Origin of the sequence: Stenotrophomonas maltophilia (assembly GCF_006974125.1) — a bacterium.
GTDB lineage: Bacteria > Pseudomonadota > Gammaproteobacteria > Xanthomonadales > Xanthomonadaceae > Stenotrophomonas > Stenotrophomonas maltophilia_O.
Genome location: NZ_CP037858.1, coordinates 1,252,558 through 2,167,784 on the forward strand (window position 1 = coordinate 1,252,558; position 915,227 = coordinate 2,167,784).

General features: G+C 66.7%; 797 protein-coding genes, 6 tRNA genes, 1 other RNA gene, 8 pseudogenes and 5 riboswitches (2 of these 817 only partly in view). Of the genes and pseudogenes, 345 read left to right on the forward strand and 467 right to left on the reverse strand.

Annotation, left to right across the window (positions count from 1 at the left end):
- Together EZ304_RS05800 and EZ304_RS05805 are read left to right on the forward strand one after the other, a co-directional pair.
- Positions 1-312: the final stretch of a carbon starvation CstA family protein gene (locus EZ304_RS05800; protein WP_142806533.1), read on the forward strand. The gene continues 1,770 nt to the left of window position 1, outside the view; the window shows 312 of its 2,082 coding nt (coding positions 1,771-2,082); its start codon lies off the left edge, out of view; its stop codon occupies positions 310-312.
- Positions 312-536, forward strand: a complete 225-nt coding sequence (locus EZ304_RS05805) for a YbdD/YjiX family protein (RefSeq protein ID WP_005410613.1) — start codon at positions 312-314, stop codon at positions 534-536. The genes EZ304_RS05800 and EZ304_RS05805 overlap by 1 nt, the downstream gene beginning before the upstream one ends.
- A 344-nt stretch (positions 537-880) precedes the next feature.
- On the opposite strand, the gene EZ304_RS05810 is transcribed toward EZ304_RS05805, so the two are convergent.
- Complete coding sequence (locus tag EZ304_RS05810; protein ID WP_014038098.1) at positions 881-2,131, reverse strand: DUF819 domain-containing protein; 1,251 nt, start codon at positions 2,129-2,131, stop codon at positions 881-883.
- 128 nt (positions 2,132-2,259) lie between these two features.
- Between EZ304_RS05810 and EZ304_RS05815 the strand changes: the two genes are divergently transcribed.
- Positions 2,260-2,652 (forward strand): VOC family protein, encoded by a 393-nt coding sequence (locus tag EZ304_RS05815; RefSeq protein WP_099555371.1) that lies wholly within the window; start codon positions 2,260-2,262, stop codon positions 2,650-2,652.
- Between the two features lie 22 nt (positions 2,653-2,674).
- On the opposite strand, the gene EZ304_RS05820 is transcribed toward EZ304_RS05815, so the two are convergent.
- Both EZ304_RS05820 and EZ304_RS05825 read right to left on the reverse strand, forming a co-directional pair.
- The gene (locus EZ304_RS05820; RefSeq protein ID WP_099555369.1) at positions 2,675-3,967 is read right to left on the reverse strand and encodes a sensor histidine kinase; all 1,293 of its coding nucleotides are present in this window, start codon (positions 3,965-3,967) and stop codon (positions 2,675-2,677) included.
- Positions 3,954-4,667 carry a response regulator transcription factor gene (locus EZ304_RS05825; protein ID WP_099555367.1) on the reverse strand — a complete coding sequence of 238 codons (714 nt, stop codon included), beginning with the start codon at positions 4,665-4,667 and terminating at the stop codon, positions 3,954-3,956. Before EZ304_RS05825 ends, EZ304_RS05820 begins: the two co-directional genes overlap by 14 nt.
- Before the next feature lie 104 nt (positions 4,668-4,771).
- Here EZ304_RS05825 and EZ304_RS05830 point away from each other — a divergent pair, with 104 nt between their 5' ends.
- The 4 genes from EZ304_RS05830 to EZ304_RS05850 all read left to right on the forward strand — a co-directional run bounded on the left by EZ304_RS05830 (position 4,772) and on the right by EZ304_RS05850 (position 11,607).
- Positions 4,772-6,502, forward strand: a complete 1,731-nt coding sequence (locus EZ304_RS05830; protein ID WP_278252666.1) for an ArnT family glycosyltransferase — start codon at positions 4,772-4,774, stop codon at positions 6,500-6,502.
- Positions 6,503-6,613: 111 nt separating this feature from the next.
- The gene (locus tag EZ304_RS05835) at positions 6,614-7,381 is read left to right on the forward strand and encodes a phosphatase PAP2 family protein (RefSeq protein ID WP_099555363.1); all 768 of its coding nucleotides are present in this window, start codon (positions 6,614-6,616) and stop codon (positions 7,379-7,381) included.
- The gene (locus tag EZ304_RS05840) at positions 7,378-9,027 is read left to right on the forward strand and encodes a phosphoethanolamine transferase (RefSeq protein WP_099555361.1); all 1,650 of its coding nucleotides are present in this window, start codon (positions 7,378-7,380) and stop codon (positions 9,025-9,027) included. The genes EZ304_RS05835 and EZ304_RS05840 overlap by 4 nt, the downstream gene beginning before the upstream one ends.
- 615 nt (positions 9,028-9,642) lie before the next feature.
- A complete protein-coding gene (locus tag EZ304_RS05850; RefSeq protein WP_099555359.1) occupies positions 9,643-11,607 on the forward strand; it encodes a M2 family metallopeptidase in 1,965 nt (654 codons plus the stop codon).
- 119 nt (positions 11,608-11,726) lie between these two features.
- Here EZ304_RS05850 and EZ304_RS05855 read toward each other — a convergent pair whose 3' ends face one another.
- From EZ304_RS05855 to EZ304_RS05865, 3 genes are all read right to left on the reverse strand, one after another.
- On the reverse strand, positions 11,727-12,119 hold the full coding sequence (locus EZ304_RS05855; RefSeq protein WP_005410623.1) for a hypothetical protein: 393 nt from the start codon (positions 12,117-12,119) through the stop codon (positions 11,727-11,729).
- A gap of 69 nt (positions 12,120-12,188) precedes the next feature.
- Positions 12,189-13,085, reverse strand: coding sequence for a siderophore-interacting protein (locus EZ304_RS05860; protein WP_099555358.1), 897 nt, complete (start codon positions 13,083-13,085; stop codon positions 12,189-12,191).
- Positions 13,086-13,226: 141 nt separating this feature from the next.
- Complete coding sequence (locus EZ304_RS05865; RefSeq protein WP_099555392.1) at positions 13,227-14,453, reverse strand: multidrug effflux MFS transporter; 1,227 nt, start codon at positions 14,451-14,453, stop codon at positions 13,227-13,229.
- Positions 14,454-14,753: 300 nt separating this feature from the next.
- A riboswitch (glycine riboswitch) is annotated at positions 14,754-14,856 on the forward strand.
- Positions 14,857-14,918: 62 nt separating this feature from the next.
- Here EZ304_RS05865 and gcvP point away from each other — a divergent pair.
- Positions 14,919-17,786 carry an aminomethyl-transferring glycine dehydrogenase gene (gene gcvP / locus EZ304_RS05870; protein ID WP_142806535.1) on the forward strand — a complete coding sequence of 956 codons (2,868 nt, stop codon included), beginning with the start codon at positions 14,919-14,921 and terminating at the stop codon, positions 17,784-17,786.
- A 92-nt stretch (positions 17,787-17,878) separates the two neighbouring features.
- Here gcvP and EZ304_RS05875 read toward each other — a convergent pair whose 3' ends face one another.
- The 3 genes from EZ304_RS05875 to EZ304_RS05885 form a co-directional block, all read right to left on the reverse strand.
- Positions 17,879-18,289: a VOC family protein gene (locus tag EZ304_RS05875; RefSeq protein WP_005410627.1), complete on the reverse strand. Its 411-nt coding sequence runs from the start codon at positions 18,287-18,289 to the stop codon at positions 17,879-17,881.
- Between the two features lie 103 nt (positions 18,290-18,392).
- Positions 18,393-19,760: an amino acid permease gene (locus EZ304_RS05880; protein ID WP_049429964.1), complete on the reverse strand. Its 1,368-nt coding sequence runs from the start codon at positions 19,758-19,760 to the stop codon at positions 18,393-18,395.
- 82 nt (positions 19,761-19,842) lie between these two features.
- Positions 19,843-20,565: a helix-turn-helix transcriptional regulator gene (locus EZ304_RS05885; protein WP_049429965.1), complete on the reverse strand. Its 723-nt coding sequence runs from the start codon at positions 20,563-20,565 to the stop codon at positions 19,843-19,845.
- A gap of 105 nt (positions 20,566-20,670) precedes the next feature.
- Between EZ304_RS05885 and EZ304_RS05890 the strand changes: the two genes are divergently transcribed.
- Positions 20,671-21,087: a hypothetical protein gene (locus EZ304_RS05890; RefSeq protein WP_142806536.1), complete on the forward strand. Its 417-nt coding sequence runs from the start codon at positions 20,671-20,673 to the stop codon at positions 21,085-21,087.
- Positions 21,088-21,096: 9 nt separating this feature from the next.
- Here EZ304_RS05890 and EZ304_RS05895 read toward each other — a convergent pair whose 3' ends face one another.
- A complete protein-coding gene (locus EZ304_RS05895) occupies positions 21,097-21,798 on the reverse strand; it encodes an alpha/beta hydrolase (protein WP_142806537.1) in 702 nt (233 codons plus the stop codon).
- Between the two features lie 132 nt (positions 21,799-21,930).
- Between EZ304_RS05895 and EZ304_RS05900 the strand changes: the two genes are divergently transcribed.
- Positions 21,931-22,218, forward strand: coding sequence for a hypothetical protein (locus tag EZ304_RS05900; RefSeq protein WP_142806538.1), 288 nt, complete (start codon positions 21,931-21,933; stop codon positions 22,216-22,218).
- Between the two features lie 86 nt (positions 22,219-22,304).
- Here EZ304_RS05900 and EZ304_RS05905 read toward each other — a convergent pair whose 3' ends face one another.
- Positions 22,305-24,428, reverse strand: coding sequence for a methyl-accepting chemotaxis protein (locus EZ304_RS05905; RefSeq protein ID WP_142806539.1), 2,124 nt, complete (start codon positions 24,426-24,428; stop codon positions 22,305-22,307).
- A 233-nt stretch (positions 24,429-24,661) separates the two neighbouring features.
- Between EZ304_RS05905 and EZ304_RS05910 the strand changes: the two genes are divergently transcribed.
- The 3 genes from EZ304_RS05910 to EZ304_RS05920 all read left to right on the forward strand — a co-directional run bounded on the left by EZ304_RS05910 (position 24,662) and on the right by EZ304_RS05920 (position 28,462).
- Positions 24,662-26,665, forward strand: a complete 2,004-nt coding sequence (locus tag EZ304_RS05910; protein ID WP_185959220.1) for a CARDB domain-containing protein — start codon at positions 24,662-24,664, stop codon at positions 26,663-26,665.
- A gap of 170 nt (positions 26,666-26,835) precedes the next feature.
- Entirely contained in the window at positions 26,836-27,801 is a 966-nt protein-coding gene (locus EZ304_RS05915) for a L,D-transpeptidase family protein (RefSeq protein ID WP_185959243.1), read from the forward strand.
- A gap of 4 nt (positions 27,802-27,805) precedes the next feature.
- Entirely contained in the window at positions 27,806-28,462 is a 657-nt protein-coding gene (locus EZ304_RS05920) for a M23 family metallopeptidase (RefSeq protein ID WP_142806542.1), read from the forward strand.
- Here the strand turns inward: EZ304_RS05920 and EZ304_RS05925 are convergent.
- The 5 genes from EZ304_RS05925 to hflK form a co-directional block, all read right to left on the reverse strand.
- Complete coding sequence (locus tag EZ304_RS05925) at positions 28,398-29,060, reverse strand: hypothetical protein (protein WP_142806543.1); 663 nt, start codon at positions 29,058-29,060, stop codon at positions 28,398-28,400. The two genes, EZ304_RS05920 and EZ304_RS05925, sit on opposite strands and share 65 nt — an antisense overlap.
- A gap of 117 nt (positions 29,061-29,177) precedes the next feature.
- Entirely contained in the window at positions 29,178-30,470 is a 1,293-nt protein-coding gene (locus EZ304_RS05930) for an adenylosuccinate synthase (RefSeq protein ID WP_142806544.1), read from the reverse strand.
- A gap of 369 nt (positions 30,471-30,839) precedes the next feature.
- Positions 30,840-31,025, reverse strand: coding sequence for a DUF2065 domain-containing protein (locus EZ304_RS05935; RefSeq protein ID WP_005410640.1), 186 nt, complete (start codon positions 31,023-31,025; stop codon positions 30,840-30,842).
- A gap of 67 nt (positions 31,026-31,092) precedes the next feature.
- Positions 31,093-31,956: a protease modulator HflC gene (hflC, locus tag EZ304_RS05940; RefSeq protein ID WP_010482785.1), complete on the reverse strand. Its 864-nt coding sequence runs from the start codon at positions 31,954-31,956 to the stop codon at positions 31,093-31,095.
- A complete protein-coding gene (hflK, locus tag EZ304_RS05945) occupies positions 31,953-33,086 on the reverse strand; it encodes an FtsH protease activity modulator HflK (protein ID WP_005410642.1) in 1,134 nt (377 codons plus the stop codon). Before hflK ends, hflC begins: the two co-directional genes overlap by 4 nt.
- Before the next feature lie 153 nt (positions 33,087-33,239).
- On the opposite strand from hflK, the gene EZ304_RS05950 reads away from it, so the two are divergent.
- Complete coding sequence (locus tag EZ304_RS05950; protein ID WP_142806545.1) at positions 33,240-34,235, forward strand: YhdH/YhfP family quinone oxidoreductase; 996 nt, start codon at positions 33,240-33,242, stop codon at positions 34,233-34,235.
- Positions 34,236-34,323: 88 nt separating this feature from the next.
- Entirely contained in the window at positions 34,324-34,695 is a 372-nt protein-coding gene (gene pilH / locus EZ304_RS05955) for a twitching motility response regulator PilH (protein ID WP_005410644.1), read from the forward strand.
- A 98-nt stretch (positions 34,696-34,793) separates the two neighbouring features.
- On the opposite strand, the gene EZ304_RS05960 is transcribed toward pilH, so the two are convergent.
- Complete coding sequence (locus EZ304_RS05960) at positions 34,794-35,684, reverse strand: DnaJ C-terminal domain-containing protein (RefSeq protein ID WP_099555340.1); 891 nt, start codon at positions 35,682-35,684, stop codon at positions 34,794-34,796.
- A gap of 261 nt (positions 35,685-35,945) precedes the next feature.
- Between EZ304_RS05960 and EZ304_RS05965 the strand changes: the two genes are divergently transcribed.
- Together EZ304_RS05965 and EZ304_RS05970 are read left to right on the forward strand one after the other, a co-directional pair.
- Positions 35,946-36,428 carry a peroxiredoxin gene (locus EZ304_RS05965; protein ID WP_099555338.1) on the forward strand — a complete coding sequence of 161 codons (483 nt, stop codon included), beginning with the start codon at positions 35,946-35,948 and terminating at the stop codon, positions 36,426-36,428.
- Between the two features lie 29 nt (positions 36,429-36,457).
- Positions 36,458-37,033 carry a ferritin-like domain-containing protein gene (locus tag EZ304_RS05970; protein WP_099555336.1) on the forward strand — a complete coding sequence of 192 codons (576 nt, stop codon included), beginning with the start codon at positions 36,458-36,460 and terminating at the stop codon, positions 37,031-37,033.
- 114 nt (positions 37,034-37,147) lie between these two features.
- On the opposite strand, the gene pbpC is transcribed toward EZ304_RS05970, so the two are convergent.
- The 9 genes from pbpC to prpB all read right to left on the reverse strand — a co-directional run bounded on the left by pbpC (position 37,148) and on the right by prpB (position 52,992).
- Entirely contained in the window at positions 37,148-39,529 is a 2,382-nt protein-coding gene (gene pbpC, locus EZ304_RS05975; RefSeq protein ID WP_142806546.1) for a penicillin-binding protein 1C, read from the reverse strand.
- 49 nt (positions 39,530-39,578) lie between these two features.
- Positions 39,579-44,486 carry an alpha-2-macroglobulin family protein gene (locus EZ304_RS05980; RefSeq protein ID WP_142806547.1) on the reverse strand — a complete coding sequence of 1,636 codons (4,908 nt, stop codon included), beginning with the start codon at positions 44,484-44,486 and terminating at the stop codon, positions 39,579-39,581.
- A 233-nt stretch (positions 44,487-44,719) separates the two neighbouring features.
- Positions 44,720-46,180 carry a bifunctional 2-methylcitrate dehydratase/aconitate hydratase gene (locus EZ304_RS05985; RefSeq protein ID WP_142806548.1) on the reverse strand — a complete coding sequence of 487 codons (1,461 nt, stop codon included), beginning with the start codon at positions 46,178-46,180 and terminating at the stop codon, positions 44,720-44,722.
- A 124-nt stretch (positions 46,181-46,304) separates the two neighbouring features.
- Positions 46,305-47,483, reverse strand: a complete 1,179-nt coding sequence (gene prpF / locus EZ304_RS05990) for a 2-methylaconitate cis-trans isomerase PrpF (RefSeq protein ID WP_142806549.1) — start codon at positions 47,481-47,483, stop codon at positions 46,305-46,307.
- A 3-nt stretch (positions 47,484-47,486) separates the two neighbouring features.
- Complete coding sequence (locus EZ304_RS05995) at positions 47,487-47,849, reverse strand: type II toxin-antitoxin system RelE/ParE family toxin (RefSeq protein WP_099555325.1); 363 nt, start codon at positions 47,847-47,849, stop codon at positions 47,487-47,489.
- On the reverse strand, positions 47,846-48,088 hold the full coding sequence (locus EZ304_RS06000; protein ID WP_005410653.1) for a type II toxin-antitoxin system ParD family antitoxin: 243 nt from the start codon (positions 48,086-48,088) through the stop codon (positions 47,846-47,848). Before EZ304_RS06000 ends, EZ304_RS05995 begins: the two co-directional genes overlap by 4 nt.
- A 100-nt stretch (positions 48,089-48,188) precedes the next feature.
- A complete protein-coding gene (acnD, locus tag EZ304_RS06005; RefSeq protein WP_142806550.1) occupies positions 48,189-50,807 on the reverse strand; it encodes a Fe/S-dependent 2-methylisocitrate dehydratase AcnD in 2,619 nt (872 codons plus the stop codon).
- A gap of 97 nt (positions 50,808-50,904) precedes the next feature.
- Positions 50,905-52,062, reverse strand: coding sequence for a bifunctional 2-methylcitrate synthase/citrate synthase (gene prpC, locus EZ304_RS06010; protein ID WP_142806551.1), 1,158 nt, complete (start codon positions 52,060-52,062; stop codon positions 50,905-50,907).
- 36 nt (positions 52,063-52,098) lie between these two features.
- A complete protein-coding gene (prpB, locus tag EZ304_RS06015) occupies positions 52,099-52,992 on the reverse strand; it encodes a methylisocitrate lyase (protein ID WP_010482769.1) in 894 nt (297 codons plus the stop codon).
- A gap of 154 nt (positions 52,993-53,146) precedes the next feature.
- On the opposite strand from prpB, the gene prpR reads away from it, so the two are divergent.
- The gene (gene prpR, locus EZ304_RS06020; RefSeq protein ID WP_142806552.1) at positions 53,147-54,730 is read left to right on the forward strand and encodes a propionate catabolism operon regulatory protein PrpR; all 1,584 of its coding nucleotides are present in this window, start codon (positions 53,147-53,149) and stop codon (positions 54,728-54,730) included.
- 74 nt (positions 54,731-54,804) lie between these two features.
- On the opposite strand, the gene EZ304_RS06025 is transcribed toward prpR, so the two are convergent.
- The 3 genes from EZ304_RS06025 to pdxH form a co-directional block, all read right to left on the reverse strand.
- On the reverse strand, positions 54,805-55,266 hold the full coding sequence (locus EZ304_RS06025; RefSeq protein WP_142806553.1) for a DoxX family protein: 462 nt from the start codon (positions 55,264-55,266) through the stop codon (positions 54,805-54,807).
- Positions 55,267-55,427: 161 nt separating this feature from the next.
- Entirely contained in the window at positions 55,428-55,787 is a 360-nt protein-coding gene (locus EZ304_RS06030) for a hypothetical protein (protein WP_142806554.1), read from the reverse strand.
- Between the two features lie 9 nt (positions 55,788-55,796).
- The gene (gene pdxH, locus EZ304_RS06035; protein ID WP_142806555.1) at positions 55,797-56,396 is read right to left on the reverse strand and encodes a pyridoxamine 5'-phosphate oxidase; all 600 of its coding nucleotides are present in this window, start codon (positions 56,394-56,396) and stop codon (positions 55,797-55,799) included.
- A 40-nt stretch (positions 56,397-56,436) separates the two neighbouring features.
- Between pdxH and EZ304_RS06040 the strand changes: the two genes are divergently transcribed.
- The gene (locus EZ304_RS06040) at positions 56,437-57,264 is read left to right on the forward strand and encodes a kinase (protein WP_142806556.1); all 828 of its coding nucleotides are present in this window, start codon (positions 56,437-56,439) and stop codon (positions 57,262-57,264) included.
- A 6-nt stretch (positions 57,265-57,270) separates the two neighbouring features.
- Here EZ304_RS06040 and EZ304_RS06045 read toward each other — a convergent pair whose 3' ends face one another.
- Positions 57,271-57,474 (reverse strand): dodecin family protein, encoded by a 204-nt coding sequence (locus tag EZ304_RS06045; RefSeq protein WP_005410663.1) that lies wholly within the window; start codon positions 57,472-57,474, stop codon positions 57,271-57,273.
- Between the two features lie 98 nt (positions 57,475-57,572).
- Here EZ304_RS06045 and EZ304_RS06050 point away from each other — a divergent pair, with 98 nt between their 5' ends.
- The 5 genes from EZ304_RS06050 to mdtD all read left to right on the forward strand — a co-directional run bounded on the left by EZ304_RS06050 (position 57,573) and on the right by mdtD (position 62,195).
- Positions 57,573-58,115, forward strand: a complete 543-nt coding sequence (locus EZ304_RS06050; RefSeq protein WP_099555309.1) for a shikimate kinase — start codon at positions 57,573-57,575, stop codon at positions 58,113-58,115.
- A complete protein-coding gene (gene aroB / locus EZ304_RS06055; protein ID WP_142806557.1) occupies positions 58,112-59,224 on the forward strand; it encodes a 3-dehydroquinate synthase in 1,113 nt (370 codons plus the stop codon). The genes EZ304_RS06050 and aroB overlap by 4 nt, the downstream gene beginning before the upstream one ends.
- 120 nt (positions 59,225-59,344) lie before the next feature.
- The gene (locus EZ304_RS06060) at positions 59,345-59,584 is read left to right on the forward strand and encodes a WGR domain-containing protein (RefSeq protein WP_142806558.1); all 240 of its coding nucleotides are present in this window, start codon (positions 59,345-59,347) and stop codon (positions 59,582-59,584) included.
- A 26-nt stretch (positions 59,585-59,610) separates the two neighbouring features.
- Complete coding sequence (gene hemE / locus EZ304_RS06065; RefSeq protein ID WP_099555303.1) at positions 59,611-60,693, forward strand: uroporphyrinogen decarboxylase; 1,083 nt, start codon at positions 59,611-59,613, stop codon at positions 60,691-60,693.
- 92 nt (positions 60,694-60,785) lie between these two features.
- Complete coding sequence (gene mdtD / locus EZ304_RS06070; protein ID WP_142806559.1) at positions 60,786-62,195, forward strand: multidrug transporter subunit MdtD; 1,410 nt, start codon at positions 60,786-60,788, stop codon at positions 62,193-62,195.
- 506 nt (positions 62,196-62,701) lie between these two features.
- Here mdtD and EZ304_RS06075 read toward each other — a convergent pair.
- Both EZ304_RS06075 and EZ304_RS06080 read right to left on the reverse strand, forming a co-directional pair.
- Positions 62,702-66,229: a hybrid sensor histidine kinase/response regulator gene (locus EZ304_RS06075; RefSeq protein WP_142806560.1), complete on the reverse strand. Its 3,528-nt coding sequence runs from the start codon at positions 66,227-66,229 to the stop codon at positions 62,702-62,704.
- 95 nt (positions 66,230-66,324) lie between these two features.
- A complete protein-coding gene (locus tag EZ304_RS06080) occupies positions 66,325-69,876 on the reverse strand; it encodes a hybrid sensor histidine kinase/response regulator (protein WP_142806561.1) in 3,552 nt (1,183 codons plus the stop codon).
- Positions 69,877-70,040: 164 nt separating this feature from the next.
- Here EZ304_RS06080 and EZ304_RS06085 point away from each other — a divergent pair, with 164 nt between their 5' ends.
- Genes EZ304_RS06085 through EZ304_RS06095 form a run of 3 tightly spaced genes read left to right on the forward strand, consistent with a single transcriptional unit; the run spans position 70,041 to position 71,832 of the window.
- The gene (locus EZ304_RS06085; RefSeq protein ID WP_099555295.1) at positions 70,041-70,673 is read left to right on the forward strand and encodes a YceI family protein; all 633 of its coding nucleotides are present in this window, start codon (positions 70,041-70,043) and stop codon (positions 70,671-70,673) included.
- 10 nt (positions 70,674-70,683) lie between these two features.
- Positions 70,684-71,256 carry a cytochrome b gene (locus tag EZ304_RS06090; RefSeq protein ID WP_005410672.1) on the forward strand — a complete coding sequence of 191 codons (573 nt, stop codon included), beginning with the start codon at positions 70,684-70,686 and terminating at the stop codon, positions 71,254-71,256.
- Positions 71,257-71,259: 3 nt separating this feature from the next.
- Complete coding sequence (locus tag EZ304_RS06095) at positions 71,260-71,832, forward strand: YceI family protein (protein WP_006384701.1); 573 nt, start codon at positions 71,260-71,262, stop codon at positions 71,830-71,832.
- Between the two features lie 71 nt (positions 71,833-71,903).
- On the opposite strand, the gene EZ304_RS06100 is transcribed toward EZ304_RS06095, so the two are convergent.
- Positions 71,904-72,134, reverse strand: coding sequence for a glutaredoxin family protein (locus EZ304_RS06100; RefSeq protein WP_024956919.1), 231 nt, complete (start codon positions 72,132-72,134; stop codon positions 71,904-71,906).
- Between the two features lie 100 nt (positions 72,135-72,234).
- Here EZ304_RS06100 and EZ304_RS06105 point away from each other — a divergent pair, with 100 nt between their 5' ends.
- The gene (locus tag EZ304_RS06105; RefSeq protein ID WP_014038149.1) at positions 72,235-73,617 is read left to right on the forward strand and encodes an L-serine ammonia-lyase; all 1,383 of its coding nucleotides are present in this window, start codon (positions 72,235-72,237) and stop codon (positions 73,615-73,617) included.
- Between the two features lie 93 nt (positions 73,618-73,710).
- Positions 73,711-74,706, forward strand: a complete 996-nt coding sequence (locus tag EZ304_RS06110; protein WP_142806562.1) for an alpha/beta fold hydrolase — start codon at positions 73,711-73,713, stop codon at positions 74,704-74,706.
- Positions 74,707-74,782: 76 nt separating this feature from the next.
- Here the strand turns inward: EZ304_RS06110 and EZ304_RS06115 are convergent, their stop codons facing one another.
- Genes EZ304_RS06115 through metX form a run of 3 tightly spaced genes read right to left on the reverse strand, consistent with a single transcriptional unit; the run spans position 74,783 to position 78,110 of the window.
- On the reverse strand, positions 74,783-75,850 hold the full coding sequence (locus tag EZ304_RS06115) for a homoserine dehydrogenase (protein WP_099555291.1): 1,068 nt from the start codon (positions 75,848-75,850) through the stop codon (positions 74,783-74,785).
- Complete coding sequence (locus tag EZ304_RS06120) at positions 75,847-77,082, reverse strand: O-succinylhomoserine (thiol)-lyase (protein ID WP_142806563.1); 1,236 nt, start codon at positions 77,080-77,082, stop codon at positions 75,847-75,849. The genes EZ304_RS06115 and EZ304_RS06120 overlap by 4 nt, the downstream gene beginning before the upstream one ends.
- Complete coding sequence (gene metX / locus EZ304_RS06125; protein WP_099555287.1) at positions 77,079-78,110, reverse strand: homoserine O-succinyltransferase MetX; 1,032 nt, start codon at positions 78,108-78,110, stop codon at positions 77,079-77,081. Before metX ends, EZ304_RS06120 begins: the two co-directional genes overlap by 4 nt.
- Before the next feature lie 77 nt (positions 78,111-78,187).
- A riboswitch (SAM riboswitch) is annotated at positions 78,188-78,306 on the reverse strand.
- Between the two features lie 148 nt (positions 78,307-78,454).
- On the opposite strand from metX, the gene EZ304_RS06130 reads away from it, so the two are divergent.
- The 4 genes from EZ304_RS06130 (at position 78,455) to EZ304_RS06145 (ending at position 83,892) form a co-directional block, all read left to right on the forward strand.
- A complete protein-coding gene (locus EZ304_RS06130; protein ID WP_099555285.1) occupies positions 78,455-79,351 on the forward strand; it encodes a M23 family metallopeptidase in 897 nt (298 codons plus the stop codon).
- 66 nt (positions 79,352-79,417) lie between these two features.
- Entirely contained in the window at positions 79,418-81,022 is a 1,605-nt protein-coding gene (locus EZ304_RS06135; protein WP_106551018.1) for a peptide chain release factor 3, read from the forward strand.
- A 177-nt stretch (positions 81,023-81,199) separates the two neighbouring features.
- Positions 81,200-81,838, forward strand: coding sequence for a PAQR family membrane homeostasis protein TrhA (gene trhA / locus EZ304_RS06140; protein ID WP_010482744.1), 639 nt, complete (start codon positions 81,200-81,202; stop codon positions 81,836-81,838).
- Between the two features lie 86 nt (positions 81,839-81,924).
- Positions 81,925-83,892 carry an AsmA family protein gene (locus EZ304_RS06145; RefSeq protein ID WP_142806564.1) on the forward strand — a complete coding sequence of 656 codons (1,968 nt, stop codon included), beginning with the start codon at positions 81,925-81,927 and terminating at the stop codon, positions 83,890-83,892.
- A gap of 572 nt (positions 83,893-84,464) precedes the next feature.
- Here EZ304_RS06145 and EZ304_RS06150 read toward each other — a convergent pair.
- The 3 genes from EZ304_RS06150 to mtgA are packed head-to-tail and all read right to left on the reverse strand — an operon-like array spanning position 84,465 to position 86,671.
- Entirely contained in the window at positions 84,465-84,896 is a 432-nt protein-coding gene (locus EZ304_RS06150) for a CBS domain-containing protein (protein WP_012511858.1), read from the reverse strand.
- Entirely contained in the window at positions 84,856-85,875 is a 1,020-nt protein-coding gene (locus EZ304_RS06155) for a glycosyltransferase family 2 protein (protein WP_142806565.1), read from the reverse strand. Before EZ304_RS06155 ends, EZ304_RS06150 begins: the two co-directional genes overlap by 41 nt.
- A 46-nt stretch (positions 85,876-85,921) precedes the next feature.
- Entirely contained in the window at positions 85,922-86,671 is a 750-nt protein-coding gene (gene mtgA / locus EZ304_RS06160; protein ID WP_142806566.1) for a monofunctional biosynthetic peptidoglycan transglycosylase, read from the reverse strand.
- A gap of 77 nt (positions 86,672-86,748) precedes the next feature.
- Here mtgA and EZ304_RS06165 point away from each other — a divergent pair, with 77 nt between their 5' ends.
- Both EZ304_RS06165 and EZ304_RS06170 read left to right on the forward strand, forming a co-directional pair.
- Positions 86,749-87,642 carry an Hsp33 family molecular chaperone HslO gene (locus EZ304_RS06165; RefSeq protein WP_099555274.1) on the forward strand — a complete coding sequence of 298 codons (894 nt, stop codon included), beginning with the start codon at positions 86,749-86,751 and terminating at the stop codon, positions 87,640-87,642.
- A gap of 149 nt (positions 87,643-87,791) precedes the next feature.
- Positions 87,792-88,604, forward strand: coding sequence for a hypothetical protein (locus tag EZ304_RS06170; RefSeq protein ID WP_024956328.1), 813 nt, complete (start codon positions 87,792-87,794; stop codon positions 88,602-88,604).
- Between the two features lie 188 nt (positions 88,605-88,792).
- On the opposite strand, the gene EZ304_RS06175 is transcribed toward EZ304_RS06170, so the two are convergent.
- Together EZ304_RS06175 and EZ304_RS06180 are read right to left on the reverse strand one after the other, a co-directional pair.
- Positions 88,793-91,750 carry a TonB-dependent receptor domain-containing protein gene (locus EZ304_RS06175; protein WP_142806567.1) on the reverse strand — a complete coding sequence of 986 codons (2,958 nt, stop codon included), beginning with the start codon at positions 91,748-91,750 and terminating at the stop codon, positions 88,793-88,795.
- A 231-nt stretch (positions 91,751-91,981) separates the two neighbouring features.
- Positions 91,982-92,581 carry a TetR/AcrR family transcriptional regulator gene (locus EZ304_RS06180; protein ID WP_005410690.1) on the reverse strand — a complete coding sequence of 200 codons (600 nt, stop codon included), beginning with the start codon at positions 92,579-92,581 and terminating at the stop codon, positions 91,982-91,984.
- 141 nt (positions 92,582-92,722) lie between these two features.
- Between EZ304_RS06180 and EZ304_RS06185 the strand changes: the two genes are divergently transcribed.
- The 3 genes from EZ304_RS06185 to EZ304_RS06195 all read left to right on the forward strand — a co-directional run bounded on the left by EZ304_RS06185 (position 92,723) and on the right by EZ304_RS06195 (position 96,657).
- Positions 92,723-93,640 (forward strand): alpha/beta fold hydrolase, encoded by a 918-nt coding sequence (locus EZ304_RS06185; RefSeq protein ID WP_099555270.1) that lies wholly within the window; start codon positions 92,723-92,725, stop codon positions 93,638-93,640.
- A complete protein-coding gene (locus tag EZ304_RS06190; protein WP_099555268.1) occupies positions 93,637-96,114 on the forward strand; it encodes an acyl-CoA dehydrogenase in 2,478 nt (825 codons plus the stop codon). Before EZ304_RS06185 ends, EZ304_RS06190 begins: the two co-directional genes overlap by 4 nt.
- A gap of 75 nt (positions 96,115-96,189) precedes the next feature.
- Complete coding sequence (locus tag EZ304_RS06195) at positions 96,190-96,657, forward strand: hotdog fold domain-containing protein (RefSeq protein ID WP_099555266.1); 468 nt, start codon at positions 96,190-96,192, stop codon at positions 96,655-96,657.
- 507 nt (positions 96,658-97,164) lie between these two features.
- On the opposite strand, the gene EZ304_RS06200 is transcribed toward EZ304_RS06195, so the two are convergent.
- Both EZ304_RS06200 and EZ304_RS06205 read right to left on the reverse strand, forming a co-directional pair.
- A complete protein-coding gene (locus EZ304_RS06200) occupies positions 97,165-97,515 on the reverse strand; it encodes a DUF1304 domain-containing protein (RefSeq protein WP_099552056.1) in 351 nt (116 codons plus the stop codon).
- A gap of 30 nt (positions 97,516-97,545) precedes the next feature.
- Positions 97,546-98,835 (reverse strand): NTP/NDP exchange transporter, encoded by a 1,290-nt coding sequence (locus tag EZ304_RS06205; protein ID WP_185959244.1) that lies wholly within the window; start codon positions 98,833-98,835, stop codon positions 97,546-97,548.
- 325 nt (positions 98,836-99,160) lie between these two features.
- Between EZ304_RS06205 and EZ304_RS06210 the strand changes: the two genes are divergently transcribed.
- Entirely contained in the window at positions 99,161-100,561 is a 1,401-nt protein-coding gene (locus tag EZ304_RS06210; RefSeq protein WP_099552054.1) for a serine hydrolase domain-containing protein, read from the forward strand.
- 135 nt (positions 100,562-100,696) lie between these two features.
- Here EZ304_RS06210 and EZ304_RS06215 read toward each other — a convergent pair whose 3' ends face one another.
- Complete coding sequence (locus EZ304_RS06215) at positions 100,697-101,455, reverse strand: SDR family NAD(P)-dependent oxidoreductase (protein WP_142806569.1); 759 nt, start codon at positions 101,453-101,455, stop codon at positions 100,697-100,699.
- 114 nt (positions 101,456-101,569) lie between these two features.
- On the opposite strand from EZ304_RS06215, the gene EZ304_RS06220 reads away from it, so the two are divergent.
- Positions 101,570-102,463, forward strand: coding sequence for a LysR substrate-binding domain-containing protein (locus EZ304_RS06220; RefSeq protein WP_099552052.1), 894 nt, complete (start codon positions 101,570-101,572; stop codon positions 102,461-102,463).
- A 120-nt stretch (positions 102,464-102,583) separates the two neighbouring features.
- Here the strand turns inward: EZ304_RS06220 and EZ304_RS06225 are convergent, their stop codons facing one another.
- Positions 102,584-103,102 carry a hypothetical protein gene (locus EZ304_RS06225; RefSeq protein ID WP_032130057.1) on the reverse strand — a complete coding sequence of 173 codons (519 nt, stop codon included), beginning with the start codon at positions 103,100-103,102 and terminating at the stop codon, positions 102,584-102,586.
- 111 nt (positions 103,103-103,213) lie between these two features.
- Between EZ304_RS06225 and EZ304_RS06230 the strand changes: the two genes are divergently transcribed.
- A complete protein-coding gene (locus tag EZ304_RS06230; protein ID WP_142806570.1) occupies positions 103,214-103,567 on the forward strand; it encodes a hypothetical protein in 354 nt (117 codons plus the stop codon).
- 308 nt (positions 103,568-103,875) lie between these two features.
- On the opposite strand, the gene gcvH is transcribed toward EZ304_RS06230, so the two are convergent.
- The 9 genes from gcvH to nudE form a co-directional block, all read right to left on the reverse strand.
- On the reverse strand, positions 103,876-104,271 hold the full coding sequence (gene gcvH / locus EZ304_RS06235) for a glycine cleavage system protein GcvH (protein ID WP_010482723.1): 396 nt from the start codon (positions 104,269-104,271) through the stop codon (positions 103,876-103,878).
- 93 nt (positions 104,272-104,364) lie between these two features.
- A complete protein-coding gene (gcvT, locus tag EZ304_RS06240) occupies positions 104,365-105,477 on the reverse strand; it encodes a glycine cleavage system aminomethyltransferase GcvT (RefSeq protein WP_142806571.1) in 1,113 nt (370 codons plus the stop codon).
- A 144-nt stretch (positions 105,478-105,621) separates the two neighbouring features.
- Complete coding sequence (locus EZ304_RS06245; RefSeq protein WP_142806572.1) at positions 105,622-106,065, reverse strand: NfeD family protein; 444 nt, start codon at positions 106,063-106,065, stop codon at positions 105,622-105,624.
- A gap of 1 nt (position 106,066) precedes the next feature.
- Positions 106,067-107,026, reverse strand: coding sequence for an SPFH domain-containing protein (locus EZ304_RS06250; RefSeq protein ID WP_099552048.1), 960 nt, complete (start codon positions 107,024-107,026; stop codon positions 106,067-106,069).
- Between the two features lie 66 nt (positions 107,027-107,092).
- Complete coding sequence (locus EZ304_RS06255) at positions 107,093-107,395, reverse strand: DUF962 domain-containing protein (RefSeq protein ID WP_049431766.1); 303 nt, start codon at positions 107,393-107,395, stop codon at positions 107,093-107,095.
- A 138-nt stretch (positions 107,396-107,533) separates the two neighbouring features.
- Positions 107,534-107,863, reverse strand: coding sequence for a YnfA family protein (locus tag EZ304_RS06260; protein WP_099552047.1), 330 nt, complete (start codon positions 107,861-107,863; stop codon positions 107,534-107,536).
- Positions 107,860-108,699 (reverse strand): nucleoside triphosphate pyrophosphohydrolase, encoded by an 840-nt coding sequence (gene mazG, locus EZ304_RS06265; protein ID WP_142806573.1) that lies wholly within the window; start codon positions 108,697-108,699, stop codon positions 107,860-107,862. Before mazG ends, EZ304_RS06260 begins: the two co-directional genes overlap by 4 nt.
- A gap of 13 nt (positions 108,700-108,712) precedes the next feature.
- Positions 108,713-109,516, reverse strand: coding sequence for a 3'(2'),5'-bisphosphate nucleotidase CysQ (gene cysQ, locus EZ304_RS06270; protein WP_099552045.1), 804 nt, complete (start codon positions 109,514-109,516; stop codon positions 108,713-108,715).
- Complete coding sequence (gene nudE, locus EZ304_RS06275; RefSeq protein ID WP_142806574.1) at positions 109,513-110,076, reverse strand: ADP compounds hydrolase NudE; 564 nt, start codon at positions 110,074-110,076, stop codon at positions 109,513-109,515. The genes cysQ and nudE overlap by 4 nt, the downstream gene beginning before the upstream one ends.
- 77 nt (positions 110,077-110,153) lie before the next feature.
- Between nudE and bioA the strand changes: the two genes are divergently transcribed.
- Both bioA and EZ304_RS06285 read left to right on the forward strand, forming a co-directional pair.
- Positions 110,154-111,545, forward strand: a complete 1,392-nt coding sequence (bioA, locus tag EZ304_RS06280; protein WP_221931198.1) for an adenosylmethionine--8-amino-7-oxononanoate transaminase — start codon at positions 110,154-110,156, stop codon at positions 111,543-111,545.
- Complete coding sequence (locus EZ304_RS06285; RefSeq protein WP_099552042.1) at positions 111,536-112,273, forward strand: 16S rRNA (uracil(1498)-N(3))-methyltransferase; 738 nt, start codon at positions 111,536-111,538, stop codon at positions 112,271-112,273. Before bioA ends, EZ304_RS06285 begins: the two co-directional genes overlap by 10 nt.
- 102 nt (positions 112,274-112,375) lie before the next feature.
- On the opposite strand, the gene EZ304_RS06290 is transcribed toward EZ304_RS06285, so the two are convergent.
- The 7 genes from EZ304_RS06290 to pilG all read right to left on the reverse strand — a co-directional run bounded on the left by EZ304_RS06290 (position 112,376) and on the right by pilG (position 124,236).
- The gene (locus EZ304_RS06290; protein WP_142806576.1) at positions 112,376-112,840 is read right to left on the reverse strand and encodes a chemotaxis protein CheW; all 465 of its coding nucleotides are present in this window, start codon (positions 112,838-112,840) and stop codon (positions 112,376-112,378) included.
- Positions 112,837-114,171, reverse strand: coding sequence for a chemotaxis protein CheB (locus EZ304_RS06295; RefSeq protein WP_142806577.1), 1,335 nt, complete (start codon positions 114,169-114,171; stop codon positions 112,837-112,839). Before EZ304_RS06295 ends, EZ304_RS06290 begins: the two co-directional genes overlap by 4 nt.
- Positions 114,158-120,745, reverse strand: coding sequence for an Hpt domain-containing protein (locus EZ304_RS06300; RefSeq protein WP_142806578.1), 6,588 nt, complete (start codon positions 120,743-120,745; stop codon positions 114,158-114,160). Before EZ304_RS06300 ends, EZ304_RS06295 begins: the two co-directional genes overlap by 14 nt.
- A 100-nt stretch (positions 120,746-120,845) precedes the next feature.
- On the reverse strand, positions 120,846-122,882 hold the full coding sequence (locus EZ304_RS06305; protein ID WP_099552039.1) for a methyl-accepting chemotaxis protein: 2,037 nt from the start codon (positions 122,880-122,882) through the stop codon (positions 120,846-120,848).
- 41 nt (positions 122,883-122,923) lie between these two features.
- On the reverse strand, positions 122,924-123,454 hold the full coding sequence (locus EZ304_RS06310; protein ID WP_005410716.1) for a chemotaxis protein CheW: 531 nt from the start codon (positions 123,452-123,454) through the stop codon (positions 122,924-122,926).
- A complete protein-coding gene (locus EZ304_RS06315) occupies positions 123,454-123,816 on the reverse strand; it encodes a response regulator (RefSeq protein ID WP_005410717.1) in 363 nt (120 codons plus the stop codon). The genes EZ304_RS06310 and EZ304_RS06315 overlap by 1 nt, the downstream gene beginning before the upstream one ends.
- An 18-nt stretch (positions 123,817-123,834) precedes the next feature.
- A complete protein-coding gene (gene pilG, locus EZ304_RS06320; protein ID WP_005418455.1) occupies positions 123,835-124,236 on the reverse strand; it encodes a twitching motility response regulator PilG in 402 nt (133 codons plus the stop codon).
- A 240-nt stretch (positions 124,237-124,476) separates the two neighbouring features.
- Between pilG and gshB the strand changes: the two genes are divergently transcribed.
- Both gshB and EZ304_RS06330 read left to right on the forward strand, forming a co-directional pair.
- Positions 124,477-125,424 carry a glutathione synthase gene (gene gshB / locus EZ304_RS06325; protein ID WP_099552038.1) on the forward strand — a complete coding sequence of 316 codons (948 nt, stop codon included), beginning with the start codon at positions 124,477-124,479 and terminating at the stop codon, positions 125,422-125,424.
- Complete coding sequence (locus EZ304_RS06330) at positions 125,424-126,308, forward strand: energy transducer TonB family protein (RefSeq protein WP_142806579.1); 885 nt, start codon at positions 125,424-125,426, stop codon at positions 126,306-126,308. The genes gshB and EZ304_RS06330 overlap by 1 nt, the downstream gene beginning before the upstream one ends.
- A gap of 494 nt (positions 126,309-126,802) precedes the next feature.
- Here EZ304_RS06330 and tsaB read toward each other — a convergent pair whose 3' ends face one another.
- The 8 genes from tsaB to EZ304_RS06375 all read right to left on the reverse strand — a co-directional run bounded on the left by tsaB (position 126,803) and on the right by EZ304_RS06375 (position 139,034).
- Complete coding sequence (gene tsaB / locus EZ304_RS06335) at positions 126,803-127,516, reverse strand: tRNA (adenosine(37)-N6)-threonylcarbamoyltransferase complex dimerization subunit type 1 TsaB (RefSeq protein WP_142806580.1); 714 nt, start codon at positions 127,514-127,516, stop codon at positions 126,803-126,805.
- 9 nt (positions 127,517-127,525) lie between these two features.
- Positions 127,526-129,574, reverse strand: a complete 2,049-nt coding sequence (locus EZ304_RS06340; protein ID WP_142806581.1) for an ATP-dependent DNA helicase — start codon at positions 129,572-129,574, stop codon at positions 127,526-127,528.
- Between the two features lie 566 nt (positions 129,575-130,140).
- Positions 130,141-130,677 (reverse strand): hypothetical protein, encoded by a 537-nt coding sequence (locus EZ304_RS06350; protein WP_142806582.1) that lies wholly within the window; start codon positions 130,675-130,677, stop codon positions 130,141-130,143.
- On the reverse strand, positions 130,674-133,112 hold the full coding sequence (gene mrcB, locus EZ304_RS06355) for a penicillin-binding protein 1B (RefSeq protein WP_142806583.1): 2,439 nt from the start codon (positions 133,110-133,112) through the stop codon (positions 130,674-130,676). The genes EZ304_RS06350 and mrcB overlap by 4 nt, the downstream gene beginning before the upstream one ends.
- A gap of 84 nt (positions 133,113-133,196) precedes the next feature.
- Positions 133,197-134,249, reverse strand: a complete 1,053-nt coding sequence (locus tag EZ304_RS06360) for a glycosyltransferase family 2 protein (protein ID WP_142806584.1) — start codon at positions 134,247-134,249, stop codon at positions 133,197-133,199.
- A gap of 72 nt (positions 134,250-134,321) precedes the next feature.
- Positions 134,322-135,212, reverse strand: coding sequence for an SDR family oxidoreductase (locus tag EZ304_RS06365; RefSeq protein WP_142806585.1), 891 nt, complete (start codon positions 135,210-135,212; stop codon positions 134,322-134,324).
- A gap of 63 nt (positions 135,213-135,275) precedes the next feature.
- Positions 135,276-136,847 carry a hypothetical protein gene (locus EZ304_RS06370; RefSeq protein ID WP_142806586.1) on the reverse strand — a complete coding sequence of 524 codons (1,572 nt, stop codon included), beginning with the start codon at positions 136,845-136,847 and terminating at the stop codon, positions 135,276-135,278.
- 30 nt (positions 136,848-136,877) lie between these two features.
- Positions 136,878-139,034, reverse strand: coding sequence for a bifunctional (p)ppGpp synthetase/guanosine-3',5'-bis(diphosphate) 3'-pyrophosphohydrolase (locus EZ304_RS06375; protein WP_099551956.1), 2,157 nt, complete (start codon positions 139,032-139,034; stop codon positions 136,878-136,880).
- 130 nt (positions 139,035-139,164) lie between these two features.
- Between EZ304_RS06375 and EZ304_RS06380 the strand changes: the two genes are divergently transcribed.
- Positions 139,165-139,701: a hypothetical protein gene (locus EZ304_RS06380; RefSeq protein WP_142806587.1), complete on the forward strand. Its 537-nt coding sequence runs from the start codon at positions 139,165-139,167 to the stop codon at positions 139,699-139,701.
- A gap of 73 nt (positions 139,702-139,774) precedes the next feature.
- Here the strand turns inward: EZ304_RS06380 and hrpA are convergent, their stop codons facing one another.
- Entirely contained in the window at positions 139,775-143,860 is a 4,086-nt protein-coding gene (gene hrpA / locus EZ304_RS06385) for an ATP-dependent RNA helicase HrpA (protein WP_142806588.1), read from the reverse strand.
- 86 nt (positions 143,861-143,946) lie between these two features.
- On the opposite strand from hrpA, the gene EZ304_RS06390 reads away from it, so the two are divergent.
- The 6 genes from EZ304_RS06390 to EZ304_RS06415 all read left to right on the forward strand — a co-directional run bounded on the left by EZ304_RS06390 (position 143,947) and on the right by EZ304_RS06415 (position 150,985).
- Positions 143,947-144,495, forward strand: a complete 549-nt coding sequence (locus EZ304_RS06390; RefSeq protein ID WP_142806589.1) for a Dps family protein — start codon at positions 143,947-143,949, stop codon at positions 144,493-144,495.
- A 631-nt stretch (positions 144,496-145,126) separates the two neighbouring features.
- Entirely contained in the window at positions 145,127-146,932 is a 1,806-nt protein-coding gene (gene recQ / locus EZ304_RS06395) for a DNA helicase RecQ (protein ID WP_099551959.1), read from the forward strand.
- 145 nt (positions 146,933-147,077) lie between these two features.
- On the forward strand, positions 147,078-147,461 hold the full coding sequence (locus tag EZ304_RS06400; protein ID WP_099551960.1) for a CopL family metal-binding regulatory protein: 384 nt from the start codon (positions 147,078-147,080) through the stop codon (positions 147,459-147,461).
- 75 nt (positions 147,462-147,536) lie between these two features.
- Positions 147,537-149,360 (forward strand): copper resistance system multicopper oxidase, encoded by a 1,824-nt coding sequence (locus EZ304_RS06405; protein WP_142806590.1) that lies wholly within the window; start codon positions 147,537-147,539, stop codon positions 149,358-149,360.
- Positions 149,357-150,391 carry a copper resistance protein B gene (locus EZ304_RS06410; protein WP_142806591.1) on the forward strand — a complete coding sequence of 345 codons (1,035 nt, stop codon included), beginning with the start codon at positions 149,357-149,359 and terminating at the stop codon, positions 150,389-150,391. Before EZ304_RS06405 ends, EZ304_RS06410 begins: the two co-directional genes overlap by 4 nt.
- Before the next feature lie 81 nt (positions 150,392-150,472).
- Positions 150,473-150,985, forward strand: coding sequence for a GNAT family N-acetyltransferase (locus EZ304_RS06415; RefSeq protein WP_142806592.1), 513 nt, complete (start codon positions 150,473-150,475; stop codon positions 150,983-150,985).
- Between the two features lie 75 nt (positions 150,986-151,060).
- Here EZ304_RS06415 and EZ304_RS21215 read toward each other — a convergent pair.
- Positions 151,061-151,382 (reverse strand): annotated as a pseudogene (locus EZ304_RS21215) (zf-TFIIB domain-containing protein).
- A 149-nt stretch (positions 151,383-151,531) separates the two neighbouring features.
- On the opposite strand from EZ304_RS21215, the gene EZ304_RS06425 reads away from it, so the two are divergent.
- Both EZ304_RS06425 and EZ304_RS06430 read left to right on the forward strand, forming a co-directional pair.
- Positions 151,532-152,299 carry a CPBP family glutamic-type intramembrane protease gene (locus tag EZ304_RS06425; RefSeq protein ID WP_142806593.1) on the forward strand — a complete coding sequence of 256 codons (768 nt, stop codon included), beginning with the start codon at positions 151,532-151,534 and terminating at the stop codon, positions 152,297-152,299.
- Between the two features lie 92 nt (positions 152,300-152,391).
- Entirely contained in the window at positions 152,392-152,814 is a 423-nt protein-coding gene (locus tag EZ304_RS06430; RefSeq protein ID WP_142806594.1) for a response regulator, read from the forward strand.
- Positions 152,815-152,861: 47 nt separating this feature from the next.
- Here EZ304_RS06430 and EZ304_RS06435 read toward each other — a convergent pair whose 3' ends face one another.
- Positions 152,862-153,800: an alpha/beta hydrolase gene (locus EZ304_RS06435; protein WP_142806595.1), complete on the reverse strand. Its 939-nt coding sequence runs from the start codon at positions 153,798-153,800 to the stop codon at positions 152,862-152,864.
- An 82-nt stretch (positions 153,801-153,882) separates the two neighbouring features.
- Positions 153,883-154,734, reverse strand: a complete 852-nt coding sequence (locus tag EZ304_RS06440) for an alpha/beta hydrolase (protein ID WP_142806596.1) — start codon at positions 154,732-154,734, stop codon at positions 153,883-153,885.
- 756 nt (positions 154,735-155,490) lie between these two features.
- On the opposite strand from EZ304_RS06440, the gene EZ304_RS06445 reads away from it, so the two are divergent.
- Positions 155,491-155,847, forward strand: coding sequence for a hypothetical protein (locus EZ304_RS06445; RefSeq protein WP_142806597.1), 357 nt, complete (start codon positions 155,491-155,493; stop codon positions 155,845-155,847).
- A 78-nt stretch (positions 155,848-155,925) separates the two neighbouring features.
- Positions 155,926-156,243 carry a hypothetical protein gene (locus EZ304_RS06450; protein ID WP_142806598.1) on the forward strand — a complete coding sequence of 106 codons (318 nt, stop codon included), beginning with the start codon at positions 155,926-155,928 and terminating at the stop codon, positions 156,241-156,243.
- A gap of 72 nt (positions 156,244-156,315) precedes the next feature.
- Here EZ304_RS06450 and EZ304_RS06455 read toward each other — a convergent pair.
- A tRNA-Lys gene (locus EZ304_RS06455) sits at positions 156,316-156,391 on the reverse strand.
- A gap of 178 nt (positions 156,392-156,569) precedes the next feature.
- Between EZ304_RS06455 and EZ304_RS06460 the strand changes: the two genes are divergently transcribed.
- Complete coding sequence (locus EZ304_RS06460; protein WP_142806599.1) at positions 156,570-157,526, forward strand: DUF2268 domain-containing putative Zn-dependent protease; 957 nt, start codon at positions 156,570-156,572, stop codon at positions 157,524-157,526.
- 103 nt (positions 157,527-157,629) lie between these two features.
- On the opposite strand, the gene queC is transcribed toward EZ304_RS06460, so the two are convergent.
- The 18 genes from queC to aspS all read right to left on the reverse strand — a co-directional run bounded on the left by queC (position 157,630) and on the right by aspS (position 174,098).
- Positions 157,630-158,295, reverse strand: a complete 666-nt coding sequence (gene queC, locus EZ304_RS06465; RefSeq protein WP_142806600.1) for a 7-cyano-7-deazaguanine synthase QueC — start codon at positions 158,293-158,295, stop codon at positions 157,630-157,632.
- Between the two features lie 78 nt (positions 158,296-158,373).
- A complete protein-coding gene (gene queE / locus EZ304_RS06470) occupies positions 158,374-159,075 on the reverse strand; it encodes a 7-carboxy-7-deazaguanine synthase QueE (protein ID WP_006438882.1) in 702 nt (233 codons plus the stop codon).
- A 176-nt stretch (positions 159,076-159,251) separates the two neighbouring features.
- A complete protein-coding gene (ybgF, locus tag EZ304_RS06475; RefSeq protein WP_033832980.1) occupies positions 159,252-160,070 on the reverse strand; it encodes a tol-pal system protein YbgF in 819 nt (272 codons plus the stop codon).
- A gap of 3 nt (positions 160,071-160,073) precedes the next feature.
- Complete coding sequence (gene pal / locus EZ304_RS06480) at positions 160,074-160,592, reverse strand: peptidoglycan-associated lipoprotein Pal (RefSeq protein ID WP_005410748.1); 519 nt, start codon at positions 160,590-160,592, stop codon at positions 160,074-160,076.
- Positions 160,593-160,656: 64 nt separating this feature from the next.
- The gene (tolB, locus tag EZ304_RS06485) at positions 160,657-161,976 is read right to left on the reverse strand and encodes a Tol-Pal system beta propeller repeat protein TolB (protein WP_032128528.1); all 1,320 of its coding nucleotides are present in this window, start codon (positions 161,974-161,976) and stop codon (positions 160,657-160,659) included.
- A 284-nt stretch (positions 161,977-162,260) separates the two neighbouring features.
- Positions 162,261-163,313: a cell envelope integrity protein TolA gene (tolA, locus tag EZ304_RS06490; RefSeq protein WP_142806601.1), complete on the reverse strand. Its 1,053-nt coding sequence runs from the start codon at positions 163,311-163,313 to the stop codon at positions 162,261-162,263.
- The gene (gene tolR / locus EZ304_RS06495) at positions 163,303-163,731 is read right to left on the reverse strand and encodes a protein TolR (protein WP_049400778.1); all 429 of its coding nucleotides are present in this window, start codon (positions 163,729-163,731) and stop codon (positions 163,303-163,305) included. Before tolR ends, tolA begins: the two co-directional genes overlap by 11 nt.
- Positions 163,732-163,755: 24 nt before the next feature.
- Positions 163,756-164,535, reverse strand: coding sequence for a protein TolQ (gene tolQ, locus EZ304_RS06500; RefSeq protein WP_006438802.1), 780 nt, complete (start codon positions 164,533-164,535; stop codon positions 163,756-163,758).
- A gap of 10 nt (positions 164,536-164,545) precedes the next feature.
- Entirely contained in the window at positions 164,546-164,977 is a 432-nt protein-coding gene (ybgC, locus tag EZ304_RS06505; RefSeq protein ID WP_099551975.1) for a tol-pal system-associated acyl-CoA thioesterase, read from the reverse strand.
- Positions 164,967-166,007, reverse strand: a complete 1,041-nt coding sequence (ruvB, locus tag EZ304_RS06510; RefSeq protein WP_005410754.1) for a Holliday junction branch migration DNA helicase RuvB — start codon at positions 166,005-166,007, stop codon at positions 164,967-164,969. The genes ybgC and ruvB overlap by 11 nt, the downstream gene beginning before the upstream one ends.
- A gap of 546 nt (positions 166,008-166,553) precedes the next feature.
- A complete protein-coding gene (locus EZ304_RS06515; RefSeq protein WP_180848865.1) occupies positions 166,554-168,404 on the reverse strand; it encodes a potassium transporter Kup in 1,851 nt (616 codons plus the stop codon).
- 118 nt (positions 168,405-168,522) lie between these two features.
- A complete protein-coding gene (gene ruvA, locus EZ304_RS06520; RefSeq protein WP_005410756.1) occupies positions 168,523-169,116 on the reverse strand; it encodes a Holliday junction branch migration protein RuvA in 594 nt (197 codons plus the stop codon).
- Between the two features lie 13 nt (positions 169,117-169,129).
- Complete coding sequence (ruvC, locus tag EZ304_RS06525) at positions 169,130-169,651, reverse strand: crossover junction endodeoxyribonuclease RuvC (RefSeq protein ID WP_006386268.1); 522 nt, start codon at positions 169,649-169,651, stop codon at positions 169,130-169,132.
- A gap of 105 nt (positions 169,652-169,756) precedes the next feature.
- Positions 169,757-170,488, reverse strand: a complete 732-nt coding sequence (locus EZ304_RS06530) for a YebC/PmpR family DNA-binding transcriptional regulator (protein ID WP_099552808.1) — start codon at positions 170,486-170,488, stop codon at positions 169,757-169,759.
- Positions 170,489-170,751: 263 nt separating this feature from the next.
- Positions 170,752-171,384: an esterase/lipase family protein gene (locus EZ304_RS06535; protein ID WP_043035110.1), complete on the reverse strand. Its 633-nt coding sequence runs from the start codon at positions 171,382-171,384 to the stop codon at positions 170,752-170,754.
- A 75-nt stretch (positions 171,385-171,459) separates the two neighbouring features.
- Entirely contained in the window at positions 171,460-171,981 is a 522-nt protein-coding gene (locus tag EZ304_RS06540) for a GNAT family N-acetyltransferase (protein ID WP_142806602.1), read from the reverse strand.
- A gap of 31 nt (positions 171,982-172,012) precedes the next feature.
- Positions 172,013-172,330 carry a DNA primase gene (locus EZ304_RS06545; RefSeq protein ID WP_099552810.1) on the reverse strand — a complete coding sequence of 106 codons (318 nt, stop codon included), beginning with the start codon at positions 172,328-172,330 and terminating at the stop codon, positions 172,013-172,015.
- A 16-nt stretch (positions 172,331-172,346) separates the two neighbouring features.
- Positions 172,347-174,098, reverse strand: coding sequence for an aspartate--tRNA ligase (aspS, locus tag EZ304_RS06550; protein ID WP_142806603.1), 1,752 nt, complete (start codon positions 174,096-174,098; stop codon positions 172,347-172,349).
- Between the two features lie 158 nt (positions 174,099-174,256).
- Here aspS and EZ304_RS06555 point away from each other — a divergent pair, with 158 nt between their 5' ends.
- Positions 174,257-175,000, forward strand: coding sequence for a DUF3011 domain-containing protein (locus EZ304_RS06555; protein ID WP_142806604.1), 744 nt, complete (start codon positions 174,257-174,259; stop codon positions 174,998-175,000).
- Positions 175,001-175,132: 132 nt separating this feature from the next.
- Here EZ304_RS06555 and EZ304_RS06560 read toward each other — a convergent pair whose 3' ends face one another.
- The 3 genes from EZ304_RS06560 to blaL2 all read right to left on the reverse strand — a co-directional run bounded on the left by EZ304_RS06560 (position 175,133) and on the right by blaL2 (position 178,042).
- Positions 175,133-175,774, reverse strand: a complete 642-nt coding sequence (locus EZ304_RS06560) for a hypothetical protein (protein ID WP_142806605.1) — start codon at positions 175,772-175,774, stop codon at positions 175,133-175,135.
- A 55-nt stretch (positions 175,775-175,829) separates the two neighbouring features.
- Positions 175,830-177,044: a cation:proton antiporter gene (locus tag EZ304_RS06565; RefSeq protein WP_099552814.1), complete on the reverse strand. Its 1,215-nt coding sequence runs from the start codon at positions 177,042-177,044 to the stop codon at positions 175,830-175,832.
- Between the two features lie 86 nt (positions 177,045-177,130).
- Positions 177,131-178,042 carry a L2 family extended-spectrum class A beta-lactamase gene (blaL2, locus tag EZ304_RS06570; RefSeq protein WP_142806606.1) on the reverse strand — a complete coding sequence of 304 codons (912 nt, stop codon included), beginning with the start codon at positions 178,040-178,042 and terminating at the stop codon, positions 177,131-177,133.
- Between the two features lie 174 nt (positions 178,043-178,216).
- Between blaL2 and ampR the strand changes: the two genes are divergently transcribed.
- Positions 178,217-179,083: a LysR family transcriptional regulator AmpR gene (gene ampR, locus EZ304_RS06575; protein WP_142806607.1), complete on the forward strand. Its 867-nt coding sequence runs from the start codon at positions 178,217-178,219 to the stop codon at positions 179,081-179,083.
- Positions 179,084-179,161: 78 nt separating this feature from the next.
- Here ampR and EZ304_RS06580 read toward each other — a convergent pair whose 3' ends face one another.
- Positions 179,162-181,027, reverse strand: a complete 1,866-nt coding sequence (locus tag EZ304_RS06580; RefSeq protein WP_142806608.1) for an ABC-F family ATP-binding cassette domain-containing protein — start codon at positions 181,025-181,027, stop codon at positions 179,162-179,164.
- Positions 181,028-181,363: 336 nt separating this feature from the next.
- On the opposite strand from EZ304_RS06580, the gene EZ304_RS06585 reads away from it, so the two are divergent.
- Both EZ304_RS06585 and ybaL read left to right on the forward strand, forming a co-directional pair.
- Positions 181,364-183,751, forward strand: coding sequence for a TonB-dependent receptor plug domain-containing protein (locus EZ304_RS06585; protein ID WP_142806609.1), 2,388 nt, complete (start codon positions 181,364-181,366; stop codon positions 183,749-183,751).
- A 238-nt stretch (positions 183,752-183,989) separates the two neighbouring features.
- The gene (ybaL, locus tag EZ304_RS06590) at positions 183,990-185,687 is read left to right on the forward strand and encodes a YbaL family putative K(+) efflux transporter (protein ID WP_142806610.1); all 1,698 of its coding nucleotides are present in this window, start codon (positions 183,990-183,992) and stop codon (positions 185,685-185,687) included.
- A gap of 326 nt (positions 185,688-186,013) precedes the next feature.
- On the opposite strand, the gene EZ304_RS06595 is transcribed toward ybaL, so the two are convergent.
- The gene (locus EZ304_RS06595; protein ID WP_099551290.1) at positions 186,014-187,300 is read right to left on the reverse strand and encodes an O-acetylhomoserine aminocarboxypropyltransferase/cysteine synthase family protein; all 1,287 of its coding nucleotides are present in this window, start codon (positions 187,298-187,300) and stop codon (positions 186,014-186,016) included.
- Between the two features lie 182 nt (positions 187,301-187,482).
- Between EZ304_RS06595 and EZ304_RS06600 the strand changes: the two genes are divergently transcribed.
- From EZ304_RS06600 to EZ304_RS06610, 3 genes are all read left to right on the forward strand, one after another.
- Entirely contained in the window at positions 187,483-188,220 is a 738-nt protein-coding gene (locus EZ304_RS06600) for a response regulator transcription factor (RefSeq protein WP_099551289.1), read from the forward strand.
- Positions 188,217-189,506, forward strand: a complete 1,290-nt coding sequence (locus EZ304_RS06605; protein ID WP_142806611.1) for an ATP-binding protein — start codon at positions 188,217-188,219, stop codon at positions 189,504-189,506. Before EZ304_RS06600 ends, EZ304_RS06605 begins: the two co-directional genes overlap by 4 nt.
- Positions 189,507-189,646: 140 nt before the next feature.
- Entirely contained in the window at positions 189,647-190,447 is an 801-nt protein-coding gene (locus EZ304_RS06610; protein ID WP_134528990.1) for a MipA/OmpV family protein, read from the forward strand.
- Between the two features lie 71 nt (positions 190,448-190,518).
- On the opposite strand, the gene clpB is transcribed toward EZ304_RS06610, so the two are convergent.
- Both clpB and EZ304_RS06620 read right to left on the reverse strand, forming a co-directional pair.
- On the reverse strand, positions 190,519-193,104 hold the full coding sequence (gene clpB, locus EZ304_RS06615) for an ATP-dependent chaperone ClpB (protein WP_142806612.1): 2,586 nt from the start codon (positions 193,102-193,104) through the stop codon (positions 190,519-190,521).
- A gap of 181 nt (positions 193,105-193,285) precedes the next feature.
- On the reverse strand, positions 193,286-194,107 hold the full coding sequence (locus tag EZ304_RS06620) for a DUF3014 domain-containing protein (RefSeq protein WP_142806613.1): 822 nt from the start codon (positions 194,105-194,107) through the stop codon (positions 193,286-193,288).
- 170 nt (positions 194,108-194,277) lie between these two features.
- On the opposite strand from EZ304_RS06620, the gene EZ304_RS06625 reads away from it, so the two are divergent.
- Positions 194,278-194,988 (forward strand): glutathione S-transferase, encoded by a 711-nt coding sequence (locus EZ304_RS06625; RefSeq protein WP_142806614.1) that lies wholly within the window; start codon positions 194,278-194,280, stop codon positions 194,986-194,988.
- Between the two features lie 79 nt (positions 194,989-195,067).
- Here the strand turns inward: EZ304_RS06625 and EZ304_RS06630 are convergent, their stop codons facing one another.
- From EZ304_RS06630 to EZ304_RS06650, 4 genes are all read right to left on the reverse strand, one after another.
- Positions 195,068-196,672, reverse strand: a complete 1,605-nt coding sequence (locus EZ304_RS06630; protein WP_099551283.1) for a hypothetical protein — start codon at positions 196,670-196,672, stop codon at positions 195,068-195,070.
- 690 nt (positions 196,673-197,362) lie between these two features.
- The gene (locus tag EZ304_RS06640) at positions 197,363-199,081 is read right to left on the reverse strand and encodes a thiamine pyrophosphate-dependent enzyme (protein ID WP_142806615.1); all 1,719 of its coding nucleotides are present in this window, start codon (positions 199,079-199,081) and stop codon (positions 197,363-197,365) included.
- Positions 199,082-199,209: 128 nt separating this feature from the next.
- Positions 199,210-200,067, reverse strand: a complete 858-nt coding sequence (locus EZ304_RS06645) for an XAC2610-related protein (RefSeq protein ID WP_142806616.1) — start codon at positions 200,065-200,067, stop codon at positions 199,210-199,212.
- 36 nt (positions 200,068-200,103) lie between these two features.
- A complete protein-coding gene (locus EZ304_RS06650; protein WP_010481551.1) occupies positions 200,104-200,586 on the reverse strand; it encodes a DUF3574 domain-containing protein in 483 nt (160 codons plus the stop codon).
- Positions 200,587-200,800: 214 nt separating this feature from the next.
- On the opposite strand from EZ304_RS06650, the gene EZ304_RS06655 reads away from it, so the two are divergent.
- From EZ304_RS06655 to otsA, 4 genes are all read left to right on the forward strand, one after another.
- Positions 200,801-203,236: a TonB-dependent receptor plug domain-containing protein gene (locus EZ304_RS06655; protein WP_142806617.1), complete on the forward strand. Its 2,436-nt coding sequence runs from the start codon at positions 200,801-200,803 to the stop codon at positions 203,234-203,236.
- A gap of 175 nt (positions 203,237-203,411) precedes the next feature.
- Positions 203,412-204,170 (forward strand): trehalose-phosphatase, encoded by a 759-nt coding sequence (gene otsB / locus EZ304_RS06660; protein ID WP_142806618.1) that lies wholly within the window; start codon positions 203,412-203,414, stop codon positions 204,168-204,170.
- 40 nt (positions 204,171-204,210) lie between these two features.
- Positions 204,211-205,992 (forward strand): glycoside hydrolase family 15 protein, encoded by a 1,782-nt coding sequence (locus EZ304_RS06665; protein WP_099553805.1) that lies wholly within the window; start codon positions 204,211-204,213, stop codon positions 205,990-205,992.
- Positions 205,989-207,353, forward strand: coding sequence for an alpha,alpha-trehalose-phosphate synthase (UDP-forming) (otsA, locus tag EZ304_RS06670; RefSeq protein ID WP_142806619.1), 1,365 nt, complete (start codon positions 205,989-205,991; stop codon positions 207,351-207,353). Before EZ304_RS06665 ends, otsA begins: the two co-directional genes overlap by 4 nt.
- 71 nt (positions 207,354-207,424) lie before the next feature.
- Here the strand turns inward: otsA and EZ304_RS06675 are convergent, their stop codons facing one another.
- The 4 genes from EZ304_RS06675 to rluD are packed head-to-tail and all read right to left on the reverse strand — an operon-like array spanning position 207,425 to position 210,123.
- Positions 207,425-207,862: a thiol-disulfide oxidoreductase DCC family protein gene (locus tag EZ304_RS06675; RefSeq protein ID WP_099553718.1), complete on the reverse strand. Its 438-nt coding sequence runs from the start codon at positions 207,860-207,862 to the stop codon at positions 207,425-207,427.
- Positions 207,837-208,343, reverse strand: a complete 507-nt coding sequence (locus EZ304_RS06680; protein ID WP_099553720.1) for a DUF4166 domain-containing protein — start codon at positions 208,341-208,343, stop codon at positions 207,837-207,839. Before EZ304_RS06680 ends, EZ304_RS06675 begins: the two co-directional genes overlap by 26 nt.
- A gap of 20 nt (positions 208,344-208,363) precedes the next feature.
- Positions 208,364-209,134, reverse strand: coding sequence for a peptidoglycan editing factor PgeF (gene pgeF, locus EZ304_RS06685; RefSeq protein WP_142806620.1), 771 nt, complete (start codon positions 209,132-209,134; stop codon positions 208,364-208,366).
- Positions 209,134-210,123, reverse strand: a complete 990-nt coding sequence (gene rluD, locus EZ304_RS06690) for a 23S rRNA pseudouridine(1911/1915/1917) synthase RluD (protein ID WP_142806621.1) — start codon at positions 210,121-210,123, stop codon at positions 209,134-209,136. The genes pgeF and rluD overlap by 1 nt, the downstream gene beginning before the upstream one ends.
- A 113-nt stretch (positions 210,124-210,236) precedes the next feature.
- On the opposite strand from rluD, the gene EZ304_RS06695 reads away from it, so the two are divergent.
- Together EZ304_RS06695 and EZ304_RS06700 are read left to right on the forward strand one after the other, a co-directional pair.
- Positions 210,237-211,124 carry an outer membrane protein assembly factor BamD gene (locus EZ304_RS06695; protein WP_024956778.1) on the forward strand — a complete coding sequence of 296 codons (888 nt, stop codon included), beginning with the start codon at positions 210,237-210,239 and terminating at the stop codon, positions 211,122-211,124.
- 195 nt (positions 211,125-211,319) lie between these two features.
- Positions 211,320-212,510, forward strand: coding sequence for a lipase family protein (locus EZ304_RS06700; RefSeq protein WP_099553725.1), 1,191 nt, complete (start codon positions 211,320-211,322; stop codon positions 212,508-212,510).
- Positions 212,511-212,583: 73 nt separating this feature from the next.
- On the opposite strand, the gene EZ304_RS06705 is transcribed toward EZ304_RS06700, so the two are convergent.
- The 3 genes from EZ304_RS06705 to sucC all read right to left on the reverse strand — a co-directional run bounded on the left by EZ304_RS06705 (position 212,584) and on the right by sucC (position 216,465).
- Positions 212,584-214,218 carry an NAD+ synthase gene (locus tag EZ304_RS06705; RefSeq protein ID WP_142806622.1) on the reverse strand — a complete coding sequence of 545 codons (1,635 nt, stop codon included), beginning with the start codon at positions 214,216-214,218 and terminating at the stop codon, positions 212,584-212,586.
- A 180-nt stretch (positions 214,219-214,398) separates the two neighbouring features.
- On the reverse strand, positions 214,399-215,274 hold the full coding sequence (sucD, locus tag EZ304_RS06710; protein ID WP_005410793.1) for a succinate--CoA ligase subunit alpha: 876 nt from the start codon (positions 215,272-215,274) through the stop codon (positions 214,399-214,401).
- A gap of 21 nt (positions 215,275-215,295) precedes the next feature.
- Positions 215,296-216,465 carry an ADP-forming succinate--CoA ligase subunit beta gene (gene sucC / locus EZ304_RS06715; protein ID WP_004154430.1) on the reverse strand — a complete coding sequence of 390 codons (1,170 nt, stop codon included), beginning with the start codon at positions 216,463-216,465 and terminating at the stop codon, positions 215,296-215,298.
- A 357-nt stretch (positions 216,466-216,822) separates the two neighbouring features.
- Between sucC and EZ304_RS06720 the strand changes: the two genes are divergently transcribed.
- Both EZ304_RS06720 and EZ304_RS06725 read left to right on the forward strand, forming a co-directional pair.
- Positions 216,823-218,436, forward strand: a complete 1,614-nt coding sequence (locus EZ304_RS06720; RefSeq protein ID WP_099553729.1) for a sensor histidine kinase — start codon at positions 216,823-216,825, stop codon at positions 218,434-218,436.
- 60 nt (positions 218,437-218,496) lie between these two features.
- On the forward strand, positions 218,497-219,870 hold the full coding sequence (locus EZ304_RS06725; protein ID WP_142806623.1) for a sigma-54-dependent transcriptional regulator: 1,374 nt from the start codon (positions 218,497-218,499) through the stop codon (positions 219,868-219,870).
- A gap of 152 nt (positions 219,871-220,022) precedes the next feature.
- Here EZ304_RS06725 and pilB read toward each other — a convergent pair whose 3' ends face one another.
- From pilB to EZ304_RS06740, 3 genes are all read right to left on the reverse strand, one after another.
- Positions 220,023-221,756 (reverse strand): type IV-A pilus assembly ATPase PilB, encoded by a 1,734-nt coding sequence (pilB, locus tag EZ304_RS06730; RefSeq protein ID WP_142806624.1) that lies wholly within the window; start codon positions 221,754-221,756, stop codon positions 220,023-220,025.
- 222 nt (positions 221,757-221,978) lie between these two features.
- On the reverse strand, positions 221,979-222,386 hold the full coding sequence (locus EZ304_RS06735; protein ID WP_142806625.1) for a pilin: 408 nt from the start codon (positions 222,384-222,386) through the stop codon (positions 221,979-221,981).
- A gap of 152 nt (positions 222,387-222,538) precedes the next feature.
- Positions 222,539-222,976, reverse strand: a complete 438-nt coding sequence (locus tag EZ304_RS06740; RefSeq protein WP_142806626.1) for a pilin — start codon at positions 222,974-222,976, stop codon at positions 222,539-222,541.
- Positions 222,977-223,328: 352 nt separating this feature from the next.
- On the opposite strand from EZ304_RS06740, the gene EZ304_RS06745 reads away from it, so the two are divergent.
- Genes EZ304_RS06745 through coaE form a run of 3 tightly spaced genes read left to right on the forward strand, consistent with a single transcriptional unit; the run spans position 223,329 to position 226,082 of the window.
- Positions 223,329-224,588, forward strand: coding sequence for a type II secretion system F family protein (locus EZ304_RS06745; protein ID WP_142808074.1), 1,260 nt, complete (start codon positions 223,329-223,331; stop codon positions 224,586-224,588).
- Between the two features lie 7 nt (positions 224,589-224,595).
- Positions 224,596-225,459 (forward strand): prepilin peptidase, encoded by an 864-nt coding sequence (locus EZ304_RS06750; RefSeq protein ID WP_049429911.1) that lies wholly within the window; start codon positions 224,596-224,598, stop codon positions 225,457-225,459.
- Positions 225,460-225,470: 11 nt separating this feature from the next.
- Positions 225,471-226,082: a dephospho-CoA kinase gene (gene coaE / locus EZ304_RS06755; protein ID WP_142806627.1), complete on the forward strand. Its 612-nt coding sequence runs from the start codon at positions 225,471-225,473 to the stop codon at positions 226,080-226,082.
- Positions 226,083-226,179: 97 nt separating this feature from the next.
- On the opposite strand, the gene EZ304_RS06760 is transcribed toward coaE, so the two are convergent.
- The 5 genes from EZ304_RS06760 to rimK form a co-directional block, all read right to left on the reverse strand.
- The gene (locus EZ304_RS06760) at positions 226,180-227,547 is read right to left on the reverse strand and encodes a sensor histidine kinase (protein ID WP_099553741.1); all 1,368 of its coding nucleotides are present in this window, start codon (positions 227,545-227,547) and stop codon (positions 226,180-226,182) included.
- The gene (locus EZ304_RS06765) at positions 227,510-228,187 is read right to left on the reverse strand and encodes a response regulator transcription factor (protein WP_005410804.1); all 678 of its coding nucleotides are present in this window, start codon (positions 228,185-228,187) and stop codon (positions 227,510-227,512) included. The genes EZ304_RS06760 and EZ304_RS06765 overlap by 38 nt, the downstream gene beginning before the upstream one ends.
- 8 nt (positions 228,188-228,195) lie before the next feature.
- Positions 228,196-228,666, reverse strand: coding sequence for a hypothetical protein (locus tag EZ304_RS06770; protein WP_099553743.1), 471 nt, complete (start codon positions 228,664-228,666; stop codon positions 228,196-228,198).
- A gap of 89 nt (positions 228,667-228,755) precedes the next feature.
- A complete protein-coding gene (locus EZ304_RS06775) occupies positions 228,756-229,232 on the reverse strand; it encodes a hypothetical protein (protein WP_142806628.1) in 477 nt (158 codons plus the stop codon).
- 246 nt (positions 229,233-229,478) lie between these two features.
- A complete protein-coding gene (gene rimK / locus EZ304_RS06780; RefSeq protein ID WP_005410807.1) occupies positions 229,479-230,357 on the reverse strand; it encodes a 30S ribosomal protein S6--L-glutamate ligase in 879 nt (292 codons plus the stop codon).
- A 164-nt stretch (positions 230,358-230,521) separates the two neighbouring features.
- On the opposite strand from rimK, the gene EZ304_RS06785 reads away from it, so the two are divergent.
- The gene (locus EZ304_RS06785; protein WP_239506832.1) at positions 230,522-230,887 is read left to right on the forward strand and encodes a hypothetical protein; all 366 of its coding nucleotides are present in this window, start codon (positions 230,522-230,524) and stop codon (positions 230,885-230,887) included.
- Positions 230,888-230,966: 79 nt separating this feature from the next.
- Positions 230,967-231,404 carry an acyl-CoA thioesterase gene (locus tag EZ304_RS06790; protein ID WP_142806629.1) on the forward strand — a complete coding sequence of 146 codons (438 nt, stop codon included), beginning with the start codon at positions 230,967-230,969 and terminating at the stop codon, positions 231,402-231,404.
- Here the strand turns inward: EZ304_RS06790 and EZ304_RS06795 are convergent, their stop codons facing one another.
- From EZ304_RS06795 to EZ304_RS06810, 4 genes and pseudogenes are all read right to left on the reverse strand, one after another.
- Positions 231,405-232,559: a hypothetical protein gene (locus EZ304_RS06795; protein WP_142808076.1), complete on the reverse strand. Its 1,155-nt coding sequence runs from the start codon at positions 232,557-232,559 to the stop codon at positions 231,405-231,407. It lies immediately after the preceding gene.
- A gap of 74 nt (positions 232,560-232,633) precedes the next feature.
- Positions 232,634-233,038 (reverse strand): DUF805 domain-containing protein, encoded by a 405-nt coding sequence (locus tag EZ304_RS06800; RefSeq protein ID WP_099553753.1) that lies wholly within the window; start codon positions 233,036-233,038, stop codon positions 232,634-232,636.
- Positions 233,039-233,348: 310 nt separating this feature from the next.
- A tRNA-Gly gene (locus EZ304_RS06805) sits at positions 233,349-233,422 on the reverse strand.
- A 115-nt stretch (positions 233,423-233,537) separates the two neighbouring features.
- Positions 233,538-235,341: pseudogene (locus EZ304_RS06810) on the reverse strand (autotransporter outer membrane beta-barrel domain-containing protein).
- Positions 235,342-235,581: 240 nt separating this feature from the next.
- Between EZ304_RS06810 and thiS the strand changes: the two are divergent.
- The 4 genes from thiS to EZ304_RS06830 all read left to right on the forward strand — a co-directional run bounded on the left by thiS (position 235,582) and on the right by EZ304_RS06830 (position 239,302).
- Positions 235,582-235,782 (forward strand): sulfur carrier protein ThiS, encoded by a 201-nt coding sequence (gene thiS, locus EZ304_RS06815; protein ID WP_008265079.1) that lies wholly within the window; start codon positions 235,582-235,584, stop codon positions 235,780-235,782.
- Between the two features lie 116 nt (positions 235,783-235,898).
- Positions 235,899-236,693, forward strand: coding sequence for a thiazole synthase (locus EZ304_RS06820; RefSeq protein WP_142806630.1), 795 nt, complete (start codon positions 235,899-235,901; stop codon positions 236,691-236,693).
- Complete coding sequence (trmB, locus tag EZ304_RS06825) at positions 236,693-237,427, forward strand: tRNA (guanosine(46)-N7)-methyltransferase TrmB (protein WP_142806631.1); 735 nt, start codon at positions 236,693-236,695, stop codon at positions 237,425-237,427. Before EZ304_RS06820 ends, trmB begins: the two co-directional genes overlap by 1 nt.
- A gap of 27 nt (positions 237,428-237,454) precedes the next feature.
- Positions 237,455-239,302: an SLC13 family permease gene (locus EZ304_RS06830; protein WP_142806632.1), complete on the forward strand. Its 1,848-nt coding sequence runs from the start codon at positions 237,455-237,457 to the stop codon at positions 239,300-239,302.
- A gap of 337 nt (positions 239,303-239,639) precedes the next feature.
- On the opposite strand, the gene EZ304_RS06835 is transcribed toward EZ304_RS06830, so the two are convergent.
- Positions 239,640-239,975: a Rieske (2Fe-2S) protein gene (locus EZ304_RS06835; RefSeq protein ID WP_142806633.1), complete on the reverse strand. Its 336-nt coding sequence runs from the start codon at positions 239,973-239,975 to the stop codon at positions 239,640-239,642.
- A gap of 178 nt (positions 239,976-240,153) precedes the next feature.
- Between EZ304_RS06835 and EZ304_RS06840 the strand changes: the two genes are divergently transcribed.
- From EZ304_RS06840 to EZ304_RS06855, 4 genes are all read left to right on the forward strand, one after another.
- Positions 240,154-240,435 carry a hypothetical protein gene (locus tag EZ304_RS06840; protein WP_005410817.1) on the forward strand — a complete coding sequence of 94 codons (282 nt, stop codon included), beginning with the start codon at positions 240,154-240,156 and terminating at the stop codon, positions 240,433-240,435.
- Positions 240,436-240,510: 75 nt separating this feature from the next.
- On the forward strand, positions 240,511-241,227 hold the full coding sequence (locus EZ304_RS06845) for a fumarylacetoacetate hydrolase family protein (RefSeq protein WP_099553762.1): 717 nt from the start codon (positions 240,511-240,513) through the stop codon (positions 241,225-241,227).
- Between the two features lie 55 nt (positions 241,228-241,282).
- Positions 241,283-241,687, forward strand: coding sequence for a large-conductance mechanosensitive channel protein MscL (mscL, locus tag EZ304_RS06850; RefSeq protein WP_014038282.1), 405 nt, complete (start codon positions 241,283-241,285; stop codon positions 241,685-241,687).
- A 243-nt stretch (positions 241,688-241,930) separates the two neighbouring features.
- Positions 241,931-243,352 (forward strand): M28 family peptidase, encoded by a 1,422-nt coding sequence (locus tag EZ304_RS06855; RefSeq protein ID WP_005410820.1) that lies wholly within the window; start codon positions 241,931-241,933, stop codon positions 243,350-243,352.
- 60 nt (positions 243,353-243,412) lie between these two features.
- Here EZ304_RS06855 and EZ304_RS06860 read toward each other — a convergent pair whose 3' ends face one another.
- The 10 genes from EZ304_RS06860 to EZ304_RS06910 form a co-directional block, all read right to left on the reverse strand.
- Positions 243,413-244,864, reverse strand: coding sequence for an alanine/glycine:cation symporter family protein (locus tag EZ304_RS06860; protein ID WP_142806634.1), 1,452 nt, complete (start codon positions 244,862-244,864; stop codon positions 243,413-243,415).
- Positions 244,865-244,874: 10 nt separating this feature from the next.
- Positions 244,875-245,867, reverse strand: coding sequence for a hypothetical protein (locus EZ304_RS06865; protein ID WP_142806635.1), 993 nt, complete (start codon positions 245,865-245,867; stop codon positions 244,875-244,877).
- Positions 245,868-246,040: 173 nt separating this feature from the next.
- Complete coding sequence (locus EZ304_RS06870) at positions 246,041-246,877, reverse strand: TrmH family RNA methyltransferase (RefSeq protein ID WP_142806636.1); 837 nt, start codon at positions 246,875-246,877, stop codon at positions 246,041-246,043.
- A complete protein-coding gene (locus EZ304_RS06875; protein WP_049429891.1) occupies positions 246,870-248,387 on the reverse strand; it encodes an alanine/glycine:cation symporter family protein in 1,518 nt (505 codons plus the stop codon). The genes EZ304_RS06870 and EZ304_RS06875 overlap by 8 nt, the downstream gene beginning before the upstream one ends.
- 190 nt (positions 248,388-248,577) lie before the next feature.
- Positions 248,578-249,159 (reverse strand): GNAT family N-acetyltransferase, encoded by a 582-nt coding sequence (locus EZ304_RS06880; protein WP_099553770.1) that lies wholly within the window; start codon positions 249,157-249,159, stop codon positions 248,578-248,580.
- Entirely contained in the window at positions 249,152-252,277 is a 3,126-nt protein-coding gene (locus tag EZ304_RS06885; protein WP_142806637.1) for an efflux RND transporter permease subunit, read from the reverse strand. The genes EZ304_RS06880 and EZ304_RS06885 overlap by 8 nt, the downstream gene beginning before the upstream one ends.
- Positions 252,274-253,380, reverse strand: coding sequence for an efflux RND transporter periplasmic adaptor subunit (locus EZ304_RS06890; RefSeq protein WP_142806638.1), 1,107 nt, complete (start codon positions 253,378-253,380; stop codon positions 252,274-252,276). Before EZ304_RS06890 ends, EZ304_RS06885 begins: the two co-directional genes overlap by 4 nt.
- Before the next feature lie 312 nt (positions 253,381-253,692).
- Positions 253,693-255,756, reverse strand: a complete 2,064-nt coding sequence (locus EZ304_RS06895; protein ID WP_099553777.1) for a TonB-dependent copper receptor — start codon at positions 255,754-255,756, stop codon at positions 253,693-253,695.
- A 71-nt stretch (positions 255,757-255,827) separates the two neighbouring features.
- Positions 255,828-256,259 carry a DUF2946 domain-containing protein gene (locus tag EZ304_RS06900; protein WP_142806639.1) on the reverse strand — a complete coding sequence of 144 codons (432 nt, stop codon included), beginning with the start codon at positions 256,257-256,259 and terminating at the stop codon, positions 255,828-255,830.
- 599 nt (positions 256,260-256,858) lie between these two features.
- On the reverse strand, positions 256,859-257,842 hold the full coding sequence (locus tag EZ304_RS06910) for a LysR family transcriptional regulator (protein ID WP_142806641.1): 984 nt from the start codon (positions 257,840-257,842) through the stop codon (positions 256,859-256,861).
- Between the two features lie 208 nt (positions 257,843-258,050).
- Between EZ304_RS06910 and cysK the strand changes: the two genes are divergently transcribed.
- Complete coding sequence (gene cysK, locus EZ304_RS06915) at positions 258,051-259,010, forward strand: cysteine synthase A (protein WP_049427425.1); 960 nt, start codon at positions 258,051-258,053, stop codon at positions 259,008-259,010.
- 211 nt (positions 259,011-259,221) lie between these two features.
- The gene (locus EZ304_RS06920) at positions 259,222-259,821 is read left to right on the forward strand and encodes an O-acetyl-ADP-ribose deacetylase (RefSeq protein WP_142806642.1); all 600 of its coding nucleotides are present in this window, start codon (positions 259,222-259,224) and stop codon (positions 259,819-259,821) included.
- 92 nt (positions 259,822-259,913) lie between these two features.
- Here EZ304_RS06920 and EZ304_RS06925 read toward each other — a convergent pair whose 3' ends face one another.
- The 8 genes from EZ304_RS06925 to gap form a co-directional block, all read right to left on the reverse strand.
- Positions 259,914-261,059 (reverse strand): ABC transporter substrate-binding protein, encoded by a 1,146-nt coding sequence (locus EZ304_RS06925; protein ID WP_099555129.1) that lies wholly within the window; start codon positions 261,057-261,059, stop codon positions 259,914-259,916.
- 129 nt (positions 261,060-261,188) lie between these two features.
- Entirely contained in the window at positions 261,189-262,193 is a 1,005-nt protein-coding gene (locus EZ304_RS06930) for a class I fructose-bisphosphate aldolase (protein WP_005410832.1), read from the reverse strand.
- 227 nt (positions 262,194-262,420) lie between these two features.
- Positions 262,421-263,887 carry a pyruvate kinase gene (gene pyk, locus EZ304_RS06935; RefSeq protein WP_049427416.1) on the reverse strand — a complete coding sequence of 489 codons (1,467 nt, stop codon included), beginning with the start codon at positions 263,885-263,887 and terminating at the stop codon, positions 262,421-262,423.
- A gap of 215 nt (positions 263,888-264,102) precedes the next feature.
- Positions 264,103-264,756 carry an HAD hydrolase-like protein gene (locus EZ304_RS06940; protein WP_142806643.1) on the reverse strand — a complete coding sequence of 218 codons (654 nt, stop codon included), beginning with the start codon at positions 264,754-264,756 and terminating at the stop codon, positions 264,103-264,105.
- On the reverse strand, positions 264,753-265,928 hold the full coding sequence (locus EZ304_RS06945) for a phosphoglycerate kinase (RefSeq protein WP_099555135.1): 1,176 nt from the start codon (positions 265,926-265,928) through the stop codon (positions 264,753-264,755). Before EZ304_RS06945 ends, EZ304_RS06940 begins: the two co-directional genes overlap by 4 nt.
- A 566-nt stretch (positions 265,929-266,494) precedes the next feature.
- On the reverse strand, positions 266,495-267,871 hold the full coding sequence (locus EZ304_RS06950) for a DUF3999 domain-containing protein (protein ID WP_099555190.1): 1,377 nt from the start codon (positions 267,869-267,871) through the stop codon (positions 266,495-266,497).
- Positions 267,868-270,537: a DUF2339 domain-containing protein gene (locus EZ304_RS06955; protein ID WP_142806644.1), complete on the reverse strand. Its 2,670-nt coding sequence runs from the start codon at positions 270,535-270,537 to the stop codon at positions 267,868-267,870. Before EZ304_RS06955 ends, EZ304_RS06950 begins: the two co-directional genes overlap by 4 nt.
- A 125-nt stretch (positions 270,538-270,662) precedes the next feature.
- Entirely contained in the window at positions 270,663-271,667 is a 1,005-nt protein-coding gene (gene gap / locus EZ304_RS06960) for a type I glyceraldehyde-3-phosphate dehydrogenase (RefSeq protein WP_005414333.1), read from the reverse strand.
- A gap of 192 nt (positions 271,668-271,859) precedes the next feature.
- Here gap and EZ304_RS06965 point away from each other — a divergent pair, with 192 nt between their 5' ends.
- The 3 genes from EZ304_RS06965 (at position 271,860) to EZ304_RS06975 (ending at position 274,662) form a co-directional block, all read left to right on the forward strand.
- Entirely contained in the window at positions 271,860-272,489 is a 630-nt protein-coding gene (locus tag EZ304_RS06965) for an OmpW/AlkL family protein (RefSeq protein WP_099555183.1), read from the forward strand.
- A gap of 554 nt (positions 272,490-273,043) precedes the next feature.
- Positions 273,044-273,850 (forward strand): S1/P1 nuclease, encoded by an 807-nt coding sequence (locus tag EZ304_RS06970; protein ID WP_099555181.1) that lies wholly within the window; start codon positions 273,044-273,046, stop codon positions 273,848-273,850.
- An 11-nt stretch (positions 273,851-273,861) separates the two neighbouring features.
- Positions 273,862-274,662 (forward strand): MBL fold metallo-hydrolase, encoded by an 801-nt coding sequence (locus EZ304_RS06975; protein WP_142806645.1) that lies wholly within the window; start codon positions 273,862-273,864, stop codon positions 274,660-274,662.
- 57 nt (positions 274,663-274,719) lie between these two features.
- Here the strand turns inward: EZ304_RS06975 and EZ304_RS06980 are convergent, their stop codons facing one another.
- From EZ304_RS06980 to EZ304_RS06990, 3 genes are read right to left on the reverse strand one after another with little or no spacing between them, the layout of a single operon-like run.
- On the reverse strand, positions 274,720-275,283 hold the full coding sequence (locus EZ304_RS06980; RefSeq protein ID WP_142806646.1) for a hypothetical protein: 564 nt from the start codon (positions 275,281-275,283) through the stop codon (positions 274,720-274,722).
- A complete protein-coding gene (locus tag EZ304_RS06985; RefSeq protein ID WP_142806647.1) occupies positions 275,280-276,521 on the reverse strand; it encodes a M56 family metallopeptidase in 1,242 nt (413 codons plus the stop codon). Before EZ304_RS06985 ends, EZ304_RS06980 begins: the two co-directional genes overlap by 4 nt.
- The gene (locus EZ304_RS06990) at positions 276,514-276,879 is read right to left on the reverse strand and encodes a BlaI/MecI/CopY family transcriptional regulator (RefSeq protein WP_010484077.1); all 366 of its coding nucleotides are present in this window, start codon (positions 276,877-276,879) and stop codon (positions 276,514-276,516) included. Before EZ304_RS06990 ends, EZ304_RS06985 begins: the two co-directional genes overlap by 8 nt.
- Before the next feature lie 118 nt (positions 276,880-276,997).
- Here EZ304_RS06990 and EZ304_RS06995 point away from each other — a divergent pair, with 118 nt between their 5' ends.
- A complete protein-coding gene (locus EZ304_RS06995) occupies positions 276,998-277,555 on the forward strand; it encodes a flavin reductase family protein (RefSeq protein ID WP_142806648.1) in 558 nt (185 codons plus the stop codon).
- A gap of 33 nt (positions 277,556-277,588) precedes the next feature.
- Positions 277,589-279,541: an acetyl-CoA hydrolase/transferase C-terminal domain-containing protein gene (locus EZ304_RS07000; protein ID WP_142806649.1), complete on the forward strand. Its 1,953-nt coding sequence runs from the start codon at positions 277,589-277,591 to the stop codon at positions 279,539-279,541.
- Positions 279,542-279,667: 126 nt separating this feature from the next.
- On the opposite strand, the gene tkt is transcribed toward EZ304_RS07000, so the two are convergent.
- The 13 genes from tkt to EZ304_RS07065 form a co-directional block, all read right to left on the reverse strand.
- Positions 279,668-281,665, reverse strand: coding sequence for a transketolase (tkt, locus tag EZ304_RS07005; protein WP_099555166.1), 1,998 nt, complete (start codon positions 281,663-281,665; stop codon positions 279,668-279,670).
- 215 nt (positions 281,666-281,880) lie between these two features.
- A complete protein-coding gene (locus EZ304_RS07010; RefSeq protein ID WP_099555164.1) occupies positions 281,881-283,200 on the reverse strand; it encodes a dicarboxylate/amino acid:cation symporter in 1,320 nt (439 codons plus the stop codon).
- Positions 283,201-283,257: 57 nt separating this feature from the next.
- Complete coding sequence (locus EZ304_RS07015) at positions 283,258-284,973, reverse strand: BatD family protein (protein ID WP_142806650.1); 1,716 nt, start codon at positions 284,971-284,973, stop codon at positions 283,258-283,260.
- Positions 284,970-286,808, reverse strand: a complete 1,839-nt coding sequence (locus tag EZ304_RS07020) for a VWA domain-containing protein (protein WP_142806651.1) — start codon at positions 286,806-286,808, stop codon at positions 284,970-284,972. The genes EZ304_RS07015 and EZ304_RS07020 overlap by 4 nt, the downstream gene beginning before the upstream one ends.
- Entirely contained in the window at positions 286,805-287,809 is a 1,005-nt protein-coding gene (locus EZ304_RS07025; RefSeq protein WP_099555158.1) for a vWA domain-containing protein, read from the reverse strand. Before EZ304_RS07025 ends, EZ304_RS07020 begins: the two co-directional genes overlap by 4 nt.
- Positions 287,806-288,255, reverse strand: coding sequence for a DUF4381 family protein (locus tag EZ304_RS07030; protein ID WP_142806652.1), 450 nt, complete (start codon positions 288,253-288,255; stop codon positions 287,806-287,808). Before EZ304_RS07030 ends, EZ304_RS07025 begins: the two co-directional genes overlap by 4 nt.
- The gene (locus EZ304_RS07035; protein WP_142806653.1) at positions 288,252-289,181 is read right to left on the reverse strand and encodes a DUF58 domain-containing protein; all 930 of its coding nucleotides are present in this window, start codon (positions 289,179-289,181) and stop codon (positions 288,252-288,254) included. Before EZ304_RS07035 ends, EZ304_RS07030 begins: the two co-directional genes overlap by 4 nt.
- 8 nt (positions 289,182-289,189) lie before the next feature.
- Positions 289,190-290,215, reverse strand: coding sequence for an AAA family ATPase (locus EZ304_RS07040; protein WP_049432649.1), 1,026 nt, complete (start codon positions 290,213-290,215; stop codon positions 289,190-289,192).
- Positions 290,216-290,413: 198 nt separating this feature from the next.
- A complete protein-coding gene (locus EZ304_RS07045) occupies positions 290,414-292,381 on the reverse strand; it encodes a type IV pilus secretin PilQ (protein ID WP_111205121.1) in 1,968 nt (655 codons plus the stop codon).
- A 21-nt stretch (positions 292,382-292,402) separates the two neighbouring features.
- Entirely contained in the window at positions 292,403-292,906 is a 504-nt protein-coding gene (locus tag EZ304_RS07050; protein ID WP_043035665.1) for a pilus assembly protein PilP, read from the reverse strand.
- A gap of 26 nt (positions 292,907-292,932) precedes the next feature.
- Positions 292,933-293,589 (reverse strand): type 4a pilus biogenesis protein PilO, encoded by a 657-nt coding sequence (locus tag EZ304_RS07055; RefSeq protein WP_005410857.1) that lies wholly within the window; start codon positions 293,587-293,589, stop codon positions 292,933-292,935.
- On the reverse strand, positions 293,586-294,476 hold the full coding sequence (locus EZ304_RS07060; RefSeq protein ID WP_142806654.1) for a PilN domain-containing protein: 891 nt from the start codon (positions 294,474-294,476) through the stop codon (positions 293,586-293,588). Before EZ304_RS07060 ends, EZ304_RS07055 begins: the two co-directional genes overlap by 4 nt.
- Positions 294,476-295,534, reverse strand: coding sequence for a pilus assembly protein PilM (locus EZ304_RS07065; protein WP_099552984.1), 1,059 nt, complete (start codon positions 295,532-295,534; stop codon positions 294,476-294,478). Before EZ304_RS07065 ends, EZ304_RS07060 begins: the two co-directional genes overlap by 1 nt.
- Before the next feature lie 219 nt (positions 295,535-295,753).
- On the opposite strand from EZ304_RS07065, the gene EZ304_RS07070 reads away from it, so the two are divergent.
- Both EZ304_RS07070 and EZ304_RS07075 read left to right on the forward strand, forming a co-directional pair.
- The gene (locus EZ304_RS07070; RefSeq protein ID WP_142806655.1) at positions 295,754-298,177 is read left to right on the forward strand and encodes a penicillin-binding protein 1A; all 2,424 of its coding nucleotides are present in this window, start codon (positions 295,754-295,756) and stop codon (positions 298,175-298,177) included.
- Between the two features lie 307 nt (positions 298,178-298,484).
- Positions 298,485-299,129 (forward strand): hypothetical protein, encoded by a 645-nt coding sequence (locus tag EZ304_RS07075; protein WP_142806656.1) that lies wholly within the window; start codon positions 298,485-298,487, stop codon positions 299,127-299,129.
- Positions 299,130-299,143: 14 nt separating this feature from the next.
- On the opposite strand, the gene EZ304_RS07080 is transcribed toward EZ304_RS07075, so the two are convergent.
- The 10 genes and pseudogenes from EZ304_RS07080 to EZ304_RS07125 all read right to left on the reverse strand — a co-directional run bounded on the left by EZ304_RS07080 (position 299,144) and on the right by EZ304_RS07125 (position 314,955).
- The gene (locus tag EZ304_RS07080; protein ID WP_185959221.1) at positions 299,144-302,344 is read right to left on the reverse strand and encodes an autotransporter outer membrane beta-barrel domain-containing protein; all 3,201 of its coding nucleotides are present in this window, start codon (positions 302,342-302,344) and stop codon (positions 299,144-299,146) included.
- 197 nt (positions 302,345-302,541) lie between these two features.
- Positions 302,542-303,291, reverse strand: a complete 750-nt coding sequence (locus tag EZ304_RS07085; protein ID WP_142808077.1) for a hypothetical protein — start codon at positions 303,289-303,291, stop codon at positions 302,542-302,544.
- 69 nt (positions 303,292-303,360) lie between these two features.
- A complete protein-coding gene (locus EZ304_RS21090) occupies positions 303,361-304,146 on the reverse strand; it encodes a YadA C-terminal domain-containing protein (RefSeq protein ID WP_260678432.1) in 786 nt (261 codons plus the stop codon).
- Positions 304,147-304,263: 117 nt separating this feature from the next.
- Positions 304,264-304,809 (reverse strand): annotated as a pseudogene (locus EZ304_RS21095) (hypothetical protein); the annotation flags it as partial.
- Entirely contained in the window at positions 304,787-308,608 is a 3,822-nt protein-coding gene (locus tag EZ304_RS07100) for an ESPR-type extended signal peptide-containing protein (protein ID WP_142806659.1), read from the reverse strand. The pseudogene EZ304_RS21095 and the gene EZ304_RS07100, both read right to left, overlap by 23 nt.
- Before the next feature lie 66 nt (positions 308,609-308,674).
- Positions 308,675-309,373 (reverse strand): pilus assembly protein, encoded by a 699-nt coding sequence (locus EZ304_RS07105; protein ID WP_142806660.1) that lies wholly within the window; start codon positions 309,371-309,373, stop codon positions 308,675-308,677.
- Between the two features lie 14 nt (positions 309,374-309,387).
- Positions 309,388-310,521, reverse strand: a complete 1,134-nt coding sequence (locus EZ304_RS07110; protein ID WP_142806661.1) for a CfaE/CblD family pilus tip adhesin — start codon at positions 310,519-310,521, stop codon at positions 309,388-309,390.
- The gene (locus tag EZ304_RS07115) at positions 310,518-313,241 is read right to left on the reverse strand and encodes a TcfC E-set like domain-containing protein (RefSeq protein WP_142806662.1); all 2,724 of its coding nucleotides are present in this window, start codon (positions 313,239-313,241) and stop codon (positions 310,518-310,520) included. The genes EZ304_RS07110 and EZ304_RS07115 overlap by 4 nt, the downstream gene beginning before the upstream one ends.
- A gap of 50 nt (positions 313,242-313,291) precedes the next feature.
- Positions 313,292-313,804: a CS1 type fimbrial major subunit gene (locus EZ304_RS07120; protein WP_099552975.1), complete on the reverse strand. Its 513-nt coding sequence runs from the start codon at positions 313,802-313,804 to the stop codon at positions 313,292-313,294.
- A gap of 386 nt (positions 313,805-314,190) precedes the next feature.
- Positions 314,191-314,955 (reverse strand): alpha/beta fold hydrolase, encoded by a 765-nt coding sequence (locus EZ304_RS07125; RefSeq protein ID WP_142806663.1) that lies wholly within the window; start codon positions 314,953-314,955, stop codon positions 314,191-314,193.
- Positions 314,956-315,048: 93 nt separating this feature from the next.
- Between EZ304_RS07125 and EZ304_RS07130 the strand changes: the two genes are divergently transcribed.
- Positions 315,049-315,822 (forward strand): AraC family transcriptional regulator, encoded by a 774-nt coding sequence (locus EZ304_RS07130; RefSeq protein WP_142806664.1) that lies wholly within the window; start codon positions 315,049-315,051, stop codon positions 315,820-315,822.
- Positions 315,823-315,947: 125 nt separating this feature from the next.
- Here EZ304_RS07130 and EZ304_RS07135 read toward each other — a convergent pair whose 3' ends face one another.
- The 8 genes from EZ304_RS07135 to gmk all read right to left on the reverse strand — a co-directional run bounded on the left by EZ304_RS07135 (position 315,948) and on the right by gmk (position 325,095).
- The gene (locus EZ304_RS07135) at positions 315,948-317,225 is read right to left on the reverse strand and encodes a citrate synthase (protein WP_057501408.1); all 1,278 of its coding nucleotides are present in this window, start codon (positions 317,223-317,225) and stop codon (positions 315,948-315,950) included.
- Positions 317,226-317,521: 296 nt separating this feature from the next.
- Positions 317,522-317,764 (reverse strand): type B 50S ribosomal protein L31, encoded by a 243-nt coding sequence (locus EZ304_RS07140; protein WP_010484049.1) that lies wholly within the window; start codon positions 317,762-317,764, stop codon positions 317,522-317,524.
- 88 nt (positions 317,765-317,852) lie between these two features.
- Positions 317,853-318,791 (reverse strand): nucleoside hydrolase, encoded by a 939-nt coding sequence (locus EZ304_RS07145; protein ID WP_099552971.1) that lies wholly within the window; start codon positions 318,789-318,791, stop codon positions 317,853-317,855.
- Between the two features lie 307 nt (positions 318,792-319,098).
- A complete protein-coding gene (gene recG / locus EZ304_RS07150) occupies positions 319,099-321,210 on the reverse strand; it encodes an ATP-dependent DNA helicase RecG (protein ID WP_142806665.1) in 2,112 nt (703 codons plus the stop codon).
- Between the two features lie 7 nt (positions 321,211-321,217).
- Positions 321,218-321,604, reverse strand: coding sequence for a RidA family protein (locus EZ304_RS07155; protein WP_049461736.1), 387 nt, complete (start codon positions 321,602-321,604; stop codon positions 321,218-321,220).
- Between the two features lie 147 nt (positions 321,605-321,751).
- Positions 321,752-323,914: a RelA/SpoT family protein gene (locus tag EZ304_RS07160; RefSeq protein ID WP_005410876.1), complete on the reverse strand. Its 2,163-nt coding sequence runs from the start codon at positions 323,912-323,914 to the stop codon at positions 321,752-321,754.
- A 105-nt stretch (positions 323,915-324,019) separates the two neighbouring features.
- Positions 324,020-324,319: a DNA-directed RNA polymerase subunit omega gene (rpoZ, locus tag EZ304_RS07165; RefSeq protein ID WP_005410877.1), complete on the reverse strand. Its 300-nt coding sequence runs from the start codon at positions 324,317-324,319 to the stop codon at positions 324,020-324,022.
- Between the two features lie 110 nt (positions 324,320-324,429).
- The gene (gene gmk / locus EZ304_RS07170) at positions 324,430-325,095 is read right to left on the reverse strand and encodes a guanylate kinase (protein WP_014038334.1); all 666 of its coding nucleotides are present in this window, start codon (positions 325,093-325,095) and stop codon (positions 324,430-324,432) included.
- Between the two features lie 290 nt (positions 325,096-325,385).
- Here gmk and fdnG point away from each other — a divergent pair, with 290 nt between their 5' ends.
- The 8 genes from fdnG to selD all read left to right on the forward strand — a co-directional run bounded on the left by fdnG (position 325,386) and on the right by selD (position 335,836).
- Positions 325,386-328,454 carry a formate dehydrogenase-N subunit alpha gene (fdnG, locus tag EZ304_RS07175; protein ID WP_142806666.1) on the forward strand — a complete coding sequence of 1,023 codons (3,069 nt, stop codon included), beginning with the start codon at positions 325,386-325,388 and terminating at the stop codon, positions 328,452-328,454.
- A gap of 10 nt (positions 328,455-328,464) precedes the next feature.
- Entirely contained in the window at positions 328,465-329,382 is a 918-nt protein-coding gene (gene fdxH, locus EZ304_RS07180) for a formate dehydrogenase subunit beta (RefSeq protein ID WP_012481154.1), read from the forward strand.
- Positions 329,379-330,026 carry a formate dehydrogenase subunit gamma gene (locus EZ304_RS07185; RefSeq protein WP_032127833.1) on the forward strand — a complete coding sequence of 216 codons (648 nt, stop codon included), beginning with the start codon at positions 329,379-329,381 and terminating at the stop codon, positions 330,024-330,026. Before fdxH ends, EZ304_RS07185 begins: the two co-directional genes overlap by 4 nt.
- Before the next feature lie 243 nt (positions 330,027-330,269).
- Positions 330,270-331,253 (forward strand): formate dehydrogenase accessory protein FdhE, encoded by a 984-nt coding sequence (gene fdhE, locus EZ304_RS07190; RefSeq protein WP_099552968.1) that lies wholly within the window; start codon positions 330,270-330,272, stop codon positions 331,251-331,253.
- Between the two features lie 4 nt (positions 331,254-331,257).
- Positions 331,258-332,682 (forward strand): L-seryl-tRNA(Sec) selenium transferase, encoded by a 1,425-nt coding sequence (gene selA, locus EZ304_RS07195; RefSeq protein WP_142806667.1) that lies wholly within the window; start codon positions 331,258-331,260, stop codon positions 332,680-332,682.
- The gene (gene selB / locus EZ304_RS07200) at positions 332,679-334,610 is read left to right on the forward strand and encodes a selenocysteine-specific translation elongation factor (RefSeq protein ID WP_142806668.1); all 1,932 of its coding nucleotides are present in this window, start codon (positions 332,679-332,681) and stop codon (positions 334,608-334,610) included. Before selA ends, selB begins: the two co-directional genes overlap by 4 nt.
- Positions 334,611-334,634: 24 nt before the next feature.
- Positions 334,635-334,730: transfer RNA gene (locus EZ304_RS07205), tRNA-Sec, on the forward strand.
- Positions 334,731-334,756: 26 nt separating this feature from the next.
- A complete protein-coding gene (selD, locus tag EZ304_RS07210) occupies positions 334,757-335,836 on the forward strand; it encodes a selenide, water dikinase SelD (protein ID WP_142806669.1) in 1,080 nt (359 codons plus the stop codon).
- A gap of 35 nt (positions 335,837-335,871) precedes the next feature.
- On the opposite strand, the gene EZ304_RS07215 is transcribed toward selD, so the two are convergent.
- Positions 335,872-336,732: a YicC/YloC family endoribonuclease gene (locus EZ304_RS07215; protein WP_099552965.1), complete on the reverse strand. Its 861-nt coding sequence runs from the start codon at positions 336,730-336,732 to the stop codon at positions 335,872-335,874.
- A gap of 124 nt (positions 336,733-336,856) precedes the next feature.
- Between EZ304_RS07215 and rph the strand changes: the two genes are divergently transcribed.
- The 7 genes from rph (at position 336,857) to pepQ (ending at position 344,104) form a co-directional block, all read left to right on the forward strand.
- Complete coding sequence (gene rph, locus EZ304_RS07220) at positions 336,857-337,582, forward strand: ribonuclease PH (protein WP_099552964.1); 726 nt, start codon at positions 336,857-336,859, stop codon at positions 337,580-337,582.
- Positions 337,579-337,968 (forward strand): VOC family protein, encoded by a 390-nt coding sequence (locus EZ304_RS07225; RefSeq protein WP_142806670.1) that lies wholly within the window; start codon positions 337,579-337,581, stop codon positions 337,966-337,968. The genes rph and EZ304_RS07225 overlap by 4 nt, the downstream gene beginning before the upstream one ends.
- Entirely contained in the window at positions 337,965-338,561 is a 597-nt protein-coding gene (gene rdgB / locus EZ304_RS07230) for an RdgB/HAM1 family non-canonical purine NTP pyrophosphatase (protein WP_142806671.1), read from the forward strand. Before EZ304_RS07225 ends, rdgB begins: the two co-directional genes overlap by 4 nt.
- Before the next feature lie 56 nt (positions 338,562-338,617).
- Positions 338,618-339,850: a radical SAM family heme chaperone HemW gene (gene hemW, locus EZ304_RS07235; RefSeq protein ID WP_142806672.1), complete on the forward strand. Its 1,233-nt coding sequence runs from the start codon at positions 338,618-338,620 to the stop codon at positions 339,848-339,850.
- A gap of 199 nt (positions 339,851-340,049) precedes the next feature.
- Positions 340,050-342,326, forward strand: coding sequence for a DUF1631 family protein (locus tag EZ304_RS07240; RefSeq protein ID WP_142806673.1), 2,277 nt, complete (start codon positions 340,050-340,052; stop codon positions 342,324-342,326).
- Positions 342,323-342,697 carry a PilZ domain-containing protein gene (locus EZ304_RS07245; protein WP_142806674.1) on the forward strand — a complete coding sequence of 125 codons (375 nt, stop codon included), beginning with the start codon at positions 342,323-342,325 and terminating at the stop codon, positions 342,695-342,697. The genes EZ304_RS07240 and EZ304_RS07245 overlap by 4 nt, the downstream gene beginning before the upstream one ends.
- 75 nt (positions 342,698-342,772) lie before the next feature.
- Positions 342,773-344,104, forward strand: coding sequence for a Xaa-Pro dipeptidase (gene pepQ / locus EZ304_RS07250; protein ID WP_099552960.1), 1,332 nt, complete (start codon positions 342,773-342,775; stop codon positions 344,102-344,104).
- A 611-nt stretch (positions 344,105-344,715) separates the two neighbouring features.
- Here the strand turns inward: pepQ and EZ304_RS07255 are convergent.
- On the reverse strand, positions 344,716-346,038 hold the full coding sequence (locus EZ304_RS07255; protein ID WP_142808078.1) for an aminopeptidase P N-terminal domain-containing protein: 1,323 nt from the start codon (positions 346,036-346,038) through the stop codon (positions 344,716-344,718).
- Between the two features lie 5 nt (positions 346,039-346,043).
- A complete protein-coding gene (locus EZ304_RS07260; RefSeq protein ID WP_142806675.1) occupies positions 346,044-346,592 on the reverse strand; it encodes a UPF0149 family protein in 549 nt (182 codons plus the stop codon).
- A 154-nt stretch (positions 346,593-346,746) separates the two neighbouring features.
- Here EZ304_RS07260 and EZ304_RS07265 point away from each other — a divergent pair, with 154 nt between their 5' ends.
- From EZ304_RS07265 to EZ304_RS07300, 8 genes are all read left to right on the forward strand, one after another.
- Positions 346,747-346,968 (forward strand): TIGR02449 family protein, encoded by a 222-nt coding sequence (locus EZ304_RS07265; RefSeq protein WP_005410898.1) that lies wholly within the window; start codon positions 346,747-346,749, stop codon positions 346,966-346,968.
- A complete protein-coding gene (locus tag EZ304_RS07270) occupies positions 346,965-347,261 on the forward strand; it encodes a cell division protein ZapA (protein WP_005410899.1) in 297 nt (98 codons plus the stop codon). The genes EZ304_RS07265 and EZ304_RS07270 overlap by 4 nt, the downstream gene beginning before the upstream one ends.
- Before the next feature lie 153 nt (positions 347,262-347,414).
- A non-coding RNA gene (gene ssrS, locus EZ304_RS07275) (6S RNA) lies at positions 347,415-347,600 on the forward strand.
- Between the two features lie 83 nt (positions 347,601-347,683).
- Entirely contained in the window at positions 347,684-348,277 is a 594-nt protein-coding gene (locus EZ304_RS07280) for a 5-formyltetrahydrofolate cyclo-ligase (RefSeq protein WP_142806676.1), read from the forward strand.
- Positions 348,274-348,753, forward strand: a complete 480-nt coding sequence (locus EZ304_RS07285; RefSeq protein WP_099552957.1) for an EVE domain-containing protein — start codon at positions 348,274-348,276, stop codon at positions 348,751-348,753. The genes EZ304_RS07280 and EZ304_RS07285 overlap by 4 nt, the downstream gene beginning before the upstream one ends.
- A 22-nt stretch (positions 348,754-348,775) precedes the next feature.
- On the forward strand, positions 348,776-349,423 hold the full coding sequence (gene rpiA, locus EZ304_RS07290) for a ribose-5-phosphate isomerase RpiA (RefSeq protein WP_006389802.1): 648 nt from the start codon (positions 348,776-348,778) through the stop codon (positions 349,421-349,423).
- A gap of 21 nt (positions 349,424-349,444) precedes the next feature.
- On the forward strand, positions 349,445-349,891 hold the full coding sequence (locus EZ304_RS07295; protein ID WP_099552956.1) for a DUF192 domain-containing protein: 447 nt from the start codon (positions 349,445-349,447) through the stop codon (positions 349,889-349,891).
- Between the two features lie 135 nt (positions 349,892-350,026).
- Positions 350,027-350,872, forward strand: a complete 846-nt coding sequence (locus EZ304_RS07300) for a SirB1 family protein (RefSeq protein WP_005410904.1) — start codon at positions 350,027-350,029, stop codon at positions 350,870-350,872.
- A 59-nt stretch (positions 350,873-350,931) separates the two neighbouring features.
- On the opposite strand, the gene EZ304_RS07305 is transcribed toward EZ304_RS07300, so the two are convergent.
- Positions 350,932-351,156 (reverse strand): rubredoxin, encoded by a 225-nt coding sequence (locus EZ304_RS07305; protein ID WP_080354805.1) that lies wholly within the window; start codon positions 351,154-351,156, stop codon positions 350,932-350,934.
- Positions 351,157-351,190: 34 nt separating this feature from the next.
- Here EZ304_RS07305 and thiE point away from each other — a divergent pair, with 34 nt between their 5' ends.
- Complete coding sequence (gene thiE, locus EZ304_RS07310) at positions 351,191-351,817, forward strand: thiamine phosphate synthase (protein WP_142806677.1); 627 nt, start codon at positions 351,191-351,193, stop codon at positions 351,815-351,817.
- Positions 351,818-351,833: 16 nt separating this feature from the next.
- Entirely contained in the window at positions 351,834-353,123 is a 1,290-nt protein-coding gene (hemL, locus tag EZ304_RS07315) for a glutamate-1-semialdehyde 2,1-aminomutase (protein ID WP_099552954.1), read from the forward strand.
- Between the two features lie 70 nt (positions 353,124-353,193).
- On the opposite strand, the gene azu is transcribed toward hemL, so the two are convergent.
- The gene (azu, locus tag EZ304_RS07320; RefSeq protein WP_142806678.1) at positions 353,194-353,643 is read right to left on the reverse strand and encodes an azurin; all 450 of its coding nucleotides are present in this window, start codon (positions 353,641-353,643) and stop codon (positions 353,194-353,196) included.
- 122 nt (positions 353,644-353,765) lie between these two features.
- Here azu and EZ304_RS07325 point away from each other — a divergent pair, with 122 nt between their 5' ends.
- The gene (locus EZ304_RS07325) at positions 353,766-354,368 is read left to right on the forward strand and encodes an HAD-IA family hydrolase (protein WP_099552953.1); all 603 of its coding nucleotides are present in this window, start codon (positions 353,766-353,768) and stop codon (positions 354,366-354,368) included.
- Positions 354,369-354,421: 53 nt separating this feature from the next.
- Here the strand turns inward: EZ304_RS07325 and EZ304_RS07330 are convergent, their stop codons facing one another.
- Complete coding sequence (locus EZ304_RS07330; protein WP_010484016.1) at positions 354,422-355,648, reverse strand: acetylornithine transaminase; 1,227 nt, start codon at positions 355,646-355,648, stop codon at positions 354,422-354,424.
- Between the two features lie 63 nt (positions 355,649-355,711).
- Here EZ304_RS07330 and EZ304_RS07335 point away from each other — a divergent pair, with 63 nt between their 5' ends.
- Positions 355,712-356,584 (forward strand): ion transporter, encoded by an 873-nt coding sequence (locus tag EZ304_RS07335; protein ID WP_099552952.1) that lies wholly within the window; start codon positions 355,712-355,714, stop codon positions 356,582-356,584.
- Between the two features lie 60 nt (positions 356,585-356,644).
- On the opposite strand, the gene EZ304_RS07340 is transcribed toward EZ304_RS07335, so the two are convergent.
- Positions 356,645-357,463, reverse strand: a complete 819-nt coding sequence (locus EZ304_RS07340) for an SDR family oxidoreductase (RefSeq protein ID WP_142806679.1) — start codon at positions 357,461-357,463, stop codon at positions 356,645-356,647.
- Positions 357,464-357,571: 108 nt separating this feature from the next.
- On the opposite strand from EZ304_RS07340, the gene EZ304_RS07345 reads away from it, so the two are divergent.
- Positions 357,572-358,255, forward strand: a complete 684-nt coding sequence (locus EZ304_RS07345) for a hypothetical protein (RefSeq protein WP_099552950.1) — start codon at positions 357,572-357,574, stop codon at positions 358,253-358,255.
- 51 nt (positions 358,256-358,306) lie between these two features.
- Here the strand turns inward: EZ304_RS07345 and EZ304_RS07350 are convergent, their stop codons facing one another.
- On the reverse strand, positions 358,307-358,795 hold the full coding sequence (locus tag EZ304_RS07350) for a DUF2867 domain-containing protein (protein WP_278252902.1): 489 nt from the start codon (positions 358,793-358,795) through the stop codon (positions 358,307-358,309).
- Between the two features lie 14 nt (positions 358,796-358,809).
- Complete coding sequence (locus tag EZ304_RS07355) at positions 358,810-359,472, reverse strand: serine/threonine-protein kinase (protein ID WP_142806680.1); 663 nt, start codon at positions 359,470-359,472, stop codon at positions 358,810-358,812.
- Positions 359,473-359,557: 85 nt separating this feature from the next.
- Here EZ304_RS07355 and EZ304_RS07360 point away from each other — a divergent pair, with 85 nt between their 5' ends.
- Complete coding sequence (locus EZ304_RS07360) at positions 359,558-361,552, forward strand: bifunctional DedA family/phosphatase PAP2 family protein (protein WP_142806681.1); 1,995 nt, start codon at positions 359,558-359,560, stop codon at positions 361,550-361,552.
- Between the two features lie 96 nt (positions 361,553-361,648).
- Here the strand turns inward: EZ304_RS07360 and EZ304_RS07365 are convergent, their stop codons facing one another.
- The 3 genes from EZ304_RS07365 to EZ304_RS07375 all read right to left on the reverse strand — a co-directional run bounded on the left by EZ304_RS07365 (position 361,649) and on the right by EZ304_RS07375 (position 364,480).
- Entirely contained in the window at positions 361,649-362,227 is a 579-nt protein-coding gene (locus EZ304_RS07365) for an LON peptidase substrate-binding domain-containing protein (protein ID WP_142806682.1), read from the reverse strand.
- Positions 362,224-363,588 (reverse strand): UDP-N-acetylmuramate:L-alanyl-gamma-D-glutamyl-meso-diaminopimelate ligase, encoded by a 1,365-nt coding sequence (gene mpl, locus EZ304_RS07370; protein WP_099552945.1) that lies wholly within the window; start codon positions 363,586-363,588, stop codon positions 362,224-362,226. The genes EZ304_RS07365 and mpl overlap by 4 nt, the downstream gene beginning before the upstream one ends.
- A 328-nt stretch (positions 363,589-363,916) precedes the next feature.
- Positions 363,917-364,480, reverse strand: coding sequence for an adenylate kinase (locus tag EZ304_RS07375; RefSeq protein WP_014038375.1), 564 nt, complete (start codon positions 364,478-364,480; stop codon positions 363,917-363,919).
- Positions 364,481-364,616: 136 nt separating this feature from the next.
- Between EZ304_RS07375 and EZ304_RS07380 the strand changes: the two genes are divergently transcribed.
- Complete coding sequence (locus EZ304_RS07380) at positions 364,617-365,873, forward strand: 6-phosphofructokinase (protein WP_099552944.1); 1,257 nt, start codon at positions 364,617-364,619, stop codon at positions 365,871-365,873.
- 118 nt (positions 365,874-365,991) lie between these two features.
- Positions 365,992-366,381 carry a DUF488 domain-containing protein gene (locus tag EZ304_RS07385; RefSeq protein ID WP_142806683.1) on the forward strand — a complete coding sequence of 130 codons (390 nt, stop codon included), beginning with the start codon at positions 365,992-365,994 and terminating at the stop codon, positions 366,379-366,381.
- A gap of 72 nt (positions 366,382-366,453) precedes the next feature.
- On the opposite strand, the gene EZ304_RS07390 is transcribed toward EZ304_RS07385, so the two are convergent.
- The gene (locus EZ304_RS07390) at positions 366,454-366,957 is read right to left on the reverse strand and encodes a hypothetical protein (protein ID WP_099552942.1); all 504 of its coding nucleotides are present in this window, start codon (positions 366,955-366,957) and stop codon (positions 366,454-366,456) included.
- 282 nt (positions 366,958-367,239) lie between these two features.
- On the opposite strand from EZ304_RS07390, the gene EZ304_RS07395 reads away from it, so the two are divergent.
- Positions 367,240-369,267 (forward strand): sodium-translocating pyrophosphatase, encoded by a 2,028-nt coding sequence (locus EZ304_RS07395; RefSeq protein WP_099552941.1) that lies wholly within the window; start codon positions 367,240-367,242, stop codon positions 369,265-369,267.
- Between the two features lie 35 nt (positions 369,268-369,302).
- On the opposite strand, the gene EZ304_RS07400 is transcribed toward EZ304_RS07395, so the two are convergent.
- The 5 genes from EZ304_RS07400 to EZ304_RS07420 are packed head-to-tail and all read right to left on the reverse strand — an operon-like array spanning position 369,303 to position 372,255.
- Complete coding sequence (locus EZ304_RS07400) at positions 369,303-370,022, reverse strand: energy transducer TonB (RefSeq protein WP_142806684.1); 720 nt, start codon at positions 370,020-370,022, stop codon at positions 369,303-369,305.
- Entirely contained in the window at positions 370,019-370,444 is a 426-nt protein-coding gene (gene exbD, locus EZ304_RS07405) for a TonB system transport protein ExbD (protein WP_142806685.1), read from the reverse strand. Before exbD ends, EZ304_RS07400 begins: the two co-directional genes overlap by 4 nt.
- Before the next feature lie 9 nt (positions 370,445-370,453).
- Positions 370,454-371,182, reverse strand: coding sequence for a tonB-system energizer ExbB (gene exbB / locus EZ304_RS07410; protein WP_142806686.1), 729 nt, complete (start codon positions 371,180-371,182; stop codon positions 370,454-370,456).
- Complete coding sequence (locus tag EZ304_RS07415; protein ID WP_142806687.1) at positions 371,169-371,636, reverse strand: YbaN family protein; 468 nt, start codon at positions 371,634-371,636, stop codon at positions 371,169-371,171. Before EZ304_RS07415 ends, exbB begins: the two co-directional genes overlap by 14 nt.
- 31 nt (positions 371,637-371,667) lie before the next feature.
- Positions 371,668-372,255: a biliverdin-producing heme oxygenase gene (locus EZ304_RS07420; protein WP_099552936.1), complete on the reverse strand. Its 588-nt coding sequence runs from the start codon at positions 372,253-372,255 to the stop codon at positions 371,668-371,670.
- A gap of 108 nt (positions 372,256-372,363) precedes the next feature.
- On the opposite strand from EZ304_RS07420, the gene EZ304_RS07425 reads away from it, so the two are divergent.
- Positions 372,364-372,621: a DUF2789 domain-containing protein gene (locus tag EZ304_RS07425; RefSeq protein ID WP_099552935.1), complete on the forward strand. Its 258-nt coding sequence runs from the start codon at positions 372,364-372,366 to the stop codon at positions 372,619-372,621.
- 108 nt (positions 372,622-372,729) lie between these two features.
- Here EZ304_RS07425 and EZ304_RS07430 read toward each other — a convergent pair whose 3' ends face one another.
- From EZ304_RS07430 to EZ304_RS07440, 3 genes are all read right to left on the reverse strand, one after another.
- Positions 372,730-375,648 (reverse strand): TonB-dependent receptor domain-containing protein, encoded by a 2,919-nt coding sequence (locus EZ304_RS07430; RefSeq protein ID WP_142806688.1) that lies wholly within the window; start codon positions 375,646-375,648, stop codon positions 372,730-372,732.
- Between the two features lie 244 nt (positions 375,649-375,892).
- Positions 375,893-376,825: a FecR family protein gene (locus tag EZ304_RS07435; protein ID WP_142806689.1), complete on the reverse strand. Its 933-nt coding sequence runs from the start codon at positions 376,823-376,825 to the stop codon at positions 375,893-375,895.
- A 104-nt stretch (positions 376,826-376,929) separates the two neighbouring features.
- On the reverse strand, positions 376,930-377,430 hold the full coding sequence (locus EZ304_RS07440; RefSeq protein WP_014038389.1) for an RNA polymerase sigma factor: 501 nt from the start codon (positions 377,428-377,430) through the stop codon (positions 376,930-376,932).
- Positions 377,431-377,611: 181 nt separating this feature from the next.
- Here EZ304_RS07440 and ppa point away from each other — a divergent pair, with 181 nt between their 5' ends.
- Both ppa and EZ304_RS07450 read left to right on the forward strand, forming a co-directional pair.
- Positions 377,612-378,148 (forward strand): inorganic diphosphatase, encoded by a 537-nt coding sequence (ppa, locus tag EZ304_RS07445; protein ID WP_005410935.1) that lies wholly within the window; start codon positions 377,612-377,614, stop codon positions 378,146-378,148.
- Between the two features lie 151 nt (positions 378,149-378,299).
- Entirely contained in the window at positions 378,300-379,421 is a 1,122-nt protein-coding gene (locus EZ304_RS07450) for an HDOD domain-containing protein (protein WP_099552932.1), read from the forward strand.
- A 57-nt stretch (positions 379,422-379,478) separates the two neighbouring features.
- Here the strand turns inward: EZ304_RS07450 and EZ304_RS07455 are convergent, their stop codons facing one another.
- The 6 genes from EZ304_RS07455 to thiC form a co-directional block, all read right to left on the reverse strand.
- Positions 379,479-379,685 carry a hypothetical protein gene (locus EZ304_RS07455; RefSeq protein WP_012512032.1) on the reverse strand — a complete coding sequence of 69 codons (207 nt, stop codon included), beginning with the start codon at positions 379,683-379,685 and terminating at the stop codon, positions 379,479-379,481.
- Positions 379,686-379,864: 179 nt separating this feature from the next.
- Entirely contained in the window at positions 379,865-382,828 is a 2,964-nt protein-coding gene (locus EZ304_RS07460) for a TonB-dependent receptor plug domain-containing protein (RefSeq protein WP_006390155.1), read from the reverse strand.
- Positions 382,829-382,877: 49 nt separating this feature from the next.
- Positions 382,878-383,777 carry a helix-turn-helix transcriptional regulator gene (locus tag EZ304_RS07465; RefSeq protein ID WP_005410939.1) on the reverse strand — a complete coding sequence of 300 codons (900 nt, stop codon included), beginning with the start codon at positions 383,775-383,777 and terminating at the stop codon, positions 382,878-382,880.
- Between the two features lie 114 nt (positions 383,778-383,891).
- The gene (locus tag EZ304_RS07470; RefSeq protein WP_142806690.1) at positions 383,892-386,222 is read right to left on the reverse strand and encodes a winged helix-turn-helix domain-containing protein; all 2,331 of its coding nucleotides are present in this window, start codon (positions 386,220-386,222) and stop codon (positions 383,892-383,894) included.
- Between the two features lie 269 nt (positions 386,223-386,491).
- A complete protein-coding gene (locus EZ304_RS07475) occupies positions 386,492-387,163 on the reverse strand; it encodes an ion channel (RefSeq protein WP_099552986.1) in 672 nt (223 codons plus the stop codon).
- Positions 387,164-387,280: 117 nt separating this feature from the next.
- Positions 387,281-389,125 (reverse strand): phosphomethylpyrimidine synthase ThiC, encoded by a 1,845-nt coding sequence (thiC, locus tag EZ304_RS07480; RefSeq protein ID WP_142806691.1) that lies wholly within the window; start codon positions 389,123-389,125, stop codon positions 387,281-387,283.
- 82 nt (positions 389,126-389,207) lie between these two features.
- Positions 389,208-389,308, reverse strand: a riboswitch (TPP riboswitch).
- Positions 389,309-389,573: 265 nt separating this feature from the next.
- On the opposite strand from thiC, the gene EZ304_RS07485 reads away from it, so the two are divergent.
- Positions 389,574-391,151: a BCCT family transporter gene (locus EZ304_RS07485; protein WP_142806692.1), complete on the forward strand. Its 1,578-nt coding sequence runs from the start codon at positions 389,574-389,576 to the stop codon at positions 391,149-391,151.
- 630 nt (positions 391,152-391,781) lie between these two features.
- Here EZ304_RS07485 and ggt read toward each other — a convergent pair.
- Positions 391,782-393,500, reverse strand: coding sequence for a gamma-glutamyltransferase (gene ggt / locus EZ304_RS07490; RefSeq protein ID WP_142806693.1), 1,719 nt, complete (start codon positions 393,498-393,500; stop codon positions 391,782-391,784).
- A gap of 708 nt (positions 393,501-394,208) precedes the next feature.
- Here ggt and ilvC point away from each other — a divergent pair.
- From ilvC to leuB, 9 genes are all read left to right on the forward strand, one after another.
- Positions 394,209-395,183 (forward strand): ketol-acid reductoisomerase, encoded by a 975-nt coding sequence (gene ilvC, locus EZ304_RS07495; RefSeq protein WP_099555194.1) that lies wholly within the window; start codon positions 394,209-394,211, stop codon positions 395,181-395,183.
- Positions 395,184-395,220: 37 nt separating this feature from the next.
- Positions 395,221-396,957 carry an acetolactate synthase 2 catalytic subunit gene (ilvG, locus tag EZ304_RS07500; RefSeq protein WP_142806694.1) on the forward strand — a complete coding sequence of 579 codons (1,737 nt, stop codon included), beginning with the start codon at positions 395,221-395,223 and terminating at the stop codon, positions 396,955-396,957.
- Positions 396,941-397,192 (forward strand): ACT domain-containing protein, encoded by a 252-nt coding sequence (locus tag EZ304_RS07505; RefSeq protein ID WP_049445555.1) that lies wholly within the window; start codon positions 396,941-396,943, stop codon positions 397,190-397,192. Before ilvG ends, EZ304_RS07505 begins: the two co-directional genes overlap by 17 nt.
- A gap of 96 nt (positions 397,193-397,288) precedes the next feature.
- The gene (locus EZ304_RS07510; RefSeq protein WP_142806695.1) at positions 397,289-398,380 is read left to right on the forward strand and encodes a threonine dehydratase; all 1,092 of its coding nucleotides are present in this window, start codon (positions 397,289-397,291) and stop codon (positions 398,378-398,380) included.
- Positions 398,377-399,963, forward strand: a complete 1,587-nt coding sequence (locus EZ304_RS07515; RefSeq protein WP_142806696.1) for a 2-isopropylmalate synthase — start codon at positions 398,377-398,379, stop codon at positions 399,961-399,963. The genes EZ304_RS07510 and EZ304_RS07515 overlap by 4 nt, the downstream gene beginning before the upstream one ends.
- Positions 399,964-399,973: 10 nt before the next feature.
- The gene (locus EZ304_RS07520) at positions 399,974-400,753 is read left to right on the forward strand and encodes a class I SAM-dependent methyltransferase (RefSeq protein WP_142806697.1); all 780 of its coding nucleotides are present in this window, start codon (positions 399,974-399,976) and stop codon (positions 400,751-400,753) included.
- 60 nt (positions 400,754-400,813) lie between these two features.
- Positions 400,814-402,232: a 3-isopropylmalate dehydratase large subunit gene (gene leuC, locus EZ304_RS07525; protein WP_142806698.1), complete on the forward strand. Its 1,419-nt coding sequence runs from the start codon at positions 400,814-400,816 to the stop codon at positions 402,230-402,232.
- On the forward strand, positions 402,232-402,810 hold the full coding sequence (gene leuD, locus EZ304_RS07530) for a 3-isopropylmalate dehydratase small subunit (protein WP_043400186.1): 579 nt from the start codon (positions 402,232-402,234) through the stop codon (positions 402,808-402,810). Before leuC ends, leuD begins: the two co-directional genes overlap by 1 nt.
- On the forward strand, positions 402,800-403,861 hold the full coding sequence (leuB, locus tag EZ304_RS07535; protein WP_142806699.1) for a 3-isopropylmalate dehydrogenase: 1,062 nt from the start codon (positions 402,800-402,802) through the stop codon (positions 403,859-403,861). Before leuD ends, leuB begins: the two co-directional genes overlap by 11 nt.
- Before the next feature lie 205 nt (positions 403,862-404,066).
- On the opposite strand, the gene EZ304_RS07540 is transcribed toward leuB, so the two are convergent.
- Entirely contained in the window at positions 404,067-404,840 is a 774-nt protein-coding gene (locus EZ304_RS07540; RefSeq protein ID WP_142806700.1) for an SDR family oxidoreductase, read from the reverse strand.
- Positions 404,841-404,957: 117 nt separating this feature from the next.
- Here EZ304_RS07540 and EZ304_RS07545 point away from each other — a divergent pair, with 117 nt between their 5' ends.
- On the forward strand, positions 404,958-405,866 hold the full coding sequence (locus tag EZ304_RS07545; RefSeq protein WP_142806701.1) for a LysR family transcriptional regulator: 909 nt from the start codon (positions 404,958-404,960) through the stop codon (positions 405,864-405,866).
- A 568-nt stretch (positions 405,867-406,434) separates the two neighbouring features.
- Here EZ304_RS07545 and EZ304_RS07550 read toward each other — a convergent pair.
- Positions 406,435-409,596 carry an efflux RND transporter permease subunit gene (locus EZ304_RS07550; RefSeq protein ID WP_142806702.1) on the reverse strand — a complete coding sequence of 1,054 codons (3,162 nt, stop codon included), beginning with the start codon at positions 409,594-409,596 and terminating at the stop codon, positions 406,435-406,437.
- A 4-nt stretch (positions 409,597-409,600) separates the two neighbouring features.
- On the reverse strand, positions 409,601-410,731 hold the full coding sequence (locus EZ304_RS07555) for an efflux RND transporter periplasmic adaptor subunit (RefSeq protein ID WP_142806703.1): 1,131 nt from the start codon (positions 410,729-410,731) through the stop codon (positions 409,601-409,603).
- A gap of 119 nt (positions 410,732-410,850) precedes the next feature.
- On the opposite strand from EZ304_RS07555, the gene EZ304_RS07560 reads away from it, so the two are divergent.
- The 3 genes from EZ304_RS07560 (at position 410,851) to EZ304_RS07570 (ending at position 413,690) form a co-directional block, all read left to right on the forward strand.
- Entirely contained in the window at positions 410,851-411,531 is a 681-nt protein-coding gene (locus EZ304_RS07560) for a TetR/AcrR family transcriptional regulator (protein WP_142806704.1), read from the forward strand.
- 136 nt (positions 411,532-411,667) lie between these two features.
- Complete coding sequence (locus EZ304_RS07565; protein ID WP_049398378.1) at positions 411,668-412,315, forward strand: protein-L-isoaspartate O-methyltransferase family protein; 648 nt, start codon at positions 411,668-411,670, stop codon at positions 412,313-412,315.
- Between the two features lie 16 nt (positions 412,316-412,331).
- The gene (locus EZ304_RS07570) at positions 412,332-413,690 is read left to right on the forward strand and encodes a TolC family outer membrane protein (RefSeq protein ID WP_142806705.1); all 1,359 of its coding nucleotides are present in this window, start codon (positions 412,332-412,334) and stop codon (positions 413,688-413,690) included.
- Positions 413,691-413,777: 87 nt separating this feature from the next.
- On the opposite strand, the gene EZ304_RS07575 is transcribed toward EZ304_RS07570, so the two are convergent.
- Positions 413,778-414,998, reverse strand: coding sequence for an amino acid transporter (locus EZ304_RS07575; RefSeq protein ID WP_142806706.1), 1,221 nt, complete (start codon positions 414,996-414,998; stop codon positions 413,778-413,780).
- 215 nt (positions 414,999-415,213) lie between these two features.
- On the reverse strand, positions 415,214-416,512 hold the full coding sequence (waaA, locus tag EZ304_RS07580) for a lipid IV(A) 3-deoxy-D-manno-octulosonic acid transferase (RefSeq protein WP_099551987.1): 1,299 nt from the start codon (positions 416,510-416,512) through the stop codon (positions 415,214-415,216).
- A gap of 60 nt (positions 416,513-416,572) precedes the next feature.
- Here waaA and EZ304_RS07585 point away from each other — a divergent pair, with 60 nt between their 5' ends.
- Positions 416,573-417,490, forward strand: a complete 918-nt coding sequence (locus EZ304_RS07585; protein WP_099551988.1) for an LpxL/LpxP family Kdo(2)-lipid IV(A) lauroyl/palmitoleoyl acyltransferase — start codon at positions 416,573-416,575, stop codon at positions 417,488-417,490.
- A 146-nt stretch (positions 417,491-417,636) separates the two neighbouring features.
- On the opposite strand, the gene EZ304_RS07590 is transcribed toward EZ304_RS07585, so the two are convergent.
- From EZ304_RS07590 to EZ304_RS07605, 4 genes are all read right to left on the reverse strand, one after another.
- The gene (locus tag EZ304_RS07590) at positions 417,637-418,086 is read right to left on the reverse strand and encodes an REP-associated tyrosine transposase (protein WP_142806707.1); all 450 of its coding nucleotides are present in this window, start codon (positions 418,084-418,086) and stop codon (positions 417,637-417,639) included.
- Between the two features lie 203 nt (positions 418,087-418,289).
- Positions 418,290-419,621, reverse strand: a complete 1,332-nt coding sequence (locus tag EZ304_RS07595; RefSeq protein WP_142806708.1) for an O-antigen ligase family protein — start codon at positions 419,619-419,621, stop codon at positions 418,290-418,292.
- Complete coding sequence (locus EZ304_RS07600) at positions 419,602-420,717, reverse strand: glycosyltransferase (protein WP_142806709.1); 1,116 nt, start codon at positions 420,715-420,717, stop codon at positions 419,602-419,604. Before EZ304_RS07600 ends, EZ304_RS07595 begins: the two co-directional genes overlap by 20 nt.
- A gap of 15 nt (positions 420,718-420,732) precedes the next feature.
- Positions 420,733-420,930 (reverse strand): zinc-finger domain-containing protein, encoded by a 198-nt coding sequence (locus EZ304_RS07605; RefSeq protein WP_005410967.1) that lies wholly within the window; start codon positions 420,928-420,930, stop codon positions 420,733-420,735.
- Positions 420,931-421,351: 421 nt separating this feature from the next.
- On the opposite strand from EZ304_RS07605, the gene EZ304_RS07610 reads away from it, so the two are divergent.
- Both EZ304_RS07610 and EZ304_RS07615 read left to right on the forward strand, forming a co-directional pair.
- Positions 421,352-424,696: a GH92 family glycosyl hydrolase gene (locus EZ304_RS07610; protein ID WP_142806710.1), complete on the forward strand. Its 3,345-nt coding sequence runs from the start codon at positions 421,352-421,354 to the stop codon at positions 424,694-424,696.
- Positions 424,693-425,436, forward strand: a complete 744-nt coding sequence (locus EZ304_RS07615; RefSeq protein WP_142806711.1) for a basic secretory protein-like protein — start codon at positions 424,693-424,695, stop codon at positions 425,434-425,436. Before EZ304_RS07610 ends, EZ304_RS07615 begins: the two co-directional genes overlap by 4 nt.
- Positions 425,437-425,849: 413 nt before the next feature.
- Here EZ304_RS07615 and EZ304_RS07620 read toward each other — a convergent pair whose 3' ends face one another.
- Positions 425,850-428,141: an NADP-dependent malic enzyme gene (locus EZ304_RS07620; RefSeq protein ID WP_005419150.1), complete on the reverse strand. Its 2,292-nt coding sequence runs from the start codon at positions 428,139-428,141 to the stop codon at positions 425,850-425,852.
- Between the two features lie 230 nt (positions 428,142-428,371).
- A complete protein-coding gene (locus EZ304_RS07625) occupies positions 428,372-429,715 on the reverse strand; it encodes a dicarboxylate/amino acid:cation symporter (RefSeq protein ID WP_099551995.1) in 1,344 nt (447 codons plus the stop codon).
- A gap of 332 nt (positions 429,716-430,047) precedes the next feature.
- Here EZ304_RS07625 and EZ304_RS07630 point away from each other — a divergent pair, with 332 nt between their 5' ends.
- Complete coding sequence (locus EZ304_RS07630) at positions 430,048-431,214, forward strand: OprO/OprP family phosphate-selective porin (RefSeq protein WP_142806712.1); 1,167 nt, start codon at positions 430,048-430,050, stop codon at positions 431,212-431,214.
- Positions 431,215-431,282: 68 nt separating this feature from the next.
- Positions 431,283-433,925, forward strand: a complete 2,643-nt coding sequence (locus EZ304_RS07635) for a hybrid sensor histidine kinase/response regulator (RefSeq protein ID WP_142806713.1) — start codon at positions 431,283-431,285, stop codon at positions 433,923-433,925.
- A gap of 283 nt (positions 433,926-434,208) precedes the next feature.
- Here the strand turns inward: EZ304_RS07635 and EZ304_RS07640 are convergent, their stop codons facing one another.
- From EZ304_RS07640 to EZ304_RS07655, 4 genes are read right to left on the reverse strand one after another with little or no spacing between them, the layout of a single operon-like run.
- The gene (locus EZ304_RS07640) at positions 434,209-434,859 is read right to left on the reverse strand and encodes a response regulator (protein WP_111204115.1); all 651 of its coding nucleotides are present in this window, start codon (positions 434,857-434,859) and stop codon (positions 434,209-434,211) included.
- Between the two features lie 28 nt (positions 434,860-434,887).
- Positions 434,888-435,943 carry an ABC transporter substrate-binding protein gene (locus EZ304_RS07645; protein ID WP_142806714.1) on the reverse strand — a complete coding sequence of 352 codons (1,056 nt, stop codon included), beginning with the start codon at positions 435,941-435,943 and terminating at the stop codon, positions 434,888-434,890.
- Positions 435,940-437,331 carry a sensor histidine kinase gene (locus tag EZ304_RS07650; protein ID WP_099552034.1) on the reverse strand — a complete coding sequence of 464 codons (1,392 nt, stop codon included), beginning with the start codon at positions 437,329-437,331 and terminating at the stop codon, positions 435,940-435,942. The genes EZ304_RS07645 and EZ304_RS07650 overlap by 4 nt, the downstream gene beginning before the upstream one ends.
- Positions 437,324-438,013 (reverse strand): response regulator transcription factor, encoded by a 690-nt coding sequence (locus EZ304_RS07655; protein ID WP_142806715.1) that lies wholly within the window; start codon positions 438,011-438,013, stop codon positions 437,324-437,326. The genes EZ304_RS07650 and EZ304_RS07655 overlap by 8 nt, the downstream gene beginning before the upstream one ends.
- A 242-nt stretch (positions 438,014-438,255) precedes the next feature.
- Here EZ304_RS07655 and EZ304_RS07660 point away from each other — a divergent pair, with 242 nt between their 5' ends.
- The 6 genes from EZ304_RS07660 (at position 438,256) to EZ304_RS07685 (ending at position 445,373) form a co-directional block, all read left to right on the forward strand.
- Positions 438,256-439,395, forward strand: coding sequence for an OprO/OprP family phosphate-selective porin (locus EZ304_RS07660; protein ID WP_142808079.1), 1,140 nt, complete (start codon positions 438,256-438,258; stop codon positions 439,393-439,395).
- 75 nt (positions 439,396-439,470) lie between these two features.
- Positions 439,471-440,799 (forward strand): CitMHS family transporter, encoded by a 1,329-nt coding sequence (locus tag EZ304_RS07665; RefSeq protein WP_032130486.1) that lies wholly within the window; start codon positions 439,471-439,473, stop codon positions 440,797-440,799.
- A gap of 24 nt (positions 440,800-440,823) precedes the next feature.
- Positions 440,824-441,564: an acetoacetyl-CoA reductase gene (phbB, locus tag EZ304_RS07670; protein WP_005414435.1), complete on the forward strand. Its 741-nt coding sequence runs from the start codon at positions 440,824-440,826 to the stop codon at positions 441,562-441,564.
- A gap of 207 nt (positions 441,565-441,771) precedes the next feature.
- Positions 441,772-442,392: a hypothetical protein gene (locus EZ304_RS21100; protein ID WP_065426815.1), complete on the forward strand. Its 621-nt coding sequence runs from the start codon at positions 441,772-441,774 to the stop codon at positions 442,390-442,392.
- On the forward strand, positions 442,367-442,909 hold the full coding sequence (locus EZ304_RS07680) for a hypothetical protein (RefSeq protein WP_142806716.1): 543 nt from the start codon (positions 442,367-442,369) through the stop codon (positions 442,907-442,909). The genes EZ304_RS21100 and EZ304_RS07680 overlap by 26 nt, the downstream gene beginning before the upstream one ends.
- 160 nt (positions 442,910-443,069) lie before the next feature.
- On the forward strand, positions 443,070-445,373 hold the full coding sequence (locus EZ304_RS07685) for a TonB-dependent receptor (RefSeq protein ID WP_142806717.1): 2,304 nt from the start codon (positions 443,070-443,072) through the stop codon (positions 445,371-445,373).
- Between the two features lie 437 nt (positions 445,374-445,810).
- On the opposite strand, the gene EZ304_RS07690 is transcribed toward EZ304_RS07685, so the two are convergent.
- On the reverse strand, positions 445,811-447,064 hold the full coding sequence (locus tag EZ304_RS07690) for a flavohemoglobin expression-modulating QEGLA motif protein (protein ID WP_142806718.1): 1,254 nt from the start codon (positions 447,062-447,064) through the stop codon (positions 445,811-445,813).
- A gap of 209 nt (positions 447,065-447,273) precedes the next feature.
- Entirely contained in the window at positions 447,274-448,383 is a 1,110-nt protein-coding gene (gene rsgA, locus EZ304_RS07695) for a ribosome small subunit-dependent GTPase A (protein ID WP_032965961.1), read from the reverse strand.
- A gap of 114 nt (positions 448,384-448,497) precedes the next feature.
- Here rsgA and EZ304_RS07700 point away from each other — a divergent pair, with 114 nt between their 5' ends.
- From EZ304_RS07700 to EZ304_RS07710, 3 genes are read left to right on the forward strand one after another with little or no spacing between them, the layout of a single operon-like run.
- On the forward strand, positions 448,498-449,772 hold the full coding sequence (locus tag EZ304_RS07700) for a pyridoxal phosphate-dependent aminotransferase (RefSeq protein ID WP_099552006.1): 1,275 nt from the start codon (positions 448,498-448,500) through the stop codon (positions 449,770-449,772).
- Between the two features lie 3 nt (positions 449,773-449,775).
- Positions 449,776-450,393, forward strand: coding sequence for an SGNH/GDSL hydrolase family protein (locus tag EZ304_RS07705; protein ID WP_142806719.1), 618 nt, complete (start codon positions 449,776-449,778; stop codon positions 450,391-450,393).
- A 4-nt stretch (positions 450,394-450,397) separates the two neighbouring features.
- On the forward strand, positions 450,398-451,114 hold the full coding sequence (locus tag EZ304_RS07710) for a class I SAM-dependent methyltransferase (protein WP_099552008.1): 717 nt from the start codon (positions 450,398-450,400) through the stop codon (positions 451,112-451,114).
- A gap of 75 nt (positions 451,115-451,189) precedes the next feature.
- Here the strand turns inward: EZ304_RS07710 and EZ304_RS07715 are convergent, their stop codons facing one another.
- On the reverse strand, positions 451,190-451,969 hold the full coding sequence (locus EZ304_RS07715) for a polysaccharide deacetylase family protein (RefSeq protein ID WP_099552009.1): 780 nt from the start codon (positions 451,967-451,969) through the stop codon (positions 451,190-451,192).
- 59 nt (positions 451,970-452,028) lie between these two features.
- Here EZ304_RS07715 and grxD point away from each other — a divergent pair, with 59 nt between their 5' ends.
- Entirely contained in the window at positions 452,029-452,955 is a 927-nt protein-coding gene (gene grxD / locus EZ304_RS07720; RefSeq protein ID WP_142806720.1) for a Grx4 family monothiol glutaredoxin, read from the forward strand.
- A 77-nt stretch (positions 452,956-453,032) separates the two neighbouring features.
- On the opposite strand, the gene EZ304_RS07725 is transcribed toward grxD, so the two are convergent.
- Entirely contained in the window at positions 453,033-453,572 is a 540-nt protein-coding gene (locus EZ304_RS07725; protein WP_142806721.1) for a DUF924 family protein, read from the reverse strand.
- A 43-nt stretch (positions 453,573-453,615) separates the two neighbouring features.
- Positions 453,616-454,392: an AMP nucleosidase gene (locus EZ304_RS07730; RefSeq protein ID WP_005414446.1), complete on the reverse strand. Its 777-nt coding sequence runs from the start codon at positions 454,390-454,392 to the stop codon at positions 453,616-453,618.
- 153 nt (positions 454,393-454,545) lie between these two features.
- On the opposite strand from EZ304_RS07730, the gene EZ304_RS07735 reads away from it, so the two are divergent.
- The 5 genes from EZ304_RS07735 to EZ304_RS07755 all read left to right on the forward strand — a co-directional run bounded on the left by EZ304_RS07735 (position 454,546) and on the right by EZ304_RS07755 (position 459,323).
- On the forward strand, positions 454,546-455,955 hold the full coding sequence (locus EZ304_RS07735) for an amidohydrolase (RefSeq protein ID WP_099552012.1): 1,410 nt from the start codon (positions 454,546-454,548) through the stop codon (positions 455,953-455,955).
- Positions 455,955-457,217, forward strand: a complete 1,263-nt coding sequence (locus tag EZ304_RS07740) for an amidohydrolase family protein (RefSeq protein WP_142806722.1) — start codon at positions 455,955-455,957, stop codon at positions 457,215-457,217. The genes EZ304_RS07735 and EZ304_RS07740 overlap by 1 nt, the downstream gene beginning before the upstream one ends.
- Positions 457,218-457,237: 20 nt before the next feature.
- Entirely contained in the window at positions 457,238-457,870 is a 633-nt protein-coding gene (locus EZ304_RS07745) for a 2-hydroxychromene-2-carboxylate isomerase (RefSeq protein WP_099552014.1), read from the forward strand.
- Between the two features lie 95 nt (positions 457,871-457,965).
- Positions 457,966-458,907 (forward strand): DegV family protein, encoded by a 942-nt coding sequence (locus tag EZ304_RS07750; RefSeq protein ID WP_099552015.1) that lies wholly within the window; start codon positions 457,966-457,968, stop codon positions 458,905-458,907.
- A gap of 77 nt (positions 458,908-458,984) precedes the next feature.
- Entirely contained in the window at positions 458,985-459,323 is a 339-nt protein-coding gene (locus tag EZ304_RS07755; protein ID WP_006469105.1) for a hypothetical protein, read from the forward strand.
- 143 nt (positions 459,324-459,466) lie between these two features.
- On the opposite strand, the gene EZ304_RS07760 is transcribed toward EZ304_RS07755, so the two are convergent.
- The 4 genes from EZ304_RS07760 to EZ304_RS07775 form a co-directional block, all read right to left on the reverse strand.
- Positions 459,467-460,879, reverse strand: a complete 1,413-nt coding sequence (locus tag EZ304_RS07760) for an efflux transporter outer membrane subunit (protein ID WP_142806723.1) — start codon at positions 460,877-460,879, stop codon at positions 459,467-459,469.
- On the reverse strand, positions 460,876-461,958 hold the full coding sequence (locus tag EZ304_RS07765) for an HlyD family secretion protein (RefSeq protein WP_142806724.1): 1,083 nt from the start codon (positions 461,956-461,958) through the stop codon (positions 460,876-460,878). The genes EZ304_RS07760 and EZ304_RS07765 overlap by 4 nt, the downstream gene beginning before the upstream one ends.
- A 21-nt stretch (positions 461,959-461,979) precedes the next feature.
- Positions 461,980-463,509 (reverse strand): MFS transporter, encoded by a 1,530-nt coding sequence (locus tag EZ304_RS07770; protein ID WP_099552018.1) that lies wholly within the window; start codon positions 463,507-463,509, stop codon positions 461,980-461,982.
- 153 nt (positions 463,510-463,662) lie between these two features.
- The gene (locus EZ304_RS07775) at positions 463,663-464,580 is read right to left on the reverse strand and encodes a LysR family transcriptional regulator (RefSeq protein WP_099552019.1); all 918 of its coding nucleotides are present in this window, start codon (positions 464,578-464,580) and stop codon (positions 463,663-463,665) included.
- Between the two features lie 156 nt (positions 464,581-464,736).
- Here EZ304_RS07775 and EZ304_RS07780 point away from each other — a divergent pair, with 156 nt between their 5' ends.
- Positions 464,737-465,183: a universal stress protein gene (locus tag EZ304_RS07780; protein WP_043400104.1), complete on the forward strand. Its 447-nt coding sequence runs from the start codon at positions 464,737-464,739 to the stop codon at positions 465,181-465,183.
- Between the two features lie 5 nt (positions 465,184-465,188).
- On the forward strand, positions 465,189-465,659 hold the full coding sequence (locus EZ304_RS07785; protein WP_099552020.1) for a hypothetical protein: 471 nt from the start codon (positions 465,189-465,191) through the stop codon (positions 465,657-465,659).
- Between the two features lie 54 nt (positions 465,660-465,713).
- Here EZ304_RS07785 and EZ304_RS07790 read toward each other — a convergent pair whose 3' ends face one another.
- The 6 genes from EZ304_RS07790 to EZ304_RS07815 form a co-directional block, all read right to left on the reverse strand.
- Positions 465,714-467,159, reverse strand: coding sequence for a GGDEF domain-containing protein (locus tag EZ304_RS07790; RefSeq protein ID WP_142806725.1), 1,446 nt, complete (start codon positions 467,157-467,159; stop codon positions 465,714-465,716).
- A gap of 186 nt (positions 467,160-467,345) precedes the next feature.
- Positions 467,346-468,176 (reverse strand): S-formylglutathione hydrolase, encoded by an 831-nt coding sequence (fghA, locus tag EZ304_RS07795; protein WP_142806726.1) that lies wholly within the window; start codon positions 468,174-468,176, stop codon positions 467,346-467,348.
- Positions 468,177-468,239: 63 nt separating this feature from the next.
- Positions 468,240-468,599 (reverse strand): YqcC family protein, encoded by a 360-nt coding sequence (locus tag EZ304_RS07800; protein ID WP_142806727.1) that lies wholly within the window; start codon positions 468,597-468,599, stop codon positions 468,240-468,242.
- An 8-nt stretch (positions 468,600-468,607) separates the two neighbouring features.
- Positions 468,608-469,717, reverse strand: a complete 1,110-nt coding sequence (locus EZ304_RS07805) for an S-(hydroxymethyl)glutathione dehydrogenase/class III alcohol dehydrogenase (protein WP_142806728.1) — start codon at positions 469,715-469,717, stop codon at positions 468,608-468,610.
- A gap of 59 nt (positions 469,718-469,776) precedes the next feature.
- Positions 469,777-470,052: a formaldehyde-responsive transcriptional repressor FrmR gene (frmR, locus tag EZ304_RS07810; RefSeq protein WP_005411009.1), complete on the reverse strand. Its 276-nt coding sequence runs from the start codon at positions 470,050-470,052 to the stop codon at positions 469,777-469,779.
- A 70-nt stretch (positions 470,053-470,122) separates the two neighbouring features.
- The gene (locus EZ304_RS07815; protein ID WP_142806729.1) at positions 470,123-471,028 is read right to left on the reverse strand and encodes a LysR family transcriptional regulator; all 906 of its coding nucleotides are present in this window, start codon (positions 471,026-471,028) and stop codon (positions 470,123-470,125) included.
- Between the two features lie 128 nt (positions 471,029-471,156).
- Between EZ304_RS07815 and EZ304_RS07820 the strand changes: the two genes are divergently transcribed.
- Both EZ304_RS07820 and EZ304_RS07825 read left to right on the forward strand, forming a co-directional pair.
- Positions 471,157-472,260, forward strand: a complete 1,104-nt coding sequence (locus EZ304_RS07820; protein ID WP_142806730.1) for an alkene reductase — start codon at positions 471,157-471,159, stop codon at positions 472,258-472,260.
- Between the two features lie 59 nt (positions 472,261-472,319).
- Positions 472,320-472,736, forward strand: a complete 417-nt coding sequence (locus EZ304_RS07825) for a VOC family protein (RefSeq protein WP_142806731.1) — start codon at positions 472,320-472,322, stop codon at positions 472,734-472,736.
- 12 nt (positions 472,737-472,748) lie between these two features.
- Here EZ304_RS07825 and EZ304_RS07830 read toward each other — a convergent pair whose 3' ends face one another.
- Positions 472,749-473,444, reverse strand: a complete 696-nt coding sequence (locus EZ304_RS07830) for a DAPG hydrolase family protein (protein WP_142806732.1) — start codon at positions 473,442-473,444, stop codon at positions 472,749-472,751.
- A 76-nt stretch (positions 473,445-473,520) separates the two neighbouring features.
- Here EZ304_RS07830 and EZ304_RS07835 point away from each other — a divergent pair, with 76 nt between their 5' ends.
- Together EZ304_RS07835 and EZ304_RS07840 are read left to right on the forward strand one after the other, a co-directional pair.
- Positions 473,521-474,183 carry a TetR/AcrR family transcriptional regulator gene (locus EZ304_RS07835; RefSeq protein ID WP_142806733.1) on the forward strand — a complete coding sequence of 221 codons (663 nt, stop codon included), beginning with the start codon at positions 473,521-473,523 and terminating at the stop codon, positions 474,181-474,183.
- Positions 474,184-474,315: 132 nt separating this feature from the next.
- Entirely contained in the window at positions 474,316-475,350 is a 1,035-nt protein-coding gene (locus tag EZ304_RS07840) for a hypothetical protein (RefSeq protein ID WP_142806734.1), read from the forward strand.
- Positions 475,351-475,491: 141 nt separating this feature from the next.
- On the opposite strand, the gene EZ304_RS07845 is transcribed toward EZ304_RS07840, so the two are convergent.
- Entirely contained in the window at positions 475,492-476,376 is an 885-nt protein-coding gene (locus tag EZ304_RS07845; protein WP_099552028.1) for a LysR family transcriptional regulator, read from the reverse strand.
- A gap of 107 nt (positions 476,377-476,483) precedes the next feature.
- On the opposite strand from EZ304_RS07845, the gene EZ304_RS07850 reads away from it, so the two are divergent.
- Positions 476,484-477,542 (forward strand): NAD(P)-dependent alcohol dehydrogenase, encoded by a 1,059-nt coding sequence (locus tag EZ304_RS07850; protein ID WP_142806735.1) that lies wholly within the window; start codon positions 476,484-476,486, stop codon positions 477,540-477,542.
- Positions 477,543-477,608: 66 nt separating this feature from the next.
- Positions 477,609-478,865 carry an NnrS family protein gene (locus EZ304_RS07855; RefSeq protein ID WP_142806736.1) on the forward strand — a complete coding sequence of 419 codons (1,257 nt, stop codon included), beginning with the start codon at positions 477,609-477,611 and terminating at the stop codon, positions 478,863-478,865.
- Between the two features lie 77 nt (positions 478,866-478,942).
- Here the strand turns inward: EZ304_RS07855 and EZ304_RS07860 are convergent, their stop codons facing one another.
- Positions 478,943-480,307, reverse strand: a complete 1,365-nt coding sequence (locus tag EZ304_RS07860; RefSeq protein ID WP_126929544.1) for a glutamate--cysteine ligase — start codon at positions 480,305-480,307, stop codon at positions 478,943-478,945.
- A gap of 152 nt (positions 480,308-480,459) precedes the next feature.
- Between EZ304_RS07860 and EZ304_RS07865 the strand changes: the two genes are divergently transcribed.
- From EZ304_RS07865 to EZ304_RS07875, 3 genes are all read left to right on the forward strand, one after another.
- Positions 480,460-481,164, forward strand: a complete 705-nt coding sequence (locus EZ304_RS07865) for a VIT1/CCC1 transporter family protein (protein WP_142806737.1) — start codon at positions 480,460-480,462, stop codon at positions 481,162-481,164.
- Positions 481,161-481,985, forward strand: a complete 825-nt coding sequence (locus EZ304_RS07870; protein WP_142806738.1) for a helix-turn-helix transcriptional regulator — start codon at positions 481,161-481,163, stop codon at positions 481,983-481,985. Before EZ304_RS07865 ends, EZ304_RS07870 begins: the two co-directional genes overlap by 4 nt.
- Positions 481,986-482,636: 651 nt before the next feature.
- Positions 482,637-483,608, forward strand: a complete 972-nt coding sequence (locus tag EZ304_RS07875; RefSeq protein WP_142806739.1) for an MBL fold metallo-hydrolase — start codon at positions 482,637-482,639, stop codon at positions 483,606-483,608.
- 77 nt (positions 483,609-483,685) lie between these two features.
- Here EZ304_RS07875 and yihA read toward each other — a convergent pair whose 3' ends face one another.
- Positions 483,686-484,288: a ribosome biogenesis GTP-binding protein YihA/YsxC gene (gene yihA / locus EZ304_RS07880; protein WP_099551130.1), complete on the reverse strand. Its 603-nt coding sequence runs from the start codon at positions 484,286-484,288 to the stop codon at positions 483,686-483,688.
- Positions 484,289-484,444: 156 nt separating this feature from the next.
- Here yihA and EZ304_RS07885 point away from each other — a divergent pair, with 156 nt between their 5' ends.
- The 4 genes from EZ304_RS07885 to EZ304_RS07900 all read left to right on the forward strand — a co-directional run bounded on the left by EZ304_RS07885 (position 484,445) and on the right by EZ304_RS07900 (position 487,733).
- On the forward strand, positions 484,445-485,245 hold the full coding sequence (locus EZ304_RS07885) for a c-type cytochrome (RefSeq protein ID WP_099551129.1): 801 nt from the start codon (positions 484,445-484,447) through the stop codon (positions 485,243-485,245).
- 106 nt (positions 485,246-485,351) lie between these two features.
- Positions 485,352-486,002 (forward strand): thiol:disulfide interchange protein DsbA/DsbL, encoded by a 651-nt coding sequence (locus EZ304_RS07890; protein ID WP_142806740.1) that lies wholly within the window; start codon positions 485,352-485,354, stop codon positions 486,000-486,002.
- Between the two features lie 106 nt (positions 486,003-486,108).
- Entirely contained in the window at positions 486,109-486,942 is an 834-nt protein-coding gene (locus tag EZ304_RS07895; RefSeq protein WP_099551127.1) for a thiol:disulfide interchange protein DsbA/DsbL, read from the forward strand.
- Positions 486,943-486,995: 53 nt separating this feature from the next.
- Positions 486,996-487,733: an endonuclease/exonuclease/phosphatase family protein gene (locus EZ304_RS07900; RefSeq protein ID WP_005419292.1), complete on the forward strand. Its 738-nt coding sequence runs from the start codon at positions 486,996-486,998 to the stop codon at positions 487,731-487,733.
- Positions 487,734-487,801: 68 nt separating this feature from the next.
- On the opposite strand, the gene EZ304_RS07905 is transcribed toward EZ304_RS07900, so the two are convergent.
- Positions 487,802-488,671, reverse strand: a complete 870-nt coding sequence (locus tag EZ304_RS07905) for an EamA family transporter (RefSeq protein ID WP_142806741.1) — start codon at positions 488,669-488,671, stop codon at positions 487,802-487,804.
- A 72-nt stretch (positions 488,672-488,743) separates the two neighbouring features.
- On the opposite strand from EZ304_RS07905, the gene EZ304_RS07910 reads away from it, so the two are divergent.
- The 4 genes from EZ304_RS07910 (at position 488,744) to EZ304_RS07925 (ending at position 492,744) form a co-directional block, all read left to right on the forward strand.
- On the forward strand, positions 488,744-489,226 hold the full coding sequence (locus tag EZ304_RS07910) for an Lrp/AsnC family transcriptional regulator (protein ID WP_142806742.1): 483 nt from the start codon (positions 488,744-488,746) through the stop codon (positions 489,224-489,226).
- A 77-nt stretch (positions 489,227-489,303) separates the two neighbouring features.
- The gene (locus EZ304_RS07915; protein WP_142806743.1) at positions 489,304-489,855 is read left to right on the forward strand and encodes a M23 family metallopeptidase; all 552 of its coding nucleotides are present in this window, start codon (positions 489,304-489,306) and stop codon (positions 489,853-489,855) included.
- A gap of 176 nt (positions 489,856-490,031) precedes the next feature.
- Positions 490,032-492,170 (forward strand): ferric-rhodotorulic acid/ferric-coprogen receptor FhuE, encoded by a 2,139-nt coding sequence (gene fhuE / locus EZ304_RS07920; RefSeq protein WP_142806744.1) that lies wholly within the window; start codon positions 490,032-490,034, stop codon positions 492,168-492,170.
- 139 nt (positions 492,171-492,309) lie between these two features.
- Positions 492,310-492,744 carry a hypothetical protein gene (locus EZ304_RS07925; RefSeq protein ID WP_142806745.1) on the forward strand — a complete coding sequence of 145 codons (435 nt, stop codon included), beginning with the start codon at positions 492,310-492,312 and terminating at the stop codon, positions 492,742-492,744.
- Between the two features lie 44 nt (positions 492,745-492,788).
- Here EZ304_RS07925 and EZ304_RS07930 read toward each other — a convergent pair whose 3' ends face one another.
- Both EZ304_RS07930 and EZ304_RS07935 read right to left on the reverse strand, forming a co-directional pair.
- Positions 492,789-495,650 (reverse strand): TonB-dependent receptor plug domain-containing protein, encoded by a 2,862-nt coding sequence (locus EZ304_RS07930; protein ID WP_142806746.1) that lies wholly within the window; start codon positions 495,648-495,650, stop codon positions 492,789-492,791.
- Positions 495,651-495,897: 247 nt separating this feature from the next.
- Positions 495,898-496,290: an ExbD/TolR family protein gene (locus EZ304_RS07935; protein ID WP_260678375.1), complete on the reverse strand. Its 393-nt coding sequence runs from the start codon at positions 496,288-496,290 to the stop codon at positions 495,898-495,900.
- 206 nt (positions 496,291-496,496) lie between these two features.
- Here EZ304_RS07935 and EZ304_RS07940 point away from each other — a divergent pair, with 206 nt between their 5' ends.
- Both EZ304_RS07940 and EZ304_RS07945 read left to right on the forward strand, forming a co-directional pair.
- Entirely contained in the window at positions 496,497-498,482 is a 1,986-nt protein-coding gene (locus tag EZ304_RS07940) for a transglycosylase SLT domain-containing protein (protein WP_142806748.1), read from the forward strand.
- Positions 498,483-498,574: 92 nt separating this feature from the next.
- Entirely contained in the window at positions 498,575-499,795 is a 1,221-nt protein-coding gene (locus EZ304_RS07945) for a multifunctional CCA addition/repair protein (protein ID WP_142806749.1), read from the forward strand.
- An 85-nt stretch (positions 499,796-499,880) separates the two neighbouring features.
- Here EZ304_RS07945 and EZ304_RS07950 read toward each other — a convergent pair whose 3' ends face one another.
- The 11 genes and pseudogenes from EZ304_RS07950 to EZ304_RS08000 form a co-directional block, all read right to left on the reverse strand.
- On the reverse strand, positions 499,881-500,288 hold the full coding sequence (locus EZ304_RS07950; protein ID WP_142806750.1) for a hypothetical protein: 408 nt from the start codon (positions 500,286-500,288) through the stop codon (positions 499,881-499,883).
- The gene (locus tag EZ304_RS21105) at positions 500,285-501,238 is read right to left on the reverse strand and encodes an RHS repeat-associated core domain-containing protein (protein WP_024957024.1); all 954 of its coding nucleotides are present in this window, start codon (positions 501,236-501,238) and stop codon (positions 500,285-500,287) included. Before EZ304_RS21105 ends, EZ304_RS07950 begins: the two co-directional genes overlap by 4 nt.
- Positions 501,239-501,375: 137 nt before the next feature.
- A complete protein-coding gene (locus EZ304_RS07960; protein ID WP_049429399.1) occupies positions 501,376-501,810 on the reverse strand; it encodes an SseB family protein in 435 nt (144 codons plus the stop codon).
- 49 nt (positions 501,811-501,859) lie between these two features.
- A complete protein-coding gene (locus EZ304_RS07965) occupies positions 501,860-502,195 on the reverse strand; it encodes a hypothetical protein (protein WP_142806751.1) in 336 nt (111 codons plus the stop codon).
- Between the two features lie 3 nt (positions 502,196-502,198).
- Entirely contained in the window at positions 502,199-503,236 is a 1,038-nt protein-coding gene (locus EZ304_RS07970; RefSeq protein ID WP_099551116.1) for a S41 family peptidase, read from the reverse strand.
- 223 nt (positions 503,237-503,459) lie between these two features.
- Positions 503,460-506,496 (reverse strand): annotated as a pseudogene (locus EZ304_RS21220) (autotransporter outer membrane beta-barrel domain-containing protein).
- Between the two features lie 312 nt (positions 506,497-506,808).
- Positions 506,809-507,876: an acyltransferase family protein gene (locus EZ304_RS07980; RefSeq protein ID WP_099551114.1), complete on the reverse strand. Its 1,068-nt coding sequence runs from the start codon at positions 507,874-507,876 to the stop codon at positions 506,809-506,811.
- The gene (nagA, locus tag EZ304_RS07985; RefSeq protein WP_142806752.1) at positions 507,876-509,024 is read right to left on the reverse strand and encodes an N-acetylglucosamine-6-phosphate deacetylase; all 1,149 of its coding nucleotides are present in this window, start codon (positions 509,022-509,024) and stop codon (positions 507,876-507,878) included. The genes EZ304_RS07980 and nagA overlap by 1 nt, the downstream gene beginning before the upstream one ends.
- Positions 509,024-510,052: an SIS domain-containing protein gene (locus tag EZ304_RS07990; protein WP_099551112.1), complete on the reverse strand. Its 1,029-nt coding sequence runs from the start codon at positions 510,050-510,052 to the stop codon at positions 509,024-509,026. The genes nagA and EZ304_RS07990 overlap by 1 nt, the downstream gene beginning before the upstream one ends.
- Positions 510,053-510,059: 7 nt before the next feature.
- Complete coding sequence (locus EZ304_RS07995; RefSeq protein WP_142806753.1) at positions 510,060-511,127, reverse strand: LacI family DNA-binding transcriptional regulator; 1,068 nt, start codon at positions 511,125-511,127, stop codon at positions 510,060-510,062.
- A 39-nt stretch (positions 511,128-511,166) separates the two neighbouring features.
- Complete coding sequence (locus EZ304_RS08000; RefSeq protein ID WP_142806754.1) at positions 511,167-512,456, reverse strand: sugar MFS transporter; 1,290 nt, start codon at positions 512,454-512,456, stop codon at positions 511,167-511,169.
- A gap of 377 nt (positions 512,457-512,833) precedes the next feature.
- Between EZ304_RS08000 and EZ304_RS08005 the strand changes: the two genes are divergently transcribed.
- The 3 genes from EZ304_RS08005 (at position 512,834) to EZ304_RS08015 (ending at position 519,174) form a co-directional block, all read left to right on the forward strand.
- Entirely contained in the window at positions 512,834-513,853 is a 1,020-nt protein-coding gene (locus EZ304_RS08005; protein WP_099551110.1) for a glucokinase family protein, read from the forward strand.
- A gap of 143 nt (positions 513,854-513,996) precedes the next feature.
- The gene (locus EZ304_RS08010; RefSeq protein ID WP_099551109.1) at positions 513,997-516,705 is read left to right on the forward strand and encodes a TonB-dependent receptor; all 2,709 of its coding nucleotides are present in this window, start codon (positions 513,997-513,999) and stop codon (positions 516,703-516,705) included.
- Positions 516,706-516,816: 111 nt separating this feature from the next.
- Entirely contained in the window at positions 516,817-519,174 is a 2,358-nt protein-coding gene (locus tag EZ304_RS08015) for a family 20 glycosylhydrolase (protein ID WP_142806755.1), read from the forward strand.
- Between the two features lie 105 nt (positions 519,175-519,279).
- Here the strand turns inward: EZ304_RS08015 and EZ304_RS08020 are convergent, their stop codons facing one another.
- Positions 519,280-519,672, reverse strand: coding sequence for a VanZ family protein (locus EZ304_RS08020; RefSeq protein WP_099551107.1), 393 nt, complete (start codon positions 519,670-519,672; stop codon positions 519,280-519,282).
- On the reverse strand, positions 519,669-520,853 hold the full coding sequence (locus EZ304_RS08025) for a class I SAM-dependent methyltransferase (RefSeq protein WP_099551106.1): 1,185 nt from the start codon (positions 520,851-520,853) through the stop codon (positions 519,669-519,671). The genes EZ304_RS08020 and EZ304_RS08025 overlap by 4 nt, the downstream gene beginning before the upstream one ends.
- A gap of 59 nt (positions 520,854-520,912) precedes the next feature.
- Between EZ304_RS08025 and EZ304_RS08030 the strand changes: the two genes are divergently transcribed.
- A complete protein-coding gene (locus tag EZ304_RS08030; RefSeq protein ID WP_088479658.1) occupies positions 520,913-521,650 on the forward strand; it encodes a pteridine reductase in 738 nt (245 codons plus the stop codon).
- 31 nt (positions 521,651-521,681) lie between these two features.
- On the opposite strand, the gene folK is transcribed toward EZ304_RS08030, so the two are convergent.
- Positions 521,682-522,167 (reverse strand): 2-amino-4-hydroxy-6-hydroxymethyldihydropteridine diphosphokinase, encoded by a 486-nt coding sequence (folK, locus tag EZ304_RS08035; RefSeq protein ID WP_099551105.1) that lies wholly within the window; start codon positions 522,165-522,167, stop codon positions 521,682-521,684.
- Between the two features lie 89 nt (positions 522,168-522,256).
- On the opposite strand from folK, the gene EZ304_RS08040 reads away from it, so the two are divergent.
- The gene (locus tag EZ304_RS08040) at positions 522,257-523,000 is read left to right on the forward strand and encodes a 20S proteasome subunit A/B (protein ID WP_099551104.1); all 744 of its coding nucleotides are present in this window, start codon (positions 522,257-522,259) and stop codon (positions 522,998-523,000) included.
- Positions 523,001-523,075: 75 nt separating this feature from the next.
- Here the strand turns inward: EZ304_RS08040 and EZ304_RS08045 are convergent, their stop codons facing one another.
- The 4 genes from EZ304_RS08045 to EZ304_RS08060 all read right to left on the reverse strand — a co-directional run bounded on the left by EZ304_RS08045 (position 523,076) and on the right by EZ304_RS08060 (position 527,462).
- Positions 523,076-524,587, reverse strand: coding sequence for a hybrid sensor histidine kinase/response regulator (locus EZ304_RS08045; RefSeq protein ID WP_142806756.1), 1,512 nt, complete (start codon positions 524,585-524,587; stop codon positions 523,076-523,078).
- A 4-nt stretch (positions 524,588-524,591) separates the two neighbouring features.
- Positions 524,592-525,032: a response regulator gene (locus EZ304_RS08050; protein WP_005411057.1), complete on the reverse strand. Its 441-nt coding sequence runs from the start codon at positions 525,030-525,032 to the stop codon at positions 524,592-524,594.
- Positions 525,029-526,846: a sensor histidine kinase gene (locus EZ304_RS08055; RefSeq protein ID WP_099551102.1), complete on the reverse strand. Its 1,818-nt coding sequence runs from the start codon at positions 526,844-526,846 to the stop codon at positions 525,029-525,031. The genes EZ304_RS08050 and EZ304_RS08055 overlap by 4 nt, the downstream gene beginning before the upstream one ends.
- A 232-nt stretch (positions 526,847-527,078) precedes the next feature.
- Entirely contained in the window at positions 527,079-527,462 is a 384-nt protein-coding gene (locus EZ304_RS08060; RefSeq protein WP_049429380.1) for a BON domain-containing protein, read from the reverse strand.
- A 170-nt stretch (positions 527,463-527,632) separates the two neighbouring features.
- On the opposite strand from EZ304_RS08060, the gene EZ304_RS08065 reads away from it, so the two are divergent.
- On the forward strand, positions 527,633-528,676 hold the full coding sequence (locus tag EZ304_RS08065; protein WP_142806757.1) for an oxidoreductase: 1,044 nt from the start codon (positions 527,633-527,635) through the stop codon (positions 528,674-528,676).
- 156 nt (positions 528,677-528,832) lie between these two features.
- On the opposite strand, the gene gnd is transcribed toward EZ304_RS08065, so the two are convergent.
- From gnd to EZ304_RS08100, 7 genes are all read right to left on the reverse strand, one after another.
- Positions 528,833-529,738: a phosphogluconate dehydrogenase (NAD(+)-dependent, decarboxylating) gene (gene gnd / locus EZ304_RS08070; RefSeq protein WP_014648435.1), complete on the reverse strand. Its 906-nt coding sequence runs from the start codon at positions 529,736-529,738 to the stop codon at positions 528,833-528,835.
- 10 nt (positions 529,739-529,748) lie between these two features.
- Positions 529,749-530,984: a hypothetical protein gene (locus EZ304_RS08075; RefSeq protein ID WP_142808080.1), complete on the reverse strand. Its 1,236-nt coding sequence runs from the start codon at positions 530,982-530,984 to the stop codon at positions 529,749-529,751.
- Positions 530,985-531,001: 17 nt separating this feature from the next.
- The gene (locus EZ304_RS08080; RefSeq protein WP_099551099.1) at positions 531,002-531,592 is read right to left on the reverse strand and encodes a DUF2242 domain-containing protein; all 591 of its coding nucleotides are present in this window, start codon (positions 531,590-531,592) and stop codon (positions 531,002-531,004) included.
- Between the two features lie 241 nt (positions 531,593-531,833).
- On the reverse strand, positions 531,834-534,011 hold the full coding sequence (locus tag EZ304_RS08085) for a carboxy terminal-processing peptidase (protein WP_126929464.1): 2,178 nt from the start codon (positions 534,009-534,011) through the stop codon (positions 531,834-531,836).
- 234 nt (positions 534,012-534,245) lie between these two features.
- Positions 534,246-535,256, reverse strand: coding sequence for a lipoyl synthase (gene lipA / locus EZ304_RS08090; protein ID WP_099551097.1), 1,011 nt, complete (start codon positions 535,254-535,256; stop codon positions 534,246-534,248).
- A 19-nt stretch (positions 535,257-535,275) separates the two neighbouring features.
- Positions 535,276-535,986 (reverse strand): lipoyl(octanoyl) transferase LipB, encoded by a 711-nt coding sequence (gene lipB, locus EZ304_RS08095; RefSeq protein ID WP_142806758.1) that lies wholly within the window; start codon positions 535,984-535,986, stop codon positions 535,276-535,278.
- Positions 535,974-536,252: a YbeD family protein gene (locus EZ304_RS08100; protein ID WP_005411067.1), complete on the reverse strand. Its 279-nt coding sequence runs from the start codon at positions 536,250-536,252 to the stop codon at positions 535,974-535,976. Before EZ304_RS08100 ends, lipB begins: the two co-directional genes overlap by 13 nt.
- Positions 536,253-536,514: 262 nt before the next feature.
- Between EZ304_RS08100 and EZ304_RS08105 the strand changes: the two genes are divergently transcribed.
- A complete protein-coding gene (locus EZ304_RS08105) occupies positions 536,515-537,588 on the forward strand; it encodes a lipid A deacylase LpxR family protein (RefSeq protein WP_099551095.1) in 1,074 nt (357 codons plus the stop codon).
- A gap of 191 nt (positions 537,589-537,779) precedes the next feature.
- On the opposite strand, the gene EZ304_RS08110 is transcribed toward EZ304_RS08105, so the two are convergent.
- The 9 genes from EZ304_RS08110 to EZ304_RS08150 all read right to left on the reverse strand — a co-directional run bounded on the left by EZ304_RS08110 (position 537,780) and on the right by EZ304_RS08150 (position 549,877).
- Positions 537,780-539,000, reverse strand: coding sequence for a D-alanyl-D-alanine carboxypeptidase family protein (locus tag EZ304_RS08110; protein ID WP_099551094.1), 1,221 nt, complete (start codon positions 538,998-539,000; stop codon positions 537,780-537,782).
- Positions 539,001-539,100: 100 nt separating this feature from the next.
- On the reverse strand, positions 539,101-540,378 hold the full coding sequence (locus tag EZ304_RS08115; protein WP_142806759.1) for a septal ring lytic transglycosylase RlpA family protein: 1,278 nt from the start codon (positions 540,376-540,378) through the stop codon (positions 539,101-539,103).
- Entirely contained in the window at positions 540,375-541,520 is a 1,146-nt protein-coding gene (mltB, locus tag EZ304_RS08120; RefSeq protein ID WP_099551092.1) for a lytic murein transglycosylase B, read from the reverse strand. Before mltB ends, EZ304_RS08115 begins: the two co-directional genes overlap by 4 nt.
- A 991-nt stretch (positions 541,521-542,511) precedes the next feature.
- Positions 542,512-543,591 carry a rod shape-determining protein RodA gene (gene rodA, locus EZ304_RS08125; RefSeq protein WP_185959222.1) on the reverse strand — a complete coding sequence of 360 codons (1,080 nt, stop codon included), beginning with the start codon at positions 543,589-543,591 and terminating at the stop codon, positions 542,512-542,514.
- A 137-nt stretch (positions 543,592-543,728) separates the two neighbouring features.
- Positions 543,729-544,841, reverse strand: a complete 1,113-nt coding sequence (gene rodA, locus EZ304_RS08130) for a rod shape-determining protein RodA (protein WP_099551168.1) — start codon at positions 544,839-544,841, stop codon at positions 543,729-543,731.
- The gene (gene mrdA / locus EZ304_RS08135) at positions 544,838-546,919 is read right to left on the reverse strand and encodes a penicillin-binding protein 2 (RefSeq protein ID WP_142806760.1); all 2,082 of its coding nucleotides are present in this window, start codon (positions 546,917-546,919) and stop codon (positions 544,838-544,840) included. Before mrdA ends, rodA (EZ304_RS08130) begins: the two co-directional genes overlap by 4 nt.
- A 3-nt stretch (positions 546,920-546,922) precedes the next feature.
- Positions 546,923-547,408: a rod shape-determining protein MreD gene (gene mreD / locus EZ304_RS08140; RefSeq protein WP_142806761.1), complete on the reverse strand. Its 486-nt coding sequence runs from the start codon at positions 547,406-547,408 to the stop codon at positions 546,923-546,925.
- Positions 547,405-548,709, reverse strand: a complete 1,305-nt coding sequence (gene mreC, locus EZ304_RS08145; RefSeq protein WP_142806762.1) for a rod shape-determining protein MreC — start codon at positions 548,707-548,709, stop codon at positions 547,405-547,407. The genes mreD and mreC overlap by 4 nt, the downstream gene beginning before the upstream one ends.
- Positions 548,710-548,830: 121 nt before the next feature.
- Positions 548,831-549,877 (reverse strand): rod shape-determining protein, encoded by a 1,047-nt coding sequence (locus EZ304_RS08150; protein WP_005419402.1) that lies wholly within the window; start codon positions 549,875-549,877, stop codon positions 548,831-548,833.
- A gap of 284 nt (positions 549,878-550,161) precedes the next feature.
- Between EZ304_RS08150 and EZ304_RS08155 the strand changes: the two genes are divergently transcribed.
- Positions 550,162-551,100, forward strand: coding sequence for a carbohydrate kinase family protein (locus EZ304_RS08155; RefSeq protein WP_142806763.1), 939 nt, complete (start codon positions 550,162-550,164; stop codon positions 551,098-551,100).
- A 179-nt stretch (positions 551,101-551,279) separates the two neighbouring features.
- Here EZ304_RS08155 and EZ304_RS08160 read toward each other — a convergent pair whose 3' ends face one another.
- From EZ304_RS08160 to ubiE, 4 genes are all read right to left on the reverse strand, one after another.
- Complete coding sequence (locus EZ304_RS08160; protein ID WP_142806764.1) at positions 551,280-551,903, reverse strand: HAD family hydrolase; 624 nt, start codon at positions 551,901-551,903, stop codon at positions 551,280-551,282.
- Complete coding sequence (locus EZ304_RS08165) at positions 551,903-552,634, reverse strand: hypothetical protein (protein ID WP_099551164.1); 732 nt, start codon at positions 552,632-552,634, stop codon at positions 551,903-551,905. The genes EZ304_RS08160 and EZ304_RS08165 overlap by 1 nt, the downstream gene beginning before the upstream one ends.
- A 126-nt stretch (positions 552,635-552,760) precedes the next feature.
- On the reverse strand, positions 552,761-554,689 hold the full coding sequence (locus EZ304_RS08170; RefSeq protein ID WP_142806765.1) for a M1 family metallopeptidase: 1,929 nt from the start codon (positions 554,687-554,689) through the stop codon (positions 552,761-552,763).
- 248 nt (positions 554,690-554,937) lie between these two features.
- Complete coding sequence (ubiE, locus tag EZ304_RS08175; protein ID WP_006471026.1) at positions 554,938-555,699, reverse strand: bifunctional demethylmenaquinone methyltransferase/2-methoxy-6-polyprenyl-1,4-benzoquinol methylase UbiE; 762 nt, start codon at positions 555,697-555,699, stop codon at positions 554,938-554,940.
- 80 nt (positions 555,700-555,779) lie between these two features.
- Between ubiE and EZ304_RS08180 the strand changes: the two genes are divergently transcribed.
- From EZ304_RS08180 to EZ304_RS08195, 4 genes are all read left to right on the forward strand, one after another.
- Positions 555,780-556,232: a nucleoside deaminase gene (locus EZ304_RS08180; protein WP_049399252.1), complete on the forward strand. Its 453-nt coding sequence runs from the start codon at positions 555,780-555,782 to the stop codon at positions 556,230-556,232.
- A gap of 198 nt (positions 556,233-556,430) precedes the next feature.
- The gene (locus EZ304_RS08185) at positions 556,431-556,691 is read left to right on the forward strand and encodes a hypothetical protein (RefSeq protein WP_142806766.1); all 261 of its coding nucleotides are present in this window, start codon (positions 556,431-556,433) and stop codon (positions 556,689-556,691) included.
- Positions 556,692-556,766: 75 nt separating this feature from the next.
- On the forward strand, positions 556,767-557,093 hold the full coding sequence (locus tag EZ304_RS08190; RefSeq protein ID WP_014038526.1) for a hypothetical protein: 327 nt from the start codon (positions 556,767-556,769) through the stop codon (positions 557,091-557,093).
- Between the two features lie 64 nt (positions 557,094-557,157).
- A complete protein-coding gene (locus tag EZ304_RS08195; RefSeq protein ID WP_032129005.1) occupies positions 557,158-557,580 on the forward strand; it encodes a low affinity iron permease family protein in 423 nt (140 codons plus the stop codon).
- A gap of 83 nt (positions 557,581-557,663) precedes the next feature.
- On the opposite strand, the gene smeF is transcribed toward EZ304_RS08195, so the two are convergent.
- From smeF to smeD, 3 genes are read right to left on the reverse strand one after another with little or no spacing between them, the layout of a single operon-like run.
- Positions 557,664-559,064, reverse strand: coding sequence for a multidrug efflux RND transporter outer membrane subunit SmeF (gene smeF / locus EZ304_RS08200; RefSeq protein WP_142806767.1), 1,401 nt, complete (start codon positions 559,062-559,064; stop codon positions 557,664-557,666).
- Between the two features lie 57 nt (positions 559,065-559,121).
- Entirely contained in the window at positions 559,122-562,244 is a 3,123-nt protein-coding gene (gene smeE, locus EZ304_RS08205) for a multidrug efflux RND transporter permease subunit SmeE (protein WP_142806768.1), read from the reverse strand.
- A 12-nt stretch (positions 562,245-562,256) separates the two neighbouring features.
- The gene (gene smeD, locus EZ304_RS08210) at positions 562,257-563,441 is read right to left on the reverse strand and encodes a multidrug efflux RND transporter periplasmic adaptor subunit SmeD (RefSeq protein ID WP_142806769.1); all 1,185 of its coding nucleotides are present in this window, start codon (positions 563,439-563,441) and stop codon (positions 562,257-562,259) included.
- Positions 563,442-563,667: 226 nt separating this feature from the next.
- Between smeD and smeT the strand changes: the two genes are divergently transcribed.
- Positions 563,668-564,327, forward strand: coding sequence for an efflux transporter SmeDEF transcriptional repressor SmeT (gene smeT, locus EZ304_RS08215; RefSeq protein ID WP_142806770.1), 660 nt, complete (start codon positions 563,668-563,670; stop codon positions 564,325-564,327).
- Positions 564,328-564,372: 45 nt separating this feature from the next.
- Positions 564,373-565,365 carry a Gfo/Idh/MocA family protein gene (locus EZ304_RS08220; protein ID WP_142806771.1) on the forward strand — a complete coding sequence of 331 codons (993 nt, stop codon included), beginning with the start codon at positions 564,373-564,375 and terminating at the stop codon, positions 565,363-565,365.
- 52 nt (positions 565,366-565,417) lie between these two features.
- Here EZ304_RS08220 and hslU read toward each other — a convergent pair whose 3' ends face one another.
- The 9 genes from hslU to EZ304_RS08265 form a co-directional block, all read right to left on the reverse strand.
- A complete protein-coding gene (hslU, locus tag EZ304_RS08225) occupies positions 565,418-566,791 on the reverse strand; it encodes an ATP-dependent protease ATPase subunit HslU (protein WP_071305873.1) in 1,374 nt (457 codons plus the stop codon).
- 103 nt (positions 566,792-566,894) lie between these two features.
- Entirely contained in the window at positions 566,895-567,446 is a 552-nt protein-coding gene (gene hslV / locus EZ304_RS08230; RefSeq protein WP_005411093.1) for an ATP-dependent protease subunit HslV, read from the reverse strand.
- Between the two features lie 74 nt (positions 567,447-567,520).
- Positions 567,521-567,721 carry a DUF3079 domain-containing protein gene (locus EZ304_RS08235; protein ID WP_049456730.1) on the reverse strand — a complete coding sequence of 67 codons (201 nt, stop codon included), beginning with the start codon at positions 567,719-567,721 and terminating at the stop codon, positions 567,521-567,523.
- Positions 567,722-567,798: 77 nt separating this feature from the next.
- Positions 567,799-568,689: a tyrosine recombinase XerC gene (gene xerC / locus EZ304_RS08240; RefSeq protein ID WP_142806772.1), complete on the reverse strand. Its 891-nt coding sequence runs from the start codon at positions 568,687-568,689 to the stop codon at positions 567,799-567,801.
- 16 nt (positions 568,690-568,705) lie between these two features.
- Positions 568,706-569,380 carry a DUF484 family protein gene (locus EZ304_RS08245; protein WP_099551156.1) on the reverse strand — a complete coding sequence of 225 codons (675 nt, stop codon included), beginning with the start codon at positions 569,378-569,380 and terminating at the stop codon, positions 568,706-568,708.
- Positions 569,377-570,228 (reverse strand): diaminopimelate epimerase, encoded by an 852-nt coding sequence (dapF, locus tag EZ304_RS08250; protein ID WP_142806773.1) that lies wholly within the window; start codon positions 570,226-570,228, stop codon positions 569,377-569,379. Before dapF ends, EZ304_RS08245 begins: the two co-directional genes overlap by 4 nt.
- Positions 570,221-570,493: an LPS translocon maturation chaperone LptM gene (gene lptM / locus EZ304_RS08255; protein WP_142806774.1), complete on the reverse strand. Its 273-nt coding sequence runs from the start codon at positions 570,491-570,493 to the stop codon at positions 570,221-570,223. Before lptM ends, dapF begins: the two co-directional genes overlap by 8 nt.
- Before the next feature lie 82 nt (positions 570,494-570,575).
- Positions 570,576-571,001 (reverse strand): YbaN family protein, encoded by a 426-nt coding sequence (locus tag EZ304_RS08260; RefSeq protein WP_099551153.1) that lies wholly within the window; start codon positions 570,999-571,001, stop codon positions 570,576-570,578.
- A 54-nt stretch (positions 571,002-571,055) separates the two neighbouring features.
- Complete coding sequence (locus EZ304_RS08265) at positions 571,056-573,167, reverse strand: S9 family peptidase (protein WP_099551152.1); 2,112 nt, start codon at positions 573,165-573,167, stop codon at positions 571,056-571,058.
- 168 nt (positions 573,168-573,335) lie between these two features.
- Here EZ304_RS08265 and EZ304_RS08270 point away from each other — a divergent pair, with 168 nt between their 5' ends.
- Positions 573,336-574,523 (forward strand): pyridoxal phosphate-dependent aminotransferase, encoded by a 1,188-nt coding sequence (locus EZ304_RS08270; RefSeq protein WP_142806775.1) that lies wholly within the window; start codon positions 573,336-573,338, stop codon positions 574,521-574,523.
- A gap of 148 nt (positions 574,524-574,671) precedes the next feature.
- Here the strand turns inward: EZ304_RS08270 and EZ304_RS08275 are convergent, their stop codons facing one another.
- Both EZ304_RS08275 and EZ304_RS08280 read right to left on the reverse strand, forming a co-directional pair.
- The gene (locus tag EZ304_RS08275; protein WP_099603833.1) at positions 574,672-576,768 is read right to left on the reverse strand and encodes a prolyl oligopeptidase family serine peptidase; all 2,097 of its coding nucleotides are present in this window, start codon (positions 576,766-576,768) and stop codon (positions 574,672-574,674) included.
- Positions 576,769-576,837: 69 nt separating this feature from the next.
- Positions 576,838-577,164, reverse strand: coding sequence for a hypothetical protein (locus EZ304_RS08280; RefSeq protein WP_099551149.1), 327 nt, complete (start codon positions 577,162-577,164; stop codon positions 576,838-576,840).
- Between the two features lie 127 nt (positions 577,165-577,291).
- Between EZ304_RS08280 and EZ304_RS08285 the strand changes: the two genes are divergently transcribed.
- Positions 577,292-577,894, forward strand: a complete 603-nt coding sequence (locus EZ304_RS08285; RefSeq protein ID WP_099551148.1) for a lipocalin family protein — start codon at positions 577,292-577,294, stop codon at positions 577,892-577,894.
- A 70-nt stretch (positions 577,895-577,964) separates the two neighbouring features.
- On the opposite strand, the gene EZ304_RS08290 is transcribed toward EZ304_RS08285, so the two are convergent.
- The 3 genes from EZ304_RS08290 to EZ304_RS08300 all read right to left on the reverse strand — a co-directional run bounded on the left by EZ304_RS08290 (position 577,965) and on the right by EZ304_RS08300 (position 580,734).
- A complete protein-coding gene (locus tag EZ304_RS08290) occupies positions 577,965-578,654 on the reverse strand; it encodes a methionine ABC transporter permease (RefSeq protein WP_005411104.1) in 690 nt (229 codons plus the stop codon).
- Positions 578,651-579,658 (reverse strand): methionine ABC transporter ATP-binding protein, encoded by a 1,008-nt coding sequence (locus EZ304_RS08295; RefSeq protein ID WP_099551147.1) that lies wholly within the window; start codon positions 579,656-579,658, stop codon positions 578,651-578,653. The genes EZ304_RS08290 and EZ304_RS08295 overlap by 4 nt, the downstream gene beginning before the upstream one ends.
- A gap of 179 nt (positions 579,659-579,837) precedes the next feature.
- The gene (locus tag EZ304_RS08300) at positions 579,838-580,734 is read right to left on the reverse strand and encodes a DMT family transporter (RefSeq protein ID WP_142806776.1); all 897 of its coding nucleotides are present in this window, start codon (positions 580,732-580,734) and stop codon (positions 579,838-579,840) included.
- A gap of 91 nt (positions 580,735-580,825) precedes the next feature.
- Here EZ304_RS08300 and EZ304_RS08305 point away from each other — a divergent pair, with 91 nt between their 5' ends.
- Positions 580,826-581,308: a YajQ family cyclic di-GMP-binding protein gene (locus EZ304_RS08305; protein WP_005411107.1), complete on the forward strand. Its 483-nt coding sequence runs from the start codon at positions 580,826-580,828 to the stop codon at positions 581,306-581,308.
- A 111-nt stretch (positions 581,309-581,419) separates the two neighbouring features.
- Here the strand turns inward: EZ304_RS08305 and EZ304_RS08310 are convergent, their stop codons facing one another.
- The 3 genes from EZ304_RS08310 to EZ304_RS08320 form a co-directional block, all read right to left on the reverse strand.
- Positions 581,420-582,505 (reverse strand): helix-turn-helix domain-containing protein, encoded by a 1,086-nt coding sequence (locus tag EZ304_RS08310; RefSeq protein WP_260678382.1) that lies wholly within the window; start codon positions 582,503-582,505, stop codon positions 581,420-581,422.
- Positions 582,506-582,860: 355 nt separating this feature from the next.
- Positions 582,861-583,988 carry an NAD(P)-dependent alcohol dehydrogenase gene (locus tag EZ304_RS08315; protein ID WP_142806777.1) on the reverse strand — a complete coding sequence of 376 codons (1,128 nt, stop codon included), beginning with the start codon at positions 583,986-583,988 and terminating at the stop codon, positions 582,861-582,863.
- Between the two features lie 17 nt (positions 583,989-584,005).
- Positions 584,006-585,472: a benzaldehyde dehydrogenase gene (locus EZ304_RS08320; RefSeq protein WP_142806778.1), complete on the reverse strand. Its 1,467-nt coding sequence runs from the start codon at positions 585,470-585,472 to the stop codon at positions 584,006-584,008.
- A gap of 193 nt (positions 585,473-585,665) precedes the next feature.
- Here EZ304_RS08320 and EZ304_RS08325 point away from each other — a divergent pair, with 193 nt between their 5' ends.
- On the forward strand, positions 585,666-586,232 hold the full coding sequence (locus tag EZ304_RS08325) for a DUF1415 domain-containing protein (protein WP_049429265.1): 567 nt from the start codon (positions 585,666-585,668) through the stop codon (positions 586,230-586,232).
- Positions 586,229-587,032: an SDR family oxidoreductase gene (locus tag EZ304_RS08330; RefSeq protein WP_142806779.1), complete on the forward strand. Its 804-nt coding sequence runs from the start codon at positions 586,229-586,231 to the stop codon at positions 587,030-587,032. Before EZ304_RS08325 ends, EZ304_RS08330 begins: the two co-directional genes overlap by 4 nt.
- A 107-nt stretch (positions 587,033-587,139) precedes the next feature.
- On the opposite strand, the gene EZ304_RS08335 is transcribed toward EZ304_RS08330, so the two are convergent.
- Positions 587,140-589,170, reverse strand: coding sequence for a M3 family metallopeptidase (locus EZ304_RS08335; RefSeq protein WP_142806780.1), 2,031 nt, complete (start codon positions 589,168-589,170; stop codon positions 587,140-587,142).
- 170 nt (positions 589,171-589,340) lie between these two features.
- Here EZ304_RS08335 and EZ304_RS08340 point away from each other — a divergent pair, with 170 nt between their 5' ends.
- Entirely contained in the window at positions 589,341-589,745 is a 405-nt protein-coding gene (locus tag EZ304_RS08340; protein ID WP_106550942.1) for a hypothetical protein, read from the forward strand.
- A 69-nt stretch (positions 589,746-589,814) separates the two neighbouring features.
- Here the strand turns inward: EZ304_RS08340 and EZ304_RS08345 are convergent, their stop codons facing one another.
- Positions 589,815-590,927, reverse strand: a complete 1,113-nt coding sequence (locus EZ304_RS08345; RefSeq protein ID WP_142806781.1) for a PLP-dependent cysteine synthase family protein — start codon at positions 590,925-590,927, stop codon at positions 589,815-589,817.
- Positions 590,928-591,051: 124 nt separating this feature from the next.
- Here EZ304_RS08345 and gloA point away from each other — a divergent pair, with 124 nt between their 5' ends.
- Together gloA and EZ304_RS08355 are read left to right on the forward strand one after the other, a co-directional pair.
- Positions 591,052-591,570, forward strand: coding sequence for a lactoylglutathione lyase (gene gloA, locus EZ304_RS08350; RefSeq protein WP_099551138.1), 519 nt, complete (start codon positions 591,052-591,054; stop codon positions 591,568-591,570).
- Positions 591,571-591,662: 92 nt separating this feature from the next.
- Positions 591,663-592,091, forward strand: a complete 429-nt coding sequence (locus tag EZ304_RS08355; protein WP_142806782.1) for a VOC family protein — start codon at positions 591,663-591,665, stop codon at positions 592,089-592,091.
- A 67-nt stretch (positions 592,092-592,158) separates the two neighbouring features.
- Here EZ304_RS08355 and EZ304_RS08360 read toward each other — a convergent pair whose 3' ends face one another.
- Together EZ304_RS08360 and glmS are read right to left on the reverse strand one after the other, a co-directional pair.
- The gene (locus tag EZ304_RS08360) at positions 592,159-592,590 is read right to left on the reverse strand and encodes a CBS domain-containing protein (protein WP_142806783.1); all 432 of its coding nucleotides are present in this window, start codon (positions 592,588-592,590) and stop codon (positions 592,159-592,161) included.
- A gap of 447 nt (positions 592,591-593,037) precedes the next feature.
- Positions 593,038-594,876 carry a glutamine--fructose-6-phosphate transaminase (isomerizing) gene (glmS, locus tag EZ304_RS08365; protein WP_099551135.1) on the reverse strand — a complete coding sequence of 613 codons (1,839 nt, stop codon included), beginning with the start codon at positions 594,874-594,876 and terminating at the stop codon, positions 593,038-593,040.
- A 203-nt stretch (positions 594,877-595,079) separates the two neighbouring features.
- On the opposite strand from glmS, the gene EZ304_RS08370 reads away from it, so the two are divergent.
- The 7 genes from EZ304_RS08370 (at position 595,080) to EZ304_RS08400 (ending at position 602,878) form a co-directional block, all read left to right on the forward strand.
- The gene (locus tag EZ304_RS08370; protein ID WP_142806784.1) at positions 595,080-596,357 is read left to right on the forward strand and encodes an efflux RND transporter periplasmic adaptor subunit; all 1,278 of its coding nucleotides are present in this window, start codon (positions 595,080-595,082) and stop codon (positions 596,355-596,357) included.
- 35 nt (positions 596,358-596,392) lie between these two features.
- Positions 596,393-597,118: an ABC transporter ATP-binding protein gene (locus tag EZ304_RS08375; RefSeq protein WP_049429240.1), complete on the forward strand. Its 726-nt coding sequence runs from the start codon at positions 596,393-596,395 to the stop codon at positions 597,116-597,118.
- Positions 597,119-597,128: 10 nt separating this feature from the next.
- The gene (locus EZ304_RS08380) at positions 597,129-598,427 is read left to right on the forward strand and encodes an ABC transporter permease (protein ID WP_005414537.1); all 1,299 of its coding nucleotides are present in this window, start codon (positions 597,129-597,131) and stop codon (positions 598,425-598,427) included.
- Between the two features lie 20 nt (positions 598,428-598,447).
- Entirely contained in the window at positions 598,448-599,665 is a 1,218-nt protein-coding gene (locus EZ304_RS08385; protein ID WP_099551133.1) for an ABC transporter permease, read from the forward strand.
- Positions 599,666-599,681: 16 nt separating this feature from the next.
- Positions 599,682-600,059, forward strand: coding sequence for a PDZ domain-containing protein (locus EZ304_RS08390; RefSeq protein ID WP_185959247.1), 378 nt, complete (start codon positions 599,682-599,684; stop codon positions 600,057-600,059).
- A gap of 123 nt (positions 600,060-600,182) precedes the next feature.
- Positions 600,183-601,529 carry a sigma-54-dependent transcriptional regulator gene (locus tag EZ304_RS08395; RefSeq protein WP_142806786.1) on the forward strand — a complete coding sequence of 449 codons (1,347 nt, stop codon included), beginning with the start codon at positions 600,183-600,185 and terminating at the stop codon, positions 601,527-601,529.
- Complete coding sequence (locus EZ304_RS08400) at positions 601,526-602,878, forward strand: sensor histidine kinase (protein ID WP_099554693.1); 1,353 nt, start codon at positions 601,526-601,528, stop codon at positions 602,876-602,878. Before EZ304_RS08395 ends, EZ304_RS08400 begins: the two co-directional genes overlap by 4 nt.
- Before the next feature lie 420 nt (positions 602,879-603,298).
- Here the strand turns inward: EZ304_RS08400 and EZ304_RS08405 are convergent, their stop codons facing one another.
- Both EZ304_RS08405 and glmU read right to left on the reverse strand, forming a co-directional pair.
- Positions 603,299-603,847, reverse strand: coding sequence for a GNAT family N-acetyltransferase (locus EZ304_RS08405; RefSeq protein WP_099554695.1), 549 nt, complete (start codon positions 603,845-603,847; stop codon positions 603,299-603,301).
- A complete protein-coding gene (glmU, locus tag EZ304_RS08410; protein ID WP_142806787.1) occupies positions 603,816-605,183 on the reverse strand; it encodes a bifunctional UDP-N-acetylglucosamine diphosphorylase/glucosamine-1-phosphate N-acetyltransferase GlmU in 1,368 nt (455 codons plus the stop codon). The genes EZ304_RS08405 and glmU overlap by 32 nt, the downstream gene beginning before the upstream one ends.
- An 83-nt stretch (positions 605,184-605,266) precedes the next feature.
- Here glmU and EZ304_RS08415 point away from each other — a divergent pair, with 83 nt between their 5' ends.
- Positions 605,267-605,650 (forward strand): GtrA family protein, encoded by a 384-nt coding sequence (locus EZ304_RS08415; protein WP_142806788.1) that lies wholly within the window; start codon positions 605,267-605,269, stop codon positions 605,648-605,650.
- A gap of 223 nt (positions 605,651-605,873) precedes the next feature.
- On the opposite strand, the gene EZ304_RS08420 is transcribed toward EZ304_RS08415, so the two are convergent.
- The 9 genes from EZ304_RS08420 to EZ304_RS08460 all read right to left on the reverse strand — a co-directional run bounded on the left by EZ304_RS08420 (position 605,874) and on the right by EZ304_RS08460 (position 613,091).
- A complete protein-coding gene (locus EZ304_RS08420; protein ID WP_005411127.1) occupies positions 605,874-606,296 on the reverse strand; it encodes a F0F1 ATP synthase subunit epsilon in 423 nt (140 codons plus the stop codon).
- Between the two features lie 113 nt (positions 606,297-606,409).
- The gene (gene atpD / locus EZ304_RS08425; protein ID WP_010481327.1) at positions 606,410-607,816 is read right to left on the reverse strand and encodes a F0F1 ATP synthase subunit beta; all 1,407 of its coding nucleotides are present in this window, start codon (positions 607,814-607,816) and stop codon (positions 606,410-606,412) included.
- Between the two features lie 38 nt (positions 607,817-607,854).
- The gene (gene atpG, locus EZ304_RS08430; protein ID WP_006471334.1) at positions 607,855-608,718 is read right to left on the reverse strand and encodes a F0F1 ATP synthase subunit gamma; all 864 of its coding nucleotides are present in this window, start codon (positions 608,716-608,718) and stop codon (positions 607,855-607,857) included.
- Positions 608,719-608,815: 97 nt separating this feature from the next.
- Positions 608,816-610,363 (reverse strand): F0F1 ATP synthase subunit alpha, encoded by a 1,548-nt coding sequence (gene atpA / locus EZ304_RS08435; RefSeq protein WP_106551345.1) that lies wholly within the window; start codon positions 610,361-610,363, stop codon positions 608,816-608,818.
- 44 nt (positions 610,364-610,407) lie between these two features.
- Positions 610,408-610,935 carry a F0F1 ATP synthase subunit delta gene (locus tag EZ304_RS08440; RefSeq protein ID WP_032129048.1) on the reverse strand — a complete coding sequence of 176 codons (528 nt, stop codon included), beginning with the start codon at positions 610,933-610,935 and terminating at the stop codon, positions 610,408-610,410.
- Between the two features lie 2 nt (positions 610,936-610,937).
- On the reverse strand, positions 610,938-611,408 hold the full coding sequence (locus EZ304_RS08445) for a F0F1 ATP synthase subunit B (protein ID WP_005419512.1): 471 nt from the start codon (positions 611,406-611,408) through the stop codon (positions 610,938-610,940).
- Positions 611,409-611,514: 106 nt separating this feature from the next.
- Positions 611,515-611,820, reverse strand: a complete 306-nt coding sequence (atpE, locus tag EZ304_RS08450) for a F0F1 ATP synthase subunit C (RefSeq protein WP_005411133.1) — start codon at positions 611,818-611,820, stop codon at positions 611,515-611,517.
- 73 nt (positions 611,821-611,893) lie between these two features.
- Positions 611,894-612,694 carry a F0F1 ATP synthase subunit A gene (gene atpB / locus EZ304_RS08455; RefSeq protein ID WP_010481316.1) on the reverse strand — a complete coding sequence of 267 codons (801 nt, stop codon included), beginning with the start codon at positions 612,692-612,694 and terminating at the stop codon, positions 611,894-611,896.
- A gap of 31 nt (positions 612,695-612,725) precedes the next feature.
- Positions 612,726-613,091: a hypothetical protein gene (locus EZ304_RS08460; protein WP_006394654.1), complete on the reverse strand. Its 366-nt coding sequence runs from the start codon at positions 613,089-613,091 to the stop codon at positions 612,726-612,728.
- 460 nt (positions 613,092-613,551) lie between these two features.
- Between EZ304_RS08460 and EZ304_RS08465 the strand changes: the two genes are divergently transcribed.
- Positions 613,552-614,370 carry a hypothetical protein gene (locus tag EZ304_RS08465; protein ID WP_099554720.1) on the forward strand — a complete coding sequence of 273 codons (819 nt, stop codon included), beginning with the start codon at positions 613,552-613,554 and terminating at the stop codon, positions 614,368-614,370.
- Positions 614,371-614,826: 456 nt separating this feature from the next.
- On the opposite strand, the gene lpdA is transcribed toward EZ304_RS08465, so the two are convergent.
- From lpdA to EZ304_RS08480, 3 genes are all read right to left on the reverse strand, one after another.
- Entirely contained in the window at positions 614,827-616,635 is a 1,809-nt protein-coding gene (lpdA, locus tag EZ304_RS08470; protein WP_142806789.1) for a dihydrolipoyl dehydrogenase, read from the reverse strand.
- Between the two features lie 108 nt (positions 616,636-616,743).
- A complete protein-coding gene (aceF, locus tag EZ304_RS08475; RefSeq protein ID WP_142806790.1) occupies positions 616,744-618,450 on the reverse strand; it encodes a dihydrolipoyllysine-residue acetyltransferase in 1,707 nt (568 codons plus the stop codon).
- Between the two features lie 167 nt (positions 618,451-618,617).
- Positions 618,618-619,133, reverse strand: a complete 516-nt coding sequence (locus EZ304_RS08480; RefSeq protein ID WP_142806791.1) for a DNA-deoxyinosine glycosylase — start codon at positions 619,131-619,133, stop codon at positions 618,618-618,620.
- A gap of 186 nt (positions 619,134-619,319) precedes the next feature.
- On the opposite strand from EZ304_RS08480, the gene EZ304_RS08485 reads away from it, so the two are divergent.
- The 3 genes from EZ304_RS08485 to glpK all read left to right on the forward strand — a co-directional run bounded on the left by EZ304_RS08485 (position 619,320) and on the right by glpK (position 623,241).
- Complete coding sequence (locus tag EZ304_RS08485; protein ID WP_005411140.1) at positions 619,320-619,955, forward strand: OmpW/AlkL family protein; 636 nt, start codon at positions 619,320-619,322, stop codon at positions 619,953-619,955.
- Positions 619,956-620,166: 211 nt separating this feature from the next.
- Positions 620,167-621,648 (forward strand): glycerol-3-phosphate dehydrogenase, encoded by a 1,482-nt coding sequence (gene glpD / locus EZ304_RS08490; RefSeq protein WP_142806792.1) that lies wholly within the window; start codon positions 620,167-620,169, stop codon positions 621,646-621,648.
- A gap of 93 nt (positions 621,649-621,741) precedes the next feature.
- A complete protein-coding gene (gene glpK / locus EZ304_RS08495) occupies positions 621,742-623,241 on the forward strand; it encodes a glycerol kinase GlpK (RefSeq protein WP_142806793.1) in 1,500 nt (499 codons plus the stop codon).
- A gap of 106 nt (positions 623,242-623,347) precedes the next feature.
- Here the strand turns inward: glpK and EZ304_RS08500 are convergent, their stop codons facing one another.
- Complete coding sequence (locus EZ304_RS08500) at positions 623,348-624,142, reverse strand: MetQ/NlpA family ABC transporter substrate-binding protein (RefSeq protein ID WP_099554713.1); 795 nt, start codon at positions 624,140-624,142, stop codon at positions 623,348-623,350.
- Positions 624,143-624,168: 26 nt separating this feature from the next.
- Positions 624,169-625,140, reverse strand: coding sequence for a helix-turn-helix transcriptional regulator (locus EZ304_RS08505; RefSeq protein ID WP_005411144.1), 972 nt, complete (start codon positions 625,138-625,140; stop codon positions 624,169-624,171).
- Between the two features lie 81 nt (positions 625,141-625,221).
- Here EZ304_RS08505 and EZ304_RS08510 point away from each other — a divergent pair, with 81 nt between their 5' ends.
- Both EZ304_RS08510 and EZ304_RS08515 read left to right on the forward strand, forming a co-directional pair.
- Positions 625,222-625,824 (forward strand): LolA family protein, encoded by a 603-nt coding sequence (locus EZ304_RS08510; RefSeq protein ID WP_049399177.1) that lies wholly within the window; start codon positions 625,222-625,224, stop codon positions 625,822-625,824.
- Between the two features lie 107 nt (positions 625,825-625,931).
- Positions 625,932-626,708: a DUF481 domain-containing protein gene (locus EZ304_RS08515; RefSeq protein WP_010481298.1), complete on the forward strand. Its 777-nt coding sequence runs from the start codon at positions 625,932-625,934 to the stop codon at positions 626,706-626,708.
- Between the two features lie 71 nt (positions 626,709-626,779).
- Here EZ304_RS08515 and hemC read toward each other — a convergent pair whose 3' ends face one another.
- The 5 genes from hemC to mdoH form a co-directional block, all read right to left on the reverse strand.
- The gene (gene hemC / locus EZ304_RS08520) at positions 626,780-627,691 is read right to left on the reverse strand and encodes a hydroxymethylbilane synthase (RefSeq protein WP_142806794.1); all 912 of its coding nucleotides are present in this window, start codon (positions 627,689-627,691) and stop codon (positions 626,780-626,782) included.
- Positions 627,692-628,313: 622 nt separating this feature from the next.
- On the reverse strand, positions 628,314-629,051 hold the full coding sequence (locus tag EZ304_RS08525) for a LytR/AlgR family response regulator transcription factor (protein WP_185959223.1): 738 nt from the start codon (positions 629,049-629,051) through the stop codon (positions 628,314-628,316).
- 4 nt (positions 629,052-629,055) lie between these two features.
- Positions 629,056-630,099: a sensor histidine kinase gene (locus tag EZ304_RS08530; RefSeq protein WP_185959224.1), complete on the reverse strand. Its 1,044-nt coding sequence runs from the start codon at positions 630,097-630,099 to the stop codon at positions 629,056-629,058.
- A gap of 3 nt (positions 630,100-630,102) precedes the next feature.
- Positions 630,103-630,762, reverse strand: coding sequence for an alpha/beta hydrolase (locus EZ304_RS08535; protein ID WP_099554672.1), 660 nt, complete (start codon positions 630,760-630,762; stop codon positions 630,103-630,105).
- A 50-nt stretch (positions 630,763-630,812) separates the two neighbouring features.
- Positions 630,813-632,738, reverse strand: coding sequence for a glucans biosynthesis glucosyltransferase MdoH (mdoH, locus tag EZ304_RS08540; protein ID WP_142806796.1), 1,926 nt, complete (start codon positions 632,736-632,738; stop codon positions 630,813-630,815).
- Positions 632,739-633,236: 498 nt separating this feature from the next.
- Between mdoH and EZ304_RS08550 the strand changes: the two genes are divergently transcribed.
- A complete protein-coding gene (locus EZ304_RS08550; protein ID WP_099554666.1) occupies positions 633,237-635,282 on the forward strand; it encodes a TonB-dependent receptor domain-containing protein in 2,046 nt (681 codons plus the stop codon).
- Between the two features lie 60 nt (positions 635,283-635,342).
- On the opposite strand, the gene EZ304_RS20955 is transcribed toward EZ304_RS08550, so the two are convergent.
- Complete coding sequence (locus EZ304_RS20955; protein WP_005411154.1) at positions 635,343-635,516, reverse strand: hypothetical protein; 174 nt, start codon at positions 635,514-635,516, stop codon at positions 635,343-635,345.
- 216 nt (positions 635,517-635,732) lie between these two features.
- Between EZ304_RS20955 and EZ304_RS08555 the strand changes: the two genes are divergently transcribed.
- A complete protein-coding gene (locus tag EZ304_RS08555) occupies positions 635,733-636,119 on the forward strand; it encodes a DUF2628 domain-containing protein (RefSeq protein ID WP_142806797.1) in 387 nt (128 codons plus the stop codon).
- 96 nt (positions 636,120-636,215) lie between these two features.
- On the opposite strand, the gene EZ304_RS21225 is transcribed toward EZ304_RS08555, so the two are convergent.
- The 3 genes from EZ304_RS21225 to EZ304_RS08570 form a co-directional block, all read right to left on the reverse strand.
- Positions 636,216-638,747: a methyl-accepting chemotaxis protein gene (locus EZ304_RS21225; protein WP_142806798.1), complete on the reverse strand. Its 2,532-nt coding sequence runs from the start codon at positions 638,745-638,747 to the stop codon at positions 636,216-636,218.
- Positions 638,748-638,955: 208 nt separating this feature from the next.
- A complete protein-coding gene (locus EZ304_RS08565) occupies positions 638,956-639,849 on the reverse strand; it encodes an NAD-dependent epimerase/dehydratase family protein (protein ID WP_005414561.1) in 894 nt (297 codons plus the stop codon).
- A 98-nt stretch (positions 639,850-639,947) separates the two neighbouring features.
- Complete coding sequence (locus EZ304_RS08570; protein WP_142806799.1) at positions 639,948-640,859, reverse strand: S41 family peptidase; 912 nt, start codon at positions 640,857-640,859, stop codon at positions 639,948-639,950.
- A gap of 49 nt (positions 640,860-640,908) precedes the next feature.
- On the opposite strand from EZ304_RS08570, the gene EZ304_RS08575 reads away from it, so the two are divergent.
- A complete protein-coding gene (locus EZ304_RS08575; protein WP_142806800.1) occupies positions 640,909-641,373 on the forward strand; it encodes a MarR family winged helix-turn-helix transcriptional regulator in 465 nt (154 codons plus the stop codon).
- A gap of 197 nt (positions 641,374-641,570) precedes the next feature.
- Positions 641,571-641,864 carry a KGG domain-containing protein gene (locus EZ304_RS08580; protein WP_049429457.1) on the forward strand — a complete coding sequence of 98 codons (294 nt, stop codon included), beginning with the start codon at positions 641,571-641,573 and terminating at the stop codon, positions 641,862-641,864.
- 10 nt (positions 641,865-641,874) lie between these two features.
- On the opposite strand, the gene EZ304_RS08585 is transcribed toward EZ304_RS08580, so the two are convergent.
- Complete coding sequence (locus tag EZ304_RS08585; RefSeq protein WP_099554658.1) at positions 641,875-643,347, reverse strand: MFS transporter; 1,473 nt, start codon at positions 643,345-643,347, stop codon at positions 641,875-641,877.
- 127 nt (positions 643,348-643,474) lie between these two features.
- Between EZ304_RS08585 and EZ304_RS08590 the strand changes: the two genes are divergently transcribed.
- The gene (locus EZ304_RS08590; RefSeq protein ID WP_142806801.1) at positions 643,475-644,104 is read left to right on the forward strand and encodes a TetR/AcrR family transcriptional regulator; all 630 of its coding nucleotides are present in this window, start codon (positions 643,475-643,477) and stop codon (positions 644,102-644,104) included.
- Positions 644,105-644,119: 15 nt separating this feature from the next.
- Here the strand turns inward: EZ304_RS08590 and EZ304_RS08595 are convergent, their stop codons facing one another.
- Positions 644,120-644,470, reverse strand: a complete 351-nt coding sequence (locus EZ304_RS08595; RefSeq protein WP_005411161.1) for a VOC family protein — start codon at positions 644,468-644,470, stop codon at positions 644,120-644,122.
- 159 nt (positions 644,471-644,629) lie between these two features.
- Complete coding sequence (locus EZ304_RS08600) at positions 644,630-644,830, reverse strand: hypothetical protein (RefSeq protein ID WP_099554683.1); 201 nt, start codon at positions 644,828-644,830, stop codon at positions 644,630-644,632.
- A gap of 188 nt (positions 644,831-645,018) precedes the next feature.
- Here EZ304_RS08600 and EZ304_RS08605 point away from each other — a divergent pair, with 188 nt between their 5' ends.
- Positions 645,019-648,372 carry an autotransporter domain-containing protein gene (locus tag EZ304_RS08605; RefSeq protein WP_142806802.1) on the forward strand — a complete coding sequence of 1,118 codons (3,354 nt, stop codon included), beginning with the start codon at positions 645,019-645,021 and terminating at the stop codon, positions 648,370-648,372.
- A gap of 115 nt (positions 648,373-648,487) precedes the next feature.
- On the opposite strand, the gene EZ304_RS08610 is transcribed toward EZ304_RS08605, so the two are convergent.
- The 4 genes from EZ304_RS08610 to EZ304_RS08625 all read right to left on the reverse strand — a co-directional run bounded on the left by EZ304_RS08610 (position 648,488) and on the right by EZ304_RS08625 (position 652,613).
- Entirely contained in the window at positions 648,488-648,850 is a 363-nt protein-coding gene (locus tag EZ304_RS08610; protein WP_076739635.1) for a hypothetical protein, read from the reverse strand.
- Between the two features lie 17 nt (positions 648,851-648,867).
- Entirely contained in the window at positions 648,868-649,248 is a 381-nt protein-coding gene (locus EZ304_RS08615) for a hypothetical protein (RefSeq protein ID WP_099554650.1), read from the reverse strand.
- Positions 649,249-649,314: 66 nt separating this feature from the next.
- The gene (locus tag EZ304_RS08620) at positions 649,315-651,816 is read right to left on the reverse strand and encodes an RHS repeat protein (RefSeq protein ID WP_260678389.1); all 2,502 of its coding nucleotides are present in this window, start codon (positions 651,814-651,816) and stop codon (positions 649,315-649,317) included.
- Positions 651,817-652,160: 344 nt separating this feature from the next.
- Positions 652,161-652,613, reverse strand: a complete 453-nt coding sequence (locus tag EZ304_RS08625; protein ID WP_005411167.1) for a PA2169 family four-helix-bundle protein — start codon at positions 652,611-652,613, stop codon at positions 652,161-652,163.
- Between the two features lie 612 nt (positions 652,614-653,225).
- Here EZ304_RS08625 and EZ304_RS08630 point away from each other — a divergent pair.
- Entirely contained in the window at positions 653,226-653,867 is a 642-nt protein-coding gene (locus EZ304_RS08630; RefSeq protein ID WP_142806803.1) for a glutathione S-transferase family protein, read from the forward strand.
- Positions 653,868-653,890: 23 nt separating this feature from the next.
- Here the strand turns inward: EZ304_RS08630 and EZ304_RS08635 are convergent, their stop codons facing one another.
- Entirely contained in the window at positions 653,891-654,298 is a 408-nt protein-coding gene (locus EZ304_RS08635) for a hypothetical protein (protein WP_142806804.1), read from the reverse strand.
- Positions 654,299-654,347: 49 nt separating this feature from the next.
- Positions 654,348-654,767 carry an H-NS family nucleoid-associated regulatory protein gene (locus tag EZ304_RS08640; RefSeq protein ID WP_142808083.1) on the reverse strand — a complete coding sequence of 140 codons (420 nt, stop codon included), beginning with the start codon at positions 654,765-654,767 and terminating at the stop codon, positions 654,348-654,350.
- A 118-nt stretch (positions 654,768-654,885) separates the two neighbouring features.
- Here EZ304_RS08640 and EZ304_RS08645 point away from each other — a divergent pair, with 118 nt between their 5' ends.
- Entirely contained in the window at positions 654,886-655,278 is a 393-nt protein-coding gene (locus EZ304_RS08645) for a DoxX family protein (RefSeq protein WP_099554641.1), read from the forward strand.
- Positions 655,279-655,281: 3 nt separating this feature from the next.
- Here the strand turns inward: EZ304_RS08645 and EZ304_RS08650 are convergent, their stop codons facing one another.
- On the reverse strand, positions 655,282-656,280 hold the full coding sequence (locus EZ304_RS08650; protein WP_221931199.1) for a GlxA family transcriptional regulator: 999 nt from the start codon (positions 656,278-656,280) through the stop codon (positions 655,282-655,284).
- 201 nt (positions 656,281-656,481) lie between these two features.
- Here EZ304_RS08650 and EZ304_RS08655 point away from each other — a divergent pair, with 201 nt between their 5' ends.
- A complete protein-coding gene (locus EZ304_RS08655) occupies positions 656,482-657,312 on the forward strand; it encodes an alpha/beta fold hydrolase (protein ID WP_142806806.1) in 831 nt (276 codons plus the stop codon).
- Positions 657,313-657,335: 23 nt separating this feature from the next.
- Here the strand turns inward: EZ304_RS08655 and EZ304_RS21130 are convergent, their stop codons facing one another.
- The 5 genes from EZ304_RS21130 to dtd form a co-directional block, all read right to left on the reverse strand.
- Complete coding sequence (locus EZ304_RS21130; RefSeq protein WP_260678391.1) at positions 657,336-657,509, reverse strand: hypothetical protein; 174 nt, start codon at positions 657,507-657,509, stop codon at positions 657,336-657,338.
- Positions 657,510-657,539: 30 nt separating this feature from the next.
- Positions 657,540-657,983 carry a hypothetical protein gene (locus EZ304_RS08660; RefSeq protein ID WP_260678392.1) on the reverse strand — a complete coding sequence of 148 codons (444 nt, stop codon included), beginning with the start codon at positions 657,981-657,983 and terminating at the stop codon, positions 657,540-657,542.
- Between the two features lie 88 nt (positions 657,984-658,071).
- Positions 658,072-658,147: transfer RNA gene (locus EZ304_RS08665), tRNA-Ile, on the reverse strand.
- A 172-nt stretch (positions 658,148-658,319) separates the two neighbouring features.
- On the reverse strand, positions 658,320-660,173 hold the full coding sequence (gene rpoD, locus EZ304_RS08670; RefSeq protein WP_099554594.1) for an RNA polymerase sigma factor RpoD: 1,854 nt from the start codon (positions 660,171-660,173) through the stop codon (positions 658,320-658,322).
- Between the two features lie 90 nt (positions 660,174-660,263).
- Positions 660,264-660,704 (reverse strand): D-aminoacyl-tRNA deacylase, encoded by a 441-nt coding sequence (gene dtd / locus EZ304_RS08675; RefSeq protein ID WP_043034581.1) that lies wholly within the window; start codon positions 660,702-660,704, stop codon positions 660,264-660,266.
- A 61-nt stretch (positions 660,705-660,765) separates the two neighbouring features.
- Here dtd and EZ304_RS08680 point away from each other — a divergent pair, with 61 nt between their 5' ends.
- The 4 genes from EZ304_RS08680 to EZ304_RS08695 all read left to right on the forward strand — a co-directional run bounded on the left by EZ304_RS08680 (position 660,766) and on the right by EZ304_RS08695 (position 665,020).
- On the forward strand, positions 660,766-661,686 hold the full coding sequence (locus tag EZ304_RS08680; protein ID WP_099554591.1) for a lauroyl acyltransferase: 921 nt from the start codon (positions 660,766-660,768) through the stop codon (positions 661,684-661,686).
- A gap of 86 nt (positions 661,687-661,772) precedes the next feature.
- Positions 661,773-662,909 carry a GTP cyclohydrolase II RibA gene (gene ribA, locus EZ304_RS08685; RefSeq protein WP_142806807.1) on the forward strand — a complete coding sequence of 379 codons (1,137 nt, stop codon included), beginning with the start codon at positions 661,773-661,775 and terminating at the stop codon, positions 662,907-662,909.
- 75 nt (positions 662,910-662,984) lie between these two features.
- On the forward strand, positions 662,985-663,485 hold the full coding sequence (locus tag EZ304_RS08690) for a PH domain-containing protein (RefSeq protein ID WP_099554585.1): 501 nt from the start codon (positions 662,985-662,987) through the stop codon (positions 663,483-663,485).
- The gene (locus tag EZ304_RS08695) at positions 663,482-665,020 is read left to right on the forward strand and encodes a PH domain-containing protein (RefSeq protein WP_142806808.1); all 1,539 of its coding nucleotides are present in this window, start codon (positions 663,482-663,484) and stop codon (positions 665,018-665,020) included. The genes EZ304_RS08690 and EZ304_RS08695 overlap by 4 nt, the downstream gene beginning before the upstream one ends.
- A gap of 138 nt (positions 665,021-665,158) precedes the next feature.
- Here the strand turns inward: EZ304_RS08695 and EZ304_RS08700 are convergent, their stop codons facing one another.
- Entirely contained in the window at positions 665,159-666,217 is a 1,059-nt protein-coding gene (locus tag EZ304_RS08700; protein ID WP_142806809.1) for a CDP-glycerol glycerophosphotransferase family protein, read from the reverse strand.
- On the opposite strand from EZ304_RS08700, the gene EZ304_RS08705 reads away from it, so the two are divergent.
- Complete coding sequence (locus EZ304_RS08705) at positions 666,216-667,034, forward strand: glycosyltransferase family 2 protein (protein WP_099554577.1); 819 nt, start codon at positions 666,216-666,218, stop codon at positions 667,032-667,034. The two genes, EZ304_RS08700 and EZ304_RS08705, sit on opposite strands and share 2 nt — an antisense overlap.
- 43 nt (positions 667,035-667,077) lie before the next feature.
- Positions 667,078-668,199 (forward strand): glycosyltransferase family 4 protein, encoded by a 1,122-nt coding sequence (locus EZ304_RS08710; RefSeq protein ID WP_142806810.1) that lies wholly within the window; start codon positions 667,078-667,080, stop codon positions 668,197-668,199.
- Here the strand turns inward: EZ304_RS08710 and EZ304_RS08715 are convergent.
- From EZ304_RS08715 to def, 5 genes are all read right to left on the reverse strand, one after another.
- Positions 668,172-669,461, reverse strand: coding sequence for an O-antigen ligase family protein (locus EZ304_RS08715; RefSeq protein ID WP_142806811.1), 1,290 nt, complete (start codon positions 669,459-669,461; stop codon positions 668,172-668,174). The genes EZ304_RS08710 and EZ304_RS08715 overlap by 28 nt on opposite strands.
- A 117-nt stretch (positions 669,462-669,578) precedes the next feature.
- Positions 669,579-671,300 carry an ArnT family glycosyltransferase gene (locus tag EZ304_RS08720; RefSeq protein ID WP_142806812.1) on the reverse strand — a complete coding sequence of 574 codons (1,722 nt, stop codon included), beginning with the start codon at positions 671,298-671,300 and terminating at the stop codon, positions 669,579-669,581.
- Between the two features lie 23 nt (positions 671,301-671,323).
- Positions 671,324-672,655, reverse strand: a complete 1,332-nt coding sequence (gene rsmB / locus EZ304_RS08725; protein WP_142806813.1) for a 16S rRNA (cytosine(967)-C(5))-methyltransferase RsmB — start codon at positions 672,653-672,655, stop codon at positions 671,324-671,326.
- Positions 672,656-672,658: 3 nt separating this feature from the next.
- A complete protein-coding gene (fmt, locus tag EZ304_RS08730; RefSeq protein WP_099554567.1) occupies positions 672,659-673,582 on the reverse strand; it encodes a methionyl-tRNA formyltransferase in 924 nt (307 codons plus the stop codon).
- A gap of 120 nt (positions 673,583-673,702) precedes the next feature.
- Complete coding sequence (gene def / locus EZ304_RS08735) at positions 673,703-674,215, reverse strand: peptide deformylase (protein ID WP_142806814.1); 513 nt, start codon at positions 674,213-674,215, stop codon at positions 673,703-673,705.
- Positions 674,216-674,341: 126 nt separating this feature from the next.
- Between def and EZ304_RS08740 the strand changes: the two genes are divergently transcribed.
- The 9 genes from EZ304_RS08740 (at position 674,342) to EZ304_RS08780 (ending at position 683,949) form a co-directional block, all read left to right on the forward strand.
- Entirely contained in the window at positions 674,342-675,475 is a 1,134-nt protein-coding gene (locus EZ304_RS08740; protein WP_142806815.1) for a LysM peptidoglycan-binding domain-containing protein, read from the forward strand.
- Between the two features lie 182 nt (positions 675,476-675,657).
- Positions 675,658-676,785 (forward strand): DNA-processing protein DprA, encoded by a 1,128-nt coding sequence (gene dprA, locus EZ304_RS08745; protein WP_142806816.1) that lies wholly within the window; start codon positions 675,658-675,660, stop codon positions 676,783-676,785.
- 43 nt (positions 676,786-676,828) lie between these two features.
- Positions 676,829-677,302 carry a DUF494 family protein gene (locus EZ304_RS08750; RefSeq protein ID WP_005411195.1) on the forward strand — a complete coding sequence of 158 codons (474 nt, stop codon included), beginning with the start codon at positions 676,829-676,831 and terminating at the stop codon, positions 677,300-677,302.
- A 39-nt stretch (positions 677,303-677,341) separates the two neighbouring features.
- Positions 677,342-678,100, forward strand: a complete 759-nt coding sequence (locus EZ304_RS08755; RefSeq protein ID WP_099554556.1) for a pilin — start codon at positions 677,342-677,344, stop codon at positions 678,098-678,100.
- A 49-nt stretch (positions 678,101-678,149) separates the two neighbouring features.
- Complete coding sequence (locus tag EZ304_RS08760; RefSeq protein WP_099554555.1) at positions 678,150-679,085, forward strand: RDD family protein; 936 nt, start codon at positions 678,150-678,152, stop codon at positions 679,083-679,085.
- A 192-nt stretch (positions 679,086-679,277) separates the two neighbouring features.
- Positions 679,278-681,755 carry a DNA topoisomerase I gene (locus tag EZ304_RS08765; protein ID WP_142806817.1) on the forward strand — a complete coding sequence of 826 codons (2,478 nt, stop codon included), beginning with the start codon at positions 679,278-679,280 and terminating at the stop codon, positions 681,753-681,755.
- A gap of 91 nt (positions 681,756-681,846) precedes the next feature.
- A complete protein-coding gene (locus EZ304_RS08770; protein ID WP_142806818.1) occupies positions 681,847-682,437 on the forward strand; it encodes a Sua5/YciO/YrdC/YwlC family protein in 591 nt (196 codons plus the stop codon).
- A gap of 43 nt (positions 682,438-682,480) precedes the next feature.
- The gene (locus EZ304_RS08775; RefSeq protein ID WP_142806819.1) at positions 682,481-683,170 is read left to right on the forward strand and encodes a DUF4124 domain-containing protein; all 690 of its coding nucleotides are present in this window, start codon (positions 682,481-682,483) and stop codon (positions 683,168-683,170) included.
- 35 nt (positions 683,171-683,205) lie between these two features.
- The gene (locus EZ304_RS08780) at positions 683,206-683,949 is read left to right on the forward strand and encodes a hypothetical protein (RefSeq protein WP_142806820.1); all 744 of its coding nucleotides are present in this window, start codon (positions 683,206-683,208) and stop codon (positions 683,947-683,949) included.
- 93 nt (positions 683,950-684,042) lie between these two features.
- Here EZ304_RS08780 and EZ304_RS08785 read toward each other — a convergent pair whose 3' ends face one another.
- Positions 684,043-684,819 (reverse strand): SDR family oxidoreductase, encoded by a 777-nt coding sequence (locus EZ304_RS08785; RefSeq protein ID WP_019660789.1) that lies wholly within the window; start codon positions 684,817-684,819, stop codon positions 684,043-684,045.
- Positions 684,820-684,932: 113 nt separating this feature from the next.
- On the opposite strand from EZ304_RS08785, the gene EZ304_RS08790 reads away from it, so the two are divergent.
- A complete protein-coding gene (locus EZ304_RS08790) occupies positions 684,933-685,145 on the forward strand; it encodes a hypothetical protein (protein ID WP_142806821.1) in 213 nt (70 codons plus the stop codon).
- Between the two features lie 120 nt (positions 685,146-685,265).
- Here EZ304_RS08790 and sppA read toward each other — a convergent pair whose 3' ends face one another.
- The 4 genes from sppA to EZ304_RS08810 all read right to left on the reverse strand — a co-directional run bounded on the left by sppA (position 685,266) and on the right by EZ304_RS08810 (position 690,487).
- On the reverse strand, positions 685,266-687,188 hold the full coding sequence (gene sppA, locus EZ304_RS08795; RefSeq protein WP_099554537.1) for a signal peptide peptidase SppA: 1,923 nt from the start codon (positions 687,186-687,188) through the stop codon (positions 685,266-685,268).
- A gap of 116 nt (positions 687,189-687,304) precedes the next feature.
- A complete protein-coding gene (locus EZ304_RS08800; protein WP_099554534.1) occupies positions 687,305-688,669 on the reverse strand; it encodes an MATE family efflux transporter in 1,365 nt (454 codons plus the stop codon).
- Between the two features lie 236 nt (positions 688,670-688,905).
- A complete protein-coding gene (locus EZ304_RS08805; protein ID WP_099554532.1) occupies positions 688,906-689,490 on the reverse strand; it encodes a DUF3106 domain-containing protein in 585 nt (194 codons plus the stop codon).
- Positions 689,483-690,487 carry a hypothetical protein gene (locus EZ304_RS08810; protein ID WP_099554529.1) on the reverse strand — a complete coding sequence of 335 codons (1,005 nt, stop codon included), beginning with the start codon at positions 690,485-690,487 and terminating at the stop codon, positions 689,483-689,485. Before EZ304_RS08810 ends, EZ304_RS08805 begins: the two co-directional genes overlap by 8 nt.
- 413 nt (positions 690,488-690,900) lie before the next feature.
- On the opposite strand from EZ304_RS08810, the gene EZ304_RS08815 reads away from it, so the two are divergent.
- Entirely contained in the window at positions 690,901-693,078 is a 2,178-nt protein-coding gene (locus tag EZ304_RS08815; RefSeq protein ID WP_142808084.1) for a primosomal protein N', read from the forward strand.
- 95 nt (positions 693,079-693,173) lie between these two features.
- Here the strand turns inward: EZ304_RS08815 and EZ304_RS08820 are convergent, their stop codons facing one another.
- Together EZ304_RS08820 and EZ304_RS08825 are read right to left on the reverse strand one after the other, a co-directional pair.
- On the reverse strand, positions 693,174-693,794 hold the full coding sequence (locus EZ304_RS08820; protein WP_099554526.1) for a glutathione S-transferase family protein: 621 nt from the start codon (positions 693,792-693,794) through the stop codon (positions 693,174-693,176).
- 112 nt (positions 693,795-693,906) lie between these two features.
- A complete protein-coding gene (locus EZ304_RS08825; protein WP_142806822.1) occupies positions 693,907-694,686 on the reverse strand; it encodes an NYN domain-containing protein in 780 nt (259 codons plus the stop codon).
- Positions 694,687-694,809: 123 nt separating this feature from the next.
- On the opposite strand from EZ304_RS08825, the gene EZ304_RS08830 reads away from it, so the two are divergent.
- From EZ304_RS08830 to EZ304_RS08840, 3 genes are all read left to right on the forward strand, one after another.
- A complete protein-coding gene (locus tag EZ304_RS08830) occupies positions 694,810-696,090 on the forward strand; it encodes an NAD(P)/FAD-dependent oxidoreductase (protein WP_099554521.1) in 1,281 nt (426 codons plus the stop codon).
- Between the two features lie 69 nt (positions 696,091-696,159).
- A complete protein-coding gene (locus EZ304_RS08835) occupies positions 696,160-696,948 on the forward strand; it encodes a hypothetical protein (protein ID WP_142806823.1) in 789 nt (262 codons plus the stop codon).
- Positions 696,945-698,585, forward strand: a complete 1,641-nt coding sequence (locus tag EZ304_RS08840) for an XVIPCD domain-containing protein (RefSeq protein WP_142806824.1) — start codon at positions 696,945-696,947, stop codon at positions 698,583-698,585. Before EZ304_RS08835 ends, EZ304_RS08840 begins: the two co-directional genes overlap by 4 nt.
- Here EZ304_RS08840 and EZ304_RS08845 read toward each other — a convergent pair.
- The 3 genes from EZ304_RS08845 to EZ304_RS08855 all read right to left on the reverse strand — a co-directional run bounded on the left by EZ304_RS08845 (position 698,577) and on the right by EZ304_RS08855 (position 699,864).
- Complete coding sequence (locus EZ304_RS08845) at positions 698,577-699,014, reverse strand: hypothetical protein (protein WP_142806825.1); 438 nt, start codon at positions 699,012-699,014, stop codon at positions 698,577-698,579. The genes EZ304_RS08840 and EZ304_RS08845 overlap by 9 nt on opposite strands.
- Positions 699,015-699,017: 3 nt before the next feature.
- The gene (locus tag EZ304_RS08850) at positions 699,018-699,449 is read right to left on the reverse strand and encodes a nuclear transport factor 2 family protein (RefSeq protein WP_099554511.1); all 432 of its coding nucleotides are present in this window, start codon (positions 699,447-699,449) and stop codon (positions 699,018-699,020) included.
- Positions 699,450-699,588: 139 nt separating this feature from the next.
- Positions 699,589-699,864: a GIY-YIG nuclease family protein gene (locus EZ304_RS08855; RefSeq protein ID WP_099554506.1), complete on the reverse strand. Its 276-nt coding sequence runs from the start codon at positions 699,862-699,864 to the stop codon at positions 699,589-699,591.
- A gap of 40 nt (positions 699,865-699,904) precedes the next feature.
- Positions 699,905-699,994, forward strand: a riboswitch (glycine riboswitch).
- Between the two features lie 13 nt (positions 699,995-700,007).
- Positions 700,008-700,111: riboswitch (glycine riboswitch) on the forward strand.
- An 84-nt stretch (positions 700,112-700,195) separates the two neighbouring features.
- On the opposite strand from EZ304_RS08855, the gene EZ304_RS08860 reads away from it, so the two are divergent.
- From EZ304_RS08860 to EZ304_RS08875, 4 genes are all read left to right on the forward strand, one after another.
- Positions 700,196-700,813: a trimeric intracellular cation channel family protein gene (locus EZ304_RS08860; protein WP_099554504.1), complete on the forward strand. Its 618-nt coding sequence runs from the start codon at positions 700,196-700,198 to the stop codon at positions 700,811-700,813.
- Positions 700,814-701,098: 285 nt separating this feature from the next.
- Entirely contained in the window at positions 701,099-702,265 is a 1,167-nt protein-coding gene (locus EZ304_RS08865; RefSeq protein WP_099554502.1) for an MdtA/MuxA family multidrug efflux RND transporter periplasmic adaptor subunit, read from the forward strand.
- Entirely contained in the window at positions 702,262-705,339 is a 3,078-nt protein-coding gene (locus tag EZ304_RS08870; protein WP_142806826.1) for a multidrug efflux RND transporter permease subunit, read from the forward strand. The genes EZ304_RS08865 and EZ304_RS08870 overlap by 4 nt, the downstream gene beginning before the upstream one ends.
- Entirely contained in the window at positions 705,336-708,395 is a 3,060-nt protein-coding gene (locus tag EZ304_RS08875; protein ID WP_142806827.1) for an efflux RND transporter permease subunit, read from the forward strand. The genes EZ304_RS08870 and EZ304_RS08875 overlap by 4 nt, the downstream gene beginning before the upstream one ends.
- Positions 708,396-708,592: 197 nt before the next feature.
- On the opposite strand, the gene EZ304_RS08885 is transcribed toward EZ304_RS08875, so the two are convergent.
- From EZ304_RS08885 to EZ304_RS08920, 8 genes are all read right to left on the reverse strand, one after another.
- Positions 708,593-709,666: a 3-deoxy-7-phosphoheptulonate synthase gene (locus tag EZ304_RS08885; RefSeq protein ID WP_142806828.1), complete on the reverse strand. Its 1,074-nt coding sequence runs from the start codon at positions 709,664-709,666 to the stop codon at positions 708,593-708,595.
- A gap of 274 nt (positions 709,667-709,940) precedes the next feature.
- Positions 709,941-710,783 (reverse strand): hypothetical protein, encoded by an 843-nt coding sequence (locus tag EZ304_RS08890; protein WP_142806829.1) that lies wholly within the window; start codon positions 710,781-710,783, stop codon positions 709,941-709,943.
- A 128-nt stretch (positions 710,784-710,911) separates the two neighbouring features.
- A complete protein-coding gene (locus EZ304_RS08895) occupies positions 710,912-711,169 on the reverse strand; it encodes a hypothetical protein (RefSeq protein WP_142806830.1) in 258 nt (85 codons plus the stop codon).
- 89 nt (positions 711,170-711,258) lie between these two features.
- On the reverse strand, positions 711,259-711,597 hold the full coding sequence (locus tag EZ304_RS08900; protein WP_142806831.1) for a DUF6616 family protein: 339 nt from the start codon (positions 711,595-711,597) through the stop codon (positions 711,259-711,261).
- A 47-nt stretch (positions 711,598-711,644) separates the two neighbouring features.
- Positions 711,645-712,385, reverse strand: a complete 741-nt coding sequence (locus EZ304_RS08905; protein ID WP_142806832.1) for a DNA alkylation repair protein — start codon at positions 712,383-712,385, stop codon at positions 711,645-711,647.
- On the reverse strand, positions 712,382-712,876 hold the full coding sequence (locus EZ304_RS08910; RefSeq protein WP_099554490.1) for a MarR family winged helix-turn-helix transcriptional regulator: 495 nt from the start codon (positions 712,874-712,876) through the stop codon (positions 712,382-712,384). The genes EZ304_RS08905 and EZ304_RS08910 overlap by 4 nt, the downstream gene beginning before the upstream one ends.
- Positions 712,877-712,948: 72 nt before the next feature.
- The gene (locus tag EZ304_RS08915; RefSeq protein WP_142806833.1) at positions 712,949-714,247 is read right to left on the reverse strand and encodes a sensor histidine kinase; all 1,299 of its coding nucleotides are present in this window, start codon (positions 714,245-714,247) and stop codon (positions 712,949-712,951) included.
- Between the two features lie 32 nt (positions 714,248-714,279).
- Entirely contained in the window at positions 714,280-714,987 is a 708-nt protein-coding gene (locus EZ304_RS08920) for a response regulator transcription factor (protein ID WP_142806834.1), read from the reverse strand.
- A gap of 106 nt (positions 714,988-715,093) precedes the next feature.
- Between EZ304_RS08920 and EZ304_RS08925 the strand changes: the two genes are divergently transcribed.
- Positions 715,094-716,023, forward strand: coding sequence for a pepsin/retropepsin-like aspartic protease family protein (locus tag EZ304_RS08925; RefSeq protein WP_099554484.1), 930 nt, complete (start codon positions 715,094-715,096; stop codon positions 716,021-716,023).
- A 67-nt stretch (positions 716,024-716,090) separates the two neighbouring features.
- A complete protein-coding gene (locus EZ304_RS08930) occupies positions 716,091-717,254 on the forward strand; it encodes a serine hydrolase domain-containing protein (protein ID WP_142806835.1) in 1,164 nt (387 codons plus the stop codon).
- A 61-nt stretch (positions 717,255-717,315) separates the two neighbouring features.
- On the opposite strand, the gene EZ304_RS08935 is transcribed toward EZ304_RS08930, so the two are convergent.
- The 3 genes from EZ304_RS08935 to EZ304_RS08945 form a co-directional block, all read right to left on the reverse strand.
- Positions 717,316-717,927 (reverse strand): DUF6445 family protein, encoded by a 612-nt coding sequence (locus EZ304_RS08935; protein ID WP_005411225.1) that lies wholly within the window; start codon positions 717,925-717,927, stop codon positions 717,316-717,318.
- Positions 717,928-718,060: 133 nt separating this feature from the next.
- Positions 718,061-719,710: a chaperonin GroEL gene (gene groL, locus EZ304_RS08940; RefSeq protein WP_075676061.1), complete on the reverse strand. Its 1,650-nt coding sequence runs from the start codon at positions 719,708-719,710 to the stop codon at positions 718,061-718,063.
- 83 nt (positions 719,711-719,793) lie between these two features.
- Positions 719,794-720,081: a co-chaperone GroES gene (locus EZ304_RS08945; protein ID WP_006396661.1), complete on the reverse strand. Its 288-nt coding sequence runs from the start codon at positions 720,079-720,081 to the stop codon at positions 719,794-719,796.
- A 358-nt stretch (positions 720,082-720,439) separates the two neighbouring features.
- Here EZ304_RS08945 and EZ304_RS08950 point away from each other — a divergent pair, with 358 nt between their 5' ends.
- The 5 genes from EZ304_RS08950 (at position 720,440) to EZ304_RS08975 (ending at position 728,738) form a co-directional block, all read left to right on the forward strand.
- Positions 720,440-722,230 (forward strand): endonuclease, encoded by a 1,791-nt coding sequence (locus tag EZ304_RS08950; RefSeq protein ID WP_099554478.1) that lies wholly within the window; start codon positions 720,440-720,442, stop codon positions 722,228-722,230.
- Positions 722,231-722,298: 68 nt separating this feature from the next.
- Positions 722,299-722,637 (forward strand): divalent-cation tolerance protein CutA, encoded by a 339-nt coding sequence (gene cutA, locus EZ304_RS08955; protein WP_099554476.1) that lies wholly within the window; start codon positions 722,299-722,301, stop codon positions 722,635-722,637.
- Entirely contained in the window at positions 722,634-725,006 is a 2,373-nt protein-coding gene (locus EZ304_RS08960; protein WP_142806836.1) for a protein-disulfide reductase DsbD domain-containing protein, read from the forward strand. The genes cutA and EZ304_RS08960 overlap by 4 nt, the downstream gene beginning before the upstream one ends.
- Positions 725,003-725,566: a TlpA family protein disulfide reductase gene (locus tag EZ304_RS08965; RefSeq protein ID WP_142806837.1), complete on the forward strand. Its 564-nt coding sequence runs from the start codon at positions 725,003-725,005 to the stop codon at positions 725,564-725,566. The genes EZ304_RS08960 and EZ304_RS08965 overlap by 4 nt, the downstream gene beginning before the upstream one ends.
- Positions 725,567-726,215: 649 nt before the next feature.
- Positions 726,216-728,738 carry a PepSY domain-containing protein gene (locus EZ304_RS08975; RefSeq protein WP_142806839.1) on the forward strand — a complete coding sequence of 841 codons (2,523 nt, stop codon included), beginning with the start codon at positions 726,216-726,218 and terminating at the stop codon, positions 728,736-728,738.
- 77 nt (positions 728,739-728,815) lie between these two features.
- Here the strand turns inward: EZ304_RS08975 and EZ304_RS08980 are convergent, their stop codons facing one another.
- Positions 728,816-731,353 (reverse strand): methyl-accepting chemotaxis protein, encoded by a 2,538-nt coding sequence (locus tag EZ304_RS08980; RefSeq protein WP_142806840.1) that lies wholly within the window; start codon positions 731,351-731,353, stop codon positions 728,816-728,818.
- Positions 731,354-731,556: 203 nt separating this feature from the next.
- On the opposite strand from EZ304_RS08980, the gene EZ304_RS08985 reads away from it, so the two are divergent.
- Positions 731,557-732,396 carry an arylamine N-acetyltransferase family protein gene (locus tag EZ304_RS08985; protein WP_142806841.1) on the forward strand — a complete coding sequence of 280 codons (840 nt, stop codon included), beginning with the start codon at positions 731,557-731,559 and terminating at the stop codon, positions 732,394-732,396.
- A gap of 65 nt (positions 732,397-732,461) precedes the next feature.
- On the opposite strand, the gene EZ304_RS08990 is transcribed toward EZ304_RS08985, so the two are convergent.
- The 3 genes from EZ304_RS08990 to EZ304_RS09000 are packed head-to-tail and all read right to left on the reverse strand — an operon-like array spanning position 732,462 to position 734,591.
- On the reverse strand, positions 732,462-732,833 hold the full coding sequence (locus EZ304_RS08990; RefSeq protein WP_142806842.1) for a VOC family protein: 372 nt from the start codon (positions 732,831-732,833) through the stop codon (positions 732,462-732,464).
- 22 nt (positions 732,834-732,855) lie between these two features.
- Positions 732,856-733,494, reverse strand: coding sequence for a response regulator transcription factor (locus tag EZ304_RS08995; RefSeq protein ID WP_142806843.1), 639 nt, complete (start codon positions 733,492-733,494; stop codon positions 732,856-732,858).
- Positions 733,491-734,591 (reverse strand): sensor histidine kinase, encoded by a 1,101-nt coding sequence (locus tag EZ304_RS09000; RefSeq protein ID WP_099554458.1) that lies wholly within the window; start codon positions 734,589-734,591, stop codon positions 733,491-733,493. Before EZ304_RS09000 ends, EZ304_RS08995 begins: the two co-directional genes overlap by 4 nt.
- A gap of 161 nt (positions 734,592-734,752) precedes the next feature.
- On the opposite strand from EZ304_RS09000, the gene EZ304_RS09010 reads away from it, so the two are divergent.
- The 3 genes from EZ304_RS09010 (at position 734,753) to EZ304_RS09020 (ending at position 737,504) form a co-directional block, all read left to right on the forward strand.
- Positions 734,753-735,175, forward strand: a complete 423-nt coding sequence (locus tag EZ304_RS09010; protein ID WP_142806844.1) for a DUF2141 domain-containing protein — start codon at positions 734,753-734,755, stop codon at positions 735,173-735,175.
- Positions 735,176-735,201: 26 nt separating this feature from the next.
- Positions 735,202-736,725, forward strand: coding sequence for a carotenoid oxygenase family protein (locus EZ304_RS09015; RefSeq protein WP_142806845.1), 1,524 nt, complete (start codon positions 735,202-735,204; stop codon positions 736,723-736,725).
- 62 nt (positions 736,726-736,787) lie between these two features.
- Positions 736,788-737,504: an ABC transporter substrate-binding protein gene (locus tag EZ304_RS09020; RefSeq protein WP_142806846.1), complete on the forward strand. Its 717-nt coding sequence runs from the start codon at positions 736,788-736,790 to the stop codon at positions 737,502-737,504.
- 59 nt (positions 737,505-737,563) lie between these two features.
- Here the strand turns inward: EZ304_RS09020 and EZ304_RS09025 are convergent, their stop codons facing one another.
- The gene (locus EZ304_RS09025; RefSeq protein ID WP_142806847.1) at positions 737,564-740,176 is read right to left on the reverse strand and encodes a TonB-dependent receptor; all 2,613 of its coding nucleotides are present in this window, start codon (positions 740,174-740,176) and stop codon (positions 737,564-737,566) included.
- A 138-nt stretch (positions 740,177-740,314) separates the two neighbouring features.
- On the reverse strand, positions 740,315-741,457 hold the full coding sequence (locus tag EZ304_RS09030; RefSeq protein WP_142806848.1) for an alpha-D-ribose 1-methylphosphonate 5-triphosphate diphosphatase: 1,143 nt from the start codon (positions 741,455-741,457) through the stop codon (positions 740,315-740,317).
- Positions 741,458-741,557: 100 nt separating this feature from the next.
- Between EZ304_RS09030 and phnF the strand changes: the two genes are divergently transcribed.
- A complete protein-coding gene (gene phnF / locus EZ304_RS09035; protein ID WP_185959226.1) occupies positions 741,558-742,304 on the forward strand; it encodes a phosphonate metabolism transcriptional regulator PhnF in 747 nt (248 codons plus the stop codon).
- A 40-nt stretch (positions 742,305-742,344) separates the two neighbouring features.
- On the opposite strand, the gene EZ304_RS09040 is transcribed toward phnF, so the two are convergent.
- The 4 genes from EZ304_RS09040 to EZ304_RS09055 form a co-directional block, all read right to left on the reverse strand.
- Positions 742,345-743,499, reverse strand: a complete 1,155-nt coding sequence (locus EZ304_RS09040; protein WP_260678405.1) for a TIGR03364 family FAD-dependent oxidoreductase — start codon at positions 743,497-743,499, stop codon at positions 742,345-742,347.
- Positions 743,500-743,509: 10 nt separating this feature from the next.
- Positions 743,510-744,805, reverse strand: coding sequence for a DUF5690 family protein (locus EZ304_RS09045; RefSeq protein WP_142806850.1), 1,296 nt, complete (start codon positions 744,803-744,805; stop codon positions 743,510-743,512).
- Positions 744,802-745,491 carry an HAD-IA family hydrolase gene (locus EZ304_RS09050; protein ID WP_142806851.1) on the reverse strand — a complete coding sequence of 230 codons (690 nt, stop codon included), beginning with the start codon at positions 745,489-745,491 and terminating at the stop codon, positions 744,802-744,804. Before EZ304_RS09050 ends, EZ304_RS09045 begins: the two co-directional genes overlap by 4 nt.
- An 89-nt stretch (positions 745,492-745,580) precedes the next feature.
- Complete coding sequence (locus EZ304_RS09055; protein ID WP_142806852.1) at positions 745,581-746,486, reverse strand: LysR substrate-binding domain-containing protein; 906 nt, start codon at positions 746,484-746,486, stop codon at positions 745,581-745,583.
- Positions 746,487-746,584: 98 nt separating this feature from the next.
- Between EZ304_RS09055 and EZ304_RS09060 the strand changes: the two genes are divergently transcribed.
- Positions 746,585-746,770, forward strand: a complete 186-nt coding sequence (locus EZ304_RS09060) for a hypothetical protein (protein ID WP_142806853.1) — start codon at positions 746,585-746,587, stop codon at positions 746,768-746,770.
- On the opposite strand, the gene EZ304_RS09065 is transcribed toward EZ304_RS09060, so the two are convergent.
- Complete coding sequence (locus tag EZ304_RS09065; protein WP_142806854.1) at positions 746,767-748,314, reverse strand: alkaline phosphatase; 1,548 nt, start codon at positions 748,312-748,314, stop codon at positions 746,767-746,769. The two genes, EZ304_RS09060 and EZ304_RS09065, sit on opposite strands and share 4 nt — an antisense overlap.
- A 121-nt stretch (positions 748,315-748,435) precedes the next feature.
- Here EZ304_RS09065 and EZ304_RS09070 point away from each other — a divergent pair, with 121 nt between their 5' ends.
- Complete coding sequence (locus EZ304_RS09070) at positions 748,436-749,230, forward strand: D-alanyl-D-alanine carboxypeptidase family protein (protein ID WP_142806855.1); 795 nt, start codon at positions 748,436-748,438, stop codon at positions 749,228-749,230.
- Between the two features lie 6 nt (positions 749,231-749,236).
- Here the strand turns inward: EZ304_RS09070 and EZ304_RS09075 are convergent, their stop codons facing one another.
- The gene (locus EZ304_RS09075; protein ID WP_099554441.1) at positions 749,237-749,830 is read right to left on the reverse strand and encodes a TetR/AcrR family transcriptional regulator; all 594 of its coding nucleotides are present in this window, start codon (positions 749,828-749,830) and stop codon (positions 749,237-749,239) included.
- A 16-nt stretch (positions 749,831-749,846) separates the two neighbouring features.
- On the reverse strand, positions 749,847-750,443 hold the full coding sequence (locus EZ304_RS09080) for an NAD(P)H-dependent oxidoreductase (protein ID WP_142806856.1): 597 nt from the start codon (positions 750,441-750,443) through the stop codon (positions 749,847-749,849).
- Between the two features lie 126 nt (positions 750,444-750,569).
- On the opposite strand from EZ304_RS09080, the gene EZ304_RS09085 reads away from it, so the two are divergent.
- Positions 750,570-751,103, forward strand: coding sequence for a hypothetical protein (locus tag EZ304_RS09085; protein ID WP_142806857.1), 534 nt, complete (start codon positions 750,570-750,572; stop codon positions 751,101-751,103).
- A gap of 69 nt (positions 751,104-751,172) precedes the next feature.
- On the opposite strand, the gene EZ304_RS09090 is transcribed toward EZ304_RS09085, so the two are convergent.
- Positions 751,173-752,000 carry an isocitrate lyase/PEP mutase family protein gene (locus EZ304_RS09090; protein ID WP_142806858.1) on the reverse strand — a complete coding sequence of 276 codons (828 nt, stop codon included), beginning with the start codon at positions 751,998-752,000 and terminating at the stop codon, positions 751,173-751,175.
- Positions 752,001-752,168: 168 nt separating this feature from the next.
- Between EZ304_RS09090 and EZ304_RS09095 the strand changes: the two genes are divergently transcribed.
- From EZ304_RS09095 to accC, 5 genes are all read left to right on the forward strand, one after another.
- The gene (locus tag EZ304_RS09095) at positions 752,169-752,897 is read left to right on the forward strand and encodes a DOPA 4,5-dioxygenase family protein (protein WP_099554432.1); all 729 of its coding nucleotides are present in this window, start codon (positions 752,169-752,171) and stop codon (positions 752,895-752,897) included.
- A gap of 389 nt (positions 752,898-753,286) precedes the next feature.
- Positions 753,287-753,736 (forward strand): type II 3-dehydroquinate dehydratase, encoded by a 450-nt coding sequence (gene aroQ / locus EZ304_RS09100; protein ID WP_099554431.1) that lies wholly within the window; start codon positions 753,287-753,289, stop codon positions 753,734-753,736.
- Entirely contained in the window at positions 753,733-754,158 is a 426-nt protein-coding gene (locus EZ304_RS09105; protein WP_142806859.1) for a lysozyme inhibitor LprI family protein, read from the forward strand. The genes aroQ and EZ304_RS09105 overlap by 4 nt, the downstream gene beginning before the upstream one ends.
- Before the next feature lie 53 nt (positions 754,159-754,211).
- The gene (gene accB, locus EZ304_RS09110) at positions 754,212-754,691 is read left to right on the forward strand and encodes an acetyl-CoA carboxylase biotin carboxyl carrier protein (RefSeq protein WP_010481080.1); all 480 of its coding nucleotides are present in this window, start codon (positions 754,212-754,214) and stop codon (positions 754,689-754,691) included.
- A 10-nt stretch (positions 754,692-754,701) separates the two neighbouring features.
- Positions 754,702-756,069: an acetyl-CoA carboxylase biotin carboxylase subunit gene (gene accC / locus EZ304_RS09115; RefSeq protein ID WP_005411253.1), complete on the forward strand. Its 1,368-nt coding sequence runs from the start codon at positions 754,702-754,704 to the stop codon at positions 756,067-756,069.
- A gap of 141 nt (positions 756,070-756,210) precedes the next feature.
- Here accC and EZ304_RS09120 read toward each other — a convergent pair whose 3' ends face one another.
- A complete protein-coding gene (locus EZ304_RS09120; RefSeq protein ID WP_142806860.1) occupies positions 756,211-756,585 on the reverse strand; it encodes a hypothetical protein in 375 nt (124 codons plus the stop codon).
- Positions 756,582-757,547, reverse strand: a complete 966-nt coding sequence (locus EZ304_RS09125; protein ID WP_142808086.1) for a hypothetical protein — start codon at positions 757,545-757,547, stop codon at positions 756,582-756,584. The genes EZ304_RS09120 and EZ304_RS09125 overlap by 4 nt, the downstream gene beginning before the upstream one ends.
- A 164-nt stretch (positions 757,548-757,711) precedes the next feature.
- On the opposite strand from EZ304_RS09125, the gene prmA reads away from it, so the two are divergent.
- From prmA to fis, 3 genes are all read left to right on the forward strand, one after another.
- Positions 757,712-758,632 (forward strand): 50S ribosomal protein L11 methyltransferase, encoded by a 921-nt coding sequence (gene prmA, locus EZ304_RS09130; RefSeq protein WP_142808087.1) that lies wholly within the window; start codon positions 757,712-757,714, stop codon positions 758,630-758,632.
- A gap of 42 nt (positions 758,633-758,674) precedes the next feature.
- Positions 758,675-759,445 (forward strand): DUF3426 domain-containing protein, encoded by a 771-nt coding sequence (locus EZ304_RS09135; RefSeq protein ID WP_099554420.1) that lies wholly within the window; start codon positions 758,675-758,677, stop codon positions 759,443-759,445.
- Between the two features lie 114 nt (positions 759,446-759,559).
- Positions 759,560-759,835 carry a DNA-binding transcriptional regulator Fis gene (gene fis / locus EZ304_RS09140; RefSeq protein ID WP_005419706.1) on the forward strand — a complete coding sequence of 92 codons (276 nt, stop codon included), beginning with the start codon at positions 759,560-759,562 and terminating at the stop codon, positions 759,833-759,835.
- A 126-nt stretch (positions 759,836-759,961) separates the two neighbouring features.
- Here fis and EZ304_RS09145 read toward each other — a convergent pair whose 3' ends face one another.
- From EZ304_RS09145 to EZ304_RS09170, 6 genes are read right to left on the reverse strand one after another with little or no spacing between them, the layout of a single operon-like run.
- The gene (locus EZ304_RS09145) at positions 759,962-760,957 is read right to left on the reverse strand and encodes a phosphatidate cytidylyltransferase (protein ID WP_099474013.1); all 996 of its coding nucleotides are present in this window, start codon (positions 760,955-760,957) and stop codon (positions 759,962-759,964) included.
- On the reverse strand, positions 760,954-761,583 hold the full coding sequence (locus EZ304_RS09150) for a lysophospholipid acyltransferase family protein (RefSeq protein ID WP_014038692.1): 630 nt from the start codon (positions 761,581-761,583) through the stop codon (positions 760,954-760,956). Before EZ304_RS09150 ends, EZ304_RS09145 begins: the two co-directional genes overlap by 4 nt.
- A 13-nt stretch (positions 761,584-761,596) precedes the next feature.
- Positions 761,597-762,034, reverse strand: coding sequence for a hypothetical protein (locus EZ304_RS09155; protein WP_142806861.1), 438 nt, complete (start codon positions 762,032-762,034; stop codon positions 761,597-761,599).
- Positions 762,031-763,359: a phosphatase PAP2/dual specificity phosphatase family protein gene (locus tag EZ304_RS09160; RefSeq protein WP_142806862.1), complete on the reverse strand. Its 1,329-nt coding sequence runs from the start codon at positions 763,357-763,359 to the stop codon at positions 762,031-762,033. The genes EZ304_RS09155 and EZ304_RS09160 overlap by 4 nt, the downstream gene beginning before the upstream one ends.
- Positions 763,359-765,110, reverse strand: coding sequence for a bifunctional alpha/beta hydrolase/class I SAM-dependent methyltransferase (locus tag EZ304_RS09165; protein ID WP_142806863.1), 1,752 nt, complete (start codon positions 765,108-765,110; stop codon positions 763,359-763,361). Before EZ304_RS09165 ends, EZ304_RS09160 begins: the two co-directional genes overlap by 1 nt.
- Positions 765,111-765,144: 34 nt before the next feature.
- Positions 765,145-765,762, reverse strand: coding sequence for a CDP-alcohol phosphatidyltransferase family protein (locus EZ304_RS09170; RefSeq protein WP_099554412.1), 618 nt, complete (start codon positions 765,760-765,762; stop codon positions 765,145-765,147).
- Between the two features lie 223 nt (positions 765,763-765,985).
- Here EZ304_RS09170 and purH point away from each other — a divergent pair, with 223 nt between their 5' ends.
- The 3 genes from purH to purD are packed head-to-tail and all read left to right on the forward strand — an operon-like array spanning position 765,986 to position 769,800.
- Positions 765,986-767,569, forward strand: coding sequence for a bifunctional phosphoribosylaminoimidazolecarboxamide formyltransferase/IMP cyclohydrolase (purH, locus tag EZ304_RS09175; protein ID WP_142806864.1), 1,584 nt, complete (start codon positions 765,986-765,988; stop codon positions 767,567-767,569).
- Between the two features lie 16 nt (positions 767,570-767,585).
- Complete coding sequence (locus tag EZ304_RS09180; protein WP_142806865.1) at positions 767,586-768,458, forward strand: hypothetical protein; 873 nt, start codon at positions 767,586-767,588, stop codon at positions 768,456-768,458.
- A 58-nt stretch (positions 768,459-768,516) separates the two neighbouring features.
- The gene (gene purD, locus EZ304_RS09185) at positions 768,517-769,800 is read left to right on the forward strand and encodes a phosphoribosylamine--glycine ligase (RefSeq protein ID WP_099554406.1); all 1,284 of its coding nucleotides are present in this window, start codon (positions 768,517-768,519) and stop codon (positions 769,798-769,800) included.
- Between the two features lie 73 nt (positions 769,801-769,873).
- Here purD and EZ304_RS09190 read toward each other — a convergent pair whose 3' ends face one another.
- From EZ304_RS09190 to rpoH, 3 genes are all read right to left on the reverse strand, one after another.
- Positions 769,874-770,206 (reverse strand): helix-turn-helix domain-containing protein, encoded by a 333-nt coding sequence (locus EZ304_RS09190; protein WP_019338970.1) that lies wholly within the window; start codon positions 770,204-770,206, stop codon positions 769,874-769,876.
- Positions 770,190-770,573, reverse strand: a complete 384-nt coding sequence (locus EZ304_RS09195; protein WP_185959227.1) for a type II toxin-antitoxin system RelE/ParE family toxin — start codon at positions 770,571-770,573, stop codon at positions 770,190-770,192. Before EZ304_RS09195 ends, EZ304_RS09190 begins: the two co-directional genes overlap by 17 nt.
- Positions 770,574-770,750: 177 nt before the next feature.
- Positions 770,751-771,626: an RNA polymerase sigma factor RpoH gene (gene rpoH, locus EZ304_RS09200; protein WP_049428989.1), complete on the reverse strand. Its 876-nt coding sequence runs from the start codon at positions 771,624-771,626 to the stop codon at positions 770,751-770,753.
- 358 nt (positions 771,627-771,984) lie between these two features.
- On the opposite strand from rpoH, the gene EZ304_RS09205 reads away from it, so the two are divergent.
- From EZ304_RS09205 to EZ304_RS09215, 3 genes are all read left to right on the forward strand, one after another.
- Positions 771,985-772,377, forward strand: a complete 393-nt coding sequence (locus EZ304_RS09205) for a BlaI/MecI/CopY family transcriptional regulator (RefSeq protein ID WP_142806866.1) — start codon at positions 771,985-771,987, stop codon at positions 772,375-772,377.
- On the forward strand, positions 772,374-773,903 hold the full coding sequence (locus EZ304_RS09210) for a M56 family metallopeptidase (RefSeq protein WP_142806867.1): 1,530 nt from the start codon (positions 772,374-772,376) through the stop codon (positions 773,901-773,903). Before EZ304_RS09205 ends, EZ304_RS09210 begins: the two co-directional genes overlap by 4 nt.
- Before the next feature lie 130 nt (positions 773,904-774,033).
- Complete coding sequence (locus EZ304_RS09215) at positions 774,034-775,569, forward strand: serine hydrolase domain-containing protein (protein ID WP_260678414.1); 1,536 nt, start codon at positions 774,034-774,036, stop codon at positions 775,567-775,569.
- A gap of 37 nt (positions 775,570-775,606) precedes the next feature.
- Here EZ304_RS09215 and ung read toward each other — a convergent pair whose 3' ends face one another.
- From ung to rhlB, 5 genes are all read right to left on the reverse strand, one after another.
- Positions 775,607-776,320 (reverse strand): uracil-DNA glycosylase, encoded by a 714-nt coding sequence (gene ung, locus EZ304_RS09220; protein ID WP_142806869.1) that lies wholly within the window; start codon positions 776,318-776,320, stop codon positions 775,607-775,609.
- Positions 776,317-777,159 (reverse strand): response regulator, encoded by an 843-nt coding sequence (locus tag EZ304_RS09225; protein ID WP_099555250.1) that lies wholly within the window; start codon positions 777,157-777,159, stop codon positions 776,317-776,319. Before EZ304_RS09225 ends, ung begins: the two co-directional genes overlap by 4 nt.
- Before the next feature lie 7 nt (positions 777,160-777,166).
- The gene (gene ftsX, locus EZ304_RS09230) at positions 777,167-778,114 is read right to left on the reverse strand and encodes a permease-like cell division protein FtsX (protein ID WP_099555248.1); all 948 of its coding nucleotides are present in this window, start codon (positions 778,112-778,114) and stop codon (positions 777,167-777,169) included.
- 3 nt (positions 778,115-778,117) lie between these two features.
- A complete protein-coding gene (gene ftsE, locus EZ304_RS09235; RefSeq protein WP_111112972.1) occupies positions 778,118-778,804 on the reverse strand; it encodes a cell division ATP-binding protein FtsE in 687 nt (228 codons plus the stop codon).
- Positions 778,805-778,940: 136 nt separating this feature from the next.
- A complete protein-coding gene (rhlB, locus tag EZ304_RS09240; RefSeq protein WP_142806870.1) occupies positions 778,941-780,665 on the reverse strand; it encodes an ATP-dependent RNA helicase RhlB in 1,725 nt (574 codons plus the stop codon).
- A 511-nt stretch (positions 780,666-781,176) separates the two neighbouring features.
- Between rhlB and trxA the strand changes: the two genes are divergently transcribed.
- From trxA to EZ304_RS09260, 3 genes are all read left to right on the forward strand, one after another.
- The gene (trxA, locus tag EZ304_RS09250; protein WP_005411275.1) at positions 781,177-781,506 is read left to right on the forward strand and encodes a thioredoxin; all 330 of its coding nucleotides are present in this window, start codon (positions 781,177-781,179) and stop codon (positions 781,504-781,506) included.
- Positions 781,507-781,734: 228 nt separating this feature from the next.
- Entirely contained in the window at positions 781,735-783,483 is a 1,749-nt protein-coding gene (gene rho / locus EZ304_RS09255) for a transcription termination factor Rho (RefSeq protein ID WP_142806871.1), read from the forward strand.
- Between the two features lie 208 nt (positions 783,484-783,691).
- Positions 783,692-785,266 carry a sensor domain-containing diguanylate cyclase gene (locus EZ304_RS09260; protein ID WP_099604046.1) on the forward strand — a complete coding sequence of 525 codons (1,575 nt, stop codon included), beginning with the start codon at positions 783,692-783,694 and terminating at the stop codon, positions 785,264-785,266.
- Positions 785,267-785,300: 34 nt separating this feature from the next.
- On the opposite strand, the gene EZ304_RS09265 is transcribed toward EZ304_RS09260, so the two are convergent.
- Both EZ304_RS09265 and aceK read right to left on the reverse strand, forming a co-directional pair.
- Positions 785,301-786,188, reverse strand: a complete 888-nt coding sequence (locus tag EZ304_RS09265; protein WP_099555109.1) for an energy transducer TonB — start codon at positions 786,186-786,188, stop codon at positions 785,301-785,303.
- Between the two features lie 66 nt (positions 786,189-786,254).
- Positions 786,255-787,985, reverse strand: coding sequence for a bifunctional isocitrate dehydrogenase kinase/phosphatase (gene aceK, locus EZ304_RS09270; protein WP_142806872.1), 1,731 nt, complete (start codon positions 787,983-787,985; stop codon positions 786,255-786,257).
- Positions 787,986-788,226: 241 nt separating this feature from the next.
- Here aceK and EZ304_RS09275 point away from each other — a divergent pair, with 241 nt between their 5' ends.
- A complete protein-coding gene (locus tag EZ304_RS09275; RefSeq protein WP_239503796.1) occupies positions 788,227-788,964 on the forward strand; it encodes a KilA-N domain-containing protein in 738 nt (245 codons plus the stop codon).
- Positions 788,965-789,045: 81 nt separating this feature from the next.
- On the opposite strand, the gene EZ304_RS09280 is transcribed toward EZ304_RS09275, so the two are convergent.
- The 9 genes from EZ304_RS09280 to EZ304_RS09320 form a co-directional block, all read right to left on the reverse strand.
- Positions 789,046-789,405, reverse strand: coding sequence for a hypothetical protein (locus EZ304_RS09280; protein WP_049424080.1), 360 nt, complete (start codon positions 789,403-789,405; stop codon positions 789,046-789,048).
- A gap of 53 nt (positions 789,406-789,458) precedes the next feature.
- Positions 789,459-789,875 (reverse strand): roadblock/LC7 domain-containing protein, encoded by a 417-nt coding sequence (locus EZ304_RS09285; RefSeq protein WP_099555125.1) that lies wholly within the window; start codon positions 789,873-789,875, stop codon positions 789,459-789,461.
- Positions 789,868-790,416, reverse strand: coding sequence for a GTP-binding protein (locus EZ304_RS09290; RefSeq protein ID WP_142806873.1), 549 nt, complete (start codon positions 790,414-790,416; stop codon positions 789,868-789,870). Before EZ304_RS09290 ends, EZ304_RS09285 begins: the two co-directional genes overlap by 8 nt.
- Positions 790,409-791,380: a hypothetical protein gene (locus tag EZ304_RS09295; protein ID WP_099555117.1), complete on the reverse strand. Its 972-nt coding sequence runs from the start codon at positions 791,378-791,380 to the stop codon at positions 790,409-790,411. The genes EZ304_RS09290 and EZ304_RS09295 overlap by 8 nt, the downstream gene beginning before the upstream one ends.
- Positions 791,381-791,695: 315 nt before the next feature.
- The gene (locus tag EZ304_RS09300; protein WP_142806874.1) at positions 791,696-793,918 is read right to left on the reverse strand and encodes an NADP-dependent isocitrate dehydrogenase; all 2,223 of its coding nucleotides are present in this window, start codon (positions 793,916-793,918) and stop codon (positions 791,696-791,698) included.
- A gap of 342 nt (positions 793,919-794,260) precedes the next feature.
- Positions 794,261-794,773, reverse strand: a complete 513-nt coding sequence (locus EZ304_RS09305; RefSeq protein WP_142806875.1) for a hypothetical protein — start codon at positions 794,771-794,773, stop codon at positions 794,261-794,263.
- Positions 794,774-794,818: 45 nt separating this feature from the next.
- Positions 794,819-795,112 (reverse strand): LysM peptidoglycan-binding domain-containing protein, encoded by a 294-nt coding sequence (locus EZ304_RS09310; RefSeq protein ID WP_005411287.1) that lies wholly within the window; start codon positions 795,110-795,112, stop codon positions 794,819-794,821.
- A 243-nt stretch (positions 795,113-795,355) separates the two neighbouring features.
- Entirely contained in the window at positions 795,356-796,174 is an 819-nt protein-coding gene (gene queF / locus EZ304_RS09315) for an NADPH-dependent 7-cyano-7-deazaguanine reductase QueF (protein ID WP_142806876.1), read from the reverse strand.
- Between the two features lie 555 nt (positions 796,175-796,729).
- Positions 796,730-798,049: a M20 family metallopeptidase gene (locus EZ304_RS09320; RefSeq protein ID WP_099554789.1), complete on the reverse strand. Its 1,320-nt coding sequence runs from the start codon at positions 798,047-798,049 to the stop codon at positions 796,730-796,732.
- Between the two features lie 188 nt (positions 798,050-798,237).
- Here EZ304_RS09320 and EZ304_RS09325 point away from each other — a divergent pair, with 188 nt between their 5' ends.
- The 9 genes from EZ304_RS09325 (at position 798,238) to EZ304_RS09365 (ending at position 812,517) form a co-directional block, all read left to right on the forward strand.
- On the forward strand, positions 798,238-799,479 hold the full coding sequence (locus EZ304_RS09325) for an efflux RND transporter periplasmic adaptor subunit (RefSeq protein WP_099554777.1): 1,242 nt from the start codon (positions 798,238-798,240) through the stop codon (positions 799,477-799,479).
- 74 nt (positions 799,480-799,553) lie between these two features.
- On the forward strand, positions 799,554-802,787 hold the full coding sequence (locus EZ304_RS09330; RefSeq protein WP_142806877.1) for an efflux RND transporter permease subunit: 3,234 nt from the start codon (positions 799,554-799,556) through the stop codon (positions 802,785-802,787).
- 31 nt (positions 802,788-802,818) lie between these two features.
- Complete coding sequence (locus EZ304_RS09335; RefSeq protein ID WP_142806878.1) at positions 802,819-805,941, forward strand: efflux RND transporter permease subunit; 3,123 nt, start codon at positions 802,819-802,821, stop codon at positions 805,939-805,941.
- A 165-nt stretch (positions 805,942-806,106) separates the two neighbouring features.
- Positions 806,107-808,284, forward strand: coding sequence for a YccS family putative transporter (gene yccS / locus EZ304_RS09340; protein WP_142806879.1), 2,178 nt, complete (start codon positions 806,107-806,109; stop codon positions 808,282-808,284).
- Between the two features lie 156 nt (positions 808,285-808,440).
- Positions 808,441-809,235, forward strand: coding sequence for an SDR family NAD(P)-dependent oxidoreductase (locus EZ304_RS09345; RefSeq protein ID WP_099554791.1), 795 nt, complete (start codon positions 808,441-808,443; stop codon positions 809,233-809,235).
- A 140-nt stretch (positions 809,236-809,375) separates the two neighbouring features.
- Complete coding sequence (locus tag EZ304_RS09350) at positions 809,376-811,265, forward strand: MFS transporter (protein WP_142806880.1); 1,890 nt, start codon at positions 809,376-809,378, stop codon at positions 811,263-811,265.
- A gap of 182 nt (positions 811,266-811,447) precedes the next feature.
- Complete coding sequence (locus EZ304_RS09355) at positions 811,448-811,735, forward strand: CD225/dispanin family protein (protein WP_005411297.1); 288 nt, start codon at positions 811,448-811,450, stop codon at positions 811,733-811,735.
- 34 nt (positions 811,736-811,769) lie between these two features.
- A complete protein-coding gene (locus tag EZ304_RS09360; protein WP_005411298.1) occupies positions 811,770-812,048 on the forward strand; it encodes a CD225/dispanin family protein in 279 nt (92 codons plus the stop codon).
- Between the two features lie 43 nt (positions 812,049-812,091).
- Positions 812,092-812,517: a DUF2752 domain-containing protein gene (locus EZ304_RS09365; RefSeq protein ID WP_142806881.1), complete on the forward strand. Its 426-nt coding sequence runs from the start codon at positions 812,092-812,094 to the stop codon at positions 812,515-812,517.
- A gap of 650 nt (positions 812,518-813,167) precedes the next feature.
- Here the strand turns inward: EZ304_RS09365 and ampE are convergent.
- The 5 genes from ampE to EZ304_RS09390 all read right to left on the reverse strand — a co-directional run bounded on the left by ampE (position 813,168) and on the right by EZ304_RS09390 (position 816,851).
- Positions 813,168-814,055 (reverse strand): regulatory signaling modulator protein AmpE, encoded by an 888-nt coding sequence (gene ampE / locus EZ304_RS09370; protein ID WP_099554100.1) that lies wholly within the window; start codon positions 814,053-814,055, stop codon positions 813,168-813,170.
- A gap of 134 nt (positions 814,056-814,189) precedes the next feature.
- Entirely contained in the window at positions 814,190-815,095 is a 906-nt protein-coding gene (nudC, locus tag EZ304_RS09375) for an NAD(+) diphosphatase (RefSeq protein WP_099554098.1), read from the reverse strand.
- A gap of 119 nt (positions 815,096-815,214) precedes the next feature.
- Positions 815,215-815,607: an iron-sulfur cluster insertion protein ErpA gene (erpA, locus tag EZ304_RS09380; protein WP_005411302.1), complete on the reverse strand. Its 393-nt coding sequence runs from the start codon at positions 815,605-815,607 to the stop codon at positions 815,215-815,217.
- A 31-nt stretch (positions 815,608-815,638) separates the two neighbouring features.
- Positions 815,639-816,103 (reverse strand): bactofilin family protein, encoded by a 465-nt coding sequence (locus EZ304_RS09385; protein ID WP_099554096.1) that lies wholly within the window; start codon positions 816,101-816,103, stop codon positions 815,639-815,641.
- A gap of 4 nt (positions 816,104-816,107) precedes the next feature.
- Positions 816,108-816,851, reverse strand: a complete 744-nt coding sequence (locus EZ304_RS09390; protein ID WP_099554094.1) for a DUF6776 family protein — start codon at positions 816,849-816,851, stop codon at positions 816,108-816,110.
- 179 nt (positions 816,852-817,030) lie between these two features.
- On the opposite strand from EZ304_RS09390, the gene EZ304_RS09395 reads away from it, so the two are divergent.
- From EZ304_RS09395 to EZ304_RS09405, 3 genes are read left to right on the forward strand one after another with little or no spacing between them, the layout of a single operon-like run.
- Positions 817,031-817,648, forward strand: coding sequence for a DUF4126 domain-containing protein (locus EZ304_RS09395; RefSeq protein WP_099554092.1), 618 nt, complete (start codon positions 817,031-817,033; stop codon positions 817,646-817,648).
- Between the two features lie 44 nt (positions 817,649-817,692).
- The gene (locus tag EZ304_RS09400; RefSeq protein ID WP_099554091.1) at positions 817,693-819,579 is read left to right on the forward strand and encodes an EAL domain-containing protein; all 1,887 of its coding nucleotides are present in this window, start codon (positions 817,693-817,695) and stop codon (positions 819,577-819,579) included.
- A 1-nt stretch (position 819,580) separates the two neighbouring features.
- Positions 819,581-821,797, forward strand: a complete 2,217-nt coding sequence (locus EZ304_RS09405; RefSeq protein ID WP_142806882.1) for an ATP-binding protein — start codon at positions 819,581-819,583, stop codon at positions 821,795-821,797.
- A gap of 1 nt (position 821,798) precedes the next feature.
- Here EZ304_RS09405 and bfr read toward each other — a convergent pair whose 3' ends face one another.
- The 3 genes from bfr to EZ304_RS09420 form a co-directional block, all read right to left on the reverse strand.
- On the reverse strand, positions 821,799-822,269 hold the full coding sequence (bfr, locus tag EZ304_RS09410) for a bacterioferritin (protein WP_005419804.1): 471 nt from the start codon (positions 822,267-822,269) through the stop codon (positions 821,799-821,801).
- A gap of 142 nt (positions 822,270-822,411) precedes the next feature.
- Positions 822,412-822,621, reverse strand: coding sequence for a (2Fe-2S)-binding protein (locus tag EZ304_RS09415; RefSeq protein WP_019336609.1), 210 nt, complete (start codon positions 822,619-822,621; stop codon positions 822,412-822,414).
- Between the two features lie 108 nt (positions 822,622-822,729).
- Entirely contained in the window at positions 822,730-823,350 is a 621-nt protein-coding gene (locus tag EZ304_RS09420) for an RNA pyrophosphohydrolase (protein WP_099554087.1), read from the reverse strand.
- Positions 823,351-823,471: 121 nt separating this feature from the next.
- Here EZ304_RS09420 and EZ304_RS09425 point away from each other — a divergent pair.
- Positions 823,472-823,548 (forward strand) — tRNA-Met (locus EZ304_RS09425).
- 55 nt (positions 823,549-823,603) lie between these two features.
- Positions 823,604-823,678: transfer RNA gene (locus tag EZ304_RS09430), tRNA-Gln, on the forward strand.
- A 282-nt stretch (positions 823,679-823,960) separates the two neighbouring features.
- On the opposite strand, the gene rpsI is transcribed toward EZ304_RS09430, so the two are convergent.
- Both rpsI and rplM read right to left on the reverse strand, forming a co-directional pair.
- Positions 823,961-824,353 carry a 30S ribosomal protein S9 gene (gene rpsI / locus EZ304_RS09435; protein ID WP_005411311.1) on the reverse strand — a complete coding sequence of 131 codons (393 nt, stop codon included), beginning with the start codon at positions 824,351-824,353 and terminating at the stop codon, positions 823,961-823,963.
- Positions 824,354-824,355: 2 nt separating this feature from the next.
- On the reverse strand, positions 824,356-824,784 hold the full coding sequence (gene rplM / locus EZ304_RS09440; RefSeq protein ID WP_005414692.1) for a 50S ribosomal protein L13: 429 nt from the start codon (positions 824,782-824,784) through the stop codon (positions 824,356-824,358).
- A gap of 197 nt (positions 824,785-824,981) precedes the next feature.
- Here rplM and coq7 point away from each other — a divergent pair, with 197 nt between their 5' ends.
- Entirely contained in the window at positions 824,982-825,626 is a 645-nt protein-coding gene (coq7, locus tag EZ304_RS09445) for a 2-polyprenyl-3-methyl-6-methoxy-1,4-benzoquinone monooxygenase (protein ID WP_142806883.1), read from the forward strand.
- A gap of 123 nt (positions 825,627-825,749) precedes the next feature.
- Here coq7 and EZ304_RS09450 read toward each other — a convergent pair whose 3' ends face one another.
- Positions 825,750-826,070, reverse strand: coding sequence for a DMT family transporter (locus tag EZ304_RS09450; protein WP_005411314.1), 321 nt, complete (start codon positions 826,068-826,070; stop codon positions 825,750-825,752).
- Positions 826,071-826,238: 168 nt separating this feature from the next.
- Positions 826,239-827,033: an adenosylmethionine decarboxylase gene (gene speD / locus EZ304_RS09455; protein ID WP_005411315.1), complete on the reverse strand. Its 795-nt coding sequence runs from the start codon at positions 827,031-827,033 to the stop codon at positions 826,239-826,241.
- A 149-nt stretch (positions 827,034-827,182) separates the two neighbouring features.
- On the opposite strand from speD, the gene crp reads away from it, so the two are divergent.
- Positions 827,183-827,872: a cAMP-activated global transcriptional regulator CRP gene (gene crp / locus EZ304_RS09460; RefSeq protein WP_142808088.1), complete on the forward strand. Its 690-nt coding sequence runs from the start codon at positions 827,183-827,185 to the stop codon at positions 827,870-827,872.
- Positions 827,873-827,927: 55 nt separating this feature from the next.
- Positions 827,928-828,689 (forward strand): sulfite exporter TauE/SafE family protein, encoded by a 762-nt coding sequence (locus tag EZ304_RS09465; protein WP_054172646.1) that lies wholly within the window; start codon positions 827,928-827,930, stop codon positions 828,687-828,689.
- A gap of 88 nt (positions 828,690-828,777) precedes the next feature.
- On the opposite strand, the gene EZ304_RS09470 is transcribed toward EZ304_RS09465, so the two are convergent.
- From EZ304_RS09470 to EZ304_RS09515, 10 genes are all read right to left on the reverse strand, one after another.
- Positions 828,778-829,494 carry a haloacid dehalogenase-like hydrolase gene (locus EZ304_RS09470; RefSeq protein ID WP_142806884.1) on the reverse strand — a complete coding sequence of 239 codons (717 nt, stop codon included), beginning with the start codon at positions 829,492-829,494 and terminating at the stop codon, positions 828,778-828,780.
- Entirely contained in the window at positions 829,491-830,285 is a 795-nt protein-coding gene (gene trpC / locus EZ304_RS09475) for an indole-3-glycerol phosphate synthase TrpC (protein WP_049426871.1), read from the reverse strand. Before trpC ends, EZ304_RS09470 begins: the two co-directional genes overlap by 4 nt.
- Before the next feature lie 74 nt (positions 830,286-830,359).
- Positions 830,360-831,391 carry an anthranilate phosphoribosyltransferase gene (trpD, locus tag EZ304_RS09480; RefSeq protein WP_099554079.1) on the reverse strand — a complete coding sequence of 344 codons (1,032 nt, stop codon included), beginning with the start codon at positions 831,389-831,391 and terminating at the stop codon, positions 830,360-830,362.
- Between the two features lie 16 nt (positions 831,392-831,407).
- Positions 831,408-831,995: an anthranilate synthase component II gene (locus EZ304_RS09485; protein WP_010482655.1), complete on the reverse strand. Its 588-nt coding sequence runs from the start codon at positions 831,993-831,995 to the stop codon at positions 831,408-831,410.
- Between the two features lie 2 nt (positions 831,996-831,997).
- The gene (locus EZ304_RS09490; protein WP_142806885.1) at positions 831,998-832,777 is read right to left on the reverse strand and encodes an SIMPL domain-containing protein; all 780 of its coding nucleotides are present in this window, start codon (positions 832,775-832,777) and stop codon (positions 831,998-832,000) included.
- A 67-nt stretch (positions 832,778-832,844) separates the two neighbouring features.
- Positions 832,845-834,320 carry an anthranilate synthase component I gene (gene trpE / locus EZ304_RS09495; RefSeq protein ID WP_142806886.1) on the reverse strand — a complete coding sequence of 492 codons (1,476 nt, stop codon included), beginning with the start codon at positions 834,318-834,320 and terminating at the stop codon, positions 832,845-832,847.
- 200 nt (positions 834,321-834,520) lie between these two features.
- Positions 834,521-835,456 carry a lipid kinase YegS gene (gene yegS / locus EZ304_RS09500; RefSeq protein ID WP_099554073.1) on the reverse strand — a complete coding sequence of 312 codons (936 nt, stop codon included), beginning with the start codon at positions 835,454-835,456 and terminating at the stop codon, positions 834,521-834,523.
- A gap of 362 nt (positions 835,457-835,818) precedes the next feature.
- The gene (locus tag EZ304_RS09505; protein ID WP_065178874.1) at positions 835,819-836,301 is read right to left on the reverse strand and encodes a GNAT family N-acetyltransferase; all 483 of its coding nucleotides are present in this window, start codon (positions 836,299-836,301) and stop codon (positions 835,819-835,821) included.
- A 12-nt stretch (positions 836,302-836,313) separates the two neighbouring features.
- Positions 836,314-836,991 carry a ribulose-phosphate 3-epimerase gene (gene rpe, locus EZ304_RS09510; RefSeq protein ID WP_010482664.1) on the reverse strand — a complete coding sequence of 226 codons (678 nt, stop codon included), beginning with the start codon at positions 836,989-836,991 and terminating at the stop codon, positions 836,314-836,316.
- Between the two features lie 57 nt (positions 836,992-837,048).
- Complete coding sequence (locus tag EZ304_RS09515; RefSeq protein ID WP_006399039.1) at positions 837,049-837,378, reverse strand: J domain-containing protein; 330 nt, start codon at positions 837,376-837,378, stop codon at positions 837,049-837,051.
- 141 nt (positions 837,379-837,519) lie between these two features.
- On the opposite strand from EZ304_RS09515, the gene EZ304_RS09520 reads away from it, so the two are divergent.
- The 8 genes from EZ304_RS09520 (at position 837,520) to EZ304_RS09555 (ending at position 845,411) form a co-directional block, all read left to right on the forward strand.
- Positions 837,520-838,446: a phosphoribosylaminoimidazolesuccinocarboxamide synthase gene (locus tag EZ304_RS09520; RefSeq protein ID WP_029379835.1), complete on the forward strand. Its 927-nt coding sequence runs from the start codon at positions 837,520-837,522 to the stop codon at positions 838,444-838,446.
- A 220-nt stretch (positions 838,447-838,666) separates the two neighbouring features.
- Positions 838,667-839,152, forward strand: coding sequence for a DUF962 domain-containing protein (locus EZ304_RS09525; protein WP_134528084.1), 486 nt, complete (start codon positions 838,667-838,669; stop codon positions 839,150-839,152).
- A gap of 333 nt (positions 839,153-839,485) precedes the next feature.
- The gene (locus EZ304_RS09530) at positions 839,486-842,317 is read left to right on the forward strand and encodes a monovalent cation/H+ antiporter subunit A (protein WP_142806887.1); all 2,832 of its coding nucleotides are present in this window, start codon (positions 839,486-839,488) and stop codon (positions 842,315-842,317) included.
- A complete protein-coding gene (locus EZ304_RS09535; protein ID WP_005419863.1) occupies positions 842,317-842,709 on the forward strand; it encodes a Na+/H+ antiporter subunit C in 393 nt (130 codons plus the stop codon). The genes EZ304_RS09530 and EZ304_RS09535 overlap by 1 nt, the downstream gene beginning before the upstream one ends.
- Entirely contained in the window at positions 842,706-844,241 is a 1,536-nt protein-coding gene (locus EZ304_RS09540) for a monovalent cation/H+ antiporter subunit D (protein ID WP_099554067.1), read from the forward strand. The genes EZ304_RS09535 and EZ304_RS09540 overlap by 4 nt, the downstream gene beginning before the upstream one ends.
- A complete protein-coding gene (locus EZ304_RS09545; RefSeq protein ID WP_019338585.1) occupies positions 844,238-844,744 on the forward strand; it encodes a Na+/H+ antiporter subunit E in 507 nt (168 codons plus the stop codon). Before EZ304_RS09540 ends, EZ304_RS09545 begins: the two co-directional genes overlap by 4 nt.
- Complete coding sequence (locus tag EZ304_RS09550; protein ID WP_005411334.1) at positions 844,741-845,025, forward strand: K+/H+ antiporter subunit F; 285 nt, start codon at positions 844,741-844,743, stop codon at positions 845,023-845,025. The genes EZ304_RS09545 and EZ304_RS09550 overlap by 4 nt, the downstream gene beginning before the upstream one ends.
- The gene (locus EZ304_RS09555) at positions 845,022-845,411 is read left to right on the forward strand and encodes a Na+/H+ antiporter subunit G (RefSeq protein WP_099554064.1); all 390 of its coding nucleotides are present in this window, start codon (positions 845,022-845,024) and stop codon (positions 845,409-845,411) included. The genes EZ304_RS09550 and EZ304_RS09555 overlap by 4 nt, the downstream gene beginning before the upstream one ends.
- A gap of 74 nt (positions 845,412-845,485) precedes the next feature.
- Here EZ304_RS09555 and EZ304_RS09560 read toward each other — a convergent pair whose 3' ends face one another.
- Complete coding sequence (locus EZ304_RS09560) at positions 845,486-846,445, reverse strand: sodium:calcium antiporter (protein WP_099554062.1); 960 nt, start codon at positions 846,443-846,445, stop codon at positions 845,486-845,488.
- A gap of 73 nt (positions 846,446-846,518) precedes the next feature.
- Entirely contained in the window at positions 846,519-847,130 is a 612-nt protein-coding gene (locus tag EZ304_RS09565) for a hypothetical protein (RefSeq protein ID WP_142806888.1), read from the reverse strand.
- 125 nt (positions 847,131-847,255) lie between these two features.
- Between EZ304_RS09565 and EZ304_RS09570 the strand changes: the two genes are divergently transcribed.
- Positions 847,256-847,807, forward strand: a complete 552-nt coding sequence (locus EZ304_RS09570) for a hypothetical protein (protein ID WP_142806889.1) — start codon at positions 847,256-847,258, stop codon at positions 847,805-847,807.
- A gap of 4 nt (positions 847,808-847,811) precedes the next feature.
- On the opposite strand, the gene EZ304_RS09575 is transcribed toward EZ304_RS09570, so the two are convergent.
- The 4 genes from EZ304_RS09575 to hppD all read right to left on the reverse strand — a co-directional run bounded on the left by EZ304_RS09575 (position 847,812) and on the right by hppD (position 853,501).
- Positions 847,812-848,705, reverse strand: coding sequence for a RelA/SpoT domain-containing protein (locus tag EZ304_RS09575; protein ID WP_142806890.1), 894 nt, complete (start codon positions 848,703-848,705; stop codon positions 847,812-847,814).
- Positions 848,702-850,786: a hypothetical protein gene (locus tag EZ304_RS09580; protein WP_221931200.1), complete on the reverse strand. Its 2,085-nt coding sequence runs from the start codon at positions 850,784-850,786 to the stop codon at positions 848,702-848,704. Before EZ304_RS09580 ends, EZ304_RS09575 begins: the two co-directional genes overlap by 4 nt.
- A 218-nt stretch (positions 850,787-851,004) precedes the next feature.
- Complete coding sequence (gene hmgA / locus EZ304_RS09585; RefSeq protein ID WP_142806892.1) at positions 851,005-852,303, reverse strand: homogentisate 1,2-dioxygenase; 1,299 nt, start codon at positions 852,301-852,303, stop codon at positions 851,005-851,007.
- An 85-nt stretch (positions 852,304-852,388) separates the two neighbouring features.
- Positions 852,389-853,501: a 4-hydroxyphenylpyruvate dioxygenase gene (gene hppD / locus EZ304_RS09590; RefSeq protein WP_185959228.1), complete on the reverse strand. Its 1,113-nt coding sequence runs from the start codon at positions 853,499-853,501 to the stop codon at positions 852,389-852,391.
- A gap of 129 nt (positions 853,502-853,630) precedes the next feature.
- Between hppD and EZ304_RS09595 the strand changes: the two genes are divergently transcribed.
- A complete protein-coding gene (locus EZ304_RS09595; RefSeq protein ID WP_050815698.1) occupies positions 853,631-854,125 on the forward strand; it encodes a MarR family winged helix-turn-helix transcriptional regulator in 495 nt (164 codons plus the stop codon).
- Positions 854,126-854,205: 80 nt separating this feature from the next.
- On the opposite strand, the gene EZ304_RS09600 is transcribed toward EZ304_RS09595, so the two are convergent.
- From EZ304_RS09600 to EZ304_RS09615, 4 genes are all read right to left on the reverse strand, one after another.
- Positions 854,206-855,345, reverse strand: coding sequence for a hypothetical protein (locus tag EZ304_RS09600; protein ID WP_099554055.1), 1,140 nt, complete (start codon positions 855,343-855,345; stop codon positions 854,206-854,208).
- A gap of 197 nt (positions 855,346-855,542) precedes the next feature.
- A complete protein-coding gene (locus EZ304_RS09605; protein ID WP_142806893.1) occupies positions 855,543-856,142 on the reverse strand; it encodes a thioredoxin family protein in 600 nt (199 codons plus the stop codon).
- A 19-nt stretch (positions 856,143-856,161) separates the two neighbouring features.
- Positions 856,162-857,661, reverse strand: a complete 1,500-nt coding sequence (locus tag EZ304_RS09610) for a peptide MFS transporter (RefSeq protein ID WP_099554051.1) — start codon at positions 857,659-857,661, stop codon at positions 856,162-856,164.
- Positions 857,662-857,842: 181 nt separating this feature from the next.
- The gene (locus EZ304_RS09615) at positions 857,843-858,718 is read right to left on the reverse strand and encodes a tryptophan 2,3-dioxygenase (RefSeq protein ID WP_049417474.1); all 876 of its coding nucleotides are present in this window, start codon (positions 858,716-858,718) and stop codon (positions 857,843-857,845) included.
- A gap of 335 nt (positions 858,719-859,053) precedes the next feature.
- Here EZ304_RS09615 and pdhA point away from each other — a divergent pair, with 335 nt between their 5' ends.
- From pdhA to EZ304_RS09635, 4 genes are read left to right on the forward strand one after another with little or no spacing between them, the layout of a single operon-like run.
- On the forward strand, positions 859,054-860,136 hold the full coding sequence (gene pdhA, locus EZ304_RS09620; RefSeq protein WP_142806894.1) for a pyruvate dehydrogenase (acetyl-transferring) E1 component subunit alpha: 1,083 nt from the start codon (positions 859,054-859,056) through the stop codon (positions 860,134-860,136).
- Entirely contained in the window at positions 860,129-861,196 is a 1,068-nt protein-coding gene (locus tag EZ304_RS09625; protein WP_019338598.1) for an alpha-ketoacid dehydrogenase subunit beta, read from the forward strand. Before pdhA ends, EZ304_RS09625 begins: the two co-directional genes overlap by 8 nt.
- Position 861,197: 1 nt before the next feature.
- Entirely contained in the window at positions 861,198-861,551 is a 354-nt protein-coding gene (locus EZ304_RS09630; RefSeq protein ID WP_005411349.1) for an SH3 domain-containing protein, read from the forward strand.
- Positions 861,548-862,945, forward strand: a complete 1,398-nt coding sequence (locus EZ304_RS09635) for a dihydrolipoamide acetyltransferase family protein (RefSeq protein ID WP_012481459.1) — start codon at positions 861,548-861,550, stop codon at positions 862,943-862,945. Before EZ304_RS09630 ends, EZ304_RS09635 begins: the two co-directional genes overlap by 4 nt.
- A gap of 125 nt (positions 862,946-863,070) precedes the next feature.
- Here EZ304_RS09635 and EZ304_RS09640 read toward each other — a convergent pair whose 3' ends face one another.
- The 3 genes from EZ304_RS09640 to EZ304_RS09650 all read right to left on the reverse strand — a co-directional run bounded on the left by EZ304_RS09640 (position 863,071) and on the right by EZ304_RS09650 (position 865,041).
- Entirely contained in the window at positions 863,071-863,457 is a 387-nt protein-coding gene (locus EZ304_RS09640) for a VOC family protein (RefSeq protein WP_142806895.1), read from the reverse strand.
- A gap of 241 nt (positions 863,458-863,698) precedes the next feature.
- Positions 863,699-864,406, reverse strand: a complete 708-nt coding sequence (locus EZ304_RS09645) for a helix-turn-helix transcriptional regulator (protein WP_142806896.1) — start codon at positions 864,404-864,406, stop codon at positions 863,699-863,701.
- Positions 864,406-865,041, reverse strand: coding sequence for an NAD-dependent dehydratase (locus EZ304_RS09650; RefSeq protein ID WP_142806897.1), 636 nt, complete (start codon positions 865,039-865,041; stop codon positions 864,406-864,408). The genes EZ304_RS09645 and EZ304_RS09650 overlap by 1 nt, the downstream gene beginning before the upstream one ends.
- Positions 865,042-865,146: 105 nt before the next feature.
- Between EZ304_RS09650 and EZ304_RS09655 the strand changes: the two genes are divergently transcribed.
- A complete protein-coding gene (locus EZ304_RS09655; RefSeq protein WP_099554042.1) occupies positions 865,147-866,685 on the forward strand; it encodes a GGDEF domain-containing protein in 1,539 nt (512 codons plus the stop codon).
- A gap of 107 nt (positions 866,686-866,792) precedes the next feature.
- Here EZ304_RS09655 and EZ304_RS09660 read toward each other — a convergent pair whose 3' ends face one another.
- A complete protein-coding gene (locus tag EZ304_RS09660; RefSeq protein WP_099554040.1) occupies positions 866,793-867,719 on the reverse strand; it encodes a DUF808 domain-containing protein in 927 nt (308 codons plus the stop codon).
- A 206-nt stretch (positions 867,720-867,925) separates the two neighbouring features.
- Between EZ304_RS09660 and EZ304_RS09665 the strand changes: the two are divergent.
- Positions 867,926-869,572, forward strand: a pseudogene (locus tag EZ304_RS09665) (ABC1 kinase family protein); the annotation flags it as partial.
- A gap of 244 nt (positions 869,573-869,816) precedes the next feature.
- Positions 869,817-871,922 (forward strand): phosphoglycerol transferase I, encoded by a 2,106-nt coding sequence (locus EZ304_RS09670; RefSeq protein ID WP_142806898.1) that lies wholly within the window; start codon positions 869,817-869,819, stop codon positions 871,920-871,922.
- A 560-nt stretch (positions 871,923-872,482) separates the two neighbouring features.
- Here the strand turns inward: EZ304_RS09670 and EZ304_RS09675 are convergent.
- Both EZ304_RS09675 and EZ304_RS09680 read right to left on the reverse strand, forming a co-directional pair.
- Complete coding sequence (locus EZ304_RS09675; RefSeq protein WP_142806899.1) at positions 872,483-874,912, reverse strand: DUF3772 domain-containing protein; 2,430 nt, start codon at positions 874,910-874,912, stop codon at positions 872,483-872,485.
- An 81-nt stretch (positions 874,913-874,993) separates the two neighbouring features.
- The gene (locus EZ304_RS09680; RefSeq protein WP_006399378.1) at positions 874,994-875,242 is read right to left on the reverse strand and encodes a hypothetical protein; all 249 of its coding nucleotides are present in this window, start codon (positions 875,240-875,242) and stop codon (positions 874,994-874,996) included.
- 183 nt (positions 875,243-875,425) lie between these two features.
- Between EZ304_RS09680 and EZ304_RS09685 the strand changes: the two genes are divergently transcribed.
- The 3 genes from EZ304_RS09685 to EZ304_RS09695 all read left to right on the forward strand — a co-directional run bounded on the left by EZ304_RS09685 (position 875,426) and on the right by EZ304_RS09695 (position 877,751).
- A complete protein-coding gene (locus EZ304_RS09685) occupies positions 875,426-875,920 on the forward strand; it encodes a lipocalin family protein (RefSeq protein ID WP_099554880.1) in 495 nt (164 codons plus the stop codon).
- Positions 875,921-875,933: 13 nt separating this feature from the next.
- The gene (locus tag EZ304_RS09690) at positions 875,934-877,142 is read left to right on the forward strand and encodes an NAD(P)/FAD-dependent oxidoreductase (RefSeq protein ID WP_142806900.1); all 1,209 of its coding nucleotides are present in this window, start codon (positions 875,934-875,936) and stop codon (positions 877,140-877,142) included.
- Between the two features lie 126 nt (positions 877,143-877,268).
- Positions 877,269-877,751 carry a hypothetical protein gene (locus EZ304_RS09695; RefSeq protein WP_099554884.1) on the forward strand — a complete coding sequence of 161 codons (483 nt, stop codon included), beginning with the start codon at positions 877,269-877,271 and terminating at the stop codon, positions 877,749-877,751.
- A gap of 151 nt (positions 877,752-877,902) precedes the next feature.
- Here EZ304_RS09695 and EZ304_RS09700 read toward each other — a convergent pair whose 3' ends face one another.
- A complete protein-coding gene (locus EZ304_RS09700) occupies positions 877,903-878,337 on the reverse strand; it encodes a PepSY domain-containing protein (protein WP_043034271.1) in 435 nt (144 codons plus the stop codon).
- Between the two features lie 150 nt (positions 878,338-878,487).
- Here EZ304_RS09700 and EZ304_RS09705 point away from each other — a divergent pair, with 150 nt between their 5' ends.
- The 3 genes from EZ304_RS09705 to EZ304_RS09715 are packed head-to-tail and all read left to right on the forward strand — an operon-like array spanning position 878,488 to position 880,753.
- Entirely contained in the window at positions 878,488-878,778 is a 291-nt protein-coding gene (locus tag EZ304_RS09705; RefSeq protein WP_099554886.1) for a PepSY domain-containing protein, read from the forward strand.
- Positions 878,778-879,437, forward strand: coding sequence for a response regulator transcription factor (locus EZ304_RS09710; protein WP_099554888.1), 660 nt, complete (start codon positions 878,778-878,780; stop codon positions 879,435-879,437). Before EZ304_RS09705 ends, EZ304_RS09710 begins: the two co-directional genes overlap by 1 nt.
- Positions 879,434-880,753 (forward strand): sensor histidine kinase, encoded by a 1,320-nt coding sequence (locus tag EZ304_RS09715; RefSeq protein WP_142806901.1) that lies wholly within the window; start codon positions 879,434-879,436, stop codon positions 880,751-880,753. The genes EZ304_RS09710 and EZ304_RS09715 overlap by 4 nt, the downstream gene beginning before the upstream one ends.
- 366 nt (positions 880,754-881,119) lie before the next feature.
- On the opposite strand, the gene EZ304_RS09720 is transcribed toward EZ304_RS09715, so the two are convergent.
- Together EZ304_RS09720 and speA are read right to left on the reverse strand one after the other, a co-directional pair.
- A complete protein-coding gene (locus EZ304_RS09720; protein ID WP_049417052.1) occupies positions 881,120-881,440 on the reverse strand; it encodes a DUF6122 family protein in 321 nt (106 codons plus the stop codon).
- Between the two features lie 37 nt (positions 881,441-881,477).
- Positions 881,478-883,367: an arginine decarboxylase gene (speA, locus tag EZ304_RS09725; RefSeq protein ID WP_142806902.1), complete on the reverse strand. Its 1,890-nt coding sequence runs from the start codon at positions 883,365-883,367 to the stop codon at positions 881,478-881,480.
- Positions 883,368-883,557: 190 nt separating this feature from the next.
- Between speA and speE the strand changes: the two genes are divergently transcribed.
- On the forward strand, positions 883,558-884,409 hold the full coding sequence (gene speE, locus EZ304_RS09730; protein WP_099554892.1) for a polyamine aminopropyltransferase: 852 nt from the start codon (positions 883,558-883,560) through the stop codon (positions 884,407-884,409).
- Between the two features lie 117 nt (positions 884,410-884,526).
- On the opposite strand, the gene EZ304_RS09735 is transcribed toward speE, so the two are convergent.
- Entirely contained in the window at positions 884,527-885,432 is a 906-nt protein-coding gene (locus tag EZ304_RS09735) for an aspartyl/asparaginyl beta-hydroxylase domain-containing protein (RefSeq protein ID WP_185959249.1), read from the reverse strand.
- Positions 885,433-885,868: 436 nt separating this feature from the next.
- Here EZ304_RS09735 and EZ304_RS09740 point away from each other — a divergent pair, with 436 nt between their 5' ends.
- Positions 885,869-886,528 (forward strand): RIO1 family regulatory kinase/ATPase, encoded by a 660-nt coding sequence (locus tag EZ304_RS09740; RefSeq protein ID WP_142806903.1) that lies wholly within the window; start codon positions 885,869-885,871, stop codon positions 886,526-886,528.
- 133 nt (positions 886,529-886,661) lie between these two features.
- Here EZ304_RS09740 and EZ304_RS09745 read toward each other — a convergent pair whose 3' ends face one another.
- The gene (locus tag EZ304_RS09745) at positions 886,662-887,000 is read right to left on the reverse strand and encodes a P-II family nitrogen regulator (RefSeq protein WP_005411374.1); all 339 of its coding nucleotides are present in this window, start codon (positions 886,998-887,000) and stop codon (positions 886,662-886,664) included.
- A gap of 155 nt (positions 887,001-887,155) precedes the next feature.
- On the opposite strand from EZ304_RS09745, the gene ubiK reads away from it, so the two are divergent.
- Both ubiK and arr read left to right on the forward strand, forming a co-directional pair.
- Positions 887,156-887,407, forward strand: coding sequence for a ubiquinone biosynthesis accessory factor UbiK (gene ubiK, locus EZ304_RS09750; protein WP_142806904.1), 252 nt, complete (start codon positions 887,156-887,158; stop codon positions 887,405-887,407).
- Positions 887,408-887,533: 126 nt separating this feature from the next.
- A complete protein-coding gene (gene arr / locus EZ304_RS09755; protein ID WP_142806905.1) occupies positions 887,534-887,968 on the forward strand; it encodes an NAD(+)--rifampin ADP-ribosyltransferase in 435 nt (144 codons plus the stop codon).
- Between the two features lie 305 nt (positions 887,969-888,273).
- Here the strand turns inward: arr and EZ304_RS09760 are convergent, their stop codons facing one another.
- From EZ304_RS09760 to EZ304_RS09775, 4 genes are all read right to left on the reverse strand, one after another.
- Positions 888,274-888,735 carry a hypothetical protein gene (locus EZ304_RS09760; RefSeq protein WP_099554866.1) on the reverse strand — a complete coding sequence of 154 codons (462 nt, stop codon included), beginning with the start codon at positions 888,733-888,735 and terminating at the stop codon, positions 888,274-888,276.
- A gap of 184 nt (positions 888,736-888,919) precedes the next feature.
- Positions 888,920-889,318: a hypothetical protein gene (locus EZ304_RS09765; RefSeq protein ID WP_099554864.1), complete on the reverse strand. Its 399-nt coding sequence runs from the start codon at positions 889,316-889,318 to the stop codon at positions 888,920-888,922.
- A gap of 512 nt (positions 889,319-889,830) precedes the next feature.
- Positions 889,831-890,160 carry a hypothetical protein gene (locus EZ304_RS09770; RefSeq protein ID WP_142806906.1) on the reverse strand — a complete coding sequence of 110 codons (330 nt, stop codon included), beginning with the start codon at positions 890,158-890,160 and terminating at the stop codon, positions 889,831-889,833.
- A 240-nt stretch (positions 890,161-890,400) separates the two neighbouring features.
- Positions 890,401-891,003, reverse strand: a complete 603-nt coding sequence (locus EZ304_RS09775; RefSeq protein ID WP_142806907.1) for a DUF998 domain-containing protein — start codon at positions 891,001-891,003, stop codon at positions 890,401-890,403.
- Between the two features lie 648 nt (positions 891,004-891,651).
- On the opposite strand from EZ304_RS09775, the gene EZ304_RS09780 reads away from it, so the two are divergent.
- The 4 genes and pseudogenes from EZ304_RS09780 (at position 891,652) to cynS (ending at position 894,436) form a co-directional block, all read left to right on the forward strand.
- Positions 891,652-892,008, forward strand: a complete 357-nt coding sequence (locus EZ304_RS09780; RefSeq protein WP_142806908.1) for a hypothetical protein — start codon at positions 891,652-891,654, stop codon at positions 892,006-892,008.
- A gap of 45 nt (positions 892,009-892,053) precedes the next feature.
- Positions 892,054-892,584, forward strand: coding sequence for a cold-shock protein (locus EZ304_RS09785; protein ID WP_142806909.1), 531 nt, complete (start codon positions 892,054-892,056; stop codon positions 892,582-892,584).
- A 641-nt stretch (positions 892,585-893,225) separates the two neighbouring features.
- A pseudogene (locus tag EZ304_RS09795) lies at positions 893,226-893,744 on the forward strand (magnesium chelatase domain-containing protein); the annotation flags it as partial.
- Positions 893,745-894,103: 359 nt separating this feature from the next.
- Positions 894,104-894,436, forward strand: coding sequence for a cyanase (cynS, locus tag EZ304_RS09800; RefSeq protein ID WP_221931201.1), 333 nt, complete (start codon positions 894,104-894,106; stop codon positions 894,434-894,436).
- A gap of 458 nt (positions 894,437-894,894) precedes the next feature.
- Here the strand turns inward: cynS and EZ304_RS09805 are convergent, their stop codons facing one another.
- Positions 894,895-896,088 (reverse strand): DNA methyltransferase, encoded by a 1,194-nt coding sequence (locus EZ304_RS09805; RefSeq protein ID WP_142806912.1) that lies wholly within the window; start codon positions 896,086-896,088, stop codon positions 894,895-894,897.
- Between the two features lie 44 nt (positions 896,089-896,132).
- Positions 896,133-896,501 carry a helix-turn-helix domain-containing protein gene (locus tag EZ304_RS21265; protein ID WP_142806913.1) on the reverse strand — a complete coding sequence of 123 codons (369 nt, stop codon included), beginning with the start codon at positions 896,499-896,501 and terminating at the stop codon, positions 896,133-896,135.
- A 76-nt stretch (positions 896,502-896,577) separates the two neighbouring features.
- On the opposite strand from EZ304_RS21265, the gene EZ304_RS09815 reads away from it, so the two are divergent.
- The 3 genes from EZ304_RS09815 to EZ304_RS09825 are packed head-to-tail and all read left to right on the forward strand — an operon-like array spanning position 896,578 to position 901,504.
- Positions 896,578-897,852 carry a DNA methyltransferase gene (locus tag EZ304_RS09815; RefSeq protein ID WP_185959229.1) on the forward strand — a complete coding sequence of 425 codons (1,275 nt, stop codon included), beginning with the start codon at positions 896,578-896,580 and terminating at the stop codon, positions 897,850-897,852.
- Complete coding sequence (locus tag EZ304_RS09820; RefSeq protein ID WP_142806915.1) at positions 897,849-900,134, forward strand: sensor histidine kinase; 2,286 nt, start codon at positions 897,849-897,851, stop codon at positions 900,132-900,134. Before EZ304_RS09815 ends, EZ304_RS09820 begins: the two co-directional genes overlap by 4 nt.
- A 5-nt stretch (positions 900,135-900,139) precedes the next feature.
- Positions 900,140-901,504, forward strand: a complete 1,365-nt coding sequence (locus tag EZ304_RS09825) for a hypothetical protein (protein ID WP_142806916.1) — start codon at positions 900,140-900,142, stop codon at positions 901,502-901,504.
- A 1,393-nt stretch (positions 901,505-902,897) separates the two neighbouring features.
- On the opposite strand, the gene EZ304_RS21270 is transcribed toward EZ304_RS09825, so the two are convergent.
- From EZ304_RS21270 to EZ304_RS21025, 3 genes and pseudogenes are all read right to left on the reverse strand, one after another.
- Positions 902,898-903,128, reverse strand: a complete 231-nt coding sequence (locus EZ304_RS21270) for a CSS-motif domain-containing protein (protein WP_142806917.1) — start codon at positions 903,126-903,128, stop codon at positions 902,898-902,900.
- A 212-nt stretch (positions 903,129-903,340) separates the two neighbouring features.
- Positions 903,341-903,880, reverse strand: coding sequence for a hypothetical protein (locus tag EZ304_RS09840; RefSeq protein WP_142806918.1), 540 nt, complete (start codon positions 903,878-903,880; stop codon positions 903,341-903,343).
- 145 nt (positions 903,881-904,025) lie between these two features.
- A pseudogene (locus EZ304_RS21025) lies at positions 904,026-904,784 on the reverse strand (methyl-accepting chemotaxis protein); the annotation flags it as partial.
- Between the two features lie 41 nt (positions 904,785-904,825).
- Between EZ304_RS21025 and EZ304_RS21275 the strand changes: the two are divergent.
- A pseudogene (locus EZ304_RS21275) lies at positions 904,826-905,113 on the forward strand (TonB-dependent receptor domain-containing protein); the annotation flags it as partial.
- 36 nt (positions 905,114-905,149) lie between these two features.
- Here the strand turns inward: EZ304_RS21275 and EZ304_RS21135 are convergent.
- Positions 905,150-905,410 (reverse strand): hypothetical protein, encoded by a 261-nt coding sequence (locus tag EZ304_RS21135; RefSeq protein ID WP_260678425.1) that lies wholly within the window; start codon positions 905,408-905,410, stop codon positions 905,150-905,152.
- Positions 905,411-906,118: 708 nt separating this feature from the next.
- Here EZ304_RS21135 and EZ304_RS21280 point away from each other — a divergent pair.
- Positions 906,119-906,289 (forward strand): autotransporter outer membrane beta-barrel domain-containing protein, encoded by a 171-nt coding sequence (locus tag EZ304_RS21280; RefSeq protein WP_142806919.1) that lies wholly within the window; start codon positions 906,119-906,121, stop codon positions 906,287-906,289.
- Between the two features lie 281 nt (positions 906,290-906,570).
- A complete protein-coding gene (locus EZ304_RS09865; RefSeq protein ID WP_142806920.1) occupies positions 906,571-906,864 on the forward strand; it encodes a helix-turn-helix domain-containing protein in 294 nt (97 codons plus the stop codon).
- A gap of 168 nt (positions 906,865-907,032) precedes the next feature.
- Here the strand turns inward: EZ304_RS09865 and EZ304_RS09870 are convergent, their stop codons facing one another.
- The gene (locus EZ304_RS09870; RefSeq protein WP_142806921.1) at positions 907,033-907,647 is read right to left on the reverse strand and encodes a hypothetical protein; all 615 of its coding nucleotides are present in this window, start codon (positions 907,645-907,647) and stop codon (positions 907,033-907,035) included.
- Between the two features lie 955 nt (positions 907,648-908,602).
- Here EZ304_RS09870 and EZ304_RS09875 point away from each other — a divergent pair.
- On the forward strand, positions 908,603-909,643 hold the full coding sequence (locus EZ304_RS09875; protein ID WP_142806922.1) for a hypothetical protein: 1,041 nt from the start codon (positions 908,603-908,605) through the stop codon (positions 909,641-909,643).
- Positions 909,644-910,552: 909 nt separating this feature from the next.
- Here the strand turns inward: EZ304_RS09875 and EZ304_RS09880 are convergent.
- Entirely contained in the window at positions 910,553-911,029 is a 477-nt protein-coding gene (locus EZ304_RS09880) for an NIF family HAD-type phosphatase (protein WP_142806923.1), read from the reverse strand.
- Between the two features lie 209 nt (positions 911,030-911,238).
- Positions 911,239-912,024, reverse strand: a complete 786-nt coding sequence (locus tag EZ304_RS09885) for a hypothetical protein (protein WP_142806924.1) — start codon at positions 912,022-912,024, stop codon at positions 911,239-911,241.
- Positions 912,025-912,126: 102 nt separating this feature from the next.
- Between EZ304_RS09885 and EZ304_RS09890 the strand changes: the two genes are divergently transcribed.
- Complete coding sequence (locus EZ304_RS09890; RefSeq protein ID WP_108751163.1) at positions 912,127-912,381, forward strand: helix-turn-helix domain-containing protein; 255 nt, start codon at positions 912,127-912,129, stop codon at positions 912,379-912,381.
- A 439-nt stretch (positions 912,382-912,820) separates the two neighbouring features.
- Here the strand turns inward: EZ304_RS09890 and EZ304_RS09895 are convergent, their stop codons facing one another.
- Positions 912,821-913,255: an antitoxin Xre/MbcA/ParS toxin-binding domain-containing protein gene (locus tag EZ304_RS09895; RefSeq protein ID WP_185959232.1), complete on the reverse strand. Its 435-nt coding sequence runs from the start codon at positions 913,253-913,255 to the stop codon at positions 912,821-912,823.
- A gap of 192 nt (positions 913,256-913,447) precedes the next feature.
- Here EZ304_RS09895 and EZ304_RS09900 point away from each other — a divergent pair, with 192 nt between their 5' ends.
- Positions 913,448-915,227 carry the 5' portion of a hypothetical protein gene (locus EZ304_RS09900; RefSeq protein WP_142806926.1) on the forward strand. 179 nt of this gene lie beyond the right edge of the window, so only the first 1,780 of its 1,959 coding nucleotides appear in the window; its start codon is at positions 913,448-913,450; its stop codon lies off the right edge, out of view.

Here is a 915,227-nt window from a genome sequence, read left to right on the forward strand (position 1 = left end):
ACCACCTACGCCGGCTTCATCAAGATCTTCGACAGCAACCCGGCGCAGGGCTTCCTGGCCCAGGCACACAAGTTCCAGGCCGCCCTCGCCAGCGACACCATCACCGCACCGGCCAAGTCGGTGGCGCAGATGAAGCAGATCGTGGTCAACGCCTACGTCAACACCGGCCTGACCGCGCTGTTCCTGCTGGTGGTGGGCGCGGTACTGGTGTATTCGATCAAGACCATCCTGGCGGCACGCCGCAACCCGCAGCGCAGCGACCGCGAGACCCCGTACGTGGCGCTGAAGCCACATGAAATGGTGGACCTGTGATGAGCACGCAACTGGTTCCCGCCGGCCAGTACCAGGCGCACCGGCGCATCTGGCGGCGCCTGGTGCAGACCGCACGGCTGTGCTGTGGCATTCCTGATTACGACAACTACGTCCGGCACATGCTGGAAAAGCATCCGGACCAGGAGCCGATGGATTACAAGACGTTCTTCCGCGAGCGCCAGGAAGCGCGCTACGGCGGACGCAACGGTGGTCGCTGCTGTTGAGGAGTGAGGTGGGTGCCGGGCTTGCAGCCCGGCACCCGCAGAGGCGACTGCAACGGCCAAAGCGTCGGCTCTGGTTTTCCGTGGATTTGGCGGGGTGGTGTCGGATGGCGGGGACGCCGTAAACCCATCCCTGGGGGCTTGGCCGCGGCATCCATGCCGCGGACACCCCGCCATCCGACACCACCCCACCTTCGACAGATTTCCGGTGGCGGCGAGAAGCGTCAGGGGTCAGATCCGTTTCCTCCGGGAAACGGATCTGACCCCTTCCATGTTCATGGATCTCCATGAAGTGCATCCACGCATGGCGCGGATCTACGGAAGCATGACGCCAGGGCGGCCCGAACTCAGCCGGTCGCCATCCACTTCAGGATCAGGCCGGTGACATACGCCAGACCGGTGCCGGTCGCATAGCCCACCGTGCCCAGCAGCACGCCCACCGGGGCCAGCGTCGGATGGAACGCCGCTGCCACCACAGGGGCCGAAGCGGCTGCGCCGATATTGCCCTGCGAACCAATGGCGAAGAAGAACAGCGGCGCGCGCAGCAGCTTGGCCACCACCCACAGCACCAGCACGTGGGTGGCCATCCAGATCGCGCCGAGCAGGAACAGCCACGGCCGATCCAGCAGCGACAGCAGGTTCATCTGCATGCCGATGCAGGCGATCAGGAAGTACAGGAACACCGTGCCCAGCCGCGAAGCGCCTGCGGCTTCCAGCCGGCGTGCACGGGTGAAACTCAGGCCCAGGCCCATCGCCGTGGACAGCAGGATCACCCACACGAACTGGCTATCGAGACTGAACTGGCTGGCCCAGCTGACATTGGCCTTGAACCAGCCCGACAGCGGCGCGGCGATGGCGTGGGCCAGGCCGACGCCCCCCAGTGCCACACCGACGATCACCATCAGGTCGGTCATGCTCGGAATGCGTGCGTTCTGTGCCTCGTAGGCACTGATGCGCGCCTTCATCTCGTCGATGGCACGGGTATCGGCACCATTGCGGGTATCGATCTGCTGCGCGCGGTTGGCCAGGAACAGCAGGATGGCCATCCACAGGCTGGCGCAGGCCACGTCGACCACTGCGAACTGGCCGAAGGTGGTGGCATCGGTGCCGAACACTTCGCGCATGGCGACCATGTTGGCGCCGCCACCGATCCAGCTGCCGGCCAGCGCCGCCATGCCGGCCCAGGTATCACCGGCCACGGTTTCCGGGTGGATCAGCTTCATCAGCTGGAACGAGACGATGGCGCCGAGCATGATGCCGGCGGTACCGGCACAGAACACGACCAGCAGCTTCGGGCCGAGCTTGATGACGCCCTTCAGGTCGATCGACAGGGTCAGCAGGACCAGTGCCGCCGGCAGCAGCACGTCACGCGCGACCGGGTTGTACAGCGAGGTGTTGTGGCCATCGATGACACCGGCGGTGTTGTAGATGGCGGGGATGAAGTAGCACAGTAGCAGTGCCGGCACCCAGGCGAAGATCTTCTTCAGCAGTGGGGTCGGACCACTGGCGGCCCAGAAGATCAGGGCCAGGGTGGCGGCAATCAGGCCCAGTCCAACGATGTCGTTGCTGATCAGGGCAGTAGCGGGTTCGGTCGGCATGGGATCCTCTGTCGATCGAAAGAGCGGGAAAAAAAAAGCGCCGCATAAAGCGGCGCATCCGCAGATTAACATTGTCTTCACGCCGGGTCATGCTGCAGTGCCGGTTGCCCTTTCCCGGAGCCACTCCCATGCAGCTCGGCGCCTTCTCCATCAGCCTCTCGGTCAAGGACCTTGGGGCCTCCCGCACCTTCTACGAAGCACTGGGCTTCTCGGTCACCGGCGGCGATCCGGCACAGAACTGGCTGGTGATGCGCAGCAACGGCACCGTGATCGGCCTGTTCCAGGGCATGTTCGAGGGCAACCTGCTGACCTTCAATCCTGGCTGGGACCAGCACAAGCAGGAACTGCCCCACTTCCAGGATGTGCGCGAGCTGCAGGCGGAGCTGGATGCGAAGGGCGTCGAACTGGCGGTGCGCACCGACCCTGATGGGCAGGGCACCGGCTATCTGCAGCTGGCCGATCCGGATGGCAACGTGATCCTGATCGACCAGCACGTGGCGCGCGCGGGCACCGGACAGTAGGGCTGCCGGCCAGCGGCCGGCACTACCGCGATGGAGGGCGTGATGCGCTGAAGTCGAGGGTGGCACGCGTACCGCGCGGGTCACAGGGTTGCAGCTGCAGGGTCCAGCCCAGGTGCTCGCACAGCCGCGCGATCAGGTCCAGTCCGATGCCGCCCCCCCGATCGGCGCGCTCGCCACGGGCCATCCGCGCGTGGATCGCCGCAATCTCCTCCGGGCTCATGCCATGCCCGGGGTCCTGCAGGGTCAGCACCGCCGACGAGCTCAGGCGCAGCTCAATGTGACCACGGCCACTGTTCTCGATGGCATTGCGCAGGAGGTTGCCGATCGCGGCCTGCACAACGGCCAGCGGCGCAACGATATCCACCGGAGCAGCCTGGATGCCGATGCTCAGATCCTTGTCGCCGAGCAGGTGACGATGGTCGTCGACGATTTCCGGCAACAGCTGGTCCAGTGCGATGCGCTCGGCGCGCGCGGCCAATCGTGCCGGATCACGCGCCAGCACCAGCAACAGTTCGATCAGCTGCTCCACGCTCTGCGCTGTGCGCAGCACGCGCTGCATCTGCTGGCGCGCGCGCTCGGGCAGGCCCGGCTGTTCCAGTGCCAGCTCTGCAGCACCGGTCATCACCGCAATTGGTGTACGCAGTTCGTGGCTGGCGGTGCTGATGAAGACCCGTTCGCGTTCGACGAACTGCTCGTTGCGGTCCAGGTAGTCGTTCAGTGCATCGGCAATGGTATGCAGTTCGGAGCTGCCGCGCGGGTCGACCTCGATGCGCTGGCCCTGAACGCCCGGCCGCAACGCGGCGATGTGCTGCGCCAGCAGGCTCAACGGGCGCACCATGCGCTCCATGCCGAACGACGCCATCAGCACGGTGACGAAGATCATGATCACCCCGGCCAGCATCACCCAGCGCGTGGCGAACTGTTCCAGGTCATGGAAATCGGAGATGTCCAGAACCAGCGCGACCCGGCCCATCGGCTCGGTTTCGCGCACCATCACCGCCGTCTCACGTCCCTTGACCATCACGCCGTCATGCAGCCCCGGATGCAATGTGCGCAGCCCCTCGGGAAGGTTGACCGCATCGAACCGGTACAGGCTGAGCGTGTCCGAATCCTGCCAGCGGTAGTGCGGCTCGTGCTCGACGTGCTCGACGATGCTGTCCAGTTCGGAATTGAGCAGCGCGCGCCAGGCGGCATGCTCGGCATGTTCATGCACGTAGTTGCCGACGCTGAACACCGCGATCGACAGCAGCGCCAGATAGCCCAGCAACCACCACACCACGCGCCGGTACAGCGGCCCCGGCTTACGCGCCTTCATCGCCATCCTTGCCGGCATCGCTGCCCGTGGTCACCGCCAGACGGTAACCCACCCGCGGCAGGGTATGGATCAGTTTCTCGGCGAACGGACCATCGACGCTGCGGCGCAGTTCGTAGACATGCGAACGCAGCAGGTCGCCATCCGGCGGTTCGTCGCCCCACAGGGCGAATTCCAGCTGCTGGCGGGTGACCGCGCCCGGACTGGCGCGCATCAGTACCTCCAGCAGCTTGCGGCAGGCTGGGTACAGGTGCAGCACCTGGCCCTCACGCTGAGCCTCCAGCGTCGCCAGATCCAGTACCAGATCGCCCACCTGCAGGCGCTTGCGCGGGTTGCGGCCCTGCGCACGCAGCAGCAGCGCTTCCAGCCGCACCTCCAGCTCCGGCAGCGCGAACGGCTTGGTCAGGTAGTCGTCGGCGCCCGCGCGGAAGCCGGCAATCTTGTCCGGCAGCTCGTCACGCGCGGTCAGCATGATCACCGGCACTTCCGATGCATGCTCGGCGCGCAGCCGGCGCAGCACCTCCGGGCCCTCCATGCGCGGCAGCATCCAGTCCAGGATGACCGCGTCATACGGATGGCTTCCGGCCAGGTGCAGTCCGGTGATGCCATCCGGCGCCACGTCGAGCACATGCCCGCGCGACTCGAAATAGTCGAACAGGTTGGCCACCAGCTGGCGGTTGTCCTCGATCACCAACAGACGCATGCACGAAACATCCACGGAAGTTCGTACCATGGTAGCGCCGCACATGTCGGAATGCGGTCGCCCCGGCGTCGCTCTGACGCTTTTCCCACCCCTGCCACCTCAGAATGGCCGTTTTGCTCCCGGAGCCTGCCGTGCCCGTAGCCCTGCCCCGCCGTTGGCGCCTGCCCCTGTTGTGGCTGCTGATCATTGCTGCGCTGGCAGCGGGGATCGGCCTTCGGCAGCCGCAGCCGCCGGACGAGCCGCGCTTCGTGCTGGCGGCCAGGACCATGGTCGAGAGCGGGCAATGGCTGCTGCCGCACCGCGGCGTGGAGCTGTATGCGGAGAAGCCGCCGGTCTTCATGTGGCTGCAGGCCGCCGCCTACGAGATCGTCGGCAGCTGGCAGTGGTCGTTCCTGCTGCCGTCCTTGCTGGGCGCCCTGCTCAGCCTGTGGCTGGTGTCGGACCTGGCACGGAGGCTGTGGTCGCCTCGGCATTCCATCTACGCCCTGGCGGCGCTGTTCTGCACCCTGCAGTTCGGGCTGATGGCCAAGCGTGCGCAGATCGACATGGTGCTGGTGGGGATGACCACCGTCGCACTGTGGGGCTTGATGCGGCACCTGTGCGAACGCCGCAACCTGCCCGCGCTGTGGCTGGCCGGTTTCGCCGCAGGCGTCGGCACGGTGACCAAGGGCGTGGGCTTCCTGCCGCTGCTGATGGTGCTGCCCTGGTTCGGCTGGTGGCTGTACCAGCGTCGCCGGGGGTACACGGTGGAGGGCCCGCATCCGGCAACCCTGCTGTGGCTGATCCCGGCCTTCCTGCTGGGTGTCGGGGTGTGGCTGGCACCACTGGGCTGGGCCCTGCTGCACACGCCCACTGCCGAACTGCAGGCCTACGCGCATGAGCTGTTGTTCAAGCAGACCGGTACCCGTTATGCCAATGCCTGGCACCACCGGCAGCCCGCCTGGTACTACCTGCAGGTGATCCTGACCCTGTGGCTGCCGGGCAGCCTGCTGCTGCCGATGCTGTTCAAGCCCTGGTGGCGCCGTATCCGCCGTGGCGACCGCCGCCAGTGGCTGCTGCTGGGCTGGGCCGTGCTGGTGCTGGTGTTCTTCAGCGCCAGCCCGGGCAAGCGCGAGGTGTACCTGCTGCCGATGCTGCCGGCGATGGCGCTGGCCGCAGCGCCATTGCTGCCCGGCCTGCTGCGCCGCCTGTGCGTGCGCCGCTACCTGTTCGGCTACAGCGTGGTGCTGATGCTGGCCACCGGCGTGCTGGGCGTGATGCTGATGACCGAGCACCCGTGGGCCGTGGCTCAGCTGGAACGCCGGGCGATGCCCGACACCCTGCTTCCGGTGCTGGGTGATGGCCTGCTGACCTTCGCCATCGCGCTGGCGACGTTGATTGTCTGGTTGCGGGTGCGCCGCGCCGCAACGCTGGTGCTGCTGACCCACGGCATGCTGTGGATGCTCTACGGCCTGGTGCTGATCCCGGCGCTGGATCCCTACGCATCGGCGTCGGCGCTGATGCGCCGGGTCGGCGCGCGGATCGGACCGGACGCCGAACTGGCGCTGGTGGCCTGGCGCGAACAGAACCTGCTGCAGGCCGACCGCCCGGTGCGCGAATTCGGCTTCAAGCGCCCCTGGGCCGAGCAATGGCACGACGCCGGCCCGTGGCTGGCCGAGGCACCTGGCAAGCGCTGGCTGCTGGTGCTGGACGACGCAATGAGCCCCTGTGTGGATCCGGCCAAGGTGATCGACATCGGTGTTGCCAACAGGAATCGTTGGCAACTGCTTCCCGGTACTGCATGGAACCCGGAATGCCACGCCGAGCGGACAGGATCGACCGCCGAAGAAGACTGAACGTTGACACGTGCCGGGAAAACATTAACCCGGCACGAACGAGCGTCCGACCCTTCTCCGACATCCAGGTGACGAGCATGACCGCGGATTCCCGAACCGCCCTTTCCCAGCATGCCCGTCCGTCCCCTTGATTCGGTAGCGCCGCTTGCAACATCGCCACTGGCGTCACGATTTGCCGTAACTCACCTCTGGCTGCCTGTCGCAATCGGTCTGCCGTTGTTTACGCTGCTGATGGGTTTCGGCGGCGACCAATGGGTGGCCGATCATCTGTTCCGTCTGGAGGGTGGCCACTGGGCGCTGCAGGACGCCTGGATCACCCGCACGGTGGTGCACAAGGCCGGCAAATGGCTGAGCACCGCAGCGGCGCTGGTTGCGATCCTGCTGTGCTTCCACCACTGGCGGAAGGGTCGCGATCGCATCCTGCGGTGGGCGCTGCTTTATGTCGTGATTGCCATGGCTCTGGGCACGGGTGTGATCTCCCTGCTGAAGTCGCTGGTGCCGATGGAATGCCCCTGGGACCTGCTTCGCTACGGCGGCCACCAGCCTTTCATCGGGCTTTTCACCGGGCGCCCGGCCGGCATGGCCGCACAGGCCTGCTTCCCGGCGGGCCACGCCAGCGCGGGTTACGCATGGTTGTCCCTGTACTTCTTCGCCTTGCTGTGGCGCCCTTCATGGCGCTGGGCCGGGTTGTGGATCGGCCTCGGCGCTGGCCTGGTGTTCGGCATCAGCCAGCAGCTGCGGGGCGCCCATTTCCTTTCGCATGACGTTGCCACTGCGTTGATATGTTGGCTGCTTTCGCTGGGCCTGTATCTGATCGTCAAACGCGTCCTGATCCGCCGTCAGCTGGACCGTCCCAACCGCCAGGAGGCAAACGCATGAGTGCATCGGTCCAACGCCCCGCCCGCCTCCCCGCCCTTGCGGGTCTTCGCAACTGGCGGCCGCAGCTTTCCACCGAAGCACTGATCGCGCTGACCAGCCTGTTCTTCGCGGTGGCCGGCAATGGCCTGTTCTGGCACAGCGCGATGGCCAGCCATCCGGGCAGCCTGCGCTACGCGCTTTCGCTGCTGCTGTTGCTGCTGGGTGCACACGGCGTGCTGCTGGGCATCCTGGTCTGGCGCTGGAATGCCAAGGTGGTGATCAGCCTGTTGCTGCTGGTGACCGCATTCGCTGCGCACTACATGAGCCGCTACCACATCTATCTGGATGCGGACATGCTGCGCAACGTGCTGGCGACCGACCCCAAGGAAAGCCGCGAGCTGATGACCGTGTCGCTGGTGTGGCCGGTGCTGTTGCTGGCGGTGTTGCCGATGATCGTGCTGTGGCGCGTGCAGCTGCGCCGCCGCAGCTGGGGCCGCAGCCTGCTGTGGCGCCTCGGCTTCCTGGTCGTGGCAGCGGTGACTGCCGTTGGCGGTGCGCTGATCTCGTTCCAGGATGTCTCGGCACTGATGCGCAACCAGCGCGAAGTGCGTTACCTCGCCACCCCGGCCAACGTACTGCTGGGCCTGCCGCGTGCGCTGCGTGGCGACAACCCGGTGCAGCGCGCGCCGAAGCTGCCGATCGGTACCGATGCCAAGGCCACCCCGCGTGCAACTGCCAGCAAGCCGCGCCTGCTGGTGATCGTCATGGGCGAAACCGTGCGCGCGCAGAACTGGGGCCTCAACGGTGGCCGCAACACCACCCCGGAACTGGCCCAGGCACCGGTGATCAACTTCCCGGACATGCATTCCTGCGGCACCAGCACCGAAGTGTCGCTGCCGTGCCTGTTCTCGCCGTGGGGACGCCACGACTACGATGAAAAAAAGATCCGTGCACACCAGTCGCTGCTGCACGTACTGAACCGTGCCGGCATCGCACCGTTGTGGCGTGACAACCAGTCCGGCTGCAAGGGCGTGTGCGAAGGCCTGGAGTTCCAGTCGCTGTCCGATGCGACCACCCCGGGGCTGTGTGCCGATGGCCGCTGCATGGACGAGATCCTGCTGCAGGACCTGGCCACCCAGGTGCGTGCCAAACCCGGCGACCGCGTGGTAGTGCTGCACCAGCTGGGCAACCACGGCCCGGCGTACTTCGAGCGTTACCCGGCCGCCTTTGCTCGTTTCAAGCCAACCTGCGACACCCGTGACATCGGCCGTTGCTCGCGCGAAGAGATCACCAACAGCTACGACAACGCCGTGCTGTACACCGATCATTTCCTGAGCAAGACCATCGGCACGCTGCAGGGCATGCAGGATTACGACACGGCGATGATCTACCTGTCCGACCATGGCGAGTCGCTGGGCGAGAAGGGCCTGTTCCTGCACGGCGTGCCCTATGCCATCGCCCCGGCCGAGCAGACCCGGGTACCGATGACGATGTGGTTCTCACCGGGCTTCGCCAGCAGCCGCGGGCTGGACCTGCAGTGCGTGCGCAAGCGTTCGGCGGCGTATACCGACCACGACAACCTGTTCCCGTCGGTGTTGGGCCTGATGCAGGTGAAGACCTCGCTGTACGAGCGCGACCGCGACGTGTTCGCCAACTGCGAAGGTTGAGGGTTGTTCGGCAGGGCTTGCAGCCCTGCACCCGCGGTAGTGCCTGCCGCTGGCCGGCAGCCTCGACAGCAACAGCAAAAGCTGGCATTCTGTGGGTTGGCGGGGTGGGTCCGGTTGAGGGGGACGCTGCAAGTACGTCCATGTAAGCTCGGTCGCCGCATCCATGCGGCTCACGCCCCCGCAACCGGACCCACCCCGCCTTCGACAGATTTCCGCGATCTGTCGGAACGACGTATTGCCCTGGTGGGTGTCGACCTTGGTCGACACAGTAGATCCACGCCATGCGTGGATGACTCATTCGATATCTGACAGATGTGTCGACCAAGGTCGACACCTACCAACAGCCGCCACGATCTGTCAGAGGTGGGGCGGTGTGGACTTGCAGGACCGTTGGCGCCATGGATGGCGCCATCGAGCCCCCATGGACGGGTTGCGGCGTGTCCTGCAAGCCCACACCGCCCCGCCAAACCACGGAATCCCCGCTTTTGAAGTTGACGTTGCCGTTGCTCGAAAGCCTCTGCGGGTGCCGGGCGCTGCCCGGCCGACTTCCGCCACTTGCGGTGGCAGCGGCTGCCCACTAGCCTTCGGCCGTCGTTCACCACCCAAGGACCGCCCGTGAAACACCGTCATCTCCTGCTGGCCTCGGCTATCGCCGCCGCCACGCTGGCCCTGGCCGCCTGCAAGAAGGAACCCACCCCAGGCACCGATACCGCCAGCAGCAGCGCCCCGGCCGGCGAAACCGCCGACCAGTTCGTGGCCCGCATCAATGCCGAATTCAAGGCCGCCTACCCGGAAATGACCTCGGCGCAGTGGCTGTCCTCCACCTACATCAACAGTGATTCGGAACGCATCGCGGCCAAGGCCAACGAGCGCTCGCTGACCCAGCTCAACAGCTGGATCGAACAGGCCGCCAAGTTCGACGGCAAGCCGATGAGCGAAGACAGCAAGCGCGCGATCCACCTGCTGAAACTGATGTCTTCGATGCCGGCGCCACGCGACCCGGCCAAGCTGGCCGAGCTGACCCAGATCGCCACCCGCATGGAAGGCAGCTACGGTGCCGGCAAGTACTGCACCGATGCCAACGATCCCAACTCCTGCCGCCAGCTGGGCGAGCTGGAGCAGGTGCTGGCACGCAGCCGCGATTACGACAAGCAGCTCGACGCCTGGCAGGGCTGGCACAGCACCACCAAGAGCATGCGCGGCGACTACCAGAAGTTCGTCGGTCTGGTGAACGAAGGCGCCAAGGGCATGGGCTTCACCGATGCCGGCCAGATGTGGCGCAGCGGCTACGACATGCCGCCGGAGCAGATCGGCCCTGAAACCGATCGCCTGTGGGAACAGGTCAAGCCGATGTACGAGCAGCTGCACTGCTACGCACGCGGCAAGCTGGACAAGACCTATGGCAAGGACAAGGCAGAAGTGGGCAATGGCCTGATCGCCGCGCACCTGCTCGGCAACATGTGGCAGCAGGACTGGTCGAACCTGTGGGACCAGCTGGAACCCTACCCGGGCGCTGGCAGCCTGGACATCACCGCGGCACTGGAAAAGCAGTACCAGACCAACCTGAGCGCGGCGCTGGCCAAGGCCGGCAAGGACGCCAACGTGGCTGCCCAGTACAAGGCGCAGCGCGAGGCCGAACTGCGTACCGCCAAGCAGATGACCGAGCGCGCGCAGGACTTCTACGTGTCGCTGGGCATGCCGTCGCTGCCGCAGTCGTACTGGGAAAAAACCCAGTTCATCAAGCCCGATGACCGCGACGTGGTCTGCCACGCCAGCGCCTGGGACATGAACATGGAAGGCGACGTGCGCACCAAGATGTGCATCAAGCCGAACGAAGAAAACTTCACCACCATCTACCACGAGCTGGGCCACATCTATTACGACCTGGCCTACAACCCGCTGCCGCCGCTGTTCCAGGGCGGTGCCAACGATGGCTTCCATGAAGCGATCGGCGACACCATCGTGCTGGCGATGACGCCCAAGTACCTCAGCTCGATCGGCCTGGTCGACGCGCCGACAGAGAGCCGCGAGGCGGTCATCAACAACCAGATGCGCATGGCGCTGTCCGGTGTGTCGTTCCTGCCGTTCGGCCTGATGATCGACCGTTGGCGCTGGGGCGTATTCGACGGTTCGATCACCGCCGACAACTACAACAAGGCGTGGTGGGACCTGAAGGCCAAGTACCAGGGCGTGGCCCCGGCCAGCACCCGTGGCGAAGAGTTCTTCGACCCGGGCGCGAAGTACCACGTGCCGGGCAACACCCCCTACACCCGCTACTTCCTGGCGCGCATCCTGCAGTTCCAGTTCTACAAGGGCCTGTGCGACGCGTCGGGCTACAAGGGCCCGCTGCATGAGTGCACCTTCTACGGCAACAAGGAAGCCGGCCAGAAGTACTGGGCGATGCTGAGCAAGGGTGCCAGCCAGCCGTGGCAGGCCACGTTGAAGGAGCTGACCGGTACCGACAAGCTCGATGCCGGCCCGATGATCGAGTACTTCACGCCGGTCAACGAGTGGCTGAAGCAGCAGAACGAAGGCCAGATGTGCGGCTGGCAGGCCAACGCGGCCCCGGCGGCAAAATGAAAGAAGGGGCGGGTCCGCGAGGATCCGCCCCTTTCCGGTAGTGCCGGCCGCTGGCCGGCAACTGCACGGTGGAAATGCGTCTGGCAGCCGGCCAGCGGCCGGCTCTACCGCAACAGCGATCAGCTGTTCTTCTTGGCCGCCATCGCAGCGGCCAACTCGGCCTTGAATTCCTCGAAGGTCTGGCCCTTCTCCCTGGCTTCGGCCTGTGCGGCATCGCGCAGCGCGTCGGAGTACATCAGGCGCACCGGCGTGCCATTGCGTTCGTGCAGCTCACCGGCCTGCATGATCAGCGCCAGCACCTGTGCGGCGCTTTCGCTGTGGCCGGCAATGCGGCCATCCATGCCCAGCACCCATTCGCCGTCGCGGCGCACGACACCGGCCAGCAGGGTGCGCTGCGCATCGCGCAGTTCCGCATGCGGCTCCACCGGCGAGGCCTGGGCAGCGGCCTTGTTGGCGGCCTGCTTTTCCTGGCGACGGCGCTGGTCGCGGCGGGTCTTGGAGCTGGTGGACATGGTGCGGTACCGCTGCGAAAGGGGGGCGCAAGGATAGCGCACCCCGCCCGCAGCACCGCTTCACACCCCTCAGTCCAGCACTTTGCCGTGCCGCCAGTAGCCCATGAAGGTGATCGCGCGGCGGTCCAGCCCGCAGTCGCGGACCAGATGGCGACGGACCGCCATCACCGACCCCGCCTCGCCTGCCACCCAGGCATACAGCGGCCCGGCCACGCTGGCATCGGCCTGCTCCCACAGGATCTGCGCGTCAATGTCGATCTCTTCCAGCTCGTCGCCTGCGGCCACGCTCGAGGCCGCTGCCAGGCGCGCCTGCACCGCCTGCAACAGAGGCTGTCCGTAGGCCGCCTGCCCGCGTGGCAGCCAGACCAGCTCGGCCGTGTCCGGGGCCTTCAACGGCACCGCATCCCCGGCCTGGGCGACCTCCAGCAGCGCCAGCGTGCGTGGCGGATCGGCCAGCGCGGCCAGTTCCTCGAGAATGCCGGCTACCGCCGGTAGCGCGGTTTCATCCGCCACCAGCAGCACCTGGCCGACACCCGCCGGCGGCTTCCATTCCCAGCCTTCGCTGCTGTCGGCACAGTCCGCATCGGGGGCCAGCAGCACTACGCGGTCGCCCGGCCGCGCGCGGATGGCCCAGCGCGAGGCCGGCCCGGTTTCACCATGCAGCACGAAATCAACGTCGACCTCGCCCTGCTCGGCACGCAGCTGGCGGATGGTGTAGGTGCGCATCGGCGGGCGCTGGTCGTCCGGCAGCGCGCGATAGCGTGGATACCAGTCTTCACCGCTGGGGACCTGCGGCACGTCCTGGCCGGGCAAGGGGAAGAACACCTTGATGCGCTGGTCCGGGCCTTCGGTCTTCATCCGTGCCACGTCGGCACCGGTGAACACCATGCGGTCAAGGGAAGGGGAAAGAACGCGGCGCTCCTTCAGCGCCACCTCGAACAGGCGATAGGTCTGCTGCGCAGCCATGGGGGAACCTCATGCAACGACATCGGATCGGCTGGCTGTCGTGCATCCACGCACCGGCTGGCTGGAGTCCCCAGCCTAGTCCGGTCGTTCCTGGCCGCAAGCGTTGGAGACAGCGCGGCCCGCACTACCCCTGCGCACTGCTCAATGGCCCGTGCAGACTGCCTGCGCCGCGCGCTCGCGCTGGTGCTCCCAGTACCAGAACACGAATCCGGCGCCGAAGAACGCAGCCTGGCCCAGTGCCAGGTGCAGCGGGCTGGCACTGAGCAGCGGCGACACCACGCCAGCCACCACCGTGCTGATCATCAGCTGCACGAAGGCCTGCAGGGACGATGCCAGGCCACGCTGGTGCGGGTACATGTCCAGCACCGCCAGGGCCAGGATCGGGAAGATCAGCGACATGCCCATGCCGCCCAGGAAGATCGGCAGCACCGCCCACGGCAGCACGAACTGCGGCGACAGCGCCACGTAGCCGACATTCAGCAGCGCCGACAGCGCGCACAGGCTGAAACCGATGGCGACCTGGCGTGTGGGCGTGGTGTGCCCGGCCATGCGCCCGGACAGGAACGAGCCGGTGGTCATGCCGCCGATGGTGGGAATGAACAGCCAGGCGAAGCCGCCCTCGCCCAGATGCAGGTGCTGCATCACGAACACCGGTGCCGAGGAGATGTACAGGAAGATGCCGCCGAAACCGATGCTGCCGGCCAGCGCCAGGCGCAGGAAGCGCGGGTTGAAGCCGATGCGCACATAGTCACGCAGCAGCACGCGCGGCGACAGCGGTACCCGTGCCTCGACCGGGTGGGTTTCCGGCAGGAAGCGCGCGGTGGCCGCCAGCAGCACCAGCCCGAACACCACCAGGAACCAGAAGATCAGCGGCCAGCCGGCGCCACTGAGCAGGATCCAGCCGCCGATGATCGGTGCGATCGCCGGGGCGATGCCGAACAGCATCGACACCTGGCTCATCAGCCGCTGCGCATCGTGGCCGTGGTACAGGTCGCGGATCACCGCGCGGCCGACAATCATGCCGACACCCGCAGACAGGCCCTGCAGCGCGCGGAACGCCAGCAGCGTCGTCAGGTCGGTGGACAGCGCACAGCCGACCGAGGCGCCGACGAACACCACCAGGCCGCCCAGGATCACCCGCTTGCGGCCCCAGGCATCGGACAGCGGGCCGTGCGCCAGGCTCATCAGGCCGTAGAACAGCAGGTACACGCTGATGGTCTGCTGCACCGCCACCTCGTCCACTGCCAGGCGCTGGGCCAGCTGCGGGAACGCGGGGAAAATGGTGTCGATCGAGAACGGGCCGAACATGGCCAGGCCGGCAAGCAGCAGGGCCATGCGGCGAGTGGAGGGAGCAACGGCAGCGGTCATGGAGGAAGCGTCCGGCAGGGCCATGCGGGGCACGCACGGCGGGCGCCGGTCCCGCTGCAACGGGGACGGCGCCAGATGAATTCGGGTATCCGCCCATCATAGGCGGGGATTGCACCCGACGCCATGCAGCACTGCACAAAACGCACGACCGGGCCATCGGCCATTCAGGCGCGGTGACCTGGCGCGGAGGCGGCCGCCGCGCCCGCAACGGGCTATAATCAGCGGGCAACACGGTGGGAGAAGCGGAACACCGCTGCCGAAGGCGCAACGCCCGTAATCGCTCAGGCCCGATACCACCCGTAACACAACTCTGGAGAGACCGGTTCGATCCGGCGCCGAAGGGGCACGAAGCTGCGGTCCGCCGCACTTTTAAACTCTCAGGCAAAAGGACAGAGGGGCGCCCCGCAGACCGCCGACCGGCGGCTTGTGCCCGTGCGTGTGCCCTTTCCTGACGGATCCTTCGCCATGTCCCAGAACACCCCTTCCCTGCGTGAGCTCGAGCACCACAATGCGTTCGTCGAGCGCCACATCGGCCCCAACGACGCCGAGATCGCGCAGATGCTCGATGTCGTCGGCCACGCGTCGCTGGATGCGATGACCGATGCCATCGTGCCGGCCAAGATCAAGTCGCCGGCGCCGCTGGCGCTGCCGGAGTCGATGACCGAAGTGCAGGCACTGGCGAAGATCCGTGCGATCGCCGACAAGAACACCGTGCTGCGCAGCTTCATCGGCCAGGGCTACTACGGTACCCACACGCCGAACGTGATCCTGCGCAACATCCTGGAAAACCCGGCCTGGTACACCGCCTACACCCCGTACCAAGCGGAAATCTCGCAGGGCCGCATGGAAGCGCTGATCAACTTCCAGACCCTGTGCGCCGACCTGACCGGCATGGAAATCGCCAACGCCTCGCTGCTGGACGAAGCCACCGCAGCTGCTGAAGCGATGACCCTGGCCAAGCGTTCGGCCAAGTCCAAGTCGGATACTTTCTTCGTGCACGACGCCGTGCATCCGCAGACGCTGGAACTGCTGCGTACGCGCGCCGAGCCGATGGGCATCGTGCTGCGCGTCGGCACCCCGGCCGAAGCGCTGGAAGCGGAAGCCTTCGGCCTGCTGCTGCAGTACCCGGATACCTTCGGCCAGGTGGGCGACTACAAGGCGCTGGTCGATGCCGTGCACGCACGCGGCGGCCTGGTGGCCGTGGCCACCGACCTGCTGGCCCTGACCCTGCTGGCCGCCCCGGGCGAATGGGGCGCGGACATCGTGGTCGGCAACAGCCAGCGTTTCGGCGTGCCGTTCGGCTTCGGTGGCCCGCACGCCGCCTTCATGGCCTGCCGTGACGCCTACAAGCGCTCGATGCCGGGCCGGCTGATCGGCGTTTCGGTCGATGCCCAGGGCAACCCGGCCTACCGCCTGACCCTGCAGACCCGCGAGCAGCACATCCGCCGCGAGAAGGCTACCTCCAACATCTGTACCGCGCAGGTGCTGCTGGCGGTGATGGCCTCGATGTACGCCGTTTACCACGGCCCGGAAGGCCTGACCCGCATTGCCCGCCGCACCCATCGCCTGGCCTCGATCCTGGCCGCAGCGCTGCGCAGTGCCGGCGTGCAGGTCGGTGGCGACTTCTTCGACACCCTGCATGTCACCGGCGTGCACGCCGATGAGATCCACGCCAAGGCCCGCGCCGCCGGCTACAACCTGCGCGCGATCGACAGCGACTCGGTCGGCATCAGCCTGGACGAAACCACCACCCGCGCCGACATCGTTGCCGTGGCTGCCGTGTTCGGCGCCGCGCTGGACGTCGACGCGCTGGATGCCAGCACCGCCGACGCGCTGCCGGCCGGCCTGCTGCGCCAGTCTGGATTCCTGACCCACCCGGTGTTCAACACCCACCACAGCGAGCACGAGCTGCTGCGCTACCTGCGCTCGCTGGCCGACAAGGACCTGGCGATGGACCGCACGATGATCCCGCTGGGCTCGTGCACGATGAAGCTCAACGCCACCGCCGAGATGATCCCGGTGACCTGGCCGGAGTTCTCGCAGATCCACCCGCTGGTGCCGGCCGACCAGGCGCTGGGTTACAAGGAACTGATCGACACGCTGGAAGCGATGCTGGTCGAATGCACCGGCTACGACGCGGTCAGCGTGCAGCCGAATTCCGGCGCACAGGGCGAGTACGCCGGGCTGCTGGCGATCCGCGCCTACCACCGCTCGCGCGGTGAAGGCCACCGCGACATCTGCCTGATCCCGGACTCGGCGCACGGCACCAACCCGGCCTCGGCACAGATGTGCGGCATGAAGGTCGTGGTCACCAAGACCGATGCCAACGGCAACGTCGACGTCGAGGACATCCGCCTCAACGCCGAGAAGTACAGCGACCGCCTGGCCGCGATCATGATGACCTACCCGTCCACGCATGGCGTGTTCGAGGAGGAAGTGGTCGAGATCTGCGAGATCATCCACCAGCACGGCGGCCAGGTGTACACCGACGGCGCCAACATGAACGCCCTGGTCGGCGTGGCCAAGCCGGGCAAGTGGGGGTCGGACGTTTCGCACCTGAACCTGCACAAGACCTTCTGCATCCCGCACGGCGGCGGCGGCCCCGGCGTCGGCCCGTGCGCCGTCAAGGAGCATCTGGCCCCGTTCCTGCCGGGCAAGCTGGGTGACAACGGCCCGGTCGGCATGGTCAGCGCGGCCAGCTTCGGCAGCGCCTCGATCCTGCCGATCAGCTGGATGTACATCGCGATGATGGGCCGCGAAGGCCTGCGCAAGGCCACCCAGGTCGCGCAGCTCAACGCCAACTACATCGCCAAGCGCCTGGCCCCGCACTTCAAGACCCTGTATACCGGCCGCAATGGCCTGGTGGCGCATGAGTGCATCCTCGACGTACGTCCGCTGGAGAAGACCAGCGGCATCGGCGCCGAGGACGTGGCCAAGCGCCTGATCGACTTCGGCTTCCATGCCCCGACCCTGAGCTTCCCGGTGGCAGGTACGCTGATGGTCGAGCCGACCGAGAGCGAATCGCTGCACGAACTGGATCGCTTCATCAGCGCGATGATCCAGATCCGCGAGGAAATCACCGCGATCGAAGACGGCCGCCTGGACCGCGAGGACAACCCGCTGAAGAACGCGCCGCACACCGCCACCGCGGTGACCGCCAGCGAGTGGACCCACGCCTACCCGCGCGAACTGGCCGCCTTCCCGCTGGCCAGCCTGAAGCAGAGCAAGTACTGGCCGCCGGTGGCACGCGTCGACAACGTGTACGGCGACAAGAACGTGATGTGCGCCTGCATCCCGGTCGACGCCTACAAGGATGATGAAGTCGAGGCGTAAGCCTGCGATCCATCGGAAATGAGAACGGCCCGCGCAAGCGGGCCGTTTTCATAAGGGCTCATGGACCAAGATCCACACCCACAACAATCCGATCACGGATCCGGCATCTGCCCCAGGCTCAACTGCCACGACACCCCGAAGCGGTCCTGCACCCAGCCGTAGCGGTTGCTGAAATCGTAATCGCCCACCGGCATCAACCAGTGACCGCCCTCGCCCAGCACGCGCGCGGCACGCTCGAACTGTTCGGCGCCGGAGCACTCCACGAACAGCGAGATCGACGGCGAGAAGGTGAAATCGTGCACGTCCAGGCTGTCGAAGCACAGGTAGTGGGTGCCACCGAGCAGGAAAATGGCCTGGCGGACCTGCCCGGGCACGCCGGCACCGGCGCCGTCCGGATGGCGCTGCATTGCCAGCAGGCGGAAATCGGCGAAGGCCTCGGCGTACAGGGCCAGGGCGGCCTCGGCCTGGCCGGTGAACATCAGGAAGGGGCGACTGCGCAGCATGCGGTACTCCTGGTCAACGGGCCGCTGACGGCCCACACGATCAGGATGGCACGGCGGATGTGCAGCCCCCGTGGTAGTGCCGGCCGCTGGCCGGCAGCTTCAGTCACGCCTCGCGCATGCGCCGGGCGATGGCGCTGCCGGCGGCGATGGTGGCGGTCAGCGCCACCATCGACAGGAACTGCAGGCGGGTATGCGACTCGCTCAGCAGCAGGCCGAAGATCAACGCCAGGATCGCCAGCGCGCACACCGTCAGCCACGGGAAACCGGCCATGCGGAACGGCAGGCGGGTGCCCAGGCGATCCGCGCGGCGGCGCAGCACCAGCTGCGAGACCAGCGACAGTGTCCACACCAGCAGGCAGGTGGAACCGACGATGTTCAGCAGCACCGGCAGCACCCGGTCCGGGAACAGCAGCTCCATCACCGTGGCGGCGAAACCGAACAGAACGCTGGCCAGCACGGCGATGACCGGCACCTGGCGCGGATCGGTCCAGCCCAGCACCGCCGGCGCTTCACGACGCTGTGCCAGCGAATACATCATGCGCGAGGCGCCGTAGAGATTGGCATTGAGCGCTGACAGCAGCGCGATCACCGCGATCAGGGTGATGGCGGTGCCCGCACCCGGGATACGGGCGATATCGAGCACCGCAGCGAACGGCGACTTCAGCGCCTCGCTGGTCCACGGCACTACGGCGATGATCACGCTCAGCGAGCCGATGTAGAACACCAGGATGCGCCAGGCGACGGTGCGGATGGCACGGGCAATGCTGCGTTCGGGGTCTTCGGTCTCGGCGGCAGCGACGGCCACGATCTCGGTACCACCGAAGGCGAACACCACCACCAGCAGCGCGGCACCGATACCGGCCAGGCCCTTCGGTGCAAAGCCGCCGTGTTCGGTGAAGTTGCTCAGGCCCGGCGAGGTCACCTGCGGCAGCCAGCCCATCAGCAGCGCCACGCCGATGGCGATGAAGGCCAGGATCGCCGCGACCTTGAGGATGGCGAACCAGAATTCGAACTCGCCGAAGTTCTTCACCCCCAGCAGGTTGATCGCGGTGAAGAACAGCATGAAGGCCAGCGCCGCCATCGGTACAGGTACTGCTGGCCAGACGGTGGCCAGCAGACCGGCCGCCCCCACCGCCTCGGCAGCGATCACGATCACCAGCTGCACCCACCACAGCCAGCCCACGGTGGCACCGGCGGTCGCCCCCATGGCATCGGCGGCATAGACAGAGAACGCGCCACTGGTCGGTTTGGCCGCCGCCATTTCGCCCAGTGCGTTCATCACGATGATCACCAGCGCGCCGGCGACCAGATACGACACCAGCACCGCCGGACCGGCCGCCTGCACACCCACGCCCGAGCCGAGGAACAGGCCGGCGCCGATGGCGCTGCCCAGGCCCATCATGATCAGCTGGCGGGGCTTGAGCGAATGTCCGAGGCGGGACGGCGAAGCGGTCGGAATCGAGTTGGGCATCGGCGGGGCTGGCGGCGGGCTACAGGGGCGACACCTTACCCTATCCCATGCCCGCGGGGATAGGCACAGCGCAGCAGGCGGCTCAGGCCAGTGCGGGCTCGCCGACGTTGCCGCCGATACGGGCGCGGTAGGCGCGCGGCGAGAAACCGGTTTCAGCCTTGAACTTGCGGGTGAAGGCGCTCTGGTCGCTGAAACCACAGGCCTGGCCGATGCTGGCGATGCTCTCGTCACCGTGCAGCAGGTGCATGGCCATCTGGATCCGCAGCCGGGTCAGCACCTGCTGCGGGGTCATCTGGAACACCTTGCGGAAGCTGCGCTCCAGCTTGGACAGCGAAAAGCCGGTGATGTCCAGCAGGGTCTGCATGCGCACGTTCTCGGCGTAGTGCGCGTTGAGGTGGGCCAGTGCCAGCCGCAGCTGTTCGTACTGGGTACCCAGGCTGTCCTTCTGGCCAAGGTCGCGGGAAATGCCGATCAGCCCCTCGATGGCCCCATCGACCACCAGCGGGCGCTTGCAGGTCAGGCACCAGCCCGGTTCGCGGTTGGCGAACAGGTGCAGCTCCATCAGGTTCTCGATGACCTCACCGGACAGCACGCGGGCGTCCTGATCGACGTAGTCCGCACTGAGGCCGGTCGGGTAGATTTCGGCCGCCGTGCGCCCGATCACGTCCTTGCGCGCGCGCAGGCCCAGCCGCCGCAGCATGGTCTGGTTGACGTGTGTGTAACGCCCCTGAAGATCCTTGATGAAGAACAGCACATCCGGGATGGCGTCGAACAGGGCTTCGATGTCGGCGGGCTCGACTCGCATGCGGCAAGCATAGCCGAGGCCCCTTGCCGATGCGATCACCCTTGCGGGACTTGCGCTTAACGCTGCCAGGCCCACCGTGGGGCCAGTTCCTGCCGGAGACCGGTCATGCCCCGCGGTGACAAGTCCACCTATACCGAAAAGCAGAAGCGCCAGGCCGAGCACATCGAGGACAGCGAGCGCGAGCGTGGTGCCAGCGAAAGCACTGCCGAACGCATCGCCTGGGCCACCGTGAACAAGCAGGATGGTGGCGGCAAGCGCAGTGGCAGTGGTCGCAAGGTAGCGAAGAAGGCACCAGCGAAAAAGGCCGCCAGCAAGGCCGCTGCGAAGACAACGACGGCGAAGAAGGCACCGGCCCGCAAGACAGCCACGAAGAAGGCAACAAGGAAGACGGTGGCCAAGAAGGCCAGCACTCCCGCCTCGCGTAGTGCTGCCGCGAAGAAGGCAGCGAAGACCCGTGCGGCAAAGAAGACCGTGCGCAAGGTGGCGGCGAAGAAAGCGGCACGTACCCGCGCCCGCGGCTGAGAGCCGCGTTCAGGGTGGCAGCGCCCGCACCCACGCGGCAACTTCGGCTGCCGCTGCATCAGCGCGGGCCTGCAGCAGCAGATGTGGTCCCTCCAGCGACACATGGCGGGCATCGGGCAACAGTGCCTGCAGCTCGGCCACACTGGGCGGCCACAGCAGGCGGTCCTGCCGGGCATGCAGGCATAGCGTCGGCAACACGAGTTCCGGCAGCAGTGCACGAACGTCCACCTGCAGCGTCGTCGCAGCACGTTGGCGCAGGGTTGCGGCCGGCACCTGCATGATTGCCAGGCCCAGCTCACGCAGGTTCGCGCGCGTCCGCCACTGCCCCAGCAGCAACCGGGCCATCAACGCGAGTGGTGGCAACGGCCACGCCGGAGCCAGTATCCGTGCGCTCGCCGCAGGCAGCGGCACCGGTCGCCGTGCAAAGGTCGTACTCAGTACCAACCCATGCAATCCAGGCAGCCCGGCCACCGCCAGTTCGATGGCCAGTGGCCCGGCGAACGATTCGGCCAGCAGCACAAAAGGAGATGCCGGAAGCTGCGGGCGCAGGATCGACGCCAACGTGGTGTAGTCCTGTGGCCCCCGCGCGGGCATCGGCAGCACCTGCATCTGGATGCCCCGCGCCTGCATCGCCTCCACGAAGTGTGCCGACAGCAGGCCGGTGCCATCCAGGCCTGGCAGCATCACGACTCGCAACATCGCGGCATTCATCACATTGATCACCCTTCAGGTCTCTTCGCACGGCTCCCTGCCTGCAGCTTCACTCATTGACTGGGCACAAGGAAGTGCACGGCAGCGCACGCGGCGCTACGCTGATGGTCCCGACGGAACGGACAAGACGGCATGCGCAAGCCACGCTGGCTCAGCTGGACCGGCATTGCCATATGCACACTCTATCTCGCGCTGACCGCCTGGCTGGTGCTCGATGCCCAGGCCAACAGCGATCCCAAGAGCGCCTACATCCTCATGCAGCTGCCAGTGATGCTGCAGACCGCAGCACTCGACGTCATCGGCATGGGGGGATGGCTTTCCGGAAAGACCTGGACGACCGTCTACCTTCTGGTGATGCCCCCTACCCTGGCCGTGCTGTATGCCGTGGGGGCCATGCTCGGCAGTGTCCTTGAACAATGACGGCGCTGCGTCCGCCTGTCTGGGCAGGCAACGGAAATGCGGCCGCCCAGGGCGGCCGCATTTCTGTCACGGGGTCAGCAGCCTGCTCAGGCTGCACGACGCGTCACGGCCGAAGCCGCTGCGCCTTCCACCTTGAACACCGCCACCGACGTGGTCAGTGCATGCGCCTGCTCTTCCAGCGCGCGACTGGCAGCGGTGGCTTCCTCCACCAGTGCGGCGTTCTGCTGGGTCACCTGATCCATCTGCACCACCACCTGGTTGACCTGCTCGATACCGGCGGCCTGCTCCTTGCTCGCCGCAGCGATGTCGCTCATCAGCTGGGTCGTGCGCGAACTTGCCTGGGCCACGCGCGCGATCGCGGCTTCCGATTCAACGGTCACCGCCAGGCCACTCTTCACCTTGGCCGCGGCGTCTTCGATCAGCTCCTTGATCTCCTTGGCGGCGACGCCGGCGCGCTGCGCGAGCGTGCGCACTTCGCTGGCGACCACGGCAAAGCCACGTCCCCGCTCGCCGGCACGCGCAGCTTCAACCGCAGCGTTCAGCGCCAGGATGTTGGTCTGGAACGCGATGCCGTCGATCACCGTGGAGATCTCCGAAATGCGTGCCGAGGACTGATCGATCTCACCCATCACCGAGGCCATCTGTGCCATCGCCTGCTCGGTCTCGCGCACGGCGGCACCGGCCGCATGCGCTTCGCTGTCGGCCTGGCGGGCCAGCTCGGCATTCTGGCGCACGGTGGAGGTCAGTTCCTCCATCGATGCGGCCGCTTCTTCCAGATTTGCGGCCTGCTGCTCGGTGCGGCGCGACAGGTCGTTGTTGCCGGCGGCCAGTTCCTGCGCCGCGTTGTTGATGCTGTCGGCGGCCACCTGGATGCCCCGCACGATGCCGGTCAGCTGCGCGGTGGTGGTGTTGGCGTCGTCACGCATGCGCGCGAACACGCCGTCATACTCGCCGTCCATGCGCGCGGTCAGATCACCGTGCGAGATTGCACGCAGCACATCGGAGACATCGGCGATGCTGGCCTGCGAACTGGCCATCATGCCGTTGAGGTGCTCGACCATCGCCTTGAACTGGTACTGGAACGCAGCGGCATCGCCACGCATGCTGAAATCACCGGCGCGTGCGGCGCGGGCCAGTTCATCGATCTGCGCGTTGATCGACATCAGGCTCTGCTTCACCGCCGCCAGGGTGCGGGTCAGCGTGCCCTTCTCGCCCGGGTAGTCCGGCAGGTCGCGGCTGAGGTCACCGATGGCGTAACGCTGCATCACCTCGGCCATCAGCAGTTCCACCTGCACGTGCGATTCGACCAGGCTGTTGGTGGCCTGCACCATGCGGCCGAAGTCACCGGGGAACGCGGTGACGTCCATGCGATAGCGGATCGCGCCCGCCTCATGCTGCTCTGCCATCTGCAACTGCGCGCCGATCGCCGCCTGCACGCTCTGGCGAACGCTGGCCATGGCTTCACCCAGCTGGGTCAGTTCATCGCGGCCACCGAGGCGGAACTCCTGGTCCAGCTGTCCCTTGGACAGGCGCTCGGCCAGGTTCACCGCGCGGGCCAACGGGCCGGTCAGGCTGCGGCCGATCATCACCGAGGCACCGATACCGACCAGCAGCGCGACGCCGCCCAGCACCAGCAGCTGGAGCAGGCTGCGCTCGCCCAGGCGGATCGCCTCGGCGGCTGCATCGCGGCTTTCCTTCTCTTCAAAGTCCACGCCATCGGACAGCGCCTTGTTCCAGCCATTGGCCGCGTCCTGCACCGGGCCCAGGGTCAGCGCCACGGCGCCCGGGTAGTCGCCCTGCTCCATCAGTTCGCTGGTCTGCTTGTTGAGCGGGCGCGCGATGGCACGCTTGGCCGCGATGGTTTCGGCGATGGCCTTGCCGTCGGCGTCGCTGGGCAGTGCCTGGTAGGCGCTCCAGCTGGCCTCGTAGCGCTTGACCAGATCGGCGATGCGCTGCTCATCGTGGCCGCGGTCATCGCCCTGGCGGATCAGCATCTCGCGGCGCACGACCATCATCTGGTTGTTGGCATCGAGCATCTGCGACAGCAGGCGCACCTTGGCCACGCTGACGTCGACCACCTGCTGCATCGCGCGCTTCTGCACGACACTGGCGGTGGCGCCGGTGGCCACCACGGCGGCAACCAGCAGCAGCAACAGGCCAAAGCCCAGCCCAAGACGCCAGGCAACCCTGACATTCCTCAAGTAGTTCATGGGGGTATCCAAAACGGGGGGATATGGCCTTATCGGCGGCCCCATGATGGGTCTTGATCCATAAATTCTGAATGCTTCGGGCGCGGTTCACGTTTGCACCGTCATTGCCAGCAACGAATGCGCAGCATCTCCGCAGGCGGTCTGATCCACGCGGTTGTTGCCGTTATGCTGGGCCGCCGCTGATCTGCACGATGCCAGACCTCGGCCACCCTCGCCATCGTACAAGGACGACCATGAGGCATTATCTCAGTGCACTTCCGCTCCTGCTTGCCTGCATGACAAGCCCACAGTCCGCGCACGCCCAGGACGCATACACCGGAAGCAACTTCAAGTTCCTCTACGCGTACAACATCATCGGCAATGCTGAACCCGCAGTTCGCTCCCAGCTGACCGAGCTGCACAATGCCGGCGCGAATGTGATTCCCGTGACAGGATGGAATACGGGTGAACTCAGCTCCCGTTTGCAGGCGCTGCGGCAGGACCCGCTGTTGTCCAGATTCAAAGTGCTGCTCCAGTTCAACGGACCGGTTCACGACGCTTGGTACGCAGATCCCGGCAGTGCCTGCTCTCCTGGCAACGAGCGTCTACCAGACTGGCTTCAACAGGAGCTTGACGCTGTTGCTGCACTTGCCCTGCAGAACTCAGACATCGTAGTCGGTTACTACACCTTTGATGAACCAGCTCTGCCACAGACACCACAGAACCTTGGTATCTGCAAGCGCTTCCAGGAACTGGTCTACGAAAGGCTTCGGCAAGCGGATCCCGATGCATCCGCGCGCCCGGTGATCATCGCCAATCTGATGGGCACGTTGAGCGATGCCCAGATCCAGTACGCAATGAGCCCGCACGCACAGGATGTCGTCTTCGTTGACCAGTATCAGAACACCGTGAACGAACAGGTCACCCAGTACCAGAAATGGAAACGGCACGGATTGCTGGGAGGTGGAATGGTTCCGGTCCTTCCTGCTTTCAACTACACCAGTTGCAATGACCCCGGACTGCGCTCCAGCTTCCGAGCGAAACTCGAAGCTGCATTGCAGGCCGTGTATGGAGCGGACCGCCCCCGCAACCTGGGCAGCGCCTACTTTGCATTCTGGCCGGGTGCACGCCCTGATTTTCAGTTCGACGGACAGAACTGCCCTGCCATCTTCAACTCCATGATCGATGACCTCTCGCATCAGCCGGACCTGCAGGTCACGCGGATCGACACGATTCCAAGCCAGTTCCGGGCCGGGGAGCCGGTCCGTTTCCGCGCAAACATCCGCAATGTCGGCAATGCTCCGTCTCCCATGAATCACCACAGTGTCCTTGTCCATGAGGAGGGACGGTGTTTCGACGGAGGATGCCAATGGGGAATCCTGACCACCAGTCTGGCCCCCGGTCAACAGGCCACCATAGATCTGAACCAAGGACCCAGCTGGATACCTTCGGCAGGGCTGCATGCGGTGACCGTGTTCGCAGATGACGCGGACCGCATCAAGGAACTCGACGAACACAACAACGAGTTGACCCGGGAAATCATGGTGGGGGATCTGCCCGATCTGCAGCCATACCTGATCGAAACGATTCCAGCCAGTTTCAAGCCAGGCGATGCAGTGACATTCCGCACGGCGGTAACCAACCGCGGATCAATGCCCGCACCTGCGGGTTGGCTCGGAGCGGTCTATCTGGTAAACGGCGCGTGCCCAGCCAGTGGCTGCCCCTGGAGTGGTCTGACAACGGCCCTGGCGCCGGGTGAATCCGTATGGTTGAGCCCCACAGGCCCCGTTTGGCCAGCCGCGGGTGGCCAGCAACAGATCACCTCCATTGTTGACGACCAAGGGCTGATCCAGGAGTCGAATGAGGGCAACAACCAGCTGGCTCGAATCATCCAGGTCTCGGACAAGCCAGACCTTCGGATCACCAGCGCCCATTCACAGCCGCTGCGTCCGAAATCCGGCGATGCAACGTCGTTCACCGCCACCATCGAGAATGTCGGCTCGGTCGCCGCCAGCGCGCCCTGGATTGGGCTGATGGCCATGAAGAACGGGCAGTGTTTCATTGAAGGTTGCGTATGGGGCGGGCTCCAGAACTACACCTTGGCACCCGGCGCCAGCGTCAATGTCAGGACATACAACGACGTCTGGCGCCCGACCGCCGGGGTGCATTCCATCCAGCTGCTGGTTGACGATCAGAACACCGTGAGCGAGTCGCGGGAGGACAACAACAGCATCGACATCACGGTCACTGTGGATTGAACATCAGGGCAGGCGGCGACGGACCCGTAGTCGCCTGCCCTCGTTGCTTTTCATGTACAGACGCAGCCCCACAAGGGATAGTCACGCTTGCACCACTCATCCCGGCGTCAGATTCTTTTCACATCCGTCCTGCATTGCGCACAGGCATGGTAGTTCCGTGAATGCCGGAGATGCCCATGCGTGTACCCCATCCTGTGCTGTTCGTCCTGTCGCTACTGATATCACCCGCCTTCGCGCAGTCCCCTGCGCCCGCCCACCTGCCCGCCCCCATTGCCGAAACGGCCGGACCGGACACTGCGCCACGCTCCGCCCTGCACGCCCAGGTGCTGCTGGATCGCGCGAATTTCTCCCCTGGCCAGATCGATGGCGAAGTGGGCAGCAACCAGCGACGCGCAGTTTCGGGTTTTCAGGCGGCGCGTGGGCTGCCCGTGACCGGTGAACTGGATGACGCTACCTGGAAGGCCCTGCAGGCCGATACGATCACGCCGCTGGCCAGCTACACGCTGACTGCTGAAGATGTTGCCGGTCCGTTCCAGGCCACACCGAAAGGGCCCGCCGCCCAGGCCAAGCTGAAATCGCTGGGCTACGGCAGTGTGGAGGAAGCCCTGGGCGAGCGCTTCCATGCCTCCCCAGAGCTGATGAAGGTGCTCAATCCCGGCGTGGATCTGACCAGGGCTGGCAGCCGCATCCAGGTCCCCAACATCGCAGCGGCCGCATTGCCGAAGGCCGCCAGGGTCGTGGTCGACAAATCCAACTCCACGCTGCAGCTACTGGACGCGCAGGGCAAGCTGATCGCGCAGGTGCCGGTGTCATCCGGCAGCCAGCACGACCCGTTGCCTATCGGCGAATGGAAGATCCTGGGCGTGTACCGCGACCCGCCGTTCCACTACAACCCGAAGCTGTTCTGGGATGCCCGCAAGGGCGAAAAGAAGGCCACGCTGCCGCCAGGCCCGAACAATCCGGTCGGGCGGGTCTGGATCGATCTGTCCAAGCCGCATTACGGCCTGCATGGCACGCCTGAACCCGGCCACGTGGGCAAGACCGAGTCGCATGGCTGCGTGCGCATGACCAACTGGGATGCACTGCGCGTGGCCGATGCCGTGGATACCACGGTACCCGTGGTGATGCAGGAGTGATGTGATGCGTCTTTCGCAGCTGATCGTACTGGGTGTGCTGCTGGGCCTGGGTGCGGGCTGGTGGCTGCGCCGCGATGCGGGTGAGCCGGTGGCGGTTGCCCAGCCCGCAGTGCAACCTGCGGTGGCTGCGGCTGCAACGCCGCGCGTGGACGGCCCGGCTCCCACTGCCGTGCCGCCGTCCAACGCCACCGATGCGCCAGCCGGTCTACTGCTGCCGGTACAGGGCATCCCGGCCTCCCAACTGCGGGACACCTTCACCGATGCACGCAGCGAGGGCCGCGTGCACGATGCCATCGACATCATGGCCGATGCAGGTACCCCGGTACTCGCGGTGGCTGATGGCACGGTGGAGAAACTGTTCGACAGCGAACGCGGCGGCTTGACGATCTACCAGTTCGAACCCAGCGGGCGCTGGTGCTACTACTATGCGCATCTGCAGCGCTATGCCGATGGCCTGGCGGAAAAGCAGGTGATCAAACGCGGGGACGTGATCGGTTACGTGGGCAGCACCGGCAACGCCAGTGCCGAGGCCCCGCACCTGCATTTCGAAACACACGTGCTGGGAGCGGAAAAACAGTGGTGGAAGGGAGAGTCCATCAATCCCTATCCCCTGCTGAAATCGGCTGCTTCGACGCCCCACGCTGCCAGCGCCGCAAGGTGATGGTGAGTACCGCCAACGCGGCCCCTGGAATCAGCAGGAACAGCGCCGCCATCTTCCAGAAGAAGAACGGCCACAGCCAGAGGTAATCCAGGTCGGTCAGCTTCAGCAGGTCCAGTGGTGGCTGCAGTTCGATGTCTGCCGGGTGCCCCGCCAGCGCCGGGTCCACCTCCAGTACGGTTACCCGCAGCCATGAGCGTCCGCGTGGCAATGCATCGCCGCGGCCATAGCCGAAGTAGGACGCCATGAGGCCGCTGGATTCAACCGATGCCAGCCTGCGATTGATGCCCTGCCCGGCCACTCCCGAACGCTCCCCTGCGCGGAAGTCTCCATGATCGGTGGGAGTTTCGATGCGCAGCAGCACCTCGGGGTCAGCCTCTGTACCGTCCGCGGCATAGCGCAGGCGCAGCCGCAGTTGGTCATCGATGAGGCGGTAGACGGTGAACTGGGCGGTTGCGCCAGGGGTCAGCACCAACGGCACCGTCTGCGTGCGCGAAGCCAGGGTATTGGCAGCCGCACCCAGCACCAGTACCAGGCAGGCGATGCCCCACAGGCTCCAGAACACCCACAGGGTGATCCGTATCACCGTCATGCCCTTCACGCTGGCATCCTGGTCATCGCGTCGCTTCCCCGCTGGCCCTGGCGACACAGTAACGAAAAAGCCCCGCTTGCGCGGGGCTTTTCCTGTCACCTACGCCGGGCAGCGCCCGGCGCTACCTCAGGCGAACGGATCCTGCAGGACCATGGTGTGGTCACGGTCCGGGCCGGTGGAGACGATGCTGATCGGGCAGCCGGCCAGCTCTTCCAGCGAACGCAGGTAGGCACGTGCGGCCGGCGGCAGGTCGTCCCAGTGGGTGATGCCGTGGGTGTTCTCGCTCCAGCCCGGGAACTCCAGGTACACCGGCGTGCACTCTTCCCAGCCCTGCGCGTCCAGCGGCGCGTACTCGGTGCGCTTGCCGTTGTATTCGTAGGCGATGCAGACCTTCAGCTTTTCCATGCCGTCCAGCACGTCCAGCTTGGTGATGCACAGGCCGCTGATGCCGTTGATGGCCACGGCGCGCTTCAGCGCAACGATGTCCATCCAGCCGCAACGACGCGGACGGCCGGTCGACGCACCGTACTCGGCACCGCGGTCACGGATGCCCTGGCCGACTTCGTCGTCCAGTTCGGTCGGGAACGGGCCGCCGCCGACGCGGGTGGCGTAGGCCTTGGCGATGCCCAGCACGTAGTCGATCGAATCGGCGCCGACGCCGGAACCGGCCAGCGCGCCACCGACGGTGGTGTTGGAGCTGGTGACGTACGGGTAGGTGCCGTGGTCGATGTCCAGCAGCGCACCCTGCGCGCCTTCGAACAGCACGCGCTTACCCTGCTTGCGCAGGTCGTGCAGGATGCCGGCCACGTCGGACTTCATCGGCTGCACGTATTCGCCGAAGGCCAGCGCTTCGTCGAAGGTCTTCTGGAAATCGACCGCATCGGTGTTCAGATACTTGGTCAGCACGAAGTTGTGGTAATCCAGCGCGGTGCGCAGCAGTTCTTCCAGCTGCTTCGGGTAGTGCAGGTCGGCGATGCGGATGCCGCGACGCGCCACCTTGTCTTCGTAGGCCGGGCCGATGCCACGGCCAGTGGTGCCGATCGCCTTGCCACCGGCAGCGCGCTCGCGCGCCTGGTCCAGGGCGATGTGGTACGGCATGATCAGCGGCGCAGCCGGGGAGATCTTCAGGCGCGAACGCACTTCGACGCCGGAGGCTTCCAGCTCGGCGATTTCCTTCTGCAGCGCGGCCGGCGAGATCACCACGCCGTTGCCGATCAGGCACAGCGCATCGTCACGCAGGATGCCCGACGGGATCAGGTGCAGGACGGTCTTCTTGCCGTTGATAACCAGGGTGTGGCCGGCGTTGTGGCCGCCCTGGAAGCGCACGACGGCGCCGATTTCCTCAGTGAGCAGATCGACGATCTTGCCCTTGCCTTCATCGCCCCACTGGGCACCAAGCACTACGACAGACTGACCCATGACGGGCTCCTCATATGTTGCGGCCATCGGGGCCGCGGACGGGTAAACCGTGGCGGGGCTGGCCAGCACCTGGAGGGCGGCTCCAAACGGGGAGCGCCGGCGATGGAAGGCCCAGACACGGAAAAAGCCGAACGGGGAGGCCCGTCCGGCTTTTGTGCATTATCCGGGTTTCCGGGGTCCGGTGCCACCTTTCCGACGGACGGCTTCACCGGCCGGTCAGCCGCCCCGCCCGGTAGTGCCGGCCGCTGGCCGGCAATGCCAACCAAGGTTGGCCTCTACCAGAGCCGGGCCATGCATGTGAACGCAGGCGGTAGTGCCGGCCGCTGGCCGGCAATCCCGGGTTGCCGGCTAGCGGCAGGCACTACCCTTTCAATGCCGCGCCCACCACAGCAGGCTCAGGCCGGCCAACAACACCAGCCCGCCGAAGCTGCGCAGGGCCGGGCTGGGCAGATCCAGCAGGCGCTCGGCCATGCGCTTCCAGGCAAACGGCGCGACGAACAGGAACAGGCCTTCCAGCACCGCCACCAGGCAGACGGCGGCGAACAGATCTTTCATGGGGGACTCCGGAAAAAGCACGGGGCCCGGCATTCAGCCGGGCCCCGTGGGGTAATGCTCTGCGACTTCAGCGGTCGTTCTTCAGGTACTGCAGGAACGGGTCGTTCTTGTCCAGCACGATTACGCCGTTGCCGTCGGTCATGGAGCCACGGTAGGCCTCCAGGCTGCGGTAGAACGCGTAGAACGACGGGTCGGCCGAGCCGGCCTTGCCGTAGATGCGGGCTGCATCGGCATCGCCTTCACCGCGCAGGCGCTGGGCATCACGCTCGGCTTCGGCGATCAGCACGGTGCTGTCACGGTCGGCCTGGGCACGGATGGTCAGCGACTGCTCCTCGCCCTCCGCACGCAGCTTGGCGGCTTCCTGCTTGCGCTGGGCGCGCATGCGCTCATACACGTCATTGATCACCTGGCTGTCGGTCGGCAGGTCCACCTGCTTGATGCGCAGGTCGATCATCTGCATGCCCAGGCCGGCCACGGCTTCGTTGATCCCCTTCAGCTGCTCGGCGATCAGCTCGCTACGGTCGCCGGAAACCAGCTGCTGCAGGGTGCGCGAGTTGATCTGGTTGCGCAGCGAGTCGGTGATGATCGGCGCCAGGCGGGCGTTGGCGATGCGCGGATCGCCGCCGGTGGCACGGAAGTAGTCACCCACGTTGGAGATGTAACCGATGGCGAAGAAGTCGACGCTGACGTCCTTCTGCTCGGCGGTGAAGTAACGCGCCGGGGCAGTGTCGAGCACCTGGAAGCGGCGGTCGAAGACCTTCACCGTTTCCACCACCGGTACCTTGAAATGCAGGCCCGGCTTGATGTCCGAACGCACCACCTTGCCCAGGTTCAGCACCATGGCGGTCTGGTCCTCACGGACCACGTACACCGAGCCGAGCAGGCCCAGCACCACCGCCACGATCACGGCGATCCAGATTGGACTCTTCATCGGCTGCCCTCCTCACGGCCACTCGGTCGCCCGGTCGGGCGGCCCACCGGCCGGCCCGGATCACGGGAAGCTTCCGCCGCTGCACCCGGCAGCGACGGCATCACCACGTCCGGGTTGGCCACTGCGGCCGGAGCCGACGTGCTGGGACGGGTATCGCCGGTCATCGGCACGTAGATCAGCTGACGGCCATCGCCACCGATCACCTTGCGGTTCTCGCTCAGCACCTGCTGCACGGTCTCCAGCCACAGGCGCTTGCGGGTCACTTCCGGGGCGTCCTTGTACTGGGCCTGCAACAGGCTGAAGCGCTGCGCATCACCCTCGGCCTTGGACACCACGGCCTGCTTGTAGCCTTCGGCGGTGGTACGGGCGCGCGAGGCCTGGCCTCGGGCTTCCGGCACGACCTTGGCGGCGTAGGCCTGGGCTTCGTTGATCAGGCGTTCCTTGACCTGCTGGGCACCGTTGACCTCGTCGAAGGCCGGCTTCACCTCTTCCGGCGGACGGGCGTCCTGCAGGGTCAGGCCGGTCACGGTCAGGCCGGTCTTGAACGCCTTCAGCAGCGCCTGCAGGCGCTCTTCGGCAGCCACGGCCAGCGGGCCACGATTGTTCAGTACCGCGTTGAGGTCGGCACGGCCGACTTCCTCGCGCACCGCGCTCTGCGCCGACTGCTCCAGCACCTGGTTGGCATCAACGGTGCCGAACAGGTACTGCTGCGGGTCGTCGATGCGGTACTGGACGTTCAGCGAGACGTTGACGATGTTCTCGTCGCGGGTCAGCACCGGCACCTGGATCGAGAAGGTCTTGATCTCGGTGGCGTTGACCTTGGTGACAGACTCAATCGGCCACGGCAGCTTGAAGTTCGGGCCGGGTTGCAGGATGCGCGAGAACTGGCCGAAGCGCAGCACCACGCCACGCTGCTGTTCGCCGATCAGCTGGAAGCTGGAGAACAGCACCAGCAGCACCACGGCCGCCACCACCCAACGCACGATGCCGCCGTCGAACAGGTCCTTCAGTGGCCCGGGCAGTCCGCCCCAGCCACCACCATTGCCACCGCCGCGCGACCCGAACGGCCCGCGTCGATTGTCCTCGGGGCCTTGTCCGCCCTTGTTGCCGCCGGGTGTATTCCAGGCCATGCACGCTCCATCAAGATTTGGGCTGCGGCGCGGGCCCTTCCCGCACCACCAGCCGTGAAACCATCACCGATCATACAAGATGGGGCGGATCGGCAGGATCGAAAGGGGGGCAACGGGGTAAGGTGGCGTTTTCCTCGAAGTCAGGCAACGCCGATGGCCCCCACCACCCCGTTCACCGCCTTCCGCATCGAAAACGACGACGCCGGCTACCGCAGCGGCCTGGCCCAGCTGGGTGTCGACGACCTCAACCCCGGCCAGGTGCTGATCCGCGCCCACTGGTCCTCGGTCAACTACAAGGATGCCCTGGCCGGCACCGGCAAGGGGAAGATCCTGCGCCGTTTCCCGCTGGTGGGCGGCATCGACGTCGCCGGTACCGTGGTCGCCAGCACCGACCCGGACTGGCGTGAAGGCGACGCGGTGCTGGCCACCGGCTGCGGCCTCAGCGAGACCCGTGATGGCGGCTACAGCCAGTACGTGCGGCTGGAATCGCGCGCGGTGATCGCCCAGCCGGCCGGGCTGACCCCGCGCGAGGCAATGGTGCTGGGCACCGCCGGCTTCACTGCGGCGCTGGCCCTGCTGCGCATGCAGGACAACCGGCAGACCCCGGAACTCGGCCCGCTGGCGGTCACAGGCGCGAGCGGCGGCGTCGGTGCGTTGGCGCTGTCGATCTTCAGCCGTGCCGGCTACAGCGTGCACGCGGTCAGCGGCAAACCCGACCAGACCGACTTCCTGCACGCCATCGGCGCCACCGAGGTACTGCCACGCGACGCGCTGTCCGATACCGGCCCCCTGCAGTCGGCCCGCTTCGGCGGAGGCCTCGACAATGCCGGAGGCGACATGCTGGCCAGCCTGCTGGCGCAGACCGTGCCCTACGGCAGCGTGGTCAGTGCCGGTCTGGCGGCCAGCCCGACGCTGGACATGACGGTGATGCCGTTCATCCTGCGCGGCGTCTCGCTGCTCGGCGTGTCTTCGGCCAATGCACCGCGCGGGCTGCGCGAAGAAGTGTGGTCGCGACTGGGCAGCGACTGGAAGCCGCAGCAGCTGGACCGCATCTGCACCGCCGAAGTCGGCCTCGATGGTCTTCCCGCCGTGTTCGAGCGGATGCTGGCCGGTGGTTCGCTGGGCCGCACCGTGGTGCGGATCGACTGAACGTCGCAGGCAGGCGACGGACGGCAGACGCGGCCCTCCCGCCAGTAATGTGCCCGCACTACACTGCGGGCATTACATGGGGAACAACATGGCACGCATTCTGATCGTCGACGACTCACCGTCGCAGCTGTTGGGGATACAGCGCATCGTCGAGAAGCTCGGGCACCAGATCCTGACCGCCACCGATGGCGCCGCCGGGGTCGAAACCGCCAAGGCCGAGCTGCCCGACCTGGTCCTGATGGACGTGGTGATGCCCAACCTCAACGGTTTCCAGGCCACCCGCACCCTCGCCCGCGACGAGGCCACCCGGCACATTCCGGTGATCCTGGTGACCACCAAGGACCAGGACACCGACCGCATGTGGGGCATGCGCCAGGGCGCCAAGGCGTACATCACCAAGCCGTTCTCGGAAGACGAACTGTCCGAGGTCCTGGAACGCGTGTTCGCCGGCCAGGGCTGAGACGCGCGCGGTAGTGCCGGCCGCTGGCCGGCCACCACGCATCACCGTCCAGGGCAATGAAATTGCCGGCCAGCGGCCGGCACTACCGCAAGGCGTGCTCAGATTGACTCGCCGAAGGCCTTGGCCAGGTTCCGGTACGCCTTCTTCTGCGCCTCGTCGGTCGCGGCCGGGGCCACGATCTCGATCTCGACGATCTGGTCGCCGTCCGGATTGCCCGGCAGGCCACGCCCGCGCAGGCGCAGCTTGCGCCCGGCATCGGAATCGGCCGGGATCTTCAGTTCCACCGCGCCGCCCAGGGTCGGCACGCTGATACTGGTGCCCAGCGCGGCCTGCCACGGCGTGACCGGCAGCGTATAGAGGATGTTGCGGCCGTCAACCTCGAACTGCGGGTGGGCGGCGTATTCCACTTCCAGCAGCAGGTTGCCGCCATGGTTGCCCTGACCGGCCAGACGGATCACCTGGCCCGGACGGATGCCCTTGGGCACGCGCACGTCCAGCTGCTTGCCGTTGACGGTGATGCGCAGGCTGTCGCCGCTGTAGGCCGCTTCCAGTGGCACCGACAGCTTGGCGCGGGTGTCGCGGTTGGGCGCATGGCCCTGGCTGCTGAAACCCGGGCCCGGACCGGCTCCGCCGCCGCGCTGGCGCGCGAACAGGCTTTCGAAGAAGTCGCTGAAGCCGCCGTTGGGGCCGCCACCACCGAACACTTCCTCGAAATTGAAACCACCGGCGCCGCCGTAGTTCGGCGGCACGTTGAACTCCTCGCCCGGGCGATAGCCCTGCGCGCGCAGCTGGTCGTAGGCCGCGCGCTTTTCAGGATCGCGCAGCGCCTCGTAGGCCTCGTTGACCGCCTTGAACTTGTCTTCGGCCCCGGCCTCCTTGCTGACGTCCGGGTGGTACTTGCGTGCCAGCCGGCGGTAGGCGGTCTTGATCTCCGCCTCGCCCGCGCTCGGTTCCACCCCCAGGGTGGCGTAGTAATCCTTGAATTCCATCCAGCTACCTCGATTCGCTTCGGCCGCGCCGGTGGCGCCGCCCCGGGTTCATTCTACGCGCCGGCGATGCTACGCCGCCCTTCGTGCGGCCCCGGTGAGGCCGACTGATCCTGCGCAATGCGGCTGCCATCGCCCTGCCCCAGGCTGTGGCTGGAAGCCCTCGCCGCAAAGCCTGAAGATGGGGCCTGCACACCGGGTTTCCAATGTCTTGACGCCCCTGTCCCATCCGGCCCACTAGCCTGCCCCTGCAAGGAGTTCCCCATGACCATCCACGTTGGCGACCGTATTCCGGAAGTGACCCTCAAGCGCATCCGCGAGGGCATCGAAACGCTTGACACGCATTCGCTGTTCGACGCGCGCAAGGTGGTCCTGTTCGCCGTGCCCGGTGCGTTCACCCCGACCTGTTCGGCCCGTCACCTGCCCGGCTACGTCGAGAAGTTCCAGGCGTTCCGCCAGCGCGGCATCGACGTCTACTGCGTGGCGGTCAACGACCCGTTCGTGATGAAGGCATGGGCGGCCGACCAGAATGTGCCCGACGGCCTGCTGATGCTGTCCGACGGCAATGCCGAACTGACCCGCGCGCTCGGCCTGGAGCTCGATGCCAGCGCCTCGGGCATGGGCATCCGCTCGCGCCGCTTCGCACTGTACGTGGTCGATGGCGTGGTGCGCGCGGCGTGGGTCGAACAGCCCGGCCAGTTCGAAGTGTCTTCGGCCGAGTACGTGCTGGAGCACCTGCCCACCTGATTCTCCACCGCAAGAGGGAACGGCCAGCCATGTCCAGCAAGCCAGCCAAAGCCAGCAAGCCCGCCGCGAGGATTCCCGGCATCAGCGACCGCAAGACCCTGCGTGATCGCGCCCGGCGCAACATCGAGGACGGCGCGATCACCGACAGCTACAGCGCCGACCGCAAGGTAGTGATCAAGCTGCTCAACGACGCCTTGGCCACCGAGTACGTCTGCGTGCTGCGCTACTACCGGCATTACTTCATGGCCAAGGGCATGCTGGCCGATGCGGTGAAAGCCGAGTTCCTCGAGCATGCACAGCAGGAACAGGCGCACGCCGGCAAGCTGGCCGAGCGCATCGTCCAGCTCGGCGGAGAGCCCGACTTCAACCCTGACACGCTGACCACGCGCTCGCACGCCGAGTACAAGGAAGGAAGCGACCTGCGCGATATGGTCCGCGAGAACCTGGTGGCCGAACGCATCGCCATCGACAGCTACCGCGAGATGATCAACTTCATCGGCGACCGCGATACCACCACCAAGCGCATCCTGGAAGAGATCCTGGCGCAGGAAGAAGAGCACGCCGACGAGTTCGCCGACCTGCTGGACGGGTGGATCGGCGAATGATCTGGTAGATGCCCACCTTGGTGGGCGCCTTTGCCGCGTGCCAACCAAGGTTGGCGCCTACCAGAGCGCGGCGGTGTCGTTGGCGTTGAACCGAGCGCCGACCAAGGTCGGCATCTACCGCAGGACGTTGAACCGTACCTGCGTCCACGCGCCATCAGCGGCCAACGCGGTCAGGGTGTGTGCGCCTGGCTCGGCGAACTCGCGCTGCATCAGCTGCGCACCGTGGGTCTGCGCGATCCATCGGCCATCCAGCAACCAGTCCACGCCCTGCTCGCTGCCCAGCGCGCGCAGCTGCAGGCGCACGCCATGATCCGCATTGGGGGCCCGCGCCAGTGCAGCGCCGTCGTTGAGCCCATCGATGTGCAGTGCGACGCTGGCCTCACGGCCATCATCACGGCAGTCCGGCGACAGCGCCGGCAGCTGCGAGGCGTCGCGCGTGGCCTTGGACAACCACGGCGACAGCAACGCTGGCCAGCGCGCGATCTCGCGCGCGACTTCTTCATGCGGCAAGCGGCAATCGGCTGACACGCGCAGCCCGGTACGCGCATCGGCAAGGTAGCGCTGCCGGCCCGGCTGCCAGCGCCGCGCCTCGCGCTCGGGGAAGGTCGGTGGTGCCGCCCCCTCCAGCAGGTAGGCCGGCATCCGCCGCTGGCAAAGCGAAGCAGGCAGACCCTCGGCACGCTCACCGGTTGGCCAGCAGACGTCTTCCTGGCTGACGCTGGCCGGCATCGGCGCAGCGGCCGAGTCTCCGCGCTGGCGCGGCAGGCTGTCCACCACCTCGAACATCAACGGCAGCGCGGTGACCGCACCATACTGCCCCGGCAGCGGCGTGCCGTCGGGCCGTCCCACCCACACGCCCACGGTGTAATGGCGGGTACTGCCGATCGCCCACGCATCGCGGTAGCCATAGCTGGTGCCGGTCTTCCACGCAACGCGCGGGCGGGCACCGACATCGAAGGTGCCGATGCTGTACCCCGGGCGTGGATTCGATTCCAGCATCTCGCGCACGATCCAGCTGGCACCCGGCGAAGCCAGGCGCCGCTCGATCATCGGCTCGTCATCGGTGTAGCGCACACGCCCGGCGATGCCGTTGCGGTTGAGTGCGGCGAAGGCGCCAACCAGGTCTTCCAGGCGCGCGCCGGTGCCACCCAGGATCAGCGACAGGTTGGGTGTGCTGCCCGGCGGGAAGCGCAGCTGGATGCCTGCGTGCGACAGCCGCGCGGCGAAGCGGGCGGCCCCGACCCGCTGCAGCAGGTCCACCGAGGGCACGTTGAGTGACAGCCGCAATGCGCTGGAGGCGCCGATCGGCCCATTGAAGGCCATATCAAAATTGCCCGGCCGATAGCTGCCGAAACTCTGCGGCGCATCGACCAGCAGGCTCTCCGAATGGATCAGGCCATCGTCCAGCGCCATTGCATACAGGAACGGCTTGAGCGTGGAGCCGGGCGAACGCCAGGCCTGCACCATGTCCACGTGGCCAAGCCGCTGGCGGTCGCCAAAGGACAACGTACCGACGTAGGCACGCGCCTGAAGGGTCTGGTTGTCGATCACCAGCAGGGCCGCCGAAGTGCGCTCGGGCAGCGTCGAGAAATAGCTGGCCACGCGTTCTTCCAACGTACGCTGCAGCCCGATGTCGATGCTGCTCTGGATGCGTGCCTGGCCCGGATGCGCCGAGTGCAGGCGCTGCGCCAGCAATGCAGCATGCAGCGGCGGCCGCAGCGAGCGCGCCACCACGTTCTCGATGCGCGCGTCTTCCACCTCTTCCGGTGTCCATGCACCCAGTTCGGCCATGCGTGACAGCACCTTGTCGCGCGCCCTCTGTGCCGCTTCCGGATGGCGGTCCGGACGCAGCCGGCTCGGCGCCTGCGGCAGCACCGCCAGCAGCGCGGCCTCGGCATGCGACAGCTGCGCCGCCGGCTTGCCCAGATAGGCCCAGCTGGCGGCTTCCACGCCTTCAATGGTGCCGCCGTACGGCGCGCGCTCCAGGTACAGGGCCAGGATCTGCCGCTTGCTCAGGTGCACTTCCAGCTGTACCGCACGCAGCATCTGCTTGAGCTTGCCCCAGGGGGTGCGTGTGTGCGGGTCGAGGATGCGCGCGACCTGCATGGTCAGGGTCGAGCCACCGGACACAATGCGGCCGCCGCGCAGCAGCTGGCCGCTGGCGCGCAGGATCGCCAGCGGGTTGATGCCCGGGTGCCTCCAGAACCAGCGGTCCTCGTAGGTCAGCAGCGCCTGCAGGTACAGCGGCGAGACGCTGTCGACCGAGGCCGGATAGCGCCACACGCCCTCGGCATCGGCGAACGCACGCAGCGGTGTGCCGTCCGCCGACACCACCAGCGTGCTGGTATCGCGCTGCTTCGGCAGCGGCGGCGGGAAGGCGAGATCCAGCACCAGCAGCAGCGCCAGCGTGGCGGCCGTACCCCAGCGCAACCACGGCCACAGCGGCCGCAGCCGGCGGCGCAGTGCCGCCAGCCGGGTCTTCATTGCGTCTTTCATTGCGTAGTGCCCGCAGGACGGGCCGCGCCGTCGCGGCCCATCCGTGGGATCACGGCTGCACCACCGTGATCGTGGTCGGGTTGCTGCGGCCGACGCCACGCAGCTGCGGCCGGTACATGTCCTCCACCAGCGGCGGCGGCACCGAGTAGGTTCCCGGCGTCACCGCGCGTACCAGGTAGAACACGTTGGCCTTGCTGCCACGCGAGAGCTTCAGCGCGGCCACATAGCGGTCGTCGCGGAACTCCTCGTGCTTGGTATCGGCCGCTTCACCGCGGTCGCTGATGGTGATGCCATCGACCACCACATCGGCCCACTGCTTGGCGTCACCCAGGTTGAAGTTCTCGATCTCCAGGCCGGCCGGCAGCAGGTCGGTCAGCAGTGCATCCGGCATGGTGGTGTCGGCGGTGACAGTGACGCGCACGATCAGGGCTTCACCTTCCTTCAGCGGGCGCGGCGACCACGGCTTGCCATCGGTACCGTAGTAGCTGCGTTCGATGCCCAGCACGCTGTTGTCCGGCGCCGGTGCACTGCGCGGGATGCCGGCCACGTCGATGCTGGCGAACATCGGCGGCTGGCCCTGCGGGGTGAAGCGCACGCCGCTGGCCAGTTCGCTGGCGGTGAAGTTGCGGCCGAACAGCTTGCGCTCGCCGACGGACTCGCTGTTGCCACCGATCACCAGTTCACCGGCCACCAGTGCCTTCTGGTTGGCCGCCAGGGCCTTGCCGAGGCGGGCAATGGCTACCTGTTCCTGCGTACTCAACCACATCCAGCCGGCACTGCGGCGCGCATCGAGGCCACGGCCCAGATCGACCGCACGCGCGTCCCAGGCCGGCTTGGCCAGCTTGTTCTCGTGCGTCAGCGCGATCATCAGTGCGTCATCGCGGATCGCGCTGCCGTAGTCGCCGAAGTACGACGGACGTTCGCTGCTGGACTTGGCGAAGGCCGCCGCCAGTGCCGCCTGGCCACGCTTGGCATCGCCCTGCAGCGACAGCGCCACGCCCAGGTGGACCAGTGACAGGCCGCCGACTGCCTTGCTGCGCTCGTTGTCGTACAGCGCGCGCAGGGTACCCAGCGGTGCGCGGTTGACCCGGGCCAGCACATAGCCCGAATACGCCTTGTTGGAGAACGTCAGCTTCTCGCGGTCATCCTGGCCGTAGAACTGGTTGCCACCGGACAGCAGGTCCTCGCTGAGGCGGTTGAGTGCCTTCTGCAGCACGTTGTCGGGCACCGCAAAGCCGGCGTCCTTGGCATCGAGCAGGAACTCGGTGACATACGGCGTCAGCCACGGATTCACGTAGCCGTCGTCACCCCACATCGAGAAGTTGCCATTGGCCACCTGCATGGACGCCAGGCGACCGAACGCACCTTCCATGCGTTCACGGCGGGCCTTGGCGTCCAGGCCATCGGCGCCGAGCATCGACGACGTCGCCTGGTCCAGGATCAGCGCGGCATAGCCCTTGCTGGTGGTCTGCTCGGCACAGCCGTAGGGATAGTTCAGCGCGCCCTGCAGTGCGCTGGCGAACGGAATCGGCGGCAGCGGGCTGACCAGCAGCCGCGCGTTCACCGACTCGGACATCAGGCCCTCGGTCAGGCTGTTGTCGAGGCTGACCGCAGCCAGCGGATCCAGCGTGCGCACCTGCGAACGCAGCACCTGCGGCCATGCCGCACGCACCGGCAGATCGTAGCGGCGGTCGGCCTTGAAGCCGTTGCCGTCCACGCGCACCCGCACCTTGGCCACGCTGTGGCCTTCGCGTGCGGACAGCGGGAAGCTCAACGTGGTCTTGGCATCGGCATTCAACTGCACGCTGCGACTACCCTCGCCCAGGGTCAGCGGGCCCTCGGTGTCCACCTTCACGTTGAACTGGCCCGGCTTGCCTGTGAAGTTCTGCACGTCCAGGGTCACGGTGCTGCGGTCGCCCGGGGCGAGCACACGCGGCATGCTGGCTTCGGCCAGGATCGGCGCGCGCACCACGGTTTCCACGTCGCGCTTGCCGTACTGGTCATCGCTGTAGACCAGTGCCGACACCCGCAGCGTGCCGTTGAAGTCCGGCACCTTCAGGCGGATGCGGGCGATGCCCTTGGCGTCGAGCTGCACCGGGCCGGAGAACAGGTCCACGGTCTGCACGCGTGCGGTCGGGCGCTTGGCCTGCGGAAGTGCCTGCAGCGCCATGTCGCCACCGAACTTCAGCTTGCCGGCGCCGCCATCGAAGCTCTCGATCACCCGGCTGTAGATGTCGTAGGCATCGATGCCGAGGCGACGCTGGGCGAAGAAGTGCGCGCCGGCATCGGGCACCGGGAAGCGGGTGATGTTGAGGATGCCCACATCCACCGCAGAGACGGTGACGTGCGCCATCTTGCCGGCCAGCTGCGGCGCGCTGACCGTCACCGGCAGGTCCTGTTCCGGTCGCATCTGCTTGGGCGCTGCCAGGCCGACGGCCACGGTGCGGCCCTTGCGGTCCATCGGCACGTGCACCACGCCCACGGCACGGGCCGGGGTGATCTTGCTCGGCGCACTGCCGCCACGGAACACCAGCGCGGTGATGTAGACGTCGTGGCGCTCCCAGTCGGCGGTGACCGGGATCCTGAAGGTCGAACCCGGCTTGGCCTCGATGTCCTGCACATACAGCATGCGGTCGGTCTCGACCATCAGGATGCCCTTGCCGGCGTGCGGCGGGGTCACCGTCACCTCGAGCGTGTCGCCCGCCTTGTAGCCGGTCTTGTCCAGGCCCAGCTTGATCTTGTCAGGGCGCGCGTCCAGGCCACGGTTGTCGTCACCCCAGCTCCAGCCCGCGCGGAACGGATAGCGGCTGGTGAGGCCAGTGGACGGATCGAACACGTCCACCCGGTACTCGCCCCACTCCACCGGGAAATCGAAGGCGACCGCGCTGCTGCCGGCATCGACGGTGCGCGTTTCCTTGTTCTCGAAGCGGCGGGTGAAATCGTAGTCCCAGCGGTTGTCGTTGAAGGTCCAGTGGTAATCGCGCAGTTCGCGCACCAGGGTGATCTTCAGGCCCTTGGCCGGCTGCGGCGTACCGGCAGCATCCACGCGCATCAGTTCGAAGCGCGCGTTGCCGTTGGAATCAGCGCCGTCCTCAGGGTTGAACAGCGGGCGCACGCCCACCAGCGCATTGGCCGGCCACATCACCCGCTTCAGGGTGCGGGTGACCGTACGGCCACCGGTCTCGTACAGGCTGCCGGACAGCACCACGGCGATCGGCGCCTTGGCCTTGGCCGCCTCTTCCGGCAGCGCCACGTCCTCGCGCAGCTGGCCGTTGCCCGGCAGCGTGGTATCGACCACGTCCTTGGCTTCGCGCGGCAGCTGCAGGGTCGGGTCGCCGAAGAAGTAGCCCGGCAGCCCTTCCACCGGCCGCTGCTCGGCGGCTACCGCCATGCGCGCGGTGAAGCGGTTGCCGTCGGCCGGTGCACCGTACAGGTAGGCACCATTGGCCTGCAGGCGCAGGTCCTCGCCCGGCTTCAGCGTCTTCTGCGCACTGTCCAGGTCCAGCTTCATGCGCTCTGGCAGGAACTCCTCGATGCGCAGGGTCATGCCCTGGATCGCTTCCTTGCTGGCCGGGTCGGTACGGAACTCGACCTGCCAGCGCCCGGTCGGCGCCTCGGCGGGAATGACCTGCTCGAAATTGATGTAGCCCTGTTCACCCGGCTGCAGGCGGGTCTCGCGGAAGGTCTTGCCGTCGGGCTGCTTCAGGCGCAGGAACACCGGCTGTGCCTTGACCGGCTTGCCGTCGTTGTCGCGCAGCAGCGCGGACAGGCGCACGGTCTCGCCCGGGCGGTACAGGTCGCGGCCGGACCAGGCGTAGACATCGAACCAGGCGTTGTCACGGCCAGCCACGGCGAACTCGCTCAGGTCCAGCGCCGGCTGGTTGAACGGCAGGAAGCTGGTGTCCTTGCCACTGCTGGCGACCAGCACGTGGGTGGCATCCAGGGTGTAGTTCAGCAGCGCATTGCCATTGCCGTCGGTGCTGCCCTTGAGCACCACCTCGCCCTTCGCATCCAGCACGCGCAGGTCGATGCCCTTCAGTGGCGCACCGTCCTTCAGGCCGGCGGTGTGGACGAACAGCTTGTCCTTGTAGGCACGGGTATGCAGGCCGATGTCGCTGACCGAGAAGAACGCGGTATCGAATTCGCCTTCGTAGTCGCCGGTGCGCTTGAGCAGGGCGAAGTACAGGCCCGGCTCCTGCAGTTCCTTGATGTCCTGGGTTGGCAGGTAGGTCAGCACCCGCTCATTCTTCTTGCCGCCAAGAATGAAGCGGTTGACGTAGACCGGCTCGGCCAGCTTGTTGATCGGGCTGCGCTCGTAGTCGCTGCTCAGTTCCCAGCTGCCACGGCGGCCGCCACGCTGGTACTGGCTGAAGAAGGTTGGCAGGTCCTTCTCGCGCACGCGCAGGAACTCGACATCGACCTCCGGCACGTTCACCGACACCACCGGCAGGCCACGGCTGTCCTTGGCCGGCAGCACGCTGCCCTGCGACGCGAAACCGACTACCGGCTTCAGCTCGCCGCTGAACACCTTCTGCTTCAGCTCCTTGCCCAGGCGGCTGCCATCTGCGGCCAGCAGGTCGGGCGAGACCACCAGGCTGAATTCCTTGCCGGCCTCGACGAACGGGTAGCGCAGGGTCAGGCCGTCATCGGACAGCGTCCAGCTGCTGTCGTCGGTGCCGACCTTCTCTTCGAAGCGCACCAGCTTGTCGAAATCCTGGGTACCGACCAGCGGACGCGAGAACTCCAGCGCCAGCGACAAGCCGTCATTCTTCTGGTCCGGGTAGGCACGCAGCAGGGTGAACTCCTTCACCTGCTCGGCCTTGGTGGTGATGGCTTCACCGCTGGCCTTGGGCAGCTGCCCGCTGTCGTTGCGGCAGCCGGCCAGGCCCAGCAACAGGCCTCCTGCCAGTACCGCCGCCGCCCATCCCCACCGCTTCCGCCGTGCCGGACCGCTCATGTCGTCACTCCTTGATCGAGGTGGCCATTATAGGCGGGCCGCGTCAAGGTGTTGACGCGAATTCGGCAATTGCCCCAGCTGCAGGTAGTGCCGGCCGCTGGCCGGCAGTCCGGCAGTCCGGCAGTCGCCAACCCTGGTTGGCGTCGGCCGTGCCAACCAAGGTTGGCACCTACCAAAGCAGCCGAGCCACGTGCCCGGCAAGCAGACGTGGCATCAGATCCACCAAGGCGTTGCTACCCCGGCAGGTACAGGTCCACGTAGTCGGTCACCGGCATCGCCGCCAGCGCCACCGGGTCCAGCGAAGCGGCCAGGATGCGCTGCTGCTGGGCGGTCGGGAAGCAGTGGGCCAGGTGCCGGCGGAACTTGTCCATCAGCAGGGGAATACCTTCCTCGCGGCGGCGAGCGTGGCCGAGCGGATACTCCACCAGCACCTCCGGCAGCTCCATTCCATCGCTGAAGCGCACGCTCAGGCCGTTGGCGATGCTGCGCTTGTCCGGGTCCAGGTAATCGGCGCTGAGCTGCGGATCCTCTTGACAGGTCATCTTCGCGCGCAGCGCGTCGATGCGCGGGTCGGCGGCGACGTCATCCTCGTAGTCCTCGGCCACCAGCCGCCCGTGCAGCAGGGCGATGGCGACCATGTACTGCACGCAGTGGTCGCGGTCAGCCGGATTATGCAGCGGCCCCTGCTTGTCGATGATGCGGATGCAGGCTTCCTGGGTGCGGATGGCGATGTGCGCGATGTCCTCGACCCGCCGCCCCATCGCGCGCAGTTGCTGGTGCAGCGCAATCGCCGCCTCCACCGCGGTCTGGCCGTGGAACTCGGCCGGGTAGCTGATCTTGAACAGCACGTTCTCCATCACATAGCTGCCCAGCGGTCGCTCCAGCGTCAGTGCCTTGCCATGCATCGACACCGCTTCAAAACCCCAGGTGGGTGCGCTGAGCACGCTGGGGTAGCCCATCTCGCCGCTGGCAGCCATCAGCGCCAGGCGCACGCCGCGGCTGGTTGCATCGCCCGCCGCCCAGCTCTTGCGCGAGCCGGTGTTGGGCGCGTGCCGGTAGGTCCGCAACGCCTGGCCGTCGACCCAGGCCAGTGACAGCGCATTGAGCATGCGCTCGCGGTCCAGCCCGAGCAGCTGCGAGACCACCGCGGTGGTGGCGACCTTGACCAGCACCACATGGTCCAGCCCGACCCGGTTGAAGGAATTCTGCAGCGCCAGCACGCCCTGGATCTCGTGCGCCTTGATCATCGCCAGCAGCACGTCGTGCAGGGTCGGCGGCGGGCGGCGCAGGGCCTGCGCGTTGCGCCCCAGCCAATCGCACACGGCCAGGATGCCGCCAAGATTGTCTGAAGGATGGCCCCACTCGGCGGCCAGCCAGGTGTCGTTGAAATCCAGCCAGCGCACCATCGCGCCGAGGTTGAAGGCCGCCTGCACCGGGTCCAGCACGTAGTGCGTACCCGGTACACGCGCGCCGTTGACCACGCTGATGCCCGGCACCAGTGGACCGAGCAGCTTGCTGCAGGCCGGGAAGGACAGTGCTTCCAGCCCGCAGCCCAGCGTGTCGAGCAGGCAGTGGTGTGCGGTCTGGAAGGCCAGCGGCGAGTCGATGCGGGCATCACGCACGTAATCGACGATATCCACCAGCAGCGCATCCCACGCTGCATGCTCGTTGGATGGGGTGTGGCTGTCAGACATCGCAGGTCTCCTGGTCGGGGTACACGGTTGCCCGTGCACCATGCCAACCAAGGTTGGCATCTACCAAAGCAATCGGTCTCCGCGGTTCGGTAGTCGCCAACCTTGGTTGGCGTTTACCAACGCGTCACTCGGCCGGCACGCGCACCTTGCCTTCCATCAATACGCGGGCGCTGCGGCTCATGATGGCCTTGGTCACCGTCCACTGGCTGTCAACGAGGCCAGCCTGCGCGCCGACGCGCAGCGTGCCGGAGGGATGACCGAAGGTCACCGCTTCGCGTTCGCCACCACCAGCCGCACGATTGACCAGGGTGCCCGGAATCGCCGCTGCAGTGCCGATCGCTACGGCGGCGGTACCCATCATCGCGTGGTGCAGTTTGCCCATCGACAACGCACGCGCGTGCAGGTCGATGGCCGACGCCGGAATCGCCTTGCCACTGGACGACACGTAGTCCTGTGCCGGTGCCACGAAGGCCACCTTCGGCGTGTGCTGGCGGGTCGCCGCGTCTTCCAGGCTCTTGATCAGCCCCATGCGCAAGGCGCCGTAGGCGCGGATCTTCTCGAAGCGCTCCAGTGCTCCCTTGTCCTCGTTGATCGCCGGCTGCAGCTCGGTGCCGGTGTAGCCCAGGTCGGCGGCGTTGAGGAAGATGGTCGGAATGCCGGCGGTGATCATGGTCACCTCGAAGCTGCCCACGCCCGGCACATCCAGGGTATCGACCAGGTTGCCGGTGGGGAACATCGCGCCCGCATCGCCGTCATCGGACGGATCGATGAATTCGAGCTGGATCTCGGCCGCCGGGAAGGTGACGCCGTCCAATTCGAAATCGCCGATTTCCTGCACTTCGCCATCGCGCATCGGCACGTGGGCGATGATGGTCTTGCCGATATTGGCCTGCCAGATGCGCACGGTGCACAGGCCATCGCGTGGCACGCGGACGGGATCGATCAGCCCGTTGGCGATCGCGAACGGACCCACCGCAGTGCTGAGATTGCCGCAGTTTCCGCTCCAGTCGACGAATGCGGTATCGATCGAGACCTGACCGTACAGGTAGTCCACATCGTGGTCCGGCACAGAAGCGGTGGAGATGATCACGCACTTGCTGGTGCTGGACGTTGCACCGCCCATGCCATCGGTCTGCTTGCCATACGGATCGGGCGAGCCGATCACGCGCATCAGCAGCGCATCGCGTGCGGCACCCGGCAGCTGCGCGGCTTCGGGCAGGTCCTGCAGGCGGAAGAACACGCCCTTGCTGGTGCCACCGCGCATGTAGGTGGCGGGAATACGGAGTTGCGGGAGGAAGGTCATGGATCAGTATCCTGGATGCGACGAACCAATATCGGGGTTGAGCTCCTCGTCTTCGAACAGTGCTTCCATGCCCCGCGAAGCGTTCCAGATGCGCACGATGGAAACGTGCGCAGGTAGCTCCACGTAGTAGACCAGGTAGCCGTCGAAGCGACGAACCGGATGAAAACGCAATGGCGTTGGCAGCGAGGGCAATAGATCCGCATGCAGTGCGGAACCAGCACCTGGGTGGGCCTCGATCAGCTTGACGACGGATTCCACCGCATCGATGAAGCCGATTTCCAGCACTTCTCCGCCCTGATCTGCATACCAAGCTGCTGCCTGGTCAAGATCTCGAACCGCTGCAGGGGACCAGTGCGAAGGTTTCACTTGCGGTTCCGTGCACGCTCACGGAGCTTGTCAAAGTGATCCGGCGCCAGAGGTGCCGAAGGACCAGAAGCCAGCCCCTCGGCAATCAGCTGCTTGAGCAGTTCTTCGGCCTTGCTGCGCTGTCGCTGGCGGATCAGGTCGCGCACATAGTCCGACGTGCTGGAGTAGCCGCCTTCGCGCACTTCCTCGTCCACGAACTGCTTGAGCGGGTCGGTCAGCGAAATGTTCATGGTGGCCATGAAACTCTCCTTTGGCAGTTTTTGCCAAGTCAGTGTGCGCCCTGCCCTGGTGTCGGACAAGCCCGCCCCCGGTCTCCGGGGGCAGGCATTCAGCCCGGCATCACGCCACCTTGGCCCCTTCCAGGAAGTCCTGGGCGAAGCGCTGCAGCACGCCGCCGGCCTCATAGATCGCCACTTCCTCGTCGCTGTCCAGGCGACAGGTGACCGGCACGATCACGTCCTGGCCGTCGCGGCGGTGGATGACCAGGGTCAGCTCGGCACGCGGGGTGCGCTCGCCGATCACGTCAAAGGTCTCGGTGCCGTCGATGCCCAGGGTCAGGCGGGTGGTGCCGGGCTTGAACTCCAGCGGCAGCACGCCCATGCCGATCAGGTTGGTGCGGTGGATGCGTTCGAAGCCCTCGGCCACAATCGCTTCCACGCCGGCCAGGCGCACGCCCTTGGCGGCCCAGTCACGCGAGCTGCCTTGGCCGTAGTCGGCACCGGCGATGATGATCAGCGGCTGCTTGCGGTCCATGTAGGTCTCGATCGCCTCCCACATGCGCATCACCTTGCCTTCCGGCTCCACGCGCGCCAGCGAACCCTGCTTCACGCTGCCGTCGTCGTTGCGCACCATCTCGTTGAACAGCTTCGGGTTGGCGAACGTGGCGCGCTGCGCGGTCAGGTGGTCACCGCGGTGGGTCGCGTAGGAATTGAAGTCCTCTTCCGGCAGACCCATCTTCGCCAGGTATTCGCCGGCGGCGCTGGAGGCCATGATCGCGTTGGACGGCGACAGGTGGTCGGTGGTGATGTTGTCCGGCAGCACCGCCAGCGCGCGCATCCCTGCCAGCGTACGCTCACCGGCCAGTGCACCCTCCCAGTACGGCGGGCGGCGGATGTAGGTGCTCTGCGGGCGCCAGTCGTACAGCGGGCTGACCGCGGCGCCATGCTCCACGCGCACGTTGAACATCGGGTTGTAGACCTTGCGGAACTGCTCGGGCTTCACCGAGGCTTTCACCACCGCGTCGATCTCGGCGTCGCTCGGCCAGATGTCCTTAAGGCGCACCTCGTTGCCATCGGCATCCACGCCCAGCACGTCCTTCTCGATATCGAAGCGGACGGTGCCGGCGATGGCGTAGGCGATCACCAGCGGCGGCGAGGCCAGGAAGGCCTGCTTCGCATACGGATGGATGCGGCCATCGAAGTTACGGTTGCCCGACAGCACGGCCGTGGCATACAGGTCACGGTCGATGATTTCCTGCTGGATCTGCGGGTCCAGCGCACCACTCATACCGTTGCAGGTGGTGCAGGCGAAGGCGACGATGCCGAAGCCGAGCTGCTCCAGGTCCGGCAGCAGGCCGGATTCTTCCAGGTACAGCTGCACGGCCTTCGAGCCCGGCGCCAGCGACGACTTCACCCACGGCTTGCGCTGCAGGCCACGCGCGTTGGCGTTGCGCGCCAGCAGTGCGGCAGCAATCACGTTGCGCGGGTTGGAGGTATTGGTGCAGCTGGTGATGGCGGCAATGATCACGGCGCCATCGGGCATCAGGCCCTGCGCCTGCTCGGCCTTGCCCGCTTCCAGCTTGGCTTCGTCGGCGATGCCGCGCTCGGCCAGCTCGGCGGTGGCCACGCGCTTGTGCGGGTTGGACGGGCCGGCCATGTTGCGCACCACGCTGGACAGGTCGAAGCGCAGCACGCGCTCGTACTGCGCGGTGGCCAGGTCATCGGCCCACAGGCCGGTGGTGCGCGCGTAGTTCTCAACCAGCGCCACCTGCGATTCCTCGCGGCCGGTCAGGCGCAGGTAATCGGTGGTCTGTGCGTCGATGTAGAACATGGCGGCGGTGGCGCCATATTCCGGGCACATGTTGGAGATGGTGGCGCGGTCACCGATGGTCAGTGCCGCAGCACCCTCGCCGAAGAATTCAAGCCAGGCACCGACCACACGTTCCTTGCGCAGGAACTCGGTCAAGGCCAGCACCACGTCGGTGGCGGTGATGCCCGGCTGCGGGCGGCCGCTCAGTTCGACGCCGACGGTGTCGGGCAGGCGCATCCACGAGGCACGGCCGAGCATCACGTTCTCTGCCTCCAGGCCGCCAACACCAATCGCGATCACGCCCAGCGCATCCACGTGCGGGGTATGGCTGTCGGTGCCCACGCAGGTATCGGGGAAGGCGACGCCGTCCTGTACGTAGACCACCGGCGACATCTTCTCCAGATTGATCTGGTGCATGATGCCGTTGCCCGGCGGAATCACGTCCACGTTCTCGAAGGCCAGCTTGGTCCAGTCGATGAAGTGGAAGCGGTCCTCATTGCGACGGTCCTCGATGGCGCGGTTCTTCTCGAACGCCTGCGGATCGAAACCACCGCACTCCACCGCCAGCGAATGATCGACGATCAGCTGCACCGGCACCACCGGATTGACCTTGGCCGGGTCGCCGCCCTTGTCAGCGATCGCATCACGCAGGCCGGCCAGGTCCACCAGCGCGGTCTGGCCGAGGATGTCGTGACAGACCACGCGCGCCGGGAACCACGGGAAATCGAGGTCGCGACGGCGCTCGATCAGCTGCTTCAGCGAGTCGCTGAGCGTGGCCGGATCGCAGCGGCGCACCAGGTTCTCGGCCAGCACGCGCGAGGTGTACGGCAGGGTGGCATAGGCGCCGGGCTGGATGGCATCGACGGCGGCGCGCGCGTCGAAATAGTCCAGCGCGCTGCCGGGGAGGTTCTTGCGGTAATCGGTATTCATGGGCTGGCGGAGTACTTGGGGCGGGCCGGGTGCCGGCGGTGCGGCGGCGAAAGCATCCGGCCGGCACGCGGCCGGCCGGATGGGTGCAGCAGGTAGATCAGGCGCGCTTGTCGATGGCGACGAAGTCGCGATCTTCCGGACCGATGTAGTTGGCGCTCGGGCGGATGATCTTGCCGTCGATGCGCTGCTCGACGATGTGCGCGCTCCAGCCCGCGGTGCGGGCGATCACGAACAGGGGGGTGAACATCGCGGTCGGCACGCCCATCATGTGGTAGCTGACGGCGCTGAACCAGTCCAGGTTCGGGAACATCTTCTTGATGTCCCACATCACCGATTCCAGGCGCTCGGCGATGTCGTACATCTTCATGCTCGACTGCTCTTCGGACAGCTCGCGGGCCACGTCCTTGATCACCTTGTTGCGCGGATCGGAGACGGTGTAGACCGGGTGGCCGAAACCGATCACCACTTCCTTGCGCTCGACGCGCGCCTTGATGTCTTCCTCGGCCTCATCGGGGTTGTCGTAGCGCTTCTGCACCTCGAACGCCACTTCGTTGGCGCCACCGTGCTTCGGGCCACGCAGCGCACCGATGCCACCGCAGATCGCGCTGTACATGTCGCTGCCGGTACCGGCGATGACGCGGCAGGTGAAGGTCGAGGCGTTGAACTCGTGTTCCGCGTACAGGATCAGCGAGGTGTGCATCGCCTTCACCCACGACTCCTGCGGCTTCTCGCCGTGCAGCAGGTGCAGGAAGTGGCCACCGATCGAATCATCGTCGGTTTCCACGTCGATGGCGCGGCCGTTGTGGCTCCAGTGGTACCAGTACAGCAGCATCGAACCGAGGCTGGCCATCAGCTTGTCGGCGATGTCGCGTGCACCCGGATGGTTGTGGTCGTCCTTCTCCGGTGCCACGCAGCCGAGCACGGACACGCCGGTGCGCATCACGTCCATCGGGTGCGCCGACGGCGGCAGCTCTTCCAGCGCCGCCTTCACCGCAGCCGGGATGCCACGCAGCGACTTCAGCTTGGCCTTGTACGAAACCAGCTCGGCGCGGGTCGGCAGCTTGCCATGCACCAGCAGGTAGGCGATTTCCTCGAACTCGCTGGTGTTGGCCAGGTCCAGGATGTCGTAGCCACGGTAGTGCAGGTCGTTGCCACTGCGGCCCACGCTGCACAGCGCGGTGTTGCCGGCAGCGGTGCCGGACAGGGCGACGGACTTCTTCGGCTTGAAGGTCGGGGTTGCGGTCGTATCGTTCATGTTTTCCCTCCGAAAACTGATGGTGCAGGGTACTGCTTATTTCTTGGCGGCGAACAGTGCATCGAGCTGCTGCTCGAAGGCGTGGTAGCCGATGCGGTCGTAGAGTTCTTCGCGGGTCTGCATGGTCTCCACCACGTTGCGCTGATGACCATCGCGGCGCACCGCCTGGTAGACGTTCTCGGCAGCCTTGTTGGCGGCGCGGAAGGCAGACAGCGGGAACAGCTGGATGGCGACGCCGGCCGAGGCCAGTTCATCGCGGCTGAACAGCGGGGTGGCACCGAACTCGGTGATGTTGGCCAGCACCGGCACCTTCACCGCGTCGACGAAGCGACGGTAGGTGTCCAGGTCGTAGGCCGCCTCGGCAAAAATGCCGTCGGCACCGGCCTCGACGCAGGCGATGGCGCGCTCGATGGCCTTGTCCACGCCGTCCACCTGGATGGCGTCGGTACGCGCGATCAGGAAGAAGTCCGGATCGGTCTTGGCATCGGCAGCGGCCTTCACGCGGTCGACCATTTCACCCTGCGAAACGATTTCCTTGCCCGGGCGGTGACCGCAGCGCTTGGCGCCGACCTGGTCTTCGATGTGGCAGGCGGCTGCGCCGGCCTTGATCAGCGACTTCACAGTGCGCGCGATGTTGAACGCGCTCGGACCGAAGCCGGTGTCGATGTCGACCATCAGCGGCAGGTCGCAGACATCGGTGATGCGGCGCACGTCCACCAGCACGTCTTCCAGGGTGTTGATACCCAGGTCCGGCAGACCCAGCGAGCCGGCGGCAACACCGCCGCCTGACAGGTAGATCGCGCGGAAGCCGGCGCGCTTGGCCAGCAGGGCGTGGTTGGCGTTGATCGCGCCGATCACCTGCAGCGGCGATTCGGCAGCCAGCGCCTCACGGAAACGGGCACCGGCTGAGAAGGGAGTGGAAGCGGTCATGCGGCAATCCAGGTTGGAGAACGGATAGGTAGGCGCAAGCACCATGCCAAGCTGCAAGCCGTTGATTTCACGGGGATGACCGCCATGCAAAAGTGAAACATATGAAACATTGAAACGGATGTATCATGAAACATCCCGCCGACCTCCCGCCGCCATGTACCTGCCCCGCTCACCCCTGCGCCACGCCGACGCCGACCCCGGTCGCCCGGTGATCTGGACGGTCAGCGTCTCGCGCCTGACCGGCCTGCTCGGCGATGTCATTCCCGAATTCGATCGCCGCGCGCGCATCGAGCAGATCAACCTCGGTTTCGAGGAAGCGGTGGATGTGATCGGCCAACGCCTGCGCCGCGAGCACTGCGACGTGGTCATCGCCGGCGGCTCCAACGCCGCCTGGCTGCGCAGCCGGCTGGAACTGCCGCTGGTGCCGATCCAGGCCAACGGCTTCGACCTGATGGAGGCGCTGGCGCGTGCGCGGCGCATCGCCAGCCGCATCGGCCTGGTCACCCACGCCAGCGACGTGCCGGTGTTCAGCAACTTCCAGCAGAGTTTCGGCCTGGATATCGAGCATCGCCGCTTCGTCACCCGCGAGGACGCACGCGACTGCATTGCCGACCTGCGCGCCAACGGCATCGAAGTGATCGTCGGCACCGGCATGGCCATCGACCACGCCGAACAGGCCGGCCTGCCCGGCGTGCTGCTGTACTCGGCCGACTCGGTGCGGCAAGCGTTTGAACATGCGCTGGAGCTGACCCAGACCCTTGCCCGCTCCAGCGGCAACCGAGCCGCCCCGCGCCGGCGCCCGGCAGCACGTGCCGACACACATGAATTGCTCGGCGACAGCGAGGCGATGGCCCAGGTGCGCGCGCAGATCGCGCTGTATGCGCCGCATGACAGCACCGTGCTGGTCACCGGCGAGACCGGCACCGGCAAGGAACTGGTCGCGCGGCAGCTGCACGCCGGCAGCGGCCGTCGTGGGCGCTTCGTCGCGCTGAACTGCGGCGCCATCAGCGAATCACTGCTGGAAGCGGAGCTGTTCGGTTACAGCGATGGCGCCTTCACCGGCGCACGCCGTGGTGGCCGCGTCGGCCTGGTCGAGGCCGCAGACGGCGGCACCCTGTTCCTGGATGAAATCGGCGAACTGCCGCTGCCGCTGCAGACCCGCCTGCTGCGGGTGCTGGAAGAACGTGAAGTGCTGCGCGTGGGCGCCACCGAACCGACCCCGGTGGACCTGCGCGTGGTCGCCGCCACCCTGCAATCGCTGGAGCAGCGCGCGGCAGCCGGCAGCTTCCGGCGCGACCTGTATTACCGCCTGGCCGCGCTGCGCATTGCCCTGCCCTCGCTGCGCGCCCGGCGCGGTGACATCCCACTGTTGGCACAGCATTTCTTCCGCCAGCTGCGGGGCGTCGATGCGCCGCTGGATGAAGAAGCATTGGCCGTGCTGACCGCCGCCGAATGGCCGGGCAATGTGCGCGAGCTGCGAAATCTGGTGGATCGCCTGCGCATCCACTGGCAGCCCAGTGAAGGGCTGATTGATGCTGCGCGGCTGCTGCAGCTGGCGCCTGAACTGGCAAGCGAAGGTGCGAAGGCACTCCCGCTGGAAAGCAGCGGCAAGCGCCCGCCGCGTGCGCAGTTGGAAGCATTGATGCAGGAACACCGCAATGATCGCGAGGGCATGGCGCAGGTGCTTGGCGTCTCACGCACCACGCTGTGGCGCTGGCTGCGCGCTGACGGCCTGTAGAGCCGGGCTCATGCTCGGCTGATCTTCCCGCAGAAGCAGCCGAGCATGGGCTCGGCTCTACAGGGTGTGTGCCATCAGCGCGCCCAGCGCACTTCGATCGCGAACCGCCCACTTCCTACTGCGGCAATCCACAACAGCAGCACACCCAGCGGCACTTCACTCAGGTAGAAGAACCAGCTCAGCCAATCCGGCACGCTCAGCCCGGCCGGAATGCGCGCGATGCCATCAGTCAGTGCAGCCACCGCGCAGATACCTGCCAGCAGCAACGCCGAGGGTCGACTGAGCAGGCCCAGCACCAGCAGACCACCGGCGATCCACTCAATCGCGCCGAGTACCGGCGCACTGAACACCGGGAACGGGATGCCGGCATCGACCAGCGTATGCACCATGCGCTCACGGCCTGCGTCGGTGAACACCTTGTTCCAGCCGGACACGCAGAACATCACACCGGCGACGATGCGCGCGAGCAGCAGCAGGAGTGCTTCCACGCCGCGGCGCGGCGGCGGCACCGCAAACAGGCAACGCCAGGAGGGCATGGCAACTCCGAAAGTCGAAGACATTCGTTGGAGTGTGCCGGTTGGCTGGTTGCCCGCAGATGAAGCGCATGGGTCCGAATGCGACAATCCGCTCTTGTAGGGTCGAGCCATGCTCGACTGCTTTACGCGCCAGAGCAACAGCAGCCGAGCATGGCTCGGCTCTACAACAGCCGCCCGTCGGCCAGCAGCAGCTCGATCTCCTCCACCTGCACCACCGGCAACTGCCACGGGTGATGCGGCACGATGCCCTGTTCGAAGATGCGCTGCAGCCGCTGCGGATCGCGCGGCAGGCAGAATTCCAGCCGCACGCTGCCGACCACCTCAGTGCGGCCCACCTCTCCCTGCACGGGCGTCGCGCCCGCGCACGGACGGAACTGCTCGAACCCCGGCGCCGACCACCACATGCCGTGCTCGTAGTCACCCGCCGCCAGCGCGTCCACCGCGAGGATGCCCTGCTTCACCACGTCCAGCGCTGCAGGCGGCACGAACACCACCACGCGGTACAGCGGCAGGTGCTTCATCATGCGACCTTACGGGTACAGAAGCCGCTTGCTCCAGCGCCCTTCGGCACCGGCTTCGTAGCACCAGCGCTCGTGCAGGCGGAACTGCGCGCCGTACCAGAACTCGATGCGGTCAGGCACCACGCGCAGGCCGCTCCAGCCGTCCGGGCGCGGCACGTCCTTGCCTTCGAAGCGGGCTTCGACCTCGGCAACGCGCGCGTCGAACTCTTCGCGCGTTGCCAGCGTCTTCGACTGCTGCGAGGCCCAGGCGCCGATCTGGCTCATGCGCGGGCGGCTGGCGAAATAGGCGTCGGCTTCGGCGTCGGCAACCTGCTCGACACGGCCTTCGATGCGCACCTGGATGCCGGCTTCGCGCAGGCTGCGCCACAGGAACAACAGCGCGGCCTGCGGATTGGCCTGCAGTTCCTGGCCCTTGTGGCTGTCCAGGTGGGTGTAGAAGACGAAACCACGCTCGTCGAACGCCTTCAGCAGCACGGTACGTGCCGAGGGACGGCCCTGCGTATCAGCGGTGGCCACGGTCATCGCGTTCGGCTCGACCTCGCGGCTCTGTTTGGCCTCGTCGAACAGGCCGGCAAACGTGGACAGGGCTTCGGCGTACAGGTCGCTCATGATTGCGTTCTTCTCACACGGATTGGGCTATTGTGGCTGCATGGCCGCTGCTGCGTATATGCCCCAGGTGAAAGGATTCCCCGAAACATTGGCCGAACAGGTGCTGGACGATGCACTGGGCAGCGGTGCAGCGGTTCCAGTATTGGCGATCAGCGGCCTGCAGGGGAGCGGCAAATCGACGCTGGCCGCGCAAGTGGTGGCGCGCGCCCAGTCACGCGGCCTGAACGCGGCCACGCTGTCGATCGATGATGTCTACCTGACCCGCGCACAGCGCCAGCGGCTGGCCCGCCAGATGCACCCTCTGCTGATCACCCGCGGCCCGCCGGGCACCCATGATCTGCCGCTGGCCCACGCAGTGCTGGACGCCGTGGCCGCACGCCAGCCTTTCGCGATGCCGCGCTTCGACAAGCTGGCCGATGAACGGCTGCCCGAAGCGCAATGGCCGCAGCTGCAGCAACCGCTGGACCTGCTGGTCTTCGAAGGCTGGTTCCTGGGCACGCCCGCACAGGATGACGACGCGCTGGACAGCCCGTTGAACGCGCTGGAACGCGACGCCGACGCCGATGGCCGCTGGCGGCGCTGGTGCAACCAGGCGCTGGCTCGCGACTACCCGGCACTGTGGCAGCGCTGCGACCGCCTGTGGTTCCTGCAGCCACCGGATTTCTCAGTGGTGCCGCGCTGGCGCTGGCAGCAGGAGCAGAACCTGCAGGCCGCGCAGCCGGGCCGGCACGGCATGAGCCGGCCACAGCTGGAGCGCTTCGTGCAGTACTACGAGCGGGTCAGCCGCCAGGCGCTGCATGCCCTGCCCGCCCTGGCCGACCACGTGGTGGTGCTGGACGGCCAGCGCCAGGTGCAGGACGTGCGCTGAGCGCGCCTATTCCACCAGGAAGGTCACCCGCAGATTGACCCGCCATTCGGTGATCTCGCCACTGCCATTGGTGACCACCTTGGTCTCGTTCACCCAGGCGCCCTGGATGCCCTTGACCGTCTCGGAGACCTTCTTCAGCCCGCTGCGCACGGCGTCCTCCACGCTTTTCGGCGAGGAGGCGGTGATTTCGATGACCTTGGCGACCGTCATGGCCTGTACTCCGGCTGGCGCGGGAGACCCCGCAGGAACGCCTACCCTGACGTGAAGAACGTAAAGGTCGGGACACGGAGGTGTTAGCATCACGGGGCATGAATCCTGCTCCGAACCTGATCCTGATCGGCCCGATGGGCGCCGGCAAAACCTGCATCGGCCGCCGCCTGGCCGAGCGCTTCACGCTGGACTTCGTCGATGTCGACCAGGCCATCGTCGATGCCGCCGGCGCAAGCATCCCGACCCTCTTCGAGCACTCCGGCGAAGCCGGCTTCCGCAGCCATGAACGCGAGGCGCTTGCGCGTGTGCTGGAAGGCCGCGGCCAGCTGGTCTCCACCGGTGGCGGCGCGGTGCTGGATCCGGACAACCGTGCGCTGATCGCACGACGCGGCTTCGTGGTCTACCTGCGGGTCAGCGTGGCTGCTCAGCTGGAGCGCCTGGCCCGCGACAAGGGCCGGCCGCTGCTGCAGCGCCCGGACCGCGAGCAGGTGCTGCACGATCTGGCCGCGCACCGCGACCCGCTGTACCGCGAACTGGCCGACCTCACCCTTGATACCGACCCGTACACCGCTGCCGACGCAACCGCCCACCTGGTGGTGAAGCTGGCCACGCAATGGCAGCGCCAGGACCTGACTGCATGACTTCCCCCGCCCTGCTGCAGGTCGCCGTTGGCGGCGACCGCCCCTACACCATCACCATCGGCGCCGGTGCCCAGGCTGACGGCGCCGCGCTTGCCTCACATGTGCGCGGTCGCCATGTGCTGCTGCTCAGCGACAGCGAAGTGGCCCCGCGCTATCTGGATGCCGTGAAGCAGACGCTGTTGGCCGCACGCCCCGACCTGATCGTCGGCGAGCACGTGCTGGCCGCGGGCGAAGCCTCCAAGACCCTGGCCGAATTCGGCCGCGCGATCGAAGCACTGGCCGCGCTCGGCGCCACCCGCGATGCCTGCGTGTTCGCCCTCGGCGGTGGCGTGGTCGGTGATCTGGCCGGTTTCGCCGCGGCCTGCTGGATGCGCGGCGTGGACTGCGTGCAGCTGCCAACCACCCTGTTGGCGATGGTCGATTCGTCGGTGGGCGGCAAGACCGCGGTCGACATTCCGGCCGGCAAGAACCTGGTCGGCGCATTCCATCCGCCGCGTGCGGTCATTGCCGATACCCGCGTGCTGGCTACCCTGCCGCCGCGCGAGCTGCGTGCCGGCCTGGCCGAAGTGGTGAAGTACGGCGCGCTGGGCGACGCGGTGTTCTTCGAATGGCTGCAGCAGCATGCCGATGCACTGGTCGCCGGCGAAGACAACGTGCTCTCCGAAGCCATCGCACGCAGCTGCCGGCACAAGGCTGCGATCGTCGAACGCGATCCGTTCGAGAAGGGCGAGCGTGCCCTGCTCAACCTGGGCCACACCTTCGGTCATGCCATCGAGACCGAGCAGGGCTACTCGGCTCCGGGCCGCGATGCGCTGAACCATGGCGAGGCCGTGGCGGTGGGCATGGTACTGGCCGCGAAGCTGTCCACCGACCTCGGCCTGGCCGATGATGCCGACCGCGCGCGCCTGCAGGCGCTGCTGGAAAAGCTGCAGCTGCCGGTGGCGATCCCGGCCGGACTCGACCCGCAGGCCCTGCTGGGCCGCATGCGGCTGGACAAGAAGAACGTCGCCGGCCGCCTGCGCCTGGTGCTGTGGCGCGGCATGGGCCGGGCCGAAGTGGTGCCGGACGTGGATGAAGCAGCCGTGCTGAAGGTGCTGGGCGCGGGCTGACCTTTCCTCGCTCGCCGGGCATGGCCCGGCGCTACCGGGGACGATTCACGAGGTTACCGGCCAGCGGCCGGCACTACCGCGTTGCGGCCGGGGTCACCCTGGCCCCGCTACAATCGGCCCATGCACGTCTACCTGCAACATCCCGACGCCGGTGCGCAGGCACCGCGCTTCCTGCGCCTGAGCCTGCAGCCGGACCTGCTCGGCGGCTGGGAGCTGCTGCGCGAGAGCGGCCGCGTCGGCAGCCGGTCGCAGCTGCGGCGCGAGCTGTTCCTGCAGACCGACGAAGCCCGCCATGCCTTCGAGAAGGCCCGCGATGCCGAACTGCATCGCGGCTTCCAGATCCTTTCGCACGGCGACTGACGCCGCTGCCAACTTTCGTCCAAGGAATGCCCATCGTGACCAGCCCTCTCCGCAACGATCGCCTGCTGCGCGCCCTGCGCCGCGAACCGGTGGACTGCACCCCCGTCTGGCTGATGCGCCAGGCCGGCCGCTACCTGCCGGAATACCGTGCGACCCGGGCCAAGGCCGGCAGCTTCCTGGCCATGGCCAAGAATCCGGAGATCGCCTGCGAAGTCACCCTGCAGCCGCTGCGCCGGTTCCCCTTGGACGCGGCCATTCTGTTCTCGGACATCCTCACCATTCCCGATGCGATGGGCCTGGAGCTGTACTTCGTCGAAGGCGAAGGCCCCAAGTTCCGCCACCCGGTACGAGATGAAGCGGCCATCGCCAAGCTGGCGGTGCCGGACATGGAACAGGACCTGGGCTACGTGATGGACGCGGTGCGCCTGATCCGCCGCGAGCTGGACGGCCAGGTACCGCTGATCGGCTTCTCCGGCAGCCCGTGGACGCTGGCCTGCTACATGGTGGAAGGCGGCGGCAGCAAGGACTTCGCGCGCATCAAGGCGATGGCACTGAACCACCCGCAGGCCCTGCACCGCCTGCTGGAGGTCACCACCGACGCGGTGATTGCCTACCTCGGCGCGCAGCGCGCGGCCGGTGCGCAGGCGCTGCAGGTGTTCGACACCTGGGGTGGCGTGCTGTCGCCGTCGATGTACCGCGAGTTCTCGCTGCGTTACCTGCAGCGGATTGCGCAGGGCCTGGAGCGTGGCGAAGGCAGCGAGCGCACGCCGCTGATCCTGTTCGGCAAGGGTACCGGCCTGCACCTGGAAGCACTGTCGCAGACCGGCGCCGATGCGCTCGGCCTGGACTGGACACTGGACCTGGACGAGGCCATGCGCCGCACCGGTGGTCGCGTTGCCCTGCAGGGCAACCTCGACCCGACCACGCTGTACGCCTCGCCGGATGCGATCGCCGCCGCTGCAGCACGCGTGCTCGACACCTATGCCGCGGGAAATGGCGGTTCGCGCGAGGGCCATGTATTCAACCTCGGCCACGGCATGTCGCCGGACATGGACCCGGCCCACGTGCAGGTGCTGGTCGACGCGGTGCACGCGCACAGCCAGCGCTGAGCATTCGGCATACGGTTGCGGCGCGATGTTGATCGCGCCGTGACCCGCAGTGCGCGATCATGGCAGCCCCCACGCTGCACCGGCCGCACCCCATGTCCACATCGCCATCGACCTACAACCGCCAGCGCCCCCTGCTGTGGCTGGTGTCCTTGGCGATCTTCATGCAGATGCTGGACTCGACCATCGTCAACACGGCGTTGCCGGCGATGGCGGCCAGCCTGGGTGAAAGCCCGCTGCAGATGCAGTCGGTGGTGTTCAGCTACGCGCTGGCAGTGGCCACCTTCATCCCCGCCTCCGGCTGGATCGCCGACCGCTACGGCACCCGCCGTACCTTCCTGGTGGCGATCATCCTGTTCACCCTCGGCTCGTTGGCCTGCGCGCTGGCCCAGCACCTGCACCAGCTGGTCGGTGCGCGCGTGCTGCAGGGCATCGGCGGTGCCATGCTGCTGCCGGTCGGCCGGCTGGCGGTGATGCGTTCGGTGCCGCGCGAGGATTTCCTGCGCGCGATGAGCTTCATCGCCATCCCGGCCCTGGTCGGCCCGCTGATCGGTCCCACGCTGGGCGGCTGGCTGGTGGAGATCGCCTCATGGCACTGGGTGTTCCTGATCAACCTGCCGATCGGCGTGATCGGTTTCATCGCCGCGATGAAGATCATGCCCGACCACTACGCCAGCCATCGCACCCGTTTCGACCTGCGTGGCTACATCATGCTGGCCTTCGCGATGGTGGTGCTGTCACTGGCGCTGGACGGCATCTCCGGGCTCGGTACGCCACATGCACTGGTGATGCTGATGACCGTTGCAGGCCTGGCGGCACTGGTGGGTTACTGGCTGCACGCTGCCAATTCGACGGCACCGTTGTTCTCGCTGGCGCTGTTCCGCGTACCCAGCTACCGCATCGGCATTCTCGGCAACCTGTTCTCGCGCATCGGCAGCAGCGCCATGCCGATGCTGATCCCGCTGCTGCTGCAGGTCGGCCTCGGCCTGGGCCCGATGAACGCCGGCCTGATGATGGTGCCGGTGGCCGCCGCTGGCATGGTCTCGAAGAAACTGGCAGTGAAACTGGTGGAGCGCTACGGCTACCGTCGCGTGCTGATGGTCAACACCGTGCTGGTAGGCCTGGCCATGGCCAGCTTCATCCTGATGACACCCGGCCAGCACCTGGCCTGGCGCCTGCTGCAGCTGGCGTTCTTCGGCGCGGTCAATTCGCTGCAGTTCACCGTGATGAACACCGTGACCCTGCGTGACCTGGACCGCGAGTTCGCCAGTTCCGGCAACAGCCTGTTGTCGATGGTGATGATGCTCGCGGCCGGCTTCGGTGCTGCTGCGGCCGGCAGCCTGCTGGCCGCGTTCGGCAATCATCTGGACAGCACCGACGCGACCGCGGCATTGCATGCCACGTTCCTGTGCGTCGGCGCGATCACCCTGACCTCGACGATGATCTTCTGGCAGCTGCCCGATACCAAGCCCGAACCGCGGCAGGTCGAGCACGTCGCGGAGTGAGGGTGGTTCGGCAGGGCCTGCGGCCCTGCACCTGCAGAGGCTTCAAGCCAAGGCAACAGCAACGGCAAAAGCAGGCATTCCGTGGGATGGCGGGGTACTGTGGGTTTGCGGGGCCGCCGTGAACCCGTCCATGGGGGCTTGGTCGCCGCATCCATGCGGCTCACACCCCGCAAACCCACAGCACCCCGCCGTCGACAGTTTCCCGGTGGCCAGTAGATCCACGCCATGCGTGGATGAATCTCCATCGAAATCGAATATTTCGAATTGAGATCGAAACGCATCCACGCATGGCGTGGATCTACTGCAGATCGCAGGATTCTGTCGAAGGCGGGGTGGGTCCGGTTGCGGGGGCGTGAGCCGCATGGATGCGGCGACCGAGCTTACATGGACGTACTTGCAGCGTCCCCCGCTACCGGACCCACCCCGCCATCCCACGGAATGCAGGCTTTTGACGTTGCGTTGACGTTGATTCTGCAGGTGCAGGGCTGCAAGCCCTGCAATAAACCCTACCTGCCCATGACCCTGGCGATCGCTTCCACCAGCAGCTCACCGGTCACCGGCTTGCGCAGGAAACCGCCGATGCCAGCCGCCTCCACCTGCTGCTGCAGGTCCGGATCCGTCCGCGCGGTCACTGCCAGCAGCGGCAGCATGTAGCCCTGGTTGCGCAGGTGCTGGGCCAGCTCGAAGCCACTCAGGCCCGGCAGGTCAAGATCCAGCAGGCCGACGTCGAAATCACCGGCGCTGACCTCGCGCAGTGCCGCCAGCGCATGCCCCGCATGCACGACCTCGTGCCCGCGCGCACTCAGCAACCCGCGCACCACATCCGCCACGGTTGCATCATCCTCGACCAGCAACACGCGCAACGGCGGCATGTTGGCCACATCCTCGCGGTGCGCTTCGCCCTCGGCCTCTGCGCTGGCATCGACCACCAGCGGCAACGGCAGGGTCACGCCAAAACACGTGCCGCGGCCGAGCTGGCTCTCCACCTGGATACGCCCCTGCATCGCCTGCGCCAGTTCACGGCAGATGGCCAGGCCCAGGCCACTGCCACCGTACTGCGCAGCGGTGCGGGCACCGTCGGCCTGCTCGAAACGACGGAACAGGCGCTGCTGCTGTTCCTGGCTGATGCCCGGCCCGGTGTCGCGCACTTCGAAATGCAGCGCGTGCAGCTCGCCATCGCTGCGCGCATGCAGGGTGATGGTTCCGCGGCTGGTGAACTTGACCGCGTTGGAGAGCAGGTTGAGCAGGATCTGCCTTACCCGCATCGCATCGCCGGTCGCCTGCAAGCCCGACGGAAGCTGGTTGTCGAGGGTGAAGCGCAGGCCCTTCTGCGCTGCCAGTGGTCCCATCAGCGCGGCCAGGTCCTGCAGCAGGCAGCTCAGCGCGAACGGCTTGGACTGCAGTTCCAGCCGTCCGGACTCGATACGTGCCAGGTCCAAGGCATCGTTGACCAGGTGAAGCAGGTGTTCGCCGGCGTGCCGGATCGACTGTGTGTAGCCGCGCTGCTGCGGGTCCAGAGGTGAGGCCAGCAGCAGTTCGCTCATGCCGAGCACGCCGGTCATCGGCGTGCGGATTTCGTGGCCGAGATTGGCCAGGAAGCGGGTTTTGGCCGCCGAGGCCTGTTCGGCCAGTTCCTGTTTGTGCAGCGCCAGCTGATAGGCATGGCGCCGCTGCAGGCGGCGGCGATACAACCAGGCAAACCAACTGGTCAGCAAAAGCGCGATCGAGGCCAGTACCAGCAGCCCGGACAGGCTGCGCCACCACGGTGGCTGTACGCGGAATTCCAGGCTCTGCACCCGAGACCAGACATGGTCTGCGGAGCGCGCCTGTACTTCCAGACGGTAGCTGCCCGGCGGCAGGCGCGAGAACAGGCGCTCACCGGCCGGTCCCACTTCCACCCAATCGGGGTCGTAGCCGGCCAGGCGGTAGCGGTAGCTGTTGGAAGCCGAATCGGCGAACGACAACAGTCGCGCGACGATGCGCAGGTCACGGTCACCATCGGCAATCTGCAAGGGCGTGTCGTGGGTCAGGTCGAGTACCTGCTCGTTGCGGCGGACTTCGACCCGCTCGATCACCAACGGTGCACGCCGCACCGAGGGTCGCACCTGTTCCGGGTCGAACACCACCACGCCGGCCGGGGTGCCGGCCACCAGATGGCCATCGCCGGACATCGTCAACGTGTGCTCGCGGAACTCCTGGCTGGGCAGGCCGTCGTGCACGCCGTACAGGCGCACGCTCTGCCCATCGGCGCCAACCCGCACCAGGCCGCGGGCACTGGTGGCCCAGGCCACCCCCTGTGCGTCCACCACCAGCCCGGACGCGGAAATCGCCGGGTAACCCTGCTCCGCGCCGACCACAGCCTGCCGTTCAAGCCGCCCCTGGCTCCAGCGGTAGCGCGACAGGCGGCCATCCTCCGACAACCAGACCTGGCCATCGCGCCCAACGTGCAACGCATGGATCGCCGTCGCCGGCGCACCCGGCACCGGCTGGAAGCGCTCGCTTTCCGGCAGCCACTGCAGCAGGCCGCGGCTGCTGGCCAGCCAGATGTGGTCCTGCGGCCCGCATTCCACATCGAGGTTGAGCTGGCCCTGCTGCAGGCCGCGCTGGCCGTTGTCCAGCTGGCGGCGCAGGCGACCGTCAAGGTCACGCTGCTGCAGGCCTGCAGGCAACATCAACCACAGGCTGTCGCCGTCGCAGGTCATCATCGACTCGATGACCCCTTCCATGGTTGCGTCGGCCCCGGCATCACGGCCCCAGCGACGCAGGTCACGCCGCTTCGGGTCATAGCGCAGCAACGCATCGGTCGAGCCGATCCAGACCTGGCCACGGCGATCCTCGCGTACCGAGGACAGCCAGTACATGCCATTGACCCAGGTGCGGTGCTGCTCGATCCTGCCGGTCCTGGGATCGAACCGGTCCAGCGCCCCGTGGCTGCCAACCGTCCAGATGCCGCCATTGCTGGAAGGGCTGGTGCCCAGCACGAAGGCATTGCGCAGCGAACCGGCGTCATCCTCCAATCGCGACAGCACCGAGAACTGCCACCAGCGTGGCAGCAGGTGCCACAGGCCGGCATTGGTACTGGCCAACCAGATGCCGCCTTCGCGGTCCTCGTAGGCGCCCGTCCAGTTCGGGCGCACCGGCCCGCGCGCAACGGCGCTGTACAGCGGAACGGTCTGGTACTGCCCATCCACGGCCCGGCCCAGCCCGGTACGGGTATCCAGCCAATGCCCGCCCTGCTCATCGCGCAGCATCATGCCGAGCACCTGCTCGCCTGGCGGCAGTTTCCATGGCGGCGATTCAAAACGCCCGTCGGGGCGACGCACCGTGGCACCGGCCATCGTACTGATCCACAGGCTGCCATCGGGTTCGCTGGTCAACCCGTTGATCAACAGGCTGGGAATGACATCCGTGCCGACCCGCTCGAAGTCGGTGCCCGTCCAGCGCGCCACGCCATGCTTGGTGCCGACCCACAGGCTGCCATCGGCCAGGGTAGCCAGATACGGCACCGAGGCGGCAGGCAGGCTGCGTGGATTGTTGGCCTCCGGCAGGAAACGCTGCAGGCGGTCCTGGCTGTCCAGCCGGTACAGCCCACCTTCGTGGGTCCCGAACCAGATCGCACCGTCCGGCGTGGTCGCCAGGCTCCAGACCGTATTGGTCCCCATCAACGGCTGGCTGCTGCGATCGTAGAAATGCAGCTGGCGGCGGTCGGCCGACATCCGTACCAGGCCCGCGTTCTCGGTCCCGATCCAGAGCTGGTTGCGCGCATCGACCAGGACCGTCCAGATGCGGTTGTCGCGCAGGCCATCCTCCGAACGCCAGATCCGGTAGTTGCGCCCATCGTAACGGGCCAGGCCGTCGTTGGTGGCGATCCAGAGGTAGCCGTAGCGGTCTTCAGCCATGCGGTTGACGGTATTGGACGGCAGGCCGTCGAACACCGTCACCTGGCGCGGGCTCGGTGGCACCGGCTGCGCGGCAGCGGGTGACAGGCCGCACAGGAGGATCAGCAGCAGCATCGCCACCCGCAGATACACCACCGATTGCCTCCTCACGCTGCCCTGATGATTCCCGCGCCGCGGGCGTCGGCATGGTAAACCGAAAGTCGCGCCGTTCACGCCCGGCGCCGACGTTTTCAAGTTGTGGTCTGTCGTTTGGCGCGAGCCTGGATGATCGCTGCCACCAGCATGTCGCCGGTGACCGGCTTGCGCAGGAAACCATCGAAACCGGCAGCGAGCACCTGCGATTCGGCATAGGCGTCGGAGCGGGCGGTCACCGCCACCAGTGGCAGCTCATAGCCCAGGGTGCGCAGCTGGCGGGCGATCGCAGTGCCGTCCAGCGCCGGCAGATCGAGATCGAGCAGGCCCACATCAAAGCCATCGGTAGCGATCTCCGACAAAGCCCCCAGGCCATGCAGCACATGCACCACGTCATGGCCGCGGCTGCGCAGCAGGCCGGCGATGACCTCGGCCACGGTGGCATCGTCCTCCACCAGCAGGATGCGCAATGGCGGCAGTACCGGCAGTGCCGGCAGTGCCGGCACTTCGCCCGTGGCGGCTGCCTGCCGGGTCCAGGGCAGCGGCAACCGTACCCGGAAGCGCGCGCCCTTGCCTGGCTGGCTGTCCACTTCGATGCGCCCGCCCATCGCCACGGCCAGCTCCTGGCAGATCGCCAGGCCCAGCCCGCTGCCGCCATAACGCGAGGCCGTGCGCGGCCCCTCCGCCTGCTCGAATCGGTGGAACAGCCGCTCCTGCTGCTCGGCATTGATACCCGGGCCACTGTCGTGCACTTCGAAACAGAGACCGCCGCCGTTCTCTTCCAGGTGCACGGCCAGGCCGACATGGCCGCGTTCGGTGAACTTGATGGCATTGCCCAGCAGGTTGAGCAGGATCTGCCGCACGCGCATCTCGTCGCCACTGACGCTGATCGGGCCGGGCGGATCGTCGCCACGCTGGAAATCCAGCTTGCGCTGTTTCGCCATGGGCTGCATCAGCGCCTGCACCTGGTCGAGCAGGCCGGCCAGATCGAATGGGCGCAGATCCAGCTCCAGCCGGCCCGCCTCGATGCGTGCGAGGTCCAGGGCATCGTTGACCAACCGCAGCAGATGGCTACCGGCCTGCTGGATGGAGCCGGCATAGCTGCGCTGCACCGGGTCCAGCGACGTGGCCAGCAGCAACTCGCTCATGCCAAGCACACCGGTCATCGGCGTGCGCACTTCATGCCCCAGCGTGGCCAGGAACCGGCTCTTGGCCTGCGAGGCCTGTTCGGCCAGCTCCTGCTTGTGCACAGTCAACTGCCATTGCTGGCGACGGCGCAGGCGCGCACGGATCGACCAGACCAGGACGAGCAGCAGCAGCGAACCGATCAGGATGTAGCCGAAGATCGCCATGCCGCTGCGCCACCATGGTGGCAGCACCTTCACCTGCAGCTGCTGCGAAGGCGTCCATGCACCATTGGCGGTGGCCGCCTGTACTTCGATGACGTAGCTGCCGGTGGGAAGTCGCGACAGCGTGCGCTGGCCGTCGCCGCCCTGCTCCACCCAGTTCTGGTCATACCCGCGTACCCGGAAACGGTAGCGGTTGCCCTGTGGGTTGGCATACGACAGCAATCGTGCATCGATCTGCAGGTCGCGATCATCCGGTCCCAGCAGCAGGGTGCCGGCGTTCGGCAACGGCTGCCAGCCGCGCGCGTCATCGCGGCGCACGCGTACCTCGGCAATCACCAGCGACGACCCGGGCAGCACCACGTCGTCGGCATTCACATCGAAAGCGACAAGACCGGTCTGGGCCACGGCCAGCACGCGGCCATCTTCATTCACCGCCGGCGGCCGGCTGGTGAACTCGGCATCGGACAGGCCATCGCGTTCGTTGAACAACTGCAGGCGTCGTGCTTTCGGGTCCCAACGCAGCAGGCCGCGCGGCGTGGTCGCCCACACCCGGCCATTGTCGGCCAATGCCAGGCCGCCCATGCTGACCGGCGGCACACCGGCACTTCCATCAATGCGCTGGATCAGGTGCAGGCTCATGCCATCCCACTGATAGCGCTCCAACGCGCCCTGGCGGGCCAGCCACAGCTGCTGCGGATCAACCCACACCAGATCGAAGATCAGCCCGCGCGAGACACCCGGCACCGCTTCGAAGCGACCGGCCTGCTCACGCCAGATGCCCATTTCGCCCATCACCCATGCCTTGCCATGGGGATCGAAGCGGATCTGCTCGATGGGTGAATCGGCCGACTTGCGGAAATCGTCGAGCGGATAGCTGCGCAGCACCCGGCCATCTGCACTACGCAGCTGCAGGCCCAGATTCATCACCGAAAGCCAGACCGTGCCATCGGGTGCCTGCCGCATCAGGTCGATGCGCTGGCGCAGGTCGGCGCCTCCATCGATATGCCAATCGTGCAGCGCGCGGCTGGCCGGGTCATACACGGTGATGCGACCGGCACGCCCCAGCCACAGGCGCCCGTCCGGCCGCGGCAGTACCGACCAGACCGCACCGCTGCCGATCTCACGGTCGCTGGCCAGCAGGCGCAATGTGCCGTGCGCATCCAGCTGGTACACGCCGTGTGCCGAACCCACGTAGTAGTTCTGGCCGTCACTGGCCGCACCCAGCAGGTACTGGCTGTCCAGCGGCTTGCCATCGAGCTGGTTCCAGATCGAGAAGCGGCGCCACTCCGGTGGCAGGTACGCCAGGCCCTGGGTCAGCAGCGCCACCCACAATCCACCCTCATGGTCCTGCAGCAGGTCCAGCACACCGCTCTGTGCGGTAAGGAAACCACTGCCACGGTCGCCGTCGAGCCGCAACAGCGCACTGGCGTCGCCACGCAGCAGGCCGTCGGACGTGCCCGCCCAGTAGCCGCCCTGGCGATCGGCCAGAACCAGCGCCGAGCGCAGGCTGGCGCTGTCGCTCCAGCGCGGACGGCTGACCCGGTCCTGCGCATCGATGCGGTACAGGCCGTCGTTCTGGCTGCCGATCCAGATCGAGCCATCCGGATCGCGGCTCATCCGCAGTACGCTCAATGTGCCCAGCTCGCGCGGTGCCACGGGTTCGAAATCGCGGCCATTCCAGCGTGCCACCCCGGCCTCGGTACCGATCCACAGGCGCCCTTGTGCATCGACCAGGCTGCTGTAGATGGTATTGCTGGGCAGGCCGTCGGCGCGGGCGGGGTCGTGTTTGAAGAAGCGCAGGCTGCCGTCCTCCCCGAACCGGCAGATGCCCTGGCCGCTGGTGCCGATCCACAACGCATCCCCGGCGTAGGCCAGCGTCCAGAACTGGCCCAGGCAGGGGCCATTGACCGCATCAAAGGTCTTGAACCGTTCGCGGTCGGCATCCAGGCGGGCCACGCCCTTGCCGTTGATGCCCACCCACACGCGGTCCAGCGGATCGACCAGCAGGGTCTCGATCTCGTTGCCGGGCAACGAACCGGGCTGTTCCGGATCATGCTCCCAGACCCGCAGCGAGCTGCCGTCGTAGCGCACCAGCCCGCCATCGGTCGCAGCCCATACATGGCCCTGGCGGTCCTCGGCCAGCGCCAGCACCATGCGCGAAGGCATGCCTTCGGCGGCACCGAAGCGCCGCAGGCGTGGTGTTTCAGCCATGTCCAGGGCCGCAGCCGCCGTGGCAGACGCCAACAGCAGCAGCCCCGTTGCCGCGATGCCCAGGCACCACAGGCGCCAGCTGCTCGTCATCCTGAACCCCCTGTCCTGTCCCGATTGTCACACAGGGCCGGGGTCATGGCTGCAACAGCCTGTTGCCGGGGCAGGACCACCACGAACTGTTGCAGCCATGCACGCATCGTTGGCAGGGGCCTGTGCGTATGATCACAGCGTCCCCCTTCCGGAGCCCGCCATCGATGCGTCCCTGCCTGGCCCTGCTGCCGATGCTGCTCGCCACCGCCCCCGCCTGGGCGGACGCAGACACCTACCGCCTCGATCCGGTGCACACGCGGGTGCTGTTCAGCATCGACCACGCCGGCTATTCGCAGGCCATGGGTACGGTGTCCGGCAGCGAGGGCCGCCTGCAGTTCGATCCCGACAACTGGCGCGGTGCCACCCTGGATGTCGAAGTCCCAGTCTCGCGGTTGGACCTTGGTGACGCCAAATGGAACCAGGCCACGCTGGCCCGCAGCCTTCTGGATGGCGAGCGTTTCCCAAAGGCACACTTCGTCTCCAACCGGGTCGAACCGATCGATGCCAAGCGCGCCCACGTGATCGGCACGCTGACCCTGCGTGGGGTCAGCCAGGAAATCACGCTGGATGTGACCCTCAACGCCATCAAGCGCTACCCGCTCCCCCCGTTCCGACGCACCGCCGGCTTCTCCGCCAGCACCACACTGAGCCGGCGTGCGTTCGGCATCACCGCCTGGCCGGGCGTCATCGGTGATGCAGTACAGCTGAGGATCGAGGCTGAAGCCACCCTCGACCGCAGCGACGCCCCGGGAACTCCCGCTCCCGTTCCGCACTCCGACCCCAAGACGGCCCCCTAGAGGACCCTTCATGACCGCCAAGAACACCCCCGCCGCCTGGGGGAGTGTCAGCCAGATCCTGCATTGGTTGATCGCACTGCTGATCCTCGCCCTCGGCGTGGTCGGCCTGACCATGGGTGAACTGCCCAAGACGCCCAAGTACTTCTGGGTCTACACCGCGCACAAATCGATCGGCATCACCGTGCTTGCGCTGGTACTGTTCCGCCTCGGCTGGCGCCTGTATGCCGGCGCGCCCAAGCCGGTGCCGGGCGTGCCCAGCTGGCAGGAACGCATCGCCAGCGCCACCCACGTGCTGCTGTATGTGCTGATGTTCGCCATCCCGCTGTCGGGCTGGCTGTACGACTCGGCCAGCGGCCTGCGCCCGTTCCGCTGGTTCGGTCTGGTCGACGTGCCCAAGCTGAGCGGTCCCGACCCGCAGGTTGTCGCGGTATCGCATGCCATCCACGAATACGGCTTCTGGCTGTTGATCGCGGTGGTGCTGGCCCATGCCGGCGCTGCCTTCTACCACCACCTGTTCCAGCGCGATGCGACCTTGTCCCGCATGTTGCCGCGCGGCTGGCTTGCCTCCCCTCAGAAGGACTGACCGATGAACCTGAAACTGACCACTCCGGCCGCCGTGGCCGCCGCCCTGGCCGGCATGCTGGCCACCGCCCCGGTGCTCGCCGCCGACTACGCGCAGGCCCCCGGCGCCGGCTCGATCCTGGTGTTCGCCACCAAGTACGACGGCGAAGTGTTCACCGGCAGCTTCCCGGGCTTTGCCACCAAGCTCAGCTTCGACCCGGCCAATCCGGCCGCCGGTTCGCTGGACGTGGTGATCCCGCTGGCCGGTGCCAAGAGCGGCAACAGCGACCGTGACTCGACCCTGCAGACCGCCGACTTCTTCAATGTTGGCAAGTTCGCCACCGCACGCTACACCGCCAAGGGCTTCCGCGCGGTGGGCAATGACCAGTTCGCCGCCGATGGCACACTGGAACTGCGAGGCGTCAGCAAGCCGGTCACCCTCACCTTCACCTGGAAGCCGGGCACCCAGCCGGTGCTGACCGGCAAGGCCACGGTCAAGCGCCTGGACTTCGGCGTCGGCGGCGGCGACTGGGCCGACACCAAGACCATCCCGGACGAAACCGCGATCAGCACGATCGTGAAGTTCGACGCGAAATAAATCGCCTCTGGTAGTGCCGGCCGCTGGCCGGCATCACCGGGCATGGCGGGGTTGCCGGCCAGCGGCCGGCACTACCGATCGACGGCCAGCCAGGCCTGAACCGTGGCCGCGTCGAACGGCCAGTCCAGCTCACGACCGCCGGTCTCGTCACGCAGCACCGGCACCCGTGCGCCGTAGCGCGCTTCCAGCGCCGGCTGATCGTCCAGGAACACCGATTCGAATTCCGGCGCCCGCGCCTTGGCCAGCTCGGCCAGGGCCATGTCGCACAGATGGCAGTCGTCGCGCTGGAACAGGGTCAACACCGGTTTTGCTCCCTCTGCCGAAATGCTGCGCCGCAGCCATGGAAGTGCGGCATGAACCGCTAGAATAGCGATCTCCTCCGGTACCCGCAGTACGGCAACCATGGCTGTCAGCACGTTCGACGTTTTCAAGATCGGCATTGGCCCGAGCTCCTCGCACACCGTCGGGCCGATGAAGGCCGCCGAGCGATTCATCCATCGCTGGCTGCTCGACCCGGGCCGCCTGCACGAGGTCGCGCGCATCCGCGCCGATGTCTATGGCTCGCTGGCCTTGACCGGCCGCGGCCATGGCACCGACAAGGCGATCCTGCTGGGCCTGGAAGGCCAGCGGCCGAACCTGATCGACCCGGACATCATCCCGGCCACGCTGGAGCGCATCCGCAGCAGCAAGCGCATCCAGCTGATGGGCCAGCATGAGATCGCCTTCGACGAGAAGCGCGACCTCGGCATGAACAAGCGCCAGAAGCTGCCGTACCACACCAACGGCATGCGTTTCACCGCGTACAACGCCGACGACGAAGTGATCGCCACCCGCGATTACTACTCGGTCGGTGGCGGCTTCGTGGTCAACCAGGACGACGCGGCCGATGACCGCATCGTGCCCGATGAAACCCCGCTGCCCTACCCGTTCAAGAGCGGCGACGAACTGCTGGCACAGACCGCACGCAGCGGCCTGAGCATTGCCCAGCTGATGTTCGAGAACGAAAAGTGCTGGCGCAGCGAAGACGAGATCCGCGCCAACCTGCGCGAGATCTGGAGCGCGATGCAGTCATGCGTCACCCGCGGCATCCGCGAGGAGGGCGTGCTGCCGGGTGGCCTGAAGGTGGGCCGCCGTGCACCGGCGCTGTACCGCGAGCTGTCGTCGAAGCCGGAAGCGGCGATGCGCGATCCGCTGACCACGCTGGACTGGGTCAATCTGTACGCGCTGGCGGTGAACGAGGAAAACGCGGCCGGTGGCCGCGTGGTCACCGCGCCGACCAACGGTGCGGCCGGCGTGCTGCCGGCGGTGCTGCACTACTTCGATCGCTTCTGCCCGGGTGCCAACGAACAGCGCGTATTCGACTTCCTGCTGACCTCGGCAGCGATCGGCATCCTGTACAAGGAAAACGCCTCGATCTCCGGCGCCGAAGTGGGCTGCCAGGGTGAAGTGGGCGTGGCCTGCTCGATGGCGGCCGGCGGCCTGGTCGCGGCGCTGGGTGGCAATCCCAGCCAGATCGAGAACGCCGCGGAAATCGGCATGGAACACAACCTTGGCCTGACCTGCGACCCGATCGGTGGCCTGGTGCAGATCCCCTGCATCGAACGCAATGCGATGGGCGCGGTGAAGGCCATCAACGCCTCGCGCATGGCGATGCGTGGCGACGGCAAGCACAAGGTGTCGCTGGACAAGGTCATCAAGACCATGCGCGATACCGGCCGTGACATGCAGGACAAGTACAAGGAAACCAGCCGCGGTGGGCTGGCGGTGAACGTCATCGAGTGCTGAGGTGTCGAGCCGGGCCCATGCTCGGCTCTACATCGGACGACACCGTCACTGCGTTCCGGTTAGGCTCGGGGCTCCCCTACCCAGGACTGCCCCATGCGCGTGATCGCTGCCGCCCTGCTTGCCTGCCTTCCGCTGCCCGCCCTGGCCGCGCCCACTTACGGGCCGCGGCTTGAGGGCTTCGATTACGGCTATCCGGTAAAGACCTTCGCGCTGGAATCGCAGCGGCAGCCGCTGGAAATGGCCTACCTGGACATCGCGCCGAAGAAGACACCGGTCGGCGTCGTGGTGCTTCTGCATGGCAAGAATTTCTGTGCGGCCACCTGGAAGGAATCGATCAAGCCACTGATCGCAGCCGGCTACCGGGTGATTGCCCCGGACCAGGTGGGCTTCTGCAAGTCCAGCAAGCCCGAGCGCTACCAGTACTCGTTCGCGCAGCTGGCCGCCAACACCCATGCGTTGCTGCAGCAACTGCAGCTGGGTGATGTGCCGGTACACCTGGTAGGCCACTCCATGGGCGGCATGTTGGCGGTGCGCTACGCGCTGATGTACCCGCAGGACCTGCGCAGCCTGTCGCTGGTCAACCCGATCGGGCTGGAAGACTGGAAGGCACTTGGCGTGCCATGGCGCAGCGTGGATGCCTGGTATGCCGGCGAAATGAACATCAGCTATGACAGCATCCGGCGCTACCAGCTGGAGGTGTACTACGACGGCAAATGGAAGCCGGCCTACGAGCCGTGGGCACGCATGCAGTCGGGCATGTACGAAGGCCCGGGCAAGCAGGCCGTTGCCTGGAGCCAGGCGCTGGCCTCGGACATGGTGTTCAACCAGCCGGTGGTCTACGAACTCAAGAATGTGCAGGTGCCGACCACGTTGTTCATCGGCCAGAAGGACCGCACCGCGATCGGCCGCGACCTGGCGCCGCCGCAGGTGAAGGCGACGCTGGGCAACTACCCGGTGCTTGGCAAGGCTGCGGCCGCAGCGATTCCCGGCTCGAACCTGGTCGAGTTCGCCGACCTGGGGCATTCGCCGCAGGTGCAGGACCCGAAGCAGTTCAATGCGGCGTTGTTGAAGGCACTGAAGGGGCGTTGAGGTTCCCTGTCCGCCGGGCATGGCCCGGCGCTACCCGTGCCGATCCTGATAACGCCGGGCCATGCCCGGCGATCCATCAACCCACGATCCGCAACACATCATCCAGCAACGCGGCAGCGGTGACTTCCGCCCCCGCACCCGGCCCCTGGATCAACAGCGGCTGGCGACAGTAGCGATCACTGTGGATCGCCACGCGATTGTCGGTGCCCGCACCCTGCGCCAGCGGGTGATCCACAGGCAGCTCACGCAGGCCCACCTGCGCGCCATCGCCATCAACACGGCCAACGAAACGCAGCACGCGGCCGTTGTCGCGCGCCTGCTGCCAGCGCGCCTGCAGCGGCGCATCCAGTTGTTCCAACGCCGCCACGGCATCTTCCAGTGGCAGTGCTGCGAGCGCTTCAGGCACCAGCGAATCCACCTGCACCTGCGCGGCATCCAGCGCCAGCCCGCTGCTGCGGGCCAGGATCAGCAGCTTGCGCCGCACGTCCTCGCCGGAAAGGTCCAGGCGCGGATCGGGCTCTGTGTAGCCGGCAGCCAGCGCCTCGCGCACCGCCGCCGAGAACGGCGACTGGCCGTCATAACGATGGAACAGCCAGGCCAGCGAGCCGGACAGCACACCTTCGATGGCATGGATGTGATCGCCACCGGCCACCAGCGCACGCAGGCTGCTCAAAAGCGGCAGGCCGGCGCCGACCGTCGCGCTGTCGCCATAGCGTGCGCCACTGTCGGCACAGCTTTCCGCAATGGCCTGCGCGCGTGCCAGCTGCGCACCACGGCCCAGCTTGTTGGCGGTTACCACGTGCACGCCGCGCGCCAGCCACTGCACGTGACGCGCAGCCACATCCTCGCTGGCGGTGGCATCGACCACCACATCGCCGCGCTCGAGACCTTCGGTGCTGGCCCATGGCGGCGAATTCTGGCCATCACGCGGCGCACGCCGCGCCAGCTCCAGCGGCAACGCCAGGTCACGATCGATTTCCAGCGCAGTGCGTGAATTGGCCAGCCACTGCACGCTGGGCAGTTCCAGCCCACGCGCCCGCAATGCCTGGTAACGCTGCACGAAGGCCGAGCCGACCGTGCCGGTGCCGAGCAGCGCCAGGCGTCCCACGGCCAGCGCAGGAATTTCAGCGGCGAGCGCGCTCATGCATCCACCACCTGTTTGCGGCGCGCAGCCGCATCAATCACCACTTCGGCGCGCTGCAGCGCGGCGCCGAGATCGGCCAGCAGGTCACGCTCGGCCTCGATGCCGACCGACAGGCGCAGCAGGCCTTCGCTGATGCCGGCGGCGGCACGCGCTTCGGCGGTCATCGCCGCATGGGTCATGGTGGCCGGATGCGCGATCAGGCTTTCGACGCCGCCCAGCGATTCGGCCAGGGTGAAACAGTGCAGGCCATCGACAAAGGCACGCACTGCGGCATGCGGATCATCACCTTCGCAGTCGGCCAGTTCGAACGAAAGCATCGCGCCGAAACCACTCTGCTGGCGGGCGGCGATGGCGTGGCCCGGGTGATCGGCCAGACCCGGATAATAGACGCGGCCGACCGCCGGATGCTGGTCCAGCAATGCAACGATCGAAGTGGTGTTCTCCTGGTGCACGCGCAGGCGCGCATCCAGCGTGCGCAGGCCGCGCAGGGTCAGGAAGGCATCGAACGGGGAACCGGTCAGGCCCAGCGCGTTGCCCCACCATACCAGCTGCTCGTGCAATGCCGGATCGCGCGCGACCACCGCACCACCCACCACATCGCTGTGGCCGTTGATGTACTTGGTGGTGGAATGCAGCACCAGGTCCGCACCGAACGACAACGGCTGCTGCAGCGCCGGCGACAGGAACGTGTTGTCGACCACCACGAGGGCACCGGCCTTGTGCGCGGCATCGATGACAAAGCGCAGGTCGGTGATGCGCAGGAGTGGATTGGACGGGGTTTCCACCAGCAGCAGCTTCGGCTGGGTGGCCAGCGCCTGGGCCAGCGCGCGCGGATCGGTCAGGTCGGCGGTGACCAGCTCGAAGTGGCCCTTCTTTGCCAACGCATTGAACAGGCGCCAGCTGCCGCCATAGGCATCGTGTGGCACCACCAGGGTGTCACCCGGCTGCAGCAGTGCGTTCAGCACCAGGTTGATCGCGCCCATGCCGGTGGCGGTGATCACGCCGCCGGCGCCGCCTTCCAGCTCGGCCAGCGCTTCACCCAGCAGGTCGCGGGTCGGGTTGCCACTGCGCGTGTAGTCGTACTGGCGCTTGTTGCCGAAGCCTTCAAAGCTGAAGTTCGACGACAGCACGATCGGCGGCGTGACCGCGCCATGCGCGGTGTCCCGATCGATGCCGGCACGGACGGCGGCAGTGGTGCGGCTACAGGACGGCTCGTTGGCGTGCAGGCTCATGCGGACTCTCCAGAGGTGCGGAAGGCGGTGGCGAGGATCGCGTCGATGCGATCGGTTTCTTTGAGGAAGGCGTCGTGGCCGTAGGGCGAGCGCAGCACGCGCAGGCTGCCGCGGGGGCCCAGCCCTTCGACCAGGCCGACCAGGTCGGCCAGCGGCACCAGGCGGTCACCTTCCACGGCCACCACCACGGTCGGCGGCAGGATGGCGGCGGGGTCGACGCGGTGCAGGTCGATCGATTCGGACAGGCGCAGATAGGCGGTCACCGGTGTGCGCGCGACGTACTGCGCGCCGGCGGCGTCGAGATAGTCTTCGGCGGCGACGCGCACGCGGCCGTTGATCACTTCCGGTGCGGCGTCGAAGCGCTCGCCGAATTCTTCCGGGGTGCGGTAGCTGAGCATGGCGAACTGCCGTGCCAGCGCCAGGCCGTGGTCTTCGCCGCACTGCAGTTGGCCAAGGGCGACGGCGCGGCGCTGCAGTGCGCGCCAGGCCGCTGCATACGGGTGCGGGCGATGCGCACCGCTGGCCAGCACAAGCTGGCGCACGCGGGCGCGATGACGGATCGCGAACTGTTGGCCGACCAGCGCGCCATACGAATAGCCAACGAAGGCCTTCAGCGTGCGGATACCCAGATGATCCAGCAGCAATGCCAACGCATCGGCCTGGTCGGCGGTATCGATCGGCACGTCCAGCGCACCATCGGCCCCGATGAAGTCGAACGCCAGCACGCGCAGCTGCTGCGGATCCAGGGTGCGACCACTGCCGACCAGGTCTTCGGCCCAGCCCTTCTCGCTGAACTGTGTGTTGGAGGCCACATGGCGATGCGCGGAAATGCCGCCGGCCAGTACCACAACCGGCGCGTTGGCCGGACCGACCCACTCATAGCGCAGGCGCACCGGGCTGGGGCCGGCATGACGCATCGACAGCACCGCGGCGAACTCACCGCGCTCGGCATGCACGTGGTCTTCGACCGGCACGCTGACGGGGACAAAGGGTTCGGGGCGAACGGCGGTACTGGCGGCGAAGCTCATGGCGGGATCCGGTTGGGGAATCGGCCATCGAGCCTTCGCGGGGCTCGCGTTCGAGATGCACGTGCAGTGCATGGTTCGAACCATCTTTCGGTGGACGCCACGGTCCCCGCAGGATTTGGCACCTACGCGGACGCTTTCGCATCCGCGGGCTGCCCCGGCTTCAAAGGGCCTGTCCCTCTGCCGGTCTCGATGGTGACGCCACGATGCCAGCCCTTCCGGGCACTGTCAATCCCTTCATGCGGATAAAGCGATGAATATTTTCAGGTCAGGTATGCGAGAGGCGTCGCGGTCGCTCCGTTCAGGATCGGGTACAGTCCCGGCGGTCCATTTTTCTGAATCCGCTGATGCCACGCCTGCCCTTGACCTGCCTGCTCCTGCCGCTGCTGGCCAGTACTTCCGCCGGCGCCAGCGACTGGCGCCAGGGCTGGGGAATGCTGCCGAAGGCGTCCACCACCTCCAGCGCCGACGCGGGGGCCGGGGCCGCGAAGGAGGCCCTTCCGATGGCCCAGCTGCGCCTGCAGCCGATCGGCGAACAGTGGCAGGCCCGGATCGACAACACCCTGGCCGGGCCGCTGCAGATCGAACTGCGCGCGGCCCCCGGGCACCCGGTCGACGGCTTGCCGGTGCAGTCACTGATACAGGGCGACAGCAGCCTGGTGGTCGGTCACCTCCCCGCGCCGGTCAACGGCCGGATGCTGGACCTGCGCCTGCAGTCGGTACCGGGCAACCCCGCCGCACAGGCCGAGGATGTGGCCTACCGCCTGCCCTTCGATGATGCGCGCCCGCGCGTGGATCAAGCGCCGCAGGGCCGGTTCAGCCACGACGACGAGGAGAACCGCGATGCGGTCGACTTCGCGCTGCCTGAAGGTACGTTGGTGCTGGCCGCACGCGAGGGCACGGTGATGCAGATCCAGGATGGCTTCCGTGGCAACGGCCAGGACCGCGAACGCGATGGTGCCCGCGCCAATTTCATCCGCGTGCTGCACAGTGACGGCAGCATGGCCCTGTACGGCCACCTGCAGGCGGGCGGCATGCGCGTGCGCCGTGGCCAGGCGGTGGGAGCCGGGCAACCCCTCGGCCTGTCCGGCAACAGTGGCTACAGCAGCGCCCCACATCTGCACTTCGTGGTACAGGTCAACCGCGGCATGGGCCTGCGCTCGGTACCGGTGCGCATCTTCACCGGCCAGGGCCAGCTGCAGTTCGCCCGCCAGGGCGAGGCCGACGGTGGCACCGGGCGCTGACCGGCCCCGGCCGGTATAATCGGGCGCTTATCTCTTTGAAAAGCGCCCCGGGCGGGCGCCACTGCCATGTCCGAAGTCGCCAACGAAGCGTCGCGTCGCCGCACCTTCGCCATCATCTCCCACCCTGACGCCGGCAAGACCACGCTGACCGAAAAGCTGCTGCTGTTCGGCGGCGCGATCCAGATGGCCGGTTCGGTGAAGGGCCGCAAGGCTGCCCGCCACGCCACCTCCGACTGGATGGCGCTGGAAAAGGAGCGCGGCATCTCCGTCACCTCCTCGGTGATGCAGTTCCCGTACGAAGGCAAGATCGTCAACCTGCTCGACACCCCCGGCCACGCCGACTTCGGTGAGGACACCTACCGCGTGCTGACCGCGGTGGACTCGGCGCTGATGGTGATCGACGTGGCCAAGGGCGTGGAAGAGCGCACCATCAAGCTGATGGAAGTGTGCCGCCTGCGCGACACCCCGATCATGACCTTCATCAACAAGCTCGACCGCGAGGGCAAGGACCCGATCGAGCTGCTGGATGAAGTGGAAACCGTGCTCGGCATCCAGTGCGCGCCGGTGACCTGGCCGATCGGCATGGGCCAGCGCCTGAAGGGCGTGGTCCACCTGCTGACCGGGGAAGTACACCTGTACGAGCCGGGCCGCAACTTCACCCGCCAGGACTCGACCATCTTCCCGTCCATCGATGCCCCCGGCCTGGCCGAGAAGATCGGTGCACAGATGCTGGCCGACCTGCGTGACGAACTGGAACTGGTGCAGGGCGCCAGCCACCCGTTCGACCTGGAGGCCTACCGCGCCGGCAAGCAGACCCCGGTGTTCTTCGGCTCGGGCGTGAACAACTTCGGCGTGCAGCCGCTGCTGGACTTCTTCGTCGAGCATGCACCGTCGCCGCAGGCACGCTCCACCACCGGCCGAGAGATCGCCCCGGAAGAGAACAAGCTGACCGGCTTCGTGTTCAAGATCCAGGCCAACATGGACCCGCAGCACCGTGACCGCGTGGCGTTCATGCGCGTCTGCTCGGGCCGTTTCAGCGCCGGCATGAAGACCTTCCACGTGCGCACCGGCAAGGAAATGAAGCTGGCCAACGCCCTGACCTTCATGGCCAGCGATCGTGAAATCGCCGCCGAAGCCTGGCCGGGCGATGTGATCGGCATCCACAACCACGGCACCATTTCCATCGGCGATACCTTCACCGAGGGTGAAGCGGTCACCTTCACCGGCATTCCGAACTTCGCCCCGGAACTGTTCCGTCGCGCGCGCCTGCGCGATCCGCTCAAGCTCAAGCAGCTGCAGAAGGGCCTGGCCCAGCTGTCCGAAGAGGGCGCAACCCAGTTCTTCCGCCCGCTGACCAGCAACGACCTGATCCTCGGTGCCGTCGGCGTGCTGCAGTTCGACGTGGCGGCCTATCGCCTGAAGGACGAGTACGGTGTGGAAGCCACCTTCGAGCCGGTCAGCGTGACCACCGCGCGTTGGGTCCACTGCAGCAACGAGAAGAAGCTGGAAGAGTTCCGCGAGAAGAATGCGCTGAACCTGGCACTGGATGCAGCCGGCCACCTGGTCTACCTGGCCCCGACCCGGGTCAACCTGCAGCTGGCGCAGGAACGCTCACCGGACGTGCGCTTCTCGGCCACCCGCGAAGCGGCGCATACCGTTTCGGCAGGCTGATGACACGGGGTCGGATCCCTTTCCGGCAGGAAAGGGCTCTGACCCCGGCAGTCGCAGGCGGTTCATCCCCGCAACAGAGGAATTCACCGACCATACGGTGACGGGCGTGCACACACCGCCCATCGCGGCGATGATAGGGGGGTGCGGGTCCCCCTCCCCGCGAACGATGCCTACGCCATGTCCACGACTTCCGTTGCTTCGATCCGCGAAGAAATCGCCAGCGCCCTGACCCACGGCCTCGGTGCTGTGCTCGCCCTGGGCGCCGGTGCAGTACTGATCACCCTGGCCGCCATCTACAGCGATGGCTGGCAGCTGGCGGGCGCGATCGTGTTCGGCATTGCGCTTCTGCTGCTGTACACCGCTTCCACCCTGTACCACGCCATCCAGCACCCGGTCGCCAAGGGCCGGCTGAAGGTGTTCGACCACTGCGCGATCTACGTACTGATCGCCGGCACCTATACCCCGTTCACCCTGATCGGCCTGCGCGGCCCGTGGGGTTGGGGCCTGTTCGCCGCAATCTGGACCCTGGCCCTGGCCGGGGTGGTGTTCAAGCTGTTCTACACCGGCCGCTTCAAGGCGCTTTCCACCGGCATCTACATCGCCATGGGCTGGCTGGTGATCGTGGCGATCAAGCCGATGCTGGCCTCGATCGACGGCTGGACCCTGGGCTGGCTGCTGGCCGGCGGCCTGTCGTACACGCTGGGCACCTACTTCTATCACCGCGAATCGATCCCCTATTCGCACGCGATCTGGCACCTGTTCGTGATCGGCGGCAGCGTCTGCCACTTCGTCGCGGTGACCATGCAGGTGCTGTAACACGGACCAGCGCACCGCATGTGCACATGATGCACATGGACGCTTCGCGCCCCGTCCACGATGAGGGGGCAACCATGGCGGCGTGAATGCTGCCACGTCCCCTGCCGCGCCTCGTACTTCGCGCTGGCTGCGCCCCCCCGGGCCCGCGCGGCCGGCGCTGGCTGGCCGTACTGATTTTCCTGCTGGCCGCGCTGCTGGTGCTGATCGCGCTGTGGGACTGGAACTGGTTCAAGGGGCCGGTCGAGCGCGCGGTGCAGGCACGCACCGGCCGTGCGCTGCACATCGGCCACCTGGATGTCGACCTCGGCCGCACCAGCACGATCCGTGCAGATGCGATCACCTTCGCCAACGCCGGTTGGGCCAAGCAGCCGAACATGGCCACGGCCGACCGCGTCGAGATCGACGTGCGGGTGTGGCCCCTGCTGCGTGGCAGCGTGCAGCTGCCGGAAGTGCGCCTGACCCGACCGGACGTGCTGCTGGAAACCGCGCCGCGCAAGGGCGAACCGGGCAACTGGGACTTCCTCGGTGACAGCGCTGGCGGCACAGGCCCACAGCTCAAACGCCTGCGCATCGACGACGGTCGGCTGCAGTTCCTCGATGCACTGGGCCGCACCGACATCCGTGTGGGCGTGCGCAGCGGCCAGCCGAAACAGGCCGATGCCTCGCCGCCGCTGCTGGTGCAGGGCAAGGGCCATTGGCAGGGCAACCCGTTCACGCTGCAGGGCGGAACCGAATCACCGCTGGAGCTGACCGACAGCGACCACCCGTTCCGCATCCACCTCGACGGTCGTGCCGGCGCTACCCACGCGGTGGCCAGTGGCACGCTGACCAATCCATTCCAGCTGCGGGTGTTCGACCTGCAGTTCGCGCTCAGCGGACAGGACCTGTCGGACCTGTACCCGCTGCTTGGCATTGCCATTCCGCCGTCGCCGCCCTATGCGTTGAACGGCCGGCTCAAGCGCGACCACAACATCTGGCACTACGACGCCTTCACCGGCAAGGTCGGCGACAGCGACCTCGGTGGCGACCTGCAGTTCGAGGTGGGACGCGACCGTCCAAGGCTGACCGCAACGCTGGAGTCCAAGCGCCTGGACTTCGATGACCTGGCCGGCTTCATCGGAGCGCCGCCGAAGACCGGCGGCGGCGAAACCGCGAATGCGGAACAGAAGGCGCAGGCCACCCGTGTCGCCGCCAGCAGCCGGGTATTGCCCGACACGCCCTACAACCTGGGCAAGCTGCGCGCGATGGACGCCGACGTGCGCTGGAAGGCGCACCGCATCAACGCACCCTCGTTGCCGCTGGACGACATGGACGCGCACCTGCTGCTGGATGACGGCGTGCTGCGGCTGGACCCGCTGAACTTCGGCGTGGCCGGCGGCGATATCCGCAGCACGATCCACATGGATGCACGCCAAGCGCAGATCCGCACCGCGTTGAAGGCCAGCGTGCGCGGCGTGCAGCTGGGCCAACTGTTCCCGGACGCGAAGTTGGCCGAGCAGGCCAAGGGCGGCATCGGCGGCGAAGTGGACCTGAGCGGCCGCGGCAACTCGATCGCCGCCATGCTCGGCAGCAGCAGCGGCAAGGTCGGCCTGGCGATGGGCCGTGGCCATGTCGGCAACCTGGTGATGGAACTGGCCGGCCTGGACATCACCGAGTCGCTGAAATTCCTGGTGACCGGCGACAAGCAGATTCCCCTGCGCTGCGCCTTCGCCGACTTCGGCGTGCGCGACGGCCTGATGACCAGCCAGGCACTGGCGGTGGATACCACCGATACGATCCTCATCGGCGAAGGCACGGTCAGCCTGCGCGATGAGACCCTGGACCTGCTGTTGAAGCCACGCCCCAAGGACAAGAGCATCCTGGTGCTGCGCTCGCCACTGCACATCGCCGGCACCTTCAAAGCCCCGTCGTTCCGCCCGGACTTCAAGGCGCTGGGCATTCGAGGCGCAGTGGCATTGGCGCTGGGCAGCATTGCCCCGCCGGCGGCATTGCTGGCAACGATCGAGCTGGGGCCGGGCAAGGATGCCGACTGCGGTGGGCAGTATGCGAAGTAGGTTTACAGCGTTGTTCGCGGCGCCTGCATTGATCGCGGCTAGAGGGGGACGGGTGACGCAGGCAGGACACGCCGCAAGTACGTCCCTGTAGGCTCGATGGCACCTTGCTCGTGTGCGCTGTCCTGCGCACACGGCAAGACCAGGGTTGGGCGTCCTGCCCAACCCGCCCTAGGCATGCCTCGGGCCCATGGCGCCAACGGTCCTGCCTGCGTCACCCGCCCCCCTCCCGATAGTTTTCTGCGCGCGCGGAACGAGAGCGGAAATTCAAAGTCAAAAGAAAAAAGCAAATTCAAAAGCTGTTGCCAACCAAGGTTGGCAGCTACCAAAGGCAGTCAACCGCCGCTGCAACCCACCGCACTCGCGGGACGAGTCCAGAGGCGGAGGGCATGGCCGTGCAGGACCGTTGGCGCCATGGATGGCGCCATCGAGCCCCCATGGATGGGTTTACGGCGCGTCCTGCACGGCCATGCCCTCCGCCTCCCCCCGCATCAGGAAGGCGCTGCTTTGGCTTTGGCCTTTGGCTCTGGCTTCGAAAAGCGGGCCGGCGGGCCGCAGGCCCGCCAGCGACACCCTCACCCGGCCACGATGTACTGCTGCAGCTGATCCAGTTCGCGCCGCTGCGCATCGATCACCGACTTCACCAGGTCACCGATCGAGATCACCCCCAGCACCTGGGCGCCCTCCACTACCGGCAGGTGGCGGATGCGGTAGTCGGTCACCAGCTGCAGGCAATGCTCCACCTGCTCGCCCGGCGACACCGTCACCACCTGCGCCGTCATGATCTCCGCCACCGCCGTATCGCGCGAAGAACGATCACGCAGCACGATCTTGCGCGCGTAATCACGCTCGGAAAGGATTCCGACCAGCCTCGGGCCGTCCATCACCAGCACCGCACCGATGCCCTTTTCCGCCATCAACCGGATCGCATCGATCACCGCCGCATCCGGCGCGACCGCATGTACTTCAGGAGACTTGCCGTCCAACAGTTGCCGTACCGTGGTCATCCGCCTGCCCTCCGAGGGTGGGTTGCAGGGCCGAGTCTGCCACGGACGATGCTAGCCACGCGTCAACCAGGTACAACGGCCGCTGCTTGGACTCTTCGTACAGCCGTCCCAGGTACTCGCCGATCAGGCCCAGCGCGATCAACTGCACCCCGCCCAGGAACAGGATCACCGCCATCATCGTCGGCCAGCCCGCCACCCGGTCGCCGTAAAGTGCGGCCTTGACGATCACCCACAGCCCGAACACGAAGGCCACCGCCGCGGTTGCCAGCCCCAGGTAGGTCGCCGCACGCAGTGGCACGGTCGAGAACCCGGTAATGCCTTCCAGGGCGAAGTTCCACAGCCGCCACAGGCTGAACTTGCTGGTGCCGGCCACGCGTGCGTGGCGGTGATAGGGCACCGCCACGCGCTTGAAGCCCACCCAGCTGAAAAGCCCCTTCATGAAACGGTGGCGCTCACGCATCTCGCGGAGCGCACTCAGCGCGCGTGGCGACAGCAGGCGGAAATCCCCGGTGTCGGCCGGGATCGGCGTACGCGAAAGGCGCCCCATCACGCGGTAGAAGATCGCCGCCGTGGCGCGCTTGATCCAGGCCTCGCCATCGCGCGCCAGGCGCGTGCCATAGACGTTGTCATGGCCCTCGCGCCAGCGCGCGATGAACTGCGGCACCAGTTCAGGCGGATCCTGGCCATCGGCGTCGAGGATCATCGCCGCACCTTCGCGCACCAGGTCCAGACCAGCGGTCAATGCCGCTTCCTTGCCGAAATTGCGCGACAGCTTGAGCGCGGAGACCCGCGCGTCGGCCTGGGCCAGGCGGGCGATCACCTCCCAGGTCCCGTCATGGCTGCCGTCGTCCACGTACAGGATGTGGCCGTCGATGTCGGGCAGCGCATCGAGCACCGTGCACAACCGCGGATGCAGCACCGGCAGTGCCAGGGCCTCGTTGTAGGCGGCGATGACGAAAGTGAGCCGTTCGCGGGTCATGCCCGGATTGTACGTTGCCGCCGCCCACAGATCAGGCGGCGCGCGCTCACTCTTCCGACAGGTACGCGGCCCCACCCAGCTGCCGTGCCTGGCGCTGGATCCAGGCGGCGCGCCGCTGCACGTACGGCCCGGGCTTTGCGGCGTTGTAGCGCCGTGGCGCCGGCAGCACCGCTGCCAGCCGCGCGCTCTCGGCCGGACTCAGCCGTGCCGCATCCTTGCCCCAGAACGTCTGCGCTGCCGCCTGCGCGCCATAGACACCGTCGCCGAACTCGGCAATGTTGGCGTACATCTCCAGGATGCGTTCCTTCGGCCACAGCGCTTCGATCAGCACCGTGTACCAGACTTCCAGGCCCTTGCGCACCCAGCTGCGCCCCTGCCACAGGAACAGGTTCTTGGCCACCTGCTGGCTGATCGTGCTGGCACCGCGCAGGCGCCCGCCCTTGGCATTGTGGTCGCGCGCCTTCTCGATCGCCTGCAGGTCGAAGCCGTTGTGGTCGGGGAAGCGCTGGTCCTCGGCCGCCACCAGCGAGATCGGCAGGCTCGGCGCCATCTGGTCAAGGTCGCGCCACTGGTAATGCAGACGATAGGACCAGTCCGCCTCGCCCAGCGCCTCTGCATGGCGCCACAGCATCACCGTGGACACCGGCGGGTCGATGAACCGCAGCACCAGGACCTGCAGGCAGCTGAAAGCCGCCAGCAGCACCGGCAGCCACAGCAGCCGTTTCCAGCGCCAGCGCCTGCGGCGCGGGCCTTCTGCGACGGCTTCCACCTTGTGCTGCTCTCCCCCTGCCCCCATTACTGGTGCATCCTTCTTCTATCTGGTTGTCGGCGCATTATCCGGCAACCGCCCCCGTTTACGCGCGATGTGAGCCGATGACCGCCAACCCCGATTCCCTGATCCGCTTCCTGCTCCCCGACGCTGGCGTCCGTGGCGTCCACGTGCGCCTGCAGGCCACCTGGCAGGAAATCCTGTCCCACGCCGAGTACCCGGATACCGCCGCCGAGCTGCTCGGCGAGGCCTGCGTGGCTTCGGCGCTGTTCACCGGCCACACCAAGATCGACGGACGCCTGTCGATCCAGCTGCGCAGCAGCACCGCCCTGCGCACCCTGTTCGCCGAGTGCACCGCCGCCGGTACCCTGCGCGGCATCGCCCAGCTCAGCGAAGGCGCCGACGCGCCGCGCGACCTGTCCAGCCTTGGCGATGACGCCCTGCTCGCGATCACCATCGAGAACCCGGGCCTGGACCCGCGTGAACCACAGCGCTACCAGAGCCTGGTCGGACTGACCGCACCGGAACTGGACGAAGCCTTCGAGGACTACTTCCGCCAGTCCGAGCAGCTGCCGACCCGCCTGCTGCTGGCCGCCGACCGCAATGGCGCCGCCGGCCTGCTGCTGCAGAAGCTGCCGGGCGACGAGGGCGACGAGGACGGCTGGGCACGCGCCAGCGCCCTGTTCGAGACCCTGGGCAAGGCCGAACTGCTGGCCACCCCGGCCGAGCAGCTGCTGCACCGCCTGTTCCACGAGGAGAAGCCGGCGCTGATGGGCGAAAAGCCGCTGTCCTTCGCCTGTTCGTGCTCGCGTGAGCGGGTCGCGTCGATGTTGCAGTCGCTGGGTGAGGACGAGGCCCGTGCCGCGGCTGCAGACACCGGCGCCGTCGAGGTCCGTTGCGAATTCTGCGGGCGGGAGTATCACTTTCCGTTGACGGAGTTCGGCATACTGTTCCACGGTGCCGAGGGGACCGTGCCGGCACCTGAACGGCTTCAGTAAACAGCTTGTCTTGCATCTGGGGGGATCAAGGCTTGTTAAGAATTCATAAACACCCTACGATCAAGTTCCCGTATCTGCGGGAACTTCCGTTGTCCTTTCCTGTCTGAACTGGTTCGATGCGTACCTTCCTGCGTCTACCGCTGGCCATGATGATCGCCCTTGGCGCGATCACGGGCGTGCATGCGCAGAGCAAGGACACCCGCACCGTGCTGCCGGTATGGAACAAGGGCAGCGGCAAGGTCGAGGCCCTGCTGTACCTGGAGCCGACCGGTGAACAGGCTGCCGGGGCGCGCTGGCATTTCGGCCGCAACTCGCTGGATGCGGCCTTTGGCCTGTCCTCCGGCGATTCGCTGGGCCTGCTCTGCAGCAGCAGCGGGACCAGCATGAGCGGCCTGGCCAGTCACTGCATGCTGGCCAGCCTCGGCGACGAGGACGACCTCAACAGCCGGCGCTTCACCGGCACCGCCGCGTTGAACCGTGGCAGCAGCCGCCTCGGCATCACCGCCGGAACCGGCCGTGAAACCCTGCCGGCATGGCTGGCAGGCCCGAACAAGACCCCTTCGCTGCGCGCCGAGCAGAATGACCTGACCGTGTTCGCGCAGAAGAACATCGGCCGCGAAGGCTTCGTTTCCATCGCCGGCACCTACGCCAAGGCCCGCCTGGTACCGCTGGCCGACGCTTCGCCGGCCATCGCCGACCGCTGGGACAGCAAGAGCCTGAGCATCGGCGCCGGCTACGGCAATTTCACCGGCAGCATCATCGGCCGCGTCATCGACGTGCCGGGCAAGCCCGGCAAGTGGGAAGGCCTGGGCATCGGCCTGACCTGGCGCACGCCGTGGTCCGGCCAGCTCACCGTGGGCGCCGAGAACGTGATCAGCCGCGGCAAGAATCCGTTCTCGCCACGCAACGAAAGCAACGACGACGGCACCGTGCCGTACGTGCGCTACGAGCAGGACCTCTAAAGGCCCTGGTCTCGTCGCAGCGGCAACGCTGCCGAACGCCCTCCCTTTTTCCATGGTGCCACCGCCACCAGCGTCGCGCTGCGCGCAGCTTCCGCTCGTGCGCCAGGCATGCATCGCCTTCGCGCCCATGAAAAAAGCCACGCCCCTTTCGGGGCGTGGCCATGTCACACGTACGGATTACGCCGCGATCAGAAGCGCTGGGTGTACTTCATGTACAGGAAGCGACCGATGTCGAAGCCACCGTAGTAGGAGACGTTCGCGCTCGGCTGGCTGTACATGGTCGGGCCCACGCGGCCGAACACGTTGTTGGCACCCACGGCCACGGTCGCATTCCACGGTGCGTTCCAGCGCAGCTGGACGTCGTTGAACACGGTCGCGCCACGCTGGTTGGTCGCGCTGCCCACCGCCACGCCCTGGTTGTTCGGCGAAGCGTAGTTCGGCAGGTTGCACTCTTCCGGGAACGTCACGGCACTCAGGCACGCTTCCTTCATGCCGGAGAAGTAACGGACGGTCCAGCTGGCGCCGAAGTCACCCATTTCCCAACCCAGGTTCAGGTTGGAACGCACGCGGAAGGCGTAGCCAGCCCAGCCCACGCCGGTGCGGGGGTTCGGGTGGGTGACCGCGTTCTTGGTGGTGACCAGGTCATCACGCGAGGTGTAGGTGCTGGTCCACTGCGCGCTGAAGTTGCCGAAACGATCGGTCGGCAGGCGGTAGCTGACATCCAGGTCGAAGCCTTCCACCTCGCGGTAGCCAGCGTTGATGCCGGTGCGCTTGAGGTTGTTGACGATGCCGGTCACCGGGTCACGCGTGAACGCCGAGCAGCGCGCCGCGATGTCGTTGACGTAGCAGTCGTTGAGGATCAGGTTGGCCGTGTCGGAGATGATGGTGTTCTCGACGCGGATTTCCCACCAGTCCAGCGACATGTTGAAGTTCTGGATGAAACCCGGGCTCCAGACGAAGCCCAGGGTCTTGGACGTCGAGGTTTCCGGGGTCAGCTGGTCGTTGGAGCCGGAGACGAAGGCCAGCGGGGTCTGCGACGATGCAGCGGTGGTCGGGGTGAAGCCCTGCTGCTGCTGGCGGAAGTTGTTGACGTTGACGCCGGCCGGCAGAGCGGCGGCGCAACGGGCACGCACCGCAGCGTTGGTGCGCGCCGCACCGTAGACCGAGTCGCACGGATCGGTGAAGAAGTCGAACGACTGCGAACCGCCGCTGTACAGGTCGGCGATGGTCGGGGCACGGAAACCTTCCGCCCAGGTACCGCGGATCAGCAGCGAGTCGATCGGCTTCCACTTGAAGCCGAACTTGCTGTTCAGCGTGGTGCCGAAGGTGTCGTAGTCCGAATGACGGGTGGCCGCGTTGAGGCTCAGCTCGCGGGCGCCCGGCAGGTCGGCCAGGATCGGCACGTTGAACTCGGCATAGACTTCGTCAACCTTGTAGCCACCACCGGTGGGGAAGTTGGCCAGGCCGGAGGTGTTGCCCGACTGCACCAGCGCGTCCGGGCTGAAGCTGCCCGTTTCCTTGCGGTGTTCGATACCCACGGCGAAGCCCAGGTCGCCGGCCGGCAGGGTGAACAGGCTGCCGGCCAGGTTGGCGGTGACGACCTTGGTGGTGGTCTCGGCGGTGGAGTGCGCGGACGGGAACAGCAGGTTCTGCAGGGCGGTATTGCCAGTCAATGCGCCATTGGCACCATTGCTCTGGATGCCGGCATGCAGGAACGGGTTGTACGGCACGCACTGGTTCAGCCCGATCGGGTTGGCCACGGTACCGCACTGCGCCACGCCGCTGCTGTTGATGAACGACGGACCCACCGCCGCACGCAGCGCGGTCAGGTTGAGATCGCCGGTGCTGGTCTGGACCAGCTTGTTGTTGTTGTACAGGTAGCCGACATCCCAGTCGAACAGGCGGTCAGAGAACTCGAAGCTGCCTTCCAGGCCGCCGCTGAAGCGGAAGGTGGTCAGCTCCGCACGGGTGTTGCGCGGCACTTCCGAAGTACGACGCCACCAGTTGGCGATGTCGGCGCCTAGCGGATTGAACACACTGTTGGCCGAAATCGGCGAACCAAAGGCCAGTGCGCCGTACGGATAGCCGGCGATCTGGCGGTTCGAATCGCGGAAGCTGTACAGCATGTTGGTGCGCAGGCGCACGTTGTCGGTCAGGTCGTAGATGCCATCGACGAACACTGCACGGCGTTCCTGCGGGGTACGCAGGTCGGTCTGCAGGTTGGTGTTGGTCTTGTCCTGGGTGGAGAAGCTGTTGACGTTCTGCGCGATGTAGTCGGCCTTGTTGTTCGCGTTGCCACCCTCACGCAGGATCACGCGCACTTCGCGGTTCGGGTTGGATGCACTGGCGGCCGGATAGGTGACGCCCGGCAGGCCATCGGCCGGACGGCTGACGAAGCCGCCGAACTCGCCGACGGTGGTCCAGCCGAAGTCCGGGTGGTTGGCGCTGCGCGGGAACGCACCGTACGGACGATCCGCCGCCCGCACCTTGTCTTCCTTGGCGTACTCGGCACCGATGGTCAGCGAACCGCGCTCACCCTTCACGCCCATGGTGAAGTCCATGGTGCGGGTGGCACCGTCGCCTTCACTGTACTGGCCGTAGTAGACGCTGCCGGTGGCGCCTTCGAAGTTGGTACGGGTGATGATGTTGATGACGCCGGCGATGGCATCGGAACCGTAGATCGACGAAGCGCCGTCCTTCAGCACTTCGATGCGCTCGATGGCCGAGACCGGCACGGTAGAGATGTCCTGCAGGCCACCGGTGGTGATGCCCAGGCGCTTGCCGTTCAGCAGCACCAGGGTGCGGGTGGCGCCCAGGTCACGCAGGCTGATGTAGGTGCCGCCGACGGCTTCGCCCGAGGACAGCGGCTGGGCACGGCTGATCGGCGGCGTACCCACGGCGCTGATGTTCTGCAGGATGTCAGCGACCGACGAGAAGCCCTGCTTCTCGATGTCGGCGCGGTTGAGGGTCAGGACCGGCTGGGCGGTTTCGACGTCGACGGTACGGATGCGCGAACCGGTGACCTCGATGCGGTCCAGGTTGGTGGCGGTCTGGGCAGACGCCACACCGATACCGGCAACGGATGCGGCGCTGGCGGCCAGCGCAACGCACACAGCATCGCGCAGCTTGTTGCTGTTCAACTTCATGGGCTCTCTCTCCATGGATCTTGGGTTGTGTGCTGAGTCCAACCGACGTACCCCAAAAGGGAGGCACAAAAAACGGCTGGTGACCCGATAGTAGCCACACTTGATCTGGAATTAAAGAGTCGTTAAGAAAACGCCCAAATCGCGTGAAACCGATCTCACTACGACATACGTTGGCGCATTGAAGTCGCCCTGCAAGGCGCATTCGGCACTTGCAGGGCGTCATTTTCCCATTCAGCTGGGAATGAGCGTCTCGATCAGATGCTCGACATAGGCCTCGAAATCCTCGCGGGCCTGCTTGGGTTGCTGCAGCTGCAGCGAAAGCTGCAGGAAGCCGACGTAGGCTGCATAGGCCAGGCGCGCGCGATGGCGTGCATCGGTGGAGCTGAGCCCGGCCTGGCGGAACGAAGCAACCAGGTAGTCGAGCCGGCGCTGCGACACGCGGTCGATCACAGGGCGCACCATCGGGTGGTCCAGCGCCTTCAGCAGTTCGCTGTAGATGATGTGCGGCTGCACTTCGTGCGCCACCATCTGGAACAGCTGGCGCAGGCGCACGCGCGGATCCGGCACATCCTCCAGGCTGCCGAACACCTGTTCCTGTTCGAACAGTTCCCAGCGTTCCAGCGCCGCCTGCAGCAGTGCATCACGCGAGGGGAAGTGCCAGTAGAAGCTGCCCTTGGTCACACCCAGGCGCCGCGCCAACGGTTCCACCGCGACGGCACCCACACCTTGTTCAGCAATCAGATCGAGAGCTGCCTGGGCCCAGTCTTCGGCACTCAGGCGGCTGTTGCGGCCGGCGCGCGGTTCGCCGGCGGAAGCGTCAGGTTGATTCATGGGCTGATTTAACCATACGCCGGGGTTCGTTGCAGTACGCGGTTGCGGCCGAAACCGTCGCGGCGCCCGCCAGGGCACCTGCCGCAGCGCACCATACCGTGCAGTATTGACTTCCCTCACAAGCGATCCATACTAGCAAGTATGGTTACGTCCCCTACTCCCGCTGCGTTCCATGATCTTCGCCTGGAGGCCGCCCATGGCGCGCGCCTGGCCGCGACTGCCAGCGACCATGGCCGCCGTGGCCGGGTGTTGTTCGCGCATGGCTTCGGCCAGACCCGGCATGCCTGGAACGCCACCGCACGGGCCCTGTCTGCGGCGGGACTGCAGACGCTGGCCTACGACGCTCGTGGCCATGGCGATTCGGACTGGAATGCCGCCGAACTGCCCTATCACGGCGAACAGTTCGCTGATGACCTCATCGTGCTGGCCGGGGAACAGCCGCGCCCGCCGGTGCTGGTCGCAGCCTCGATGGGCGGCCTGTTCGGCCTGCTGGCCGAATCGCGCTGGCCGGGCCTGTTCTCGGCGATGGTGCTGGTGGACATCACCCCGCGCTGGGATACCGCCGGTGTTGAACGCATCCTCGCCTTCATGACCGCCCATCCCGATGGCTTCGGCTCGCTTACCCAGGCCGCCGATGTGATCTCGGCCTACATGCCGCACCGTCCGCGCAAATCCGAGCAGTCGCTGCGCGCACTGCTGCGCGAGGACGGCCACGGGCGCTGGCGCTGGCACTGGGACCCGCGCCTGGTGGCCGAACTGGCCCGCGACAGCGAACAGCACCAGGACGCACTGGCCGAGGCCGCACGCCAGGTGAAGTGCCCGCTGCTGCTGGTCAGCGGCGGCCGCAGCGACCTGGTCACGCCACAGACCGTGGCCGAATTCCTGGCGTTGGCGCCGCACGCGCGCCATGTGCAGCTGCCGCAGGCCACGCACATGGTCGCCGGCGATGACAACGACGCCTTTACCGCTACTGTGTTGGACTATCTGGACGTGTTGCCCGCAGCGGATGCTGCGGCTTCGTCCGCCACAAACGAGCACGTCACCGGAGCACGCTCATGAGCATCGTTCTTCCCTTCCTCGCCCTGCTGCTGGCAGGCGCGTTCGTCGCCTACCACCGCATGCGGCTGGTTACCTGGACGCTGATCAGCGTGGCCCTGCTGGTCGCCTGCTGGTTCATCCCCTATGTCAACCAGACCGCCACGATCGTGGCTGCCGCCGTGTTGGCCGTCATCACCGTGCCGCTGCTGCTGCCGTTCATCCGCAAGCCGCTGCTGACCGGCCCGATGATGAAGGTGTTCCGCAAGGTGCTGCCGCCGCTGTCGCAGACCGAGCGCATCGCGCTGGAAACCGGCTCGGTCGGCTTCGAGGGCGAACTGTTCACCGGTGATCCGGACTGGAACATCCTGCTCAACTACCCCAAGCCGCAGCTGACCGCCGAAGAACAGGCCTTCCTCGATGGCCCGGTGGAAGAGCTGTGCACGATGGTCAACGACTGGGAAATCACCCACGTCCATGCCGACCTGCCGCCGGAACTGTGGGCCTTCATCAAGAAGAACAAGTTCTTCGGCATGATCATTCCGAAGGAATACGGCGGCCTGGGCTTCTCCGCGCTGGCCCACCACAAGGTGATCCAGAAGCTGGCGTCGGTGTCCTCGGTGGTCAGCTCCACCGTCGGCGTGCCGAATTCGCTGGGCCCGGGTGAACTGCTGGTGCATTACGGCACCCAGGAACAGAAGGACCAGTACCTGCCGCGCCTGGCCGATGGCCGCGAAGTGCCCTGCTTCGGCCTGACTGGTCCGTTCGCCGGCTCCGACGCCACCTCGATCCCGGACTACGGCATCGTCTGCAAGGGCGAGTGGAACGGCGAGCAGGTGCTCGGCGTCAAGCTGACCTTCGACAAGCGCTACATCACCCTGGCCCCGGTCGCTTCGCTGATCGGCCTGGCGTTCCGCATGTACGACCCGGATGGCCTGATCGGCGATACCCGCGACATCGGCATCACCCTGGGCCTGCTGCCGCGTGACACCGCCGGCGTTGAAATCGGCCGTCGCCACTTCCCGCTGAACTCGACGTTCCAGAACGGCCCGATCCGCGGCAAGGACGTGTTCATTCCGCTGACCCAGCTGATCGGTGGCGCAGCCATGGCCGGCAAGGGCTGGAACATGCTCAACGAGTGCCTGGCCGTGGGTCGCTCGATCACCCTGCCCTCCACCGCCAGCGGCGGCGCCAAGGCCGGTGCTGCCGTGACCGGCGCCTATGCACGCATCCGCAAGCAGTTCGGCCTGTCGGTCGGTCGCTTCGAAGGCGTGGAAGAAGCGCTGGCCCGCATCGGCGGCAAGGCCTACAAGATCAGCGCGCTGTCGCAGGCCACCGCCGCAGCGGTCGATCGTGGTGACGTGCCGTCGGTGCCGTCGGCGATTGCCAAGTACCACTGCACCAACATGAGCCGTGAAGTGATCTCGGACATGATGGACGTGATCGGCGGCAAGGGCATCATCCTGGGCCCGCGCAACTTCGCCGGCCGCAGCTGGCAGGCCGCGCCGATCGCGATCACCGTGGAAGGCGCCAACATCATGACCCGCAGCCTGCTGATCTTCGGCCAGGGTGCGATCCTCTGCCACCCGTGGGTGCTGAAGGAAATGAAGGCGGCACAGGATCCGGATACCCGTGCCGGCCTGCAGGAGTTCGACCGCAGCCTGTTCGGCCACATCCGTTTCGGCCTCTCCAATGCCGTGCGTTCGTTCTGGTTCGGCCTGACCGGCGCGCGCTTCGGTGCCGCACCGGGCGACGCCTACACCCGCCGTTACTTCCGCAAGCTGGACCGTTATTCGGCCAACCTGGCGCTGATGGCCGACATCTCGATGATGACCCTCGGCGGCAAGCTGAAGTTCAAGGAGTCGCTGTCCGGCCGCCTGGGCGACGTGCTGAGCCATGTCTACATGACCAGCGCCATGCTCAAGCGCTACCACGACGAAGGCGCACCGCAGGCCGACCAGCCGCTGCTGGCCTGGGCCTTCCATGACAGCGTGCACAAGATCGAGGAATCGCTGTCGGCCGCGCTGCGCAACTTCCCGATCCGTCCGATCGGCTGGCTGATGTGGGCACTGATCTTCCCGCTCGGCCGTCGTGCCGAGGCCCCGGGTGATCGCCTGAGCCGTCGCGTCGCCGCCCTGCTGATGGCGCCGAACGAAGCGCGCGACCGCCTGGCCAGCGGCGTGTTCCTGACCCCGTGCGAGAACAACCCGGGTGGCCGCATCAACAGCTACCTGAGCAAGGCGATCATGGCCGAGCCGGTGGAGCGCAAGTTCCTGAAGGCGCTGAAGAGCAAGGGCATCGAGGCGCTGGACTTCAAGGCGCAGCTGGACGAGGCCGTGGCCGAAGGCGTGATCACCCAGGACGAGCGCAGCCTGCTGGAAGAACTGCGCACGCTGACCCTGGACACGATCACCGTGGACGACTTCGACACCCACGAACTGCGCGCGGCCAGCTACTACGACCGCCAGCACAAGGACCCGCATTCGCAGGCGGCCTGATCGCCCGCGACACGCGTTGCCTCGACGGCGGGCCTTGGCCCGCCGTCGCTTTATCCGCCGACCGGAACACCGACCATGTCCACGCCCCTGCTCTCGCTCTACCACCGGCTGCAACGCTGGCCTGCCGGCACCTGGCTGTTCTCACGCGCGGTGTGCTTCAAGGCGCCCTACTTCGCCAGCATCGCACCGCGCATCACCCGCCTGGAACACGGTCGCTGCGAAGGCACGCTGGCCGACCGCCGCAGGGTGCGCAACCACATCGGCACGGTGCACGCGATCGCGATGTGCAACCTGGCCGAACTCACCGCCGGGCTGATGGTCGACGCCTCGCTGCCGAAGGGCATGCGCTGGATTCCGAAGGGCATGCAGGTGCAGTACCTGGCCAAGGCGCGCGGCACGCTGCAGGCAGTGGCGCTGCCGGCGCAGCCGATCGTGGCGGCGGAGCGTGGCTATGCGCTGCCGGTGACGGTGAGCGTGCGCGACCACGCGGGGACGGAGGTGTTCAGCGCGGTCATCGACATGTGGATGTCGCCGGCGAAGTAGCGTTCCCGCGAACGGCGCAGCCCCTCGTGGGTGGACGGTTGATCGCGGAAAGCCTTGGTTTGGCTGGGGGCGGTGAGTTCGCGGGGGACGCCGTGAACCCGTCCCTGGGGGCTTGGCCGCGGCATCCATGCCGCGGACACCCCCGCGAACTCACCACCCCCAGCCTCTGACAGATTTCTGCGGCGTCCACCCACGCAAGAAAAAAAGGAAGAGCAGAAGCAAAAGCAAAAGCGGCCCACTGGCCGCTTTTTTCATGCACGCAGAATCCACGAGCGCAGCGACCCGCTGTTGCTCTTGATCTTCTTTTTCTTCTCCGTGGGCTGGCCGCGCACGGAAACTGTCAGGGGCCGGGCGGGTTGGGTTCGCGGGGGTGTCCGCGGCATGGATGCCGCGGCCAAGCCTACACGGACGTACTTGCGGCGTCCCCCGCGAACCCAACCCGCCCGGCCAACCCCATGACAAGCATTTCGCGACCACCCCACGAGGGGCTGCGCCGTTGGCTGGAAATCACGCCAGCGCGCGAAACACCAACGCCAGGATCGCCGGCACCGCCTGGATCATGAAAATGCGCCGGCTCACGCTGTACGCGCCGTAACACCCCGCCACCACCACGCAGGCCAGCGAGAACGTCAGCAGCACCGGCTGGTCGATCACCAGCCCCACCCCGATGCCCGCCGCCAGGAAGCCGTTGTACAGGCCCTGGTTCGCCGCCAGCACGCGCGTGGTCTCTGCCTTCTCCGGCGTGTTGCGGAAGGTCTTCAGGCCCAGCGGGCGCGTCCACAGGAACATCTCCAGCACCAGGAAGTACAGGTGCAGCACCGCGACCAGCACGGTCAGCAGCAGCGCGATCAGCGACATCGTTTCTCTCCTCGAAATGACTGGGTGGGATCAGCGGTCGCGCGGCAGTTTCTTTTCTTCGCGCAGCACGCCGAACGCGGCGGCGGTCATGCACGCGGCCACCAGCATGCCGCCGATGAACACCACATGCGAGCCGAACAGGGACAGGCCCTTGTGCACCCACGCAAAGCTCAGGTCCGCGCCGCGGTAGACCACCGTATCGATGGCCGCGCCGGCCTTGTAGCGCCACTGCCGGTCCACGCGGGTGTAGATGGTTTCGCGGGCCGGCTTGGCCAGTGCGAACTCGCTGGCGCGGGTCATCACCTGCACCACCGCCACCATCAACGGCATGGGTGAAGCGGCAAGCACCGAGAAGCCGATCAGGATCGCAAATCCAGGGATCAACAGGGCCGGCGCGATGCCATGCCGCGACAGCAGCCAGCGGGTCAGGCCCAGCTGCATCAGCAGCGCCAGTGCGTTCACTGCCAGGTCGATACGCGAGAAGAAGGCCGTGGCAGCGCCTGCATCGTTGAACGCCGCACGCACGATGCTGGCCTGCTGGTTGTACAGCAGGGTGCCCACGCCCACACCGAACACCACCATGATCGCCAGCCAGCGCAGCAACGGCTCACGCACGATCAGTTTCAGGCCGTCCAGCACGCTGCCGCCCATCGGCTTTTCACCGTCGACCAGTTGCTGTTCGCGCTCGCGCAGCACCGCCCAGTGCCGCAGGCGCCAGATGCTCAACAGGCAGATGGCGAGAAAACCTGCCGAGACCAGCATCAGGTTGGCGATGCCCACGCGCTGCACCAGCGCACTGGTGATGATCGGGCCGAGGAAGGCACCGATGGTGCCAGCCGCGCCGATGTAGCCGTAGAAAGCACGGGCCTGTGCGTTGGAAAACACATCGGCCATGAAGCTCCAGAACACCGCCACCGCGAACAGGTTGAAGACGGTGATCCAGAAAAAGAACGCCATGCCGCGGCCTGGCACACCGCTATCGAACAGTACGTAGAAGCCCAGCAGGGTGACGATGAAGAAGCCATACACCGCCGGCAGGAACACCCGTCGCGGGAAGCGGCTGACCAGCCAGCCATAGACCGGCTGCAGCACCAGCATGATCACGAACACGCAGGAGAACAGGAACTGCAGCACGAAGTCCTTCAGCGCGATGCCGTGGCTGGCGAACCAGGCGATCAGCACGGGCGGGAACACTGTTTCCAGGTCCGCCGAAGCCGCCATCGCCTCGCGCACCGGGCGCAGCACGTAGTAGCCGCTCAGCAGGCAGAAGAAGTACAGGAACGACCACCACAGCGCTGGTGAATCGCGCAGCGCCGCCATCAGGCCCTGCAGCGGCCCTTTCCCCCGTACCGCACTCACGCGGTGTCCCTCGCCTGAAGACGGCGGTTGGACAGCGGCATGGCAGGCTCCGGGGGCGGTGAAGCGCGTACGTTATCCAAAGCACTGCAACATCGCCAGCAGGTGGCCGTTTGAAGGCTGCAATGCAGCGCCGTGACCGAGCCGGGATGACACGTTCCGATACACGCTTTTGAGGCGTCAAAATTCCAACTTTTTCAACGAGATGCGCATTCATCTTCGCTTTGTTTGTGCACAAGGGAAAAGCGGCGCTAGAATCGCCATCAGCAGTCGCGCACGGGTCCCAACGATGAAAAAGAACAGCCTGCGTCGTCCGATCCGTTCGGCGGCCACCGGTTTGCTGGGCATGTTGATGCCTGTTGCCTTGTCCACCACCGCGCAGACCCCGCCACCGTTGCCGCCGATGCCGGCCAACATCGAGTCCACTGCGGCCTCCGCCGTCGCCCACACCCAGCCGGCGGCCTACCGCACCGGCCTGGTGCCGCAGGTGCAGGCGCCCGCCGCAGGCTTCAACGTCGCCAACATCGAATCGATGGCGCAGCAGCTCACCTATGGCGAGCGCGTGCCAGGCATGGCCGTGGCCATCGTGCAGGGCGGCCGCATCCTCAGCGCGCGTGGCTATGGCGTCACTGACGTCAACAATCCGCTGCCCGTCGATGCGCACACCGTGTTCCGCCTGGCATCGCTGTCCAAGGCCTTCGCCGGCACCATGGCCGGCCTGCTGGTCAACGATGGCACGCTGCGCTGGGACAGCAAGGTCACCGATTACGTGCCGGGCTTCCGCCTCAACTCGCCCGAAGCCACCGACCGCCTGACCGTGGCCGATGTGCTCAGCCACCGCGTCGGCCTGCCGTACAACGCCTACGACCGCGATATCGAAGGCAACGCCGAGTACTACTCGTTGACCCAGAAGCTGGCCAACACCAGCCTGAAGTGCCTGCCGGGCGACTGCTACGCTTACCAGAACGTGGCCTTCAGCCTGATCGGCGACGTTGTCTACGCCGCTTCCGGCAGCTTCTACGAGCAGTCGGTCGAGCGCCGCATCTTCAAGCCGCTGGGCATGAACGATGCCAGCCTGGGCCTGGCCGGCATCCAGGCCAGCTCGCGCTGGGCGCGTCCGCACGTGCGCAGCCGCAATGGCTGGGTGTCGCTGACGCCGAAGCCGACCTACTACCGCGTCGCCCCGGCTGCCGGCGTCAATGCCAGCGCCAGCGACATGGCGCAGTGGCTGCTCGCCCACACCGGGCACCGCCCTGACGTGCTGCCGGCGCCGCTGCTGGCCACCCTGCACTCCAGTCTGATCAACACCCCCGGTGAGATGCGTTCGGGCTGGCGCCGCGAGCGCCTGCATTCGGCCGGCTACGCACTGGGCTGGCGCACCTTCGACTATGCCGGCCACGACGTGGTGTTCCATGCCGGCGCCGTGCAGGGCTACCGCGGCCTGGTGGCATTGGTGCCGGAACGCGATCTCGGCATCGCCATCATGTGGAATGGCGAAAGCGGCCTGCCCAGCGGCCTGCTGCCGACCGTGCTCGATTCCGCGCTCGGCCTGCCGGCACAGCGCTGGCTGGATGTGGACACCGACTTCGGCAGCGACAACCTGATGGCCGAAGGCGCAAGCCCGGCGCAGCAGGACAAGCGCAAGGGCAAGGGTGCCTCGAGCAACCGCGCGGTGGCGTCGCCGCGCTGATCAGGCGGGCTCGACCGTAAGCATGAAGGGCGGCCCATGGGTCGCCCTTTCTGTTGTTTTCGCAGGGCTGAGCCATGCTCGACTCCGCCGGACCTGTGGAGCCGAGCATGGGCTCGGCTCTACAGCGCCGCAGCGCTAGTGCGCGAAGTAGTGCATGCCGCCATCCACCGGAATCACCGCACCGGTGATATAGCCGGCCAGCGGCGAAGCCAGGAAGGCCACCAGCGGCGCCACCTCCTCCGGCTCGCCGAAGCGCCCGAGCGGAATGTTGCGCGCAATGAATTCGCGTCGGCTTTCCTCGGTGGGATGCAGGCGGTCGAGGATCTGCGGGCTGTTGATCCGTCCAGGCGCGATTGCATTCACCGTGATGCCCTGCCCGGCCACTTCGGAGGCCAGCCCCTTGCCCCACAGATGCAGCGCGGCCTTTGCCGCCGTGGCCGCGTTCACCGCGCGCGGCTCCATCGAACCGCTGAAGTTGATCACCCGCCCCCATCCCTGCGCCTGCATCGCCGGCAGCAGTGCCTGGGTCAGCCGTCGTGCGGCAGAGAAGTTCAGGGCCAATGCCTCCTCCCAGATCGTATCGGCTGCATCAACGGTCGTTGGCCGCGAGCCGCCAGCCGCATTGACCAGGATGTCCACCCGCTGCAACGCCGCCAATGCGGCGTCGGCGATGCGGCGCACGTCCCCAGCGTCGGTGACATCGCCCAGCAGGATGATCGGCGCGGGTGCGCCCGCCGCTTCGATCTCCGCCGCCAGCGCCTGCAGCAGTGCCTGCCGCCGTGACGAGATGGCGACACGCACGCCCTGCGCGGCCAGTTGCCTGGCGACAGCGGCACCGATGCCACTGCCCGCCCCGGTGACCAGCGCGGTGCGTCCCTCAAGGTTCAAATCCATGGTGTTCTCCTGTCAGCGCGGCCGGTGGATCCGGCCCGTGCGGTGCATGCTGTTTGATCACCCCTGATTGATAAACTCCGCACAGGTTTCAGCATTCAACACCCGGAGTGTCAGATGAACCTGCTGGAAAGCATGCAGGTCTACGTGCTGATCGTGGACAAGGGCAGCCTCAGCGCTGCGGCGGCAGCACTGGACATCTCCGCGACGATGGCCGGCAAGCACCTGCGTGCATTGGAGGCGCGGCTCGGCATGCAGTTGCTCAGTCGTACCACCCGGCGCCAGCACATGACGCCGTTCGGCGAGGACTACTACGCCCGCTGCCGGGAGATCCTGCGGCTGGTGGAGGAAACCGATGCGCAGGCCCAGCACCAGCACCTGGCACCGGCAGGCACGCTGCGCATCAGCGCGCCGGTGATCTTCGGCACGCATGCACTGCTGCCGGCGTTGGCCGATTACATGGCGCACTATCCCGACGTGCGTGTCGACGCGGTGCTGACCGACCGCGTCGTCAATCTCGCCGAGGAAGGTTTCGAAGCCGCCCTGCGAATCGGTACGCTGGCTGACAGCAGCGCGCTGGTCGCGCGTGCGCTGACACCCTATCGATTGATGATGTGCGCCTCGCCCGGATACCTCGCCCGGCACGGTACGCCTTCGGACCTGCAGGCACTTTCCCGGCACCAATGCCTGTCCTTCGAACCCAGCGCACTGGCGCAGTGGCTGCAGGCCGATGCTGGCGGGCTCGACCATGTGCCCACAGGCCGCCTGCAGATCAACAACGGCGAAGCGCTGCGTACGGCGGCGCTGCATGGGCTGGGCATCGTGCTGCAATCGGCACTGCTGCTGGCTGCCGACGTCAACGCCGGGCGCCTGGTGCAGCTGTTCCCGGAGCATGGCCAGACCGGCCGGCCGATGCACGTGGTCTATGCCCACGACCGCTACCACTCGACCCGCCTGCGCAGCTTCATCGATTTCCTGGTGGAGCGCTTTCCACCGACGCCGCACCGCTAGCGTCAACTATCAGAAAGACAGTCGAGCATGGCTCGACGCTGCAAATGGCCCCATAAAAAAACCCCCTCCCCGCTGGGCAGCCAGGGAAGGGGGTTTCAGGATGCGGCTATCGGGAAGTACTTAGATCAGCGGCGCCGGGGTTGCCGGCAGAGCGACCGGAGCGGCCTTCTTCTTGCGGGCGGCCGGCTTGCGCTTGGCAACCTTCTTCGCTGCCTTCTTCGGGGCAGCCTTCTTGGTGGCCTTCTTCGCGGTCTTCTTTACTGCCTTCTTGGCGGTCTTCTTGACGGCCTTCTTGGCAGTCGCCTTCTTCGCGACCTTCTTGGCAGGCTTGCGGGCCGTTGCCTTCTTGGCAGTCTTCTTGGTGGCCTTCTTGGCTACCTTCTTGACGGCCTTCTTCGCGGTCTTCTTGACGGCCTTCTTGGCAGTGGACTTCTTGGCTACCTTCTTTGCCGCCTTCTTCACTGCCTTCTTCGCAGTGGTCTTCTTGGCGACCTTCTTCGCAGCCTTCTTCACTGCCTTCTTGGCGGTCGCCTTCTTCGCGACCTTCTTCACTGCCTTCTTGGCAGCGGCCTTCTTCGCGACCTTCTTCACCGCTTTCTTGGCGGCGGGCTTCTTCTTCGCAGCTTTCTTGGTTGCCATGGGATGGCTCCTCGTCAGTGATAGGGAGTTGAAACGCCCAGGTGGATCAAACCCGCGGATGCTGCGTGCGGGGACCGCCGGCGCGTCAGGCGCGCCGTTACGGATACGGCAATGCCCGCCTCGATCGGCGGAGCGGGCATCGGAACGGGAGGTGCCTTGCATTTCTCCGGGGGAAGCGGGGCCATGTCCACCGTCATCAGGGTCGCGGTGGTCTTGAAGGGGCTGCTTCGCATCGGACGATTGATTCTGCGCACTCGGTTGGGCAGGCAAGGTCTGCTGAGGCGAAACCTAATCACGGTTTTTTTACTGTCAACAACCCCCGCGAAAAATTTTCACATCCGCGCCATCCACGGTGTTGTCTGCACGGTCGCCACGCTCCGCCTTCGACGACCACCAAAGCACCACGCACGCACGTTGCCTGCAACGACAACAACGCACGCCTTGAACAAAAAGCACTTGAAATAAGCACTCTGCGCAGATGCATGCATGTTGGCGGCCACTGCATGCACGCATCGCCTGCAGCGGCCGCCGCCCGCACCAACGCCAGCACAACGGCACCGCAACGGGGGGCAAAAAGTTTTCACATCCGGACGCGCCGGCGCGGGGTGGAAACGCGGATTTGCGCAAAACTGCGCACACCCCTCGGTACCGTTCGCGGGTCTGCTGATGCCGCGTCGAGGGCGCGCAGCAAACCCTGCGTCATGAGCCGACGTGCTCGCCAAAACAAAAACGGCCACCCGAAGGTGGCCGTTCCAGAACCCGGAAACGACGACTCAGTGGTCGTCGTTTTCCAGGGCTTCGGCATACGCATCCGGGTCCAGCAGTTCGTTGAGCTCTTCGGCGTTGGTCAGTTCGACCACGAACATCCAGCCTTCGCCGTAGGCATCTTCATTGATGGTTTCCGGCTTGTCGGACAGGGCCGAGTTGACCTCGACAACCTTGCCGCTGATCGGGCTGTAGACGTCCGAGGCGGCCTTCACCGACTCGACGACGGCGATCTGTTCGCCGGCCTTGGCGTCGGCGCCGACTTCCGGCAGTTCGACGTAGACCAGGTCACCCAGCAGGCCCTGGGCGTGGTCGGAAATACCGACGGTGACACGGCCATTGCCTTCGACACGGGCCCACTCGTGGGACTTGAGGAACTTGAGGTCGCCGGGGATCTCGCTCATGGGACTGCTCCAGAGATATGCAGGGGTGGAAAAAACGGGGCTAGTGTAACCAACCGGCCGCCACTGCTGTCAGTGACGACCGGCATGTTCGGATCAGGCGTCGGCGAGCACGCCGGGCTGGGCCTGGCCTTCGCGCACGAACGGGAACTTGACCACGCGCACCGGCACTTGCCGGCCGCGGATGTCGACGGTGACCTCGCCGAGTTCACCGGCCGGTACGCGGGCGAAGGCGATGCCCTTGGCCAGGGTCGGCGAGAAAGTGCCGGACAGGATCTCGCCCTGGCCGCCCGCGGTGGTCACCGCCTGGCCGTGGCGCAGCACGCCCTTCTCGTCCATCACCAGGCCGATCATCTGACGCGCGGTGCCGGCAGCCTTCTGCGCTTCCAGCACGTCGCGGCCGATGAAGTCGCGGCCTTCGTCCAGCGACACGGTCCAGGCCAGCGCCGCTTCATACGGGCTGATCTCTTCGTCCATGTCCTGGCCGTACAGGTTCATGCCGGCTTCCAGGCGCAGCGTGTCACGCGCGCCGAGGCCGGCCGGCTTCACGCCTGCCGCCAACAGGCGATTCCAGAAGGCGACCACGGCATCCTGCGGCAGCAGGATCTCGAAACCGTCTTCACCGGTGTAGCCGGTGCGGGCGACGAACAGCTCGACGCCGTCGTCGGACTGCACCTGCAAGGCGGCGAAGCGACCCAGCTTGGTCAACGCGGCACGGTCGGCTTCGCGGGCCAGGCCGATCACGATGTCGCGCGCCTGCGGGCCCTGCACGGCGAGGATGGCCAGGTCCGGGCGCTGCTCGACGCTGACGCCGAACGGCGCGGCCTGCTCGCGCAGCCACGCCAGGTCCTTCTCGCGGGTGGAGGCGTTGACCACCATGCGGAAGAAATCGTCGCCCAGGTAGTAGACGATCAGATCGTCGATGACGCCGCCGCGCGGATTCAGCATGCACGAGTACAGCGCCTTGCCCGGCACCTTCAGCTTGTCGACCGAGTTGGCCAGCAGGCGGCGCAGGAACGGCTTGACCTGGTCACCGCGCAGGTCGACCACGGTCATATGGCTGACGTCGAACACACCCGACTCGCGACGCACCAGGTGGTGCTCGTCCAGCTGCGAGCCGTAGTGGATGGGCATGTCCCAACCCCCGAAATCGACCATCTTGGCGCCAAGGGCGCGGTGGGTATCGTTGAGCAGCGTCTTCTGGGTCATGACCGGGTCCGGCAGCAGAGGAAACAAGAATCCCCATTATCCCAGATCGGTCGCCCGCAGGCGTGCCGCAGCGCAGCGGCGGAGTTCCAGTGCCGTGCCCAGGCTCGGCGGCTCTTCGTGTGGGAGCCGAGCGTGGGCGCGGCTCTACACGGGGCGGTCTGCCGGCTCGACCTGCAGCGTGCTGCCCTGCACCGCCACCACCCGCACCAGGCTGCCGGCCTGCAGTTCCGGCCCACTGACCTGCCAGTACGCATCATCGATGCTGACCCGGCCCTGCCCACCAACGATACCCTGCTGCAACGGCACCACCCGTCCGACCAGTTGCTCGGCGCGACGGTTGAGCAACGGTGCATCGCTGGGCCGCGCCCTTGCCTTGCCCCAGCGCCGGTAGCACTGGATCGAGACCACGCTCAGCACGACGAAGGCAACGACCTGCCACAGCAATGGAATGCCGCTGAACACGGCCACCAGCACGAACACAGCCGCCGCGCCGATGCCGATCCACAGCATGAACGCCCCGGGCGCCAACGCCTCTGCGGCAAACAGCAGCAGTGCCAGCGCGCCCCAGCCTACGACCTCCCAGCGCATGTCAACCTCCAATCGGCGGCGGCCGCTTGCCGGCGGCCTTGTTGTCCTGGCTGGCCAACGCCTGCTTGGCCAGTTCGGCCACGCCGGCAATCGAGCCGATCACGCCGCTTGCCTCCATCGGCATCAGCACCAGCTTCTGGTTTGGCGAACTGGCCAGCTCCCTGAATGCTTCCACGTACTTCTGGGCAACGAAGTAGTTGATCGCCTGCACGTCCCCCTCTGCGATCGCCGCCGACACCACCTTGGTCGCCATCGCTTCGGCTTCGGCCAGGCGCTCGCGCGCCTCGGCGTCGCGGAACGCAGCTTCGCGGCGGCCTTCGGCCTCCAGCACGGTGGCCTGCTTCTCGCCATCGGCGCGCAGGATCTCCGACTGCCTTGAACCCTCGGCTTCAAGGATCTGGGCGCGCTTCTCGCGCTCGGCCTTCATCTGCCGCGCCATCGCATCCAGCAGGTCACGCGGCGGCTGGATGTCGCGGATCTCGATGCGGTTGACCTTCACGCCCCACGGGTTGGTGGCATGGTCGACCACGCTCAGCAGCTGGGCGTTGATCACCTCGCGCTGGCTCAGCGATTCGTCCAGGTCCATCGAGCCGATCACGGTACGGATGTTGGTCTGCACCAGGGCGATCATCGCCACTTCCAGATTGGCCACCTCATAGGCCGCCTTGGCAGCATCCAGGACCTGGAAGAACACCACGCCATCCACGCGCACGGCGGCATTGTCCTTGGTGATCACTTCCTGGCTGGGTACATCCAGCACCTGCTCCATCATGTTCACCTTGCGCCCGACCCCGTACACGATCGGGATCAGGAAGTGCAGGCCGGGGGTCATGGTGTGCGTGTAGCGCCCGAAGCGCTCGACGGTCCATTCGTATCCCTGCGGCACCATCCGCACCGCCTTGAACAGGACCACCACGGCCACGAAGGCCAGTACCACGGTAAAGAACATGGTCGGGAACATCGCGCTTTCCTTATCTATGACGCCCAGGCCCCAGCATAGCGCGTGAAGGCCGCATGCACAGTGGAACTACCAGGGCACGCGCCGGCGCAGGATGTCGGCGAACATCACCCAGTCGCCCATGAACGAGTACAGCGGATGCTGGAATGTCGCCGGACGGTTCTTCTCGAAAAAGAAATGACCGACCCAGGCGAAGCCGTAACCGCAGAACAGGGCGGCCAGCACGAGGATGGCTTGCCCGCGCAGGATCGCCGCCGCAACCAGCAGCAGCACCCCGCAGCTGCCGATGAAGTGCAGGCGGCGCGACACCGGGTGGCGGTGCTCGCTGAGGTAGAACGGATAGAACTCGCGGAAGCTGGCGAAGCGGGACATGCGCGTGCTCCGGGGACCAGGGGGCGCCCCCATCATGCACCTTCCGGGAAGGGATCGCTGCCCTTGCAGAGCCGAGCCATGCCCGGCTTGCGCGCGCCAGCGCGGTCGGAAGGAAGAGCAGCCGAGCATGGCTCGGCTCTACACTGATGAGGTGCGCGGCCCGAACATGATCACTGCCATGCCGGCCAGGCACAGGGCCGCGCCCAGCATGTCCCAGCGACTGGGGCGGATGCCATCGACCAGCCACAGCCAGAACAGCGCGGTGCCGATGTAGACGCCACCGTAGGCCGCATAGACCCGGCCGCTGGCGGTCGGGTGCAGGGTCAGCAGCCAGGCGAACAGCGCCAGGCTGGCGGCCGCCGGCAGCAGCAACCAGATGCTGGCGCCCTTGCGCAGCCATAGCCACGGCAGGTAGCAGCCGACGATCTCGGCCAGCGCGGTCAGCAGGAACAGGCCGAGTGTCTTCACGCCTTTTCCGCCGCCTTGGCGTGCTGCCACAGCGCTTCCTGCGCATCCAGGTCCATCGCGGCCAGCGTTTCACCCTGCGCGTCGGCCTGCACTTCCATCGCACGGAAACGACGTTCGAACTTGTGGTTGGCCCCGCGCAGCGCGGCACCCAGGTCGATATCGGCGTGACGGGCGAGATTGGCGCAGACGAACAGCAGATCACCCAGCTCTTCCTGCAGGCGCGCCTTGTTGCCGGCGATGTCGCCGCGCTCGAACTCTTCGCGCAGTTCCTGCAGTTCCTCGGCCGCCTTGTCCAGCACCGGCAGCGGGCCTGGCCAGTCGAAGCCGACCTTGGCCGCGCGCGACTGCAGCTTCACTGCCCGCTGCCATTCCGGCAGGCCGCGCGAGATGCCGGCCAGCGCGGAGGTGTCCTGCTCGCCCTTGGCGGCGCGCTCGGCGCGTTTGATCGCCTCCCAGTTGCGCATCACCCCATCGGCATCGTCAACGCTGACCTCGGCGAACACGTGCGGGTGGCGGCGCTGCATCTTGTCGCTGATCGCGCGGGCCACGTCTGCGAAGGCGAAGCTGCCCTGCTCTTCGGCCATGCGCGCATGGAACACCACCTGCAGCAGCAGGTCGCCCAGCTCGTCGCACAGGTCGTCGAGGTCGCCACGGTCGATCGCATCGGCCACCTCGTAGGCTTCCTCGATGGTGTATGGCGCGATGGTTGCGAAGTTCTGCTCCAGGTCCCACGGGCAGCCGCCCTGCGGGTCGCGCAGGCGCGCCATGATGGCCAGCAGGCGCTCCAGCTCATGGGTGGCGGCGCTGCCGGTGGTGCGGGTGTCGTGCGCGCTCATGCGGCCTCCAGGGTCAGTCGGACAACCAGTCGCGCCATGGCAGGCTGGTATCACCAAGGGCAATGAAATCGCCGTTCAACAGGGTTTCGCGGCGGTTGTAGCGGAACGGCTTGCCGGTCGCGGCCGACAGCACGGCGCCGCCGGCGGCATGCAGCACGCATTGGCCGGCAGCGGTATCCCATTCGGAGGTCGGGCCCAGCCGCGGATAGACATCCAGGCCGCCTTCGGCGATCCGGCAGAATTTCAGCGACGAGCCCTGTGCGATGGTCTCGATGCGGCCCATGCGCGCCAGCAGCGCCTCGGTTTCCGGCGAGCGGTGCGAACGGCTGGCGGCGACGCGCAGCGGGGCGGTGGCCGGCGTGCGGGTGCGCAGCACGGTGTCGTGCAGGCCCTGCCGGCGATAGGCCAGCTCGCCACGCATGGCGTGCCAGACGATGCCGGTGACCGGCGCCAGCACCACGCCGAACGCCGGTGCGCCCTGGTAGATCAGGGCGATGTTGACGCTGAACTCGCCATTGCGCTTGACGAACTCGCGGGTGCCGTCCAGCGGGTCGACCAGCCAGTACGCACCCCAATGGCGCCGCTGCTCCCACCCCACCTGCGCAGATTCCTCCGACAGGATCGGCAGGTCCGGGGTCAGCTGCTGCAGGCCCTGCTCGATCACGAGGTTGGCGGCCAGGTCGGCGGCGGTAACCGGGCTGTTGTCATCCTTGATCTGCACCTCGAAGCCATCGGCATACACCTGCATGATGGCCTGTCCGGCTTCCTGGGCGATGGCGATGGCGGTCTCGCGCAGGTCCGTGGTCAGTTTGATCATCGCGTTCCCTGCAGCCACTGGCGCGCGATGAACAGCGCCGCCAGCGAGCGTCCCTCGGAGAAGTCCTCGCGCAGCATCAGCCGGTCCAGTTCGGCCAGCTTCCACGGCACCACTTCCAGTTCTTCCGGCTCGTCGCCGGCCAGCTTTTCCGGATACAGGTCGCGTGCCACCACCAGCCACGACTGATGGCTCATGTAGGTGGGGGCCAGGGTCATCGCGCGCAGCACGTCGACCTGGCGCGCGCCATAGCCGGCCTCTTCCTTCAACTCGCGGTCGGCCGCCTCCTCGGGAGTCTCGCCGGCGTCGATCCGGCCCTTGACCAGGCCCAGCTCGTAACGGTGCATGCCGGCCGCGTATTCACGTACCAGCAGCACGGTCTCGTCGTCCAGCATCGGCACCACCACCACCGCACCATGGCCACGGCTGACCAGGCGTTCGAAGCGGCGGCGTTCACCGTTGGAAAACTCCAGGTCCAGGTGCTGGCGCTGGAAGGGGCCGTTCTCCTCATCGGTGATCCGATGGATGATCGGCAAGCGACGGCCGGCACGGTCATCGTTCATGCGGAATCTCCGCGGCGGCCGGCGCCAGCGCCGGGGCCGATAGAATGTGCAGGCAGCAACATGTTCATGAGCCCGAAATGCTAGCAGACCCAACCCCCTCCCCGCTGGCCCAGCACTGGCGGCAACGCGACCTGCAGGTGCTGTGGCACCCGTGCACGCAGATGCGTGAGCACCCGCATACCCTGCCGCTGGTACCGATCGCCCGTGGTGAAGGCGCATGGCTGATCGACCACGACGGCAACCGCTACCTGGACGCCGTCAGCAGCTGGTGGACCAATCTGTTCGGCCATGCCGAGCCGCGCATCGGCGGCGCCATCGCGGCGCAGGCCGGGCAGCTGGAACAGGTGATGCTGGCTGGCTTCGGCCACGAGCCGGCAATCACCCTGGCCGAGCGCCTGCTGGCGCTGGCGCCACGCCAGCCCGGCCGCGAACCGCTGGCCAAGGTGTTCTACGCCGACAACGGCTCGGCCGGCGTGGAAGTCGCGCTGAAGATGGCCTTCCAGTATTTCCAGAACCGCGGCGAGCCACGGCGCACGCGTTTCATCGCGCTGGAGAACGGCTACCACGGCGAGACCCTTGGCGCACTGGCGATGGCGGACATCCCGTTGTACCGCCGCGTCTACGCACCGCTTCTGGCCGAAGGCCTGTTCGCGCCCTCGCCCGATGCCTACCTGGCCGAGCCGGGGCAGAGTGCGGCTGATCGTGCACGCCAGGCCGCCGATGGCCCGGCCACCGTGTTCGACCAGCATCCGGGCGAGATCTGCGCGGTGATCCTGGAGCCACGCCTGCAGTGCGCCGGCGGCATGCGCATGCATGACCCGGTCTACCTGCAGCGTGTGCGCGAACTGTGTGATGCGCACGGCGCATTCATGATTGCCGATGAGATCGCCACCGGCTTCGGCCGCACCGGCACCCTGTTCGCCTGCGAGCAGGCTGGGGTGATGCCGGACCTGATGTGCCTGTCCAAGGGCCTGACCGGTGGCTTCCTGCCACTGGCCGCGGTGCTGGCCACGCAGGCGCTGTACGACGCCTTCCTTGATGACTCGCGCGAGCGCGCCTTCCTGCATTCGCACAGCTACACCGGCAACCCGCTGGCCTGTGCGGCTGCGCTTGCGACGCTGGACATCTTCCGCGACGACGATGTGATCGCCCGCAACCGTGGCATCGCCTCGGTGATGGGCACGCTGGCAGCGCCATTCGCCGATCACCCGCATGTGGCCGATGTGCGTCAGGCCGGCATGGTGGTGGCCTTCGAACTGTCACGCGATGGCAACAGGCGGACCCCGTTCGACCCGGCGCTGCGACTGGGCCTGCATGCCTACAAGGCTGCGCTGAAGCGTGGCGTGGTGCTGCGTCCACTGGGCGACGTGCTGTACTGGATGCCGCCCTACTGCGTGGACGACGAACAACTGGAGCTGCTGGCACATACCACGCTGGCGGCGATTGACGAGGCGATTGCATGCGCGTGACCCGCTGCCCCATCGACCTGGCGCTGCACAGCGGCCAGACCGTGACCCTGCCGGAAGAGACGGCCAACCATCTGGTGCGGGTGATGCGCCTGCGCGAGGGTGATACCTGCGTGCTGTTCAACGGCGATGGCCACGACTACAGCGCCACCCTGACCGCGGCCGGCAAGCGCGAGGTGCAGGTGCGCATCGATGCAGTGCAGGCCATCGACAATGAATCACCGTTGGCGATCACCCTGCTGCAAGGCATCGCGCGTGGCGAGAAGATGGACCTGATCCTGCAGAAGGCCACCGAGTTGGGCGTGAGCGCCATCGTTCCGGTGAATGCCGAGCGCACCGAAGTGAAGCTGGATGCCGCGCGCGCGGAGAAGCGCGTAGCGCACTGGAACAACGTGGTGACCTCGGCCTGCGGCCAGTCCGGGCGCGCGCGCATTCCCCAGGTGGGATCGCCGTTGTCACTGGCGCAGGCTGCGGCGACGCTGCCGGCCGATACGCTGCGGCTGACGCTGGACCCCCTGGGCGCCCATCGCCTGTCGACACTGGACGCTGCGCCGACGGGCGGCATCGTGATCGCGATCGGCCCGGAAGGCGGGTGGTCGCCGCGCGACCGCGATCAACTGGCGGCGGCCGGCTTCCAGGGGCTGCAGCTGGGCCCGCGCATCCTGCGCACGGAGACGGCCGGCCTGGCCGCGATCGCGGCATTGCAGGCGCGGCTGGGGGATCTGGGGTAAGGCTGATGGGTGGTAGTGCCGGCCGCTGGCCGGCATCCACGGAATCATGCGGTTGCCGGCCAGCGGCCGGCACTACCGGGAATCCGACCGGCCGATTCCCGATCAGGCCGCCAGCGAATCCAGTGCGGCTTCCAGCGCGTCCAGGTTTGGCAGCAATGCGCTCTGCTCACCCAGCAACACGCGCATGTGCACGATCTGCGGCAGGGTTTCCTCGGAAGCATCGGCCAGCAGGCCATCGCGCGGCACCGAGATCAACTGCGGGAAATTCTGCGTAAGCAGCGCGTAGTACGGGCGCTGTGCGTTGCCGCTCAGGACCTTCAGCACCACCACTTTGTTGTGGCCGCCCACCGCTTCCTCGCCCAGCCCGGAAAGCCGCGCGAACGACACCAGCGGCACCTGCCAGCCGTGCCAGCCGATCTCGCCGACCAGCCAGCGCGGTGCATCGGAGACCGGCTGCACCGGCACCCGCGACATCATTTCGGCCACGGTGGCATTGGGCAGCAGCACGCGCTCGTTGCCAGCCTGGATCAGGACGCCGCGGATTTCGTCATTGCTGGCATAGCTCATGGTGCGTCTCCGTTGTCGTCCTGCTCGCCCCAGCGCGCGGCGATGGCCTGCGCCAGGTCCTGCGGTTCGCCGGCCACCATGCCGGCAGCCACCACGGCGGTCGCCGCGGCCGGGTCGTAGCAGCCTTCCCCGACCTGGCCGGCCACCCAGGCACCCGCCGCAGCAAGGTCCAGTGCCGGCCCGACGTGGGCCAGGTCGGCACCGCTGAGCAGCACCAGCGCGGTGTGTTCCGCCGGCAGCGCGGCCAGCGAGATACCCTGCGCATCGCTGAGGAAATGCAGGCCGTCGGCTGTCACGCATACGCCGATGTCATCGGCCAGCACGTGTACTTCACCGGGGACGGCCCGCTGGCCGGCTTCGGCCAGCTGCACCGGCAACGGCGACACGCGTGCCATCTGCTTGACCAGGTTGCCATAACGGCCGCCATCCAGGCGCATGTGCACCAGCACCGGCACGCTCAGCGACGACGGCAGCGCACCGAGCAGACGGCGCAGCGCATCCGGGCCACCAATGCCGGCCAGCACCAGCAGCGAACCGGCACGTGCGCCCGCGGGCGCCGCAGCATCCAGGTCCACCAGGCTGAGGTGATCGGTATCGAAGGATGGCAGCGTTGCTTCCACCGCGGCGCTGTGGCCGGTGGCTGCGGATACGTCTGCTACGTCCTCGACCAGCGACCACGCGGTGTGGTCGAAGGAGACCGGCGGCGGGGCCGCTGCGGCCGGCGGGGCAACCGGCTGCATCGGCGCTGCATCCAGCGGCTCCGGCACGACCGGCTGCAGCGCGGCCAGTGCCTGCTCCAGCGCGATCGGTTCGTGCAGGTGCGCCGGTGGCGCGTACAGGCTGTCCGCCGGTACCTCGTCGGCCCAGCTCAATGCCTGGTCCAGATGCGGCAGAAGCGCTTCTTCCCGTGGTGCCGGCGGCGGTGCCGGGTGACCCGGTTCCAGCTGCAGGGCGGGTTCGTCTTCCGCACCCGGCGGCAGCACCTGCTGGTGACCGTGCAGCTTGGCGGCCAGGTGGCGGCCCCAGCGCTGTGCCTCCCAACCATCACGGCGCGCCGCCAGTTCGGCCTCGTCGAAGACCAGGGTCAGGCCCGGTGCGGACAGCACCGCTTCAAGCCGCTCCAGAGCATCCTCGATGGCCGCCTCCAGCGCGATCACCACGAACTGTGGACGCGCGTCCTGCAGCAGCTGCGGTTCCAGGCCGTTCGGGTCGTCTTCCAGCACCAGCTGCACATCGGCATGCGACAACGCCTCGCGCAGGCGCTCGCGCGCCGCGCCGGGACGGGCCAGCAGGGCGACGGCCGGGGCCGCCTGGGCTTCACTCACGGACACGGGCGATCCCCAGCAGGTCGTACACGTTACGCATCAGGTCCAGCTCCTGGTACGGCTTGCCCAGGTAGCGCTGCACGCCGATCTCGAAGGCGCGCTGGCGGTGCTTGTCGCCGCTGCGCGAGGTGATCATCACGATCGGCACGTCCTTGTAGCGCGGGTCGGCGCGCATCGCGGTGGCGAGCTCGTAGCCATCCATGCGCGGCATCTCGATGTCCAGCAGCATCAGGTCGGGCACGCGTTCTTCCAGGCGCTCCAGTGCTTCCACACCGTCGCGGGCGACGCTGACCTCGAAGTTGTGGCGTTCGAGGATGCGCCCGGTGACCTTGCGCATGGTCAGCGAATCGTCCACCACCATCACCAGCGGCACCTGGCGCTCCTGGCGCGGCGCGTTGGCCAGCACCGGCAGCGTCGGGTTGGCGAGGAAGCGGCGCACCAGCGGCGCCACGTCCAGGATCACCACCACGCGGCCATCGCCGGTGATGGTGGCGCCGTAGATGCCCGGCACCGAAGCAATCTGCAGGCCGACCGGCTTGACCACGATTTCGCGGTTGCCCAGCACCTGGTCGATCGCCACGGCGGCACGCAGGTCACCGGCACGGACCAGCAGCAACGGCGCCTGGTCCTGGCCATCGGCACGCGCCGGAGCCTGCCCGACCAGGCTGCCGAGGTCGTACAGCGGATAGTCCTCGCCGCTGTAGCGATAGCTGCTGTCGGCCGCTTCGAAACGCTCGCGCGACAGGCGGCCGATGCCACTGACCGAGGCGACCGGCACCGCAAAGGTGGTTTCGCCGATCTGCACGAACACCGCCTGGGTGACGGCCAGCGTCTGCGGCAGGCGCAGGGTGAAGCGCACGCCCTGGCCACGCACCGACTGGATGTCGACCGAACCACCGAGCTGGCGCACTTCGTTGCGCACCACGTCCATGCCCACGCCTCGGCCTGCCAGCTGGCTGACCTGGTCGGCAGTGGTGAAACCGGAGGCGAAGATCAGGTTGTCCAGTTCCTGCTCGTTCGGCTGCGCATCGGCAGCCAGCAGGCCACGGTCGATGGCGCGGCGGCGGATCGCTTCGCGGTCCAGGCCGGCGCCGTCGTCGGCCACTTCCAGCACGATTTCCGAGCCTTCGCGGTGCAGGCGGATGGCGATCTCGCCCTCCTCCGGCTTGCCAGCGGCGCGACGCTGTTCCGGCGCTTCCAGGCCATGGGCCACGGAGTTGCGCAGCATGTGCTCCAGCGGCGCGACCATGCGATCGAGGACGTTGCGGTCCAGTTCGCCGTGAGTGCCTTCCAGGGTCAGGTGGACCTGCTTGCCGGTATCCATGCCGGACTGGCGGACCACGCGGCGCAGGCGCGGCACCAGGCCATCGAACGGCACCATGCGCGCGCGCATCAGGCCGTCCTGCAGTTCCGAACTTACGCGGGACTGCTGCTGCAGCAGGGAGTCGTACTGGCGCGACAGATCGTCCAGCACGCCCTGCAGGCCACCAAGGTCGGCGGCGGACTCGTTCAGCGCACGGCTGAGCTGCTGCAGGGTGGAGAAACGGTCCAGTTCCAGTGGATCGAACTTCTGGTCAGCCTGGTCCTGCTCGCGCTGGTAGCGGGCGACGATCTGCGCCTCGGTTTCCAGATCGAGGCGGCGCAGCTGGTCGCGAAGACGCGCATTGGTGCGCTCCAGTTCACCCATCGCGCCACGGAAGGCACCGAGCTGCTGTTCCAGACGCGAGCGGTAGATCGCCACTTCACCGGCGTGGTTGACCAGTCGGTCGAGCAGGTCGGCGCGCACGCGCACCTGTTCCTGCTGCGGACGGGCCAACGGGTCTTCGTAGGCCACGCCTTCGGCCGGCAGCGGTGCCGACAGCGGAGCATCGGCCGGCGGCGTCAGCGGGCCCGCAGCCTGCGCCGGCACGGTCTCGGCCTCGCTGGCCGCACGCGCGGCCGCAGCGGCTGCCGCGATATCGGTGGTGGTGCGGACCTCGAAGACCTCCACCAGGTCCTGTGCAGGTTCCACCACGCGGTGGGCACCGGTCCGGGTGAGCAGCTGGTGCAGGCGGTCGAAGCCGCGCTCCAGCAGCTGCACGTCGCGGCGTTCGATCTCGGTGCGGCCGGCCGCCACGGCTTCCAGCAGGGATTCGATGCTGTGGCCAAGGTCGCCGATGGCATTGATGCCCGCCATGCGTGCGCCACCCTTCAGGGTGTGCAGGTCACGCTGCAGGCCGGCCAGTACCTCTCGATCCTGCGGCGCATCGCGCAGTTCGCTGATCAGGCCATCGCAATGATCGAGCAGATCCTTGCCTTCCTCGACGAAGATGTCGACCAGCTCGCGGTCGTACACACTGAAGTCGAGCGCATCGGCGCCGTCCGCGGTTTCTTCCGGAGTGGAGGCTTCTTCGTGGAGCGGTGCACGCTCCACAGCGTCGGCCTCGGCAGGTTCGGCATCGGCGTGGGCCGTGCCTTGGCCCGGTGCATCTTCCAGTTCGAAGAACCGTACCGGCTCGGCGGTGGCCTGCAGTGCTTCGGCAGCGCTCACCTCGTTCACCGTCGCCGGGGACGGCTGATCGGCGCTCTCTCCTTCGCCGACCGCCGCCTCCCCGCCGACGTCCGCATCCTCGGCAAAGGCTTCCGCCTCGCCCGGCGCGAGTTCGCTGGCCTGGAGGCCGAGCACGGGCCATTGCCCGTCGTCGTCCAGGGTCTGCTCTTCGTCGATCACGTGCAGGCCGGCCTCGAGCGCGGCTGCAAGCGTGACCGGTTCTGCAAAACCCGGCGCAGCCATTTCATCCTGCAGGCTCGACAGCTCGCTGTCGAGTGGCAGTGCAGCAGCGCCGTCGTCAAGGCTGGCGTCGGCATCGCCCAGGTCAGCGGACATCGACGTATTCAGGTCGATTGCGTCAATCTCCACGGACGCCGGCATCTCATCGGCGTCGCGGTCATCCACCGGCAGCGCGCGGGCATCCAGGTAGGGCGACAGGTCGTCCGCGGCGGTCAGATCGGCCTCCGCGACCGGCGTCGTTGCGACGTCCAGGTCGGTCGTCGCAACAACCGGCTCGCTCTGGACCGGCTGGATCGATTCAATCGATCCGGTGCCTTCGGTGGTGGCTTCGCCTTCACCCGGTACCGATGGCCATCCGGCATCGAAGTATCGCGAAAGATCATCACTGCCGGTCAATTCGCCGACATCGAGGCCTGTGCCGATCACGCCCGCGGTCCCGGCGGCCTGCGCGTCGACCGCAAGCGGTTCCGGCTCAGGTCCGGCAGGTTCGACCCCAGGCGCGGCAGCTTCGAACGCAGGACCGGTCTCCAGCGCCAGATCCTCGTCGTCGTCCTCCAGCCCAACCATCGGCCAGCGCGCTTCCGGCAGTTCACCGGCCAGCGCCTGCAGGCGCTGCACCAGCGCTTCCTGCGGCGTGATGCGCGGCTGTTCGGCCTGCAGCGCTTCCATGGTCGCGGTGATCGCCTGCGCGGTCGCATCCAGCGCAGCCACGCCCTCGTCCCCCGGCACCACGTCTGCAGCCAGCGCGCGCTTGATGTAGGACTCGGCACCGCCGGTAACGGCCGTGATTTCCGGCACTTCGGTCATTGCGAAGGCGCCGTTCATGGTGTGCACCGCGCGCAGCAGCGCGTCGCTGACCGGCTGCGGCGCCTGCTGCGCCGAGCGCAGCCAGTCCTGCAGGGTCGCCTGGTGGACTTCCACTTCGGCTTCCAGGATCTCGCGCAGCACGCTGTCGATGTTGGCCTGCGTGCCCAAGGCTTCAGGCGCCGGGTCCGCATCGGCTTCAGCCTGTACCGACGCCATTGCTTCGGCCTCGAGGATGCGGCTGATCTCGTCCTCGCCATCGGCTTCGACCACCGGTGCGGCGGGCGCGGCCGCAACCGGCAGCGGTACGTAATAGGTTTCCTCACCCGCGCCGACGCGATCGGCAATGGCCTGCATCGCCTGCAGGTCCACGCTGATGCGCTGGCCATGACGCAGTGCGGCGTTCAGCTGCGGCAGCGCGGCATGTGCGTTGTCGACCATGGCCAGCACGGCTGGCGTCGCCGCGCGGCTGCCGTCGAGCACGCGGTTGAGCATGCCCTCGATCTTCCACGCGAATTCGCCCAGGGTGCGTGCACCGACCAGTCGGCCACTGCCCTTGAGCGTGTGGAAGATGCGGCGGATAGGACGCAGACGGTCCATGTTGTCCGGCTGCAGGCGCCATGCCGGCAGCAACGTACCGAGGTTGGCCAGTTCGTCGTCGAACTCTTCCAGGAACACCTCGCGGATGTCCTCGTCGATGTTCTCGGCATCGTCGTCGAAACCCGCTTCGAAGCCGGCTTCTGTACCTTCCGCGTCGCCCCCGGCGAGCGGCGCTTCCGCATCGGCCGGCGTCCGGGCCGCCTGCGGATTGAAGTCCGCGGCGGCAGCGCTCAGCTCGGCAAAGAACTGCGCGTCGGCTTCGCTGAAATCAATCGGCGCAATGGTGTCGATGTCGATCATCGACACTGCCGGTGCCGGTACATCGCCAAGCGGTGCGGGCGTTTCCACCGGCATATCCACCGGGGTGATGTCCGGTTCTGCGGCAACAGGGTTTTCTTCCACCACCGCAGGGGCGGTGGCATCGACGCTCTCCAGCGACGGATGCGGCCCGGCAGCGTCCTCCAGCGACAATGTCTCCATCGCATGCAGCGACAGCACGTCGTCGGCATTGTCCAGCGCATCGGCATCAAAACGGAACACGACGTCGTCGCTTGCAGAAACCGCATCATGTTCGGCGGCCACCGGGTCGAACACCGGTGCGGCATGCGTGCCGGTCTCGATGGACAGCGTCGTGTCGGCGGCGTCCTCGACGTCCAGGCCAGTCGTCGCATCGGACTGCACCGGCAGCGTCGCCTCCGACAGCGTCCACTGCGTGGCGGCCCCCTGCCCTGCATCGGCCTGTTCGAAACTGACCGGATCGAAGCTGGCAAACGTCGGACTGCGCTCATCGTCCACTGGAGCGAGCGGATCGGCCTCCGGATGGAACGGTGCCAGATCCCATTGCGGGACTTCGGGCGCCGGCGCGCTGGAAGCGGCAAAGACCAGCGGTGCATCCGCCTCGTCATGCAGCGACAGCGGCGCGGCGGCGACGGACCCCAGCCCACCGAACATCAAGCTGTTGTCCACCGCCGCCGGCGAAGGCGTGGCCGGTGGCGGATCGAAGGTGAAGTCCGGCAGCGGTACCGGCACCTCACCGGGTGCCGGCGCAGCAGACTGTACCGGGATCTCAATGGGCTCCGGCTGCAATGCCGTGGCCAGCAGCGGAACCGGCTCGCGCTCGATGGACTGCGGCGTAAACGTTGCCGCCTCGGCCGCATCGCGGTCCGGCAGTGGCCAGTAGCGCAGCGCCTCAAGGCTGCTGCGGGTGATGTCGAGGATGTCCTCGCGGCCCGGACGGCGGTCGCGCAGGGCTTCCAGGTAGTACTCCAGGCTGGCCATGGCGTCGGCCAGGGTGTCCAGCTGACGGCCACTGGGCACGCGCTGGCGACCGATCAGCTCGGCTTCGATGTACTGCTGCACACCGCGCAGGTAATCGGCAGCCGTGCCAAGATCCAGCATGCGCAGCGCGCCGGAGACATCGCCCAGCAGGCGCGGCACGTCCTGCAGCTCGGCATGGTGCCAGCCGGTTTCGATGAAAGCGACGAAATGCTCGCGGGCGGCGGCGAAGTTGGCGATGGCCTCATGCGCCAGCACCTCTACCGTGCGCCGGTTCTCCACTGCGCTCGGATCGTCCTCGCCACTGCCGTCGGCACCCAGATGGGCGACCTGGTCATCCAGCGAGGCATCCACGTAGAGCAGCGCACCGGCAATATCCAGCAGCAGGTTCTCGTCGATCTGCTGGCGGCCTTCCACCACGCCACGCAGTGCATCACGCTGCTGCACGACCACGCCGCGGGCCACGCCCAGGCCCATCATGCCCAGCGTATCGGCCACCGCGCCCAGTTCATTGGCCTGGATCTGCAGCTGTTCCGGCGCACCTCCGGTACGCAGGTGCAGGTCCAGTGCATCCTTGATGCGCAGCAGTTCTTCCTTCACCGCGCTGCCAACGGTGTCGAGCAGTTCGCGGTTGCGCCCGCTCAGGCTGCCACGCGCGTGGTCCAGTTCGGCCTCGGTGGCGGTGACGCTGTCCGGCGCGAACGCCAGCAGCACGCTGTCATGCACGCCTTCCTCGCCACGCGCGGCGCGGATCTCGTTGAGCAACGGCATCAACACGATCGGAATGTCGCGATGGCCGTTCTGCAGGCGCTCCAGGTAGTCGGGCAGCAGCACGCTGCCGCGCATCAGGGTCGCGCAGGCTTCATCGCGGTCGGCCACGCCACCGGCGCCGATGGCATGGGCCAGCTGTTCAAGCTCCTCGGCCACCATCGCCGGGGCGTACAGCTCGACCATGCGCAGGGTGCCCTGCACCTGGTGCAGGTAGCCGGCGCAGATGCGCATGCGGCTGGCATCGGTCGGGTCTTCCGCGTAGTACTCGACCTCGTTGCGCACCTGACGCAGGGTCTCGTCCAGCTCCGGCTTGACCCAGCCCAGCGCTGCGTGGCTCATCGCATCGCGCAGACTGCTCATGGACGCGCTCCGTTCGCCGCCGCGCGGAAGCCGCGCGAGTTCTGGCGTGGGGAATGGAAATGCTTCATCGACTGGTTCCTTGCTCGCCGCCCTGCCCGCGTCACGCCGGCAGCTTGAAGTCGGCGACCGAACGACGCAGGTCGGCCGCCAGCTGCGCGAGGTGGCCGATCGATTCGGCGGTCTGCCCGGCACCCTGCGAGGTCTGGCCGGTGATCTGCCGGATCACGCCCATGGTGCGGGTGATGTCCGAGGCCGCGGCCGACTGCTGCTGGGCGGCGATGGAGATGTTCTTGATGAGGGTGTTCAGTGCATTGGACACGCGCTCGATTTCGGTCAGCGCGGTGCCGGCGTCCTCGGCCAGGCGTGCACCGGATACCACTTCGGCGGTGGTCTGCTCCATCGAGGTGACCGCTTCGTTGGTATCGGCCTGAATGGCCTGCACCAGGTTCTCGATGCGTCGGGTCGCGCCGGAGGTACGTTCTGCCAGGCGCTGCACTTCGTCGGCCACGACCGCGAAACCGCGGCCCGCTTCACCGGCCGAAGCCGCCTGCACCGCCGCGTTCAACGCCAGGATGTTGGTCTGCTCGGAAATGTCGTTGATCAGTTCCACGATCGAGCCGATTTCCTGCGACGACTCGCCCAGGCGCTTGATGCGTTTGGAGGTTTCCTGGATCTGGTCGCGGATCTGGTCCATGCCCTGGATGGTCTCGCGCACCACGCCTGCACCCTCGGCGGCGATCACCACCGAACGCTGTGCCACGTCGGCCGATTCGGCCGAGTTGCGCGACACCTGCTCGATGCTCGCCGCGATTTCGCCGATGCGGTCCGACGCCGAGGTGATCTGGTTGGCCTGGTGGCCCGCCGCCTCTGCCAGCTGCATGGCAGTGGCCTGGGTCTCCTGGGTGGACAGCGCGACCTTGGCCGAGGTGTCGTTGATGGTGGTCACCAGGTGGCGCAGCTCGTCGACCGCGTAATTGATTGCGTCGGCGATGGCGCCGGTCATGTCCTCGGTCACCGAGGCCTTCACCGTCAGGTCGCCCTCACCCAGCGAGGAGATTTCGTCCAGCAGCCGCATGATCGCCTGCTGGTTGCGACTGTTGAACTCCACCTGGGTCTGGTAGCGCAGTTCCTGCTCGCGCGAGCGGCTGCGCACGTTGGTGGAGACGAAGCCGATGATCGCGATCAGCGACAGCGCACCGGAGACCACGCCGATCCAGAAGTTCGGGAACAGGCGGGTATCGGACACCGAGCCGAACGAGGAAAACGCCTCGAACAGCTTGCGGCTGTCGTCCAGCATGTGCGCCGAGCCCTGGCCCAGCGCGGTGGCGGCCGACTGCGCGGCGAACAGCTGGCGCGAGCTGGCCAGGATCGCGTCGGCGTCCTGCTTCATCGCCTGCCACTTCTGCTGCGACTGCTCCAGCGCGGCCACGGCGGCGGCACCGCGCACGGCAGTGATGCCCAGTTCTTCGTTGCCATTGCGCAGGCCGTCGAGCACCTGCGAGAACACGGTGATGTCGCGGGCCAGTGCATCGCCCGAGGTGGCAGCGGCGCTGCCACCGGCACGCATTTCGGTCACGCGGCGAGCCATCGAACCGGCCACCACCACCTGCTGCAGCGCGCTGTACACCTGCGCCGACGGTGCGCCGGAGGCGGACATCGCACGCACCAGTTCGTTCAGCTGGGCCTGCAGGCCCGGCACCGCGCCGGTGAAGTTGTTGGCGTTGCCGGCCAGTGCCAACACCGCCGGCTCGCTGGCGACCAGCTGCCCGGCCTGTTTGCCCAGCGGCGCCCAGGTTTCACCCAGCGTGGTGATCGCGCCGGACACGCCCGGCTCCTTGCCGTAGCGCCCCTGCAGGGTCGACACGTTCTGTTCGATCGCGTTGCGGGTCGCCTTGAAGGCGGTGAACGCCTGCGCGTTGCCGCCCACCGCGTCACGGCCCTGGTTGGCCAGCTGCTGCGACAGCACCTGCAGGTCGGCGGCCTTGGAGCCGGCATCGGCCAGGCGACTGCCCTGCCAGGTGGCGACGCCGGTGTTGACGCCGAACAGGATCATCGATGCCAGCAGCAGGAACAGCCAGAGGTTGCTGCCGCCCAGCCGCAGCTTGCCGGTCTTGGTGGCGTCCGAAGCAGTACTCATCGTTCAACCTCGATCTTCAATGCAGGGGGCGATGCCCGGCCTCAGGCCGCGGCTTGCCGGAATTCAGGGGTACGCGACAGCAGCGAGAGGGAGAACACACCCCAGTCGTGGCCGTCGGCGTGGAAGGCGCGATCGACGAAGTGGCCGTAACGCCCTTCGGCCAACGTACCGGCCGCGATCTGCTGGTCCAGTTCGAAGCTGCGCTGGCCGAACAGTTCATCGATGGTCAGGGCGACGTCGCCGCCGGCCTGGCGCATGATCAGCACGCGCTGGCCTTCCTGCTGCACGGTACGCGTGCCTTCCAGGAAGTACTTCAGGTCGACCACCGGGAACAGGTTGCCGCGCAGGTTGCCCACGCCCAGCAGCCACGGCTGCGCGCACGGCACCGGAGTCACCGGCGGCATCGGCACGATTTCCACCACTTCACGGAAATCGGACACCAGCCGGCGCTGGCCTACGCGGTACCCCACGCCACGCCAGAGGTCCTGGGCGAACTGCCGCTCGGGCAGCTGCACCGCATGGGCCAGGCTGCGCCGTTCGTAGGCTTCAAGAATGTCGAAGGGCGAGCGCATCAGGCCACCAGTTCGTTGATCCGCGCGATCAGTTCATCCTCGCGCGGCGGCTTGACGATGTAGTCGGCCGCGCCCTGGCGCAAGCCCCATGCCTTGTCGGTTTCCATCGCCTTGGTGCTGACGATGATCACCGGGATGTGCTTGATCGCCGCATCACGGGCCATCGCGCGGGTGGCCTGGAAGCCGCTCATGCCGGGCAGGACCACGTCCATCAGCACCAGCTGCGGCACCTGGTCGCGGACCAGCTGCAGTCCATCCTCGGCGTTGTCCGCTTCCAGCACCTCGTGGCCGGCACGGCGCAGCCACTGGGTGAACACCGCGCGGTCGGTCGGTGAATCCTCGATCAGAACGATACGAGCCATTGTGCCTTTCCCCCCTGGTCAGGCGTTGACGTATGTGCGGATGGCACCCAGCAGTTCTTCACGCGTGAAAGGCTTCGTCAGGTATTGCTCCGAGCCGACGATGCGTCCCCGCGCCTTGTCGAACAGGCCATCCTTGGACGAGAGCATGATGACCGGGGTCGCCTTGAACAGCTGGTTGCCCTTGATCAGCGCACAGGTCTGGTACCCGTCCAGGCGCGGCATCATGATGTCGACGAAGATGATCTGCGGTTGCTGGTCTGCGATCTTCGCAAGCGCTTCAAAGCCGTCGGTGGCGGTCACCACCTCGCAGCCTTCGCGCTTGAGCAGCGTTTCCGCAGTCCTGCGGATGGTCTTCGAATCATCGATGACCATCACCCGGAGTCCTGCGAGTTCCCCGCCCGCAGTCGTGTTTTCAGTCATTGCCTATCCCCAAGCGCACGGCCCGATCTCTGGCGGGGGCCGCTACGAAAGCGTATCTATATCGCACTTTCCGCGCCCGCTTCAAGGCCGCCCCATGGCGCGGGGCATGGCACCCTCCTGAACGTGACGGGTTTCGCAATGACTGCGCGAGCGCCGGGCGGACGCTGCGTTGCAGTACGGCGGGGAGGCACGCGACCGGCGTTGCCGCTACCATCAACGCCTTGCCTGACAGGTGCGCCCATGCCGTTGAACGTCATCGTGGTGATGGATCCCATCGCCCACATCAAGATCGCCAAGGACACCACCTTCGCCATGCTGCTGGAAGCCCAGCGCCGCGGCCATGCCCTGCACTACGTGCGCCCGGGCGGCCTGGCCCTGGAGGGCGGCGTGGCGGTGGCCCAGACCGCGCCATTGCAGGTGCGCGACGACCCGGCCGGCTGGTACGAGCTGGGCGCGTTCAGCCGCACCGAATTCGGCCCCGGCCAGATCGTGCTGATGCGCAAGGACCCGCCGGTCGACGCCGAATACATCTATGACACCCAGGTGCTGGACGTGGCCGCAGCGGCCGGCGCCTGCGTGGTCAACAACCCGCAGGGCCTGCGCGACTACAACGAGAAGCTGGCCGCCCTGCTGTTCCCGCAGTGCTGCCCGCCGACCCTGGTCAGCCGCGACGCCAAGGCATTGAAGGCCTTCGCGCTGGCGCATGGCCAGGCCGTGCTGAAGCCGCTGGACGGCATGGGTGGCCGCTCGATCTTCCGCAGCGGCCAGGGCGACCCGAACCTGAACGTCATCCTGGAAACCCTGACCGACGGCGGCCGCAGGATGGCACTGGCGCAGAAATTCATCCCGGACATCACCGCCGGCGACAAGCGCATCCTGCTGGTCGATGGCGAGCCGGTCGACTACTGCCTGGCGCGCATCCCGCAGGGTGATGAATTCCGCGGCAACCTCGCCGCCGGCGGGCGTGGCGAAGGCCGCCCGCTGAGCGAGCGCGACCGCTGGATCGCCGCCCAGGTCGGCCCGGAAATGAAGCGCCGCGGCATGCGCTTCGTCGGCCTGGACGTGATCGGCGATTACCTGACCGAGGTCAACGTGACCAGCCCGACCTGCGTGCGCGAACTGGATGCGCAGTACGGCCTGAACATTGCCGGCACCCTGTTCGACGCACTCGAGGCCGGCCTGCGCTGATGCCGTCCGCACCTGCCGTACTGCCCCCGCCGCCGCGCGAAGCGCAACGGCTGGGGGCAACCATCGCGCTGTCGGTGCTGGTCCACGCCCTGCTGATCCTGGGCGTGGGCTTCGCCGTGAAGGGCGATGCGCCGCTGGTGCCGACGCTGGAAGTGATCTTCAGCCAGACCCGCACCGCGCTGACCCCGAAACAGGCCGATTTCCTGGCTGCGGCCAACCAGGAAGGGGGTGGCGAGCACGACCGCGCGCAGCGTCCGCGCGACAACCAGGCCGGCATCGTGCCGCAGGCCCAGTCCGGAATCAGCCCGGTTCCACAGCAGCAGCAATCGGCCGCGCCGGTTCCACCGCCACAGGCACGGGTGGTCAGCAGCCGCAATGGCGAAGAGGTGGTGGCGCAGGCACAGTCCCGCCCCACGCCGGATCAGCCCGAACCGGATGCGCCGTTGAGCGCACGCGAGCAGCGCGATGTGGAGATGGCGCGGCTGGCTGCCGAAGTGCATCTGCGCTCGGCGCAGTACGCCAAGCGTCCGAACCGCAAGTTCGTGTCGGCCAGCACGCGCGAGTATGCCTACGCCAATTACCTGCGCGCCTGGGTCGACCGTGCCGAGAAGGTGGGCAACCTGAACTATCCGGACGAGGCCCGGCAGCGCCGCCTCGGCGGCCAGGTGGTGATCAGCGTGGGCGTGCGCCGCGATGGCAGCGTGGAGAACAGCCGGATCCTGCGTTCAAGCGGGACGCCGTTGCTGGATGAGGCGGCGCTGCGGGTGGTGAAGCTGGCGCAGCCGTTCCCGCCGTTGCCGAAGACCGAGGATGAGATCGACATCCTGCAGGTTACCCGTACGTGGGTGTTCCTGCCGGGCGGCACCCTGCACGACGACCGGTAGGGGTTTGTTGCCCGGGCCTGCGGCCCGGGACCCGCTGCAAGGCTGGAGCAACGTCAAAATCAACGTCAACAGCAGCGGTCAGGATGCTGGGCTTGGCGGGGCGGTGTCGGGCGGCGGGGACGCCGCAAGTACGTCCCTGTAGGCTTAGCCGCGGCATCCATGCCGCGGATACCCCGCCACCCGACACCGCCCCACCTCCGACAGATCGCGGCGCATCATCGCTTTTGGTAGGTGTCGACCTTGGTCGACACACATCCACGCCACGCGTGGATGCGAGCGAAGCGACCCGCTTTTGACTTTGAATTTTCTTTTCTTGATTTTCCGTGGCGGACGCACACGGAAACTGTCAGAGGCCGGGCGGGTGGGCTGCGCAGGGGCGTGAGCCGCATGGATGCGGCGACCGAGCTTACATGGACGTACTTGCAGCGCCCCCTGCGCAGCCCACCCGCCCGGCCAAACCACGGCTTGTGCTTTCGCCCTCCGCCACGAGGGGCTCAGCCGTTGGCCTTCGCCTTCGCCTCGCGCGCGGCCTGCTGCTCGGCCAGGGTCAGTGCCACGTTGTCACGCAGGTACGCCGGCTCGACCTTCTCCGGTGCAATGGCTTCGCCGCGAGCGAACGCCGGCACCGCCAGTGCCAGTACATCCGATGCCCGCGGCAGCGCCGTCGCATCAAAGCCGCGCAGGCCGTTGCCCAGCTGGGCCACCAGTGCCCCCTCTGCTGCACCGAAACCGGTGCCGACACCGTAGGCCGACATCCCTCCCGGCAGCGCAACCGCAGCGGGTGCGCACACGCGTTCGGCATCACGAGCCACCGGCAGGCCGTCCACACGCTCGAAGCGCGCGACATACAGCTCGCCCATCCGTGCATCGATCGCCGACAGGATCTGCGTTTCTTCTGCCGGTGCCCGCAGCGCCAGCACCTGCAGCGTCGAGACCGGCAACAGCGGGCGGTCCAGAGCCAGTGCGATGCCCTGGGCAATGGCGATCGCCAGGCGCACGCCAGTGAACGCACCGGGGCCGCGGCTGAGCGCAATGCCGTCCAGCTGGCGGCGGCTGATGCCGGCGTCGGCCAGCAGCGCCTCGGCCCACGGCAGGCTCAGTTCGGCATGCCGGCGCGGGGCGATCTCGAAGCGTTCCAGCACCTGCCCATCGACATGCAGGGCAACGGAACAGGCTTCGGTGGCGGTTTCAAAGGCGAGCAGTTTCATCGGATCGGGTCAGAACAGGGGGAACGTGGCACCGGGCGCCGGCTCGGGGCCGGTCGCAACAGCGGCCGGGGCAGCCGCATCATCGGCCACGGGCGCCCATTGTGGCGTAAAGAAGGCCTGCACATCGGCCAGGCTGCGGGTACGGCGGAACGGCGGCAGTGAATCGAGGAAGACCCGACCATAGCCACGGTTGAGCAGGCGCGGGTCGCACAACACCAACACACCACGGTCGCTCTCGCTGCGGATCAGGCGGCCGACGCCCTGTTTCAGCGCAATCACCGCCTGCGGCAGCTGCTCATCGCGAAACGGATTGCCGCCTTGGCTGCGGATCGCCTCCAGCCGTGCCTCGTACACCGGATCGTCCGGTGCCGCGAACGGCAGTTTGTCGATCATCACCACGCTCAGCGCCTCACCCACCACGTCCACGCCCTCGCGGAAACTGGCCGACCCCAGCAGCACGCCATTGCCCGATTCGCGGAAGCGCTGCAGCAGCGTCGCGCGCGGCGCCTCGCCCTGCACGAACAACGGCCATGGCCCATCACGCAGTGCCTCGGCGGCCTCGCGCAATGCACGGTGCGAGGCGAACAACAGGAATGCCCTGCCGTGCGAGGCCTGCAACACCGGCCGCAGGGTCTGGATCAGCGCAGTGCCGAAGCCACGTGCGGCCGGATCGGGCAGGCCTTCGGGCAGGTAGCACAGCGCCTGCTCGGGCCAATTGAATGGACTCGGCTGGACCAGCGTATGCGGGTCGTCCAGGCCCAGGCGGGTGGCGATGTGGTCGAAGCCACCGCCCACGGTCAGTGTCGCCGAGGTGAAGATCCATGCCGCGCGACTGCGCTCGCGATGCTCACGCAACGGGCCAGAGACATCCATCGGCGTGCGCTGGCAGCGGAAACCACGTGGCGTGAGCTCGTACCAGAGCACATCAGCGGCACTGGCTGTGTCCGCTGGATCGGTATCGAAGTCGAGCGTGGGCTCATCATCGCCCAGCCAGCGGCTGAGTCGCGAGACAGCCTCGCGCGCGCGCGCGTGGCAGGCATCCAGGCCCGCTGCCGCTTCGCGCAGCGGCTGCAGTGCCCGCTCCAGGGTCACCAACCCCGCCATCACCGTATCGAATCCGTCGCGCACCTGTGGCATCGCCAGCGCGCGCCATTGCGTGCCACGCGACGGCAGTCCCTCCATCGCCAAGCGCAGCGCCAACAGCGACTGCTGCAACTGATCGACCGGTTCCTGCAGCGCCGACTGCGCGCCTCCCACGCCACGCGCTTCGGCCAGGCAGTCGCGGCCCAGTTCCTGCCACGGGCGCATGCCGAAACCTTCGCCGAAGAACTGCGCGGCCAGCTCGGGCAACTGGTGTGCCTCGTCGATGACGAAGGCCTGGGCCCCCGGCAGCAGTTCACCGAAACCGTCCTGCTTCAGGGCCAGATCGGCCAGCAGCAGGTGATGGTTGACCACGACCACATCGGCGGCCTGCGCACGCTGCCGCGCACGCACCACGAAGCAGTCATCCCAGAACGGGCAGTCGGTACCCAGGCAGTTGTCGACGGTGGAGGTGACCATCGGCAGCAGCGGCGAATCATCGGCCACGCCTTCCAGTTCGGCGATGTCACCGAACTCGGAACGACCGGACCAGGCCAGGATGCGCTGGAACTGCGCCGCCTGTTCAGGGCTGGAGAACCGCGGCTCGCCCCGCGCCTGCTGCAGGCGATAACGGCACAGGTAGTTCGCGCGTCCCTTCAGCAGCGCACTGCGCAGGCCGACACCGAGCGCCTGGCGCACGCGCGGCAGGTCACGGTGGTAGAGCTGGTCCTGAAGCGCGCGGGTACCGGTGGAAATGATGGTGCGCAACCCGGACAGCAGCACCGGCACCAGATAGGCGAAGGTCTTGCCGGTGCCGGTACCGGCCTCGGCCAGCAGCAGATCGCGCTGCTGCATCGCGTCGGCGATGGCTTCGGTCAGGCGCAGCTGGGCCGGGCGCGGGACGAAGGCGTCCAGATGCGAGGCGAGCGCGCCGCCGTCGCTGAGGGCTTCGCGGCTGGCATGGACAAGGTCGGACATCAGAGGGAAAGGATACCCGGCCGGGCGCTGCCCGGCACCCGTTTCAAGCCAGAGCACCAGCAAAAGCAACGGCAACAGCTTGGTTCATGGCTCTGGGTTTCTACGTGCTGGGCGGGTCGGGAGGGGCAGGCAGGACACGCCGTAAACCCATCCCTGGGGGCTCGATGGCGCCATCCATGGCGCCAACGGTCCTGCCTGCCCCTCCCGACCCGCCTTCGACAGTTTCCCGGTGACGGAGGGACGCGCTCCGTAGCGTCGAGCCTGCTCGACTGGCAGCTCAGAAGCTGTGGCAGGAACGGGAAAAGAAGATGGACTACTGCGAGCGCGCGCAGCGCGCGACCCGCTTTTGATTTTCTTTTTCTTTTCCGTGGCTGGCCGCACACGGAAATTGTCAGAGGTCGGGCGGGGTGGGTTCGCGGGGGTGTCCGCGGCATGGATGCCGCGGCCAAGCCCCCATGGATGGGTTCACGGCGTCCCCCGCGAACCCACCCCGCCCGGCCAAGCGCGGCTTTTGCTTCACGCGGCCAAACAGCCAGCCACGAGGGGCTGCGCCGTTGGCAGGAAACCTAGTACCGCTTGATCCCAGGCACCGTGCAGCCTTCCAGCTGCGCATGCGCCGACACCGCATTCTCCTTCTCGCCCCGCGCCAGGCGCGACTGCTCGATCGTCGCCCAGTGCCGGCGGCACAGCGGCCCTGTCTTCGAGCCCAGGTCGACCGCCTTGCGTGCGAACGTCTCCGCCTGCGCCCACTGCCCCTGCAGCAGCGCCAGCTCGGCACGCTCCTGCAGCACCGCCGGATCACCAGCGACGATCTCCAGCGCATGGTCCAGGCTGCTGGCGGCACCGGCCAGATCGTTGGCCTGGCGTTGCGCCAGCGCGGTCACCCGCAGGTCTTCCACCTGCGAATCACGCAGCGGCTGCACCGACAGCTCCTTGTCGTCAGGACCTGCGGCCGCATCCACCGCCGCCAGGCGCTGTGCCGGCGTAGTGGTGTCGACCGGTTTGATCACCGGCGGTGCACTGCTCACGCAGGCGGCCAGGGCCAGGCTGAGGCCGGTCAGGGCCAGGGGCTGCAGCAGGGATCGCATGTTCATCGGCATCATCGGCTCGGGGGAGGAGTGGCGGCGGGCGCCGCAGCAGGTTCGGCAGGCGGTTCCGGCTTGCGGTCCAGGCCGAACCAGCTGCGCCAGCCACCACCCTCGCCTTCAGCCTCGCCCTGCCCGTCCGGCGACACCGCCGGCGCACACGGAGCATAGGCCGGCGCATAGCCGACCACGAACGGGAAGCGGCGCGCTCCCGGGCAGCCCTCATCAGTCGTGTTGAGGCCGGTGGCGGCCACCGACTGCCAATCCAGGCCCTTGTTGCTGACCCGCAGCGGCGCACTGGGAAGGCGCTGGAAGATGCCCGACCAGACCCGCATCGCGCCGGTGGCACCGTACAGGCCGGCCTGCTCGTTCTGGTCGTTGCCGATCCAGATCACCGCCAGGTGATCACCCGTGTAACCGGCATACCAGCTGTCGCGACCATCGTTGGTGGTACCGGTCTTGCCGGCGGGCTGCAGGCGGCCCAGGCCATCGGCGTTCAAGCGCTGCGCGGTGCCGCTGGCAACCACCTGCTGCAGGCCGACACTGATCAGGTTGGCGGCAATCGAGTCGCCCTCCTGCGCCGGTGCCGGGGTCTTGTCGTAACGTTTGAGCAGCTTGCCCTGCGGATCGAGCACGCCACGCACCGCGTGCAGCGGCTGGATCTCGCCACCGGACGCCAGGAACTGGTACAGCTGCGCCATCGCGTACGGGCTCTGGTCGGTCGAGCCGAGGATCACTGCAGGGTTGGCCTCTGCCTTGATGCCGGCCAGCACATGGATCAGCTGGGTCACGCGCTCGGGACCGACCTGCATGCCCACGCGCACCGTGGCCTGGTTGTAGGAATGCGCCAACGCATCGATCAGGCGCACCGTACCGTGGCTGCGGTTGTCCGCGTTGCCGGGGTTCCAGTTGCGGCCGCGGCCGAGCTGCACGGTCACCGGTGAATCATCGACCCAGCTGGCCAGCGAGTAACGATCCGGCTGCGCCAGCGCCAGCAGGTAGACGAACGGCTTCAGCAGCGAGCCGACCGGGCGCTGTGCTTCGATCGCGCGGTTGAAGCCGACTTCGGAAACCTCGCGGCTGCCGATCACCGCCAGCACGTCACCGTTGTGCACGTCGGTCAGCACCATGCCGGCCTGCAGTTCGGGACGGCGCTTGCTTTCCAGCGACTTGATGGTGCGGGTCACCGCGCCTTCGGCATAGGCCTGCGCGGACGGCGACATGCCGGTCATCACGCTCAGGCCGGCGCCCTGCAGCGCCGATTCCGGATAGTCATGGCCGAGCTGGCGGCGAACCAGGTCCACATAGGCCGGGAAGCGGTTGGCTGCCACCAGGCCCGGCGTCTTGGGCACGCCCAGCGGCGCCTTCAGCGCGCGCTGGTACTCGGCATCGTCGATCAGCGTCGCCTCGTGCAGCTTGCCCAGTACGAAATTGCGGCGATCCAGCGCGCGTTCCGGGTTGCGCCGCGGGTCGTAGAAGGACGGGCCCTTGACCAGGCCGATCAGCAGCGCGATCTGCTCGGTTTCCAGCGACTGCAGGTCACGGCCGAACCAGAACTCGGCGCCGGAAGACATGCCGTGGATGGCCTGGCTGCCGCGCTGGCCCAGGTACACCTGGTTGAGATAGGCCTCGAAGATGGTGCGCTTGTCGTAGCGCGCTTCCATGATCAGCGCGTACAGCACTTCGTTGAACTTGCGGGTGACCGTCTGTTCCTTGCCGATCCCGAGCAGACCGCTGCGGGCCAGCTGCTGGGTCAACGTGGAAGCACCCTGGCGGCTCTGGCCACCGGAGCGGATCGTCACCCACACCGCGCGAGCAATGCCGGACAGATCGATGCCGTGGTGACGATTGAAGTCCTTGTCCTCCACCGCCTGCAGGCCGGTCACCAGCAGGTCCGGCGCCTCGTCCATGCGGATCAGGCGGCGTTCTTCCTGCTTCTGCCCGTACAGGGTGGCAATACGTGCCGGGTCCAGGCGCGCAGCCTTCAGCGCCTTGCGGTTGTCGGCGTCACGCAGCGAGGCGACCGCACCGTCGGCCAGCGACAGTTCCAGCCGGCGCGGTGCGACGCGGCCATCCACGTCGTTGTAGCCACGGCTGGAAATGACGAAACGCCCGCCGTTCACCGCATAGGTGGCCGGCTCCTTGCCCTGCCCGTCATCGCGGTAGGCGGATGCGGCGAGCTCGGTCTTCAGGGTCGCCGCGTCCATCGCCTTGCCCGGCGTGAGCACCAGCGGGCGTGCGTACACGCGGGTCGGAATCTGCCAGCGAAGTTCGCCGAAGCGCTGGGTCACCTGTTGGTTCAGGTACAGCGTATAAGGGATCAGGAAGCCCAATCCCAACGCGACCGCAGCCATGCTCCAGGTGATCAGGCGACGCCGCCACAGCGGGCTGTCGTCCTGCTGGTCGTCGTCGTCGAAATCGTCGATGTCGTCGGAATCGTAGCGTCGGGGCACGGGGATGCAGGCAGGTAGGGTCTGGCGAGTCTAACGCAGGCGCCGCGGTGGCTGGCAGGCGATGGCCCGCGGTTTCACTGCAGTTCAAGCAGCGCGCGGCGCCCGCCACCCGGCCCAGGCGCCCGCAAGCGCTGCCCAGCCCCCTTTCCAGCCGCCCCCCGCCAGGCAGACGTTGGCCAGGCGTGCGATCAACCGCGGCGCATCATGGACGATCCAGCCTGCCGGCACATCCACGCGGCGATACAGCTGCAGTCGCGACCACGCCATGCGCCAGGCGAGCGCGTGGAGTCCCTGGAAGCGCTCCGGCGCCACCACCACGCCACGCTGCCCCAGCAGATCGGCCAGGGCGAGCAGGCGCCGGGCCGTGCGCTGGCGTGCCTGCGAATCGAACAGATCGAGATGGCGCAGGCGTTGCAGGAAACCGCGGCGACTGGCACCGATCTGGTTGTTGCCATGCTGCCGGTAGTCGATGGTCGGTTCGGCCAGCATGTCCAATCCTCCACGCAGCGATGCGTGGACCGCCAGCCATTCGTCGTGGCTCCAGCCCGGCGGGACCGGCAGCGATTCGGCCAGCAGGCCACGGCGCAGCGCACAGGTGGCACCGGTGATGAAGTTGCGCAGCAGGATCGCGTCGATCGCAAGGCCCGAGCGTTCCAGCTCGACTTCAGCCGGATGGACCACCAGTACCTCCAGCAGCCGCTGGCCCAGCGGCGCGCCCTGCGCGTCCACCAACCGCGCATCGCTGTGCAGCAGCAACAGGCCCTGATCGGCGTGGAAGCGCTCCACGTAGCTGCGGACACGCCCCGGATGCCAGACATCATCCTGGTCGCACAGGAACAGGATGTCGGCCTGGCAACGCATCAGTGCGTCGGCGAAATTGCGCACATAGCCGAGATTGCGCGCGTGCTGGACGATCTCGACACGGATGCCAAGCGCCTGTGCGCGCGGCACGAAGGCCTGCAGCAGCTGCGGCGTCTGGTCGCTGGAACCGTCATCGCCGATCATGATTTCGTTCACCGGAAGATCCTGGTCGAGGATGCTGTCCAGCTGGGCCTGCAGGTAGCGCGCACCGTTGTAGGTGCACAGCGCGACGCCAATGCGCTCGGCAGGGGCCGATCGGGATGGCGCGTCAGGCATCGAACGTACTCGCGGAAACAAGGGCCGGGGGATGGTAGCAGAGCCCCCCAGGCGGATGGATACGGTGGCTGGCTAGCCGTTGCCGGGATGCGCAGCGATCCGCTGCAGGGCCTGGGCCGCGCTCATCGGTCGCCACGTGTCCGCGTCAGGCTGGAACGGCCGCGGATGTACGCCCAGCAGCGCCTGCAGCGGGCCGTTGTCCGCAATCAGATCCTGCTGCAGGCGTGACACCGGACCACGCGCTCGCGGCAGCACCGCAGCCAGGCCTCGCAGTGCACCGCCCGGCAACGGCAGCGCCAATGTTGGCTGTGCCAGGCTGGCGTGCACGCGGCGGAACATCGCGTGGTACGGCAGGCGCTCGCCGCCGCCGATTTCCAGCACCCGCGCCGACGCTGCGCCGGTGGCGATGCAGGCCACCACGGTGCGGGCGATATCGTCGGCATGCACCGGTTGACGCAGGCCTCCCACCAGCGGTATCGGAAACAGGCGCAGACGCAGCGCACGCTGCACGATCGGGGTGATGCTGCGGTCGATGCCGGCCCCATAGATCAGGGTTGGCCGCAGGATCGTCCACCCCATGCCAAGACGTTCGGCCTGCGCAATCAGGCCCGCCTCGCCCCGCTGCAGCATCGCCACAACGTCCTGTTCGTCGGCCTGCTCGGAATGCTGCTTGCTCAGCACGCTCATCGAACTGGTGGCGATGACCTGCCGCGCCGGGGCCGCCGTCTGCCGCGACAACCATTGTGCCAATGCTTCAAGGGGGCCAAAGCTGGCAATGGCCTGCCACTCCGGAGACGGCACGCTGTCCAGCGCAGCCGCCAGATCCCCACACAGCCAATGCACGCCGTCCTGTGCCGGTTGCGGTCGCCGGCTCACCGCCTGTACACGCCCATGCGCCTGCACCAGGCGCGGCAGCAGGAACCGGCCGATCTGGCTGGTGGCTCCGGAAACGAGGACGGTCATCGGCACTCCGTGGGGATGTTGCGAGGGGTGGCTACTATAGCGGCCCCTCCGGCAGCGGCGGGCTCAGGGCGACGACACCCCGATGTCACGCAGCCGCTGCCGCAACTGCTGGTACTCACTGCTGGAAGTGCCAACGCCAAGCTCGCCCGCCTGCTGGAGCGCACGTTCAGCAAAGGCGACATCACCGTTGCCCAATCGCTCGCTGCCGATCGCAAGCCAACGCTGCGCGAGGCGCTGGCGGGCCGCAGGCAGGCCACCCGCGGTGGGGGCCAGCGTCTGCCAGGCCTGCAGGCAGGCACCTGCAGCCTGCACCCGGTTCTGCCGCAGGTTGTCGTCGAAGCAACTGCGACTGGCGGGCAGCAGGCGCGCGGCAGCGGCCTTCACCCGTGCATCGCGCGGTGCCAGCGCCTGTGCTTCGCGCAGGGCATCGAATGCGCTGTGCCCCGGCGGGCTGATCCATTGCCCTGCGCGCTCGGCGCGTTCGATCCGGCGCAGGTGATCGCGCAGCTCGCGTTCACGCTGCGCGTTGCCCACCGCGGGCTGCTGCAGTGCCCCACGGGCCTGCCGTGCACGCTGCAGGCGCTGCGCCAGTTGCTGTTGTGCCGCCTGCGAAGCGCCCAGCGCTTCCGCCAGCACGGCATCACGCTGCGCCGCCTCGAACTGGAAATCGTCGGCCTGGACCTGGCTTCGCGCCAGCACCGCCTGCAGCACCTGCTCACGGCCCCGCTGGGCAGTGGGATCATCCGGCGCCACCGCCAGCACGGCCAGGAACCCCTTTGCGGCACCTTCCAGCTGCTGTCGTTTCAGTGCGCGCTGTGCCTGCCGCAAGCGCTCGTCGACCGCCCGTGCCAGTGCCTCCTGGCTGGCGGGCAGATCGGCGTGGCCTGCGTCGAACAGGCGCGCGCGCTGCAACGTCGCAGCGGATTCAGCCAGTTCCCCGCGTCCGGCCAGCGTGCGCGCGTGCTGCAGCAGATCGCTCAGTGCGTCCTCGCGCCCCTCCAGAGCAGGCAGGTTGTCCGGCTGCAGTGCCAGGATACGCTGGAACAGCGGCAACGCACTGCTGTCGCCATCGTCCAGCCGGCCGGCCGCGAACGCGTTGCGAGCCTGGGCCAGCAACGCGCCTATACCGGCGCCGGCGCTACGCCGCGCCTGCAGTTGCCGGGCCACGGCGTCGGCGTCGCCCTGCGGCACCTGCAGCTCGCGGGCCAGCGCCAGTGACTGCGCGCTGCCGTCAAGATCGTCGCGCTGCAGCTTGTCGCGGGCCTGCTGCAGGGCCGCCGCTGCGGTTCGTGCAAGGCCCTGGCGGGCCTGCGGCCGATCACCATCCAGTGCCAGCACCGCCTGGTAGCGCTCCCGCGCACCACTGCCGTCGGCCGCACTCAGCCGGCCGGCGGCGAGCGCACGATCACCTTCGACCAGCAGCTGTTCGATCTGCGGCTCATCCCAGAACCAGTCGGCCAGCGGCTTGCGCAGCAGCACCAGCAGCACGAACACCGCCAGCGCCGCGACCAGCGCCCAGCGCCAGACCCGCCGCGCATGACGTGCCTGCAGCCACCACCAGCGGCCTTCGCGACGGACGCGATCCAGCGCAGGATGTTCAGCGCCATGCGGGCGATGCGGGGGCTCGCGTTCCATGCGTGCAGGGTAGCCGGGGCAGCGTGAAGCTCAGCCGAGGCGACGTGCCTCGCTCACGCCCGGCAGCGCGTCCAGCTTGCCCAGCAGGTTCGACAGCTGGTCGTAGTCGCTGACCTTCAGCCGCAGGCGCAGATGGGCACGGCCACTGTTGCGCACGTTGTCACTGTGGATGTCCAGCACGTAGGCGTCTTCCTGGGCGATCAGGTTGGTGATGTCCTTCAGCAGCCAGCGTCGGTCGACCGCATCGACCACCACGTCCACCTCGTAGCCGCCCCCGGCCTGGCCCCATTCCACCGGCAGGATGCGCTGCGGGCTGGTGGCCGCCAGCCGGGCCAGCGCGGCACAGTCTGCCCGGTGCACGGTGACACCGCGGCTACGGGTGAGGTAGCCGACGATCGGTTCGCCGGCCACCGGCTGGCAGCAGCGCGCCAGCTGCACCAGTAGGTTGCCCACGCCCTGCACCGTGAACTTGGACTTGCCCAGGTTCTCGCGGCGGGCGGTCGGGCGCGGAAGCGTCGGCGCAGGGGCCGGCTGGCTGGCCGCGCGTTCTGCTTCCAGCAGGGTTCGGCTGACCTGGTTCGGGCCGGTATCGCCCAGCGCCACCTGGATGTAGAGGTCATCAACGCTGTCGGCGTGGAACTTCTTCGCCGCCACCACCAGATCCGAATGCTGCAGGCCCAGGCGCTTCAGCTCGCGCTCGAGCAGTTCGCGCCCGGCCTGCACGTTGCGCGCGCGGTCCAGCTTGTGGAACCAGCTGCGCACCTTTTCGCGCGAGCGGTTGCTGGCCAGGAAGCCCAGCGCCGGCATCAGCCAGTCGCGGCGGGGGTCGGCTTCCTTGCCGGTGAGGATCTCGACGCGATCGCCGCTGCGCAGGCGATAGGTCAGCGGCACGATGCGGCCATTGACCTTGGCGCCACGGCAGCGGTGGCCCACCATCGTGTGTACCTGGTAGGCGAAATCAAGCGGCGTGGCTCCCTGTGGCAGGTCCAGCACCTCGTCCTTCGGGCTGAGCGCATAGACCCGGTCCTCGGTCAGCTCGGCGTCGAGTGCGCCGGCCAGCTCATTGCCCTGCCCGTCCTGTGCCTGCTCCAGCAGCTGGCGCATCCAGGTGATCTTGCGATCGAACGACTTTTCCGCGCCCTTGCCGCCTTCCTTGTACTTCCAGTGCGCGGCCACGCCCAGCTCGGCCTGCGAATGCATCTCGTGGGTGCGGATCTGCACTTCGATCGTGCGCCCTTCCGGGCCGACCACGGCGGTGTGCAGCGAACGGTAGTCGTTGGCCTTCGGGCGTGCGATGTAATCGTCGAACTCGCTCGGCACCGGCGCCCACAGCGCATGTACCACACCCAGCGCGGCGTAGCAGGCGGCCACGTCGTCGACCATCACCCGCACCGCGCGGATGTCGTACAGCTGGTCGAACGCCAGCCGCTTCTTCTGCATCTTCCGCCAGATGCTGTAGATGTGCTTGGGGCGGCCACTTACTTCGGCATGGATGCCCTGTGCGGCCAGCTCGCGCGACAGCTGCTTCTTCACGTTCTGCACGTAACGCTCGCGCGCCACGCGGGTTTCGTCCACTTCACGCGCGATGCGGCGATAGGTTTCCGGCTCCAGGTGGCGGAACGCCAGATCCTCCAGCTCCCACTTCAGCTGCCAGATGCCCAACCGGTTGGCCAGCGGCGCGTGGATGTCGCGGGTCAGCTGTGCCAGCGCCCGGCGCTGTTCGTCGTCCAGCTTGTCGGCAGCGCGCATTTTCGCAAGCTGCCGGGCCAGCAGGATCGGCACCACGCGCAGGTCGCGGATGATCGCCAGCAGCAGGCGGCGCAGGCCCTCGCTGTTGCGCCCGGCCTCCCGGCCAGCATGCAGCGCCCAGACCGGATCGGCGGCGTCCTGGCCGTCGAGCAGGCCGATCACCGCCGCCTTGTGGTTGCCCAGCGGCAGCTGGTCCAGGCTGGCGCGCAGGCCGGGAAGGTCGAACAACAGCGCGGCGACCACCGCGCCTTCGTCGGCCGAGAGCATCGACAACGCATCGAGGGTATCGCCCAGCACCGACCAGCTGGCGCGCATCTGGTGGTCGCAGTCCGGTGCTTCCCAGTGCTCGCGCAGGGCCTGGCGCAGCGGAGCGGGCAGCACCGCTGCGGAGGGACGGTTCAACAAGGCATCCAGGCCGGGGACAGAAGCGCGGTTCACAGCATCGAGCAGGCAAGACAGAGGTTCCTACACTAGCGCCGGCGCCGTTCAGGGACAATCACCGCGGCCACCATCACCCGGCATGAAGACATGCCGCTACACTCGCGGGCAAACCCAGGAGAGTTCCGCCATGCCCTCGATCGCCCCGCGTTTCCGCCCACGGCTGTTGGCCTGCGCCGCACTGCTGCTGTCCCTGTCGGCACCTGCGCTGGCCCAGCGCGTGGTGGACGGTGACCTGCAGCAGCAGATGTCGCCGACCGAGTTCAAGGCGGCCGGCCTGGACAAGCTGAGCGCGCAGGAACTGGCCACGCTCAACCGCTGGCTGCAGGGCAAGGTCGAAGCAGCGACGACCCAGGCGGTAGCGGCGGTGCGCGAAGAAGCCCGCGAACAGGGCCGCCAGGAAGTGATCGTGAAGAACCGTGGGTTCTTCGGTTTCGGCAGCAGCGAGCCGATTACCGGCGTACTGCAGGGCGAGTTCCGTGGCTTCGGCAAGGGCCGTGTCTACGTGCTGGACAATGGCCAGGAATGGGAGCAGACCGACAGCACCAGCGTGGTCGGTGTGCGCAAGCAATCGCCCAAGGTCAGCATCAAGCCTGGCGTGATGGGCGTGTGGTACATGAAGGTGGACGGCGTGAACAGCCAGCCCAAGGTGCGCCGCTCCAAGTAGTAGATCCACGCCACGCGTGGATGACATTCCACCGCACCCCGCCGGTCATTGTCCGGCGGGGTCGGGCCGGGGGTTACGAGGCCTGGCGCAATGCGGTCACCCGCTGCGCCAGCTTCTTCGCGGAGATGCCGGTGCGCGCGCCCAGCTCCTGCGCGAACAGCGACACCCGCAGCTCTTCCAGATCCCAGCGCAGCGCCTGCCATTGCGGGCGATCGCGCAGGCCCTGCTGCTCGCCCACCTCCAGCGCTTCCAGGAATGGGTGCAGTTCCAGCATGCGCACCTGATCACGCGGCGGATCACGCTTGGCGCGCTCGGTGCGCAGGATCATCGCCTTCAGGTAACGCGGGTACTGGGCAAGGGCATCGGCCGGCGTATCGCGCAGGAAGCCGGGGTGGATCAGCCCGGCCAGCTGCGCTTCCATGTCGTCCAGGTTGCCGCGCGCCCAGCCCATCAACGGCGCCTCCAGCATCGGCTTCAGTTCCGCCACCAGCGCCAGGATGGACTCGGCCAGTTTCAGCCGCGACATCGCCTCGCCGAACAGGGTCTTGGCCGCATGCTCGCGGCGTTGCTCGAAGGCTGCCGCATCGCGGATGTCTTCCAGGCCTTCGGCCAGCACCGCGTTCATCGCCGCATCCACCAGGTCTCCACGCAGGCGTTCCTGCGATTCGATCGCGGCATACAGCAGGCCGGTCTTGGCGCCCACCGGCAACTGCTTGCGCGCCTGCTTGACCTTCTCGGCCAGGGCAATCTCCAGCAGCCGGCGCACGCCCAGCGGGTGTGCCTCCTGTGCCTGCTGCCGATCGGCGAAGATGCGCAGCGCCACGCTGTCGCCCTCGTCCAGCAGCGCCGGATAGGCCGGAACGCCGGCTTCACCGGGTACCTGCAGCGGAATCGGCGTGGCCGGGAACGTGCGCAGGCCGTCAGCCGCCATTTCGCGCCCGGCACGCGCTGCGAAGGCATCGCCGGCACGGCCACCAAATTTCGCGCGCAGCGCTTCCAGATCGCGCGAAGTGGCCAGCACCTTGCCCTGTTCGTCGCGCAGGCGCAGGTTCATGTGCAGGTGCGGTTCGATCGAACCCGGCTCGAAATCGAGCGCGGTCACCGTGGCGCCGGTTGCGCGTGACAGGAAACGCGCCAGCTCGCCAGTGATGGCATCGGCGCTGGGCTGCGGGAACGCCTCGAAGAACGCGCGTCCGAAATCCGGGGCCGGCACGTAGTTGCGGCGCATTGCCTTGGGCAGGCTGCGGATCAGCGCCGACGCCTTGTCGGCGACGAAGCCAGGTGCCAGCCAGCCCAGCTGCACCGGGTCCAGTGCATTGAGCAGGTGCAGCGGCACATCCAGGGTCACGCCGTCATCGTCGGCGCCCGGCTCGAAGCGGTAGTGCAGCGGCAAGCGCGCCTGGCCCAGCGCCAGGTACTTCGGGTAGCGCTCCTGCTCGCTGCCCTCGCCGGGCAGCAGGTCTGCCAGCGACCAGTGCAGGGTCTTGCGCTGTTCCGGCGCCAGTCCCTTCCACCAGGTATCCAGGCCCGCGGCCGAATGGATCTGCGGCGGCACCCGGTCCAGGTACCAGCGTGCCTGCCAGTCTTCGTCGGCAACGATGCCGGCACGGCGCAGCTTGGCCTCTTCCTCGCGGGCCAGGTCCAGCACCTTCTGGTTGTCGGCCACGAAGCTGGCGCGGGTGTTGATCTCGCCGGTCACCAGCGCCTGGCGCACGAAGATGTCGTGCGCTTCAACGGGCTCGATGCGGCCGTAGTGCACCGGCTTCTTCGGTGCCAGCACCAGGCCGAACAGGCTGATCTGCTCGGACGCCAGCACCTGTCCCTGCGCGCGCGACCAGTGCGGGTCGAAGTGCTTGCGCAGCAGCAGGTGCGGCAGCTCGGCGATCACCCAGTCCGGCTCGATGGCGGCCAGGGTCATGCCCCACACCTTCTGCGTGTCCAGCAGGTTGGCCACCAGCAACCACGGCGGCGGCCGCTTGGACAGCGCCGAACCCGGGAACGGCAGGAAGCGGCGCTGGCGTGGTGCCTGGAAATCGCCCTTCTCGGTGCGGTGGCCGATCTGCGTCGGCAGGCCCGCCACCAGCGCCCGGTGCAGGGTCTGGTAGGCGGCAGCGCGTGCACGTTCGCTGAAGCCGCCACCGGCGGGCGCCTGTTCCTTCTGCGCGCGCACCGCCACCGGTGCGGGTGCAGCCTCCGCTTTGCCTTCGCGGGCCAGGCGTGCAGCGCGGTGCAGCTGGCCGCGGGTAGCCTTTACCGCGGCTGCGTCATCACGCGCCGGGGCCGGCGCACTGCTGCCGGCCAGCAAGGGTGCCATCGACGCATCGACAGCCTCTTCCTTCCAGCCCAGTTCTTCGCACAGCAACCGCAGCTGCCGGTGCAGCTCACGCCACTCGCGCATGCGCAGGAAACCGAGGAAGTGGCGGCCGCACCAGTCGCGCAGCTTGGACTGGGTCAGGTCTTCATGGGCCTGCCGGTAGCCATCCCACAGGCGCAGCACGCCGACGAATTCCGAACGCCCATCGGCAAACTGCGCATGCGCGCTGTCGGCCGCACCACGCGCTTCGGGCGGGCGTTCGCGTGGGTCCTGGATGCCCAGGAACGAGGCGATCACCAGCATCGGCCGCAGGCAGCCGGCGGCCTGCGCGGCCACCAGCATGCGCGCCAGCTTCACGTCCACCGGCAGGCGGGCCATCTGCTTGCCGATGGTCGTCATGCGCCGTTCGGCGTCGATCGCGCCCAGTTCGGTCAGTTGCTGCCAGCCATCGGCCACCGCACGCTCGTCCGGGGCTTCCAGGAACGGGAATTCCTCGATGCGGCCCAGGCCCAGCTGCAGCATGCGCAGGATCACCCCGGCCAGGCTGGAGCGGCGGATCTCCGGATCGGTGAACTCCGGCCGCGCCTGGAAATCGGCTTCGGCGTACAGGCGGTAGCAGATGCCCTCGGCGATACGACCGCAGCGGCCCTTGCGCTGGTTGGCGCTGGCCTGCGAGATCGGCTCGATGTGCAGGCGGTCCAGCTTGTTGCGCGGGCTGTAGCGCTTGACGCGGGCGAAGCCCGGATCGACCACGTAACGGATGCGCGGCACCGTCAGCGAGGTTTCCGCCACGTTGGTGGCCAGCACGATGCGCCGGTTCGGTCCGGGATTGAATACCCGGTCCTGGTCCTGGTTGGACAGGCGCGCGTACAGCGGCAGCACCTCGGTGTTGCGGTACTTGCGCCGTTCCAGCGATTGGTGCGCATCGCGGATCTCGCGTTCGCCCGGCAGGAAGATCAGCACGTCGCCACGTGAATCCAGGCGGGTGATCTCGTCGATGGCCGACACGATGGCATCGTTGACGGTGCGTTCGCCCTGGTCTTCGCCCTCGCCTTCCAGCGCGCGGTAGCGCACTTCCACCGGGTAGGTACGGCCTTCGACGCTGATCACCGGCGCATTGTCGAAATGCTGGGCGAAGCGTTCGGTATCGATGGTGGCCGAGGTGACGATCAGCTTCAGGTCCGGGCGCTTGCGCAGCAGCTGCTTCAGGTAGCCCAGCAGGAAATCGATGTTGAGGCTGCGTTCGTGCGCCTCGTCGACGATGATCGTGTCGTAGTTCGACAGCCAGCGGTCACTGGCGATTTCCGCCAGCAGGATGCCGTCGGTCATGAACTTGATGCGGCTGTCGTCGCTGACCTTGTCGTTGAAGCGCACCTGGTAGCCCACCAGCTGGCCCAGTTCGCTCTGCAGTTCCTGCGCCACGCGGCTGGCCACCGCACGTGCGGCAATCCGTCGCGGTTGGGTGCAGCCGATCATGCCGGCCTGGCCACGGCCTGCGGCCAGGCACAGTTTCGGCAGCTGGGTGGTCTTGCCCGAGCCGGTTTCACCGGCAATCACCACCACCTGATGGTCGCGGATCAGCCCGATGATGGCGTCGGCTTCACGCGCAATCGGCAGCTGCGGGTCCAGAGTAATGGACGGCTGCTGTTGCGCCCGCACCTGCCGGCGCTGCACCGACGCCTGCAAGGCCTGCTCGAAGGTGGCGGCCAGCGCCGCATCCTGTGGCTTGGCCTGGCAACGCGAGAGCATCCCCAGCAAACGGCCCCGGTCGCGGCTCATGGCGCCGTCGATGGCGGCGCGCTGTTGGCGCAGGCGGGGCGATGGATTTTTATCGATAGAGTTCATCAATCGGTTCGTTCAAAACTTTGAAAGCGACCAGTCATCGCGACCGGTTTATTGTGAAGGCCAACGATTCCACAAGGAGGAACCCCATGGCGAAGACCAAGAGCACGACCAAGGCCAAGACCGGCAAGCAGAAGCTTGCAGCGGCGGCACCGTCGGCACCGAACATCGATATCGGGATCACCCAGGGCGACCGCAAGAAGATCGCCGACGGTCTGTCGCGCTTCCAGGCCGATGCGTTCACGCTCTACCTGAAGACGCACAACTTCCACTGGAACGTGACCGGGTCGATGTTCAACTCGCTGCACACCATGTTCGAGACGCAGTACACCGAGCAGTGGGCGGCACTGGACGACGTGGCCGAGCGCATCCGCGCGCTGGGCTTCAATGCCCCGGGCTCCTACCGGGAATTCGCTGCGCTGACCTCGATCGCCGAGGAACCGGGCCTGACCGACAGTGCGGACTGGCGTGAAATGGTACGCCAGTTGGTGGTCGCCAACGAAGCGGTCTGCCGTACGGCACGTGAAGTGCTGGGGGTGGCGGCCAAGGGTGACGACGCTCCGACCGAGGATCTGATGACCCAGCGTCTGCAGACGCACGAGAAGTACGCCTGGATGCTGCGCTCCCTGCTGCAGTAAGGGATGGGGGTGTTCGGCAGGGCTGCGCCCTGCACCCGCAGAGGCCGAAGCAACAGCAACTGCCAGAGCAAGAGCAAGAGCTGGTTTCCTGTGGGTTGGCGGGGTGGGTCCGATTGCGGGAGACGCCGTAAACCCCGCTCCGCGGTCCGGCCCAGCCGCTGGCGGCTGTGCGTTCGGGCGCTTGCGAAGCAGTGCTTCGCAAGCAAAGCGCCCTCCCCCTTGGGGGCTTGGCAGCCGCATCCATGCGGCTGACACTCCCGCAACCGGACCCACCCCGCCCTTAGACAGGCTTCCGCGATCTGTCGGGCCAGAGCTGGGGGTCGGATCCGTTTTCCTGCGGAAAACGGATCCGACCCCATTTTGTTTGTCGATATCTGACAGATTTCATCCACGCATGGCGTGGATCTACGAGCCGCCGGCCAACTGTCGAAGGCGGGGCGGTGTCGGAGTGCGGGGTGTCAGCCGCATGGATGCGGCTGCCAAGCCCCCAGGGACGGGTTCACGGCGTCCCCGCACTCCGACACCGCCCCGCCAACCCACGGATAGCCCGCTTTTGACGTTGACGTTGCCGTTGATTCGGCGGGTGCAGGGCGCAGCCCTGCCGACTCCCCCACCGGGGTAAACTAACCGGATGGCTTCCCGTCCCGCGCACGACCTGCTCCAACGCGTCTTTGGTTACGACGATTTCCGTGGTCCGCAGCAGGACATCGTGGAGCATGTGGCTGCCGGTCACGATGCCCTGGTGCTGATGCCCACCGGCGGCGGCAAGTCGCTGTGCTACCAGGTCCCGGCCCTGCTGCGTGACGGATGTGGCATCGTCATCTCGCCGCTGATCGCGCTGATGCAGGACCAGGTCGAAGCACTGCGCCAGCTCGGCGTGCGTGCCGAGTACCTGAATTCAACCCTGGATGCCGAGACCGCCGGCCGCGTCGAGCGCGAACTGCTCGCCGGTGAGCTGGACATGCTCTATGTAGCCCCCGAGCGGCTGCTGACCGGTCGCTTCCTGTCGCTGTTGTCGCGCAGCCGGATCGCCCTGTTCGCCATCGACGAAGCACACTGCGTGTCGCAGTGGGGCCATGACTTCCGCCCCGAATACCGCCAGCTGACCGTGCTGCATGAGCGTTGGCCGCAGATCCCGCGGATCGCGCTGACCGCGACCGCCGACCCACCGACCCAGCGCGAGATCGCCGAGCGTCTCGATCTGCAGGAAGCGCGCCACTTCGTCAGCTCTTTCGACCGTCCCAACATCCGCTACACCGTGGTGCAGAAGGACAACGCTCGCAAGCAGCTGACCGATTTCCTGCGCGGCCACCGTGGCGAGGCCGGCATCGTCTACTGCATGTCACGGCGCAAGGTCGAGGAGACCGCCGAATTCCTGTGCGGCCAGGGGTTCAATGCCCTGCCCTACCACGCCGGCCTGCCGCCGGACGTGCGCGCGAACAATCAGCGCCGCTTCCTGCGCGAGGACGGTATCGTGATGTGCGCCACCATCGCCTTCGGCATGGGCATCGACAAGCCGGACGTGCGCTTCGTGGCGCATACCGACCTGCCCAAGTCGATGGAAGGCTACTACCAGGAAACCGGCCGCGCCGGTCGCGATGGCGAGGCCGCCGAGGCATGGCTGTGCTACGGCCTGGGCGACGTGGTCCTGCTCAAGCAGATGATCGAACAATCCGAGGCCGGCGAAGAACGCAAGCAGCTGGAGCGGGGCAAGCTCGATCACCTGCTGGGCTACTGCGAATCCATGCAGTGCCGCCGCCAGGTGCTGCTGGCCGGTTTCGGCGAGACCTATCCCCAGCCCTGCGGCAACTGCGACAACTGCCTGACACCGCCGGCCTCGTGGGACGCGACCATTCCGGCGCAGAAGGCGCTGAGCTGCGTTTACCGCAGCGGCCAGCGCTTCGGCGTCGGCCACCTGATCGACGTCCTGCGCGGCAGCGAGAACGAGAAGGTGAAGCAGCAGGGCCACGACAAGCTCAGCACCTACGCCATCGGCCGCGATCTGGATGCGCGCACCTGGCGCAGCGTGTTCCGCCAGCTGGTCGCCGCCAGCCTGCTGGAAGTGGACAGCGAGGGCCACGGTGGCCTGCGCCTGACCGATGCCAGCCGCGACGTGCTGACCGGCCGCCGCCAGATCAGCATGCGCCGCGACCCGGCCAGCAGCACCAGCGGACGCGAACGCAGCGCGCAGCGCACCGGCCTGTCGGTGCTGCCGCAGGACCTGGCCCTGTTCAATGCCCTGCGCGGCCTGCGTGCCGAACTGGCGCGCGAACAGAACGTGCCTGCCTTCGTGATCTTCCACGACAGTACCCTGCGCAACATCGCCGAGCAGCGCCCGACCAGCCTGGACGAACTGGCCCGGGTCGGCGGCATCGGTGGCACCAAGCTGAGCCGCTACGGCCCGCGCCTGGTCGAGATCGTGCGCGAAGAGGGGTAGCGCCTGGCCGTGTCCGGCGACCCGCTGATTGGCCGCGCTTCGCGCTCGCCGGGCGTGGCCCGGCGCCACCCTGGTCGTGCTCCAACCTTGAACCGGCCATTCAGCCGGAAGTGCATCCACGCCCGCTTGCGGCTAGATTAGCGCCATGTCCCTGGCCTCGACCCTGCTCCGTGTCGTGCTCATGCTCAGCCTGTTGCTCAACGGGCTGAACGCGGCCATGGCCAGCGGTCATGAGGAAATGGGGCGGATGGCCCATGCCATGGCCGCCACGGTTGGAGGCGGCGATGCCGACTGCCACCACCACGCCGCCATGCAGGCCGACGAGGCCCCGCAGGCCAAGGCCCCGGCCCACGACGCCCACTGCCAGATCAAGGACTGCGTGCGCAGTTGCGCCCAGCACCCGCTGCTGGTGGTGCAGCCGTTGCCGTACCTGGCGGGCCCGGCGTTGTCGCTGGCACCACAGCCGATGCCGGCCACCGGTCGCCCGTCGCCGCCGCTGCCGCCCATCTCACGCCCTCCCATCGGCTGATTCCCCACGCACTGTGCGCCCTGCGCACCGAAGCCGGCGACCTGCCGGCGTCTTTCCGTGTCTGGAGTCTCCACCATGAATACCCGCAATCCCCCCGGTCCGGGCGCTGTGCCCATGCCGTCGCGACGCCTGTTCGTACAGGGTCTTGCCGCCGGTGGCGTGGTCGCCGGCATCGCTGCCGTCGGCGTGCCGCAGCGCGCGCTCGCCGCCGCTACTGCCGCCCCAAGGCTGGCCGGCGCCCCCGCCGTCCTCACCGACACCCGCGTCGAACTGGCCATCGGCGAATCGCTGGCCAATTTCACCGGCCGCACCCGCCCGGCAATCACCGTCAACGGCTCGCTGCCGGCCCCGATCCTGCGCTGGCGCGAAGGCCAGACCGTGGACCTGTTCGTGCGCAACACGCTGGAACGCCATCCGACCTCGATCCACTGGCACGGCATCCTGCTGCCGGCCAACATGGACGGCGTGCCGGGCCTGAGCTTCAACGGCATCGGCCCCGGCGAGACCTACCACTACCACTTCCAGCTGAAGCAGTCGGGCACCTACTGGTACCACAGCCACTCGATGTTCCAGGAGCAGGCCGGCCTGTACGGCGCGCTGATCATCGACCCGGCCGAACCGGCGCCGTACCACCACGACCGCGAGCACGTGATCATGCTGTCCGACTGGACCGACATGGATCCCGGCGCGCTGTTCCGGCGCATGAAGAAGCTGGCGGCCTACGACAACTACTACATGCGTACGCTGCCGGACTTCCTGCGCGACGCGAAGCGCGACGGCTGGTCGGCGGCGCTGTCCGACCGCGGCATGTGGGGTCGGATGCGGATGACGCCGACCGACCTGTCCGACGTCAACGCAAACACCTATACCTACCTGATGAACGGCACCGCCCCGGCCGGCAACTGGACCGGCCTGTTCCGCAGTGGCGAAAAAGTGCTGCTGCGCTTCATCAATGGCGGGTCGATGACCTACTTCGACGTGCGCATCCCCGGTTTGAAGATGACCGTGGTCGCCGCTGACGGCCAGTACATCCACCCGGTCAGCATCGACGAATTCCGCATCGCTCCCGCCGAAACCTACGACGTGCTGGTGGAACCCACCGGCCAGGACGCCTTCACGATCTTCTGCCAGGACATGGGCCGCACCGGCTACGCCGCGGGCACACTGGCCGTACGTCATGGCTTGCAGGCGCCGATTCCCGAGCGCGACCCACGCGTGCTGCTGACCATGGCCGACATGGGCCACGGCATGTCGGGCCACGACATGGGCGGTGGTGGCCACGGCGGTCACAACATGGCCGCGATGAAGGGCATGGAAGGCGGCTGTGGCGCCAGCATGGGCCACGGCGCGCCCGCCGGCGGCGATACCGCCAAGGCACCGAAGCATCCGGCCAGCGAGCGTAACAACCCGCTGGTGGACATGCAGAGCTCGGCCACAGAACCGAAACTGGACGACCCCGGCATCGGCCTGCGCGACAACGGCCGCCAAGTGCTGACCTACGGCGCGATGCGCAGCCTGTTCGAGGACCCGGATGGCCGCGAGCCGAGCCGCGAGATCGAGCTGCACCTGACCGGCCACATGGAGAAATTCTCCTGGTCGTTCGATGGCATTCCGTTTGCCAGCGCCGAACCGCTGCGGCTGAACTACGGCGAGCGCATGCGCATCGTGCTGGTCAACGACACCATGATGCAGCACCCGATCCACCTGCACGGCGTGTGGAGCGATCTGGAAAACGCGCAGAGCGAATTCCAGCTGCGCAAGCACACCATCGACATGCCGCCCGGCACGCGCCGCAGCTATCGCGTGCGCGCCGATGCCCTCGGCCGCTGGGCCTACCACTGCCATCTGCTGTACCACATGGAAGCGGGCATGATGCGCGAAGTGAGGATCGAAGAATGAGCCGCTCACTCCTTTCCCCCAGCCTGCTGGCGCTGGGCCTGGCCGCCGCATTGCCGGTGTTCGCGCAGTCGCACACCGGGCATGACATGGGCGCGATGGATCCGCCCGCGAAGGCCACGAAGTCCGCGAAAACCCCGGCCGAACCGGTCGATCATTCGAAGATGGATCATTCGAAGATGGACATGGACGCGGCAGATCACGCCGGCATGGACCACTCGAAGATGGACCATGGCACAACGCAGCCAGCGGCGATGGACCATTCCAGGATGGATCACTCCAGGATGGATCATGCGGCAATGGGCCACGGCACGCCCGCGACCACCAAACCGCGCGAGCCGATCCCGATTCCCACCGATGCCGACCGCGCTGCCGCATTCCCGCCGATCGCGCATGGTGCGATGGAGCATGCACCGGAGATCAACAGCCTGCTGCTGATCGACCGGCTTGAGCATTGGGATGGCAAGACCAGCAACGGCCAGGCCTGGGAAGCCACGGGTTGGATCGGTGGCAACATCAACCGCCTGTGGCTGCGCACCGATGGTGAACGCAGCCGTGGCCGCACCGAATCGTCATCGTTGGAGGCTCTGTACGGCCGTAGCGTGTCGCCGTGGTGGGACGTGCTGGTCGGTGTACGCCAGGACTTCCGGCCAGCCGACTCGCGCACGTGGGCGGCCATTGGCATCCAGGGCCTGGCGCCGTACAAGTTCGAAAGCTCGGCCACGCTGTACATGGGTTCCGGTGGCCAGGTTCTGGCCACCGCCGAAGTCGAGTACGACGTGCTGCTGACCAACCGTTTGATCCTGCAGCCGCTGCTGGAAGCCACGGTGGCGGCCAAGGATGAACCGGCGTACGGCATCGGCCGCGGCCTGAACAAGGTCGAAGCCGGGCTGCGACTGCGCTATGAGTTCAGCCGCCGCTTCGCGCCGTACATCGGCATCAGCCACGAACGCAGTTTCGGCGACACCGCCGACTATGCCGGTGACCACGCGCGCGACACGCGTTGGGTCGCCGGCGTCCGCATGTGGTTCTGATCAGCGGATTGTGAGCAACCGCCAGCCCCGGCAACCGCCGGGGCCGGCTACACTGCGGCCCGTTCCATTGCAGGCCCCGCCATGTCGTTGCAGATCCGCCGCGCCACCCTCGCCGATGTCGACGCACTGTCGGCCATCGCCATCACCACCTACAACGAAACCTGGGGCGACTCGTACCCGGCGCAGGAGCTGCTGGATTTCCTGCAGGCGCACTACAGCAGCGAACCGCAGCGCGCCGAACTGTCCGACCCGCGCAGTGCGATCTGGCTGCTGATGGACCGCGACAACGTGGTCGGTTATCTGGCCGCCGGTGCCAACACCCTGCCGCACACGGATGCACGCGAGGGCGACATCGAACTGAAGCGGTTCTACATCCTGGCTGCACACCAGAACGGCGGCCATGGCGCACGCCTGATGGATGCGTTCATGGAGTGGCTGGACCACCCGCACCACCGCACTCTGTGGGTGGGCGTGTGGGAAGAGAACTTCGGCGCGCAGCGCTTCTACGCGCGCTATGGCTGCAGCAAGGTCGGCGAGTACGACTTCATCGTCGGCGACACCCACGACCGCGAGCTCATCCTGCGCCGACCGTGACCGCATCCCTGTAGCGTCGAGCCATGCTCGACCATGGCCTGCAACATCCAGTCGAGCGTGGCTGGACGCTACAAATCAGAAATCGAACAACTCCGACAGGAAGCTGTCCTTCTTCTTTTTCTTGTAGCCGTGGCCGTACTGCTGGCCACGGTTGTCCTCGTAGCGCTGGCCAAGGTGGCGGGTATCGCGATGCATCACCGGGGGGGGGCGCGGCGGCCGGCTGCGACTGCACCGGGGCCGGCGCTGGTACCGCAGCACCAGCACCGGCGCGCTCGATGATCTTGTCCAGCTCGCCACGATCCAGCCACACGCCGCGGCAGCCCGGGCAGTAATCGATCTCGATGCCGTGGCGCTCGGCCATCTGCAGGGGCTGGGTCTTGCATACGGGGCACAGCATCGGCATTGCTCCTGTCAGTCTGGCGTCGACTGTACCTGCCCGGTGATGACTGTGCGGCAACGCATGACCGATGGCACAGGGACTTCCGGCGCGTGCCGGCGGAAGCGGCCGGCCCGACACTGCGGCCTTGTCCCGCAGGGAGTGCGCGCATGACCATGCTGTCCCGCCTGCCCAACCCGGTGCGCCTGTTGCTGGTGCTGCTGGGCGTTGGCCTTGGCCTGAACCTGCGCGATATCGCCGCGTCCGTCGGTGCACCGATTCCTGCGCTGCTCATCCCCTATGGCGGCAGCCTGCTCGACAACGCGCTGGCCGTGCTGATGGCGCTGCTGCTGGCTGCGCTGCTGCATCCCCGCGGCACAGGCCTGATGGCCAGTCTCGGGCTGCGCGGCAACGGCTGGAGCGGCCCGGGGTGGGTGCTGCTGGCCAGCCTGCCGTGCTGGCTGGGCCTGGCGCTGTTGGGAACGCCCAACACCGCACTGACCGCCCTCGACGCGGCAATGCTCACCATCCTGTTCCCACTGGCCGAGGAAGTACTGTTCCGCGGCCTGGGTTTCATCCTGCTGGTGAAGATCGTGCGTGGCCCGTGGCCCCTGCTCGCACTGCCGCAGGCGCTGCTGTTCGGCTGGGTGCACTGGCTGGGCTTCGGCGGCTTCGACGGCGGAGGCACCGCCCTGTTCGTCGGCGCGGTGATCGCACTGGGCGGCTTCGTCTTCGCCTGGCTGGACCATCTGGATGGCGACACCCTGTGGTGCGGTCTGTCCCTGCACATCTCGATGAACCTGGCGTGGAATGTGTTCAGCCTCGATGACGCCGTCGCGCTCGGCTGGCAGGCCACCAGCCTGCGCATCGGCACCGCGCTGCTGGCAGTGGCGGTGCTGGCCTGGCAGGTGCGCCGCCGGCGCCAGCATCGGCTGTAACGCCCACTTAGCCTGGCGTGCACGCCGGGATCACCCCCGGCTTGCGCATACTTGCGCGCCTTTTCATTGCTGCTTTCCGGAGCTGTAGCGTCATGTTGTTGTCCAAGCGCCACGTCGAACCCTGCGTCCTTCTGATCGAGGACGCCGAGGAAACCCGCGAGCTGAGCCGTCTTGCGCTGGAAAGCCAGGCCTGCCACGTAGTGGGCGTGAGCTCCGCCGAAGCAGCGCTGGGCCTGCTCGCCGCTGGCGAGCGTTTCGATCTGCTGTTCACCGACGTCAATCTGGGCCCGATCAGCGGCATTGAAGCCGCCAACCGGGTCCGCGGCCTGTATCCCCAGCTGCCGATCCTGGTGACGTCGGGCATGGACCAGCACCAGGTGCTGCCGCAGCTGCGCGATGGCATCCATTTCCTGCCCAAGCCCTACAACATGAGCGAGCTGCTCGATGCCATCCGGCTGTGCTTCCGGCATGCCGATGTGGGCGTGTTGACCGGACCGGACGCACAGGCGGCGTGAGGCATTGATCCACGCGCATCCACGCCATGCGTGGATGCCGCCCGCCATCAACCGCTGCTGTACGGTCCGGTACCCGGAAACACCTTCAACAGCGCGCGGGTGATCATGTCCGGATACACGGTGAAGTGGTCCTCGTCATCGATCACCATGTTCTCCACCTTCAACGATCGCCCGCTGCCGCGCAGCTGCTCGGCGAATTCGGCGTTGTGGCGCAGCATGTCGTTGCGGGTGAAATAGCGCGGTTCGGGCTTGACCGTCTCGAAGCTGCCGACTGACAGCACCACCGTGGTCGGCTGCGCGGGCGTCGTTGCCTCGGCCTGCAGGCGCGGCACAAGATGGTTGTCGAACCACAGCGACGGGCTGGACAGGATGTAGGTGCGGAACATGTCCGGGCGCGTGGTCAGCACATAGGCGCCGAACAGGCCTCCGTAGGAATGACCCGCATAGGCGCGCCGCGCCGGATCGGTGCGATAGCGCGCGTCGATCATCGGCAGCACCTGCTCGGCGAGGAAATCGCGGTAGTGCGCCGCGCCGCCATAGCTGACGTCATCACTGTAGTCACGCGGATCGGTACGCGCCGGGTCGCTGGGCGTGTAATCGCGCGAGCGGCTCTGCTTGGAGGTCAGGCCCTCCTGCGGCGGCAGCCCGACCAGGATGAAATCCTCCAGGTTGACGCCCTTCTGCCCCACCATGTTGCGCACGCTGCGCACCAGCGGGAAGCTGTAAAGCGCATCGGTCACGTACAGCACCGGGTAGTGCTTTTCCGGATGCGCGGCGTAGTCGGCCGGCAACGCCACCCAGACCGGATAATCACGGCCGATTGGATCGTGCACGCGCAATGCCTCGGTATCCGGCAGTACCACGCCCGGCGTGGCGGCGACCGCACTTTCCTTCGCTTCATTCTGCGCTGCCGGCGGTGCCACCGACATCGCACAGCCACTCACGGCCAGGCAGGCCGCCACACTCCATCCACGCACACGCTGCATCTACACGCTCCCGTTGCGGGCGGCGCACCCGATGGCGCCGCTGCCGCATCCTTGCATGCTGCGCAACCCGCTGCCAGTGCGGTCAGGGCGAGGCCGGCGGCGGTGCCGGGAACAGCGTGCGCAGCGCCTGCAACGCGGCCGGATGATAGATCGTGGCGTGGGTTTCTTCCGGCAGCGGAAGGTACTTCACCAGCGGCGACGGCGAGGCCTGTTCCAGCAGCGTAGCCAGCTGTGCCGTGGATTTGGCCAGTTCCGGCTGGCCGCTACTGGCCAGGAACACGCGCGGCTGCGCATGCGTCAACGCCGGCAGCTGCTTGGCGGCACCGGCCAGCATCGTGCCCCGGTTCCACCACAGGCTGGGGTCCAGCGCGATGTAGCTGTTGAACAGCGACGGCTCCTGCAGCAGCGTCTCGACCACGAACAGGCCGGCCAACGATTCGCCGATCAGCGCGCGCTCGTCGGTGATCGGGTAGCGCTGGCGTACCTGCGGCATCAGTTCATCGCGCAGGAACGTGCGGTAGGCCGCCGAACCACCGATGCGCGGCGCGATCTTCTGGTCCTGCGGATCCTTGCTGGGGCCGGTCATGTCGCGGCGGCGCTCGGTGTTCTCGATGCCGACCAGCAGGAACGGACGCATGCTGCCATTGCCGCTCAGCACCTGCACCAGCCCCGCCACATGCAGGAAATCCTCGCCGATGCCACCGTCGGGCATGTAGAGCACCGGCAGCGGCGCCTTCGGGTCCAGGCCCCACGGCTGCGGGCGGTAGACATTGATGCGGCGGGTCTCGCCCAGCGCCTTCGACGCGATGGTGAAGGTCTCGCCGATCACCAGCGGGGTTGCGGCAGCTGATTGTGCGGACAGCGCCGGTTCGGCCGCCATCAAGGGTGCGGCGGTGATGGCGGACAACAACAGCGACAGCACGATGAGGCGCATGGGGAAAACCCATCCTGGGAAAGAGACCGAGGATACCGCCCTGCCGCAGGCATTGGCGGCTTCGGCACGCTCAACACCCCTGCCAGATGCGTAGATCCACGCCATGCGTGGATGGACCACTGTAGAGCCGAGCCCACGCTCGGCTCGGCATTGGCGCGAACCGCAGCCGAGCATGGCTCGGCTCTACAACACCTCACCCAGGCGCGGACGCCAACACCTCGGTCGTCGCAAATGCACCGACATTTGAGGGCATGACTCGCTGGTCGTGCCACCACTGCAGGCGAAAATCACGCCAACTTTCCACGTGATACATCACGGCATCGTCGCCGCCACCAGCTGTTCTCGACATTTTCCACCGCGGTAAGCCCGGCGCAAGCATGAACACGTCGCGCGCTGTCGCTTGCTGCATCAGATGTGCCTGCGCCACCATCGTCGCGCGCCTGGGTACTGCATTTCTCTTCGGAGAATCCTCATTGAAATCCAAGCGCGTGCGTAAACACCATGCAGCGCCACCGACAACGGGTGGCACCGGGCCTGCAAGCCCGTGATGACTGTAAGCATGTTGTTTGCGCTCACCCGCCGACACTGTCCCTGGACCGTGCCGGCGGGTGATCCGTCGGCCTTCATGGCGGGCGGTGCGTGGGGGTTTTCGGACCCGCCGGTTAACTGCTTACTGTCATCCCGGCTTGCAGCCACGCATCGCCTGCCACCCGTCCTACGCGGTGGCATTCCCACCCCAGCGCCGAGGAAGCCGACATGAACCAGCGTCCGTCCTATGCTTCAGATTCCGCCAGCGTCAACGATGACGACGACAACCCTTCGCCCGAACTGAGCAGCTTCCTGGGCTGCCTCAGACGCATCCGCGCGGGCGAAGGCGCCGATGACTTGCCCTGGCCTGAAACCAGCCTTTCCGCAGGGCGCGGGGTTGCCCTGTCGCGGGTGGAACGGGCCGCCATCGGCATGCTGACCGTGGCGGAAATGCTGCACGCAGCCAACCGTTGTCGATCGATGGCAACACCGGAACGCCATCTGGATGAGGGCGTGGTCGAGGGGCTGTTCTTCGCCTGCCGCAGCCTGGCGGAGCTGGTGTGCCGGGATGTGCGGCCGGAGTAGATACACCCGTGCCACGAACCGGCCCATACTGGGGCCGGACCGACCCCGAGTCCCATCGAAACCTACAAGGAGGTTTGCATGTTGAATGTCGTGATCGTTGCCGCGCTGGCTGCTGGCCCCGCTGCATCCGTACCGTACGCCGATTGCCTGCTCAGCAACATTCAGCCTGGCCTGTCCGATCGCGCTGTGCAGCTTGTGCAGCAGGCCTGTGCCGCGAAGCACCCCGACAGTTTCCTTGCCTCGCTGGAACTGGAGCGCACCTACAGCGTCCAGCGGCAGGCGCGGTTCGATGCGGATCGTACCGCGGCCGAGCGGGCCGCCAACGCCGCAGCCTCTGCCGCACAGGCAGCGGCGGAGCGCGAGGCGGCGCGAGCGCAGGGTGCCAAGGCCAAGTAGGGGTTGGCGCAAGCAACAAAAAAGGCACCGCTTGACGGTGCCTTTCTGAATGACCTGGGTCATTGGATGCAATGGTGGGCCGTGAAGGATTCGAACCTTCGACCAAAAGATTAAAAGTCTTCTGCTCTACCGACTGAGCTAACGGCCCATTGCACTGCCCCAGCCTTTCGGCGGGGTGGGCATTCTACCCTACTTTGCCGGGCCGGGTGAAACCCTGGTGCGTCGAGGTTGCCGGCCAGCGGCCGGCACTACCCGATCTGGTGAGCCCTCTTAAACCTTCCGGGCCTCCGACGCATCCCAGCTGTGATTCCTACCCGGAGCCGCGGATGCGCCTGCCCTTCTGCCTCATTGCCGCCCTGCTGCTGCCCTGCGCAGCCCTGGCCGCCCCCTCCCAGGTCGTCACCGACGACATCGCCCGCTTCTGGGCCACCTACGACGCGGTGCGCGCCGAGCCCGATGCCGAGCGCCGGGTGGCGCTGGTCCAGCAGCGCTACATCGATCCAGGCAGCCCCGGCCTGCATGCGCTGATGCAGGTGCGCAACTACACCGCCCGCGAGTACGCCGAGGCCATGCAGGCGTGGCCGCGCTTCTGGACCTCGGTACGCCCGCTCACCGCCAACGCGCAGCAGGCCAATGCCACGCTGAAGCGCGATCTGGCCGCGTTCCGTGCGCTCTACCCTGCCCTGCGCCCGGCCACCATCACCTACGCGGTGGGCGTGCTGCGTACCGGTGGTACCACGCTGGGCGACAAGGTGCTGATCGGCGCGGAGATGGCGCTGGGCGATGAGCGCGTGGACGTGAGCGAGCTGCCGGAGAAGATGCGCGAGCGCCTGCGGATCTTCTACGACAGCCGTCCCGGCGCGAACAACGCGCAGAACAACCTGCACGAGTACGTGCATACGCAGCAGCGCGAGACCACCGGCAGCGTGGCCCAGTACGCGGTACGCGAGGGTGTGGCCGAGTATGTGGCCGAACGGTTGAGCGGGCGTCGGCCGGCATTGCCGCTGTACACCTACGGGCCCGCGCACGAGGTGGAGATCCGCGCGCGTTTCGTCGCTGAAATGGACGGCGAGGATCTGGACAACTGGCTGTACAACAGCGCCCGCAACGCGTTCGGGGTGAGTGATGTGGGGTACTACGCCGGCTATCGCATCGCGCAGGAATATATGCGGCAGCAGGTCGATGAGAAGGTGGGGATCGCGCGGATGATCGAATTGGATTACACAGATCCGGCTGCAGTGCGGGCGTTTATTGAAGCGTCGGGGTGGTTGCAGCGGCGGTAGCGCCGGGCCGTGCCCGGCGCACAGTGCCAACCAAGGTTGGCACCCACCGAGGGAAGTTCACATCCACCAGGGAAGCCGGCCAGCGGCCGGCTCTACCGTGCAATCAGGCGTACAGCGTGGGGTCGGCCACGCCGGCCTCGGCGAAGCCCTGTGCGCGCAGGCGGCAGGCATCGCAATGGCCGCAGGCGGCGCCGTTGGCGTCGGCGTTGTAGCAGGACACGGTCAGGCCGAAGTCCACGCCCAGGCGCACGCCTTCGCTGACGATCTGGCCCTTGCTGAGGAACTGCAGCGGGGCATGCACCTTGATGCCCGCGCCTTCCACGCCCGATTTGGTGGCCAGGTTGGCCAGCGCCTGGAACGCGGCCACGAACTCGGGGCGGCAGTCCGGGTAGCCGGAGTAGTCCACCGCGTTGACGCCGCAGAAGATGTCGTTGGCGCCGAGCACTTCGGCCCAGCCCAGGACCAGCGACAGCATGATGGTGTTGCGCGCCGGCACGTAGGTGACCGGGATGCCGGCACCACCGGCCTCGGGCACGTCGATGTCGTCGGTCAGTGCCGAGCCGCCGATGCTGCGCAGGTCCACGTCCACGGTCTTGTGCGCGACCACGCCCTGGGCCTTGGCCACGCGGGCGGCGGCGTCCAGTTCGGAGGTGTGGCGCTGGCCATAGCGCACGCTCAGGGCATGCACGGCGAAGCCCTGTTCCTGGGCCATGGCGATGACGGCGGCTGAATCCATGCCGCCGGAGAGAAGCACGACTGCCTTCTTCATGGGTAAAACATCCGGTTGGGAGGGGAAAGCCAGCACGCTGTCCCGCGCCGGAGTTACATCAGGGAACGTTGCCTGGGCTCATCGGCCCGGCTCGTCGTTCCACAGGATTTTATGCAACTGCATCTGGAAGCGCACCGGCAGCCGGTCTTCGACGATCCAGTCTGCCAGCTGCCGCGCAGTGATCTCGCCCTTGCTGGGCGAGAAGAACACGGTGCAACGCTTCACCAGCTCGTGTTCGGCCAGCAGGGCCTTGGCCCAGTCGTAATCCTCGCGGCTGCAGATGACGAACTTGATCTGGTCCCGGGCGGTCAGCAGCGGCAGGTTGTCCCAGCGGTTGCGCGCCACTTCGGCCGAGCCCGGGGTCTTGATGTCGACCACGCGCGATACGCGCGGGTCCACCGCGCTGACGTCCAGCGCGCCGGAGGTCTCCAGCGAGACGTCCATGCCGGCATCGCACAGCTTCTGCAGCAGCACCAGGCAGCGCTTCTGCGCCAGCGGCTCGCCGCCGGTCACGCAGACGTGACGCACGCCCTGCGCCAGCACCTCGGCCACGATGTCGTCGATGTCCCACCAGGTGCCGCCATGGAAAGCGTAGGCCGTATCGCAGTACTGGCAGCGCAGCGGGCAGCCGGTCAGGCGCACGAACACGGTCGGCCAGCCGGCGGTATCGGCTTCGCCCTGCAGCGAGGTAAAGATCTCGGTGATCTTCAGGCGCGGCAGCGGCGACTGCACGATGTCGCTGGGGGTGGCGACGGCGTTGGACGGGGTAACGGCGGTCATGGCGGGCACTTCTTGGGGGGACACGTGGCGGGTGGGCTACCGTGGCCGGTAACGAAAGCAGCCGAGCATGGCACGGCCCTACAACAGCAACCGGACGGGTTTGCCGGTCCGGAAACGAAAGCAGCCGAGCATGGGCTCGGCTCTACAGGGCAGCTATTGTACGCCCGGTCAGCGGATCAGCGGATCTGCTTGCCCAGGCGGATGGACTGCAGCCGGTCCTGGGCGGTGCGCGCGGCGTCCGAGCCCGGGTACTGCGCCACGACGGTCTCCAGCGTCTGCTGGGCCTGGTCGACCTTGCCCTCGCCATACTGCGAGAGGCCAACCTTGAGCAGGCCGCCAGCGGCCTTGTCGTGGGTCGGATAGCGCGCGAGCAGTTCACGGAACTGGGTCTCGGCCATCGGGAAATTGCGGGTGGCGTAGTAGCTCTCGCCCAGCCAGTACAGCGCGTTCGGCGCGTAGACGCCGTTCGGATACAGCTGCAGGAAGCTCAGGAACAGCTGCGCCGAATCATCGTACTTGCCGGCCTTCAGCGAATCGAAGGCAACGTTGTAGGAGGTGCGCTCGTCGCCGGTGGCGGCAAGGCTGCCGGCATCACCATGGACCGAAGGCGGCCGCTCGGAAGTGGCCGCCGCTGCGGGTTTTGCCGGGGCCGGTGCGGCCTTCGGCGCGCTCGCCGGAACGGGCGGCAGGGCTGGGGCGGCATTGCCCCCTTCCAACCGGTTCAGGCGGCTGTCCAGATCCAGGTACTGGTCCTGGGCGGACTGCTTGAGCTGGGCGTTGTCGTGCTGCAACTGCTCGATCGAGGCCTGCAGGCTGGTGACCTGCTGCCGCAGCTGGTTGATCTGGTTCAACAGGTCCTGGTTGGCACTGTTGTTGTACATCTGCTGCTCGAGCGCGCCGACACGGTCAGCCAGGCTCTGTCGCTGTGCATGCGCCGGTGCGGCAGCCACGAGGGCTGCCGCAACGACCAGCATCAGTTTGATGCCAATGCGCATGGATTACTGCGCGGTGTAGACGATTTCGACGCGACGGTTCTGCGACCAGCAGGACTCGTTCGACTCGGTGCAGACCGGACGCTCTTCACCGTAGGACACGACGGTCAGCTGCGAAGCCGAGCCACCGTTGGCCTGCAGGGCCGAGTTGACGCCGTTGCCACGACGCTCGCCCAGGGCCTGGTTGTACGCGCGCGAACCGCGCTCGTCGGTGTGACCCTGCAGGGTGATGCGCGAGGACGGACGGTCACGCAGGTACTTGGCGTGGCAAGCCATGATGGCCTGGAATTCCGGCTTCACGTCTTCCTTGTCCAGGTCGAAGTAGACAACGCGCTGGCGCAGGCAAGCGTCGGTGTCCAGGTCGCCCGGGCCGTACAGGCCGGAGGTCGACGGACCGGTCGGGGTGGTGGTCGAGGTGCCGGTGTCGACCGGGGCTGCCGGCTCTTCCTTCACCTTCTTCGAGCAACCGGCCAGGACGGCCACAGACAGCAGGGAAACAAGCAGAACGCGGGTGGACTTGTTCATGGCGATACCTTTGTGGCTCCTAGGCCGATGAGGGGTTCAAGACAACGAAAATATTAACACTCTTTTAGCGCTGGGTACGGTATGGGGACCATGCCGGTTCGCGCACATCACCATCGGCCAGGACCAGGCGCTGGCGGACCCGCGCATCGGCCGAGACGGCATACAACACACCACGGCCACCTTCGCGGGCGGCGTACAACACCATGCTTGCGTTGGGCGCAAAGCTCGGCGATTCATCCAGCGAACCCGGGGACAGCGTGCTCCAGCGCGGCGAACCCAGCGAGCTGTCCATCATCGCGATCTTGTAGCTGTTGCCCGAACCCTGGGCGACGGCGATCTTCTTGCCGTCGTAGGACACCGAGGGCTTGGCATTGTAGTTGCCCTGGAAGGTCACGCGCTCGGCGCTGCCGCCGCCTGCGCCGACCTTGTAGACCTGCGGACGGCCGCCACGGTCGGAGGTGAAGTACACCGCGCTGCCGTCCGGCGCCCAGGTCGGCTCGGTATCGATGGCGAAGTGGTTGGTCAGCTGGGTCAGCTGCTTGCTGCCCAGGTCCATCACGTAGATTTCCGGGTTGCCCGAACGCGACAGGGTCAGGGCCAGCTTGCGGCCGTCCGGCGAAAACGCCGGGGCGCTGTTGATGCCGCGGAAGCTGGTGACCAGCTCACGCGCGCCGGTGCCGATGTTCTGGATGTAGATGGCCGAATTGCCACGCTCGAAGCTGACGTAGGCCAGCTTGCTGCCATCCGGGCTCCACGACGGCGACAGCAGCGGCTCGGCCGAACGCACGATGGTCTGCGGGTTGTAGCCGTCGGAGTCGGCCACCATCAGCGCATAGCGCATGGCGTCGCCCTTGCCGCTGGCGGTCACGTAGGCGATGCGGGTCCAGAAGGCGCCGCGCACACCGGTGATCTTCTCGTAGATGGCGTCGGCCATCTGGTGGGCAACGTCGCGCATGGCGTTGCCACGGGCGGTCATCGCCAGGCCCAGCAGGCGCTCGCCCTTGGGTACGTCGAACAGTTCGTACTCGACGCGGTAGGCGCCAGCACCGGCGTCGAGCACGCGGCCGACCACGATGTAGTTCTGCTTCAGCGCACGCCAGGTGGCGAACTGGATGTCACCGCCGCGCACCGGCTTCTCGACGATCTGCGCTTCGGGCAGCGTGCGGAACTGGCCCGAACGCTCCAGGTCGGCACGGACCACGCCAGCGACGTCGGTCTGCGGTGCAGCCGCCGAACCCTGGTAGGGCATCGGCACGATGGTGATCGGCAACGCGGAGGCATTGCCGCCGATGATGTCGATATCCAGCCCCTTCTGCTGCGCGACGGCAGCAAAGGGCAGCAACAGGGCCGCAAACACGGCAAGCCAGCGAGGCATCTTTTTCATGGAGCGCTCAATAAGGGGGAAACCGGAACGAGGGATAACAAAGCGGAAGTGAACCGCTTCGCAATCATGAACCAAGGGTACGTGAATTCCGGGTCAGTTCCAGCCCGTCCTCTCACGCACCGTTAACGTCGTGGCTAACATCGCGCCCGCCTGCCCCGTCACGCCGCCCTGCGGGGCGGTGTTCGACAGCAGTCCACAGACTGCCCGGCCGGAACCGGGCCCACCAGAGGCAAGCGCGACATCCGTTGGCGTGGGCGGCCTGATGACCGCCCTGCCTCGCCCGATCAATCCTGAGCGGTAAAGGTCAGATTGAGCGTGCGGTTGAACACCGACTCGAAGCCCCGGTACGGCAGCGGCTGGGCGTTGAGCACAGCGGCCTCGATCGAGCGCTTGCCGGCCTCGTCATAGGGGCAATTTGCACCGACCTTGGCCTGCAGCACCTGTCCACCCGGGATCTGGGTGATGGTCACCTGGCACCTCTGCCCCAGCGGCACGCTGTCCGGGCGGGTCCAGGTATCACGCACCTTGGCCTGGATCGCCGCAACGTACTTGGCAGTCAGATCGTCGCTGTTGCCACCACCACCGGCAGCCGGTTGGGAGGCACCGCTGGAACCGGCAGCGGCACTGCCGGCGGCATTGCGCGCGGCGGCCACCTGGCGCAGCTTCTGCTCGGCCAGCTTGGCTTCCTTCTCGGCCTGCTCGCGGCGGGCACGGATCTCGGCGATCTTCTTCTGCTTCTCGGCCTCGGCCTTGTCAGCGGCCACGCGCTCCTGCTCGGCCTGCTTCTTCTTCTCGTCCGCTTCCTGCTGCTTGGCCAGGCGCAGCTTCTGCTCCGCCTCTTCCTGGCGCTTGCGTTCGGTCAGGTCGATCTGCTCCTGGCGGCGCTTGGCTTCCTGTTCCTGCTTGGCCTTCTCCTGCGAGATGGCCAGCGCGCTCACCGCTTCCTGATCCTTGGTGTCCGGCTGCGCGACGCGCTCCTGCGCCTGTTGCTGCTGCGGCGTGGGGGCGTCCTGCGGGCGCGGCTCGGGGATCGGCTGCGGCGGCGGGATGGTGTCTTCCGGCACCGGGACCGGCTCGGCCACCGGCGGCGGCAGGTCTTCCAGCTTTTCCGACTGGCGCAGGGCCTGGCGCGCGGCAGAAGCCTCCGACGCAGACAGCGCCAGGCTGGCCTCGACCGACGGATCACCCGCGGCGGCGTCGGTGTTGCGCTCGGGTGACCAGAACCAGGCCACGATGAAGACCAGCGCGACCAGCAGGTGCACCAGCAACGCCAGCGCCAGGGGCAGGCCCCAACCAGGTTCGCGCTGCTGTGGAGGTGGCAGGGCGTCAGCGTGCATCGGTGGCCAGGCCTACCTTGTCTACCTTGGCGCGCTTGATCACATCCATCGCGGCGATGACCTTTTCATAGGCCACGGCACGGTCGGCGGCGACGATCACGCGCACGCCCTTGTCCTGGGCGGCGATGCCGGCCAGGCGGCCTTCCAGTTCCTCGGCCGACACGGCGGTCGGGTCCTTGGCGTCGGGCAGCTTCAGGCTGAGCTGGCCGTCCTGGCGTACCGAGACGATCACCGGGTCCTGCTTGCTCTCCAGCGCCTTGGCGTTGGACTGCGGCAGGTCGACGTCGAAGCTCAGCGTGAGCAGCGGTGCAGTGACCATGAAGATGATCAGCAGCACCAGCATGACGTCGATGTAGGGAACGACGTTGATTTCCGATTTCAGCTTGCGGCGCTTGCGGCGACCGATGGCAGCGGACATGGCTTGGACTCCCGGGTCAGGCGCTTACTCGTCGCCAGCGCTCTGGCGCTGCAGGATGGAGCTGAACTCTTCGGCAAAGGTCTCGAACCGCACCGACATGCGCTCAACGCGGGTGGTGAAGCGGTTGTAGGCCCACACTGCCGGGATGGCCACGAACAGGCCGATGGCGGTGGCGAACAGCGCTTCGGAGATGCCCGGGGCAACGGCGGCGATGCCGGCCTGTGCGCCGCTGCTGATCATGTCGTGCATGGTCACCATGATGCCGAACACGGTGCCGACCAGGCCCACGTACGGGGCGGTCGAGCCGATGTTGGCCAACAGTTCCAGGTTGCGCTCGAGCTGGTCCACTTCGCGGGTGTAGGTGGTGCGCATGGCACGCTGTGCGCCTTCCAGCTGCGCGCGGCCGTCCAGCCGGCGCTTGTCGCGCAGGCGGGTGTATTCGCGGAAACCGGCTTCGAAGATGGCTTCCAGGCCGCCGACATTGCGGCTGCGGTCGGTGGCCGAGCTGTACAGCTTGCCCAGGTCGGCACCGGACCAGAAGCGGTTCTCGAACTCGTCGGCTTCACGGGTGGCCTGCTTGAACACGCGGGCCTTGCGGAAAATGATCACCCAGCTGACGAACGAGCCGACCAGCAGCAGCAGCACGATGATCTTCACCGGCAGGCTGGCCTTGGCCATCAGCTCGAGGTAGTTGATGCCGCCGCCGGTGGTGGCCTGGGCAAGGGTCTGGGTCGCGGCGTTGCTGACGTCGGCCGGCAGTGCCTCGGTGACCGTGGCCTGCAGGGCCAGGAGCGTTGCGATCATCCGTTGTTCCTCAAAGTTCGGATTCGGGGTGGAGGTGGGGTTGCAGCATGGCAAGGACGGCCTCGTCCATGCCACGCGGGCGGAAACTGGCCGCTTCCAGTGCGGCGATGCGGACCTGGGCCGACAGCAGCAGTTCGCCGTCGCGCAGGATCTGCTGCTCGAAGACCATGCTGGCCTTCTTCAGCTGGACCAGGCGGGCGCTCACCTGCAGGATGTCATCCAGCCGTGCCGGCCTGATGAAATCCATCTGCATCGAGCGCACCGCGAAGATCATGCCGTGCTCGATGCGCATGCGCTCCTGGCCGTAGCCCAGCGCGCGCATCCATTCGGTCCGGGCCCGTTCCATGAAGGCCACGTACCGGGCGTGGTAGACCACGCCACCGGCATCGGTATCTTCCCAGTAAATGCGTGTCGGCCAACTGAATCGCGGCTCAACCGACATCGGGAACCTCGGCGAACAGGTCCTGCGGCGGGTTCTTGGGTTTCAGGCCCATGTGCCGGTAGGCCTTGTGGGTGGCCATGCGGCCACGCGCGGTGCGCACCAGGAAGCCCTGCTGGATCAGGTAGGGTTCGACCACGTCTTCCAGCGTGCCGCGCTCTTCGGACAGCGCCGCGGCCAGCGATTCGATGCCGACCGGGCCACCATCGAAGTAGTCCACCATTGTTTTCAGCAGGCGCCGGTCGAGCTCGTCGAAGCCTTCCGGGTCGACCTTGAGCATCTTCATCGCAGCCTGGGCCACGGGCTCGTCGATGTGGCCACCGGCCTTGACCTGCGCGTAGTCGCGCACGCGTCGCAGCAGGCGGTTGGCGATACGCGGCGTACCACGCGCGCGGCGCGCGATCTCCCCTGCCCCATCGGCGGTGCAGTCGATGCCGAGGATGCTGGCGGAGCGGCGCACGATCCGGGTCAGTTCCTCGACGCTGTAGAACTCCAGGCGCTGGACGATGCCGAAGCGGTCGCGCAGCGGCGCGGTCAGCAGGCCGGCGCGGGTGGTGGCGCCGATCAGGGTGAACGGCGGCAGGTCGATCTTGATCGAGCGCGCCGCGGGGCCCTCGCCGATCATGATGTCGATCTGGAAGTCTTCCATGGCTGGGTACAGCACTTCCTCGACCACCGGCGACAGGCGATGGATCTCGTCGATGAACAGCACGTCGTGCGGCTGCAGGTTGGTCAGCAGCGCGGCCAGGTCGCCGGCCTTTTCGATCACCGGGCCGGAAGTCACGCGCAGGGCCACGCCCAGTTCGTTGGCAATGACGTGGCTGAGGGTGGTCTTGCCCAGGCCCGGCGGGCCGAAGATCAGCACGTGGTCGAGCGCGTCGCCACGCCCCTTGGCCGCCTGGATGTAGATTTCCATCTGCTCGCGCACCGGCACCTGGCCGAGGTAATCGGCAAGGCGCTTGGGGCGGATGCTGGCGTCGGCGGCGTCATCCTCGCGGGTGGCGCCGGCGCCGATGATGCGGTCGTCGGTCATGTGCTGATTATGCGGCAAAAGTACGGGTTTCGGCCGGGCTGCGCCCGGCACCCGCAGAGGCAACGGCAACATCCAGAGCAACAGCCGTAGCGGGCTTCCTGGGGAATGGCGGGGTGGGTCCGGTTGCGGGGGACGCTGCAAGTACGTCCATGTAAGCTCGGTCGCCGCATCCATGCGGCTCACGCCCCCGCAACCGGACCCACCCCGCCTTCGACAGGTTTCTGCGATCTGTCTGGATGGCGTGGCCTGTGCCTGCTCTTGGTGGGTGTCGACCTTGGTCGACACGGTAGATCCACGCCATGCGTGGATTGAACAGAGGGGGAGAGTTGGCTCAGCTTCTGGCGCGCGGTGCCTCCGCAAGCGGAGCCCCCTTGTTGTTCAAGGGGGCGCGCCGATAGGCGGGGGGATAAGGTGGAATGCGCGGAACGCCGGCGCCAAAGGCGCCTGCGTTTCAAGGGGGCACGCCGACAGGCGCGGGGATAAGGTGGAATGCGCGCGGGGCCCGCGGTTTGCGCAGCAAATCGTGGGACGTAGCGCAGGTGGAGATTAAATCTCCACCTGCGCACCGAGTTCGACGAGGCGGTTGCCCGGGATGCGGAAGAAGCCCGTGGCCGGGGCCGCGTTGCGATGCATCAGCGCGAACAGCTTGTCGCGCCAGATCGGCATGCCGCGATTGGCGGTGGCCACGATGGTCTCGCGGCTGGCGAAGAAGGTGGTGTCCATCGGGTCGAAGTAGATGCCGCCGTGGTCGCACGAGCGCATCAGCGCCAGCGGCACGTCCGGGGTCTCCATGAAGCCGAAGCGCACGTAGACCCGGTAGAACTCGTCGCCCACCGATTCGATCTTCAATCGCTGCCCCTCCGGCGCGTACGGCACCGGCAGCGTGACCACGTGCAGGAACACGTTGCGCTCGTGCAGCACCTTGTTGTGCTTGAGGTTGTGCATCAGCGCATGCGGGGCCACGGTCGGGTCGGCGGTGAGGAACACTGCGGTGCCCGGCACGCGCACCGGCGGTGCCAGCATCAGGCCCGGCAGGAAGGTATCCAGGCGGATGCCGTCCTTGCGGATCTCATCGCGCAGCAGTTCGCGGCCACGGCGCCAGGTGCGCATCATGGTGAACAGGAAGATGCCCAGCACCACCGGGAACCAGGCACCCTGCAGCAGCTTGGCGCCGTTGGCGATGACAAAGCCGAGGTCGATGATGAAGAACACCACGCACAGCGGCAGCAGCCAGGCGCGTGCCTTCGGCCACAGCGAGCGGGCCACCAGGGCCAGCAGCAGGGTATCGATCAGCATGGTGGCCGACACCGAGATGCCGTAGGCCACGGCCAGGTTGGACGAGCTGCGGAAGGCCAGCACCAGGCCGATCACCATCACCGCAATGCCCCAGTTGATGCCCGGGATGTAGATCTGGCCGATGGTGTCGTGCGAGGTGTGCTTGATGCGCATGCGCGGGATGTAGCCCAGCTGCATGGCCTGGCGCGAGACCGAGAACGCGCCGGTGATCACCGACTGCGAGGCGATCACCGCCGCCATCGTGGCCAGGATGATCATCGGGTACAGCGCCCACGACGGCACGGCCTCGAAGAATGGATTCTTCAGCGCCTCGGGATGATTGAGCACCAGCGCGCCCTGCCCCAGGTAGTTCAGCACCAGGCACGGCAGCACGAAGAAGTACCAGGCATGGCGGATCGGCTTGGCACCGAAGTGGCCCATGTCGGCGTACAGCGCTTCGCCGCCGGTCACCGCCAGCACCACCGCACCGAGGATGAAGATGCCGTGCCAGCTGTGCTCCATGAAGAAGCGGATCGCCCACCACGGGTTGAAGGCCTTGAGCACTTCCGGCGCGTCGACGATGTTGTAGATGCCGATTGCCGCAAGCGAGATGAACCAGACCGAGGTGATCGGGCCGAACGCCTTGCCGATCTTCTCGGTACCGAAGCGCTGCGCGGCAAACACCATCAGCAGCACCACCACCGTGATCGGCACGATGAAGGCATGCAGGCCGGGGGCTGCCACCTCCAGGCCCTCGACCGCACCCAGCACTGAAATGGCCGGAGTGATCACGCCGTCGCCGAAGAACAGCGAGGCGCCGAAGATGCCGAGGATGCCCACCACGTAGGCCGAGCGCGACCCGTTGCGCAGCGTGCGCTGGGTCAGCGCCATCAGCGCCATGATGCCGCCCTCGCCGTCATTGTCGGCGCGCATGATGATGGTCACGTACTTCAGCGTGACCACGATGTTCAGCGCCCAGAATGCCAGCGAAAGCACGCCCAGCACGGTGTCGTGGTCGCTGTTGAGCCCGTAGTGCGGCGAGAAGGCCTCCTTCAGGGTGTACAGCGGGCTGGTACCGATATCGCCGAAGACCACGCCGATCGCACCGATGATCAGCGCCATGCCTCCGGCTGGAGGAGCGTGACCGTGGCCGCCGGGGGCAGCTGCGTGCGGGGTTTGACTGCTGGACATGGGACTCCTGGCGAAGCTCAGGCGGTTCGTTGTAGGAAAGGAATGCGGATCAGCGCAGCGCCGACTGCAGCGCCTTGCGGATCACGGTGGCCACTTCGTCGCCTTCATTGAAGGCGTCCCGGGCCATGCGGGCGGCTTCAGCCGGCTTGTAGCCCAGCTGCTGCAGCGCCACGGTGGCGTCGGACAGCGGGTCGGCCGGGGCCGGGCCGCTGCCGGTGGGCAGCGCGCCGCCGGCACCGAACTGGGCGGCGCGGTCGCGCAGTTCCAGCACCATGCGCTCGGCGGTCTTCTTGCCGATGCCCGGGATGCGGGTCAGCGCGGTGATGTCACCGGCCTGGACCATGCGCGCAAACTCCTCGACGGTGACGCCGGACAGCACGGCCAGCGCGATCTTCGCGCCGATGCCACTGACCTTCTGCACGTCGCGGAACAGGCGCCGCTCGCCTTCGCGCAGGAAGCCATACAACGAGACGCTGTCTTCCTTCTGCGAGTAATGGGTGTACAGGGTGACCTCGCGGCCGAGCTCGGGCAGGTCATAGAAGGTGCTCATCGGCGCCTCCAGCTCGTAGCCCACTCCGTTCACGTCCACCACCAGCCACGGCGGCGCCTTGTAGGCGACGATGCCGCGCAGTCGACCGATCATTGCGTGCAGCTCCTCATTTGCGGCCCCACGCCTGGCGGGCACTGAGCCCCAGGCGGTTGGCCGTCGCCCTTACGTGGGCATGGGTGATCGCCACCGCCAACGCGTCGGCCGCGTCGGCCTGCAGCTTGGTTTTCAGGTTGAGCATGAGCCCGACCATGTGTTGAACCTGTTGCTTTTCGGCACCACCGCGCCCGACCACCGCCAGCTTGATCTCGCTGGCCGCGTACTCGTGCACCGGCAGGTCGCGCAGCACCACGGCCGAGATCGCCGCGCCACGGGCCTGGCCCAGCTTCAGCGCCGAATCGGGGTTGCGCGCCATGAACACGCGTTCGATGGCCACTTCCTGTGGCTCGTATTCGCGGCACAGGTCGGCCAGGCCCAGCACCAGCAGCTTCATGCGCTGCGGGAAGTCGTCGGCGCCCAGCAGCACCAGCGGCTGGTGATGCACGTGGCTGACGCGGCCGGTGGCATCGACATCAATGATGCCCACCCCGGTCCGCTGCGAACCGGGGTCGATGCCGAGGATGCGGGTCATGCTGCGCTCCTGGCGGGGCGGAACGGAATGCGCTGGCAGGCGTATGGGCTCATGACTGTCCGCGGTGACCGTTCAACGGCCCGCGCCCAGGCCGTCAAAGACGGCTCAGGCGTAGGCGTCGGCGCCGAGTTCGGCGTTGGAGTACACGTCCTGCACGTCGTCCAGGTCTTCCAGCATGTCCAGCAGCTTCTTGACCTGAAGGGCGACGTCGCCTTCGACCTTGATGTCGTTGTCGGCGCGGAAGGTGATCTCGGCGTGGTCGGCGACATGGCCCGCAGCGGTCATTGCATCCTTGACCGCGTTGAACGCGTCAGGGCTGGTGACCACATCGATCGAGCCATCGTCCGGATAGACCACGATGTCATCGGCGCCGGCCTCGATGGCCGCTTCGGTGATGGCTTCCTCGTCGGCGCCCGGGGCGAAGCTGAGCACGCCCAGGCGCTTGAACATGAAGGCCACCGAGCCTTCGGTGCCCATGTTGCCGCCGCACTTGCTGAACGCATGGCGGACATCGGCCACGGTGCGCACGCGGTTGTCGGTCAGGCAGTCGACGATCACGGCCACGCCACCCGGGGCGTAGCCCTCGTAGCGGATTTCCTCGTAATCGACGCCTTCCAGTTCACCGGTGGCCTTCTTGATGGCGCGTTCGATCACGTCCTTGGACATGTTCACGGCCAGGCCCTTGTCCATCGCCACGCGCAGGCGCGGGTTGTTGTTGGGGTCGCCTCCACCGCCGCGCGCGGCAACGCCGATCTCACGGATGATCTTGGTGAAAATCTTGCCGCGCTTCGCGTCGGACGCGTTCTTGCGGGCTTCGATGGAGGGGCCTCTACCCATGGGTGCTACCGTCTGGCTGCTTCAGGATCAAGGCGCGGATTCTACCTGATCGGGGGCGGCAACCGTGTCTAGGGCTGAAGTGGTGTCGGGAAGGCACCATCCCCGCATGGCGTGGATCTACTGCCGCCGGGCATTGCCGGGCGAACAGCGTGCGAACCAAGGTTCGCACCCACCAGGGCAGGACGGTTCGCACCCACCAGGGCAGGACGGTTCGTACCCACCCAGACAGGCCGGTAGCGCCGGGCCATGCCCGGCGAACCGCCTCACGCGGCGGCGGCATCGCGGCTGTGGTCGAACTGGCCGTGGCGCAGGAAATGCGCGGTCTGCCGCGCGGCATCGGGCGATACCACCAGGCCGCTGTGGCTGGTACGCACCACGCAATGGTCGGCCAGGCCCGGCAGGCGGGTTTCGGCCAGGGCCACGGTACCATCGGAGGCGTCGTCCATCGCGCCCAGCAGACTGCCCAGTCCATGCGGTACCGAACCGGCAATCAGGCCGACCTCGGCCTTGCCCTGCCAGTCCGGCAGGCCGTCCAGCAGCAGCTCGCTGCTGCGACCCAGCGCCAGGCCCCAGCCATGATCGGACAACGAGCGCGCAGTGCCACTGCCGCGCAGCGGCGAGCCGAGACAGACCACACGCTGCACCGGCAGCTGAGGATTGCGCCGCAGCGCTTCCAGCGCCAGCAGCCCACCCAGGCTGTGGCCGACCAGCGACAGCGGGCCGGCGTCGGCCAGCCGCTCCAGCAGCTGCGGCACCGCCACGTCCGGGCCACCGAACACCGAGGAATAGCCGAACGCGTGCACCTGGAAGCCGCGCGCGCGCAGGCGCCAGGCCAGCGGCCCGACCCAGGCGCGGGCATTCCAGATGCCATGCAGCAGCAATACGGGGGGAGTCATGCAAACAGCCTGGCAGTCAGCGGGGCAGGAACGTAGGGTGATTGAACACGCGCGCGCAGCAAGCGGCGGTGAACATCAGGCCGCGCGCGGTGTGCGGCGCAGGATGAATTCGAGATCGTTCGTGTCGCCCACCGGGAACAGGTATTCGCCGGCCTTCTCGAAACCGTAGCGGGCGTAGAAGCGCTGTGCGCCGAAGTTTTCCGACCACACGCCCAGCCACAGGGTGCGTGGGCCTTCGTGTTCCAGCCAGGCCAGCGCGGTTTCCAGCAGGCGGCTGCCCCAGCCACAGCTCTGCTGGGTCTTGACCAGGTACAGGCGCTTGAGTTCGCCGTCACCGGGCTTCACGTCCGCATGCGGCAGGCCACAGGGGCCGGCGGCGGCATGGCCGACCGCCTCCCCGTCCAGCTCCAGCAGCCACACCGCGTAGTCCGGGTGGGCCAGGATCACGCGCTGGCGCTCGACCGTATAGGCCTCCTCAAGGAAGGCCTGAAGGTCCTGCGGCGGATACAGATGGCCGAAGGTTTCGGTGAACGTGCGGGCGGCCAGCGCCGACAGGGTCGGCGCGTCGTCCACAGTGGCGCGGCGGATCGAATACATGCAGGAAGTTGACGTCAGCGCGAAGGGGCGGTCAAGCCTTTTCCGAAGATTCCGCTTCTTCGTCTTCCTCGTCCTCTTCCTCGTATTCCTCTTCGTCCTCTTCTTCCTCGCCTTCCTCGTCCTCGTCGTACTCTTCCTCTTCGTCGTCCTCGTAATCCTCGACGCCGAAGTCTTCACCGTCCCAGCGGCCTTCGCCATCGGCGACGAAGGTCAGGGCCATCGCCGCCGGGTTGGTACCGACGCGGACCAGCCAACCACCGAACACGCGTGCACGCTCGGTGACCAGATTGGCCTCGGCGCCTTCATTGCCCAGCTTTTCCCACTCCAGCGAAAACGCGAACTCGGTCATTGCCTGGATCTCCTGATCAGTTGGTCTTGGGGCGAACCTGGATGTGCACTTCGGCCAGCTGCGCGTCGACGATCGGCGACGGCGCGTCGGTCATCAGATCCTGTGCACCGGTGGTCTTCGGGAACGGGATGACGTCGCGGATCGACTCGGTGCCGGCCATCAGCGCGGCGATGCGGTCGATGCCGAAGGCGATGCCACCGTGCGGCGGCGCGCCGTAGTTCAGCGCGTCGAGCAGGAAGCCGAACTTGGCGCGGGCCTCTTCGGCGCCGATGCCGAGCAGCTCGAACACCGCGCTCTGCATGTCCGGACGGTGGATACGGATCGAACCGCCGCCGATCTCATTGCCGTTGAGCACCATGTCGTAGCCGCGCGAAACGGCGGTACGGGCATTGGCGCGCAGGTCGGCGATGTCGTCCACGGCCGGTGCGGTGAAGGGGTGATGCAGGGCGACGTAGCGCTGCTCTTCCTCGTCCCACTCGAACATCGGGAAGTCGGTGACCCACAGCGGCGCCCAGCCATCGGCGACCAGGCCGAAGTCCTTGCCGGCCTTCAGGCGCAGCGCGCCCATGAAGTCGGAGACCTTGTTGTAGCCACCGGCGCCGAAGAACACGATGTCGCCGTTGCCGGCGCCGACGTGGGCCACCAGCGCAGCGAAGGATTCCTCGCTGAAGAACTTCTGGATCGGCGAGCTGACTTCGCCGTTGTCGGCGATCTTGATGTAGGCCAGGCCTTTGGCGCCGTACTTGGCGGCATGCGCGGCGTACTCGTCGATCTGCTTGCGGCTCAGCGACGCACCGCCCGGGATGCGCAGCGCGGCGACGCGGCCTTCGGCATCATTGGCCGGGCCGGTGAACACCGGGAACTCACTGTCCTTGACCAGCTCGGCCACGTCGACCAGTTCCAGCGCGATGCGCAGGTCCGGCTTGTCCGAACCGTAGCGACGCATCGCCTCGGCCCAGGTCATGCGCGGGAAGGTGGCGGCCAGCTCGACATCGACCACTTCCTTGAAGATCGCGCGGATCATCGACTCGACGAAGTCCTGCACGTCCTGCTCGCGGACGAAGGCGAATTCCATGTCCAGCTGGGTGAACTCCAGCTGGCGGTCGGCACGCAGGGCCTCGTCACGGAAGCAGCGCGCGATCTGGTAGTAGCGGTCGAAGCCGGCCACCATGAGGATCTGCTTGAACAGCTGCGGGCTCTGCGGCAGGGCGTAGAACTCACCCGGATGCATGCGCGCCGGCACCAGGAAGTCGCGCGCGCCTTCCGGGGTGGCCTTGGTCAGGATCGGGGTCTCGATGTCCTGGAAACCCTTCTCGTCCAGGTGGCGGCGCAGGGCCTGCACCAGCTTGATGCGGGTGCGCTGCATGCGCTGCATTTCCGGACGGCGCAGATCCAGGTAGCGGTACTTCAGGCGGGTTTCTTCGCCCGGGTTCTCGTGGGCGTGGAACGGCAGCGGCGCGGCCTTGTTCAGCACGGTGATGGCGGTGGCGATCACTTCCACCTTGCCGGTGCGCATCTTGTCGTTCACCGCGTGGCGGGCACGCACGACGCCTTCCACCTGCAGCACATCCTCGTAGCCCAGCGACGCGGCCACGGCGAACACCTCGGCGTTGTCGACCTCCACCGTCACCTGCACGATGCCCTCATGATCCCGGAGATCGATGAAGCAGACGCCGCCCTGGTTACGGGCCACGTCGGTCCAGCCGGCGAGGGTGACAGTCTGGCCAATCAGGGTCTCGTCGACCAGGCCGCAGAAGTGGGTACGCATGGGGGGAAGCTCCGCTGGAGAACGCCGGCACCGGATGGGGGCCGGAAAGCCTCGTATTCTGCGGCCGAGGCCCCGGCCGGGGCAAATCCGGCCAGTCACACCGGCTTGATCGCCCCCCTCCCTATAGTCGGGCACCTGCCACCGTATGGGATGCCGCCATGAAACCGCTGTCCCTGGCCAGCCTGGCCGTAACCCTCAGCCTGGGTGCCCTGGGCACCCTTGCCCTGCCCGCCCCGTCCGCCGCTGCGCAGAACGGGGTGATCCGCTGCGAAAGCCAGAGCAACCGCGAACGGGTCTGCAACACCGGCTGGCGCGGCGCGCAGCTGGTCCGCCAGTTGTCTGGCAGCCCCTGCGAGGAAGGGCGCTCCTGGGGCAGCCGCAATGGCAGCATCTGGGTCACCAACGGCTGCCGCGCCGAGTTCGTCGAGGCCCGTGGTGGCTGGGGCGGCGGCAATGGCGGTGGCTGGGGCGGCAACAACGGTCGACCCGGCGAGACCATCCGCTGCGAAAGCCAGAACAATCGCGAGCGCAGCTGCCCGGTCGGCTGGCGCAATGCCCGCCTGGTCCGCCAGTTGTCCGGCAGTCCTTGCGACGAGGGCCGTACCTGGGGTGTGCGCAACGGCGCGCTGTGGGTCAGCAATGGCTGCCGCGCCGAATTCGCCGAGGCCCGCGGCTGGGGCGGCGGTGGCGGTGGCTGGGGCGGTGGCAACAGCAACTATTCGGTCACCTGCAGCAGCAACAACAACCGTTCGCAGACCTGCGACTGGGATGACCGCCAAGGCCGGCCGGTGCTGCAGCAGCAGTTGTCGGGCAGCGCCTGCCAGGAAGGCCGCAGCTGGGGTTACTCGCGTGGCCAGGTGTGGGTGAGCAACGGCTGCCGGGCGCGTTTCGGCACGCGGTGAGCATGAGGTCGGATCCCTGGCCAGCGGCCAGGGCTCTGACCCCATCAGGCATCCCGCATCCACGCATGGCGTGGATCTACTGGGGATTTTTCCGGGTTCGGAGCCCTCCGCAGGACGGATCCGAACCCGGGATCAGGGTGCGGGTGCCTTCTCGTCGCCCCACGGCGCCGGCGGCAGGTCGACCGGCTTGTTCAGGTCGAACTGCACACGGAACCGACGGCCCTCCGGGCGCGTCAGCTCGTAGACGAACGTCTGGTCCGGATCGATCTCCATCGCCCAGGTGTTGTGCGTGGAAGCCAGCATGTCGGCACGGCGGAACATCGCCACCGAATCCGCATCGGCCGGGAACTGCTGACGCTCGCCAGTTCCCGGCGGCGTGCTGTCGCCACCGTACAGGGTGATCGCGTCGGGGCTGCCGCCTTCATGGCGATGGTCGTGCTTCAGGCGCAGCCCGTTCGGCGTGCGGGTCAGCACCCAGGTCCGCGAGTGGTCATCACCGACATGGAACGGGATGCGCAGCTCATGCGCCGGATCGGCGCAGCCGCGCACATGCATCACCAGGCGCTGCCCGGCGAACGGGTCCTTGCCGGTCGGTGCCGGCGTGTCCTCCACCACCTTGCCGGCGTAGGCCTGGCCACAGTGGGCGGCGATCGCGGCCATGAAGGCATCGGCCGGTGCGGTCGCCAGATCATGGGCGACCGTATCGGAGCGCTGCGTGCACGCAGCGAGGCTGAGCAGGAGGGCGGCGGTAGCGGCAACGGCAATCGGTCTCATGCCCCAACCCTAACGGCCATGGCCGAAGTGCGCAAACCGCACGCGCAGCATCCGCTCAGCGATCGAGGGCAGGCGCCGCCGGCAGCGTTTCGGTGACCGCCACCGGCGCGGCTTCGCCTTCACCCGCAGGTTCCTGCTCGACCGGATCGACATCGAACGGGGTACGGAACACCAGCGACGGCAGCAGCGTGGTCAGCGCAGCGTAGAGCAGCAGCGCACCGAACAGCACCGCCGGGATCTGGAAACGCTCGCGCATGATCGCCGCCAGCACCAGGGTGAAGATCAGCGTCGGCGCCAGCGCCAGCGAGACCCGCAGGCTGCTGCGGAAGCTCTCGCCGAACATCACCCGGCGCTGCAGCCAGACCACGCCGATGCGCAGCGGCAGCACCACCAGGGTGATCACGATGCCCAGCCCCAGCGCCTCGAAGCTCAACGCTTCGGCGGGCACCTTGGTGCCGGCGTTGAAGAAGTAGAACGGCACGAAGAACGAGGCGAACAGGCGCAGCGCATGCAGGTTCTCGTGCGAGGCCAGCAGCGGCATGCGCTGGTGCAGCAGGCGCGCGACCAGGCCGGCGATGAACGCGCCGACCAGGTAATACACGCCCAGCAGATAGGTGATGTAGGCCGCCACCATGCCCACCATCACCAGCAGCGAGAATTCGGAACCCGGCGCGTGCGGCGCCACCCAGCGTCCCAGCGCGATGAACAGCAGCGGCAGGCCGATCATCATCGCCAGCAGGGCCAGGCTGGACAGCGCCATGTGGCCTGGGTCACCGGCCTGCAGCACGATGAACAACGCCGCCAGCGCCAGCAGTTCGCCGGCAATGGCCTTGCTGGTCACCCAGAACCGCTCATCCTCGCTGAGGCCCAGTCGCGACAGCGAGTCCATGATGAAACCGGTGGAGGGCGTCAGCAGCGCCAGCGCCAACAGGCCCGCGGCCTGCCACGGCAGCCCTGCGTAACGCCAGGCCAGCCAGCCCACGCCGAACAACGTTGCAGTGCGGATCACCAGGTGCGCCAGCAGCGGCCACATGCCACGGCGCAGCGCCTGCAGGTCCACTTCCAGGCCGGCGAACAGGAACAGCGAGGAAATACCCAGCGTGGCCAGCAGGCCGATCACCGCATCATGGGCCTGATCGCCCAGCCAGAGCATGCCGATGATGCCGAACAGCAGGCAGGTCAGTGGCGCGGGCAGGCTGAAGCGCTGCAGCGCGCGCGGGATCACCAGCAGCGCGAAGATCAGCAGCAGGTAGATCAATTCATGGCTCATCGGGGTCTTCCGTGGGGTTCGAACGCGCGCAGGATGCGCGCGCCGAACCGATCCGGCAAGCCGTTTCTGGATGACTCCCGGTTACCTCATCCGATCAGTCGATCGGCGATGCGGCCCACCTGTGCCAGCACGGTAGCGCGTTGCTCGTAGCTGATCGCACCCGCCTGCAGATAGGCGGTCAGCACCCAGGGCGTGCCCCCGGCCACGGGCCACAGCACTGCAATATCGTTGCGCGCGTCCTCGCCATTGCTGCCGGTCTTGTCGCCAACGCGCCAGCGCTTGCCGAGGCCCGCGCGCAGGCAGGCGTCGCCGGTTTCGTTGTCGATCAGCCAGTCGGCCAGCTGCTGCCGCGAAGCCGGTTGCAGCACCTCGCCCAGCACCACGCGCTGCAGGGTCGTGGCCATCGCCGCCGGCGTGGTGGTATCGCGTGGATCGCCCTTGGCGAAACTGTTCAGCTCCGGCTCCAGCCGATCACTGCGGCTCACCGTATCGCCGCTGGCGCGCAGGAACGCGGTCACCGCGGGCGGGCCACCGACTACGCCGAACAGCAGGTTGGCTGCAGTGTTGTCACTGGTGATCAGGGTCGCCCGGCACAGGTCGCGCACGGTCAGGTCCTTGCCGGCATGGCGGCGGGTGACCGGTGCGTGCGAGAGCAGATCGGCGTCGCGCACCGGCACCCGCCTGTCCAGCAATGCCGGCATGCGTTCGGCCTGGCTGAGCACGGTGGCCGCCAGCACACTTTTGAAGGTGCTGCACATCGGGAAGCGCTCGTCCTGACGATGACCGATGCGGCGGCCGCTGGCAGTGTCCAGCAGGGTCACGCCGAGGCGTCCGGCGCAGGCCTTTTCCAGCGCGGCGAAGTCAGTGGCGGCGGTGATGGCGGCATCGGTGGGTGCGTTGGCGGCGGTCTTGCCCGCAGCACGTGCCAGCAGCGGCAGAGCAAGCGAGGAAGCCACGGCAGCACCACTGAACTGCAGGAATCGGCGACGGGCGAGCATGCGGGTTCTCCTGGGGACCGCTCGATTATTGAAGCCTTGATCGGGGGCGACCAGCGCAAAAAATCTGCGTTAGACATTAGCTCAATTAATGCCTGACGCATTCAACCCCTTAATTTTCCGAAATGTATCGTTGAAGCGTTAGGATCAGCCATCACTCCAGCTCACGACTGCGCGATGTTGCACCCTACCCTGCCACTGAACGCGCTGCGCGCCTTCGAGGCCGCCGCCCGCCACCAGAACTTCACCCGTGCCGCGCTGGAGCTGTGTGTCAGCCAGGCCGCACTGAGCCACCAGATCCGTGGACTGGAGGACCGGCTGGGCATCCGCCTGTTCCATCGGCTGCCGCGTGGCGTGGCGCTCACCGATGAAGGTGCGGCGCTGTATCCCGTGCTCAACGAATCATTCGAGCGCATCTCTGCCAGCATCGCGCGCTACACCGGTGGCCCGTCCCGCGAGGTGCTGACGCTGGGCGTGGTCGGCACCTTCGCCACCGGTTGGCTGCTGCCACGGCTGGCCGCGTTCGAGGCCGCGCACCCGGATATCGAGCTGCGCCTGCAGACCCACAACAACCGCATCGACCTGGCCGGCGAAGGGCTGGACCTGGCGATCCGCTTCGGCGATGGTGACTGGCAGGGCCAGGCATGCACGGCGATCCTCGATGCGCCGTTTGCGCCGCTGTGCGCGCCGGCATTGGCGCGGCGGCTGAAGCAGCCACGCGACCTGGGCGCTCTACCATTGCTGCGCTCCTACCGCAGCGACGAATGGCCGCGCTGGCTGCAGGCGGCAGGGGTCAGCGGCGTGGAGGCACGCGGGCCGGTATTCGATTCCTCGTTGACGGTCGCGATGGCCGCCGCCGGTGGCGCCGGTGTGGCGTTGCTGCCGCTGCGCATGTTCGAACAGGAGCTGGCCGAGGGACGCCTGCTGCAGCCATTCGGCACCACGCTGGAGCTGGGGTGCTACTGGTTGACGCGTTTACGCTCGCGCGCCGAGCGTGAGCCTGCGAAGCGGTTCCGCGAATGGCTGCAGGCGCAGGGCGCGTAACAAAAAAAGGGGACGGAGGGGATTAAGTCGTTTATGGCACAAACGACTTAATCCCCTCCGTCCCCTTTTTTTGCGTGATCAGGACTCCAGCAGTTCCATCCACGCCGCTTCGGCCTTCTCCAGCTCCGCAGCGGCGGTTTCGCGGTCACGGCCGATCACCGCCATGCGGGTGGCGTCGGCGTAGTTGGCCGGGTCAGCCAGCTGGCGGTCCAGTTCGGCCAGTACGCCTTCCAGCTCGGCCACCTTGGCTTCGGCGGCGGCCAGCTTGTGCGGGTTCACCGGCTTCTTCTGCACCACCTGCGCCACCGGCGCGGTCTTGACCACCACCGGCTCTTCCACCTGTTCCATGCGCGCCTTGGTGCCCTGCGCCTGCGGGCGGGTGCGCAGCCACGCGGCGTAGGCATCCAGGTCGCCGTCGAACGGCTCGACCACGCCATCGGCCACACGCCAGTAGGTATCACAGACCAGGCCGATCAGATGGCGATCATGCGAGACCATCACGATCGCGCCCTCGAAGGTGGCCAGTGCTTCGGCCAGCGCTTCGCGCATTTCCAGGTCAAGGTGGTTGGTCGGTTCGTCCAGCAGCAGCACGTTCGGCTGCTGCCAGGCGATCAGCGCCAGCGCCAGGCGCGCGCGCTCGCCACCGGAGAAGCCATCGACCGGCTCGAACGCGCGGTCACCCGGGAAATTCCACTTGCCGAGGAAGTCGCGGAACGACTGGTTCGGCGCATCCGGGGCGATCTCGCGGAAGTGTTCCATCGGCGACTGGCCCTCGTGCAGCGACTCCACCGTGTGCTGGGCGAAATAGCCGATCTTCAGGTCCGGATGCGCCATGCGCTCGCCAACGATCGGCGCCAGTTCGCCCACCAGGGTCTTCACCAAGGTGGTCTTACCGGCACCGTTCGGGCCGAGCAGGCCGATACGCTGGCCCGCTTCCAGGCCGAAGCCGACGTTGTGCAGGATCACCGCGTCCTTGCCGTAGCCGGCCTCGACGTGGTTCAGGCGGATCAGCGAGAACGGCAGCTTGGCCGGCGGCGCGAACTCGATGCGGAACTCGCGCTCGGCACGCACCGCTTCGGTACCGGCCAGCTTGGCCAGGCGCTTCATGCGGCTCTGCGCCTGCGCCGCCTTGCTGGCCTGCGCCTTGAAGCGGTCGATGAAGCTCTGCAGGTGAGCGCGCTCGGCCTGCTCCTTCTCGTGCGCGATCTGCTGCTGGCGCAGCTGTTCGGCGCGCTGGCGCTCGAAATCGGTGTAACCGCCCGGATAGAGCTTGGCGCCACCACCGTGCAGGTGCAGGGTGTGGGTGGCCACGTTGTCGAGGAACTCGCGGTCATGCGAGATCAGCAGCAGGGTGCCCGGGTACTTCAGCAGCCACTGTTCCAGCCAGTACACGGCGTCCAGATCGAGGTGGTTGGTCGGTTCGTCGAGCAGCAGCAGGTCGCTGGGCATCATCAGCGCGCGCGCCAGGTTCAGGCGCACGCGCCAGCCGCCGGAGAACGAAGACACCGCGCGATGGTGGGTCTCAGCCGGGAAACCGAGGCCATGCAGCAGCTTGCCGGCGCGCGCTTCGGCGTCGTAGGCATTGAGCTCGGCCATCTTGGTGTGCGCCTCGGCCACGGCCTCCCAGTCCTCACGGGCGGTCGCCTCGGCCTCGGCGGCCAGCACTGCGGCCACCTCGATGTCGCCGCCGAGCACGAAGCTCAGCGCCGGGTCGGGCAGCGACGGGGTTTCCTGGGCAACGCTGGCGATGCGCACCTTGCCGGGCAGGTCGACGTCGCCCTTGTCCGCCTCCAGCTCGCCCTTCACCGCCGCGAACAGGCTGGACTTGCCAGCACCATTGCGGCCGACCACACCCACCCGGTAACCGGCGTGCAGGGTCAGGTCGACATTGGACAACAGCAGCCGCTCGCCGCGGCGCAAGGCGAAATTACGAAGGGAGATCATCGGGGGAGGGGTCCATATAACCGAATGGAATGTGCTGGTGAGCACTGTTCCTGCGACGCAATTCTAGCGTTAACGAATACTTGACGCGCCCCGGGATGCGCGGCGGCAGGCCAACTCTCTCCCTCGTCGGCCCCGCGCAGCCCCCGGGCCCCACCTCCCGCCGCTGCCCCCTGCCGCTAAATGGTTGCTGCTGCAACGTTTTTTCCTGTTGCAACCATTTGACAGGCACTGAATATCCCGTTAATTCCTGCTTTGCGCACCGCAACAACCGCCGTCCGCCTCACGTCCGTGATGTCGATTCCGGTGCCGCCCCCCGCCAACCGGAGCCCCATCCCGATGACCCGCAAGACCAGCCTGATCGCCGCCGCCGTCGCTGTCGCACTCGGTGGCTCTCCGTTCGTTGCCGCTGCCCAACAGGCCGGTACCGCCGCCAACACCCTGGACACGGTGATCGTCACCGGCACCCGCGTGGCCGACCGCACGGTCGCCGAATCGCAGTCGCCGATCGACATCATCACCCCCGAAGCCCTGCAGTCCACCGGCACCAGCGAACTGGCCACGGCGCTGTCGCGCGCCCTGCCCTCGCTGAACTTCCCGCGCCCGGCCCTGACCGACGGCACCAGCGGCGTGCGCCCGGCACAGCTGCGCGGCCTGTCGCCGGACCAGGTGCTGGTGCTGGTCAACGGCAAGCGCCGTCATACCTCGGCGATGATCAACGTCAACGGCAGCATCGGCCGTGGCTCGTCGGCGGTGGACATCAACGCCATCCCGATCGCCGCCATCGAGCGCGTGGAAGTGCTGCGCGACGGCGCGTCGGCGCAATACGGCTCGGATGCCATCGCCGGCGTCATCAACATCGTGCTCAAGGGCAGCGGCAGTGGTGGCAGCCTGGCGGTGGACTACGGCCAGTACTCGGCCGGTGACGGCAACAAGTACCAGCTTTCCGGCGATACCGGCGTCGAGTTCGGCAACGGCCGCGGCCGCGTGCACGTGGCCGGCCAGATCAGCCAGCAGGATGAGAGCAACCGCGCCGGTCCCTACCGTGGCACCACGCCGAACACCGGCAACTACCCCAGCGTCGGCCAGACCACCTTCATCGTCGGCGACCCGCGTGTGGACGCTACCGCCGCTTCGGTCAACGCCAGCTTCGACTTCAGCGACCACGTGACCGGCTACGCCAGCGCGCTGCTGAGCAACCGCGACATCACCTCGTTCGCGTTCTACCGCTCGCGCAACCATCTGAACCAGACCGCGCTGCTGGCGCAGACCTACCCCGATGGCTTCGTGCCGGAGATCAACCAGTACTCCAAGGACCGCTCGCTGGTGGCCGGGGTCAAGGGCAACACCGACAACGGCTGGACCTGGGACCTGAGCCTGAACCACGGCGAGAACACCCTGGACTTCCACACCCGCAACAGCATCAACTACAGCCTGGGTGCGACCAGCCCGCGCTCGTTCTACGACGGCACACTGAAGTACCAGCAGGACATCTTCAACGCTGACCTGACCAAGTCGCTGGACTGGGGCCTGGCCTACCCGGTCACGCTGTCCTTCGGCGGTGAGTACCGCAAGGAGAAGTGGGACCAGAAGCCGGGCGAGCTGAACTCGTACACCGGCAGCGGCGCACAGGGCTTCGGCGGCTTCACCCCGACCAATGAAGTGCATGCCGACCGCCACAACTACGCCGTCTACGCCGGCCTGGAAGCGGATCTGACCGAGAAATTCTCGGCCGGCATCACCGGCCGCTACGAGGACTACTCGGACTTCGGCGACCGCTTCTCCGGCAAGCTGTCGGCGCGCTATGCGTTCACCGACAAGGTCGCGCTGCGGGCAACCGCCTCCAGCGGCTTCCGTGCGCCGTCGCTGGCGCAGCAGGGCTACCAGGCCGTCACCAGCCAGTTCACCAACGGCGTGTTCGTTGAACGCGGCACCTTCCCGACTACCAGCGCAGCCGCACAGGCGCTGGGCGCTTCGCCGCTGAAGGCCGAGACGTCCACTTCCTACAGCCTGGGCCTGGTGCTGCAGCCGGTGGATCGCCTGTACATCACCGTCGATGCCTACCAGATCGACATCGACAACCGCATCGCGCTGTCGTCCAGCATCACCACCAACGCCGCCAGCAGCGCGCTGCTGTCCAGCCTCGGCCTGCCGCAGGTGACCGCGTTCTCGTACTTCACCAACGGCCTGGATACGCGCACCCGCGGCGTTGACTTCGTGTCCAGCTACACCGTGCCGTTCACGGCCAGCAGCCTGGAACTGACCGCGGCCTACAGCTACAACGACACCGAAGTGCGCCGCGTCGGTGGCACCCCGGCGGTGTTCGGCACGCTGGGCCTGACCCAGTCGCTGATCGGCCGCGACGAGATCGGGCGCATCGAGGACAGCTACCCGCGCGACAAGGCGATCCTGAGCGGCACCTGGCGTTCGGATCATTGGGAACTGGGGCTGGCGGCAACCCGTTACGGCAAGTTCACCGTGCGCAACTCGGCCACCGCGCTGCGTGACCAGACCTACGGCGATGCCTGGGTGGTGGATGCCTCGGCCAGCTACAAGCCGAGCAGCAACTGGACCCTGACCGTGGGCGCCGACAATCTGCTGGACAAGTACCCGGACCGCACCGAAGACCTGCAGAACTCCACGTTCGGCATGCTGCCGTACAGCAACTACTCGCCGTTCGGCTTCAACGGCGCGTATGTGTACGGGCGGGTCAAGTACACCTGGTAAGGGGTAGCGGTAGCGCCGGGCCATGCCCGGCGCAGCTCTGGTAGTGCCGGCCGCTGGCCGGCATCCCCTCGCCGCATCTGGAGGAGAGCCCCTTCTTGTTGAAGGGGCGCGCCGAAGGCGGGGGTAGAGGAGAAATGCGTGGGCAAACCCGCCGGCCACGGCACGTGGCCGGCGGGTTTGCCGTATCTGGCCTCATCGGTGAAAATCGGGGCATCCCCCCGATTGCCTGCGAGTGCCGATGCACCATGACACCGACCTGATCAACATCGTGGCCGTTGGCCTGGGGCTCGCCTTCATCTTCGGCGCGCTGGCCAACAAGCTGCGCTTGTCTCCCCTGGTCGGTTACCTGGTTGCTGGCATCTGCGTCGGCCCGTTCACCCCCGGCTTCGTCGCCGACCAGGCGCTGGCCAACCAGCTGGCCGAGCTGGGCGTGATGCTGCTGATGTTCGGCGTCGGCCTGCACTTCTCATTGAAGGACCTGATGGCGGTCAAGGCCATCGCCATCCCCGGTGCCATCGGCCAGATCGCGGTGGCCACCCTGCTCGGCTGGGGCGTGGCCTCGCTGATGGGCTGGCCCGCCTTGCACGGGGTCATCTTCGGTTTCTCGCTGGCCACGGCCAGTACCGTGGTGCTGCTGCGGGCGATGGAGGAACGCCGCCTGCTGGAGACGATGCGCGGCAAGATCGCGGTCGGCTGGCTGATCGTCGAAGACCTGGCCTGTGTGCTGGCGCTGGTGATGATGCCGGTGATGGCCGGCGTGTTCGGCCCCGACGCGGCCAAGGAATCGCACTCGCTGGGCAGCGTGCTGGCCGACATCGGCTGGACCTTCGTGCAGCTGGGCCTGTTCGTGGCGGTGATGCTGGTGGTCGGCCGCCGGGTCATCCCGTGGATCCTGGAGCGTATCGCCGGCACCGGTTCGCGCGAACTGTTCACCCTCTCGGTGCTGGCGATCGCGCTGGGCGTGGCGTTCGGCTCGGCCATGTTGTTCGGCGTCTCGTTCGCGCTGGGCGCGTTCTTCGCCGGCATGCTGCTCAACGAATCGGAGCTGAGCCACAAGGCCGCGCATGATTCGCTGCCGCTGCGTGATGCGTTCGCAGTGCTGTTCTTCGTCTCGGTCGGCATGCTGTTCGACCCCAACATCCTCGTCCAGCATCCCTGGCAGGTGCTGGCCACCGTGCTGATCATCATGTTCGGCAAGTCGGCCGCTGCGTTCTTCATCGTCCGTGCGTTCGGCCACCCGACCAGCACCGCATTGACCATCTCGGCCAGCCTGGCGCAGATCGGCGAGTTCGCCTTCATCATCGCCGGCCTCGGCGTGGCGCTGCAGATCCTGCCGAAGGAAGGCCAGTCACTGGTGCTGGCCGGTGCGCTGGTGTCGATCATGCTCAACCCGCTGGTGTTCGGCCTGCTCGATCGTTGGCAGGCCAAGCAGGAACAGCAGCCGCAACCGGCCGAGCCGGAAGAGGCCATCGGCCCCTCGCGCGACCTGCGTGACCACGCCACCGTGATCGGCTACGGCCGGGTCGGCAGCGAACTGGCGCAGGTGTTGCGTGATCGCGGCGTGCCGGTGCTGGTGATCGATGACAACAAGGACCACGTGGAGCGTGCGCATGCCAATGGCATTGCGGCGATCCGAGGCAGTGCCGCCGCCGACCGGGTGCTGGCCGAGGCCCATCCGGAGCGCGCGAAGATTGCGGTGCTGGCCATTCCACAGCCGCTGGAGGCCGGTGAGGCGCTGGCCAAGCTGCGGGCGATCAATCCGGACCTGACCCTGCTGGCGCGTGCGCACAGCGATGCGGAAGTGAAGCACCTGCTGGAACACGGTGCCGATGGCACGGTGATGGCCGAGCGCGAGCTGGCCTATTCGCTGGCGGAGATGATCATGTCGACGCCGCCGTACCGGAATCTGGGGCAGCACAGCATTCCGGTGGTGTGAGGGGTGTGCGGCAGGGCTTGCAGCCCTGCACCTGCCAGGGCGCCGGCAAAAGCAAAAGCTGACTATCCGTGGGATGGCGAGGTGGCGTCCTGCTCTGGTAGGTGTCGACCTTGGTCGACACAGTAGATCCACGCCATGCGTGGATGATGTTCGATGACGTTCATCCACGCATGGCGTGGATCTACTACAAAAAAATCCCCGGTCGACCCGCATCGACCGGGGATCTGGATCGCCACGTTGCCACGCCTTGGAGAGGCAGTTCCACCGTAGCGCATCGCGGCGCCGGTGGTGATCGCCTGTGGCGATGACGACCAAGCGTGTGGCTATCAGGCGCCGGCCAGGGCCTGTTCCAGGTCCGCGCGCAGGTCGCCGATGTGCTCGATGCCGATCGACAGCCGCACGGTGTCTTCGCTGACGCCGGCCCGGGCCAGTTCAGCTGCGTCCAGCTGGCGATGGGTGGTGGACGCCGGATGGGTGGCCAGCGATTTGGCGTCACCCAGGTTCACCAGCCGGGTGAACAGCTTCAACGCATCGAGGAAGCGTGCGCCGGCTTCGCGGCCGCCTGGCAGGCCGAAGGTCAGCACGCCCGAGCCGTGGCCACCGAGGTAGCGCTGGGCGGCAGCATGCTCCGGGTCGTCGGCCAGTCCGGCGTAGCGCACCCATGCCACCTTGTCGTGCGCCTTCAGGTACTGCGCGACGGCCAGTGCATTGGCGTTGATGCGCTCCATGCGCAGGGCCAGGGTCTCGATGCCCTGCAGGATCAGGAAGGCGTTGAACGGCGACAACGCGGCGCCGGTATTGCGCAGCGGCACCACCCGCGCGCGGCCGATGTAGGCCGCCGGTCCCAGTGCGTCGGTATAGACCACGCCGTGGTAGCTGGGATCGGGCTGGTTGAGGCGCGCGAAACGTTTGGGCTGCGCCGCCCAGTCGAAGCGGCCGGAATCGATGATCGCGCCACCAAGACTGGTGCCGTGGCCGCCCAGGTACTTGGTCAGCGAATGCACCACGATGTCGGCGCCGTGCTCGAACGGGCGCAGCAGGAAGGGTGTGGCCACGGTGTTGTCCACGATCAGCGGCACGCCAGCGGCATGTGCGACCTCGGCAATCGCAGCGATGTCGGTGACGTTGCCGCGCGGGTTGCCGATCGATTCGACGAACACGGCCTTGGTGCGCTCGTCGATCAGGTCGGCGAAGGCGGACGGATCGGCGGGATCGGCGAAGCGCGCCTGGATGCCGTACTGCGGCAGCGTGTGCGCCAGCAGGTTGAGGCTGCCGCCATACAGCGCGCTGGAGGCAACGATGTTGTCGCCAGCCTCGGCGATGGTCTGGATGGCATAGGTGATCGCGGCCTGCCCCGAGGCCAGCGCGAGCGCGCCGATGCCACCTTCCAGGGCGGCCAGGCGCTGCTCCAGCACGTCGGTGGTGGGGTTCATGATGCGCGTGTAGATGTTGCCCGGCACCTTCAGGTCGAACAGATCGGCGCCATGCTGGGTGTCATCGAAGGCGTATGCCACCGTCTGGTAGATCGGCACCGCCACCGCGCGGGTGGTCGGATCGGGACGGTAGCCGCCGTGCACGGCCAGGGTTTCCAGTTGCCACTGCGGGTCGCTCATTGCACCAGGCTCCATCCGGGGAAACCGCCACCATAGGCCAGCCGGGGCCGGCCGCTGAAAGCCGCTGGCGATGACGCCAGTACCGCCGGTTATCAGGTTGGCCGCGATTCAGGCAGCCGTCATGGGCCGTTGCTAGGCTTCGCCGCCGGGCGCTCCTGCCCGGGCACGGAAGCCCAACGCGTATGCAGCCATCCCCTTGGACACCCACCGCCAGCGGCACACCGACCCAGGTCCTGCTGGTGGAAGACGACCGTCGCCTGGCCGAGCTGGTCAGCGATTACCTCCACGAACATGGCTTCGCCGTGCAGCACGTCGCGCGTGGCGACCTCGCCGGTGCGGCCTGCCGCCAGCACGCGCCGGAACTGGTGGTGCTGGACCTGATGCTGCCCGGCCTCGGCGGCATCGACGTGTGCCGGCAGATCCGCAGCTTCTCCGATGTACCGATCCTGATGCTGACCGCCTGCGAGGACGACATCGAACAGGTGCTGGGCCTTGAATCGGGCGCCGACGATTACGTGCACAAGCCGATCGAACCGCGACTGCTGCTGGCCCGCCTGCGCGCCCTGCTGCGGCGCCGCCACGGCAGCAGCAACACCGGCACGCCCTGCCGGCTGATGCATGGTGAACTGCTGATCGACCGCATGCAGCGTGAGGTGCACCTGCACGCGCAGCCGGTGGAACTGGGCACCACCGAATTCGAGATCCTGTGGCTGCTGGCCAGCCAGCCGGGGCAGATCCTGTCGCGTGACCAGATCCTGCAGGCGGTGCGCGGCATCGGCTTCGACGGTCTGGACCGCAGCGTCGATGTCAGCATCGGCAAGCTGCGCCGCAAGCTCGGCGACGATGCGCGCGAACCGCGGCGGATCAAGACCGTGTGGGGCCGTGGCTACCAGTTCAACCCGTCGGCCTGGACGGCATGAAGCGGCTGTTCCTGTGGTTGTGGTTCGTTACCGGTGCCTGCTTCCTGATCTCGGTGTTCTTCTTCAACCGCATCCTGGACGGCATCTACACGCCCATGCAGGATCGCGTCTTCGTCCAGCAGGTGCGCGGACAGGTATACGCCCTGCGCAGTGGCCTGGCCGGCCTGGACACCGGGCAGCAGCGTGTGCGCCTGCAGCACTGGCAGCCCCACTACGGCATCGCCCTGACCCTGCTCGACAGTCCTCCCACGCTCGACCCACAGGAACAGGCGGCCGTGCAGGCCGATGGCTTCATCACGCGCGACCAGTACCAGCAGGTCCTGCTGCCGATCGAGGGCCTCGACGGCCGTTGGCTGCATCTGCGCCTGCCTGGCGCGGTGCAGATGACGACGTACATGACCATCGCCGTCTATCTCAGCATCCTGTTGCTGGTGGGCGCCAGCCTGTATGCCTGGGTGCGCCTGCTCTGGCGCGACCTCGAAGCATTGCGCCTGCACGCCGACCGCATCGGTGCCGGTGATCTGCAGGCGCGCGCACAGGTCTCGCCACGCTCGCAGATCCGGGTCATCGTCGACCATTCCAACCGCATGGCCGCACGCGTGGCCGAACTGGTGCAGCGCCAACGTGACCTGACCCATGCGATCTCGCATGAACTGCGCACGCCGATCGCGCGCGTGGCCTTCGGCCTGGACCTGATGCAGGACAGCGACGATCGCGAACGCCGTGCACGGCTGGCGCAGGGCCTGCACGGCGACCTGGCCGAACTCAACCGGCTGGTCAGCGAACTGCTGGCCTATGAACGCCTGGAGCATCCCAGCGAAGGCGAGCCGATGCAGCGCATCGAAGCCAACGATTGGCTGCAGGCCTGCCTGGCCGATGTGCGCCGTGATGCCGAACGTGCCGGCGTAGTCCTGCGCGTCCAGCCCAGTGCGTTGCCACGGGTGGATGCCGAGCCGCGCCTGCTGCAACTGGCACTGAGCAATCTGGTGGGCAATGCGCTGCGCCACGCGCGTTCGCAGGTGGAAGTCTCGCTGGTGGGTGTCGGCGGCCGCGCCTGCCTGCGCGTGGATGACGACGGCCCCGGCATCGCCGAAGCCGATCGCGAAAAGGTGATGCGCCCGTTCACCCGCCTGGACGACAGCCGCAGCCGCGACACCGGCGGCTTCGGACTGGGCCTGGCCATCGTCAGCCGCATCGCCGCCCGCCACAATGGCGAACTGCGCATCAGCTGCGCCACGCTGGGCGGCGCGCGCCTGGAAATGCACTGGCCGCTGGCTGCCAGCTGAACGCCCAAGGGCGCCATTACAGTTGATTACAACTCCCGCACAACTGCGGAAGGATCGGTCGCCGGCATATCGCCACGCTGGCAACCCTGCAGCACTCGCCAGATGCGCGTGCTGCTTTCCTCCCATTGTCGAGAGATTCCATGTCCCAGCTTCGCCGTACTCCGTCCCTGCTCTGCCTGGCCCTGCTGCCGCTGTTTGCCGCGCCGATCGCCCACGCCAAGGATGACCACTGGACTTTCGAAGTCGCCGCCGGTGCCGGTGCGACCCCACGCTACAGCGGCAGCAAGGAGTACCAGGCGTCGCCCATGCTTTCCTTCGATGCCATGTCACCCGGTGGCTGGTTCCTGGGCACCAGTGGCATCGGCTGGGGCACGGGCATCGGCCAACATACGCACGTGCGCGCCTACATCGGTGCCAGCGGCAGCCGCCGCGACAAGGACTCGGCCCTCGGTGGCTCGGACTTCCTGCGCGGCATGGGTGATATCCGTACCCGTCCCCTGGTCGGCCTCTCCGTTGGTTATACGCTGGGCGAGGCCGTGCTGAGCGGTTCCTGGCAGTTCACCCGCAAGGACGAGGACAAGGCTGAGAACGGCCTGTCCACCCAGCAGATCCACCTGAACCTGAGCATGCCGCTGTTCGACCTGGCCGGTGGCGTAGTCAGCGGCAGTGTTTCCACCGACTACGGCAACCGCGGTTACATGCAGACCTGGTACGGCGTCAGCCCGGAACAGGCGGCGCGCACCGGCTTTGCCCAGCACAAGCCGAAGGCTGGCCTGGTCAGCGCCGGTCTCGGTCTGAAGTGGAGCCACCGCGTGGGCCGCAATGGCAACTGGTACATCTCGGCCGAAGGCACGCGCCTGCTCGGCGATGCGGCCGACAGCCCGATCGTGCAGAAGCCCAACCAGTTCGGGTTGATGAGCGGGTACACGCACCGCTTCTGAGAAGTCGCCGGGCATGGCCCGGCGCTGACGGAGGAAACGGGGCGCTGCGGTCAGGCAGCGCCCCGTGTGAATCACGCCTTGGCGAATACCAGATGGCCGCCGTCGTTGCCGACTTCGATGGTGTCGCCGTTGACGAAGGCCCCGGACAGGATCTTCTGCGCCAGCGGATTTTCCAGCTGTGCCTGGATCGCACGCTTCAACGGACGCGCGCCATACACCGGATCGAAACCGACATTGCCAAGCAGGTCGAACGCTGCATCGGACACCAGCAGCTTCAAGCCACGTTCGGCCAGGCGCTTTTCCAGGCCGCGCATCTGGATGCGCGCGATCTGCTTGATCTGCTGCTTGTCCAGCGGATGGAACACCACGATGTCGTCCAGGCGGTTGATGAACTCCGGGCGGAAGTGCGCCTGCACCACGCCCATCACCGCCGCCTTCATCTGCGTGTAGGCCTCCGGGCTGTCGTCGGCGCTCATGTCCTGGATCTGGTGCGAGCCCAGGTTCGAGGTCATCACGATGACGGTGTTGCGGAAGTCCACGGTGCGGCCCTGGCCATCGGTCAGGCGGCCATCGTCCAGCACCTGCAGCAAAATGTTGAACACATCCGGATGCGCCTTCTCTACCTCGTCGAGCAGGATCAGCGAATACGGGCGACGACGCACCGCCTCGGTCAGGTAGCCACCTTCCTCGTAGCCCACGTAGCCCGGGGGCGCACCGATCAGGCGGGCGACGCTGTGCTTCTCCATGAACTCGCTCATGTCGATGCGGATCATCGCGTCGGCACTGTCGAACAGGAATTCGGCCAGCGACTTGCACAGCTCGGTCTTGCCAACACCGGTCGGGCCGAGGAACAGGAACGAACCGCCCGGCCGATTGGGGTCGGACAGGCCCGCACGCGAGCGGCGCACCGCATCGGAGACGACCTTGATCGCTTCCTCCTGGCCGACCACGCGGTTGTGCAGCACCTCTTCCATGCGCAGCAGCTTGTCGCGCTCGCCTTCGAGCATCTTGTTGACCGGAATGCCGGTCCAGCGCGAGACGACCTCGGCGATTTCCTCATCGGTCACGCGGTCCTGCACCAGCTTGAAGTCCTTGTGCTCGGCTTCCTGGGCAGCGGCCAGCTGCTTTTCCAGCTGCGGCAGCAGGCCGTACTGGATCTCGCTCATGCGCGCGAAATCCTGGCGGCGCTGCGCGGCTTCCAGTTCCAGCTTGGCCTGCTCGACCTGCTCCTTGATCTTCGTCGCGCCTTGCAGCGCGGCCTTCTCCGACTTCCAGATTTCATTGAGGTCGGAGAACTCGCGCTCCAGCGCATCGATGTCGTTCTCCAGGTCGGCCAGGCGCTGCCGCGAGGCCTCGTCCTTTTCCTTCTTCAGCATCTCGCGCTGGATCTTCAGCTGGATCACCCGACGCTCCAGGCGATCCAGTTCCTCCGGCTTGGAGTCGATCTCCATGCGCAGGCGCGAGGCCGCCTCGTCCATCAGATCGATGGCCTTGTCCGGCAGCTGGCGGTCGGTGATGTAGCGATTGGACAGCGTGGCCGCCGCCACGATGGCCGGGTCGGTGATCTCCACGCCGTGGTGCACGGCGTACTTCTCCTTCAGCCCGCGCAGGATCGCGATGGTGTCCTCCACCGACGGTTCGCCCACGAACACCTTCTGGAAGCGGCGCTCCAGCGCAGCATCCTTTTCGATGTACTTGCGGTACTCATCCAGCGTGGTGGCGCCCACGCAATGCAGCTCGCCACGTGCCAGCGCCGGCTTGAGCATGTTGCCGGCATCCATCGCGCCGTCGGCCTTGCCTGCACCGACCATGGTGTGCAGCTCGTCGATGAACAGGATGATCTGCCCTTCGCTCTTGGCCAGGTCGTTGAGCACGCCCTTCAGGCGCTCCTCGAATTCACCGCGGAACTTGGCGCCGGCAATCAGCGCGCCCATGTCCAGCGACAGCACGCGCTTGCCACGCAGGCCCTCGGGCACTTCGTCGTTGATGATGCGCTGGGCCAACCCTTCCACGATCGCGGTCTTGCCCACGCCGGGTTCGCCGATCAGCACCGGGTTGTTCTTGGTCCGGCGCTGCAGCACCTGGATGGTGCGGCGGATTTCCTCGTCACGGCCGATCACCGGGTCGAGCTTGCCGCTCTCGGCACGCGCGGTCAGGTCGATGGTGTACTTCTCCAGCGCCTGCCGCTGTTCTTCAGCGTTTTCCGACTGCACGTTCTCGCCACCGCGCAGCGTGTCGATGGCGGCCTGCAGGCGGGTCTTGTCGGCACCGGCGGCGCGCAGCGCCATGCCCAGCGTGCCGCTGTCCTCCAGCGCGGCCAGCACGAACCACTCGCTGGCAATGAAGGCATCGCCGTTCTGCTGGGCCAGCTTGTCAGTGTGATTGAGCAGGCGGCCGAGGTCGTTGCCCATCGAAACGTTGCCGGCCTGGCCGGACACCTTCGGCAGTGCATCCAGCGCCTCGGTCAGGCGCTCGCGCAGGACCGGCACGTTCACACCCGCCTGGGCCAGCAGCGGGCGCGTGCTGCCGCCCTGTTGGTCCAGCAGCGCGCTGAACAGGTGAACCGGTTCGATGATGCTGTTGTCGCGGCCCACGGCCAGCGACTGTGCGTCTGCCAGCGCCTGCTGGAAACGCGAGGTGAGCTTGTCCATCCGCATTGCGAATCCTCATCGGTCATCAGGGCCGGCCCGCGCCGGCGATGCTGGAAAGATGCGGCTGCCCCACCCCGTTTCAAGGGTGGCTGCGACTGCACCCCGAGGCCAGTCAGCCTGCGGCCAGCATGCCGGAGCGGGTGTGGTCGGCGCGTTGATCCGGATCAGTCATGCGCGGTGGGCGGGTTCAGCGGCTGATCGCGGTACGGAAAGCGCGCAGCTGCTGCTTGACCGCCCGCGCCTGGGCTGCGTCCATCCGTAGCAGGACCTTCTGGCCGATGGACCGCGACTGCAGGGTCGAATCGACGAAGCGGTAGCGGCCGCGCTCATCGCGTTCCACCAGCGGCGCCTGGGCCAGTTCCGGGGTCTCCAGCAGGTGATCGATCACCGCGACCAGGCGATCATTGAAATATCCGTCGGGTCGGCCCAGGTCCACATAGGCCTGCTGGATCAGCGGATAGAAGCGCTTGTAGGCAGTGGCCGTCGTCGCCGGGGCCAGCGCGGTGAAGGCCTGCACATAGGGCGCATAGCGCGCGGCGTTGCTGGCGGCGATGCGTTCGCCACCCTCGCCGGGCTCGACCTGCAGGCTGCCCGGCAGTGGCCTCGCGGCCAGTGCGGTGGGTGGCACGCTGGGCTTGTCCAGGTTGTCGACCTGGGTGACCAGGCGCTGGATCAGGTGATCTCGCAGCAGCAGGGTCAGTGGGCCCTCGCCCTGGAACAGCTGGCTCAATGCACCCCAGGCCGCGCTATCGCTGTCGGCCAGTTTCGGCAGCGCGGGATCGGCGGCGGCTTCGGTATCCAGCGGATGCCTGATCGGCGGGGGTGCTGGCGCGGGCTCTGCGGCCGCCTGCGGTTGTGGCGGTGCGCTGGTACTGGCAGGGCTTGATTGCACCAGCACCGAAACACCGTCTGCCAGGCTCTTCAGCTGATCGCGGAACAGCCAACCGCCCGCACCACCAATGACTACCACTCCCAACACCCAGGGCCATACCGCCTTTCCACTCTGCATGATGCAGCACCTCGTTTCACACGCATGGAGAAGGTGTGACCCCACCAATTGCAGCCGGTTCCCCGCCTGTTCCGCTGCCGTTCGGGTTGAGACCTGCAGCAAGGCCGCGCTCACACTTGCTTTGCATGCCGCGCGCGAGGCTGTGAGCCTTGTTCTGAGGAGGCACTGCCATGCAGTACGCGTTGTACTACTGGACCGGCATCCAGGGCCGTGGCGAGTTCGTGCGGCTGGCGCTGGAAGATGCAGGTGCCAACTACATCGACATGGCACGGGTGCACGGCGACGCGGTGATGCAGCCGTTCCTGGACGGTAGCAGCGAAGGCGCACAACCATTCGCGCCACCGTTCCTGAAGGCGGGACGACAGGTGATCGCACAGGTCGCGGCCATTCTCGATTTCCTCGGCCCGACGCTGGATCTGGTACCGCAGGCGGCGTCGCGACGGATGCAGGCACTGCAACTGCAGCTGACCATCGCCGACCTGGTAGCCGAGGTGCATGACACCCACCACCCCATTGCGGCCTCGAAGTACTACGAGGAGCAGAAGACCGAGGCCAAGGCGCGTGCAGTCTCGCTGCGCAGCGAACGGTTGCCGAAGTACCTCGGCTACTTCGAGCAGGTGCTGGCGGCCAACGGCGGCCGCCATGCACTGCGCGAGCATTCGTATGTGGATCTGTCGCTGTTCCAGCTGCTGAGCGGGCTGGACTACATGTTCCCGCGCCGCATGCAGGCACTGGCACCGACCCTGCCCCTGCTGCGCGCGCTGCAGGAGCGGGTGGCGAAGCGGCCGAACATCGCCGCCTACCTGGCCTCGGAACGGCGGTTGCCGTTCAACACCCATGGCATCTTCCGCCACTACCCGGAACTGGATGGAGAGCGGTAGTGCCGGCCGCTGACCGGCAACCACACGATACGTCTACAGCCCACCGCGTTGCCGGCCAGCGGCCGGCACCACCGTGGGGTCAGCTGTTTTCACCCAGCGGCCGCACCGGCTGCTTCTGCAGCGAAAGCAACCCCAGCAGCAACGCCAATGCCACGTAGGCCCCCGCGAACTGCCAGCTGATGGTGCGCGCCAACCCTTCCAGGTCCCACGGCAGGTAGATGCCGCCGCGCGGGTCCACCGAGTGGATCAGGCCGAACAGGGTCAGCACCGCCGCCACCAGCAGGAAACCGCAGGCGCGGCGCAGGCGCCCATCGACCATTGCCGCCACCGCCGAGATCCACAGCATCGAGGTGATGATGAAGCCATTGCCGAGGGTGAAGATCACCGCCAGCTCCGGCAGGCCATGCCCGTCGAGCTTGGTCAGCAGCTGCGGCAGCTGGTCCGGCGCGATCCAGCCAGGTGCCTTGATCGCCAGCAGATAGGCCACCGACGGCAGGAAGCCGAACACCATCGCACCGGTATGGTGGCGCGGCGTGGCCTGGAAGGCCTGGGTGGTGATGTCGATGGCCACGTACACGATGATCGGTGCCAGCACCGCCAGCGGCAGCCACTGCACCAGCCCCGAGATGATGCCCAGCATGCCACCGATGCCGACGAACAGGCCGGTCAGCAGCGTATAGCCACTGCGCGCGCCCATGTGCTTGTACGCGGGCTGGCCGATGTACGGCGTGGTCTGCGCAACACCGCCACAGACACCGGCCACCAGCGTCGCCACCGCTTCCACCAGCAGGATGTCACGGGTACGGTAGTCATCACCGGCCGCACGTGCGCTTTCAGAGACGTTGATGCCACCGACCACCATCAGCAGGCCGAACGGCAGCAGCAGCGGCAGGTAGGTCATCGCCGTGGGCAGGCCATCAAGGAAGCCCAGTGTCGGCAGCGGCAGCACCACCTGCGGCGGCACCCACTCCGGCACGTGGAAGCCCGGCGCGCCCAAGCCGGCCAGGCCAAGGCCGTAATACAGCACGGTGCCGAACACGAACGCCAGCAGCACGCCCGGCCCTCGCACCGGCAGCTTGCCCTTGGCGATCAGCACGTACAGCAGCAGGCCCAGCGTGGTGAAGCCGACCAGCGGCGAACGCAGCGTTTCCAGCAACGGCAACAGGCCCATCAGCACCAGCGCGATGCCGGCAATGGAGCCCAGCAGCGCCGCACGCGGCAGCGCACGGGTGACCGCTTCGCCGAAGAACGACAGCACGAACTTGAGCACGCCCATGATGACCAGCGCGGCCATGCCCAGCTGCCAGGTGGCGATGCCCGCAGCGTGCGGGTCCATGCCCTGCTGCTTGAACGCGATGAAGGCCGGGCCGAGCACCAGCAGTGCCATGCCGATGCTGGTCGGTGCATCCAGGCCGAGCGGCATGGCGGTGACATCGTCGCGGCCGGTACGCGCGGCCAGCCGGCGCGCCATCAGGGTGTACAGCAGGTTGCCGACCAGCACGCCGAAGGCGGTGCCGGGGAACATGCGGCCGAATACCACGTCGGCGGGGAACTGGAAGATCCCGACCAGCGCCATGGCGATGAAGCCGAGAATGGACAGGTTGTCGACGACCAGGCCGAAGAAACCGTTGAAGTCACCGGCGACGAACCAGCGACGCGGTGCGGCGGAAGCGGGAGCGGACATGGAAGGGGCGGCGGGGGTGGGGACCGCCGATGGTAGGCCCAGCCGGGCCCGGGCGCCAATTCCGTCGTGGAATGATGGGTTCCAGCCAACGGCGGGCCCCTCGTGGCTGGGTTGGTCGCGGACGGCGATTTCCTGGGTTAGGCCGGTCGGGTAGATGGCGCGGGGACGCCGTAAACCCATCCCTGGGGGCTTGGCCGCGGCATCCCTGCCGCGGACACCCCCGCGCCACCTACCCGACCGGCCCCTGACAATTTCCTGCGCGTGCCAGCCACGGAAGAGAATCAAAAGATCAAAAGCAAAGGCAGGCTCTCGTTGTAGCGCCGAGCCCACGCTCGGCCGCTGTACGCGAAGCTTCTTAGCCGAGCATGGCTCGGCTCTACAGAAGATCATTCCGATCATTCTTTCGTTCATCCACGCATGGCGTGGATCCACCGTGTCGACCAAGGTCGACACCCACCAGTGCAATATGCCGTTCCGGCAGATTGCAGGAAACTGTCGAAGGCGGGGTGGGTCCGGATGCGGGGGCGTGAGCGCCATGGATGGCGCGACCGAGCCTACAGGGACGTATTTACGGCGTCCCCCGCAACCGGACCCACCCCGCCTACCCACGGCAAACCTGCTCTTGACCTTGCTTCGGCGGTTGCCGTGGTTTCGGCGGGTGCAGGGCGCAGCCCTGCATCGACCATCCCCCTACTTCTTCAGGAAGTTGTCCACCAGCAGATGCTTCACGTCGTCGAAGCGGCCGTTCAGCACCGCCTTGGCGGCATACAGCGCCGTACCGGCCACCTGCTTGGCTTCGATCTGCGGCGGCATCACCAGCTCGGCGCGGCTGGTATGCACGTCCAGCAACGCCGGGCCGCGCTGCGCCAGGAAATCCTGTACCGCTTCCTCCAGATCCTCGCTGCGGGTCACGGTGCGGCCGTGGAAGCCGATCACTTCGGCAAGGCGGCCAAAATCCGGGTTCTTCAGGTCGGTGTAGTTGTCCAACAAGCCTTCCACCTTCTGCTCCAGCTCGACGAAGTTCAGCGAGCCGTTGTTGAACACCACCACCTTGATCGGCAGGTTCTCCTGTACCGCGGTCAACAGGTCGCCCAGCAGCATCGCCAGGCCACCATCGCCGGACAGCGAGATCACCTGCCGGCCCGGGAACGCTTTCTGCAGGCCCAGTGCCTGCGGCATCGCGTTGGCCATCGTGCCGTGCAGCAGGCTGGTCAGCGTGCGGCGGCGGCCGTTGACGCGGATATGCCGCAGCACCCACACCATCGGCGAGCCGCCGTCGGCGGTGAACAGTGCATCGTCGGTCGCATACTTCGACAGCAATGCGGTCAGGTGCTGCGGATGGATCAGCTCGCCCTCACCGGGCTGCTCTTCCTGCTCGCGCTTCTTCAGCGCCTTGTCGCGACGTTCGATGCACTCGTCCAGGAAACTGCTGTCCTCGCGTGGCGGCAGCATCGGCAGCAGCGCATCCAGCGTCGGTGCGATGTCACCGACCACGCCGAGGTTCACCGGGTGGCGGCGGCCGAGGTGGCTGCCATCGCGGTCGACCTGGATGATCGTCGCCTTGTCCGGGTAGAACTGGCCCCAGGCGAAGTCGGCGCCGAGCAGCAACAGCGTGTCGCATTCCATCAGCGTGTGGAAGCCGGACTCGATGCCGAAGATGCCGGTCATGCCCATGTTGTACGGGTTGTCCGGCTCGACGAAATCCTTGGCGCGCGAGGTGTGCGCGACCGGCGCCTGCAGACGCCGGGCCAGTTCCAGCAGCTGCGCGTGCGCGCCCTGGCAGCCGGCGCCGGCGTAGATGCCGATGCGCTTGCCCTGCCCCAGCAGTTCAGCGATACGCTGCAACTCGGCATCCGACGGGCGCAGCACCGGCTGGGTATAGTGCACCGAGAACGGCACATCGTGCTTCACCTCGGCCTGGCTGATGTCGGCCGGCAGGATCACCACCGCCACGCCACGGCGGCTGATCGCCGCCTGGCAGGCCAGGGTCACCACGCGTCGCGCCTGCTCGGCGCTGTGCACCTGCTCGCAGAACACCGAGCAACTGGCGTACACCGCCTTGAAATCCACTTCCTGCGGGAATTCCATGCCCAGCTCGCTGGTCACCACCTGGCTGGCGATCAGCACCATCGGCGCACGATTGCGGTTGCTCTCGAACACGCCGTTGATGAAATGCAGGCTGCCGGGGCCGCAGGAGCCGGCGCAGGCGGTCAGTTCGCCACTGACCAGGGAATCGGCGCCGGCAGCGAACGCTGCCACTTCTTCATGGCGCACATGCACCCACGCGATCTCGCTGCCATGCATCGCATCGGTCACATGGTTGAGCGTATCGCCCACGATGCCGTAACAACGTCGAACGCCAGCCTGCTGCAGGGCGTCCACCACGATTTCGGCCACGCGCTTGCTCATCGGATACATCCTCGAACGGGGGACGTCCGAGGCTAGACCCGATGAAGTGATGTCTCCGCAAAAAAAGGGGACGGAGGGAATTAAGTCGTATGTGCCACAAACGACTTAATTCCCTCCGTCCCCTTTTCTCAATCGTTGACGTTGATCCAACCTTCCACCGCGCCCTGCTTCGCGTTGCGGTAGCGCAGTTTCACCCAGCCGTCCTGTTCATCCAGCATTTCCACGCGGTCGCCCTGCACCAGATAGCGCTTGGTGCTGGTCGCGCCGGGTCGGTCGAACAGGAACAGGCGTGCTGGCACCACGGTGGCCTGCTGCCCCCGCAACGGCCCATCCGGCGGTGCGCCCAGGCCATCGGCGATCGCGCTCTCCAGCACACGACCGGCAGGATCGTAGGTGCGCCAGACCGCCAGCGGGCCCTGTTCATCGGCCTGTTCCCACTGCAGCGCGGCGTTCACCGTATCGCCCAGCATCAGCACATTCTCGCTGCGGTAAAGGTAGAGCTTTGCGCCTGCGAACCGGTACTGGTCGGCGTACCACATCGGGCCGCTGCGGCAACTGCTGGTGAGGGTGCGGGTGGCAACGTCCACGCTCAACCCCATCAGGTCACCGCAGCTGTCCTTGCCGTGGGTTTCGGCCTGCAGCGCGCGGAACTCCGCGCTGGCCGGATCGAAGCGGTATACCGTCACCGCTTCATTGACCATGCCCACCGAGGCGCGCGCGACCAGTTCCGGATAGCCATCGAAATCGACGTCCTCCAGATCCCACCGCGAATTGCCGTCGGCATCCGCAGCGCCCGCCAGCACCTGGCGCTTGCCCGACGGCGACAGCTGCACCGCGATGCTTCCGTCCTGCTGGGGATCGGCGTGCGCCTGCACGTGAGCGGCCACCTGGAACCGCAGTGTTTCGCCGTCGTCGCCACTTGCCTGCGCCGACGGTGCCAGCAATCCCGTCAGCACCAGGCCCAGCACGCATTCCCTGTGTTTCATCATCGCTCCCTGCGGCACCGCGGCGGCACCTTCAACTCAGAACGATACCTCGACCGGCTGCCGCGACCACAGCACCGATTGATGCTTGGTCTGCTGCTTCCACGCCAGGCGGATCGCTTCGATATCGGCGCGGCGCTGCGGGGTGTCCTCGTGCAGCACCACCAGCACCTTGGTGCGCAGGCGGTTGGGCGCGGCATCGCCGCGGAACAGCCATTGGCCATAGGCATCGAACACGGTCAGGCCATCCGGGAAGCGCGGAGTCACTTCCTTGTCCAGGAACGTGCGCCATTGCGCCTCGCTGATGGTGTCGGCCTGCGGACGGTTGCCGGCGCCCTGCTCTTCGCCCACGCCGAAATACAGCTCGCTGCGCACCCAGCCGTGGCCGGCGGACGGGCGTGCGGCATCGCCCTTCAGTTCGGCAGTAGTGGCCGTGGCATAGGCGCTGGGCGCCTGCGAGGACAGGCTGGCACAGCCGCTGGTGGCCAGCAGCACGGCAAAGACGAGGCCAAGGTGTTTCATCGGTACAGCTCCGGGGAAGGGGGACAGGGCGAGCCGGCAGCGTACAGCGCCACCGGCCCGGCGTGCTGATGCCAGCAAGGCATCAGCTCATGCCGGACCGGCAGGGGCTTGCATCTGCACCGGCCATCACGCGAAGATAATATATCGCTTCATCCGGATGGATGTAAGTGAAATTATCTCCCCCTTCCCCGTCGTCGTTGTTGCTGGAGCCCCCATGTCCGCCCGCCTGCCCGCGTCGCCGCTCGGCCTCGCCATCGCCCTCGCGCTTTCCTCCGCCGCCATCCCGGCCCTGGCCCAGGACGCCACCAACCTGGACACCGTGATCGTCACCGGCACCCGTGCCGCCGACCGCACCGTGCTTGAATCCACCTCGCCGGTGGATGTGCTCACCGCCGAGGACATCCGCAAGGCTGGCGTGGTCAACGGTGAACTGGGCAGCGCGCTGCAGGCGTTGCTGCCGTCGTTCAACTTCCCGCGCCAGTCCAACTCCGGCGGTGCCGACCATGTGCGCGCGGCACAGCTGCGTGGCCTGTCACCGGACCAGGTGCTGGTGCTGGTCAATGGCAAGCGCCGCCACCACACCGCGCTGGTCAACACCGACAGCAAGATCGGCAAGGGCACCACGCCGGTCGATTTCAATTCGATCCCGGTCAGCGCGATCAAGCGCATCGAAGTGCTGCGCGACGGCGCCGGCGCGCTGTACGGATCGGACGCCGTGGCCGGCGTGATCAACGTGATCCTCGACAACGGCGGCGACGGTGGCGAGATCGAGGCCAGCTACGGCGCCAACCACACCGACCTCAAGCCGATCGGCCGCACCCTCACCGACGGCCAGACCGGCAACATCAGCGCCAAGGTCGGCACCTCGCTGGGCGAGGACGGCGGCTTCCTGCGCGTCGGCCTGGAATACAAGCACCGCAACGGCACCAACCGCGCCGGCTTCGACCAGATTCCGCCGTGGGACCAGACCCCAGGCAACCTGGCACTGCAGGGCAAGCGCAACTACGTGCTGGGCGATGGCAAGAGCAAGGACATCAACCTGTGGCTGAACACCGAGATCCCGGTCGGCCAGACCTCGACGTTCTACGCGTTCGGTACCTTCAACCAGCGTGACACCGAGGGTGCGAACTACTTCCGCTACCCCGACGGCGACGCCAACTGGAAGCAGGTCTATCCGAACGGTTACCGGCCGATCTCCGAAGGCGAGAACCGCGACGTGCAGGCCGTGGCCGGGGTGCGCGGCCAGTGGGGCGAATGGAGCTACGACGGCAGCCTGGATTACGGCCAGAACGACTTCACCTACCGCCTGCGTGATTCGCTCAACGCGTCGCTGGGCCCGACCAGCCCGACCCGTTTCAAGACCGCCGATTACGAGTATGCACAGACCGTGGGCAACTTCGACCTGAGCCGCGTGTTCACCCAGAGCGAGAGCATCAGCCACACTCTGGGCCTGGGCGTGGAAGCGCGCCACGAGCGCTACCAGACCCGTCCCGGTGACCCGGCCAGCTACGCCGCCGGCCCGTTCACCGACCGCCCGACCGGTTCGCAGGCCGGTGGCGGCCTGACCCCACAGGATGCAGCCACCCTGTCGCGCGATGTGGCCAGCGCCTATGCCAGCCTGTCCAGCCAGTTCGGCGAAAAGTTCTCCACCGATCTGGCCGCGCGCTACGAGCACAACGACGATTTCGGCGGTGAACTGACCGGCAAGCTCGGCCTGCGCTACGAATTCACCCCGGCGTTCGCGTTGCGCGGCGCCATCTCCAACAATTTCCGTGCGCCGTCGCTGGCACAGATCGGTTACGAATCCACCTCCACCGGCTACAACGCCGGCGGCCAGCTGGTGCAGGGCCGCCTGCTCTCGGTCAACAATCCGATCGCGCGTGGGCTCGGCGCCCGTGACCTGAAGCCGGAGAAGTCGCTCAACACCTCGCTGGGCTTCACCAGCCGCATCGGCGAGCATTTCGACCTGTCGCTGGACTTCTTCCAGATCGACATCGACGATCGCATCGCGCTGTCCGAGAGCATCACCGGTGATGCGCTGACCGACTACGTGGCCGCCAACTACGGCGTCACCGGCCTGCAGAGCGCCAGCTTCTTCGTCAACGCCGCCGACACCCGCACCCGCGGCGCCGAACTGGTGAGCAACTGGCGCCAGTCGCTTGGCGATGGCCAGCTGCTGCTGACCGGCACCTACGCCTACACCAAGACCACGCTGAAGAACGTGCTGGCCACACCGGCGCAGCTGCGCGCACTGAACCCGGACTACGTGCTGTTCGGCATCGAAGAGACCAACACGCTCACCGATGCCACGCCGCGCACGCGTGGCAGCTTCTCCGCCGCATGGAGCAACGATCACTGGTCGCTGAGCACCCGCGTGAACCGCTACGGCAGTGCCACCCGCGTGTTCAACTTCGGTGACGGCTACATTCCACGCCAGACCTACCAGGCCGAGTGGCAGCTGGATGCGGAAGTGGAGTACCGCATCACCCCGCAGTGGAGCGTGGCCATCGGCGGCCAGAACCTGACCGACAACTACCCGGATCGATCCAACAGCGATATCCACTACTTCGGCAACCTGCCGTATGACGTGCTGTCGCCGATCGGCAGCAACGGCGCGTACTACTACGGTCGCGTCCGCTATACGTTCTGATCGCTCCGGGTAGGTACGGACCGTTGGTCCGCACGACACGGTAGTGCCGGCCGCTGGCCGGCAACCTCGGGGTGCATCCATGGACCATGAGGTTGCCGGCCAGCGGCCGGCACTGCCCTGATTCGTAGCCTGCCCTCGACCCCACGTACACGCCCACGCTGGCAAGCTGGGCGTCATGGCTGAACCGCTCCCCCTGCGTCCGCCACCGCCCTTGCTGGACGACGCCTGTGCGTTGTTCCTCGATGTCGATGGCACCCTGATCGAATTTGCTGCACGCCCGGATGCCGTGCAGCTGCTGCCGGATGTGCGTGAAGCCATCGGCCGCATCAGCGACCGCCTGGAAGGTGCCGTGGCACTGGTCAGTGGTCGCCCGCTTGAGCAGCTGGACAAGCTGTTCGCCCCCCTGCAACTGCCTGCCGCCGGCCTTCACGGCCACGAACTGCGTGGCCAGGATGGTCGCGTACTGCGCGACGAGCACGACGACGACACCGCCGAATGGCTGCACGCGCTGCACCAGCAGGCAATGCGCTTCGCCCATGGCCATCCGGGCGTGCTGGTGGAGGACAAGGGCGTCGGTCTGGCCCTGCACTGGCGCGGTGCGCCGCACGCCGCCAGCGATGTCCGCGCGTTCGCCGACCGGCACGTGCGCGGGCGTACCAGCTATCGCCTGCAACCCGGCGACCATGTCGTCGAGTTCGTCCCCGTAGGCACCGACAAGGGCCGCGCAGTGCGGAGGATGATGCAGTACCTGCCCTTCCGCGGCCGCCTGCCGGTATTCATCGGCGATGACCTCACCGATGAATTCGGCTTCGATGCTGCCAACGGCCAGCATGGCTGGAGCGTACTGGTGGGCGAGCGGGAACCCAGCGCGGCGGTGTTCGCACTGCCCGACATACGCAGCGTGCACGCCTGGCTGCGTGAGAATGCCTATTGACCCGGCCACCCCCACGGCCGCAACCGAGATGTACCGCGTGATGACCCAACCCGATCTTGATCTGGGCGTGGTCGGCAACGGCAGCTTCGGCGCCCTGGTCGACAAACATGCCCGCGTTGTCTGGAGCTGCCTGCCCACCTTCGACGGCGACCCCACCTTCTGCGCCCTGCTCGGCCCCAACCAGCAGACCGGCGGCGACTTCGCCATCGAGCTGGAGGACTTTGCCGACAGCGAGCAGGAGTACCTCACCAACACCGCGATCCTGCGCACCGTGCTGCGTGACACGCATGGCGGCGCACTGGAAATCCTCGATTTCGCCCCCCGCTGGCGCCAGAACGATCGCTTCTACCGCCCGGTCAGCCTGATCCGCCAGGTCCGCCCACTGGCCGGCAGCCCACGCATCACCGTGCGTGCGCGACCGCTGGCCGACTGGGGGGCGCGCGTGCCGGAATCCACCTGGGGCAGCAACCACGTGCGCTGGATCCTGCCCGAGCACGTGCTGCGGCTGACCACCGACGTACCGGTGCGCTTCGTGCGCGATGGTCTGCCGTTCGTGCTCAACCATCCCATCCACCTGATCCTTGGCGTGGACGAATCGCTCAACCGCTCCATCAGCGGCTACGTGCAGGAAGCCTTCCAGCGCACCCGCGATTACTGGCGTGAGTGGGTGCGCTACCTGTCCATTCCGCTGGAATGGCAGGACGCGGTGATCCGCAGTGCGATCACCCTGAAGTTGTGCCAGTACGAGGACAGCGGCGCGATCATTGCGGCAATGACCACCTCCATTCCGGAAGCCCCCGGCAGCGTGCGCAACTGGGACTACCGTTACTGTTGGCTGCGTGATGCGGCGTTCGTGGTGCGTGCGCTGAACCGCCTCGGCGCAACACGCACGATGGAGCAGTTCCTCGGCTACATTTTCAACCTGGCCACTACCGACGGCACGTTGCAGCCGCTGTATGGCATCGGCTTCGAAGCCAAGCTGGACGAAGACGAAGTACCCAGCCTGTCCGGCTATCGCGGCATGGGCCCGGTACGGCGCGGCAACCTGGCCTGGGTGCAGCGCCAGCACGATGTCTACGGCAGCGTGGTGCTGGCGTCCACGCAGCTGTTCTTCGACCGGCGCCTGCAGGACCCGGGCGACGCACACACCTTCGCCCGTCTGGAACCCTTGGGCGAACAGGCGTTCGCCCTGCACGACGTACCCGATGCCGGCCTGTGGGAATTCCGCGGCCGCACCGAAGTGCACACCTACACCAGCGCGATGTGCTGGGCCGCCTGCGACCGCCTGTGCAAGATTGCCGTGCGCCTGAAGCGCGACGACCGCGCACATTACTGGCGCGAACGCGCCGACACCATCCACGCGCGCATCATGGCCGAATCCTGGAGCGAAGAGCTGGGCCACTTCACCGACACCTTCGGCGGCCATCGGCTGGATGCCTCGTTGCTGCTGCTGGCCGACATCGGCTTCATCGACGCGCTGGACGCGCGCTTTGTCGCCACCGTGGATGCCATCGGCCGCGACCTCAAGCATGGCAATTCGCTGTACCGCTACGTTGCACCGGATGACTTCGGCGAACCGGAAACCAGCTTCACCATCTGCACCTTCTGGTACATCGACGCGCTGGCAGCGATCGGGCGCATGGACGAAGCACGCGGGATGTTCGAGCTGCTGCTGAAGCAGCGCAACCACCTGGGCCTGCTGTCGGAGGATCTGGCCTTCGACAGCGGCGAGGCCTGGGGCAATTTCCCGCAGACCTATTCGCACGTCGGCCTGATCACCGCCGCGATGCGCCTGTCGCGGTCCTGGCAGGAGGCATCGTGAGTCGTCTGGTCGTGGTTTCAAACCGCGTGGCCGTGCCGGGCGAGAACCGCGCCGGTGGCCTGGCGGTGGGCCTGCTGGCCGCGTTGAAGGAACGTGGCGGCATGTGGTTCGGCTGGAGCGGCAAGAGCGTGCGCGACGGCAGCGGCACGCTGCACACACAGAAGGACGGCGACATCGAATTCGTCACCCTCGACCTGAGCAAGCGCGAAGTCGATGGTTACTACAACGGCTTCGCCAACCGCACTCTGTGGCCGCTGCTGCACTTCCGCCTGGACCTGGTCGACTACGACCGCGGCACCCGCGAGACCTACCACAAGGTCAACGCGCTGTTCGCCGACAAGCTCGCGCCGCTGCTGCGCGAGGACGACATCGTCTGGATCCACGACTACCACCTGATTCCACTCGGTGCGCTGCTGCGCGAACGGGGCATCGGCTGCCGCATCGGCTTCTTCCTGCACATCCCGATGCCATCGGCCGACCTGCTGCAGGCGATGCCCGACCACCTGCGGCTGTTCTCCGCGCTGTATGCCTATGACCTGGTCGGCTTCCAGACCCAGCGCGACGCCGATCGCTTCCAGACCTACCTGCGCCTGTTTGGCGGTGGCCGCGTGCTCGACAATGGTGAACTGGAAGCGCCAGGTGGACGCCGCTTCCGCGCGGCGGCCTTCCCGATCGGCATCGACACCGAGCTGATCGCACGCCAGGCCGGCACCGCCGCCACCAAGGCCGCCGTAAAGAACCTGCGCAACAGCCTGCGGGACCGCCAGCTGGCGATCGGCGTGGACCGCCTGGACTATTCCAAGGGCCTGCCCGAACGCTTCCTTGGCTTCGAGCGCTATCTGGAGCGCCATCCCGACCAGCGGGGTTCGCTGACCTACCTGCAGATCGCCCCGGTCTCGCGCGGTGATGTGACCGAGTACCGGCAACTGCGCAGCCAACTGGAACAGATCGCCGGCCACATCAACGGTGGCCACGCCGAGCCGGACTGGACACCGCTGCGCTACGTCAACCAGAACTTCACCCACGCCACCCTCACCGGCTTCTACCGGGCGGCGGCAGTGGGACTGGTGACCCCGCTGCGTGATGGCATGAACCTGGTGGCCAAGGAATACGTGGCCTCGCAGGACCCGGAAGATCCCGGCGTCTTGGTGTTGTCGCTGCTGGCCGGCGCCGCCGACGAACTGAAGCAGGCGCTGCTGGTGAACCCGCACGATCTGGACGGCGTGGCCGATGCCATCGCCACGGCCGCGACGATGTCGCTGCGCAGGCGCAAGGAACGCTGGCACGCGATGATGGGGCACCTGCGCACCTACGACATCAACCACTGGCGGCGCAGCTATCTGGACGCTTTGGAAGGCTGAGGAAAAAGGGGACGGAGGGGATTAAGTCGTTTGTGCACAAGCGACTTAATCCCCTCCGTCCCCTTTTTTCTTCAATCCAGGAATCGCGCGGCCTGCTCCGGTGCGGGCAGGTAACAGGCATCATGCCGCCCGAACCAGCGGTAGCGGTTACGCGCCAGCACGCGATACGCCGCGTCCCGCCAGCTGCGCGGCAGCACGCGCAGCACGCCGCTCAGGCGCCAGGCACCGCCCAGCCCCGCCAGTACGCGCAGGATCGCATCGGTATCGGTCCACGCGCCCTGTGCGTCCAGCAGCAGGAACGACGCCGGGTCCTGCGGATCCAGCCCGTGCGCGCGCAGCAGCGCGCCGCCCTGTGTGCCCTGCATTGCGGCGAAGCGGTAGCGCCCCTTGCGGTCGAAACGCAGCAGGAAGCGCACCCATCGATTGCACAGCGCGCACACGCCATCGAACACGATCACTGCGCGGCCGGTCTCGGTGACAACCTCACTGCGGTTCGAGCCAGCCTTCATAGCGGATCAGGGCTCCGGCCCAGGGCAAGGTCACATCGACCAGGAAAGTGTAACGCTGTCCCTGCCAGGCTTCGCGGCAACGCACACCGCCAAACCAGCGCGTCGGCAGCGGCAGCAACCCGAACGCCCAGACCCGCCGCACCGACCAGTCGATGCCGCCGTCGCGGGCCTGCAGGTCGAACGCGAAACGCACCGCACCCAGCTGCTCGTGCAGATGCCCTTCGTGCTCCCACAACCGCGACGCCATCGGCCAGCGTCCGAAGCGTCGCGCCCATTGTTCGCCCTGCCCGTGCGCGCTGAACGCTACCTCGGTCGGCAGCGCGTCGCCGCTCTTCGGCAACCGTGCCACTGCGGCCAGCAGCGGCACCAGCCAATGCCGTCCCCGCACAATCCGCGCCTGCCCTGCATAACGGCAGGGCAACGGCGCGGCATGCAGCGCCTGCACCGGGGCGGCCAGGGTGGCGAAGGCCGGCCCCAGCACCCGTGCGAACAGGGGCGTCCTCAGGGTGCGATCCAGGCCAGCGTCGCCATGCGCCCGGTGCGACGATCGCGCCGGTGCGAGTACAGGTCCGGATCGGCCATGGTCGAGACCGTGCCGCCGTATACCTGCGCCGGGTCCATGCCCGCGGCCTGCAGGCGCTGCCGCGCCAGCGCGAACAGATCCACCTTCCAGTGCCCGGCGCGGGTCGCCACGAAGGCCACCCCGGCAGCCGGATCGTGTCCGACGAAGGCGTGGTAGACCTCTTCACCGATCTCGTAATCGGCCGGCCCGGCAGCCGGCCCCAGCCATGCGCGCAACTGCCCGGGCGTCGTCTGCATGGCGGCCACGGTGGCCTCCAGCATGCCGTCGGCCAGGCCACGCCAGCCGGCATGCGCCGCGCCCACTTCGCTGCCATCGGCGGCGGCGAACACCACCGGCAGGCAGTCGGCGGTCAGGATCGCCAGCACCACGCCGGGCACCGAGGTCACCGCGGCGTCGGCCACCGGCTCGGCGGCACCCGGCACCGGCGGCGCGTTGAAGCGCAGCACGGTGCTGCTGTGTACCTGGCGCAGCCAGTGCGGTGCCGAGGGCAACGCCAGCCCCTGCTGCAGCAGCTGGCGGTTGTGCTCGACGTTGGCCGGGGCATCACCATCGGCCGCGTGCCGGTTGCCCAGGTTGAACTGCGCGAACGGCGCCGGCGAGATGCCCGCGCCATGCCGGCGCGTAATCAGCGCATGAACGCCGGCAGGCGCCGGCCAATCGGCCCAGAGCAGCGGCAGCGCGGCGTCCATTACCAGCGGTCCCGCTCGCGCGCAGCGAAGGCTTCGCTGTCTTCGCGCAGCACCTTCATCAGGTGCAGCATGTCCTCCGGCACCGGCGCGGTGTTGCGCACCGGCTCACCGGTGATCGGGTGCGTGAACTCCAGGGTCTCGGCATGCAGGGCCTGGCGCTTGAAGCCACGCAGCGCGGCCACCAGCTCATCGCTGGCACCCTTGGGAAGCTTCAGCGCACCGCCGTACAGCGGGTCACCGATGATCGGATGGCGCACATGCGCCATGTGCACGCGGATCTGGTGGGTGCGCCCGGTTTCCAGGCGGCACTCCAGCGCGGTGTGCGCACGGAAGCGCTCGCGCAGTCGGTAATGGGTGATCGCCTCCTTGCCGTCCTCGCGCACCGCCATCTTCAGGCGGTCGCGCGGATGGCGGTCGATCGGGGCATCGGCGGTACCGCCGGCCACCAGCGCGCCCATCACGATGGCCAGGTACTGGCGGTGCACGTCGCGCGCGGCCAGCTGCTCGACCAGCGCGGTCTGCGCTTCCAGGGTCTTGGCCACCACCATCACGCCGCTGGTGTCCTTGTCCAGGCGGTGCACGATGCCCGCGCGCGGCAGCACCGCCACCGACGGATCGCGGAACAGCAGGGCATTGACCAGGGTGCCGCTGTGGTTGCCCGCGCCCGGGTGCACCACCAGGCCGACCGGCTTGTTGATCACCAGCAGGTGCTCGTCCTCGAACAGCACGTCCAGCGGGATGTCCTCCGGCTGGGCATCGGTCTGGGTTTCCAGCACCACGTTGAGGGTCACCACCTCGCCGCCGCGCAGCGGATCGCGCGGGCGCACCTGGGCGCCGTCCAGCAGGACCTCACCGGCCTTGATCCACTCGGTCAGGCGCGACCGCGAGTATTCGGGGAACATTTCGGCCACCACGGCGTCGAAACGGCGGCCGGCAGCGGTGTCGGGGACGATGGCCTGGCGGGCCGATTCAGAGGGTTGTTCAGACATGGCAGGGGGCATTCTTTGAAATTTTGGGGTCCCGGCGGCCGGTTTCAGTCGCTGGACAGGACACTAGGCTATCATCGACCCTTCGTATTCCAGCCGCGTCCCGCCTCGACCTCATGATCCGACGCTCCTCCATGCTCTCCGCGCCCGTCCGCCTCACCGCCCTGCTGCTGGTGCTGGTCATCGCCGCCACCGGCTGCCACCGTGGCGCCAAGAAGGGCGATCGCCCCGATGAAGGGACGCCGGTCGAACAGTTGTACGAGAAGAGCCACAAGCTGATGCAGGGTGGCAACTGGAGCGGGGCTGAAACCAGCTTCCGCCGCCTCGTGGCCCAGTATCCGTACGGCCCGTATACCGAACAGGCGATGATCGAAACCGCCTACGCGCAGTACAAGGCCGGCAAGCACGACGATGCGGTGTCCAGCATCGACCGCTTCATCCGTACCTACCCGACCCACCGCAACATCGCGTACCTGTACTACCTGCGCGGCCTGGCCAACTCCAACCGCAGTACGGTTTTCCTGCGCCGCGTATGGTCGTTGGACGCCAGCCGCCGCGACCTGTCCACGCCGCACCAGGCGTATTCGGACTTCAACATCGTGGTCGACCGCTACCCGAACAGCCGCTACGCCGCAGATGCGCGCCAGCGCATGCTGGAGCTGCGTGACGTGTTCGCCCAGCATGAGCTGGACAACGCCCTGTACTACATGCGCCGCGGCGCCTGGGTCTCGGCCGCCGGCCGCGCCAACTACCTGCTGGAAACCTATCCGCAGAGCGCGTTCCAGTACGACGCCGTCGCCGTCCTGGCCGATTCCTACACCCACCTGGGCAACAAGACCCTGGCCGACGACGCCCGCCGCGTCCTGCAGCTGAACCAGCCGGACCACCCGTGGCTGGAAGGCAAGTGGCCGAAGTACCCGTGGATGATCCGCAAGCTGAACCCGTTCGCTGGTGAAAAGTCCGCCAGCACCGGCCAGCGCAACGCGCGACTGGAAAAGAAATAAGAGAGGGCCCCGAAAGGGGCCCTTTCCTTGTTGGCAGATCCACGCCATGCGTGGATGGTTCGCGCGCCCAAGGCAGCCGCGCACTGGCGCTAGGAATACTACGAATTCCCTGCCGTTGCGATGCCGTTCCCAGACCGCACGGGCAACGCCCTCCACACTCCGGCGCACGGCCATTTCCGCCTGTCTGGAGTCCACATGTCCCCATCCGTTTCCCGCGCCCGCCCGTTGCTGGCCGCCTTCGCCAGTGCCCTGCTGGGCCTGTCCACCGCCGCCCAGGCCGCAGAGCCGGGGGAGCTGATCACCGCAGCGCCCTATCGTGCCGCCTGGGTGCCGTCAAAGGCCTCCCAGGCGTATCTGCTCAGCTACCGCACTCCCGATCATCACGGCCGACTGGCGCAGGGCACCGGCCTGCTGTACCTGCCTGCAGGCACGGCACCGACGGGCGGCTGGCCGGTCGTTTCCTGGGCGCATGGCACCCAGGGCATCGCCGATCACTGCGCCCCTTCCCATTCTGGCCCGACCCACGCCGAACGCGATGGGCGCTTCCTGGACACCTTCCTCGCCCAGGGCTATGCCGTCGCCGCGGCCGACTACCAGGGCCTGGGCAGCCCAGGCAGCCACGCCTACCTTCATGTGCGCACCGCCGCACGCAACAGCATCGACATGGTCAAGGCCAGCCACCAGTTCCTGGGCGGTCGTCTTTCACCTCGCTGGGTCTCGGTAGGCTACTCGCAGGGTGGTGCCGCGGCGCTCAGCGCCGGCCACCAGGCTGCCACCTATTCCGGCCCCGGCCTGCAGTACAAGGGCAGCTTCACTGCAGGCACGCCCACGGCCGTGGAGATGACCGCACTGGTGATGCGCCCCGACAGCCGCACCGCCAACCCGGGCGCGGTCAATGCCTACCATGCCTATCTGCTTGATGGATTGCTGCAGGTGGCACCGCAGATCGACCGCGTGCTGAGCGCACAGGGGCGTGCACGCATCGCCCTGGCCCGACAGCACTGCCTGACCGACCTGGCGGCGCAGCTGGAGGGTGCGGTCACCGGCGAGATGTTCAGCGCGCCGTTGACCTCGGTACCGGGCATCTGGGCGCTGTTGCACGACTACCTTGGCGTGCCACGCCAGGGGTTCACCCAACCGCTGATGCTGGCCCACGGCACCCGCGACCAGGATGTGCCCTATCTGACCACCCTGCTGTACGCCGCCGGCCTCGCACTGCGCGGCGAACCGGTAGCGTTCCGCCAGTACCCGGTTGACCACCGTGGCACGCTGGATGCGGCGGCGGCGGATGGCCTGGCGTTTGTGCGAGCCCGGCTGGGGGACAGCCAGTTCGACGAAGCCACCGAAACCGCCACACTCGAACAGCTGATGGGCGACGTCCCGTAGAACCACGCCATGCGGGGATGCACGCTACGTCGGGTTGCCGGCCAGCGGCCGGCACTACCCGCCAACCGCTGCCTCAGCCCTTGTAGCCGTTGCTGATCGGGTAGCGACGTTCGCGGCCGAATGCCCGGCGCGACACCTTCGGGCCGGGCGCGGCCTGGTGCCGCTTCCATTCGCTGATGCGCACCAGGTGCAGCACGCGGTCAACCACGGCCGCGTCGTAACCGGCGGCAACGATCTCCGTGCGCGACTGCTCCTGGTCGATGTAGCGGTACAGGATGCCGTCAAGCACGTCGTAGGCCGGCAGCGAGTCCTGGTCCAGCTGGTTCTCGCGCAGTTCGGCCGACGGCGGGCGGCTGATCACCGCCGGCGGGATCACCGGCGCCCCGCCCACGGTGTTGCGCCACTTGGACAGCCCGAACACCTCGGTCTTGTACAGGTCCTTCAACGGCGCATAGCCACCACACATGTCGCCGTAGATGGTGGCGTAGCCCACCGCGTACTCGCTCTTGTTGCCGGTGGTCAGCAACAGGCCGCCGAACTTGTTGGCCAGTGCCATCAGGATCACGCCACGGCTGCGCGACTGCAGGTTCTCCTCGGTCACGTCCGGGGTGGTGCCCTCGAATATCGGTGCCAGCGATTCCATCAGGCCCTTGAACGCCGGCTCGATCGAGACCGCCTCCAGCTTCACGCCCAGTGCCTGGCATTGCTCGGCGGCCAGGTCGTTGGACAGGCCTGCGGTGTAGCGCGACGGCAGGCGCACCGCGGTGACGTTCTCGGCGCCCATCGCGTCCACCGCCATGGCCAGTACCAGCGCCGAATCGATGCCACCGGAGAGGCCCAGCCACACCTTCCTGAAGCCGTTCTTGCGGCAGTAGTCCTGGATGCCACGGGTGACAGCGCGCCATGCCAGCGCGTCCATGCTCTCGTCGCCATCGTCCATCCACACGTGCGGCATGAAGCGGCGGGTTTCACCGTCGTACTCCACCACCAGCCACTGGTCGACGAAGGCGGCAGCAGCCGGGTGCACGGTACCGTCACCATCGGCCACCACCGAGGCGCCATCGAACACCAGCGCATCCTGGCCACCGACCACGTTGAGGTAGGCGATCGCCGCCCCACTCTCACGGGTGCGTGCAGCCAGCACCGCATCGCGCTGGGCATGCTTGCCCCGCTCGTACGGCGACGCATTCGGCACCACCACCAGCTGCGCGCCGGCGCGCACCGTGTCGGCCAGCGGCTCGGCGAACCACAGGTCCTCGCAGATCAGCAGGCCAACCGGCACGCCATTGACCTCGAACACGCAGCTGCCGCCATCCGGATCGACATCGAAGTAGCGACGCTCGTCGAACACCGCGTAGTTGGGCAGCTCGCGCTTGCGGTAGGTCTGCTCCACCAGGCCATCGCGCAGCACGCTGGCGGCGTTGTAGACCACCGCGCCGGCCGCCTGCGGCCAGCCGACCACCGCGGTGATGCCGCGGCAGGCTGCGGCGATGCGCGTCATTGCCTGCTCGCACTCGTACAGGAAGCCCGGGCGCAGCAGCAGGTCTTCCGGCGGATAGCCGCTCACCGCCAGCTCGGGGAACATCACCAGCTCGGCGCCGTACTCATCGCGCGCCTGGCCGATCATCTCGATGATGCGCTCGGTGTTGCCGGCGACATCGCCGACCGGGAAGTCGAACTGCGCCATCGCGATGCGGATCGAAGCCATGGGGGTCCAGCCTGTGGTTGCAATGCGCCCATTGTAACGCCCGGGTCAGATCCCTTTTGCGAAGCAAAAGGGATCTGACCCCATCCCACACGCAGAAAGGCCGCCCGGAGGCGGCCTTTCTGTTTCAAGCAGCCGGCCAGCGGCCGGCTCTACAGCATCGTCTGCCTGAGGCAGTCGATCTTATTTCACCAGCTTGGCGATGGCAGCGCCCAGGTCGCCCGGCGAACGCACGGTCACAACGCCAGCGGCTTCCATTGCAGCGAACTTGCCTTCTGCAGTGCCCTTGCCGCCCGAGGCGATCGCACCGGCGTGGCCCATGCGCTTGCCGGCCGGAGCCGACGCACCGGCGATGAAGCCGACGACCGGCTTCTTCACGTGGTTCTTGATGTACTCGGCGCCGGCTTCTTCCGCGTCACCGCCGATTTCGCCAACCATGATGATGCCTTCGGTCTGCGGGTCTTCGTTGAACAGCTTCAGGCAGTCGACGAAGTTCAGGCCGTTGATCGGGTCACCACCGATGCCGATGCAGGTGGACTGGCCCAGGCCGACTTCGGTGGTCTGCTTGACCGCTTCATAGGTCAGGGTGCCCGAACGCGACACGATGCCGATCTTGCCCGGCTGGTGGATGTGGCCCGGCATGATGCCGATCTTGCACTCACCCGGGGTGATGACGCCCGGGCAGTTCGGCCCGATCAGCACGGTGTCCGGATGCGAGCGGGTCAGCACGTTCTTGACGCGCAGCATGTCCAGCACCGGGATGCCTTCGGTGATGCAGACGATGACCTTGATGCCGGCAGCAGCGGCTTCCAGGATCGCGTCAGCCGCGTACGGCGGCGGCACGTAGATGACCGAAGCGTTGGCGCCGGTGCTCTGCACGGCGTCGGCAACGGTGTTGAAGACCGGCAGGTCGATATGGGTGGTGCCACCCTTGCCCGGGGTCACGCCGCCGACAACCTGGGTGCCGTACTCGATCATCTGAGTGGCGTGGAAGGTGCCCTGCTGGCCGGTGAAGCCCTGCACGATCACCTTGGTGTTCTTGTTGATCAAAACAGACATTGGAATTCCTTGGTGTCGGTATCAGGCGGCGTTCTTGACAGCTTCAACGATCTTCTTGGCGCCATCGTTGATGTTGTCAGCCGGGATGATGGCCATGCCGCTGTCACGCAGCAGCTGCTTGCCTTCTTCCACGTTGGTGCCTTCCAGGCGCACCACGACCGGAACCTTGACGCCCACTTCCTTCACGGCGGCGATGATGCCTTCGGCAATCATGTCGCAGCGGACGATGCCGCCGAAGATGTTGACGAAGATGCCTTCGACCTTGTCCGAGGACAGGATCAGCTTGAAGGCTTCGATGACGCGCTGCTTGTTCGCACCGCCGCCCACGTCCAGGAAGTTCGCCGGCTCGCCGCCGTTGAGCTTGATGACGTCCATGGTGGCCATGGCCAGGCCGGCGCCGTTCACCATGCAGCCGATGTTGCCGTCCATGGTGACGTAGTTGATGTCCAGCTCCGAAGCGATCACTTCGGTCGGATCTTCCTGGGTCTTGTCGCGCATGGCGACCAGGGCCTTCTGGCGGAACGCGGCGTTGTCGTCGCTGTCGAACTTGCCGTCCAGCGCGTACAGGTTGCCGTCGTCCAGGATGGCCAGCGGGTTGATTTCAACCAGCGCCAGGTCCTTTTCGTTGAACAGGCGGTACAGGTTCACCATGATGCTGGCGAACTGGCCGGCCTGCTTGGCGGTCAGGCCCAGCTTGAAGCCGAAATCACGGCCGTGGTAACCCTGCACGCCTTCGACGAAGTCGACGTTCAGCGAGTGGATCAGCTCCGGGGTTTCAGCAGCGACCTGCTCGATCTCCACGCCGCCTTCCGAAGAGGCGATGTAGGTGATGGTCTTGGTGCCACGGTCGACCAGCACCGACAGGTACAGTTCCTTGACGATCTCGCCGGCGGTGGTCACCAGCACCAGGTTGACCGGCAGTTCAACGCCTGCGGTCTGGTAGGTGGCCATCTTGGTGCCGAGCATCTTGGCCGCAGCGGCCTTCACGTCGTCGGTGGTCTTGCAGAACTTGACGCCGCCAGCCTTGCCGCGGCCGCCAGCGTGGATCTGCGCCTTGACCATCCAGGGGCCCTGGCCCAGGGAGTTGGCAGCGGCAACCGCTTCGTCCGGGGTCGCAGCGACCTTGCCGGCCGGGACCGGGATGCCGTACTCGGCAAGCAGTTGTTTTGACTGGTATTCGTGGAAATTCATGCGTCACCGTGGGAATAGGAACGACCGCACGCAATTCCTCAGGGCCCCGGCGGGGCGCCGGCATGGACCGCGGCGGGCCCACTATTGTGGCCGAGCCAGCGCCGGGGCGCAAAGAAGTCTGTACAAAACGCCAGGCGCGGGCAGATTTCCACCGCCATTCAGGCAGTTGCGCCCGGGCCGGGGCTGGCCACCGGTGTCCGCACCGGGCCAAATGCGCGATCCGGGTCACTTCGGCGGCACCCGGCCGGGGGCCCTATACTGCCCTTCGCAAACGCGACGTGCCGGCCCGGCTTCAGGGGGCGCCGGCCAGGCCCGCCGCAGAATCCAGACCCAGGCAGCCAGAAGGGGAGTTCCGGCGTGTCACCCAGTGCTTCATTGATCGACCGCATCGAATCGATTCCGCGGCGTGAACTGTATTTCTTCGCGCTGTACAGGGTGCTGATCGCTACGGTCATTGCCGCCCTGCTCTACAGCCCCTTGTCGGCCATGGTCGGCGAAGCCCATCACCCGCGGCTGGCCGACGTCGTTGCGGTCATCTACCTGGCCCTGTCGCTGCTGGCCCTGGCACTCGGCCGCAACGAACGCTGGCTGCGTCCGATCGTGGTCAGCGGCGTGCTGGTGGATATCGTGGCCGCCACCCTGCTGTCGCACGCCCTGCCCGGCGCCAGTGCCGGCATCTCGATGTCGCTGCTGTTCAACATCGCCGCCGCCGCCACCCTGCTGCCGCTCAGCCTGGGGCTGGGCCTGGCGCTGGCCGCCAGCCTGGCCACCGGCGTCGAGTACACCTGGAAGCTGCTGGAAGGCGGCGACCCTACCCGCACCCTGGCCGAACTGGCGATGTTCGCCACCAGCTACCTGGCACTGGCCTTCATCAGCTACCAGGTAGGCAACCGCGCCCGCCGCAACCAGCAACTGGCCAACCAGCGCGGCGACGAAGTGGCCAACCTGTTCCAGATCAACGAACTGATCATCCGCCGCATGCGCACCGGCGTGCTGGTGGTGGACGCCGACAACCGCATCACCCTGGCCAACGAAGCCGCCTCGATGCTGCTGGGCGACAACGACGGCAACGGCGAAAGTGGACGCCTGGACCTGGCCAGCGCCGCACCGGAACTGGCGCGCCGGCTGCAGCGCTGGCGCAATGGCTGGGCACAGGACGAACTGCCGCTGCAGCTCAACCCCGACCAGCCGGAAGTGCAGCCGCGCTTCGCCCGCCTGCTGGCCGGCAGCGAGCTGGCCCTGGTGTTCCTGGACGATTCCAGCGTGGTCTCGCGCCGCGCCGAATCGCTCACCCTTTCTGCCATGGGCCGCTTCTCGGCCAGCCTCGCCCACGAGATCCGCAACCCGCTGGCGGCGATCAACTATGCGGTGCAGCTGCTCGAGGAAGGTACCGGCTTCAACGAGAGCGACCGCCGCCTGCTGCAGATCATCCGCCAGCAGTGCCAGCGCACCAACGGCATCGTCGAAAGCGTGCTGGGCCTGGCCCGGCGCGAGCGTGCCACGCCCGAGAACGTGGACCTGGTCGCCTTCGTGCGCCGCTTCGTGCTGGAGTACAAGCAGGGCCAGACCCTGGAGACCGACAGCATCGAACCGATCATCAGCGACACTTCGGTGATGGCCCAGGTCGACACCAAGCATCTCTACCAGGTGCTGACCGTGCTGGTGCACAACGCGCTGAAGTACGGCCGCATCGGCCAGCAACCGGCACGGGTGCGGCTGCGCGTGGCCCAGCACGAACGCAGCGCGGTGATCGATGTGATGGACCGCGGCCCGGGCATCCCCGAGAGCGTGGCCGCGCAGCTGTTCCGGCCCTTCTTCACCACGTCCGAGCATGGCACCGGACTGGGCCTGTACATCGCGCGCGAGCTGTGCAGGGCCAACCAGGCCCGCCTGGACTACATCGCGGTACCCGCCGGTGGCTCCTGCTTCCGCCTGGTGCTGCCCGGTCCACATACGCTGCTGCCCAGCTGATTCCCATTCTGTGCGTCAAACATTTGTCGCTTCCAGCCCCCTCGTTTATCTTTCACGCCCATGAATGAAACCCGCAGCGCCCTCGTCGTCGACGACGAACGCGACATCCGCGAACTGCTGGTGCTGACCCTCGGCCGCATGGGGCTGCGCATCAGTACCGCCGCCAACCTGGCCGAGGCACGTGAGCTGCTGGCCAGCAATCCGTACGACCTGTGCATCACCGACATGCGCCTGCCGGATGGCAACGGTATCGAGCTGGTCAGCGAGATCGCCCAGCACTACCCGCGCACGCCGGTCGCAATGATCACCGCATTCGGCAGCATGGATCTCGCCGTGGAGGCGCTGAAGGCCGGCGCGTTCGATTTCGTCAGCAAGCCGGTGGACATCTCGGTGCTGCGCGGACTGGTCAAGCACGCGCTGGAACTCAACAACGCCGAGCGCCCGGCACCGAGCCCCAACGCCGAACAGGGCGGGCGCCTGCTTGGCCACTCACAGGCCATGGATGTGCTGCGCACCACCATCGGCAAGGTCGCGCGCAGCCAGGCGCCGGTCTACATCCTCGGCGAGTCGGGCGTTGGCAAGGAGCTGGTCGCACGCACCATCCATGCCCAGGGCGCGCGCGCGGCCGGCCCGTTCGTGCCGGTCAACTGCGGCGCCATTCCCGGCGAGCTGATGGAGAGCGAATTCTTCGGCCATCGCAAGGGCAGTTTCAGCGGCGCGCACGCCGACAAGCCCGGCCTGTTCCAGGCTGCGCATGGCGGCACCCTGTTCCTGGACGAAGTGGCTGAACTGCCACTGCAGATGCAGGTGAAGCTGCTGCGCGCGATCCAAGAAAAGTCGGTGCGCGCGGTGGGCGCGGCCAACGAGGAGCCGGTGGATGTCCGCATTCTCTCGGCCACCCACAAGGATCTGGCCGAGCTGGTCGAGGACGGGCGCTTCCGCCACGACCTGTACTACCGCATCAACGTGATCGAACTGAAGGTGCCGCCGCTGCGCGAGCGCCGTCAGGACCTGCCTGAACTGGCCGCGGCCGTGCTGGCCCGATTGGCCCGCAGCCACGGCCGCGCCACCCCGCTGCTGGCGCCGTCGGCGCTGGAAGCACTGGCGCAGTATGCGTTCCCGGGCAATGTGCGCGAGCTGGAAAACATCCTGGAGCGTGCTTTGGCCCTGGCCGAGGAAGACTGCATCGGCGCCGATGACCTGCGCCTGCCGCAGCACGCGCCGCGTGCACCCGGCAGTGCCGCGCCCGCCGAAGCGGTGGCCGACCTGCAGCCGGGCAGCGCTGCCCTGCCTTCCTACATCGAGCAGCTCGAGCGCAGCGCCATCCAGCGTGCGCTGGAAGAGAACCGCTGGAACAAGACCCGTACCGCCGCGCAGCTGGGCATCACCTTCCGTGCGCTGCGCTACAAGCTGAAGAAGCTGGGGATGGAGTAAGGGCCGAACGGCCCTGGTAGGCGCCAACCCTGGTTGGCGTTGCGCCGCCGTGCCATCCACGCATGGCGTGGATCTACCCACCAACGTGGTAGTGCCGGCCGCTGGCCGGCAACCTCATGCATCGCGCCATCCACGCATGGCGTGGATCTACCTCAATCCTTGGTGACGCGGTTGATCTCGGCCAGGCTGGTGATGCCCGCCGCGGCCTTCTTCAATGCCGACTGGCGCAGGTCATTCACCCCGATCTGCTGCGCCGCCTCGGCAATCTGCAGCGCATTGCCACCGGCCAGCACGATGGTGGCGATCTCATCGGTCATCGGCATGACCTGGTAGACGCCGGTCCGGCCCTTGTAGCCCTCGGTGCATTCATCGCAGCCCACGGCCTCGTACAACTCGATGCCCGCATCCAACTGCGCCTGGGTGAAGCCTTCGGCCAGCAGCGCATGTTCGGGCAGGTTGGACGGACGCTTGCAGTTGCCGCACAGGCGGCGCGCCAGGCGCTGGGCGATCACCAGCGTCACCGAGCTGGTGATGTTGTACGGCGCGATGCCCATGTTCATCAGGCGCGCGATGGTCTGCGGCGCATCGTTGGTATGCAGCGTGGACAGCACCATGTGGCCGGTCTGCGCGGCCTTGATCGCGATCTCCGCCGTTTCCAGGTCGCGGATTTCGCCGACCATGATGATGTCCGGGTCCTGTCGCAGGAACGAGCGCAGCGCCGCGGCGAAGGTCATGCCGCGCTTGTTGTTCTGCTGCACCTGGTTGACGCCGGGCAGGCGGATTTCCACCGGGTCTTCGGCGGTGGAGATGTTGCGCGTCTCGTCGTTGAGGATGCCCAGCGCGGTATACAGCGACACGGTCTTGCCCGAACCGGTCGGGCCGGTCACCAGCACCATGCCGTAGGGCTTGTGGATGGCATCCAGGAACAGCTTCTGCTGGTCCGGCTCGTAGCCCAGCTTGTCGATGCCCAGCTTGGCCGCGCTGCCATCGAGGATACGCAGCACCACCTTCTCGCCGAACAGGGTCGGCAGCGTGCTGACGCGGAAGTCGATCTGCTTGGTCTTGGACAGGTTGAGCTTGATGCGGCCGTCCTGCGGGACGCGCTTCTCGGCGATGTCCAGCTGTGCCATCACCTTCAGGCGGGCGGCGATGCGCTGGTTCAACTTCACCGGTGCGCGCGCGACCATCTTCAGCAGGCCATCGATGCGCAGGCGCACGCGGTAATCGTCTTCGTAGGGCTCGAAGTGGATGTCCGAGGCACCCTTGCGGATCGCATCGACCAGCACCTTGTTGACGAACTTCACCACCGGGGTGTCGTCGCCCTTGGCGTCGATGCCGGAATCGCCGCCGGTAGCGCCGAGATCCTCGTCGCCGGCCGCCACGTCCAGGTTGCCCATGCCATCGTCATCGCCACCCAGGGCGTCGCCGAGGGTGTCATGGCTGGCGTGCCACTGTTCCAGCGTGCGGCGGATCTGGTCCTCGTCGACCAGGATAGGCTCGACCACCAGGTTGGTGTGGAACTTGATCTCGTCCAGCGAGTGGGTCGGGTTGCTGGTGCCGACGAACAGCCTGCCACCGCGCTTGAACAACGGCAGCACGTTGTGCTTGCGCAGCAGCTCCTCGCTGACCAGGCTCATCGCGTTCTGGCTGGCGTCGAAGGTGGACACGTCGAACAGCGGCATGCCGAACTCGACCGCGTTGGCGGCGGCCAGCTGCGAGGCATTGACCAGCTTGTTCTGCGCGAACCACGTGGGCAGTGGCTGGCGGGCGGCCGCGGCCTTGGCCATGGCGTCGCGGGCGGTGGCCTCGTCCAGGGCCCCGTCCTGCACCAGGCGACGGGCCAGGCCGGTGATGCCGACAAGATTGGCGGTGGTGACAGCGTTCATATGAATCCTTGGCTCATGGGGTCATGCCATGCCGTACACCTTGCACGGACACCGCACGGGGCAGCAGAACCCGCCGCGACCCAACGGCCACCGGCATCGCCAATCCATGAGCAACACTGCCTTGCCCGGCACTCCCGGCCCGGCAGGCACGATCCTGACTCCCCCGGGGATGATAGCCCCGTCAAGGGGCGGCCAGCATCCCATTGACGCGCTGAAGTGTGATCAGCAGCCGGTCGGGCGATAGCGCGCTTCGAACGCGCTGCCATCGCAGCTCCAGATGCCCTCGGCCGAGCGGCGCAGGATCAGGTCCTTGCCTTCCAGCGCGCTGTGGCCCTTCAACGTGCAGCTGATGTGGCCGACACCGGAGTCGCTGAGTTCGGCTTCGACGTTCGAGCAGTGGGCGTTCTGGGCACCGCCGATGAACTCAGGGGTGACCAGGCTGGCCGAGCGGTTTTCATAGACGACCGTTTCAACCAGCATCTTGCCCGGGCTGATGTCTGCCAGTGCAGCGGTCAGCTGGGTGCGGATGATGTACGGCTGGAACGCCACCGTCGCGATGGCCGCCAGAATGGCGATGATGGCCACCACGATCATCAGCTCTATGAGCGTGAAGCCCTTTTGCGTGTTCATGACTCCCCCTGTTTGATCCAGCAATCCCCATTGCTGCGTGCCGACCGGGACTCGTACTCCAGTCAGCACAAGGCCCGCCGAAGCGGGCCCTGTGTCAACTCTGATGACAACTACAGGAGCAGCTAACTCCTATGCCTGTCATGTCAAGAGTATTAGGTACCAGTGCAGCCAGCGGGACGGAACTTCTTGTCAACCGACACGGTGACGCAGCTGAAACCACCAGCCTTCGTGATTGCGCCCGAGGTGGCATCAACCGTCGCTTCATCGTACTTGAGAGCGATGGTGGAGCTGGTGCCAATGCGGCCCGGATCACGGATGGTGCAGGTCATGCCAGTCTTGGCAACAGCAACTTCCGAGCAGCTACCGGTCTCTTCAGCCTGGAAGCCGGCGGTCGCAGCGGTCGGAGTACGACCACTGCTGATTTCCATCTCGAACTGGGTCTTGTGCGAGGCCAGGTCGGCCAGCGCAGCGGTGACCTTCGACTTCGAGGTGTAGTCCTGGTAGGCCGGCAGCGCGATGGCGGCCAGGATGGCGATGATCGCGACGACGATCATCAGTTCGATAAGGGTGAAGCCCTTCTGGTTCTTCATTGGTACATCCCCAAGATAGTGGTGGTTGAGTTCAGTGCACGGGATCGGACCGGCCAGCGCCGGTTGAGCGGGCCCCGCGCCCTGCGGGTGGATCAACGCAGGTTGCGTGCCAACCCCGGCACGCCTCCCCCTGGATTTCCCCGCGCCCATGATGGCAGCAATTTCGCGGATGGGAACCCCCCGCATCCGAATCTGCGATGGACGCGGCAATGTGACGCAGTACGTCACCTTTGGTCGGCACCCGGCACGAAATCGCACGCTGGGCCGCCTGCCAACTGCCCATCCGGCCTTGAACCCGCTACCATCAATGGCTAGTTACCCGCCTGGGGATGGCGGGTCTTGGGGAGCCAACATGTCTGTCAGTCGCAGTGCGATCAAGAAAGAGCCGGTGGCGCGTGCCACCATGGAACTGCAGCCGTTTGTCTGGGAGGGGACCGACAAGCGGGGCGTGAAGATGAAGGGCGAGCAGCTGGCCAAGAACGCCAACCTGCTGCGCGCCGAGCTGCGCCGCCAGGGCATCAACCCGGGCCAGGTCAAGCCCAAGTCGAAGCCGCTGTTCGGCGCCGCCGGCAGCCCGATCAAGCCCAAGGACATCGCCTTCTTCAGCCGGCAGATGGCCACGATGATGAAATCCGGCGTGCCGATCGTATCGTCGTTGGACATCATCGCCAGCGGGCACAAGAACCCGCGGATGAAGAAGCTGGTGGACACCATCCGCACCGACATCGAGGGCGGCTCTTCGATGCATGAAGCCATCAGCAAGCACCCGGTGCAGTTCGATGAGCTGTACCGCAACCTGGTGCGGGCCGGCGAAGGCGCCGGCGTGCTGGAAACCGTGCTGGACACGGTGGCCACCTACAAGGAAAACATCGAAGCGCTGAAGGGCAAGATCAAGAAAGCGCTGTTCTACCCGATCATGGTGGTGGTGGTGGCGATGCTGGTCAGCGGCATCATGCTGGTGTTCGTGGTGCCGCAGTTCAAGGACGTGTTCAAGAGCTTCGGCGCCGAGCTGCCCGCCTTCACCCAGATGGTGGTGAACCTCTCGAGATTCATGGTGTCGTGGTGGTGGCTGATGCTGCTGGTCGCGATCGGTACGGCAGTCGCTCTGGTCATGTCCTACAAGCGCTCGCCGAAGATGCAGCATGCGATGGACCGGTTCGTGCTGAAGGTGCCGGTGATCGGGCAGATCATGCACAACAGCGCCATCGCCCGCTTCTCGCGCACCACCGCGGTGACCTTCAAGGCCGGCGTGCCGCTGGTGGAGGCGCTGGGCATCGTGGCCGGCGCCACCGGCAATACCGTGTACGAAGAGGCGGTGCTGCGCATGCGCGACGACGTCTCGGTGGGTTACCCGGTGAACATGTCGATGAAGCAGACCAACCTGTTCCCGCACATGGTCATCCAGATGACCGGCATCGGCGAAGAGGCCGGCGCGCTGGATGCCATGCTGTTCAAGGTGGCCGAGTACTATGAGCAGGAGGTCAACAATTCGGTGGATGCCCTGAGCAGCCTGCTGGAACCGATGATCATGGTGTTCATTGGTACCATTGTGGGCGGCATGGTGATTGCCATGTACCTTCCCATCTTCAAACTCGGCGCCGTCGTCGGATAACACATACATGGCTTTTCTCGACCAGCATCCTGGCCTCGGCTACCCCGCCGCGGCCGCCTTCGGACTGCTGCTGGGCAGTTTCCTGAACGTCGTCATCCTGCGCCTGCCCAAGCGGCTGGAATGGCAGTGGAAGCGCGATGCGCGCGAAGTCCTGGAGGAACCGGACTTCTATGAGCCGCCCCCACCGGGGATCGTGGTCGAGCCGTCGCACTGCCCGCACTGCAAGCACAAGCTGAGCTGGTACGAGAACATCCCCCTGTTCAGCTGGATCATCCAGGGCGGCAAGTGCCGCCACTGCAAGGCGCCGATCTCGCTGCAGTACCCGCTGGTGGAGGCGATGACCTCGCTGCTGGTGGTGGCCTGCGTCTGGCAGTTCGGCTTCGGCTGGCAGGGTTTCGGCGCCATCGTGCTGACCTGCTTCCTGATCGCGCTGTCCGGCATCGACCTGCGCACCCAGCTGCTGCCCGACCAGCTCACCCTGCCACTGATGTGGCTGGGGCTGATAGGCAGCATCGACAACCTCTACATGCCGGCCAAGCCCGCCCTGGTGGGTGCAGCGGTGGGCTACCTGTCGCTGTGGACGGTCTGGTGGCTGTTCAAGCAGCTGACCGGCAAGGAAGGCATGGGCCACGGCGATTTCAAGCTGCTGGCGGCACTGGGCGCCTGGTGTGGCCTGAAGGGCATCCTGCCGATCATCCTGCTGTCCTCGGTGCTGGGCGCCATCATCGGCTCGATCTGGCTGTACAGCCGGGGCCGTGACCGCGCCACGCCGATTCCGTTCGGCCCCTACCTGGCCATTGCCGGCTGGCTGTACTTCATGTGGGGTGCGCCGCTGGTGGAGCAGTACATGGTGATGAGCGGGCTGCGCTGAGGGGAGTCCCCATGAGCCGCTACGTGGTTGGCCTGACCGGCGGCATCGCCGCCGGCAAGAGCGAAGTGACCCGGCGCTTCGAGGCGCTGGGCATCGTGGTGGCCGACGCCGATCTGGCCGCCCGGGCCGTGGTGGCTGCGGGCAGCCCGGCGCTGGCCCGCATCGCCGAGCGCTTCGGCGCCGACATGCTGCTGGCCGATGGCAACCTGGACCGGGGACGCCTGCGCGCCCACGTCTTTGCCGACCCGGCCGAGCGGACGGCGCTGGAAGCCATCACCCACCCGGCCATCCGTCTGCTGATGCAACAGCAGTGCGAGCAGGCTGAAAGCCCTTATGCGATTGCCGCCATTCCGCTGCTGACCGAGGTCGGTGGCCGAAAGGCATACCCCTGGCTGGACCGGGTACTGCTGGTGGATGCGCCGGAAGCCGTGCAGCACGCCCGGCTGATGCAGCGCGATGGCATCGACGCCGCGCTGGCCGACCAGATGATTGCTGCGCAGGCCAGTCGTGCGCAGCGGCTGGCACTGGCCGATGACGTGGTGGTCAATGATGGGCAGCCGGAGGACCTGCAGGTGCAGGTGGAACAGCTGCATGCGCGGTATCTGGGGTTGGCCGGGGGGTGATGCCTGGTTGCCGGCCAGCGACCGGCACTACCGGAGCCCATCCACGCATGGCGTGGATCTACTGTAGAGCCGGGCCCCTGCTCGGCTCCACTTCGCCTTACAAGGGTTTCGGCGAGAACGTCAGCGTGGCGATCACGCCGCGCTCGCCACCGGGGCGCACGCTCACCTGCCAGCCGTACAGGTCGCACAGACGGCTGACGATCGACAGGCCGATGCCGCCACCCTGCGAATGGCCGGCGTGCGTGCCGCGGTAGCCGCGCTGGAACAGCTTGGCCGCATCTTCCTCGCTCAGGCCCGGGCCGCTGTCGGTTACCGACACCGAATTGGTGCCGACGAACACGCGTACCTCGCCGTCCTGCGAGTACTTCACCGCGTTGCCGATCAGGTTGCCCAGTGCCACCGACAGCGCCGCTTCGGGCGCATCGATCACCAGGTTGCGCTCGCCTTCCAGCAGCAGCTCCAGCGGCTTGCCGCCCAGCTGCGCGCGGTGCGCATCCAGCAGCTGCTCGGCCACGCGGGCCACGTTGCTGGTGCCCTGCCCTCGCTCGTTGCGCGACAGCAGCAGCAGCGCACCGATCAGGTCGCTGCACTGCTGCTCGGCACGCTGGATGCGCTGCAGGCGCTGCAGCACCTTCTCGTCCAGGCCGGGCCGGGTCAGCAGCAGCTCGGTGGCACCGCGGATCACCGCCAGCGGCGTGCGCAGTTCATGGCTGACGTCTGCATTGAACTCTCGGTCGCGCTGCACCACTTCGGTCAGCCGCGAGGAATAGTCGTCCAGCGCCTGTGCCAGCTGCCCCACCTCGTCATCGGGAAAGCGCGGCGCCAAGGGCTCGGGATCACTGGTACCGCCACGGTACGCACGCAGCCGCGCGGCCAGGTCCGACACTGGCTTCATCACCTTCGATGCCGACCACCAGCCCAGCACCAGCGACAGTACGCTGAACACCAGCACCGACAACACCAGCGCGCGGTTGAGCTGCTTGCCACCGCGCACGCTGTCGGTCATGTCATAGGCGAGGAAGAACCAGGCGTCGGGCGTCTTCCGCACGGCCAGCTTGTAGGAATAGGGTTCGCCGTGTTCGTCGCCGCTGACGCTGTGGATGCCATCGGAGAAGCCCGCCCACTGCGCGCGTTCTTCGCGCACCCGGTCGAACTTGTCCTTGGAATAGGCATACGCACGGATCTGCAGCACCGGCGCGTCCGGGTTGTGGCCCGGGTGTTCGTAGTAGCGCCGCGCGTACTCGTCGATGTTGCGGTTCATCAGCTCTTCCACCAGCTGGTTTTCCACGCGCAGGCGGGCCCAGTTGGTGGCGAACGCGAACAGTGTTGTCAGGCAGAAGCCCAACAACACGAACGAGACGATGATGCGGCTGCGCAGGCGCCGCCTGTATGGCGTGCGCCGGCGCTCCCCCTTGGCTGCCACGGAATCAGGCTTCCGGGGTGGCGATGCGGTATCCGATGCCATGGCGGGTCTGGATCAGCGGCACTTCAAACGGCTTGTCGACCACCGCACGCAGGCCATGGATATGCACGCGCAGCGAATCCGAGTCGGGCAGTTCCTCGCCCCACACGCGGGTTTCCAGTTCCTGGCGGGTCACCACCGCCGGCGCCGCTTCCATCAGCGCCTGCAGGATCTTCAGTGCGGTCGGGTTGAGCTGCAGCAGCTTGCCCTGGCGGCGAACTTCCAGCGTGTCCAGGTTGTACTCCAGATCGCCGGTTTCCAGCACGCGGGTCTGCACGCCCTTGCCGCGGCGCGACAGGGCGTTCAGACGCACTTCCACTTCCTGCAGCGCGAACGGCTTGATCAGGTAGTCATCGGCACCGGAATCGAAGCCGGCCAGCTTGTTGTCCAGCGAATCGCGGGCCGTCAGCATCAGCACCGGGGTCTGCTTGCGCGCTTCATTGCGCAGCTTGCGGCAGACTTCGATGCCGTCCATGCCTGGCAGGTTGAGATCCAGCACGATCGCGTCGAACTCGTGCACCACGGCCAGATGCAGGCCGGTGACCCCGTCAGCCGCGAAGTCCACCGTATGCCCCCGGTCCTCCAGATAGTCGCCCAGGTTGGCCGCAATGTCGCTGTTGTCTTCGATTACCAGGATTCTCACTGTCACCTCTAATTGACTGTACTGCCGGCGCGCATGACCTGCCTCATATCCTGCTGTGCCCGTTCCTTCTGCCGAGCACGCTCGGCAACGGTCATGCACTGCGTCGTGGTCCGATTGGAACCGATGGGCTTTTCACGTTGGCATATTAGACGACTATCTTCACGCGCCTGTGTCAAAACCGTGTTCACGACCTGCTGATCGTTGAAGACTTGGGTTTGCACCGGTTCAGGCATGGAATCGCGCGCCGGGTACTGCTCCACCGCTGCCCGCATGCGTGCCAGGGCGTCGTTGACGCGGGTGCGCTCGTCCTGCTTGAGTTCCGAATAGGTTTCGCCGTCCTTGAGCTCCACCTCGATACGCGCGATCTGCTGCTGCAGCGGCTGACCGGGCACGAACACCTCCTTGCCCCGGGATGCCGATGCGGTACTGACCAGGGCGAGTCCTGACAACAGGACGGCCGACATCAAAGCCTGTTTCATGGCAAACAAATCCTTGTCTGTGGCGAATCCCGACTCTATTCGCACCACCTTCACGCCAGCAAGTGCCAATGGTCGGGGCCGCGGAAGCCCTACCGCGAGCTGGCAGGGTTGAAGTTGTTGAAGGTGCGCTGGTCGTTCAACAGCGCCTTGCCCTTTTCCTCGATCCGGCGGCGCTCGGCCACCGTCAGGCAGCGGCTTTTGGGCATGTTGCTGCCGGTGCTGCGCGTGTGCTGGCAGATCTGCCGGCTGTCCTCGTGGGCGCGGGTGAGCAGGGTATTGATGCGCTCCTGGTCGTTGAAGACCTCCCCCTGCACCTGCGGTGGCAGTTCCTGCAGGCTCTGGTGGGCGCCCATCCGCGCGGTGATCCGGGCCAGTGCCTGGCGTACCTCGCTGCGGTCATCAGCGGAAATCTCGCTGTAATCGCCATCATCCAGGGCCTTTTCGACCTGGCGCACCTGCTCGGCCACCGGCGACTGCCGGTCCATCTGCACAACGGATGTCTCCGGCTTGGCCGCAGCAGATCCGGCCAGGCCCAGCAACAACGCGATCATCGTGATGCGGTACATCGCCAGCCTCCGATCCATCCAGGAACGATGGGGGCCACTCTACGGCCGTCACGCTGCCTCCACAAGGGACACCGGGCAGGCATAAAAAAGACCCAGGCGGTGCCCCCGCCTGGGTCTGAAGTTGTATCCCGATACCGATCCTGCTGAGAGGCAGAGCTGCGGTTCGCTGAAGCCTACGCGCGGGCCGATTAAAGGCTTGTTAAAGCCCGCCTCATCCGTCCGTGAGAATCTCAAATCATTGAATACTCAGGGCTTTTTAAGCTTCTCGACGTGTTCGATGATGCGCGTGGCCACGTCCACCCCGCAGGCGGCCTCGATCCCTTCCAGCCCCGGCGTGGAGTTGACCTCCAGCACCAGCGGGCCACGTGCGGAGCGGATCAGGTCCACCCCGCACACCGAAAGGCCCAGCGCCTTGGCCGAACGCACAGCGACCTGCTGCTCGGCGCGGCTGGCCTTGGCGGCCACGGCGGTGCCACCGGCATGCAGGTTGGAGCGGAAGTCCCCTTCCGGCGCCTGTCGCTGCATCGAGGCCACCACCTGATCACCGACCACGAAGCAGCGCAGATCGGCTCCCTTGGCTTCGCCGATGAACTCCTGCATCAGGAAGTTGGCGTACAACCCGCGCAGGGCCTCGACAATGCCGCGCGAGGCGCTGGCCTTCTCGGTGAGGATCACGCCGCGGCCCTGGGTGCCTTCGTTGAGCTTCACCACGTGCGGGGGCGGACCGAGCATGGACAGCAGGTCGACGGTGTCGTCGGGGTTGTCGCCGAACACGGTGACCGGCATGTCGATGCCCTTGGCCGCCAGCAGCTGGTGCGCGCGCAGCTTGTCGCGCGAACGCAGGATCGCGTCGGAGGGATTGGGTGTGCGCGCGCCCATCAGCTCGAACTGCCGCAGCACGGCGGTGCCGTAGCGGGTGATCGAGGCACCGATGCGCGGGATGACCATGTCCACGCCGGTCATCGGCCGGCCCTTGTAGTGCATCGAGAAGCCATCGGCGGCAATGCGCATGTAGCAGCGCAGCGGGTCGAGGATGCGCACAGTATGGCCGCGCGCGCGTGCCGCCTCGACCAGCCGACGGGTGGAATACAGGGAGCTGTTGCGGGACAGGATGGCGAGCTTCATCGCGGCAGGATCGGGCGGCAGGCGCGCAGCATAGCGCGGGCGTGTGGCGGGTGGATGATGTCGCGCGGGCAGGCGATTCTGCGTGCCTGGCAGGGCTGTGCGAAGATGCCCTGCCGGCTACAGGACAGACACTGCCGGCCCATGCAAACCAAGGAGAACCACAGATGCGAATGGGAATTCCGCTGTTGTTGCTGTTTGGCCTGGTGGGAGGCGCCGCAGATGTGCAGGCTGCGCCGACCCATGCAGTCTCCCGGCTCTACTTCGATGCCAACAACACCCTGATCGGCCAAGGCCTGCGCTACTGCACCGGCAGGACCCAGCACCAGGGCGTTGCGTCTCATGCCAATACCCGCTGGATCGATGTCTCTTACGCGTGCCAGGGCGACTCGACCGACGTTTCCTACGGCAGCTGGGTGCCTGCGCAACTGCGGCAGGATTTCTGCACGCTGTATGACGCCTGCACATCGCTGATGCCATGGCCGGAACCCGGCCTGCCCGGCACCCTCGGCAACGGCTTCTACTCTGACTGACAGCCGCTGGCCGCCGTACCGTCTCCGGCGATGGCAGCGCCGTCGCCGGAGACTCCACCCGCCATGCCCCGGAGACTCCATGCCACTGACGATCCTTCCGCGCTTCTCCGAAGTGGATGTACTCGGCCACGTCACCAACACCGCCCTGCCCGTCTGGTTCGAGGAAGGTCGCCAGGAGATCTTCCGGCATTTCAGCCGCGAGGCCAGCATGCGCGATCTGGCGCTGATCCTGCGCCGCTACGAGATCGACTTCCTGCAGCAGATACAGGCGGGGCACGAAGTGCGCATCGAGACCCGGATCGAGAGCATCGGCCGCTCGTCGCTGTCGATCGTGCAGCAGGCGTTCCAGTTCGAGGCCCTGGTGGCCAGCGGGCACTGCGTGATGGTGCATTTCGACTACACGACCAACGCCTCGCGCGAGATCGATGCGGAGCAGCGCCAGGCATTGTCGGGGCTGTTCACCGAGGAATATGCGCTGTCGCTGCGGGAAACGAGCGCGCGCGCCGCCGAGGCCTGATCAGCGCGAGGGAAGGCGCAGCCTGAAACGCCCATCACGGGCGCGCAGCGCCAACCCGGTTTCACGCCATTCCACGGGCAACTCCAAGGCTGTGTGGGGCGTGGGGTACCGATGCACGGCATCGAACTCCCAGCGCTCCTCGTAGGCTTCGCACTGGAGTGTGCCGTCATCGTCAACGTCGATCACATTGATCCAGGCCACGCTCCGGGCCTTGCCGAAGCCTCCCATGGCATGGCGGGCAAAGGCCTGCCAGCGCCCCTGCCAGCAGGCAAGCCACACGCCCTCGATGGGTCGCAGGTTTTCATCAAGCACACTGCCGGCCACCACCACGCAGCGTCCCGACGGACTCGCGATCACCGTCTCCAGATCACAGACGTGGCGACCACTGCAGGCCTCGTCAAGGTAAAGGGAGTACGGGCAGATGCACGCGAACAGGGCCGGATGCGCGGTCACGCGCAGATCATCGGGAAGCAGTGGGACCGCGCGCAGGACCCGGGCATCAGGCAGGAGGTACCTCAGCTCCTGCGGCACTCCGGCGGCCAGCGCCGGATGTCCGTGCTCCAGCCATAGGCCGCGGCAGGGATGCAGCTGGGTCACGCCGCCGGACTGGCTGCGCAGCCACGACTCCGCCCCGGCGTCCCCCTCGGACTGCCGGCGCTCGCTCAGCTGCTGCCGGAACAGGCTGGGAGCAGCCGCAAGCACGTGCACCGCCTTGCGGCGCTCGTCGTAGACGAGCACCGCTTCGCATCGATCAACGTATCCGCTGGCCAGGCGCAGCGCGCCTCCCGGAAGGTCCTGCCATTCACCGCTGGCATCACGGCTGCCGCCGGTGGATACGCCTTCGACGATGGCGCCATCGCGCAGCATCTGCGTGCTGTACGCCGGCCCGCCCATGCCCAGCTCGCCCCAATCCAACAGCACATCATGTGCGGGCGGCCGGTCGGCAAAGGGCGTCATCGATCGCGAGCGCAGGCGTGAACCGCCCACGGCATCGCCGACCAGATCGATTCGCTGCAGCGCGCCCCCCAGCGCAAGGCACACGGCAAGGCCGACAATCACGCCCCAAGGTGACCACCAGGCCACGCAGACGGCGATCAAGGCCAGGAACGGCACCCACTGGGTGTAGCGCCGGACGGCGCTTCGATCAACCGGCATGCGGATGAGAGGGGCGCAGCTGCGAACCGTCCACGTCTGCATGGCCGCTCTGATCGATTGCGGCCGATGCCGGTTCAATCATCCTGCATCCCCGGAACTGCACCGAATCGATTCTCTTCCTCGCTCCCGGGAAGCAGCATGACCGGAAAGAGGACGAACACCCCCAACGGAATGAACGCGATCACGGTGTACCAGCCTGACTCGTCGATATCGTGCAATCTCCGCACGGTCAGGGCCAGCATCGGAGGCAGGAAGACGATGACAGCGCAGACGGTCATGACCCATCCCAGCTTCCACAGGATCTCGGACGTTTCCCAATCGAACGACAGGTAGCCGACCAGCCAGTAACCGCGATCCATCACGCTGTAGCTCACCGCCATCACGAACCCGGCAAGCAGCGAATACGACCAGAACTCCCTCCGGTCGGATCGTCCGGAAAAATCAAAGCATCGCCTGATGGGCACAAGTGCAGCGATCATTCACGCTCCGGGCAATGGATGATGGGCGTCAACAGCTAACGATCTTTTAGCATTCCGAAGCCAAGCATCAACTGAACCCTGCGACCCGACCAAGCCGAGGAGGCCACAGCAGCTGCGGCTGCAGCAGGGGAATTCCTGTCATGCAGGCCCCGCGCCAGCGCGCGTGAGGACACGGCCGATCCGGCCAAGGGGTGTTTGCGAAGCGAACGTCCAGCCCTGGCATTCACCGACCATCTCGACCGGATCCATGCGCGGAAAAGCGGGGTTCGGATATCGCGGAGCGTCTGCCTGGCGCAGACCGCTGGAAACATGGAGCGGGCGATGGGAATCGAACCCACGTCAGTAGCTTGGGAAGCTACAGCTCTACCATTGAGCTACGCCCGCATTGGAGGTGAAAGTCTATGCGGTGGGGCCGGTGCAGCGCAATGGTGACCGCCGCATCCGCGCGGCGCCGGAGCCCTTTCCTTGCCGAAAGGGCTCCGACCCCGGCGGTTGCTGCTTAGAAGGTGCCGCTGAAGTTGGCGAACAGCGTAGCGTCCTGGGCACGCTTCTGCCCGGCTGAAGCGCTCAGGCCGAAGTTGCTCTGCAGCCCGAACAGTTCGGTGCGGGCACCCAGCACGACGGTCGCGTAGTCCTTGTCGAACTTCAGGCCCGGCACACGGTAGCTGCCCAGTTCCGGCAGGGTCTGCAGCCATGCGCTGGCCTGCTTGGTGTCTTCGAACTCATGGTCGTAGGTCAGCTGCGCGTACGGCTTGAGGGTGCCGCCATCGAAGCGGGCCTGCCAGCCGATGCGGCCAACGGTAGAATCAACGTTCTGGCGGTCGTAACCCAGCGCGGTGGCCAGGGTGCCGGCCGCAGCGCTTTCGGTGTAGCCATCGATCTTCACCTTCTGCCAGATCACCGAAGCGATCGGGCCGTGGCGGAAGCCGCCTTCGGTGCCGAACTCGTAACCGGCGTTCAGGGCGGCGGTCAGGTTGCTGCCGTCCGGCGAACCACCGTGCTCGCGGGTGGCCGGGCCAAGCTGGACCTTGCGGTTCACGTCATACGACAGCCAGGTGTAGCTGACCTGGCCATTCACCCAGATGCGATCGCCGTACCAACCGGCGAACAGACCGGCGGTGGTGTCCTTCTGGGTGAAGTCGCCACGGCTGTTGCCGAAGTCGGCGTTGAGGCGGCCGAAGCCGGCGAAGCCGCCGAACACCATGCCGTCGCGCGCCCAGTCAATGCCGAACAGGCCGGCCGGCGCCAGGCCGTCGTACAGATCCGCGTGGTCGTAGCGCTGCAGGTCACCGCGCACGCCCCCCCCACCAGGACAGGCCGTCGGCCGGACGACCACCCAGGTGCATGCTGACCTGATCGGCACGCGAACGACCGATGGTCTGCGCCGAGTGGCTCAGCACCTGCTGCAGGCGCGGGGCCTCCAGCACCGAGACCGCGTACTGGCCCAGCAGCTGGTGGCCCGCCGTGGTCGGGTGCACGCCATCGGCGAACAGATAGGTGTTGGCCGCATCCGGGCTGACATAGCTGGTCGGATTGCAGCCGATGATGCTTGCAGTGGAGTTGTTCGGATCGATCCTGCAGGCGGTGCTGGTGACGTTGGTGAAGCCGTACATCGCCGGGTTGGCTGCCACTTCGCCCAGCACGGTGAAGGTATCGAGCGGGATGAACTCGATGCCGGCCTGCTTCAGGCCACCGTACAGGGCCTTGTTGTAGCCGGCCGAAAGCGCGGTGGCGGTGGCCGCGTTCGGGCCGCGGAAGGCCGGGGTCAGGCCGACGTTCGGCAGGTTCGGCACCAGCACGTACTGTGCACCAGCCTGCTTCAGCGCGCCGACCAGAGCGATCTGGTCGGTGACGGCCGCGCCGATGATGGCCTGTGCCTGCGCCGGATTACCCGCGGCGGCGAACAGGTCGTTGGCACCGCCCCAGACGGTATACAGGGCGTTTGCGTCAGCCTTGCCGCCATTTGCGGCAAGGTAACGAGCAGCCTGCGACTTCAGCGACGGAATGGCACCCAGGCCACCCGCTTCGTCGACCGATACGCGGGCGCCACCGACAGCATAGTTGTCACCCTTCTGGCCGTTGCCGTTGGCACCGCCGTTGAGGCCGTAGTAATTGGCGACCTGCTGCGACCACACCCAGCCCGGGTTGGTGGTGAACTGGCCGGTGACCGGCTGCACGCCCGGATCGAGCAACGGGCGGAAATAACCGGCATCGGTGAGGCTGTCACCGAAGAACACGGCCTTGGAGTATGGGGATTCGCCTGCCATGGCCGGAAGCGCGGCCAGCGCGATCGCGGCCGCCATCAGGGAGCGGATCGGGTGTTTGCTGAGCTGCATGTAGGAAACTCCTGTGGGGAAATCGTTGGGGACCCGGCGGACGTACGCCGGCGCACGGTGAATGGTTTCACTGCGCTGCGTTTTGCTCACGCTGCGCCGCCGCATGGATTGTCGCCTGAGGGCGCTGGACCATGCTGTGCCGGGGCTGGCGATCAATGAAATTTGCAAGGGTTCCGATCCGCGCAGGCCATCGGCGACAATGCGGCGATGAACATCCAGCTCAATGGCGAACCCCGCACCCTGCCCGCTTCGGCGACCCTCCACGACCTGCTCGAGGCCGAGCAGTTGCTGCAGCGCCGGGTGGCAGTGGAGGTCAACGGCGAGATCGTCAGCCGCAGCCGCCACGGCGAACATGTACTGGCCGAGGGTGATGTGGTCGAGATCGTGCACGCGCTGGGCGGGGGCTGAAGCTGTCCGTGTACCCAGGGGGTCAGATCCCTTTGCCGATGGCAAAGGGATCTGACCCCACTCTTCCCCACCCTCTGCGTGATCCCATCTTCAGGCGGATAGGCGATAATCGCGCCATGAACGTTCATGTCTCCCCCGATTCGCTGGTGATCGCCGGCAAGACCTATGGCTCGCGGCTGCTGACCGGCACCGGCAAGTTCAAGGATCTGGAAGAAACCCGCCTGGCCACCGAGGCTGCAGGCGCCCAGATCGTCACCGTGGCGATCCGCCGCACCAACATCGGGCAGAACCCGGGCGAGCCGAACCTGCTCGACGTGCTGCCGCCGGACCGCTACACCATCCTGCCCAACACCGCCGGCTGCTACACCGCCGAAGATGCCGTGCGCACCTGCCGGCTGGCCCGTGAGCTGCTGGACGGCCACAACCTGACCAAGCTGGAAGTGCTGGGCGACCAGAAGTCGCTGTACCCGGACGTGGTGCAGACCCTCAAGGCCGCCGAACAGCTGGTCAAGGACGGCTTCGAGGTGATGGTCTACACCTCCGACGACCCGATCCTGGCCAAGCGCCTGGAGGAGATCGGCTGCGCCGCGGTGATGCCGCTGGCCGCGCCGATCGGTTCGGGCCTGGGCATCCAGAACAAGTACAACCTGCTGCAGATCATCGAAGACGCCAAGGTGCCGATCATCGTCGACGCCGGCGTGGGCACCGCTTCCGATGCCGCCATCGCGATGGAACTGGGCTGCGACGGCGTGCTGATGAACACCGCCATCGCCGGTGCGCGCCATCCGGTGCTGATGGCCAGCGCCATGCGCAAGGCCGTCGAGGCCGGCCGCGAAGCCTTCCTGGCCGGACGCATCCCGCGCAAGCGCTACGCCAGCGCCTCTTCTCCGGTGGATGGGCTGATCGGCTGATGACCAATCCATTTGACAGCGCCGGTTCCAAGGCCCCGCCCAAGCCCTTCACCGTCAGCGAGGGCCGCCGCGAGGTGCGCAGCTTCGTGTTGCGCCAGGGCCGTTTCACTCCCGCCCAGCAGCGCGCGTTCGACGAACGCTGGCCGCGCTTCGGCATCGACTACAACGGCCAGCCGCGTGACCTGGACGCCACTTTCGGCCGCCCGGCGCACAAGGTGCTGGAAATCGGCTTCGGCAACGGTGCCGCGCTGCGCTTCGCCGCCCAGCACGATCCGTCGCGCGACTACATCGGCATCGAGGTGCACGCCCCGGGCGTGGGCCGCCTGCTGAACGCGCTGGCCGAGGACAACGCCGACCACGTGCGCCTGTACCACCACGATGCCGTGGAGGTGCTGCAGAACGAGATCGCCGATGGCGCGCTGGATGAAGTGCGCATCTACTTCCCGGACCCATGGCACAAGAAGCGCCACAACAAGCGCCGCCTGCTGCAACCGGCGTTCGCCGACCTGCTGGTGCGCAAGCTGCGCCCGGGTGGCCGCCTGCACTGCGCGACCGACTGGGAAGACTACGCCGAACAGATGTGGGACGTGCTCGATGTCACCGCCGGCCTGGTCAACCGTGCCGGCCCGCGGGGCAGCGTGCCGCGCCCGGACTGGCGCCCGCAGACCCACTTCGAGACCCGCGGCCAGAAGCTCGGCCACGGCGTCTGGGACCTGCTGTACGACCGCACCTGATCATCGCCTGAGGACGCCGCGCCCCACATGGATACCGCGCTGACGCTGACCAACGACATGAAGCTCGTGCTCGGGCTGGTCGGCTTCACGATGGCGATGTTCCTGTTCGAGCGCATCCGCGCCGACGTGGTCGCGCTGGTGGTGCTGGTGGTGCTCGGCGTCACCGGCCTGATCGCGCCGGAGGAGATCTTCGGCGGTTTCTCCGGTAACGCGGTGATGAGCATCATCGCCACCACCATCCTCGGTGCGGGCCTGGACCGCACCGGGGCGTTGAACCGGCTGGCGGCCTGGCTGCTGCGGCGCGGCCACGGCGTGGAGCAGCGGCTGCTGATGATGACCACGGCCATTGCCGGCCTGAACTCCTCTTTCATGCAGAACCCGTCGGTGATGGCGCTGTACCTGCCGGTCGCCTCGCGATTGGCAGCGCGCACCGGCCTGACCCTGCAGCGCCTGCTGCTGCCGATCTCGGCAGCGATCGTGATGGGTGGCGCGCTGACCATGGTCGGCAACTCGCCGCTGATCCTGCTGAACGACCTGCTGGCTTCGGCCAACAACAACCTGCCCTCGGGCCTGGCCACCATCGAGCCGCTGCGCATGTTCGCGCCGCTGCCGATCGGTGTGGCCCTGCTGATCGCCTCGCTGCTGTACTTCCGCTACTACGGCGACCGCAAGCTGGTTGAAGAAGAAAGCCTGGTCAACGACGGCGTCACGCCGGCACGCACCGAGAGCTACTTCGCCAAAACCTACGGCATCGAAGGTGATGTGTTCGAGCTGGTGGTCAGTGCTGAAAGCCCGCTGGTCGGCATGACCCTGGGCGAGGCCGAGAACCTGCACGATGCGCCGCTGCTGCTTGCCCTGAAGACCGGCAACGACACCCGCCTGGCGCCGCCGGCGGAGATGCGCATCTGGGTCGGCAGCGTGCTCGGTGCGATGGGGCCGCGTGACCAGATCAACGACTTCGCACAGAACCAGTTCCTGCGCATGTCCTCGCGCCTGAAGCACCTGGGCGACCTGTTCAACCCCAGCCGCGCCGGTATTTCCGAGGCGGTGGTGCCGCCGACATCAAACGTGATCGGCAAGAGCGCGGCCGATCTGCGCCTGCGCAAGGAGCGCGGCATCAGCCTGCTGGCGATCAACCGCGACAAGCAGGTGATCCGCGAGGACGTGCGCGATGTGCAGCTGCGCGCCGGCGACATGCTGGTCTTCCACAGCATCTGGACCGACCTGGCGCAGGCCGCGCGCAGCCGTGACTTCGTGGTGGTCACCGACTATCCCACCGGTGAGCAGCGCCCGCACAAGTTCAAGATCGCCATGGCGATCTTCGCGCTGACCATCCTGATCGCGCTGACCAGCAAGCTGCCGGTGGCGCTGACGCTGATGACCGGCGTGGCCGGCATGCTGCTGACCGGCGTGCTGCGCATGGACGAGGCCTACGCCTCGATCAACTGGAAAACGGTATTCATGATGGCCGGGCTGATTCCGCTCGGCTGGGCAATGGACTCCAGTGGTGCGGCGGCATGGGTGGCCGGCCATACCATCGACAAGCTGCCCACCGGCATTCCGGTGTGGGTGCTGGAGGTGGCGCTGGCACTGCTGACCACGGCGTTCTCGCTGGTGATCAGCCATGTGGGCGCGACCATCGTAATGGTGCCCATTGCGGTGAACCTGGCGTTGGCGGCAGGTGGCAACCCGACCGCGTTCGCGCTGATCGTGGCGTTGTCGGCATCCAACAACCTGATGACGGCCTCCAACCCGGTGATCTCGATGATCATCGGCCCGGCCAACTACACCCCGCGCGAGATGTGGCGGGTCGGCGGCCCGCTGTCGCTGATCTACACCTGCGTGGTGGTGCTGATGATCAACCTGATGTTCTGAGGGTTGGGGTTTGTTGGCAGGGCTGCGCCCTGCACCCGCAGAAGCCGAAGCAACAGCAACAGCGTGCATTCCGTGGGATGGCGGGGTGGGTCCGGTTGCGGGGGACGCCGTGAACCCGTCCATGGGGGCTTGGCCGCGGCATCCATGCCGCGGACACCCCCGCAACCGGACCCACCCCGCCTTCGACAGATTGCCGCGATCTGCCAGAACGGCGTTCCGTGCTGCTGTTGGTAGGTGTCGACCTTGGTCGACACAGTAGATCCACGCCATGCATAGATGAATCTCTGGATACCCATTGATCCTGTGGGTGCGAACCTTGGTTCGCACGCCGGTTGCCTCAAGCCAGGTAAACCTGCCCGTCGCGCACGTCCACCGGTACCGCACGCAGGCGGTCGCCCTTGCAGGGACCGGCGATGCAGTCGCCGCTGTCCAGCGCGAACGAGGCGCCATGCGCGGCGCAGACCAGGTGGCCCTCGCGGCTCTTCAGGAACTGGCCAGGGGCCCAGTCCAGGCGGCGGCCGGCGTGCGGGCAGATGTTCAGGAAGGCACGGACCTGCCCGCCGTCGCGGTACAGCACCAGCGACTCGGCATCGCCATCGACCACTGCTTCGACCTCGGCAAACGCGCCATCGGCAATGGCTTCAAGGGCGATCAGGGCAGCGGCGGTAGACATGGCGAAGGCTCGGACGGTAAACCGGAATTGTCGCATGCCTGCTCAGGTGACTGGCTGCGACATGAACACAAGTCATTGATCCGTAATAAGCACAGGCTATATTTAACGAGTTTTTCACTCAATGACAGTGGCACGTCCCGATACTCTGGTTTCGCTGATCCCAGCCTATCGAGCCGCCATGTTCAATCGCGCATCCGCCTTCAACCAGTTCCGCACCCTGTTCGCGCCGCGCAAGCCGCGCCATCCGTTGGTGCGCGTTGCCGTGGGCCTGCTTGGCCTGGCGATCCTGGCGGCGATGGTGTTCATCGGCGTGTTCGTCGGTGCAGCGATGATCCTGGTCGGCCTGGCGTGGAAGCTGCTGGCCTCGCGCAAGCCGGGCGTTGCCCGTCCTGTCGATCCGACGGTGGTCGAAGGCGAGTACCGCGTAGTGCGCAAGCCGGTGCTGCCGGCCTCGCGCTGATCCACGTGCTCCGCGCCCGCTGACGGCGGGCGCCATGCGTTCTAGACTGCGGGCACGCCCTTCCTGGATGCCCGCATGTCCGATGTCTCCGATGTGATCCCTGCCGTAGCCCTGCCGCGTGTACCGGTAGCCGGTGGCGGCAGTTTCCCCGTGCACCGCATCTACTGCGTCGGCCGCAATTTCGCCGACCACGCCCGCGAAATGGGCGCGGCGGTGCCGGCGGCCGATGACCGTGGCCGCCCGATGTTCTTCAGCAAGCCGGCCGATGCGATCGTGGTCGGCCATGACGACGCCATCCCCTACCCGCCGGCGACCGCCAATCTGCACCACGAAGTGGAGCTGGTGGTGGCGATCGGCCGTGATGCGCCCGCAGGCGAGCTGGCCGTGGCCGATGCCGAAGCACTGGTCTACGGCTACGCCGTCGGCCTGGACCTGACCCGCCGCGACCTGCAGGCTGCGGCCAAGGACAAGGGCCACCCGTGGGATGCCGCCAAGGGCTTCGATGCCTCCGCGCCGATCAGCGAAATCGTCCACGCAGAGGAAGTCGGCGACCTGGCCGCGCTGAACCTGTCGCTGGAGGTCAATGGTGAAGTGCGCCAGCAGGCGCTGCTGGACCAGATGATCTGGAACGTGCCGGAGATCCTGCATGAGCTGTCCAAGCTGTGGCAGCTGCGTGCCGGCGACCTGGTGTTCATGGGTACCCCGTCCGGCGTGGCAGCACTCAAGCCGGGCGACCGCTTCAGCGCGCGCCTGGAGAACGTGGCCGAGCGCCACGGCGTGATCGCCGGCTGACACCACCTGCGCTACCCTGCGCGCTGTCCACTTCCCCCACCGGAGAAAAACAACAATGGGAATGCTCACCGAGTTCAAGGAATTCGCGATGCGCGGCAACGTCATCGACCTCGCCGTCGGCGTGGTGATCGGCGCGGCCTTCGGCAAGATCGTGACCGCGCTGGTCGAGAAGATCATCATGCCGCCGCTGGGCTACCTGATCGGCCGCGTGGACTTCTCCAGCCTGGCCTGGACCCTGTCGCCGGCCCACCTGGGTCCGGATGGCAAGGAGATTCCGGCCGTGGTGGTTGGCTACGGCGACTTCATCAATACCATCATCCAGTTCGTGATCGTGGCCTTCGCCATCTTCATCGTGGTCAAGGCGATCAACCGCCTGTCGCGCAAGCAGGAAGCCGCACCGGCCGCACCGGCCGAGGAAGTGGTGCTGCTGCGCGAGATCCGCGACAGCCTGAAGAAATAAGGGGATCGGGCGCCGACTGGCGTCCCTCCCATCTGTAGAGCCGAGCCCACGCTCGGCTGATCTGCAAAAGGCAGCCGAGCATAGGCTCGGCTCTACAGAAGCACACGAAAGCCCCGCTCCGGCGGGGCTTTCGCTTTGCTGCATCTGGCGGAAAACAGCATCCGCGGCAGCCATGACCTCCCGCCCATGCGCGGGCCTGAACGACTGTTAAGCTCCAAGGCTTGGTCCCTTCCGGAGTTGCCCATGCGTCGCCGCGTCCTTGCCATCGCATCCTCCCTCGCCCTGCTGGCCGCTCCGGCCTTTGCGGCGCCGCACACCACTACCCTGCCCCCGGCGTCTCTGGCCACCGCTGCGCAGCTGCGCGACCAGGCGCTGGCCGACGACACCGGCTGGAAGGTGGTCGAGTCGCTCACCACCGAGATCGGCCCGCGCATCGCCGGCAGCGAAGCCGACGCCCGCGCCGTGGCCTGGGCTGAGGCCAAGTTCAAGGCACTGGGCTTCGACAAGGTGTGGAAGGAACCGGTGACCTTCCCGAAGTGGGAGCGCCGCAGTGAACATGCTGCCGTGACCGGCAGGAACCCGCAGCCGCTGCAGATCACGGCGCTGGGCGGCAGCCCGGGCGGCACGGTGGAAGCCGAGGTGGTGCGCTTCGCCGACCTGGCCGCCCTGCAGGCCGCGCCCGCCGGTTCGCTGAAGGGCAAGATCGCCTTCGTCGATTACCAGATGCTGCCGTTCCGCGATGGCCGCGACTATGGCCGTGGCGGCGCGATCCGCAGCAAGGGCCCGTCCGAGGCGATCCGCAAGGGCGCGGTTGGTTTCCTGATGCGCTCGGCCGGTACCGATTCGCACCGCGTGCCACACACCGGCATCACCCGTTTTGACGATGGCCTGACCCCGGTGCCGTCAGCCGCGCTGTCGGTGCCCGATGCCGACCAGCTGGCCCGCCTGCTGGCCCGTGGCAGCACCACAGTGAAGGTGGCGCTGGACTGCGGCTGGGATGGCACCGCCACCTCGTACAACGTGATCGGCGAGATCACCGGCCGCAGCCTGCCGAAGGAAGTGGTGGTGATCGGCGGTCACCTGGATTCCTGGGACCTGGGCACCGGCGCGGTGGATGACGGCGCGGGCGTGGGCATCACCATGGCTGCGGGCCACCTGATCGGCCTGCTCAAGCAGGCGCCGAAGCGCACCATCCGCGTGATCGCCTTCGCCAACGAGGAGCAGGGCCTGTATGGCGGCAAGGCCTACGCCGAGGCGCATGCCAAGGACGTGGCCCTGCACCAGCTGGCTGCCGAGAGTGACTTCGGTGCCGGCCGCATCTATGCCTTCAATACCGGTTCGCCGAACCCTGAAGGCTCGCGCGAAGCGACCAAGCAGATTGCCGAAGTGATGAAGCCGCTGGGGATCGAGTACCAGGCCGACAAGGGGGGCCCGGGCCCGGACGTCGGCCCGCTGGCCGCCAAGGGCGGTGCGTGGGCGTGGCTGGCGCAGGACGGATCGGACTACTTCCACCTGCACCACACCGCCGACGACACGCTGGACAAGATCGACCCGAAGGCGCTGGCGCAGAACGTGGCCGCATACACCGTGTTCGCGTACCTGGCGGCGGAAGCCGATGGCAGCTTCGGCAGCGAGGCCAAGGCGACCACGCCGCCGAACGAATGATGCGGTGACACAGGGGGTCAGAGCCCTCGCCAAGGGCGAGGGCTCTGACCCCTGATCGTATCAGCTCTCCCAGACCCGGGTGTTGCTTACCCCGATCGTCTGCGGCTTGAACAGCGGATCACGCTGCTTGCGCTTCTGCGCCTCGTAATCGCGAAGAACGGCCAGGGCAGGCCTTTGCAACAGCAGGATGGCGATGATGTTCAACCAGCTCATCAGGCCGACGCCGATGTCGCCCAGCGACCAGGCCACCGTTGCACTGTTCACCGCCGAGTAGCCGGCAGCCGCCAGGAACATCAACTGGAATCCACCGATCACCCACGGCGCCGGACGGTCGCGGCACAGATAGCTGACGTTGGTCTCGGCCATGTAGTACAGCGCGAGGATGGTGGTGAACGCGAACGGCAGGATCGCCAGCGCTACGAACGAACGGCCGAAGCCCGGCAGCGCGGATTCCACCGCATACTGCACGAAGCGGGGACCGGCCTCGACGCCCGGCAGATTGCCCAGCAGCAGGCGCGCCTCATCCGGAATGCCGTTCACCGCCGGGTCGTAGACGTTGTACAGGCCGGTGGACAGGATCAAGAAGGCGGTGGCACTGCACACCACCATCGTGTCGATGTAGACCGAGAACGACTGCACCAGGCCCTGCTTGACCGGATGCGAGACTTCCGCGGCGGCGGCCGGATGCGCACCACTGCCCATGCCGGCCTCGTTGGACAGCACGCCGCGACGCACGCCCCACTGGATGGCGGTACCGATCATCGCGCCGAACGCTGCGTCCACGCCGAATGCACTGCGCAGCACCAGCATGATCACCTCCGGCACCTTGTCCGCGTTGAGCACCATCACCAGCGCCGCGACCAGCAGGTAGGCCACGGCCATCAGCGGCACCACCCATTCGGCCACGCGCGCAATGCGCCGTACACCGCCGATGAGGATGGCGCCCAGCACCACCAGCAGAACCGCGGTGGTGGTCATCACCGGTACGTCCCAGGCTTCGTTCACCGCGCTGGTGATCGCATTGGACTGGGTGCCAGCCAGCATCGCGCCCGCCAGCACCGTCACCAGTGCGAACAGCACTGCATACCAGCGTTGGCCGAGGCCTTTTTCGATGTAGTACGCCGGGCCGCCCCGGTACTGCCCCTTGCCGTCGCGGTCCTTGTAGATCTGTGCGAGCGTGGATTCGATGAAGGCACTGGATGCGCCAAGGAAGGCGACGATCCACATCCAGAAGATCGCGCCGGGGCCGCCGAAGGCGATGGCCATGGCGACGCCGGCGATGTTGCCGACGCCCACGCGGCTGGACAGCGAAATGGACAACGCCTGGAACGGCGACACGCCGGCATCGGAGCGCTCATGGCGGAACATCAGGCGCAGCATGTCCGGCAATGCACGCAGCTGGATGAAGCGCGTGCGCACACTGAAGTACAGCCCGGTGAGCAGGCACAGCACTACCAGGTAGGGGCTCCAGACGACGCCGAGGATCGTGTTGACGATGGATTCGATGTTCATCGGCGGGCCCTCAGAAGAACATGCCCAGGGCAATCTGGGGGCTGACGATATGGCTGGTGTTGCGGCCAGCCACGCTGAACTCCACACCGGCGATCAGGCCCAGCGTCGGGCTGAAGTGGTATTCCACGGCCGGCGCCAGGGTGACGCTGCGGCTGGCCGGGCGATGCTCGTCGATGCGCTCGAAGTCACCGCTGGCGTTGCGCGCGAAACCACTCATGCGCTGGGCGGCCTCACGGCTGGCGGCCACTTCCATCACGCCCACCCAGCGCGAATTGAAGCTGTATTCGGCACCCACCGACAGGCCCAGCACCGAACCACGGGAGATGTGCCCCTGGAAGCTGTCATCGGTGCCGTAGACGCTGGCTCCGGAGATCGCCGTGCGCGACGGCGCCGGCCCGGCGCTGAGCTGAGCGCGCCAGCGCAGCGGGCGGTCGTTGCCCAGCCAGACCACCTGCTGCACGCCCACTGCGGCGGTGGTGCGCTGCACACCGTCGCCCTGCGCATCGAGCGGATTGCCGGTGATGCGGTCATGGCTGCCGGTGCTGAAGCGCTGCACCAGCGCGACCGAGATGGCCGGACGCGTGCCATCCGCATTCGGCGCCTGCAGCAGGTATTGCAGGCGTGCGGTGGTGTCACCAGCGCGGAAGCCACTGCTGCGCGTGCTGCCGGACTCCGAGCGCGAGGCACTGAGATTCATCTGCCCCATTACCCGGTCACTGAAACCGTAGATGATCGGCACCACCGTCGCCCACGCGCCATTGCGCTCGGTGCTGCGGCGACGATTGCCGCCGTTGTCGTAGTGATCACGGCTGTCGACCCGCACCAGGTACGGTTCGATGTACCAGTTGCCCTGCGGCAAGCCGGCTGGATTGGGGGTGATCAGCGGGCCAGTGAAGTTGACCCCATCAAGGCTGCGCTCTGCGGCCTGCAGCGCGGGCGCAGCGAGCGAGGCAAGGGCCAGCACCAGGCCGGTACGCAGTGTGCTGCGTTGGATGCAATACATGGGAACCACTCCTGTTCGACGTTGGATGAAGATCCACCGTGCGGTGCAGGAAGCCGCCCGACCATGTGACAAGTTCTAAAAATGTGCAGCCAAAAACCGCAGCGCCATCGCAGGACAAAAAGAAACCCGGCCGTGTGGCCGGGTTCCGGGGACCGCGTACTCGACAGTCGGCATCAAGTGTTGCGGCGGCACACCCACTGCGCCAGCAGCACGGCCGTGGCCGAGGCCACGTTCAGGCTTTCCACCGCGCCGCTGCCGGGAATCGAGACCTGCAGGTCGCACTGCCCTGCCAGGTTGCGGTCCATGCCTTCGCCTTCGGCGCCCATCACGTACACCAGCCGCTCCGGCAGGGACGCGCGGAACACGTCATCACCGCCTTCGACCAGGGTTGCGGCCAGACCGAAACCGGCACTGCGCAGCTGCGCCATCGCCTCTGCAGTCTCCGGCAGCTGCACCAGCGGCACCGATTCCGCACCGCCTTCGGCCACGCGTGCGGCAGCACCGGACAGCGCCAGCGTGCTGCCGGCCGGCAGCAGCAGCGCCTTGACGCCGAAGTGCGCGGCCGAGCGCAGGATCGCACCGAAGTTGTGCGGGTTGCCGACACCATCCAGCCACAACGCCAGCGCCGGGCCCTGCTCCAGATCGGCCAGCCACTGTGCCAGCGGCACGACCGGCGCACGCAGCACTTCGGCCACCAGGCCTTCGTGATGGGTCGTGGCAGCCAGCTTGTTGAGGTCGCCTTCCTCGACGACGCGATAGCCCACGCGGTTGGCCACGCACCACTTCAGCACCGGCTGCATGCGCGGAATCAGCGCGTCCACCAGGTACAGCTTGCGCAGCGCCTGCGGGCGCTTGGCGAACAGCGCCTGCACGGCGTTCCAGCCATACAGGCGCAGTTCGTCGTTGCCGCGCCCCGGCGGCGGCGGGGTGCCGCCCTCACGCGGAGGCAGCGGGGTGGCCCGCGGCGGTCGCGACGACGGGCGGCGGGCATTCTTCCAGGGATCATTCACTACGGGACAACTCCAGCTTGCGTTGACGCCAGAAATCGGCGTTCTTGATGCCCAGGGCATCGGGGTCGAAGATCGGATCGAGGCCGAGCTTCTTCTGTCGTTCGTAATCACGCAGGGCCAGCATGGCCGGCTTCTGGATGATGAGGATGGCAATGATGTTCAGCCAGGCCATCAGGCCCACGCCGATGTCACCCAGCGCCCAGGCCAGGGTGGCATTGTGGAACGCACCGAACACCACCATGCCGATGATGCCCAGGCGCAGCAGCAGCACGGTCAGCGGGCGCTTCTTGTTGTGGTTCACATAGCTGAGGTTGGTCTCGGCCATGTAGTAGTACGCCATGATGGTGGTGAAGGCGAAGAAGAAGATGGCGATCGAGACGAATGCCGAACCCCAGCCCGGCAGCACCGCTTCCACGCCGGCCTGGGCGTAGCCCGCGCCTTCCGGAATGCCGGCCAGGCCCTGGAAGATCGGCGCGGCGCCGGGCACCGGCGAGTACACGTTGTAGGTGCCGCTGGCCAGGATCAGGAACGCGGTGGCGGTGCACACCATCATGGTGTCGAAGTAGATGGCGAAGGCCTGCACGTAACCCTGCTTGGCCGGGTGCGAGACCTCCGAAGCGGCCGCCGCGTGCGGGCCCGAACCCTGGCCGGCTTCATTGGCGTAGATGCCGCGCTTGATGCCCCACTCCACCGCCAGGCCCATCATCGCGCCGAATGCGGCGTGGGTGCCGAAGGCGCTCTTGAAGATGATGCCGAACATTTCCGGCACGCGATCGTAGTTGATGATCATGATGACGATGGCCATCAGGATGAAACCGGCGGCCATGAACGGGACCACCACTTCAGCGAAGTTGGCGATGCGCTTGACGCCACCAAAGATCACCACGCCCAGCAGCAGGGCCACGACGATGCCGATGCCCAGCTTCAGCGCCTGCACCGACTCCATGCCGAAGGCCTGGCCATCGAGCGGACCGCACAGGGCAGTGCCACGGCAGGCGTTGATGATGCTGTCGGCGATGGCATTGGCCTGCACGCCCGGCATCAGGAAGCCGGCAGCGATGATCGTGGCGATGGCGAACGCCAGCGCGTACCACTTCAGGCCCATCGCCTTTTCGATGTAGTAGGCCGGACCACCACGGTAGCGGCCCTCGGCGTCCTTGGTCTTGTAGATCTGCGCCAGGGTGCATTCCACGTACGAGGTGGACGCGCCGAGGAAGCCCATCACCCACATCCAGAAGATCGCGCCAGGGCCGCCGAAGGCGATGGCGGTGGCCACGCCGGCGATGTTGCCGATGCCCATGCGGCCGGCCATCGACATGGCCAGGGCCTGGAACGAGGACACACCGGCGTCGGATTTCTCACCCCTGACGGTGAGGCGGCACATCTCGACGAAACCCCGGATCTGCATGAAGCGGGTGCGCAGGCTGAAGAACAGGCCGGCGGCCAGGCACATGAAGATCAGTGCCTTGCTCCAGATGATGCTGTTGATGAAATGTACGGTAGCTTCCACGCGCGCTCTCTCCAGTCGGCGGGTTGTAAGGACGTCCCGTCGGCTGGAGGGGACGCACCGATTCTCCCTGATCGAAGGCCGCTGCGGTAGCGCCATTGGTCGCGCCGGGCCATACCCGGAGAGCGGAGAAGGGGTCGGAGAAGGGGGCAGATCCCTTTTCCACTGGAAAAGGGATCTGCCCCCGGGCCGTTCAGGGCAGCTGGGTGCGCACCCGGGCGAAACGGCGCAGGTCGTGCAGTTCGCCGCGCTTGTAGACCGCGCAGCGGTCCACGCCCTCTTCCTGGAAGCCGTTCTTCTCCAGCACCCGCGCCGAGCCGAGGTTGAAGTCGACTACCCCGGCCTGCAGCCTGAACAGGCGCAGCTCATCCATCACCCACGGCGCGAACAGGCCGACCACGCGGGTCATCAGGCCCTGGCCCCAGTAGGCCTGCCCCAGCCAGTAGCCGAGTTCAGCCATATGACCGCGCTCGGCACTGCCCTGCTGGGCGCCGACGCTGCCGCAGGCCTGGCCATCGATCTCGATGGCCAGATTCAGGGTACCCGGCGTGAGCACGCGACCGGCGAGGAAGGCCTCGCCGTCGGCGCGCGTGTACGGGTACGGGAAGCGGTCGCGCAGGCCGCGCGACACGTCGGGGTCGTTGGCGTGGCGCAACAGGGATTCCAGATCATCCGGGCGCCAGGGGCGCAGCTGGAAGCCGTCGCCTCGAAGTGGGGTCAGCGCCCTTTCCCTTTGGGAAAGGGATCCGACCCCGTCGGCGGGCCGGTCAGGCATGCCCGCCCACCGAGGGCGATTCCGCTTCCTGCTTCTCCAGCTCGCGCTTCACCGCTTCCGGCGAACGCGTGTACGGGGCCAGCCGCGCGTAGAACGCCGGCACCACGAACAGCGACAGGAACGTCGAAAGAGTCACGCCGAAGATGATCACGATGCCGATGGTGCCACGGCTGGCCGAGCCGGGGCCACCGGCCACCACCAACGGGATCGCGCCGACCACGGTGGCGATCGAGGTCATCAGGATCGGGCGCAGGCGCACCATCGCCGATTCGATGATCGCCTCGCGTACCGTGCGCCCGTCATCGCGCAGCTGGTTGGCGAATTCGACGATGAGGATGCCGTTCTTTGCCGCCAGGCCCACCAGCATGACGATGCCGATCTGGCTGAAAAGATTCACCGTGCCCCCGCTCACCCACAAGCCGACCAGCGCGCCGAGCACGCCCAGCGGCACTGTCAGCATGATGGTGAGCGGGTGGATGAAGCTTTCAAACTGCGCGGCCAGCACCAGGTACACCACCAGCAGGGCCATGGCGAAGGTCAGCAGCACTGCGCCACCGGCACTCTGATATTCGCGCGATTCGCCCTTCCAGTTCACCTGAGCGTACTGCGGCAGCTCTTCGCGGGCCACGTTCTGCGCCCAGGCGATGGCCTCGCCCAGCGGATAGCCCGGCGCCAGGCCGGCGGTGATGGTGATCGAGCGCAGGCGGTTGAAGCGGTTCAGCGTGCCCGCCTCGGCCACTTCACTGAGCGTGACCAGGTTGGACAGCGGCACCAGCTCGCCGGAGGTGGCACGCACGCGGATCGCGGCCAGGTCGGCCGGGCTGGCACGGCCATCGCGACCGGCCTGCACCAGCACGTCGTACTCCTCGCCGTTGTCGACGAATGTAGTGACGCGGCGCGAGCCCATCATGGTTTCCAGCGCCGAACCGATCGCGGTGACCGGCACGCCGAGATCGGCCGCACGCTGGCGGTCAATGTTCACCCGCATCTGTGGCCGGGTTTCCTTGTAGTCCGAATCCGGGCCGACCAGGCCGGGATTGTCAGCCATGCGCAGCAGGATGCGGTCGCGCCACTGCGCGATCTCGGCATATTCCGGGCCGCCCAGCACGATCTGGAACGGCTGGCCGCCGCTGCGCACCAGGCCACCGCCCACCTGCGTGCGAACGCGTACGCCGCGCATGGTGTCCAGTTCTTTCTGCAGCTCATTGGCCACTTCCGGCGTGCCCTCGCTGCGCTGGCGCCACGGCTGCAGGAAGATGCTGACGCGGCCAGTGTGCATTTCCTCGCTGGCGCCCCACCCGCCGGGTACGCGCGGGTTGGCGCGCACAATCGGCTTGTCCGGACCGACGTGCGGGGCCAGCAGCGCTTCCACCTGCTGTACCTGCTGCACGGTGTAGTCGTAGCCGGCGCCTTCCGGGCCGTCGATCATGATCTGGAACGAACCGCGGTCTTCGGCTGGCGCCAGCTCCGATGGCAGCAGTTTCAGCAGGCCCCAGCTGGCGGCCAGCGCGGCCACCATCACCAGCAGATAGATCCAGGTGCGGTCGACATGGTGGTCGAGCACGCGGCCATAGCCCGAGGCCAGGCGTTCCAGGTTGCGGTTGATGAAGCCATGCAGGCCGCGCGGTGCCTGCCCAGTGTGTGGCTTGAGCAGCTTGGAGGCCATCATCGGCGTCAGCGTCAGCGCCACGAACGCGGACAACGCCACCGCTGCCGCCAGCGCCACCGCCAGTTCGCGGAACAGGCGGCCGGTATTGCCTTCCAGGAAACCGACCGGCAGGAACACCGCCACCAGCACGGCGGTGGTGGCGATCACCGCGAAGGCAACCTGCGTGGTACCACGCTTGGAGGCCACCAGCGGGGGCTTGCCCAGGTCGATGCGGCGCTGCACGTTCTCCACCACCACGATCGCGTCGTCCACCACCAGGCCGATGCACAGCACCAGGGCAAGCAGGGTCAGCAGGTTGATCGAAAAATCGAACGCATACAGTGCGATGAACGCAGCCACCAGGCAGACCGGCACCGTCACCGCCGGAATCAGTGCGGCGCGGAAGCTGCCGAGGAACAGCCAGATCACCGCCAGCACCAGGATCATCGCCTCCACCAGCGTGGCGTAGACGCGGTCCACGGCAGCTTCGATGAAGGTGGTGTTGTCGAACGCCACGAAGATCTGCGTGCCCTTGGGCAGCGACAGCGCAACGCGTTCGGCTTCAGCGCGCGCGATACGCGCCACGTCCAGCGAGTTGGCGGTGGAGGTCTTGACGATGCCCAGACCGATGCCCGGCTCACCGTTGCTGCGGTAGTACGCGCGACGCTCGGCCGAGGCCAGTTCGATCTTCGCCACGTCGCCCATGCGCACCACGTAGCCGTCGCGCCCCTTGCCCAGCGGGATGGTCGCAAAGTCTTCCGGCTTGACGTAGTTGCGCTCCACGCGCAGGGTGAAATCGCGGTCGGTCGACTCGATGCGGCCGGCCGGCAATTCCACATTCTCGTTGCGCAGTGCGGTTTCCACATCGCCGGTGGTCAGCCCGCGCGCGGCCAGCTGGTCACGGTCCAGCCAGATGCGCATCGCATAGCGCTGGCGGCCGCCGATGCGGACCTGGGCCACGCCATCGAGGCTGGAAAAGCGATCAACCACGTAGCGGTCGGCGTAATCGCTCAGTTCCAGCGTGTCCATGGTCGAGGAGACCATGTTGAACCAGATGATCGGGTCGGCATCGCTCTCGACCTTGGCGATTTCCGGCGGCCGCGCTTCTTCCGGCATGCGGTCGGCGACGCGACTGACCGCATCGCGCACGTCGTTGGCCGCCGCTTCGATATCGCGGTTGGAGGTGAACTCGATGCTGACCTGCGAACGGCCGTTGGTGCTGCGCGCGTTGATGGTATCGATGCCTTCGATGCCGGCCAGCGCATCTTCCAGCACCTGGGTGATGCGGCTTTCGATGACGGCCGCCGAGGCGCCGGTGTAGTCCACCGACACCGACACGATCGGTGGATCGATGGCGGGCAGTTCGCGCAGGGTCAGGCGGGTAAAGGACATCACGCCCAGCACCAGCAGCAGCAGGCTCATCACCACGGCGAACACCGGCCGCTGGATGGAGATGTCGGACAGCTTCATCCGCCGTGGCCCTCGGCCGCGACCGGAGCCGGCGCATCAGCCGGCTTCGCACCGCTGGCCGGTGCCGCATCCTTGGCCGCGACCTTCAGGCCCGGGCGCAGCTTGCCGGTACCATCGACCACGATGCGCTGGCCGGCGTCCAGGCCCTGCTTGATCTCGACCACGCCGGCACGGCGCGCACCGGTCACCACGTCCACGCGCTCGACGCTGTCGTCGTTCTTGATGCGGTACACGAAGGTATCGCGGCCCACCTGCACCACGGCGATTTCCGGCACCACCAGCGCCGGGCGCTCGGGACGGAACAGGCGCACGTCCAGCAGCATGCCCGGGCGCAGTGCGTGGTCGCCGTTGGCGAAGTCGGCACGCACGGTCACCGCACGGGTGGCCGGATCGATACGTGCATCGATGGTGCTGACCACGCCTTCGAAGCTGCGGCCCGGCCACGCCACGCTGGTGGCGCTGACCTTGTCACCGACGCCCAGTGCGGCCAGTTCCACTTCCGGCACCTGGAAATCGATGTGCATGTGCTCGATGTCGTCGAGCGTGGCGATCACCGTGGTCGGCGTCAGCAGCGTGCCCGGGCTGACCTGGCGGATGCCAAGCACGCCGGCGAACGGCGCGCGCACACGACGGTCACCGATGTCCGACTGCATCTGCGTCACCCGCGCCTCGGCGGCATCGCGGATCGACTTCTGCGTATCCAGCGTGGCGCTGGACACCAGCCGCTGCGTGGCCAGTTCGCGCTGCCGCTTGTACAGCTGGTCGGCTTCGTGGAAGGTGGCCTGCGCCTGCACCAGCGCCGCTTCCTGGGCCTGCCCGCGCAGGGTCACGATCGGTGCACCGGCGGCAATGTGCTGGCCGCTTTCGAAATGCACCTTCTCGACGATTTCGCTGACCTTGGCGGTGACGCTGATCGACTCGCGCGCCTTGGCCGTGCCCAGTGCCTGCAGGGTGTCGTTCCACTGCGTGGACTGCACGACCTGCGCGGTGACCGGCACCGCTTCGCCCTGCCGACGGGCGGCGGCCTCCTGTTTGCCCGCGCACCCGGCCAGCACGGCCAGGCTGAGGCCAAGGGCCAGGGTCGAAGCGATACGAGCCAACATGAACGGTCCTGATTGATCCACGGCCGCCGAGTGTAGGCAAGGGCCCGCAAAAGCGGTATGTGCCAAGCGTTTACCGGCGTGGAACCGAAGCCGTGATAGCGCCTTGAACCCGTTCCGTGCAAGGCTGCCCCTGGCAGTGTCGGCGTGTGTCGGGGTGTATCCAGCTACCCATCGCCGGTGCCGCCATCGTAGAGTCGAAGCTGCCCGACGGAGGGCGTTGGGCAGGGGGCGGATCCTGGCGGGGATCCGGCCCCGTTTTTTTGTCCGGCAGCAACGCCGGGCATGGCCCGGCGCTACCGTTCCGCACGTTGGTCAATACCGGTAGTTCACCTTCATCCACAGGCTGCGCCCGGGCTCATTGATGCGCACCGGGTCGGCCGGAAAGCCGAAATCGGCACTGCCGGCCAGGTTCAGGTGCTCGCTGTAGGCGCGGTCGAACAGGTTGTCGACGCCCGCGCTGAGCTGCAGCTGCGAACTGAAACGGTACGCGGCGTTGAGCGCGAACGTGGCGAAACCGGCACTCGGCCCGAGGTCCTGGGCCACCACGTTGCCCTGACCGTCGGCCACGCGGTGCTGGTGAGTGACCGCACGCAGCAGTGCCCCGGCACTCCAGCGCTGGCCTTCCCAGTTCGCACTCAGGCGCGCTTCCAGCGGCGGCATCTGCGGCAGCGGACGCTGCTGGTCGCGGTTCTCGCCCCACGCGTAGGCAAGCGTGCCCCCCAGCTTCCACTGTTCGGCCAGGCTTACTTCCAGCCCCGCCTCGGCACCGGCGATGCGCGCATCGATGTTGCTGGCCTGGCTCATGCCCATCATGCCGCTGCCGTGATAGGTGAACAGGATGTAGTCCTGGATCTGCCCGGCGTAGGCTGAGACCCAGGCCTGCACGCGTGGGCCCTTGTACTGCAGGCCGACGTCGAGCTGGGTGGTGTGCTCGGGCTGGATGCCGGCGAAGGCGTTCGATGCACCGGCCGGACCGTGATCGGGCGAGAACAGCTCCCAGTAATCGGGCATGCGCTGGCTGTGGCCGAGACCGGCATACCAGGTCAGGCCGTCGGCCAGGTCCTGCTCGTAACGCAGGAAACCACTGCCGAGCCACTCCTTGCGACGCTGGCCTGCGGTCGGATTGGGCATGTTCCCCATCATCCCGCGGATCGACTGCCGCTCATCGCGCACGCTGGCGCGATCGATGCGCAGGCCACTGATCCAGCGCTGGTCGGTGCCGGCGCCCAGGGTCAGTTCGGTGAACACGCCATAGCGACGGAAGTTGGCATCGGTCTGCCAGTCGGCCTGCCTGTAGGTGTCACGCCCCATGCCCATGCGTCCACGATGGCGGCTGTCTTCGCCATCCACCCCCGCCACCAGCTGCACGTCCTGCCAGCGCCACTCGGAACTGACCCGGCCGCCCTGGGTACGGCGGTCCACGTTCGACGCCATCGGCATCGGCATCATGCTGTTGGGATTCGGCGTGCGCAGCGTGTAGTTGTCCATCACGTGGTCGGCTTCGTTGTAGTACACGTTGGCCTGCACCGTGTCCCACGCGCCCGGCAGGTTGCGCTTCTCGAATCGTGCCGCGTAACTGGTGCGTTCGAACGCGGCACCGTCCATGCCACGCCCGGCATAGCGCGCGATCGCATCACCGGCCCCGGCGGAGATCTCCAGCAGCGTGTCGGCATCCGGCGTCCAGCCAATGGCCACGTCACCGTTCCACTTGCGCCACTTCGACGGCACCACATCGCCGTGGCCGTCCTTGTAGTCATCGGCTTCGGACCGGTTGCCGCTGGCGCGCACATAGCCGGTCGGGTTGCCCAGGGTCAGGTCCAGCACCTGGTCGTTGCGGTTGCGCGAGCCAACCAGCGCACTGGCATCAGCACGCAGGCCCGGTTCCTCGAAGCGCGGCGTATCGCGCTCGAAACGCACGGTGCCGGCCGAGGCGCCTGCGCCCCAGCGCACGCTCTGCGGGCCCTTGATGATGGTCAACCGATCGAAGCTCTCCGGCGCGATGTAGGACAACGGATTGTCCATGCGCGACGGGCAGGCACCGATCAGGTTGCCATCGTTGCTGAGGATGTTCAGCCGCGAACCGAACATGCCGCGCAGCACCGGGTCGCCGTTGGTGCCGCCATTGCGGATGGCGGAGAAGCCGGGGACGGTCTTCAGGTAATCGGCACCGTCGCTGGCCGGCACCGGCTGCCGCGGCAGGCGCGGATCGGTCACCCAGTGCAGCGGCGAGGACGGTGCGGCGGCGGTGACCACCATCGTGTCGAGGGTGCGCGCCTCGTCGGCGGGCGCAGCGTGGGCCAGTGACGCGGCCACGGCCAGGCCAAGGGCAACCGGCAGGCGCGCACGGGCACCCGCGGGGCGGGAAGTCATTTTCATCGGAACAGCTCCAAAGTACGCACGCGCGCACGGCGCCCGGTCAGGCGTCGTGCGGCAGATTCATGGGGATATCAGCGGACGATGGAGGGGGGCGGTGGCCCACGTGCGGCGTGCGCCGGCCAGCGCAGTGCCGGCAGCACCTGCTGTGACCACGGGAACACCAGGCGCGGCCGCCACAGCAGCGGCAACAGCAGCACCAGCACCGCCAGCCATGGCAGCATGCGCATGGCCAGTACGCAGTATTCGCAGGCTTCGCCATGCATGGCGTGGGGGTCGGCCGGGCGGTCAGGCGCTGCCCGCGTGGCCCCGTGTAGATCGTGCCCGGCCATGGCCATGCCGTGCATGTCATGGCCCATCGCGGCGTGGTCCATGCCCGCCATTGCAGCGTGGTCCATCGGGTGCGCCTGCAGCGCGCGGCTGACCAGTGGCGCAAGCACCATCAGCAGCGTCGCCAGGATGGCTAGCTGGAGCAGAAGGCGTTGCGGGCGGGACAGGCGGGTCACCCCGCTAGTGTAGAGCCGGGTCCAGGGTTGCCCGTGCGACGAACGGTCGCAGGAAGGGGGGGGGTTATCGGCAGGGCTGCGCCCTGCACCCGCTGCGAGCTGGAGCAACAGCAACAGCAACAGCCGAAGCAGAAGCGGGCTTCCTGTGGGTAGGCGGGGTGGGTCCGGTTGCGGGGGGCGCTGCAAGTACGTCCATGTAAGCTCGGTCGCCGCATCCATGCGGCTCACGCCCCCGCAACCGGACCCACCCCGCCTTCGACAGATCTCTGCGATCTGCAGTAGATCCACGCCATGCGTGGATGAATCTCCATCGGAATCGAATATTTCGAATTGGAATCCAGAAGCATCCACGCATGGCGTGGATCTACCGTGTCGACCAAGGTCGACACCTACCAACAGCCATCGGAATCTGTCAGAGGTGGGGCGGTGTCGGAGTGCGGGGTGTCAGCCGCATGGATGCGGCTGCCAAGCCCCCAGGGACGGGTTCACGGCGTCCCCGCACTCCGACACCGCCCCGCCATCCCACGGAATGCAAGCTTTTGCCGTTGACGTTGCCGTTGATTCTGCGGGTGCAGGGCGCAGCCCTGCCCGACCCACCCTCACACCGTGATGGTCTGGGTCAGTGACTCCCAGGTCGGTGGCACCGGCCACGCGGCCGCCTGGTTGCCATCCAGCACCCGCCGCAGGTCACGCGGATCGATCTGCGGTGCCAGTACGTGCACCAGCTCCAGCGCGTAATCGCGCAGCACGCGGTCGCGCGGCAGCACCGCCCAGGCGATGCACTCGCTGATCGGATCCGGAGCAGGCCACGATCTCAGGTCTTCGTCGTTGGAACTGACCGCCATCTCGGCCAGCAGCCCCACGCCCAGACCCGTACGCACGTAGGTCTTGATCAGGTCGGCATCGAGCGCGGTCAGTGCCAGGTCCGGCACCAGCCCATTTGCGGCAAAGGCGCGCTGCAGCGACGAGTTCGGCCGTGTCGAGGATTCATAGCTGATCAACGGTTGGCGGGCCAGCGCGGCCAGGTCCGGCGCACGACCGGCGCGATCCAGTGGATGGCCCTTGGGCACCACCACCAGCCGGCGCCAGCGGAACAGCGGCACCGCGATGCCATCGGTGGGTTCGCCACCGGCGGTACTGATGATCGCGATATCGGCATCGCCCTGGTTCAGGCGGTCCAGTGCGTCGGCTTCACCGGCCCGCTGCAGGTGCACGCTCACCTGCGGGTAGGCCTGCTTGATCGCCGCCACCGCCGGCGGCAGCACGAAGCGCGCCTGGGTGTGGGTGGTGGTCAGGATCAGCTGGCCCTGGCTCTCGCGGCGCTGGTTGGCCGCGTAGGTGCGGATGTTGTTGGCCTCGGCCAGCACCGCGCGGGCGCGGGCGATGACCTCGGTGCCGGCCGGGGTGACCGACTCCAGACTGCGGCCCTTGCGCACGAACAGCAGGAAGCCGAGCTCGTCCTCCAGCTGCTTGAGCTGCTTGGACAGGCCGGGCTGGGTGGCGTGCACGCGCGAGGCGGCCAGCGTGATGTTCAGCTCGGCGTCGGCGATGGCAACCAGGTAGCGCAGCTGGGTCAGCGTCATGGGAGGCGGGCGGCGTGGGGCGGAGGTCCACTCTAGGGTCAATTGCCGTCACCAGCTTATAACCAAAGGTTGTTTAAGAAAGGTATCTGGTCATTTCCGGGCGTCATATGCCGGCGCTACGGTCAGCCGGCAGCCGCTGGCCTGAACAGCCAGCCCTCCCCCTTTCGCCCGCCGGCGTCCGGCGCGGCCCCGTTCCCGGAGCGCTTCCATGGCCCTGTACGACTCCATCCTCGATACCGTCGGCAACACCCCCATCGTCAAGCTGCAGCGCCTGGCGCCGCCGCAGGTCAGCCTCTACGCCAAGGTCGAGTCGTTCAACCCGGGCGGCTCGGTGAAAGACCGCCTGGCGCTGGCGATCATCCTCGACGCCGAAGCGCGCGGCCTGCTCAAGCCGGGCGACACGATCGTGGAGGCCACCTCGGGCAACACCGGCGTGGCGCTGGCGATGGTCGCCGCGGCACGTGGTTACAAGTTCGTGGCGACCATGGTCGAGACCTTCTCGGTGGAGCGTCGCAAGCTGATGCGCGCGTATGGCGCGAAGGTGATCCTGACCCCGGCCGCCGAACGCGGCAGCGGCATGGTGCGCAAGGCGCGCGAACTGGCCGAGCAGCACGGCTGGTTCCTGGCCAGCCAGTTCGCCAATCCGGCCAATCCGGCGTATCACCGCAATACCACCGCCGCCGAGATCCTGCGCGACTTTGCCGGCAAGCGGCTGGACTACTTCGTCAGCGGCTGGGGCACCGGTGGCACGCTCACCGGCGTGGGCGAAGTACTGAAGGTCGCGCGCCCGCAGACCCGCATCATCGCCACCGAGCCGGCCGGCGCCGCACTGCTGAAGGGCGATGACTGGAAGCCGCACAAGATCCAGGGCTGGACCCCGGATTTCGTGCCCGACGTGCTCAACCGCGATGTGGTGGATGAACTGGTGTCGGTTGATGATGACCGCGCCATCGCCACCGCGCGCCGGCTGGCGGCGGAGGAAGGCATCTTCGTCGGCATCTCCGCCGGCGCTACCGTGGCCAGCGCACTGGACGTGGCCGCACGCGCCGAACCGGGTTCAGTGATTCTGGCCATGCTTCCGGACACCGGTGAGCGCTACTTCTCCACGCCGCTGTTTGCCGATGTGAATGAAGGCTCCGACGACGAGTGGCTGGCCGGCCTGCCGTGATGCACAGGGTCAGAGCCCTTTCCCGTCGGGAAAGGGCTCTGACCCCCTTCTGCTTCAGCCTGCGTGAAGGCGTCGCCCGCCATCGTGCGTGAAGGCCGTCGGATCGCAGCGCGTGAGACGGTCATGACGCAGTATCGATGCCCTGTCCCCTACCGTGGGAACAGCCGGCGCAGATGCTGCGCGGATCACCTCACAGGCAGGAGACGGACGCATGAAGATCGAAGTTTGGCAGGGCGACATCACGACCCTGGCGGTGGATGCGATCGTCAACGCGGCCAACGAAACACTGCTCGGTGGCGGCGGTGTCGACGGCGCGATCCATCGTGCAGCCGGCCCCGCATTGCTGGCCGAATGCGAGCAGTTGCCGGAGCTGCGCCCGGGCGTGCGTTGCCCGACCGGCGAAGTGCGCGCCACCGGTGCCCATGCGCTGCCGGCACGCCACGTACTGCACACGGTCGGTCCGGTCTGGCATGACGGCCAGCGCGACGAACCGGCACTGCTGGCCAACTGCTACTGGAAATCGCTGCAGCTTGCCGAGTCGCTGGGCGTACAGTCGATCGCGTTCCCGGCCATCAGTTGCGGCGTGTATGGCTATCCGCTGTACCAGGCTGCACAGATCGCGGTGACGGAAACGCTGGCATGGCAGCGCAGCCACGTGCAACCGATGCGCATCGTGCTGGTCGCGTTCAACACGGCCACTGCCAAGGCCTACCAGCAGGCGCTGGCCACCGCCGGACAGAGCACGGAAAGCGAGCCACGCGGCACGCTGCTGCCGCCGCTCGGCGATGCAGGCCTTGCCGCCGCGCATTGAAACGCGACGCAGCATGGAAAGGAAAAGGCCGGGCATTGCCCGGCCTTTTCCGTTGCACCGTCGATGTCATCCACGCACGGCGTGGATCACACTCAACGACTGGCAGCTTCCACCGCAGCAGCGTCATCGGCCACGGCGGCTGCCGCGTCGGCTGCGGCGCGTGCAGCCGACGCGGCAGCACCGTCGGCACTGGCGCCCTCAACCTGCACGCGCACTTCCACCATGCCTGCGCCATTGTTCAGGCCGGACACGTCGACGGTGTAGTGGCCGGCCGGCAGCGTTTCTTCCAGCCGCGCATTGGTGCCATTGCCACCGTCGTCGTTGGTCAGCTCGACATCCCCGCCGACCACGCGCAGCACGGTATCGACCTGGCTGGAGATCGCATCCAGGCGCACGTCGGCGGGACGATCCAGGGTCAGCAGGAAGCGGCGACGGCCGTCGTTGTCCAGCATGGTGTACACGCTGCCCGACTTCGGCAGGGCGGTACCATCGCGCTCGACCAGATTCCCCGGCAGTTCGATGCGGTTGGCCGACAGGGTGAACATGCCATTGACGCCGCTGCCGAGGCCGCGCGCGGTCAGGGTGTACTTGCCCGGCTTCAGCGACAGGGTCAGCCGCGAGTTGGTGCTGTCGTTGCCATCGTCGTTCTCGGCTTCAACGCCCTGGCCCGACAGCTTCAGCACCGGATCGAAGACATCCGACACCAGGCGGATTTCGTACAGGCCGGCCTTGTCCACCTGCAGGGTGTAGTCCTGCGAGTCACTGGCCAGCATGTCCACGATTTCGCCACTGCCCGCCAACGGCTTGCCGTCGTAGGGTTTCAGCTTCTCGGCGCGCAGGCGATACGGACCAAAGGCGGTCGGGCCATCGGCATTGACCGCCACCTGGTAGGTGCCGCCGCCATTGGCACGGAACGCCAGCGAGACGTCGCCTTCGCGTTCGTAACCGGTGTTGCTGGTGGACACCAGGCTGCCGTTGTTGAACACGGCGATCGAGCCGCTGAGGGCACCGGTCAGCTTCAGGCCGACCAGTTCCCTGTCTTCCAGCTTGATCTGGTAGAGCTGGTGATGGCTGCCGTCGTTGAAGTTGATGCCGCTGCGCGAGGTGATCTCGCCGGACACCGGCTTGTCGAAATCGAGCGACGCGGCCTTGCCTGCGTCACCACTGCTGCCGATGCGGTTGCAACCGCCGGCGACCAGGACCGCGGCTACGGTCAGTGTGAGTGCTGCCAAACGCATGTTGTTTCTCCTTGGCCTTCCATGTAGTTCCCGCGTGCCGGCCGGGCGCGCGGGGCCGGAAACGATACCCGTAAAAGCAAACGCCGGCGTGATGCCGGCGTTGCCCTGTTCATCCAGCGATGGGACGGATCAACCGTTCCACTTGCCCAGCGCGGCCAGGCCGTTGTCCTTGGCGCGCTCGTACACGGTCTTCTGGGCAGCGGCGTAGTTGCCCTTCATGTCCTTGGCCCACAGCTTCAGCGCGGCCTGCTGCATGGCGCGGCCGTAGGAGAAGCTCAGCGGCCACGGCAGGTTGCCCAGCTGGTTCATCGCGTTCAGGTGCTCGGTCGACTGTTCGTCGCTCTGGCCACCGGACAGGAACACCACGCCCGGCAGGATCGCCGGCACGGTGCTCTTCAGGCACATCACGGTCGACTCGGCCACTTCCTCGACGTCGGCCTGCTCATCGCAGTTCTTGCCGGAGATGACCATCGACGCCTTCAGGATGGTGCCTTCCAGCAGCACGTTCTGCTGGTACAGCGCGTCGAACAGCGAACGCAGGGTGGCTTCGGTGACTTCGTAGCAGGTCTCGATGTCGTGGTCGCCGTCCATGATCACTTCCGGCTCGACCATCGGCACCAGGCCGCATTCCTGGCACAGGGCGGCATAACGGGCCAGCGCGTGAGCGTTGGACTCGATGCAGGTGCCCGACGGAATGCTCTCGCCGATGTTGATGACCGCACGCCACTTGGCGAAGCGCGCACCCAGCTTGTAGTACTCCTGCAGGCGCTCGCGCAGGCCGTCCAGGCCTTCGGTGACCAGTTCGCCCGGGCAGCCGGCCAGCGGGTGCGCACCCTTGTCCACCTTGATGCCCGGAATCATGCCGTGGTCGGCCATGTACTTGGCGAACGGCACGCCGTCCCTGGTCGACTGGCGGATGGTTTCGTCGTACAGGATGGCGCCGGAAATGTGCTCGTTGAGCTTCGGCGTGGTCAGCAGCAGCTCGCGGTAGGCACGACGGTTCTCCTCGGTGTTCTCGATACCGACGCCGGCGAAACGCTTGGCGATGGTAGCGGTGGATTCGTCGATCGCGATGATGCCCTTGCCCGGGGCGACCATGGCCTGGGCGGTTTCGGCCAGCTGTTCGATGCTCATGTATTTCCTGTGGCGGGTGCGGGAAAAACGTAAGTATAGCCCCGCTGCCCGTTGCCCCGGTGTCGAGGTCAGGATGGAAACGATTCCAAGTCTGCACAGGACAAAGAATGTCCTGCCGTTGGGGGTCAGAGCCCCTGCGGGGATCTGCCTCTGGGCCGGCGTGAGGGTCAGATCCCTGCAGGGGCTCTGACCCCGGATCGGCAGCGCCGACCCGATACCGTCAAGGCTTACAGATCGCCCAGGCCGATGGCGCGGCCGTCGTCGCCCACTTCCAGCAGGCGCAGGGTGTTGGTCGCGCCCAGGGTTTCCATATGCTCGCCGCTGGTGAACACGACGCGGTCGCCGGCCTGCAGCAATTCGGCTTCGACCAGCAGGCGGATGCTGCCACGCGCGGCTTCGCGCGGGGTCAGGCCGCGGCTGTCGAAATTGATCGGATAGACATCGCGCATCAGCGCCATCTGCCGGCGTGCACCGTCATGGCGGGTGACCGCGAACACCGGCGCCTTGGCACGGAAACGCGACAGGTAACGCGCAGTGCCACCGGATTCGGTCATCGCCACGATCGCGCGCACGCCCACGTGCTGGGACAGGAACATGGTGGCCATGGCAATGGCCTGGTCGGCACGTTCCAGGTTGCGCGGCGAAGCGTTGAAGTCGGTCTCGGTCTGGAACTGGCGCTCGGCCCCCAGGCAGATGCGCGCCATCGCTTCGACGGCCTTGACCGGCCAGGCACCGGCAGCGGTCTCGGCCGACAGCATCACCGCATCGGTGCCATCGATGACCGAGTTGGCCACGTCCAGCACTTCAGCACGGGTCGGGATCGGGCTTTCCACCATCGACTGCAGCATCTGCGTGGCGGTGATCACCACCTTGTTCTGCGCCAGCGAGGCCTTGATGATCTTCTTCTGCAGGCCCGGCAGTTCGGCATCGCCGATTTCCACGCCGAGGTCGCCACGGGCCACCATCACCACGTCGCTGGCCTCGACGATTTCTTCCAGGTTCTCGATGGCCTCGGTGCGCTCGATCTTCGACACCAGCGCAGCGTCACAGCCATGCGAGCGGGCGATATCACGCGCGTCGTTCATGTCCTGCGCGTTGCGGCAGAACGACACGGCGATGAAGTCGACGCCGATCTTGGCGACGATGCCGATCAGCTCCTTGTCACGCTCGGTCAGCGCGCCCAGCGACAGGCCGCCGCCCTGCTTGTTCAGGCCCTTGCGGTCGGACAGTACGCCGTCGTTGAGCACGGTGTTGATGATGCGTTCGCCCTGCACCTCGACCACCTGCAGCTGCATCAGGCCATCGTCGAGCAGCAGCACATCACCCGGGCCGACATCCTGCGGCAGGCCGAGGTAACTGACACCGACCTGGGTGGCATCACCCGGGCCGGCGTTGGTGCTGGCGATCAGGTCGAAGCGGTTGCCCGCCTTCAGTTGCACCTTGCCTTCGGCGAAGCGCTCGATGCGGATCTTCGGGCCTGGCAGGTCGGCCAGGATGCCCACTTCCACACCCACGCGGGCGGCGGCGGCACGCACTTCGGCAGCACGCTTGGCCTGGCCGGAGGGGTCACCGTGGCTGAAGTTGAGGCGCACCACGTTGACGCCGGCGCGGAACAGATCCTCCAGCACGCCCGGCGGATCAGTGGCCGGGCCGAGGGTGGCAAGGATCTTGGTGCGACGCTGACGCTCGAACATGGTGAATGGGCCTCTCCCGATAAAGAACGGAAATTAGCACATCCTTCACGCCGCATGTATACGGTTACAGCCTTGTGCTGCCTGACTCCGCGGGTCATGGAACGGACATGGTCCGGACATACGCTGGCGCAGGGCCCCCGGTAGCGCCGGGCCATGCCCGGCGGGCGTTGGGCAAAGCCGCCGGGCATGGCCCGGCGCCACCGGTCAAAGGTGTGTCAGGCCAACAGCGTCGTCAGCTGTGCCGGCTCGCGTGCCAGCTGGCCCGCACCGGCTTCAGTGAGTTCCGCTTCACCACCAAAGCCCCACAGCACGCCCACGCTTCGCAGACCATGGTGGCGAGCGCCCTCGATGTCCATGCGGCGGTCGCCGACCATCCAGCACTGCACGGGCTGCACCTGCAGGCGGCGCAGCGCCTCCCCGACCAGTTCCGGCTTGTGGCTGCGCGAACCGTCCAGAGTCGAACCGACGATCTCCTCGAACAATCCACCAAAAGGCAGGTGGGCGAGGATGCGGCGCGCGTGCGGCTCGTTCTTGGCAGTGACCACCGCCAGGCGGTGGCCACGACCATGCAGCGTACGCAACGTGTCTTCAATCTGCGGGTACACCGTGTGCTCGCGCCAACCTTCGGCGTCGAAGCGCTCGCGGTAATAGCCCACCGCCTGCTCCACCCGCGCCGGTTCACCGAACAGCGGCGCGAAGGTGGTGCGCAGCGACGGACCGATCCAGCCCAGCAGCGTTTCCTGCGCCGGCACCGGATGGTCCATCTTCTGCAGCGCGTAGGCGATGCAGGCGGTGATGCCCACCTGCGAATCGATCAGCGTGCCGTCCAGGTCGAAGAACAGGACATCCTTGCCGTGGCCGGCACTCATGCGCCGCGCGCGTCGAGCGCCGCCACTGCAGGCAGGGTCTTGCCTTCCAGGAACTCCAGGAACGCGCCGCCACCGGTGGAGATGTAGCTGACGTCCTTGGCGATATCGAACTTGTCGACCGCCGCCAGAGTGTCGCCGCCGCCCGCGATGGAGAAGGCCGGCGAGCTGGCAATCGCGCGGGCCAGTGCTTCGGTGCCCTTGCTGAAGGCTTCGAACTCGAACACACCGACCGGGCCGTTCCAGACCACGGTGCCGGCCTTCTCGATCAGCTGCGCGTACTGCGCGGCGGTCTGCGGGCCGATATCCAGGATCAGATCGTCTTCGGCAACGGCATCGACCGCCTTCACTTCGGCGACGGCGTCGGGCAGGAACTGCTTGGCGGTGACCACGTCCACCGGCAGTGGAATGTCGGCGCCACGCGCCTTGGCATCGGCCACGATCTTCCTGGCGGTGTCCAGCAGATCCGGCTCGCACAGCGACTTGCCGACGTTGTAGCCAGCGGCAGCGATGAAGGTGTTGGCGATGCCGCCACCGACGATCAGCTGATCGACCTTGACGACCAGGTTGGCCAGCAGTTCCAGCTTGGTGCTGACCTTGCTGCCGGCAACAATGGCCAGCAACGGCTTGGCCGGTGCGTCCAGCGCCTGTGCCAGTGCATCCAGCTCGGCCATCAGCAGCGGGCCACCGGCAGCCACCGGGGCGAAGCGGATGACGCCGTGGGTGGAGGCCTGGGCGCGATGCGCGGTACCAAACGCATCCATCACGAACACGTCGCACAGCGCGGCGTACTTCTTCGACAGGGCCTCATCGTCCTTGCCCTCGCCGACGTTCATGCGGCAGTTTTCCAGCAGCACCAGCTGGCCCGGCTGCACGTCGACGCCGTCGATCCAGTCGCGCACCAGCGGAACCTCGCGGCCGAGCAGCTCGGACAGGCGCGCCGCCACCGGTGCGAGTGAGTCGGCTTCGGTCCACACGCCTTCCTTCGGGCGACCTAGGTGCGAGGTGACCATCACCGCCGCGCCCTGCTCCAGCGCGCGCTTGAGCGTCGGCAGCGAAGCGGTGATGCGCTGTTCGGAAGTGATGCGGCCATTCTCGATCGGCACGTTCAGATCCTGGCGGATCAGCACGCGCTTGCCGGAGAGGTCGAGGTCGGTCATGCGGACGATGGACATGGGCAACTCTTTGGCTCAGGGACGGGATGCCGGGATGCGGCAGGCGGTCATTGTATCGGGTGCGGGTGGAGGGAGGGCCGATGCCTGCGGCAGGCAGAGGCGCAGAGCAACAGCAACAGCCAAAGCGCTGGCGCCTTGTGATGCTCTGGGTGGGCCGGGGCGGTGCGGGCTGGCAGGGGACGCCGTGAATCCGTCCGTGGAGGCTTGGCAGCCGCATCCATGCGGCTGACACCCCTGCCAACCCGCACCGCCCCGGCCTCGACAGGTTCATGAGATAGAGCGGATGGCAAACGCAAGAGCAGTGTGTGGTGTCGGTTGAAGAAAGAAGGGGTGCGCGAAGCGCGCGACCCGCTTTTGCTTTTCTTTTTTTCTACGTGGGTGGACGCACACGGAAACTGTCCGTGGCCGGGCGGGTGGGTTGGCTGGGGGCGTGAGCCGCATGGATGCGGCGACCGAGCCTACAGGGACGTATTCACGGCGTCCCCCAGACAACCCACCCGCCCGGCCAAGCGCGGCTTTTGCTCGAAGAACGACCACCCACGAGGGGCTCCGCCGTTCGCCGTAAACTACGCCGAAGGCGCAGGCTTCTGCCGAAGCAGGCTGACCGCCAGGCCACCCACCACCAGCACCCCCAGCCCCAGCAGTGCCCACAGCAACCACGCCTTCCAGTCGCGCTGCGGCTGCAGTGCCACGTCTCCCGCCAGCGGCTCCGGGCTGCCTTCCAGGCGCGCCAGCGTGGGTTGCCATGACGGGTCATTGCGCTGGCGCAGCTCCTCGATCAGCACACCGATCGGCGCCTCCATCCTGCGTGCAGTGCTGCTGCCCACCGCCAGTGCATAGGGCGCCGCGCCCTGGCTCAGGAACACCAGTACTTCCGGCTGGTAGCCCAGGCGCAGGGACGGCGCAGTCGCGGTTTCGGCAGGGTTCGCGACCAACTTCCAGTAGCGGTCGCGATGCACGCCGCCCAGTGTCTGCGCAGCCGACTGCTGCCGCGGGCCCTGTGCGCCCTGCTGCAGCTGGTAAGCAATCCACGGCGCACTGCGGCGCTGCCACTCCGCACTTTCGTCGTCGCGGCTGAACAACGTCCACTGCACCAGGCTGTTGTCGGTGCTGGCCACATCCGCGCGGGCCACCGGGAAACGGCCATCCATCTCGAAGGTGTATTCGCCCTTGCCCTTCGAGGTCGGCTCCAGCGACAGCCACTCCCACGGCAGCGTCGCCGGCGCCGGCGGCAACTCGGCCAGTACGCTGCGCAGCGTCGGCAGGCGTGCATCGCCCTGCGCCAGCACGCGCAGGTAGCGGGCCTCGCCGTCCACCTGCAGGCGGCGCTGCAGCAGGCGCTTGCCAGCGCGCTGCAGGTCGACCAGCGGGATATCGCGCCCGATCGGACGCCAGTGCTGCAGGTCGTCGCTGGCATCCAGCTGCACCTGTGCCTGCAGCGGCTGGCCACTGTCGGCCCAATCCAGCACCAGGGCCGCCAATGGCTGCTGGCCGAGCACGCTGGCGTCGATCAGCCAGCCTCCCTGCCCGTTCGCCACGGCACCGCCACTCACGCGTGCCTCGACGCGACGCACGCGGCCATCGGTATCGCGCTCGGTCAGCAATTGCAGATCGTTGCGCTGTGCTTCGGCCAGCGGCGGCAGTGCGAACCAGGGCAGTTCACGCTGTACCGGCGGCTGCGCCAGCGGTTGATCGGGCGCCAGCAGTGCAGACGGCAACGATTGGCCAGCCGCGTTGAACACCTGCAGATCGCTCAGGTCCGCGGTACCGGCGCGACGGTAGATCGCCGGCTCCAGCACGACGCGATAGGCACCGGACTGCGCGCTGGACAACGTCAGCGGCCACTGTTCGGCGTACTGCGTGCGGTAATCGGCGGCCTGCGCCGCGACGGCGGCCAGCAGGCCGAACATCGCCGGCAGCATGGCCCTGCTCCACGTCTTCATTGCTTTTCCTCCACGCTCGGCGCCGCGCTGGGCGGTGCCGGTGCCAGATAACCCACGACGGTGCACAACAGGCCGTAGGCGATGAACGATGCGATTCCCAGCAGGTTGCCCAGGTGCTGGCGATCGACAATGACCAGTTTGGCCAGCACCACGCCCATCAGCACGGCACCGACCATCCACAACACGCGCTGGCCGCGGCGCGAACCCCAGACCCACGCGATCACGCCGAGCACGCTCCACAGCACGGTCAGGCTGGTCTGCGCCAGGCTGAAGCGCATCATCGATGCGTTCCACGACAGGCCGCCCCACTGATGCACGCCATGCAGCACCACGCTGGTCAACGCAACGAACGTTGCCAGTGACAGCAGTGGCATGCGGGTACCCAACAGTGCCTTCGGCGCCTGGTCGCTGTACAGCCAGCGCGCGAGCAGCAACAGGCTCAGCCACTGTCCAAGCTCGGCCGGGTTCAGCACCGGCAGCCACAGCAGCGGGGAAGCATCGCCCGGCAACAGCTGGCCCAGCAGCCAGCCGATCGACAGCAGGCCGAACAGCACGCACTGCAGCGGCGTGCGCACGCGGTCGAACGCTTCACCCAGCGGCCAGCGCAGCGCACTCCAGCGCCACAGCGACAGCGACGCCAGCAGCAGCCACGGCAATGTGACCAGCAGCAGCGTCCACCCCTGCGCCAGACCGGCCTCGCCGCCGCCCCAAAGGGCCAGCAGCGAGAGCAGCGATGGCCACAGCAGCCACCACAGGAACTGCGCGATGCGCGCCACGCTGTCACCGCCCTGGCGCAGGCACAGCAGCGTGCGCACGCCCAGTACCGCGAACACCGCCCATGCCAACGCACCGTAGCCGGCAAACGGCTGGTGGTGCGCGTCGCTCTGCATCAGCGCCAGCGGGAAGCCCAGCGCCAGCATCGCCAGCGCGGTCACGCCCAGTGCACGCGCTGGCTGGTGGCGCTGCATTTCGGCGGCCAGCCACGCGGTGACCGCAGCCAGTACCAGCAGCGCGTCCACTTCGATGCGGTACGGGAAGAAGCGGGTGATCTCGTGCACCAGGCCGCCCAGCCACCACAGCAGGCCCCACAGGTAGTAGACCAGTGCGACCTCATGGCGCGGCCGGCGCTGGTAGCTCCAGGCGGAGGCGAAACCTGCCAGCGCCAGCAGCAGCGCGCCGATGGCGGTCGGGTTGAGCAGGAAGCGGGCATCTTCAAGCCAATGATCGGCGCCGGCCACGAAGGCGAACGCGGCGCCCATCTGCAGCAACGCGCCAGACACCTGCGGCAGCCAGCGCTTCTGGCGCAGGCCCAACCAGGCCAGGCCGGCACCTTCCAGCGCGAACACCGCGCCGGTGGCGCGTGCCGACAGGGCCAGCGGCACCGCCAGCGTGGCAAAGCCCACCGCCAGCACCGCGTGCGACTGCGCCAGCACGGTGTACGACGCACGTCGGATCAACGCCCACGCCAGCACGGCGTAGATCGCGGCCAGGCCCAGCGCACACAGGGCCAGCGTCATCGGCTGCTCATGCAGCATGCCGGCCTGCAGCGAGAACGCGACCAGCGGCGTACCGAACACCAGGCTGCCATCGACCAGGTCGCGGCGGCCGGCCGGCTGCCGGCGTGCGTACAGCAGCGGGATCAGCAGGTAGAAAGCGAAGAACAACAGCAGGAACGGCTCGGTACTGCTGAATTTGTCCGGGGCGTACTGCAGCACGCCCCAGAACGTACCGATGCCGAACGTGAAGGCGAAACCCAGCAGGTTCAGCGCGCGCCACGGGCGGAACCAGGCGATGGTGAAAATGCCGGCGTTGAGGACCGCGTAGTAGCTGAACAACCCCACGTGGTTGCCGCTGCCGGTGGACAGCCACAACGGCGCCATGAAGCCGGCCAGGATGCCCAGCACCGCCAGGGTGCGCGAGTTCTGTACCACCGCCAGCACGCACAGGCCTGCCACCAGCGCGATCGAGCTGACGAAGGCAAAGCCCGGGGTGACCAGCTCGAATCGCTTGAAGGCGGCGAAGATGGTCAGCAGCAGCACGCCGATGGCACCGCCCTGCAGCGCAAGCGCGAACATGCGCCTGCGTTCGCGCTGGTGCCAGCCGAAGGCCAGCAGGCCCAGCGCGCCCACGGTGACCCCGGCCAGGCGCAGCTCGATCGGCAGCACCAGCCAGCCCTGGTCACTGACGTACTTCAGCAGCGCGGCAACACCGGCCAGCAGCACCAGCATGCCGATCTTGACCGGCACGTTGCCCTCGGTGAACCAGCGCTTGACCGCACCGATGCCGCGTTCGATCACGTTTGGCGGCGCCGGTTCGGCCGGCAGCGGTGGCGCCAACGGTACCGGCGGCGGCGTGACCGGACGGGGCGCAGGCGTCTCGGCAGGCGGGGCTTCAGGCACTGACGGCTGCGGCGGTTGTGGTGTCGCCGCCGCGACCGGCCGCAGGAACGGAGGATCGGCGCTGGCCGAAGGTGTCACCACCGGCCGAGCAGGCGCCGCTTCGGTGGCGGTGGCCACAGTGGCCGGCCGGGAGACAGGTGCAGCCGCCAGCGTGCTTTCCAGCGCGGCCACACGACGGCGCAGGCCGGCGATCATCACCAGCGCCACCACCAGCAGCAGCGGGATGGCCAGCAGGACCAGTACCACCAGGGCTATCAATGCTTCCATTGCATGCTTCCATTGCAATCCCGCGCCCCAGCGGCAGCGGTCGACCGCCCCATGCTACGACAGGGCTGGCCCCATAAACGACGAACCCCGGCCAGGCCGGGGTCCGTGTGCGATCTTCGCCAGCCTTACTTGGCGGCGATGACCTTGGCCATTTCCAGGCACTTGTTCGAGTAGCCCCACTCGTTGTCGTACCAGGTCACCAGCTTGACGAAGGTGCCGTCCAGGGCGATGCCGGCGTCGGCATCGAACACCGAAGTGCAGGTCTCGCCGCGGAAATCAGTGGCCACCACCTTGTCTTCGGTGTAGCCCAGGATGCCCTTCAGCGGGCCTTCGCTCTGTGCCTTCACTTCGGCGCAGATCTCGGCGTAGGTGGCTTCCTTTTCCAGCTCGACGGTCAGGTCGACCACCGACACGTCCGAGGTCGGGACGCGGAAGCTCATGCCGGTCAGCTTCTTGTTCAGTTCCGGAATGACCACGCCGACGGCCTTGGCCGCACCGGTGGACGACGGAATGATGTTTTCCAGGATGCCGCGGCCACCGCGCCAGTCCTTGTTGGACGGGCCATCGACGGTCTTCTGGGTGGCGGTGGCCGCATGCACGGTGGTCATCAGGCCGCGCTTGATGCCCCACTTGTCATTGATGACCTTGGCCAGCGGAGCCAGGCAGTTGGTGGTGCACGAGGCGTTGGAGATGATCGCCTGGCCGGCGTAGGTCTTGTCGTTCACGCCGTACACGAACATCGGCGTGTCGTCCTTCGACGGGGCCGACATGATGACCTTCTTGGCGCCGGCATCGATGTGCTTCTGCGCGGTTTCCTTGGTCAGGAACAGGCCAGTGGCTTCCAGCACCACGTCGGCACCGACTTCGTCCCACTTCAGGTTGGCCGGGTCGCGTTCCTGGGTCAGGCGGATCTTCTTGCCGTTGACCAGCAGGTCGTTGCCCTGCACCGCCACGTCGGCCTTGAAGCGACCGTGCACGGAGTCGTACTTGAGCATGTACGCCAGGTAGTCCGGCTCCAGCAGATCGTTGATGGCCACGATTTCGATGTCGTCGCCGAAGTTCAGCACCGCCGAGCGCAGGACGTTACGCCCGATGCGACCGAAACCGTTGATACCAACCTTGATTGCCATGTTCTCAAGCTCCTGCGGCCGCGACGGGTGCGGCGGGATGGATAGGGCCCACAAGTCTAGCAAACCGGGGCTGGCCACCGTGGGCCAGCCCCCCAGCCAGAGGGCCGGCGGACAGGATTTGATCCGGATCAAAGCGTTAGCGCGGCGTGAGGTCGAGACTGTCGCCATCCACCCAGCAATGAGATCACCCCCATGCGCAAGACCTCCCCCCTGATCGTGGCCGGCCTGGCCGCCGCCCTGTCCCTCGCCGCCGCCCCGGCCATGGCCCAGTCCAAGGGCGACTGGACCGTCTCGGCCGGCATCCACCAGGTGGCGCCGAAGTCGAACAACGGCTGGCTGGCGGGCCACACCCTGAAGGTCGACGTCGACAATGACGTCAAGCCGACCATCACCGGCGAGTACTTCATCGCCGACAACCTGGGCATTGAAGTGCTGGCCGCGCTGCCGTTCAAGCACGACATCAACATCAACGGCCTGGGCCGCGTGGGCAGCACCAAGCAGCTGCCGCCGGTGGTGACCCTGCAGTACCACTTCAACAGCAAGGGCAAGGTCTCGCCGTTCGTCGGCGCCGGCGTGAACTACACGACCTTCTTCAGCGAAGACACCACCGGTGCGCTGGCCGGCAGCAAGCTGAAGCTGCAGGACTCGTGGGGCCTGGCCGCGCATGCGGGCATCGACTTCGCGATCGGCGAGAAGGGCGCCCTGCGCGTGGACATGCGCTGGATCGACATCGACAGCAAGGTGAAGTTGAACGGCGAGAAGATCGGCACGGTCAACATCGATCCGCTGGTCTACGGCGCTTCGTACGTCTTCAAGTTCTAAGCGTGTGTTGAGCGCGGGGGCTTCGCCCCCGCTCCCCCGCTACACGCAACACCCTCGCAGCATGTTGCCCCGGTGATTGCCGGGGCTTTTTTTTGTGCGAGAAGCACCGGCTTCTGGAATTGGGCGGAGAGGGTGAGGTGATCGGGACACGCCGTAAATACGTCCCTGTAGGCTCGATCGCCGCATCCATGCGGCGAACGGTCCCGATCACCTCACCCTCTCCACCCTTCCTATCTGCGCGCGCGTGCCAGCTCAAGCAGAGGCAAGAGCAGAACCTGTACATCCGAAGCGTAAAGGTTGCCTGCAATTGCAGGATGCAGACATTGATCCTGCATTTGTTTTTGATCTTGCCTTTGACGTTTGCATCCGTCTCCGCGGCCATGTTTGGAGGGGAACGCAGTGGGAGGGGCGGCGGGACCGTTGGCGCCATGGATGGCGCCATCGAGCCTCCAGGGACGGATTCACGGCGTGTCCCGCCGCCCCTCCCACTGCGCTCCCACTTCGGAACAGGAACGCGCCGCTCTTCAATCCAACTACCCCGCTAGAATGTGTGCATGAAAGCCCTGCACTCCCTGTTCCTCGCCGCCGCCCTGGCGCCGGCCCTGCTGTCCGTCTCCGTCCCCGCCCACGCCTGGGGCGCGCAAGGCCACCGCCTTGTTGCCGAAGTCGCCGACGCCCGCCTCAACCCCACTGCCCGTGCCGAAGTGGACCGCCTGCTGGCCACCGAACCGGACGCCACCCTGGCCAGCATCGCGCCGTGGGCCGACCAGCTGCGTGCCAAGGACCCGGGCCTCGGCCGTCGTTCGGCCGGCTGGCACTACGTCAACATCGCCGAAGACAACTGCCATTACGAAGCACCGAAGCACTGCAGGAACGGCAACTGCATCGTCGAGGCCCTGAAGGCACAGAGCGCCATCCTCGGCGACCGCAGCCTGACCGACGGTGAGCGCCTGCAGGCGCTGAAGTTCGTCGTGCACCTGGTGGGCGACATCCACCAGCCGATGCATGCCGGCTATGCCCACGACAAGGGCGGCAACGATTTCCAGCTGCAGTTCGGCAACCGTGGTACGAACCTGCACTCGCTGTGGGACAGCGGCATGCTCAATACCCGCAAGCTGGACGACGCCGGCTATCTGCCACTGCTGCAGAGCCAGCGCGCGCCGAAGCTGGCGCGCCAGTCCAACCCGCAGACGTGGGCCGAGGCCAGCTGTCGCATTTCCATGCAGGCTGGCGTTTATCCGGCCTCGCGTAAGATCGGTGATGAATACACCGAGCGCTATCGGCCGCTGGCCGAAGCGCAGCTGCGACTGGCCGGTGAAAACCTGGCGCAGTTGCTGAACCGCGTGCTCGGCACGCGCTGAGGAGCGTTCCAATGTCAGTCCAGGTGCAGTCGTTCTTCCACCGTGACAGCAACACCTTCAGCTACCTGGTCAGCGACCCGGCCAGCGGCGAGGCAGCGCTGATCGACCCGGTGCTGGACTACGACCCGGATACCGACGCCAGCAGCGACGCACCGCTGCATGCCGCGTTGCAGGCTGTCGAGCAACAGGGCCTGCAGCTGCGCTGGCTGCTGGAAACCCACGCCCATGCCGACCATGTGTCGGCGGGGCGCCGGCTCAAGCAGCGCTTCCCGCAGGCCACGCTGGCCATCGGCGATGGCATCCGTGCAGTACAGGCAACGTTTGCACCGCGCTATGGCCTGCAGCTTCCTGCTGCGGATGAAATCTTCGACCACCTGTTCAGCGATGGCGAAACCTTCGCCCTTGGTGGACTGGATGGACGGGTGATCGCCGTGCCCGGCCATACCAGCGACAGCGTCGCCTACCTGATCGGCGACGCGCTGTTCACCGGCGACTCGCTGTTCATGCCCGACGGCGGCACCGCCCGCTGCGACTTCCCGGGTGGTGATGCCGCGCAACTGTATCGCTCGATCCAGCGCCTGCTGGCCCTGCCCGATGCGACCCGCGTGTTCGTCTGCCACGACTACGGTCCGGGCGGTCGTGATTTCGCCAACGAAACCACCATCGGCGAACAGCGCGCGCACAACATCCACGTACATGACGGCGTGGCCGAGGCGGAGTTCGTCAGCGTGCGCCAGGCCCGCGATGCCACGCTGGCCGAACCGGCGCTGATGCAGCCGGCGGTGAAGGCCAACATCCAGGGCGGCGCCTGATATACGCGCCGCTGTACTGGCCGGGCATGGCCCGGCGCTACCCGGCATCACGCGCGATCATTTTCCCTGCGTGCGGACCGTCTGCCGGCCCTTCACGACCTCGAAGGTGAAGGCGTACTGCAGGGTGACGGCCACCGGTTCGACCCGTTCGGCACTGCGGCAGTCGCCGCGATCAGCCGGTACCTGGCCCGGTGCGAAGTGGCAGACAGCGGCGGACGAGTACTTCCACATCGCAACCGCCTCCTGCGCGGCCTGCAGCAAGGGCGCATTCTCCGGCGACCCACCCGCACTGCATTCGCTGCGTTCGGTCAGCGGCATGCTGCGCTCAACGCTGCCCTGCGCATCCACCACCACCTGCAGGCAGACCGTGGTCGGCGGCAGCGAGGTGCGTGGATCGCGCTCGCCCACGACCGGGTCCGGTGCCGTATGCAGCTGCGGCATGCGGTAGCCTTCACTGGCGGCCAGCGTGTAGGGCTGGATCTGCCCGGCGCCTCCTCCCGCATCGGACCGCAGGCGCTGGTGACCGACATTCTCGCTGCGGGTATCGACGGTGGTCAGGCGATCCTGGGTTGCACACCCCACCAGCAGCGCCGCCATCATCAGCAGCGGCGCGGATTTCACTTCGCGTCCTCGGTGTCATCCATGGCGTAGGTGATCGGAATGCGTACAGCACCGGCCACCGGCTTGCCGTTCTTCACCGCGGGGCGATAGGTCCAGCTGCGCGCGGCGGCGATGGAGACGGCGTCGAACACCCCCGGATTGGTCGCACTGAGCACCTGCACATCGGTCGGATGGCCCTGTGCGTCCACTTCGATACGCAGATTGACCACGCCTACCTGGCGCTGCTCGAAGGCGGACTTCGGATAGGACGGTGGCGGCATCTTGTCCACCTGGATGGGACGGTCCAGCCCCGCCTTGGCCGCGTCTTCCTGCGCATGTTCGAACGGCTCGACACCGATCCGGGTGCCACCGGCCGCACCGCCCTGGCTGGCCCACGCCACCGCGCCCATGCCCACGCACAACCCGACCACCAGCACCTGCCCGGACACCCACGGCAATGCCTTCCGCTTGGACTGCTTCAACATGGCGATACGCTCCTTCAACACGGGTTGGCTGCGCCAATGGCAGACCGCTGGCGCAACCGGGTGAACCAGCTGCGCCTTCAGCAGCGTGCTGGCGTAGAGGCCGCGCAGCGCAGGCTGCGGGCCGATGGTGCGGGCATCGCAGGCCAGCTCCTGGTCGCGCAGGAAGCGGCGTGCGGCCCACGGCAACAGCGGGTGGAACCAGAACACCGCGCGGACCAGCAGCAACGCGCCGTTGGCCCAGTGATCGCCATGGCGGCGATGACTGCGCTCGTGCTGCAGGATCAGGTTCTGCTCCTGTGCGGTGAACTGCTGATCGAATGCCGGGCCGACAATGATGCGCGGCCGCCACAGGCCGACCAGCGCCGGCAGCCCGGGATCGCCGCTGGCCTGCCAGCTGCCATCGGCACGCGCACGCAGTGAGCCCATGCTGCGTTCGAAACGGCGCTGCGCACGCAGGTCGCGCAGCAGGCAGATGCCCGTGCCCAGCGCCCAGGCCAACAGCAACAGCAGGGCCCACGGCAGCGACTGCCCGGTCAGTCCATCCACCGCCCCCGGCACCACTTTCAGCGGCACTGTCGGCACGTGCTGCAACAGTGCAGCCTGTGGCAATGGCAGCAGCAAGGTCACCAGCAGCAACGGCAGCAGCCACCAGCTGCGATAGGCCAGCCCGGCGCCGCCCAGGCTCACCAGCAGCGGTCGCAGCGCCGCCAGCAGCAGCACGCCTGCCGCCAGCCACAGGCTGGCCCGCCAGAGTCCGTCGAGCAGCTCAGTCATGGTCCAGCTCCTGGATCAGCTTCTTCAGTTCGGCAATGTCCTGCGCGCTCAGCTGCCCACGCTCGCTGAAGTGCGCCACCAGTGGCGCGACGCGGCCCTCGAAGACGCGGCCGATGAAGTCCTGGCTCTGCGCCTCCACCCAGGCCTGCCGCTGCAGCAGCGGCCGATACAGGTAGCGCCGTCCATCGCGCTCGGCGGCAATCGCACCCTTGGTCAGCAGACGGTTGAGCAGGGTCTTGATGGTCGGCTCGGCCCAGTCGCGATGGGCCAGCGCGGCCACCACGTCATCGGCACTACGTGGTGCCTGCTGCCACAGCACCTCCATCACAACGGCTTCGGCTTCGCTGATCGGGGTCATGGTTTACATCCGTAATCGACAACCCGATTACGCGCGTAATCGAATTGTCTGTCAAGCCCCTCGACTCCAGGTTCATCCCGGCTGCGCCAGCATCGATTCCTCCCGCCCCAGGCCCCGGATGAAAGCGCTGCCCAAGAAGGATTTCCCGATCGAGCAGGCCCGCCGCTTCCTCGAACCCGGGCCGATCGTGCTGGTCAGCACCGCCTGGTGCGGCCAGCGCAACCTGATGACGATGGGCTGGCACATGGTGATGGGCTTCTCGCCGTCATTGGTCGCCACCTACCTGTGGGACGAGAACCACAGCCATGCACTGGCCGTCGGCAGTGGCGAGTGCGTGATCAACGTACCCGGCGTGGCGCTGCTCGATACGGTCGTGGACATCGGCAACTGCAGCGGTCGCGAGGTCGACAAGTTCGCCCGGTTCGGGCTCGACGCGCTGCCCGCACGCGAGGTCGGCGCGCCGCTGGTGGGGCAATGCCATTCGTGCTTCGAATGCCGCTTGTACGACGACAGCCAGGTGGCGTCGAACAGCCTGTTCATCTGGGAAATCGTGCGCGCACACGTGGCGCCACGACCGAAGCTGCCGCGCACGGTGCATTACCGGGGCGATGGACAGTTCATGGTGTCCGGCGCCGAAGTCTCGCGTCGACGGCGGTTCAAGCCCGACATGCTGTAATGCCAGCACTCCCCACACGCAGGACCGCCGCGCATGACCGAACACCTCACCGACCTGGACGCCGCCGTCGACTGGTTGTTTGCGCGCGTGGACGGGCCGCTGCGGATCGGGGCACCGCTGGCACTGGGCAAGCCGCATCGGCTGCTCAATGCCCTCTATGCACGCGTCGAGCACGATCCGTCGCGACCGCTGCAGCTGTATACCGCGCTGTCGCTGAACCCGCCGAAGGCGCGCGGCAACGGCCTGGAAGCGCGCTTCATGGCGCCGTTCGCGCAGCGCCACTTCGGCGATGATTTCCCGCGCCTGGCCTATGCCGATGCGATCGCGCGCGACGCGCTGCCGGCACATGTGCAGGTGGAAGAGTTCTACATGCAGTCCGGCGCCCTGCTCGGTTCGCGGCAGGCGCAATCCAGCTATACCAGCCTGAACTACACCCACGCCGCCGATGCGGTCGCGCAGCGCGCGCCGCAGGTGATCGTGCAGAAGGTGGCGATGCGACCGAACGATCGCCGGCTGTCGCTGTCGTGCAACAACGACATCACCCAGGACACGCTGGATGCGATGACCGCTCGCGGCCTGCCGCGCCCGTTGCTGATCGCCGAGATCGATCCGCAGCTGCCTTACATGGGGGGCTCGGCCACGGTCGATGTGTCGTTCTTCGATCTGGTGATCACCCCGCCGCCGCCGTATCCGGCGCTGTTCGGGCTGCCGCGGCAGCCGGTCGGCGATGCCGACTACGCCATCGGCCTGTATGCCAGCACCCTGGTACGCGATGGCGGCACCCTGCAGATCGGCATCGGTACGCTGGCCGATGCACTCAGCCATGCGCTGGTGCTGCGCCACACCGACAACGCACGCTACCGCCGCGTGCTGCATGCGCTGGATCCGCAGCTGGCCAGCCACCCGCTGGTGCAGGAGATCGGTGGCGTGGATCCGTTCGAGGTGGGCCTGTATGGCTGTAGCGAGATGCTCAACGAGGGCTTCCGGCGGCTGGTGCAGACCGGGGTGATCAAGCGCAAGGTGCATGACGACCTGGCGCTGATGCAGCGCATCGAGAACGGCAGCACGTTGTCCATCGACCACGCCACCCTGGCGGCCGAGGGCGAGTACCTGCACGGCGCGTTCTACCTGGGTTCGCCGGAATTCTACGAATGGCTGCGCACGCTGCCGGACGACGAATGCCGTGCGATCGGCATGCGCCGCATCAGCGAGATCAACCAGCTGTACGGCGGCAACGAGACGCTGGAACGCCTGCAGCGCCGGCACGCGCGCTTCTTCAACTCCTGCATGATGGCCACCGCGCTGGGCGCGGCAGTCTCGGATGCGCTGGACGACGGACGCGTGGTGTCCGGTGTGGGCGGCCAGTACAACTTCGTGGCGATGGCACATGCCCTGCCGGAAGCGCGCAGCGTGTTGATGTTCCGCGCCGCCCGCGACGACAAGGGCCAGCGCGAATCCAACGTACGCTGGAACTACGGGCACACCACCATCCCGCGCCACCTGCGCGACATCTACCTCAACGAGTACGGCATCGCCGATCTGCGTGGGCTGACCGACGAGGACTGCGTGCATGCGATGACCGCAATCACCGAGGCTCCGTTCCAGGGCGGCCTGCTGCAGCAGGCACAGGCCTCGCGCAAGCTGCTGGCGGCGTCCCAGCCCGACCCGCAGCGCCTGCAGCGGAACACCCCGCAGGCATTGGCCGCCGCACTGGCACCGTTCCGTGTCGATGGCAGCCTGCCCGACTATCCGCTGGGCAGCGACTTCAACGAGATCGAACAGGTGCTGGTGAAGGCGCTGGGTTGGCTGAAGGCCAACACGCAGACCCGTAGCGACAAGCTGAGCACGGTCTGGGCCGCGCTGCGCCAGCCGGCCGGCGACGGCGATGCGGTGTACCTGCAGCGCATGGGCCTGCAGGCGCCGAAGGATTTCGCCGAGCGCCTGGACGCGCGACTGCTGCGCCTGGCGCTGGCCCGCACCGCCTGAGAAAAGGGGACGGAGGGGATTAAGTCGTTTGTGCACAAACGACTTAATCCCCTCCGTCCCCTTTTTCTTGCGGCAAAGAAAAGGCCGGCGTGCGCCGGCCTCCCCTTCGTTACGTCGCGAAGCGGCTTACAGCGCCTTGGCAGCTTCCACCACGTGGGCGGTGGTGATGCCGAAGTGCTTGTACAGCTGGTCGGCCGGGGCCGAGGCGCCGAAGGTGTCGATACCGATCACTGCACCGTCCAGGCCAACGAACTGGCGCCAGAAACCGGTGACGCCGGCTTCCACGGCCACGCGCTTGCGCACAGCGTTCGGCAGCACCGATTCACGGTAGGCCGCATCCTGGCGCAGGAACACGTCGGTGGACGGCATCGAGACCACGCGGGTCTTGAGGCCGGCCGCGTCCAGCTGGGCCTTGGCTTCGGTGGCCAGCGAGACTTCCGAACCGGTGGCGATCAGGATCACGTCCGGGGTACCGGCAGCATCGGCCAGCACGTAACCGCCACGCTCGATCTGGGCGATCTGCTCGGCGTCGCGCGGCTGGTGCGGCAGGTTCTGGCGGCTGAACACCAGGCAGCTCGGGCCGTCCTGGCGGGTGATCGCGGCCTTCCAGCTCACTGCCGATTCAACGGCGTCGCACGGGCGCCACACGTCGTTGTTCGGGATGTAGCGCAGCGAGGCCAGGTGCTCCACCGGCTGGTGGGTCGGGCCGTCTTCGCCCAGGCCGATCGAGTCGTGGGTGTAGACGTGGATGGCGTGGGCCGGGATCAGCGCGCTCATGCGCACGCCGTTGCGGGCGTAATCGCTGAACACCAGGAAGGTGGCATCGAACGGAATGAAGCCACCGTGCAGGGCCAGGCCATTGGCGATCGCGGTCATGCCGAACTCGCGCACGCCGTAATACACATAGTTGGCGTTGGCGTCGTCGCTGGCGACCGACTTGCTGCCCTTCCACAGGGTCAGGTTGGAGTGCGCCAGGTCGGCCGAGCCACCGACGATTTCCGGCAGCAGCGGGGCGTAGGCTTCGATGGCCAGCTGCGAGGCCTTGCGCGAGGCGATCGTCGGGCCTTCAGCGGCCACCTGGGCGATGTAGGCATCGGCCTTGGCAACGAAGTCGGCCGGCAGTTCGCCGTGCGAGCGGCGGGTCAGTTCGGCGGCTTCGCCCGGGTACTGGCTGGCGTACTTGTCGAACAGCTGTTCCCACTCGGCCTGGCGCAGCGTGCCGGCGCCATTGGCGCGCCAGCCGTCGTAGATCGCCTGCGGGATCTCGAACGGACCGTATTCCCAGCCCAGCTGCTTGCGGGTGGCTTCCAGTTCGTCCTTGCCCAGCGGGGCGCCGTGGCTGGATTCCTTGCCCGCCTTGTTCGGCGAACCAAAACCAATGGTGGTGCGGCAGCAGATCAGGGTCGGCTTGTCGCTCTGCGACAGCGCGGCCTCGATGCCGGCCTTGATGCTTTCCGGGTCGTGGCCATCGACGTCACGGACCACGTTCCAGCCATAGGCCTCGAAACGCTCCGGGGTGTTGTCGGTGAACCAGCCCTCGACGTTGCCGTCGATGGAGATGTGGTTGTTGTCCCAGAAGCAGACCAGCTTGTGCAGGCCCCAGGTGCCGGCCAGCGACGCGGCTTCATGCGAGACGCCTTCCATCAGGCAGCCATCACCCATGAACACCCAGGTGCGGTGGTCGACCACTTCCAGTTCCGGGCGGTTGAAGCGCTGTGCCAGCAGCTTCTCGGCCAGGGCGAAGCCCACGGCATTGGCGAAACCCTGGCCCAGCGGGCCGGTGGTGGTTTCCACGCCCGGGGTCTCGTGGCGTTCCGGGTGGCCAGCGGTGTGGCTGCCCAGCTGGCGGAACAGCTTCAGCTGTTCGATCGGCAGGTCGTAACCGCTCAGGTGCAGCAGCGCGTACTGCAGCATCGAACCGTGGCCGTTGGACAGCACGAAACGGTCGCGGTTGAACCAGTGCGGATTGCTCGGGTTATGGCGGAGATAGTCGTTCCAGAGGACTTCGGCAATGTCGGCCATGCCCATGGGCATGCCGGGGTGGCCGGACTTTGCGGTTTCAACCGCATCGGCGGCAAGGAAGCGGATGGCGTTGGCCAACTGGCGACGGGTAGGCTGCGTCATGGTTCTGTCGGAATCGGGAGGCGGCCGCGGACGTGCGGGCGGCCTATTGTCCCATAGTCGCCGGGCCGGGGGTCGGTACATCGTGCCCGGTCGTGCCGGCCGCTGGCCGGCAGCGTCGTGATCTCCGCCGGATTCCGCATGTGAAACGGGGTCGGAGCCCTTTCACTGCGGAAAGGAATCCGACCCCGATCAGGTCGCCAGCGGTGGCGTTGGACTCAGTCCTGGTGCGGGGTCAGCGCCGGGCCGTCGTGGGACTCGCCCTTGGCCACCAGGGTGGTCAGGGCCAGGTCGCCGGTCACGTTCAGCGCGGTACGGCACATGTCCAGGAAGTGGTTCACGCCCAGGATCAGGCCGATGCCCAGCGGGTTCACGCCGACCATCGCACAGATCATCGCCACCACCGGCAGCGAGCCCGACGGCACGCCGGCGGTACCGATGCCACCGAGGATGCAGACCGCCATCACCATGATCTGCTGGCCGATGCTCAGGTCCACGCCGAAGAACTGGGCCAGGAAGATCACCGTCACGCCCTCGAACAGCGCGGTGCCGTTCTGGTTGGCGGTGGCGCCCACGGTCAGCACGAAGCGCGACACGCGCTGCGGTAGGCCCATCTGGTCGGCCACGCGCAGCGCGGTCGGCAGGGTGGCGTTGCTGGAGGCGGTGGAGAACGCCATCACCGTCGCTTCCTGGGTATCGCGGAAGAACGACAGCGGCGAACGGCCGGACAGCCACACGGCGGTACCGTAGGTCACGACCATGTGCAGGCCCAGTGCCAGCACCACCACGCCTACGTAGGCACCCAGGCGGATGATCAGCTCGAAGCCGAACAGTGCCGCCAGGTTGAACATGAAGCAGGCCACCGCATACGGGGCCAGGCGGATGACCAGGTTGATCAGGGTCATCGAGATTTCGAACACGCCCTCGATGGCGCGGCGCAGCGGGGCCACCTTCTCGTTGTCGGTCAGCACCATGCCGATGCCGAACATCAGCGCGAAGAACATCAGCGACAGGATCGCGCCATTGTCAGACGCGGCCTGCAGCACGTTGCTCGGCACGATCGACAGCAGCATGTCCATGCCCTTCGGCGTGCCGTGGATGCCAGCAACGATTTCCTTGCTGCGCTCGGCGTTCTCCGACAGCATCATCGCGGCGACCTGCGGATCCACGCCGGCGCCCGGCTTGAGCAGGTTGACCAGCACCAGGCCGATGCCCACGGCAATGCCGGACAGCAGCACGGTATACGCCAGGGTCTTCCAGCCGATGCGCCCGAGGGCGCGGATGTCGCCCATTTCCGACACGCCCATGATCAGCGCCGAGAAGATCAGCGGCACGATCAGCATGAAGATCAGGTTGAGGAACAGGCCCGACGCCGGGGTGGTGACGTAGTCCATTACCCACTTGGCACCGGCCTGCAGACCATCGACGCTGCCACCCAGGGCGTGCACGATCAGTCCCAGGACCAGGCCGATCGCAAAGCCGATGCCCATCTTCCAATGCAGGGGCAACTTCTTCTTGTCGGCAGCAGCTGCTGTCATACGCGGGTTTCCTCGAAAAATGAATGCACTCTAACAAAGCGCGCAAGCGGCGCCGGTTCAGGTTCGCCGCGGCGGATACAGCGGCGCCAGGCCAGTGTCAGCGGTGATCGCCGTCGCCGACCAGTGCGGTCCGTCACGGAAGACCTCGCGCAGGCGCGTGCGCAGCGGCGCCAGATCACCCTGGCCGCCCCATCGGGCCTGCTGCAGATCCTGCAGCACCTGGCGCTGGGTCGGGTCATCCAACCGTGCAATGACCTGCTCGATGCGTTCGACGCCGGCCATCGCGCACAGCTGCGCCTCCACCTGCTCGAACCCTTCGCCATCCAGCGTGCGGCGCAGTTCGGCCAAACCGGCACGTCCGCTCGCCACGGTCGGCACAGCACCCCTGCCCACCTCAGGCGCCGCCACGCGCGGGCGACGGCCACGCTGCCAGCCCCACAACAGGGTCAACAGCCACAGCAGCGCCAGGCCGATGGTCGCGCCCATCCACGGCCACGGACGTTCGGCCAGGCCACCGGCGCGCGGATCGGTCGCGGCGATGCGGCTGTCCTTTCCATCGCTGCCGGGCAGCGCGGCGTCGGTGTCGATTGGCGGCAGCGGTGCCGGCGAGCCGTTGCCAGCGCCATTGCCCGCCGCAACCGTCAGCGTCAGGTCCGGCAGCTTCGCTTCCTCTGCCTTGCCATTGCGCACGTCCCACCACGGCAGGCGCGGCCCCGGCACCACCAGCGAACCCGGCTGGCGCGGCACGATCGAATAGCGGCGGGTGATCTTCAGCCGCGGCGTGCTGCCATTGAACGATTCTTCGTACTGCGCAGGTTCGGCGAATACCTGCGCATGGGTGCCCAGGTCCGGCACCGGCAGGTCGGTGAACTGTGCGCGGGTTGCCCCTTCGGCAATCGCCTCGACCACCACATTGGCGGCCTCACCGGTACGGGCGCTGGTCGGCGCACTGGTGTAGCGCAGCAGAAGGCTCTGCAGCGGAAGCCATGGCTGCGGCGCCTGTGCCGGTTGTGCCTGCACCTGCAGCGTGCGATCGGCACCGGTGGCATTCATGCGGCCATCCCCACCACCGAAGAAATCATCGAAGAAGCCACCGGCGCTGCGCCCGTTGAAGCGCGCACCTGCGAGGCGCAGGGCGCCGCTGCGCTCCGGGATCAGCAGGAAGCGGCGCTCGACCACGTTGTAACGGCGGCCGTTGACCTGGCGAACATCGGTGCGGTCATCGCCTACACGCTGCAGCGACGCCCCGGCAGGTGTATCCAGCACCAGCTCGCCGGACGCCAGCTGCGAGGCGAAATACAGCCGCACCACCACGCCTACGCTCTGCTGCACGTACGGCGTCTCGTCATCGACAACGGTTTCGATGAAGGCCATTGCATTGCTGTCGGGGCCGGCCACGGCGGCGGCATCCACCTGCAGGGTCAGCGGCGCGGTACGGACGCTGCCCACCTGCAGGCCCGGCACCACCAGTGCACCGCTACGCCGTGGCGTGAGTGCCACGCCATACAGATTGCGCTGCTGCATGCTGCCGTTGCTCCACTCCACCTGGCGGCTGCTGGTCTGCCCGCTGAGGTCGAAGTCGGTGCGCAACGGTGTGAAGTCAGGGGCGCCCTGGTCGCTCTCGACATTGAGCATGACCGTGTCACCCATCGCGATGCGGTCGCGGTCCAGCCACGCGCGCGGCTGCGCCCAGGCCAGCAGCGGCAGCCACAGCAGCAGCGCCGCCAGTACCTGTCGGGGCCAGTGCCCGTGCATGTTGATCGCCCGCGTCATCGCCCTTCCCTCTTCCTGCGTTCGTTTTCCAGCTGGAACTTGGCCCGCAGCAATGCACCCGGATCATCCGGCACGCGCCGCATCCACGCCTCCACCGCCTGTTGCTCCTCGCGTTGGCGCGGAGTGGTGCCGTCGCTACCTGGCACGGGTTTGCCATCCTGTTCGCCCTTGCCCTGGCGTGCCTGCTGCATTGCCTGCTGCATGCGCTGGCGCTGCTGCTCATCAGCCTGGGCCTGCGCCTTGGCATCCTCCACCTGTGGTGGCGCCTGCTGTCCATCGCGGCCGCGCTCGCCGGACTGAGGCGTCGACTGCGCGTTGTCGTCACCCGCCCTGGGCTGGCCCTGCTGGCCCTGCTGCGGTTGGCCCTGCCCCGGATCCTTCTGGCCCTGCTGCGGTTGCTGGCCCTGCGGGTTCTGCTGGCCCTGTGAATTGTTCTGCTGCTTCTGCTGCCCGTTCTGCCGCGGCTTCTGCTGGTCCTGCCCCTGCCCCCCCGACTGCCTGCGCTTGCGCGCGGCATCGACCACCGCGCGGTTGGCCACCGCATCGGGCATGCCGGGATGCAACGCCAACGCGCGGTCGTAGGCGGCGATGGCCTCATCATAGCTGCCCTGGCGCGCCAGCGTGTTGGCCAGGTTGTACCAACCGGCATCACTGTCGATGCCCTCGAACTGCTTGCGCGCAGTGGCGAAGTCGCCCTTGCGATAGGCCTGCACGCCGTCGTCCAGGCGCTGGTGCTGCAGCTGGTCGGCCCGCTTCCACAGGGTGCCCTGCAGCGGCGGCGAAGCGGGCGCGGCAGGTGCCTGCGCCTGCACATCACTCATCCACGGCAACAGGCCCACCGCCAGCACCGTTGCCAGCACTGCGCGGCGGCGGAAGGCAAGCAGCGCCAGCAGCATCAGCGGCGGCAACAGCCAGAAGCCCTCGTCACGCCATTGCTTGCCTTCGCCCGGCCGTTGCGCGGCCGCACCCTCGCGTGCATCGAGCACGCCCAGCGCACGCAGGTCACTGTCATCGGCGGCAATGCGCGCATAGCGACCGCCACCTGCCGTGGCAACGGCACGCAGGCTACCCTCATCCAGTGCGGCCTTGCGGATCTGCCCACTGCCGTCACGGTACGCCGCACCCGCCGATGTGCCGAGCCCCAGCACCGACACCTGCAGGCCGAGACCACGTGCCTGCGCGGCCGCCAACGCAGCTTCACCATCAGCTTGATCGGTGACCAGCAGGATCTGTCCCTGCGGTGCAGCGATCTGCCGCATCAGCCGCGTGGCCCAGTCGATGCCACGGTCGGCACGCTGGCCATCACGCGGCATCACATCCGGCGACAAGGCATCCAGATACAGCGCGACGTTGCTGCCGTCATCGGTCAGCGGCGCCACGGTGTAGGCATCTTCTGCGTACACCACCAGACCGACCTGCCCGCCCTTGCGTGCGCGCAGGAGCTCGCCGACCTTGGCCCGTGCCTGCAGCAGGCGCGACGGCGGCAGGTCGGTGGCAGTGATGCGGCTGGACAGATCCAGCACGACCAGCAGCGGTGCGCTGGGCTGGAACATCGGTTGTGCCTGCTGCCGCCAGCTCGGTCCGGCCATTGCCAGTGATGCGAGCGTCCAGCCCAGCAGCACCGCCAATGGCAGACGCATGCGACGGCGCGTACCAGCCGCCAGCAGATGCGGCAACAGATGTGCATCCACCGCCTGCCGCCATGCATCGCTGCGCCGCTGCCGGTACAGCGCCACGGCGAGAATCACCGGCAGCGCCAGCAATGCCCACAACCATTCGGGGCGCAGGAAGTGCAGCGCGCTCCAGTCCGGAAGATGGGAAGCGAACGCGATCATCGACGACGCTCCGGCCACACCCAGGCCAATGCGCCCAGCAGCAACGCCAGGCCCAGCGGCCATGCATAGCGTTCCTCGCGCGGGCGCAGGCTCGGTCCCTTCGCGGCGATCGGCTCCAGCCGATCCAGTTCGGCGTAGATGCCGGCCAGCTGCGCGGTATCGCGTGCGCGGAAGAACTGGCCACCAGTCAGGCTGGCAATCTTCTTCAACGTGGCCTCGTCGACCGGGTCCTGGTCAGCGGAAATCGGAATGCCGAGGAAGCGCATGCTGCCATCGCCACCAAACGCGACGGTGTGGATGCGCACCCCTTCGGCCTGCGCGACTTCGGCCGCACGCAGCGGTTCGAGCACGCCGGCATTGCTGACGCCGTCGGTGAGCAGGATCAGTACACGCTGCCCTTCGGGCTGGCTGCGCAGGCGCTTCACCGCCAGGCCAATGGCATCACCGATGGCCGTCTCGCGACCGGCCAGGCCGACCACGCTGTCGCGCAGCTGGTCGCGCACGCTGGCCAGGTCCGCAGTGAGCGGCGTGAGCGTATAGGCGCGGTCGCCAAAGATCAGCAGGCCGATGCGATCACCGGCGCGACGATCCAGGAAATCGGCCAGCACGGCCTTGGCCGCGGTGAGGCGATCCACTGCCTGCCCGCCCAGTACCATGTCGCCCTCGCCCATGCTGCCGGATACATCCATCGCCAGCATCATCTGCCGCCCCTGCTGCGGCGGCGTGATGGCCTCACCCAGCTGCTGCGGGCGCGCGAGCGCAATGCACAGTGCGCACCAGCCCAGCCACAGCAGCAGCGTGCGCAGCCACGACACATCGACACGGCCACCACCGGACAGCGCTTCCAGTTCACTCGCCGCGTACGGCACGCGCAGTGCCGCACCCGGGTCGGCGCGGCGCTTCCACCAGCGCATCAGCAACGGCAACGGCAGCGCCAGCAGGGCCAGCGGCCACGCCAGCTGCAGGTCCGGCCACGGCCAGTAACTTGCCAGCAGGCTCATCGGCGCCGCTCCAGCAGCATGGCCAGGTAGCGCTCGCGGGCCCAGCTGCGCACGGCCGCCACTTCGCTGGCGTCCACGCGGGGACGATAGGCACCTTCGGCCAACAGGCTGCGGCGCGCGTCGGGCAGCGTGCCCTTCGGATCCACGCGCTGCCACCAGGCATCGTCGTGCAGGGATTCACTGCCCGGCTGTGCCTGACGCGCAGCGCGACGCAGCAGGCCGGCGATCACCGCCAGTTCCGCGGTGCCATCGGTGGTGGTGGCCAGCTCCTGGTCGAACGCCTGCAACCAGCGTTGGCGACGGCGGCGGCGTTTCCACCACAGCAGGGCCAGCGCCAGGATCACCAGCAGCACTGCGCCGCCGATCATCAGGTAGCCGGGGGCCGGCGGCCACCACGATGGCGCCGGCGGCAGCTGCACATCGCGCAGCGGCAGGTTGGCGCTCATGCCGGCACCTCGGTCACCGACGGTGCCAACCAGGCGTCGCTGGGCACATCGGTGGACAACACCTGCACGTCAACGCGGCGTGCGCCAAGCTGGCGGCGCAGCTCCTGCAGCGGTTCGACGAAGTGCGCGTGCCAGTGCGACTGCACTTCGCTGCGACGCAGATCAAGGCCAATGCGCTGCTGCGCGGCCTGGAACTGCAGGGCAGCCGAGGGCGGTTGCAGCTCGAGGGGATCGACCAGCAACACCAGGCTGAGGTCATGGTGCTGGGCCAGCGCGCTCCAGCGTACGACGGGAATCTGGGCGGCCTGCTGCGGATCGGCCAGCACCAGCATGCGCGCCCCGGGGCGCAGCACGCGGGCGGCATGGTCCAGCGCGCGTTCCAGGCCAAGATCGTCGGCGGGCGGCTGCGCGTACCAGCGGGTGAGTGCGTCGAGCACGCGCAGTACGCCACGCGGGCCACCCGCAGGTGCAATCGGCGCTTCGCGGTCGCTGCCACGCAGGGCACCCACGCGATCACCGCGACGCTGCGCCGACCACGCAGCGACGGCGCCCGCGCGGGCCGCCTGCACCGACTTGAATCGGACGCGGGTGCCGAAGTACAGCGCTGGCGAAGTATCGGCCACGATCAGGCTGACCCGCTCGCGTTCGGCCTGGAAAAGCTTGGTATGGGCACGCCCGGTCCGCGCGGTCACCCGCCAGTCGATATGCCGGGCATCATCACCGGCCACGTACTCGCGTGACTCGGCGTACTCCATGCCACGGCCACGCAGCGGCGACGGCGCCTGCCCGGCATTGCCGGCGCGGCCACGGCGCGGCGGCGGCGGCCGCTGTGCCAGCCGGCGCAGGGCCACCAGTTCGGACAGGTGCGGGCGCAGTCCGTCGCCATCACTGACGGTGGATGCGGCTTCCAGGGATGGATCGGTCATGCGCAGGCTCAGGGTGCCGGCACCCGGGCCAGCAGCTCCTGCACCAGGCGCTCGCCATCCCAGCCTTCGGCGGTGGCTTCGTAGCTGGGCAGCACGCGATGGCGCAGCACGTCGGCGGCGACCGCACGCACATCGTCGGGGGTAACGAAGTCGCGGCCGGCCAACCAGGCGCGTGCACGTGCGCAGCGTTCCAACGCAATGGAGCCACGCGGGCTTGCGCCCCAGGCGATGCGGCGCCCGAGGCCGGCGTCATAGCGCGACGGATCACGCGAGGCCAGCACAAGTTCGACCAGATAGCGTTCCAATGCCGGTGCCATATGCAGGTCCAGCACTTCGCGGCGGGCGTCGAACACATCCTGCATCGGCAGCTTCTCGGGTGCCGGTGCCGCCTCGCCCAGTGCGCCACGGGCACGCTCGCGGGCGAGCCGCAGGATCTCCGATTCGGCCGCCTGGTCCGGGTAGCCGATGCGTACGTGCATCAGGAAACGGTCCAGCTGCGCTTCCGGCAGCGGGAAGGTACCTTCCTGCTCGATCGGGTTCTGCGTGGCCATCACCAGGAACAGCGGCGGCAAAGCGTAGGTGTGGCGGCCAACGGTGACCTGGCGCTCGCCCATCGCTTCCAGCAGCGCCGACTGCACCTTGGCCGGCGCACGGTTGATTTCATCGGCCAGCAGGATCGGATGGAAGATCGGGCCGGGCACGAATTCGAAGCGGCCTTCCTGCGGGCGCCAGATCTCGGTACCGGTCAGGTCGGCCGGCAGCAGGTCGGGGGTGAACTGCACGCGGGCGAAATCCGCCTCCAGGCGCGAGGCCAGCGCGCGGATGGCCGTGGTCTTGGCCAGGCCCGGGGCGCCCTCCACCAGCAGGTGCCCGTCGGCCAGCAACGCGATCAACAGGCGTTCGACCAAGGCCGCCTGGCCGACGATTTCGGCCGACAGTGCGTCGCGCAGCTGGTTGAAGGCGCCATGCAGGCGGGAGGTGGCCGGCGCGGGCGGCGGCGAGACGGTTTCGGGCATCGGCGGTGGCAGGTTCATGGGGGCCTTTGACCGGCGCGGGACGGCACGGGTTCCCGACATCATCGCAGGGTGCCTTGCGATTGGCATCAAGAACGGCTGAACGGGCATCTCATCCACGCATGGCGCGGATCTACCGGATCATTCGCGGATGGCGGCCGGCATGAACGAGGAAGGGCCGCACATGGCGGCCCTTCTTCAAGTCCCGGGTGTGCTGGCTCAGTTCTGCTTGGCCACGCGCAGCACCTTCGGGGTGACGAACACCAGCAGCTCGGCCTTGTCCTTGCTGCGGCCACGCTTCTTGAACAGGTTGCCCAGGAACGGTACATCGCCCAGGAACGGAACCTTGCTGATGCTGTTGCGGTCGGTGAACTCGTACACACCACCGATGACCACGGTCTGCCCGTCCTCGACCAGCACTGCGGTGTTCACTTCGCGGCGGTTGATCGACGGCACGGTGCCATAGCCTTCCAGCTGGATCAGCCGGTCCACTTCGTCCTTCTTCACCTGCATGTTGAGGAACACGCGGTTGTCGTTGGTGATGGTCGGGGTGACCTTCAGTTCCAGCACCACTTCCTTGAACTGCACGTTCGGCGTAGCGACACCGCCCGCACCGGCGCTGATGGTCACATAGCCGATTTCCTTACCCTGCTTGATCAGGGCCTCGCGCTGGTTGGTGGTGACCACGCGCGGGTTGGAGATCACTTCACCACGCGACTCCTCCTGCATGGCCGACAGCTCCACGTCCAGCAGGTAGCCGGCATTGAGGATCGACAGCGCCAGCGAGCCCGCCGGGTTGGTGGACGCTGCCGGCATGGCCCAGTTCAGGCCACGGGTGATTGCCGAGCCGACCGGCACCGGCGCCGGGCCCGTACTGCCACCGGCCAGCCAGTCGCGGTAGGCCTTGGCGTTGGCCGCATCGGCTTCGACCTGCGACTTGCGGGTATCGCGATTGGCCTCCAGATTGCCACTGAAGTAGGCGTTGTCGCGGCTGCCACTGATGCCGAACCGCGCACCCAGCTCACGCGCGAACGTATCGGTAGCGATCACGATGCGGCTTTCGATCAGCACCTGGTCGACCGGGCGGTCGATCACGTTGATCAGCTCACGCATGCGCGCGATCTTTTTCGGAATGTCGCTGATCATCAGCGTGTTGGTGCGCTCGTCGGCAACGATGCGGCCACGGCCGGACAGGAAGCCACTCTCCTCCTGCGACGACCCACCACCACCGCCACCTGCACCACCACCGCCACCACCGCCGATGCCCTTGGCTTCGGTCAGGGCTTTGAAGATCTGGGTGGCGCTGTGGTAGTTGATCTGGACGTAATCGGTCACCAGGTCTTCGCGGTTCTCGATGGCGATGCGCGCGTCTTCCTTCTCCTGCTCGAACTTGGCCAGCTCTGCCTGCGGTCCGACCCAGATCACGCTGCCATCGCGTCGCTTGTCCAGGCCCTTGGCACGCAGCACGATGTCCAGTGCCTGGTCCCACGGCACGTTGACCAGGCGCAGGGTCACATTGCCCTGCACCGAGTCGGAGGCCACCACGTTGAGGTTGGACTCTTCGGCGATCAACTGCAGCACGGTGCGCACTGGCACGTCCTGGAAGTTGAAGGTCACCGGCTTGCCGGTGAAGCCACGCTGGCCGACGGCCTTTGCGGCCTGGGTGACGCTGCCGGCGGTCACTGCACCGACGGCGGCCGGAGCCTGCCGCGCGCTGATCTCCACCACGTATTCGTTGCCGCTCTGGTAGGCCAGCGACTCCACCGCACCGCCGGTGCTCAGCACCAGCTGGGTGCCGGCGCCGGACGGCTTGGCGTCGATGCGCTGCACCGGCGTGGCGAAGTCGACGACGTTCAACGGCTTCTGCAGGTTGGCCGGCAGGCGGGCATTGCCCACGTCGACCACCACGCTGTTGCCCTGCGTGCGCAGGTCCGGGATCGCGCCCTGGCCGTCAAACTGCACGATCAGGCGGCCCGCGCCATCATCGCCGCGCTTGAAATCGATCTTGGCCACCGACAGGCCGGCCGGTGCCGCGGCCGGTGCGACGGTGGTGCCCACCGGCTTCTCCGCCGGTGCGGCGGCCAGCGCCGGAGCGCAGGCCAGCATCAGCGCGACTCCCAACGCGCTGACACGGTTCAAGGTAGAGCGCCGGTTGGGACGCAGCCCCTTGGCTTGGTGAAAGGTCATCGTGCTATCCCCAGTAAACGATCATTGATCTTCAAGCGAGAGCGTTGCTGGCCGTTCCAGCCAGCCACCCGCGCCATCCGGCACCAGTTCGATCAGCTCCACACGGTCTTCGAAGACCGCAGTGACCCGCCCGTCGCTCTGCCCCAGGTAACCGCCCGGGCGCACCCGGTAGGTCACCTTGTCCGGCCCCATCACCAGCGCGACGGTGCCGCCGCCGGTGCCGATGGTACCGACCATGTCCAGTGCGTCCAGCGGGAAGCCCTCCAGGGGCTCCTTGCGCCGGTTCGGATCCGGCCGCAGTCCGCCATTCCCCTGCGGATTGGTCCATGCATCGGTGAACGGATCACGCAGGCCCTGCGCGGAGTACTCGAAGGTCTCGAACTGCTGCATCACAGGCAACGGTTCCAGCGGCTGCGCCGGCCGGGCACGTTCACCTTCCACCCACTTCTCGAGATTCGGCGCGTCGCCCGGCGTGCTGGTCACGCCACGGCCGCAGGCAGCCAGCAGCAACACGGCAGCGACCATCCCGCAACGTGCAAAGAAGGAACGGATCACTTGCTGCCCTCCTTGCCGGCTTCAGCCTTCTGCTGTTCCTGCACCTCGGTCTCGTCGAGATACCGGTAGGTCTTGACCGTGCCGGACAACTCCAGCGCACCGGCACGCGAACCACCGCCAGCCTTGTCCGCCGGCTTCAGGTTGATGTCGTGCATGGTCAGGATCACCACGCGCGGCAGCGAGGCCACGCCACTGACGAACGCACCGAACTGGTGGTAGCTGCCCACCATCTTCAGCTTGATCGGCTTCTCGGCGTAGAACTCCTTGACCTGCTCCTGTTCCGGTTCGAACAGCTGGCTGGTCAGGCCGCTGGACAGCGCGGTCTGCGAAATGTCGATGATCAGGTCCGGCATTTCAGTCTTGCTGGGCAGCTGCCGCAGCATCTGCTGCAGGACCTGCTCCATCTGCGCCAGCTGCTGCTTCAGCGGCCCCAGGTTCACCGCGCGTTCCTGCTGCTTGGAGAACTCGGTACGCAGATCGCTTTCCTTCGACTCCAGGCTGGCCAGTTCATCGCGCTTGCCGCTGATCAGCAGCATCCACGCAACGAACATGATGACCAGGGCCAGCAACGAACAGAAGACGATCTTGGCCTTCTGCGGCCAGTTGCCGATGTCGTTGAAATCCAGGTTCTTCAGATCGATTTTCTGGCTCATGCGCGATCCCCCTGCAGCGGGGCGTAAGAGGCCTGCGGCGGCTGCGCCAGGCGGCTGCCCTCAGGCCTGGCGACCGGTGCCGGTGCGGCGGGCTGGTTCGGCTTGGCCGGTGCAGGCGCCGGTGCAGGCGCCGGTGCGGTGGCCGGAGCGCTGGCGGGCGCTGCTGCCGGTTGGGCCGGGGCCGTGGCCGGTGCTGGAGCAGCGGCCGGGGCCGCCGCATCGGGGCCGGCGGCAAGCGGCGCCACGGCGGGCGTCGCAGCCGGCGCGGCCGCCACGCTGCCATCGGCGTTCAAACCGGGGGTACCGGTCTCTTCACTCTGTGCAGGCAGCTTCACCGTGACCTTGAACATGTACGGCAGCGCCTTGATGTCCGAGACCGGACCGGCTGCACTCTTGTCCCCGGCACTGGCCTGGATGATCGACAGCTCCGGGTTGGTCATCCAGCCGGAGGTTTCCAGGTTGCGCATGTAAGCCGACACACGTGCATTGGACTGGGTGCGTCCCTCAAGGGTGAGCATGTCCCCTTCCTGCTGCAGGGCGGTCAGCACCACGCCGTCAGGAATCGTGCGCACCAACGCATCGAACAGGTGGACCATCTGCGAGCGCTTGGCCTGCAGTTCCTCGATCACCTTCTTGCGGGCCAGCAGGCGATCCTTCTGCGCATCGAGGCGATCGATCTCCTTGTTCTGTTCCTTGACCTTCTCGATCTCGGCTTCCAGATAGGCGTTGCGGTCCATCTGGCCACTCACCTGGCGGTCGTAGTAGAACCAGATCATCAGCGACAACAGCAGGCCACCGACAGCGGCCATGCCCAGCATTGCGTAGAACTCGCGCTGGCGTTGCTTGCGCCGCTCGGCGCGCCAGGGCAATAGATTGATGCGTGCCATCAGTCGAAGCTCCTCAGCGCCAGACCGGTGGCGATCATCAGCGCGGGGGCATCCTGGGCCAGCGCATGCGCGTTCACCTTCGGGCCCAGGGTCATCTGTGCCAGCGGATTGGCGACCACGGTCGGCACGCCCAGCTGTTCTTCGACCATCTCCGGCAGGCCACCCAGTACGGCGCAACCGCCGGCCAGCACGATGTGGTCGACGCGATTGAACTCACTGCCCGCATAGAAGAACTGCAGCAGGCGGCTGATCTGCTGGACCGTGGCTTCCTTGAACGGCTCCAGCACTTCCATCTCGTAGCTTTCCGGCAAGCCACCCTGGCGCTTGGCCAGGCCGGCTTCCTCGTAGCTCAGGCCGTAGCGGCGCATGATCTCGTCGGTCAGCTGCTTGCCACCGAACACCTGTTCGCGGCTGTACAGGCTGCGGCCACCGCGCAGGACATTGAGGGTGGTCATGGTGGCGCCGATGTCGACCAGCGCGACCACGCCATCGCTGGACACCGGCAGCTCACTGGCGACCAGGGCGTAGGCGTTCTCGACCGCGAAGGCCTCCACGTCCATCACCTTGGCCTGCAGCCCACCCAGTTCCAGCGCGGACTGGCGCAGTTCCACGTTCTCCGAACGCGACGCGGCCAGCAGCACCTGGACCATCTCCGGGTTGTTCGGGATCGCCCCGATCACCTCGAAGTCCAGGTTCACTTCCTCGATCGGGTACGGAATGTAATTGACCGCTTCCAGCTCGATCTGGGCTTCCATGTCGTTCTCGTCGAGCTCGGCCGGCATCGGGATCACCTTGGTGATCACCGCGGACCCGGCGACGGCGGCAGCGGCCAGCTTGGCCTTGCTGCCTGAACGGTTCATCGCACGGCGGATGGCCTCACCCACGGCCTCCACTTCCACGATGTTCTTCTCTACCACCGCATTCGGCGGAAGAGGTTCCACAGCGTAATGTTCCACACGAAAACGATTGCCGCTGCGGGACAGCTGCAAAAGCTTTACCGCAGTCGAACTGATGTCGACGCCTACAAGCGGCGACTGACTTTTTGGGATGAGCCCCACGGTTTCTCCCCTGCCGACGGGCACTTGGACGCAAGACCTGCGCCCGAGCATTAATAACGTATTCTTAGCAAATGGCAACGGCCCTGCTGTGAAGTTCCTCACGGATTCACGATGCAGCCCCTGACTGTTCCCCTTGCGCTCCCCGGTGCCGACCCCAGCCGCCACCTTGCGTAATCTATACTCTGCGACCACGAAATTCGCAATCGGAATCTGAACCCGATGACTCGACTCCGCCGCTGGCTGCGCTGGATCTTCCTGATTGTCCTGGTCCTGGCGCTGATCGGCGCGGCCGCCGTGGGCGGTCTGTACTACGCTGTGTCCTCCAAGCTTCCCGACGTGCAGACCCTGCGCGACGTGGAAATGCAGGAGCCGATGTACGTCTATGCTGCCGACGGCAAGCTGATGGCGGTGTTCGGCGAGACCCGGCGCACCCCGATCACCATGAAGGATGTGCCCGAGCGCCTGAAGCAGGCGTTCCTGGCCACCGAGGATGCCCGCTTCTACGAGCATGGTGGCGTGGACTACATGGGCATCGGCCGCGCGGTGTGGCTGCTGGCCACCACCAGCGACAAGCGCGTGCCGGGTGGCTCCACCATCACCCAGCAGGTGGCCCGCCAGTTCTTCCTCAGCTCCGAGTACAGCTACACCCGCAAGCTGGCCGAGATCCTGCTGGCCCGCAAGATCGAGTCCGAGCTGAGCAAGGACGAGATCTTCGAGCTGTACCTGAACAAGAGTTTCTTCGGCAACCGCGCCTACGGCGTGGCCGCCGCCGCCGAGTTCTACTACGGCAAGAAGCTGAACGAGCTGGACCTGGACGAGATGGCCTCGCTGGCCGGCATCCCCAAGTTCCCGTCCTCGGGCAACCCGATCTCCAACCCGGAACGTGCCCGCCAGCGCCGCGACAACTATGTGCTGCAGCGCATGGCCGACCTGAAGTTCGTCAGCCAGGCCGAGGCCGATGCGGCCAAGGCCGTGCCGATGCATGCCACCGCGCATGAGCCGCCGGTGCAGGTCGATGCCCCGTACGTGGCCGAGCTGGTGCGCCAGGAAATGATCGCCCGCTTCGGCGGGGATGTGGTCAATAAGGGTTACCACGTCACCACCACGATCGACTCCACCCTGCAGACCGCCGCCAACCAGTCGGTGCGCGACGGCCTGCTGCTGTACGACCACCGCCACGGCTGGCACGGCGTGGAGAAGCAGGTGCAGGTGGGTGCCGGCGAAGACACCGCCGCCCTGGCCGAGCACCTGCGCGGCATGTACGGCCAGGCCGGCCTGCTGCCGGCGATCGTCGCCGGCACCGGCGCCGATGGCAGCGCCACCGTGGTGCTGGCCAACCGCAGCGAGATCGTGCTGCCGGCCGGTGCCGCCAAGTGGACCAACAAGACCCCGGGCAAGCTGGTACAGCGCGGCGACATCGTGCGCGTGCGCGCCGGTGCCAAGGAAGGCGAATGGCTGCTGGACCAGATTCCGCGCGGCCAGTCCGCGCTGGTCTCGCTGGATGCCCACAACGGCGCGCTGAAGGCGCTGGTCGGTGGCTTCAGCTTCTCCGGCAACAAGTTCAACCGCGCCACCCAGGCCCGCCGCCAGCCGGGTTCGAGCTTCAAGCCGTTCGTCTATGCGGCCGCCTTCGACAAGGGCTACAACCCGGCGTCGATCGTGCTCGACGCCCCGGTCGTGTTCCGCGACCGCCGCGGCAAGACCTGGGCCCCGCAGAACGACGGCGGTGGCTTCCGCGGCCCGATGCGCCTGCGCGAAGCGCTGGTGCAGTCGCGCAACCTGGTCTCGGTGCGCCTGCTTGATGGCATGGGTGTGGACTATGCGCGCAAGTACATCAGCGAGTTTGGCTTCGCCGAATCGGAACTGCCGCCCAACCTGTCGATGTCGCTGGGTACCGCTTCGCTCACCCCGCTGTCGGTGGCCCGTGGCTACGCCGTGTTCGCCAATGGCGGCTCGCGCGTGGATACCTGGCTGATCGACCAGGTCAATGACCGCGACGGCAACCTGGTGTTCAAGGAGAACCCGGCGCTGGCCTGCCGCGACTGCGCCGGCAGCAGCGACCAGCCTGTCAACCAGGTGGTGGACGGTTTCAACTTCGGCGCTCCGGCCCCGAAGGTGGACCCGGCTGCTGCGGCCAAGGCCGAAGCCAGGACCGAAACCCCGGCCGCGCCGGTCAATCCCGATGCCCGCACCGCCCCGCGCGCGATCGACGCCCGCACCGCCTACCAGCTGGTGTCGATGATGCGCGACGTGGTCCAGCGCGGTACCGGTGCCCAGGCCAAGGTGCTCGGCCGCGAGGACGTGGGCGGCAAGACCGGCTCCACCAACGACCACCGCGACGCCTGGTTCTCCGGCTTCGGCGGCCCGTACGTGACCACCGTGTGGGTGGGCCGCGACGACTTCCGCTCGCTGGGTTACCGCGAATACGGTGGCAAGGCCGCCCTGCCGATCTGGATCGACTACATGCGTACCGCGCTGAAGGACACCCCGATCGCGCAGAACGACCCGCCCAGCGGCATGGTCCAGGCCACCCTCAACGGCGCGACCGAGTGGGTGAAGGTGGAAGACATGGACCGCCTGACCGACTACGACCTGAACCTCAATACGCCGCAGGCCGACGCCGCCGCGTTCGATATCTTCTGAGGAAGGATCAGGTGGGTGCCAACTGTGGGTTGGCACCGCCGCGGCTCTGGTAGCGGCCAACCTTGGTTGGCGCCGCCTTTGTAGAGCCGAGCCATGCTCGGCTCCGGGCGCCCTCGGTAGAGCAGCCGAGCATGGGCTCGGCTCTACAGGATCAACGGCACCCTTTTGCCGTGGTAGCGGCCAACCTTGGTTGGCGCTCTGTGCCGACCAAGGTCGGCACCTACCAGAGCAGCAACATCCGAAATACCCACGCAGATGTCACATCCGTGCGCTAGTCTGTAGCCAGGTCGCAACAGGGAGTCATCGCATGCATCGCGCCCGTCAGCATGCTGCCAGCCAGACCCGCGAGCGGCGCCACCGCCTCGCCCACGAAGCCGCCCGCCTGATGGCCGAAGGCGGCATCCGCGACTACCACCAGGCCAAGTTGAAGGCCGCCAGCCGGCTCGGCATCCACGACGATGCCTCCCTGCCCCGCAATACCGAGATCGAAGACGCCCTGCGCGAGTACCAGCGGCTGTTCTCCGGGCCCCAGCACGACAACGAACTGCAGCGCCGCCGCGAGGCCGCAATGCGTGCGCTGGAGTTCCTGCACGGCTTCTCCCCGCGCCTGGCCGGCCCGGTGCTGGAGGGCACCGCCGATGCCAACAGCCCCGTGCAGCTGCACCTGCACAGCGACGACCCGGAAGCCGTACACCGCTTCCTGGAAGACCACCGCATTCCGGCCGAGTCGCGCACGCGACGCCTGCGCCTGGACCGCGAGCGCATCCTGGACGTACCGGTCTGGGTATTCAGTGCCGAGGAACTGACCTTCGACCTGGCTGTGCTGCCCTACGACGCGTTGCGACAGGCGCCGCTGTCGCCGGTGGATGAAAAGCCGATGCGGCGCGCCTCGATCAGCCAGTTGCGGCAACTGCTGGCCGAGGCCGAGATCACCGCCTACATCGGCGGCTGACCCCTGGTGCACGATTACCAGTCATAGGCGACGCGAAGCTGTGCATTGGCTTCCCTGTAGCCCTGGTCGCCCCGCATCAGGCCGAAGCCGCCCCAGGCGTTCAGTCCGGAGCGGAAGGCAATGCGCGCGCCGGCGCTGACTTCATAGCGATCGCGCGCAACGCCTGCGCCCATCGCTTCGCCATCGAACGCAACCTGCGGTGCGGTGCCCTGGCGGTACCAGTTGGCCGCCAGGTACGGGTTGACGGTTGCACCCGACTCCATGCGCGACTCGGCCTGCAGGCGCAGCCCCAATCGACCAGACAGCCGGTTGGACTGCAGCAGGCGCACTTCGGTACCGGTGTGCTCCACATGCGTGCCCATCTGCGAACGGCTGTGGACCAACTGCAGTTCGGGCTGCAGGCTTACTGCGGTGGAACCCACGCGGCCCACACCGAAGCGGTAGCCCGCTTCCAGCGAGGACTGCCACAGATGGCTGCGATAGCGCTCACGCGCCAGTGCATCGCCACCGACACCGTTGCGGAACCGACCGCGCTGTGTCCACGCATCCACATAGGCCGCCTCGGATGCCCAGTTCGCGTAGATACCCACGGCGGCGCCCTGCACGTCGCCCTGCGCCTGGTAATCGGTCAACACCGACCGCGCCTGGGTTCTGGCACGTGCAGCAGTCAGCATCACGCCCAAACGGGTGCGCGCTGCATCGAATACACCCACGTCGGCGCCCAGCTGCAGCACGGAATGCTGCGACCGCAGGGACAACTGGTTGTCCACGCCAGGCAGCCGCACCTGCGCGGCCTGCGTGCGGATCCAGCCCTGCACACCGTCGCCTGTACGAACGCCTCGGTCCTGTGCGCCGTGCTGCAACAGCCGGTCCATGGCGAAGCGGTTGGCCAGATAGGTACCCGCCTCCGGACGCAGGATGCGTGGCTGCAACCCAGCGCACCCATCGCCTTCAATCACCTCGCAGGGATCAGGCGTTACACCCGGGCCGTCTTCGCACGACGACCCATCCAGGCCTTCACTGCAGAGTTCCGGCGGCGGCTTCACCGAGCAGCCTGTACCCTGCGGATCGCTCTCGCAGGGGTCGGGCACGGTGGCCAGCGCCGAACGCAGGTACCAGCCACCGTCGGCAGGGTCGGCAATGCCGCCTTTGTGCAGGAAATACTCGTAGCGGCCCGCAACGGCACGCCCGGACAGCGAATAGTGCGCGTCCGAGCTGCCTTCCACCTGGATCAGCTGGATACCGTTCTGCGTCTGTGCGCCCAGCCCGCCCACGTTGTTGACCTGGACCGCCGCATCGCCGCGGGTGCTGCCCAGCACGTGCAGGAAGTCGGTCGCGGACGCGTCGCCGCCCAGCGCCGCATTGAACACCAGCAGACTGCCATGCGTATCCAGGTCACCGCCCACGACAAGCCGGTGGAAGCGACCGGCATACCCCTGGGAGAGCTGCACCGCACTGCGATCAAGCGACAGCGATCCGACCCGCGAATCACCGGTCAGCGTCCATTGGCTCTGCCCGGACAACCTCGCCTGCCCAAGCACGGTACTGCTTCCCTGCCACCGTGATCGACCGGCAAGATCCAGCCGCAGGTCCACGGCGACCGGAATGCCTGCAGCAAGGTCTTCCGGGGTGATGACGATGTCACCCACCGCGTCCACATCGCCACTGAATTCGAACGTAAACGGTGCAGCGAATGCGGCGTCGACCTGCGCCAGCACACCATTGCCGCCGGCCAGTCGTGCGCCGTTGCGCGCGGTGAACTGGCGGGCGCTGCGCACCCACAGCGCACCATGGCGCTCGGCCAGCAACGACCCACCGTCAATGTCCAGTACGCCGTTGTCATTGATCACCGCCGCCCAGGCACCACGGCCGGTCGTGGTCACATCGGTGCCAGACAGGGACATGCGGCCGGCACCGCCGGTCAGCACGCCATAGCTTTTTTCGCCGGACGTGACGATGGAGCCACCAGACAACGCCACCTGGCCACCCAGCCGCGCCACCGCACCGATGCCGCCTGCGCCACGGGTCTGGATGGCGACCCCATCGGCCTGGATGGACGGCTGGCCACGGCCTGTATCCATCGATGCGTACAGGCCGTGCGAGGACTGCCCAAGCGTAGTCAATCGCACATCGAACAGGCGGGCGTTGCCTGCACGGTTGTCCAGTGCCACCGCGCGGTCAGCGGACGTGCCGATACTGCCACCGTACATCGCGAAGTTGGCCGCACCGCCCAGGTGAACCGCCGCAGCAATGCCACCATGGGTGTAGATGTCCACGCCATCCAATCTCGCGTCATCGCCGTCCGTGGCAGAAACTGCATGGAAACCGGTCTCGATACGCAGGTTCTCGAGTTCGGCAACGCTGTCGCCCCGCAGCGCGATGCCGCTACTGCGTTCCGAAGATGCGATCAGTTCCCCCCCGCGCCAGTGCAGCGTGCCGCCATCGACTTCGGCCATCGGCACGACACCGATCGGATCACCAACTGCGTCGATATGGGTATCAACCAGCACCGCGGTGCCACCGCGTTCCACCAGCAGGCCTTTCGCAGAGGGTCCGGCAATGAGCGAGCTGCCCTGCAGACGCAGGCTGCCGCCACCGGCCACGGCCGCTGCGGCACTGCCCCAACCGTTGGCGCGCAGCACCGATCGGGTCACCTCAGCAGTGGCGCGCTGCCCGATACGCAGGGCCTCGGAACCGGCGCCGGCCACGGTGAGCTCACTGTCGTCCACCTGCACCCGTGCACCGCCGGCAGCGATCACCGCCATGGCCGAATTGCCCGTGGTGCTGAGGTGCGCACCCTGCATCAGCAGCGATCCGCCATCGACCCGGGCAGCGGCACTGCCAAGGCCGAGAGTGGACACCCGCACACCGGTTCCATCGGCGGCGCGCAGCAGCTCCACCCGCCCGCCCGACGCCACCGAAATGGCGTCGGACACGCGCCCGTGCTGCGTGCTGACTGCTCCGCCGTGCAGCCGGATCAGGCCATCGGATTCAGCGCGCAGGGCTGCGGCGCCCTGCCCGCGGGTAATGACCGACACTGGCGCGGCCGCGTCGATGCGACCGCCGTTGAGTGCGAACAGCGCATGACCCGCCGCCCCTGCCTCACTCGTCTCGTAGCTGCCTGCAGCGTCGTGCGCGCTGCCATCGGCAATCAACTGCGGCAGCGGCGTGCTGGCAAAGGCGGGAGCAGGCAGCACACAGGCGAAGATCGCCATGGCCAGCAGATTGCGGGGAAGAGGCCGTGAAGCTGAATGGCGGGCAGGGACATGCATGGCGGGGAGCCCGGTTGAAAAAAGGAGGGTGCGCAGTGTCCGTACAGGGCGGGGCCAATGCCATGCAACAAGTTGCAGATTCGCCCTTCCCTCATCACTTCCAGGGGGACCCGCCGCCCACCCTCCCGATGGCCAATGCCCTACAGCGGCATTCCGCTGCCGGTTGTGGGCCCGGAGCCCAACAGCCACTCCGGCAACCAGGGGGCGGGCGCACGCCTGGGATACTCCGCCATCATCCGCGCGTGCATGGTCCGAAGATCGTTCAACAACCATGCCTGGTGGTAGATGTCGCTGAACGAATCCGACCAGCCGCTCTTCACCCGCTGGCGTTCGACGCCTTCGAGACTGGGTACCCGATCAGGTGGGCCATCCAGGATGGGCTGCAGCGCCCGGTTGACGCCCCTGTTTTCCGCTGCGGCCTCGCGCAGCAGGCTGATGTGCGCCTGCACCCGCGCGCATTGATACGGCACACAGCCATTGGTCGCCTCGATGTAATCGGCGATGTCCGCCAGCAGCGTGGCCTTCAACCGCCATGCAACCTCGCCATCCAGTACCTGCCGCACCCGCATCGTGCGCAGTGTACTGGCGCGGATGTCCTCCCCGGAGGTGAAGTCCTGGCCCGGCGGGCTGCCGGCGCGGCGCACCATCGCGATGCGGAGGATCGCCTCATTGGTGATGCCTTCCACCCGCAAGGCTGCCGCCTGCGGATGCAGCCGCGGGGGTGGCACCGTACTGAACTTCCAGTAGTACCAGAGCACGAACACCACAACCGCAAAGCACAGCACGTTGGACAACAGCAAGACATCCACGCGCCGGGTGTAGTAGTAATACCGCGCACGCCACAGATAGAACGTGCGGTAGCTGATGAATCGACTTGCCCATCGGTACATTGCCATCTCCTCGGCAAGGGCCCCGGCGCGGCGGGGGTCTTTACGCGCACCACGCCGGGGCTGCACTGCTTACCAGCCGATACCCACACCGACGCCGACGGTGCGTTCGCCACTGTTGGTGAACGCGCCGTTGAGGCTGAAGGTGGCCGAGCCCTTGTCATTGAGCACACGCTGGTAGCCGACCGCCATGGCCGATTCACCCTCGCTGTAGCCCACGCCCGCGCCCAGGCGGTTGTAGGTGTTCAGGCCCGCGGTGTTCATCGCCATTGCGCTCTGCGCGCTGCCCATCGCCGCCATCCGGTTGAAGCGCTTGTCCATCTTGTCCAGGCGGCGTTCGACGCTGCTGATGGCGCCATCGGTGTACTCGTTGGCACGCGCCAGCATCTTCTCCAGCTCGGCGGTATCAACCTGCGCCTTCGGTGCCGGCTCGTCCTTCTTCTTCGGGGAACCCGCCGGCTGGCCGCCACCCTCGTTGGAGGCAACCTTCGGTGCACCACCGGCTTCGGCCACCGGCGATTCCTCGGTGGCAGGCGGCAGGGTCACCGGCACTTCGGTCGATGCCAGGCGCTGCGAACGCCCCTGCGGCTGCCCATCCAGACGGCTTTCCAGCCCATCCACGCGGCCGTTGAGCTGCTGCTGCATGGCATGCAGCTGGCCACCATTGACCGCATCACGGCTGCCCGCCGCGATCAGGCCGTTGGCCACGTTGGAAATGACCATGCCCTGTGCACCGGCCAGCGTCAGCTGACCGATGCCGTCGGTGCGGCTGGTGGGCGTGTCCTGGAACACCGAGCGCAACTGGCCTTCCACGCGATCCATGCGCGAACCGGTGGACGTGACGGCGCCGTCGAGCATACTCAGAGCATCGCCTACATTCGTATGAGCGCCGCCTTGGACCTTAAAGGAGGGGGAGACAACATTCCCTTGCTTGTCCAGCGTAGCGCCACCACCAAACAATGCCAGAGAATCGCGCAACTGACCTGCTGTAGCCGCGTCATAAGAAGCTACGCCACTTGCAACGTTCGTCAACCTGCGCAAATTGGTACGGCTACCAATCGAAAACTCATTGGAGCGCAGCGCTTCAGAACCTGCACCAATAGCTACGGAGTTCTCCGCACCAGCGAAGACCCAAGCTCGATCCCCTATTGCCATGCTTCGGGAACCGTCCGCCCTTGCCCTTGAGCCGATTGCTACCCCGCCTTCATTTCCGCCTGCCACCGATGAAGACTGACCGAGAGCCACTGAATTTTCTGCATAAGCCTGAGCAAAGTGTCCAACGGCCGTGCCACCTGCACCATTCACGCTCGCTGAGGCGTACTCGCCAACTGCTACCGCGCGATCACCGATCTTCGCATGAGAATTGCTTTCATACTTGGAGCTAACGGCGACTCCCCCTGAAGACTTTTCAAGATCGGATACGCGCTCATTGGTTGCAAAGAGCTGTGAACCAGTTACAGCATCCGAGCTTGTACTGGAAACCTGCCCTTGCGCAACATCAGTCAATCGAGCCCCCCCCAAAACTGATATCAGTCAGAGCCGAGCTCTCAGACACCAGAGCGGCCAGTACTGATGCGTTTGCCTTGCCCTGGAGTTCCTCAAGGCCGTTTCGGTTACGTGCGATATCCTGCTTCGCCGCATACAGCTGGCTGCCGGTAACTGCATCCCGGCTGCCCGGAGCCAATCGACCATCAGCCAGGTTGGTCAGGACCATACCGTGTGCGCCAGCAAGGGTCAGCTGACCAACGCCACCCGTACGTGCAGATGCCGTGTCGTCGAACATCGAACGAAGCTGGTTCTCGATCACGCCCACTCGGGTACCGGTCTTGGTGGTGGTGCCATCCAGTACATTCAGCGCATCCGCAACCGTGCGCTGGGTGCCGCCCTGCATGGTGTAGGTCGGAGCGATCACGTTGCCGTTCGCGTCCATGCCTGCACCACCGCCAAGGGTAGCCAGGGATTCGTTGAGCTGTGCAATGGTGGTTGCATCATGAACTCCAGTTCCTCGGCCAACATTGACCAAGCGACGCTTCATTGATCCGTCACCAAAGGAAACCGTATTCGACTCAGCTGCAACTGAGTATGCGCCTATAGCCACTGCATTGAGCGCGCCAACTTCAATACTTGAAGATGCACCAATCGCAACACCAAATTCCTCCTCAACGAATGATCCTGCACCAAGTGCAAAACCACTATCCGCCAATGTGCTCACGTACGCTGCCCGCCCCAGTGCAACAGAGTTTCTACCCAGGGCGTTTGTGAAACTTCCGACGGCAGTCCCGCCCTCCCCGCTCGGCGTCGCATTTGCAGAGTTGCCGAAGGCGACACTGAAGTCGCCTGCACGTGCTGACTGCGTGGCCTGCTCAGTACCCACTGCAACCATTCTCACCGTATCTTCAATCTTCTCCACGCGACTATTCGTCGAGAAAATCTGCCCACCATTGACAGCATCCGTACTAGCCGAAGAACTGATATCCCCATCAGCAATCCCCGTCACCCGCGCACCGCCCATCTCCACCAGACTGCGGTCGTCGCTGAACTTCACCACGCCGTCCAGATCCGGATTGAAGGCTTCAAACTCTTCGCGAAGGCGGTCCAGGCCATCACGGTTGTCATCAATGCGACCCGCATGTGCAGTGAGCTGCGTGGCATGTGACGAGAGCGCCAGACCCTGCGCCTTCGCTGTCTCGTTGGTGGCAAACAGCTGCTGACCGCTCACGGCATCGGAGCTGGTGGCGCTGAGGACGCCATCGGTGACATTGCTGATACGGCGCTTCGCACCGGCCTTGTTGGCAACATCCAGCACGGTGCCGCTGTTCTCGGCACCCAGTCGTACGTTTCCGGTGGCAGACACCTGCCCCACCAGCCCACCCAGGGTGGTGGCCTGTGCCAGTGCGTTGTCAGCAGCAGTCCTGGCAGCACCCGCAGTGGTCTGCGCCGTGTTGGCGGTGTTCTGTGCGGCGGTAACGTTGCTGTTGGTGGTGTTGAGCTGCCGGCCGGTCACGGCCTCGGTGCTGGTGCCGTTCAGGGCCGCATCGGCAACGCCGCTGATCTTCCTGTTCGCATTGGCCTTGTTTCGCACGTCCAACACGCTACCGGTATTTTCGGCACCCAGCCGCACGTTACCGGTCGCGGACACCTGCCCCACCAGCCCACCCAGGGCATTCGCCTGCGCCAGGGCATAATCCGCGGCGGTCTTCGCGGCACCGGCCGTGGTCTGCGCCGCGTTGGCGGTGTTCTGCGCCGTGGTGACGTTGTTGTTGGTGGTAGTGAGCTGGCGGCCCGTCACAGCCTCGGTACTCGTTGTACTCAGCACTGCATCGGCAACGCCACTGATCTTGCGGTTGGCATTGGCCTTGTTGCGCACGTCCAGCACGGTGCCGGTGTTTTCGGCACCCAGCCGCACATTGCCGGTAGCCGATACCTGCCCCACCAGGCCGCCCAGCGTGGTTGCCTGCGCCAGAGCGTTATCAGCAGTGGTCTTCGCGTTACCGGCGGTGGTCTGTGCCGCGTTGGCGGTGTTCTGTGCGGTGGTGACGTTGCTGTTGGTGGTGTTGAGCTGGCGGCCGGTCACAGCCTCGGAACTGCTATCGCCCAACGTAGCGTCCGCCACATTGACGATCTTGCGCTTGAGCGTAGCGTTGCCGACCGAAATCTGGTTGTTTCCCGCAGTCTGGGCGCCATTGCCCAACGCCACCGAACCCGCGTGGGAAGCTACGGCACGGTCACCCAGTGCTGTCGCGCCGGCCGCGGACGCATTGGCCAGATTGCCGAGCGATGCCGCCTGGGCGCCGGCGGCGATGCTGCCACGCCCTACCGCGACCGCCTGCGCACCCGTGGCATTGCTCTGGAAGCCAAGAGACGCTGCGTACTGCCCCTGGGCAGATGCCTGGTGACCGACTGCCACGCTTCGATCTGCAGCGGCATTGGCCTGCAGCCCCACGGCGACCGCACCATTGCCGCTACGCGTACGGGCGCCGATGGAAACACCGCCATTGGCGCCAGCCACCTTGGCGCCCTCCTGGTCGACACCGGCCAGAGCGTCGAAGCCAAGGGCGACACCCTGGCCGTTGTATGCCTTGGCGTTGTGGCCCACTGCGGTACTGATGCCATAGCTGTTGGTTTCAGCCGAGGCGCCCTCCCCCAGCGAAAGCGCCCGCGCGCGGACGGTCGCATTGACCGCATCCGCGGTGGACTTGGCCGCGGTCGCTGCCGTCTGCGCGGCAGTAGCAGTCGCGCTGGCAGCGTTCGCCGTCTGCTGGGTCGCATGCAGCTGCTGGCCGGTCACTGCATCGGTACTGGTGGCGCTGACCACGCCATTGGCGATGTTCTGCACCACGCGCTTGGTGCCGTTCTTGTTGGCCACGTTGATGACCGTTCCGGTGTTGTCACTACCCAGGCGGATGGCACTGCTGGCCGAGGTCTGTGTCACCAGACGGGTGTTGGCCAGCGCCTGGTCGGCGGTGGTCCTGGCGGCGTTGGCGGTGGTACGCACCACGCCCAGATCGGCGTTGGTCTTGTGCAGCTGCTTGCCGGTGACCGCATCGGTACTGGTATCGGACAAGCGCGCATCGGCGACGTTGACGATGCGGCGTTGGGTGGATGCGCTGCCAACGGAGACGCTGTTTCCTTCGTTGGCGACTGAGCCACGGCCCAGCGCCACGGCGCCGCTTGCGCTGGCAGTCGCATGGTGACCCAACGCGACACCGTCGTGCGTTGCGTCGGCACTCGCCCCCAGTGCGATCGCACCACTCCATCCTGCCGTACCGGCACGCGCGTTGCCGCCGATGGCGATGCCACCCAGACCTGCGCCCGTGGCAACGTTCGCACCGCTACCGACGACGACGGCATTCCGCCCCGATCCTGATGCATCGTTGCCGATCACGATGGCCCCGATACCGTCTGCCATCGCCCAGGACCCCAAAGCGGTACTGTAGCCCTGGTAGGCCCTTGCGTAGTAACCCAGTGCCGTCGCGCGGTCACCCAGAACCTTGCTGCGATGGCCGAATCCAGTTGAGAAGCGACCGTCGATTTCAGTTCCATTACCTGTGATCATCGAGTTGCGGGTATTGCTTCCAACCAGAGTGTAGATGCGACTGTCGTCGTGCCCATAGGAGGGCGTACAGGTGTAGTAATCCGCTATCAGGGGTGAGCAGCTCTCATTGAAGACGGCCGCACCGACCGGCGACGACGCACAGAGAACGGCCGCCATCAGGCAGAGTTGCGCTCCATTGCGCTTGCCTTTGGTGGCACTCAGCTCACTCGCAACTACCCAGCACTGACGGGCAGTCGACCACAATCTACGATAGATCTTGTTCATGGAAACTCCTTAACAGGACAAACGAAGGGAACGCCGTGGCGCTGCAGCCACGGCGGGTGTCGGAGATCAGGGGGCGAAGGTCTGCAGGTGTTCGCGATAGCCATCGCGGGTGAGGCGATAGCGCAGTTGCAGGGTGCTTCCCGCAACGGGAACGAACGGCAGGTCCAATGCGCTGCCGGGGTACAGGCTTCGCGACACGTCATGCGCAGTGCAGCGGCTGCCCTGGCATTCGGCGATGCTGGTGATGCCCAGGCGCAGGGTTCCGGTGTTGCGCAGCTGGTTGCCGTCCAGGCGGAAGCCGACGGTGCCGTCATCCGGCAGCACGTTCACCAGCGCGCCCCACACCAGGCTGACGCCGACGTTGGCCTGCGCGCCCTGCCCGCTGGGTTCGAGTGGTGTTTCGTCCGGGCCGCGCACGCCCTCGAAGTAGACGCGGTAGGCGGTTTCCTGGGTGACCGGTTGCAGCGGAATGACGCGGATCAGGCGATTGCCGCCCCCGGCCAAAGCAAACTTGCCCGGGGTGATGGCGATGGCCGCCTCGGCCGGCTCGATCTCCACCTCGTTCTCGTCGGCCTGCGCGGCGTTGTCGATGCGGCGGATTGATGCCTGCACGTACTGCGGCTGGGTGGACTGCGAATAGACACGGATGTTGGTGCCCTTCTTCACGTCCACCGATGCACGCATGGGGTGCACGGTGAGGTTGGCATGGGCGGGAACGGCCGCCGCAAGGGCGATCGACAGTAGTCCGAACGTGATCGGTTTCATCAGGGTCTCCAGGATCAGGGACGCGTAGTGGGCAGGCGCAGCTCGACCTTCAACTGGCCCTCGTAGCCACCGGCGCGCTGTTCGGTGATCGGCACGCGTGGTGTGGTCAGCAGCAAGGGGGTGGGGACGCAGAACACCGGCTGGGTCATGCCTGGCAGCAGCACCAGCCGCAGCTTTGCGGTGTCGATGCCGCGCAGTTGTTCTTCCACGCCGTTGGCCATGCGGCGACGCACGCCGGCATGTTCCAGTTCGATCATGTAGTCCAGCCGCTGGTCATCACTGCTGCCGCCATCGTCATGCCACAGCGAGTACCCCAGTGGCCCGGGGGAGCGCCCGCTGGTGTCGGTGACAGTCAGGCCCAGGTACTCACTCTGTGAGCCGAGGCCGTCGTAGAGGCACATCTCCAACGGCTTGCGCCCGCCCACGGTCTGGGCGAGTGGGTCGTAGCTGAGATTCAGATCGACGTTGGGCGTGGTCTGCGGGAACTCCGGGAAGTAGATGGAGACCGCGTCGTAGTCGGTGATAGTGAAGTCGATTTTGAACGTATAGCTGGCGAGCGCAAGGCCATCAATTTCGCCCACCAGATTTAGCACCAGCTCACCCACCCATCGACCTGCAACAAGCCGGGCGACCTCTGAAGCCGGGATCACCAGCTCGGCACCGATTCCAGCAGGTGAGTCGGGACCGCAACGATCCAAGCGTGCTGACCAGATCGGCCTATTCACGGCATACCAGTAGTCCGCACCGCAGGCCTGACCTGTCATGGGCCGCTGCAATCTTCCACGCGCCGCCAGATCCGTGACCATCCCTGAACGCTTCTCGTTGAATCGAACTACGACATCCCCATACCCAGACATCGCAGCATCGTTTCCGCGCATGGGACAGCGTCCTTTACTGGAGTCAGCGTCGGAATCACACACCAAGTGCGCGGTCGCGTACGCTCCTTCCGCTGATGTGGACTCGTAAGCCAACACCGTCCGCGGCGCCCACAACTCGATATCTCCCGGCATCGCCGAACGGTCCCAGCTCATCACGATGTCCTGCCGTGCGCTCGACGGATGCGTCTCCGGCGGCCGTTGCGCCCACGCGCCCGGCACCAGCAGCACGCCGGCCAGCACCACCCACACCCACACAACACCCCGCCTCATGGCGTTCCTCCTGCAGCAGCGGTCTGGGGCGTCGCGGCAATCAGCGCCTGTTCCTGCAGCAGGCGGGTCACCCGTGCCTGCTGGCGGATCTCTGCTGGCAGCTGGGCCACGGCAAGCGGCTCGCACTGCACGGTGCCGACCAGCAGCACCACGCTGCGCCGCTCGCGCACCTGCAGCGGGCAGTGCAGCAGGCGGTCGTCCTGCAGCAGGTAGAGCGTGCGTTCGCGACGCGGAAAATCGGCGACGAAGCCGCCGTTGCTACCGGTGCCCGGCACCGGTGCGTTGAGGATGCGGGCGCCGCCCAGCGGCAGCCCGGCAATGTCCTGTGCGTTGCCGATGAAGGTGTAGGTCACCTCGATCGGAATCGGCATGCGCAGCAGCTTGCCCGGCGGCAGGAACAGCGGGCGCGAACCGCCCACGCCGGTCACCCGGATCGCAGCAATGCTGTCCATGGTGCTGGCGTCCTGCACTTCGGCGCGGTGCGACTGGTAGGCCGACAGCGGCAGCAGGCGGCGCTCGCCCAGGGCCAGCTTCTGCCGGCGCAGGCCGCCAACCTGCAGTTCGGCGGCCACCCCACTCAGGTCCAGATCGTCGGTGTCATCCACCTGCACGGCCAGCCCGGATTCAGCCCCCAGGCCGCCGCCCCAGTAGAGGCCTCGGGCGCCCAGCGCCAGGCCCGAACTGTGCGTGGCGCTGTAGGCCATTTCGTTGCGGCCACGCTGCTGGTACCCCACCACGGTGGCACCGGTGTGGCCGATGGCGTTCTGCAGCTGCGCCGCGAGGCTGGCGCTGTAGCGGTCGCTGTTGTTGCCGCGCAGTTCGGCAGAGATTTCGCGGTACTGGTTGTCGTATTCCTGGCGCAGGCTCTGGCTGACGCCGTAGTTGATATCCGGCCGTGCGTGTTCAGGCTGGCGGAGGTCGGCGCTGTAGCGCCGCTGCGACGAACCGCGCTCGCTGCGCTGCAGGCGGGTCAGGCTCAGGTTGAGATACACACCGCGGTCGCGCCCGCTGCGCAGGCTGCCATCGGTATCCTGCTGCCACAGGCCCACGCGCGCGGCCACGCTGAATTCGTTCCAGCGCTGGGTGCGGCCGTAGCTGGCCTGCCAGGTGCGGCTGAGCTGCGGCTGCCGGGTCGGCGCCGGCAGCAGCGGTGGCAGCAGCGGATCCAGCCCGGCCAGTGGATCATCCACGGCGCCAGGCAGGTCCAGCCCCGGCCGCCAGGTCTGCCGGCGGGTATAGCCAACGTAGGCGCTGCCACCGGCCAGCGGCAGCGCTACCGACGCGCTGAGCGAATCGGCGCAGCCCAGCCGGTCACGCGCGTCGTCTTCGAAGTTGCAGGCGTTGCCGCGCAGGCGCTGGTGGTAGACGTTCCAGGACGCGCCACGCCGGTACGACAGCTGGTGCTGCTGCCCGTTGCTGCCATCGCTGCCCTGCATGCCACTGAAGCTGGCGCGGACCTCCTGCGTGGCGAACACGCGGCGCAGGTCCACGCGCAGTTCGCCATAGCTGTAGCCACCGATGTCGGCCACGCCGGCGGTGGCCGCAACGTTGCGGCCCAGAGGAATGCGCAGGCCGGCCATCGCCGCCAGTTCATCGTTGTGGCGTGCTGACCGGCGCTCCTGCCGGCGCCCGCCCTGCAGGAACCACTGCACGCTGCTGTCGGTCCAGTCGCCGCCCTTGTCGAACGGTGCTTCCTCGCTGCGCACCAGCACGCCGTCTTCATGGATACGCAGGCTGACGGTGTAGCTGCCGAACGGGAAGCGGCGGGTATCGAGCTGGTTGATGCCGGCCTGCAGGTAGTAGGTCTGCAGCAGACGGTTGCCGTCGAAGGCATCCACGCGCGCATCGCGTGCCAGCAGCACGGTGAGCGGGGTGGCCTGCACGGCGGCATCGGCATCCACATAGGCCTGGGTGGTGCCCAGGCGCAGGCCCTGGAAGCGGTCCAGCGGCAGCATGCCAAAGCTGAAGGTGCCGCCCAGCGGGCTGGAAAGATTGCGGCGGTCCATGCGGCCCAGCTGCAGGTAGTGCTGCGGGCCCAGGTCGTGCCGGTAATAGGCGTTGTCGAGCTGGAAGTCATCGCGCATGCGCTGGTTGCGATAGCGCTGCTGGCTGTAGTTCCACTCTGCCGCCAGGTGGCCACGCTCGAACATGCCCAGCATGCCCATGCCCTGCGCCGACAGCGCCTGCATGCCGCGACCACCGCTGAGGTTGATGGACTGCTGGTGCAGGAAGGCGTTTTCGGCATTGGCGCTGACGCTGTGGAAGCGGGATGCGGCCGGCTCACCGTTGATCCACTGGCGCGCGACGAACAGCCGCACCGTGCCCTCGCCTTCGTCATACAGGGCCCGCACGGCGGCAGGATCCTGCGGCGGCTCCAGATAGCCGCAGCCCGCGCTGCCCGCGCCGAAACGGCAGGCCAGATGGCTGTTGCGGGGGAGTGGCTGCGAGGCTGCTGCCAGCAGCGCCTGCTGCGCTTCTGCGGACAGCTGCAGAGCGGCCAGCACCGCGGTGGGGTCTTCCAGCTGCACGTGTTCCAAAGTGACGCGCACCGGCATGAGCCCGGTCGAACGACCGAACAGGCTGATGTCGAGTTGTTCGGTCTGACCTTCGACCAGATCCTCGAAACCGGGTGGCACGCCACGCGCCATCACCCACGGTGTGGGCAATGACAAGGCGAGCGCGATCGCCAGCCGGGTGACGGCGGGTGCAGGTGTTTTCATGGGGATGCTGCCGGAAGCGGCCGGCCCGGTGATCGGGCCGGCCCGGGGTGTTACGGCGAAGTGGTCGTCTGCGCCATTGCAATGCTGACCATGCCTTCATACTTGCCGGCCACGGTGATCGGCGCACGGGTCGCCTGGGCGACGACCAGCGGCATCGCGACCGAACCACCCGGAACGCCACCGCTGTACAGGTCCGCTGCCGGGAACTTGGTGTTGACCAGGGTCAGCTCCTGGCGATTCAGGGTGACCGTCAGCGGCACGGACGGCGCGGCGCCGGCGGCATCGGTGGCGATCAGCGATGCGGCATTCACCAGCCGCACCTCGACATCCTTGGCAATGTCATTGGTGTAGATGCGCACCTGCTGGCTCCAGGGCGACAGGCCGCTGGCCGGGTTGTGCACCAGGTTGACGACATCCGGCAACGCCGTGCCATCGTCCTTCAGCAGGGCCAGCGACGTATCAACCTGGGCCCAGACGGAGATGTTCGCTTCGGCGGCGTTGGCGGACAGGGAAGCAGTGGCCAGCGCAGCAGCGAGCGCGGCCTTCTTGAGAATGGCGTTCATGGGGAGTCTCTCTCGGACAGGGAAAATGAAAGCCGCCCTCCCCCTGGAAAGAGGAAGAGCGGCGCCGCCCGCAGAGGTGGTTGCGGGCAACGGAGAGAATGTTAGGAACCCATTGCCATGCAGACCATTCAAGCTTTCCTAAAACATTGAACGCTAAGGAGAAACCTTGAAGACGCTCAATGTTTGAGAGTTATGCAAATTCCCTCACTGATTAAATGCAATAAACCTCATTGCCTTGCCTATGCAGGGTCGAACCGCGCCGAAGAATCCGTGGACGCGCTCCAGATGAACGCATCGCCATGCGCGCGGAACCTGTCGCCGGGCGGAGAACATGATTCGCGCTCGACTGCTGTTCGCATTGCGCGCGATTCAACTGCCGGTCGACGCTACCTCCCGGGCAATGACAACAGGAACGACTCCATGGCCGCCACCAATGCCAAGGGTGTCTCATTCATCGGGTAGTGCCCTGCACTTTCGATGACCTCCAGCGTTGCGTGGCGATAGCGGCACAGATAGGTCTTCTCCATCAGTGATCGGTTGAACGTTGGATCCTTCCCGCCCACCACCACCTTCAACCGATGTTCGCCGATGATCTCATCGCTGAAATCCGTATCTGCCCACGCGGAAAGATAGGCAGCAAATGCGCCGGGCGTGGAGTGCTCCATTGAGTAGTCGGCCTTCCAGTCCAACCAGGCGGCAGGCAGCCGCCCACCGGTGCTGCGGTCGATGATGGTCCGCCGGTTGGCCAGGCTGTCGGCAGCACCCTCCAGCAGGTGGCGCGTGGCCGCGTCATAGGCAATACCACCGCAGGGAACGGGTGCGATGGCCAGCATGGATCGCACACGCTGTGGCGCGAGCACGGCGATGCGTTCGATCGCCATGCCTCCCATGGAATGCCCGACCAGGCTGAAGGTGCCGATCCGCAGCGCATCGGCGAGCGCCAACGCATCATGCGCGATCTCGTCGATGCTGAACTGACCCGTCGCATCGCGCATGCCTCCGTAGCCACGGCAATCCATGAAGACGTAGCTGAAGTGATCGCGCGACAGCCACGGCTCGATCGGCTCGAACGCATGCGCGTCGCCGAACCAGCCATGCAGGACCAGGACGAAGTGAGGCCCCCGCCCCACGCGATGAAAAGTGTTGGCCATGAAGAATCGCCACAGTCAGAAGGAGCACTGATGCTAGGCAGGGCAAGTGCGGCCCGCCGTCGATGGCGGGTCAACCGCTATAGAATCCGGGCCATGCGCAATTCGCTGCTCGATCCCTACGAAGACCTGCCGCGCGATGTTGTGGTCACCTCGAACAACTACGCGGCCGCGTCCACGTTTCCCCGGCATGCCCACCGACGCGGTCAGTTCGCGTTTGCGGCCCGCGGCACCATCAGCGTGACGACACCGCAGGGACGCTGGCTGGTGCCTCCGCAGCGCGCCTGTTGGGTACCGGCGGGGCTGGCCCACGAGATGACGATGCGCGGGCCGGTAACGATGCTCAATGCCTTCCTTTCCATCGAGGCGGCCGCCGCCGTGGCACTGCCAATGCACTGCAGCGTGTATGCGGTCTCTCCCTTGCTGCGGCAGCTGCTGGAGGATGCAGTGGACCTGCCGCCGCTCTACGACGAGGACGGGCGTGCGGGCAAGCTGATGCAACTACTGGTGGCGGAGATCGCGTCGATGCCGACGCTTTCCCTGCATGCGCCATTGCCTGCCGATGCACGCCTCGCACGTATCTGCCGGGCGCTGTTCGATGCGCCTTCGCTCGCCATTGGGCTTGATGAGGTGGCTGCGGAAGCGGGCATGAGCCGTCGCACGTTCACGCGGATGTTCCGCGCGGATACCGGGGTGAGTTTTGCCGAGTGGCGGCAGCAGGTGTGCCTGCTGGTGGCCATCGAACGACTGGGGCAAGGGCAGGCGGTGACGCGCGTGGCACTGGACCTGGGATACGCAAGCCCGAGTGCGTTTTCTGCGGCATTCCGGCGTGTGCTGGGGAGTTCGCCGAGCCAGTATTCAGAGGTGTAGCAAGAGCAGCCGAGCATGGCTCGACTCTACAGAAGCGTGCCAACCAAGGTTGGCACCCACCAGGGTGGCGGCAAAAAAAACGCCCCGCGGATGCGGGGCGTTCCCAGCACAACCTACGCGGGCGATCAGCCCTGGTAGTCGCGCACGTCGCTGCCGGTGTAGACCTGGCGCGGACGGCCGATCTTCATTTCCGGGTCAACCTGCTGTTCCAGCCAATGCGACACCCAGCCGGAGGTACGGCCCAGGGCGAACATGACGGTGAACATTTCGGTCGGGATCTGCAGCGCCTTGTAGATGATGCCGCTGTAGAAATCGACGTTCGGGTACAGCTTGCGGGCGACGAAGTACTCGTCCTGCAGCGCGGCCTGTTCCAGCTTCACGGCCACGTCCAGCAGCGGATCCTGCACGCCCAGCTGCTTGAGCACCTTGCTGGTCATCTCGCCGATGACCTTGGCGCGCGGGTCGAAGTTCTTGTAGACGCGGTGGCCGAAGCCCATCAGGCGGAAGCCCGAGGTCTTGTCCTTGGCCTTGACCACGGCGGACTCGACGTTGTCGGCGCTGCCGATCTCTTCCAGCATCTTCAGCACGGCTTCGTTGGCACCGCCGTGGGCCGGACCCCACAGCGCGGTGACGCCAGCGGCGACCGACGCGTACGGGTTGGCACCGGTCGAACCGACCAGGCGCACGGTCGAGGTCGAGGCGTTCTGCTCGTGGTCGGCGTGCAGGATGAACAGCAGGTCCAGCGCCTTGACCACGTCCGGGTTCAGGTCGTACTGGCCGTCCGCCGACTCGAAGGTCTGCTTCAGGAAGCGGCTGACGTAGTCCAGCGAGGTGTCCGGCTTGTTGGCCGGCAGGCCCTTGCCGTGGCGGTAGATCAGCGCCGACAGGGTCGGCACCTTGGCGATCAGGCGCACGGCGGCCTGGCGGCGCTGTTCGGCGTCGGACAGGTCCAGCGAGTCGTGGTAGATGGCCGACAGCTGCGCGATCGCAGCAGCCAGGATGGCCATCGGGTGGGCGTCCTTGGCGAAGCTGCCGATCAGGGTGTTGATCGAATCGTCGACGTTGGCTTCGGCAGCCAGCTCATCGGTGAAGGCCTTCAGCTGCTCGGCGCTCGGGCGCTCGCCGTTGATCAGCAGGTAGGCCACTTCGACGTAGCTCGACTTTTCCGACAACTGTTCGATCGGGTAGCCGCGGTACAGCAGCACGCCCTTGTCGCCGTCGATGTAGGTGATGGCGGACTTGCAGCTGGCCGTCGCGGTGAAGCCGGAATCGTAGGTGAAATACCCCGTTTCCTTGGTCAGCTTCGCGATGTCGACGCAGTCGTTGCCAAGGGTGGGTTTGATGACGGGCAGAACGACCGACTTATCGCCGGCGTTGAGCGTGACCTGATCAAGATCGGACACTGTGTGCGCTCCTTCATGGGAAGGCGCCTGCCCAAGCGCATTGGTCAGGCACGTGAATGACGTCCTCGGCCTGTGCCGGGGATCAGGTCATTATCGCACAGCAGCATTTGTCGGGTGCTAGACGGAAGTCGTATACGACAGGCGGCCAGACGCCGGCCGTTGAGCGGCCCGGATCGGCAAAAGCGCTGTCACACGAACGCAGTGTTCCGCCCATCCAAACGCCCGTTGGGCAGGCGTTGGGGAAAAACAAACGGCCGCGCAGAGCGCGGCCGTCGGTTCGAAGCAGGATCGACAGATCAGCGCGCGTAGCGCTTCTGGAACTTGTCGATACGGCCCGAGGTGTCGATGACCTTGTGCTTGCCCGTGTAGAACGGGTGCGAAGCCGAGGAAATTTCAACCTTCACCAGCGGGTAGTCGTTGCCGTCTTCCCACTTGATGGTTTCCTTCGTCGCCATGGTCGAGCGGGTCAGGATCTTGAAATCGGAGGTGACGTCATGGAAGACGACGTCGCGGTAGTTCGGATGGATATCGGCCTTCATGGGCTCACACCGTAAATGGGCTGGTGGTCAAGAGCGGCATTATAAGCACCGGTTGCCGCCCGGGGCAACCGGTGCCGGGCAATTGACTTCAGTCCGCGCCCAGGGCCTGGCGTACCAGGGCCTCGAAACGCTGCTGGTCGTAGGCCATCAGCAGATCGCAGTTGTCCGGCTGGCCGGTCTGGCGGTTCCAGTCGACGATGGTGGCACCGCGGCTGAACGTGCCGTTCAGTTCCACGTTCAGCGGCCGCGACTCGACCTGCAGCTGCCCTTCCGGGTTCAGTGCCCAGGCCATGGCCACCGCATCGGCGGTGTACCAGCGGCCGCCTTTGGCGTCTTCAGACAGCGCGCGGGTCTTGCGCGAAATCAGCTCGTAGAAGCGGGCGCGATCGGAGTCGGCCTGCAGCCACGTCTCGGCATCTTCCAGCGGCAGGCCATGGGCGACGGTTGCCTCCCAGTCCGACACCAGCAGGTGCTTGAACGAGGTGAACACCACGTGCGCCGCTTCAGGGTCGAAGGCGATGTTGAACTCGGCCGCCGGGGTGATGTTGCCGTGGCAGGTGACTGCGCCTCCCATCACCACGATGCGCTTGATGCGCTGGGGCAGGGTCGGGTCCAGCTTCAGTGCCAGGGCCAGGTTGGTCAGCGGGCCGAGCATCACCAGCATCAGTTCGCCGGCGTGCTCATGCGACAGGCGCAGGATGGCCAGTGCAGCGTGCTCGGCTTCAGCCTGGCGGCTCGGCGGCGGCAGGTCCACGTCGCCGTAGCCGTCACGGCCATGCACGTGGGCAGCGTCGACGGAAGGATGCAGCAGCGGATCCGGGCTGCCGGCAAACACCGGTACGTCGGCGCGGCCGACGATGTCGCAGAGCTTGAGGGCATTGCGGACGGTGTACTGCAGGCCGACATTGCCGGCGGCGATGGTCAGGGCGACCACGTCATGCCGTTCATCGGCAAAGGCCATCAGCAGGGCCAGGGCGTCGTCCACACCGGGGTCGGTGTCGATCAACAGGGGGATCTTGTGGGTCATCGTTGCCGTCTTCAGATCGGCAACGAAGTGTGGACCGGGATGATGACCGTTGCAAGTACGGGGGTTCTGGCAGGGCTGCGCCCTGCACCCGCAGAATCAACGGCAAACGCCAGAGCAACGGCAAAAGCTGGTTTCCTGGGGGATGCGGGGTGGGTCCGATTGCGGGGGACGCCGTAAACCCGTCCTTGGGGGCTTGGCCGCGGCATCCATGCCGCGGACACCCCCGCAACCGGACCCACCCCGCCTTCGACAGATTTCCACGGCTGTTGGTGGGTGTCGACCAAGGTCCACACCCATCAAGGTGGCATTACGCCGAGGCGTAACGCACGGCGGTGCCGATCCAGCGCTGCACCACGCGGTCGGCCAGCGCGGGTTGCTGGTCCAGCAGGCGCTCGGCGAGGTCATGCACGCCGGGCAGCAGGCCGGCGTCGCGGGCCAGGTCGGCGATGCGGAAACCGGCCAGGCCGGTCTGCCGCGTACCCAGCAGTTCGCCGGGACCACGCAGCTCCAGATCCTTTTCGGCGATGACGAAGCCATCGTTGGTTTCACGCATGGTCTGCAACCGCTCGCGTGCCATCTGCGAGAGCGGCGCCTGGTACAGCAGCACGCAGCGCGACACCGCCGAACCACGGCCGACGCGGCCGCGCAGCTGGTGCAGCTGGGCCAATCCGAGGCGCTCGGCGTTCTCGATCACCATCAGCGAGGCGTTCGGCACATCCACGCCCACTTCAATCACCGTGGTTGCCACCAGCAGGTCGATGTCGCCGGCCTTGAACGCCACCATCGTCGCCAGCTTCTCGGCGGCTTTCAGGCGGCCATGCACCAACCCCACGCGAACGCCGGGCAGCAGCGCCTGCAGCGATTCGTAGGTGGCCTGCGCGGGCGTTGCATCCAGCTCTTCGCTTTCCTCGATGAGCGTGCACACCCAGTACACCTGCCGCCCTTCCTGGCAGGCCAGCGCGATGCGCTCGATCAGCTCCGGGCGGCGATCGTTGTTGAGGGCCACGGTCTGCACCGGCGTGCGGCCGGGCGGCAGTTCGTCGATGGCAGAGACATCCAGGTCCGCGTATTCGGACATCGCCAGCGTGCGTGGAATCGGTGTGGCGGTCATCACCAGCTGGTGCGGGACGCTGTTGCCGCCCGCGCCCTTGTCACGCAGGGCCAGACGCTGGTGCACGCCGAAGCGGTGCTGCTCGTCGACGATGGCCAGGGCCAGGTCCTGGAACACCACCGCCTCCTGCATCAGCGCGTGGGTGCCGACCACCACCTGCGCTTCGCCATTGGCGACCTGTTCCATCACCTTGGCGCGCGCCTTGCCGGTGACCTTGCCGGCCAGCCAGGCGATGCGCACACCGAGCGGTTCCAGCCAGCCGCGCAGGTTGTTGAGGTGCTGCTCGGCCAGCAGTTCGGTGGGAGCGGCCAATGCGACCTGCTTGCCCTGCTCCACCGCCAGCATCGCCGCCAGCGCGGCGACCACGGTCTTGCCCGAGCCGACATCGCCCTGCACCAAGCGCAGCATCGGGCTGGGCCGTGCGAGATCCTCACGGATCTGCTTGAACACGCGCGCCTGCGCACCGGTCAGTGCGAATGGCAGCTGCTTCAGCAGCGCCTTGGCCAGCTTGCCAGGACCGCCCAGCGGCGGCGCATGGTGCGCCTGCAACGCGATGCGCTGGCGACGCAGGCTGAGGTGGTGGGCCAGCAGCTCTTCCATCGCCAGGCGGCGCTGCGCCGGGTGGGTGCCGGTGGCCAGCGCGGCCAGATCGGCATCCGGCGGTGGCCGATGCACGGTCAACAGCGCGCTGCGCAGCGACGGCAGGCCGAGGCCATCGAGCCAGCCGCTGGGCAGCAGTTCCAGGGTGCTTTCCTCGGGCAGGCGATCCAGGGCCTGGCCGATCAGCTTGCGCATGGTCATCGGGCCCACGCCTTCGACGGTGGGATACACCGGGTCGAGGCGGTCGCCGAGTTCGGGGTCGTCGTTGCGGCCCAGCACCTGGTAGCTGGGATGGACGATCTCCAGGCCGAGGTGGCCTGGCTTGGGCGTGCCGAAGCAGCGCAACCGGTTGCCGACCGCGAACTGGCCGACCTGCTGCTGGCGGAAATGGAAGAAGCGCAGCACCAGGGTGCCCTGCCCCTCGTCCTCCACCGCCACTTTCAGCATCGGCCGGTAGCGCATGCCGCGTTCGACCGCGACCACCCGCACTTCCACCTGCGCCGGTACACCCGAACGCAGGTCTTCGATGCGGGTCAGCCGGGTCCGGTCTTCATAGCGCAGCGGCAGGTGAAGCCAGAGATCCTGCAGGGTGGCCAGGCCACGCGCCTGCAGTTTGGCGGCCACAGCCGGACCGACGCCCGCGAGCATCGCCAGGGATGCTTCGCCGGACGGTGACAGTACCGGAGTGACCGCCGCCTTGCGTGCCACGTAGCGGTCAGTCGATGACCATCACCGCGTCGACCTCGAAGTTGGCGCCCTTCGGCAGGCCGGAGACTTCGATGGTGGAACGGGCCGGGTACGGGGCCTGGAAGTAGTCCTGCATGACCGCGTTGACCTTGGCGAACTCGCCCAGGTCGGTCAGGTACAGGCCCAGGCGCACGACCTTGTCCAGCGAACCGCCAGCGGCTTCGGCCACGGCCTTGAGGTTGTCGAAGGCGCGGCGGGCCTGCGCTTCGACGTCACCAGCGCCGACGACATCGCCGGTAGCCGGGTCGAGCGGGATCTGGCCGGAGAAGTACACGGTGTTGCCGGCGCGCACGGCCTGCGAGTACGGGCCGATGGCGGCGGGAGCCTTTTCGGTGTTGATGATCTGGCGGGACATGGGTCGCTCCGGTGCTTGGGGGAAAACAGAGCGGTGATTGTACCGGCTGGGCGCGGCATCGGCTGGGGTCGGATCCGTTTCCCGGCGGGAAACGGATCCGACCCCGTGCGTCGTGTGCGCGGAACGTCATCCACGCATGGCGTGGACCTACTGGCGGCGTACCGACTGCACGACCGACAGGCGGCGCAGGCGGCGCATCACTTCGGCCAGGTGGTTGCGGTCGCGCACCTGGATGTTGAACGCCAGCACGGCGGCGTTGAAGTCACGGTCCAGGTAGTCCACGCGCTCGATGTTGGAGTGACTCTGCGCGATGGCGGCAGCCAGCTGCGCCAGCACGCCGGTGCCGTTCTCCACTTCCACCACCAGCGAGGTGTCGTAGTCGCCGGACACGGTGGTGTCCCAGCCGATCGGCACCCAGCGCTCGGGCGACTTGCGCAGCTCGGCCAGGTTCGGGCAGTCCATGCGGTGCACCACGATGCCCTTGCCGGCGGTGTGGTAGCCCATGATCTCGTCGCCGGGAATCGGCTGGCAACAGCCGGCGAAGGTGACCACGCCGCGCTCGCTGCCGTTGATCAGGATCTTTTCCTGCGAATGGTGGCGTGAATGCGGGCCGCCGCGCAGTTCGGCGTAGGCCATCAGCGCCTGCGCCGCCTGGGTCGGCATCCAGTTGCCCAGGGCGACCTCGGCCAGCAGCGCCTCCAGGCGCGGGAAACGGTGTTCGGCCAGGAATGCATCCAGGCGCCCCTTCGGCAGCCGCTCCAGCGAGGAATCCATCGCCTCCAGCGCACGGTCGAGCATGCGGTGGCCCAGCTGCACGGCATCTTCGTGCTCCAGCTGCTTGAGCTGGTGGCGGATGGCGGTGCGCGCCTTGCTGGTGACCACGAATTCCAGCCACTGCGGTTTCGGCGTGGCCGAGCGTGCGGTGATGATCTCCACCGACTGCCCCGACACCAGCTTGGTGCGCAGCGGCACCAGTTTCTTGTCCACGCGCGAGGCCACGGCCATGTTGCCCACGTCGGTATGCACGGCGTAGGCGAAATCGAGTGCAGTGGAGTTGCGTGGCAGGGCCAGGATCTTGCCCTTCGGGGTGAACAGGTAGACCTCGTCCGGGAACAGGTCGACCTTGACGTTGTCGAGGAACTCCAGCGAGGAACCGGCGGCGCGCTGCGAGTCGATCAGCTCGACGATCCAGGCGTGCGCGCGGCTCTGCGCGCTGTTGGGCGAATCGCCGCCGAACTTGTAGGTCCAGTGCGCGGCCACGCCGCGTTCGGCGATCAGGTCCATTTCCTCGGTACGGATCTGCACTTCGATCGGCGAACCATACGGCCCGAACAGCACCGTGTGCAGCGACTGGTAACCGTTGGCCTTGGGAATGGCGATGAAGTCGCGGAAACGGCCATCGAGCGGCTTGAAGGTGGCGTGCACCGAGCCCAGCGCGTGGTAGCAGCTGGGCACGCTGCGCACGACCAGGCGGAAGCCGAACACGTCCATCACCTGGTCGAAGGATTTGTTCTCGTCGCGCATCTTGTTGTAGATGCTCCACGGGGTCTTGATGCGGCTGATCAGCCGATGCTCGATCCCCTCCTTGGCCAGGCGCTGCGACAGCTGCACTTCCACCTGCGCCATCGCCTCGCGGCGTACCACCGGCTGGCTGCGGATGTGCTTTTCAATGATGGCGTGGCGCCACGGGTACAGCGCCTTGAACCCCAGGTTCTGCAGCTCGCTCTTGACCAGGCTCATGCCCAGGCGCTGGGCGATGGGCGCGTAGATCTCCAGCGTCTCGCGGGCGATGCGGCCGCGTGCTTCGCGGCTCTGCGCGCCCAGCGTGCGCATGTTGTGCAGGCGGTCGGCCAGCTTGATCATGATCACGCGCAGATCGCGCGACATCGCCAGCAGCATCTTGCGGAAGCTCTCGGCCGCCGCTTCCTGGCGGTCGCGGAACTTCAGCTTGTCCAGCTTGGTCACGCCGTCGACCAGTTCGGCCACGGCTTCGCCGAACTCGGCGGCCAGCGCCTCACGGGTCAGCGGGGTGTCTTCGATGGTGTCGTGCAGGATCGCGGCGATCAGCGCTTCCACGTCCAGGCCGAGCTCGGCCAGCACCTGGGCCACGGCCACCGGATGGGTGATATAGGGCTCGCCCGACTTGCGCGTCTGCCCAGCGTGCGCGGAGGCTCCGACTTCCCAGGCACGGCGCAGCAGCGGCAGCTGTTCCGGCGGCAGGTAATGAGCGGCGCGTTCAAGCTGGAGGACGTAGTCGGGTACGGCGGCAGCGGGGGCTGCGGCGACCTTGGCAGTGGGGCCTGGGTTCATGCCCGAAGCCTATTCCAGCGCGACGTTTACGGCAAATCCTGAATGCGAAACAGCCCGCACGGGGCGGGCTGTTCGGCGATCCAGCAATGACGTTGATCGATGCGATCAATCGTCGTTCTTGGACATGTCTTCGTCGGCGACCACTTCGGCGGCGGCCCACTCCAGCGCTTCGCGCTCGGCGCGCTCACGCTCGGCCTTCTCGACTTCGTCGATCAGCGCGTTGTCGATCTTGCGGGCGGCGATTTCGCGCAGCGCCAGCACGGTCGGCTTGTCCTCGGTCTCGCTGTTGTCCAGCGTGGCCTGCACGCCGTTGGCGAGCTGGCGGGCACGCTTGGAAGCCATCATGACCAGTTCGAAACGGTTGTTAACGACTTCCAGGCAATCTTCTACGGTGATGCGGGCCATACGGGCTCCCGGCGACCGGTCGGCCGCTCAGTCGAATGAGGGAAAGGGGACGGAGTGTACTGGCAGGGGCTGGACAAAATCAAGCCAACCCCCACCCGATTCTTTTGGAATCAGTCAGTTGCGCCCGGATCGGGGGTCAACAGGGCCTGGATCAGGCCGGCATGGCGGACCTTCTGGGCCTCCCGGCGCAGGCGGCTGGCGGTGAAGATGGCGCACAGCTCGTCCACGGCGGTGTCGAACACCTCGTTGACGATGACGTAGTCGAACTCGTTGAAGTGCAGCATTTCATCGCGGGCCGCGCCCAGGCGCTGGGCGATGACCGCCTCGCTGTCCTGGCCGCGCTTGCGCATGCGGTCCTGCAGGGCCTGCTTGGACGGCGGCAGGATGAACACGGTGACCGTGCCCGGCACCAGCTGGCGCACCTGCTGCGCCCCCTGCCAGTCGATTTCCAGCAGCACGTCCTGGCCGGCAGCCAGCTGCGGCTCCACCGACTGGCGGGCGGTGCCCTTCCAGTCTCCGTGCACCCAGGCATGCTCGAAGAAGTCGCCGGCGGCGATCATTTCCTCGAACTTCTCCGCAGAGACGAAATGGTAGTGCTGGCCGTTCACTTCACCGGGGCGCATCGCGCGCGAGGTGAAGGAGATCGACAGGGCGATCTGCGGGTCACGCGCCAGGGTCGCATTGACGATGCTGCTCTTGCCGGCGCCGGACGGGGCGGCAACGATGTACAGCGTGCCGCGCGCAACGGCGTCCGACGGCTTCGACGGGGCGCTCATGCGGCGGATCCAACGGCTTGATTTCGCAAAATTTTTCCTCGGTGTTCCAGATCCGGCGCGGAGGATCGCGCCAGGACGGCGGGGGCTGCGCGGAACATCCTGGAACCAGGCCCGGCAGACGCTTCCCCGGGGTACGGGCACGCAACTTTACCAGAGCGGCCCCGTTGCGCGCCCGCCCGGCAGGCGCCGGGCCTTGTGCCACATGGACGTGCGGGGGCCTGTGCTATAACCGGGCCGTACCCAACGACAGCCCGGAGGCCTGCGCCTCCCCGCCATCCCAGGAGAACGGCATGCCATCGATGAGCCGCCGCCAGTTCCTGAAAGTGACCGGGACAACCCTGGTCGGCTCCAGCCTGGCATTGATGGGCTTCGCGCCCGGCATCGCGCTCGCGGAGGTCAGGCAGTACAAGCTGACCCGCGCGACCGAGACCCGCAACACCTGTACCTACTGTTCGGTGGCCTGCGGCATCCTGATGTACAGCCTCGGCGATGGCGCCAAGAACGCCGAGCCGAGCATCTTCCATATCGAGGGCGACCCGGACCATCCGGTCAACCGCGGCACGCTGTGCCCGAAGGGTGCCGGCCTGGCCGACATCATCCACAGCAAATCGCGCCTGCTCTATCCCGAGTACCGCGCGCCGGGCTCGAACGAGTGGAAGCGGCTGAGCTGGGATGATGCGCTGGACCGCATCGCGCGGCTGATGAAGGAGGACCGCGACGCCAACTTCGTGCAGAAGAACGAAGCCGGGCAGACGGTCAACCGCTGGCTGACCACCGGCATGCTGGCGGCCTCGGCCACCAGCAATGAAACCGCGGTGCTGACCCACAAGGTCGTGCGCTCCCTGGGCATGCTGGCATTCGACAACCAGGCACGTGTCTGACACGGCCCGACGGTGGCAGGTCTTGCCCCGACGCTAGGCCGTGGTGCGATGACGAATCACTGGGTCGACATCAAGAATGCCGACCTGATCCTGATCATGGGTGGCAATGCCGCCGAGGCGCACCCGTGCGGGTTCAAATGGGTGACCGAGGCCAAGGCACACAACAAGGCACGCCTGATCGTGGTCGATCCGCGCTTCAACCGCTCGGCCGCGGTGGCCGACGTGTACGCGCCGATCCGCACCGGCACCGACATCGTGTTCCTGGGCGGCCTGATCAACTACCTGTTGACCGAGGACCGCATCCAGCACGAGTACGTGCTGAACTACACCGACATGTCGTTCCTGGTGAAGGACGAATTCGCCTTCAAGGACGGCCTGTATTCGGGCTACAACGAAGAGAAGCGCAGCTACGACCGCTCCAGCTGGGACTACGCCTACGGTGACGATGGCTTCGTGCGCAGCGACCCGACGCTGAAGGACCCGCGCTGCGTCTACAACCTGCTCAAGCAGCACTACGCGCGCTACACCGTGGAGATGGTCGAACGCATCTGCGGCACGCCCGCCGACAGCATCCGACAGGTCTGGGACATGATCGCGTCCACCGCCGGCAAGGACAAGGCGATGACCATCCTGTACGCGCTGGGCTGGACGCAGCACTCGATCGGTGCGCAGAACGTGCGTGCCGGCACCATGGTGCAGCTGCTGCTGGGCAACATCGGCGTGGCCGGTGGTGGCATGAACGCGCTGCGCGGGCATTCCAACATCCAGGGCCTGACCGACATCGGCCTGATGTCCGACCTGCTGCCCGGCTACCTGACGTTGCCGAAGCAGGACGAGCAGGACTACGACGCCTACATTGCCAAGCGCACGCAGAAGCCGCTGCGCGCCAACCAGATGTCGTTCTGGCAGAACTACCCGAAGTTCCACGTCAGCCTGATGAAGTCGTGGTGGGGCGATGCCGCCACCGCCGACAACAACTGGTGCTTCGACCACCTGCCCAAGCTCGACAAGCCGTACGACATGCTGCAGGCGTACGAGCTGATGAACGAGGGCAAGATCCACGGCTACATCTGCCAGGGCTTCAATCCGCTGGCCTCGGCGCCGAACAAGGGCAAGCTGATCAGTGCGTTCTCCAAGCTGAAGTTCATGGTCAGCATGGACCCGCTGGAAACCGAGACCATCGCCTTCTGGCAGAACCACGGTGCGCTGAACGACGTCGATCCGGGCACGATCCAGACCGAAGTGTTCCGCCTGCCGACGACCTCCTTCGCCGAGGAGAACGGCGCAGTCGTGAACTCCTCGCGCTGGCTGCAGTGGCACTGGAAGGGTGCCAATCCGCCAGGCGAAGCGCGCAGCGACATCGAGATCATGTCCGAGCTGTTCCATCGCATCAAAGCGATGTACGAGAAGGACGGCGGTGCATGGTGGGAGCCGGTGCGCGACCTGGCCTGGAAGTATTCCAACCCGGAACTGCCGACGCCGGAAGAACTGGCGATGGAATACAACGGCAAGGCACTGGTCGACGTGTTCGATCCGAAGGATCCGACCAAGCTGGTACGCAAGGCCGGCGAACAGCTGGCCGCATTCGGCGATCTGCGCGACGACGGCAGCACCTCCTCCGGCTGCTGGATCTACATCGGTGCCTGGGGCCCGACCGGCAACATGATGGCGCGGCGTGACAACAGCGACCCCACCGGCATCGGCAACACGCTGGGCTGGGCCTGGGCGTGGCCGGCCAACCGCCGCGTGATGTACAACCGCGCCTCGTGCGACGTGGCCGGCCAGCCGTTCGATCCGCGACGCACGCTGCTGGCATGGAACGGCAAGAACTGGGGCAGCGTGGACGTGCCCGACTTCAAGGCCGACGAGGATCCGGCCGGCGGCATGGGCCCGTTCATCATGAACCCGGAGGGCATCGCCCGCTTCTTCGCCAAGGCCGGCATGGCCGAGGGACCGTTCCCGGAGCACTACGAACCGTTCGATACACCGCTGCGCAGCAACCCGCTCAGCCCCGGCCAGGCACTGACGCTGAACAACCCGGCCGCGCGCGTGTTCGCCAGCGACCGTGCACAGATCGGTTCGCCGGACGAGTTCCCGCATGTGGCCACCACCTACCGCCTGACCGAGCATTTCCACTTCTGGACCAAGCACGGCAAGCTCAACGCCATCATCCAGCCCGAGCAGTTCGTCGAGATCGGCGCGGCGTTGGCCGACGAGCTGGGCATCAACAACGGCAGCCGCGTGCGGGTCAGTTCCAAGCGCGGCCACATCGAAGCGGTGGCCATGGTGACCAAGCGCATCAAGGCCCTGCAGATCGATGGCCGGACCGTGCACCAGGTGGGCGTGCCGATCCACTGGGGCTTCCTCGGTGCGGCCAAGCCCGGATACATCGCCAACACGCTGACCAACGCCATCGGTGACGGCAACTCGCAGACGCCGGAATCGAAGTGCATCCTGGTCAAGGTCGAGAAGGTGTAGGAGACACGCCATGTCACTGCAATCCCTGGACATCATCCGCCGCTCGGCCACCACCACGCCCTCGCCGGAGGCGCGTGGTGCGCACACCGGCCAGGTCGCCAAGCTGATCGATGTGAGCAAGTGCATCGGCTGCAAGGCCTGCCAGGTCGCCTGCATGGAGTGGAACGACCTGCGCGACGAAGTGGGCAGCTGCGTCGGCAGCTATGACAACCCGCCCGACCTGAGCGAACAGTCGTGGACGGTGATGAAGTTCCGCGAGTACGAGGACGAGAAGGGCAAGCTGGAGTGGCTGATCCGCAAGGAAGGCTGCATGCACTGCAGCGATCCGGGCTGCCTGAAGGCCTGTCCGTCACCCGGCGCGATCATCCAGTACGCCAACGGCATCGTCGACTTCCAGGAAGAGAACTGCATCGGCTGCGGCTACTGCGTGACCGGTTGCCCGTTCGACGTGCCGCGCATCTCCAAGAAGGACCACAAGGCCTACAAGTGCACGCTGTGTTCGGACCGGGTGGCGGTAGGCCAGGAACCGGCCTGCGTGAAGACCTGCCCGACCGGCGCGATCACCTTCGGCAGCAAACAGGCGATGACCGAGCACGCGGCCGGACGGGTGGAAGACCTGAAATCGCGCGGCTACGAGAACGCCGGCCTGTACGACCCGCAGGGCGTGGGTGGCACCCACGTGATGTACGTGCTGCAGCACGTGGACAAGCCCGAGCTGTACGCCGACCTGCCCAAGGACCCGCGCATCAGCCCGATGGTGGAAGTCTGGAAGGGCGTGGCCAAGCCGCTGGGCGTGCTGGCCATCGCCGCCACCGCCTTCGCCGGCTTCCTGCACTACATCGGCATCGGCCGCAACACGGTCAATGACGAGGAAGAAGAGGAAGCCGAACACGAGGCGAAGAAGATCGAAGAGGAGCAGCGGCCATGAAGTACGCCCCGCACCCGCGCCAGATCATCCGCTACCGCGCGCCGACCCGCATCAATCACTGGATCGTGGCGATCTGCTTCGTGCTGACCGCGCTGTCCGGGCTGGCATTGTTCCACCCTGCCCTGTTCCCGTTGACGCAGCTGTTCGGTGGTGGACCGTGGACGCGCATCCTGCATCCGTTCATCGGCCTGGCCATGGTGGTGGGCTTTGCGCTGCTGGCGTTCCGCATGTGGCGTGACAATCTGCCGACCGCCGACGATGGAAAGTGGATGCGTGGCATGCGCGATGTGCTGCGCAACGAGGATGAGAAGCTGCCGCCGGTGGGCCGCTTCAATGCCGGCCAGAAGCTGCTGTTCTGGGCCATCATCGGTTGCCTGTCGGCGCTGCTGCTGACCGGCTTCGTGATCTGGCGGCAGTACTTCAGCCACTTCTTCCCGATCGGGGTGATCCGCTTCTCGGTGCTGGCCCATGCGCTGTTCGGCTGGGTGCTGGTGTGCGCGATCGTGGTGCACATCTATGCAGCGATCTGGATCAAGGGCTCGGTGCGGGCGATGACCCAGGGCAAGGTGACCTATGGGTGGGCGTACAAGCATCACCGGCAGTGGTTCCGGGACATCCTGCGCGGACGTCGGGAAGAGGGTTAGCGGCAGGGCCTGCGGCCCTGCACCCGCTTCAAGCCAAGGCAACAGCAGCAGCGGCTATCCGTGGGATTGCGGGGTTCTGCGTTGCTGTTGGTGGGTGTCGACCTTGGTCGACACGATGAACACGGCAACGACAGAAACCAGTTTTTGTAGAGTCGAGCCATGCTCGACCGCGTTGCTTGAACAGGCTGGACGCCAGCGCCGACAACGGCGAGGATGGAGGCTGGTTCTTCTGGCTGGCCCTGCATGGCGCAACGCATCCTTGAACCCGGTGAGATCGAGACGCTCGCCTCGCGCGATGTGCCGCGCATCATCCTGCCCGATGTCACGTCCCTGTTCGCTGAGCGCGCCACGCGCCTGCGCAGCCTGGCTGCGCACAGTGCCATCGGCGGTTACCTGCAGCTGCTGGCGGCGTTGGCCGATGCACAGCAGGCGCTGCTGGATGAGCTGACACCGCAACAGCGCGAGGCACTGCAGTCGCAGGCGCGCGCGCAGCAGTCGAGTGCGGCGGTCGGTGCCGGCATGCCGTTGCGGCCGGCCAACACGCTTCAGTTGGACGGGCGTTGGCGCGACTGGCTGCGCACGCTGTGCCAGCACTGTGCCGACGAAGCCGGGCTGCCGGTGGAAACCCGCCAGGAGCTGCAACGCGTCGCCGCGGCCGACGATGCCTGGCTGGATGCACAGGCCCATGCCGTGCTGGAGCGCGATGACGCGCCGTCGGTGGATGCGGTCGCTGCGCTGCTGGTGATGAACGCACTGCAGGTTTACTGGGCAGTGCTCGCAGCCAGCTTCCGCCCCACCGACCTGAAGCCGCTGGCCGATGCGCCAGGGCTGTGCCCGCTGTGCGGCACGTTGCCGGTGACCAGCGTGGTGCAGGCGCGTCCGCCCTATGCCTCCTACCGCTACCTGTCGTGCTCGCTGTGCGCCTGCCAGTGGCACTACGTGCGCGTGCAGTGCAGCCAGTGTGGTGCCGCCGGCAAGGATATCGCCTATCGCGCCCTGGCCGATGTGGACGGCGACAGCGGCGAGGCGGTGCGCGAGAGCGCGGTACGCGCCGAGACCTGCGACCACTGCCACAGCTACCGCAAGATCCTGTATCTGGAAAAGGACCCGTCACTGGAACCGGTGGCCGATGACCTCGGCACGCTGTCGCTGGATCTGCTGCTGGCCGAGGAAGGCTATGCGCGTGCCAGCCAGAATCCGCTGCTGTGGCAATCCGACGGCGATTGAGGCGATGACAGCCTCGCCCCCCACCCCGGCATCGGCCGCCGCCCTGCCCTCGCTGGACCGATTGCTGCGCCTGCCTGCACTGGCGGCACTGATCGAAGGCCACGGCCGCAGCCGCATCACCCAGCTGCTGCGTTCGCACCTGCAGGTGCTGCGTGACCGTATCAGCGCCGGGCAGCTGTCGACCGCGCAGCTGCAGGAAGCCATTGATGGCCCGGCACTGGTCGCGGCACTCAACGCCACACTGGCGGCCGATGCACGGCTGGGCCTGCAGCCGATGTTCAACCTGACCGGCACCGTGCTGCACACCAACCTGGGCCGTGCCCTGTTGCCCGAGGCCGCGGTGCAGGCAGTCACCCGCGTGATGACCGCGCCGGTCGATCTGGAATTCGACATCGCCCGTGGTCGTCGCGGCGACCGCGATGCGCGGGTACAGGCACTGATCTGCGAGCTGACCGGTGCCGAAGCCGCAACCGTGGTCAACAACAATGCGGCAGCGGTCCTGCTGCTGCTCAACAGCCTGGCCAACCGCCGCGAGGTGGTCGTCTCCCGCGGCGAGCTGGTGGAGATCGGCGGCGCTTTCCGCATCCCGGATGTGATGCGCAGCGCGGGCGCGCGGCTGCTGGAAGTGGGTACCACCAACCGCACCCATCCGGCCGACTTCACCAACGCCATCGGCGCGTGCACAGCGCTGCTGATGGAGGTGCACGCCAGCAACTACGCGATCACCGGATTCACTGCCAAGGTCGACACCACGGCGATGGCCGCGATCGCGCACGAGCATGGCCTGCCGCTGGTGGTGGACCTGGGCAGTGGCAGCCTGTGCGATCTGGCCACGTTCGGCCTGCCGCACGAGCCCACCGTGCAGGAAACATTGACGGCCGGCGCCGATCTGGTTTCGTTCAGCGGCGACAAGCTGCTGGGTGGCCCGCAGGCCGGCATCATCGCCGGCCGCGCCGACCTGATCGCGCGGATCAACCGCAACCCGCTCAAGCGCGCACTGCGCATGGACAAGATGGGACTGGCTGCACTGGAAGCGGTGCTGGCCCTGTACCGCGAACCGGAGCTGCTGGCACAACGCCTGCCGACCCTGCGCACGCTGTCGCGCACGCAGGATGACATCGATGCGCAGGCCGAGCGCCTGCTGCAACCGATGCGGTCCGTGCTGGCAGCCGCCTACACCCTTGAACGGGCATTGATGCATAGCCAGATCGGCAGCGGCGCGCAGCCACAGGCGCAGCTGGCAAGCGCCGGACTGCGCATCACGGCCGCGCGGCGCGGTGGGCTGGACCGCCTGGCCAAGCGACTGCGCCAGCTGCCCCGACCAGTGCTGGGCCGAATCGCCGAAGACGCACTGTGGCTGGACCTGCGCTGCCTGGAACCCGGGGACGAAGCGGCCTTCCTCGCCCAATGGAGCGCGCTGCAGGCATGATCGTCGGCACCGCCGGGCATATCGACCATGGCAAGACAAGCCTGCTGCGCGCACTGACCGGCATCGAAACCGATCGCCTGCAGGAAGAGCGTACGCGCGGCATCTCCATCGAATTGGGCTATGCCTATGTCCCGGTGGAAAGCACGCACGACGACCGTCCGGCGACAACACTGGGCTTCGTCGACGTGCCGGGCCATGAGCGCTTCGTGCACACGATGGTGGCCGGCGCCACAGGTATCGATGTCGCCCTGCTGGTAATCGCCGCCGACGACGGTGTGATGCCGCAGACCCGCGAGCATCTGGCCATCCTGCAACTGCTGGGCGTGAACCGTGGTGCGGTGGCCCTGACCAAGATCGACCGTGTGGATGCGGCGCGCATCGCCCGGGTCGAGATCGAGATCGCTGCGCTGCTGGCCGCGACACCGCTGCAGAATTCCCCTCTGTTCGCCTGCAACAGCACCGCGCCCGGCGATGCCGGCATCAGCGCACTGCGAACCCAGCTGCACGCGTGGGCGGCGGATGACGCCAGCACGCGCCAGGCCGAACTGCGCTGCGAACTGTTCCGCATGCCGGTGGACCGCGTGTTCTCATTGGCAGGCCACGGCACGCTGGTGACCGGCGCAGTGCACGGGGGCATCGCCGCGGTGGGTGAGCATCTGCAGCTGATGCCGGCCGCCACGGAAGTGCGAATACGCAGCATCCACGCGCAGAACCAGGCCAGCGACCACGCAATGGCCGGGCAACGCTGCGCGTTGAACCTGGCGGCAATCGCCCGCGACGACATTCACCGCGGCGACTGGATCGCCGACCCTCGCGCACTGCTGGCCACCACCCGCGTTGATGTGCGCCTGCGGCTTTCCGCGTTGGCCGCACCATTGCGCGACTGGGCGCCGCTGCATATCCACTGGGGCACGATGCACCAGCAGGCCCATGTGGTGCTGCTGGAAGACGACGATCACGGCAATGGGCAGTTGGTGCAACTGGTGTTCGATGCACCGGTCTGTGCGATGTGTGGGGATCGCTTCATCGCCCGCGATTCAGCGGCGACCCACACGCTGGGCGGTGGCCTCGTACTCGATCCGGACCCGCCACAGCGGCGCCGGCGCAGCCCTGCACGGCTCGCGTGGCTGGGAGCACTGGAGCAACTGGCCGCGGGTGCGGGAATCGGCCCGCTGTTGCAGCAGGCGTCCTTCGGCATTGCCATGGCCGCGCTGCAACGCTACTGCCGGCGCGCCGCCGACCAGATCAATCTGCCTGCAGGCGCACAGCGCATCGTCACCCGCGAAGACACGGTGATCATCCTCGCCTCGCACTGGCGGGCGCTGCGCGAACAGGCGATCACATCGCTGCGCAGCTGGCATGAGCGACGCCCGGACGAACCCGGTGTCGACAGCGGGCGCCTGCAGCGCAGCACCCTGCCCTCGCTTGCAGTGGGTTTGTGGAACGCGCTTCTTCAGGACCTGCTGGACGACGGCAGCGTGCAACGCGTGGGTGCCTGGTGGCGCCTGCCCGGCCATGACCATGCGCCGCCGGAACGCGAACGCCTGCTGCTGGAACGCGTGCTGCCGCAGCTGCACGCCGGTGGCTTCGATCCACCGTGGGTGCGCACTCTGGCCACCGACATCGGACTGGCCGAAGACGAGGTCCGAGCCGTCCTGCGTCGCGCCGCGGCGCGCGGTGAACTGTTCCAGGTGGTACCAGACCTGTTCTATGCACCGGCCCGCATTGCCGAGCTGGCCGCGATCGTCGCGCAGCTGTCACAGGCCAGCGGCACGGTGGATGCGGCGGCCTTTCGCGATGCCATCGGCCTGGGCCGCAAACGCAGCATCCAGATCTTGGAGTTCTTCAATCGCGTTGGCTACACTCGACGCGTCGGTGACCAGCATCGGCCGCGTGGCGACCTGCAGTGGAACGCAGCCCGCGACTGAGCCCACCGGCACCGCCGTACTTTCGGAAGGCATGCGCATCCGGGCATGCGGCTGGGCTTCAAACCCAGCAGGGGGCGTCGATCGCTCCCTGGTAGGTTCGACTCCTGCTGCCTTCCGCCATTCGTGTTTCCGCAGGAGATGTCGGCATGGCCACGCACGCGCAGTCCCCCGCTCCTTCAACGGCCGCTGCCCCGCAACGACTGACGTCTCTCGCGCATGGCGGCGGCTGCGGCTGCAAGATCGCGCCGGGCGTGCTGAGCGAACTGCTGCGCGGCGTGCCAGCGCTTCCGGCACCGGCTGAGCTGCTGGTCGGCCGCGAGACCAGCGACGACGCCGCGGTGTACCGCCTCGATGATCACCAGGCCATCGTCGCCACCACTGATTTTTTCATGCCGATTGTCGACGATCCGTTCGACTTCGGCCGCATCGCCGCCACCAACGCGTTGTCGGACCTGTACGCGATGGGCGCCCGGCCATTGTTCGCGCTGGCCATCGTCGGCATGCCGATCAACACGCTGCCGCAGGACACCATCCGCCGCATCCTGCAGGGCGGCGAGCGTGCCTGCGCCGATGCAGGCATCGTGGTGGCCGGTGGCCACAGCATCGATTCGGTAGAACCGATCTATGGCCTTGCCGCGATCGGCGTTCTCGACCCGCAGCAGCTCAAGCGCAATGCCGATGCCCGCGCCGGCGACGTGCTGGTGCTGGGCAAGCCATTAGGCGTAGGCGTGTATTCGTCGGCATTGAAGAAGGAAGTGCTGGATGCCGACGGCTACCAGCAGATGCTGGATTCAACCACCCGCCTGAACACCGTGGGCGTGCCCCTGGCCACGCTGGACGGCGTGCATGCGATGACCGACGTCACCGGCTTCGGCCTGCTCGGCCACCTGCTGGAAGTGTGCCGCGCCAGTGGCGTTGCCGCCGAAGTGGAGAGCGCACGGGTGCCGCTGCTGCCTCAGGCCCTGGAACTTTTGCAGCGCGGCTGCGTGACCGGTGCCTCCCACCGCAACTGGACCTCGTATGGCGCCCAGGTGCAGTTCGCCGAAGGCCTGGCTGCGCATTGGCAGCCACTGCTGACCGACCCGCAGACCAGCGGTGGGTTGCTGGTCTCGTGCACACCGGAGGCGGTGGACGCGGTGCTGGCCTGCTTCCGCGATGCGGGCTTTACCCAGGCCACGGTGGTGGGGCGGCTGAACGACGCGACGCCGGGCGTCAGCGTGCGCTGAAACGATGAGGGCGCCCGAAGGCGCCCCCTGCAGCATCACTCGATGTTCTGCACCTGTTCGCGGATCTGGTCGATCAGCACCTTCAGCTCCACCGCGGCATTGGACGTGCGGCTGTCCACCGACTTCGAGCCCAGCGTATTGGCTTCGCGGTTGAACTCCTGCAGCAGGAAGTCCAGGCGGCGGCCGACCGGCTCGCGCTGCTTGAGCACGCGGCGGATCTCGACGATGTGGCTGCCAAGACGGTCCAGTTCTTCATCCACGTCCAGCTTCTGCAGCCACAACACCAGTTCCTGCTCGGCACGACCCGGGTCGACCGGGTGCGGCAGGTCAGCCAGGCGTGCGGCCAGCTTGGCGCGCTGACCGTCGCGAATGGCCGGAATCAGCGTCCGGACTTCGGTGGCGATGCGTTCGATGCCGTCCACGCGCTCGCTGATGGCCGCGGACAACTTGCCGCCTTCGCGCTCACGGGCCTCGACGAAGCCATCCAACACCTGGTCCAGCAGCGCCAGTGCCTCGACCTGCAGGGCGGCGGCGTCGGTGGCCTCGCCACGGGTCACGCCCGGCAGCTGCAGCAGGTCGGTGAAGCTGACCTGCAGATTGGGGAAATCGGAGGTCAGGCGGTGCGCCAGGCGGCCCAGCTGGCCCAGCAGGGCCTCGTCCACCTGCAGGTTGGCCGCCGCTTCCGGCGCACGCAGGCGCAGCACCAGATCCAGCTTGCCGCGGCTCAGGCGCACGGCAATGCGCTCGCGCAGCTGCGGTTCCAGCGCCCGCAGTTCCTCGGGCAGGCGGGTGCCGACCTCCAGGAAGCGGTGGTTGACCGAGCGCAGCTCGCAGCCCAGCGTGCCCCACGGGGTGACCCGCTCGCCGCCGGCGTAGGCGGTCATGCTTCGAATCATGGATTGTGTCCGGTGCGTGCAAAGGGGGAATGGTACCCTAGCGCCCTCACCAGAGCCCCCTTGCCCGCCCCGTGAAGGCCGCGGGCGTGGCGGCGTACTCCCTCGCCATTACGGAACCCGCACCATGTCCGATTCCCGCCCCAGCGGCCGCCAGCCCGACCAGCTCCGCCCGGTCGTCATCCAACGCGGCTTCACCCGCCATGCCGAAGGTTCGGTGCTGGTGTGCTTCGGTGAAACCCGTGTGCTGTGCACCGCCAGCGTCGAGAACCGCGTGCCGGGCTTCCTGCGCGGCAAGGGCGAAGGCTGGGTCACCGCCGAGTACGGCATGCTGCCGCGCGCCACCCACACCCGCAGCGACCGTGAAGCGGCCCGTGGCAAGCAGGGTGGCCGCACACTGGAGATCCAGCGCCTGATCGGCCGCAGCCTGCGCGCGTGCGTGGACCGCAACGCGCTGGGCGAGCGCACCATCACCCTCGACTGCGACGTGCTGCAGGCCGACGGCGGCACCCGCACCGCTGCCATCACCGGCGCCTACGTGGCCCTGGTCGATGCGGTGAACGTGCTGATGAAGCGTGGCGACATCAAGCGCAACCCGATCCTTGGCGCGGTGGCCGCTGTGTCTGTGGGCGTGTACCGCGGCACGCCGGTACTGGACCTGGACTACGCCGAAGACAGCGACTGCGACACTGACATGAACGTGGTGATGAACGACGGTGGTGGCTTCATCGAGCTGCAGGGCACCGCCGAAGGCCACGCCTTCCGTCGCGATGAGCTGGACGCGCTGCTGGGCCTGGCCGAAAAGGGCGTGAGCGAACTGCTGGCCGCACAGCAGGCGGCGCTGTCGGCATGAACCGCCGCATCGCCCTGACCACCCTGGTGGTGGCCGACTATGACGAAGCCATTGCCTGGTACACCGGTAAGCTCGGCTTCGCACTGTTGGAGGACATCGACCAGGGCCACAAGCGCTGGGTGGTGGTCGGGCCGACCGATGGCAGCGCTGCCGCCCTGCTGCTGGCCCGCGCCAGCGACGAGGAACAGCGCAGCCGTGTCGGCAACCAGACCGGTGGCCGCGTCGGCTTCTTCCTCAACACCGACGACTTCCACCGCGACCACGCGGCGATGCTGGCCGCCGGCGTCGAGTTCCTGGAAGCGCCACGCGAAGAACCCTATGCAACGGTCGCGGTGTTCCGCGACCTGTATGGCAACACCTGGGACCTGCTGGAGCCCCGCCAATGAAGAAACTGGTACTGGCCAGCCACAACGCCGGCAAGCTGGTGGAGATGCAGGAGATCCTTGCCGATCTGCCGCTGCAGATCACCTCGGCCGCCGAGCTGGGCCTGGGCGACGTGGAAGAGACCGGCCTGACCTTCGTCGAGAACGCGCTGCTGAAGGCACGCGCGGCCTGCGAGGCGACCGGCCTGCCGGCGCTGGCCGATGATTCGGGCCTGATCGTCGATGCCCTCGGCGGTGCGCCCGGCCTGTACAGCGCGCGCTACGCCGGCCATCCGACCAATGCTGCGGCCAACAATGCCAAGCTGCTGGACGCGATGGCCGACATTCCCGATGGCCAGCGCAGCGCCCGCTTCTATGCGGTGATCGTGCTGCTGCGCCACGCCACCGACCCGCAGCCGCTGATCTGTGAAGGCCGCTGGGAAGGACAGATCATCCGCGAACTGCGTGGCACCAATGGTTTCGGCTACAACCCGGTATTCCTGGATACCACCCACGGCCTGACCGCCGCGGAAATGGAGCCGGCGCTGAAGAACACCATCAGCCACCGCGCCATTGCCCTGCAGCAGCTCAAGCAGCAGCTGGCGACGCTGTACTGACGCCACCCGATCGAACCAGGGAAGCCGGCCAGCAGCCGGCATTACCGAAGAAGCCCATGCCGCACGCCCACGACCACGACCACTGCAACCACCTGCCCGGCGAAGCCTGCTCCGCCGACCACGACAGCCCGCCGCGGCTGGTGCCGCCTCCGCTGTCGTTGTACGTGCACCTGCCGTGGTGCGTGCGCAAATGCCCGTACTGCGATTTCAATTCGCACCAGGCCAAGGGCGAGCTGCCGTTCGATGCCTACATCGATGCACTGCTGCGCGACCTGGACCAAGACCTGCCGCTGGTCTGGGGGCGGGTGGTGCACAGCGTGTTCTTCGGTGGCGGGACGCCCAGCCTGTTCCCGCCGGAAGCGATCGACCGCTTCCTGCAGCAGGCCAGCGCGCGCCTGCGTTTCGCGCCCAATGCCGAGATCACCCTGGAAACCAACCCGGGCACCGCCGAGCATGGCCGCTTCGACCGCTATCGCGCGGCCGGCGTGAACCGCCTCAGCTTCGGCATCCAGAGCTTCGACGACGCGATGCTCAAGCGCCTGGGCCGCATCCACGACAGTGGCGAAGCCGAGCGCGCGGTGAAGATGGCGCAGGACGCGGGTTACGACAACTTCAACATCGACCTGATGTACGCGCTGCCGGAACAGACTCTGGCCGGCGCCGAGGCTGACCTGGAGCGCGCCTTCGCGCTGCAGCCGGCGCACATCTCGCATTACCAGCTGACCCTGGAACCGAACACGGTGTTCTTCGCGCGGCCGCCGCAGGGCATTCCCGATGAAGACAACGCCTGGGACATGCAGGAACACTGCCAGGCCCTGCTGGCGCAGGCCGGTTTCGGCCAGTACGAAGTCAGCGCCTATGCGCGCCCCGGCCGGCAGAGTGCGCACAACCTGAACTACTGGCGTTTCGGCGATTACCTGGGCATCGGTGCCGGCGCGCACGGCAAGATCAGCTCGGGCGCCGAGGAACACGTGCTGCGCCGCTGGAAGCTGAAGCACCCGCAGGCCTACCTGGACAGCGCAGGTACTCCGGCCTCGTTCGGTGGCGACGACGTGATCGCAGCCGAACGCCTGCCGTTCGAATACATGCTGAACCTGCTGCGCCTGCACGAAGGTTTCAGCCTGCGCGATTTCGAATCGCGCACCGGGCTGCCGCGCAGCGTGCTGGACGCTCCCCTGGCCGAGGCCGTCCAGTGCGGCTGGCTGCAGCTGGCCGATGGCCATGTGCAGCCGACCGAGCTGGGCCGCCGCTTCACCAACGACGTGGTGAGCCTGTTCCTGGAGGAATAAGCCTTCCGCCGCAAGGGGTAGTGCCGGCCGCTGGCCGGCAATCCGGTGCGGATCGCGTTGCCGGCCAGCGGCCGGCACTACCGCGCATCGGGGCCATGCCCTGCAGATGCATTTCACGTTCAGCCTAAAGTAGCGCCGACATCGGCCGACACGGTAGATTCACCAGATCGATCCGCGGGAATCCGGGTACCGCTCGCAGATGTCAGCTGTCTTTTCCCCAACCCCTGCCGACAAGGCCCGCCTGGCTGCGGCCGACCTGCCGCCGCGGGTACGCGAACTGCTGGGCGCGTTGATCGGCCTCTGCCGGCAGACCCTGGCCGCGCCTCTGATCCTGACCGTTGAAGCGCTGGAACAAGCGCTGCTGCACGACGCGGATCGCGCGCGCAATCCCATGCAGCAGGCGGACCTGATGGCCCAGCGCGGCCAGCTGCATGCCTTCGCCGGCCATTTCCCCGATCGCATGCTCGATGCAGTCGCCGAATCCCTGTCACGCCTGCGTGACCCTGCGGCGGCGCCGCCGGCGCTTTCCACGCCACCACCGCTGCCCGGCATGCTGGGCCTGTCCCTGGTCGCCGAACACGATGTCGACCGCGATCTGCTGCTGACCGAGATGGTGCGGCGCGAAACCCTGCGTTCAACCAACTCGCTGAACCTGCTGGGCCAGCGGTTGGGCGTACTCGCCGCTGCGCCGGCATTCGAGACCGACGCCCTGCCCCTTGCACCGCAGTCCTTGTGTGCAATGGTGCGCAGGCTGGCCGAACAGGACAGTCTCAGCACCGAAGTGCAGCTGGCGCTGTACCGCAGCTTCGAACGCCAGGTACTGGAGCGCCTGGGCGATGTACTCGACCGCGCCAATGCCCTGCTGTCCCAGCAGGGCGTCCTGCCCGGGCTGGTCTACACCCCTTACCTGGCACGCTCGGCGAGCACGCGGCGCATCATCACCCAGTCGGTGGGGGGGGGCCGCGCGACGCAGCCCGCCAAACGTACTGCAGCGCCGCTGACCGGCTGGAACGGGGCGGCCCCCTCCGGCTCGTGGTCGAACCTGCTGCAGGATGCTATCAGCGACAGTGGTACCGTCGGCTCGGCCATCCCCGGGATGACCACCTCCGCCGGCAGCGCCCTGCATGAACTGCTGCAGCAGGCCCGGCAGGCCGGCGCAGCGCCCGCGCAGAGCGTTGCCGTGCCCAGCGCCGCCGTGGATGCCGTACTCGCGCGACTGCAGGCCCAGTCCAGCGCCGCCACCGGCGTTGCCGATCTGCAGGCGGCCGTTGTCGCCCAGCTCCGCAGCGAGCATGGCGTACAGGCGCAGCTCGGCAGCCATGACCGTGACAACCTCGACCTGCTGCGCCTGCTGATGCAGCAGGTGCAGCAGCAGCAACGCCCAGACCCGGTGCCGGCGGCCCTGCTGGCACGCCTGCAGGTGCCACTGGCGCGCGCCGCCATGGCCGACCCCGGCTTCTTCGTGCGTGACGAGCACCCCGCCCGCGAACTGCTCAACCAGGTCGCCGAAGCCGGCGCCAGCTGGCTGGGCGATGATGATGTCGATCCGCAGCTGCTGCAGCGCATGGCGCAGAGTGTGCAGGGCCTGCTGGGCCAGGACGTCCGTACCCCGGAAGCCTTCGCCACCGCCAGCGAGGACGTGCAGCAGCACCAGCGTGCGGCGGTTCACCGCGCCGAGCTGGCTGAGCGCCGCCACGTCGAAGCCGCGCGCGGCAAGGAACGCCTGGAACTCGCCCGGCGCCAGGCCAATGCGCAGATTGACCAGTGCTGCGATGCGCAGGCACCGCCGCGCTTCGTGCAGACGCTGCTGCGCCAGGCATGGGCCGATGCCCTCACCCTGACCCGCCTGCGCCACGGCGATGATTCACCGCAATGGCAGGAACGCCTGCAACAGACCCAGCGCATTGCAGCGGTGACCGCGCAGGCCGTGGACGCCCCCGGTGGCACCGATGCCGCACTCGCCAGCGACGTGGAAGCCGCGCTGGTACAGGTGGGCTACCACGCCGAGGAAGCCGCCGCGGTCGCGCGCAGGCTGGCGACACCCGGCGGCGAGGATGACAGCACCTCGCGCACCGAACTCAGTGCGCGCCTGAAGGCGCGCGCACGGCTGGGAGAGCAGGCCGGGCCTACCACCACAGCACCGTCCAGCCCACGCAACGCCGCCGAGGAAGCCGCCTACCAGCTGCTGTCCGCGCTGCCGTTCGGCAGCTGGTTCGACATCGACAATGGCGATGGCACGCTGCGCCGCCAGCGCCTGTCCTGGTACAGCCTGCTGACCGGCCATGCCCTGTTCGTCAATCCGCGCGGACAGAAGATCGCCGATACCGACCTGGATACGCTGGCCCGGCAGCTCAGCGCGGGCCGCGCGCAGCTGGTCACCGAAGACAAGGGGCGACTGGTTGATCGTGCCTGGCAGGCCAGCCTCGACGCACTGCGCGCACTGGCCGACGGCCACGCCGGGGAGACATCCGCATGAACACCCAACCGCCCCAGGACACCCGTCGCGCACCACGCCGGCAGGTCTCGGACCTGGTACCGGTCACCGACCAGATGCGCGACTGCGTGGTGGGTCGCCTTGGCAACGTGTCCGAAACCGGCATGCTGATGCTGGCCAGCACGCCATTGCGCGAGGACGCGCTGTACCAGCTGCGTTTCCCATTGCCGATGGGCGACGGCCGCCAGGAGGCCATCGACGTGGGCGTGCACCTGCTGTGGAGCGAGCCTGCGCACGCCCCCGGGCAGAGCTGGACCGGCTTCCGCTTCCTTACCCTGTCACGCGAACATCGGCAGCTGCTGCGGCAGTGGGTGGGTGAGGACAGCGACGAGGGGTCGGTTTCGACGGCCTGAGTGCCGGTTCCAGCACAGCGGTTTCTTGCGGTATGCGGCAGAATCTAGGGCCGTTTTCCGTGTCGAGCCACCGCAATGATCCAGCAAGACCCCGGCGTCCTGTATTCCGACCACCTGGCCGTGCTGTGCCGACGCGCCGAACAGGCGCTGGCCCGCGGCGGCTTCGACCACCTGGTGGTGCCCAGCGGCACCCTGCATTACCAGGTGTTCGACGATCGGGACTACCCGTACGCGGTAAATCCTCAGTTCAAGGCGTGGCTGCCGCTCACCCGCGTGCCCAACAGCTGGATCGTGTTCACCCCGGGCAAGCGCCCGGCGGTGATCTTCCACCAGCCCTTCGATTACTGGCACGTGGTGCCGGACGCGCCCAGCGGCTGGTGGGTGGAGCACTTCGACATCCACATCATCCGCAAGCCCGAAGAGGCGCTGGCCCTGCTGCCGGCCGACCCGTCGCGCTGCGCCATCCTCGGCGAGCCGCAGAGCGCGCTGGGCAACTACGTGCCGAACAACCCGGCGCCGGTGGTGAACTACCTGGAATGGCACCGCGGCAGCAAGACACCGTATGAAATCGCACTGATGCGCCAGGCGCAGGTGCTGGGCGTGCGCGGCCACCGCGCCGCCGAAGCCGCGTTCCGCAATGGCGCCGACGAATTCAGCATCCACATGGCGTACTGCCAGGCCGTCGGCCAGGATGCCAACGAACTGCCCTACGGCAACATCGTGGCCCTGAACGAACATGCCGCCGTGCTGCATTACACCGAGCTGGGCCGCAAGGCACCGCAGCCGCTGCGCAGCTTCCTGATCGATGCCGGCGCCAGCGCGCACGGCTACGCCAGCGACATCACCCGCACGTACGCTGCGCACGGCCACGACGAATTCGCCGCGATGATCGCCGCCGTCGATGCCGCCCAGCAGCAGATGTGCGCCGCAGTACGCCCGGGCTTCGACTACAAGCAGCTGCACGTGGATGCGCACCTGTCGCTGATGGGCGTGCTGAAGGACTTCGGCGTCATCAAGGTCTCGCCGCAGACCGCGCTGGAAACCGGCGTCAGCGCCGCGTTCTTCCCGCACGGCATCGGCCACCTGATCGGTCTGCAGGTGCACGACGTGGCCGGCTTCGCGGCCAGCGACGAAGGCGGCCGCATCGAGCGCCCGGCCGGCCACCCGTACCTGCGCCTGACCCGCGTGCTGGAACCGGGCATGGTGGTGACCATCGAGCCCGGCCTGTACTTCATCGACATGCTGCTGAACGAAGTGAAGGATGCCGGCCATGGCGATGCAATCAACTGGGACCGCGTGGACTTCTTCCGTCCGTATGGCGGCATCCGCATCGAAGACGAAGTGCTGTGCACTGATGGCGAGGCTGACAACCTGACGCGGCCGGAGTTTGCTGCGGCGAACGGCTGAGCCCCTCGTGGGTGGCCGCTGAATTCAGAAGCCGCGCTTGGTGGGGCGGGGTGGGTTCGCGGGGGACGCCGTGACCCCGTCCCTGGGGGCTTGGCCGCGGCATCCATGCCGCGGACACCCCCGCGAACCCACCCCGCCCCACCTCTGACAGTTTCCTGCGCGCGTCCAACCACGGAAAAGAAAAAAGAAAAGCAGAAGCGGGTCGCTCGCTGCGCTCGCTCTGTGTCGACCAAGGTCGACACCTACCAACAGCCGCAATTGCCAGTAGATCCACGCCATGCGTGGATGATTCATTCGATATCTGACAGATGTGCCGATCAACGATCGGCACCCACCAACAGCCGCGTGAACCTGTCGAAGGCGGGGTACTGTGGGTTTGCGGGGTGTGAGCGGCATGGATGCCGCGACCAAGCCCCCATGGGTGAGGGCGCTTTGCTTGCGGAGCACTGCTTCGCAAGCGCCCGAACGCACAGCCGCCAGCGGCTGGGCCGGACTGGGGGTTTACGGCGTCCCCGCAAACCCACAGTGCCCCGCCATCCCACGGAATGCCCGCTGTTGCTGTTGCTCTGGCGCGCAGCAGGTGCAGGGCTGCAAGCCCTGCAGAACCCCCCTTACCCCGCCATCACCGCTTCGATCTCGTCGGCGCTGCGCGCCAGGCCTTCGGTCAGCACCCGATGCCCATCGTCGGTGATCAGCACATCATCCTCGGTACGGATGCCGATACCACGCCAGCGCGGTTCCACCGTCGTGTCGTCCACGCCGATGTACAGCCCCGGCTCGATGGTGAACGCCATGCCCGGCTCCAGCAGGCGCGAATCGCCCGCCAGGCGGTAATCGCCCACGTCATGCACGTCCAGCCCGATCCAGTGCCCGGTCTTGTGCCGGTAGAAGCGCTGGTACAGGCCCTCGGCCAGGTTCTTTTCCAGCGTGCCCTTCAGCAGGCCCAGGCGCAGCAGGCCCTCGGTCAGGGTCTGCACCGCCGCGAGGTGACCGGCCTCGTACGGCACGCCCGGCCTGGCCTGGGCCAGTGCAGCGGCCTGCGCGTCGCCAACCAGATCGTGCAGCGCACGCTGCTCGGCGCTGAAGCGGCCATTCACCGGGAAGGTGCGGGTGATGTCGCTGGCGTAGCCGCGGAACTCGGCACCGGCATCGATCAGCACCAGCTCGCCATCGCGCGAACGCGCGTTGTTGTCGCGGTAATGCAGGATGCAGCCGTTGCGGCCGGCGCCGACGATGCTGCAGTACGCTGGCACGGCATCGTTGGCGCGGAACACGCGCTCCAGCTCGGCCTGCAGTTCGTACTCGTGGATGCCCGCCTTCGCTGCATGCATCGCGGCCAGGTGCGCACGCACGCTGATCTGTGCGGCGCGGTGCATCAACGCGACTTCCGCGCCGGACTTGAACAGGCGCTGCTCGTGCAGCAGGTGGCCCAGTTCCAGGAACTCATGCGGTGGCTGCGCACCATGGCGCACCTGCGAACGCACGCGGTTGACCCAGCCGATCAGTTTCAGGTCGAAGTCGGCATCGCGGCCGAAGTGGTAGTAGACGCGCGAGCGCCCTTCCAGCAGGCCCGGCAGGATGTCGTCCAGATCGTCGATGGGGTAGGCATCGTCCATGCCGAACTGCGCTACCGCGCCTTCCTGGCCGGCACGGCTGCCGTCCCAGGCCTCGCGTTCGGCATCCCGCTCGCGGCAGAACAGGATGGCCTCGCCGTGGCGGCGGCCCGGGATCAGCACCAGCACCGCTTCCGGCTCCGGGAAGCCGCTGAGGTACTGGAAGTCCGAATCCTGCCGGAACGGATAATGGGTATCGAGGCTGCGCACCTTCTCGGCCGCGGCCGGCAGCACCAGGATCGCGTCCTCGCCGGCCATGTCCATCAGCTGGCGGCGGCGACGCTTGTATTCGCCGGCCGCGATGCCGGTGCGCTGCTTGATGTCCATCAGTTCAGGCGCTGCCGATGGCGCGAGGCCAGCACCACGTCGCCGTGCAGCAGCAGCACCGCCACGCGGATGAATTCCTCGATCTCCGACAGGGCTTCGTCATCATCATCGCCACCGGCCTCGAAATCCTCGCTGGAGGCGCGGGCCAGGCTGGCCATGTCGGTCAGCGCTTCTTCGCCTTCCTCGGACAGGGCCGGGCGGCGGCCGCCGCTGCCCAGGCCGAAGCCGCCCAGGAACGAGCGGGTCCAGCTGAACACGGCGTCGGCCTGCGCGGACACGTCGTCGGTGTCGGTCAGCAGCAGTTCGAAGGCGAAGTCGCGGTCTTCCAGCTGCTTGATGGTGACCTGCAGCAGCTGCGCCAGCACGCTGTCGTCGGCCACCGGCGGCAGGTTGTCGTCGGCCAGCACGCGCGCCGGCCAGTCGTTGCCGGCGGCGCCGCCAGCGGCCAGCCAGCCGCACAGCGCGCCATGCAGCTCGGCAGCGGTGGCGCCCAGGCCCAGTTCGTGGCTGGCGCGGGTAACGTCGTCGACGGAGGGAAGTTCGGTCATCGTGCGGCTCGTTCGGATAAGGAAACCCGGGACGCGCACGCGCGCGCCCGTGAGACCCGGTAGTGTAGCAACCCGACGGCATCCTCTCCGCAGCCGTCCAGCCTTGCTGCGACAACGCTTGACCGCCCTTACCCGGCTTGCCTATCGTGCCCGCATGGAACCCGCCGATCCCCTTGCCCAGCTGCAGGACTTCGCCGCCCGCGTGGAAGCGTTGCTTGAACGCAACCAGCGCCTGGCCGAGGAGAACCGCAGCCTGCGCCACCAGCAGGAACAGCTGGTGGCCGAGCGCTCGACGCTGCTGGCCAAGAATGAGCAGGCACGCTCGCGGGTGGAAGCAATGATCAGCCGGCTCAAATCCCTGGAGCAGCACACATGAGCGCCGAACCGGTCAGTGTCCGCATCCTCGATCGTGAATACACCGTGGGCGTCGGCGGCGACGAACGCGACAGCCTGATGGCCGCCGCGCGCCTGCTGGATGCGCGCATGCGCGAGATCCGCGGCAGCAACCGCATGGCCGCCGTCGACCGCGTCGCCGTGCTGGCCGCGCTGAACCTGGCTCACGAACTGCAGCTGCTGCGCGACGAGAATGCCCGCCAGGCCGTGGCGCTGCAGCAGACGCTGGCCGACCTGAACCGGCGCCTGGACCGCGCGATCGACGGCACCCCATAGAAAAAGGGGACGGAGGGAATCAAGGCGCATTCGCCCCTTCCGTGCTGGAAACGCCTTAATTCCCTCCGTCCCCTTTTCGCGTATCTGAATTGGCACGGACTGTTGCCGACGAACGGCCTATCCAGATCCTGCGCGCTGGCTATAATGGCCACGCGTTCTCTGCGGTACTCGACGGCATGTGCAAACATTCGCCTTGTCCCTTAAGAACGACACCGGGAGCGCGACAGCGCCGGGAGTGCAGGTCCGCCTTGTAGCGGGAAGCCCGATGGTTCTCCAGCGTTCCCACTTGAGCCCCCGGGTTCAAGGTCGTTTCGCATGCATCGACATTGCGGAGAATGCAATATTCCAGCAAGGGCGGCGTCTTCGGGCGTCGCCCTTGTTCTTTCCGGCACAATGACGGCTGATCCTTGCCGCACGCTGCCATGACCGACCCGCGCCAGGCCCTGCGCCACGACCTGCGGCAACGCCGCCGCGACCTTTCCGCCGCTGAGCGCATCGCCGCCGCCGAATCGCTTGCCGATGCCCTGCTGACCCTGCCGTTCGCCCCGCGCGAAGGCGCCGTGGCCGGCTACTGGGCGCTGGATGGCGAAATCGCCCTGCACCGCTGGCAGCTGCAGCTGCCCGAAGGACTCACCTACTGCCTGCCGGTGCTGGCCGGCGACGTGCTGCGCTTCGCACCGTGGCGGCCCGGGCAGCCGCTGACCAGCAACCGCTACGGCATTCCCGAGCCGGACGTGGCGCTGGAAGACACCCTGGAACCGGCGCAGATGGCGCTGGTGGTGACCCCGCTGGTGGGTTTCGACACGCAGTGCCGGCGGCTGGGCATGGGGGGCGGCTGGTATGATCGCAGCTTCGCCTTCCGCCACGACCGGCCGGCGCCGCCCTGGCTGGTCGGTGCTGCGTTCGCGGTGCAGCAGGTCGAGTCCTTGCCGGTGGCGTCGTGGGACGTGCCGGTGGATGCGATCTGCACCGAAGACGGCACCTTGTTCCCCTCCGCTGCCCCCGTGAACGCATGACCGCCCGCAAGCGCTACTGGCTGATGAAGTCCGAACCGGACGCCTTCTCCATCGATGACCTGGCCAAGGTCAAGGTCGAACCCTGGAACGGGGTGCGCAACTACCAGGCGCGCAATTTCATGCGCGATGGCATGCAGGTGGGTGACGGCATCCTGTTCTACCATTCCAATACCAAGGTGCCGGGCATCGTTGGCCTGGCCACCGTGGCCAGCCCGGCCTACCCCGACGACACCCAGTTCGACCCGACATCCGACTACCACGACCCCAAGAGCACGCGCGAGAACCCGCGCTGGATGCTGGTGGACGTGGGCTTCGACCGCAAGCTCAAGCAGGTGATCGCGCTGGACGAGATCAAGCTGCACGCCGAAGAACTCGGCGAGGGCTTCCCGCTGGTTGCCAAGGGCAACCGCCTGTCGGTGTTCCCGGTGACCGCCGCGCAGTGGAAGCTGCTGCTGTCGCTGGAAAAGAAATCCTGATTCCCTGCCTGAGAGTTCTCCCATGTCCGAAGCCAAGCGCCTGGCCGCCGAGAAAGCCATCGAGTACGTTGAAGACGGCATGATCGTCGGTGTCGGCACCGGTTCCACCGTGGCCTATTTCATCGATGCCCTGGCCCGCATCCAGCACCGCATCAAGGGCGCCGTGTCCAGCTCCGAGCAGAGCACCGCGCGCCTGAAGCAGCACGGCATCGAAGTGATCGAGCTGAACCACAGCGGCAACCTGTCGCTGTACGTGGACGGCGCCGATGAGTGCGACGCCAACAAGTGCCTGATCAAGGGCGGCGGCGCCGCGCTGACCCGCGAGAAGATCATCGCCGAGGCCAGCGAGCGCTTCATCTGCATCGTCGACCCGAGCAAGCAGGTGCCGGTGCTGGGCAAATTCCCGCTGCCGGTGGAAGTGATCCCGATGGCACGCAGCCTGGTCGCCCGCCAGATCCGCGACATGACCGGCGGCCAGCCGACCTGGCGCGAAGGCGTGGTCACCGACAACGGCAACCAGATCCTGGACATCCACAACCTGCAGATCACCGATCCGGAAAAGCTGGAGCGCGAGCTCAACCAGCTGCCGGGCGTGGTCTGCGTCGGCCTGTTCGCGCGCCGCCGTGCCGATGTGGTGATCGTCGGTGGCGAGCCGCCGGTCGTGCTCTGACCCTTTCGAAGGATCCTGACGATGTCGCTGTTGCGTTCGCTGCTGATGCTCCCGCTGCTGGCCCTGGCCGGCTGCGCCACCGATGCGGCCCGCCACTGGGTCGAACTGGATGGCGCCCGCTACCAGGTCGAGCTGGCCACCAACGATGAAACCCGCGCGCGCGGGTTGATGTTCCGCGACCAGATGGCCGCCGACCACGGCATGCTGTTCATCCACGACCGCGAGGAAATGCAGGCGTACTGGATGAAGAACACCAGGATCGCGCTGGACATCCTGTACTTCGACAGCGAGCGCAGGCTGGTCAGCCAGCAGCGCGACGTTCCGCCGTGCTCGGCCGGCGACATGTGCCCGCCGTATCCCAGCGGTGGTCCGGCCCGGTACGTGCTGGAGCTCAATGCAGGCCAGGCCGAGAAGCTCAAGCTGAAGGACGGCACCGCGCTGACCTTCGGCCCGGGCATCGAAAAATAAGGGTAGTGCCGGCCGCTGGCCGGCAATCCAACCCGACCGGGGTCAGATCCCTTTCGCAAGCTAAAGGGATCTGACCACTGAATTTTTCACGCGACACTGCTTGAAACCGCCTGCGAATGACGCCAGTCTGTGGTCATGCAGGACCGGATCACACTCCCCGACTGGGATGCACTGGCCGACCTCGAAGACGAGGCGCTGCCCTTGTTGCCGACCGCGCTGCTGATCGCGCGCGATGAATACCCCGATCTGCAGCCGTCCACCTACGACGCGCTGATCCAGAGCCATGTGGATCACCTCCGCTCGGAAGTGGAGAGCATCGACAACAGCCCATTGAAGATGGCGGCGATCAACCGCCACCTGTTCGACGAGCTGGGCTACAGCGGCGACCACGACGAGTATTACGACCCGCGCAACAGCTACCTCAACCAGGTGTTCGAGCGCCGCCTGGGCAACCCGATCTCGTTGGCGCTGGTGCAGATGGAAGTCGCGCGCCGGCTGGGGATCCCGCTGGATGGCGTGTCCTTCCCCGGCCACTTCCTGGTGCGCCTGCCAGTGGACGACGGCGTGCTGGTGATGGACCCGTTCAACGGTGGCCGCCCGTTGGACGTGGACGAACTGCGCGAGCGGGCCAAGTCACACCTGGGTGGGCAGATGCCCGACGACCAGGTGCTGGCGCAGATCCTCGACCCGGCCCCGGCACGCGCCATCCTCATGCGCATGCTGCGCAACCTGCATGGTGTCTACGCCGAAGCCGGTGAATGGGACCGTGCCGCGCGCAGCGCCGACCGCCTGTTGAAGCTGGCACCCGAACAGGACGACGCCCTGCGCGACCGCGGCCTTGCGTACCTGCAGCTGGAGTACCTGGCCGGTGCCCGTCACGACCTGGGGCAGTATCTGAAGCGCAACCCGGAAGCCAGCGATGCGCAGTGGCTGCGTGAGAAGCTGATCGACCTCGGCGGGCCGGTACCGCGGCTGCATTGAGGGTGTGGGTGTGTGGACCAACGGTCCACACCCACCGGATGGGCCGGGTGGCCCACCAATCAATCGACCTCGACCATCTCGAAATCGGCCTTGGTCACGCCACAGTCGGGGCAGGTCCAGGTCTCGGGAATGTCCTCCCAGCGCGTCCCGGGCTCAATACCCTCTTCCGGCAAGCCTTCCGCTTCGCTGTAAAGAAAGCCGCAGACCACGCACATCCAGGTTCGCAGGGTGGTGGGGGTGGCGTCGCTCATCGGATAATCGGGGCTGGATTCACGGGCCGCCATTGTCCCATTGCGGCCCACGCACCGGTAGCCATCGATGACTTCTGCTTCCCCGGCGCCCCGCGGCGTCTACCTGATCACCCCGGATGAGCCCGATACCGCACGCCTGCTGGCCCGTACCGCGCCGCTGCTGGCCGCCGGCGCCACCTGGCTGCAGTACCGCAACAAGACCGCCAGCGATGCACTGCGGCAGGAGCAGGCGATCGCGCTGCAGGCGCTGTGCGCACACTACGGCGTACCGCTGATCATCAACGATGCCCCCGCGCTGGCCCATGCGGTGGGCGCAGCCGGCGTGCACCTCGGCGGCACCGACGGTGACATCCCCAGCGCGCGCGCCCTGCTCGGCCCTGACGCCATCATCGGCGCCTCCTGCTACGACCAGCTGGCCAATGCCGAGAAGGCCGTGGCGGCAGGCGCCAGCTACGTGGCTTTCGGCGCCTTCTTCCCGACCACCACCAAGGTCACCAGCAGCCGCGCCCATACCGACCTGCTGCGGCAAAGCGCCGCACTGGGCGTGCCGCGGGTGGCGATCGGCGGGCTGACGCCGGACAATGTCGGTCCCATCATCGACGCCGGCGCCGATCTGGTGGCCGTGGTCAGCGGTATCTATGCCGCACCAGACCCGGTCGCGACCCAGCGCGCCTACCTCGCCCAGTTCGCGTAATGCCCAGGAAAGCCCCATGAACCACGACCAGTCCCACGCCCTGTTCTCCCGTGCCCAGCAGCTGCTGCCGGGCGGCGTCAATTCGCCGGTACGTGCGTTCAAGTCGGTTGGCGGCGAACCGTTCTTCGTCGAGCGCGCCGACGGCGCCTACCTGTACGACGTCGACGGCAACCGCTATATCGATTACGTCGGTTCGTGGGGCCCGATGATCGTCGGCCACAACCACACGGCGGTACGCCAGGCGGTGAAGAAGGCGATCGACAACGGCCTGTCGTTCGGTGCGCCGTGCGCGGCGGAAGTGACCATGGCCGAAACCATCACCCGCCTGGTGCCGTCGTGCGAGATGGTGCGCATGGTCAACTCCGGCACCGAGGCCACGCTGTCCGCGATCCGCCTGGCCCGCGGTGCGACCGGCCGCAACCGCATCGTCAAGTTCGAGGGCTGCTACCACGGCCACGGTGACTCGTTCCTGGTCAAGGCAGGCAGCGGCATGCTGACCCTGGGCGTACCGACCTCGCCGGGCGTGCCAGCCGGCCTGAGCGAACTGACCCTGACCCTGCCCTACAACGACTTCGAAGCCGCCACTGCGCTGTTCGAGCAGCAGGGTGACGACATCGCCGGCCTGATCATCGAACCGGTGGTCGGCAACGCCAACTGCATTCCGCCGCGCGACGGTTATCTGCAGCATCTGCGCGAACTGTGCACGAAGCATGGCGCGCTGCTGATCTTCGACGAAGTGATGACTGGCTTCCGCGTCGCCCTCGGTGGTGCACAGGCGCACTACGGCATCACCCCGGACCTGACCACCTTCGGCAAGATCATCGGCGGCGGCATGCCGGTGGGTGCCTACGGCGGTCGCCGCGAGCTGATGCAGCAGATCGCACCGGCCGGCCCGATCTACCAGGCCGGCACGCTGAGCGGCAATCCGGTGGCGATGGCCGCCGGCCTGGCAATGCTGGAGCTGATCCAGCAGCCGGGTTTCCATGCCGACCTCGCCGAGCGCACCGCGCGCTTGTGCGCCGGCCTGGAAGCGGCCGCCGCCGACGCGGGCGTGGCCGTGACCACCACCTGCGTGGGTGCGATGTTCGGGCTGTTCTTCACCAGTGAGAAGGTGGAGACCTATGCGCAGGCCACCGCCTGCGACATCCCGGCATTCAACCGCTTCTTCCACGCCATGCTGGACCAGGGCGTGTTCCTGGCACCGTCGGCGTACGAGGCCGGCTTCCTGTCCAGCGCGCACGACGATGCGGTGATCGAAGCGACGCTGGCCGCCGCCCGCGTGGCGTTCAAGGCCGCCAAGGGCTGATCGCAAAAAGGGGACGGAGGGGATTAAGTCGTTTGTGCACAAACGACTTAATCCCCTCCGTCCCCTTTTTTCAACCGAAGACGAACTTGCCCTTCATCATCGCGAAGTGGCCGGGGAACGAGCAGAAGAAGGTGTAGTCGCCGCCCTTCTGCAGGCCCTGGGTGGAGAAGCGCACGCGCGTGGTCTCGCCACCGCCGATCACCTTGGTGTGTGCCAGCACGCGCTTGTCAGCCTTCGGCAGGTAGCTGTCGGCCAGGGTCATGCGCATGCCCGCCATCGCCACCGGCTGGTAATCGGCACTGCGGGTCAGCACCCAGTTGTGGCCCATGGCAGTGGCGGCCAGCTTGCCGGTGTGACGCAGGGTCAGGTCCACGGCGGAGCAGTCGGCGGCGACCTTGATCTCGCGGCTGCTGAAGCTCATCTGGTCGGTGCTGTCGATGCTCACCGCGCACACCCGTGCCATCGCCGACGGCGCCAGCATCAGCGCGCCCAGTCCCACTGCCACCATCCAAGCCTTCATCGTTGCGTCTCCTGCAGGTTCAAGCGCCATTCTAGGCAGGCACCTGCAGCCGTGTCTGCGACCGTCTGTCGCACGCGTCCTCCAGGGTTTCCGCACATCGGCCACGATGGCATGCTCGGCCGATGCGGATCGATCTGTTGCTGCTGGATGTGGATGGCGTGCTGGTGCAGTACCAGCGCGCGCAGCGTGTGCTGCACCTGGCGCGGGCGCTGGGGGTTCCGACGCAGGCCGTGCAGGCTGCGCTGTACGACAGCGGGCTGGAAGCCGCGCATGACAATGGCGCGCTGGATGGCCCGGCCTATCTGGCGCGATTGGGGGAGCTGCTGGGCACGACTGTCGACGTGGCTACATGGACCGCGGCGCGACGGGCCGCCAGCCATCCGCAGCCAGCCGTATTGCAACGGCTGCAGGCCCTGCAGCTGCCGATGGCGGTGCTGACCAACAATGGCGCACTGATGAAGCAGGCCTTGCCTGCCCTGCTGCCGGAGCTGTTCCCTGCCCTGCTGGGTCGCGTGTTCTGCAGCGCCGATTTCGGCCTGCGCAAACCGGCACCGGAGGTGTTCCTGCGCACGCTGGAGATGCTCGATGCAGCGCCTGCACACACGCTGTTCGTCGATGACCTGTTCGCCAACGTGCGCGGTGCACGCGCCGCCGGCCTGCATGCGGAAACCGTGCGCGATGGCCGTGGACTGGGCAAGGTGTTGAAGCGTTACGCGGTGAGCTGATCGGGGTCAGAGCCCTCTCCGCAGGAGAGGGATCCGACCCCACTGCCATGGCTTCAGCGCGCTGCGATGAACGCAGCAATCGCCGCACGCAGGCGCTTGAGGCCTTCGGCCACTTCTTCGTCGGTGATGTTCAACGACGGCACGAAACGCAGCACGTCCGGGCCGGCCTGCAAGGTCAGCAGGCCCTGCTCGGCAGCGTGGTCGAGGATCGCGCCAGCCTGGCCGGCAAAGTCCTTGCTCAGCACTGCGCCCAGCATCAGGCCACGGCCACGCACGTCGCTGAACACGCCGAATTCTTCGTTGATGCGCGCGAAGCCATCGCGCAGCGCCTTCGACTGGCGGCTGACATTGGCGGCGATCTCCGCCGAGGCCAGCTTGCGCAGTGCCACGCGGGCCACCGCAGCAGCCAGCGGGTTGCCGCCGAAGGTGGTGCCATGCGCGCCGAACTGCATGGTCTCGGCCACCTTCGGGCCGGCCAGCATCGCGCCGATCGGGAAGCCGCCGCCGAGTGCCTTGGCCAGGGTGACCATGTCCGGCACCACGTCGTCCTGCCAATGCGCGAACAGGGTGCCGGTGCGGCCCATGCCGGCCTGGATCTCATCCAGCACCAGCAGCGCGTTGTGCTGGTCGCACAGCTCACGCACGCGCTTGAGGAAACCGGACTTGGCCGGCATCACGCCGCCCTCGCCCTGGATCGGCTCCAGCATCACCGCGGCGACGTCGCCGGCGGCCATCGCGGTTTCCAGCTGCACCTCATCGTTGAAATCGATGTAGCGGAAGCCACCGGGCAGCGGCTCGTAGCCTTCCTGGTACTTCGGCTGGGCAGTGGCGGTCACCGCACCCATGGTGCGGCCATGGAAGCTGCCACGGAAGGTGATGATCACCCGCTTGTCGGCCGGGCGCCCTTGGCTGGAGGCCCACTTGCGGACCATCTTGATCGCCACTTCGTTGGCTTCGGCGCCGGAGTTGCACAGGAACACGCGCTCGGCGAAGCGGCTGGCCTTCACCAGCTCCTCGGCCAGGTGCAGCGGCGGCGCGCTGTAGAACACGTTGCTGGTGTGCCAGAGCTTGCCGGCCTGCTCGACCAGCGCGGCCACCAGGTCCGGATCGTTGTGGCCCAGCCCGCACACGGCGATGCCGGCGGCCAGGTCGATGAACTCACGGCCCTGGCTGTCCCACACGCGGGCGCCCTGGCCTCGCTCCAGTACCACCTGGCGGGGCTTGTAGACCGGCAGGTAATAGTGCGAAAGGGAGATCAGCGGATCGGTAGCGGCGGTCATGGCAGTCGGCAGGGTTCAGGAATCCCCATTCTCGCGCCGGAACCCCTGCGGCACAATGCGCCCATGCGACCGTTTTCCGCCCCCCAGCTGAACCCCGCCACCGAGACCGGCTGGCGCCGTCGGTGGTTCGACATCATCTACCGCCACGACTCGCGACCCTCGCGCAATTTCGACCTGCTCCTGGTGGTGGCGATCGTCGCCAGCATCCTGGTGGTGATGATCGACAGCGTGCAGCACCTGCATGCCGAATGGTCCACCGGCCTGTACATCCTGGAATGGGGCTTCACGATCATCTTCACCGCCGAGTACCTGTTGCGGCTGGCGGTGGTCAAGCGCCCGCTGCGTTACGCGGTGAGCATCTGGGGCATCATCGACCTGCTGTCGATCCTGCCCGCCTACCTGTCGTTGTTCATCCCCGGCGCGCAGAGCCTGCTGGTGGTGCGCGCGCTGCGCATCCTGCGCGTGTTCCGCATCCTCAAGCTGACCCGCTACATCGAGGAAAGCGGCGTCCTGATGACGTCGCTGTGGCGCAGCCGGCGCAAGGTGCTGGTGTTCCTGTTCACGGTGATCACCATCACCATCATCGCCGGTGCGCTGATGTACGTGATCGAGGGCCCCGAACACGGCTTCACCAATATCCCGGCCAGCATGTACTGGGCGGTGGTGACCATGGCCACGGTCGGCTTCGGCGACATCGTGCCGCAGACCGTGCTCGGCCGCTTCGTCACCTCGGTACTGATCCTGATCGGCTACAGCATCATCGCCGTGCCCACCGGCATCTACACCGCCGAACTGGCCAGCACCATGCGCGAAGCCGAGCTGGCCGCGCGCCGTGATGCGCGCGGCTGCCCGCATTGCGGGCTGGAAGGCCACGAGCCGGATGCACGGCACTGCCGCAAGTGCGGCGGCGAACTGCCGGATGCGTTCAACCATTGAGGGGTTCGCCGGGCATGGCCCGGCGCTACCCGTGGGCGGTCACACGTGGATGCCCGCGCCTCAATCCAGGAACAGGTCCGGCAGCAACGGCCGCGACGGATCCACCGCGTAGCCCGAAAGATCGGTGACGCCGGCCTGCGCCAGCACTTCATCATCGATCAGGAACTGGCCATGGAAGCCGGCCGCTTCGCGCACCAGCACCGCATGCGCGGCGTCGGCCATGATCTGTGGCGTGCGGCAACCGGCCGCATCCACGCCCGGAATCATGTTGATCGCATCGGTGGCGATCACCGTGCGCGGCCACAGCGCGTTCACCGCCACACCCTGCGGACCGAACTCCGCAGCCAGGCCCAGGGTGACGAAGCTCATGCCCATCTTTGCCAGCGTGTAGCCGGTGTGCGGTGCCCACCACTTCGGCTCCAGGCTCGGTGGTGGTGCCAGGGTGAGGATGTGCGGGTTCGGCGCCTGCAGCAGGTACGGCAGGCAGGCCTGCGTGCACAGGAAGCTGCCGCGTGAGTTGACCTGCTGCATCAGGTCGAAACGCTTCATCGGCGTATCCAGCGTGCCGCGCAACCAGATCGCGCTGGCGTTGTTGATCAGGATGTCGATGCCACCGAAGGTATCGACCGTGGCGGCAACTGCGGCCTGTACCTGCTCTTCCTCGCGGATGTCACACTTCAGCGCCAGGCCCTGGCCGCCGGCCGCCGTTACCGCCTCGGCAGCGCTGTGGATGGTGCCCGGCAGCTTCGGATTCGGCACCGACGACTTGGCCGCGATGGCCACGTTGGCGCCGTCGCGCGCAGCACGCAGTGCGATGGCCAGGCCGATGCCACGCGAGGCACCGGTGATGAAAAGGGTTTTGCCCTGCAGACTGCCCACGTTCCACACTCCAGCGTATGCAATGAGCCGCTAGTATGCCGCGCCGACGCGGAGTTCACCCGGCCTTGACGATACTCGGGCCTCCAGACAACGCACGAGGTCCACGCCATGCGCCGTTCCCGCCTGTTGCTGCCTGCCCTGGGGCTTGTTCTGCTGACTGCCTGCCAGGGCCGTTCGCCGGAACCCGGCAAGGAGCCGCCCGCCGGTGACGCGCCCAGCGCGGAGAAGGCCGCCGCCGACGGAAAGATGCGCTGGAGCGAAGCCGTGGTCTGGGATGGCGATCTGAACGCATGCCGCCAGGGCGAGACTGCCGCCACCCGCGACTGCCTGCGCGATGCGATGCGTGCGGGGGGAGCAAGCGCCGAGGCGATCACGGCCGCCGAGCAACTGTCCAGCGCCGGGGAACTGGCGTATGTCACCGCTTGGCATGAGAACGAGGGGCTGGGCATTGCCACGGTCGAGTATCCCTTCCGCGCCAACACGAACGAAGGCACCCGCCTGGTCGACGCCGGCGGCAAGCGCATCGATGTGGACGCCGTGCAGCTGGACGACACACTGCGTGCCGACCCGGTCGTGCAGGAGCTGCTGAAAGCCAATCCGCAGGCCACGCCGTTCGCGCCTGCGCAGTCGGCCGGAGCGACACCGCTGGAGGGTGGCGGCATCCGCCTGCTGTACCGCACACCGCTGCGCGACTGCCACGCCTGCCCGGACGTGGGCCAGCTGCAGATCGCCTATGACTTCGATGCCAAGCGCAACTTCATCGGCCAGCAGGTGGTACCGGCAACGCCGTAGCCCGGAAACGCCGCGTGTCACCGGGCCACGCCCGGCGGACGCAGTGTCGCGTCACCGGTACGCCTGCACCTGCTTCTGCAGCAGATGCGGCACGATCAACCTGTGCACGGGCGCGACCGGCAGCATGTAGAGGCGCCCGAACGCGTTGTGCGTGTGCACCACCGTCGCCACTTCCAGCACGTCGCCCTGCCATTGCAGGGCCAGCTGTACGCGCAGGTGGCGATCATCGTCTTCCAGCACGATGGCATCGTCATCCAGCGACTGCAGGGTGAAGATGCCCAGCCGCTGGCCGGGAGCCGGATCGACAGTGTCCTGCACCGCCCGCAACGAACCCAGATGTTTCATGCCCAGCAGGCGCATGCCGTGGTTGCGCAGTGCCATCAGGCCATCGAACCAGCCGGGAATGGTCGCCGCCATGTCGCGGTAGGCCTGCAGTGCGGTACGCCCGTCGCGCCGGGTGGTGGCCTGGCAGGCGTGCACGAACTCCGCACCGGGCAGCTGAGCAAGCAGCACGCTGCCCGCGCTGGGCGGGGCGCTCATCACCTGCGATGCACTCACGGCTTCGATCCCTGCCCCTCGTTGTCTTCCCAGTGCAGGATGCGGCGGGTGATGAAGCGGTAGACCGGCTTGCCGGTGGCGAACCACAGCTCGCGCACCCACGAGGTACGCTTGAGCACGCGCTTTTCCACCGGAGTGAGCGATTCACGGCAGTACATGCGCTTGTGCTTGAGCAGGTGGCGCAGGTCCTCGCGGGCCAGCAGCCGCATCCAGCGAGAGCGCGGGTTGCCGATCACCGCCAGCTGGAAGTCGATCAGCGCCGGGCGGCCATCCTCGGTGACCAGCCAGTTGGCCTCCTTGGCCAGATCGTTGTGGGCCACGCCACGGCGGTGCAGCTGCTGCAGCAGGCGCCGTGCGGAACGGAACCAGGCCAGGTCGCCGCGCGGCGGACGCTGGTACATGGCATCGCCGGCCATGAAGCTGCGGTCGAGGTGGCGGCCATCCCAGGCCAGCAGCTGCGGCACATCGGCCATGCCATGGATATGGCGCAGCGCGCGCGCCTCGCGACGTGCAAGCCACCACGCGGGCAACCGCAGCCACAGCGGCGTGGCGCCCAGATCGCGGCGTACGAACCGGCCGTCGGGCCCTTCAACCAGAAGGATCTGACCGAAACTGTCGGCCTTCAAAGCATGGTGGGGAGCGTCTGGCATATGCGGCATGCCCCCATTCTAGGCGATGGCGCCGGTTGCAAACGGTCACGAAGCGGCTGGGAACCAGTCACCTTCACGCCCCTATAATCGGGCAATGGACTCTTCATGGATCGACGCCACCCTCGCGTGGATTGCCGCTCACCCCGTGCTGGCGGGTGCCGTTATCTTCCTCATCGCCTTCTGCGATGCGGCGATCATTCTCGGCGCCATCGTGCCGGCCCTGCCGCTGCTGTTCGCGGTGGGCGTGTTCATTGGCCTGGGCCAGATCTCCGGGCCGTACGCGGTGGCGGCTGCGGCATTGGGTGCGTTTGCCGGCGATGGCATCAGCTACTGGATCGGCCGTCGCTGGGGCGATCGACTGCGCGGCATCTGGCCGTTCAGCCGCTATCCGCAGCTGCTCGACCGTGGCGAGAACCTGTTCCGCCGCAATGCATTCAAGAGCATCCTGGTGGCGCGCTACGTTGGCGCGATCCGCCCATTCGTGCCGGCCATCGCCGGCATGATGAAGATGCCCGCCAGCCGCTATGTGCAGGCCAGCGGCATCGCCAGCATTTCCTGGGCAGTGCTGTTCCTGGCCCCCGGCTGGATCCTCGGCGAAGCGTATGACGCGGTGGCTGCCGTGGCCGGTCGACTGGTGGTGGTGGTCGGCCTGCTCGCGGTGATCCTTGGCCTGGTCTGGGCCATCGTGCTGTACGGCTACCGCTGGTCGGCCGCACGCATGGACAACTGGCTGGCACGCCTGCTGGACTGGTCCAACCGCCACCCGACGCTGGGCCGCTACACCGTCGGCGTGCTGGACCCGAAGCGCCGCGAATCGGTGCCGCTGGCGATGCTGGCGTTGATGCTGCTCTTGCTGGGCTGGGGCTGGTTCGCGCTGCTGACCGTGGTAGTCGCACACGGCGAGCCGCTGGCCATCGACCTGCTGGTGCACCAGGCCATGCTGGCGCTGCGTAATCCTCTGGCCGACTACCCGATGGCGGCCCTGGCCTCGCTCGGCGCCTGGCAGGTGCTGTTGCCGGCCACGGCCGCGGCGATGGGCTACCTGATCTGGCGCCGGCGCTGGATGGCCGCCGCGCACTGGTTGGCGGCCCTGGCCTTCGGCCTGGCGTTGACCATGCTGCTCGGCGCCACCGTGGATGTGGTGCGGCCGGTCGATGCCAGCAGTGGCTTCGGCTTCCCGTCGGTGTCGGTGACCATGGCCACCATCACCTTCGGCTTCTTCGCGGTGCTGATCGCACGCGAGATGCCCGGCCGCACCCGCGTCTGGCCGTACCTGGTCTCGGGCATCGTGGTCAGCCTGATCGGCTTCTCGCGCCTGTACCTGGGCGCGCATTGGCTGAGCGACGTGATCGGCGGCATGCTGTTCGGCACGTTCTGGCTGCTGGTACTGGGCATCGCCTACCGCCGCCGCTTCAACCGCTCGTTCTGGGTGAAGCCGGTCGCCTGGCTGTTCTACGGCGTCTTCGCCGTGGCGGCGATGTGGTACGCGCCACGCCACATTCCGGTGAAGCTGGAACGCTTCGAACCGACCCTGCCGGCCCCGCAGGCGATGGACATGCAGGCCTGGTGGCAGCACGACTGGGCGCAGTTGCCGGCACGCCGCAACGAATTCGACGATGATCAGCGCTGGCCGCTGGACGTGCAGGTGGCCGGGCCGCTGGCGCCACTGCAGGCACAGCTGGAAGCGCGCGGCTGGAAGCGGCAGGAACAGGCCGGCTGGCAGCAGGCGCTGCTGATGCTGGACAAGAACACCGGCGCCGACGAACTGCCGGTGCTGCCAGCCACGCTGGACACCCGCGTGGAAGCACTGCTGATGGTGCGCCAGGGTGCAAAGCCGGATGAGCGCTACGTGCTGCGACTGTGGCCGGCACCCGCGCAACTGCAGCCGGGCAACACGCCGCTGTGGCTGGGCAGTGCACAGACCCTGCGTTACGAGCGCCACTTCGAATGGATCGGCATGTGGCACCCGCTGCGCGGTGTCGACCCGGCATTGAATGCCGTGAAGGAAGCCGTGCAGGACCTGCCGCAGCGCGAGGATGTGCACAGCGAAACCGGGTTGCCGGTGCTGCGGTTGAAGACGCAGCCGTGATGGATCCGCCGGGCATGGCCCGGCGCTACCGGAACGCGGACGGGTAGCGCCGGGCCATGCCCGGCGGTGTAGATCCACGCCATGCGTGGATGGCTTCTACGGCATCCAGCCCAGCAACTGCTGCAACCGCTGGTGCGGGTCATCCAGCTGCAGCAGCTGCAAACGTTGCTGCTCGCTCAGCGGCAGCAGCTCGGCCAGCCGCCAGCCGACCCAGCTGGCCTGGTCCAGCAGCGCCGGATTGGCCGGCGCATAGGCCTCACCGGCCTGCTCGATGATGTGCCCCAGCACCGTGGCCAGCAGTGCATGCTGCGGCCGCAGTTCGTCATCGGGGTCTTCCTCGCACCAGCGCACATCGGCCACCACCAGGCCATTGTCGCGCACGCGGGTGCGCTCGACATGGAAGCGGCGGGTGCCGCGCAGGCGCAGCTGCAGCACGCCGTCGGCGCCGACATCGAAGTCTTCGATGCGCACCTGCACGCCGTAGGCCGCCGGTGTTGCCGGTGCCCCCACTTCCTGGCCGTCGAGGATCAGGCAGACACCAAAGCCTTCGCCACTACGGCCGCTGTCGCGCACCAGATCAAGGTAGCGCCGCTCGAACACGCGCAGGCCCACCGCTGCACCCGGCACCAGCGTGGTGTGCAGCGGAAACAGTGGCAGTAACGTATCGCTGCTCATCGGGCCTGCAGCGCGGCAAGGAAGCGGCGCGGTGCGCCGTCGAAGCCACCATTGGACATGAACACCACGTGGTCGCCGCTGCGCGCGCTGGCCTGCAGCTGCGCCAGCAGCGCGGCGGTATCCGGCACCGCGTGCGCTTCACCACGCACCGCGGCGATCACAGCGGCGGCATCCCAGGCCAGTTCCGGGCGGTGCAGGAACACCACTTCGTCGGCCAGCGCCAGCGAGGGCGCCAGCGCCTGCGCATGGGCGCCCAGACGCATCGAATTGCTGCGCGGCTCCATTGCAACCACGATGCGCGCATCGCCCACCTTGGCACGCAGGCCTTCCAGCGTGGTGGCAATCGCGGTCGGATGATGGGCGAAATCGTCGTAGACGGTGATGCCGTCGTGGCTGCCGATCACTTCCATGCGGCGCTTGACGCTGCGGAAACGCGCCAGCGCCGGGATCACCTCGGACGGCGCCACGCCCACTGCATGTGCAGCGGCCAGCGCGGCCAGGCCGTTGAGCACGTTGTGACGGCCAAGCAATGACCACTGCACATCGCCCAGCGCCTGCCCGCGATGGTGCACACGGAACGCGCTGCCATCGGCAGCCAGCAGTTCCGCATGCCATTCCAGGGACGGGTCGAAACCGAAGCGCTCGACCGGGGTCCAGCAGCCCATCGCCAGCACCTCGGCCAGGTGCTGATCCTCGCCGTTGACGATCAGGCGGCCACGCGCCGGCACGGTGCGCACCAGATGGTGGAACTGGCGCTGGATCGCGGCCACATCCGGGAAAATGTCGGCGTGGTCGTATTCAAGGTTGTTGAGGATGGCCACCAGCGGCCGGTAGTGCACGAACTTGCTGCGCTTGTCGAAGAAGGCGGTGTCGTACTCATCGGCCTCGACCACGAATTCGCGGCCCTGGCCCAGGCGCGCGGAAACGCCGAAATCCTCGGCCACGCCGCCGATCAGGAAACCCGGGGAGCGCCCGGCGCTTTCCAGCAGCCAGGTGAGGATGGTGGTGGTGGTGGTCTTGCCATGGGTGCCGGCCACGGCCAGGGTGTCGCGGCCCGGCAGTACCTGTTCGGACAGCCACTGCGCACCCGAAATGTAGCGCTGGCCGGCGTCGAGCACGGCCTCCACGGCCGCATTGCCGCGCGAGAGCGCGTTGCCGATCACCACTTCATCGGTTCCGGCCGGCACGCTGTCGGCGCGATAGCCCTGGTCCAGGGTGATGCCCAGCTGTTCCAGCTGGGTCGACATCGGCGGGTAGATGGCCTGGTCGCTGCCACTGACCGTATGGCCGAGTTCCCGCGCCAGGGCGGCCACGCCGCCCATGAAGGTGCCGGCGATTGCAAGGATATGTACGCTGCTCATGACCGGGGATTGTGACCGATGACGGCTGTATAGGGCCAATGTCCGCCCCCGGGTAAGACAAGTCCTACACCGGATGTGAGAAAACTCCAATCTTCTGTCAGGGAATTCCCGATAGCGATGTTCTGTGAACCCGGACACAATTCGAACTGCCAGCCGCAGTACCCGAACCGGTCCTACTCCCCAAGAGGCCATCCCCAAGGGAGCTCATGCTGCGGGGCCCTGAGCAAGCCCTCTGCTGGCGCCTATGAAACGACACAGGCCTGATCCTCGCGGACCAGGCCTGTGTTTTTTGCGCCCGAAGGGCTGGCGGCAGGCCGGCCCCACCGGATCAGGCCTTGATCGCCGCCAGGATGCGGGCTTCGATCTCGTCCAGTTCACCGACGCCGTCGACGCGGGCCAGGGTGCCACGGCCGGCGTAGAAGTCGACCACCGGGGCGGTCTGGTCGTTGTAGACCTGCAGGCGCTGGCGCACCGCTTCCGGATTGTCGTCGGCACGACCCTGCTCCTTGGCGCGACCGGCGATGCGGTCGACCAGCAGCTCGGTGGCCACGTCCAGCTGCACCACGGCATCCAGCGGCTGGCCGATCTTGGCCAGCAGGCCGTCCATCGCGTTGGCCTGGGCCACATTGCGCGGGTAGCCATCGAGGATGAAGCCCTTGGCGACATCGGCCTGGGTCAGGCGCGACTCCAGCATGCCCAGCAGGATGTCGTCCGACACCAGGTTGCCGGCATCCATCACCGTCTTGGCCTGCTTGCCCAGCTCCGTGCCCGCGGCGATTTCCGCGCGCAGCATGTCACCGGTCGAAATGTGGGCGATCCCCAGCTTTTCCTTCAGGCGCGTCGCCTGTGTCCCCTTGCCCGAACCGGGCGGTCCCAACAGAACCAATCGCATTGACCTGACTCCAACGTGTTGAAAACAAAGAAGGTTCGCGCCCCGGACGGACCGGTATCGCTGCACCGCAATAGCGCCACTTTACCGCATCCGGGTAATGTCCCTGCAATGTCCTTTCCCCCGAGCAGGTAGACGCATGCGCAACGGTACTCTCCTCTACGCCCAATCCGGTGGTGTCACCGCAGTCATCAACGCCACGGCGGCGGCGGTGATCGAGCAGGCCCGGGCCAAGGGCATCAAGGTCCTGGCCGCGCGCAACGGCATCCTCGGCGCGCTGCGCGAAGAGCTGATCGACACCAGCAAGGAGAGCGCTGCGGCGATCCGCGCCCTCGCCCATACCCCGGGCGGCGCCTTCGGCTCGTGCCGGGTCAAGCTGAAATCGCTGGACGCCGACCGTGCCCGCTACGACCGCCTACTGGAAGTGCTGCGTGCCCACGACGTGCGCTGGTTCCTCTACAACGGCGGCAACGACTCGGCCGATACCGCGCTGAAGGTCTCGCAGCTGGCCAAGGCCTCCGGCTACGACCTGACCTGCATCGGCGTGCCCAAGACCATCGACAACGACCTGGCGGTGACCGACACCTGCCCCGGCTTCGGCTCGGCGGCCAAGTACACCGCGGTGTCGGTGCGCGAGGCAGCACTGGACGTGGCGGCGATGGCCGAAACCTCCACCCGCGTCTTCATCTACGAGGCGATGGGCCGCCACGCCGGCTGGCTGGCCGCCGCCGCTGGCCTGGCTGGCAACGGTGATGACGAAGCGCCGCACATCATCCTGCTGCCCGAGCGCGCCTACGACGAGGCCGCGTTCCTGGCCAAGGTGAAGGCGGTGGTCGAGCGCGTCGGCTACTGCGTAGTGGTGGCGTCGGAAGGCATCGCCACCGCCGATGGCCGCTTCGTTGCCGACGCCGGCGGCGGCAAGGACTCGTTCGGCCACTCGCAGCTGGGTGGCGTGGCCGCGCACCTGGCCGGACGGGTCAAGGACCAGCTGGGCCTGAAGGTGCACTGGGCACTGCCCGACTACCTGCAGCGCTCGGCCCGCCACCTGGCCAGCAAGACCGACTGGGAGCAGGCGCAGGCGGTCGGCAAGGCTGCCGTGCAGCTGGCGCTGAAGGGCCAGAACGGCGTGATGCCGGTGATCGTGCGCAGCAGCGACGCACCGTACCGCTGGAAGATCGAAGCGGCGCCGCTGTCGAAGATCGCCAACCACGAGAAGAAGATGCCGGCCGGCTTCATCCGCCGCGATGGCTTCGGCATCACCGCCAAGGCGCGCGCCTACCTGTCGCCGCTGATCAAGGGTGAAGCGCCGCTGCCCTACGGCGCCGACGGCCTGCCGAAATACGTCACGCTGAAGAACGTGGCGGTGAAGCAGAAGCTGCCACGCTTCGAGGGCTGACCCGGAAAAAGGGACGGAGGGGATTAAGTCGCATACGCCCCTCCGTCATCTCCAACAGCGTCAGTAGTGGGTCGGATACGACTTAATCCCCTCCGTCCCCTTTTTGTGGAGGAGCATCATGGCACTGCGTGTTGTTCGACTGGGTTCGCCGCGCGCTCCCGGCGAGGGCCTGCGCATCGGTACCGTGCGGCGGCCACCGCGCGGTGTGCCGCGCAGCGAGTTCGCCCGGCAGGACTGGTATGACGTCTGGTTCCCGACACTGTCGCCCAGCGCGGCACTGGTGAAGCAGGCGCACGAGGCGAGAACGGCCGCCGACTGGAATTCATTCTTCCGCCACTACACGACCGAGATGAAGACGCCCGATGCCGCCCACGCGCTGGACCTGCTGGCTGCGATGTCGCAGCACAGTGACATCAGCGTGGGGTGCTATTGCGAGGATGAGGCGCACTGCCACCGCAAGGCCCTGCGCGAGCTGCTGGTGGCGCGTGGGGCGACGCTGGCGGAGTGATGATTGCAGGGTTGCCGGCCAGCGGCCGGCACTACCCGTGGATGACCGCTTGGGTACACCGCCCACGCAATTTCAATTGCAGGCCTTGCCTTCCATCTGCAGCTGCGCGGCGAACATGGTCACCTGCGGAATCTGGCCGGCAGCGGCCTGCTTCTTCGCCTCTTCCAGGTAGATGCGCGACTGGCCCTGCCCGTCCAGCTCGACCTTGTTGCTCGACGGCAGCCGCCACACGCGCACCACCGCCTGCTGTGCCGGGCACGCAGCACTGGGCACGCGGATCACATCATTGAGCTTCCAGCCCTTGCCGGCACTTGGCTGCGCCTTGGCGTAGTCGACGAAGCGCGCGCGCGGCTGGCATTGTTCGCTCGTACGCACCGCAGAGAAGCGATACGGCTCGGCCGCCTGCCCGGTGAATGCACCTTCCAGGCGCGCACAGGCCTCGGGGATCTGCCGCAGCGTATGCACCGCGCCTACCGCCTGCGGTGCACCCACGGCACGCTGCAGTTCCGGGGTTTCCGCCGCGAAGGCCGGCAGCGCCGGGGCAAGGGCGGCGAGCATCAACAGGGACAAGCGCATGGGGAATCTCCTTCAGGACTGCGCGCAGGCTTGCAGAGATTGGCTTAACGGGGTGCAAAGGCGCGTGGGTCGAGCAGCGGCGACGCCCGGCGGGCGCGGCCCGGCGCTACCATCCAGCCGCGGGTGCACGCATACTGCGGGTACCAGGGAATGCTGAACACCGCCATACGTCGGACGACCACCAAGGTCGGTACGGGTTGGTTCCAGGCTGCAGCCCGTCGTCCCCCTCGTGGTGCCGTTCATCGCCACTGGATGCCTACATCCATTCTGCGGAGGGGTCTAATGCTGGAACGTCACGGGCTGTCATTGGCGCTGGGCTGCGCCATTCTCGCGATCCTGTTCGGAATCGTCTCGGCGCGCTGGATCCTGCGCCAACCCACCGGCAATGAACGCATGATCGCGATCGCCACCGCGATCCAGGAAGGTGCGCGTGCCTATCTCAACCGCCAGTACCTGACCATCGGCGTGGCCGGTGTGGTGCTGTTCGTGCTGGTCGGTGTGTTCCTCAGCTGGTACACCGCGATCGGCTTCGCGGTCGGCGCGGTGCTGTCCGGCGCGGCCGGCTACATCGGCATGAACGTGTCGGTACGCGCCAACGTACGCACTGCCGAAGCTGCACGCCACGGCATCAGCGCCGCAATGGACGTCGCCTTCCGCGGCGGCGCCATCACCGGCATGCTGGTGGTCGGCCTGGGCCTGCTGGGTGTGGCCGGTTACTACGCATTGCTGCTGCGGATGGGCCTGCCGATGGAACAGGCGCTGCACGCGCTGGTCGGCCTGGCCTTCGGCTCCTCGCTGATCTCGATCTTCGCGCGGTTGGGCGGCGGCATCTTCACCAAGGGTGCCGACGTCGGCGCCGATCTGGTCGGCAAGGTGGAAGCCGGCATTCCCGAAGACGATCCGCGCAATCCGGCGGTGATCGCCGACAACGTCGGTGACAACGTCGGCGACTGCGCCGGCATGGCCGCCGACCTGTTCGAGACCTATGCAGTCACCGTCATCGCCACCATGCTGCTGGGCAGCCTGATGCTGGCCGAGGCAGGCGCCAACGCCGTGCTGTATCCGCTGGTGCTGGGCGGCGTTTCGATCATCGCCTCGATCATCGGTGCGCTGTTCGTCAAGGTGAAGCCAGGCGGCTCGATCATGGGCGCGCTGTACAAGGGCGTGATCGTCTCCGGCGTGCTGGCCGCCATTGCCTTCTACCCGATCACCACCGGGTTGATGTCCGACAACGTGCACGGGCCGATGGCGCTGTATGGCTGCGCCTTGATCGGCCTGGTGCTGACCGGCCTGATCGTGTGGATCACCGAGTACTACACCGGCACCCAGTACAAGCCGGTGCAGCACGTGGCGCAGGCGTCGACCACCGGCCACGGCACCAACATCATCGCCGGCCTCGGCATCTCGATGAAATCCACCGCGCTGCCGGTGGTGGCGGTGTGTGCGGCGATCTGGGGGGCGTTCGCGCTGGGTGGCCTGTACGGCATCGCCATCGCCGCCACCGCGATGCTGTCGATGGCCGGCATGATCGTCGCCCTGGATGCCTATGGACCGATCACCGACAACGCCGGCGGCATCGCCGAAATGGCCGAGCTGCCCTCGGAGATCCGCGACATCACCGATCCACTGGATGCGGTGGGCAACACCACCAAGGCGGTGACCAAGGGCTATGCGATCGGCTCGGCGGCGCTGGCGGCGCTGGTGCTGTTTGCCGACTACACCCACAACCTGCAGGCCGCCAACCCCGGCCAGGAATTCCGCTTCGACCTCAGTGACCACACGGTGATCATCGGCCTGCTGATCGGCGGCCTGATTCCCTACCTGTTCGGTGCGATGGCGATGGAAGCGGTCGGCCGCGCCGCCGGTGCGGTGGTGGAAGAAGTGCGTCGCCAGTTCCGCGAGATCCCCGGCATCATGCAAGGCACAGGGAAGCCGCAGTACGACAAGGCGGTGGACATGCTGACCCGCTCGGCGATCCGCGAAATGATCGTGCCTTCGCTGCTGCCGGTCGCCGTGCCGGTGGTGGTCGGTCTGCTGCTGGGGCCACGCGCGCTCGGCGGGCTGCTGATCGGCACCATCGTGACCGGCCTGTTCGTGGCCATCTCGATGACCACCGGCGGCGGTGCCTGGGACAACGCCAAGAAGTACATCGAGGACGGCCACTTCGGCGGCAAGGGCAGCGAGGCGCACAAGGCCGCGGTGACCGGCGATACCGTCGGTGACCCGTACAAGGACACCGCCGGCCCAGCGATCAATCCGCTGATCAAGATCATCAACATCGTGGCGCTGCTGCTGGTGCCGCTGCTGTAGATCCACGCCATGCGTGGATGACGGGCCTGGCCCGGTCACCGCCCGCGCAGGAAGAACGACACCGGCACCATCACTTCCACCGGGTCGCCGGCCACTTCGGCCGGCGGCGCCGGGACCGGGCTGGCACGCTGCACGGTATCCAGCGTCTCCTGGTCGAGCAGCGCGAAGCCACTGCTGCGGCCCAGTTTCAAACCCGAGACCGTGCCATCGCGGGCTACTGCGAAGCGCACGTAGACCACGCCCTGCTGGCGCAGCCGCTCGGCCTGGCGCGGATAGCGCCGATGCTTCTGCAGATGCCCGAGCAGGCGTCCTTCCCAGGTTGCCTCGGCACGACTGCGCTCACCCGCCGTGGTCTGCGGTGCGGTGTAGCGCGCGGCCGCGTCGGCGGCCACCTGCGGCGGTGCGCTGGTCTGCGCGACGTTGGCGTCGGCGGTGTCCGGCGAGGGCGTCGGCTCCGGTGTACGCGGCAGTGGCAGGTCACCCTGCGGCTGCACCGGCGCCTTCGGTTGCTCGCGCAGGGCCGGCTTCGGCGCCTGCCGCTGCTGTTGCTGCTGCAGCGGACCGGTGGCGACCTCGCGCGGCGGCACCGGCGGTGCCTGTGCCATCGGCGCAAGTTCCAGCATCAGCGCGGCCGGCGGCGCCGTCGCAGCCAGCACCGGTGCGCGCGTCGCCCACCAGCAGGCCGCGCCGATCAACAGCGCGTGCACCAGCAGCACGATCGCCAGGCTGGTCGCCCAGCGCCGCAGTCCACTCATCGTGCGCCCTGCTCCAGGCCGACCAGCGCCACCTTCAGGTAACCCGCCGCACGCAATGCATCCAGCGTGGCCATCAGTTCGCCGTAGGGCACACGGGTATCGGCGCGCAGGAAGATACGCTGCGCGGTGTCACTGCGGGTGGCGGCCTGCAATGCAGCGGCCAGTCCGTCGCGCGCCACGGACTGTTCGCCAACGCGCAGCGACAGATCGGCCTGCACGGTCACATACACCGGTGCCTGTTCCGGCGGCGTAGCGCTGGCGCTGCTGGCCGGTAGCTGCACTGGCACTGATACGGTGGCCAACGGTGCGGCCACCATGAAGATGATCAGTAGCACCAGCATCACGTCGATGAAGGGCGTGACATTGATCTCGTGCGCTTCTTCGGGCGCATCGTCGCGGTCGGACGCGGTCCTGATCGCCATCGTTACGCCTCAGTGCACCGCACGCAGCGGTGCCGCTGCGGTACGCGGCACGGCACGATCAAGATCGCGCGAGACCAGCTGCTGCACGGCCGCCGACAGATCGCCGAGCAGACCCCGCAGGCCGGCCAGCACGCGGCTGAAGTGGTTGTAGACCAGTACCGCCGGAATCGCCGCGACCAGGCCGAGCGCGGTGGCCAGCAAGGCCTCGGCGATGCCGGGTGCGACCACCGCCAGGTTGGTGGTGTTGCTGTGGGCAATGCCAATGAAGCTGTTCATGATGCCCCACACCGTGCCGAACAGCCCGACGAACGGCGCCACCGCACCGATGCTGGCGAGCACGCCGATACCGCGCCGCTGAACGCGTGCGGTTTCCAGTTCGATGCGGTCAAGGCGGGAGGCCACGCGCTCCTTGATGCCCTCGCCGCTGTCCAACGCCTGCGACAGCCGCAGTTCGGTGCGTGCGGCGTCCAGCATCGCCCGTGCGGTGCCCTGCTGCAGGCATGCCTCTTCGCTCTGCGCCGGCAACTGTGCGGACTGCAGCAACAGCGCGCGCGCCGCACGCAGCTGCCGGGCCTGTCGGGCCAGCTCCCAGCCCTTGGCCAGCAGCACGGTCCAGGTGGCCAGCGACGCCAGTGCCAGCGCGATCATCACGGCTTTCACCACCACCTCGGCGGCCAGGTACATGCCCCACGGGGTCAATGCGGGGGCGGCCACAGGGGCCAGGTCAGCAGGCAGCATCGTCTCGGTTTCCATCAGCATCAGAGGGCGCTGCGCGACGACGGGCCGCGCGCGGATCATTGGCGTCGTCCACTTCCACCAGTGGCGTGGGCTCCATGCGCGGAGCCGGACGGCTGAGCACATAGCCGGCGCTGACCGCGAAGAACAGGCCCACGCCCAACAGCAGGCGCCACGACGGATGCGCGCCCCAGCAGAACAGCGCGAAGCCCACCGCCATGCCGGCACTGGCGAACGCCTTGCCCTTGCGCGACACCGCACCCTGCTCACGCCACAGCCGCAGCGACGGGCCATAGCGCGGATGCGCCAGCAGGCGCTGCTCGAACTTCGGTGAGCTGCGCGCGAAGCAGCCCACGGCCAGGATCAGGAAGATGGTGGTCGGCATCACCGGCAACAACGCGCCGATCACCCCCAGGCCGACCATCAGCCAACCCAGCGCGAACCAGAGCCAGCGCATCAGCGCTGCACCTGTAGGCGCGCGCCGTGCATCATGCGAATTCCACTTCGACGTGGCCGTGCACGCTGCGGAACGCGGCGTCGGCCGCATCGATCACCTGCTGCTCCTGCTCGGTACTCAGCGGTACCGCGTCCAGCGCAGCGGTGAACTCACGCCAGTGGCGCGCCGCGCCATCCGGATGCGCGGCCAGGTGGCGGGCGCCGAAATCACGGTCCAGGCCGAGCTTGGCAGCCATCTTGTACAGAATGGTGCCGCCCAGGTTGGAGCCTTCAGCCACGTACAGCCAGCCCAACGCAGCCGGCAGTGCCAGGTCCGAGGGCAGCGCGTCGATGTCCGCGCCTGGCAGGGTCTGCTCCAGGTCCTGCAGGTCGCGTGCGACCTGTCCAAGGCGCCGGCGCTCACCGAGATCGGGCAGCAGTGCGTCCAGCGCAGGGTTGGCATACAGCGCATCGATGCTGCGGTGGAAGCGATACTGCACGCGCAGGAAACGGGCGAAATTGCTGCGGTCGGCGAAGATATCGCCGGCCATGATGCGCTTGTCCAGGGCACCGTGGCTGTCGCGGGTAGCGGCCTTGAGCCGCAGGCTGCGGCTGTCTTCGGGAGCGATGTGTGCGTTCATGGGGGAATGCCAAGGGGGTCGTCCTGCTGTAGACGTCTGCCACGGGGCTTTCCCCAAGCCCGTGTGCACCGATAATGGGCCATCCCCTTTTTCCACCCGGAACCGACGATGATCACCACCGAACCGCGCATGACCAACCTGTTCCTGCAGCTGGGCCTGGACGCCAGCGCCGAGGGCATCGCCCGCTTCATCCGCGAGCACCAGCTGGCCACCGATGTCGAAGTGGTCGAGGCGCCCTACTGGAACGATGCCCAGCGCCAGTTCCTGTCTGAATCGCTGCAGGCCGATGCGGCATGGAGCACCGTGGTGGACGAGCTGAACGAGTCGCTGCACGAAGATGCGGTGAAGGCTTCGACCGGGCTGTAAACAGACGCCGGGCATGGCCCGGCGCTGTCGTTTCATCTGCGCGATCCGCCGGGCGTGACCCGGCGCTACCCGTTGTCCGGTAGAACCACGTCACGCGTGGATGCGCGATCAGTACTTCCAGGTCAACGCCAGGCGCGCGGTGCGGCCCGGGGCCGGCATCACGCCCAGGGCGAGCGGATCCAGATAGTAGCGGTCGGTCAGGTTGTCCACGCCCGCTTCCACCGACCACTGGTCGTTGAAGCTCCAGCTGGCAAAGAGATCCACCAGCGTGGTTGGCCGGTACAGCTGCTGGATCGCCGACAGGCCCACGTTCCAGTCCTTGTCCAGCTTGCTGATCGGGCCGGCGTTGTGGACCACGCGGGTGCCGAAGGTCAGGCGCTCGTCGAACAGGCGCGAGCCCAGGGTCAGGTTGACCATGTAGCGCGGTGGGTTCTGGGTATTGGTGTACGAGCCCTCGAAGCCGCCGTCCACGCAGTCGGGCGTGTTGGCCAGCTCGCCGTTCCTGCGCTGTGCACCATAGGCGCGACGCTCGGCGGCGATGTCCGGCGCGCAGGTCTTGGCCTTGAAGTAGTAGTGCGCGGACAGATCGGCGAACACCTTGCCGCTGTCATAGCTGGACTGGAACTCCATGCCCGAGACCTTGAACTGGTCGACGTTACGGATCAGGCCCGCCGACAGCGTGCGGTAGTCACGGGTAATCAGGTCGTCGATGCGGGTATCGAAGTACGCCAGCTTCAGCGCCAGGCGGTCACCGGCAGTGAACAGGTCGTAGCGGATGGTGCTGGCACCGATTTCCCAGCTGCGCGCGCGCTCCGGCTTCAGCTCGCCCACCGGCTTGGCGGCGGTGAACAGGCCCAGCGTGGTCTCGAACAGGCTCGGCAGCTTGGTGCCTTCGGCGTACTTCACGTAGACCATGGTGTCTTCGCTGAAGCGGTAGGCGACGCTGGCGGTCGGCGAGAACGCGGTGTCGCGACGGCGGATCGGCTGCGACCAGGTCCAGCTGACCGGCACTTCCAGATCCTGCGGCTTGCCGGCGTCGTAGAAGTTCCAGCCCGCGATGTCGCCCACCGTGCCCTTCTTGTACGGCGACGCCAGCAGCGAGGCCTGGGTGAAATTGCCGTTGGCGTCCGGATACCAGTTCAGCAGCGCGATGCGCTTGGCTCGCCACGACGGCAGCGCCGGGTTGCCGTTGAGCAGCTCGGTATAGCGGTACTGGCCCTGCACCTCGTAGGCATCCGGCGTGGCCAGGCGGTTGCGGTCGTGCACATCCACCCGGTTCCAGCGGCCACCGGCCAGCAGCTCCCAGTGTTCGTCGGGCTGCCACTTCAGCGACGCCACGGCACTGTATTCCTTGCGCTCGGCATTGCGCAGGAAGCGGTTGTTGACCAGGTCATCGTGCATGACCGGGCCGGAGCTGCCCGGTGCAATGTCTTCATCGCTGTAGGACAGGCCGTAGTCCAGCGTGAACGCGCCGGCACGGGTGTCGAACCTGGACGTGTTGCTGGCATCCAGGTTCAGGCGCTTCTGCCGCAGCGGGTTGCGATACGCATCCTTGTAACCGGGGTCGCCGCTGAAGCTCGGGGCGTCATACCACTCGGTGCGGCGGTCAAAGTACCACGGGGTGATGCCGGTCAGGCTGTTGTACATCACGCTGTCGGTATCGGTGTACGCGGCATTGACGCGCAGGTCGATCAGCTCGCTGTCCGGATTGAAACGATAGCGCAGGGTGTAGCTGTCCATGTCGACGTGGCCCGGATCCCATTGCGGAATGCGGTCCCGTTCGACGCGGATGATCTGCGAGGCCATGATCTCGCCGGCGGTGCCTTCGTAGCGGCGGTAGCCGGCTTCCAGCGTCTGCGCGTCATCGATGCGCCAGGTGCCCTTGAGCAGCGCCGACTTCGAACGCGACGAGGTATTGAACACCTCAGTGCGCGGCGGATTCAGCGGTGCCAGCGTACGACGGGTCTGCGGGAAATCATCATAGCCGTGCTTGCCGGAAAAGTAGTTGCCATTATCGCGGTAGGCATAGGCGGCAACCAGGTCGAAGCGGTCCCAGTGACCGGCGCCGGCCACGTTGAAGAACTGGCTGCCGGTGGCGTTGCGATCGGTGCGCGGCGCGGCACTGTAAGCCGGCAGGTTGTTGGCGCTGGCATTGGCCAGGCCACCACGCACGCGCACGCCGAAGTCGCGCCCCTCGCGCAGCACGTCACCGATCTTCAGCGTCTCCATCTCAACCACGCCGCCGATGCCACCGGACGCATTGGCCTGCAGGCTCGGACCCTTGGTGATGGTCAGGCTGGAGATCAGGTCCGGATCGAGGTAGGTGCGCTGCGACTGGCCGGCATAACCACGGTAGGTATCCATGCTGGACTGGCCACCATCGATGATCACCGGCACGCGGCCCTGGCCCTGGATACCACGGATGTTGACGTCGAACCCATTGCCCACGCGCGGGTCACCGGCGGTGACACCGGCCACGCCCTTGACGATGTCGCCGTTGGAGGTGCCGCGGAAACGCTCCAGCTGCGTGCGGTTGATCGTCGTAGTGGATCCCGCGCTGCGGTAGCTGTCGAGCAGTCGCGCTTCGTCGCTGCCTGCGCCGCCGTCGACACGGTCGCCGGCCACGCTGAGCGTATCGGTGACGATCACGCCGCCGTCGGCCTGTACCGGCGTTGCCGCTTCCAGGGTGACCGCGTCGGCACTGACCCGGCGCATCGCCAGCCCGCTGCCCTGCAGCAGCAGCTGCAGCGCCTCGTTGGCCGACAGGCTGCCGTTGACTGCGCGCGAGGTTACTCCCTGGGCGAGGGTGGCCGGGTACACGACCTGTACGCCGGACTGGCGCATGAAGCTGCGCAGCGCTTCGTCCAGCGGCTGTGCCGGAATGTCGAAGCGCTGCACGGCGGCGTGGTTGCCGGTGGCGCTCTGTGCCAGCACGGACGGGGCGGCGCCGGCCAGGCCGGCGGCCAGCAGGGCGATGCACAGGCGGGACGGGCGCAGCGCGCGGCCCGGGCGGTGGGAGTCGAACATGGGGAACCTGTCAGGTAATCGGTGCCGCAGGCGCGGCGTCATCCGCAACACAGGCGGACACGGCGACGTACGTGGCGGCGGCGGGTACGTTCGCGGGGTAAGACGGTTGGGCGCGCGACAGTCCCAAGGTGGATTTCCAGTCGCGGCAGTTGCCGATCGTTGGCCGCCTGGTTGTAGCGGTGGGTGCCGACCGTTGGCCGGCACATCGGGATCGCCGCAATGATCATCCACGCATGGCGTGGATCTACTGGACGATGGCGACGCCGAGCGGCAGGCGGGTGACCTGAAGGCCTGCGGTTGCCGCCAGCGCGTCCAGTGCCTGTTCCGGGCGATCGATGCGCAGCGCCGCACTGACCGCCGGCAGCCGCGACAGATCGCCGCGCACGAAGGTCGGGCCGGCGCGGTAACGCCCCACCCACCGCACGGCATCGGCAACACTGGCCTGCTCCAGCAGCAGTTCGCCCTGCCGCCACGCGCCGACGCTGTCGGCGGCCACATCCCGCAGGCGCGTCACGCCACTGTGTTCGCCATAGTGGGCACGCTGGCCCGCCTGCAGGTACGTCCAGCCACCGTCAACCGGGCTGGCCACGCGCACCCTGCCCTGTCCGACCTCGGTTTCCACCTGGTCGCTGTCGCGTGCGACGGAGAACGCGGTCGAGATATCCTCGACCACGCCATTGCCCGCGCGCACGCTGAAACCCCGCTGAGCATCCGGGCTGACCTCGAACCAGGCGCGCCCGCGCAGCAGCTCGATCTGGCGTGCATCCGCATCGAACCGCACGGCGATCGCGCTGTCCGCATCCAGCACCGCCCGGCTGCCATCGGGCAGCCGTACGTCCTGCACCACATGCGTACTACGGTGATCGGCCCGCAGGCGCAGCCAGGCTTCCGGCCATGCCACCAGCATCACCAGTGCTGCCGCAGCGGCCATTGCCCATCGCAACCGCTTCGGACGCCGTCGCTCGGTGCGCGCAGACTGCGGCCGCGGCCCGACACTGCGCCACAGCGCGCGCTCGTGCTCGAAGGCGCGACGGTGCCCAGGCTGTTGCAGCCAGTGTTCGAACTCATCCATGCGCACATCGCTGATATCGCCTGCGGCCAGCCACGCGATCCAGCCCCGGGCCTGTTCGGCCAGGGCATCGTCATTGGCGGCGGGCAGCATGTTCGGCGGGCTCATCGGCTGGCAGACAGGCGCATTCAAGCGCGGGCGGGGGAACTAGACCGCATCTACGGTCCAGTGATCAAGACGTTTCAGCGCGGGCCAGCCCCAAGCCGGGGCGATCATCGGCCGCTGCGCGCCCAGGCCAGGCGTTGCAAGGCGGTGCGCACGTGGTTCTCGACGGTGGTCACCGACACGCCCAGGCGGCGTGCGATCTCGGCCTGGGTCAGGCCCTGCAGGCGGTTGAGCCGGAAGATGGTGCGGGTCGGCTCCGGCAGGTGTCCCGCCGCGTCGAGCACCCGCTGCAGCTCGTCCTGGGCCATCGCCTGTTCCTCGGTCGAGATCACCTCGTCCGGTCCCCACAGGTAATGGTCGGCCAGCAGGCGGTTGCGCCGGGTCGATTCGCGGCCGTGGTCGGTGGCCAGGTTGGCGGCCAGCCGGTACAGATAGGCGCGCGGGTTGTCGATGGCCTGGCTGTCGTCAACCCCGCGGGCCTTGAACCACACGGCCTGGATCACGTCCTCGGCGCCGTTGTCGCCCCCAAGGATGCGCTGTACCCGACGCAGCAGCGCAGGGCGCTCGCGGATCAGCAGTTCAGTGAGGGAGGCAGCATTGGAGGACATGCGCGGAACCGGGACAACAGGCGGAAGGCGTCGCGCATGCTACTCCGTTAATGAGAATCAGTCACGTTCGCATCCATGAACCCCTGCCCCGCCCTGCGGTCAGCCCCCTCCCCTGCACAGCGCCCGGCAAAGGCATAAAATGGGGGGCTATCCGTCTATATCCCCCACCTGGAGCACGACCATGGGTCTGGAACTCGTCTCGCCCGGCAAGAACCCGCCGGAAGAAATCAACGTCATCATCGAGATTCCGAAGGACTCGGAGCCGGTGAAGTACGAAGTGGACAAGGAAACCGGCGCGATCTTCGTCGACCGCATCCTGTCCACCCCGATGCGTTACCCGTGCAATTACGGCTACGTGCCGAGCACCCTGTGTGGCGACGGCGATCCGGCCGACGTGCTGGTGGTGCTGCCGCTGCCGCTGGTGCCGGGCTCGGTCGTGCGCTGCCGTCCGGTCGGCGTGCTGAAGATGAGCGATGAAGCGGGCAGCGACGAGAAGATCCTGGCCGTGCCGGTGTCGAAGATCTTCAGTGGCTACGCCCACGTCGAAGACATCGCCCAGGTGTCCAGCCACTGGCTGGAGCGCATCGGCCACTTCTTCGAGCACTACAAGGACCTGGAGAAGGGCAAGTGGGTCAAGCTCGACGGTTGGGGCGGCGCCGCTGAGGCCAAGCAGATTCTGATCGAGGCGCACCAGCGCCATCTCGACAGCAAGGCCTGAGCCTGAACCGGATCGCTCCGGCATGCCCTGCCGGAGCGATGCGGGTCACGTTTCATGATGACGGCACATCACTCTTGCCGTGGTATTAGGTAAATTGCGTCACTTCACACGTCATCGACATCCACCGTCGAGACAGCCAGGGGAATGTGTCGTGCGTATTCTGCTTGTAGGGGATGCAGCCAGCCTGCCGGCTGAGCTGACCGAATTCATTGCCGATCTTGGGGAAGACTGGCAGCCGCTGACCGCCACCGATGGCCAGACCGCGATGACCGCGGTGGCCACGCAGGGCGTGGACGCGGTGATTGTCTGCCCGCAGCTGCCGGACCTCAATGCCACCACGCTGCTGGGGCAGATCCGGACGCTGCGTCCGGAAACCATCCGCATCGCGCTGGTGGACGCCCAGCATGGCAACCGGCCACCACCGGCGCGCCTCATTGGTGTTGCCCACCGTTTCCTGCCGTTGCCGCTGGCACCGGAAGTGCTGCTGGAAGCGCTGACCAGCCTGGAAGAGCTGCGCGAAGTGCTGGACAGCCCGCGCCTGCGCGATGCCATCGGCCGCATCGAGAAACTGCCGTCGCCGCCGCATCTGTACCTGAGCCTGACCCAGGCGCTGGAGCATGACGACGATGCCGACAGCGCCGACGTCGCCAAGCTGGTGGCCGCCGATCCTGCCATCGCCGCCAAGGTGCTGCAGTTGTCGAATTCGGCGTTCTTCAGCCAGGGTCGCACCATCGCCGACCTGCGCACCGCGGTGACCCGATTGGGCCTGGCAACACTGCGCGACCTGGTCCTGGCCAGCGAAGTGTTCTCGGCACCGACGCTGTCGACCGCCGAACGCAACTCGCTGCAGCAGCGCGCCCTGCTCGCCTCGCGGCTGGCCGCACGCCTGCTGCCCGAATCCAGTGCCGAACTGGGCGCAACCGCGGCACTGCTGGCCGATATCGGCCTGCTGCTGCCCGGCGTACGCAACGAACGCACCGAGCCGTCGCTGGCCGGAGATGCCCGCCCGGGCCATGCCGAAGCCGGCGCCTACCTGCTGGGCCTGTGGGGCCTGCCGATGCCGATCATCGAGGCGGTGGCGTTCCACCTGCAGCCGCAGCGTGCGAACACGCGCAGCTTCTGGGTGACCGGCGCCGTGCACGTGGCCCTGGCGCTGGTCAATGGCGATCCGGTGGACGAGGACTACCTGCAGCGCGCGGGCGTGCTCAACAAACTGCCGCAGTGGCGCGAGCATGCCAACAGCCTGATGGGGCTCACGCCCAGCGAAGCCTGAGTTCCACCGGCAATGCATGCGATGAAGGCGCGCCCGCAGGGACGCGCCTTCGTTGCATCAGGGCTGCGCGCAGTGGTCGTACACGCAGCGCTCGAACAGGAACTGGCAGTACGCCGCATCCTCACCGGCCTTGATGCAGTTGCTGCGCACCTCCGCGCAATAGCGGCCATTGGCACACACCAGCGGACCGGCCGACACACTGCCGGCCAGGCTCAGGACGGCGAGAACCGCCGCAGCGAACATCCGTGGCATCGCGTTCTTCATTTCGCGCTCTCCTTGGTCCGGAATGGACCTCTGTGAACGTACCAGCGGTCCAGTTGCGACAAGCGTGACCTCTGTCGCTGAACCGCCCGATTCAGAGTTTCCCGACCCGGCCCTGCCAAACGCAAAGAGGGCGGGCCTTGCGGCCCGCCCTCCTCGTATTGCCTTCAGGCTTCGATGGATCAGAAGCGCTGGTTGTACTGGATGAACAGGAAGCGGTCGTAATCCAGCATCGGGTCCAGCTGCACGGCACTGGCGTTGGTCACCGCGTAGGTGATCGGCGGGGTCTTGCCGAACACGTTGCGGGCACCGACGGTCACGCTGCCGTTCCACGGGGCCTGCCAGGTGGCCGAGATGTCGTGATAGACGATCGCGCCCTTCTTGTTGGCACCCAGGCCGCCGGTCCAGCCACCGTTCTCGGTGTAGTAATCCGGCTGGTTGCACTCCAGGCCATTTTCCTGGTCGTAGCAGAAGTCGCGGAAGCCGCCGTAGTAACGCATGGTCCAGGTGGCCGACAGGTCGCCCTTGGTCCAGGTGGTTGCCAGGGTGCCGCGGACACGCGGGTAGTTCCAGTAGCCTGCGTAGTCATCCCATGCAGCGCCCTTGGTGGCCTGCTGACGGAAGCTGGTCAGGTAGTTGGTGTCCAGGTTGAACGACAGGGTACCGAAGCTGTATTCCGGCATACGGTAGCGGACGCCGAAGTTGTAGCCTTCGGTTTCCAGCGAACCCAGGTTGGCATTGCCGCGGCTCAGGCCGGTGACCTGCTGGCCATTGGCAACGTCGCCACGGCTGTACTGGTCACAGAAGGCCTGCACACCGTTCTGGTAGCACTGGTTCAGCACGTAGTTCGCCGACAGCGCGGTGATCACGTTGTCCACGGTGATCTTGTACCAGTCCAGCGAGACGTTCAGGCCGCTGACGAAGCTCGGGCTCCACACCAGGCCCGCGGTGCGGGTCTTGCTGGTTTCCGGCTGCAGCTTGTCGTTGCCCACGCCCGAGTTGAACGGGTTGTTGCCCTGGGTGTCACGGGCACTGATCGGACGACCAGCAGCGTCGGTCTGACGGAAGTCGGACGCCAGGCCTTCAGCACCGCAACGGGCGGCAACGGCCGGGTTGCTGCGCTGGCCGAACACGGCATCACACGGATCGGTGAACTTGTCGAAGGTCTGCGAACCACCGCCGAAGGTGTCGTCCAGGGTCGGGGCACGGAAGCCCTCGCCGTAGGTCGCACGCACCAGCAGGTCGTCGATCGGCTTCCAGGTCACGCTGAACTTGCTGTTGACCGTGTTGCCGAACTTGTCGTAGTCCGAGTAGCGGCTGGCGATATCCAGCGACAGCTCCTTGGCACCCGGCAGGTCACGCAGCAGCGGCACCATCAGTTCCAGGTAGAACTCGTTGGTCTTGTACTTGCCTTCGGTCGGCTGGGCGGCCAGCTCGGTGGTGTAACCCGAGGAGGACAGCGCGTCCGGGTGGTCGTAGCCCGACACTTCACGATGCTCGTAACCGGCAGCGAAGGCGAACTCGCCCGCATTGCCCGGCATGTCGAACAGCGAACCGGTGATGTTGGCGAAGTACTGCTTGCTCTTGCTCTGGCCGGTCGAGTTCAGCAGGGTGTTGATGTACTTCAGCGCATCCGGGGTCGCGGCGCTGGCGCCGCCCAGCAGGTCGAACGGGACGCAGCTGCCCGGGCTGGTGCCCAGCGCGATCGGGTTGGCAGCGGTGCCGCACTGGGCGACGCCGTTGGCGTTGATGAACGACGGGCCGAGGGCGTTCTTCAGTGCCAGCAGGTTGATGTTGCCCGAGCTGGTCTGGGTCACATCGAACTGGTTGTAGTTGATGCCCACATCCCAGTCGAACGGACGGTTGTTGAAGTCGAAGTTGCCTTCCAGGGCCGCGTCGAAGTGCAGCGACTTGACGTTGTTCTGGGTGATGCGCGGCAGTTCGAAGATACGACGGCCCCAGCCACCGATGTCAACGCCGGCGCCCGGGTTGGCCCAGTTGCCCAGCGGGTTGTAGATGCTGTCCTTGCTGATCGCCACCGGGAACTGCGGCTGCGAGGTGCCGGTCAGCGGGTAGCCGGCGATCTGGCGCTTGGAGTCACGCTCGGAGTACATCGCCGTCGACTTCAGACGCAGGTTGTCGTTGATGTCGTAGCTGGCCGAGGTGAACATGGTCTTCGACTCAGCGCCCTGGTTCAGCATCATCTGCTGCGAGGCGTTGTAGTAGTCGTCCAGACCAATCAGGTGGTAGTTGTTGAAGTTGTTCGACGGCTGGCCAACGCCGACCGGGGTGTCCCACGAACCGGTGTGGTTGACCACCCAGGTGTTCGGGACCCACTTGCCAGCCTTGTTGTATTCACCAGCACCGGCGGTGCCTTCGGCACGCGGATCGGTGAAGCGGCCCCACGGGCCCGCCGGGCTCAGACCGTCTTCCTTGTGGCCCTGGCCATAGGAGTACTGGGTCAGGCCACGATCCTTGGCCCACACCGGATCTTCCTTGATGTAGTTCGCGCCGAACACGATCGAGGAGCGCTCGCCGGTGGCACCCAGGGTCAGGCTGTACTGGGTCTTGGAACCGTCGCCGTGGCTGTTCTGGCCGTAATAGGCACTGGCCTCGGCGCCGTCGAAGTTCTTGCGCAGGATGATGTTGACCACGCCGGAGATGGCGTCGGAACCGTAGATCGCCGAGGCGCCGTCCTTCAGGACTTCAATGCGCTCGATCAGCGAGGTCGGGATGGTCGACATGTCGGTGAAGCCGGCCAGGCTGGTGCTCCAGCGCTTGCCGTTGACCAGCACCAGCGTGCGCTGCTCACCCAGGTTGTACAGGCTGACGTACTGGCCGCCCTGTTCCGGGTTGGACGCCAGCACGGCCGCCTTGCTGAAGGTCTGGGTGCCTGCCACGGACAGGTTCTGCAGCAGGTCGCCGACGCTGACCAGGCCCGAACGCTGGATGTCCTCATGGCTTACGGTGAGGACCGGCTGGGAGGTTTCCACATCCACCGAGCGGATGCGGGAGCCGGTGACTTCCAGGCGATCAAGGGTGGTCGGGGCACTGGCTTCCTGTGCGGAAGCAAATGCCGGTGCCAGCGCCAGCGCGATGCCGGCGGGCAGCAGGCCCAGCCGCACGGCAGGGGTGCGAACGTTCATCAATCTCTCCAAGGTACGTGTTAGTAGCGTGTTAAAACGCTCCAGCACGTTACGATTGCGTTGCGATGCTGTATTTGCGCGACCCAACCGTAGACTTTGCAGAGTGTGGCGGGAGCAAGCCGCCGTTTTCCCTGAACCGGGAAGCAGACTGCCCATAACGGGCACGGAAGGCCCGGGCGAAGCTGCAGCAGTTGTCGAATCCGCTGGCTGCGGCGACCTCGCCCACCATCATGTCGGTGTCGCGCAGCAGATCGGCGGCCCGCTCCAGGCGCAACCGTGCCGAAAGCGACTGGGGGCTCTCTTCATAAAGGCTCTGGAAGGTCTTGGAGAGGTACCAGCTGGAGAAGTTGGTCAGTTCGGCGAGTTCGCCGATCCGCACCACCCTGTGGCTGTTGCCCTCCAGATAGAGGCGGGCACGCTGCATGCGGCCGAACACCTGGCGCTTGCGGCTGCGTGAGCGACCGGGGCAGCGCTGTACGTTGTCGGCCAGATCACGCTGCAGGCCGGCCAGATGCAACAGCAGCGGCCGCAGCGCCTGCGCGGGCAGGCCGCTGTCGAGCGCATCGCGCCACAGGCGCAGGGCAACTCGGGCGTCGCCGCGGCTCATGCGACCACGACCGGCATACAGGCCGCAATCGGCCATCTCGGACAGCACCCGCATCGCCTCCGCATTCAGGCTGAGGCCCACGCACAGTCCGTTACGGCCGGCCTGCACCAGCGGGCGCGACTCCTTCTCGAAGGCGATCCACTCGCCATGGCGCAGGCGGAAACGCCCTTCCTTGGCTTCCACCCAGGAGCTGCCCCGGACCTGCAGCCAGACCGTGAAGCTTGACCCTGCCGTCTGCAGGCTGCCGAGCCGGGCCACGCCCATGCAGGTCGGCGCGAGATCATCGAGCGCCTTGTCGAGGGAGACGGTTTGGCCACGATCGGCCAGCGAGAGTTGACGCATGGGGCACCACGGGTTTGCCTGATACAGGCTTCCGTTTTGCCTAATCAGGTGTCAGCCCGTCAGGAAAATCCGCCGAGATCGCCACGAATTCGCGGCGAGAACTCCACAAAGAAATCACGAAGAGATATTTTTCTTCAGGATCAACGACTTGAGAAATGCCGGGAACAGGGCTGGCGCCGACCGGGGCAGCTGCATGACGCCGATGTCAGCGCCATCGCTGACCGCCAGGGCGACGTACAGATCCCGGCCATCGGCGCTGGCACTGATGCCGTTGCCCGCGCTGAGCCGCTGCCGATCCAGGCAGCGCTCGGGGGCTTCGGTCCCGGCCTGGATATGGATCAAGGTCGTACCGCACGCGGTCGAATTGCCGAGATACCCGATGCCACCGGTGCCTGCCACCGTCCAGGTGCGATAGCGCCATCGGCTGGGCCGGTCTTCACTGACCTGCTGCACGCTGGCCGGGGACAGTGCCGCATCCACCGACCACAAACCGCCGGACGCCAGGCGTGTGAACAGCACGCGGCCATCACCCCGATCGAAACGTGCCTGGGAGACGCCATCGATGCTGGCCAGGCGGCGCCAGGGGGTTACGCTGCGATCGAACAGGCTCAATCGGGTGCGCTGCTCTGCATCGCGCTCGACCACCAGCAACTGTTCCGGGGTTGCCCCGTACAGGGCCTGCAGGGGCTGATCGACCGGAACCGGCAACGGTTGCAGGTGCTCGTCGCGCGGCGCGATCTCGTAGACCACGGTGCGCCCATGCTCATCACGCCCGACCACCAGCAACTGGCGGCTGTCGGCCGACCAGTCCGGCGCCTGCCGCCCCTCCGGACGCAGGCCCTCGATCGGCCGCAGTGAATCGGGCCGCTGCATGTCCGCCCACCACAGCGCGAAACTGCCGGAACGATCGGATGTGAAGACCAGCTGGCGACCGTCGGGCGCCGCCATCGGCTGCCCGTCACGCCCGCTGGACGCGAACAGCCGCTCGGCGCTGCCGCCGGCCATCGGCACCTTGAACACGCCGAACTGGGCACGGCGGTGAACGAAGGCCAGCACGTCGCCGTGGCGTGACACCGCAGGCCATTGTGCGTCGTCGAGGCCGGCATCACGCAGGGTGCGGCGCTCGACGTCCAGGTAGTACAGCCGCACCTCGCTGTCCACGCGCCGGCCGAACACGATGCTGCGACCATCGCCCAGCCAGGCCCAGCCACGCTGTTCGGCCGATTCGTTGGTCAACTGCTCCAGCTCGCCGCCCCCGGCCGGCATCCGCCACAGGTCGCCCATCTGCGGATTGCGCACGAACACCAGCCACTTGCCGTCGGGCGAGTAGCGTGGCGCGTAGTCAAAATCATCCTGGTCGACCGCATAGTCCAACGCCCGCCACTGGCCGCTGGCCAGGTCGAGCACACGGATGCCGCGATGGGCATAGCGGCCCACCATGCTGCCAAAGACCAGGCCGCGGCCATCCGGAGTCCAGTCGAAGCTGAGCAGTTCGGTTCCGTCGCAGCGGGTCGCCTGGCGCACACCGCCGCCGGTCGCGCTGGCGATCAGCACCTGGCAACCGCCGTCGGCTCCAAAGCGGGCAAAAGCGATCTCGCGCCCGTCCGGTGACCAGCTCGGGAAGCGGTCACTGGCTCCCTTCGGCGGCAGCGCCAGCTGCCGGGCCGGCGCATTGCCCGAGGTCTGCACCTTGATCGCGCCACCACCGGCGCCGTCCTCGTTGGCGCCTTCGTAGGCAACCTGGGAGCCATCCGGCGAAAGCGTGGGATAGGTTTCAAAACCACTGGTGGCGGTGATCAGGCGGTAGGGACGCTGCGGGCTGCCGATCACCCGCACGCCGTTCTCGACGGCGGCATCCACCGGTGAGCTCGGCTCCGGCCCACGCCGGAGCAGCAATGTGGCCATGACCAGCAGCGCGGCCAGCATCATCACACCCAGCACCCACAACAGCTGGCGGCGCAGCTGGCGCCAGCCGCGCCGGCGTGAAGGCGCTGCCGGCACGGCCATCGCCGGAATCGTGCCGGTACCGTCCGGCGACGGCATCGCGTCCGCAACGGCTACCGCTTCCACTTCCGCCACCGGCTCGAAGTCGTCCAGCGCCTGCACCGGCACCAGCAGCCGATAACCGCTCTTGGCGATGGTTTCGATGTAGGCCTGGCTGTTGTCGTCGTCGTTGGCGAACGCCTTGCGCAGCTGGGTGACGGCCTGGGTCAGCACGTCATTGGTCGGCAACGTATCGGGCCAGACCTCGGCAAACAGCTCTTCACGGGTAACCACGCGCCCCGGCTGCCGCATCAACACGCGCAGCACGCCCAGCGCTTTCGGCGTCAGCCTCCGCGGACGGCGCGCGCCTTCGACCTCGACCTCACGCGAGGACAAGGTAATGACGCAGTCGCCGACCTGCACGCGGTCGGCCTCGATGGGCGTGAGTTCGCTGCTGTTCATTTTCCGCTATACAGTAGGGACGGGACCTGGGCAGGGCTCACCAGCAATACCGTCCCCACCGTCCCTGGACAGGGTCATCGAAAAGCCAGATTCCGCACAAAGCATCGGCGCATACCGCAAAAACAATAACGCCCCCGGATATTAGCCTAAGCCGGTTACCCCGCCTATGACGGGGTCGACACTCAGGCTCTCTCTCGCCGACGCATTCACATAATCTGCATCACTATTCGCGCCCTTTTGGGCGCGAAATTTTTATCTGGCGTTCATTTTCACATGCGCCGAAGCATGGTCAATCCGACCAGACGCGACACCACCAGGCCGATATACATGACGCCTGCGAACTGTTCGAGCATCACCAGGGCCCGTGCCTGCGGGTGCAGCGGCACGACGTCGCTCAATCCAACACCGGACAACAAGCTGAAGCTCAGATAAAGCAGCTCCATCCAACTGCGCTCGGGGCCCGCGGTCGTACCCTGGAAACTGCCTGGATACCACTGCTGGCACACCGCGAACGCAAAGGCGAACGCCCAGGCCAGCAGGGTGAAGGTTGCCCCGGCCGCGAACAGCTCGTCGCGGGTCACTCGATGGTCCTGCAGCATGTAGGCGATCAATGCCCCCGCCGTATAGAAGTACAGCAGGCTTTCCAGCAGCTGTGCCGTGGTCAGCAGCGCGCTGCGGTCCAGAAGCGCCCCAGCCAGCGAGAACACCACCGAGGGAATGGCCAGCAGCAATGCCAGCCAGGTTCCCAACGGGCTGCGCTGGACCACCCACAGCGCCAGGCCGAGCACCGCCATGCCGAACATGCCCAGCGCCGCCCGGCCAGCGGCGGTGTCATCCAGCGCGGGATACAGCAGGACCGCCAGCAGCTGGGCCCCCAGCAGCCATGCCGAGGGGTGGCGGCGGGCGATTGCCAGCCAGCGGGTGGTCAAGGCAACAGGCATGGCGTCCTTTCCGCTGGGCAGTGGCCGGAGCATAACGGGTCGCGCCGGGCCACGCCCGGCGGTTCTCCTGGACCGCGGCGCCGTCCAGGAGAACCGCCGGGCGCTACCGGTGCAGCATCATCCCTGGCGGTAGACCTCGGCACCGGCAGCACGGAACTCCTGCGACTTCTCCTTCATGCCGGCCTCTGCGTAGTCACGTACGTCCTGGGTGATCTTCATCGAACAGAAGTGCGGGCCGCACATCGAGCAGAAATGGGCCAGCTTGTGCGCGTCCTTCGGCAGCGTCTCGTCGTGGAATTCCTTGGCCTTCTCCGGATCCAGCCCGAGATGGAACTGGTCCTCCCAGCGGAACTCGAAGCGCGCCTTGCTCAGCGCGTTGTCGCGCACCTGCGCGCCCGGGTGCCCCTTGGCCAGGTCGGCCGCGTGCGCGGCAATGCGGTAAGCCATGATGCCGTCGCGCACGTCCTGGCGGTTGGGCAGTCCAAGGTGCTCCTTCGGCGTCACGTAGCAGAGCATGGCGGTACCGAACCAGCCGATCATCGCCGCACCGATCGCGCTGGTGATGTGGTCGTAGCCCGGCGCGATGTCGGTCGTCAGCGGACCCAGCGTGTAGAACGGCGCTTCGCCGCACTCGCGCAGCTGCTTGTCCATGTTCTCCTTGATCAGCTGCATCGGCACGTGGCCGGGGCCTTCGATCATGGTCTGCACGTCGTGCTTCCAGGCGATCTTCGTCAGTTCGCCCAGCGTCTCCAGCTCGCCGAACTGTGCCGCGTCGTTGGCATCGGCAATGCAGCCCGGGCGCAGGCCGTCGCCCAGCGAGAAGGTCACGTCATAGGCCTTCATGATTTCGCAGATCTCTTCGAAATGCGTGTAGAGGAAGTTCTCCTTGTGGTGCGCCAGGCACCACTTGGCCATGATCGAGCCACCGCGGCTGACGATGCCGGTAACGCGCCTGGCGGTGAGCGGCACGTAACGCAGCAGCACGCCGGCATGGATGGTGAAGTAGTCCACGCCCTGCTCGGCCTGCTCGATCAGCGTGTCGCGGAAGATTTCCCAGGTCAGTGCCTCGGCACGGCCATCGACCTTTTCCAGCGCCTGATAGATCGGCACGGTACCGATCGCCACCGGCGAGTTGCGGATGATCCATTCACGGGTTTCGTGGATGTGCTTGCCAGTGGACAGATCCATCACCGTGTCGCCGCCCCAGCGGATCGCCCACACCAGCTTCTCCACTTCCTCGGCGATGCCGGAAGACACGGCGCTGTTGCCGATGTTGGCGTTGATCTTGGTGAGGAAGTTACGGCCGATGATCATCGGCTCGCTTTCCGGATGGTTGATGTTGTTGGGCAGCACCGCACGACCACGGGCAATCTCGTCGCGCACGAACTCGGGGGTGATGATCTTCTGGATCGAAGCACCGAACGCTTCGCCCGGGTGCTGCTGCAGCAGTCCGGCATCGCGGATCGCGTCCAGGCGCTGATTCTCGCGGATGGCGACGAATTCCATTTCCGGCGTGATGATGCCGCGCCGCGCGTAGTGCATCTGGGTGACATTTGCACCAGTACGTGCGCGGCGTGGCAGGCTGCGTGCGGGGAAACGCACCGCATCGAGCTTCGGGTCATGTTCGCGGTCGCGGCCGAACGAAGAGCTGAGGCCGTCGAGCTGTTCGGTATCCCCCCGTTCTTCCACCCAGCCACGGCGCAGCGCCGGCAGGCCTGCGGAAAGATCGATATGCACGTCAGGATCGGTGTAGGGGCCGGACGTGTCATAGACCGTTACCGGCGCATTCTCCTCGCCGCCGAACAGCGTCGGCGTGCGGGTCAGCGCGATCTCGCGCATCGGTACCAGGAGATCCGGGCGCGAACCAGGCACATGGATCTTGCGCGAACCGGGAATCGGCCGGGTCACGGATTCAGAGAGTTGCTGGGCCTGTTGCTGCAGGGCGGAGAGCTGTGCGTTCATCGGGCATCGTCCAGGAAGGTCAGGGACGAAGCGGCGGCGCACTGCGCCCGCGCACGGACGGTCCTTGGGCGGAGTCCGGGCACGGCTGCACTGCAAAGCTTCCCTACGCCGGTATGAGCCGGATCAGGTTCCAAGGGACTGTCTCAACCGTGGCCACATGGCCCGGTACCCCCGCTTCTTGCTGCGCATTAGAGCATAGACCGCCCGCCTCCGGAGTTGCTCCCGGGGTCAGATCCGCTTTCCTGCGGAAAGCGGATCTGACCCCAATCGCTATTCGTTAACAGAACCGTGACATCGCGTTCAGTAACGTGCACGCGCATCGTGTCGTCGCGAACGATGCTTATCTCGCCGCCTTCGCGGCTCCTGCCCGGTCTGTGCTGCATGTCGCCGGCCCCTCGCAGCAAGCTCTGCTCGCTCCCCTCAATCCCTTGATCGGAGAAGCTCCTTCATGGTGTTTCGCGTTTCCATCGCACTGGTTCTGCTTCTGGTGCTGCTTGCCGGTGTTGCACCGGGCCCCTTCAATACGGTGGTGCAGTCGGTACTCGCCGATGTCGTCCGCAGTGTCGGCTGGCTCTATCTTCTGGTCGTGTTCCTGGCGCTGACTTTCCTGATGTACTTGGCATTCGGTCGCTTCGGCAACCTGCGCATCGGTGGTGAAGATGCCGAGCCGGAATTCTCCCGCGCCAGCTGGATGTCGATGCTGTTCGCTGCCGGCATGGGCATCGGCCTGGTGTTCTGGGGTGCGGCCGAACCGATCTCGCATTTCAGCAAGCCGCCCGAGGGCCTGGCGCCGCAAAGCATGGACGCCGCGCGCGCCTCGATGCGCTATGCGTTCTTCCACTGGGGCCTGCATCCGTGGGCGATCTATGCGCTGATCGGCCTGGCGATGGCCTGGTTCCAGTTCAACCGCAACGGGCGCGGCCTGGTCAGCGACATGCTGCAACCGATCATCGGCCGTCACCATCGCGGCTGGATCGGTCGGGTAGTCAACATCGCTGCCGTAGTTGCCACGGCGATTGGTGTCGCCACCACGCTCGGCTTCGGCACCATCCAGATCGCGGCAGGTATCGAACGCGTCTTCAGCGTGCAGGCCACCGTCGCGGTGCAGATGACCATCATTGCCGTCGCCTTCGTGCTGTACATGGCCTCCACCGCCAGTGGCGTGGAACGCGGGGTGAAATGGCTGTCCAACTTCAACCTGGCATTGGCTGCGTTGCTGGCAGCCATCCTGCTGGTGCTTGGGCCGACCGGCTTCATCTTCGATACGTTCACCACCACGCTGGGCTCCTACCTCAACCAGCTGGTGACGATGAGCCTGCGCATGTCGCCTTTTTCCGGTAGCACCTGGGTGGCGGACTGGACGATCTTCTACTGGGCCTGGTGGATCTCGTGGGCACCGTTCGTGGGATCGTTCATCGCGCGCATCTCGCGTGGCCGCAGCGTGCGCGAATTCGTGATCGGCGTAGTGCTCGCGCCGACGCTGCTGGGCTTCTTCTGGTTCGCGGTGTTCGGCGGCACCGCGCTATGGGCACAGATCTTCGGCCACGCCGATCTGGTGCAGGCGCTGGGCAATGGCTACGAGACGGTGCTGTTCACACTGTTCGACAGCATGCCGCTACCGCTGTTGCTGTCGTGCATCGCGCTGGTACTGCTGATGATCTTCTTCGTAACCTCGGCCGATTCGGCGGTACTGGTGCTGGCCAGCATGTCCACCGACGAGGCCGGCGACCCACCGCTGAAGCGCAAGCTGGCCTGGGGCATTGCGGTGGCGTTGATCGCAGCGGCGTTGCTGCTGGCCGGTGGACTGGACGCGCTGCAGGGCATGATCACGATCGCAGCATTGCCGTTCGCGTTGCTGATGGTGCTGGTGATGGTGTCGCTGTACCGGGTTCTGGACCAGGAGTACACGCGTGAGCGACGTCAGGCGCAGCGCCAGCGGCACATGATCGATGCGTGGATCGCGCGCGAGATGGCGGCGCAGGAGGAGACCCAGGCGGAGGCCGCACGCGCGCAGGATCGGGATTGAGGGTTGTTTTGCAGCCTGCGGCTGCACCGCTTTTTTCAAGCAACGGCAACAACAACTTCAAAAGCGGCTCTGGGTTGCTGCTGGTTTGGCGGGGCGGTGTGGGCTGGCAGGACACGCCGTAAACCCATTCCTGGGGGCTCGATGGCGCCATCCATGGCGCCAACGGTCCTGCCAGCCCACGCCGCCCCACCCCCGACAGTTTCCGTGTGACGGTGGGTTTTCCACGCTATGCGTGGATGAGGTGTATCGGAAAACAAGAAGGGGTCGGATCCGCTTTCCTTCGGAAAACGGATCTGACCCCAACCCACAGCGCGCGGCTGTTGCTGTTGCTGTTGTCTTTGCTTTTGATCTTCTTCTTTCTCTTCCTGCGGTGGCGGCCGCAGGAAACTGTCAGGGGCCGGGCGGGTGGGCTGGGGTGTCAGCCGCATGGGCCCGAGGCATGCCTCGGGCGGGTTGGGCGGGACGCCCAACCCCGGTCTTGCCGTGTGCGCAGGACAGCGCACACGAGCAAGCGGCTGCCAAGCCTGCAGGGACGGATTCACGGCGTCCCCCGACCAGCCCACCCGCCCGGCCAAGCCTCATATCACTGCCATCACCGCAGAGGGGGCTCAGCCCGATGGCCGGGAAACCTCAATACCCCGCCGCCTGCCCATCCTTGCGACTCTCCGAAGCACCGTAATAAACCCCGGTCTCAGGATCACGCATGATTGCCTGGTAGCCGCCATACGGGCCGTCGGCAAACACGATGCGATGCCCCTTGCGCATCAGCGCGCGCACCGTCTCGTACGGGAAGCCGGTTTCCAGATTCACTTCACCACCGTCGGTCATCGCCGTGGCCTGGCCGGTCGGTTCGGTTGAGCCTTCATGCTGGATGCGCGGTGCATCGCCGGCTTCCTGCAGGTTCATCCCGAAGTCCACCAGGTTCATCACGATCTGCGCGTGGCCCTGCGGCTGCATCGCGCCCCCCATCACGCCGAAGCTGGCATACGGCTTGCCGCCCTTGGTGATGAAGGCCGGAATGATGGTCTGGAACGGGCGCTTGCCCGGCGCGTAGCCGTTGGGATGGTTCTTCTGCAGCACGAACATCTCGCCACGATCCTGCAGGATGAAGCCCAGCCCCGGCGGCGCCATGCCACTGCCCATGCCGCGGTAGTTGGACTGGATCAGCGACACCATCATGCCGTCGGCGTCGGCCACGGTCATGTAGATCGTGTCGCCCTCCTCCAGCTGCTTGGGCGTGCCCGGCTGCACTTCCTTCAACGCCTTGTCCATCGAAATCAGCGCGCGACGCTGCGCCGCGTACTCCTTGGAGATCAGCTTCTGCACCGGTGCCGGCTGGAACGCCATGTCGGCGTAGAAGCGCGCACGGTCGGCGAAGGCCAGTTTCTTCGCTTCAACGAACAGGTGCACATGCTCCGGGGAGCCGAACGGGATCTTCGAGAAGTCGTAGCCTTCCAGCACGTTGAGGATCTGCAGCGCGGCAATGCCCTGGCTGTTCGGCGGCAGTTCCCACACGTCGTAGCCACGGTAGTTGCTGCTGACCGGCTCGACCCATTCACCGCGGTGGTCGGCCAGGTCCTGGTAACTCAGGTAGCCGCCGTTGGCCTTGAAGTAGTCGCCGATGGTGTGGGCGATCTCGCCCTTGTAGAAAGCATCACGGCCGCCGTCGGCGATCTTCTGCAGGGTGCTGGCCAGGTTCGGGTTCTTCCACATCTCGCCCTTGCGCGGGGCGTGGCCGTTGATCGTGAACTGCTCCTTGAAGCCCGGGTACTGCGACAGCTTCGGCACCGAGCGGTCCCAGTAGTAGGCGATCACTTCGGCCACCGGGTGGCCCTCGCGTGCGTAGCGGATGGCCGGCGCCAGATTGTCGGCCATCGGCTTGCGGCCGAAGCGATCATGCAGGGCGAACCAGCCATCGACCGCGCCTGGCACGGAGACCGGCAGCGGGCCGGTGGCTGGGATCTCCTTCAGGCCACGGCGCTGGAACTCGGCCAGGGTGAGCGATTTCGGCGAGCGGCCCGAGCCGTTGTAGCCATAGAGCTTCTGTGTCTTCGGGTCCCAGACGATGGCGAACAGGTCGCCGCCGATGCCGTTGCCAGTGGGCTCCATCAGACCGAGCGCGGCGTTGGCGGCAATGGCCGCGTCCACCGCCGAACCACCACTCTTCATCACGTCCAGCGCTACCTGGGTGGCCAGTGGCTGCGAGGTAGCGGCCATCGCATGTGGAGCGATCACCTCCGAACGGGTAGCGAAGGTATGGCCGGTGATACGGTCGGCGGCAAGGGACAGCGCGGGCACGGTGGCCAGCACGGCGGCGGCAAGCAGGGAACGGGCAAGGCGTCGGGACACGGTCGGGTTCCGATGGAAGGGTGGTTCCCCGATCTTCACCGCTGTGGCCTTCACGCGGTATCGGGCAGAGGTCATGGGCGCCTTGAGATCCCGGCGGGAGCGGGCGGGGGGCGGCTGTCGACAGATTCCTGCGAGCGCGGACACAACAGCCCCTCATTCCCGCGCAAAAGACCCACCGAAAAGACTGAATTCCGGTTCACCAAAACAATTTCAGCAGCAACCATCCTTGTGCCGCAAGCGATTGCGCTGGATGCAGCGGAAACCGATAAAAAATCCGTCGCCAGGGTTGACACCGCCGAAATGGCTGTGTTTCTCTCGATCACATGTTGCATCACAACACGCCACCGCGAACCCACATTGAAGCCGCCGACACCGGCGCCGCCTCGCTGCGTTCGATTCTTGTGCTCGTACTTATTACCCAACCAACAGGTGCGGGACGAGCCAGCGTGTAAGCAACAAACACACCGGAACTCATCAAAAACCCGCACCCGCCCCGGTGCGGGTTTTTTCATTTCAGGACCTGGTTTCAGACGCAACCACCATGCACACCGCCAACTTCAAAACCCGGACCCACACCACCACGACGCCTCGTGGCGGATGTTCGCGTGCGATGCATGGCACCTCCCCCACCGCTTTCCCCTGACCGGCCGGCACGTCACCTCGACGACCGGCCGTTCTTTTTTCTTCCCACCGCAAGGAACCTCCCCCATGAGCACCAACGACCTGCCCCAGACCAAGATCGCCGTCATCGGCTACGGCAGCCAGGGCCGCGCCCACGCACTGAACCTGCGCGAATCCGGCTTCGACGTGGTGGTAGGCCTGCGTCCGGGCGGCCCGACCGAGGTCAAGGCACAGGCCGACGGCTTCACCGTGAAAGCGCCGGCCGATGCAGTAAAGGATGCAGACCTGGTCGCCGTGCTGACCCCGGACATGGTGCAGAAGAAGCTCTACGACGACGTGCTGGCTGCAAACATGAAACAGGGGGCGGTGCTGTTGTTCGCGCATGGCCTGAACGTGCACTTCGACATGATCAAGCCGCGCGAAGACCTGGACGTGGTGCTGGTCGCGCCCAAGGGCCCGGGTGCGCTGGTGCGCCGCGAGTACGAGATCGGCCGTGGCGTGCCGTGCATCTGGGCCGTGTACCAGGACAAGAGCGGCAAGGCTGCCGAGTACGCGCTGGCCTATGCCGGTGGCCTGGGCGGTGCCCGCGCCAACCTGATCCAGACCACCTTCAAGGAAGAGACCGAGACCGATCTGTTCGGCGAGCAGGCCGTGCTGTGCGGCGGTGCCTCGGCGCTGGTGCAGGCCGGTTTCGAGACCCTGGTCGAAGCCGGATACCAGCCGGAGATCGCCTACTACGAAGTACTGCACGAGCTGAAGCTGATCGTCGACCTGTTCTATGAAGGCGGCATCTCGCGCATGTTGGAGTTCATCTCCGAGACCGCGCAGTACGGTGACTACGTCAGCGGCCCGCGCGTGATCGATGCCGGCACCAAGGCGCGCATGAAGGAAGTGCTGAAGGACATCCAGGACGGCACCTTCACCAAGAACTGGGTGGCCGAGTACGAAGCGGGCCTGCCGAACTACAACAGGTTCAAGCAGGCCGACCTGGAACACCCGATCGAGAAGGTAGGCAAGGAACTGCGCGCCAAGATGGTCTGGTTGCAAGGTCAAGCCGCGTAACAACGCGGCACCCCCACCCGCTCTGCAAGGTTCCCCCATGAACTCTCCCACACACCGCAGCACGCCGCCCAACGGCGCGCGCTGGCTGACCGAGGCGCTGGAGGCCGAGGGCGTCCGCACGCTGTTCGGCTATCCCGGCGGCACCATCATGCCGTTCTACGACGCGCTGGTGGACTCGTCGCTGAAGCACATTCTGGTACGCCATGAGCAGGGTGCGGCGTTGGCTGCCAATGGCTTCGCCCGCGCCAGCGGCCAGGTCGGCGTCTGCGTGGCCACCTCCGGCCCGGGCGCTTCGAACCTGGTCACCGGCATCGCCGACGCGATGCTGGATTCGGTGCCGATGGTCTGCATCACCGGCCAGGTCGGCACGTCGCTGCTGGGCACCGATGCCTTCCAGGAGCTGGATGTGTTCGGCCTGACGATGCCGATCGTCAAGCACAGCTGGCTGGTGCGCAGCGTCGATGACCTGCCGCGCGTGGTGGCCGATGCCTTCCGTATTGCCCGCGAAGGCCGCCCCGGCCCGGTGCTGATCGACCTGCCCAAGGACGTGCAGCTGGCCGATGCCAGCCATCTGCCGGTGCATGTGCCGAGCAGCATCGAACCGCCGCCGGCGCCGGCCGACGCGGCCATCGCCGAGGCCATCGCCGCGCTGGCGGCAGCCGAGAAGCCGGTGGTCTACGCCGGTGGCGGCATCGCGCTGGGTGACGCCGTGCAGGACCTGCGCGACTTCGTCGAAGCCAGCGCGATTCCCACCGTGATGACCCTGCGCGGCCTGGGTGCACTGCCGGCCAGTCATCCGCAGTCGCTGGGCATGCTGGGCATGCACGGCACCCGCGCGGCCAACATGGCGGTGCAGGAAAGTGACCTGCTGCTGGTGCTGGGTGCGCGTTTCGATGACCGTGCCACCGGCAAGCTGGCCGAGTTCGCACCGTTCGCCCGCGTCGTCCACATCGATGCGGACGCGTACGAGATCTCCAAGCTGCGCAGTGCCGATGTCGCCGTGCCCGGCAATGTCGGTCACGCCATCCGCGCCCTGCGTGCGGCCTTCCCCTCCCCCAAGGCCCATCAGGACGCATGGCGCAAGCGCTGTGCGCAGCACCGCGATCGCTTCGCGGCCCGCTACGACGCACCAGGCCAGCACATCTACGCACCGGCGCTGCTGAAGCGCCTGAGCGAGCTGGCCCCGGCCGATGCGGTGATCGCCTGCGATGTCGGCCAGCACCAGATGTGGGTGGCGCAGCATTGCCGCTTCAACCACCCCCGCAACCACCTGACCAGTGGCGCGCTGGGCACCATGGGCTTCGGCTTGCCGGCAGCGATGGGCGCGCAGTTCGCCTGCCCGGAGCGCACGGTGGTGCTGGTGTCCGGCGACGGCAGCTTCATGATGAACGTGCAGGAGCTGGCCACCATCGCCCGCTGCCGCCTGCCGGTGAAGATCGTGCTGCTGGACAACAGTTCGCTGGGCATGGTGCGGCAGTGGCAGGAGCTGTTCTTCGCCGAGCGCTACAGCGAGATCGATCTGTCCGACAACCCGGACTTCGTGGCACTGGCGCAGGTGTTCGGCATCGCCGCCACCCGCATCGACAACCGCGACGACGTGGAAGGCGGCCTGGCCGCGCTGCTGGCCGAACCGGGCCCGGCGCTGCTGCACGTGGCCATCGATGCACGCGCCAACGTGTGGCCGCTGGTGCCGCCGAACACTGCCAACAGCACGATGCTGGAAAGCAACCCCGCCCATGCCCGCCAGGAGACCCCCAATGCAATACCGGCTTGACCTGGTGCTGCACCCGGCCGAAGGCGCGCTGCTGCGCGTGATCGGCATGGCCGAACGCCGCGGCTTCGCGCCGCGCGCGATCAGCGGCGCGCCGGTGGCCGCCGACGATGGCCGCTGGCACCTGCAGCTGGTGGTGGACGGCCAGCGCCCGGCGGAAACGCTGTGCCGGCAGATCGAGAAGATCTACGACTGCGTGTCCGTGCAGGTCACCGCCGTGGAAGGAGTAGCCCCATGAACACCCGTACCGTAGCGACCACGGTGCCGGTACGGAGGCGTCTTCTTCGTCGCCCGTGCCCGCATGCGGCGGTCGCCCGCACCCCGCGGGTGGCCCATGCCGGCCGCTGACACCAGCCAGGAAAGCGATGTCGGTGACGTAAGCGTTGCCGATGTCCTGGCAGCGCAGGCCCGCCTGCGCCGCTTCCTGCCGCCCACCCCGCTGCACCATGCCGAGCGCTTCGGCACCTGGCTGAAGCTGGAGAACCTGCAGCGCACCGGCTCCTACAAGGTACGCGGCGCATTGAACGCGCTGCTGGCCGGTCGCGAGCGCGGTGACACCCGGCCAGTGATCTGCGCCTCGGCCGGCAACCACGCCCAGGGCGTGGCGTGGGCGGCCTATCGTCTGGATGTGCCGGCCATCACCGTGATGCCGCACGGTGCCCCGGCCACCAAGATCGCAGGCGTCGCTCATTGGGGTGCGACCGTGCGCCAGCACGGCACCAGCTATGACGAGGCCTACGCCTTCGCGGTCGAACTGGCGCAACGCCATGGCTACCGCTTCCTGTCCGCGTTCGACGATGCCGATGTGATTGCCGGCCAGGGCACGGTCGGCATCGAGCTGGCCGCGCACGCGCCGGACGTGGTGATCGTGCCGATCGGTGGCGGCGGCCTGGCCTCCGGCGTTGCACTGGCACTGAAATCACAGGGCGTACGCGTAGTCGGCGCGCAGGTGGAAGGCGTTGATTCGATGGCACGCGCGATCCGCGGCGACGTGCGCGAGATCGCCCCCGTCGCCTCGCTGGCCGACGGCGTGCGGGTGAAGATTCCCGGCTTCCTGACCCGCCGCCTGTGTACCTCGCTGCTGGACGATGTGGTGATCGTGCGCGAAGCCGAACTGCGCGAAACCCTGGTCCGGCTGGCACTGGAAGAACACATCATCGCCGAGGGCGCCGGTGCGCTGGCGCTGGCTGCTGGCCGCCGCGTCGCGGGCCGCCGCAAGTGCGCGGTGGTCTCCGGCGGAAACATCGATGCCGGCGTCCTGGCCGGCCTGCTGACCGACATCCGACCGCGCCCGCCGCGCAAGCCACGGCGAAGGCGCAGCGAAACACCCCGCTCGCCCGCCAAGGCCAGCGCGCCGCCCTCCCCCACCTCTTCCCCTTCCCACCTGCAAGCCGCAACGCCCGCTGTCGAGGAGATTTCCCTGTGACCACCATCGAACGAATTACCACCCCGCGCATCCGCATCTTCGACACCACCCTGCGTGACGGCGAGCAGTCCCCCGGCTGCAGCATGAGCCCGCCGCAGAAGCTGGTGATGGCGCGTGCGCTGGACGAACTGGGCGTGGACATCATCGAGACCGGCTTCCCGGCCAGCTCGCAGTCCGACCGCGAGGCGATGGCACTGATCGGCCGCGAACTGCGCCGCCCGAGCCTGAGCCTGGCGGTGCTGTCACGCTGCCTGCAGGCCGACATCGAAACTTCCGCACGCGCTCTGGAAGCCGCGGTCAACCCGCGTCTGCACGTGTTCCTGTCGACCAGCCCGCTGCACCGCGAGCACAAGCTGCGGATGACCCGCGAGCAGGTCCTGGAGTCGGTACGCAAGCACGTAGCGCTGGCCCGTTCCTACATCGACGATGTCGAATTCTCGGCCGAGGATGCCACCCGCACCGAGCTGGATTATCTGATCGAAGTATCGCGCGTGGCGATCGCCGCTGGCGCCACCACCATCAACCTGCCCGATACCGTCGGCTTCACCACGCCGGAGGAAATCCGCGCGATGTTCCAGCAGGTCATCGCCGGCGTCGCCGACGTGCCCAATGCCGCCAACGTGATCTTCAGCGCGCACTGCCACAACGACCTGGGCCTGGCCGTGGCCAACTCGCTGGCCGCCATCGAAGGCGGCGCGCGCCAGGTCGAGTGCACCATCAACGGCATCGGTGAACGCGCCGGCAACTGCTCGCTGGAAGAAATCGCCATGGTGCTGAAGGTGCGCCAGGCCTTCTACGAGCAGGACACCGCGATCAACACTCCGCGCATCGTCGGCACCTCGCAGCTGCTGCAGCGCCTGGTCGGCATGCCGGTACAGCGCAACAAGGCGATCGTCGGCGCCAATGCCTTCGCCCATGAATCGGGCATCCACCAGCACGGCATGCTGCGCCACCGCGGCACCTACGAAATCATGCGTCCGGAAGACGTGGGCTGGGAAGATTCGCAGATGGTGCTGGGCCGCCACAGTGGCCGCGCCGCTGTTGAAGCGCGCCTGCGTGCGCTGGGCTTCTGGCTGGACGAAGACGAACTGAAGCTGGTGTTCGAGCAGTTCAAGGGCCTGTGCGAGCAGCAGCGCGTGGTCACCGATGCCGACCTGCAGACGCTGATGCAGGGCGGCTCCAACGCACAGGGCTACCGCCTGGCGTCGATGACCATCAGTGATGTTGGCAGCCGCGCCAACGCGCTGGTCGAACTGTCCGATCCGGACGGCAACCGCGTGGCCGAGACCGCGCAGGGCGACGGCCCGGTCGATGCGCTGTTCGGCGCGCTGTCGGCCGCCACCGGCGTGCAGCTGATGCTGGACAGCTACCACGTGCACAGCGTCGGCATCGGCGCCGATGCACGTGGCGAAGCCAACCTGAGCGTGCGCCACGAGGGCGTGGAGTACGACGGCACCGGCACCAGCAAGGACATCATCGAAGCGTCCGCGCTGGCCTGGCTGGATGTCGCCAACCGCCTGCTGCGCCAACGCCAGGCCGCCGCCCACAGCAGCACCGACGTTCCCACCCCCGCCACCGCCTGAGGAACCTGCCATGAGCGCCTTCGACACCCCCACCCCGGCCAGCGCCGCTGGCCAGCAGTGGAACGCCCAGGACTATGCGATCGATGCCGGCTTCGTGCCGCTGCTCGGCGGCGCGGTGGCGCGCCTGCTCGATCCGCGCGCCGGTGAGCGCATCCTCGATCTGGGTTGTGGCGATGGCGTACTCAGCACCGAGCTGGCGCTGAGCGGTGCGCGCATCCACGGCGTGGATGCCTCGCCGGAGCTGGTGATCGCCGCCCGTGCGCGCGGTGTCGACGCGCAGGTGATGGACGGCCACGCGCTGTCGTTCGACAGCGCGTTCGATGCGGTGTTCAGCAATGCGGCATTGCATTGGATGACGACTCCGGACCGCGTGCTGGAAGGCGTGCGCCGTGCCCTGCGCCCCGGCGGCCGTTTCGTCGCCGAGTTCGGCGGCCATGGCAACGTGGCCACGATCATCGCGGCGGTACAGGCCGCACGCGTGGCTCATGGCCACGGCGCCAGCGCGTTCCAGTGGTACTTCCCGACGGCCGATGCCTACGCCGACCGCCTGCGCCAGCATGGCTTCCAGGTTCAACTGATCGAGTGCACGCCGCGCCCGACCGCACTGCCGACCGGTGTGGCCGGCTGGCTGCGGGTATTCGCCGCACCGCTGCTGGATGACCTGCCGGCCGAGGCACGCGCCACCGTGCGCGAGGCCGCCACGGCACTGCTGGCCGAGCTGCCGCGCAATGCCGCCAGTCAGCCACTGGCCGACTACGTGCGGCTGCGCGTGCTCGCCCGCCGTCGCTGACTTGACCGTTCCGCTTTCTTTACTGATGTTCGCTATTTCGTACTTCTGCCAGGCATACGCATGACTTCCGCACCCCGCACCCTGTACGACAAACTGTGGGACGCCCACGTGGTGGTTCCCGAATCCGACAGCGCGCCCGCCGTGCTGTACATCGACCTGCACCTGATCCACGAGGTCACCTCGCCGCAGGCGTTCACCGAGCTGCGCGAACGCGGTCTGTCGCCGCGCCGCCCGGACCGCACCAAGGCGACGATGGATCACTCCACGCCGACCCTGCCGGCCGCAGCCGACGGCACGCTGCCCTATGCCAGCGCCGCCTCCGAGGCACAGGTCGCCACGCTGGCACGCAACTGCGCCGAGCACGGCATCGAGCTGTTCGACATGGCTTCGGACAACCGCGGCATCGTCCACGTGATCGCGCCGGAACAGGGCTTCACACAGCCGGGCATGACCATCGTCTGCGGCGACAGCCATACCTCCACCCACGGTGCGTTCGGTTCGCTGGCCTTCGGCATCGGCACCAGCGAAGTCGGCCACGTGCTGGCCACGCAGTGCCTGCTGCAGCGCAAGGCGAAGACATTCGCGATCACCGTTGATGGTCTGCTGGCGCCTGGCGTCGGCGCCAAGGACGTGGTGCTGCACATCATCGGCGTGATCGGCGTCAACGGTGGCACCGGCCACGTCATCGAGTTCCGTGGCAGCACCATCGAAGCGATGGACATGGAACAGCGCATGACCCTGTGCAACATGTCGATCGAAGCCGGCGCACGTGCCGGCATGGTGGCGCCGGACCAGGTCACCTTCGACTTCGTTGCCCGCACGCCGCGTGGCCCCAAGGGCGCCGACTTCGACGCCGCCGTCGCACGCTGGCAGCAGCTGCGCAGCGATGACGGCGCACGCTTCGACAGCGAAGTGCACATCGACGCCGCCGACATCCGCCCGACCCTGACCTGGGGCACGCATCCGGGTACCGCCATCGCGGTGGATGCGCCGATCCCCGCAGCCAACGATGCGGCCGCACAGAAGGGCCTGGACTACATGCACTTCCAGTCGGGCAAAGCGCTGGCCGGTACCCCGGTGGACGTGGTGTTCGTCGGCTCGTGCACCAACGGCCGCCTGAGCGACATGCGCGAAGTGGCGCAGGTACTGCGCGGTCGTCGCGTCGCCGAGCGGGTGCGCATGCTGGTAGTGCCGGGCTCGGAGATCGTCAAGCGCGAGGCCGAGGCCGAAGGCATCCACGAGATCGTGCGCGCGGCCGGTGCCGAGTGGCGCGAACCGGGCTGCTCGATGTGCATCGCCATGAACGGTGACCTGGTTGCACCCGGCCAGCTGGCCGTAAGCACCAGCAACCGCAATTTTGAAGGCCGCCAGGGCCCCGGTTCGCGCACGTTGCTGGCCTCGCCGATGAGCGCCGCGTGGGCCGCCGTGAACGGGCACGTTGCCGATACCCGCGAACTGTTCGCACAGGAGGTGGCGTGATGGCCGGTTTCCGTACCCTGACCTCGGCCAGCGTGGTGCTGCGCCAGACCAACATCGACACCGACCAGATCATCCCGGCGCGGTTCCTGTCCACCACCGAGCGCGCCGGCCTGGGCCGCAACGCGTTCAATGACTGGCGCTGGCAGGCCGACGGTTCGCCGGTGGCCGACTTCGCCTTCAACCAGCCGCACAACGCCGGCCGCAGCATCCTGCTGGCAGGCCGCAACTTCGGCTGCGGCTCCTCGCGCGAACATGCGCCGTGGGCGCTGACCGATCTGGGCCTGCGCGCCATCGTCAGCAGCGAGATCGCCGACATCTTCCGCGGCAACTCGCTGAAGAACGGCCTGCTGCCGATCGTGCTGGACGAGGCCGATGTGCAGGCGCTGATGCAGCGCCCGGACGATGAACTGACCATCGACGTCGCCGCGCGCGAGCTGCGCGCGCCTGACGGCCGCGTCTATTCCTTCCCGCTGGATGGCTTCTCGCAGACCTGCCTGCTGGAAGGTGTCGACCAGTTGGGGTATCTGTTGGGCCGTGTCCCTGAAATCGAACGTTACGAGAGTGAGCATGCACGCTGAAATTGTTGTCCTGCCCGGTGATGGCATCGGCCCGGAAGTGGCCGCCGCGGCAGTGGCCGTCCTGAAGGCCGTCGCCGAACGCTTCAACCACACCTTCACCTTCAGCGAGCACGACATTGGTGGCGTCGCCATCGACCGTCATGGCGATCCGCTGCCCGCCACCACGTTGACCGCCTGCCAGGCCGCCAACGCCGTACTGCTGGGCGCGGTTGGCGGCCCGAAGTGGTCCGACCCCAATGCCAAGGTGCGCCCGGAACAGGGCCTGCTGGCGATCCGCAAGGCGCTGGGCCTGTACGCCAACCTGCGTCCGGTGCGTACCCATGAAGCCGCACTGCACGCTTCGCCGATCAAGGCCGAGCTGCTGCAGGGCGTGGACTTCGTGGTGGTGCGCGAACTGACCGGCGGCATCTACTTCGGCGACAAGACCCGCGACGCCGACAGCGCCAGCGACCTGTGCCGCTACACCGTGGCCGAGATCGAGCGCGTGCTGCGCAGTGCCTTCCGCCTGGCCCAGCAGCGCCGCGGCAAGGTCACCTCGGTGGACAAGGCCAACGTGCTGGAGACCTCGCGCCTGTGGCGTGACGTGGCCGCGCGCATCGGCCGCGAGGAGTTCCCGGACGTTGCGCTGGAGCACCAGCTGGTTGATTCGATGGCCATGCACCTGCTGGCCAAGCCGCGCGAATACGATGTGATCGTGACCGAGAACATGTTCGGCGACATCCTCACCGATGAAGCCTCGATGCTGGCCGGCTCGCTGGGCCTGCTGCCATCGGCCTCGCTGGGCGAACCCGGCGCGGTCGGCATCTACGAGCCGATCCACGGTTCGGCCCCGGACATCGCCGGCAAGGGCATCGCCAACCCCTACGCGACGATCTTCAGCGCCGCCATGCTGCTGCGCCATTCGCTGGGCCTGGAAGACGAGGCCGCCGCGGTGGAAGCCGCTGTGCATGCGGTGCTGGATGACGGCGTGTTCACCGCCGACCTCGCGGCCAAGGGCCAGGCCGTCAGCACCGCCGCCGCCACCGACGCGGTGCTGGCCAAACTCAACTGATCCGGTAGCGCCACGCCATGCGTGGCGGCCTTTCCTTCGGACATTGCGCGCAGCCACCCATGGGGTGGCTCTACTGTAGATCCACGCCATGCGTGGATCGTTCGAATCTCGCGCGGTAGATCCACGCCATGCGTGGATGCAGCCATCCGTGCCAACCAGGGTTGGCACCCACCACCGCAGTAGAGCTACGCCACGCGTGGCTGGATTATTTGGTGGTGTACCCACCATTGACCAGGATCGTCTGGCCAGTCATCCACCAGCCGTCGGTGACCAGGAAGCGGATCCACGGCACGATGTCTGCGATGTCGGTCAGGCCGGTACGGGTGAAAGGCGACAGCGCCGCAGCCGTCTTGTGATACGCCTGCGCGTCGGCACTCTCGGCCGGATAGAAGAACGGCGTGTCCATCGGGCCGGGCCCGATCGCAGTCACCGAGATGCCGCGTTCGCCGAACTCCTTCGACGCCGCGCGGGTGAAATGCTCGACCGGCGCCTTGGTGCCGGCATAGCTGGAATAGAACGGCGTGAACGCGCCCAGCAGTGAGGTGACCAGGGTGCAGATGCGGCCGCCGTCGTTGACGTGGCGGCCGGCTTCCTTGAGGAAGAAGAACGCCGCCTTGGCGTTGACCGCGCTCATCTCGTCGTACTCCGCTTCGCTGATGTCCAGCAGCGGCTTCTTCAGTACCTTGCCCACCGTGTTGATGGCGATGTCGGGACGGCCGACCGCTGCCACGGCATCGGCGAACAAGCGCTCCATCGCTGCGGCCGACGTCAGGTCGCCCTGCAGGGCAACGGCCTTGCTGCCCGCGGCCTGCACCGCGGCGACGGTCGCTTCTGCGTCGGCCTGGGTGGCGGCGCTGTTGTAGTGGACGACGATGGCTTTGGCGCCCTGGCTGGCGAAGTCGCGGGCAATCAGCCCACCCAGGTTCTTGGCGCCACCGGCGATCAGCACGGTCTTGCCCTTGAGGGAATGGTCGGTCATGGCTTCGGTCTCTGGAGAGGGCTGCCCGGGGTGGCAACCCTGCCCTGACGACGATATCGTGCAGAAAACGCGGATAAAGCCCGCCACATTGACTTAACTTTCCAGAGCAAGCGAACAATGGACCGGATCGATCGCTTCCGCATCTTCACCCGGGTCGTGGAGTGCGCCAGCTTCACCCGCGCCGCCGACCAGCTCGGCCTGCCCCGCTCCACCGTCTCGGCGGCGATCGCGGAGCTGGAACAGCGGCTCGGCACCCGCCTGCTGCAGCGCTCGACCCGCCGGGTGTCCACCACCCATGATGGCGACGTGTTCCATGCCCGCTGCCTGCGCCTGATCGCCGAAGTCGAAGACGCCGAAACCCTGTTCCGCCAGGACGACGCGCAGCCGATGGGCCTGCTGAGGATCGATGTACCCAGCCGCATCGGCCGTCGCATCATCGCTCCGGCGCTGCCTGGGTTCTTCGCGCAGTATCCGCAGGTGGAAGTCGACCTTGGCATGACCGACCGCGCGGTGAACCTGATCGAAGACGGTTGCGATGCGGTGTTGCGGGTCGGCCAGCTGGGCGATTCCAGCCTGGTGGCGCGCACGCTGGGCCAGCTCGACTTCGTCAACGTTGCCGCGCCGGCCTATCTACGCGAGCACGGTGTGCCGGAGCATCCTGCCGACCTGCCGCAGCACCGAGCCGTGAACTACGCGTCGCCGACCACGGCACGGGTGGAACCATGGGAATGGCAGGATGGCGGCCAGCTGCGCACGCTGCCGATGCCCGGCTGGGTGCGCGTGAACAGCGCCGAGGCGTCGATCGCGTGCTGTGTCGCTGGACTGGGGCTTCTGCAGATTCCGCGCTACGACGTGCAGGCCGAGCTGCAGTCTGGTGCATTGGTGGAAGTGATGCCGCAGCACGTCGCGCAACCGCTGCCGGTGACCCTGTTGCAACCGCATCGGCAACATCGTGCGCTGCGCGTGCAGGTGTTCATCGAATGGCTGCTGCCGGTGCTACGGACCGGCCTGCAGTTGCGGGGGTGATCGGCCGGGCGGCTGCCCGGCGCCCGCAGAGGCGACTGCAACTGCAACTGCAACTGCAAAAGCCAGAGCGGCTCTGGGTTGTTGCTTGGTTGGCGGGGCGGGGGCAGGTGGCGGGACACGCCGCAAGTACGTCCCTGTAGGCTCGGCCACGGCATCCATGCCGTGGACGGTCCCGCCACCTGCCCCCGCCCCGCCTCCGACTGTTTCCCGGTGACGGTGGGTGGATCCATGCCATGTGTGGATGAGGTGTATCGGAAAAAACGAAGGGGTCGGATCTGTTTTCCAATGGAAAACGGTTCCGACCCCAACCATCAGCACGCGGCTATTGCTGTTGCTGTTGCTTTTCGCTCTTCTTCTTTCTCTTCCTGCGGTGGAGGCTGCAGGAAACTGTCAGGGGCCGGGTGGGTGTGCTGGGCGGGGGTGTCAGCCGCATGGATGCGGCTGCCAAGCTTACATGGACGTACTTGCTGCGTCCCCCGAACAGCCCACCCACCTGGCCCAACAGGCGATGCCGCATCTGAACCCACCGCAGAGGGGGCTCAGCCCGGTGGCCGGAAAACCCGGGGCATCACGCCCCGGATTCGTCCGGCTTCACCCGGAACCACGCCGCGTACAGCGCCGGCAGGAACACCAGGGTCAGCACCGTGCCCACGATCAGGCCGCCCATGATCGAGATCGCCATCGAGCCATAGAATGCGCTGCGCGACAGCGGAATCATCGCCAGCACGGCCGCCAGCGCGGTCAGAACGATCGGGCGGAAGCGGCGCACCGTCGCATCGATGATCGAGTGCCAGCGGTCATGCCCGGCATCGATGTCCTGCTGGATCTGGTCGATCAGGATCACCGAATTGCGCATGATCATGCCGGCCAGTGCGATCGTGCCCAGCAGCGCAACGAAGCCGAACGGCGCGCGGAACAGCAGCAGGAACAGGGTCGCACCGATGATGCCCAGCGGCGCGGTCACCAGCACCATCGCCGCACGCGAGAAGCTGCGCAGCTGCAGCATCAGCAGCGTGGCCACCACCACCAGGAACAGCGGCATGCCGGCCTTGATCGAGTTCTGGCCACGTGCCGAATCCTCCACGGTACCGCCTGTTTCCAGCAGGTAACCGTTCGGCAGCTCGGCACGGATGCCGTCCAGCGTCGGCAGGATCTGATGCACCACGTCCAGCGGCTGCAGGCCATCGCTGATGTCGGCACGCACGGTCACCGTCGGCAGGCGGTTGCGGTGCCAGATGATGCCGTCCTCGAAGCCATACTCCATCGTCGCCACCTGCGACAGCGTGATGCTGCCACCATTGGCGGTCGGCATCGACAGGCTGGACAGCAGCTCCAGCTGGTTGCGCTCGTCGGCCGGCCCGCGCAGCAGCATCTCGATCTGGCGGTTGCCTTCGCGGTACACGCTCACCGACTGCCCGGCCAGCGAACTGGACAGGAACTGACTGACCTGGGCACTGCTCACACCCAGCGCGCGGGCGCGCTCCTGGTCGATCACCAGCCGCACCACCTTGCTCGGCTCGCTCCAGTCCAGGTTGACGTTCATCACGTGCGGGTTCTCACGCACCTTGGCTTCGACCTGGCGCGCGATCGCCTGCACCTTCTCGATGTGCTCGCCGGAGATGCGCATCTGCACCGGATAGCCGACCGGCGGGCCGTTCTCCAGGCGGGTCACGCGCATCTGCACGTCCGGGAACTTCGGAATCACTTCGTGCAGCAGCCAGTCACGGGTGCTTTCGCGCGATTTGATGTCCTTGGCCAGCACCACGAACTGGGCGAAGTTGGTCGCCGGCAGCTGCTGGTCCAGCGGCAGGTAGAAGCGCGGCGAACCGGTGCCCACGTAGGACACGTAGTTGGCGATGCCCTCGCGGCTGGACAGCAGCTTCTCCAGCTTCTCGGCCTGGGCCTGGGTCGAGCGCAGCGACGCGCCCTCGGCCAGCTCGATGTCCACCATCAGTTCCGGCCGGGTCGAATCCGGGAAGAACTGCTGCGGCACGAAGCGGAACATCATCAGCGAGAACACGAACAGGGCGATGGTCGCGGCAATCACCCACCAGCGGTGGCGCAGGCAGCCATCGAGGAAGCGACGGAAGCTGCGGTAGAACGGGCGCTGGTACGGATCGTGGTCATGTCCGTGCTGCGGCGGCGCGATCAGGTTGGCCAGCGCCGGATAACGGTCGGCCCACTGCTGGCGCTTGGCGTGCCAGCGCGCGGACAGGCTGCCCGGCTTCGGCGGCTGCGGATTGAACAGGTCCGGCAGCATCTTGTCGCCCAGGTACGGAATGAACAGCACCGCCGCGATCCACGACACCACCAGTGCGATGGTCACCACCTGGAACAGCGAACGGGTGTATTCACCGGTGCTCGATGCCGCCGTGGCGATCGGCAGGAAGCCGGCCGCGGTGATCAACGTACCGGTCAACATCGGGAACGCAGTCGATTCCCAGGCAAAGCTGGCCGCGCGCAGGCGGTCGTAACCCTGCTCCATCTTGGTGGCCATCATCTCCACCGCGATGATCGCATCGTCCACCAGCAGGCCCAGCGCCAGCACCAGTGCACCCAGCGAGATCTTGTGCAGGCCGATGTCGAAGTAGTGCATGACGAAGAAGGTCATCGCCAGCACCAGCGGAATGGTCACGCCCACCACCAGGCCGGTGCGCAGGCCCAGCGAGAAGAAGCTGACCAGCAGCACGATCACCACCGCTTCGGTCAGCACCTGCACGAACTCGCCAACCGACTCTTCCACCGACTGCGGCTGGTCGGACACCTTGCGCAGCTGCATGCCGGCCGGCAGGGTCTTCTGCAGGCGCTCGAACTCGGCATCCAAGTTCGCGCCCAGCTTGAGGATGTCACCGCCGTCCTTCATGGCAACAGCCAGGCCGATGGCCTCTTCGCCCATGAAGCGCATCTTCGGCGACGCCGGATCGGCGAAACCGCGCTTGACCTCGGCGATGTCGCCCAGGTGCACGGTGCGGTCACCGGCGCGGATCGGGAACTGGCGGATCGCTTCGATATCATTGAACTGGCCGGTCACGCGCAGCTGCACGCGATCGGTGGCGGTCTCGAAGAAGCTGGTGCCGGTCACCGCGTTCTGGTCGGCCAGCGCCTGCTGCACCTGCTGCATCGACACCCCCAGCGTGGCCAGGCGCGTGTTGGACAGTTCGATCCACACCTTCTCGTCCTGCAGGCCGACCAGGTCGATCTTGCCGACGTCGGGCACGCGCTGCAGTTCCAGCTGGATGCGGTCGGCGTAATCACGCATCACCGCATAGTCGAAGCCCTTGCCGGTCAACGCATAGATGTTGCCGTAGGTGTCACCGAACTCGTCGTTGAAGAACGGACCAACGATCTCGCGCGGCAGCGTCGCGCGGATGTCGCCCACGCGCTTGCGCACCTGGTACCACAGATCCGGAATCTGCTTGGAACGCAGGCTGTCGCGGGCCATGAAGATCACCTGCGATTCGCCCGGGCGCGAATACGAGCGGATGAACTCGTACTCGCCGGTGTTCATCAGCGCCTTCTCGATCGGCTCGGTCACCTGCCGCGAGACCTGCTCGGCGGTGGCACCCGGCCACAGCGTGCGCACCACCATCGCCTTGAAGGTGAACGGCGGGTCCTCGGACTGACCCAGATGCTTGTACGACCATGCGCCGATCAGGGCGAAGGCGAGCATCGCAAACAGCACCAGCGGGCGATTGGCCAGCGCCCACTCGGAAAGATTGAAGCGGCGCACCGGCTTACTCCTTGGCCTTGGCGGCAGCCGCCGGCGCGGCCGGCTTCAGCACCGGGCGGTTCTGCCGGTCCACCGCGATCACCGGCTGGCCGGCGCGCAGCAGATGGCCACCGGCGGCAACCACCCAGTCACCGGCACCGACACCGGACAGCACCGGCACCGATTCGCTGCCATAGGCACCGGTGGTGACCGACGCAGCCTTCAGCGTACTGTTGGCCGGATCGACCACCCACACGCTGGCGGCACCGTTGGCACCACGCTGCAGCGCGCCCAGCGGCAGCTGCAGGGTGCCGTGGCGGCCGGCACTGCTGTAGACGCGTGCGCTCTGGCCCAGTTCGACATCGGCCAGCGCATCGGCGGCCAGGCTGACCCGGGTGGCATAGGTGCGTGCCTGCAGATCGGCGGCGGCAGCGATCTCGCGGATCGTGCCCGGCAGGCGCTGGCCAGGGCGGTTCCACAGTTCCACCTCGACCGGCTGGCCGACCGCGTAGTCGCGGATGGTGGCTTCAGGCAGGTCGATCAGCACTTCGCGGCCACCGTCGGCGGCCAGGTTGAAGATGGTCTGTCCGGCGGACACCACCTGCCCGGCCTCGGCCTCGCGGCTGGCGATCACGCCGTCAGCCGGTGCGCGCAGCTGCGCGTAGTCAGCCTGGTTACGCAGCACATCGAGGTTGGCGCGGGCGGCGTTGGCCTGGCCCTGCGCCGCCTTGAAGGCGGCGGACTGCTGGTCCAGCTGCGAACGGCTGACCAGTTGCTGGTCGGCCAGCACCTGGTAGCGCTTGAGGTCGTCGCGCGCACGCACCAGATCGGCTCCCGCCGCGGCCAGCTGCGCCTGCGAAGCGCGGGCCTGCAGTGCGAAGTCGGCTGCATCCAGCTCGGCCAGCACGTCGCCCTTCTTCACCCGCTGACCGGCATCGACATGGCGCTTGACCAGGTTGCCACCAACGCGGAACGACAGCGGGCTTTCCTGCCGGGCACGCACCGTGCCCGGGAACGCCGCCGGGGCCTGCCCGGCCTGTTCGCCAGGGTGAACCACCAATACCGGTACGGCCGCCTGTGGCGCCTGTTCCTGTCCCGAACAGGCTGCCAGCGCAGCCACCCACACCATACCGCCCATCCAGCGCACGATCTTCATCGGTCAACGTCCTGAAAACGCAGGGTTGCAACTAAGGGGGGAGCCGCGACTACCGGCCCAATTTAATAAACCGGCCGGTATAGTATAAATATCGAACCGCTTGGTCTAGTATTGTCGCGATGAGTTCTCCCACTTCCCGCAAGCCGTCGGCCAAGCCCGCTGCCAAGGCCGCCGGACCCGGGCGCCCCAAGGATCTGGGCAAGCGCGCGGCGATCCTTGAAGCAGCCAAGGTACTGTTCATCGAACAGGGCTATACCGGCGTGAGCATGGACACCATCGCTGCTCAGGCGGGCGTCTCGAAGCTGACTGTGTACAGCCACTTCGGCGACAAGGAGACCCTGTTCTCCGAGGCCGTGCAGTCCAAGTGCATTGAAATGCTGCCCGACGCGCTGTTCGTGGCCGACGCGGACGGCCCGCTGCGCGACCAGCTGATCGGCATCGGCCTGGCCTTCTTCGAGCTGATCACCTCCGACGCGGCGATCTCGATCCAGCGCATGATGATGGCGCCGGAGACCGACGAACGCCTGCGCGAGCTGTTCTGGCAGGCCGGCCCGGAACGTACCTGCGAGGCCCTGGCCGATTTCCTGCGCGCGCGCGGCGAACGCGGCGAGCTGCACATCCCCGACTATTACCTGGCCGGCCAGCAGTTCCTGACCCTGGTGAAGGGCGAGGTGCACATGCATATGATGTGCGGCATGCCACTGTCACCGGTGGAGTGCGACCCTCTTGCCCATGTGACCGCCAGCATCGACTTCTTCCTGCGCGCCTATGCGCCGCGAGGGGCCGGGACGGCTGAATAACCAAAACTGAACGAACCGGAGGTCGCGATGACTTCCGGCACTGCGACCCCGGCCACCCGGCAGCTGATGCTCTGGGCGCGCCGCCGGCCTCCGGCACCGGTAAAATGGCCGGCCCACTGCGCTGGATTTGAACCTCATGACGATTGATTACGCCCACGCCCGCGAACTGATGGTGGAACAGCAGATCCGTCCCTGGGACGTGCTGGACATCAAGGTGCTCGACGTCCTGGCCCGCCTGCCGCGCGAGGCCTTTGTCGCCGATGCACACCGGGCACTGGCCTACGCCGACGTCGAACTGCCGATCGGCCATGGCCAGAAGATGATGAAGCCGGTCATCGAGGGCCGTACCCTGCAGGCACTGGATCTGCAGCCGGGTGACGAAGTGCTGGAAATCGGCACCGGCAGCGGCTTCCTGGCCGCCTGCATCGGCGCGCTGGCGCGCGACGTGCTGAGCCTGGAGATCGATCCGGAACTGGCCGCCGCCGCGCGTGCCCGCCTGGACGCTTCCGGCCTGGGCACCAACGTCCGCGTGGAAGTGGCTGACGCCCTGTCCTGGCAGACCGAACGCCGCTTTGACGTGATCTGTGTCACTGGTGCGGTCGACGTGGTGCCGTCACAGTTCGCCTCGTGGCTGCGTCCGGGCGGTCGCCTGTTCGTGATCCACGGCCGCTCGCCGGCGATGGAGGCCCTGCTGGTCAAGGCCGACGGCAGCACCGAGTCCCTGTTCGAGACCGATATTGATTACCTGCGCGGTGCCGCCCCGGCACCCCAGTTCCACCTCTGAGTCCAAGGAAGCCGCAATGATCCGCCGATCCCTCGCTGTTGCGCTGGCCACTGCCCTGCTGCCGTTGTCCGCCCATGCCGCCGACCTGCTGCAGGTCTACGAGATGGCGCGCAACGGCGATCCGCAGCTGTCCGCCGCCGAATCGACCCGGCTGGTCGACAAGGAAGGCGCCGTGCAGGCGCGCGCCGCTCTGCTGCCGCAGATCGACGGTACTGCCACGCTGAACCGCTCGCGCAGCGAAGCTGACCATGATGCCAACTCCGGCACGATCACCAGCAAGCGCCGCAACTACACGATCAATGGCAGCCAGACGCTGTTCAACTGGACCCAGATCAACAACCTGCGCTCGCAGCGTGAGCTGAGCAAGGCAGCGGACTTCACCCTCGATTCGGCCAATGACAGCCTGATCGTGCGCACCTCGGCGGCCTACTTCAACGTGCTGGTGGCGATCGAATCGCTGAACGCTGCACAGACCAATGAAGCGGCCGCGAAGAAGCAGTTCGACTTCGCCGACAAGCGCCTGGAAGTGGGCCTGGCGCCGATCACCGACGTGCACGAAGCCCGCGCCCAGTACGACCAGGCGCGCGCCAACACCATCGTTGCGCAGAACACCCTGGCCGACAACTACCAGGCACTGACCGAACTGACCGGCCAGCCGGTGGTCAACCTGCGTGGCCTGCCGGCGGACTTCCGCCCGGAAGTGCCCGCCAACCGCGGCAACATCGATGAGCTGGTACACCAGGCCACGACCGGCAACCCCGCGCTGAAGGCCCAGGAACTGAAGGTCAGTGCCGCCGAAGCCGGTGTGCAGGCCGCCCGTGGCGGCCACTACCCCACCCTGTCGCTGGGCGGCAGCTGGGGCAAGAGCGCCACCTGGGGTGACAGCACCGGTGCCGGCTCGCTGTCGCCGGACGCGCGCACCAACAGCATCGGCCTGACCCTGAGCGTGCCGATCTTCGCTGGCGGTGCCACCCAGTCCAACGTGCGCCAGGCGCTGGCCCAGCGTGACATCGCCCAGGACGGCTACGAGCAGCAGAAGCGTGCCCTGGACCGCAACACCCGCAATGCCTACCAGACCCTGGTGCAGGGCATCAGCGAAGTGGAAGCCCGCCGCCTGGCGGTGGTCTCGGCGCAGAGTGCGTACGACGCGTCGCAGGTCGGCCTGGAAGTCGGTACCCGTACCGTGCTGGACGTGATCCAGAACCAGCGCATCCTGTTCTCGGCGCAGCTGGACTACGCCCAGGCCCGCTACACCTTCCTGCAGAACCGCCTGCTGTTGAGCCAGTCGCTGGGTGCGCTGGACGTGGCCGAGCTGCAGGACGTGAACCGCCTGCTGACCCAGGACGCGGGCAACCCGGCAACGACCACGCACTGAGTCGTCAGCCTGCCGGTCACGAAGAAGCCACCCGCAGGGGTGGCTTTTTTATTGGTCGCGCATACGGAAGCATGCATCCACCGACCGTCAGCCGGGCCAGACCCGCATCCGTTCGACGGCGGCCAGCAGACACAGGGCGATGGCGACGGGTGCCAGCACTGGCAGGGCGCGTGATCGTGGTGCCCCTCCGTGCAGCACGGCCAGGCACACGGCGCCCATCATCAACAGGCTTGCCGGGCCAGGCAAAACCGGCAGGCTGCCCATTGGCGCCCACAACGCCAGCAGTGCCGCCGACAGGACGACGACGACCGGCACCAGCCTCTCCCGGAAGCCCTGGGATTCGTCACCTGCCGTCGGCCACAGCTGTATCGCCAGCCGCGCAGCCAACATCAGCAACACCAGAACGAGCGCCGCCAACCCGGCCACTCCCGCAAGCGGCAGCAAGGGCATCATCCAGTCCAGCTGAGGGTGATGCTGCAGCGCCACCGACAGAGGGCGCGTGCTGGCCAAGGCCGGAAATTCAACCAGGCCAGCCTGCAACGCGGCCAGTACGATCAGCAGCACCATGGCCAGCAGCACGCACGCCAGCAGCAGCGGCGGCCGTGCCCTGGCCTGCCTGCGGATGCCAGGAAATCCCAGCGCCAGGCCAACGGTGGCGAACACACCGAACAGCGGCACGCTCGCCGCCAGTACACCGCCGATCCCGAAGCGATAGGGTGCCGTTGCCGGCGGCAGCCATGGAATCCAGTACGCGTAATGCACATGGCGGGCTGCAAGCACCAGCAACAGCAGGCCGATGCCGATCTTCACCGTCAGCAGCACGCAGGCAACCAGCACCACACGGTGTGGCCGCAGCAATCCGACCACGGCAAGCAGCAGCAGGCTGGCAGCAGCCATCAGTTGATCCGGCATCCCGTTGCCGGTCTCGATTCCACAACCGGCCAGCAGCGCATGCAGATGGCTGGCGATGGACTGCGCCACGCCCGCGGCAGTCACCGCCAGTTCCAGCAGCAGCGCGCTACCGAGCAGAACGGCCGGCACGCCTCCCCAACGGTCCCGCAACACGCCATGCAGGCCATCGGCGGTGGGCCATTGCTGGTTCAGGGCGTGCAGGCAGTACAGCAGCGGCCCCGTGCCCAGCGCGGCCAGCAGCAGGCTCAGGACGATGGCCGGGCCTGCCTGGGCTGCCGTGTGCTGGCCAACCAGCGCGACCACACTGCCTCCCAGCAGCAGGGTCAGTGCCACCACCACAAGGCGATCGCCGTACCCGGGCTCATCGATGTCGTCGGGGCTGCTGTCGCTGTCCATCGCAAGTTCCCTTGATATCCGCCCAAGCGCGGTCGACAGCAGACTGACACTCTGTTCCGGGAGGCGGTATCGGAATACGCGCCCTGCGCACCACGATGTGACGGCAGGCACGTTGGCAAGGAAGCTCCGGTCCCGCTACGACAGGTTCCTGGTCGCTAAGCAGAATTGACGCGGTCTTTCACGACAGTCGCGTCGCGCGCGCCGGCCCCTCGAACTCAGCGGCAGGGCGGCGGCAGGTGCGGTCCGACCAGCGCCAGCGTACGCTGCAGGGCACCGCGTCCATTGCTGATCAGCGTGCAGCCTGCCCGCGCCATGTCCTCGCGTGCCTGCGGGTCTTCGAGCAGGTGCTGCAGCAGTTCACCGACCGCCTGCACGTCTTCGCCGATCAACAGCGCGCCGGCCTCGCGCATGCGCCGGGAAATTTCCGAGAAGTTGTGCAGGTGCGGCCCTGTCACCGCAGCGGTGCCCATCGCCGCCGGCTCCAGCAGGTTGTGGCCACCGATCGGCTGCAGGCTGCCACCGACAAACGCCACCTGCGCGCAGGCATAGAACGGCATCAGCTCGCCCAGGGTATCGATGACGAACACATCGGTTTCAACCTCCGGCCACTGCTTCGCGCGCCGGGTTGCCACGTTCCAGCCCTGCTCCCGCGCCAGCGCCTCCACCTTCGGGAAGCGCTCGGGATGCCGCGGCGCCCACAGCAGCAACAGGTCGGGGTGCTGCTGGCGCAGGCGACGGTGCAGATCGATCACCGCCTGTTCTTCACCATCATGGGTACTGGCGGCGATCCACACCGGCCGCCGGGCCGGCACGCGTGCATGGAACTGCTCGACGAAGCCCTGCACGTCCGGCGTAGTGATGTCGAACTTCAGGTTGCCCAGCGCCTGCACCTGCTCCGGCGCGGCGCCCAGCTGCACGAAACGCTCGGCATCGTCCTGCGACTGCGCGGCCACGCAGGTGACCGTGCGCAGCGCGCGGCGGATCAACGCCGCCAGCAGCCGGTAGCCCCGCAGCGAACGTGCCGAAAGGCGCGCGTTGAGGATGTAGACCGGAATGCCACGGTCACGGCAGCCGAACAGCATGTTCGGCCACAGTTCGGTTTCCAGGATCAGCGCCAGGCTGGGCTGGAAGTGGCCGAGGAAGCGGTTGACGCTGCCGGGCACGTCATACGGCAGGTAGACGTGGTCCAGTGCATCGCCCCACAGCGCACGCACGCGTTCGGAGCCGGTCGGGGTGATGGTGGTGATGACCCAGCGGATGTCCGGGCGCTCCTTGCGCAGCGCGTTCACCAGCGGCGCAGCGGCATTGACTTCGCCCACCGAGACCGCGTGCAGCCAGACCCGCGGTTGGCCGGTGGGCTGCGGATAGGAGGCATAGCGCTCGTCCCAGCGCCGGAAGTATTCACGTACCCGGAAGCCGCGCCAGACCAGGTGGTACACGGTGATCGGCAGCAGGATGTAGAGCACGACCGAGTACAGGCCGCGCAGGATCCATTCGACAGGGTCTTTACGCATTCGGCAAGGATACGGGAGCCCCCCGGGAAAGACACGCGGCCGCCTTGGTAGAATGACCCAATGTCCGATGCCACCACCGCCGTCCGCCCGTCGCTGCGCGATCCCCGCAACTGGCCGATGTTCGCCGCCATGCTGGGCGCCTTCGCCATCGCCCGCCTGCCGTGGATGCTGCAGCGTGCGCTGGGCCGGGGCGTCGGCTGGATCACCTGGCGCCTGCTGGGCAGCCGTCGCCGCGCCGCCGAGGTCAACCTGCAGCTGTGCTTCCCCGAGAAGGACGAGGCCTGGCGCCAGCGCCTGGTGCGCGACAGTTTCGATGCCCTGGGCGTGGGTGTGTTCGAGTGCATCCGCGCCTGGTGGGGAAGCATCGACAGCATCCGCCCGCAGGTGCAGATCGAAGGACTGGAACATCTGCGGCAGATGCAGGCGGAAGGTCGTGGCGTGCTGCTGGTGTCCGGCCACTTCATGACCCTGGAAATGTGTGGGCGCCTGCTGTGCGACTACGTTGATCTCTCAGGCATGTACCGCAAGCACAAGAACCCGGTGTACGAGTGGGCGGTGAAGTTCGGCCGCCTGCGCTATGCCAAGGCCATGTTCGCCAATGAGGACATCCGCGCTACCGTGCGCCACCTGAAAAAGGGGGGCTTCCTCTGGTATGCACCCGACCAGGACATGCGCGGCAAGGACACCGTGTTCGTACCGTTCTTCGGCCATACCGCCTCGACCATCACCGCTACCCACCAGCTGGCGCGGATGACCGGCTGCGCAGTGATCCCGTATTTCCATCGCCGCGAAGGCGGGACGTACTTCCTGAAGATCGGCGCGCCGCTGGAGAATTTCCCCAGCGAGGACGTGGAAGCCGATACCACGCGGGTCAACCAGGCCATCGAAGAGATGGTGCGCGAAGCGCCCGACCAGTACCTGTGGATCCATCGCCGATTCAAGCGGCAGCCGGGTGGCCGGAGCGATTTTTACAAGTAACGGTGGGCGGGATGGCTTCATCCACGCTTGGCGTGGATTTACTGCCCTGTGCGGCTTCATCCGCGTATGACGTGGATTTGATGGCGCGGGACATTCTGAAGTAGATCCACGCCATGCGTGGATGCTCTTCGATCCCGTGCCGGGATTCACAACGGCCAGCGGCACCAGGCGTACGGGTACTCCCCCACCACGCACGCCAAGCCCGCACGGACCGGATTGGCCAGGATGTACATCGCCTTCTCGTGAAGTGATTCGTCGGTCCGCACTGCATGGTCGTGATAGCCGTGCTGCCACAGCGCGCCCTGCCGCTCCAGCCGCCGGTTCAGCAGCCTGCTGCTGCGTGACTTCAGAAGGGACATGCACTCGGCCAAGGTTCCACTGCGCAGTTCCATCAGCCAGTGTAGATGGTCGGGCATCACCACCCAGGCGAGACTGTGGCTGAAGCCCCTGCGCTCTACGAAGCGCAGCGCATCAACCAGAATCGCTACGTTGGAAGCATCGGCAAAGAAGGGTTCACGATCGAGGGTTACCGTAGTCAATGAATAGACGTTACCGGTGCAGGAGTAACGACCGTAGCGGAGTCTTGGGCTGGCCATGGCCTCAGCCTGCGATACACACGGAGGCACGACTAGTGGAGGTTGGCGCGTGTTTGCGTCGGTAAAGCCCCATCCACGCATGGCGTGGATCTACTACGGCGACATTCGTTCGGTGACCGCCCCATGCACGCCATGGCGTGGATCCACCATGGGGACGTTTGTTCGGTACGTGCAGTAGAGCCACGCCATGCGTGGATGGACGATCACGCCACGGACGGCGTGTCGTCCGCGTCGCGGGCCAGCAGGCTGCCGGCGAACAGCGCGGCCAGCAATACGGTCAGGCCACCCCAGAAGGCCGAATAGAACGCCAGATGGGTGTTCAGCGGGAACACGGTCACCGCCAGCGCCAGCATCGCCGGACGCGCGCGTTCGCGGGCAATCGCCGGCGCGTAGCGCCATGCACGCCAGGCCTGGGCCACGGCCGCCAGCCACAGCAACAGGCCCATCACTCCGGTCTCTGCGAGGATTTCCAGCACGATCTGGTGGGCATGCAACGCCGGGGCATTGCCCCACACCGCCGGCCCATCCTCCGCCACGCAAGCGGGATAAGCGTCGCGGAAACCACGCGCACCCACGCCATTGATCGGGTGCTCTTCAATCATGCAGGCGGCAGCTTCCCAGATCCGCGCGCGCCCTGACAGGGCCTCGTCGACACCACGCTCGCCCCCATCCAGGGCCATGGCCGTACGCGCGAAGCGCTCGCGCAGCTGCGGCACGCTGGCGGTCAGCGCGCCGGCGCCGAGCACCGCCACCAGCGCCAGCGCGGCCAGCCGTTTCCAGCCGAACTGGCGCACACCGCTGTAGGCCAGCACCAGCGCGAAGGTGATCCACGAGGCGCGCGAACCGGCCAGCAGCAACACGCTGCCCAGCGCTGCGGCAGCCAGCAGCCAGCCCACATTGCCAAAGCGCCGCGCGACAGGCAGCAGCAGGAACGGCGACAGGCTGGCCAGCACCTGGCCGAACTTCAGGTTGCACGGTCCCAGTGCGCCGCTGAGGCGGTCGGCCAGTGCGGCCTCATCGGCCGGGCACAGGGCGTGGCCACTGACCGCCAGCTTCAGGTGTTCCAGTGACCAGAACCATGGGCTGGTGCCGGCCACGGCCTGCACCAGCGCATCCAGGGTCCATGCGCCGGTGATCAGCGCCAGCCCTGCGAAGGTCAGCCGCCGCCGCTCCGGCGTGGCCACCGCGATCGCCACCAGCCACATGAAGGGCAGATAGCGCAGGCCCGCAGCAGCTTTGGTCCACGAGGCCGCCGGATCGATCGCATCGAATGCGGAAAATGCCTGCGGCAGCCAGTAGCCGAGGAACAGGATCGACGTCAGTGCCCAGGCCGCCGTGCTCAACAGATGCGGGCGGCGTTGCAGGCGGCGCATCACCATGCGCGCCGCGGCGTACAGCGCGCCCAGGCCCAACACGGTTTCGGCGATGCCCGGCAACGGCCACATCGCCACGTACGCCAGCACCCACCAGGGCGCCCAGCGTCCGGCGCGGTCGTCACGCGCGATGACGGCAGGGTCAGCCGGCGAGGTCGGCATAGAGGCGGAGGGTATCGCGCTGCATGGCCTGCAGGGTAAACGGGATGCGGGTCGGCAAGGACGGGGGCTGGGCCAGCAGGGCCAGCGCACGTTCACCCAATGCGCGCGCGTCGCCGAGCGGCACGGCACCTGCGGGTTGCAGCTGCCGAAGCAGCTCACCGACGCCACCATGGTCCCAGCCCAGCACCGGGCGGCCCACCGACAGCGCCTCGACCACGGTGCGGCCGAACGCTTCGGGCTTGTCCGACAGCTGCAGCACCAGGTCGCTGGCCGCGTAGGCCTGGGCGATGCGCGCGGTCGGTGTGCTGATGTGCACGGCCCCGGCCACGCCGAGCGCGGCCGCCTGCCGGCGCAGGTCGGCCACGTAGGCTTCACGGCCGGGTTCATCGGTACCCAGCATCCACAACTGTGCCGGCACGCCAGCGGCGCGCACATCCGCCAGCAGCTGCAATGCGTGGGCATGGCCCTTCAGGCGGGTGCCCCGCCCCGGCAACAGCAGCAATGGGCCTTCAACCTGCGCCAGCCACGGGTAATCTGCCGCAAGCGCCAACCGCGGACGGCGATCGGCACGCGCCACGCGCGGGAACTGGGCCACATCGACGCCTCGCGGAATCACCTGCAGCGCCTGTTCGGGCACGGTCGGGTAGTGCCGCTGCACGTAATCGCGCACGGTGTTGGACACGCAGATCACGCGTTCGCCGCTGGTCATCACTGCGCTGTAGCGGCTGGGCGAATTCAGCCCGTGCACGGTGGTCACCCAGTGCGGGCGCTGCGTGGCAGGCAGGGCGCGGATCGCGTACAGGCCCAGCCATGCCGGCAGGCGCGAGCGGGCATGCACGATGTCCGCGCCAACCTCGGCGAACAAGCGGCGCAGGGTCGGCAGATGGCGCAGGGTCAGCAGCGACTTGCGGCCGATGTCCAGGGTGAGGTGCTCGGCACCGCTATCGAGCAGCGGCTGCACCAGGCGGCCACCGGCGGAAACCACCAGCGCGCGATGGCCGGCGGCCACCAGGGCCGCAGCGATTTCCAGGGTCGAGCGCTCGACACCACCGGAGTGCAGCGCCGGCAGCAACTGCACCACGGTCAATCGGCGCATCGAGGGGGCGACCGCTTAGTCGGCCAGCACGAACACGGAACCGCAGTACGGGCACTGCGCTTCGCCGTTGGGCTCGTCTTCGATCGGCAGGTACACGCGCGGATGCGAGTTCCACAGCGCCATTTCCGGGGTCGGGCAGCTCAGCGGAAGATCGCTGCGGTGCACGGTGTAGCGCTTCTCGGCGTTGGCGGGCGCGGTGGCGGTATGGCTCATGGCGGATGTCGATGAACGGGTTGCGAGGCCTGTGATTCTAGCATCCGGGCTGCCCTGACATGGCGCCGCAACAGGTCTTTGGGCGCCGCGGGCCGATTCCGCGTGGTGTTGCACGGCACCCGGGGCGGTCTGCCTGCGTGGAAGCCCCGGTCGCCCGTGCGGGTTTGTACCGGAATCCTGCCGACCGCGATATTTGCCGCATTTGGATCGAACTAAATGGCACTTGTCAGGTTGCCACGGCTGTTGCAGGATCGGGCCAGGTCGTGAATCGGCCTGCCCCAATCCGACCCGATCGCATGGCCCGCCCCCACCGGACCAGCATCGCCTCTTCCACTGCCATCGCGGCGGGCGGAGCGATGCTGCCCGTGGTGTCCGCCGATGCGGGTTCTGCCCGCCGCCTGCCCTTCCGGGAGACTCCTGCATGACCCTGTCCGATCCACGCCGCGCCCTGCTTCCACTCGCCCTGGCCCTGGCCTGTGCGACTACTGCGATGCCGGTGCTGGCACAGGGACTGCAGACCTCGTTCGAGCCCGGCGAACCCGCCCCTTCGCAGGCCGCGGGTGCACTGCAGGTCACGATCGGCAACGGCCCCGCGGCGCCTTACGCCGCCAAGCGCAATGCGGGCTACAGCGGCCTGCATGCACTGCGCTACAGCAGCGAAGGCAGCAGCGCGCGGCGCGAACTGTTCAAGACCGACCTGCCGATCGAGGCCGACACCACCCTGTCGTGGCTGGTGCTGCCGGAAATCGTCGGCAAGGACAGCGTGGCCTCGACCTATGTCTCACTGGATCTGCGGCTGGACGATGGCAACCGCGTTTCGGCCGGTGCGGCACGTGACCAGCACGGCGTGGCCCTTGGCGCGCACGCACAGGGCGAGTCGAAGACGCTGTATCCGCAGCAGTGGGCACGCAAGGCGGTGCGACTGGGCGACGTGCCCGCGCTGAAGGGCCGCCGCGTGGTGGCGATCGAACTGGAGGTGGCCAGTGCCGAAGGTGCGCCGGTGTCCGGCTGGATCGACGACGTGCGCCTGGATGCTCAGCCGCGACCACAGCCGCAGCGCGTCTCCGACTGGGTGCTGACCACCCGTGGCACCCAGGCCAACGGCACCTTCTCGCGCGGCAACAATTTCCCGGCCACGGCGGTGCCGCACGGCTTCAATTTCTGGACCCCGGTGACCGATGCCGGCGCACTGAACTGGCTTTACCGCTGGAACGAACAGAACGACGCACAGAACCGCCCGCAGCTGCAGGCGCTTGCGTTGAGCCACCAGCCCAGCCCGTGGATGGGCGACCGCCAGACCTTCCAGGTGATGCCCTCGGCCAGCCGTGGTGTGCCGGAGGCCGACCGCCGCAAGCGTGCGCTGTCGTTCGACCGCAGCTACGAGAGCGCCCGCCCGTATCGCTACGATGTGCGCTTCGACAACGGCGTCGCGGCATCGATCGCGCCGACCGACCATGCCGCGCTGTTCCGCTTCGATTTCCCCGAGGGCGGCGACGCCAACCTGCTGTTCGACAATGTCGATGCACGCGGTGGCCTGACTCTGGACGCCGCCACGCAGACGCTGTCCGGCTACACCGACACGCGCAGCGGCCTGTCCAACGGCGCCAGCCGCATGTACGTGGTGGCCAGCTTCGACAAGCCTTGGCGCGGCAGTGGGCGCCTCAACACCGGCCGCCCGACCGGTTACATCAAGTTCGATGCAGGCAGCGACCGGCGGGTGACCATGCGCATCGCTACCTCGCTGATCTCGGTGGAGCAGGCACGACACAACCTTGCGCTGGAGATCGCCGCCACCGATACGCTGGAGAGCGTGGCCGGCCGCGCACAGGATGCGTGGGATGCGCGCCTGGCCCGCTTCGACATCGGCGATGCCAGCGACGATCAGAAGACCACGTTGTACTCCAGCCTGTACAGGCTGTACCTGTACCCCAACTCCGGCCACGAGAACGTGGGCAGCGCGGCCATACCCGACTGGCGTTACGCCAACCAGGCCAGCGCCAGCGATGACAACACCGATGGCAGCGCGACCCGCACCTTTGCCGCCGTGCGCGACGGCAAAGTGTTCGTCAACAATGGCTTCTGGGACACCTTCCGCACCACCTGGCCGGCCTATGCGCTGTTCACGCCCGACGATGCCGGGCAGATGGTGCAGGGCTTCATCGAGCAGTACCGCGCTGGCGGCTGGATCGCGCGCTGGTCGTCGCCGGGTTACGCTGACCTGATGGTCGGTACCAGCTCGGACGTGGCATTTGCAGATGCATGGCTGAAAGGCATCGGCGGCTTCGATCCGGCAGAGGCCTACGCGGCCGCGCTGAAGAACGCGACCGTGGTCCCGCCCGACCGTCATGTCGGCCGCAAGGGCATGGACCGTTCGACCTTCCGTGGCTACGCCAGCGCCGACGTGCATGAGGGCATGTCATGGACGATGGAAGGTGCGCTCAATGATTTCGGCATCGCCAACATGGCCGATGCGCTGGCCAAGCGCGCGACCACACCGGCCGCACGCGAGCGCTACAGCACCGAGGCCGACTACTTCCGCCATCGCGCCGCCAGTTACGCGACGATGTTCGATCCGGTCGCCGGCTTCTTCCAGGGCCGTCGTGCCGATGGTCGCTGGCGCGTGGACGCCAAGGCCTACGACCCGCGTGTGTGGGGCCACGACTACACCGAATCCAATGGCTGGACTTTCGCCTTCACCGCCGCCCACGATGGCGAGGGCCTGGCGGCGCTGTACGGTGGCCGCGAAAAGCTGGCGGCGAAGCTGGATACCTTCTTCGCCACACCGGAAACCGCGGACCCGGCACTGGCCGGTTCCTACGGCGGCACCATCCATGAAATGACCGAAGCACGCGATGTGCGCATGGGCATGTACGCGCACAGCAACCAGCCGGCGCACCACATCCCGTGGATGTACCTGTACGCCGGGCAGCCATGGAAGACCCAGCAGCACGTACGCGAGATCCTGTCGCGGCTGTATGTGGGCAGTGAGATCGGCCAGGGCTACCCGGGCGACGAGGACAACGGCGAGACCTCGGCCTGGTACGTACTGGCCTCGCTGGGCCTGTACCCGCTGCGCATGGGCGCCCCGGAGTACGTGATCGGCTCGCCGGCATTCGAGCATGCACGGGTGGAGCTGCAGGGTGGCGCGGTGCTGACCGTGAATGCGGCCAACAACTCGCGCGAGAACGTCTACGTGCAGTCGCTGAAGATCAACGGTACCCCGTGGACCAAGACCTGGGTGCCGCACGAGCTGATCGCCAAGGGCGCGACTCTCGACTTCGTGATGGGACCCCGTCCCTCGCGCTGGGGCAGTGGCGTGGATGATGTGCCGCGCTCGTTGACCGCGCGCGGCCAGCGACCGCAGCTGCTGCACGACCTGCTCGGCAGTGGCGCGAAGGCGACGTTGGCCGATGGCCGTGCCCTGCCCGCGCTGCTCGATGACGATGCCGGCACGACAGTGGGCCTGGGAGGCGGCGCAACCATCGCGCTGACCGGCCTGGCCGAGGGCACCCCGACGATGTACACGCTGACCTGCGGGGACGGCCGTATCCAGGGCGGGGAGTGGACGCTGGAGGCGCGCAACGGCAGCGGCAGCTGGGCCGTGCTCGACCAGCGCAGCGGCGAAGACTTCGAATCCGCCCGGCAGACCCGTCCGTTCCGCATCGCCAAACCCGGTCGCTACAGCGAGTACCGCCTGCGCCTGGCGGCACCGGCACGACTGCCGCTGGCGGAGATCGAACTGCTGGCGGCCGGCACCGTACAATGAGCGGCATGCGCTTCCGTCTTCTGCCTCTGGCCCTTGTTGCCCTGTCCTTCTCAAGTTTCGGCCAGACCCAGGCGTTCGATACGCAGCTGACCCGCGACGGCGTGACGCTGAATTACCAGGACGCGCGTGGCGCGCTGGCCGCGCCGCAGCGCAAGCGCGTGATCGATACGTTCTTCTTCGCCTACCTGCGCGAACGCGCGGACTTCCATCCGGCCGCGCCGTCGATGGTGCGCATCGTGATCGATCCGGCCTACACCGGCATCGCCTTCGTCGGCGACAAGGACCAGGCAGCGACGATCACCATCAATCCAGGTTGGCTGGCGCAGCACCCGAACGACATCGACCTGGTCACCCATGAGGCGATGCACATCGTGCAGGGCTATCCCTGCTACGGCGATGCACGGGTGCCGGGCTGGCTGGTGGAAGGCATCGCCGACTACGCGCGCGACCGCTACGGCATGGACAACACCGCCGCCGGCTGGGCATTGCCGGTCAAGGTCGAGAAGGGCCAGAACGTCGACAGCGGCTACCGGGTGACCGGTGCGTTCCTGAAGTGGGCCGAGGCCGAGCATCCCGGCCTGGTGCTGGCGCTGGACAAGGCCCTGCGCGAGGGCCGCTATACGCCAGCGCTGTGGCAGAAGCACACCGGCAAGGCATTGCCGGCACTGTGGACGCAGTATGCCAAGCCGCGTTCGGATGCACCGCCGCCGGCACCAGCGCGCCGCGGCAAGCGGCACTGACGCCCACGCACCACGCATTGGCCGGGCATTGCCCGGCGCTACCGCATCGCCGCCTCAGCGCGACTGCACGAAACCGGCGTACAGCGCGAACAGCTGCTGGAAGTACCGCCGCGTCACTCGATTGCGCATGACACCCTCACCCATGGAAAGTTGGTCGGGCCCAGGGTGGGAAGGCCGGTCCGGTCCCTTCCCACGGCCAGGCCGCGTGGGCGTATTGGGCCGCAACGGCGTTGCAGGGACATGACCGGGTTGCGTAGCGCGTGTGGCACAGGCCGGCGGTAGAGCCGGCCGCCGTGTGTATCTGGACATGACTGGGGTTGCCGGCCAGCGGCCGGCACTACCCGTTTCCGCTGCGCGGAAACAGAAACGCGCCCCGTGGGGCGCGTTTCTGCAGCTGTCGCTGGAAAGAAGGCTTATGCCTTCTTTTCCGCTTCCAGCTGCTTGCGGATCTGCGCATCCACCGCCGCAATGGCGGTCATGTTCAGGATCCGGCGCGAGGTCGCGCTGGTGGTCAGGATATGCACCGGCTTGTTCACGCCCATCAGGATCGGGCCGATCGCCACGCCATCGGTGAACACGCGCACCAGGTTGTAGGCGATGTTGGCCGCTTCCAGGTTCGGCAGCACGAACAGGTTGGCGCGGCCCTGCAGGGTCGAGCCCGGCAGCAGCTTCTGGCGCAGCGCTTCATCCCATGCGGTGTCGCCCTGCATTTCGCCATCCACGTTCAGACGCGGGTTGCGCTTGAGCAGCAGCTCGCGCACCTGGCGCATCTTCAGCGCGTCCTTGGAATCGTGGCTGCCGAAGTTGGAGTGCGACAGCAGGGCCACCTTCGGCTCGATGCCGAACAGCTTCATGCGGTAGGCCGCCTGCAGGGTCGCTTCGCACAGCTGCTCGGCGGTCGGGTCTTCCTGCACGTGGGTGTCCACGAAGAAGAACACGCCCTGCTGGTTGATCACGCCGGTCATCGCCGAGGTCGAGGTGACCTTCGGCTCCAGCGGCAGCACGCTGCGCACGTAGCCCAGCTTCTTGTGGAAGCGGCCGACAATGCCGGTCAGCATCGCATCAGCTTCGCCACGGGCCACCATCACCGCCGCGATCAGGGTCGGGCGCGAACGCATCAGGTTCTTCGCCGCGGCCACGGTCACGCCACGACGGCCGGTCAGGCCGTGGTAGTACTGCCAGTACTCGTTGAAGCGCGGGTCGTCGTTGATGTTGGTGACTTCAACGTTCTCGCCGATCTTCAGGCGCAGGCCCAGGCGCTCGATGCGCGACTCGATCACTTCCGGGCGGCCGATCAGGATCGGGTGCGCCAAGCCGTCATCGACCACGTTCTGCACGGCCTGCAGCACCACTTCTTCTTCGCCTTCGGCGTACACCACGCGTTGCTTGTCGCTGCGCGCGCGGTCGTAGACCGGCTTCATCATCAGGCTGGTGCGGTAGACGAACTGGGCCAGCTTGTCGCGGTAGGCACCCATGTCCTCGATCGGGCGCGAGGCCACGCCCGAGTCCATCGCGGCCTGGGCCACGGCGGCCGACAGCTCCACCAGCAGGCGGCGGTCGAACGGGCGCGGGATCAGGTATTCACGGCCGAAGCTCGGGGTCTCGCCGCCGTAGGCCGAGCCCATGTCGGTGGCGGCACGGCGCGCCAGCGCGGCGATGGCGCGCACGCAGGCGATCTTCATTTCCTCGTTGATCGCGGTCGCGCCCACGTCCAGCGCACCACGGAACAGGTACGGGAAGCACAGCACGTTGTTGACCTGGTTCGGGTAGTCCGAACGGCCGGTGCCGATGATCGCGTCCGGACGGGCGGCGCGCGCCACCTCCGGCATGATTTCCGGGGTCGGGTTGGCCAGCGCGAAGATCACCGGATCCGGCGCCATGGTCTTGACCATGTCGGCGGTCAGGATGCCCGGGGCCGACAGGCCCAGGAAGATGTCCGCGCCGTCGACGATCTCGGCCAGGGTGCGCTTGTCCGTATCGCGCGCATAGCGCTGCTTTTCCGGATCCAGGTCGGTACGACCGGTGTGGATCACGCCCTCGCGGTCGAAGGCCAGGATGTTCTCCGGCTTCAGGCCCAGCTGCACCAGCATGTTCACACAGGAAATACCGGCCGCGCCCATGCCCGTGGTCGCCAGCTTCACCTCTTCGATCTTCTTGCCGGTGATCGCCATGGCGTTGAGCACCGCTGCGCCGACGATGATCGCCGTGCCGTGCTGGTCGTCATGGAACACCGGGATCTTCATGCGCTCGCGCAGCTTGCGCTCGACGACGAAGCACTCCGGGGCCTTGATGTCTTCCAGGTTGATGCCGCCGAAGGTCGGCTCCAGCGAGGCGATGATGTCGACCAGCTTGTCCGGGTCGGTCTCATCCACCTCGATGTCGAACACATCGATGCCGGCGAACTTCTGGAACAGCACGCCCTTGCCTTCCATCACCGGCTTGCCGGCCAGTGCGCCGATGTTGCCCAGGCCCAGCACCGCGGTGCCGTTGGAGATCACCGCCACCAGGTTGCCGCGGGCGGTCAGCTCGCTGGCCTGCTGCGGGTCGGCCTTGATCGCTTCACAGGCGTACGCCACGCCCGGCGAATACGCCAGCGACAGGTCGCGCTGGGTCAGCATGGGCTTGGTAGCGGAAACCTTGATCTTGCCGGGCGGAGACATCCGGTGGTAATCGAGGGCGGCCTGTTTGAAATCTTCGTTGGACATCGATGTGGGTTACATGAATGGGCAGAAGGGACAGGGGATGATACCCCCGTTGGAGCGTCTGGACCTGTCGCTATCCTGTCGCAGGCATGCTGCGACCGCACAATTCCGTGCCGTATGCGACGGTATCGGGATACCAGCATCGGCGCCCCCGATGACAGCCATGGGACGCCCTGAAACGCCGCGGGGCCGTACCACCATCGTGATCGGCCCCGCGGTACCACACACCTGGATCAGCCCTTGGCCGGCAGCGCCTCGGGCAGCACGTCCACCGGCGGAGGCAGTTCGCTTTCGCGGCCGTCCAGCGCCAGCTGCAGGCGATTGCGGTCCAGCGCGCCTTCCCAGCGCGAGACCACCACGGTGGCCACCGCATTGCCGATGAAGTTGGTCAGCGAGCGGCATTCGCTCATGAAGCGGTCCACGCCCAGGATCAGTGCCATGCCGGCCACCGGTACCTCCGGCACCACGGCCAGGGTGGCGGCCAGGGTGATGAAGCCTGCGCCGGTGACGCCAGCCGCGCCCTTGGAGCTGAGCATGGCGACCAGCAGCAGGGCGATCTGGTGGCCCAGGGTCAGTTCGGTGTTGGTGGCCTGGGCAATGAACAGTGCCGCCAGGGTCATGTAGATGTTGGTGCCGTCCAGGTTGAACGAGTAGCCGGTCGGGACCACCAGGCCCACCACCGACTTGCTGCAGCCGGCGCGTTCCATCTTCTCCATCAGCGACGGCAGCGCCGACTCTGACGAGGACGTGCCCAGCACCAGCAGCAGCTCGGCCTTCAGGTAGCGCGCCAGCTTGAACACCGAGAAGCCACACAGTCGGCAGACCAGGCCCAGGATCACCGCCACGAACAGGAACGCGGTGAGGTAGAACGAGCCCACCAGCCAGGCCAGGTTGACCAGCGAACCGACACCGTACTTGCCGATGGTGAAGGCGATCGCGCCGAAGGCACCGATCGGGGCGGCCTTCATCAGGATGTGCACCAGCTTGAACACCGGGGCGACCAGCGCCTCCAGGAAGTTCAGGATCGGCTTGCCCTTCTCGCCCACCGATGCCAGCGCGATGCCGAACAGCACCGCGATGAACAGCACCTGCAGGATGTTGCCGTCGACGAAGGCGCTCACCAGCGTCTTCGGAATGATGTCCATCAGGAAGCCGACCAGGGTCAGGTCGTGCGACTTCTCGACGTAGCTGTGCACCGCGGTCTGGTCCAGCTCGGCCGGGTTGATGTTCATGCCGGCGCCGGGCTGCACCACGTGCGCCACGATCATGCCGACGATCAGCGCCAGCGTGGAGAAGAACAGGAAGTACGCCATCGCCTTGGCAAACACGCGGCCCACCGTGCGCAGGTGGGTCATGCCGGCGATGCCGGTGACGATGGTCAGGAAGATCACCGGCGCGATGATCATCTTCACCAGGTTGATGAAGGCATCGCCGAGCGGCTTCATCTTCTCGCCGATCAGCGGTTCGTAGTGGCCGAGGATGGCGCCCAGGACGATCGCCACGATCACCTGGAAATACAGCTGGCGATAGATCGGCAACGGCTTTGCAGGCACCGGGGCTGCGGTCGGGATGTGCATGGCGGACTCCGGAAGGGGCGTTTTCAGGCACGTACGGCCCCGGGACAGCGCGGGAACCGTTACCGTGGAAACTGCTCGCAGGCCCTGTGCTGCACGCGCAGGGGGTGCGACCAATGGACGCCTTTGTACGCGCCGGGCACGCCGGCGCAGATAACCTATTGGTACTAGCCCCCCGGTTCAGGTGGCCGTGGTGCCTACACTGGCGCCGCACCGCCCGATCACGGGGAGGCCGGTGGCCCGAGCTGAACGGCTGGGCGCGTCATTGCGAAAGTTCCGGCCCTTGCGGCCGTTGTTGTCCTGTCCACACGCAATCTGAGAGAGCCGCACCCAACATGCGCCCGATTCCCACCTTGCTGGCCCTGTCGCTGGCCATGCTTCCCGCCTTCGCTTCGGCTGCCGATTTCGACAACTGGCCGACCAAGTACGCCTTCGGCGACGGCACCGAGTTGGCCGCTACCGCCAACATCGCCTACGACTACAACGATTTCTCCTCGGGCAGCGGCCTTGAGGACGACGACGCCGTGCGCCGCAAGGAGTTCGGCGCGACGTTGAAGAAGAAGGGCGTCTACGACGCGATGGTCTACTACGACTTCCAGTCCGACACCTGGCTGGACGTATTCGTGCGCTTCGAGAGCAAGGCTTTCTTCGGCCGCGACATCGGCCGCTTCCGCTTCGGCTACATGAAGACCCCGGTCGGCCTGGACGCCAACACCTCGTCGCGCGCGGGCAGCTTCCTGGAAACCGCGCTGCCCGTGCAGGCCTTCTACGCCGGCCGCCGCACGGGTGTGGAATGGGTGCTGGAGCGCCCGCAGTACCTGCTGCAGGCCGGCGCCTATGGCGGCAAGGACCTGCAGGGTGACAACCCCGGCACCACCCAGGCCGTGCGTGCGGTGTGGACTCCGGTAAAGGCGCCGGGTGACGTGATCCACCTGGGCCTGGCCTATTCGCAGGAAAATCCGCGCGGCTACAGCGATGGCCGTGACGTGCACCACGAGGCCAGCGCACGCCTGCGCGCACGCCCGGAAGCCGGCCTGACCGACATCCGCTACGTCGACTCCGGCGCGCTGGTCACCGCTGACCAGATCCGCCGTACCGGCCTGGAAGGCATCTGGATCCGCGGGCCGTTCTCGCTGCAGGCCAAAGCCCTGCAGGCCACCATCACCCGCAAGGGCCTGCCGGATTACACCGGCAGCGGCCAGTACGCGATGGCCAGCTGGGTGCTGACCGGCGAATCGCGCCCGTACAACGCAGGTGCCGTGGCCAACATCAAGCCCGCGCACGACTACGGCGCGGTGGAACTGGTGGCCCGTTACAGCCGCATGGACCTCGACGATGGCAGCATCCTTGGTGGCCGCCAGCACGACCTCACCCTGGGTGCGAACTGGTACCTGACCAGCCACTTCAAGTTCCAGGCCAACTACGTCAAGGTCGATGCCAGCCGCCGTGGCGTGCACAGCACCCCGGAAATCTTCGAACTGCGCGCGCAGATGCACTTCTGATCCCTTCCACGTGTCAGAACCCGGCGGGCGTGTACACCACGCCCGCCGGCCCTGCGTAGACTGCCGCCATGTACTGGCTCAGCCGCCACCGGATGCTGTTGCTGACCATCCTGGTGATGGTCGGTGGCACTGTGCTGTGTGCCGTGGCCGCCGGCCACTACGCATGGCGGCGCGCCCTGGGCGAGGAAAGCAGCCAGGTACAACGCCAGCTGCAGTTGCATGGCCAGGGCCTGCAGCAGCGCATCGACCGCTTCGGCACGTTGCCGCAGGTACTGGCGCTGGATCCGGATCTTCTGCACGCGCTGCGTGTGCCACCCTCGCCCACCGAACGGCAGCGGCTGAACCTCAAGCTGCAACGCGCCAATGAAGTCACCCGTGCCTCGACCCTGACCCTGGTCGGCCACGACGGTGTGGCGGTCGCGGCCAGCAACTGGGACCAGCCGACCACCAATGTCGGCGAGAACTACAGCTACCGCCCGTATTACCGGCAGGCGCTGGCCAAGGGCCGTGGTCGCTTCTACGGCATCGGCATGACCACCGGCGTGCCCGGCTATTACCTGTCGCAGGCCATCGAGGAAGGTGGCCAGCGGCTGGGCGTGGTGGTGATCAAGGTCGAGCTGTCGGCGCTGGAACAGGAATGGCTGAGCAGCCCGGATGTGGTGCTGGCCAGTGACGACCACGACGTGGTGTTCCTGGCCAACCGAGACAACTGGCGCTACCGCCTGCTGCGCCCGTTGGGCGCCGACGAGCGCCGCGAGATGCTCGATGCCCGGCAGTACGCCGACCGCGCGCTGCAGCCACTGCGTGCGCGTACCGAGGACGTGCTGGCCGACGGCGGCCGCATGGTGCGCCTGCTGGACCCGGCGTTGCCGCAGCCCATGCTGTGGCAGAGCCTGGCGCTGCCTGCCGAAGGCTGGAACCTGCATCTGCTGCACGATGCCAGTGCAGCCACATCTGCGGGGCGCGCGGCCGCACTCACCGGCGGTGCCGCATGGCTGGCACTAGGCTTCCTGGTGCTGTTCGTGCAGCAGCGCCGGCGCCTGGCCAAGCACCGCCTGCGCAGCCGCCGCGAACTGGAAACCCTGCTCAAGCAGCATGCCCAGGAACTGCGCACCGCACAGGATGGCCTGCTGCAGGCCGCCACCGACGCCGACAGCGGCCTCAGCCGCAGCCTCGAACACCTGCCGCAGGGCGTGGTGGTGATTGACCGGGAACTGCGCCTGGTCGCGTGGAATTCGCGCTACCTGGAGCTGTTCCGTTTCCCGCTGGACCTGGTCCGCGTGGGTCGGCCGATCGAGGAACTGTTCCGCTTCAACGCACGCCGTGGCCTGCTCGGTCCCGGCCCGGTGGACGAGGCCATCGAGCGCCGCCTGAACCACCTGCGCAGCGGCCGCCCGCACATGCGCGAGAGCGAGAAGGACGACGGCACGGTGCTGGAGATCCGTGGCAACCCCTTGCCCGATGGCGGCTTCGTCACCAGCTATGCCGACATCACCAGCTACAAGAACGCGGCACGCGAACTACGCTCGCTGGCCGACGCGCTGGAACACCGCATCGCCGAACGCACCCGCGACCTGGACGAAGCCCGCCGCGAGGCCGAGCAGGCCAACCGCTACAAGACCCGCTTCGTTGCCTCGGCCGTGCACGACCTGCTGCAGCCACTCAATGCGGCGCGCATGTTCGTCTCGGTACTGCGCGGCAAGCTGAGCGACCCGGCACAGCAGCAGACCAGCGACCACATCGACGCTGCACTGGCCGCGCAGGACGCGATCCTCAACAGCCTGCTGGATATCGCGCGCCTGGAATCGGGCAGCCTGCCGACCCGTGTGCAGGCGTTCCGGCTGGGCCCGCTGCTGCAGACGCTGGCGCGCGAGTTCGGCATCGCCGCACAGTCACGCGGGCTGGTGGTCGACTGGGTCGATACCGCTGCGGTGGTGGTCAGCGATGAAGCGCTGCTGCGGCGCATCCTGCAGAACTTCCTGTCCAACGCACTGCGCTACAGCGAACGTGGCCGCGTGCTGCTCGGCTGCCGCCGCCGCGGAGGCCTGCTGTGGATCGAAGTGCACGACCAGGGCCCCGGCATTCCCGATGCGCTGCAGGGCGAGATTTTCGAGGAATTCCGCCGCCTGCACGACGGCCAGCAACGTGGCGCCGGCCTTGGCCTGGCGATCGTCGACCGCATCGGTCGGCTGCTCGGCCACCCGATCCGCCTGCGCTCGCAGCTGGGCCAGGGCAGCGTGTTCGCGGTGGGCGTGCCGTTCGGCGAAGCCAGCGCGATTCCCGCTACTGCTCCTGTGCCGGTGCTGGTGCAGGAACCGGCGGCGGACAACCCGCTGCGCGGGCGCCGGGTGTGGGTGATCGACGACGATCCGCACGTCTGCGCGGCCAGCCGCGCGCTGCTGGAACGCTGGGGCTGCGAGGTGATGCTGGCCGATGGCCCACAGGCCGCGTTGCTGTTGGCCGGCACCACGACCGTGCCGGAGCTGGTGCTGCTGGATGTGCGCATGGGCGATCACCATGGCCCGGTGCTGTACGAGACGCTGGCCGAGTTGTGGCAGGCGCGCCCACCTGTGGTGCTGGTCACCGCCGAGCGCGATGCGGGATTGCGCGAGATGGCCACCGAACGCGGCTGGGGGATGATGGCCAAGCCGGTGAAGCCGCCGGCGCTGCGGGCGCTGATGAGTCAGCTGCTGATCCGCCATCGCGGGTGATTCCAGCCAACGGCGCAGCCCCTCGTGGGTGGTGTCTGGTTGGTCGTGGAAAGCAGAAGCCGTGGGTGGGCCGGTCGGGTTGGGTGCGCGGGGGACGCCGTGAATCCTTCCCTGGAGGCTTGGCAGCCGCTTGCTCGTGTGCGCTGTCCTGCGCACGCGAGCAAGCGGCGACCGAGCTTACATGGACGTACTTGCAGCGGCCCCTGCGCAGTCCACCTGCCCGACCTCACCCATGAACTGCTCTACGTGTCCACCCACGAGGGGCTGCGCCGTTGGCTGGAAACTACAACCCGATGCCGGCGTCGCCCTCAGGCTCCAGCGCCTTCACCAGCACTGCGGCCTGGGTGCGGCTGTGGCATTCGAGCTTTTTCAGGATCGCGGTGACATGCACCTTCACCGTGTTCTCGGCCAGCCCCAGCGTGTAGGCAATCTGCTTGTTGAGCAGGCCATCGGCCAGGCACAGCAGCACGCGGAACTGCTGCGGGGTCAGCTGGGCCAGGCGGCTGGCCAGCAGTGCGTCGGCCTCGGAGCGTTCGGCGGCCATCGCCGGGAACCACAGGCCGCCATCCAGCACCGCCTGCACCGCCTCGCCGATGGTCTCGGCCGGGGCCGACTTCGGGATGAAGCCAGCGGCGCCAAACTGCTGGGCACGACGGATCACCCGCGGGTGGTCATTGGAGGAGAGAATCACCACCGGAATGTCCGGATGCGAGCCGCGCACGTGCAGCAGCGCGGAAAAACCGTGCGCGCCGGGCATGGTCAGGTCGAGCAGCACCAGGTCCACATCCGGATGCGCGTCGAGCGCGGCGGCAAGCGCATCGGCGCTGGCGACCTCGCGCACCTGCGCCAGCGGCAGGCTCTGCCGCAAGGACTGCACCACCGCCGAACGCAACAGCGGGTGGTCATCGGCGATCAGGATGGTGTATTCGCTCATGGGGCCATTGTACGTGCAGGCCGGAGCCTCAGCGCCCCGCCGGCTCCACGCTGCTGCGCCAGGCATCGAGGAACTGGCGGCGCTTGAGCGCGTCCAGGTACACCAGCAGGCCCGGGCCCAGCTGGATCGGGCGGCGGCTGCGGCCCGGTGCATCTTCGCCACGTGCGTTGCCGGTCACGATCGGCATCAGTCGTGCCTCGCGCGACAGCACCTGCTGGCCACGCGGTGACAGCAGGTAATCGAGGAAGCGCCGGGCTTCTTCCGGGTGTGGGCCGGTGCGCGGGATCATCGCTGTACGCAGCACCACCAGCGTGTAGTCCTCGGGCTCGACGATGGCCAGCGGCGCGCCGGCATCGACGCGTGCCTGCGCATAGGAGCCGAGCACGTTGTAGACCAGCGACAGCTGGCCGCTGGCCACCTTGTCCAGCAGTACGCCGGTGCGTTCCTCGCGCACCACGTCGTTGTCACCGAGCGCACCCAGCAACGCACCGGCGATACTGCCGCGCTGTGCGTCCTGGGTGGCCAGCAGGTAGCCGACGCTGCTGCGTTCGATGTCATAGGTGCCAACCCTCCCGCGCAGCGGCGCACCTTCGGCGCGCAAGCGATCGAGCAGCTGGCGGCGCGTGTGCGGCACCTTCGCCACGGCCATCGCGCGGGTGTTATAGACCATCACCACCGGCTCGTAGCTGATGCCGAAGGCCTCGTTGCGCCACTGCGCCCAGGCCGGCAGCGCGGCGGTCTGCGCCGAACGATGCGGCAGCGCGTGGCCATCGTTGACCAGCTTGGTCTGCAGGTCCATGCCACTGGAGATCAGCAGGTCCGGCGATGCCGGCCCGGCGCGGTCATGCAGGTAACGCGCATACAGATCCTGGGTGATGATGTCCTCGTACACCACTTCGGTACCGGGATGCAGGCGCTGGTAATCGGCGATCACCACCGCGAATACTTCGATATCGGTGGTGCCGTGGATGCGCAGCTGCGCCGTCACGGCCCCCTTCGCAGGGAAACGGCGCACGTCGCCGGGCGCGGCCAGTACCGGCAGGGCCAGCATCAGGGCAACGGCAGCGGCGAACAGGCGGATCATGGCGTACTCCGGGGCAGGCGGATGGTGGCGATCAACCCACCCTGCGGGCGGTTGCTCAGGTCGATACGGCCGCCGTGGCTGTCGACCACGCGCTTGACGATGGCCAGCCCCAGCCCGGCGCCTCCAGACGGTGCACCGTCGCCACGTGCGAAGCGTTCGAAGACGCGCTCGGCATCGGCGGCCGCGATGCCGGCGCCATGGTCGGCGATGGTCAGCACGGCCTGCCCGCCTTCCACGGTCAACGCGATCTGCAACGGGCCGTCGCCGCCATACTTCAATGCGTTGTCGACCAGGTTCTTGATCGCCTCGCGCAGCAGCAGCGCGTCGCCGTGCACCTGCACCGGCTCGGCGGTCATCGCCAGCTGCACGCGCGGTGCCGGGCCGGCCTGCGGCAGGGCTTCATGCAAGGCCTGGTGCACGGTTTCGGCCAGGTCCACCGCCGCAAAGCGCTGCAGGTGCGAACGATGGATCACGCTGGCATCGCTGAGCAGCTGGTTGAGCAGGCGGCTCATATGGGTGGCATTGCGCTCGATCGCCTGCAGGCTGCGCCGCATGTCTTCCGGATCGTCATCATCCAGCGCCAGCTGTGCCTGCGCGCGCAGGGCAGCCAACGGCGTACGCATCTGGTGGGCGGCCTCGGCCATGAACGCGCGCAAGGTCTCGTTGCTGCTGGACAGGCGTTCCATGAAGCGGTTCAACGCCGCCACCATCTGGTCCATCTCGCGCGGCACGCGGGCGTCCAGCGGCTTCAGGTCGGACGGCTCGCGCCGCGACAGCTCGCGCTCCACCCGCACCAGCGGGCGGAACGCGCGGTGCACGCCGAACGCCACCAGCGCCAGCAGCAGGCCGGACAGAACGCCAATCGCCAGCAGCGCACGGTTGACCATGTCCTGCGCCACCGCTTCGCGGGCACGCCGGGTCTGGCCGACCTGCACCTGTACTTCCCCCTGCGCCGAGGCGGCGGCGAAACTGCGGCCGACCACCACGAAGCGCACCGTCTCGCCGCTGTACGCCGCATCAAACAGCTGCGGTTGCGTGCCGGGCCGACGCGGCGGCGGCGGCAGATCGCCATAACCGGTGATCAGGTTGCCGCGACTGTCGGCCACCCGGTAGAACACGCGATCTTCCGGGGCCATCGCCAGCAGGTCCAGCGCGGCATAAGGCAGGTCAACCTGCCACTGGCCATCGACCAGGGCGATCGAATCGGCAATGGACAGCGCCGAGGAGACCAGCAGGTGGTCATAGGAACGGTTTGCAGCGCGCTGGCCATACCCGCGCGCCGCAAACAGCAGGGCCACCGCGAACACCGCCAGCAACGCGCCAAGGTAGAGCAGCAGCGTGCGCCGCAGCGAGCCCGGCGCGGCACTCGCGGTACGCGCGTCAGCCATCTGCGTCGGCACCGCCATCACTGGCTTCCAGCAGGTAGCCGACGCCGCGCACGGTGGTGATGCGCAGCGGTGCGCCCGCCAGTTTCTTCCGCAGGCGACCGACGTACAGCTCGATGGCATTCGGACCGGCTTCGTCGTCGAAGCCGAACAGGCCGTTGCCGATCTCGTCCTTGCCCACAACCTGGCCCATACGGCCGACCAGGATCTCCAGAAGGCGGTATTCACGATTGGGCAGCTCGATCGGTTCGCCGTCGAGCGTGACCCGGTGCGCCGCGTTGTCGAACTGGAAACCACCGACCTGCACCACCTCGCTCGCCTGGCCACGTGTACGCCGCAGCAGCACGCGGCAGCGCGCTTCGAACTCGCGGAAGTCAAAGGGCTTGCCCAGGTAGTCGTCGGCGCCGACATCCAGCGCCTGCACGCGGTCTTCAATGCCATCGCGCGCGGTGAGCATCAGTACCGGTGTGCTGTCGCCGCGCTCGCGCATGCCCGCCAGCACGCGCAGGCCATCGAGCTTGGGCAGGCCGATATCCAGCACCACCAGGTCGAAGCTCTGGTAGCGCAGCACGCTGGCCGCCGCCAGACCATCGGCCTGCCAGTCCACGGCGTGCCCACTGCGGCGCATGCGGCGGATGATCGCATCGGCCAGATCCGGGTTGTCTTCGACCAGCAGCAGGCGCATGGGCACGGGGTTGGGAGGGGAAACGAATGCTACCGCATGCCGCTGCCGCGCTCGCCGGGCCCCGCCCGGAGGCAGCGGCGAGCCGATTTACGCTGCACTGCACAATCCGTTGACAGGACGATGACAGCTTGCCCGACCCAGACTGCGGCCGCGCACCGTCCGGTGCCCACGATTGCCGCGCGCCTGGCGCGCACCTGGGAGGGTTTGTGGAATTCACGTTTGCCTGGCGGCGTCCTGCCGCCATGATGGCGCTGGCTGCCCTGTCGGCGCCGGCCTTTGCCGCCGAAGACGATCGTCCGGTCACGGCCTCGCTCGGGGGCCGCCTGCACCTGGACTTCGCCACCTTCGACAACGACAACCGCGGCACGCCGAACAAGGACGACACCGAGATCCGCCGTGCGTGGGTTGACGTGTCCGGCAAGTTCTTCGTGGTCGACTACAAGCTGGAAGCCGATTTCTCCGGCGACCGCGTCGAGGCCAAGGACGTGTACCTGGCACGCAGCTTCGGCAAGGCCGGCAAGCTGACCGTCGGCCAGTTCAAGCAGTACTTCTCGCTGGATGACCGCACCAGCTCCAACTATGGCAGTTTCCTGGAGCGCGGCAATGCCGGCACCACGCTGGCACCGCTGTACCGCCTGGGTGCGTCGTGGCAGGCCAACCCGGGTGACTTCACCTGGGCGGCCAGCATCTACAGCCTGGAGAGCATCGACGCCTGGCAGGTGAAGGGTCGCGCCGCCGGCGGCCGCGTCACCTGGGCACCCTCCCCCAGCGACGGTGACGTGCTGCACCTGGGCCTGTCGCTGGCCCGCGAGGCCTACGACAACCCCGGCGCCAACGGCGTGCCCGGCCTGCGCATCCGCCCGCGCCCGGCCGGCCACCTGTCCGACGAGAGCCGCCTGACCCTGGTCGACTTCTCCGCCGGCCGCGATACCGACGTCAACAAGTGGTCGCTGGAATACGCGCAGGTGCGCGGCCCGCTGTCGTGGCAGGGCGAGTTCAGTGGCGCCACCTTCGATGACGGCGCCCAGCGTGGCGACGTGATGGCTGCCTACGGCATGCTCAGCTGGTTCGTGACCGGCGAAAGCCGCGCCTACGACCGCAAGACCGGCCGCTTCGCGCGGGTGAAGGACATCCGGCACAAGGCCGGTGCCTTCGAAGTGGCGCTGCGCTACGACCAGATGTGGGGTGCACAACACCTCGATGGCGCGCCGGACCTGCGCCGCGGCAGCACCGAAGCGTGGACGCTGGGTGGCAACTGGTACCTGCGCGACAACCTGCGCTTCATGCTCAACGTGATCGAAAGCCGCAACCGCGACCGCCTCGCCGGGGTCACGGTGGACCGCACGCGCGCGGTCACCGGGCGCCTGCAGTACGACTTCTAGGCCTGATACCCCGGGCATGCCGCCCGGGCCCCTTCCACTTCCCCACGTCCTGTTTTCGCAAGGAGTCCGCAGATGATGCTGAGCATCCTCGGCTTTGGCATGGTCATTACGTTCATGTACTTGATCATGAGCAAGCGCCTGTCGCCACTGGTCGCCCTGATCACCATCCCCATCCTGTTCGCGCTGATCGGCGGCTTCGGTGCCAACATCGACGAGATGATGCTGGAGGGCATCAAGAAGATCGCGCCCACCGGCGTGATGCTGATGTTCGCCATCCTCTACTTCGGGGTGATGATCGACGCCGGCCTGTTCGATCCGCTGGTGCGGGTGATCCTGCGCTTCGTCAAGGGCGATCCGATGAAGATCGTGCTCGGCACCGCCGTCCTGGCAATGCTGATCTCGCTCGATGGTGATGGTTCGACCACCTACATGATCACTGTCTCGGCGATGCTGCCGCTGTACCAGCGGCTGGGCATGAACGCGCTGAACATGACCTGCGTGACCATCCTTGCCGGCGGCGTGATGAACCTGACCCCGTGGGGCGGCCCGACCGCACGCGCGGCCACCGCGCTGCACGTCGATCCGGCCGACGTGTTCGTGCCGCTGATCCCGTCGATGGTGATCGCCTGTGCCGGCGTGCTGCTGCTGGCCTGGTACCTGGGCCTGAAGGAACGCCGTCGCCTCGGCGTGGTGACCCTGCCCAAGGGCGGCAGCTGGATGGACAACAGCGTGTCCGATGACAGCAACCCGCTGCCGACCGTGGAAGACGCCGAAGACATCAAGCGCCCGAAGCTGCTGTGGGTGAACCTCGCCCTGACCGTGGCACTGATGACCGCGCTGATCATCGGCGTGCTGCCGATGCCGGTGCTGTTCATGGTCGGCTTCGCCATCGCCCTGGTGATCAACTACCCGAACCTGGCCGAGCAGCGCCGCCGCGTGGTCAACCATGCCGGCAATGTGCTGTCGGTGGTGTCGCTGATCTTCGCCGCAGGCATCTTCACCGGCATCCTCAACAACACCGGCATGGTCGAAGCGATGTCGCACAGCTTCCTGGCCGTCATTCCGGAATCGTGGGGCCCGTACCTGGCGGTGATCACGGCGGTGGCGTCGATGCCGTTCACCTTCTTCATGTCCAACGACGCGTTCTACTTCGGCGTGCTGCCGATCCTGTCCGAGGCTGCCGGCAACTACGGCATCACCCCGGTGGAAATGGCACGCGCCTCGCTGGCCGGCCAGCCGGTGCACCTGCTCAGCCCGCTGGTGCCGTCCACCTACCTGCTGGTGGGCCTGGCCAAGGTCGAATTCGCCGACCACCAGAAGTTCACCCTGAAGTGGGCCATCGCCATCTCCATGCTGCTGATGGTCGGCAGCCTGCTGTTCGGCCTGTACCCGCTCGCCGCCTGACCCTCTACCAAGGAGCCTTCTGCAATGACGCTTCGAATCGCTTACGTCACCAGCGGCATGGGCAGTGTCGGTACTGCCATCTGCCAGAGCCTGGCCCGCAGTGGTCACACCGTGGTTGCCGGCTGCGCGCCGAACTCGCCGCGCAAGGCCAACTGGCTGCGCGAGCAGCGCGAACAGGGCTTCGACTTCATCGCCTCCGAAGGCAACGCGACCGACTGGGCCTCGACCAGCGCCGCGTTCGCCAAGGTGCGCGCCGAAGTCGGTGAAGTGGACGTGCTGGTCAACAACTCCGGTGGCAGCCGCGACCTGCTGTTCCGGCAGATGACTGTGGAGGACTGGAACGCGGTGATCGCCTCCAACCTCAATGCGCTGTTCAACCTGACCAAGCAGGTGGTCGACGGCATGGCCACGCGGGGCTGGGGCCGCATCATCAACATCGGTTCGGTCAGTGCCCACAAGGGCCAGATCGGCCAGGTGAACTACGCCACCGCCAAGGCCGCGATGCATGGCTTCAGTCGTGCGTTGGCTGCCGAAGTTGCGTCGCGCGGGGTCACCGTCAACACGCTGTCGCCGGGCTACATCGCCAGCCAGGCGATCAGCAGCTTCCCGCCGGATGTGCTGGACCGGCTGGCCGCCTCGGTGCCGGTGCGCCGCCTGGGCCGCCCCGAGGAAGTGGCCGGCCTGTGCGCGTGGCTGGCGTCGGATGAAGCCTCGTATGTGACCGGTGCCGACTACGCCGTCAACGGTGGCCTGTACATGGGTTGAGCCCGTCTCCACGCAACGCGTGGACCGCCTCCCCCACGGAGTGCGCGGGGCCGGATCACCTTCAGTTGTGAAGGTGATCCGGCCCCTTTTTGTTTCTGCATTTCTGAGACGCACTTCCCGATACATCGGCAGAACCGGTGCTATACCTGCCAGCGCTCGCCGAGCCCGATGGATGAACGGCTGCAATCGCGGATCAAGGAGGTTGGCATGCGTGCATTGCTGATTGCGCTTCTCGTGGTCGCCACTACGCTGCTGGCGACACCGACCCGCGCGGAGCCCCCGCCTATGCGGGTGATCACGGGCCTGGGCTGCCCCGACTGGCTGATCCCAGGCGCGCCCACGCTCGACGCGCAGATCACCGGCCATCCGGAGTGGACCTTCGCCTGGGCTCCCGCGTCCTATACCAATCGCGATCCCATCCGGATCTACATCCAGTCCTTCGACTGCGATTCCTCCGACATTGCAGGCTATTACTTCCGGATCGCAGCCATTGCCCATGAAGTGGGACACGCACTGTATTTCGAAGGTATCGCCTTGAGCACCCGAGGTGCGTTCATCCAGCACTTCTGCACCATGGAGGGGAAAGCGGTACTCAACAACCTCACCGCGCGCAGTGAGCTTCTGGTGACCAGCCTGGGGTACTACGACATCGGCGTAGCTGCGTCCAACGGTCCTGGCCTCATCGCACAGGCCGATGCCGGCGGTGAAGACCTGGACCGGCAGGTAGGTAAGCTGTTCTGCGACAACAACGTAACTTCAACCACCGGCGAGAACTACAACGACTTCTACGGAAGAATCTACGATGAAGCGATCGCAGCCCGTCCCTGAACTTCTTCTGATCCTGAGCCTGTTGGTTGCCGGTTCTGCAACAGCAGCCACGTCCGCTGCCACTGCGGAAGAGGCGGATGCAACCTGGCGGCTCGTGGAGCGCTGGTCCTTGCAGCTGTCACGCTCTGACCTTGTCGCGCAGCTATCACCCCTGGCTCCGGCCGGCTCGCGTTCGGAAGCAAGAATGGGCCGGGGCGACAGCGCCACCATCGATCTGGCGCCATTCGTGGTCGCTGGGAGGATCAAGGGGCCTTCTGGCCAGATCTACACCGATGCGTCGGGGCGAATCATCAAAGGCATCACGCTGTCGCTGGGCGGCGCCTGCATCTCGCGAAAGCAGATGGGTCGTCGCTACCCCGACTTCAACGTCCTTTCCGTCCCGTCAGGGCATAGTCTGGACGAGTCGACGGTGTTCGGCACGGTAGTGAACGGCATCCAGATCGGGTTCTCATTCTCCGAACATGATCGTGACTGCATGGACCAGCTCAAATTCAGCTGGCCCGGTGAGCGCTTCTGATTCCCACCCGCATACCGCCATGACGAACATGTTGCAGGACACGCACCACGGCCCTGCACCGTTCGTTGGTTTTTCGTAAAGAAGGTTTCATGTTCCGTTCGCATAGTGGCCATGCACCGCGCACGCGTGCCGGTGACCACCCCCAATGCAACGGACCACCATGCAGACCCGACACCTGACGATCGCCGTGGCGATCGCGCTCTCCGCCGCCGCCAGCGCCCACGCCGCCACCGCCGCCGATACCGGTACCACCGCCAGCACCGATGCCGCGCTGAGCGCGCAGACGCTGGATACCGTCTCCGTGATCGGCCAGGGCGAGACCCGCCAGGTGCAGCGCATCACCGCCGTCGACAAGCAGGTGCTGCCGCCGGGCACCAGCGGCCAGAAGATCCTCGACCGCCTGCCGGGCGTGTCGGTGCAGTCCAACGACGCCTTCGGCGCCAACGAGGAATCGCAGACCATCAGCCTGCGCGGCTTCGACAAGAGCCGCCTGGGCTACACGCTGGACGGCATCCCGCTGGGCGACAACAGCTACGGCAACTACAACGGCCTGAGCGTCTCCCGCGCGATCATCGCCGAGAACCTGGCCGGTGCAGAGCTGTCACAGGGCATCGGTTCGCTGGGCGTGGCCTCGACCAGCAACCTGGGCGGCACCATCCAGTACTTCTCGATGGACCCGTCCACCGAATTCGGTGGCCGCGCCAGCGTCACCGTCGGCGACAACAGCCAGCGCCGTGGCTACCTGCGCGTGGACACCGGCGACATCAACGGCTTCTCGGCCTATGTGTCCGGCGTGCACCAGGACCAGGACATGTGGGCCGCGCCGTACCAGAACCAGACCACCCGCCAGTTCAATGCCAAGGCGGTGTGGAATGTCGGCGACCACCGCTTCGGTGCGTTCGTGGCCACCTCGCGGGCCAGCCAGGCCAACTACGCCTACCTGTCCAAGGACATGCTGGCACGTGGCATGGGCTATGACTGGAACATCTACGCACCGGACTGGGACCGCGCCGTGGCCGCCGCGTACTGCGCGCCCGGCACCTTCAATGCTTCGAAGTGCAAGTACAGCGGCAATGTCCGCAGCATCGACGATGCCTACTACCAGAGCCGCGCACTGCGTGACGACAACCTGTACTCGGTCGATGCCGACCTGCGCCTCGGTGAGCAGGGCCGCCTGAAGTTGCTGGCCTACCATCATGACAACCGTGGCCAGGGCCACTGGTGGGCACCGGGCCAGCCGTCCTACCCGGGCACCGACAAGATGCTGCCGATCTCGATCCGCAGCACCAACTACACGATCAACCGCGATGGCCTGACCGCCGCATTGTCGTGGACGGTGGGCATCCACGAACTGGAAGCCGGCCTGTGGTACGAGCAGAACGACCACAACGTGTCGCGCAACTTCTACTACATCAGCGGCCCGTTCCTGGACGACCTGTACCTGAAGAACCCGGACCGCCTGCTGTTCAACCAGGACTTCGACATCCGCACGCGCCAGTTCTACGTGCAGGACCGCATGCGCTTCCTGGACCAGCGCCTGACCGTGGATGTGGGCATCAAGAGCCCCAACACCCGTATGCGCGCCACCGCCCAGCCGGGCGTGGAAACCAGCATTGCCTCGGGCACGCTGACCGCCAAGAAGTCGGTGCTGCCGCAGGTGGGCCTGGGCTTCAAGCTCAACGCCAACAACGAGCTGTTCGCCTCCTACGCCGAGAACATCGCTGCCTTCGTCGGTGGCGGCAGCGGTGGCCCGTTGCAGGTGTCGCCGGAATCGTTCGCGGCCAGCGCCGGTCTTGAGCCGGAGAAGTCCAAGAGCCTGGAAGCCGGCTTCCGCACCTTCGGCGAGAAGTACCAGGCGTCGATCGCGGCCTACAACGTGAAGTTCGACAACCGCCTGCTGTCGCTGAACCCCTGTTCCAGCATCGAAGTCGGTACGCGCCCGGAGTGCGTGACGCGCTTCATCAACGTCGGTTCGGTGAAGAGCCACGGTGCGGAGCTGACCTTCATCCTCAAGCCGATCGACGGCCTGCAGTGGTACAACGCGCTGTCCTGGAACAAGACCACCTACGAGGATGACTACACCTCGGGCGGCGCCATCGTTCCGGTGGCCGGCAAGATCACGGTGGATACGCCGCAGCGCATGGCCTCCAGTGAGATCAGCTGGAACCGCGATGGCTTCTTCGCCAGCCTGCGTGCCAAGTACACCGGCAAGCGCTACTACACCTACACCAACGACCAGTCGGTGCCGGGCGTGACCACCTTCGACGCCGGTGCGGGCTACGATTTCGGCCCGGGCCTGGGCCTGCGCAACGTGCGGGTGTCGTTGAACGCGACCAACCTCACCAACAAGCGCTACGCCGGCCAGCTGAGCTCGTTTGCGCCGACCGATCCGAAGGGCACGCGGTATGCGATCCATGCGAGCGCGCCGCGGCAGCTGTTCATGACGGTGGCGGCGGAGTTCTAAGTCAGAAGCGGGCGCTGCGGCGCATCAGTACCGCAGCGGGGCGAGGTGGGACGGGCCGAGGCGGGACACGCCGCAAGTACGTCCATGTAGGCTCGGTCGGCGCATCCATGCGCCTCACGGTCCTGCCTCGGCCCGTCCCACCTCGCTCGACAATTCCCTGCGCCGGCGCGGAGGCAATGGAAAGCAAGAGCAAAAGCAAAGAGCCGGGCATTGCCCGGCTCTTTGCTTTTCAAGCTCTTCAAGCGCAATCCCTCTGGTGGACTGCTGGCCGTCTCGCGGGAAATTGTCTGGAGCGGGGGGCTTGCGCTGGACAGGACCGTCCACGGCATGGATGCCGTGGCCGAGCCTACAGGGACGTACTTGCGGCGTGTCCTGGCCAACGCAAGCCTCCCGCTCTCCCCGATATCAATCAATACGCCACAATCCGCCAGCGCATTTCATTCCGGCGCCAGCTGGTCCATCCGTATCCGGTTGGCGAACAGCGAGAACGCCAGCATCCCGGCCAGGCCGTTCGCCCTGCTCACCCAGTGCGGCAGCCAGCGCGGCGGCTTCAGCACACCCGCTTCGAACAGTGGCGCGAACGCGATCGCATCGGTCAGGCTCATCTTGCCGGCAAACAACCAGCGGCAGACCTGCAGCCGATCCTCGGCCAGCATGTGGCGGAAGAAGGTGTGCACCGACACCAGCCCGCGCAGGTACACCGTGTCCTTGGTGAAGGCGAGGCCACCACTCGGCGGTACCCCACGGAACACGCGCTGTGCCGAAGCGAAGCTCTCTTCGGCGTTCTGCCCTGCGTCGCAGAAGTAGCGGAACACCTCGATGAAATCGGCGCCTTCGCGTGCCATCGCAATCGCTTCGGTACGCAGGCTGATGCGCTTGAGGCGCTCGATGTCGATGCTGCCGGTGATCTGCTCGGCAAACGTTGCCAATCCTTCCTGGGTGGCGGTCACCCGCGGCGAGGACAACGCCAGGCTGGGCAGCACCGGTTGTTCGCGGCCGTTCAATGCGGTCAGCGAATGCACCAGCGCTTCGTGGTGGAACAGCTGCGCGCGGTCGTAGGCACTGAAGCGCGCACTGGTGCGCAGGCGGATGCGGGTCGGGCCGGCAGCCGCTTTGGAAACCAGGTCCGGGTCGAGCTGCACCTGGATGATGCGCGATTCGAAGAAAGCATCCAGGTCGTTCTGCAGCTGCAGCTGCAGGGCAATGGCCGAGACCGGCACCTGCTCTTCCGGCGCCAGCAGTTCGTGGTCCAGTTCGGCGGCAATCTGGATGAAGTGGCGCGCGGCTTCGCGCGTGCTTGGGCCATTGCCCGGCAGCGGCTGCTCGGGAGCGCCGAACAGCTGCACCGAACAGCTATCGACCGCAGCCGTTCCCAACCCTTCCAGCAGCTGTGCGGCCAGGTCCCAGCTCTGCGCCGACTGCCGCACGTAGTGGCCCAGCGGATGAGTGTCATCGCAGTCGGCGGCGATCGCGGCCAGCGCGCGGCGTTCTTCGCTGAAGTCCAGCCGTGGGTAATCCACCTTCGGCAGCACCGGCTGGCCTCGCGCCACGCTTTCCAGGAACGGCGCCTGCAGCGTTGCCGGCCAACTGGTCAGGCCCAGCAGGCGGATGCCTCCCACGGCCTCGACCAGGCGCGCATCGAGCGCTGCATGGTGGGCCACGTCACGGTCCAGCGTCGCGGTCGGTTCCATGCGCGGACTATAGCGCCCTGCCCTTGCTTTGGTAGGTGCCAACCTGGGTTGGCATCCGCCGAAGGCGGGCTTTGGACAGATTCGTGCCAACCAAGGTTGGCACCTACCAGAAGCGGGCAGTTGGCACCCACCCGAAGCAGGCAGACGCGGGTTCATTGCAGGGGTCAGAGCCCATTGCGGTGCAATGGGATCCGACCCCGCGATACCGATCAGCGCCGGCGCGGCTTTCCGGCCGGGCGGAACTGCTGGCCCTTGCCCTTCTTGCCGCCACGCTCCTGCGCGGTCTCGGCCTGGCGGACCGCCAGCTTGGCGGCGGCGGCGGCCACTTCTTCCTTCAGCTTGAAGTAGTTCAGCAGCCGGCTCTCTTCGATCTCACCTGCGTCGATCGCCGCACGTACGGCACAGCCCGGTTCCTGCTGGTGCTTGCAGTCGTTGAAACGGCACTGTGCGGCCAAAGCCTCGATATCGGCGAAGCCGCCTTCGGACAGCGTCTCTTCACCGGTCGGCTTCAGCTCGCGCATGCCGGGGGTGTCGATCAGGCAGGCGCCGGTCGGCAGCGGCATCAGCGCGCGGTGCGTGGTGGTGTGGCGTCCGCGCGAATCGTTGGCGCGCACCGCGTTGGTCTTCATCCGCTGCTCGCCCAGCAGGGTGTTGGTCAGCGTGGACTTGCCGGCACCGGAGGAACCGACCAGCACCACCGTGCGGCCCGGGCCCAGCCACGGTTGCAGCACCGCCACGCTGTCGGCATCCAGGCCGTTGATCGCATGCAGGGCAATGCCCTGCATCTCCAGCTCTTCCAGCACCGCCAGCGCGTCTTCGCTGTACTCGGTCTGGTCCGCCTTGGTCAGCACCACCACCGGTTCGGCACCGCCACCGCCGACCAGCAGCAGGTAACGCTCGATGCGGCGCGGATTGAAGTCGGCATCCAGGCCACAGACGATGAACACCGTATCGATGTTGGCCGCGATCACCTGCTGGTGGTAATGCTCGCCGGCCGCACCGCGCTTGATCGCGGTACGCCGCGGCAGCAGCGCGACGATGCGGATGCCATCGAGCAGCACCCAGTCACCCACCGCCGGCCGTTCATGGCTGGGGAAGCGCGGGCGCTGCCATTCCGGCAGCGACTCGGCCTTGATCGAGGCGTCCGGGCCATCGGCCACCACGTAGTGGGTACGGTGCTGTTCGATCACCCGTGCCGGGCGGGCCTGCGGGTGCGCGGCCATCGCGGCCTGCCAGTCGGCCTGCTGCGCCGGGCCCGGCCAGGGCCAGCCGATGGTCTGCAGGGCGATGAAATCGGGGGTCTGGGTCATCGCCGCCATTCTACCTGTGACGGCGCCCTGCCAGCCCAGCAATGACGGGCCCGGAGCCCTTGCCATGCATTGCAGCAATTCCGGTAGGATGGAAGCCCCATGCCTTTTGACGGCCCAGCCCCCATGTCCACCAACTCGCCCAAGCCCCTGGCCATCCGCGAGCGCCTTTCCGAAGTGCGCTACGAAATCCGCGGAGAACTGGCGCGGCGAGCCCGGGAGCTGGAGGCGCAGGGCCGCAAGCTGATCAAGCTCAACATCGGCAATCCGGGCGCGTTCGGTTTCCGCGCGCCCGAGCACCTGCAGCGCGCAATCGCCGACGACATGGGCCGCACCGACCCGTACACGCACCAGCAGGGCCTGCCGGTGGCACGTGAAGCCATCGCCAGCTACTACGCCCGCCGTGGCGCGCCCGATGCGCACCCGGACCGCGTCTTCCTCGGCAACGGCGTCAGCGAGCTGATCGACCTGTCACTGCGTGCGCTGCTCAATCCCGGCGACGAAGTGCTGGTGCCCTCGCCCGACTACCCGCTGTGGTCGGCCTCGACCATCCTCAACGATGGCCGTCCGGTGTACTACCGCTGCGCACCGGAGAACGGCTTCCAGCCGGACCCGAGCGAGATCGAGACGCTGGTGTCCTCACGCACCCGCGCCATCGTGCTGATCAATCCGAACAACCCCAGCGGCGCCAGCTACCCGCGCGAGCTGCTGGAGCGTGTGGTGGAGATCGCGCGCCGCCACAACCTGCTGCTGCTGGTCGATGAGATCTACGACCAGATCCTGTACGACGACGCGGTGTTCCAGCCGGTCGCGCCGCTGGCCGGCGACCATCCGTGCCTGACCTTCAGCGGCCTGAGCAAGGTGCACCGCGCCTGCGGCTGGCGCGTGGGCTGGGCCCACCTCAGCGGCGACGATGCCCGCCTGGGTGACTTCCGCGCCGCACTGGACCTGTTGGGCGCGCTGCGCCTGTGCGCCAACGTGCCGGGCCAGTACGCCATCGAGGCTGCGGTGAACGGCCCGGACACCATCTCCGAGCTGTGCGCGCCAGGCGGCCGCCTGTATGAAACCCGCCGCGCGGTGATCGAGGCCTGCGAAGCCAGCGAGCACCTGTCGCTGGTCGCGCCGGCCGGCGCGCTGTACGCGTTCCCGGCCGTGGTCGGCGCTGCTGCCAAGGGCTTCGACGACCACAATTTCGCGCTGGACCTGATGAACGACGAAGGCGTGCTGGTGGTGCCTGGCTCGAGCTTCAACGTGCCCTACCGCCATCATTTCCGCGTGACCCTGATGCCGGAAGCCTCGGTGATGCGCGATGTGTTCGCCCGTATCGACCGTGTGCTGGCGCGCCGTGCCGAGGATGCGACCAAGGTCGTGCCGCTGAAGCCGCGCCGTTCGGTGGCCTGAGCCGTGGCGTTGTCCTACCTGGCGCTGGGCGATTCATACACAATCGGTGAAGCGGTTGCAGTCGAAGGCCGCTGGCCGCACCAGCTGGCCGCCGCGCTGCGTGCGCAGGGCATTGAGCTGTCCGATCCGCAGACCATCGCCACCACCGGCTGGACCACCGACGAACTCGATGCAGGCATCGACGCAGCCGCGCCGCAGGGACCGTTCGATTTCGTCAGCCTGCTGATCGGCGTCAACAACCAGTACCGCGGGCGTCCGCTGGACGAATACCGCAGCCAGTTCCAGGCGCTTCTGCAGCGGGCGATCGGCTTTGCGGGCAGTGATGCCGGCCGCGTGCTGGTGCTGTCCTTCCCCGATTGGGGCGCCACCCCGTTCGGTGCCGGCAGTGGACGTGACTTGGCCGCGATCGAGATCGAGACCGACGAGTTCAATGCCGCCGCCGAGCTGATCAGTACCCGGCACGGCGTGGCCTTCGTCGACATCACCGACATCAGCCGCGCGCAGGGCGAAGACCCGACGATGATCGCCGAGGACGGCCTGCATCCTTCAGCGCGGATGTATGCGCTGTGGAGCGCGCGCGCGCTGCCGGTTGCCGCGCATCTGCTTGGCGGCACGGACTGAAGCGATGGATGGCACGCCACGGAACGGCCCGCCCCTGCCCTGTACTCCCCTGACGGCCCCGCAGGCCCGCTTGATCGCCGAAGCGTTCCGCCCCGCGCAGGCCTGGGGCAGCCGCCGCGACTACTACTACACCCGCGGCAAGCTCGGCAGCGATCCGCTGTACGACGGCGTGCTGCAGCATCTGCCTGATGACGGGCAGCCGGTGCTGGACCTCGGCTGCGGGCTGGGCCTGTTCGCCCATGTACTGCGCCAGCGCGGCGGCACCCAGCGCTACCTGGGCGTGGACGTGGATGCGGGCAAGATCGCCCGCGCGCAGCGTGCCGCCGTCGAGCTGCATGACGTGCGCTTCGACTGCGTGGACGTGCAGGCACCACTGCCGGCGCAGACCGGGCACGTCCTGCTGCTGGACGTGCTGCAATACCTGGACGCGGGCCCGCAGCAGGCACTGCTGCAGGCAGCCAGTGCGCGGGTGGCCCCCGGCGGCTGCCTGCTGCTGCGCACGCCGCTGGCTACCGGCGATGGCCGCGACCGCACCACGCGGGTGGCGGACCGGCTGGCCTGGCTGGTCGGCTGGATGGGCACGCGGCCGCGCCACTACCCCGATCCGGAGGTGCTGCAGACGACGCTTGCCGAAGCGGGATTGCAGGTGACCGCCCCTCGGCCGCTGCACGGGCGTACCCCCTTCAACAGCTGGCTGCTGGTGGCGCACCGGAACCGGTAGCACCGGGCCATGCCCTGCGAGCGCAGCGCCGCCTGTGGCATTCGCCGGGCACGGCCCGGCGCTACCCCATACGTGTCAGCCGGTAGGCAGCTGCGCCTTCAAGCCGCGCTCGTCCAGCGCCTGCAGCACGCGCTCGATGATCGCCAGATTGTGGCCGTGGGCGGCGCCCTCATGCAGCAGCACGATGGCTCCTGGCTGCAGGTCGGGCAACAGCCGCGCCAGCACGCCCTCCGGCGTGCAGCCGACGCCGTCGTAACCGCGGGCACTCCAGCCCACGCGCACCAGGCCCAGCGCCTTCAACACCGGCGCCACGAACGGGTTGGTCATGCCCACCACCGAGCGGTACCAGCGCACCGGATGCCCGCTCAGGGCCTGCAATGCATGCTGGCAGCCTTCGATCTCGGCCCGCATCGCCGCTGGGCCCAGGCGCCAGAAGCGGGCCTGCGGGTGGCTGAGACTGTGATTGCCCAGGTCGTGGCCACGGCGCAGGATCTCGGCCACCAGTTCCGGCTGCGCCAGCGCACGGTCCCCCACCAGGAAGAAGGTCGCACGCGCGTGGTGGCGGTCCAGCAGGTCGAGCACGGCACGGGTTTCCGGGCCGGGGCCGTCATCGATCGTGAGCCAGACACTGTTGCCAGCGTCCGGCACCCGGCTCAGTACCGGCGCGTAGAAACGGCTGTTGGGCAGGAACACCGGCACCATGAACAGCGCATGGCTGGCCACCATCAGCGGCAGCCCCCAGTGCCACCCAGCCTGTACCCAGACCAGGATCACGGCCAGCTGCGACGCCACCAGCCAAGGCAGCCAGCGCCAGGGGCGGGCCGGGATGCGATGCAATGTTCCTGCGTTGCTCATCCCCCATGATGCCATGGGGGTTAGAATTGATGATTCGAATTCCCGGAACCCCGACGTCCATGTCCCTCGATCCCGCCCTGCGTTCGCGCATCGAATCCATCCTCAACGCCAACCGCGTCGTGCTGTTCATGAAGGGCCAGCCGTCGATGCCGCAGTGTGGTTTCTCGGCCAAGGCCGTGGGCGCCCTGCAGGACCTCGGTGTCGAGTTCGCCCACGTCAACGTGCTGGCCGACCAGGAAATCCGTGAAGGCATCAAGGCCTACGGCGACTGGCCGACCATCCCGCAGCTGTACATCGACGGCGAACTGGTCGGCGGCAGCGACATCGTGCTGCAGATGGCCGCCAGCGGCGAGCTGAGCAGCGTGCTGGGCCTGGCCGCACCGGACCGCACCCCGCCGAGCATCACCGTCACCCCCGCCGCTGTGGAAATGCTCAAGGGCGCGCTGGCCGATGCTCCGGGCGCTGCTCTGCAGCTGACCATCGACGCCGGCTTCCAGCCGAACTTCCAGCTGGCCCCGCATGACGAAGGCGCGATCGCTGCCGAATCCAATGGCCTGCGCGTGCAGTTTGATCTGTCCAGCGCCCGTCGCGCCAACGGCATCACCATCGACTGGGTGGACGACATCCGCGGCAAGGGCCTGGCGATCGACAACCCGAACGCGCCGAAGCCGGTGCAGGAAATCAGCGTGCGTGATGCCGACGACCTGGTACGTGCCGGCAACATCACCCTGGTGGACGTGCGCCCGGCCGACGAGCGCGCCATCGCCGCCGTCGGCGTGCCGTTCAAGAGCTTCGACGGCACCGGCCGCGCTGAGCTGGAAGCCCTGCCGAAGGACACCGCTCTGGCCTTCATGTGCCACCACGGCGGCCGCAGCGCACAGGCTGCCGAGCAGTTCCGTGCTCTGGGCTTCACCAAGGTGTTCAACGTCACCGGCGGCATCAATGCCTGGTCCGAAGACGTCGACAACGGCGTGCCGAAGTACTGATCGGCCCTGAAAAAGGGGACGGAGGGGATTAAGTCGTTTGTGCCATAAACGACTTAATCCCCTCCGTCCCCTTTTTCTTAGCCGGCGAACCCGCCTTCGGCCAGGTAATCCAGCTCTTCCGCCGTGGGGAAACGACCGAGCACGGCATTGCGATGCGGGAAACGCGCGAAGCGGCGGATGATGTCGCGGTGCAGTTCGGCGTACTGCAGGTACTCCTTGTCACCCAGCACGTCGAACATCGCCACCGAACGGTCCTGGTCCATCGGATCCTCGGAGTGCTCGAACGGCAGGTAGATGAAGGCGCGCAGCTTTGGTACCAGCTGCAGGTCCAGGCCTTCCTCGATGGCGCGCATGGCGTAGTGCCGGGCCAGGCCATCGGTGGCGTAGGAATGGGCGGTCCCACGGAAGCAGTTGCGCGGGAACTGGTCCAGCAGCAGCATCAGCGCCAGTGCGCCTTCGGCGCTGCCCAGCCAATGCTCGCGCGCGCGCGAAGCCGCGGCGAAATGCTCGTCCAGGAACAACTGGCGGAACTGCGCGTCGAACGCATCGTCGCGGGCGAACCACTTCGCAGGGCCCGCTTCTTTCCAGAATTCCACCACTTGCGCGGCAACGTCCATCACCTACTCCCCAGGGCCGGCGCGCCGCGCCAGGCCATCATCATCATTCGTCGAAGCGCAGGTGGCGGACCGACTTGCCGTTGCGCCGGATAAGCTTAAGCGCCTCGATACCGATCTGGATATGGTTTTCCACGAACTGGGAGCTGACCTTGGCATCGGAGGCCTCGGTCTTGACCCCATCGGGGATCATCGGCTGGTCCGAGACCAGCAGCAGCGCACCACTGGGGATGTGGTTGGCGAAGCCGGCGGCGAACACCGTGGCCGTTTCCATGTCGATGGCCATGCAGCGCATCGCCCGCAGCCGCTCCTTGAAGGCCTCGTCGTGTTCCCATACCCGGCGGTTGGTGGTGTAGACGGTGCCGGTCCAGTAGTCGTGGCCGAGGTCGCGGATCATGGTCGAGACCGCACGCTGCAGCGCGAACGCCGGCAACGCCGGGACTTCCGGCGGCAGGTAATCGCCCGAGGTACCCTCGCCCCGGATCGCAGCGATCGGCAGCACCAGGTCGCCCAGCTGGTTCTTGCGCTTGAGGCCACCGCACTTGCCCAGGAACAGCACCGCCTTGGGCATCACCGCCGACAGCAGGTCCATGATGATCGCGGCATTGGGGCTGCCCATGCCGAAGTTGATCATGGTGATGCCGTCGATCGTAGCGCTGGCCATCGGCCGGTCCAGGCCGATGACGGGCGCACCGGTCAGTTCGGAAAAGGTGTGCAGGTAGCCGCCGAAGTTGGTCAGCAGGATGTGCTGGCCGAACTGGTCCAGGGGCACGCCGGTATACCGGGGCAGCCAGTTGTCGACGATTTCCTGCTTGCTCTTCATGGGCGGTCCGGTACGGCGGGGGGACCGGGTATTTTCAGCCACCCGGCCGGTGCCGTCGAGCCACCGTCGGCAGGCCTGTGAAGAAGGTCACTTGGCAAGCCCGCCACCACCGGGCTAGCGTCGGCGGTTGGACCAGGCTGCAAGGGGAACTGCATGGCATCGACGTTGTTGCGCGCCGGGGTGGCCCTGGCACTGCTTTCATTGAGTACGGCTCCGGCGGTGGGCGCCTCGCGCTTCGTCGCCGATCCCTACCCCAGCACCTACCAGGCCCATCCTGATGCGCCGGTGCTGATCCAGAACGCCACGGTGCTGACCGGTACCGGCCAGCGCCTGGACAACGCCGACGTGCTGCTGCGCGACGGCCGCATCGTCGCCGTTGGCCGCCAGCTGCAGGCCGATGCCGGCGTCACCCGCCTTGATGCACAGGGCAAGTGGGTCACCCCCGGTCTGATCGACGTGCATTCGCATCTGGGTGTCTACCCCAGCCCGGGCGTTGGCGCGCACAGCGACGGCAACGAGGTCACCGCACCGGTCACCGCCAATGTCTGGGCCGAGCACTCGGTGTGGCCGCAGGACCCGGGCTTCGCCACCGCGCTGGCCGGCGGCGTGACCAGCATGCAGGTGCTGCCCGGCTCGGCCAACCTGGTCGGCGGCCGCGGCGTGACCCTGAAGAACGTTCCGGCCATCACCTACCAGGCGATGAAGTTCCCCGGCGCACCGTGGGGCCTGAAGATGGCCTGCGGCGAGAACCCCAAGCGGGTCTACGGCGAAGGCAAGGGCGTGGCCCCGGCCACGCGCATGGGCAACGTGGCCGGCTACCGGGCCGCCTTCATCGATGCCGCCGACTACATCGCCAAGAACAAGCCCAAGCCGGCCAAGCGCAAGGGCTGGTTCGGCAGCGACAAGGGCGACAGCGCCGGGGATGCCGGCGGCAAGCGCGATCTCAAGCTGGACACGCTGGCCGGCGCCATCGAAGGCGACATCCGCGTGCACATCCACTGCTACCGCGCCGACGAAATGGCCACCATGCTCGACCTGGCCAAGGAGTTCGGTTTCAAGGTAGCCGCCTTCCACCACGGCGTGGAGGCCTACAAGCTGGCCGACCGGCTGGCCGCCGACGGCGTCTGCGGCGCGCTGTGGGCCGACTGGTGGGGCTTCAAGATGGAAGCCTTCGACGGCATCCAGGAGAACATCGCGCTGGTTGACCGGCCAAAGAACAGCTGTGCCATCGTCCATTCCGATTCCCCCGAGGGCATCCAGCGCCTCAACCAGGAAGCGGCCAAGGTGATGGCCTCGGCGCGCCGCGCGCGCATGCCGGAGATCACGCCCGAGCATGCCATCACCTGGATGACCGCCAACGCCGCCAGGGCGCTGGGCATCGAGGGCCAGACAGGCACCCTGGAGGCCGGCAAGATGGCCGACGTCGTGGTGTGGAACGGCAACCCCTTCAGTTCCTATGCGCTGGCCGAGCAGGTCTTCATTGATGGCCGCAGGCTGTACGACCGCGGCGTGCCGGCGAGCACACCGCGTTCCGATTTCCAGCTTGGCCAGGAGGTGCGCTGATGAGCGTGTTGAACGAGCGTCGCCGGGCATGGCCCGGCGCTACCGTGGTGGCATTGTTGTTGCTGGCAACCACGGCATCTGCGCAGGACCTGCTGGTACGCAACGCGACGGTGCATACGGCCAGCACGCGCGGCAGCCTGCAGAACGCCGATGTGCTGGTCCAGGGCGGCGTCATCCGCGCAGTCGGCACCGGCCTGTCCGCACCGGCCGGAGCGACCGTGGTCGAAGCCAACGGCCGGCCGCTGACCCCGGCCCTGTTCGGGGGCATCACCGAGACCGGCATCGAAGAGGTCTCGGGTGAATCGAGCACGGTGGACAGTTCGCTGAAGCTCGGCGAGCAGCCGTTGCGCCCGGAGTTCGACGTCACCCTGGCCTACAACCCGGCCTCGGTGCTGATTCCGGTGACGCGGCTGGAGGGCTTCGGCTTCACCGCACTTGGCGCCGCCACCGGTGGCGGCTTCGTGGCCGGCCAGGGCGGTGTGATGCGGCTGGACGGCAGCGTCGACCCGATCGGCCCGCGCGCACTGTTCCTGCGCCTGGGCTCGGCGGCATCGGAGCTGACCGGGCATTCGCGCGCCGCGCAATGGATGCTGCTGCAGCAGATGGTCGACGAAGCACGCGGCCAGGTTGCTGCGGATTCGCCGCACGCGCTGTTGACCCCGGCCGGGCGCCGCACGCTCAGCCGCTACCTGGCCGGCCAGGGCCGCATCGTGGTGGAGGTCGATCGTGCATCGGACATCCGCCAGCTGCTGCGCTGGGCCGCGCGCGAGAAGGTGAAGATCGCGATTGCCGGTGCCGGCGAAGCCTGGCAGGTCGCGCCGGAGCTTGCCGCCGCACAGGTGCCGGTGTTCGTTGACGTGCTGGCCAACCTGCCGGCCAGCTTCGACCAGCTCGGTGCCACCCTGGAAAACGCCGCGCGCCTGCAGCGTGCCGGCGTGGCGGTTTCCTTCGTGCAGCGCGGCGACGCCACCCACAACGCGCGCAAGATGCGCCAGCTGGCCGGCAACGCGGTGGCCAACGGCCTGCCGTGGGCCGATGGCCTGGCCGGGCTGACCCGGGTGCCCGCACAGGCATTCGGGGTGGCCGACCAGATCGGCAGCATCGAGCCGGGCAAGCGCGCCGATCTGGTGCTGTGGGAAGGTGATCCGCTGGACGTGGCGCACTATGCCGAACAGGTCTGGCTGGGCGGCCGTGCGATGCCGATGCGCTCGCGCCAGACCGACCTGCGCGACCGCTACCTGCAGCGCAACGCGCAGCCCTGACCACACACGAGGACACACCGATGGCGACACTGCGCTGGTACTTCGACTTCGTCTCGCCCTACTCCTACCTCCACTGGCAGAAGCTGAAGCAGTTGCCGCAGTTCGCGCAGATCCAGACCGTGCCGATCGCCTTCGGTGCGGTGCTGCATCACCTGGGCAACCTGGGGCCGGCGGAAATCCCCGCCAAACGCCGCTTTGCGTATCGCCACCTGCAGTGGACCGCGCAGGCCGAGGGCACCCCGATGCGCTTCCCGCCCGGCCATCCGTTCAATCCGTTATCGGCGCTGCGCCTGTGCCTGGCCGCCGGGGCCAGCGCACAGGCAGTGGACCTGCTGTTCGACTGGATCTGGCGCGATGGCCATGCCGGTGACAGCGCCGAGGCCCTGCGCGAACCGGGGGCGCAGCTGGGCATCGCGGATGTCGCGGCTGCCATTGCCGATCCGGCGGTGAAGGAGCAGCTGCGGCGCAACACGGAGGCCGCCATCAGCGCGGGCGTGTTCGGGGTCCCGACCCTGGCCATCGACCAGGAACTGTTCTGGGGCAACGACGCCCATCCCCTGATGGCGGCCGTACTGGCTGATCCGGCCCTGCTGCTGCAGCCCGAATGGCAACGCCTGGACAGCCTGCCGGTGGCGGTGCAGCGCAATCGCTGAACAGGACGGGGCGCGTTTCCCTCGCGCGCCCGCCCAGGTTTTGAGATAGTTTTCACATTTCCGAACCTACAACCGCCCTGGAGGGGGAGCCGCGGATGCGCATCGGAATCGTCGTCGACTCGGCCTGCGACCTGCCGCAGGACTTCATTGCCGAGCACAACATCGTGCTGCTGCCGATCACCGTCCGCATCGGCGAAGCCGTGCTGGCCGATCACCGCGATGAGCAGGCCACGCTGAGCTTCCTGCACGCGCACGTGGCCGAGCATGGTGCTGAAGCGGAAACCATCCCGTTCAGCGTCAACCAGATCCGCGACCTGTTCCTGCAGCAGCTGGTGATCGATTACGACCACGTGTTCTGCATGACCATCACCAAGACCCGCAGCCCGATCCATGACAACGCGCTGCAGGCCAGCTTCGCCATCCTCAACGACTACAAGCCGGTGCGTCAGGCAGCGGGCTACAACTCGCCGTTCGCGCTGCGCGTGCTCGACACCCAGAACCTGTTCGCTGCCCAGGCGGTGACCGCGGTGGAAGCCGTGCGCCTGCGCGACAGCAATGCCAGCGTGCAGCAGATCCGCGAGCGGCTGGAGGAACTGGCCAGCAACGTGCACGGCTACATGGTCACCCGTGACCTGTACTACATGCGCGCGCGTGCGCGGCACAAGGGCGACCGCAGTGTCGGCCTGCTCAGCGCCGCCCTGGGCAGCGCGCTGGACATCAAGCCGGTGCTGCATGGCTACCGCGGCGAGACCGGGCCAGTCGCCAAGATCAAGGGATTCGACAATGCCGTGCAGAAGCTGTTCGCGGTCGTCGGCCAGCGCGTGCGTGCCGGGCTGATGACACCGACGGTGTGCGTCAGCTACGGCGGTGAGCTGGAAGAGCTGCGCACCCTGCCCGGCTACGCACAGCTGAAAGAGGTCTGCGCCACCCATGGCGTGACCGTGTACGAATCGGTGATGAGCCTGACCGGCATGGTCAACGTCGGCAAAGGCGCGGTCACCGTGGGCTTCGCCGATGGGCCGCATCGGTTCGAGTGAGGCCCCATCACGGCGCGAATCTGCACATCGATTCCACCGCGGCTGTGCCAGTCTTGCCTCACTTCAAGGAGAACTCCATGCCTGCGCAGTACCACATCAGCCTGCCCGACCCGTCCAAGGCCCGTGGCAATGACCCTGACCTGTCCTTCCATTCGCAGGGCGCCGCCGGCTTCGCCGAAGAGCTGCAGGACGCTCTGCGCAGCGGCACGCTGTTCGAGCGCTGGAAGGCCAAGCAGCCCGACCCGGATGCGGTGGAACCGCAGTGGGGCGTGACCGATCCGGACGCCACCGTGACCGGCGAGCAGAAGGACCTGCGCATCAACCTGGTCGCCACCACCCGCATCGACAGTGACGTGTTCAAGCAGCGCCTGCGCCTGCTGGCCGGCCACCATTGGGAACTGCGCGACGTGCGTTGAGGCCCTGCTCTGGTAGATGCCAACCTTGGTTGGCGCTTCAAAAAAGGCCGCCAACCAAGGTTGGCAACTACTGGGACACGAGGTAGTGCCGGCCGCTGGCCGGCATCCACACGCGCCATGAAAATGCCGGCCAGCGGCCGGCACTACCAGCCGCCGCCCAACGCGCGGTACAGCTCCACCCGAGCGATCGCAGCCGTGGCCTGGCTGTTGGCCAGCGCAGCCTGGTTGTCCAGCGCAATGCGCTGGGTGGTCAGCACGTCCAGCATGTCGACCACGCCGGCCTGGTACTGCCGGCGCGCCGCCCCCAGTGCGGTCTCGCTCTCATCCACCGCCACGTGCAGCTGCACGGTGCGCTGCTGTTCGGCGGCGTAGCCATCGATGGCATCGTCCACTTCATGCCATGCCTGCAGCACCGTGCGCTGGAACTGCAGGGACGACTGTTGCTGCTGCAGCTTGCTCAACGCGAGGTTTGCCTTCAGCCTGCCGCCCTGGAAGATCGGCAGGCTGATCGACGGCCCGATGCTGAAGCGATGTGCGTTCCAACCATCCAGATCATCGAGCTGCTTGGCCTGGAAGCCCGCGTCGCCGTTCAAGGTGATGCGCGGCAGGAAACTGGCCTTGGCCACGCCGATGCCGGCCGTTGCGGCATGCAACGCCGCTTCGGCACGACGGATGTCCGGGCGACGCCCGGCCAGTTCGCTGGGCAGCCCCACCGCAACGGCCGGCAGTGCAGGCCAGTCGCGGCGTGCATTCTGCAGCTGCGCATCCAGTGCCTGCGGAGGCTGCGCCAGCAGGAACGCCAGTGCATTGCGCAGCTGCGATTCACGATGCCGCAGTGGCGCGATGCGTGCCTGCAGCGATGCCACCTGCGCGGACGCGCTGGACACCTGCAGCGTGCTGGCCACGCCTTGGCGTTGGCGCGCTTCGGTCAGGCGCTTGATGTCGAGGGCGATACTGAGGTTGTCCTCGGTAATCGCCAGCAGCTGCCGCGACGCACGCAGCTGCAGGTAATCACGCGCGGTTTCCGCCAGCAGCGCGATGCGCACTGCATGTGCATCCTCCTCGGCCATCTGCACGCGCGCGTCGGCCGCTTCCACCTGCCGGCGCACGCGGCCCCACAGGTCCAGCTCCCAGCTCAGGCCGATACCGGCCTGGAACAGCCCGTAGTCATCACGACCGCCGTTGCCGGATGGATCGTTCAAGCCCACCTCGCTGTTGCGTGCGCGTGCGCCGCTGGCGGTTGCGCTGACGCTGGGCAGACGGTCGGCGGCGGTGATGCCGCGTGCAGCGCGGCTCTGCTGCACGCGGTTGGCCGCCAGCTGCAGGTCCAGGTTGGCCGCCAGCACCTGGCTGGCCAGCTGGCCCAGCAGCGGATCGTCGAAACCGGCCCACCAGGCCGCGTCCTGGTCGATGGCGTTGCCGGCGACAGCCTCACCCTGCCAATGGCTGGGCAGTTCCGCCTGCGGGCGTACGAAGTCCGGACCCATCGTGCAGGCAGCCAGGGCCGTACACAGGGTCGCCGCAACGAAGGTGCGGAATACAGTGACTGCGCTCATGCACCCTCCCCGCTCTTGTGGCCCGGACTGTGCTGCGCGCTCTGCGCGCGCGCGCGGCTGCCCAGATCGACACTGGCTTCCACCGACATGCCGGCACGCAGCTGGTCCAGCAGCGGCTGGCCCGGCTCCAGCACGATCTTCACCGGAATGCGCTGCACCACCTTGGTGAAGTTGCCGGTGGCGTTCTCCGGTGCGACGGCAGCAAAGGTGACGCCGGTGGCCGGTGCAATGCTGTCGATGTGCCCGCGCAGCGGCTTGCCCGGGAACACGTCCACCTTCAGTTCGACCTGCTGGCCGGCCTGCATGCGGGTCATCTGCGTTTCCTGGAAGTTGGCGACCACGAAGGCACGCTTCAGCGGCACCACCGCGGCCACCGGGGTGCCCGGGGTCAGGTAGGCACCCACGCGCACTGCGCGGCGACCGACCATGCCATCGATCGGCGCGCGCAGCACGGTGTGCGACAGATCCAGTTCGGCGCGCGCCTGCGCCGCTTCTGCACGCTGCACCGCCGCCTGCGCGGCCTGCACGCCCGCGCTGAGGATGTCGGTGCGCTGGCGTGCGGTCGACAGCGCGGCCTGGCCCTGCTGCAGATGCGCACTGGCCACGGCCTGCTTCGACTGCGCCTGCTGCGCGTTCTGCACGGTACCGGCGCCGTCACGGGCCAGTTCGCGGTAGCGCTGCTGGTCGGCACTGGCCAGGGTCAGTTCGGAACGGCTGACATCGACGCTGGCCCTGGCCTGCTCGATCAGCGAGTCCTGCTGGGCCAGTGCGGCCTGCGCATTGGCCAGCTGTGCACGGGCATTGGCGAGGTCGGCACGGGCCGCCTGCAGGGCGACCTGGTAGTCGCGGTCGTCGATGCGGGCGAGCACGTCGCCGGCCTTCACCGACTGGTTGTCTTCTACTTCCACGGCACTGACGAAGCCAGGAATCTTCGGCGCCACCAGGGTGTAGTCAGCCACCACGTACGCATTGTTGGTGGTCTGGTGGCCGCCATCGCGCAGCAGCAGCCAGGCGCCGATGGCCAGGGCCAGCACGCCCAGGCCCAGGCCGGTGTTGAGAGTGGTTCGATTGATCGTCATGAGGGAATTCCTGCGAAAGGTTCAGGCCACGGCACGTGGCGGATGGATGCGGGTGGGCATCCAGGCAATGAGGGGAATGAAGGCCAGCGCCACCAGTGCGACCACCCAGTACAGGTCGGCCGAGGTCAGCGCCTGTACCTGTGCATGCAGGCGCGCGCCCAGCTGCGGGCCATCGGCCAGCCACGGTTGCTCGCCAAGGCGGTCGACCAGCACGGTGGAATGGAAATGACGGCGGCCCTGGGCGACGGCATCCAGTACGCCGCTGGCGAGTACTGCAGCGAAACCCTTGACCGTGTTGAACCACGCCGAGGCGAACGGGCCGTCCTGTGGCGCCAGGCCGCCGGTGGCCAGCATCAGCAGCGGCAGCACCGCCATCGGCTGGGCAAACACCTGCAGCAGCTGCACCCACAGGAAGTTGTCGCGGATCCAGGCCACGTCCAGGTGCGAGCCCAGCCAGCAGGCCAGCGCCAGCATCGCCAGGCCGGTGGCCTGCACCCAGCGGCAGTCCACCGCGCGGATGTTCAACAGGGCCGCCACCATCGGCAGCGCGATCACCTGTGGCAGTGCCACCCACAGCAGCATCGGAGCCGTCTGCAGCGGCCGGTAGCCCTGCACGCTGGCAAGGAAGCCGGACGGGATGGAGATCACCGCCAGCAGCACGAACAGCACGCCGCCCAGCGTCACCAGCGAGTAGCTGAGGTTGCGGTTGGCCAGCAGCTGCAGCTTGAAGAACGGCAAGGGGTGGAACCATTCATTGATCATGAACAGCACCATCAGGCCGGCACCGCCACCGATCATCATCATGATCATCGGCGAGTCGAACCAGTTCAGGCGTGGGCCCTGCACCAGGCCCAGCACCAGCAGCACCAGCGCTGGCAGGCCCAGCAGCAGGCCAACCGTATCGAACTGGGCGAAGCGTTCGAGTCGCAGCGGGTCCTGCGGCAGGCCCCAGCCGACCATCGCCATGGCAGCCAGGCAATACGGCACGATCTGCCAGAACGCCCAGTGCCAGCCCACCTGCTCGACCCAGAATGCAGCCAGTGGCGTGCCCATGCTCGGGCCGAAGGTAGCGGTCAACGCGTAGCCCGCCAGGCCATACAGCTTGATGCCGGGCGGCAGGAAGCGCAGGGCCACACTCATCAGCAGCGGCGGCAGTGCACCACCGCACAGGCCCTGCAATGCGCGCAGCAGCAGGAACACCTGCAGGTTAGGGGCAAGCGGGCACAGCACGCCCAGCACCATGAAGCCGCCGATCATCGCCAATGCGAAGCGGCGCAGCGAGAAGGTGGCGGCGCACCACGGGGCGAAGGCCATCGCGCTGACCGACATCGCGCTGTAGAGGGCGACGATCCAGCTGCCGTCATCGACGCTGAAACCCATCGCGCCACGGATGTCGGCCAGGGCGACCTTGGTGATGTTCTCGTTGAAGCCCGACACCAGCACCGCCAGCAGCACGCCACACAGGCCGACCAGGACGCGGCGGTCGAGCCCGGGGGCGGCGGCAGGACGGGGGGCTGCGGCGACCGGGACAGCGGCAGCCGGCGTACTCATCGCCGGGCACCGATCCGTGCAGTGCACGGCATGTTGAGGGTCATTGGAATGCGCTCAGTGAAACTCCGGGGAGCGCAGTCTAGGGAGCCGGTACCCTGTGAAAAATGGCGTCGCCGGCATCCCAGGCGTGCGTCCGGCGCACGCCTGCCGATGTCAGCGGTGAGCGTCCTCGGCGCGCTCGCACATGGTCTTGATCGAGCGGCGCAGCCACTGGTGCGCGGCATCGTTGTCCAGCCGCGGATGCCAGGCCTGCACGATGGCCGCGGTACGCACCGGGATCGGTAGCGGGAACAGGCGCAACGGCAGGCGCATGCTGACGATCCGCTCCAGCATCACGCTTGGCATCTGCGGCAGGATCAGGTCCGATTCGGCCGCCGCGAAGATCGCACCATGGAAGGTCGGGCTGATCAGCGCCACGCGGCGCTGCAGGCCGAGCGTAGCCAGGTCATCGTCGATCGGCCCACGTGGCAGGCCACGGCGCGACACCGCGATGTGGTCGCACGCGGCAAAGCGCTCGGCACTGATCTCCTCGTCGAACAGGGGATGGTCCTCGCGCGCGGCGCCCATGAACGAGGTACTGAACAGGTTCTGCACCTTGGTGTCGGGCGCGTGCTTGCCGGCGGTGCTGATGTACAGGTCGATCCGGCCCTGCGCCATCGCATCGTCGTCGGTATCGCCTTCGGGCACGAAGCGCAGCACCGCGCGCGGCGCCTGCTGGCGGAACAGTTCACGCAGGCGTCCGCCGAATCCGCCGATGAAGACATCATTGGCGCGGACATTGAAGGTACGCTCCAGGGTGCGCAGGTCGATCTCGCGACCGGCATTGAAGACGCGGTGGGCCTGCTCGATCACGTCGCGGACCTGCTCACGCAACTGCAGGGCGCGGGGCGTGGGCGCCAGCCCGCGGCCGGCACGCACCAGCACCGGGTCACCCAGGGCGGTGCGGATCCGGCCCAGGGTACGGCTCATCGCTGGCGCGCTCAGGTTCATCCGCCGCGCGGCGGCAGCCACGCTGCATTCGTCGATCAGCACATCCAGTGCCAGCAACAGGTTCAGGTCCGGCAGGGGCATGACAGTCTCCAGTGGAGCATTCTCCAGTAAGCCGGATGACTCTACGGCACTCCTGGCCTCCATGGATTGCGTCTGACGCATTCATTGACTGCCGCGCACGGCATGGGTGCGCGCGATGACATCGGCGACCATCCCCGGCCTGCAAAGGAGACATCCATGTTCAATACCCTGCTGGTCGCCCTGGACGGTGGCCCCCAGCACGCGCGCGTGCTGGACCTGGCCGCGGCCATTGCCGGCCCCCGCAGCCGCCTGCACCTGCTGTGCGTGCTCGATCCCGAATTCGCGCTGGCCGCCGATGCCAGCGAAGCCGACCGCATCGAGTACCCGGAAGCCGCCCGCCAGCGCTCCCGCGCCGAGGCGGTGCTGGCCGAAGCCCTGGCCGAACTGCGCGAGCGCGGCGTCGATGCCATCGCGCAGATCCCCTCCGGCGACCCCGGCGAAGTCATCAGCGACCAGGCCAGGCGGCTGAAGTGCGACCTGATCGTGATCGGCCACCGCCACCTGTCCCGGCTGGAACGCCTGTTCGAACCCTCGATCGGGCAATGGACCATCGATCACGCCCCCTGCCCCGTGCTGGTGGAAACCCGCGACCCACAACCCTAGCTGCCATGGCCTCCCGTTCCCCCTTGTTTCCCACCCGGGTCAGCTACCGTGCCTTCGGCCGCCAGTTCGGCCGTGGCGAGCAGGCGCTGCTGGCGGCGATACGCCAGCTGCGTGACCCCGATCTCGTGGCCGATGGACTCGCACAGCTGAGCGGCCTCGGCCTTGATCCTGAAGGCTGCGACGCGTTCATCAACCTGCTGCCACTGCTGGCCGCGCCCGCGGCACCGATCGACCTGCTGCCCGCCGGCTCTCCCTTCATTGCCGCCAGCGAACTGGACCTGCTGGTCTGCCTGCTGCGCATCGCCCAGTGGCGGCATGCACGGCCCCGCGAAGACGACACGCTGGCACCACTGCGGCAGCAGCTGGCACGCTGTGCTGTCGCTGTGCAGGCAGCGAAACTGCCGTTGCGACAGCGATCATTGTCACCTGTCGGGCTGAGGCTGCTCGATCCCACCGGCTGGCTGCGGCAACGATGACCCGGCCACACCGCCCATGTGCAATCACGCACAGGGACCGGGCACCTGGCGCGCTCAGCAATCCATCCTGCCGTGCGAACTGCCTTCGTCGTCGAGCACGTGTGCATGCAGGATCACCTGGTTGCGACCAGCCCGTTTGGCGGCATACAGGCCGGCATCGGCATCCGCCAGCAACTGATCGGCACTGGCCAGCGCCGGCGGATGCAGGTAGCCGACGCCGATGCTGATACTGACCGACCCTTCCGGCAGTGGCAGCGCCGCCACCGCCTCGCGCAGGCGCTCGGCCAGCGCCAGCACACCCGACAGCGGGCTTCCAGGCACGATCACTGCGAATTCCTCGCCGCCATAGCGGGCGACACTGTCACCAGCGCGGCCGGCACTGATCTTCAGGACCGTGGCCACGGCCTGCAGGCAGCGGTCCCCGGCCGGATGTCCGTGGCGGTCGTTGAAGACCTTGAAATGGTCGATGTCCAGCAACAGCAGGCCCAGCTCGCTGCCGCTGCGCCGCGCACGGTTCCATTCCGCCAGCAGCAGCGCATCGAACTCGCGCCGGTTGGCCACGCCGGTCAGGCCATCCTGCCGTGCCAGCTGGTCCAGCGCTGCCTGCCGTTCCATCAGGTCCACCTGCAGCAGGATGCTGCGCACGCCGAAGCCCAGCGTTGCCACCACGAAGCCGGTGACCGCCAATGGTCGCGCGTGGTCGACCACCAGCGTCCCGACCACCAGCAGCAGCAGCGGCAGGATCATCGGGCCGGCCGCCTGCACCGTGCGTGCCAGCCGTGGATGCAGCACGAAGCTCGGCGCAGGCGCCCGGCTCAGCGCCAGCAGTGCCAGCAGCAGGAACGGCAGATCGATCAGCAGGTCGTTGTAGGCACCGAACGACTGCTCCTCGGTGTAGTGGTTGATGTAGTACGCCACCAGCAGGTACACGACGGCGTACATCGCCAGCGCACGGAAGAAGTTGCGCCGCTCCGGAACGTCGCCGACCAGCCAGCGCACCACAGCGAACGCCGCAATGCACAGGTTCTGGATGTCGAACATGCGCTGCATGTTGGCCATCGCGTGGTCATCAACATCGATGCGGGCGGCGAACGATTGCGCGTGCACGAAGAACAGCACACCCAGCAGCGCGGCCATGGCCGCGTCGATCAGGCTGATGCTCAGCCGTTCGCGGCGTGCGCGGGCCAGGATGAACACCAGCGGCACACCGTAAAGCACATACAGGAACAGACTGACCTGCGGCGTGACATCGGCACGGCCCGCGCCCAGCGCATCGACCATGTTGAAGGCCATGCCTCCGCCCCACAGCAGCAGGGCCAGCGCGGTGGCGCGCCACCCAAGCGCGGCGCCATCGCGGCGGGCCCGCCACAGGCAGGCGGCAGCGGCCAGCAGCGGGGCGCCGGTCAGGAACACGAACGAACCCGCACCGACGGGCCCCGGCCACATGGCCAGGACCAGGCCGTGGCACAGCACATACAGCAGCGCCAGCACTACCGGCATGCATCCCCCGATCAGCAAGGCCGTATGGGCGCACGATAGCCCCGCCCGCGCCACAGCGGCGTGATCCACTGCTGCAAGACGACACTCCGCGTGCACCGCCATGGTAGCGCCGGCCGCTGGCCGGCAATCCCAGGGAATCACAGGGCTGCAGGTTGCCGGCCAGCGGCCGGCACTACCGGAAAGCCTTCAGCCGTGCAGGGCGCGGGCGTGGTGCGCGACGTGCTCGCCGATGAAGCTGGCGATGAAATAGTAGCTGTGGTCGTAACCCGGCTGCAGGCGCAGGGTCAGCGGGTGGTTGGCGGCATCGCAGGCCTGCTGCAGGCGCTCGGGTTGCAGCTGGGCCTGCAGGAATTCATCGGCATCACCCTGGTCGACCAGCAGCGGCAGGCGCTCGCTGGCGGTCGTCAGCAGCGCGCAGGCATCCCACTGCGCCCAGTCGACCGGGTTGTCCCCCAGATACGCGTGGAACGCCTTCTGCCCCCACGGTACATGGCTGGGCGCGACGATCGGTGAGAACGCCGACACGCTGCGGTAGCGCCCCGGGTTGCGCAGTGCGATCACCAGCGCACCATGGCCGCCCATCGAGTGGCCGCTGATGCCACGCGCATCGGTGACCGGGAAATGCGCCTCGATCAGTGCCGGCAGCTCCTGTGCCACGTAGTCGTGCATGCGGTAGTGCTTCGCCCACGGTGCACGGGTGGCATTGAGGTAGAACCCCGCCCCCTTGCCCAGGTCATAGCCCTCGGCATCAGCCACGTCATCGCCGCGCGGGCTGGTATCAGGCGCAACGATGATCACGCCGTGCTCGGCCGCATAGCGCTGCGCACCGGCCTTGGTGATGAAATTCTGCTCGGTGCAGGTCAGGCCGCTCAGCCAGTACAGCACCGGCAACGTCTGCGTTTCCGCCTGCGGCGGCAGGTACACGGCGAACTGCATGTCGCAGCCCAGCGTGGTGGAATGATGGCGGTAGACGTCCTGCCAGCCGCCGGAACAGGCGCGGTGTTCAATGCGTTCCATGGTGCTCTCCTGCGCGGCGCGTCAGCGCACGCGTGCTTCTGGTAGATGCCGACCTTGGTCGGCTTATCCACGCGCGGCGTGGATGCCTTTGTTGATCCGTTCATCCAGCTGCGCCAGCAGGCGCAGCAACGACTCGACGTCAGGCTGGCCATCAAGATTGCGCCAGGCCGCCACGGCCACATCGCTGCGCGGCGGCCACTGCCCGACCGCGCGCGCCTCGTAGAGGCGCGGCAGGAATACCTGCGCAAGCCACTGCTCGAATGGCATGCCATCGTCGCTGCCGAAGGCCGAGGTCACCGCACGCGGTGGCCCCACCTCGCCCACTACCCAGCCCAGCGCACGCAACGCCTGCTCGATCGGGGCCACCAGGGCCGCGCGCGGGTCTTCCGCACGCGGCCGGCGCAGGGCATCCAGCCAGCCCACGACGTGGCTCAGTAATGGACCACCGAACGGATCGACTTGCCTTCATGCATCAGGTCGAAGGCTTCGTTGATCTTGTCCAGGTCCATGGTGTGGGTGACGAACGGGGCCAGTTCGATGTCGCCCTTCATCGCGTCTTCCACCATGCCCGGCAGTTGGCTGCGACCCTTCACGCCACCGAAGGCGGTGCCCATCCACTTGCGCCCGGTCACCAGCTGGAACGGACGGGTGGAGATCTCCTGGCCCGAACCGGCCACGCCGATCACCACGCTCTGGCCCCAGCCACGGTGCGCGCATTCCAACGCCGCGCGCATCACGTTGACGTTGCCGATGCACTCGAAGCTGTGGTCCACGCCCCAGGTGGTCATCTCGACGATGACCTGCTGGATCGGCTTGTCGTAGTCCTTCGGGTTGATGCAGTCGGTGGCACCGAATTCGCGCGCCAGCTCGAACTTGGACGGATTGGTGTCCACCGCGATGATGCGGCCGGCCTTGGCCTGACGCGCGCCCTGGATCACCGCCAGGCCGATGCCGCCCAGGCCGAACACGGCCACGCTGTCGCCTTCCTGCACCTTGGCGGTGTTGTGTACCGCGCCGATGCCGGTGGTGACGCCGCAACCGAGCAGGCAGACGTGCTCCGGGTTCGCGTCCGGATTGATCTTGGCCAGTGAGACCTCGGCCACCACGGTGTACTCGCTGAAGGTCGAGCAGCCCATGTAGTGGTACAGCGGCTCGCCGTTGTAGCTGAAGCGGCTGGTGCCATCGGGCATCACGCCCTTGCCCTGGGTGGCGCGCACCGACACGCACAGGTTGGTCTTGCCGCTCTTGCAGAACAGGCACTCGCCGCATTCGGCGGTGTACAGCGGAATCACGTGGTCGCCCGGCTTCACGCTGGTCACGCCCTCGCCCACTTCCACTACGATGCCGGCGCCTTCATGGCCGAGCACCACCGGGAACAGGCCTTCCGGATCATCGCCGGACAGGGTGAACGCATCGGTGTGGCAGACACCGGTATGGGTGATCTTCACCAGCACCTCGCCCTTCTTCGGCGGGGCGACGTCGATCTCGACGATCTGCAGCGACTGGCCGGGACCAAAGGCGACGGCGGCACGGGACTTCATGGTGGATTCTCCAGGAAAACAAGTGAAACAGGATGCGCGGCGCAACGTTGCGCCAACGTTTACTTCAGGTACGAGCGGATCAACGCGCTCATGTCGCGCACGCGTTCGGCGCGTTGTTCGTCGGAGGCTGCGGGTTGCCCGAACTCCTCGCGCAGATGGGCTTCCATCACCTCGGACATCAGGCCGTTGACCGCGCCACGGATGGCGGCGATCTGCTGCAGCACCGGCCCGCAGTCGGCACCGGCTTCCAGCGCGCGGTCCAGCGCATCGCACTGGCCGCGGATGCGGCGCACGCGGGCCAGGACCTTCTTTTTCTCCTCGGGGGAGTGCGGCATGGCGAAGCCACCTCGGAACTATACTGGGGGATAGTATACACACCCGATTTCCGGGCTCAATCCCGGGGCATCAGTCGAACATGCCCTGAGCCGCCAGCCGCGCAAGTTCATCCACCACATAGCGCACCTTCGGCCGCAGGTGGCGGGTCGGTGGCCACAGCGCATGGATGTCGATATGCCGCTGCATGTCTGCGTCCAGCACCGACTGCAGCGCGCCGGATTCCAGATGACGGCGCACCAGTGAGATGGGCATCTGGCAGATGCCCAGCCCGGCGATGGCCGCGTCGATCACCGCGTCACCGTCGTTGAGCTGGTAGGCCGCATTCGGAATGAAGGTTCCTTCCGCATCATCGCTGCCGATCCGCCACGCCACCGGCTGGCCGTGGCGGAAGCCGACGATGCTGCGGTGCTGTGCCAGTTCCTCAACGGTGTGCGGGGTGCCATGTGCGTGCAGGTACGCCGGCGATGCACAGGTGACCAGCCGCTGGCGCCCCAGCCGGCGTGCCACCAGATGCTCGGCCTGGTGCAGCCCACCGAAGCGGATCAGCAGGTCGATGCCTTCCTCAACGGGATCGATGAAGTGATCGGTGAAGGTCATCGTCAACTGCAGGTCCGGGTACTGCCGGCACAGCCGCAGCAGCACCGGCAGCACCACCAGCCGCCCGAACGAGGACGGCATGTCGATGCGCAGCCGCCCGCTGGGCAGTCCGGCCGACCCCAGACAGGCCTCGGCCGCGGAAATCTCTTCCAGCGCCGCAGCGCAGGAGGCGTAGTACGCCTCGCCGTCGCTGGTCAGCGCGATGCGCCGCGTGGTGCGGTGGAACAGGCGCACACCCAGCCGCGTTTCCAACCGCGCGATGGCCTTGCCCACCGCCGAACGCGAGATGCCCAGTGCGTCGGCGGCTTCGGTGAAGCTGCCCGAGCGGGCCGTGGTAACGAAGGTCACCAGGCCGTTCAAGGATTCCAGTGGCAACATCTTTCACGCTCCATTAGGGACAAATAGTCCCGCTCGATGGGAAATCGAAGCGCTTTATGCATTCGCATGTCAACACCATCCTGTGTCCATCGCGCCGCTGGCGCCTCCCCCGCACCGAGATGACCGATATGACTGCCGCCCTCTTCCGCCCGTTCGACCTGTCAGGAACCGCCCTGCGCAACCGCATCGCGATGGCCCCGATGACCCGCGCCCGCAACCCCGGCGTCGTGGCCAACGAACTGACCGCCCAGTACTACCGGCAGCGTGCCAGCGCCGGCCTGATCATCAGCGAAGGCACCCCGGTCTCGCCGCAGGGCCAGGGTTACATCGACGTGCCGGGTATCTGGTCGGCCGAGCAGGTGGCCGGGTGGACACTGGTCACCGAGGCGGTGCATGCCGCTCAGGGCACGATCTTTGCCCAGCTCTGGCACGTCGGCCGCATGTCGCATGCCTCACTGCAGCCCGATGGTGGGCAACCGGTCAGCGCCGGCACGCGCCCGGTGGCCAGCGCACCAAAGAACACCTCGTTCGTCTATCTGGAAGACGGCAGCCGCGGCCACGCCGATCCCACCCCGGCACGTGCACTGGCCACCGACGAGATCCCCGGCATCATTGCCGACTTCGCACGGGGCGCCGACAACGCGATCAGCGCCGGCTTCGACGGCATCGAGCTGCATGCGGCCAACGGCTACCTGTTCGAGCAGTTCCTCAACCCGCTCATCAACGAACGCGATGATCGCTACGGCGGCTCGCTGCCCAATCGCGCGCGGCTGATCCTGGAGACGGTCGATGCCATGGCCGAACGCATCGGTGCGCATCGCATCGGCGTGCGCCTGGCACCGAACAACCTCACCTTTGACATGCCGTTCTATTCCGGCAACGAAGCCACCTATCTGTACCTTGCCGAGGAACTGGGCAAGCGCGGGCTGGCCTACGTGCACCTCAATGACAACCAGCAGGCGGGGCAGCCGGCGCTGGGCGAGGCGTTCCTGCAACAGTTCAAGCAGGCCTACGGTGGCACCGTGATCCTGGCCGGTGGCATGACCCGCGAACGCGCCCAGCAGCTGGTCGACGCGGGCACCATCGACCTGGCCGCGTTCGGCCAGCCGTTCATCGCCAACCCGGATCTGGTCGAACGCCTTCAGCGCGACGTCGCGCTGGCCACGCCCGACCGCAGCACCTATTACGGTGGCGGTGAGGCGGGCTACCTCGATTACCCGAGCGCACAGTAGAGCCACGCCGTGCGCCGATGCGGGCGTACACTGCCCACCCGCATCCACCGGATCTGACCATGGATACGCCCACCGCAGCGTTCATCGTCAACCTCGATGTCCCCGATCTCGCCGTTGCCGAAGACTTCTACATCCGAGCCTTCGGCCTGCGCATCGGCCGCCGTCTCGGCCCGGGCGCGGTGGAACTGCTCGGTGGGCCAGCGCCGCTGTACCTGCTGCAGAACGAGGCCGGCAGCGCCGCCACCGAAGACGGCGACGTGCGCGACTACGAGCGCCATTGGACGCCGCTGCACCTGGACTGGGTGGTGAATGACATCGAAGCGGCGCTGGTACGAGCGGTTGCGGCCGGGGCGACGCTCGAGCAGTCCGTGCGCGAGCGTCGCTGGGGGCACATCGCCGTGCTGGCCGATCCGTTCGGCCACGGCTTCTGCCTGATCCAGTTCAGCGCTGAAGGCTACGACGCGCTGGTCGAATGACCGGCGCCACGTTCACCACGGCAACGGCACCGCTTCGCCGTTGGCGCGCTCGCCGTAGTACAGCGACGGCAGCAGGCGCGAGAGGAAACTGAACTCCGTGTAGCAATGCTTGAGCAGGCCCAGGCCGACCGCATCGCCGGCATCGCAGCGTGGATCGACGCTGTCCAGGCCGAGCACGAAGCGGCTGCGCAGCACACAGCCAAACGGCGTATCACGCGCCACGTGCAGCATCTGCCCGTCGCAGGGATCAGCGTTTGCATCCAGGCGGACATGGTCGCCGAAGCCGATGCGCGCGGCGATCACCGCCGATACATCGCCTGCATCCTGTGCCGCCTGCAGGCGCTCGGGCACCAGCAACGTGCGCGGGTCATGGAACTTCAGACGCGCCGCCACCGGCGGAATGTCGGCCAGCGATTCCACCGCATGGATGCTGGCACCGTGGTAGCTGCGTCCGCGCTGCCAGGCCGCGTCCCAGCCGCGGTGCTCGACATGATCGACCGGATGCCACCAGCGGATGTGCTGGGTGGTCTCGAAGAAGGTGAACCACCAGTCCAGCATGCGGCCCTTGCAGCCATGCAGATCGGTGCGCACCGCCACCGTCAGGGTGCCGTCTTCGCGGCGCTGGATACCGGTCTCCAGGCGCATCGGTGCCGGGTCGAGCAGATCGTGGTGGTCCAGCCAGGCGCGGGCGTTCACAGCGGTATCCATCGGGGTCTCCTGCGGTGTCGGGAGACCCGACAATACGGAAACGCTATTCGTTTCGCAATTGTCCGGATGCGCTAAGATGGGCGCAATGAACAGCACCACCCTGCCCGAGCCACCTCCACCAACCCGCCGCCGCGGCCGCCCTGCGCGACCGGAAGCCGAAGTGCGCCACGCCGTGCTGCAGGCCACGCTGGAGCTGCTGCTGGCGCAGGGTTACGAGGCCACCACCATCGAAGCGGTGGCGGCGCACGCCGGGGTGGCGAAGAAGACCGTGTACCGCCACGCCAGCAACCGCGAGGAACTGGTCGGGTTGGCGGTGCGCGAGTGGACCGACGGCTTCGCGCCGCAGCTGCAGCGCGATGCGCACGACGCCGATGAGGTGTTGCCGTTGCTGCAGGACATCCTGCAGGCGGTGTGTGCACAGGCGCTGTCGGCGCAGGCCGTGCAGGTGTTCCGGCTGCTGGCCACCGATTTCCCCGGCAAGCAGGCGCTGCTGCAGGCCTATCTGGACAACGGCATCGAACGCGGCCGTGCGCTGCTGGCTGACTGGCTGGCGCGCCAGCAACAGCGCGGGCTGCTGCGCGAGGGAGACCCGGTGCGCCTGGCGCGGCTGCTGCTGGCGATGGCCGTGGCCGAGCCACTGCGCGAACGCGTGATCGGTGTGGTGGCCGAGGATGCGCCGGTGGACGTGCATCTGGGTGAGTGCATGGCGTTGTTGGGGCCGGTGTTGCAGGCGCCGTAGTCAACCAGTAAGCCGCAGCTGTGTGCCACGCATTCAGGCGAAGCGGCCTCGCAGGGCTCTTTGCAATTTCTTGTATGGCCTGCTGGAAAGACTGCAGGGATTATCCGTGGTCGATCTCTTTGGCGCGGTCACATGCGATTTCTTTTTTCCGAACTCTGCAATCTCCTGGGACAACGAATCGATAGCGATCCGGTCCTTTCCATTGCCGAACGCATCGGAGCGAAGGCACCAAAACCAACCTCCTTCGCGTACTCCAACTCTGTTGGCGAGATGTCTCACCGCCCCACGGGCCTGGAAATCAGCTGGAGTCACGAGGTTCTCGCACCCGAATACTATCCACCCCGGAAATCGGGCCGCCACTTCGTCTGCTGGGTAGACTCGATCTGGTTTGATCCGGCAACAGTAGACAACCTGCCTTTGCAGTTGTCTCCGACCTCCCTCGCTGAGGATTTGGTTGAGGCGGCTCCTCAACTCATTGTCGAGGATATGCCCAAGAGAACGGCCGCGATGCTCACAACTCGTCCAGACTGCGTGCTTGCCCTCCCCAGCACGCCTCGGCGCTGGCAGATCAAGCTTGCACAGATGCACCGCTACTCCTTGCCAGGTTACGCTGCGGCTGGAAATGATCGTCCAGAGCAGAATGCCAATTCAGACAGGTGGGAATATTGGGATCAGGCTACCGCCTTCTTTCTCCACTGGTGCATTCTCAGAGGCTTCGCAAGCGAACGACATACCTGTGATCACGTCGCAGAAATCCAGAATCTACATCAGCAGCGCATGTCCGTGATGGACTACATCCGTGCGAACTGTTTTGAAGGCGAGCTGTGGAGCTGGGATATCCGCGAGCCCGTGCGCCATTTTACCTACATCTACTTTCATGCTCTCTGCAATCGCAACTCAGCACATCCTGGAATTGGAAGACCGGACAGGTGCCATCCCAACGACGATCTGAGCGCGGTGGTGAACCACCTGTCGAAGTGCGGGGTACCAAACGTAGATGACGAATGGCGGCTGTTCCGCCATTTCTCAACGATGCTGGACGCACGCTGGAAGGACTATCTTCTGACAGGACTTCAGACAGAAGTAAGCCGCCGCCAGACCGTCCAGCTCACGGCAATGTATCGGAAGATGGTGGACAGCCTCTCCGCGACCTCTGAACTGTCGTAGAAGTCCGAGTATTTATCGCCCCCCACGTATTGCGCGGAGATTCCTGGAGAGGCATCCACGCATGGCGTGGATCTACTGGTCTGGTCCTGGTGGACGCCATCCCGGTGGGTGCCGACCGTTGGTCGGCACGCCCGCAGCAATTCACTCGCGCAGCATATCCACGAACGCGCGCAGCGCGCCCGGCATCTGCCGCTGCTTCGGGTAGTACAGTGCAAACCCGGCGAACGGTTCGCTCCAGTCTTCCAGCACCGCCACCATCTGCCCGGATTCGATGTACGGCCGCGCCGTATCTTCCAGCACATAGGCCAGGCCGATGCCATCGAGCACCGCGCCGACCACGGTGCCCTGCTCACCCAGCGTCAGCCGCCCCGGCACGTCGATTTCCAGCGCCTGCCCAGCGCGCTCGAACTGCCACTTGTACAGATGCCCGCTGGCGAAGCGGAAGCGGATGCACTCATGCATGGCCAGGTCACGCGGATGCTGCGGGGCCGGACGTCGGCGCAGGTAGTCCGGCGATCCGACAATCAGCCCGCGCAGCGGCGGTCCCATCGGCACTGCCACCATGTCCTCGGGCACGAACTCGTGCAGGCGCACGCCGGCGTCGTAACCCTCGGCGACGATGTCGACCAGGCCGTCGTTCTCGGTCAGCTCCACCCGCACGTCGGGATGGGTGTGCAGGAAGCGCGCCAGCCGTGGTCCCAGCTGTGTCGCTACCGCCGCACGGGTGGCATTGATGCGCAGCAGGCCCGCCGGCGCGGCGCGGAACTGGTTCATCTCCTCCAGCGCGTCATGCACCTGGCCCAGCGCGGGCTGCAGGCGTTCCAGCAGGCGCTGCCCGGCCTCGGTCAGGGCCACGCTGCGGGTGGTGCGATGGAACAGGCCCACGCCCAACCGTTCTTCCAGCGCGCGGATCGCATAGCTCACCGCCGAGGTCGACAGTGCCAGCTCGGCGCCGGCACGGCGGAAGCTGCGGTGACGGGCGACCGCAGCGAACGCGGCCAGGTGGGTAAGATTGTCAGTGGCCATGATTGTGCAGTTCCACTTGATGAATCATGCCGATATCCGCGCTTTTTGCCGCTGGGTACGGGGCGTATTGTAAAGCGCCTTTCGACAAACCCTGCCAAGGATTCCCCATGTCCCTCGCCCGTGGTTACGCCGCCCATTCACATACCGACCCGCTGATTCCGTACGAGTTCGAACGCCGCGCGGTCGGCCCGGACGATGTGCGCATCGAGATCCTCTACAGCGGCATCTGCCACTCCGACCTGCACCAGGCCCGCGACGACTGGGGTGGCTCGATCTACCCGATGGTGCCGGGCCACGAGATCATCGGCCGCGTGACCGAGGTCGGCAGCAACGTCACCCGCTTCAAGGTTGGCGACCACGCCGGCGTGGGCTGCATGGTCGACTCCTGCCGCCACTGCGACGCCTGCGAGCACGACCTGGAGCAGTACTGCGCCGAAGGCGCGACCTGGACCTACAACGGCCGTGAACGCGAAAGCGGTGCGCCGACCTACGGCGGCTATTCCGACCACGTAGTGGTCGAACAGCGCTTCGTGGTGAAGGTGTCCGAAACGCTGGACCTGAAGGCCGCCGCCCCGCTGCTGTGCGCCGGCATCACCACCTGGTCGCCGCTGCGCCACTGGAAGGTCGGCCCGGGCCAGAAGGTCGGCGTGATCGGCCTGGGTGGCCTCGGCCACATGGGCGTGAAGTTCGCCAAGGCGCTCGGCGCGCACGTGGTGATGATCACCACCACGCCGGAAAAGGGTGCCGACGCCAAGCGCCTGGGCGCCGATGACGTGCTGGTCTCGCGCGATGCCGCGCAGATGAAGGCGCACGCCGGCAGCTTCGACTTCCTGCTCAACACCATCCCGGTCGGCCATGACACCAACCCGTACATGGGCCTGCTCAAGCGCGAGGCCACCATGTGCCTGGTTGGCGTGCTGACCGAGCTGGACCCGCCGTTGACCGGCGGCAGCGTGATCTTCGGCCGCAAGCACCTGACCGGCTCGGCGATCGGCGGCATGGCCGAAACCCAGGAAATGATGGACTTCTGTGCCGAGCACGGCATCGTCAGCGACGTCGAGATGATCGACATCAAGAACGTCAACGAAGCCTGGGAACGCATGGCGAAGAACGATGTGCGCTACCGCTTCGTGATCGACATGGCGACGATGAAGAACGCCGCCTGATCGATCGGCGGCGGTGAACGAAGAACCCCGGCACTGCCGGGGTTTCTTTTTGGTCGTGCGCTGGGCATGACGAAGGTCAAGGAAGCGGCCAGCGCGGGGGCGCAGACTCGCTGCATGGCCCGCCTGCCCTCCCCTTCGATGCTGATGCGTGCGCCGCACCGGCTGCTGTTCTTCATCGGTGCCAGCAACCTGCTGCTGGCGATGCTGTGGTGGGCCTTGTGGCTGGGCGCATTGCGCGGGTTGTGGACACCGCAGCCACCGCCGCTGCCACCGGCCTGGCTGCACGCGCTGCTGATGCAGTATCTGGTGCTGCCCAGTTTCATCTTCGGCTTCCTGCTCACTGTGTTCCCGCGCTGGATGGGGCAACCCGAGCTGCCACGCAGCCGTTATGCGCCGGTCGGTATCGGGCTGTTTGGCGGGCAGGCGCTGCTGATTGCCGCCGCCTGCGGGTGGACAGCCGGGCTGTGGCCTGGCCTGCTGCTGGCAATGGCCGGCTGGAGCGCCGGGTTGATCGTGCTGGGACGCGTGCTCCAGGCCGCCGGCCCCAACCGTAACTGGCATGCGCGCGCCTGCTATGCGGCACTGCTGCTGGGCTGGCTGGGGCTGCTGATGTTCATGGCGGTGGTGCGCGGCCACGCCACGCTGATGCCGGTCACTGTGGCACTCGGCACCTTCGGCCTGCTGCTGCCGGTCTACCTCACCGTCGCGCATCGGATGATCCCGTTCTTCGCCAACAACGTGGTGGACGGCTATGTGGCGTGGCGGCCGCTGCGCTGGCTGGCCGCGATGTGGACCCTGCTGATGTTGCGCCTGCTGTTGAGCGCGTTGCAGATCGATAACGCGCTGTGGCTTGCCGATGCACCGCTGCTGGTGCTTTCGTTGCAGGCGCTATGGCACTGGTGGCCGCGCGGGCCGATGCCTGGCCTGCTTGCCACCCTGTTCCTGGCGCTGGCGTGGCTGCCGATCAGCTTCGCGCTGTATCTGCTGCAGGACATCGGTCATCTGTTCGGCCATCCGCAGCTGCTCGGCCGCGCGCCGCTGCATGCCCTCGCCGTGGGCCTGTTCGGCAGCCTGCTGGTGGCGATGGTGACCCGGGTCACCCAGGGCCATTCCGGGCGGCCGCTGGTGATGCCGGCAGTGGCCTGGTTCGCGTTCGTCGCGCTGCAGGCGGTGGCGATCATGCGCATCCTCGCCGAGCTGATGCCCGATGCCTATGCATGGCATTTCGCCGCCGCCATCGGTTGGCTGCTGGCACTGGCCCCATGGGTGGCGCGGCTGGGCTGGATCTACCTGAGCCCTCGGCGCGACGGCAAGCCGGGCTGACATCAACGCCGGGCATGACCCGGCACGCAGCCCTCATCGGTAACGCCAGGCCATGCCCGGCGTCCAGAACAATCCACTCAGTACGCGAACTCGCGGAACACCGGATCGACGTCGCCGTGCCAGCGGCCATGGAACAGCGCCAGCTTGCGCTCGGCCGGGGTCAGGCCGGACTCGACGATCTCCTGCAGCACGTCCAGGAACTTGCTCTCGTCCTGGCCGTCGGCATTGCGCGCCGCGCGGCGCTTGAGGCCTTCGACGGAAATCTTCACGGCCTCGCGGGCCAGGTCGCGCACGCTGCCAGTGCGGAACGGCAGATTCATCGCATGCTTCGGCACGCCGTCGCGCAGTGCATGGCGCTCGGCCAGGGTGAAATCACGCACCAGGTCCCAGGCGGCATCCAGCGCGGTGTCGTCGTACAGCAGGCCCACCCAGAACGCCGGCAGCGCACACAGGCGGCTCCACGGGCCGCCGTCGGCGCCGCGCATTTCCAGGTACTTCTTCAAACGCACTTCCGGGAACGCGGTGGTCATGTGGTCCGACCAGTCGCGCAGCGTCGGCAGCGCACCCGGCAGCACCGGCAGCTTGGCCTGCATGAAATCGCGGAAGCTCTGCCCGCTGGCATCGTGGTAGATGCCATCGCGGTAGGAGAAATACATCGGCACATCGAGCAGGTAATCGACATAGCGCTCGTAACCGAAGCCATCCTCGAACACGAAGTCGAGCATGCCGGTGCGGTCAGCATCGGTGTCGGTCCAGATGTGCGAGCGGTAGCTCAGGTAGCCGTTCGGCTTGCCTTCGGTGAACGGCGAATCGGCGAACAGCGCGGTGGCGATCGGCTGCAGTGCCAGCGATACGCGGAACTTCTTCACCATGTCCGCTTCGGTGGCGTAGTCCAGGTTCACCTGCACCGTGCAGGTGCGGGTCATCATGTCCAGGCCGAGCGAGCCGACCTTGGGCATGTACGAGCGCATGATCTTGTAGCGGCCCTTCGGCATCCACGGCATCTCATCGCGCTTCCACTTCGGCTGGAAGCCCATGCCGAGGAAACCCAGCTGCAGTTCGCCGGCCACCTGCGCCACTTCATTGAGGTGGGTGCCAGTCTCCACGCAGGTCTGGTGGATGGTCTCCAGCGCCGCTCCGGACAGTTCCAACTGACCGGCCGGTTCCAGCGTCACCGAGGCCCCATCGCGCAGCAGGGCGATGGTGTTGCCGTTCTCCTGCACCGGCTCCCAGCCGAAGCGGACCAGGCCGTTGAGCAGCGCTTCGATGCCACGCTCGCCCTCGAAGGTCGGCGGCCGCAGGTCATCCAGGCGGAATCCGAACTTCTCGTGCTCGGTACCAATGCGCCACTGCGCGCGGGGCTTTTCGCCGGAGGCGATCACCTCCACCAGCTGCGAGCGGTCGGTAATGGGGGTATCGGCGACGTGACTGGGGCTCGACAAGGGGAAGGCTCGCTGGACAGTGGCAGGGGATGTGGGGCCCGGGGCCTTCCATCGCAAGGGCGCACTATAGCGTGGCACCCCGTTGCGTCATGCGACGGTGACGGGTTTCAGCATCCTACCGACGCCCTCTTGACCCTCGTACACTCAAGGTCATGAGCCGCCATTCACGACACCCCGAACTGCACCGCTCCGAGCGCGTCGGCTGGCTGCGCGCCGCCGTGCTGGGCGCCAACGACGGCATCGTCTCGGTGGCAGGCCTGGTGGTCGGCGTGGCTGCCAGCGGCGCCTCGGCTGCGACCATCCTGGCCACCGGCGTGGCGGGCACCGTGGCCGGCGCGATGTCGATGGCTGCCGGCGAGTATGTCTCGGTGCAGACCCAGGCCGACACCGAAGACGCCGACCTGGCGATGGAAAAGCGCGAACTGCACGAAGATCCTCACAGCGAGCTGGAAGAGCTGGCTGCGATCTACCGCCACCGTGGCCTGGAGCCGGCGCTGGCACGGCAGGTGGCCGAACAGCTCACCGCCCACGACGCACTGGGCGCCCACGCCCGCGACGAGCTGGGCATCACCGATACCCTGCGCGCCCGCCCTCTGCAGGCAGCGCTGGCCTCGGCCGGCGCCTTCACCTGCGGTGCGGCACTGCCGGTGCTGACCGCGCTGCTCGCACCGGTCGACAAGGTCGCGATGATGACCACCGCCAGCACCCTGCTCGGCCTGTGCCTGACCGGCGCGATGGCGGCCCAGGCCGGCGGCGCACCGCCGGTACGCGGCGCGATCCGGGTGATGTTCTGGGGCGCGTTGGCGATGGCCGCCGCCGCCGGTGTCGGTCGCCTGCTCGGCGCACACGTGATATGACCGCCATGCTGCCCCCGGCCACCGCACTGCTGGCCGAGATGGCCAGCCTGGCCGGCTGCGCACGCGCCGAAGGTTATGCGTGCATCACCGCCCGTCGCGAGCATGGCGCCAGCTCGGTGGAGATTCCGCAACCGCAGTTCGCGATCCTGCTGGAAGGCCGCAAGCAGGTGCGTACCGCACACCAGTCTCTGGAGTTCGTTCCCGGCGATATCCTGCTGCTGACCCAGCGTTGCCGCATCGATGTGGTCAACAGCCCCGACCCACGCAGCGGCCGTTACCTCAGCGCCATCGTGCCGCTGTGTGCCGAAGTGCTGGCAGCCGCACGCACGCTGTGGAGCGAGGAGCTTCCCGCCCCGGGCCAGGCGATGGCGCGACTGCCGTTGATCGACCATGGCACAGTGCTGCGCCAGTGGCGGCAATCGCTGCAGGACGGCCGTTACAGTGAAGCACGATTGGCCCTGACCTCGCTGGTGCTGACCCTGTGCCGGCAGGGCCACGGCAATCTTCTGCTGCCGCAGGCGCCGAGCCTGGGCGAACAGATCCGCGACCGCATCGCCGCCGAACCGGCCCGCGATTGGCAATCACGCGATGTGGAAGAGCAGTTCGCACTGAGCGGAGCAACCCTGCGCCGTCGTCTCGCTGCCGAGGACACCAGCCTGCGCCAGCTGCTCACCGAGGCGCGGCTGGCGCATGGCATGCAGCTGCTCTACACCACCGACCTGCCGCTGAAGACCGTGGCAGCGCGCGCAGGCTACCGGTCTGCGGCGAGTTTCAGCAAGCGCTTCGCCGAGCAGTACGGACTGGCTCCCACAGACATCTGAGAGTGTTCGGCAGGGCTGCGCCCTGCACCCGCAGAGGCAACGGCAACGGCAACGGCAACAGCCGAAGCAACAGCAACAGCAACAGCGGGCTATCCGTGGGATGGCGGGGCGGTGTGGGTGGGCAGGACACGCCGTAAACCCTTCCCTGGGGGCTCGATGGCGCCATCCATGGCGCCAACGGTCCTGCCCACCCACACCGCCCCACCTCTGACAGATCTTCGCGGCTGTTGGTAGGTGTCGACCTTGGTCGACACATCTGTCAGAGATCGAATGAATTTCTGGGGTCAGATCCGTTTTCCTACGGAAAGCGGATCTGACCCCAAGAGCATTTCCAACAGATCGCGGCCAACTGTCGAAGGCGGGGTGGGTCCGGTTGCGGGAGTGTCCGCGGCATGGATGCCGCGGCCAAGCCCCCAGGGACGGGTTTACGGCGTCTCCCGCAAGCGGACCCACCCCGCCATCCCACGGACAGCCCGCTCCCGCTGTTGCTGTTGCTTCGGCTGTTGCCGTTGCCTCTGCGGGTGCAGGGCGCAGCCCTGCAGACAACACCCCTTCCCTGAGCATTCGGCGTAGTGGTTTGAGCGCCGCGCGCACATCGGCCACGGCACGCTATGCGGCAACGGAACCGCCCGTCGTCCACCGAGAACCACCATGACCCTGCGTTACCTGCCGCTGCGCGGCGCCCTGCTGCTGGCCCTGTCGTCCCTGCCACTGGCCGCGCTGGCCGAGGCCACTTCGCCCGCCCCCACCCAGCAGGTGCCTGGTGTCTATCACCAGCGCATCGGTGCACTGCAGGTCACCGCCCTGTTCGACGGCGTGGTCGCGCTGGGCCGGCAGGAAGTGGTGGACGTGCCGCCGACACTGGTCAGCCGCCTGCTGGAAGGCCGCTACGTGCCCGAAGACAAGAAGGGCCTGCAGACCGCGATCAACGCCTTCCTGGTGCGCCAGGGCAACCATCTGACCCTGGTCGATACCGGTACCGCGCAGTGCTTCGGCCCCGGCCTGGGCCAGGTGCTGGGCAATCTGCGCGCCTCCGGCGTGGACCCGGCCGAGGTGGACGAGGTGCTGCTGACCCACGCCCATCCGGACCATCTGTGCGGCGTACTCGACGCGCAGGGCAAACCGGCCTATCCGAATGCCACGGTGTGGCTGTCCAAGGCCGATGCCGATTACTGGCTCAACCCGGCCAGCGAAGCCACCGCGCCGAAGGGCGTGCGCTTCGCCTTCCCGCTGGCACGCAACGCGGTGGCGCCGTACCAGGCCAGCGGCCACCTGCGCACCTTCAGCCCTGGCGATGCCCTGCCCGGTGGCGCGGTGGCGATGGACACCCATGGCCACACCCCCGGCCATGTCTCCTACCGGTTCGACAGCCAGGGCCAGTCACTGCTGGTGTGGGGTGATGTGCTGCACTTCCATGCGGTGCAGTTCGCGCATCCGGAAGCGGCGTTCGAGGCGGATTCGGACCGAAGGGCGGCCATCGCCAGCCGTCGCGGGCTGCTGCAGCAGGCCACCGCCAACGGCTGGTGGGTGGCCGGTGCGCATCTGCCGTTCCCCGGCCTGGGCCATGTGCGTGGCGAGGGCAAGGCCTATGCGTGGGTACCGGCAGAGTATTCGCCGTTGTGAGGGTGTGCCGACCAAGGTCGGCACCCACCCGATTGGGTCGGTAGCGCCCGGCTGCCAGCCGGGCGACCGGAAACGCCTTACGCCAGGCCCAGCCAGCCGCCGATCACGCCGCGGGCTTCGTCCACGCCGGTGCGGTCCTCGCCGGAGAACACCTGCACGCTGACGCTGTCGCCATAGGCCGAATGCAGTTCCTTGCGTACCTTCTGCAGGGTCTGCATCTGCTGGCTGCGGCTGAGCTTGTCGGCCTTGGTCAGCAGGGCGTGCGCCGGCATGCCGCGCTGTACGGCATAGGACAGCATCTGCCGGTCGTAGTCCTTCAGCGGGTGGCGGATGTCCATCACCACCACCAGCCCCTTCAGGGCCTCGCGGGTACGGAAATACCGGTCGATGAAGGCCTGCCAGTGCGCCTGCAGGTCCAGCGGCACCTTGGCGTAGCCGTAACCGGGCAGGTCGACCAGATGGGCTTCCGGGGTGATCTGGAAGAACACCAGCTGCTGGGTGCGGCCGGGCGTCTTGGAGACACGGGCCAGCGCGTTCTGGCGGGTCAGCGCGTTGAGCGCACTGGACTTGCCGGCGTTGGAGCGGCCGGCAAAGGCCACTTCGGCCCCTTCATCGGGCGGCAGCTGCCGCACGTTGTGGGCCGAAAGGTGGTAACGGGCGCGTTCGATGAGCAATGACATGTGCCTAGGATCGCATGTTGCGGCGCCGCGCGCCCGTGCCGGCGGCCGTTGCGGGCATTTTGCTGCACTGCTGCGTTGACCGTGCGCGGAAACGCCGTTGATAATCCGGGCGATGCCGGCGGCCACCGCCCGGCCCGGTCCATACGGAGCTTTAGCATGCGCCACGCTCGCGTTCTTGCCGTATCCGCCCTTGCCACTGCCGTAGTCGTTGCCGCTGCTGCGTTCGCGCAGACCACGTTGACCCCGCTGCCCGACAACGGGCCGATCAACACCGCCTCGCTGGAGGTGGACTTCAGCAAGACCCATTGGGGCGATGCCAAGGCCGGCCAGACCAAGGCTTCGGCCTGTGCGGCCTGCCACGGCGCCGACGGCAATTCCACGGTCGAGATGTATCCGTCCATCGCCGGCCAGAGCGAACGCTACGTGGCCCAGCAGATGGCCCTGATCGCCAACGGCCAGCGCAGTTCCGGCGCGGCGGTGGCGATGGTGCCGTTCGTGCAGAACCTCACGCCGCAGGACATGCGCGATATCGGCGCGTTCTTCGCCACGCAGAAGGCCACCGCCGGTATCGCCGACGACACGGCGGTCACGGACGGCCCGTACAAGGGCATGAAGTTCTACGAGATCGGCCAGCAGTTGTACCGCGGCGGCGACGCCAAGCGCGGCCTGCCGGCCTGCATGGCCTGCCACGGCCCCAGCGGTGCCGGCAATCCGGGCCCGGCCTATCCGCACATCGGCGGTCAGCACGCGAGCTATGTCGCGCGCCGCCTGCAGGAGTACCAGGCCGGGCAGACCAACGAGACCGACAAGGCCCACTTCCAGATCATGGCGACGGTCGCGCAGAAGCTGAGCGAGCAGGAGGTGCAGGCGCTGTCGAGCTACCTGCAGGGCCTGCACAACAAGGCCGACGATGTGGCCACTACCACACCGTCGGCACAACCGGCTGCCGCCCCCTGACCGCCACTGGTCGGCCCGGGCCGCCACCACGGCCCGCGCCTGCGGTATGTTTCCTTCACGCCGGCGACCGCGCCGGCGTTGCTTTTTTCAACGGAGATGCGTGTCGATGAGGTTGATTTTCCGCCTGCTGTTGTCCGTGCTGGTGCTGCTGCCGCTGGCAGCCTGCGCCGCTACCCCCGCCAATGCCCCGCTGGTCGAGGGCAAAGACTACGAGCGCATCGCCCAACCGGGCCCGTTCCAGCCGCTGGCCGGCAAGATCGAGGTGGTCGAGGTCTTCGGCTACACCTGCCCGCACTGCGCCCACTTCGAGCCACAGCTGGCGGCGTGGGCGGCCAAGCTGCCGGCCGACGTGCGCTTCACCCCGGTCCCGGCCGCCTTCGGTGGTGCATGGGACGCCTGGGCACTGGCGTACTACGCCGCCGACGAAGTCGGCGTGGCCAAGCGCAGCCACGCGGCGGTCTTCAAGGCACTGCACCAGGATGGCTCGCTGCCGATGCAGAACGTCTCGGCCGATGAGCTCGCCACCTTCTACAAGGCCTATGGCGTGACCCCGGACCGCTATCTGCAGGCCCTGCGCGGCGACGCCGTGCAGAAGAAGGTCGATGCCGCCCGCGCCTTTGCCCAGCGCACCAAGGTGCCGGGTACCCCGGCCATCATCATCAATGGCCAGTACCTGGTGCGCGGCAACAGCTTCGACGACCAGCTGCGCATCGCCTCGGCGCTGATCGCCCAGGCCCGCGCAGCGCGCGGCCGCTGAACCAACACCCACCACCGACACGGCGCTGTCGCCGCCGCGTGTCATCATTTCCCCTTGGCCGGCGCCTGACGCCGGCCCCACCTTTCCAGATGCTGGAGACGTTTCCATGAAGATCCGTTACGCCCTCGCCCTCGCAGCGCTGCTGCCGATCCTGGCCGCCTGCAAGGCCGACGACGGCAGCACCAACACCACCGCTGCCCCGGCTGAACCGGCGGCAGCTCCGGCAACCACCGAGCCGGCCGCTCCGGCCGCGGGTACCGAAGGCACCGCTCCGGCGGCTGCCGAAGGCGAGAAGGCCCCGGCCGAAGCGGCGCCGGCTGCCGCCGCACCGGCTCCGACCACCGCCGCGCTGACCGGCCCGGCCCCGGTGGAAGGCGCCGACTACCAGGTGATCCCGAACGGGCAGCCGTTCCAGCCGGCCGCCGGCAAGATCGAAGTGACCGAGATCTTCGGCTACGTCTGCCCGGCCTGCGCCGCGTTCCAGCCGCTGGTTGGCCCGTGGAAGGCCGGCCTGCCGAGCGATGTGAACTTCGTCTACGTGCCGGCCATGTTCGGCGGCACCTGGGATGACTACGCCCGTGCTTTCTACGCCGCACAGACGCTCGGCGTGCAGGAGAAGACCCACGAAGCGCTCTACGCCGCCATCCACTCGCAGAAGACCCTGAAGGGCGAGCGTGGCCGTGACTCGGTGGACGACATCGCCAAGTTCTACGGTGCCTACGGCGTGGATCCGAAGCAGTTCGCCGCCACCATGGGCAGCTTCGCGGTGAATGCCAAGACCAACTCGGCCAAGCAGTTCGCGCAGCGCAGCCAGATCAGCGGCACCCCGTCGATCATCGTCAACGGCAAGTACCTGGTGAAGGGCAAGAGCTTCCCGGACATGCTGCGCATCGCCGACCACCTGATCGCCCGCGAACGCGGTGCGGCCCAGGCCCACTGATCCAAGAGAAGCGTTTCCCGGCCGTGAATTCCCCCCGTACACGGACCCTGCGCTTGCTGACGGCCAACATCCAGGCTGGCTCAAGTACCCGCCGCTACAGCGACTATGTGACCCGCAGCTGGTCACATGCGCTGCCGGCGGGTCGCAAGCGCAGCAGCCTGGACGCGATCGCCACCCTGGCGCGCGAACATGACATCGTCGGCCTGCAGGAGGCCGACCCCGGCAGCCTGCGCTCGGGCTTCACCAACCAGACCCACTACCTGGCCCAGCGCGCCGGCTTCAATTACTGGAGCCACCAGCCGAACCGGCGCATGGGCGGGGTCGCCTCCAGCGCCAACGGGCTGCTGAGCAAGCTGGAACCGGTGGAAGTGCAGGACCACGCCCTGCCCGGCCGCATCGGCGGGCGCGGCGTGCTGCTGGCCAAGTTCGGCGATGGTGCTGATGGTCTGGCGGTGGCAGTGGCGCATCTGTCGCTGGGCGCGGGCTCGCGGATGTCGCAGCTGGGCTTCATCGCCGAGCTGTTGTCCGACCACCCCAACGCGGTGCTGATGGGCGACTTCAACTGCCTGGCCGAGCGCCCGGAAATGCAGGTGCTGTACCAGAAGACACGGCTGCAGCCGCCCGGTTGCATCGTGCCGACCTTCCCCAGCTGGCGCCCGGACCGCGCCATCGACCACATCCTGGTCAGCAGCGGGCTGCAGACCCGCACTGTGGAAGCCGTACCGGCCGCGTTCTCCGATCACCTCGCCCTGGCGATGCAGATCGACGTCCCGGCCGACGCCCTGCGCTGAACCCAAAAGGGGACGGAGGGGATTAAGTCGTTTATGCATAAACGACTTAATCCCCTCCGTCCCCTTTTTCAGGCGGCGGCCGGTACCTTCAACCGCCTTGCCGTCATCGTGCTGCCCACCGAGGCCAGCACCGTGCAGCCGATCGCCAGCCACTGCAGCCCGTGCAGGTGTTCGTGCAGCAGCAGCATCGCCCACAGCGCGGCCACCGCCGGTTCCATGCTGATCAGGATGCCGAAGGTCTCCTTCGGCAGGCGCTTGAGCGCCATCATCTCCAGTGACATCGGGATCGCGCTGGACACCAGCGCCACCAGCAGCCCGGCGGCCAGGATCTTCGGGTCGAGCAGCGCGGCACCGGCATGCACCACGCCCACCGGCACCACCGCCAGTGACGCCGCCAGCAACCCCAGCGAGACCGAGTGCCCGGCATGCAGATGACCGGCACGCTTGCCGAACACGATGTACAGGCCCCAGCAGGCCGCCGCGCCCATCGCGTACAGCACACCGGCCGGGTCCAGTGCCGGCCCGCCGCCGATCGGCAGCAGCAACAGCAGCCCCACCGCCGCGCAGCCCACCCAGAGGAAATCGATCGGACGTCGTGATGACAGCATCGCCACCGTCAGCGGCCCGGTGAACTCGATGGCCACCGCGATGCCGAAGGGAATCGTGCGCAGGGCCATGTAGAACAGCAGGTTCATCAGGCCCAGGGTGAGCCCGTAGCGCAGGATGGTGATGGCATCCACGCGGCTGGTCTTCCAGCGCCATGGCCGCCAGAACAGCAGCAGCAACAGCGCTGAAAAGCCCACGCGCAGCGCACTGGTGCCCTGGGCGCCGATCAGTGGGAACAGGTGTTTTGCGTAGGAGGTGCCGATGGCCAGCGAGGTGACCGAGCCGAGCACCGCCAGCGCTGGCAACATCGGCGCGAGTCGTGAGGTCTGCATATGCGAAGTCTATTGCGCCGGCGCCGAGCACTTGGCTCAATTGACAGCCTGTTCGTGCAACTTCTGCTCGCCATGGCCACCGCCCCCGTGCTCGACAGCTTCGACCGCGCCATCCTCGACCTGCTGCAGCGGGACAACACCCTGCCGCAGCGCGAAATCGCCGAGGCCGTGCACTTGTCCACCCCGGCCGTGCAACGCCGCATCAAGCGACTGCAGGACAGCGGCGTAATCGCGGCCAATGTGGCAGTGGTCGCCGCCGCCAAGGTCGGGCGACCGCTGACCATCATCGTCGAGGTGCGCGTGGTCAGCGAGCAGCGCGAACGCGTTGCGCCGTTCAAGCGCCGCGTGCAGGAGGACCCCGCCGTGCAGCAGTGCTACTCGATCACCGGCGATGGCGATTTCCTGCTGCTGCTTTCGGCCGCGTCGATGGATGAGTACGAGGCGATCACCGAGCGCTTGTTCGGTGGCGATGACAACATCGAGCGCTTCCGCACATCGGTGGCACTGGGGACGTTGAAGCGGAGTTTCGAGGTGCCGCTGCTGCCGGTGCTGTAGCGTCGAGCCATGCTCGACGGCTGTGGGACCGCAAGGCGACAGCAGTCGAGCATGGCTCGACCCTACAATCGAAAACCATGAGCACAACGCCGTCCCCCGCCCACCGCCTGCGCCGCTGGATGCTGCGCGGCCTGTGGCTGGCCATTGCCCTCGTTGCGGCGATGACGCTGTGGAACAGCCCGTGGGTGGCCGCACCGAAGATGCTGTGGGCACTCTCGCGGATGCCGCCGGCCACCGAGCTGCCGGTGCCGGTGGAAGGCATCAGGCCCAGGCAGATCGCCGATACCTTCGGCGCACCACGCGGCCGTGACCGCTCGCACGCTGGCATCGACATCTTCGCCAGGCGTGGCACGCCGGTGCGCAGCGCCACGGCCGGTGTCATCGCGGATGTCAGCGAACGCGGGCTCGGCGGGCGCCAGGTCTGGGTGATCGGGCCCTCCCGCGAACGCTACTACTACGCCCACCTGGACGACTGGGCCGAGGGCCTGGCGCGTGGCCAGGTGGTCCAGGCTGGCGACCTTCTCGGCCACGTCGGCGACAGCGGCAACGCCAAGGGCACGCCGCCGCACCTGCACTGGGGCATCTACGGCACCGACGGCGCGCGCGATCCACTCCCGCTGCTGCGCTGACCCAACCCGCAGCCGGATCACCGGGTCGATTCGTTCATGATTTGTAAATAGGAATAGTTCGTATTACCATTTCTTTCGTTTCCGGTAGCGCCAGGACGGCCTGCCCGCCCTCTCCCTACCCGTAGCGCCTCGCCTCCTGGATGCCGGCTGATCGCGCGTGCTCGCCCAGGACCCCCATGACCCGTTCCGCCGTCCGTACCCCGCAGCCGCAACGGCTGTCCGTTGCCGTGCTCGCCGTTCTCTGCGCCGTGGCCCCGGCCGCCTTCGCCGAAACCGCCGCCGATCCGACCACCCTCGACAAGGTGGTGGTGAAGGGTGAACGCGCCGAAGGCTATTCGGTGCGCCGCACCTCGGCCGGTACCCGCTTCGACCTGGCCCCGCGCGAGATCCCGCAGTCGATCAGCATCATCAGCCACCAGCGCATCGAAGATCAGAACCTGGACGACATCATCGACGTGCTGGCCAACACCACCGGCGTGACCAGCACCCAGTCCGACAGCGAGCGCACGGAGTTCTACGCGCGCGGCTTCTACATCGATGCCTACCAGTTCGATGGCCTGCCCACGCAGATGGTGCAGAACTGGAGCTATGGTGATTCCGGCCTGGACCTGGCGCTGTACGACCGCGTGGAAGTGGTGCGTGGTGCCACCGGCCTGCTCAGTGGTGCCGGCAATCCGTCCGCATCGGTGAACCTGATCCGCAAGCATGCCGACAGTGCCGAACTGGCGGGCAGCGTGTCGGTGAACGTCGGCAGCTGGGGCCGTACCCGCACCACCGTTGACGTGGGCAGCGCGCTGAACGCCAGCGGCACCGTGCGCGGCCGCGTGATCGGCAGCTACCTGGACACCGACGGCCAGATGGACCGCTACAACCAGCGCAAGACGCTGGGCTATGCGGTCATCGACGCCGACCTGACCCCGGACACCCAGTTGAGCGTGGGCTACGACTACCAGCAGAAGCGCGCCAATGGTGCGACCTGGGGTGGATTCCCGATGTGGTACGCCGATGGCAGCCCGACGAATTACCCGACCTCGTTCAATCCGTCGCCGGACTGGACCTACTGGGACACCACCAGCAAGCGTGCGTTCGCCACCCTGCAGCATGCCTTCAGCAACGGCTGGAAGTTCAGGATCGGCGCCACCCATGACCGCACCAAGGCCGACGACAAGCTGTTCTATCCGTCCTACACCGCGTTCGACAAGGCCACGGGCACCGGCGTCACGCCGATGGCCGGCTTCTACAACACCGAGCGCAAGGTCGATGGCATCGATGGCTACGTCGACGGCCCGTTCCAGCTGTTCGGCCGCGAGCACCAGTTCATGGCCGGCCTGAGCTACAACAAGCGCGAATTCGCCAACTACGGTGATTTCCAGATGGGCGGCCCCGGCACCGGCTGGAATCCCTTCAGCTCCTATCTCGACTGGACCGGCAACATTGCCCAGCCGAACTGGAACCCGCTGGCGCTGGCCAGCCAGGGCACCATCACCCAGAAGGCCGGCTATGCCGCCACCCGTCTGTCGCTGGCTGATCCGCTGAAGCTGATCCTCGGTGCGCGCTACACCAACTGGAAGAGCGAAGGCGAGAACGACGACCGCGAACACAAGGTGACCACCCCATACGCCGGCCTGGTGTATGACATCAACGACACCTACTCCGCGTACGCCAGCTACACCGAGATCTTCCAGCCGCAGACCGCCCGTGACCGCAACGACCGTTATCTCGACCCGGTCGACGGCAAGAGCTACGAGGTGGGCGTCAAGGGTGCCTGGTTCGACAACCGACTGAACGCCTCGCTGGCGGTGTTCCGCATCGAGCAGGACAACGTCGCGCAGGTCACCAGCGAGCCGATCATCGGCCGTCCGGGTGAGTTCGCCTCGATCGCCGCACGCGGCACCGTCAGCCGTGGCTTCGAATTCGAAGTGAACGGCGAACTGGCACCGGGCTGGAACGCGACCTTCGGTGCTTCGCGCTATGTGGCCAAGGACATCAACGGCGCCGACATCAACACCAACCTGCCGCAGACCGCATTGAAGCTGTTCACCAGCTACACCCCGCAGTCGCTGCAGGAACTGACTGTCGGTGGCGGTGCCAACTGGCAGAACCGCATCTATTACGCCGCACCGGTAGTCGGCCGCTTCGAGCAGGAAGGTTACGCACTGGTCAGCGCCTTCGTGCGCTACCGCATCTCGCCGGAGTTCAGCGTGCAAGCCAACCTCAACAACCTGCTGGACAAGAAGTACTACTCGCAGATCACCGGCTACGGTGCGTACGGCGATGGCCGCAACGGCTCGCTGACGTTCACCTGGGCGTTCTGATGTAACCGGCTTCTGTGGAGTCGAGCACGGCTCGAGGCTACAACGGGGGCGCTCGGCGCCCCCGTTGCCGCGCTGCCCTTGCAGGTGTAGCGTCGCGCACACGGATACCTCGCGCCTTCCCCCTCAAGGACGACCGGCCATGCGCACCCGCACGAAACTCGGTCTCTCGCTCGTGGCCCTGTTCTCTTCGCTGCCGTTGATGGTCGCCACCGGCAATGGCTACTTCATCCTGCTTCTGCTGATCGGCCTGCCCGCAGCGATCCTGTTCTGGTTCGATCTGGGCCGGGAACTGCGTGCCATCCCCGCCCCCACCCGCACCGAGCGCGCGCTGGGCCTGGCAATGGGCGTTCCACAGGTGCTGTTCGGACTGTTGTGCGCGGGGATCGGCCTGCTGCTGGTTGCCTGGATCCTGTACAACCTGCTGATCGAGCGCCAGTCGCAGTTCCGCATCCCGTCACTGCCCGCCTTCGCGGTCGGGCCGATGATGATCGTGGTCGGGCTGGGTTGGGCGCGCACGGCCTTCCGCCACGCGGCCCTTGAGCAGGACGATCCGGAACAGGACACTCCTGATTGATCCCTGATGGCCGGTGCCGGGACATTCCCGGCACCGGCCCTTCATCAGAAGCGCAGGTCCGCGCGCAGGTACCAGTAACGGCCACGCGGGATGTCGTAGGTCGAAGCGTCGTAGCCGTTCAACGAGCACGACAGGCAGATCGGCGGATCCTTGTCGAACACGTTGTTCAGGCCGGCCGTCAGCTGCAGCCCCTTCATCCAGTCGATCTTGTAGCCCACCTGCATGTCATGGAAGGTGGTGGCCGACAGCGTGTTGGTGCCCGCAGCCTGGTTGCTGCACACCGGGAAGGCCGCGGCATCGCCGCAGTTCTCGGTCAGCTCGGAGATATGCCGCACCGTCCAGTTGGCGCTCCAGCGGTCCAGCGTCCAGCCGATGCTGGCGTTGCTGGTCCACTCCGGAATCGAGCTGTCGGCCACTTCCACGCCCGGCTTCTGCGGCTGCTTCTGCCCGGCCGCACCCGTAGCCTCGTAACGGCCGACGAAGGTGTTCTTCCACGCCAGCTTGAACTGGCCGATGGAGGTCTGCGGCAACGTCCAGAACAGATCCACGTCCCAGCCATCGGTCTTGATCGAGCCCAGGTTGGTCAGCCGGTTGTTGAAACTGCTGACCGCACCGGTGCTGGCGCGGGTGATGCCGTTGCAGTAGATCGGGTCCAGCGTATCCACGCACAGGTCCAGCTGGGTCTGTGCATTGATCGCCTGGATCGCACCGTCGATGGCGTGGCGGTAGAAGGTCACTTCCACATCGAAGCGCTCCGACCATGAGGCGTTGTTGCCGAACCACGGGCTCCACACGAAGCCAGCACTGAAGCTGCGCGAACGTTCCGGGTCCAGCTCGCGGTTGCCGCCGGTGGTCACCGAGATCTGCGAGTTGGCCTGCTGGAAGCCGGCCGGCACGCCCAGCGCGGCACAGTTGGCGGCGCTGCCACGTGGCGGCGTACCACCCAGACCCACCGAGCACGGATCGAACAGCTGCAGGTCGGCACGTGCGGCCGAGCCGTACAGTTCACCGATCGACGGTGCACGGAAGCCCTCGGCGTAGGTGGTGCGCAGCACGAAGTCATCGGTCACCTGCCAGCGCAGGCCGTACTTGGGCGTGAACTCGCCACCGAAGGTGGAGTAGTCCGAATAACGACCGGCCAGGCTCAGGTCCAGTTTCTTGCCGAACGAGGAGTCGGCGAAGATCGGCACGCTCAACTCCAGGTAGGCCTCGTTGACGTCGTAGGAACCGGAGGTGGGCTGTGACGGCACGCCGTTGTAGTGGCCGATCACCGTCAACGGATCGGGCTGGTAGGAGCCCTTGTACTTGCGGTACTCGAAGCCGGTGGCGAAGGACACCGGGCCGGCCGGCAGCGAGAACAGCTCGCTGGACAGGTTGGCGGTGAACAGGCTCAGCTCGTTCTGGCTGCGATCGCGCACCACCGGCTGGATCCACTTCAGCATGTCCGGGGTGATCGAACCGACGCCACCGAAGATGTTCAATGGCACGCAGCCGGCCGTGGCGGCGCACACCGCCGGATCGCCCAGCGCCATGTTCACCTTGTAGATGTCATAGCTGCCGTAGTTGGTCTGTTCGGCCTTGTTCTTGCTGTACATGCCGTTGACGTCCCAGTACCAGCTGCGGTCGGCGGCATGGAAGTCACCAACCAGGCCGGTGGCGAAGTAGGTGGTGTCCACTTCCTGCTTGAACACGCGCGCACCGCCTTCCACCGGACGCCGGCCGATCAGGCTCATGTTGCCGCCGGAGACCAGATCGAAGCCGAACGGGTTGTAGGGGTTCAGGCGCGAGACCACGATGTTGTCGGCCAGCGGATTGCCGGTGGCGCCATCGGGGCCGAAGAACAGCGGCTCGGGGCCGGCCTGGTTGGTCGACTCGCGGCGGTTGCCCAGCGCCTTGATGTACCACTGCACGTTGTCGGTGATGTCGAAGCGGAACTGGCCGAACAGGCCTTTGCGCTCCGACGGCGTCAGCACCATGTTGTATTCGGCGAAGTTGAAGCGATCGGCGGTGGTGAAGCAGTGGTAATCATCCGTGCGGTTGCAGCCGGCACTGCCGTCGTAGCGCGGATTGCTCACGCCGGTGTTGGGCACGATGTTCTGCGACGCGCCGGTGTTCGGGTCGACGAAGGCGAAGCGGCCCTGCGGAATGCCACCGCTGCCAAACGCCAGGCCGGTACCGGGAATCGGGAAGCGCGACTGCTCGCGGTCCTTGGCGAACACCGGGTCCTGCTTGGTCCAGCTGGCGCCCAGGAACAGGCTGAAGCGATCGCCGCTCTTGCCCCAGGCCAGGTCCACGCCCTTCTGCGTGCCGTCGCCCTTGCTGTACTCACCGTAGTTCAGCGTCACCTGGCCGCCATCGAAATCGCGGCGGGTGATGATGTTGACCACACCGGCGATGGCATCGGAGCCGTACAGCGACGACGCGCCGTCCTCCAGTACCTCGATGCGCTCGACGATGGCCAGCGGAATGGTGTTGAGGTCGGTAGCCGAGCCCACGCCAGACGCCGATGACTCATTGACCCAGCGGATGCCATCGACCAGCACCAGCACGCGCTTGGCACCCAGGTGGCGCAGATCGACCTGCGCCGAGCCGGCGCCCACGCCGCTGCCATCGGGCGGGAAACCGAAGTTGCCGGACGAGTTGAACTTGGCGTTGAGCGCGGAGCCGGAACCGGTGAGCTGCTGCAGCACCTCGCCGATCGAGGTCAGGCCAGTGCGCTCGATGTCACCACGGGTCAGTGTCTGGATCGGCACCTGGCCTTCGACTTCAGCGCGCTTGATGCGGGTACCGGTGACTTCCACCGCATCGAGGTTGGTGGTGGATTGCGCAGCGGCACCCAACGGTGCCAGGGCCGTCACGCACAGCGCGACGGCAACCGCCAACGGGCGGTGATGCAGGTGAATCATTCGCTCTCTCTCCAAAGGAATGTCGGGACATGGACTGCCGCGCTCCCCCCTGCATGGCGGCAGCGTCTCCTTTGTAAACAAACAGTAAAAACCACGGCGTGATGATCGACACTCTTTCACGCGGATTTGACGCAGTTGACGACTGATTGCGTCAGATAACGGAATATTCAGACCGGACGGTACTGTTCGAAACCATGCGCACCATGGTGACTACGACAGCGCTCGCCGAATGCCAGAGAGGATCCAGTTACCGCGGCGGGTCGTTCAGCGCAACCACACGCAGGCCGTGCTGATTGACAATCCGCAGCACCCGGATCAGGTCGCCGTAATCGGTGCCATCGGCGGTAACCAGGCGCACCGACGGTTGCCGCGCCTCAGGCAGCTGCCGGGCCCGGGCAAGCACCTGCCGCAGGGCTGCATCATCCAGTGGCCGATCGCTCCAGAACAGGCCACCGACGGCGTCGATACGCAGATCAATCGGGACGGGCGTCGACTGTCCCAGGCCGGGTGGGCAGGCGGTACGTTGCTGGAACGGCTGTATGACAGCCGTGCTGGCCATCGGCAGCGTGATGATCACCAGCGCCAGCAGCACCAGCAGTACATCCACCAACGGTGCCAGGTTGATGTTGGCGATCAGCACATTCGCCGGACTGGATTCGTATCGCATACCGCGCTCCATCGCAGGAAGAGCGGCCCGTCAGTGGCAGCCCGCACATTGCCGGGATCATCGCACGAACGTCGTGCGGGCCTGGTATCGCTGCCCCGCCCGGACCACGTCGATCAGGCACGCCAATGCCACCCCAGGGCGTGCACACAATGCGAAACTGAATTCAGCCAGCCCCCGCTATGCTGATCGCCATGACCCGACGCACTCCCACTGCCCTGTCCCTGCTGCCCTTGGCCACCACGCTGCTGATCGGCTGCGCCAACGCCCAGTCCCTCGACGCCCAGAACGCGCAGCTGAAAGCCGCGATCGCTGCTGCCGAACGCGGCCAGTTCGATCCCGGCCAGGCTGGTGCGCTCAGTCGCCACCCGGCCTATGGCTGGCTGGAGTACGCCAACCTGCGCCGCAACATCGACACGGTCGATACCGCGCAGGCCCAGGCCTTCCTCAAGCGCTACGACGGCCAGGCCGTGGCCACCACCTTCCGCAGCGTGTGGCTGCCTTCGGTTGCGCGCCGCCAGGACTGGCCGACCCTGCTGGCCAACTGGGCCCCCACCGACAACGTCGGGCTGCGCTGTGCGCAGTTGACCGCACGCCAGGTCACCGGCAAGGTCGATCCGCAGTGGATCAGCGAAGCACAGGACCTGTGGCGCAAGAACGGCAAGTCGCTGCCGGACGGCTGCGACGCGGTGTTCGCCGTGCTGCAGGCACAGGGCGGCCTGAGCGATGCGCTGCGCTGGGAGCGCATCGATGCCGCCGCCGACGCACAGCAGCCGGCGGTGATGCGCAGCGCTGCACGCGGCCTGCCCGCCGCGGACCTGGCGCAGGCCAACAGTTACGCCGCCTTCGTCGACAAGCCCAACACCGGCGCATTGAACTGGCCACGCAACGAGCGCAGCCGGCGCATCGCCACCGATGGCCTGGAAAAACTGGCCAAAGCCGATCCGGGCGCCACCGAACAACAGCTGCCGCAGTACGCACAGGCCCTCGGCCTGAGCGCCGCCCAGCAGGGCCAGGTGCTGTACCAGATCGCCCTGTGGACCGTGGCCTCCTACCTGCCGGATTCAGCGCGCCGTCTCAATGCGGTGCCCGAATCGGCCTATGACGAACGCCTGCACGAATGGCGTGTTCGCGAAGCAATGTCGCGCGGCGACTGGCCGGCGGCACTGACCGCGATCCGCAAGATGGGCAGCAAGCAGCGCAGCGATTCGCGCTGGGCCTATTTCGAAGGCCGCATGCTGGAGAAGACCGGTCAGGCATCGCAGGCACAGCCGTTGTTCCGCGACGCCGCGCGTGCGCCCACCTTCCACGGCTTCCTGGCCGCCGACAAACTGCAGCAGGGCTACACGCTGTGTCCGTGGAAGCCGAACGACAGTGCGCAGGCACAGGCGGTGATCGCGCGTGACCCGGCCATCCAGCGCGCGATGGCGCTTTACCAGATCGACCGCACCGGCTGGGCCGTGGCCGAATGGAACAGCGCGCTGTCGCGCTTCGATGACACCCAGCGCCGCCTCGCCGTGCGCGTGGCGCAGGACAACGGCTGGTTTGATCGCGCCGTGTTCGCACTGGGCAAGCAACCGCAGGAGCAACGCCTGTACGACCTGCGCTTCCCGCTGCACCACGACGCCACCATCCGCCGTGAATCAGCACGCAATGCGATCGACCCGGCCTGGGTGGCCGCGGAGATCCGCGCTGAAAGCACCTTCACCCCGCGCGCGCGCTCGCCTGCCAATGCCATGGGTTTGATGCAGGTGCTGCCGGCCACCGGTGCCGGCGTTGCCAGGTCGATCGGCCTGACCGGCTACGGCGGCGCCGACAGCCTGTACGACCCGGACACCAACATCGCCATCGGCACCGCCTACCTGCGCCAGCTGATGAACAAGTACGACGGCCTGCCGTACGTGACCATCGCCGCGTACAACGCCGGCCCGACCCCGACCGCGCGTTGGCAGGGCCAGCGCCCGGGCTTTGACCCGGACCTGTGGATCGAGACCATCAGCTACAAGGAAACCCGCGAGTACGTGGCCCGCGTGCTGGCCTTCAGCGTGATCTACGACTGGCGCCTCAATGGTGATGCCCTGCCGTTGAGCGACCGCCTGATGGGCCGCCTGGTCGACAAGCGCAAGAGCTTCAGCTGCGCCGCCAATGCCGACCAGGGCGGGGATTGATCACACTGCGGTAGTGCCGGCCGCTGGCCGGCATCGGCCAATGTTCCGGGGTTGCCGGCCAGCGGCCGGCACTACCGTGCGATCATCCCCCCATGAAGATCTATCTTGTTGGCGGCGCCGTGCGCGACCGCCTGCTGCAGCGCCCTGCCGGTGACCGCGACTGGGTCGTGGTCGGCGCCACGCCCGCGCAGATGGAAGCGCTGGGCTACACCGCCGTGGGTCGTGATTTCCCGGTGTTCCTGCACCCGGAAACCGGTGAGGAATACGCACTGGCGCGCACCGAGCGCAAGTCCGGCCGCGGCTATCGTGGCTTCGTGGTCGATGCCGATCCGGCAGTAACGCTGGAAGACGACCTGCAGCGCCGCGACTTCACCATCAACGCCATTGCCTGCGACGAAGACACCGGCCATCTGGTGGACCCCTACGGCGGCGTGCGTGATCTTGAACAGCGTGTGCTGCGCCACGTCGGTCCCGCTTTCGTCGAAGACCCGCTGCGCGTGCTGCGCGCGGCCCGCTTCATGGCGCGCTTTGCGCCGCTGGGCTTCACCGTCGCGCCGGAAACCATGGACCTGATGCGCGAGATCGCCGCCAGTGGCGAACTGGATGCACTGGTGCCGGAGCGGGTGTGGCAGGAACTGCGCAAGGTGCTGGCCAGTGCGCAACCTTCGGCATTCCTGCGCACGCTGCATGATGCACAGGCACTGGGCCCGATCCTGCCCGAGCTGGAAGCGCTGTACGGCGTGCCGCAGCGCGCCGAGTTCCATCCGGAGATCGACACCGGCATCCATCAGGAAATGGTCAGCGACATCGCAGCGAAGCTCGCACCGGGCGATGACCTGGTCGGTTTCGCCGCGCTCACCCACGATCTCGGCAAGGGCCTGACGCCGCCGGAAGAATGGCCGCGCCACATCATGCACGAGCAGCGTGGCGTGAAGCCGCTGAAGGCACTGTGCGCACGGCTGAAGGTTCCCACCGAGCACCAGCAGCTGGCCGAAGCGGTCTGTCGCGAGCACTTGAACGTGCATCGCATCGACGAACTGCGCGACACCACGGTGCTGGAACTGCTTGGCCGCTGCGATGCGTTGCGCCGCCCCGAACGCGTGGCGCGTATCGCGCTTTGCTGCGAAGCTGACAAGCGTGGCCGCCTCGGCTTCGAGGACGCCGACTACCCGCAGGGCGAGACGCTCAAGCGCCTGCACCAGGCGGCACTGTCAGTACAGGCGCGGGATCTGGATACCACCCATCTGAAGGGCCCGGCCATCGGCGAAGCCCTGGCCAAGGCACGGGTGAAGGCGATTGCCGCCGCCCGCTGATTCTCAACGGCCGTACCGGGCGCGCGTGGAGCGTCATGGGTAGTGCCGGCCGCTGGCCGGCAACCCCAGGTTGCCGCCACAGGAGTCAGTTCTCACCCAACTCCTGGACTTCAATTGCCACAACATTGCATCCACCCAGCAGCACGGTCCCTCGGGATCGCAGGTCCCCGATCAGTTTCCCCCTGATGGTCGCGTAGGCACCAGAGCGTCGTTCAACCTGGTCAATCATGCGCTTGGGGATCAAAAGCGACACACAGCTTGCTTCACTGTTGTACCGGCGGTACTCCGCTTTGCTGTCCCAGATGCCACGATCCTCGAACTGTGCCACCAGGTAGCCGCGAAGCTCCACCTGGGACCCATCCAGCTCCGCACTTCCCTTGATGGCCTTGCTTGGCAGCAGCGCCGCCGGGTTGGGGGAAGGTGCCTGCCCGGAAGTTGCACACCCGGCCACGGTTGCGAACAACAGGAAGACGCCAGGCAGGAACCACTTCATCGCCCACTTCCTGGCAGGTAGAACAGCTCCTGCTGCTTGGTGATGTTCTGCTGGATGAGCCGCTGCTCGGTCGGCGTCATGCGGCCCTGAATCATCCGGAATTGCACCTTGCCGTCGACCAGCTCACGCACACCGACCCGCGAACCCGTGCTGTCCACCGTGATGTTGGGAACTCCCGGGCTCACGAGGGGACCGGAATCTCCTGGTGTCAGCCGATCCACCAGGCCACTCTGCTCCAGATGGCCGTGCATCACAGCCACGGTATCGGCGGTCGGCGTCAGTTCCGCATAGAACCCGGAAGCATCCGAGGACGTCGCCATTGATGGATCCACCCGGATCGACTCGGTACCGTTGCTGCTTGCCTCGATGGTGACAGCCTTCTCCCGGTTGCCACTACCGACTCTCACCGAATCGGTGTTGGCCAGAGCGGTCTTCTCCGTCTGCGCCGAAAGCTGGATGTCCAGGCCACTTGATCGGCTCTGGTCGAAACGCCTGGCATCGATGCACGTGGACCGGCCGGCCCCTTCCGGGCATCGTCCATCCGGATCCGTGAACCGGTAGGGATTTCCGTTGGCGTAGTGGTAGCGGTTGAACTGCCCGACCGGCTGTCCATATGCCGTCACCGGGTCCACCGACAGGAATACTCCCAGCTGTGGGTCCATGTACCGCTGCTGCATGTAGCTCAACCCGGTGGCCGCGTCGCTTACATGCCCTGTATAGCCGGGACCATCGGCCACCCCTTCACCGATCGCGGCTCCGTAGGGTTCGTAGTCATAGCGTGTGATGACGGCGCCCGCCCCGTTGGTTTCAGCGACAACCGACCCGAGGGCGTCGGTATGGACGTAGGTGACGACCTGTGCGCCGGCAATGGCGCTGTACATCAGTGAAGTCGATGCGAACAACGCCAGCCGCAGCTTCGAAGCCACCATTCCGTTCTCCAGCAGGTCCATCCTGAACTGCCTCCCCCATGAGCGGGGGATGCCCCCTGGGTCCGCACGTGCCCACTTTCCCTGCCGCTCGCCTGCCCTGCCCGTTTCGTGCAGAGCATTGCAGCCTCATGCGCCCCTTGCCGAACGTGGTTCCTGGCTCAGTGCGCCATGCCGCGGGTGATCGCCGCCGCACGCTGCTTCAGCTGGGCCACGGCATCGGGAATCATCTCCATGCCCACGTCCAGGCCCGGGTTCAGCACCAGGCCGACGCCGTCGCCGATACCGGCCAGCAGCGCGTGCACCGCGATCGGCATGGCATGGGCGAACTGCGGCAGCTGCTCGTGCCACAGGCCGGCGCGCTCGGGCGCGGTGAACACCGCGAACATCGGCTCGCCGCTTTCGCTGGTCAGCACCAGCGGCGAGATGCTCTCGTCCCAGGCACCGTCTTCGCCGATGGCCTTGTCCAGCAGCACGAACGCCGTCGAGGTCAGCAGGCCGTCGAGGAACTGCGACGCGGTCAGCGTGCCGTCCTGTGCCTGCAGCAGGCGCACCTCGAGGTCGTTGAGGGGGTCGAACGGGGTGTCGTGGTCCATGGTCGGTTCCGGTACGTGATTGCAGGGCAGACTTTAACAGGCCCAGTCCTCAACCGATGTATCCGTGCCGCCACATCCACCCGGCGGACGCCAGCCCCGCCACCCCCATCAGCATCAGCGGCAGGCCGAAGCGGTGCCGCCATGGAATCGGCACCCCACCCAGCTGCTGGTCCATGGACTCGGTGTCCAGCACCCAGCCGTGTTCGCATTGGGTGCAGGCCAGCTCGTAGCGGCGCTGGTGGGTGAAGCCGAACAGCAGGTCGATGCGCGCCATCTTGTAGCGCAGCTGGGGGGCGAAGTCGGTTTCCGTCTGGCAGTGCAGGCAGTGGTGGGCTTCGGCTGGGCCGACCACCACCACCCGCTCCTGCTGGCCGATCAGGATCATGGATCAGTTGCCCGTGCAGGCGGGTTGGGCCAGCAGCCAGGCTTGGGCGGCGGCCAAAGTGGCGGCATCGCCCTCGATGCGCTGGTCGGGCTCGATCTTCAACCCATCACCACGATCATTGCGGTCGCGCATCACGGTGGTGGTCAACAACAGGCGGCTGCCATCGGCCAGTGTGCGCACGTTGTTGCCAGTCGAGACCCCTGCCGTCGGCTGGCCGAAGCTGCGCGTCTGCGCGCGGCCACGCCACGCCAGTGCCGAGGCCTCGCCCGAACTGCCGGTACGCGGTCCGAACAGCACCGCCACCGGCGCGCCAGGCTGCCGCAGCACATAGCCGGTCTGGCCGAAGTCCAGCACCGGCTTGCCTGCACGCTGCACGGCGGTCGCGGTCAACGTCCAGCGCTCCGGCCCCTGTGCGGTTTCGAACGACCCCACATCTTCGTTGTTCACCACCGAGGTGCGCAGCAGCGGTGCCATGCCCAGCAGCATCGGCCACATGTTGCCACCGCTGTTGTCACGCAGGTCGACGATCCAGCCACAGCGCATGCCGTCGTCCTTGCCGCGGATGACCTGCTGCCACCGCGCGGCGCGCTGGATGTTCTGACGGAACGCTTCCTGTGGCGTCGCGCCGGGCGTGGAGGCATATCCCTCGATGACCAGCCAGCCGATGCGCGCATCCACCGCATCGGCGGCCTTGGCCTTTTCCACGGCAGCGGCGCCGACCTGCTGCGCGCGCGCAAGGGATTCGCTCTGGCGCTGGGTCGTCGTCCATACGCCATGATTGCCCGTGCTGACCGCAATGGCTTCGCGCAGCAACGCCAGCCGCTTCACGGGGTCACCCTGCACCGATTGCAGTCGTGTGCGGGTGCCAGGCCAGTCCACTTTGTCCCGATACAAGGCTTCATGCTCGAGCAGATCCAGGATCTGTACCTGCGCTTCCGGCGAAGGTATTTCGGTGGTGGACGCGGTGGCGGCTGTTGCATTGGCTGCCAGAAGGGACAGCGTCAGCGCACCAATCCCACACACTCCCTTGCACATCCGCATGCGACGTTTCCTTGTCGTTGGGTCAGGTCCACAGCATAACCGTGGCGAATCATGCCCGCCATTGCGCGGATAGCCGTTGTAGAGCCGAGCCCATGCTCGGCTGCATGGGACACGATCAAAGCAGCCGAGCATGGCTCGGCTCTACAGGGTCATGACCACGGGAAGATTCGTGCCGACCAAGATCGACACCCACCAGAGCGGGTCATGACCCCCGTACCGCGCGCTACCAGTCCGCGCGCAGGCCGATGTTGCCTTCGATGATGCGTCGCTTCTCGTTGCGGTCGCTACCCAGTTCACGGGTGTAGTCAGCCACCGCGTACGCACTGATGGTGCGGTTGAAACGGCCGACCACACCCACACCGGCTTCCAGCGCGCGCGAACGCTGCGAATTGATGATCACGTCGTCGTCGAAACGGATGCGGTCTTCGCCGGAACGACCATGCCAGTAGTTGAGCTTGAAATACGGCTGCCAGCCGTTGTCGGCCAGCTGGTAATCACCGGCCAGACGCAGGCCGATGCGGCCGGTCCAGGCGTTGTCATTGTCGAAGCGCACGCTCGAGACCTCATCGCGGCGGTCATCCAGCGAGGTGCGTTGCCAGATCACCTGCAGCTGCGGTTCCAGCCACCATGCGGACTGACCGAAGTGCAGCAGCGGCTTGCCGGCCTCCACCGACACACTGGTGCCGTCGCCGCTCACGCCGAAGCCGAGACCACGGGACGAGCTTACCCGGCCATCGTAGCGACTCTGCATCGCCACGGCGTCGATGTAGCCACCGCGGCTGTCGGTGAACGTCCAATACAGGCCCACGTGCTTGTCATCCAGCCGGTTCTGGCCCACCTGCACGTTCTCCCAGCCCAGCGCCAGGCCCGTGGTCCTGCCCTGCGCGCGGGTGCGGCCGACGAATACGCCGATCTGGTTGCGGTGGCTGTCGCTGGCCGCTGCCCACACATCCAGGCCAGCCTGCAGGCCCATCACATCGCCATCGAAGCCGGGCTGCGCATCCCCCTTCCAATGGATCTCGCTGCTCTGCCCCACCAGACGGCCCCAGGCGGTGCGGAACGCACCCTGGTTGTACAGCAGGCGCTGCTCGCCCTGCCGCTCGTGGAAGGTACCGAGGCTGGCCAGCGAGGTCTCGCGCAGCAACGGTGGCACCACAGCGTAGGCCGCGGTTTCCACGCGGTACAGCGGCACCACCGCGCCTTCGGCCGGACGCGCACCGGGTGTCGGCGGCGTGCCAGTGCCGGGCAGTGCGCCGCCGGCCACCGGCACGTCCGGCACGGCAGGGTCACTGGGCGGTGCCACCGGGGCGGGCTCCGGTGGAGGCGGCGGTGGCGCGGTCTCGCCGGCAGTCAGGTCTGGATCGGTGGCGCCTTCAGGCGGCGGCGGCGGTGCCGGGGTGATCGGCGGCGGCGGTGCGACGGGGGGCGTCGGCGGCGGCGGCGGCGGCACGCCATTGATACCGCTTCCGTTTGGCGCCGGCGTCGGTCCGGCCACAAGAGTCGAACGCAGGTACCAGTTCTCGCCGGTGCCGGCACTGACACCGCCCTTGAACAGGAAGTACTCGTAGGCGCCGGCTGCTACCGGCGCGAACAACGAGAACGCACCGGGTGCCGTACTCGCGCCGTTCAAGGCCTGCACCACCAGGATGCCGTCGGCCAGCGTGGCAGCACCGCTGCCGCCAGCATTGAGCACGCCGATGCCGGTGGTGCCGGTGGCGGTACCGCCATCGATCACCAGGCGGTCGCTGGTGGAATTATCCGCACCCAGAACGGTGCGCAGGTACAGGCCACCCCCGTCACCGCGGTAGTTGCCACGCACGGTGAACACGTCGCCGGCGCCGGTGCCGGTCAGATCGATGCGCCCGCCGTTGACCACCTCCACCAGTGCGACGCTGTTGAAAGGACGAATCGCATGCCCACCGCTGCCTGCGTAGAGGGTACTGGTGTCATCCACGGTAAGCATGCCGGTGCCGGATGCGCTGTCACCCAGCACCAGATCGCCATCGAAGGTCAGCTCGGTGCTGTTGGCCAGGTTGATCGTTTCCCAGTTCTGGAAGCGGCTGACGCCAGCGGTTTTGACGTTGTTGAGATTGAGCTGGTCCACGCCGCTGCCACCGTCGAACAGCGGCACGGCACCGAGGTTGCCCTGGTTGAGGCTGCTGAGGTTGGCCACGTCGTTGTCCGGCCCCATGTCGATCGCGCCGTAGACGATGCCGCCGCCACTCCAGTTGAATGTATCGTTGCCGGTACTGAGCAGTACCTGCCCGCGCACGGTGCCATCGGTGATGGTCACGCTGTCGCTGCCCCCCACTGACGCTGATGTTGCCGCCGATGTAGGCCGTGCCCGAGATGATGATGGTATCGGTGTCGAAGCCGGTCACCACGTTGCCGTCAACCGTACCACCGGACTGGTCCCACAGATTCTTGTCCAGCTTCATGTTGACGCGGCCGATGCGGCCAGCGGTCATCCAGGCCTGGTCGCCATCCTCGAACGCGCCGATGATGCGGCCGCCACTCATGCGGAACGTATCGATGTTGTCGCCCTGCTGCAGCGCGCCGATCGTGCCGCCACTCATGACGAAATCATCGCGACCGCTGCCCTGCACCACCACACCGGTGACGGTGCCGCCGGTGACGGTCATCTGGTCATCGCCGCCGCCCTGGTCGACACTGTCGATCGTGCCATCACTGAGCAGCAGTACATCGTTTCCATCGCCCTGCAATACGCCGCCGGAGATGCTGCCGGCCTGCATCTCCAGGCGATCATTGCCGGCACCGGACTGCACGCCGGTGCGCCCGCTGATCGTGCCGCGGTTGACCAGCACGCTGTCGCCCGCACCCACGAACTGCAGGGCGATGTTGTTGCCGGTACTGATGCTGCCGGTGTTCTCGACACGGCTGCCGCCACCGAGCTGCACGGCCACGCCGCCGACCGAACTGATCGCTCCCAGGTTGGACAGCAGGTGCCCACCAGCACCGACCAGGGCGATGGCACCGGCGCCGCCGCTCTGCTGCAGCTGCGCGCCGCTGGCGACGTTGACGGTGATGCCGGCCGCACTCGTGGCGGTGATCGGCACCGTCTGAGGATTCGGCGCGTTGGCATCACAGGTGACCGTCTGGCCCGCAACGGGAGCGACGGTGTCACAGCCAGCCCAGGCCGCGCCGGCGGTCAGCAGCATGATGGACGGGACGGTCAGGGCCTGCAGCACGGAAACGGCAAGGCGGCGCGGACGGAACGCACGCGGAACGGCACGGGACATCGGGCACTCCTGGACGGGAAATCAGGAACTGCGTATGTGCGGCACTGCGCTTGCAGTCTGCCGTGTGGTGAACCGTTTCGATAGGTGAACTTGCGTGCGGGAAATCACAGTTCAGATGTGAAATCGCCCAGCCCTCACGCCGATGTGATGTGGCTGAAATCGTTCATTTTTTCCGGTATTCGAGAATCACGCGCAAAGCATCCACGCATGGCGTGGATCTACTGATCCATCGCACCCCGCCCGATTGATCCACGTCACGAGGCAATGAAGCGCATCACCAGTAGTTCCACGCCATGCGTGGATGAGGCGCCGTCAGATCTTCAGATAGATCTTCCGCCAATCCAGCCACCACGCCACGCCCCACCACAGCGCGACGAACGCCAGCGCCTGCAGCATCGACGCCAGCTCCAGCGCCTGCGGCATCGCGGTGGCCAGCTGCTGCCAGACCCACCCCCAAACACCGGTCGCCATCAGTACCACCGACATCACCGATGCCCCCAGGTACGCGGTGATCGCATTGACCCCGAAGCGCCTGCCGAGTGCCGGCCACCCCTTCTGGTCGATCAGCACGTGGCCCAGCCACAGCGCCAGCGCCGCAAGGCCGCCGGTCCACAGCACGTAACTGGGCGTCCACAGCTGCTTGTTCAACGGCAGCACCACGGTCAACAGCAGGCCCAGCACAGCGGTCGCCACACCCAGCCCGGCCAGCGCCCCGGCACGTCCGCTGCGCAGCAGGCCACCGGCCAGCAGGCCAAGCACGGTGCTGGCCAGCGCACCCAGCGTGCTCAGCAGCCCTTCGGGATCATGGCCGAGCCCGGTATCGGCATGCCATTGATAGATCCACGGTGCGAACAGCGCGGTATCCAGACGGCTGGCCGGGTTGGTCCACGGCGCCAGCTCACCGATGCCCAGCAGCAGCACCGTGTACCCCACCAGCAACGTGACCAGCACGCCCGCCTGCACGCGCGGCCGCGCACACACCGCCAGAACACCCACCAGCGCCGCGCATACCGCAATCCGCTGCAGCACGCCCCAGATGCGGAAGTGATGCGTATCCAGTGCCCACCAGATCAGCAGGTGCAGCAGCGCACCGGCCACCAGGATGCGCAGCGCGCGCTCCAGAACGCCGCGCGCCAGTGCAGGTCGCGCCGCCGCGTCCAGCGCGCGCGGCGCCACGCTGAAGGCCATCGACACGCCGACCAGGAACAGGAAGAACGGGAACACCAGATCGGTGGGCGTGCAGCCATGCCAGTCCGAATGACGCAGCGGCGCGAACACCGCGCTCCAGTCGCCCGGATTGTTGACCAGCAGCATCGCCGCCACGGTGATGCCGCGCAGGGCATCGATCGAGCCCAGCCGGCGTGGCGGCGAACTGTTCATCAGGCGGCCTCGTACTGCCCGGCAATCCAGGTGCCGCGCACCTGCAGGGCGTCATCCAGCAGCACCAGGTCTGCCTGGTAGCCCTCGGCGATGTGGCCCAGGCGATCATCGACGTTGAGGAACTGCGCCGGGTACGTCGATGCCATGCGCGCGGCTTCGGCCAGTGGCTGGCCAAGCAGCTGCACGGTGTTGCGCACCGCAGTGGCCATGTCCAGCGCCGAACCCGCCAGCGAACCGGCGGCATTGCGCACCACGCCGTCGATGGCGGTGATGGTTTCGCCATACAGCACGTAACTGGGATCGTCGGCGCCGACCGGCGGCATTGCGTCGGTCACCAGCAGCAGGCGGCCGCGCGGCTTGGCCGCCAACGCCACGCGCAGGCTGGCCGGATGCACGTGCACGCCATCGACGATGATGCCGATCCAGCTGTCGCGGTCTTCCAGCGCGGCACCCACCGCGCCGGGCTCACGCCCCTGCAGCGGCGACATCGCGTTGTACAGGTGGGTGAAGCCACGCACACCGGCATCCAGTCCGGCACGGATCTCTTCGTAGGTACCTGCGGTGTGCCCGGCAGCAACAATCACGCCACGCTCGACCAGCGCACGGATGGTCTCCAGCGGCACGCGTTCGGGCGCCAGCGTCAGCACGGTCACACCGTTGTCCAGCGATGCCGCCAGCGCGATTTCTTCTTCATCCGGCACGCGGAACTTGCTGGCATCGTGCGTGCCCTTGCGCGCCGGCGCGATGTACGGGCCTTCCAGGTGGATGCCGATCACGCCCGGTACACCCTGCGTGATCGCCTCGCGCATCGCCGCGATTGCGTCGCGCATCACTGCCAGGTCATCACTGATCAGGGTCGGCAGCATCGCCGTGGTGCCGAAACGGCGGTGGGCCTGCGCGATGGTGCGCAGTGCCGCTACGTCCGGCGTGTTGTTGAACAGTGCGCCACCACCACCATTGACCTGCACGTCGATGAAGCCGGGCAGCAGCCAACCGCCTTCCAGGTCCACCTGCTGATCAGCCTGGCCAAGCCGCGGTGCAGCGTCGGGCAACAGGGCGGTGATCTGCCCGTTCTCGATCACCAGCGCCAGATCATCGCGGAAGTCGTCGCCCGCCAGGATGCGGGCATTGCGCAGCACGGTCGCCATTACACGGTCTCCGTCACCTTGTTCAGGTGCGGCGGCAGGTCCGGGTTGAAGCCACGACGCAGCGCCAGCGCGTTGATCGCACGGTAGAAACTCTGCACGGTCAGCAGCGGTGCGCACAGCGGGTGCGGCGCAGCAGCCACCGGCAGGTTGCCACCTGCACCGGCCAGCCAAACCTGCGCGCCACGCGAGGTGAATTCCTCCACCACCGCACGGGTGCCGGCGCCGGTCTCATCGGGCTGGGCAAAGGCCAGCACCGGGAAACCACGGTCAACCAGCGCCATCGGGCCGTGCTTCACTTCGGCCGAGCTGTAGGCCTCTGCATGCAGGCTGCAGGTTTCCTTGAACTTCAGCGCCGCTTCCTGCGCCGCACCCAGGCCCAGGCCACGGCCGAGCACGAACAGGTTGGTGGCCTCGACCAGGCCCTCGGTCACCGCGCTCCAGTCGCACTGCCACGCCTCACGCATGGCATCGGGCAGCAGGTCCAGGGCGCTGCGCAGGCTGCTGTCCTGCTTCCAGTACGCAGCCAGCTGCAGCAGCGCAGCCAGCGAGGCCAGGTAGCTCTTGGTCGCTGCCACGCTCTTCTCGGCACCGGCATGCAGCGGGATGACCGTGTCGGCCAGCTGCGCCAGCGGTGAGTCCTCGACGTTGACCAGTGCGATCACGCGCGCACCGGCGGCCTTGGCCGCCTCGGCATTGCGCAGCAGGTCCGGGCTCTTGCCCGACTGCGAGATGACGATGAACAGTGCGCCGCGCAGCTGCAGTGGCGCGGCATAGACTGACCCCACCGACGGCGAGGCCGACGCGACCACCAGGCCCAGCTGGGTTTCCAGCAGGTACTTGCCGTAGGTAGCGGCGTGGTCCGAGCTGCCGCGTGCGCAGGTGACCACGAACGGCGGCGGCGCAGCACGCAGGCTGGCGGCCAGGGTTTCCATGGTGGCGTGGTTGCGCGAGAACTGGCGGGCAACCACGTCGGCCGCTTCAGCGGCCTCGGCGAACATCAGGGTGGCAGTGGGGTCTGACAGCGACATGGCAGGCTCAGGCAGGATCGGAAGGAAGGGGGCGTGCGCCGGCCGGGCGCATCGGCGCGGTCGAACCGCGCACCACCAGCTGCGGCACGAAGCCCTGGTTGTGCAGCGGTGCCGGCGCATCGTCGTAGGCGTCGCTGCGCAGCTGCGCGATCAGCAGGCGCGCGGCGTGGCGGGCGATGTCCTCGGTGGCCTGCTTGGCGGTGGTCAGCGGCGGCCACGACTGGCGCGAGAACGGGCTGTCCTCGAAACCGGCAATGGACAGGTCGTACGGCACGTTCATGCCGGCCGACTTGGCAGCGGCCAGTACGCCGGCAGCGATCTCGTCGTTGGAACCGAAGATGGCGGTGGGCGGCTCGCGCAGCGCCAGCAGGCGGCGCGCGCCGCGGAAACCATCGTCGAAGGTGTAGTCGCCCTGCACTACCAGGTGCTTGTCCACGGTCATGCCGTAGCCCTTCAGCGCGGCTTCGTAACCGGCGTAGCGTTCACCCGAAGATCGGTGCGAGCTGCCGCCCCAGAGGAAGCCGATGCGCTGATGACCCAGCTGGATCAGGTGCTCGGTGATCTCGTAGGCGGCCTCGCGGTCGTCCACGAACACGCAGGCACCGTCGGCCGGGTCTTCGGTGGCGGCGATGATGCGCACCAGCTTGATGCCGCGCGCGGTCAGCGCCTGGATCAGGTCGCGGCGTTCGGACATCGGCGCGGTCAGCACCAGCCCGGCCAGACGCGAGCGCTGCACCCAGTCGGCCAGTTCATCGGCCAGCAGTGGCGAACTGGAATCGCAGGGATGGATCTGCAGGCCGAAACCCGTCTCGCGGCACGCAGCCAGCACGCCGTTCTGCACGCCGATGATGTGGTACGGGTTGGGGTTGTCGTAGACCAGCCCGATCACGAAAGTGGTGCCGCTGCGCAGGTTGCGCGCGGACGGATCGGGCTCGTAGTCGAGTTCGGCGATGGCACGCAGCACCCGCGCACGGGTGGCCTGCATCACCGAGGGCTCGTTGTTGATCACCCGCGAGACCGTCTTCAGCGAGACCTTGGCCTTCTCCGCAACGTCCTTGATGGTCGCTCTGCGCATGGGTTTTCCCTGGGGTTGGCTGCCGTCCATCATCGCCGATCAGGCCTTGTCCTGCGGCAGGCCGGCGCGATGGCCGATCACCGAATAGAACAGGATGTACAGGTAGCAGGGCACCATCAGCAGCACGAAGGTGAGCTGGAAATCGATGTGCTGCTTGAGCAGGGCGAACAGCTGCGGAATGATCGCGCCACCGGCAATACCCATCACCAGCAGGGCCGAACCGGTTTCGGTGAAGCGCCCCAGGCCGCGGATGGCCAGCGGGAAGATGGCCGGCCACATCATGGCGTTGGCAAAGCCCAGCAGGGCCACGAAGGCCACCGACACATAGCCGTGCGTTGCCCACGCGCCCAGGCAGAACACCACGCCCAGCACCGCCGACAGGGTCAGGTAGCGCGACTGCGATACCACCCGCGGAATCACCAGCAGGCCGACCACGTAACCGACCAGCATCGCGCCCAGGGTGAATGCGGTGAACATCTTGGTCTCGTCCAGCGGCAGGTTGAAGCCATGCCCATAGGTGCCGATGGCATCACCGGCCATCACTTCCACGCCCACGTACACGAACAGGCACAGCACGCCCAGCCACAGGTGCGGGAACTGGAAGATGCTGCGGCGCTCGACCGCACCGGCGGCCACCGGCGTGGCGTTGGCTTCGGACGATTTGATTTCCGGCAGCGGCGAGAACAGGATCGCCACCGCCAGCACCACCAGCAGCGCCGCCATGGCCAGGTACGGGGCGTGGATCTTGGCGGCGAACTGGTTCAGCAGCACGGCCTTGGTCGCGGCATCGGCCGCCTGCACCTGCACGTCCAGATCGCCAATGCCATGCAGCACCACCGTGCCGATCAGGATCGGCGCCAGGATGCCGGCGATCTTGTTGCAGATGCCCATCAGCGCGATGCGCCGCGCCGCCGTTTCGATCGGCCCCAGGATGGAGATGTACGGGTTGATGGCCGTCTGCAGCAGGGCCAGGCCGCTGCCGATCACGAACAGGCCGCCCAGTGCGCCGGGGTACCAGCGCTGGGTGGCGAATTCGCCGAACAACGCGGCACCCCCGGCCATCACCAGCAGGCTCAGGCTCAGGCCCTTCTTCATGCCGGTGCGGCGCAGGATCCACGACGACGGCAGGGCCAGGAAGAAGTAGGACAGGTAGAACACCATCAGCACCAGGAAGGCACCAACCTCGCTGAGTTCGAAGGCGAGCTTGACGAAGGTGATCAGCGGGCCGTTGAGCCAGGTGAAGAAGCCGATCAGGAAGAACAGCACGCCGACGATGGCGATGGAGGTGGCCACGTTCGGGCGCGCGCTTGCAGCGGAGACGGCGGACATCGGGAAGGGCTCCTGCGGCGACGGCCGCAGAACGCGGCGTCGGAGAGTGGCTGGGAACAACGTTGTCACATTCTTTCGGTGGACAACGGCGGTTTGTCAACTTCCATGCAAGGCCGCATGAGCCTCGTGCTGCACTGCGCAACCCGATCGCAACGCGTCGTGCTGAATGCGCCACAGCCCTTGAGCCCCGTGCAGCAACGGTTCCCGCGTGAAACCCATGCTCACGTCATGTAAACGTTTACTGCACGCCGCATTCGTTGCGACGCAGCAACGAAAGTGTCACGAACTCGTTGACATCGTTGTCAGCGGGGTTACAGACTCCGCCCCAATCGCCGCCCCCGAACCCGGGGCCGGCCTCACCTGCAGCAGGAGCCCGCGTGACCGCCAGCCACCCCGCCCCGGCCCATGTCCTGTCCCGAGTCGCGCCGACATTCCTGGCCGCCGACGTCGGTGGCACCCATGTGCGCGTGGCCCGGGTCCAGGCCAGCGGTGATGCCGCCCATCCGGTGCAGGTGCTGGAATACCGCAAGTACCGCAACGCCGACCACGGCGGCCTCAGCGCGATCCTGTCCGACTTCCTGGGTGAAGGCCCGCGGCCCACGCATTGCGTGGTCGCAAGCGCCGGCTATGCCCGCGAGGACGGCACGGTGATCACCGCCAACCTGCCGTGGCCGCTGTCCGCGCGCCAGGTGGAAGCCGATGTCGGCCTGCAGCGGGTCTACATCGTCAACGATTTCGAGGCAGTGGCCTACGCCGCCGCACAGGTGGACGCCAGTGGCGTGCTGCACCTGTGCGGGCCGGAGACCGCTGCGCGCGGCCCGACCCTGGTGGTAGGCCCCGGCACCGGCCTCGGTGCCGCGCTGTGGATCCCCACCGCGCACGGCCCGGTGGTACTGCCCACGGAAGCCGGCCAGCCGACCCTCGCCGCAAGCACCGAACTGGAAATGGCCATCGTCCGCCACATGCAGCGCGACCGCGCCCATGTGTCGATCGAGCATGCGATCTCCGGCCCCGGCCTGATGAACCTGTACCGCGCGGTGTGTGCGCTGCAGGGTCAGGTGCCGACGCTGGCCAGCCCCGATGCAGTCACCGCCGCGGCCATGGCAGATACCGATGCGCATGCGCGCCAGGCGCTGGATGTGTTCTGCGGGCTGCTCGGCAGCACCATCGGCGACATGGCCCTGTTCTATGGCGCCCATGGTGGCGTCTACCTGGCCGGCGGCATCCTGCCGCAGATCCGCGAATACCTGCACGCCAGCACCTTCGTCGAACGCTACCTGCAGAAGGGGCCGATGGGCGAAGCACTGGCACGCATCCCGGTGAAGGTCGTCGAACACGGCCAGCTGGGCGTGGTCGGCGCTGCCAGCTGGTACCTGCAGCAGCAGTCGGCCGCCTGACACCGCAACAGGCTTCAACGCAATCGCAGCACGCAGTACGTGGCACGCCAACGCACGGGACTTCGCCGCCGCCCCGCGCATGTCTTCGCAACCGTAACCGAACACCGCCGCCGGCATCCAATCGAGTGATGAGGAGAGACATCATGAACACCCGCAAGACCCTGCTTTCGGCCGCCATCGTCAGCTGCATCGCCTTCAGTGCGCATGCGCAGCAGGCCGCCCAGACCGCCACCGACCTGGATACCGTGCAGGTCACCGGCATCCGTGGGTCGATGGAAAAATCGCTGGACACCAAGCGCGAAGCCAATGCGCGCGTGGAAGTGGTCACCGCCGAAGACGTGGGCAAGCTGCCCGCGCACAACGTCGCCGACACCCTGCAGCGCCTGCCGGGCGTGAACATCAGCTCGTCCAGCGCCGACGAAGGCGGCTTCGACGAAGCCGACCGTGTCAGCCTGCGCGGTACCAGCCCGAGCCTGACCCAGACCCTGATCAATGGCCACACCGTCGGCTCGGCCGACTGGTTCGTGCTCAGCCAGGGCAACAACGTCGGCCGCAGCGTCAGCTACTCGCTGCTGCCGTCGGAGCTGGTGCGCTCGGTGGAAGTGAACAAGTCCTCGCAGGCCAAGCTGCAGGACGGCGGCACCACCGGTACCGTCAACATCCTCACCCGCAAGCCGCTGGAGTTCTCCAAGCAGCTCACCGCGGAAGGCTCGATCGGCATGGTGCGTTCGGACCAGGCCAAGTCAAATGACCCGCAGCTGTCGGCCCTGTTCAACTACAAGAACGACGAAGGCAACTTCGGCGTGATGGTGCAGGCCTTCAGCCAGAAGCGCGAGCTGCGCCGCGAAGCGCAGGAAATCCCGGGCGGCTTCTTCCAGATCGATCCGAATGGCACCGTGGCCAAGTCCAACCCGGACCTGGCCGGCGTGTACGCGCCGGGCCTGCTCGGCTCGACCCTGTTCGAACAGACCCGCGAGCGCAAGGGCGGCCTGGTGTCGCTGCAGTTCAAGCCGATGGACAACCTGACCCTGGGCCTGGAAGGCTTCAGCTCGGAACTGAAGGCGAACAACTACAACCGCAACTTCATGCTGTGGGGCGGCCGCATCCTCAACGACCGCACCGTTGAAGATGCCAATGGCAACAAGATCCTGATTCCGGGCCAGGCCCCGAATCCGGGTTACGTCGTCAAGGATGGCGTGCTGTCCAACGCCACCTTCGCCGGCCAGGCCGACCGCGACTACGCGGTGTACGACATGATCTACCGCGAGTCGAAGGCCAAGACCAACTACATCACCTTCGATGCCGACTGGCAGATCAGCGACAACCTGGGCATGAAGTTCCAGGCTGGCAGCACCAAGGGCACCGGCGAAACGCCGCGCCAGTACATCGCCGAAGTCAACCTGGCCCGTGGTGGCGGCGCCACCTGGGCAACCCACGGCAACGGCTCGCCGATCGACTGGAACGTCGGTGGCAACATCGGCCCGAGCGGTGTGACCGACTTCGGCACCTGGGGCAACCAGCAGGTCACCGCGATCGACAAGGAAAAGTGGGCCACCCTCGATTTCAACCAGTACTTCGCCGACGCTGGCGTGCTGAACTCGATCGACTTCGGTGCCCGCTTCGGTGACCACAAGCGCGAGGCCCAGTCGCCGGAAGGCGCAACCCCGGGCGCGATCTGGGATGCGCTGAAGAACGGTGCGACCGCCAACTTCCCGGGCGGCTTCGCCAACGGCATCGGTGGCAGCTTCCCGCGCGACCTGTGGTACTTCACCCCGGGTGCACTGAAGGATGCGGTGACCAACAACTCCACCTGGCTGGCCGGCAATGACGGCCCGACCGGCCGCCACAACTACGGCGCCGAGTGGAAGGTATCCGAGAAGAACTTCGCCGCCTACGTGCAGGGCAACTTCAGCGGTGATCGCTGGAGCGGCAACGTCGGCCTGCGCTATGTCAACATCAAGCAGGACATCGACACCTACGCGGCGGCCATCGGCTCGACCGTGCCGGACGTGAAGAGCCTGTTCGGTGCCTGGACCCGCGAAGCCTTCGAGAACAAGCACAACCGCGTGCTGCCGAGCGCCAACTTCAAGTACGACCTGCGTGACGACCTGGTGCTGCGCCTGGCAGCCTCGCAGACCCAGACCCTGCCGGACTTCTCGGCGCTGGGCGCCTCCTCCTACGGTTCGGACCTGAACCGCACCGGTGGCGGCGGCAACCCGAAGCTGAAGCCGGTGGTGTCGACCAACTTCGACGCCAACCTGGAGTGGTACTTCATGCCGCGCGGCATGCTGTCGGTGGGTGCGTACTCGATGCGCCTGAAGGACTATGTGGCCTTCAGCACCGAGAAGCAGATGCTGTTCAGCGAGCTGACCAACCGCCTCGAGGAGTACAACATCTCGCGTCCGAAGAATGCCGACGGCAAGGTGCGCGGCTTCGAAGTGGCGTATGAGCAGCCGATCGGCGAGTACTTCGGCGTCAACGCCAACTACACCTACGCCGATGGCAGCACCTCGCACACCTGGGCCGACGGCACCGACAACCTGCTGGGCACCTCGAAGAACACCTACAACGTGGGTGCCTACTTCGAGAACGACACCTTCGGTGCCCGCCTCAGCTACACCCGCCGCTCGTCGTTCCTGATCGGCCTGTCCGGTGCCAACCCGTACTACCAGGATGACTTCGGCACGCTGTCGGCGTCGCTGAGCTACAAGGCCACCGACTGGCTGAGCGTCAGCTTCGATGCGCTGAACCTCAACAACCCGACCTACAAGTACTACCAGACCGCGGCCATCCCGACCTCGTTCTACAGCAACGGTCGCCAGTACTACCTCAACTTCCGCTTCAAGTACTGATCCAGCGGCGGCAACATCGCCGAGTCGTGCACGCACGCCGGGCCTGGGTCATTCCGGGCCCGGCGTTTTTCATGTATAGCGTTCATCGCACCGTTCCAAGGAGTCGTACCGATGGTCAAGCCTTCCCGCGCCCGGATGCGCAGCGCAGTGCTGCTGGGCAGCCTGCTCGCCCTGTTGCCGGTACTGCCGGCACTCGCCGCCGATCCCACTCCCGCCGCTGAAGCGCCCGGCCCGCAGCTGCGCGCCGGCAGCCTGATGCTGATTCCGGCCCCGGCCACCGTGCAGCGCGGCCAGGGCAGCGGCATCACCGTCCGCGCCGACACCGTGCTGTACGCAGAAGGCGAAGCAGCGCAGCGCGTCGCCAGCCAGTTCGCCGACCTGCTGGCCCGCAGCGGCGGGCCACGCCTGGCACTGGCCAAGGGCAAGGCCGCACCCAGGAGCGGCGGCATCCGTTTCGAGATCGTCCCGACCTTCCGCGACAGCGGTGAGGGCTACACGCTGGAAAGCACCGCGCAGGGCGTGGTGGTGCAGGCAGGCAACGAAACCGGCCTGTTCTATGGCGCGACCACCCTCGCCCAGCTCGCCACCGGCGGCAGCAACGGCGTGCTGCCTGCGGTGCAGATCCAGGACGCACCGCGTTTCAGCTGGCGCGGCTTCATGCTCGACTCCGCCCGTCACTTCCAGAGCCTGGACGAGATCAAGCGCGTGCTCGATGCGATGGCTGCGCACAAGCTCAACACCTTCCATTGGCACCTGACCGATGACCAGGGCTGGCGCATGGAGATCAAGCGCTATCCGAAGCTGACCGAAGTGGGCAGCTGCCGCCTGCCTGCAGGTGACGGCGGCATCGATCCGGTCAGTGGCCAGGAACATCCGTACTGCGGCTTCTACACGCAGGACCAGATCCGCGAGGTGATCGCCTACGCCGCCAAGCTGCATATCCAGGTGATCCCGGAAATCGATGTGCCGGGCCATGCGACTGCCGCGATTGCTGCGTATCCGGAACTGGGCAGCATCGATACGCCGCTGAAGCCGATCAGCGAATGGGGCGTGTTCCCCAACCTGTTCAATGTGGAAGACAGCACCGTCACCTTCCTCGAGAACGTGCTGGAAGAAGTGATCGACCTGTTCCCGGCCAGGTACGTGCATGTCGGTGGCGACGAGGCGGTCAAGGACCAGTGGGAAGCCTCGAAGCAGGTGCAGCAGCGCATGCGTGTGCTGGGCATCAAGAATGAAATGGCCATGCAGAGCCACATCATCAAGCGCCTGGAAACCTTCCTGGAGGAGCACGACCGGCGCCTGATCGGTTGGGACGAAATCCTCGAAGGGGGCCTGCCGCCGCAGGCCACGGTGATGTCCTGGCAGGGCACCGAAGGCGGCCTGGCTGCGGCCAGTGCCGGGCATGACGTGATCATGTCGCCGGTGGGTTACCTGTACCTGGACTACCTGCAGACCGCCTCGCCGAACGAGCCGCCGGGCCGTCCGACCCAGGTCAATCTCGGCAAGCTGTACAACTTCGAACCGGTGCCGGCCGAGCTGGCCGCCGACAAGCGTGGGCACATCCTCGGCCTGCAGGCCAACATGTTCACCGAGCACACGCGCAGCTATGCGCGCCTGCAGCACAACCTGTTCCCGCGCCTGGCCGCCGTGGCCGAGACCGGCTGGAGCACGACGGAACATCGTGACTTCCGCGATTTCCTCGCGCGCCTGCCGGCGCAGCTGCAGCGCTACCGTGCCTGGGGCCTGGCCTATGCGCAGACGCCGTTCGAAGTGGGCGTGGACTACACCGACAATCGCGCGGACAACACGGTGACGGTGTCGCTGGCCAATCCGCTGGGTTATGAAGTGCGCTACAGCACCGATGGCCAACCGGTGAGCGCGCAGTCGCCGCTGTACCAGCAGCCGCTGACCGGGCAACTGCCGACCACCGTGCAGGCCGCCGCGTTCTACCAGGGGCAGATGCTGGCCGCGAAGCCGACCATCGCCGCATTCACCGCGCAGTCGCTGCTGAGCCGCAGCAGCGATGAGCTGCTCAGCTGCGTGGGCAAGAAGGGCCTGGTGCTGCGCCTGGAAGACGATGGCCCACGCGAAGGCAACCGTGCGGTGTTCAACGTCGACATCTTCCAGCCGTGCTGGCGCTGGCCGCAGGCGCAGCTGGACGGCATCGGCAGTGTGGAAGTGCGTGCCGGCCGCATTCCATACTACTTCCAGCTGGCCCACGACGAACCCAAGCGTCGCTTCGAGAAGGCCAAGCGGGCGCACGGCGAGATGCTCGTGCGTCGTGGCGACTGCAGCGGCAAGGTGCTGGCGGAAGTGCCGTTGCCGGCCACGCCGGATGCCGATGGCTTCGTGACGCTGAAGGCCACGCTGCCGAAGGGCACGCAGGGCACCGGTGACCTGTGCATCAACTTTACCGGCGACACGCGTCCGGCGATGTGGGTGCTGGACGAGGTCACGCTGGGGAAATGACCGCAGGTCTGTCCTGGTGGGTGCCGACCTTGGTCGGCACCTCGGGCAGTCCATCCACGCATGGCGTGGATCTACGGGTGGGTGCCAACCTTGGTTGGCACGCCTCTACCCGCGCCAGCGCAGCAGCAGGTCGCGCAACGGTGTCAGGGCCGTGGCCATGCCGGCCAGCACGCCAATGGTGTTGGCAATCGCATCCATCGGGTCGGCGGTACGGTTGCTGGTCAACGCGCCCTGGGCGAATTCGATGCCAATGCCCATCAACACCAGCCCCACGCCCACCCACAGCAGCGGACGCCCGCGGCGGAACAGCTGCACTGCGCTGCCGGCCAGGATGAAATAGGCGAGGAAGTGCTCGCCCTTGTCGCTGTTTTCCGGCAGCGGAATCGGCGGCGGTGGAATCAGGCAGACCACGACCACCAGCAGCACCGCCAGCACCCACAGCACGGTCCACAGCCGCGGCCGCCGCAGCGGCTTGGTCAGCGGCAGCGCTCCACTCACAGGCGCCAGCTCAGGTCACCCAGCTCGAAGGCCGGCTCGAAGTCGACGCCACGTTGCAGCCCGATGGCCTGGAAGCGCTCACCCATTTCGGTCGGCAGGGTCAGCTTCTTCACCTGGTCGCGCAGCTGGATACGCCCCACTTCATCGGTGCGTTCCTCGGCCAGCAGCAGCACCTGGTCCAGGCCGTTGCCGAGCAGGAAACTGGCCTGGCTGCAGTAACCGGCCAGCTCGAAACCACCGTGCATGCCCGCCTCGGCCATCGCGGTGAAATCCACCGATGCGGTGATGTCCTGCAGGCCTGGCCAGCGATGCACGTCGTTGTGCACGTGGTGGCGGTAGAAGGCACGCACGGTACCGTCGTCGCGATCGTGCTGGTAGAACTCGCCGCGGTTGTAGCCGTAGTCGACGAACAGCATCGCGCCACGCTGCAGGCCACCGGCCACCGCCTGCAGCCAGTACGGCAGCTGCGGCAGCACTTCGGAACGGTAGCCCTCGGCGAAAGGTTTCTCCAGATAACGCTCGATGTGGCGCACCGCGCCATTGAGCAGGATGTCGGCCGGCTGCGCGCCGCGGATGAAATTGCCTTCGCCATCAAGCTCGACGGTTTCCTCGTAGACCTCGCCATCGCGGATCAGGAAGCGTGGAGTCGGCAGCGCGTCAATCACCTCGTTGGCAAACACCACGCCCTCCCAGTCCTCCTCGAACGGGCGATCGACCCAGTCCACGCGCGCCGCCAGCTCTGCTGGCAGGCTCTGCTGCAGGCGCTGCTGCTGGCGCTCGCGCAGGTCGGCACTGGGTTCAAGGATGGCGTAGCGCGACGGCAGCGCGTCCAGCTCGGCCAGGCGCAGCAGCACCGCCTCGGCGAAGGCGCCCGTGCCGCCGCCCAGCTCCAGCATCCGCGCCTGCGCACCCAGCTGGGCGAACACCGGTGCCAGCGCATTGGCCACGCTGCCGGCGAACAGGCTGCCGAGCTCGGGCGCGGTCGTGAAGTCGCCACTGCCACCGAACTTGCTGGCGCCGGCGCTGTAATAACCCCAGCCAGGGGTATACAGGCACAGCTCCATGAAGCGCGAGAAGGGCATCGCCCCGCCCTGCGCAAGGATTTCGGCGCGCAGGGCGGCGGCCAGCTGGTCGCTGTGGGCCAGGGCATCGGCTTCGGGCAGGGGGAAGGTGGGCTGCATGGCGTCTTCGAATGCGGTGACAATGGTGCACAGGATAGCCGAGCCTTGGAGGACCCTCGATGAGCGATACCCACCCCGTGGTCCTGATCACCGGCAGCGCGCGCCGGATCGGTGCGGCCATCGCCCGCCAGTTCCACGCCTGCGGCTGGTCGGTGGTGCTGCACGCCAACACCTCCAGCGCCGAGCTGCAGCAGGCCGCGTTCGATTTCGACAACGTGCGCCCCGGCAGCGTGCTGGCGCTGCAGGCCGACCTGCGTGACGCCGACGCCCTGTCCGACCTGGTGGAACAAGCGGTCACCCATTTCGGCCGCCTGGACGCGCTGGTCAACAACGCGTCCAACTTCTTCCCCACCCCGCTCGGCCAGGTCACCGCCGAGGCGATGGACGAGCTGTATGCGGTCAATGCGCGCGCGCCACTGCTGCTGTCACAGGCGGCGGCGCCCTACCTGCGCCGCCAGCAGGGCTGCATCGTCAACCTGACCGACCTGCACGGCACCGATCCAATGCGCGACCACATCGCCTACACCATGGCCAAGGCCGCACTGGAGATGGCCACGCGCTCGCTGGCGCTGGAGCTGGCGCCGAAGGTGCGGGTCAATGCGGTGGCGCCGGGTGCGATCCTGTGGCCGGAACAGGGCAAGGACGATTTCGCCCGCGAGGCGCTGCTGGCGCGCACGCCGCTGGCGCGGATCGGTACCGTGGAGGAAATCGCCGAAGCGGTGTATTGGCTGGTGGCCGAGGCCAGCTTCGTCACCGGCCACACATTGCGCGTGGATGGTGGACGCACGGTAAGTTGAGGTAGTGCCGGCCGCTGGCCGGCAACCTCCCTCATGCCAGGTCCACCACCTCGAACGCCTCGCCAAACTGCTTGTGCGCGCGCCACAGCGTGGCCAGGTCCTGCCCACTGACCGGGTCGATGAAGTCCGGCGCGATGTCGGCCAGCGGCTTCAGCACGAAGGCATGCTTCAGTTCCGGGCGCGGGATGCGCAGGTGGCCGGGACCTTCCACCACCAGGTCGCCGTAGAACACCACGTCGATGTCCAGGGTCCGGTCGGAAAAGCGCGGCCCGCTGCGGTCGCGGCCGTGCGCGTCTTCCAGCGCATGCAGCCAGTCGTCCAGCTCCTGCAGCGGCAGGTCGGTCTCGATCGCTACCGCATTGTTGAGGAAGGCCGGGCCATCGAAGCCGACCGCGGCGGTACGGTAGGCGGGCGACACCTGCAGCGCGCCGAAGCGCTCGCGCAGGGCCGTCACCGCGGCGTGGAGGTAGCGGCGGGGCTGGACATTGCTGCCCAGGCTCAGGAGCACGGTCGTCATGCGGTTCAGGTGGCAGCGATGGGGGCGTGGACATGCCGTCGTCACGGCGGCCTGCCTACAATCCGGGACGCACATGATAGGGCACCGACATGACCTATTGCGTTGGAATCGAGGTGGACGAAGGCCTGGTCTTCGCTGCCGACACCCGGACCAATGCCTCGCTGGACGATGTGCGCGTGCACCGCAAGCTGCACGTGTTCGAGTACCCCGGCCAGGCAGCCTACGTGCTGATGGCGGCCGGCAACCTGGCCACCACCCAGCTGCTGGTGTCACGCCTGGGGCGCGACGCCGGTGAACGGCGCACGCCCAACCTGCGCGACATGACCCACCTGTTCGAGGCCGCCGAGTATGTCGGCCAGCTGCTGGTGGACAGCCAGGTGCACAGCAGCCACAGCGAGCACGGCCATGACGGGGTCAACACCCAGGCCACGCTGATCTTCGGCGGGCAGATCGCCGGCGAGCGGCCGGGTCTGTACATGGTCTATCCACTCGGCAACGCCATCGCTGCTTCGCCGGAGACGCCCTATCTGCAGATCGGTGAGTCCAAGTACGGCAAGCCGATCCTCGACCGCATCCTCAGCCCGGCCACACGCCTGGAGGACGCGGCGCGGACGGCAATCGTGTCGCTGGATTCGACCATCCGCTCCAACCTGTCGGTAGGCCTGCCGATCGACCTGGCGCTGCTGCGCGATGGTGAACTGCGCATCGGCCAGCAGCTGCGGCTGGGTGCGGATTCAGCGCTGTATGCCGACATCCACCAGAACTGGTCGCGGCGGCTGGAACAGGCGGTGGACGCCCTGCCGCGGTTCCCCTGGGAAACCTTGGACCGGTAGTGCCGGCCGCTGGCCGGCAACCGCGTTGATTCCACCACACATGAATGCCGGCCAGCGGCCGGCACTACCGGAACGTCAGCCCAGCGCTTCGGCCACCGCACGGAACACCTGCTGCATCTGCAGTGGCTTGTGCAGCACATGCACCTCCACGCCGTCCGGGAATGCATCGGCCGCAACCGGCACTGCCGGATCCTCCAGCACCAGTGCCGGGCCGCGATAGCCCAGCGTGGCCATCTCGCCCAGCAGCTGGCTGGCCGGCAGCAGCTTTGAGCCTGCATCGGCGATCACCAGCGCAGGCATCGCCTCCTGCTGCATCCAGCGCAGCGCGGCCGGGCCGTCGGACGCCAGCTGCAGCTGGTAGCCCTGGCTGGACAGCGCATTGCCCAGCAGCGACAGGCGCGTGGCTTCGCCATCGACCACCAGGATCGACTGGCCGCTGCCCAAGGCCACCAGCTGTTCGATCGGCTCGCTGCCATCGACGGCGTCGTGCATCGGCAGGCGCAGTTCGAAGCAGGTGCCCTGCCCCGGCTGGCTGCTGACGTGGATGCTGCCGCCGGCGCCTTCAACGATGCGCTTGCAGGAAATCAGCCCCAGGCCAGTGCCATCTGCCTTGGTGGTGAAGAACGGATTGAACAGATGCGACAACGTATCCGCATCCATGCCGATGCCTTCGTCGGCCACGCGGATATGCATCCAGTCCACGCCATCGCGCTGGCCGGCATGGCTGGCGGTGAGGCTCAGGCGGCCGCCATTGGGCATCGCCTGGATCGCATTGAGCGCCAGGTTCAGCATCACCTGCTGGAGTTCGGTGTAGTTGGCATCGACCACCAGGCCTTCGTCCTGCACCTGCAGTTCCAGGCGCACGGCGTCGGGCACGTTGCTGCGCAACAGCAGCGCCACCGCATCGAACAGGCCATCGATCTCGATGCGCTCGCTCGGCTTGCGCGAACCGCGCACGAACGACAGCATCGATTCGGCCATCTCATGGCCACGGCGGCCGCACTCGGCGATGACATCGGCCAGATGATGCAGCTGCGGATCGTCGGTGCGCGCCTTCAGCAGGTCCGGCATGATCAGCAGCGGCTGCAGGATGTTGCGCAGGTCGTGGCTGAGGCCGGCAGCGAGCAGCGACAGGCTTTCCAGGCGCTGCGCGCGCATCAGTTCGGTTTCCACCCGTGCGCGCTCGATCGCGCTGCGTGCATCGCGGATCGCACGTGCCACCGCCGACGGCAGGCGCGCCGGCAGGTGCTTGATGATGTAATCGTTGGCGCCCTTCTGCAGCGCCGCCACCGCGTTCTCCTCACCCATGGTGCCGGAGACGAAGATGAAGGGCACCTCCGGTGAGGTCTCACGCACGATGCGCAGCGCGTCGTCACCGGAGAATCCCGGCATGCTCAGGTCGGACAGCACGATGTCCGGCTGGAACGCGACCAGTGCCTGGCGCAGTTCGGCCTCGCTTTCGACGCGCTCGAAACGGGCCTCCAGGCCCGCATCGAGCATCTGTTCGGACATCAGCTCGGCATCTTCCGGTGAGTCCTCCACCAGCAGGATGCGCAGCGCCCCCAGGGCGGGACCGGTCAGGGGCATGGGCTCACTCGAGTTCCGGTGCCTGGTTGATCAACGCCCAGAACTTGCCCAGGGTCTGCACCGCGCCGAAGAACTGGTCCACGTCCACCGGCTTGACCACATAGGCGTTCACGCCCATGTCCCAGCTGCGGGCCAGGTCGCTTTCCTCCCGCGAGGACGACAGGATCACCACCGGCAGGCGCTTGAGCTCTTCGTGCTCGCGGATCTGCCGCAGTACTTCCAGGCCATCCATGCGCGGCATCTTGATGTCCAGCAGCAGCACGGCCGGCAGGCCTTCCTCGCGGTTGGCGAAGGCACCACGGCGCAACAGGTAGTCCATCACTTCCACGCCATCCTCGACGTGCACGATGGGGTTGGCCAGACGCGCCTCTTCCAGGGCGTCGATCGCCATTTCGGCATCCGCCGGGCTGTCTTCGGCGAGAAGAATGGTGCGCAGAGTGGTCATGCAGAAGGCCCTTGTTTGTCCGCATCGATCGCGGGAGGCAGGTAGAAGTGGAAGGTGGCGCCAACGTCCGGCTCAGCCTCGGCCCAGATACGGCCGCCATGGCGGGTCAGCACGCGGCGCACGCTGGCCAGGCCGATGCCGGTCCCCGGGTAGTCACTGGCCTTGTGCAGGCGCTGGAACACACCGAACAGCTTGCCGGCGTAGGCCATGTCAAAGCCTGCACCATTGTCGCTGACCGTGAACTGATGACCGCCGTCAGGCTGTGGCTGGTAGTCCACGCGGATCTTCGCCGGCTCGCGGTTGCCCGAATACTTCACCGCATTGCCGAGCAGGTTCAGCCAGACCTGGCGGATCATGTTCTCGTCGCCGACCACGATCGGCAGCGGGGCGATGTTCCACTCCACCTGGTGCAGATGGCCGCTGTTCTCGGCCTCGGCCTGCAGGTTGGAATCGAGCATGGCGCGGGTATCAGCCACAAGTGACTGCATGTCCACCGCCTGCTGGCGCATCGCCACCCGGCCCAGCCGCGAGTAGACCAGCAGGTCGTCGATCAATGCCGCCATGCGCCGCGCTGAGCTGGAGATCACCTCCAGGTAGTGGCGGCTCTTGTCATCGGCGGCGTCGCCCAGATGGCGCGACAGCTTGTCGGAGAATCCGGCCACGTGGCGCAGCGGCGCGCGCAGATCATGCGAGACCGAATAGCTGAAGGCTTCCAGTTCCCTGTTGACCTCGGATACCTGCGCGACCTTGCCCTCCAACTGGCGGTTCAGCTCTTCCACGCGCATCTGCACGGCACGCTGCACCGTGACATCGCTGATGGTCAGAAGCACGACTTCGTCATCGGTATCCGGCAACGGCATGCGCCGCGCATTGAGCAGCATGTAACGCGCCATGCCATCGGCGGTGCGCTGTTCGTGCTCGAAATCCCACAGCTCGCGGCCACGCAGCAGCACGTCGGACAGGCGCTGGCGCACTACGGCGTCGTTCCAGGCGCCGTCGCCGACTGTTTCCAGCAGCAGGCCATCGGCACGTTCGTCCTGCAGCCCGTACAGCTCGGCGAAGGCCGGGTTGTGCAGCTGCACGCGCAGGTCGCGGTCGAGCAGCACGATGGGCTCGCGCACGGTCTGCAGCACCGAGGCCGCACGTGCGGCCGAACGCAGCGATTGTCGTTCGGCATGCAGGCGGCGGCCGATCTGTCGCTGCAGCAGCCACAGCACCAGGCCAAGCAGCGCCAGCTGCACCACCAGCGAACTCCACGACACCAGCTCGGTCTGCCTGCGCTGGCGCGCAGCCTGGTCGGCTCGCAATGTCAGCAGTTTCTGCTCGCTGGCCTGCAGTTCTTCCACCAGGCCACGGATCGGATAGCGCGTGCTCAGATCCTGCACCAGCTCGCGCTGATCACTGTTGGGCTCGGATTTCGCGAGCTCACGGGCAAGTGCCATGCGGCCTTCCAGCATCGACTCGATACGACCGATGCGGATCAGCTGGTCAGGATTGTCGCGGGTCATCCGGCCCAGTTCGGCCAGGCGTCCAGGGATGTCGTTGGCCTTGGCCATGCGCTCGCGCAGCCCCGGCGCATCCACACCCTTGGACAGCGTCAGCGCCGCCGACTCGACATCGCGTACGTCGGCCTGCAGCTGTTGCAGGGCCACACCCACGGCCTGGGTATGGTTGACCCAGGCCATCGCCTGTTCGTTGTCCTGCTGCAGTTTGCGCAGAGTCAACCACGGCACCACGATGATCGCGGCAGCGGCCAGCGCCAGGGCCGGCAACCGCCAACGGTCCCAGATGTCGTCACTGAAAACCAGCGCCATAGTTCCTCGTCAGCACGGCCGCGTAGCGTTGTCCGGGACGAGCCCGGCTGCGGCGGAACCGGCAATATAGCGCAGGCGGTCACAAGTCTGGGGTTTCAGACTGGTTGGCTGAACGGGTTACGGAAACCCCACTGCAGAGCCGAGCCCACGCTCGGCTGGTACCCAAAGTCAGCCGAGCATGCGCTCGGCTCTACACGGCAGCGGGCGCCCCATGCCGGGGCGCCCACCGGGTTCAGCGCTTGGCCGCAGCGCTGACCTTCAATGCGGCAGCATCGACGCGGGTCACGCCCTTGATGCCCTTGGCGGTGGTGACCGCCTTGTCCTTCTCGGCCTGGGTGGCCACGGCACCGCTCAGGCTGACCACGCCGTTCACGGTTTCCACCTTGATCTCGGTACCCGGAACGTTGCTGCTGGCGAGCAGGTCGGCCTTCACCTTGGTGGTGATCCAGGTATCGGTCACCGGCTCGTTGGAATCGTGGCGATCAGCATGGGTCGCCGGATGCGCACTCGTCGGCGGGCTCTTCGCAGCCGGATCCTTGGCGAATGCGGCCGAGGAGGACAGCGCCAGGCCCAGCGTGAGGGCGGAGGCAATCAGCGTGCGGGTCGTATTGCTCATCGTGTCGTACTCCTTCGGAATGTGCTGCCAGTCTGGACAGACCGACGTAGAGCAGGCGTGGCGTTGCGGTCATGCCGCTGTGAATCGGGGCATCTGCAACGACAACCGTTCAGCTTTGGCTCGTGACCCCGCGTCGTTTACCCTGCCCTTCCCACTGCCGGAGCTCTGTCATGCGCCCCGACCTGCAACTGGCCCTGATCGGCTACGGCCTCGCCGGCCGTGTCTTCCACGCACCGCTGATCCAGCACACACCCGGCCTGGCGCTGCACAGCATCGTCAGTTCGCAGCGCGACACGTTGCTGCGCGCGTTCAGCGACGTGCACGTGCGTGCCACGCCGCAGGAGGTGTTCGACGATCCGGCCGTGGATGCCGTAGTAATCGCCACGCCGAATGAACAGCATGCGCCGCTGGCAATCGCGGCACTGGCTGCGGGCAAGCATGTGCTGGTTGACAAGCCGTTCGCGCTGGACGTGGCCGAAGCGGAAACGGTATTGGCTGCGGCACGCGATGCCGGACGCATCGCCACCGTGTTCCAGAACCGGCGCTTCGATGCCGACTTCCTCACGCTGCAGGCGCTGCTTGCGGACGCGACGCTGGGTGACATTGCCGAGCGCCATGCGCACTTCGATCGCTACCGTCCACAGGTGCGCGACCGCTGGCGCGAACAGGACGGTCCCGGCAGTGGCCTGTGGTACGACCTGGGCCCGCACCTGCTGGACCAGATGCTGGTGCTGTTCGGCTGGCCCGAGGCGATCGATGCCGATCTGGCCGTGCAGCGCGACGGCGGCAGCGGCATCGACTACTTCCACGCCGTGCTGCACTACCCACGGCATCGCGCGATCGTGCATTCCGGCTCCCTGGTGGCAGCGCCCACACCGCACTTCAGCGTGCATGGCAGCAAGGCCAGCTGGATCAAACATGGCCTGGATGTGCAGGAAGCGCAGCTGCGCCGTGGTGCTGCACCCGGTGCGCCCGGCTGGGGCATCGACCCGCGGCATGGCGAGCTGGTGCGCTGTGATGCCGAGGACAACCTGCAGCGCAGCACCGTCGACAATCTGCCCGGTGACTACCGGCGGTTGTATGCGCAGTTCGCAGCGGCCATGCATGGCGACGGCGAAGCCACGGTCAGTCCCGTGCAGGCACTGCAGCTGATGCGGCTGCTGCAGGCAGGCATGGACAGTGCCCGCGAGGGGCGGCGAGTGCAGTTGGGTTGACCGGCAGGGCTGCGCCCTGCCCCCCCGGTAGTGCCGGCCGCTGGCCGGCAACAGCAAAAGCCGGCTATCCGCGAGATGGCGGAGTGGGTCCTGGTGGGTGTCGACCTTGGTCGACACGTAGATCCACGCCATGCGTGGATCTACGCCAATCGGTGCTTACGACTTCTTGATCGCGTGGCCACCGAACTCGTTGCGCATCGCCGACAGCAGGCGGTCGGTGAACGAATTCGATTCGCGCGAACGCAGGCGTTCCAGCAGCGACAGGGTGATCACCGGTGCCGGCACATCGAGCGCGATCGCTTCGGCCACGGTCCAGCGGCCTTCGCCGGAATCCTCCACGTACGGGGCGATGCCATCCAGCGACGGATTGCGCTTGAGCGCTTCGGTGCTCAGGTCCAGCAGCCACGAACGCACCACACTGCCGTGGCGCCAGACTTCGGCCACCTGGGCCAGGTCCAGTTCCATTTCCTGCTTGCGCTCCATCAGCGCGAAGCCTTCGGCGTAGGCCTGCATCATTCCGTACTCGATGCCGTTGTGGACCATCTTGGTGAAGTGGCCAGCGCCGGACGGGCCGACACGCCCCCAGCCACGGTCTTCGGCCGGTGCCAGCGTGCGCAGCAGCGGTGCGATCTGCTCCACCACCGACGCTTCGCCACCGACCATCAGGCTGTAGCCTTCCTGCAGGCCCCACACGCCACCACTGGTGCCGCAGTCGACGTAGCCCAGGTCATCCTCGGCCAGCGCCTTGGCGCGGCGGATCGAGTCCTGGTAGTTGGAGTTGCCGCCGTCGATGACGATGTCACCTTCGGCCAGGTGCGGGGTCAGCTGGCCCAGGGTCTGGTCGACGGTTTCGCCGGCCGGCACCATCAGCCACACCACGCGCGGCACCGGCAGCGCGGCAACTGCAGCGGCCAGCGAATCCACCACCTCCAGGCCGGCCTCGGCGGCGCGCTGGCGGGCACCTTCGCCCGGGTCGTAGCCGACCACGCGGTGGCCGCCGCGATGCAGGCGCTGGGCCATGTTGGCGCCCATGCGGCCGAGGCCGATCATTGCAATATCCATTGTTTCACCTTCAGTTGGGGTCTAGGGTCAGGCTGCCTGGCCTGCCGGTAGCCGCGCAGTGGCGCAGCTGCGCCTCGCGCCAACGCCGGTAGAGCGTGGTATGCAGATTGTGCACTGCCAGGTCGATCGAAAACGGGGTTCGCGGGTTGCGGTCGAGCAGGCGGGCGATGTGGTAGCCGATGGGACGTATACCGCGCGGGTGCACATAGATCACGAACTGCTGGTAGAACGGATCGTCCAGCAGCTGGTCCATGCGTGCCAGCGTGGCGTGGTAGCGCGGTTCCAGCCGCGCGCGCAGGTACGGGTCGCGTTCGAACAGCAGGCGCTCGAAGTAGCGCTGGCCAACACGCGGGATGTCCCGCGCAAGTTTCCACAGCTCGGCATTGCGCTGGTCATACCAGGCCAGGCCGCCGTGCAGCGCCAGGGCCTGCGCAGCGTCTCCGCCCACTGAAACCACGACGAAGTTCTCGGCCTGGTTGCTCAGATCATCCAGCGTGCTCTTGTCATACACGTGCTCGATGAAGCCGGGCGCGCCAACGAAGGCCTGGCGCCCCATCGCCGACGTGCGCACTGCCTTGCCATCGGCAAGGAAATCACCTGCATGCGCGCCGAGCAGGATGCTGTCGGTAACGTGCAACGCAAGGAAGGTGCCGATCGACAGTTCGCCTGCGGCAAATTCAGCATCGAATGCCGTGTCGCCATACAGTTCGCGCTGGGTGGCCAATTGAGCGACCTGACGACCGACTCCGCATTCGGCGCGCACATTGCCGCTGTAGAACGCCTGCAGCGCCTGGCTGTTGCCCGCAGTGGGCACGAAACCGCGGCCGAAGCTTCGCGTGCGCTGCCAGCCTTGCGCCTGTGCGCCGTGCAGGCCGAAGCCGATCCAACCGAGCTGCAGGCCAGAGAAACGGAATCTTGGGTTGCCCTGCAGTGCAGTAGCGGCACGTTGCGTGGCTGCACCCAGCTCGAAGGCGTAGGCGCAGACGGTTGCCGGATCGTCCAGCACCTGCTGCAGCAACGCCTTGCGCGCTGCAGCGGGCATGTCCGCTGGCCATTGCACGCGCAGATCGCCCGCCGCGTGCGCCCCGGCCAGCGACGCGCGCGTGCATACCGGGCCACCGTGCACCTGCGGTGCACCCATCGCACGCACTTCGAAGCGCCATCCCAACCGCTGCAGCAGGCCTTCCGTACAGTCCAGCGGCGCGGCAGTCACGCCCAGCGCGGGCAGCAGCAGGGCCACGCCCATCCATCTGCCGCGCACGATCAACCCTGGTCCGTGCTGGCCGGTGCCGGCTCCGGGGGTGTGGCCGCGGGCGGCACGTGCTTGCCTGCCTCCGCCGGAAGGTACTGCTGCAGGCGCTGGAAGAAGCGACGATAGAACTCGGCGTCGGTGACCGTGCTGCTGGCCACTTTCACCAGCGAGTCGTCATTGCTGCCGAACGGCAGCGATACAGATCCGAGCGCGCCGACACCGACACTGGCCGAGGTCGGACTCTTCTTCAACGCATAGCGATCCTGCACGGCACTGACGAACACCAGTGTCTGGTTCCCCCGCGGTGCGCAGGAAATACGCAGCACCAGCTGCTCGTGATCGTCTTCACGCGGCTGGAAATTCTTGCTGCCTTCCACCTGCGCCGCGTCGGAACGGGCGATGGCATAGCCCTGGCTGAGCAGGGTGCGCCGCGCAGCCTCGCACGCATCCCCCGGGCGACCATCGACGGTGCGCGAGAAGGTATCGCCGGAATCGAAGGATTCGCGCAGCAGGGTACTGTCGGCGGCACGGCCACCACAGGCCGACAGGATCAGGGCGCCGGAGAGCGCCACGGCAACGCTAGAAAGACGGGAGGCCCGCATGGGTACTCCTGCGAGGACGGTACCGGCAAGGGTAGTCCCGCAGTCGTGTGCGGCAGGTCGAAACCGGCATGACCGGGCCACCCCGTTGCTGCCGGTTCATGCACGTAAAAGGGGACGGAGGGGATTAAGTCGTTTGTGGCACTTCGCTCGCCGGGCATGGCCCGGCGCTACCGTGAACGAGGTCCCCAAACAGAAAGGGGCCGGCAATGCCGGCCCCTCCGTTTCACATGTCGCTACCGGCTCAGTCCGCCCAGCGACCGGCGCCGGTCGACTGCGGCAGCACCTGCGCCGACAGCGGGCGGTCATTGGCCAGCAGGTTCACCGCATCGGCCAGGATCGAGGCCGACTCGCGCAGCAGCGGGTCAGGACGCTTCTCGGCAGCCTTCTCGCGGGCGGCATCCTTGACGATGTCGCGCTCGTTGCCGGTCAGGCCGTCGTCGTTGCTGTCATCGGCCAGCGGGTCCAGGGCCAGGCCAAGTTCCTTGCGCATCGCCTGGCGCTCCTTGCGCTGGGTGTCCTGGCGCTCACGCTCGGCGCGGCGGGTGGCCTCGTTCAGCGAGATGTACTTCTTCGCGGCCTCGGTGCGGAACTGCTCCACGTCCTCGTTCCACCACTGGAATTCCTTGTCGGCGGCAATCCGCGCGTCATGGCGGGTTTCCAGCTTCGGCAGCAGCGGCGCGAAGTTGCCGTACTGGGTGTGCGGTACGGCGGCGATGCGGGTCCACGGCAGTGCGTTGTCGTAGGTGCTTTCACCGAATTCGGTGGCATCGACGCTGGCCGGGAAGGCCAGGTCCGGCACCACACCCTTGTGCTGGGTGCTGCTGCCGCTGATGCGGAAGAACTGGGCGATGGTCAGCTTGACCTGGCCGAAGCGCTGGGTCTCGCCACTCGGCCAACGGTCAAGGTCGACGATGTTCTGCACGGTGCCCTTGCCGAAGCTGGTCTCACCGATCACCAGGCCACGACCGTAGTCCTGGATGGCACCGGCGAAGATTTCCGAAGCCGAAGCCGAACCGCGGTTGATCAGCACCGCCAGCGGGCCATCCCATGCCACGCCCTGGTTGCGGTCGCTGTTGACGGTGACGCGGCCACCGGACTCGCGCACCTGCACCACCGGGCCCTGCTCGATGAACAGGCCGGTCAATTCAATGGCTTCATCCAGCGAACCACCGCCGTTGTTGCGCAGATCCAGCACCACGCCGTCCAGCTTGTCGTTCTTGAAGCCAGCCAGCAGCTTGGCCACGTCGCGGGTGGCCGAAGCGTAGTCGGCCGCATTGCGGCGACGGCCTTCGAAGTCCTGGTAGAAAGTCGGCAGCTTGATCACGCCGACCTTGCGCGCCGGCTCACCATTGGCGGCCGGAATGGTCATGGTCTCGCCCTTGGCGGCCTGCTCGGCCAGGCGCACCTTCTGGCGGGTCAGCACCAGGGTGTGGTGCTTGCCGTCGGCACCTTCGGCAGCCGGAATGAATTCCAGCTTGACCTGGGTGTCCTTGGCGCCACGGATCTTGGCCACGACATCGTCGATACGCCAGCCGATCACATCCTCGACCAGGCCGGACTTGCCCTGGCCGACGCCGACGATACGGTCACCCGGCTTCAGCGTGCCGTCCACTGCGGCCGGACCACCGGCGATGATCTCGCGGATCACCACCACGTCGTCCTGGCGCTGCAGCTGCGCGCCGATGCCTTCCAGCGACAGCGACATCGCCTGGTTGAAGTTCTCGGCAGTGCGCGGGGTGAAGTAGTCCGTGTGCGGATCGACGGCACTGGTGTACGAATTCATGAAGAACTGGAAGACGTCTTCGCCCTTCAGCTCGTTGACCGACTTCTCCAGCGTTGCATAGCGCTTGTCCAGCGTCTTGCGGATGTCGTCCGGCTTCTTGCCGGCCAGCTTCAGGCGCAGCCAGTCGTTCTTCACCGACTTGCGCCACAGCTCATCCAGTTCGGCGCTGCTGGCCGCCCACGGCACCTTCTTGCGGTCGTACTCGAAGCGCTCGTCGGTGGTGAAATCCGGCTCCTGCTTGAGCAGCTTGCGCGCATAGGCCACGCGCTCGCCGACGCGCTGCTTGTAGACGGCGAACACCTGGAACGCCGGCTCCAGCTCGCCGCCACGGATGGCCGAGGAGATGTTGGCCTCGAACGGTGCGAAGCGCGCCACGTCAGCCTGGGTGAAGTACTGCTTGCCGCCGTCCAGCGTTTCCAGATAGCGCTTGAACACATCCTTGGAGGTGGCCTCGTCCAGCGCGCGCGGGCGGTAGGCGTAGCGGCTGTCGGACAGCAGGCCGTAGACCAGCTTGGAGGTGGTCACCTGGTCGGCGGTGGCCGCCGCGGGCAATGCGGGCGAGTCGGCCTTGGCCGCCAACGCCAACGGCGCGACCAGCGCCAGGGCCATCAGGAATGCGGGGGCTTTGAATTTCATTGACGTGCTCGAAGGCGCCTTGCCAAGGGGGAGACTGCGGGGTGTTAAGACACCACGACAGTGCCGAAAGTTGCCGGGATTGTCACCCGGCCGCGCTCGGTGGAAAACCAGCCTAGCCGGGCCGGTGTAGCAAATTGTGAATGCAGGCGAAGGCGTGCGGACCAACGGTCCGCACCCACCATGCTGGTGGTGGCACCCATTGGCAGCGCCGGGCCGTGGCCCGGCGGCAACCGCTTACCGGACGCCGGCGCCCTTGGCCTGCACGTCGGCGTGGTACGACGAGCGCACCATCGGGCCGGAGGCCACGTGGCTGAAGCCCAGCTCGTAGCCGTAGTCTTCCAGCGCCTTGTAGTCCTCGGGGGTCCAGTACTTCAGCACCGGGTGGTGGTGCGCGGTCGGCTGCAGGTACTGGCCGATGGTGATCATGTCCACGTCGTGCGCGCGCAGGTCGCGCATGGTGGCCTTGATCTGTTCGAACTCTTCGCCCAGGCCCAGCATGATGCCGCTCTTGGTCGGCACGTCCGGGTGCTGTGCCTTGAAGTTCTTCAGCAGGTTCAGCGACCACTGGTAGTCCGCACCCGGGCGCACGTTGCGATACAGGTCCGGCACGGTCTCGATGTTGTGGTTGAACACATCCGGCGGGTTCTGGGCCAGGATCTCCAGCGCGCGCTCCATGCGGCCCTTGCCACGGAAGTCCGGGGTCAGCACCTCGATGCGGGTGCCCGGCGATTTCTCGCGGATGGCAGTGATGCAGTCGACGAAGTGCTGGGCACCACCGTCGCGCAGGTCATCGCGGTCGACGCTGGTCACCACCACGTACTTAAGGCCCATGTCGGCCACGGTCTGGCCGAGGCTGGCCGGCTCGTTGGCATCCGGGGGCTTCGGGCGGCCGTGGGCCACGTCGCAGAACGAGCAGCGGCGGGTGCAGACCTCGCCCAGGATCATGAAGGTGGCGGTGCCGTGGCCGAAGCACTCGTGGATGTTCGGGCAGCTGGCTTCCTCGCACACGGTCACCAGGCGGTTTTCGCGCAGCTTGGCCTTCAGGTTCTGCACGGCATTGCCCGAAGGAATGCGCACGCGGATCCAGGACGGCTTGCGCAGCACCGGCGCGTCGGCGAACTGCACCGGCGAGCGGTTGATCTTGTCACCGCCCAGCTGCTTGACCCCGGCCTGCAACGGCGCGGCGGACGGAGAGTCGCCCTGCACGATCTGCAGGGGAATGGAACGGGCGGTGGTTTCAGTCATGGCAGTTCCGGGGGGGCGGTCAGGCGGCCGCAGAAAGATCAGGCAGTTCGGGCGTGGGCTGCAGCAGCAGGCCGAACTGGCGGGCCAGGTGGTCCAGCAGCACCGGCTTGACGGCCTCCATCCCGGAGGGCCCGCCCAAGTCTACTACCGAGGTCACCTGCAACCCCTGATAGCCACAGGGGTTGATACGGTGGAAAGGTTCCAGGTCCATGGCCACGTTGAAGGCCAGGCCATGGAAGGTACAGCCGCGGCGCACGCGGATGCCGAGCGCGGCGATCTTGGCGCCACCGACGTAGACGCCCGGGGCGCCCTCGCGGCGTTCGGCGCCGATGTTCCACTCGGCCAGGGTATCGATGATGGCCTGCTCGATGCGGCACACGTAGTCGCGCACACCGATGCCCAGCCGTGGCAGGCGCAGCAGCGGATAGACCACCAGCTGGCCGGGGCCGTGATAGGTCACCTGGCCGCCACGGTCCACATGCAGCACCGGGATATCGCCCGGCGCCAGCACATGCTCGTCCTTGCCGGCCTGGCCCAGGGTGAACACCGGGTCGTGCTCGACCACCCACAGTTCGTCGGCATCGGTGTCGCTGCGCTGGTCGGTGAAGCGCTGCATGGCGCGCCACACCGGCTCGTACGCCTGGCGGCCGAGGTCACGGACCACCGCCGGACGCGGGGCACGGTCTTCCGGGGCGGCGTCGGCCGGGCAGCTGTCGGCTACAGCGTCCACTTCACTTCCGGGTGGTCGCGCAGCGCCTGATGCGCCAGGTCGTACTGTTCGCGGCTCTCGGCCTTGAACACGATGCGGACGGACACGTACTTGCCGTTGGAGGAATGCTTCCAGCTGATGCGTTCATTGACGACATCGATGCCGGCAGCCAGCAGCAGGCGGGGGAGCTCATGTTCCAGGCCGCGGTTGGCCGGGCCCATGGCGCTGAGCTCGAACTGGCCGGGGAACTGGAAGCCGTGGTCGGGGTTGTCGGACTTGATTTCCATGGACCCATTATCGGGCCGCAGGCCAACAAACCCAAGAGTATTCATCAACGTCAAACAGTGCACCGGTGAGTCGCTGCGTTGCAGCTGAACGACCGTTCAGCATTGGCCGTTACCCCATGGGGCGCCGCAGGACAGTGCAGGATTGTCTTCACGAGACAATGTCGTTTTCGGAACAGACAAGTGATTCGAACGCGCTCGTTCCATCACGTTCGCGCGAGTACCGTGTCGCAGCATATAACGACAGACAGAAAAAACTTCTCCCATGAGCCCCCCCTCCCAACGCCGCCTTGCAGCCCTCGGGCTGTCCGGCCTGCTGGCTGCTGCCCTCCCCCTCGCCGTCCAGGCGGCCGAACAATGTGGCCCGGACGCGATGCGCGACCACCCGCCGCAGGTCAATTTCCGCGTCGACAATGACCTGTTCGGCGGCCGCCACCAGGACCAGGGCTACACCAATGGTGCACTGTTGACCCTGGTCTCGCCCAATCTGGTCGATTACACCGACGACCCCTGCCTGCCACGCATGGCGCGCTGGGTGAACCAGTACCTGGAAGGGCTGCATCCGGGCAAGTTCGAACAGCAGAACATGATCTTCAGCATCGGCCAGGGCATCTTCACCCCGACCGATTTCAGCCGCAGGGACCTGATCGAGGACGACCGTCCTTACGCCGGCGTACTGATCGCAAACTTCGGTTTCAATGCGCGCAGCGGCGACCGCCTGCAGACCACCCAGCTGACGCTGGGCGTGGTTGGCCCGTGGGCACAGGGCAAGCAGGTGCAGAATGCCGTGCACGAAGTGCTGGGCGACGAGAAATTCAAGGGCTGGGACAACCAGCTGCACAACGAGCCCCTGTTCATGCTGACCCATGAGCGCATGCGCCGCTGGCCGGGCGATGCCAGCGTCAATGCCGATGGCTGGGGTTGGGACGCGATCAGCCACTACGGTGGATCGATCGGCAACCTGGAAACCAAGGCCAACCTCGGCGGTGAAGTGCGCTTCGGCTGGAAGCTGCCGGACGACTTCGGCAGCACGCCGTTGCGCCCGGCCGGCGAAAACACTGCGCCGACCCGCGGCGGCCGTCCCAATGGCTGGTCCTGGCACCTGTTCGCGACCTCGGACGCTGCCTGGGTGATCCGCGACATCACGCTGGATGGCAACACGTTCCGCAACAGCCACAGCGTGGACAAGCGCCATGTGGTGGCCTACGGCGGCTACGGCGTGGCCGTGATGTACGGACGCTGGAAGTTCGCCGCGGCGCGTTACCACAGCACGCGCGAGTTCAACGGCCAGCGCGAAGCACCCGTGTTCGGCAGCTTCACCATCAGCCGATCGCTGTAAGCGAGGGGCTGAGGGTGAAACGGGTAGGTGCCGGCCGCTGGCCGGCTGTTGGCACATCCGGATGGGTTCATGAGGAGCCGGCCAGCGGCCGGCACCACCCACATCCGGCCGGGAATCATGCGGAGCCGGCATCCCGAAACGGAAAAGGCCGGCATTTGCCGGCCTTTTCGTTCACCACGCCGGGGCGTGGATCATTCCGATTCCCACCACATCCAGAAGCTGTCCCACAGGCGCTTGAAGAAGCCGGCCTGTTCAACGGCAGCCACCGCCACCAGTGGTGCCTCGGCGATGACCTTGCCATCCAGGGTGACCTTCACGGTGCCGATCTGCTGGCCAGCGGTGAACGGTGCTTCCAGGGTCTTGGGCACATCGATGCTCGGCTTCAGGTCGTTGTAGCGGCCGCGCGGCACGCTCACCAGCATCGGCTGGGCCACGCCCAGCTGCACCTTGTCGGTGGTGCCCTTCCAGACCTTGTGCTCGGCCACGGCCTTGCCCGGCTCGTACAGGCGGTGGGTTTCGAAGAAGCGGAAACCCCAGTTCAGCAGGGCCAGGCTGTCATCGGCACGCTGCTTTTCCGACTGGCCGCCCAGCACCACGGCCACCAGACGCTGGTCACCACGCTGGGCCGAGCTCATCAGGCAGTAACCGGCTTCCGAGGTGTGACCGGTCTTGATGCCGTCCACGCTGCCATCGCGCCACAGCAGCAGGTTGCGGTTCGGCTGCTTGATGTTGCCGACCTGGAATTCCTTGATCTTGTTGTACGCGTAGGTTTCCGGGTAATCGCGCACCATCGCGCGGCCCAGCAGTGCCAGATCGTAGGCGCTGCTGTGGTGACCCGGAGCGGTCAGGCCATGGGCGTTGACGAAGTGCGAATTCTTCATGCCGATCTTGGCGGCATAGCTGTTCATCAGCGAAGCAAAGGCTTCCTCGCTGCCAGCCACGTGTTCGGCCAGGGCGATCGCGGCGTCATTGCCGGACTGGATCGCCATGCCCTTTTCCATGTCTTCCAGGCGCGCGGTCTGGTTGACCGGGAAGCCGCTGTAGCTGCCATCGGTACCCGCGCCACCTTCGCGCCAGGCGCGCTCGCTCATCATCACCTGGTCATCCGCACGGACCTTGCCGTTCTTGACCTCAGCGGCGATCACGTAGGACGTCATCACCTTGGTGATGCTGGCCGGAGCCAGCTGTTCGTTGATGTTTTCGCCGGCCAGCACCTGGCCGGTGGCGTAATCCATCAGCACCCAGGCCTTGGACACGCTCGGCGCCGGGGCCGGCGGAGTGGCGACGGTGGCCGGGGCGGCAGCGGCGGCGGCGGGCGCCGGCGTGGCCGGAGTCGGCAGCGGCGTCTGGGCGGAAGCCAGGCCCACCACCAGGGTGGCGGCCAGGGCGGTGGCGGCGGAACGGAAATTCATTGGACAGCAGGCTCCAGGGGACGGCCGGGAATGGAGGGTGGAACGTAACGGCCATTGTAAGGCCGGGGGAGCATGGGCCGGCAGCACCGGCCCGGGCGGATCAATCCTTGACGATCTGCGGCGAACCCAGGCCAAGACCGGCGATGCGACCGACAAGTTCCGCAGCACTGGCATGGTCGCTGGCAGGAACGCGCAGGCGGAACAGGGTACGGCCACCGGCGGCGATGTCACTGATGGTCGCGCCGACGATGCCGGCGGCACTGAGCTGGCCCATCGCGCGGTTGGCGTTGTCGCGGTTGGAGAAGCTGGCGACCTGCACCATCACCGCGCCCACCACCTGCTGCGACAGGCTGGGTGCGGCCGGCGTGGTCGATGCGCTGCGCACCGGTGCCGGCGCCACCGCGCGCGGAGTGGTGCTGGCCAAGACAACCGGAGCGGGCACCGTGCTGCGCGCCGGCGGCGCGCTCGGTGGCAGGCTGCTGACCGCCACGTCCGGCAGCGTGCTGGCCACGCCCTGGGTGGTGGCCGGCTGGCCACGCGCAGGCATGCTGTCGCCCGGCAGGCGCTTGACCAGGCGATCGATGTCGCTGTCGGCGGTGGCGCGTGCGGCTGGCGTCGGGCGCGCACTGGCCACGGCTGCTGCGGCTGCTGCTTCGGCGGCACGGCGCTCGCGGCGCGACGGCTTCTGCGCCAGCAGGTTGCCCTCACCCGGCTGCAGCGCGCGTACTTCCACGTTGCCGGTGCCACGCTGGGTGATGCCCAGGCGCACAGCGGCGGCATAGCTGAGATCGACCACGCGGCCATCATGGAAGGGACCGCGATCGTTGACGCGCACGATCACCGACTCGCCGTTGTCGAGGTTGGTCACGCGGGCGAAGCTGGGCAGCGGCAGCGTCTTGTGCGCAGCGGTGAACTGATACATGTCGTAGACCTCGCGGTTGGAGGTCAGGCGGCCATGGAACTTGGCGCCGTAGTACGACGCGGTGCCGCGCTCGACATAGTTGCGGGTGTCGTCAAGCACTTTGTACGACTTGCCCAGCACCACGTACGGCGTCTTGTTGCCGATCGCCGAGCGTTCTTCGGCGGTCACTTCCGGTTCGGGGATGCAGGCCACGTTCGGAATGTAGTCTGGCGTGCTGTCACGCACGCCCGGCTTGTACAGGCCACCGGCGGTGTAGTTGCCGCGGGTACTCAGGTCTTCCTTGGCCGCCGCGTAGGGCGAGCCTTCCGGACAGTGTGCCGGCCGCGAGCCGCGCCCCTGCACCAGGGTGCCGCCCGACTTGCCACCATGGCCGGCCGTGGCCGGCTTCTTCGGCGCGCTGCTGCAGGCAGCCAGCGCGAGGACGATCAAGCCTGGGACCAGCCATCTGATGTTCATGCCGGGGGCAGCTCCTGTCCGGCGATGGCCTGGGACAACTGGAACACGGCCATCGCGTACATCTTCGAGAGGTTGTAGCGGGTGATCGCGTAGTAGTTCTGGAAGCCCAGCCAGTACTGCTTGCCGGTGCTGCCTTCAAGCGTGATCGGCGTAGCCGTGGCGCCCGGCTGCACTGCAGCGCTGGGCTGGTAGCCGCGCTGCGCCAGGTCGGCCAGCGACCAGGTCGGCATCCATTCGGTCGGATTGAATTCCTCGCGCCCCGGCGCCAGCGTGGCCGGCACCGCCACCTGTCCGCCGCGCACCCAGCCGCCCTTCTTCACGAAGTAGTTGGCGATGGACGAGAACACATCGTCGTAGCTGGTGAACAGGTCGCGACGGCCATCGCCGTTGCCGTCCACCGCGTAATCAAGATAGCTGGACGGCATGAACTGGCCCATGCCCATCGCACCGGCATAACTGCCCTTGAGCGTGGTGATGTCCAGGTTTTCTTCGCGGCCCAGCTCGAACAGCTTGGCCAGTTCGTCGCGGAAGAACAGCTCGCGGCGCACTTCGCGTTCCAGCTTGGCCGGGTCGCCGCTGCGCGGGTAGTAGAACGCCAGCGTGTACAGCGCATCGAGCACGCGATGGCTGCCGGCATTCTTTCCGTAGCTGGTTTCCACGCCAATGATCGCCACGATCACTTCGGCCGGCACGCCGGTGCGCTGCTGCACGCGATCCAGTTCGGCGCGATGCTGGGCCAGGAACGCGCGGCCGCCATCGATGCGGGCCTTGCTGATGAACATCGGCCGGTATTCGTTCCACGGCTTGACCCGTTCGGCCGGGCGCGACATCGCGGCGATGATCGGCTGGCGCACCTGCGCCTGGTCGAGCACGCTGCTGATCTGCTCCGGCTTCAGGCCATAGCGCTTGGCGGTATCGGCAATGAAGCGGGCCCGCGCGACCTCGAACGGCACCGGTGTGAGATCGACCGGCGGTGCGGTGGCAGCGGCGGCTTCGGGCGCGGCCTCGGCCGGGCCATGGGCCTTGGCGGCGGGCTGGCGCGGCGTACTGCTGGCCTGGGGCGAAGACGGTGGGGACTTCGGCTGGGTCGCGCAGGCGACCAGGCCGAGGGTGAGCATGCAGGCCAGAGTGCGTCGAATCATCGTCGCAGGTTAGCAGGTCATGGATGAATTAAAACCCCTAACACCATGAATCACAACGATTTGCCCGCGTTCAGCGGGAAATGTGAAGACGTCGTGATCGCACTTCCCCATTCAGATAGAGGTTGCCGGTTGCGTCCCCATCCCCGCAGACGCAACCGGCGACCGGATCCGGTCGGTACCCGCGCGGCTGCCGCTCCCCAGTGGCAGTGCTCCGCGCTCCCTGTACCCGTTGGATCAGTACTGCTTCCCGCCCGACGCCCCCTCGCGCTGCAACGATTGACGGCGCGCCGTGCCGAACGGGCCGCCATTGTGCAGGCCGATTACGACAAGTCCATTGATCAGGATCAACGCAGCGTAAAAGTGTGAACCGGATTACATTTTTTATGGACTTCGGTCAGTGGCAATGCAACTGCGGGCTGCTGTGAGAACGCTTTCACAAGGGACGTTGCGCAGAGTCAGGATATTTCCAGCCAACGGCGCAGCCCCTCGTGGGTGGGGTCGGTCGCTGAAAGCAAAAGCTGCGAGTGGGTCGGTCGGGTCGGGTACGCGGGGGACGCCGTGAATCCGTCCCTGGAGGCTTGGCAGCCGCATCCATGCGGCCGACACCCCCGCGTACCCAACCCGACCGCCCTCTGACAGATTTCGGTGGCCTGCCACCCACGGAGAAGAAAAGAAGATCAAAAGCGGGTCGCGCGCTGCGCTTGCTCGTGAGCAGAGCACGGCTTGGCTCTACACAAGGCAATGAAGCGATCCGCCAGGCCGCTTTTGCTTTTGATCTTCTTTTTTCTTTTTCGTGGGTGGACGAACACGGAATCTGTCAGCGGCCGGGTGGGTGGGCAGTGCGGGGTGTCCGCCGCATGGATGCGGCGGCCAAGCCCCCATGGATGGGTTCACGGCGTCCCCGCACTGCCCACCCACCCGGCCAGCCCCCAGCAATCCGGCTTTCAGCGACCGACCCCACCCACGAGGGGCTGCGCCGTTGGCTGGAAACCTATCCCCCGTGCACGGGCCGGTGCCCTCGTACCGCCATCACCAGTCCGATGCCGGCCAACAGCGAGACCGCCGAGGTCCCGCCATAACTGATCAAGGGCATCGGAATGCCCACCACCGGCAGCAGGCCGGAAATCATTCCGCCATTGACCAGCACGTAGACGCAGAACGCCAACCCCAGACTGCCGGCCAGCAACCGCGCGTGCGTGTCCCGCGCATGCACCGCGATCCACAGGCAGCGCCCGACCACGAACAGGTACAGCGCGAACACGCTGGCCACGCCGATCCAGCCGAACTCCTCAGCCAGCACTGAAAACGCGAAGTCCGTGGTGTACTCGGGCAGGAAATCCAGCGTGGCCTGCGTCCCCTGCCCCCAGCCACGCCCGTCCCAGCCACCGGAGCCGATCGCGATGCGCGACTGCAGGATGTTCCAACCGGTGCCGAGCGGATCCGCCGCCGGGTCGAGGAAGGTCAGCACGCGATCCTTCTGGTACTGCCGCAACAGGCCGAGCCAGGCCAGCGGCGCGGCCACTGCCAGGCCCGTCGCGCCGGTCGCCACCCAGCCCCAGTGCAGCCCGGCCAACAGCAGCGCGAACACGCCGCTGGCGGTGACCAGCGTGGCGGTACCGAGGTTGGGCTGCATCAGGATCAGCACCGCCGGTACGCCGATCAGCACGGCGGCGGTCAGTACGGTGCGCGGCGACGGTGGCAGCGGTTGCCGATGCAGGTACCAGGCCATCATCAGCGGCAGGCTGAGCTTGAGCAGCTCGGACGGCTGCAGGTAGAACACGCCGAGATTGAGCCAGCGCTGCCCGTACTTGCCGGTGCCGATCACGTACACCGCCATCAGCGGCAGCATCGACAGCGCGTAGATCGCAGGGGTCCACGCGCGCAGTCGCAGCAGCGAAACGCGCGACAGCAGCCACATCGCCACCAGGCCACAGGCAAAACGCGCCGCCTGCCCGGCCACCGGGCCGGACACGCTGTGCAGCACCGCCAGGCCCGCGCCCATCAGGATCAACAACGCGACGAGCAACGGCAGGTCGATCGTGCGCACCGCCTCACGGCAGCGGCCAAGCATTCGTTTCCATTCCACGCGCGCCACGGTAGCAACGGGCGCTTGCGTGAAGCTGTCAGGGTGCTTCTGCTCTCCGTAGCCGAGCTGTGGGGTCAGATCCTTTTTCCTGTGGGAAAAGGGATCTGACCCCACAGCCGGACTCACCCGTAGCCGCCGTGCACCGGGTTGTGACTGCGCACCGCCATCACCAGGCCGAAGCCGGCCAGCAGCGATACGGCCGAAGTGCCGCCGTAGCTGATCAGCGGCATGGGCACGCCCACCACCGGCAGCAGGCCGGAAATCATCCCGCCGTTCACCAGCACGTAGACGAAGAACGCCAGGCCGGTGGCGCCGGCCAGCAGGCGCGAGTACGAATCACGCGACTGGCTGGCGATCCACAGGCAACGCCCGATCACCACCAGGTACAGCGCCAGCACGGTGGCCACGCCGATCCAGCCGAATTCCTCGCTCAGCACCGAGAACGCGAAGTCGGTGGTCTGCTCGGGAATGAAGTTCAGGTGGGACTGCGAGCCCTCGCCCCAGCCCTTGCCATCGAAGCCGCCGGAACCGATCGCGATCTTCGACTGGATGATGTTCCAGCCGGCCCCCAGCGCATCCATCTCCGGGTCCAGGAACATCATGATGCGGTCCTTCTGGTACGGCCGCAGCAGCCAGAACCAGGCCACCGGCGCAACCGCGGCCACGCCGCCCACGCCCAGGCCGACCCACCACCACGGCAGGCCCGCCAGCAGCAGCACGAACACGCCGCTGGCGGCGATCAGCACGCCGGTACCGAAGTCCGGCTGCAGCATCACCAGGCCGGTCGGCACGCCGATGATGATCAAGGCCACCAGCACGGTGTTGAAGCGCGGCGGCAGCGGCATCTTGTGCAGGTACCAGGCCACCATCATCGGCAGGCTGACCTTCAACAACTCGGCCGGCTGCAGGTAGAAGAACTTCAGGTCCAGCCACTGCCGGCCATACTTGCCGGTGCCGAGCACGAACACCGCCAGCAGCGGGATCATCGAGATCGCATAGATCATCGGCGTGGCCGAGCGGATGCGCAGGATGGGCACGCGCGAGATGCCCCACAGTGCGGCCATGCCCACCGCGAAACGCGCGCCCTGGGCCATCACCAGGCCATCGCCACCGGCACTCTTCAAGGTGGCCAGGCCAATCACCATCAACGCGCCCAAAGCCAGGCACAACACCCAGTCCAGCGTGCTGAAGAAGCGGCGCAGCATGTCGCCGGCCCAACGCAGGAACACTCTCATCGTGCGGGCTCCGCGGTGGTCGGACGCGGCATGGCCGGCAACGCGGCCGCAGCCGGCGTCCCCGGCTGTGGTGCGGGTGCAGGTGCCGGTTCCGGTGCGGGCACGCCGACCAGCACCGGGTGTTCGCCCAACTGTGCCGCAGCAAGATCACCGGCCTGGCGTGCGCCCACATCTTCATTGTCGAATGCGGTCGCACCGATCGCGGTGGTACCGCGCTCGCTGTCCAGCGGCTGCATGCCTTCAGGCATCTTGCCCAGCAGATAGGCGTCGAACACCTTGCGTGCGATCGGCGCGGCCGCCGCACCGCCGTAGCCGCCGCCCTCCACCGCGATCGCCAGCGCGATCACCGGCTGGTCGACCGGCGCGAAACCGACGAACAGCGCGCGGTGGCGCAGGTGCATCGGCAGGCTCTTCGGATTCACCGCAGCGGTGCCCTTGCGGCTGATGACCTGCGCGGTACCGGTCTTGCCGGCCATCGTGTACGGCGCGCCGGCCGCCATGCGTGCCGCACTGCCGCCAGGCAACATGGTGGCCATCATGCCTTCGCGCACCGCCTGCAGGTTGTTCGGGTTCGGACTGACCGGTTTGCTCTCACCCGGGTCGGTCGCCATCCAGTCATGGTCGAACCCCGCGCGCTGCTGGATCACCAGATGGGGCGTGCGCAGCTGCCCGTTGGCCAGCCCACTGACACCCCGTGCCAGCTGCAGCGGGGTGACCTTCCAGTCACCCTGGCCGATGCTGATGTTGACCGTATCGCCCGGGTACCAGGCTTCCTTGCGGCTCTTCCGCTTGTACGCCGGCGACGGCAGGATGCCGCCGATCTCGCCGGTCAGGTCGATACCGGTCGGCTGACCAAAGCCGTAGTACTCCATGTAGTGGTCGAAGCGCTCGATGCCCAGGTCCAGCGCCAGCTTGTAGTAGTAGGTGTTGACCGACTGCGCGATGGATTTGCGCAGGTCGGTCCAGCCATGGCCGCCGCGGTGCGAGTCACCCCACCCACGCGAGGTGCCGGGCAGGTAGAACATGCCGGTGGACAACACCTTGTCTTCCGGGCGGCGCACGCCGGAATCCAGGCCGGCCAGGCCGATCAGCGGCTTCAACGTGGAACCGGGCGCGACGCCACCGAGTACCAGGCGGTTGAACTGCGGCCGCGACGGGTTCTCGTTCAGCGCCTTGAAGTCGGCATGGGAAATGCCGTTGACGAACAGGTTGGGGTCGTAGGACGGCAGGCTGACCATCGCCAGCACTTCGCCAGTGCGCGGGTCCATCGCCACCGCCGAGCCTTCCTGGTCACCGAAGGCTGCCACCATGGCGCGCTGCAGGTCGGCGTCGATCGACAGCCGCAGGTCGGCACCGGACTGCGCGGCGACGCGGCCGATGGTGCGGATCGCACGGCCCTGCACGTTGGTCTCGACCTGTTCGTAGCCGACCTTGCCGCGCAGCTGTTGCTCGTAATAGCGCTCCAGGCCGGACTTGCCGATGTGGGTCAGCGCGGCATTGCCCTCGCCCAGGATTTCCAGATCCTTGTCATCGACGCGGCCGACATAGCCGATGATGTGCGCGAACAGGTCGCCGTACGGATAACGCCGGGTCAGGTAAGGCTCCAGCTCGACGCCGGGGAAGCGCCAACGGTCGACGGCGAAGCGCGCCATCTCCTCGTCGCTCATGCGCAGCTTCAGCGTGACCGGCAGGAACTTGCGGCGCGCCTTGCGCGACTTGTTGAACGCTTCCAGCTCTTCCGGGCTGATGCTGATGATCTTCGCCAGCCCTTCCAGGGTGGCGTCCATGTCCTTGACCTTGTCCGGGGTCACATCCAGGCGGAAGGCTGGCACGTTCTCGGCCAGCAGGCGACCGTTGCGGTCGTAGATCATGCCGCGCCCGGGCACCACCGGCCGCGGCTTGATACGGTTGGCTTCCGAACGCGTGGCGTAGACGTCGTGGTCCAGCACCTGCAGCTTGAAGTACCAGCCGCCCAGGCCCAGCAGGCAGACCAGCACGCCCAGGAAACCCAGCGCCGCACGGCGGCGGAACTGTTCGGCTTCGGCGTGCGGATTCTTGACCTGGCGGCGCGGGATCATGGCTCAGCGCCCGCGCTTGCCGAAGCGCACCGCGTCCAGCAGCACGAACACCAGCGGCCACAGGCCCATGCCCAGCAGCGGCGCCCACCAGTACGACCACGGCAGGGTGGGTTCACCCACCAGGATGTGCACCAGCGCGCTGACGATGCGATCGTTGAACAGCAGGCCGCCGATGGCCAGCATCTGCTGTGACATCGGGAAGAAGCGGATGCGCGCACGGAAGCGTTGCAGGATGAAGGCCAGCATCACCAGCCGCAGCGCCTGTTCGCCGAGCACGCCGCCGTACAGCAGGTCGGCGACCACGCCGCTGGCGAAAGCGATGCCCAGGCCGACGCGCTCGGGTGCTTCGATGACCCAGTACGCCAGTACCAGCGCCAGCCAATACGGTCGCAGCGGCTGCAGCAGCGTCGGCAACGGCAGCAGGCCCAGCAGCAGGGCCACCACCAGGCTGGCCGGCAATACCCACGGGTTGTCGCGCAGGCGGCTCATCGCTGGGCCTCCGGCGTGGTCGGTTGCCGGCCAGCGGCCGGCACTACCGTGGGGCTGGCCGGAGTAGAGCCCCCTTGTTGTTCAAGGGGGCGCGCCGACGGCGCGGGGTTAAGGGAGGATGCGGGGGCAACAGTCCTCGTCGGCGACGAGGGCTGTTGCCGGCCAGCGGCCGGCACTACCGTAGCCGACCCAGCATCGGGTGGAGAGCCCCCCTCTTGTTGAGGGGGGCGCGCTGAAGGCGCGGGGGTAAGGGAGGATGCGCGGGCCGGTTGCGCCGAAGGTGCAGTCGGCTGAGGGGGGCGCGCCAACGGCGCGGGGGTAAGGGAGGGTGCGCGGGCCGGTTGCGCCGAAGGTGCAGTCGGCTGAGGGGGGCGCGCCAACGGCGCGGGGGTAAGGGAGGGTGCGCGGGCCGGTTGCGCCGAAGGTGCAGTCGGCTGCAATTCGCTGGCCGCAGGCAAGCGAATTGCTGCACCCGGGCGCAGCAGCAGCACGTCGCGACCACGGTCCAGCTGGGCCGCCGGCTTCAGTTCGCCGACCAGGAAGGCGTGGGTATCGTCCGGGCGCAGGCCGGTGATGCTGCCGACCGGGAAGCCGGCCGGGAAGCGACCACCGAGGCCGGAGGTGACGATCTCATCGCCCACTTCCACGCCGGCGCTGAGCGGGATGTCGCGCAGTTCCAGCTTGTCGCCGCGACCGTAGACGATCAGCCGCACGCCGTTGCGGGCCACAGTCACCGGCACGGCATGGTCGGGGTCGGTCAGCAGCAGCACGGTGGAGGTACCGCCAGTGACGCTGATCACCTGGCCCATCAGGCCGCCGGCATCGATCACCGCCTGGCCGACATGCACGCCTTCGCGGCTGCCGGCGTCGAGCACCAGGCGCTGCTTCACCGGATCCAGGTCGATGTCCAGGATCGGCGCCAGCTGCACGTCCAGGCCACTGCGCTCGGCCACGTTCAGCAGTTCGCGCAGCTGAGCGTTGTCCAGCGCGGCGGTCTGCAGGCGGGTCAGGCGCGCGTTGGCCAGCAGCAGCTGGTTGCGCAGTTCACGGTTCTCGTTGACCAGCTGGCCGTGGCTGGCCGCCGAGTCCTTGACCTGGTTGCCGAGCTTGCCCGGCAGGCCCGCCAGTGCCCATACCGGCTGCACCAGGCTGTTGGCCTGCCCGCGCAGCTGCGCGAGCCAGCCGGCCTGGTCGTCAAGCACGATCAGGGTGATGGCCAGTGCGAGATAAGCCAGCAGACGCAGCGGGCTGGCAGCATCACCGGATCGGGAAGCAACGGGAGGTCCGGCGTAGGGCGGCACGGCAACGATTCAACTGGCAGAAGGCGGAAGGGAAACACGCGGGCGCCCCGCCGGTGCCGGCCCGCCATCGCGGCGGGCCGCACCCCGGAAGGGCGCGGCGGGCAGGAACGGCCGGGACGGCTTATTCCGGCGCAAAGAACTCGTTGCCGTGCATGTCGACCAGCTCCAGCGCACGGCCACCGCCGCGGGCCACGCAGGTCAGCGGATCGTCCGCCACCTGCACGTGCAGGCCGGTTTCCTCGGAAATCAGGCGGTCCAGGTCACGCAGCAGGGCGCCACCACCGGTCAGCACGATGCCGCGCTCGGCGACGTCGGCGCAGAGTTCCGGCGGGGTCTGCTCCAGCGCCAGCTTGACCGCGCTGACGATGCCCGACAGCGGCTCATGCAGGGCTTCAAGCACCTCGTTGGAGCTGATCTTGATCATCTTCGGCACACCCTCGGCGAGGTTGCGGCCGGAGATTTCCATCTCGATCACTTCCGCCTGCGGGTAGGCGCAGCCCAGCTCGACCTTGATGCGCTCGGCGGTGGCTTCACCGATCAGCATGCCGTGGTTGCGGCGCACGTAGTTGGTGATCGACTCGTCGAAGCGGTCGCCACCGATGCGGACCGACGCCGAGTAGACGATACCGTTGAGCGAGATCACCGCCACTTCGGTGGTGCCGCCGCCGATGTCGATGACCATCGAACCACGCGCTTCGGTGACCGGCATGCCAGCGCCGATCGCGGCCGCCATCGGCTCTTCGATCAGGAACACGTCACGGGCACCGGCTTCCTCGGCCGATTCCTTGATCGCGCGGCGCTCGACCTGGGTCGAACCGGCCGGCACGCAGACCAGCACGCGCGGGCTCGGGCGCAGCACGCGCGACTTGTGCACCTTCTTGATGAAGTGCTTGAGCATCGCCTCGGTATAGGTGAAGTCGGCGATGACGCCGTCCTTCATCGGGCGGATGGTGGTGATGTGGCCCGGGGTACGGCCAAGCATCTGCTTGGCTTCGGCGCCTACGGCTGCCACCGAGCGGGTGCCACCGATGGCACGATCCTGGCGCACGGCCACGACCGATGGCTCGTTCAGCACGATCCCCTGCCCGCGCACGTAGATGAGGGTGTTGGCCGTGCCCAGGTCGATGGACAGGTCGTTGGAGAACATGCCACGGAGTTTCTTGAACATCTGAGGAAGGAGTCCTGAGGGGTGTCGTGCCCGCCGCGGGATGGCGAAAAAATGGGCAGAAATCGAGGCCGACAAGCCTAGCAACCCGCCTGCCGCCGAGCAAGGAAAAAACTAGCTGAACCCGCGTCTTCACAGGCTTTCGGCCTGATCGGGTCTCACCCGGTTCTGGCCCTGAGCGGCACCAGCGGGTAACCTTTGCGCCGTCGGGCGCCCAAGGGCGCCGTTTGCTTGCCCGCCGAACCGGGCCGGCCCATCCCAAAAATTCACCGCATAGGCTTACATCGATGTCCGCTCTGATCTGTGGTTCTCTTGCCTTCGACACCATCATGGTGTTCCCGGACCAGTTCAAGAATCACATCCTGCCGGACAAGGTGCACATCCTGAACGTGTCGTTCCTGGTCCCCCGCATGCGCCGCGAGTTCGGCGGCTGTGCCGGCAACATCGCCTACAACCTGCACCTGCTGGGCGGCCAGCCGATCCCGATGGGCACCGTGGGTTCGGACTTCGGCCCGTACCGCGAGTACTTCGAAGGCCTGGGCATCGACCTGTCGCGCGTGCGCGTGATCGACGAGCTGTTCACCCCGCAGGCGTTCATCACCACCGACCACGACAACAACCAGATCACCGCCTTCCACCCGGGCGCGATGATGCGTTCCTACGAGAACCACGTGCGTGGCGTACCGGGCGTGACCTTGGGCCTGGTCGGCCCGGACGGCCGCGAAGGCATGATCCAGAACGCGCAGGAATTCCACGAAGACAGCATTCCGTTCATCTTCGACCCGGGCCAGGCCATGCCGCTGTTCAACGGCCCGGAGCTGCGCGCCTTCATCGATCAGGCCGATTACGTGGTGGTCAACGACTACGAGTCGAACCTGCTGCAGGAGCGCACCGGCTGGGACGAGAAGGAGATCGTCAGCCGGGTCAAGGCCTACATCACCACCCGCGGCCCCAAGGGCGCGGTCATCCACACCCCGGAAAAGAGCTACGACATCCCGCCGGCGCACGAGCGCCGCGTGGTCGACCCGACCGGCTGTGGCGACGCCTTCCGCGCCGGCCTGATCTACGGCATCCAGAAGGGCTACGACTGGCTGACCATCGGCCGCATGGGCAACCTGATGGGCGCGCTGAAGGTCGAGCACCCGGGCACGCAGAACCAGCGCTTCACCTTCGATGAGTTCAACGAGCAGTTCAAGCAGCAGTTCGGTTACGCGCTGGGCGCGTAAACCGAACTGCCCGCGCATTCCACCTTATCCCCGCGCCTTCGGCGCGCCCCCTTGAACACCAAGGGGGCTTTCCACCCGATGCGCTGCTGGGAATGCTGTTGGTAGGTGTCGACCTTGGTCGACACGCTGTGCCCTGGTGGGTGTCGACCTGGGTCGACACTGCCGGCCAGCGGCCGGCACTACCCCTTCTGCTGCCAGGCCGCCAGCAACGCTCGGCAATCGGCGAAATGCCAGTCGGCACGGTCCGGCCACGGGTTCTCCGGCAGGTTGACCAGCACGGTGTGCGTGCCCGCAGCGCGGCCGCACTCCAGGTCGTAGGCGTGGTCACCCACCATCACCATGTCCGCGGCCGCCACGCCCCAGCGCCGCTGGTGCTGCTGCAGGCCATCCGGTGACGGCTTGGGCACCGCTTCATCGCGGCCGATGATGTCGGCATCGTCGAACAACTCGCCGACCCCGATCGCCTCCAGCGTCAGCTTCGCCAGCGCGTGGTCGTTGCGGGTCAGGATGCCCAGCCGGCAGCCAGCCGCCGCCAGCGCGCGCAGCAGCTTCACCGCGCCCGGCGCCGGCAGCGCGTCCTCGGCCAGCGCGCGCTCGTGATCCAGCAGCCACGCGCGCTTGGCCTGCGCCGGTGCCTCCGGCAGCGCCGCGATATGGTCGAGGATGTCTTCCTCGGCGGCGATCTGCAGTGCGCGGCGGATCGCGGCGAAATCATGCACGGCTACCGTCAGCGTGCCGTCCATGTCGAACACCCAGTGCCGGATCGCGGACAACGCGTGCACTGCGCTGCCCGTCGCGATCATCACTGCCACCACTGCGGCATGCGGCTGGCGTCGACACCGCCGGTTTCGAACACGGCCGTGCGCGTGCCGCCGGCCTTGACCGGGAACTCGATGCTGATCGACTTGCCCTTGCGCGCCAGCTTCCACAGCGCCTTCTGGTCGGTGATGAACATCGCAATGGCTTCATCGGTCTTCGGGCGCCAGGCCGCCATCGACACGGGCTTGCCGTCGTCCACGGTCACCTTCACCGTGCATTGCGGACAGCGGAAATCACCGGCCTGCAGCACCAGGTAGGCGTGCCGCTTCCACTCAGGGTGATCGCGGAACACCAGCTGCACCGGCTTGGCACCACTGCCGTCCACATCCACCCGTTCCTTGCTGTAGATCGACGCCGAGACCTGGTTGCCCTTGCTGCCGACCGGAATCTGGTTGTACTGCCACAGCCCCTGCATGCGGCGCAGGTCGCGCGCGGCATCGCCCTTGGCCTTTACTTCATCGAAACCGGCCGCGATGCGCTCAGCGGCGGCGGTGTCCTTGTACTGGTCCAGCAGCGAGGCACCATGCAGGCGCGCGCGCTCCCAGTCCTGCGCAGCTACGGCCATGTCGTACTGCTTGGCCACGTCGTCGGCCTTGGCCTCCTTCTGCGCCTGCACGGCCGCCGCGGCGGCTTCCTGCGCCTTGCGCTCCTCCTCGGGATTGCTGCAGGCGGCCAGGGCCAGGGTACAGGCGGTGAGCAGGATCAGTCGTTTCATGGCAGAGGTCCTATGCGAGTGCATCCCGATTCTATCGGCAGCGAAAAGCGGATACAGCAACGGCGGGTTTCCCCGCCGTTGCTGGTGAAGCCGTGACCGGTTGCCGGCCAGCGGCCGCACTACCGCTTACTTGGCTTCAGCCTTGGCCAGCATGTCCTGCACCGAGGCGGTGGTGATCGGGTGGTAGCCCGGCTTGGCCTTTTCGAAGGCCTGCTTGGCCAGCTCCAGCCCCTTCGGGGTCTTCACCAGTTCGGCGTAGATCGGCAGGATCAGCTTGCGACGGCCGACGCGCTCGATGAACGCGGCGGCGCCTTCATTGGCCTGCTCGTAGCCGCTGCGGATCGCCAACGGGTACCAGCGCATGGCGATCTCGCCATTCGGGGTGCCGGTGAAGTGGAAGGCCTTGTCCAGCGTGGCCAGCTTGTCCAGCGGCTGGGTCGCGCCCAGGCCATCGATGAAGCGCACCCATTCCTGCGTGCTCCAGTCGGCGATGACCTGGCTGCTGGGCACGGTGCCGGCGCTGGCGAAGGCGATGCGCGCGGTATCGACGCTGCTGAAGTTGCGCGACTGCGCCTTGGCCGCGAACGCCGGGATGCCCGGCTCGTCCAGCCACGCCTTCAGTTCGGCCTCGGTCACGGCCGACGGATTCTTCGGCAGCAGGTTCTTCTTCAGGTACTCGACGAACTGGTCGGTGTTCGCACTCTGGAAGGCGTGATCATCGAACCAGCCACGCAGGAACGGATCGAAGGTCTCGCGGCCGAAGCGCTGTTCCAGGAACTCCAGGAACCACGAACCCTTGACGTAGGCGACCTGGCTGAGGGCTTCGTCGGGGTCACGCTCGTTCAGCGGCGGCAGCGCCAGTGCCTGATCGGCCGGGCTCATGTCCTTCACTTCGGCCAGCAGGTCGGTCTGGTCGATCTGCTTCTCCATCTCGGCCATCTCCTTGCCGTACAGGGCTTCGGTGATGCGGCCCTGGACGTAGGTGGTGAAGCCTTCGTTGAGCCAGATGTCCTTCCAGCTGGCATTGGTCACCAGGTTGCCCGACCAGCTGTGCGCCAGTTCGTGGGCAACCAGCGAGACCAGCGACTTGTCGCCGACGATCACGGTCGGGGTGGCGAAGGTCAGGCGCGGGTTTTCCATGCCGCCGAACGGGAACGACGGCGGCAGCACCAGCATGTCGTAGCGGCCCCAGCGGTATTCGCCGTACAGCTTCTCGGCGGCACCGATCATCTTCTCGGTGTCTTCGAATTCCTTGGCGGCCTTGTTGACCATGGTCGGCTCGGCCCAGACGCCGGAGCGGCCGGAGATCGGCTCGAACACCAGGTCGCCGGCGGCGATGGCCAGCAGGTAGGACGGAATCGGCTGCGGCATCTTGAAGGTGTAGTCACCATCACGCGCGGCCTTCGGATCATTGTCGGCGCTCATCAGCACCATCACGTCCGGGCGCGAGACCACGTGCGCGCTGTAGGTGAAGCGCACGCTCGGGGTGTCCTGCAGCGGCACCCAGGAGCGGGCATGGATGGCCTGCGACTGGCTGAACATGAAGGGCAGCTTCTTGCCCTCGGTCATCGACGGCGCCAGCCACTGCAGGCCCGAGGCGGTCGGTGCGGTGTGGTAGGTCACTTCCACCTTGGCCGGCTGTTCCGGGGCCTCGATGGTCAGCTTGCTGCCGAACACCTTGTCAGCGGCGGCCAGCTCGAACTTCAGCGGGCTGCGCGCGCCATCGGCGGCAACGGCCTCGACCTTGGACACGGTCAGCTCGCGGGTGTCGAGCACCAGCTGCTTGGCGTCCTTCTGCTTCCATTCCAGGGTGTAGGTGGCGGTGCCGCCTATCTGCTTCTGGTCGAAGTCCAGCTTCAGATCCAGCGCGATGTCCTTGATGACGACCTTGTCCGGCTCGGCGTACGAGCTTTCGTCGTGGCTGCGGTTCTCGGCGTTCACGGGAGCGGCAGGGGCCTTTTCGGCAGTCGGGGCGGCGGCGGGCGCGGCCGCCTCCTGGGAGCAGCCGGCGGCCAGGGCCACGGCCAGCGGAAGGAGCATCAGCGGATTACGCATGAATCGGGACCGTTACGGGGATCAAACCCCAATGGTACCTCCCTCCGGCCCGGCAGGCGTTGCGCGGTGCGGGGTAATGGCGGCCAAGGCCGATCCTGCGGCGGCACCCTGGGTAGGTGCCAACCTTGGTTGGCACGGATCTTTCATCGCTCGCGGCCTGCGCTGTGCCAACCAAGGTTGGCACCTACCAGAGCAGATACCCGCAGCGGGCGAGTGCCAACCAAGGTTGGCACCCACCAGAGCAGGGCTTACAGCTTGTAGCCGGAGTGGATCGAAACGATGCCGCCGGTCAGGTTCTTGTAGTGGCAGCGCTCGAAGCCGGCCTGCCCCATCATCGCCTTCAGTTCATCCTGCGGCGGGTGCTTGCGGATGCTCTCGGCCAGGTACTGGTAGCTGTCCGAATCGTTGGCGAACAGCTTGCCCAGCTTGGGCAGGATCCTGAACGAGTGGAAGTCGTAGATCGGCTTGAACCAGTCCGCGGTGACTTCGGAGAACTCCAGCACGCGGGCCTGGCCGCCCACCTTCAGCACGCGGTACATCTCGCGCAGGCCAGCGTCCTTGTCGGTCACGTTGCGCAGGCCGAAGGCGATGGTGACCAGGTCGAAGCTGTTGTCCGGGAACGGCAGGGCTTCGGCGTTGCACTGCACGTAGTCCAGGCCAAGCACCAGGCCGCGGTTGGTCAGGCGGTCACGGCCGACCGACAGCATGCCGGCGTTGATGTCGCCCAGCACCACCGAGCCCTCGGCGCCGACGCGCTCCTTCAGCAGGGCGGCGATGTCGCCGGTGCCGCCTGCCAGATCGAGCACGCGGTCGCCCGGCTTCACCTGCGCGGTAGCCACGTAGTAGCGCTTCCACGCCCGGTGCACGCCCAGGCTCATCAGGTCGTTCATCAGGTCGTAGTTGCGCGCGACCGAGGTGAACACCTGGCCGACCAGCTTCTGCTTGTCCTTGGCGGCGACGTCGCGGAACCCGAAATGGGTGGTACCGGCTTTGTAGGGGGATTCGCTCATGGCCCCGATTATCGCACCGCCGGGGGCCAGCGGCACCCCCTGCCCGTATCATGGCGGGCCACGACTTACCGGAGCCCCGCATGATCACCACGCCCGACTACCAGGCCCTGCTGCAGACCGCCATTGCCGAAGCCCGCCAGGGGCTGGCCGAAGGCGGCGTGCCGATCGGCGCGGCGCTGTACCACAACGACGGCCGCCTGCTCGGCTGCGGCCACAACCGCCGCGTGCAGGAAGGCGACCCGTCGGTGCATGGCGAAACCGATGCGTTCCGCAAGGCCGGTCGCCAGCGCCGTTACCAGGACACCATCATGGTCACCACCCTGGCCCCGTGCTGGTACTGCTCGGGGCTGGTGCGCCAGTTCAACATCGGCACCGTGGTGGTGGGCGAATCGCGCACCTTCCAGGGCGGCATCGACTGGTTGCGCGAGAACGGCGTCAACGTGATCGACCTGGACAACCAGGAATGCGTGGACCTGCTGGGCGGCTTCATTGCGCAGCATCCGGAGATCTGGAACGAAGACATCGGTGAATGAGCACCGTGCAGTGTCCTGTTGAACCCGCTTAATGAACGCTTCAGTGCCGGCACGCCCTAGTGCCGGCGGCATTTGCGGCCATTGCCGTGAACCCGTGCACAGTCAGCTGCGCAACGTGCACACGCTGCGGTAACACCCCACCCGGCCGCCGCGCCTAGGGTGGGGTTACCGGGACTCCTTTCCCCGGCGGAGCCAGCCATGTGCGCGCACGCCGTACGCCCCACGCCCGACCCGATCCTCGACGCCATCCGCAAGCGCCTGCAGCAGCAGTACGCGCTGCACCAGCGTGGCGCGCTGTTCTGGACCGCCTACCAGAGCCTGCAGCTGGAACTGGTACGCGGCCACCCGCTCGACCATGAGCGCCTGTGCAATGCGATGGCCGACATGGCCGAAGACCTCGGCGCGGTCGAGCACGCGCAACTGGTAGGCAATCGCAACGCCAGCTGCACATCGCGCTGACGCGGCATCCACTGCCTCATCGGCCACACTCGGATGAACCCCCACTCCCTTTCCACTCAACCGAACTGGATTGTCATGCACGCCGAAGTCCCCACCATTCCCCCGGTCATCAACGTTGACGCCGAGCTTGACCACTGGCGCCGCCAGCATGCCGACGGCGCACTACCGCACAACTCGTTCGGCTCCTACGTACCGTGGATCAAGTTCGCCTGTGATTCGCTGATCACCCAGCCGCGCGCCAGCAATGCGCAGCGCGACGAGATGTTCCAGACCCAGTACGCCCTGCAGATCATGCCGCGCCTGAGCGAAGCCCAGGCCCGCGAATTCGTTGATCGTTGCTGGCAGCACGTCTACCAGACCAGCCCGGTGCGCCTGCAGGACGCGCCACGCCTGCGCGCCTGACGGCTGCACGGCCCCTGCACGAGCCACTGCCGATCATCCTCGTCACCTGAGTGGGACGACGACGATGAAAGCACGCAACCTGTTCAATACGATCGCCAAGAAGGCCGCGGCCGCCACCGGCTCGCCGTGGACCTTCCTGGCCGCGGTAGCGATCGTGGTGATCTGGGGCATCAGTGGCCCGGTGTTCGGTTTCAACGACACCTGGCAGCTGGTGATCAATACCGGCACCACCATCATCACCTTCCTGATGGTGTTCCTGATCCAGCACACGCAGAACGCGGATACCGCCGCCATGCAGATCAAGCTGGACGAGCTGATCCGGGCGACGGCCGAAGCCAACAACGAATTGTTGGATCTGGAAGAACTGGACGAGGAGCGGCTGGAAGAGATCCGTCGCGAGTACGAGCAGATGGCGCGCGAAGCCGGCGACGCGCTGGCGCGGGTGCGCGCCTGCCATGCAGCGCGGCGCGACGATGAAGCGGTGTAGCAGATCCTGAAATGACAATGCCGGCCAGCGGCCGGCACTACCATCGATCATCAAGGTAGAGCCGGCCGCTGGCCGGCTGTCCTTCAGCTGCGCTCGTGCCAGCCGCCGCCCAGCACCTTGTACAGGGTGATGCGGTTGGCCTGCTGCGCCAGCTGCGCCTGCAGCTGGGTCTGCTGCGCGTTGTAGGCGGTACGCCGCGCATCGAGCAGGGTGACGAAGCTGTCCAGCCCCGCGTCGTAGCGGGCCTGCGACAGGCGGTTGGCCTGTTCGGCCGCTTCCACCAGGCGCTGCTGTGAACTCACCTGCTCATCCAGGCTGACATTCAATGTCAGCGCATCGGCGGTTTCGCGGAAACCCACCTGGATCGACTTCTCATACTGCGCCAGCGCGATATCGCGATCCGCATTGGCGATGGCGAGGTTGGCGCGCAGCTTGCCGCCCTGGAAGATCGGCAGGGTGATCTTCGGCAGGAAACTCCACACACGCGTTCCGCTGTCGAACAGGTTGGACAGTTCGCTCGAGCCACTGCCGATGCTGCCGGTCAGCGAGATGCTCGGGAAGAACGCTGCGCGTGCCGCACCGATGTTGGCGTTGGCGGCCAGCAACTGGTGTTCGGCGGCCATGATGTCCGGGCGCTGCAGCAGCACGTCGCTGGGCAGACCGGCCGGCGGCGGTGCCAGTGCAAGCAATTGCGGTGCGATGCTGTCCGGCAGCAGTGCCGGATCCAGCTGGCCACCGGCCAGCAACGCCAGCGCATTACGGTCCTGGGCCAGCTGGCCACGCAGGCGTGCAGCGTCCGTACGTGCGGTCTCGACCAGGGTACGGGTCTGGGTCAGCTCCAGCGCCGAACTGCCACCACGTTCGTGGCGGGCCTCGGCCAGGCGCAGCGAATCCTCGTAGGTCTTCAGCGTGGCATCGGCGATCTTCAGCCGCTGCGCATCAGCACCGTAGGTCAACCATGCGGTGGCCGTCTCGGCCACCAGGCTCAACTGCGCGTTGCGGCGGTTGGCGGCCACGGCGAAGTACTGCTGCAGCGCCGCTTCGCTGAGGTTGCGCACGCGGCCGAACAGGTCCAGCTCGAACTCGGCCACGCCGACACCAGCGGTGAACTGCTCGGTGACGCCGGCGTCGGTGCCACGGCGATCCATCTGGCCGGTGACGGCCACGCCGGGCACGCGGTCGGCGCGCTGTACGCGGTACTGGCCGCGCGCGCGTTCAACGTTGAGCACGGCCACGCGCAGGTCGCGGTTGTTCTGCAGCGACTGGTCGATCACCTGCTGCAGGCGCGCATCGGTGAAGAAGTCGCGCCAGCCGACGGCGGCGACATCGGCCACCTCGCCCTGCGCGGCCTCGGCCGGCCACTGCGCCGGAATCGCCGGAGCAACAGCGGTGTTCTTCGGCACCAGGGTGGAGCAGCCAGCCAGCGCGAGCGCGGCGGCAATGGAAAGGAACAGGGATGCACTTTTCATGGGAATGACTTCCATCGGTACTGCCAGATGGCAGGAGGCAATGCCGGCCAGCGGCCGGCACTACCATTTCGCTTACGTGGAGGATTTGCGCTTGAACACGCGCTGCACCACCACGAAGAACAGCGGCACGAAGAACACGCCGAGCACGGTGCCGACGATCATGCCGCCGAGCACGCCGGTGCCGATCGCCTGCTTGGCGCCGGAGCCGGCGCCGGTGGAGATCGCCAGCGGTACCACGCCCATGCCGAAGGCCAGCGAGGTCATCACGATCGGACGCAGGCGGTCGCGCACGGCATGCATGATCGATTCGATCAGGCCTGCGCCCTTCTCCAGGTTCTCCTTGGCGAACTCGACGATCAGGATCGCGTTCTTGCTGGTCAGGCCCACCGTGGTCAGCATCGCCACCTGGAAGTAGATGTCGCGCTCCAGGCCCTTGAAGGTGTTGGCCAGCACCGCGCCGAGGATGCCCAGCGGGGCCGCCAGCAGCACTGCGGTCGGCACGCTCCAGCTTTCGTACATCGCGGCCAGGCACAGGAACACGATCATCAGCGACAGCGTGTACAGCAGCGGCGTCTGCGAGCCGGCCTGGCGCTCCTGGTAGGACATCGCCGTCCACTCGATGCCGAAGCCCTGCGGCAGCTGCTTGGCCAGCTGTTCGATCTCGGCCATGGCATCACCGGAGGCGACACCCGGGGCCGGCTCGCCCTGGATTTCCATGGCCGACACGCCGTTGTAGCGCTCAAGACGCGGCGAACCGTAGTCCCAGTGCTTGGTGGCGAACGCGCTGAACGGCACCATCTCGCCCTTGTCGTTCTTCACGGACCAGAGGTCGAAGTCCTCCGGGACCATGCGGAACGGCTGGTCGGCCTGCACGAACACGCGCTTGACGCGGCCACGATCGACGAAGTCGTCGATGTATGAGCTGCCCCATGCTGCAGCCAGCGTTCCGTTGATCTGGTCGATCGACAGCCCCAGCGAGGTCGCCTTGGCCGCGTCGATGTCGATGCGGAACTGCGGCGTGTCCTCCTGGCCGTTGGGGCGCACGTTGGCCAGCTTCTTGCTGCCCGCAGCGAGGCCCAGCAGCTGGTTGCGCGCGGCCACCAGTGCCTCGTGGCCCTGGCCGCTGTTGTCCTTCAGGAAGAAGGTGTAACCCGAGGCAGTACCCAGCTCCGGAATGGCCGGCGGCGGGAAGGCGAAGATGAAGGCATCCTTGATCTGGCCCAGGGCTGCCATCGCGCGCCCGGTGATCGGCATCACGCCGTTGTCGGCATCACGCTCGCTCCAGTCCTTCAGCTTGACGAATGCCATGCCGGCGTTCTGGCCCATGCCGGCGAAGCTGAAGCCCTGCACCGAGAACACCGAGTCCACCGCATCCTTTTCGTTCTGCAGGAAGTGGTTTTCCAGTGCCGCGATCGATTCCAGCGTGCGTTCCTGGGTGGCACCCACCGGCGCCTGCACCAGCGCCATCAGCACGCCCTGGTCTTCGTTGGGCAGGAACGAGCTGGGCAGGCGCACGAACAGCACGCCCATCAGCACGAACAGCGCCGCGACGATGCCCATGAAACGCCACGGACGGTGGATGATGCCGCGCACGCCGCGCTGGTAGCTTTCGCTGGTGCGGTCGAAGCCACGGTTGAAGCCATTGAAGAAACGACCGGCCCAGCCCTTGTGTGCGACGTGGTGCTCACCCTTCTTCAGCGGCTTGAGCATGGTCGCGCACAGCGCCGGGGTCAGCACGATCGCGACCAGCACCGACAGCGCCATCGCCGAAACGATCGTGGCCGAGAACTGGCGGTAGATAACGCCGGTGGAGCCGCTCATGAAGGCCATCGGCACGAACACCGCCGACAGCACCAGGCCGATGCCCACCAGCGCGCCGGTGATCTGGCCCATCGACTTGCGGGTCGCTTCAAGCGGTGACAGTCCTTCCTCGGACATGATGCGCTCGACGTTCTCCACCACCACGATGGCATCATCCACCAGCAGGCCGATGGCCAGCACCATCGCGAACATGGTCAGCATGTTCACCGAGAAGCCCAGCATCGCCAGCACACCGAAGGTACCCAGCAACACCACCGGCACGGCGATGGTCGGGATCAGGGTGGCGCGGAAGTTCTGCAGGAACAGGTACATCACCACGAACACCAGCACGATCGCTTCGATCAGGGTCTGCACCACGCCCTTGATCGACACGCGCACGAACGGGGTCGTGTCGTACGGGATCTCGGCCTTCAGGCCGGCCGGGAAGAAGCTCTTCATGTCCTCCAGCGCGGCATCGACGCAGGCGGCGGTATCCAGCGCGTTGGCGCCGGTGGCCAGGGTGACCGCCAGGCCGCTGGCCGGCTGGCCGTTGTAGCGGGTGACGAAGTCGTACGATTCCGCACCCAGCTCGACGCGGGCGACATCACCCAGGCGCAGCTCGGCACCGTCCTGCGCACCGCGCACGATGATGTTGCGGAACTGTTCCGGGGTCTGCAGGCGAGACTGCGCGTTGATGGTGGCGTTGAGCTGCTGGCCCTTGATCGACGGCGCACCGCCGAGCTGGCCGATGGCCACCTGGGCGTTCTGTGCCTTGATTGCCGCGGTCACTTCCGCGACCGACAGGCCATAGGTATGCAGCTTGTTCGGGTCCAGCCAGATACGCATGGCGTACTTGCCACCAAACACCTGGATGTTGCCCACGCCCGGCACGCGGCTCAGACGGTCGACGACATTGGAACCGACATAGTCGGCGATGTCGTTGGCGTCCATGCTGCCGTTCTCGGACACGAACGCGATGACGTTCAGGAAGCCCGAGCTGGACTTGGCCACGTTGATGCCCTGCCGCTGCACTTCCTGCGGCAGCAGCGGCATGGCCAGCTGCAGCTTGTTCTGCACCTGCACCTGGGCGATATCCGGGTTGGTGCCGCTCTCGAAGGTCAGGGTGATGGTGGCCTGGCCGTTGGACGAGCTGTTGGAGGAGAAGTAGATCAGGCCATCAAGGCCCTTCATGTTCTGCTCGATGATCTGCGTCACCGAGTCCTCGACCACCTTGGCCGATGCACCCGGGTAGGTGGCGCTGATTTCCACCGCCGGCGGTGCGACGTTGGGGTACATCGAGACCGGCAGCTTGAACAGGGCCAGGCCGCCGGCGAGCATGATGATGATGGCGATGACCCATGCAAAGATGGGTCGATCGATGAAAAAGCGTGCCATGGGGTTCTCCGCTTACTTCGCGTCGCTGGCCGGCGCGGCAGGCTGGGCGGCCGCTGCCGGCTTGGCCGGAGCAGCGCCCTTCTCGGTGGCCTTGACCGGCATGCCGGGGCCGATCTTCTGCAGGCCTTCGACGATGACCTTGTCGCCGGCCTTCAGGCCGTCCTCGACCAGCCACTTGTCGCCAACCGTGCGGCTGACCTTGACCGGGCGCACTTCGACCTTGTTGTCCTTGTCGACCACCATCGCGGAGGTGTCACCCTTCGGATCGCGGGCGATGCCGGCCATCGGCACCAGCACCGCATCGCTGCGCACGCCGCCACCGATCACCGCGCGCACATAGGTGCCCGGCATCAGCAGGCCGTCCGGGTTGTCCACCTTCACGCGCAGGCCGAAGCTGCCGGTAGCCGGATCGACGCTGACTTCGGAGAACTCCAGCGTGCCCTTGTGCTCGAAGGTGCTGCCGTCTTCCATCAGGATGCTGACCGGCAGCGACTGGTTGTCCTGCAGGCGGCCAGCGGCCAGTTCACGACGCAGCTGCAGCAGCTCGGCCGAAGACTGGGTCAGGTCCACATAGATCGGGTCCAGCTGCTGCACGGTGGCCAGGGCATTGGCCTGCCCGGCGCTGACCAGCGCACCCTGGGTGACGCTGGACTTGCCGATGCGGCCGCTGATCGGCGCGACGATGCGGGCATAGCCCAGTGTGACGTTGGCCGCATCCAGCGATGCCTTGGCGGCGCCGACGTCTGCTTCGGCCTGCTTCTGCGCGGCCACGGCGTTTTCCAGATCCTGCTGGCTTACCGCATCAACCTTGGCCAGCTCGGTGATGCGCTTGGCGCTCAGGCGTGCAGCGTTGGCCGTGGCTTCGGCACGGGCCAGCTGGGCGCGGGCGCTGTTGGCCTGGGCGCGGTAGCTGGCGTCTTCGATCTGGTACAGCGGCTCGCCGGCCTTGACCATGCCGCCTTCGGTGAACAGGCGCTTGGCGACGATGCCGTTGACCTGCGGACGCACTTCAGCAACCAGGAAGGCATTGGTACGGCCCGGCAGTTCGCGGGTCAGGCCCACGGTCTCGGACTTCAGCGTGACTACGGTGACGTCACCCGGGCCCTGCTCGGGGGCCTGGGGTTGGCCGCCGCAGGCAGCCACGGTCGCGGCGATTGCCAGCGACAGTGCAAAGGGTCGGATTCGGCTCAGCAACATGACGGAAAGGCTCTTGGAGGAAAGGATCTCAGCCAGCGCTGATACGGCGGACCCTCCACCAGCAAAGGTGAAGACCGTGCGAACAGCGCCCACCCGGGTGGAGTGGGAGCCGGACGGGCCTGCCACGCACACGACGGGAATGATGGGAACGAAATATACATACATGCTTGTTTGTTTGTAAACCGGTACAATTCAGCCACGTTTCACCCGCACTCGTACCCTACCCATGGCCCGCAAGACCAAAGAGGACACCCAGGCAACCCGGGAAGGCATCCTTGACGCCGCCGAAGCCTGCTTCCATGAACACGGCGTGGCCCGTACCACGCTGGAGATGATCGGCGCCCGCGCCGGCTATACCCGTGGCGCGGTGTACTGGCACTTCAAGAACAAGAGCGAGGTGCTGGCCGCGATCGTCGAACGGGTGCACCTGCCCTTCATGCAGGAACTGGAACGCACCTCCACCGACCAGCGCGACACGCCGGTGCACGACCTGCGCGCGGTGATGATCCACTCGTTCATCGAGCTGTCCGAGGACGAACGCCTGCGCAAGACCATGGAGATCATGCTGCGCAGCGATGCCTCGGCCGACACCAAGGTGCTGACCGAAATGCAGCAGGCCGGATTCCGCGATGCGCTGGACCGGATGGAGCGTGCCCTGCGCCGCGCCCAGGACCTGGGCCAGCTGCGCGAAGGCGCCGACCCCAAGATCGCCGCCCGCATGCTGCATGCCACCGTGCTGGGCGTGCTGCACGGGGCGATGGTCGAACCGGACCTGATGGATCTCAAGCGCGACGGCATGCTCGCACTGGACATGACCCTGGCCGCCTACGTGAAGGACGGCGTGTTCGTGCCCGGAACGGTGCCCGAGCCGTTGCCGGAAGCGTGAGTGGCGCTGCTGCCGCCACCACCACACCCATCTGAGGACAGACCCATGATCCTGGACAACGTGGTGTGGGGCTTCATCGGCTGCGGCAGTGTCACCGAGAAGAAGAGCGGCCCCGCCCTGGCCAGCACACCCGGCTCACGGGTGGCAGCGGTCATGCGCCGCAATGCGGCGTTGGCCGAGGATTACGCGCGGCGCCATGCCATTCCCCGCTGGTACGCGGACGCCGATGCGCTCATCGCCGATCCGGAAGTGAACGCGGTGTACGTCGCCACGCCACCCTCGACGCACATGCAGTACGCGCTGCAGGCGATAGCCGCAGGCAAGCCGGTCTACATCGAAAAGCCGATGGCCATGGACCACGGCGAGTGCCAGCGCATCATTGAAGCCAGCGCCAGCAGCGGCGTGCCGGTGTTCGTGGCCTATTACCGCCGCGCCCTGCCCCGCTTCGCCCAGGTGAAGCAGCTGCTGGACAACGGCACGATCGGCACACCGCGCAGCGTGCGCGCCACCCTGCATCGGCCGCATTCGGCGAACGCCGCATCGCCGGACTTCTGGCGGACCAACCCGGCGATCGCCGGCGGCGGCCTGTTCGTCGATCTGGGCTCGCATACCCTGGACCTGCTCGACCATCTGCTGGGGCCACTGAGCGAAGTGCGTGGCCTGGCCAGTTCGTTGACTGGCGCCTACCCCGCCGAGGACAGCGTCTCGATGTGCTTCCGCACCGGGGCGGGCGCGCACGGCATCGCGCAATGGAGTTTCTGCGCCTTCCGCCGCCAGGATGAGATCGAGATCACCGGCGACCACGGGCAGCTGCGCTTTGCCACGTTCGAGGACGTTCCGGTGGTTCTGGAGACCGAAGCGGGCGTGCAGGCATTCGATATCCCGAACCCGCGGTCGATCCAGCAGCCATTGATCGCCACCCTCGTGGACGAGCTGCGCGGCAAAGGGCGCTCACCGTCGACCGGCATCAGCGCCGCGCGCACCAGCGCGGTGATCGACCAGGTGCTGCAGGTCTACCGCGCCCTACACCCGCACTGACCGCCAACAAAAAGGCCGCCTTTCGGCGGCCTCATGCTTTGCAGCGTCGGCACTACAGGATGTAGCGGCTCAGGTCCGGGTCCTGCACCAGCTCGCCCAGGTGCGCATCGACATAAGCACTGTCGATGGCCAGGGTCTCACCATCGCGGTCCGGTGCCTCGTAGCTGAGCGAATCCAGCAGGCGTTCCAGCACGGTGTGCAGGCGACGGGCGCCGATGTTCTCCTGCCGCTCGTTCACCTGGAAGGCGATCTCGGCCAGGCGCTCGATGGCGTCGGCGGTGAAGCTGACCTTGACGCCTTCGGTAGCCAGCAGCGCTTCGTACTGCTTGGTCAGCGCGGCCTTCGGCTCGGTCAGGATGCGCACGAAGTCGCCCTTGCTCAGCGCGCCCAGCTCGACGCGGATCGGGAAGCGGCCCTGCAGCTCCGGGATCAGATCGCTGGGCTTGGCCAGGTGGAACGCACCAGAGGCGATGAACAGGATGTGGTCGGTCTTGATCGTGCCGTACTTGGTGGACACGTTGGAGCCTTCCACCAGCGGCAGCAGGTCGCGCTGCACGCCTTCGCGGGAGACGTCGCCTCCGCCCACGTTATCGCCGCGCTTGGCGACCTTGTCGATCTCGTCGATGAAGACGATGCCGTGCTGCTCGCAGGCTTCGATGGCCGCGGTGCGGATATCGTCTTCGTTGACCAGCTTGCCGGCCTCTTCTTCCACCAGCAGCGGACGCGCGGCCTTGATGGTCAGCGTGCGCTTGTGCGCCTTGGCACCACCGCCGAGGTTGGCGAACATCGACTTCAGCTGCTGGCCCATTTCCTCCATGCCCGGCGGGGTCATGATGTCCATGCTGACGTTGGCGGCCAGGTCGAGCTCGATCTCGCGCTCGTCCAGCTCACCGTTGCGCAGCATCTTGCGGAACTTGATGCGGGTCTCGTTGTCCTGTGCCGACGGTTCATTGCGGGCGACTTCCGGATCGAAACCGATGCCACCGCTGCGGCGCGGCAGCAGCGCATCGAGGATGCGGTCTTCGGCACGCTCTTCGGCCTGGGTGCGCACGCGCACCTTGGCCTGCTCGCGGTACAACTTCACTGCGGTATCGGCCAGGTCACGGATGATCTGCTCGACATCCTTGCCGACGTAGCCGACTTCGGTGAAACGGGTCGCTTCGACCTTCACGAACGGCGCGTTGGCCAGCGTGGCCAGGCGACGCGCGATCTCGGTCTTGCCGACGCCGGTGGGGCCGATCATCAGGATGTTCTTCGGCATCACTTCATTGCGCAGCTCCGGCACCAGCTGCATGCGGCGCCAGCGGTTGCGCAGGGCAATGGCCACCGCGCGCTTGGCGTCGTGCTGGCCCACGATATGCCGGTCCAGTTCCTGCACGATCTCGCGCGGGGTCATGGTGGCGGAGGAAACTTCGATCTTCGACATGGATGTGCTCACGGATTCAGTGTCGGTAGTGCCGGCCGCTGGCCGGCAACCAGGCACGCGTGCGGGGGATCATGAGGTTGCCGGCCAGCAGCCGGCACGACCCTCACAGCTCCTCGACCACCACGTTGCGGTTGGTGTAGATGCAGATATCGCCGGCAATGCCGATCGCTTCGCTGGCGATGGTGCGCGCATCCAGTTCGGTGTGCGCCATCAACGCACGTGCGGCCGACAGCGCATAGGAACCACCCGAGCCGATGGCGATGATGCCGTCCTCCGGTTCGATCACATCGCCGGTGCCGCTGATGATCAGCGAGGTTTCCTTGTCGGCCACTGCCAGCAGGGCCTCGAGCTTGCCCAGGCGGCGCTCGGTGCGCCAATCCTTGGCCAGCTCGACCGCAGCGCGCTGCAGCTGGCCGTGCTTTTCCAGCTTGGCCTCGAACAGCTCGAACAGGGTGAACGCGTCGGCGGCGGCACCGGCGAAGCCGGCCAGCACCTGGCCATCACGGCCAAGGCGGCGCACCTTGCGCGCATTACCCTTCATCACGGTGTGGCCCAGCGTGACCTGACCGTCGCCGGCAATGGCCACGTGCTCGCCGCGACGGACGCAGACGATGGTGGTGGCGTGGAAAACATTGGGATTCTGACTGGGGTCCATGCGGCCTCCGATAGCTGTTCACGGGACATGGGGACAGCGCCGGGTGCGATCAAGCCTGTGCGGATGGCTGCCGTTCAGCGCTTGGCGTGCGATGGCCGATCCGGATTCGGCTCGATCCCCCAGGCGAGGTACCAGTCTTCGCCCTGCGTCTCGATCGGGTGCTGGGTGCGGCCGGAGCCGTTGCCGCAGGCCAGTGCGTCAGCGGCGCAGTAGCGGTCGCAGCCCCAGCAGATGCGCTCGGGATGCTTGGGATGCAGGGGAATGGGCTTTGCCATGGTCGGCAGCTCCTCGTGGCCTGCGGCCACGATGCGCTGGTGCGCCCTGCCCCGCCCTGATCCAGGTCAAGGGCGGTCTATTCAGCCTTGTCGTCCCTGCTGCGGCGCTTCGCGCGCGGATGCGCGGCGTCGTAGACCTTGGCCAGGTGCTGGAAATCGAGGTGGGTGTAGATCTGGGTGGTGGCGATGTCGGCATGGCCCAGCAGCTCCTGCACGCCACGCAGATCGCCGGACGATTCCAGGATATGGCTGGCGAAGCTGTGCCGCAGCATGTGCGGATGCACGTGCTTGAACAGGCCCTGGCGCCGCGCCAGCTGGCGGATGCGGATCTGCACCGCGCGTTGGCTGATCGGCCCGTTGCGGCCGGGAAACACCGGCGAGGCCGGGCCACCACCACTCTCCGTACGCCACGCCTGCAGCGCTTCGCGCGCCGGCCGGCCGAACGGCACGCGGCGTTGGCGATTGCCCTTGCCCAGCACGTTGACCAGGCCGCTAGCGAAATCCAGATCACGCCAGGTCAGCGCGCAGACTTCGCTCAGGCGCAGGCCGGAGGAGTAGAACAGTTCCAGCAACGCGCGGTCGCGGCGGCCGAGCTCGCCTTCCGGTTCCAGCTCGACCAACTGCACGGCTTCGTCGGCATCAAGCACCTGCGGCAACCGGCGCGGCGCACGCGGCGCCTTCAGCGTCGCCGCCGGACTGACCTCGATGCGCCCGTGCTTGAGCAGCCAGGCATAGAAGCTACGGCACGCCGACAACCTGCGCTGCAGGCTCTTCGCGGACAGGCCACGGCGATGTTCATCGGCAACAAACTGGCGCAGCGCGTCGGCATCGAGTGCCTCCACCGCTACACCACGCGGCTCCGCCCAGGCCGACAGCGCGTCCAGGTCGCGACGGTAGGCGTCGAGCGTATGCGCCGACATCCGCCGCTCCACCTGCAGATGTTGCAGGAAGGCCTGTACCGCGCTCATCGTCGTGGCGTCCTGCTCAGCCCGCGAAGCGCTTCAGGCCGGTGACCAGCGCGTCGCCCATCATGCGCAGGAACAGCGTGCCCATGCCCGGATAGAAGCGGTTCGGATCGTGGCTGCCGACCGCGATCAGGCCCACGCCCGGCAGCGGCAGCAGTGCGGTGGTCTGCACCTCCTCGCTGCGCACGCCATACAGCACGGCATTCTTCTCCGGCTGCAGGCGGCCGCAGATCGGCTCGCCGTCCTTAAGGCAGTCGCGGAACGGGCCCAGCTGCGCATCATCGGCAGCGATCACCTGCAGCCAGTCGGCCTGTTCCAGCCCGGCCACCGGTGCATGCACCACCAGTCGCACCAGATCGCCGGCAAAGTCTTCCTGCAGCGAGGCAGCCATCGCACGCAGGGTATCGGCCGCGTTGTCCTGCTTCATCAGCGCCAGGGTCAGCTGGTGCGTGCGCACTGCCAGGCGTTCATTGACCTGGGCGGTGGCGCCCAGATCGGCCAACCGTCGCGCCAGCTCGCGGTTCTTCTCGCGCAGCACTTCCAGCTGGTAGCTGGCCAGCGACGCGGTCGGGCCGTCGTCGCGCGGTACCACCAGGGTCAGGGCCAGGTCCGGGAACTGCTTGAGGAAGCCGGGATGTCGCCGCAACCAGGCAGCGACTTCATGGGCTCCGAGCTTGTCGACGGTTTCGGTCATGCGATCCACTCCCCTTCGAAGACAAATGCGGTCGGGCCGGCCATCACCACCGGTTGGCCATCGCCCGGCCACTGGATGCGCAGGTCACCCCCGGGCAGGCTGATGCGCGCATCGCGCTGCAGGCGACCGCGCTGCATCAGGGTCACTGCTGCGGCACAGGCGCCGCTGCCGCAGGCCAGGGTTTCGCCGACGCCGCGCTCGAACACACGCAGACGTGCATGCGCCGGGCCCATCACCTGGGCGAAGCCCACGTTCACCGAGCGCGGGAACGACGCATGCTGCTGCAGCAGCGCACCGACGCGTTCGACCGGTGCCGCATCGATCAGGCCCACTTCGATCACCGCGTGCGGATTGCCCATCGACACCGCGGCGAAGCGTACGCTTTCGCCCTGCAGCGGCAGCAGGTACTCCTCGCGCGCATGGGCAAAGCCCATCAGCGGCACGTTGGCCGGCTCGAACGCAGGCACGCCCATGGTCACCGCGAATTGACCATCGCCAAGCACCTTCACCTCATGGCTGGCCAGCGGGCTGTCGATGACGAACTGATCACCCTGCGCACTGCCTTCGCGCACCAGCCAGGCCGCGATGCAGCGCGCGCCGTTGCCGCACTGCTCGGAGTTGGAACCGTCGGCATTCCAGATGCGGTACGAAGCCACCGAGCCTTCCGCGCGCGGTGCCTCGATGGTCAGGATCTGATCGCAGCCGACGCCGGTGTGGCGGTCGGCCAGGCGCGCGGCCAGTTCAGGCGTGGGCGGCGCGGTGCCGTCACGCAGGTCGATCACTACGAAATCATTGCCTGCGCCATGCATCTTGCTGAAGCGCAGCGCCTTGGAACCGGCCTTACTCATTCCCGCCGCCCACCTTCTTCGCAGGCGCAGGCGCCGGTTGCGTGGTCGGTACAGCCGGGTCCACGGTCGTGGCCGGAGTGCCGCTGCCCTGGGTCTCCACCGGGGTCGCTTCGGTAGCGGGCTCGGCAACCGGTTCGACGGTTTCTTCCACCGGCACCGGCTTCTGCGGCAGCACCAGCGGGCCCTTGTTGCCGCAGGCGGCGAGGAACAGCAGCGAAGCCGCTGCCAGCGGAATCAGGATGGCGTTTCGATGGGGGATCTTCATGCCCCGAGTATAGCCATTGGCGGCTGAGCGGTTGGTGCAGGGGATCGGGTTGCCGGCCAGCGGCCGGCACCACCGCAGGCGGTCAATCCGCAGGCGGCGGCAGCGGCCGGGTCCACAGCCAGATCGCCACCACGGTCATGCTGCCGATCGAGAACCACTTCACCCAGGCAATCGGCACGCACCACAGCATGATGCCGGCGCATACCGCCATGGTGATCGTGGCCATCCACTTGCCGTAGCGGCTGACTGCACCATGCGCCTGCCAGTTGGCGATGGCCGGGCCGAAGCGCGGATGCTGCAGCAGCCAGGTGTGCAGGCGTTCGGATCCGCGCGAGGCGGCCCACGCCGAGATCAGGATGAATACGGTGGTAGGCAGGCCCGGCACGAAGATGCCGACAATGCCGGTGCCCAGACTGACGTAGGCCAGCAGCCACCACGCCCAGCGGAAGCGCACCACGCGCGGTGGCGTGGCGGTATCGCGGGGTGCAGGGGGTTCGGGCTGGCTCATGGCCGCAAGGATACCGGTTCGGGGTGCCCGGCAACGCCCGGCACCCCTGCGTCATTACGGCTGGACGATGCCCAGCTGCTGCAGCACGAACGCGTACGACTCGGACAGCTCGCGGTAGCGCTGGAAGCGCCCCGACTTGCCACCGTGGCCGGCTTCCATGTTGGTGCGGAACAGGATCGGGTAGTGGCCGGTGTTGTCGTCACGCAGCTTGGCCACCCACTTGGCCGGTTCCCAGTACTGCACCTGCGAATCCCACAGGCCGGTACCCACGAACAGCGCCGGGTACGCCTGCTGCTTCACGTTGTCGTAGGGCGAGTAGGACAGCATGTAGTCGTAATACTGCTTCTGTTCGGGGTTGCCCCACTCGTCGTACTCGTTGGTGGTCAGCGGAATGGTCGGGTCGAGCATGGTGGTGACCACGTCGACGAACGGCACCTGCGCCACCATCACGCGGTAATCCTGCGGGGCCTGGTTGGCCACCGCGCCCATCAGCAGGCCACCGGCGCTGCCACCGGACGCGGCGACGCGATCCTTCGCCGCCCAGCCCTGCGCCACCAGTCCACGGGTGACGTCGATGAAGTCGTTGAAGGTGTTCTGCTTGTGCAGCAGCTTGCCGTTCTCGTACCAGTCGCGGCCCATTTCCTGGCCACCGCGGATGTGGGCGATGGCATACACCACGCCGCGGTCGAGCAGGCTCACCGCGGTCTGGTTGAAATACGGGTCCATCGACATGCCGTAGCTGCCATAGGCGTACTGGAACAGCGCGCCCTTGCCATCCTTCTGGTAGCCCTTGCGGTAGACCAGCGACACCGGTACCTTCACGCCATCGCGCGCGGTGATCCAGACACGGTCGGTTTCGTACTTCGACGCGTCATAGCCGATCACCGGCTGCACCTTCAGCTGCCGCCGCTCGCCGGTGGCGGTATTCAGTTCGAACACCGTGGTCGGGGTGGTCATCGAGGTGTAGACGTAGCGCAGCCACGGCGTGTCGGCCTCGGTGTTGTCGCCCAGGCCCATGGAATACGCCGGTTCGTCGGCCTTCACGTAATCGCTGCGGCCGTCCTTGAACAGCAGGCGGATGCGTTCCAGGCCCTCGGAACGTTCGGCGATGGCGGTGTAGCTGTCGAACAGTTCGAAGCCTTCGATGAACACGGCATCGTCATGCGCGATCCAGTCCTTCCACTGCGCGCGCGAGGTGGCATCGGTCGGTGCGGTGACCAGCTTGAAGTTCTTCGCACCGTCATTGGTGCGGATCACCCAGCGGCCGTCGTAGTGGTCGGCGTCGTACTCGACATCGCGCTGGCGCGGCGCCAGCACGGTGAAGGTGGTCGGGTCGCTGGCCGGCGCGTAGCGCTCTTCCGAGGACACGGTGCTGTGCACGCCGATGGTGATGAAGCGATCGTCGCGGGTGCGGCCGATGCCCATGTAGAAGCTGTCGTCCTTCTCTTCGTAGACGACGGTGTCGGCGCTGGCCGGGGTGCCCAGCACGTGCTTCTTCACGCGCACGGTCAGCAGGGTTTCCGGATCGTTCTCGACATACAGCACGGTGCGGTTGTCGTCGGCCCAGACCAGGTCGCCGGAGCTGCCGGTGATCACATCGGGCAGCACCTTCCCGGTGGCCAGGTCCTTGAAGCGGATCGTGTACTGGCGGCGGCCGACGTCATCATCGGCCCATGCCAGCAGCTGGTTGTCCTGGCTGACCTCCATCGAGCCGACACTGAAGTAGCCCTTGCCGGCCGCCATCGTGTTGACGTCCAGCAGGACTTCCTCGGCGGCATCCATGCTGCCCTTGCGGCGCGCATGGATCGGGTAGTCCTGGCCGGTCTCGAAGCGGCTGTAGTACCAGTAGCCGCGCTCACGCGCCGGCACGCTGGAATCGTCCTGCTTGATGCGGCCGACGATCTCCTTGTACAGGGTGTCCTCCAGCGGCTTCAGCGGCGCCAGCAGCTGGTCGGCATAGGCATTCTCGGCCTGCAGGTAGGCCAGCATGTCCTTGTTCTCGCGCTTGTCGTCGCGCAGCCAGTAGTAGTCATCGTTGCGGGTGGCGCCAAAGGGCGCCTTGACCACATGCGGGTGCTTGGCGGCATCCGGCGGAACGGGCGGCGTGGCGGCGGTAGCGGTGGTGGTCATCAGGCTGGCAAGCAACAGGCAGAGGGTGGACTTCATGAGATAAGGCTCCTGGCGCATCAATGCAATGGTCTCCGACGGGGTCGGATCCCTTTCCCCGAAAAGGGATCTGACCCCAATCCCGGCGACCCGGCAACCCTGCGGATCGTCATGGGTCGTGCCGGCCAGCGGCCGGCACGACCTGGACGCGCGGCGTACCATGGGCGCATGAGCACCCTGCCCCACACGCCGGGCTACAGCCGGCGCAGCCATGAAATCGCCCCGTTCCACGTGATGTCCCTGCTGGCCCGCGCGCAGGCGCTGGAACAGGCCGGCCACGACGTGATCCATCTGGAGATCGGCGAACCGGACTTCACCACCGCCGAACCGATCGTGCGTGCCGGACAGGCCGCACTGGCCGCCGGCCATACCCGCTACACCGCTGCACGTGGCCTGCCGGCCCTGCGCCAGGCGATCAGCGGCTTCTATCGCAGCCACTACGGGCTGGATATCGACCCCGAGCGCATCCTGGTCACCCCCGGCGGCTCCGGCGCGCTGCTGCTGGCCAGCAGCCTGCTGGTCGACCCCGGCCGCCACTGGCTGCTGGCCGATCCCGGCTATCCGTGCAACCGCCATTTCCTGCGCCTCGTTGAAGGCGGCGCACAGCTGGTGCCGGTCGGCCCGGACACCGCCTACCAGCTCACACCGTCGCTGGTGGAACAGCATTGGAATGGCGACAGCGTCGGCGCGCTGGTCGCCTCACCGGCCAACCCGACCGGCACCGTGTTGTCCGCCGAGGAACTGGCAGCACTGTCGAAGACCCTGCATGCGCGCGGCGGCCACCTGGTGGTGGACGAGATCTACCACGGCCTCACCTACGGATTGGATGCGCCCAGCGTGCTGCAGGTGGATGACAGCGCGTTCGTGCTGAACAGTTTCTCCAAGTACTTCGGCATGACCGGCTGGCGGTTGGGCTGGCTGGTGGCACCGCCGGCGGCGGTACCTGATCTGGAGAAGCTGGCGCAGAACCTGTACATCAGCGCGTCGAGCATCGCCCAGCATGCCGCCCTCGCCTGTTTCAGCGAGGAAGCGATGGCGATCTTCGAGCAGCGTCGCGAAGCCTTCCGCCAGCGCCGCGACTTCCTGTTGCCGGCATTGCGTGAACTGGGCTTCCGCATCGAGGTTGAACCGCAGGGCGCGTTCTACCTTTACGCCGATGTCAGCGCATTCACCGATGACGCGCAGGCGTTCTGCGCCCACTTCCTGGAAACCGAGCACGTGGCATTCACGCCGGGGCTGGATTTCGGCTTCCACCGTGCGAACCAGCACGTGCGGTTGGCCTACACGCAGGAAGTGCCGCGATTGCAGGAGGCGGTGGAGCGGATTGCGCGTGGGTTGAAAAGCTGGGGCGCCTGATCGCCTGGCGCGAACGGCATCCACGCATGGCGTGGCTCTACTGGTAGATCCACGCCATGCGTGGCGTTCATGGGTAGATCCACGCCATGCGTGGATACGTGGCCCCAACAAAAAACGCCGCCCTGGTGGGCGGCGTTTTCCGTTCTGCTTACTTGCCGCCCAACCGCTCCCACAGGAAGCTGTAGGCCAGCGCCGACATGTGTGCGGCCTGCGCGTTGTTGGCTGCGCCGCCGTGGCCACCTTCGATGTTCTCGTAGTAGGTCACATCCTTGCCGGCATCGATCATCTTCGCCGCCATCTTGCGGGCATGGCCCGGGTGCACGCGGTCATCGCGGGTGGAGGTGGTGAACAGCACCGGCGGGTAGCTCTTCTTCGCATCGAACAGGTGGTACGGCGAGAAGGTCTTGATGAACTCCCAGTCGCTGGTGTCCGGGTTGCCATACTCGGCCATCCACGACGCACCGGCCAGCAGGTGGCTGTAGCGCTTCATGTCCAGCAGCGGCACCTGCACCACCACCGCACCGAACAGCTCCGGGTACTGGGTCAGCATGTTGCCGGTCAGCAGGCCACCGTTGCTGCCGCCCTGCACGCCCAGGTGCTTGGCGCTGGTGATCTTGCGCTTGACCAGATCGCGTGCCACGGCGGCCATGTCTTCATAGGCCTTGTGGCGGTTCTGCTTCAGCGCCGCCTGGTGCCAGCGCGGTCCGTACTCGCCGCCGCCACGGATGTTGGCAACCACGTACACGCCGCCCTTCTCCAGCCAGGCGCGGCCCATGCCGCCGGAGTAGCCCGGGGTCAGCGAGATCTCGAAACCACCGTAGCCGTACAGCAGGGTCGGGTTGGAGCCGTCCAGCTTCATGGCCTTGTCGTGCACCACGAAGTACGGCACGCGGGTGCCGTCCTTGCTGGTGGCGAAGTGCTGCTCGATCACCTTGCCCTTGGCATCGAAGAAGGCCGGCATGGTCTTCAGCGTTTCCGGGGCCTGCCCGATCTCGGCCAGCGCCAGGGTGGTCGGGGTCAGGTAGTCGGTGGCGGTCAGCCACACCGCGTCGCTGTCGTTGCTGTCGACCGCGCCCACGCCCAGCGTGCCGAAGGCCGGCGCGCCGACGAAGCGGCTGGTCTGCCAGCCATTGGCGCCCGGAGTCAGCACCGACAGGCGGTTCTTGACGTCATCCAGCACGTTCAGCACCAGATGGCTCTTGGTCCAGGTGGCTCCGGCCAGCGAGGTGGTCGCGGTCGGGGTGAACAGCACGTCGAATTCGCGCTTGCCGGCCAGGAAGTCATCCAGCCGGGTCGCCAGCAGCGAACCGGACGCATAGGTCTTGCCACCCACGGTCCACGGATCCCGCAGTTCCAGGGTCAGCCACTGCTTGTGCAGGCCCTTCTCGGCCGAGTTCGGCGCGTCGATCTTGGTCAGCGTGCCATCGTCGCCACGCAGGTAGATCTCGTTGTTGTAGAACGCCAGCGTGCGGCTGACCAGGTTGCGTTCGAAGCCCGGGGTGTCATCGTGCATCGCCGCGATGTACATGTCTTCCGGCTTGCCTTCATACACCACGCTGGCGGAGGCCATCGGCGTACCACGCTTCCACAGCTTGGCCACGCGCGGGTAGCCGGAGGTGGTCATCGAGCCGGCACCGAAGTCGGTGTAGACGAACACGGTATCGCGATCGATCCAGTTCAGGCCGCCCTTCGACTCGGGACGGAAGAAGCCGTCCTTGATCCAGCTCTTGCTGGACAGATCGAATTCGCGGGTGACGTCGGCATCGGCACCGCCGCGCGACAGCGCGATCAGGCAGCGGCTGTAGTCCGGGCGCAGGCAGTCGGCACCGTGCCAGACCCAGTTCTCGCCCTCGGCCTTGTTCAGCGCATCCAGGTCGAGCACGGTTTCCCACTGCGGCGAGGCCTTGCGGTACTCGGCCAGCGTAGTGCGCCGCCACAGGCCGCGTTCGTGCTGCTGGTCCTTCCAGAAGTTGTAGTAGTAGTCGCCGATCTTCTGCACGGCGGGAATCTTGGCGTCGGAGTCGAGCACCTCGCGGATGCTGGTCTCCATCTGCTTGAAGGCCGGGGTCTGCGCAAGGCGCGCTTCGGACTTGGCGTTCTGTTCCTTGACCCAGGACAGCGGCTTGTCGCCGGTGACGTCCTCCAGCCAGGCGTAGCGATCGGTGTCTTCAGCAGCCACGGCGGTCCCCACCGAGGCAGCGGTCATCATGCCGGCCAACAGGCAGGCGGAAGCGAGTCGAGACATTGCAGCTCCAGGCAGTCATAAGCCGTGGAACGCTAGCATGGATCGCTGCAGCCGCCCCCGTGTCGAAGGTCAGGCCGTGGCCGCAGCGCCACGACGGCGACGGGGTGTCCCGCCGGCGCGACGACGGGCCTGTCCACCGGTACGCCGGGCCAGCCGCAGCCACGACAGTCCCGGCAGCGGGAAGCGCAGCAGCGCCCACCAGGCCACCAGCGGCATGCCCACCAGCCACATCGGCAACCAACCCAGCCAGGCGCTGCTGCCGCGCGCGGCTGGCCAGACCAGCACCAGCGCCAGGCCGGCCAGCGCCACCTGCCGCACGCTGCGCAGCAGGCGTGGATCGGCGCGTTCAATGATGACGCGTTCAGTTGCAGGGCGACGAGCGGAACGTGCGTTCATGGGGCTTCTCCGGTGGACAATGCAACACAGCTTGGGCAAGGGCCTTCTCACAGGTTGCGACACCATTGACGGATCGCGTGCACACAGTCGACCATGCGCGTGCAAGCCCACTGGAGCCCGCTCCCGCATGACTTCGATCCGCCCGCTCTGCGCCGCGCTGCTGGCCCTTTCCCTGGCCGGCCCCGCAGTGGCCGCCAGTGAGCCGCCGTCGCCCCATACCAGCACCTCTGGTGCAGCTGCCCTGGACGCACCGATCGACCTGAAGCGCTTCATGGGCACCTGGTATGTGATCGGCCGCGTGCCGAACTTCATCGAACGTGGCCATGTCGCCAGCGTCAACGAGTACGAGCTGCGCGACGCGCACAAGGTCGGCATCACCTACCGCTACCGTGATGGCTTCGGCGAACCACTGCAGGAAGTGCGCGCGCGAGCCAGCGTCGACCCGGACAGCGGCAACCACGGCTGGCGTACCTGGTTCTACCGCGTCGTGCCGACCCATTCGCGGGTACTGGAAGTGGCGCCGGATTATTCCTGGGCGCTGATCGGCTACCCCGGCCGTGAGATGGCCTGGATCTTCTCGCGCACGCCGGACATGGACAAGGCGCTGTACAAAGAGCTGGCCGAACGCCTGCGCGACGAGTACGGCGTGAACACCGACAAGCTCAAGCGCGTGCCGCAGCACCCGGAGCAGGTTGGCAAGCTGGGTTACGAAGTACCGAACGTGCGTTGACCGCACGTGGGATTGCCGGCCAGCGGCCGGCACTACCCGAATGAGATGCCGGGCACCGCCCGGCATTCTGTTATCTGCGGCTGTAATGCGCGACCAGGCGGTCGCCGAGCATCTGCAGCAGTTGTACCAGGATCAGCAGCAGGACCACCGTGACCAAGGCCACGTCGGTGTGCGAGCGCTGGTAGCCATCGCGGAACGCCAGGTCGCCGAGGCCACCGGAACCGATCGCGCCGCCCATGGCGGTGAAACCGATCAGCGCGACGGTGGTGACCGTCGCACCGGCAATCAGGCCGGGGCGCGCTTCGGGCAGCAGCACGCGGGTGACCAGCTGCCAGGTGGTGGCGCCCATCGCCTGGGTCGCCTCGATCACGCCCCGGTCGACTTCACGCAGTGCGGTCTCGACCAGGCGCGCGTAGAACGGCGCGGCACCGATCACCAGCGGCACGATCGCACCACGCACGCCCAGCGACGTCCCCATCAGGAACAGGGTGACCGGAATCAGCACGATCATCAGAATGATGAAAGGCACTGAACGCAGCAGGTTCACCACCAACGCCAGCACGCCATAGGCGAATGGACGGCGCTTCATCTGCGGTGCACCAAACAGGTACAGCAGCACGCCCAAGGGCAGGCCGATGGCCAGGGTCAGCGGCAGCGAACCCAGCAGCATCAGCAGCGTGTCGATGGTGGCCTGGCCGATGTCCGCCCACTTGCCCGCATCCAGGTGGCGGAAGAAGCCGCCGGCAGTAGCGATGATCATCGACGCAGTTCCTCAACATGCACGCCGGCGGCCACGAACGCGGCCTGCGCGGCGGACTGGTCGCCGCCCACCAGGGCAACCACCAGCTGGCCATACGGGGTGTCCTTGATCCGGTCGATACGGCCGGACAGGATGTTGTAGTCGACCCCGGTCTCGCGCGCGACGCTGCCGAGCAGCGGTTCGTAGGTGTCGCCACCCAGGAAGGTCAGCCGCACGATGCGGCCCCCGACGGCATCGAAATCGCGGTGCAGCGTGCCCTCGTCCACATGCTCCGATTCGCTGACGAAACGGCGCGTGGTCGGGTGCTGCGGGTGCAGGAACACCCGGGTGACCGGCCCGGTCTCGACCATCTGGCCGGCGTCGAGTACCGCGACGCGGTCGCAGACGCGGCGGATCACATCCATCTCGTGGGTGATCAGCACGATGGTCAGGCCCAGCTCGCGATTGATCTTCGACAGCAGCGAAAGCACCGATGCGGTGGTCTGCGGGTCGAGTGCACTGGTCGCCTCGTCGCACAGCAGGATCTGCGGGCGCGTTGCCAGCGCGCGGGCGATGCCGACGCGCTGCTTCTGGCCACCGGACAGCTGTGCCGGGTACTTCTGCGCGTGCGTTTCGAGGCCAACGGTCTGCAGCAGCTCGGCCACACGCGCATCGATCTCCGCTTTCGGCGTGCCGGCCAGCTCCAGCGGGAAGGCGACGTTGCCCGCCACCGTGCGCGAAGACAGCAGGTTGAAGTGCTGGAAGATCATGCCGATGCGCCTGCGCAGCGCGCGCAGGCCGTCCGCGTCCAGTGCAGTGACATCCTCACCGCCGATCAGAAGACGGCCACCGCTGGGCTCTTCCAGGCGGTTGATCATGCGGATCAGGGTCGACTTGCCGGCGCCGGAATGGCCGATGATGCCGAAGACCTCACCGGCTTCGATGGTCAGGTCCAGCGGTTGCAGCGCGCTGACTTCGCGACCGGCAACGGCATAGGATTTGTGCAGGCGCTGGAACTCGATCACGGGCGTGGCTCACCGGCTGGGTGACGGAAGGGGGCGTGCAGCCTACCAGCGCCGGCGCTCGCGCGCCCGCGCCATGGGCCAGAATGTTATTCCTTTTGGTTCTAAGACGCCCGCACCGACGCATTGGCCGGGGTCGGATCCCCGCAGGGGCTCTGACCCCATTCCCTGACCCAACCGGCTCAGGGATGATCCAGCGGCTTCGGCGGCTGTACCCGGTTCAGGCGCTCGCGATGCAGCAGATACAGGCCTGAGGCCACGATGATCGCCGCACCCACCCAGGTGTAGCCGTCCGGCAGCTGGCCCCAGAAGGCCAGGTCCCAACCGATCACCCAGACCAGGCCGCTGTACTCCAACGGCGCGATCATCGACGCCTCGCCCAGCTGGAAGGCCTTGGTCAGGGCGATCTGGCCCAGTGCCCCGGCCAGGCCCATGCCGGCGATCAGCGGCGCATGCGCCAGCTGCAGCGGTACCCAGCCGGGAAGGGCCAGCAGGCCCGCGCCGATCGCCATGATCACCAGGAACCAGACCACCATCGACTGCGAAGTATCCGTGCGGGTCAGCAGGCTGACGGTGATCGCGGCCACGGCATAGGCGGTGGCGGCGGCCAGCACCATCAGCCCCGGCACCGAGATGAAGCCATCCACGCCGGGCCGCAGCACCACCAGCACGCCGATCAGGCCGATGCCGATGGCGACCCAGCGCCGCGGCCCGACCCGTTCACCGAGCAGCGGCACCGAGAGTGCAGCGATCAACAGCGGAGCAACGAAATAGATGGTGTAGGCGGTGGACAGCGGCAGGTCGCGCAGGGCGAACACGAAGCAGCCGATCATCGCCATGCCCAGCGCGCCGCGCAGCAGGTGCAGGCCCCAACGCCGCGGCACCAGCGAGCGCGGGCCGGCACTGACCAGCACCCAGACCAGCACGAACGGCAACGAGGCCGCGCCGCGCAGGAAGGTCACTTCCAGGGTGGGATAGCTGGCCGACAACTGCTTCATGCCAGCGTCCATCAGCGAGAAACAGGCGACCGCAGCGACCATCCAGGCCACCGCACGCGAAGGGGAGCGTTGCACGTTCATGGCCCATTATCGCCGACCGCGCGCCCCGCTGGGCGCCGGGCATGGGCGCCGCGATAGAATGGTGACCACTGAATTCTGCGGAGCCACGCCCATGCCTTCCTTCGACGTCGTGTCCGAAGTCGACACCCACGAGCTGACCAACGCCATCGACCAGGCCAACCGTGAACTGGCCACCCGCTTCGACTTCAAGGGCGTGGACGCAAAGTTCGAGCGCGACGGCGATGTCATCAACCAGTTCGCGCCGACCGAATTCCAGCTCAAGCAGATGAACGACATCCTCCGCGCACGCCTGGCCGCACGCGGCATTGATGTGCTCAGCCTGGAGTTCGGCGACATCGAGACCAACCTGGCCCAGGCCCGGCAGAAGATCACCGTCAAGCAGGGTATCGAGCAGAAGATCGCCAAGAAGATCGCGGCCGCCCTGAAGGACGCCAAGCTCAAGGTGGAAAGCCAGATCAACGGCGACAAGCTGCGCGTGCAGGGCAAGAAGCGCGACGACCTGCAGGACGCCATCGCCGTGCTGAAGGCCGGCAAGTTCGAGCTGCCGCTGCAGTTCAACAATTTCCGCGATTGATGACCCGCCGCCGGGCATGGCCCGGCGCTACCGGGATGGCGCGCGACTGATGACCCGGCGCGCCCCCGGCCTGCAACGGTAGCGCCGGGCCATGCCCGGCGGACTGCCCGCTTAATCGCGCAGCAGCTTGTACAGCGTGGTGCGCGAGATACCCAACTGGCGGGCGGCCAGGCTGAGATTACCCTCCGCAGCCCGCGCCGCGCGCCGCGCCGCTTCCCGCTGCTGGTCACGCAGCGGCGCATCAGGCACGGGTGCAGGCGACACCGCGCGCACCCGCAGCGCGCGCGGCGCACGCAGATGCTGCAGGTAGACCGCACTGCCCTCGCCCAGCCGCACCCGATGCGCCGGCCCAGGCTGCAGCAGGCGGCGGCGCTGTGCCGCACTGGCATCGGCAAACACCGCATCGATCGTCAACAGCGGCAGCGGTCCCCGCCGCGGCAAGCCCAGCACGCGCCGCGCTACCCGGTTGGCCGCGCGCAGCCGGCCGTCTTCCTGCACCGCCAGCAAGCCCTGCAAGGGCGTGGCCAGCCAACGCGGATCATGCTGCACGGCCAGCACGTGCACATCGGTGAGCGTCTGCAGCAGGCGGTTTTCACTGGCCAGCGCCGCCTGCCGGAAATAGCCCTGCAGCAGCGCCGGATCCCGCTCGCCCAGGCCGGTGATATCGATCGCTCCGCAGACCTGGCCGTCCAGGTCATGCAGCGGCTCGCTCAGGCAGAACACCGGCGCGAAGCGCTGCAGGTAATGCTCGTTGCCACGCACAAGGGCAGGCACATCATCGGCCAGGCTGACCGCCGGCGCCGTGGTGCCGATCTCCGCCTCACCCAACTGCCGCCCGACCTGGATCGGCCGCAGCAGCGGCGCATCCTCCAGGCCGTGCGCCTGCTGCGCGATCACCATGCCCTGGCGGTTGGCGCAGAACATCGTCCAGCCCCGCGCGCCAAACGCCGCCCACAGCTGTTCCAGCTCGGGCTGCACGCAGCGCGCGAGCCGGCGGTCTTCGGGGTCGCGCAGGCGCAGGCCATTGCCCTGCAGCGGCGGATAGTAGGGCTCCTGCCCTGGTTGCACCCCGGCCGCGCGCGAACGCTGCCAGGAATGCTGCAGCGGCAATGGCAACAGCGCCAATGACTGCGTATCGCCTTCCGCGAACGCAGCGCGCGCGGCGACCAGCTGTTGTTGCCCGACTGTCGTGGCCATCATGGAAGCAGAGTACACCCACGCACGCCATGGCCGCGTTACGTCCCGGCAACGGAATGTTCCCGTTTCCATCGGACATTCAGACAAGAAACCCAACAAGGGGTCAGAGCCGTTTTCCCGTGGAAAACGGATCCGACCCCGTGCGGTATCGACAGCTTGCAGAAAACTGTCGAAGGCGGGGTGGGTCCGGTTGAGGGGGTGTGAGCGGCATGGATGCCGCGACCAAGCCCCCATGGACGGGTTCACGGCGTCCCCCTCAACCGGACCCACCCCGCCAACCCACGGATAGCCCGCTTTTGCTGTTGCTTCGGCTTCGGCAGGTGCAGGGCGCAGCCCTGCAAAACCCACCCTGCCGTTACGCCGCAATCCGCAGGATCGGCTTCAACGTAATCCCACGCGTGCTGTCCTCGGCCGCCTGGTTGATCTGCTCCAGCGGGTAGAACTTCACCAGCTTGTCGAACGGGAACCGTCCCTGCTGGAACAGCGTGACCAGCTGTGGAATGAACACCTGCGGCACGCTGTCACCTTCGACGATGCCGCGGATGCTGCGCCCGCCCAGCAGCAGGTTGTTCACATCGAAACTGGCGGTGGTGCCCAGCTTCGGTGCGCCCACCACGCCCATCATGCCCAGCCCGCCCAGCGCCTCGATGCCGGCCGACAGTACCTCCGGGCGACCAGTCGATTCCAGTGCGAAATCAGCACCACCGCCAGTGATCGCGCGCACGGCCTCGACCACATCGGTCTCGCGGCTGTTGACCACGTGGGTGGCGCCCAGTTCCAGCGCCAGCTCCAGACGTGAGGACACCACGTCAATGGCGATGATGGTGGTGGCGCCGGCCACCTTGGCCGCCATCACCGCGCTCAGGCCCACCGCACCGGCGCCGTAGCTGGCGAAGCTGCTGCCCGAACGCACCTGCAGCGAATTGAGGACCGCACCGGCACCGGTCTGGATGCCGCAGCCCAGCGGGCCCAGCAGTTCCAGCGGCGCATCATCGGGCACCTTGATCGCGTTGATCTCGCGCGCGATGGCGAAGGTGGCAAACGAAGACTGCGCGAAGAAATGGTCGTGCAGCGGCTGGCCGTGCGCATCGGTGATCGCGGTATGGCCGTGGCCATCATCGCCACCGAAGTTCAGCGCGAAGAAGTCCTTGCAGTAGGCACCATGACCGCCGCGGCACGGATTGCAGTGACCACAGGCGCCGTAGGTCAGCACCACATGGTCGCCCACCTTGAGGTCGCGCACGTTGGGGCCAACCGCTTCCACGATGCCGGCACCTTCGTGGCCGAGCACTGCAGGCAACGGCACCGAGTAGTACTGATCGCGCACGATCAGATCGGTGTGGCACAGGCCGGTCGCCACCACCTTCACCAGCACCTCGTCATCCTGCGGGCCGCGCAACCGCGCCTGCTCGATGACGAAGGGCTGCTCTTTGCCGCGCACCACGGCAGCGGTGATCTCACGGGTTGCGGTGTTGTCGTTCATCGTGATGGCTCCTTCGATCAGATCGGGTAAGCGGGCGCTTCGCCCTTGACGGTCAACCACTGCCACTGGGTGAACTCTTCGCCGTTGGCGGGGCCACCGATACTGGTGCCGTTGCCGGATGCACCGACGCCGCCGAAGGGATTGATCACTTCGTCGTTCACGGTCTGGTCGTTGATGTGCAGCAATCCGGTGCGCAGGCGCTCGCCCAGTTTCAGCGCGCGGCCGACGTTGCTGGAGACGATGGCCATCGACAGTCCATACTCGCTGTCGTTGGCCAGCTGCACTGCCTGGTCGTCATCGTCGAACGGCACGACCACCGCCACCGGCGCGAAGATCTCTTCGTTGAAGGCTGGATTGTCGGCAGAGACGTTGCCAAGCACGGTCGGCGCGAAGAACAGATCACGGTGCGTACCGCCTGCCTCCAGCGAGGCACCGGCCTGCACCGCCTGCTCGACCACGCGTGCGGCGTGGTCGCGCTGGCCAGCATTGATCAGCGGGCCGATGGCCACCTCTTCGCGTGCCGGATCTCCCACCTTCAGCGAATTGGCCTTGGCCACCAGCTTCTGCAGGAATGCATCATGGATCTTCCGATGCACCAGCACGCGGCCGGTCGCCATGCAGATCTGTCCCTGATGCAGATAGACGCCCCACGCGGTGTTGGCCACCGCCAGGTCGAGGTCGGCATCATCAAGGATGATCAGCGAATTCTTGCCACCCAGCTCCAGCGACACCTTTTTCAGGTGCTTGCCCGCCGCTTCGCCGACCTTGCGCCCGGCGGCGGTGGAACCGGTGAACTGGATCATCGCCACGTGCGGATCACTGGTCAGTGCGGCCCCGGCCGCGCCATCTCCGGGCAGCATGTGCAGCACCCCCGCCGGCAGGCCGGCCTGCTCGAACAGGCGTGCGATCACCGCGCCGCCACATACCGCCGTACGCGGGTCCGGCTTGAGGACCACGGCGTTGCCCAGCGCAATCGCCGGGGCCACCGCGCGCATCGCCAGGTAGAGCGGGAAATTGAACGGCGAGATGACCCCGACCACGCCCAGCGGGCGTCGGCGCGCCAGGTTCAGCTTGCCCGGTTCGGATGGCAGGATCTCACCCGTGCTGCGCGACGGCAGCGCCGCAGCTTCATGCAGTGCCTTGATGGTCACCTTGGCTTCGAAGCCGGCCTTCAGGCGGGTCGAACCGCTTTCGCGTACCAGCCACTCGATCAGGGTGTCGATGTTCTCTTCGGCCAGGCGCGCCGCCTTGCGCATAACCTCAGCGCGCTGCTCGTAAGGCGCTGACGCCCACGCCTGTTGCGCCTGTGCAGCGGCCGCCGCCGAGCGCGCCACCTGCGCGGGGTCCGCCAGGCCGATTTCGCCGAGGGTGTTGCCGGTGGCCGGCTCGATCACCGGCTGCCGTTGCGCGGCCGCATGCCAGTGACCATCGAAGAAGGCGCCGGCCCAAAGGGCGTCCGGCAGCCACGGGGAAGATGCAGTCATGGGTGTCCTCCTGTGTCGTGCGTCCATTCCACGCCCGCCGTCCGCGGCAGGCAATCGGCCATCCAGCGGTCGCCCGCAAGGGCTTGAATCGGCGGGATTTTCCAGCATGGCGACTGTCCAGTTCCTGCACAGTGAACAGCGCGGCGGCGGCACACTGCCTACAATGTCCGCCCCGCCAGCCGACGTGCCCGCCATGACCGACACCCACCTGCCCACCGATGACCCGATCGCTGCCACCCGCCTGTGGCTGGAGCGCATCGTCATCGGCCTGAACCTGTGCCCGTTCGCCAAGGCGGTGTACGTGAAGGACCAGGTCCGTTTCGTGCTCAGCGATGCGACCACGCCGGAAGCACTGGTTGAACAGCTGGCCGAGGAGCTGGTGCTGCTGCGCGATACGCCGGCCGAGCAGATCGATACCACGCTGATCGTGCATCCGCAGGTGCTGACCGACTTCCTCGACTACAACGACTTCCTCGACAACGCCGATGCAGCGATCGAGGCACTGGACCTGCAGGGCATCCTGCAGGTGGCCAGCTTCCATCCGGATTACCAGTTCGAGGGCGTGGCTGCCGACGACGCCAGCAACTACACCAACCGTGCGCCCTTCCCCACCCTGCACCTGCTGCGCGAGGACAGCGTGGCGCGCGCGGTGGACGTCTATCCGGACCCGGACGTGATCGTCGAGCGCAACATCCAGACCCTGGATCGCATCGGCGTGGACGGCTGGCATCGCCGCCTGCGTGGCGACGACCTGTCATGAGCCGCGTTCCGCCGATTGCCGCATGGCCGGCCGCGCCGCTGTCGGGCAAGGTGGTGCTGATCACCGGGGGTGCCAACGGCATCGGCCGCGGCATCGCCCAGGCCGCGCTCGGTGCCGGTGGCCGCGTGCTGATCGGCGACCTGGACATGGAGGCCGGGCAGGCCTGCCTGGACGAATGGCAGCGCGGCGATGACGCTGCGTTCCAGCGCCTGGACATCACCGACGAAGCCAGCGTGCGCGCGTTCATCGCCGAGGCGCTGCGTCGCTTCGGCCACATCGACGGACTGGTCAACAATGCCGGCATCGCCGGGCCGCACGGCACGCGGCTGCAGGACATGGACTGGGACGAATGGCAACGCCGCCTGTCGTCGCTGCATGGCGCCTTCCTGTGCAGCAAGCACGCGCTGCCGGCGCTGTCGGCCAGCGCTGCCGGGGCGATCATCAACATCGCCTCGACCCGCGCCTGGCAATCCGAAGCACATAGCGAAGCCTACGCCGCGGCCAAGGGCGGGCTGGTGGCCTTCACCCATGCGCTGGCGATCAGCAGCGGCCCGGCGGTGCGGGTGAACAGCATCAGTCCCGGCTGGATCGGCACCATGGCCTGGCAGGCGCCCTCGCGCCGCCATGAGCCCGACTACTCGGCCATCGACCACGCCCAGCACCCGGTCGGCCGGGTCGGCCAGCCCGAGGACATCGGCGCGCTGGCGGTGTACCTGCTGTCGTCGCTGTCCGGCTTCAGCACCGGACAGGACTTCATCGTCGACGGTGGCATGACCCGGAAGATGATCTACGCCGAATAGAAAAAGGGGACGGAGGGGATTAAGTCGTTTGTGCACAAACGACTTAATCCCCTCCGTCCCCTTTTTCTGCGAAGGTGCCAACCAAGGTTGGCACCCACCACAGCGGTTTACGCCATGCCCGAATGGCGCAGCAGCGCGTCGATCTGCGGTGCGCGGCCGCGGAAGGCCTTGAAGTTCTCCGCCGCCGGACGGCTGCCACCCCGCGACAGGATCTCATCGCGGAAGCGTGCACCGGTTTCCGCCAGCGCCTGCGGCGCCTCCTCGAACGCGGCGTAGGCATCGGCGCTGAGTACCTCGGCCCACTTGTAGCTGTAGTAACCAGCGGCGTAACCGCCCGCAAAGATGTGGCTGAACTGGTGCGGGAAGCGGTTCCAGACCGGCGGATGATTCACCGCCACTTCCGCGCGCACGCGGTCGAGCAGCGCCAGCACGCTGTCCTGCGCTGGTTCGAACTGGCTGTGCAGCAGCATGTCGAACAGGCCGAACTCCAACTGGCGCACGGTGGCCATGCCGCTGTGGAAGTTGCGCGCTGCCAGCATGCGCTCGTACAGCGCGCGCGGCAGCGGTTCGCCGCTGTCCACGTGCGCGGTCATGCCCTGAAGGTGGTCCCATTCCCAGCAGAAGTTCTCCATGAACTGGCTGGGCAGTTCCACTGCATCCCATTCCACGCCATTGATGCCGGCTACGCCCAGTTCACCAATGCGGGTCAGCAGCTGGTGCAGGCCATGGCCCATTTCATGGAACAGGGTGGTCACTTCATTGTGGCTGAAGGTGGCCGGCTTGCCATTGGCACCGCGGCCGAAGTTGCACACCAGGTAGACCAGCGGCGTCTGCACGCTGCCATCGGCGCGCACGCGGCGGTTGCGGCAGTCATCCATCCACGCACCACCGCGCTTGCCCTCACGCGCATACAGATCCAGATAGAACTGGCCGACCAGCGCGCCCTGCGCATCGACCAGGCGGAAGAAGCGCACGTCGTCATGCCACACCGGTGCCCTGTCCTCCTGCACACGCAGGCCGTACAGCTGCTCGATCACCGAGAACAGGCCGCCCAGTACCTTCGGTTCGGTGAAGTACTGCTTCACTTCCTGCTCGGAATAGCTGTAGCGCGCCTGCTTCAGGCGATCGGCGGCGAAGGCCAGGTCCCAGGCCTGCAACGGCTCGATGCCCAGCTGCTCGCGCGCGAACTGCTCCAGCTCGGCGCGGTCCTTGGCCGCGAACGGTTTGGCGCGCGCGGCCAGGTCACGCAGGAAGCCGAGTACTTCGGCCGGGTCCTGCGCCATCTTGGTCGCCACCGAATACTCGCCATACGAACCGAAGCCGAGCAGGTTGGCCAGCGCTGCGCGCAGGGCAAGGATGCGGTCGATGTTGCCGCCGTTGTCCAGCGCATCGTCGCCGAATTCGGATGCGCGCTGCGCACTGGCGCGGTACAGGATCTCGCGAAGGTCACGGTCCTCGCCCCAGGTCTGCACCGGCAGGTAACACGGCATCTGCAGGGTCAGTTTCCAGCCTGTTTTCCCATCCTTTTCTGCCGCAGCGTGCGCGGCGGCCTTCACGTCATCGGGCAGGCCGGCCAGGCGCGCTTCGTCCTCGATGATCAGCGACCACGCATCGGTAGCGTCCAGCACGTTCTGCGAGAACTTCGCCGACAGCGCCGACAGTTCCTCCTTGATCGCGGCGAAGCGCTGCTGGGCCTCGGGCTCCAGTTCGGCGCCCCCCAGGCGGAAATCGCGCAGGGTGTTGTCCAGCACCTTGCGCTGGGCCTCATCGAAGGTCGCCGCCTCGGGGCTGCCGGCCAGGGCCTGGTACTGGCGATACAGCGCCAGGTTCTGGCCCAGTGCACTGGCAAAGCGGGTCACCCGCGGCAGGTTGCTGTTGTAGGCCTCGCGCAGTTCCGGCGTGTTGACCACGCCCTGCAGGTGGCCGACCAGGCCCCAGGCGCGCCACAGGCGCTCGGTGGCATCGTCCAGCGGGGCCACGAAGGTCTGCCAGGTGACCGGCTGCACCTGCTCGGCGGCGCTGACAGCGGCTTCCGCCTCGGCCAGCAGCACATCCAGCGCCGGCGCCACGTGCTCCGGGCGGATCGCCTCGAAACGCGGCAGGCCGGAAAAATCGAGCAGGGGGTTGGCAACGGTCACGGCAGGTCTCCAGGATACGGGCCCGGCAGGCGGGCAGCCCGTTAGATATGGCGCTGCCAGGCGAGGCTGACAAGGGGGCGCGGCCCGATATTCACGTCGGCCTTACGGTCACGGCTCGAAGCTCTGGCTGCGGGGGAGTCCGCAGCGGTACGTATCGAACGAGGCCCCACATGGAAGGTCTGGCTGCAGTTGCATCCGCCTCACCGGCACGGTCGCTGGCGCTGTCCGCCAGTACGGCCGAACTGACCTGGATCGCCGCGCTGTGCGATGCCGGCGACGACGCCCCGCGCCACCTGCAGCAGTTGCAGACGGTGCTGCAGCAGGGTGGCACGTTCAACGATGCCCAGGAGTGGTACCCGTTCGAAGTGATCGAACGCGGCGCCAGCCAGTTGCGGCTGGGCCATGAGCGCGAGTTCGTGATCTGCGTACTGCTGTGGCTGCAGGCGTTGGCCCAGGGCCGCGCCAGTACCCTCGATCCCGGCCTGCACCTGGATGACCGCGCGATGGACATCGAGGCGCTGCCCGATGCGCTGCGTGATGCGGTGCTGGATGCGTTCACCGCGGCGGGATACTGAGGTGACCGGTAGAGTCGACAGTTAGTTGTGTAAACCCAGCCGATGCACATCCGGCCGCGCGTTGCCGCGCTACAACGCTTCCAGGCTGCACCACGGCAACGCCGGCAGCCCCTGCCCGGCCACCGCCGCCGCCAGTTGCGCATCGGCGCCGTCGACATCGATGCCCTGGCGCGCGTACCACGACGGGTCGTAATAGCTCTGCGCGTAGCGCTCGCCGCTGTCGCACAGGATGCTGACGATGCTGCCCTGGTGGCCCGCCTCGCGCATCCACTGCGCGGCCTGCAGCACACCGATGAAGTTGGTGCCGGTGGAGCCACCAACGCGGCGCCCCAGCTGGCGGCTGACATGGCGCATCGCGGCCAGGCTCAGCGCATCGGGCACCTTCACCATCGCATCGACGCTGGTCGGGATGAAGCTCGGCTCGACCCGCGGCCGACCGATGCCTTCCACGCGTGAGCCACCGCTGCAGCTCAGGCCGCGCCAATCCGGCTCACCGGCCACGGCCGCTTTGTAGCCATCGAAGAACACCGACACTTCCGGGTCCGCGCACAGGATACGGGTGTCATGCCGGCGGTAGCTGACATAGCGGCCCAGCGTGGCGGCGGTACCGCCGGTGCCAGGGCTGCACACGATCCATTCCGGAACCGGGCTGGGCTCCTCGGCCATCTGCTTGAAGATGGATTCGGCGATGTTGTTGTTGGCACGCCAGTCGGTGGCGCGCTCCGCATAGGTGAACTGGTCCATGAAGTGGCCGCCGGTTTCACGGGCCAGCTTTTCCGAATCACAGTTGAGGTCGCAGGCACGCTCGACCAGATGGCAGCGGCCACCGTGGAATTCGATCGCCGCGATCTTCTCCGGCGAGGTCGTGGCCGGGATCACCGCAATGAACGGCAGCCCGAGCAGCCGCGCGAAATAGGCTTCGGAGACAGCGGTCGAGCCGCTGGATGCTTCGATCACCGGGCGCCCTTCGCGCAACCAGCCATTGGTCAACGCATACAGGAACAGCGAGCGCGCCAGCCGGTGCTTCAGGCTGCCGGTGGGATGGCTCGATTCATCCTTCAGGTACAGGTCGATGCCCTCGAACCCTGGCAGCGCCAACGGGATCAGGTGGGTATCGGCGGAACGGTTGAAATCGGCTTCGATCTTGCGGATGGCGGCGGCCACCCATTCACGCTGCGACATGGCGGGCAATCGTTGTCAGGACGGAACGGTGCGATCCGGCCATTGTACGTCGCAGTGCCGTCAGGTGCTGGCCGCTAGAATGGCACCATCCGGCCGGCAACGGCCCTGTCTGAAGGACCCCCCCATGACCATTCCCGCCCTGCGCGATGTTCCCGGCGTCGCCGCCCAGGCCCCGGCCGACACCACCGGCTTCGTGTTCAACCACACCATGCTGCGGGTGAAGGACATCACCGCCTCGCTGGACTTCTACACCCGCGTGCTCGGCTACCAGCTGATCGACAAGCGCGACTTCCCGGAGGCCCAGTTCAGCCTGTACTTCCTGGCCTACGTGCCGGCCGGCGCGCTGGTACCGGAAGACGACAGCCAGCGCCGCCTGTGGATGGCCGGCCTGCCGGGCGTGCTGGAACTGACCCACAACCACGGCACCGAGAACCAGCACGGCGCGGTCTACCACGATGGCAACAGCGACCCGCGCGGCTTCGGCCACATCTGCGTGTCGGTGCCGGACATCGAGGCCGCCTGCCAGCGCTTCGAGGATCTCGGCGTGACCTTCCAGAAGCGCCTGACCGACGGCCGCATGAAGAACCTGGCCTTCATCAAGGACCCGGACGGCTACTGGGTCGAGATCATCGCCAACGCCTGACCCAAAAAGGGGACGGAGGGGATTAAGTCGTTTCTGGCACTATTGGCTGGAAGCGACTTAATCCCCTCCGTCCCCTTTTTTGCGAGGTTCGTATGGAAACGATGGAACTGCACCGCGGCCGCTTGATCGACCATCTGCAGCTGGTGGTGCGTGACTTGGCCGCCAGCCGCCGCTTCTACCAGGCGGTGTTCGACACCATCGGCGTGCCGCTGGGCGGCGAAGGGCCGGACTTCTTCTGGGCCGACGAACTGTTCATTTCCAGCGCCAGCAGCAAGGCTGCCGCCGGCCAGCTGACCGGCCGCCATCACCTGGCCTTCCAGGCCCGCGACAGCGCCACCGTCGATGCCTTCCACACTGCAGCCATCGCCGCCGGCGGCACCGACAACGGCGCGCCCGGCGAACGCCCCTACCACCCGGGCTACTACGGTGCGTTCGTGCTCGATCCCGATGGCAACAACATTGAAGTGGTCTACCACGGCCCGGCCAACTACAGCGCCGACTCGGTGAAGGTCACTTTCTGATTTCACCGATACCGTGAACGAAGAAGCCGGGCAATGCCCGGCCTCGCTGCTTCCGATGGTGCGGCCCTCAGTGGGCGGCCATGTAGATGTCCTGCAGCACGGCCTTTTCCAGCTCCAGCTCACCCAGCAGGTTCTTCACGATGTCGCCCAGGCTGAGGATGCCGACCAGGCGGGTGCCGTCGGTGACCATCAGATGACGGCGCCGCGAGTACGTCATCAACGACATGGCCTGCTTCAGGGTGGCCTCCGGGGCGATGCCTTCCAGGCCGGTGGACGGCAGGCTGGAAATCACCCGGCGGCCGGCCTGCGGGCCGTCGTCGGCCAGGGTACGCACGATGTCCTTTTCGGAAATGATGCCGACCGGGGCATCGTCCTTCATCACCACCAGCGCAGCGATCTTGTTCGCGCTCATCTTGTGGGCGGCGGCACCGATGGTGTCTTCGGCGTCGATGGTGATGACAGCTTCATTCTTGGATTGCAGGAGTTCGCGGACGTTCATTCTTGTTTCCTGGTGCAGGTCACTGAAGTCAAAAAAGTGTGCTCTTCCGATACGCCCCCTCCCCGGGAACAGACCTTTCAGCGCACGTCTGGCGCACACGCCGGCCTTGGGAGATGGATCGGCAGGCATCGTGCTGCAACGCGAACGAGGTGGGTTCAACCGCTCACCCTGGACCTCGGTCAACTTGATTCTACGACTGCGACCATCAGTCACTACCGGCATCGATGGGACAGTTCGTCGTGGGAACCAACCGACGATCCAGAGAATGGCACCGCGGCTGAAACCGCCGCTGAATACACGCGATGCCGCGTGTTAAAGATTGATTGATCGCTGCCGACGGCGGACAGAACACCCTGTGGCTGTCCCACTTGCCGCTGCCAGCGGCACAAACGAAAGGGGGCCACAGGGGCCCCCTTCGCTTGCAGCATTCAACCCGGCCGGTGGGCCTTACTCCACCGTTACGCTCTTGGCCAGGTTGCGCGGCTTGTCCACGTCGGTGCCACGTGCCAGTGCGGTGTGGTACGCCAGCAACTGCACCGGAATGGTGTGCACGATCGGGCTGAGTACGCCGGCATGGCGCGGCGTACGAATCACGTGCACGCCTTCGGACTCGTTGAAGTTGCTGTCCTGGTCGGCGAACACGAACAGTTCACCGCCACGCGCACGTACTTCCTGCATGTTCGACTTCACCTTTTCCAGCAGGCTGTCGTTCGGCGCGATCACCACCACCGGCATGTCCTCGTCCACCAGCGCCAGCGGGCCATGCTTCAGCTCGCCCGCCGGGTAGGCCTCGGCGTGGATGTAGGAGATTTCCTTGAGCTTGAGCGCGCCTTCCAGCGCGATCGGGTAGTGCAGGCCGCGGCCCAGGAATAGCGCGCTGCTCTTGCGCGCGAACCGCTCGGCCCAGGCAGCGATCTGCGGTTCCATGTTCAGCGCATGCTGCACGCTGCCCGGCAGGAAGCGCAGCTGCTCCAGGTAGTCCGCTTCCTGTGCGGCGTCGATGCGGCCATGCAGCTTGCCCAGCACCACGGTCAGCTGGAACAGCGCCGCCAGCTGGGTGGTGAACGCCTTGGTCGAAGCGACGCCGATCTCGGCACCGGCACGGGTGTAGCAGACCAGTTCGCTGGCGCGCGGGATCGCGCTTTCCGGCACGTTGCAGATCGACAGCGTGTGCTTGTGGCCCAGCGACTTGGCGTACTTCAGCGCTTCCATCGTATCCAGCGTTTCGCCGGACTGGGAAATGGTCACGATCAGGTGCTTCGGATTCGCGTAGGCAGCGCGGTAACGGTACTCGCTGGCGATCTCCACGCTGCACGGCAGGCCGGCGATGGCCTCGACCCAGTAGCGTGCAGTCAGGCCGGCGTAGTAGCTGGTACCGCAGGCGATGATCTGCACGCCCTCGATGCCCGACAACACGGCTTCGGCGTTCTTGCCGAACAGCTCGGCCGGGAAACCACCGGCATCGATCGCCGCCTCGATGGTGTCGCCCAGAGCGCGCGGCTGCTCGTGGATTTCCTTCTGCATGAAGTGGCGGTACGGGCCCAGCTCCAGCGATGCCAGCGATACATCCGACAGATGCACGTCGCGCTCGACCGGCTGGTCATGCTCGTCGAAGATGCGCACGCCATCGCGGCGGATTTCGGCGGTGTCGCCCTCTTCCAGGAAGATCACCTTGCGGGTGGCCGAGATCACCGCCGAGACATCCGAAGCGACGAAGTTCTCGCCTTCGCCCAGGCCGATCAGCAGCGGGCAGCCCATGCGCGCGCAGACGAAGCGCTCCGGCTCGGCACGGCTGACCACGGCCAGCGCGTAGGCGCCGGTCAGTTCCTTCACCGTGTGCTGCAGCGCCACCAGCAGGTCGTCGCCATCCTTCAGGTGGTGGTGGATCAGGTGTGCGATGACTTCGGTATCGGTCTGCGATTCGAAGGTGTAGCCCAGCGCGCGCAGCTTCTCGCGCTGCTCTTCGTGGTTCTCGATGATGCCGTTGTGCACCAGCGCCACGCCCTGGCTGATGTGCGGATGCGCATTGGCCTCGGTGACACCCCCGTGGGTGGCCCAGCGGGTATGGCCGATGCCCAGCACCGCGTTGAAGCCCTCGGCCTCGGCCGCCGTGGCCATTTCCGACACTCGGCCGGTACGACGCACGCGACGCACCTCCGACCGCTCGGCATGGTCGATCACCGCGATACCCGAGGAATCGTAACCACGGTACTCAAGGCGCTTCAGACCCTCGATCAGCACCGGCACTACGTCGCGATCAGCGATCGCACCCACGATTCCACACATGTCACGCGTTTCCTTGAAGACGATCGTCGCATTCTAGCCTGCGTGCCCGGCTTCTCCCTCCTGTCCGCTTAATGAAAGTGTCCGGAAAGGTGTCCGCGGACACCCGGACACTTCACATCAAAGCCCAACCCCTTGACCCATAAGGAATTAAAGTTGGCACGCTACGTGCTTGGTACTGGCTACCACCGTCAGGCACGCACCCGATGATCCGCGACACTTCCGCCCAGGACCAGATCGTTTCCTCCGCCCCGGCCAGCGCCCCGCGCGCCAACTGGCTCCGTTACCGTTGGCCGGCGCTGGGCACGATCGCCCTGCTCGCCGGCATCGGCTGGGCCGTGCACGCCTGGTCCAATGCCAGCCGCTCCTTCGACAGCAGCCGCGTGCGCATCGCCGAAGTGAAGCGTGGCGATCTGGTCCGCGACATCGCCGCCGACGGCCGCGTGATCGCCGCCAACAGCCCGATCCTGTATGCCATCTCCGCGGGCACCGTGGACCTGAAGGTGGTCGCCGGCGATGTGGTGAAGAAGGGGCAGGAGCTGGCCCTCATCGACAGCCCCGAACTGCGCAGCAAGCTGGCCCAGGAACAGGCCACCCTGGCCGGCCTGGAAGCCGAGGCCAGCCGTGCCGCGCTGGACGCCACCCTGGCCCGCGCCAAGTCGCGCAAGGAAACCGACCAGGCCACCATCGAACGGCAGGCCGCCGATCGCGACCTGCAGCGCTACCAGCGCGGCTATGACGGCGGTGCGGTGCCGCAGATCGACCTGGCCAAGGCCAAGGACTCGCTGAAGAAGGCCGACATCACCCTGGCCAACGCCACCACCGATGCGCGCCTGCAGAGCCAGGGCGCCGACCTGGATGCCCGCAACAAGCGCCTGCTGGCCGATCGCCAGAAGGCGGTGGTGGCCGAAGTGCAGCGCCAGGTCGATGCGCTGACGCTGCGTGCCCCGTTCGATGGCCAGGTCGGCCAGGTGCAGGCGGTGCAGTCCACCAACCTGGCCGCCAACGCCCCGGTGCTGGGCGTGGTCGACCTGTCCAAGTTCGAAGTCGAGATCAAGGTGCCGGAGAGCTTCGCCCGCGACCTGGCGATCGGCATGCCGGCACAGCTGACCGGTGGCAACGGCCAGCCGTTCCCAGGTGAGATCAGCGCGGTGTCGCCGGAAGTGGTCAACGGCGAGGTCAATGCCCGCGTGCGCTTTGCCAGCGCGCAGCCGGAAGGCCTGCGCCAGAGCCAGCGGATGTCGGTGCGCGTGCTGCTCGATACCCGCAGGAACGTGCTGAAGGTCGAGCGCGGCCCGTTCGTCGAACAGGGCAACGGCATGGCCTACGTGATGGATGGCCGCACCGCCGTGCGCCGTCCAGTGGAACTGGGCGTCAGCAGCCTGGGCGAAGTGGAAATCAAATCGGGTGTGCAACCGGGCGACCGCATCGTGGTCTCCGGCAGCGACCTGTTCAAGGACGCCGAACGCGTCTCCGTCAACTGATACCTGATACCTGAATCCTGGAGAGAGGACACCCCATGTACATGCTCGAAATGCGTTCGGTCGCCAAGGTCTTCCGCACCGAACAGGTGGAAACCCACGCACTGCGCTCGCTGGAACTGCAGGTCAAGGAAGGCGAGTTCGTCGCCGTCACCGGCCCGTCCGGTTCCGGCAAGACCACCTTCCTCAACATCGCTGGCCTGCTGGAAACCTTCACCAGCGGCACCTACATGCTGGACGGCCAGGACGTGAGCACGCTGGGCGATGATGCGCGCAGCCGCCTGCGCAACCAGAAGATCGGCTTCATCTTCCAGGGCTTCAACCTGATCCCGGACCTCAACCTGTTCGACAACGTCGACGTGCCGCTGCGCTACCGCAAGATGAGCGCCAACGAGCGCCGCGAGCGCATCGAGAAGGCGCTGACCCAGGTCGGCCTGGGCTCGCGCATGAAGCACTACCCGAATGAACTCTCTGGCGGCCAGCAGCAGCGCGCGGCGATTGCACGCGCCCTGGCCGGCAGCCCGCGCCTGCTGCTGGCCGACGAACCGACCGGCAACCTGGATACGCAGATGGCCCGTGGCGTGATGGAACTGTTGGAAGAGATCAATGCCGCCGGCACCACCATCGTGATGGTCACCCACGACCCGGAACTGGCCGCGCGCGCGCAGCGCAACGTGCACATCGTCGACGGCCAGGTGACCGACCTGGTGCGTGAGCCGGTGCTGGCCACGCCGGTGCGCCACATCGTCGCCGTCAACGAGTGAGGGCCCGACCATGTTCGCCTACTACGCCCGATTGGCGGCGCGCAGCTTCCGCCGCAACAAGGTCCTGACCGCACTGATGGTGGTTGCCATCGCGCTCGGCATCGGCGCCTCCATGACCACGTTGACCGTGTTCCACGTGTTGTCCGGCGACCCGATTCCCGGCAAGAGCGACCGCCTGTTCTACGTGCAGCTCGACGCCGCGACCGGCGCCTATGTCGCCGGCGAAGAGCCGGAAACCCAGCTGACCCGCTTCGACGGTGAAGCGCTGCTGCGCGAAGCCAAGGGCGAGCGCCAGGCGCTGATGAGCGGCGGCGGTGGCACCATCGAACCGGACAACAGCACCCTCAAGCCCTTCAGCATCGACACCCGCTGGACCTCGGCCGACTTCTTCCCGATGTTCGAGGTGCCCATGCAGTACGGCCGCCCCTGGACGCGCGAGGACGATGAAGGCCGCGCACGCGTGGTGGTCATCTCCAAGGCGCTCAACGACAAGCTGTACCAGGGTGCCAACAGCGTGGGCCGCGACCTGCGCATGGAAGGCCAGAGTTACCGCATCGTCGGCGTGATGAAGGAATGGAGCCCGGAGCCGCACTTCTACGACCTGACCACCGGCAGCTACGGAAAGAACGAAGACCTGCTGCTGCCGATCTCCACCTCGTTCGACCTGAAGCTCGGCAACAACGGCAACATGAACTGCTTCGGCGAAAACCCCGACGGCAACAGCTACTCGCTCAATGCACCGTGCGCGTGGCTGCAGTACTGGGTGGAAATGGACCCGGCCAAGGCCGGCGACTACCGCCGCTACCTGGAGAACTATTCGACCCAGCAGCGCGAGGCCGGCCGCTTCAAGCATCCGCCGAACGTGCGCCTGCGCACCGTGATGGAATGGCTGGACTTCAATGGTGCAGTCCCCAGCGACGTGCGCCTGCAGCTGTGGCTGGCGCTGGGCTTCCTCGGTGTCTGCCTGGTCAACACGGTAGGCCTGCTGCTGGCCAAGTTCCTGCGCCGCAGCGGTGAGATCGGCGTGCGCCGTGCGCTCGGTGCCAGCCGCGGCCAGATCTTCCTGCAGTGCCTGGTGGAAGCCGGCGCGGTCGGCGTGGTCGGTGGCGTGCTCGGCATCGGCCTGGCCCTGCTCGGCCTGTTCGCGGTGCGCCAGCAACCGGTGGAGTACGCCAAGCTGGCCCATCTGGACGGCAACATGCTGCTGCTCGCACTGGGCCTGACCCTGTTCGCCAGCCTCGCCGCCGGTTTCCTGCCCGCCTGGCGCGCCATGCAGGTCACCCCGGCCATCCAGCTCAAGTCGCAGTAAGCACCCGAACGAGGACTCCCATGGACATCCGCCCCATCCTCAGCACGCTGCGCCGGCACAAGACCGCTGCCGCCCTGATCGTGCTGGAAGTCGCACTGACCTGCGCCATCGTCTGCAACGCGCTGTTCCTGGTCAGCCAGCGCGTGGAAAAGATCAGCATGCCCAGCGGCATCGCCGAGAGCGAACTGGCGATGCTGCGCGTCAGCGGCATCGGCAAGCAGACTGACGCCATGGCCCGCACCCGCGAGGACCTGGCATCGCTGCGTGCGATCCCCGGCGTCAGCAACGTCACCATCATCAACCAGATCCCCTTCCGCAACGGCTCCTCCAGCAGCAGCATCTCGCGCGTGATCGACCAGGAACGGCCGACCACCAATGCCTCGATGTACACCCTGTCCGAGAACGGGCTGGCCACGATGGGCATCAACCTGATCGCCGGCCGCGATTTCCTGCCTGACGAGTACCAGAACTTCGAAGACGTCAGCAAGGGCGGCGCCAAGGAAAAGGCCATCCCGGTCATCCTCACCCAGGCCACCGCCGCCAAGATGGAGCCCAACGGCAGCGCCCTGGGCAAGACCTACTACATGGGCAAGCAGTCGCTGCACGTGGTCGGCATCGTCGACACGCTCAGCACGCCCAATGGCTGGAATGACAACTGGACCAACTCGATGCTGCTGCCGATCCGCCGCACCTTCGACGACGGTGGCACCTACATCCTGCGTACCTCGCCCGAACGCCGCCAGGAAGTGCTCGATGCTGGTGCTGCCGCGCTGGAGCGCAACGACCCGAACCGCCTGATGCGCGACAAGCTGACCTATGAAGACCAGCGCAAGGACTTCTTCAAGAACGACCGCGCGATGGTCGGCCTGCTGATCACCGTCAGCATCTCGCTGCTGGTGGTCACCGCGCTGGGCATCATCGGCCTGGCCAGCTTCTGGGTGCAGCAGCGCAGCAAGCAGATCGGCATCCGCCGTGCGCTGGGCGCGACCCGCGGGCAGATCCTGCGCTACTTCCAGACCGAGAACTTCCTGCTGGCCACGCTGGGCATCGTGCTGGGCATGCTGGCCGCCTACGCGATCAACCTGGCCCTGATGAACCTGTACGAGCTGCCGCGCATGCCGTTGTACTACCTGCCGCTGGGTGCGCTGCTGCTGTGGGTGCTGGGCCAGATCGCCGTGTTCGGGCCGGCGCGGCGTGCCGCGGCGGTTCCACCGGCGGTCGCCACGCGGGGCGCGTGAGATGCGTGCCTGCGCGATGTGCCTGATGCTGCTCCTGCCACTGCCGGCGCTGGCCGGTGGTGGCAGCGCGCAGACGCTGGAATGGCGCCAGGATGGAGCGCGGTTGTCGCTGCGCTCGACCGAGGGACAGGTGCATGTGGACGCCGCCAGCCCCGAAGCGCGCTTCGGCGTGCGCAGCGGCGACCGCATCCTGCGCGTGGACGACACGGCGGTACGCCAGGTCGAGCACCTCGCCGTGGCCTTGCGCCATTCCAATGCAGCCACCGCCTATCTGTTGCTGCGCCGCGACAGACGCGAACTGACGGTGGCGGTCAACGCCGCCGCATGGCGACAGGCATTGGAGGTCCCGCCACCACCCGTGCCGCCACCCCCGCCAGCCCCGCCCGGGCGCTGAACATCATCCGCTCCTGCACGGCCGCAGGTTTGGCTATGCTTGATGGGTGGCGCCGGGCTCTCCCGGTACATGCACACGAACGGCTCCATCGGCGCCGCCCATCCCTTTCTGCAGAACCGCTTGATGCCTGCGATCCTGATCATCGACGACAACGCCAGCGTGGGTACTGCGCTGGACGTGCTGTTCTCCCTGCACGACATCGATACCCTGCAGGCGCAGACGCCCGCCGACGGGCTGGCGCTGCTCGAATCACAGCCGGTCGACCTGGTCATCCAGGACATGAATTTCAGCGAGGACACCACCTCCGGTGAAGAGGGCGAGGCGCTGTTCGCGCAGATCCGCGCGCGTCATCCGGACCTGCCGGTGATCCTGCTCACGGCGTGGACCCATCTGAGCAGCGCCGTGGACCTGGTCAAGGCCGGTGCCGCCGACTATCTGGCCAAGCCGTGGGACGATCGCAAGCTGCTGACCACGGTCAACAACCTGCTGGAACTGTCCGAGGCGCGCCGCGAGCTGGACCGCCGCCGCACGCGTGAACTGCGCCAGCGCAATGCGCTGGAAGCGAAGTACGATCTGTGCGGTGCGGTAGTCGCCGATCCGGCCAGCGAGCGTGTGGTCACCCTGGCCTGCCAGGTCGCACGCTCGGAACTGCCGGTGCTGATCACCGGCCCCAACGGCGCCGGCAAGGAAAAGATCGCGCAGATCATCCAGGCCAATTCACTGGTGGCCAAGGGTCCGTTCGTGGCGGTCAACTGCGGCGCGCTGCCCTCGGAACTGATCGAAGCCGAGCTGTTTGGTGCCGAAGCCGGTGCGTATACCGGCGCCAACAAGGCACGCGAAGGGAAGTTCGAAGCGGCCGATGGTGGCACCCTCTTCCTGGATGAGATCGGCAACCTGTCGCTGGGCGGGCAGATGAAGCTGCTGCGTGTGCTGGAAACCGGCCGCTTCGAGCGCGTGGGCTCCAACCGCGAACGCCAGGTCAAGGTCCGCGTGGTCAGCGCAACCAATGCCGACCTGCCGGCGATGATCCGCGACGGTACCTTTCGCGAAGATCTCTATTACCGCCTCAATACGGTGGAACTGGTGCTGCCGCCGCTGGCCGAACGACCGGGCGATATCGTGCCGCTGGCCGAGCGTTTCCTGACTGCCGGCAAGCCGCTGTCCAGCGGCGCCACAGCAGCACTGCAGCGGCACCCGTGGCCGGGCAACGTGCGCGAACTGCGCAACGTGATCCAGCGTGCCGAACTGCTGGCCACCGGCAACCGCATCGAAGTGGCCGATCTCAACCTGCCGCGCGCAGCCGTCGCACCGCGACCGGCACCCAGTGCAGGCAATGATCCCGACCGCGCACGCATCGAGGATGTACTGGCCCGCAACCATGGCGTCATCGCCCAGGCTGCCGCCGAGCTCGGCCTGAGCCGTCAGGCGCTGTACCGGCGCATGGACCGCCACGGTATTCCACGCGAATGAAGCGGCGCTCCTTCACTTTCCGCCTGTTCCTGCGCCTGCTGCCGGTGTTGGCACTGGCTGCGGCACTGCCGTGGCTGCTGGCCTACTGGATGGACCATGGTTGGGTGGTGACCACGGTATCGGCGCTGATCCTGCTGTCGCTGATGTGGTGGACCCTGCGCCGTGCCACGGCGCCGGTACGCTCGCTGATGCGTGCCCTGGCGGGCACCACCAGCAGTTACCGCGACGGCGAGTACAACTTCGGTGTGCACTGGCCCGGGAATGACGAGCTGGGCGACCTGGTGCAGGCCCACCGCGAACTGGGCGACGTGCTGCGCGCGCAGCGACAGGGACTGGTGCAACGTGAGCTGCTGCTGGACACCATGGTGCAGAACACGCCGGTGGCGATGCTGCTGATCGCCTCCGGCGGAGATGGCGTCGCCCGCGTGGTGTTCTCCAACCTGGCGGCGCGCAAGCTGCTGCACGGCGGCTGGAAGCTGGAAGGCCAGCGCCTGGAAGACGTGCTGGAACAGGTGCCGGTGGAACTGCGCGACGCCATCGCCCGTGGCGGTGACAGCTTGTTCGCGGTACATGCCGATGGCGAGGACGGCGACGAGGACGATGAGCAGGTCTACCACCTCTCGCGCCGCGCGTTCCAGCTCAACGGCCGCCCGCACGACCTGCTGCTGGTGCGGCTGCTGACCGCCGAACTGCGCCGCCAGGAAGTGCAGACCTGGAAGAAGGTGATCCGGGTGATCAGCCACGAGCTCAACAACTCGCTGGCGCCGATCGCTTCGCTCGCCCATTCCGGCGGCGTGCTGGTGCAGCGCGAGCGCTTCGACCGGCTGCCGGAGATCTTCACCACCATCGAAGACCGCGCACGCCACCTGGAAGGCTTCATCCGCGGCTACGCGCGCTTTGCCAAGCTGCCACAGCCGCAGCTGCAGACCGTGCACTGGGCACCGTTCCTGTCCAGCCTGCGCCAGCAGATTCCGTTCGGCATGGAACGTGAACCGGACGAGGAGCTGAGCAGTCGCATCGACATCGCGCAGTTCGGGCAGGCGTTGTTGAACCTGCTGAAGAACGCGCACGAAGCCTGCGCCGAAGCCGAGCCGCCCAACGATGACGTGCAGGTACAGCTGACGCGGCTGCCGCAGTGGCTGCGGCTGGACGTGCTGGATCGTGGCAAGGGCATGAACGAGCAGGTGCTGCAGAACGCGCTGATGCCGTTCTATTCGACCAAGCGCAACGGCACCGGGCTCGGGCTGGCGCTGACGCGCGAGATCGTGGAGGCGCACGGCGGACGCGTGTCACTGCAGAATCGCGGTGATGGCGGGTTGTGCGTGTCGATCCTGCTGCCGGTGGGTTGACCGGGCCAACGCGGTTCCCACTGTTCGCCGAGCTTGGTCGGCAAGTCAGTAGATCCACGCCATGCGTGGATAAGCCGACCAAGGTCGGCACCTGCCCAAGCTGCGGCATCGGCATCCTGTGCTCCAGGGGAACGGGAGCATCAAGAGCAAAGGCAACGACATCCGCGCGTAGTTTGAATCGACTGGGTGCAGCTGTGGCTCTGGATGTTGGTTCCGCCTTGAGCGAGCCGAGCATCGCAGGGGAATCCGGGGCGTAGAGGCGCCGATGCCTGAGCGCAGCGAGTTCGGCGCCGTCCCCTGATTCACCGAGAAGCGCAGGGCACCGATGCGCAGCATCGGCTCGCGACCGGAGGAGCATTTCTTTTGGTTACTTTTCTTTGCGCACAAGGAAAAGTAACGCCCATGACCGGTGGCCGACCTTCAGCCATCCAGCGAAGAGATGGATCGCCGCATCGCCACGCGTAGATGCATCGGAAACCCGAGCGCGGCCTCTTCGGCCATCACCGACTGCAGTCCGGCACCCCACTCCGCCTCCGGCACGGTGACGAACCCTTCGCTGGCATAGAAGGCCGCATTCCACGGCACGTCGGACAACGTGGTCAGCACAGCCGAACGATAGCCTTCCGCCCAGGCCTGTACCAATGCATGGCGCAACAACGCGCGCCCATGACCCTGCCGCGCGTGCGCAGGATCCACGTCCATCTGCAGAACGTGGAACTCACCCGCCAGTTCGCCGGCAAGCAGATAACCGGCGATGCCACCGTCAGCCGCATCCACCACCCACAGCCGCCGGCGCTCAAGGCCGTCCTGTAGTGTCGGCAGGTCCAGGCCATGCCCGGCGAACACCGGATAGGCCTCATGGCCCTTCAACACCTCGCCGGCGCGCTGCTCGATGCCGGGCAGCACACCGAGTTCATCGGCGCGAGGAAGGCGGGGCTCAGGACTTCTTGAGCGGACGGTTCCAGCCATCGATGGTTTCCTGTCGTGCACGTGCCAGTGTCAGCTTGCCGTCCGGCGCGTTGCGGGTGATGACCGAACCGGCGGCAATGGTCGCGCCGTCGCCAATGGTCACCGGTGCTACCAGCGAACTGTTGGAGCCGATGAACGCGTTGTCGCCGATGGTGGTGGTCGACTTGTTCACGCCATCGTAGTTGCAGGTGATGGTGCCGGCGCCGATGTTCACCTTGCTGCCGATCACCGCATCGCCCAGATAGGTGAGGTGATTGGCCTTGCTGCCCACACCCAGCGTGACCTTCTTGGTCTCGACGAAGTTGCCGACGTGCACGCCATCGGCCAGCACAGTGCCCGGGCGCAGGCGCGCGAACGGGCCGATCTGCGCAGCGCCTTCGGTGACCACGCCTTCCAGATCGCAATGCGCGCGCACCTCGGTGCCCGGCCCGAGGTTGACGTCCTTCAGGCGGTTGAAGGGACCGACGGTGACGCCGTCGCCGAGCACCACGTTGCCCTCGAGCACGACATCGACGTCGATCAGCACGTCGCTGCCAACGGTGATGGTGCCGCGGATGTCGAGCCGTGCCGGGTCGCGCACGCGCGCGCCCTGCGCGCACAGCGCACGCACCGCGCGACGCTGCCATGCACGCTCCAGCTGCGACAGCTGCCACGGATCGTTCGCCCCTTCGGCTTCCTGTGCGTCGGCCACCAGCGCCATCTCAGCCGGGGTGTACTCGTGCGCGGCGAACGCGAATACGTCGGTCAGGTAGTACTCGCCCTGCGCGTTGCTGTTCGACAGCTGCGACAGCCAGCGGCGCAGCGCGGTCGATTCCGCGGCGATGATGCCGGTGTTGATGATGCGCACGCGCAACTGCTCGTCGCTGGCATCCTTCTGCTCGACGATCGCACCCACCTTGCCCTCGGCATCGCGCAGCACGCGACCATAGCCGGTCGGGTCATCCACCTCGGCCACCAGCACCGCCAGCCGGCCCGGCTGCGCGAGCAGGTCGCGCAGGGTCTGCGCACGGATCAGCGGTACGTCGCCGTACAGCACCAGTACCTGTGCAGCATCGGGCACCTGCGGCATCGCCTGCGCGACGGCGTGGCCGGTGCCGAGCTGCTGTGCCTGTTCAGCCCATTGCAGGTCCTGCTGGCCGGCGAAGTACTGGCGCACGGCTTCGCCGCCGTGGCCATGGACCACGTGGATCGCCGCCGGCTGGAGCTCACGGGCCGCATCGATCACGTGCGCCAGCATCGGCTGGCCCGCGATCGGCTGCAGCACCTTCGGCAGCACCGACTTCATGCGCTTGCCAGCGCCGGCGGCGAGGATGATGACGTGCAGGGGTTGGGTCATGGGAACGGCAGTCCGTGGTTCGTTGCCGGTGATTCTAGAGCGTGCGCCGTTAACATGGGCATCCCTCCCCCTTTTCCATGCCAATGAGCCTCATCCGCCAGGGAAGCGCCTACCTCGTCATCGGGCTCGTGCAGCTGTTGCTCGACTGGCTCGTGTTCGTGGCCGCCACCGCACTGGGCATGCCAGTGGCGCCGGCCAACGTCGCCGGGCGCCTGGCCGCCATGCTGCTGGGCTTCTGGCTCAACGGCCGCTACACCTTTGCCGAGGCGGGCGCACACAGGCTGGGCTGGAAGCGCTTTGCCCGCTTCTTCGGGCTGTGGCTGCTGCTCACCGTGGCGAGCACATTGCTGGTGAGCCTGGTGGACCACGCGCTCGGCCTGCAGTACACCTGGCTGGCCAAGCCGCTGGTGGAAGGTGTGCTGGCCTTCGTGTCGTTCCTGCTGATGCGCTACGTGGTGTATCGCTGATGCGAGGCGGGATTCGGGATGCCGGATTTGGGGGCGGGATCGGGATCGGTAGAGTCGACTGTTGGTCGACTGCTCTTCCATCAGGTCGCGAGAATGCCGCGCTGCGCGCGATAGTCGACTAACGGTGTAAACCCAGTCGGCTCTGCCCAATCGGCTCTACCCAGCCACCCAAACAAAAACGCCGGCACAGGGCCGGCGTTTTCGTGGATGCAGCGCGTGAACCTCAGTGCTTGAGGGTCTTGCGCAGGCGTTCCAGGGCCTGCAGCTGGACAACGGCTTCGGCCAGCTTCTGCTGGGCTTCGGCCACTTCCATGGCTTCACCGCGGTTGGCCAGGATGCGCTCGGCTTCTTCCTTGGCCTTTCGGACCGAGGCTTCGTCGATGTCCTGCGCGCGGATCGCGGTGTCGGCCAGCACGGTCACCACCTGCGGCTGCACTTCCAGGATGCCGCCGGAAATGGCGAAATCCAGCTGCTCGCCGTTCGGCGTGGTCACCACCACCTTGCCCGGCTTCAGGCGGGTGATCAGCGGCGCGTGCTTGGGCGCGATGCCCAGTTCGCCCAGCTCACCGGTGGCCACGACCAAGGTCGCTTCGCCACGGAAGATTTCCTGCTCGGCGCTGACGATGTCGCAACGGATCGTGCTCATGCAAATCTCTTCGCTGTTCGCGGCGGCGCAATGCCACCGTGGGAGTCCACCGGCGCGGGCGGTTGCCCGGCGCCGGCGTCAGGTCGGGCAGGATCGCTCCCGCCCGTCCCGGATCAGGCCTTCTCGGCCATCTTCTTGGCCTTCTCGACCGCTTCTTCGATGCCGCCGACCATGTAGAACGCCTGCTCCGGCAGGTGGTCGTACTCGCCATCGACGATGGCCTTGAAGCCACGGATGGTGTCCTTCAGCGGCACGTACTTGCCCGGCGAACCGGTGAACACTTCGGCCACGTGGAACGGCTGGCTGAAGAAGCGCTCGATCTTACGGGCGCGCGACACGGCCTGCTTGTCCTCTTCGGACAGTTCGTCCATGCCCAGGATCGCGATGATGTCCTTCAGTTCCTTGTACTTCTGCAGGGTCTGCTGGACGCGCTGGGCGGTGTCGTAGTGCTCGTGGCCGATGACCAGCGGGTCCATCTGGCGGCTGGTGGAGTCCAGCGGATCGACGGCCGGGTAGATACCCAGCGAGGCGATCGAACGCGACAGGGTGACGGTCGAGTCCAGGTGGGCGAAGGTGGTCGCCGGCGACGGGTCGGTCAGGTCGTCCGCGGGAACGTAGACGGCCTGGATCGAGGTGATCGAACCGTTCTTGGTCGAGGTGATGCGCTCCTGCAGGACGCCCATTTCCTCGGCCAGGGTCGGCTGGTAACCCACGGCGGACGGCATACGGCCCAGCAGTGCCGACACTTCGGTACCGGCCAGGGTGTAGCGGTAGATGTTGTCGACGAACAGCAGGACGTCCTTGCCCTTGCCGTTTTCGTCCTTCTCGTCGCGGAAGTACTCGGCCATGGTCAGGCCGGTCAGCGCGACGCGCAGACGGTTGCCCGGCGGCTCGTTCATCTGGCCGTACACCATCGCCACCTTGTCGAGGACGTTGGAGTCCTTCATTTCGTGGTAGAAGTCGTTGCCCTCACGGGTACGCTCACCCACGCCGGCGAACACGGACAGACCGCTGTGCGCCTTGGCGATGTTGTTGATCAGTTCCATCATGTTGACGGTCTTGCCGACGCCGGCGCCGCCGAACAGGCCGACCTTGCCGCCCTTGGCAAACGGGCACATCAGGTCGATGACCTTGATGCCGGTTTCCAGCAGCTCGGTGGCCGGGGACTGGTCTTCGTACGACGGGGCCGCACGGTGGATTTCCCAGCTGTCGCTGGCGGCCACCGGGCCGGCTTCGTCGATCGGACGGCCGAGCACGTCCATGATGCGGCCCAGGGTGCCAGCGCCGACCGGCACGGAGATGCCGCGGTTGGTGTTGGTGGCAACCAGGTTGCGCTTCAGGCCGTCGGTGGAACCGAGGGCGATGGTACGCACCACGCCGTCGCCCAGCTGCTGCTGGACTTCGAGGGTGATTTCGGTGTTGTCGACCTTCAGTGCGTCATACACCTTCGGCACCGACTCACGCGGGAATTCGACGTCGACGACCGCGCCGATGATCTGAACGATCTTGCCCTGACTCATTGCTGCATCCTCTAAATGTGTGCTTTGAACGAACGCGGTCAGACTGCTGCCGCGCCGCCGACGATTTCGGAGATTTCCTGGGTGATCGCTGCCTGGCGCGCCTTGTTGTAGACGAGCTGCAGGGTGCCGATCAGCTTGTTGGCGTTGTCGCTCGCCGCCTTCATCGCAACCATGCGTGCCGCATGCTCGGAGGCGACGTTTTCCAGCAGTGCCTGGTACACCAGCGACTCGATGTAACGCGTCATCACGTGCTCCAGCACGGTCGCGGCATCGGGTTCGTACAGGTAATCCCAGTCGTGGTGAGCGACCTGCTTCTCAGCCGGCGGCAGTGGCAGCAGCTGATCGAAGCTGGCCTTCTGCGTCATGGTGTTCACGAAGCGGTTGTAGACCAGGTACACGCGGTCGACCTTGCCTTCGGTGAAGGCGTCGAGCATGACCTTGATCACACCGATCAGCGATTCCAGCTTCGGCACGTCGCCGATGTGGGTCACGCTGCCGACCATGTTGACCTTCACGCGGCGGAAGAAGGTCGATGCCTTCTGGCCGATGGTCACCAGGTCCACTTCGGCACCCTTGTCCTGCCATGCCTTGGCTTCGCCCAGCATCTTGCGGAACAGGTTGTTGTTCAGGCCGCCGGCCAGGCCGCGATCGGAGGAGATCACGATGAAACCGACCCGCTTGACCTGCTCGCGCTCGACCAGGAACGGATGCTGGTAGTCGGTGCTGGCCTGGGCCAGGTGACCGATCACCTGCTTCATCGCCTGCGCGTACGGACGCGAGGTCTTCATCCGATCCTGCGCCTTGCGGATCTTGGAGGCCGAGACCATTTCCAGGGCGCGCGTCACCTTGCGGGTGTTCTGCACGCTCTTGATCTTGGTTTTGATTTCGCGTCCGCTTGCCATCTCTTGTTTCCCGTGGCGCGGGGCTGATGCCCCGCGTTGTTCAACCGTTTGTCATCTGGTCCAGCGGAGCCAGCGGCTCCGCTCTACAGGACCGCGATTACCAGCTGCCGGTGGTCTTGAACTCGGCGATGCCCTTCTTGAAGGCACCTTCGATGTCGTTGTCCCAACCGCCGGTGGCGTTGACCTTGCTGACCAGCTCGCCCTGGGTATTGGCGAAGTGGGCGTGCAGGCCTTCTTCGAACGCCAGCAGCTTGTTGACCGGCACGTCGTCGAGGTAACCCTCGTTGACGGCGTAGATCGACAGCGCCTGGTTGGCGATCGACATCGGCGCGTACTGCTTCTGCTTCATCAGCTCGGTGACGCGCTGGCCGCGCTCCAGCTGCTTGCGGGTCGCTTCGTCCAGGTCCGAGGCGAACTGCGCGAACGCAGCCAGCTCGCGGTACTGGGCCAGCGAGATACGGATGCCGCCCGACAGCTTCTTGATGATCTTGGTCTGGGCCGAGCCACCGACGCGCGACACCGAGATACCGGCGTTCACGGCCGGGCGGATGCCGGCGTTGAACAGGTCGGTTTCCAGGAAGATCTGGCCGTCGGTGATCGAGATCACGTTGGTCGGAACGAAGGCGGACACGTCGCCGGCCTGGGTTTCGATGATCGGCAGCGCGGTCAGCGAACCGGTCTTGCCGGTGACCTTGCCTTCGGTGAACTTCTCGACGTATTCCTCGGACACGCGGGCAGCGCGCTCGAGCAGACGGGAGTGCAGGTAGAACACGTCACCCGGGTAGGCTTCACGGCCCGGCGGGCGCTTCAGCAGCAGCGAGATCTGGCGGTAGGCAACGGCCTGCTTGGACAGATCGTCGTACACGATCAGCGCGTCTTCGCCGCGGTCCATGAAGTACTCACCCATGGTGCAGCCCGAGTAGGCGCTGATGTACTGCATGGCAGCCGATTCGGAGGCGGTCGCGGCCACCACGATGGTGTGGGCCAGCGCGCCGTTCTCTTCCAGCTTGCGCACGATGTTGGCGATGGTCGAAGCCTTCTGGCCGATCGCAACGTACACGCACTTGATGCCGGTGCCCTTCTGGTTGATCACGGCATCGATCGCCATCGCGGTCTTGCCGGTCTGGCGGTCACCGATGATCAGCTCGCGCTGGCCACGGCCGATCGGGATCATCGCGTCGACCGACTTGTAACCGGTCTGCACCGGCTGGTCGACCGACTTGCGCCAGATCACGCCCGGTGCAACGCGCTCCACCGGAGCGGTCAGGTCGGTGCCCAGCGGGCCCTTGCCGTCGATCGGCTCGCCCAGCGCGTTCACGACGCGGCCCAGCAGTTCCGGACCCACCGGCACTTCCAGGATGCGGCCGGTGGTCTTGGCGACGTCGCCTTCGCGCAGGTTTTCGTAGTCACCCAGGACCACGGCGCCGACCGAGTCGCGCTCCAGGTTCAGGGCCAGGGCGAAGGTGTTGTTCGGCAGTTCGATCATTTCGCCCTGCATCACGTCGGCCAGACCGAAGATGCGCACGATGCCGTCGGACACGCTGGTCACGGTGCCTTCGTTGCGCGATTCCGCGGCCAGCTTGACCTTCTCGATGCGGTTCTTGATCAGTTCGCTGATTTCGGAGGGGTTGAGCGTGGTTGCCATCGTCAAGTCCTAGTGCCGGCAGCGGGGCCGGACGTTAAATGAATTCAGTTAGCGAGCGCGGTCTGCAGACGGGCCAGCTTGCCCTTCAGCGAACCATCGATGACCACGTCGCCGGCGTCGATCACGGCGCCGCCGATCAGCGAGGCATCGACCGCGGTGGTCACGTCGACCTCGCGGTTGAAGCGCTTGCGCAGCGCAACCTTGATCGCGTCCAGCTCTCCGGCCGACAGCTCGGAAGCCGAGGTCACCGTGGCCTTGACCACGTGCTCGGCTTCGGCGCGCAGGGCGTCGAACATGCCGGAGATTTCCGGCAGCAGCGGCAGACGATGCGATTCGGCCAGGATGGCCAGGAAGCGCGAGTAGGTCTCGCCGTGGGACACCGGCGCCAGCAGGGCGACGGCGTCGTCACGACCCAGCTCCGGGTTGGCGAGCAGGGCCGCCACGCGCGGATCGGCGGCGACGTGGGCGGAGAACGCCAGAGCGTCCGACCACGGCGCAAACGCGCCTTCGTCGCGCGCGGTCGCGAACGCGGCGCGGGCGTACGGGCGGGCAAGCGTGAGGGCCTGGCTCATCCTTAGATCTCCGAGGCCAGCTCGTCGAGCAGCGCCTTGTGGGCGTTGGCGTCGATTTCGCGCTTGAGCAGCTTTTCGGCACCGGTCACGGCCAGCGCGGACACCTGCTTGCGCAGATCTTCACGGGCACGGTTGGCGGCGGCGTCGATTTCAGCCTGGGCCAGTTCCTTCTGACGGGTGGCTTCGGTGATCGCTTCGTTACGGGCAGCATCAACGATCTGGTTGGCACGTGCGTGGGCCTGATCGATGATCTCGTTGGCCTTGGTGCGTGCTTCCTTCAGCGCTTCGTTGACCTTCTCCTGCGCCTGGGCCAGATCTTTCTGGCTGCGGTCGGCAGCAGCGAGGCCTTCAGCAATCTTCTGCTGGCGCTCTTCGATCGCGTTCATCAGCGGCGGCCAGATCTTGGTCGCGATGATCCAGATCAGACCAGCGAAGGCGAGCGCCTGCGCAAGAAGGGTGAAATTGATATTCATGGTTAGCTCGATCGCTGGTTTCGGGGTGGACGTGCCGCCGAAGCGGCACATCCGGCCTTCATCCGAAACCGGGTGCATCAGCACCCGGTCGTCTCAAACCGCTGTATCAGCCGGCCAGAGCCTTGGTGACGGCGCCAGCGAAGGCAGCCGACAGCGGGTTGGCGAAGGCCAGCAGCAGGCCGACCGCGACCGAGATGATGAACGCGGCGTCGATCAGGCCGGCGGTGATGAACATGCGGACCTGCAGGACCGGGATCAGTTCCGGCTGGCGGGCGGCCGACTCCAGGAACTTACCAGCCATGATGGCCAGACCCAGACCGGCGCCCAGCGCGGCCAGGCCGATCATGATGCCGACGGCAAGGGCGGTGGAGCTCTGAATCTGCGCGAAGTTGGTCAGGACGGCGAAGTACATGGTTATCTCCAGGAACTTAAGTTGCTAAGGGTGATGAAACGGATGAAGGTTGAAACGCGTTGAAGCTTGAAACTCAGTGAGCGTCTTCCGACAGGCTCAGGTACACGATCGACAGCATCATGAAGATGAAGGCCTGCAGCGGGATCACCAGCAGGTGGAACAGCATCCAGCCGAGGCCGAACACACCACCGGCAATGGCACCGAAGAAACCGGCACCACCCAGCACCCAGATCAGCAGGAACACGATTTCGCCGCCGAACATGTTGCCGAACAGTCGCATCGCCAGCGAGATCGGCTTGCTCAGCCACTCGACGATGTTGAGGATCAGGTTGAACGGCATCATCCACTTGCCGAACGGCGCCGTCAGGAATTCCTTGATGAAGCCGCCCAGGCCCTTCGACTTCAGTGCGAAGAACAGCATCAGGAAGAACACGCTGATGGCCATGCCCAGGGTGGCATTGACGTCAGCAGTCGGCACCGGCTTCCAGTAGTGCACGCCCACCCATTCCAGCGGCTTGGCGATGAAATCGGCCGGGATCATCTTCAGCAGATTCATCAGCAGAATCCAGAAGAAGATGGTGATGGCGATCGGCGTGACCAGCTTGCTCTTGCCGTGGTAGGTGTCCTTGGCCTGGCGGTCGACGAACTCCAGGCAGATTTCCACGAAGGCCTGCCACTTGCCCGGCACGCCGGCGGTGGCCTTGCGGGTGCCCAGCCAGAACGCGACAACGATCACCAGGCCCATCAGGACCGCGGTGAGGAAGGTATCGACGTGGATATGCCAGAACATACCCTCACCCTTGCCGACCGGCGCGGTCAGGTTGTGCAGGTGATGCTGGATGTAGCTGGTAGGGGTTAGAGCCTCGCCCGCCATGTGTCCGGAACCTTCAGTTAATTGAATTCTGTCAACGCCTGGCCATCGCCAGGACCTGGAACATCAAGCCGACGGCGATACCGGCCAACAGCGCCAATGCAGGCAGCTTGAAGACCAGGAACCCCACCAGCAGGACGCCGAAAACCACGACCCACTTGGCCACGATCGCAATGATCAGGCGAGCCATCGCCGATCCTGCGGCCAGTGCCCCGCCGCCCAGTGCCATCCGTGCCGCCACCCAGCCACCGGCCGAAATGGCCACACCGGACGCCAGCGCGCCGAGGGCGTATTTCGGACCTACCAGCAGGAAGGCCAGGGCCAGGACAGCCACTGCGGCCAGCGGGTAGACCGCGGCGCGCAGCATCAGTCGCCGACCCGCATCAACGGAGTTCAGCACAGGACGTCCCGCGTGGTTGCAAGTGGAGGGCTGAGGCGGCTACAGCAGGGGGGCCTCATCGAGCCGCCAAATTATAGCAATGGGACAATTTGCGAGACAACCGCTCCCTGTTCATCCCGGGAAGCCGCAAGTTGCGGTAACGGTTACATTTTTGCGTGCCACCCGGGGGACAATGACGTCCGTATGATGTTGCAGCGCAGTATTGAACTTTGGTCGCAGGCCGCGGAACTTTCGCCGAATGTGCCGGTCCGATCTTTCGACCTGCCTGCAGCAACCTCGTCGACGCTTCGCCCCGCAGGTCCCACGATGGCCCCGAAGCCCGGCTCCGGGGCCATCTTTTTTGCATCGTGGCGACAGCGCTGAACCGTGCACATCGCGTGGACCATACGTTCACGGATGGTGGACGGCGATGTCCGGCACAGTGGCTTTCATTCTGATGAACCACTGCAAGGACTCTTCGATGCGCTCCGTACCCACCCTGCTCGCCCTCTCCCTGCTCGCCGCCGGCGCCTCGTTCGCCTCTGCCGCCCACGCCGCCGAAGGCGACGATCGCTTCGCCCTGCGCCTGGGTGCGATGAACATCGACTCGGACAATACGATCCGCGGCAAGACCAACGTGGCTGGCCAGGACATCGGCTTCTCCGAGGACTTCAAGCTGGGCGGCAAGGAGTGGGAACCGCGCATCGACGGCATGTTCCGCATCAGCAACCGCCAGCGCCTGCTGTTCAACTACTTCAAGTACGACAAGGATCGCCGCGAGACCCTCGGCCAGGACATTTCCTTCGGTGACGTCAACGTGCCGTCCGGCAGCTTCGTCAAGGGCGAGCTGAAGTACCAGGTGGCCAGCCTGGTCTATGACTACTCGGTGGTGGACACCGACACCTTCGACCTCGGCCTGCAGATCGGTGCCGAGTACGCCAAGGTGAGCAGCAAGGCCTACGCCGACCTGGGCACCGTCTACGAGGGCCAGTTCCTCAACGAGAAGACCGACGGTGTGGCACCGGTGGTCGGCGCGCGCCTGAGCTTCACTCCGTCGGAGAAGTGGATGATCACGCTGCAGGGCCAGTACCTCAACACGCGCTGGGGCAGCTTCGACGACTACAAGGGTGACCTGAGCCGCGCCAACGCCATCGTCGATTACCGCTTCACCAAGAACTTCGGTGTGTTCGCCGGCTACGACTGGTTCAAGCTCGATGCGGACAAGAAGGGCAGCGACGGCACCATCGGCCTGAAGCAGGAGTTCAAGGGCCCGGTGGCCGGCGTCAGTTTCGTGTTCTGATCCCCCGCCCCTTCCACGGCACTCTCTCTCCTGGCGCGGCCTCCGGAACATCGGGGCCGCGCTTTTTTGTGGGTTCCTGTCAGAAGAGTAGAAGCGGGTTGGTCGAGCGCTGGAGGGAGCGGGGGCCGTGTGCGAATGTCCCCCGGCGCCGGCCTGCGGCCGACGCCTCCTCCTTTACTTCGCACACGGCCCCCGCTCCCTCCGCGTGTCAAGCATCCATGCGCCTGTTGCAGTGGCTCTGCGGCTCGACCGTCCGCAAGCCGAGCCGCTGTGCGGGTGGCGGGCGTTTGGACAAATGTCCCCCGTTGCCCGCCTGCGGCGGTCGCCTCCTCCTTTACTTTGTCCAAACGCCTGCCACCCGCACAGCGGCCCGAACGCTCGCAACGAGAGTGATCGAAGCTCAACAAAAAGCCCCGGCAGATGCCAGGGCTTTTCGTTTGGAACGGCGCGGGCGCCTTACTTCTTCTTCGGCATGTACAGATCGGTGATCGTGCCGTCGTAGATTTCCGACGCCATCGCCACCGACTCGCTCAGCGTCGGGTGCGCATGGATGGTATGGCCGATGTCTTCGGCCTCCGCACCCATCTCGATGGCCAGGCCGATCTCGGCCAGCAGGTCACCAGCGTGCACGCCAACGATCGCGCCACCAATGATGCGGTGGGTCTCTTCGTCGAAGATCAGCTTGGTGAAGCCCTCGGTGCGACCGATGCCGATCGCGCGGCCACTGGCGGCCCACGGGAACTTGGCCACGCCGACCTTCAGGCCCTTGGCCTTGGCTTCGGTTTCGGTCACGCCGACCCAGGCGATTTCCGGGTTGGTGTAGGCCACCGACGGAATCACGCGGGCAACCCACTCCTTCTTGTGGCCGGCAGCCACTTCGGCGGCCAGCTTGCCTTCGTGCGTGGCCTTGTGGGCCAGCATCGGGTTGCCGACGATGTCGCCGATGGCAAAGATGTGCGGCACGTTGGTACGCATCTGGCGGTCAACCGGGATGAAGCCACGCTCGGTGACCTGCACGCCGGCCTTTTCGGCATCGATCTTCTTGCCGTTCGGCGAGCGGCCCACGGCCACCAGCACGCGGTCGAAGGTGCCCTGCGCCAGCGCCGGCGCCTGGCCTTCCTCGGCGGCTTCGAAGGTGACGGTGATGCCCTTGGCATCGGCGGTGACGCCCGAGGCCTTGGTCTTCAGGTGCACGTCGATGCCCTGCTTCTTCAGGCGGTCGGCCAGCGGCTTGACCAGGTCCTTGTCGGCGCCCGGCATCAGCTGGTCCATGAACTCGACCACGGTGACCTTGCTGCCCAGCGCGCCATACACGGTGGCCATTTCCAGGCCGATGATGCCGCCACCGACAACCAGCAGCGAGCCCGGCACTTCGGCCAGCTCCAGCGCGTCGGTGGAATCCATCACGCGCTTGTCGTCCCACGGGAAGTTCGGCAGCTTCACTGCCTGCGAACCGGCGGCGATGATGCACTTCTGGAAGCGCAGCAGCTGGGTGCTGCCGTCAGCAGCGGTGATTTCCAGCTCGTTGGCCGAGATGAACTTGCCGACGCCCTGCACGCTGCGCACCTTGCGCTGCTTGGCCATGCCGGCCAGGCCCTTGGTCAGCTGGTTGACGACCTTTTCCTTGTACTCGCGCAGCTTGTCCAGGGTGATGGTCGGCTTGCCGAACTCGACGCCGAAATCACCGGCGTGGGCCACTTCGTCGATGACCGCTGCGGCATGCAGCAGCGCCTTGGACGGAATGCAGCCGACGTTGAGGCAGACGCCGCCGAGGCTGGCGTAGCGCTCGACCAGCACCGTGTCCAGGCCGACATCGGCGGCGCGGAAGGCGGCGGTGTAGCCGCCCGGGCCCGAGCCCAGCACGACCATTTCGCATTCGATGTCGGCCGGCTTGCCGCTGGACAGCGCCGGCTTCGGTGCCGCCGGTTCAGCCGGGGCGCGGTGCGACGGGGTCACCGGCGGCTTGCTGGCCGGGGCGGCAGCAGCGGGAGCCGGCGCGGCGGCCTTGGCCGGGGCTTCGGCGGCGCCTTCAGCGTCCAGCACCACGACCACGGCACCTTCGGACAGGGTGTCGCCCAGCTTGACCTTGATTTCCTTGACCACGCCAGCAGCCGAGGACGGCACTTCCAGGGTGGCCTTGTCCGATTCCAGGGTCACCAGGCCCTGGTCCTTCTTCACTGTGTCGCCGACGGCGACCAACACTTCAATCACCGGCACATCGCTGTAATCGCCGATGTCGGGAACCTTGACTTCAATCGTGGCCATGGTGGGTTTTCCTCGTGCCCGCCCGGCATGGCCGGCGGGCTGTCACTGCATCTGTTCACGCGGCCGCGCCAGGGGCTGCGGCCGCACGGTGGGGGCGAAGCGAGTGCCTTACAGCAGCACGCGGCGCATGTCGGCCAGTACCTGCGACAGGTACGTGGTGAAGCGTGCGGCCAGGGCGCCGTCGATGACGCGGTGGTCGTAGCTCAGCGACAGCGGCAGCATCAGCTTCGGTGCGAATTCCTTGCCGTTCCAGACCGGCTGGATGGACGACTTGGAGACGCCGAGGATGGCCACTTCCGGTGCATTGACGATCGGGGTGAACGCGGTGCCACCGATGCCACCCAGCGAGCTGATCGAGAAGCAGCCGCCGCTCATGTCGGCCGGGCCCAGCTTGCCGTCGCGCGCCTTCTTGGCCAGTTCGCCGGTTTCCTGCGCGATCTGCACCACGCCCTTCTTGTCCACGTCGCGGATGACCGGCACGACCAGGCCGTTCGGCGTATCGGCGGCGAAGCCGATGTGGAAGTACTTCTTCAGGGTCAGGTTTTCACCGCTGGCATCGAGCGAAGCGTTGAATTCCGGGAACTTCTTCAGTGCCGCGGCGCTGGCCTTGATCAGGAAGGCGAGCATGGTCAGCTTGATGCCGGCCTTCTCGTTCTCCTTGTTCAGCGCCACGCGCAGGCCTTCCAGGTCGGTGATGTCGGCCTGTTCGAACTGGGTGACGTGCGGGATCATCGCCCAGTTGCGGGCCAGGTTGGCACCCGAGATCTTCTTGATGCGCGACAGCGGCTGCACTTCGGTCTCGCCGAACTTGCTGAAGTCAACCTTCGGCCACGGCAGCAGGTTCAGGCCACCACCGGCAGCGACAGCAGCACCGCCGGCAGCCGGCGCGCCACCGCTGAGTGCGGCCTTGACGAACTTCTGCACGTCACCCTTGGTGATGCGGCCGCCCTTCTCGGTGCCGTTGATCTGCAGCAGGTCCACGCCCAGTTCGCGGGCGAACACACGCACCGCCGGGGTGGCGTATGGCACCTTGGCCGGCAGCACGCCATCGGCGTTGAACTGCACCGGCGGGCTGCTCGGGGTACCGGCCGAGGCAATCTCGCGGGCCGCCAGCTTGTCCGGCTGCACCGGCACAGCGACCGGCTCGACCTTGGTGGCGGTCTCGGCGGCAGCCGGAGCGGCCGCAGCGGCAGCCTTGGTCGGCGCCGGCGCACCAGCGCCCTCGGCTTCGATGATGGCGACCACATTGCCCTGCGACAGATTGTCGCCAACCTTGACCTTGATCTCCTTGACCACACCGGCCACCGAAGACGGCACTTCCATGGTGGCCTTGTCGCTTTCCAGCGTCACCAGGCCCTGGTCCTTCTTGACGGTGTCGCCCACGGCGACCAGCACTTCGATGACCGGGATACCGGAGTAATCGCCGATATCAGGCACCAGCGCTTCCACCGCACCGCCGCTGGCGGCCGGGGCAGCCGGAGCGGCCGGGGCCGGCGCACTCTGGGTGGCGGCAGCCGGGGCAGCGGCCTTGGCCGGGGCGGGAGCGGCAGCTGCCGGCGCAGCGGCCTCGCCTTCGGCCACTTCGATCAGCGCCACGACCTTGCCCTCGGACAGGCTGTCGCCAACCTTGACCTTCAGTTCCTTGACCACACCGGCAACCGAGGACGGCACTTCCATCGTGGCCTTGTCGCTTTCCAGCGTCACCAGGCCCTGGTCCTTCTTGACCGTGTCGCCGACGGCGACAAGCACCTCGATTACCGGGATATCGCTGTAGTCACCGATATCGGGGACAAGTGCTTCCTTGATTTCGGCCATGGGGATAACTCCGGCAATCTGGTGTAGGGAAACGTCTATTGTGCGGCCAGCGGGGGCCAGCGCCAACCGTTACAGGTGTTTTCAGTACGCACGCAGCCGGGACAGGCTGTTGCCCATGGGGTGTGGCCGCGACCAGTCGGTAGCGTATTGTCCGGACGATGTCCGCTTCATGTCGCCAGTGCGTCGGCCACCGGCTGCCAGGCCACGCGCAGGCGCGGCAACGACCAGGCCGCATTGGCCGGGCTGGTGGAAGGCAGCGCCAGCAGCCGGGGTGGGGCCTCCAGCCGTGGCAACACCCAGCGCTGGAACGCCAGCATCGATGCACCGCCATTGCAACCGATCAGCTCCAGCTCAGGAAGGGAGGCGATCAATGCCGGCAGCGCATTGGGCACTTCCGTGCCGCGCACGATGTGCGCATCCAGGCTGCCGCGACGTTCGCATTGGCCGATCACATCCCACAGGCCGACACCTGCCGCCTGCACCGCCTGCAACCGCTGCGCGTACGGCAGGCCTGCGTCAAACCCGCAGATATCAGCCATCAGCGACCAGAAGCGATTGCGTGGATGGGCGTAGTAGCGCTGCTCCTGCAATGACGCCGCGCCCGGCATCGAGCCCAGCAACAGCACCCGGCACTGCACGTTCACCTGCGCTTGCAGGCCGATGCACAACGTTGCTTCGCTCACATCTTCTCCAACTGCATGAATGTCGGCGCACGCGGAAAACCCCATGGAAACAGGCTTTTCGCACTGATCGCTGAACAAGGAAAACTATTTTTTAACGCGCGTCGGATTCGATTCATGTTGAGGCGACTACGGTGTGCTCGCCCCGCAACCGGGGGCCCAAAACAAGAAACACTAGGAGATACCCCCATGCGCTCCATCCGTATCCTGAGTCTCGCCCTGCTGACCTCCGCCGCCTTCGCGCCGGCCGCTTTCGCCCAGGACAGCAGCTCCACCGATACCGCTTCGGGCAAGCATTTTGCCGTGGTTGGCGGCGTCGCGCTGCTGCAGCCGAAGAATGATCCGATCGACGGCATCAAGAAGGTCGATGGCGGTCCGGCGCCGACCGTCAGCTTCAGCTACTACATCAACGACAACTGGGCCGTTGAACTGTGGGGCGCCGCCGACAAGTTCGACCACAAGGTGAAGGGCCCGAACAATGCCCGCCTGGGCAACGTCGAGCAGCAGCCGGTAGCGCTGAGCGGCCAGTACCACTTCGGCCAGGCTGACAACGTGTTCCGCCCGTTCGTGGGCGTGGGCTACTACCAGTCCAGCTTCAGCAATGAAACGCTGGCTGACGGCAGCAGCTCCGACATCCGCCTCAAGGATGCCAAGGGCGTGATCGGCACCGTCGGCGTGGACATGAACATCAACTCCACCTGGTTCGCCCGTGCAGATGCCCGCTACATGCGTTCGCGTCCGGACGTGAAGGTCGGCGGCGAGAAGATCGGCGAAGCCAAGATGGACCCGTGGACCGTCGGCTTCGGCATCGGCGCCCGCTTCTGATCCAGGCAGCACCGGTTTCGTTGATGTAACGCGACGGGCCCTGCGGGGCCCGTCGTCGTTTCCGTCACCCGCTGTCTGTAGAGTCGAGCCAAGCCCCCCTATCCCGGGTCGAGCGGCGGGCTCCGCGCGCATTGCGATGCGCTACGTTCAATGGCGCCCACGGTCAATGGTGGCGCGGCTCGGCTCTACATAATCAGGATGCGGAGGCGCGATGGACGAAGTCGACCTGCTGGTGATCGGTGGCGGCATCAACGGCGCCGGCATTGCCCGTGACGCCAGCGGCCGCGGCCTGCGCGTGCTGCTGTGCGAGCAGCACGACCTGGCCGCACACACCTCAAGCGCCAGCAGCAAGCTGATCCACGGCGGACTGCGCTATCTGGAACAGGGTGAGTTCGGCCTGGTGCGCAAGGCACTGGGCGAGCGCGAGGTGGTGCGCCGGCAGGCACCACACCTGGTCCGTCCGTTGCGCTTCGTACTGCCATGGGAACCCCACCTGCGACCGCGCTGGATGCTGCGCGCGGGCCTGTGGCTGTATGACCATCTCGGCCGGCGCAGCCCGACCTTCCCCGCCTCGCGCGCACTGGACCTGCAACGCGACCCACTCGGCCCCTGGCTTTCCCCGGATCTGCGGCAGGCCTTCAGCTATGCCGATGCGCAGGTCGATGACGCGCGGCTGGTGCTGCTCAATGCTCTGGACGCCGCCCAACGTGGCGCACGGGTACATGTGCGCAGCCGCTGCATCGAACTGCGCCCTGTGCAGGGCCGTTGGCAGGCGACGCTGGAAGCCACCGACGGCCGGCAGCAAACGGTGATCGCCCACGCCGTTGCCAATGCGGCCGGCCCCTGGGCAGGAGGCCTGCTGGAACGCATGCAGGCGCGCGATGGCGGCCCCGCGCTGCGCCTGGTACAGGGCAGCCACATCGTACTGCGCCGGCCCTGGCCCGACGACAGTGCGTGCCTGCTTCAGCAACCCGATGGCCGTGTGGTGTTCCTGCTGCCCTTCGCCGACGACCACCTGCTCGTCGGCACCACCGACACCGACTACCGCGGCGACCCGGCCCGGTGCAGCGTGCTGCCTTCCGAAGTGGCTTACCTGTGCGAGGCCGCCAACCGCTACCTGCGCGATCCGATCGCCCCGCAGGACGTGGTCTGGCAGTTCGCAGGGGTACGTCCGCTGCTGGCCGATCCGGACCCGCGTGCAGCGAAGCTGAGCCGTGACTACCGCCTGCAACTGCAGTCCGGCCCGGCGCCTGCACTGCACGTGCTGGGCGGCAAGCTGACCACGTACCGGGTACTGGCCGAAGAAGCGCTGGACCTGCTGCGCCCGGCTCTGCCGCAGATGGGACCGGCATGGACGGCAGCGGGCCACCCGCTGCCGGGCAGCGACTGGGGCGACGCAGCGCAGGCGCATTCCCGCCTGCAGGCACTGGCACCGTGGCTGCCCTCCGATACGGCGCAGCGTTGGGCCGAGGCCTACGGCAGCCGCAGTGCTGCGCTGCTGCAGGGCGCGCACAGCCTGGAGGATCTTGGCGAGGACCTTGGTGCGGGCCTGCACGCGCGCGAGGTCGCCTTCCTGCGTGACCACGAATGGGCGCGTAGCGCCGAAGACGTGCTGTGGCGACGCAGCAAGCTGGGCCTGCGGCTGGACGCCAGGCAGGTGGCACGGCTGCAGGCGTGGATGTCGCAACGGTAGCGCCGGGCCATGCCCAGCGGTTCGCGGAGACGCCGGGCATGGCCCGGCGCTACCGATGCTTTAGGATTTCCCCATCGCTACCGGAGACGCTGCATGACGCCCCGCTACGTGCTGGCCATCGACCAGGGCACCACCAGTTCGCGCGCGATCCTGTTCGACCGTGCTGGCGACATCGTCGGCAGTGCGCAGCGCGAGTTCGCGCAGATCTTCCCGCAACCCGGCTGGGTCGAGCACGACCCGCGGGAGATCCTCACCAGTGTCTATGCCACGCTGACCGAACTGCTCAGCCGCGAACAGATCGACCCGCGTCATATCGCCGCACTGGGCATCACCAACCAGCGTGAGACCACCGTGGTCTGGGACCGCGCCACCGGCCAGCCGATCCACAATGCCATCGTCTGGCAATCGCGGCAGAGCCACGCCATCTGCGAGCGGCTGAAGTCCGACGGGCATGAGGCACTGGTCCGCGAACGCACCGGCCTGCTGATCGACGCCTATTTCTCCGCCACCAAGGTGCGCTGGATCCTCGACCACGTGGAGGGTGCGCAGCAACGCGCCGAGCGTGGCGAGCTGCTGTTCGGCACCATCGACAGCTGGCTGGTATGGAACCTCAGTGGCGGCCAGGCGCATGTGACCGACTACAGCAACGCCGCGCGCACTCTGCTGTTCAACATCCACACGCTGGACTGGGATGACGATCTGCTGGCGCTGCTGGACATACCCCGCGCGATGCTGCCGCAGGTGCGCGATTCCAGCGCAGTGTATGCGCACACCCGGCCGCAGTTCTTCTTCGACCACCCGATTCCGATCGCCGGCATCGCCGGAGACCAGCAGGCGGCGCTGTTCGGCCAGGCCTGCTTCCAGCCGGGCATGGTCAAGAACACCTATGGCACCGGCTGCTTCATGCTGATGCACACCGGCACGCAGGCGGTGCGTTCGCGCAACGGACTGCTGACCACCATCGCCTGGGGCCTGGACGGGCGCGTGGAATATGCGCTGGAAGGTTCGATCTTCATCGCCGGTTCGGTGGTGCAGTGGCTGCGCGACGGCCTGCGCATGATCGAGCGCGCCAGCGACAGCCAGGCACTGGCCGCGCAGGTGCCCGACAGCGGCGGCGTCTATCTGGTGCCCGCCTTCGTCGGCCTGGGCGCGCCGTATTGGCGCAGCGATGTGCGCGGCGCAATGTTCGGCCTGACCCGCGGCACCCGCAAGGCGCACTTCGTGCGCGCGGCGCTGGAGGCGATGGCGTACCAGACCCGTGATGTGCTCGACGCGATGCAGTCCGATGCGGGCATCGCGCTGACCGAACTGCGCGCCGACGGCGGCGCGATCGGCAACGACTTCCTGGCCGCCTTCCAGGCCGACATTCTCGGCGTGCCGCTGCTGCGGCCACGGTTGACCGAGACCACTGCGCTGGGCGCGGCCTACCTGGCCGGTCTGGCAGTGGGGTTCTGGTCCAGCCGCGAGCAGATCGCCGCGCAGTGGGGCCTGGACCGGCGCTTCGAGCCACAGATGGAGGTGGCCCGGCGCGAGAAGCTGTATGCCGGGTGGCAGCAGGCCGTGGCGGCCACCCTCGTCTTCCACGTCGACTGAAGGTAGTGCCGGCCGCGGGCCGGCAACCCCATGATCCTTGGCGGCGTTTGCAGATTGCCGGCCAGCGGCCGGCACTAACGCATGGCCAGAACGCCCATAGCGCCGGTCAGAACGCCGGCAGCACCGCGCCCTTGTACTTGGTCTCGATGAAAGCCTTCACCTGCGGGCTGGTCAGGGCCTTGGCCAGCTTCTGCACGCGGGCGTCATCCTTGTTGTCCGGCCGTGCGACCAGGAAGTTCACGTATGGCGAATCCTTGCTCTCGATCGCCAGTGCGTCCTGGGTCGGGTTGAGGCCGGCATCGAGCGCGTAGTTGGTGTTGATCAGGGCCAGATCGACCTGGTCCAGCACACGCGGCAGCATCGCCGAGTCCAGCTCGCGGAACTTCAGGTTCTTCGGGTTGGCGATGATGTCGCGCTGGGTCGACAGGGCGTTGGTCGGGTCCTTCAGCGCGATCACGCCGGCCTTGTGCAGCAGGATCAGCGCGCGGCTGTTGTTGCTCGGGTCGTTCGGGATCACCACGTCGGCGCCTTCGCGCAGCTCGGCCAGCGACTTGATCCTGCGCGAGTACGCACCGAACGGTTCGATGTGCACCCCGATCACCTTCACCAGATCGGTCTTGCGGTCGCGGTTGTAGGCATCCAGGTACGGTTCGGTCTGGAAGTAGTTGGCGTCCACCTGCTTCTGCACCAGCTGGTCGTTGGGCTGCACATAGTCGTTGAACACGCGCACGTCCAGGTCCACGCCTTCCTGCTTGAGGATCGGTTTGACCACCTCGAGGATCTCGGCGTGCGGCACGGCCGTGGCAGCCACCACCAGCTTCTGCGAGGGTTCACCGGACTTGCCACAGGCGGTCAGGGCCAGCGCAGCGGCAAGCAGGGGCAGCAACAGGGTCTTCTTCATGGGCAGGGGGGTTCTCGGGGGGAGTGTCAGGATTTTTCGTAGTTGCTCAGGGCCAGCTCGAGCAGCGCCTTGGCCTGCTCGCGCAGCATCACCGGCTCGACGATCTCGGCATCCGAGCCGTAGTGCAGCACGTCCATCAGCAGCTCGCGGGAGACGCTGTACGGCACCTTCAGTTCATAGCGGCCATCGGCCAGGAAGCGGCCCTGCTGCTTGGAGTGCCAGTGCTCGTCGGCCACCCAGCGCGCGGCCTTGGCACTGAACAGGATGGTCGCCCAGCCCTTCGGCGCACCGGAGAAGATGCCGTAGCTGGCACCCAGCTGCTCGTCCAGCTCGCTGTCGGCCACGTCGCGGGCAGTGCTGTCGACCACGCGCGCCTTGTGGATGCGGTCCACGGCGAAGCTGCGCAGGGCTTCGCGATCATGGTCCCAGGCATCCAGGTACCAGTTGTCGCGGTAATGGGTCAGGCGCTGCGGCGAGACGGTGCGCTTGGTCGGCTCGTCGGTGGAACGGGCACGGTACTCGAACGCCAGCTGGCGGCGCTCCAGCACCGCCGAGGCTACGCTGCGGAAGCTGCCTTCATCGAACTTGCGGCCGCGGTGCGGGATTACCCGCACACGGTCCACCGGCCAGTTGGAGACACCGGCCTGGGCAGCCAGCAGGCTCTCGATACGCTGCTGCAGCGGCGCCAGCACCGAGGACAGCACGCCTCCGCCGGTCCGCGCCAGCAGGTGCTGCGAGGCCAGCAGGGCATGCAGCTCCTCCGAGCTGAGCCACAAGCCGGGCAGCTCGAAGCGGTCACTCTCGTCGGCCTGGTAGCGGAAGCCGGCCTCGCCGTCGCCCTCGATCGGTGCCATCAGCGCATCGCGCAGGAAGGCCAGGTCGCGGTAGACGGTGGCACGGGAACAACCGAGCTTGTCCTGCAGGGTCGCCACCGTCACCGGATAGCGTGCGGACTTGAGCAGACGATGCAGGGCGGTGATGCGTTCGTATCGGTCCATACCCCCGATTATGTCCGAGTCGCGGGTCTTGTGTGGGACGTTTGGGCTATCGTGGTCGCCCCCACCCCTCTGGAACACCCGATGCGCCGGTTGCCTGCCCTGTCCCTGCTGGCCTGCCTGCTGCTGGCCGCCTGTGATCGCGCGCCCGCGCCGGCCAGCACCGAAGCGCCCGTGCCGGCAGCGGATCCGGCGCAGGCGGTGCTGGGCGCCAGCCAGCGCTTCTCGGCCCTGCGCAGCTTCCACGCCGAACTGGAGGTGCTGGGCGCACCGCAGCCGGTGCGCAGCGCCATGGACTTCGTCGCCCCCGACCGCTTCCGGGTGCAGACCCCGGCCGGTCCGCAGACGATCATCGGCGACACCATGTTCCTGCAGGCCGACGACGCGATCCGCCAGGTTCCCACTCCGCCGGGCCTGCTCGAGCAATGGCGCAACCCGCTGCCGGCCGATGCCCTGCCCGCCGACCTGCAGGCCGAAGACCTGGGCAGCCAGTCGCTGGACGGGGTCGAGACGCGTCACTACCGCCTGCGTGGCGCGCAGCCCGGCGAACGCCTGGAGTACTGGGTGGACGCGCAGGGCCTGCCGCGGCAGATCGTCCGCAGCGGCAGCAGCAATGGCCGCAGCTTCCAGCTGCGACTGCGCTATTCGCGCTTCAATGACCCGGCATTGCGCGTCGATCTGCCCTGAATAGGCGATCGCGGCAACGTCTGCTGAAGAAACCGTTTGGATCGATTCGGACCGCCATCACGCTTCCAGTATCATCACCGGCTGTCAACCGCTTCGGAGAAGCCCCGATGTCCCTGCGCGTGTCCCTGCTGATCCCCCTGCTGCTGTGCGCACCGCTCGCGTATGCGCAGGATGCCTCCGAACTGGCGGCGATGTCCTCGCCGTGGAGCGGCAGTGGCGGCGAGCTCGGCTTCGCTTCGGCACGCGGCAACAGCAGCACCGAAAGCTTCAACGGCCGCCTGCGCCTGCGCTACACCGATGGCGACTGGGTGCACAGCATGGACCTGGCCGGCCTGCGTTCCAGCTCCAAGGTGATCGAGACCCGCGACGACGGCTCCACCAGCCGCCGCAACAACACCACCGCCAACCGCTACACCGGCAGTGCCGGCAGCGCGCTGCAGCTGGGCGAGCACCGCCAGCTGACGGCCACGGTGCGTACCGAGCGCGATGACTTCGCCACCTACGACCGCCAGAGCTCGTTCGGCCTGGGTTACGGCACCCGCCTGTGGAACACCGAGCGTTTCTCGTTCGACGCGCAGATCGGCCCCGGTGTGCGCCGCACCCACAGCACCGAGGACGACCGCACCCGCACCGGCATGATCGGACGCGGCCTGTTCGACATGAAGTACTCGCTGACCGACAACACCGACCTGGTCAACACCCTGCTGGTCGAATCGGGTTCCTACAACACCTTCGGCCAGAACGACTTCGGTGTTTCGGTGAGCATGAACGAACATCTGGCGCTGAAGGCCGGCTGGCAGGCGCGTTACAACAGTGACGTGGCCGAGGACAAGCGCAAGACCGATACGCTGACCACGATGAACGTGGTCTACAAATTCAAGTAAGCGGAACGGGCGCCAAGGGCGCCCGTTCTTCTTCCGGTAGTGCCGGCCGCTGGCCGGCACTACCTGATGGCTCAGACGTTCAGCAGTTCGCTGGCGCCATCATCCAGCAGCATCTTCGCCACGCGCTGACCCAGCGCTTCCGGGTCACCGGCAGGGCCCACCGCCTCAGCACGCACGGCACGGCCGTCGCTGGCGCTGCCAACCAGCCCCTGCAGGTGCAGATCATCCCCCTGCCACTGCGCGATGGCCGCCACCGGCACGTGGCAGCTGCCATGCAGCGCGCGGTTCATTGCCCGCTCGGCCTCCACGCAGGCACGCGTGGCCGCGTCATCAAGCGGGGCGAACAACGCCATCAGGCGCGTATTGCCACCGTCGCACTCCACCGCCACCGCCCCCTGTGCCGGGGCCGGCAACCACTGCGGCGGCTGCAGGCGCGCGACGATGCGCTCGCCCAGGCCCAGCCGCTCCAGCCCGGCTACCGCCAGCACGATGGCGTCGTAGCCACCGTTGTCGAGCTTGGCCAGGCGGGTGTTGACGTTGCCGCGCAGGTCCAGCAGTTCCAGGTCCGGTCGCAGCGCGCGCAGCTGGGCCTGTCGACGCAGCGACGAGGTACCGACCCGTGCCCCGATCGGCAGCGCGTCCAGCGAGGCGTACAGATTGGAGACGAAGCCATCGGCGGGATCGTGGCGGGTCAGCATCGCCGGCAACGCGAACGGCGCATCCAGTTCCATCGGCACATCTTTCAGCGAATGCACGGCGCAGTCGGCCTCGCCACGCAGCATGGCCAGCTCCAGTTCCTTCAGGAACAGGCCCTTGCCACCGATGGCGGCGAGCGAGCGGTCGAGCACTTCGTCGCCGCGGGTGCTCATCGGCACCAGTTCCACATGCAGGCCGGGGTGGGCCTGGCGCAGGCGGTCGGCGACGTGTTCGCTCTGCCAGAGGGCGAGCGGGCTCTTGCGGGTGGCGATGCGGACGGTTTCCATCCGGTCATTATCGCGCCTTCGGCGCAGATACGGCCAACGGCGGAGCCCCTCGTGCCTGGTGCTATCAAAGCAGAAGCCGTGCTTGGCCGGGGCGGTGGGGTCATGCGGGGACGCCGTGAACCCATCCCTGGGGGCTTGGCCGCGGCATCCATGCCGCGGACACCCCGCATGACCCCACCGCCCCGGCCTTTGACAGTTTCCGTGTGCGTCAGCCACGGAAGATCAAAAGAAAAGCAGAGCAAGAGCGGGTCGCTTCGCTCGGAGTCGAGCATGGCTCGACTCTACATTTCTCCACTCCGATAACACCAACGCTTTTGCTGTCCGTCGCGGTGGACAACGAGAGGGTTGGGCCGGGACGGGGTGGCGGGACCGTTGGCGCCATGGGCCCGAGGCATGCCTCGGGCGGGTTGGGCAGGACGCCCAACCCCGGTCTTGCCGTGTGCGCAGGACAGCGCACACGAGCAAGGCGCCATCGAGCTTACAGGGATGTACTTGCAGCGTGTCCCGCCACCCCACCTCGGCCCGACCCAGTACGTAGCACCAACGAGCCGACCAACCGGCTGTTGCTGTTGCTTTCGACGTTGCTCGTAAGCAGTCGCGGCCGCAGGCCGCGCGGAACCACTCACAGATGCCGCAGTTCCTGCTTCAGCGTCGCCACGCAGCGGCGGCTGACTTCCAGCGGCTGCTTGCCATGCCGCAGTACCGCCTGCACCTGCCCGCCAGTACCACGGCGCAGCTCCACCAGCTCGTGGCGTGCCACCAGGCAGTTGCGATGGATGCGGATGAAACGGCTGGCGAACTCCTCCTCCAGCGATTTCAGCGACTCCTCGATCAGGTCTTCGCCACGCGCATGGTGCACCACCACGTACTTCTCTTCGGCCTGCAGGTAGTGGATGTCATCCAGCGGGATCAGCCGCAGGCTGCCACGCAGGCGTGCGCACAGCATGCTGCGGGCCTGCTGCCCGCCGCTGCCCTGCGGCTGGCCATCGCGGCCGGCCAGGAAGGTGCGGGCACGTGCGATCGCTGCGGCCAGGCGTTCGGCGCGGACCGGCTTCATCAGGTAATCGATGGCGGCCGCCTCGAACGCCGACAAGGCGTGCGCGTCGTAAGCGGTGCAGAACACCACCGCAGGCCGCGGCTCGAAGCTGGCCAGATGGCGCGCCGCCTCCAGGCCGTCCAGCCCGGGCATCGCGATGTCCAGCAGGACCAGGTCCGGCTGCAGCTCCGCGCACGCATGCAGGGCCTGCTCGCCGTTGCCGGCCTCGGCCACCACATCCACGCCGTCCTGCGCCGCCAGCAGGCTGCGCAGGCGCTCGCGCGCCAGCGGTTCGTCATCGGCGATGACTACCCTCACGATCATCCCCTCACTGGATCGGCACTGTCACCTGGCAGGCATAGTAGCCCTCGCTCCAGCCAGCCGTCATCCGCGCGGCGCTGCCGAAGCGCCAGGCAAGCCGATGACCGATGCTGTGCTGGGCATGGCCGGCACCACGCGCCAGCGCCAACCCCGGCGTCTGCGGATCGGGCGCGGGATTGCGCACGCGGATCTGAAGGTCACTGCCTTCGCGCACCAGCTGCAATTCGATGGTGCCGCCCTCGGGCAGGCGTGAAATGCCATGCAGCACTGCGTTTTCCACCAGCGGCTGCAGTACCAGCCTCGGCAGTGGCAGGTCCCACGGCAGCGGCTCATCGCGTTGCCAGCGCACCTGCAGTCGCTCGCCGAGGCGCAGCGACTCTATCGACAGATAACGCTCGGCCAGCTCGCATTCGTCACGCAGGGTGGAGTCACCCTCGCCCGCGCCCAGGGCAGCACGGAACAGATCGGACAGATCCAGCACCGCGCGTTCGGCCACCGCCGGATCGCGATGCAGCAGGCTGGCGATCAGGTTCATGCTGTTGAACAGGAAGTGCGGGCGGATCCGCGCCTGCAGCGCGTCGGCCTGGGCACGCGCGTTGGCCTGCACCTGCGCGGCCCAGCGATCGCTCACATAGAAGTAGCGCAGGGCCAGCGCGACGATCAGTGCCGTGGTTGCCGCACTGCCGAGGGTAAAGCGCCAGAAGCTGATGCCGCGGGCGAAGTTGTCGCCCAGTACCGCGTACAGCGCATGCACGATGCCGGCACAGATCACCGCGATCACGGTCGCCAGCACGAGCGCCGCGACAGCGCCCAGCGCCTGCGGCAGCCTCGACAGTGCCTGCCGCAGCAGGCACAGGCTGGCGGTGACCGCCAGCGCCAGCCATAGCGCGAAGCCGCTGGCCGACAGCAGCTCGCCGAAGGTCCAGTGGCGGCTGCCATCGGGCGCCAACGCCAGCACCACCACCACCAGCTCGGCCAGGCCGAGCATCGCCGCCAGCCGCGGCAGGCGGCACAGTTCCGGCATCCACGGCGATGTGCTGGCCGGCGGCATGGCTCAGGCGGCGCCCAGACGTTCCTGCAGCCAGTCACCCAGTGCCTGGATCTCTTCGGCGCAGACCTGGTGGGCCATCGGATAGCTGTGCCACTCCACCTCCAGGCCCAGCGCCTGCAGGGCCTGCGCGCTGTGTGCGGCCACCGCCTGCGGAATCACCGGGTCGCTGCTGCCATGGGCCATGAACAGCGGCACCTGCACGGCACCATCAACGCGCTGGGCGCTCTCGGCTTCGGGCAGGTAGGTGGACAGTGCAATCAGGCCGGCCAGCGGCGCGGTGCGCGACAGTGCAGCGGTGAGGATGATTGCCCCGCCCTGCGAGAAGCCCGCCAGGAAGATCTTCTCCGGCGCGATGCCGCGCTCGATCTCGCGTGCGATCAGTGCATCCAGCTGCACCACCGACTCCTGCACGCCGGCCATGTCGGCGCGCGAGCGGAAGTCCATGCCGACGATGTCGTACCAGCCGCGCATCGGCACGCCGTTGTTGATCGTGATCGGCCGCACCGGTGCGTGCGGGAACACAAAGCGCAGCGCCGGCCAGTGCGGACGCACCAGCTCCGGCACGATCGGCGCGAAGTCGTGGCCGTCGGCGCCAAGCCCGTGCAGCCAGATCACCGACCACTGCGGCGAGGCGCCGGTCTCCTGTTCCACCGTTTGCAGCATGATGCGGCTCCTTCAAGTTCGAGCCGCATTATGCCGCTGGTGCAGGGCCATCAGTACAGCGGCGGTTGCTCGGCTGCTTCCCGGCGCAGCTGCGCGGCGCGTACCAGTACCGGCGGCGGGATGTTCTCCTCGGGAATATCAAGCAGGCCGAGGCGATGCAGGAAGGCGCCCGGGCCGCGCGAAGACGTCAGCGCCACCACCGGTACCGCCAGCACCATGCCGATCACCACCGGTGCCATCCACGCCGCCAGCGACGGCGATACCGCCCAGGCCAGCAGGCCCATGAAGGCACCGAACACGCCCAGCCCGCCGTAGCCGCGGATCAGGGCCATCCACGAGATGCCACCATCGTCACGCTGCTGTGCGTCCCAGCCGGAATCGCGGCCGGAAAGCACTTCGGCCACGCCGCGCGACTGCACGTACATCACCACCGGCGCCATCAGCGCGGCCAGCACGGTCTCCACCAGCATCGACACGAACGCACGGATCGCGCCGCCGCAGCCGCGGCGGTCGACCGGGTCCAGCAGCATCGCCAGGTAGCCCAGTACCTTGGGCAGCAGCAGCACCGCCATGGTGGCGGCGAACAGGCGTACCACCTGCTCCTCATCCTGGGCACGCCAGTACACGCTGGGCGACAGGTGCAACAAAGCGTTGAAGTCGATGCCTTCCTGGAACAGTGGAATGGCGATGCCGATCAGCATCAGCATCGCCCACATCGGCGCGGTGAAGTAGTGGCCGATGCCGATCAGCATGTGCGTGCGGCTGATCCAGTGCAGGCCGCGGCTGCCGACCACCTTGCCATGCTGCAGGTTGCCCTGGCACCAGCGGCGGTCGCGCACCAGCAGGTCGGTCAGCGTCGGCGGGCCTTCTTCATAGCTGCCGCCCAGGTACGGCACCATGTGCGCAGCCCATCCGCCACGGCGCATCAGCGCCGCTTCGACGAAGTCGTGGCTGAGAACGTGGCCGCCGAACGGCTTGCGCCCCGGCAGCGCCGGCAGGCCGGCGTGGTCGGCGAAGGCACGGGTGCGGATGATCGCGTTGCGGCCCCAGTAGTTGCTCTCGGCGCCATGCCACCAGGCCACGCCACGGGCGATCACCGGGCCGTACACGCGACCGCCGAACTGCTGCATGCGGGCGAACAGGGTGCGGCCACCGATCACCGATGGCAGGGTCTGGATCAGGCCGACATCGGCGTTGTGTTCCATGCCGGCCACCAGGCGCACGATGCTGTCGCCGGTCATCAGGCTGTCGGCGTCCAGGATCAGCATCTGCGGGTAGGCGCCGCCGAAGCGGCGCACCCAGTCGGCGATGTTGCCGGCCTTGCGCCCGCTGTTGTCGCCACGGCGGCGGTAGAACAGGCGCGTCTGCCCGTCCTGCACGCGGTCGCGCAGTTCGGCGAATACCTGCTCCTCGGCACGTGCGATGTCCTCGCGCCGGGTATCGCTGAGCACGAAGAAGTCGAAGCGTTCGAGCTGGCCGGTGGCGGCCACCGATTCGTAGATCGCCTGCAGGCCCGCCAGCAGTCGGCGCGGATCCTCGTTGTAGGTCGGCATCAGCAGCGCGGTGCGGCTGTGCACGGTCGGCAGCGGCTTGTCCGGGTCGATGCCGAGGCGATAGCCGCGGTCGAACACGGCGGTCAGGAAGCCAGCAACGGCGCTGGCAAAGGACAGCGCGATCCAGGCGAACAGGCCGACGAACAGCACCAGCAGGCAGGCTTCCAGCACGCTGATGCCATTGGCCGACAGCACCCGCCACATCATGCGGGTGGCGATGGCGGTCATGGCCAGGGTGCCGCCGAAGATGTAGAACCGGCGCAGGCCGATCAGGCGTGGCGAGGTACGGTGCCGACGGACCTTCAGCGCGCCTTCGCGCAGGGTCTGTTCGGGCATCGGCAGCGGTGATTCGGCGGGCAGCAGCGCCCAGCCGGCGTCGAGCCGGGGCGCATCCGCTTCCGCGTGGATGGTTTGACCCCCCATCACCGCTTACTCCCCACGGTCGGCATGGCCGGCCGTCCCGGCCGGGCTGCATGCGCGAAGGTTCCCGGCGCGCCTTCCCGGCGCCCGCACTTGTCCTGGCTGTGCCGGCCCTTGGCCGCACAGTCGCTGTCTATAACTACCGGAACCCACACGATCTCCAACGGGGCGGAATCGAAAATGCGGCCCAGTCTAGGGCGCCGGATGTAAGCCGAGTGCGAAGGTCTACGCCGGGATTTATCCCCATTCAGCAAACAGCAGGCGATGGCGGGCCGTGCAGCGGGATGTCGCTTCGTGGCGCCTGGTGCTGGATCGTAACAAACGCGAACGGTTATCATTTCATTAACCAGGCAGGTCACCGTCTTCCGTACGGCCGAGACCCACCCAGCTGCGCCGGCCCGAACCGCGCGCCTTACGACCCATGGAAGGGGGGCCTGCCTGCTTGTCTGCGTGCGCCCGTTGCTTCCATCCGGCCCCCCCCCTCATCCGATGGAAGCCGTCATGTCCCAGCTGTTCCGTTCCCGTTCCGCGCGCCTGCCGCGCACCCGCCTGGCCAGTGCCCTGGCCACCGCCTGCCTGCTGGCCCTGCCCTGCCTTGCCGCCGCAGAGGCCAGCGCCGATGCCTCCACCAAGGATCTGGATACCGTGGTGGTCACCGCCTCGGGCAACCAGCAATGGATCAAGGATGCCCCGGCCAGCATCAGCGTGATCAGCCGGGAGGACATCGCGCGCCAGCCGGTCCACGACCTGGCCACCCTGCTCAGCCGCGTGCCGGGCGTGACCGGCGGCCTCAGCGCCGTCGGCGAGCAATCCAAGATCAAGCTGCGCGGCATGCCGTCCAACTACACGCTGGTGCTGGTGGACGGCAAGCGCATGGGCAGCTCGGCATCGACCAACTACCGGCCGGACCTGGGCCGCCAGGATCTGAACTGGATTTCGCCCGACCAGATCGAGCGCATCGAAGTGGTGCGCGGGCCGATGTCGTCGCTGTATGGCTCCGACGCCATGGGCGGCGTGATCAACATCATCACCCGGCGCATCGGCGATGAATGGAACGGCAGCGCGACGCACAGCTATACCCGCCCCGGCGATGACAAGCGCGGTGACACCCAGCAGATCGGCGCCACCTTCTCCGGCCCGCTCGGCGAACGCTTCGGCCTGCGCATCGGTGCCAACAGCATGCGCCGCGACTCGGACCAGTCCAACGGTGGTGTCTACGGCAACGCCTACGCCGGCGAGAAGGACCGCAATGTCGACGCGCTGCTGCAGTGGAAACTGAGTGACGCGCAGGAACTGTCGCTGGAAGCCGGCCATGGCGTGCAGCAGGCCTTCATCGACGCCTCGCTGGAAAAGCAGGACGAAGGCGCCTGGGGTGCCAGCGAACTCAAGCGCAGCTCGCTGGCGCTCAACCACGATGGCAAGTGGAGCTTCGGCAACTCGAAGATCAGCGCGTACTGGACCGAATACAAGAACGACATCGGCGCCACCGGCCGCTCCGAGGCGACCGATACGATCATCGAAGGCAGCCTGACCACACCATTCACCCTCGGTGTTGAACACCAGTTCGCCGTGGGTGGCCAATGGAAGCGCCAGGAGCTGACCAACACCGACACCATCGGCCGCGCGCCGATCGACTATGCCGGCAATGCCGTCAGCGGCTCCGATCTGGAAGTGGATACCTGGGCCCTGTTCGTCGAAGACGAGCTGAAGCTGCACCGCACCCTGGCGCTGACCCTGGGCGCGCGCCTGGACCACCATGAGAAGTTCGGCGGCCACGTCAGCCCGCGAGCCTACCTGGTCTGGCATCCGGCCGAGCAATGGACCATCCGAGGTGGTGTTTCCAAGGGCTTCCGCGCGCCCAGCCTGACCGAGAATTCGGCCACCGCCGCCACCCAGTCCGGTGGCCGTGGCTGCACCTCGCTGATCCCGCTGGGCTATACCCGCGGCGGCTGCTACATGGCCGGCAACCCGGACCTCGACCCGGAAACCAGCACCAACCGCGAGATCGGCGTCAGCTTCGACAACGACCTGGTCGATGCCGGCCTGACCTACTTCCATACCGATTTCAGGAACAAGATCGAGTACGCACCGCTGGGCAGGTTCAACGGCATCTGGTGGACGCGCATGAGCAACGTGCAGCGCGCACGCACCAGCGGCATGGAAGGCAACCTCAATTTCCGCTTCGGCGAGCACTGGCGCTGGCGCACCTCGGCGACCTGGATGAAGGAAGCCAAGAACCTGACCACCGGCCGCAACCTGATCGATACCCCGGAGTTCTCGGGCTACTCGTCGCTGGACTGGACGCCCAACACGGTGTTCTCAAGCAGCCTGTCGGCGCAGTACACCGGCAAGCAGACCGGCACGGCGACGACCTTCCTCAAGGCCTACACGCTGTATGACCTGACCGCGGCCTGGAACGTCAACGAGGTGCTGACCCTGCGTGGCGGTGTCAGCAACCTGGCCGACAAGAAGCTGTATGCGGAAGGCTCCACCGACTATTTCGTGGCCGGGCGCAGCTACTTCTTCAGCATGACCGCGCGGTTCTGACCAGGAGCGTCCGCCACGATCGCGCTGGCGACGGGCCAGCGCGATCGGCGGTGTTGCGGGTTACTCGCTTTCCAGTGCGGCGGCGGGCGCCGCGCTCTGCGTAGCGGCCGTGCGTGCACGGTCCATCGCCACCGCCAGTTGCTGGCGTGCGAGCAGCTGTTGTGCCTGCACCACTTCAGGTGTCGGCAGGAGCACCGGTCCCGGTGCGTTTTCCGGTGTAGCAGGTGTGGTCATGCAACCTCCATGGACATCCCGCCACCGCACGGATTCAGCCGGTGCGGTAGCGGAACTGCGCACCCTATCCTAAAAACAAGGCGGGTGGGTGACGGTGCGCCCCCTGGCCGCAGGGCCATAGCGCACTGAGCGTCACATTTTTGACGCTGCAGGGTGGATAGCTGAACCGGCCGGCCGGTATCATGTAATCGTTTTCCCACAAGGACGTGTACGTCAATGAACGCAGTCGACCTCTCCCGCTTCAGCCCGAAGTGGCAGTTCCGCTTCAACTTCTTCCAGCAGCACGGCGCGCCCAAGGAATCAGGCTTCAAGCAGGCCTGGAAGGCGCTGTCCTTCGGCGACCGCCTGAAGGTCAACATCAACTTCTTCGCCTTCTTCTTCGGCGCCATCTACCTGTTCATCCTGGGCATGTGGCGCAAGGCGCTGGTGGTGATCGGCATCAACATCGCGCTGGCCGCCGTGACCCTGTTCCTGCCCGACATCGTGGCCCGTGCCGTGTTCATCGCCATGAACTTCCTGGTCGCTTCCAGCACCAACTACAGCTACTACCTGGAACAGGTGAAGGGCCGCGCCAGCTGGAACCCCTTCGAAGGCATGTTCTAGAACCGCGGCAGCGGCCGGCCCCGACCGGCACAACGACGAGCAGAAACGACGACGCCCGGCCTTGGCCGGGCGTCTTCATGTGCACTCCGGCCAGCGTCAGGCCGCGCGGCGTGCCGTGGCCATCGGCTCGGCCTGCAGGCGGAAGCGCGAGACCGCCACGGCCAGCTGCTCGGCCTGTTCTTCCATCGCACGCGCGGCGGCACTGGCTTCTTCCACCAGTGCGGCATTCTGCTGGGTGGTCTCATCCATCTGCACCACGGTCTGGTTGACCTGTTCGATGCCGGCGGACTGTTCGCGCGACGCGGCCGAGATCTCGGCCATGATCTCGTTGACCCGTCCCACCTGGCCGACGATGGCCTGCATGGTACGGCCCGCACCGTGCACCAGCTGCGCACCGGCACCGACCTGCGCCACCGATGCGTCGATCAGTTCCTTGATCTCCTTCGCTGCGCCCGCCGAGCGTTGCGCCAGCGCGCGCACCTCGCTGGCGACCACAGCGAAGCCACGGCCCTGCTCCCCTGCCCGCGCCGCTTCCACCGCCGCGTTCAACGCCAGGATGTTGGTCTGGAAGGCGATGCCGTCGATCACCGAAATGATCTCGGCGATGCGCTGCGACGATGCCTCGATCTGCTCCATGGTCTGCACCACCTGGTTGACCACCTCCCCGCCCTCGCTGGCAACGCCAGCGGCGGAACCGGCGAGGGTATTGGCCTGCAGCGCGTGGTCGGCGTTCTGTCGCACGGTGGAGGTCAGCTCCTCCATCGAGGCGGCAGTCTCTTCCAGGTTGGCGGCCTGCTGCTCGGTACGACGCGAGAGATCGCTGTTGCCCGCAGCGATCTCTCCCGCCGCCAGGCGGATGCTGGCGGCCGACTGCTGGATCTGCCCGACAATCTGGGTCAACTGCTGCACGGTGCTGTTGGCATCGTCGCGCATCACCGCGAACACGCCATGGAAATCACCACGCATGCGTGCGCTGAGGTCGCCGGCGGCAATCGCGCGAAGCAGCGTCGACAGCTCGGCCAGGTTGTGATCGCTGACCTGCATCATGATGTTGAGGGTCTCCACCATGCGGCGGAAATCGTGGTCGAAGCGCCCGGCATCGCCGCGTACGGCGAAGTCGCCGGCCGCCGCGGCGGCAGCCAGCTGCTGGATCTGCTCGTTGATCGCGGCCAGGTTGATCTTGGTGGTGGCCATTGCAGCGGTGAACACCGCCTTCTCGCCCGGCAGCGCTTCCATGTCCACGCTGAGGTCACCCACCGCGTAACGCTGCATCACCTCGACCAGGCGCTGGGTGACCGCATTGCTGGAGGCCACCAGCTGGTTGCTGTCGGCCACCATGCGGCCGTACTCGCCGGGGAAGGCAGTAGCGTCCATGCGGTAGCTCAGCTCGCCGGCATCGTGGCGGCGCGCCATTTCCGCCTGCGCGGCCATCACCGCCTGCAGCTGTCCGCGCATGCCCTGCATTGCCTCCAGCAGGCGGCCCACTTCATCGTTGCTGCGCGCAGGCAAGGTGCTGTCGAGCTTGCCGGCGGCAACGTCACCCGCCACTCGCACCGCTTCGGCCAACGGGCGGATCGCCAGGCGGCGCAGCAGCACGTAGACGCCTGCGCTGAGGGTCAGCGCGGCCACCACGCCAACCAGCAACGTCAGCCACAGCAGCTGGCGCGCCTCGGCGACGATCACCGCATGCGGCATCACCACGCCCAGTGCGAAGCGCTGCGGGGCATTGCCTACGCGCAGCGGCACGTACACGCGCACATTGCCGGCCGCGTCCGGGGTGAAAGCCTCGAACCTGCGGTCGGCGGCGATGTCGGCCAGCATGCTGCGGGTCAATGCATCGCTGCGCGGCTTGCCGATCTCGGCGGCGTTCGCCGAGGCGAGCACCACGCCGTTCGGTGAGAGCAGTTCGACGCGACCTGCGCCCATCGGCTTCAGCGTGGCAAGGTGCTTCTGCAGCGCCGCCAGCGAGAAGTCGACGGTGAATACACCGAGGAACGTGCCGTTTTCGATGATCGGCGAGCTCAACGTGCTCATCAGCACCTGCTGCCCGGCGATGTCGTAGGCATAGGGTTCACTGACCTTGGGCAGCTTGTCGCGGCTGGGCACCACGTACCAGTCGGCCGAGCCGTCGGCGGCTTCGGTGTAGTCGGTCATGGTCGACTGCTGTGGCTTGCCGTCATGCCAGGCCCAGTAGCTCATGTAGCGGCCGCTGGCATCGTGCATCTCGGTATTGGCGAATTCGGCATCCTTGCCATCGAAGGCATCGGCCTCCCACATGGTGCTCTTGCCCAGCCATTCCGGGTGGGTACGCAGCTGCTCACCGAGCACGGCCGCCAGGCTGGCGCGATCAGGCACATCCCCCCGCGCACGCTGGGCGAGCACGGCTTCGACCATGGCGTCGTTGCTGGCGAACGCCGTGCCCAGGTCGGCGGCGACCTGGCGCGCTTCGGCGTTGGCCTCGCTGGTCATGGTCTGGCGTGAGGCATCGATCAGGCTGGCACTGGCCTGGCGATAGATCAGGAACGCCGTCAGGCCGAAGCACAGCAGCGCGATGACGGCGGTGCCCAGCATCAGCTTGTGGGCGATGCTGCCCGGACGGCGGGCAGCGGCGGAACGGGAAGAAGGCATGGAGGGGTCCGCAAGGCAGTTCAGGACGACCGGCACCGCGAGGGCACCGCGCAGGCGCGCGATCCATCGCGCAGGCCACCGGCCGCCGGGACCCGCCCGGCGCAGGAAGCGCACCGGGTTAGCGGCCGCCTGCCAACGAGGTTGAGGCGACCGCACGACACATTCCTGAATGCACTCAGGGACGGGACAGGAACCCGCCCGGCGTCCCCTATTCGGCCACCCGATCCTTGATCCACTCCGCGCGCGGCAACACCTCGATGCTGCCTGCGGCGTACTGCTGCAGCACAGCGTCCGGCCCGAAACGCGGCTGCCATCCCAGCTCCCTGCGAATGCGGGCGCTGTCATAGACGCGGTCGACGCTCAGCGGCAACGGCCAGCCACGGCGCTCGAACTCGGCCAGCAGCTGCGGTACGCGCCGGGCCAGTACGTTGCGTGGCTGGGTGGCCAGTTCCAGGCAATCCTCGCGCCGGAACGGGGTCGCTGCGCAGGCGATGTAGCGGGCGAAGGCCGGCCCCTCATCCAGCAGCAGCGCGGCATGGGCACTGGCCACGTCACGGGCGTCGATCCCACGATGCAACCGGAACATCGCCATCCGTTCCGGCGGCTCCGGGAAGCAGCGCCCCATCCGCAGCACGCGCACGCCGAAGTCCGGTGCGGCCGCAGCTTCAGCCAGGGCCTCGGCCTGCAGCTTGCTGCGGTGATAGATCGTTCGCGGCAACGGCTCGGTATCCTCATCGATCCAGCGGCATCCTCCTGCCACCACTGCGTGGCCGTACAGCGCGGTGGTACTGGTCAACACGAACCGCCGTGCACCTGCCTCCCGCGCCGCCTGCAGCAGGTGCGCAGTCGCGTCCACATTGATCTGCTGGAACACCGCGTCCGGTACCAGGCCAACGTGCGGCGCATGCAGGGCTGCGGTATGGATGACCGCGTCGACGCCCTGCACCGCGCGCACGACGGCTTGATGATCGGTGACATCGGCAATGATGCGCGTGGTGGCGAACGGGCTGCGGTCCAGACCAACCACTTCATGGGCAGCCGCCAACGCGCCGAAGATCGCGCGCCCGATCCGCCCGGAACTGCCGGTCAACAGAATCTTCATTGAGTCCATTCACTCGAAGCGCCCGGGAACTACCGGGATGCTTCGATTCTAGGCATGCAACGGCGCATCTGCGATAGGACAACCGCGCAACCGTGCGTTCATCTTGACGACTTCGGCGGAGCCAGCAGTTGGCGCGCGATGAACAGCGGGTCGTCGCCGCCTGCCACGTCAGGCGCGACACCGGTCCGTTCCCAGTTTCCACCGGTGCGCAGATTGATCGGTTGCCGATCCGGAATGCTGATCTGATAGCCATCGGGCAGCAGCACAGGATCATCGAACATATGTGCGGCACCACCACTGCGGCCGCCGACGATGCGCGCACGTCCCAGGGCCTGCAGCGAATACGCGACGAACTCGGCCGCCGAGCCGGTGCGGCGGTCGATCAGTATCACCAGCGGCTTCAGGTACAGCGGAAGGCTCGCTGGCGGCAGCGGCACCGGGGTACGCCGGCCACGTTGCTCCAGCGCCTGCACTGCAGTGACACCTGGCTCCAGCAGGGTCCGCACCAGCAGGTCGGCGCTGCCATCATCACCGCCCCCGTTCTGGCGCAGATCCAGCACCAGACCCTGGGTGTCGGCCAGCAGGGTGAACGCTGCCGCCAGCCTGGGCCTTGCCAGATCGAGCGGATAGAAGGTGCTCAGGCGCAGGTAACCGAGATTGCCTTCCAGCACCCGCACCTCGCGCACGCCCGCACCATTGCTGCGTGCATCCGCACGCCAGGCCATCAGCCAATCGTCCTGGCCGGCGCCGGCCTCCACCCGTTCCACATGGAAGTGGCCGTCGAACACGTCCAGATCCTGGTTCAGGCGCGCACTGAAGCCCTTCGGGTCCGTGCAGCTGTCCACATAGCGCTGCTGGGTGGACCAGCCACGCACCGCATCGGCGATGCGTGCGCCTTCGGCCACGTCCAGGTAGTGCGCCTCTATTGCCGCAGCCGCCGCCTGCAGCACTGTGTCCTGGCCCGGGCAGGACGCTGCCAGCAGCGTGCCCAGCATCCACGAAACCACCATGACCGCCCCCGCATTGATGATATGTAAGCGCTTATATATCATTGTGGGCATGGATCTCCAACATGCCAGCCTGGGCACCCTGCTGCGCGCCCTGCTCGATCAGCTCGACCCGGCGGTCGAGCAGGCCTATCGCGACCTGCAGCTGGACTTCCGGCCGCGCTACACCCCCGTGCTGCACACGCTGATGGCGCAGGGCCCCTGCCGCATCAAGGATCTGGCGCTGGCCTGCGGACTCAGCCATTCGGCACTCAGCCAGACGGTGGCCGCGATGGTGCGCGACGGCTGGCTGCACGCCGTCATCGGCGAAGACAGCCGCGAGCGCATCCTGCAGCTGAGCCCGCATGCACTGCAGGCACTGCCGGTGCTGCAGGCGCAATGGCAGGCCACCGCACGCGCCGCACGCAGCCTCGATGCGGATCTCGGCCAGTCGCTGGAACAGGTGCTGCGCGAGGCTCTGCAGGTTCTGGAGCAGCGGCCATTCGCGCAACGACTGCGCGACGCCCGCCGGCGCTGACACTGCGCCGTCGCCGATGTGTCGCCTCTTCGAGGACGGCAACTCCCGCTGCGTTCGCCTGAATGGCCACGTCATCGACCGCGTGCGCACATGGCGTGAAGGCCACGGCGAGGATGGCGACCTGGACTTAGCACGCGTTGGCCAAGCATGGGCGCTGCCGTTGACGACGGCGCCGACCCTGCAGCAGGAGACGTCCCATGACCGACCAGAATCACCGTTCCAACCGGGGCTTCGCCTCGATGGACCAGGACAAACAGCGCGCGATCGCCGCCAAGGGCGGGCGCGCGGCACATGCCTCCGGCAATGCGCACGAATTCAGCCCTGACGAAGCGCGTGCTGCAGGTCGCAAGGGCGGCGAAGCGATCAGCCGCGACCGGCAGCACATGGCCGCGATCGGACGCGAAGGTGGGCACGCACGCCACGCCAATGCACGCCAGCAACAGCAGCAGATCGAGCACGGTGCAGAGGATCCACACCCCCAGCAGCGGTGACCCCGCGCGGTCAGGCCGGGGCGCGCTGCCGATACAGCCCAAGGGCCACAAGCAGGGCCAGCGCCCCCGCCGCCGCCATCGCCCAACCGAACCCGCTGGCCATCGCATTGCGGTACCACGTCAGCACCTGCGGCGTGGCGTGCATCGAGCCTGGGTGCAGGACGAGTTCACGCGCCTGCGCAACAAGCCGCTGCTGCCCTGCGGCCTGCGCACAAGCGGTGAACTGCTGTACGGCACGCTGGCCCATCAGGCTGCCCAGCAACGCGATGCCCAGGCTCATGCCTGCCTGGCGCAGCGCGTTCATCGTGGCTGAGGCAATACCTGCGCGTTCGGCCGGTGCGTTGGCCATGACTGCCATGCCGGTCGCCGGCACTGCCAGCCCCATTCCAATGCCAAGCAGCATCAGCACGGCGCTGGCATAAGCGCGCGAAGTAGCCGGTTCGAACGTGGCCATCACGCACAGCGCCACCCCGGCCAGGGTGTAGCCCAGCACCAGCGCGGCGTGCAGGCCGAGGTGGGCGACCAGACGACCGAACAACAGCGAGACAACACCCATCAACAGGAACTGGGGAGCCAGCTGTGAGCCCGCCAGCGCGGCACCATGTCCCTGCGCCTGCTGGAAGAACAGCGACAGGAAAAACAGGCTCGCATAGGCAGTGAAGCCCAGCACGAAGGAGGCCAGGTTGAGCATGCCGAAGCGGCGGTCGGCAAACAGGTCCAGCGGCAGCAGTGGGCGTGCCACCCGCCGCTCGACGATGCCGAACAGGATCAGCCCGGCAGTTGCGGCGCCCAGCGCCAGAAGCGTCACCGGGGCCAGCAGGCCATGCTCGCCGATCGCGATCAGGCCATAGCACAGCGCGCCCAGCGCAACGATGCTGAGCAGCTGCCCGGCCGGATCCAGTGCGGCGTGCTGCGGGTGGCGTCGTTCGGCAATGCCCCAGGCGCCAAGCGCAAGCGCCAGCAGCCCCAAAGGCAGGTTGATCAGGAAGATGCTGGGCCAACCGGCGCGCTGCACCAGCGCACCGCCCAGCAACGGGCCGAGCACCAGGGCCAGCGCGCTGAACGCGGACCAGCCACCGATCACGCGCGCGCGCTGGCCTGGATCGGGAAATGCGTGACTCAGGATCGGCATCGCACTGGGAATCAACAGCGCACCTGCCACGCCCTGCACCGCGCGTCCGGCGACCAGGGTCGAAAGATCCTTGGCGCAGGCGCACAGCAGCGAGCCCATAATGAAGGTGGCGACGCTCAGCAGCCACATCCGCCGATGACCGTAGCGATCCCCCAACGGACCGGCTGACAGCATCAGCGCCGATAGTGCGATCGCGTAGGCGTTGATCACCCACTGCAGGCCTGCCATGTCGGTCTGCAGCGCCTGCTGCAGGGTTGGCAGTGCCACGTTGACGATGCTGATGTCCAGCGAAGCGAGGAACGTACCGAGGTAGGCCGCCAGCACCAGGGCGGGCCGTTGGAGGCGTTTCATGCGTGGATCCCGGGGGGAGGATGTGCGCGCATCCTAGCGACTGACTGACCGTCGGTCAATGACCGACGGTCAGTCAGTGTGAAGAGGCAGCTAGAATGGCGGCCGTCACACCCGGATACCGCCCACCATGCAGACCCCAGCTGTCGCCAGGCCTCGCACCAAGCCCGCGGAAACCCGTCAGGAAGAACTGATGGACGCCGCGCAGGCACTGTTCCTGTCAAAGGGGGTAGACGCCACCACCATCAGCGACATCGTCGCCGCGGCTGATGTGGCCAAGGGCACCTTCTATACCTATTTCGCCTCACGCACCGAGATCCTGCAGGCGCTGGCGCAGCGCTACACGCGGCAGTTCATGGAAGAGGTCGACCAGGCCGTGCAGCAGCAGCCCGACGGCGATGGCGTGGCACGCCTGCGTGCCTGGATCCGCGCCAACATCGAGCTCTACGTGCGCACCCATGCACTGCACGATGTGGTGTACGCCAACCATCACCACCACCAGCGCGGCAATGCCGAACGCAATGCGATCCAGCAGCAATTGCTGGGCATCCTCGAGGCGGGCAACGCCGCTGGACTGTGGCAGCTTCCAGCGCCGCAGGTCACCGCCTCGCTGATCTATGCCGGCGTGCACGGCGCCACCGACGACCTGATCGCCACGCCGGCACAGGATGCCGATGCGTTCATCGAAGCCGTGGAAGCGGATTGCCTGCGCATGGTCGGTGTTCCCGCAGCTCCGGCGCGCGGCGGCAGACGCCGCTGAAGCAACGCTCCCCGCTCAGGTGTGGGCGAGAATGTTCAACAGCCGCCCGAACGGGTCGCGGACGAAGAAGCGACGCACGCCCCAGGGCTCGTCGGCCGGGCCATACTCCAGCGGGATGCCGGCCGCGTGCATGCGCTCCAGCACCTGCTGCAGGTCGTCCACTTCAATCGACAGGTCGGGCACCGCGGTGCCGGAACCCCCTTCGCTGGCAAAGCTCACCTGCGCCAGCGCACTGCCCTGCCCGCCATGGGTGACGATCCAGCCATGATCCATCACCACCGGCATGCCCAGCAGCCCGCCATAGAACGCTGCGGCACGCGCCGGGTCAGGCGTGGCGATGTTGGCGACAATACGTTTGACGGCCATGTGCAGCGGCTCCGGTGCGATTTCCCATCCTCGCTGCTGCGTGCATGGCCCGCAAGCGGGCTCAGCCCACCAGACGCCCGCATCGCCATCTGAGGCGATCGCTGAAACAGAAGAGCCCCGTCGATGACGGGGCTCCACGTACGGCTCAAACGGCGCGACTCACACGCCCATGCACAGATCGACCACGCAGGTGTTGTACGCCTGTTGGCATTCACCGGCATCGGTGCCACTGGCCAGGCACATCTGATAAGCCCGCCAGCAGGGCTGGTCACAGGGCTCGACTGGCCCAGCCACCGCCACCGAACCGGTACACGCCAACGCGAATACCGCCACTGCAATCACCTTCCTGATAACACGCATCGCCATCACTCCTTGATAAGCCTGGTGAGCCCAGGCCGGCCCACGTTAGCGAGGACATGGGGAGACGAAGTGAAGCCCACTGTCACGCACACTTAACCCGTTCACAATTTTCCTTTCACATTCATGGGGGATATCGCCACGGATTGGCGTTAACGGCCTTGTTGTCCGTCCATCAAGGAAGTTGCCCGATGAATCACCCGCTGCACGGCCGTTCGTCCCACTCCCGCTCCCCGCTGCACAGCCGCCTCGCCCTGGCCGTGTCCAGCGCCCTGTTGCTTGCCGCTGCATCGCCCGCCATGGCCAGCGAAGCGCTCGACGCATGGCAGCAACAGCGCCAGCTGCAGGCGGCCTGGGCACAGCCCGACGTCAGCGCGCCTGCAGCACCGACGGCCACCACGCCAGCGGCATCGCCCGCCCTGCTCGGCAATCCGGGCGATGCCGCCAGCTGGCGCAGCGATGAATTCAACGCCGACTGGGGACTGGGTGCGATGGGCGCCGACTACGCGTATGCCCGCGGCCTGACCGGCAAGGGCGTGCGCCTGGCGCTGTTCGACACCGGCTCGGCACTGGCTCACCCCGAATTCGCCGGCCGCAACACCTCCAGCATCACCATCGGCCCGAACTGTGCGTCACCGGGAACCGTCGGCGGTGCCGGTGCGTGCAGCCAGACACAGGGTGATCGACCGGGAATCAACTACTACACGCTCGGCGCGGGCGTGCCGGCTTCCCTGCAGGCCACCATCATTGCCGCAGGCCGTGAATGGGGTTTCCGCTATGCCGACCACGGCACGCATGTGCTCGGAACCATTGGCGCCAACCGCAATGGCACAGGGATGCACGGCGTCGCCTTCGGTGCCGATCTGACGACCGCTCGCGTGTTTGGTGACACTTACTACGAGTGGAAGCCTCAGACGGGCGGAGGCTACCTGCCTGAAGCTGTGGAACGGACGGACCCCGATGGTGCTGCAAGGCTGGACATGTACGCGCAGCTGCAGGCGCAAGGCGTGCGTGCCATCAATCACAGCTGGGGCATCTCCACCCGGAACATGACCGTTGCCGCACTGGATGCCCAGTACGCACGCATCGGTGCCGGCTACGACGTATACGGAAGCATCTACAAGGACAGTGCGAACGCCCCTGCTTCGCAGTTGATCCAGGTCTGGTCGGCCGGCAATGGCAGCGGCGCCGTCGCCGGTATCACCGCGGCCTTGCCGCGCTGGAAGCCGGAGATCGAGCCTTACTGGCTGGCCGTCGCCAACGTTCGCCAGCCCAATGCAGCCAATGGCGAAACCGACTACGTGATCAACGCAGGCTCGAGCATCTGTGGCGCTGCCGCCAACTGGTGTATTTCCGCACCGGGAACGGCAATCCTCAGCACCATCGTTTCCGGTGACATCCAGGGACGGCTGGAGAAGACCGCAGACTACGTCCGCCTTCTCATCGACAGCCAGAATCCCACGTACGACTACGGCCGGAAGACCGGCACTTCCATGGCCGCCCCCCATATCACCGGCGCACTCGGCCTGTTGATCGAGCGCTTCCCCTATCTGGACAACGCCCAGGTGCGCGACGTCCTGCTGACTACCGCGCGCGATCTCGGTGCCGCTGGCGTCGACCCGATCTATGGCTGGGGCATGGTTGACCTGCGCAGGGCCATCGAGGGCTATGGCTCGCTGCGCGTGGATACCAACGTGGTGATGAACCAGAAGGCCGGCGGCCTGAAGGTGTGGGAAGGCGATGCCTGGGACGACTGGACCAATGACATCGGCGGCCCCGGCAAGCTGACCAAATCCGGCATCGGCTGGCTGCGCCTGAGCGGCGACAACAGCTTCAACGGCGCGGTGCTGCGTGAGGGTACGCTGGAGTTGAACGGCAGCAACACCCTCACCTCCGCGGTCGATGTGCAAGGCGGCCAGTTCCTGCTCAACGGCAGCCTGGTCTCCACCGCACTCACCACCACGGGTGGCGTCAGCACGGTCAGCGCAAGCGGCGTGCTGAAGGACGGGAACCTGACCGTCAATGGCGGCGTGGTGTCCTTCAATGGCATGCAGACCGGCGGCACCACCACGGTCGGTGGCAACGGCCTGCTGAAGGGTATCGGCACGTTGGGCAGCACCCGAGTGGACGGCACCATCGCCCCCGGCAATTCGATCGGCACGCTGACCATCAACGGCAACTACATGCAGGGCGCGACCGGCGTCTACGCCGCCGAACTCGCGCCTGGCGGGCGCAGCGATCAGTTGCACGTGACCGGTACCGCCACCCTCGGCGGTACCCTGGTCGCGTTGCCGGAACCGGGCATCTATTATCTCGGCGAGCAGTTCAACTTCATCCGCGCCGACGGTGGCATCAACGGCCAGTTCGCGAAAACCGACTTCAGCGCGTTCTCGCCGTTCCTGCAGTTCAGCCTCGCCTACGGGGCCAATGGCACCCGCATCGACGTGGCACGCGGTGCCTCGCTGGCCAGCGCCGCCACTACACCGAACCAGCGCGCTGTGGCCGCTGCGGCGGACCTGCTGGCAATCAACCAGGGCTTGCCCAAGCCGCTGACCCAGCTGTTCCCGCAGCAGGTCGGCGGCGTACTTGACGGCCTCAGCGGCGAACTGCACGCAGCCACGCCGCTCGCACTGGTGGAAGGCAGCCGCTACGTACGCGATGCCGCGATGTCCCGCCGTGCAGGTGCAGTCGCGCCGGGAGCCGATGCGGGCGACGCCACCGGCGCCTGGGTGCAGGCTCTGGGCGGCAACAGCAAGCTGGACGGCAACAGCAACACCGCCCGCACCGACGCCAACAGCAATGGCCTGCTGGTCGGTATCGACCGCGAGTTCTCCGGCTGGCAGGTCGGCGTGCTGGCTGGCACCGGCCGCACCGACGTCAAGCAGCAGGCGCGTCGTGCCAAGTCGAAGATCGACAACACCCACTTCGGTGCATATGCCAGTCACAACTGGGGCGGCTTCGGCCTCCGTGGCGGCGTCGCCTGGAGCAAGCACAAGGTGAAGAGCACCCGCGATGTCGACTTCGCAGGGTTCAGCGACAGCCTGAGCGCACGCTACAACGCGCATACCCGCCAGGCCTTCATCGAAGCCGGCTACCGCTTTGGCAGCCCGGAGGCCGGGCTGGAACCCTACCTGCAGGTCGCACGCGTGGAGGTGGACCTGAAGCAGATCAATGAGCGCGGTGGTGCAGCCGCCCTGCACGGCAAGGTAGATGACACCGGCACCACGGTCGCCACCGCTGGCCTGCGCTTCGACAAGGGCCTGAAGGCATCGTTCCAGCAGGACAGCTGGCTGCATCTGCGTGGTGGCGTGGGCTATCGCCGTGCCTCGGGCGACCGCAGCCAAGTGGGCAACCTTGCCTTCGCCAACAGCGGCACCACCTTCTCGGTCGAAGGCGCCCCGATTGCCGACAGTGCCGTGGTGGCCGAGCTGGGCCTGTCGGCGTGGCTGACTCCGCGCCAGCAGCTGGAGCTGGGTTACAGCGGCCAGTACGGCAGTGAAAGCCGCGACCACAGCGCCAACGTGCGCTGGTCGGTTCGTTTCTAGACGCGTGTTCTCTTGACGGTTTGGGGCGGCCTCAGGGCCGCCCCCTTTTTATCCACGCCCCAGGACCATGCGCGATACCCCTGGATCATCGCGTCCTGCATCCATCCGTGGAGCATCACGCGTGGATGAAGATCGACTGGAGCCGGGTCGCCCAACCATTGCACCCGGTGGAGTTGAAGGCCTCGAGCCGGACATTCTTCCCCGATGTCAGCGCTGCCAACGCCGCCGCGTAGGCTTCCTTTGCACCGGGCCGGGACATGTCGATTGCAAAAGTATCGGTATTGCAGAAAGCCGTACTCGAAACATGCACGTACACAATTCCCGCCGGGCCGTCCATGTACGGCCGCAGCGACAGAATCGTCATCTGATCGCTGGTGGGCTCCGCCTTCAGTGGTGCAGACAGGCACAAGGCCAACGTCAAGGCCAACCCCGCTCCCAATCTCCTGCGGAGACCCGGCGTCGCGTCATTCATCATCATGTAGTTCCCCTGTGGATTCAGACATCAGGCAGCGTCACGGCCCTCAGCTGCATTGTCCCCGAGATGCAGCCGTCGACACGCAACCCGACACGCAGCTTGTTCTGCCAGGCGATGAGCAGCATCGACACCATCTCCCTCTGCATCGGATGATCATTGAGAAGAATGAGGCGATTGCCACCACCACAATCCGAGCCCGCAGGAAGCACACCCTGCGTCACGAGGTAGAACCCTTCCCCGCCCCAGCCCGTTGCGACGGATACGATCCGATGGCCTTCCAGATTGTAAGGCTCTGCATTTGCCGTTGAGGCCAGGACAGTTCCCAGCACTGCCATCAGCGCCAACAACACCTTGCCGCCGATGGCGCCACGCAGGCGCGATACAGCACGTACTCCATCCATGTTGCTCGTTCCCCTGTCATGAATAACCGGTTTCCGGTGCGCTGCGGCACGTGCGGTCCGCTACGCTCAGCCCAGCAGCAGCTGGTACAGCAGGGGCACGATGTCGCCCTGCGGACGCTGGACATGCGAGACATCGGACACCGGCGTGCAGCTCCCCGTGGCGCCACAGGCAAGCACGCGATACGCATAGCTGGTGGCAGGGCGTGCCGCAGACGTCCAGTTCGCCGCGTTGCCTTCGTAGACCGTGGTCCAGGTCACCCCGTCCACGCTTTCCTCGACGACGTAGCGGACGGCAGAGGCCACAGGTGACCAGCCAACGAAGTCCTTCGCCGCCGGCGAATGCCGCATCGGCATCGCCGCCTTGGCGACCAGGCTCCCGCCCAGCGTGATGTAATCGGTCCGCTTGTCCTCGCGCTCGCTCGCCTGGTAGCGGAGGACGCCGGCGTGGTCGTACATCGAGGTGATCCGTCCGAGCGACGAATCCGTCTGCGTGCGGCGTCCGTCAGCGTCGTAACGGTAGCTCTCGGAACCTGCCGCCGCACGCAGCCGGTTGCCGAAGTCGAAGGCGAACTGCTGTCCGTTCTTCGCCCGCAGGTTGCCCTGCGCATCGTAGGCCAGGCCGACCACGGTCGCCCCTCCGCAACCGTTGACCTTCACGTTGGTCAGACGCCAGGCGTTGTCATAGCAGTAGTGATGGTCACGGCCGAGAATCGTCACGCGCGTGAGGTTGTCCAAGGCGTCGTAGCTGTAGCTCGCCGAGCCGAACATGGGTGAGGACGCCGAAACGAGCCGATCCAGCGCGTCATAGCCCAGATTACGGTTGCCACGCTGGTTGCGGCCCGTGGCACCGTCAGTGATTGCCATCACATTGCCGACCGCATCGTAGTCGTAGCCATCGCTGAGGATCCGGGTTGCACCAAGCGCGTCCTCGCTTACATCCGGCAACTGGCGCGCGTTCTGCACCATCGTGTGGACAATACCGTTGCCATAGGTGAACTGACGGATCGCCCCGTTGGGGTAATAGCCCACGCCAACGGCGTAGGAACCCGCCTGCCCGGCCTGTCCCAGCGCGTTGGGCGCATACGCGACCACGTTGCCGGAGGGATAGCGATGCGCGGAAAGGTTGCCCAATGCGTCGTAGGCATACCCCATCGCCAGCGCTTCGCCATCAGCGGGGCTCTGCACCTCACCGATGAGCAGCCCGCGACGGTTGTACGCATAGCTGTTGTGCGTCTCCACCCCGGCGTTCAACGTGGTGACCTGCTTGACCTTGCCATCGGGCCAGTAGCTCCAGCGCTGGTTGCCATTGCCGTCCGGGAACTGCAGCGATGCGAGCCGGTTGCGTGCGTCATAGGAACGCACCACCCGGCGCCCGCTCGCCGCGGCAATGTCCTGGTTGCAGTTGCCTGCATCGGACAGGTCCAAGCCCTGCGCGCTTCCAACCGGGTTCGATGCGGCGTCGTAATCAAATACGGTTGCGCCGGTTTCCGGCTCGATCGTCTTGCACAGCCGCTGCGCCGCATCGTAGACATAGCGCCGGGTCGACGTCACCGAGCCATTGCCGGCCCTGCGGGTGATCGACGTCGGCTTGCCGAAGACGTCCCGCGGGATGTCCAACATGGCTCCCTCTGCCAGTTCGATACGTACCGGCCAGTCAAGCTTCGCGGCATCTGCACCGGTGTAGGTCACGACAGTCGGGATACCCCTGGCATTGGTCGTGCGCACGCGCCGCCCCGGCAGGTACTCGGTTCTGGTGACCAGCGCGCCGATCTCCGAATCCTGGCTGACCTGGACCACCCGCCCCAACGCGTCGTACGTGGTACGGACGCCAGTTCCGGCGTCCTGGACCGCACCGACCCCCGCGACAGGATAGGACTGGAAGGTGACCCGCCCCTCCGTGTCATAGGCGATCACCGAGGCCCGCTGCGTGCCGGCCTCGTTGCCCGCGTCGTACTCGCGCACCAGCAATGGGCGCCACAGCGCATCGTAGTAGGTGATCTTGCGCGCATTGCCGGTGCTGACCGTCTGCCGCCAATGGCCGGCAGGAATGCCGTACTCGGCGCCGCCCACCTGGGCAAACTGTGTCGTGGTGGACGCCCAGTCCACCGTATCGCCGTCGGGATGGTCGACAAGCGACATACGCCCCATCGCGTCGTAGTCGTAACGCGTGGTGTTGCCCCGGCCGTCAGTGATCCAGCGTATCCAGCCATTGTCATCCACGCCGGCAGACTGGGACGAACCATCCGCGTACTGGATGGTTCCGGGGATGCCTCGCTTCCAGCCGGACAGGCTCACCGTATTGCCACGCCCATCCACCACGGCGCGAACGGTACCATCACCATTGTAGTGAATGGTCTGCTGGAGCTGGCCGAAGGCATAGATCCGCTGGGGCTTCGCGGTGGCCGGGTCATAATCCACCTGGGACTCGATCCGGCCCGTGTCCTGGTTGACCGACGTCCGGACCTGGCCAAGCACCCACTTCGACAGATCATCGTGATAGGTGATGACGTTGGTCTTGCTGTAAGACTGCGCCCCGGCGCTTCCAACGAACGTGCCCAGGAACATCATTGCGGAAAGTGCATTAACTCGACGCATCATCAGTGGGCCTGTTCGCAATGGATGGCGATGGGACAACCAGGACCAGGCACCGGAAGGACCGGCGAGGCACACATCACGGCAAACCGCGCACACGCAGAAGACCGGACGCGGCTGCATCCGGTTGGCGGTTGACGCTGATGATGGACGAAGCCCCCTTCGTCATGCCGTGCCTGTTCCCTGGACTCGGCCAAGTATAACCATGAAAACTGGGCGGAACGCCCGGCCCTTCGCAGCCCTGGTGGGCTGCGAAGGTTCCCGGACAATGATGCGCCTGCGGAACTCGACGGCCGCGATGGGCCGCCCGGCGCTGGGCGTCAGGCGGCCTTCATGGCGTGCTTGCGTGCCCGCATGACGTTGTGGCACTCCTGCACATCCGGCAGCAGCTGGGTCACTTCCTGGCGCACCGCCGGCGGCAGATCGTTGTCCTGCAGCACATCCTTGAACGCGCCCAGCAGTCGGTCTTCGGATTCTTCCAGTTCGGCCACGTAACCGTAGTTGGTATCACCAAACGCGGCGCGCACCTTGCCGTAGAACTGCTGCATCGAGCCGACCATGGTGCCGTGCTCGGCCGGCTTGCCACCGCTGGCGGCAACCGAACCACTCAGTGCCGCGACGATCCGCGCCTTGACCCCGGCGATGCGGGTGAACAGTGCCGACAGTTCGGCATCCTTTACCTTTGTTGCGGCTTCTTCATAGAAGGACTTGCCATCGCGGGCGATCTCGATCAGGTCGTTGAGGCGATGTTCGATGGTGGACTGGGTGCTCATGGCGTCGCTCCTGTGTGCTCGAAAGTCGGTGGAGAATGGCAGCGCGATCACGCTGCCTTCGGACACCACTCTGGACAGCTGCACGTGCCGGCTGGGTGAGTGCGGATTGATGTGCACGTCACCATCCGGAACACGTGCTGACTTCTTCATTGCCGGCATCATCGATGTTCACGGAAAATGAGCGTGCAATGCATGCCTCACCATGGCGCGATGACGATGATCAGGCTGATCAGCAGCGCTATCGCCAGAATCACCAGCAGCACATGCCATTGCTTCCAGGTCGGTTTCGGCTTGCCAGGCGTATTCATCGGTGGCCTCCTGTATATGCCGGGAAAGGAGCTGCCAGACTGAAGCGAAACGACATTGCACAACGTCGACGTGACGTGCATTCCTCGTGCAGGACATCCGCCCATGCGTGGAGATGACACGCCCGTGACCCGGTTCAGATGTGTACGGGGTGCCGGGGGCCTCTCGATCCTCGAATGCCCCTCCATCGACGCATGACCGCAACTGCTTCGGCGAGGTGAAGAGAGCATCGGGTGCTGTCGATTTTCGCCCCCTTGGTACGTCGAAACAGGAGAGGCAGGCCTTCCGGCCTGCAGGAGCACCGCGATGTCCCCCATTCTCACCGCCTTTGCCACCTCACCCGACCGCGGCCAGGGCCTGGCCCGCGACATGCGCGTACGCTGGGCGCTGGAGGAGCTGGGCGTGCCCTATGACGTGCAGCTGCTGACCTTCGCCGAGATGAAGCAGCCCGCGCACCTGGCACGGAACCCGTTCGGGCAGATTCCCACCTGGCAGGAGGACAATCAGGTCCTGTTCGAATCCGGCGCAATCGTCCTGCACCTGGCCGAGCTGCACTCTGGCCTGCTGCCCCTCGATCCGGACGCGCGCATGCGCGCAGTCATGTGGGTGTTCGCCGCGCTGAGCACGGTGGAGCCGCCCATCGTCGAGCGCTCCATGGCGTGGGTGCTGGAGCGCGAGCAGCCCTGGTATGCACAGCGGTTGGTGATGCTGGACGAGCGCGTGCGGACGCGTCTCTCACAGCTGTCCGCGTGGTTGGGCGCGGCGGCGTGGCTGGACGGCGGGTTCAGCGTGGGCGACCTGATGATGGTCTCGGTGCTGCTGCGCCTGAAGAGCAGTGGCCTGCTCGACGAGTACCCGCTGCTGCTGGCCTATGTGGCACGGGCGACGCAGCGTCCCGCCTACCAGCGCGCGTTCGCGGCGCAGCTGGCGGTATTCCAGAACGGGTAGTTCCACGCCATGCGTGGAAACACTCAGCGCAACCTGGGCCGGCAGGCGGCCTGCACCAGCATCAGCTGCGCCACCAGGATCAGCATCGCGCAGCCTGACAGCAGCCATGGATCGATGTACCACTGCGCGTTGAAACTGAAATCACCGGCGGAAATGCGCTTCCAGCCGTTGAAGTGCTGCATCGCCGCGACCACGAACGCGAAGCCGCCACTGGCGAATGCAAGCCAGGGTACGACGATGCCACCCGGCCTCGCGAACAATGTCAGCACGCCCAGCACACCGATCACCGTGCGTTGTACACGGCAGTACGGGCAGACATAGGCCATCCCGCCCCACTCCACCGCCCAGGCCAACAGGCTGACCAGCACGGCCGCGCCTGCCGCTGTGTACAGGACTTTCAGCGTGATCGTCATGCCATCCTCGCGTGCCATCCCGCACTCCTTCGTTCAAAGACCCGGGCAGGGTAACAGTGCCGCAGCCTCATCCCTTCTTGATGACGGTCCGCTTGCCGATGCTGCTGGTCTTGCCGGCGGTCGGCCTGGCCAGGCCAGGAATCAGGAAATCGGTGGCCTTGTGGCCCATCGACACCTTGGACGCCAACCAGCGCGGCATGCGCCCGCGACCGGTCCAGGTCAGGCGCTTGTATTCCGGGTCGCGATACTTGGGCGCGATTCTGCCGGATTTACGGCGGGCGGGTTTGCGGGCGGGCGCAGGTGTTTCCGAGGCTTCGCCACCGAAGAGTTCTTCGAGGGTGTAACCGGCTTCGGCCGCGGCGGCCTTCAACATCCGCCGCACCGCGCTGGCCGGACGGCGGCTGGAAATGAGCTGTTTCCGCTGTTCAGCGGCAACCACCAAGGCGCCCAGCTCCCGAAGGCTGAGCGATTCAATATCGATCGTCATGGTGGAAAGGTCTCCTGCGGGCGGCCCGCTGTCAAGGCGCCTTGCCCGCTGCGTAGACACGGGCTTCACTGCCGGTGGGCTCCGATCGCCTTCGCCAGCCATCTCCGAGGAACCCGACGTGAGCAACTCACCGCATTCGCTCGCCTACCTGCTTGCGCGCATCCTGCTGATGGCGCTGTTCCTGGTATCCGGCATCGGCAAGCTCGGCGACCTCAACGGTACCCAGGGCTACATGGAAGCGATGGGGGTACCCGGCATCCTGCTGTGGCCGACCATCGCCTTCGAGATCGGCAGCGGCCTGTGCATCCTGCTGGGCTTCCAGACCCGGCTGGTATCGATCGTGCTTGCGGGCTTCAGCCTGGTCACCGCCTTCATCTTCCACCACAACGTTGCCGACCCGACCCAGCAGATCATGTTCCTGAAGAATATGGGGTTGGCCGGTGGGTTCCTGCTGCTGGCCTGCACCGGGGCTGGGCGATACAGCCTTGATGGGCGCGGGCGGCGTGGGTGATGTTCATTGCTGTGCGCGCCGCCTGATCCGGAAATGATTCCGGTAGGCCGAAGGGGACATGCCAACGATGCTCTGGAATGCCTTGCGGAATGCGCTCACATCGTCGTATCCCAATGTCGAGGCCAGTTGTGCAACAGGGATATCGCCGAGCTGCAGCGCGTCCCTGGCCTTGGCCATCCTGACCTGCCGGATGTAGTCGGCAGGATTGAGTCCAGTGGCCTTCTGGAATCGCCGGATGAATGTTCTTTCGGTCAGGTGGGCACGCTCGGCCAGGGTACTCACCGTATGACGCAGCCCAGGCTCAGCGAGGATGGTTCGCTGGACAGCCAGCAGCGCTGCGTCATCGTGATCCAGCTTTGGCAGGAATCCCTGCAACGGCCGCTGGTCCTGCCGGATCCCGTCACTGAGCATGAAGCGGGCTGTTGCCAGCATCACGCTGGAGCCCATCGTGCGATCAACGATCAACAGGCCCAGATCATTCCACGCAAGGATCGCGCCTGACGTAATGACGTCGCCGTCATCGATGACGACGTTCTCGGTGGTCACCTGGACGTCGGTGTAGGTGCTGGCAAGCAGGCCTGCGAACGCCCAGTGCGTCGTGACCCGTCGCCGTGCAAGCAGGCCGGTCTGGGCAAGCACGAAAGCGCCCGCGCAGACGGAGCACATGATCGTGCCGCCGGAATGGAGCGCCTTGAGCCACTGCGCCTCGTGTGGCATCGCGGACATGCGCTCAGGCATCGCCACACTCGGCGGCGAGATCACGAAGGCGGGGGCATTCACATCGCCGGGATCACTGTCCCAGCAACATTCCATGCGGGTCGATTGCGGGTTCCATTGCCAATGCGTCACCCGGATGAAGCACCGCCGGTCATCCTCGTGAGGATACGCCGCCCATTCATTCGCGATCCGGAACAGATCGGTCAGGCCGTGGACGGCCGCCATCTGGCAATCCGGGTAGATCAGCAGAGCAACTTCGATCCGCTTGTCAGTTTCGATACCCATGAATGTCACCTCCACCAATTTCAATTGATACAGCGCTACCCAAGAATGGATTCGGGCGGAGTGATGGCCGCCCCAGCATAGAAGGAATCGCGTGCCTGGGGCCACTCCCGCGACACGCACCGTCAGCGTCCCTGCTCCTGCACCGATGCAGGTCGCCGCGACGCAGGACGTTCTCCAAACCCAACAGCGAGGAACCTTGAAATGGCTACGGTTACCACCAAAGACGGCGTCGAGATCTTCTACAAGGACTGGGGTCCGCGCGACGCCAAGGTCATCCATTTCCATCATGGCTGGCCGCTCACCGCCGACGATTGGGACGCGCAGATGCTGTTCTTCGTCAACAAGGGCTATCGCGTGGTCGCGCATGATCGCCGCGGTCACGGCCGCTCCAGCCAGGTATGGGACGGGCATGACATGGACCACTATGCCGACGATGTTGCCGCCGTGGTCGAGAAGCTGGGCACCCAGGGCGCCATGCATGTGGGCCATTCCACCGGCGGCGGCCAGGTGGTGCGCTACATCGCCCGCCATGGCGAGAAGAATGTCTCCAAAGCGGTGTTGATCAGCTCGGTGCCCCCGCTGATGGTCAAGACCGCGGCAAACCCGCAGGGCACGCCCAAGGAGGTCTTCGACGATTTCCAGGCCCAGCTGGCGGCCAACCGTGCGCAGTTCTACCACGACGTACCGGCGGGCCCCTTCTACGGCTACAACCGACCCGGTGCGAAGCCTTCGGACGCGGTGATCTGGAACTGGTGGCGGCAGGGCATGCAGGGCTCGGCCAAGGCGCACTACGATGGCATCGTTGCCTTCTCGCAGACCGATTTCACTGAAGACCTGAAGGGTATTTCCATTCCGGTGCTGGTGATCCACGGCGATGACGACCAGGTGGTGCCGTATGCCGACTCCGGCGTCCTTTCCGCGAAGCTGGTGAAGAACGGCACGCTGATCACCTACGAAGGTGCACCGCACGGTATTCCGACCACGCACGCAGACCGGATCAATGCCGACCTGCTGACGTTCCTGGAAAGTTGACCATGAAGGGTCCGGGAAGTGCTTCAGGCACTTCCCGGACCATCCGGCAGGCGGATTCCATTGGCGGCAACGAACGCACGCGACGCATGCCAATAGGCCTGTGGCGGTGTCTGCAGCCCCGGCAGTGACCAGTACTCCTCGATGTGCAGTACGCTCATCACATCGGCCCATGCAGCGCGCGCATCGTGGACACGCATGCGCCAGCGGTGATGCGGGGGGTAATACGTCTAGTGCTCAAGCGCCTGCCGCCGTGCCTGCTCTTCGGCAACGCCTGCGTACTGGATCAGCGTCCAGGCATGCATGTGGCGCGCGTGCGCAAGCGCACCAAGACACTCGTCCTCATCAAGCAAGGGAACCGCCTCACCGCGGGCCAGGCACAACGCATCCGACTCGGTGTCGTACGCCAGCGACGGCTGCGCCAGTTCCGGGTTCTGCTGCCAGTACCCTTCGCCCAACACATGCAGCATCGCCCAGTGCCAGGGCTCGTCGTGGAAGAGCAGTGCGTGCTCGTACTCGCGGCCGGAGGCCTGGTCGGGATAGCGTTGGCGTGCGTGTTCGATTGCCAGCGCTTCGGGAATCTGACCGTGCTGCATCAGACACCAGGCAAACAGATGCCGGCTGTCTTCAATCTCGGTGGTGAAGTCTTCCACCTCTGCGTTGGTGTCAGGCATGTTCGATCCTTGTGTGCGGATCAGCTATAGCCGGAGCGGCGGGATGTACAGGCAGGCACCAATCCGCAGTCGATCGTGCGAGGTCGATTGGTGGGCCCACCAGGATTCGAACCTGGAACCAAGGGATTATGAGTCCCCTGCTCTAACCGTTGAGCTATAGGCCCGGCGCAGCGTCACAGTGTAGTAGAGCCTGCGCTCGCTCGGCTACCCGGCAATCGCGAACAGCAGCCGAGCATGGCTCGGCTCTACCGAAGAGCGGGCAAAGCGCAGGCACCCCAAAAAGAAAAACCCCGCAACAGGCGGGGTTTCTCTCAACGCTTCAACAGCCGCTGGATATCAGTCGATATCCAGGAAGCTGCGCAGCTGCTCCGAGCGGCTCGGGTGACGCAGCTTGCGCAGGGCCTTCGCTTCGATCTGGCGGATGCGCTCGCGGGTCACGTCGAACTGCTTGCCGACCTCTTCCAGCGTGTGGTCGGTGTTCATGTCGATGCCGAAGCGCATGCGCAGCACCTTGGCTTCCCTCGGGGTGAGGCCGGCCAGCACGTCGCGCACGGTTTCAGACAAGTTGATGTTGGTGGTGTTCTCGATCGGGGACTCCACGTTGGTGTCCTCGATGAAGTCGCCCAGATGGGAATCCTCGTCGTCGCCGATCGGGGTTTCCATCGAGATCGGCTCCTTGGCGATCTTCATCACCTTGCGGATCTTGTCTTCCGGCATGTCCATTTCCTTGGCCAGCTCCTCCGGCGTGGCCTCGCGGCCGTACTGCTGGAGCATCTGGCGGGAAATGCGGTTCAACTTGTTGATCGTCTCGATCATGTGCACCGGAATACGGATGGTGCGTGCCTGGTCGGCGATCGAGCGGGTGATCGCCTGGCGGATCCACCAGGTGGCGTAGGTCGAGAACTTGTAACCGCGGCGGTACTCGAACTTGTCCACGGCCTTCATCAGGCCGATGTTGCCTTCCTGGATCAGGTCGAGGAACTGCAGGCCACGGTTGGTGTACTTCTTGGCAATCGAGATCACCAGGCGCAGGTTGGCCTCGACCATTTCCTTCTTGGCCTTGCGCGCCTTGGCTTCACCGTAGGCCATGGCACGGCTGATTTCCTTCAGCTCTTCCAGGTCCAGCTGGGTCAGCGTCTCGATGTCGATCGTCGCCTGCTGTTCGGCAATGATCTGGTCCTTCACTTCGCGCAGGGCCGAGGACCACTTCTGCTTGCGCTTCAGTGCGTCTTCCACCCACTCCAGGTTGGTCTGGTTGCCTTCCCAGGAACGGATGAAGTCCTTGCGCGGCATGCGCGCAGTGACGGTGGCCAGGTTCAGCACGCGACGCTCATGGGCCTTGATCGACGCCATGGTGTCGCGCAGCTGCTTGGTCAGCACATCGGTCAGCGGCAGCGGCAGCTTCAGGGTGACGAACACCGCCGACATTTCCTCGCGCAGGCGCGGCAGGTTCTTCTTGTCGCCCTTGGTCGCGGCCTTCTTGAAGGCGTTGAAGGCATCGCTCAGCGCCTGCATGCGCGCAGCGACTTCCTCCGGATCCGGACCGGTCGGTGCGGCTTCTTCCTCGCCACCCTCGACATCATCGTCCTCGTCCTCGTCGCCCTCGGCGTCCGCATCGGCGCTGTCATCGGCAGCGGCCGCCGGCGGTGCCGGTTCTTCGTCGGCCAGGTCATTGAAGCCGACGATCACTTCGGCCAGGCGCTTCTTGCCTTCCTTGTGGGCTTCATAGTCGGTCAGCAGCGACTCGACCGACACCGGGAACTGGCCCAGTGCAGCCTGGACCTGCGAAAGGCCTTCCTCGATGCGCTTGGCGATGGCGATTTCGCCTTCGCGGGTCAGCAGCTCGACGGTGCCCATTTCGCGCATGTACATACGCACCGGGTCGGTGGTACGGCCACCTTCGGTGTCGAGCGCGCTCAGCGCGGCGGCAGCTTCTTCGGCCGCGGTGTCATCGACTTCGCGGTTGCCGGTGTTGCCGTCATTGAGAAGCAGGGTTTCCACATCCGGCGCAACTTCATGGACATCGATGCCCATGCCGTTGATCATGCCGATGATGTCTTCGATCTGTTCCGGGTCGACCATGTCGTCCGGCAGATGGTCATTGACTTCGGCGTAGGTCAGGTAGCCCTGTTCCAGGCCCTTGCTGATCAGTTGCTTGATTTCGGATTGGGCAGGACGTTCGTTGGCCATGTAGTGCTCGCGCCACCGGCTAGGGAGAAATAGGGAACGTAGCATTATACCAGCCCGGGGCCCCGCCTGCCGGGCGGTGGTCCCGCAGGCTCAGGGCCGGAGAAGGAAGGTCACGGGACCGTCATTGACCAGGCTGACGACCATATGGGCACCAAATCGGCCCGTTTCCACCCCTGGCGCGTGATTTTCACGACAGATCTCGACAAAACGATTGAACCCGCGTTCAGCCTCGTCCGGCGGCGCGGCCGTGGTGAAGCTCGGCCGCATGCCCGAACGGGTGTCGGCGGCCAGGGTGAACTGGCTGACCAGCAGCAGGCCGCCGCCGGTATCGCGCAGCGAGCGGTTCATCTTCCCGGCCTCGTCGGCGAATACCCGGTAGCCCAGCAGGCGCTCGGCCATCCGCCGCAGCTGGGCCTCGGTATCGCCCGGCTCCATGCCGACCAGGGCCAGCAGGCCGGGCCCGATCTGCCCCACGGCCTCATCGTCGACATGGACGGCGGCCTGGCTGACACGCTGGATCAGGACGAGCATCGTGGGCTTCCAATGAACAGGGCCGGCCACGATAGCAGCGCCCTTGGCTAAACTGGCGCCGATGAATCCGCAACGCAAAGCCCGGCTGGTCTACCGCGCCACCACCCTGTTCGCCCGCCTGCCCTGGCCGCTGCTGCGGGCGTTCGCGCGCGCCCTGGCATGGGCGTGGATCGCCCTCAATGCCCGGGAAAGCCGTGTCACCCGGCGCAACCTGGAGCTGGCCTACCCCGAGCTGGACGGCGCTGCCCGCGACCGGCTGCACCGGGAGCTGCTGCGCTCCACCGCCCTGCAGGCCATCGAAACCCTGCGCCTGTGGAGCCAGACGCCGGCCGACAACCTGCGACTGCACCTGAAGCAGCGCCATGGCGAGGCCCTGTACGACGCGGCGCTGGCCAGCGGCAAGGGTGTGATCGTGGCGGCCCCGCACTTCGGCAACTGGGAGCTGCTGAACCAGTGGCTGGCCTCGCGCGGGCAGATCGCCATCGTCTACAAGCCGCCGGAGGACGAGGCCAGTGATGCCTTCCTGCAGCTGGTGCGCGGCGGGCAGAACGTGCAGCAGGTGCGCGCCGAAGGCCCGGCCGTGCGCCAGCTGTTCAAGGTGCTCAAGGACGGCGGCGCCACCGGCATCCTGCCCGACCAGCAGCCCAAGGCCGGCGATGGCGTGTTCGTGCCGTTCTTTGGCGTGCAGGCGCTGACCATGACCCTGGTCAACCGGCTGGCCGAGCGCACGGGCGCCACCGTGCTCTATGGCTGGTGCGAACGCATCGGGCCGGACATGGAATTCGCCCTGCACATCGAGCCGACCGACCCCGCCGTGGCCGATCCGGACCCGCAGGTGGCCGCCACCGCACTCAATGCCGGCATCGAACGCATCGCCCGCCGAGACCCGGCGCAGTACCAGTGGACCTACAAGCGCTATACGCTGCGGCCACCGGGCAGCGACGAGGAAGACCCCTACGCGACCGAAGAGCATCCCCACTGACGGCCCCCCGCCCAGGGCCTCCCGGTCCCTGCGACCGGCGGCCGCACCGCGTTGAATTCAACGCCATCGCCCCCATAGAGACTGCGATGTCCGCCTCCCCCGGTCCTGCCATGTCTGCTGCTTCTTCCCTGTTCGGCGATCCGGCCGCGATCCGCTGCGAGCGCGCGGTTGCCGAACTGCGTGCCGGTCGCCCGGTGCTGCTCCACGATGGCCAGGGCCAGCGCCTGGCGGTGATCGCACTGGACAGCGCCACGGCCAGCAGCTTCGCCGCCTTCGCCACTGCCGCCCGCGAACGCCACTATCTGTTCCTGACCGCCACCCGTGCCCGCGTGCTCGGCGTGGACGCACCGCAGGGCGCGCGCCTGCCGCTGAGCGGTGTGGCCTTCAATGCCCTGCCCTCGCTGGGCTACCTGCGCGAGCCCGGTCCAATGCCGGAAGGCTGGAGCGCGGGCGACGCCTTCGATGCCGGCGCGGTGGAGCTGGCCCGCCTGGGCCTGCTGCTGCCAGCGATGGTGGCCGTGCGCCTGGACGCCGATGACCACACCTTCGACGGTGCTGCCGAGGTGGCCCTGTGCGACCTGGCCGAAGGCGCAGCACATGCGGCCCACGACTACGAACTGGTAGCGCGTTCGCCGGTGCCGCTGCGCGACGTCGGCATGACCACCTTCGCAGTCTTCCGCGGTGGCGTGGCCCAGCGCGACCAGGTGGCGATCATCGTCGGCGAACCGGACCTGACGGCCGTAGTGCCGGTGCGCGTGCATTCGTCCTGCCTGACCGGTGACCTGTTCGGTTCGCTCAAGTGCGACTGTGGCGACCAGCTGCGGCGCGGCCTGCGCAAGCTGAAGGAGCTGGGCGGTGGCGTGCTGCTGTACCTGGACCAGGAAGGCCGCGGCACCGGCATCGCCGCCAAGATGCGCGCCTATGGATACCAGCACGACGGCCTGGACACCATCGACGCCGATGCGCAGCTGGGCTTCGGTGCCGACGAGCGGCGCTACGGCAGCGCGGTGGCGATGCTGCGTGGCCTGGGCATTTCGCGCGTGGCGCTGCTCAGCAACAACCCGACCAAGGCACAGCGCCTGCGCAATGCCGGCATCGAAGTGCTGGACTGCATTCCGGTCACCGGCGAGATCACTGCCGAGAACGAGAACTACCTGCGTACCAAGGCCGACCGTGCCGGCCACCTGCTGGATGTCGATGCACTGATCCAGGCTGCCCAGTAACGCAGCCGACCTGCTACCGTCTGCGCGGTGCGGCCACGGCCGCTACCGCCCGCCCTGCTGCCTGACGGAGCCCGCGTGACCGACGCCTCGATTCCTGTACCACCCGCCACTGATTGGCAGGTACTGCCGCAACGCGCAGCCCGCCTGGCCGCACTGGAAGGAGCCTTTGGCGGCCTGTTCGTCCCGGGCCTGCCACTGGCGGCGGCGGCGTGGTTCTTCGATCTGCCCGGCAGCCTGTGGACCGCTGCAGCCGGGCTGCTGATGGGTGTGGCCTTTGGTGCATGGCTGGGCCATCGACGTCTGGTCCGCACCCGTTGGCGGCTGGACGCACAGGGCCTGGGCCTGCGCCGCGACCTCATGTGGCAGCTGGAAACGCGCATCCCGCTCTCGCGGGTGCAGCATCTCGATCTGCGCCGGGGCCCGCTGGAGCGCCGTGCCGGCCTGGCCACGCTGATCGTGCACACCGCCGGCACCCGCATGAGCGCGGTGACCGTGAGCGGCCTGGACGAAGCCGACGCCGAACGCCTGCGCGACACCCTGTCCCACCAGCTCGACCAGGACGCCGACGCCCTGTGAGCCTGCCGCCCCCCCTGCCTGCACCGTTGCCCGCCGGTACCGAGGACCACCGGCTGCACCCGTGGTCGTGGCTGTTCGTGCTGCTGATGCAGCTGCGCCACTACTTCCTGCCGCTGGTCGCGCTGCTGGTATTCGGCCAGCGCGGCGACCGCGATCCGATGTGGGCGCAGCTGATTCCGCTGACGGCAATTGCCGCGCTGGTCCTGGTGTCGGTGCTGCAGTACCTCAGCTACCGCTACCACATCGGCAGCGATGCCATCACCGTGCGCAGTGGCCTGCTGTCGCGCAACCGCCGCGAGATCCCGTTCGCCCGCATCCACAACGTGGAAGTACGGCAGAACCCGCTGCATCGCCTGTTCGGCGTGGCCGAGCTGCGCCTGGAGTCGGCCGGCGGTGTGCGCCCTGAAGCGGAGATGCGGGTACTGAAGCTGGACCAGGCACTGGCGCTGGAACGACTGGTGCGCCAGCGCGGGCAGGCACCGCAGGCCAACGACGCCGTCGACGTGCCGCCCATTGCCGACGTCGACAGCGAACACGTGCTGCTGCGACTGTCCAGCTGGGACGTGGTGCGCATGGGACTGCTCTCCAACCGCGGCTGGGCACTGGCGGTGGCCGCGTTCGGCGTGCTGTTCCAGACGGTGCCGCGGCCGGTGATGGACGATGCCATCCAGCGCGGCGGCCGCGAGGCCTTCGGCTATGCCAGCCACCTGCATCCCGGCGTGACCGGCGCCTTCCTGCTGGTGGCGGCAGTCCTGCTGCTGGGCTGGCTGGCGCTGCGCGTGCTGTCAGTGGTGCTGACCCTGTTGCGTTACCACGGCTTCACCCTCGTCGAGCAGGACCGCCGCCTGACCGTGTCGGCCGGGATGCTCAGCCGCACCCGCAGCAGCGTCGCACGTCGGCGCATCCAGGCCTGGACCCTGCGCGAAGGCACCCTGCAGCGCTGGTTCGGGCTGCGCCAGCTGCGCATCGACAGTGCCGCCGGTGGCCCTTCGCGTGATGAGGACCGCGCCCTGCGCGAACTGGCGCCGCTGGCAACCCGCGAACACTGCACACGGCTGGTGCAGCACCTGCTGCCACAGCTGCACTGGCCGCCGACGCAATGGCAGTCCATTCCGCAGCGCGGCTGGTGGCGGCTGTGCCTGGGCGCGTTGCTGCTGGTACCGCTGCTGGCAATCGCTGCGCACTGGCGTTGGGGCCCCTGGGGCCTGGTCGTCCTGGCCTGGCTGCCGGTCGCACTGTTGGTCGCACACCGGCAGATGGCGCGCATGGGCTGGTATCTGGACGAGCATTATGTGGCCGTGCGCGGCGGCTGGTGGAAACGCTGGTGGCGCTGGGCCGAGCTGGACAAGGTGCAGGGCCTGCGCCTGCAGCGTTCACCGCTGGACAAGCTGCTGGGCACCAGCAGCCTGCAACTGGATACCGCCGGTGCGCATGGCGACGTGGCACTCACCCTGCACCATCTGCCGCAGGCACAGGCACAGCAGGCGATGGAGCAGCTGGCGGTGGCATTGGCGCGGCGCAAGCTGCGCTGGTAAGCCATACAGGTGGTGCCGGCCGCTGGCCGGCAACCGCAGACATTCCAAGGTTGCCGGCCAGCGGCCGGCACTACCGCGTGCGGGGCCGTGCATCCACGCATGGCGTGGATCTCCTGTACAGCCGAGCCGATGCTCGGCTTACCTCTGCGACGGGCCCCAGTAGCCGAGGTCCTTGCGGATCTGCAGGTCGCGCATCCAGCTGCCGAATGGCTTGCGGCGCAGCGCCCCCATTTCACCGGACAGGAAATCCTCGGTGGCCGCGATCACCCGCTCGCTGGACAGGCCATCACGGTACGGGTGGATGGCATCGGCGTAGCGCACGATTTCCGCCTGCAACGCGGCGTCCGGATGCAACGCGCGCTGCAGCATCGCCGGCAGCTGTGCCGGGTCGTCGAAATCAATCATGTGCGGCTTCGGCACGCGGTTGCGGAAGGTCACCACCGGCTTGTGCTGGACGATGAACTCCGAAACGATCGACGAGGTGTCCGACACCAGCACATCGGCGGCACGCTGCGCGGCCATCACCTGCTCCGGCTCGATGAAGCGGGCATTGGCACCGGCCAGCGCGCGGTAGCGCTCGAACAGCTCCGGCGGACATTTGGGATGCAGGGTCAGCAGCCAGTAACGTCCACCGGCGGCGATATCGGTGGCGATCTGCGCATGCAGGTGCGGGGCCGCACTCAGCCGCTCGGTGAAGGTCGAGCCGAACAGGATCACCGGGCGATCGCCGGCCGGCGCGCGCAGCGCGGTGCTCTCGCCACCGTCATCGCGGAACAGCGGGTCCAGCTTCGGCCAGCCGGTCTCGGCCACCGCGAAGTGGCCCTGCAGGGCCGCGATCTCGCGGAAGGGCGTCGTGGTGGCCGGCCCCTGCGTGCAGTACAGGTCGAACATGCCGCGCACCCGGAAGTGGCCGCGCGCGCTGTCGCGCTTTTCCACATTGAAGCCATGGAACAACTGCACCTTGGCCCCCGAAAGGAAGGTCGGCACCCAGTTGGCCGCACTGAACACCGCCCGTGGGCGCATTGCCAGGGCCTGCTTCAGGCCGACGTTGGGCACCCCCGGCAGGCTGCTGCCGGCCGCGCCGCCCTCGAACCAGGCCGCAACCTCCTGCCCGGACGCGTGCAACGCCTGCGCCAACGGGGCGAGAATAGGCAGCGCATAGCGCTCCGTCGCAAACAACAGGTACCCGGCCATCATGTCCTCCACGACCGCTCCCATCGAACGGCCTCGCATCTCGGCGTGCATTATCGCGTTCAACGAGGCCGGGCGCATCGGCGACTGCCTGGCCTCGCTGGCCTTCTGCGACGAGATCGTGGTGGTGGACTCGCAGTCCACCGATGCCACCGTGGCCATCGCCGAGGCGGCCGGTGCCCGCGTGCTGCAGCACGTGTTCGAGGGCTTCCGCAGCCAGAAGGCGTTCTGCGTCGAGCAGGCCAGCCACGACTGGGTACTGTGCCTGGACGCCGACGAGCGCATCAGCCCCGAGCTGCGTACGGCCATCGAACAGGCCCGTGACGGCGGCTTCGCCGGCCACGCCGGCTACCGTTTCGCCCGCCTGTCCGAATACTTTGGCAGGTTCCTGCGCCACGGCAATGCTTACCCGGACCGGGTGATGCGCCTGTTCGACCGCCGCCAGGGTGGCTGGCGCGGCAGGCGCGAGATCCACGAGGCGGCCAGCGTCGACGGCAACGTCGGCACCCTGCGCGGCGATCTCATCCACTACCCCTACCGATCATTGCAGCAACAGCTGGCCAAGACCGAGAAATATGCGCGGATGATGGCCGAGCACGAGTTCGCGCGTGGCAAGCGCGCCACGCTGGGCAAGCTGGTGCTGGCCCCGGCCTGGCGGTTCTGGCGTGGCTTCCTGTTCCGCGGCGGCTTCCGCGACGGCTGGCACGGCCTGGTCTATGCCTATGTGCGTGCCAACTACGTACGGCAGAAGACCATCATGCTGTGGATGCTGGGCAACGGCCAAGCGGTGGCCGATCCTCCGGCCCCCATGGAACGGCCCTGAGCCTGCTGTGTCACACTTGTCGCGCGTTGCCTGAAGATCCCCCATGAAAATCCTGTACACCAACTTCCACTACGGCGACGGTGGTGGCCACACCACGTACATCGTGTCCCTGGCGCGAGCCCTGCATGGCCAGCACACGCTCCATGTCGCAGCCCCCGCCGACAGCCGCCTGCTGCGTACGGTGGCCGAGGAAGGAATCGCCACCCCGCTGCCCATGGCCTTTGGCAGCGGCCTGCCGACCCTGCCGCAACAACTGGCCGAACAGCGCGCGTTGCGCCGGCTGGTGCAGGACGAGGGCATTGACCTGGTCCACGTCAACGGGGCTCGTGATCACCGCTTCGTGATGCAGGGACTGCTCGGCATGCGCCGCCCGCCGATCATCCTGACCAAGCACAACAGCAAGCCCACCCGTACGCTGGGCAATGCCTTCAGGGCACGCTGGGCCACCGACCGCGTGATTGCGGTTTCTGCGCACACCGGGCGCCTGCTGGAGCAGGGGCCCTACCGACGCTGCCCGATCGATGTGGTGCGCAATGGCGTGGACCTGGACCGCTTCGCACCGCTGCCGGCCGACGCCGGCCAGGCGATGCGACAGCAATGGACGCAGGACCCGGATGCACTGCTGCTGGTCAGCAACGCCGGCACCGATGACTACAAGGGCTGGATCGACCTGGCGCAGGCCATTGCCCTGCTCCCCGGCGCGATCCGCCCGCATGTGCACATGGCGGTCGCCGGTCACCTGCCCAACGCGCAGCAACGCGCGCAGGTGCAGGCCCTCGGTGACGTCGCCGCACAGGTCCATTTCACCGGCCTGCTGGCCGATACGCGCCCACTGATCGCCGCCGGCGACGTCGGCTTCGTGCTGTCCAACGACATCGAAACGATCTCCTTCGCCTGCCGCGAAATGATGGCCAGCGCCAGGCCGATGCTGGTCAGCGACTACGCGGGGCTGCCGGAGAACATCGAGCAGGGTGTCGATGGCTGGGTCGTGCCCACCCGAGACGTGGCCGCCATCGCCGCACAGGTGCAGGCGATGTATGAACAACGCCAGGTGCTGCCGGCGATGGGCATGGCCGCCCGCCGCCATGCAGAGCGCGAGTTCGGCCTGCAGACCTTCGCCGGGGCGACCCTGGCCAGTTACGAAGCGGCGCTGGCCTCGGCCTGATCTGCCCGGCGCGGCTCGGACAGGGCCAGCAGCAGGGCAACCCAGGCGGCATAGAACGAGGCGGTTCGCATGTCACGCAGCATCATTTCGGTGACCCCGAAGACGGCGAATGCAACGCAGATGCTCAACCCTGCCGCGGCATGCAACCGCGACCGTTCGTCGCCACGCCACAGGCGTGGCACGAACACCAGCGCAGGGGCCACGTACACCAGCACAAGGCCAAGCCCCCCCAGCACGCCGTAGGTGGCCAGGAAATACAGCAGGTCGTTGTGGGTCTCGCCAAAATCACGCGCGACCATCGCCGACACCTTTCCCTCTCCGGAAAGCCGTTCAAGTTCCTGGCGGAAGCGGTCGCCACCACCGACACCGAACACCGGCTGCTCGCGGATCATGTAGCCAGCCGCGGTCCACAACTGAAGGCGGATGCAGACCGAGGTATCGGCCAGGTGGTCGGCACTGCAATCGCCATACTCGCTCACGCCAGCATCGATGCGATCGCGCAACGCACCATCATGGGTGGCGACAATGCCGACGCCGGCCGCCAGCACCAGGCCCAGCAGGATCTTCATCCGGCCAAGCCGGCGCCCCATCACCAGCAGGCCGATCAGCAGGAAGCAGGGAATCGCCAGCAGGCCACCGCGGGTCTGCGTCCACAGGAATGCGACCAGGCCAAGGATGCCGGTCAGCAGCTTCAGCGTGGCTTCGATGCGGGTGAAACGGGTCACCGGCAGGCCCAGCGACATCAGGCTCAGCACGCCGAACAACAGGGTCAGGTCGCCGTAGGTCACCGCATTGAACTGCTGGGTGGCAGGCCGCACGCCGGTCTCCAGCGCCAACCAGCCAATGATGGCCGCTGCCGCCCACACCGCGGGCAGGGTGCCAAGCATCGCCCGCGCAAGGATGCTGCGCGGCACCCGCAACGCGGCGAACAGGATCAGCAGCATCGACAACAGGCGCGCGGCCTTTTCGACCTCCGATCCCTTCCAGATGCCATGCACGCCCAGGCTGATCAGCACGCCGACCAGCATCACGCCCATGCCGATGCCCATCCACGCATAGCGCCGGGCGGAACCTGGCAGCAGGCGCGGAGCAGCCGAGGGCATCACCAGCAGGATGATCGACAGCAGGATCGCCAGGTAGAACCCCGCACTGCCGCCCTCCATGGTGATCATCAGCAGGGTCGGCAACGCCCCCAGCACCACGGCGTAGGCGCCGGCCAGGAGGCCGGTCGTGCGGGAGGTAGGCGGGGAAAGCGGAGTCACGTGGTGCGGTCGGCAGGTCGATGGCGATAGACCGGCACGGTGCCGGGAGCGGCCCTCATTCTAGGCCAGAGCAGGCCGCGGGTTGACGCAGGCCGGCCATGTTCGTCGCTCATTCGTTCAGTCCGCATCCGGTGGCCCCTGCAGCCGGTACTCGCGCTCCCGCTCCTTCAGGTCAGGCACGCAGGCTCCGGACACCGCCCCGGCGGGCACCAGCCACCAGCGACGGCGGTTGGATATGCCGGCCATCGCCGCCTGCGAACGATCAATGCACCCCTGCATGGCATCGTCATTCACCAGCAACCAGCGATGCCGGGGGGACAAGCGCTGCCAGCGCACGGCCGCCTGCAGCTGTTCATGCCAGCGGTTCTCGAATCCAAAGGTCGCCGCGCGGCGGTCCGCCATCAGCAGATTCTGTTCCTTCCAGGCCACCAGCCCCAGCTCTGCGTCTGGCCCGAGACGCATGCCGACGTCACGCATCAGACCACGCGCAGAACTTGAATCATTCAGCAACGGGTAGCCGAACAGGCCGTAAAGCACCCAGGCCACGGCCAGGGTCGATACCAGCGCCAGATGGCTTCGACGCCAGCCAGCCACCACCAGGCTCAAGCCACCCCATAGCCCCATCGCCAGGATCGTCCACGCCAATGCATCGGTGGCGCCGGGCGCCAATCCGCGTCCATGGGCAAGGTTCACTTCGAAGCGCGGATCACCCAGCAAGGCGAGCGCCCCGACCAGGCTCAATCCCAGTGCCAGCAACGCGGCAAACCCTCCCAGTACCGACTGCACATCCCGTCGCTTCAGCAGCCCGGGCAGCAGCGGTGCCAGCGCCAGGCAGAACATCGGCAGCGCCGGCAGGATGTAGACATCGCGCTTGCCCTGGGGAATCGAGAAGAACAGCACGACCAGTACCCACCAGGCCAGCGGCAGCAGGTAGCGAGGGTCACGTCGGCGCAGGCGCCTGCGCCATGCGGGAATCGCCCATGGCAGCGCCAGGAACGCCGGGATCCACATCGACGGCATCACGCCGAAGAAGTACCACCACGGCTGGTGATGGTCCCAGGACTGCGTGTAGCGGCGGGCCGTCTGCCGCACCAGGATGTCGTTGATGTAGGCGCGGTACTCGTCCGACCCGGTGCCCAGCGCGGCCAGCAGCATCGGCGCCAGCCACAGCGATACCGCCAGCAGGAAGGCCAGCGGTGCCAGCCAGAAGCGGCCATCGCGCGCGTGCAGGGAAACACGGGGCCACTGCAGGGCTGCAGCGATGGCTGCCGGCACGATCATCAGCAGCGCCAGCATGCCCACGCCCTTGGTGATCACCCCGATACCGGCAAAGAACCAGCCCAGCCACCACCAGCGCCAGGCCGGGCCCAGCAGCAGGTGGCGCAGCAGGCCATAGTTGGCCAGGGTGATGAACAGCACCAGCAGCGGATCGATCTGCGCCTTCTTCGCCTGGAAGGTGAACTGCAGCGCGAACAGCAGTGCCCATCCCGCGTACAGCCCTGCCTGCCGCGTCCACAGCCGGCGCCCCAGGTCGACCACGCACCACAGCGTGCCCAGTGCGGCCAGCAGCGAGGGCAGCAGGAAGGCCACGCGCCAGTGGCCAACCAGGCCGTACAGCGAGGCCTGCCACCACATCAGCATCGGCGGCTTGTCCGAATACAGCTCGGTACCGCGATGCGGGAACAACCAGTAACCGCTGTCGACCATCTGCCTGGCCACCAGCGCGAAGCGTGGTTCGTCAGAGGGCCACGGATCGCGGAGACCGAGACCGGCCCCCAGCACCAGCAGGGCCACCACCACGAACAACCACGTCTGGCGCGACGCGTGGGTTTTCAGCATGGGACTCGAAACGGCAGCGGGGGTCAGGCTGCTTTTATCAGACGCGCGTAGAAGAAACCGTCAGCATCGTTGTCACCGGGCAGTCGCTGGCGTGCCACGCCTTCGCAATCCACGCCGAATGCATCGCCCAGCGGCTGCGCCACGGCGTCCGGATGCCACTTCAGGAACGCACGCACCTGATCGATGTTCTCGGCGCGCAGGATCGAGCAGGTGGCATACAGCAGCACGCCGCCCGGGCGCAGCATCGACCAGCAGGCTTCCAGCAGGCGCGCCTGCACGCCCACCAGTGCATCGATGTCCTCGGCGCGACGGTGGAACATCACATCCGGCTGGCGGCGGATCACGCCCGTGGCCGAACACGGCGCATCCAGCAGGATCGCGTCGAACGGCGCGCCGTCCCACCACGAGCCGGGATCGCTGGCATCGGCGACCAGGGTCTGCGCATGTTCGCCCACACCGGTGCGGGTGTAGGTGTCACGCGCACGCGCGAGCCGGCGCGCGTCGATGTCCAGCGCCAGCAGGCGCAGGCTGGGGTCACGCTCCAGCAGGTGCGCCGACTTGCCGCCGGGGGCCGCGCAGGCATCCAGCACGCGGGCACCGGTCGCGGGCGCCAGCGCATCGGCCGCGCATTGCGCCGACAGATCCTGCACCGACAGCGCGCCCTCGCCGAAGCCCGGCAGCTGGTTCACGGCAACGGGGGCCGCCAGGCGCAGCGCATCGGCGCACAGTGCAGTGGCTTCAGCAGCTATGCCGGCCTCGGCCAGCGTCGCCAGGGCCTTGTCGCGACCACCGTGCTGGCGGTTGGCACGCAGCCACAACGGCGCGGGTTGCAGGCTGGCGCTGAAGATCGCTTCGGCCTGCGCCGGCCAATCGCGTTCGATCGCATCAGCCAACCATTCCGGGAAGGCATCGCGCGCAGGCTGTTCAGGGAACCCCTCGCGCTGGGCGCGGCGCAGGATCGCGTTGACCAGGCCAGCCTGGCGCTCACGGCCCAGTGCACGCGCGGCATCGACCGTGGCCGACAGCGCCGCGTGAGCAGGCAGTTCGAGCACGTCCAGCTGGGCGAAGCCGACCATCAGCAACGTGCGCAGGTCGGCATCGCGCGCCGACAGCGGCTTCTGCATCCAGGCCTGCAAGGCCGCGTCATAGGTGCTGCGACGGCGCAGCACAGCAAAACACAGGGCTTCCAGCAGCGCGCGGTCGCGGCTGTCGGCCAGCTTCGGCAGTGCCCAGGCTAGTTCGGCCTTCAGCGAACGGCCGCGGGTGAACACCTGTGCCAGTACGCGTGCAGCCAGCATGCGCGTGGCCGCGCCCGGTGCCGCCTTGGCGACGGAGAAATCGCTCTGCTTGGACACCGCTTATGCCCCCACGCGCAGATCGCGGCGAGCGTTGAGGTAGTCGGCAGCGGTGATCGCCTTGCCGCCTTCACGCTGCAGCACGCGCAGGCGCAGCGTGCCCTGGCCACAGGCAATGTCGATGCCGTCGCGGCCGGCGGCCAGCACGGTGCCCGGTGCCTGGCCGTGGTCCGCCTCCAGCGCCACCGCGCCATGGATGCGCACCCGTTCACCGGCCAGCGTCGCCTCGGCGATCGGCCACGGATTGAACGCGCGCACGGTACGCGCCAGCGCACCGGCGCCCTGCGCCCAGTCCAGTCTGGCTTCGGCCTTGTCCAGCTTGTGCGCGTAGGTCACGCCCTGTTCCGGCTGCGGCCGCGCGATCGGCTTGATGCCTGCGCGCAGCAGGCCCAGGCCGTCGGACAGCACCTGTGCGCCCAGCTCGGCCAGCTTGTCGTGCAGCTGGCCGCCGGTATCGGTGGCGGCGATCGGCAGTTCCTGGTGCAGCAGCACCGGGCCGGTATCCAGGCCAGCTTCCATCTGCATCAGGCACACCCCGGTCTTCGCGTCACCGGCCTGGATCGCACGCTGGATCGGCGCGGCGCCGCGCCAGCGCGGCAGCAGCGAGGCATGCACGTTCCAGCAACCATGGGTCGGGATGGCCAGCACTGCCTTGGGCAGGATCAGGCCATAGGCCACCACCACCATCAGGTCCGGCTGCAGGTCACGCAGCTGCTGCTGGGCGGCCGCGTCCTTCAGCGACTCCGGCTGGTAGACCGGAATGCCACGGGCCACGGCTTCGAGCTTGACCGGCGAAGGCGCCAGGCCACGGCCACGGCCGGCCGGGCGATCAGGCTGGGTATAGACCGCCACGACCTCATGATGACGCGCAGCCGCGCGCAGCGACGACACCGCGAATTCCGGCGTACCGGCAAAGACAATCCTCATGGCTACCCCACTTGCAGGATGGATTCGTGCAGGAAAGAAAACGGCGCCGTCGGCCGGCGCCGTACAGCCCGCGCGAGCCGCGCAGGCACGGGCCACCCGAAGGGTGGCCCGGATTGGCGATCACGCCACGTGCTTGCGCTGCTTGGCCAGCTTCTTGCGCACCATCTCGCGCTTGAGTGGCGACAGATAGTCGATGAACAGCTTGCCGTCCAGGTGATCCATCTCGTGCTGGATGCAGGTGGCCAGCACTTCGCCGGCTTCCATCTGCTGTTCCTGGCCGCTGCGGTCCAGGTACTTCACGGTGATGGTGTCGGCACGGGTGACGTCGGCGAAGATGCCCGGAACCGACAGGCAGCCTTCCTGGTACACCCGGCCCCCGTCCTTGGCGACGATTTCCGGATTGATGAACACGTGCGGTTCATTCTTTTCTTCGCTGACGTCGATGACCATGAAGCGCTTGTGCACGTCCACCTGGGTGGCGGCCAGGCCGATGCCCGGGGCGTCGTACATGGTCAGGAACATGTTGTCGATCAGTTCCTGGAAGGCCGGCGAGGTGACTTCGGCGGCTTCGATCAACGCGGCCTTGGTACGCAGGCGCGGATCGGGGAACTCGAGAATGGGGAGAAGGGCCATGGCTGTTTCCGGATAGGGGGCCGGCACGCCGGCATACGTCGCAGATTCTAGCTCCAACGCTTGCCTTGCGCCCCGGTTTCTGGACTATAGTGCGCGGACCTGCTGGGGAATCAGGGCTTCACACCTATGTTGCTTCGTTTTCGTACGGTCGTCGCCGCGGCGATGCTGACCGTGGCTGCCTATGCTACCGCCGTGGAAGTGAATGGCGGGCACCCGGACACCTATGTGGTCCGAAAAGGGGATACGTTGTGGGATATCGCCGCACGTTTCCTGCAGAAGCCGTGGCTGTGGCCGGAGATCTGGCAGGCCAATCCGCAGATCGCCAACCCGCACCTGATCTATCCCGGTGACGTCCTGAGCCTGGCCTATCTGGACCGGGTGACCATGGCAGCCCAGCCCGGCCCGCGCCAGGAGGCCCCGATCGACGCCATTCCGCTGGCCCAGGTCGAGCCGTTCCTGAAGCAGCTGAGCGTGGTCGACAGCATCGAGCAGCTGCCCTACGTGGCCGGCCTGGAAGAAGAACGCCTGCGTGCCACCAGCGGCCACGCCGTCTATGTGCGCCTGGCCGACGCCCAGGTGGGCCAGCGCTGGGCGGTCGTCCGCCCGACCGTTCGCTACGCCCAGCCCAAGCCAACCGAGGATCTGACCGCCAACGGCGACGTCACCCCGGGCAGCGGCAACCTGTGGCGCGCCTACAGCGCACCGAACCACCGCCGCGGCGTGCTCGGCTATGAGCTGTCCCAGGTCGCCACCGGCACCATCACCCATGTCGCCGGCGGCAAGGTCGAGGCGTCCACCCTGGTATTGGACAAGAACGAGGGTGGCCGCGAGGTGCGTGCCGGCGACCGCCTGGTGCCGATCGAGGCCAAGCCGTACGACCTGCAGTTCGTGCCCCATGTCCCCGCCGCCGGTGTCGAGGGCGTCGACGTACGCGTGCTGGCCGTCACCGACATGTTCACCGCCGGCGGCCCCCGCGACGTGATCGCGATTTCGGCTGGTCGCACGCAGGGCGTGGACAATGGAACCGTGTTCTCGCTGTGGCGCCCGGGCCGCCATGTGGCGCACCGCATGAAGTACCCGAACTCGTCGCGCTCGGACGATTCGCTCAGCACCGGCGCCGGCCGGGTCTCGCTGCCGGACGAGTACGCGGCGCATGCCATGGTGTTCCGCACCTTCGACAATGTCAGCTACGCGCTGGTGATGCAGGGCGTCAAGCCGGTACGCGTGGGGTACAACGCCCTGCACCCGGATGCGAAGTAGAGTCGACTGTGTAGAGTCGACTGTTGGTCGACTGCGCTTCGTCCAGATCCTCGAAAACGCCCGCGCTGCGCGCGATGTTCGACTGGCAGCCGCCCCTGCAGGGGCGGTCTCCGGCAAACCCTGACGGTCACATGCGAAGGCGCCCTAGGGCGCCTTCGTTGTATCCGGCCGATAGTGGGGGAATGACCAGACAGGTGGATGAGGCGCTGCTGCGCCTGGTGATGGCAGGCGGCGCGCTGGCGCCACGGCGGGCCCTGCTGCAGGCCGCGGGCAACGCGGAGATTGCGATCGCGCAGGGGGCTGCGAACTGGCGCGCGCACGGTTGCACGCCAGAACAGTGCGCTGCACTGGAACGCCCCGACGCCCGCGCCTGGACCGTGGCACGGCACTGGCTGGAAGGCGACGACCACCATCTGCTGTCCTTCGCCGACACGGCCTTTCCACCGCCCCTGCGGGACGTCCCGAACCCGCCGCTGGCGCTGTTCGTGGCGGGCGATCCCAGCCTGGCCTGGCGCCCTTCGGTGGCACTGGTCGGCAGCCGCTCGCCAACCCCGGGAGGACGCGCGCTGGCCGCACGCTTTGCGAGCTGCTTCGTCGAGGCCGGACTGGCCGTAACCAGTGGCCTGGCGGCCGGCATCGACGCGGCCGCCCACCTGGCCACATTGGAGGCTGGCGGCTGCACAGTGGCGGTGATCGGGACCGGCCCTGACCGGGCCTATCCGGACAGCCACCAACGGTTGCAGGGGCGGATCGCCGCCGAGGGCGCGGTGCTCAGCGAGTACCTGCCGGGAACACCGGCACGCCCGGGCCACTTCCCTGCGCGCAACCGGCTGGTGGCCGGGCTGGCGCTGGCGACGGTGGTGGTCGAGGCCGCGCAGCGCTCCGGCGCCCTGATCACTGCGCGCCTGGCTGCCGAGGCGGGCCGCGAAGTCTGTGCCCTGCCCGGCTCGGTACTCAACCCACGCGCAGCGGGCTGCCACCGGCTGATCCGTGAAGGAGCCGCACTGGTCGAGCGCCCCGAGGAAGTGCTGGAACTGCTGGCCCCTGCCCTTCGCCAACAGCTGCCGGGCTTGCAATCACGGCTGGGCACCCCCACTGAACAGGCACCGCCGGCGCTCCTGCCGGCGCGCTGGGCCGACGACCCTGACTACCAGTGCTTGTGGCGGGCCCTGGACCACAACCCAAGCAGTATGGATTCACTGATCACGCGCTGTGGATTGACGGCGCCCCAGGTGTCCTCCATGCTGCTGGCCATGGAACTGGCGGGAATCGTGGTGTGCGTACACGGCCGCTACTGTCGAACTCCCTAGTTTCTTCACCTCCACAGCGTCGCGCGACGCAGGCCGAGGGGCAATGAAAGAGAGCATCCTGGACGTACTGCTGTACCTGTTTGAACACTATTTCAGCGAAGACGCGGACCTGATCCGTGACCGCGATTCGCTCCAGAACGGCCTGATCCAGGCCGGTTTCAGCCCAACCGAGATCAACAAGGCGTTCGACTGGCTCGACGCCCTGGCCGCGCAGCGGCCGAGCGTGGCCCAGGCACGGGTCGATGGCCCCGTGCGCGTCTACCACGGCCCCGAGCTGGACAAACTGGACGTGGAATGCCGCGGCTTCCTGCTGTACCTGGAACAGCACGGCATCCTCGACGCCGACCAGCGCGAACTGGTGCTGGACCGGGCGATGGCCCTGGACCAGGACGAACTGGACCTGGACGACCTGAAATGGGTCGTGCTGATGGTGCTGTTCAACCAGCCTGGGTCCGAAGCAGCCTATGCCTGGATGGAGACGCAGATGTTCATGGACGAGCCAGAACCCCTGCACTGACCGTACACTTGGGGGCATAGCGCATTCAGGAGCGTCCCCGTGAGCGAGTGGTTCCATGCAGAAGGCAACCGGCAGCAAGGTCCGCTGCCGGCGGAACAGTTGGTCGAGTTGTTCCGCAACAACCAGATCACCCTGGACACCCTGGTCTGGCGCGACGGCCTGCCGCAATGGCAGCCGTTGCGCACCGTCGTGGACGAACTCGGCCTGATCGTGCCGGCGCTGGACGCCGCCGCACCGCCGGTCGAACCCGAGCCTGAACCGGAACCTGTCGCACCGCCTCCGCCGCAGCCGCCGGTACTGCCGGCGTCCACGCCCTACGCCACCAGTGCATCGGCCACCATCCTGCCTGCACCGAAAAAGAAACTGTCCGGCTGTGCGCTGACCGCCATCATCGGTGGTGGCCTGCTGCTGGTGCTGGTGCCGATCCTGGCCATCCTTGCCGCGATCGCGCTGCCGGCCTACAAGGATTACACCGTGCGCAGCAAAGTCGCCGGCGCCGTGGCCGCGCTGCAGCCGCTGAAAGACCAGGTGCAGCATTTCGCCGATGACGAAGGCCGCTGCCCGGGCGCCAATGACGCCGGCTTCCCGGCCCCGGGCGACTTCGCCCACGCGGGCCTGTCAGCCGTGAACATCGGCCGCTTCAACAACGGCCACTGCGGCATCGAAGCAACACTGGCGGTACCCGGCAAGGGCATCGACGGCGACCTGCTGTGGCTGGAATACGACCGTGACAGTGGCCGCTGGGAATGCAGCGGCGAAAGCGACGACAAGTACCTGCCGCAGTCGTGCCGCGGCTGAGCCGCGCGCATGCCAGCACCTCCATGGACGATCCAACAGGGAACATGCAATGACTGATGAGTGGTATTACGCCGAGGGACAGCAGCGCCAGGGCCCGCTGCCGGTGCAGGAGATCCGCCAGCGCTTCCAGCGCGGCCAGTTGAACCTGGACACCCTGGTCTGGCGCGAAGGCATGGACCAGTGGGCGGCGCTGCGCCAGGTGGTCGACGAGCTCGGGCTGCAGACCCTGGCCGATGCAAGTACCACCGCAGGCAGTGGCGGTTTCGATCTGCGCAACGACTATGCGGCCATCGACAACGGTACCGCGCCGCTGCCCGGCACCGGTGCCCTCAGCAGCTCGCCCTACAGCGCCCCGGCAGCGCTCGGTGCCGGCGCCCATGCGCAGCCGGTGGTCGGCGGCGAAGTCGTCTATGCGGGCTTCTGGAAGCGCGTGGCAGCCTACGTGATCGACTACTTCGTGCTGGTCATCCCCGGCAGCATCATCGGCGTCATCCTCGGCGTGATCCTCGGCGCCGGCATGGGTGCGGTGGGCAGTGACGAGTCGGCCATCGAGATCGTGGCGCAGCTGGCCAGTGCACTGATCAACTTCGCCATCGGCATGGCGTACTACACCTGGTTCCATGCCTCGAAGGGCGGCGCCACGCTGGGCAAGATGGCGGTCGGCATCAAGGTCGTGCGCGGCAACGGCGAGCGCCTGACCAAGGCCCGCGCGTTCGGTCGTTACTGGGCCATGCTGCTGAGCAGCTTCACCCTCGGCATCGGTTTCCTGATGGCGGCCTTCACCGAGCGCAAGCAGGGCCTGCATGACATGATCTGCGACACCCTGGTGGTCGACCGCTGGGCCTACACCGACCAGCCCCACCTGCAGCGCCGCGAGCTGGGCACCGTGACCGTGCTGGTGCTGGTGTTGACCGGCCTGCTGTCGCTGGTGGGCCTGGCGCTGCTGGTGTTCGCGGTCGGCTTCATCGCCAAGATGGCCTCCTGAACGGCCATCCTCACGCCTGGCTGCTTGACACGGGCTGGCCGGGCGTGATTCCTCTAATAAGGTGAACCTGAACGCCCGGCACATTACCGGGCGTTCAGTTTATGGATTTGCGCGTGGCCGCTTCACTAATGCGGCCATTTGCTCCACCCTAGCGGCCCCTTCCTCACGGTTCGCCCCACAGACCCTGCTGCCATGCCCAAGCACCTGCTCATCGTCGAATCGCCGGCCAAGGCCAAGACGATCAACAAATACCTCGGCAAGGATTACACCGTCCTGGCCTCGTATGGGCATGTGCGTGACCTGATTCCGAAGGAAGGCGCGGTCGACCCGGACAACGGGTTCGCCATGCACTACGACGTGATCGACAAGAACGAGAAGCACGTCGATGCGATCGCCAAGGCCGCCAAGGGCGCCGACGACATCCTGCTGGCGACCGACCCGGATCGCGAGGGTGAGGCGATCAGCTGGCATATCGCCGAGATCCTGAAGGAACGCGGGCTGGTCAAGGACAAGCCGATGCAGCGCGTGGTGTTCACCGAGATCACCCCGCGCGCCATCAAGGAAGCCATCAGCCAGCCGCGCGCGATCGCCAGCGACCTGGTTGATGCCCAGCAGGCGCGCCGCGCGCTGGACTACCTGGTCGGCTTCAACCTGTCACCGGTGCTGTGGCGCAAGGTCCAGCGCGGCCTGTCCGCCGGCCGCGTGCAGAGCCCGGCGCTGCGCATGATCGTCGAGCGCGAGGAAGAGATCGAAGCCTTCATCGCCCGCGAATACTGGTCGATCGCCGCCGAGTGCGCGCACCCGTCGCAGCACTTCAACGCCAAGCTGATCAAGCTGGATGGGCAGAAGTTCGAGCAGTTCACCATCACCGATGGCGACACCGCTGAAGCGGCGCGCCTGCGCATCCAGCAGGCCGCGCAGGGTTCGCTGCACGTCACCGACGTGGCCAGCAAGGAACGCAAGCGCCGCCCGGCGCCGCCGTTCACCACCTCCACCCTGCAGCAGGAAGCCTCGCGCAAGCTGGGCTTCACCACTCGCAAGACCATGCAGGTCGCGCAGAAGCTGTATGAAGGCGTGGCGATTGGCGACGAAGGCACCGTCGGCCTGATCTCGTACATGCGTACCGACTCGGTGAACCTGTCGCAGGATGCGCTGGCCGAGATCCGCGATGTGATCGCCCGTGATTACGGCATCGCCTCGCTGCCGGACCAGCCCAACACCTACCAGACCAAGTCGAAGAACGCCCAGGAAGCGCACGAAGCGGTGCGCCCGACCTCGGCCCTGCGCACTCCGGCCCAGGTCGCACGCTTCCTCACCGACGACGAGCGCCGCCTGTACGAACTGATCTGGAAGCGTGCAGTGGCCTGCCAGATGATTCCGGCTACGCTCAACACGGTCAGCGTCGACCTGTCGGCCGGCAGCGAACACGTGTTCCGTGCCAGCGGCACCACCGTGGTCGTGCCCGGCTTCCTGGCCGTGTACGAGGAAGGCAAGGACAACAAGAGCGCCGAGGACGAGGACGAAGGCCGCAAGCTGCCGGCGATGAAGCCTGGCGACCGCGTGCCGCTGGAACGCATCCAGGCCGAACAGCATTTCACCCAGCCGCCGCCGCGCTACACCGAAGCGGCACTGGTGAAGGCCCTGGAAGAGTACGGCATCGGCCGTCCCTCGACCTACGCCTCGATCATCCAGACCCTGTTGTTCCGCAAGTACGTGGAAATGGAAGGTCGCAGCTTCCGCCCGTCCGACGTCGGCCGTGCGGTGTCCAAGTTCCTGTCCAGCCACTTCACCCGGTACGTGGATTACGACTTCACCGCCAAGCTTGAAGACGAGCTCGATGCCGTCTCGCGTGGCGAAGAAGAGTGGATCCCGCTGATGTCGCGCTTCTGGGAACCGTTCAAGGAACTGGTCGAAGACAAGAAGGAATCGGTCGATCGTGCCGAGGCCAGTGGCGCGCGCGAGCTGGGCACTGACCCCAAGACCGGCAAGCCGGTCAGCGTGCGGCTGGGCCGCTTCGGGCCGTATGCCGCCATCGGCAGCACCGCCGAGGATGCCGAGGAGAAGCCGAAGTTCGCTTCGCTGCGCCCCGGCCAGTCGATGCACACCATCTCCCTGGAAGACGCGCTGGAGCTGTTCCTGATGCCGCGCGCACTGGGTGAGGACAATGGCGAGCCGGTCAGCGTCGGCATCGGCCGCTTCGGCCCGTTCGCCAAGCGCGGCAGTACCTATGCTTCGCTGAAGAAGGAAGACGACCCGTACACCATCGACCTGGCCCGCGCCGTGTTCCTGATCGAAGAGAAGGAAGAGATCGCGCGCAACCGGATCATCAAGGAGTTCGACGGCAGCGATATCCAGGTGTTGAACGGCCGCTTCGGCCCGTACATCAGCGACGGCAAGATGAACGGCAAGATCCCCAAGGATCGCGAGCCGGCATCGCTGACCCTGGCTGAAGTGCAGCAGCTGATGGAAGAAACCGGCAAGCCGGTACGAAAAGGCTTCGGCGCCAAGAAGGCTGCTGCGAAGAAGGCTCCGGCCAAGAAGGCGGCAGTGAAGAAGGAAGCCGCGCCGAAGAAGGCAGCGGCCAAGAAGGCGCCAGCGAAGAAGGCCGCCAAGAAGGCGGTGAAGAAAGCGGCGAAGAAAGTAGTGAAGAAGGCCGCAGCCAAGAAGTAGATCCACGCCATGCGTGGATGAGGATCGTGCCGGCCAGCGGCCGGCACTACCACCGGGTGCCACCACCCCATCTGCACGCGGCAGGGGGATAATGAAGCCCCACGCCGGGCCGGTCGCCGCCATGAAAGAACTCACCCTGGACTCTGCTGTCGCCACGCTCCGCGCGGGCGGCGTGATCGCCTACCCGACCGAAGCGGTCTGGGGCCTGGGCTGTGACCCTTCGCATGAGGCGGCAGTGCACATGGTGCTGCGGTTGAAACAGCGGCCGATCGAGAAGGGCATGATCCTCGTTGCCGCCGAGCTGCCTCAGCTGGAAGGCTGGGTGCGCCTGCAGGCGCTGCCGGACGCACGCCAACGCGCGGTGCTGGCCAGCTGGCCCGGCGCCAACACCTGGATCCTGCCCGCCGGACCCCGTGCCCAGCCGTGGGTCACCGGGGAGCACAGCGGCATCGCCGTGCGCATCAGCGCCCACCCGCTGGTGGCCGAACTCTGCCGTGCCTGGGGAGGCCCGCTGGTCTCCACCAGCGCCAACCTGGCAGGCGAGCCGCCGGCGCGCCGCCGCGAAGAACTGGATCCACGCCTGCTGCGCCTGCTCGACGGCATCCTGGATGGCCAAACCGGCGGCCTGGCCCAGCCCACCCCGATCCGCGACGCGCTGAGCGGCAACGTGCTGCGCTCCTGAGCGACCGATTGCGCTGCCCAGCACAATCGCGCACCCTGCCGTCATGAACCTGCTGCGCACCGCCTTGGGCCTGTGCCTGCTGCTGCCATCGACGGCACCGGCGGCCGAAGATGTGCGGGTCTACCGCTGCGTCGCCAGCAACGGCGCGGTGACCCTGCAGGACACACCCTGCAACAGCGGTCGCCAGGAAGTCCGCGACCTGCAACGCCCGCGCGATCCAGCGCCGCGGGTGGTACGCAGCGATGCGACGCCCGCGCCACCGGACCACGCTCCGGTGATGCGTGACCGCGAGGTCCGCCACGTCTACATCCAACCGCCGCAGCCGCTGTACGAATGCGTGCGCGACGACGGCCAGCGCTATACCAGCGACAGCAACGAGGGCAATCCGCGTTGGGTGCCGTTGTGGACCAGTGTCTGGCTGCCACACGGGCATCGGGGCCCGGCCTACCCGGGTCCGCGCCCGGCCATCGGCACACCGATCGGTTCGCCCGTGAACGAGGGTGCAGGTTACCGGCCGCCCGCAGTCGGCGTAGGCGTGCAGGTCCCGGCCGGCAGCGTGCTGGTGCGCGACAGCTGCCACGCGCTGCCACCACAGGAGGTCTGCGCGCGCCTGCGCGACCGCCGCTGGGAACTGGACCGTCGCTACAACAGCGCACTGCAGAGCGAGCGCACCGCCATCAGCAACGAACAGCGTGGCATCGACGCGCGCCTGTCACGCGACTGCCAGCGCTGAGCGCAGCCCCGCATCGCAGCCTGTACGCTGTGTGCATGAACAGACTGATCTGGTTGGCCCTGGCGTTGTTGCCCGGCACGGCACTGGCCGAAGCGGGCGTGGTGTACCGCTGCACGTCCAGCAACAGCGACATACCGACCCTGCAGCGTACGCCCTGCCCGTCCGGCAGCAAGCAACAGGTGCTGCGCGTGCCCGAGCCGGCGAGCGCTCAGCCGGCGGTGGTCGCGCTGCCCCCGGCGCCAGCACCTGCTGTCACCGAGACGCCCGCCGCAGTGCCGACCAGGTCCGCTGCAGTGCCTGCGGCCGCAGCGGCACCAAGGCGCGCGGACGAAGGGCGCACCATCATGGAAGCGGGAATGGTTGAACGCGAAGGTGGCAACCAGATTCTCGACAGTGCGACCCTGCGCCGTGATGCCGACACCCGTGCCGAAGCAGACAACGGACCACCGAAGCCACCACTTCCCCCGATCTTCCAGTGCACCGACGGACAGGGCGGTGGCTATCTGTACGAGTACGAGGCATCACCCGGTCGCTGCGAACCGATGGCGGTACAGGGCCTGGGCGGGGTCACACCAATGAATGCCGCAGGTTGTGAAGTCGTGCGCGACCGCTGCGAGGAGCTGCCCGAGGTACAGCGCTGCGGCAGTTGGCAGCAGCGCTTCCGCGATGCACGCGGCCGCGAACGATTCGCCACGCCGGAGAACCGCGACGCCGCACGGGGCGAGCGGGAACGGCTGCAGGGTGTACTGGAGACCAGCAACTGCCCGGTACCGGGGTGACGGCCACGCGGTAGTGCCGGCCGCTGGCCGGCAACTGCAATCATCTGAAGATCCTGCGGTTGCCGGCCAGCGGCCGGCACTACCACCTCATGATCAGAACCCGTAGCGCAGGAAGCCACCATCCACCGCGATGCACTCGCCGGTGACATAGCTGGCTGCCGGCAGGCACAGGAAGCCTACCGCGGCAGCCACTTCCTCCGGCTCGCCAATGCGGCGCATCGGCGTGCGGTTGATCACCTCTTCGTAGTAATCCGGGTCCGACAACGGACCGGAGGTCCGCCGCGTGCGGATGTACCACGGCGCCACGGCATTGACCCGGATGCCATCCTCGGCCCACTCGACGGCCAGATTGCGGGTCATCTGGTGCATCGCGGCCTTGGTCATGCCGTAGACCACGCCGCTGCGCACATGGGTCAGGCCGGACACGCTGCCGACGTTGACGATGGATGACGATGCGTGGCGTGCCAGCAGCGGGTGCGCGTAGCGCGACAGCTCGAATGCCGAGAACAGGTTGGTCTCGAAGATCTTCCGCCATTCATCCTCGGAGTACTCCGTGGCCGCCTTGGTGACATTGCCTCCTGCGTTGTTGACCAGGATGTGCAGGCCATCACTGTGGTCTTCCACCCAGTCCAGGATCTGCCGGCGGTCCTCGTCGTCGGAGACATCGGCGGCCAGCGCGTGCACCTGCATCTGCGGATATACGTCCAGCAGCTCGTCGCGCGCGGTCTCCAGCATGTCGATATCGCGCCCGACGATCATCAGGTCGGCGCCGAAGCCGGCCAGTTCGTGCGCGATGGCCAGGCCGATACCGGCGCTGGCGCCGGTGATCAGGGCAGTCTGCCCGTCCAGGCGCCACCGTTGCTGGGTCATGTGTCCTCCCCGGGGCCGCGCCCGCTGCATTTCGATGCGGCAAGGATACGCGCTCACGGCGGCCCTCTGCCGAGGATGCGACACTGCACGTACGCCCACCGCGGAGAGCCGCCATGCGCATCCTGATCCTGTCCTCGTCCCTGCTGGCCAGCGTGCTGCTGGTGGCCTGCCAGCGGCCGCCGACGCCGAACCCGGAGAAGCCACCGGTGCCCAAAGCGATGTCGCGTGCAATGCAGGGGCCCCTGGACCGTGCGAAGGACGCACGGAAGGCCGTGGAAGAGGCCGCCGCACGCGAACGCAAGGCCGAGGCCGACGCGACGCAATGATGGGTGGCCTGTGGGGTCAGAGCCCTTTGCCATGCAAAGGGGTCCGACCCCATGAACGAAAACGCCCGGCCGAAGCCGGGCGTTTCCAGTAGATCCACGCCGTGCGTGGATGCTTTCCGATCAGAACCCGCAGAAGCAGTACGCCAGCGCCTTCACCGGCGCGCCATTACCCTTCTCGCGGGCCGCGTTCTCGACAAAGCGCAGCTGCGTATCCACCTCCGGCATCGCGCGGGCCAGCATCATCCGCGCCATGCCCGAGTCGGACAGCATCCAGGCGCCGGCGCGGCTGCCGGCGAAACCGCTGACGAACTGCGCGAACGGCGTCGCCGCCTTCTCGATGTAGCGCACGCGGTAGGCATCAGCCTTGCCCAGCTTGGCACGGCTGGCGGCATCGGCCACGGCGTCCTTCAGGCCACCGAAGGCATCGACCAGGCCACGTTCCTTGGCCTGCGCACCGCTCCACACGCGGCCACGGGCCACTTCATCGACCGCCTCGACCGGCTTCTTGCGGGCATCGGCGACGCGACCGGTGAAGTCGGCATAGCCCTTGTTGATCACCGTCTGGATGACCTGGCCCACGGCCGGGTCCATCGGGCGGGTGACGTCGAAGGCACCGGCGAAGCGGGTGGTGCCCACGCCGTCGGTATGCACGCCGATCTTGTCCAGCGCACGGCTGAAGTTCGGGACCATGCCGAAGATGCCGATCGAACCGGTGATGGTCGACGGATCGGCGTAGATGCGATCGGCGTTCATGCTGATCCAGTAGCCACCGGAGGCGGCCAGGTCACCCATCGACACCACCACCGGCTTGCCGGCGGCCTGCAGCGCCACCACTTCGCGGCGGATCTGCTCGGAGGCGAACACTTCACCGCCCGGCGAATCCACGCGCAGCACCACGGCCTTCACGTTCTCGTCGTCACGCGCGGCACGCAGCAGCGCCGAGGTCGACTCGCCGCCGATGCGGCCGGCTGGCAGGTCACCACCGCTGATCTCGCCTTCGGCCACCACCACCGCCACCTGCGGACGCGAGTCCACCGGGTTGCGGCGCGCATCGAGCAGGGCCAGGTAACGACCGAAGTCGACGTTGCGGAAACCGCCGTCGGCATCGTCGTCGGCCACGCCGCGCTCGATCATCAGATCCTCGAACTCCTCGCGGGTCTTCAGCGCGGTCACCAGCTTCTGCTGCAGGGCGAACTTGGCCAGGTCGCCACCGGCGGCGGCGATGCCTTCCGGCAGCGTGTCGATGCCGGCGGCCAGCTGTGCCGGATCCAGGCGACGGGCCTTGGCGATGTCGGCCAGGTAGCGCTGCCACACATCGTTCATCCAGAACAGGTCGGCTTCCTTGGAGGCCGGCGACGCCGCATCTAGCACGTACGGCTCGGCGGCGGACTTGTACTCGCCCACCTTGAACAGGTGCACGTCCACGCCCAGCTTGTCCTGCAGGCCGGTGCGGAAGTACTGGCGGTAGCGGCCGAGGCCTTCGAGCACGACCGAACCCATCGGGTCCAGGTAGACCTCGTCGGCCTGTGCGGCCAGCAGGTACTGCGACTGGCCCATGCTCTCGCTGTAGGCCACCAGCTGCTTGCCGGACGCGCGCAGGTCCTGCAGCGCGGCGGCGACTTCACGCAGCGAGGCGAAGCCCGACGGCTGCAGCTTGTCCAGTTCCAGCACCACGCGCTCGATCTTCTTGTCTTCCTTGGCCGACTCGATCACCCGCAGCAGGTCGCGCAGCTGGATCTCTTCGGCGCCGTTGTCGCCCACCGCCTTGGCCAGCGCGCGGCTGACCGGATCAGCGCTGAACTGCTCGACCAGGCGGCCTTCCGGCGCGATCACCAGGGTGGTGCGGTCCTGCAGCGACTTGCTGGCACCGGCGCCCATGCCGGCGGCGATGACGAACATCACCAGCAGCAGGAACAGCAGGCCGAAGAACACCAGGTTGAGGATCAACCGGCGGGTGAAGTTCATGACGTCCCACAGCCCGATGAAGAAACTGGCGACGGGGTTGCGACGCGCCGGGGGCAGCGGGGGCACGGGTTGATTCATGGAACGCTCCGGATGGCTTCTTGCCGTGGTACCAGCATAGCCGGTGCCGCGTGATGCGGCATCGGACACAAGTCAGGGGATCGCCCGCCACGGGTCATCGCGGCGGGTGGGGCGGATCAGGACAGTACGGACTGGCCGATGCGCAGGCTGCTGCGGCGCAGGCGCCAGCCCATCAGGATGGCGGCGGCGGTCAGGCCAACGATCAGGCCGATCCACATGCCCTGCGGGCCCATGCCCAGGCCCAGGCCGAGCCCGGCGCCGAGCGGCATGCCCAGGCCCCAGTACGCGAACATGGCGATGAACATCGGCACGCGGGTGTCCTTCAGGCCGCGCAGTGCGCCGGCCGACAGTACCTGGATGCCATCCGGGAACTGGAAGGTGGCCGCGTACAGCAGCAGCGTCGAGGCCAGGCCGGCCACCGCCAGGTCGTTGGTGTAGACACCGACGATGGCATCGTGGCCGAACAGCAGTACTGCCGCCGACAACGTCTGCGTGCCCATGATGATCGCGTAGCCGGCCCAGGCCGCACGCCGTACGCCGAAGCCATCGCCACGGCCGACCGCATGGCCGACGCGCACGGTGGTGGCCTCGGCCACGCCCATCGGAATCATGAAGCACAGCTGCGCGACATTGATCGCGATCTGGTGCGCGGCCGCTTCATTGGCACCGAGGCGGCCGATCAGCAGCGCGGTGACGATGAACAGGCCGCCCTCCATCAGCACGGTGATGCCGATCGGCAGGCCGGTGCGCAGCAGATCCCAGATCGCCGACCAGCGCGGTCCTTCGAAGTGCGAGAACAGCTGCAGGTGGGCGAAGCGCTTGGTGAACCACAGGTAGGTGGCGAAGGCGATCGCCTGCAGCCACATCATCACCGCCGAGGCGATGCCCAGGCCCTCGGCACCCATTTCCGGGAAGCCGAGCTTGCCGTTGGCCAGCACGTAGCCCATCGGCGCCAGCACCAGCAGGCCGCCGAAGCCGAGCAGCATGGTCGGCAGCGTCCAATGCATGCCTTCACTGAGGTAGCGCATGCAGAAGTACAGGGTCAGCGCCGGGCCACCCCAGCGCACCGCATGCAGGAACGCGGTGGCACCCGGCACGATGTCCGGCGCGATGCCGAAGGCCGGCAGCAGCGGCGGCACCACCGTGAGGAAGGTGAACATGATCAGGCCCAGGCCCAATGCCAGCCACAGTGCCTGGCGGAACAGCGGGCCGATCTCGCGCTCGCGGCCGGCGCCATGCAGCTGCGACACCGAAGCGGTAAGCGAGATCAGGGTACCGATCGGGATCAGCATCGGCAGCCACAGCAGCGCCGTGCCGATGGTCACCGCGGCCAGGGTCGCGGTGGCATGGTGGCCGGCAATCACGTTGTCAACGAAGGAGATCAGACCGGTGGATACATGCCCGAGCACAAGCGGCAGGGCGAGCAGACCGGTGGCGCCGACTTCCTTGCTGAAGCGCGGCGTGGAGGTTGCAGTAGACATAAGGTGCTTGACGCGAACTACGGTTGCGCGCGAAGGGCACAGGCACCGGGTTGCGGCCGGTCATCTTACGCGCGCAGCGCGCGCATTCCCATGACATGGCGTGAATGCTGGGTTCCGGCAGGCCCCGGCATCATGCGTTGCGATCGCGTTACGAACAGAAAAAGGGGACGGAGGGGATTAAGTCGTTTCAAGCCCGACTGTGCCGAACACGACTTAATCCCCTCCGTCCCCTTTGTTTACTGGCCGGCCTGGCGCTTGAGCCAGGTGTCGCGCTCGGCGGCGGGCACGGCGAGGAACGCACCACGCACCTTGTCGCGTTCCTGCGGTGGCGTGCGCTGCGCGACCAGGGTCAGCTGGGCCAGCTGCGCCGGGCTGAGCTGGCGCAGCACGGCCAGCGCGGCTTCGCGCTGTTCCGGTGGCACGAAGCCGAACAGGCCGTGCAGCTTGGGGAACTCCAGTCCCAGCTGCGGGCCCAGCCGCCAGCCTTCACGGAACGCCTGGTCCTGCGCCTGGAACTGCTGGCGCAGACGCTGCTGCTGGTCCGCCGGCAGCGCGTTGAACCGCGCCGCAGCCTGCCGGATGCGCTCCCGCTCGCTCTCCGGCAGGGCGCGCCAGGCTGCGTAGTCGGCACGGCGCTGACGCTGCTGCGGAGCATCGAGCTCGGCAAACGATGCGGGCGCAGCAGGTGCGGCGGCCGGGGCTGGCGCGGCAGATGACGTGGCCGGCACCGCCGGCGGCAACGGCACGTTCAAGGTCTGCGGCGCGGCGGACAGCGACAACGGCAGGGCCAGCAGCAGGCTGGCGAACAGGGTCTTATTCATCGGCGGCAGCCGTTTCCAGCGTAGCGCTGGCTGGCTCCGGCCGGCTCGGCCTTGATTGCGATTCATCCACCGGCAACGGGCCGCCGGCGGCGGTCCAGGCATACAGATCGGCATCGGCCACCAGCGGATAGTCGCGGTCGGCCAGCATCGTGGCGTCGTCGGAGGCCTGGGCCGGGGCCGCATCCGGCGTGGCGTTGACCTTGCTCGGCGGAAGAGCTTCCACCGTGACCGGGCCGGCTTCACCCACGACACCTTCCGGCAGTGGAGCATCGCTACCGGATGAATGCCCTTGCCAGTAGCGCCAGCCCAGCGCCGCGGCCAACAGCACCGCCACCGTCACCAGCAGGATCACTGGACCGCGCCAGCGCGGCCTGGCGTTGGGGCGCCGCCGCTTGCCGTGGGCGGCTGCACGATCATCGCGCTGCGGTGCGCGCCAACTGGTCGAGGGAGCTTCATTGCTGGCCGCTGGTGCAGCCGGCTGCTGCAGCTGCTGCAGACGCTTGGCCGGCAGGTCGCGGATGCGCAGTTGCACCTGTTCGGCCAGCTGGCGCCAGGCCGACGCATCGGGCTGGCCGTGTGCATCGCGGGGGCAGGCATCAGCCAGCAGGTGCTGGTAGCCCGCTTCGTCCTGGTCGAGCACGCGCATGGCGATGCCCTCGTCCAGACTGCCGCCCACCCGCAGCAGGAGTGCCAAGCGCGGCAGCGGCCCCATCTCGCCCAGCGCAGCCAACGGCGGCAGCCACTGGCCGCCCACCGGCTCGCGCAACGCCTGGCGCTGGCCCAGCAGGGTCCAGAAGCGGGTCGGCCACTGCGCCATCGGCAGGTCGCTGGCGACTGCGGCAAAGGCGCGCATCACCGCCACCAGGGTCTGCTCGGCACGCGCGGCATCGCCGCACTGCAGCTCAGCCACCACCAGGGCGCGGCGCTCGACGCCGCGCAGGAACGCCGACAGCGCGCCGGCCGCGGTCGAGGAAACAGGGGCGGGCACAGCCGTCATCGGTCACTCCAAAGGTCTGCCGGCATGATAGCGGCAGCCCATCGGCACCCGTAGGACTTGCGCGTAAAGGCACTTCGTGCTGCAGGTTGTGCACAGCACCACGCCCGCCTCGGGGAAAACTGCGGCATCCAGCTGAATTCACTCTGTTTCAGCAATGTTTCACACTCAAGTTGTTGATTTTGAATGACTTTGAAGTGTGGCGATTTTTTGACCAACCCAAGCGTGAGCTCGTCGCCATCGGCTTCCTGCGTTCCCGTCGACCGGTAACGCACAACGTTATCCACAGAACATGTGGATAAGACTGAATCTCCAATGGACACCGATATTTAGGTGACATTTATGATTCAACGGGGGCTCCCCGGCCGCCTCTGCCCCCTGCCATTCGCGCGCGCATGGCCCGTTACACTGGCCCGATGCTTTCACCCATTCCGACCCTGCAGGTCGCCCTGCCCGTCCCGCTGCCACGCCTGTTCGACTACCTGTCGCCGGAGGGCGATGGCCCCACGGCCGCGGTCGGCTGTCGCCTCAAGGTGCCGTTCGGCAACCGCGAACTGGTCGGCGTGGTGGTCGGCCACGGCCAGACCGATGACGGCCAGGGACTGCGCCAGGCCCTGGCCTGGTGCGACCCGCAACCGCTGCTGCAGGGCGAGCTCTGGCAGAGCCTGCAGTGGCTGGCGCGCTACACCCATGCACCACTGGGCGAGGTGCTGAGCACCGCCCTGCCGGGCCCGCTGCGCCATGGCGACACCCTGCCCGACACCCATCACTGGGGCTGGCAGCTGACCGCCGAAGGCCGCGCCCAGCGCGAAAAACTGCGCGCCGGCAGCCGTCCCCGGCAGCTGGCCGAGTTGCTGGCCGACGCCATCGTCGATGAAGACGTGCTGGGCGAACGCATGGACGACTGGCGCACCGCCGCGCGCAGCCTCGCCAAGCGGGAACTGGCCGAGCGCGTGGCGCTGAGCGTGGCGCCGCAGCACGCGCAGCCGCTGCCCGGCCCCACCCTCAATCCGGACCAGGCCGAGGCCGTGGCGTCGATCAACGCCGCCGAAGGTTTCCAGCCGTTCCTGCTGGATGGCGTAACTGGCAGCGGCAAGACCGAGGTCTACCTGCAGGCCATCATCCACTGCCTGGCGCAAGGCAAGCAGGCGCTGGTGCTGGTGCCGGAAATCGGCCTGACCCCGCAGACCCTGGCACGCTTCCGCGGCCGCCTCGGCATCGCCGTGCATGCACTGCATTCGGGATTGAACGACAACGAGCGCGCGCGCGTCTGGGCAGCGGCCTCCCGCGGCGAAGCGCGGGTCATCGTCGGCACCCGCTCGGCGGTGTTCACGCCGTTGCCGCAGGCCGGCCTGCTGATCGTCGACGAGGAACATGACGGCAGCTACAAGCAGCAGGACGGCATCCGCTACCACGCCCGCGATTTCGCCCTGGTGCGGGCCAAGGCGCTGGGTATCCCGGTGCTGCTGGGCAGCGCTACGCCTTCATTGGAAACACTGCACAACGCCTATGCCGGGCGCTACACCCACCTGCGCCTGAAGCAGCGCGCCGGTGATGCGCGGCCACCGCGCGTGCGCATCCTTGATGTGCGCAAGCGGCCATTGCATGACGGCCTCTCGGCCGATGTGCTGGCCGGCATCGGCGAACACCTGCAGCGTGGCCAGCAGGTGCTGGTGTTCAAGAACCGCCGTGGCTACGCGCCGGTGCTGCTGTGCCACGACTGCGGCTGGACCGCACCGTGCAACCGCTGCGATGCACCGATGACCGTGCACGGCGGCGGCCGTCGCCTGCAGTGCCATCACTGCGGCGCGCGGCAACCGGCGCCGCTGGCATGCCCGGCCTGCGGCAGCCTGGCGCTGCAACCGCAGGGCATCGGTACCGAACGCCTGGAAGAGCATCTCACCGCCGCCTTCGCCGATTTCCCGGTGGTGCGCATCGACCGCGGCACCACGTCGCGACGTGACGCGCTGGAACAGCAACTGGCGAAACTGGGCGACCAACCCGGCATCCTGGTCGGCACGCAGATCCTGGCCAAGGGCCACGACCTGCCGAAGCTGACCCTGGTGGTGGTGGTCGGCATCGACGAGGGCCTGTTCTCGGCTGACTTCCGCGCCAGCGAGAAGCTGGCGCAGCAGCTGATCCAGGTGGCGGGCCGTGCGGGCCGCGCACGTGATCCCGGCGAGGTCTGGCTGCAGACCCATCACCCGGGGCACCCACTGCTGGAAACCCTGGTGAGCGGCGGCTACCACCCGTTCGCGCAGGCCGAACTGAACCAGCGCCAGGCTGCCGGATTCCCCCCCTTCGCACACCTGGCGCTGATGCGCGCCGAAGCGCAGCAGGTAGAGCATGCCAACGCGTTCCTGCTGGCGGCGCGGCAACTGCTGGGCGAACAGAATGTGGTCGAAGCCTATGGGCCGATGCCGGCGCCGATGCCGCGGCGCGCCGGTTACCAACGCACCCAGCTGCTGCTGTCTGCCGTGCAGCGGCCACCACTGCATGGGGTGCTTTCGCAGCTGGTTCCGCAGCTGTATGCGCTGCCGGAAGCACGCAAGGTGCGCTGGTCGCTGGATGTGGATCCGACGGATCTGTACTGAGGGGTCAGAGCCCACCCGTCGGGTGGGATCCGACCCTTTGGCTATCGGGGTCGGATCCCTTTTGCAGAAAAGGGCTCTGACCCCGAACACTTTCGCTACGTCAGAGGCGACATCACGCCGCGCTGGTAGGCGGGGCGCTCGCGAAGGCGGGCGTACCATTCAGCCAGGTGCGGCAGCTCCGGGCGCTGGATCGGCAGTTCGAACCACGCGTAGATCTGCGAGCCCAGCGGGATGTCGCCCATCGCGAACGTATCGCCCGACAGCCACGGCTGCCTGGCCAGGGTTGCATCAGCCATCGCAAGGTAGTCCCCGGCACGCACGATGGCGGCATTGATCCGCGATTCGTCGCGGTCGGCTGGCGCGGTGCGCATGATGCCCCAGACCAGGTCGCTGTACAGCGGCGCCATCCGCGAGGTGCTCCAGTCCATCCACTTCTCGGCCTGGGCGCGTTCCATCGGGTCTTCAGCGTACAGCGTGCCCAGCGCATAGCGCGCGCTCAGGTAGCGCACGATGGCATTGGACTCCCACAACGGCAGGCCGTGGTCTTCGATCACCGGCACCAGGCTGTTGGGATTCATCGCCTGGTATTCCGGCGTCTGCGTGCCGCCGTGGCTGCCACCGACTTCGATGGACTCGTACGGCAGGCCGATCTCCTCGGCACACCACAACACCTTGCGGACGTTGCTGGAATTGCGACGGCCCCAGATCTTCAACATGCGGGTTTTCCTTGCTGGCAATGCGAGCGGCAACGATACGCCTGATCAGGTGGGGTGTGTGCGTGCCGGATGCTGGATCTGGCACCCGGGCACTGCCGGCCAGCGGCCGGCACTACCGGTTCTTTTTTGGCAGCGCGCGCACGTAGGAGGACTTGCCATCCTTCTTCAGTTCGAACAGGCCGATCGCTGCCAGCAGATCGCTGAGTTTGCCGTAGCCGTAGTTGCGCGGGTCGAACGACGCCTGGTTGCCGATCTGGCTGCCGACCGGGCCGAGGTGCGACCAGCCATCCTCGCCCTCGGCCGCGGACACCGCGCGGCGCAGCATCTTCACCAGCCGCGTGTCGCTGCGCATTTCCGCACCGCTCTTGCGCGGGCGCACATCGTCGTTGGCCACCGACTCGTTCGATGCCTGTTCGCTCGATGCCTGTTCGGTATCCGGCACGCTGGCATGGGTCTGGCCCAGCGCTTCCAGGTAGGTGAATTTCGAGCACGCATTGACGAAGGGTTCCGGCGTCTTCTTCTCGCCGAAGCCATAGACCTTCACGCCATCGGTCAGCAGGCGCATCACCATCGGGGTGAAGTCGGCATCGCTGGACACGATGGCGAAACCATCGAGGTTGCGCGCGTACAGCAGGTCCATGGCATCGATCACCATCGCCATGTCCGAGGCATTCTTGCCCTTGCTGTAGGCGAACTGCTGGATCGGGCGGATCGCATATTCGTGCAGCACCGCTTCCCAGCCTTTCAACCGCGGGCTTTTCCAGTTGCCATAGGCGCGGCGCACGTTGGCCACGCCGTAGCGGGCGACTTCGGCCAGGACCTCGTCGATCTTCGAGGCCGGCGCGTTGTCGGCGTCGATCAACAGGGCGATGCGCTTTTCCGGTTCGCTCATGGACTCCTCGCGGGCGGTTGCCTGAACCCGAGTATCGCCGATCCACGCGGGCGCTGACGTGACAGGCGGTCGCCGTGAGAAGATGCCAGGCGCTTCCCCCAATGCCCCCACTGGAGTGAGTCGATGAGTCGTGAGCGCGTTCCCCACCTGGTCGTTGTCGGCGGCGGTTTTGCCGGACTCTGGGCCACCCGTGCCCTGGCCCGCGAGCGCATGCGCATCACCCTGGTCGACCGCCGCAACCATCATCTGTTCCAGCCGCTGTTGTACCAGGTGGCCACCGCGGGCCTGTCCGCGCCGGATATCGCCGCACCGCTGCGCCACATCCTCGGCCACCAGCGCAATGTGGAAGTCCGCCTGGGCGAAGTGGTGGCCATCGACAAGCAGGCCCGGCAGATCCGCATGGCCGATGGCAGCACGCTGGACTACGACAGCCTGCTGCTGGCCACCGGCGCCACCCACGCCTACTTCGGCAACGACCAATGGGCCGATGATGCGCCCGGCCTGAAGACGCTGGACGATGCCATCGCGCTGCGCCGCAAGCTGCTGCTGGCCTTCGAACGTGCCGAGGCCGAACCGGACCCGGCAAAGAAAGCGGCGTGGCTGAGCTTTGCCATCGTTGGCGGTGGACCCACCGGCGTCGAACTGGCCGGCACCCTGGCCGAAATCGCGCGGCATACGCTGCGCAATGAATTCCGCCACATCGACCCGGCCAGCGCCAAGGTGCGGCTGGTCGAAGCAGGCCCACGCGTGCTGTCCTCGTTCCCGGAAGTACTTTCGTTGAAGGCGCGCCGGCAGCTGGAAAAGCTCGGCGTGGAAGTGCTGACCGGTACCCCGGTGAGCGACATCGACAGCCAGGGTTTCAAGCTCGGCGATCAGTTCGTGCCGGCACGCACCGTGGTCTGGGCCGCCGGCGTTGCCGCTTCACCGCTGGCGCGCACGCTGGAGGTGCCGCTGGACCGCGCCGGACGCGTGCAGGTGCAACCGGACCTGACCCTGCCCGGTCATCCCGAGCTGTTCGTGGCCGGCGACCTGGCCGCGCTGAACCAGGCCAACGGCAAGCCGGTACCCGGTGTGGCGCCCGCGGCCAAGCAGATGGGCAAGTACGTGGCCGAGGTCATCCGCGCGCGCCTGCACGGCAAGCCCGAACCCGGTCCGTTCAAGTACGCCGACTACGGCAATCTGGCCACCATCGGCCGCATGGCCGCCATCGTGCACCTGGGCAGACTGCAGCTGTCGGGCATCCTGGCCTGGTGGTTCTGGCTGGCCGCGCACGTGTTCTTCCTGATCGGTTTCCGCAACCGCATCGTGGTACTGCTGAACTGGGCCGTGGCGTACTGGAGCTACCAGCGCAGTGCGCGCATCATCTTCGGCGATGACCAGGACGACCGACGGCCGAGGCGCTAGGTCCCGGGCCCCGGTGGCCTTCACGCACGGGCTGCTAGCGTAAGCCGGTCGCTCATGGAATGAAGCCGCATGGATCTGCTGAAATGGTTGCCCGCCGTGGTCGCAGCCGCCCTGCTCTCGGGCTGTCCTGCGGGGCAGTCGCAGGCGGAAGTCTCCGCCCCCTCGCCAGCGCCCTCTCCGCGCCTGTCACCCGGTACCTACTCGACCGAGCGAGGATGGGGACAGCTGCTGCTGCAGGCACGCCCTGGCAGCACGTCGCTGCAGTTCCATCTGGAGACTGAATCCTCCGGCGCCGGATGCAGCCTGGCGGGCACGCTCGGCGACGATCTGCAGTCCGTCGCGGTGGATCCCGCACCCGGCGCAGCGCAATGCCTGCTCACGATGCAACCTACCGCCCAGGGCGTCGAGGTCGGTACGCGCACGGCCGATGCCTGCGCCGCCTACTGCGGCAGCAACGGTGGGTTCAAGGGCCACTACCTTGCGGTGAGCGACCGTTGCATGACGGACAACGTTGCCGCCGCGTTGCGCCAGGCGGCTGCAAAGACCGCGCCGTATTCCGCCGCCGGCACCGCCAGCACGCTGGAATCGCTCCAGGCATCCTGCGCGGATACGCTTCCATTGAGCACGATCGCCGACATCAGGCTGGCGATCGCTTCGGCCCAGCATGACGCGGGAAACAACGCGGCCTGCCAGGCCGCACTGTCGCCCTATGCCGAAGACGCCGCGCGCAGCGATGACGAACTTGCAGACGGGATGTCACCGGCTGCAGCGGACGAGTACGTCGGCCTCATCGCATCCGTGCGCGAAGCGCTGAAGATGTGTGGACGCACCGCCAACGGCAAGGAGAACAGCCCATGAGCACCGCACCGCAGGATCGTCCGCAGCTCAGCGATGCGCAGCTGCGCACACTGGCCTACTTCGCCATCGGCGTGGCGTCCGAGGGCAGCAACGCCGGCCGCAACGTGGCCTACCAGCTGTCCTTTGCCGGCAACATCAGCGGCAATGTCATGACGCCGGTGGGCAACAGTGGTTTTTCCATCGGCACGCTGCAGACCGATCTGGGCCAGCACCCGGAGGTGGCGACCCAGCTGGTGGACGCCTATCAGCGCTGGGCGCGCCAGCAGCAGCCCTCGCTGGAGCTTGATGCACGCCAGCGGCAGCAGACGGTTTCCGACCTGCAGCGCGATGGCGACGGCATCAGGGCACAGAATGGGCGCGCATTGGATGGGACCGTCCGCGGACATCTGAACACCTTCCTTGCATCCAGCGACGGCGTTGCGTTCGTGCATGCACACGATGTCAGCCAGGTCGACCGACTGCTCCGCCACGGCGATGGCCGCCGGGATCCTGGCGGCGCGATGCAGCAGCTGCGCGGCACGGACCTGTACCAGCATGCGTCGCTGGATGACCAGGCCAAGCTTGCCACCATGCTGATGAAGCTGGAGAACCAGGCAGGGTTGAGCCGCTATCCTGGCGTTCTGCGGTCGATTGCCAGCGGCGATCTGGCCAGCGTGGATGACGTCAAGACACGGATCGACGGCATGCTTCCCAACCGCGTCGTACGCGGCAGGGAACAGCCCGACTACCTGGAAAGCGGCGTGGAGCACGCCCTGAAGGGCACCGAGGTCTTCAACCGGTTGCGAGCCGCAGGGCCAGGCAATCCGATGCGCGATGTGTTCGCCGGTGTCTCCGCCGACCCGCTGGCCAGCCCGGTGGCGCTGGCTGCCGATCGCGTACACCCCGAGGCCCTGCATCGCTACGAAGTGGTCAAGACCCTGTTCCTGCAGAACACCGAGGCACCGGCCTACCTCGATGCCCTGCAGCACGGGCGCTCACATGCCTGGGGCCGCCCGCAGGCGGCCGGCAGCTCGCCGGCCACCGCCGGCCTGTACGCCTCCGGCGATGATCTGGTGATCTGGAACCGGGACGGTCGCGGCCACGCTTTCATCGATGGCCAGTGGTCCACCGTGCCGCGTGCGGAACTGCATCGCCAGCAGAATGCCGACGGCTCCATCGACCTCAACCGCGCCCCGCGCAACGGGATGCCCGAACAGCTGCTGCACGTCGAACCCGCACAACCGGAGCGACGGCGTGCCGCGCTTTCCGACCCGCTGCTGCAACAGGCCGAGGAGGCGGTGCGGCGCCTGGAGGACAGCCGGGCCCAGCCTTTCGGCGAAAACGCGCAACGCCTTGCAGCCAGCTCGACCTGCCTGGCCCGCGAGGCCGGGCTGACACGCATCGACCATGTCGTGCTGGGCGCCTCGCCTTCGCAGGATGGCAGGGCGGAAACGCTCTTCGTCGTGCAGGGCGATCCGTCCGACCCGGCCCATCTCAGGGCACAGATGCCGGCCGCGCAGGCATTTGCCACCCCCGTGGACACGTCATTGGCGCAGTTGCAGACGATGAATGACGCACACCGACAGACCGATGCGCGCTCCCGGCAGGAGGAGCTGGATCACCAGAGCACCCTGTCCCAGCAGGCCCGGTCAGTCTGATCCGCGCCCATGCAACGGTCGGGGCGGGCAGTACCCTTCGGCCCGCGCCGTGCCGGCGATCTGCCGTGACGACCAGTGCCGGGTGATCCAGATGGTCAGTGCTGCCGAGCTCAGGTGCCAGCGCAGCATGCTGTGGCGTGGATGGTGGCCGAGGTGGACGCGTGCGATCCAGGAGGCTTCGAGCTCGACATCCGGCACGTTCACCTTCGTATTCACCCCCACGTGGCGCGCCGTGAATCGCCATGGATCCATCGGTACGTGGTGGGCATAGGTCGCAGCACCACACGCGCCGCCGCTCCGCGCGGAATCGACGGGTTGCGGCCGGCCCTCGGCCGCGACCAATCCCAGCAGATACAGCAGGCCCGGCAGCAGGGCCAGGAAGGTCAACAGCAGAAACAGCGCGATCCACGCCCGGCCCGCCGCACGCATCGGTCACTGCGCCTTCGGCTTCGGGTACCACAACGCGTTGACGATGACCCAGCGCTGCTCGAAGCGCCCCATGTGGAAGTAGTCGACGAACCACGGTGTTTCCAGCCGCACCGAGGCGGCGTTGCCGGTCACATCCAGTACCGTGCAGCGGCGGTCCCATTGCTCCTTCGGGGTCTTCAGCGCGCCCTGCTTCGTCAGTGAGACCAGTTCTTCCTTGGACATCCGGCGCAGTCCAAGGCGCTCATCGGGTGTATCACCGAGGACCGCGCGCTTGGCCAGGTCCGGGTGCAGGGACCGGGCGACGCGCTGTGGGTCCGCCTCCAGCTGGCCGTCGACGTAGTCATGGCAGGTGGCTTCGATGGCCGCGATGGTGGCCGGGTCGGCGGCGGGGCTTGTGGCTGCGGAAAGGGCGAACAGCAGGGCGATCGTGGACATCCGGGTCTCCGGCGCTGAGGGCTGGGCGATCATGGCACGTGCAAGCCGCATCCAGGCATGGCGTGGACCTACCGTAGAGCCGAGCCCATGCCCGGGTCCTGCAACGGGCAGACGGAACAGCAGCCGAGCGCGGGCTCGGCTACAGAAGTCCAGCGTCCAGGGCCTGCAGCCAGGCCAGCTTGCGTTCGCGCGGCTGCTGCTTGAGTTGCCATTCGGCGCGCGAGGCGGCGGAACGGTCCGGGTATTCGCGCACGGCCAGCACGCGCAGTGGCGGCCGCGACCGTGTGTAGCGCGCGCCCTTGCCCGCCTGGTGGGCGGCGAAGCGTGCGTCCACGTCGGTGCTGATACCTGCGTAATAGCTGCCATCGCGGCATTCGAGCAGGTACAGGAACCACGGGCGGGGGGACGGGGCCATGCCGGGATTATGCCGTGCTGCACTGCAGCGGATATACTGGCGGCCGAATGCAGGAGAGAGGCGCCGCGCTGGCGCCCGCCGAAGGCGCAGGCTCCCATGATCGCTCAGGCCGGTGGGCTGGAATCCCACCAACCATGCATTCGACTCGCCGAGCTGGAGAGAGGTCACCGGGCATGCCCGGGACGATCCGCCGAAGGGGCACGCGGCCCACGCCGCTGAACTCTCAGGCAAAAGGACAGCGGGAGCGGCACCGGTCATCGTCATCCCGTCATTGCGCAGGCAGTGGCGGTAGTCGCGCATGGCCGGCCCCACCGCGCCCGGAGCCTGCCCCATGCTGCTGTCCATCATCTACCTGATCGCCATTTCCGCTGAAGCCATGACCGGCGCGCTGTCCGCCGGCCGCCGCCGCATGGACCTTTTCGGCGTGGTCATGATCGCCTGCGTCACCGCCCTTGGTGGTGGTTCGCTGCGCGACATCCTGCTCGGCCACTACCCGCTGGGCTGGGTGAAGCATCCCGAGTACCTGGGCTTCACCGTGTGCGCGGCGCTGATCGCTACCTGGGTGGCGCGCTGGATGCACCACTTCCGCCGCACCTTCCTGGTGCTGGACGGGCTGGGCCTGATCGCCTTCACCCTGATCGGCTGCTCGATCGCACGCGAGGCCGGCCATGCCACGCCCATCGTACTGATTGCCGGCATGCTGACCGGTGCGTTCGGTGGCGTGCTCCGCGACATACTCTGCAACGAAGTACCGCTGATCTTCCAGAAGGAGCTGTACGCGATCATCGCGCTGCTGACCGGCGCGGCGTACCTGTTGCTGCTGCACTGGGGCGTGGCCGACGCCACCGCGATCCTGTGCTGCCTCGGCGGCGGCTTCGCCCTGCGCCTGCTGGCAATCCACTACCGCTGGGAAATGCCGAAGTTCGTCTATCACGACGAAGTGCATTGATGGTTTGACGGTGGTGCCGGCCGCTGGCCGGCAACACTGCATACGCCCGCAGATTCCAGCAGGTTGCCGGCCAGCGGCCGGCACCACCGATTGCGTTGCATGACCAAGGTCACGCGGCGACGGTTCGCGTAAACCGCTACCATTGGCACCCCGTCGCACGCGCGACGGCATCCAGCCACGCCGCGCCCGCGGCCCCGCCAGACACTCCCTCCCCGCTGCCCGTGGTGCCCGTGAACGCGCCGACGGGCCCGCATGTCCCTGCGCGCGCAGGGCGCAGGATGCCCCATGTCTGTCGCCGAAAATTCCCGCTTCCGCCGTGCCCGCTCGTTGTGGGCGGTGCTGGCCCTTGCCCTCGTCGCCGTTCTGGCGTGGTGGCTGTGGCCCCGGAACGACGCCGGCAGCCGCGACGATGCACCGGGCAAGACGGTGCCGGTACGCGTGGCGCGCGCCAGTGCCGAGCCGCTGGTGCTGCGCCTGAAGGCGGTCGGTACGGTCACCCCGCTGCACAGCGTGGTGGTGCGCAGCCGCGTGGATGGCGAACTGCTGCGCCTGCACTTCCAGGAAGGGCAGCAGGTGAACGCCGGCGACCTGCTGGCGCAGATCGACCCACGCCCGTATGAAGTGAAGCTGGCGCAGGCCCAGGGCACCCAGCAGCAGAACCTGGCCGAGCTGGAAAACGCCGAACGGCAGCTGCAGCGCTACCGCGAACTGCAGAAGCAGAACTACGTGTCCGGGCAGGAACTGAGCGACCAGCAGAGCAAAGTGCGCCAGCTGCAGGGCCGCCGGCTCAGCGACCAGGCGTCTGTTGATGAAGCACGCCTGCAGCTGCAGTACACCCGCATCACCGCGCCGGTCAGTGGCCGCGTCGGGCTGCGGCGGTTGGACGTGGGCAACCTGGTACGCGCCAGCGATGCCGAAGGCCTGGTGACACTGGCGCAGACTGCACCGATCAGCGTGCTGTTCACCGTGCCCGAACCCGAGCTGCCTGCACTGCTCGATGCCGTGCAGGCGCAACCGTCGCTGGCGGTGGAAACCTGGGACCGCGAAGAACGCCGGCAGCTGGCGCGCGGCTCGCTGTCCAGCCTCGACAACCGCATCGATACCACCACCGGCACGCTGAAGCTGCGTGCGCACTTCGACAACCACGATCTGGCGCTGTTTCCCAACCAGTTCGTCAACGTACGCCTGCAGCTGGGCGAGCAGCCCGCCCTGCTGATTCCCGATGCCGCCGTACAGTTCGGCAGCCAGGGCAACTACGTGCATGTCGTCGGCAAGGACAACACGGCGCAGCGGCGCGTGGTAGTGCTCGGCCCTGCCGATGACGGCCGCGTGGCCGTGCGTTCGGGCTTGGCCGCAGGTGACCAGGTGGTGATCGAAGGCATCGACGGACTGGAAGACGGCACGGCGGTGGAGATCATCGCCGGGGAGGCCGCGACCAAGGCCGGCGCATGAACCTCTCGCGTCCGTTCATCCTCAGGCCTGTCGCCACCACGCTGCTGATGGTGGCGCTGCTGCTGTCCGGCGTGCTGGCCTATCGCCTGCTGCCGGTGGCTGCACTGCCACAGGTCGACTACCCGATCATCCAGATCACCACGCTGTACCCCGGTGCCAGCCCGGAACTGACCACACGCACGATCACTGCGCCGCTGGAGCGCCAGCTCGGGCAGATTCCCGGCCTGAAGCAGTTGTCGTCGACCAGTTCCGGCGGTGCGTCGGTGATCACCCTGCAGTTCGGACTGGAGGTGTCGCTGGGCGTAGCCGAACAGGACGTGCAGGCCGCGATCAACGCCGCCGGTAGCTTCCTGCCCGGCGACCTGCCCGTGCCGCCGGTCTACCGCAAGGTCAATCCGGCCGATACGCCGATCCTGACCCTGGCGGTGACCTCGCAGGGCCTGTCGCTGCCGCAGGTGCATGACCTGGTGGATACGCGCATCGCGCAGCGCCTGGCGCAGCTGCCCGGTGTCGGCCTGGTCAGCCTGGCCGGTGGCCAGCGCCCTGCCGTGCGTATCCAGGTCAATCCGGCGGCACTGGCCGCCAACGGCCTGGGCATGGACCACATCCGCACCGCCATCGCCGCGGCCAACGTCAACCTGCCCAAGGGCAGCTTCGACGGCCCGATCCGCGCGGTGATGCTCGATGCCAATGACCAGATGCGCAGCGTGGATGAGTACCGTGCACTGGTGCTGGCCTGGCGCGACGGCGCGCCGCTGCGGCTGGGCGACGTGGCCACCATCACCGATGGCGCCGAGAACCGCCAGCTGGCGGCGTGGAGCGGCACCACCCCGGCAGTGCTGGTGAACATCCAGCGCCAGCCCGGTGCAAACGTGATCGCCGTGGTCGAACAGGTGCGTACGCTGCTGCCGCAGCTGCAGGCTACGCTGCCGGCCGGCGTGCAGATGAACGTGCTGAGCGACCGCACCGAATCGATCCGCGCGTCGGTGCGCGGCGTGCAGAAGGAACTGGTGCTGGCCATCGGCCTGGTGGTGTTGGTCACGTGGGTATTCCTGCGCAACCTGCCGGCCACACTCATTCCCAGCGTCGCGGTACCGCTGTCGCTGATCGGTACCTTCGCAGTGATGCTGCTGGCCGGCTATTCACTCAACAACCTCACGCTGATGGCGCTGACCATCGCTACCGGCTTCGTGGTGGACGACGCCATCGTGATGCTGGAGAACATTGCCCGCCATCTGGAAGAAGGTGAAAGCCCGCGCGAAGGCGCGCTGAAGGGGGCGGCCGAGATCGGCTTCACCCTGGTGTCGCTGACCGTTTCACTGATCGCGGTGCTGATCCCGCTGCTGTTCATGGCCGACCTGGTGGGCGCGCTGTTCCATGAATTCGCAGTGACACTGGCGGTAGCCATCGGCATCTCGCTGCTGGTCTCGCTGACGCTGACGCCGATGCTGTGCGCGCGGTTCCTGAAGCCGCACGCGAAGACCGCGCATGCGCCCGATGTGTTCGACCGCATCATCGCCCTCTACGACCGACAACTGCGCTGGGTGCTGCAGCGCCAGCCGCTGATGCTGCTGGCCACCGTTGCCACGCTGGCACTCACCGTGGCGCTGTACTTCGCCGTGCCCAAGGGCTTCTTCCCGGTGCAGGATGCCGGCCTGGTGCAGGGCATCAGCGAAGCGCCGCAGGCCATCTCGTTCCAGGCCATGCGCGAGCGCCAGCAGGCGCTGGCCGCCACCATCGAAGCGGACCCGGCGGTGGCCAGCGTGTCCTCGTACATCGGCGTGGACGGCAACAACGCCACGCTCAATACCGGACGCCTGCTGATCGAACTGAAACCGCATGGCGACCGCGATGGCGCCGCCGTGGTGATGGAACGGCTGCAGCAGCGCGTATCGAAGATTCCCGGCATCACCCTGTACCTGCAGCCGGTGCAGGAGCTGGGCATCGAAGACCGCATCAGCCGCAACCAGTACCAGTTCACCCTGACCACGCCGGAGCAGCAGACGCTGGAAACCTGGACGCCGAAGCTGCTGCAGGCGCTGCGCCAGCAGCCGGCATTGCGCGATGTGGCCAGCGACCTGCAGATGCAGGGCCGGCAGGCGCGGGTGAACATCGACCGCGATGCCGCCGCACGCCTGAATGTCAGCGTCGAAGCCGTGGCCGATGCGCTGTACGACGCCTACGGGCAGCGTCAGATCTCCACCATCTTCACCCAGGCCAGCCAGTACCGCGTGGTGCTGGAAGCCGATCCGTCGCGCCAACCCGGGCCCGATGCCATCAGCGGCCTGCGCGTGCGCAACAGCGACGGGCAGACCGTGCCGCTGGGTGCGGTGGCACGCGTGGATCTGGGCCCGACCGCCCTGCTGCGCAACCATGTCGGCCAGTTCCCGGCGGCCACGCTGTCATTCAATCCGGCCCCGGGCGCATCGCTGGGCGAAGTGGTGGAGGCTGTGCACGCCGCACGCGCACACGTGGATCTGCCGCAGAGCATCGAGCTGCGCCTGCAGGGTGCCGCAGCGGCGTTCAGCAGTTCGCTGTCGTCCACACTGTGGCTGATCCTGGCTGCAGTGGTGGTGATGTACATCGTGCTGGGCGTGCTCTACGAGAGCTTCATCCATCCGGTCACCATCCTCTCCACCCTGCCTTCGGCAACGGTCGGCGCGCTGGCCGCGTTGTGGGTGAGCGGACGCAGCCTGGACCTGATCGCGGTGATCGGCATCGTGCTGCTGATCGGCCTGGTGAAGAAGAACGCGATCATGATGATCGACTTCGCACTGGACGCGCAGCGCACGCGCGGCATGACCCCGCGCGAAGCAATCCACCAGGCGGCACTGCTGCGCTTCCGGCCGATCCTGATGACCACGCTGGCCGCGCTGTTCGGTGCCGTGCCGCTGATGCTAGCCAGTGGTTCCGGTGCCGAACTGCGGCAACCGTTGGGCTGGGTGATGGTGGGCGGATTGCTGGTCAGCCAGGTACTGACCCTGTTCACCACGCCGGTGATCTACCTCGCCTTCGACCGCCTGCAGCGCGGCCACGCGGCAGCAACCACCGTCGCTGAAGAGGCCAGCGCGTGACCCCTGTGGAGCGCCTGGCGCAGGCCTGCGTGCAGCGGCCGGTGGCCACGATCCTGTTGGCGGTTGCGCTGGTGCTGGCAGGCCTGCTGGCGCTGCGGCTGCTGCCCGTGGCACCGCTGCCACAGGTGGACTACCCGGCCATCGAAGTCAGTGCCAGCCTGCCCGGTGCCTCGCCCGAGTCGATGGCGGCCACCGTGGCCACGCCGCTCGAACGTGCGCTCGGCAGCCTGCCCGGCATCTCGCGCATCGACTCGGCCAGCACCCAGGGCCAGACCCAGATCGAACTGAAGTTCGTGCTCGGCCGCGATATCGATGAAGCCGCACGTGAAGTGCAGGCCGCGATCAACCTTGCACGTGGGCAGCTGCCCAGTGGCATGCCGGGCATGCCGCAGTACCGCAAGGTGAACCCTTCGCAGGCACCGATCCTGGCATTGGCACTGACCTCGGACATCTTGTCGCCCGGGCAGCTGTACGACCTGGCCTCCACCGTGCTGGCGCAGAAACTGTCGCAGGTACCGGGCGTGGGCGAAGTCCAGGTCGGTGGCAGCGCACTGCCGGCGGTACGCGTGTCATTGGATCCAAACGCGCTGAACCATGCTGGATTGGCACTGGAGGACGTGGCGCGGGCCATCGCACGTGCCAATGCGGTGCGCCCGCTGGGCGCGGTGGGGGACGCGCGCCAGCAATGGCAGCTGGAGGCACCGCTGCAGCTGCGCCAAGCCACCCAGTACCGCGAACTGGCGTTGAAGGTCAGCGACGACCGCACGCTGCGACTGGGCGATGTCGCCGCCGTCGCCGATGGCGTGGAGGACCGCTACGCCAGCGGCTTCCACAACGACCGCCCCGCCGTGCTGCTGATCGTCAGCCGCCAGCCCAATGCCAACATCATCGCCACCGTCGATGCCATCCAGGCGCAGCTGCCACAGTTGCATGCACTGCTGCCCTCCAGCGTTGACATGCGCCTGGTGATGGACCGCTCGCCGGTGATCCGCGCCACGCTGCAGGAAGCGGAGATGACGCTGGTTCTGGCCATCGTACTGGTGGTGCTGGTGGTGCTTGGCTTCCTCGGCCACTGGCGTGCGGCGCTGGTGCCCAGCGTGGCGATACCGGTGGTGCTGTTCGGTACGCTGGCGCTGATCGCGCTGATGGGATTCTCGCTCAACACGCTCTCGCTGATGGCCCTGATCGTGGCCGCCGTGCTGGTGGTGGACGATGCCATCGTGGTGCTGGAGAACATCGCCCGCCATCGCGAACTCGGGGCGGACCGCTGGCAGGCTGCGGTACGGGGTGCGTCGGAAGTCGGTGCCACGCTTCTGTCGATGAACATTGCACTGGCCGTGGTGTTCGTCTCCATCCTGTTCCTGGATGACTTCGTCGAACGCCTGTTCCGCGAATTCTCGCTGACCCTGGTAGCGGCGATGGCGGTCTCCGTGCTGGTCGCGTTGAGCCTGGTACCGATGCTGTGCGCGCGATTGTTTATCGATGCCGGGCAGCAGCCATCACGCTGGCAGCGCGGCAGCAATGCGCTGTTCGAACGTGTGCGCGGCGCTTACCTGCGCACCCTGCAGGCCAGCCTGCGCCGGTTGCGCTGGCCGTTGCTGGCCTTCGTTGCGGTCATCGCGCTCAACGCCTGGCTGTTCCAGCAGGTGCCCAAGGGCATCGTGCCCAAGCAGGACACTGCACAGCTGCGTGGTTTCGCCCGCGGTGACGACGGCCTGTCATTCCAGGCCATGCAGCCGAAGATCGACGCGTACCGGAAACTGCTGCTGTCCGACCCGGCCATCGAGGACATCATCGGCTACATCGGCGGCAGCAACGGCGTGAACAACGCCTTCATCATGATCAAGATGAAGCCGCTGGCCGAGCGCAAAGTCTCCAGCCAGCAGGTGATCGACCGCCTGCGCGCGCGGCTGCCCAAGCTGCCCGGCGGCAATCTCTATCTGTGGGTGGACCAGGACATCCGCCTGGAAGGCGCCGGCAGCAGCGGCAAGTACGAGTTCCAGTTGCTTTCAGCCGATACCACGCCCCTGCGCGAATGGGCACCGAAGGTGGCTGCCGCCCTGCGTGGCCTGCCCGAACTGGTGGACGTGGAAGCACAGGGCGAAGCAGGCATGCGCCAGGTGGTGCTGGACATCGATCGCGAGGCGGCCGCGCGGCATGGCGTGGACCTGCGCACCGTCGCCAGCATGCTCAACAACTCCTTCAGCCAGCGCCAGGTGGCCACGCTGTACGACAGCCTCAACCAGTACCGCGTGGTGATGGAGCTGGACCCGAAGCACACCCAGCACCCCGGCACGCTGGCGCAGCTGCAGGTGATCGATGGCAACGGCCGGCGCATTCCGCTGTCGAGCATCGCCAGCTGGCGCTATGGCATGGCACCGGACCGGGTGTATCACAGCGAACAGTTCGCCTCGATCTGGATCGAGTTCGCGCTGGCACCGGGCGTGGGGCTGGAACAGGCCACGCAGGCGATCGATGGTGCGATGTCGAAGCTGATGCTGCCACGTTCGGTGCAGGGCAAGCTGTCCGGTGAGGCCGGCGGCCTGGATCAGCTGCGCGCGCGCCAGCTGTGGCTGGTGCTGGGCGCCACGCTGGCGGTCTACCTGGTGCTGGGCATCCTCTACGAGAGCTTCCTGCAGCCGCTGGTGATCCTGTCCACCCTGCCCTCGGCCGGTGTCGGCGCGCTGCTGGCGTTGTGGCTGTTCGGCAACGAACTGAACCTGATCGCCCTGCTCGGCCTGTTCCTGCTGGTGGGCGTGGTGATGAAGAACACCATCCTGCTGGTGGACTTCGCGCTGGCCGGCGAGCGGCGCGGGCTGAGCGCGCAGGATTCAGTAATGGAAGCCGCGCGGTTGCGTCTGCGGCCGATCCTGATGACCTCGCTGGCGGCGCTGCTGGGCACGTTGCCGCTGATGCTGGCCAACGGCGAGGGCTGGGAACTCCGGCAACCGCTGGGTATCGCCATTGTGGGCGGGTTGCTGGTCAGCCAGTGGCTGACGCTGTACACGACCCCGGCGATGTACCTGGCGCTGGCAAGCTTGCGCACGAGACGGTGAACGGGTCAGCGCCATCCACGCATGGCGTGGATCTACCGGAGAGCCGCGTCACCACCCCGGCGATGTACCTGGCGCTGTCGCACATACGCAGCGCCAGGCGCATCGCCGGTGCGGACGGATCGGCCTCCAACTCCGACCGACCCCGATCGCGGCCGCACCCCCGCAGGCGCTGGCCGCCATCCACACACGTGCCGCACTCAAGCGGCTTCGGACACCTTCACGTCGCGACGGGCGCGCACGGCCGCGGCCAGTCGCTCCAGCACCGTCACGGTGGTGTCCCAGTCGATGCAGCCATCGGTGATGCTCTGCCCGTAGACCAGCGGCTGGCCTTCCACCAGTTCCTGGCGGCCACCGACCAGATGGCTCTCGATCATCACGCCAACGATGCGCTGTTCGCCGTCTTCCAGCTGAACGGCGATGTCGTCGATCACCTTCGGCTGGTTCTCCGGGTTCTTCAGGCTGTTGGCGTGGCTGGCGTCGATCATCAGGCGCGCCGGCAGCTTGGCCTTGGCCAGCACTTGGCAGGCCTCGGCAACACTGCCTGCGTCGTAGTTCGGCTGCTTGCCGCCCCGCAGGATCACATGGCAATCCGGATTGCCGGTGGTCGACACGATGGCGGTGCCGCCCTGCTTGGTGACCGACAGGAAGTGATGCGGATTGGACGCCGCGCCCACCGCGTCAGCAGCGATCTTCACGTTGCCATCGGTGCCGTTCTTGAAGCCGACCGGGCACGACAGCCCCGAGGCCAGCTCACGATGCACCTGGCTTTCGGTGGTGCGTGCACCGATCGCGCCCCACGCCACCAGGTCGGCGATGTACTGCGGCGAGATCACGTCAAGGAACTCGACACCGGCCGGCAGGCCGAGCTTGTTGATGTCGCGCAGCAGGCCACGAGCAACGCGCAGGCCCTTGTCGATCTTGAAGCTGCCATCCAGGTCCGGGTCGTTGATCAGGCCCTTCCAGCCCACCGTGGTGCGCGGCTTCTCGAAGTACACGCGCATGACGATTTCCAGTTCGCCGGCCAGCGCATCGCGCAGCGGCTTCAGGCGCTGGGCGTACTCGATGGCGGCCTTCGGGTCGTGGATCGAGCACGGGCCCACCACCACTGCCAGGCGGTCGTCACGGCCGTGCAGGATCTGGTGCAGGGCCGCGCGCGAGGCGCTGACGGTGTCGGAGGCTTCATCGTCACAGGGCAGCATCGCCAGCAGCTGGGCAGGCGGTGTCAGCGGTTCGATGGTGCGGATACGCAGGTCGTCGGTGTGCGGGGGCATTGGGGGAGGTCTCCGGAACGTTGAGGGTCCCCAGCGTGGCGGCATGAAAAAAGCCGCCAGGTTCGCTGGCGGCTTTCGGGAATGCGTCTGAAACTTTCTTCAGGGTGAGCGCAGTCCTTCCTCCGCCAGTGGCTTCGGAAAGTAATACCAGTAAAAGCTGGTGGGGGCTGCGTTCATGGGTTCTATTGATAGCACAGCTTTTGCGCAGTGCAAAATGTTTCATCCGCAACTGGGGGCGCGGTTCAGGCGGTACCGAGCGTCCACGCGCGTCCGTTCAGCCGTGGGCTCTCACAGGACTACCGCCCGCGAGGATTCGATCGTCATAGCCGTTCGGGTACCAGTATCGATAGGGCCGCCCGTCCTCAGTCTCAGCTTCATGTTGTTCGATCAGCCCAGGATCCACCCAGGACGGCAATCGATCACGGTCGGACCGGTGCACGAAGTCAGGGCAGCTCACCTCTTCCCTCACCTCAATCTCGTTCTGCACCATCGCCAGATGGATCGCCTCGAAGTCTCCAGCCACATGCACATACTGACCGGTCTCAAGGAAGGTGGCGACCTTCATGTTGCCGCCGACAAAAAGTCCTCCATCGTTGAGTGACGATGCGTATGCATGCGTGCACGTCAAATTGTCACGGATAAAGACCCACCCGCCACAGACGAAGTTCTGCGTGGTGACACTTCCAAGCACCACCACACACCGGAGTTCGTCCAAATCGTTGAGGTGCAGTGTGCCATCTACGCTGACGTCACCGTCGATGATCAGGCAATCGGTTCCCCAATCCGAAACTGCATCTCCGTTCCACACGAATCCGGGCATCCTGCTGAATGCAAGCGGAGGCTCCGACTCTTCCTCGGGCGTTGGCCCCTTGATTCTGTCGCGCATCCTTCGCAGAACCATGGCGCCATCTGAGTCACCTGCTGCCTCGATCAGTCCGTCAAGAAGATGATCCGTGCTGCCATCCAGACTCGGATCTGGCTCGAATTTCGCCTCGATTGTCCCAGTCGCCATCCTCGCAATCGGGCTGGCGTCTCGCTCGAGTGAGGCCTTCGCTTCATCGGCCGAAATGGATTCCGAGCCCAGCCGCGGAGTGTTTCCGTCGGGGAACACTTGCATATCATGATCTCAACGAGAGGTAGGCCATGATCCTGATTCAGCTGCAGCGCATCCATGCAAGAAATCCGAAAAGCGGGATCCCTTGCATTGCATTGACCAAGGCAGCGTGGAAAAGCGCCATGACGGATCTACTTCGCGTGTACTTCGAGGTCCAGCAGCAGGCCTTCGTGGATGTCGGCCCAGCGCTCCAGCACGCGGTCCAGCTCCCGCCTGGCCTCGTCCAGCTGCTCGGGGTTGAGCAGAGAGCGCGCGGTATAGAGATCGGAGACCAACCGCCGCAGGGTCGCTTCCGGGATGGCCACCGACGGCCCTTCCAGCCCCGGCAACTGCAATGCCGGGCTGTCGCCAAGCGGGCCGAACAGCGTCACCTGGAGCGTGCTCTGCATGATCAACTTCCCTGCGGATGGACATGGGCAATGCCCTGTTTACCGCGTCCGGGTGACAGGCGCATGTGCCATGCGCGTCCGGGGTGCCGCTACAAGGCAGCCAGATCGGCCAGGTGCTGGACCATTCCCTCGTCCGCACCCAAGGCGTTGGTGGTGGTGAAGTACTGATGCCAACCGGTGGCGGCAATGCCGGCCACCAGCGCATCGGCGTCCGCGCGGCTGGCGCAGCGCCAGACCGCATAGAACTGCTCGCCGCTGCCGTGCGGCACGTCCGTGGCGATGCGGCCCATCGCCAGTGGGGTAATACGGGCCGGATCGAAGTGCTGCATGCCGGCACCGATACGGGCGAAGAAGGCCGCGCGCTGCTCGGGCGGGAGTGTGGTCCAGGCGGGGGTGGCGGTGTAGAGCTCGATGAAGGTGTGGGACATGGTGGTTCTTCCTTGAGGGTTCGGGGGTTGCCGGCCAGCGGCCGGCACTACCGGAGCGAGCGCAGTGCGCGCTTGCGGATGTAGGCGTTGGCGCCGCCATCGTGTTCGCGCTGCCAACGCGCGCACAGATCGCGCAACCAGTGCGGCCGGGTCTTGCCGGCGTCGTTGAGCCAGTTGCCCACGGAGTCCTGCACGTAGCGCTCCGGGTCGTTGGCCAGTGCTTCCAGCAGCGGCAATGCATGTTCCGGGTGCCGCTTGAACAGCGCGATATGCGTGGCCCAGACGCCGCGCGGGCGCAGCGCCTCGCAGGCGAAGCGGCGCAGGTACGGCGATGCTTCCTGTGTCCACGGTTGCAGGTACTCAAGCGCCTGCATCGGCGCGGCAACGATGTCCGTGCGTAGCGCCAGCCACGCCCATTCCCGCACACCGAAGTGTGGGTCATCGGCCAGCGCGCGCATCTGCTGCAGCTTCCCTGCCAACGTTGCGCGAGCATTGCTGCCGATCAGATAGCAGGCCCAGCCGCGCACGGTATCGGACGCATGATCCTGCCATTGCGCAGGATCGCCCTGCCCGCTTTCGCGCAGCAACCGGGCAGCCAGGGCCATGCGTTGGGTGATGCCCTTGCCTTCAGCATCGCGCATACGGTGCAGCGCGTCATGTTCAACTGCGGGTACCACCGCCTGCAGCAGCGCACCAAAATCCACCGCCAGGCATTCGGCCAGATGGCTGGCGGCGACGCTGCCAGTGTTGAGCGCATTCAATCGCTCAGCCGTCAGGATCCCGCTCATGCCCCACGACCTGTATCGGTGTGCTGCCAGACCTTGTGCAGCAGCTGTGACAACTGCTGCTGTTCTTCTGCGCCCAATCCGCTGAACAAGCCCCCTATCCATTGCGTGTGCTGGTTGAACAGCGTCTCGGCCAGGCGCCTCCCCTGTGTGGTCAGCACGATCTGAAGGCGCCTGCCGTCTTCGGCGTCACTGCGTCGCTGCAGCAGCCCTTCGCGCTGCAGGCCATCGATCAGGCCACTGACCGTGGCGCGGGTGACACCTGCACGCTCGGCCAATTCATGCGGTGGCAGCGTGCCACCGGCACCGTGCAGCAGGAAAAGCACGATGAAACGCCCTTCACTGAGCCCGTGCGGCGCCAGGCGCGTGGCGCAGTCGCGGTCGATGGCCGATGACAGCGACAGCAGCTGGAAGCACAGGCGCAGCTGCGCGACACCGGTATGGCCGCGTCGTTGCGCCTCATCCAGCAGGGCACTGTGCTTGGCTTCCAGCATGGCTCCATCCAATATGATTAGGCGCCTAATCATATTTCAAAAAATAGGCATTACGCCACTGTCCAGGTGATTTCAGGAAACCGGCCCCAGCAGCAGGCGTGCGATCAGTCCGCCGCCATCACGCTGCAGCAACAGAAGCTCGCCCTCATGCCGTCGTGCGACGTTGGCCGCCACCGCCAGGCCCAGGCCGGTCCCACCCGTGGCGCGGCTGCGCGAGCTCTCGCTGCGCTGGAAAGGTTGCAGCAGGCGTTCACGGTCGTCCTCGGCGATGCCTGGGCCGCGGTCCATCACATCCAGCTGCATGCGATTGCCTGCCATGGCGGCGTGCAGGTCTACGGCACCGGCGTAGCGGTCTGCGTTGTCGATGAGGTTGTCGATTGCCCGCCGCAGCAGGAGCCCGTCGCCCCGCCACGGCAGTGTGTCCGGGCCCTCGATGGAGATCGAGACGCCGCGCAGCAGGGCACTGTGCACGCATTCCTCCAGCAACGCGGCCAGGTCCAGCGGTCGCAACTGCAGTGGTTGCAGTTCGCCGCGTGCGTAATCGAGCACCTGCTCGATCATCGTATCCATGCGTTCGATGTCCGCCACCATCCGCGCCGCCTGTGGCGCAGGTGCGAATTCGGCGCGCAGGCGCAGGCCGGTCAACGGCGTGCGCAGGTCGTGCGCTACGGCGGCCAGCATGTGGGTCATGTCCTGTGCCTGCGCGCGCAAGCGATCGCGACCGGTGCTGATCGCGGAAGCCAGCATCTGTACTTCGCGTGGGCCGTCATCCGGCAACGGCGTATCGGCCTGCAGGTCAACCCGTGCGCCGGCCTCGGCCAAGCGCCGCAGCGGGCGTCCCAGGCGGATCGAGGCCCACGCCGCCAGCGGCGCCAGCAGGAGTGCACCGCCCAGCAGGGCGAGCACCACCTGGCGGCGCCAGGTCGCCAGATCACTGTGGTCGCTACCGACCACCCGCCAGCGGCCATCGGCCTGGCGTATGCCCAGTTCAAACGGCGGCCATTGCATCGCGGTCAGCACCGCAGCCTGCGCCTTCAATACACCGGCCCGCGCCGTGGCATCGAGCACCGCACCGCCTTCGATGACCTGCACATCGGGCGCCTTGCGCTGTCCGCTCCAGACCAGGCGTACCTTTTCCGCCGGCACGCCCATCTGCATCGCAGCCAGTTGCGTGAGCCAGTCGCTGGCACTGCCCTGTGGCGGCGAATCCTGCATCGCCAGATGCAGGCCCAGTGGCGCTGCCGCCTGCTCCCCTCGCAGCACCTGCACGGCCTGGTCCAAGCGCATCGGCGGCGGCGCGGGCCGAGGCATCCAGCCAACCACGGCTACGCTGACCAGTGTCGCCAGCAGCAGGCTGGCCAGGGCCAGCATTGCGATCCAACGCGCAGTCGGCCACCGGCTGCTCACAACACCTGTACCTCAGCGTCGAAGCGATAGCCTTCGCCACGCGATGTCTGCACCAGGGCTTCCGCACCGGGTGAGGCCTGCCCGAGCTTGCGGCGCAGCCGGCTGATCGCCAGGTCGACCGCGCGGTCGACGCTGTCACTGGGCTCGCCACGGCTCAGCTGCAGCAGCTGCTCGCGCCCCAGCACCCGCCCGGGGCGTTCGGCCAGCGCCAGCAACAGGCTGAATTCACCACGGCTGAGCACCAGCTCGTTCCCATCCGGCGCCAGCAGGCGACGTTGTTCCGGCAGCAACCGCCAACCAGAAAAGCGCAGTTCACTGGCTACCTGCGTGCGCAGCTTGTCCTGCCGGCGCAGCAGCGCGCGTACCCGCGCCAGCAGCTCGCGCGGGTCGAACGGCTTGGCCAGGTAATCGTCCGCGCCCATCTCCAGGCCGATCACCCTGTCCGGTGCGCTGCCCATCGCCGACAGCATCAGGATCGGAATGGCCCGTGCCTGCAGCCGGCGGCACACCGACAGACCATCCTCACCGGGCATCATCCAGTCGAGGATGATCACGTCCGGGCGCTGGACCTGCAGCAGCACGTCCAGCGCCGTCGCGTCCGCGGCCACCCGCACCTGGTAGCCATGCAGCAACAGGCAATCGGCGATGGCATCACGGATGCTGGCGTCGTCATCGACAACGATGACACGGGCGGGAGTAGGCATGCGGGCAGTATCAGGCAGGTCTGTATCAGGACGGTATCAACGCCGATATTCCCGCGATACGCCGCTGCGCGCCAATGGTCACCCATGATCACTGCGGAGACTTGCCTTGCGCCTCATCCCATTCCTCCTGCTTGCTGCCCCGCTGCCTGCGCTGGCGTCCGATGCCCCCGAGCACATCCTGCCGATGTGGATGCAGGGCGGTCATCCGGCCGTGGCCGTGTCGCTGGACGGGCGTGCCGAACCGCTGCGCTTCGTGGTCGACAGCGCTGCAGGCGCAACCCTGGTCGATGACCGCGTCGTGCGGCGCTATGGCCTGGAGGATGCGGATGCAGAGGTATCACAGGCCCAGGGGGCGAGTGCAGCTTCCGCACGGCTGCAGCGCATGCGCAGCACGTCCTGGCAGCTGGGCAGTTGGCAGCTGCAGGCCCAAGCCATGAAGGTCGATCTGTCGTCGTTGCCGAAGGACGATGATCCGGCCATTGACGGCTTGATCGGCAACGATCTGACCGGGCGCTGGGATACCCGTTGGGACTTCGGCCGCAATCAACTGGCGCTGTGGACACCCGGCGGATTGAACCTGGAAGGACCGGGTTGCCAGCCCAATGCGCTGCCCGGCCGTACTGACGGCCTGCGGCAGTTCGGCTTCATCACGCTTGCACTGGGCGCGCCCGCTGTGGACGCCATCGCCGTGGTCGACACCGGTGCCGCGCAGACCGTCCTCAACGCCGAAGCGGCCCGCGCACTGGGGCTGCGCACGGACGGCAGCGACGCACGGGTGCGGGTGCGTGAAAAGGGCACCGCAGGCCTGGGCGGCGGAAAGCAGGCGACCTGGCTGTACACCCTGGCCGGCATGACCGGCAGCGGCTGGCAGCACCCGTCGATGGAGGTCCGCATCAGCGAACTGCCGGTGTTCAAGGCGATCGGACTGGAGGCCCGGCCGGCGCTGATCCTCGGTGCCGATGCAATGCGCGGCGGCCAGGTGGACATCGGTGCCGGCGCGGCCCGGATCTGCCTGCGCCGGCCGCAGGCCAGCTGACATCTGGCAATGACGCCAGCGGCAGCCTGGCGTAGCATCGCCGTGCGCCCCACCAGGAGTTCCACGCATGTGCCGTGCCACCCTGATGTTGCTGACGCTGCTCCCGCTGGCGGTGCTGGCCGCGCCGCCACCCGTGCCCTCGCCCACTCGCATCGATGCCGAAGCACAGCGGCTGATGCAGGCGGCCCATGCGCGCGGGATGGCGCTGGCGGTGATCGATGACGGCAAGGTGGTGCATGTGGCCGCCTACGGTGAACGCAACGCCGCAGGCGAGCCGCTGCGCACCGACACCGTGATGTACGCTGCGTCACTGACCAAGATGGCCTTCGGCCACCTGGTCGCACAGCTGGCGCAGGACGCGCGTATCGATCTGGATGCCAGCATCGCTACCGCCCTGGACAAGCCGCTGCCGGACTATCCGCTCGAAACGAAGAAGTACGCCGACTACAGCGTGCTGGCCGATGATGCACGCTGGCGCCAGCTCACCCCTCGCCTGCTGCTCAACCACGCCAGTGGCTTTGCCAACTTCGGGTTCCTCGAACCGGACGGCCGGCTGAAGTTCCACTTCGATCCGGGCAGCCGCTACGGCTATTCCGGCGAAGGGTTGATCCTGCTGCAGTTCGTGATCGAACGCGGGCGGCTGGGCGAGGATGTGGGCACGTTGATGCAGCAGCGGGTGTTCGACCGCTTCGGCATGACCCGCACCAGCATGATGTGGCGCGAGGACTTCGCCACCAACCTGGCAGACGGCTGGACCGTGGAGGGCGCCGCCGAGCCGCACGATGAGCGCAGCCGCGTGCGTGCGGCCGGTTCGATGGATACCACCATCGCCGACATGGCCCGTTTCGCCGCTGGCTACGTGCGCGGCGATGGGCTGTCAGCGGCGATGCGCAAGGAGCTGGTGCGGCCGCAGCTGGCGATCACCACCGCCAGCCAGTTCCCTACCCTGCAGCCGGAGCTGCCGAAGGCGCAGCAGCGCAAGGATCTGGCGGCGGGCCTGGGCGTGGTGACGTTCCGTGGCCCGCAAGGCGCGGGCTTCTACAAGGGCGGCCACGATGATGCGGTGGGCAACACGCTGGTGTGCGTGGAGCGGCAGCAGCGCTGCGTGGTGATCCTGGGCAACGATGTGCGCGCCGAAGCGACCTTCCCGGCGCTGGTGGCCTTCGTGCTGGGCGACACCGGCGTGCCGTGGCAGTGGGAGTACGGCGCGGCGAAGGCATTCGTCGAATGAGGGGGCAATGACGCCTGCGCGGCTACCTCGGTAGATCCACGCCATGCGTGGATGGCATTCCTCAACGCGCCTGCTCGAAGAACATCAGGTAGACCAGCCGCCCATTCTCCGGCCGGTCGCCGAAGGCCGGGCCAGCGGTATGCCAGAACCACGGGCGCAGCAGCACCAGGCGGTTGAAGCGCATCGGGATGCGCATGGTCATCTCCCACTGGCTGTCGTCGACGCTGTCGCGCTCGATGATGTCGCGATGCATGTCGCCGCCATTGGCGTAGCCCAGCGCAGCCAGCTCGTGGGCGTTCAACGCCATGCGCTCGGTATTGGTGCGGCGGTGGCGGAAGAACTCGGTACCGCCTTCGCAGTGCTCCGGAGCGCTGAGGTAGAGGATGCCGGACCAGTGCGAATGATCGGTGTGCACCTTGGCGCGACCGACATCGCTGGCCAGGGTCAGCCGGAACTTGCCGTGCGACTGCAGCGGATTGACCGGCCGCAGGGGTTCGTTGACCAGCCGCGATGCGGCCTCGGACAGGCCGTCCAGCTCCAGCCGTTCGAGCGAATTGCGGCCGGGGAACGCGCCCTCCTGCGCCGGGTAGGTCAGGCCCAGGCCGGCCTGGCGCAGGCCGTGCGCATCGGCCGGAGAGAGGAAGTCGTCGACGACGATGAACGAGGTAGGCATGGTCGCCGAGCGTAGCGACGCGGCGCCATGGCGGCAACCGGGCAACAAAAAACCCCGCCTCGCGGCGGGGTTCTTCTTTGCATCGGGAAGACGCGCCGACCAGGGCCGGCAACGTCCGACGCGGGCGTGGACCTTAGAAGTCCATGCCGCCCATGCCACCCATGCCGCCCATGCCACCGGCGCCGCCCATGGCCGGCTCGTCCTTCTTCGGAGCTTCGGCAACCATGGCTTCGGTGGTGATCATCAGGCCAGCGATCGAGGCCGCGTTCTGCAGGGCCGAACGGGTCACCTTGGTCGGGTCCAGGATGCCGAACTGCAGCATGTCGCCGAACTCGCCGGTGGCGGCGTTGTAGCCGAAGCTGCCGGTGCCTTCCTTGACCTTGTTGATGATGACCGACGGCTCTTCACCGGCGTTGGCAACGATTTCGCGCAGCGGGGCTTCCATCGCGCGCAGGGCGATCTGGATGCCGTGGTTCTGGTCTTCGTTGGCACCCTTCAGGCCGGCCAGTGCGGTGACCGCACGGACCAGGGCAACGCCGCCGCCCGGGACCACGCCTTCTTCAACGGCTGCACGGGTCGCGTGCAGGGCGTCGTCGACGCGGTCCTTCTTTTCCTTCATTTCGATTTCGGTCGAAGCACCGACCTTGATCACGGCAACGCCGCCGGCCAGCTTGGCCACGCGTTCCTGCAGCTTCTCGCGGTCGTAATCGGAGGAGGTGTCCTGGATCTGGGTCTTGATCTGGCCGACGCGTGCGTCGACGGCAGCCTTGTCACCCACGCCATCGATGATGGTGGTGTTTTCCTTGGAAACCTGCACCTTCTTGGCGCGGCCCAGGTCCTTGATGGTGGCCTTTTCCAGCGACAGGCCAACTTCTTCGGAGATCACGGTGCCACCGGTCAGCACGGCCATGTCTTCCAGCATCGCCTTGCGACGGTCGCCGAAGCCCGGAGCCTTGACGGCCACGACCTTGACGATGCCACGGATGGTGTTGACCACCAGGGTGGCCAGCGCTTCGCCTTCGACTTCTTCGGCAACGATCAGCAGCGGCTTGCCGGCCTTGGCGACGCCTTCCAGCACCGGCAGCAGGTCACGGACGTTGGAGATCTTCTTGTCGTGCAGCAGGATGAACGGGTCATCCAGGTCAGCGGTCTGCGACTGCTGGTTGTTGATGAAGTACGGGGACAGGTAGCCGCGGTCGAACTGCATGCCCTTGACCACGTCCAGCTCGTTGTCCAGGCCCGAGCCTTCTTCAACGGTGATCACGCCTTCCTTGCCGACTTCCTTCATCGCGTCAGCGATGATCTGGCCGATCGACTCGTCCGAGTTGGCCGAGATGGTACCAACCTGGGCAATCGCCTTGTCGTCGGCGGTCGGCTTGGAGATGCTCTTCAGCTCGGCAACGGCGGCCACGACGGCCTTGTCGATACCGCGCTTGAGGTCCATCGGGTTCATGCCGGCGGCAACTGCCTTGGCGCCTTCGCGGATCAGGGCCTGGGCCAGCACGGTGGCGGTGGTGGTGCCGTCGCCGGCGTCGTCGTTGGTGCGCGAAGCGACTTCCTTCACCATCTGTGCGCCCATGTTCTCGAACTTGTCAGCCAGTTCGATTTCCTTGGCGACGGAGACGCCGTCCTTGGTGATGGTCGGGGCGCCGAAGCTCTTTTCCAGCACGACGTTGCGGCCCTTCGGGCCCAGGGTGGCCTTGACGGCATTGGCGAGAACGTTGACGCCGCGCACCATGCGCGAACGGGCGTCTTCACCGAAACGAATATCCTTGGCAGCCATTGCAGTTACCTCATTGGTAGCGCCGGGCCATGCCCGGCGGCTGGGTGTTTGGAATCAGGGGATGAAGCAGGTCGCGCCGAGGCTCAGCCGATGACGGCGAGCACGTCGTCTTCGCGCAGGACCTTGTACTCGACGCCTTCGCTCTTGTACGAGCTGCCGGCGTACTGGCCGTAGATGACCTTGTCGCCAACCTTCAGCGACGGCGCACGCACGCTGCCGTTGTCCAGCGGCTTGCCCGGGCCGACGGCCACGACTTCACCCTTGGTGGACTTTTCCTTGGCCGAATCCGGAATGACGATGCCACCGGCGGAGATTTCGTCGGCTTCGATCGGCTTGACCACAACGCGGTCGTGCAGCGGCTTGATGCTCATGAGAGACCTCTTAAGTTATTGATTGGTCTGAAAAAGTCTGGCGATGTTAGCACTCACCCCAGGTGACTGCCAGCATCGCTCGCGAAAAAGCCCGACGAATCGGGAGCAGGACAGAGATGGAGCTGCCCCCGGGCCTTTCAAGGCCGTCCCCGGAAAAAATTTCGGTGCGGCCAGGCCCGCACAGCGCGTCCCTGCATGAAGACGTTCAGCCCGGTGAAACGCATCCATTCGGTCCTCGGCGCCCTCGACTTTTGGTGATCCGCGTCGCACTGTCAGATATCTGACGTTCATTTACGACAAAGTGTCACTGGATCGGCCTTAGGCTCGGCCGCGCATTCCCAATCACAAGGAGTTGTCGATGCGATTGCTGTCCCCGCTTGCCGCCGCCTGCCTGCTGGCGCTGGCCGCCGCGCCGGCCCAGGCCGAGGTCTTCATCAACGAACTGCATTACGACGACAGCACCGCCGCCGGTGACGTCGGCGAAGCGATCGAGGTCGTCGCCACCGCCGGAGAGGACCTGTCCGGCTATCGGCTTTACCTCTACAACGGCAGCAATCCTTCGGCCGCCACGGTCTACGCCAACAACCCGGTCCCGGCCGGTACCGCCGCGGGCTGCGGCAGCGCCAGCATCGCCGTGGTCAGCTACCCGACCAACGGCCTCCAGAACGGCCCGAACGATGGCATCGCCCTGGTCGATGCCAGCGGCAAGGTGGTCCAGTTCCTCAGCTACGAGGGCGCCATCACCGCCTCCGGTGGCCCTGCCGCCGGCATGACCAGCCAGAACATTCCGGTGGCCGAGACCAACAGCACGGCGCCGGGCACCTCGCTGCAGCTGACCGGCAGCGGCAGCCAGTACGCCCACTTCACCTGGGCCGAGTCGGCCAGGCAGACCTTCGGCAGCTGCAACAACGGCCAGACCTTCAGTGGTGGCGGCACCCCGGGCCCGAACACGCCGCCGTCGGTGTCCACCACCACCCCGGCACAGGGCAGCAGCACCTTCCCGGCCGCGGCCGATCTGGAAGTGGTGTTCAGCGAGACGGTGAACCTGGCCAGTGGCGCCTTCGCGCTGAGCTGCGGCACTTCCGGCAGCGTGCCGCTGACCTTCCCCGCCAGCGGGCGCAGCGTGAAGCTGTCCACCAATACCGCGCTGGTGGCCGGTGAGGCCTGCCGCTTCGACATCCGCGCCGCGCGCATCACCGACCTGCAGGGCGCGCACCCGGCCGCCGACAGCCGCATCGCCTTCACCGTGGCCAGCACCGGCGGCAATCCCGACCCGGGCAATCCGGGCGTGCCGGCCGGCTACTACTCGAAGGTGAACACGTCCAGCCCGAGCCAGCTGCGCTGCTCGCTGCACGCCACCATCAAGGGCCACACCGCCTACCCGTACAGCGGCTCGGGCACCAGCACCTGGACCATCCTGGAGATTGCCGACGAGGACCCGAACAACCCGAACCGCATCCTCGACGCGTATCGCAACCGCAGCTACGCCAAGGTGACCGATCGCGCCGGCAGCGGCAGTGGCCTGAAGTACAACCGCGAACACACCTGGCCGAACTCGCTGGGCTTCGCCAGCACCACCGGTGACAAGGGCCTGCCGTACGCGCCGTACACCGACACCCACATGCTGTACCTGACCGATGCACAGTGGAACGCCGACCGTGGCAACAAGCCGTTCGCCAAGTGCGACGCCAACTGCGGCGAGCGCGCCACCGAGGCCAACAACGGCCAGGGCGGCGGCAGCGGTGGCTATCCGGGCAATTCCAACTGGGTGCGCACGCCGGACGGCAACACCGGCACGTTCGAGGTGTGGGGCAAGCGCAAGGGCGACATGGCGCGTGCGGTCATGTACATGGCCATCCGCTACGAGGGCGGCAAGGATGCGGCCACCGGCCAGTCCGAGCCGGACCTGGAGCTGACCGACGACCGCAGCAGGATCGTCAAGACCAGCAGCTCGCCGGCCTACATGGGCCTGCTGTCGACCCTGATCGACTGGCACCTGTCCGATCCGCCGGATGATGCCGAGCGTGCGCGCAATGACGTGATCTACAGCTTCCAGGGCAACCGCAACCCGTTCATCGACCACCCCGAGTGGGCAACCCCTGGCCTGTTCACCTCGGCCAAGCCGGCCACCTGCCAGCTGGCCAACTGACCGCGCAACGCAGCGGTCCATCGCCGCCGCCGGGCCCTGACCCGGCGGCGGCCCTATACTCGACGGTCATGTCGACCGTCGATCCCGTCCTGCTGCTGTTGACCACCTGCCCGGACCGGGCCAGTGCCGAGCGCATCGCGCACGCGCTGGTCGGCGAGCGCCTGGCCGCGTGCGTGACCCGCCTCGATGGCGCGCAGTCGACCTACCGCTGGCAGGGCGAGGTGACCACCGACGCCGAGCTGCAGCTGCTGGTGAAGACCACCGCAAGCCGCGTCGATCACGCGATTGCCCGGATCGTCGAACTGCATCCGTATGAACTCCCGGAGTGCATCGCGGTCGAAACCCGGGCCGGCCTGCCGGCGTATCTGGACTGGATCCGGGCACAGACCCGGGAGGACACTGATTGAAGACTCTGTTTGCGCGTGGCGCCGCCCTGTGCGCCCTGTTGTGGCTCTCGCTGCCAGCGTTCGCGCTGGATGAGAAGGACCTGCTGCCGGTGGACCAGGCGTTCGCGCTGACCGCCACCGCCCCCGAACGTGGCCAGGTGCAACTGCAGTTCAAGATCGCGCCCGGCTATTACCTGTATCGCCATCGCACCAGCGTCAAGGCCGACCCGGCCTTCAATGCCGGCGCGCTGCAGATGCCCAAGGGCGACAAGCACCACGACGATTTCTTCGGCGAGGTCGAAACCTATCGCGAGCGCCTGCAGGCCACCCTGCCCGGCACGCCGACCGATGCAGCGGGCACCATCAGCCTGGAAGTACGCTACCAGGGCTGCGCCGATGCCGGTGTCTGCTACCCGCCGCAGAAGCGCGTGGTGCAGGTCACCCTGCCCGGTGCCGGTGCACAGGCCACCGCCCCGGCCCCGCGTGCCGGTGCCGCCAGCCCGTTCAACAACCCGCTGGCCGGTGCCGGCAACAGCGGCGGCCTGCGCCTGCCGGGTGCGGCCAGCAACAGCCAGGCGCTGCCGCTGCCGTCGGAACAGGCGTTCGGCTTCGACGCCATCGCCAGTGACGGCAACACCCTGCTGCTGCGCTTCAGCCCGGCGCCGGGCTACTACCTGTATCGCGACCGCACTTCGGTGAAGCTGGACGGCAGTACCGGGGTGCTGGCCGACAAGCTGCGCTGGCCTGCCGCGCAGTCGCATCGCGACGAACACTTCGGCGATGTCTCGGTCTACTTCAACCAGGTGGAAGTGCCGCTGCCGCTGCGCCGCTCCGTCGCTGACGCGGTCGACAGTACCCTGGTGGTGACCTTCCAGGGCTGCCAGACCGATGGTATCTGCTACCCGCCGATGACCCGCCGGGTGAAGCTGTCGATCCCGGCCGGCAAGGTCAGCGCCAGCACCGACCAGGCACCGCCGCGCAACGAGGTGATCAGCCCGTCGGCTGCAGCGCCACGCGAAGGCGCCAATGGCGCCCCCCTGCGCCTGCTGCCGACGGTGCCCAATACGGATGCCGCCACCCCGGCCGTTGCAGGCGCCGGAAGCGGTAATGAGTTCGCTGCCGATGCGCGCGGTGACAACGCGCTCCGGACGCGTCCGCCGGCGGCCACGCCGAATCCGGACAGGTCATTCGTGTGGGTGCTGCTGCTGGCCCTGGCCGGTGGCCTGGTACTGAACCTGATGCCCTGCGTGCTGCCGATCCTCTCGCTGAAGGTACTGAGCCTGGCGCAGAGCGGCGAAAGCCCGCAGCGCGCGCGCAGCCACGCCCTCTGGTACACGCTGGGCGTGCTGGTCGCGTTCGCGGTGATCGGTGCGTTGATGGTCGGCCTGCGTGCGATCGGCAACGCCGTCGGCATCGGCTTCCAGCTGCAGCACCCGGGTGTGGTGGCGGCGCTGGCCTACATCATGTTCGCGGTGGGCCTGAGCCTGTCCGGCGTATTCACCCTCGGCGGTGGCATCGGCAACCTGGGCCAGTCGCTGGCCAGCCGCAGTGGCCCGGCCGGTGACTTCTTCACCGGTGCGCTGGCCTGCGTGGTCGGTAGTGCCTGCGTCGGCCCGTTCATGGGTGGCGCGATTGCCTACGCGTTCATTGCCCCGCCGCTGAAGGCGATGACCGTGTTTCTGTTCCTCGGCCTGGGCCTGGCGCTGCCGTTCCTGCTGATCGGCTTCGTGCCGGCGCTGGCGCGCCGTCTGCCCAAGCCGGGCCCATGGATGGAAACGCTCAAGCACGTGCTGGCCTTCCCGATGTATGCCACCGCGCTGTGGCTGCTGTGGGTGCTGGGCAAGCAGCGTGGCGTGGACGGCATGGCGCTGGTGCTGGGTGGCCTGCTGCTGTTCGCCTTCGGCCTGTGGCTGTTCGAACGCAACCGCTGGACTGGCTCGCGCGCCGTCACCCTGCTCGGCGTGCTGCTGGCAATCGGTGCACTGGTTCCCGCCTGGGGTGTGACCCAGCTGGCACCACCGGCACGCGCCGCACAGGCCGCCAGCGACAACGTGGTGGAGTACTCGCCGCAGCTGCTGGACCGCCTGCGCGCCGACAACCGCGTGGTGTTCGTGAACATGACCGCCGACTGGTGCGTGAGCTGCAAGGCCAACGAGCGCGCCGTGCTGTCGCGGCCGGAGTTCAAGGAACTGCTCAAGCGCACCAACGCGGTGTACATGCGCGGTGACTACACCAACGTCGATCCGCAGATCACCACGTTCCTGGAAGAGCACAAGGCCGTCGGCGTGCCGCTGTACGTGGTGTACGGCCCCGGCGCGCCGCCGACCGTGCTGCCGACCCTGCTGACCCAGGCAGTGGTGGAGGAAGCGCTGCTGCGCACCGCACGATGAAGTGGCAACGGCCAGCGCTGCTGTGGACAGCGGTGCTGGCCGCCGGCCTAGGCCTGTGGGCCGGGCATCGATTGGCTCCCGCGCCCGCTGCGCCTGAGGCCATGCCAGCGGCACCTGTTGTGGCGGCTGCGGCACCCGTCCTGCAGGTCGGCGACAGCCTGCCCGCGCTGTCGCTGCCCGATCTTGAAGGCCGGCCGCTGGACCTGCGCCAGCACGCTGGCGGTCGCCCGCTGTTGATCAATGTCTGGGCCAGCTGGTGCGCGCCCTGCGTTGAAGAAATGCCCGAACTGGCGCGCTTTGCCGCAGCACAGGGCGACCCAGGCGTGCAGGTGCTGGGCCTGGCGCTGGATACGCCGGAAGACGTGCGCGGTTTCCTGCAACGGGTGCCGGTGGATTACCCGATCGTGATCGAGACCCCGGGACCGCGCGATGCCAGCGTGCAGCTGGGCAATACACAGGGCCTGCTGCCCTACAGCGTGCTGTTCGATGCACAGGGGCGGCTGGTGAAGGCAAAGCTGGGGCCGTTCGCCCACGGCGAGATCGACGGCTGGGTGAAGTGAGGGTTCGGCAGGGTTGCACCCTGCACCCGCTTCAGGCCAGAGCAACAGCCGAAGCAACAGCTACAGCGGGCTTCCTGTGAGATGGCGAGGCACTGTGGGCGTGCGGGGCCGCCGTGAACCCATCCATGGGGGCTTGGTCGCCGCATCCATGCGGCTCACACCCCGCACGCCCACAGTGCCCCGCCTTCGACAAGTTCAAGGCGCTGTTGGTAGGTGTCGACCTTGGTCGACACGGTAGATCCACGCCATGCGTGGATGAATTTCCATCGAAATCGAATACTTCGGCAATTGAACGAGGAGCATCCACGCATGGCGTGGATCTACAGATCGCGGAAATCTGTCGAAGGCGGGGTGGGTCCGGTTGCGGGGGCGTGAGCGCCATGGATGGCGCGACCGAGCCTACAGGGACGTATTTGCGGCGTCCCCCGCAACCGGACCCACCTCGCCTCCCCACAGGAAACCCGCTTTTGCTTCGGCTGTTGCTTCTGAGGTTGCCGGCCAGCGGCCGGCACTACCGCGGGTGCCGGGCGCCGCCCGGCCGATACCCCCTGCTTGACCGCAGCCGGGGCGCCACGGAGAATTCCGCGACTAATTCTCATTTGCTGTTGCGCAGGATGCGGGCGGCAGCCTTCCGGGCCCTCCTCCTTCGATGTTCAAGAACGTCCTGTTCCAACTGCACTGGCTGCTGGGCATCACCGCCGGTGCCGTACTGGCCGTGATGGGCCTCAGCGGCGCCATGCTGTCCTTCGAGGATGAACTGCTGCGCGCGGCCAATCCCGGCTTCGCCGAGATCGCCAAGCACCATGCCGACGGCCAGCTTCCGCTTGAACTCAGCGAACTGGTGCCGCTGCTGCAGGCCGGCAGTGATCGCCCCCTGCAGCGCCTGCGCGTGGATGCCACCGGGCAGCGGCCCTCGGTGGCACGCTTCGCCGGCGGCAAGGAACACTGGGTCTACTTCGATCCGTACAGCGGCGAGCGATTCAGCGCCCTGCGTGGGCAGGCGTTCTTCGATTTCGTCGAGGACCTGCATCGCCACCTCGCCGCCGGCGAGCGCGGTAAATGGATCACCGGCAGCTGCGCCATCGCCCTGCTGTTCTTCACCCTGTCCGGGCTCTATCTGCGCTGGCCGCGACGCTGGTGGCACTGGCGCAGCTGGCTGGCGGTGGAATGGAAACGCAGCGGCCGTGGCTTCCTGTGGAGCCTGCACTCGGTGGTCGGCACCTGGGTGCTGCTGATCTACCTGATGAGTGCACTGACCGGCCTGTGGTGGTCCTTCGACTGGTATCGCAGTGCCGCCAACACCCTGTTGGGCGTCGCACCAGCCGCCAAGCACAAGGTCGCCACCGACACCGCCCTGAACCTGGAGCGCATCGAAGCCACGCTGTATGCACTGCCCGGCGTGCGCACCGGCTACATCGACCTGCGCCTGCCGGAGAAGCCCGGGCAGGCACTGAATGTACGCGTGATGGCCGGTGATCCGTCGCAGCGCGGCGGCCAGCATGACCGCGCGCATGATCTGCTGCAGCTCGACCCGGGCACGGGTGCCACGCTCGATGCCCGCCCCTACGCGCGCCAGGGCGCCGGCGCGCAGCTGGCCACCAGCGTGTTCGCGCTGCACTCGGGCAGCTACTTCGGCGTGCCCGGGCGTGTCGTGGTGATGCTCAGCAGTTTGGGCATGAGCCTGTTCTTCATCACCGGCTGGATGCTCTACCTGGACCGCCGCCGTAGTCAGCGCGCCGCGCGTGGCCTGCGCCAGTCGCTGCCAGCAACGCCTGCCGATGGCGGTGGCACGCCGTGGCTGGTGGTGCATGCCAGCCAGAGCGGGCTGGGCGAACAGCTGGCCTGGCGTGCTGCCGCGCAGCTGCAGGCCGCGGGCCATGCTGTGCAGGTACTGCCATTGGCCCGGGTCGATGCCACGCAGCTCGCGCGTACTGCCCAGGCATTGTTCGTGCTGAGCACCTTTGGCGATGGCGAACCTCCGGATGCGGCGCGGGGCGCTGCGCGACGGCTGCTGGCACAAGCGTCCGATCTGTCGGGCCTGCAGTTCGGCCTGCTCGCCCTCGGTGACCGCCAATACCCGCATTACTGCGGCTTTGGCCGCCAATTCGATGGCTGGCTGCTGAGCAACGGTGCGCGTGCGCTGTTCGAGCGCATCGAAGTCGATGCCGCCTCGGTAGCGGCCCTGCGCCAATGGCAGCTGCAGCTGGGCGCGCTGACCGGCATCGTCACCGATGACAGCGTGCTGCCGGCGGCCACGCGGATGCATGAATGGCGACTGCTCGGCCGCGACCGGCTCAACCCGGGCAGCATGGGCGGTGCCATCTGGCGCATCCGTCTTGCGCCACCGGCCGATGTGCAGTGGCAGGCGGGCGACATCCTGCATATCGCGCCCCGGCACAACGCGCGGCACGCCAGCGCGGTGCTGAAAGCACAGGGGTTGGATCCGCTGCAGCCGCTGCTGGTGGACGGTCACCCACGCACCCTGCTGGCGCTGGCCAGTGAACGCGAGCTGCCCGAGGCCGACGCCGCGCTGGCGGTGCAGGATGCCTGCCTGTGGTTGTCCGGATTGCCAACGCTGCCCGGGCGCGAATACTCCATCGCCTCCTCCACGAATGATGAAGTGGTGGAACTGGTGGTACGGCTGGTCCATGACGAAGCCGGACGCACCGGCCTGGGCTCGGGCTGGCTGTCACTGCATGCGCCAATAGGCGCCAGCATCGCCTCCCGCGTGCATCGCAATCCCGGTTTCCATCGAGTGACCGGTGCACCCATGGTATTGATCGGCAACGGCACCGGCATCGCGGGCCTGCGCAGCCTGTTGCGCGAAGCCGCGCATGCAGGTGAGCACGGGCACTGGCTGCTGTTCGGCGAACGCCAGCGCGCGCACGACTTCCTGTTCGCCGATGAGATCGAAGCGTGGCAGGCCGATGGCCATCTCGCGCGGGTGGACCTGGCGTTCTCGCGCGATGGCGAAGGTGGTTACGTGCAGGATCGCCTGCATGCAGCCGCAGACGCGCTGCGCGGATGGATGCAGCGCGGCGCGGTGATTCATGTCTGCGGCTCGCTGCAGGGCATGGCCGAAGGCGTGGACCACGTGCTGCGCGCTGCGCTGGGCGATGAAGCTGTGGAAACGCTGCTGGAGAACGGGCGCTACCGCCGCGACGTGTATTGAGTCACAAGGGTAGTGCCGGCCGCTGGCCGGCATGACCAGGGGCGTGCCGGCCAGCGGCCGGCACTACCGGAGCAGGATCAGGCCGCAGCGCGCGCCAGCGGCACCGGCTGCAACCGGAACGCACCCACCGCTTCGGCCAGCGCGTGTACCTGCGCCTGCATCTGCGCGGTGGAGGCACCAGCCTCTTCCACCAGGCTGGCGTTGCGCTGGGTACTGGCCTCCATCTGCACGATGGTCTGGTTCACCTGGGCGATGCCGGCATGCTGGTCCTGCGACGCGCTGCGGATACCTGTCAGCAGATCCGCAAGCTGCTGCACGCTGCCGACAATCTCGCCCATCGTGGTGCCGGCCTGTTCGGCCTGCTGGTTGCCCTGGCCCACACGCGCCACCGAATCCTCGATCAGGCCCTTGATCTGCTTGGCCGCCTCCGCGCTGCGTTGTGCCAGCAGGCGCACTTCCGCGGCCACCACAGCGAAGCTGCGACCCTGCTCACCCGCACGCGCCGCTTCCACCGCAGCATTCAGCGCGAGGATGTTGGTCTGGAAGGCGATGCCATCGATCAGCTGGGTGATGTCGCCGATCCGCCGCGAGGCCTCGCTGATGCCATGCATGGTCGCGACCACCTGGCCAACGGCCTCGCCACCGCGCTGGGCCACTGCCGCCGCGCCCTTGACCAGCACGTCGGCACGGCCCGCGGCATCGGCATTGCGGCCAACGGTGTCGGTCAGCTCGTGCATCGACGCTGCCGTCTCTTCCAGGTTGGCCGCCTGCTGTTCGGTGCGCTGCGACAGATCATGGTGACCGGCAACGATCTCACCGACACCGGTGTCGAGGCTGGACGTCGCCTGCTGGATGCGGGTGACGATGCGGCCCAGTTGCGCGACGGTGGCGTTGGCATCGTCGCGCATGCGTGCGAACACGCCCTGCAGCTCACCTTCCATGCGCACGCTGAGGTCGCCGCGCGCCAGCGCCGCCAGAAGTGCCTGCAGATCGCCGAGGTTGGTCTCGAACGTGGCCAGCAGGCGATTGATGCTGGTCGACAACGTACGCACAAAGCCCTGCTTTCCCTCCAGCGCGATGCGACCGTGCAGGTCGCCATGTACGGCGGCGTCGACCAGTGCTGCCACTTCGGTTTCCAGCAGCGTTTCCAGCGCGCGGCTGCGCCACTCCACTGCCACGCCGAGGAAATGCCCTTCGTCGGTGATGGCATTGGCGATCAGCTGGTAGCGGACGCCGGCATGACCGATCTCGCGCTCCTCGCGCTGGCGCACGCCGGCCAGGTTGGCCAGTGCCGGATGCAGGCGTACCGCATCGTTCCCCACCAGATCTTCAAGCCGGAGTTCAAGCTGCTCCAACAGCGCCGGATTGGCGTAGGCGACCTGCCCTTCCGCATCGATCACCATCAGCCCGGTCTGCGCGCTGTCCAGTGCCTGGCGCACGCGGGTGTTGCCGCGGGCCACGGCACGCTCGGTCTCGATGCGCGCGCGCAGGCGCTGCTGCATGTCGACCAGGCGCTGGGCCAGCTGGCCGATCTCATCGTTGGCGTTGTAGACGCGCAGAGTGGTGTCGAGGCGGTCGTCGGCGATATCGCTGGCGAAACGCAGGGTGTCCTGGATCGGCTGGCGCACCGCACGCAGCACCAGCACCAGGCTGGTGATCAGCACGCCTGCCACCAGCAGCAGGGTCAGTGCGAACAGCACGCTCATCGTGCGCGCGCCGGCCTGCTGCCGCGCCTGCGCCCTGGCCAGCGCCGCCACCTGTGCCTGCTGGAATGCGGCCAGCGCCGGCGCTACGCCCGCAGCGGTATCCAGCAGCGACTGCGCTTCCACATCCAGGCCGACGCGGGCAGCGGTATACCCCAGCAATGCGGCCTGATACACCTCCATACCGGTGCGCAGGGTGTCCTGCTCATCCGCGGGCAGGCCCGCCAGCGCGAGATCGAACGGCAGCTTTTCCTCGCTGGCGCGGTCGGCGTGGGTGGAATCACCGTCGAGCAGCAGCAGCGCCTCCTGCCTTCGCATCTTCTGCAGGGACAGCGCCAGCGCGGGCCGCTGCTGCACATCCACCTGCGCCTGGAGGGTGTCAGCGGCCTGCTGCAGCTGCGCGGCGAGGCCGGCATCACCACGGCCCATCTCGTCGACCCGTTCGAACAGGGCGGCCACACCCTGCGAGAACGCGTCGGCAGCTTCGGTCAGCGCCTGCAGGGCCTTGCGCCGGCCAGCATCCATCGGCGTCGCGCGCAGCGCCTGCAGATCAGTCTGCAACGCCTTCTGCGTGGCCAACAGCTGCGCGCGGTCGGCATCATCGAAACTGCGTGCATACTGGGTCTGCAGGCGACGCGCTTCGGCCACCCGCGTGGACAGGCTGGCAGCCAGATCGCTGCCGCGCTGGTAGCTGGCCTGGCTGCGCGCAGCCAGGGCGTTGGCATGGCCAGTCCATGCGTAGACAGCGGCGATCGCCACCAGGCCCAGGCCACAGACCCACAGGGTCGCCTTGAGCTTGTTGGCCACGCTGAGCCGGTGTGGCTGCAGCCACAGCAGCAGGCCGGGGGACGCCGAGCGCAACGTGGCAAGGCGCGTGCGCAGGGACCGGAGGTGGGGAACAACGGCCGACATGACAGACTCCAGGCGGAAGGGCACACCTGTATCGGCCGGCTTCAGGACAACTTTAGAGCTTTCTTCGCCTGCGTCCCCCCGTTGCTGGTGGACGCGGCCTTTGTACCGGGTGCAGGCGACGGAGGCATGACACGGCCGCCGCGCTTGACCTCAACCCCGGTTTGGGGAGCACAGTGGACGCCCCTCCCCCGCCCGGTGCCTCCATGACGACGCTCGATGCCCCCCGCTACCTGCAGCGCCTGCAGCTGGAAGCACCGCCACCGCGGACTCTGGCCGGCCTGACCCTGCTGCAGCAGCGCCACAACGCACTGCTGCCCTTCGAGACACTCAGCTGCCTGCTGCGCGATGCGGTGCCGATCGACCTGGACAGCGTGCAACGCAAGCTGCTTGACGACCGGCGTGGCGGGTACTGCTTCGAACTCAATGGCGGATTGCTGGCGCTGCTGCAGGCATTGGGCTTCGATGCGCAGCCACTGAGTGCACGTGTGCTGCTGGCCGCACAGGACGGCGAACTGACCGCGCGTACCCACCTGCTGCTACGCGTGCAGGTGGATGGCGATGACTGGCTGGTGGATGCCGGTTTCGGCAGCCTGACCCCGACCGTGCCGCTGCGCCTGCATGATCCGCAGCCGCAGGCCACGCCGCACGAACGCTATCTGCTGCAGCGCCTGCCCGACGAGGGTGATTTCGTGCTGTCGGCCGAGTCCAACGATGGCTGGCGGGCGATGTATCGGTTCGACCTGCAGGCGCCGGCACCGATCGACAACGTGGTGGGCAACTGGTACGTGTGCACCCATCCCGATTCCAGTTTCCCCGGCCAGCTGCGCGCATCGCTGACCGGGCCGGACTGGCGCCGTACCATCGGCAGCGGCAATTACACCGAGTACCGCCCCGGGCAGGCGCCGGACAAGCGCCCGCTGCATGATGTGGGTGATGTGCGTGACGTGCTGCAGCAGCGCTTCGGCATGCAGCTGCCGGACGACCCGCGGCTGGACCCGGCCATCAATGACTGGCTGCAGCGCTCCCGCGCCGCGCTCTTGTAGAGCCGAGCCCATGCTCGGCTGAGCTGGAGCGGCTGGGCCAACGGCAGCCGAGCGTGGGCTCGGCTCTACAGAGCTGCGCGCGCCTGCAACGCAATCCGGTTGCCTTCGCTGTCGCGGATCTCGGCCACGCGCCAGTCGCCGGCATCGGCCGGGCCGAAGCGCAGTTCGGCACCTGCCTGCAGCGCGCGCGCGAGGCTGGCATCCAGGTCATCCACGCCGATGTAGATGCGCGCGCCCTGCTCGGAGGGCCGGTAGTCCGCGCCGTGCACCAGCGCCATGCTGGCACCCTCGGCCTCATCGGAGAACGGCAGGTACGCCATCCGGCAATCGTGCAGCAGGATCGGCTCATCCATGACCACCTGCAGCCAATGCTGGTAGAACGCGATGGCACGGTCCAGGTCACTGGCCGGGATTTCCACATGCAGGATCGGGTTCACTGGCACTCCTTGCTCGGTCCACTCAGATGATGCGCAGGGTAATCGCCTTCAGCACCGCGCGGGTGCGGTCGCGGGTGCCCAGCTTGTCGAGTATGGCGGACACGTAGTTCTTCACCGTGCCCTCGGCCAGGAACAGGCTGCGCGCGATCTCCTTGTTGCTGTACCCCCCGGCCAGCAGGCGCAGGATCGCTACTTCGCGTTCCCCGAAGGTATCGGTGGGCGGTGCTTCATCGTGGAAGCGGTAGCGGGCGCGCACCGGCTCGGTGCTGACTGGCAGCAGCAGGGTTTCACCCGCGGCGACGCGCTCGATCGCTTCGCGCAGGTCCGCAGGTGCGGCGTCCTTGAGCAGGAAGCCCTGTGCGCCGGCCTCGCTGGCCCGCAGCAGCAGGTCACTTTCATCGAAGGTGGTCAGCAGCAGCCATGGCGTTGCGTCACCGCGTGCGCGCAGCTGTCGCACTGCCTCGATGCCGTCCATTCCGGGCATGCGGATGTCACTGAGCACCACATCCACGCGCTGGGCAGTCAACGCGTCCAGCAGCGTCTGGCCCTCCTCGGCCTCCAGCACCACGTCCACGCCCAGCCCCTGCAGCAGCGCGCGCAGGCCGGCGCGGACCAGCGCCTGGTCATCGGCCAGCGCCACCCGGATCATGGCGGCACTCATGCCGGCAACCGCGCGGTCAGATGCATGCCGCCCTGCGCGGTTCGCGCCAGCTCCAAACGCCCCTGTACCGCCGCCAAGCGCTCGCGCATGCCGGCGATGCCATTGCCTTCGCGGATGCGTTCGGCGCGTTGGCCGTCATCGCGGATATCGATACGCAATTGGGAATCCTCTTCACTGATCGTCAGCCACACGGTGTCTGCATTGCCGTGGCGGGCGGCGTTGGTCAGGGCTTCCTGCACCAGCCGCAGCACGGTCTCTGCCATCAGCGGGTCAACCACGCGCACGCTCTGGCCGATCTGCAGCTGCAGCTTCGGTCGTGGGAAGGGTGCGGCCAGCGCATGCAGCGCAGTAGCCAGATCGAGGCCGCGATCATCGCGCATCGATTGCACCACCTGGCGGATGTCGGCCAGCAACTCGCCGGACAACTGTTCCGCCAGCACCAACCCTTCGCGCCCGGCCAGCACAGGGTCGGCCGCAAGGGCGCGCAGGTTCAAGCGCATCGCGGTGAGCTTGTGCCCGGCTACATCGTGCAGTTCGCGGGCCAGGCGCAGGCGCTCGGCGTCGCGTGCACTGTCGGCCAGCAGTGCACGTGTCGCCAGGAGATCGGCATTGACGCGGGCCAGATCATCGCGGGCCAACGCAGTGCTGCGCGCGTAGTGTGCGGTCAGTGCAGCAAATGCCTGGAAACCGCCATACAGCAGCACCACCAGCAACGGCTGGGTGAAACCACTGTGGCGCAGCACGAGATACATGGCGAGGTTGGCCAGCAGTGCAATACCCAGCACGAAGCGCGGTGGCCAATGCTCGGCCAGCTGCGCGACCAGCACCACCAGCAGCACCGGGGCAGTACCGGTGCGCGGCTGCAGGGCAACCAGCGCGATCGCCAGCACGGTCTGCAGCACCGCAGCGAATGCACGCACGCGGGTCGGCATTGCCGCCCATCCGTGCACCACGAACAGTAGCAGGAACGTGCCAAGCAACGCCTGGCTGAGGCCGGCACCGGCGCCGTGCACGCCGAACGACAGGCCCACCACCAGCACGGTAACCAGCCCGGCGAGGCTGAGCGGACGCAACAGGTGGCGGAACAGGCTGGGCATGGCCAGATGCTGACCGCCGCGCACGCCGGCGGCAATGGGTCCGGCGCAGAAAGTGACTTCTGGCACGTCGGATCGATGACCACTGGCCCTGAACCCAGCACCGCGCCCCGCGCAGACTGGCTCCACACCGCAGCACACCACCCACTTCCGGAGCCACCGCCATGATCCGCACCGCCCTGCTCAGCACCGCCCTGACTGCCCTGGCCTTGGCCGGCAATGCCCACGCCGCCGATCTGGCCGTGACCGTGCACGACGTCCGCGTGCAGACCGGCACCCTGCGCGTTGCGCTGGTCGACAGCGCTGCCGCCTGGGACGGCAAGGCCAGGCCCGTGCAGGCCCAGCAGGCGGCGCCCAGCGGCGACAGCGCCCACTTCACGTTCAAGGGCATGCCGGCCGGCAGTTACGCCGTGCTGCTCACCCACGACGAGAACGACAACGGCAAGCTCGACACCAACCTGGTCGGCATGCCGGTGGAAGGCTACGGCTTCAGCAACAACCCGCAGGTGATGCGCAAGCCGACCTTCGACGAGGCGCGCGTCGACGTGCCGACCGCCGGTGCTGCCATCGACATCACCCTGCGCTGATTCCCGCATCCAGACCCGAGGCCAGCATGGACCGTCGCCGCTTCCTCCGTACCCTGCTCAGCAGCAGCGCCTGCCTGGCCCTGGGCGCCACCGCACTGCGCAGCGCGCCCGCCTTCGCCGGTGACCCGGCCCGTTTCGCGCAGGGCCTGCAGGAGCACCCGTGGCTGCTCGGCTGGCGCAGCGTTACCAGCGAGAGCCTGGGCCCGGCCACCGTGCAGCTGCAGGGCCGGCTGCCGGTCGGCCTCGCTGGAACGCTGTACCGCAATGGCCCGGCCTGGGCCGAGCGCGATGGCTTCCGCTACGACCACTGGTTCGACGGCGACGGCATGGTGCATGGCTGGCGCTTCAATGGTGATGGCAGTCTGACCCATCACGGCCGCATGGTCGCCACGCCCAAATTCACCCGTGAACAGAAGGCCGGCCGCTTCCAGTATCCGGCTGCCGGCACCAGCGTTCCCGGTGCGCTGGCGGTACGCAACAACGATGATGCCAACGTGGCCAACACCTCGGTGGCGATGATCAATGGCCGCCTGTTCGCCCTGTGCGAATCCGGTTCGGCGTTCGAAGTGGACCCCGATTCGCTGCAGACGATTGGCCCGGTCACCTGGCGTCCGGACCTGGCGGCGCTACCTTTCTCGGCGCATCCGCTGACCGATCGCGACGGCAGCCTCTGGAACTTCGGCTCGATCAGCCTGATGGGGGGCCATGGCCTGCTGGTCTGGCACATCGGTGCGGACGGCCGGCTACGCAGCGCCAATGTGATCGAAACACCCGAGCATGGCTACCTGCATGCCTTCGCGATGACCGACCAGCACCTGGTGTTCGTGATGATGCCATTCGATTTCACCGGTACCGGCGGCAGCTTCTTCGAGCGCATGCAGTTCGCACCGCAGCGCCCCGCGCGCATCGCGGTGGTCGCCAAGGATGCGCCGGACAAGGCGCAATGGTTCGAGGCCTCGTTCGCGGCGATCTACCACTTCGGCGACGCGTTCACCCACGATGGCAGCATCGTGCTGCGCGCAGTACGCCATGACGACATCAACGAAGCACGCTCGCCGATGAAGGAAGCGATGGCCGGTGACGGCGCACATGCGGCCAACAGTGGCGCCAGCCTGGTCGAGCTGCATCTGGACCTGCGTCGTGGACAGGCCCGCTGGGAGACGTTGGGCATCAGCGCGGTGGAGTTCCCATTGTTCGACCCGCGCTCGACGAAAACACGTGGCGCACGGCTGTATGCGCCGACCATCGACGGCACGGCCACTGCACCGTACTTCAACGCCGTGGCCGCGTTCGACATCGCCCACGGGCGCCGCCAGCTGTGGAACTACGGGCCGGACATCATGGCCGAAGAGCATGTGTTCGTGCCGCGTCCGGGCAGCCGCAACGCCGATGACGGCTGGCTGATCGGCACCCTGCTCGACCCGGTCAACAAGCGCAGCGGCCTGGCCGTGCTGGATGCACGCCATGTGGATGAAGGCCCGCTGGCACAGGCCTGGCTGCCGTATGCGGTGCCACTGGGCTTCCACGGCACCTTTGCCGCGCGCGGCTGACTCCACGCCACGCGGACACCGTTGTTGGCAAGCTGGGTCTCCCCTGCCCCGTGGAGTCCTGCATGTCCCTGGCCGACCATCGAAGTACGCTGGCACCGCACGGTTTCCTGCGCGTGGCGATCAACCTGGGCAACCCGGTGCTGGCACAGGGCGATGCGCGCTCACCGCGCGGCCCCTCGCTGGAACTGGCTACCGCATTGGCGCAGCGGATGGGGGTGCAGGCACGCTTCACCTGCCACGAGGCCGCAGCCGCGGTGGTCGCCGCGGCAGGCGAAGACGGATGGGACCTGGCCTTCCTGGCCATCGATCCGGCACGCGCCGACCGCATCGCCTTCAGTGCTCCGTATGTGGAGATCGAAGGCACCTATCTGGTGCGCGAGGACAGCCCCGCGCAGCAGGTGGCCGACCTCGACCGCGAGGGGCTGCGCATCGCGGTGGGGCGTGGCGCGGCCTATGACCTGTTCCTGAGCCGTGAACTGCGCAACGCCACGATCGAGCGGGCGGATACCTCGGCAGCGGCCATCACCCTGTTCGATCAGCAGCGCCTGGATGCCGCCGCCGGCGTACGCCAGCCGCTGGTGGCCTGGGCGCAGACGCATCCCGGCCATCGCGTGCTGGCCGACCGTTTCACCGCGATCCAGCAGGCCGTGGCGGCGCCAGCCTCACGCCCCGCCGACGGGCTGCAGGCGCTGTTCGAGGAAGTGGAAGCGATCAAGGCAGGCCCGTTGCTGGAAGAAGCGTTCGCGCGTGCCGGGCAGGCGGTCACCCTAGTCCGATGATTGTAGAGTCGAGCAGAAGCAGTCGAGCGTAGCTCGACGCTACAGAACGTGGGTACGGCTTACTGGAACAGGTACTTCAGGCCGATCTGCGCACGACGGCCGTAGTACTCCACCTGCAGCGGGCGCTGTGGGCTGCCCTGGTAGTACTTCAACGGCTCGTTGGTGAGATTGCTCAGCTCTGCGAATACCGTCCAGCGATCGAAGGTATAGGAAGCGCTGAAGTCGACCGAGGTGTTGGCGCCGTACCATGCGTCGGTGATGCTGCTGTCTCCATGCGACTCGATGTAGGCCCCCTTGTGGTTGGTGGCCAGACGGGCTGCGAACGCGCCATCGTCGTAGTACACGGTAACGTTGTACAGGCGGTCGGCCTGCCCGGTGATCGGCACGTTGCCGTTACGACCCGGAATGCGCATGCGCGAGTCCATCAGGGTCAGGTTGGCGTTGACACCGAAGTTGCTCCACAGGCCGGGCAGGAAATCGAAGCGGCGCACGAAGGCGAACTCGGCCCCCCACAACTTGGCGTCTTCGCCATTCTCAGGCCGGTAGAAGGTGACGTTGGGGTTGCCGTTGAAACTGCCGGTGCTGCTGCTCTGGAACACCGGATTGCTGATGTTCTTGTAGAACACGCCGCCGGACAGCAGGCCCAACGGACCGGCATACCATTCGGCCATCAGGTCCAGGTTGTCCGAATAGGTCGGGTCCAGGCTGGCGTTGCCGGAGGTGAGGGTGCCATCGGCTTCCATGAACGAGCCACCCGGATTGATGTCGCCGAAGTTCGGCCGCGCAAAGCTGCGGGTCAGGCCCAGCCGCAGGTTGAGATCGCTGCGTGGTGAGAAGCGCACGTTGAGCTGCGGCAGCACCGAGGTATAGCGCTTGCGGCCCAGGTTGGGCACCAGCGCGCTGCTGCCATCGGCATCACGCTCCAGCACCAGCCCGCGCACGTCGGTGGCGGTATGTTCCAGGCGCACGCCGCCGACCACGTCCCAGCGCTCGTCCGGCTTCCAGGTGGCCATCGCATAGGTCGCGTACTGCTTCTCGGCCACGTCGAAGTTGCGGCCCAGCGCTGCACCGTTGGCCACCAGCGCCGAATCGCCCGGTACCAGCACCAGATGCTGCTTGTTCTGCCGGTACCACTCGGCCAGGGCCTGCATCGGCACCACCTGCGAGAAATCGCGGGCGTAGTCACGGCCATTGCCGACGTCGTAGCCACTGCGGTCCGGCTGGTCCATCAACGGGAAGTCCGCCAGGGCCGGCACCGGGCCGCCGGTGGCGGTGTTCCATGCGTAGAACTCGTCGGAGAAGCGCGCGCGGCGCTGCTTGTCGCGGTACTTGGCGCCCATCTTCCAGGTCAGCGTGTCGCTCGCGTCAAAGGTGAAGTCCAGCTGCGCAACCGCCTTGTCCTTCTCGCTGATCGCTACCCGGTACAGCTCGACCGCGCTCAGCGACATCCTCCGCGGGTCCATCGCGAAGCCCGGCGGCAGATGGGTATCGGGGGTGTCGGCGGCAACATTGCCGCCATCGAGGGTGTTGTATGAGTTGCGGCCCAAGCCACGGTCCTGCAGGCCCTGGTAACCGACCTTGCCCTGGTTGAACTGGACCACGAAGTACGCATTGTCGGCACAGGTGGGAATGCAGCCGTAGCGGAAGTCGTTCTCGGCGGTGGCCAGTTTCCAGTCCACCTGGCCGCGACCGAAGGTGTGCTGGCCACCGAACTCGAAGGTCTTGAACTCGGTGATCAGCTCGTTGTGGATGTTCTGCAGCTCGACGCGGTCCCTGTCGAAGCGGTAGCGGTGCTTGTAGTGCGTTTCATCGTCGCTCAGCTCGCCATACTGGCCACGCACGTACAGGCGATGCCCGTCGGCCGGCAGGAACTCCATGCCGCCGTTGACACCGCGGGTGGTGCGCTCACCGGTGTAGTCACGCAGTTCAAGCCGGTAGATGCCCAGGCCGTCGGCACTGCGGCGCGGCTCGAAGTTGTCGGTCGCCCACGGGCGCTTCCAGTAGGTACCGTTGACCAGGAAGCCGAAGCGGCCATCGGCACTGCGGTCACCGTACAGCACGTTGGCGCTGGTGCCGGTGTCGACGGCCTTGTCGTTGTAGTTGCCAGCCACACTGGCGGCGAAGGTGCGGCGCGTCGGTGCGGTGCGGGTGACGAAGTTGACCTGGCCACCGATGGCATCGCCCTCACGATCGGGCGTGAGCGTCTTGCTCACTTCGATGCGCTCGATCAGCTCGGTCGGAAAGAAATCGAATGCCGTGGCACGGCTGGTCGTTTCCTCTTCGGCAGTCGGCAGACGGTCACCGTTGAGGGTGGTCGAGTTCCACTGTGCCGGCAGGCCGCGCACAGCGACGAAGCGGCCTTCGCCCTGGTCACGCTCGATCGACACGCCCGGCACCCGCTGCACCGCCTCGGCCGCGTTGTGGTCAGGCAGCTTGCCAATGCCGTCGGCGCTGACCACGTTCATCAGGTGGCTGGCTTCGCGCTGTGCCTCCAGCGCCATCTTCTCGCCACTGACGATGCTGCCGATCACGGTGACGGTATCCAGGTCGACGGCAGAGGTGGCGGGCACGGTATCGGTCGCGGCCGGAGTGGCGGCCTGGGCGGCCAGCGGGGCATGCAGCAGGGCGAGCAGGCCCAGGGTAAGCGGGTGGCGCGAAGGCAGTGTGGACATGGCGATGGCGGCGGCAAGGGAAAGTGGACCGCTCCGGCGGGAGCGGCGATGGCGGCCACTTTCAATCAGTGCGGTGAAGCGCAGGCGGCATCCACTAGGCAGGTCGGGGCAGCTGTCTAGGCGTTCGTGCCGTGGCAGCTACTGGGCCAGCATGCGACGGCCGGCCACCCAGACCTCGGCCACGTAGTCCGGCGTGGATCCACGCACCCGCAGCAGATCGGCGCGCAGGCCTTCGCCGATGCGACCGCGATCCTGCAGGCCCAGCGCCTGCGCCGGTGCATGGCTGACCGTGGCCACCGCACGTGGCAGGCTCCAGCCCAGCTGCGCGCACAGCACGCCCAACGCCGGCAGCAGGCTGGCAGGCACATAGTCGGAGGACAGCACATCGAGGCAGTCGGCGCGGGCCAGATCCAGCGCCGCCACGTTGCCGGAATGCGAGCCGCCCAGCACCAGGTTGGGTGCACCTGCGACGATCACCAGGCCGGCCGCACGTGCGGCCGCAGCGGCCTCCAGCGTGGTCGGGAACTCGCAGATGCGCGCTCCACAGGCCACGGCTTCATCCACATCCGCAGCCACCGTGTCGTCGTGGCTGGCCAGGTACAGGCCGCGCCTGCGCACCCACTGCAACACCTGTTGCAGGTGTGCAGGGCGATAGCGTGCCTGCTGCGCACGCCGCGCCTGCAGCAGGTCGTCCAGGTAGCCTGTCTTCGTATCGGTCGGCAAACCGTAGTAGGCCGCATAGCGCTGCAGGTTGCGGAACTGGCGCTGCCCCGGGGTGTGATCGGTCAGCGACAGAAGGCGCACCGCCGGGTCATCCAGCAGGGGCTCCAGCAATGGCAGCAACCCGGGATACGGCAACTCGGCACGCAGGTGCAGGTAGTGGTCGCTGCGCAGGCCGCCGGCGCGGCGCGCCTCGACCAACGCTGCATGCGCTGCCTGCAGGGTGCGCACACGCACGCTGTCGGCTTCCACGTCACCCACCGCCAACGCATCGCAGGCGGTAGTGATGCCTGCCGCGAGCAGCTGTGCATCGTGCGCCTGCACCGCCGCCCCAGCCGGAAATGCCACGCCAGGGCGCGGCACCAGGTGCTTCTCCAGATTGTCGGTGTGCAGCTCGACAAACCCCGGCATCAGCCAGTCGCCGCCACAGTCTTCGGCACCCGGCAGGCCCACCCGCCCCTGCCCCACGGCGCGGATGCCAGGCCCATCCAGCACTACATGGCCGTGCACGACCTCGTCGGTCAGCACCAGCTTCAGGTTGTCGAGAATGCGTTCGCTCATGGATTCCACCGTCTGTGTCATGCCGTTGCAACCGCAATGCGTTGATATGCCTTCACGTGCAGTGCACCTGTCTAGTCCAGCAGCCGCAGATGGAGGTTTGATGACCATGACCGACCCGGCCCCGACGCCGCGCGACTCGGCGCTGCCACTGTGGCAGCAGATCGAGCAGGCGCTGCTGCGGCAGATCCGCGAACGGCAGCTGGTGGAAGGCGACCAGCTGCCCTCGGCGCAGGTCCTGGCCAAGCGCTTCGCGGTCAACCGCCACACCGTACGGCGTGCGATCGAGGCGCTGGAGGAGCGCGGCCATGTGCGCACGGAAACCGGCCGCGGCAGCTTCGTGCAGGAGCATCCGTACCACTACCCGATCAGCCGCCGCACGCGCTTCGGCCGGGCCATGCATGACCTGAACGTAGAAAGCCACTACACCCTGCTCGATAGCCGGGTGCAGGTGCCGAGCCGGCAGGTCGCGCGCGCACTTGGCCTGATCGCCGGCGAACGTGTGCATCGGGTGGTGTATTCCAGCCAGGTGGAAGGACGCACGGTGGACCACAGCGAAGCCTATTTCCCAGCGGCCCGCTTTCCGGGGCTGGGCGAGGTGTTCGCTCGCACGCCGTCGGTGACCCGCACGCTGGCCGCCTTCGGGGTGACCGACTACCTGCGCCGGCATACCACGGTCATGGCTCGCCTGCCCGATGCCGGCGTCGCGCGTGTACTCGGACAGTCGACGCGGCGGCCCGTGCTGTGCGTGCACTCGCTGAATGTCGATCCGCAGGGGCAACCGGTGCAGTTCGGCATCACCTGCTTCGCCGGAGACTGGGTGCAGCTGATGGTCAGCAGCGACCTCTAGGAAAAGCGCGGCGGGCATTGCACCCGCCGCGTGCAGCGCCTCACGCTGCGCGGCGCAGTGCCGTGTAGTGGCCGTCCACCAGTTCTTCGGCCAGGCCGAAGCTGAGCGTCATGCCCAGGCCACCGCCGCCGATGGCGTTGACGATGGTCACGCCCGGTGCCGGCTCGGCGACGAATTCGCTGCTGCCATCCAGCAGCTTGGGATAGATACCGTGCCAGGTCTGTGCAATGCGTGCGTCGGGTACCTGCATGAAACGGGACAGGTAGTCGAGCACCTTCTGGTTGATGGTGTGCTCGTCGAACGGATCATGCGTATGTGCATAGGCATGCGAATCACCAATGGTGATTTCACCCAGGCCGTTCTGCGCGGCCATCACGTGGATGCCGAGCTCGATCAGATCGGCATGCTCGGCCTGGTAGCGCGCCTGCAACGGCGCGACATCGGCGGCCTCGCGGAATCCAGCGTAGTGCACCAGCGACAGGCCGCCACAGAGGGCAGCGCCCAGGCGGAACCCGGACGGCTGTGCGGCCAGCCGCAGCATCTGCAGCTTGCAGCGGGTCAGTGGCGCCGCCGCGTACAGCTCGGGATACAGCTGTTCGAACTCCGGACCGCTGCAGACGAACACTTGATCGGCCTCGAACAGGCGGCTGCCAGACCACGCCCGACCGCTCTCCACCGCCGTCACCGGTGTGCGCCAATGGAACTGCACACCGAGCTGTTCATGCAGCACGTCCGGCAGCACGCGGATCGCCTGGCGCGGATCGACCACCAGTTCATCGGCATTGAACAGCGCACCACGCAGCTCGCGCGCGACCAGTGCCGGCGACTTCGCCAGTGCCGCATTGCGATCCAGCAGGCGGCATGGGCGCAGCTGCGCATTGGCCGCCGCATACTGCTGCAGCACGGCCCATTCGTCGTCGGCATGGGCGACATGCAACGAGCCGCTGGGATCGTGCCAGAGGCCGGCAGTGTCGATCAGCTCCTGCCAGATCTGCCGTGAGCGCAGCGCGCGCTCATACAGCGGGCCATTGGGCACGCCGATCGGCCAGACCATGCCGAAGTTGCGGATGGAGGCACCGACAGCGCGTTCATGGCGCTCCAGCACGGTGACCTTGCAGCCACGCACGGCCAGTGCGCGGGCCACGGCCAGACCGACGATGCCGGCACCGACCACCAGGGCGGTTGTGTTCTTCATGGGGATGGACTCAGACGGAGGCGAGTGCCGGCATGCGGGCCAGGCGCAGCGCCTTGTGGTGGAAGTACAGCAGGGACAACAGCAGGCAGGCACCGCCCAGCAGCGACAGATGGATCACGGCACTGGAGAAGAAGCGCACCCAGGACAGCTGCAGGCCGGAGAACTCGTGGCCGAGCAGGACCAGCACGCTGCCGAGGTAGCCGAAGGCATCGGCCAGGTACATCACGAAGCCGACGTTGCCGGCCACCTTGAAAGTGGCGATCAGGCGTTCAAAGAACACGCAGTTGAACGGTACGTAGGCCAGATACAGGCCGAAGCCCACCAGCCCCAGCCACGCCAGCGGATGCAGCATGCCTTCGCGGAACGCCAGCGTGCTCAGTCCTGCAGTGGCCAGGCCAATGAACATCAGCGCGTGCAACGCCATCAGCCCGTTGAGGTTGTTGCGGAACCAGGTCAGGCCGGCGGTCAGTGCCAGCACTGCGAACGCCACCGGCGTTTCGATGGCGGCAAACACGCCGGCGCTGCCACCGTAGCCCAGCTCGCGGAACAGCTCGGCTTCGAAGCTGTCGCGGAAATCGCGGACCACGGTCAGGCACACGTAACACAGGATCATCAGCGCCAGCCCTGGCAGGAAGCGGCGCACGAAGGCACGACGCTGCGCACGGTCCATCGGCAGGCGTGGCGAGCGCTCGCGCAGGTCGGCGGCATCCGGGGCGGGAATGCGTTCGAGCATGCGCACCGACACCAGCAGCAACGGCAGGAACAGCAGTCCGCACAGGAATGGCATCCAGAACTCGCTCACGCCCTGCAGCAGCAGCCACTTGCCGACCGACTTCACTACGCCGGAGGCCATGATGAAGCTGGAGGCAAGGATCGCGCCCATCGCTTCGGTGGTCCGTCGCCCTTCCAGATAGCTGAACACCAGGCCCCAGACCATGCCCAGCGGCAGGCCGTTGAGGAACAGGAACGGGATGTTCCAGGGTGCCGGCACCAGCGCGAAGCCAAGCAGGGCCAGCCAGGAGATGCCTATCAGGCCCAGCAGCAGGCTGGCACGGCGCTCCGCCCGCAGCTCACCGATCACCCGCACGCCGATGAACTTGCTGCACATGTAGCCCAGCACCTGCGCCACCACCAGCCACACCTTGTAGTCGGCGCCGAACAGATGCTGGTTGTCGAACGAGGCGGCTGCAAACGGTTTGCGGAAGGCATACATGCACGCATAGGTGGACAGCGCGGCACTGCCGGCGAACACGGTCAGCGCCAGCGGATGCCCCTGCAGGCGCGCCCACAGCGATGTCCGGTTCATGCAGCGGCGACCGTGCCGGAATGTGCCAGCCCGAGCAGCGCCGGCAGGCGGTCGAGATGATCGATGATGTGGTCCGGCCCGTACGGCAGCAGTTCGGCACGGGTGAACGCGCCAGTGGTGACCGCCACGTTCAGGCCGACACCGGCATTGCGCCCTTCGTTGATGTCGACTTCGGTGTCCCCCACCTTCACCACCGTCGCAGCATCGTTGATACCGGTGCGCTGCATCAGTGCCTGGATCATGTGCGGCGCCGGGCGGCCCGCCGGCACCTCATCGCTGGCCACCAGCGCGTCGATGCGATCGTGCCAGCCGAGTCGTTCGATGATCACCTCGGCGATGTCGCGCGAGAAACCGGTATCCAGACCGATGCGGATGCCGTGCGTGCGCAGCGTGTCGAACAACGCCTCGGCACCCGGCAGCGGTGCGATGCCCGGCGCATGGCGATAGCACTCGAGCATGCGTGCCACAAAGTCGGTATGGATCGATGCCGCGCGCGGGTCGTCCAGCGCGGTCCCCAGCAGCCGCGCGATCGCCTGCGGTTTGGGGTAGCCCATCAACGGGCGCACGTCTTCCACCTCGATGGCGTGGCCGGCGGCGGCCATCGCTTCGGCGAAGGCACGGGCGACCAGGCCCGGGTCGGCAACGGTGGTTCCGGCGATATCAAGGACGGCAAGTCGGTAGCGCATGGCGGCAGGCAGCGTTGAGCGGAGGTGCCCAGCTTCGCTGCGGCCGGCCACGCCCTGATGACAGCGCCCGGACAGGCCGGTGCACCTGTCTAGCCGGTCGGTCCCTGCGCTGCCATGTGCCGTACGTGTTCGGCGGCCTGAGCATGCAGCCAGTCGCGGAACGCGAGGAAGCCCCGATGGCGGGCCGAGCGCTGCGGGTACACCAGCCAATGCGGCCAGTCGGTCTTCAGGCGCTGGCTGGACAGTGCGACCAGCTGGCCGGAATCCAGCAGCAGCCGCGCCCGCGTCACCCGGCCGAGGGCCACGCCCACGCCATCCAGAGCCGCGCGATGGTGCGCCTCCGAATCATCCAGCACCGCCACGAAGCGCGACGGCGGGCTCTGCCCGCTCAACGCGAACCAGGCGCCCCATGCCCCGTCCGGATCACCCAGCAGCGGCCACCGGGTCAACGGCACACGGTCGACGCCTCCCATGCGTTCGATCAGTGCCGGGCTCGCCATCGGCACCAGCCACTCGTCGAACAGCGGCTCCACCACCAGGCCCGGCCATTGCCCGCTGCCCAGACGCAGCGCGGCGTCGAACTGGCGCTGCCGCTCGAAATCAATCAGGCGTTCACTCGACTGCAGGTTGATTTCGATCTGTGGGTGCTCAGCCACGAAGTGACCCAGGCGCGGCACCAGCCACGCCGACGCCATCGACGGCACCGCGCTGATCGTCAGCACGTGCTCGGCGCGTGCGGCATAGGGCTGGAAGGCTTCATTGATCGCATCCAGGTGCGGCCCCACCTGGTCGAGCAGGCGCTGCCCCTCAAGGGTGAGGGTGACACCACGCGGCTGGCGGATGAGCAGTGGCTGCCCGAGCCGTTCTTCCAGCTGCCGCATCTGGTGGCTGAGCGCGCTGACGGTCAGGTTCATCGACGCCGCCGCGCGCGACAGGTTGCCGAGCCGGGCGGCGGCCACGAAGCCCTGCAGGGCATGGAGCGGTGGGCGGGACATCAGGCTTGAATTCCTCTCAAGGCAGGCTTGCGGAAATGTAGCTTTTTGCCCGTCCATGCTGCCCGTATCGTGCAATCCACTCAAGTGGAGGCACGCTCATGAACATCTTCGGCGGCTTGTTGTTCCTGCAGGGCCACGTGGCCAGCGCCGAGCTGGCACGTCAGCTGGCCAGCCCGTCCCCGACACCGCCGCCCGGCAGCATTCCCGGTAGTGCCGGCCGCTGGCCGGCAACCTCGCCGACCGGGAAGCCTGCAGCTGCCGGCCAGCAGCCGGCGCGCCCCTAACGCTGCAGCGCTTCCTGCACCGCGGCAGCCACGTCGGTGTTGTCGATGTAGCTGCCGTCGTTCCAGCGCACATGCTGGCGATAACCAGCATCGACACCCCGCACGCGCTTTCCAAGCAGCTCCGCGCCGGCGCCCTTGGCCCACAACGGCACCAGTGCATTGGAATGGTTGCCGGTGGGACGGAAGCTGATCCCGGGCATGTGGCCACGGCCGTTGTTGCGTACCGGCGCGAAAGCGACGTTCTGTGCATCCGGGCCCATCGGCATGCTGTTGTCGTGGTCGGTGGTGACGATCAACAGGTTGCGCTCCCAGCCACCGTTGCGCTCGATCCAGTCGACCACCGCCGCCACCGCGTCATTGAACTCCACGGTTTCCTCGATCAGCCGGCCGTACTGCGGCTGCTCACTGCACTGGCCGTAATGCCATTCGGTGCCACAGGCGCTGGTATGCGCCGCCCAGTCGGTGGCGCCGCCTTCCACCATCAGGAACAGCCCCTTGGGCGAACGCTGCTGCAGGAACTGCAGCGCGCCGCGGGTCATGGTCGCCAGATCGGGCACGCTGTCGATCTTCCTCACTCCCGAAGGCGTGGCTGCATCCTTGCCCAGCACCTGCAGCTGGCGCGCCTGCTGCAGTGTGTTGGCCACGCGCGGTACACCGATCAGCGGCCTGTCGGCCGGCAGCCGTCCCTGCGCGAGCGCGGCGAACGCTTCCTTGCTGCGGATCAGGCGCCACGGCCCGGACGGATTGCCGCCGATGGTGCTGCCCGCTTCCAGCTGCTGCCAATCCTGCTGCGACACCCACTCCCATGGATTCGCGCAGCCCTCTGCCTTGGCGGCGTCCGTGCCTTCGTTGCAGGCGCGGCCGTCGACACTGTAGCCCGGGCCGCCGGTGCCCATCACCAGGTCCATGTGACCCTGCGCCAGCATCTGGTGGGCGATGGCGTGGTAGTTGTTGCGCGATACGTTCTGCGCCGCGAATGCGGCGGGTGTGGCGTGCGCGAACGGCACCGAGGTGACCACGCCGGTGGCCATGCCCAGGCGCTTGGCGCGCAGCGTATTGAACTCCACGGGTTGGCCATCGTTGTTGAAGTTGATGGCGTTGTTGTAGGTCTTGATGCCCGAGGACAACGCGGTGCCTGCCGCCGCGCTGTCGGTCGCCACCGCCGCCAGGTACTGGTAGCCGACAAAGGGGAGGTCCTGCGCCGGCACCGGCTCGGCATCCCATGCCTTGCCGGCGTCGTAGCCAAGCGTCTGCGCGGTGTCGCCGGTCGGCTGGCTGCTGGCGTTCAGCGGGAAGGTGGTCACCGCCAGGCGCTGCGGGAAATCCGCATAGGGGGCGCCTTCGCGGCTGCCGTACTGCCAGTAGGCAGCGGCATCCCAGGTACCCCAACCCGCGCCGTCATTGATCATCACGATCACGTTGTACGGACGGACTTGACCGGAGGGAACGGCCTCGGCGCGCAGAGCGGGCTGGCAGCCGCCAAGCCCGGCCAGCACAAGCAGCAGCGAGGAGTGGAGCCAGCGGCATGGAATGCGTGCAGTCATCGGATGTCCCGTCGGGCCATCGGCGGCCCCCAATGACGATACGTTATATCGTTGCAATATTTCAGCTTCGTGCAGCCGCCGCGCACTATCCTCCAGAGTCCCCACTGCCATCGTCGCTTCCATGCCGTCTCCTGCTCCTGCGCGTGCACCGCTGTCGTCCATCACCCTCGATGCGGCAACCTTTGCGGTGATTCACCAGCACAACGCGGACATCACCAGGCAACCGGCCTCACTGACCAAGCTGATGACCGCCTACGCGGCTTACGAATGTGTCGAGGAGCGCGGGCGCTCGTGGGGCGACGAAGTCACCATTGCCGGCGACGACGTGCATGCGGTCGCCGACGATGAAACGCGCATGGGCCTGGTACCCGGCGAAACGGTCACGCTCGCGCGCCTGCTGGAAGGGTTGATGATCGTCTCCGGCAATGACGCGGCGCTGGCGATCGCGCGCCACCTGGACGGATCGCAGACTGCGTTCCTGGAGCGCATGAACCGACACGCACGCCAGCTCGGCCTGCGCAGCACCTGGTTCGCCAGCGTCTCCGGCATCACCACGCCGCACCATGCGTCCAGTGCGCGTGACATGGCGGTGCTGGCCGCCTGCCTGTTGAACGATCATCCGCAGATCCTGGCGATCACCGCGCAGCGCGCGTTCGAACATGGCAGCTTCAGCCGCAACAACCAGAACGCCCTGCTGGGCGATGACGGCGTGGATGGATTGAAGACCGGCTATACCCGGGCTGCAGGCTTCTGCCTGGCGGCGACCGCGTGCCGGCCGGTACCCGGGCGTGCGCAGCCGGTGCGGCTGATCACCGTGGCCCTGGGTTCTGAAAGCCGCGAGGCACGCGATGCACGGGTACGTGAGTTGCTGGCTGACGGTTTCGCTGCGCTGGCCGGCACCACCATCGACGCCTGAAGCCGATCAGCGGCGCTTGACCGTAGCCACGATCAGGCGCTGCAGTTCGGCTTCGGCGTCGCGCTTGTCCAGTGCCCCGGCAACCACGGCTTCGGACAGGGCTTCGGCCGCACCGAGAATCGCCCAACGCCCCGCCAGCGGCACCGAGCCGTCAGCGGCGAACGTGCCCAGCCAGGCGTCGCAGTTGTCGATGAAATCCTGCTGGTAACGCCGGCGCACCTCATGCAGCTCCGGCGCGCCGACCAGCGCGGCGAGGATGCCCTGCACTTCACTGCCCTGGCTGAGGATGCAGTCGATGTAACCGGAGGCGATGGCGGCCGCACGATCAGCCAGCTGTGCCCTGGCGCGGCCGATACGCTCGTGGAAGACCACCGTCTGCCGTCCGTCGTAGTCATCGTAGAGCGCGGCCAGCAGGCCGTTGCGGGTCACGAAGTGGTCGTAGGCCACCGGCTTGGTCACGCCCGCCGCTTCGGCCAGCCGCCCCAGCGTCAACGCATCGGTGCCCTCCTCGCCGACCAGCGTCCACGCCACCTCCAGCAGCTGGCGGGCGCGTTGCTCTCGGGTCAGGCGGCGGCGCGTGGGAGCGACGTTGGCAGGCATCGGCGGAACACGGCGATCAGTCCATTGGAGTACCGATTTTACGGCCGATTTCCACCGCAGTCTGCAGGTGAGCCTGCGCAGCGCCACTGTCGGCGTCGAGCAGCAGTTGCGATGACAGCATGCGTGCACCGCAGTAGTCGAAGATGCCCATGTCGATCTGGGTCTTCATTGCGGCACCATAGCCGCGCCGTTCGATCATCTCAGCGCCCACACCACCGACGCCGACCAGGTGCACGCGCAGGCGCTGCAGCTTCTTCTGCACCTTGCCATCGGCGCCATCCTGGTAGGCCCAGCCCTGGGTGAACACGCGATCGATCCATCCCTTCAGCAGCGCGGGGAACGACCACCAGTACAGCGGATAGACCAGCACCAGCGTGTCGGTGGCGTCCAGCCGTGCATGCTCGGCGGCCACATCGGCCGGCACCACGCCGGTGCCACGGAACAGCGCCTGGTCCTGCGCGGTGAAGCGCGGGTCGAAACCCTCGGCCATCAGGTCGGCGTGGGCCACCGTGTTGCCGGCATCGCTCGCAGCGATGGCCTCCCCGATGCGCCGGGCGATGGCATGGGTGAGCGAACCGGGTTCGGGATGGGCGGTGACGATGAGGCTATGCATGCAGGGGCGCTCCAGAATTCATTACCTACCAATGGTAAGTATCAATGCCCGGCACACCAGCACCACCGGTGGGACGCTGTTTTCACACCCCGTATAGTGCCGAGGTTGCCTGTGAGATACCCGACGATGCGCCGATACCTGCTTGCTTCATTGATGTACCTGTTGCTGGCCACCCCGGCACCGCCTGCCCTGGCCGGCGAGCTCACCCCGGCCGAATCGGCCGGCCTGCGCCAGGACGTACAGGCGATGTTGACCGCATTCGCCCAGGGCGATGCCGAGGTGATCATCGCCCGCACGCATCCCAGCCTGAAACGTCTGGCCGGTGGCGATGAGACCTACGCCCAGTCGACCCGCGATACCGTCAAGGCATTGCACAAGGCGGGCGTCGTCGTCATCAGCGACGAAGCGGGTGTACCCGGCCGCACCTATGCCGCCGGTGACGAGGAAGTCTGCTTCGTACCGCGGCAGTCACTGCTGCGTGTGCGCGAAACCGCTATCCGCAGCACCTCGTTCATGGTTGCCGTGCGCCACGTCGGCACATCGCAGTGGCGCTACCTTGATGGCGCCGGGCTGATCGACAATCCAGCGATGCTCCGGCAGCTGTTGCCGGCACTGGAGCCGGGCGTGATCCTGCCCAAGGGCGGAGTGGAAACCCTGTAGCGCAATTGCAGGGCGTCGGTACGCTCCGGCGCATCCATCCACGCATGGCGTCGCTCTGCTGGCTGTCCGCTAGCGGAACAACGCGTTCAACGCCGCGCCCGAGGCCGCCTGCTGCAGGCCATCGAAACGACCGTCCTGCACGATCGGCTGTGTCGCCTGCATCAAACCTCCCCACGCGGCGCGCGCCAGCGCCCCCCCCAGGCTGACCCGGCGCACGCCGAGTGCGGCGATGTCCTGCAGGCTCAGCGGCGTCGGCCCACCGACCAGCAGGTTCACCGGCTTCGTTCCTGCTGCGGCAACCACCGCACGGATCTGCTCGGGGGTCGTGATGCCGGGTGCGTACAGCACATCGGCACCGGCCTCGGCATAGGCGTGCAGGCGCTGCAGCGTGTCCTGCAGGTCGGGCACGCCCACGAAGAAGTTCTCGGCACGCCCGACCAGAAGCACCTCGCCGCCTGCACGGTCGATGGCCGCACGCGCCGCACGCAGGCGTTCGACCGCCTGGTCGATCGGGCGCAGCGGTGCATCGGCCACGCCACTGGCGTCCTCGATCGACAGCGCCGCGATGCCGGTATCGATCGCTGCGGCCACCGCCTCCCCCACCGCCTGCGGCGTGGCGCCGAAGCCATCACCGAAATCGGCATTCAGTGGAAGTGCTGTCGCCGCCGCCATCAGCCGCAGGTGCTCCAGGGTGGCCTGCAGCGACACCGCGCCATCCGGTCGCCCTTCGCTCCAGGCGCAGCCGGCACTGGTGGTGGCCAACGCCAGGAAGCCCTGCCGCTGCAGGTAGCGCGCACTGCCCACGTCCCACGGATTGGGCAGCACGAAGCATCCCTGCGCGTGCAGCTGGCGGAAAGACGTACGCTTGTGCTGTGTGTCGGCATCGGGCGAGGTCATGGCGGGGCTCCGGGGCGGTGGACCTGCACCGTAGCCCGCCGCGCGGTCGCACTCAATGGCGTCGAAGCCGGCCATGCATGAGGTGATGCTGCCTGCTTATTGGACGCCACCGGCCGCACTGCCCGAGCGTGCCTGCTTGCCCACGCCAATGCCGCCACGGAGCCCTTCATGCAACCTGACCCGCATATCTTCATCGCTGACGGCGACGATGACGCCCACTGGGCCGACCTGCTCTCGCCGGCACGGCGGCGCCTGATCGCCTCGGCCGGGCTGGCCGCCGGAGGCCTGGCCAGCGCCTCGACAGCCTCGGCATCGCCCCATGGCGACGTTGTGGCGAACACCACCGAGCCTGGCCGTCCCGGCTTCCGTGCCATCGTGCCGCCGGCGCCCAAGGGGCGCAGTCCCTGGGGCCAGGCCACGGCCAGCGAACCCACCCCGCGGCCAGCCAGCGTCCGTCCCGGCGAGGCCACGCTGCCCACCAGCCCGCGCGCCTATACCGACATCAAGAGCTATCACGCACATATCTACTTCGATGAAGACAGCTTCGAGAAGGCCGCCCTGCTGCGGCGCTGGGCGGCCGAACGCTTCCCGGTGGAACTGGGCAACTGGAACCTGGAGCCGCGCGGCCCGCATGTAACGCCGTCGTTCTACTTCGGCTTCAACAACGACCTGCTGCCGGTGCTGGTGCCCTGGCTGCAGCTCAACAGCCTGGGGCTGACCATCCTGATCCACCCCAACACCGGCGATGGCCGCGCCGACCATCTGTACTACGCCCTGTGGGTAAACCGCGCACAGCCGGTGAACGCCTACAACTGGCCGGTACCCAAGCCGGGCGAGCGGGAGGCATTGGAAGAGGTCTTCCCGAACGTGGTGCCGACGGTGCCGCTGGAGACGTGAGCGGGTGGGTGGCGGGGATGGTGCGTGGCGTGCTGCGCACTTCGGGCTGCCCTTCGGTGGGTGCGCAGCTTGCTGCGCACCGAACTTCCTTCATCCCCGCATGGCGTGGATCTACCGACCGGCGGTCCCTCATCCACGCATGGCGTGGGTCTACCGCATCACCGCCCATGGCAGCATCAGCCCTGCCCCTGCCTGCCGCCATCGTCGGCCTACGTGCACGCATCCCCCGCCCGCACGGCGTTCAGCGCGCCTTGATCCGCCGCCCCGCATAGGGCCGCAAGCGCTTCGGCAGATTTCAAACATACGATTGAAACGCAGCAAACTTCGCCGAACTGGACAGCATCCGCCGGTTCCGCCAGACTGCCGCCCTTTCCCGTCTTCCGGATCCCATGGCGAAGCTGCTGGTCCTGCACGGCCCCAACCTCAACCTGCTCGGCACCCGCGAGCCGGAGGTCTACGGCCACACCACGCTGGCCGACATCGACCAGGCGCTGGCCGCGCAGGCAGCCGCCGCCGGGCACGCCGTGGAGAGCCTGCAGTCCAATGCCGAGCATGTGCTGGTAGATCGCGTGCAGGCTGCGCGCAACGACGGAACCGCTTTCATCCTGATCAACCCCGCCGCCTTCACCCACACCTCGGTCGCCCTGCGTGACGCGCTGGCGGCGGTGGCGCTGCCGTTCATCGAGATCCACCTGTCCAACCCGCATACCCGCGAACCGTTCCGCCAGCACAGCTACTTCAGTGACAAGGCGGTGGGTGTGGTGTGTGGTTTCGGTGCCGACAGCTATCGCTATGCGATGGATGCGGCGCTGGTGCGCGTACAGGCGGCCGTCGCGTGAAGGTGCTGCCGCACGTGCTTGCCAGCATCCTGCTGTGGGCCGGCCTGTGCGGTACCGCCGCGGCATTCGACCGCAAGGACGAAGGCATCGACTGCGCGCATCCGACCACCACCATGGAGAGCGACCTGTGCGCCTCGGACATGGCCGCGGCCGCTGACGCCGAACTCAATACCGTGTACGCCCTGGCGCGCAAGCAACTGCGCACGCCGGCCAAAGGCGGCAGCTGCAGCTACTGCGGCGATGCCGAGCAGCAGCTGGTGCTGGCGCAGCGCGCCTGGGCGCAGCTGCGCGACCACGACTGCAACGCGGTCTATGCCCTCAATTCCGATGGCACGGCACGCAACGGCGCACAGATGCGCTGCCTGACCACCCTCGCGCGCGATCGTACGCGTCAGCTGCGCGAATTCTACGAACTGCTTTGACCCGAGCGCGCTGCGCTCCCCACCACACTGACATCAAGAGCAAAGAGGCCACCATGGATCTCCGCAAAATCAAGAAGCTGATCGACCTGCTGGAAGAGTCGAACCTGGCTGAAATCGAAATCAAGGAAGGCGAAGAGTCGGTGCGCCTGTCGCGCGCCCCGGTGGCCGGCTATGCCGCCCCGGTCGCCGCCCCGGTGTACGCCGCTCCGGCCGCTCCGGCGCCGCAGGCGATGCCGATGCAGTCGCCGACCGAAGCCTCGACCGGCGGCACCGCCAAGCCGGGCCCGGCGCTGCCGGAAGGCCACGTGCTGCGCTCGCCGATGGTCGGCACCTTCTACGCGTCGTCCGCCCCGGACAAGCCGGCCTTCGTCACCGTCGGCCAGCAGGTCAAGGAAGGCGAGACCCTGGCCATCATCGAAGCAATGAAGATGTTCAACCCGATCGAGGCCGACAAGTCCGGCACCATCGTCGCCATCCTCGGCGAGAACGGCCAGCCGGTGGAATTCGACCAGCCGCTGTTCGTGATCGGCTGAGGGGCACGCCATGCTCGACAAAGTCGTCATCGCCAACCGAGGGGAAATCGCGCTGCGCATCCTGCGCGCGTGCCACACCCTCGGCATCCGCACGGTGGCCGTGCACTCCACGGTCGACCGCAACCTCAAGCACGTGGCCATGGCCGACGAGTCGGTCTGCATCGGCCCGGCGCCGTCGCCGCAGAGCTACCTCAACATTCCGGCGCTGATCGCCGCGGCTGAAGTCACCGACGCGCAGGCGATCCATCCGGGTTACGGCTTCCTGTCGGAGAACGCCGACTTCGCCGAACGCGTGGAAGAGTCCGGCTTCATCTTCATCGGCCCCAAGGCCGACACCATCCGCATGATGGGCGACAAGGTCGAAGCCATCCGCGCGATGAAGTCCGCTGGCGTGCCGTGCGTGCCCGGCTCGGGCGGCCCGCTGGGCGATGACATCGTCGCCAACACCAAGATCGCCCGTGAGATCGGCTACCCGGTCATCATCAAGGCGGCCGGTGGCGGTGGCGGTCGCGGCATGCGCGTGGTGCATGCCGAAGCCTCGTTGAAGACCTCGATCGAAACCACCAAGAGCGAGGCCAAGGCCGCGTTCGGCAATGGCGAGGTCTACATGGAGAAGTTCCTGGAGAACCCGCGCCACGTGGAAATCCAGGTGCTGGCCGACGGCCAGGGCAACGCCATCCACCTCGGCGAACGTGACTGCTCGATGCAGCGCCGCCACCAGAAGGTGGTGGAAGAAGCCCCGGCACCGGGCATCACCGCCGAACAGCGCGAACAGATCGGCAAGGTCTGCACCGAAGCCTGCGTGCGCATCGGCTACCGCGGCGCCGGCACCTTCGAGTTCCTGTACGAGGACGGCCGCTTCTACTTCATCGAGATGAACACCCGCATCCAGGTGGAGCATCCGGTCACCGAAATGGTCACCGGCATCGACCTGGTGGCCGAGCAGCTGAAGATCGCCGCCGGCCAGAAGCTGTCGATCAAGCAGAGCGACGTGGTGCTGACCGGCCACGCGATCGAGTGCCGCATCAACGCCGAAGACGCCGAGACCTTCGTGCCGAGCCCGGGCACCATCACCGGCTTCCATCCGCCGGGCGGCCCCGGCGTGCGCGTGGATACCCACATCTACAGTGGCTACCGCGTGCCGTCGAACTACGACTCGATGATCGGCAAGCTGATCGTGCACGGCCCGGACCGCGAAACCGCCATCGCCCGCATGCGGGTGGCGCTGAGCGAGATGGTGGTCGACGGCATCAAGACCAACATCGCCCTGCAGCAGCGGATCATGCGCGACAAGGGCTTCCAGGCCGGTGGCCAGAACATCCATTACCTGGAAAAGCGTCTTGCCGAGCGCAAGAACAAGCCGATCGCACTGACCTGATCGGCAGCAGGTGCTGGACATGAAAAGGGCGGGGATATCCCCGCCCTTTTCGCGTTCTTGCGGTAGCGCCGGGCCATGCCAGGCGGCTTTCCATTGCCACCATCCACCCGCCGGGCATGGCCCGGCGCTACCGGTGTGGCATCAGCGCTTGCCGCCCACTTCGGCCGGGATCTGCGAGTTCGCCAGCGGGCGAACACCATTGGGCGAGCTCGGGTCGACGATCACCATCGTCTCGGTGGACCCATCGGGCCACACCACCTGGAAGGTACTGCCTGCCGGCAACGAAGCAAACGGCATGCCGCTCTGCGCGCGATAGACCGCAGCGACCTGGCTGGCACCCACGCGGCGCACATCTTCCTGCGCCTTCACCGTGGTCAGTTCCACTTTTGACAGATGCCGGTAACGATCTTCATAGGTGTCGATCATCAACAGCCCGACCGCGCCGGCCGAATAGGCCACGAACAGCGCCACCCAGAACCAGAACTTGGCTCCATGCAGGAATCGACGGTAGTTCATTGCCCGCCCCTCTTTCCAACCAATCGCTTGATCCACTGCTTCATTTTCCCCGCACCTTGCCGCGAAACCGCAGCGTCATACACGAAATCCCGGAAATCCTGCGTCCCATCCTGCGAACAGATCCCTCCATTCGCACAAAAACTGTTGACCAGCACACTGTCGGCACCACACGGTAGACCGAGCTCGCAGGCCGCAACCCGCCATGCCAGTTCACTGAGCTGTTCTCCCGCCACCAGGCCAGTGAGCGCCTGGTCCCCCGCCGCGCGCACGCCCATGCCGGGTGCAATGGCCATGAAGGCCTCCGGATCGCGCGATGTGCGCACCCGCTCGACCAGGTCACGGCGGTACTCGGGGCTGTCATGCAGCGGTTCGCCTTCGGCAAACAGCGATGCTTCCGCTGCGAGGTTGCCCTGCGTGGCCGCCTTGCGACGCTCCGCCAGCACCAGCGCAGACCCCAGCCTGTCGCCCGGCACGAAGCCGCCACAGCGCTGCGCCACACGCTCGCGTGCCTGCACCATCGCCGGTGCAGCGGTCAGGCCCAGCCCGGCCAGCACATTGTTGTCCAACCGATAACCGCCCGGATCGATGGCGTACTGCGCGCAGTAGTCGTAGACCCGGCTGAGCATCCAGCGGGCTTCGTGGTTGCCTTCGTCGGCCTGCACGCGCAGGCGCTGCGCATAGGCGTACAGATCGGTCGCACCCTCGATGTCCGCGCGCAGGTCCAGCGGCAGGCCCGAAGGCAGCGCGTTGCCGCGCTCGAACGCCGCAAGGCGACGCGCCAGCGCTTCCGGCACGACCGGCAGGGGCGCGGCATCGCCCGCCGCAACCTGCGCCGTCGGCAGCTCGCCTGCGGCCACCGGTACCGATCCGGCATGGCCGCTGGCCCGATACCCGGCCACGCCCAGCACGGCCACCGCCGGCAGCACGAGCAACCAGGTTTTCAGGGGCGGAGCAAAGGCCATTGGCGGCAGTGAGCGTTCACGGCGCACAGGAAAGCACCAAGTTTAACAAGACCCGACACCCCTGTCTGAATCGGTTCCGTTCATCTCCGAGCCGCATCCCAGGCAATACGGAGACGCTCCGATGGTCTAGCATGGCCCCCTTTCCCGCGATTGCCCCCACCGCCATGCCGTTCCTGGAACTGACCCTGCGTTGCACCGAAGCTACCCAGCCCCGCTATGAGAATGCGCTGGAGGACGTCGGCGCACTGGCCGTCACGCTGCTTGATGCCGAGGCCGATACCAGCAACGAACAGGCCATCCTCGAGCCGGGCGTGGGTGAGACCCCGCTGTGGGACACCCTGGTGCCGAGCGCGCTGTTCCCGGCCGACAGCAATGCGCTGCTGCTGTTGGCCGCACTGGAGTCCTTCGACCCGGAGCTGGACTGGAGCAGCGGCAGCTTCCGCGCGGTCGAAGACGAAGACTGGGAACGCGCCTGGCTGGACCAGTTCCAGCCGATGGATTTCGGCAGCCGTACCTGGATCGTGCCGTGGAACCATGAACTGCCGGAGGCGGCACAGGCTGCCGACGCCGCCGTGGTGCGGCTGGACCCGGGCCTGGCGTTCGGCTCGGGCACCCATCCGACCACCGCGCTCTGCCTGCGCTGGCTGGACCAGCTGGCCGTGGACGGCCTGCTGCAGGGCCAGCGCGTGCTCGACTTCGGCTGCGGCTCCGGCATCCTCGCGCTTGCCGCGCTGAAGCTGGGCGCCGCTGAGGCCATCGGCGTGGACAACGATCCGCAGGCGCTGGTCGCCACCGCCGACAATGCCGAGCGCAACGGCGAGCAGGCGCGCATGCTCGTCTACCTGCCGCAGGACGAACCCGTCGCCACCTACCCGATCGTGGTCGCCAACATCCTTGCCTCGGCACTGGACGCGTTGGCCGAGCTGCTGGCTGCGCGCGTCGCTGCCGGTGGCCGCATTGCCCTGTCCGGCATCCTTCACGGCCAGGAAGGTGAACTGCTGCAGCGCTATGCCGCATGGTTCGATGACCTGCAGGCCACCCAGGATGGCGACTGGATGCGCATCACCGGCATGCGCCGCGCCTGATCGTGGTTGAATGACTGCTGGATCCGAGCCCGCACCCTGAGCATGTCCGAGCCGAACCCACCGCGACGCCCCCTGGCGACCTTCCTGCACACCGCGCCGGAAGGTGGGCCCGTGCCTGCGACCGATGCGCGCACGCAGGACCCGGACGAACACGCGCTGCCTGCCATGCAGGTGCCAACCGGGCCTGCCGAAGCGGCGCATGTGGCGGCGGCAGGGATGCAGCACGACGATGCGCCTGTCATCGTTGATGAAACTGCGGCCATCGCGCCGGCACCGGTTGCAGTGCCGGCAACGGTGGCTGCCGCTGATGCGCCGAGTTTCCTTGGCAGCGCGCGCCCCCGCAACCTGCCGGCACCCCGCTGGCACTGGCTGCTGGTTGCGGGGCTGGCGCTGCTGCTGCTGCTGCAGAGCGTGCTTGCCGACCGTGCGCGGCTGGCCGCCGACGCCGGCAATCGTGCATGGCTGGGCACGCTCTGCGGCGTCCTGCACTGCAGCCTGCCGGCCTGGCACGAACCCACCGCCTTCACCATGACCAGCCGCGAGATCCGGCCGCTGCCCGGGCAGGCCGGTGTGCTGCAGGTCCAGGCCAGCATCCGCAACGACGCACGCTGGGCACAGGCGTGGCCGGACCTCCGCCTGTCACTGTCCGATGCCGATGGCCGGGTGATCGGCAGTGGTGTGTTCACGCCTGCGCAGTACCTGGGAGAGAACCCCGGCGCGGCCCTGCTGGAACCGGGCCAGAGCGCGCGCGTCGCCTTCCGTGTGCAGGAGCCCGCCGCATCCACCGTCGCATTCACCTTCGACTTCCTCTGACCGTGAAAAGGCGACCGGCCGTGGCAGGCCGGGCACGCTCGCGCTAGACTGGCCGCCACCACCTCGTCCGGCCGCGCGCTCCGCGCGCACGGGCCAACCGAATCGGGAACCCCCTTGAACGCTGTCCTTTCTCGTCCTGACAACAGTCGTGGCGCTCCCCGGCCACCGCTGCGTGAACACGTCGCCCAGTCCGTGCGCCGCTACCTGCGTGACCTTGATGGCTGCGATGCGGACGATGTCTACGAGATCGTGCTGCGCGAGATGGAGATCCCGCTGTTCGTGGAAGTGCTCAACCACTGCGAAGGCAACCAGAGCCGCGCTGCGGCGATGCTCGGCATCCACCGCGCCACCCTGCGCAAGAAGCTGAAGGAATACGGCATCAGCGCGTGAGCGCGCGTGGGTAGTGCCGGCCGCTGGCCGGCAACCTCACGAACGATGGCAGGATGTTGCAGTTGCCGGCCAGCGGCCGGCACTACCCGTAGATCCACGCCATGCGTGGATGGAAGCCCGGCAGAATCAACCGCCCCCGCCCGCCTTCCAGTAATACCGCACCACGTGGAAGAACACCGGCGCGGCGAAGCACACCGAATCCAGCCGGTCGAGCATGCCGCCATGGCCCTCGATCATGTGGCCCCAGTCCTTGATGCCTCGGTCACGCTTGATCGCCGACATCACCAGGCCGCCCCAGAACCCCATCAGGTTGATCAGCAACGACAGGCCAAACGCCTGCAGCGGCGTGAACGGGGTGATCCACCACAGCGCCGCGCCCAGCGCGCTGGCACTCAGCACGCCGCCGACGAAGCCTTCCACCGTCTTCGACGGCGACAGCTTTGGTGCGATCAGATGCTTGCCCAGCAGTTTGCCCCAGATGTACTGCAGCACGTCCGAGGACTGCACCACGATCACCAGGAAAGCAAACAGCAGCACGTTGCGCGACGGGTCATGGCCCGGCACGTGCAGGTTCAGCAGCAGCGGTACGTGCGAGATGCAGAACACGCAGATCATCAGTCCCCACTGCACCTTCGCCGTGCGCTCCAGGTAGTGCGTGGTATCGCCGCCGATGGTCGACAGGATCGGCAGGAACAGGAACGCATAGACCGGAATCAGCAGCGTGTACATGCCGTACCAGTCGATCCACACCAGGTAGTACTGCCACGGCAGCACGATGTAGAACGCGGCCAGCAGCGCGTAGTAGTCACCCGAGCGGGTCGGTGCGAGCGTGATGAACTCGCGCAGTGCGAACAGCGAGATGATCGCGAACAGCACGATCACCCCGGCACGGCCGAAGAACAGCGCCAGCCCGACCACGATCGCCATCACCCACCACGCGCGGATGCGCGACACCAGGTTGGCGATCACCGCGCTGGGCCGGCCGCGCTGGCGCCATCGCAGCGTTTCGGCCACCAGCGTGGCCAGTACCAGCACCGCGCCGACGCCAGCGAACAGCAGGCCGGTCTGCTGGCCCACGCTCTGCGTTGCCAGGTCGCCGGACACATCGATCAGGAAACTCATGCGCGCCCTCCGTTCGGCGCCAGGTCCAGCAACGCCTGCCGGCTGCGGGCCAGGAATGCGGCCTTGTCCTCGTCGGCCTGCAACCGCAGCGGCGTGCCGAAGGTGGCCGTGCACAGCAAGGGCAGCGGCAGGAAGCGGCCCTTGGGCATCACCCGCTTCAGGTTGTCGATCCACACCGGCACGAATTCCAGCTCCGGGCGTTGCCGTGCCAGGTGATAGATGCCGCTCTTGAACGGCAGCAACGGCTCATCGCCCACGTTGCGGGTGCCTTCCGGGAACAGGATCAGCGAGCAGTCTTCGTCCACCGCGTCACGCAGCACCTGTAGAGGATCCTGCTGGCGATGGCCGGCCTCGCGCTCGACCAGTACGCCGTTGAACACTGCATCGATCAGGTAGCGACGCAGGCCGTCGCGCTGCCAGTACTCGGCGGCGGCAACCGGCCGCACCTGGCGCCGCAACGCAGGCGGCATCGACGACCAGATCAGCACGAAGTCACCATGGCTGGCGTGGTTGCCGTAGTACACGCGGCGCTCGCTGGACGGCGCGCAACCGATCCACAGCGCGCGTGCGCCTGTCACCACATGGATCGCGCCACTGCAGGCGCGGGCAATCAGTTCGGCGAACATTGGCCCCTCCCGTTCACGTCTGCGGCCACAACACGGCCAGCACCAGCAGTGCGAACTGCACCGCGGTCAGCAGGTACTGGCGCAGCAGCAGGCGGCGCATGCCGGCCCAGCGCGCGTCCCAGCCCCGCAGTTGCGCATCGGGCGACGCGCGGCGCAGGCCACTGTCCTGCAGCAGCTGATCGGTGCGGCGCGCGGCAGCATCGCCGTCCAGGCCCTCATCGCGCAGCAGCTGCAGCAGGCTGGCGTCCAGCGCCACCCTCCACGCGTGATAGGCCTGTGCGATGCCCGCGGCAACACTGAGCAGCAACAGGCCGGCAGCGATCATCGCCAGCCCCGGCTCGATGCCGAGCAGCAGCAGTGCCACCAGCAACAGGCCCAGCGACAGCAGCGCCGGCCAACGCCCCTGGCGCAGCAGCACCTGCATGGTTACCAGATCGGGAACCGTGCTCATGTGCGCGCTCCGGCCGCAGCAGTGATGGCATGCAGATGCGCCGCGCCCAGCACGATGCCGGGGCGTGCAGCCCGCACGATCGCCACTGCCGCGTTCGCATCGGCCGCACGACCACTGCGCAGCAGCCAGGTGGCGACGCTGGCGGCGCTGCGCGAATAGCCCAGCGCACAGCACACCAGCAACGGCCCCTGCGCATGCAGCCGCTCGATGGCCTCGGCCGCCTCGCGCAGCTGTTCCGGTGCAGGGACCACCAGGTCCAGCATCGGCACGCTGGCATACGCGGCGCCCGGCGCGCGGCAGGACAGCTCGGCACAGGCATCGACCACGCCCACCAAGGGTGCCGGCAACGCCGCGCAGGGAATGCGCCCCAGCCACACGCCATCCATCACCGGCACCGGCTGCGGCGCACGCCGCGTCCACAGCCGCGAATTGATCCAGGCTGCGCCCAGGTACGGCGCCAGCAGCCAGCGTGCCGCCATGGTCAGGCGACCATCGGCGCGCTTCTGGAACACCGCCGTACACAGCCCGGCATACGCCAGCGCCACCAGCAGCAACGACACCACCGGCCACAGCAGCCACAACACCGCACCGCGCAGCATCACCGCCGGCGCCAGCAGCAGCACCGCCCCCAGCAGGTACAACGCCGCCAATCGCCAGCGCTTGGCATCACGCGCGGTGCGCCAGGCGCGCAGCGGCGGCGTGCCCTGCTCCGGCCACAGCCAGACGCACAGCCACCCCGCCAGCAGGCCGGTCGGGATATCGATGAAATGATGCTGGAACGTGGTCAGCACCGAGATGCCTATCAGCAACGCCCATGCATGCAGCACCCAGCGCCACACGCCGTGCAGGTACTGCGCGAACTTCACCCACAGCACGATCAGCAGCACGATGTGCAGCGATGGTGCCTGGTTGAACGGCTTGTCGAAGCCCAGCAGCACATCGAACAACCAACCGAACACGCCGCCGATCTCCGGCCGCTCGAAGCTGAAGCGCAGCGGCCACAGCAGGAAGCAGGTCACCGCGATCAGCTGTGCACTGAACAGCCGCAGCGCGTGCCGGTCCAGTTCCAACCGTTGCCGGCACAGGAAGAAGGAGACCGCGTAGAACAGGTCGATCGACCAGTACGGCACGATCGTCCACGGCACGAACGGAATGTGCGTTTCCCACGCGAACGCCATTACCGGCAGTTCGGCATGGCGGCCGGCCATCCAGTTGGCGAAGCCGTAGCTGGCGAAGAAGAACGGACCCAGCAGGGCCAGCCACACCAGGGCGCGCCGCCAGGGACGCCCTTCCGTGGGCAGCGGCGTTGCAGCCAGCGTCGCCATCACGCGGTCCTGCGTGCCAGCGACACGGTGAAGATGCCGAATTCGTCGATGCGCTGCGCCACCTTCTCGAAACCGGTCAGGCGCACCAGCTCATCCATCTCCTGCTGGGTACGACGACGCATCACCCATGCTGCACCACCGCGGTGGCTGGTCAAGGCACGTGCGATGAATTCCAGCTGCGGGTGCCAGGGCTGGCCGGTGTAAGCCAGGTAGCCTCCCACCGGCACCGTTGCGGCAATGCCCTGCAGCGAGCGCAGCACGGCGTCGTTGTCGGGGAATAGTTCGTACAGGCCCGATACCACCGCCAGTGTCGGTGCTGGATCGACCTTGGCCAGTTGCGCCGGATCGAACGCATCGCCCTGCTCGAAGCGCGCGATGTCGGCCGCACCGAGGCGCTCGATCAATGCCTGGCCCTGGGTCACGTTCAGATCGCTGAAATCACGCAGCACGATGCGGTCGGCGCGCTGTTCGCCCTGGCCCAGCGCTTCCAGCACATACCGGCCATGGCCGGCAGCCACGTCCAGCACACGCACCGGCGTACCCTGCCTGCGCAGGCGCTGGGCGGCATCGCGCAGCAGTTCCTGCAGGTGCTGTCCGCGCACGCGGATGCCGCGCCAGCCGATCGCATCCAGATAGTTGCGGTCGACCATGCGGCCGAGCGGGCCCTTGCCGCGCGCTTGGTCGCGATAGATGTAGTCGAGCGTACTGCCGGAATCGAAACCGGTCTGCAGGCCCAGCGCGATGCCCTCGGACAAGGTCCCGCCGAAACGCAGGCCGCCACGCACCACGCGCCAGCGCAGGTCGGCCAGGCTGTTGCGTTCCGGTGGCCACGCCAGGATCTCCGATTCTTCGAAGGTCGGCCCGTGGCGGTGCGCATCGCGACGGGACAGCTCACGCAGCGGCTCGGCGAAACGTGCCTGGATGAAGCTGCGGATACGCGCCAGTGCCGGCGCGCGATCACGCTCGCCCAGCGTGTCGTGGAAGAAGCCCGGGAGGTGCACGCGCTCCTTGATCGGGCTGGACAGGCGCTCGTAGAAGCGGTCCTGAGGGCCACGATGCACGACGAAATCCGAACCGGACACCAGCAGCTGCACCGGCACGCTGATCGCCTGCGCATCGGCAACGATGCGGTCGGCGGCCTCGTACAGGCCCAGCAGCACGCGCACCGAGATCGGCCGGGTGATCAGCGGATCGGTGCGGTAGCTCTCCACGCGCGCCGGGTCATGGGTCAGCCACTGCGGCTTGACGTAGCTGTTGACGAAGAAGTTGCCGCGCAGCTTCTGCATCAATGCCAGGCCCGGGCGTGCGAACGGCACGTACAGCTTCACCTTGAACGCGGGCGAGGCCATCACCAGTGCACGCAGGCGCGGTGCGTAATCGTGCACCCACGTGGCAGCAACCACCGCGCCCACGCTCTGCGCGATCACCACGATGTCTTCCACCGCGATGCCATGCGCGGCACCGATGTGGGCGATGAAGCTGTCCAGGTCACGCACCAGCGCCGGGAAGCCCGGTGCATCGCCACGTGCGCCCGGCGAACGGCCATTGCCGCGCGCATCCCAGGCGAAGAAGGCGGTGTCGGGCAGGTCCAGCTCGTCAACCAGGTGAGTGACCCGGCCGGAGTGCTCGTGGCCACGGTGCAGCAGCACGATGGCCTTGGTGGCCGGGGTTGCCGTGGTGCTCGCCCAGTACCGGTAGAACAGCGGTACCTGGTCGAAGCTGTGGAATTCCCGTTCCTGCGCCTGACGCATGCAATCTCCTGATTGTCTTTTTGTATCTGCTTGATTAATTCGGCGAAACCGCCGCTTCCTGCAATCCCCGACGTACGCGGTTGACCATCGTCACCCCGCACAGCACTGCCATCGCAGCGGCCACACCGCTGACCGTCATCGCACCGCCCCAGCCGAACGCCAGCAGCAGGCCCAGCACGCCGATCACGAACGCGCGATCGCTCTTGCCCATCGGGCCGTCATAGCGACGGCTGGCCCCGACCATCAGCCCCAGCACGCCGGCGTACTCGCTCAGCGCCGCGGTCCAGGCCAGCAGCCACAGCGCTTCCGGGCGCACGCCCGGCACACTGAGCAGGCTCAGGTACAGCGCCGCGTCGGCGATCACATCGCACACCTCGTTCAGATAGGCGCCCAGCCGCGACTGCTGGCCGAACTCGCGGGCCAGCATGCCGTCCACGGCGTTGAGCGCCATGCGCAGCAGCATCCACAGTGGCAGCAGCAGGTACAGAAGGGGCTTGGCCGGCGCGCAGCACCAGACCGCGACAGCCACCAGCAGCGAGACCACGGCAGCGGCCACGGTCACCGAATTGGCAGTGATCCCCATGCGGAACAGACCGCGTACGACTGGACGCAACAGGTCCTGGAAACGTCCTTTCAATGCATAGATCGACATGATCCGTACCCGCTGATCCTTGGCAGTGCGGGCACAGCCTACCCCATCGCTGGCAGATTCCGACAACCCGGCTCTGGTCCGCAGCCCAGCCCCCGGATCGGGCCGGACCGGTGTGCCCGACCCGGCCTTACGCCGATTGCCACGGCAAATTACCCCTTCCAGCGCCCGCCACCGGCCCCCACCGCCTACAATATCGGCCCCGCTCCGCTGCCGATTCTGTCCCATGACTGCTGATCTGTTGCCCGTCCGCCGGGCCCTCCTCTCCGTTTCCGACAAGACCGGTCTGGTCGAGCTGGCCACTGCGCTGGCGGCACGCGGCGTGGAGCTGCTGTCCACCGGCGGCACCGCCAAGGCGATCCGCGATGCGGGCCTGGCCGTGAAGGACGTGGCCGACGTCACCGGTTTCCCGGAAATGATGGACGGCCGGGTCAAGACCCTGCACCCGATGGTGCACGGCGGCCTGCTGGGCCGTTCGGGCCTGGATGATGCGGTGATGGCTGAGCACGGCATCGGTGCCATCGACCTGCTGGTGCTGAACCTGTACCCGTTCGAATCGGTCACCGCCAAGGCCGACTGCACCCTGGCCGACGCGGTCGAGAACATCGACATCGGCGGCCCGGCCATGCTGCGTTCGGCAGCCAAGAACTTCGCCCGCGTGGCGGTGGCCACCGACCCGTCGCAGTACGCCGAACTGCTGGCCTCGCTGGACGCCAACGACGGCCAGCTGTCGGCCGCCACCCGCTTCGCGTTCTCGGTGGCCGCGTTCAACCGCGTTGCCCAGTACGACGCCGCGATCAGCAACTACCTGTCGGCGGTCACCGCCACCGACGCCGCCGTGCCGGCCCGCGCCGAGTACCCGGCGCAGATGAACTCCACCTTCGTGAAGGTGATGGACCTGCGCTACGGCGAGAACCCGCACCAGAGCGGCGCCTTCTACCGCGACCTGTACCCGGTGCCGGGCACGCTGGCCACGTTCCAGCAGCTGCAGGGCAAGGAACTGAGCTACAACAACCTGGCCGACGCCGATGCGGCGTGGGAATGCGTGCGCCAGTTCGACGCGCCGGCCTGCGTGATCGTCAAGCACGCCAATCCGTGCGGCGTGGCGGTGGGTGCCGGCAACGGCGATGCCTACGAGCTGGCCTACGCCACCGACCCGACCAGCGCCTTCGGCGGCATCATCGCCTTCAACAAGCCGCTCGACGCTGCCACTGCCAAGGTGATCCTGGACCGCCAGTTCGTGGAAGTGCTGATCGCCCCGGACTACGAGCCGGCCGCGCTGGAGTACGCGCAGAAGAAGGCCAACGTGCGCGTGCTGCGCATTCCGCATGGTGATGGCCTGAACAATTTCGACAGCAAGCGCGTCGGCTCGGGCCTGTTGCTGCAGTCCTCGGACAACTGCGGCATGACCCGCGACGAACTGAAGGTGGTCAGCAAGCTGGCGCCGACCGACAAGCAGTTCACCGACCTGCTGTTCGCCTGGAAGGTGGCCAAGTTCGTGAAGTCCAATGCGATCGTCTATGCCAAGGACAACCGCACCATCGGTGTCGGCGCCGGCCAGATGAGCCGTGTCTACTCGGCCCGTATCGCCGGCATCAAGGCCGCCGATGCGAACCTGGTGGTCCAGGGCTCGGTGATGGCCTCCGATGCGTTCTTCCCGTTCCGCGATGGCATCGATGCCGCCGCTGCCGCCGGCATCAAGGCGGTGATCCAGCCGGGCGGTTCGATGCGCGATGCCGAAGTGATCGCCGCCGCTGACGAACATGGCCTGGCCATGGTGTTCACCGGCGTGCGCCACTTCCGCCACTGATCCTGGAGCGACACGGATGTCCACAGTTTCGATGAAAGCGCTGGCCGTGCTTGCCCTCGCGGGCGCGGCCGCGCTGGCCGGCTGCAAGCCTGCAGCGGCGCCTGCGCCGGCGTCGGAGGCCGCCACGCCGGCCCCTGCCGAGCCGACGGCGCACGTGAGCCGTACCGCGCGACTGCAGGCCTTCCTGGTCCAGCGTTACGGCAGCAACGCCAAGCTTTCTGGTGAATGGCGCGGCAGCTGGAACGACGACGGCGAAACCCGCGCGATGGACTGGCACGTCTGCGCCGAGCAACCGGTGGTGAGCGGCGACAGCTGGCAGCAGTTGCTGGCGGTCTGCGGCGCACTGTCCGAAGGGGCGCACATCGACCCGGGCACGATCGACTTCTTCGTGCTGCGCCCCAAGGGCGATGGCTTCGATGTGACCAGCGAACTGAGCGGCGAGCGCTTCGGCAGCGGCGGCCAGCCCGGTACCGTCAACGTCATCCGCGCCGGCAGCGACTTCTATGGCTTCCGTGTCGAGGACGGCTGGTTCGGGCAGGGCTTCTCGCTGCTCTCGCAGTCGCTGATCCTGCCGGGCCCGAACGGCCTGGTGGCCAGCGGCAGCGTGCGCAGCCATATCGACAATGACGCCCAGTACGAGTGCGACAACCTGGACGCCGGCACCGACCCGGACACCGCCGAGGACTGCCGCACCCGCCGCTTCAGCATCGATTTCGCCCTGCGTTTCGACGACAGCGACCGCAGCGCGCGCATCTGGCCGCTGCTGATCGAGGAATCCGGCACCACCTGTGGCAGCAAGCAGGTCCAGCAGGAACACCGCTTTACCCTGGACCCGAAGACCTGGGCCTATTCCTTCCCCGAATCGCTGCGACGCGAAGGCTGCGAATGAAGCACCTGCGCCGCCGGGGACATCGACCTTCCCTTCCCACGCAATCTGGAATCTCGTGATGAACGTACTTGTCATCGGCTCTGGCGGCCGCGAACACGCCCTGGCATGGAAGCTGGCCCAGTCCTCCCGTGTCACCGAAGTGATCGTGGCGCCCGGCAACGCCGGCACCGCCAGCGAAGACAAGTGCCGCAACGTAGCGGTGAAGGTCACCGACATCGACGGCCTGCTGGCGCTGGCCCAGGCCGAAGGCGTGGCGCTGACCGTGGTCGGCCCGGAAGTACCGCTGGTGGCCGGTGTGGTCGACCGCTTCCGCGCCGCCGGCCTGCGCATCTTCGGGCCGACCGCCGCCGCCGCGCAGCTGGAAGGCAGCAAGGCTTACGCCAAGGACTTCCTGGCCCGCCACAACATCCCTACCGCGTTCTACGCCGTGCACACCGACGTGGACGCCGCCCTGGCCTACATCCGCGAGAAGGGTGCACCGATCGTGGTCAAGGCCGATGGCCTGGCCGCCGGCAAGGGCGTGATCGTGGCGATGACCCAGGCCGAAGCCGAAGACGCCGTGCGTGACATGCTCTCGGGCAACGCCTTCGGCGATGCCGGTGCGCGCGTGGTGATCGAGGAATTCCTCGACGGCGAGGAAGCCAGCTTCATTTCGATGGTGGACGGCGTGCATGCGCTGCCGATGGCCACCTCGCAGGACCACAAGCGCGTCGGCGACGGCGACACCGGTCCGAACACCGGCGGCATGGGCGCGTACTCGCCGGCGCCGGTGGTGACGCCGGAAGTGCACGCCCGCGTGATGCGCGAGGTGGTGAACCCGACCGTGCAGGGCATGATCGCCGATGGGATCCCCTTCACCGGCTTCCTCTATGCCGGCCTGATGATCGATGCCAGTGGCGCGCCGAAGGTGATCGAGTTCAACGTGCGCTTCGGCGATCCGGAAACCCAGCCGGTAATGCTGCGCCTGCAGTCGGACCTGATCGAGCTGGTGGAAGCGGCCATCGACGGCCGCCTGGACCAGGTTCAGGCGCAGTGGGACGCGCGCCCGTCGCTGGGCGTGGTGCTGGCCGCCAAGCCCTACCCGGAAGCGCCGATCACCGGTGACGTGATTTCCGGCCTGGGTGATGTGCCGGCCAGCGCCAAGGTGTTCCATGCCGGTACGGCACTGGATGCACAGGGCCAGGTGGTCAGTGCCGGCGGCCGCGTGCTGTGCGTGGCCGCGCTCGGCGACAGCGTGCGCGATGCGCAGGCCAATGCCTACGCGGGCGTGGCCAAGGTGAGCTGGGCCAACGAGTTCCACCGTACCGACATCGGCTGGCGCGCGATCGCACGCGAGGGGTGAGGTAGATCCACGCCATGCGTGGATGAGAGCGCCGCGAAAAACAGAAAGGCCCGGCAATGCCCGGGCCTTTGCTTTACAGGACTGCTTCGAGACCCTTCCGATCAATCAGGTTAAGCAACTTCAGTGACGGTCCACTGGGTTTCTTTTCGCCCTGCTCCCAGCTGCGTACGGTGGAAACGCTGGTATTGAGAACCCCCGCAAAGACCGGCTGACTGAGCTGCAATGACGTACGCAGGGCACGGATCTGGGCACTGCTGTACTCAGGGACCGGCTCAAGGCAAAGCGCTTCGTAGCTGCTCAACCGACGTTTATCGATGAAGCCATGCGCGTGCAGACTCACAGCAGCATCATGCACCGCTTCAAGAAGCGCACTTTTCGCGCGCCGTCGCTCAGGGGTCTTCGTCATGGCCGATCTCCTGTAGATCCCCGTACTCCACGGCACGATTCAGCTGCGCCGTACTCATTCTCAGGAACTCCGATGCGTACAACTGCAGAGCGTCCCGTTCCGCATTCGTGATCGCAGCACGTTCATTCTTCTCGTAGCCGAAAAGGAAGAACCAATGCCCGCCTCGCTGTGTGGCGACGATGATTCGAACGCTCCCACGCTTTCCTCGCCCCGGCAGCGCAACGCGCTTCTTGAAGATTCCGCCGCCAAGATCAGCATCCACCAGACCCGCTTCCATTTCACGTACCGACCGGTACAGCGCAGCGTCGGACAGGGTGGTCCTACGCATACTGCGATTGAAACTTCGTGTGCGGAAGATGCGTGGCATGATCATACCGTGCCACTGCGTGGTACGGCGTGAACACCAGCATCCAGCACATGACCCGGTCGGCACAATCACCGCTCTGGCGTCAGAGTAGAACCACGCCGTGCGTGGCTAAGCCCCGCAAACGAAGAAGGCCCGGCACTGCTGCCGGGCCTTTCACAATTGCGACGCCACCCCGCCTTACGCGGTGAACAGCGCCTTCATCTTCTTCAGCGCGTTCGCTTCCACCTGGCGGATGCGTTCGGCCGACACGCCGTACTCGTCAGCCAGCTCCTGCAGCGTCACCTTGCTGTCGGCATCCAGCCAGCGGCGACGGATGATGTCGCGCGAACGGGCATCCAGCTCGGCCAGGCCTTCGCGCAGCAGCTGCATCTGGTTGTCTTCGCTGTCGGCACGTTCGTAGGCCATCGACGGATCTTCGTCGTTGGCGACCAGGAACGCAGCCGGCGACGGCGGCGCATGCTCGTTGTCCTCGTCGGTCGGCGCATCGAAACCGATATCGCGACCGGACAGGCGCGACTCCATTTCCATGACCTCGCGCTCGGACACGTTCAGGTCCTTGGCCACCGCGCTGACTTCGGCCGCGTTCATCCAGCCCAGGCGCGTCTTCGACTTGCGCAGGTTGAAGAACAGCTTGCGCTGCGCCTTGGTGGTGGCGACCTTCACGATGCGCCAGTTCTTCAGGATGAACTCGTGCATCTCGGCACGGATCCAGTGCACGGCGAAGGACACCAGGCGCACGCCCATTTCGGGGTCGAAGCGCTTGACCGCCTTCATCAGGCCGATGTTGCCTTCCTGGATCAGGTCACCCAGCGCAAGGCCGTAGCCGTTGTAACCGCGGGCCACGTGCACCACGAAGCGCAGGTGCGAATGCACCAGCTCGCGGGCGGCGTCCAGATCGTTGCCGTCGCGGAAGCGACGGGCCAGGTCCTGTTCGTCATCGACCGACAGCACCGGGATCTGGTGCACGGCACCGATGTAGGCGTCCAGCGAACCGAGCGCACTGGGAATCGGGAGATTGTTTGCCACAAGGGCAGTAGAGGTGTTCTGGCTCATAGGCACCCATCTTAGCAGTCCGGGATTTGGACTGCTAAAGGAGGAAAAAGTTCCAGCATCCTATTGATGCAACACTGGTCCCAAACAGAGCCCTACCGTAGCGCGATTTGATGACAGTGGCGAGCACGCTTTTCGGGATTCACAATCCCTTGGAATTCAATCAATTACGCACTGAAATCCGGCCGATTCCGGTCAAGCGGAGCTGAACGGGTAGGCCCGGAGCCCCATTCAGGGCCAGGGATGTTGCCAAGTGTTCAGGCCCGAGCGCCGCAGGCCCGATGCTTTACTACTAAAAAACCCGTTGACAGCCCTGCAACCGCATGCTCCGATGCATCAACTAATTCATACGTAGATGCGCATGACCCGCCCCGTCTCCCAGACTCCCACCCCGGCCGAGCAGGCCATCCTGGACATCCTCTGGGACAAGGGCGAAGCGTCCGTGCGCGAAGTGGCCGATGTACTCGGCGAACACAAACCGGTCGCGTACACCACAGTACTGACCATGTTCAACGTGCTGGCGAGGAAGGGCTTTGTCAGTCATCGCCAGGAAGGTCGCGCCTACATCTATCACGCCACGCTCAGCCGCGAGCAGGCCCGCCGGCAAGCGCTCGACCATCTGCTGCATCAGTTCTTCGAGGGCTCGCCGAACGTGCTTGCGCAGCACCTGATGGACGAACGCGAAATCGACCGCAACGAACTGCAGGCACTGCAGCAGCGCATCAGCGATGCCAGGGCCGGGAGGAAGGAATGAACCTCATCGACCTGGCGATGGCACTGGGCGTTCGACAGTTGCTGTTGTCTGCAGTTGTGCTGCTGCCCGCGCTGTGGCTCGCACGGCGGCGGGCCCTCAGTGCCGAACAACGTTCCTGGCTGCTGACCGCCGCGATGGCAGTTGCCCTGCTGCTACCGCTCAGCGCCTTCCTGCCGGGATGGTCGACCACCCTGCCCGCACCGGCACCGCCCGCAGCCGCGTTCCACCCCATGCCCGGCGAAGGGGCAACGGCGGAAGAAGCCATCTTCGAAGCCGGACGACAGCCCGGCATCTACTATGTTGAGCTGCCGAAGACCCTGCCGACACTGCTTGCAATGCTGTGGCTGCTTGGCACCCTGTGGCTGGGCATGCGCCTGCTGGACGCGATGCTGCACGCACGCCGGCTGCGGCGGTTGGCGCAACCGGCAACCGCCGGACTGCGCGCGGTCCTGGCCGACATCGTGCCCGCCCACGTGACGATCGCCACCTGCGCCGTCGACGGGCCGATGGTCGTCGGCCTGTGGCGCCCCACGATCCTGCTGCCGCGCCCGCTGCTGGCCCGCCTGGACAACAGCGTGCTGCGCGACATCGTCCGCCACGAGGTTGCACACCTGCAGCGACGCGACCTGTGGACAAGCACGCTGCTGCGGGCGGGAACAGCACTGTTCTGGTGGAATCCGCTCCTGCACGTTGCCCAGGTACGCCTGGCGGTACTGCGCGAAATGGCCTGCGATGCACGTGCCGCGCTGCAGGCACACGAACCCCTGGACTATGCAGGTTCGCTGCTGGCCAGTGTCGAGCAGCTGCAGGCCCTGCGCGAGGAGGCGCCGACGCTGGCGCTGGGCATGTTCGGCGCGCGCAGCCAGTTGGCACAGCGCATCGACCAGCTCGTCGAGACTGCACCACCGGCACCGCGGCGCCGCAGCCTGCTGATGCTGGGGCTGACGCTTCTGCTGGGCTGCACGGCCACTGCGGTGGCCGTCTCACCACGGCTGGCGCCACCGTCGGCGCCCGCGTCCTCCGAAACGCGCATCCACGATCTTCTGCGCGCTGCCAGCACGCATGACCTCGTGCAGGTCCGCGCGTTGGCGACAGCGGGCGTCGATCTCGATGCGCGCGTGCTCGGCGATGGCACGGCGCTGATCCAGGCCATCCGCGCACGCGACCCGGCGATGGTCAACGCCCTGCTGCAGCTGGGGGCCGACCCTGATCGCGCCGCACTGGGCGAAGGCAATCCGTTGATCGTTGCCTCCGCCCTGGGCCTGCAACCCATCGTCGAGCAGCTGGTGCAGGCCGGTGCCGACGTCAACCGGGTCGTCACCTATGACGAGACACCGCTGATCAATGCCTCGCGCGAAGGCCACCTGGTCACCGTGCAGTACCTGCTTGCGCACGGCGCCGACATCAACCTGGGCGTGGAAGCCGATGGCTGGCTGGGGCGTTGGCGGACACCGCTGAACCAGGCCGGCACTACCGCCGTGCGCGACTACCTGCTGGCGCAGGGCGCCCGCCGCGAACGACGCTGACGTCGCCGCCGCATCGCCTCCTGCACTGCGGCGCTGACCCGTTCCACCCGCAACGACCGGACGCGGCAGGCGTGCGCGGCAACGCCTGCGCCGATTCCAACCCTCTTCCACTCCTGCAAGGATGTCGATGATGAACCGCCTGTTGCTGTGTTCGCTGCTGGTCTGCCTGACCCCGTTCCGTGTGATGGCCACCGACGCCGGCGCTGGAGACGCTGCGCGTTTTGCCCAGGCAATGGCCCATGGCCTGCGCCCCGGCACGGCCCCGCTGGGCGCGGCGCTGCCGCGATGGTCGATCGAGGAACGCCTTGCCCATTACAAGGTGCCGGGTGCCGCCGTTGCGGTGATCCGCGATGGACGGGTGGTGTACGCCGCCGGATACGGCCTGCGCCAGGCGGGCACGCGCGACGCGGTGGATGCCGATACCGTGTTCTCGGTGGGCTCGGTCAGCAAGATGGGCGCTGCGGCGACCACCCTGAAGCTGGTTGCTGCCGGCAAGGTCTCGCTGGAGGAGAACATCGATCCCCGCCTGCGCCGCTGGCATGTACCTGCCGATGCGCAGGGACTGCACCCGCCGATCACCCTGCGCATGCTGCTCTCGCACACCGCCGGCTTCAATGTGCATGGCTTCCAGGACTACCAGCCCGCCGAACGCTTGCCGACCTTGCTGCAGACACTGGATGGACTGGCGCCTGCAAAGAATGAACCGATACGCCTGATCCACGCACCCGGCCAGCAGGTCGACTATTCCGGTGGCGGCTACACGGTGGTGCAGCTGGCGATAGAAGACCTGACCGGCAGAGCATTCGCCGACGTCGCACGTCGCGAGGTGTTCGCGCCACTGGGCATGTCCCGCAGCACGTACCAGAACCCCTCGCCTTCCAGCTACGGCAACGTTGCCCATGCGCACGACAACAAGGGCCTGCCGGAGGCCCTGCCACGCGGCTGGCAGAGCTTTCCGGAACAGGCGGCATCCGGGCTGTGGACCAGCGCCAACGACATGGGCCTGTTCGTCGCGGCCCTGCTGCGCAGCATCCGCACGGAGGATGGATGGCTGCCGCAGCCATTGGCCCTGCAGATGGTCAGCGAAGTGGCGCCGGCCGGTCGTGGCCTGGGACCGGAGCTGGCCGGCACCGGTGCCGGTCGCCGCTTCTTCCACAATGGCAGCAATGACAGCTATCACGCCGGCATCGAAGGCTACCCGGAGAGCGGCGATGGATTCGTCATCCTGACCAATGGCGACAACGGCCCCGCACTGCGTGGGGAGATCCGCAATGCCCTGTCCGATGCACTCGGCCACAACGCCAAGCCGGTCATCCGCACGCTGGATCCCGCATTGCTGGTGGATGGCTATCCGCGCTTCAGCGGCCGCTTCGTACTCGATGACACCCTGCCCATGGACCTGCGCAGTGGCCTGGCCGATTGGTTCGACGTCACTACCCTGGACGTGCAGGCGGTCGATGCTGGACTGCAGTTGCGCCTGCCCGGGCGTGATGCACCGGTCGCGCTGCAGGCGCTGACGCCCGTCCGCTTCCTGGCAGGCAGTGCGGGGGCGGAACTGCTGTTCCATCGCGGCGGCGATGGCACCGTGCAGGCGTTGAGCGTGATCGCCGAAGGCGCGCGTGCCTACTACCGGCGCGCGGATCTCGCGCCAGCAGCGGGCCACTGATCCATCACTGGCGGCGTCGGGCCCCTGCCCGGCCCGCTCAGAGCGCCGAACGCGGTGGCAGCGACCAGTCGATCGGGGCCTGGCCCCGACGCTGCAGGTACTCGTTGGCCATCGAGAAATGGCGGCACCCAAGGAAACCACGGTGGGCCGACAACGGTGACGGGTGCGGCGACTTCAGCACGCGATGGCGACGGGTATCGATGACCTTGCCCTTCTGCTGCGCATAGGCCCCCCAGAGCATGAACACCAGGCCTTCGCGTTCGCGGTTGAGCACGTCCACCACGTGGTCGGTGAAGCCCTCCCAGCCACGGCCCTGGTGCGCACCGGCCTTGCCCTCTTCCACGGTCAGCACGGCATTGAGCAGCAGCACGCCACGTTGTGCCCACGGAATCAGGCAGCCGTGGTCCGGGCGCGGGAGACCGAGATCGCTCTCGATCTCCTTGTAGATGTTCAGCAGCGACGGTGGCACAGGTACGCCCGGCGCCACCGAGAAACTCAGGCCATGCGCCTGGCCGCGGCCGTGGTACGGGTCCTGGCCGAGGATCACCACCTTCACCTGCTCGAACGGCGTGGCATCGAACGCGGCAAAGATCTGCGGTCCGGGCGGGAACACCGCCGCACCGCCAGCCTTGCGCTGGCGCAGGAAGGCGGACAGCTCGCGCATCTGCGGCTGCATCAGGTAGTCACCGACATGCTGCTTCCAGCTCGGTTCCAGCTGGATCGTCGGGGTGCCGGCTACTTCATCCATCATCGAATCAGGGGTCCATCGTTCAATCGGGCCAGGCGCAGCTGGAACAGCACCTTGGTGACCAGCAGCCGCTCTTCGATCGGCTTCAGCACCAGGTCGTTGGCACCGGACTGCAGCAGCCCGGTCTGGTTGTGCGGGTTGCCGTCGCCGGTCATCACCAGCACCGGCAGGCGGCGCTTGCCGTAGCCGAAGTCCACGCGCACGCGCTGCACCACGTCGCGGCCGCTCAGCTCGCCCTTCAGGGTGACGTCGGTCAGCACCAGGTCGATGCGGTGGCGGCTGCGGCCCAGCGACTCGGCGGTGAGCAGGGTGAACGCCTCTTCGGCGCTGACCACGTGCAGCACATTCAACTGCTGGCGTTCCAGCATGCGCTTGGTGGCCTCGGCCACCACGCGGCTGTCCTCGATGTAGAGGATGGTCGCGCCGGGAATGGTCTGTGGCTGCACGTAGCCGCGAATGAAGGTCGCAAGCGCCTCGTGGCCCAGCGCCTTGTCGAAATAGTCGGTGACGTACTCGGTGAAGCGGCGCTGTTCCAGATGCTGCTGGGCATCGCCGGATACCACGATGACCGGCACGTAGGCCTGTCCGGCCGCTTCGCGCACCATCCGTGCCAGTGCCAGGCCGTCGCCATCGCGCAGGGTCAGCGAGGTGGTCACCAGATCCACCGGGCCCTGCGCCAGCGCCTGCTGCGCATCCTCGATGCTGTCGCAGCCGATCACCTCCACGCCCGGCAGGTCGCGCTTCAGGACATCGGCGATCAGCTTGCGCACCAGCTTCGAGCCATCGACCACCATCACCCGCGTGGCGGGCCCATCAAGGTGCTTCAGCGCTTGCGGTTGCATGCCGGTCTCAGGTGTCGGTCGGGCGGGTCTGGCGCAGGAAGTGGCCGGTCACCAGCCACGCGCCCAGCCAGCCGAGCAGCAGCGTGCCGAGCAGGACCAGTCCGCCATGCAGCAGGTCCAGACCGTGCAGCACGAACGGGCTGCCATAGCTGCGGGAGAGTTCGGCCAGCGGCACGCGCAGCGCGGCACCGGCGGCACCGATCAGGGCCAGCGCCACCGCACCGGCCCCCAGGCCGTACCACGCGCCCAGGTACAGGAACGGGCGGCGGATGAAGCCATCACTGGCGCCGAGCAGCTGCAGCACGCCGATCTCTTCGCGGCGGGCCTGGATGTCCAGGCGCACAGTGTTGCCGACCACCAGCGCGGCACCGACGCCGAGCAGCACCGACAGCACCTGCACCAGCCGAGCACCGAACGCCAGCCAGGCATCCAGGCGCTGGCGCCACAGTGCATCGTGCTGCACCAGGTCGGCCTCGGGCAGGCTCTCCAGCGCGCGTGCCAGGCGTGCATCGTCCTTGCCCTGGCCGGGGGTGATCACCAGCAGCGACGGCAGCGGGTTGTCATTGAGTGCATCGATCGCCTCACCAAGGCCGGCATCGCGCAGTTCCTGCAGGCCCTGTTCGGGCGTGCGCACGTTCACTTCGGCCACGTCATCGCGGTCGCGCAGCTGGCCGGCCAGGCGCAGCGCGCCGGGGCCATCGACATTGCCCTTCAGGAACACGTTGATGTCGCGCGACTGCTGCACGCTGCCGGCGAACTGCTTGAGGTTGTCCAGCGCGATCGACAGGCCCAGCGGCAGGGCCAGCGCCAGCGCCATGACCATCACCGTCAGCAGGGTCGCCCACGGCTTGCGGAAGGCACGGCCGAGGCTGAACACCACGCTGTGCGCGTGGTGCTGGAACCAGACGCCCACGCGCGAGGGGGCGGCGGCTTCGCTGTTTTCGTTCTTCGCCATGCGTTACTCCGCCAGGTCCTGCGGCGAGATGTCATCCACCAGCCGGCCGTGGTCGAGGATCAGCACGCGCTTGCGCATGCGGCGCAGCAGCGGCAGGTCGTGGCTGACCACCAGCACGCTGGTGCCGCGCGAGGGCAGCTCGGCAAACAGGGCCATGATCTCCGCCGCCAGGGTCGGGTCGAGGTTGCCGGTCGGCTCGTCGGCCACCAGCAGCTTGGGTTCGCCGACGATGGCGCGGGCGATGCCGACGCGCTGCTGCTCGCCGGCGGACAGCTGCGAGGGCAGTGCCTTCTCGCGATGGCCAAGGCCCATCCGTTCCAGCACCGAGCGCACGCGCTTGCCGATGTCGCCACGGCGGGTGCCGCGCAGGATCAGCGGCAGCGCCACGTTCTCGGCGATCGAGCGGTCCATCAGCAGTCGGTGGTCCTGGTAGACCGCACCGACCGCGCGGCGGTGGCGGGGAATGTCGCCCCCACGCACCTTCAGCAGGTTGCGCTCGTCGAACACCACCGCGCCGCGGCTGGGCCGCTCGTCCAGGTGGATCAACTTGAGCAGGGTGCTTTTGCCCGCACCGGAATGGCCGGTGACGAACAGCATCTCGCCCGGCGCGACCTCGAAGCTGACATCGGTCAGTGCCTCGTGGCCACCGGCGTACTGTTTGCTGACATTGTCGAAGCGCAGGACACTCATGCCCCGATTATGCAGGACCGGCGCGACGGATCGGTAGCGCCGGGCCATGCCCGGCGAAAACCGTCCGGCCTGGTGGGTGCCGACCGTTGGTCGGCACACCTCAAGGCCACCCGACCAACGGTCGGGTGCCGCCGGTTTAGTTGCCCGACAGCATCCGGCGGATCTTGCGGCCGATGCGGGTCAGGAACGAATCGCCGGTATCTGCGGCGGTACGCACCGGCTTGGCCACCACCTGCACCGGGGTGACCGGGCTGGCGCCATTGCCGGCATTGGCCTGCAGGCCCTCGGCACCCTCGACCGGACGGCCGTGGCGACGACGACGGCGCTTGCGCGGCTTGTGCTCGCCGTCCACCGCACCTTCCGGTGCGCCTTCGGCACGCGGCGGGCGCGGCGGGCGCGGAGCCTGGGCGGTGGCGCCTTCGGCGCCGGCGGCCGGGGCGGCAGCGCCCTGCTCGCCTTCCACGCGCGGCTTGCGCGGGCCACGCGAACGGCGTTCGCCGCTGCGCTCACCGTCACGGCCACCACGGCCACCACCACCGCCGGAACGGCCGCCACTACGGCCACCGCCCCGACGCTCTTCCTCGGCGGCACGGGCTTCGCGCGCTTCGCGGAAGATCTGGCCGACGCTTTCGTTGTCCTCGCCTTCCTCGCCTGCAGCCGGTGCCGGGCGTTCCGGGCGCGGCAGCGGCGTCAGCAGTTCCTTGGTGACCGGCTCGGACGGAATCTTCTGCTCGATGTAGGCCTCGATGTCCGGCAGGCCCATGGCGTAGCGCTCGCAGGCGAAGCTGATCGCGTCGCCCTCTTCACCCAGGCGCGCGGTGCGACCGATGCGGTGCACGTAGTCTTCGGCATCGAACGGCAGGTCGTAGTTGTAGACGTACTTGATGCCGTCGATGTGCAGGCCGCGCGCAGCCACGTCGGTGGCCACCAGGATTTCCAGCTGGCCCTTCTGGAAGCGGTTGAGCAGGCTCTCGCGCTTCTTCTGCGGCACATCGCCGGACAGCACGCCGACACGGTAGCCGGCCTTCTCCAGCGAACGGGCGACGCGCTCGACGAACACCTTGGTATTGACGAAGACCATGGTGCGCGCGCCTTCGCTGCGCGACAGCAGGCCCAGCAGCAGCGGGATCTTCTCGTCGTCGGCCGGGAAGTAGATGCGCTGGCGCACGCGGGCAGCGGTGATGGTCTCGGCTTCGACCACCAGCTTCTGCGGCTCGTTCATGTGCTCGTAGGCCAGCTCCAGCACGCGATGGCTGAGGGTGGCACTGAACAGCAGGGTCTGGCGGGTGGTGCGCTCCGGCATGCGGCGCAGCAGGAAGCGGATGTCCTTGATGAAGCCCAGGTCGAACATGCGGTCGGCTTCGTCCAGCACGCAGATCTCGCAGGCGTGCAGCGAGACCACCTTGTGCTGCTTGACGTAATCGATCAGGCGGCCCGGGGTGGCGATGATCACGTCCACGCCCTGCTGCAGCAGTTCGCGCTGCTTGTCGTAATCCACGCCGCCGTAGACCAGGGCGAAGCGCAGGCCCAGGTCGGAACCGAACTTCACCGCATCCTTGTGGATCTGGATGGCCAGTTCGCGGGTCGGGGCGAGGATCAGGGCGCGCGGATCTTCCGGCTTGCGGTCGGCCAGCGCCGGACGCGTCAGCAGGCGGTTCACGACAGCAACCAGGAAGGCCAGGGTCTTGCCGGTGCCGGTCTGGGCCTGGCCGGCAACATCACCGCCGGGCAGCGCGACCGGCAGGGTCAGCGCCTGGATCGGGGTGCAGCGGGTGAATCCGGCTCCTTCAAGGCCGGCCTGCAGGGCCGGATGCAGCTCGAAGGAGGAGAAGGTCAAATCGGTCAGCGGTTTGTCGCTCATGAGTCCGTCTTGGTATGGCCGCCGGCCCGTGGGGCGGCTGGCACTTCATCGTCTAGGGGCACCGTCGCAAACTGCGGCCCCTGCGGCGGGTTGGCCGGCTGGGACCACCCGGTCCGCGCGCCGCACAATGGCCCAGTTTAACGCACTCGGGCCAGCAAACCGGAATGCCCTGTCTCAGGAACCGAAGAGACGCTCGATCTTCATCCAGCCACACGGGACTTGAACGACCCGGCCGGGCCCGCTGGTGTCGCCCGCTGCCACCCCCATCTTCGGGAAGACAGTGAAATCCGACACATACCGAGCTTCGAAGCGATCACGATACGCTGGGTTCCAGCCGGCGCCTGTCCCCGCCCTGCGATAGGGGTACACTGCCGGCCGTGAGCGTCCAGGCATCCCGCCGAACGCACCGCGGCAGTGCGCCGCGAGGCAACGACGAGGGTCGCGCCACCGGGCATGGCCCAGTTCACCCACCTCCGGCATGGCCGGGTGCAATCCAAGACGAGAAACCAAGATGAGCGACAAGGTTGTACATGTCGGCGACGCCGACTTTGATAGCGCAGTGCTGAATTCCAAGGAACCGGTGCTGGTCGATTTCTGGGCCGAATGGTGTGGCCCGTGCAAGATGATCGCCCCGGCGCTGGACGAACTGGCCGACGCCTACCAGGGCCGCGCCAAGATCGCCAAGGTCAACGTCGACCACAACCGTGCGCTGGCCGCCAAGTACCACGTGCGTTCGATCCCGTACCTGGTCGTGTTCAAGGACGGCGAGAAGGTCGGCGAGCAGATCGGTGCGGTGGGCAAGGCCCAGCTGGCCGGCCTGCTGGACAAGGCCCTGGCCTGATCCTGCTGTTTTCCGGCAGCCGCCGCCCGCGGCTGCCGGCGGGCGCCCCGCGCCCATGATGAATGCTGTTCCCGGCAGCCCTTGCACGGCGCCGCAGGCCGATGATAGTGTCGGCACATCCGGCCGCGTTCGCGTGCCGCACCCTCTGGACGCAGTTTCTTCCAGACCCATTCCCAACGTTCGCCGCCCCAGCCGGGCGCTCGCACCTTCAAGCGAGGAATAACGCTCTTGTCCGATAACACTTCCGAAACCGGCAGCGCCGATGCGCCCGCCGAAAAGCGCGTGCGCAAGCCCCGCGTGAGCAAGGCCGCCGCCCCGGCAGCCGCCGAAACCAGCGCCGCTCCGGCGCAGCCGACCCTGCCGCTGGCCGCCGCGCCCGAGGCCCCGGCCCCCGCCCCCGCACCGAGCGCGCCCGCCGCCGAGGCCCCTGCCAGCAGTGGCGGTGGCGAAGGTGGTGAGGGTCGCGAATCCGGCCAGCCGCGGCAGCAGAACCACCAGGGGGGTGGCCAGAACCAGGGCCAGAACCCGTACAACCAGAACGGCCAGCAGGGCCAGGGGCAAGGCCAGGGCAACCGCCGTGACCGCTTCCGCAACCGCCGCGACCGCGACCGCAACAACAACAACCGCTTCCGCGACGACGGCATGCCCAACGACGGCGGCGAGCAGCAGCCCTTCGTGCCGCGCCCGCATGCCAACGTTCCGGAAGGCTTCCCGGTCTATTCGCTGAGCGACCTCAAGCGCATGCCGGCCCAGAAGCTGCTGGAGATCGCCGAGCAGCTGCAGATCTCCGAAGGCGTGGCCCGCGCCCGCAAGCAGGATGTGATCTTCGCCCTGCTGAAGGTGCTGACCCGCCACGGTGACGGCGTCGCCGCCGACGGTGTGCTGGAAATCCTGCCGGACGGCTTCGGCTTCCTGCGCGCGGCCGAAGCCAGCTACCTGGCCGGCCCGGACGACACCTACATCTCGCCCAGCCAGATCCGCCGCTTCAACCTGCGCACCGGCGACCACATCTCCGGCCGCATCCGCTTCCCGAAGGACGGCGAGCGCTACTTCGCGCTGAACATCGTCGACACCATCAACGGTGAGCCGATCGAAGCGTCGAAGAACAAGGTGCTGTTCGAGAACCTCACCGCCCTGTTCCCGCGCCGCCGCTTCACCCTGGAGCGTGGCAACGGTTCGTCGGAAGACATCACCGGCCGCATCCTCGACCTGATGGCCCCGCAGGGCAAGGGCCAGCGCTCGCTCATCGTGTCGCAGCCGAAGGCCGGCAAGACCATGATGATGCAGCAGGTCGCCACGGCCATCACCACCAACCACCCGGACGTGCACCTGATCGTGCTGCTGATCGACGAGCGCCCGGAAGAAGTGACCGAAATGCAGCGCACCGTGCGCGGCGAGGTCATCAGCTCGACCTTCGACGAGCCGGCCGCGCGCCACGTGCAGGTGGCCGAAATGGTCATCGAGCGCGCCAAGCGCCTGGTCGAGCACAAGAAGGACGTGGTGATCCTGCTCGATTCGATCACCCGCCTGGCCCGCGCCTACAACAACGTGGTGCCGAGCTCGGGCAAGGTGCTGACCGGTGGCGTGGACGCCAACGCCCTGCACCGCCCGAAGCGCTTCTTCGGTGCCGCGCGCAACGTGGAAGAAGGCGGCAGCCTGACCATCATCGCCACCGCGCTGGTCGACACCGGCTCGAAGATGGACGAGGTGATCTACGAAGAGTTCAAGGGCACCGGCAACAGCGAAGTGCACCTGAGCCGCCGTATCGCTGAAAAGCGCGTGTTCCCGGCCATCGACATCAACCGTTCGGGCACCCGCCGCGAAGACCTGCTGATCGAACCGGAACTGCTGCAGAAGATCTGGATCCTGCGCAAGCTGCTGCATCCGATGGATGAAATGGCCGCGATGGAGTTCCTGCTGGACAAGATGAAGAACACCAAGTCCAACGACGAGTTCTTCGGTTCGATGAAGCGCTGAGCCCAACGCTGCGCTTGAAGAAACCTGCCGCCGCCTGCGGCAGGTTTTTTTTTGCCTGCAGGGCGACCCACTTCACTTCACCGCCGTCCGGTTTTGGCGATAATCCGCCCGATGCCCTGCCCGGCCCCGAGGGCGTGGCCACCGATTCCCGCTGTCGCCCCTTCCGGAGAACCGGTCGGGTCCAGCCTCCTGCCGGATCCGTCGACGCATGCGAACGCTGTCTCCCCGCCTCAACCTGGGCAAGCTGATCCTCGCCCTGGCCCTGCTCAGTGCCATCATCGCGCTGGCCAACACCCTGCTGGCCAGCTACCGGGTGCAGCGCGACCAGCTGGTCGGCAACACCCTGGAAGCCAACCGCGTCTACGCCACCAAGCTGGCCGAGACGACCCAGAACTTCCTGCTGGCTGCCCAGCAGGAACTGGCCTACGCCGCCACCCGGCTCGGCCAGGGCAACCTCGATCCGGCTCAGGCCCAGGACGAAGCCAGCCGCCTGCAGCTGCAGACCAACAGCTTCAACTCTTCGCTGGTGGTGGACGCCGACGGCCTGGTGATCGCCACCTCACCGCAGACCCTGCAGCTGCAGGGCGAAGTGCTGCACAGCGTCGGCAACAACGCCGCGCTGGCCGCGCGCCAGCCGATGATCAGCGACCCGTACCAGTCGGCCACCGGCAAGCTGCTGGTCTCGCTGTCGCACCCGATCTTCGATCGCCAGGGCCACTACCGTGGCTACGTCAGCGGCACCCTGTACCTGCGCCAGCGCAGCGCACTGCACACGCTGCTGGGCAAGCACTACTACCGTGATGGTTCCTACCTGTACGTGGTCGACCGTCATGGCCGCCTGCTGTACCACGCCGATGGCAAGCGGGTGGGCGACTACGTGGTCGGCAACCCCGCAGTGAAGGCCGTGGTACGTGGCGAGCGCGGCGCGCAGCAGGTGCGTAACAATCTGGGCGTGTCGATGCTGGCCGGCTACGCGCCGGTGGCGGCCACCGGCTGGGGCATCATCGCCCAGCGCCCGACCGAGGCCACGCTGCAGCCGCTGTCGCGGTTGATGACCGCGGTAATCTGGAACGCGATCCCGCTGGGCCTGCTGTCGCTGCTGATCACCTGGTGGTTCGCCCGTCGCATCTCGATGCCGCTGTGGCAGCTCGCACGCAACGTGCAGGGCGGCGAAGACACCGGCAACGCGATCAACCACGTCAGCGGCATCCGCGCGTGGTACTTCGAGGTCGCCCAGCTGAAGCAGGCGGTACTACACAGCTTCAATGCGCTGCAGGACCGCATCGGCACGCTCAACCGCGCCAGCCGCACCGATCCGCTGACCGGCCTGCTCAACCGCCGCGGCCTGCAGCAGGCACTGGATGCCCTGCAGGTACAGGGCATTCCGTTCGCGATCCTGGCGCTGGACATCGATCGCTTCAAATCGATCAATGACAGCCACGGCCATGATGTCGGCGACGCCGCCATCGTCCATATCGCCGACCAGATGCGCCGCTACTCACGCGACAGCGACATCCTCTGCCGCGCCGGTGGCGAGGAGTTCCTGCTGCTGTTGCCGGGCATCAGCACCGAGTCGGCACGCCAGGCCGGCGAGCGCCTGCGCCAGCACATTGCCGACCATCCGTTTGAACCGGTCGGCACCATCACCGTCTCGCTGGGCGTGGCCCACTTCCCCAGCTTCCATGTCGATGCCGAGCAGGCACTGCGGCTGGCCGACAAGGCGCTGTACCTGGCCAAGGAACAGGGCCGCAACCGGGTGGTGGTCTACCCCTACGCCGATTGACGCGAAGCCGGGCTGGCCGGCTCCGCAGTGATCGTCAGCCCTGCTCCAGCGGCGTCAGCAGGCGCAGGCCGCGCTTGGCGCCGTCCACCATGTAGATGCCGCCCTCGGGCAGCAGGTCGCCGCCGGCCTGCTCGATCGCATCTGCCTTCCGCCACGGCACGGCCTGCCGCGGGCCGGGAATGAAGGCACGCCAGCGGCCATAGCGCTCCGCTCCATTGGGATCATCGTTCAGGCCGAAATTCACCGGTATGCGTACCGTCCAGCTGTCGCGGGTGCTGGCCTCGCCGGTGGTCGGTGGCTTGAACGTCCACTTGCGGGCACTGCTGACGGCGGCCTTGGCCAGGATCTCGCGCATCTTGGCAAGGGTGCGCTCGCGTCCGACCACGGTCATGTTCACCTGCTCGGCAACGACATCGGCCACCGTGCCGTCACGCGCGATCCGGACCACCAGCAGCACTTCACCCTGCCCACCGCTCCGATAGACTTCTTCCGGATAACGCGGGGGTGCCATGCGCCCTCGGGTCACCGAATCGGTGGCCTTCTCATCGTACTCGCTGAAATTGACGCTGGTCATGCTGACTTCGTAGCCACCATCGGCCATGGCCTTGCCCCGCAGGCGCACCCGCAATGGCGCACGTGCGGCCACCGCCTTGCCATCGCGCAGGGTGGGTTCGAAGCGCCAGCCACCGATGGTGCCCTCCACGAAAGACGCGATGCTCGGAGACAGCATCGACTTCTGGTCCAGCACCAGCGAACTGACCGCGCCCTCGGGCGTGACCTCGATATGGCCAGTGAGCACCATGCTCATCTCCGCGGTGGCACGCACCGCACGCGTGGTCTGTGCGCTGGCATCGCCGGCAAGCAGGGGAGCGCCGGCGCCGACGGCCAACGCGAGAGCGAGGAACAGGGGGGGACGCATCATTGCCGGATCCTTGGTGATGAATGCCGAGCGTAGCGCAGTCTTCACCTCCGGGACAGTTCGGCCGGGCTACGCCAACCGATGCGCGCCAGCATAGGGCGGTGTATCCGGATAGTCACCGCGGGCGAAGCGCTCCTGCAGGCCCTGCCACCACGCCGGATCAAACAGATGCCGGTAGTGCTCGCGTACCGCGGCCAGTTCGCGCGCCGGCAGGCCCATGAATGGGCCGAAGCGCTCGGGAAACACATCGCGCGGCCCCACATGGAACCAGGGTTCGTCAGCCAGCGCTTCCTCCGGCGTGCGCGGCTGCGGCCAGGCGCGGAACACGCAGTCGCTGACCAGGCACAGTTCGTCATAGTCGTAGAACACGGCCCGGCCGTGCCGCGACACGCCGAAGTTCTTCGGCAGCATGTCACCGGGGAAGATGTTGTTGCGCGCCATGTCGGTGATCGCCTGCGCGTAGTCGAGCACCGCTGCACGTACCGCCTCCCCGCCCTGCTCGCGCAGGTACAGGTTCAATGGACGGAAACGACGCTGCACGTAGCACAGTGCGATCTCCACCTCGTCGCCATCGACGCGCACGCTCTGCGCACATTGCTGCAGCAGTTCCTCCAGCAGTGCCGGAGCGAAGCGGTCGCGCGGAAAGCGCAGGTGGCGATAGGGCTGTGCGTCGAGCAGGCGGCCGACACGATCGAGGTTGAACACCAGTGCGTACTTCTCTTCCACCTGCTGCCGCGACATCGCCTTGGGCCACGCGAAACGGTCGCGGATCAGTTTGAACACCAGCGGATAGCTGGGCAGGGTGAACACCGCCATGACCATGCCCGGCGTGCCTTCGGCATGCACCAGCCGCTCCTGCGGATGCTCGTTGAAGTGGCGGAAGAAGGTGCGGTAGCGCTCGGTCTTGCCCTGCTTGGCGCGGCCCAGCACGGTGTAGATCTCATCGATGGGCTTGCCCGGCAGCAGACTGCGCAGGAACACCACTGCATCACCGACCGTGGCCAGGTTGGCCTGGAAATAGCTGCGTGACACGCCGAACAGGTGGGCCACGTCCCGGCGCCGGGTCAGCACTGCATCGGCGCGCAGGCCACGCTCGTCGTTGACCAGCGCAATCACGCACGGCGAGAACCGATGCTCGCCGAACACGCGGCCCACCAGATAGGCGCGGCGCTCGCGGTAGAACACGGTGTCGAGCAGCTCGATGCTGCGCACCGGCGTGTCCCCCCAATGGGCGAGGTCATCCTGAAGGCGCACCGCAATGGCTGCCGCACAGCGCAGCTGATGCACGTAGGGAATGCCGAAGCGGTAGTCGGCGAGCACCCGCTGCAGCGCCTCCACCGGCCGCGTCGGCGAAACCGCGTAGGTATGCCGTGCGACCGGATGGGTGATGGCATCGGAGGGTTCGACATCGAAGGCGATGAACTCCAGCGCCGGATCCACGCCGCGGGTGGCGAACATGCGCCGCGACAACGTGTTGTAGAAGGTCTTGTACAGCTCGGCGTCGATCAGCCCCAGCAGCAGCGCGCTGTACTGCGCATGCACCTGCAGCCAGAGCGCACGTTGGCCGATCGCCTCGCCGGCAAGGCGGCGCAGTGCATCCATCTGCTCGGCGATGCACAGGTCGTACAGCACAATGCGCTCGACCGCATCCTGCCGGGCACCGGCCCAGTCGCGCTGCTCGAAGCGCTGCCGCGCACGAGCGGTCACGCCCGCGAATCGAGCATGGTAATCCTCGAAGCCATCGCGGATGGCCACCGCGATGCGCGGTGCCAGCTCGGCAGCAATGTGAGGCTCGGACATTCAGGGCTTACCCGGTAGGACCGGCTTCACCATACGCTGGCGTGGGGCGGCTTGTGTAGAGCCGGGCCCATGCCCGGCTTGGTTCACCGCAATCTGCCCGAAGCACAGCCGAGCGCCGGTCCGGCTCTGCAGGGGCAGGTCCATTGCGTCCCACGAAAACGCAACGATTCCTACAGACCCCGGTCCACCGTGTTGCCTACCCTTCCAGGCTCACAACGGCACGAGGTGACGCATGCAGCAAATGACCCTGATCCCGCGCATGGAGGAAGGCAATGTAATCCCGCAGCGGGCGCGGGACGGCTACATCAGCGCCACCGCGCTGTGCCAGTCCGTGAACAAGCGCTGGTCTGACTACCGGGCACTGAAATCGACGGAGGAGTTCCTGCAGGAGCTCACCCTCCAGACCGGGCTGGCCGAGCACGAACTCATCCACGTGGTCTCCGGCGGCATCCCGACCATGCAGGGCACCTGGATCCATCCCTATCTGGCCATCAACCTGGGCCAGTGGCTGTCGCGCAAGTTCGCGGTGAAGGTCGCGCAGTGGGTGGTGGAATGGCAGCAGGGCCACGCCAACGCGGTAATGCCCGCGCATATCGAGCGCTACCTGCAGAACCGGGCCAAGGTACCGTACACCCATTTCTCGATGCTCAACGAGCTGACGTTGAACCTGATCGCGCCGCTTGAAGACGCCGGTTACACCCTGCCGCAGGCGCTGGTGCCGGATATTTCCGAAGGGCGCCTGTTCTGCAAGTGGCTGAGGGACCACCGGGGCGTCGACACCGATGCACTGCCCATGTATGACCACACCTATCCGGATGGACGCACGGTGCCGGCCAAGCTGTACCCCAACGAGTTCTACGAGGACTTCCGCCGCCACTTCAATGAAGTATGGCTCCCCGAGAAAGCACCGGCATACTTTGCAGCGCGGGACAGCAAGGCGCTTTCGTTCGTGACCGCGCTGCTGCTTCCGGTACCGTGACTGCGGCTGGAAACAGACGAGCATGACGTTTCGTTCTCCTGTGGACCCGAGCCCATGCTCGGCTCCACAGGAGCCGGCGGTTCAGATCGCCAGATCGGCCTCCACGTCCTGTACCTTGCGCCGGGCCAGGGCCAGGTTGGACTTGGTACGGTCGAGCACGATGTAGAAGAACAGGCCCTTCTTCTTCGCCACCGGGCGCATGATGTGGTACGCCTTGCCCAGCGAGATCAGGATGTCCTCGATGCTGTCGTTGAGATTCAGCGATGCGGCGGTCTTCATCTTGGCGCGGATCACTTCGGTGTTGCCTGCGGCGGCCACTTCCATGTCCATGCCGGCACCGGCCTCACCCAGCAGCATGCCGCTTTCGTAGTCGACCAGCGCCACTGCCTGCGCGCCGTCGATGCCCATCAGTGCGTTCAACGATTCATTCAATCCAGCCACGTCGCACCCCTTGTCGATGTTGGTTCGAGCCCCTCGTTCCCCTGCGGCCGGGCTCACGATCCGCCGAGTTCGGCCAGGATCGCCTGGCCACATTCCCTGCTCTGCCACAGCACCTGGCCGATCACGCTGCGCTGGTCGCAGGCTGCCATCAGCAGCAGCGGTGCGCGCCCTTCGGCCTGGATGGCCAGCATCAGCACCTTGCCACCCGCGGCCTCCAGCATCAGCGTCTGCAGATCACCCAGCACCAGTTCGCGCCCCACTGCTGCGGCCAGCGCCAGCATCGCGCTGGTCATCGCTGCCAGGCGTTCACCGCGCCCTTCGGCACCGGCACTGACCAGGGCGAAGCCATCGACACTGGCCAGCACCACCGTGCGCACGCCTTCCACCCGCTGCCGCAGGTCCTGCAGCAGCGGCTGCAGGCGCTCACGCTGGCCGGCATCGGGCAGTACCGCCACCTGCCCATCAACCATGCGCGGCCACCAGTGCATGCGCTTCCATTTCGCTCATCAGTACATCCATCAGCAGCAGTCCCTGTTCGCGGTCGCGGGCATCCACTGCCAGCAATGGCAGCGGTTGATCATCGAGACTGGCGCGTGCGGCCCAGTCGTCCAGCGCGGCGTGCGGTGCCTGGTCCAGATGGGTGACGGCCACCACCAGCGCCAATGACGATGCGAACGGTCGCAGTACCTGCAGGTAATCCTCCAGTTCGGCAACCACGCCCGCGCGCCGCGCATCCAGCAGCAGCACGGCGCCGCGGGCGCCCTGCAGCAGGATCGGCCAGAGGAAATCGAAACACTGCTGGCCCGGCGTGCCGTACAGCCGCAGGCGCTCGTCATTGGGCAGATCGATATCGGCATAGTCCAGCGCGACGGTGGTGGACGCCTTGTCGGCACCGATGCGGTCACTGTTGGCCACATCGGTATCGATCACCGCCCCGGCCGCGATGCTGCGCACCAGGGTCGACTTGCCACTGCCCATGCCGCCCAGCACGACCACCTTGTGCTCACGCATTGCGCTCGCTCCCGCGCAGGTGCCGCCACAGGCGGGCAAGCAGGCCGTTGTCGGTGCCAGTGCCGCTGCCACGTACTGTCGGCATCGGTGCCACCGGGGCGCTCTGCAATTGCGCGTAGCCGCACAGGTAGGCGGCATGGATGAAATCGCGCACCGCCGCAGCCGGCAACTCAAGCAGCATCGCGCACTCGTCAACCGTGCACGCGCGCTTGAGCAGCAGCGAGCATAGCCGGAAGCCATCGTGGTCATGGCCCAGTACGCGGAAGTCGGGCCAGCGCAGCAGCTTCACTGAGGCGCCACGCAGGCGTTCGTCCAATGCCTGCCAATGGCGGCTGCGCTGTGCCCACTGCCACAGCAGCGGCCGCAGTGGTTGGCGTGGCCGCTCGCCGGCCAGCGCCTGCAGGCGTGCCGGCGTCAGCGCATCCAGTTGCAGGCGTTCGAAGGCATCGGCCAAACGCTCCACCAGCGCCGCAGCCGGTTCCTGCAGCAGCACGGCCTGGTCGTGCTCCAGATCCATCAGCAGCAGAGGCTCGCCCGCATCACTCAACAGTGCCTGGCCCTGTCGCAACGGCAGCCGCTCGCGCAACAGGCGGGTGATGGCATGCGCACCATCGGCCAGGCGGATCGGTGCGGGTGCATGCATTGCCAGGGGTTCCGCTGCCAACTGCATGCCGCGCAATGCACGGCCGATGGCACCGTCATCAAGTATGTCCTGGTGGCCATCGCCGTCGCGCAGCTGGCCCCCCAGATCCTCGATCCAGCACTGCAGTCGCGGGCGTTGCTGGCGCATGCGCTGGGCCGCGTTGCGCAGCGCCGGCGTATCGCGGATGACCAGCAGGTCGCAATCATCCAGGTCCTGGCTGCGGCGGATCTGGCCGTCCGGCAGGGCCGATGCCACGCGCAGCCGTTGCAGCAGGGCCTGCTCGCCCTGGATGTCGGTTCCCACTACCAGCACGCGTGCCATCCGTGTTCCCCGTGCGGCCACCTCCCCGGTGGCCTCGCGTCGCCAAGGCTAGGGCATCGCCAACGGCAGCCGTCGTGATCGACTGCTCAGATCGAGGGCCGCTGCGGATCCACTCATATCCGTTCTGCGACGGCCATCGCGGGCAAGTTTCATGCCCCTTTGACGGCATTCCGACAGCCAACGGAAGTCACGGTTCTGGACGCGGGTCGAATGGGGTCAGATCCCTTTTGCATGGCAAAAGGGATCTGACCCCAGAGCCAAAAAGAAACCCGCGCCGAAGCGCGGGTTCCGGTGTCACGACCGAGCGGCGATGGATCAGCCGCGCAGCTGCTCCAGCGCGGCGTTGAAGGTCGCGCTCGGGCGCATGGCCTTGCTCGCCTTGGCCACGTCCGGGCGGTAGTAGCCGCCGATGTCCACGGCCTTGCCCTGCACCGCGATCAGCTCTTCGACAATCCTCTGCTCGTTGTCGGTCAGCGCCTTGGCCAGCGGTGCGAAGCGTGCCTTCAGTGCAGCATCTTCGTCCTGCGCGGCCAGGGCCTGGGCCCAGTACAGCGCGATGTAGAAGTGGCTGCCACGGTTGTCGATGCCACCCAGCTTGCGCGACGGCGACTTGTCGTTGTCCAGGAACTGGCCGTTGGCTTCGTCCAGCGCCTTGGCCAGCACGCGGGCGGCGGCATTCTCGTAGCGGTTGCCCAGGTGCTCCAGCGACGCAGCCAGGGCCAGGAACTCACCCAGCGAATCCCAGCGCAGGTAGTCCTCTTCCACGAACTGCTGAACGTGCTTCGGGGCCGAACCACCGGCGCCGGTCTCGAACAGGCCGCCACCGGCCATCAGCGGCACGATCGACAGCATCTTGGCGCTGGTGCCCAGCTCCATGATCGGGAACAGGTCGGTGAGGTAGTCGCGCAGCACGTTGCCGGTCACCGAGATGGTGTCCTCGCCCTTGCGGATGCGGTCCAGCGAGAACGCGGTGGCTTCCACCGGAGGCAGGATGCGGATGTCCAGGCCGGCGGTGTCGTGGTTCTTCAGGTAGGTCTCGACCTTGGCGATGACCTGCGCGTCGTGGGCGCGGGCGGCATCCAGCCAGAACACGGCCGGGGTGTTGCTCAGGCGGGCGCGCTCGACGGCCAGCTTGACCCAGTCCTGGATCGGCGCGTCCTTGGTCTGGCACATGCGCCAGATGTCACCGGCTTCCACGGCGTGCTCGAACACCACGGTGCCGGCATCGTCGGTGACCTTGACCACGCCGTCGGCGGCGATCTGGAAGGTCTTGTCGTGCGAGCCGTACTCTTCGGCCTTCTGCGCCATCAGGCCGACGTTCGGCACCGAGCCCATGGTGGCCGGGTCGAAGGCGCCGTGCGCCTTGCAGTCGTCGATGACGGCCTGGTACACGCCGGCGTAGCAGCGGTCCGGAATGACCGCCTTGGTGTCCTGCAGCTTGCCTTCGACGTTCCACATCTTGCCGGAGTCGCGGATCATCGCCGGCATCGAGGCGTCGACGATCACGTCGCTCGGCACGTGCAGGTTGGTGATGCCCTTGTCCGAATTGACCATGGCCACGCCCGGACGCTGTGCGTACTCGGCAGCCAGGTCGGCTTCGATCGCAGCGCGGGTGGCTTCGGGCAGCGACGGCAGGCGCGCGGCCAGGTCACCGATGCCGTTGTTGGCGTCGAAACCGGCCTGCTTGAGCACGTCGGCGTGCTTGGCCAGCACGTCCTTGTAGAACTCGTTGACCGCCACGCCGAACATGATCGGGTCGGAGACCTTCATCATGGTCGCCTTCAGGTGCAGCGAGAACAGCACGCCCTGGGCCTTGGCATCGGCGATCTGCTCACCGATGAACGCGGCCAGTGCCTTGCGGCTCATGACGGCGGCATCGACGATCTCGCCAGCCTTGACCGCGGTCTTTTCCTTCAGCACGACGGCGCTGCCGTCCTTGCCGTGGAAGGTGATCTTCAGCGCACCGGCGTTGGCCAGGGTGGCCGACTTCTCGCTGCCGTAGAAATCGCCGGCGGCCATGTGCGCGACGTGCGACTTCGAATCCGACGCCCAGGCACCCATGCGATGCGGGTGCTTGCGCGCGTAGTTCTTCACCGACAGCGGTGCGCGGCGGTCGGAGTTGCCCTCGCGCAGCACCGGGTTCACCGCACTGCCCTTGACCTTGTCGTAGCGCGCCTTGTAGTCGCGCTGCTGGTCGTCAGCCGGGGTTTCCGGGTAATCCGGCAGCGGGTAACCCTGGTCCTGCAGTTCCTTGATGGCCGCCTTCAGCTGCGGCACCGAAGCGGAGATGTTCGGCAGCTTGATGATGTTGGCGTCCGGGGTGGTCGCCAGCTGGCCCAGCTCGGCCAGGTCGTCGCTGACCTTCTGCGCGTCGCTGAGCAGTTCCGGGAACTGCGACAGGATGCGGCCGGACAGCGAGATGTCACGGGTTTCCACCACGATGCCGGCAGTGGCGGTGTAGGCGTCGACGATCGGCAGCAGCGACTGGGTCGCCAGGAACGGTGCTTCGTCGGTCAGCGTGTAGAGGATCTTGGACATGGGGGACTTGGACTCTGTAGCAATGCTCAGGGGAAGGCCGGCGCCAGCGCCGGGCCACGTGCAACCGTGTCGCTTTCCCCCGTCGCCGTCAGGGTGGGCGCGCGGCGGGGAAACCCCTGCATTGTCGCGTTTTCAGCCGCGCGGGGCAAAGCCGCGCCATACGCGGCGGTACTGCACGGTGGCAACGCTGTGATCCATCCACGCATGGCGTGGATCCACGCAAACGCCGCCGCCAGTAGATCCACGCCGTGCGTGGATGAAGCCAACCATCGCCCAATAAAAAAGGACGCAGCCTCGCGGCTGCGTCCATCGTGAGTCCTGCCGGGAGAGAGTCGGCAGGACTTACTTGACCTCGAACTCCTGCGGCGTTCCGGCCGCCTTGCCATCGACCATGACCTCGGCGCGGTACTTGCCGGCCGGCCAGCCCTTTGCATTCTTGAATGTGACGTTGGTGGTCTCCGCGCCGCTGGCATTCAGGGTCGCGGTCTGTTCGCCGGCCACCTGGCCGTCCTGGAAGGTCAGCTTGGCGCCGACATTGACGTTGTTGGCAGCGCCATCGGTCTTGACCGAGACGATGACGTCATCCTTCGGCGAGAACAGTGCAGCCGGGGCGACCGACTTGTCGGCGGCAGCGGTCTTGCCCACGGTGACAGTGGAAACACTGACCGCAGCAGCTTCCGCCATCGGCGGCGGTGCACCGGTCATCGGCGCCGGCGCTGCCGGCTCGGCCGGAGCCGTGGCCACCGGAGCGGCGTTGGTGTCGGTCGACTCCTCTTTCTTCTTGCAACCGACCAGGGCGACGCTGCCCAGCAGGGCGGCGATCAGGGCGGTCTGGAGCGGGGTGGTCTTGATCATTCGGGGTTCCTCCCAGGGATTGTCGGACGGCGTTCGATCGCCGGCTTACTTCGGCGGCAGCTTCAGGGTCTGGCCCGGGAAAATCTTGTCCGGGTCGTCAAGCACATCGCGGTTGGCTTCGAAGATCTTCTTCCAGGCGTTGGCGTCGCCCAGATGCTGCTTGGCGATCTTCGACAGCGAGTCGCCCTTCTGCACGGTGTAGGTGCCGCCGCTGACGATCTCGGCGGTGCTGTCCACCGAAGCGCTGACGCCGGAGAAGTCCGCCTTCGGCACCTGCTCGGCGGTACTGTCGACGCTGGCACTGACGCCGGAGAAATCGGCTTTCTTCTCGGTACTCATCCACAACTCCCGTCTGCATGACTACATGGCTCGCACGGTGCCATGGCGGTTGTTAAATGGGGATGGTGCAGATGTGAAGCCGCCCCGGGGGGCGGCTGAACAATCGGGAGATAAGGTGCCTGGTAGTGCCGGCCGCTGGTCGGCTGTGCCAGGGGGATCCGGCCTTGGCCGATTGCCGGCCAGCGGCCGGCACTACCCGTAACCGCCTGCGATCCAAAGGTAGCGCCGGCCGCTGGCCGGCGGTTACTGCCGCAGTTCGCGGTAGGTCGCAGCCGGAGCCGCGATGCCGGGGCTGGCACGCCAGGGATTGATGTCCAGGCCACCACGGCGGGTATAGCGGGCCTCCACTTCCAGCCATTGCGGTTGGCAGCGCGCAGACACCTCGCTGAAGATCCGCTCAACGCACTGCTCGTGGAACTCGGCGTGTTCGCGGTAGCTGACCAGATAGCGCAGCAGGCCGGCACGATCCATCTTCGGCCCGCGGTAGCGCAGGCTGACCGTCGCCCAGTCCGGCTGGCCGGTGACCGGGCAGTTGGACTTCAGCAGTGCCGAGACCAGGGTCTCCACCACCACCTCACCAGCATTGGCCGAGAGGAAGTCCGCCTGCGGCGGGCCGTAGCAGTCGATCGCCACGTCCAGCCCATCGATGGATTCGCCGAGCGGCGTCTCACGCAGGCCCGGCAGGCCGAATTCGACCTGGACCGGCGCACCGGCGCAGGCCGACAGATCAGCCACCAGGCGCTCGCGCAGCGCCTCGGCGCTGTCGACGCGGGTGCTGTTGAGGGAGTTGAGGTACAGCTTGAACGACTTCGATTCGATCAACCGCGGCGAGGTGCACGGCACCTGCACGGTGGCGACGGCGACCTGCGGCTTGCCACGCGGGTCGAGCCAGCTCAGCTCGAAGGCATGCCAGCGGTCGTGGCCGACGAACGGCAGCGCGGCGTCATCGAGGCCGATCTCGGCGCGGGCGCCGCTGCGCGGAATGGGAAACAGCAGGCCGGGATCGTACTGCGACGGGTAACTGACCTCGCGACCGAGGCTGGAATCCTGTGGGGTGTTCATGGGCGTCATTGTATCGCGCCAGAAGCGGGCCTTCGGCCGGGCCGGCCAACGGCGGAGCCCCTCCGTGGTGGTTTTGTTGGTTGGTCGTGAAAGGCGGTCTATCGGCTTGGCCGGGTGGGTAGGCGGGTCGGGGGACGCCGTAAACCCGTCCTTGGGGGCTTGGCCGCGGCATCCATGCCGCGGACACCCCCGCCCCGCCTACCCACCCGGCCCCTGACAGTTCCCTGCACGCGGCCGCCACCACGGGAAAGATCAGAAAAATCAAAATCAGAAACCGATCCTTCAGACGTTCCTGACGCCTGCCGTGTCGACCAAGGTCGACACCCACCAGAAGCGGAAAGTCGTTCCGACAGCTCGCGGGAAACCGTCGAAGGCGGGGTGGGTCCGGTGGCAGGGGCGTGAGCCGCATGGATGCGGCGACCGAGCTTACATGGACGTACTTGCAGCGTCCCCTGCCACCGGACCCACCCCGCCATCCCACGGAATGCCCGCTTTTGACGTTGACGTTGCCATTGATCCAAGCGGGTGCAGGGCTGCAAGCCCTGCCGGAAACCCTCACCCCGCAGGCGTGCCGGCACCGTGCAGGTAATCCAGGCTCACCTGCAGCAGCGCGCGCAGTCCCACATCCAGCGCCTTCTCATCCAGCAGGAACTTCGGCGAATGATTCGCCGGCGCCGTCGCCGGGTCGATGCCCACGCTGGTCGAACCGACGAAGAAGAACATGCCCGGCACTTCCTTCGCGTACAGCGAGAAGTCCTCCGCGCCCATCTGCAGCGGCGGCTCGTACACGTTGTCCTTGCCCACCACCGCCTGCAGGCTCGGCAGCATCTTCGCGGTCAGCGCCGGGTCGTTCACCGTGGCGGGGTTGCCTTCCGATTCGTAGATGTCGGTCACCGCCTTCGCACCGTGCGCGGCAGCGGTGTGTTCGGCCACGTTGCGCAGGTCGGCGAAGATCTGCTGGCGCATGCCCTCGTCGAAGGTGCGGATGGTGCCGACCATCTCCACTTCATCGGGAATGATGTTGTAACGGATGCCGCCGTTGATCGCGCCGAAGGTCAGCACCGCCGGTTGCTTGGACAGGTTGGCGCGGCGGCTGACGATGGTCTGCGCGGTGCCGACCAGATCGGCGGTGGCCACGATCGGGTCAACGCCGTTCCACGGCGCCGAACCGTGCGTCTGGCGACCGATCACCTTGATCCCGAAGCGGTCCGAGGCAGCCATCAACGGGCCACCGCGCACCGCGATCTGCCCGGCCTGCACACTGGAGAACACATGCAGGCCGAACACGGCTTCCGGCTTGAAGTCGGCGAACAGGCCTTCCTTCAGCATCAGCGCGGCGCCACCCTCTTCCGGCGGCGGTGCGCCTTCCTCGGCCGGCTGGAAGATCAGCATCACCTGGCCCGGCAGGTCCTTCTTCATCGACACCAGCGCTTCAGCCACGCCCAGCAGGGTGGCGGTATGCGCGTCATGGCCACAGGCATGCATCACGCCCACGGTCTGGCCGCGGTACTGGTCGGTGGCCTTGGAGGCGAACGGCAGGCCGGTCTGCTCGGTCACCGGCAGCGCGTCCATGTCCGCGCGCAGCGCGATCTTGGGGCCGGGCTTGCCGCCTTCGATGATCGCCACCACGCCGTGGTGGGCGATACCGGTCTTCGGCTTCAGGCCCATCGCACGCAGGCGCTTGGCGACCTCGGCCGAGGTACGCACCTCGCGGTTGGACAGTTCCGGGTGCTGGTGGAAGTCACGGCGCCATTCGACCACCCGGGCCTGCAATCGCTGTGCGGCGGCGGTCACTTCCGGGCGCTGCCCGTCCTGGGCGTGGGCAAGGGCCGGCAGGGCCAGCAGCAGGGCGGACAGCAGCAGCGAACGGCGCATCGCAATCTCCACAGCAAGAGGGTTCCAGCTGAATGTAGGGCAACACCGCCGCCACGGGAACCTCCCGCGCGGGATCCGGTCTTAGCGCCCGTCCCATCCGTCATGCAGGAAACGTGATGTGGCACAGGTATGCTTTGCGCATTGCCAACCGGGGCCGCGCCCCGTCCAGCCCTCTTGGAGTCCTCGTAATGTCACGTGTTTGGAAGATCGTGCTGCTGGTCGTGGCGGTTCTGGTGCTGGCCGTGGTCGGCCTGCGCGTCATCGGCGGGGGCAAGGACAAGGCTGGAAAGCCGGCGGCGGGAGCGCGCCAGGGCGGTGAAGACCCGGATGCCGGCCCGGTGCCTGTGACCGTGGTCGAGGCCACGCGCCAGGACGTACCGGTGTATGCCAGCGCACTGGGTACGGTGACGGCAATGAACACCGTCACCGTCAGCCCGCAGGTCGGTGGCCAGCTGATGAGCCTGAACTTCCGCGAAGGCCAGGAAGTGAAGAAGGGCGACGTGCTGGCAGTGATCGATCCTCGCACCGCCCAGGCCAGCTTCGACCAGGCAGCGGCGGCCAAGCGCCAGAACGAAGCGCTGCTGGCTACCGCCCGCTCCAACTACCAGCGCTCGAACGCGCCGGAGTATCGCCAGTTCGTCGCCAAGACCGATCTGGATACACAACGAAACCAAGTGGCACAGTACGAGAGCGCGGTCGCGGCGAACGATGCCAGCATGCGCTCGGCGCAGGTGCAGCTGCAGTACACCAAGGTCACCGCACCCATCACCGGCATCGCCGGCATCCGTGCGGTCGATGCCGGCAACGTGGTCAACGCCGGCACCGCGCTGGTCACGCTGACCCAGGTCCATCCGATCCACGTGCTGTTCAACCTGCCCGAACGCCAGCTCGGCGACGTGCGCCAGGCGCAGGCCGCCGGTGCGGTGCCGGTGGCCGCGCTGGACCGCGCCGATTCGCACGTGCTGTCCGGTGACGGCAAGCTGGATGTGGTCGACAACCTGATCAGTGCCGACAGCGGCACGTTCAAGGCGCGCGCGCTGTTCGACAACACCGACAACGGCCTGTGGCCGGGTCAGTTCGTCAACGTGCGCATGCAGCTGCGCACCATCGGCGGTGGTGTGGTCATTCCGACCCAGGCCGTGCTGCGCGGGCCGGATGGCGAGTACGTCTATGTCGTGCAGGGCGACAACACGGTGAAGATGCAGACCGTGCGCAGCGGCGTGGAAGTGGGCGACAGCCAGGTGCAGATCGCAGAAGGCCTGAAGGGCGGCGAGCGCGTGGTCAGCGAAGGCCAGTTCCGCCTGAAGCCGGGCAGCAAGGTCACCGCGCTGAAGCCGGGCGAGACCCCGGCCGCACCGACCGAAGCCGAACTGAAGGCCGCCGAACAGAAGAACGGCGGCGGTGGCCGTCGCGGTGGTGGCCCGCGCTGAGCGCAGGCCACGGTTCTCCCTCGCGCTGGCGGACCTGCCGGCGCCGACATTGAAGTGCCAGCAAGGATCAGTCCGTGGGCTTTTCGACGATCTTCATCCGCCGCCCGATCGCCACCTCGCTGTTGATGGCGGGCCTGTTGCTGCTGGGCATCCTCGGTTACCGCAAGCTGCCGGTATCGGCGCTGCCGGAAATCGATGCGCCCAGCCTGGTGGTCACCACCCAGTACCCCGGCGCCAACGCCACCACCATGGCCTCGCTGGTCACCACGCCACTGGAGCGCCAGTTCGGGCAGATTTCCGGGCTGGAGCTGATGACGTCGGACTCGTCGGCCGGGTTGTCGACGATCATCCTGCAGTTCTCGATGGACCGCGACATCGACATCGCCGCACAGGACGTGCAGGCGGCGATCCGCCAGGCCACCCTGCCCTCGTCGCTGCCCTACCAGCCGGTCTACAACCGGGTGAATCCGGCCGACGCGGCCATCGTCACCCTGAAGCTGACCTCTGACACGCGGCCGCTACGCGACGTCAACAACTACGCCGACTCGATCCTGGCCCAGCGCCTGTCGCAGGTGCAGGGCGTGGGCCTGGTCTCGATTGCCGGCAACGTGCGCCCGGCCGTGCGCATCCAGGTCAACCCGGCGCAGCTGTCGAACATGGGCCTGACCCTCGAACAGCTGCGCAGCGCGCTCACGCAAGCCAACGTCAATGCGCCGAAGGGTTCGTTGAACGGCAAGACCCAGTCCTACAGCATCGGTACCAACGACCAGCTGGCCAGCGCTGCCGAGTACCGCGACACCATCATCAGCTACAAGAACGGCCGCCCGGTGCGGTTGTCCGACGTGGCCGAGGTGGTCGATGGCGTGGAGAACGACCAGCTGGCGGCCTGGGCCGATGGCAAGCCGGCGGTGCTGCTGGAAGTGCGTCGCCAGCCCGGTGCCAACATCGTGCAGACTGTCGAGCGCATCCGCGCGATCCTGCCGCAGCTGCAGGGCGTGCTGCCGGCCGACGTGCACCTGGAGATCTTCAACGATCGTACCGAGACCATCCGCGCCTCGGTGCATGAAGTGCAGTTCACCCTGATCCTCACCATCGGCCTGGTGGTGGCGGTGATCTTCGTGTTCCTGCGCCGGCTGTGGGCCACCATCATCCCGTCGGTGGCAGTACCGCTGTCGCTGGCCGGCACCTTCGCGGTGATGGCCTTTGCCGGCATGTCGCTGGACAACCTGTCACTGATGGCGCTGGTGGTGGCCACCGGCTTCGTGGTCGACGATGCGATCGTGATGATCGAGAACATCGTGCGTTACATCGAGCAGGGCAAGAGTGGCAAGGAAGCGGCCGAGATCGGCGCACGCCAGATCGGCTTTACCGTGCTGTCGCTGACCGTCTCGCTGGTGGCGGTGTTCCTGCCGCTGCTGCTGATGCCCGGTGTCACCGGCCGCCTGTTCCACGAGTTCGCGTGGGTGCTGAGCATCGCTGTCGTGCTGTCGATGCTGATCTCGCTGACGCTGACCCCGATGATGTGCGCCTACCTGCTCAAGCCCGACGCCCTGCCCGAGGGCGAGGACGCGCACGAGCGTGCGGCGGCGGCCGGCAAGCAGAACCTGTGGACACGCACCGTGGGCCTGTACGAGCACAGCCTGGACTGGGTGCTGGGCCACCAGCGGCTGACCCTGGCCGTGGCCGGCGCCGCACTGGTGCTGACCGTGCTGCTGTATGTATTGATTCCCAAGGGCCTGCTGCCCGAGCAGGACACCGGCCTGATCACCGGCGTGGTGCAGGCCGACCAGAACATCGCCTTCCCGCAGATGGAGCAGCGCACCAAGCAGGTCGCCGAAGCGCTGCGCCACGATCCGGATGTGACCGGCGTGTCGGCATTCATCGGTGCCGGCAGCATGAACCCCACGCTCAACCAGGGCCAGCTGTCGATCGTGCTGAAGGAACGCGGCGAGCGCGATGGCCTGGATGAGATCCTGCCGCGCCTGCAGAAGGCGGTGGCCGGTATTCCCGGCGTGGCGCTGTACCTGAAGCCGGTACAGGACGTGACCCTGGACACCCGCGTGGCGGCCACCGAGTACCAGTACTCGCTGTCGGACGTGGATTCGGCGACGGTGGCGACCCAGGCCACGCGCCTGACCGAAGCGCTGCGCAAGCGCCCGGAACTGGCCGACGTCGACAACAACCTGTCCAACCAGGGCCGCGCGCTTGAACTGAACATCGACCGCGACAAGGCCAGCGTGCTGGGCGTGCCGATGCAGACCATCGACGACACGCTCTACGATGCGTTCGGCCAGCGCCAGATCTCGACCATCTTCACCGAACTCAACCAGTATCGGGTTGTGCTGGAAGTGGCGCCGGAGTTCCGTACCAGCACCGCGCTGATGGAACAGCTGGCCGTGGCTTCCAACGGCGCCGGCGCGCTGACCGGCACCAATGCCACCAGCTTCGGCCAGGTCACCTCGTCCAACTCGTCCACCGCCACCGGCATCGGCGCGCAGAACACCGGCATCACGGTCGGCGCCGGCAACATCATTCCGCTGTCGGCGCTGGCCGAAGGCAAGGTCAGCAGTGCGCCGCTGGTGGTCAGCCACCAGCAGCAGCTGCCGGCAGTGACGATCTCGTTCAACGTGGCGCCGGGCTATTCGCTGTCCGAAGCGGTGCGTGCGATCCAGGAGACCAAGGACAGCCTGGACATGCCGGCACACCTGCATGCCGAGTTCATCGGCAAGGCCGCCGAATTCACCGGCAGCCAGACCGATGTGGTGTGGCTGCTGCTGGCCTCGCTGGTGGTGATCTACATCGTGCTCGGCGTGCTCTACGAGAGCTACATCCACCCGATCACGATCATCTCCACGCTGCCACCGGCCGGCGTCGGCGCGCTGCTGGCGCTGATGCTGTGCGGGCTGAGCCTGTCGGTGGACGGCATCGTCGGCATCGTGCTGCTGATCGGCATCGTCAAGAAGAACGGCATCATGATGGTGGACTTCGCGATCGAGGCGCGTCGCGCCGGTGCCAACGCGCATGAAGCGATCCGCCGCGCCTGCCTGCTGCGCTTCCGCCCGATCATGATGACCACCGCCGCGGCAATGCTCGGCGCACTGCCGCTGGCGCTGGGCACCGGCATCGGCTCGGAGCTGCGGCGCCCGCTGGGCATCGCCATCGTCGGCGGCCTGCTGCTGTCGCAGCTGGTCACGCTGTACACGACGCCGGTGATCTACCTGTACATGGAACGCTTCTCCGAATGGCTGGCGCGCCGCCGCGAGCAGCGCGCACTGCGCAACGGTTCGCTGCAGGAGCCGCAGGCATGATCCACGCCCCGCTGCTGCGGTGGGCCGCACGATGAACCTGTCCGGCCCCTTCATCCGCCGCCCGATCGGCACCGCGCTGCTGGCCATCGGCCTGTTCATGGTCGGCCTGATCTGCTACCTGCGCCTGGGCGTATCGGCACTGCCGAACATCGAGATCCCGGTGATCTTCGTGCACGCCAGCCAGTCCGGCGCGGATGCGGCGACCATGGCCTCGACAGTCACCGCGCCGCTGGAGCGCCACCTCGGCCAGCTGCCGGGCATCGACCGCATGCGCTCGTCGAGCTCGGAAGGCAGCTCGCTGGTGTTCATGATCTTCCAGAGCGGCCACAACATCGATTCGGCCGCGCTGGACGTGCAGACCGCGATCAATTCGGCGCAGGCCGACCTGCCTTCGGGCATGGGCTCGCCGATGTACCAGAAGGCGAACCCGAACGACGACCCGGTGATCGCCATCGCGCTCACCTCGCAGACGCAGTCGGCCGATGAGCTGTACAACGTCGCCGACTCGCTGCTGGCGCAGCGCATCCGCCAGATCAGCGGCGTCGCCTCGGTCGACATCGCCGGTGCCTCGACGCCGGCGGTACGCGTGGACGTCAACCTGCGCCTGATGAACGCGCTCGGCCTGACCGCCGATGACCTGCGCAACGCGGTGCGCGCGGCCAACGTGACCTCGCCCACCGGCTTCCTCAGCGATGGCAACACCACCACCGCGATCATCGCCAACGATTCGGTGGCACGCGCCGCCGACTTCGCCGACCTGGTGGTCAAGACCCAGGGCGATGGCCGGGTGATCCGCCTGAAGGACATCGCCAACGTCTACGACGGCCAGCAGGACGCCTACCAGGCCGCGTGGTTCGACCACAAGCCGGCGGTGGTGATGTACGTGTTCACTCGTGCCGGCGCCAACATCGTGGAGACGGTGGACCGGGTCAAGGCACAGATCCCGACCCTGCGCGACTACCTGCAGCCGGGCACCACGATGACGCCGTACTTCGACCGTACGCCGACCATCCGTTCCTCGCTGCATGAAGTGCAGATCACCCTGCTGATCAGCCTGGCCATGGTGGTGCTGACCATGGCGCTGTTCCTGCGCCGGCTGGCACCGACGCTGATCGCTGCGGTGACCGTTCCGCTGTCGCTGGCCGGTGCCGCGCTGGTGATGTACGTGATGGGCTTCACCCTGAACAACCTGAGCCTGCTGGCGCTGGTGATCGCGATCGGCTTCGTGGTCGACGATGCGATCGTGGTGATCGAGAACATCATGCGCCACCTCGACGAGGGCATGCCGCGCATGCAGGCGGCACTGACCGGCGCGCGCGAGATCGGCTTCACCATCGTCTCGATCACCGCCTCGCTGGTGGCGGTGTTCATCCCGCTGCTGTTCGCCAGCGGCATGATGGGCGCGTTCTTCCGCGAGTTCACCGTCACCCTGGTGGCGGCGATCGTGGTGTCGATGATCGTCTCGCTGACGCTGACCCCGGCGCTGTGCAGCCGCTTCCTCAGTGCCCACGATCACGCTGCGCCGCCGTCGCGCTTCGGCCGCTGGCTCGATGCCGGCCATGAACGCATGCTGCGCATCTACACGGTGTTCCTCGACTTCTCGCTGCGCCACGCGCTGCTGATGTCACTGACTCCGCTGATCCTGATCGGCGTCACCGTCTTCCTGTTCGGCGCGGTGAAGAAGGGCGCGTTCCCGCCGCAGGACACCGGCCTGATCTGGGGTCGCGCCAACTCCAGCGCCACCGTGTCCTTCGAGGACATGGTGGCCCGCCAGCGCCGCATCACCGACATGCTGATGGCCGACCCCGCGGTGAAGACCGTGGGCGTGCGCCTGGGCAGTGGCCGCCAGGGCTCCAGCGCACAGTTCAACATCGAGCTGAAGTCGCGCAGCGACGGCCGTCGCGAAACCACCGCGCACGCACTGGCACGGTTGAGTGCCAAGGCCGACCGCTACCCCGACCTGCAGCTGCGCCTGCGTGCGATCCAGGATCTTCCCAGCAACGATGGCGGCGGTTCCAGCCAGGGCGCCCAGTACCGCATCTCGCTGCAGGGCAACGACCTGGCATCGCTCCAGGAATGGCTGCCAAAGCTGCAGGCGGAATTGAAGAAGAACCCGAAGCTGCGCGACGTCGGCACCGACGTGGACAACGCCGGCCTGCGCCAGAACATCGAGATCGACCGCGCCAAGGCCGCGCGCCTTGGCATCACCGTCGGCGCCATCGATGGCGCGCTGTACGGTGCGTTCGGCCAGCGCCAGATCTCCACCATCTACTCCGACATCAACCAGTACAGCGTGGTGGTCAACGCCCTGCCCTCGCAGACGGCCACGCCAGCGGCGCTGGACGAGGTGTACGTGCGTGCGCGCAACGGCGACATGGTGCCGATCACCGCGGTGGCGACCCAGGTGCCGGGCCTGGCGCCATCGCAGATCACCCATGAAAACCAGTACACCACGATGGACCTGAGCTACAACCTGGCGCCGGACGTGAGCATGGGAGAGGCCAAGGCGATCATCGATGCCACCGTGGCCGGCATGCGCATGCCGGGCGACATCCGCCTGGCCGATGACGCCGGCTTCGGCTTCAACTCCGACCCCAGCGACATGCTGATCCTGGTGTTTGCTGCGATCCTGACCGTGTACCTGGTGCTGGGCATGCTCTACGAGAGCCTGATCCATCCGGTCACCATCCTGTCCACGCTGCCGGCGGCAGGCGTGGGTGCGCTGCTGGCGCTGTTCGGTACCAACACCGAGCTGTCGGTGATCTCGATGATCGCGCTGGTGCTGCTGATCGGCATCGTCAAGAAGAACGCGATCATGATGATCGACTTCGCGCTGGTCGCGCAGCGCGAGCATGGCCTGGCACCGCGCGATGCCGCGCGCGAGGCCAGCATCGTGCGCTTCCGCCCGATCATGATGACCACGATGGTGGCGATCCTGGCGGCGGTGCCACTGGCGATCGGCCTGGGCGAAGGGTCCGAGCTGCGGCGCCCGCTGGGCATCGCGATGATCGGCGGCCTGCTGTTCTCGCAGAGCCTGACCCTGCTCAGCACGCCGGCGCTGTACGTGATCTTCTCCTGCCTGGCCGAACGCTGGCGGGCACGGCGCGCACGCAAGCGCGAAGCGAAGCTGCTCAAGCGCGCGCAGCGGGCCTAGAAGGGCCCATCCACGCATGGCGTGGATCTACGGGTGGTGCCGGCCGCTGGCCGGCTTTCTCCGTACGGCGAATCTGCCGGCCAGCGGCCGGCACTACTCCTGCGCAGGCTGTCCCCTTCACCCCGCACCCGCAATAATGGTGGAAGACCCTTCCACCGAGCCTGCATGCCCGCCCGCCAATCCCGCCTCAGCCGCCTGTGGGCCCATGAGAAGGCCAGTTATGGCCTGCGCGTGTTCATCGCACTGACCGCAGCGCTTGCCGTGTGCTGGCAGCTGGATGCGCTGAGCGCCCTGCCCGGCGTTTTCCTCGGCATCATCGCCAGCGCCATCGCCGAGACCGACGACAACTGGTGGGGCCGGACCAAGGCCGTGGCGCTGTCACTGCTGTGCTTCTGCATCGCCGCGGCGTCGGTGATCTGGCTGTTCCCCTGGCCGTGGATCTTCATCGGCGCGCTGGCACTGTCCACCTTCTGCCTGACCCTGCTCGGCGCGCTCGGCGAGCGCTACGCATCCATCGCCCAGGCCACGGTAACGCTGGCCATCTACACCATGATCGGCCTGGAGCAGCATGGCGCCACCGATCTGCACAGCGCGCTGGACGCCGTCAGCCACCTGCTGGCGGGTGCCGTCTGGTACGGACTGCTGTCGATCCTGTGGACCGCACTGTTCGCCAACCGCCCGGTGCGTGAGCGCGTGGCGCGGCTCTACATCGAACTGGGCCGCTACCTGCAGCTGAAGGCCGCCCTGTTCGAGCCGGTACGTGAGGCCGACCTGCAACGCCGCCAGCTCGATCTGGCCGAGCAGAACCGGCGCGTGGTCGGCGCGTTGAACGAGGCCAAAACGGCGATCCTGGCCCGCTTCGGCCGCTCCGGCAGGCCCGGGGTGAACTCCGGCCTGTACCTGCGCCTGTATTACATGGCGCAGGATTTCCACGAGCGCGCCAGTTCCTCGCACTACCCGTACGGCGCCCTGGTCGACGCCTTCTTCCACAGTGACGTGCTGTACCGCTGCCAGCGCCTGCTCGACCTGCAGGGCCAGGCCTGCGCGCGGCTGGGCGAGGCGATCCGCCTGCGCCGTCCGTTCGTGTATGGCGAAAGCAACCAGCAGGCCGGACGCGACCTGGCCGATGCGCTGGCCTACCTGCGCGACCAGCAGCGCCCGCAGTGGCAGCGCCTGCTGGGTTCGCTGGACCTGCTGGTGCACAACCTGCGCAGCATCGAGCGCCGCCTGCTGGACGCCGAACGCTCCGAGGCCAGCCTCGACAATGTCGATACGCGCCTGCGCGACAGCAACCCGCACACCCTGCGCGAGATGGGCGTGCGCCTGCGCCAGCAGCTCACGCCCGGCTCGGTGCTGTTCCGCCATGGCCTGCGCATGGCGCTGGCACTGATCGCCGGTTTCGCGGCCATCCGGCTGTTCAACGCACAGAACGGCTCGTGGGTGCTGCTGACGATCGTATTCGTGTGCCGGCCCAACTTCGGCGCCACCCGCCAGCGCCTGGCCCAGCGCATCGTTGGTACCGTGGCCGGCCTCGTGCTCACCTGGGCGCTGCTGCAGCTGTTCCCGCAGCTGCACGTGCAGCTGCTGATCGCGCTGCTGTCGGCGCTGCTGTTCTTCTTCACCCGTACCGATCGCTACCTGGTGGCATCGGCGGCGATCACCGTGATGGCCCTGACCTGCTTCAACCTGATCGGCGATGGCTTCGTGCTGATCGTGCCGCGCATGGTCGATACGCTGCTGGGCTGCGCGATCGCCGCCGCCGCCGCGTTCCTGATCCTGCCCGACTGGCAGGGCCGCCAGCTGCATCGGGTGCTGGCGCGGGTGCTGGATACCGCCGCGCGCTACCTCGATTCGGTGCTGGGCCAGTACCGCAGCGGCATGCGCGATGACCTGGCCTACCGCATCGCCCGCCGCGACATGCACAACGCCGACGCCGCGCTGTCCACCGCACTGTCGAACATGCTGCGCGAACCCGGCCACGTGCGCCGCAACCTGGATGCCGGCTTCCACTTCCTGGCCCTCTCCAACACGCTGCTTGGGCACTTGTCGGCGCTGGGTGCGCACCGCGACCAGGTGGACAGCTACGCCGGCGATCCACTGGCCTTGGCCGCCGGTGATCGCGTGCGAAAGGCACTGCAGCAGCTGGCGGCGGCGCTGACCGCACGACAGCAGGTCGCGGAAGATGACAACGACGCCGACCGCGCAGTGGCCGCTGAGCTGGAACAGATCGATGAGGCGATGCCACCGAAGCTGCAGCTGATCCGCACGCAGATGGCGCTGGTGCTGCGGATGCTGCCGAAGGTGCGGGCGGCGGCGAATGAGGCGGTGCGTACGCTCACCTGACAACGTGCCGCTGGGCATGGCCCGGCGCTACCGGTGCTGCATCCACGCATGGCGTGGATCTACTGTGCCGTGCGCAACAGCGCGTTGCGCCTGGCGCTGCATCCCGATCACGTTTCCGCGCGGATACTGGGTGATCCCCTGCTCCTGGACTCCCCCATGAAGATCGAACTCGCCGGCCGCACCGCGCTGGTCACCGCTTCCACCGCCGGCATCGGCCTGGCGATCGCGCAGGGCCTTGCCGCAGCGGGCGCGCGGGTCATTCTCAATGGCCGCAGCACCGACAGCGTCGAACGTGCCCGCCTGCGCCTGCTCGCCTCCGTTCCGGGTGCCGAGGTGACCGGCGTCGCCGCCGACCTCTCCGATGCGGCCGGCGTCGACACGCTGCTGGCCGGCCTGCCCACGGTCGACATCCTGGTCAACAACGCCGGCATCTTCGGCCCCGAGGACTTCTTCGAGACTGAAGACGCCACCTGGGAGCGTTACTGGCAGACCAACGTGATGTCCGGCGTGCGCCTGTCGCGTGCGCTGCTGCCGGCGATGGTGGCAGCTGGTTGGGGCCGCGTGCTGTTCATTTCCTCCGAATCGGCACGCAACATTCCCGCCGACATGATCCATTACGGCGTCAGCAAGACCGCGCAGCTGTCGCTGTCGCGCGGCCTGGCCAAGCGCGTGGCCGGCAGTGGCGTCACCGTCAACGCGGTGCTGCCCGGCCCGACCCTGTCCGACGGCTTCGCGGCGATGTTCGAAGATGAACGCCAGCGCAGTGGCAAGCCGCTGGAGCAGATCGGCCGCGAGTTTGTGATGGCACACCGGCCGTCTTCGGTGATCCAGCGCACTGCCACGGTCGAGGAAGTGGCCAACATGGTGGTGTACCTGGCCTCGCCGCAGGCTTCGGCCACGTCCGGTGCGGCACTGCGCGTGGATGGCGGCGTGGTCGACGATATCGTCTGAGACCTTCAGGCCGAGTGCGGACCAACGGTCCGCACCCACCGCCATGGGGTCTGGGCAGATCCACGCCATGCGTGGATGCGCCCCACCGCAGTCCCGACACACGGGCAGGAATGCTAGGCTGCGCCGGTCAAGGAGGCTCCATGTCCGGTCACAACCAGTTCGCCCTGCTGCGCCAGCGCCGTTTCCTGCCGTTCTTCGTCGTCCAGGCGCTCGGAGCGTTCAACGACAACGTGTACCGGCAGGCGATCATCAGCATGTTGCTGTTCATGGCCGTGCCGGAGGAAGAACTGGGGCTGTATGCCACGCTGGCACCTGCCATCTTCATCCTGCCGTACTTCCTGTTCTCGGCACTGGCCGGGCAGATCGCCGACAAACTGGAAAAATCGCGGCTGATCGTGATCACCACCACCATGGAGATCGTGATCATGTCGCTGGCGGCCACCGGCTTCCTCACCCAGAGCCTGCCGGTGCTGCTGGTCGCCTTGTTCTGCACCGGCATGCAGTCAACCCTGTTCGGCCCGGTGAAGTACTCGGTGCTGCCCTCGGTGCTCAAGCCCGAAGAGCTGACCGGCGGCAACGGTCTGGTTGAAATGGGCACCTCGATGTCGATCCTCTCCGGCATGATCGTCGGCGGCCTGGTGTTCACCGTGGCCGGCAGCCACGGCACGGTGGTGGCCGCCTGCGCGATCATCGGCCTGGCGATCTGCGGCAACATCGCCGCGCGCCTGATTCCCAAGGTCGATGCCGGCGACCCTAGCCTGAAGATCAACTGGAACCCGCTGCCGGAGTCACTGGCGGTGCTGCGCATGGCGCGCCAGCAGAAGGCAGTGCGCAATTCAATCCTGGGCGTGTCCTGGTTCTGGTTCGTCGGCACCGTGCTGACCTCGCAGCTGCCGGCCTATGCCGTGACCAACCTCGGCGGTGAGCCAACTCTGTACATCTTTGCGCTGGCCCTGTTCTCGGTCGGCACCGGCATCGGCTCGCTGCTGTGCGAGAAGCTGTCGGCACGCACGGTGGAGATCGGCCTGGTTCCGTTGGGCGCGTTCGGCATGACCGCGTTCCTGCTCGACCTGTACTTCGCCCGCAGTGGCGAAGCGACGGTGCACGGACTGACCATCGGAACGTTCCTGCAGCAGCCGGGCAGCATCCGCATCGTCATCGATCTGATCGGCATCGGCCTGTTCACCGGCATCTTCGTGGTGCCGCTGTTCGCGCTGATCCAGAGCCGCACACCGAAGGCGCAGATGTCGCGCGTGTTCGCCGCACTGAGCATCCAGAATTCCGGCTTCATCGTCGGCGCAGCCCTGCTGTCACTGGCCGCGCACAAGCTGCTGCACTGGACCATTCCGCAGCAGTTCCTGGCGCTGGCCATCGCCAACGCACTGGTGGCGATCTACATCTTCACCATCGTCCCCGAATTCCTGATGCGCTTCCTCAGCTGGCTGATGGTGCGCACCCTGTACCGCCTGCGTCCGCACGGCATCGAAGCGAACGTTCCCGACGAGGGCGCCGCGCTGCTGGTCTGCAACCATGTCAGCTACATGGACGCACTGATCCTGTCGGCGACGATTCCGCGCCCGGTGCGCTTCGTCATGTACTACAAGATCTTCAACATCCCGGTGATGCGCTGGATCTTCCGTACCGCCAAGGCGATCCCGATCGCCGGTGCGCGCGAAGACCCGGCGTTGATGCAGCGCGCGTTCGATGACATCGACGCAGCACTGGCCGAGGGCGAGCTGGTCTGCATCTTCCCGGAAGGTGCATTGACCAAGGATGGTGCGATGGCACCGTTCAAATCCGGCGTCGAGAAGATCCTCGAGCGGCGTCCGGTGCCGGTGGTGCCGATGGCCCTGCGCGGGATGTGGTCGAGCATGTGGAGCCGGCGCGACAGCCGCCTCGGCCGCATGCGCGTGCCGCGCCGTTTCCGCGCCACCGTCGAAGTGGTGGCGGCACCGGCCGTGGATGGCCACACCGCCAACGCCCAGGCGTTGGAAGCCCAGGTGCGGGCCCTGCGCGGCGATCACGCCTGACGCAACCGGCCCGCCAGGCGGGCCCGGCAACCTCCCCCACATACGTCACCGTCCAGTGGCGTACGCGACATGTCGTGACTGTAAACGCATACATGCAACGCCGGTTGCGGTAGATTACGCACCCACAGGGGGGAGGTCCGGCCGATTCACCAAGGCCGGCCACCAAGGAATGGAGTCTCGCTTTGAATCAACCACCACCGCTCAGCCGTCCGGTCTACATCCCCAACCATCTGGTCTGGGCGATCCTGACGACGCTGTTCTGCTGCCTGCCGTTGGGCGTGGTGTCGATCGTCTATGCCTCCCAGGTCGATGGCCGTCGCGCGGCCGGCGACCTGCCGGGGGCTTACAGCGCGTCGCGCAAGGCGGGCTGGTGGGCAGTGGCTTCGGCCGTGGCCCTGCCGGTCCTGTTGCTGTTGTGGCTCGGGCTGTTCGGCGGCTTGGCCGTACTGGGCGCTCTTTCCGACCAATGATTCACCACCACCACCCATCAAGGAGCTTGAACCCATGAATACCGCTACTCCGCAGGTCCCGAACAATCTGGTCTGGGCCATCCTGACCACCCTGTTCTGCTGCCTGCCGGCCGGCATCGTGTCGATCGTCTACGCTGCACAGGTCAACGGCAAGCTGGCCGCTGGCGACATCGCCGGCGCCCAGGATTCGGCTGCCAAGGCCAAGAAGTGGGCCATCTGGTCGGCCATCGCCTGGGCCGTGCTGGTCGTGCTGTACGTGCTGTTCTTCGTTGTGCTCGGCGGCATGGGCGCGATGAGCAACAGCGGCTACTGATACGCCTGGACGGATCCGGCGCCTGCGCCGGATCCGTTGTTGCATGTCTGCGCTTCCCATCCGTTCCCGACTCGCCCGCTGGGCGCCGCTGCTGGTTTCCGCCGGCCTGGCCGCAGGTGCCACGGTGGTGCTGCGCAACGTCAATCCGTATGTCGCCGGCAATCCCCTGCCGAGCTGCCCGCTGTACGCCCTGACCGGCCTGTACTGCCCGGGCTGTGGCAGCACGCGCTGCCTGTATTCCCTGGTCCACTTCGACCTGCCCGGCGCGATGGCGATGAACCCGTTGCTGGTCATCAGCCTGCCGTTCCTGCTGCTGATGCTGCTGAACATCGCCGGCATCCGGCCGCGTGTGCTCGACCCGCTGATGCGGGTACTGGCCAATCCCACGTTCTGGCTCTGGGTGCTGCCCGGGTATGCGCTGCTGCGCAACCTGCCGTGGGCACCGTTCAACGCGCTGGCACCGATCTAGGTTTCCAGCCAACGGCGCAGCCCCTCGTGGTGGGCGGCGTTCGTCGATCATGGGGTTGGCCGGGCGGGTAGGCTGCGCAGGGGCCGCTGCAAGTACGTCCATGTAAGCTCGGTCGCCGCATCCATGCGGCTCACGCCCCTGCGCAGCCCACCCACCCGGCCACGGACAGTTTCCGTGTACGTCCACCACGGAAAAGAAAGAGAAGATCAAAAGCGGAAGCGGATCGCTTCGCTCTGCATCCACGCATGGCGTGGATCTACCGTGTCGACCAAGGTCGACACCTACCAACAGCCGCCGGAATCTGTCGGGGGTGGGGCGGTGTGGGGCTGCAGGACCGTTGGCGCCATGGGCCCGAGGCACGCCTCGGGCGGGTTGGGCAGGACGCCCAACCCCGGCCTTGCCGTGTGCGCAGGACAGCGCACACGAGCAAGGCGCCATCGAGCCCCCAGGGGTGAGGGCGCTTTGCTTGCGAAGCACTGCTTCGTAAGCGCCCGAACGCCCAGCCGCTAGCGGCTGGGCCGGCCTGGGGGTTTACGGCGTGTCCTGCAGCCCCACACCGCCCCGCCCAACCCTCAGCAACCCAGAGCCGCTTTGGCTTTGGCTTTGGCTTTGGCCTCTGCAGGTGCAGGGCTGCAAGCCCTGCAAAGCAACTACGTCACCCAGCCTGCAATCACCAGCAGGGCGAGGATCGCCAACCACAGCAGCAGCATCCGCCACACCAGGCTCATCGCATCCCGCAGGTCCGGCAACCGCTGCCACACCGGCAACAGCCCCGCCTCGGTGTAGTCGTGTGCATCCTCGCGCAGTTCGGCATTGACGCTGGCCCGCGCCACCGCGCCCAGGAACCCGATGTTGCCTGCCAGGCGCTCACCGTGCGCCTGGCGCCAGGCCTTCCACGCCGTATCGAAATTGCCGACCAGCGCCATCGAGAACGCCATCAACTGTGCCACCGGCCACTCGATCCAGCCCAGCAGGCGCTGCGCCAGCGCCAGCGGCTCCACCGGCACGCGTGCGCGCATCGGGCTCTCCGCCATCAGCGCCAGCAGCCGGTAACCCAGCGCGCCGGCCGGGCCCAGCAACAGGAACCAGAACAACACCGCGAACCAGCGTCGCAGTGCGTTGAGCACCGTCGCCTCGACCAGCGACGGGATGTCCTCGCGCAGGCTGCCGCCGGCCGACTGCAGATTGCGCACTGCGGCCTGCCGCGTCGCTGCATCGTCGGCATCGATGATGGCCTCGATATCGCGGTCCAGGTCTCGCGGGCCCCAACACCAGGCCAGCACCGCGACGCCCAGCAACAACGATGGCAGACCGAACAGTACCCCGCGCAGCAGCCAGGCCAGAAGGCCCATCAGCAGCAGCGGCGGCAGCAGTGCCAGGGCAACACCCGCCGGCCCCTGCCAGGCCTTTCCACCACGCGCATCCAGCCAGCCCAACCAGCGCCGGAAGCCGTCGAAACGGCGCAGCGAGGCAGCAGCGGCCGGAGCGACATGGCCCAGGGCCAATGCGACCAGCACGGCGGCCAGAGTGGTGAACATGGCGGGTCTCCCTACGAAACAGATCGCTCGGCGTCGCTACCTTACCTGTCGCAGCGGCGCCCTCAGCGGTGAACCGGACTGTAACCCGTGCCGTGTTCAGGTGGCGGCAATACAGGCGCCCCCGCCGGCCTGGCTCAGCCCTTCTGCTGCCGGTACCAGTGCTCGATCAGCCCTCGCGAAATCGAGATCGGCGGTGACAGGCGGATACCCTTGCCATCGTCTTCGTCATCACGTGCCAGCGCGGCACCGACCTCCTCGGCACTGAACCAGCGTGCGTCCTCCAGTTCACCATCCACGGCCGGCAGATCGGCGTGCGCCTGCGCGCGGAAGCCAACCATCAGCGCACCCGGGAATGGCCAGGGCTGCGAACCGAGGTACTGGCAGGCGGTCACCCGCACCTTGCTCTCCTCGTGGACTTCCCGCACCACGGTCTGCTCGAAGGTCTCGCCCGGTTCGACAAAGCCGGCCAGCACCGAGTAGCGACGTGGCGCCCAGTTCGACTGGCGGCCGAGCAACAGGCGGCCCTGGTTTTCAACCGCCACGATCACAGCGGGGTCGACACGCGGGTAGTGCTCGGTGGAACACTGCGCGCAACGCCCCACGAAGCCGCCGCGGGCGAACGCCACGGCACCACCACATACACCGCAGAAACGGGTACGTGAGTGCCAGTAGGACATGCCACGTGCGTAGCTGAAAGCGGTCGCATCAGCCACCGACCACAGCAGGGCGGCCTGACGCAGATCGAGGCGACGTGGTGCGGTGACGGTGACGCTGGCGGCTTCAACCGAGAACCACGCTTGTTCCCCGCGCAGGCCGAGGAAGATCGCGGAGCCGGGCCCGCCGCCGATGTCGGCGCCGGTCAGCGCCAGCGGCTGGTCGTCATCACTGGTGAAGGCGCTGCCGTCCTTGTCGAGCACCAGAATGCGCGCGCCTGGCCACAGGCGCGCCAGTGCATCGGCATCTTCGCGCAGGGCATCGGCGCGCTCCAGCGGTTCGCCCACGAAGGCGAAACCGGAAAGCGGCGAAGGAGTATTGGGCATCCGGCAAGCGTGCCGCCAATCGATGCAGGTGGCAAGCCGCGGGCTTTGCCGAAGCCGTCTGTGGGTGTGGAGCTTGCTCCACACACCTTGTCGCGCGGGACGCAGGCCCCGCGCCCCGCCTACATGCTGAAGCTGCTGCCGCAGCCGCAGGTGGTCTTGGCGTTCGGGTTGCGGATCACGAACTGCGCACCGGTCAGGCTCTCGGTGTAGTCCACCTCGGCGCCCATCAGGTACTGCAGGCTCAGCGGGTCGACCAGCAGGGTCACCCCGCTGGTCTGTACCGCCAGGTCGTCCTCGGCACGGTTCTCGTCGAACTCGAACCCGTACTGGAAGCCCGAACAGCCACCACCTTCGATGTACACACGCAGGGCCAGGTCGGGGTTGCCCTCTTCCTGGATCAGGGATTTGACCTTGGCGGCCGCCGACTCGGTGAAGTTCAGCGGGCGCTCCAGCGACTGGTAATCGGGCGCGGCGGCCGGGGTGGCGCCGGGCAGGGAGACTAGCGTGCTCATGCCGTCAGCATGGGGGCGCCAACGACGGCTTTCAAGCCATCGCCTCGGCCAGCTTGCGGCGTGCAGCAGTATCACCCTTGCCACCATTGGCGTCGTCGCCTTCCGGGGCCGGCAGGGCCGCCATCGGCGCGCTGGCATGGATCAGGCGGCCGTTCAGCTGGGCACCCGCATTCATCTCCACCACCTGGTAATGGACGTTACCGTTGACCCGCGCGCTCGGGGTCAGCTCGACCTTTTCGGTGGCATGCACGTCGCCATCGAGGCGACCGCTGATGACCACCACCTGGGCGCGGATCTCGCCCTCGATCACGCCATGCTCGGCGACCGTCAGGGTCGCGCCGCTGGCGCCTTCGGCGGCGATCACCTTGCCGTGGATGCGGCCTTCCACATACAGGCCACCACTGAATTCCACATCGCCGCGGATCACCACCTGGTTGCCGATCAGGGCATCCACCACCAGCTGGCCTTCACGGTTGGATTTGCTGCTTCCGAACATCTGCCTACTCCCCTTTGCTGGCCGGCGCACCGGCCTGTTTCCAGTCGAATACCTGGGTGGTACCCCCCGTACCACTCCCCAATGTCACCCGCACGCGTTGCGGGGTGAAGTCAGCCGGCAGCATCACGCTGCCGGTGATCTGCTGGAAGTACCGGAACGAGTAATCCTGTCCCGGTACCTTGCTGCGCTGGTGCAGATCATCCCAGCTGATCGTGGCCAGCTTGCCGTTCTTCACGCCTTCCACGGTGAAACGCATCTGCCCCTGGCTGATGGCGCCGCGGTTGAGGTTCTGGGTCAGCACGGCGGTGTACTGCCAGGTGCCGGCCGCTTCCGGGCTGAACTCGATCGAATGGGTGTTCAGGCCCTTGCGCTGGCTGGTCGAACCCACCAGGCGCTCATAGAAGGCAACGTCGGCACGCAGGCCGGCGATTTCCTCATCGCGCTCGGCCAGCGAGGACTGCACCTCGGTGTTGGCGGCGCGGCTGATGCGGTCGGAGGCTTCCAGCGTGGCCTGCTTCTGGCGCAGTTCGGTCAGCTGCACCTGCAGCGTCTCGGCGCGCTTCTCGGCGGCCTGCAGGCGCTGGCCCTGTGCATCGCGCGGCGTGGCCATCCAGCAGCCACCCAGCACGGCCAGCACCAGGCTGAGCAGCCAGATGCCGCCGATCACCAGCAGGCGGCGACGGTCGGCCGGCGGTTGCGGCGCACCGGGCAGGCGGACCTGCACACGCATGGGAGGACGGTTGGTCATGGGTGGTTTCCGGGGCATCGCGAGGGCGACACCGGTACGGCCCCTGTGGCAAACGACGGGCTAGTGTATGACAGGACGGGTGGGTTTCCTGCGCAGTGACCGACCGCGGTCTGTGGCGTTCAGGCACGCCATCGTCGATAGTGTGGCCCCCTGCACAGTTCCGTCGCCGGAGCATCGCCATGACCGAAGCCCACCTGTTCGTGATCGGCATCCTGCTGGCCTGGCTGGCCGGCATCCGCGTCTACCTCACGGTGTTCGGCGTCGGCCTGGCCGGCCTGCTCGGCTGGGTCGACCTGCCACCGGCCCTGCAGGCCACTGAGTCGTGGTGGGTGCTGGGCACCTCGGCGGCGCTGGCGGTGACCGAATTCTTCGCCGACAAGATTCCCGGCGTCGACTCGGCGTGGGATCTGGTGCAGACCCTGGCACGCGTGCCTGCGGGTGCCTTCCTCGCCGCGGCCACACTGTCGCCGGACGGGCAGCTGGGCACCGGAGCACTCGCTGCCGGTGCAGGTGTTGCGCTGGCCAGCCATGGCTTGAAAGCCGGCACCCGTGCCCTGCTCAACACGTCGCCGGAGCCGGCCAGCAACTGGGTCGCCTCCGCCGCCGAGGACACCGTGGTGATCGGCGGCCTGGCCCTGGCTCTGGCACACCCGTGGATCGCGCTGATCGTGGTGCTGGCCTGCAGCCTGGCCGGCGCACTGCTGGTGTGGCTGGTCTGGCGCGCCCTCTGGAAGGGCGTGCGCTGGCTGGCACGCACCGCAGCGCCCGACAGTCCACGCCAGACCGGTACCGGTTGATCGCCGGGCTTGTCGCATAATGGACGCGAACACCAGGAGCACCGATGGCCGCAAACGAATCCCCCGCGGGCGCCCGCCCGGGACGCGCTGAAACCCCTCCGGCCGATCATTGGCAACGCTGGACCGCTGAACCGGCGGGCGCCGTCGCCGCAGCACCGGCAGCGGTTCCGCCGCTGGCCGCCTCCGATGCGCCCGCATCGATCGGCAGCGCACCGCCGCCGTTACCGGGCCCGGCCATGCTGGCCGAGGCTGGCAACAACGATCAGGCGCCGCCGCCCTCCGATTCGCCCTACCGCGTGCTGATCGTCGAGGATGATCGCGCACAGGCGCTGTTCGCACAGAGTGTGCTGCACGGCGCCGGCATGCAGGCGATCGTGCACAGCGATGCCGATGACGCACTGCAGGCGATCAAGGAACATCGCCCCGACCTGATCCTGATGGACCTGCACCTGCCCGGCCTGGACGGCATGCGCCTGACCGCGCTGATCCGCCAGCAGCCCGGCCTGCAGCTGCTGCCCATCGTGTTCCTCAGCGGCGACCCGGACCCGGAACGCCAGTTCGAGGTACTCGACAGTGGCGCCGACGACTACCTGAGCAAGCCGATCCGCCCGCGCCACCTGATCGCCGCCGTGGCCAACCGCATCCGACGCGCGCGGGCGCAGGCCGCAACCCTCCCCGGCGTATCCGGCACCCCGGCCACCAGCAATCCGGAAACCGGGCTGCCGACGCGGCATCACGTACTGCAGCAGCTCAACGCCGCGCTTGCCCACCGCGACCAGGGCGGCGTGCTGTTCGTCGAGATATCCAGTGCACTGGGCCTGCGCGAGCGCTATGGCTATGCCGCCTTCGAGCGCCTGATGGTGCAGGCCGGGCAACGCCTGGCAGAAGCCGGCCACCCGCACCTGCTGGCGCGCCTGAACGACAACAGCTTCCTGCTGCTTGCGCGCAATGTCAGCGAGGACAGCCTGGAAGGCATTGCCGCTGCACTGCGCGAGCAGTTGTCGGCGCGGGCCTTCGTGATCCGCGACGACGAATCCGTGCACCTGCGCGGCGTGGTCGGCTATGCACCGCTGTCGCCGGGCTTCGACGATGCCAGCAGCGCGCTGGAAGCGGTCGAGCGCACCACCCTGCAGGCACGCCTGCTCAGCGCCGGCGTGGCTGGCCACGTGCACCGCGACGTGATCAGCGAGCAGGAACACCTGGCACTGCTGGAAGGCCAGCTTGAACTGGCCTACCAGCCGATCGTCGCCGTCGCCGGCGGCAATACCGCGCAGTACCAGCTGCTGCTGCGCCTTCGCCAGGCCGACGGTACGCTGCTGGCGGCAGGCCAGGTGATTCCGGCCGCAGAGGCTGCCGGGCGCATCGCCGATCTCGACCAGCAGGTGATGGACCATGCACTGGGCCTTCTCGACCTGTACCGGCACGCGACGCAGCCGCTGAACCTGTTCGTCTCGCAGTCACTGCGCACGCTGCAGCGCGATGCCTTCGCCGACTGGCTGCTGGAATCACTGCAGCAACGCGGCCTGCCCGGCAGCGCACTGGTGATCGACGTGCGCCTGCCGGACGCGCTGATCCACGCCGTGCCGCTGCAGCAGTTCTGCGAACGCATGGCAGGGGCCGGCGTGCGTTTCTGCCTGAGCCAGTTCGAACCCGGTGGCGAAGCCGATGCACTGCTGACCCAGCTGCCGTTGTCGTTCGTGCGCATGGCCGCGCGCTTCTCCAGCAGCCACGCCAATCCGGCCACGCGCGAAGAGCTGCGCCGGGCAATCGAACGGGCGCACGCCGCCGGGCAGCAGATCATCGGCCAGCAGATCGAAGATCCGCAGGCCGCCGCCGCGATGTGGGTGGGCGGTGTCGACTACATCCAGGGCAACATGGTGCAGTCTGCCGGCAGCGATCTGAACTTCGACTTCCACAACGCGGTGCTCTGACGTGCCGATGTGGGTCGCGCTGCTGGTTGCCCTTGCCGCGGCCTCCATCACGGCGCTGCTGTTGGGCCTGCGGCTGCGCGCGCGCAGCCATGCACTGGCCCTCCTGCAGCGTGAGCGCAGCGCGTTGGCCAGCGAACGTGACCAGCTGCGCCGCACCACCGAACGCCAGGGGCAGCTGGAGCAGCAGCTGCTGCAGGCCAAGCAGGCCGCCGAGGCGGCGGTGCTGGCCAAGGGCGAGTTCCTGGCCACGATGAGCCACGAGATCCGTACGCCGCTCAACGGCATCCTGCCGATGCTGGAGCTGATCGCGCGCGGCCCGCTGGGCGAGGACCAGCGGCAGATGCTGGCCACCGCCTCGGCCAGCTCGCAGCAGCTGCTGCGCATCGTCGATGACATTCTCGACTACTCGCGGCTGGAAGCGCAGGCACTGGAACTGGAGATCACCAGTTTCAACCTGCGCGACCTGCTTGATGGCGTGGTGCAGCTGATGCAGCGCGCCGCCGACGCCAAGGGCCTGTCGCTGGGGCTGCTGCTGGACCCGTCGGTGCGCCTGCCGGTGCGTGGCGACCCGGTACGACTGCGCCAGGTGTTGAGCAACCTGCTGGCCAACGCGATCAAGTTCACCGCACGCGGCCAGGTGCAGCTGCGCGTGCAGCGCCTGGGCGAAGGTGCGGCACAGCACCAGCTGCGCTTTGAGGTCATCGACACCGGCATCGGCATCGACGAGGCGCTGCAGGCGCGCCTGTTCCAGTCCTTCAGCCAGGCCGATGCCTCAACGACCCGCATCTACGGTGGCACCGGCCTGGGCCTGGCGATCTGCAAGCGCATCATCGACCTGATGCACGGGCGCATCGGCGTGCAGTCCACGCCCGGCCAGGGCGCCACGTTCTGGTTCGAGATCCCGTTGTTGAAGGTGCCCGGCGACCTGCCTGCCATGGCGCGCACGCCAGACTCGCTGCTGCTGTTCAGTGGCGATGCCATCCTGCAGGCACGCATCGAGCGCATCGCGGCCCATCATGGGCTGCTGGTGCACGCCATGGCGCAGTTCGATGCCGTGGTCGAGCGCCTGCGCGCAGTGCCGAGGCCGGGGCAACCGGCACCGGCCTGGCTGCTGGTCGATGCACGTGCGCGCCGCATCGGTGAAGCAACGCTGCAACAGGCGTTGGCCGAACGTGGCGAGGACGACGCGCTGCAGGTGCTGTGGCTGCAGGACGATGCCCTTCCGGCACGCCCGCGCCAGCGGCAGCTGCCCTCGCATTTCGACGACGCGGCGCTGCATGCACTGCTGGCGGCACCGGTCGCGCATGCGCGCCCCGCCGCGCTGCTGGTCAATGCAGGACAGGGGCAGCCCGCGCCCACGCTGCCGCCGTTGCACCTGCGCGTGCTGCTGGTGGAGGACAACACGGTCAACCGCATGGTGGCCGAGCAGCTGCTGCGCGTGTTCCAGTGCGAGGTGCGCAACGCTGCCGATGGCGAGCAGGCGTTGCTTGCCCTGCGCGAAGGCGATGTGGATGTGGTGCTGATGGATTGCCAGATGCCGGTGCTGGACGGTTATGCCGCCACCCACCGCTGGCGCGCCGAGGAAGTGGAGAACGGGCGTCCGCGCCTTCCGATCATCGCAATGACCGCCAATGCCATGGCCGGTGACCGTGAGCGCTGCCTGCAGGCCGGCATGGACGACTATCTGTCCAAGCCGATTGCACGTACCACCCTGCATGCGCTGCTGCAGCGCTGGGGGCAACGATCACGCGATGTCGGAGCGTCGAGCTTGCTCGACGGCGAAGCCCTTGCACCCGATCGAGCACCGGCAGCCGAGCATGGCTCGGCTCTACAAGGCACGAAAAGCCAAGCGGTGACGCAACCGGTGCTGGACCGCGACGTGCTGGACGAGCTGCACGCGGTGATCGGCGACACCGCCCTCCAGATCATCTCGGTGTTCCTGGAGGATGCGCCGGCGATGGTGCAGCAGCTGCAGCAGGCCGCGCAGGCCGGCGACGAGCCCCGCCTGCAGGCCCTCGCGCACAGCCTCAAGTCATCCAGCGCGAACGTGGGCGCACTGTCGCTGTCGGCAGTCGCGCAGCGCATCGAGCATGAAGCCCGCAGCGGCAGCCTGCAGCGCCCCGCAGTGGCGGTGGCGCTGCTGGTTGCGGAATTCGCCCGTGCGCGCGTGGCACTGACGGGCTACCTGGCACAGCATCGCGCCGGCCAGGGCGGCTGACTCACTCTTCCAGCTTGCTCAGCAGGTACTTCGGTTCGCCGATGCGCTCGATCAGGTCCAGCTGGGTTTCCAGCCAGTCGATGTGCTCTTCTTCCGAATCGAGGATCTTCACGAACAGCTGGCGGCTGACGTAGTCGCCGACCGAATCGGAATAGGCCACGGCCTCGCGCAGGGTAACCACGCCATCGCGTTCCAGCGACAGGTCGCACTGCAGGATCTCGGTCGGGTTCTCACCGATGCGCAGCTTGCCCAGCGCCTGGAAGTTCGGCAGGCCTTCGAGGAACAGAATACGGTCGGCGAGCATGTCGGCATGCTTCATCTCGTCGATCGATTCCTTGTACTCGTGTTCGGCCAGTTCCTTGATGCCCCAGTTCTTCAGCATCTTGGCGTGCAGGAAGTACTGGTTGATCGCGGTCAGCTCGTTGTAGAGGACCTTGTTGAGGAATTCGATGACCTTGGTGTCGCCCTTCATGGGGATGCTCCTGCACGCTGAAAACGCAGGCACTTTAACGCCTTGCGTGCGGTCGTGAAGGAACGCGAATCGTGCGCATTGGCCTGTGCGGCCACATGTGAAGGATGCGAAAGCGCGGCGTCAATACGCCGCGAAGAGACGATCAGGCGACCTGGGCCAGGCCCAATACCGGCAGCGGCAGATCGTGGGTGGCACGCGCCTTGGCCAGCAGGTCGCCGGCCATGTCCAGGCAGGAACCGCAGGTGGCACCACAGCCGGTACGCATGGTCAGTTCGGCCACCGTGCTGACGCCATTGCTGGCGGCTTCGCGGATCTGGTGGTCGGTGACTCCGTTGCAGATGCAGACGTACACAGGCGTGGACCGGGCTGACAGGCCAGAGGCGGCCTGTTGGCTATTCCAATGGAAACGAGAATGGTTGTCAATCAGAGACCTGAACCATTCTCGATACCGTTCAGCCCGTCAGCTGGCCGGGCCATCGCCGGTGGCCTTCTTCGGCCAGTAGCCGCGGGTCCGCGGGCGCTTGCGCGGGCGCTCGTGCCCGGCGGTATGGCCCGGCATCCAGGCCTCGGCGGCGCTCTTGGGCATGGCGGTAACCCCCTGCCCGGCCACCCCGCGCGCCAGCGGCGCCAGATGTCGCAACGCACGCGCATAGACGCCACGCTTGAACATCACCACGTGCTCCACCGGGTACCAGAAGTCCACCCAGCGCCAGTGGTCGAACTCGGGCGAGTCGGTGTGGTCCAGCTTCACGTGGGATTCGTCGCCGGTCAGGCGCAGCAGGAACCAGACCTGCTTCTGGCCGATGCAGACCTGCCGCTCGTTGCGGCGGATGGCCCGCGCCGGCAGCTTGTAGCGCAGCCAGCCGGGCGTCGCCCCGAGCACTTCCACATGCTCAGGCAGCAGGCCGGTCTCTTCCTGCAGTTCACGATACATGGCCTCGACAGGCGTCTCGTCGGTGTTCATGCCACCCTGCGGGAACTGCCAGCCATCCCGGCGCACACGTCGTGCCCAGAACACCTGGCCGTCCTGCCGCATCAGCACGATGCCGACGTTCGGTCGATAGCCGTCCGGATCGATCACGATGCGGACTCCTAAGAAAATCTACTGGCCGGGACTATCCCATGCCCTCTGTCGGCCCACAAGCACGACACAAAAGTGTTGACAGGGACGATACACATCCGCAGAATAGCGGGCTCACCAAGGCTATGTAGCTCAGCCGGTTAGAGCACAGCACTCATAATGCTGGGGTCGGTGGTTCGAGTCCACCCATAGCCACCACACTGAAAATCAAGTTGTTTTTCAGCGTGAAAAGTGAGAAAATCGTTGCACGTTTTGCCCCGTCGCCAAGCGGTAAGGCACCTGACTCTGACTCAGGCATTCGGTGGTTCGAATCCATCCGGGGCAGCCAAATTAAAAGCAAAAGGCCAGATCGAAAGATCTGGCCTTTTGCTTTTAATTTGGTCACGCATTCCACCTTATCCCCGCGCCTGTCGGCGCGCGCCCTTGAACATCAAGGGGGCTCCTCTCCAGAGAGAACCCCGGGGTCGGACATGCAGAAAGACGGGGAGTGCCGGCCGCTGGCCGGCAACTAGGACATGCACGACCCCGAAACGACAAAAGCCCGGCCGAAGCCGGGCTTTTGCTTTTCCAACCAGCGGGCTCCCGAAGGAGCCCAACCAGGCGCGGTAAATCAGCGCTTGGAGAACTGGGTGGCGCGGCGGGCCTTGTGCAGACCGACCTTCTTACGCTCGACTTCACGGGCGTCACGGGTCATGAAGCCAGCCTTGCGCAGCTCGGACTTCAGGGTTTCGTCGTACTCGACCAGAGCACGGGCGATGCCCAGACGGATCGCACCGGCCTGGCCGGTGGTGCCGCCGCCAGCGGCGGTGACCAGGATGTCGAAGCTTTCGGTGTTCTTGGTCAGCTCGAGCGGCTGGCGCACGATCATGCGCGCGGTCTCACGACCGAAGAACTCGTCCAGCGGACGGCCATTGACGGTGATGTTGCCCGAACCCTTGCGCAGGAACACGCGAGCGGTGGAGGACTTGCGGCGGCCAGTGCCGTAGTTTTGAGTGATAGCCATGATTAGATATCCAGAACCTGCGGCTGCTGTGCGGCGTGCGGATGCTCAGTGCCGGCGTAGACCTTGAGCTTGCGGTACATCTGGCGACCCAGCGGGCCCTTCGGCAGCATGCCCTTCACGGCGATCTCGATCACGCGCTCCGGGTGGCGCTCCAGCGCCTGGGCCAGGGACTCGGTCTTCAGGTTGCCGATGTAGCCGGTGAAACGGTGATACATCTTGTCCTGCAGCTTCTTGCCGGTGACGGCAATCTTTTCTGCATTGATGACGACCAGGTAGTCGCCGGTATCAACGTGCGGGGTGTAGACCGGCTTGTGCTTGCCGCGCAGACGGCGGGCCAGCTCGGTGGCGAGACGGCCCAGGGTCTTGCCCTCGGCGTCGACGAGGTACCAGTCGCGCTGGACGGTCTCGTTCTTGGCAGTGAAAGTGCTCATGAAGAACTCTAGGTTAGGTCGGGCTCATTGCGGCGAAAGGCTCGCCGGAACTCTGCCACGCGTTGTGAAAAGGTGAAGCGTAAGAGGCGGGATTGTACTCACCTTGCCCGGGATGCGCAACCCGCGCCCTGCGCCGGGTTGGCAGGGGCGCGGGGCCGGGCGAGAATCGGGGGTCTTCCGTCCCACCGCGTACTGCCATGACCGTGCTCCGCCAGACCACTCCGCTGGACCACCTGCTGACCGAGGCGCAGCGCGCCCTGGACACAGTGTTCGGCAATCCGCCGGCGGCCCGCCCCTACCCCGCCACGGGCACCGACGAACCGGGCATGGACAGCGCCGAGCGGCGCCATGCCGCAGGCCTGATGCGGATCAACCACGTCGGCGAGGTCTGCGCGCAGGGCCTGTATTTCGGCCAGGCCGCCGTGGCCCGCGACCCCGCCACGCGCGAACACCTGCTGGAAGCGGCGCAGGAAGAAACCGACCATCTGGCCTGGTGTGCCACCCGGCTGGGTGAGCTGGACAGCCGTCCGAGCCTGTTCAACCCGCTGTGGTACGCCGGCAGCTACACCATCGGCACCCTGGCCGGGCTGCGCGGCGACGGCTGGAACCTGGGCTTCGTGGTGGAAACCGAGCGTCAGGTGGAAGCCCGCCTGGACGAGCACCTGGTCGACCTGCCGCCCGGCGACCTGCGCAGCCGCGCGGTCATCGCGGTGATGAAGGAAGACGAAGCCCGCCATGCGGACCACGCCGAGCAGGCCGGCGCACGCCGCCTGCCGTTCCCGATCCCGGGGGCGATGGCGCTGGCTTCCAAGGTCATGAAGACCATCGCCTACCGGCTGTGACCGCCAGGTAGTGCCGGCCGCTGGCCGGCAACCACGCAGGTACTGCTGAAGATCAGGAGGTTGCCGGCCAGCGGCCGGCACTACCGAATCAGACGGTGGGGCCCGACCGTTGGCCGGGCCACCTTAGTTCGGCGAGACCAGCTTCAGGCCGATCACGCCGGCCACGATCAGGCCCACGCAGGCCAGGCGGGCCGGTGACGCGCTGTCGTTGAACAGGTAGATGCCCAGCACCGCAACGCCCATGGCGCCGATACCGGTCCAGATCGCGTAGGCCGTACCGACCGGAATGCTCTTCATCGCCTGGCTCATCAGGTACAGGCTGATCAGCGCGGATACCACCGTAGCAGCGGTGGGCAGGGGTTTGCTGAAACCTTCGGAGTACTTCATTCCGAGGGCGAAACCGATCTCGAACAGGCCGGCCAGCAGCAGGTAGATCCAGGGCATGGGTGGGGGCTCCTTACCTTTTTTGAGAAAAACGAAACGGCCCGGTGTTTTCACACCGGGCCGTGGATCGGTACATCACCGTGGAACTGTAACGCGTGCCAGGCACTGGTTCCACGGGGCGGGTCGTCCCGCCTGGGTGGCGATGCCTGCGGGCATCGCACATGGGTCTTACTCGGACAGGTTCCGGCCGTGGAACAGCTCTTCGATCTCGCGCTTGAGCAGCGCTTCGATCTTCATGCGTTCCTTGAACGACAGGTTCTTGGCCTTTTCCTCGAACAGGTACTGGTCCAGGTCGAAGTCCTTCAGGTGCATCTTCGTGTGGAAGATGTTTTCCTGGTAGACGTTGACGTCGAACATCTCGTAACGCGACTTGATGTTCTTGGCCAGGAAGTTCTGGATCGAGTTGATCTTGTGGTCGATGAAGTGCTTCTTGCCCTTCACGTCGCGGGTGAAGCCACGGACGCGGTAGTCCATGATCACGATGTCCGACTCAAGGCTCTCGATCAGGTAGTTCAGGGCCTTCAGCGGGGAAATGACGCCACAGGTGGCCACGTCGATATCCGCGCGGAACGTCGCGATACCTTCCTGCGGATGGGTTTCCGGGTAGGTGTGGACAGTGATGTGGCTCTTGTCCATGTGCGCGACCACGGCGTCGGAGATCAGCTCCTTGCCGGCCAGCTTCTTGTCGATCACCGGCTCTTCGGAGATCAGGATGGTCACCGAGGCACCCTGCGGGTCGTAGTCCTGGCGGGCCACGTTCAGGATGTTGGCGCCGATGATCTCGGCGACATCGGTCAAGATTTGAGTCAGCCTGTCGGCGTTGTACTCTTCATCGATGTATTCAATGTAACGCTGACGCTCCTCTTCGGTGCGCGCGTAACACACGTCATAGATGTTGAAGCTCAGCGCCTTGGTGAGGTTGTTGAAACCCTGCAGCCTCAGGCGAGGCAACGGCTTGACCACGGCGGTCGATTCCTGTGTAAGAAGGGAAAGGGGGAATTATGGGGCAAACTGCCCCCGGGGGGAACGTGAAGACGCAAGAGTTCTGGCACACTGTTTGCCCTTAACAATTGCGCTGGTTAAGCTCCGCTATCGACCCCGTGAATCCGTTCATGCGCAGAGGGAGCGCCCCTATCGTGTCAACCGTGCGCCTAGCTAGCAGTCCACTGGCCTTGGATATCGCCACCATCGATCGTTTCCTGGCGCACAGCCACCGGCGGCGATATCCCACCCGTACCGACGTCTTCCGACCCGGTGACCCGGCGGGAACCCTGTATTACGTTGTCAGCGGCTCGGTTTCGATCATGGCCGAGGAAGATGACGATCGCGAGCTTGTGCTGGGCTACTTCGGTGCCGGCGAGTTCGTTGGCGAAATGGGCCTGTTCGTCGAATCGGACCGCCGCGAGGTGATCCTGCGGACCCGTACCGCCTGCGAACTGGCTGAAATCAGCTACGAGCGCCTGCACCAGCTGTTCCTCGGCCCGCTGTCGGCCGACGCCCCGCGCCTGCTGTATGCGCTGGGCCAGCAGATCTCCAAGCGCCTGCTCGATACCAGCCGCAAGGCCAGTCGCCTGGCATTCCTGGACGTTACCGATCGAATCGTGCGCACACTGCACGATCTGGCACAGGAACCGGAAGCGATGAGCCATCCGCAGGGCAGCCAGCTGCGCGTGTCGCGCCAGGAACTGGCCCGCCTGGTCGGCTGCTCGCGCGAAATGGCTGGCCACGTGCTGAAGAAGCTGCAGACCGACGGCCTGCTGCATGCACGTGGCAAGACCGTGGTGCTGTACGGCACCCGTTGAGCACCCGGTGGGTGCGGACCTTGGTCCGCACTCCTTCGCGCGCTAGGCTCGTTGCATGGAACTGAGCAGCGAATTCTGGTGGTTCATCCTCATCGGCCTGGGCGCACAGCTGGTGGACGGCGCTTTGGGCATGGCCTTCGGCCTGGTGTCCTCGTCGGTGATGTTGAGCATGGGCCTGCCCCCGGCGCAGGTCAGCGCCAGCATCCACACCGCTGAAGTGTTCACCACGGGCGCGTCGGGCGTGTCGCACCTTGCAGCCGGAAATGTCGATAAACGCCTGTTCCTGCGCCTGGCCCTGCCCGGTGCGGTGGGGGGCGCCGTGGGCGCCTACGTGCTCACCCAGATCCCCGGCGACATCATCCGGCCACTGATCTACCTGTACCTGCTGGTACTGGCGATCATCATCCTGGCCCGCGCTGCGGGGCGCTGGATGCCCAAGGGCGAAATCCGCCGGGTACCGGTGCTGGGCTTCTTTGCCGGCCTGCTGGACGCCAGCGGCGGCGGCGGCTGGGGGCCGGTGGCCACCTCCACCCTGCTCGCCCGCGGCGGCCAGGCACGCACCACCATCGGTACGGTCAACGCGGCCGAGTTCATCGTCACCCTGACCATCTCGGCCACGTTCCTGCTGTCGATGGGCGTGCAGCACCTGCAGATCGTCGCCGGCCTGCTGATCGGCGGCATGATGGCCGCGCCGGTGGCGGCAATTCTGGTCAAGCGGGTGAAGGAGCGCTGGGTGCTGGTGGCCGTTGGCGTGCTGGTACTGGGGATCAGCCTGTTCCAGATCGGCCATGCGGTGTACGGGCACCTGTACCGCTGAGCGTTTGCCGGCCAGCGGCCGGCACTACCGGGACGGAGAAGGGGTAGTGCCGGCCGCTGGCCGGCAGATCCATCACCGTGCGGCGGGATCAGGCCTTGTCGCCACCGCGGTCCACGCAGCCCCAGTTGAGGATGCGGGTGCCGGCCGGCAGCACGCTGCGGAAGAAATCCACCTTGGAGCGCTTCGGGTTCACCACCACTGGCGCCTTGGCTGCCAGCAGCAGCGGCAGGTCGGCGGTGCTGTCGGAGTAGGCGATGTCGATGTCGCCGTAGCCGCGCTCGCGCAGCATGCGCATCTTCTCTTCGTTGTGGCAGTGGCGGGTCGGGCCGACGCCGCCCAGCCGCGGACCAACCTCGGTGCCGATCACCGGTACGTCCTGGTGGGCCACGAAGGCCAGGATCGCCCGTGCCAGCTCCGGCGGCGCGCCGGTGGCCACCACCACGCGGTCACCCTTGGCCCGGTGCGCGGCGAACACCTCCAGCGCCTGCGGCAGCAGCTTGGCGCGCATCTGTGCCTCGTTGCGCAGCACATAGGCGTCGATGACCTTGTTGAAATCACGCGCACGGTGCAGGCCGAAGCTGCCGATCCACACATAGACCGAAATACCGGCACGACGGGTCGGCAGCAGCGCCACCATCGGCCCGGCGATCGGCGTGACCAGCAGCGCGGCCAGCATGCGCAACGGGTTGCGCTTGATCAGCGAGGCGAACAGATGGGTGCCCGAATCGCCGTCGTAGAGGGTGTGGTCGAAATCGAAGACCACCAGCGGCGCATCGTCGCGCGGCGTCGGATAGTGCGTTGTCATGCCGCGAAGAATAGCTGACGCAGGCCCTCGCCCGGCTCTTCCACGCGCATGAAGGCCTCGCCGACCAGGAACGCATGGATGCCGGCATCGCGCATCAGCGCCACGTCCTGCGGGCCGAGGATGCCGCTCTCGGTCACCAGCAGTCGATCACGCGGCACCGCCTTCTGCATGTCCAGCGTGGTCTGCAGCGACACCTCGAAGGTGCGCAGGTTGCGGTTGTTGATGCCGATCATCGGCGCCGGCACCTGCAGCGCACGCTCCAGTTCGTCGATGTCATGCACCTCCACCAGCACGTCCATGCCCAGCGACAGCGCCAGTTCGGACAGCGTGGCCAGCTGGGTGTCGTCCAGTGCAGCGACGATCAGCAGGATGCAGTCGGCGCCCAGCACGCGCGCCTCGTACACCTGGTAGGCGTCGATCACGAAGTCCTTGCGCAGCACCGGCAGCGTGCAGGCCTCGCGGGCCTGCTGCAGGTAGGCGTCGGCGCCCTGGAAGAAGTCCACGTCGGTCAGCACCGACAGGCAGCTGGCGCCGCCGAACTCATAGCTGACGGCGATGTCGGCGGGGCGGAAATCCGGGCGGATCACACCCTTGGAGGGGCTGGCCTTCTTCACCTCGGCAATCACCGCCGGGTCGCCGTTGGCCACCGCCGCCTGCAGCGCGCGCACGAAGCCACGTACCGGCGGGGCACTGGCCAGGGCGGCCTGCAGCTCCTCGAGCGGGCGCTGGGCGCGGCGCTGGGCCACTTCTTCGGCCTTGCGGGCCAGGATCGTCTGCAGGATGTCGCTCATCGTCTTCGGTTCGGTGCGGGGGCGGTGAGGACGGCCATTATCGGCCATCAAGGGGATCAGGCTGAACCGCGCGCTCAGGCAACCAGCGCGCGGGTGGTCTCAACATACTGCTGCAGGCGCTGGCGGGCACTGCCGTTGGCGATGGCGGCACGGGCACGGGCCAGGCCGTCGCCGATGTCGCTGGCCACCCCGGCCACGTACAGCGCGGCGCCGGCATTCAGCGCCACGATGTCCAGCGCCGGGCCGGGCTCGTTGTCCAGCACGGCACGCAGCATCTGGATGGACTGCTCCGGTCCGTCCACGCGCAGGTTGCGGCTGGCCGACATGGCGATGCCGAAGTCTTCCGGGTGGATCTCGTACTCACGCACCTTGCCGTCGCGCAGTTCGCCGACCAGGGTGCCGGCGCCCAGCGAGATCTCGTCCATGTTGTCGCGGCCCCAGACCACCATGGCGCGCTCGGTGCCCAACTCGCGCAGCACGCGTGCCTGGATACCCACTAAATCGGGGTGGAACACGCCCATCAGCACCGACGGCGCGCTGGCCGGGTTGGTCAGCGGGCCGAGGATGTTGAAGATGGTGCGCACGCCCATCTCACGGCGGACCGGCGCGACCACCTTCATCGACGGATGGTGGATGGGCGCGAACATGAAGCCGATACCGGTTTGTTCGATCGCGGCGGCCACCTGGGCCGGCTGCAGCTCGATGGCCGCGCCCAGCGCTTCCACCGCATCGGCGCTGCCGGACTTGGACGACACGCTGCGGTTGCCGTGCTTGGCCACGCGCGCACCGGCCGCAGCGGCGACGAACATCGCACAGGTGGAGATGTTGAAGGTGTGCGAGCCATCGCCCCCGGTGCCGACGATGTCGACCAGGTGGGTGGTATCGGCCACCGGCACGGCCAGCGCGAATTCACGCATGACCGTGGCCGCAGCGGCGATCTCGTCGATGGTTTCCTTCTTCACACGCAGGCCGGTGAGGATGGCGGCGGTCATCATCGGCGACACGTCGCCACGCATGATCTGCCGCATCAGGTCGACCATTTCGTCGAAGAAGATTTCGCGGTGTTCGATGGTGCGCTGCAGGGCTTCCTGGGGGGAGAAGCTCATGGGAATGCTCCTTGGATCAGGCCGCCGGACGCTGCAGGAAATTGCGCAGCAGGGCGTGGCCGTGTTCGGTGAGGATGGATTCGGGATGGAACTGCACGCCTTCCACCGGGAACTGGCGGTGGCGCAGGCCCATGATCTCTTCGATCGAGCCGTCCTCGTTCTCGGTCCAGGCGGTCACTTCCAGCACATCGGGCAGGCTGTGCTTGTCCACCACCAGCGAGTGGTAGCGGGTGGCCTGGTAACGGTCCGGCAGGCCGGCGAACACGCCCTTGCCTTCATGGCGGATGGGCGAGGTCTTGCCGTGCATGATGTTGCCAGCACGGATCACGGTGCCGCCGTAGACCTGGCCGATGCCCTGGTGGCCCAGGCACACGCCGAGGATCGGCGTGGTCGGGCCCAGGCGCTCGATCAGCTCCAGCGACACGCCCGCTTCGTTGGGCGTGCACGGGCCGGGCGAGATGACGATGCGCTCGGGCTTCTGCGCGGCGATCTCGTCCACGCTCATCGCATCGTTGCGCACCACCTTCACCTCGGCGCCCAGCGTCTGCAGGTACTGCACGAGGTTGTAGGTGAAGCTGTCGTAGTTGTCGATCATCCACAACATGGTCAGGTCCCGTCGCTTATCAGGAAAATGGCGTATACGTTTTCGGTGTAGGTGATGGGGCCGGCTTCCATCGACTCGCGCAGGCGGGAGCCCGTGGTCTCGATGCTGTTCATCGGTGCCTCGGGCGCGGGCGGCGAGGGCGGCGTCACCAGGTCCCCACTGCTGGGCCAACTGCCCGCCTGGATGCCATAGGCGAAGTTCGGCGCCACGTCGGAAATGCTGTACAGACCGCGCAGCTGGGTGCCGTAGGCCTTGGCCAGGCCCTGCGCGGAGTCGCGGGTCTGGGCTGCCGCCTCGCCCTTGAGCTCGCGGCGCAGTGCCACTTCACCCGAGTACGTCGGAGCCACGCTGCTGACCTGCACGTTCTCATTGGCCTTCAGCGCCCCCAGCACGTCCTGCATCTGCTGGACGCTGGCGAAGCTGGCGCGCAGTTGGCGTGACACGCGGGTGCCGATGAAGACCTGCCGGTTCTGTTCATAGCGCGTCGCAGGACCAATCCGCAGGTTGTCCGCGCGCACGCTGCCTTCCACCGCCTTGTGCTGCTTGAACAGTGCCAGTACGCGGGCAACGTTGCCCTGCACGCGGCGGCGCGCAGCGTCGGCATCCATGTCGGTCTCTTCGATGTTCAACTGCAGGCCGAACCGGTCCGGCATCACCACGCGGCGCGCCTCGCCCTTCACCAGCAGGTGCGGCTGCGAAGGAATGGTATTGGCCTGCGCCCACGCAGACGGGGCCATCGTGGCCAGCAGTGACGACCACAGCAATGCGCTCAGCAGCTTCATGCGGTACTCCTTGTCTTGAACGGGAACAGCGGAACGACCACGGCGCAGCGGCCGTGGCGAGGCAGGCTTACAGGCCCTTGGCGGCCTGGGCGACGGCGCGGAACAGCGCGCGGCCCTTGTTCATCGTCTCGTCCCATTCCTTGTCCGGGTCCGAGTCGTAGACGATGCCGGCGCCGGCCTGCACGTACAGGCGGCCGTCCTTGATCACCGCGGTGCGGATCGCGATCGCGGTATCGGCATCGCCATGCCAGCCGATGTAACCGATGCTGCCGGCGTAGACATTGCGCTTGATCGGTTCCAGCTCGCGGATCACTTCCAGCGCGCGGATCTTCGGCGCACCGCTGACCGTGCCGGCCGGGAACGTGGCACGCAGCACGTCGGCATAGCTCAGGCCCGGCTGCAGCTGCCCGGTCACTTCGCTGACGATGTGCATGACGTGGCTGTAGCGCTCGATCACGAACTGCTCGCCCACTTCCACGGTGCCGGCCCTGGACACGCGGCCGGCGTCGTTGCGGCCAAGGTCGATCAGCATCAGGTGCTCGGCGCGTTCCTTCGGGTCTGCCAGCAGCTCGGCTTCCAGCGCCAGGTCCTGCTCGACGGTGGCGCCGCGTGGGCGGGTGCCGGCGATCGGGCGCACCGTGACTTCGCCATCCTGCAGACGCACCAGGATTTCCGGCGACGAGCCGACCACCTGCAGGTCGCCGACATCAAGGAAATACATGTAAGGCGACGGATTCAATGCACGCAGCGCACGGTACACATCCACCGGACGCGCCTTGAACGGCACGCTCAGGCGCTGGCTCAGCACCACCTGGAAGATGTCGCCGGCGCGGATGTATTCCTTGCTGCGCTGGACCGCATCGACGAAGCCTTCGCGGGTGAAACCGGAGACGAAATCGGATTCATCCAGCACGTCGCTGTTGAGCGGCGCCGGATAGCCGGCGCCCGGTGCACGCAGCCTCGCGGTCAGTGCATCCAGGCGCGCCTGGGCCTGCTCGAACGCGCCTTCGACGCGCGGGTCGGCGTGCACGATCAGGTACAGCCGGCCCTTGAGGTTGTCGAACACCGCCAGCTCGTTGGAGTCCAGCAGCAGGATGTCCGGCGTGCCCAGCTCATCGCGTCCGGCCGGCGGGGCCAGGCGCGGTTCGATGTAGCCGATGCACTCGAAGCCGAACCAACCGACCAGGCCACCGGTGAAGCCCGGCAGGCCATCCAGCTTCGGCACCGAGTGGGCGCTGCGCAGCGCCTCGACCTCGGCGAACGGGTCGGCCACCTCGCGGGTTTCCACCACCTGGCCGTCTTCGCGCACGGTCAGCGTGTGGCCGTGGAAGGCGTACACGCGGCGCGCCGGCAGGCCGATGATCGAGTAACGACCAAAGCGCTCGCCGCCTTCGACGGATTCAAACAGGTAGGTATTGGGGCCGTCGGCGAGCTTCAGATAGACCGAAAGCGGCGTGTCCAGGTCGGACAGCACTTCGCGGACGACGGGAATATGGGTGTGGCCTTCAGCGGCCTGCTGCTGAAACTGAGCGTGCGAGTTCAAGACGACTTTCCTTCCGGGACACAGCGTTATGGGGGCGGACGACGGCAACGGGCCACCATCGCCACCAACGGCGTGCGGAAGAAAGGGTATGCGGGGTCGTCAGGCTGGACACCCCTTGACTGTATCGCAGGATCGGCGGGAGGGGAACCCTGGGAAACTGAACCACGGCACGGCCGGGCTGGCCGCGGGGACCGATGGCTCTACCCCTGCCCGCCCAGCAGCGGGCAACCGGCCGGCAGGTGCATGCGCACCCGGCCCGGCACGCACTCGATGCGGAACAGCTGGGCCTGCACCGGTTCACCGTCCAGGTTGAGCGTCAGCGGTCGCTGCGATTCGATCTGCAACCACGGCAGCCGTGCACGCGTGGCCAGTTGTTCCAGCGCAGCCTGGGTGCCGGACTTCAGCATCTGGCCAAGGGTGGCGGTGACTTCGCCTTCCAGCTCCGGAAGCACCGTCACATCCAGCAGTCCATCATCGATGAGTGCCTGCGGACACAGTTGCTGGCCGCCACCGGCCTGGCGACCGTTGCCGATGCCGAGCGCGATGAAGTCGCCTTCCCAGGCGAAATCCGGGCCGGACAGGCGCGCGTTGATCGGCTCGATGCGGCCGAGCTTGGCAATGCCGGTGATCACATAGGCCAGCCCGCCCAGCATCTTTTTCAGGCCAGCATCGGTCTCCACCGTCACCTGCGTGCCGAAGCCACCGCTGGCGAGATTGGCGCACCACCACGGCGTGCCATCGGCGTCCACGCGCAGCAGATCGATGGCACGCGGCGCGGTCTGCCCGATCAACGCGAAGGCATCCTTCGGTCCAGTCGGAATGCCTGCCGACGTGGCGAAATCGTTGGCGGTCCCCATCGGGATCAGCGCCAGCGAGGGCAGCGCATCGGCCGGTTCCTCGCGATGCGCCAGCGTTTCCGCGACCGCGCTGAGCGTGCCATCGCCGCCTGCGGCGACGATCACCTCCACGCCATGCTCGATCGCCTCGGCCACATAACGTTCGGCGTCGCCGTCTTCCCAGGTCACCCGCACTTCCAGCTGCACGCCCTGCCCGCGCCAATGGCCGACCGCATCGCGCAGTTCGTCATTGCCTGCGGATTTGCCGTTGAGGATCAGGCGCCAGCGCGGTGTGGCCATGCGGTACTTCCGGGACAGGGTGGCACAGGCTAGCAATCGCGCGTTCGCTGCCAGTGAACGCCAACGCTTGGAAGCAGTAGATCCACGCCATGCGTGGATGATGATGCAGGGGAGCCGACGCGGTGCCGCAACCGTCATGTCATGCAGATGTCATTGCCGGCCCGGAGAATGGAAGTCCATAGCAGGGACGACGGATGGAGGCAGGATCAGCCTCCCACGCATGCAGCGAGGCCACGCCAGTGATTGGCGTGGCTTTTTTTTGGGGGGTGTGCAGGGAGTGCGAACCAAGGTTCGCACCCACCAGGTTGCGGTTCGCACCCTCCCGGTTGGCAGATCCACGCCATGCGTGGATGCACCTCGCCTCAGCCGTTGGCGAAATCGTGCAATGCCTGGCCCTGCAGCCGGTACACGGTCCACTCGTCCTGCGGCTTGGCACCGGCGGCGGTATAGAACTCGATGGCCGGGGTATTCCAGTCCAGCACCGACCATTCGAACCTGCCGCAGCCCTCGGCCACGGCCTGGCGGGCGATGTACTTCAGCAGCGCCTTGCCGGCGCCTGCCCCACGCTTTTCCTGGCTCACGTACAGATCTTCCAGGTAGATGCCCTTGCGGCCCAGCCACGTGGAGTAGTTGTAGAAATACACGGCGTAGCCGATGGCCTCGCCGTCGGCTTCGCAGATCAGCGCGCGCGCCGTGGCATCGGCACCGAACAGGCTCTCGGCGATGCCGATCTCATCGGTCTGCACCGAATGCTCGGCCTTCTCGTAGATGGCCAGTTCGCGGATGAAATGCAGGATCAGTCCCGCATCGGCGACGGTGGCCGGGCGGATGTTCAACACGGCCACCGTGCTCATAGCTCAGCCCCGCGCCGCAGCGACGTTCGCGCGCATCTGCGCGATCACGTCCTGGTAGCTGGTCTTGGCATTGAAGATGGCCGAACCGGCGACGAATGTATCGGCGCCGGCAGCAGCGATCTCACCGATGTTGTCGGCCTTCACGCCGCCATCGATCTCCAGGCGGATGTCCTTGCCGCTGGCGTCGATCATCTTGCGCACCACGCGCAGCTTGTCCAGCGCCGAGGGAATGAAGGCCTGGCCGCCGAAGCCCGGGTTGACCGACATCAGCAGCACCAGGTCCAGGTCATCCAGCACCCAGTCGAGGATGTCCACCGGGGTGGCCGGATTGAGCACGATGCCCGGCTTGCAGCCCAGCGAGCGGATCAGCTGGATGGTGCGGTGCACGTGGCGGCTCGCCTCCGGGTGGAAGCTGATGTAGGTGGCACCGGCCTCGGCGAAGTCCGGGATGATGCGGTCCACCGGCTCGACCATCAGGTGCACGTCGATCGGCGCGGTCACGCCGTGCTTGCGCAGCGCCTGGCAGACCATCGGGCCGATGGTCAGGTTCGGCACGTAGTGGTTGTCCATCACGTCGAAGTGGACCCAGTCCGCACCGGCAGCGAGGACGTTGTCGACTTCCTCGCCGAGGCGGGCAAAGTTGGCGGACAGGATGGAGGGGGCGATGAGGCAATTGGACATGGCCGGGGCCTTCGGAACGGGGAAAGGGGTTTCCCGCCCGCAGGCGGGACGGTGGGGTCAGCGCTTGCGCAGGGTCTTGATGCGATCGTAGGCGGCATTGATCCGCCGCGACTTCTGCTCGGCCTGCTGCTGCAGCTCGGGGGCGGCGCCGCCAAGCTTGTCGGGGTGGTACTGCGAGATCAGCTTGCGGTAGGCGCGCTCGACCTCGGCATCGGTGGCCTCGGAGGTCAGCCCCAGCTCCCGGTACGGGTTCTCCTTGTTCAGGCGGAACCAGTCCGAATCGAAGGCATGGCCGATCAGCAGGCCAATCACCGCGCCAAACAGCGGATTGGGCCGGAACAGCAGGGCGCCGGCGATGAATCCGAGCAGTTTTCCGTACCAGCGCATGGCGCTCCGGGGTCGACCGACGAAATGGACGCTCATTTTACGTCACAGCGGGCCCGGACGGCTTTACACTAGGCCGCCCGCTGGTCAGCGGGCCCGCCGGGTCCGTTGGGCAGCCGTATCGACAACGCCCCAGGAGTGCCCGTGCCAACCACGCTGTTGCAATCCGATCTCCCCGGCCTGCCCTTGCGCCATCGCGGCAAGGTGCGTGATGTGTTCGATATCCCGCGCGAGCGGCTGCCCGCAGGGACCCCGCCGGGCGACTACCTGTTGATGGTCGCCACCGATCGCCTGTCGGCATTCGATGTGGTGCTGCCCGACCCGATTCCGGGCAAGGGCGAGATGCTCTGCCAGGTCTCCAACTTCTGGTTCGCCAAGACCGCGCACCTGATGCCCAACCACCTGACCGGCATCGACGTGGCCAGCGTGCTGCCCGAGGGCGTGGACCCGGCCCTGTACGCCAAGCGCGCGGTGGTCACCCGCAAGCTGAAGCCGGTGCCGGTGGAAGCGATCGCCCGCGGCTACCTGATCGGCAGCGGGTGGAAGGACTACCAGCGCACCGGCAAGGTCAGCGGCATCGACCTGCCCGATGGCCTGCGCCAGGCCGAGCAGCTGCCCGAACCGATCTTCACCCCCTCGACCAAGGCCGCCGTGGGCGACCATGACGAGAACATCGATTTCGATGCGATGGTGAAGCAGGTCGGCGCCGACCTGGCCGAGCGCGTGCGCGACGCCACCCTGCGCATCTACAAGTTCGCCGCCGATTACGCGCGCGAGCGCGGCATCATCCTGGCTGATACCAAGTTCGAGTTCGGTACCGACGCCGATGGCCGCCTGTACATCATGGACGAGATGCTGACGCCGGATTCCTCGCGTTACTGGCCGGCCGACGAGTACGAAGTGGGCACCAGCCCGCCGAGCTACGACAAGCAGTTCGTGCGCGATTACCTGGAGACGCTGGACTGGGGCAAGACCGCCCCGGGCCCGACCATTCCGGCCGAAATCATCGAGCGCACCCGCGCCAAGTACGCCGAGGCGCTGCAGCGCCTGGCCGGGATCAGCGTCGACTGATCCCCCTGCGCCCCCCGCCGGAAAGGCCGGGGGCGTTCTGAAAGGGGCGTGCCGGCCGCTGGCCGGCAACTTCGGCATGCCTGCAGCCAGGCATGGCCTGGCTCTGCTGCCGGTTGCCCCGGGTAGTGCCGGCCGCTGGCCGGCAACCTCGCGAACTCGGCTATGCTCTGGATTGCCGGCCAGCGGCCGGCACTACCGTTGTCCGAGGAAGCAACGCAGCATGCAGACATCCACCGAGCTTGCGCGGCCGATCGACCGCTATTTCGCCAGCTACTCCGACGACCACCGCAATGTGATCAACCAGCGCATCCACGTGGTGGCGGTGCCGGCGATCCTGTGGTCGGTGGTGGCCCTGCTGTGGTGCCTGCCGCCGCTGATCACCTGGTTCCAGTACGGCATCTGGTCGGCGTTCGCGATGTTCAGCGCCTGGTGCTTCTACAACAAGCTGTCGCGCCCGCTGGGCATCGGCATGCTCATCCAGTTCTTCGTGTTCGGCTGCCTGTGCCGCCTGCTGGAGGCCGAGATCGGCCTGCAGGCCCTGCGCTGGGTGGCGGTGGGCGTGTTCGTGGTGGCCTGGATCGCACAGTTCATCGGCCACAAGTTCGAGGGCCGCAAGCCCAGCTTCCTGACCGACCTGACCTACCTGCTGATCGGCCCGGCCTGGGTGATGGCCAAGTTCTACCGAAAGCTCGACTGGCGCTACTGACCTGCCCATGCCCGGCGGCGCCCATCGTTTCCTGAACGGGCAGATTCCGTCACCCGCACTCCACGACGGCCCTGCCAGCCTGCGCCGGTGACTCGCTCCCCACGTCCCGCCCGTCGACGGCAGCCCCTGTGCGACAGGGCCTGCGGTCTCCCTGCGTGGGCGTAGGGTGTCCCCCGAGGGCAACCGGGGAGGGACTGCAGGAACGCGATGCTGCACCGCAGAAAAAATGAATCAGCGAACGTTACATGCAATTGATCGCTGTTCGATGGGTTTCGGCGACATTTCGCGGCCTGTTATTCTCCCTGACCTGCTCGTGAATCATGGATTCCCTGCATGCTCCCCAGCCTGCCCCTGCTGCTGGCCCTGCCGTTCCTGATGGCAGCGGCTGTTGCGGCCTTCCCCCGTAGTTCGCGCTCGACTGCTGCCTGGCTGGCGGCGCTGGCGCCGTTGGGCGGACTGGCCATCCTCGGCTGGCTGACCCCGTCCGTACTCGATGGCCAGGTGGTCCGCACCCTGGTGCCCTGGCTGCCGCAGATCGGCCTGGACTTCACCCTGCGCCTGGACGGGCTGGCGTGGATGTTCGCCGGGCTGGTGCTGGGCATCGGCGCGCTGGTGGTGCTGTACGCGCGCTACTACCTGAGCCAGCAGGACAACGCGCACCGCTTCTACTGCTACCTGCTGCTGTTCATGGGCGCCATGCTGGGCATGGTGCTGTCGGGCAACCTGCTGTTGCTGATGATCTTCTGGGAAATGACCAGCATCAGCTCGTTCCTGCTGATCGGCTTCTGGTCGCACCGCCAGGACGCCCGCGAAGGCGCACGCATGGCGCTGGTGATCACCGGCGGCGGCGGCCTGGCCCTGCTCGGTGGCGTGCTGCTGATCGGCCGCATCGTCGGCAGCTTCGACCTGGACGTGGTGCTGGCCGCCGGTGAGCAGATCCGCGCCAGCGCGCTGTACCCCTACGCACTGTTCCTGGTGCTGGCCGGCATCTTCACCAAGAGCGCGCAGTTCCCGTTCCACTTCTGGCTGCCGCACGCGATGGCAGCGCCGACGCCGGTCTCGGCCTACCTGCACTCGGCCACCATGGTGAAGGCCGGCGTATTCCTGCTGGCGCGGCTGCACCCGGCGCTGGCCGGCAGCGACCTGTTCTTCTACACGGTCAGCGGCATCGGCGCGCTGACCCTGCTGATCGGTGCCTGGAATGCGATCTTCCAGCACGACCTGAAAGGCCTGCTGGCGTACTCGACGATCTCGCACCTGGGCCTGATCACCCTGCTGTTCGGCCTGTCCACGCCGATGGCGGTGGTGGCGGGCGTGTTCCACATCCTCAACCACGCCACCTTCAAGGCCTCGCTGTTCATGGCGGCCGGCATCATCGACCACGAGACCGGCACCCGTGACATGCGCAAGCTGGGTGGCCTGCGCAGGCTGATGCCGTTCACCAGCGCGCTGGCGATCATCGCCTCGCTGGCGATGGCCGGCATTCCACTGCTCAACGGCTTCCTGTCCAAGGAAATGCTGTTCGCCGAGGCGCTGACCGCCGGTGGCGGCCCGGGTGCGATGCGCACCGCGGTGTCGATCGCCGCGCTGCTGGCCGGCGTGTTCGGCGTGGCCTACAGCCTGCGCTTCGTGCACGACACCTTCTTCGGCTCCGGCCCGCACGACCTGGACCGCGTGCCGCACGAGCCGCCGCGCTGGATGAAGGTGCCGGTGGAACTGCTGGTGGTGATCTGTATCGCAGTGGGCGTGGCACCGGCACTGACGGTAGCTCCGGTGCTGCATGCCGCTGCCGCCTCGATCCTCGGCAACGCCATGCCCGAGTACAGCCTGGCGGTGTGGCACGGCTTCAATCTGCCGCTGGCGATGAGCGCGATCGGCGTGGTCGGCGGCGTGGCGCTGTACTTCGGCCTGCGCAAGCTGATCAACCTGCACGGCGTGGAAACCCGCACCACCGGCCGCAACGTGTTCCATGCGCAGCTGGATGCCCTTTCCGCGCTGGCCATGCGCCTGACCAACGGCATCGCCAATGGCAGCCTGCAGCGCATGCTGCTGGGCCTGGTGCTGGTGGCGATCGCAGTTGCCGCCGCGCCGTTCGTGGCCAACCCGGCCTCGCCGAACTGGACCGCGCCGCAGCCGATCCCGCTGCTGGGCTGGGCGCTGTGGCTGGTGATGATGGCCTGTGCGGTCGCCACCCTGCGCGTCTACAAGCAGCGCCTGCTGGCAGTGCTGCTGGTCGGTGGCGTCGGCCTGATGGTGGCACTGACCTTCGTGTTCCTGTCCGCGCCCGACCTGGCGCTGACCCAGCTGCTGGTAGAGATGGTCACCCTGGTGCTGATGCTGCTGGGCATGAACTACCTGCCCGCGCAGTCCGGGCCGGAGCGGCCGCGCTGGCGCAAGCGGCGCGACGCGGTGATCGCGATCATCGCCGGCGCCGGCCTCGGCGCGCTGGCCTATTCGGCAATGACGCTGCCGCCGAACACCATGGCCGGCGAACTGCTCGCCCGTGCGTTGCCCGAGGCCTACGGCCAGAACGTGGTCAACGTGATCCTGGTCGACTTCCGCGGCTTCGATACCTTCGGCGAGATCACCGTGTTCGGCATCGCTGCGCTGGTGGTGCATGCGCTGCTGCGGCGCACGCGGATGGCGCCGGAACAGATCATGCCCGGCCCGCCGATCAAGCTACCGGTACCGGCCGACCTGGCGCAGATCATGTTCCCGCTGACGCTGACCGTGTCGATCTTCCTGTTCCTGCGCGGCCACAACGCGCCCGGTGGTGGCTTCATCGCCGGCCTGGTGCTGGCGGTGCCGCTGCTGATCCAGTACGTGATCCAGGGCACCGCCTCGGTGGAGTCGCGCTTCGGCTTCGACTACATCCGCTGCATCGGCATGGGCCTGCTGATCGCCCTGCTCAGCGGCAGTGCCTCGATGCTGTTCGGCGTACCGTTCCTGACCAGTGGTCACCTGGACCTGCACCTGCCGCTGATCGGCGACGTGCCGCTGGCCAGCGCGATTGGTTTTGACATCGGCGTCTACCTGGTGGTGTTCGGCGGCGCCATGCTGATGCTGTCGATGATGGGCACGATCAAACCGTCGCGTACCCGCACTGCCCGCAAGGGTGAGATCGACCTGCAACGCCGTTCGGCCCGCACCGGGGAGATGCACTGATGGAACTGGCCCTGGCTACCGCGATCGGCGTGCTCACCGCCATCGGCATCTACCTGCTGCTGCGTGCGCGCAGCTTCGATGTGATCCTCGGCATGACCTTCCTGTCCTACGCCACCAACCTGCTGATCTTCGCCGGTGGCCGCGTGGTGCTGGGCAAGGCGCCGGTGCTGCAGGAAGGTGTGGACAGCCACCTCGGCAACTACACCGACCCGCTGCCGCAGGCGCTGGTGCTGACCGCGATCGTGATCGCCTTCGCGATGACCGCGGTGAGCATCGTGCTGGCCATGCGCAGCCGCAGCGACAACCACAGCGACCATGTGGACGCCCACGAGCCGGATGACGACCTGCAGGATGAGCGCGTGCCGCCACGCCAGGGCGAGGACCGCGCATGAACCACCTGGTGATCCTGCCGATCCTGATTCCGCTGCTGGGTGCTGCACTGTCGCTGTTCGTCGAACACCGTCGCTATGGCCCCAAGGTGCAGCGCGCGGTGGCCTGGACCGCGCTGTCGGCGCTGGCGCTGGCGGTGGGCCTGCTGTTTGCCACCACCGCCAGTGGTGAGATCAACGTCTACCTGCTCGGCGACTGGCCGTCGCGGCTGGGTATCGCGCTGGTGGCCGACCGGCTGTCGGCGTGGATGCTGCTGACCACCCTGCTGCTGGCCATTCCCTGCCTGCTGCACGCTTGCTCGGGCTGGGACCGCCGCGCACCGCACTTCCACGCGCTGTTCCAGTTCCAGCTGGTCGGCCTCAACGGTGCGTTCCTGACCGGCGACATCTTCAACCTGTTCGTGTTCTTCGAGGTGATGCTGATCGCCTCCTACGGCCTGCTGCTCAGTGGTGGCCGTGGCCTGCGCATGCGCATCGGCCTGCACTACGTGGTGTTCAACGTCACCGCCTCGACCCTGTTCCTGATCGCACTGGGCCTGCTGTACGCCTCGCTGGGTTCGCTGAACATGGCCGAGCTGTCGCAGCGCATCGCCGAGGTGCCGCCGGCACAGCTGACGCTGGTGAAGGCGACAATGGGCCTGTTGCTGCTGGTGTTCTGCGCCAAGGCGGCGCTGATGCCGCTGTACCTGTGGTTGCCGGAAGCCTATTCGCGCGCGCCGGCCGCCGTGGCTGCGCTGTTCGCGATCATGACCAAGGTCGGCCTGTATTCGGTGCTGCGCATCCAGATGCTGTGGTTCGGCGACGATGCCGGCGCGATGGCCGGCTATGGCCGCGACTGGCTGCTATGGGCCGGCGTGGCAACGCTGGTGCTGGGTGGCCTGGGTGCGCTGGCCGCAACCCGCCTGCGCGTGCTGATCTCCTACCTGGTGATCGTGTCGGCAGCCACGCTGTTCATCGCCTTCTCGGTGGGCACGCCACAGGTGCTGTCGGCCGGCCTGTACTACCTGCCACACAGCAGCTTCGTCGCCGCCGCGCTGTTCCTGATTGCCGACCTGATCCGCCGCCGACGCGGTGGTGCCAGCGACCGCAAGGAAGTGGTGGCGCCGATGCCGGGCAAGGAAACGCCGGCGGTGCTGTTCCTGATCGGCGCGGTGTCGGTGGCCGGCCTGCCGCCGCTGTCCGGCTTCCTGGCCAAGGCCGCGCTGCTGGCCGGCATGCCGGCGCAGTACACCGCCCCGGTCTGGACTGCGGTACTGGTCAGCAGCCTGCTGGTGATCATGGGCCTGACCCGCGGCGGTATCCGCCTGTTCTGGCGCGTGCCGCCTGTCGAGGCCGATGCACCGAAGCCGCGCAAGGCACGCCTGCGCCGGGTCGAGCTGTACGCGGCCTGCATCCTGCTGGCCTACGGCATCGGCATGACCCTGGCCGCTGCACCGCTGATGCGCTACACCGACGCCACCGCCGCACAGCTGCTGCACCCCAGCGAGTACGTGCAGCAGTTGCGCGCGACCACGCCGGAGATCCGCCAGCCATGACCGCCCAGCGTTCCCTGTTCCGCCGCGTCATTCCCTCGCCGATGCTCAGCATCATGGTGGTGGCGTTCTGGCTGCTGATGTCCGACAGCTTCACCCTCGGCCAGATCGTGCTGGGGCTGGTACTGGGCGTGGTGGTGCCACTGTTTGCCGCGCGCCTGGACCGCGAGTTCGCGCGCATCGGCACGCTGCGTCCGTTGCCGAAACTGCTGTGCGTGACCCTGTGGGACATCCTGATGTCCAACATCCGCGTCGCCATCCAGGTGCTCGGCCCGGAGAAGAACATCCACCCCGGTTTCATCTGGTTGCCGCTGGACATCGCCAACATCCACGGCATCGCCGCGCTGACCAGCATGATCACCCTGACCCCGGGCACGGTCTCGGCCGCGCTCAGCGACGACCGCAAGTTCCTGCTGGTGCACGTGCTGCACCTGGAGGACCCACAGGACCTGATCGATACGATCAAGCGCCGTTACGAGGCGCCGTTGATGGAGATCTTCCCATGACCGGTTTTGAAGTCATCCAGACCACCCTGGTGGTGTGCATGCACGTGGTCGGCCTGGCCATGCTGCTGGCCACCTGGCGCCTGCTGCGCGGGCCGACCGTGCCCGACCGCATCCTCGCGCTGGACACCCTGTCGGTGACCGCGATCGCCGAGCTGATGCTGTTCGGCATGTACCTCAACTCGCCGATCTACTTCGAGGCGGCGCTGATCATCGCCATGCTCGGCTTCGGCAGCACCGTGGTGCTGAGCAAGTTCGTGCTGCGCCGGGACATCGTCGAATGATCACCGCGATCCAGATCGGCCTGTCGATCCTGCTGCTGTTCGGCTGCTTCTTCATCCTGGTCGGCGCACTGGGCCTGGTGAAGCTGTCCACCTTCTTCAAGCGCCTGCACGCACCGACCAAGGCCAGCACGCTGGGCGTGGGCTGCGTACTGGTGTGTTCGGTGTGCTACCACATCTTCCTGGGCCAGGACCCGCAGCCGCGCGAGCTGCTGATCACCGTGTTCCTGTTCATCACCGCACCGATCAGCGCGCACATGATGGCCAAGGCCGCGCTGTCGCTGCTGATGGAGAAGCGCCCCAGCCTGCCCGGCAACGAGCCGGTTGCCGAAGAACAGATGCCTCCGCCGGAACCGGTGCGGGAAGAAGAGGCCACGCAGAACCGGTAGTGCCGGCCGCTGGCCGGCAATCGCAAGGGTTCCGTCAGAGGCAATGCGGTTGCCGGCCAGCGGCCGGCACTACCTCATGCCGCGCCGACCAGCAGCAGCTCCAGCACGAACCAGCCAACAAACGCGACCAGCAGGATCACGCCTTCGCCCCGGCTGATCTTCAGGTCGCCACGCAGCATCGGGTACAGCACCAGCGCGAAGGCCAGCAGCGCCGGCAGTTCCAGGCGCACGAACGAGGCCGGTAGCGCCAGCGGCTGCAGCACCGCCATCGCACCGATCACCAGCAACAGGTTGACCACGCTGGAACCCAGTACGTGACCCAGCACCATGTCGCCATGACCACGGCGCGCGGCCGCAATGGCGGTGGCCACCTCCGGCAACGCGGTGCCGATCGCTACCGGCAGCAGGCCGACCAGCAGCGGCGTCCAACCCAGGGCTGCGCCGAAGTCCGCCGCGGCCCCCACCACCAGGCGTGCGCCCCAGTACAGGGCCAGCGCCGCGATCAGCACCCGCAGCACGTTCAACGGCAGACTGGTGCGGCTCAGTGCGGACTCGGCGATGGCCGCCTGCACCTCGGTGCTCTCGCTACGACCACGGCGCAGCAGCAGCACCTGCACCACGATGAAGCCGGCCAGCAGTACGCCGCCCTCCCAGCGTGCCAGGCCGCCATCAAGACCGAACAGGATCAGCAACACGCCGGCCGCCAGCAGCGACCACCACAACACCGTCTGCAGGCGCGCGCGCAGCAGCAGGGGCGCAGCCATGGCCGCCACGGCCAGGGTCAGGCCCAGGTTGACGATGCTGCTGCCCACCGCATTGCCGAGTGCCAACTCTGGCTGGCCGACAGCCAGCGCGCGCGCGTTGACCGCCAGTTCCGGCAACGAGGTGGTCACCCCAAGCAGCAGCAGGCCGGCGGTGAACGGGCTGGCCCCGAAGCGCTGGGCCAGGCCGGACACGGCCTTGACGATGGAGTCCCCACCCAGCGCCAGCAGCAGCAGGCCGAGCAGGAACCAGGCAATGGCAATGGCGATCATCGAGCACTCCCCCAGCGGTCGTGGCGCGATTCTACGCTTGGCCCGCGTACATGGCTGGGCCCTCGATCAAGAATCAGCCACAGCCTTCCGCATAATCGACCTGTGGGGTGCGACCGACCCGCCAAGCGCCGACCCGGCCATCGGCACCGAGCGCGAAGTCGATCACCGCAGCACCCTCCTGCGCTGGGCGAACGCGCAGGTGCTGGGCCTTCTCGTCGTACTTGTCGGGGCCGACGTCAGCCCGCTCCGGGTACAGCACCTGCAGCTCGCCCAGGGTCATGCCGACCTTGCCGCCGCCCGGCGCGGTGATGGCAGCGCTGCGCACGTCGTAACGCACCAGCTTGCGCGCCTCGATCATCAGGCGCGGATCCTCGGCATCCTGCGGGCGCAGGAAGTAGCAGCCGTCATTGCCGTCGTCGGCTGGCAGGGGCTTGCCACTGGCATCGGTGCCCAGCCCCTGCAACGGCGTGCCGAAGCCGGCGCGGACCTCGGCGATGCCAGCGCCCAGCTTTGCGCCGGCGAAGCCGTCCAGGCGTGCCGGGCCCTGTTCTGCTGCCGGTGCAGGCACAGCAGGAGCAGCAGCGGCGGGTGCGGGAGTCGCATCAACCGCGGCGGGTGCCTCGGCAGTGCGGTTGCAGGCGGTGAGCGAAAGGAGCAACAGACCAGCAAGCGGAAGGTGCTTCATCGGTGCGGTTCCCTGGCACGAAGATGGCTGCACGCTAGCCCATCCTGTGTGCAGGCGCTGCATTGTCATCTCGGTTTCATCGCCTTCGTTCAGGCTCGGCGAGCACCGACCTGGCCGTCCCTTCCATGCAACCGCGCAAGACCGATCTCGCCCGAACCGCGCTGCAGGCCCACCGCGCGCCGCTGGACATGCGCCAGCGCCGGCTGTTGATCCTGTGCGACGGCCAGCGCAGCATCGCCGACCTGACCGGGCTGATGGGCCAGGAAGCACCGGCAATGGTGATCCAGCTGATCCAGGGCGGCTACCTGGAAACCGGGCCGGTGGCCGAAGCGGCGCCCCCTCCCATGCCGGAAACGACACAGCGTGTCGCTCCCCCTCCCGCGCCTGCGGTGCCTGCGCCCGTCACGGCACCGGCGCCGGTCGAGCGCCGCCGTTCGCTGGTGTCCGCGCGCATCTACCTGCTGGGCATCCTGGAAATGCAGCGCCACCCGCAGGCGGCCGCGCTGTTCCGCGACCTGCAGCAGGCCCGCGCCGAAGACGATGTGGTGAAGGTGCTGCAGGCGGCGCTGCAGGTATTGCCCGGCATGACGTCCGAAGGTTATTGCCAGCGCGTGCGGCAGCGCCTGCTGGAGGCGCTGCCCACCAAACACTGCGGTGCCTTTGCTGAAGCCATCTAGGGATTCAAGCCGCCACCTCGTCGTCTATCTCCGAAAGCGCGTCTTGTATTGGAGACGGCGCCAAGCCTGCCAACTCCGGGCATTTATATACAACATGATTCCAAAGAAACACAAAATTGGAGATCGTAACTGGCATAGCTATCCGATAAGAACTTAGCTTACTAAACAAAAGTCTCCGATCAGCTCGGAAAAGCGCCTTACTAGCGCCATCTTTCCAATCGAAGTATTGCGCCATCGGCAGAAGCATCTCAGCGTCAGCTCTAATTCTGAATCGAGCATGCGCCATCGCGGCCCATTGACCAGATCTATAGTGCCGAAGCGCCAAATCATCAAATATCTTCAACATACTCCACTCGCTCGTCTCTAGCGTTGCAAAAACGCCATTAAGAGCTCGATTCAGATCCGAATGGCCATGCCAATGGGTCTTGCATTTATATCGCAGATCATGCTCCACCTCGTGCCAACCCTCAGAGAGCATTGACCTCAATTGGACCTCAAAAGTTGTATCGAGGGGAACATCCGCGAAACCACCACGCTCCAGCTCCACACAATCCTCTTGCTTCATTCTGAAAACAAGATTGCGCCTGACAACGTTAAAAGTGGATTCATCGATATTGTCAATCGATGACGAATCTGGCAAATATTCGTACTTCCGCTTCAGCAGGTCTTCCACAATTGAAACATCGTCAGGGAAGTACAGCGCAACTCGGACCCCCACACCATCTTGGATCAGCCTGCCTCCAACGCTGTACTTGCCTGGCTCGCGATCAAGCTTCCGCTTTAGGGATGACTTAGATTTACCTCTAGCGAAAACTCGCGCCAAGAGTCCAATTGAAAGGACGTCACCCTCGACCTGCCGCCGAATACGTTCAGCCACAACATCCAAGGCGCCGTTCATACACCCACCCTCCCGAGAATATCTCTAATCTCCCCTAGGTGATCGATCGATATTTCGACAAAGCTTGGTTTGCTTGGCTCAAAGATCAAGCCACGTTGCTTCAGACTGCGAATGCCTTCATATAGCTCTTCTGGAGAAAAATCATTGCTTCTACTACAAATCCCCTTGATCGGCCTTCTCCGATGGAAATTTAGCGATCCAACGGGCCAGAATTTCTCTAGGATGAATTTATCCAACTCTGAAGACCGCTCATCTGTTGCCCGGTCAGCCGGCAACATAGGCCTCCCAAGCGCAGCAATAAACTCGGGCTCAGCAAAGCAACCTAAGATATGAACTTGTCCCGATGCAACTCCTCGAACACCGCACTCATAGAATTTGCAGTTCAAGAATGTCACAGCGGATAGATGTGATAAATCAAAACTGCATCTTTTAAATGTACAGTCATTGAACTGGAACTGAGAAACGAAGCTTTGACCAATCGTCACACCTTCCAAAGAGAGCGAATCCGCTTCCCCTCCTGAAAGAGGATAGTCAATACCACCGTCCAGCCTGCAGGAAAAATCGATCCTACTGGTCCAATCCAAGAACTCCATCACACCAGAAAGCGAGCCTTTAAGGGCGGCCCTCCGTGCTGGGCTTCTTGACGCGTGAGAAAGTACGGCAGGCTCCAGGAATCGCAGATCATCATTCATCCAAGCCGGGTCAGCTATTATATTTTCAGCAACAAAGTTACCAAAGACAAACTCATTTATAAATCCAATCTTGGAATCATCACTAGCACTCCTATCAAGAAGCGCATGACTAGCAAGCTTATTTGCAACCTCGTCTCGAGACGGCTTTTCGGAAGAAGAATAACCCGAGCGAACCTCATCGAGAATTCTTATGTATGATGACTTAATAAACTCAACAATATACTCCCTATCCTCCGAGGTATATCCAAGTTCAATCATGTCGCGCGCTATACCCGTCAACACGTTGTACTGACCTTGAATGTCGAGACGGAGATCCTGGCGCGAACGCTCGCGATCAAGCATATGCGAAAAATAAGATGCAACTAACTCATCTTTGCTTTCAATCGCTGCAGTGAACTTCTGATCCTCGATGCAGCGCAGATAGGAAAGAAGGACCGGATTGGCAATTCCCTCAAGGCTGATCCCAGATGTTTCAATTTCGCTCCGGCGCTCTTGGGGAAGCCAGTCAGTAATCCTTGGCTCATTCAAGCTGAATCTAAATACATCGAAACTATCCGCATTCGCATCCATCCATCTATGGAAATCATCACCCTCAAAAAGAACAGTTCTTCGAGTAGTTAGGATGATCTTCGCTTTAGATTTCAGGAGCTCGCCAATAGTTTCCAGCATAGGCTCCGCACGCTCAAACTCTTGACCGCTATCACTCTTCCTGAGCAGCTCATCAAAGCCATCCAACACGACCACAACTCGCCCTTTCGAGATTTCACTCTCAACTAAGCGGGACTTCAACTGCGGGAAAGTCCGATCAATTTCATCTAGAAGGACGTATCTAAATATCTTTGCAGATCTATTCCTAGACAACTCCGAGAAAAGTGGAAGCCTGTTTGACTTCTCTAGGATTTCGTTGACCACCTCATAGGCGGTACAAGTTTTCCCAAACCCTGCTGCAGCCTCAATAAGAAAAAGAGCCGGCCTATCACTCTCCAGCCTATTTATTATTTCGGTAGCAACCGGCACCTCACCCTCTTTTCCGTTGACAAAATAGGGGGCATTAATGTACTTATACCTCGCCAAACTTGAATATGGGGAGGTTATCGACTTGGTGAACTTATGATAATCTGACCTAAGACGCTCTCGACTAGAATCAACCGAAAAAAACCCTTTAAAGAGAGCTGTCTCAACATCGTGCGCAGACCTAATCTTGCGAACAGTGCAGGCATAACCAGATAGAGTATATTGATCAAAAGCCTCAGTGATCTTACTACTATCCTCCATTGAAACGATTTCCGCATTGTTAAAATAGCCATTATTCAGGGTAAACACCCAAAGGCCATCTGCAGCATATTTCGTTTCGCACTTAAAGCCGTACTCCTTGTATGCCTTGATCACTTCCTGAATCACAGTTCCCCCTCACACGGCTGCTTCACGAACGTTAACCTGATCTTAGCATCCGTTGATGCAGAAGCAGTGCTTATAGAGGCAAATCAAGAGGGAGTATATTTTCCCGTCTCCGCCAAGCGCAGAGGCGCGCACTCCGCATGCAGACGGCGCGATCTACCGCGTCAATTCCGAACCAACGGAGCTAGTTCTGTTGCTAAGCACCAGAACTAGCGGAAATTGTTGCGCAGGCCGTTCCAGCACTGCTGGTAATCACCCTGGCGGTGGCCGGCAGCCAACGCCTGCGCGCTCGGGCGGATCACCGCGCGGGTTTCAAACATGAAGGCCATCGTGTCCTTGATCACGTCCGGCCTGGACAGATCGGCATGGGACGCCTTGTCGAAGGTGGGCGCATCCGGGCCGTGGCCGCTCATGCAGTTGTGCAGCGACGCGCCACCCGGCACGAAGCCTTCGGCCTTGGCGTCGTAGGCGCCATGCACCAGGCCCATGAACTCGCTGGCGATGTTGCGATGGAACCACGGCGGGCGGAACGTGTTCTGCGCCACCAGCCAGCGCGGCGGGAAAATCGCGAAGTCCATGTTGCTGGTCCCCGGCGTGTCACTGGGCGAATGCAGCACCAGGAAGATCGACGGATCCGGGTGGTCGTAGCTGATCGAACCGATGGTGTTGAAGCGACGCAGGTCGTAGCGGTACGGCGCGTAGTTGCCGTGCCAGGCCACCACGTCCAGCGGCGAATGGTCGATCGGTGCACGCCACAGGCGGCCCTCGAACTTGGCGATCAGCTCGAAATCGCCATCCACATCCTCGAACGCTGCGTGCGGGGTTTCGAAGTCGCGCGGATTGGCCAGGCCGTTGGAACCGATCGGGCCGAGGTCGGGCAGCTTCAGCAGCGCACCGTAGTTCTCGCAGATGTAGCCACGGCTCGGGCCATCGGGCAGTTCAACGCGGAAGCGCACGCCGCGCGGGATCACCGCGATCTGCTGCGGCTCGATCTCGATCACGCCCAGCTCGGTCAGCAGGCGCAGCGCGCCCAGCTGCGGCACGATCAGCAGCTCGCCGTCGGCGTCGTAGAAGTAGCGGCCGACCATGTCGCGGTTGGCAGCGTATAGGTGGATGCCCACGCCGGCATGCGCATCGGGCGAGCCGTTGCCACCCATCGTGTACAGGCCTTCGACAAAATCGGTCGGCAGCTCCGGCAGCGGCAGCGGGCTCCAGCGCAGCTGGTTTGGCGAGGCCGGCTGCGCGCCGAAATCACACTGCAGCTGCGACTGCGCGAACGGGGTGAACTCGCCATGGGTCACCGCCGGGCGGATCCGGTACAGCCAGCTGCGGCGGTTGCTGCCACGCGGCGCGGTGAAGGCGGTGCCGGTCAGCTGTTCGGCGTACAGGCCGTGGGCCACCTTCTGCGGCGAGTTCTGCCCGACCGGCAGCGCGCCGGCGACGGCCTCGGTGGCGAACTCGTTGCCGAAGCCGGACTGGTAGCCGCGGGCGGTGATGGCGGTGGACATGGGAACTCCAGAGATTGCCGGCCAGCGGCCGGCACGACCATTCGGACAGGCAATGTCGGCGGGAAGCCGACATTGCCTGCAGACCTTACAGCACGCCGCGGCGGATCTGGTCGCGCTCGATGCTCTCGAACAGTGCGGTGAAGTTGCCTTCGCCGAAGCCTTCGTTGCCCTTGCGCTGGATGATCTCGAAGAAGATCGGGCCAATGCAGTTCTGGGTGAAGATCTGCAGCAGCTTGCGCTGGTGGGTTTCCGGATCGGCATCGATCAGGATCTTGTTCTTCGCCAGGCGCGCCACGTCTTCACCGTGGTTCGGCACGCGCTGGTCGATCACGTCGAAGTAGGTCTCCGGCGTGTCGAGGAAGTCCACGCCCTGCGCGCGCATCGCTTCGACGGTCTCGTAGATGTTCTCGGTGAAACAGGCGATGTGCTGGATGCCCTCGCCCTTGTACGCGTCCAGGTACTCGTTGATCTGGCTCTTCGGGTCGGACGATTCGTTCAGCGGGATGCGCACAATGCCGTCCGGCGCGGTCATCGCCTTGGACACCAGACCGGTCTTCAGGCCCTTGATGTCGAAGTAGCGGATCTCGCGGAAGTTGAACAGGCGCTCGTAGTAGTCCGACCACTGCTGCATGTTGCCGAAGTACAGGTTGTGGGTCAGGTGGTCGATGAAGGTCAGGCCGAAGCCGAACGGATGCAGGTCGGCACCGGCGATCGGCTCGTAGTCGCCGTCGAAGATGCTGCCGGCGCTGCCGTAGCGGTCGACCAGGTACAGCATGCAGTCGCCGATGCCCTTGATGACCGGCGCGCTGACCGCCTTGCTGTCCGGCTTGAAGGCGATGGCTTCGGCGCCGTTGCCCAGCGCGGTCTGGTAGACCTCCTGGCCCGGCTTCTTGAAGCGGATGGCGAAGCCACAGGCGCACGGACCGTGCTTTTCGGCGAAGTCGGCGGCGAACGAATCGGGGTCTTCATTGACCAGGAAGTTGACGTCGCCCTGGCGATAGACGGTAATCGGACGCTGCTTGTGCTTGAGCACCGCGCTGAAGCCCATCTTCCGGAAGTACTCGTGCAGCTCCTGGCCACGGCCGGCCGGGGCGGCGAATTCGACGAACTCGAAGCCGTCGATGCCCATCGGGTTCTCGAAGGTGGTGACCTGCATGCCGGGGTTGGGGTGCGAGGCGGTCGGGACTGCGGTATTCATGGCGTGGCTCCGAATCGGTACCGCATCGGTACAAACCAGGTGCGGGCAGGTAGGGACCCGGCGAGAATGCAGGGTCTGGACCTACCCCTTATAGTTACACTTGAAACCACCAGCAAGGTGCACCGCAACATGAGCCCCGCCGATCCTGCCTCGACCCGCCTGCGTGCCTCGCACGTCCTGCTCGACCTGGAACAGTTCCTGCCGTACCGGCTGAGCGTGCTGTCCAACCGGGTCAGCGGCAACATCGCCAAGCTATACGGCGATCGTTACGGTCTGGCGATTCCCGAATGGCGGGTCATCACCATCCTGGCGCTGTACCCGGGCTCCTCGGCCAGCGAGGTCTCCGACCGCACGGCGATGGACAAGGTGGCGGTCAGCCGCGCCGTGGCCCGCCTGCTGGAGCGCGGCTTCATCAAGCGCGAGACCCACGGCGATGACCGCCGCCGCTCGGTACTGGCGCTGTCGGCAGCTGGCTTCGAGGTGTACGAGACCATCGCACCGATGGTGATCGAGATCACCCGCAAGCTGATGTCGGTGCTGAGCGAGGAGGAGGAGCAGGTGCTTGAAAAGCTGATCCTGCGCCTGGCCGGCGACGGCCTGGAGCGGATGGGCGAAGGGGTCTGAAAGAAAAAGGGGACGGAGGGGATTAAGTCGTTTCAGGCACACCTGTGCTGATTGCGGCTTAATCCCCTCCGTCCCCTTTTTCAGCTCAGATGCTTGCGCCGTGCATGGATCCACGGCACGGCCAGTGCGGCAATGGCACCGCCGGCGAAGCCGAGCGAGGCGGCGACGGTGGCTGCTTCGACCGCCCCCGGCAACGCCAGCGCCGCAGCTACCAACAGCAGCGACGGCAGGCCGACGAAGGTGCCCAGGAAGAAATGCCAACGCGGCGACCAGGTGTTGAGCTGCAGCAGGCTGACCGGTTGCCAGGCTTCCGAGGCGGCGTCCTCGGCAATCTTCGCCACGGCCTTGGCCAGGTCCACTTCCGGCAGCGCGCGTCCCAGGCGGGCGGTGGCCAGCAGTTCGGCCACGGCCTCCACCGGCGGGAAGCTGGACGGCCACGCCACCGGTGCCGGCACGCCGTAGGCGGTCAGCAGCGGAACACTCAGCCAGGGCGCCACCAGCGGGCGCATGCGGCGGCGGCCATGCACGCACCAGATCTGCGGCTGGCCATGCGCAGTGACGCTGTACAGCGCCAGTTCGTTGGCCGGCGGATAGCCGAGCATGGTCACCCGCGCCGCCAGGCTGTCCTGGCCCATCGCGCGCAGGAAGCCGGGTCGGCTGCGCCCTTCCTGCATCCACGCCAGGCCCAGTGCACCCACCAGATACGCCTCGGCCACGTCCTTGCTGCCGGCGGTGGCGCGTTCGTCGCTGGCCAGGTACCAGGCCAGCGATTTCGGTTCGGCGACATCGTCCAGGCCCCAGCGGCTGTCGTCCCCCAGCACATGGCGCACCGGCAGGCGCGCGGGCGCGGTCTCACCACGCTCGCCTGGCTGCAGGAACGGCAGCACGCCCTGGATGAAGGTGGACAGTTCGATCGCGCGCACGCCATGGCCCTGCCATTCCGGCGGCAACAGTCCGGCCAGCTGGCCGTCGGCGGCCAATGCATCGAGCCGTGATTTCTGCTCGACCAGTTTCTGCACCGCACCCTTCAGCACCACGTTGTCGGGCAACGCGATCTGCGGCAGGCGGTGGCGCGGCGGTGCCAGTTCAACAGCGTCCTCGCCGATGCCCGCGTCATCCAGCAGCGCCTCCCGCGGTGGCAGCGTCACGCCCTCGCCTGCCCCGCCCTCGGCCAGGTCGCTGGCAGGTTCGGGTAATCGTTCGGCGTGGTCGCTGTGCATGGGCGTTCCGGTAGGTTGCGTCGACGGGGCGTCGACTGAGGTCCTTGCCGGTAACGGCGAGCGCGGTGCGATATTGAGATGCCGATTCCGGGAATGTGACCGCAACCACAGTAGATCCACGCCATGCGTGGATGCGACCCGACATCAGTGCCGACCAACGGTCGGCATCCACCAACCCTGCCGGCCAGCGGCCGGCACTACCGGTCAGGTGCCCATTGTTTCAGGAAGGCGCTCACCCGCGCAGGCTGGAACGCTTCGCCACGGCGCAGCTCACCGGTGGCCTGCGAGACCAGCAGGCTTCCATCAGCATCCAGCACCAGCAGCCGCGGATAGTCCCGCTCCATCACCGGGAACTGAGCGAAGAAGGCGGTGTTGGGCTGCTCGTCGCTGGCGTTGACCTTCACCCACACGTAGTGGGCATCGCGGAAGCGGCGCAGGTCGCCGTTGCCTTCCACGATCTCGTCCAGCGCATGGCATCGGTCGCAGGCGGCATTGCCGACCTCCAGCAGGATGCGCTTCTTGCCGCGCTGGGCTTCCACCTTGGCGGTGGCCAGATCATCGGCGGGGTCGCGGGCCGGGTCGAACTGTGCGCCGAGCCCGGCGATGGCGGCGATGTCCGCCGCCACCGGGGTGTTGCCCGAGGCCACCGGTTCGCTGGGGTCAGCGACCGGTGGCTCGGTGGGTCGGGTATCCAGAGGCTGCGTGGGCTCGGCGGCGGCAGGCGGTTGCGGTTGGGAACAGGCGCCGATCAGCGCCGCACAGACCACCACCATTGCACCACCGAGCTTGCTGCGCATGCCTTCTACCCTCTCATCATCATTTGACGCCGTGCATCAGCTTGTTGATCAGCGGGGCGACCAGGAACAGCACCACGCCGGAGCCGATCAGGGCCCAGAACCCGAAGGTATACCCCTTCAGGGCCGACTCGACCGTCATGCCGCCTTCACCACTGACCACGCCAGCAAAGATGCCCGACAGGTTGTTGCCGATGCCGGTGGACAGGAACCAGCCACCCATGCCGAAGCCGACCAGGCGCACCGGGGCCAGCTTGGTCACCATCGACAGGCCGATCGGCGACAGGCACAGCTCACCCACGGACTGGATGACGTAGACCATGAACAGGGTCCAGAACGGGATCTTGCCGTCCACGACCATCTGCGACAGCGCGTACATCAGCAGGGCGAAGGCGGCGCCGTTGAACAGCAGGCCCAGGCCGAACTTGCGCGGAATGGACGGATTGGCGCGGCCCAGGGCCACCCAGATCCAGGCGATGATCGGCGCCAGGGTGATGATGGCCACCGAGTTGACCGACTGGAACCACGCGGTCGGGAAGGTCCAGTCACCCATCTGGCGGTTGACGATGTTCTCGGCCAGGAAGGTGAACGAGCTGCCTGCCTGTTCGAAGAACATCCAGAACATCACGTTGAAGGCGAAGATGATCAGCATGGCGATCACGCGGTCGCGCTGCACCTTGCCCTCGCGGATGCCCTCGACCAGCAGCAGGATGGCCAGCGCGGTGAACATCGCACCCAGGATCCAGGCCAGTGCGGTGGCGCCGGTGGCCAGCAGGAAGTAGGCGACCGGGATGGCGACCAGGGCACCGACCAGCACCATGATGATGCGGCCGAAACCTTCAGCGCCGGCCGGCGGTGCACCAATGCCCTTCAGGCCGGCACGACCGATGTAGAACCACACCAGCGAGATCAGCATGCCCACGCCCGAAGCGATGAACACGACCTTGTAGGACGGCATCGCGTCGGTACCGAAGACCTTGCGGGCCAGGTACTCGGTCAGCACCGGGGCGATCATCGCGCCGATGTTGATGCCCATGTAGAAGATGGTGAAGCCCGAATCGCGACGCTCGTCCTTCAGGCCGTACAGCTTGCCGACCATGGTCGAGATGTTCGGCTTGAACAGGCCGTTGCCGACGATGATTGTGGCCAGGCCGAGCTTGAAGATGTGCTCCTGCGGCAGCGAGATCATGAACAGGCCGGCGGCCATGATGATCGCGCCGGTCAGGATCGATCGCTGGTAGCCCAGTACCCGGTCGGCCACGTAGCCACCGAAGATCGCTGCGGCATACACCAGGGCCAGGTAGGCGCCGTAGATGCGGCTGGCGTCGCCTTCACCGGCAGCGCTGCCGTTGTAGAACTGGGCGACGATGTACAGCACCAAGGCCCAACGGATGCCATAGAACGCAAAGCGCTCCCAGAACTCGGTCATGAACAGCATCCACAACGGGCGCGGGTGGCCCAGCGTGGTCTTGAAGTCCGGCAGCGCCGGCTCTGGGGTGTTCGCAGTGGCGTTTAGGCTCATGCGGATTTCCTGGTTCGGTGGATGACGAGCACGTCCGATGTGCAGTTGGAGCAACGCGCGAGGATCACCGACTTCTGGCGTTCACGTCAAATACACGCCGTTTGAGGCAGGTGCCAGCCTGCTCCCTGAACTTGCATCTGAAACGATCCAGCCGCCGGCCGGGATCCAAGCTGAATACGGATCAGCCCTGCTCTGCCGGGGGCGCGGCCTGCAGGCTGGTGCGCACCTGGAACAGTTCGGGGAAGAAGGTCAGTTCCAGCGCCTTGGCCAGGAAGCCCACGCCGGACGAGCCGCCAGTGCCGCGCTTGAAGCCGATCACCCGCATCACGGTGCGCATGTGTCGGAATCGCCACAGCTGGAAGGCGGTCTCCAGGTCCACCAGGTCCTCGCACAGCGAGTACTCGCGCCAGTAGCGGTCGGTGTCCTGGTAGATGCGTTCGAAGACCGGCTGCAGTGCGTCGTCGGCCACATGCGGCTGGGTCCAGTCATGGGCCTCGTAGACCGCCGGGACCGCATGGCCGAAGCGGGCCAGGTACTTCAGGAATTCCTCGTACAGGCTGGGCGCCTCCAGCACGGTGCGCAGCTGCGCCTGCCCGGCCGCATCGTGCTCGAACACCTGCAGCATCTGCGCGTTCTTGTTGCCCAGCAGGAACTCGATGTAGCGGTACTGCAGCGACTGGAAGCCCGACGACGGGCCCAGCACGTCGCGGAAGCCCATGTACTCGGACGGCGTCAGCGTTTCCAGCACCGACCACTGCTCGGTCAGCTGGCGCAGCACCTGCTTGCTGCGCGCCAGCACCTTGCGGCACTGCCAGACTTCATCGCGCTGCAGGAAGCCGATTGCGGCACGCAGCTCATGACCCAGCAGCTTCAGCCACAGCTCCGAGGTCTGGTGCTGGATGATGAAGAGCATCTCGTCATGGTGCGGCGGGTTGGACAGCGGCTGCTGCGCGCTGAGCAGCTGGTCCAGCCGCAGGTAGCCGCCGTAGGTCAGGCGTCCCTGCAGGTCGGTGTGGATGCCGGCTTCGAGATCGCGTTGGTTGTTGTCGACGGACATGGGCGGGACCAGATCGGGGGCGGCAAGGGTAGCGCGTTGCCGCCATGCTGGCAGCCGCCGGGTCCATACCCGGGCGTGCGGTTGGCCGTGGAGCATCGGCCGATCCCGGGCCTGCGCGTGGAACCGTCCAGGGCGTTGTACTGGCGGTCAGCCAGAGGCGTATTCTGATGCTTTGCAGCAACGACTGAATACGTTGTTGTTATTGGCCCCCCACCCGCCGGCAGGGGTAAAACGGGGAATCGCCGTGTTGCGGCGCAGGAAGGCTATTCCGTACGCGTTCCTTAACATGGCGATTCATATCATTTGTAACTTCTCTGTCGAAGGTGCAGTACGCAATGACGGTTGCCGCTGAATTCAAGATCGAATACCTGCAGTACCTGGATACGGACGGCACGCTCGTCCGCGATGACCTGCCCGCGTCGCTGCGCGACCCCAAGGTCCTGGTACCGCTGTTCAAGCAGATGCTGTTCGTACGTACGTTCGACAGCAAATCCATCGCGCTGCAGCGCACCGGCAAGCTGGGCACCTATGCCGCCTGCCTGGGCCACGAAGCCGCGCACGTGGGTATCGGCGCGGCAATGCAGAAGGACGACGTGTTCGCACCTTCGTACCGCGAGTATGGCGCGATGTTCATGCGTGGCGTGCGCCCGCACGACGTGCTGATGTACTGGGGCGGCGACGAACGCGGCAACGATTACGGCGGCAACGCGGCCAAGGACTTCCCGTTCTGCGTGCCGATCTCCACCCAGTGCCTGCATGCCGCAGGCGCGGCGCTGAAGTTCAAGCTCAACAAGGAACCGCAGATTGCGGTGGCCGTGTGCGGCGACGGCGGCAGCTCCAAGACCGACTTCTACGCGGCACTGAACTCGGCCGGCGCCTACAAGCTCCCGCTGATCCTGTGCATCGTCAACAACGGTTGGGCCATCTCGGTCCCGCGTTCGGCCCAGACCGGTGCCGAAACGCTGGCGCAGAAGGGCCTCGCCGGCGGCCTGCACTGCCTGCAGGTGGACGGCAACGACCTGATCGCGGTGCTGGCCGCAATGGAGCAGGCGCGCGAACGTGCGCTGGCCGGCGACGGTGGCACCGTGCTGGAACTGATGACCTACCGCCTGTCCGACCACACCACCGCCGATGACGCGCGCCGCTACCGCGACGACGCCGAAGTGAAGGATGCCTGGCAGCGCGAGCCGATGCTGCGCCTGCGCAAGTACCTGACCGCCGCCGGCGTGTGGAGCGAAGAAGAAGAAACCGCCTGGATCGCCGAGTGCGGCACGCGCGTGGACGAGGAAGTGAACCTGTACCTCAACACCCCGGTGCAGCCGGTCGAGGCGATGTTCGACTTCCTGTATGCCGATCCGCCGCCGGACCTGCTGGCCCAGCGTGCCCAGGCGATCGCCCTGGAGAAGCGCCATGGATGAGATCAAGAACGGCGCGCCCGGCGCGCACACCAACGCCGCCGACAGCGCTGCTGTCGCGCGCGGAGAAGAGAGCATGACCACCACGCCGATCACCCTCATCGAAGCCATCACCCAGGCGCTGGCCTGGGAGCTGGAGCACGACCCGTCGGTGCTGGTGCTGGGCGAGGACGTAGGCGTCAATGGCGGCGTGTTCCGTGCCACCGCCGGCCTGCAGCAGCGCTTCGGCTCCGAACGCATCCTCGACACCCCGCTGGATGAAACCACCATCGCCGGCCTGACCATCGGCCTGGCCGCGCAGGGCATGAAGCCGGTGGCCGAGGCCCAGTTCGACGGTTTCATGTATCCGATGGTCGACCATATCGTCTGCCATGCCGCGCGCCTGCGTTACCGCACCCGTGGCCGCCTGCACTGCCCGATGGTGCTGCGCGTGCCGTGGGGCGGTGGCATCCGCGCGCCGGAACACCACAGCGAAGCCAACGAGGCGATCTTCACCAACGTGCCGGGCCTGCGCGTGGTGCTGCCGTCGTCGCCGCAGCGTGCCTACGGCCTGCTGCTGGCCGCGATCCGCGAACCGGATCCGGTGATCTACATGGAGCCCAAGCGCATCTACCGCCAGTACAAGGAAGTGGTCGTCAACGACGGCGAAGCCTTGCCGCTGGACGTGTGCTTCGTGCTGCGCGACGGCACCGACGTGACCCTGGTGACCTGGGGCGCGCAGGTGAAGGAAGCGCTGGAAGCGGCCGACAAGCTGGCCGGTGAAGGCATCAGTGCCGAAGTCATCGACGTGGCCACGCTGCGCCCGCTGGACTTCGCCACCATCGCCGAATCGGTGGCCAAGACCGGCCGCTGCGTGATCGTGCAGGAGGCCCCGAAGACCGCGGGCTTCGGCGCCGAGATCGCCGCGCGCCTGGCCGAGGAATCGATCTACGACCTGCTGGCCCCGGTCGAGCGCGTTACTGGCTACGACACCCACATTCCGCTGTTCCGCCTGGAAATGAAGTACCTGCCGAGCGTTGAGCGGATCGTGGCTGCGGCCAAGCGCGCGGTGGCGGCCGGCTGACATGCGGGCCCGCCTTCTGGGGGCTTACCGCAGCCAGTATCCCAACCCGCTCCGGTTCCACACCGGCCAGATCGTCGAAGTAGGTGTCCGTGACGAGGAATGGCCGGCGTTTGCCTGGGTACGCACCAACGATGGGCGCGCTGGATGGGCGCCCATCGCCTGGTTGCAGCTGCTGGACGAGGGTCGCGCCGAAGCCCTGTGCGACTACGACGCCCGCGAGCTGGATGTGGAAAGCGGCGAGATGGTGAAGCTTCATCACGAACACGGCGGGTGGTGGTGGTCCGAGCGCGCCAATGGCGCGACGGGTTGGCTGCCGGCCCGCGAACTGGAACTGCTGGAAGAGAACTGCAAATGAGCCAGACCAAGAACTTCAACCTGCCCGACCTGGGCGAAGGCCTGCCGGACGCGACCATCGTCGAGTGGTTCGTCAAGGAAGGCGATGTGATCAAGCTGGACGAGCCGCTGGTCTCGATGGAGACCGCCAAGGCCGTGGTGGAAGTGCCCTCGCCGTTCTCCGGCAAGGTGCTGAAGCTGTCCGGCGGCGCCGGCGACATCATCCCGACCGGATCGGTGCTGGCCAGCTTCGAACTGGACCCGAACCTGCCGCAGCGTGCCGATGGCCAGGACACCGGCCACAGCCATGGCCACGCAGCACCGGCCGCACCGGCCGCCGCACCGACCCCGCCGCCGCTGCCGGCTGCTGCCGCACCGGTGGCCGCAGAAGAAGCCAAGCCCGCCGCGGCCGAGCGTGATGACGCCGGTACCGTGGTCGGCGCCATGCAGAGCTCCAATGCCGTGCATGCCGAACAAGCGCTGGCCGTCGGTGGCGTCAAGGCCGTGCCGGCCGTGCGTGCGATGGCGCGCAAGCTGGGCGTGGACCTGAGCCGCGTGGCCGCTACCGGCACCGATGGCGCGGTGACCATGGCCGACGTCAAGCAGGCCGCCGCCAACGGCACCGCCAAGCTCGGCGCTGCTCCGGCACCGGTCGCTGCCGCCGCGTATGCCGCGCCGGCCCCGGCGCAGGTGTCTGCCCCGGTGCAGAGCGAAGCCCGCACCCCGCTGTCTGCCGCCGGCAAGCCGATGCGCACCCAGCCGCCGGGCGTGGTCGCCAAGGGCCAGCCGGAACCGCTCAAGGGCGTGCGCCGCAACATGGCCCGCGTGATGGCCGATGCGCACAGCAAGGTCGTGCCGACCACGCTGAACGACGACGCCGACATCCATGCCTGGCTGCCGGGCAACGACGTCACCGCCCGCCTGGTGCGTTCGATCGTGGTCGCCGCACAGAAGGTGCCGGCGATGAACGCCTGGTTCGACGGTGAAGCGCTGACCCGTACCCTGCATGCGCAGGTGGACATCGGCATCGCCGTGGACACCGACGACGGCCTGTTCGTGCCGGCCCTGCGCAATGCCGACATGCTCGATGCACGTGGCATCCGCGAAGGCGTCAACCGCCTGCGCGAGCAGGTGGAATCGCGTTCGATCGCCGCCTCGGAACTGAGCGGCTACACCATCTCGCTGTCCAACTTCGGCATGTTCGCCGGCCGCTACGCGACCCCGGTCGTGGTGCCGCCGTGCGTGGCCATCGTCGGTGCCGGCCGTGCCCGCCACCAGATGACCCCGGTGATGGGCGGCGTGGAAGCACACAAGGTGATCCCGCTGTCGGTCACCTTCGACCACCGCGCGGCGACCGGCGGCGAAGCCGCCCGCTTCCTGCGCGCGATGATGGACGACCTGGCACTGGCCAGCTGATCGACCACCTGACCGGTGGGTGCCAACCGTTGGTTGGCACATGACTTGGAAAAAACGCCGGGCATTGCCCGGCGTTTTTTTGTGCCTGCATCCACGCATGGCGTGGGTCTACACAATGCGGGCGATCAATCGCGCGCCACCATGCCCTCGGCACGGCTGTAGACACGCAGGCGATGACCATCCGGATCGGCGCCGACGAAGGTGTGGCCGAACTCCAGCGTCACCGGCGCCTGCAGGATCTGCACGCCGAGTGCGCGCCACGCATCGTGCATCTGCTGCACAGCCTCCGGGTTGGCGACCACCATCGCCAGTTCCGCGGCGCCGGCGTGCGCGGACACCGGCGGCTGCACGTCATCGCGCTGCCATAGGCCCAGTGCGGCGCCATCGCCGAGCAGGAACAGGGCAAAGCCGGGCGACTGCTCGACCGGCGGCTTGCCGAGGATGCCGCTGTAGAAAGTCGCGCTGGCGGCGACGTCGCGCACGTACTGCAGCAGGGTGCTGGGCTTGAACATGGAAAGCTCCGTTGTTGGGAGCGCTCATGGTGGTACGGCCCTGCTGACAGATTCTGTCAGTAGCGTCGAGCGTGCTCGACGGTTGCTGCCGTTGCTCTGGTAGATGTCGAGCTTGCTCGACTGCTGTTCGCGAAGATCAAGGGCAGTCGAGCAAGCTCGACCCCTACCAGGAGCAAAGAGCGAAGGCCGCCCTCCCCAGCAGCAGGAAGCGAAGTGCGGAAGCAGTCGAGCAAGCTCGACGCTACGAACGGTCCAGCCAGTCCGGGGCGATGCCCTGCGCCTTCTGCCAGCGTCGCAGCAGGGTGGCGCGCGGCACAAGGTAATGATCCTCCAGCGCGCGTACCTGGCGGATGCGATCCAGCCGGAAATGGCGGAAATCCTCGCGGCTCTCACACCACGCCGCCAGCATCGGCACTTCATCAAAATAGCCCAGCGCGAACGGCCAGACGGTGCGCTCGCTGCGCTGGCCGTGCGCGTCCTGGTAGCCGAACGTCAGGCGCTGCTGCGAACCCACCGCCTCACGCACGGCCTGCAGACGCGCGGCGGGAACCTTCGCCGCGGCGCGCGAAGGGCCCACGCGCAGGCCACTGTCACGCAGCGCCTCACGGCGGGCAGCAGGCAACACATGCGCGATGCGCGCCAGGGCGTCGCGTGCGGCCTCGGCCAGCGCCGGCTCAGTGCGCGCTGCAACCCAGCGCAGGCCCAGCACCAGTGCATCGATCTCGGCGGGCGGCAGGGTCATCGGTGGCAGCGTATCGCTCGGCGCCAGCAGGTAGCCGACGCCGGCCTCGCCACGCAGGTCAGCGCCCTGCTCGCGCAGGGTTTCGATATCGCGGTACAGCGTGCGCAGGCTGATGCCCAGCGCTCCGGCCAGCGCCTGCCCGGCCACCGGCCGTCGATGACGTCGCAGCAGCTGCAGCAACTGGGTCAGGCGCAGCGCACGCGACATCAGCCGACCAGCGCGCTCGACGCCACTACATGCTGCCCCGGTTGCGGGGCCAGCGCAGCCTCGACCAGTGCCTTGGCGATCTCGCTGGCCGGGTTGATCCGCCACGCCCGTGGCAACACCGGCCCCAATGCACCCAACACCGTCAGTGCGAAACGCTCGCCACGGCGCACCTCGTTGCGCTCGCCACCGATCAACCCTGGGCGAACCAGGGTCAACGATGCGAAGGGCAGCGCGCGCAGATCGCGCTCCAGCTCACCCTTCACCCGGCTGTAGAAGATCGACGACTGCGGGTTGGCACCGGCGGCGGAATTCAGCACATAGGTCTGTGCACCCTGTGCCTGTGCCAGCCGGGCGAACGCCAGCGGGTAATCATGGTCGATGCGATGGAAAGCCTCGCGGCTGCCGGCCTGGGCAATGGTGCTGCCCAGCGCGCAGATGACCGCGTCCACGCGCGCCCAGCCCGGTGCGGCCGGCAGCGAGTCGAAGGCCAGCACCGGGTTCTCCAGCTTCCCGTGGGTCAACGCCAGCGGGCGGCGGGTCGGGGCAACCACGCCACTGCAGCGCGGGTCGTCCAGCAGCCTGGGCAGGGTCAGCCCACCGACCAGGCCGGTCGCCCCCAGCAACATCACGCGCATCACCACCTCCACTGCGGCATCCTGTCGCCCATCCTAGCCGTTCAAGCCGTCGGCAGCCGCGCCGATATGCTGGAACCAGTCCCTGCCAGCCCCAGGATTTGCTCCATGACGGACCAGCCCGACCACCGCCCTGCCCCCGGTACCGCCCTTGGGCCGCCGGCACGCGTGCGCGCGGTGGTGGACGATGGGCTGGGCGACCGCGTGGTACTGCAGGGTGGCGGTGGCGTGGCCCTGCAGCAGCTGTTCGCGGGGGCCGATGCACCGGAACCACTGCTGGCGGCGTTCGCCAACGGCATGGCCACCCTGCCCGGCGAACTGGGCGACATGGGCGACCGCCTGCAGTCGGCCCAGGCCAGCGCCGATTGGCCGCGCTATGGGCGCGCGATGCGGCAGCTGATCGACAAGTACATCCGCACCATCGAGCAGCATTCGCCGGACGGGCAGCCGGAAAGCCTGCGCCTGTCCGAGCAGCTGCGGCTGCTGCTGGGTGGCGCCGTGGTGGCCCTGCTGCAGCACGACCCGGATCTGCGCGAACAAGCGCAGGCCCTGGCCACGCGCCTGCGCCAGTGGCAGCCGGGGACCGCACTGGAGCCGATCGAACAGGGCGTGCGCGAACTCGGCCACCAGGTCGGCGTGCGCGCCGAGAGCTGGCAGGAGCAGCAGGCGCTGCTGCTGGAGCTGTTCGCGCTGTTGTTGGAAAACGTGAGCGAACTGCTGGACGACCGCAGCTGGCTGCAGGGCCAGATCGCTGCGGTACGCCAGCTGCTGGACGGGCCGCTGGAAGCTGAAGCGGTCGAGCGTACCCGCGCTGAACTGCGCGAAGTGATCTACAAGCAGGGCCTGCTGCGCCAGGGCATCGACGATTCGAAGGCGGCGATGCGCGGGTTGATGGGCGAGTTCATCGAGCGCATGGATGGCATGGCCACCAGCACCGGCGAATACCACGACCGCATCGGCAGCTACGCGTTGCAGCTGCGCGAGGCACGCAGCATCGCCGACCTCAACCAGCTGCTGCAGGACGTGATGCGCGACACCGGCAAGGTGCAGCAGCAGGCCGCGCAGGCCCGCGATCACCTGGCCAATGCGCGGCAGGAAGTGGAACGTGCAGAGCAGCGCATTGCCGAGCTGGAGCAGGAACTGCGTGCCGCTGGTGACCTGGCACGCATCGATCCACTGACCCAGGCGCTGAACCGCCGCGGCCTGGACGAACTGCTGCAGCGTGAACTGGCGCGTGCCGCGCGCAACAACTCACCGCTGGGCGTGGCGGTGATCGACCTGGATGATTTCCACCTGACCAACGAGGCGCACGGCCACGCCGGTGGCGATGCATTGCTGCAGCACCTGGTGGCCGTGTGCAAGCTGCTGCTGCGCGCCACCGACGGCATCGCACGGCTGGGCGGCGACGAGTTCGTGCTGGTGCTGCCGGAAACCCAGGGTGCCGACAGCATGGCCACCGTGCAGCGCCTGCAGCGCTCGCTGGCGCACCGCGTGCTGACCGTGCAGGACCGGCGCGTGCCAGTGCATTTCAGTGCCGGGTTGGCGCAATGGCAGCCGGGCGACGATACCGAAACCCTGCTGCGCCGCGCCGATGACGCGCTGTATGCGGCCAAGCGGCAGGGCAAGAACCGGGTGCAGGCGGGCTGACCGTCCGGCCCGCCGCAAACCGCTTTGGTAGGTGCCAACCTTGGTTGGCACACGCGGGAAACAAAGCGCCGACCAAGGTCGGCCTCTACCTTGCGACCCGCCGGTGATTACTTCCCGCGCAGCTTCTGGAACCCGGTCACCGCCGCCAGCACGATGGCGCCGGCGATGATGCCGACCACCATGTTGGCCGCAGCACTGATCAGCCAGCCCCACTGCCCTTCGCCGCCCAGCGCCTGCACCGCGTGGTGCAGCGCCGGCACGTTGTGCACCAGGATGCCGCCGCCGACCAGGAACATGGCGATGGTGCCGGCCACCGACAGGAACTTCATCAGCCACGGCGCCGAGGCCACCAGGCCACGGCCGAAGGCAGCGATGGCACCGCCCTTGCGCGACAGGTACAGGCCGACGTCGTCGAGCTTGACGATGCCCGCCACCAGCCCATAGACGAAGACCGTCATCGCCAGTGCAACCACGGCCAGGGTGACCACCTGGTTGGTGAACGATGCGGTAGCGACCACGCCCAGGGTCAATACGATGATCTCGGCGGAGAGGATGAAGTCGGTGCGGATCGCGCCTTTTACCTTGTCCTTCTCCCACGCCACCATGTCCACCTGGGTATCGGACAGTGCCTTGCGCCGTTCGGCCTGATGCTCGGCGTCGTCCTCGGCTGAGTGCAGGAAGCGGTGCGCCAGCTTCTCCACGCCTTCGAAACAGAGGAAGGCACCACCGATCATCATCAGCGGCACGATCAGCGGCACGTTCCAGCCGCGACTGTGCAGCCAGGCCTCCAGCGCGCTGATCGCCAGTGCCGCCGGCACCAGGATCACCTTGTTGACCAGCGAGCCCTTGGCCACCGCCCACACCACCGGCAGTTCGCGGTTGGCGTTGACCCCGGTGACCTGCTGCGCGTTCAGCGCCAGGTCGTCGCCCAGCACGCCGGCGGTCTTCTTCGCCGCGACCTTGGTCAGGACCGAGACATCGTCGAGGAGGGTGGCGATATCGTCGAGCAGGGCGAACAGGCTGGCACCGGCCATGGGAAGTCCAGAGAGGGAATGAGCGGATTCTGACCGATACCGGGGCGGCTGCGGAAGCGGTCGGATTCACCGCGTGCCTACCGCCCCCCGGCGACACTGCGGAATCCGGACATTGCCGGCCAGCGGCCGGCACGACCGTCTTTGCCGCATGGGAGTTCCGCTTGAGCAATCCGCCCACCGCCAATGGCAATCCCCCGCTGGTCAAAGGCATGAACCGGCGCAGCCAGATCCTGCGCCTGCTGATGCGCTACCGCCATTCGGGCGTGTTCTCGGGCATGAACCTGGACGCCGCCAGCAACCAGGCCGACGTGCCGGCCGACGGCAACCCGGAGCAGTTCGTCAGCGATCTGGAAGCGCTGGGGCCGACCTTCGTCAAGCTGGGCCAGATGCTGTCCACCCGCCCGGACATGGTGCCGGTGGAGTTCGCCACCGCACTGGAGCGCATGCAGGAGAAGGTGGCCGAGATTCCGGTCGAGCGCATCCATGCCATCGTCGAGCAGGAACTGGGCGCACCGGTGAACAAGCTGTTCGCCGCGTTCGATCCCGAGCCGCTGGGCTGTGCGTCGATCGCGCAGGTGCATCGCGCGGTGCTGCACGATGGCCGCCAGGTGGCGGTGAAGGTGCAGAAGCCTGAAGTGGCTGCACAACTGCGCTCGGACCTGGAGGCGCTGCGCAGCTTCGCGCTGGCCGCCGATCACCTGACCCAGGTCGGCCGCCGCGTGCGCCTGCGCGACTGGCTCAACGAGTTCGCCAAGACCCTGATGCAGGAGCTGGACTATCACGCCGAGGCTGAGAACCTGGCCCGTTTCGGCCGACACCTGAAGCCGTTCCGCCGCCTGTGGATTCCCCAGCCGCTGTGGGACTACAGCAGCCAGCGCGTACTGACCATGGAGCTGGCCACCGGCGTGCGCGTGGACGCGATTCCCGATGTGCGCCGCACCGAACAATCGATGGACCCGCTGGCGGCGGCGCTGATCCGCGGCTACCTGGACCAGATCTTCGTGCATGGCGAGATCCACGCCGACCCGCATCCCGGCAACCTGCGGGTGATGCCGGATGGGCGCCTGGCGATCTTCGACCTGGGCATGGTCGCGCATATGCCACCACGCCTGCGCGAGCGGCTGTTGAAGATCCTGTTCGCCGCCGTCGATGGTCGCGGCGAGGAAGTGGCCGACGACCTGATCAGCATCAGCACGCGGTTGGAGGCGTTCGACGAAGAGCGCTACCTGCGCGAGACCGGCCAGCTGATCGCACGCTATGCGGCCAGTGGCAGTTTCTCCGAAGGCCGCGTGGTGCTGGACATGGTGCGCATCGCCACCGCCTGCGGCCTGCGTACACCGCCGGAGCTCAGCCTGCTCGGCAAGGCGCTGCTCAACCTGGAAACCGTATGCCGCTTGCTGGCACCGGACCTGGATACCCGCCGCATCGTCGAACGGCAGCTGCAGCACGTGATGCGTGCGCGCCTGAAAAAATCCCTGTCTGCGGCCAACCTCGCCAGCGAGGCGATGGAGCTGCAGCAGCTGCTGCGCGATGGGCCACGCAAGCTGTCGGACATCATGGCATTGCTGGCCGAGAACCGCCTGCAGATGAAGGTGACCGGGCTGGAAGAATCGCGGTTGATGGAAAACCTGCAGAAGATCGCCAACCGCGTAGCGGCCGGCATCATCAGTGCGGCATTGATCATGGCGGCGGCAATGATGATGAAGATCGACACCGGTTGGCATCTATTCGGCTACCCGCTCATTGCGCTGATTCTGTTGTTCATCGGTGTGGTGCTCGGCCTTGGCATCGTGACCAGTGCATTGCTGTTCGACCGTCGCGCGCGGGCACGCGAAGAACGCGGGCATCGCTAGCGCGTCAGCGAAAACACCCGTATTCATGCGGTTTTTAATGCAATCCAACGAACCCTTTCACGCTCGTTTTACCTTCTGAGCGCGATTGCGCGCGCGTCATTTCAACAAACATTTCAGTCAGGTTCGTGCATGCACTATCGGGTCATCGGCCTGTCATGTGAGTGTGCTTGCGGCAGCGTCGGTCGGATGGACACGCGTCGGTACGACGTCCATCACCACCACCCCGTCACTGCCGAAGCTGCCTATGCTCTGGATACTGCTGCTGTCGTTGTTGCTGCTGTGCTGGTTGTTCCTCGCGTCCGACAAGTGGGTGTGGTGGAAGGCCGGTGCGTTCTCGCTGCTGCTGCTCGCGCTCAGTGCGTGGTGGCTGATCGACAAACTGTCCGGTGATGGGCTCAACGCCGCCACGCTGTACCACCTCGGCGCTGACATGGAAGGCGCCGGTGTCTCCGACTTCAAGGGCTACATTGCCGGCTTCATCGTGCTGGCGCTGGTCTCGCTGCTGCCGCTGTTCGCCACGCGGGTGAAGCGCTGGCGCCGGCCCGGCCACGGTGGCGCGTTGTTCGCCGGGTTCGCGGCCGTGTGGGTGGCCACGATCATGATCAGCCCACTGGCCCGCGACGGCCAACGCCTCTACCAGCAGCTGCGTCCGGTCGACTTCGCCCGCATCGCCCCCGAGTACCAGGTACCGACGCAGCCCCTGCAGCGTCCGCGCAACATCGTCTGGATCTACGGCGAGAGCCTGGAGCGCACCTACCTGGACGAGAACGTGTTCCCGGGCCTGATGCCCCATCTCAACCGCCTGGCCGCGAAGTCGCTGGACGTGCGCGGGCTGGCCTCGGCCGAGGGCAGCGGCTGGACCATCGCCGGGCTGGTGTCGTCGATGTGCGGCGTGCCGCTGACCACCTCGCAGGGCGATGAGAACAGCATGGACCGCATGGGCAGCTTCCTGCCCAAGGCGGTGTGCCTGGGCGATTACCTGAAGCAGCAGGGCTACACCAACCATTATCTTGGCGGTGCGAACGGCCAGTTCGCCGGCAAGGGCCAGTTCCTGGCCAGCCACGGCTTCGACGAAGTGCATGACCTGGCCTGGTTCAAGCAGCAGAAGAAGATCGGCCGCATCCACTACTCGGCCTGGGGCGTGCACGACGACGTGCTGCTGGATACCGCCTACCAGCGCTTCGAGCAGCTCTCGCGTGCCGGTTCGCCGTTCATGCTGACCACGCTGACCATGGACACCCATCATCCGGCTGGCCACCTGCCGGTATCGTGCAAGGGCGAGCGCTACCAGAGCCAGTACGGCAACATCAACATGCTCAACGCGCTCAAGTGCAGCGACCGGCTGATCTCGCAGCTGGTGCAGCGCATCCAGGCCAGCCCGTACGGCAAGGACACGCTGATCGTGATCGCCTCCGACCACCTGGCGATGCCCAACGATCTGACCCACATCCTGACCCGGCAGAAGCGCGAGAACCTGCTGCTGTTCCTGGGCGATGGCATTGCCCCCCAGCAGCTCAGCGCCGACGCCGGCACCACTCTGGATTCGGGCGCGACCCTGCTCAGCCTGCTGGACCCGAACCTGAAGACGATGGGCTTTGGCCGTTCGCTGATCGATACCCAGCGTGCGCCCAGCGCCAGCGTGGCCACCCAGCGCGATGGCGGCCGCGATTACCCGCAGTACCTGGCTTTCGCGCGTTCGCTGTGGCTGGGTGAACCGACCCGCGAGCTGAAGATCGATGGCGATGACCAGGTGGTGGTGGGCCTGCAGCACGTGCAGCCACCGGTGCTGCTGGAGTACGACAAGGATTGGGGCTTGAAGTCGGTGTACCTGGAAAACACCTCGCGCCAGTTCGATGATGCCAACCCGGACAACACCCTGGCCTACGTCGACCGTTGCACCGCATTCGAGGACGGCTCGGCCGACGGTGACTGGTGTGCCCTGCTGGTCAACCGCGACAACGGCATCAAGCTCTACCGCGACAACGACCTGCGTGGCGGCATCGCGGTGGATGCACCGCTGGACGCATTCCAGGGCCCGCGCCCGAGCGTGCGCCAGGCGCACATGATCACCCAGAAGGGTCGCCGTACCCGCGCCGGCCAGTACATGCTGCAGCTGGTGGCGAGCACGCGCCCGGATCGCGGTTTCTGGATCGAGGCGGTGTCCTCGCAGCGCAAGGTGGTGCTGGCCCAGCAGTGGGTGCAACCCGATGCCGACGGCAAGATCAACGTGTCGTTCGGGCTTGACCACGAAGTGGATGACCTGGAGATCCGCGCGTGGCTGAACCACGCCGAGAAGCTGGCGGTGGATACGTTCGCACTGGTGCCATCCCGCAGCCGACCGCGGGGATAGGGTTCTTTGCAGGGCTGCGCCCTGCACCCGCCACAAGCCGGAGCAACAGCAACGGCAACAGCGTGCATTCCGTGGTTGGGCGGGGCGGTGCCGGAGTGCGGGGACGCCGTAAATCCGTCCCTGGAGGCTTGGCAGCCGCATCCATGCGGCTGACACCCCGCACTCCGACACCGCCCCACCTCTGACAGGTTCCTAGCGTCTGGTAGACCCACGCCACGCGCGGATGAAACTCGATCGAAATCGAATATTTCGACAATTGATCGAAGAACATCCACGCATGGCGTGGATCTACGTGCCGACCAAGGTCGACACCCACCAAGAGCACGCCATGCCATTCCGACAGATCGCGGAAAACTGTCGAAGGTGGGGTGGGTCCGGTTGCGGGGGTGTCAGCCGCATGGATGCGGCTGCCAAGCCTCCATGGACGGATTCACGGCGTCCCCCGCAACCGGACCCACCCCGCCATCCCTCAGGAAACCAGCTTTTGCTGTTGCTGTTGAAGTTGCCGGCCAGCGGCCGGCACTACCGCGGGTGCAGGGCGCAGCCCTGCAGAACACCCCCTACTCCTGCGGATCGCGGGTGATGTGGATATCGGTCGGGGTCGACAGCGGAATGTTCCGCTCGGCCAGGATCTGCAGCAGGCTGAAGTACAGATCGCTGCGGGTGGCGTAGACCTGCCGCGGACTGGCCACGTACGCAAAGCTGTTGATGGTGATCTGGCCACCGGCGATGCTGTCGATGTAGACCGTCGGTGCCGGCTGCTCCAGTACGTTGGTGTGCGCGGTGTACGCATCCAGCAGCGCCTGGCGCAGGTTGCTGACATCGGTGCTGGGTGGCACCGCGAACTGGATCTGGATGCGGCCCTGGTTGTTGCCCATCGTCATGTTGCGCACAGTCTTGGTGACCAGCTCGGAGTTGGGCACGATCAACGTCGACTTGTCGCCCACCTGGATCTCGGTCGAACGCAGGCTGATGCGGCGGATGTCACCCTCCTGGTCGCCCAGCTTCACCCAGTCGCCGATCTTCACCGGGCGCTCGGCCAGCAGGATCAGGCCGGAGACGAAGTTCTGGGTGATCACCTGCAGGCCGAAACCAATACCCACCGACAGCGCGCTGACCAGCAATGCCAGCTTGCTCAGCTGCAGGCCCATCGCGCTCAACGCCCAGATCACCGCGATGATGATGCCCACGTAGCGAGCAACGGTGCTCACCGAATTGCGTGCTCCCAGGTCCAGCTCGGTCTTGGGCAGATAGGTGTCGGTCAGCCAGCGCTGTACCAGCTGGGTAACGGCCAGGCCAGCCAGCAGCACCAGCACCGCCAGCACGATGCGCACCGGCTCCAACTTGGTTCCGCCAATATCGAATCCAGAGGTGAACAGCGAAGAAAAGCGCTCCACCACCGCGCCGATGTTGCCGAACGGCGCCACCAGCGCCAGCAGTGCAAGCAGCACGACCACCGTACGCAGCGCTGCCGACAGCAGCACGCCGGCCTGCTCCAGCCGCGAAACGCTCAGGCCGGTGCTGAGCAGGATGGTCTGGCCGACCTTGCTGTCGGCGTTGAGCATCCAGGTGCTCAGGTCATCGACGAACTTGAACAGCAGGGTCGCGGCCAGCACTACGATGCTGCCGCCGATCAGCTGCTGGTTCACGAACTTGGCGAAATTCAGGTAGCCCAGCAACGTGGCAATGATGGCGGCCACCACGGCGATATTGCCCGCTACCCGGGCCAGTACCAGCCAGCTGCTGCGGCGCACTGGCGTACTCACGCCAAGGCCATCGGCCTGTGCTTCCAGCTTGGCCTCGGCCTCGGCGGTCTGCCTCCGATGCAGGCGCGCCAGCGTCACCAGCATGGCCATGATCAGGCCGAGGTAGGTCAGTGCAATCAGGCCATCCAGCGCCACGGTGGTCACATCGCTGGTGCGCGTGGCCTGATCGATCGCCACAAGCACCGTGCTCAGCCAGGCCAGTGCCGCCGCGCCCCAGGCGTACTTGCGCAACTTGAGCGCGGCGGTGTCGTCCAGGTTCAACAATCGCCATGACGGGCGCTTGGGCACCAGCAGGCAGGCGCTGAGCGCAGCGATGAAGGCAGCGCGGAAGGTTGCGGTTTCCAGACCGTCGGCCACCACCTGCAGGCGCGGCGCGATCGCATCAACGGCATCCAATGCTGCCATCAGCACCACTACCGCATAACCGGGCAGCAGCGTCCCCACCAGCAGCAGCCACATGGCCAGTCCAGACCGGCGCAGGCGACCATCGGGCGCTTGGTCGGACGCGGCGAACTGCCGCCCCAGGCGGCGCAGCCACAGCCGCAGCGGGAACATCATCGCCAGCGCGGCCAGCAGGCCCAGCAAGGGCGTGCCCCAGCCATTGGTGCGGATACCGTTGATCAGCGTGTCACGCCCCTGCTCGGCCAGCGGCGCAACGCGCGCGATATCGATCGGCAGGCGCTCGGCCACCTTGCTCCACAACGCAGGCGACAGCGGCGAGGCGACCTTCTGCCCCAGTTCTTCCGTGCGTTGTGCGGTGCGCTGCTGGTCGATGTCGGTCGCCAGCTGCTGGGCACGCACGGCACTGGTCCTGGCCTGGGCCACCGATGCGGCCAGTCCGTCGCGCTGCTTGTTGAGGGTGCGCCGTTGCGCCGCCAGTTCCGGCGGCTCTGTGGCGCCCTCGGCAGGCGTGCCCAGCTGCGCCAGCTGTTCGTCGAGGCGGTCCAGCTGCGGCTGCAGCGCCTTCTCCAGCGCCTCTGCATCACGCCGTGCCTTCGAAGCATCCTCGGACAGCATGGCCAATGTTTCGATGGCCGCGGCATCGCCACGCTTGCGGTCGACTTCCTTCAGCTTCGCATCGATATCCGCCAGCTGCTGCTTCGGCGTGGGGTCCTCATCCTGTGCCAGCACCGGTGCGGACAGCAGGAAGGCAGTGCACAGCAGCAGGGCCAGCCAGGGCCCCCGTGCACGGATCGATCGCAGGAAAGAAGACACGCCAGCCACACCGTTTCGCGCGGACCACCGCGCCTGCGCGCGACTATACGGCAGAGCCGGTAAAGGGCGGATGGGGGACCCGCAGCAGTATCAGTACTTCAGGCGCAGCTCTTCCACGGTCGGCTGCTGCAGGGCGTACCAGTCCTGGAACTCTTCCTCGGTGATCTCATCGGGCGCATACACCGCCACCGGGTGCCAGTCGTGGTCGGTCGGCAGCGGCTGGCGCGGGCCGGCACGCAGGCTGTAGGCCACACCCTCGTAGTCGACCAGGTCGTCAACCTGCGGCCACTGCTCGCGTGCGAACGCGGATTCACTCTTCAACAGGATCACCTGGTACATCGGCACCTCCACTTCGGTTGGATCAGGAAAACACGGCGCTGGCGGCAGCATACCGCTGCACCGGTGACAACGGGCACGCCGCAGCGGCGACGGAACGTTCTGGACACGGCCATCGCCCCGGCTTCACCCGCCCATGGCAAGGCCATCGGCATCGTGGAGACTCCCCCCCTGCCACGACCGCCGATGACCGACCACCCGCCGCTGAAGACCGTCGCCGACCTCAAGCTGCCCCGCTACCTGGGCACCTGGTACGAGATCGCGCGCCTGCCGATGCGCCACGAACCGGAAGGCTGCACCGACGTCTCGGCGCACTACACCCTGCTCGACAACGGCAACGTCGGCGTCACCAACCGCTGCCGCATGGACGGCGAGATCGAGGAAGCCACCGGCGAGGCCTGCGCCGTGGACAACGACAGCGCGCGCCTGGAGGTCAGCTTCCTGCCCAAGGGCCTGCGCTGGCTGCCGTTCGCCAAGGGCGACTACTGGGTGATCCAGGTCGCCCCGGACTACAGCGTGGCGCTGGTCGGCAGCCCGGACCGCAAGTACCTGTGGCTGCTGGCCCGCGAGCCGCGTCTGGACGCCACCGTGCAGGACCATTATCTGGCGACCGCGCGCCTGCAGGGCTTCGATCTGTCCGAACTGATCCACACCCCGCATACCGGTCGCCCCACAGCCTGAGCCGCATGCGCCCATGGACCTGAAGAGTGGCTACCCGTGGTGGGCGGTGCGCAACGGACTGATCCAGGCGTTCCCGCCGCTGGAGAAGGACCTGCGCTGCGCCGTGCTGGTGGTCGGCGGCGGCATCACCGGCGCGCTGATCGCCGACGAGCTGTCCCGGCATGGGCACGATGTCGCGGTGATCGAGCAGCGCGACATCGGCTGGGGGAGCACGGCTGCCAGCACCGCGCTGCTGCAGTACGAGATCGATACCCATCTGCTGGAACTGGCCCAGCGCTACGGCCACGACGCCGCCGCAGCGGCCTACCTCGCCTGTGCCGAGGCCATTCCGGCGCTGGGCAATGTGGCGCGCGGCCTGAAGGACGTGGATTTCCAGCGCATGGACAGCCTCTATCTGGCCAGCCGCCATCGCGACGTGCCGCGCCTGATGGCCGAGGGAGAGGCGCGGCGCAGCATCGGCCTGGATGCCCGCTGGCTGGGCCCTGGGGCACTGCAGGCGCGCTTCGACGTGGACGCCGGCGGCGCCCTGCTGACCCGGCAGGCAGCCCGGGTCGATCCGTACCGGCTGACCCATGCACTGCTGCGGCGCGTGCGCCAGCGCGGCGGCCACGTGCATGACCGCACGGTGCTGCACAGCCTCGACGCCAGCGCGCGCGGGGTGACCGCGCGCACCGAAGCCGGCGCAACGATCCGCGCCCGCCATGTCGTGCTGGCCATGGGCTATGCCAACCAGCGCTGGCTCGATCAGCGCGTCGCCCGCAACCGCAGCAGCTATGCCTTCATTACCGACCCCATTGATGCGGACGTACTGGGCCGGCTGCGCAATACAATGGTCTGGGAGAGCGCACGCCCGTACCTGTACCTGCGTGCCACCGGCGACCGGCGCCTGCTGGTGGGTGGGCTGGACGACGCCATCGACATCCCGGCCCGCCGCGACCGGCGCGTGCAGCGCAAGGCCGACAAGCTGATGAAGCAGCTGCAGCACTGGTTCCCACGGCTGGACCCGGTCGCGGCGTTCTCCTGGGGCGGCACCTTCGCCGAGACCGCCGACGGCCTGCCGTTCTTCGGCCCGCACGCTCAGTGGGGCCCACGGGTGCATTTCGCCATGGCCTACGGCGGCAACGGCATCACCTATTCGATGATCGGCGCCCAGCTGCTGCGGGCCCGGATCGAGCAGCGCAGGCATGCGCTGGAAGGACTGTTCGGGTTCGGGCGGTTGTAGCGTGCAGCCAGGCATGGCCTGGCTCTACCGCTAGCGGGTGCCGACAGGCATCATTCAAGCAGCCCCTGCTAGCGTCGGCCTGTACCGCCGCGTGTTGCGTGGCCACCTGTCCGCTGGAGCGCCGTCATGATCCGCCCCCTGACCCTGCTGCTGTGCCTGGCCCTGCCGGGAACCGTACTGGCCCAGTCTGCCGCCGGCGCCACCGCGCCGCAGGCCGCCGGCCTGGACCTGACGCTGCCGCAGGCGCCGATGCGCTACCTCAACGATGCGAGCCTGAAACAGGATCCGCCGGGCACGTACTACGGTGACAAGAGCGGTCCGCGCGTGCACGACGACGCGAAGGTCGCTGACGTGACCGACGACAAGGTCAAGGTGTCCGGCAGCTTCACCACCGGCATCGGCTATTCCAAGAACGGCGGCAACAGCCACTACAACGCCGCCACGCTGAATCTGAGCAAGAACTACACCACCGATGAGGGCAAGACCCACGGGGTCAACGTCAACATCCACGTGAGCGAAGGCAAGGGCCCGGGCTTCTTCGGCCCGTATGGCGGCTACTACGGCCGTGGCCCGGGCTACTGGGACTACCCGCCGCCGTACGGCTGGTAGCGCCCCGCGCCGGGCCTGGGCCGACCAAGGTCGGCCACTACCAGTGCGTGTCCTGCAGGTGTCGACCTCGCATGTGCCGGTGGGTGTCGACCTTGGTCGACACGCTTCCTCCCCGTGTGCCGACCAAGGTCGGCGCCTACCGGCACGCGAATCAGTCCAGCCAGCCATCGCGCTCGCTGTGCAGGATGCGGCCGTCGTAACCGCTCAGGCGCACCTCCACCTTCTGGTTGCGGGCATTGCGCGCTTCCAGCGACCAGGTCGCACCATCACGTTCCAGCGAATGGATCTCGCGCAGGCCATGTGCCTGTGCCCGTGCCAGCACCTGCTCGGTGGTCAGCAGCGCGCGGCCGTTGTGCTCGTCGAAGATCTCGCCGGTCTTCGGGTCCACGTAGACCTCGCTGAAGCGGCCATCGGCGCGGCTCACGTCCGCTTCCCACAGGCTGTCATCACGCTCGATCTCGTGGATCTGGGTGTAACCGGCCTTGCGCAGGGTCTGTTCAACCTGGGCCATGCCCAGCGGTGCGGCCTGAGCGGCCGGCACGATGGCCAGGGCAGCGACGGTTGCGAGGGCAAGCGACTTCAACATTGGGTTTCTCCTGTTCGTGTTCATGGCCGGACCATCCCGGCAACGCCACGATGCACGGGGTGGTTAACAGCCCCTTAGCCGACCCTGTTAGCCCGCTGTTAGTCGGCCCCTGCACACTCACGCCTGGTTCCCTTCCCTCACACGCCCGCGATGCTCGCCACCCTGCCCCTGCTGCTGGCCCTGGCCAACGCCCCGACCGCCGCTGCGCCCGTGCAGGATCCGGCGCAGCAGGTCGCGCGTCGCGCTGTGCAGCAGGGCCGTTACGTGCCGCTGGAAAGCGTGGTGCGCGATGCACTCAAGCGTTACCCGGGGCAGCTGCTGGAAGTGGAGCTGGACGACGGCGTCTACGAAGTGGAGATCCTGCGCGACGACGGTGTGGTGGCCGAGCTGGACTATGATGCGCGCAGCGGAAAGCTGCTGAAGACGGAGCTGGACGACTGATGCGCATCCTGTTGGCCGAAGACGACGCCGCACTGGCGCAGCGCCTGGTGCCCCTGCTGGAACAGGCCGGCTACGTGGTGCACGTGGTCGCCGACGGGCGCGAGGCCGAGGAGATCGGCCAGATCGAGGATCTGCAGGCCGCCATCGTCGACCTGGGCCTGCCCGGCCTGGACGGACTGAGCGTGATCGAACGCTGGCGCGGCAACGGCCGCACCTTCCCGGTTCTGGTGCTGACCGCGCGCGGGCGCTGGCACGACAAGCTGGCCGGCTTCGACGCCGGCGCCGACGATTACCTGACCAAACCGTTCCAGGCCGACGAACTGGTGCTGCGGCTGCGCGCACTGATCCGCCGCAGCCATGGCCACGCCAGCCCGCGCCTGCACTGCGGGCCGCTGCAGCTGGACGTCAACGCCGGTCGCTTCGAACTGGACGGACAGCCGCTGGCGCTCAGCCCGCAGGAGTTCCGCCTGCTCAGCTACTTCATCCACCACAGCGGCCAGGTGATCGGCCGTGATCGACTCGGCGAACAGGTGTTCGAAGGCGGTTTGGATCCCGACTCCAACGCGCTGGATGTGCTGCTGGGGCGGGTGCGTCGCAAGCTCGGTACCGAGCTGATCCAGACCGTGCGCGGCCAGGGCTGGCGGCTGGCCGCGCCGTGAGCCGGCAACCCTCGCTGCGGCGGCGCCTGCTGCTGGCCGGTGGCGTCGGCCTGCTGCTGGTCTCGTTGCTGGCCAGTGCACTGCTGGGCGAACTGTTCAAGCGCAGCGCGCGTGATCGGCTGGACCACGAACTGCAGCAGGACATGCTGACACTGGTTGCGCAGATGGAAGTCACCCCCGACAACCAGCTGCAGCTGCGCCAGGAACCGAACGATGCGCGCTTCCAGCGCGTGTTCTCTGGTGCCTACTGGCAGATTGCCGGTGCCGATGGCCGCGTACTGCTGCAGTCGCGCTCGCTGTGGGATGAAACGCTTCCCGCCACGGCCACTGGCCCGGCTACGCGCAACCTGACCGGCCCGTTGCAGCAATCGCTGCGCGCACGTGTGCAGCAGGTGCGCCTGCCGCGGGCCAGTGAACCGTTCGTGGCCGTGGTCGCCACCGACCGCAGCGCGCTGGATGCCGATGTGGCCGCGTTCCGGCAGCGCACCGCCATCGCTTTGGGTGTGCTGGTCGCAGCGTGGCTGGCGGCGCTGGCCAGCCAGGTGCACTTCGGCCTGCGCCCGTTGCATCGCCTCGGTGCACAGCTGGAACGGGTGCGGCGCGGTGATGCGCAGCGCATCGAGACGCGCGGTCTGGGCGCGGAGGTCGCACCTTTGGGTGAAGAACTCAACGCACTGCTGGACCACCAGCAACGCATGGTCGCGCGCGCGCGCACCAGTGCACAGGATCTGGCGCATGCGCTGAAGACCCCACTGAGCGTATTGGCCACCGAGGCTGACGGCGACGGCGCGCACTGGCGTGCCACCGTGCGCGAGCAGAGTGCGCGCATGCAGGCCAGTGTCGACCGCTACCTGGCCGCAGGGTTGGCCGCAGACCATCGCCAGCGCACCGACGTGGCGGCCGTCGCACAGGCGATGTGCCGGCTGATGGCGCGCGTGCATGGTGAACGTGGCATCACGTTCACGGCGGCAGGCATCGATCCGGCGCTGCAGTTCGCCGGTGCCAGTGCGGATCTGGAAGAGATGCTGGGCAACCTGTTGGACAACGCCGGGCGCTGGGCGCAACAGCAGGTGACTGTCGAAGCGGAAGCCCGCGACGGGCAGTTGCGCATCGAAGTGCGTGATGACGGGCCGGGCCTGGCCGCGGAGTCACTGTCACAGGTCACACAGCGCGGCGTGCGGCTGGATGAGCGCGAAGGCAGCAGCGGGTTGGGCCTGGCGATCGTAGGGGACATCGCCGCCAGTTATGGCGGGCGCGTGGCGCTGGAGAATGCGCAGCCGGGCCTGCGTGCAACGTTGTGGTTGCCGGTGGGGTGACGCACCGCTGCGCTCGCCGGGCGCTACCGGTTCACCCACCCTCGGTAGGTGTCGACCTTGGTCGACACACATCAACAGCGCCGACCAAGGTCGGCATCTACCAAAGCAGTCCGTCAGTTCCGTCGGCCATCGTGCACCCGGTAGGTGTCGACCTTGGTCGACACGCATCAACAGCGCCGACCAAGGTCGGCATCTACCAAAGCAGTCCGTCAGTTCCGTCGGCCATCGTGCACCCGGTAGGTGTCGACCTTGGTCGACACGCATCAACAGCGCCGACCAAGGTCGGCATCCACCAGAGCAGTCCGTCAGTTCCGTCCGCCATCGTGCACCCGGCAGGTGTCGACCTTGGTCGACACGCACCAAGCATCAACGGTGATGCATCCACCAGCAGTCAATCGCGTCCAGCACGATGTGGATGATCAAACCGATGCCCACCAGCCGCGTTTTCTTCGGCACGCACAGCCCGGCATAGACCGCAATCGCCGGTGCGGTGTGCAGCGGGTGGAAACCGATGCTGCAGCGGTTGGGCGCGTAGATCGGATCGGCCAGCAGGTGATCCAGATCGATGATCCAACCCAGCAGCATCAACAACCAGGCCGAGGCAAAGCGCTTGCGCCAGAACAGCCATGCCAGCAGCGCTGGCACGGCAGCATGCAGGAACAGGTGGAAGATCGCGCGTGCGCTCATGGGCAACGGTGGCGCCGGGCAGGCCCGGCGCCGTCCATCAGACCAGCGGTTCGTCGGACAGGTAGGTGTAGCCGGTCAGGCCGGCTTCCAGCGCCTCCGACAGCTCCTGCGCACGTTCCGGCGACAGCTGGGCCTCGGCCACGCGCTGCGCATAGGTCGCACGCAGCTCATCCAGGCGGTAGCCCACGTAGTCCAGCATCACGTCGGTGGTGTCGCCGCGGCGCTGCTGGGTGATGGCATAGCCATCGGCATCGGCCAGCACTTCCACCGCGTCGGTATCGCCGAACAGGTTATGGATGTCGCCCAGGATTTCCTGGTAGGCGCCGACCATGAAGAAGCCGATGCGGTAACTCTCGCCCGGCTTCATCTTGTGCAGCGGCAGCGAGCTGTCCAGGCTCTCGTTCTCGACATAGGTTTCCACCATGCCGTCCGAGTCGCAGGTCATGTCGGCGATGATGCCGCGGCGGTCCGGGGTTTCGTCCAGGCGCTCGATCGGCACGATCGGGAACACCTGGTCGATCGCCCACACATCCGGGATCGATTCGAACACGCTGAAGTTGACGAAGTACTTGTCGACCAGGCGCTCGTTCAGTTCGTCCAGCACCGGGCGGTGGCTCTTCTCGTCGTAGCTCAGGCGCGCACGCACGCCGTGGGCGATGGCGTAGAACAGGTCGTCGATGCGCGCACGCTGCGGCAGGTCGATCTGGCCCAGCGCGTAGCTGGCCAGGCCTTCGGCGTGGAAATGCTGCGCTTCCTGGAACAGTTCCACCGCCGGGCGCACGTCCAGTTCGTCGTGGATTTCGCGCAGGTGGCGGATCGCCGCCGGCTCGTCGTCGTGCTGGTCCGGCACGCGGCCTTCCTGCGCCTCTTCCACTTCCGAGACATTGGCGATCAGCACCGCGTGGTGCGCGGTCATCGCGCGGCCGCACTCAGTAACGATGCGCGGCGGGGTCAGGCCGAACTCTTCGCAGGCATTGGCCAGCGGCTGCACGATGTTGCTGGCGTAGGAATGCAGGCCGTAGTTGATCGAGCAGAAGCTGCGCGAACGGGTGCCTTCATAGTCCACGCCCAGGCCACCGCCCACATCGACGTGGGTGATCTTCGCGCCCAGGCGCGACAGCTCCACGAAGTAGCGGGTGGCTTCGCGCATGCCGTTGGCGATGTCGCGCACGTTGGAGATCTGCGAACCCATGTGGAAGTGCAGCAGGTTCAGGCAGTCGGCGTACTCGGTGTCACGCAGCGACTTCCACAGGTCCAGCAGCTGGCGCGGCGACAGGCCGAACTTGGCCTTGTCGCCACCGCTGTTCTGCCACTTGCCGGCGCCCAGCGAGGCCAGGCGCATGCGCACGCCCAGGCCCGGCTTCACGTCCAGCGCCTTGGACTCTTCCAGCACCAGCTTCAGCTCGGACGGCTTCTCGATGACGATGAAGGTCTGCAGGCCCAGCTTGCGGCCGATCAGGGCCAGGCGGATGTACTCGCGGTCCTTGTAGCCGTTGCAGACGATCAGGCCACCCGGGCGCGACAGCGCCAGCACGGCCATCAGCTCGGGCTTGCTGCCCGCTTCCAGGCCGAAGCCTTCGCCGTGGTGGCTGGCCAGGGTGCCGGCCACGCCGCGGGTCTGGTTGACCTTGATCGGGTACACGGCGGTGTAGCCGCCGCTGTACTCCCAGTCCTGCTGGGCCTGGCCGAAGGCCGTCTGCAGCTTGCCCAGGCGCTGGCCGAGGATGTCCGGGAAGCGCACCAGCAGCGGCAGCTTGGCACCCGCCGCGCGCGCAGCATCGACCACCTTGGGCAGCGACACCACCGGGCCGTCCGCCCCGGTCGGTCTCACCACCATGTGCCCGGCCTGATCCACGTCGAAGTAACCGTCCGCCCAATGCGGGATCGAGTAGGTCTTGCGGGCTTGGTCGAGGGACCAATCGGTCATTTCAGTCGGCCTTGTTGGCAATAAAAGGGGGGGCATGATAACGCCTATATGCCCACAGGTTCGTTATCATGCGCGCCCGCGCCCGTGACAGGTTTCAACCTGAACGGGCCGATCCGTCCGGATGTGGCATCTGTGCCACGCGGCCCCGCCCGCCAGCCCGGCTTCACCCCTCCGAACAGGACTGTTTTCAATGACTGACAGCAACAACTGGTACATCGAACACTTCGAGCGCACCGGCTCGGCCATCGGCTACCGCATCACCGGCAAGCTGGACGAGGTGCAGTCGCCGTTCCAGAAGATCGAGATCTTCCAGACCACCGACTGGGGCAACCTGATGACCATCGACGGGGCCATCATGCTGACCAGCAAGGACAACTTCTTCTACCACGAGATGATCAGCCACCCGGTGCTGTTCACCCACGCCGCGCCCAAGCGCGTGGTGATCATCGGTGGCGGCGACTGCGGCACCCTGCGCGAGGTGCTCAAGCACAGCGGCGTGGAGAGCGTGACCCAGTGCGATATCGACGAGCAGGTCACGGTGATGGCGCGCAAGCACTTCCCGGAACTGTGCGATTCCAACGATGACGCCCGCGCCGAGCTGCTGTTCGACGACGGCGTGGCCTACATGGCCAACTGCCCGGCCGGCAGCGTGGACGTGGTGATCGTCGATTCGACCGACCCGGTCGGCCCGGGTGAAGGCCTGTTCAACAAGGCCTTCTACGAGAGCTGCTTCAAGGCCCTGAAGGACGACGGCATCCTGGTGCAGCAGTCCGAGTCGCCGCTGATGCAGCTGGACCTGATCAACGAAATGCGCGCTGAGATGGGCAAGGCCGGCTTCGGTTCGTTCAAGACCCTGCCGTTCCCGCAGCCGTGCTACCCCACCGGCTGGTGGAGCGTGACCATGGCGCGCAAGGGCGACAGCAGCTTCGACTTCCGCCAGGCCGACTCGGCCGCCAAGACCTTCAACACCCTGTACTACACCGCCGCGCTGCACACCGGCGTGCTGGTGACCCCGCCGTTCGTGCAGGCTGCACTGAAGTAAGGCGTGCCAACCAGGGTTGGCACCCACCCATGCAAAAGAAAAACCCGCGCTGGCAACAGCGCGGGTTTTTTCATGCTCCGGTAGTGCCGGCCGCTGGCCGGCAACCTCATGTAACGATCAAAGCGCCCAGATACCGGCAATCACCGCCACCACCAGGCCCCACTTGATGACCTGATACGCGACCACGCTGCGCTCGCGCAGCGCCTTGGCCTTCAGGCGCACCTTGTAGACGCTGCCGAACGCCTTGTTGACGCCACCGGTCGGGTCACCCGGCAGGTTTGGCGACGCACCACCGGCCAGCAGCGTGGCTGCCACCGCACGATTGAACAGGCTCGGCAGGCCGAAGCGCAGCGGGCGGGCGATGTCGCAGAACAGGATCACGCGGTCATCGGGCGTCTCGTTGTGCGCGTGGTGGATGTAGGTCTCATCGAACATCATCCACTCGCCATCGCGCCAGCTCTTCTTGATGCCATCCACTTCGATGTAGCAGCCGTCGTTGTTCGGCGTGGCCAGGCCCAGATGCAGGCGCAGCGAACCGGCGAACGGGTCGCGGTGCGGGCGCAGTTCGCTGCCCGACGGCAGCTGCGCGAACATCGCCGCACGCACGTCCGGCAGCGACTCCAGCAGCGCGGTGGTCTTCGGGCACATCGCCTTGGCCGACGGGTGCGAAGGGCCATACCACTTCAGGTAGAAGCGCTTCCAGCCACGGCGGAAGAACGAATTGAAGCCGGCATCATTGAACGTGCTGGAGGCCGCGATCGCCTGCGCATCGCGCAGCGCCAGCGCCTCGTCGCGGATCATCTGCCAGTTCTGGCGCAGCGGCTCCAGCTGCGGGAACTCCTTGGCCGGGTCCAGGAACGGCGTGGTCGGCACCTTCGAGAACATGTACATGACCACGTTGATCGGGGCCATGAAACTGGAATGGTCCAGCAGCTGGCGCGACCAGCGCGCGCGGACCTTGCCACGGAAGTGGATGTACAGCACGCAGGCGACGAACAGCGCTGCAAGTACGATTTTGATGATCAAAACACTTTCCTCCAGCCGCAGCCGGAACGGGAAACGGGGCGATGCACGGCCAGGCGGCCAGCACCGGTGGGGACCGCGGCAGGGGACGGGGACGTGCCAGAGGGGGGCGGCCGCCGATGTCGCGGGTTAACAGCTTATGGTCGGCAGGCCGTGCGCCGGGGTCAAGCCGGACGTGCGTGGCGTTCAGCGCGGCGCAGATGAATGGGCCGGAAGCGCGCCCAACTCATTGATCCAGCAGGGCAACCCTTATAATTGAGACAGAATTGTCCGATTCTGCGTGACGAACTGTTCCAGCCACGACCCCGACATTTCTCCGACAAATCGTGGAATAGCGAACTGGCGAGTACTAAAATTAACGAAAACTTAGTAACTCCCTGTAACACCGGTTCGCTTGACGCTTTGCGCCACCCACCGGGTCGTCCGAGACCCTGATATGTACCTCCCTGCTACTCCCCCCTCCTCCTGCGGCGATGACGCCGCGGCGCCGCTGCTGCTCAAGCGCGGCGAGCGTTTCCTGGCCCCCGATGTCTACCGCACCTGCCTGGGCGGGCGCGAGGCGGTCATCAAGGACTATTCCCGTTATCGCGGCACCCCGCTGTCGCCCGTCGCCCGGCTGATGGTCCGCCGCGAGGCGCGCATGCTGCAGCGCCTGGGCGGCTGGAAGCACGCCCCGGCCCTGCTCGGCACCCTCGGTGGCCTGGCGCTGGGCATGGAATTCATTCCCGGCCAGACGCTCAGCAGCGCACAGGCCGTGGGCAATGAAGTGTTCGAGCAGCTGCAGCACGCGCTCAGCCGCCTGCACGCCGCCGGCATCACCCACAACGACCTGCATGGCACCAACGTGGTGGTCAGCGGCGGCGTGCCGGTGCTGCTGGACTTCACCTCGGCCTGGCGCGCCCCGCGCTGGCTGCGCCGCAACCCGCTGAGCCGGCAGATGCGCCGCAGCGACATGAAGAACCTGCTGAAAATCCGCCAGCGTGTGACCGGCCAGGCCCCGAGCGCCGCGCAGGCCGCGCTGGTGGCCGACCCGGGCTGGGTTGCCGCCGTGCGGCAGGGCTGGAAGCGGTTCTACAAGTGGGCGAAGCGCCGGTAGTGCTTTGCTTTGGTAGGGGTCGAGCTTGCTCGACCGCTTTACCGCTCTTTGTAGAGCCGAGCCCACGCTCGGCTGCTGTTCCTGCATCTCGCGAAATGCAGCCGAGCATCGGCTCGGCTCTACAAAAAACCGGTTACAACGCGTCCGCGTCCAGCTCACCGGTACGGATACGCACCACGCTGCCCAGGTCGTACACGAACACCTTGCCGTCACCAATCTTGCCGGTGCCGGCGGCCTTCACGATGGCCTCAACCACCGCCTCCACCTGGTCATCGGTCACCGCCACTTCCAGCTTCACCTTCGGCAGGAAATCGACCACATACTCCGCGCCACGGTACAGCTCGGTGTGGCCCTTCTGGCGACCAAAGCCTTTAACTTCCGTCACCGTGATGCCGGTAACCCCACGCTCGGCCAGCGCTTCGCGCACGTCGTCGAGCTTGAACGGCTTGATCACCGCCATGACCATCTTCATCGTCTATCTCCTGTCTTCCGGCGTGGAGGATAGCGCCTGAACGCGGCCCGTGCGAAGCCGCTGCGGCCTGTCCGGGCAGTGGGTGCCAGCAGTATCCTTGTGCCCGAATGGCCTGCCCGCGCCGGATGCACGGGCCCACCCCCACGGAGCACCCCATGATCGACCTGAACCAAATCGATGACCTCGCCCGTCGCCTCAGCGACCTGGTGCCGCCGGGCCTGCGCGAATCGCGCGAGGAACTGCAGGCCACCTTCAAGAGCGCGCTGCAGGCCGGCCTGGCCAAGCTCGACCTGGTCACCCGCGAGGAGTTCGAGGTGCAGCGCGCGGTGTTGTTGAAGACCCGCGAGAAGCTGGACGCGCTGGAAACGGCCGTGCGCGCGCTGGAAGGGCGCGGCGCCGCAGAATGAAAAAAGGAGGCGCACCGCGCCTCCCGTTTACAGAGTATTTCCCGGATGGGGCCTTGCAGCAAGGCCCACCGGGCGCCCTAGACTCGCCGGCCTGTCGATCCGGCAGCACAAAGAGGGGCAGCAGCGATGGCGCAGGACACCGAATGGACACCCGTTTCGCATGACACCTGCGACCAGGTCGCCGGGCCGTTCTACCACGGCACTCGCGCTGACCTGGCGGTGGGTGAGTTGCTGAGCGCGGGCTTCCGCTCCAACTATCGCGACAGCGTGGTGATGAACCACATCTACTTCACCACGATTGCCAAGGGCGCTGGGCTGGCTGCGGAGATGGCCCGGGGTGAAGGGCGACCGCGTGTGTACATCGTGGAGCCGACCGGGCCGTTCGAGGACGATCCGAACGTGACCAACAAGAAGTTTCCCGGGAACCCGACGCGCTCGTATCGGAGTGCGCAGCCGTTGCGGGTGGTTGGGGAGATTGTGGAGTGGGAGCTCTACGACGCGGAGTTCGTTCGGCAGTTGAGGGCGTTTGTTGCTTCGGGGAGTGGGGAGATCATCAATTGATGAGGTGAAGGGCGCCCACTGCGGCTGACGGAAGAGCAATAGAGCTGGATATCGGGCTTTGTCTGATTTCGGCCAAAAGCGGACGCCCCGTACACAAGTCTGAGTGGGCTCGTAGGCGATCGTGCGGTTCAGCACATCGCTCCAGCTTGCCGCGAACTGTTCGCCAGCCAGGCTTGCGAGACCACCAGATTGAGACGGGGCAACGCGCTGTTGTCCGGCATCTGTTCGCGGTTGAGCAGTTCGATGGCGACGATCTCGTAGACGGGTAACCATAGGTGCACGTTTTTCCTATGTTGCGCGAGGTCTCAAAACCTTTGGTTGCAAGGGCCCGCGGATAGGGCAGGCGTCAGCTGCGGACTGGCCCTAGCCATCCACCGATGGTGCAGAGCATCGTCCTCATGCCGCTCCAAACTCGCCGATCCTTGAAAAATGAGCAGATCTCTTGAAGAGCTGGAGGAGGGCGACGGTCGCGCAATGCGGACGAAGCATCCGAATAGTGCCAGCCACTCAGGAGCAACGGGGGCCGTGATCGCCAAAGTGGCGCTCGCTTTGGATCTCGGGCTGTCGCCATCCGCATCGGTGATGAAACACTCGATCTTAGTGACATCAGCACCGTCGCTCGCCAATTGCCACAGCGCCGCCCGCCATGCCACTAGGTGCGCATCGGCGGCCAGCTTTTCCATGATCCGCATACGCCAGCTCGATACGTTGAGCTTCGGGAAAATGGTCTTGAAATCTGCATCCAGCTGTTCCTCGTGCGAGGACATTGGAATGACCCGTAATGGTCGCTCTTGTTCGTAGCATGTGGAGACTGTCGTTGAATCCAACTCAACCGAGATGGAGGCGCACATGCAGCAATTTTTCTACCGGCGTGCTTACAAGCTCACGAAACTGCCAGGGCAAGCCCCCAGTGGTGAACTGACGCACTCCCGATTTCGCGCCGGACGTCCATCAACCGAGTCGCCGTACAACATACTTCCCATACGAAAAATAGAGGAATCCGATAATCAGCGCGTGCACGACTGCAAATGGTATGTACTGCTTCCAGAGAAGAGTCAGCGCCAAGCCCACCCCTGGTATAAGGTAGATCGCAAGAATAGTTGCCCACTTTCCGTCATGCCCGACAGCTAGAGATTCGCCATTCTTGGCGCCTGATCCGGAGATGAACCAAGCCAGCGCAAACGCCGAGACAAGCATGATCCAGAATGGCGGATTACTTCGACCCTCCAGGAAGTCAGCTCCTAAGTATCTCAGCAGCATGATCACGAAGATCGTCTGAAGGACCATAAAGATTGCGACAAGAACCGAACCGCCGAAGCGACGCCAACCTGCGTCGAACTCGGCCCACATCTCCAGGTTGCTCGCAACGAGAAATGCATATGAGTATGGAGCCCGCAACATTCGCAGCACCCTGGTAGACAATCCTATCGAGCCTCTTGGTGCTTTCCCGGACATCCCAGTAGTCCTCAGCCTGCTGCAATTCGCTTCATATCGGGCCTCTTCCTCATGATCTGAAGAGCACCATCACGCCGTTCCTAATTCTTGACTTCTAAGGACGCCTGCCATTCAGAGAGCTGCTTCCCGGCATTCGGCCCAATGGTGGGAGTGTACTTCAGGTGCCGCATCGGCATGTCGGCCATGCTCTATGTCCACTTCCGGCCAGGAGCGGACATCAATCGCAAAAGCCTTACTTATCGCGGAATACCAGCGCGAGAGTCTGAGCTCCATCACGCCGGCCGGATAGGCGATTCGCGACCCTCAAGCTCGACTCTTGCCGCGCTACTGCAAGATGATAACCGGCTAGCGGCTGTGGTCTCTGGAGCTGCTCCATGCCGGAACCAGGCATCTACTCCAGCGATTCGTCACTCCCGCCTTTCCGCCTGGATATGGATAGACGAAACACCGGAAACCAAGGAATGGCTGGACCAAGCATCCAGCTCTTCTGCAATTGAGCCACTCAAGAGCCATCCGCGGCCGGTGCACTGAGCCGAAGCCAGGGCAAGAACCACAAATTCAGGCCACGATTGCGCGGCATGATGGGAGCAGGCACTCACCATGAAGCCGCCCTTGTGATAGGGCTCGGCGTGGAGATTGCTGACTTCAAGACCTGCTTGCTCAAACATCCGCGCCGCGACCTTGAGAATCGCCTGCTGCGATGTGCAATTGGTGAACAAGCGCCAGTACAACTCCATGAGTCCACAATCTTCCAAAAGGCCCTCTGGGCGCGGTTGCGCTACTTATAGCAGAAGGCGCGCACGACCTTTCCCCTCTTGCCACCCGAGGTGCCAGCACCAAGGAACAGATGGTTGAAGAGCGCCCACGGCTTGAACAGCGAGCACCCTGGCATGAATCCCGAGAAGATCAACTTGAGCTGGGGCCGGAGAATCGAGAAGTTCTTGATCGGTCCTCTATGTTCCTGTCGCACGCCACCATCAATGCGCAGGCTGCACCTTCAGCGCGCTTGAACCCCTTCGCAGCAGGTACAGCGCAACCAGGAACGGCCACAGCGAGTTGACCGACGAGAACAGGCGCTGTGTCAGCCCCCTGAATCCCTCCGGGTCCGCTCCCACCACGTTCAACCAGAGATAGACGATGCCCGCGATGCTCGCCACAGCGGTCACAGCGTACGCCCTTCGGTTGGCAGACCACGCGCTCAATTCGATATGCGACATCGCCGGTGCAATGATGTTTGCGATACCAATGGTATAGAAGCCGTGCATCGGATGGCCCATGGGCCAGAGCCCGTTGGTCAGCATGGAAATGCCAAAGACCAACCAGCAGATTGCACCTACGGCAATCCGGCGACCGGACTCCCGCCAGACCCCGATGGCAAACGCCACGAAGGCCACGCCGGAGCCGAGGGCGGCGATCCTGCCGCAGATGCTTGCGAGCGTCGGCGCCTGCAGCAGCTCGCTGGCGTGCTGCGCAAGCGGGTTGTAGCCCGGCGCAAACACGGCGGCAACGCTGGTCCAGAACAGGAACCACGGAAGCGGGACCAGACCCGCGCAGAGAAGCAGTCGGCTGCGGTGTGACACGTACAGTGGTCCTTGTTTGGCCTGCGCCAGTGGGTGGAATCCGTTCAAACGCTGCAGAACCTTCCTACCGCGGGCAGGACGATCTTGAGTGACTACAGCAGTAGTCAGATTGCGCGCGGCACTCGGTAGGTTCAATAGGCAAGAAGTCATTTAAACCATCTAGCGGGTGTCGCAGCGGTTCGGTTGCATGAGCGATCACACATGCCCGATGGGCGAGTGCTGTCGCATTTGCCGCGCCTTACATCTCTGGCGGAAGGTTCTGACGACTCCGTTCCAGAAGTGCCGTTCCGCTTAGCACGCCAAGGCTCTCGCCCCATCCAACGCTATGCGACAATGCCAAAAGCGTCTCGGGTTTTGGCGGCATTGACCCCTACCCCTTGGCATTCCCAACTAAGTCAGGCAACTCTGGTATCGCCACCGAAAACGGGTGGCCGGGCCTCGAAAACCCGAGCTATTAGGATGTTGTTTGCACTTGCCAGCCGGCATCACCTTGCGTGGTGCCGGCTGGCATTCCGTCTGCCGGCTATGGCGGGCGGGGCGTGGGGGCCTCGTGCCCGCCGGTTTCTTCCTAGTAGCCCGGTTTTCGAGCCACGCCCTGTCCGCCACCTTTATCGGTGGCGGCTTCTGCCTGCATGCACGGAGCCCGCCATGACCACACCGCACTCCCCGCCCCCGCGCCCCATCCACGAAGCGCCGTCACCCAAACCTGCGCTGGACCCCAACAGCCTCATCGCCATCCTGCACGCCATCGGCGCGGGCGCTGCGGCCGACGGCCAGTCGTGGCCCGAGCGACATCACCTGCGCAGCCGGCAGATGGCGTTGTCCGACGCCGACTGCGCGCTCACCGGCCAGCGCATCGTGCAGGAGATCCTGCTGGCGGCCGAGCGCACGCGCCAGAACGGCGAGCCCGAGCAGTACGTCGGCGACCGGGTGATGGAGGGGCTGGTGATGGCCGATCTGGCGCTGACCGCCTTCATCCACGAGCGGGTACGGCCCAAGGATTGAGCGCGCTTATGGCGCGGAGTTTTCTGCCGGTGTGCGGGGTGACGAATGAAGAAGAACGGCCTTACCGCTGCGGCGGTGTGCGTCGCGATGATGGGGGCGGTTTGGGCGGGCTGGCCCGAGCCAGCGGGCGATCAGGTGTGGGCCTACCAGAAGCTGCAGCCGGCCGATTACCGCCTGCTGCACAGTGATGCGCTGGGCTTCGTCACTGCGAAGGCCCACGAGGGCTTTGAACTGCACGCGCGCCATGCCGGGGCGACGTCCTTCGAGATCCGCTGCAAGGGCGTGCTGGTGATGGACGTGGAGAACGCACCCTCGCGCGTGCTGATCCGGATGCCTGCCGATGCACGATGGCGGGCGCCGGATATCGAACGCCTGCGCAGCAGCTTCGAGCGTTGGCTGGATCTACACCAGAGCCAGGGGCGGTTGCTTGTGGAAAGCGCGGGGCCTTCGTGGGTTGAGGCGCGGTTTGGGCGCTTCGATGGGTTGGTGCCTGATGAGCAGCGGTGTCTGCTTGGGGGGCCGGCGCACCGCCAGGCCGATCCCACCAACGTCTTCAGCGCTGAAGTGCCTTCGTAGGCTGACGCCTATAGTGGCGCTGCATCTGCACAGCAAGGGGCCGCCCGATGCTCGATCATCAAGGGCGGCGCCAACGTCAGGGGCGGTCTGTACTGACGGAAACCGAGCCGTCTTCCAGCAGGTGGACGCTTACATATGCGTCTGGCGGAGGTATCCGATCGATCGACGCCCCTGCGGGGAGAATGTCCCAACTGGTGATCGGGCCGCAGACTGTCCTATGAACCAATCGGCGGCTATCCAACCCTCGCTTGGCAAGCTCGGCCACAACCACTTCAGGAGGCTGGCGGTCGAAGCCGTTGTAGGCGGTGCACGTCGCTCCCGTCTGGCCAATGGGATACGTTGAACTCTCCACCTCATCCCGGCACCCCGGCAGGCCCACGGCGAGCGAGAGGGCCATCAGTACTCGAATGCACTGCATTTCAGCTCGCTCCTTTCCGCTACTGCCCTGTTGTACGCCTTGCCTGACGCAAGACCTCCGAGACCGCCATCGCAGCGCCGCGCTGCACAGATCATCTGCCCTTGATCCGAATGCTGCACCCTTTGCAGGCAGAAATACCCCTAGACGCATTGCCGGCAATTCCCGATAGTCCCACGCAGATTACCTGCCGCACCATCAAGCGTCTCTCTGCAGGAAACCACACATGAGCCTGGCGCTGGTCCACAGCCGTGCCCGCGCCGGGGTCGATGCCCCGCTGGTGCGGGTGGAAGTGCATCTCTCTGGCGGCCTGCCTGTCACTCAGATCGTGGGCTTGGCCGAAGCCAGCGTGCGCGAATCCCGCGAGCGCGTGCGTGCCGCCCTGCTCTGCGCGCGCTTCGACTTTCCGCAGCGGCGCATCACCTTGAACCTGGCGCCCGCCGACCTGCCCAAGGAAGGTGGGCGTTACGACCTGGCAATTGCGCTGGGCATTCTTGCCGCGAGTGGTCAAGTCGATCCGCAGTCGCTGCTGCAGTACGAGTTCCTGGGCGAGCTTGGCCTGACCGGTGAACTGCGCCCGGTGGCGGGTGCACTACCCGCCGCAATCGCCGCCGCTGAAGCCGGGCGCATCCTGGTGGTGCCGCCGGGGAATGCCGCCGAGGCGGCGTTGGCCGAGCATGCCGATGTGCGTGTGGCGCGCACGCTGCTGGAGTGCTGCGCCGGGCTGGGTAATCCGCGTCTGTTGCTGTCATTTCCACGTAAAAGAGAGACTCAACATTTAGAAACGAGACACCCGAGATCGAAGCCCTCGCACTTGGCGAACCGCATCTCTTTGATATTTAAAGTGAATAACCTGAGGTGCATGCACGGAGGCAAGTGAGATCTACCCAACGCCCTCTGCGACATGAGCAAATGGTTACGGAACGGATGCGGCCGCGTGGCCAGGAAAGCTAGTGCCGCGAGCCATTCACCGAGGAGGCCAACGGGCGCGCCGGGAGCCACTCCCCCGCCTCCAAGCTTGGCAGCTAGATGGATGCAGCCCAGGCCAGACCAGTGAACTCTTCGAGTCCTAGTCTTCGATCCGGCTGCTTTTTCTACCTAGCCATGTCGAAACTGCGCGGAGTTGTGCGCAATATGCCGAAAAACCGAGGCGCTAAGCTCGATCTGGACGCCGAAGGGGTTGCGCTCCTGCAGTCGATCCCGATGCGCGGCAGCATTGAGGCCGGCGTGCCGATCGATCCCACCATCTACCGCTTCTACGAGATGCTGCAGGTGTACGGCACTACGCTCAAGGCACTGGTGCACGAGAAGTTTGGCGACGGCATCATCAGCGCCATCAACTTCAAGCTGGACGTCCAGAAGGTCGATGATCCGGAGGGCGGCGCGCGTGCCGTGATCACCCTGGATGGCAAGTATCTGCCGACCAAGCCGTTCTGATTGGTAGTTTACGGCCCGGCCGTTCTAGGCCGGGCCGTTGCGCCAGTGGGCGTCTCTAACTTGAGGCTCGGACCTCGTTGGCATCGTACACACCCCCCGGCCGCTATTGTCTTTGCCTGCGTGATCCAAGCCCCAGCCGCGCACCTGCTGGGCCGTATGGGTGCCGCCCCCTCCCCACTCGTCGCCGCGGCGCGGCTGCTCCAGCATTTTAGCGGCGCGGGGTCTGCGAGCAGCTAGCGTTCAATGCGCGATAGCCTTACCCGATCAACTGCTGCATGCGTGCCCACGCGCATCTGATCGCCGAGATGATTCGGGCGGGGACTCTACCTCAAGTTGACTGACACCTCATTGCCGCGTGGACCGATGCGTCCATGCGGCTGCTGTTTCATCGAAGACCTCCTCAGCCTCCAGGCTCTCCTGGGAGACAGAGCCGAGTCCAGCCACAGGGATACCGGCAATCAAGCCCTAACGAAGGTCAGGATGGTCTCAGTGCGCATCCGCTTGGACAGGTTGCCGCTCTGAGTAACCGGCAGGTATCGACTTGCTGCTGGCAGATCACGCTCAGCCAAGCTGGCCAGGGTCAAGCCGGCCTGGATTCCTGCCTTGGCTACGCCCTCTGAATTGCTGATGAAAACATCCTTGAGGCAGGAGTTGCCCAGCACATAAGTCGCCGAGCCCCCCTTTCGCAGTACTCGGGCAGCCTGGTGCATCATGCGCTCCAAGTCGCCTGCGTACCGGATGATCATGCGCTGCTGCTTCGGTTCCAGGCGCTCCAAGTCACACATGGCATTTGCGATAGTCTCAGCGATGGAGCACTGAGCGTCGAAGCTTCTTTCGGCACCGATCGTGCTGGAGCGAATCTTGCGCAACTCCCCTACGCTGTGCCCGAGCCATACCAGTGAAAGCCGGTGGCCTCGCATATAGTCGATGGCATTGAGGTACGGCGGTGACGTCATAATCGCGTCGACACTGCTATCGAGCAGCTTGATCGCACGCGCGTCGCCCAGGCACACCTTCACCTGACCGTGCTCGTGATTGGCCGCCTGATTGGATGACAGACGCGTCATCAGCTGCGTCGCAGATCGCTTGAAACCTTCCAAGACATCATAGGAGGACTCAAGGGTCACACGGTGCGGACGGCTATGCGACGTATCGCGAGCAAGCGAGGCACACTGCTCCTTGGTCACAATGATTCGACTGAGAGCGACCTGGAGCATATCCAGCGCTGCGCGGCGCGCGCCTGAGCGAGCTGACTTGCGCCTGCGATCAAAGACAGAAGCAATGCGAGTCAGATCGCGCCGCTGCTGATCTCCGAACCAATAGCGAATGAACTGAATAGTTTCCTCATCCTGCCATGCCAGGCGCACACGCCTGAGATCCACTGCAGCGACCTCTTCCAGGACAGATGCCAACTCCGCCCGCCCCGCCTCAACGTCGAAATGAGAAGTCCATACGCGGCTCATCAATACAGCGAGCGGGTCCATGTCGAAACCGATAGCGCTATGGCCCAGCGACAAGGCTTGGCGAAGCACCGTACCGGAGCCGGCCATGGGATCCAGGACGATGCTATTGGCAGGCAGCGAAACCAAAGAGTTGAGAGCCAACTCAGGCGCCATTCGGGCCGGGAAGGGATGGACAGTGCGGGTTTGCATCTAGATGAGGTCCTCAAGCCTGCCTTGGCTGATGGCAATTGTCGTCATTTTTCGTCGCCCTGGATGAGACCAGCTGACTTGTCCCGCATGGATCGGGCCAAAGACAGCGCACCCTCCAGGGTCTGGACCAGCTGATCCAAGGCCTGAGGGCTGGTAGGCACCTCGGTGGCCTGAGAACCGGTAGCCGTTGAGGCCGCAGACTCACTCACGGAAGCCAGTATATGCATGCAATGCATCATTACTTCGCCAGGAGGTTCTACCTCTCCCTTCTCGTAACGAGACACAACACCCTGAGACTTCCCCAGCCTAATGGCGAACTGGCCTTGTTTCAGGCCTAGCTTGCGTCTCGCCCGACCCACGAGATCCGCAGTTACTGGATGTTTGACCGCTTGCATAATTTGCATGGTATGCATATCCCACCTAGTATGCAAGGGAGGCAAATTCACCTACGATCAACAGACAGGGGAAATCGCTATGGATAGGCAGTTCGTGGACATCACGGATGTAGGGCAGCTGTGGGATATGCCCCTACTCAACGCTCCGGCTGATCCGGAGTGGGATACGCATGCCTCCAAAGAGCCGCGCATCCATCGAATTCATCCTTATCCCGCAAAATTTCCTGCCTTCCTAGCCGAACGCGGGATCAGCTATGCAAGAAGCATTGGCGTGCGGGTGAAGACGGTTGGCGACATCTTTTGCGGCTGCGGCACTGTGGCCCACGAGGCGCGCCGTCTAGGTTTAGGGTTCTGGGGCTGTGATATCAACCCGGTGGCCACCCTGATCGCCCGCACGAAGAGCGCGGACCTCTGCCCACTGGAGTTTCGTAGCACCCTTGATCTAGTCATGCGGCGTGCGCGACGATCCAAGGGCGACATCCAGCTGGCCCCCTCTGCCCGAGAGCGCCTCAATCGCTGGTTCCGGCCAGAGCAGTTTGCCGATCTCGCCAGGATCTTGAATGCCATCAGGCACGTTCTTCCGAATCCATCGCCTCTACAGGATGCTTACCTGTGCACGTTCTCGGCAGTCCTCAAGCCATGCTCTCAGTGGCAGCAGAGAGCCATCAAGCCCACACTGGATGGCGACAAGCTTCCTCCGGACGTCTTCGCCACCTTTCTGAAGCACGCTCTTACTGTCGCTCAGGCCATTGAGGAAGCGGGCGACCTATCCCACAGCCCCGCTGCTGTGGTTGAGCTTGGAAACGCACTGAACGTAGCGCTCCCAAAGCGTCGAGTCGACCTGCTCGTATCAAGTCCACCATATGTCACATCATACGAATATGCGGACTTGCACCAGTTGTCGTCTCTGTTCCTGGGTTACGCAGATGACCACCGGCAGCTACGCGATGGATCCATCGGAAGCACGCAACACGACTTCCGCTTGGCCAAGGGCATCCGGGATCTGAACCGGACTGCGACACGCACGGTGTTCTCTCTCTACGAGCAGGACAAGCGCGCGGCGCAATCAGTCGCCAACTACTTCATTGATATGCAGGCAATTGCGGGCCGTGCGATGCGTATCGTCCGGCCTGGTGGGATCGCCATGTTCGTCATCGGCAATACCCAGTACCGCGGGGTAGACGTGGACAACGCCAGCCACCTCACTGAGTCGCTCCTCTGCGCTGGGTTCAGGACCGTCCGAGCAACAAAGCGAACCATCTCCAATAAGGCGGCCACCCCGTACAGGACACCCACGGGCAAGTTCAGCCGTACGCAGACTTCAAACCATATCTACTCGCACGAGTACGTACTCATGGCACACCGATGAAGCGAACCAAGCCCAAGCCTCTGAAGTTCAGACCCTATGCCCGCCTTCTTACGATGCTGGGTGATCAGCTCATCAAGAATGAGCGCGTAGCGCTGGTAGAACTCATCAAGAACGCCTACGACGCCGATGCCAGCTGGGTGAAGCTCACCTTCAAGAGCTTCAACAAAGACTTTCAGGCAGTCGGCTCCAATGCAAAGATCATCATCGAAGATGACGGCATTGGCATGGACCGAGACATCATCGAGAACCATTGGGTCAACCCTGCCACGCCAGGCAAGTTGATCAATAAGCAATTGAAGCGTCAGAAGACAGCCAAGGGACGAATCGTCCAAGGTGAGAAAGGCATTGGTCGCTTTGCCCTTCTGAAGCTGGGTAGACGCGTTGAGATGACCACCCGCGCCAAGGGAGCCGCCTCTGAACTGACGCTCAACCTGGACGTCTCCGGCTACGACGAGGACTTCCTTCGGAACCAGCAAGGATTGTTCCTTGATGAGCTGAGCATGACGCTAAGCGAGACCGACCCGGCTCAAGAGATTGACCGGGTCAAGGTCCAGCTCGGCGACACTCAGGTTACCCGCAAGCCACATGGGACTCGACTTGAGATCTCCCACCTTCAAGGTACCTGGACTCGCCACCGTGTCAGCAATGTTCATCGTGATCTAGGAAGACTGCAGTCGGTCTTCGACCGAATCATCCGCGACGAAGCTTCGGCCCAGGATGGCACGCCCGCAAAGAGCGGCAAGGGTAAGCCTGATGATTTCAGGATCTACATCTATCGCGACGAAGACCTTGAGTCCTTCGATAGCGACAACGAAGAAATCCTGCAAAAGTTGCTGACTGAGAAGACCGTCTTCCGGATTGAGGGCGCCTATGATGAGGCCGGGAAGAAGTTCGATTTCACCATCAATGACAAGCACCAGACACTGGGCCTGCTCGATCCAACCCTTACAGGAATGAAGATCTATCGGGACATCTATGCGCCCGAGAGGAACTCAAGGAATGAGCTGGAGAGCCGCTTTACGGCGTGTGGGCCATTCAAGTTCAAATTCTATGTCTTCAACTTTGCCAGGGATGCCGCTGAGCACCACCTGCTGACCAAAGAAGACAAGGATCTGATTCGCGAACATCGAATCTATCTCTATCGCGATGGCATTCGCGTCTATCCGTACGGCGACCCAAGCGACGACTGGTTGTTGATCGACGTTCGCCGAGGTACTGTCAAAGCCAGCGAGTTCTTCAGCAACGACCAGACCGTTGGCGTTGTAGAGATCAGCCAGGAGAAGAACCGAGATCTGCGCGATAAGACCAGCCGCGAAGGGCTGGTCGAAGTCGGCGAGGCGACCGACGATTTCAGGGCCATGATCCAGATCTTCCTGGCGTGGGTGCGTAAAGACCCTTACGACAAGCTCGTACGGATCAAGAAGAACACCCTGGATATCGCCGTCCACACAGAGAACGCGGTCGAAAAGAGCCTCAATGAAGTTTCCGAGGCACTGGATGACGACCTACCGGATGAGGCGAAATCCCGCCTCAGTGACGCAAAGCGCAACTACCTCTCCGAGAGAAGGTATCTGGTCAAGCGCGCGGAGGACACTGAGCACCTGGCCGGCGTCGGGCTGTCAGTGGAAGCTGCGTCCCACGATCTGATGCTGAGCATCGGTTCGATGTACCGGATCATCAATGATCTGATGGATAAAACTCGTAGCGGAAAGCCCGTCTCAGCCCAGCACTTGGCTCAGGAATTGACCTCCCTGCGTGGCATGGTCTCCTTCCTCGAAGGCTCGATGACGGAGATGCAGAGGCTGTTCAGATCCACCAAGCAGAAGCGCAAGCAGGTGCGCGTCTCTGAGATCCTGGTGAAGGTACAAAGGCTCTACGCCAGCATGATGGAGAAGCGCGGCATCGACTATCAGGTTCAAACCTTGGGTTCGCCGCTAGTAGCCAATACCACCGATGCGGTTCTTCTGCAGGTGTTCCTGAACCTGTTCGACAACGCCTGTTATTGGCTAGAAGGCCGGAATCCGCCCAAGAACATCCTCGTAGTGCTTGACGGTGACAACGGCACCTTGACCTTCGCCGACAGCGGGCCTGGGCTCAATGCCGAGGATCTGCCCTTCATCTTTGAGCCGTTCTTCTCAGGCAAGGGTGAGGAAGGGCGGGGACTGGGCCTCTACATTGCTCGCCAGCTGCTGGCGAGGCATGAGTACACCATCGATGTCACCCCGACGAAGGAGAAGATCCTGCCGGGCGCCAACTTAACCATTTCGTTTGTAAAGGAATAGGAACGATGAACGCTGTTCGACAGGACCCGGCGCAGGCCGAGTCACAGGGGCTGTTCAAGGGCATTGCGGTAGTCATTGATGATGGGCTGAAGAGGAAGCCGCGCAATGGGCCCGATGGCATTGAGGCCATCCTCGAGGCCATTCACGATGCAGGTGGGCACGCACTTCTGCTGGATGCCTTGCCTCAGCGTGATGAGGAGCTGGAAAATTTCGCCAACGCCGCCTTCTTCGTGATGGACTGGAACCTCCACGGATCCAAGTTGGATGAAGTTGGGGAAGGACAAGATGAAGGCGGTGCGCGCCCTGATTTCCATCTAAGCGGCGTGCACTTGGGTGGCTTGGAAAGTGCGTTTGAGCAGGAGAACGTTGACTTCCTGACCAAGCTGCGTGATCGCCGTCATGCCCCCGTCTTCATCTTCACCAACGAGGACGTCGGTCACGTTACCCAGGTTCTCACGGAAGGGGGACTGATTGGCGATAACCTCGGATCTCACATCCTTATCAAGAGTAAGCGGGAGGTGGGCGCCAATCTTTTCGATGTCCTGGAGGAGTGGATCAAGCAAACTCCATCTGCCCTTGTGCTGAAGCAATGGGAGCGTCATCAGACGCTGGCTGTCAATCAACTCTTCAAAGAATTCCACGACCAGCACAAGTACTGGCCGGTCATCTTCTGGAACTCGTTCAAGAAAGACGGTGTCTCCCCTGCGCCCGAACTCGGTGAGCTGATTACCAGGTTGGTCGAGGCGCGGATGAAACCGTTGACCGCAGATCTCGACGAGTTTTCAGAAGTGGCGATGGAACATTTCGGCGCCAATGACGCGAGGTACCGTCAGGCGCTACATGCAGTTCTGCAGGCTGAGCGCCTCCTGCCTAATGAGCTTCTGGTGCAAGGGGAATACTCAACTGGCGACCTGTTCTTTGATCAGAACGGCGGAGCCCCTCGTTATTTCCTGAACATCAGAGCGGCATGCGACTGCATCAGGCGCGAAGGCTTTGGCCAGCCCGAGCTCTACTTGATCAAGGGCACAATCGTCACGGATGAAGAGCTCGCCAAGCTCGCCCGCCCAGACTTTGGAAACTTCCATGAGTCCGATGTGGAGACCATCGTCTTTGCACTGCACATGGGCAGGACGGTCGTGTTCAAGTATCGAACACTCGCTGTCAAAGCGACCAATAAGCTTCCCGGCGAACGCGTTGGACGGATGCTGGCCCCCTTCTTGACCAGAGTCACCCAGCGATTCGGCGCCTATAGTCACCGTTCGGGGCTTCCGCGTATCCCTGCAGCATTGATGCCACCAGAGCCTCCTGTCGCTGCCGGCACGGGCCCAGCTGCAAATGAGGGCGATCCAAACACCTGCGATTGCGGCTGACCCGACATCGGCCCCGAAAGGGGCCGATGCACTGTAGCTCGAACTAATGATGTCCTTGCTTTCTAGTAGCGTGGCGGCACAGGCGGGCCTCGATCAGGCCTTAGTCGCCGGCGGCGCGAACTGGACCTTGTCGCCGCTCTTCAGGCCGTCCGGAGGGCTGCTGATCACGGTGTCCTTCTCAGACAGCGGTCCGGACTAACTACCTTGCCCATGTCCTTGGCTACCGCCACATCAACCAGGCGCACGGTGGAGTCAGGGCAAACCACGGCCACACGCACGCCGTCCTTGCCAAACATCAGCGTGTAACGATACTCCACGTCCGAGAAGGACAGCGCATCCTGATGACCTCAGGGAAGGCCATGTACTGGCGTGCTACTTCTCGCCCGGTACCCAGCGGCCCGTGCCCATGGTCTTCAGACAGAGCGGACAGCGCGTCGAGATCGAAGCTGCGGAGTTCGCCACCAATGACGGAGAAGCGCATGTAGCGCTATTGCAGGCGGGGCTGGGGATCGGGCAGCATTCTTCGATGTGCGTCAGACCGCTGCTGGAGCGTGATGAACTGCTATAAGTCTTTCCAGGCTGGAGCCGGCCGTCCTTCCCGCTACACATCACCTATCCGCAGGGCGGACTTCGAAGTGCGCGCCTATCGGCGCTCATCGACTGGATGCTTCATCACTGGAGAGATTTGAAGCGGCAAGGGTAAGTGGTGCTTCGCCGATGTCCGCTTCCGGCCAGAAGCGGACACGCACCGCGCTTAAGCCCTGCAACCAGCAAGGGTCTTGCGATTCCGCCGGATGACAGTTTCTGCTGACCCTACCTCGCTCCGCAGGCCGGCCTGAACTCCCTCGCACAGTCATAAGGATGCGGGTTGGAGATGTCGCCAATACCAGCATGCCCGATGAAACGGGCGCGCGCATGAACTGAATCAGGGCGAGCATTTCCAGCCATTGATTGCGCCCACTACAGCCCGGTCCCGCGAAGTGACATCCCCGGCGATTTCAATGTCGTGGCAGAAGAGTACTTGATTTCCTGGGCGTCGGATTTCACCACACGACTGCAAAACTGTTGATCGCAGACTACGAGCGGCCAACGGACATCTGCATCATTCCCCTCGGCAAGAGAGACAGCTCGGCATTCCGGGTTGAACATGACGAGAAACCGACGCTTGTCCTCGGAGTACTCGCGACGCGTCGCCATCAAAGGCCCTGAAGATGTGCTTACTGTCTTTGGAGGCGATCAACGCGCGAACGCCTGGTTCGTGCAGTCCTATGCCATTGAATGCGTCCGGTGATGTCACCACACCCACAGACCCGCTGAGGGTGATGTCAGAGCGAATTCCACCAATCGGAGAAGAAGGTACGTCCCTCCAGAGCCGAAAGCGACCGATACGATACTACCTTTCGAGGAGGGGGAAGGATTCCGATAGTTCGTCCCACGTGGCGCTGCACACTACCGACTCTCCGTTCAGACGCAGAATGTCTCGCACAAAGCGAGATCGGAAACTGATCAACCTCAGCCGGTCAAGTTCGGCCCTATCGCACGGCCCCGGCTCAACATGTTGCGCGGCGTTGAGTGCGGTCGTTGACTTTTCAGCGATCTTTGCTGCGTGCTCAAGCACCAGCACCGCGTGATCATGGAGATGCTTCGCGGCTTTCTGATCAGCGTCTCTCGACGTCCCGCACTTAGTGAAGGCTGAAGGATTCTATTGCTGGCACGTGACAGTCCACGCGGAGGTAGGCTGCGGGAGTTGGGCGCTGCCATCTCCCGCGTGTTGCGTCAGAGTTCTGCCCTGCGAGTGACCAGCGCCAGCCGACGCGTCAGGGCTGGCTAGAGTGGCTAGCTCACTGCTGACTCAGTGTTGCTGCTGGCTGTGGCTTCCTTAGCTCGCATTTCTCTTGCATCAATCAGCGAGCACAGCCGATTGTGATCGTCCTGCATCTCCTTGTTGAAGCGCCTGATGCGGGCCTGAAGTGTTACGGCTTCGCTGTCGCCTCCGGAGGAGGGCGCGTGGTACGAAGCCTTTGGCAAGAAACTGATAAATGCCTGATTCAGTGCTGCCGTTGCCTGGATCTTGTTGGACAGGATAGTGATCTCCATGCTGAGCCGCTGCTCGCGCTCCATACGCTCTGCGACGCTGGCAGAAGTTGTCTGGGCGGATGCGCTCCTCTCCAGTTCGACACGCGTCATTTGCAGCTCCGTGCGCTGCAACGCCAGGTCCTTTCGCTGCAACGACAGCGCGAAGATCAAGGAGGCAAAGGCAAGCCCGGAGAAGAGCGTGTTGACCGCTCCGAACATGTCACCAAATTGCCCCCTGGTGTCCCATCCGGAGCCGAACTTGAAGATCAACCACCCACTCACCGCCTGGATCACGATCACGCCTAGCCCAATTGCTGCAAACGTCGTCCACGTATCTTTACTTGGCTTCTCTAGTGACACTGACATGTCTCCCTGAATTCTAAGTGGTAGGTTGCACTTGCAATTAGTTCACGGCGTTGGCTTCGACGCCCGAAACCGGGTAAGGCTAGCGTCGAACTCTGAAGACTGCGACGGACGAGTTTAGCGCTGCGGCTTGCTCCTGCAAGGAGCGGGAGGCGGCGCTCGCTTCCTCAACCAGTGCTGCATTCTGCTGTGTGACCTCGTCCATCTGAACCACAGCCTGGTTGGCCTGATCGGTACCTGCTGACTGTTCTTGAGATGCGGATGCGATTTCGGCGACCGCAGCGCGAACCTGTCGCATTGACACGACAATCTCATCCATCATTTCGCAGGCACCTTTAACCAAAGCGACGCAGGCGGAGACCTCTTCTGAGGACACGTCGATGAGTGATTTGATGTCCTTCGCCGTTACAGCGCTACGCTGGGCGAGGGTGCGCACTTGGCTTGCTACGACTGCAAAGCCGCGTCCAGATTCGCCCGCTCGCGCGGCCTCAACGGCGGCATTGAGCGCCAGAATGTTCGTCTGGAACGCGATGCCGTCTATCACGGTGATGATATCGGCTACCTTTTTTGAAGACTAGTCCACACGCTCCATCGTGGACACTGCATCGGTGACCGTTGCCCCACCTCGTTCAACGGCAGCCCCTGCCGATCGGACCAGATCGCTTGCGCTACGTGCGTGCTCGGCGTTCTGCTTCACTGTCGAGGCAAGCTCCTCCATCGAAGCGTCGGTCTCCTCCAGGGTGGCTGCCTGCTGCTCAGTGCGGCGAGACAGATCCCTATTGCCCACCGCGATCTCTTCCGAAGACAGTGACATGACCTCGGTGCTGGCCTGGATATGGCCCTGAGCAGGAAAGCGACACCCATCAGACCGGATTTGCCGAAGTGAACTACGCGTCTGGCGTAGGCGCCACCGGCTGGCTGGCGGGCATTGCCGCGCAGCAGGACCGGTTCCGTTCCGCTCGATACCCGCAGTTTGATTACCGCTACACAGTGCCGGCCCTGTTCGTGCAGGCCGAGCAGGCGCTGCGCGATGACCTTACGCTTTCCGGCAGTGCGCGCTGGGATGATCACAGTGCCTATGGCGGGCATTTCAGCCCCTGCGTGTCCTTGTTGTTCCGCCCTGACGAGTGGACCCTGCGCGCGTCAATCGGCAAAGGCTTCTATGCGCCTACACCCTTCGTCGAGCAGATCGGGGCCGCTGGCCTGTCACGCCTGGAGCCGCTCACCGGCCTTCGCGCGGAAATCGCTACAACCGGGTCCATCGATGCAGGCTATGTGCATGGCCCCTTGCAGGCCAGCGAGGCCGATCGGATCGCCGCGTGGCGTCGACCAATGCTGCGACTGCATCCACCCGTCCAGCGCCATCACCGGTACCGCGTTGAACAGAATCATCAGGATCGGCGTCAACCAGGCCCAAGGCAGCCAGCCGCGGGCCGGATCCGGCGAATACAGAGCAACGGGGGACATGCGGGGCTCCAGTCGACGTGGTTGCCGCAGCACACTGCCATCCGCGCGGGGGCGTGGCAACCCGGTTGCGACCAAGCCACAGAAGCTGCCGATGAATCACCCGGATGGCCGACGAAATGTCGCAGAGTCGTCGCCTGAGGCGTCCGATTCGGTTGGCCCATCAGATCAATCTTGGCAAGGCCGAACAGGCTGGCGAAGAAGGGGGGCAGGCGGCGCACCTCCGAACTGCGCCAAGGCTCGCGTTCACCGACCATGTCGGGTAGTAGACCCTTGAGGTAGAGGGCAGCGGCGTCGAGGTCGTTGATACAAGCGACCGTAACATCGGCATTTGACCGTAACACGTATCGGTGACGGTCAAATTTACCTGTTACCGTCCCGTGCGCGTTCGACCCCGTTACTGAGGCCGGCCAGCGCGCCATTCAGAACCCAGTTGCTCCCCTGACCAATGATTCGGCGCTCACGGAGTGCCGCCGCATCCAGCAGCACTGCCAACCTTAATGTGCGGCAAGGATCGCAGTGGATCGGTCAGGGCTGGAATCTGAGCAATGCGTCCGTGGATCCCACTAGCCTCTGAACGGTTACCGCCGATTCCACCGTTTCTCAGCTTGTTAGCAACCGCGGCAGAACGCACTCACTCCGCCCGCCGGCAATGTCTTCAGGCAGCTGTGAGAGGCTTCCTATGGGGGTGGCAACGATGGGGTGCTGGCAATGAACACGAGACTGGCTGATGACGCCTCCCCTGCTGACCAACTCGTGATCAGGGGTGAAGCCGGGACCTGCCAGACCCGGCTAGAGGTCGCCAATGCAGGCGGTGCGGGCGCCCTCACCATGGGTGCTGGCATTCGCGTCGTGGCTGCACTGACTGGCGGCAGCACCTAGGCGGGGGCGTTTGTAGTGCCTGCGACAGTGCTCGCGGGAGCATTCGAGTATCGCCCCCATCGCGGCGGTTATGCCGTAGGTGCATACGACGAGTAGTTCCTGCGCTCCTGACCGCCGCCTACAAGCTTGGTAGGTAGGTGGATGAAGCCCAGGCTCGACCAGTCAACTCTACGAGTCTTGGTCTCCGATCAGACTGCTTCTTCTGCCGAACCGTGTCGCAATTGCGCAGATTTGCGCGCACTATGGGGGGGAATCGCCCTAATGAGCAGATTTACGCGCATATGAAGGACAGTCCAGCCCAGTCACCGGAGGAAATTGCCGAGGCATTAGGACAGCGCCTGCGGACGAAAAGACTCATCAAGAATGTCTCTCAGACAGTTCTGGCGGACAAGGCAGGCATCTCGCGCAGAGCACTGGTACAGCTGGAAGCTGGAGAAGGATCGACCGTGAGAACGCTCGTCTGCGTACTCAAAGCGCTAGGTCTGGAGGAACAAATTGGCGCAATCGCTATAAGCCCAACAGTTAGCCCAATGGCTATGCTCAAGACGAAGCGCCTGAGAAGACGGGCGAGCTAACTGGCGTCACTCCTGGGCACCCTATCTTGAAGTCAAGGGCAGCTTGGACTGACGCAGGACTCGTTGGATCTTTCAAACCCGCAGCGGCGAAGCGGATCGACTTGCGGTCGGGCTAACAGCGTGATGCAAATGGTCCATCCACCTGAGGCCTCAGAGCATTCTACTGAGTTAGATCGAGCCAAGATCGTGCACGACTGCCTGCCCCCTGCGCAGGACTGCTGCCAAGACATGACCACCTGCGATCTGGCGGCCTGTTATCTTGTTCAACCACGCCGCTTGTATGCGACTAGATTGCAGAACAGCCTCGGGGGAAAAACTATCCTCCCTCCCCTGCAATGGCTGACCCGGGGACGCTAACCCGCCCTCAAGCGGCTGGACGACTGCGGGCGTCGCACTGCTCTCCTTTGCGTATGCCGTTGCAACCATCCGGCCAGCCCTAGGCGACCAGCCACCCAGCACAATTTCGGATCCCAGAGCATTCGGTTGAATCCCCGCCCCCAGCGCCGCGTGCTCGTATCCTGGCCAAAGCTGGTCAATTACCAGGCCGAGTTCAACGCTCAGTTGTTCCATTGTGAAATCTGCTCTGAAGCTAGCCTGCAGGGAGAGTTCGTAGATTCTCAGGAAGAACTGGGAACTGCCTCTCGCGGCCAGGACCAAGTTGTGCTGGGGAATAAGCAATAGCTTCGCGCCAGACGACTTCCTGCCTGTACGGGCATCTTCGGCCAAGGTGTCAACGGCCACAAGGAGCTGATCTGGACACAGTAGAACGTTGAGAATGCTCAAAGCATATGCTCCTTCGGCTTGCGCGAATATCGCGCCGATAGAGACTGATGTTTACAGGCCCCATGGCAGTTGCCGTCGAGTGCAGCCCACGCGCCGGCAGGCGTCACTTCGATCCCGCTACCGCATGCTTCGACTCCGCGGCTACGGGCGATCAGCAGCACTCGAACCGCCATGATTTGGGCGAGGGGTGTTCGTAGCCGCCGATTCACTCGGTCGGCAACCGATACATCTGACCGGGTCCATGCGTGCTCAGAATAGGGCATGCCAGTCCCGAAGACGGCTGGTTGCAACTCTAGATGCAAGCCGCTGGCACACTATCGACTGGCATGTAGATTGGTCGGAACTCACCGCAGTTCGCCTGTCCTGACTCACATAGCGAGCGGGGGCAATCCGCGAACGTCGGTCGCTCCGCTCGCGCGACACAACACTCGCGGCCAGCGCCCGATGTGGGCGGTATCGTGGCTTGGTTTCCTGAACGGCCCTCGGCGCGGGCAAGCAGAACCAAGTTCATGAATTCGGCTTAGCCGCAAGGAGGTCGCATACGCGACCCTTCCAAACAGCGATCCAAAAAGTGCCACGCCTCACCTGGGGCGTGGTGCGGGGCCACATCAGCAGCGCGCAGGCCCCTTGGGCGGTGCCCACTGCCCGACTCGTCAAGTCGTCCATAGCCGTGACGCACCGCGGTACCGCTTTCGGTAAGCGCCCACTGCAACTTGATCAGGCGATGCTCGCGCTTTCTCTTTCATTTGCCAGGCGGTGAAGAAGTACTCCATCGCGAGCGCTTGACTTTTCCGAAACGCTGACGTACGGTTCTGCCCGGGCAATAGCCCAAGTCGGAAAAACCGACTGAGCTGCTTTGGACTCAAACACTTCTACGTCCTCCAGTTGCAAGCGGAGTGTCCAAGAAGAAACCAAAGCCGGGACATAAATCCGCTTGCGAATTGTGAGAACCTACATGCTAAATTTTGATAGCGCGGCCCCCTATGACTTGGCGGACCAACTGCGCAACCTCGCGTCCCCTTACTTTAAGGTCAACCTGCTTCAACTACGGCAGGCCGTTGTCCGCGGGATGGGCCTAGGCACCATAGCTGGCTGGGAATTGCTGGCACGTCAAGAACCGCAGTGGCGCGCGCAGTCCTTTGACTACGTCGCCTTCGCCGAGCGTTTGGCCGATCTGACCGGCTCTTGGGACACCGCGCAGGCGCTGTGGTCGTTGGCCATAGGCGTGCGGCTGGACCTAGCAATTACCAAGTACCCCTTGTCAAGACAACGGATCGAAAAATTCACCGACGTTCCGTACGAGATTGAGGCGAAACTGGTGGATGTCGATCCGCAGATTGTCGGTTCCGACGCCTTCATTCTGCTCCCCGAGTTCTACTCTGGAAAAGGCTGGGAAAAATTCCGCGTCGACTCGGCACACTGGCACCGCGCTCCCTTGGAGAAGGCCAATATGCGCCCGGCAGATCGGGCATCGGGGCGCAATACGCGAGTTGCCAAACTGAAAGATGCCACCTGGACCGGCGGACTGTTCGTCTACTCGCACGATGACCAGCAAGATGACACCGACTGTCGTCGCAATGTCACTGCGGCACTGTCGCGCAGTTTGCTCTCCTCAGTAGCGCCTGGCCTGCAGTGCACGATCTACCACCCGGAACACTATGACGAGGGCGCGTACCGAATCGTGGTTCGGCTGAGTCCGCCGATCATCAAGGCAATTGCTTCGTCGACTTTCGCCTTCCAGCTGCCGCGACCGCAAGGCTGGAGTCTCATGATGGAGCACGCCAACATTGATCACAGGGAAGGTCGCCCAACTGGAAGCGTGGGTGGCAAGTTTGTCGACGGGCTCTGGCTCTGTGACCTTTACCCTCATGGCGATCCGACCAATCCCCGTGCGGAGCTCAACAAGGTCAAGTCAGGGCTGCTGGGGACCATCTATAAGCAACTTGAACGCCACGGAGTTCGCTTCGTTGAGCACATAGCTCAAGCTCAAACCTAAAGCGGAAGCCTCCGAAAAGCGTACGCCACTGACCTTCAAGAAGATGGCGCATGGCGCCAAGCGGTGAGTCCAGTCGTTGGTCGCAGGACGTGATGTAGGGCGCAAAGAAGGCCCCATTGCTACTGCTTGGCGCGGTTTGGACGTGGTCCAGGGAGACGGGAGCAACGTGGCTCCCGTCTCTGAGCGACAGTCATCCGAGTATAGAAGATACGACTCTGGGCCTGCAGACCGGTTCAGCGCCTCGTTGAACCTTCTGTTCGCCACGATCGCTCGGTTGAGCGAGCGACCGGGGAGAGCAAGGCTCTGGATGGCTACGGGCATCAGCTTGTGAACTGATGACTTGCAATGCCTGAGCAGTGTGCTGAGGAAAATTGCGGATGAGGCGACTTCGGGCCTCAACGGCGAGGATCGGACCGAAGCTCGGTTTCTCCCAGCGCCATTTGCGTTCCAAGTCCTGCATCGAAGACCCCAATGGGTAGCGGACCTCTCTTGTGCCACCGACGATTGGGTAATCCAAAGAGTCGTGAATGTGGCCATGGATCCAGAGATCAGACTCGCCGATCATCGATCCCAAGTCTGAGGCGAAGTCAGCCGAGAGCGGATGATCACTGTAGCGATCCAGTGTGGAATGTCACATGGCTCGTTTCTAGCCTGATCGATCTCTTCCTTTGGCGTATCAAGGTTCTTTCGTGGACGTGTGGCTCTTGAGGACATAGATCACCGACAAGTTCTCAATGACGCGCTAAGGCCCAGCCACTGATCGCTTGCCAACTTCGAGATCACCGGCAAGTGCAATAGCGTCAGGTTGCCTTCGCTCCAAAATGGGCGGAACTGCGTATAACCCATCGCGGGCCACCGCGGGCGCGTCCCGCCACACTTCGCGATGCAGATCGTCGACGCAGAGTGACCTCACGACTTCATACCCTCCCGCCGGCAGGGCGGTAGAGAGCCAGATGCCAAGGCCTCTATCCGCTCCTCTAAGCATCGCTTCGCAATCAGGAGCCCCTCATCCTCAGCCAGGTAGGGCGAGCCGAACAATGGTACTTCGACCCACAGTACCTCCTGACCTGGATGGACATAGGCCGCGTGGTCATCAAACAGAAGGGCTTCTCCCAGAGTTGGCGATACGAACGTCAGATCCTTGGTGCGACCACTCCAAGTCGTGTAAGCGAGCTGGACGAACCAATCCGGCGCCTTGCCCTCCGAGACTAGTAATGCGGCGATCCGACGAAAACGCATCTCGTCCACCGTCGTGAACATTACAAGCTGATCGAACTGTCCCTGCGCGTACTGTAAGAACTCGTACAGTCCCGGCCGCGGGATCTGACTGACAGCATTGGAGATCAGGGTGCCCTCTAGGTCGAGGGCCAGAATAGATGGACGCATGTGCTAGTCCTCGGAATTGGGCATATCCACCCTATCTGTGGCCTGTCGCCCCGGCTGAGACTGGCCGTCGTCATAGGTCCTGCGAATGGTGCGCCAGCCAGCGCCACCTGTCCACGGCGTGAGCCTGCTGGTACGCCCCCTCCCAGGGGTTCAGATGCGCTCATTGAGTGCATCACCAGCCAAGCGGCTCCACCCAGGGAGCCGCATGGTCAAATGTCCGAGTAGCTTTCGGCCTCCTTGAGGCTCTTCTCGTACGCAGCGATCTGCTTGCCATAATCGCCGGACAGATAGGGCTTATCACTGTAGTCCAAGGCTGTGGCGGGAAGGGCTTGGAGCACCACGCGACGCTGGGGAGCATTGCGGATCTCCAAGGTCGTCCACGACTCATCGCCTCTCACAAATCCGACGTTGAATGTGGCGTCACGCTGCCGATCTGCCGCCAGCCCCCCGACCGAACGAAAGTCGCTAGTCAAAGTCGACACAGCCACCGGCGTATCCGAGCCATTCAGGTAAAGACTGGCGCGCCAGTTGATCTGACTCAGCGGCAGCTTTGAAGCATTGATCAAGGTAGCTCTGATCGTCGGCTTGATACCAAAGAACCCGCTACTGAGGGTTAGCTCGGTGTCCCTGGCGATGACCTTGGCTAGTTCGTCCATCGTGGCAGCCTCAGCGGCGGCCTTGGCCTTCAAAGCTTCGATCTTTGATGGGTAGGATTGCTTGACCTGCTTGACCTCACCCCGAATCACCTGACGAACTGACGCATTGAGATAGGCCTGATGGAGCTTGGGCAAATTCATGTCCGACACGGCCCAATTGAACGCAGCCCGCTCGTGCTCACTCAGCCCCTTGCTGATCTGTTCAAGTCCGGAGTTGTATTCCTGCTTGGACCCACCAGTGACCAATGCCTTATCCGCTGCGCCACCGCAACCAGAAAGCGCAAGCACCATGGTTAGCGACAGCCCCACCAGCGCCGCCGCTCTCGATCTAGAACTCATCTGACTCACATCCGCCCCTGTTTGAGAGGCCTAAAGATATCTGGTTTTTAGATATCTGAGAACTAGATATAGCTTCAGAGGCCGCTCAAGCAAGGCGCGCCTGTGGCCAAGTCGATCCATCGCAAGGAGTACATCGCTCTGATCGAGGCTGTGCGCAGCGCCAGGATCTCGGCTGGCCTGACGCAGGCCCAAGTGTCTGAGCAGCTTGGCAGAAGCCAGTCCTTCATTAGTGATGTCGAACGCGGCAAACGTCGTTTGGATATTGTGGAACTGCGTGACATCGCCCAACTGTCTGGCCTGACACTGGCAAGCCTGGTCGCTGACTTTGAGAGCCGCCTCAAGGCTTTTCACGGCTAGCCGCGTTCCCGCCACCCGCTCGTCTTGGGACTATCCAAGCCCTCAGCTACTACCGCAACCTCAAGTGCAGCGCTCAGAATGTGCTCAGCCGAGGCATACCGTCGCGCTGGTAGTGCAAGGATTCAAGGAAAGGCCTTAGGTACATTCTGTCGGTCCAATTCTTCAATTGGCAGAGAGATCACGGGGTGCTGTGACCTTGCTAGATTGCCGCGAGTGGTGTCGACTGATCACCCATCGGGCAGTCGCTTGGACGTTCACTGGCAGGGAACCTGCAGATGCCAGTAGCGAGATGGCGTCCATCGCCGGCAACGACAACTTCACCCGCAAGTTGGCCAATGCAAAGCGAGGGCGCATTGAGTTCAATGTCTAGCAGCAGGGAACTATCGTTGGTGACCTCGATGTTAGCGGCTTTGATCGTAAGCGCCTTGCCTCATAGTACTCAGTGCATTTCAGTCTGATCTGGCCCATCGATAGCTGGTGATTGGGCATCTAGCCGTCCTTCAGCCTCCAAGTACTCTCGGATCGCGGCCAGATCATCGACACTTCCACTGCACATGAGCGCTAGAGCTGGGGCACCGTTGAACAATCTTGCGTTGTTGGGCCGACGGATCCAGCCATCAGCCTGTGTCCGGTTGGGAAATATTGTGTGTAGCGCTCGATAGATGCCCAGAACGTAGCTAATCCTTTCGAGAGCCTCCTGCTGGAGTCCCTCGACAACCCCTGTCTGTGCCAATGCGAGAACAACATCTTCGGGCTGGCCAAGAACTGCACCCTGCTCAACTATGCTCAGGGACCATGCGTTGGCGATCTGGCTGAACGATCGCAGGGCCGGCCCAGCAAGGGCAGAATCGATGCCGACAATACGCATGCTCATTCGCTCAGCCTGTGAAGTCACTGCGCACATGCTACCGCCAATTGGTTCGATCAATTGTCCACATTGAAAGGACAATGGGCCCCGATCGCTGGCTCTCATGAACGAACGGCCGTCCTGGCCGTGAAGAATGAAAACTCAATTAACGAGACTGCGTACCGCTAATGATGGAGAGGCCCCCCGTGTACTGGCCGCATGACTGATCTAACCGACTTCCCCGACGACACCCGCGTGTACTTCATCCGTTACATCGACGGTTACACCCAGCCACACAAGGGAACGGAGTCCACGTCTGTCAGGTGCTACTTGGCGCCCATTCCACATGGTTGGGGGTCAGATCCATCTAAACTTGATGATCGTCAGATCGCGCGTCTGTTCTCTGACAAGAATCCTGAGGGTTTCATCTGCACCATCTTCGCGGGGTCACTAGCAACCTACGTTGCAGGGCAATGCTTCATCCGCGGAGAGGATGGCAGGGGTGTCTATGCCGGAATGCTGACTCCGAAGCAGCGAAAGCTGGGCAATGCCTTGGCCTTCGGCGAGGAGTCCAGGCTGTACAAGGAGTACGAGGAAGACCACGAGAGCGGGCTATTCCCGTCCACCAAAGTTGGGGAGCGCTCCACGGGCGAGGCCGTTGTCGCACTTCCCCAATCCCAGTTGTACCTTCAGGAAGCACTGAATTTCGATTCCAGAATCCTGGTGGCCAGAGACACGAGGAGCCGAGACGAGCAACATCAGATTGAGTACATCATCCCCAGGACCGTGATCTTCCGGGCGTTCTACGCGTTCAATTCCACCATTGCAGACATCTTCACCGCCGGGCCGTGGAGTACCGTCAGGTCCAAGGCCATTTCCGAGCAGGAGTTCGCCGGACACGTTACCGGCATCGATGAGCAAGGCGGCTACTGGAAGATCGTACTTGCGTTGGGCATGACGTTGGATGATGGTCCAATGATGGCCCTCTTCCGGTTTGATCACTATGCAGAGACCCGGGCCAAGCGCATTCACGAGCCCATTCTGAGAGCCCAACTGGACGCTGCCACCTGGGGCGCCGAGGAGTCGCGTTGGTGCTCCAGTGCCGAGATCCCGTTGAACCCGTTCTTGGGACCATACAAAGGCACCGTATCTGGCTACTTCTTGAACCGCCGCAAGGACGGCGGGTTCGCCGGCAGGACTTTCCTGGTGACAGCGATTCACCAGATGTCCTTCTCAAAGCGACTCCCGGCAATCGCTACGATCCTGGTCAATGATGCCACCGAGGGTGAGAAGGTCATTCATACGGGAGGACCTAGGCCACACAACAATGGTAATAGGCCTCGATCGCCTCGTCCTAATGGCAAACCGACGGTAGACACGCATGAGGCTACCGAGCGGAAGCCAGGGTTTGATATGCCCTCCATCTCCTTCGCTTTCCATCCGAAGCCAAAGATCATCCGGCTCAAAAAGGATCAGAGCTTCAAGTACAGTTCCAAGCGAAAGAAGGACAATGAGGAGCCCACCACAGAGATTTCTGGCGGCCGAAAAGCCGGCAAGCAAGAGGATCTCAGCCACGCCCACAGTGCCCATGAGAAACGCGAGGCATCGGAGTTGCTGACTGAACTGATGGCGATTCTGAAAGTACTCAAGACGAAGGGGACCATTGCAGAGTACAGGGTCGTCGCCCCCGTTGACTCCGAGCAGCGCGTCCAAGTTGGCGCCTACCCTTGTTGGAACTTCCTGGGCGAGGACGAACGCAAGGAAGTCCGCATTGGAAAAGCTGGTTGGGGAACGCGATCTTGGATGTACCTTCAGAAGGCAGATTCACACTACAGAGCCCTCGCTCGCACAGCATTTGTAATCAGACTGTCGCTGCCCAATGGCCTTGCGGGCCTATGGATTGAGGTCGAGAGAAGAAGCAAGAGAGACAAGAGCAATGAGTCCATTGCGTCGGCGTTTGTCGTTTCAGACGATCTCGCTATCCGAGCAGAGACGCAGG

What these genes read in the sequence shown, in the direction of transcription:
- EZ304_RS05805 (WP_005410613.1), top strand. Translation starts at nt 312, where the DNA reads ATGAGCACGCAACTGGTTCCCGCCGGCCAGTACCAGGCGCACCGGCGC.
- EZ304_RS05810 (WP_014038098.1), bottom strand. Translation starts at nt 2,131, where the DNA reads ATGCCGACCGAACCCGCTACTGCCCTGATCAGCAACGACATCGTTGGA.
- EZ304_RS05815 (WP_099555371.1), top strand. Translation starts at nt 2,260, where the DNA reads ATGCAGCTCGGCGCCTTCTCCATCAGCCTCTCGGTCAAGGACCTTGGG.
- EZ304_RS05820 (WP_099555369.1), bottom strand. Translation starts at nt 3,967, where the DNA reads ATGAAGGCGCGTAAGCCGGGGCCGCTGTACCGGCGCGTGGTGTGGTGG.
- EZ304_RS05825 (WP_099555367.1), bottom strand. Translation starts at nt 4,667, where the DNA reads ATGCGTCTGTTGGTGATCGAGGACAACCGCCAGCTGGTGGCCAACCTG.
- EZ304_RS05830 (WP_278252666.1), top strand. Translation starts at nt 4,772, where the DNA reads ATGGCCGTTTTGCTCCCGGAGCCTGCCGTGCCCGTAGCCCTGCCCCGC.
- EZ304_RS05835 (WP_099555363.1), top strand. Translation starts at nt 6,614, where the DNA reads ATGCCCGTCCGTCCCCTTGATTCGGTAGCGCCGCTTGCAACATCGCCA.
- EZ304_RS05840 (WP_099555361.1), top strand. Translation starts at nt 7,378, where the DNA reads ATGAGTGCATCGGTCCAACGCCCCGCCCGCCTCCCCGCCCTTGCGGGT.
- EZ304_RS05855 (WP_005410623.1), bottom strand. Translation starts at nt 12,119, where the DNA reads ATGTCCACCAGCTCCAAGACCCGCCGCGACCAGCGCCGTCGCCAGGAA.
- EZ304_RS05860 (WP_099555358.1), bottom strand. Translation starts at nt 13,085, where the DNA reads ATGGCTGCGCAGCAGACCTATCGCCTGTTCGAGGTGGCGCTGAAGGAG.
- EZ304_RS05865 (WP_099555392.1), bottom strand. Translation starts at nt 14,453, where the DNA reads ATGACCGCTGCCGTTGCTCCCTCCACTCGCCGCATGGCCCTGCTGCTT.
- gcvP (WP_142806535.1), top strand. Translation starts at nt 14,919, where the DNA reads ATGTCCCAGAACACCCCTTCCCTGCGTGAGCTCGAGCACCACAATGCG.
- EZ304_RS05875 (WP_005410627.1), bottom strand. Translation starts at nt 18,289, where the DNA reads ATGCTGCGCAGTCGCCCCTTCCTGATGTTCACCGGCCAGGCCGAGGCC.
- EZ304_RS05880 (WP_049429964.1), bottom strand. Translation starts at nt 19,760, where the DNA reads ATGCCCAACTCGATTCCGACCGCTTCGCCGTCCCGCCTCGGACATTCG.
- EZ304_RS05885 (WP_049429965.1), bottom strand. Translation starts at nt 20,565, where the DNA reads ATGCGAGTCGAGCCCGCCGACATCGAAGCCCTGTTCGACGCCATCCCG.
- EZ304_RS05890 (WP_142806536.1), top strand. Translation starts at nt 20,671, where the DNA reads ATGCCCCGCGGTGACAAGTCCACCTATACCGAAAAGCAGAAGCGCCAG.
- EZ304_RS05895 (WP_142806537.1), bottom strand. Translation starts at nt 21,798, where the DNA reads ATGAATGCCGCGATGTTGCGAGTCGTGATGCTGCCAGGCCTGGATGGC.
- EZ304_RS05900 (WP_142806538.1), top strand. Translation starts at nt 21,931, where the DNA reads ATGCGCAAGCCACGCTGGCTCAGCTGGACCGGCATTGCCATATGCACA.
- EZ304_RS05905 (WP_142806539.1), bottom strand. Translation starts at nt 24,428, where the DNA reads ATGAACTACTTGAGGAATGTCAGGGTTGCCTGGCGTCTTGGGCTGGGC.
- EZ304_RS05910 (WP_185959220.1), top strand. Translation starts at nt 24,662, where the DNA reads ATGAGGCATTATCTCAGTGCACTTCCGCTCCTGCTTGCCTGCATGACA.
- EZ304_RS05915 (WP_185959243.1), top strand. Translation starts at nt 26,836, where the DNA reads ATGCCCATGCGTGTACCCCATCCTGTGCTGTTCGTCCTGTCGCTACTG.
- EZ304_RS05920 (WP_142806542.1), top strand. Translation starts at nt 27,806, where the DNA reads ATGCGTCTTTCGCAGCTGATCGTACTGGGTGTGCTGCTGGGCCTGGGT.
- EZ304_RS05930 (WP_142806544.1), bottom strand. Translation starts at nt 30,470, where the DNA reads ATGGGTCAGTCTGTCGTAGTGCTTGGTGCCCAGTGGGGCGATGAAGGC.
- EZ304_RS05935 (WP_005410640.1), bottom strand. Translation starts at nt 31,025, where the DNA reads ATGAAAGATCTGTTCGCCGCCGTCTGCCTGGTGGCGGTGCTGGAAGGC.
- hflC (WP_010482785.1), bottom strand. Translation starts at nt 31,956, where the DNA reads ATGAAGAGTCCAATCTGGATCGCCGTGATCGTGGCGGTGGTGCTGGGC.
- hflK (WP_005410642.1), bottom strand. Translation starts at nt 33,086, where the DNA reads ATGGCCTGGAATACACCCGGCGGCAACAAGGGCGGACAAGGCCCCGAG.
- EZ304_RS05950 (WP_142806545.1), top strand. Translation starts at nt 33,240, where the DNA reads ATGGCCCCCACCACCCCGTTCACCGCCTTCCGCATCGAAAACGACGAC.
- pilH (WP_005410644.1), top strand. Translation starts at nt 34,324, where the DNA reads ATGGCACGCATTCTGATCGTCGACGACTCACCGTCGCAGCTGTTGGGG.
- EZ304_RS05960 (WP_099555340.1), bottom strand. Translation starts at nt 35,684, where the DNA reads ATGGAATTCAAGGATTACTACGCCACCCTGGGGGTGGAACCGAGCGCG.
- EZ304_RS05965 (WP_099555338.1), top strand. Translation starts at nt 35,946, where the DNA reads ATGACCATCCACGTTGGCGACCGTATTCCGGAAGTGACCCTCAAGCGC.
- EZ304_RS05970 (WP_099555336.1), top strand. Translation starts at nt 36,458, where the DNA reads ATGTCCAGCAAGCCAGCCAAAGCCAGCAAGCCCGCCGCGAGGATTCCC.
- pbpC (WP_142806546.1), bottom strand. Translation starts at nt 39,529, where the DNA reads ATGAAAGACGCAATGAAGACCCGGCTGGCGGCACTGCGCCGCCGGCTG.
- EZ304_RS05980 (WP_142806547.1), bottom strand. Translation starts at nt 44,486, where the DNA reads ATGAGCGGTCCGGCACGGCGGAAGCGGTGGGGATGGGCGGCGGCGGTA.
- EZ304_RS05985 (WP_142806548.1), bottom strand. Translation starts at nt 46,180, where the DNA reads ATGTCTGACAGCCACACCCCATCCAACGAGCATGCAGCGTGGGATGCG.
- prpF (WP_142806549.1), bottom strand. Translation starts at nt 47,483, where the DNA reads ATGACCTTCCTCCCGCAACTCCGTATTCCCGCCACCTACATGCGCGGT.
- EZ304_RS06000 (WP_005410653.1), bottom strand. Translation starts at nt 48,088, where the DNA reads ATGGCCACCATGAACATTTCGCTGACCGACCCGCTCAAGCAGTTCGTG.
- acnD (WP_142806550.1), bottom strand. Translation starts at nt 50,807, where the DNA reads ATGAATACCGATTACCGCAAGAACCTCCCCGGCAGCGCGCTGGACTAT.
- prpC (WP_142806551.1), bottom strand. Translation starts at nt 52,062, where the DNA reads ATGAACGATACGACCGCAACCCCGACCTTCAAGCCGAAGAAGTCCGTC.
- prpB (WP_010482769.1), bottom strand. Translation starts at nt 52,992, where the DNA reads ATGACCGCTTCCACTCCCTTCTCAGCCGGTGCCCGTTTCCGTGAGGCG.
- prpR (WP_142806552.1), top strand. Translation starts at nt 53,147, where the DNA reads ATGTACCTGCCCCGCTCACCCCTGCGCCACGCCGACGCCGACCCCGGT.
- EZ304_RS06025 (WP_142806553.1), bottom strand. Translation starts at nt 55,266, where the DNA reads ATGCCCTCCTGGCGTTGCCTGTTTGCGGTGCCGCCGCCGCGCCGCGGC.
- EZ304_RS06030 (WP_142806554.1), bottom strand. Translation starts at nt 55,787, where the DNA reads ATGAAGCACCTGCCGCTGTACCGCGTGGTGGTGTTCGTGCCGCCTGCA.
- pdxH (WP_142806555.1), bottom strand. Translation starts at nt 56,396, where the DNA reads ATGAGCGACCTGTACGCCGAAGCCCTGTCCACGTTTGCCGGCCTGTTC.
- EZ304_RS06040 (WP_142806556.1), top strand. Translation starts at nt 56,437, where the DNA reads ATGGCCGCTGCTGCGTATATGCCCCAGGTGAAAGGATTCCCCGAAACA.
- EZ304_RS06045 (WP_005410663.1), bottom strand. Translation starts at nt 57,474, where the DNA reads ATGACGGTCGCCAAGGTCATCGAAATCACCGCCTCCTCGCCGAAAAGC.
- EZ304_RS06050 (WP_099555309.1), top strand. Translation starts at nt 57,573, where the DNA reads ATGAATCCTGCTCCGAACCTGATCCTGATCGGCCCGATGGGCGCCGGC.
- aroB (WP_142806557.1), top strand. Translation starts at nt 58,112, where the DNA reads ATGACTTCCCCCGCCCTGCTGCAGGTCGCCGTTGGCGGCGACCGCCCC.
- EZ304_RS06060 (WP_142806558.1), top strand. Translation starts at nt 59,345, where the DNA reads ATGCACGTCTACCTGCAACATCCCGACGCCGGTGCGCAGGCACCGCGC.
- hemE (WP_099555303.1), top strand. Translation starts at nt 59,611, where the DNA reads ATGCCCATCGTGACCAGCCCTCTCCGCAACGATCGCCTGCTGCGCGCC.
- mdtD (WP_142806559.1), top strand. Translation starts at nt 60,786, where the DNA reads ATGTCCACATCGCCATCGACCTACAACCGCCAGCGCCCCCTGCTGTGG.
- EZ304_RS06080 (WP_142806561.1), bottom strand. Translation starts at nt 69,876, where the DNA reads ATGACGAGCAGCTGGCGCCTGTGGTGCCTGGGCATCGCGGCAACGGGG.
- EZ304_RS06085 (WP_099555295.1), top strand. Translation starts at nt 70,041, where the DNA reads ATGCGTCCCTGCCTGGCCCTGCTGCCGATGCTGCTCGCCACCGCCCCC.
- EZ304_RS06090 (WP_005410672.1), top strand. Translation starts at nt 70,684, where the DNA reads ATGACCGCCAAGAACACCCCCGCCGCCTGGGGGAGTGTCAGCCAGATC.
- EZ304_RS06095 (WP_006384701.1), top strand. Translation starts at nt 71,260, where the DNA reads ATGAACCTGAAACTGACCACTCCGGCCGCCGTGGCCGCCGCCCTGGCC.
- EZ304_RS06105 (WP_014038149.1), top strand. Translation starts at nt 72,235, where the DNA reads ATGGCTGTCAGCACGTTCGACGTTTTCAAGATCGGCATTGGCCCGAGC.
- EZ304_RS06110 (WP_142806562.1), top strand. Translation starts at nt 73,711, where the DNA reads ATGCGCGTGATCGCTGCCGCCCTGCTTGCCTGCCTTCCGCTGCCCGCC.
- EZ304_RS06115 (WP_099555291.1), bottom strand. Translation starts at nt 75,850, where the DNA reads ATGAGCGCGCTCGCCGCTGAAATTCCTGCGCTGGCCGTGGGACGCCTG.
- EZ304_RS06120 (WP_142806563.1), bottom strand. Translation starts at nt 77,082, where the DNA reads ATGAGCCTGCACGCCAACGAGCCGTCCTGTAGCCGCACCACTGCCGCC.
- metX (WP_099555287.1), bottom strand. Translation starts at nt 78,110, where the DNA reads ATGAGCTTCGCCGCCAGTACCGCCGTTCGCCCCGAACCCTTTGTCCCC.
- EZ304_RS06130 (WP_099555285.1), top strand. Translation starts at nt 78,455, where the DNA reads ATGCCACGCCTGCCCTTGACCTGCCTGCTCCTGCCGCTGCTGGCCAGT.
- EZ304_RS06135 (WP_106551018.1), top strand. Translation starts at nt 79,418, where the DNA reads ATGTCCGAAGTCGCCAACGAAGCGTCGCGTCGCCGCACCTTCGCCATC.
- trhA (WP_010482744.1), top strand. Translation starts at nt 81,200, where the DNA reads ATGTCCACGACTTCCGTTGCTTCGATCCGCGAAGAAATCGCCAGCGCC.
- EZ304_RS06145 (WP_142806564.1), top strand. Translation starts at nt 81,925, where the DNA reads ATGCTGCCACGTCCCCTGCCGCGCCTCGTACTTCGCGCTGGCTGCGCC.
- EZ304_RS06150 (WP_012511858.1), bottom strand. Translation starts at nt 84,896, where the DNA reads ATGACCACGGTACGGCAACTGTTGGACGGCAAGTCTCCTGAAGTACAT.
- EZ304_RS06155 (WP_142806565.1), bottom strand. Translation starts at nt 85,875, where the DNA reads ATGACCCGCGAACGGCTCACTTTCGTCATCGCCGCCTACAACGAGGCC.
- mtgA (WP_142806566.1), bottom strand. Translation starts at nt 86,671, where the DNA reads ATGGGGGCAGGGGGAGAGCAGCACAAGGTGGAAGCCGTCGCAGAAGGC.
- EZ304_RS06165 (WP_099555274.1), top strand. Translation starts at nt 86,749, where the DNA reads ATGACCGCCAACCCCGATTCCCTGATCCGCTTCCTGCTCCCCGACGCT.
- EZ304_RS06170 (WP_024956328.1), top strand. Translation starts at nt 87,792, where the DNA reads ATGATCGCCCTTGGCGCGATCACGGGCGTGCATGCGCAGAGCAAGGAC.
- EZ304_RS06175 (WP_142806567.1), bottom strand. Translation starts at nt 91,750, where the DNA reads ATGAAGTTGAACAGCAACAAGCTGCGCGATGCTGTGTGCGTTGCGCTG.
- EZ304_RS06180 (WP_005410690.1), bottom strand. Translation starts at nt 92,581, where the DNA reads ATGAATCAACCTGACGCTTCCGCCGGCGAACCGCGCGCCGGCCGCAAC.
- EZ304_RS06185 (WP_099555270.1), top strand. Translation starts at nt 92,723, where the DNA reads ATGGTTACGTCCCCTACTCCCGCTGCGTTCCATGATCTTCGCCTGGAG.
- EZ304_RS06190 (WP_099555268.1), top strand. Translation starts at nt 93,637, where the DNA reads ATGAGCATCGTTCTTCCCTTCCTCGCCCTGCTGCTGGCAGGCGCGTTC.
- EZ304_RS06195 (WP_099555266.1), top strand. Translation starts at nt 96,190, where the DNA reads ATGTCCACGCCCCTGCTCTCGCTCTACCACCGGCTGCAACGCTGGCCT.
- EZ304_RS06200 (WP_099552056.1), bottom strand. Translation starts at nt 97,515, where the DNA reads ATGTCGCTGATCGCGCTGCTGCTGACCGTGCTGGTCGCGGTGCTGCAC.
- EZ304_RS06205 (WP_185959244.1), bottom strand. Translation starts at nt 98,835, where the DNA reads ATGGCGGCGCTGCGCGATTCACCAGCGCTGTGGTGGTCGTTCCTGTAC.
- EZ304_RS06210 (WP_099552054.1), top strand. Translation starts at nt 99,161, where the DNA reads ATGAAAAAGAACAGCCTGCGTCGTCCGATCCGTTCGGCGGCCACCGGT.
- EZ304_RS06215 (WP_142806569.1), bottom strand. Translation starts at nt 101,455, where the DNA reads ATGGATTTGAACCTTGAGGGACGCACCGCGCTGGTCACCGGGGCGGGC.
- EZ304_RS06220 (WP_099552052.1), top strand. Translation starts at nt 101,570, where the DNA reads ATGAACCTGCTGGAAAGCATGCAGGTCTACGTGCTGATCGTGGACAAG.
- EZ304_RS06225 (WP_032130057.1), bottom strand. Translation starts at nt 103,102, where the DNA reads ATGGCAACCAAGAAAGCTGCGAAGAAGAAGCCCGCCGCCAAGAAAGCG.
- EZ304_RS06230 (WP_142806570.1), top strand. Translation starts at nt 103,214, where the DNA reads ATGCCCGCCTCGATCGGCGGAGCGGGCATCGGAACGGGAGGTGCCTTG.
- gcvH (WP_010482723.1), bottom strand. Translation starts at nt 104,271, where the DNA reads ATGAGCGAGATCCCCGGCGACCTCAAGTTCCTCAAGTCCCACGAGTGG.
- gcvT (WP_142806571.1), bottom strand. Translation starts at nt 105,477, where the DNA reads ATGACCCAGAAGACGCTGCTCAACGATACCCACCGCGCCCTTGGCGCC.
- EZ304_RS06245 (WP_142806572.1), bottom strand. Translation starts at nt 106,065, where the DNA reads ATGCGCTGGGAGGTCGTAGGCTGGGGCGCGCTGGCACTGCTGCTGTTT.
- EZ304_RS06250 (WP_099552048.1), bottom strand. Translation starts at nt 107,026, where the DNA reads ATGTTCCCGACCATGTTCTTTACCGTGGTACTGGCCTTCGTGGCCGTG.
- EZ304_RS06255 (WP_049431766.1), bottom strand. Translation starts at nt 107,395, where the DNA reads ATGTCCCGCTTCGCCAGCTTCCGCGAGTTCTATCCGTTCTACCTCAGC.
- mazG (WP_142806573.1), bottom strand. Translation starts at nt 108,699, where the DNA reads ATGAGCGCGCACGACACCCGCACCACCGGCAGCGCCGCCACCCATGAG.
- cysQ (WP_099552045.1), bottom strand. Translation starts at nt 109,516, where the DNA reads ATGATCAAACTGACCACGGACCTGCGCGAGACCGCCATCGCCATCGCC.
- nudE (WP_142806574.1), bottom strand. Translation starts at nt 110,076, where the DNA reads ATGAACGATGACCGTGCCGGCCGTCGCTTGCCGATCATCCATCGGATC.
- bioA (WP_221931198.1), top strand. Translation starts at nt 110,154, where the DNA reads ATGCTAGCAGACCCAACCCCCTCCCCGCTGGCCCAGCACTGGCGGCAA.
- EZ304_RS06285 (WP_099552042.1), top strand. Translation starts at nt 111,536, where the DNA reads ATGCGCGTGACCCGCTGCCCCATCGACCTGGCGCTGCACAGCGGCCAG.
- EZ304_RS06290 (WP_142806576.1), bottom strand. Translation starts at nt 112,840, where the DNA reads ATGAGCTATGCCAGCAATGACGAAATCCGCGGCGTCCTGATCCAGGCT.
- EZ304_RS06300 (WP_142806578.1), bottom strand. Translation starts at nt 120,745, where the DNA reads ATGAGCAGTCTGCGCGATGCGATGAGCCACGCAGCGCTGGGCTGGGTC.
- EZ304_RS06305 (WP_099552039.1), bottom strand. Translation starts at nt 122,882, where the DNA reads ATGAGTACTGCTTCGGACGCCACCAAGACCGGCAAGCTGCGGCTGGGC.
- EZ304_RS06310 (WP_005410716.1), bottom strand. Translation starts at nt 123,454, where the DNA reads ATGCGCTCGCCCTTCGACATTCTTGAAGCCTACGAACGGCGCAGCCTG.
- EZ304_RS06315 (WP_005410717.1), bottom strand. Translation starts at nt 123,816, where the DNA reads ATGGCTCGTATCGTTCTGATCGAGGATTCACCGACCGACCGCGCGGTG.
- pilG (WP_005418455.1), bottom strand. Translation starts at nt 124,236, where the DNA reads ATGACTGAAAACACGACTGCGGGCGGGGAACTCGCAGGACTCCGGGTG.
- gshB (WP_099552038.1), top strand. Translation starts at nt 124,477, where the DNA reads ATGCCGTTGAACGTCATCGTGGTGATGGATCCCATCGCCCACATCAAG.
- EZ304_RS06330 (WP_142806579.1), top strand. Translation starts at nt 125,424, where the DNA reads ATGCCGTCCGCACCTGCCGTACTGCCCCCGCCGCCGCGCGAAGCGCAA.
- tsaB (WP_142806580.1), bottom strand. Translation starts at nt 127,516, where the DNA reads ATGAAACTGCTCGCCTTTGAAACCGCCACCGAAGCCTGTTCCGTTGCC.
- EZ304_RS06340 (WP_142806581.1), bottom strand. Translation starts at nt 129,574, where the DNA reads ATGTCCGACCTTGTCCATGCCAGCCGCGAAGCCCTCAGCGACGGCGGC.
- EZ304_RS06350 (WP_142806582.1), bottom strand. Translation starts at nt 130,677, where the DNA reads ATGATGCCGATGAACATGCGATCCCTGCTGCAGCCCCTGGCCCTGACC.
- EZ304_RS06360 (WP_142806584.1), bottom strand. Translation starts at nt 134,249, where the DNA reads ATGCCTGACGCGCCATCCCGATCGGCCCCTGCCGAGCGCATTGGCGTC.
- EZ304_RS06365 (WP_142806585.1), bottom strand. Translation starts at nt 135,212, where the DNA reads ATGACCGTCCTCGTTTCCGGAGCCACCAGCCAGATCGGCCGGTTCCTG.
- EZ304_RS06370 (WP_142806586.1), bottom strand. Translation starts at nt 136,847, where the DNA reads ATGGAACGCGAGCCCCCGCATCGCCCGCATGGCGCTGAACATCCTGCG.
- EZ304_RS06380 (WP_142806587.1), top strand. Translation starts at nt 139,165, where the DNA reads ATGCCCTCGATCGCCCCGCGTTTCCGCCCACGGCTGTTGGCCTGCGCC.
- hrpA (WP_142806588.1), bottom strand. Translation starts at nt 143,860, where the DNA reads ATGAACTCTATCGATAAAAATCCATCGCCCCGCCTGCGCCAACAGCGC.
- EZ304_RS06390 (WP_142806589.1), top strand. Translation starts at nt 143,947, where the DNA reads ATGGCGAAGACCAAGAGCACGACCAAGGCCAAGACCGGCAAGCAGAAG.
- recQ (WP_099551959.1), top strand. Translation starts at nt 145,127, where the DNA reads ATGGCTTCCCGTCCCGCGCACGACCTGCTCCAACGCGTCTTTGGTTAC.
- EZ304_RS06400 (WP_099551960.1), top strand. Translation starts at nt 147,078, where the DNA reads ATGTCCCTGGCCTCGACCCTGCTCCGTGTCGTGCTCATGCTCAGCCTG.
- EZ304_RS06405 (WP_142806590.1), top strand. Translation starts at nt 147,537, where the DNA reads ATGAATACCCGCAATCCCCCCGGTCCGGGCGCTGTGCCCATGCCGTCG.
- EZ304_RS06410 (WP_142806591.1), top strand. Translation starts at nt 149,357, where the DNA reads ATGAGCCGCTCACTCCTTTCCCCCAGCCTGCTGGCGCTGGGCCTGGCC.
- EZ304_RS06415 (WP_142806592.1), top strand. Translation starts at nt 150,473, where the DNA reads ATGTCGTTGCAGATCCGCCGCGCCACCCTCGCCGATGTCGACGCACTG.
- EZ304_RS06425 (WP_142806593.1), top strand. Translation starts at nt 151,532, where the DNA reads ATGACCATGCTGTCCCGCCTGCCCAACCCGGTGCGCCTGTTGCTGGTG.
- EZ304_RS06430 (WP_142806594.1), top strand. Translation starts at nt 152,392, where the DNA reads ATGTTGTTGTCCAAGCGCCACGTCGAACCCTGCGTCCTTCTGATCGAG.
- EZ304_RS06435 (WP_142806595.1), bottom strand. Translation starts at nt 153,800, where the DNA reads ATGCAGCGTGTGCGTGGATGGAGTGTGGCGGCCTGCCTGGCCGTGAGT.
- EZ304_RS06440 (WP_142806596.1), bottom strand. Translation starts at nt 154,734, where the DNA reads ATGCGCCTCATCGTGCTGTCGCTGTTGTTGTCCGCCATCACCGCCGCA.
- EZ304_RS06445 (WP_142806597.1), top strand. Translation starts at nt 155,491, where the DNA reads ATGAACCAGCGTCCGTCCTATGCTTCAGATTCCGCCAGCGTCAACGAT.
- EZ304_RS06450 (WP_142806598.1), top strand. Translation starts at nt 155,926, where the DNA reads ATGTTGAATGTCGTGATCGTTGCCGCGCTGGCTGCTGGCCCCGCTGCA.
- EZ304_RS06460 (WP_142806599.1), top strand. Translation starts at nt 156,570, where the DNA reads ATGCGCCTGCCCTTCTGCCTCATTGCCGCCCTGCTGCTGCCCTGCGCA.
- queC (WP_142806600.1), bottom strand. Translation starts at nt 158,295, where the DNA reads ATGAAGAAGGCAGTCGTGCTTCTCTCCGGCGGCATGGATTCAGCCGCC.
- queE (WP_006438882.1), bottom strand. Translation starts at nt 159,075, where the DNA reads ATGACCGCCGTTACCCCGTCCAACGCCGTCGCCACCCCCAGCGACATC.
- ybgF (WP_033832980.1), bottom strand. Translation starts at nt 160,070, where the DNA reads ATGCGCATTGGCATCAAACTGATGCTGGTCGTTGCGGCAGCCCTCGTG.
- pal (WP_005410748.1), bottom strand. Translation starts at nt 160,592, where the DNA reads ATGAACAAGTCCACCCGCGTTCTGCTTGTTTCCCTGCTGTCTGTGGCC.
- tolB (WP_032128528.1), bottom strand. Translation starts at nt 161,976, where the DNA reads ATGAAAAAGATGCCTCGCTGGCTTGCCGTGTTTGCGGCCCTGTTGCTG.
- tolA (WP_142806601.1), bottom strand. Translation starts at nt 163,313, where the DNA reads ATGCACGCTGACGCCCTGCCACCTCCACAGCAGCGCGAACCTGGTTGG.
- tolR (WP_049400778.1), bottom strand. Translation starts at nt 163,731, where the DNA reads ATGTCCGCTGCCATCGGTCGCCGCAAGCGCCGCAAGCTGAAATCGGAA.
- tolQ (WP_006438802.1), bottom strand. Translation starts at nt 164,535, where the DNA reads ATGATCGCAACGCTCCTGGCCCTGCAGGCCACGGTCACCGAGGCACTG.
- ybgC (WP_099551975.1), bottom strand. Translation starts at nt 164,977, where the DNA reads ATGTCGGTTGAGCCGCGATTCAGTTGGCCGACACGCATTTACTGGGAA.
- ruvB (WP_005410754.1), bottom strand. Translation starts at nt 166,007, where the DNA reads ATGACCGACGACCGCATCATCGGCGCCGGCGCCACCCGCGAGGATGAC.
- EZ304_RS06515 (WP_180848865.1), bottom strand. Translation starts at nt 168,404, where the DNA reads ATGGCGCTGATCATCGGTGCGATCGGCGTGGTCTTCGGCGATATCGGT.
- ruvA (WP_005410756.1), bottom strand. Translation starts at nt 169,116, where the DNA reads ATGATCGGTCGACTGCGCGGCATCGTCGCCTACAAGGCGCCGCCGTGG.
- ruvC (WP_006386268.1), bottom strand. Translation starts at nt 169,651, where the DNA reads ATGACCCGCATCCTCGGCATCGACCCCGGTTCGCAGCGGACCGGGGTG.
- EZ304_RS06530 (WP_099552808.1), bottom strand. Translation starts at nt 170,488, where the DNA reads ATGGGTAGAGGCCCCTCCATCGAAGCCCGCAAGAACGCGTCCGACGCG.
- EZ304_RS06535 (WP_043035110.1), bottom strand. Translation starts at nt 171,384, where the DNA reads ATGACTCCCCCCGTATTGCTGCTGCATGGCATCTGGAATGCCCGCGCC.
- EZ304_RS06540 (WP_142806602.1), bottom strand. Translation starts at nt 171,981, where the DNA reads ATGTATTCGATCCGCCGCGCCACTGTGGACGACGCGCCGACCCTGTCG.
- EZ304_RS06545 (WP_099552810.1), bottom strand. Translation starts at nt 172,330, where the DNA reads ATGACCGAGTTCGCGTTTTCGCTGGAGTGGGAAAAGCTGGGCAATGAA.
- aspS (WP_142806603.1), bottom strand. Translation starts at nt 174,098, where the DNA reads ATGCGTACCCACTTCTGCGGCCTGGTCGACGAGACCCTGATTGGCCAG.
- EZ304_RS06555 (WP_142806604.1), top strand. Translation starts at nt 174,257, where the DNA reads ATGAAACCGCTGTCCCTGGCCAGCCTGGCCGTAACCCTCAGCCTGGGT.
- EZ304_RS06560 (WP_142806605.1), bottom strand. Translation starts at nt 175,774, where the DNA reads ATGAGACCGATTGCCGTTGCCGCTACCGCCGCCCTCCTGCTCAGCCTC.
- EZ304_RS06565 (WP_099552814.1), bottom strand. Translation starts at nt 177,044, where the DNA reads ATGAGCCATGAATTGATCTACCTGCTGCTGATCTTCGCGCTGCTGGTG.
- blaL2 (WP_142806606.1), bottom strand. Translation starts at nt 178,042, where the DNA reads ATGCTCGCCCGTCGCCGATTCCTGCAGTTCAGTGGTGCTGCCGTGGCT.
- ampR (WP_142806607.1), top strand. Translation starts at nt 178,217, where the DNA reads ATGTTGCACCCTACCCTGCCACTGAACGCGCTGCGCGCCTTCGAGGCC.
- EZ304_RS06580 (WP_142806608.1), bottom strand. Translation starts at nt 181,027, where the DNA reads ATGATCTCCCTTCGTAATTTCGCCTTGCGCCGCGGCGAGCGGCTGCTG.
- EZ304_RS06585 (WP_142806609.1), top strand. Translation starts at nt 181,364, where the DNA reads ATGACCCGCAAGACCAGCCTGATCGCCGCCGCCGTCGCTGTCGCACTC.
- ybaL (WP_142806610.1), top strand. Translation starts at nt 183,990, where the DNA reads ATGCACCATGACACCGACCTGATCAACATCGTGGCCGTTGGCCTGGGG.
- EZ304_RS06595 (WP_099551290.1), bottom strand. Translation starts at nt 187,300, where the DNA reads ATGAGCGACCCGCAGTGGCAACTGGAAACCCTGGCCGTGCACGGCGGC.
- EZ304_RS06600 (WP_099551289.1), top strand. Translation starts at nt 187,483, where the DNA reads ATGCAGCCATCCCCTTGGACACCCACCGCCAGCGGCACACCGACCCAG.
- EZ304_RS06605 (WP_142806611.1), top strand. Translation starts at nt 188,217, where the DNA reads ATGAAGCGGCTGTTCCTGTGGTTGTGGTTCGTTACCGGTGCCTGCTTC.
- EZ304_RS06610 (WP_134528990.1), top strand. Translation starts at nt 189,647, where the DNA reads ATGTCCCAGCTTCGCCGTACTCCGTCCCTGCTCTGCCTGGCCCTGCTG.
- clpB (WP_142806612.1), bottom strand. Translation starts at nt 193,104, where the DNA reads ATGCGGATGGACAAGCTCACCTCGCGTTTCCAGCAGGCGCTGGCAGAC.
- EZ304_RS06620 (WP_142806613.1), bottom strand. Translation starts at nt 194,107, where the DNA reads ATGCAGAGTGGAAAGGCGGTATGGCCCTGGGTGTTGGGAGTGGTAGTC.
- EZ304_RS06625 (WP_142806614.1), top strand. Translation starts at nt 194,278, where the DNA reads ATGCAGTACGCGTTGTACTACTGGACCGGCATCCAGGGCCGTGGCGAG.
- EZ304_RS06630 (WP_099551283.1), bottom strand. Translation starts at nt 196,672, where the DNA reads ATGTCCGCTCCCGCTTCCGCCGCACCGCGTCGCTGGTTCGTCGCCGGT.
- EZ304_RS06640 (WP_142806615.1), bottom strand. Translation starts at nt 199,081, where the DNA reads ATGAGCAAGCGCGTGGCCGAAATCGTGGTGGACGCCCTGCAGCAGGCT.
- EZ304_RS06645 (WP_142806616.1), bottom strand. Translation starts at nt 200,067, where the DNA reads ATGAAACACAGGGAATGCGTGCTGGGCCTGGTGCTGACGGGATTGCTG.
- EZ304_RS06650 (WP_010481551.1), bottom strand. Translation starts at nt 200,586, where the DNA reads ATGAAACACCTTGGCCTCGTCTTTGCCGTGCTGCTGGCCACCAGCGGC.
- EZ304_RS06655 (WP_142806617.1), top strand. Translation starts at nt 200,801, where the DNA reads ATGTCCGCCCGCCTGCCCGCGTCGCCGCTCGGCCTCGCCATCGCCCTC.
- otsB (WP_142806618.1), top strand. Translation starts at nt 203,412, where the DNA reads ATGGCTGAACCGCTCCCCCTGCGTCCGCCACCGCCCTTGCTGGACGAC.
- EZ304_RS06665 (WP_099553805.1), top strand. Translation starts at nt 204,211, where the DNA reads ATGACCCAACCCGATCTTGATCTGGGCGTGGTCGGCAACGGCAGCTTC.
- EZ304_RS06675 (WP_099553718.1), bottom strand. Translation starts at nt 207,862, where the DNA reads ATGAAGGCTGGCTCGAACCGCAGTGAGGTTGTCACCGAGACCGGCCGC.
- pgeF (WP_142806620.1), bottom strand. Translation starts at nt 209,134, where the DNA reads ATGGACGCCGCGCTGCCGCTGCTCTGGGCCGATTGGCCGGCGCCTGCC.
- rluD (WP_142806621.1), bottom strand. Translation starts at nt 210,123, where the DNA reads ATGTCTGAACAACCCTCTGAATCGGCCCGCCAGGCCATCGTCCCCGAC.
- EZ304_RS06695 (WP_024956778.1), top strand. Translation starts at nt 210,237, where the DNA reads ATGATCCGACGCTCCTCCATGCTCTCCGCGCCCGTCCGCCTCACCGCC.
- EZ304_RS06700 (WP_099553725.1), top strand. Translation starts at nt 211,320, where the DNA reads ATGTCCCCATCCGTTTCCCGCGCCCGCCCGTTGCTGGCCGCCTTCGCC.
- EZ304_RS06705 (WP_142806622.1), bottom strand. Translation starts at nt 214,218, where the DNA reads ATGGCTTCGATCCGCATCGCGATGGCGCAGTTCGACTTCCCGGTCGGC.
- sucD (WP_005410793.1), bottom strand. Translation starts at nt 215,274, where the DNA reads ATGTCTGTTTTGATCAACAAGAACACCAAGGTGATCGTGCAGGGCTTC.
- sucC (WP_004154430.1), bottom strand. Translation starts at nt 216,465, where the DNA reads ATGAATTTCCACGAATACCAGTCAAAACAACTGCTTGCCGAGTACGGC.
- EZ304_RS06725 (WP_142806623.1), top strand. Translation starts at nt 218,497, where the DNA reads ATGAATGAAACCCGCAGCGCCCTCGTCGTCGACGACGAACGCGACATC.
- pilB (WP_142806624.1), bottom strand. Translation starts at nt 221,756, where the DNA reads ATGAACGCTGTCACCACCGCCAATCTTGTCGGCATCACCGGCCTGGCC.
- EZ304_RS06735 (WP_142806625.1), bottom strand. Translation starts at nt 222,386, where the DNA reads ATGAACACGCAAAAGGGCTTCACGCTCATAGAGCTGATGATCGTGGTG.
- EZ304_RS06740 (WP_142806626.1), bottom strand. Translation starts at nt 222,976, where the DNA reads ATGAAGAACCAGAAGGGCTTCACCCTTATCGAACTGATGATCGTCGTC.
- EZ304_RS06745 (WP_142808074.1), top strand. Translation starts at nt 223,329, where the DNA reads ATGTCTGTCAGTCGCAGTGCGATCAAGAAAGAGCCGGTGGCGCGTGCC.
- EZ304_RS06750 (WP_049429911.1), top strand. Translation starts at nt 224,596, where the DNA reads ATGGCTTTTCTCGACCAGCATCCTGGCCTCGGCTACCCCGCCGCGGCC.
- coaE (WP_142806627.1), top strand. Translation starts at nt 225,471, where the DNA reads ATGAGCCGCTACGTGGTTGGCCTGACCGGCGGCATCGCCGCCGGCAAG.
- EZ304_RS06760 (WP_099553741.1), bottom strand. Translation starts at nt 227,547, where the DNA reads ATGGCATCGGATACCGCATCGCCACCCCGGAAGCCTGATTCCGTGGCA.
- EZ304_RS06770 (WP_099553743.1), bottom strand. Translation starts at nt 228,666, where the DNA reads ATGAAACAGGCTTTGATGTCGGCCGTCCTGTTGTCAGGACTCGCCCTG.
- EZ304_RS06775 (WP_142806628.1), bottom strand. Translation starts at nt 229,232, where the DNA reads ATGTACCGCATCACGATGATCGCGTTGTTGCTGGGCCTGGCCGGATCT.
- rimK (WP_005410807.1), bottom strand. Translation starts at nt 230,357, where the DNA reads ATGAAGCTCGCCATCCTGTCCCGCAACAGCTCCCTGTATTCCACCCGT.
- EZ304_RS06785 (WP_239506832.1), top strand. Translation starts at nt 230,522, where the DNA reads ATGCGAATGGGAATTCCGCTGTTGTTGCTGTTTGGCCTGGTGGGAGGC.
- EZ304_RS06790 (WP_142806629.1), top strand. Translation starts at nt 230,967, where the DNA reads ATGCCACTGACGATCCTTCCGCGCTTCTCCGAAGTGGATGTACTCGGC.
- EZ304_RS06795 (WP_142808076.1), bottom strand. Translation starts at nt 232,559, where the DNA reads ATGCCGGTTGATCGAAGCGCCGTCCGGCGCTACACCCAGTGGGTGCCG.
- EZ304_RS06800 (WP_099553753.1), bottom strand. Translation starts at nt 233,038, where the DNA reads ATGATCGCTGCACTTGTGCCCATCAGGCGATGCTTTGATTTTTCCGGA.
- thiS (WP_008265079.1), top strand. Translation starts at nt 235,582, where the DNA reads ATGAACATCCAGCTCAATGGCGAACCCCGCACCCTGCCCGCTTCGGCG.
- EZ304_RS06820 (WP_142806630.1), top strand. Translation starts at nt 235,899, where the DNA reads ATGAACGTTCATGTCTCCCCCGATTCGCTGGTGATCGCCGGCAAGACC.
- trmB (WP_142806631.1), top strand. Translation starts at nt 236,693, where the DNA reads ATGACCAATCCATTTGACAGCGCCGGTTCCAAGGCCCCGCCCAAGCCC.
- EZ304_RS06830 (WP_142806632.1), top strand. Translation starts at nt 237,455, where the DNA reads ATGGATACCGCGCTGACGCTGACCAACGACATGAAGCTCGTGCTCGGG.
- EZ304_RS06835 (WP_142806633.1), bottom strand. Translation starts at nt 239,975, where the DNA reads ATGTCTACCGCCGCTGCCCTGATCGCCCTTGAAGCCATTGCCGATGGC.
- EZ304_RS06840 (WP_005410817.1), top strand. Translation starts at nt 240,154, where the DNA reads ATGTTCAATCGCGCATCCGCCTTCAACCAGTTCCGCACCCTGTTCGCG.
- EZ304_RS06845 (WP_099553762.1), top strand. Translation starts at nt 240,511, where the DNA reads ATGTCCGATGTCTCCGATGTGATCCCTGCCGTAGCCCTGCCGCGTGTA.
- mscL (WP_014038282.1), top strand. Translation starts at nt 241,283, where the DNA reads ATGGGAATGCTCACCGAGTTCAAGGAATTCGCGATGCGCGGCAACGTC.
- EZ304_RS06855 (WP_005410820.1), top strand. Translation starts at nt 241,931, where the DNA reads ATGCGTCGCCGCGTCCTTGCCATCGCATCCTCCCTCGCCCTGCTGGCC.
- EZ304_RS06860 (WP_142806634.1), bottom strand. Translation starts at nt 244,864, where the DNA reads ATGAACATCGAATCCATCGTCAACACGATCCTCGGCGTCGTCTGGAGC.
- EZ304_RS06865 (WP_142806635.1), bottom strand. Translation starts at nt 245,867, where the DNA reads ATGTATTGCATCCAACGCAGCACACTGCGTACCGGCCTGGTGCTGGCC.
- EZ304_RS06880 (WP_099553770.1), bottom strand. Translation starts at nt 249,159, where the DNA reads ATGCCTGACCGGCCCGCCGACGGGGTCGGATCCCTTTCCCAAAGGGAA.
- EZ304_RS06885 (WP_142806637.1), bottom strand. Translation starts at nt 252,277, where the DNA reads ATGAAGCTGTCCGACATCTCCATCCAGCGGCCGGTGTTCGCCGTGGTG.
- EZ304_RS06890 (WP_142806638.1), bottom strand. Translation starts at nt 253,380, where the DNA reads ATGTTGGCTCGTATCGCTTCGACCCTGGCCCTTGGCCTCAGCCTGGCC.
- EZ304_RS06895 (WP_099553777.1), bottom strand. Translation starts at nt 255,756, where the DNA reads ATGAAAATGACTTCCCGCCCCGCGGGTGCCCGTGCGCGCCTGCCGGTT.
- EZ304_RS06910 (WP_142806641.1), bottom strand. Translation starts at nt 257,842, where the DNA reads ATGACGCTGACCCAGCTGCGCTACCTGGTTGCCATCGCCGACGCCGAG.
- cysK (WP_049427425.1), top strand. Translation starts at nt 258,051, where the DNA reads ATGGCCCTGTACGACTCCATCCTCGATACCGTCGGCAACACCCCCATC.
- EZ304_RS06920 (WP_142806642.1), top strand. Translation starts at nt 259,222, where the DNA reads ATGAAGATCGAAGTTTGGCAGGGCGACATCACGACCCTGGCGGTGGAT.
- EZ304_RS06925 (WP_099555129.1), bottom strand. Translation starts at nt 261,059, where the DNA reads ATGCGTTTGGCAGCACTCACACTGACCGTAGCCGCGGTCCTGGTCGCC.
- EZ304_RS06930 (WP_005410832.1), bottom strand. Translation starts at nt 262,193, where the DNA reads ATGAGCATCGAACAGCTGGCCGAAACCGCCCAGGCCATGGTCGCCCCG.
- pyk (WP_049427416.1), bottom strand. Translation starts at nt 263,887, where the DNA reads ATGTTCGAGCGTCAGCGTCGCACCAAGATCCTTGCCACCCTCGGCCCG.
- EZ304_RS06940 (WP_142806643.1), bottom strand. Translation starts at nt 264,756, where the DNA reads ATGAGTGCCGGCCACGGCAAGGATGTCCTGTTCTTCGACCTGGACGGC.
- EZ304_RS06945 (WP_099555135.1), bottom strand. Translation starts at nt 265,928, where the DNA reads ATGTCCATCGTCCGCATGACCGACCTCGACCTCTCCGGCAAGCGCGTG.
- EZ304_RS06950 (WP_099555190.1), bottom strand. Translation starts at nt 267,871, where the DNA reads ATGAAGACGTGGAGCAGGGCCATGCTGCCGGCGATGTTCGGCCTGCTG.
- EZ304_RS06955 (WP_142806644.1), bottom strand. Translation starts at nt 270,537, where the DNA reads ATGGAAGCATTGATAGCCCTGGTGGTACTGGTCCTGCTGGCCATCCCG.
- gap (WP_005414333.1), bottom strand. Translation starts at nt 271,667, where the DNA reads ATGGCAATCAAGGTTGGTATCAACGGTTTCGGTCGCATCGGGCGTAAC.
- EZ304_RS06965 (WP_099555183.1), top strand. Translation starts at nt 271,860, where the DNA reads ATGCGCAAGACCTCCCCCCTGATCGTGGCCGGCCTGGCCGCCGCCCTG.
- EZ304_RS06970 (WP_099555181.1), top strand. Translation starts at nt 273,044, where the DNA reads ATGAAAGCCCTGCACTCCCTGTTCCTCGCCGCCGCCCTGGCGCCGGCC.
- EZ304_RS06975 (WP_142806645.1), top strand. Translation starts at nt 273,862, where the DNA reads ATGTCAGTCCAGGTGCAGTCGTTCTTCCACCGTGACAGCAACACCTTC.
- EZ304_RS06985 (WP_142806647.1), bottom strand. Translation starts at nt 276,521, where the DNA reads ATGACTGAGCTGCTCGACGGACTCTGGCGGGCCAGCCTGTGGCTGGCG.
- EZ304_RS06990 (WP_010484077.1), bottom strand. Translation starts at nt 276,879, where the DNA reads ATGACCCCGATCAGCGAAGCCGAAGCCGTTGTGATGGAGGTGCTGTGG.
- EZ304_RS06995 (WP_142806648.1), top strand. Translation starts at nt 276,998, where the DNA reads ATGAAAGCGCTGCCCAAGAAGGATTTCCCGATCGAGCAGGCCCGCCGC.
- EZ304_RS07000 (WP_142806649.1), top strand. Translation starts at nt 277,589, where the DNA reads ATGACCGAACACCTCACCGACCTGGACGCCGCCGTCGACTGGTTGTTT.
- tkt (WP_099555166.1), bottom strand. Translation starts at nt 281,665, where the DNA reads ATGACGCAGCCTACCCGTCGCCAGTTGGCCAACGCCATCCGCTTCCTT.
- EZ304_RS07010 (WP_099555164.1), bottom strand. Translation starts at nt 283,200, where the DNA reads ATGACAGCAGCTGCTGCCGACAAGAAGAAGTTGCCCCTGCATTGGAAG.
- EZ304_RS07015 (WP_142806650.1), bottom strand. Translation starts at nt 284,973, where the DNA reads ATGACGCGGGCGATCAACATGCACGGGCACTGGCCCCGACAGGTACTG.
- EZ304_RS07020 (WP_142806651.1), bottom strand. Translation starts at nt 286,808, where the DNA reads ATGATCGCGTTCGCTTCCCATCTTCCGGACTGGAGCGCGCTGCACTTC.
- EZ304_RS07025 (WP_099555158.1), bottom strand. Translation starts at nt 287,809, where the DNA reads ATGAGCCTGCTGGCAAGTTACTGGCCGTGGCCGGACCTGCAGCTGGCG.
- EZ304_RS07030 (WP_142806652.1), bottom strand. Translation starts at nt 288,255, where the DNA reads ATGAGCGCCAACCTGCCGCTGCGCGATGTGCAGCTGCCGCCGGCGCCA.
- EZ304_RS07035 (WP_142806653.1), bottom strand. Translation starts at nt 289,181, where the DNA reads ATGACCGATCCATCCCTGGAAGCCGCATCCACCGTCAGTGATGGCGAC.
- EZ304_RS07040 (WP_049432649.1), bottom strand. Translation starts at nt 290,215, where the DNA reads ATGAACCTGCCACCGCCGATGCCCGAAACCGTCTCGCCGCCGCCCGCG.
- EZ304_RS07045 (WP_111205121.1), bottom strand. Translation starts at nt 292,381, where the DNA reads ATGACCTTTCACCAAGCCAAGGGGCTGCGTCCCAACCGGCGCTCTACC.
- EZ304_RS07050 (WP_043035665.1), bottom strand. Translation starts at nt 292,906, where the DNA reads ATGGTCGCTGCCGTGTTGCTGCTGGCTGCCTGCGGCCGTGGCGTGACC.
- EZ304_RS07055 (WP_005410857.1), bottom strand. Translation starts at nt 293,589, where the DNA reads ATGAGCCAGAAAATCGATCTGAAGAACCTGGATTTCAACGACATCGGC.
- EZ304_RS07060 (WP_142806654.1), bottom strand. Translation starts at nt 294,476, where the DNA reads ATGGCACGCATCAATCTATTGCCCTGGCGCGCCGAGCGGCGCAAGCAA.
- EZ304_RS07070 (WP_142806655.1), top strand. Translation starts at nt 295,754, where the DNA reads ATGACTCGACTCCGCCGCTGGCTGCGCTGGATCTTCCTGATTGTCCTG.
- EZ304_RS07075 (WP_142806656.1), top strand. Translation starts at nt 298,485, where the DNA reads ATGCATCGCGCCCGTCAGCATGCTGCCAGCCAGACCCGCGAGCGGCGC.
- EZ304_RS07080 (WP_185959221.1), bottom strand. Translation starts at nt 302,344, where the DNA reads ATGGCGATCTTCGCCTGTGTGCTGCCTGCTCCCGCCTTTGCCAGCACG.
- EZ304_RS07085 (WP_142808077.1), bottom strand. Translation starts at nt 303,291, where the DNA reads ATGTACCGATGGGCAAGTCGATTCATCAGCTACCGCACGTTCTATCTG.
- EZ304_RS21090 (WP_260678432.1), bottom strand. Translation starts at nt 304,146, where the DNA reads ATGCTCGACGGCGCCGTCACGTCCACCGGTTCGCGCATGGATCGCGTG.
- EZ304_RS07100 (WP_142806659.1), bottom strand. Translation starts at nt 308,608, where the DNA reads ATGAACAAGATCTATCGTAGATTGTGGTCGACTGCCCGTCAGTGCTGG.
- EZ304_RS07105 (WP_142806660.1), bottom strand. Translation starts at nt 309,373, where the DNA reads ATGAAACCGATCACGTTCGGACTACTGTCGATCGCCCTTGCGGCGGCC.
- EZ304_RS07110 (WP_142806661.1), bottom strand. Translation starts at nt 310,521, where the DNA reads ATGAGGCGGGGTGTTGTGTGGGTGTGGGTGGTGCTGGCCGGCGTGCTG.
- EZ304_RS07115 (WP_142806662.1), bottom strand. Translation starts at nt 313,241, where the DNA reads ATGAAAACACCTGCACCCGCCGTCACCCGGCTGGCGATCGCGCTCGCC.
- EZ304_RS07120 (WP_099552975.1), bottom strand. Translation starts at nt 313,804, where the DNA reads ATGAACGCCATTCTCAAGAAGGCCGCGCTCGCTGCTGCGCTGGCCACT.
- EZ304_RS07125 (WP_142806663.1), bottom strand. Translation starts at nt 314,955, where the DNA reads ATGGCCAACACTTTTCATCGCGTGGGGCGGGGGCCTCACTTCGTCCTG.
- EZ304_RS07130 (WP_142806664.1), top strand. Translation starts at nt 315,049, where the DNA reads ATGCGCAATTCGCTGCTCGATCCCTACGAAGACCTGCCGCGCGATGTT.
- EZ304_RS07140 (WP_010484049.1), bottom strand. Translation starts at nt 317,764, where the DNA reads ATGAAGGCCGATATCCATCCGAACTACCGCGACGTCGTCTTCCATGAC.
- EZ304_RS07145 (WP_099552971.1), bottom strand. Translation starts at nt 318,791, where the DNA reads ATGACCCACAAGATCCCCCTGTTGATCGACACCGACCCCGGTGTGGAC.
- EZ304_RS07155 (WP_049461736.1), bottom strand. Translation starts at nt 321,604, where the DNA reads ATGTCCCGCCAGATCATCAACACCGAAAAGGCTCCCGCCGCCATCGGC.
- EZ304_RS07160 (WP_005410876.1), bottom strand. Translation starts at nt 323,914, where the DNA reads ATGAACCCAGGCCCCACTGCCAAGGTCGCCGCAGCCCCCGCTGCCGCC.
- rpoZ (WP_005410877.1), bottom strand. Translation starts at nt 324,319, where the DNA reads ATGGCCCGCATCACCGTAGAAGATTGCCTGGAAGTCGTTAACAACCGT.
- gmk (WP_014038334.1), bottom strand. Translation starts at nt 325,095, where the DNA reads ATGAGCGCCCCGTCGAAGCCGTCGGACGCCGTTGCGCGCGGCACGCTG.
- fdxH (WP_012481154.1), top strand. Translation starts at nt 328,465, where the DNA reads ATGTCACTGCAATCCCTGGACATCATCCGCCGCTCGGCCACCACCACG.
- EZ304_RS07185 (WP_032127833.1), top strand. Translation starts at nt 329,379, where the DNA reads ATGAAGTACGCCCCGCACCCGCGCCAGATCATCCGCTACCGCGCGCCG.
- fdhE (WP_099552968.1), top strand. Translation starts at nt 330,270, where the DNA reads ATGGCGCAACGCATCCTTGAACCCGGTGAGATCGAGACGCTCGCCTCG.
- selA (WP_142806667.1), top strand. Translation starts at nt 331,258, where the DNA reads ATGACAGCCTCGCCCCCCACCCCGGCATCGGCCGCCGCCCTGCCCTCG.
- selB (WP_142806668.1), top strand. Translation starts at nt 332,679, where the DNA reads ATGATCGTCGGCACCGCCGGGCATATCGACCATGGCAAGACAAGCCTG.
- selD (WP_142806669.1), top strand. Translation starts at nt 334,757, where the DNA reads ATGGCCACGCACGCGCAGTCCCCCGCTCCTTCAACGGCCGCTGCCCCG.
- EZ304_RS07215 (WP_099552965.1), bottom strand. Translation starts at nt 336,732, where the DNA reads ATGATTCGAAGCATGACCGCCTACGCCGGCGGCGAGCGGGTCACCCCG.
- rph (WP_099552964.1), top strand. Translation starts at nt 336,857, where the DNA reads ATGTCCGATTCCCGCCCCAGCGGCCGCCAGCCCGACCAGCTCCGCCCG.
- EZ304_RS07225 (WP_142806670.1), top strand. Translation starts at nt 337,579, where the DNA reads ATGAACCGCCGCATCGCCCTGACCACCCTGGTGGTGGCCGACTATGAC.
- rdgB (WP_142806671.1), top strand. Translation starts at nt 337,965, where the DNA reads ATGAAGAAACTGGTACTGGCCAGCCACAACGCCGGCAAGCTGGTGGAG.
- hemW (WP_142806672.1), top strand. Translation starts at nt 338,618, where the DNA reads ATGCCGCACGCCCACGACCACGACCACTGCAACCACCTGCCCGGCGAA.
- EZ304_RS07240 (WP_142806673.1), top strand. Translation starts at nt 340,050, where the DNA reads ATGTCAGCTGTCTTTTCCCCAACCCCTGCCGACAAGGCCCGCCTGGCT.
- EZ304_RS07245 (WP_142806674.1), top strand. Translation starts at nt 342,323, where the DNA reads ATGAACACCCAACCGCCCCAGGACACCCGTCGCGCACCACGCCGGCAG.
- pepQ (WP_099552960.1), top strand. Translation starts at nt 342,773, where the DNA reads ATGATCCAGCAAGACCCCGGCGTCCTGTATTCCGACCACCTGGCCGTG.
- EZ304_RS07260 (WP_142806675.1), bottom strand. Translation starts at nt 346,592, where the DNA reads ATGACCGAACTTCCCTCCGTCGACGACGTTACCCGCGCCAGCCACGAA.
- EZ304_RS07265 (WP_005410898.1), top strand. Translation starts at nt 346,747, where the DNA reads ATGGAACCCGCCGATCCCCTTGCCCAGCTGCAGGACTTCGCCGCCCGC.
- EZ304_RS07270 (WP_005410899.1), top strand. Translation starts at nt 346,965, where the DNA reads ATGAGCGCCGAACCGGTCAGTGTCCGCATCCTCGATCGTGAATACACC.
- EZ304_RS07280 (WP_142806676.1), top strand. Translation starts at nt 347,684, where the DNA reads ATGACCGACCCGCGCCAGGCCCTGCGCCACGACCTGCGGCAACGCCGC.
- EZ304_RS07285 (WP_099552957.1), top strand. Translation starts at nt 348,274, where the DNA reads ATGACCGCCCGCAAGCGCTACTGGCTGATGAAGTCCGAACCGGACGCC.
- rpiA (WP_006389802.1), top strand. Translation starts at nt 348,776, where the DNA reads ATGTCCGAAGCCAAGCGCCTGGCCGCCGAGAAAGCCATCGAGTACGTT.
- EZ304_RS07295 (WP_099552956.1), top strand. Translation starts at nt 349,445, where the DNA reads ATGTCGCTGTTGCGTTCGCTGCTGATGCTCCCGCTGCTGGCCCTGGCC.
- EZ304_RS07300 (WP_005410904.1), top strand. Translation starts at nt 350,027, where the DNA reads ATGCAGGACCGGATCACACTCCCCGACTGGGATGCACTGGCCGACCTC.
- EZ304_RS07305 (WP_080354805.1), bottom strand. Translation starts at nt 351,156, where the DNA reads ATGGCGGCCCGTGAATCCAGCCCCGATTATCCGATGAGCGACGCCACC.
- thiE (WP_142806677.1), top strand. Translation starts at nt 351,191, where the DNA reads ATGACTTCTGCTTCCCCGGCGCCCCGCGGCGTCTACCTGATCACCCCG.
- hemL (WP_099552954.1), top strand. Translation starts at nt 351,834, where the DNA reads ATGAACCACGACCAGTCCCACGCCCTGTTCTCCCGTGCCCAGCAGCTG.
- azu (WP_142806678.1), bottom strand. Translation starts at nt 353,643, where the DNA reads ATGAAGGCTTGGATGGTGGCAGTGGGACTGGGCGCGCTGATGCTGGCG.
- EZ304_RS07325 (WP_099552953.1), top strand. Translation starts at nt 353,766, where the DNA reads ATGCGGATCGATCTGTTGCTGCTGGATGTGGATGGCGTGCTGGTGCAG.
- EZ304_RS07330 (WP_010484016.1), bottom strand. Translation starts at nt 355,648, where the DNA reads ATGACCGCCGCTACCGATCCGCTGATCTCCCTTTCGCACTATTACCTG.
- EZ304_RS07335 (WP_099552952.1), top strand. Translation starts at nt 355,712, where the DNA reads ATGCGACCGTTTTCCGCCCCCCAGCTGAACCCCGCCACCGAGACCGGC.
- EZ304_RS07345 (WP_099552950.1), top strand. Translation starts at nt 357,572, where the DNA reads ATGCGCCGTTCCCGCCTGTTGCTGCCTGCCCTGGGGCTTGTTCTGCTG.
- EZ304_RS07350 (WP_278252902.1), bottom strand. Translation starts at nt 358,795, where the DNA reads ATGAGCGCCCCGCCCAGCGCGGGCAGCGTGCTGCTTGCTCAGCTGCCC.
- EZ304_RS07355 (WP_142806680.1), bottom strand. Translation starts at nt 359,472, where the DNA reads ATGCCGCATATGCCAGACGCTCCCCACCATGCTTTGAAGGCCGACAGT.
- EZ304_RS07360 (WP_142806681.1), top strand. Translation starts at nt 359,558, where the DNA reads ATGGACTCTTCATGGATCGACGCCACCCTCGCGTGGATTGCCGCTCAC.
- EZ304_RS07365 (WP_142806682.1), bottom strand. Translation starts at nt 362,227, where the DNA reads ATGAGCAGCGATACGTTACTGCCACTGTTTCCGCTGCACACCACGCTG.
- mpl (WP_099552945.1), bottom strand. Translation starts at nt 363,588, where the DNA reads ATGAGCAGCGTACATATCCTTGCAATCGCCGGCACCTTCATGGGCGGC.
- EZ304_RS07375 (WP_014038375.1), bottom strand. Translation starts at nt 364,480, where the DNA reads ATGCGATTGGTTCTGTTGGGACCGCCCGGTTCGGGCAAGGGGACACAG.
- EZ304_RS07380 (WP_099552944.1), top strand. Translation starts at nt 364,617, where the DNA reads ATGCGCAACGGTACTCTCCTCTACGCCCAATCCGGTGGTGTCACCGCA.
- EZ304_RS07385 (WP_142806683.1), top strand. Translation starts at nt 365,992, where the DNA reads ATGGCACTGCGTGTTGTTCGACTGGGTTCGCCGCGCGCTCCCGGCGAG.
- EZ304_RS07390 (WP_099552942.1), bottom strand. Translation starts at nt 366,957, where the DNA reads ATGCGCTTGTCCCTGTTGATGCTCGCCGCCCTTGCCCCGGCGCTGCCG.
- EZ304_RS07395 (WP_099552941.1), top strand. Translation starts at nt 367,240, where the DNA reads ATGCTGGAACGTCACGGGCTGTCATTGGCGCTGGGCTGCGCCATTCTC.
- EZ304_RS07400 (WP_142806684.1), bottom strand. Translation starts at nt 370,022, where the DNA reads ATGAGTGGACTGCGGCGCTGGGCGACCAGCCTGGCGATCGTGCTGCTG.
- exbD (WP_142806685.1), bottom strand. Translation starts at nt 370,444, where the DNA reads ATGGCGATCAGGACCGCGTCCGACCGCGACGATGCGCCCGAAGAAGCG.
- exbB (WP_142806686.1), bottom strand. Translation starts at nt 371,182, where the DNA reads ATGCTGCCTGCTGACCTGGCCCCTGTGGCCGCCCCCGCATTGACCCCG.
- EZ304_RS07415 (WP_142806687.1), bottom strand. Translation starts at nt 371,636, where the DNA reads ATGCGCTGGCTCTGGTTCGCGCTGGGTTGGCTGATGGTCGGCCTGGGG.
- EZ304_RS07420 (WP_099552936.1), bottom strand. Translation starts at nt 372,255, where the DNA reads ATGAACGCACACATCGCTCCCGAAGACAGCCGCAGCCTGCGGCTCAAG.
- EZ304_RS07425 (WP_099552935.1), top strand. Translation starts at nt 372,364, where the DNA reads ATGATCACCACCGAACCGCGCATGACCAACCTGTTCCTGCAGCTGGGC.
- EZ304_RS07430 (WP_142806688.1), bottom strand. Translation starts at nt 375,648, where the DNA reads ATGTTCGACTCCCACCGCCCGGGCCGCGCGCTGCGCCCGTCCCGCCTG.
- EZ304_RS07435 (WP_142806689.1), bottom strand. Translation starts at nt 376,825, where the DNA reads ATGAGCCCGCCGAACATGCTGCCCGCCGCCAATGACGATGCCCTGGCC.
- EZ304_RS07440 (WP_014038389.1), bottom strand. Translation starts at nt 377,430, where the DNA reads ATGTCCTCCAATGCTGCCTCCCTCACTGAACTGCTGATCCGCGAGCGC.
- ppa (WP_005410935.1), top strand. Translation starts at nt 377,612, where the DNA reads ATGGGTCTGGAACTCGTCTCGCCCGGCAAGAACCCGCCGGAAGAAATC.
- EZ304_RS07455 (WP_012512032.1), bottom strand. Translation starts at nt 379,685, where the DNA reads ATGAAGAACGCGATGCCACGGATGTTCGCTGCGGCGGTTCTCGCCGTC.
- EZ304_RS07460 (WP_006390155.1), bottom strand. Translation starts at nt 382,828, where the DNA reads ATGAACGTTCGCACCCCTGCCGTGCGGCTGGGCCTGCTGCCCGCCGGC.
- EZ304_RS07465 (WP_005410939.1), bottom strand. Translation starts at nt 383,777, where the DNA reads ATGCGTCAACTCTCGCTGGCCGATCGTGGCCAAACCGTCTCCCTCGAC.
- EZ304_RS07470 (WP_142806690.1), bottom strand. Translation starts at nt 386,222, where the DNA reads ATGAACAGCAGCGAACTCACGCCCATCGAGGCCGACCGCGTGCAGGTC.
- EZ304_RS07475 (WP_099552986.1), bottom strand. Translation starts at nt 387,163, where the DNA reads ATGCCTGTTGCCTTGACCACCCGCTGGCTGGCAATCGCCCGCCGCCAC.
- thiC (WP_142806691.1), bottom strand. Translation starts at nt 389,125, where the DNA reads ATGAACGCACAGCTCTCCGCCCTGCAGCAACAGGCCCAGCAACTCTCT.
- EZ304_RS07485 (WP_142806692.1), top strand. Translation starts at nt 389,574, where the DNA reads ATGGTGTTTCGCGTTTCCATCGCACTGGTTCTGCTTCTGGTGCTGCTT.
- ilvC (WP_099555194.1), top strand. Translation starts at nt 394,209, where the DNA reads ATGAGCACCAACGACCTGCCCCAGACCAAGATCGCCGTCATCGGCTAC.
- ilvG (WP_142806694.1), top strand. Translation starts at nt 395,221, where the DNA reads ATGAACTCTCCCACACACCGCAGCACGCCGCCCAACGGCGCGCGCTGG.
- EZ304_RS07505 (WP_049445555.1), top strand. Translation starts at nt 396,941, where the DNA reads ATGCAATACCGGCTTGACCTGGTGCTGCACCCGGCCGAAGGCGCGCTG.
- EZ304_RS07510 (WP_142806695.1), top strand. Translation starts at nt 397,289, where the DNA reads ATGCCGGCCGCTGACACCAGCCAGGAAAGCGATGTCGGTGACGTAAGC.
- EZ304_RS07520 (WP_142806697.1), top strand. Translation starts at nt 399,974, where the DNA reads ATGAGCGCCTTCGACACCCCCACCCCGGCCAGCGCCGCTGGCCAGCAG.
- leuC (WP_142806698.1), top strand. Translation starts at nt 400,814, where the DNA reads ATGACTTCCGCACCCCGCACCCTGTACGACAAACTGTGGGACGCCCAC.
- leuD (WP_043400186.1), top strand. Translation starts at nt 402,232, where the DNA reads ATGGCCGGTTTCCGTACCCTGACCTCGGCCAGCGTGGTGCTGCGCCAG.
- leuB (WP_142806699.1), top strand. Translation starts at nt 402,800, where the DNA reads ATGCACGCTGAAATTGTTGTCCTGCCCGGTGATGGCATCGGCCCGGAA.
- EZ304_RS07540 (WP_142806700.1), bottom strand. Translation starts at nt 404,840, where the DNA reads ATGACCGACCATTCCCTCAAGGGCAAGACCGTGCTGATCGCCGGTGGC.
- EZ304_RS07545 (WP_142806701.1), top strand. Translation starts at nt 404,958, where the DNA reads ATGGACCGGATCGATCGCTTCCGCATCTTCACCCGGGTCGTGGAGTGC.
- EZ304_RS07555 (WP_142806703.1), bottom strand. Translation starts at nt 410,731, where the DNA reads ATGAAGATCGTGCGCTGGATGGGCGGTATGGTGTGGGTGGCTGCGCTG.
- EZ304_RS07560 (WP_142806704.1), top strand. Translation starts at nt 410,851, where the DNA reads ATGAGTTCTCCCACTTCCCGCAAGCCGTCGGCCAAGCCCGCTGCCAAG.
- EZ304_RS07565 (WP_049398378.1), top strand. Translation starts at nt 411,668, where the DNA reads ATGACGATTGATTACGCCCACGCCCGCGAACTGATGGTGGAACAGCAG.
- EZ304_RS07570 (WP_142806705.1), top strand. Translation starts at nt 412,332, where the DNA reads ATGATCCGCCGATCCCTCGCTGTTGCGCTGGCCACTGCCCTGCTGCCG.
- EZ304_RS07575 (WP_142806706.1), bottom strand. Translation starts at nt 414,998, where the DNA reads ATGGACAGCGACAGCAGCCCCGACGACATCGATGAGCCCGGGTACGGC.
- waaA (WP_099551987.1), bottom strand. Translation starts at nt 416,512, where the DNA reads ATGCGTAAAGACCCTGTCGAATGGATCCTGCGCGGCCTGTACTCGGTC.
- EZ304_RS07585 (WP_099551988.1), top strand. Translation starts at nt 416,573, where the DNA reads ATGTCCGATGCCACCACCGCCGTCCGCCCGTCGCTGCGCGATCCCCGC.
- EZ304_RS07590 (WP_142806707.1), bottom strand. Translation starts at nt 418,086, where the DNA reads ATGGCCAGCCCAAGACTCCGCTACGGTCGTTACTCCTGCACCGGTAAC.
- EZ304_RS07595 (WP_142806708.1), bottom strand. Translation starts at nt 419,621, where the DNA reads ATGCCGACCTCGCCGGCTGACCCTGCCGTCATCGCGCGTGACGACCGC.
- EZ304_RS07600 (WP_142806709.1), bottom strand. Translation starts at nt 420,717, where the DNA reads ATGCGCCGATTGACCGTGGTGCAGTTGCTGCCGGCGCTGCACTCCGGT.
- EZ304_RS07605 (WP_005410967.1), bottom strand. Translation starts at nt 420,930, where the DNA reads ATGAGCCATACCGCCACCGCGCCCGCCAACGCCGAGAAGCGCTACACC.
- EZ304_RS07610 (WP_142806710.1), top strand. Translation starts at nt 421,352, where the DNA reads ATGACCCTGTCCGATCCACGCCGCGCCCTGCTTCCACTCGCCCTGGCC.
- EZ304_RS07615 (WP_142806711.1), top strand. Translation starts at nt 424,693, where the DNA reads ATGAGCGGCATGCGCTTCCGTCTTCTGCCTCTGGCCCTTGTTGCCCTG.
- EZ304_RS07620 (WP_005419150.1), bottom strand. Translation starts at nt 428,141, where the DNA reads ATGTCCAACGAAGATTTCAAACAGGCCGCCCTCGATTACCACCGGATG.
- EZ304_RS07625 (WP_099551995.1), bottom strand. Translation starts at nt 429,715, where the DNA reads ATGCACATCCCGACCGCAGCCCCGGTGCCTGCAAAGCCGTTGCCGATC.
- EZ304_RS07630 (WP_142806712.1), top strand. Translation starts at nt 430,048, where the DNA reads ATGCGCCCGATTCCCACCTTGCTGGCCCTGTCGCTGGCCATGCTTCCC.
- EZ304_RS07635 (WP_142806713.1), top strand. Translation starts at nt 431,283, where the DNA reads ATGTACTGGCTCAGCCGCCACCGGATGCTGTTGCTGACCATCCTGGTG.
- EZ304_RS07640 (WP_111204115.1), bottom strand. Translation starts at nt 434,859, where the DNA reads ATGAGCGAATACACCATCCTGATCGCCGATGACCACCCGCTGTTGCGT.
- EZ304_RS07645 (WP_142806714.1), bottom strand. Translation starts at nt 435,943, where the DNA reads ATGATCCGCCTGTTCGCCGCTGCCGTTGCCCTGATGCTGGCCCTGCCG.
- EZ304_RS07650 (WP_099552034.1), bottom strand. Translation starts at nt 437,331, where the DNA reads ATGGCTGACGCGCGTACCGCGAGTGCCGCGCCGGGCTCGCTGCGGCGC.
- EZ304_RS07655 (WP_142806715.1), bottom strand. Translation starts at nt 438,013, where the DNA reads ATGCGCCTGCTGCTGGTCGAAGACAACCCGGATCTGGCCGATGCGATC.
- EZ304_RS07660 (WP_142808079.1), top strand. Translation starts at nt 438,256, where the DNA reads ATGATGGCGCTGGCTGCCCTGTCGGCGCCGGCCTTTGCCGCCGAAGAC.
- EZ304_RS07665 (WP_032130486.1), top strand. Translation starts at nt 439,471, where the DNA reads ATGCTGAGCATCCTCGGCTTTGGCATGGTCATTACGTTCATGTACTTG.
- phbB (WP_005414435.1), top strand. Translation starts at nt 440,824, where the DNA reads ATGACGCTTCGAATCGCTTACGTCACCAGCGGCATGGGCAGTGTCGGT.
- EZ304_RS21100 (WP_065426815.1), top strand. Translation starts at nt 441,772, where the DNA reads ATGCGTGCATTGCTGATTGCGCTTCTCGTGGTCGCCACTACGCTGCTG.
- EZ304_RS07680 (WP_142806716.1), top strand. Translation starts at nt 442,367, where the DNA reads ATGAAGCGATCGCAGCCCGTCCCTGAACTTCTTCTGATCCTGAGCCTG.
- EZ304_RS07685 (WP_142806717.1), top strand. Translation starts at nt 443,070, where the DNA reads ATGCAGACCCGACACCTGACGATCGCCGTGGCGATCGCGCTCTCCGCC.
- EZ304_RS07690 (WP_142806718.1), bottom strand. Translation starts at nt 447,064, where the DNA reads ATGGAACCGACCGCGACGCTGGACCGTGACGTGGCCCACCATGCAGCG.
- rsgA (WP_032965961.1), bottom strand. Translation starts at nt 448,383, where the DNA reads ATGGCGGCGATGACCCAGACCCCCGATTTCATCGCCCTGCAGACCATC.
- EZ304_RS07700 (WP_099552006.1), top strand. Translation starts at nt 448,498, where the DNA reads ATGTCCACCAACTCGCCCAAGCCCCTGGCCATCCGCGAGCGCCTTTCC.
- EZ304_RS07710 (WP_099552008.1), top strand. Translation starts at nt 450,398, where the DNA reads ATGGATGGCACGCCACGGAACGGCCCGCCCCTGCCCTGTACTCCCCTG.
- EZ304_RS07715 (WP_099552009.1), bottom strand. Translation starts at nt 451,969, where the DNA reads ATGAGCAACGCAGGAACATTGCATCGCATCCCGGCCCGCCCCTGGCGC.
- grxD (WP_142806720.1), top strand. Translation starts at nt 452,029, where the DNA reads ATGTCCCTCGATCCCGCCCTGCGTTCGCGCATCGAATCCATCCTCAAC.
- EZ304_RS07725 (WP_142806721.1), bottom strand. Translation starts at nt 453,572, where the DNA reads ATGGACGTTGCCGCGCAAGTGGTGGAATTCTGGAAAGAAGCGGGCCCT.
- EZ304_RS07730 (WP_005414446.1), bottom strand. Translation starts at nt 454,392, where the DNA reads ATGAAGAGCAAGCAGGAAATCGTCGACAACTGGCTGCCCCGGTATACC.
- EZ304_RS07735 (WP_099552012.1), top strand. Translation starts at nt 454,546, where the DNA reads ATGGCATCGACGTTGTTGCGCGCCGGGGTGGCCCTGGCACTGCTTTCA.
- EZ304_RS07740 (WP_142806722.1), top strand. Translation starts at nt 455,955, where the DNA reads ATGAGCGTGTTGAACGAGCGTCGCCGGGCATGGCCCGGCGCTACCGTG.
- EZ304_RS07745 (WP_099552014.1), top strand. Translation starts at nt 457,238, where the DNA reads ATGGCGACACTGCGCTGGTACTTCGACTTCGTCTCGCCCTACTCCTAC.
- EZ304_RS07750 (WP_099552015.1), top strand. Translation starts at nt 457,966, where the DNA reads ATGCGCATCGGAATCGTCGTCGACTCGGCCTGCGACCTGCCGCAGGAC.
- EZ304_RS07755 (WP_006469105.1), top strand. Translation starts at nt 458,985, where the DNA reads ATGCCTGCGCAGTACCACATCAGCCTGCCCGACCCGTCCAAGGCCCGT.
- EZ304_RS07760 (WP_142806723.1), bottom strand. Translation starts at nt 460,879, where the DNA reads ATGAGCGCAGTCACTGTATTCCGCACCTTCGTTGCGGCGACCCTGTGT.
- EZ304_RS07765 (WP_142806724.1), bottom strand. Translation starts at nt 461,958, where the DNA reads ATGACGATCAATCGAACCACTCTCAACACCGGCCTGGGCCTGGGCGTG.
- EZ304_RS07770 (WP_099552018.1), bottom strand. Translation starts at nt 463,509, where the DNA reads ATGAGTACGCCGGCTGCCGCTGTCCCGGTCGCCGCAGCCCCCCGTCCT.
- EZ304_RS07775 (WP_099552019.1), bottom strand. Translation starts at nt 464,580, where the DNA reads ATGCCCCTGCCGGACCTGAACCTGTTGCTGGCACTGGATGTGCTGATC.
- EZ304_RS07780 (WP_043400104.1), top strand. Translation starts at nt 464,737, where the DNA reads ATGTTCAATACCCTGCTGGTCGCCCTGGACGGTGGCCCCCAGCACGCG.
- EZ304_RS07785 (WP_099552020.1), top strand. Translation starts at nt 465,189, where the DNA reads ATGGCCTCCCGTTCCCCCTTGTTTCCCACCCGGGTCAGCTACCGTGCC.
- EZ304_RS07790 (WP_142806725.1), bottom strand. Translation starts at nt 467,159, where the DNA reads ATGCCGGTAGTGCTGGCGCTGCTGTATGTGCTGTGCCACGGCCTGGTC.
- fghA (WP_142806726.1), bottom strand. Translation starts at nt 468,176, where the DNA reads ATGGAACGCATTGAACACCGCGCCTGTTCCGGCGGCTGGCAGGACGTC.
- EZ304_RS07805 (WP_142806728.1), bottom strand. Translation starts at nt 469,717, where the DNA reads ATGAAGTCCCGTGCCGCCGTCGCCTTTGGTCCCGGCCAGTCGCTGCAG.
- frmR (WP_005411009.1), bottom strand. Translation starts at nt 470,052, where the DNA reads ATGCCGCACTCCCCCGAGGAGAAAAAGAAGGTCCTGGCCCGCGTGCGC.
- EZ304_RS07815 (WP_142806729.1), bottom strand. Translation starts at nt 471,028, where the DNA reads ATGTTGCCACTGGAATCCTTGAACGGCCTGGTGACCTTCGTTACCACG.
- EZ304_RS07820 (WP_142806730.1), top strand. Translation starts at nt 471,157, where the DNA reads ATGACTGCCGCCCTCTTCCGCCCGTTCGACCTGTCAGGAACCGCCCTG.
- EZ304_RS07825 (WP_142806731.1), top strand. Translation starts at nt 472,320, where the DNA reads ATGGATACGCCCACCGCAGCGTTCATCGTCAACCTCGATGTCCCCGAT.
- EZ304_RS07830 (WP_142806732.1), bottom strand. Translation starts at nt 473,444, where the DNA reads ATGGATACCGCTGTGAACGCCCGCGCCTGGCTGGACCACCACGATCTG.
- EZ304_RS07835 (WP_142806733.1), top strand. Translation starts at nt 473,521, where the DNA reads ATGGGCGCAATGAACAGCACCACCCTGCCCGAGCCACCTCCACCAACC.
- EZ304_RS07840 (WP_142806734.1), top strand. Translation starts at nt 474,316, where the DNA reads ATGCGATTTCTTTTTTCCGAACTCTGCAATCTCCTGGGACAACGAATC.
- EZ304_RS07845 (WP_099552028.1), bottom strand. Translation starts at nt 476,376, where the DNA reads ATGGCCACTGACAATCTTACCCACCTGGCCGCGTTCGCTGCGGTCGCC.
- EZ304_RS07850 (WP_142806735.1), top strand. Translation starts at nt 476,484, where the DNA reads ATGTCCCTCGCCCGTGGTTACGCCGCCCATTCACATACCGACCCGCTG.
- EZ304_RS07855 (WP_142806736.1), top strand. Translation starts at nt 477,609, where the DNA reads ATGACGAAGGTCAAGGAAGCGGCCAGCGCGGGGGCGCAGACTCGCTGC.
- EZ304_RS07865 (WP_142806737.1), top strand. Translation starts at nt 480,460, where the DNA reads ATGAGCCGCCATTCACGACACCCCGAACTGCACCGCTCCGAGCGCGTC.
- EZ304_RS07870 (WP_142806738.1), top strand. Translation starts at nt 481,161, where the DNA reads ATGACCGCCATGCTGCCCCCGGCCACCGCACTGCTGGCCGAGATGGCC.
- EZ304_RS07875 (WP_142806739.1), top strand. Translation starts at nt 482,637, where the DNA reads ATGACCCTGCGTTACCTGCCGCTGCGCGGCGCCCTGCTGCTGGCCCTG.
- yihA (WP_099551130.1), bottom strand. Translation starts at nt 484,288, where the DNA reads ATGTCATTGCTCATCGAACGCGCCCGTTACCACCTTTCGGCCCACAAC.
- EZ304_RS07885 (WP_099551129.1), top strand. Translation starts at nt 484,445, where the DNA reads ATGCGCCACGCTCGCGTTCTTGCCGTATCCGCCCTTGCCACTGCCGTA.
- EZ304_RS07890 (WP_142806740.1), top strand. Translation starts at nt 485,352, where the DNA reads ATGAGGTTGATTTTCCGCCTGCTGTTGTCCGTGCTGGTGCTGCTGCCG.
- EZ304_RS07895 (WP_099551127.1), top strand. Translation starts at nt 486,109, where the DNA reads ATGAAGATCCGTTACGCCCTCGCCCTCGCAGCGCTGCTGCCGATCCTG.
- EZ304_RS07905 (WP_142806741.1), bottom strand. Translation starts at nt 488,671, where the DNA reads ATGCAGACCTCACGACTCGCGCCGATGTTGCCAGCGCTGGCGGTGCTC.
- EZ304_RS07910 (WP_142806742.1), top strand. Translation starts at nt 488,744, where the DNA reads ATGGCCACCGCCCCCGTGCTCGACAGCTTCGACCGCGCCATCCTCGAC.
- EZ304_RS07915 (WP_142806743.1), top strand. Translation starts at nt 489,304, where the DNA reads ATGAGCACAACGCCGTCCCCCGCCCACCGCCTGCGCCGCTGGATGCTG.
- fhuE (WP_142806744.1), top strand. Translation starts at nt 490,032, where the DNA reads ATGACCCGTTCCGCCGTCCGTACCCCGCAGCCGCAACGGCTGTCCGTT.
- EZ304_RS07925 (WP_142806745.1), top strand. Translation starts at nt 492,310, where the DNA reads ATGCGCACCCGCACGAAACTCGGTCTCTCGCTCGTGGCCCTGTTCTCT.
- EZ304_RS07930 (WP_142806746.1), bottom strand. Translation starts at nt 495,650, where the DNA reads ATGATTCACCTGCATCACCGCCCGTTGGCGGTTGCCGTCGCGCTGTGC.
- EZ304_RS07940 (WP_142806748.1), top strand. Translation starts at nt 496,497, where the DNA reads ATGCTGATCGCCATGACCCGACGCACTCCCACTGCCCTGTCCCTGCTG.
- EZ304_RS07945 (WP_142806749.1), top strand. Translation starts at nt 498,575, where the DNA reads ATGAAGATCTATCTTGTTGGCGGCGCCGTGCGCGACCGCCTGCTGCAG.
- EZ304_RS07950 (WP_142806750.1), bottom strand. Translation starts at nt 500,288, where the DNA reads ATGAAGTGGTTCCTGCCTGGCGTCTTCCTGTTGTTCGCAACCGTGGCC.
- EZ304_RS21105 (WP_024957024.1), bottom strand. Translation starts at nt 501,238, where the DNA reads ATGGACCTGCTGGAGAACGGAATGGTGGCTTCGAAGCTGCGGCTGGCG.
- EZ304_RS07960 (WP_049429399.1), bottom strand. Translation starts at nt 501,810, where the DNA reads ATGGACCACGACACCCCGTTCGACCCCCTCAACGACCTCGAGGTGCGC.
- EZ304_RS07965 (WP_142806751.1), bottom strand. Translation starts at nt 502,195, where the DNA reads ATGATCCTGATCGGCCAGCAGGAGCGGGTGGTGGTGGTCGGCCCAGCC.
- EZ304_RS07970 (WP_099551116.1), bottom strand. Translation starts at nt 503,236, where the DNA reads ATGCGGATGTGCAAGGGAGTGTGTGGGATTGGTGCGCTGACGCTGTCC.
- EZ304_RS07980 (WP_099551114.1), bottom strand. Translation starts at nt 507,876, where the DNA reads ATGAACAGTTCGCCGCCACGCCGGCTGGGCTCGATCGATGCCCTGCGC.
- nagA (WP_142806752.1), bottom strand. Translation starts at nt 509,024, where the DNA reads ATGGCGACCGTGCTGCGCAATGCCCGCATCCTGGCGGGCGACGACTTC.
- EZ304_RS07990 (WP_099551112.1), bottom strand. Translation starts at nt 510,052, where the DNA reads ATGTCGCTGTCAGACCCCACTGCCACCCTGATGTTCGCCGAGGCCGCT.
- EZ304_RS07995 (WP_142806753.1), bottom strand. Translation starts at nt 511,127, where the DNA reads ATGCGCAGAGCGACCATCAAGGACGTTGCGGAGAAGGCCAAGGTCTCG.
- EZ304_RS08000 (WP_142806754.1), bottom strand. Translation starts at nt 512,456, where the DNA reads ATGTCCGCCGTCTCCGCTGCAAGCGCGCGCCCGAACGTGGCCACCTCC.
- EZ304_RS08010 (WP_099551109.1), top strand. Translation starts at nt 513,997, where the DNA reads ATGAACACCCGCAAGACCCTGCTTTCGGCCGCCATCGTCAGCTGCATC.
- EZ304_RS08015 (WP_142806755.1), top strand. Translation starts at nt 516,817, where the DNA reads ATGGTCAAGCCTTCCCGCGCCCGGATGCGCAGCGCAGTGCTGCTGGGC.
- EZ304_RS08025 (WP_099551106.1), bottom strand. Translation starts at nt 520,853, where the DNA reads ATGCAGCCCACCTTCCCCCTGCCCGAAGCCGATGCCCTGGCCCACAGC.
- EZ304_RS08030 (WP_088479658.1), top strand. Translation starts at nt 520,913, where the DNA reads ATGAGCGATACCCACCCCGTGGTCCTGATCACCGGCAGCGCGCGCCGG.
- folK (WP_099551105.1), bottom strand. Translation starts at nt 522,167, where the DNA reads ATGACGACCGTGCTCCTGAGCCTGGGCAGCAATGTCCAGCCCCGCCGC.
- EZ304_RS08040 (WP_099551104.1), top strand. Translation starts at nt 522,257, where the DNA reads ATGACCTATTGCGTTGGAATCGAGGTGGACGAAGGCCTGGTCTTCGCT.
- EZ304_RS08045 (WP_142806756.1), bottom strand. Translation starts at nt 524,587, where the DNA reads ATGCCCCTGACCGGTCCCGCCCTGGGGGCGCTGCGCATCCTGCTGGTG.
- EZ304_RS08050 (WP_005411057.1), bottom strand. Translation starts at nt 525,032, where the DNA reads ATGACCACTCTGCGCACCATTCTTCTCGCCGAAGACAGCCCGGCGGAT.
- EZ304_RS08055 (WP_099551102.1), bottom strand. Translation starts at nt 526,846, where the DNA reads ATGGCGCTGGTTTTCAGTGACGACATCTGGGACCGTTGGCGGTTGCCG.
- EZ304_RS08060 (WP_049429380.1), bottom strand. Translation starts at nt 527,462, where the DNA reads ATGAGCAATACGACCCGCACGCTGATTGCCTCCGCCCTCACGCTGGGC.
- EZ304_RS08065 (WP_142806757.1), top strand. Translation starts at nt 527,633, where the DNA reads ATGCGCCCCGACCTGCAACTGGCCCTGATCGGCTACGGCCTCGCCGGC.
- gnd (WP_014648435.1), bottom strand. Translation starts at nt 529,738, where the DNA reads ATGGATATTGCAATGATCGGCCTCGGCCGCATGGGCGCCAACATGGCC.
- EZ304_RS08075 (WP_142808080.1), bottom strand. Translation starts at nt 530,984, where the DNA reads ATGGGCGTGGCCCTGCTGCTGCCCGCGCTGGGCGTGACTGCCGCGCCG.
- EZ304_RS08080 (WP_099551099.1), bottom strand. Translation starts at nt 531,592, where the DNA reads ATGCGGGCCTCCCGTCTTTCTAGCGTTGCCGTGGCGCTCTCCGGCGCC.
- EZ304_RS08085 (WP_126929464.1), bottom strand. Translation starts at nt 534,011, where the DNA reads ATGAAATTCAAAGCCCCCGCATTCCTGATGGCCCTGGCGCTGGTCGCG.
- lipA (WP_099551097.1), bottom strand. Translation starts at nt 535,256, where the DNA reads ATGACTGAAACCACCGCCCGTTCCATTCCCCTGCAGATCGTGCAGGGC.
- EZ304_RS08100 (WP_005411067.1), bottom strand. Translation starts at nt 536,252, where the DNA reads ATGGAAATCAAGTCCGACAACCCCGACCACGGCTTCCAGTTCCCCGGC.
- EZ304_RS08105 (WP_099551095.1), top strand. Translation starts at nt 536,515, where the DNA reads ATGAGCCCCCCCTCCCAACGCCGCCTTGCAGCCCTCGGGCTGTCCGGC.
- EZ304_RS08110 (WP_099551094.1), bottom strand. Translation starts at nt 539,000, where the DNA reads ATGAATTTCCGTTCCGCCGCCACCGCCCTGGCCGCCACCCTGGTGGTG.
- EZ304_RS08115 (WP_142806759.1), bottom strand. Translation starts at nt 540,378, where the DNA reads ATGAACATCAGATGGCTGGTCCCAGGCTTGATCGTCCTCGCGCTGGCT.
- mltB (WP_099551092.1), bottom strand. Translation starts at nt 541,520, where the DNA reads ATGATTCGACGCACTCTGGCCTGCATGCTCACCCTCGGCCTGGTCGCC.
- rodA (WP_185959222.1), bottom strand. Translation starts at nt 543,591, where the DNA reads ATGCTTGGCCGCTGCCGTGAGGCGGTGCGCACGATCGACCTGCCGTTG.
- rodA (WP_099551168.1), bottom strand. Translation starts at nt 544,841, where the DNA reads ATGAGAGTGTTCCTGCGTTGGGCCGGCGACATGCTGCGCCGCTTCTTC.
- mrdA (WP_142806760.1), bottom strand. Translation starts at nt 546,919, where the DNA reads ATGATCCCGCGCCGCCAGGTCAAGAATCCGCACGCCGAAGCCGAACAG.
- mreD (WP_142806761.1), bottom strand. Translation starts at nt 547,408, where the DNA reads ATGAGCCGCCTGCGCGACAACCCGTGGGTATTGCCGGCCAGCCTGGTG.
- EZ304_RS08150 (WP_005419402.1), bottom strand. Translation starts at nt 549,877, where the DNA reads ATGTTCAAGAAACTCCGTGGCATGTTCTCCAACGACCTGTCCATCGAC.
- EZ304_RS08155 (WP_142806763.1), top strand. Translation starts at nt 550,162, where the DNA reads ATGTCCGCTCTGATCTGTGGTTCTCTTGCCTTCGACACCATCATGGTG.
- EZ304_RS08160 (WP_142806764.1), bottom strand. Translation starts at nt 551,903, where the DNA reads ATGATCGCGACGGGCAGCGCAGTGCACGCGTTGTCCGCGATCCGGCAC.
- EZ304_RS08165 (WP_099551164.1), bottom strand. Translation starts at nt 552,634, where the DNA reads ATGAAACGACTGATCCTGCTCACCGCCTGTACCCTGGCCCTGGCCGCC.
- EZ304_RS08170 (WP_142806765.1), bottom strand. Translation starts at nt 554,689, where the DNA reads ATGCGTAATCCGCTGATGCTCCTTCCGCTGGCCGTGGCCCTGGCCGCC.
- ubiE (WP_006471026.1), bottom strand. Translation starts at nt 555,699, where the DNA reads ATGAGCGAATCCCCCTACAAAGCCGGTACCACCCATTTCGGGTTCCGC.
- EZ304_RS08180 (WP_049399252.1), top strand. Translation starts at nt 555,780, where the DNA reads ATGATCACCACGCCCGACTACCAGGCCCTGCTGCAGACCGCCATTGCC.
- EZ304_RS08185 (WP_142806766.1), top strand. Translation starts at nt 556,431, where the DNA reads ATGTGCGCGCACGCCGTACGCCCCACGCCCGACCCGATCCTCGACGCC.
- EZ304_RS08190 (WP_014038526.1), top strand. Translation starts at nt 556,767, where the DNA reads ATGCACGCCGAAGTCCCCACCATTCCCCCGGTCATCAACGTTGACGCC.
- EZ304_RS08195 (WP_032129005.1), top strand. Translation starts at nt 557,158, where the DNA reads ATGAAAGCACGCAACCTGTTCAATACGATCGCCAAGAAGGCCGCGGCC.
- smeF (WP_142806767.1), bottom strand. Translation starts at nt 559,064, where the DNA reads ATGGAAGTCATTCCCATGAAAAGTGCATCCCTGTTCCTTTCCATTGCC.
- smeE (WP_142806768.1), bottom strand. Translation starts at nt 562,244, where the DNA reads ATGGCACGCTTTTTCATCGATCGACCCATCTTTGCATGGGTCATCGCC.
- smeD (WP_142806769.1), bottom strand. Translation starts at nt 563,441, where the DNA reads ATGTTGCTGAGCCGAATCCGACCCTTTGCACTGTCGCTGGCAATCGCC.
- smeT (WP_142806770.1), top strand. Translation starts at nt 563,668, where the DNA reads ATGGCCCGCAAGACCAAAGAGGACACCCAGGCAACCCGGGAAGGCATC.
- EZ304_RS08220 (WP_142806771.1), top strand. Translation starts at nt 564,373, where the DNA reads ATGATCCTGGACAACGTGGTGTGGGGCTTCATCGGCTGCGGCAGTGTC.
- hslU (WP_071305873.1), bottom strand. Translation starts at nt 566,791, where the DNA reads ATGTCGAAGATCGAAGTTTCCTCCGCCACCATGACCCCGCGCGAGATC.
- hslV (WP_005411093.1), bottom strand. Translation starts at nt 567,446, where the DNA reads ATGGACCCCAGTCAGAATCCCAATGTTTTCCACGCCACCACCATCGTC.
- EZ304_RS08235 (WP_049456730.1), bottom strand. Translation starts at nt 567,721, where the DNA reads ATGGCAAAGCCCATTCCCCTGCATCCCAAGCATCCCGAGCGCATCTGC.
- xerC (WP_142806772.1), bottom strand. Translation starts at nt 568,689, where the DNA reads ATGAGCGCGGTACAGGCCTTCCTGCAACATCTGCAGGTGGAGCGGCGG.
- EZ304_RS08245 (WP_099551156.1), bottom strand. Translation starts at nt 569,380, where the DNA reads ATGACCGAAACCGTCGACAAGCTCGGAGCCCATGAAGTCGCTGCCTGG.
- dapF (WP_142806773.1), bottom strand. Translation starts at nt 570,228, where the DNA reads ATGAGTAAGGCCGGTTCCAAGGCGCTGCGCTTCAGCAAGATGCATGGC.
- lptM (WP_142806774.1), bottom strand. Translation starts at nt 570,493, where the DNA reads ATGAAGATCCCCCATCGAAACGCCATCCTGATTCCGCTGGCAGCGGCT.
- EZ304_RS08260 (WP_099551153.1), bottom strand. Translation starts at nt 571,001, where the DNA reads ATGAGCCAGCCCGAACCCCCTGCACCCCGCGATACCGCCACGCCACCG.
- EZ304_RS08265 (WP_099551152.1), bottom strand. Translation starts at nt 573,167, where the DNA reads ATGAAGTCCACCCTCTGCCTGTTGCTTGCCAGCCTGATGACCACCACC.
- EZ304_RS08270 (WP_142806775.1), top strand. Translation starts at nt 573,336, where the DNA reads ATGAGCACCCTGCCCCACACGCCGGGCTACAGCCGGCGCAGCCATGAA.
- EZ304_RS08275 (WP_099603833.1), bottom strand. Translation starts at nt 576,768, where the DNA reads ATGTCTCGACTCGCTTCCGCCTGCCTGTTGGCCGGCATGATGACCGCT.
- EZ304_RS08280 (WP_099551149.1), bottom strand. Translation starts at nt 577,164, where the DNA reads ATGAACGCACGTTCCGCTCGTCGCCCTGCAACTGAACGCGTCATCATT.
- EZ304_RS08285 (WP_099551148.1), top strand. Translation starts at nt 577,292, where the DNA reads ATGACTTCGATCCGCCCGCTCTGCGCCGCGCTGCTGGCCCTTTCCCTG.
- EZ304_RS08290 (WP_005411104.1), bottom strand. Translation starts at nt 578,654, where the DNA reads ATGATCATCGCTACTGCCGGCGGCTTCTTCCGCCACCTGGATGCGGGC.
- EZ304_RS08300 (WP_142806776.1), bottom strand. Translation starts at nt 580,734, where the DNA reads ATGAACGTGCAACGCTCCCCTTCGCGTGCGGTGGCCTGGATGGTCGCT.
- EZ304_RS08305 (WP_005411107.1), top strand. Translation starts at nt 580,826, where the DNA reads ATGCCTTCCTTCGACGTCGTGTCCGAAGTCGACACCCACGAGCTGACC.
- EZ304_RS08310 (WP_260678382.1), bottom strand. Translation starts at nt 582,505, where the DNA reads ATGGCCACGACAGTCGGGCAACAACAGCTGGTCGCCGCGCGCGCTGCG.
- EZ304_RS08315 (WP_142806777.1), bottom strand. Translation starts at nt 583,988, where the DNA reads ATGAACGACAACACCGCAACCCGTGAGATCACCGCTGCCGTGGTGCGC.
- EZ304_RS08320 (WP_142806778.1), bottom strand. Translation starts at nt 585,472, where the DNA reads ATGACTGCATCTTCCCCGTGGCTGCCGGACGCCCTTTGGGCCGGCGCC.
- EZ304_RS08325 (WP_049429265.1), top strand. Translation starts at nt 585,666, where the DNA reads ATGACCGACACCCACCTGCCCACCGATGACCCGATCGCTGCCACCCGC.
- EZ304_RS08330 (WP_142806779.1), top strand. Translation starts at nt 586,229, where the DNA reads ATGAGCCGCGTTCCGCCGATTGCCGCATGGCCGGCCGCGCCGCTGTCG.
- EZ304_RS08340 (WP_106550942.1), top strand. Translation starts at nt 589,341, where the DNA reads ATGGAAGGTCTGGCTGCAGTTGCATCCGCCTCACCGGCACGGTCGCTG.
- EZ304_RS08345 (WP_142806781.1), bottom strand. Translation starts at nt 590,927, where the DNA reads ATGTCGCAGCGTGAATGGGTGGCCGCCGCCATCCGCAAGATCGAAGCC.
- gloA (WP_099551138.1), top strand. Translation starts at nt 591,052, where the DNA reads ATGACCATTCCCGCCCTGCGCGATGTTCCCGGCGTCGCCGCCCAGGCC.
- EZ304_RS08355 (WP_142806782.1), top strand. Translation starts at nt 591,663, where the DNA reads ATGGAAACGATGGAACTGCACCGCGGCCGCTTGATCGACCATCTGCAG.
- EZ304_RS08360 (WP_142806783.1), bottom strand. Translation starts at nt 592,590, where the DNA reads ATGAACGTCCGCGAACTCCTGCAATCCAAGAATGAAGCTGTCATCACC.
- glmS (WP_099551135.1), bottom strand. Translation starts at nt 594,876, where the DNA reads ATGTGTGGAATCGTGGGTGCGATCGCTGATCGCGACGTAGTGCCGGTG.
- EZ304_RS08370 (WP_142806784.1), top strand. Translation starts at nt 595,080, where the DNA reads ATGATCCGCGACACTTCCGCCCAGGACCAGATCGTTTCCTCCGCCCCG.
- EZ304_RS08375 (WP_049429240.1), top strand. Translation starts at nt 596,393, where the DNA reads ATGTACATGCTCGAAATGCGTTCGGTCGCCAAGGTCTTCCGCACCGAA.
- EZ304_RS08380 (WP_005414537.1), top strand. Translation starts at nt 597,129, where the DNA reads ATGTTCGCCTACTACGCCCGATTGGCGGCGCGCAGCTTCCGCCGCAAC.
- EZ304_RS08385 (WP_099551133.1), top strand. Translation starts at nt 598,448, where the DNA reads ATGGACATCCGCCCCATCCTCAGCACGCTGCGCCGGCACAAGACCGCT.
- EZ304_RS08390 (WP_185959247.1), top strand. Translation starts at nt 599,682, where the DNA reads ATGTGCCTGATGCTGCTCCTGCCACTGCCGGCGCTGGCCGGTGGTGGC.
- EZ304_RS08395 (WP_142806786.1), top strand. Translation starts at nt 600,183, where the DNA reads ATGCCTGCGATCCTGATCATCGACGACAACGCCAGCGTGGGTACTGCG.
- EZ304_RS08400 (WP_099554693.1), top strand. Translation starts at nt 601,526, where the DNA reads ATGAAGCGGCGCTCCTTCACTTTCCGCCTGTTCCTGCGCCTGCTGCCG.
- EZ304_RS08405 (WP_099554695.1), bottom strand. Translation starts at nt 603,847, where the DNA reads ATGGCTGGAACCGTCCGCTCAAGAAGTCCTGAGCCCCGCCTTCCTCGC.
- glmU (WP_142806787.1), bottom strand. Translation starts at nt 605,183, where the DNA reads ATGACCCAACCCCTGCACGTCATCATCCTCGCCGCCGGCGCTGGCAAG.
- EZ304_RS08415 (WP_142806788.1), top strand. Translation starts at nt 605,267, where the DNA reads ATGAGCCTCATCCGCCAGGGAAGCGCCTACCTCGTCATCGGGCTCGTG.
- EZ304_RS08420 (WP_005411127.1), bottom strand. Translation starts at nt 606,296, where the DNA reads ATGAGCACGATCCGTTGCGACATCGTCAGCGCCGAGCAGGAAATCTTC.
- atpD (WP_010481327.1), bottom strand. Translation starts at nt 607,816, where the DNA reads ATGAGTCAGGGCAAGATCGTTCAGATCATCGGCGCGGTCGTCGACGTC.
- atpG (WP_006471334.1), bottom strand. Translation starts at nt 608,718, where the DNA reads ATGGCAAGCGGACGCGAAATCAAAACCAAGATCAAGAGCGTGCAGAAC.
- atpA (WP_106551345.1), bottom strand. Translation starts at nt 610,363, where the DNA reads ATGGCAACCACGCTCAACCCCTCCGAAATCAGCGAACTGATCAAGAAC.
- EZ304_RS08440 (WP_032129048.1), bottom strand. Translation starts at nt 610,935, where the DNA reads ATGAGCCAGGCCCTCACGCTTGCCCGCCCGTACGCCCGCGCCGCGTTC.
- EZ304_RS08445 (WP_005419512.1), bottom strand. Translation starts at nt 611,408, where the DNA reads ATGAATATCAATTTCACCCTTCTTGCGCAGGCGCTCGCCTTCGCTGGT.
- atpE (WP_005411133.1), bottom strand. Translation starts at nt 611,820, where the DNA reads ATGTACTTCGCCGTCCTGACCAACTTCGCGCAGATTCAGAGCTCCACC.
- atpB (WP_010481316.1), bottom strand. Translation starts at nt 612,694, where the DNA reads ATGGCGGGCGAGGCTCTAACCCCTACCAGCTACATCCAGCATCACCTG.
- EZ304_RS08465 (WP_099554720.1), top strand. Translation starts at nt 613,552, where the DNA reads ATGCGCTCCGTACCCACCCTGCTCGCCCTCTCCCTGCTCGCCGCCGGC.
- lpdA (WP_142806789.1), bottom strand. Translation starts at nt 616,635, where the DNA reads ATGGCCACGATTGAAGTCAAGGTTCCCGACATCGGCGATTACAGCGAT.
- aceF (WP_142806790.1), bottom strand. Translation starts at nt 618,450, where the DNA reads ATGGCCGAAATCAAGGAAGCACTTGTCCCCGATATCGGTGACTACAGC.
- EZ304_RS08485 (WP_005411140.1), top strand. Translation starts at nt 619,320, where the DNA reads ATGCGCTCCATCCGTATCCTGAGTCTCGCCCTGCTGACCTCCGCCGCC.
- glpD (WP_142806792.1), top strand. Translation starts at nt 620,167, where the DNA reads ATGGACGAAGTCGACCTGCTGGTGATCGGTGGCGGCATCAACGGCGCC.
- glpK (WP_142806793.1), top strand. Translation starts at nt 621,742, where the DNA reads ATGACGCCCCGCTACGTGCTGGCCATCGACCAGGGCACCACCAGTTCG.
- EZ304_RS08500 (WP_099554713.1), bottom strand. Translation starts at nt 624,142, where the DNA reads ATGAAGAAGACCCTGTTGCTGCCCCTGCTTGCCGCTGCGCTGGCCCTG.
- EZ304_RS08505 (WP_005411144.1), bottom strand. Translation starts at nt 625,140, where the DNA reads ATGGACCGATACGAACGCATCACCGCCCTGCATCGTCTGCTCAAGTCC.
- EZ304_RS08510 (WP_049399177.1), top strand. Translation starts at nt 625,222, where the DNA reads ATGCGCCGGTTGCCTGCCCTGTCCCTGCTGGCCTGCCTGCTGCTGGCC.
- EZ304_RS08515 (WP_010481298.1), top strand. Translation starts at nt 625,932, where the DNA reads ATGTCCCTGCGCGTGTCCCTGCTGATCCCCCTGCTGCTGTGCGCACCG.
- hemC (WP_142806794.1), bottom strand. Translation starts at nt 627,691, where the DNA reads ATGGAAACCGTCCGCATCGCCACCCGCAAGAGCCCGCTCGCCCTCTGG.
- EZ304_RS08525 (WP_185959223.1), bottom strand. Translation starts at nt 629,051, where the DNA reads ATGATCGTGAGGGTAGTCATCGCCGATGACGAACCGCTGGCGCGCGAG.
- EZ304_RS08530 (WP_185959224.1), bottom strand. Translation starts at nt 630,099, where the DNA reads ATGCCGCCGGCCAGCACATCGCCGTGGATGCCGGAACTGTGCCGCCTG.
- EZ304_RS08535 (WP_099554672.1), bottom strand. Translation starts at nt 630,762, where the DNA reads ATGCTGCAAACGGTGGAACAGGAGACCGGCGCCTCGCCGCAGTGGTCG.
- mdoH (WP_142806796.1), bottom strand. Translation starts at nt 632,738, where the DNA reads ATGGGGGGTCAAACCATCCACGCGGAAGCGGATGCGCCCCGGCTCGAC.
- EZ304_RS08550 (WP_099554666.1), top strand. Translation starts at nt 633,237, where the DNA reads ATGTCCCAGCTGTTCCGTTCCCGTTCCGCGCGCCTGCCGCGCACCCGC.
- EZ304_RS20955 (WP_005411154.1), bottom strand. Translation starts at nt 635,516, where the DNA reads ATGACCACACCTGCTACACCGGAAAACGCACCGGGACCGGTGCTCCTG.
- EZ304_RS08555 (WP_142806797.1), top strand. Translation starts at nt 635,733, where the DNA reads ATGAACGCAGTCGACCTCTCCCGCTTCAGCCCGAAGTGGCAGTTCCGC.
- EZ304_RS21225 (WP_142806798.1), bottom strand. Translation starts at nt 638,747, where the DNA reads ATGCCTTCTTCCCGTTCCGCCGCTGCCCGCCGTCCGGGCAGCATCGCC.
- EZ304_RS08565 (WP_005414561.1), bottom strand. Translation starts at nt 639,849, where the DNA reads ATGAAGATTCTGTTGACCGGCAGTTCCGGGCGGATCGGGCGCGCGATC.
- EZ304_RS08570 (WP_142806799.1), bottom strand. Translation starts at nt 640,859, where the DNA reads ATGGTGGTTTCGTGGATGCTGGGCACGCTGCTGGCAGCGTCCTGCCCG.
- EZ304_RS08575 (WP_142806800.1), top strand. Translation starts at nt 640,909, where the DNA reads ATGGATCTCCAACATGCCAGCCTGGGCACCCTGCTGCGCGCCCTGCTC.
- EZ304_RS08580 (WP_049429457.1), top strand. Translation starts at nt 641,571, where the DNA reads ATGACCGACCAGAATCACCGTTCCAACCGGGGCTTCGCCTCGATGGAC.
- EZ304_RS08585 (WP_099554658.1), bottom strand. Translation starts at nt 643,347, where the DNA reads ATGAAACGCCTCCAACGGCCCGCCCTGGTGCTGGCGGCCTACCTCGGT.
- EZ304_RS08590 (WP_142806801.1), top strand. Translation starts at nt 643,475, where the DNA reads ATGCAGACCCCAGCTGTCGCCAGGCCTCGCACCAAGCCCGCGGAAACC.
- EZ304_RS08595 (WP_005411161.1), bottom strand. Translation starts at nt 644,470, where the DNA reads ATGGCCGTCAAACGTATTGTCGCCAACATCGCCACGCCTGACCCGGCG.
- EZ304_RS08600 (WP_099554683.1), bottom strand. Translation starts at nt 644,830, where the DNA reads ATGCGTGTTATCAGGAAGGTGATTGCAGTGGCGGTATTCGCGTTGGCG.
- EZ304_RS08605 (WP_142806802.1), top strand. Translation starts at nt 645,019, where the DNA reads ATGAATCACCCGCTGCACGGCCGTTCGTCCCACTCCCGCTCCCCGCTG.
- EZ304_RS08610 (WP_076739635.1), bottom strand. Translation starts at nt 648,850, where the DNA reads ATGATGATGAATGACGCGACGCCGGGTCTCCGCAGGAGATTGGGAGCG.
- EZ304_RS08615 (WP_099554650.1), bottom strand. Translation starts at nt 649,248, where the DNA reads ATGGATGGAGTACGTGCTGTATCGCGCCTGCGTGGCGCCATCGGCGGC.
- EZ304_RS08620 (WP_260678389.1), bottom strand. Translation starts at nt 651,816, where the DNA reads ATGATGTTCCTGGGCACGTTCGTTGGAAGCGCCGGGGCGCAGTCTTAC.
- EZ304_RS08625 (WP_005411167.1), bottom strand. Translation starts at nt 652,613, where the DNA reads ATGAGCACCCAGTCCACCATCGAACATCGCCTCAACGACCTGATCGAG.
- EZ304_RS08630 (WP_142806803.1), top strand. Translation starts at nt 653,226, where the DNA reads ATGTCCCCCATTCTCACCGCCTTTGCCACCTCACCCGACCGCGGCCAG.
- EZ304_RS08635 (WP_142806804.1), bottom strand. Translation starts at nt 654,298, where the DNA reads ATGGCACGCGAGGATGGCATGACGATCACGCTGAAAGTCCTGTACACA.
- EZ304_RS08640 (WP_142808083.1), bottom strand. Translation starts at nt 654,767, where the DNA reads ATGACGATCGATATTGAATCGCTCAGCCTTCGGGAGCTGGGCGCCTTG.
- EZ304_RS08650 (WP_221931199.1), bottom strand. Translation starts at nt 656,280, where the DNA reads ATGGGTATCGAAACTGACAAGCGGATCGAAGTTGCTCTGCTGATCTAC.
- EZ304_RS08655 (WP_142806806.1), top strand. Translation starts at nt 656,482, where the DNA reads ATGGCTACGGTTACCACCAAAGACGGCGTCGAGATCTTCTACAAGGAC.
- EZ304_RS21130 (WP_260678391.1), bottom strand. Translation starts at nt 657,509, where the DNA reads ATGCGTGTCCACGATGCGCGCGCTGCATGGGCCGATGTGATGAGCGTA.
- EZ304_RS08660 (WP_260678392.1), bottom strand. Translation starts at nt 657,983, where the DNA reads ATGCCTGACACCAACGCAGAGGTGGAAGACTTCACCACCGAGATTGAA.
- rpoD (WP_099554594.1), bottom strand. Translation starts at nt 660,173, where the DNA reads ATGGCCAACGAACGTCCTGCCCAATCCGAAATCAAGCAACTGATCAGC.
- dtd (WP_043034581.1), bottom strand. Translation starts at nt 660,704, where the DNA reads ATGCTCGTCCTGATCCAGCGTGTCAGCCAGGCCGCCGTCCATGTCGAC.
- EZ304_RS08680 (WP_099554591.1), top strand. Translation starts at nt 660,766, where the DNA reads ATGAATCCGCAACGCAAAGCCCGGCTGGTCTACCGCGCCACCACCCTG.
- ribA (WP_142806807.1), top strand. Translation starts at nt 661,773, where the DNA reads ATGTCCGCCTCCCCCGGTCCTGCCATGTCTGCTGCTTCTTCCCTGTTC.
- EZ304_RS08705 (WP_099554577.1), top strand. Translation starts at nt 666,216, where the DNA reads ATGTCCTCCACGACCGCTCCCATCGAACGGCCTCGCATCTCGGCGTGC.
- EZ304_RS08700 (WP_142806809.1), bottom strand. Translation starts at nt 666,217, where the DNA reads ATGATGGCCGGGTACCTGTTGTTTGCGACGGAGCGCTATGCGCTGCCT.
- EZ304_RS08710 (WP_142806810.1), top strand. Translation starts at nt 667,078, where the DNA reads ATGAAAATCCTGTACACCAACTTCCACTACGGCGACGGTGGTGGCCAC.
- EZ304_RS08720 (WP_142806812.1), bottom strand. Translation starts at nt 671,300, where the DNA reads ATGCTGAAAACCCACGCGTCGCGCCAGACGTGGTTGTTCGTGGTGGTG.
- fmt (WP_099554567.1), bottom strand. Translation starts at nt 673,582, where the DNA reads ATGAGGATTGTCTTTGCCGGTACGCCGGAATTCGCGGTGTCGTCGCTG.
- def (WP_142806814.1), bottom strand. Translation starts at nt 674,215, where the DNA reads ATGGCCCTTCTCCCCATTCTCGAGTTCCCCGATCCGCGCCTGCGTACC.
- EZ304_RS08740 (WP_142806815.1), top strand. Translation starts at nt 674,342, where the DNA reads ATGTTGCTTCGTTTTCGTACGGTCGTCGCCGCGGCGATGCTGACCGTG.
- dprA (WP_142806816.1), top strand. Translation starts at nt 675,658, where the DNA reads ATGACCAGACAGGTGGATGAGGCGCTGCTGCGCCTGGTGATGGCAGGC.
- EZ304_RS08750 (WP_005411195.1), top strand. Translation starts at nt 676,829, where the DNA reads ATGAAAGAGAGCATCCTGGACGTACTGCTGTACCTGTTTGAACACTAT.
- EZ304_RS08760 (WP_099554555.1), top strand. Translation starts at nt 678,150, where the DNA reads ATGACTGATGAGTGGTATTACGCCGAGGGACAGCAGCGCCAGGGCCCG.
- EZ304_RS08765 (WP_142806817.1), top strand. Translation starts at nt 679,278, where the DNA reads ATGCCCAAGCACCTGCTCATCGTCGAATCGCCGGCCAAGGCCAAGACG.
- EZ304_RS08770 (WP_142806818.1), top strand. Translation starts at nt 681,847, where the DNA reads ATGAAGCCCCACGCCGGGCCGGTCGCCGCCATGAAAGAACTCACCCTG.
- EZ304_RS08775 (WP_142806819.1), top strand. Translation starts at nt 682,481, where the DNA reads ATGAACCTGCTGCGCACCGCCTTGGGCCTGTGCCTGCTGCTGCCATCG.
- EZ304_RS08780 (WP_142806820.1), top strand. Translation starts at nt 683,206, where the DNA reads ATGAACAGACTGATCTGGTTGGCCCTGGCGTTGTTGCCCGGCACGGCA.
- EZ304_RS08785 (WP_019660789.1), bottom strand. Translation starts at nt 684,819, where the DNA reads ATGACCCAGCAACGGTGGCGCCTGGACGGGCAGACTGCCCTGATCACC.
- EZ304_RS08790 (WP_142806821.1), top strand. Translation starts at nt 684,933, where the DNA reads ATGCGCATCCTGATCCTGTCCTCGTCCCTGCTGGCCAGCGTGCTGCTG.
- sppA (WP_099554537.1), bottom strand. Translation starts at nt 687,188, where the DNA reads ATGAATCAACCCGTGCCCCCGCTGCCCCCGGCGCGTCGCAACCCCGTC.
- EZ304_RS08800 (WP_099554534.1), bottom strand. Translation starts at nt 688,669, where the DNA reads ATGTCTACTGCAACCTCCACGCCGCGCTTCAGCAAGGAAGTCGGCGCC.
- EZ304_RS08805 (WP_099554532.1), bottom strand. Translation starts at nt 689,490, where the DNA reads ATGAATAAGACCCTGTTCGCCAGCCTGCTGCTGGCCCTGCCGTTGTCG.
- EZ304_RS08810 (WP_099554529.1), bottom strand. Translation starts at nt 690,487, where the DNA reads ATGACGGCTGTGCCCGCCCCTGTTTCCTCGACCGCGGCCGGCGCGCTG.
- EZ304_RS08815 (WP_142808084.1), top strand. Translation starts at nt 690,901, where the DNA reads ATGCTTTCACCCATTCCGACCCTGCAGGTCGCCCTGCCCGTCCCGCTG.
- EZ304_RS08820 (WP_099554526.1), bottom strand. Translation starts at nt 693,794, where the DNA reads ATGTTGAAGATCTGGGGCCGTCGCAATTCCAGCAACGTCCGCAAGGTG.
- EZ304_RS08825 (WP_142806822.1), bottom strand. Translation starts at nt 694,686, where the DNA reads ATGAGCGAACCGGAAAAGCGCATCGCCCTGTTGATCGACGCCGACAAC.
- EZ304_RS08830 (WP_099554521.1), top strand. Translation starts at nt 694,810, where the DNA reads ATGAGTCGTGAGCGCGTTCCCCACCTGGTCGTTGTCGGCGGCGGTTTT.
- EZ304_RS08835 (WP_142806823.1), top strand. Translation starts at nt 696,160, where the DNA reads ATGGATCTGCTGAAATGGTTGCCCGCCGTGGTCGCAGCCGCCCTGCTC.
- EZ304_RS08840 (WP_142806824.1), top strand. Translation starts at nt 696,945, where the DNA reads ATGAGCACCGCACCGCAGGATCGTCCGCAGCTCAGCGATGCGCAGCTG.
- EZ304_RS08845 (WP_142806825.1), bottom strand. Translation starts at nt 699,014, where the DNA reads ATGCGTGCGGCGGGCCGGGCGTGGATCGCGCTGTTTCTGCTGTTGACC.
- EZ304_RS08850 (WP_099554511.1), bottom strand. Translation starts at nt 699,449, where the DNA reads ATGTCCACGATCGCCCTGCTGTTCGCCCTTTCCGCAGCCACAAGCCCC.
- EZ304_RS08855 (WP_099554506.1), bottom strand. Translation starts at nt 699,864, where the DNA reads ATGGCCCCGTCCCCCCGCCCGTGGTTCCTGTACCTGCTCGAATGCCGC.
- EZ304_RS08860 (WP_099554504.1), top strand. Translation starts at nt 700,196, where the DNA reads ATGCTGCTGTCCATCATCTACCTGATCGCCATTTCCGCTGAAGCCATG.
- EZ304_RS08865 (WP_099554502.1), top strand. Translation starts at nt 701,099, where the DNA reads ATGTCTGTCGCCGAAAATTCCCGCTTCCGCCGTGCCCGCTCGTTGTGG.
- EZ304_RS08870 (WP_142806826.1), top strand. Translation starts at nt 702,262, where the DNA reads ATGAACCTCTCGCGTCCGTTCATCCTCAGGCCTGTCGCCACCACGCTG.
- EZ304_RS08885 (WP_142806828.1), bottom strand. Translation starts at nt 709,666, where the DNA reads ATGCCCCCGCACACCGACGACCTGCGTATCCGCACCATCGAACCGCTG.
- EZ304_RS08890 (WP_142806829.1), bottom strand. Translation starts at nt 710,783, where the DNA reads ATGCAAGTGTTCCCCGACGGAAACACTCCGCGGCTGGGCTCGGAATCC.
- EZ304_RS08895 (WP_142806830.1), bottom strand. Translation starts at nt 711,169, where the DNA reads ATGCAGAGCACGCTCCAGGTGACGCTGTTCGGCCCGCTTGGCGACAGC.
- EZ304_RS08900 (WP_142806831.1), bottom strand. Translation starts at nt 711,597, where the DNA reads ATGTCCCACACCTTCATCGAGCTCTACACCGCCACCCCCGCCTGGACC.
- EZ304_RS08905 (WP_142806832.1), bottom strand. Translation starts at nt 712,385, where the DNA reads ATGAGCGGGATCCTGACGGCTGAGCGATTGAATGCGCTCAACACTGGC.
- EZ304_RS08910 (WP_099554490.1), bottom strand. Translation starts at nt 712,876, where the DNA reads ATGCTGGAAGCCAAGCACAGTGCCCTGCTGGATGAGGCGCAACGACGC.
- EZ304_RS08915 (WP_142806833.1), bottom strand. Translation starts at nt 714,247, where the DNA reads ATGCTGGCCCTGGCCAGCCTGCTGCTGGCGACACTGGTCAGCGTAGCC.
- EZ304_RS08920 (WP_142806834.1), bottom strand. Translation starts at nt 714,987, where the DNA reads ATGCCTACTCCCGCCCGTGTCATCGTTGTCGATGACGACGCCAGCATC.
- EZ304_RS08930 (WP_142806835.1), top strand. Translation starts at nt 716,091, where the DNA reads ATGTGCCGTGCCACCCTGATGTTGCTGACGCTGCTCCCGCTGGCGGTG.
- EZ304_RS08935 (WP_005411225.1), bottom strand. Translation starts at nt 717,927, where the DNA reads ATGCCTACCTCGTTCATCGTCGTCGACGACTTCCTCTCTCCGGCCGAT.
- groL (WP_075676061.1), bottom strand. Translation starts at nt 719,710, where the DNA reads ATGGCTGCCAAGGATATTCGTTTCGGTGAAGACGCCCGTTCGCGCATG.
- EZ304_RS08945 (WP_006396661.1), bottom strand. Translation starts at nt 720,081, where the DNA reads ATGAGCATCAAGCCGCTGCACGACCGCGTTGTGGTCAAGCCGATCGAA.
- EZ304_RS08950 (WP_099554478.1), top strand. Translation starts at nt 720,440, where the DNA reads ATGCGATTGCTGTCCCCGCTTGCCGCCGCCTGCCTGCTGGCGCTGGCC.
- cutA (WP_099554476.1), top strand. Translation starts at nt 722,299, where the DNA reads ATGTCGACCGTCGATCCCGTCCTGCTGCTGTTGACCACCTGCCCGGAC.
- EZ304_RS08965 (WP_142806837.1), top strand. Translation starts at nt 725,003, where the DNA reads ATGAAGTGGCAACGGCCAGCGCTGCTGTGGACAGCGGTGCTGGCCGCC.
- EZ304_RS08975 (WP_142806839.1), top strand. Translation starts at nt 726,216, where the DNA reads ATGTTCAAGAACGTCCTGTTCCAACTGCACTGGCTGCTGGGCATCACC.
- EZ304_RS08980 (WP_142806840.1), bottom strand. Translation starts at nt 731,353, where the DNA reads ATGTCGGCCGTTGTTCCCCACCTCCGGTCCCTGCGCACGCGCCTTGCC.
- EZ304_RS08985 (WP_142806841.1), top strand. Translation starts at nt 731,557, where the DNA reads ATGACGACGCTCGATGCCCCCCGCTACCTGCAGCGCCTGCAGCTGGAA.
- EZ304_RS08995 (WP_142806843.1), bottom strand. Translation starts at nt 733,494, where the DNA reads ATGAGTGCCGCCATGATCCGGGTGGCGCTGGCCGATGACCAGGCGCTG.
- EZ304_RS09000 (WP_099554458.1), bottom strand. Translation starts at nt 734,591, where the DNA reads ATGCCCAGCCTGTTCCGCCACCTGTTGCGTCCGCTCAGCCTCGCCGGG.
- EZ304_RS09010 (WP_142806844.1), top strand. Translation starts at nt 734,753, where the DNA reads ATGATCCGCACCGCCCTGCTCAGCACCGCCCTGACTGCCCTGGCCTTG.
- EZ304_RS09015 (WP_142806845.1), top strand. Translation starts at nt 735,202, where the DNA reads ATGGACCGTCGCCGCTTCCTCCGTACCCTGCTCAGCAGCAGCGCCTGC.
- EZ304_RS09020 (WP_142806846.1), top strand. Translation starts at nt 736,788, where the DNA reads ATGTCCCTGGCCGACCATCGAAGTACGCTGGCACCGCACGGTTTCCTG.
- EZ304_RS09025 (WP_142806847.1), bottom strand. Translation starts at nt 740,176, where the DNA reads ATGTCCACACTGCCTTCGCGCCACCCGCTTACCCTGGGCCTGCTCGCC.
- EZ304_RS09030 (WP_142806848.1), bottom strand. Translation starts at nt 741,457, where the DNA reads ATGAGCGAACGCATTCTCGACAACCTGAAGCTGGTGCTGACCGACGAG.
- phnF (WP_185959226.1), top strand. Translation starts at nt 741,558, where the DNA reads ATGACCATGACCGACCCGGCCCCGACGCCGCGCGACTCGGCGCTGCCA.
- EZ304_RS09040 (WP_260678405.1), bottom strand. Translation starts at nt 743,499, where the DNA reads ATGAAGAACACAACCGCCCTGGTGGTCGGTGCCGGCATCGTCGGTCTG.
- EZ304_RS09045 (WP_142806850.1), bottom strand. Translation starts at nt 744,805, where the DNA reads ATGAACCGGACATCGCTGTGGGCGCGCCTGCAGGGGCATCCGCTGGCG.
- EZ304_RS09050 (WP_142806851.1), bottom strand. Translation starts at nt 745,491, where the DNA reads ATGCGCTACCGACTTGCCGTCCTTGATATCGCCGGAACCACCGTTGCC.
- EZ304_RS09055 (WP_142806852.1), bottom strand. Translation starts at nt 746,486, where the DNA reads ATGTCCCGCCCACCGCTCCATGCCCTGCAGGGCTTCGTGGCCGCCGCC.
- EZ304_RS09060 (WP_142806853.1), top strand. Translation starts at nt 746,585, where the DNA reads ATGAACATCTTCGGCGGCTTGTTGTTCCTGCAGGGCCACGTGGCCAGC.
- EZ304_RS09065 (WP_142806854.1), bottom strand. Translation starts at nt 748,314, where the DNA reads ATGACTGCACGCATTCCATGCCGCTGGCTCCACTCCTCGCTGCTGCTT.
- EZ304_RS09070 (WP_142806855.1), top strand. Translation starts at nt 748,436, where the DNA reads ATGCCGTCTCCTGCTCCTGCGCGTGCACCGCTGTCGTCCATCACCCTC.
- EZ304_RS09075 (WP_099554441.1), bottom strand. Translation starts at nt 749,830, where the DNA reads ATGCCTGCCAACGTCGCTCCCACGCGCCGCCGCCTGACCCGAGAGCAA.
- EZ304_RS09080 (WP_142806856.1), bottom strand. Translation starts at nt 750,443, where the DNA reads ATGCATAGCCTCATCGTCACCGCCCATCCCGAACCCGGTTCGCTCACC.
- EZ304_RS09085 (WP_142806857.1), top strand. Translation starts at nt 750,570, where the DNA reads ATGCGCCGATACCTGCTTGCTTCATTGATGTACCTGTTGCTGGCCACC.
- EZ304_RS09090 (WP_142806858.1), bottom strand. Translation starts at nt 752,000, where the DNA reads ATGACCTCGCCCGATGCCGACACACAGCACAAGCGTACGTCTTTCCGC.
- EZ304_RS09095 (WP_099554432.1), top strand. Translation starts at nt 752,169, where the DNA reads ATGCAACCTGACCCGCATATCTTCATCGCTGACGGCGACGATGACGCC.
- aroQ (WP_099554431.1), top strand. Translation starts at nt 753,287, where the DNA reads ATGGCGAAGCTGCTGGTCCTGCACGGCCCCAACCTCAACCTGCTCGGC.
- accB (WP_010481080.1), top strand. Translation starts at nt 754,212, where the DNA reads ATGGATCTCCGCAAAATCAAGAAGCTGATCGACCTGCTGGAAGAGTCG.
- accC (WP_005411253.1), top strand. Translation starts at nt 754,702, where the DNA reads ATGCTCGACAAAGTCGTCATCGCCAACCGAGGGGAAATCGCGCTGCGC.
- EZ304_RS09120 (WP_142806860.1), bottom strand. Translation starts at nt 756,585, where the DNA reads ATGAACTACCGTCGATTCCTGCATGGAGCCAAGTTCTGGTTCTGGGTG.
- EZ304_RS09125 (WP_142808086.1), bottom strand. Translation starts at nt 757,547, where the DNA reads ATGGCCTTTGCTCCGCCCCTGAAAACCTGGTTGCTCGTGCTGCCGGCG.
- prmA (WP_142808087.1), top strand. Translation starts at nt 757,712, where the DNA reads ATGCCGTTCCTGGAACTGACCCTGCGTTGCACCGAAGCTACCCAGCCC.
- EZ304_RS09135 (WP_099554420.1), top strand. Translation starts at nt 758,675, where the DNA reads ATGTCCGAGCCGAACCCACCGCGACGCCCCCTGGCGACCTTCCTGCAC.
- EZ304_RS09145 (WP_099474013.1), bottom strand. Translation starts at nt 760,957, where the DNA reads ATGAGTTTCCTGATCGATGTGTCCGGCGACCTGGCAACGCAGAGCGTG.
- EZ304_RS09150 (WP_014038692.1), bottom strand. Translation starts at nt 761,583, where the DNA reads ATGTTCGCCGAACTGATTGCCCGCGCCTGCAGTGGCGCGATCCATGTG.
- EZ304_RS09155 (WP_142806861.1), bottom strand. Translation starts at nt 762,034, where the DNA reads ATGAGCACGGTTCCCGATCTGGTAACCATGCAGGTGCTGCTGCGCCAG.
- EZ304_RS09160 (WP_142806862.1), bottom strand. Translation starts at nt 763,359, where the DNA reads ATGGCGACGCTGGCTGCAACGCCGCTGCCCACGGAAGGGCGTCCCTGG.
- EZ304_RS09165 (WP_142806863.1), bottom strand. Translation starts at nt 765,110, where the DNA reads ATGCGTCAGGCGCAGGAACGGGAATTCCACAGCTTCGACCAGGTACCG.
- EZ304_RS09170 (WP_099554412.1), bottom strand. Translation starts at nt 765,762, where the DNA reads ATGTCGATCTATGCATTGAAAGGACGTTTCCAGGACCTGTTGCGTCCA.
- purH (WP_142806864.1), top strand. Translation starts at nt 765,986, where the DNA reads ATGACTGCTGATCTGTTGCCCGTCCGCCGGGCCCTCCTCTCCGTTTCC.
- EZ304_RS09180 (WP_142806865.1), top strand. Translation starts at nt 767,586, where the DNA reads ATGTCCACAGTTTCGATGAAAGCGCTGGCCGTGCTTGCCCTCGCGGGC.
- purD (WP_099554406.1), top strand. Translation starts at nt 768,517, where the DNA reads ATGAACGTACTTGTCATCGGCTCTGGCGGCCGCGAACACGCCCTGGCA.
- EZ304_RS09190 (WP_019338970.1), bottom strand. Translation starts at nt 770,206, where the DNA reads ATGACGAAGACCCCTGAGCGACGGCGCGCGAAAAGTGCGCTTCTTGAA.
- EZ304_RS09195 (WP_185959227.1), bottom strand. Translation starts at nt 770,573, where the DNA reads ATGCCACGCATCTTCCGCACACGAAGTTTCAATCGCAGTATGCGTAGG.
- rpoH (WP_049428989.1), bottom strand. Translation starts at nt 771,626, where the DNA reads ATGAGCCAGAACACCTCTACTGCCCTTGTGGCAAACAATCTCCCGATT.
- EZ304_RS09205 (WP_142806866.1), top strand. Translation starts at nt 771,985, where the DNA reads ATGACCCGCCCCGTCTCCCAGACTCCCACCCCGGCCGAGCAGGCCATC.
- EZ304_RS09210 (WP_142806867.1), top strand. Translation starts at nt 772,374, where the DNA reads ATGAACCTCATCGACCTGGCGATGGCACTGGGCGTTCGACAGTTGCTG.
- EZ304_RS09215 (WP_260678414.1), top strand. Translation starts at nt 774,034, where the DNA reads ATGAACCGCCTGTTGCTGTGTTCGCTGCTGGTCTGCCTGACCCCGTTC.
- ung (WP_142806869.1), bottom strand. Translation starts at nt 776,320, where the DNA reads ATGATGGATGAAGTAGCCGGCACCCCGACGATCCAGCTGGAACCGAGC.
- EZ304_RS09225 (WP_099555250.1), bottom strand. Translation starts at nt 777,159, where the DNA reads ATGCAACCGCAAGCGCTGAAGCACCTTGATGGGCCCGCCACGCGGGTG.
- ftsX (WP_099555248.1), bottom strand. Translation starts at nt 778,114, where the DNA reads ATGGCGAAGAACGAAAACAGCGAAGCCGCCGCCCCCTCGCGCGTGGGC.
- ftsE (WP_111112972.1), bottom strand. Translation starts at nt 778,804, where the DNA reads ATGAGTGTCCTGCGCTTCGACAATGTCAGCAAACAGTACGCCGGTGGC.
- rhlB (WP_142806870.1), bottom strand. Translation starts at nt 780,665, where the DNA reads ATGAGCGACAAACCGCTGACCGATTTGACCTTCTCCTCCTTCGAGCTG.
- trxA (WP_005411275.1), top strand. Translation starts at nt 781,177, where the DNA reads ATGAGCGACAAGGTTGTACATGTCGGCGACGCCGACTTTGATAGCGCA.
- EZ304_RS09260 (WP_099604046.1), top strand. Translation starts at nt 783,692, where the DNA reads ATGCGAACGCTGTCTCCCCGCCTCAACCTGGGCAAGCTGATCCTCGCC.
- EZ304_RS09265 (WP_099555109.1), bottom strand. Translation starts at nt 786,188, where the DNA reads ATGATGCGTCCCCCCCTGTTCCTCGCTCTCGCGTTGGCCGTCGGCGCC.
- aceK (WP_142806872.1), bottom strand. Translation starts at nt 787,985, where the DNA reads ATGTCCGAGCCTCACATTGCTGCCGAGCTGGCACCGCGCATCGCGGTG.
- EZ304_RS09275 (WP_239503796.1), top strand. Translation starts at nt 788,227, where the DNA reads ATGACCCTGATCCCGCGCATGGAGGAAGGCAATGTAATCCCGCAGCGG.
- EZ304_RS09285 (WP_099555125.1), bottom strand. Translation starts at nt 789,875, where the DNA reads ATGGTTGATGGGCAGGTGGCGGTACTGCCCGATGCCGGCCAGCGTGAG.
- EZ304_RS09290 (WP_142806873.1), bottom strand. Translation starts at nt 790,416, where the DNA reads ATGCGTGAGCACAAGGTGGTCGTGCTGGGCGGCATGGGCAGTGGCAAG.
- EZ304_RS09295 (WP_099555117.1), bottom strand. Translation starts at nt 791,380, where the DNA reads ATGGCACGCGTGCTGGTAGTGGGAACCGACATCCAGGGCGAGCAGGCC.
- EZ304_RS09300 (WP_142806874.1), bottom strand. Translation starts at nt 793,918, where the DNA reads ATGTCCAAGATCCTCTACACGCTGACCGACGAAGCACCGTTCCTGGCG.
- EZ304_RS09305 (WP_142806875.1), bottom strand. Translation starts at nt 794,773, where the DNA reads ATGATCAAGACCACCCCGCTCCAGACCGCCCTGATCGCCGCCCTGCTG.
- EZ304_RS09310 (WP_005411287.1), bottom strand. Translation starts at nt 795,112, where the DNA reads ATGAGTACCGAGAAGAAAGCCGATTTCTCCGGCGTCAGTGCCAGCGTC.
- queF (WP_142806876.1), bottom strand. Translation starts at nt 796,174, where the DNA reads ATGAACACCCCACAGGATTCCAGCCTCGGTCGCGAGGTCAGTTACCCG.
- EZ304_RS09320 (WP_099554789.1), bottom strand. Translation starts at nt 798,049, where the DNA reads ATGCGCCGTTCGCTGCTGCTGTCCGCCCTGCTGCTGGCCCTGCCGGCC.
- EZ304_RS09325 (WP_099554777.1), top strand. Translation starts at nt 798,238, where the DNA reads ATGTCACGTGTTTGGAAGATCGTGCTGCTGGTCGTGGCGGTTCTGGTG.
- EZ304_RS09335 (WP_142806878.1), top strand. Translation starts at nt 802,819, where the DNA reads ATGAACCTGTCCGGCCCCTTCATCCGCCGCCCGATCGGCACCGCGCTG.
- yccS (WP_142806879.1), top strand. Translation starts at nt 806,107, where the DNA reads ATGCCCGCCCGCCAATCCCGCCTCAGCCGCCTGTGGGCCCATGAGAAG.
- EZ304_RS09345 (WP_099554791.1), top strand. Translation starts at nt 808,441, where the DNA reads ATGAAGATCGAACTCGCCGGCCGCACCGCGCTGGTCACCGCTTCCACC.
- EZ304_RS09350 (WP_142806880.1), top strand. Translation starts at nt 809,376, where the DNA reads ATGTCCGGTCACAACCAGTTCGCCCTGCTGCGCCAGCGCCGTTTCCTG.
- EZ304_RS09360 (WP_005411298.1), top strand. Translation starts at nt 811,770, where the DNA reads ATGAATACCGCTACTCCGCAGGTCCCGAACAATCTGGTCTGGGCCATC.
- EZ304_RS09365 (WP_142806881.1), top strand. Translation starts at nt 812,092, where the DNA reads ATGTCTGCGCTTCCCATCCGTTCCCGACTCGCCCGCTGGGCGCCGCTG.
- ampE (WP_099554100.1), bottom strand. Translation starts at nt 814,055, where the DNA reads ATGTTCACCACTCTGGCCGCCGTGCTGGTCGCATTGGCCCTGGGCCAT.
- nudC (WP_099554098.1), bottom strand. Translation starts at nt 815,095, where the DNA reads ATGCCCAATACTCCTTCGCCGCTTTCCGGTTTCGCCTTCGTGGGCGAA.
- erpA (WP_005411302.1), bottom strand. Translation starts at nt 815,607, where the DNA reads ATGAGCACGCTAGTCTCCCTGCCCGGCGCCACCCCGGCCGCCGCGCCC.
- EZ304_RS09385 (WP_099554096.1), bottom strand. Translation starts at nt 816,103, where the DNA reads ATGTTCGGAAGCAGCAAATCCAACCGTGAAGGCCAGCTGGTGGTGGAT.
- EZ304_RS09390 (WP_099554094.1), bottom strand. Translation starts at nt 816,851, where the DNA reads ATGACCAACCGTCCTCCCATGCGTGTGCAGGTCCGCCTGCCCGGTGCG.
- EZ304_RS09395 (WP_099554092.1), top strand. Translation starts at nt 817,031, where the DNA reads ATGACCGAAGCCCACCTGTTCGTGATCGGCATCCTGCTGGCCTGGCTG.
- EZ304_RS09400 (WP_099554091.1), top strand. Translation starts at nt 817,693, where the DNA reads ATGGCCGCAAACGAATCCCCCGCGGGCGCCCGCCCGGGACGCGCTGAA.
- bfr (WP_005419804.1), bottom strand. Translation starts at nt 822,269, where the DNA reads ATGAAGGGCGACACCAAGGTCATCGAATTCCTCAACAAGGTCCTCTAC.
- rpsI (WP_005411311.1), bottom strand. Translation starts at nt 824,353, where the DNA reads ATGGCTATCACTCAAAACTACGGCACTGGCCGCCGCAAGTCCTCCACC.
- rplM (WP_005414692.1), bottom strand. Translation starts at nt 824,784, where the DNA reads ATGAGCACTTTCACTGCCAAGAACGAGACCGTCCAGCGCGACTGGTAC.
- coq7 (WP_142806883.1), top strand. Translation starts at nt 824,982, where the DNA reads ATGACCGTGCTCCGCCAGACCACTCCGCTGGACCACCTGCTGACCGAG.
- EZ304_RS09450 (WP_005411314.1), bottom strand. Translation starts at nt 826,070, where the DNA reads ATGCCCTGGATCTACCTGCTGCTGGCCGGCCTGTTCGAGATCGGTTTC.
- crp (WP_142808088.1), top strand. Translation starts at nt 827,183, where the DNA reads ATGCGCAGAGGGAGCGCCCCTATCGTGTCAACCGTGCGCCTAGCTAGC.
- EZ304_RS09465 (WP_054172646.1), top strand. Translation starts at nt 827,928, where the DNA reads ATGGAACTGAGCAGCGAATTCTGGTGGTTCATCCTCATCGGCCTGGGC.
- EZ304_RS09470 (WP_142806884.1), bottom strand. Translation starts at nt 829,494, where the DNA reads ATGACAACGCACTATCCGACGCCGCGCGACGATGCGCCGCTGGTGGTC.
- trpC (WP_049426871.1), bottom strand. Translation starts at nt 830,285, where the DNA reads ATGAGCGACATCCTGCAGACGATCCTGGCCCGCAAGGCCGAAGAAGTG.
- trpD (WP_099554079.1), bottom strand. Translation starts at nt 831,391, where the DNA reads ATGAGCTTCTCCCCCCAGGAAGCCCTGCAGCGCACCATCGAACACCGC.
- EZ304_RS09485 (WP_010482655.1), bottom strand. Translation starts at nt 831,995, where the DNA reads ATGTTGTGGATGATCGACAACTACGACAGCTTCACCTACAACCTCGTG.
- EZ304_RS09490 (WP_142806885.1), bottom strand. Translation starts at nt 832,777, where the DNA reads ATGAAGCTGCTGAGCGCATTGCTGTGGTCGTCACTGCTGGCCACGATG.
- yegS (WP_099554073.1), bottom strand. Translation starts at nt 835,456, where the DNA reads ATGGCCACACCGCGCTGGCGCCTGATCCTCAACGGCAAATCCGCAGGC.
- rpe (WP_010482664.1), bottom strand. Translation starts at nt 836,991, where the DNA reads ATGTCCAATTGCCTCATCGCCCCCTCCATCCTGTCCGCCAACTTTGCC.
- EZ304_RS09515 (WP_006399039.1), bottom strand. Translation starts at nt 837,378, where the DNA reads ATGCGCTGGTACGGAAAACTGCTCGGATTCATCGCCGGCGCCCTGCTG.
- EZ304_RS09525 (WP_134528084.1), top strand. Translation starts at nt 838,667, where the DNA reads ATGCAGACATCCACCGAGCTTGCGCGGCCGATCGACCGCTATTTCGCC.
- EZ304_RS09530 (WP_142806887.1), top strand. Translation starts at nt 839,486, where the DNA reads ATGCTCCCCAGCCTGCCCCTGCTGCTGGCCCTGCCGTTCCTGATGGCA.
- EZ304_RS09535 (WP_005419863.1), top strand. Translation starts at nt 842,317, where the DNA reads ATGGAACTGGCCCTGGCTACCGCGATCGGCGTGCTCACCGCCATCGGC.
- EZ304_RS09540 (WP_099554067.1), top strand. Translation starts at nt 842,706, where the DNA reads ATGAACCACCTGGTGATCCTGCCGATCCTGATTCCGCTGCTGGGTGCT.
- EZ304_RS09545 (WP_019338585.1), top strand. Translation starts at nt 844,238, where the DNA reads ATGACCGCCCAGCGTTCCCTGTTCCGCCGCGTCATTCCCTCGCCGATG.
- EZ304_RS09550 (WP_005411334.1), top strand. Translation starts at nt 844,741, where the DNA reads ATGACCGGTTTTGAAGTCATCCAGACCACCCTGGTGGTGTGCATGCAC.
- EZ304_RS09555 (WP_099554064.1), top strand. Translation starts at nt 845,022, where the DNA reads ATGATCACCGCGATCCAGATCGGCCTGTCGATCCTGCTGCTGTTCGGC.
- EZ304_RS09560 (WP_099554062.1), bottom strand. Translation starts at nt 846,445, where the DNA reads ATGATCGCCATTGCCATTGCCTGGTTCCTGCTCGGCCTGCTGCTGCTG.
- EZ304_RS09565 (WP_142806888.1), bottom strand. Translation starts at nt 847,130, where the DNA reads ATGAAGCACCTTCCGCTTGCTGGTCTGTTGCTCCTTTCGCTCACCGCC.
- EZ304_RS09570 (WP_142806889.1), top strand. Translation starts at nt 847,256, where the DNA reads ATGCAACCGCGCAAGACCGATCTCGCCCGAACCGCGCTGCAGGCCCAC.
- EZ304_RS09575 (WP_142806890.1), bottom strand. Translation starts at nt 848,705, where the DNA reads ATGAACGGCGCCTTGGATGTTGTGGCTGAACGTATTCGGCGGCAGGTC.
- hmgA (WP_142806892.1), bottom strand. Translation starts at nt 852,303, where the DNA reads ATGTCCACCGCCATCACCGCCCGCGGCTACCAGTCCGGCTTCGGCAAC.
- hppD (WP_185959228.1), bottom strand. Translation starts at nt 853,501, where the DNA reads ATGAATACCGCAGTCCCGACCGCCTCGCACCCCAACCCCGGCATGCAG.
- EZ304_RS09595 (WP_050815698.1), top strand. Translation starts at nt 853,631, where the DNA reads ATGAGCCCCGCCGATCCTGCCTCGACCCGCCTGCGTGCCTCGCACGTC.
- EZ304_RS09600 (WP_099554055.1), bottom strand. Translation starts at nt 855,345, where the DNA reads ATGCACAGCGACCACGCCGAACGATTACCCGAACCTGCCAGCGACCTG.
- EZ304_RS09605 (WP_142806893.1), bottom strand. Translation starts at nt 856,142, where the DNA reads ATGCGCAGCAAGCTCGGTGGTGCAATGGTGGTGGTCTGTGCGGCGCTG.
- EZ304_RS09610 (WP_099554051.1), bottom strand. Translation starts at nt 857,661, where the DNA reads ATGAGCCTAAACGCCACTGCGAACACCCCAGAGCCGGCGCTGCCGGAC.
- EZ304_RS09615 (WP_049417474.1), bottom strand. Translation starts at nt 858,718, where the DNA reads ATGTCCGTCGACAACAACCAACGCGATCTCGAAGCCGGCATCCACACC.
- pdhA (WP_142806894.1), top strand. Translation starts at nt 859,054, where the DNA reads ATGACGGTTGCCGCTGAATTCAAGATCGAATACCTGCAGTACCTGGAT.
- EZ304_RS09625 (WP_019338598.1), top strand. Translation starts at nt 860,129, where the DNA reads ATGGATGAGATCAAGAACGGCGCGCCCGGCGCGCACACCAACGCCGCC.
- EZ304_RS09630 (WP_005411349.1), top strand. Translation starts at nt 861,198, where the DNA reads ATGCGGGCCCGCCTTCTGGGGGCTTACCGCAGCCAGTATCCCAACCCG.
- EZ304_RS09635 (WP_012481459.1), top strand. Translation starts at nt 861,548, where the DNA reads ATGAGCCAGACCAAGAACTTCAACCTGCCCGACCTGGGCGAAGGCCTG.
- EZ304_RS09640 (WP_142806895.1), bottom strand. Translation starts at nt 863,457, where the DNA reads ATGTTCAAGCCCAGCACCCTGCTGCAGTACGTGCGCGACGTCGCCGCC.
- EZ304_RS09645 (WP_142806896.1), bottom strand. Translation starts at nt 864,406, where the DNA reads ATGTCGCGTGCGCTGCGCCTGACCCAGTTGCTGCAGCTGCTGCGACGT.
- EZ304_RS09650 (WP_142806897.1), bottom strand. Translation starts at nt 865,041, where the DNA reads ATGCGCGTGATGTTGCTGGGGGCGACCGGCCTGGTCGGTGGGCTGACC.
- EZ304_RS09655 (WP_099554042.1), top strand. Translation starts at nt 865,147, where the DNA reads ATGACGGACCAGCCCGACCACCGCCCTGCCCCCGGTACCGCCCTTGGG.
- EZ304_RS09660 (WP_099554040.1), bottom strand. Translation starts at nt 867,719, where the DNA reads ATGGCCGGTGCCAGCCTGTTCGCCCTGCTCGACGATATCGCCACCCTC.
- EZ304_RS09670 (WP_142806898.1), top strand. Translation starts at nt 869,817, where the DNA reads ATGCTCTGGATACTGCTGCTGTCGTTGTTGCTGCTGTGCTGGTTGTTC.
- EZ304_RS09680 (WP_006399378.1), bottom strand. Translation starts at nt 875,242, where the DNA reads ATGTACCAGGTGATCCTGTTGAAGAGTGAATCCGCGTTCGCACGCGAG.
- EZ304_RS09685 (WP_099554880.1), top strand. Translation starts at nt 875,426, where the DNA reads ATGACCGACCACCCGCCGCTGAAGACCGTCGCCGACCTCAAGCTGCCC.
- EZ304_RS09690 (WP_142806900.1), top strand. Translation starts at nt 875,934, where the DNA reads ATGGACCTGAAGAGTGGCTACCCGTGGTGGGCGGTGCGCAACGGACTG.
- EZ304_RS09695 (WP_099554884.1), top strand. Translation starts at nt 877,269, where the DNA reads ATGATCCGCCCCCTGACCCTGCTGCTGTGCCTGGCCCTGCCGGGAACC.
- EZ304_RS09700 (WP_043034271.1), bottom strand. Translation starts at nt 878,337, where the DNA reads ATGTTGAAGTCGCTTGCCCTCGCAACCGTCGCTGCCCTGGCCATCGTG.
- EZ304_RS09705 (WP_099554886.1), top strand. Translation starts at nt 878,488, where the DNA reads ATGCTCGCCACCCTGCCCCTGCTGCTGGCCCTGGCCAACGCCCCGACC.
- EZ304_RS09710 (WP_099554888.1), top strand. Translation starts at nt 878,778, where the DNA reads ATGCGCATCCTGTTGGCCGAAGACGACGCCGCACTGGCGCAGCGCCTG.
- EZ304_RS09720 (WP_049417052.1), bottom strand. Translation starts at nt 881,440, where the DNA reads ATGAGCGCACGCGCGATCTTCCACCTGTTCCTGCATGCTGCCGTGCCA.
- speA (WP_142806902.1), bottom strand. Translation starts at nt 883,367, where the DNA reads ATGACCGATTGGTCCCTCGACCAAGCCCGCAAGACCTACTCGATCCCG.
- speE (WP_099554892.1), top strand. Translation starts at nt 883,558, where the DNA reads ATGACTGACAGCAACAACTGGTACATCGAACACTTCGAGCGCACCGGC.
- EZ304_RS09740 (WP_142806903.1), top strand. Translation starts at nt 885,869, where the DNA reads ATGTACCTCCCTGCTACTCCCCCCTCCTCCTGCGGCGATGACGCCGCG.
- EZ304_RS09745 (WP_005411374.1), bottom strand. Translation starts at nt 887,000, where the DNA reads ATGAAGATGGTCATGGCGGTGATCAAGCCGTTCAAGCTCGACGACGTG.
- ubiK (WP_142806904.1), top strand. Translation starts at nt 887,156, where the DNA reads ATGATCGACCTGAACCAAATCGATGACCTCGCCCGTCGCCTCAGCGAC.
- arr (WP_142806905.1), top strand. Translation starts at nt 887,534, where the DNA reads ATGGCGCAGGACACCGAATGGACACCCGTTTCGCATGACACCTGCGAC.
- EZ304_RS09760 (WP_099554866.1), bottom strand. Translation starts at nt 888,735, where the DNA reads ATGTCCTCGCACGAGGAACAGCTGGATGCAGATTTCAAGACCATTTTC.
- EZ304_RS09765 (WP_099554864.1), bottom strand. Translation starts at nt 889,318, where the DNA reads ATGTGGGCCGAGTTCGACGCAGGTTGGCGTCGCTTCGGCGGTTCGGTT.
- EZ304_RS09770 (WP_142806906.1), bottom strand. Translation starts at nt 890,160, where the DNA reads ATGGAGTTGTACTGGCGCTTGTTCACCAATTGCACATCGCAGCAGGCG.
- EZ304_RS09780 (WP_142806908.1), top strand. Translation starts at nt 891,652, where the DNA reads ATGACCACACCGCACTCCCCGCCCCCGCGCCCCATCCACGAAGCGCCG.
- EZ304_RS09785 (WP_142806909.1), top strand. Translation starts at nt 892,054, where the DNA reads ATGAAGAAGAACGGCCTTACCGCTGCGGCGGTGTGCGTCGCGATGATG.
- cynS (WP_221931201.1), top strand. Translation starts at nt 894,104, where the DNA reads ATGTCGAAACTGCGCGGAGTTGTGCGCAATATGCCGAAAAACCGAGGC.
- EZ304_RS09805 (WP_142806912.1), bottom strand. Translation starts at nt 896,088, where the DNA reads ATGCAAACCCGCACTGTCCATCCCTTCCCGGCCCGAATGGCGCCTGAG.
- EZ304_RS21265 (WP_142806913.1), bottom strand. Translation starts at nt 896,501, where the DNA reads ATGCATACCATGCAAATTATGCAAGCGGTCAAACATCCAGTAACTGCG.
- EZ304_RS09820 (WP_142806915.1), top strand. Translation starts at nt 897,849, where the DNA reads ATGAAGCGAACCAAGCCCAAGCCTCTGAAGTTCAGACCCTATGCCCGC.
- EZ304_RS09825 (WP_142806916.1), top strand. Translation starts at nt 900,140, where the DNA reads ATGAACGCTGTTCGACAGGACCCGGCGCAGGCCGAGTCACAGGGGCTG.
- EZ304_RS21135 (WP_260678425.1), bottom strand. Translation starts at nt 905,410, where the DNA reads ATGTCCCCCGTTGCTCTGTATTCGCCGGATCCGGCCCGCGGCTGGCTG.
- EZ304_RS21280 (WP_142806919.1), top strand. Translation starts at nt 906,119, where the DNA reads ATGAACACGAGACTGGCTGATGACGCCTCCCCTGCTGACCAACTCGTG.
- EZ304_RS09865 (WP_142806920.1), top strand. Translation starts at nt 906,571, where the DNA reads ATGAAGGACAGTCCAGCCCAGTCACCGGAGGAAATTGCCGAGGCATTA.
- EZ304_RS09875 (WP_142806922.1), top strand. Translation starts at nt 908,603, where the DNA reads ATGCTAAATTTTGATAGCGCGGCCCCCTATGACTTGGCGGACCAACTG.
- EZ304_RS09880 (WP_142806923.1), bottom strand. Translation starts at nt 911,029, where the DNA reads ATGCGTCCATCTATTCTGGCCCTCGACCTAGAGGGCACCCTGATCTCC.
- EZ304_RS09885 (WP_142806924.1), bottom strand. Translation starts at nt 912,024, where the DNA reads ATGAGTTCTAGATCGAGAGCGGCGGCGCTGGTGGGGCTGTCGCTAACC.
- EZ304_RS09895 (WP_185959232.1), bottom strand. Translation starts at nt 913,255, where the DNA reads ATGAGCATGCGTATTGTCGGCATCGATTCTGCCCTTGCTGGGCCGGCC.